Origin of the sequence: Streptomyces tendae (genome assembly GCF_008632955.1) — a bacterium.
GTDB lineage: Bacteria > Actinomycetota > Actinomycetes > Streptomycetales > Streptomycetaceae > Streptomyces.
This window is the reverse complement of the sequence record NZ_CP043959.1, coordinates 5409027-6331772: the sequence shown is the minus strand read 5'-3', so window position 1 is coordinate 6331772 and position 922746 is coordinate 5409027. Positions and strand designations below refer to the sequence as shown.

Annotated in this window: 764 protein-coding genes, 18 tRNA genes, 3 rRNA genes, 2 other RNA genes, 26 pseudogenes and 3 riboswitches (1 of these 816 cut by a window edge); of the genes and pseudogenes, 448 read left to right on the top strand and 365 right to left on the bottom strand. The window is 72.6% G+C overall.

Annotated elements, in window-relative coordinates; translation table 11 throughout:
• The 3 genes in view from galT to galK are tightly spaced (at most 29 nt apart) and all read left to right on the top strand, a layout consistent with a single transcriptional unit that may run on beyond the window.
• Positions 1-577, top strand: partial view of a galactose-1-phosphate uridylyltransferase gene (galT, locus tag F3L20_RS28950; RefSeq protein WP_150156800.1) — the 3' portion only. Its footprint begins 485 nt before the window's first position; the window shows 577 of its 1062 coding nt (coding positions 486-1062); the start codon falls outside the window, past its left edge; the stop codon is at positions 575-577.
• Positions 574-1536 (top strand): UDP-glucose 4-epimerase GalE, encoded by a 963-nt coding sequence (galE, locus tag F3L20_RS28945; protein WP_150156799.1) that lies wholly within the window; start codon positions 574-576, stop codon positions 1534-1536. Before galT ends, galE begins: the two co-directional genes overlap by 4 nt.
• A gap of 29 nt (positions 1537-1565) precedes the next feature.
• Entirely contained in the window at positions 1566-2738 is a 1173-nt protein-coding gene (galK, locus tag F3L20_RS28940) for a galactokinase (protein WP_150156798.1), read from the top strand.
• A gap of 74 nt (positions 2739-2812) precedes the next feature.
• Here the strand turns inward: galK and F3L20_RS34965 are convergent, their stop codons facing one another.
• Positions 2813-3028 carry a hypothetical protein gene (locus tag F3L20_RS34965; protein WP_240810778.1) on the bottom strand — a complete coding sequence of 72 codons (216 nt, stop codon included), beginning with the start codon at positions 3026-3028 and terminating at the stop codon, positions 2813-2815.
• Positions 3029-3321: 293 nt separating this feature from the next.
• Positions 3322-3765, bottom strand: coding sequence for a GNAT family N-acetyltransferase (locus tag F3L20_RS28930; RefSeq protein ID WP_150156796.1), 444 nt, complete (start codon positions 3763-3765; stop codon positions 3322-3324).
• Positions 3766-4034: 269 nt separating this feature from the next.
• Here F3L20_RS28930 and F3L20_RS28925 point away from each other — a divergent pair, with 269 nt between their 5' ends.
• Positions 4035-4805, top strand: coding sequence for a LuxR C-terminal-related transcriptional regulator (locus F3L20_RS28925; RefSeq protein WP_145826915.1), 771 nt, complete (start codon positions 4035-4037; stop codon positions 4803-4805).
• On the opposite strand, the gene F3L20_RS28920 is transcribed toward F3L20_RS28925, so the two are convergent.
• Entirely contained in the window at positions 4764-5261 is a 498-nt protein-coding gene (locus F3L20_RS28920; RefSeq protein ID WP_150156795.1) for a MarR family winged helix-turn-helix transcriptional regulator, read from the bottom strand. The genes F3L20_RS28925 and F3L20_RS28920 overlap by 42 nt on opposite strands.
• A gap of 67 nt (positions 5262-5328) precedes the next feature.
• Here F3L20_RS28920 and F3L20_RS28915 point away from each other — a divergent pair, with 67 nt between their 5' ends.
• Entirely contained in the window at positions 5329-6201 is an 873-nt protein-coding gene (locus F3L20_RS28915) for a trans-aconitate 2-methyltransferase (RefSeq protein ID WP_150156794.1), read from the top strand.
• A 3-nt stretch (positions 6202-6204) separates the two neighbouring features.
• Positions 6205-6579 (top strand): VOC family protein, encoded by a 375-nt coding sequence (locus tag F3L20_RS28910; RefSeq protein ID WP_150156793.1) that lies wholly within the window; start codon positions 6205-6207, stop codon positions 6577-6579.
• Between the two features lie 31 nt (positions 6580-6610).
• Here the strand turns inward: F3L20_RS28910 and F3L20_RS28905 are convergent, their stop codons facing one another.
• Positions 6611-7285, bottom strand: coding sequence for a TetR/AcrR family transcriptional regulator (locus F3L20_RS28905; RefSeq protein ID WP_145826918.1), 675 nt, complete (start codon positions 7283-7285; stop codon positions 6611-6613).
• A complete protein-coding gene (locus F3L20_RS28900) occupies positions 7282-8295 on the bottom strand; it encodes an acyl-CoA desaturase (RefSeq protein ID WP_150156792.1) in 1014 nt (337 codons plus the stop codon). The genes F3L20_RS28905 and F3L20_RS28900 overlap by 4 nt, the downstream gene beginning before the upstream one ends.
• Before the next feature lie 291 nt (positions 8296-8586).
• On the opposite strand from F3L20_RS28900, the gene ppc reads away from it, so the two are divergent.
• Positions 8587-11319, top strand: a complete 2733-nt coding sequence (ppc, locus tag F3L20_RS28895; RefSeq protein ID WP_150156791.1) for a phosphoenolpyruvate carboxylase — start codon at positions 8587-8589, stop codon at positions 11317-11319.
• Between the two features lie 80 nt (positions 11320-11399).
• Here ppc and F3L20_RS28890 read toward each other — a convergent pair whose 3' ends face one another.
• The 7 genes from F3L20_RS28890 to F3L20_RS28860 all read right to left on the bottom strand — a co-directional run bounded on the left by F3L20_RS28890 (position 11400) and on the right by F3L20_RS28860 (position 16834).
• Complete coding sequence (locus F3L20_RS28890; protein WP_145826921.1) at positions 11400-11885, bottom strand: hypothetical protein; 486 nt, start codon at positions 11883-11885, stop codon at positions 11400-11402.
• 87 nt (positions 11886-11972) lie between these two features.
• On the bottom strand, positions 11973-12581 hold the full coding sequence (gene pth / locus F3L20_RS28885; protein ID WP_150156790.1) for an aminoacyl-tRNA hydrolase: 609 nt from the start codon (positions 12579-12581) through the stop codon (positions 11973-11975).
• A gap of 78 nt (positions 12582-12659) precedes the next feature.
• On the bottom strand, positions 12660-13253 hold the full coding sequence (locus F3L20_RS28880) for a 50S ribosomal protein L25/general stress protein Ctc (RefSeq protein ID WP_145826922.1): 594 nt from the start codon (positions 13251-13253) through the stop codon (positions 12660-12662).
• Positions 13254-13459: 206 nt separating this feature from the next.
• Positions 13460-14440 carry a ribose-phosphate diphosphokinase gene (locus F3L20_RS28875; protein ID WP_024886538.1) on the bottom strand — a complete coding sequence of 327 codons (981 nt, stop codon included), beginning with the start codon at positions 14438-14440 and terminating at the stop codon, positions 13460-13462.
• A gap of 88 nt (positions 14441-14528) precedes the next feature.
• Positions 14529-15974 carry a bifunctional UDP-N-acetylglucosamine diphosphorylase/glucosamine-1-phosphate N-acetyltransferase GlmU gene (gene glmU / locus F3L20_RS28870; RefSeq protein WP_150156789.1) on the bottom strand — a complete coding sequence of 482 codons (1446 nt, stop codon included), beginning with the start codon at positions 15972-15974 and terminating at the stop codon, positions 14529-14531.
• 120 nt (positions 15975-16094) lie between these two features.
• A tRNA-Gln gene (locus F3L20_RS28865) sits at positions 16095-16165 on the bottom strand.
• 6 nt (positions 16166-16171) lie between these two features.
• Positions 16172-16834 (bottom strand): hypothetical protein, encoded by a 663-nt coding sequence (locus F3L20_RS28860; RefSeq protein ID WP_150156788.1) that lies wholly within the window; start codon positions 16832-16834, stop codon positions 16172-16174.
• A gap of 167 nt (positions 16835-17001) precedes the next feature.
• Between F3L20_RS28860 and F3L20_RS28855 the strand changes: the two are divergent.
• A pseudogene (locus F3L20_RS28855) lies at positions 17002-18311 on the top strand (sensor histidine kinase).
• 53 nt (positions 18312-18364) lie between these two features.
• Here the strand turns inward: F3L20_RS28855 and F3L20_RS28850 are convergent.
• Both F3L20_RS28850 and F3L20_RS28845 read right to left on the bottom strand, forming a co-directional pair.
• Complete coding sequence (locus tag F3L20_RS28850) at positions 18365-18859, bottom strand: SUKH-3 domain-containing protein (RefSeq protein ID WP_150156787.1); 495 nt, start codon at positions 18857-18859, stop codon at positions 18365-18367.
• Positions 18860-18903: 44 nt separating this feature from the next.
• Complete coding sequence (locus F3L20_RS28845) at positions 18904-19431, bottom strand: YwqJ-related putative deaminase (RefSeq protein WP_150156786.1); 528 nt, start codon at positions 19429-19431, stop codon at positions 18904-18906.
• 343 nt (positions 19432-19774) lie between these two features.
• On the opposite strand from F3L20_RS28845, the gene F3L20_RS28840 reads away from it, so the two are divergent.
• The 3 genes from F3L20_RS28840 to F3L20_RS28830 all read left to right on the top strand — a co-directional run bounded on the left by F3L20_RS28840 (position 19775) and on the right by F3L20_RS28830 (position 24632).
• A complete protein-coding gene (locus F3L20_RS28840) occupies positions 19775-20764 on the top strand; it encodes an SMI1/KNR4 family protein (RefSeq protein ID WP_145826927.1) in 990 nt (329 codons plus the stop codon).
• A 9-nt stretch (positions 20765-20773) separates the two neighbouring features.
• Positions 20774-23500 (top strand): SUKH-4 family immunity protein, encoded by a 2727-nt coding sequence (locus F3L20_RS28835; RefSeq protein ID WP_150156785.1) that lies wholly within the window; start codon positions 20774-20776, stop codon positions 23498-23500.
• 247 nt (positions 23501-23747) lie between these two features.
• Entirely contained in the window at positions 23748-24632 is an 885-nt protein-coding gene (locus F3L20_RS28830; protein WP_150156784.1) for a cellulose-binding protein, read from the top strand.
• Between the two features lie 16 nt (positions 24633-24648).
• On the opposite strand, the gene F3L20_RS28825 is transcribed toward F3L20_RS28830, so the two are convergent.
• Together F3L20_RS28825 and F3L20_RS28820 are read right to left on the bottom strand one after the other, a co-directional pair.
• Positions 24649-26265, bottom strand: a complete 1617-nt coding sequence (locus F3L20_RS28825) for a cation acetate symporter (RefSeq protein WP_150156783.1) — start codon at positions 26263-26265, stop codon at positions 24649-24651.
• A complete protein-coding gene (locus tag F3L20_RS28820) occupies positions 26262-26741 on the bottom strand; it encodes a DUF485 domain-containing protein (RefSeq protein WP_150156782.1) in 480 nt (159 codons plus the stop codon). Before F3L20_RS28820 ends, F3L20_RS28825 begins: the two co-directional genes overlap by 4 nt.
• Before the next feature lie 669 nt (positions 26742-27410).
• Here F3L20_RS28820 and F3L20_RS28815 point away from each other — a divergent pair.
• From F3L20_RS28815 to F3L20_RS28800, 4 genes are all read left to right on the top strand, one after another.
• Positions 27411-28199, top strand: a complete 789-nt coding sequence (locus F3L20_RS28815) for an ABC transporter ATP-binding protein (protein ID WP_150156781.1) — start codon at positions 27411-27413, stop codon at positions 28197-28199.
• On the top strand, positions 28196-30775 hold the full coding sequence (locus F3L20_RS28810) for an ABC transporter permease (protein ID WP_150156780.1): 2580 nt from the start codon (positions 28196-28198) through the stop codon (positions 30773-30775). Before F3L20_RS28815 ends, F3L20_RS28810 begins: the two co-directional genes overlap by 4 nt.
• A gap of 243 nt (positions 30776-31018) precedes the next feature.
• On the top strand, positions 31019-34552 hold the full coding sequence (mfd, locus tag F3L20_RS28805) for a transcription-repair coupling factor (RefSeq protein ID WP_150156779.1): 3534 nt from the start codon (positions 31019-31021) through the stop codon (positions 34550-34552).
• A gap of 257 nt (positions 34553-34809) precedes the next feature.
• Positions 34810-35589, top strand: coding sequence for an HNH endonuclease family protein (locus F3L20_RS28800; protein WP_431193181.1), 780 nt, complete (start codon positions 34810-34812; stop codon positions 35587-35589).
• A gap of 66 nt (positions 35590-35655) precedes the next feature.
• Here F3L20_RS28800 and F3L20_RS28795 read toward each other — a convergent pair whose 3' ends face one another.
• Positions 35656-36444: a hypothetical protein gene (locus F3L20_RS28795; RefSeq protein WP_150156778.1), complete on the bottom strand. Its 789-nt coding sequence runs from the start codon at positions 36442-36444 to the stop codon at positions 35656-35658.
• Positions 36445-36530: 86 nt separating this feature from the next.
• On the bottom strand, positions 36531-37046 hold the full coding sequence (locus F3L20_RS28790) for a hypothetical protein (RefSeq protein ID WP_150156777.1): 516 nt from the start codon (positions 37044-37046) through the stop codon (positions 36531-36533).
• A 200-nt stretch (positions 37047-37246) separates the two neighbouring features.
• Here F3L20_RS28790 and F3L20_RS28785 point away from each other — a divergent pair, with 200 nt between their 5' ends.
• From F3L20_RS28785 to F3L20_RS28715, 15 genes are all read left to right on the top strand, one after another.
• A complete protein-coding gene (locus F3L20_RS28785; RefSeq protein ID WP_150156776.1) occupies positions 37247-39445 on the top strand; it encodes an N-6 DNA methylase in 2199 nt (732 codons plus the stop codon).
• A gap of 94 nt (positions 39446-39539) precedes the next feature.
• The gene (locus F3L20_RS28780) at positions 39540-40505 is read left to right on the top strand and encodes a YihY/virulence factor BrkB family protein (protein WP_150157533.1); all 966 of its coding nucleotides are present in this window, start codon (positions 39540-39542) and stop codon (positions 40503-40505) included.
• A gap of 224 nt (positions 40506-40729) precedes the next feature.
• Positions 40730-41371, top strand: coding sequence for a hypothetical protein (locus F3L20_RS28775; RefSeq protein WP_150156775.1), 642 nt, complete (start codon positions 40730-40732; stop codon positions 41369-41371).
• A 38-nt stretch (positions 41372-41409) separates the two neighbouring features.
• The gene (locus tag F3L20_RS28770) at positions 41410-42906 is read left to right on the top strand and encodes a serine/threonine-protein kinase (RefSeq protein ID WP_276615872.1); all 1497 of its coding nucleotides are present in this window, start codon (positions 41410-41412) and stop codon (positions 42904-42906) included.
• A 174-nt stretch (positions 42907-43080) separates the two neighbouring features.
• Positions 43081-43731, top strand: coding sequence for a SurA N-terminal domain-containing protein (locus F3L20_RS28765; protein WP_150156773.1), 651 nt, complete (start codon positions 43081-43083; stop codon positions 43729-43731).
• A gap of 19 nt (positions 43732-43750) precedes the next feature.
• Positions 43751-44743 carry a nucleoside triphosphate pyrophosphohydrolase gene (locus F3L20_RS28760; protein ID WP_150156772.1) on the top strand — a complete coding sequence of 331 codons (993 nt, stop codon included), beginning with the start codon at positions 43751-43753 and terminating at the stop codon, positions 44741-44743.
• Between the two features lie 228 nt (positions 44744-44971).
• Positions 44972-46258, top strand: a complete 1287-nt coding sequence (locus F3L20_RS28755; RefSeq protein WP_150156771.1) for a cytochrome P450 family protein — start codon at positions 44972-44974, stop codon at positions 46256-46258.
• A gap of 194 nt (positions 46259-46452) precedes the next feature.
• Positions 46453-47394, top strand: coding sequence for a transglycosylase family protein (locus tag F3L20_RS28750; RefSeq protein ID WP_150156770.1), 942 nt, complete (start codon positions 46453-46455; stop codon positions 47392-47394).
• 213 nt (positions 47395-47607) lie between these two features.
• Positions 47608-47775, top strand: a riboswitch (cyclic di-AMP (ydaO/yuaA leader).
• Positions 47776-47779: 4 nt separating this feature from the next.
• Positions 47780-48484, top strand: coding sequence for a transglycosylase family protein (locus tag F3L20_RS28745; RefSeq protein ID WP_150156769.1), 705 nt, complete (start codon positions 47780-47782; stop codon positions 48482-48484).
• A gap of 267 nt (positions 48485-48751) precedes the next feature.
• Positions 48752-50041, top strand: coding sequence for a phosphopyruvate hydratase (gene eno, locus F3L20_RS28740; RefSeq protein WP_145826946.1), 1290 nt, complete (start codon positions 48752-48754; stop codon positions 50039-50041).
• Between the two features lie 116 nt (positions 50042-50157).
• Positions 50158-50634: an FtsB family cell division protein gene (locus F3L20_RS28735; RefSeq protein WP_145826947.1), complete on the top strand. Its 477-nt coding sequence runs from the start codon at positions 50158-50160 to the stop codon at positions 50632-50634.
• Between the two features lie 28 nt (positions 50635-50662).
• Positions 50663-51199, top strand: a complete 537-nt coding sequence (locus F3L20_RS28730) for a DUF501 domain-containing protein (RefSeq protein ID WP_150156768.1) — start codon at positions 50663-50665, stop codon at positions 51197-51199.
• The gene (locus F3L20_RS28725) at positions 51196-52140 is read left to right on the top strand and encodes a Ppx/GppA phosphatase family protein (protein ID WP_150156767.1); all 945 of its coding nucleotides are present in this window, start codon (positions 51196-51198) and stop codon (positions 52138-52140) included. The genes F3L20_RS28730 and F3L20_RS28725 overlap by 4 nt, the downstream gene beginning before the upstream one ends.
• Before the next feature lie 468 nt (positions 52141-52608).
• Positions 52609-53997, top strand: coding sequence for an NAD(P)/FAD-dependent oxidoreductase (locus F3L20_RS28720; protein ID WP_150156766.1), 1389 nt, complete (start codon positions 52609-52611; stop codon positions 53995-53997).
• Between the two features lie 192 nt (positions 53998-54189).
• Positions 54190-55503, top strand: coding sequence for an SAM-dependent methyltransferase (locus F3L20_RS28715; RefSeq protein WP_150156765.1), 1314 nt, complete (start codon positions 54190-54192; stop codon positions 55501-55503).
• Between the two features lie 73 nt (positions 55504-55576).
• On the opposite strand, the gene F3L20_RS28710 is transcribed toward F3L20_RS28715, so the two are convergent.
• Together F3L20_RS28710 and F3L20_RS28705 are read right to left on the bottom strand one after the other, a co-directional pair.
• On the bottom strand, positions 55577-58108 hold the full coding sequence (locus F3L20_RS28710) for an ABC transporter permease (RefSeq protein ID WP_150156764.1): 2532 nt from the start codon (positions 58106-58108) through the stop codon (positions 55577-55579).
• Positions 58109-58163: 55 nt separating this feature from the next.
• On the bottom strand, positions 58164-58934 hold the full coding sequence (locus F3L20_RS28705) for an ABC transporter ATP-binding protein (protein ID WP_150156763.1): 771 nt from the start codon (positions 58932-58934) through the stop codon (positions 58164-58166).
• A gap of 378 nt (positions 58935-59312) precedes the next feature.
• Here F3L20_RS28705 and F3L20_RS28695 point away from each other — a divergent pair.
• The 3 genes from F3L20_RS28695 to F3L20_RS28685 all read left to right on the top strand — a co-directional run bounded on the left by F3L20_RS28695 (position 59313) and on the right by F3L20_RS28685 (position 61787).
• Positions 59313-59399: transfer RNA gene (locus F3L20_RS28695), tRNA-Leu, on the top strand.
• A gap of 129 nt (positions 59400-59528) precedes the next feature.
• A complete protein-coding gene (locus F3L20_RS28690; RefSeq protein ID WP_150156762.1) occupies positions 59529-60704 on the top strand; it encodes a 4-hydroxybenzoate 3-monooxygenase in 1176 nt (391 codons plus the stop codon).
• Positions 60705-60899: 195 nt separating this feature from the next.
• Positions 60900-61787 carry a Bax inhibitor-1/YccA family protein gene (locus tag F3L20_RS28685; protein ID WP_150156761.1) on the top strand — a complete coding sequence of 296 codons (888 nt, stop codon included), beginning with the start codon at positions 60900-60902 and terminating at the stop codon, positions 61785-61787.
• A gap of 84 nt (positions 61788-61871) precedes the next feature.
• On the opposite strand, the gene F3L20_RS28680 is transcribed toward F3L20_RS28685, so the two are convergent.
• Complete coding sequence (locus tag F3L20_RS28680; RefSeq protein WP_033276183.1) at positions 61872-62102, bottom strand: DUF4287 domain-containing protein; 231 nt, start codon at positions 62100-62102, stop codon at positions 61872-61874.
• Positions 62103-62233: 131 nt separating this feature from the next.
• Between F3L20_RS28680 and F3L20_RS28675 the strand changes: the two genes are divergently transcribed.
• Positions 62234-62515: a hypothetical protein gene (locus F3L20_RS28675; RefSeq protein WP_167534725.1), complete on the top strand. Its 282-nt coding sequence runs from the start codon at positions 62234-62236 to the stop codon at positions 62513-62515.
• Between the two features lie 16 nt (positions 62516-62531).
• On the opposite strand, the gene F3L20_RS28670 is transcribed toward F3L20_RS28675, so the two are convergent.
• The 3 genes from F3L20_RS28670 to F3L20_RS28660 form a co-directional block, all read right to left on the bottom strand.
• Complete coding sequence (locus tag F3L20_RS28670) at positions 62532-63308, bottom strand: hypothetical protein (protein WP_150156760.1); 777 nt, start codon at positions 63306-63308, stop codon at positions 62532-62534.
• 274 nt (positions 63309-63582) lie between these two features.
• Positions 63583-64803 carry an acetyl-CoA C-acetyltransferase gene (locus F3L20_RS28665; protein WP_150156759.1) on the bottom strand — a complete coding sequence of 407 codons (1221 nt, stop codon included), beginning with the start codon at positions 64801-64803 and terminating at the stop codon, positions 63583-63585.
• A gap of 768 nt (positions 64804-65571) precedes the next feature.
• Positions 65572-66600 (bottom strand): SGNH/GDSL hydrolase family protein, encoded by a 1029-nt coding sequence (locus F3L20_RS28660; RefSeq protein WP_145826959.1) that lies wholly within the window; start codon positions 66598-66600, stop codon positions 65572-65574.
• Between the two features lie 163 nt (positions 66601-66763).
• On the opposite strand from F3L20_RS28660, the gene F3L20_RS28655 reads away from it, so the two are divergent.
• Positions 66764-68152 (top strand): cystathionine beta-synthase, encoded by a 1389-nt coding sequence (locus F3L20_RS28655; protein ID WP_150156758.1) that lies wholly within the window; start codon positions 66764-66766, stop codon positions 68150-68152.
• Between the two features lie 356 nt (positions 68153-68508).
• On the opposite strand, the gene F3L20_RS28650 is transcribed toward F3L20_RS28655, so the two are convergent.
• Together F3L20_RS28650 and F3L20_RS28645 are read right to left on the bottom strand one after the other, a co-directional pair.
• Positions 68509-68931 (bottom strand): hypothetical protein, encoded by a 423-nt coding sequence (locus tag F3L20_RS28650; RefSeq protein WP_150157532.1) that lies wholly within the window; start codon positions 68929-68931, stop codon positions 68509-68511.
• Between the two features lie 86 nt (positions 68932-69017).
• Positions 69018-70736: an LCP family protein gene (locus F3L20_RS28645; protein WP_150156757.1), complete on the bottom strand. Its 1719-nt coding sequence runs from the start codon at positions 70734-70736 to the stop codon at positions 69018-69020.
• 269 nt (positions 70737-71005) lie between these two features.
• Here F3L20_RS28645 and F3L20_RS28640 point away from each other — a divergent pair, with 269 nt between their 5' ends.
• Together F3L20_RS28640 and F3L20_RS28635 are read left to right on the top strand one after the other, a co-directional pair.
• Positions 71006-71848, top strand: coding sequence for a MurR/RpiR family transcriptional regulator (locus F3L20_RS28640; protein ID WP_150156756.1), 843 nt, complete (start codon positions 71006-71008; stop codon positions 71846-71848).
• A 151-nt stretch (positions 71849-71999) separates the two neighbouring features.
• Positions 72000-72584: pseudogene (locus tag F3L20_RS28635) on the top strand (hypothetical protein).
• An 81-nt stretch (positions 72585-72665) separates the two neighbouring features.
• Here F3L20_RS28635 and F3L20_RS28630 read toward each other — a convergent pair.
• Positions 72666-74060, bottom strand: coding sequence for a diaminopimelate decarboxylase (locus tag F3L20_RS28630; protein ID WP_150156755.1), 1395 nt, complete (start codon positions 74058-74060; stop codon positions 72666-72668).
• 119 nt (positions 74061-74179) lie between these two features.
• Between F3L20_RS28630 and hutU the strand changes: the two genes are divergently transcribed.
• Genes hutU through hutI form a run of 4 tightly spaced genes read left to right on the top strand, consistent with a single transcriptional unit; the run spans position 74180 to position 79645 of the window.
• Positions 74180-75844, top strand: a complete 1665-nt coding sequence (hutU, locus tag F3L20_RS28625) for a urocanate hydratase (RefSeq protein WP_150156754.1) — start codon at positions 74180-74182, stop codon at positions 75842-75844.
• Complete coding sequence (locus F3L20_RS28620; protein ID WP_150156753.1) at positions 75841-77115, top strand: allantoate amidohydrolase; 1275 nt, start codon at positions 75841-75843, stop codon at positions 77113-77115. Before hutU ends, F3L20_RS28620 begins: the two co-directional genes overlap by 4 nt.
• Positions 77112-78455: a formimidoylglutamate deiminase gene (locus F3L20_RS28615; RefSeq protein WP_150156752.1), complete on the top strand. Its 1344-nt coding sequence runs from the start codon at positions 77112-77114 to the stop codon at positions 78453-78455. The genes F3L20_RS28620 and F3L20_RS28615 overlap by 4 nt, the downstream gene beginning before the upstream one ends.
• Positions 78456-78472: 17 nt before the next feature.
• Positions 78473-79645: an imidazolonepropionase gene (gene hutI, locus F3L20_RS28610; RefSeq protein ID WP_150156751.1), complete on the top strand. Its 1173-nt coding sequence runs from the start codon at positions 78473-78475 to the stop codon at positions 79643-79645.
• Between the two features lie 129 nt (positions 79646-79774).
• Here hutI and F3L20_RS28605 read toward each other — a convergent pair whose 3' ends face one another.
• Entirely contained in the window at positions 79775-80689 is a 915-nt protein-coding gene (locus F3L20_RS28605; RefSeq protein ID WP_150156750.1) for an RNA polymerase sigma factor SigF, read from the bottom strand.
• 251 nt (positions 80690-80940) lie between these two features.
• Here F3L20_RS28605 and F3L20_RS28600 point away from each other — a divergent pair, with 251 nt between their 5' ends.
• A complete protein-coding gene (locus F3L20_RS28600) occupies positions 80941-81318 on the top strand; it encodes an STAS domain-containing protein (RefSeq protein ID WP_024886489.1) in 378 nt (125 codons plus the stop codon).
• A gap of 242 nt (positions 81319-81560) precedes the next feature.
• The gene (locus F3L20_RS28595) at positions 81561-82124 is read left to right on the top strand and encodes an ATP-binding protein (RefSeq protein ID WP_150156749.1); all 564 of its coding nucleotides are present in this window, start codon (positions 81561-81563) and stop codon (positions 82122-82124) included.
• A gap of 1197 nt (positions 82125-83321) precedes the next feature.
• On the opposite strand, the gene F3L20_RS28590 is transcribed toward F3L20_RS28595, so the two are convergent.
• Positions 83322-84818 (bottom strand): oligopeptide:H+ symporter, encoded by a 1497-nt coding sequence (locus tag F3L20_RS28590; RefSeq protein ID WP_150156748.1) that lies wholly within the window; start codon positions 84816-84818, stop codon positions 83322-83324.
• Positions 84819-85334: 516 nt separating this feature from the next.
• Here F3L20_RS28590 and F3L20_RS28585 point away from each other — a divergent pair.
• Positions 85335-86012, top strand: coding sequence for a response regulator transcription factor (locus F3L20_RS28585; protein ID WP_150156747.1), 678 nt, complete (start codon positions 85335-85337; stop codon positions 86010-86012).
• A 35-nt stretch (positions 86013-86047) separates the two neighbouring features.
• Complete coding sequence (locus F3L20_RS28580) at positions 86048-87322, top strand: ATP-binding protein (RefSeq protein ID WP_145826972.1); 1275 nt, start codon at positions 86048-86050, stop codon at positions 87320-87322.
• A 12-nt stretch (positions 87323-87334) separates the two neighbouring features.
• Here the strand turns inward: F3L20_RS28580 and F3L20_RS28575 are convergent, their stop codons facing one another.
• Positions 87335-87826: a GtrA family protein gene (locus F3L20_RS28575; protein WP_150156746.1), complete on the bottom strand. Its 492-nt coding sequence runs from the start codon at positions 87824-87826 to the stop codon at positions 87335-87337.
• Positions 87827-87991: 165 nt separating this feature from the next.
• Between F3L20_RS28575 and F3L20_RS28570 the strand changes: the two genes are divergently transcribed.
• The 4 genes from F3L20_RS28570 (at position 87992) to F3L20_RS28555 (ending at position 92085) form a co-directional block, all read left to right on the top strand.
• The gene (locus F3L20_RS28570; protein WP_150156745.1) at positions 87992-89131 is read left to right on the top strand and encodes a 5-(carboxyamino)imidazole ribonucleotide synthase; all 1140 of its coding nucleotides are present in this window, start codon (positions 87992-87994) and stop codon (positions 89129-89131) included.
• Entirely contained in the window at positions 89128-89652 is a 525-nt protein-coding gene (purE, locus tag F3L20_RS28565; protein ID WP_145826975.1) for a 5-(carboxyamino)imidazole ribonucleotide mutase, read from the top strand. Before F3L20_RS28570 ends, purE begins: the two co-directional genes overlap by 4 nt.
• 14 nt (positions 89653-89666) lie before the next feature.
• Positions 89667-90845, top strand: a complete 1179-nt coding sequence (locus F3L20_RS28560) for a dipeptidase (RefSeq protein ID WP_150156744.1) — start codon at positions 89667-89669, stop codon at positions 90843-90845.
• A 112-nt stretch (positions 90846-90957) separates the two neighbouring features.
• Positions 90958-92085: a dipeptidase gene (locus tag F3L20_RS28555; RefSeq protein ID WP_150156743.1), complete on the top strand. Its 1128-nt coding sequence runs from the start codon at positions 90958-90960 to the stop codon at positions 92083-92085.
• 71 nt (positions 92086-92156) lie between these two features.
• Here F3L20_RS28555 and F3L20_RS28550 read toward each other — a convergent pair whose 3' ends face one another.
• The gene (locus F3L20_RS28550) at positions 92157-92549 is read right to left on the bottom strand and encodes a VOC family protein (protein ID WP_150156742.1); all 393 of its coding nucleotides are present in this window, start codon (positions 92547-92549) and stop codon (positions 92157-92159) included.
• A gap of 16 nt (positions 92550-92565) precedes the next feature.
• Positions 92566-92925, bottom strand: coding sequence for a VOC family protein (locus tag F3L20_RS28545; protein ID WP_150156741.1), 360 nt, complete (start codon positions 92923-92925; stop codon positions 92566-92568).
• Positions 92926-93033: 108 nt separating this feature from the next.
• Between F3L20_RS28545 and F3L20_RS28540 the strand changes: the two genes are divergently transcribed.
• A complete protein-coding gene (locus F3L20_RS28540) occupies positions 93034-93540 on the top strand; it encodes a CGNR zinc finger domain-containing protein (RefSeq protein ID WP_150156740.1) in 507 nt (168 codons plus the stop codon).
• A 99-nt stretch (positions 93541-93639) separates the two neighbouring features.
• Here F3L20_RS28540 and F3L20_RS28535 read toward each other — a convergent pair whose 3' ends face one another.
• Positions 93640-94983, bottom strand: a complete 1344-nt coding sequence (locus F3L20_RS28535) for a UDP-glucose dehydrogenase family protein (RefSeq protein ID WP_150156739.1) — start codon at positions 94981-94983, stop codon at positions 93640-93642.
• Positions 94984-95175: 192 nt separating this feature from the next.
• Between F3L20_RS28535 and F3L20_RS28530 the strand changes: the two genes are divergently transcribed.
• Positions 95176-96333: an acyl-CoA dehydrogenase gene (locus F3L20_RS28530; RefSeq protein ID WP_150156738.1), complete on the top strand. Its 1158-nt coding sequence runs from the start codon at positions 95176-95178 to the stop codon at positions 96331-96333.
• A 90-nt stretch (positions 96334-96423) separates the two neighbouring features.
• Here the strand turns inward: F3L20_RS28530 and F3L20_RS28525 are convergent, their stop codons facing one another.
• Together F3L20_RS28525 and F3L20_RS28520 are read right to left on the bottom strand one after the other, a co-directional pair.
• Positions 96424-97068, bottom strand: coding sequence for a dihydrofolate reductase family protein (locus F3L20_RS28525; RefSeq protein ID WP_150156737.1), 645 nt, complete (start codon positions 97066-97068; stop codon positions 96424-96426).
• A gap of 64 nt (positions 97069-97132) precedes the next feature.
• Complete coding sequence (locus F3L20_RS28520; RefSeq protein ID WP_024886473.1) at positions 97133-98296, bottom strand: phospholipase D-like domain-containing protein; 1164 nt, start codon at positions 98294-98296, stop codon at positions 97133-97135.
• A gap of 180 nt (positions 98297-98476) precedes the next feature.
• Between F3L20_RS28520 and F3L20_RS28515 the strand changes: the two genes are divergently transcribed.
• Positions 98477-98839, top strand: a complete 363-nt coding sequence (locus tag F3L20_RS28515) for a four-helix bundle copper-binding protein (RefSeq protein ID WP_150156736.1) — start codon at positions 98477-98479, stop codon at positions 98837-98839.
• A gap of 67 nt (positions 98840-98906) precedes the next feature.
• Here the strand turns inward: F3L20_RS28515 and F3L20_RS28510 are convergent, their stop codons facing one another.
• Complete coding sequence (locus F3L20_RS28510) at positions 98907-100169, bottom strand: LCP family protein (RefSeq protein WP_150156735.1); 1263 nt, start codon at positions 100167-100169, stop codon at positions 98907-98909.
• 141 nt (positions 100170-100310) lie between these two features.
• Here F3L20_RS28510 and F3L20_RS28505 point away from each other — a divergent pair, with 141 nt between their 5' ends.
• Positions 100311-100868: an acyl-CoA thioesterase gene (locus tag F3L20_RS28505; RefSeq protein WP_167534632.1), complete on the top strand. Its 558-nt coding sequence runs from the start codon at positions 100311-100313 to the stop codon at positions 100866-100868.
• 216 nt (positions 100869-101084) lie between these two features.
• Here the strand turns inward: F3L20_RS28505 and F3L20_RS28500 are convergent, their stop codons facing one another.
• Entirely contained in the window at positions 101085-102446 is a 1362-nt protein-coding gene (locus F3L20_RS28500) for an LCP family protein (protein WP_150157531.1), read from the bottom strand.
• Positions 102447-102688: 242 nt separating this feature from the next.
• Between F3L20_RS28500 and F3L20_RS28495 the strand changes: the two genes are divergently transcribed.
• The gene (locus tag F3L20_RS28495; protein ID WP_150156734.1) at positions 102689-103726 is read left to right on the top strand and encodes a glycosyltransferase family 2 protein; all 1038 of its coding nucleotides are present in this window, start codon (positions 102689-102691) and stop codon (positions 103724-103726) included.
• Between the two features lie 57 nt (positions 103727-103783).
• On the opposite strand, the gene F3L20_RS28490 is transcribed toward F3L20_RS28495, so the two are convergent.
• The 5 genes from F3L20_RS28490 to F3L20_RS28470 form a co-directional block, all read right to left on the bottom strand.
• Positions 103784-105358, bottom strand: a complete 1575-nt coding sequence (locus F3L20_RS28490; RefSeq protein WP_150156733.1) for an LCP family protein — start codon at positions 105356-105358, stop codon at positions 103784-103786.
• A 160-nt stretch (positions 105359-105518) separates the two neighbouring features.
• Positions 105519-107174 (bottom strand): LCP family protein, encoded by a 1656-nt coding sequence (locus tag F3L20_RS28485; protein WP_150156732.1) that lies wholly within the window; start codon positions 107172-107174, stop codon positions 105519-105521.
• A 77-nt stretch (positions 107175-107251) separates the two neighbouring features.
• On the bottom strand, positions 107252-109021 hold the full coding sequence (locus F3L20_RS28480; RefSeq protein WP_150156731.1) for an LCP family protein: 1770 nt from the start codon (positions 109019-109021) through the stop codon (positions 107252-107254).
• A gap of 242 nt (positions 109022-109263) precedes the next feature.
• Positions 109264-110478, bottom strand: a complete 1215-nt coding sequence (locus F3L20_RS28475) for an LCP family protein (protein WP_150156730.1) — start codon at positions 110476-110478, stop codon at positions 109264-109266.
• A gap of 684 nt (positions 110479-111162) precedes the next feature.
• Positions 111163-111924: a TIGR03089 family protein gene (locus tag F3L20_RS28470; RefSeq protein WP_150156729.1), complete on the bottom strand. Its 762-nt coding sequence runs from the start codon at positions 111922-111924 to the stop codon at positions 111163-111165.
• Between the two features lie 140 nt (positions 111925-112064).
• On the opposite strand from F3L20_RS28470, the gene F3L20_RS28465 reads away from it, so the two are divergent.
• On the top strand, positions 112065-113591 hold the full coding sequence (locus tag F3L20_RS28465; protein ID WP_150156728.1) for an N-acetylmuramoyl-L-alanine amidase: 1527 nt from the start codon (positions 112065-112067) through the stop codon (positions 113589-113591).
• Positions 113592-113688: 97 nt separating this feature from the next.
• Positions 113689-114771 carry a nucleotidyltransferase family protein gene (locus F3L20_RS28460; protein WP_145826995.1) on the top strand — a complete coding sequence of 361 codons (1083 nt, stop codon included), beginning with the start codon at positions 113689-113691 and terminating at the stop codon, positions 114769-114771.
• Positions 114772-115098: 327 nt separating this feature from the next.
• On the opposite strand, the gene F3L20_RS28455 is transcribed toward F3L20_RS28460, so the two are convergent.
• The 4 genes from F3L20_RS28455 to F3L20_RS28440 are packed head-to-tail and all read right to left on the bottom strand — an operon-like array spanning position 115099 to position 119008.
• Positions 115099-116100 (bottom strand): DNA-3-methyladenine glycosylase family protein, encoded by a 1002-nt coding sequence (locus F3L20_RS28455; protein ID WP_150156727.1) that lies wholly within the window; start codon positions 116098-116100, stop codon positions 115099-115101.
• Positions 116101-116160: 60 nt separating this feature from the next.
• Entirely contained in the window at positions 116161-117477 is a 1317-nt protein-coding gene (locus tag F3L20_RS28450) for a coenzyme F420-0:L-glutamate ligase (protein WP_150156726.1), read from the bottom strand.
• Positions 117474-118433 (bottom strand): 2-phospho-L-lactate transferase, encoded by a 960-nt coding sequence (gene cofD / locus F3L20_RS28445; RefSeq protein WP_145826998.1) that lies wholly within the window; start codon positions 118431-118433, stop codon positions 117474-117476. The genes F3L20_RS28450 and cofD overlap by 4 nt, the downstream gene beginning before the upstream one ends.
• Positions 118434-118474: 41 nt before the next feature.
• Positions 118475-119008: a cysteine dioxygenase gene (locus F3L20_RS28440; protein WP_150156725.1), complete on the bottom strand. Its 534-nt coding sequence runs from the start codon at positions 119006-119008 to the stop codon at positions 118475-118477.
• A 721-nt stretch (positions 119009-119729) separates the two neighbouring features.
• On the opposite strand from F3L20_RS28440, the gene F3L20_RS28435 reads away from it, so the two are divergent.
• The 3 genes from F3L20_RS28435 to F3L20_RS28425 all read left to right on the top strand — a co-directional run bounded on the left by F3L20_RS28435 (position 119730) and on the right by F3L20_RS28425 (position 125569).
• Entirely contained in the window at positions 119730-119993 is a 264-nt protein-coding gene (locus F3L20_RS28435) for a WhiB family transcriptional regulator (RefSeq protein WP_003975777.1), read from the top strand.
• 213 nt (positions 119994-120206) lie between these two features.
• Complete coding sequence (locus F3L20_RS28430; protein WP_150156724.1) at positions 120207-123956, top strand: glycosyltransferase family 2 protein; 3750 nt, start codon at positions 120207-120209, stop codon at positions 123954-123956.
• Positions 123953-125569, top strand: a complete 1617-nt coding sequence (locus tag F3L20_RS28425; protein ID WP_150156723.1) for a DUF5719 family protein — start codon at positions 123953-123955, stop codon at positions 125567-125569. The genes F3L20_RS28430 and F3L20_RS28425 overlap by 4 nt, the downstream gene beginning before the upstream one ends.
• Positions 125570-125630: 61 nt before the next feature.
• Here F3L20_RS28425 and F3L20_RS28420 read toward each other — a convergent pair whose 3' ends face one another.
• Positions 125631-126014 carry a metallopeptidase family protein gene (locus F3L20_RS28420; protein ID WP_145827002.1) on the bottom strand — a complete coding sequence of 128 codons (384 nt, stop codon included), beginning with the start codon at positions 126012-126014 and terminating at the stop codon, positions 125631-125633.
• A gap of 352 nt (positions 126015-126366) precedes the next feature.
• Between F3L20_RS28420 and F3L20_RS28415 the strand changes: the two genes are divergently transcribed.
• The 9 genes from F3L20_RS28415 to F3L20_RS28370 all read left to right on the top strand — a co-directional run bounded on the left by F3L20_RS28415 (position 126367) and on the right by F3L20_RS28370 (position 136399).
• Entirely contained in the window at positions 126367-126786 is a 420-nt protein-coding gene (locus F3L20_RS28415; RefSeq protein WP_024886453.1) for a DUF3499 domain-containing protein, read from the top strand.
• A gap of 153 nt (positions 126787-126939) precedes the next feature.
• Positions 126940-128556, top strand: coding sequence for an L-lactate permease (locus F3L20_RS28410; protein WP_150156722.1), 1617 nt, complete (start codon positions 126940-126942; stop codon positions 128554-128556).
• A 130-nt stretch (positions 128557-128686) separates the two neighbouring features.
• On the top strand, positions 128687-130051 hold the full coding sequence (locus tag F3L20_RS28405; protein ID WP_150156721.1) for a phosphomannomutase/phosphoglucomutase: 1365 nt from the start codon (positions 128687-128689) through the stop codon (positions 130049-130051).
• A gap of 139 nt (positions 130052-130190) precedes the next feature.
• Entirely contained in the window at positions 130191-130361 is a 171-nt protein-coding gene (locus F3L20_RS28400) for a Trm112 family protein (RefSeq protein ID WP_078541071.1), read from the top strand.
• A gap of 66 nt (positions 130362-130427) precedes the next feature.
• Positions 130428-131558: an SIS domain-containing protein gene (locus F3L20_RS28395; protein WP_150156720.1), complete on the top strand. Its 1131-nt coding sequence runs from the start codon at positions 130428-130430 to the stop codon at positions 131556-131558.
• An 85-nt stretch (positions 131559-131643) separates the two neighbouring features.
• Positions 131644-132795, top strand: a complete 1152-nt coding sequence (manA, locus tag F3L20_RS28390) for a mannose-6-phosphate isomerase, class I (RefSeq protein ID WP_150156719.1) — start codon at positions 131644-131646, stop codon at positions 132793-132795.
• Positions 132796-132937: 142 nt separating this feature from the next.
• Positions 132938-133918 (top strand): cation diffusion facilitator family transporter, encoded by a 981-nt coding sequence (locus F3L20_RS28385; RefSeq protein ID WP_150156718.1) that lies wholly within the window; start codon positions 132938-132940, stop codon positions 133916-133918.
• A 299-nt stretch (positions 133919-134217) separates the two neighbouring features.
• Complete coding sequence (ahcY, locus tag F3L20_RS28375; protein ID WP_145827009.1) at positions 134218-135675, top strand: adenosylhomocysteinase; 1458 nt, start codon at positions 134218-134220, stop codon at positions 135673-135675.
• A 109-nt stretch (positions 135676-135784) separates the two neighbouring features.
• Positions 135785-136399: a hypothetical protein gene (locus tag F3L20_RS28370; protein ID WP_145827010.1), complete on the top strand. Its 615-nt coding sequence runs from the start codon at positions 135785-135787 to the stop codon at positions 136397-136399.
• A gap of 22 nt (positions 136400-136421) precedes the next feature.
• On the opposite strand, the gene F3L20_RS28365 is transcribed toward F3L20_RS28370, so the two are convergent.
• On the bottom strand, positions 136422-137354 hold the full coding sequence (locus F3L20_RS28365; RefSeq protein ID WP_150156717.1) for an RDD family protein: 933 nt from the start codon (positions 137352-137354) through the stop codon (positions 136422-136424).
• Between the two features lie 146 nt (positions 137355-137500).
• Here F3L20_RS28365 and F3L20_RS28360 point away from each other — a divergent pair, with 146 nt between their 5' ends.
• The 4 genes from F3L20_RS28360 (at position 137501) to rrf (ending at position 144221) form a co-directional block, all read left to right on the top strand.
• Positions 137501-138508 (top strand): stage II sporulation protein M, encoded by a 1008-nt coding sequence (locus tag F3L20_RS28360; RefSeq protein ID WP_150156716.1) that lies wholly within the window; start codon positions 137501-137503, stop codon positions 138506-138508.
• 563 nt (positions 138509-139071) lie between these two features.
• Positions 139072-140595, top strand: a 16S ribosomal RNA gene (locus tag F3L20_RS28350).
• A 309-nt stretch (positions 140596-140904) separates the two neighbouring features.
• Positions 140905-144020 (top strand): 23S ribosomal RNA (locus F3L20_RS28345).
• 84 nt (positions 144021-144104) lie between these two features.
• Positions 144105-144221, top strand: a 5S ribosomal RNA gene (rrf, locus tag F3L20_RS28340).
• The 16S, 23S and 5S rRNA genes sit together here, the layout of an rRNA operon.
• A gap of 93 nt (positions 144222-144314) precedes the next feature.
• On the opposite strand, the gene F3L20_RS28335 is transcribed toward rrf, so the two are convergent.
• The 5 genes from F3L20_RS28335 to F3L20_RS28315 are packed head-to-tail and all read right to left on the bottom strand — an operon-like array spanning position 144315 to position 149904.
• Entirely contained in the window at positions 144315-145625 is a 1311-nt protein-coding gene (locus F3L20_RS28335; RefSeq protein ID WP_150156715.1) for a DUF58 domain-containing protein, read from the bottom strand.
• A complete protein-coding gene (locus F3L20_RS28330; RefSeq protein WP_150157530.1) occupies positions 145625-146614 on the bottom strand; it encodes an AAA family ATPase in 990 nt (329 codons plus the stop codon). The genes F3L20_RS28335 and F3L20_RS28330 overlap by 1 nt, the downstream gene beginning before the upstream one ends.
• Positions 146614-147807, bottom strand: a complete 1194-nt coding sequence (locus F3L20_RS28325; protein WP_150156714.1) for a DUF4350 domain-containing protein — start codon at positions 147805-147807, stop codon at positions 146614-146616. The genes F3L20_RS28330 and F3L20_RS28325 overlap by 1 nt, the downstream gene beginning before the upstream one ends.
• Positions 147804-148556, bottom strand: a complete 753-nt coding sequence (locus F3L20_RS28320) for a DUF4129 domain-containing protein (RefSeq protein WP_150156713.1) — start codon at positions 148554-148556, stop codon at positions 147804-147806. Before F3L20_RS28320 ends, F3L20_RS28325 begins: the two co-directional genes overlap by 4 nt.
• A 4-nt stretch (positions 148557-148560) precedes the next feature.
• Positions 148561-149904: a glycerophosphoryl diester phosphodiesterase membrane domain-containing protein gene (locus tag F3L20_RS28315; protein WP_150156712.1), complete on the bottom strand. Its 1344-nt coding sequence runs from the start codon at positions 149902-149904 to the stop codon at positions 148561-148563.
• A gap of 140 nt (positions 149905-150044) precedes the next feature.
• On the opposite strand from F3L20_RS28315, the gene mtnA reads away from it, so the two are divergent.
• The 7 genes from mtnA to F3L20_RS28275 all read left to right on the top strand — a co-directional run bounded on the left by mtnA (position 150045) and on the right by F3L20_RS28275 (position 158796).
• Positions 150045-151193 carry an S-methyl-5-thioribose-1-phosphate isomerase gene (gene mtnA / locus F3L20_RS28310; RefSeq protein ID WP_145827478.1) on the top strand — a complete coding sequence of 383 codons (1149 nt, stop codon included), beginning with the start codon at positions 150045-150047 and terminating at the stop codon, positions 151191-151193.
• A gap of 4 nt (positions 151194-151197) precedes the next feature.
• Positions 151198-151887, top strand: coding sequence for a two-component system response regulator MtrA (gene mtrA / locus F3L20_RS28305; protein ID WP_004930665.1), 690 nt, complete (start codon positions 151198-151200; stop codon positions 151885-151887).
• Position 151888: 1 nt separating this feature from the next.
• On the top strand, positions 151889-153985 hold the full coding sequence (mtrB, locus tag F3L20_RS28300) for an MtrAB system histidine kinase MtrB (RefSeq protein ID WP_150156711.1): 2097 nt from the start codon (positions 151889-151891) through the stop codon (positions 153983-153985).
• On the top strand, positions 153975-155813 hold the full coding sequence (locus tag F3L20_RS28295; RefSeq protein WP_150156710.1) for an LpqB family beta-propeller domain-containing protein: 1839 nt from the start codon (positions 153975-153977) through the stop codon (positions 155811-155813). The genes mtrB and F3L20_RS28295 overlap by 11 nt, the downstream gene beginning before the upstream one ends.
• Positions 155814-155911: 98 nt before the next feature.
• Entirely contained in the window at positions 155912-156841 is a 930-nt protein-coding gene (locus F3L20_RS28290) for a ComF family protein (protein WP_150156709.1), read from the top strand.
• Positions 156842-157154: 313 nt separating this feature from the next.
• Positions 157155-157847, top strand: coding sequence for a ribosome hibernation-promoting factor, HPF/YfiA family (hpf, locus tag F3L20_RS28280; protein WP_145827483.1), 693 nt, complete (start codon positions 157155-157157; stop codon positions 157845-157847).
• 202 nt (positions 157848-158049) lie between these two features.
• Positions 158050-158796 (top strand): response regulator, encoded by a 747-nt coding sequence (locus tag F3L20_RS28275; RefSeq protein WP_145827484.1) that lies wholly within the window; start codon positions 158050-158052, stop codon positions 158794-158796.
• 82 nt (positions 158797-158878) lie between these two features.
• On the opposite strand, the gene F3L20_RS28270 is transcribed toward F3L20_RS28275, so the two are convergent.
• Both F3L20_RS28270 and F3L20_RS28265 read right to left on the bottom strand, forming a co-directional pair.
• The gene (locus F3L20_RS28270) at positions 158879-160066 is read right to left on the bottom strand and encodes a winged helix-turn-helix domain-containing protein (RefSeq protein ID WP_145827485.1); all 1188 of its coding nucleotides are present in this window, start codon (positions 160064-160066) and stop codon (positions 158879-158881) included.
• A 49-nt stretch (positions 160067-160115) separates the two neighbouring features.
• Positions 160116-160685 (bottom strand): GNAT family N-acetyltransferase, encoded by a 570-nt coding sequence (locus F3L20_RS28265; protein ID WP_150156708.1) that lies wholly within the window; start codon positions 160683-160685, stop codon positions 160116-160118.
• A gap of 279 nt (positions 160686-160964) precedes the next feature.
• Between F3L20_RS28265 and secA the strand changes: the two genes are divergently transcribed.
• Positions 160965-163808 (top strand): preprotein translocase subunit SecA, encoded by a 2844-nt coding sequence (gene secA, locus F3L20_RS28260; RefSeq protein ID WP_150156707.1) that lies wholly within the window; start codon positions 160965-160967, stop codon positions 163806-163808.
• 90 nt (positions 163809-163898) lie between these two features.
• Here secA and F3L20_RS28255 read toward each other — a convergent pair whose 3' ends face one another.
• Entirely contained in the window at positions 163899-164546 is a 648-nt protein-coding gene (locus tag F3L20_RS28255) for an Rv3235 family protein (RefSeq protein ID WP_150156706.1), read from the bottom strand.
• 321 nt (positions 164547-164867) lie between these two features.
• Here F3L20_RS28255 and F3L20_RS28250 point away from each other — a divergent pair, with 321 nt between their 5' ends.
• The 4 genes and pseudogenes from F3L20_RS28250 to F3L20_RS28235 all read left to right on the top strand — a co-directional run bounded on the left by F3L20_RS28250 (position 164868) and on the right by F3L20_RS28235 (position 173125).
• Positions 164868-165374 (top strand): DUF6912 family protein, encoded by a 507-nt coding sequence (locus F3L20_RS28250; RefSeq protein ID WP_150156705.1) that lies wholly within the window; start codon positions 164868-164870, stop codon positions 165372-165374.
• Positions 165375-165420: 46 nt separating this feature from the next.
• Entirely contained in the window at positions 165421-166095 is a 675-nt protein-coding gene (locus F3L20_RS28245) for an HAD family hydrolase (protein ID WP_150156704.1), read from the top strand.
• A gap of 428 nt (positions 166096-166523) precedes the next feature.
• A complete protein-coding gene (locus F3L20_RS28240; RefSeq protein WP_150156703.1) occupies positions 166524-171476 on the top strand; it encodes an NAD-glutamate dehydrogenase in 4953 nt (1650 codons plus the stop codon).
• A 146-nt stretch (positions 171477-171622) separates the two neighbouring features.
• Positions 171623-173125: pseudogene (locus tag F3L20_RS28235) on the top strand (hypothetical protein).
• Between the two features lie 28 nt (positions 173126-173153).
• On the opposite strand, the gene F3L20_RS28230 reads toward F3L20_RS28235, so the two are convergent.
• The 4 genes and pseudogenes from F3L20_RS28230 to F3L20_RS28215 all read right to left on the bottom strand — a co-directional run bounded on the left by F3L20_RS28230 (position 173154) and on the right by F3L20_RS28215 (position 178944).
• The gene (locus F3L20_RS28230; protein ID WP_150156702.1) at positions 173154-174830 is read right to left on the bottom strand and encodes a glycosyltransferase family 2 protein; all 1677 of its coding nucleotides are present in this window, start codon (positions 174828-174830) and stop codon (positions 173154-173156) included.
• Entirely contained in the window at positions 174830-177025 is a 2196-nt protein-coding gene (locus tag F3L20_RS28225; RefSeq protein ID WP_150156701.1) for a CDP-glycerol glycerophosphotransferase family protein, read from the bottom strand. The genes F3L20_RS28230 and F3L20_RS28225 overlap by 1 nt, the downstream gene beginning before the upstream one ends.
• Before the next feature lie 167 nt (positions 177026-177192).
• A complete protein-coding gene (locus F3L20_RS28220; RefSeq protein ID WP_145827494.1) occupies positions 177193-178023 on the bottom strand; it encodes an ABC transporter ATP-binding protein in 831 nt (276 codons plus the stop codon).
• A pseudogene (locus F3L20_RS28215) lies at positions 178016-178944 on the bottom strand (ABC transporter permease). Before F3L20_RS28215 ends, F3L20_RS28220 begins: the two are co-directional and overlap by 8 nt.
• 129 nt (positions 178945-179073) lie before the next feature.
• Between F3L20_RS28215 and F3L20_RS28210 the strand changes: the two are divergent.
• On the top strand, positions 179074-179706 hold the full coding sequence (locus F3L20_RS28210; protein WP_145827496.1) for a TetR/AcrR family transcriptional regulator: 633 nt from the start codon (positions 179074-179076) through the stop codon (positions 179704-179706).
• A 262-nt stretch (positions 179707-179968) separates the two neighbouring features.
• Here F3L20_RS28210 and F3L20_RS28205 read toward each other — a convergent pair whose 3' ends face one another.
• Positions 179969-181582 carry a glycosyltransferase family 2 protein gene (locus F3L20_RS28205; RefSeq protein WP_150156700.1) on the bottom strand — a complete coding sequence of 538 codons (1614 nt, stop codon included), beginning with the start codon at positions 181580-181582 and terminating at the stop codon, positions 179969-179971.
• 86 nt (positions 181583-181668) lie between these two features.
• Positions 181669-182163, bottom strand: coding sequence for a MarR family winged helix-turn-helix transcriptional regulator (locus F3L20_RS28200; protein ID WP_150156699.1), 495 nt, complete (start codon positions 182161-182163; stop codon positions 181669-181671).
• 125 nt (positions 182164-182288) lie between these two features.
• Here F3L20_RS28200 and F3L20_RS28195 point away from each other — a divergent pair, with 125 nt between their 5' ends.
• Positions 182289-182702: an organic hydroperoxide resistance protein gene (locus F3L20_RS28195; protein WP_145827499.1), complete on the top strand. Its 414-nt coding sequence runs from the start codon at positions 182289-182291 to the stop codon at positions 182700-182702.
• Here the strand turns inward: F3L20_RS28195 and F3L20_RS28190 are convergent.
• The 9 genes from F3L20_RS28190 to F3L20_RS28150 form a co-directional block, all read right to left on the bottom strand.
• Positions 182651-184261: a hypothetical protein gene (locus tag F3L20_RS28190; protein ID WP_150156698.1), complete on the bottom strand. Its 1611-nt coding sequence runs from the start codon at positions 184259-184261 to the stop codon at positions 182651-182653. The genes F3L20_RS28195 and F3L20_RS28190 overlap by 52 nt on opposite strands.
• Before the next feature lie 96 nt (positions 184262-184357).
• Positions 184358-185623, bottom strand: a complete 1266-nt coding sequence (locus F3L20_RS28185; RefSeq protein ID WP_150156697.1) for a hypothetical protein — start codon at positions 185621-185623, stop codon at positions 184358-184360.
• Positions 185620-187836 (bottom strand): bifunctional glycosyltransferase/CDP-glycerol:glycerophosphate glycerophosphotransferase, encoded by a 2217-nt coding sequence (locus F3L20_RS28180; protein ID WP_150156696.1) that lies wholly within the window; start codon positions 187834-187836, stop codon positions 185620-185622. The genes F3L20_RS28185 and F3L20_RS28180 overlap by 4 nt, the downstream gene beginning before the upstream one ends.
• 1 nt (position 187837) lies before the next feature.
• Positions 187838-190054, bottom strand: a complete 2217-nt coding sequence (locus F3L20_RS28175; protein WP_150156695.1) for a bifunctional glycosyltransferase/CDP-glycerol:glycerophosphate glycerophosphotransferase — start codon at positions 190052-190054, stop codon at positions 187838-187840.
• A 170-nt stretch (positions 190055-190224) separates the two neighbouring features.
• On the bottom strand, positions 190225-192465 hold the full coding sequence (locus F3L20_RS28170; protein WP_150156694.1) for a bifunctional glycosyltransferase/CDP-glycerol:glycerophosphate glycerophosphotransferase: 2241 nt from the start codon (positions 192463-192465) through the stop codon (positions 190225-190227).
• A gap of 147 nt (positions 192466-192612) precedes the next feature.
• Positions 192613-193527 carry a carbohydrate ABC transporter permease gene (locus F3L20_RS28165; RefSeq protein WP_150156693.1) on the bottom strand — a complete coding sequence of 305 codons (915 nt, stop codon included), beginning with the start codon at positions 193525-193527 and terminating at the stop codon, positions 192613-192615.
• Positions 193524-194873 carry a carbohydrate ABC transporter permease gene (locus tag F3L20_RS28160; RefSeq protein ID WP_167534628.1) on the bottom strand — a complete coding sequence of 450 codons (1350 nt, stop codon included), beginning with the start codon at positions 194871-194873 and terminating at the stop codon, positions 193524-193526. The genes F3L20_RS28165 and F3L20_RS28160 overlap by 4 nt, the downstream gene beginning before the upstream one ends.
• A 7-nt stretch (positions 194874-194880) precedes the next feature.
• Complete coding sequence (locus F3L20_RS28155; protein ID WP_167534627.1) at positions 194881-196194, bottom strand: extracellular solute-binding protein; 1314 nt, start codon at positions 196192-196194, stop codon at positions 194881-194883.
• Positions 196195-196796: 602 nt separating this feature from the next.
• Positions 196797-200354 carry an FHA domain-containing protein gene (locus F3L20_RS28150; protein ID WP_150156691.1) on the bottom strand — a complete coding sequence of 1186 codons (3558 nt, stop codon included), beginning with the start codon at positions 200352-200354 and terminating at the stop codon, positions 196797-196799.
• Positions 200355-200845: 491 nt separating this feature from the next.
• Between F3L20_RS28150 and F3L20_RS28145 the strand changes: the two genes are divergently transcribed.
• The 4 genes from F3L20_RS28145 (at position 200846) to F3L20_RS28130 (ending at position 206458) form a co-directional block, all read left to right on the top strand.
• Complete coding sequence (locus F3L20_RS28145) at positions 200846-202483, top strand: serine/threonine-protein kinase (protein ID WP_150156690.1); 1638 nt, start codon at positions 200846-200848, stop codon at positions 202481-202483.
• A 109-nt stretch (positions 202484-202592) separates the two neighbouring features.
• Positions 202593-203831 carry a serine/threonine-protein kinase gene (locus tag F3L20_RS28140; protein WP_150156689.1) on the top strand — a complete coding sequence of 413 codons (1239 nt, stop codon included), beginning with the start codon at positions 202593-202595 and terminating at the stop codon, positions 203829-203831.
• 604 nt (positions 203832-204435) lie between these two features.
• Entirely contained in the window at positions 204436-205542 is a 1107-nt protein-coding gene (gene prfB, locus F3L20_RS28135) for a peptide chain release factor 2 (protein WP_150156688.1), read from the top strand.
• Between the two features lie 307 nt (positions 205543-205849).
• Positions 205850-206458: an LPXTG cell wall anchor domain-containing protein gene (locus F3L20_RS28130; RefSeq protein WP_150156687.1), complete on the top strand. Its 609-nt coding sequence runs from the start codon at positions 205850-205852 to the stop codon at positions 206456-206458.
• Positions 206459-206555: 97 nt separating this feature from the next.
• Here the strand turns inward: F3L20_RS28130 and F3L20_RS28125 are convergent, their stop codons facing one another.
• Positions 206556-206750 (bottom strand): hypothetical protein, encoded by a 195-nt coding sequence (locus F3L20_RS28125; RefSeq protein WP_024885332.1) that lies wholly within the window; start codon positions 206748-206750, stop codon positions 206556-206558.
• Between the two features lie 334 nt (positions 206751-207084).
• On the opposite strand from F3L20_RS28125, the gene ftsE reads away from it, so the two are divergent.
• The 6 genes from ftsE to F3L20_RS28095 all read left to right on the top strand — a co-directional run bounded on the left by ftsE (position 207085) and on the right by F3L20_RS28095 (position 212122).
• Positions 207085-207774 (top strand): cell division ATP-binding protein FtsE, encoded by a 690-nt coding sequence (gene ftsE / locus F3L20_RS28120; protein ID WP_006132401.1) that lies wholly within the window; start codon positions 207085-207087, stop codon positions 207772-207774.
• A gap of 29 nt (positions 207775-207803) precedes the next feature.
• On the top strand, positions 207804-208721 hold the full coding sequence (gene ftsX / locus F3L20_RS28115) for a permease-like cell division protein FtsX (RefSeq protein WP_145827512.1): 918 nt from the start codon (positions 207804-207806) through the stop codon (positions 208719-208721).
• Between the two features lie 67 nt (positions 208722-208788).
• Positions 208789-209949: a S41 family peptidase gene (locus tag F3L20_RS28110; protein WP_167534626.1), complete on the top strand. Its 1161-nt coding sequence runs from the start codon at positions 208789-208791 to the stop codon at positions 209947-209949.
• Positions 209950-210009: 60 nt separating this feature from the next.
• The gene (smpB, locus tag F3L20_RS28105) at positions 210010-210489 is read left to right on the top strand and encodes an SsrA-binding protein SmpB (RefSeq protein ID WP_150156686.1); all 480 of its coding nucleotides are present in this window, start codon (positions 210010-210012) and stop codon (positions 210487-210489) included.
• 117 nt (positions 210490-210606) lie between these two features.
• Positions 210607-211010, top strand: a transfer-messenger RNA (tmRNA) gene (gene ssrA / locus F3L20_RS28100).
• A 131-nt stretch (positions 211011-211141) separates the two neighbouring features.
• Positions 211142-212122: an extracellular catalytic domain type 1 short-chain-length polyhydroxyalkanoate depolymerase gene (locus tag F3L20_RS28095; protein ID WP_206338830.1), complete on the top strand. Its 981-nt coding sequence runs from the start codon at positions 211142-211144 to the stop codon at positions 212120-212122.
• Between the two features lie 338 nt (positions 212123-212460).
• On the opposite strand, the gene F3L20_RS28080 is transcribed toward F3L20_RS28095, so the two are convergent.
• Positions 212461-213747 (bottom strand): MFS transporter, encoded by a 1287-nt coding sequence (locus F3L20_RS28080; RefSeq protein WP_150156685.1) that lies wholly within the window; start codon positions 213745-213747, stop codon positions 212461-212463.
• Between the two features lie 83 nt (positions 213748-213830).
• On the opposite strand from F3L20_RS28080, the gene F3L20_RS28075 reads away from it, so the two are divergent.
• The 8 genes and pseudogenes from F3L20_RS28075 to F3L20_RS28045 all read left to right on the top strand — a co-directional run bounded on the left by F3L20_RS28075 (position 213831) and on the right by F3L20_RS28045 (position 223711).
• Positions 213831-214814, top strand: a complete 984-nt coding sequence (locus F3L20_RS28075; protein WP_150156684.1) for a LysR family transcriptional regulator — start codon at positions 213831-213833, stop codon at positions 214812-214814.
• A gap of 300 nt (positions 214815-215114) precedes the next feature.
• The gene (locus F3L20_RS28070; protein ID WP_150156683.1) at positions 215115-216050 is read left to right on the top strand and encodes a hypothetical protein; all 936 of its coding nucleotides are present in this window, start codon (positions 215115-215117) and stop codon (positions 216048-216050) included.
• A gap of 281 nt (positions 216051-216331) precedes the next feature.
• Complete coding sequence (locus F3L20_RS28065; RefSeq protein ID WP_150156682.1) at positions 216332-218530, top strand: polysaccharide deacetylase family protein; 2199 nt, start codon at positions 216332-216334, stop codon at positions 218528-218530.
• Positions 218527-219489 (top strand): annotated as a pseudogene (locus tag F3L20_RS28060) (acyltransferase family protein). The gene F3L20_RS28065 and the pseudogene F3L20_RS28060 overlap by 4 nt, the downstream one beginning before the upstream one ends.
• Complete coding sequence (locus F3L20_RS35745; protein ID WP_431193180.1) at positions 219483-219929, top strand: hypothetical protein; 447 nt, start codon at positions 219483-219485, stop codon at positions 219927-219929. The pseudogene F3L20_RS28060 and the gene F3L20_RS35745 overlap by 7 nt, the downstream one beginning before the upstream one ends.
• Positions 219930-219955: 26 nt before the next feature.
• A complete protein-coding gene (locus tag F3L20_RS28055) occupies positions 219956-220897 on the top strand; it encodes a hypothetical protein (protein ID WP_150156681.1) in 942 nt (313 codons plus the stop codon).
• Positions 220898-221071: 174 nt separating this feature from the next.
• Positions 221072-222427 carry a nitrate/nitrite transporter gene (locus F3L20_RS28050; RefSeq protein WP_150156680.1) on the top strand — a complete coding sequence of 452 codons (1356 nt, stop codon included), beginning with the start codon at positions 221072-221074 and terminating at the stop codon, positions 222425-222427.
• 129 nt (positions 222428-222556) lie between these two features.
• Entirely contained in the window at positions 222557-223711 is a 1155-nt protein-coding gene (locus F3L20_RS28045; protein ID WP_150156679.1) for a uroporphyrinogen-III synthase, read from the top strand.
• 9 nt (positions 223712-223720) lie between these two features.
• On the opposite strand, the gene F3L20_RS28040 is transcribed toward F3L20_RS28045, so the two are convergent.
• A complete protein-coding gene (locus F3L20_RS28040) occupies positions 223721-224299 on the bottom strand; it encodes a YdeI/OmpD-associated family protein (RefSeq protein WP_150156678.1) in 579 nt (192 codons plus the stop codon).
• Positions 224300-224438: 139 nt separating this feature from the next.
• Between F3L20_RS28040 and F3L20_RS28035 the strand changes: the two genes are divergently transcribed.
• The 6 genes from F3L20_RS28035 (at position 224439) to F3L20_RS28010 (ending at position 231589) form a co-directional block, all read left to right on the top strand.
• The gene (locus F3L20_RS28035; RefSeq protein ID WP_150156677.1) at positions 224439-225026 is read left to right on the top strand and encodes a CGNR zinc finger domain-containing protein; all 588 of its coding nucleotides are present in this window, start codon (positions 224439-224441) and stop codon (positions 225024-225026) included.
• Positions 225027-225339: 313 nt separating this feature from the next.
• Complete coding sequence (locus tag F3L20_RS28030; protein WP_078492847.1) at positions 225340-225924, top strand: sigma-70 family RNA polymerase sigma factor; 585 nt, start codon at positions 225340-225342, stop codon at positions 225922-225924.
• Between the two features lie 74 nt (positions 225925-225998).
• Positions 225999-226763 carry an anti-sigma factor gene (locus tag F3L20_RS28025; RefSeq protein WP_150156676.1) on the top strand — a complete coding sequence of 255 codons (765 nt, stop codon included), beginning with the start codon at positions 225999-226001 and terminating at the stop codon, positions 226761-226763.
• 60 nt (positions 226764-226823) lie between these two features.
• Positions 226824-229121, top strand: coding sequence for a HelD family protein (locus F3L20_RS28020; protein ID WP_150156675.1), 2298 nt, complete (start codon positions 226824-226826; stop codon positions 229119-229121).
• Positions 229122-229502: 381 nt separating this feature from the next.
• Positions 229503-230912, top strand: coding sequence for an NAD-dependent malic enzyme (locus tag F3L20_RS28015; RefSeq protein WP_145827525.1), 1410 nt, complete (start codon positions 229503-229505; stop codon positions 230910-230912).
• 395 nt (positions 230913-231307) lie between these two features.
• Complete coding sequence (locus tag F3L20_RS28010) at positions 231308-231589, top strand: HU family DNA-binding protein (protein WP_003990598.1); 282 nt, start codon at positions 231308-231310, stop codon at positions 231587-231589.
• A gap of 177 nt (positions 231590-231766) precedes the next feature.
• Here the strand turns inward: F3L20_RS28010 and murA are convergent, their stop codons facing one another.
• Positions 231767-233113, bottom strand: a complete 1347-nt coding sequence (gene murA / locus F3L20_RS28005) for a UDP-N-acetylglucosamine 1-carboxyvinyltransferase (protein ID WP_145827526.1) — start codon at positions 233111-233113, stop codon at positions 231767-231769.
• A gap of 306 nt (positions 233114-233419) precedes the next feature.
• On the opposite strand from murA, the gene F3L20_RS28000 reads away from it, so the two are divergent.
• From F3L20_RS28000 to F3L20_RS27955, 10 genes are all read left to right on the top strand, one after another.
• Positions 233420-233992, top strand: coding sequence for a YqgE/AlgH family protein (locus F3L20_RS28000; RefSeq protein ID WP_167534624.1), 573 nt, complete (start codon positions 233420-233422; stop codon positions 233990-233992).
• A gap of 29 nt (positions 233993-234021) precedes the next feature.
• A complete protein-coding gene (locus tag F3L20_RS27995; RefSeq protein ID WP_024885352.1) occupies positions 234022-234303 on the top strand; it encodes a DUF3039 domain-containing protein in 282 nt (93 codons plus the stop codon).
• Between the two features lie 250 nt (positions 234304-234553).
• Positions 234554-235846 carry an extracellular solute-binding protein gene (locus F3L20_RS27990; protein WP_150156673.1) on the top strand — a complete coding sequence of 431 codons (1293 nt, stop codon included), beginning with the start codon at positions 234554-234556 and terminating at the stop codon, positions 235844-235846.
• Positions 235843-236832 (top strand): carbohydrate ABC transporter permease, encoded by a 990-nt coding sequence (locus F3L20_RS27985; RefSeq protein ID WP_240810777.1) that lies wholly within the window; start codon positions 235843-235845, stop codon positions 236830-236832. The genes F3L20_RS27990 and F3L20_RS27985 overlap by 4 nt, the downstream gene beginning before the upstream one ends.
• 29 nt (positions 236833-236861) lie before the next feature.
• Positions 236862-237707 carry a carbohydrate ABC transporter permease gene (locus F3L20_RS27980; protein ID WP_150157525.1) on the top strand — a complete coding sequence of 282 codons (846 nt, stop codon included), beginning with the start codon at positions 236862-236864 and terminating at the stop codon, positions 237705-237707.
• Positions 237708-237711: 4 nt separating this feature from the next.
• Positions 237712-239355 carry a beta-N-acetylhexosaminidase gene (locus F3L20_RS27975; RefSeq protein ID WP_150156672.1) on the top strand — a complete coding sequence of 548 codons (1644 nt, stop codon included), beginning with the start codon at positions 237712-237714 and terminating at the stop codon, positions 239353-239355.
• A 324-nt stretch (positions 239356-239679) separates the two neighbouring features.
• The gene (locus F3L20_RS27970) at positions 239680-240573 is read left to right on the top strand and encodes an FAD binding domain-containing protein (RefSeq protein ID WP_150156671.1); all 894 of its coding nucleotides are present in this window, start codon (positions 239680-239682) and stop codon (positions 240571-240573) included.
• The gene (locus F3L20_RS27965) at positions 240570-242450 is read left to right on the top strand and encodes a 2Fe-2S iron-sulfur cluster-binding protein (RefSeq protein ID WP_150156670.1); all 1881 of its coding nucleotides are present in this window, start codon (positions 240570-240572) and stop codon (positions 242448-242450) included. The genes F3L20_RS27970 and F3L20_RS27965 overlap by 4 nt, the downstream gene beginning before the upstream one ends.
• Positions 242447-244756, top strand: coding sequence for a xanthine dehydrogenase family protein molybdopterin-binding subunit (locus F3L20_RS27960; protein ID WP_150156669.1), 2310 nt, complete (start codon positions 242447-242449; stop codon positions 244754-244756). Before F3L20_RS27965 ends, F3L20_RS27960 begins: the two co-directional genes overlap by 4 nt.
• A gap of 228 nt (positions 244757-244984) precedes the next feature.
• Positions 244985-246163, top strand: coding sequence for an SUKH-4 family immunity protein (locus tag F3L20_RS27955; protein WP_150156668.1), 1179 nt, complete (start codon positions 244985-244987; stop codon positions 246161-246163).
• Positions 246164-246374: 211 nt separating this feature from the next.
• Here F3L20_RS27955 and F3L20_RS27950 read toward each other — a convergent pair.
• A tRNA-OTHER gene (locus F3L20_RS27950) sits at positions 246375-246475 on the bottom strand.
• 59 nt (positions 246476-246534) lie between these two features.
• Positions 246535-246609 (bottom strand) — tRNA-Cys (locus F3L20_RS27945).
• A 222-nt stretch (positions 246610-246831) separates the two neighbouring features.
• Here F3L20_RS27945 and F3L20_RS27940 point away from each other — a divergent pair.
• From F3L20_RS27940 to F3L20_RS27915, 6 genes are all read left to right on the top strand, one after another.
• Positions 246832-248298 (top strand): MFS transporter, encoded by a 1467-nt coding sequence (locus F3L20_RS27940; RefSeq protein WP_150156667.1) that lies wholly within the window; start codon positions 246832-246834, stop codon positions 248296-248298.
• A gap of 32 nt (positions 248299-248330) precedes the next feature.
• Positions 248331-248528, top strand: coding sequence for a hypothetical protein (locus F3L20_RS27935; RefSeq protein WP_150156666.1), 198 nt, complete (start codon positions 248331-248333; stop codon positions 248526-248528).
• Positions 248528-248896, top strand: coding sequence for a type II toxin-antitoxin system death-on-curing family toxin (locus tag F3L20_RS27930; RefSeq protein ID WP_150156665.1), 369 nt, complete (start codon positions 248528-248530; stop codon positions 248894-248896). The genes F3L20_RS27935 and F3L20_RS27930 overlap by 1 nt, the downstream gene beginning before the upstream one ends.
• A 124-nt stretch (positions 248897-249020) precedes the next feature.
• Positions 249021-250814 (top strand): DEAD/DEAH box helicase, encoded by a 1794-nt coding sequence (locus tag F3L20_RS27925; protein ID WP_206338829.1) that lies wholly within the window; start codon positions 249021-249023, stop codon positions 250812-250814.
• Between the two features lie 347 nt (positions 250815-251161).
• A complete protein-coding gene (locus F3L20_RS27920; RefSeq protein ID WP_145827539.1) occupies positions 251162-251803 on the top strand; it encodes an IclR family transcriptional regulator in 642 nt (213 codons plus the stop codon).
• A 92-nt stretch (positions 251804-251895) separates the two neighbouring features.
• Positions 251896-252687, top strand: coding sequence for a S16 family serine protease (locus F3L20_RS27915; RefSeq protein ID WP_150156663.1), 792 nt, complete (start codon positions 251896-251898; stop codon positions 252685-252687).
• A 12-nt stretch (positions 252688-252699) separates the two neighbouring features.
• On the opposite strand, the gene F3L20_RS27910 is transcribed toward F3L20_RS27915, so the two are convergent.
• The 5 genes from F3L20_RS27910 to F3L20_RS27890 form a co-directional block, all read right to left on the bottom strand.
• Complete coding sequence (locus tag F3L20_RS27910; RefSeq protein WP_150157524.1) at positions 252700-253623, bottom strand: glycine betaine ABC transporter substrate-binding protein; 924 nt, start codon at positions 253621-253623, stop codon at positions 252700-252702.
• A gap of 131 nt (positions 253624-253754) precedes the next feature.
• Positions 253755-254600 carry an ABC transporter permease gene (locus F3L20_RS27905; RefSeq protein WP_150156662.1) on the bottom strand — a complete coding sequence of 282 codons (846 nt, stop codon included), beginning with the start codon at positions 254598-254600 and terminating at the stop codon, positions 253755-253757.
• The gene (locus tag F3L20_RS27900) at positions 254597-255865 is read right to left on the bottom strand and encodes an ABC transporter ATP-binding protein (protein WP_150156661.1); all 1269 of its coding nucleotides are present in this window, start codon (positions 255863-255865) and stop codon (positions 254597-254599) included. Before F3L20_RS27900 ends, F3L20_RS27905 begins: the two co-directional genes overlap by 4 nt.
• The gene (locus tag F3L20_RS27895; RefSeq protein WP_150156660.1) at positions 255852-256505 is read right to left on the bottom strand and encodes an ABC transporter permease; all 654 of its coding nucleotides are present in this window, start codon (positions 256503-256505) and stop codon (positions 255852-255854) included. Before F3L20_RS27895 ends, F3L20_RS27900 begins: the two co-directional genes overlap by 14 nt.
• Positions 256506-256536: 31 nt before the next feature.
• Positions 256537-257007 carry an Lrp/AsnC family transcriptional regulator gene (locus F3L20_RS27890; RefSeq protein WP_150156659.1) on the bottom strand — a complete coding sequence of 157 codons (471 nt, stop codon included), beginning with the start codon at positions 257005-257007 and terminating at the stop codon, positions 256537-256539.
• A gap of 122 nt (positions 257008-257129) precedes the next feature.
• On the opposite strand from F3L20_RS27890, the gene hppD reads away from it, so the two are divergent.
• On the top strand, positions 257130-258275 hold the full coding sequence (gene hppD / locus F3L20_RS27885) for a 4-hydroxyphenylpyruvate dioxygenase (protein WP_150156658.1): 1146 nt from the start codon (positions 257130-257132) through the stop codon (positions 258273-258275).
• Positions 258276-258303: 28 nt separating this feature from the next.
• Here the strand turns inward: hppD and F3L20_RS27880 are convergent, their stop codons facing one another.
• Positions 258304-259698 (bottom strand): tetratricopeptide repeat protein, encoded by a 1395-nt coding sequence (locus F3L20_RS27880; protein WP_150156657.1) that lies wholly within the window; start codon positions 259696-259698, stop codon positions 258304-258306.
• 103 nt (positions 259699-259801) lie between these two features.
• On the opposite strand from F3L20_RS27880, the gene F3L20_RS27875 reads away from it, so the two are divergent.
• The 3 genes from F3L20_RS27875 (at position 259802) to F3L20_RS27865 (ending at position 263688) form a co-directional block, all read left to right on the top strand.
• Positions 259802-261217 (top strand): FAD-binding oxidoreductase, encoded by a 1416-nt coding sequence (locus F3L20_RS27875; protein WP_150156656.1) that lies wholly within the window; start codon positions 259802-259804, stop codon positions 261215-261217.
• A 115-nt stretch (positions 261218-261332) separates the two neighbouring features.
• Entirely contained in the window at positions 261333-262784 is a 1452-nt protein-coding gene (locus F3L20_RS27870; protein WP_150156655.1) for an RDD family protein, read from the top strand.
• 85 nt (positions 262785-262869) lie between these two features.
• On the top strand, positions 262870-263688 hold the full coding sequence (locus F3L20_RS27865) for an RDD family protein (RefSeq protein WP_150156654.1): 819 nt from the start codon (positions 262870-262872) through the stop codon (positions 263686-263688).
• A 63-nt stretch (positions 263689-263751) separates the two neighbouring features.
• Here the strand turns inward: F3L20_RS27865 and F3L20_RS27860 are convergent, their stop codons facing one another.
• The gene (locus tag F3L20_RS27860) at positions 263752-264045 is read right to left on the bottom strand and encodes a hypothetical protein (RefSeq protein WP_150156653.1); all 294 of its coding nucleotides are present in this window, start codon (positions 264043-264045) and stop codon (positions 263752-263754) included.
• Between the two features lie 390 nt (positions 264046-264435).
• Between F3L20_RS27860 and F3L20_RS27855 the strand changes: the two genes are divergently transcribed.
• Positions 264436-266793, top strand: coding sequence for an immune inhibitor A domain-containing protein (locus F3L20_RS27855; protein WP_150156652.1), 2358 nt, complete (start codon positions 264436-264438; stop codon positions 266791-266793).
• Positions 266794-266915: 122 nt separating this feature from the next.
• On the top strand, positions 266916-267245 hold the full coding sequence (locus tag F3L20_RS27850; protein WP_145827551.1) for a hypothetical protein: 330 nt from the start codon (positions 266916-266918) through the stop codon (positions 267243-267245).
• A 60-nt stretch (positions 267246-267305) separates the two neighbouring features.
• Here F3L20_RS27850 and F3L20_RS27845 read toward each other — a convergent pair whose 3' ends face one another.
• Positions 267306-267896 carry a nicotinamidase gene (locus F3L20_RS27845; RefSeq protein ID WP_150156651.1) on the bottom strand — a complete coding sequence of 197 codons (591 nt, stop codon included), beginning with the start codon at positions 267894-267896 and terminating at the stop codon, positions 267306-267308.
• Positions 267897-268007: 111 nt separating this feature from the next.
• Positions 268008-269354 carry a nicotinate phosphoribosyltransferase gene (locus F3L20_RS27840; RefSeq protein WP_150156650.1) on the bottom strand — a complete coding sequence of 449 codons (1347 nt, stop codon included), beginning with the start codon at positions 269352-269354 and terminating at the stop codon, positions 268008-268010.
• Between the two features lie 143 nt (positions 269355-269497).
• On the opposite strand from F3L20_RS27840, the gene clpS reads away from it, so the two are divergent.
• From clpS to F3L20_RS27805, 7 genes are all read left to right on the top strand, one after another.
• Positions 269498-269815: an ATP-dependent Clp protease adapter ClpS gene (gene clpS, locus F3L20_RS27835; protein ID WP_024885384.1), complete on the top strand. Its 318-nt coding sequence runs from the start codon at positions 269498-269500 to the stop codon at positions 269813-269815.
• Positions 269816-269883: 68 nt separating this feature from the next.
• On the top strand, positions 269884-270486 hold the full coding sequence (locus tag F3L20_RS27830) for a DUF2017 domain-containing protein (protein WP_145827554.1): 603 nt from the start codon (positions 269884-269886) through the stop codon (positions 270484-270486).
• 487 nt (positions 270487-270973) lie between these two features.
• On the top strand, positions 270974-272392 hold the full coding sequence (locus F3L20_RS27825; protein ID WP_150156649.1) for an amino acid permease: 1419 nt from the start codon (positions 270974-270976) through the stop codon (positions 272390-272392).
• 134 nt (positions 272393-272526) lie between these two features.
• The gene (locus tag F3L20_RS27820) at positions 272527-272949 is read left to right on the top strand and encodes a Mov34/MPN/PAD-1 family protein (protein ID WP_150156648.1); all 423 of its coding nucleotides are present in this window, start codon (positions 272527-272529) and stop codon (positions 272947-272949) included.
• Positions 272950-273028: 79 nt separating this feature from the next.
• The gene (locus F3L20_RS35485) at positions 273029-273124 is read left to right on the top strand and encodes a putative leader peptide (protein ID WP_315898746.1); all 96 of its coding nucleotides are present in this window, start codon (positions 273029-273031) and stop codon (positions 273122-273124) included.
• Between the two features lie 89 nt (positions 273125-273213).
• Positions 273214-273492, top strand: coding sequence for a MoaD/ThiS family protein (locus F3L20_RS27810; protein ID WP_024885389.1), 279 nt, complete (start codon positions 273214-273216; stop codon positions 273490-273492).
• Between the two features lie 5 nt (positions 273493-273497).
• A complete protein-coding gene (locus tag F3L20_RS27805) occupies positions 273498-274448 on the top strand; it encodes a PLP-dependent cysteine synthase family protein (RefSeq protein ID WP_145827558.1) in 951 nt (316 codons plus the stop codon).
• A 71-nt stretch (positions 274449-274519) separates the two neighbouring features.
• On the opposite strand, the gene F3L20_RS35340 is transcribed toward F3L20_RS27805, so the two are convergent.
• Positions 274520-274654, bottom strand: a complete 135-nt coding sequence (locus F3L20_RS35340) for a hypothetical protein (protein ID WP_261383921.1) — start codon at positions 274652-274654, stop codon at positions 274520-274522.
• Between the two features lie 202 nt (positions 274655-274856).
• Here F3L20_RS35340 and F3L20_RS27800 point away from each other — a divergent pair, with 202 nt between their 5' ends.
• Positions 274857-275609, top strand: coding sequence for an MBL fold metallo-hydrolase (locus F3L20_RS27800; RefSeq protein ID WP_145827559.1), 753 nt, complete (start codon positions 274857-274859; stop codon positions 275607-275609).
• Between the two features lie 89 nt (positions 275610-275698).
• Here the strand turns inward: F3L20_RS27800 and F3L20_RS27795 are convergent, their stop codons facing one another.
• The gene (locus tag F3L20_RS27795) at positions 275699-276949 is read right to left on the bottom strand and encodes a PTS transporter subunit EIIC (RefSeq protein WP_145827560.1); all 1251 of its coding nucleotides are present in this window, start codon (positions 276947-276949) and stop codon (positions 275699-275701) included.
• A gap of 210 nt (positions 276950-277159) precedes the next feature.
• Positions 277160-278467: a PTS transporter subunit EIIC gene (locus tag F3L20_RS27790; protein WP_150156647.1), complete on the bottom strand. Its 1308-nt coding sequence runs from the start codon at positions 278465-278467 to the stop codon at positions 277160-277162.
• A gap of 185 nt (positions 278468-278652) precedes the next feature.
• Between F3L20_RS27790 and F3L20_RS27785 the strand changes: the two genes are divergently transcribed.
• The 4 genes from F3L20_RS27785 to rdgB all read left to right on the top strand — a co-directional run bounded on the left by F3L20_RS27785 (position 278653) and on the right by rdgB (position 280923).
• Complete coding sequence (locus tag F3L20_RS27785; protein ID WP_006131663.1) at positions 278653-278886, top strand: glucose PTS transporter subunit EIIB; 234 nt, start codon at positions 278653-278655, stop codon at positions 278884-278886.
• Positions 278887-278995: 109 nt separating this feature from the next.
• A complete protein-coding gene (rph, locus tag F3L20_RS27780; RefSeq protein WP_145827562.1) occupies positions 278996-279733 on the top strand; it encodes a ribonuclease PH in 738 nt (245 codons plus the stop codon).
• Between the two features lie 141 nt (positions 279734-279874).
• Positions 279875-280273: a hypothetical protein gene (locus F3L20_RS27775; RefSeq protein ID WP_150156646.1), complete on the top strand. Its 399-nt coding sequence runs from the start codon at positions 279875-279877 to the stop codon at positions 280271-280273.
• Positions 280274-280320: 47 nt separating this feature from the next.
• Positions 280321-280923: an RdgB/HAM1 family non-canonical purine NTP pyrophosphatase gene (gene rdgB, locus F3L20_RS27770; RefSeq protein WP_150156645.1), complete on the top strand. Its 603-nt coding sequence runs from the start codon at positions 280321-280323 to the stop codon at positions 280921-280923.
• 40 nt (positions 280924-280963) lie between these two features.
• Here the strand turns inward: rdgB and F3L20_RS27765 are convergent.
• The 4 genes and pseudogenes from F3L20_RS27765 to bcp all read right to left on the bottom strand — a co-directional run bounded on the left by F3L20_RS27765 (position 280964) and on the right by bcp (position 282822).
• A tRNA-Leu gene (locus F3L20_RS27765) sits at positions 280964-281046 on the bottom strand.
• A gap of 13 nt (positions 281047-281059) precedes the next feature.
• Positions 281060-281560: pseudogene (locus F3L20_RS27760) on the bottom strand (HNH endonuclease).
• Complete coding sequence (locus F3L20_RS27755; protein WP_150156644.1) at positions 281557-282210, bottom strand: HNH endonuclease signature motif containing protein; 654 nt, start codon at positions 282208-282210, stop codon at positions 281557-281559. Before F3L20_RS27755 ends, F3L20_RS27760 begins: the two are co-directional and overlap by 4 nt.
• A 144-nt stretch (positions 282211-282354) precedes the next feature.
• On the bottom strand, positions 282355-282822 hold the full coding sequence (gene bcp / locus F3L20_RS27750) for a thioredoxin-dependent thiol peroxidase (RefSeq protein WP_145827565.1): 468 nt from the start codon (positions 282820-282822) through the stop codon (positions 282355-282357).
• A gap of 138 nt (positions 282823-282960) precedes the next feature.
• Between bcp and F3L20_RS27745 the strand changes: the two are divergent.
• From F3L20_RS27745 to F3L20_RS27735, 3 genes and pseudogenes are all read left to right on the top strand, one after another.
• Positions 282961-283288, top strand: a pseudogene (locus F3L20_RS27745) (DUF3618 domain-containing protein).
• 114 nt (positions 283289-283402) lie between these two features.
• A pseudogene (locus tag F3L20_RS27740) lies at positions 283403-283703 on the top strand (GroES family chaperonin).
• A gap of 92 nt (positions 283704-283795) precedes the next feature.
• Positions 283796-283856, top strand: a riboswitch (guanidine-III (ykkC-III) riboswitch).
• 34 nt (positions 283857-283890) lie between these two features.
• Positions 283891-284211 (top strand): DMT family transporter, encoded by a 321-nt coding sequence (locus F3L20_RS27735; protein WP_024885401.1) that lies wholly within the window; start codon positions 283891-283893, stop codon positions 284209-284211.
• Positions 284212-284232: 21 nt separating this feature from the next.
• Here F3L20_RS27735 and F3L20_RS27730 read toward each other — a convergent pair whose 3' ends face one another.
• Positions 284233-286776: a transglycosylase domain-containing protein gene (locus F3L20_RS27730; protein WP_150156643.1), complete on the bottom strand. Its 2544-nt coding sequence runs from the start codon at positions 286774-286776 to the stop codon at positions 284233-284235.
• Positions 286777-287062: 286 nt separating this feature from the next.
• Here F3L20_RS27730 and F3L20_RS27725 point away from each other — a divergent pair, with 286 nt between their 5' ends.
• From F3L20_RS27725 to F3L20_RS27710, 4 genes are read left to right on the top strand one after another with little or no spacing between them, the layout of a single operon-like run.
• Entirely contained in the window at positions 287063-287848 is a 786-nt protein-coding gene (locus F3L20_RS27725; protein WP_150157523.1) for an ABC transporter permease, read from the top strand.
• Entirely contained in the window at positions 287841-288662 is an 822-nt protein-coding gene (locus tag F3L20_RS27720; protein ID WP_145827569.1) for an ABC transporter permease, read from the top strand. Before F3L20_RS27725 ends, F3L20_RS27720 begins: the two co-directional genes overlap by 8 nt.
• Before the next feature lie 8 nt (positions 288663-288670).
• Positions 288671-289690 carry an ABC transporter ATP-binding protein gene (locus F3L20_RS27715; RefSeq protein WP_150156642.1) on the top strand — a complete coding sequence of 340 codons (1020 nt, stop codon included), beginning with the start codon at positions 288671-288673 and terminating at the stop codon, positions 289688-289690.
• A 33-nt stretch (positions 289691-289723) separates the two neighbouring features.
• On the top strand, positions 289724-290539 hold the full coding sequence (locus F3L20_RS27710) for a DUF1707 SHOCT-like domain-containing protein (protein WP_150156641.1): 816 nt from the start codon (positions 289724-289726) through the stop codon (positions 290537-290539).
• Between the two features lie 36 nt (positions 290540-290575).
• Here F3L20_RS27710 and F3L20_RS27705 read toward each other — a convergent pair whose 3' ends face one another.
• Positions 290576-291871, bottom strand: coding sequence for an SGNH/GDSL hydrolase family protein (locus tag F3L20_RS27705; RefSeq protein ID WP_150157522.1), 1296 nt, complete (start codon positions 291869-291871; stop codon positions 290576-290578).
• Positions 291872-292698: 827 nt separating this feature from the next.
• Between F3L20_RS27705 and F3L20_RS27695 the strand changes: the two genes are divergently transcribed.
• The gene (locus F3L20_RS27695) at positions 292699-294039 is read left to right on the top strand and encodes a DUF445 domain-containing protein (protein ID WP_150156639.1); all 1341 of its coding nucleotides are present in this window, start codon (positions 292699-292701) and stop codon (positions 294037-294039) included.
• 144 nt (positions 294040-294183) lie between these two features.
• Positions 294184-295662 (top strand): MFS transporter, encoded by a 1479-nt coding sequence (locus tag F3L20_RS27690; protein ID WP_150156638.1) that lies wholly within the window; start codon positions 294184-294186, stop codon positions 295660-295662.
• A gap of 64 nt (positions 295663-295726) precedes the next feature.
• On the opposite strand, the gene F3L20_RS27685 is transcribed toward F3L20_RS27690, so the two are convergent.
• Positions 295727-296029 carry a hypothetical protein gene (locus tag F3L20_RS27685; RefSeq protein ID WP_024885410.1) on the bottom strand — a complete coding sequence of 101 codons (303 nt, stop codon included), beginning with the start codon at positions 296027-296029 and terminating at the stop codon, positions 295727-295729.
• A gap of 222 nt (positions 296030-296251) precedes the next feature.
• Between F3L20_RS27685 and F3L20_RS27680 the strand changes: the two genes are divergently transcribed.
• From F3L20_RS27680 to F3L20_RS27655, 6 genes are all read left to right on the top strand, one after another.
• The gene (locus F3L20_RS27680) at positions 296252-296671 is read left to right on the top strand and encodes an Hsp20/alpha crystallin family protein (RefSeq protein ID WP_145827574.1); all 420 of its coding nucleotides are present in this window, start codon (positions 296252-296254) and stop codon (positions 296669-296671) included.
• 133 nt (positions 296672-296804) lie between these two features.
• A complete protein-coding gene (locus F3L20_RS27675; RefSeq protein WP_150156637.1) occupies positions 296805-297281 on the top strand; it encodes a DUF2267 domain-containing protein in 477 nt (158 codons plus the stop codon).
• Between the two features lie 111 nt (positions 297282-297392).
• Positions 297393-297974 carry a sugar O-acetyltransferase gene (locus tag F3L20_RS27670; RefSeq protein WP_150156636.1) on the top strand — a complete coding sequence of 194 codons (582 nt, stop codon included), beginning with the start codon at positions 297393-297395 and terminating at the stop codon, positions 297972-297974.
• A 22-nt stretch (positions 297975-297996) separates the two neighbouring features.
• Complete coding sequence (locus F3L20_RS27665) at positions 297997-298542, top strand: TetR/AcrR family transcriptional regulator (RefSeq protein WP_150156635.1); 546 nt, start codon at positions 297997-297999, stop codon at positions 298540-298542.
• Between the two features lie 120 nt (positions 298543-298662).
• Positions 298663-300282 carry a leucine-rich repeat domain-containing protein gene (locus F3L20_RS27660; RefSeq protein ID WP_240810776.1) on the top strand — a complete coding sequence of 540 codons (1620 nt, stop codon included), beginning with the start codon at positions 298663-298665 and terminating at the stop codon, positions 300280-300282.
• Positions 300283-300354: 72 nt separating this feature from the next.
• Positions 300355-301206, top strand: coding sequence for a DUF1963 domain-containing protein (locus F3L20_RS27655; RefSeq protein ID WP_240810775.1), 852 nt, complete (start codon positions 300355-300357; stop codon positions 301204-301206).
• 261 nt (positions 301207-301467) lie between these two features.
• On the opposite strand, the gene F3L20_RS27650 is transcribed toward F3L20_RS27655, so the two are convergent.
• Positions 301468-301950 (bottom strand): GNAT family N-acetyltransferase, encoded by a 483-nt coding sequence (locus F3L20_RS27650; RefSeq protein WP_150156633.1) that lies wholly within the window; start codon positions 301948-301950, stop codon positions 301468-301470.
• Positions 301951-302182: 232 nt separating this feature from the next.
• Between F3L20_RS27650 and F3L20_RS27645 the strand changes: the two genes are divergently transcribed.
• Positions 302183-302719 (top strand): GNAT family N-acetyltransferase, encoded by a 537-nt coding sequence (locus tag F3L20_RS27645; protein ID WP_150156632.1) that lies wholly within the window; start codon positions 302183-302185, stop codon positions 302717-302719.
• Between the two features lie 78 nt (positions 302720-302797).
• On the opposite strand, the gene F3L20_RS27640 is transcribed toward F3L20_RS27645, so the two are convergent.
• Complete coding sequence (locus F3L20_RS27640) at positions 302798-302998, bottom strand: DUF397 domain-containing protein (protein WP_150156631.1); 201 nt, start codon at positions 302996-302998, stop codon at positions 302798-302800.
• Positions 302999-303844 (bottom strand): helix-turn-helix domain-containing protein, encoded by an 846-nt coding sequence (locus F3L20_RS27635; protein WP_150156630.1) that lies wholly within the window; start codon positions 303842-303844, stop codon positions 302999-303001. It lies immediately after the preceding gene.
• Positions 303845-304056: 212 nt separating this feature from the next.
• On the opposite strand from F3L20_RS27635, the gene F3L20_RS27630 reads away from it, so the two are divergent.
• Positions 304057-304683, top strand: a complete 627-nt coding sequence (locus F3L20_RS27630) for an ATP-binding protein (protein WP_240810774.1) — start codon at positions 304057-304059, stop codon at positions 304681-304683.
• On the opposite strand, the gene F3L20_RS27625 is transcribed toward F3L20_RS27630, so the two are convergent.
• Complete coding sequence (locus F3L20_RS27625; protein WP_150156628.1) at positions 304680-305429, bottom strand: HNH endonuclease; 750 nt, start codon at positions 305427-305429, stop codon at positions 304680-304682. The two genes, F3L20_RS27630 and F3L20_RS27625, sit on opposite strands and share 4 nt — an antisense overlap.
• A 161-nt stretch (positions 305430-305590) precedes the next feature.
• On the opposite strand from F3L20_RS27625, the gene F3L20_RS27620 reads away from it, so the two are divergent.
• Positions 305591-306820, top strand: a complete 1230-nt coding sequence (locus F3L20_RS27620) for a DNA cytosine methyltransferase (protein ID WP_240810773.1) — start codon at positions 305591-305593, stop codon at positions 306818-306820.
• Here F3L20_RS27620 and F3L20_RS27615 read toward each other — a convergent pair.
• Genes F3L20_RS27615 through F3L20_RS27600 form a run of 4 tightly spaced genes read right to left on the bottom strand, consistent with a single transcriptional unit; the run spans position 306807 to position 312966 of the window.
• Positions 306807-307265, bottom strand: a complete 459-nt coding sequence (locus F3L20_RS27615; RefSeq protein ID WP_276615871.1) for a very short patch repair endonuclease — start codon at positions 307263-307265, stop codon at positions 306807-306809. The two genes, F3L20_RS27620 and F3L20_RS27615, sit on opposite strands and share 14 nt — an antisense overlap.
• 58 nt (positions 307266-307323) lie before the next feature.
• A complete protein-coding gene (locus tag F3L20_RS27610; protein WP_240810772.1) occupies positions 307324-308343 on the bottom strand; it encodes a NaeI family type II restriction endonuclease in 1020 nt (339 codons plus the stop codon).
• 54 nt (positions 308344-308397) lie between these two features.
• A complete protein-coding gene (locus tag F3L20_RS27605) occupies positions 308398-311373 on the bottom strand; it encodes a Z1 domain-containing protein (protein WP_150156627.1) in 2976 nt (991 codons plus the stop codon).
• 39 nt (positions 311374-311412) lie between these two features.
• Positions 311413-312966: an ATP-binding protein gene (locus F3L20_RS27600; RefSeq protein WP_150156626.1), complete on the bottom strand. Its 1554-nt coding sequence runs from the start codon at positions 312964-312966 to the stop codon at positions 311413-311415.
• 257 nt (positions 312967-313223) lie between these two features.
• On the opposite strand from F3L20_RS27600, the gene F3L20_RS27595 reads away from it, so the two are divergent.
• Together F3L20_RS27595 and F3L20_RS27590 are read left to right on the top strand one after the other, a co-directional pair.
• Positions 313224-313550: a DUF1801 domain-containing protein gene (locus tag F3L20_RS27595; RefSeq protein ID WP_150156625.1), complete on the top strand. Its 327-nt coding sequence runs from the start codon at positions 313224-313226 to the stop codon at positions 313548-313550.
• 369 nt (positions 313551-313919) lie between these two features.
• Positions 313920-314753: an alpha/beta fold hydrolase gene (locus tag F3L20_RS27590; protein ID WP_150156624.1), complete on the top strand. Its 834-nt coding sequence runs from the start codon at positions 313920-313922 to the stop codon at positions 314751-314753.
• Positions 314754-314914: 161 nt separating this feature from the next.
• Here the strand turns inward: F3L20_RS27590 and F3L20_RS27585 are convergent, their stop codons facing one another.
• Positions 314915-315931, bottom strand: coding sequence for an SEC-C domain-containing protein (locus F3L20_RS27585; protein WP_150156623.1), 1017 nt, complete (start codon positions 315929-315931; stop codon positions 314915-314917).
• Between the two features lie 62 nt (positions 315932-315993).
• Positions 315994-317412, bottom strand: a complete 1419-nt coding sequence (locus F3L20_RS27580; RefSeq protein WP_150157517.1) for an MFS transporter — start codon at positions 317410-317412, stop codon at positions 315994-315996.
• 150 nt (positions 317413-317562) lie between these two features.
• Between F3L20_RS27580 and F3L20_RS27575 the strand changes: the two genes are divergently transcribed.
• The 6 genes from F3L20_RS27575 to F3L20_RS27550 all read left to right on the top strand — a co-directional run bounded on the left by F3L20_RS27575 (position 317563) and on the right by F3L20_RS27550 (position 321649).
• Entirely contained in the window at positions 317563-318090 is a 528-nt protein-coding gene (locus F3L20_RS27575) for a winged helix-turn-helix transcriptional regulator (RefSeq protein ID WP_167534621.1), read from the top strand.
• A 75-nt stretch (positions 318091-318165) separates the two neighbouring features.
• Positions 318166-318513: a DUF6412 domain-containing protein gene (locus F3L20_RS27570; RefSeq protein ID WP_150156621.1), complete on the top strand. Its 348-nt coding sequence runs from the start codon at positions 318166-318168 to the stop codon at positions 318511-318513.
• A 154-nt stretch (positions 318514-318667) separates the two neighbouring features.
• Positions 318668-319402: a YidC/Oxa1 family membrane protein insertase gene (locus tag F3L20_RS27565; protein WP_150156620.1), complete on the top strand. Its 735-nt coding sequence runs from the start codon at positions 318668-318670 to the stop codon at positions 319400-319402.
• A 158-nt stretch (positions 319403-319560) separates the two neighbouring features.
• The gene (locus tag F3L20_RS27560; RefSeq protein WP_150156619.1) at positions 319561-320418 is read left to right on the top strand and encodes a fumarylacetoacetate hydrolase family protein; all 858 of its coding nucleotides are present in this window, start codon (positions 319561-319563) and stop codon (positions 320416-320418) included.
• 155 nt (positions 320419-320573) lie between these two features.
• Complete coding sequence (locus tag F3L20_RS27555) at positions 320574-321074, top strand: hypothetical protein (RefSeq protein WP_150156618.1); 501 nt, start codon at positions 320574-320576, stop codon at positions 321072-321074.
• A 239-nt stretch (positions 321075-321313) separates the two neighbouring features.
• A complete protein-coding gene (locus F3L20_RS27550) occupies positions 321314-321649 on the top strand; it encodes a hypothetical protein (protein WP_150156617.1) in 336 nt (111 codons plus the stop codon).
• A 6-nt stretch (positions 321650-321655) separates the two neighbouring features.
• On the opposite strand, the gene F3L20_RS27545 is transcribed toward F3L20_RS27550, so the two are convergent.
• Positions 321656-322147 carry a heme-degrading domain-containing protein gene (locus F3L20_RS27545; RefSeq protein ID WP_150156616.1) on the bottom strand — a complete coding sequence of 164 codons (492 nt, stop codon included), beginning with the start codon at positions 322145-322147 and terminating at the stop codon, positions 321656-321658.
• Positions 322144-323220, bottom strand: coding sequence for a Gfo/Idh/MocA family protein (locus F3L20_RS27540; protein ID WP_150156615.1), 1077 nt, complete (start codon positions 323218-323220; stop codon positions 322144-322146). The genes F3L20_RS27545 and F3L20_RS27540 overlap by 4 nt, the downstream gene beginning before the upstream one ends.
• A 55-nt stretch (positions 323221-323275) precedes the next feature.
• Here F3L20_RS27540 and F3L20_RS27535 point away from each other — a divergent pair.
• The 6 genes and pseudogenes from F3L20_RS27535 (at position 323276) to F3L20_RS27510 (ending at position 328993) form a co-directional block, all read left to right on the top strand.
• Positions 323276-324419, top strand: a pseudogene (locus F3L20_RS27535) (ROK family transcriptional regulator).
• Positions 324420-324552: 133 nt separating this feature from the next.
• Entirely contained in the window at positions 324553-325245 is a 693-nt protein-coding gene (locus F3L20_RS27530) for an LPXTG cell wall anchor domain-containing protein (RefSeq protein ID WP_150156614.1), read from the top strand.
• A 92-nt stretch (positions 325246-325337) separates the two neighbouring features.
• Positions 325338-326117, top strand: a complete 780-nt coding sequence (locus tag F3L20_RS27525) for an HAD-IIA family hydrolase (RefSeq protein WP_145827599.1) — start codon at positions 325338-325340, stop codon at positions 326115-326117.
• Between the two features lie 133 nt (positions 326118-326250).
• Positions 326251-326838 carry a hypothetical protein gene (locus tag F3L20_RS27520; protein ID WP_150156613.1) on the top strand — a complete coding sequence of 196 codons (588 nt, stop codon included), beginning with the start codon at positions 326251-326253 and terminating at the stop codon, positions 326836-326838.
• An 8-nt stretch (positions 326839-326846) separates the two neighbouring features.
• Positions 326847-327539 (top strand): class F sortase, encoded by a 693-nt coding sequence (locus tag F3L20_RS27515; protein WP_150156612.1) that lies wholly within the window; start codon positions 326847-326849, stop codon positions 327537-327539.
• Between the two features lie 425 nt (positions 327540-327964).
• Complete coding sequence (locus F3L20_RS27510; protein ID WP_150156611.1) at positions 327965-328993, top strand: glycoside hydrolase family 6 protein; 1029 nt, start codon at positions 327965-327967, stop codon at positions 328991-328993.
• A gap of 81 nt (positions 328994-329074) precedes the next feature.
• Here F3L20_RS27510 and F3L20_RS27505 read toward each other — a convergent pair whose 3' ends face one another.
• From F3L20_RS27505 to F3L20_RS27495, 3 genes are all read right to left on the bottom strand, one after another.
• Positions 329075-331015: a kelch motif-containing protein gene (locus F3L20_RS27505; protein ID WP_150156610.1), complete on the bottom strand. Its 1941-nt coding sequence runs from the start codon at positions 331013-331015 to the stop codon at positions 329075-329077.
• A complete protein-coding gene (locus F3L20_RS27500; RefSeq protein WP_150156609.1) occupies positions 331012-333045 on the bottom strand; it encodes a glycosyltransferase family 2 protein in 2034 nt (677 codons plus the stop codon). The genes F3L20_RS27505 and F3L20_RS27500 overlap by 4 nt, the downstream gene beginning before the upstream one ends.
• Before the next feature lie 466 nt (positions 333046-333511).
• A tRNA-Lys gene (locus tag F3L20_RS27495) sits at positions 333512-333585 on the bottom strand.
• A gap of 195 nt (positions 333586-333780) precedes the next feature.
• On the opposite strand from F3L20_RS27495, the gene F3L20_RS27490 reads away from it, so the two are divergent.
• The 3 genes from F3L20_RS27490 to F3L20_RS27480 all read left to right on the top strand — a co-directional run bounded on the left by F3L20_RS27490 (position 333781) and on the right by F3L20_RS27480 (position 337083).
• Entirely contained in the window at positions 333781-335139 is a 1359-nt protein-coding gene (locus F3L20_RS27490; RefSeq protein ID WP_150156608.1) for a peptidoglycan-binding protein, read from the top strand.
• A 77-nt stretch (positions 335140-335216) separates the two neighbouring features.
• On the top strand, positions 335217-336353 hold the full coding sequence (locus F3L20_RS27485) for an SPFH domain-containing protein (protein WP_150156607.1): 1137 nt from the start codon (positions 335217-335219) through the stop codon (positions 336351-336353).
• Between the two features lie 124 nt (positions 336354-336477).
• The gene (locus tag F3L20_RS27480; RefSeq protein ID WP_145827607.1) at positions 336478-337083 is read left to right on the top strand and encodes a lytic polysaccharide monooxygenase auxiliary activity family 9 protein; all 606 of its coding nucleotides are present in this window, start codon (positions 336478-336480) and stop codon (positions 337081-337083) included.
• 71 nt (positions 337084-337154) lie between these two features.
• On the opposite strand, the gene F3L20_RS27475 is transcribed toward F3L20_RS27480, so the two are convergent.
• The 6 genes from F3L20_RS27475 to ehuB all read right to left on the bottom strand — a co-directional run bounded on the left by F3L20_RS27475 (position 337155) and on the right by ehuB (position 341364).
• Positions 337155-337228 (bottom strand) — tRNA-Lys (locus F3L20_RS27475).
• 87 nt (positions 337229-337315) lie between these two features.
• A complete protein-coding gene (locus tag F3L20_RS27470) occupies positions 337316-338074 on the bottom strand; it encodes an IclR family transcriptional regulator (RefSeq protein WP_150156606.1) in 759 nt (252 codons plus the stop codon).
• A gap of 249 nt (positions 338075-338323) precedes the next feature.
• A complete protein-coding gene (gene ehuA, locus F3L20_RS27465) occupies positions 338324-339115 on the bottom strand; it encodes an ectoine/hydroxyectoine ABC transporter ATP-binding protein EhuA (protein WP_150156605.1) in 792 nt (263 codons plus the stop codon).
• On the bottom strand, positions 339105-339755 hold the full coding sequence (ehuD, locus tag F3L20_RS27460) for an ectoine/hydroxyectoine ABC transporter permease subunit EhuD (protein ID WP_145827610.1): 651 nt from the start codon (positions 339753-339755) through the stop codon (positions 339105-339107). Before ehuD ends, ehuA begins: the two co-directional genes overlap by 11 nt.
• Positions 339752-340453 (bottom strand): ectoine/hydroxyectoine ABC transporter permease subunit EhuC, encoded by a 702-nt coding sequence (gene ehuC / locus F3L20_RS27455; protein ID WP_150156604.1) that lies wholly within the window; start codon positions 340451-340453, stop codon positions 339752-339754. Before ehuC ends, ehuD begins: the two co-directional genes overlap by 4 nt.
• Positions 340450-341364 (bottom strand): ectoine/hydroxyectoine ABC transporter substrate-binding protein EhuB, encoded by a 915-nt coding sequence (gene ehuB, locus F3L20_RS27450; protein WP_145827612.1) that lies wholly within the window; start codon positions 341362-341364, stop codon positions 340450-340452. The genes ehuC and ehuB overlap by 4 nt, the downstream gene beginning before the upstream one ends.
• 97 nt (positions 341365-341461) lie before the next feature.
• Here ehuB and F3L20_RS34960 point away from each other — a divergent pair, with 97 nt between their 5' ends.
• A complete protein-coding gene (locus F3L20_RS34960) occupies positions 341462-341563 on the top strand; it encodes a DUF3830 family protein (RefSeq protein WP_240810771.1) in 102 nt (33 codons plus the stop codon).
• Positions 341564-341617: 54 nt separating this feature from the next.
• Here F3L20_RS34960 and F3L20_RS34165 read toward each other — a convergent pair whose 3' ends face one another.
• Positions 341618-341788, bottom strand: coding sequence for a hypothetical protein (locus tag F3L20_RS34165; protein ID WP_167534425.1), 171 nt, complete (start codon positions 341786-341788; stop codon positions 341618-341620).
• A gap of 27 nt (positions 341789-341815) precedes the next feature.
• Entirely contained in the window at positions 341816-342763 is a 948-nt protein-coding gene (locus F3L20_RS27445) for a D-2-hydroxyacid dehydrogenase (RefSeq protein ID WP_150156603.1), read from the bottom strand.
• 80 nt (positions 342764-342843) lie between these two features.
• On the opposite strand from F3L20_RS27445, the gene F3L20_RS27440 reads away from it, so the two are divergent.
• From F3L20_RS27440 to F3L20_RS27420, 5 genes are all read left to right on the top strand, one after another.
• Positions 342844-343224 (top strand): decarboxylase, encoded by a 381-nt coding sequence (locus tag F3L20_RS27440; protein WP_382686795.1) that lies wholly within the window; start codon positions 342844-342846, stop codon positions 343222-343224.
• On the top strand, positions 343221-343952 hold the full coding sequence (locus F3L20_RS27435) for a maleate cis-trans isomerase family protein (protein WP_150156602.1): 732 nt from the start codon (positions 343221-343223) through the stop codon (positions 343950-343952). The genes F3L20_RS27440 and F3L20_RS27435 overlap by 4 nt, the downstream gene beginning before the upstream one ends.
• A gap of 253 nt (positions 343953-344205) precedes the next feature.
• Entirely contained in the window at positions 344206-344571 is a 366-nt protein-coding gene (locus F3L20_RS27430; RefSeq protein WP_145827615.1) for a hypothetical protein, read from the top strand.
• Between the two features lie 143 nt (positions 344572-344714).
• Complete coding sequence (locus tag F3L20_RS27425) at positions 344715-345308, top strand: hypothetical protein (RefSeq protein ID WP_150156601.1); 594 nt, start codon at positions 344715-344717, stop codon at positions 345306-345308.
• Positions 345299-345372, top strand: a tRNA-Lys gene (locus F3L20_RS27420). Before F3L20_RS27425 ends, F3L20_RS27420 begins: the two co-directional genes overlap by 10 nt.
• Positions 345373-345422: 50 nt before the next feature.
• On the opposite strand, the gene F3L20_RS27415 is transcribed toward F3L20_RS27420, so the two are convergent.
• Complete coding sequence (locus F3L20_RS27415; RefSeq protein ID WP_150157516.1) at positions 345423-346661, bottom strand: M6 family metalloprotease domain-containing protein; 1239 nt, start codon at positions 346659-346661, stop codon at positions 345423-345425.
• Positions 346662-347101: 440 nt separating this feature from the next.
• Between F3L20_RS27415 and F3L20_RS27410 the strand changes: the two genes are divergently transcribed.
• A complete protein-coding gene (locus F3L20_RS27410) occupies positions 347102-348970 on the top strand; it encodes a putative bifunctional diguanylate cyclase/phosphodiesterase (protein WP_150156600.1) in 1869 nt (622 codons plus the stop codon).
• On the opposite strand, the gene F3L20_RS27405 is transcribed toward F3L20_RS27410, so the two are convergent.
• The 5 genes from F3L20_RS27405 to F3L20_RS27385 all read right to left on the bottom strand — a co-directional run bounded on the left by F3L20_RS27405 (position 348946) and on the right by F3L20_RS27385 (position 355143).
• Complete coding sequence (locus F3L20_RS27405; RefSeq protein ID WP_150156599.1) at positions 348946-350040, bottom strand: LLM class flavin-dependent oxidoreductase; 1095 nt, start codon at positions 350038-350040, stop codon at positions 348946-348948. The two genes, F3L20_RS27410 and F3L20_RS27405, sit on opposite strands and share 25 nt — an antisense overlap.
• An 85-nt stretch (positions 350041-350125) precedes the next feature.
• On the bottom strand, positions 350126-351475 hold the full coding sequence (locus F3L20_RS27400) for an AAA domain-containing protein (RefSeq protein WP_150156598.1): 1350 nt from the start codon (positions 351473-351475) through the stop codon (positions 350126-350128).
• Entirely contained in the window at positions 351472-353073 is a 1602-nt protein-coding gene (locus F3L20_RS27395; protein ID WP_150156597.1) for a hypothetical protein, read from the bottom strand. The genes F3L20_RS27400 and F3L20_RS27395 overlap by 4 nt, the downstream gene beginning before the upstream one ends.
• Entirely contained in the window at positions 353064-354233 is a 1170-nt protein-coding gene (locus F3L20_RS27390) for a hypothetical protein (RefSeq protein ID WP_150156596.1), read from the bottom strand. Before F3L20_RS27390 ends, F3L20_RS27395 begins: the two co-directional genes overlap by 10 nt.
• A complete protein-coding gene (locus F3L20_RS27385) occupies positions 354184-355143 on the bottom strand; it encodes a phosphatase PAP2 family protein (RefSeq protein ID WP_150156595.1) in 960 nt (319 codons plus the stop codon). The genes F3L20_RS27390 and F3L20_RS27385 overlap by 50 nt, the downstream gene beginning before the upstream one ends.
• Before the next feature lie 183 nt (positions 355144-355326).
• On the opposite strand from F3L20_RS27385, the gene F3L20_RS27380 reads away from it, so the two are divergent.
• Positions 355327-355923, top strand: a complete 597-nt coding sequence (locus F3L20_RS27380) for a histidine phosphatase family protein (protein WP_150156594.1) — start codon at positions 355327-355329, stop codon at positions 355921-355923.
• A gap of 121 nt (positions 355924-356044) precedes the next feature.
• Here the strand turns inward: F3L20_RS27380 and F3L20_RS27375 are convergent, their stop codons facing one another.
• Positions 356045-356641, bottom strand: a complete 597-nt coding sequence (locus F3L20_RS27375; protein ID WP_150156593.1) for a TetR/AcrR family transcriptional regulator — start codon at positions 356639-356641, stop codon at positions 356045-356047.
• Positions 356642-356776: 135 nt separating this feature from the next.
• Between F3L20_RS27375 and F3L20_RS27370 the strand changes: the two genes are divergently transcribed.
• Entirely contained in the window at positions 356777-357346 is a 570-nt protein-coding gene (locus tag F3L20_RS27370; RefSeq protein WP_150156592.1) for a hypothetical protein, read from the top strand.
• 137 nt (positions 357347-357483) lie between these two features.
• Here F3L20_RS27370 and F3L20_RS27365 read toward each other — a convergent pair whose 3' ends face one another.
• Entirely contained in the window at positions 357484-358941 is a 1458-nt protein-coding gene (locus tag F3L20_RS27365) for a hypothetical protein (protein ID WP_150156591.1), read from the bottom strand.
• A 284-nt stretch (positions 358942-359225) separates the two neighbouring features.
• Here F3L20_RS27365 and F3L20_RS27360 point away from each other — a divergent pair, with 284 nt between their 5' ends.
• Together F3L20_RS27360 and F3L20_RS27355 are read left to right on the top strand one after the other, a co-directional pair.
• Entirely contained in the window at positions 359226-359612 is a 387-nt protein-coding gene (locus F3L20_RS27360) for a hypothetical protein (RefSeq protein WP_382687032.1), read from the top strand.
• A 525-nt stretch (positions 359613-360137) separates the two neighbouring features.
• Positions 360138-361007 (top strand): spermidine synthase, encoded by an 870-nt coding sequence (locus F3L20_RS27355; RefSeq protein ID WP_150156589.1) that lies wholly within the window; start codon positions 360138-360140, stop codon positions 361005-361007.
• Between the two features lie 79 nt (positions 361008-361086).
• On the opposite strand, the gene F3L20_RS27350 is transcribed toward F3L20_RS27355, so the two are convergent.
• A complete protein-coding gene (locus F3L20_RS27350; RefSeq protein WP_150156588.1) occupies positions 361087-361638 on the bottom strand; it encodes a hypothetical protein in 552 nt (183 codons plus the stop codon).
• A 145-nt stretch (positions 361639-361783) separates the two neighbouring features.
• On the opposite strand from F3L20_RS27350, the gene F3L20_RS27345 reads away from it, so the two are divergent.
• The 3 genes from F3L20_RS27345 (at position 361784) to F3L20_RS27335 (ending at position 365486) form a co-directional block, all read left to right on the top strand.
• Positions 361784-362518: a response regulator transcription factor gene (locus F3L20_RS27345; protein ID WP_186568220.1), complete on the top strand. Its 735-nt coding sequence runs from the start codon at positions 361784-361786 to the stop codon at positions 362516-362518.
• Positions 362515-363924 (top strand): sensor histidine kinase, encoded by a 1410-nt coding sequence (locus F3L20_RS27340; RefSeq protein WP_150156587.1) that lies wholly within the window; start codon positions 362515-362517, stop codon positions 363922-363924. Before F3L20_RS27345 ends, F3L20_RS27340 begins: the two co-directional genes overlap by 4 nt.
• A 110-nt stretch (positions 363925-364034) precedes the next feature.
• Positions 364035-365486 (top strand): cellulose binding domain-containing protein, encoded by a 1452-nt coding sequence (locus F3L20_RS27335; RefSeq protein ID WP_150156586.1) that lies wholly within the window; start codon positions 364035-364037, stop codon positions 365484-365486.
• A 209-nt stretch (positions 365487-365695) separates the two neighbouring features.
• On the opposite strand, the gene F3L20_RS27330 is transcribed toward F3L20_RS27335, so the two are convergent.
• From F3L20_RS27330 to F3L20_RS27315, 4 genes are all read right to left on the bottom strand, one after another.
• On the bottom strand, positions 365696-367135 hold the full coding sequence (locus F3L20_RS27330) for a GH1 family beta-glucosidase (RefSeq protein ID WP_150156585.1): 1440 nt from the start codon (positions 367133-367135) through the stop codon (positions 365696-365698).
• 109 nt (positions 367136-367244) lie between these two features.
• Positions 367245-368150 (bottom strand): carbohydrate ABC transporter permease, encoded by a 906-nt coding sequence (locus F3L20_RS27325; RefSeq protein ID WP_150156584.1) that lies wholly within the window; start codon positions 368148-368150, stop codon positions 367245-367247.
• A gap of 11 nt (positions 368151-368161) precedes the next feature.
• Positions 368162-369172, bottom strand: coding sequence for a carbohydrate ABC transporter permease (locus tag F3L20_RS27320; protein ID WP_150156583.1), 1011 nt, complete (start codon positions 369170-369172; stop codon positions 368162-368164).
• A gap of 5 nt (positions 369173-369177) precedes the next feature.
• Positions 369178-370536 carry an ABC transporter substrate-binding protein gene (locus tag F3L20_RS27315; protein WP_145827635.1) on the bottom strand — a complete coding sequence of 453 codons (1359 nt, stop codon included), beginning with the start codon at positions 370534-370536 and terminating at the stop codon, positions 369178-369180.
• A 342-nt stretch (positions 370537-370878) separates the two neighbouring features.
• On the opposite strand from F3L20_RS27315, the gene F3L20_RS27310 reads away from it, so the two are divergent.
• Entirely contained in the window at positions 370879-371934 is a 1056-nt protein-coding gene (locus F3L20_RS27310; RefSeq protein ID WP_145827636.1) for a LacI family DNA-binding transcriptional regulator, read from the top strand.
• Positions 371935-372066: 132 nt separating this feature from the next.
• Here the strand turns inward: F3L20_RS27310 and F3L20_RS27305 are convergent.
• The 4 genes from F3L20_RS27305 to F3L20_RS27290 all read right to left on the bottom strand — a co-directional run bounded on the left by F3L20_RS27305 (position 372067) and on the right by F3L20_RS27290 (position 375004).
• Positions 372067-372139 (bottom strand) — tRNA-His (locus F3L20_RS27305).
• Positions 372140-372259: 120 nt separating this feature from the next.
• Positions 372260-372862 (bottom strand): oligoribonuclease, encoded by a 603-nt coding sequence (gene orn / locus F3L20_RS27300; RefSeq protein WP_145827637.1) that lies wholly within the window; start codon positions 372860-372862, stop codon positions 372260-372262.
• Positions 372863-372985: 123 nt separating this feature from the next.
• Positions 372986-374218: a helix-turn-helix domain-containing protein gene (locus F3L20_RS27295; RefSeq protein ID WP_150156582.1), complete on the bottom strand. Its 1233-nt coding sequence runs from the start codon at positions 374216-374218 to the stop codon at positions 372986-372988.
• A gap of 378 nt (positions 374219-374596) precedes the next feature.
• The gene (locus F3L20_RS27290) at positions 374597-375004 is read right to left on the bottom strand and encodes a hypothetical protein (protein ID WP_150156581.1); all 408 of its coding nucleotides are present in this window, start codon (positions 375002-375004) and stop codon (positions 374597-374599) included.
• 330 nt (positions 375005-375334) lie between these two features.
• On the opposite strand from F3L20_RS27290, the gene F3L20_RS27285 reads away from it, so the two are divergent.
• Positions 375335-375862: a universal stress protein gene (locus F3L20_RS27285; RefSeq protein ID WP_150156580.1), complete on the top strand. Its 528-nt coding sequence runs from the start codon at positions 375335-375337 to the stop codon at positions 375860-375862.
• 140 nt (positions 375863-376002) lie between these two features.
• On the opposite strand, the gene glmS is transcribed toward F3L20_RS27285, so the two are convergent.
• The 9 genes from glmS to F3L20_RS27240 form a co-directional block, all read right to left on the bottom strand.
• Positions 376003-377820, bottom strand: coding sequence for a glutamine--fructose-6-phosphate transaminase (isomerizing) (gene glmS / locus F3L20_RS27280; protein WP_145827639.1), 1818 nt, complete (start codon positions 377818-377820; stop codon positions 376003-376005).
• 12 nt (positions 377821-377832) lie between these two features.
• Positions 377833-378090 carry a hypothetical protein gene (locus tag F3L20_RS27275; RefSeq protein WP_006131553.1) on the bottom strand — a complete coding sequence of 86 codons (258 nt, stop codon included), beginning with the start codon at positions 378088-378090 and terminating at the stop codon, positions 377833-377835.
• A 75-nt stretch (positions 378091-378165) separates the two neighbouring features.
• On the bottom strand, positions 378166-379059 hold the full coding sequence (locus tag F3L20_RS27270; RefSeq protein WP_150156579.1) for a DUF4429 domain-containing protein: 894 nt from the start codon (positions 379057-379059) through the stop codon (positions 378166-378168).
• 190 nt (positions 379060-379249) lie between these two features.
• Positions 379250-381022: an IucA/IucC family protein gene (locus F3L20_RS27265; RefSeq protein WP_150156578.1), complete on the bottom strand. Its 1773-nt coding sequence runs from the start codon at positions 381020-381022 to the stop codon at positions 379250-379252.
• The gene (locus F3L20_RS27260) at positions 381019-381561 is read right to left on the bottom strand and encodes a GNAT family N-acetyltransferase (protein ID WP_150156577.1); all 543 of its coding nucleotides are present in this window, start codon (positions 381559-381561) and stop codon (positions 381019-381021) included. The genes F3L20_RS27265 and F3L20_RS27260 overlap by 4 nt, the downstream gene beginning before the upstream one ends.
• Entirely contained in the window at positions 381558-382850 is a 1293-nt protein-coding gene (locus tag F3L20_RS27255; RefSeq protein ID WP_150156576.1) for a lysine N(6)-hydroxylase/L-ornithine N(5)-oxygenase family protein, read from the bottom strand. The genes F3L20_RS27260 and F3L20_RS27255 overlap by 4 nt, the downstream gene beginning before the upstream one ends.
• Entirely contained in the window at positions 382834-384276 is a 1443-nt protein-coding gene (gene desA / locus F3L20_RS27250; protein ID WP_150156575.1) for a lysine decarboxylase DesA, read from the bottom strand. Before desA ends, F3L20_RS27255 begins: the two co-directional genes overlap by 17 nt.
• A 155-nt stretch (positions 384277-384431) precedes the next feature.
• Complete coding sequence (locus F3L20_RS27245; protein ID WP_150156574.1) at positions 384432-385304, bottom strand: siderophore-interacting protein; 873 nt, start codon at positions 385302-385304, stop codon at positions 384432-384434.
• Between the two features lie 47 nt (positions 385305-385351).
• On the bottom strand, positions 385352-386398 hold the full coding sequence (locus tag F3L20_RS27240) for an ABC transporter substrate-binding protein (RefSeq protein ID WP_150156573.1): 1047 nt from the start codon (positions 386396-386398) through the stop codon (positions 385352-385354).
• Between the two features lie 160 nt (positions 386399-386558).
• Here F3L20_RS27240 and F3L20_RS27235 point away from each other — a divergent pair, with 160 nt between their 5' ends.
• Positions 386559-386894, top strand: a complete 336-nt coding sequence (locus tag F3L20_RS27235; protein ID WP_150156572.1) for a hypothetical protein — start codon at positions 386559-386561, stop codon at positions 386892-386894.
• Positions 386895-386962: 68 nt separating this feature from the next.
• Here F3L20_RS27235 and F3L20_RS27230 read toward each other — a convergent pair whose 3' ends face one another.
• The 4 genes from F3L20_RS27230 to F3L20_RS27215 are packed head-to-tail and all read right to left on the bottom strand — an operon-like array spanning position 386963 to position 392739.
• The gene (locus tag F3L20_RS27230) at positions 386963-388123 is read right to left on the bottom strand and encodes an acyl-CoA dehydrogenase family protein (protein ID WP_150156571.1); all 1161 of its coding nucleotides are present in this window, start codon (positions 388121-388123) and stop codon (positions 386963-386965) included.
• Between the two features lie 4 nt (positions 388124-388127).
• Positions 388128-389075, bottom strand: a complete 948-nt coding sequence (locus tag F3L20_RS27225; RefSeq protein WP_150156570.1) for a hydroxymethylglutaryl-CoA lyase — start codon at positions 389073-389075, stop codon at positions 388128-388130.
• Positions 389072-391096 (bottom strand): acetyl/propionyl/methylcrotonyl-CoA carboxylase subunit alpha, encoded by a 2025-nt coding sequence (locus F3L20_RS27220; RefSeq protein WP_150157515.1) that lies wholly within the window; start codon positions 391094-391096, stop codon positions 389072-389074. The genes F3L20_RS27225 and F3L20_RS27220 overlap by 4 nt, the downstream gene beginning before the upstream one ends.
• Before the next feature lie 26 nt (positions 391097-391122).
• A complete protein-coding gene (locus tag F3L20_RS27215; protein WP_150156569.1) occupies positions 391123-392739 on the bottom strand; it encodes a carboxyl transferase domain-containing protein in 1617 nt (538 codons plus the stop codon).
• 86 nt (positions 392740-392825) lie between these two features.
• Here F3L20_RS27215 and F3L20_RS27210 point away from each other — a divergent pair, with 86 nt between their 5' ends.
• The 4 genes from F3L20_RS27210 to F3L20_RS27195 all read left to right on the top strand — a co-directional run bounded on the left by F3L20_RS27210 (position 392826) and on the right by F3L20_RS27195 (position 396183).
• On the top strand, positions 392826-393431 hold the full coding sequence (locus F3L20_RS27210; RefSeq protein WP_150156568.1) for an SACE_7040 family transcriptional regulator: 606 nt from the start codon (positions 392826-392828) through the stop codon (positions 393429-393431).
• A 208-nt stretch (positions 393432-393639) separates the two neighbouring features.
• A complete protein-coding gene (locus tag F3L20_RS27205) occupies positions 393640-394797 on the top strand; it encodes an acyl-CoA dehydrogenase family protein (RefSeq protein ID WP_145827652.1) in 1158 nt (385 codons plus the stop codon).
• A gap of 35 nt (positions 394798-394832) precedes the next feature.
• Complete coding sequence (locus F3L20_RS27200) at positions 394833-395708, top strand: acyl-CoA thioesterase (RefSeq protein ID WP_150156567.1); 876 nt, start codon at positions 394833-394835, stop codon at positions 395706-395708.
• Positions 395709-395763: 55 nt separating this feature from the next.
• A complete protein-coding gene (locus F3L20_RS27195) occupies positions 395764-396183 on the top strand; it encodes a hypothetical protein (protein WP_150156566.1) in 420 nt (139 codons plus the stop codon).
• Here the strand turns inward: F3L20_RS27195 and F3L20_RS27190 are convergent.
• The gene (locus F3L20_RS27190) at positions 396153-396941 is read right to left on the bottom strand and encodes a phosphatase (protein ID WP_150156565.1); all 789 of its coding nucleotides are present in this window, start codon (positions 396939-396941) and stop codon (positions 396153-396155) included. The two genes, F3L20_RS27195 and F3L20_RS27190, sit on opposite strands and share 31 nt — an antisense overlap.
• Before the next feature lie 130 nt (positions 396942-397071).
• Positions 397072-398040 carry an NAD(P)-dependent alcohol dehydrogenase gene (locus F3L20_RS27185; protein ID WP_150156564.1) on the bottom strand — a complete coding sequence of 323 codons (969 nt, stop codon included), beginning with the start codon at positions 398038-398040 and terminating at the stop codon, positions 397072-397074.
• Between the two features lie 98 nt (positions 398041-398138).
• Between F3L20_RS27185 and F3L20_RS27180 the strand changes: the two genes are divergently transcribed.
• On the top strand, positions 398139-398819 hold the full coding sequence (locus F3L20_RS27180) for a TetR/AcrR family transcriptional regulator (RefSeq protein ID WP_150156563.1): 681 nt from the start codon (positions 398139-398141) through the stop codon (positions 398817-398819).
• A gap of 122 nt (positions 398820-398941) precedes the next feature.
• Here the strand turns inward: F3L20_RS27180 and F3L20_RS27175 are convergent, their stop codons facing one another.
• Positions 398942-400498 (bottom strand): PucR family transcriptional regulator, encoded by a 1557-nt coding sequence (locus tag F3L20_RS27175; RefSeq protein WP_206338828.1) that lies wholly within the window; start codon positions 400496-400498, stop codon positions 398942-398944.
• A gap of 187 nt (positions 400499-400685) precedes the next feature.
• Between F3L20_RS27175 and F3L20_RS27170 the strand changes: the two genes are divergently transcribed.
• The 5 genes and pseudogenes from F3L20_RS27170 to F3L20_RS27150 all read left to right on the top strand — a co-directional run bounded on the left by F3L20_RS27170 (position 400686) and on the right by F3L20_RS27150 (position 407683).
• Positions 400686-402164, top strand: a complete 1479-nt coding sequence (locus F3L20_RS27170) for a sodium:solute symporter (protein ID WP_150156561.1) — start codon at positions 400686-400688, stop codon at positions 402162-402164.
• Between the two features lie 55 nt (positions 402165-402219).
• Positions 402220-403188: an agmatinase gene (gene speB / locus F3L20_RS27165; RefSeq protein ID WP_024885510.1), complete on the top strand. Its 969-nt coding sequence runs from the start codon at positions 402220-402222 to the stop codon at positions 403186-403188.
• Positions 403185-404867: pseudogene (locus F3L20_RS27160) on the top strand (thiamine pyrophosphate-binding protein). The gene speB and the pseudogene F3L20_RS27160 overlap by 4 nt, the downstream one beginning before the upstream one ends.
• Positions 404868-405041: 174 nt before the next feature.
• Positions 405042-405461, top strand: a complete 420-nt coding sequence (locus F3L20_RS27155) for a hypothetical protein (RefSeq protein WP_150156559.1) — start codon at positions 405042-405044, stop codon at positions 405459-405461.
• On the top strand, positions 405458-407683 hold the full coding sequence (locus tag F3L20_RS27150; RefSeq protein WP_150156558.1) for a tetratricopeptide repeat protein: 2226 nt from the start codon (positions 405458-405460) through the stop codon (positions 407681-407683). The genes F3L20_RS27155 and F3L20_RS27150 overlap by 4 nt, the downstream gene beginning before the upstream one ends.
• 90 nt (positions 407684-407773) lie before the next feature.
• Here F3L20_RS27150 and F3L20_RS27145 read toward each other — a convergent pair whose 3' ends face one another.
• Positions 407774-408610 (bottom strand): endonuclease I family protein, encoded by an 837-nt coding sequence (locus F3L20_RS27145; protein ID WP_150156557.1) that lies wholly within the window; start codon positions 408608-408610, stop codon positions 407774-407776.
• Positions 408611-408825: 215 nt separating this feature from the next.
• Here F3L20_RS27145 and F3L20_RS27140 point away from each other — a divergent pair, with 215 nt between their 5' ends.
• The 3 genes from F3L20_RS27140 (at position 408826) to F3L20_RS27130 (ending at position 414573) form a co-directional block, all read left to right on the top strand.
• Positions 408826-412533, top strand: coding sequence for an ABC transporter ATP-binding protein (locus F3L20_RS27140; RefSeq protein WP_150156556.1), 3708 nt, complete (start codon positions 408826-408828; stop codon positions 412531-412533).
• Between the two features lie 113 nt (positions 412534-412646).
• On the top strand, positions 412647-413033 hold the full coding sequence (locus F3L20_RS27135) for a hypothetical protein (protein WP_150156555.1): 387 nt from the start codon (positions 412647-412649) through the stop codon (positions 413031-413033).
• Between the two features lie 106 nt (positions 413034-413139).
• Positions 413140-414573 carry a S28 family serine protease gene (locus tag F3L20_RS27130; RefSeq protein WP_150156554.1) on the top strand — a complete coding sequence of 478 codons (1434 nt, stop codon included), beginning with the start codon at positions 413140-413142 and terminating at the stop codon, positions 414571-414573.
• Between the two features lie 13 nt (positions 414574-414586).
• Here F3L20_RS27130 and F3L20_RS27125 read toward each other — a convergent pair whose 3' ends face one another.
• The 3 genes from F3L20_RS27125 to F3L20_RS27115 all read right to left on the bottom strand — a co-directional run bounded on the left by F3L20_RS27125 (position 414587) and on the right by F3L20_RS27115 (position 418558).
• Positions 414587-415177 carry a hypothetical protein gene (locus F3L20_RS27125; protein WP_150156553.1) on the bottom strand — a complete coding sequence of 197 codons (591 nt, stop codon included), beginning with the start codon at positions 415175-415177 and terminating at the stop codon, positions 414587-414589.
• 302 nt (positions 415178-415479) lie between these two features.
• Positions 415480-417324 carry a glycoside hydrolase family 3 protein gene (locus F3L20_RS27120; RefSeq protein WP_150156552.1) on the bottom strand — a complete coding sequence of 615 codons (1845 nt, stop codon included), beginning with the start codon at positions 417322-417324 and terminating at the stop codon, positions 415480-415482.
• A gap of 316 nt (positions 417325-417640) precedes the next feature.
• Positions 417641-418558 (bottom strand): LysR family transcriptional regulator, encoded by a 918-nt coding sequence (locus F3L20_RS27115; RefSeq protein WP_150156551.1) that lies wholly within the window; start codon positions 418556-418558, stop codon positions 417641-417643.
• Between the two features lie 93 nt (positions 418559-418651).
• On the opposite strand from F3L20_RS27115, the gene F3L20_RS27110 reads away from it, so the two are divergent.
• The gene (locus tag F3L20_RS27110) at positions 418652-419626 is read left to right on the top strand and encodes an EamA family transporter (protein ID WP_150156550.1); all 975 of its coding nucleotides are present in this window, start codon (positions 418652-418654) and stop codon (positions 419624-419626) included.
• 498 nt (positions 419627-420124) lie between these two features.
• On the opposite strand, the gene F3L20_RS27105 is transcribed toward F3L20_RS27110, so the two are convergent.
• The 3 genes from F3L20_RS27105 to F3L20_RS27095 form a co-directional block, all read right to left on the bottom strand.
• Complete coding sequence (locus F3L20_RS27105) at positions 420125-421363, bottom strand: MFS transporter (protein WP_150156549.1); 1239 nt, start codon at positions 421361-421363, stop codon at positions 420125-420127.
• 117 nt (positions 421364-421480) lie between these two features.
• Positions 421481-422281 (bottom strand): sugar phosphate isomerase/epimerase family protein, encoded by an 801-nt coding sequence (locus F3L20_RS27100; protein ID WP_150156548.1) that lies wholly within the window; start codon positions 422279-422281, stop codon positions 421481-421483.
• A 194-nt stretch (positions 422282-422475) separates the two neighbouring features.
• Positions 422476-423225, bottom strand: coding sequence for a helix-turn-helix domain-containing protein (locus F3L20_RS27095; protein WP_240810770.1), 750 nt, complete (start codon positions 423223-423225; stop codon positions 422476-422478).
• Between the two features lie 365 nt (positions 423226-423590).
• Here F3L20_RS27095 and F3L20_RS27090 point away from each other — a divergent pair, with 365 nt between their 5' ends.
• Both F3L20_RS27090 and F3L20_RS27085 read left to right on the top strand, forming a co-directional pair.
• Positions 423591-424565, top strand: coding sequence for an alpha/beta hydrolase family protein (locus F3L20_RS27090; RefSeq protein ID WP_150156547.1), 975 nt, complete (start codon positions 423591-423593; stop codon positions 424563-424565).
• A gap of 97 nt (positions 424566-424662) precedes the next feature.
• Entirely contained in the window at positions 424663-425184 is a 522-nt protein-coding gene (locus tag F3L20_RS27085; RefSeq protein ID WP_150156546.1) for a hypothetical protein, read from the top strand.
• A gap of 352 nt (positions 425185-425536) precedes the next feature.
• Here the strand turns inward: F3L20_RS27085 and F3L20_RS27080 are convergent, their stop codons facing one another.
• A complete protein-coding gene (locus tag F3L20_RS27080; RefSeq protein ID WP_150156545.1) occupies positions 425537-426583 on the bottom strand; it encodes a LacI family DNA-binding transcriptional regulator in 1047 nt (348 codons plus the stop codon).
• Positions 426584-426872: 289 nt separating this feature from the next.
• On the opposite strand from F3L20_RS27080, the gene F3L20_RS27075 reads away from it, so the two are divergent.
• The 3 genes from F3L20_RS27075 to F3L20_RS27065 are packed head-to-tail and all read left to right on the top strand — an operon-like array spanning position 426873 to position 430008.
• On the top strand, positions 426873-428024 hold the full coding sequence (locus F3L20_RS27075; RefSeq protein WP_167534620.1) for a Gfo/Idh/MocA family protein: 1152 nt from the start codon (positions 426873-426875) through the stop codon (positions 428022-428024).
• The gene (locus F3L20_RS27070; protein ID WP_150156544.1) at positions 428021-429178 is read left to right on the top strand and encodes a dihydrodipicolinate synthase family protein; all 1158 of its coding nucleotides are present in this window, start codon (positions 428021-428023) and stop codon (positions 429176-429178) included. Before F3L20_RS27075 ends, F3L20_RS27070 begins: the two co-directional genes overlap by 4 nt.
• Positions 429175-430008: a sugar phosphate isomerase/epimerase family protein gene (locus F3L20_RS27065; RefSeq protein ID WP_150156543.1), complete on the top strand. Its 834-nt coding sequence runs from the start codon at positions 429175-429177 to the stop codon at positions 430006-430008. Before F3L20_RS27070 ends, F3L20_RS27065 begins: the two co-directional genes overlap by 4 nt.
• Positions 430009-430251: 243 nt before the next feature.
• On the opposite strand, the gene rbsD is transcribed toward F3L20_RS27065, so the two are convergent.
• The 6 genes from rbsD to F3L20_RS27035 all read right to left on the bottom strand — a co-directional run bounded on the left by rbsD (position 430252) and on the right by F3L20_RS27035 (position 436716).
• Complete coding sequence (rbsD, locus tag F3L20_RS27060) at positions 430252-430641, bottom strand: D-ribose pyranase (RefSeq protein ID WP_150156542.1); 390 nt, start codon at positions 430639-430641, stop codon at positions 430252-430254.
• Positions 430638-431543 carry a ribokinase gene (locus F3L20_RS27055; RefSeq protein WP_150156541.1) on the bottom strand — a complete coding sequence of 302 codons (906 nt, stop codon included), beginning with the start codon at positions 431541-431543 and terminating at the stop codon, positions 430638-430640. Before F3L20_RS27055 ends, rbsD begins: the two co-directional genes overlap by 4 nt.
• 72 nt (positions 431544-431615) lie before the next feature.
• The gene (locus F3L20_RS27050; RefSeq protein ID WP_150156540.1) at positions 431616-433574 is read right to left on the bottom strand and encodes an ABC transporter permease/substrate-binding protein; all 1959 of its coding nucleotides are present in this window, start codon (positions 433572-433574) and stop codon (positions 431616-431618) included.
• Positions 433564-435096 (bottom strand): sugar ABC transporter ATP-binding protein, encoded by a 1533-nt coding sequence (locus tag F3L20_RS27045; protein ID WP_150156539.1) that lies wholly within the window; start codon positions 435094-435096, stop codon positions 433564-433566. Before F3L20_RS27045 ends, F3L20_RS27050 begins: the two co-directional genes overlap by 11 nt.
• A complete protein-coding gene (locus F3L20_RS27040) occupies positions 435093-436133 on the bottom strand; it encodes a LacI family DNA-binding transcriptional regulator (RefSeq protein ID WP_150156538.1) in 1041 nt (346 codons plus the stop codon). Before F3L20_RS27040 ends, F3L20_RS27045 begins: the two co-directional genes overlap by 4 nt.
• 172 nt (positions 436134-436305) lie before the next feature.
• Positions 436306-436716: an ATP-binding protein gene (locus tag F3L20_RS27035; protein WP_150156537.1), complete on the bottom strand. Its 411-nt coding sequence runs from the start codon at positions 436714-436716 to the stop codon at positions 436306-436308.
• 218 nt (positions 436717-436934) lie between these two features.
• On the opposite strand from F3L20_RS27035, the gene F3L20_RS27030 reads away from it, so the two are divergent.
• Positions 436935-437771, top strand: a complete 837-nt coding sequence (locus F3L20_RS27030; RefSeq protein ID WP_150156536.1) for a helix-turn-helix domain-containing protein — start codon at positions 436935-436937, stop codon at positions 437769-437771.
• 7 nt (positions 437772-437778) lie between these two features.
• The gene (locus F3L20_RS27025; protein WP_150156535.1) at positions 437779-437970 is read left to right on the top strand and encodes a DUF397 domain-containing protein; all 192 of its coding nucleotides are present in this window, start codon (positions 437779-437781) and stop codon (positions 437968-437970) included.
• A gap of 15 nt (positions 437971-437985) precedes the next feature.
• On the opposite strand, the gene F3L20_RS27020 is transcribed toward F3L20_RS27025, so the two are convergent.
• Positions 437986-438582: a hypothetical protein gene (locus F3L20_RS27020; RefSeq protein ID WP_150156534.1), complete on the bottom strand. Its 597-nt coding sequence runs from the start codon at positions 438580-438582 to the stop codon at positions 437986-437988.
• Positions 438583-438762: 180 nt separating this feature from the next.
• Here F3L20_RS27020 and F3L20_RS27015 point away from each other — a divergent pair, with 180 nt between their 5' ends.
• Positions 438763-439110: a GntR family transcriptional regulator gene (locus tag F3L20_RS27015; protein WP_024883592.1), complete on the top strand. Its 348-nt coding sequence runs from the start codon at positions 438763-438765 to the stop codon at positions 439108-439110.
• The gene (locus F3L20_RS27010) at positions 439107-440096 is read left to right on the top strand and encodes a DUF1648 domain-containing protein (RefSeq protein ID WP_240810769.1); all 990 of its coding nucleotides are present in this window, start codon (positions 439107-439109) and stop codon (positions 440094-440096) included. Before F3L20_RS27015 ends, F3L20_RS27010 begins: the two co-directional genes overlap by 4 nt.
• 29 nt (positions 440097-440125) lie before the next feature.
• Here the strand turns inward: F3L20_RS27010 and F3L20_RS27005 are convergent, their stop codons facing one another.
• The gene (locus tag F3L20_RS27005) at positions 440126-441205 is read right to left on the bottom strand and encodes an epoxide hydrolase family protein (RefSeq protein ID WP_150156533.1); all 1080 of its coding nucleotides are present in this window, start codon (positions 441203-441205) and stop codon (positions 440126-440128) included.
• A gap of 112 nt (positions 441206-441317) precedes the next feature.
• Here F3L20_RS27005 and F3L20_RS27000 point away from each other — a divergent pair, with 112 nt between their 5' ends.
• From F3L20_RS27000 to F3L20_RS26990, 3 genes and pseudogenes are all read left to right on the top strand, one after another.
• The gene (locus F3L20_RS27000) at positions 441318-441794 is read left to right on the top strand and encodes a MarR family winged helix-turn-helix transcriptional regulator (RefSeq protein ID WP_150156532.1); all 477 of its coding nucleotides are present in this window, start codon (positions 441318-441320) and stop codon (positions 441792-441794) included.
• Positions 441795-441835: 41 nt separating this feature from the next.
• Positions 441836-444305: pseudogene (recD2, locus tag F3L20_RS26995) on the top strand (SF1B family DNA helicase RecD2).
• A 102-nt stretch (positions 444306-444407) separates the two neighbouring features.
• Positions 444408-445697 carry a citrate synthase gene (locus tag F3L20_RS26990; RefSeq protein ID WP_150156531.1) on the top strand — a complete coding sequence of 430 codons (1290 nt, stop codon included), beginning with the start codon at positions 444408-444410 and terminating at the stop codon, positions 445695-445697.
• Positions 445698-446451: 754 nt separating this feature from the next.
• On the opposite strand, the gene F3L20_RS26985 is transcribed toward F3L20_RS26990, so the two are convergent.
• Both F3L20_RS26985 and F3L20_RS26980 read right to left on the bottom strand, forming a co-directional pair.
• Positions 446452-448713 carry a heavy metal translocating P-type ATPase gene (locus F3L20_RS26985; RefSeq protein WP_150156530.1) on the bottom strand — a complete coding sequence of 754 codons (2262 nt, stop codon included), beginning with the start codon at positions 448711-448713 and terminating at the stop codon, positions 446452-446454.
• A 125-nt stretch (positions 448714-448838) separates the two neighbouring features.
• Entirely contained in the window at positions 448839-449078 is a 240-nt protein-coding gene (locus tag F3L20_RS26980; RefSeq protein WP_145827689.1) for a heavy-metal-associated domain-containing protein, read from the bottom strand.
• 446 nt (positions 449079-449524) lie between these two features.
• Between F3L20_RS26980 and F3L20_RS26975 the strand changes: the two genes are divergently transcribed.
• The gene (locus tag F3L20_RS26975; RefSeq protein WP_150156529.1) at positions 449525-450568 is read left to right on the top strand and encodes a zinc-dependent alcohol dehydrogenase family protein; all 1044 of its coding nucleotides are present in this window, start codon (positions 449525-449527) and stop codon (positions 450566-450568) included.
• Positions 450569-450633: 65 nt separating this feature from the next.
• On the opposite strand, the gene F3L20_RS26970 is transcribed toward F3L20_RS26975, so the two are convergent.
• Positions 450634-450825, bottom strand: a complete 192-nt coding sequence (locus F3L20_RS26970) for a helix-turn-helix transcriptional regulator (RefSeq protein WP_145827691.1) — start codon at positions 450823-450825, stop codon at positions 450634-450636.
• A gap of 496 nt (positions 450826-451321) precedes the next feature.
• Here F3L20_RS26970 and F3L20_RS34955 point away from each other — a divergent pair.
• From F3L20_RS34955 to F3L20_RS26945, 5 genes and pseudogenes are all read left to right on the top strand, one after another.
• A pseudogene (locus F3L20_RS34955) lies at positions 451322-451420 on the top strand (5-deoxy-glucuronate isomerase); the annotation flags it as partial.
• A 203-nt stretch (positions 451421-451623) separates the two neighbouring features.
• The gene (gene mmsA, locus F3L20_RS26960) at positions 451624-453126 is read left to right on the top strand and encodes a CoA-acylating methylmalonate-semialdehyde dehydrogenase (protein ID WP_150156528.1); all 1503 of its coding nucleotides are present in this window, start codon (positions 451624-451626) and stop codon (positions 453124-453126) included.
• A gap of 133 nt (positions 453127-453259) precedes the next feature.
• Entirely contained in the window at positions 453260-455914 is a 2655-nt protein-coding gene (locus tag F3L20_RS26955) for an alpha/beta fold hydrolase (RefSeq protein WP_150156527.1), read from the top strand.
• Positions 455911-456822 carry an ABC transporter permease gene (locus F3L20_RS26950; protein WP_206338827.1) on the top strand — a complete coding sequence of 304 codons (912 nt, stop codon included), beginning with the start codon at positions 455911-455913 and terminating at the stop codon, positions 456820-456822. The genes F3L20_RS26955 and F3L20_RS26950 overlap by 4 nt, the downstream gene beginning before the upstream one ends.
• A 174-nt stretch (positions 456823-456996) precedes the next feature.
• Positions 456997-457914 carry a chaplin gene (locus F3L20_RS26945; protein WP_240810768.1) on the top strand — a complete coding sequence of 306 codons (918 nt, stop codon included), beginning with the start codon at positions 456997-456999 and terminating at the stop codon, positions 457912-457914.
• 101 nt (positions 457915-458015) lie between these two features.
• On the opposite strand, the gene F3L20_RS26940 is transcribed toward F3L20_RS26945, so the two are convergent.
• Together F3L20_RS26940 and F3L20_RS26935 are read right to left on the bottom strand one after the other, a co-directional pair.
• Positions 458016-459278 carry an NAD(P)-binding domain-containing protein gene (locus F3L20_RS26940; RefSeq protein WP_150157509.1) on the bottom strand — a complete coding sequence of 421 codons (1263 nt, stop codon included), beginning with the start codon at positions 459276-459278 and terminating at the stop codon, positions 458016-458018.
• Between the two features lie 2 nt (positions 459279-459280).
• A complete protein-coding gene (locus F3L20_RS26935; protein ID WP_150156526.1) occupies positions 459281-460534 on the bottom strand; it encodes an ATP-grasp domain-containing protein in 1254 nt (417 codons plus the stop codon).
• Between the two features lie 169 nt (positions 460535-460703).
• Between F3L20_RS26935 and F3L20_RS26930 the strand changes: the two genes are divergently transcribed.
• Positions 460704-462059, top strand: coding sequence for a glycoside hydrolase family 26 protein (locus tag F3L20_RS26930; protein WP_150156525.1), 1356 nt, complete (start codon positions 460704-460706; stop codon positions 462057-462059).
• Positions 462060-462091: 32 nt separating this feature from the next.
• On the opposite strand, the gene F3L20_RS26925 is transcribed toward F3L20_RS26930, so the two are convergent.
• Genes F3L20_RS26925 through F3L20_RS26890 form a run of 8 tightly spaced genes read right to left on the bottom strand, consistent with a single transcriptional unit; the run spans position 462092 to position 471669 of the window.
• Positions 462092-462742, bottom strand: a complete 651-nt coding sequence (locus F3L20_RS26925) for a lipopolysaccharide biosynthesis protein (protein ID WP_145827696.1) — start codon at positions 462740-462742, stop codon at positions 462092-462094.
• A 15-nt stretch (positions 462743-462757) separates the two neighbouring features.
• Positions 462758-463894, bottom strand: a complete 1137-nt coding sequence (locus F3L20_RS26920; RefSeq protein ID WP_150156524.1) for a glycosyltransferase — start codon at positions 463892-463894, stop codon at positions 462758-462760.
• 1 nt (position 463895) lies between these two features.
• Entirely contained in the window at positions 463896-464663 is a 768-nt protein-coding gene (locus tag F3L20_RS26915; protein ID WP_150156523.1) for a polysaccharide deacetylase family protein, read from the bottom strand.
• Positions 464647-466524 (bottom strand): murein biosynthesis integral membrane protein MurJ, encoded by a 1878-nt coding sequence (gene murJ, locus F3L20_RS26910; protein WP_240810767.1) that lies wholly within the window; start codon positions 466522-466524, stop codon positions 464647-464649. Before murJ ends, F3L20_RS26915 begins: the two co-directional genes overlap by 17 nt.
• Complete coding sequence (locus tag F3L20_RS26905) at positions 466521-467864, bottom strand: O-antigen ligase family protein (protein WP_150156522.1); 1344 nt, start codon at positions 467862-467864, stop codon at positions 466521-466523. Before F3L20_RS26905 ends, murJ begins: the two co-directional genes overlap by 4 nt.
• 6 nt (positions 467865-467870) lie before the next feature.
• The gene (locus F3L20_RS26900; protein WP_150156521.1) at positions 467871-469298 is read right to left on the bottom strand and encodes an exopolysaccharide biosynthesis polyprenyl glycosylphosphotransferase; all 1428 of its coding nucleotides are present in this window, start codon (positions 469296-469298) and stop codon (positions 467871-467873) included.
• Positions 469295-470539: a glycosyltransferase gene (locus F3L20_RS26895; protein ID WP_150156520.1), complete on the bottom strand. Its 1245-nt coding sequence runs from the start codon at positions 470537-470539 to the stop codon at positions 469295-469297. Before F3L20_RS26895 ends, F3L20_RS26900 begins: the two co-directional genes overlap by 4 nt.
• A gap of 44 nt (positions 470540-470583) precedes the next feature.
• Complete coding sequence (locus tag F3L20_RS26890; protein WP_150156519.1) at positions 470584-471669, bottom strand: DUF3344 domain-containing protein; 1086 nt, start codon at positions 471667-471669, stop codon at positions 470584-470586.
• A 322-nt stretch (positions 471670-471991) separates the two neighbouring features.
• Between F3L20_RS26890 and F3L20_RS26885 the strand changes: the two genes are divergently transcribed.
• Entirely contained in the window at positions 471992-472885 is an 894-nt protein-coding gene (locus tag F3L20_RS26885) for a hypothetical protein (protein ID WP_150156518.1), read from the top strand.
• A 160-nt stretch (positions 472886-473045) separates the two neighbouring features.
• Complete coding sequence (locus F3L20_RS26880) at positions 473046-473315, top strand: hypothetical protein (RefSeq protein WP_145827703.1); 270 nt, start codon at positions 473046-473048, stop codon at positions 473313-473315.
• A gap of 168 nt (positions 473316-473483) precedes the next feature.
• Here the strand turns inward: F3L20_RS26880 and F3L20_RS26875 are convergent, their stop codons facing one another.
• On the bottom strand, positions 473484-473723 hold the full coding sequence (locus tag F3L20_RS26875; protein WP_031060105.1) for a chaplin: 240 nt from the start codon (positions 473721-473723) through the stop codon (positions 473484-473486).
• A 326-nt stretch (positions 473724-474049) separates the two neighbouring features.
• Here F3L20_RS26875 and F3L20_RS26870 point away from each other — a divergent pair, with 326 nt between their 5' ends.
• The 4 genes from F3L20_RS26870 to F3L20_RS26855 all read left to right on the top strand — a co-directional run bounded on the left by F3L20_RS26870 (position 474050) and on the right by F3L20_RS26855 (position 475584).
• The gene (locus tag F3L20_RS26870; protein WP_145827704.1) at positions 474050-474322 is read left to right on the top strand and encodes a hypothetical protein; all 273 of its coding nucleotides are present in this window, start codon (positions 474050-474052) and stop codon (positions 474320-474322) included.
• Between the two features lie 139 nt (positions 474323-474461).
• A complete protein-coding gene (locus F3L20_RS26865; protein ID WP_150156517.1) occupies positions 474462-474743 on the top strand; it encodes a hypothetical protein in 282 nt (93 codons plus the stop codon).
• A 149-nt stretch (positions 474744-474892) separates the two neighbouring features.
• A complete protein-coding gene (locus tag F3L20_RS26860) occupies positions 474893-475165 on the top strand; it encodes a hypothetical protein (RefSeq protein ID WP_145827706.1) in 273 nt (90 codons plus the stop codon).
• A gap of 140 nt (positions 475166-475305) precedes the next feature.
• Positions 475306-475584: a hypothetical protein gene (locus F3L20_RS26855; RefSeq protein WP_150156516.1), complete on the top strand. Its 279-nt coding sequence runs from the start codon at positions 475306-475308 to the stop codon at positions 475582-475584.
• A 69-nt stretch (positions 475585-475653) separates the two neighbouring features.
• Here the strand turns inward: F3L20_RS26855 and F3L20_RS26850 are convergent, their stop codons facing one another.
• The gene (locus F3L20_RS26850; protein WP_240810766.1) at positions 475654-476622 is read right to left on the bottom strand and encodes an alpha/beta fold hydrolase; all 969 of its coding nucleotides are present in this window, start codon (positions 476620-476622) and stop codon (positions 475654-475656) included.
• A 237-nt stretch (positions 476623-476859) separates the two neighbouring features.
• The gene (locus F3L20_RS26845) at positions 476860-477639 is read right to left on the bottom strand and encodes a hypothetical protein (protein ID WP_150156514.1); all 780 of its coding nucleotides are present in this window, start codon (positions 477637-477639) and stop codon (positions 476860-476862) included.
• A 188-nt stretch (positions 477640-477827) separates the two neighbouring features.
• Here F3L20_RS26845 and F3L20_RS26840 point away from each other — a divergent pair, with 188 nt between their 5' ends.
• Positions 477828-478055, top strand: a complete 228-nt coding sequence (locus F3L20_RS26840; protein WP_150156513.1) for a hypothetical protein — start codon at positions 477828-477830, stop codon at positions 478053-478055.
• A gap of 131 nt (positions 478056-478186) precedes the next feature.
• Here the strand turns inward: F3L20_RS26840 and F3L20_RS26835 are convergent.
• Positions 478187-478262 (bottom strand) — tRNA-Arg (locus tag F3L20_RS26835).
• A 321-nt stretch (positions 478263-478583) separates the two neighbouring features.
• On the opposite strand from F3L20_RS26835, the gene F3L20_RS26830 reads away from it, so the two are divergent.
• The 4 genes from F3L20_RS26830 (at position 478584) to F3L20_RS26815 (ending at position 484589) form a co-directional block, all read left to right on the top strand.
• Positions 478584-480197 carry a dynamin family protein gene (locus F3L20_RS26830; RefSeq protein WP_150156512.1) on the top strand — a complete coding sequence of 538 codons (1614 nt, stop codon included), beginning with the start codon at positions 478584-478586 and terminating at the stop codon, positions 480195-480197.
• Positions 480198-480200: 3 nt separating this feature from the next.
• A complete protein-coding gene (locus tag F3L20_RS26825; RefSeq protein WP_150156511.1) occupies positions 480201-482000 on the top strand; it encodes a YfjP family GTPase in 1800 nt (599 codons plus the stop codon).
• A 403-nt stretch (positions 482001-482403) separates the two neighbouring features.
• Positions 482404-482883 (top strand): single-stranded DNA-binding protein, encoded by a 480-nt coding sequence (locus F3L20_RS26820; protein ID WP_240810765.1) that lies wholly within the window; start codon positions 482404-482406, stop codon positions 482881-482883.
• A 281-nt stretch (positions 482884-483164) separates the two neighbouring features.
• A complete protein-coding gene (locus F3L20_RS26815) occupies positions 483165-484589 on the top strand; it encodes a Cys-Gln thioester bond-forming surface protein (RefSeq protein ID WP_150156510.1) in 1425 nt (474 codons plus the stop codon).
• Positions 484590-484607: 18 nt separating this feature from the next.
• Here the strand turns inward: F3L20_RS26815 and F3L20_RS26810 are convergent, their stop codons facing one another.
• On the bottom strand, positions 484608-485117 hold the full coding sequence (locus F3L20_RS26810) for an HAD domain-containing protein (RefSeq protein WP_150156509.1): 510 nt from the start codon (positions 485115-485117) through the stop codon (positions 484608-484610).
• A 244-nt stretch (positions 485118-485361) separates the two neighbouring features.
• Here F3L20_RS26810 and ettA point away from each other — a divergent pair, with 244 nt between their 5' ends.
• Genes ettA through F3L20_RS26795 form a run of 3 tightly spaced genes read left to right on the top strand, consistent with a single transcriptional unit; the run spans position 485362 to position 488115 of the window.
• Positions 485362-487026 (top strand): energy-dependent translational throttle protein EttA, encoded by a 1665-nt coding sequence (gene ettA / locus F3L20_RS26805; protein WP_145827715.1) that lies wholly within the window; start codon positions 485362-485364, stop codon positions 487024-487026.
• A 4-nt stretch (positions 487027-487030) separates the two neighbouring features.
• Positions 487031-487453, top strand: coding sequence for an acyl-CoA thioesterase (locus F3L20_RS26800; RefSeq protein ID WP_024887462.1), 423 nt, complete (start codon positions 487031-487033; stop codon positions 487451-487453).
• Positions 487450-488115 carry a hypothetical protein gene (locus tag F3L20_RS26795; RefSeq protein WP_150156508.1) on the top strand — a complete coding sequence of 222 codons (666 nt, stop codon included), beginning with the start codon at positions 487450-487452 and terminating at the stop codon, positions 488113-488115. Before F3L20_RS26800 ends, F3L20_RS26795 begins: the two co-directional genes overlap by 4 nt.
• Positions 488116-488251: 136 nt before the next feature.
• On the opposite strand, the gene F3L20_RS26790 is transcribed toward F3L20_RS26795, so the two are convergent.
• The 4 genes from F3L20_RS26790 to F3L20_RS26775 all read right to left on the bottom strand — a co-directional run bounded on the left by F3L20_RS26790 (position 488252) and on the right by F3L20_RS26775 (position 495917).
• A complete protein-coding gene (locus F3L20_RS26790) occupies positions 488252-489220 on the bottom strand; it encodes an ABC transporter ATP-binding protein (RefSeq protein ID WP_150156507.1) in 969 nt (322 codons plus the stop codon).
• Positions 489221-489275: 55 nt separating this feature from the next.
• Entirely contained in the window at positions 489276-492053 is a 2778-nt protein-coding gene (locus tag F3L20_RS26785; protein WP_240810764.1) for an ABC transporter permease, read from the bottom strand.
• Between the two features lies 1 nt (position 492054).
• Positions 492055-495324 carry an FtsX-like permease family protein gene (locus F3L20_RS26780; RefSeq protein WP_431193179.1) on the bottom strand — a complete coding sequence of 1090 codons (3270 nt, stop codon included), beginning with the start codon at positions 495322-495324 and terminating at the stop codon, positions 492055-492057.
• A 179-nt stretch (positions 495325-495503) separates the two neighbouring features.
• Entirely contained in the window at positions 495504-495917 is a 414-nt protein-coding gene (locus F3L20_RS26775) for a globin (RefSeq protein ID WP_150157505.1), read from the bottom strand.
• Between the two features lie 63 nt (positions 495918-495980).
• On the opposite strand from F3L20_RS26775, the gene F3L20_RS26770 reads away from it, so the two are divergent.
• On the top strand, positions 495981-496979 hold the full coding sequence (locus F3L20_RS26770) for a methyltransferase domain-containing protein (protein ID WP_150156506.1): 999 nt from the start codon (positions 495981-495983) through the stop codon (positions 496977-496979).
• On the opposite strand, the gene F3L20_RS26765 is transcribed toward F3L20_RS26770, so the two are convergent.
• From F3L20_RS26765 to F3L20_RS26700, 14 genes are all read right to left on the bottom strand, one after another.
• A complete protein-coding gene (locus F3L20_RS26765) occupies positions 496960-498297 on the bottom strand; it encodes an FHA domain-containing protein (protein WP_150156505.1) in 1338 nt (445 codons plus the stop codon). The two genes, F3L20_RS26770 and F3L20_RS26765, sit on opposite strands and share 20 nt — an antisense overlap.
• A gap of 83 nt (positions 498298-498380) precedes the next feature.
• Positions 498381-499727: a vWA domain-containing protein gene (locus tag F3L20_RS26760; RefSeq protein ID WP_150156504.1), complete on the bottom strand. Its 1347-nt coding sequence runs from the start codon at positions 499725-499727 to the stop codon at positions 498381-498383.
• Between the two features lie 112 nt (positions 499728-499839).
• The gene (locus F3L20_RS26755; RefSeq protein WP_431193198.1) at positions 499840-501231 is read right to left on the bottom strand and encodes a protein phosphatase 2C domain-containing protein; all 1392 of its coding nucleotides are present in this window, start codon (positions 501229-501231) and stop codon (positions 499840-499842) included.
• A 441-nt stretch (positions 501232-501672) separates the two neighbouring features.
• Positions 501673-504282 carry a serine/threonine-protein kinase gene (locus tag F3L20_RS26750; RefSeq protein ID WP_240810763.1) on the bottom strand — a complete coding sequence of 870 codons (2610 nt, stop codon included), beginning with the start codon at positions 504280-504282 and terminating at the stop codon, positions 501673-501675.
• Complete coding sequence (locus F3L20_RS26745) at positions 504279-505613, bottom strand: hypothetical protein (protein ID WP_150156502.1); 1335 nt, start codon at positions 505611-505613, stop codon at positions 504279-504281. The genes F3L20_RS26750 and F3L20_RS26745 overlap by 4 nt, the downstream gene beginning before the upstream one ends.
• Positions 505614-505704: 91 nt before the next feature.
• Positions 505705-506760: a glutamate ABC transporter substrate-binding protein gene (locus F3L20_RS26740; protein WP_206338942.1), complete on the bottom strand. Its 1056-nt coding sequence runs from the start codon at positions 506758-506760 to the stop codon at positions 505705-505707.
• 38 nt (positions 506761-506798) lie between these two features.
• Positions 506799-508253 carry a hypothetical protein gene (locus F3L20_RS26735; RefSeq protein ID WP_150156501.1) on the bottom strand — a complete coding sequence of 485 codons (1455 nt, stop codon included), beginning with the start codon at positions 508251-508253 and terminating at the stop codon, positions 506799-506801.
• Positions 508254-508492: 239 nt separating this feature from the next.
• Positions 508493-509461 carry an N-acetylglucosamine kinase gene (locus tag F3L20_RS26730; protein WP_150156500.1) on the bottom strand — a complete coding sequence of 323 codons (969 nt, stop codon included), beginning with the start codon at positions 509459-509461 and terminating at the stop codon, positions 508493-508495.
• Positions 509452-510717, bottom strand: coding sequence for a 6-phospho-beta-glucosidase (locus tag F3L20_RS26725; RefSeq protein ID WP_150156499.1), 1266 nt, complete (start codon positions 510715-510717; stop codon positions 509452-509454). The genes F3L20_RS26730 and F3L20_RS26725 overlap by 10 nt, the downstream gene beginning before the upstream one ends.
• Before the next feature lie 3 nt (positions 510718-510720).
• On the bottom strand, positions 510721-511614 hold the full coding sequence (locus tag F3L20_RS26720) for a carbohydrate ABC transporter permease (RefSeq protein WP_145827727.1): 894 nt from the start codon (positions 511612-511614) through the stop codon (positions 510721-510723).
• A gap of 2 nt (positions 511615-511616) precedes the next feature.
• Positions 511617-512558, bottom strand: a complete 942-nt coding sequence (locus tag F3L20_RS26715) for a carbohydrate ABC transporter permease (RefSeq protein ID WP_150156498.1) — start codon at positions 512556-512558, stop codon at positions 511617-511619.
• Between the two features lie 4 nt (positions 512559-512562).
• Positions 512563-513900, bottom strand: coding sequence for an ABC transporter substrate-binding protein (locus F3L20_RS26710; RefSeq protein ID WP_150156497.1), 1338 nt, complete (start codon positions 513898-513900; stop codon positions 512563-512565).
• Between the two features lie 91 nt (positions 513901-513991).
• Entirely contained in the window at positions 513992-515206 is a 1215-nt protein-coding gene (locus F3L20_RS26705) for an ROK family transcriptional regulator (protein ID WP_150156496.1), read from the bottom strand.
• Between the two features lie 231 nt (positions 515207-515437).
• Positions 515438-516526 carry a mechanosensitive ion channel family protein gene (locus tag F3L20_RS26700; protein WP_150156495.1) on the bottom strand — a complete coding sequence of 363 codons (1089 nt, stop codon included), beginning with the start codon at positions 516524-516526 and terminating at the stop codon, positions 515438-515440.
• 315 nt (positions 516527-516841) lie between these two features.
• Here F3L20_RS26700 and F3L20_RS26695 point away from each other — a divergent pair, with 315 nt between their 5' ends.
• A complete protein-coding gene (locus F3L20_RS26695) occupies positions 516842-517378 on the top strand; it encodes an HNH endonuclease (RefSeq protein ID WP_150156494.1) in 537 nt (178 codons plus the stop codon).
• A 61-nt stretch (positions 517379-517439) separates the two neighbouring features.
• Here the strand turns inward: F3L20_RS26695 and F3L20_RS26690 are convergent, their stop codons facing one another.
• A complete protein-coding gene (locus F3L20_RS26690) occupies positions 517440-520316 on the bottom strand; it encodes a beta-N-acetylglucosaminidase domain-containing protein (protein ID WP_150156493.1) in 2877 nt (958 codons plus the stop codon).
• Positions 520317-520583: 267 nt separating this feature from the next.
• On the opposite strand from F3L20_RS26690, the gene F3L20_RS26685 reads away from it, so the two are divergent.
• From F3L20_RS26685 to F3L20_RS26675, 3 genes are all read left to right on the top strand, one after another.
• Positions 520584-520859, top strand: a complete 276-nt coding sequence (locus F3L20_RS26685) for a hypothetical protein (RefSeq protein ID WP_150156492.1) — start codon at positions 520584-520586, stop codon at positions 520857-520859.
• A complete protein-coding gene (malQ, locus tag F3L20_RS26680; RefSeq protein ID WP_150156491.1) occupies positions 520860-522989 on the top strand; it encodes a 4-alpha-glucanotransferase in 2130 nt (709 codons plus the stop codon).
• A gap of 67 nt (positions 522990-523056) precedes the next feature.
• Positions 523057-523332, top strand: coding sequence for a hypothetical protein (locus F3L20_RS26675; protein WP_145827735.1), 276 nt, complete (start codon positions 523057-523059; stop codon positions 523330-523332).
• A 131-nt stretch (positions 523333-523463) separates the two neighbouring features.
• Here F3L20_RS26675 and F3L20_RS26670 read toward each other — a convergent pair whose 3' ends face one another.
• From F3L20_RS26670 to F3L20_RS26655, 4 genes are all read right to left on the bottom strand, one after another.
• A complete protein-coding gene (locus F3L20_RS26670; protein ID WP_150156490.1) occupies positions 523464-524153 on the bottom strand; it encodes a response regulator in 690 nt (229 codons plus the stop codon).
• A 4-nt stretch (positions 524154-524157) separates the two neighbouring features.
• A complete protein-coding gene (locus F3L20_RS26665) occupies positions 524158-525378 on the bottom strand; it encodes a sensor histidine kinase (RefSeq protein WP_150156489.1) in 1221 nt (406 codons plus the stop codon).
• A gap of 26 nt (positions 525379-525404) precedes the next feature.
• Complete coding sequence (locus F3L20_RS26660; RefSeq protein WP_150156488.1) at positions 525405-526283, bottom strand: CPBP family intramembrane glutamic endopeptidase; 879 nt, start codon at positions 526281-526283, stop codon at positions 525405-525407.
• Positions 526284-526433: 150 nt separating this feature from the next.
• Positions 526434-526946, bottom strand: coding sequence for a MarR family winged helix-turn-helix transcriptional regulator (locus tag F3L20_RS26655; RefSeq protein WP_150156487.1), 513 nt, complete (start codon positions 526944-526946; stop codon positions 526434-526436).
• Between the two features lie 153 nt (positions 526947-527099).
• On the opposite strand from F3L20_RS26655, the gene F3L20_RS26650 reads away from it, so the two are divergent.
• Positions 527100-527483, top strand: a complete 384-nt coding sequence (locus F3L20_RS26650) for a hypothetical protein (RefSeq protein WP_167534618.1) — start codon at positions 527100-527102, stop codon at positions 527481-527483.
• Positions 527484-527598: 115 nt separating this feature from the next.
• On the opposite strand, the gene F3L20_RS26645 is transcribed toward F3L20_RS26650, so the two are convergent.
• Entirely contained in the window at positions 527599-528492 is an 894-nt protein-coding gene (locus F3L20_RS26645) for an NADP-dependent oxidoreductase (protein WP_150156486.1), read from the bottom strand.
• Positions 528493-528562: 70 nt separating this feature from the next.
• On the opposite strand from F3L20_RS26645, the gene F3L20_RS26640 reads away from it, so the two are divergent.
• The gene (locus F3L20_RS26640; RefSeq protein ID WP_150156485.1) at positions 528563-529168 is read left to right on the top strand and encodes a TetR/AcrR family transcriptional regulator; all 606 of its coding nucleotides are present in this window, start codon (positions 528563-528565) and stop codon (positions 529166-529168) included.
• Between the two features lie 72 nt (positions 529169-529240).
• On the opposite strand, the gene pepN (F3L20_RS26635) is transcribed toward F3L20_RS26640, so the two are convergent.
• Positions 529241-531817, bottom strand: coding sequence for an aminopeptidase N (gene pepN, locus F3L20_RS26635; RefSeq protein WP_150156484.1), 2577 nt, complete (start codon positions 531815-531817; stop codon positions 529241-529243).
• Between the two features lie 176 nt (positions 531818-531993).
• On the opposite strand from pepN (F3L20_RS26635), the gene F3L20_RS26630 reads away from it, so the two are divergent.
• Positions 531994-532476 carry a DUF1203 domain-containing protein gene (locus F3L20_RS26630; protein WP_150156483.1) on the top strand — a complete coding sequence of 161 codons (483 nt, stop codon included), beginning with the start codon at positions 531994-531996 and terminating at the stop codon, positions 532474-532476.
• 83 nt (positions 532477-532559) lie between these two features.
• Here F3L20_RS26630 and F3L20_RS26625 read toward each other — a convergent pair whose 3' ends face one another.
• The gene (locus tag F3L20_RS26625) at positions 532560-533576 is read right to left on the bottom strand and encodes an aspartate-semialdehyde dehydrogenase (RefSeq protein WP_150156482.1); all 1017 of its coding nucleotides are present in this window, start codon (positions 533574-533576) and stop codon (positions 532560-532562) included.
• A gap of 331 nt (positions 533577-533907) precedes the next feature.
• Here F3L20_RS26625 and F3L20_RS26620 point away from each other — a divergent pair, with 331 nt between their 5' ends.
• Together F3L20_RS26620 and F3L20_RS26615 are read left to right on the top strand one after the other, a co-directional pair.
• Positions 533908-534441 carry an RNA polymerase sigma factor gene (locus F3L20_RS26620; protein WP_145827749.1) on the top strand — a complete coding sequence of 178 codons (534 nt, stop codon included), beginning with the start codon at positions 533908-533910 and terminating at the stop codon, positions 534439-534441.
• A 641-nt stretch (positions 534442-535082) separates the two neighbouring features.
• The gene (locus F3L20_RS26615; RefSeq protein ID WP_206338826.1) at positions 535083-535841 is read left to right on the top strand and encodes a hypothetical protein; all 759 of its coding nucleotides are present in this window, start codon (positions 535083-535085) and stop codon (positions 535839-535841) included.
• Between the two features lie 68 nt (positions 535842-535909).
• Here F3L20_RS26615 and F3L20_RS26610 read toward each other — a convergent pair whose 3' ends face one another.
• Together F3L20_RS26610 and F3L20_RS26605 are read right to left on the bottom strand one after the other, a co-directional pair.
• On the bottom strand, positions 535910-539227 hold the full coding sequence (locus F3L20_RS26610; protein ID WP_150156481.1) for a S8 family serine peptidase: 3318 nt from the start codon (positions 539225-539227) through the stop codon (positions 535910-535912).
• 223 nt (positions 539228-539450) lie between these two features.
• Positions 539451-540005, bottom strand: coding sequence for a CGNR zinc finger domain-containing protein (locus F3L20_RS26605; RefSeq protein ID WP_150156480.1), 555 nt, complete (start codon positions 540003-540005; stop codon positions 539451-539453).
• Between the two features lie 730 nt (positions 540006-540735).
• Between F3L20_RS26605 and F3L20_RS26600 the strand changes: the two genes are divergently transcribed.
• Positions 540736-541194 carry an NUDIX hydrolase gene (locus F3L20_RS26600; RefSeq protein ID WP_186568234.1) on the top strand — a complete coding sequence of 153 codons (459 nt, stop codon included), beginning with the start codon at positions 540736-540738 and terminating at the stop codon, positions 541192-541194.
• A 147-nt stretch (positions 541195-541341) separates the two neighbouring features.
• Positions 541342-542496, top strand: a complete 1155-nt coding sequence (locus F3L20_RS26595) for a serine hydrolase domain-containing protein (protein ID WP_186568236.1) — start codon at positions 541342-541344, stop codon at positions 542494-542496.
• A gap of 81 nt (positions 542497-542577) precedes the next feature.
• On the opposite strand, the gene F3L20_RS26590 is transcribed toward F3L20_RS26595, so the two are convergent.
• Positions 542578-543636 carry a hypothetical protein gene (locus F3L20_RS26590; protein ID WP_167534617.1) on the bottom strand — a complete coding sequence of 353 codons (1059 nt, stop codon included), beginning with the start codon at positions 543634-543636 and terminating at the stop codon, positions 542578-542580.
• A gap of 268 nt (positions 543637-543904) precedes the next feature.
• Positions 543905-546484: an aminopeptidase N gene (gene pepN / locus F3L20_RS26585; RefSeq protein ID WP_150156478.1), complete on the bottom strand. Its 2580-nt coding sequence runs from the start codon at positions 546482-546484 to the stop codon at positions 543905-543907.
• 138 nt (positions 546485-546622) lie between these two features.
• Between pepN (F3L20_RS26585) and F3L20_RS26580 the strand changes: the two genes are divergently transcribed.
• Positions 546623-547270, top strand: coding sequence for a DsbA family protein (locus F3L20_RS26580; protein ID WP_150156477.1), 648 nt, complete (start codon positions 546623-546625; stop codon positions 547268-547270).
• Between the two features lie 6 nt (positions 547271-547276).
• On the opposite strand, the gene F3L20_RS26575 is transcribed toward F3L20_RS26580, so the two are convergent.
• The 8 genes from F3L20_RS26575 to F3L20_RS26540 all read right to left on the bottom strand — a co-directional run bounded on the left by F3L20_RS26575 (position 547277) and on the right by F3L20_RS26540 (position 555568).
• A complete protein-coding gene (locus F3L20_RS26575) occupies positions 547277-547519 on the bottom strand; it encodes a hypothetical protein (protein ID WP_150156476.1) in 243 nt (80 codons plus the stop codon).
• A gap of 82 nt (positions 547520-547601) precedes the next feature.
• Positions 547602-548981: an amino acid permease gene (locus F3L20_RS26570; protein WP_150156475.1), complete on the bottom strand. Its 1380-nt coding sequence runs from the start codon at positions 548979-548981 to the stop codon at positions 547602-547604.
• A gap of 157 nt (positions 548982-549138) precedes the next feature.
• A complete protein-coding gene (locus F3L20_RS26565; protein ID WP_150156474.1) occupies positions 549139-550053 on the bottom strand; it encodes a TauD/TfdA dioxygenase family protein in 915 nt (304 codons plus the stop codon).
• Between the two features lie 30 nt (positions 550054-550083).
• Complete coding sequence (locus tag F3L20_RS26560; RefSeq protein WP_150156473.1) at positions 550084-551445, bottom strand: LLM class flavin-dependent oxidoreductase; 1362 nt, start codon at positions 551443-551445, stop codon at positions 550084-550086.
• 75 nt (positions 551446-551520) lie between these two features.
• A complete protein-coding gene (locus tag F3L20_RS26555) occupies positions 551521-552240 on the bottom strand; it encodes an ABC transporter ATP-binding protein (RefSeq protein ID WP_150156472.1) in 720 nt (239 codons plus the stop codon).
• Positions 552216-553076 (bottom strand): ABC transporter permease, encoded by an 861-nt coding sequence (locus F3L20_RS26550; RefSeq protein ID WP_150156471.1) that lies wholly within the window; start codon positions 553074-553076, stop codon positions 552216-552218. The genes F3L20_RS26555 and F3L20_RS26550 overlap by 25 nt, the downstream gene beginning before the upstream one ends.
• On the bottom strand, positions 553073-554137 hold the full coding sequence (locus tag F3L20_RS26545) for an ABC transporter substrate-binding protein (RefSeq protein WP_150156470.1): 1065 nt from the start codon (positions 554135-554137) through the stop codon (positions 553073-553075). Before F3L20_RS26545 ends, F3L20_RS26550 begins: the two co-directional genes overlap by 4 nt.
• A 222-nt stretch (positions 554138-554359) precedes the next feature.
• The gene (locus tag F3L20_RS26540) at positions 554360-555568 is read right to left on the bottom strand and encodes an ROK family protein (protein WP_150156469.1); all 1209 of its coding nucleotides are present in this window, start codon (positions 555566-555568) and stop codon (positions 554360-554362) included.
• Positions 555569-556035: 467 nt separating this feature from the next.
• Here F3L20_RS26540 and F3L20_RS26535 point away from each other — a divergent pair, with 467 nt between their 5' ends.
• Positions 556036-556620 carry a biotin transporter BioY gene (locus F3L20_RS26535; protein WP_145827763.1) on the top strand — a complete coding sequence of 195 codons (585 nt, stop codon included), beginning with the start codon at positions 556036-556038 and terminating at the stop codon, positions 556618-556620.
• Between the two features lie 81 nt (positions 556621-556701).
• On the opposite strand, the gene F3L20_RS26530 is transcribed toward F3L20_RS26535, so the two are convergent.
• Positions 556702-558168 (bottom strand): amino acid permease, encoded by a 1467-nt coding sequence (locus tag F3L20_RS26530; RefSeq protein WP_150156468.1) that lies wholly within the window; start codon positions 558166-558168, stop codon positions 556702-556704.
• A 205-nt stretch (positions 558169-558373) separates the two neighbouring features.
• Here F3L20_RS26530 and F3L20_RS26525 point away from each other — a divergent pair, with 205 nt between their 5' ends.
• Both F3L20_RS26525 and F3L20_RS26520 read left to right on the top strand, forming a co-directional pair.
• On the top strand, positions 558374-558859 hold the full coding sequence (locus tag F3L20_RS26525; protein WP_024887522.1) for a ribose-5-phosphate isomerase: 486 nt from the start codon (positions 558374-558376) through the stop codon (positions 558857-558859).
• A gap of 37 nt (positions 558860-558896) precedes the next feature.
• Positions 558897-559718 (top strand): Fpg/Nei family DNA glycosylase, encoded by an 822-nt coding sequence (locus tag F3L20_RS26520; RefSeq protein ID WP_150156467.1) that lies wholly within the window; start codon positions 558897-558899, stop codon positions 559716-559718.
• 31 nt (positions 559719-559749) lie between these two features.
• Here F3L20_RS26520 and F3L20_RS26515 read toward each other — a convergent pair whose 3' ends face one another.
• Positions 559750-561000: a GNAT family N-acetyltransferase gene (locus tag F3L20_RS26515; RefSeq protein ID WP_150156466.1), complete on the bottom strand. Its 1251-nt coding sequence runs from the start codon at positions 560998-561000 to the stop codon at positions 559750-559752.
• Positions 561001-561164: 164 nt separating this feature from the next.
• Here F3L20_RS26515 and F3L20_RS26510 point away from each other — a divergent pair, with 164 nt between their 5' ends.
• Both F3L20_RS26510 and F3L20_RS26505 read left to right on the top strand, forming a co-directional pair.
• The gene (locus F3L20_RS26510; protein ID WP_150156465.1) at positions 561165-562343 is read left to right on the top strand and encodes a PP2C family protein-serine/threonine phosphatase; all 1179 of its coding nucleotides are present in this window, start codon (positions 561165-561167) and stop codon (positions 562341-562343) included.
• A gap of 80 nt (positions 562344-562423) precedes the next feature.
• Positions 562424-562882 (top strand): HD domain-containing protein, encoded by a 459-nt coding sequence (locus tag F3L20_RS26505; protein ID WP_150157501.1) that lies wholly within the window; start codon positions 562424-562426, stop codon positions 562880-562882.
• Here the strand turns inward: F3L20_RS26505 and F3L20_RS26500 are convergent.
• Positions 562879-564072, bottom strand: coding sequence for an acyltransferase family protein (locus tag F3L20_RS26500; protein WP_150156464.1), 1194 nt, complete (start codon positions 564070-564072; stop codon positions 562879-562881). The genes F3L20_RS26505 and F3L20_RS26500 overlap by 4 nt on opposite strands.
• A gap of 647 nt (positions 564073-564719) precedes the next feature.
• Between F3L20_RS26500 and F3L20_RS26495 the strand changes: the two genes are divergently transcribed.
• A complete protein-coding gene (locus tag F3L20_RS26495; RefSeq protein ID WP_024887528.1) occupies positions 564720-564914 on the top strand; it encodes a hypothetical protein in 195 nt (64 codons plus the stop codon).
• Positions 564915-564994: 80 nt separating this feature from the next.
• Here the strand turns inward: F3L20_RS26495 and F3L20_RS26490 are convergent.
• Positions 564995-565065 (bottom strand) — tRNA-Gly (locus F3L20_RS26490).
• Between the two features lie 165 nt (positions 565066-565230).
• Between F3L20_RS26490 and F3L20_RS26485 the strand changes: the two genes are divergently transcribed.
• From F3L20_RS26485 to clpX, 5 genes are all read left to right on the top strand, one after another.
• Positions 565231-565307, top strand: a tRNA-Pro gene (locus F3L20_RS26485).
• A gap of 164 nt (positions 565308-565471) precedes the next feature.
• Positions 565472-566863, top strand: coding sequence for a trigger factor (gene tig / locus F3L20_RS26480; RefSeq protein ID WP_150156463.1), 1392 nt, complete (start codon positions 565472-565474; stop codon positions 566861-566863).
• Positions 566864-567233: 370 nt separating this feature from the next.
• Positions 567234-567839: an ATP-dependent Clp protease proteolytic subunit gene (locus F3L20_RS26475; RefSeq protein ID WP_167534721.1), complete on the top strand. Its 606-nt coding sequence runs from the start codon at positions 567234-567236 to the stop codon at positions 567837-567839.
• A 109-nt stretch (positions 567840-567948) separates the two neighbouring features.
• Positions 567949-568656 carry an ATP-dependent Clp protease proteolytic subunit gene (locus F3L20_RS26470; protein WP_145827772.1) on the top strand — a complete coding sequence of 236 codons (708 nt, stop codon included), beginning with the start codon at positions 567949-567951 and terminating at the stop codon, positions 568654-568656.
• 183 nt (positions 568657-568839) lie between these two features.
• Entirely contained in the window at positions 568840-570126 is a 1287-nt protein-coding gene (gene clpX / locus F3L20_RS26465) for an ATP-dependent Clp protease ATP-binding subunit ClpX (RefSeq protein ID WP_024887532.1), read from the top strand.
• Between the two features lie 85 nt (positions 570127-570211).
• On the opposite strand, the gene F3L20_RS26460 is transcribed toward clpX, so the two are convergent.
• Together F3L20_RS26460 and F3L20_RS26455 are read right to left on the bottom strand one after the other, a co-directional pair.
• Complete coding sequence (locus tag F3L20_RS26460) at positions 570212-571147, bottom strand: hypothetical protein (protein WP_150156462.1); 936 nt, start codon at positions 571145-571147, stop codon at positions 570212-570214.
• 37 nt (positions 571148-571184) lie between these two features.
• Positions 571185-572193: pseudogene (locus F3L20_RS26455) on the bottom strand (hypothetical protein).
• Positions 572194-572329: 136 nt separating this feature from the next.
• Between F3L20_RS26455 and F3L20_RS26450 the strand changes: the two are divergent.
• The 12 genes and pseudogenes from F3L20_RS26450 (at position 572330) to F3L20_RS26395 (ending at position 589366) form a co-directional block, all read left to right on the top strand.
• Positions 572330-574954, top strand: coding sequence for a valine--tRNA ligase (locus F3L20_RS26450; RefSeq protein ID WP_150156461.1), 2625 nt, complete (start codon positions 572330-572332; stop codon positions 574952-574954).
• Positions 574955-575100: 146 nt separating this feature from the next.
• On the top strand, positions 575101-576141 hold the full coding sequence (locus tag F3L20_RS26445) for an acyltransferase (protein WP_150156460.1): 1041 nt from the start codon (positions 575101-575103) through the stop codon (positions 576139-576141).
• 54 nt (positions 576142-576195) lie between these two features.
• Positions 576196-577716 (top strand): bifunctional tetrahydrofolate synthase/dihydrofolate synthase, encoded by a 1521-nt coding sequence (gene folC / locus F3L20_RS26440; RefSeq protein ID WP_150156459.1) that lies wholly within the window; start codon positions 576196-576198, stop codon positions 577714-577716.
• 6 nt (positions 577717-577722) lie between these two features.
• Positions 577723-578073, top strand: a complete 351-nt coding sequence (locus tag F3L20_RS26435; protein ID WP_145827779.1) for a DUF4233 domain-containing protein — start codon at positions 577723-577725, stop codon at positions 578071-578073.
• A gap of 65 nt (positions 578074-578138) precedes the next feature.
• A complete protein-coding gene (gene ndk / locus F3L20_RS26430) occupies positions 578139-578552 on the top strand; it encodes a nucleoside-diphosphate kinase (protein ID WP_145827780.1) in 414 nt (137 codons plus the stop codon).
• Between the two features lie 615 nt (positions 578553-579167).
• A complete protein-coding gene (locus F3L20_RS26425) occupies positions 579168-580187 on the top strand; it encodes a rod shape-determining protein (RefSeq protein WP_006133575.1) in 1020 nt (339 codons plus the stop codon).
• Positions 580188-580358: 171 nt separating this feature from the next.
• Positions 580359-581300 (top strand): rod shape-determining protein MreC, encoded by a 942-nt coding sequence (gene mreC / locus F3L20_RS26420; RefSeq protein WP_145827781.1) that lies wholly within the window; start codon positions 580359-580361, stop codon positions 581298-581300.
• A gap of 13 nt (positions 581301-581313) precedes the next feature.
• A complete protein-coding gene (gene mreD, locus F3L20_RS26415; RefSeq protein WP_150156458.1) occupies positions 581314-581982 on the top strand; it encodes a rod shape-determining protein MreD in 669 nt (222 codons plus the stop codon).
• Positions 581983-582096: 114 nt separating this feature from the next.
• Entirely contained in the window at positions 582097-584427 is a 2331-nt protein-coding gene (gene mrdA, locus F3L20_RS26410) for a penicillin-binding protein 2 (protein WP_150156457.1), read from the top strand.
• Complete coding sequence (gene rodA, locus F3L20_RS26405) at positions 584424-585626, top strand: rod shape-determining protein RodA (RefSeq protein ID WP_150156456.1); 1203 nt, start codon at positions 584424-584426, stop codon at positions 585624-585626. Before mrdA ends, rodA begins: the two co-directional genes overlap by 4 nt.
• 91 nt (positions 585627-585717) lie before the next feature.
• Positions 585718-587297 (top strand): annotated as a pseudogene (locus F3L20_RS26400) (CHAD domain-containing protein).
• Positions 587298-587401: 104 nt separating this feature from the next.
• Positions 587402-589366, top strand: coding sequence for a TIGR03960 family B12-binding radical SAM protein (locus tag F3L20_RS26395; RefSeq protein WP_150156455.1), 1965 nt, complete (start codon positions 587402-587404; stop codon positions 589364-589366).
• A gap of 88 nt (positions 589367-589454) precedes the next feature.
• Here the strand turns inward: F3L20_RS26395 and F3L20_RS26390 are convergent, their stop codons facing one another.
• Complete coding sequence (locus tag F3L20_RS26390; RefSeq protein ID WP_150156454.1) at positions 589455-590273, bottom strand: DUF2637 domain-containing protein; 819 nt, start codon at positions 590271-590273, stop codon at positions 589455-589457.
• Positions 590274-590537: 264 nt separating this feature from the next.
• Between F3L20_RS26390 and F3L20_RS26385 the strand changes: the two genes are divergently transcribed.
• The 7 genes and pseudogenes from F3L20_RS26385 (at position 590538) to obgE (ending at position 600245) form a co-directional block, all read left to right on the top strand.
• Entirely contained in the window at positions 590538-591542 is a 1005-nt protein-coding gene (locus F3L20_RS26385; RefSeq protein WP_150156453.1) for a hypothetical protein, read from the top strand.
• 304 nt (positions 591543-591846) lie between these two features.
• Complete coding sequence (locus tag F3L20_RS26380; protein WP_145827789.1) at positions 591847-592623, top strand: TIGR03936 family radical SAM-associated protein; 777 nt, start codon at positions 591847-591849, stop codon at positions 592621-592623.
• Positions 592624-592884: 261 nt separating this feature from the next.
• Entirely contained in the window at positions 592885-597075 is a 4191-nt protein-coding gene (locus F3L20_RS26375) for an Rne/Rng family ribonuclease (RefSeq protein ID WP_150156452.1), read from the top strand.
• Positions 597076-597154: 79 nt separating this feature from the next.
• Positions 597155-597905, top strand: a pseudogene (locus F3L20_RS26370) (sugar phosphate nucleotidyltransferase).
• A 200-nt stretch (positions 597906-598105) separates the two neighbouring features.
• Positions 598106-598426 (top strand): 50S ribosomal protein L21, encoded by a 321-nt coding sequence (rplU, locus tag F3L20_RS26365; protein WP_004931419.1) that lies wholly within the window; start codon positions 598106-598108, stop codon positions 598424-598426.
• A gap of 14 nt (positions 598427-598440) precedes the next feature.
• The gene (rpmA, locus tag F3L20_RS26360; RefSeq protein WP_003976205.1) at positions 598441-598695 is read left to right on the top strand and encodes a 50S ribosomal protein L27; all 255 of its coding nucleotides are present in this window, start codon (positions 598441-598443) and stop codon (positions 598693-598695) included.
• A gap of 104 nt (positions 598696-598799) precedes the next feature.
• Positions 598800-600245, top strand: coding sequence for a GTPase ObgE (gene obgE, locus F3L20_RS26355; protein ID WP_150156451.1), 1446 nt, complete (start codon positions 598800-598802; stop codon positions 600243-600245).
• 80 nt (positions 600246-600325) lie between these two features.
• Here the strand turns inward: obgE and F3L20_RS26350 are convergent, their stop codons facing one another.
• Both F3L20_RS26350 and F3L20_RS26345 read right to left on the bottom strand, forming a co-directional pair.
• Positions 600326-602503 carry an acyltransferase family protein gene (locus tag F3L20_RS26350; RefSeq protein ID WP_150156450.1) on the bottom strand — a complete coding sequence of 726 codons (2178 nt, stop codon included), beginning with the start codon at positions 602501-602503 and terminating at the stop codon, positions 600326-600328.
• Between the two features lie 359 nt (positions 602504-602862).
• A complete protein-coding gene (locus F3L20_RS26345; protein ID WP_167534616.1) occupies positions 602863-603873 on the bottom strand; it encodes a CDP-alcohol phosphatidyltransferase family protein in 1011 nt (336 codons plus the stop codon).
• Between the two features lie 883 nt (positions 603874-604756).
• On the opposite strand from F3L20_RS26345, the gene F3L20_RS26340 reads away from it, so the two are divergent.
• Positions 604757-606001 carry a stealth family protein gene (locus F3L20_RS26340; RefSeq protein ID WP_240810762.1) on the top strand — a complete coding sequence of 415 codons (1245 nt, stop codon included), beginning with the start codon at positions 604757-604759 and terminating at the stop codon, positions 605999-606001.
• On the top strand, positions 606001-607704 hold the full coding sequence (locus F3L20_RS26335) for a stealth family protein (RefSeq protein WP_150156449.1): 1704 nt from the start codon (positions 606001-606003) through the stop codon (positions 607702-607704). Before F3L20_RS26340 ends, F3L20_RS26335 begins: the two co-directional genes overlap by 1 nt.
• 78 nt (positions 607705-607782) lie before the next feature.
• On the opposite strand, the gene F3L20_RS26330 is transcribed toward F3L20_RS26335, so the two are convergent.
• Positions 607783-609894, bottom strand: coding sequence for a hypothetical protein (locus tag F3L20_RS26330; protein ID WP_240810761.1), 2112 nt, complete (start codon positions 609892-609894; stop codon positions 607783-607785).
• 384 nt (positions 609895-610278) lie between these two features.
• Here F3L20_RS26330 and proB point away from each other — a divergent pair, with 384 nt between their 5' ends.
• From proB to F3L20_RS26305, 5 genes are all read left to right on the top strand, one after another.
• Entirely contained in the window at positions 610279-611406 is a 1128-nt protein-coding gene (gene proB, locus F3L20_RS26325; RefSeq protein ID WP_145825682.1) for a glutamate 5-kinase, read from the top strand.
• Positions 611407-611537: 131 nt separating this feature from the next.
• Entirely contained in the window at positions 611538-612008 is a 471-nt protein-coding gene (locus F3L20_RS26320; RefSeq protein ID WP_051490107.1) for a hypothetical protein, read from the top strand.
• Positions 612009-612178: 170 nt separating this feature from the next.
• The gene (locus F3L20_RS26315) at positions 612179-613465 is read left to right on the top strand and encodes a glutamate-5-semialdehyde dehydrogenase (protein ID WP_145825681.1); all 1287 of its coding nucleotides are present in this window, start codon (positions 612179-612181) and stop codon (positions 613463-613465) included.
• Between the two features lie 74 nt (positions 613466-613539).
• A complete protein-coding gene (locus F3L20_RS26310) occupies positions 613540-614124 on the top strand; it encodes a hypothetical protein (protein ID WP_150156447.1) in 585 nt (194 codons plus the stop codon).
• Between the two features lie 87 nt (positions 614125-614211).
• Positions 614212-615291 (top strand): hypothetical protein, encoded by a 1080-nt coding sequence (locus tag F3L20_RS26305; protein WP_150156446.1) that lies wholly within the window; start codon positions 614212-614214, stop codon positions 615289-615291.
• Positions 615292-615351: 60 nt separating this feature from the next.
• On the opposite strand, the gene F3L20_RS26300 is transcribed toward F3L20_RS26305, so the two are convergent.
• The gene (locus F3L20_RS26300) at positions 615352-616452 is read right to left on the bottom strand and encodes a M48 family metallopeptidase (protein WP_150156445.1); all 1101 of its coding nucleotides are present in this window, start codon (positions 616450-616452) and stop codon (positions 615352-615354) included.
• A gap of 284 nt (positions 616453-616736) precedes the next feature.
• Between F3L20_RS26300 and F3L20_RS34160 the strand changes: the two genes are divergently transcribed.
• The 9 genes from F3L20_RS34160 (at position 616737) to F3L20_RS26260 (ending at position 621699) form a co-directional block, all read left to right on the top strand.
• Complete coding sequence (locus tag F3L20_RS34160) at positions 616737-616901, top strand: hypothetical protein (RefSeq protein ID WP_167534615.1); 165 nt, start codon at positions 616737-616739, stop codon at positions 616899-616901.
• Positions 616902-616972: 71 nt separating this feature from the next.
• Complete coding sequence (nadD, locus tag F3L20_RS26295) at positions 616973-617611, top strand: nicotinate-nucleotide adenylyltransferase (protein ID WP_145825677.1); 639 nt, start codon at positions 616973-616975, stop codon at positions 617609-617611.
• 16 nt (positions 617612-617627) lie between these two features.
• Entirely contained in the window at positions 617628-619391 is a 1764-nt protein-coding gene (locus F3L20_RS26290) for an LCP family protein (RefSeq protein WP_150156444.1), read from the top strand.
• A 100-nt stretch (positions 619392-619491) separates the two neighbouring features.
• Entirely contained in the window at positions 619492-619938 is a 447-nt protein-coding gene (gene rsfS, locus F3L20_RS26285) for a ribosome silencing factor (protein ID WP_145825675.1), read from the top strand.
• Positions 619929-620603: a histidine phosphatase family protein gene (locus tag F3L20_RS26280; RefSeq protein WP_206338825.1), complete on the top strand. Its 675-nt coding sequence runs from the start codon at positions 619929-619931 to the stop codon at positions 620601-620603. The genes rsfS and F3L20_RS26280 overlap by 10 nt, the downstream gene beginning before the upstream one ends.
• Positions 620604-620758: 155 nt before the next feature.
• Positions 620759-620831: transfer RNA gene (locus F3L20_RS26275), tRNA-Ala, on the top strand.
• Between the two features lie 202 nt (positions 620832-621033).
• Positions 621034-621207, top strand: a complete 174-nt coding sequence (locus tag F3L20_RS26270; protein ID WP_006136075.1) for a hypothetical protein — start codon at positions 621034-621036, stop codon at positions 621205-621207.
• A gap of 3 nt (positions 621208-621210) precedes the next feature.
• Positions 621211-621444, top strand: coding sequence for a hypothetical protein (locus tag F3L20_RS26265; protein ID WP_019523121.1), 234 nt, complete (start codon positions 621211-621213; stop codon positions 621442-621444).
• 182 nt (positions 621445-621626) lie between these two features.
• Positions 621627-621699 (top strand) — tRNA-Ala (locus tag F3L20_RS26260).
• Between the two features lie 127 nt (positions 621700-621826).
• On the opposite strand, the gene F3L20_RS26255 is transcribed toward F3L20_RS26260, so the two are convergent.
• On the bottom strand, positions 621827-623440 hold the full coding sequence (locus F3L20_RS26255; RefSeq protein WP_150156442.1) for an NADH-quinone oxidoreductase subunit NuoF family protein: 1614 nt from the start codon (positions 623438-623440) through the stop codon (positions 621827-621829).
• Positions 623437-624681 (bottom strand): ferric reductase-like transmembrane domain-containing protein, encoded by a 1245-nt coding sequence (locus tag F3L20_RS26250; RefSeq protein WP_150156441.1) that lies wholly within the window; start codon positions 624679-624681, stop codon positions 623437-623439. Before F3L20_RS26250 ends, F3L20_RS26255 begins: the two co-directional genes overlap by 4 nt.
• 484 nt (positions 624682-625165) lie before the next feature.
• Here F3L20_RS26250 and leuS point away from each other — a divergent pair, with 484 nt between their 5' ends.
• The 8 genes from leuS (at position 625166) to holA (ending at position 636597) form a co-directional block, all read left to right on the top strand.
• A complete protein-coding gene (leuS, locus tag F3L20_RS26240) occupies positions 625166-628036 on the top strand; it encodes a leucine--tRNA ligase (protein ID WP_150156440.1) in 2871 nt (956 codons plus the stop codon).
• 277 nt (positions 628037-628313) lie between these two features.
• Positions 628314-629069: a hypothetical protein gene (locus F3L20_RS26235; RefSeq protein ID WP_150156439.1), complete on the top strand. Its 756-nt coding sequence runs from the start codon at positions 628314-628316 to the stop codon at positions 629067-629069.
• A gap of 94 nt (positions 629070-629163) precedes the next feature.
• Entirely contained in the window at positions 629164-630009 is an 846-nt protein-coding gene (locus tag F3L20_RS26230) for a DegV family protein (RefSeq protein WP_150156438.1), read from the top strand.
• Between the two features lie 849 nt (positions 630010-630858).
• Complete coding sequence (locus F3L20_RS26225; RefSeq protein WP_240810760.1) at positions 630859-631821, top strand: ComEA family DNA-binding protein; 963 nt, start codon at positions 630859-630861, stop codon at positions 631819-631821.
• Positions 631818-634397, top strand: a complete 2580-nt coding sequence (locus tag F3L20_RS26220; protein WP_150156437.1) for a ComEC/Rec2 family competence protein — start codon at positions 631818-631820, stop codon at positions 634395-634397. Before F3L20_RS26225 ends, F3L20_RS26220 begins: the two co-directional genes overlap by 4 nt.
• A 16-nt stretch (positions 634398-634413) precedes the next feature.
• Positions 634414-635253, top strand: a complete 840-nt coding sequence (locus F3L20_RS26215; protein ID WP_150157498.1) for an arylamine N-acetyltransferase family protein — start codon at positions 634414-634416, stop codon at positions 635251-635253.
• A gap of 23 nt (positions 635254-635276) precedes the next feature.
• Positions 635277-635522, top strand: a complete 246-nt coding sequence (locus F3L20_RS26210; RefSeq protein ID WP_145825666.1) for a hypothetical protein — start codon at positions 635277-635279, stop codon at positions 635520-635522.
• A gap of 85 nt (positions 635523-635607) precedes the next feature.
• Complete coding sequence (gene holA, locus F3L20_RS26205) at positions 635608-636597, top strand: DNA polymerase III subunit delta (protein WP_145825665.1); 990 nt, start codon at positions 635608-635610, stop codon at positions 636595-636597.
• A gap of 476 nt (positions 636598-637073) precedes the next feature.
• Here the strand turns inward: holA and rpsT are convergent, their stop codons facing one another.
• Entirely contained in the window at positions 637074-637340 is a 267-nt protein-coding gene (rpsT, locus tag F3L20_RS26200; protein ID WP_024888342.1) for a 30S ribosomal protein S20, read from the bottom strand.
• A 252-nt stretch (positions 637341-637592) separates the two neighbouring features.
• Between rpsT and lepA the strand changes: the two genes are divergently transcribed.
• The 5 genes and pseudogenes from lepA (at position 637593) to hemW (ending at position 646689) form a co-directional block, all read left to right on the top strand.
• The gene (gene lepA / locus F3L20_RS26190) at positions 637593-639461 is read left to right on the top strand and encodes a translation elongation factor 4 (protein WP_150156435.1); all 1869 of its coding nucleotides are present in this window, start codon (positions 637593-637595) and stop codon (positions 639459-639461) included.
• Positions 639462-639707: 246 nt separating this feature from the next.
• The gene (locus tag F3L20_RS26185) at positions 639708-641582 is read left to right on the top strand and encodes an AMP-dependent synthetase/ligase (protein ID WP_150156434.1); all 1875 of its coding nucleotides are present in this window, start codon (positions 639708-639710) and stop codon (positions 641580-641582) included.
• 143 nt (positions 641583-641725) lie between these two features.
• Positions 641726-642652 carry a quinone oxidoreductase family protein gene (locus tag F3L20_RS26180; protein ID WP_150156433.1) on the top strand — a complete coding sequence of 309 codons (927 nt, stop codon included), beginning with the start codon at positions 641726-641728 and terminating at the stop codon, positions 642650-642652.
• A 245-nt stretch (positions 642653-642897) separates the two neighbouring features.
• The gene (locus tag F3L20_RS26175; RefSeq protein ID WP_150156432.1) at positions 642898-645387 is read left to right on the top strand and encodes an ATP-binding SpoIIE family protein phosphatase; all 2490 of its coding nucleotides are present in this window, start codon (positions 642898-642900) and stop codon (positions 645385-645387) included.
• Positions 645388-645461: 74 nt separating this feature from the next.
• Positions 645462-646689 (top strand): annotated as a pseudogene (gene hemW / locus F3L20_RS26170) (radical SAM family heme chaperone HemW).
• A 201-nt stretch (positions 646690-646890) separates the two neighbouring features.
• Here hemW and F3L20_RS26165 read toward each other — a convergent pair.
• A complete protein-coding gene (locus F3L20_RS26165; RefSeq protein ID WP_150156431.1) occupies positions 646891-647697 on the bottom strand; it encodes a DUF3097 domain-containing protein in 807 nt (268 codons plus the stop codon).
• Between the two features lie 34 nt (positions 647698-647731).
• Positions 647732-648460, bottom strand: a complete 729-nt coding sequence (locus tag F3L20_RS26160) for an MBL fold metallo-hydrolase (protein ID WP_150156430.1) — start codon at positions 648458-648460, stop codon at positions 647732-647734.
• A 162-nt stretch (positions 648461-648622) separates the two neighbouring features.
• On the opposite strand from F3L20_RS26160, the gene hrcA reads away from it, so the two are divergent.
• The 8 genes from hrcA (at position 648623) to F3L20_RS26120 (ending at position 658015) form a co-directional block, all read left to right on the top strand.
• Positions 648623-649639, top strand: a complete 1017-nt coding sequence (hrcA, locus tag F3L20_RS26155; RefSeq protein WP_145825657.1) for a heat-inducible transcriptional repressor HrcA — start codon at positions 648623-648625, stop codon at positions 649637-649639.
• Positions 649640-650776 carry a molecular chaperone DnaJ gene (dnaJ, locus tag F3L20_RS26150; protein WP_145825656.1) on the top strand — a complete coding sequence of 379 codons (1137 nt, stop codon included), beginning with the start codon at positions 649640-649642 and terminating at the stop codon, positions 650774-650776.
• 112 nt (positions 650777-650888) lie between these two features.
• The gene (locus tag F3L20_RS26145; RefSeq protein ID WP_150156429.1) at positions 650889-652004 is read left to right on the top strand and encodes a nitronate monooxygenase; all 1116 of its coding nucleotides are present in this window, start codon (positions 650889-650891) and stop codon (positions 652002-652004) included.
• A complete protein-coding gene (locus tag F3L20_RS26140; protein WP_150156428.1) occupies positions 652001-652741 on the top strand; it encodes a 16S rRNA (uracil(1498)-N(3))-methyltransferase in 741 nt (246 codons plus the stop codon). Before F3L20_RS26145 ends, F3L20_RS26140 begins: the two co-directional genes overlap by 4 nt.
• A gap of 137 nt (positions 652742-652878) precedes the next feature.
• Positions 652879-653421 carry a hypothetical protein gene (locus tag F3L20_RS26135; protein WP_382685913.1) on the top strand — a complete coding sequence of 181 codons (543 nt, stop codon included), beginning with the start codon at positions 652879-652881 and terminating at the stop codon, positions 653419-653421.
• Between the two features lie 46 nt (positions 653422-653467).
• A complete protein-coding gene (locus tag F3L20_RS26130; RefSeq protein WP_150156427.1) occupies positions 653468-656674 on the top strand; it encodes a S41 family peptidase in 3207 nt (1068 codons plus the stop codon).
• Between the two features lie 78 nt (positions 656675-656752).
• Positions 656753-657106 carry a histidine triad nucleotide-binding protein gene (locus F3L20_RS26125; RefSeq protein WP_145825651.1) on the top strand — a complete coding sequence of 118 codons (354 nt, stop codon included), beginning with the start codon at positions 656753-656755 and terminating at the stop codon, positions 657104-657106.
• Between the two features lie 3 nt (positions 657107-657109).
• On the top strand, positions 657110-658015 hold the full coding sequence (locus F3L20_RS26120; RefSeq protein ID WP_150156426.1) for a ribonuclease Z: 906 nt from the start codon (positions 657110-657112) through the stop codon (positions 658013-658015).
• A 148-nt stretch (positions 658016-658163) separates the two neighbouring features.
• On the opposite strand, the gene F3L20_RS26115 is transcribed toward F3L20_RS26120, so the two are convergent.
• Positions 658164-659510 carry an MFS transporter gene (locus F3L20_RS26115; RefSeq protein WP_150156425.1) on the bottom strand — a complete coding sequence of 449 codons (1347 nt, stop codon included), beginning with the start codon at positions 659508-659510 and terminating at the stop codon, positions 658164-658166.
• A gap of 298 nt (positions 659511-659808) precedes the next feature.
• Between F3L20_RS26115 and F3L20_RS26110 the strand changes: the two genes are divergently transcribed.
• From F3L20_RS26110 to era, 8 genes are all read left to right on the top strand, one after another.
• Positions 659809-661170, top strand: coding sequence for a glucarate dehydratase family protein (locus F3L20_RS26110; RefSeq protein WP_240810759.1), 1362 nt, complete (start codon positions 659809-659811; stop codon positions 661168-661170).
• A 131-nt stretch (positions 661171-661301) separates the two neighbouring features.
• Positions 661302-662453: a carbohydrate kinase family protein gene (locus F3L20_RS26105; RefSeq protein WP_150156423.1), complete on the top strand. Its 1152-nt coding sequence runs from the start codon at positions 661302-661304 to the stop codon at positions 662451-662453.
• Between the two features lie 157 nt (positions 662454-662610).
• Positions 662611-663681 carry a PhoH family protein gene (locus tag F3L20_RS26100; protein WP_145825646.1) on the top strand — a complete coding sequence of 357 codons (1071 nt, stop codon included), beginning with the start codon at positions 662611-662613 and terminating at the stop codon, positions 663679-663681.
• 12 nt (positions 663682-663693) lie between these two features.
• Positions 663694-664191: an rRNA maturation RNase YbeY gene (gene ybeY, locus F3L20_RS26095; protein WP_024888363.1), complete on the top strand. Its 498-nt coding sequence runs from the start codon at positions 663694-663696 to the stop codon at positions 664189-664191.
• The gene (locus F3L20_RS26090) at positions 664188-665498 is read left to right on the top strand and encodes a hemolysin family protein (RefSeq protein WP_145825645.1); all 1311 of its coding nucleotides are present in this window, start codon (positions 664188-664190) and stop codon (positions 665496-665498) included. The genes ybeY and F3L20_RS26090 overlap by 4 nt, the downstream gene beginning before the upstream one ends.
• Positions 665495-665866, top strand: a complete 372-nt coding sequence (locus F3L20_RS26085; protein ID WP_145825644.1) for an MmcQ/YjbR family DNA-binding protein — start codon at positions 665495-665497, stop codon at positions 665864-665866. Before F3L20_RS26090 ends, F3L20_RS26085 begins: the two co-directional genes overlap by 4 nt.
• A gap of 20 nt (positions 665867-665886) precedes the next feature.
• On the top strand, positions 665887-666240 hold the full coding sequence (locus F3L20_RS26080; RefSeq protein WP_150156422.1) for a cytidine deaminase: 354 nt from the start codon (positions 665887-665889) through the stop codon (positions 666238-666240).
• Between the two features lie 259 nt (positions 666241-666499).
• Positions 666500-667453, top strand: a complete 954-nt coding sequence (gene era, locus F3L20_RS26075; RefSeq protein ID WP_167534614.1) for a GTPase Era — start codon at positions 666500-666502, stop codon at positions 667451-667453.
• A 15-nt stretch (positions 667454-667468) separates the two neighbouring features.
• Here era and F3L20_RS26070 read toward each other — a convergent pair whose 3' ends face one another.
• The 3 genes from F3L20_RS26070 to F3L20_RS26060 are packed head-to-tail and all read right to left on the bottom strand — an operon-like array spanning position 667469 to position 670192.
• Entirely contained in the window at positions 667469-668779 is a 1311-nt protein-coding gene (locus F3L20_RS26070; RefSeq protein WP_167534613.1) for a GH1 family beta-glucosidase, read from the bottom strand.
• A gap of 58 nt (positions 668780-668837) precedes the next feature.
• Positions 668838-669104: a protealysin inhibitor emfourin gene (locus tag F3L20_RS26065; RefSeq protein WP_150156419.1), complete on the bottom strand. Its 267-nt coding sequence runs from the start codon at positions 669102-669104 to the stop codon at positions 668838-668840.
• A 20-nt stretch (positions 669105-669124) separates the two neighbouring features.
• Entirely contained in the window at positions 669125-670192 is a 1068-nt protein-coding gene (locus F3L20_RS26060) for a M4 family metallopeptidase (protein ID WP_150156418.1), read from the bottom strand.
• Between the two features lie 328 nt (positions 670193-670520).
• Here F3L20_RS26060 and leuA point away from each other — a divergent pair, with 328 nt between their 5' ends.
• Both leuA and F3L20_RS26050 read left to right on the top strand, forming a co-directional pair.
• On the top strand, positions 670521-672242 hold the full coding sequence (leuA, locus tag F3L20_RS26055) for a 2-isopropylmalate synthase (RefSeq protein WP_150156417.1): 1722 nt from the start codon (positions 670521-670523) through the stop codon (positions 672240-672242).
• A 187-nt stretch (positions 672243-672429) separates the two neighbouring features.
• Positions 672430-673125, top strand: coding sequence for a TerB family tellurite resistance protein (locus tag F3L20_RS26050; protein ID WP_150156416.1), 696 nt, complete (start codon positions 672430-672432; stop codon positions 673123-673125).
• A gap of 21 nt (positions 673126-673146) precedes the next feature.
• Here F3L20_RS26050 and F3L20_RS26045 read toward each other — a convergent pair whose 3' ends face one another.
• Positions 673147-673686, bottom strand: a complete 540-nt coding sequence (locus tag F3L20_RS26045) for a GNAT family N-acetyltransferase (protein WP_150156415.1) — start codon at positions 673684-673686, stop codon at positions 673147-673149.
• A gap of 335 nt (positions 673687-674021) precedes the next feature.
• Between F3L20_RS26045 and F3L20_RS26040 the strand changes: the two genes are divergently transcribed.
• The 9 genes from F3L20_RS26040 (at position 674022) to F3L20_RS26000 (ending at position 685207) form a co-directional block, all read left to right on the top strand.
• Complete coding sequence (locus tag F3L20_RS26040; protein ID WP_167534612.1) at positions 674022-674774, top strand: SCO2525 family SAM-dependent methyltransferase; 753 nt, start codon at positions 674022-674024, stop codon at positions 674772-674774.
• 54 nt (positions 674775-674828) lie between these two features.
• A complete protein-coding gene (locus tag F3L20_RS26035; protein ID WP_150156413.1) occupies positions 674829-676673 on the top strand; it encodes an SCO2524 family protein in 1845 nt (614 codons plus the stop codon).
• Between the two features lie 3 nt (positions 676674-676676).
• On the top strand, positions 676677-677594 hold the full coding sequence (locus F3L20_RS26030; RefSeq protein WP_150156412.1) for an SCO2523 family variant P-loop protein: 918 nt from the start codon (positions 676677-676679) through the stop codon (positions 677592-677594).
• Positions 677591-678556, top strand: a complete 966-nt coding sequence (locus tag F3L20_RS26025) for an SCO2522 family protein (protein WP_150156411.1) — start codon at positions 677591-677593, stop codon at positions 678554-678556. The genes F3L20_RS26030 and F3L20_RS26025 overlap by 4 nt, the downstream gene beginning before the upstream one ends.
• 28 nt (positions 678557-678584) lie before the next feature.
• The gene (locus tag F3L20_RS26020; RefSeq protein ID WP_150156410.1) at positions 678585-679592 is read left to right on the top strand and encodes an SCO2521 family protein; all 1008 of its coding nucleotides are present in this window, start codon (positions 678585-678587) and stop codon (positions 679590-679592) included.
• A gap of 105 nt (positions 679593-679697) precedes the next feature.
• Positions 679698-680891 carry a hypothetical protein gene (locus F3L20_RS26015; protein WP_150156409.1) on the top strand — a complete coding sequence of 398 codons (1194 nt, stop codon included), beginning with the start codon at positions 679698-679700 and terminating at the stop codon, positions 680889-680891.
• Positions 680892-681054: 163 nt separating this feature from the next.
• Positions 681055-683133 (top strand): MMPL family transporter, encoded by a 2079-nt coding sequence (locus F3L20_RS26010; protein WP_150156408.1) that lies wholly within the window; start codon positions 681055-681057, stop codon positions 683131-683133.
• Between the two features lie 224 nt (positions 683134-683357).
• Positions 683358-684548 carry a sensor histidine kinase gene (locus tag F3L20_RS26005; protein WP_240810965.1) on the top strand — a complete coding sequence of 397 codons (1191 nt, stop codon included), beginning with the start codon at positions 683358-683360 and terminating at the stop codon, positions 684546-684548.
• A complete protein-coding gene (locus tag F3L20_RS26000; protein WP_150156406.1) occupies positions 684545-685207 on the top strand; it encodes a response regulator in 663 nt (220 codons plus the stop codon). Before F3L20_RS26005 ends, F3L20_RS26000 begins: the two co-directional genes overlap by 4 nt.
• Before the next feature lie 13 nt (positions 685208-685220).
• Here F3L20_RS26000 and F3L20_RS25995 read toward each other — a convergent pair whose 3' ends face one another.
• Both F3L20_RS25995 and F3L20_RS25990 read right to left on the bottom strand, forming a co-directional pair.
• Complete coding sequence (locus F3L20_RS25995) at positions 685221-685457, bottom strand: hypothetical protein (RefSeq protein WP_150156405.1); 237 nt, start codon at positions 685455-685457, stop codon at positions 685221-685223.
• Between the two features lie 132 nt (positions 685458-685589).
• Positions 685590-687089: an alpha/beta hydrolase gene (locus tag F3L20_RS25990; RefSeq protein ID WP_150156404.1), complete on the bottom strand. Its 1500-nt coding sequence runs from the start codon at positions 687087-687089 to the stop codon at positions 685590-685592.
• A 329-nt stretch (positions 687090-687418) separates the two neighbouring features.
• Here F3L20_RS25990 and F3L20_RS25985 point away from each other — a divergent pair, with 329 nt between their 5' ends.
• The 10 genes and pseudogenes from F3L20_RS25985 (at position 687419) to F3L20_RS25945 (ending at position 692802) form a co-directional block, all read left to right on the top strand.
• The gene (locus tag F3L20_RS25985) at positions 687419-687634 is read left to right on the top strand and encodes a hypothetical protein (RefSeq protein WP_150156403.1); all 216 of its coding nucleotides are present in this window, start codon (positions 687419-687421) and stop codon (positions 687632-687634) included.
• Positions 687635-687672: 38 nt separating this feature from the next.
• Positions 687673-688221 (top strand): annotated as a pseudogene (locus tag F3L20_RS25980) (hypothetical protein); the annotation flags it as partial.
• A gap of 177 nt (positions 688222-688398) precedes the next feature.
• Complete coding sequence (locus tag F3L20_RS25975) at positions 688399-688623, top strand: hypothetical protein (RefSeq protein WP_150156402.1); 225 nt, start codon at positions 688399-688401, stop codon at positions 688621-688623.
• A 252-nt stretch (positions 688624-688875) separates the two neighbouring features.
• Positions 688876-689037, top strand: coding sequence for a hypothetical protein (locus tag F3L20_RS25970; RefSeq protein WP_240810758.1), 162 nt, complete (start codon positions 688876-688878; stop codon positions 689035-689037).
• Positions 689038-689260: 223 nt separating this feature from the next.
• Positions 689261-689665, top strand: coding sequence for an IS5 family transposase (locus F3L20_RS34950; RefSeq protein WP_150156400.1), 405 nt, complete (start codon positions 689261-689263; stop codon positions 689663-689665).
• Entirely contained in the window at positions 689662-690045 is a 384-nt protein-coding gene (locus F3L20_RS35740; protein ID WP_382685977.1) for a transposase, read from the top strand. The genes F3L20_RS34950 and F3L20_RS35740 overlap by 4 nt, the downstream gene beginning before the upstream one ends.
• A 181-nt stretch (positions 690046-690226) precedes the next feature.
• Positions 690227-690805, top strand: a complete 579-nt coding sequence (locus F3L20_RS25955; protein ID WP_150156399.1) for a hypothetical protein — start codon at positions 690227-690229, stop codon at positions 690803-690805.
• The gene (locus F3L20_RS34155; RefSeq protein WP_167534610.1) at positions 690802-690975 is read left to right on the top strand and encodes a hypothetical protein; all 174 of its coding nucleotides are present in this window, start codon (positions 690802-690804) and stop codon (positions 690973-690975) included. Before F3L20_RS25955 ends, F3L20_RS34155 begins: the two co-directional genes overlap by 4 nt.
• Before the next feature lie 207 nt (positions 690976-691182).
• Complete coding sequence (gene recO, locus F3L20_RS25950; protein WP_145825623.1) at positions 691183-691932, top strand: DNA repair protein RecO; 750 nt, start codon at positions 691183-691185, stop codon at positions 691930-691932.
• Between the two features lie 36 nt (positions 691933-691968).
• Positions 691969-692802, top strand: coding sequence for an isoprenyl transferase (locus F3L20_RS25945; RefSeq protein WP_150156398.1), 834 nt, complete (start codon positions 691969-691971; stop codon positions 692800-692802).
• A gap of 125 nt (positions 692803-692927) precedes the next feature.
• Here the strand turns inward: F3L20_RS25945 and F3L20_RS25940 are convergent, their stop codons facing one another.
• The 4 genes from F3L20_RS25940 to F3L20_RS25925 all read right to left on the bottom strand — a co-directional run bounded on the left by F3L20_RS25940 (position 692928) and on the right by F3L20_RS25925 (position 696100).
• Positions 692928-693341: a Fur family transcriptional regulator gene (locus F3L20_RS25940; protein WP_145825621.1), complete on the bottom strand. Its 414-nt coding sequence runs from the start codon at positions 693339-693341 to the stop codon at positions 692928-692930.
• A gap of 61 nt (positions 693342-693402) precedes the next feature.
• Complete coding sequence (locus F3L20_RS25935; protein ID WP_145825620.1) at positions 693403-694305, bottom strand: metal ABC transporter permease; 903 nt, start codon at positions 694303-694305, stop codon at positions 693403-693405.
• On the bottom strand, positions 694305-695075 hold the full coding sequence (locus F3L20_RS25930) for a metal ABC transporter ATP-binding protein (RefSeq protein ID WP_145825619.1): 771 nt from the start codon (positions 695073-695075) through the stop codon (positions 694305-694307). Before F3L20_RS25930 ends, F3L20_RS25935 begins: the two co-directional genes overlap by 1 nt.
• Before the next feature lie 26 nt (positions 695076-695101).
• Positions 695102-696100, bottom strand: a complete 999-nt coding sequence (locus F3L20_RS25925) for a metal ABC transporter substrate-binding protein (protein ID WP_150156397.1) — start codon at positions 696098-696100, stop codon at positions 695102-695104.
• Between the two features lie 162 nt (positions 696101-696262).
• On the opposite strand from F3L20_RS25925, the gene F3L20_RS25920 reads away from it, so the two are divergent.
• From F3L20_RS25920 to F3L20_RS25910, 3 genes are all read left to right on the top strand, one after another.
• On the top strand, positions 696263-697645 hold the full coding sequence (locus tag F3L20_RS25920; protein WP_145825617.1) for a glycine--tRNA ligase: 1383 nt from the start codon (positions 696263-696265) through the stop codon (positions 697643-697645).
• Positions 697646-697809: 164 nt separating this feature from the next.
• Positions 697810-698814 carry an aldo/keto reductase gene (locus F3L20_RS25915; RefSeq protein ID WP_206338941.1) on the top strand — a complete coding sequence of 335 codons (1005 nt, stop codon included), beginning with the start codon at positions 697810-697812 and terminating at the stop codon, positions 698812-698814.
• A 25-nt stretch (positions 698815-698839) separates the two neighbouring features.
• Positions 698840-699427, top strand: coding sequence for a TetR family transcriptional regulator (locus F3L20_RS25910; RefSeq protein ID WP_150156395.1), 588 nt, complete (start codon positions 698840-698842; stop codon positions 699425-699427).
• Positions 699428-699436: 9 nt separating this feature from the next.
• Here the strand turns inward: F3L20_RS25910 and F3L20_RS25905 are convergent, their stop codons facing one another.
• Positions 699437-699643, bottom strand: a complete 207-nt coding sequence (locus tag F3L20_RS25905) for a hypothetical protein (RefSeq protein WP_145825614.1) — start codon at positions 699641-699643, stop codon at positions 699437-699439.
• Between the two features lie 397 nt (positions 699644-700040).
• Complete coding sequence (locus F3L20_RS25895) at positions 700041-701489, bottom strand: MFS transporter (RefSeq protein ID WP_150156394.1); 1449 nt, start codon at positions 701487-701489, stop codon at positions 700041-700043.
• 97 nt (positions 701490-701586) lie between these two features.
• Between F3L20_RS25895 and dusB the strand changes: the two genes are divergently transcribed.
• On the top strand, positions 701587-702741 hold the full coding sequence (gene dusB / locus F3L20_RS25890) for a tRNA dihydrouridine synthase DusB (RefSeq protein ID WP_145825612.1): 1155 nt from the start codon (positions 701587-701589) through the stop codon (positions 702739-702741).
• Positions 702742-702796: 55 nt separating this feature from the next.
• Here the strand turns inward: dusB and F3L20_RS25885 are convergent, their stop codons facing one another.
• Positions 702797-704539, bottom strand: a complete 1743-nt coding sequence (locus tag F3L20_RS25885) for a CDP-alcohol phosphatidyltransferase (protein WP_150156393.1) — start codon at positions 704537-704539, stop codon at positions 702797-702799.
• 505 nt (positions 704540-705044) lie between these two features.
• Between F3L20_RS25885 and ppdK the strand changes: the two genes are divergently transcribed.
• Positions 705045-707792, top strand: a complete 2748-nt coding sequence (ppdK, locus tag F3L20_RS25880) for a pyruvate, phosphate dikinase (protein ID WP_150156392.1) — start codon at positions 705045-705047, stop codon at positions 707790-707792.
• A 154-nt stretch (positions 707793-707946) separates the two neighbouring features.
• On the opposite strand, the gene F3L20_RS25875 is transcribed toward ppdK, so the two are convergent.
• On the bottom strand, positions 707947-708357 hold the full coding sequence (locus F3L20_RS25875) for an excalibur calcium-binding domain-containing protein (RefSeq protein WP_150156391.1): 411 nt from the start codon (positions 708355-708357) through the stop codon (positions 707947-707949).
• A gap of 311 nt (positions 708358-708668) precedes the next feature.
• Here F3L20_RS25875 and F3L20_RS25870 point away from each other — a divergent pair, with 311 nt between their 5' ends.
• Positions 708669-709325, top strand: coding sequence for a hypothetical protein (locus F3L20_RS25870; RefSeq protein ID WP_240810757.1), 657 nt, complete (start codon positions 708669-708671; stop codon positions 709323-709325).
• 38 nt (positions 709326-709363) lie between these two features.
• Here F3L20_RS25870 and F3L20_RS25865 read toward each other — a convergent pair whose 3' ends face one another.
• The 5 genes from F3L20_RS25865 to F3L20_RS25845 form a co-directional block, all read right to left on the bottom strand.
• Entirely contained in the window at positions 709364-709810 is a 447-nt protein-coding gene (locus F3L20_RS25865) for an excalibur calcium-binding domain-containing protein (RefSeq protein WP_150156390.1), read from the bottom strand.
• Between the two features lie 150 nt (positions 709811-709960).
• On the bottom strand, positions 709961-711118 hold the full coding sequence (locus F3L20_RS25860) for an alkaline phosphatase PhoX (protein ID WP_150156389.1): 1158 nt from the start codon (positions 711116-711118) through the stop codon (positions 709961-709963).
• A 221-nt stretch (positions 711119-711339) separates the two neighbouring features.
• A complete protein-coding gene (gene nirD / locus F3L20_RS25855; protein WP_150156388.1) occupies positions 711340-711693 on the bottom strand; it encodes a nitrite reductase small subunit NirD in 354 nt (117 codons plus the stop codon).
• Positions 711690-714290, bottom strand: coding sequence for a nitrite reductase large subunit NirB (gene nirB / locus F3L20_RS25850; protein WP_150156387.1), 2601 nt, complete (start codon positions 714288-714290; stop codon positions 711690-711692). Before nirB ends, nirD begins: the two co-directional genes overlap by 4 nt.
• Positions 714290-715507: an NAD(P)/FAD-dependent oxidoreductase gene (locus tag F3L20_RS25845; protein WP_150156386.1), complete on the bottom strand. Its 1218-nt coding sequence runs from the start codon at positions 715505-715507 to the stop codon at positions 714290-714292. Before F3L20_RS25845 ends, nirB begins: the two co-directional genes overlap by 1 nt.
• Positions 715508-715701: 194 nt before the next feature.
• Between F3L20_RS25845 and F3L20_RS25840 the strand changes: the two genes are divergently transcribed.
• The gene (locus tag F3L20_RS25840; RefSeq protein WP_150156385.1) at positions 715702-716484 is read left to right on the top strand and encodes a sulfite exporter TauE/SafE family protein; all 783 of its coding nucleotides are present in this window, start codon (positions 715702-715704) and stop codon (positions 716482-716484) included.
• A 28-nt stretch (positions 716485-716512) separates the two neighbouring features.
• On the opposite strand, the gene F3L20_RS25835 is transcribed toward F3L20_RS25840, so the two are convergent.
• The 3 genes and pseudogenes from F3L20_RS25835 to F3L20_RS25825 form a co-directional block, all read right to left on the bottom strand.
• Positions 716513-717157, bottom strand: a complete 645-nt coding sequence (locus F3L20_RS25835) for a class F sortase (protein ID WP_150156384.1) — start codon at positions 717155-717157, stop codon at positions 716513-716515.
• A 112-nt stretch (positions 717158-717269) separates the two neighbouring features.
• Positions 717270-717814 (bottom strand): annotated as a pseudogene (locus F3L20_RS25830) (hypothetical protein).
• Between the two features lie 945 nt (positions 717815-718759).
• Positions 718760-719173 (bottom strand): gamma-glutamylcyclotransferase family protein, encoded by a 414-nt coding sequence (locus tag F3L20_RS25825; protein WP_150156383.1) that lies wholly within the window; start codon positions 719171-719173, stop codon positions 718760-718762.
• 199 nt (positions 719174-719372) lie between these two features.
• Here F3L20_RS25825 and F3L20_RS25820 point away from each other — a divergent pair, with 199 nt between their 5' ends.
• Positions 719373-721019: a M4 family metallopeptidase gene (locus F3L20_RS25820; protein WP_150156382.1), complete on the top strand. Its 1647-nt coding sequence runs from the start codon at positions 719373-719375 to the stop codon at positions 721017-721019.
• A 28-nt stretch (positions 721020-721047) separates the two neighbouring features.
• On the opposite strand, the gene F3L20_RS25815 is transcribed toward F3L20_RS25820, so the two are convergent.
• Positions 721048-723159, bottom strand: a complete 2112-nt coding sequence (locus F3L20_RS25815) for a molybdopterin oxidoreductase family protein (protein ID WP_150156381.1) — start codon at positions 723157-723159, stop codon at positions 721048-721050.
• Positions 723160-723318: 159 nt separating this feature from the next.
• Positions 723319-723996, bottom strand: a complete 678-nt coding sequence (locus F3L20_RS25810) for a SanA/YdcF family protein (protein ID WP_150156380.1) — start codon at positions 723994-723996, stop codon at positions 723319-723321.
• 203 nt (positions 723997-724199) lie between these two features.
• On the opposite strand from F3L20_RS25810, the gene F3L20_RS25805 reads away from it, so the two are divergent.
• From F3L20_RS25805 to F3L20_RS25795, 3 genes are all read left to right on the top strand, one after another.
• Positions 724200-725000 (top strand): sirohydrochlorin chelatase, encoded by an 801-nt coding sequence (locus tag F3L20_RS25805; RefSeq protein WP_150156379.1) that lies wholly within the window; start codon positions 724200-724202, stop codon positions 724998-725000.
• Positions 725001-725049: 49 nt separating this feature from the next.
• Positions 725050-726357, top strand: a complete 1308-nt coding sequence (locus F3L20_RS25800) for a deoxyguanosinetriphosphate triphosphohydrolase (RefSeq protein ID WP_150156378.1) — start codon at positions 725050-725052, stop codon at positions 726355-726357.
• A gap of 89 nt (positions 726358-726446) precedes the next feature.
• Positions 726447-727712 carry an NAD(P)/FAD-dependent oxidoreductase gene (locus F3L20_RS25795; protein WP_150156377.1) on the top strand — a complete coding sequence of 422 codons (1266 nt, stop codon included), beginning with the start codon at positions 726447-726449 and terminating at the stop codon, positions 727710-727712.
• A gap of 105 nt (positions 727713-727817) precedes the next feature.
• Here the strand turns inward: F3L20_RS25795 and F3L20_RS34150 are convergent, their stop codons facing one another.
• Positions 727818-728144, bottom strand: a complete 327-nt coding sequence (locus F3L20_RS34150; protein ID WP_167534609.1) for a hypothetical protein — start codon at positions 728142-728144, stop codon at positions 727818-727820.
• 229 nt (positions 728145-728373) lie between these two features.
• On the opposite strand from F3L20_RS34150, the gene dnaG reads away from it, so the two are divergent.
• A complete protein-coding gene (dnaG, locus tag F3L20_RS25790; protein ID WP_150156376.1) occupies positions 728374-730281 on the top strand; it encodes a DNA primase in 1908 nt (635 codons plus the stop codon).
• Positions 730282-730568: 287 nt separating this feature from the next.
• Positions 730569-731891: an RNA polymerase sigma factor gene (locus F3L20_RS25785; RefSeq protein WP_150156375.1), complete on the top strand. Its 1323-nt coding sequence runs from the start codon at positions 730569-730571 to the stop codon at positions 731889-731891.
• A 43-nt stretch (positions 731892-731934) separates the two neighbouring features.
• Here F3L20_RS25785 and F3L20_RS25780 read toward each other — a convergent pair whose 3' ends face one another.
• From F3L20_RS25780 to F3L20_RS25765, 4 genes are all read right to left on the bottom strand, one after another.
• Entirely contained in the window at positions 731935-733863 is a 1929-nt protein-coding gene (locus F3L20_RS25780) for an ABC transporter ATP-binding protein (RefSeq protein WP_150156374.1), read from the bottom strand.
• Positions 733863-735596, bottom strand: coding sequence for an ABC transporter ATP-binding protein (locus tag F3L20_RS25775; RefSeq protein WP_150156373.1), 1734 nt, complete (start codon positions 735594-735596; stop codon positions 733863-733865). Before F3L20_RS25775 ends, F3L20_RS25780 begins: the two co-directional genes overlap by 1 nt.
• A 153-nt stretch (positions 735597-735749) precedes the next feature.
• Positions 735750-737201: an FGGY family carbohydrate kinase gene (locus F3L20_RS25770; protein ID WP_150156372.1), complete on the bottom strand. Its 1452-nt coding sequence runs from the start codon at positions 737199-737201 to the stop codon at positions 735750-735752.
• A 37-nt stretch (positions 737202-737238) separates the two neighbouring features.
• Positions 737239-737544, bottom strand: coding sequence for a YtxH domain-containing protein (locus F3L20_RS25765; protein WP_145825585.1), 306 nt, complete (start codon positions 737542-737544; stop codon positions 737239-737241).
• Between the two features lie 169 nt (positions 737545-737713).
• On the opposite strand from F3L20_RS25765, the gene F3L20_RS25760 reads away from it, so the two are divergent.
• From F3L20_RS25760 to F3L20_RS25750, 3 genes are all read left to right on the top strand, one after another.
• Positions 737714-737786, top strand: a tRNA-Asn gene (locus F3L20_RS25760).
• Between the two features lie 5 nt (positions 737787-737791).
• Positions 737792-737864, top strand: a tRNA-Asn gene (locus tag F3L20_RS25755).
• 177 nt (positions 737865-738041) lie between these two features.
• Positions 738042-738118, top strand: a tRNA-Ile gene (locus F3L20_RS25750).
• Between the two features lie 39 nt (positions 738119-738157).
• On the opposite strand, the gene F3L20_RS34145 is transcribed toward F3L20_RS25750, so the two are convergent.
• From F3L20_RS34145 to F3L20_RS25730, 5 genes and pseudogenes are all read right to left on the bottom strand, one after another.
• Positions 738158-738328, bottom strand: a complete 171-nt coding sequence (locus F3L20_RS34145; protein ID WP_167534608.1) for a hypothetical protein — start codon at positions 738326-738328, stop codon at positions 738158-738160.
• 53 nt (positions 738329-738381) lie between these two features.
• Positions 738382-738999 carry an ANTAR domain-containing response regulator gene (locus F3L20_RS25745; protein WP_150156371.1) on the bottom strand — a complete coding sequence of 206 codons (618 nt, stop codon included), beginning with the start codon at positions 738997-738999 and terminating at the stop codon, positions 738382-738384.
• 826 nt (positions 739000-739825) lie between these two features.
• Positions 739826-740863, bottom strand: coding sequence for a rod shape-determining protein (locus F3L20_RS25740; RefSeq protein WP_150156370.1), 1038 nt, complete (start codon positions 740861-740863; stop codon positions 739826-739828).
• Between the two features lie 265 nt (positions 740864-741128).
• A pseudogene (locus tag F3L20_RS25735) lies at positions 741129-742483 on the bottom strand (carboxyl transferase domain-containing protein).
• A pseudogene (locus F3L20_RS25730) lies at positions 742476-743949 on the bottom strand (acyl-CoA synthetase). Before F3L20_RS25730 ends, F3L20_RS25735 begins: the two co-directional pseudogenes overlap by 8 nt.
• 136 nt (positions 743950-744085) lie before the next feature.
• Between F3L20_RS25730 and F3L20_RS25725 the strand changes: the two are divergent.
• Positions 744086-745005: pseudogene (locus F3L20_RS25725) on the top strand (ATP-grasp domain-containing protein).
• On the opposite strand, the pseudogene F3L20_RS34940 reads toward F3L20_RS25725, so the two are convergent.
• Positions 744983-745516, bottom strand: a pseudogene (locus F3L20_RS34940) (hypothetical protein). The pseudogenes F3L20_RS25725 and F3L20_RS34940 sit on opposite strands and share 23 nt — an antisense overlap.
• Before the next feature lie 450 nt (positions 745517-745966).
• Between F3L20_RS34940 and F3L20_RS25715 the strand changes: the two are divergent.
• Together F3L20_RS25715 and F3L20_RS25710 are read left to right on the top strand one after the other, a co-directional pair.
• On the top strand, positions 745967-746740 hold the full coding sequence (locus tag F3L20_RS25715; protein ID WP_150156369.1) for an IclR family transcriptional regulator: 774 nt from the start codon (positions 745967-745969) through the stop codon (positions 746738-746740).
• Positions 746737-747588 carry an SMP-30/gluconolactonase/LRE family protein gene (locus F3L20_RS25710; RefSeq protein ID WP_150156368.1) on the top strand — a complete coding sequence of 284 codons (852 nt, stop codon included), beginning with the start codon at positions 746737-746739 and terminating at the stop codon, positions 747586-747588. Before F3L20_RS25715 ends, F3L20_RS25710 begins: the two co-directional genes overlap by 4 nt.
• 12 nt (positions 747589-747600) lie before the next feature.
• Here the strand turns inward: F3L20_RS25710 and F3L20_RS25705 are convergent, their stop codons facing one another.
• The 3 genes from F3L20_RS25705 to F3L20_RS25695 form a co-directional block, all read right to left on the bottom strand.
• Complete coding sequence (locus F3L20_RS25705; protein ID WP_240810755.1) at positions 747601-748992, bottom strand: FAD-dependent monooxygenase; 1392 nt, start codon at positions 748990-748992, stop codon at positions 747601-747603.
• 130 nt (positions 748993-749122) lie between these two features.
• Positions 749123-750391: an MAB_1171c family putative transporter gene (locus F3L20_RS25700; RefSeq protein WP_150156367.1), complete on the bottom strand. Its 1269-nt coding sequence runs from the start codon at positions 750389-750391 to the stop codon at positions 749123-749125.
• Entirely contained in the window at positions 750388-750987 is a 600-nt protein-coding gene (locus F3L20_RS25695; protein WP_150156366.1) for a toxin-antitoxin system, toxin component family protein, read from the bottom strand. The genes F3L20_RS25700 and F3L20_RS25695 overlap by 4 nt, the downstream gene beginning before the upstream one ends.
• 303 nt (positions 750988-751290) lie before the next feature.
• Here F3L20_RS25695 and F3L20_RS25690 point away from each other — a divergent pair, with 303 nt between their 5' ends.
• A complete protein-coding gene (locus F3L20_RS25690) occupies positions 751291-752796 on the top strand; it encodes an alpha-N-arabinofuranosidase (RefSeq protein WP_150156365.1) in 1506 nt (501 codons plus the stop codon).
• Positions 752797-752830: 34 nt separating this feature from the next.
• Here F3L20_RS25690 and F3L20_RS25685 read toward each other — a convergent pair whose 3' ends face one another.
• Positions 752831-755674, bottom strand: a complete 2844-nt coding sequence (locus tag F3L20_RS25685) for a beta-galactosidase (protein ID WP_150156364.1) — start codon at positions 755672-755674, stop codon at positions 752831-752833.
• 343 nt (positions 755675-756017) lie between these two features.
• Here F3L20_RS25685 and F3L20_RS25680 point away from each other — a divergent pair, with 343 nt between their 5' ends.
• On the top strand, positions 756018-756665 hold the full coding sequence (locus F3L20_RS25680) for a DUF4360 domain-containing protein (RefSeq protein WP_150156363.1): 648 nt from the start codon (positions 756018-756020) through the stop codon (positions 756663-756665).
• A gap of 130 nt (positions 756666-756795) precedes the next feature.
• Here F3L20_RS25680 and F3L20_RS25675 read toward each other — a convergent pair whose 3' ends face one another.
• From F3L20_RS25675 to F3L20_RS25660, 4 genes are all read right to left on the bottom strand, one after another.
• Complete coding sequence (locus F3L20_RS25675) at positions 756796-758007, bottom strand: helix-turn-helix domain-containing protein (protein WP_150156362.1); 1212 nt, start codon at positions 758005-758007, stop codon at positions 756796-756798.
• Between the two features lie 212 nt (positions 758008-758219).
• Positions 758220-759161, bottom strand: coding sequence for a hypothetical protein (locus F3L20_RS25670; RefSeq protein ID WP_150156361.1), 942 nt, complete (start codon positions 759159-759161; stop codon positions 758220-758222).
• Positions 759162-759196: 35 nt separating this feature from the next.
• Positions 759197-760783 carry a DUF6801 domain-containing protein gene (locus F3L20_RS25665; protein ID WP_150156360.1) on the bottom strand — a complete coding sequence of 529 codons (1587 nt, stop codon included), beginning with the start codon at positions 760781-760783 and terminating at the stop codon, positions 759197-759199.
• 103 nt (positions 760784-760886) lie between these two features.
• A complete protein-coding gene (locus F3L20_RS25660; protein WP_150156359.1) occupies positions 760887-761519 on the bottom strand; it encodes a hypothetical protein in 633 nt (210 codons plus the stop codon).
• A gap of 667 nt (positions 761520-762186) precedes the next feature.
• Between F3L20_RS25660 and F3L20_RS25655 the strand changes: the two are divergent.
• The 14 genes and pseudogenes from F3L20_RS25655 to F3L20_RS25590 all read left to right on the top strand — a co-directional run bounded on the left by F3L20_RS25655 (position 762187) and on the right by F3L20_RS25590 (position 775743).
• Positions 762187-763187, top strand: a pseudogene (locus tag F3L20_RS25655) (ABC transporter ATP-binding protein).
• Positions 763184-763948 carry an MlaE family ABC transporter permease gene (locus tag F3L20_RS25650; protein WP_024882863.1) on the top strand — a complete coding sequence of 255 codons (765 nt, stop codon included), beginning with the start codon at positions 763184-763186 and terminating at the stop codon, positions 763946-763948. Before F3L20_RS25655 ends, F3L20_RS25650 begins: the two are co-directional and overlap by 4 nt.
• A gap of 6 nt (positions 763949-763954) precedes the next feature.
• Positions 763955-764759, top strand: a pseudogene (locus tag F3L20_RS25645) (MlaE family ABC transporter permease).
• Between the two features lies 1 nt (position 764760).
• Positions 764761-766026 (top strand): MCE family protein, encoded by a 1266-nt coding sequence (locus F3L20_RS25640; protein WP_150156358.1) that lies wholly within the window; start codon positions 764761-764763, stop codon positions 766024-766026.
• Complete coding sequence (locus F3L20_RS25635; RefSeq protein ID WP_150156357.1) at positions 766023-767081, top strand: MCE family protein; 1059 nt, start codon at positions 766023-766025, stop codon at positions 767079-767081. Before F3L20_RS25640 ends, F3L20_RS25635 begins: the two co-directional genes overlap by 4 nt.
• Positions 767078-768121, top strand: coding sequence for an MCE family protein (locus tag F3L20_RS25630; protein WP_150156356.1), 1044 nt, complete (start codon positions 767078-767080; stop codon positions 768119-768121). Before F3L20_RS25635 ends, F3L20_RS25630 begins: the two co-directional genes overlap by 4 nt.
• Positions 768118-769158, top strand: coding sequence for an MCE family protein (locus F3L20_RS25625; RefSeq protein WP_150156355.1), 1041 nt, complete (start codon positions 768118-768120; stop codon positions 769156-769158). The genes F3L20_RS25630 and F3L20_RS25625 overlap by 4 nt, the downstream gene beginning before the upstream one ends.
• A complete protein-coding gene (locus F3L20_RS25620; protein WP_240810754.1) occupies positions 769155-770399 on the top strand; it encodes an MCE family protein in 1245 nt (414 codons plus the stop codon). The genes F3L20_RS25625 and F3L20_RS25620 overlap by 4 nt, the downstream gene beginning before the upstream one ends.
• A complete protein-coding gene (locus F3L20_RS25615) occupies positions 770396-771670 on the top strand; it encodes an MCE family protein (protein ID WP_150156354.1) in 1275 nt (424 codons plus the stop codon). Before F3L20_RS25620 ends, F3L20_RS25615 begins: the two co-directional genes overlap by 4 nt.
• A complete protein-coding gene (locus F3L20_RS25610; protein WP_145825560.1) occupies positions 771667-772182 on the top strand; it encodes a hypothetical protein in 516 nt (171 codons plus the stop codon). The genes F3L20_RS25615 and F3L20_RS25610 overlap by 4 nt, the downstream gene beginning before the upstream one ends.
• Complete coding sequence (locus tag F3L20_RS25605) at positions 772179-772862, top strand: nuclear transport factor 2 family protein (protein ID WP_150156353.1); 684 nt, start codon at positions 772179-772181, stop codon at positions 772860-772862. Before F3L20_RS25610 ends, F3L20_RS25605 begins: the two co-directional genes overlap by 4 nt.
• Before the next feature lie 26 nt (positions 772863-772888).
• On the top strand, positions 772889-773437 hold the full coding sequence (locus F3L20_RS25600; protein WP_150156352.1) for a nuclear transport factor 2 family protein: 549 nt from the start codon (positions 772889-772891) through the stop codon (positions 773435-773437).
• Between the two features lie 48 nt (positions 773438-773485).
• Positions 773486-774250, top strand: a complete 765-nt coding sequence (locus F3L20_RS25595) for a hypothetical protein (RefSeq protein ID WP_150156351.1) — start codon at positions 773486-773488, stop codon at positions 774248-774250.
• 245 nt (positions 774251-774495) lie between these two features.
• The gene (locus F3L20_RS25590; protein WP_150156350.1) at positions 774496-775743 is read left to right on the top strand and encodes a lytic murein transglycosylase; all 1248 of its coding nucleotides are present in this window, start codon (positions 774496-774498) and stop codon (positions 775741-775743) included.
• Positions 775744-775776: 33 nt separating this feature from the next.
• Here the strand turns inward: F3L20_RS25590 and F3L20_RS25585 are convergent, their stop codons facing one another.
• From F3L20_RS25585 to F3L20_RS25550, 8 genes are all read right to left on the bottom strand, one after another.
• Entirely contained in the window at positions 775777-777555 is a 1779-nt protein-coding gene (locus F3L20_RS25585; RefSeq protein WP_150156349.1) for a pyridoxal phosphate-dependent aminotransferase, read from the bottom strand.
• A 205-nt stretch (positions 777556-777760) separates the two neighbouring features.
• Positions 777761-778921, bottom strand: a complete 1161-nt coding sequence (locus tag F3L20_RS25580) for an aldose epimerase family protein (RefSeq protein WP_150156348.1) — start codon at positions 778919-778921, stop codon at positions 777761-777763.
• Positions 778922-778976: 55 nt separating this feature from the next.
• A complete protein-coding gene (mmsB, locus tag F3L20_RS25575; RefSeq protein WP_145825553.1) occupies positions 778977-780221 on the bottom strand; it encodes a multiple monosaccharide ABC transporter permease in 1245 nt (414 codons plus the stop codon).
• The gene (gene mmsA, locus F3L20_RS25570; protein WP_150156347.1) at positions 780218-781768 is read right to left on the bottom strand and encodes a multiple monosaccharide ABC transporter ATP-binding protein; all 1551 of its coding nucleotides are present in this window, start codon (positions 781766-781768) and stop codon (positions 780218-780220) included. The genes mmsB and mmsA (F3L20_RS25570) overlap by 4 nt, the downstream gene beginning before the upstream one ends.
• A 32-nt stretch (positions 781769-781800) precedes the next feature.
• Positions 781801-782913 carry a multiple monosaccharide ABC transporter substrate-binding protein gene (chvE, locus tag F3L20_RS25565; protein WP_150156346.1) on the bottom strand — a complete coding sequence of 371 codons (1113 nt, stop codon included), beginning with the start codon at positions 782911-782913 and terminating at the stop codon, positions 781801-781803.
• 181 nt (positions 782914-783094) lie between these two features.
• Positions 783095-784063, bottom strand: coding sequence for a hypothetical protein (locus tag F3L20_RS25560; RefSeq protein ID WP_145825550.1), 969 nt, complete (start codon positions 784061-784063; stop codon positions 783095-783097).
• Between the two features lie 172 nt (positions 784064-784235).
• Positions 784236-785279 carry a zinc-dependent alcohol dehydrogenase gene (locus tag F3L20_RS25555; RefSeq protein WP_150156345.1) on the bottom strand — a complete coding sequence of 348 codons (1044 nt, stop codon included), beginning with the start codon at positions 785277-785279 and terminating at the stop codon, positions 784236-784238.
• Complete coding sequence (locus F3L20_RS25550; protein ID WP_150156344.1) at positions 785276-786439, bottom strand: mandelate racemase/muconate lactonizing enzyme family protein; 1164 nt, start codon at positions 786437-786439, stop codon at positions 785276-785278. The genes F3L20_RS25555 and F3L20_RS25550 overlap by 4 nt, the downstream gene beginning before the upstream one ends.
• Positions 786440-786678: 239 nt before the next feature.
• Here F3L20_RS25550 and F3L20_RS25545 point away from each other — a divergent pair, with 239 nt between their 5' ends.
• A complete protein-coding gene (locus F3L20_RS25545) occupies positions 786679-787587 on the top strand; it encodes an SCO2400 family protein (RefSeq protein ID WP_150156343.1) in 909 nt (302 codons plus the stop codon).
• Positions 787588-788337: 750 nt separating this feature from the next.
• Here F3L20_RS25545 and F3L20_RS25540 read toward each other — a convergent pair.
• Positions 788338-788787, bottom strand: a complete 450-nt coding sequence (locus F3L20_RS25540; RefSeq protein WP_150156342.1) for a MarR family winged helix-turn-helix transcriptional regulator — start codon at positions 788785-788787, stop codon at positions 788338-788340.
• A 91-nt stretch (positions 788788-788878) separates the two neighbouring features.
• Here F3L20_RS25540 and F3L20_RS25535 point away from each other — a divergent pair, with 91 nt between their 5' ends.
• Entirely contained in the window at positions 788879-789901 is a 1023-nt protein-coding gene (locus tag F3L20_RS25535; RefSeq protein WP_150156341.1) for an NADP-dependent oxidoreductase, read from the top strand.
• An 83-nt stretch (positions 789902-789984) separates the two neighbouring features.
• On the opposite strand, the gene F3L20_RS25530 is transcribed toward F3L20_RS25535, so the two are convergent.
• On the bottom strand, positions 789985-790599 hold the full coding sequence (locus tag F3L20_RS25530) for an XRE family transcriptional regulator (RefSeq protein WP_206338821.1): 615 nt from the start codon (positions 790597-790599) through the stop codon (positions 789985-789987).
• A gap of 151 nt (positions 790600-790750) precedes the next feature.
• Between F3L20_RS25530 and F3L20_RS25525 the strand changes: the two genes are divergently transcribed.
• The 3 genes from F3L20_RS25525 to F3L20_RS25515 all read left to right on the top strand — a co-directional run bounded on the left by F3L20_RS25525 (position 790751) and on the right by F3L20_RS25515 (position 793885).
• Entirely contained in the window at positions 790751-792349 is a 1599-nt protein-coding gene (locus tag F3L20_RS25525) for an MFS transporter (RefSeq protein WP_150156339.1), read from the top strand.
• Positions 792350-792476: 127 nt separating this feature from the next.
• Positions 792477-793274 carry an EI24 domain-containing protein gene (locus F3L20_RS25520; protein WP_150156338.1) on the top strand — a complete coding sequence of 266 codons (798 nt, stop codon included), beginning with the start codon at positions 792477-792479 and terminating at the stop codon, positions 793272-793274.
• On the top strand, positions 793271-793885 hold the full coding sequence (locus tag F3L20_RS25515) for a LysE family transporter (protein WP_150156337.1): 615 nt from the start codon (positions 793271-793273) through the stop codon (positions 793883-793885). Before F3L20_RS25520 ends, F3L20_RS25515 begins: the two co-directional genes overlap by 4 nt.
• Here the strand turns inward: F3L20_RS25515 and F3L20_RS25510 are convergent.
• From F3L20_RS25510 to F3L20_RS25500, 3 genes are all read right to left on the bottom strand, one after another.
• Positions 793857-795125, bottom strand: a complete 1269-nt coding sequence (locus F3L20_RS25510; RefSeq protein WP_150156336.1) for a pyroglutamyl peptidase — start codon at positions 795123-795125, stop codon at positions 793857-793859. The two genes, F3L20_RS25515 and F3L20_RS25510, sit on opposite strands and share 29 nt — an antisense overlap.
• Positions 795126-795453: 328 nt before the next feature.
• Complete coding sequence (locus F3L20_RS25505; RefSeq protein WP_150156335.1) at positions 795454-796425, bottom strand: aldose epimerase family protein; 972 nt, start codon at positions 796423-796425, stop codon at positions 795454-795456.
• 15 nt (positions 796426-796440) lie between these two features.
• Positions 796441-797331 carry an SGNH/GDSL hydrolase family protein gene (locus F3L20_RS25500; RefSeq protein WP_150156334.1) on the bottom strand — a complete coding sequence of 297 codons (891 nt, stop codon included), beginning with the start codon at positions 797329-797331 and terminating at the stop codon, positions 796441-796443.
• A 270-nt stretch (positions 797332-797601) separates the two neighbouring features.
• On the opposite strand from F3L20_RS25500, the gene F3L20_RS25495 reads away from it, so the two are divergent.
• Positions 797602-798096 carry a DUF3145 domain-containing protein gene (locus tag F3L20_RS25495; RefSeq protein ID WP_150156333.1) on the top strand — a complete coding sequence of 165 codons (495 nt, stop codon included), beginning with the start codon at positions 797602-797604 and terminating at the stop codon, positions 798094-798096.
• Between the two features lie 158 nt (positions 798097-798254).
• On the opposite strand, the gene fabF is transcribed toward F3L20_RS25495, so the two are convergent.
• From fabF to fasR, 5 genes are all read right to left on the bottom strand, one after another.
• Entirely contained in the window at positions 798255-799526 is a 1272-nt protein-coding gene (gene fabF, locus F3L20_RS25490) for a beta-ketoacyl-ACP synthase II (protein ID WP_150156332.1), read from the bottom strand.
• Between the two features lie 103 nt (positions 799527-799629).
• Complete coding sequence (locus F3L20_RS25485; RefSeq protein ID WP_004988657.1) at positions 799630-799878, bottom strand: acyl carrier protein; 249 nt, start codon at positions 799876-799878, stop codon at positions 799630-799632.
• Between the two features lie 80 nt (positions 799879-799958).
• Complete coding sequence (locus F3L20_RS25480; protein WP_150156331.1) at positions 799959-800990, bottom strand: ketoacyl-ACP synthase III; 1032 nt, start codon at positions 800988-800990, stop codon at positions 799959-799961.
• Positions 800991-801012: 22 nt separating this feature from the next.
• The gene (locus tag F3L20_RS25475; RefSeq protein ID WP_150156330.1) at positions 801013-801927 is read right to left on the bottom strand and encodes an ACP S-malonyltransferase; all 915 of its coding nucleotides are present in this window, start codon (positions 801925-801927) and stop codon (positions 801013-801015) included.
• An 89-nt stretch (positions 801928-802016) separates the two neighbouring features.
• Complete coding sequence (fasR, locus tag F3L20_RS25470; protein ID WP_150156329.1) at positions 802017-803222, bottom strand: fatty acid biosynthesis transcriptional regulator FasR; 1206 nt, start codon at positions 803220-803222, stop codon at positions 802017-802019.
• 143 nt (positions 803223-803365) lie between these two features.
• On the opposite strand from fasR, the gene F3L20_RS25465 reads away from it, so the two are divergent.
• Complete coding sequence (locus F3L20_RS25465) at positions 803366-804022, top strand: pirin family protein (RefSeq protein WP_206338940.1); 657 nt, start codon at positions 803366-803368, stop codon at positions 804020-804022.
• 18 nt (positions 804023-804040) lie between these two features.
• On the opposite strand, the gene F3L20_RS25460 is transcribed toward F3L20_RS25465, so the two are convergent.
• Positions 804041-804400, bottom strand: a complete 360-nt coding sequence (locus F3L20_RS25460) for a DUF1330 domain-containing protein (protein ID WP_150156327.1) — start codon at positions 804398-804400, stop codon at positions 804041-804043.
• A gap of 374 nt (positions 804401-804774) precedes the next feature.
• Between F3L20_RS25460 and F3L20_RS25455 the strand changes: the two genes are divergently transcribed.
• On the top strand, positions 804775-805521 hold the full coding sequence (locus F3L20_RS25455) for a dienelactone hydrolase family protein (protein ID WP_150156326.1): 747 nt from the start codon (positions 804775-804777) through the stop codon (positions 805519-805521).
• Between the two features lie 105 nt (positions 805522-805626).
• Here the strand turns inward: F3L20_RS25455 and F3L20_RS25450 are convergent, their stop codons facing one another.
• The 8 genes from F3L20_RS25450 to F3L20_RS25415 form a co-directional block, all read right to left on the bottom strand.
• Positions 805627-805827 (bottom strand): DUF397 domain-containing protein, encoded by a 201-nt coding sequence (locus F3L20_RS25450; protein WP_150156325.1) that lies wholly within the window; start codon positions 805825-805827, stop codon positions 805627-805629.
• Entirely contained in the window at positions 805787-806635 is an 849-nt protein-coding gene (locus tag F3L20_RS25445) for a helix-turn-helix domain-containing protein (protein ID WP_150156324.1), read from the bottom strand. The genes F3L20_RS25450 and F3L20_RS25445 overlap by 41 nt, the downstream gene beginning before the upstream one ends.
• A 167-nt stretch (positions 806636-806802) precedes the next feature.
• Entirely contained in the window at positions 806803-808377 is a 1575-nt protein-coding gene (locus tag F3L20_RS25440) for a S8 family serine peptidase (protein WP_150156323.1), read from the bottom strand.
• A gap of 403 nt (positions 808378-808780) precedes the next feature.
• Entirely contained in the window at positions 808781-811732 is a 2952-nt protein-coding gene (locus F3L20_RS25435; RefSeq protein WP_150156322.1) for a hypothetical protein, read from the bottom strand.
• Between the two features lie 2 nt (positions 811733-811734).
• Positions 811735-813564, bottom strand: a complete 1830-nt coding sequence (locus F3L20_RS25430) for an HSP90 family protein (RefSeq protein ID WP_150156321.1) — start codon at positions 813562-813564, stop codon at positions 811735-811737.
• Between the two features lie 56 nt (positions 813565-813620).
• Complete coding sequence (locus F3L20_RS25425; protein WP_150156320.1) at positions 813621-814601, bottom strand: hypothetical protein; 981 nt, start codon at positions 814599-814601, stop codon at positions 813621-813623.
• Positions 814602-814748: 147 nt separating this feature from the next.
• Positions 814749-815570: a serine hydrolase domain-containing protein gene (locus F3L20_RS25420; RefSeq protein WP_150156319.1), complete on the bottom strand. Its 822-nt coding sequence runs from the start codon at positions 815568-815570 to the stop codon at positions 814749-814751.
• An 18-nt stretch (positions 815571-815588) separates the two neighbouring features.
• Entirely contained in the window at positions 815589-816059 is a 471-nt protein-coding gene (locus F3L20_RS25415; RefSeq protein WP_150156318.1) for a GNAT family N-acetyltransferase, read from the bottom strand.
• 95 nt (positions 816060-816154) lie between these two features.
• Between F3L20_RS25415 and F3L20_RS25410 the strand changes: the two genes are divergently transcribed.
• The gene (locus F3L20_RS25410; protein WP_150156317.1) at positions 816155-816616 is read left to right on the top strand and encodes a MerR family transcriptional regulator; all 462 of its coding nucleotides are present in this window, start codon (positions 816155-816157) and stop codon (positions 816614-816616) included.
• Complete coding sequence (locus F3L20_RS25405; protein WP_150156316.1) at positions 816616-817632, top strand: aldo/keto reductase; 1017 nt, start codon at positions 816616-816618, stop codon at positions 817630-817632. The genes F3L20_RS25410 and F3L20_RS25405 overlap by 1 nt, the downstream gene beginning before the upstream one ends.
• Before the next feature lie 108 nt (positions 817633-817740).
• Here F3L20_RS25405 and F3L20_RS25400 read toward each other — a convergent pair whose 3' ends face one another.
• The 3 genes from F3L20_RS25400 to F3L20_RS25390 all read right to left on the bottom strand — a co-directional run bounded on the left by F3L20_RS25400 (position 817741) and on the right by F3L20_RS25390 (position 820641).
• Complete coding sequence (locus tag F3L20_RS25400) at positions 817741-818613, bottom strand: DUF4429 domain-containing protein (RefSeq protein ID WP_150156315.1); 873 nt, start codon at positions 818611-818613, stop codon at positions 817741-817743.
• 66 nt (positions 818614-818679) lie between these two features.
• On the bottom strand, positions 818680-819897 hold the full coding sequence (locus F3L20_RS25395) for an alpha/beta hydrolase (protein ID WP_150156314.1): 1218 nt from the start codon (positions 819895-819897) through the stop codon (positions 818680-818682).
• 54 nt (positions 819898-819951) lie between these two features.
• A complete protein-coding gene (locus tag F3L20_RS25390) occupies positions 819952-820641 on the bottom strand; it encodes a TetR family transcriptional regulator (RefSeq protein ID WP_150156313.1) in 690 nt (229 codons plus the stop codon).
• A gap of 111 nt (positions 820642-820752) precedes the next feature.
• On the opposite strand from F3L20_RS25390, the gene F3L20_RS25385 reads away from it, so the two are divergent.
• Positions 820753-822372, top strand: a complete 1620-nt coding sequence (locus F3L20_RS25385) for an MFS transporter (RefSeq protein WP_150156312.1) — start codon at positions 820753-820755, stop codon at positions 822370-822372.
• Positions 822373-822524: 152 nt separating this feature from the next.
• Positions 822525-822833, top strand: a complete 309-nt coding sequence (locus F3L20_RS25380; RefSeq protein WP_150156311.1) for a small hydrophobic protein — start codon at positions 822525-822527, stop codon at positions 822831-822833.
• Positions 822834-822894: 61 nt separating this feature from the next.
• On the opposite strand, the gene aceE is transcribed toward F3L20_RS25380, so the two are convergent.
• Complete coding sequence (gene aceE / locus F3L20_RS25375; protein WP_150156310.1) at positions 822895-825642, bottom strand: pyruvate dehydrogenase (acetyl-transferring), homodimeric type; 2748 nt, start codon at positions 825640-825642, stop codon at positions 822895-822897.
• A gap of 403 nt (positions 825643-826045) precedes the next feature.
• On the opposite strand from aceE, the gene F3L20_RS25365 reads away from it, so the two are divergent.
• From F3L20_RS25365 to F3L20_RS25340, 6 genes are all read left to right on the top strand, one after another.
• The gene (locus tag F3L20_RS25365) at positions 826046-826483 is read left to right on the top strand and encodes a DUF3052 domain-containing protein (RefSeq protein ID WP_167534606.1); all 438 of its coding nucleotides are present in this window, start codon (positions 826046-826048) and stop codon (positions 826481-826483) included.
• Between the two features lie 118 nt (positions 826484-826601).
• Positions 826602-827060, top strand: coding sequence for a peroxiredoxin (locus tag F3L20_RS25360; RefSeq protein ID WP_150156309.1), 459 nt, complete (start codon positions 826602-826604; stop codon positions 827058-827060).
• A 112-nt stretch (positions 827061-827172) separates the two neighbouring features.
• Entirely contained in the window at positions 827173-827748 is a 576-nt protein-coding gene (locus F3L20_RS25355) for a TerD family protein (RefSeq protein WP_024882807.1), read from the top strand.
• 134 nt (positions 827749-827882) lie between these two features.
• The gene (locus F3L20_RS25350; RefSeq protein WP_150156308.1) at positions 827883-828458 is read left to right on the top strand and encodes a TerD family protein; all 576 of its coding nucleotides are present in this window, start codon (positions 827883-827885) and stop codon (positions 828456-828458) included.
• A gap of 48 nt (positions 828459-828506) precedes the next feature.
• Positions 828507-829646, top strand: a complete 1140-nt coding sequence (locus tag F3L20_RS25345) for a DUF475 domain-containing protein (protein ID WP_150156307.1) — start codon at positions 828507-828509, stop codon at positions 829644-829646.
• A gap of 136 nt (positions 829647-829782) precedes the next feature.
• Complete coding sequence (locus F3L20_RS25340; protein WP_150156306.1) at positions 829783-830520, top strand: TerD family protein; 738 nt, start codon at positions 829783-829785, stop codon at positions 830518-830520.
• A 58-nt stretch (positions 830521-830578) separates the two neighbouring features.
• On the opposite strand, the gene F3L20_RS25335 is transcribed toward F3L20_RS25340, so the two are convergent.
• Complete coding sequence (locus F3L20_RS25335) at positions 830579-831511, bottom strand: TerD family protein (RefSeq protein ID WP_150156305.1); 933 nt, start codon at positions 831509-831511, stop codon at positions 830579-830581.
• A gap of 193 nt (positions 831512-831704) precedes the next feature.
• On the opposite strand from F3L20_RS25335, the gene F3L20_RS25330 reads away from it, so the two are divergent.
• Genes F3L20_RS25330 through F3L20_RS25320 form a run of 3 tightly spaced genes read left to right on the top strand, consistent with a single transcriptional unit; the run spans position 831705 to position 836280 of the window.
• Positions 831705-832871, top strand: coding sequence for an HpcH/HpaI aldolase/citrate lyase family protein (locus F3L20_RS25330; protein WP_150156304.1), 1167 nt, complete (start codon positions 831705-831707; stop codon positions 832869-832871).
• A 32-nt stretch (positions 832872-832903) separates the two neighbouring features.
• Positions 832904-835471 (top strand): phosphoribosyltransferase, encoded by a 2568-nt coding sequence (locus F3L20_RS25325; protein WP_150157492.1) that lies wholly within the window; start codon positions 832904-832906, stop codon positions 835469-835471.
• Positions 835471-836280: an HAD family hydrolase gene (locus tag F3L20_RS25320; RefSeq protein ID WP_150156303.1), complete on the top strand. Its 810-nt coding sequence runs from the start codon at positions 835471-835473 to the stop codon at positions 836278-836280. Before F3L20_RS25325 ends, F3L20_RS25320 begins: the two co-directional genes overlap by 1 nt.
• Positions 836281-836380: 100 nt before the next feature.
• Here F3L20_RS25320 and F3L20_RS25315 read toward each other — a convergent pair whose 3' ends face one another.
• The 4 genes from F3L20_RS25315 to F3L20_RS34140 all read right to left on the bottom strand — a co-directional run bounded on the left by F3L20_RS25315 (position 836381) and on the right by F3L20_RS34140 (position 839732).
• Complete coding sequence (locus tag F3L20_RS25315; protein ID WP_150156302.1) at positions 836381-837112, bottom strand: DedA family protein; 732 nt, start codon at positions 837110-837112, stop codon at positions 836381-836383.
• Between the two features lie 47 nt (positions 837113-837159).
• Positions 837160-837387 (bottom strand): FmdB family zinc ribbon protein, encoded by a 228-nt coding sequence (locus F3L20_RS25310; protein WP_145825505.1) that lies wholly within the window; start codon positions 837385-837387, stop codon positions 837160-837162.
• A 36-nt stretch (positions 837388-837423) separates the two neighbouring features.
• Entirely contained in the window at positions 837424-838854 is a 1431-nt protein-coding gene (locus F3L20_RS25305; protein ID WP_150156301.1) for a hypothetical protein, read from the bottom strand.
• A gap of 74 nt (positions 838855-838928) precedes the next feature.
• The gene (locus F3L20_RS34140) at positions 838929-839732 is read right to left on the bottom strand and encodes a DUF4097 family beta strand repeat-containing protein (RefSeq protein WP_167534605.1); all 804 of its coding nucleotides are present in this window, start codon (positions 839730-839732) and stop codon (positions 838929-838931) included.
• 210 nt (positions 839733-839942) lie between these two features.
• Between F3L20_RS34140 and F3L20_RS25295 the strand changes: the two genes are divergently transcribed.
• Positions 839943-840014 (top strand) — tRNA-Val (locus F3L20_RS25295).
• A 100-nt stretch (positions 840015-840114) separates the two neighbouring features.
• On the opposite strand, the gene F3L20_RS25290 is transcribed toward F3L20_RS25295, so the two are convergent.
• Together F3L20_RS25290 and F3L20_RS25285 are read right to left on the bottom strand one after the other, a co-directional pair.
• Positions 840115-840525, bottom strand: a complete 411-nt coding sequence (locus tag F3L20_RS25290) for a PGPGW domain-containing protein (protein ID WP_240810753.1) — start codon at positions 840523-840525, stop codon at positions 840115-840117.
• A 108-nt stretch (positions 840526-840633) separates the two neighbouring features.
• Complete coding sequence (locus tag F3L20_RS25285; protein WP_150156299.1) at positions 840634-840975, bottom strand: hypothetical protein; 342 nt, start codon at positions 840973-840975, stop codon at positions 840634-840636.
• Between the two features lie 108 nt (positions 840976-841083).
• Here F3L20_RS25285 and F3L20_RS25280 point away from each other — a divergent pair, with 108 nt between their 5' ends.
• Positions 841084-841317 (top strand): DUF2277 domain-containing protein, encoded by a 234-nt coding sequence (locus F3L20_RS25280; protein ID WP_150156298.1) that lies wholly within the window; start codon positions 841084-841086, stop codon positions 841315-841317.
• Positions 841318-841402: 85 nt separating this feature from the next.
• Here the strand turns inward: F3L20_RS25280 and F3L20_RS25275 are convergent, their stop codons facing one another.
• From F3L20_RS25275 to F3L20_RS25260, 4 genes are all read right to left on the bottom strand, one after another.
• Positions 841403-842008 carry a DedA family protein gene (locus F3L20_RS25275; protein WP_145825500.1) on the bottom strand — a complete coding sequence of 202 codons (606 nt, stop codon included), beginning with the start codon at positions 842006-842008 and terminating at the stop codon, positions 841403-841405.
• Positions 842009-842364: 356 nt separating this feature from the next.
• Complete coding sequence (locus F3L20_RS25270; protein ID WP_150156297.1) at positions 842365-842817, bottom strand: DoxX family protein; 453 nt, start codon at positions 842815-842817, stop codon at positions 842365-842367.
• Between the two features lie 255 nt (positions 842818-843072).
• Entirely contained in the window at positions 843073-844719 is a 1647-nt protein-coding gene (locus tag F3L20_RS25265; RefSeq protein ID WP_145825498.1) for an alkaline phosphatase D family protein, read from the bottom strand.
• Between the two features lie 90 nt (positions 844720-844809).
• On the bottom strand, positions 844810-845454 hold the full coding sequence (locus F3L20_RS25260; protein ID WP_150156296.1) for an HNH endonuclease family protein: 645 nt from the start codon (positions 845452-845454) through the stop codon (positions 844810-844812).
• Positions 845455-845899: 445 nt separating this feature from the next.
• On the opposite strand from F3L20_RS25260, the gene F3L20_RS25255 reads away from it, so the two are divergent.
• On the top strand, positions 845900-846481 hold the full coding sequence (locus tag F3L20_RS25255; protein WP_150156295.1) for a TMEM165/GDT1 family protein: 582 nt from the start codon (positions 845900-845902) through the stop codon (positions 846479-846481).
• A 178-nt stretch (positions 846482-846659) separates the two neighbouring features.
• Positions 846660-847325 carry an HAD-IA family hydrolase gene (locus F3L20_RS25250; RefSeq protein ID WP_150156294.1) on the top strand — a complete coding sequence of 222 codons (666 nt, stop codon included), beginning with the start codon at positions 846660-846662 and terminating at the stop codon, positions 847323-847325.
• 82 nt (positions 847326-847407) lie between these two features.
• On the opposite strand, the gene F3L20_RS34935 is transcribed toward F3L20_RS25250, so the two are convergent.
• Positions 847408-849054: a peptidoglycan-binding protein gene (locus F3L20_RS34935; RefSeq protein WP_150156293.1), complete on the bottom strand. Its 1647-nt coding sequence runs from the start codon at positions 849052-849054 to the stop codon at positions 847408-847410.
• A 157-nt stretch (positions 849055-849211) separates the two neighbouring features.
• Between F3L20_RS34935 and F3L20_RS25240 the strand changes: the two genes are divergently transcribed.
• The gene (locus F3L20_RS25240) at positions 849212-851245 is read left to right on the top strand and encodes an MDR family MFS transporter (protein WP_150156292.1); all 2034 of its coding nucleotides are present in this window, start codon (positions 849212-849214) and stop codon (positions 851243-851245) included.
• 44 nt (positions 851246-851289) lie between these two features.
• Here F3L20_RS25240 and F3L20_RS25235 read toward each other — a convergent pair whose 3' ends face one another.
• Positions 851290-851781: a GNAT family N-acetyltransferase gene (locus F3L20_RS25235; protein WP_150156291.1), complete on the bottom strand. Its 492-nt coding sequence runs from the start codon at positions 851779-851781 to the stop codon at positions 851290-851292.
• 165 nt (positions 851782-851946) lie between these two features.
• On the opposite strand from F3L20_RS25235, the gene F3L20_RS25230 reads away from it, so the two are divergent.
• Both F3L20_RS25230 and F3L20_RS25225 read left to right on the top strand, forming a co-directional pair.
• Entirely contained in the window at positions 851947-852618 is a 672-nt protein-coding gene (locus tag F3L20_RS25230) for a hypothetical protein (RefSeq protein WP_150156290.1), read from the top strand.
• 5 nt (positions 852619-852623) lie between these two features.
• Positions 852624-853442: a hypothetical protein gene (locus tag F3L20_RS25225; RefSeq protein ID WP_150156289.1), complete on the top strand. Its 819-nt coding sequence runs from the start codon at positions 852624-852626 to the stop codon at positions 853440-853442.
• Positions 853443-853455: 13 nt separating this feature from the next.
• On the opposite strand, the gene F3L20_RS25220 is transcribed toward F3L20_RS25225, so the two are convergent.
• Entirely contained in the window at positions 853456-853944 is a 489-nt protein-coding gene (locus F3L20_RS25220; RefSeq protein WP_150156288.1) for a DUF1992 domain-containing protein, read from the bottom strand.
• A 124-nt stretch (positions 853945-854068) separates the two neighbouring features.
• Here F3L20_RS25220 and F3L20_RS25215 point away from each other — a divergent pair, with 124 nt between their 5' ends.
• Positions 854069-854461 (top strand): FHA domain-containing protein, encoded by a 393-nt coding sequence (locus F3L20_RS25215; RefSeq protein WP_145825489.1) that lies wholly within the window; start codon positions 854069-854071, stop codon positions 854459-854461.
• Positions 854462-854494: 33 nt separating this feature from the next.
• Here F3L20_RS25215 and F3L20_RS25210 read toward each other — a convergent pair whose 3' ends face one another.
• Both F3L20_RS25210 and F3L20_RS25205 read right to left on the bottom strand, forming a co-directional pair.
• Entirely contained in the window at positions 854495-855172 is a 678-nt protein-coding gene (locus tag F3L20_RS25210; protein ID WP_150156287.1) for an O-methyltransferase, read from the bottom strand.
• A 78-nt stretch (positions 855173-855250) separates the two neighbouring features.
• Entirely contained in the window at positions 855251-856684 is a 1434-nt protein-coding gene (locus tag F3L20_RS25205) for an MFS transporter (RefSeq protein WP_150156286.1), read from the bottom strand.
• Positions 856685-857075: 391 nt separating this feature from the next.
• On the opposite strand from F3L20_RS25205, the gene F3L20_RS25200 reads away from it, so the two are divergent.
• Entirely contained in the window at positions 857076-859145 is a 2070-nt protein-coding gene (locus tag F3L20_RS25200; RefSeq protein ID WP_150156285.1) for a bifunctional glycosyltransferase 87/phosphatase PAP2 family protein, read from the top strand.
• Here the strand turns inward: F3L20_RS25200 and F3L20_RS25195 are convergent.
• Positions 859099-860736 carry a hypothetical protein gene (locus F3L20_RS25195; protein ID WP_240810752.1) on the bottom strand — a complete coding sequence of 546 codons (1638 nt, stop codon included), beginning with the start codon at positions 860734-860736 and terminating at the stop codon, positions 859099-859101. The two genes, F3L20_RS25200 and F3L20_RS25195, sit on opposite strands and share 47 nt — an antisense overlap.
• A gap of 42 nt (positions 860737-860778) precedes the next feature.
• Positions 860779-861207: an ATP-binding protein gene (locus F3L20_RS25190; RefSeq protein ID WP_431193178.1), complete on the bottom strand. Its 429-nt coding sequence runs from the start codon at positions 861205-861207 to the stop codon at positions 860779-860781.
• A gap of 91 nt (positions 861208-861298) precedes the next feature.
• Between F3L20_RS25190 and F3L20_RS25185 the strand changes: the two genes are divergently transcribed.
• The 3 genes from F3L20_RS25185 to F3L20_RS25175 are packed head-to-tail and all read left to right on the top strand — an operon-like array spanning position 861299 to position 862948.
• Positions 861299-862126: a helix-turn-helix domain-containing protein gene (locus F3L20_RS25185; protein ID WP_150156282.1), complete on the top strand. Its 828-nt coding sequence runs from the start codon at positions 861299-861301 to the stop codon at positions 862124-862126.
• Complete coding sequence (locus F3L20_RS25180) at positions 862107-862298, top strand: DUF397 domain-containing protein (RefSeq protein ID WP_150156281.1); 192 nt, start codon at positions 862107-862109, stop codon at positions 862296-862298. The genes F3L20_RS25185 and F3L20_RS25180 overlap by 20 nt, the downstream gene beginning before the upstream one ends.
• The gene (locus F3L20_RS25175; protein ID WP_150156280.1) at positions 862295-862948 is read left to right on the top strand and encodes a maleylpyruvate isomerase N-terminal domain-containing protein; all 654 of its coding nucleotides are present in this window, start codon (positions 862295-862297) and stop codon (positions 862946-862948) included. Before F3L20_RS25180 ends, F3L20_RS25175 begins: the two co-directional genes overlap by 4 nt.
• A 66-nt stretch (positions 862949-863014) precedes the next feature.
• Here F3L20_RS25175 and F3L20_RS25170 read toward each other — a convergent pair whose 3' ends face one another.
• From F3L20_RS25170 to F3L20_RS25140, 7 genes are all read right to left on the bottom strand, one after another.
• Entirely contained in the window at positions 863015-863440 is a 426-nt protein-coding gene (locus tag F3L20_RS25170) for a transglycosylase SLT domain-containing protein (protein WP_150156279.1), read from the bottom strand.
• 310 nt (positions 863441-863750) lie between these two features.
• The gene (locus F3L20_RS25165) at positions 863751-864596 is read right to left on the bottom strand and encodes an ECF transporter S component (protein ID WP_150156278.1); all 846 of its coding nucleotides are present in this window, start codon (positions 864594-864596) and stop codon (positions 863751-863753) included.
• Positions 864593-866257 carry an ABC transporter ATP-binding protein gene (locus tag F3L20_RS25160; RefSeq protein ID WP_150156277.1) on the bottom strand — a complete coding sequence of 555 codons (1665 nt, stop codon included), beginning with the start codon at positions 866255-866257 and terminating at the stop codon, positions 864593-864595. The genes F3L20_RS25165 and F3L20_RS25160 overlap by 4 nt, the downstream gene beginning before the upstream one ends.
• Entirely contained in the window at positions 866254-867435 is a 1182-nt protein-coding gene (locus F3L20_RS25155; protein ID WP_150156276.1) for an energy-coupling factor transporter transmembrane component T, read from the bottom strand. The genes F3L20_RS25160 and F3L20_RS25155 overlap by 4 nt, the downstream gene beginning before the upstream one ends.
• A complete protein-coding gene (locus tag F3L20_RS25150) occupies positions 867428-868102 on the bottom strand; it encodes an SCO2322 family protein (RefSeq protein ID WP_150156275.1) in 675 nt (224 codons plus the stop codon). Before F3L20_RS25150 ends, F3L20_RS25155 begins: the two co-directional genes overlap by 8 nt.
• Entirely contained in the window at positions 868099-869322 is a 1224-nt protein-coding gene (locus F3L20_RS25145; RefSeq protein ID WP_150156274.1) for a prenyltransferase/squalene oxidase repeat-containing protein, read from the bottom strand. Before F3L20_RS25145 ends, F3L20_RS25150 begins: the two co-directional genes overlap by 4 nt.
• A 129-nt stretch (positions 869323-869451) precedes the next feature.
• A riboswitch (cobalamin riboswitch) is annotated at positions 869452-869523 on the bottom strand.
• A gap of 177 nt (positions 869524-869700) precedes the next feature.
• Entirely contained in the window at positions 869701-870378 is a 678-nt protein-coding gene (locus F3L20_RS25140) for a TetR family transcriptional regulator (RefSeq protein ID WP_150156273.1), read from the bottom strand.
• A gap of 207 nt (positions 870379-870585) precedes the next feature.
• Here F3L20_RS25140 and F3L20_RS25135 point away from each other — a divergent pair, with 207 nt between their 5' ends.
• Genes F3L20_RS25135 through F3L20_RS25125 form a run of 3 tightly spaced genes read left to right on the top strand, consistent with a single transcriptional unit; the run spans position 870586 to position 873877 of the window.
• Complete coding sequence (locus F3L20_RS25135; protein ID WP_150156272.1) at positions 870586-872043, top strand: glycosyltransferase family 4 protein; 1458 nt, start codon at positions 870586-870588, stop codon at positions 872041-872043.
• On the top strand, positions 872037-872777 hold the full coding sequence (locus F3L20_RS25130) for a class I SAM-dependent methyltransferase (protein WP_024882767.1): 741 nt from the start codon (positions 872037-872039) through the stop codon (positions 872775-872777). The genes F3L20_RS25135 and F3L20_RS25130 overlap by 7 nt, the downstream gene beginning before the upstream one ends.
• Positions 872774-873877 carry a prenyltransferase gene (locus F3L20_RS25125; RefSeq protein ID WP_150156271.1) on the top strand — a complete coding sequence of 368 codons (1104 nt, stop codon included), beginning with the start codon at positions 872774-872776 and terminating at the stop codon, positions 873875-873877. The genes F3L20_RS25130 and F3L20_RS25125 overlap by 4 nt, the downstream gene beginning before the upstream one ends.
• A 140-nt stretch (positions 873878-874017) precedes the next feature.
• On the opposite strand, the gene F3L20_RS34125 is transcribed toward F3L20_RS25125, so the two are convergent.
• The 6 genes from F3L20_RS34125 to F3L20_RS25100 form a co-directional block, all read right to left on the bottom strand.
• A complete protein-coding gene (locus F3L20_RS34125; protein ID WP_167534424.1) occupies positions 874018-874161 on the bottom strand; it encodes a hypothetical protein in 144 nt (47 codons plus the stop codon).
• 217 nt (positions 874162-874378) lie between these two features.
• Positions 874379-874672: a hypothetical protein gene (locus tag F3L20_RS25120; RefSeq protein ID WP_048457677.1), complete on the bottom strand. Its 294-nt coding sequence runs from the start codon at positions 874670-874672 to the stop codon at positions 874379-874381.
• A 111-nt stretch (positions 874673-874783) separates the two neighbouring features.
• Entirely contained in the window at positions 874784-875599 is an 816-nt protein-coding gene (locus F3L20_RS25115) for a DUF5336 domain-containing protein (protein WP_150156270.1), read from the bottom strand.
• Between the two features lie 158 nt (positions 875600-875757).
• On the bottom strand, positions 875758-876735 hold the full coding sequence (locus F3L20_RS25110; RefSeq protein ID WP_150156269.1) for an N-acetylmuramoyl-L-alanine amidase: 978 nt from the start codon (positions 876733-876735) through the stop codon (positions 875758-875760).
• 9 nt (positions 876736-876744) lie between these two features.
• Positions 876745-877404: a class I SAM-dependent methyltransferase gene (locus F3L20_RS25105; RefSeq protein ID WP_150157491.1), complete on the bottom strand. Its 660-nt coding sequence runs from the start codon at positions 877402-877404 to the stop codon at positions 876745-876747.
• A 373-nt stretch (positions 877405-877777) separates the two neighbouring features.
• On the bottom strand, positions 877778-879514 hold the full coding sequence (locus F3L20_RS25100; protein WP_150156268.1) for an MFS transporter: 1737 nt from the start codon (positions 879512-879514) through the stop codon (positions 877778-877780).
• A gap of 283 nt (positions 879515-879797) precedes the next feature.
• Here F3L20_RS25100 and F3L20_RS25095 point away from each other — a divergent pair, with 283 nt between their 5' ends.
• The gene (locus F3L20_RS25095; protein WP_150156267.1) at positions 879798-881231 is read left to right on the top strand and encodes an MFS transporter; all 1434 of its coding nucleotides are present in this window, start codon (positions 879798-879800) and stop codon (positions 881229-881231) included.
• A gap of 399 nt (positions 881232-881630) precedes the next feature.
• Here F3L20_RS25095 and F3L20_RS25090 read toward each other — a convergent pair whose 3' ends face one another.
• Both F3L20_RS25090 and F3L20_RS25085 read right to left on the bottom strand, forming a co-directional pair.
• Positions 881631-882263 carry a response regulator transcription factor gene (locus F3L20_RS25090; protein ID WP_150157490.1) on the bottom strand — a complete coding sequence of 211 codons (633 nt, stop codon included), beginning with the start codon at positions 882261-882263 and terminating at the stop codon, positions 881631-881633.
• Positions 882264-882329: 66 nt separating this feature from the next.
• On the bottom strand, positions 882330-883532 hold the full coding sequence (locus F3L20_RS25085) for a sensor histidine kinase (protein WP_150156266.1): 1203 nt from the start codon (positions 883530-883532) through the stop codon (positions 882330-882332).
• Positions 883533-883740: 208 nt separating this feature from the next.
• Here F3L20_RS25085 and F3L20_RS25080 point away from each other — a divergent pair, with 208 nt between their 5' ends.
• The gene (locus tag F3L20_RS25080) at positions 883741-884604 is read left to right on the top strand and encodes a MaoC/PaaZ C-terminal domain-containing protein (protein WP_150156265.1); all 864 of its coding nucleotides are present in this window, start codon (positions 883741-883743) and stop codon (positions 884602-884604) included.
• Between the two features lie 101 nt (positions 884605-884705).
• Here the strand turns inward: F3L20_RS25080 and F3L20_RS34120 are convergent, their stop codons facing one another.
• Positions 884706-884873: a hypothetical protein gene (locus F3L20_RS34120; protein WP_167534604.1), complete on the bottom strand. Its 168-nt coding sequence runs from the start codon at positions 884871-884873 to the stop codon at positions 884706-884708.
• 97 nt (positions 884874-884970) lie between these two features.
• Entirely contained in the window at positions 884971-886236 is a 1266-nt protein-coding gene (locus F3L20_RS25075) for a hypothetical protein (RefSeq protein ID WP_150156264.1), read from the bottom strand.
• A gap of 286 nt (positions 886237-886522) precedes the next feature.
• Between F3L20_RS25075 and F3L20_RS25070 the strand changes: the two genes are divergently transcribed.
• The 3 genes from F3L20_RS25070 to F3L20_RS25060 are packed head-to-tail and all read left to right on the top strand — an operon-like array spanning position 886523 to position 889679.
• Complete coding sequence (locus tag F3L20_RS25070; protein ID WP_150156263.1) at positions 886523-887392, top strand: Nif3-like dinuclear metal center hexameric protein; 870 nt, start codon at positions 886523-886525, stop codon at positions 887390-887392.
• Entirely contained in the window at positions 887389-888132 is a 744-nt protein-coding gene (locus F3L20_RS25065) for a zinc ribbon domain-containing protein (RefSeq protein WP_145825466.1), read from the top strand. The genes F3L20_RS25070 and F3L20_RS25065 overlap by 4 nt, the downstream gene beginning before the upstream one ends.
• Positions 888133-888170: 38 nt before the next feature.
• The gene (locus tag F3L20_RS25060; RefSeq protein WP_150156262.1) at positions 888171-889679 is read left to right on the top strand and encodes a bifunctional RNase H/acid phosphatase; all 1509 of its coding nucleotides are present in this window, start codon (positions 888171-888173) and stop codon (positions 889677-889679) included.
• 40 nt (positions 889680-889719) lie between these two features.
• Here the strand turns inward: F3L20_RS25060 and F3L20_RS25055 are convergent, their stop codons facing one another.
• The 4 genes from F3L20_RS25055 to F3L20_RS25040 all read right to left on the bottom strand — a co-directional run bounded on the left by F3L20_RS25055 (position 889720) and on the right by F3L20_RS25040 (position 892860).
• A complete protein-coding gene (locus F3L20_RS25055; protein WP_150156261.1) occupies positions 889720-890385 on the bottom strand; it encodes a bifunctional 4-hydroxy-2-oxoglutarate aldolase/2-dehydro-3-deoxy-phosphogluconate aldolase in 666 nt (221 codons plus the stop codon).
• Positions 890386-890481: 96 nt separating this feature from the next.
• A complete protein-coding gene (gene yaaA / locus F3L20_RS25050; protein WP_150156260.1) occupies positions 890482-891264 on the bottom strand; it encodes a peroxide stress protein YaaA in 783 nt (260 codons plus the stop codon).
• A 92-nt stretch (positions 891265-891356) separates the two neighbouring features.
• Positions 891357-891884 carry a hypothetical protein gene (locus F3L20_RS25045; protein ID WP_150157489.1) on the bottom strand — a complete coding sequence of 176 codons (528 nt, stop codon included), beginning with the start codon at positions 891882-891884 and terminating at the stop codon, positions 891357-891359.
• Between the two features lie 220 nt (positions 891885-892104).
• Positions 892105-892860, bottom strand: a complete 756-nt coding sequence (locus F3L20_RS25040) for a MerR family transcriptional regulator (RefSeq protein WP_150156259.1) — start codon at positions 892858-892860, stop codon at positions 892105-892107.
• Between the two features lie 141 nt (positions 892861-893001).
• On the opposite strand from F3L20_RS25040, the gene F3L20_RS25035 reads away from it, so the two are divergent.
• From F3L20_RS25035 to F3L20_RS25000, 8 genes and pseudogenes are all read left to right on the top strand, one after another.
• On the top strand, positions 893002-893838 hold the full coding sequence (locus F3L20_RS25035) for an AraC family transcriptional regulator (RefSeq protein ID WP_150156258.1): 837 nt from the start codon (positions 893002-893004) through the stop codon (positions 893836-893838).
• A 19-nt stretch (positions 893839-893857) separates the two neighbouring features.
• Positions 893858-894637 (top strand): annotated as a pseudogene (locus F3L20_RS35735) (DMT family transporter); the annotation flags it as partial.
• Between the two features lie 115 nt (positions 894638-894752).
• Positions 894753-895155: RNase P RNA component class A (rnpB, locus tag F3L20_RS25025), an RNA gene on the top strand.
• Positions 895156-895651: 496 nt separating this feature from the next.
• Complete coding sequence (locus F3L20_RS25020) at positions 895652-897685, top strand: ATP-binding protein (RefSeq protein ID WP_150156257.1); 2034 nt, start codon at positions 895652-895654, stop codon at positions 897683-897685.
• Positions 897686-897822: 137 nt separating this feature from the next.
• Entirely contained in the window at positions 897823-898248 is a 426-nt protein-coding gene (locus F3L20_RS25015; protein ID WP_167534603.1) for a roadblock/LC7 domain-containing protein, read from the top strand.
• Complete coding sequence (locus F3L20_RS25010) at positions 898245-898604, top strand: DUF742 domain-containing protein (RefSeq protein WP_145825458.1); 360 nt, start codon at positions 898245-898247, stop codon at positions 898602-898604. The genes F3L20_RS25015 and F3L20_RS25010 overlap by 4 nt, the downstream gene beginning before the upstream one ends.
• Positions 898585-899199 (top strand): GTP-binding protein, encoded by a 615-nt coding sequence (locus F3L20_RS25005; RefSeq protein ID WP_150156256.1) that lies wholly within the window; start codon positions 898585-898587, stop codon positions 899197-899199. The genes F3L20_RS25010 and F3L20_RS25005 overlap by 20 nt, the downstream gene beginning before the upstream one ends.
• Positions 899196-900476, top strand: coding sequence for a cytochrome P450 (locus F3L20_RS25000; RefSeq protein WP_150156255.1), 1281 nt, complete (start codon positions 899196-899198; stop codon positions 900474-900476). The genes F3L20_RS25005 and F3L20_RS25000 overlap by 4 nt, the downstream gene beginning before the upstream one ends.
• Positions 900477-901112: 636 nt before the next feature.
• Here F3L20_RS25000 and F3L20_RS24995 read toward each other — a convergent pair.
• Positions 901113-902339 carry a cytochrome P450 gene (locus F3L20_RS24995; RefSeq protein WP_145825455.1) on the bottom strand — a complete coding sequence of 409 codons (1227 nt, stop codon included), beginning with the start codon at positions 902337-902339 and terminating at the stop codon, positions 901113-901115.
• A 213-nt stretch (positions 902340-902552) separates the two neighbouring features.
• Here F3L20_RS24995 and F3L20_RS24990 point away from each other — a divergent pair, with 213 nt between their 5' ends.
• Complete coding sequence (locus F3L20_RS24990) at positions 902553-903284, top strand: hypothetical protein (protein ID WP_150156254.1); 732 nt, start codon at positions 902553-902555, stop codon at positions 903282-903284.
• A 460-nt stretch (positions 903285-903744) separates the two neighbouring features.
• Complete coding sequence (locus F3L20_RS24985; RefSeq protein WP_150156253.1) at positions 903745-904731, top strand: aldo/keto reductase; 987 nt, start codon at positions 903745-903747, stop codon at positions 904729-904731.
• Positions 904732-904980: 249 nt separating this feature from the next.
• Here the strand turns inward: F3L20_RS24985 and F3L20_RS24980 are convergent, their stop codons facing one another.
• Positions 904981-905757: an SDR family oxidoreductase gene (locus F3L20_RS24980; protein ID WP_150156252.1), complete on the bottom strand. Its 777-nt coding sequence runs from the start codon at positions 905755-905757 to the stop codon at positions 904981-904983.
• Between the two features lie 153 nt (positions 905758-905910).
• Between F3L20_RS24980 and F3L20_RS24975 the strand changes: the two genes are divergently transcribed.
• Complete coding sequence (locus F3L20_RS24975; RefSeq protein WP_150157488.1) at positions 905911-907551, top strand: alkaline phosphatase D family protein; 1641 nt, start codon at positions 905911-905913, stop codon at positions 907549-907551.
• Here F3L20_RS24975 and F3L20_RS24970 read toward each other — a convergent pair.
• A complete protein-coding gene (locus tag F3L20_RS24970; protein ID WP_150156251.1) occupies positions 907538-908578 on the bottom strand; it encodes a Gfo/Idh/MocA family protein in 1041 nt (346 codons plus the stop codon). The genes F3L20_RS24975 and F3L20_RS24970 overlap by 14 nt on opposite strands.
• A 145-nt stretch (positions 908579-908723) precedes the next feature.
• On the opposite strand from F3L20_RS24970, the gene F3L20_RS24965 reads away from it, so the two are divergent.
• The 3 genes from F3L20_RS24965 (at position 908724) to F3L20_RS24955 (ending at position 912299) form a co-directional block, all read left to right on the top strand.
• Positions 908724-910067: a multidrug effflux MFS transporter gene (locus F3L20_RS24965; RefSeq protein WP_150156250.1), complete on the top strand. Its 1344-nt coding sequence runs from the start codon at positions 908724-908726 to the stop codon at positions 910065-910067.
• Positions 910028-911194 carry a serine hydrolase domain-containing protein gene (locus F3L20_RS24960; RefSeq protein ID WP_150156249.1) on the top strand — a complete coding sequence of 389 codons (1167 nt, stop codon included), beginning with the start codon at positions 910028-910030 and terminating at the stop codon, positions 911192-911194. Before F3L20_RS24965 ends, F3L20_RS24960 begins: the two co-directional genes overlap by 40 nt.
• Before the next feature lie 100 nt (positions 911195-911294).
• Positions 911295-912299 carry a small ribosomal subunit Rsm22 family protein gene (locus F3L20_RS24955; RefSeq protein WP_150156248.1) on the top strand — a complete coding sequence of 335 codons (1005 nt, stop codon included), beginning with the start codon at positions 911295-911297 and terminating at the stop codon, positions 912297-912299.
• Here F3L20_RS24955 and F3L20_RS24950 read toward each other — a convergent pair.
• Positions 912296-912505 (bottom strand): DUF6243 family protein, encoded by a 210-nt coding sequence (locus F3L20_RS24950; protein WP_150156247.1) that lies wholly within the window; start codon positions 912503-912505, stop codon positions 912296-912298. The two genes, F3L20_RS24955 and F3L20_RS24950, sit on opposite strands and share 4 nt — an antisense overlap.
• A 103-nt stretch (positions 912506-912608) precedes the next feature.
• Between F3L20_RS24950 and F3L20_RS24945 the strand changes: the two genes are divergently transcribed.
• Complete coding sequence (locus tag F3L20_RS24945; protein ID WP_150156246.1) at positions 912609-913235, top strand: TetR/AcrR family transcriptional regulator; 627 nt, start codon at positions 912609-912611, stop codon at positions 913233-913235.
• A gap of 28 nt (positions 913236-913263) precedes the next feature.
• On the opposite strand, the gene F3L20_RS24940 is transcribed toward F3L20_RS24945, so the two are convergent.
• Positions 913264-914136 carry a glycerophosphodiester phosphodiesterase gene (locus F3L20_RS24940; RefSeq protein ID WP_150156245.1) on the bottom strand — a complete coding sequence of 291 codons (873 nt, stop codon included), beginning with the start codon at positions 914134-914136 and terminating at the stop codon, positions 913264-913266.
• Positions 914137-914375: 239 nt separating this feature from the next.
• On the opposite strand from F3L20_RS24940, the gene F3L20_RS24935 reads away from it, so the two are divergent.
• Complete coding sequence (locus F3L20_RS24935; protein ID WP_150156244.1) at positions 914376-915110, top strand: bifunctional DNA primase/polymerase; 735 nt, start codon at positions 914376-914378, stop codon at positions 915108-915110.
• 43 nt (positions 915111-915153) lie between these two features.
• Here the strand turns inward: F3L20_RS24935 and F3L20_RS24930 are convergent, their stop codons facing one another.
• The 3 genes and pseudogenes from F3L20_RS24930 to F3L20_RS24915 all read right to left on the bottom strand — a co-directional run bounded on the left by F3L20_RS24930 (position 915154) and on the right by F3L20_RS24915 (position 917776).
• A complete protein-coding gene (locus F3L20_RS24930; RefSeq protein WP_150156243.1) occupies positions 915154-916155 on the bottom strand; it encodes a hypothetical protein in 1002 nt (333 codons plus the stop codon).
• A pseudogene (locus F3L20_RS34920) lies at positions 916130-916255 on the bottom strand (iron transporter); the annotation flags it as partial. The gene F3L20_RS24930 and the pseudogene F3L20_RS34920, both read right to left, overlap by 26 nt.
• Positions 916256-916612: 357 nt before the next feature.
• Complete coding sequence (locus tag F3L20_RS24915) at positions 916613-917776, bottom strand: serine hydrolase domain-containing protein (RefSeq protein ID WP_150156242.1); 1164 nt, start codon at positions 917774-917776, stop codon at positions 916613-916615.
• A 224-nt stretch (positions 917777-918000) separates the two neighbouring features.
• Between F3L20_RS24915 and F3L20_RS24910 the strand changes: the two genes are divergently transcribed.
• On the top strand, positions 918001-918645 hold the full coding sequence (locus tag F3L20_RS24910) for a PhzF family phenazine biosynthesis protein (RefSeq protein WP_150156241.1): 645 nt from the start codon (positions 918001-918003) through the stop codon (positions 918643-918645).
• A 69-nt stretch (positions 918646-918714) separates the two neighbouring features.
• Here F3L20_RS24910 and F3L20_RS24905 read toward each other — a convergent pair whose 3' ends face one another.
• Positions 918715-919362 carry a heme oxygenase (biliverdin-producing) gene (locus F3L20_RS24905; protein ID WP_150156240.1) on the bottom strand — a complete coding sequence of 216 codons (648 nt, stop codon included), beginning with the start codon at positions 919360-919362 and terminating at the stop codon, positions 918715-918717.
• Between the two features lie 161 nt (positions 919363-919523).
• Positions 919524-920381 (bottom strand): type I methionyl aminopeptidase, encoded by an 858-nt coding sequence (gene map / locus F3L20_RS24900; RefSeq protein ID WP_150156239.1) that lies wholly within the window; start codon positions 920379-920381, stop codon positions 919524-919526.
• A 59-nt stretch (positions 920382-920440) separates the two neighbouring features.
• On the opposite strand from map, the gene F3L20_RS24895 reads away from it, so the two are divergent.
• Complete coding sequence (locus tag F3L20_RS24895) at positions 920441-920668, top strand: hypothetical protein (RefSeq protein ID WP_145825440.1); 228 nt, start codon at positions 920441-920443, stop codon at positions 920666-920668.
• Between the two features lie 12 nt (positions 920669-920680).
• On the opposite strand, the gene F3L20_RS24890 is transcribed toward F3L20_RS24895, so the two are convergent.
• Positions 920681-921283: a hypothetical protein gene (locus F3L20_RS24890; RefSeq protein WP_150156238.1), complete on the bottom strand. Its 603-nt coding sequence runs from the start codon at positions 921281-921283 to the stop codon at positions 920681-920683.
• 154 nt (positions 921284-921437) lie between these two features.
• On the opposite strand from F3L20_RS24890, the gene npdG reads away from it, so the two are divergent.
• The gene (gene npdG / locus F3L20_RS24885) at positions 921438-922151 is read left to right on the top strand and encodes an NADPH-dependent F420 reductase (RefSeq protein ID WP_150156237.1); all 714 of its coding nucleotides are present in this window, start codon (positions 921438-921440) and stop codon (positions 922149-922151) included.
• Between the two features lie 54 nt (positions 922152-922205).
• Positions 922206-922397 (top strand): hypothetical protein, encoded by a 192-nt coding sequence (locus tag F3L20_RS24880; protein ID WP_150156236.1) that lies wholly within the window; start codon positions 922206-922208, stop codon positions 922395-922397.
• The last annotated feature ends 349 nt before the right edge of the window (positions 922398-922746 follow it).

Sequence of the window (922746 nt, the reverse complement as noted above, 5' to 3'; positions counted from 1 at the left end):
CGTCACGCTCCAGCACCCCCACGGGCAGATCTACGCCTACCCCTTCACCACCCCCCGCACCGCCCTGATGCTCCGCCAAGTGGCCACGCACAAGGAGGCGACCGGAGGCGAGAACCTGTTCGACGCCGTGGTCGCGCGCGAGCGGGCGGACGAGCGGGTCGTCCTGGAGGGTGAACACTGGGTGGCGTTCGTGCCGTACGCGGCGCACTGGCCCTATGAGGTCCACCTGTATCCCCGGCGCAGGGTGCCCGACCTGCTGGCACTGGACGAAGCGGCACGCGCGGAGTTCCCCCAGGTGTACCTGGAGCTGCTCAGGCGCTTCGACCGGATCTTCGGGGAGAACGAACCGCCGACGCCGTACATCGCCGCCTGGCACCAGGCGCCGTTCGGCCCGCTGGAGGACTTCGAGGGCGTGACGCGCGACGACTTCGCGCTGCACCTCGAGCTTTTCACCATCCGCCGTACGTCCGGCAAGCTGAAGTTCCTCGCGGGCTCCGAGTCCGGCATGAACGTGTTCATCAACGACGTGCCGCCGGAGCGCGCGGCCGAGCGACTGCGGGAGGTAGCGAGTTCATGAGCGGGAAGTACCTGGTCACCGGGGGCGCGGGATACGTAGGCAGCGTCGTCGCCCAGCATCTGGTCGAGGCCGGCCACGAGGTCGTCGTGCTCGACAACCTCTCCACCGGCTTCCGTGAGGGCGTCCCCGAGGGCGCCGCGTTCGTCGAGGGCGACATCCGCGATGCCGCCAAATGGCTGGACTCCTCGTACGACGGCGTGCTGCACTTCGCCGCCTTCTCCCAGGTCGGCGAGTCGGTGCAGAAGCCGGAGAAGTACTGGGACAACAACGTCGGCGGCACCATGGCGCTGCTCGGCGCGATGCGCGAGGCGGGCGTGGGCCGCCTGGTGTTCTCCTCCACGGCCGCCACGTACGGCGAGCCGGAGCAGGTGCCGATCCTGGAGACCGCCCCGACCCGGCCCACCAGCCCCTACGGCGCCTCCAAGCTCGCCGTCGACCACATGATCACCGGCGAGGCGAAGGCCCACGGCCTGGGCGCGGTCTCCCTGCGCTACTTCAACGTGGCCGGAGCCTACGGGCGTTACGGCGAGCGGCACGACCCCGAGTCGCACCTCATCCCCCTGGTGCTCCAGGTCGCCCAGGGCCGGCGCGAGGCGATCTCCGTCTACGGCGACGACTACCCGACGCCCGACGGCACCTGCGTACGGGACTACATCCACGTCGCGGACCTGGCCGAGGCCCACCTGCTCGCGCTGAAGGCGGCCACGCCCGGCGAGCACCTGGTCTGCAACCTCGGCAACGGCAACGGCTTCTCGGTCCGCGAGGTGATCGAGACCGTCCGCAAGGTCACCGGGCACCCGGTCCCCGAGGTCGTGGCGGAGCGCCGGGGCGGCGACCCCGCGGTCCTGGTGGCGTCCGCCGCCGCGGCCCGCGAGAAGCTGGGCTGGAACCCGTCGCGCGCGGACCTCGTGGGGATCGTCGCGGACGCGTGGGAGTTCGCGCAGCAGCGCGCCAAGTAAGAGGCAACGAAGGGGCAGGGGTCACGGGCATGAGCGAGTCCAGCGCGGCCGTCGCGGGAGCCGTCGCCGAACGGTTCGAGGAGCTGTACGGGAGTGCGCCCGACGGGGTGTGGGCGGCACCCGGCCGGGTCAACCTCATCGGCGAACACACCGACTACAACGACGGCTTCGTCATGCCGTTCGCCCTGCCGCACACCGCGGTGGCGGCGGTGTCCCGGCGCGACGACGGCGTCCTGCGGCTGCACTCGGCCGACATCGACGGGCCGGTCGTCGAACTCACGCCGGACGACCTCGTCCCCGCGTCCGACAAGCGCTGGACCGCCTACCCGGCGGGCGTGGTGTGGGCGCTGCGCGAGGCGGGGCACGCGGTCACCGGCGCGGACGTCCACCTGGCGTCCACCGTCCCGGCGGGCGCCGGCCTGTCCTCGTCGGCCGCCCTGGAGGTCGTCGTCGCCCTCGCGCTGAACGACCTGTACGACCTGGGGCTGCGCGGCTGGCAGCTCGCCCGCCTCTCGCAGCGCGCGGAGAACGTCTACGTCGGCGCGCCGGTCGGCATCATGGACCAGACGGCGTCCGCCTGCTGCGAGGCCGGCCACGCCCTGTTCCTCGACACCCGGGACCTGTCCCAGCGTCAGATCCCGTTCGACCTGGCCGCCGAGGGCATGCGCCTGCTCGTCGTCGACACCCAGGTCAAGCACAGTCACAGCGAGGGCGAGTACGGCAAGCGCCGTGAGGGCTGCGAGAAGGGCGCCGCGCTGCTCGGCGTCGACGCCCTGCGGGACGTGCCGTACGAGGACCTCGACGCGGCGCTGGAACGGCTCGGCGACGAGGAGGAGGTGCGGCGCCTGGTCCGTCACGTGGTGACGGAGGACCACCGCGTCGAGCAGGTGGTCTCCCTCCTGGAGTCCGGTGACACCCGCGCCATCGGCCCCCTCCTGGTCGAGGGCCACGCCTCCCTGCGCGACGACTTCCGCGTCTCCTGCCCGGAACTCGACCTGGTCGTCGACACGGCGGTCACCGCCGGGGCGCTCGGCGCCCGCATGACGGGCGGCGGCTTCGGCGGCTCGGCGATCGTCCTCACGGAGGAGGCGAACGTCCCCGCCGTCACGAAGGCGGTGGAGGAAGCCTTCGCGGCGGCGGGTCACAAGACCCCCCGCGTCTTCGAGGCGGTCCCTTCGGCGGGGGCACGGCGGGTGCGGTAACCGCTGCGACGCGTACGTCGGGCAAAGTCGTCCGGCGCCGGCCCGGCGGACAGCCGGGCCGGCGCCGACGGGTGTCAGGGAGACAGGCTCGCTGCCACGCGGTTCGCGCAGTCACGGTCGACCGCGTTGACGGACAGCCCGGTGAAGTCCTGAGCCTGCTCGGGGAGGGCACCGGTTCCGCCGATGAAGTCCGGCGTCCAAGGGGCCTTGCGCAGGGAGAGCACCTGTATCCCGTTGTTCGTCGAGAACTTCGTCTGGAGCCATCCCCGCTGCTTCAGCTCGTCAGCCATCCGTTCGGTTTCCCTCGGATCGGGTTCAGCTGCCGTGGACACCACGGCCGTCACCGCACAGGCGCTGAACTCGCGGTTGTCCTTGGTCTCGCTGAAGCGCGCCCCTTCGAACTCTCCCGCCGCCAGGCCGGCACGGATGTCCGCTTGTGCCCCCGCGAGGCTGATCGCGGCGCGAGGCGTGTCCCGGGACGCCGTTGTCCCGGTGCCCGGAGATTCCGGTTCCGCTCCCTCGTTCCCCCCGCCTCGCCCGATCACGGAACTGGCATGCTAGCGAGGGAAGTCGGTGAGCCGCCTCACCCAATCTGTTTCGTCAGGGTGTACTCCGTGATGCCCGGGGGGTAGTCGGGGATGACGCAGACCACGTCGTAGCCGTGCTTCCGGTAGAAGTCCGGGGCCTGGAAGTCCCAGGTCTCCACGCGGGACGCGGTGCAGGCGCGGTCGGTGGCGGCGAGGCGTTCCGCCTCGGTGAGGACGGCGGAGCCGAGGCCCCGGCCGCGGTGGGCGGCGCCGACCCACAGGTAGGTGACGTGGAGCCAGGTCGTCCAGGTGTGGCCGACCAGGCCGCCGGCGAGTTCGCCGTTCGCGTCCAGGGCCCACACGTGCAAAGGCGACTGCCGCTCGGCAGGGGTGCCGCGCAGCGCGCGCAGGACCGGTGAGGCCGCCGTGTTGGTGTCCCGGAGCCGCTTGTGGAGCAGATCGCGTCGGGCCTTGTCGACTTCTGTCTCAAGACGAAACATGCGGCACACCTTAAACGCGCAAGGCCGCAAGTTCTGCAAATCCGCTTCCGCTCCGGGCCCCCGCCCGTACCCTGATGCTCAGCGCCGGTGGGGGCCGGCGTGCGTTCAGGGGGCGAGACAGCCGGGCACGGCGGCCGGGCGCAGGCGCCGGCCCGTCCCGCGTCCGGCGAGGAAAGCCACGGGGGCCTCGGTGCCGTGTCCGCGCCGGTGTCGTCCACCGGCGACGGGGTAGTCCCCTGCTCTGGGAAGAGCACGGGGAAGGGGGTTACGTGGTTCGCATTCGAGTCCTGGTCGTCGACGACCATCGCATCTTCGCCGAGTCACTGGCCGCGGCGCTGGCCGCGGAGCCCGACGTCGACGTGTCCGCGGCGGGCAGCGGCCCGGCGGCGCTGCGGTGTCTGGAGCGGGCGGCCGCCGAGGGGCGGCGGTTCGACGTGCTGCTCGTCGACGCCGACCTGGGCGTCCCGACGGCACCGGCCGGCCGTCCGGCCGTGCCCGTGCAGGCCGTCGACGAGGACGGGCTGGTCGACGGCATCTCGCTGGTCACCGGGGTGCGATCGGCGCAGCCCCAGGTCAGGGTGGTGGTCCTCGCCGAGAAGGACGACCCGGCCCGTGCGGCACTCGCCCTGCAGGCGGGCGCCTCCGGCTGGGTGGCCAAGGACTGCTCGCTGAGCCGGCTGCTCACCGTCATCCGCGGGGTGCTGCGCGACGAGACCCATCTGCCGCCCGCCCTGCTGACGGGCGTCCTGCGGGAACTCACCGCGGCCCGCCGCCACCGCACGGAGAGCGAACGGCTGGTGGAGTCGCTCACCCCGCGGGAGCGGGAGGTGCTGCGGTGCATGGTCGCGGGCCTGGGGCGCAAGGCGGTCGCCGAGCGCCTGTACCTGTCCCCGCACACCGTGCGCACCCACATGCAGAACGTCCTCGGCAAACTGGGCGTGCACTCCACGCTGGCCGCCGTGGCCCTCGCCCGCCGGGCGGGCGTCGGACCGGTGGACCTAACCGGGAATGTTGTCGAACGGGGCGGTCAACTGGCGTAGCAAGGACGCCAGTTCCACACGCTGGGTGCGGGTGAGCCCTTCGAGGATCGCCCGCTCCTGGGCGAGCAGCCCGGCCAGCGCCTGATCGGCGCGGTCCCGGCCCTCCCCGGTCAGCCGCACCAGCACACCGCGCCGGTCGCTGGGGTCCGGCAGCCGCTCCACCAGACCCTTCTTGGCGAGGCGGTCGATGCGGTTGGTCATCGTGCCCGAGGTGACGAGCGTCTGCGTGAGCAGCTGCCCCGGCGAGAGCTGGTACGGGGTGCCCGCGCGGCGCAGCGCGGTCAGGACGTCGAACTCCCAGGACTCCAGGCCGTGCTCGGTGAAGGCGAGGCGGCGTGCGCGGTCCAGGTGCCGGGCCAGCCTGCTCACCCGGCTCAGCACCTCGAGCGGTTCCACGTCGAGGTCCGGGCGCTCCCGGCGCCACGCTGCGACCAGCCGATCGACCTCGTCCTCCATAAGGATCAGTGTAGTGGTTGTGTCGACATGAAGTCTCTTGATGTCGAGTGTCTTGACGTCGAGAGTAATGAGGGGTGACGCTGGAGGTACGCCGATCCGCGATCCGGGAGGTCCCGTGTCCGCAGCCGCCGCCCGTCCCGTCTGGGACCCCGTCCAGTACCTGCGTCACGCCGGGCACCGCAGCCGGCCCTTCACCGACCTGCTCGCCCGCGTCCCCCGCCTGCCCGGCGCACCGCCCCGCATCGCCGACCTCGGCTGCGGCGCGGGCAACGTCACCGCGCTGCTCACCGGCCGCTGGCCCACCGCCCGCGTCACCGGCTACGACAACGCCCCCGAGATGCTCGACAAGGCCCGCGTCGACCACGAGGGCCCCACCGATGGGGGCGGCCGGCTCGACTTCGCCCACGCCGACGTCCGCACCTGGACCCCGCGGGAGCCGTACGACCTGATCGTCAGCAACGCCACCCTGCAGTGGATCCCCGGGCACGTGCGGCGGTTCGGCGCGTGGATCGAGGGGCTTGCGCCCGGCGGCACCTTCGCCTTCCAGGTGCCCGGCAACTTCGATGCCTCGAGCCACGTCCTGATGCGTGACCTGGCCGCCTCCCCGCGCTGGCGGGACCGCCTGACCGGCGTGCTGCGCCACGAGGACGCCGTCCTGCGTCCCGAGGAGTACCTGGCGCACCTGGCGGACCTCGGCTGCACGGTCGACGCCTGGGAGACCACGTACGTCCACCTGCTGACGGGGCAGGACCCGGTGCTCGACTGGGTCAAGGGCACCGGCCTGCGGCCCGTCCTCACCGCCCTCGCCGACGAACCCGGGGCGCGGGACGCCTTCCTCGACGAGTACCGCTCCGCGCTGCGCGACGCCTACCCGGCCACCGCGCACGGCACCCCGTTCCCGTTCCGCCGTGTCTTCGCCGTCGCCGTCAAGGGGGCCTGACCCGTGCTGAGCGCCCTCGACCATGTGCAGCTCGCCGCACCGCCCGGCTCCGAGGACCTTCTGCGCGCCTTCTACGCCGGCGCCCTCGGCCTCACCGAGGTGCCGAAACCGCCCACCCTGGCCGCACGCGGCGGCTGCTGGTTCGAGACCGGGGACGTACGGCTCCACCTGGGCGTCGAGCGTGACTTCCGCCCCGCCCGCAAGGCCCACCCCGGTCTGCGGGTGACCGGCATCGAGGCGTTCGCCGGCCGGCTGGCCGCCCACGGCGCCCCGGTCACGTGGGACGACGCGCTCCCGGGCCACCGCCGCTTCTTCAGCGAGGACCCGGTCGGCAACCGCCTGGAGTTCCTGGAGAGCCTGCCTGCGGGACAGGGCTGACGGGACCGGAGCCTGCCCGCCGGCCAGGCCCCTAGGCCTTGCGGTGGCCTATCAGGCGCGGCTTCGGCTCCAGGCCGTCCAGGCCGTGCCAGGCGAGGTTGACCAGATGGGCCGCCACCTCCGCCTTCTTCGGCTTGCGGACGTCCAGCCACCACTGGCCCGTCAGGGCGACCATCCCCACCAGCGCCTGCGCGTACAGCGGCGCCAGCTTCGGGTCGAAGCCGCGGCTCTTGAACTCGCGGCCCAGGATGTCCTCCACCTGGGTGGCGATGTCCGAGATCAGCGAGGCGAACGTCCCCGTCGACTGGGGGATGGGGGAGTCACGGACCAGGATGCGGAACCCGTCCGTGTACTCCTCGATGTAGTCCAGCAGGGCGAACGCGGCCTGCTCGCACAGCTCACGCGGATGTCCGGCCGTCAGCGAGCCGGTCACCATGTCCAGCAGACGCCGCATCTCGCGGTCCACGACCACCGCGTACAGCCCTTCCTTGCCGCCGAAATGCTCGTAGACCACCGGTTTGGAGACCCCGGCCTTCGCCGCGATCTCCTCCACCGACGTGCCTTCGAACCCCTTCGCCGCGAAGAGGGTGCGGCCGATCTCCAGCAGCTGCTGGCGGCGCTCCGCACCGGTCATCCGGGTGCGGCGCGCACGCCGCGGCTTGTCATTGCTGGGGGTGCTGGAGTCGGTCGCCACGGCGACCATCATGCCGCCTCGGCGGGTTCCTTCCCGCGCCGGGCGGCGCCGTCCGGGGCGACACGCCGCGAATCGATACGCGAGCGTGACGGCCACCGCACGTCGGACGCCCATCCCAGCTGCTCGAACCAGCGGATCAGCCGGGCCGAGGAGTCGACCTGCCAGCGCTCCACCCCGTGCCGCGCGGACGTCGGGTCGGCGTGGTGCAGGTTGTGCCAGGACTCACCGCACGACAGCACCGCGAGCCACCACACGTTGCCCGAACGGTCCCGCGACTTGAAGGGACGCTTGCCGACCGCGTGGCAGATCGAGTTGATCGACCACGTCACGTGGTGCAGCAGGGCCACCCGGACGAGTGAACCCCAGAAGAAGCCGGTGAAGGCGCCCCACCACGACATGGTCGCCAGGCCGCCGATCAGCGCGGGCAGCCCCAGCGACACCAGCGTCCACAGCACGAACTGGCGGGAGATCGCCCGCAGCGTGCGGTCCTTGATCAGGTCCGGCGCGTACTTCTCCTGCGGTGTCTGCTCCTCGTCGAACATCCACCCGATGTGCGCCCACCACAGGCCCTTGATCAGTGCCGGGATCGTCTCCCCGTACCGCCACGGCGAATGCGGGTCGCCCTCGGCGTCGGAGAACTTGTGGTGCTTGCGGTGATCGGCCACCCAGCGCACCAGCGGCCCCTCGACCGCCATCGAGCCGGCGATCGCCAGCGCGATCTTCAGCGGCCGCTTCGCCTTGAACGAGCCGTGGGTGAAGTGACGGTGGAAGCCGATGGTGATGCCGTGGCATCCCAGGAAGTAGAAGAAGACCAGCAGACCGAGGTCCAGCCAGCTCACCCCCCATCCCCAGGCCAGCGGCACAGCGGCCACCAGCGCCAGGAAGGGGACGACGATGAAGAGCAGCAGCGTCAGCTGCTCGATGGAGCGTTTCCGCTCCCCGCCCAGCGTGGCGGAGGGCACGTCGTCGTCGGACCGGGACTGCTTCGGGGCTTCGTCGAGCACATCGGAGCTTGAGGTCATGCGTTCCCCTGTGGGGTATGTGGAATGAGGGAAGGTGCCGAACTGCCGGAACCGCCTCTCTTTCCTACGGTCCCGTAACCTACGGCATCGTAAGTATGACAGTGCGTTGCCCGGCGGCAAGAGCCCGTGGGCCAGCGCGTCCGGCTCGACACCTATCCTTGGAAGTCGGTCGGACAGCGCGGTCCGCTCTGATTTCTTCCCGGACGTCCGGCCCGCAAGCGGCGCACGCCGCGCGAGACGCTCGTTCGGGTTCCCTCCAGACGAGCTTCAACACTGCAAGGAGCCGCACCTGTGAGCAGTGCCGACGACCAGACCACCACGACGAGCACCGAGCTGCGTGCAGACATCCGCCGACTGGGCGACCTCCTCGGGGAGACGCTGGTACGGCAGGAGGGTCCGGAGCTCCTCGACCTCGTCGAGAAGGTCCGCCGCCTCACCCGCGAGGACGGCGAGGCCGCCGCCGAGCTGCTGCGCGGCACCGAACTGGAGACGGCGGCCAAGCTGGTCCGCGCCTTCTCCACGTACTTCCACCTGGCGAACGTCACCGAACAGGTGCACCGCGGACGCGAACTGGCGGCCCGTCGCGCCGCCGAGGGCGGCCTGCTCTCCCGCACCGCCGACCGCCTCAAGGACGCCGACCCCGAGCACCTGCGCGAGACCGTCCGCAACCTCAACGTGCGGCCCGTCTTCACCGCGCACCCCACCGAGGCCGCCCGCCGCTCCGTCCTCAACAAGCTCCGCCGGATCGCCGCCCTCCTGGAGACCCCGGTGCTCGCCTCCGACCGGCGCCGCCTGGACACCCGCCTCGCGGAGAACATCGACCTCGTCTGGCAGACCGACGAACTGCGCGTGGTGCGCCCCGAGCCCGCCGACGAGGCCCGCAACGCCATCTACTACCTCGACGAACTCCACGCCGGCGCCGTCGGCGACGTCCTGGAGGACCTCACCGCCGAGCTGGAGCGCGTCGGCGTCCATCTCCCGGACGACACCCGCCCGCTGACCTTCGGCACCTGGATCGGCGGCGACCGCGACGGCAACCCCAACGTCACCCCCCAGGTCACCTGGGACGTCCTCATCCTCCAGCACGAGCACGGCATCAACGACGCCCTGGAGATGATCGACGAGCTGCGCGGCTTCCTGTCCAACTCCATCCGCTACACCGGCGCGACGGACGAGCTGCTGACCTCCCTGCAGGCCGACCTCGAAGCACTCCCCGAGATCAGCCCCCGCTACAAGCGCCTCAACGCCGAGGAGCCCTACCGGCTCAAGGCCACGTGCATCCGGCAGAAGCTGGAGAACACCAAGCTCCGCCTCGCCAAGGGCACCCCCCACGAGCCCGGCCGCGACTACCTCGGCACCGGTGAACTCCTCACCGACCTGCGGATCATCCAGGCCTCCCTGCGCGAGCACCGCGGCGGCCTCTTCGCCGACGGGCGCCTGGCCCGCACCATCCGCACCCTCGCCGCCTTCGGCCTCCAGCTCGCCACCATGGACGTCCGCGAGCACGCCGACGCCCACCACCACGCCCTCGGCCAGCTGTTCGACCGGCTGGGCGAGGAGTCCTGGCGCTACGCCGACATGCCCCGCGACTACCGCTCCAAGCTCCTCGCCAAGGAGCTGCGCAGCCGGCGCCCGCTCGCCCCCACCCCGGCGCCCGTCGACGCGGCCGGCGAGAAGACCCTCGGCGTCTTCCGGACCGTCAAGCGCGCCCTGGAGGTCTTCGGACCCGAGGTCGTCGAGTCGTACATCATCTCCATGTGCCAGGGCGCCGACGACGTCTTCGCCGCCGCGGTCCTCGCCCGCGAGGCCGGCCTGATCGACCTGCACGCCGGCTGGGCCAAGATCGGCATCGTGCCGCTGCTGGAGACCACCGACGAGCTCAAGGCCGCCGACACCATCCTCGAGGACATGCTCTCCGACCCGTCCTACCGGCGCCTCGTCGCGCTCAGGGGCGACGTCCAGGAGGTCATGCTCGGCTACTCCGACTCCTCCAAGTTCGGCGGCATCACCACCAGCCAGTGGGAGATCCATCGCGCCCAGCGCCGGCTGCGCGACGTCGCCCACCGCTACGGCGTCCGCCTGCGCCTCTTCCACGGCCGCGGCGGCACCGTGGGCCGCGGCGGCGGCCCCTCGCACGACGCGATCCTCGCCCAGCCCTGGGGCACCCTGGAGGGCGAGATCAAGGTCACCGAGCAGGGCGAGGTCATCTCCGACAAGTACCTCATCCCGTCCTTGGCCCGGGAGAACCTGGAACTGACGGTGGCCGCCACGCTGCAGGCGTCCGCGCTGCACACCGCGCCCCGCCAGTCCGGCGAGGCCCTCGCCCGCTGGGACGCCGCCATGGACGTCGTCTCCGACGCCGCCCACTCCGCGTACCGGGCCTTCGTCGAGGACCCCGACCTGCCGACGTACTTCCTCGCCTCCACGCCGGTCGACCAGCTCGCCGAACTGCACCTGGGCTCGCGGCCCTCCCGTCGCCCCGGCTCGGGCGTCTCGCTCGACGGCCTGCGCGCCATCCCGTGGGTGTTCGGCTGGACCCAGTCCCGGCAGATCGTCCCCGGCTGGTTCGGCGTCGGCTCCGGCCTCAAGGCCCTGCGCGAGGCCGGCCTGGACACCGTGCTCGACGAGATGTACGAGCAGTGGCACTTCTTCCGCAACTTCATCTCCAACGTGGAGATGACCCTCGCCAAGACCGACCTGCGGATCGCCCGCCACTACGTCGACACCCTCGTCCCCGACGAGCTCAAGCACGTCTTCGCCACCATCGAGGCGGAGCACGAGCTGACCGTCACCGAGGTGCTGCGCGTCACCGGCGAGCGGGAACTGCTGGACGCCGACCCCGTCCTCAAGCAGACCTTCGCCATCCGCGACGCCTACCTGGACCCGATCTCCTACCTCCAGGTGGCCCTGCTCAAGCGCCAGCGCGACGCGGCCGCCGCGGAGCAGCAGCCCGACCCGCTGCTCTCCCGCGCCCTGCTGCTCACCGTCAACGGCGTCGCCGCGGGCCTGCGCAACACCGGCTGACGGGCCGGCCGCACGAAAGGGCGGTGCCCCTGACCTCGAAGGAGGCCAGGGGCACCGCCCTTTCCACGCACGAGCGGCGCCTACAGCGCCACGAACGCCGCCGTCAGCACTCCCGCGCCCGCCAGCGCCATCAGCCACGCGAGCCGGGTCCGCAGCAGACCGCCCGCCACCACCACCGACGCCAGCAGCAGCGCGCCCCCGAGCGGCACCCACGCGTACAGGATCCCCGCCGGACCGGCCCGCACCGCCTCCCGGCCGCCCGGTTTCAGCACCACCGTGTAGGTACGGCCCTTCTCCACCGCCACCGAGTCGTCCAGCACCACCTTCGCGCGCGGCTGCGACCCCGGAGACAGCGGCGCGTACGGACCCGAGCAGCCGTCGTCGGCGCACCGCGTCACCTCCACCGTGCCGCGCTCGCGCCCCTTGGTCAGCATCACGTGCTGCGCCGTGCCCCACGACGCCCACACACCGGCGATCAGGATCAGCACGGCGACCGTGCCCATCGCCGCGTACCGGCCGAAACGCAGCGCGGAGCCACCGCGCGAGGAACGGACCCCAGAAGGCATGGCCGCGATCTTTGGCCATGACCTCGCGGCTGGTCAACTCGCGGGGGCCCGCCGGGCGACATGTCCCGCGAAGTCCCCCTCAGCAGGTCACGAGTTGTACGCGCTCTGCGCCCGCTCCAGCCCCTCGGTCACCAGACACTCCACCGCGTCCGCCGCCCGGTCCACGAGGTAGTCCAGCTCCTTGCGCTCCGCCGACGAGAAGTCCTTCAGCACGAAGTCCGCCACCTGCATCCGCCCCGGCGGCCGGCCGATCCCGAACCGCACCCGGTGGTACTCCCGCCCGAACGCCCCCGTCAGCGACTTCAGGCCGTTGTGCCCGTTGTCCCCGCCGCCCAGCTTCAGCCGCAGCGACCCGTAGTCGATGTCCAGCTCGTCATGGACCGCCACCACACGGTCCACCGGCACCTTGTAGAAGTCGCGCAGCGCGTTCACCGGCCCGCCCGACAGATTCATGTACGACATCGGCTTCACCAGCACCACCCGCCGGCTCCCCGGCCCCGGCGGCCCGACCCGGCCCTCCACGACCTGGGCCTGCGCCTTCGCCGCCCGCTTGAACCGGCCGCCCATCCGCTCCGCCAGCAGGTCCGCCACCATGAACCCCACGTTGTGCCGGTTCATCGCGTACCCCGGCCCCGGATTGCCCAGCCCCGCGATCAGCCAGGGACCCGCCGCACCCGCATCCGCCGTCACACCCACGCCTTCCTCCACACATACGCGTCGGCCGCCGCCCCCGCACGGGAGCAGCGGCCGACCAACGACGACTCTCTACCAGGCTCAGGCCTCGGCGGCGGCCTCGTCGCCCTCGGCACCCTCCGGGGCCTCCTCGGCCTGCGCAGCCAGGACCTGCAGCACCACGGCGTCGTCGTCCACGGACAGGGTCACACCGCTCGGCAGCGTGATCTCCTTGGCGAGGACGGAGGCGCCGGCCGCCAGACCCTCGACCGACACGGTCACGCTCTCCGGGATGTGGGTGGCCTCGGCCTCGACCGGAAGCGCGGACAGGACGTGCTCCAGCAGGTTGCCGCCGGGGGCCAGCTCGCCCTCGGTGTGCACCGGGATCTCGACCTGGACCTTCTCGCCGCGCTGCACCAGCTGCAGGTCGACGTGGACCAGGAAGCCCTTCAGCGGGTCACGCTGCACGGACTTCGGGATCGCCAGCTCGGTGCTCTTGCCGTCGATGTCCAGCGCGATCAGGACGTTCGGCGTACGCAGCGCCAGCAGCAGCTCGTGACCGGGAAGGGTCAGGTGCAGCGGGTCGGAACCGCGCCCGTACAGGACACCCGGAACCTTGTCTTCACGACGGATACGGCGCGCGGCACCCTTGCCGAACTCGGTGCGCGACGCGGCGGAGATCTTCACCTCGGACATACTCACTCCTCGAAGTCAGAAACGGACGTGGTCACCCGGCCACGAACGGCCTGCTACGAAGAGCGCGTCGATAACGGACCGCCGTACGAGCCTCAGAAGAAGCGGTACGGCCTCCCTCGCCGAGCAACTCGAGAAGTCTACTCGGACCAGGAGGCCGGACCCAAAACGATCACCGGCAGCCGAACGGACGCGCGACTGCAGAACCCTTACTGCTCGTCGAACAGGCTGGTCACGGACCCGTCCTGGAACACCTCACGCGCCGCCCGCGCGATCGTCGGAGCGATCGACAGCACCGTGATCTTGTCCAGGCTCTCGCTCAGCTCACTCGGCGTCGGCAGCGTGTTCGTGAACACGAACTCACTCACCCGCGAGTTCTTCAGCCGGTCCGCCGCCGGACCCGACAGCACACCGTGCGTCGCCGTCACGATCACGTCCTCGGCACCGTGCGCGAACAGGGCGTCCGCCGCCGCGCAGATCGTGCCGCCCGTGTCGATCATGTCGTCCACCAGGACACAGACACGGCCCTTCACCTTGCCGACGACCTCGTGCACCGTGACCTGGTTCGCCACGTCCTTGTCCCGGCGCTTGTGCACGATCGCCAGCGGCGCACCCAGCCGGTCGCACCAGCGGTCCGCCACCCGCACCCGGCCGGCGTCCGGGGACACCACCGTCAGCTTCGAGCGGTCCACCTTCGCACCCACGTAGTCCGCGAGCAGCGGCAGCGCGAACAGGTGGTCCACCGGGCCGTCGAAGAAGCCCTGGATCTGATCCGTGTGCAGATCCACCGTCAGCAGCCGGTCCGCACCCGCGGTCTTCATCAGGTCCGCGATCAGCCGCGCCGAGATCGGCTCACGGCCACGGTGCTTCTTGTCCTGACGGGCATAGCCGTAGAACGGCACGATCACCGTGATGGAACGGGCCGACGCACGCTTCAACGCGTCGATCATGATCAACTGCTCCATGATCCACTTGTTGATCGGCGCCGTGTGGCTCTGGATCAGGAAACAGTCGGCGCCACGGGCCGACTCCTGATACCGCACATAGATCTCGCCGTTCGCGAAGTCGAAGGCCTTCGTCGGGACAACCCCGACACCCAACTGCTGGGCGACCTCCTCGGCAAGCTCGGGGTGGGCGCGGCCGGAGAAGAACATCATCTTCTTCTCGCCGGTCGTCTTGATCCCGGTCACAGCACTGTCTCCTCAGAGGTTTCTCAGCTGGTGGGGGTGCGCATCTGCACCTATCACGGTACGCCGTCCCGGACGGAACGCTCTCCGGTCAGTCCTCGCCGTCCCGCTCCTGCGACGCCGCCTCCGCGGCCTTCGCGGCAGCACTCCCGGGACGCTTGCGCGCCACCCAGCCCTCGATGTTCCGCTGCTGGCCGCGAGCCACCGCCAGCGAACCGGGCGGCACATCCTTCGTGATGACCGAGCCCGCGGCCGTGTAGGCGCCGTCGCCGATCGTGACAGGAGCCACGAACATGTTGTCCGACCCGGTCCGGCAGTGCGACCCGACCGTCGTGTGATGTTTGTCCTGTCCGTCGTAATTGACGAACACACTCGCCGCACCGATGTTCGAGAACTCGCCGATCGTGGCATCCCCCACGTACGACAGGTGCGGAATCTTCGTCCCCTCACCGATCGACGCGTTCTTCGTCTCCACGTACGTACCGATCTTGCCCTTGCGCGCCAGCCGCGTCCCCGGACGCAGATACGCGAACGGACCCACCGACGCCTCCGGACCCACCTCGGCACCCATCGACACCGTGTTGTCCACCCGCGCCCCCGCACCCACCCGGGTGTCCGTCAGCCGCGTGTTCGGACCCACCTCGCAACCCTCCGCCAGATGCGTCGCACCGTGCAGCTGCGTCCCCGGGTGCACCACGACGTCCTGCTCGAACGTCACCGTCACGTCCACCCACGTCGACGCCGGGTCCACCACCGTCACGCCCGACAGCATCGCCGCCGTCAGCAGCCGCTCGTTCAGGATCCGCCGCGCCTCGGCCAGCTGCACACGGTTGTTGATCCCCGCGATCTCCCGGTGGTCACCCGCCACCGACGCACCCACCCGGTGTCCCGCCTCGCGCAGGATCCCCAGCACGTCCGTCAGGTACTCCTCACCCTGACTGTTGTCCGTCCGCACCTTCTTCAGCGCGTCCGCCAACAGGGCGCCGTCGAACGCGAACACACCCGAGTTGATCTCCCGGATCGCCCGCACCTCGTCGGAGGCGTCCTTGTGCTCCACGATCGCCGTCACCGCGCCCGAACCGTCCCGCACGATGCGCCCGTAACCGGTCGCGTCCGGCATCTCCGCCGTCAGCACCGTCACCGCGTTGCCGTCCGCCACGTGCGTCTCGGACAGCCGGCGCAGCGTCTCACCGGTCAGCAGCGGGGTGTCACCGCACACCACCACCACGGTCCCGTCCACGGAACCGCCCAGCTCCTCCAGACCCATCCGCACGGCGTGCCCCGTGCCGTTCTGCTCCGCCTGCACGGCGGTACGCGCCTCGGGGGCGACCTCGGCGAGATGGGCGGTCACCTTCTCGCGTGCGTGACCCACGACCACGACGAGGCTGGCCGGGTCCAGTTCACCGGCGGCGGCGAGTACATGGCCCACCAGGGAACGGCCACAGATGTCGTGCAGGACCTTCGGTGTGGCCGACTTCATACGGGTGCCCTCACCCGCTGCGAGAACGACGACGGCTGCCGGGCGATTGGCGCTCACGGGATGCCCTTCGGCTGTGTTGGAGGTGGGGGATGGACATCCGCAGGATACCGGGGTGTTTCCGGGGGGACATGAGAGCGGGTCCTGACCGTACCGGTCAGGACCCGAACTGAGGATGTGCTCCCGGGGGAGGACTCGAACCCCCATGATCAGAGCCAAAATCTGACGTCTTGCCCTTAGACGACCCGGGATTACCCTTATGTCCGATTTCGCGTATCGGACGAGGTGGCAGCCCCTACTATGCCGTACCACCAGCCTTCGATGCGACGGTACAGGTCGGCTCCGTTCCTCACGTCCACGCGGAGGCATCCCCGGTACGTGTCACCAGTGTTCTTCCGGTTCGTCACTGACGGACCGCGAGCTGTTCCTGCTCGGGGTGGGCCTCTACTGGGCCGAGGGCTCGAAGCGGAAACCGCACAACCCGCAGGAGAGCCGATCTCGTTCGTCGCAGCCGCTCGGGTCCGCTGCCGCTCCTCCTCGCGGAGCCGCAGCTTCGCCTCCCAGCCCCGCCGGGCGATGGCCGCCGCCTCCTCACGGCTCCGCTTCCGCTCCGGTCTCGGCAGATCCCGTACCCACAAGGAGATCGAGCTCTTCGAGCAGCCCAGCTCGACCTGGATCCGGTCGTAGGTCCAGCCCTTGAGACGGAGCTCGCGAGCTTCCGCCCGCAGGTCGTCCTTGGCGTTGGGGCGTTTGGTCCACTCCGGGGCCGGTTCGCCCTGGAGGAGGCGGTTGAGGATGTCGTTGTTGTCGACGTGGAGGCGGTCGCGGATCTGGCGTCGGCTGAGGCCTGCGCGGCGCAGGGCGACTGCCTGGTCGCGGAGGCCTTCGAAGTCGGCGTATTTGCTGGTCGGATGTGCCATGGGCATACCGTCCGGGCGGAATGGAGTGTTCCTGCCTCGAACGGTGATCGATTCAGCAGTTCGAGGGATTGTGGGGCGTATCGCGGTCGATCGGTCACTCGGTGTGGTCCGTCGCCGAGGTGAAAACTCCCCGGAAATGGGGCTGGGGGCGCCTTTAGGCTGGGGGCATGACCACGACGGGGGAAGACCATGTGACGGCCCGGGGAGGGCCCTGGTGGTGGGAGCGGCGGCGCAGTGCCGTGCTCGATGTGGGGCTCGCGGTGGTGTCCGCGCTGGAGTGCGGGTTCGAGGGGGTGCCGTTCGCCTGGGAGGCGGGCATCCCGGTCGCCGTGGGGGTGCTGTTCGGGCTGGCGGCCGGGTCGGTGCTGCTGGTGCGGCGCCGGTGGCCGATCGCGGTGGTGCTGGTGGCGATCGCGGTGACGCCGGCGGCGATGGGGTTCCTGCTGGGGATCGTGGGGCTGTATTCGCTGGCCGCGTCGGATCTGCCGCGCCGGATCATCGGGTCGCTGGCGGGCATGCAGTCGGTGGGTGTGCTGATCGTGATGTTCGTGCGGATGCGGCAGGACATCGCGCGGGGGGACGTGGACGTCGGTGACTGGCTGGTGCCGTTCGCGTCGGTGACGATGGCGCTGGGTGTGACGGCTCCGCCGGTGCTGCTGGGTCTGTACGTCGGGGCGCGGCGGCGGCTGATGGAGAGTCTGCGGGAGCGGGCGGACAGTCTGGAGCGGGAGCTTCAGCTGCTCGCGGAGCGGGCGGAGGAGCGCGCGGAGTGGGCGCGGGGTGAGGAGCGGACCCGGATCGCGCGGGAGATGCACGACGTGGTGGCGCACCGGGTGAGTCTGATGGTGGTGCACGCGGCGGCGTTGCAGGCGGTGGCTCGTAAGGACCCGGAGAAGGCGGTGAAGAACGCCGCGCTGGTGGGGGACATGGGCCGGCAGGCGCTGACGGAGCTGCGGGAGATGCTCGGGGTGCTGCGTGCGGGCGGGGACGCCGTGCGGTCGCGGGCGCAGGGGCGTCGGTGCCGCTCGCGGCGGTGGGTGTGGCCGCGCGGCGGCCGCGTCGCGGGTGGTGCGGGAGGAGGCGGTCGAGGGGCCGTCGTTGTCGGAGATCGACGAGTTGGTGGGGCAGTCGGCCGCGGCGGGGATGGTCGTCGATCTGTCGGTGGAGGGGGAGTGCCGGTCGTACGCGCCGGAGGTGGAGGCGACGGCGTACCGGGTGGTGCAGGAGGCGTTGACGAACGTCCACAAGCACGCGGCGGGTGCGAAGACGTATGTGCGTCTGGCGCACCGGGTGTCGGAGATCGCGATGCAGGTGGAGAACGAGCCGCCGTCGGGGCGGGGTCGTCGGCGGGGCTGCCGTCGGGCGGCAACGGTCTGGTGGGGATGCGGGAGCGGGTGTCCGCGCTGGGCGGGGTGTTCGTGTCGGGGCCGACGGACGCGGGGGTTTCCGGGTGTCGGCGGTGATTCCGGCGTCGTAGGGCGCCGTGGTTGCGGCGGGGGCGGCCCGGGGTGGGGGAGCTCGCGGTGGGGGTCAGCCCGCGGTGAGGCGCTGGGGCTGGATGCCGGAGACCAGGGTGGCGAGGGCGTGGTCGATGTCGGGGCCGAGGTACCAGTCGCCGGTGTGGTCGAGGGCGTAGACGCGGCCCTGTGCGTCGATGGCGAGGAGTGCCTGGGTGTCGGTCTCGGCGCCGAGGGGGCAGACCTCGGTGTCCAGGGCGCGGCCGAGGTCGCCGAGGGTGCGGGCGAGGTGGAGGCCGTGCATCGGGTCGAGGTGGAGTGCGGTGGGGGCGACCTGTCGGCCGGGTCCGGTGGGCCGGATGTGGAGTCCGCCGAATTCGGCCCAGGCTTCGACGGCTGCGGGGAAGACGGTGTGCCGGTGTCCGGCGGGCGAGGTGTGGTCGCGGAGGGTGTCGGCCCAGACCTCGGCCTGTTTGATGTCCCAGCGTCCGGGCTGCCAGCCGCCGGCGCGCAGTGCGGCGTCGACGGGCACGGCGAACCTGGTGGTCGAGGTGCGGTCGGTGTGCATCGGCCCTTCGTTCGTCGAGGTCGTGTGGTGGTGCGGGGGGTGGTTCAGCCGTCGGTGGCGGGGTCGACCGTGCGGACGCCGAAGTGGGCGGTGAGGGCGGTGCAGGCGCGGCAGGGGGCGGCGTAGCTGCCGTGGAGGGGGTCGCCGTCCTCGCGGATGCGGCGGGTGGTGAGTTTGGCGTGCTTGAGGGCCCTGCGGGCCTCGCCGTTGGTCATGGGCTTGCGGGCGGCGCGCTTGCTGCGGGCGGCGTCGGCGGTGGCGATGTGCCGGGAGATGAGGATCGTTTCGGCGCAGCGCCCGGTGAAGCGGTCGCGCTGGTCGCTGGTGAGGGTGTCGAGGAAGTCCTGCACGAGCGGGTGGAGCGCGGGGGGTGTGTCGCCGCGGGCGGCGGTGCCGGTGAGGGTGGCGCCGCGGACGGACAGGGCGGCGGCGATGGTGGGGAGGATGCCGTCGCGGCGGTGCAGGAGGGCGGGCGCGTGGGTGGTGTCGGTGGCGCTCCAGCCGACGCGGGGGTCGCCGGAGTGGGGGCGGCCGGTTGGTCCGGTGTGCGTCCCCGTCTGCGTCGCGTTCATGATCGTCATCCCCTCCCGAGCATCCCCCCGGTGGTCACAGAGTGCCAAATCGGGTGGCTGCTGGGGAAGCTGGGGCGGGGCGACACGCCAGGGCGGGGGCGGGCTGTCACGGCAGGGTGACGACCGGTCACGGAAGCGGAGGGGTGGGTGACCGGTGCCGGTGACCGGCGGAGGCGTACCGCATAGGCTGTCGGCACCGCGATCCGGCGGTGTTCCGCGTGCGGGCGCCGGGGGGTCGCGGAGGCAGAAGCAGTACAGACGGACGTGACAGTCGAACACGTTCCGTGACGGTCCGACGGTGGGCCGGGGCGGGGCGTACAGAGTGCCGCAGGGGGCAACCGCCATGACGACAGGTCGGCTCGGGCAGACCGCCGCGCCGCCGAACGCGGCCTACGCCGGGCAGGTCGTGCACTTCCCGGATCCGGTGCGGGCGGCCCGTCACCCGAGAGGGGTGCGGGTGGACGAGCGCGGCTACCCCGATTTCTCGCCCTACGCGCGCGCGGCCGCGGAGATCGCGGATCCGCCGGAGGGTTTCGGTGTCGACGAGCTGCGGCTGACGGACTACGTGTCGGCGAACGCGGCGCTGGCGGCGACGGGTCACGAGCTGTGGGACACGGTGCCGGCGGTGGCGACGCCGCACGGCTGGACGTGGCATCACGTGGCGGGTACGCGCCGTGTGGAGCTGGTGCCGGTCGAGGTGAAGGCGCTGTTGCGGCATCACGGCGGTGTGGCGACGGCGTCGGTGGACCACGGCAAGCGGGGCACGCGGCCGTTGCAGGAGACGCGTCCGGCGCACTTCGGTCTGCCGAAGTCGGGTGTGGCGGTGACGGAGTCGCAGGTGCTGGGGGTCGAGGAGGACCTCGGGTACCGGCTGCCGGGCGCGTACCGGTCGTTCCTGAAGGCGGCGGGCGGCTGTGCGCCGGTGGGTACGGCGCTGGACGCGGAGCTGGGTCTGCTGGTGGACCAGCCGTTCTTCACGGTGCGGGACGAGGCCGCGGTGAACGACCTCGTGTACGTGAACAAGTGTCTGCGGGACCATCTGACGAAGGACTACCTGTGCGTGGCGTTCGTGCAGGGCGGTCTGCTGGCCGTGAAGGTGAGGGGCGAGCGGCAGGGTTCGGTGTGGTTCTGCGCGTACGACGACGTGCGGGACGTGGATCCGTCCTGGCCGCCGGCGGAGCGGGTGGAGCGGCTGCTGCTGCCCTGCGGTGAGGACTTCGACACGTTCCTGTCGCGGCTCGCGGGGTCTCCTCCGGAGTTGGAGACGGTGGCGAATCTGATGGTGGACGGCGGGTTCGCGCGTGCCGTCCCGGTTTCTTCCGCGGGGGAGTGAGTCGTAGCGATGGTGACGTTCGCGCAGGCGCAGGAGCGCGCGGAGGAGTGGGTCAACGGGGACGTGCCGGCGTACCAGCACCGTGAGGTGCGGGTGCGGGAGTTCGACCTCGGGTTCGTGGTGTGGGCGGAGGACCGTGCGGACGGGCCTCGTTCGGACGGTGGTGCGCAGCGGTTGGTGATCGCGCGGGACAGCGGTGAGGCGACGCTGTGGCCGGCGCTGCCGGTGGGTGAGGTGATCCGCCGGTACGAGGAGGAGTACGGGCGGGACGAGTCGGCGGCCGAGGAGCCGCCGCCGGCGCCCGCGGCGCGGGTGGATCTGAACCAGACGTCGTTCCTGCTGAGTCCGCCGGAGTGGCTTCAGGAGGCGGCGGACCGGCTGGGCATTCCGGACCGGCGTTCGGAGACGTCGGGGGGCGGGACGGCCGGCGGGTCCGACGGCGGGTCGGCGGGGGCCGGGTCCGCGGGTGCCGCGGTGCCGGCGCCTTCGGCGGCTCCGGACGCCAGTTGGGCCTCGTCGTCGGCGGGTGCGGGGCGGACCGCCGGGTCCGCCGACTCCGCGCATGCCGCCGACTCCGCGCACGCCGCCGGTTCCGCGCACGACCCCGCCGGCGCGTCGGCGGGTTCCGGGGCGTCGGGTTCCGGTGCGGGCGGTTCCGTGCCGGGCGGTTCCGCGTCCGGTGACGGCAGCGGGACCGCGTGGCCGGCGGCCGGCGGGAGCGCCCCGGACGCGGGCACGCCGTGGGCCGGTACGGACACCACGGCGGACGCCGGTGAGGACCGTTCCGTGCCGCTGCCGGAGACGGTGTTCGCGCCGCAGCTGAACGAGCCGGCCGAGGACGCCCCGGCGACGCCCGAGGCGCGGACGACGCTGATGTCGGGCGGCAGCGGGCTCCCGGCGACGGCGGTCGCCCGGGCGCTCCCTGACGGTGGTGCGGGGCAGGCCACGCCGCCTCCGCCCACCCAGGCCGGTGCTCCCGCGCCCGGCACGCCGGCTCCCGGTAGTCCCGCGCCGGGCGCTCCCGTGCCGCCGCCTGCGGTTCCGGGTGCGCCGCAGCGGCCGCCCGCGCCGAACGCGGGTGACATCGCCGACGCCGCGACCAGCAAGGCGACCCCGCCGAGGCGCGGTCAGGGCGCGACGACCCCGCCGCCCCCGGGCGCTCCGGGGACGCCGGGCGCCCGCCCGGGCGGCACCCCCGCGCCCCCGCCGGGTCCGGCGGGCGGTTACGTGCCCACGCAGATGGTGTCGTCGCTGGGTCCGGAGGGACCCGGCACGCCCACGCCGCCTCCGCCGGGCGCGCCCGCTCCGGGTGCCCCGACGCCGCCGCCCGGTGCGCCGAACACGCCCGGCGGTACGCCGCCGGGCGGGATGCACCACGCCGCGACGATGCTCGCCGACCCCAACGCCCCGGGGGCCGGTGCGCCCACGCCTCCGGGACCGCCCCCGGGTGCGCCGGGCGCCCCGGGTGCCCCTCAGCCTCCCGGCCCGCCCGGTCAGCCGGGTCAGCCCGGCGCTCCGCAGCCTCCCGGTCCGCCCGGAGCCCCCGGCGCCCCGCCGGTGCACCACGCGGAGACGGTGCTGGCCGCGCCCCCGGTCGGCGCTCCCGGAGCGCCCCCGCCCCCGGCGCCCCCCGGTGTGCCCGGTGTGCCCGGCGGCGCGCCGCCGATGGTTCCCGGCGCCATGCCCCCGGGAACGCCTCCGCCCGGTGTTCCCGCGCCGGGGCAGCCGCAGGCGTACGGCTATCCGCAGCAGCCCTCCGGTCAGCCGACCGTGGGCCCGGGCTACCAGGCCGTGCTGCGCTACCGAGCGCAGGACGGCTCCGAGCAGCAGCTGATCCGGCGGTCCGCGCCGGGCACGCCGCACCCGGAGTGGCAGATCTTCCACGAGCTGCGCGCCATGAACGTGCCGCCCGGCCAGGTGCTGGAGCTGCACACGGAACTGGAGTCGTGCGAGCTGCCGGGCGCGTACTGCGCGCGGATGATCCGCGAGCAGTGGCCGCAGGCGCGGATCACGTCCATCGCGCCCTACGGCACCGACCACGCGAGCCGGCAGCAGGGCATGCGGCAGCTCCTCGCCCACCAGGGGGAGCTGCACCAGGTGGCGGACGGGCCGGCGCGTCCGGCGCCGGTGCGGGCGCCGATCCCGCCGGTGCAGCCGGCCCCGCCGATCCCGCCGGAGGCGATCGCGCAGGAGCTGGCCGCCGCGTTCGGGCCGGGCGTGTTCCGGTTCGAGCACGCGGCGGTGTCCCGGCAGGGTGTGCCGCCGGTCGTGGCGCAGACGCTGGTGACGGCGGGTCTGCCGATGGACATGGGGCCGTTCTTCTGGGCGCAGGCCCAGCCGGGCCGTCCGGTGCCGACGCTGGCGGAGCTGGCCGCGGAGCGGGCGGTGCAGCCGGCGCCGGACGCGGGCTCGTACCTGGTGATGGGCAGCGACTTCGGCCGGGCGATCTGTGTGCAGTACGGCACGGCGAACATCGTCGCGGTGCCCGTGGAGGCCGGTCCGGGCGGTACGGCCGTACCGCCGCAGTTCGTGAACACCGGTCTGCCGGAGTTCACGCGGTGCCTGGCGCTGCTGGGCCGGATGTGGCGGCTGCGGTTCGGGCTGAACCAGGAGCAGGCGGGCCGCTGGACGGTGGACTTCCAGGCCCAGCTCGCGGCGCTCGACCCGGCGGCGCTGGGGTCGCCGGAGAGCTGGTGGTCGGTGCTGCTGGAGCAGATGTGGGACGGGCTGCTGTGAGCCGCCGCCCCTGAGGGAGCACACCCGTGGCCGGGCCCGGTCGTCGTCCGACGACCGGGCCCGGCTTTCGTCCGCCCGCCCGCCGGTGAGCCCCGCGGCCGTCTCCGGTTCCGTGTCTCGGGGCCGTCAAGCGGAGTGTCGCGTTATGAACACTTCCGTGTCATCCATCAAGATGTGCGCGATTCATCCCATTTCGGGCTCGGTCGTCGTGCTGGGCTTCATGTCCGTCGGTGGAAGGGGTTCCAGGGTGAGCAGCGCATCGGTGTCGTCACGGGGATTCGAGATCGTACGGGGGCGCGGGTACCGCCCCTTGCAGGTGATCGCGTACGTCGAGGCGCTGTCGGACGACCGGGACGCCGCCTGGGAACGGGCGGCGCGCCTCACCGTGCTCGCCCGGGAGATGGAGGAGGAGCTGGAGCGGCTGCGGGTGCTGGTGGCGAGCCTGCCGGAGCAGACGTACGAGTCGCTCGGGGACGGCGCCGGACGGCTGTTCCTGCTGGCGCTGGAGGAGGCGACGGCCGTACGGGAGTCCGCGCGGCAGCACGCGCGGGACCTGACGGACCTGGCGCGCGACGACGCCGCCGGGGTGGAGGATGCGGCGCGGGCCTACGCCGCCGCGCTGCGCGCCGTCGCCGACGAGTACGCCCGGGAGCGGCTGGCCGCGGCCCGCGAGGTGGCCGACGAGATCCGCATCGAGGCCCGGCTGGAGGTCAAGGAGCGGCGCTCCCGCGCGCTGGCGGAGGTGCGCCGGATGCGTGAGCGCACTTCCGGGATGCTCGCCGAGGAGGCCGGCGCGCAGGCGGAACGGCTGGACGAGGTCGCGCGTGAGGAGGCCGCGCGGGCGGCCGAGATGGAGGCCCGGCACGCGGAGGCGGAGGCGCGCGCCGAGCGGATGCTGGCCGAGGCGCGGCAGGTGTTCGCCGACGCGGAGGAGGCGGCCGTGCGGTGCGCGGAGGAGGCGCGGGAGCGCGCGGCGGAGGTGCTCGCCGAGGCGCGCACCCGCGTGGAGGGCGTGGAGCGGGAGACCGAACGGGTGCTGCGCGAGCACGCCGACCGGCGGGAGGACGTGCAGACGCAGATGGACCACGTGTGCGCCAGCCTCAGCGCGCTGACGGGCCGTGCGGTGGAGTGACGGCCGGCGGCGGGTGTCACGGCCTTCTGCGGACGGCGCCGGCGAGGATCCAGCCCTCCACCGCCTCGTACTGGCGGCGCTGTTCCTCCGCCCGGGCGCGGCCGGAGGCCACCGTGCCGAGCCAGCCGCAGAGGAAGCCCACGGGGATGGAGAGCAGGCCGGTGGTGGTGAAGGGGAACCAGTTGAAGTCGGCGTCGGGGAAGGCGGCGACGGGCGAGCCGGAGACCAGGTTGGTGCCCGGCATCAGCACCAGGACGCAGAGGGTCCCGCCGATGAGCGTCGCGAGCAGGCCCGTACGGGTGTAGCGGCGCCAGAAGAGGCTGTAGACGAGGGCGGGCGCGATGGCGGAGGCGCCCAGGCAGAAGGACAGCGTGATCAGCGGGTGCAGGCTGTGGTGCTGCACCAGGGTGGCCAGCAGGATCGCGGGGACGCCGACGGCCACGGCGGACAGCCGCGCCAGCAGCATCTCGCGGCGCGGTGACATCGCGCGGACGCGGGCCGCGAAGACGTCGTGGGCCAGGGAGTTGGCGCAGGCGAGGATCATCCCGGCGACGGAGGCGAGGACGGTGAGGAAGATCGCCGTGGTGACCGTGGTGAACAGGACGGTCTCCGCGGTGGACACCTCCGCGCCGAACACGGCGCGTGAGCCGAGCAGGTAGGCGGTGTTCCCGCGCGGGTCCGCCTCAGCGATCGCGGCCCGCCCGAGCAGGGCGGTCGCGCCGAAGCCGACGACGGTGATGACCAGCACGAACAGCGCCACGCCCGACACCGCCCAGGACATCGAGCGGCGCACCTGGGGGGCGCTGGAGGCGGTGTACATGCGCATGGTGACGTGGGGCAGGCAGGCACCGCCGAGGACCACCGTGAGGTGGGAGCTGATCATGTCGATGCCGGGGCTCGCGCCGCCGGCGAACTGCAGTCCGGAGGTGAGGAAGGCGTCGCCGGTTCCGCTGTTCGCGGCGGCCGCGTCGAAGAGGGCGCCCGGGTCCCAGCCGAAGCGGCGCAGGATCAGGGCGGCGACCACGAGGCCGGAGCCGAGCAGCAGCACGATCTTCAGGATCTGGATGAGGGCGGTGCCCTTCATGCCGCCGATGGCCGCGTAGCTGATCATCAGCGCGCCCACGCCGACGATGCAGCCGGTCTGCAGGGACTCCCCGGAGAACCCCAGGATGAACCCCATGAGCTGTCCGGTGCCGGCGAGTTGCACCAGCATCAGCGGCAGCAGCGCGGCGAGGGTGACGACGCTGGCGGTGACGCGGACCGCGCGACCGCCCGGCATGCGGCGGGCCAGCGCGTCGCCCATGGTGAACCGGCCCGCGTTGCGCAGGGGTTCGGCCAGCAGGAACATCAGCAGCATCAGGGACAGGGCGGTGCTCAGGGCGAGCACGATCCCGTCGTGGCCGAACAGCGCGATGACACCGCCGGTGCCCAGGACGGTCGCCGCGGAGATGTAGTCCCCGGCGATGGCCAGGCCGTTGCGCAGGGGGGAGAGGGAGCCGTAGCCGGTGTAGAACTCGTCGAGGTCGTCCCGGTCGGGGCCGGTCATCACGCACAGCAGCAGGGTGATCGTGGCGACGGCGGAGAAGCCCACCAGGGACATGGTCTGCGCGGACTCCCCGAACCGCGGGCTCATCGCGTCGCCTCCCGCCGTGCGTCGACGGCCGCCTGGCGGCGGATCAGGTCGGCGAGCGGGTCGACGCGGCGCCGCGCGGTCCCCTCGTACAGGGCGACGGCCAGCCAGGTGACGGGGACCTGGAGCAGGGCGAGCAGGAGGCCGGTGGGGACGCCGTCGGTGACGGTGCCGGTCATGAAGGACGGCGCGAACGCCGACAGCACGAGGAAGAGGACGAAGTAGCCGAGCGCGGTGAGGGTGGCGGTGCGGCGCTGCCACCGGTAGGCGCCGCGCAGCCGGCGCAGGTCGCTGTGGTGTCCCAGCGGGGCGTGCCGGGGCGCCCGGTGCGGTCCGGGCGGGGGCGGGACGGGCGGCTGCCAGGGGTAGGTGCGATGGGCGGGGGAGACGTGGCGAGGGCCGGCGTACGGGGAGCCGGGGGAGGGGTGCGGGTCGTACGGGCGTCGGGGTGGTGGGGTACGGGAGGGGTCGGCGGGCATCCCGTGCTCCTTGCGCGGTTCGGGTCCGGGTGGGGACCGCAGGGAGGGGGGTGGGGAGCGGAGCCCGCACGTTACTCGTGCGTAGCGGCCTGCGCGACGGTTTGGCCGAACTGGCCGGCCGGTATGCGCTTACGTCGGCGGCACGGGCCCTGAGCTGGGGTGTTACCCGGATTAACTCAGACTTTTGCGCCGTTCGCGGGGTTCCCGGGCCACCCCGGGGCCGGGGTCCGCTTGACCCTGACGCGACGGCAGGGGGAAGCCTGGGCGCGTCGGCGGGAGGACGCCCGGCGCGCCGGCGAGGAGGAGTCCGGGCGCACCGGAGGGAGGAGGCGACCCCGAGACGGACTCCGCCCCACGGGTGAGAGCCCCTAGGGGCACCTCCGTACTACGGCTCGGGGAGGGGTCGTACCGCCGGAGGACGCAGCGGGGCCGGCTCTGTCCTTAACCTGGCTTTACGCCGCCGGGGGGTGGCGGAGCACAGCACCGGGGGTGGGGTTTTCCTCAGGGAAAGACTGCGCTGAACACCAGCGCGCCGGACCCCTCCCGGCCGCGAGACTCAAGCACGCACCGAGCACCACACACCGAGCAGCACGCACAGGTGGCCGCCGAGGACGAGGGCGGTCCGCCGGGGCACCGCTCTGCCGTGACGACTGACATAGGAGACATACCGTGACAACGGCTGTGACCATTCCCAGGCACGGGGGTACTGGAGGGACTACGGCCGTTGCCGCGCGGGCGCGGCAGGTCGTGAAGGCGTACGGGTCGGGGGAGACCCGCGTCGTCGCCCTCGACCACGTCGACGTGGACATCGCCCGCGGGCAGTTCACCGCGATCATGGGCCCCTCGGGGTCCGGCAAGTCCACGCTGATGCACTGCCTCGCCGGGCTCGACACCGTGACGAGCGGTCAGATCTACCTGGACGACACCGAGATCACCGGCCTGAAGGACAAGAAGCTCACCCGGCTGCGCCGCGACCGGATCGGCTTCATCTTCCAGGCGTTCAACCTGCTGCCGACGCTCAACGCGCTCGAGAACATCACGCTGCCCATGGACATCGCCGGTCGCAGGCCCGACCAGGCGTGGCTGGACCGGGTGGTGGAGACCGTCGGCCTCGCCGGGCGGCTGAAGCACCGGCCGACGCAGCTCTCCGGCGGGCAGCAGCAGCGGGTCGCCGTGGCGCGGGCCCTGGCCGCCCGGCCGGAGATCATCTTCGGCGACGAGCCGACCGGCAACCTCGACTCCCGCGCCGGTGCCGAGGTGCTGGGCTTCCTGCGCCGCTCGGTCGACGAGCTGGGCCAGACCATCGTGATGGTCACCCACGACCCCGTCGCCGCCTCCTACGCGGACCGGGTGCTGTACCTCGCCGACGGCCGCATCGTCGACGAGATGCTCCAGCCCACCGCCGAGCAGGTCCTGGACCGCATGAAGGACTTCGACGCCCGGGGGCGCACGTCATGACCGTCCTCAAGACCTCGATGCGCAACTTCCTCGCGCACAAGGGACGCATGGCGCTGTCCGCGGTGGCGGTGCTGCTGTCGGTGGCGTTCGTCTGCGGGACGCTGGTGTTCACGGACACCATGGGCACCACCTTCGACAAGCTCTTCGCGGCGACCTCCTCGGACGTCACCGTCAGCGCCAAGGACGCCTCCGACGGCGGCGAGACGACCTCCGGCAACGGCAAGCCGCCGGTGGTACCGGCGGCCGTGGTCGACGAGGTGCGCGCGGCGGAGGGCGTGAAGTCCGCCGAGGGCACGGTGTTCTCCACCTCCGTGACCGTCGTCGACGGCGACAAGGACAGCCTCTCGCCCACCAGCGGCGGCCCGACCATCGTCGGCAGTTGGAACCGCAACGACGCCCGCACCATGGAGATCACCGACGGTGCGGCGCCCAAGGGCGCGGACCAGATCATGGTCGACGCCGACACCGCCGACAAGCACGACCTGGCGCTCGGCGACGAGATCGGCGTGATCAGCGCCCTCGGCACGCACACCGCGAAGATCTCCGGCATCGCCGACTTCACCGTCACCAACCCCGGCGCCGCGATCTTCTTCCTGGACACGCGGACCGCCCAGCGGACCCTGGTCGGCGAGAGCGGCGTCTACACCAACGTCAACGTCACCGCCGCGGCCGGCGTCAGCGACGACCAGCTGAAGCGCAACGTCCTGACCGCGCTCGGCACCGACTACAAGGTCCAGACCGCCAAGGAGAGCGCGGACGCCAACAAGGAGAGCGTCGGCGACTTCATGGGCGTCCTGAAGTACGCGATGCTCGGCTTCGCCGGGATCGCCTTCCTCGTCGGCATCTTCCTGATCATCAACACCTTCTCCATGCTGGTCGCCCAGCGCACCCGGGAGATCGGCCTGATGCGGGCCATCGGCTCCTCCCGCAAGCAGGTCAACCGGTCCGTGCTGATCGAGGCGCTGCTGCTCGGCGTCGTCGGATCGGTCCTCGGCGTCGGCGCGGGCATCGGCCTCGCGATCGGCCTGATGAAGCTCATGGGTCTCATGGGCATGGAGCTGTCCACCGGTGACCTCACGATCGCCTGGACGACCCCCGCGCTCGGCCTGCTCCTCGGCGTGGTCGTCACCGTCCTCGCCGCCTACCTGCCCGCCCGGCGGGCCGGGAAGATCTCCCCGATGGCCGCGCTGCGCGACGCCGGCACCCCGGCCGACGCCAAGGCCGGCCGCATCCGGAGCCTGATCGGTCTGGTCCTCACCGGCGCCGGCGGCTACGCCCTCTACCTGGCGGGCAGCGCGGACAAGGCCACCGAGGGCTCGCTCTGGCTGGGCCTGGGCGTGGTGCTGTCCCTCATCGGCTTCGTCGTCGTCGGACCCGTGCTCGCGAGCGGCGTGGTCCGGGTCCTCGGCGCGGTCCTGCTGCGAGCCTTCGGCCCCGTGGGCCGCATGGCCGAACGCAACGCCCTGCGCAACCCGCGCCGCACCGGTGCCACCGGAGCCGCGCTGATGATCGGGCTCGCGCTGGTGGCGTGCCTGTCCGTGGTCGGCTCCTCCATGGTCGCCTCGGCCGGCGAGGAACTCGACAAGGCGGTCGGCACGGACTTCATCATCCAGAACGACCAGGGGCAGCTGGTCACCCCGGAGGCCGTCGAGGCCGTGCGGTCGACACCGGGCGTGGACCGGGTCACCGAGTACAAGTGGACCCAGGCCGACTTCACCACGCCCGACGGGAAGACCAGCGACGACACCGCGATCACCGCCGCCGACCCGACGTACGCCACCGACCTGCGGGTCGAGACCGTCGCCGGCCAGCTCGAGGACGCCTACCTGCCCGGCTCGATGTCCGTCCACGAGGACTTCGCCAAGGACCACGACGTCACCCTCGGCTCGAAGATCCAGGTCGCCTTCAAGGACGGCACGGCCGGCTCCCTGACGGTCCGCGCCATCACCAGCAGCGAGGGCGTGGTCGACGCGGGCGCGATGTACACGTCCATCGACACCCTCGCCAGGTACGTCCCGGCGGACAGGATGCCGCTGGACCAGCTGGTCTTCGTCTCGGCCGAGGACGGGCACAAGGACGCCGCGTACGCGGCGCTCAAGAAGTCGCTGGACGGCTTCCCGCAGTACCAGGTGCGCGACCAGACCGACTACAAGGAGGCCTTGCAGGACCAGATCGGCCAGCTGCTGAACATGGTCTACGGCCTGCTCGCCCTGGCGATCGTCGTCGCGGTCCTCGGCGTGGTGAACACCCTGGCCCTGTCGGTGGTGGAGCGCACCCGGGAGATCGGCCTGATGCGGGCCATCGGCCTCTCGCGCCGCCAGCTGCGCCGCATGATCCGCATGGAGTCCGTCGTGATCGCCCTCTTCGGTGCCCTGCTCGGTCTCGGACTGGGCCTGGGCTGGGGCGCCACCGCGCAGCAGCTGCTCGCCCTGGAGGGCCTGAAGGTCCTCGACGTCCCGTGGCCCACGATCGCCGGCGTGTTCGTCGGGTCGGCCTTCGTCGGCCTGTTCGCCGCGCTGGTCCCGGCCTTCCGGGCCGGCCGGATGAACGTCCTCAACGCCATCGCCACCGAATAGGAGCCCCGGCCGCCGGACACGGCGGTCACCCGGCCACCGCACACGGGGGTTGCGGGGAGACCGGCGCCGGAAAGTCCGCCTCAGGACTTTCCGGCGCCGGTGCGCGCGCCCCGACCCGGGTACTCGTGGTTGTCCACAGCCCCCGGCGGCCGTGGGCGGGGCGACGTACCCTGGACACCCCCGGCCCGCGGCGCGCGTCGGGCCCGTCGTGTTGCACACCCCCGGAAGGGAATTCCGCCCCGCATGAGCCTGCACGGTCTGCTCGACGCCGTCGTCAAGGACACCGCCCTCGCGGAAGCGGTCACGGCCGCCACCGACGGCAACCGCACGCACGTCGACCTGGTCGGCCCGCCCGCGGCCCGTCCCTTCGCGGTCGCCGCCCTGGCGCGGGACACCGGCCGCCCCGTGCTGGCCGTGACGGCGACCGGGCGCGAGGCGGAGGACCTGGCGGCCGCCCTGCGCTCGCTGCTGCCGCCCGAGGGCGTCGTGGAGTACCCGTCGTGGGAGACGCTCCCGCACGAGCGGCTCAGCCCCCGCAGTGACACCGTCGGCCGCCGCCTCGCCGTGCTGCGGCGCCTGGCCCACCCGCGACCCGACGACCCCGAGACCGGCCCGGTCTCCGTCGTCGTCGCACCCGTGCGCTCCGTGCTCCAGCCGCAGGTCAAGGGCCTGGGCGACCTGGAGCCCGTCTCGCTGCGCAGCGGGCAGAGCGCCGATCTGAACGAGGTCGTCGAAGCCCTCGCCGCCGCCGCGTACGCGCGCGTGGAGCTGGTCGAGAAGCGCGGCGAGTTCGCCGTGCGCGGCGGCATCCTCGACGTGTTCCCGCCCACCGAGGAGCACCCCCTTCGGGTGGAGTTCTGGGGCGACGACGTCGAGGAGATCCGCTATTTCAAGGTCGCCGACCAGCGCTCCCTGGAGGTCGCCGAGCACGGCCTGTGGGCCCCGCCCTGCCGCGAGCTGCTGCTGACGCCCCAGGTCCGGGAGCGGGCCGCCGCCCTCGCCGAGGACCACCCCGAGCTGGGCGAACTGCTCGGCAAGATCGCCGAGGGCATCGCCGTGGAGGGCATGGAGTCCCTCGCCCCGGTCCTCGTCGACGACATGGAACTGCTGCTGGACGTGCTGCCCAAGGGCGCCATGGCCGTGGTGTGCGACCCGGAGCGGGTGCGCACGCGCGCCTCCGACCTGGTCGCCACCTCGCAGGAGTTCCTCCAGGCGTCCTGGGCGGCCACCGCCGGCGGGGGCGAGGCGCCCATCGACGTCGGCGCGGCCTCCCTGCGGGCCCTCGCCGACGTCCGGGACCGGGCCCGCGAGCTGGACATGATGTGGTGGACGGTGTCGCCGTTCGCCGCCGACGAGGAGCTCGACGGCGACACCCTCAAGCTCGGCATGCACGCCCCCGAGACCTACCGCGGCGACACCGCGCGGGCGCTCGCCGACACCAAGGGCTGGCTCGCCGACGGCTGGCGCGCGGTCTACGTCACCGAGGGGCAGGGGCCGGCGTCCCGCACCGTCGAGGTGCTCGGCGGCGAGGGCATCGCCGCCCGCCTGGACGGCGACCTGGGCGAGCTCACCCCGTCCGTCGTGCACGTCTCCTGCGGCTGCATCGACCACGGCTTCGTCGACCCGGTGCTCAAGCTCGCCGTGCTCACCGAGACCGACCTCACCGGGCAGAAGGCGTCCGGCCGTGAGGGCGCCCGGATGCCCGCCCGGCGCCGCAAGACCATCGACCCGCTCACCCTGGAGGCGGGCGACCACATCGTCCACGAGCAGCACGGCGTGGGCCGCTACATCGAGATGGTGCAGCGCACCGTGCAGGGCGCCACCCGCGAGTACCTGGTCGTGGAGTACGCCCCTGCCAAGCGTGGCCAGCCCGGCGACCGGCTGTACATCCCCACCGACCAGCTGGAGCAGATCACCAAGTACGTCGGCGGCGAGGCGCCCACCCTGCACCGGCTCGGCGGCGCCGACTGGACCAAGACCAAGGCGCGCGCCAAGAAGGCCGTCAAGGAGATCGCCGCCGACCTGATCAAGCTGTACAGCGCCCGCATGGCCGCCCCCGGGCACGCCTTCGGCGGCGACACGCCCTGGCAGCGCGAGCTGGAGGACGCCTTCCCGTACGCGGAGACGCCCGACCAGCTCACCACGATCGCCGAGGTCAAGGAGGACATGGAGAAGTCGGTCCCGATGGACCGGCTGATCTGCGGCGACGTCGGCTACGGCAAGACGGAGATCGCGGTGCGGGCCGCGTTCAAGGCCGTCCAGGACGGCAAGCAGGTCGCCGTGCTCGTCCCCACCACGCTGCTGGTGCAGCAGCACTTCGGCACGTTCAGCGAGCGGTACGCGCAGTTCCCGGTGACCGTGAAGGCGCTCTCCCGCTTCCAGACCGACACCGAGGCCAAGGCGGTCCTGGAGGGCCTGCGGGAAGGCTCGGTGGACGTCGTCATCGGCACCCACCGGCTGTTCTCCTCCGAGACCAAGTTCAAGGACCTGGGCCTGGTCGTCGTCGACGAGGAGCAGCGGTTCGGCGTCGAGCACAAGGAGCAGCTGAAGAAGCTGCGCGCCAACGTCGACGTGCTGACCATGTCCGCCACCCCCATCCCGCGCACCCTGGAGATGGCGGTCACCGGCATTCGCGAGATGTCGACGATCACCACCCCGCCGGAGGAGCGCCACCCGGTGCTCACCTTCGTCGGCCCCTACGAGCAGAAGCAGATCGGCGCCGCCATCCGCCGTGAGCTGCTGCGCGAGGGCCAGGTCTTCTACATCCACAACCGGGTCGAGTCCATCGACCGGGCGGCGGCGAGGCTGCGCGAGATCGTGCCCGAGGCGCGCATCGCGACCGCCCACGGACAGATGTCGGAGCAGGCGCTCGAGCAGGTCGTCGTCGACTTCTGGGAGAAGAAGTTCGACGTGCTGGTGTCGACGACGATCGTCGAGTCCGGCATCGACATCTCCAACGCCAACACCCTCATCGTGGAGCGCGGCGACAACTTCGGCCTCAGCCAGCTGCACCAGCTGCGCGGCCGGGTCGGCCGCGGCCGTGAGCGCGGGTACGCGTACTTCCTGTACCCGCCGGAGAAGCCGCTGACGGAGACCGCCCACGAGCGGCTGGCGACCATCGCCCAGCACACCGAGATGGGCGCCGGCATGTACGTGGCGATGAAGGACCTGGAGATCCGCGGCGCGGGCAACCTGCTCGGCGGCGAGCAGTCCGGTCACATCGCGGGCGTCGGCTTCGACCTGTACGTCCGCATGGTCGGCGAGGCCGTCGCGGACTACCGGCGCCAGCTGGAGACCGGCGAGATCGAGGAGGAGCCGCCGCTCGAGGTGAAGATCGAGCTGCCGGTCGACGCGCACGTCCCGCACGACTACGCGCCCGGCGAGCGGCTGCGCCTCCAGGCGTACCGGGCCATCGCCTCCGCGAACTCCGAGGAGGACATCAAGGCCGTCCGCGAGGAGCTCGTCGACCGCTACGGCAAGCTGCCGGAGCCGGTGGAGAACCTGCTGCTGGTGGCGGGCCTGAGGATGCTCGCCCGGGCCTGCGCGGTGGGCGAGATCGTCCTGCAGGGCAACAACATCCGGTTCGCGCCGGTGGAGCTGCGCGAGTCGCAGGAGCTGCGGCTGAAGCGCCTGTACCCGGGCACGCTCGTCAAGGCCAACGCCCGCCAGGTGCTGGTGCCGCGTCCGAAGACCGCGAAGGTGGGCGGGAAGCCGCTCGTCGGACGGGACCTGCTGGGCTGGGTCGGAGAGTTCCTGACCTCGGTGCTGGGGTCCTGACCGCGCCGCTCGTCAGGGCGTCCTGACCTGCGGCCGTAGCGCGCACCGCCGGAGCACGCAGGGCCGTCCACGCCGCATCCGGCGGTCATGGACGGCCCTGACGGACGTGTGCACGTGGGGTCCGCTGTGGTGTGGGGGACGTGACCGAGCTCGGCGACGGCCGCCTCCACGGCCTGGACCGGTCGCTCGTTACGGTGAGGTCCCGTATCGAACGCTCCTGGCGGGGCAGGGTTACAGCGGAACAAGGGAGGGGCGCGGTGACGCGACACATGGGGTGGGGCAGCAGGGTGCGGCGTACGGGAGGGGCGGCGGCCGTCGCCGTGGTCCTCCTCGCGGGATGCGAGTCGATACCGGAGGTCGACGTCCCGGCCGCCGGCGGCAGCGGAGGGGCGGCCCCCGACGGACACGCCGTCAGCCCGCTGGACAACCCCGACGGCACCCGCCCCGGCCTCGCCCCCTTGACCGACGCGAAGGAGCGCGCCGCGGCCGCCGCCGTCATCGACAAGGTCGCCACCAAGGGACGCGGCCCGAAGACGGGGTACGACCGCGACGAGTACGGCTACGCGTGGATGGACACGGCCGACGGTGTGCCGCTGGCGCGGAACGGCTGCGACACCCGTAACGACATCCTCCAGAGGGACGGTCAGAAGGTCACCTTCCGCTCCGGGTCCGACTGCGTCGTCGTCTCCCTGACGCTGGTCGACCCCTACACCGGCAAGAGCATCGAGTGGCGCAAGCAGAAGGCCGCCGAGGTGCAGATCGACCATGTGATCCCGCTGTCCTACAGCTGGCAGATGGGCGCCTCCCGCTGGGCCGAGTCCAAGCGCGAGCAGCTGGCCAACGACCCGCTCAACCTGCTCCCGGTCGACGGCGGCGCCAACTCGGCCAAGCGGGACTCGGGACCGGCGTCCTGGCTGCCCCCGGCCAAGGGCATCCGCTGCGCCTACGCGGTCCGCTTCGCCCAGGTCGCCGACAAGTACGAACTGCCGGTCACCACGGCGGACAAGGCGGCCATGCGGGAGCAGTGCCGCGCCTGACCGACGCCTGACGGCGCCCGCCGCGGCGAGCGGCGCGGCGAGCCGACGGCCCGTCGGGAGGGCCGGTCAGCCCAGGGCGTCGAGGTCGATGATCTCGCCCGCGGGCTTCCGGGCCGGGACCGGCTTCCCGAAGCCGGTGAAGGTGACCGAGCCGGGGTCCGTGGCCGACGTGCTGACCAGCTTGAGCAGGTACGGCTCGCCGTCGGTGGCGACGTAGAAGGTGTAACGGTCCTTGCCGTCCTTCTCGGTGAGCGTGAGCGCCGGGGTGCCGTCGACGGTGGTGGCCTTGCCCCGGGTGGCGTCCGAGCTGCCGTCCCTGGCCTCGCCGAGCACCTCGTCCAGGTCGCAGAAGGCCGCGATGTCCTCCGCGTCCGCGCCGGTGGCCGACATCTTCGTCCACTTGCCGGCCATCATCTCCACCACCGCGTCGACGTCGGCCTGCGGCTCGCCCTCGCTCTGGGCGCGCAGGAACGCCTCGTCGTACTTGAGGTACAGCGTGTCGCCGGCCTTGATCAGTTCGGTCCGGCCCCGGTCGCCCATGCCCAGGGTGCCGGCGCAGTCGCCCTTCTTGTCCAGGGCCAGGTCGATGCGGAGGGTGCCGCCGCTCTCCTCGTCGGGGATCTCGCCCTTGAACCGCAGCGAGGAGGCGCCGGTGGTGGCGGCCACGGCGCGTTCGGTGATCTCGCCGCCGGTCAGACCGGCGAACGGCTCGTTCGCCTCGGTCTTCCTCGCCTCTTCCGACTGCCGGGGGCTGCCGGACGCCTTGTCCTTCCCGTCCTCCCCGGACTGGCAGCCGGTGAGCGCGGTGCCGGCCACGGCGACGAGGCAGAGGGTGGCGAGTGCGGTGCGACGCATGACGGATCTTCCTTCGGGGGTGGTGGTTGATCGGCCAACGGCCCGGGAACGGGCGGCGGCGGGTGCGGGCCGTGACGCGGCCGGGGTCAGAACTGGCCGTTGCCCAGGAGCTCGCCGTCGGCGTCGTAGACCGTGACGAGGCCGTTCTCGCTCTGCTTCCAGTCGGCGAAGGCGGAGGCGATGAGCTTGGCGGGGCCGGTGCCCTCGCCCATGATGCCGCCGGTGAAGTCGGTGTAGACGTCGGCGGTGTCGAAGATGTCGTTCCGGTCGTCGGCGCCCTGCACCTTGGTGACGTGGGCGACGGCCTCCTTCTCCTGGGCCGTCCCGTTCTCCTTCACGAACGCCTTGAACTGTTCGGCCTGGGAGGCCTTCTTCCCCGTCTCCTGGCCGGTGTCCGCCTTCGTGTCCGCCTTCGCGTCGGGCTTCGCGTCCGCGCCGGTGCCCGCCCCCGCGTCCTTCGCCCCGCCGGCCTGGCGGTCGGCGGAGGCGGAGGTGTCCTTGCCGGTGGAGCCTCCGTCGCCGTCCCCCGCGTTCGCCGAGACGGCGCCGATGACGACGATCCCCACGACGGCGCCCAGCGCGATCTTGGTCTTCATGCCCATGACTGTGTCCCCTCCCCAGGCAGCGCCGCCCCGTACGGCGGCCGCTTGTTTGCGGGGTCAATCACAGCAGAGAGTGTGAACCGAGTCAACCAAAGACCCTGTGAACGGTCCGTACACGCGCGTGAATCCGCCGCTGCGAGCTGATCGGTATGCTTCGACGCCACAGAGGCAGCGAGGGGAAGCGGGGCGGTGTGCCGGGCATGCAGGACAACGCGACAGAAGTGACCGCGGCCGGAATCGCCCGGCTGGCGGGCGTGGGCCGGGCCGCCGTCAGCAACTGGCGCCGCCGGCACGCCGACTTCCCCCGCCCGGTCGGCGGCACGGAGACCAGCCCCGCGTTCGCGCTCACCGAGGTCGAGGCCTGGTTGCGGCGGCACCGGAAGCTCGCCGAGGTCCCGCTGAAGGAGCGCGTCTGGCAGCAGCTCGTCGGTCATCCCGAGGGCCCGGTCACCGCGCTCATCCACGCGGGCTGCGCCCTTCTGCTGATCCACGACCGGCCGCCCGTCTGGCTCGACATCAGCTCCGGCACCGACGAGCGGCTCGCCGCGCTGCTGCCCGAGGCGCTGGACGAGGTGCTCACACCGCGGGCCCTCGGGTCGCCGTGCCCGGGGCAACCGGACGGTTCACGCGTGCACACCCGGGACGCTGTGAACACCCGGCCCTCCACCCCGGCCGCCACCCCCACCCCCACCGCCGCAGCCCCGGCGGCCCCCGGAGCCTCCACCCCGGCCGACGCCGCGGCCCCCGCCCCCGCCGAGCCCCGCGCCGCCCTCGAACTGCTCACCGCCTCCCGCCTGTTGCCCTCCGTCCCCCTGCTGCGCGGTGTCGCCGAACTGGCCGCCGGAACGGGCGCCCGGCACACCTTCGAGTTCCTGCTCGGCCGGCACCTCGACGCCAACCCGCGCCAGTACACGCTCACCCCGCCCGACCTCGCCGCGCTCATGGCCGCCCTCGCCGGCACGCCCGCGACCGTCCTGGACCCCGCCTGCGGCACCGGCGCCCTGCTCCGCGCCGTCGCCTCCCGCCCCGACCGGGTGCTGTACGCCCAGGACGGCGCCCGCGACCTCGCCGCCCTCACCGCCCTGCGGCTCGCCCTGCACACCCGCGCCCCCGTGCACGCCGCCGCCGGCGACACCCTGCGGGCCGACGCCCACCCGGGGCTGCGGGCCGACGCGGTGCTGTGCCACCCGCCGTTCAACGAGCGCAACTGGGGGCACGACGAACTCGCCTACGACCCGCGCTGGGAGTACGGCTTCCCCGCCCGCACCGAGTCCGAGCTGGCGTGGGTGCAGCACGCGCTCGCCCGGCTGCGGGAGGGCGGCACCGCCGTCCTGCTGATGCCGCCCGCCGCCGCGTCCCGCCGTTCCGGACGGCGGATCAGGTCCGACCTGCTGCGCCGGGGCGCGCTGCGTGCCGTCGTCGCCCTGCCGGCCGGCGCGGCGCCCCCGTACAGCGTCCCGCTGCATCTGTGGGTGCTGCGCCGCCCCGACCGGGCGCCCGCGCAGCCGGAGGTGCTGCTCGTCGACGCCGGACGGTTCACCGACGACGGGCGCGGCGGTCCCGACTGGCCCGGGGTGGGGGAGACGGTCCTCGACGCCTGGCAGGCCTTCGACGGCGCCGGACGGATCGACCAACGGCCCGGCCTGGCGCGTTCCGTGCCGGTCATCGAACTCCTCGACGACGACGTCGACCTCGCCCCCGCCCGCCACCTGCCGCCCCCGGCGGACACCGGCGGCGCGGGCCGCCTGGCCGGCGTACGGGAGCGGCTCGACGAGACGCTGCGGCTGACCTCCCGGCTGGCGCCGCCGCCCGCGGAGCCGGTGCCGCCCGCCGCGTCCGGGCGGCTGCCGCTGACCACCGTCGGCGAACTGGCGCGCGCGGGCGCGCTGGTGATGCGCACCGGCGGGCACGGCGGGCCCGCGCGGGTGCCCGTGCTCACCGACCACGACGTGCTGGCCGGGACGGCGCCCTCCGGGACGCTCCCGGAGAGCGAGGAGGAACCGGTGCTGACCGAGGCGGGCGACGTCGTCCTGCCCGTGCTCGGCGGAGGGGCCGTGGCCCGGGTGGTCGACGAGGCGACCGCCGGGGCCGTCCTCGGCCGCAACCTCGTGCTGCTGCGCCCCGATCCGGCCGCGCTCGACGCGTGGTTCCTCGCCGGGTTCCTGCGCGGCACCGCCAACCACCGCCGGGCCAGCAGCTACGCGTCCACCGCCACCCGGCTCGACGTCCGGCGCCTCCAGCTGCCCCGCCTCGCGCCGGACGAACAGCGCCGCTACGGCGCCCGGTTCCGCGACCTCGACGCGTTCGAGCGGGCGCTCAGGGAGGCCGGGCGGCTCGGCGAGCAGCTCGTGCGCGGGATGTACGACGGCCTGACGGACGGGACGATCGCCCCCGACTAAGCCGTTGCCTGCGGGCTGCGGTGCCGTTCACGGGGCATGCGCACGCGTGGAGGACGACGTCCTCGCCCGCCCCGACACGAGGAGCAGCCGCATCGTGGGAACCGCCGTCCACGTTCCGCAGACCCGGGACATGCTCGGAGACGAACTCTCCGGCGACGAAGCCCTCTCCGCCCTGCGGCGGTACGGGGGCCTCAGGCTGCTGGCCGACTCCTTCACCCGGTTCCGCTACGCGGACGGCTTCACCAACGCCCGGGCCCTCGCCTTCCAGGTCGTGCTCGGTCTGGTCCCCTTCACGGTCGTGCTCGTGGGTCTCGCCACGTCGGTGCACACGGAGAGCGTGGGCCGGGTCATCGAGCTGACCCTCGGCCGGATCGTGCCGGGCGCCAGCGCGGACGTCGTCGAGAAGGCCTTCGAGGGCACCCGGCGCAGCGCCGACAGCGACGTGTGGAGCACGGTCGCGCTCTGGCTGGGCCTAGGGTTCGCGGTGCTGAACCTCGCCTCGGCCATGGCGCAGATCGAGCGGGGCGCCAACCGCATCTACGGCATCGAGCGCGACCGCCCCTTCGTCCGCAAGTACGGCCGGGCCCTGGCGCTCGCGTTCACGGCCGGCCTGCCGATGGTCCTGGGGTTCCTGGTGCTCGTCGCGGGTGAGACGGTCGGCGACGCCGTGGCCCGCACCCTCGGCCACGGGACGGGCGGGTCCGCGTGGTGGGCCGTGCTGGACGTACCGGCCGGACTGCTGCTGGCCTGGGTCGCGTCGGCGGTGATCCTGCGCTGGTCGCCCCGCCGCGGCCAGCCCGGCTACACCTGGCTGGCCTTCGGCTCGGCGGTCCACCTGGTGCTGTGGATCTCGGCGACCTGGCTGCTCGCGCTGTACGTCGGACGGAGCGGGGCCTTCGGCGCCGTGTACGGTCCGCTCACGGCCTTCATCGCCCTGCTGCTGTGGGCCAACCTGACCGCCGTGGCGCTCTTCCTCGGCATCGCGTTCGCGGCCCAGTTGGAGGCGGCCCGGGCGGGCATCCGTACGCCGGTGGAACCGGACCCCGGACCGGGCGCCTGACCCAGGGGCCCGCCGCGGCGCCGCGCTCGTCGCACAGGTCACCGGAACCCGCCGGTCCGCCCGCGGGCGCCCTCCGCGCCCCGGCGCGCGCGGAGTTCGCGCCGGTCGTCGGCATGCTCCGGTACGACAACGGTTCGGTACATCCCGGGACCGGTTGTCGCCATCGGCCTATACGCTCGACTCTCCACCGGATTTCCCATCGGCTACACCCGTCCAGGAGCAGCATGTACGGCCACGGCGCGGCGCCGCCCACACCCAGTACGGGATCGGTCATCACGCAGCGTGTGCTGTACACGGCGGCCGGCGTCCTGTGCTGCGGTCTGCTGGCCTGCGTCCCGCTGTTCCGGGTCGCGGTGCTGCGCGGGCGGGTCTTCGACTGGATAGCCGCCTGGGCGAGCATCCCGCTGTCCATCGCCTGCCTGGCCGTGGTCGGCTCCCTGCCCGAGGAGGACTGGCGGACCGACGCCGCCCTGGCCGCCGTGATGATCCTGGGCGCCTGCGCCGGCGCCTACTACCTGACGGTGGACACCCGGCTGCCACGGCAGCGGAACCTCTACGCCGGCGCCGTGCCCCCGTCGCCGCACGCCACCACGATGCACGCCCCCGGCGTCCACAGCGCCTACGGCTTCCCGCAGCAGGCCACGCCGTACCCGCCCACCCCCGTGCCGCAGCCGCAGCCGCCGCACGCACCGCACCCGCCGCACGGCCCGGTGCCGCCCGTCCCCGCTCCCGTGCCCCCGCCGCAGGCGCAGCCGCCGCAGCGGCCCGCGCCCGCCCGGATCGACCAGGTGCGCGCCGAGCTCGACGAACTGAGCGACTACCTGCGCCGCCAGGACGGGCAGCGGGGCCCCGAGGGTGGCAGGTGAGCGTGACGACGGGACGTGTCGTCGCCGGCCGCTACGAACTGTCCACGCTCATCGGACAGGGCGGCATGGGACAGGTCTGGACGGCCTACGACAAGCGGCTCGACCGGCGCGTGGCGGTGAAGCTGCTGCGCCCGGACAAGGTGGCCGGCCAGGAGGCCGACGAACTGCGCCGCCGCTTCGTGCGCGAGTGCCGGGTGACCGCCCAGGTCGACCACCCCGGCCTGGTCACCGTGCACGACGCGGGCAGCGAGGGCGAGGAGTTGTTCCTCGTCATGCAGTACGTCGACGGCGCCGACCTCGGCGACCACCTCGCCGAGCACGACCCCTACCCGTGGCAGTGGGCGGTCGCGGTCGCCGCGCAGCTGTGCGCGGTGCTCAGCGCCGTGCACGCGGTGCCGATCGTCCACCGTGACCTCAAACCGCGCAACGTGATGGTGAAGCAGGACGGCACGGTCACCGTGCTCGACCTCGGTGTCGCCTCCGTGATGGACGCCGACACCACGCGCCTGACGCACACCGGCACCCCCATCGGCTCGCCGGCCTACATGGCGCCCGAGCAGGCGATGGGCGGCGCCGTCGGCCCGTACACCGACCTGTACGCGCTCGGTGTGCTGATGCACGAACTGCTCAGCGGGGACGTGCCGTTCGCCGGCTCGACCGCGCTCGGCGTGCTGCACCGGCACTTGTACGAGCCGCCGGTGCCGGTGCGCCGGCTCCGCCCCGAGGTGCCCGAGGCGCTGGAGGCCCTGGTGCTGCGGCTGCTCGCCAAGGACCCGCAGCACCGCCCGGACTCCGCGCAGGAGGTCTACGAGCACCTGGCGCTGCTGCTGCCCGCCCGGGGCACGCCCACCGGCGCCCCGCTCGACCCCACCCGGCCCTTCCTCCGCCCGCACGCCCCCTGGCCGGACCGGGCGCGGACCCCCGCGCCGCAGCCGGCGCCCGCCGCGCCGCCCGCGCCGGTCGCGGAGAAGGCCGACGTGGCCGCCGCCGTCGACGAGGTGAAGCGGCTGCTCGGCGAGGGCCGCATCACCCAGGCCGTCGACATCCTCGGCTCGATCCTGCCGGTCGCCGCCGACCAGCACGGCGAGCACTCCCCGGTGGTGCGCACCCTGCGCAAGCAGTACGCGGCCACACTCCTCGACGACGGCCAGTACCGGCGCGCCCTGCCCGAACTGCGGCGCCTCGCCGACGAACGCGCCGCCGAGGCCGGCCAGGCCGACCCGCAGTCGCTGCGCTACCGCTACGAGGCCGCCCAGTGCCTGGAACAGCTCGGCGAACCGGCCGCGGCCCTCGCCGAGTACCGGGCGCTGCTGGCGTACTACGAGAACCAGTACGTGGCCGCCGGCGACCCTCAGCTGGCCCACGACGTGCGGCGCCGCATCGGCCATCTGCTGCTGGCCCTCGGCGACCGGGCCGCCGCCCACGACACGCTGGTGCGGCTGTTGCACGACGTGGAGCGGGCCCAGGGGCCGGGGCATCCCCTCGCCGTGGAGATCCGCCGGACGCTGCAGTGGCTGGGACAGGTGCGCGGCTAGGGCCCGTCCGGCGTGGCCGGCCGACAGGGCCCGGGAGGGGACGGCGGGCGCGGCGGTGCCGTAAGTCGCCGTGAATCGTTGGTCGAATGGGTTGGCCAGAGCTTGGCCGATGCCTACCATCGATCACCGCAAGACTTTGTGCACCGCCGCACAAGCTCTCCTCAGGAGGTTTCCTTGCACCGCCGCCGTCGCACCGCGCTCCTCCTCACCGCCGCGATCGCCGCAGCGGCACCCCTGCTCACCGCCTGCGGCAACGACGCGCACCCCGGCGCGGCCGCCGTGGTCGGCGGGGAGCGGATCACCGTCTCGCAGCTGGAGAACCGCGTCGACGAGGTACGCGCCGCCCAGCGGGCCGCCGTACCGGACGAGGCGCAGTACCAGCAGGCCATCGCGCGCACCGGCGGCCTGACCCGCGACACCCTGCACAGCATGGTGCTGGACCGGGTGCTGGAGCGCGCCGCGCGGGACGCCGGGGTGACGGTGTCGGACCGCGAGGTGCAGCAGCTGCGGTCCGGCTTCGAGGAGCAGGCCGGCGGCGCGAAGGCGCTGGAGACGGCCTGGCTCCAGCAGTACGGCGTGCCGCCGCAGCGCCTCGACGAGAACCTGCGCCTGCAGGTGACCGCGCAGAAGCTCGCCCAGCGGCTCGGCACCGACACCAGCCGCCCCGAGTTCTGGAAGGCGCTCTCCGACGCGAGCGAGGAGCTCGACGTCGACCTCAACCCCCGCTACGGCGAGTGGGACGCGGAGAAGAGCAGCCGGGTGGACGCCAAGACACCGTGGATCAAGGACGTCACCGCGACGGACGGGCCGCCGCTGGCGCTGTGACGTGGGCTAGTTTCGAAGGGTGAACGCAACCAGCCCCGCACCCACCCCCGAGGCCGCCGTCGGCCGCGTCGTCCTGCTCACCACCAGCCACCGGGTCGCGCCCGGCCTGCTGTCCTGGCCCGCCTGGCAGGTCCTGCGCGCGGCCGACCGGGTGCTGTGCGCGGACGGCGCCCACCCGCAGCTGCCGTATCTGCGGGAGGCCGGGATAGCCGTGGAGGAGGCCGCGCCCACCGCCGAGGAGGTCGTCGACGCGTGCGCCGGCGGCCGGACCGTGGTGGTCGTGGCGACCGGCGAGGGCGAGCCCGCGCTGACCGACGGACTGGCGCGGCTGGCCGGCGGCGGCCGGGTGCGGATGCCCGAGCTGGAGCTGCTGCCCGCCTCCTACGACCTGCCGGGCGCCCGCCTCCTCGACCTGGTGCAGGTCATGGACCGCATCCGCGCGGAGTGCCCCTGGTCGTCGCGGCAGACCCACGAGGGCCTGGCGAAGTACGGCATCGAGGAGGCGTACGAGCTGGTCGAGGCCATCGAGCAGGGTGACCGCGAGGAGCTGCGGGAGGAACTGGGGGACGTGCTGCTCCAGGTCGTCTTCCACGCGCGGATCGCCGAGGAGCACCCGGACGAGCCGTTCTCCGTGGACGACGTGGCGGGCGGCATCGTCGCCAAGCTCATCCACCGGCATCCGCACGTGTTCGGTGAGGAGACGGCGCTGACGCCGGAGGACGTCAAGGCGCACTGGATGCGGACCAAGGCGGAGGAGAAGCGGAGGGAGTCCGTGACGGACGGCGTTCCGCTGGGGCAGCCGGCGCTCGCTCTCGCCACCAAGCTGGCGGGTCGGGTCCGCGGTGCGGACCTCTCCGTTCCCCTTCCCTCGGGAGAGGGGGTCGGGTACGAGCTGCTGGCGCTGGCGGCGCGGGCGGAGGCGGAGGGGGTGGACGCGGAGGCGGCGCTGCGGGCTGCCGCCCGTGTGTACCGGGACGCGATCCGCTCCGCGGAAAAGGTCACCGGCGCCTGACTCCCGCCCTCGGGGCTCCGCCCCCGACCCCCTCCGCGCAGTTCCCGCGCCCCTTTGGGTGCGCGGGGAACTGCGCGAGCAGCCCCCCACCGACCCGCACATGCCCCGTAGGGCGTGAGGTCTAGGGCCCGTCAGGGCCCTGAAGGGGCGCGGGGAACTGCGCGATCAGCCCCCACCCACCCGCACGTGCCCCGTAGGGCGACACCACCGGCCCGTTAGGGTCGCCCCATGCCTGACCAGTCACCCCCCTCACCCACCTCCGAGCTGTTCAGCTGGGAGTTCGCCGCCAACCCCTACCCCGCCTACGCCTGGCTCCGCGAACACGCCCCCGTACACAGGACGAAGCTCCCCAGCGGGGTGGACGCCTGGCTGGTCACGCGGTACGCCGACGCCCGCCGGACCCTCGCCGACAACCGTCTGTCGAAGAACCCCGCGCACCACGACGAAGGCGCCCACGCCAAGGGCAGGACCGGCATCCCCGGCGAGCGGCAGGCCGACCTGATGACGCACCTGCTGAACATCGACCCGCCGGACCACACCCGCCTGCGCCGACTGGTCAGCAAGGCGTTCACCCCTCGCCGCGTCGCGGAGTTCGCGCCCCGCGTGCAGGAGCTCACCGACGACCTCATCGACCGCTTCACCGCGAACGGCAGCGGCACCGCCGACCTCATCCACGACTTCGCCTTCCCGCTCCCCATCTACGCCATCTGCGACCTGCTCGGCGTCCCGCGCGAGGACCAGGACGACTTCCGGGACTGGGCGGGCATGATGATCCGTCACGGCGGGGGCCCGCGCGGCGGCGTCGCCCGGTCGGTCAAGAAGATGCGCGGCTACCTCGCCGAGCTGATCCACCGCAAGCGCGAGGCGCTGTCCGCCGAGCCCGCCCCCGGCGAGGACCTCATCTCCGGTCTGATCCGCGCCTCCGACCACGGTGAGCACCTCACCGAGAACGAGGCCGCGGCGATGGCGTTCATCCTGCTGTTCGCCGGATTCGAGACGACCGTGAACCTCATCGGCAACGGCACCTACGCCCTGCTCACCCATCCCGGGGAGCGGGAGCGCCTGCAACGGGCGCTGGCCGCCGGGGACCGCGGGCTGCTGGAGACCGGCGTGGAGGAACTGCTGCGCTACGACGGGCCGGTGGAGCTGGCCACCTGGCGGTTCGCGACCGAGCCGGTGGTCATCGGCGGGCAGCGCGTCGAGACCGGCGACCCGGTCCTCGTCGTCCTGGCCGCGGCCGACCGGGACCCGGAGCGGTTCGACGGCCCGGACACGCTGGACCTGGCCCGGCGCGACAACCAGCACCTGGGGTACGGGCACGGCATCCACTACTGCCTGGGCGCCCCGCTCGCGCGCCTGGAGGGCCAGACCGCGCTCGCCACCCTGCTGACCCGTCTGCCGGACCTGAGGCTCGCGGCGGACCCGGACGACCTGCGCTGGCGCGGCGGCCTCATCATGCGGGGACTGCGCACGCTTCCGGTGGAATTCTCCCCTCCGCCCACGGGGCAGGGGTGACCTTCCTGTCCGTGCCCGGGGGCCGGGGCACGGAAACATGACACACCCTCAACTCTGTGATCTCCATGTGATCTGCACGGCATGAACTTGTGACAAGTGATCGTCTGCCTATACGTTCACCCATCAAGTACGGCGCGCCGTACGGATGCGACTCACCGCGCGCCGGTTCTTGTTGTCGAGTGAAAGGTCTCCGCATGCTCTCCGGGAACGGCCGACACCGTCGCCCTCGCCAGGCTCCGGCTCTGCTCGTCGCGGCCGGAGTGACCGGCTCCGCCATCGCGATCCCGCTCCTCGGGGCAGGGGCCGCCAACGCGGCCGACGGTGAGACCTGGGACCGGGTGGCCGAGTGCGAGAGTGGCGGCTCCTGGAGCCAGAACACCGGCAACGGGTACTACGGCGGCCTGCAGTTGACCCAGGACGACTGGGAGAACAACGGCGGACTGGAGTACGCGCCCAGCGCCGACCAGGCCAGCCGTGGCCAGCAGATAGCCGTGGCGGAGAGAATCCTCGCCGGGCAGGGGGTCGGCAAGTGGCGGGCCTGCGGCCTGCTCACGGGTCTGAACCAGGACACGGCGTCCCCGAACGTCGACACGGGCGTGGCGGGCGACGCGGCCTCGGGCACCCCCCGGGACGCCGGTTCCAGCGATGCGTCCGGTTCGCCGGAAACCAGCGATTCATCCGCTTCTCCCTCTCCATCGGCCACGACCGGCACCTCGACCGGGAAGCGGGACGGCGCGGACGGCAGGACGTCTCCGTCCGCCTCCACCACCCCCCGCAGTGACGAGTCGGACAAGTCGGGGCAGACCAGCGGTTCTTCGGCCGTCACGGACGCCGAGGATGGCGGTCCGGGCCGTCATCGCGGCTCCACCGCCGAGGAGGGCGAGCGCACGGACGGTGCGCCCGCGTCGACCGGCCGGCACGCCGCGCCCTCCGTCGAGGTCACCCCCGAGGCGGGCGACGACCGTTACACCGTCGAGAACGGGGACAGCCTGACGTCCATCGCCGACTCCCTTGCGCTCACCGGTGGGTGGACCGCCCTCTACGCCGAGAACCAGCAGGTGATCGGAGAAGACCCGAACCTCATCCTGCCCGGTCAGCGGCTTCTGGTGAGCGACGGGGCGGACGCGGACCGCTGACAGGCGGACATGTGAAAAGCCCTCGACGGGGCGCCAGTTGGCGTCATGATTCGGGCTGAATGTCCGTAATAAAGACTGTGAGAGATAGGTCTCAGAAGCCCTGATCGTCTTTGAAATTCCGCGAGGCGCGTGCCTACGGTCGTGATCGCTCGCCACCGCGGGCCCCGGCTGCCGCCACGCCGAATCCTGCCAGTGGCAGCACGGGAACAGTCGTCGCGTCATGCGCCGTAGGCAGGAGCGGGGGACCCAGGTAAGTGCCGTGTCCGGGCAGTGATGCCGGAGGCGGCTTGGGGTGAAGCCGCGTTCCGTGAGGAACGCGGCCGGGCAACTCAACCGGCCCGAACCCGACAGCTCACCTCGCAGGCGTCGGTGAGGGGATCCATCCATGCTGTTTTCCAGCAAGGGCAAGCACCGTCGTCCGTCCAAGGCCACCCGTGCCATCGCCATCGCCGGCGTGACCGGTGCCGCCGTCGCCGCCCCGCTGATGGCGGCCGGCAACGCCTCCGCCGCCACCGCGTCCGAGTGGGACGCCGTCGCCCAGTGCGAGTCCGGCGGCAACTGGTCCATCAACACCGGCAACGGTTACTACGGCGGTCTGCAGTTCTCCGCCTCCACCTGGGCCGCGTACGGCGGCACGCAGTACGCCGGCAGCGCCGACCAGGCCACCAAGGCCCAGCAGATCGAGATCGCCGAGAAGGTCCTCGCGGGCCAGGGCAAGGGCGCCTGGCCGGTCTGCGGCACCGGCCTGTCCAGCGCCTCGTACAACGGCTCCTCCGCCGAGAGCTCCTCGCAGGACTCCGGCTCCACCGAGGCCCGTGAGAGCGAGCAGAAGGCCTCCCGCTCCGCCGAGCGCCCCGCCGCGCCGAAGCAGACGGAGCAGAAGGCCGAGAAGAAGACCGTCACCACCCCGACCGGCAAGAAGGTCGAGAAGGGCGACGGCGAGTACAAGGTCGTCAAGGGTGACACCCTCAGCTCCATCGCCGCGGAGCAGGACGTCAAGGGCGGCTGGGCGAAGCTGTTCAAGCTGAACGACGACATCGTCGACGACGCCGACCTCATCTACCCGGGCCAGCAGCTGCACCTGAAGTAAGGCGTGGCCGCAGGTCCTTCCCCGTTCCCACGGGCTCCCCGCCCCGGTGCGTTTCTTCCCCCGTACGCACCGGGGCGGGGTCATGTCCGGACGCATTACGGTCACGGTTTTCCGAACCGGCTTTGTTCCGTTCGGAAACAATTTACTCTCGGTTCTGTCCATGAGGCGGGCGGCGAGATGGCCGATCGCCCGGAGCCGGTTAGGCTCGGACTCGCAAGGCCCCCGTGGCCCTGCTCACCCGCGTCACATCCCAAGAAGGAGATGCTCGTGCCGTCCATCGACGTCGTCGTAGCCCGGGAAATCCTGGACTCCCGAGGCAACCCCACGGTCGAGGTCGAGGTCGGCCTCGACGACGGCAGCACGGGTCGTGCCGCCGTTCCGTCCGGCGCTTCCACCGGCGCCTTCGAGGCCGTCGAACTCCGTGACGGCGACGCCGGCCGTTACCTGGGCAAGGGCGTCGAGAAGGCCGTCCTGGCCGTCATCGAGCAGATCGGCCCGGAGCTCGTCGGCTACGACGCCACCGAGCAGCGCCTGATCGACCAGGCGATGTTCGACCTGGACGCCACCGACAACAAGGGCTCGCTCGGCGCCAACGCCATCCTCGGCGTCTCGCTCGCCGTCGCCCACGCCGCCTCCGAGGCCAGCGACCTGCCGCTGTTCCGCTACCTGGGCGGCCCGAACGCGCACCTGCTGCCGGTGCCGATGATGAACATCCTGAACGGCGGCTCGCACGCCGACTCCAACGTGGACATCCAGGAGTTCATGATCGCCCCGATCGGCGCGGAGTCCTTCTCCGAGGCGCTGCGCTGGGGCGCCGAGGTCTACCACACCCTGAAGAAGGTCCTGAAGGGCAAGGGCCTGGCCACCGGCCTCGGCGACGAGGGCGGCTTCGCCCCGAACCTCGGCTCCAACCGCGAGGCCCTCGACCTCATCCTCGAGGCGATCAAGGAAGCCGGCTACACCCCCGGCGAGCAGATCGCCCTGGCCCTCGACGTGGCCGCCTCCGAGTTCTACAAGGACGGCGTCTACACCTTCGAGGGCAAGGAGCGCACGGCCGCCGAGATGACCGAGTACTACGCGGAGCTCGTCGACGCGTACCCGCTCGTGTCCATCGAGGACCCGCTGTTCGAGGACGACTGGGAGGGCTGGAAGACCATCACCGACAAGCTCGGTGACAAGGTCCAGCTCGTCGGTGACGACCTGTTCGTCACCAACCCCGAGCGCCTGGCCCGCGGCATCGACGAGGGCGCCGCCAACGCCCTGCTGGTGAAGGTGAACCAGATCGGTTCGCTCACCGAGACCCTGGACGCCGTCGAGCTGGCCCAGCGCAACGGCTTCAAGTGCATGATGTCCCACCGCTCCGGCGAGACCGAGGACGTCACCATCGCCGACCTGGCCGTCGCCACCAACTGCGGCCAGATCAAGACCGGTGCCCCGGCCCGCTCCGAGCGCGTCGCCAAGTACAACCAGCTGCTGCGCATCGAGGAGATCCTCGACGACGCCGCGGTGTACGCCGGCCGCAGCGCGTTCCCCCGGTTCCGCTCCGCGAACCAGTAGGCGCCGCGAGGGCTGACCTCGGCCCCGCAGGAAGCGTCGTACGTACGTCCCCGTACCCGGTCCCGTACCGTGTGCGGGGACGTACGCGCGTAGGAGACGGAACGAGAGGCGGGCACATGGCGGTGAAGGACCGGGACCGTTTCTCCACCGCGACCAGGATCCGGCTGATCGGTGAGCAGACCGCGGCCCGGGTCTACCGCTCGCAGACCAAGCGGCAGGCCCGCCGCTCCCGGCTGACCGGCCGCGCGGCCCTGCTCGTCCTGGTGATCTGCTCCCTGGTCGTGGCCCTCGCCTACCCGATGCGGCAGTACGTCTCGCAGCGCGCGGAGATCGCCGACCAGCAGAAGGAGCAGGACGAGACCCGTCAGCGGGTCGAACGGCTGCGCGACCTGAAGGCCCGCTGGCAGGACGACGCCTACGCCGAGCAGGAGATCCGCAGGCGCCTGCACTACGTCATGCCGGGGGAGACCGGCTACATCGTCATCGACCCGGGCCCGGCCGAGAGCTCGCGCAGCGACCTGGAGGCCGCCGACCGCCCCTGGTACGCCAACGTCTGGGACGGCGTCGACAAGGCCGACGCCGCCGACCAGTGACCCGACGGAACACCGCAGAAAGACACGTATGGACACCCCTCCGCCCACGACCCCGCGCAGCGAACCCACCGACGCGGACGTCGAGGCCTTCAAGCAGCAGCTCGGCCGGCCCCCGCGCGGGCTGCGCGCCATCGCGCACCGCTGTCCCTGCGGGCAGCCGGACGTCGTGGAGACCGCGCCGCGGCTGCCCGACGGCACGCCCTTCCCGACGCTGTACTACCTGACGTGCCCGCGGGCGAACTCCGCGATCGGCACGCTGGAGGCGAACGGCGTGATGAAGGAGATGACGGAGCGGCTGGGCACCGACCCGGAGCTCGCGGCCGCCTACCGGGCGGCGCACGAGGACTACATCAGGCGCCGCGACCTGATCGAGGAGCTGAAGAACTTCCCCAGCGCGGGCGGCATGCCGGACCGCGTGAAGTGCCTGCACGTGCTGGTCGCGCACTCGCTCGCGGCCGGACCGGGTGTGAACCCGCTGGGCGACGAGGCGCTGGCGATGCTGCCCGAGTGGTGGAGCAAGGGGCCGTGCGTGACGCCGGCGGACGAGAAGGAGGACGGCCGGTGACCCGGGTGGCCGCGATCGACTGCGGGACGAACTCCATCCGTCTGCTGGTGGCCGACGCCGACCCCGCGACGGGCGAACTCACCGACCTGGAGCGGCGGATGACGATCGTGCGGCTCGGCCAGGGCGTCGACCGCACCGGCCGGCTGGCGCCCGAGGCGCTGGAGCGGACATTCGCCGCGTGCCGCGAGTACGCGGAGGTCGTGAAGAAGCACGGGGCCTCGGAGCACCTGCGCTTCGTCGCCACCTCGGCCTCCCGTGACGCCGAGAACCGCGACGACTTCGTGCGCGGGGTGGTGGACATCCTGGGCGTGGAGCCCGAGGTCATCACCGGCGACCAGGAGGCGGAGTTCTCCTTCACCGGCGCCACCAAGGAGCTGACCGGCCGGGACGACCTGCGCCGGCCGTTCCTGGTGGTGGACATCGGCGGCGGCTCCACCGAGTTCGTGGTCGGCGACGACCATGTGCGCGCGGCCCGCTCCGTGGACGTCGGCTGCGTCCGGATGACGGAGCGGCACCTGGTGCGGGACGGGGCCGTGACGGACCCGTCCACCGAAGAGCAGATCGCGGCGATGCGGGCGGACGTCGAGGCCGCCCTGGACCGGGCGGAGGAGGCCGTGCCGCTGCGCGAGGCCCGCACGCTGGTGGGCCTCGCGGGCTCGGTCACCACCGTTTCGGCGATCGCCCAGGACCTGCCGGAGTACGACCCGGCGGCCATCCACCACTCCCGGGTCTCCCGGGACCGGGTCCGGGAGATCACCGAGTGGCTGCTGCGCTCCACCCACGCCGAGCGCGCCAAGGTGCCGTCCATGCACCCGGGCCGGGTCGACGTGATCGGCGCGGGAGCCCTGGTGCTGCTGACGATCATGGAGCGGACGGGCGCGCGGGAGGTCGTGGTCTCGGAGCACGACATCCTGGACGGGATCGCCTGGTCCGTGGCGTAGGCCGCGTGGTCCCGTCGTGGTCCCGGTCTCCTTTGCTACTGATCAGTAGCACTCCGCTGAGCAGTCGGGACAGCGTTTGAGCGACGCTCCGGGGGGCTTCCGGGCCCCCCGGGACGGACCCCTCCGGGAAAGTTCGTGAAGTTCTTCACAAGGAATTGGCCCCGGTAGGGCGAAGAAGCGGGTCCGATTGACCCGTTCGGGCGCTCAACACCCCTTTGAACACGTTCAGAAGAGGTTGGAAGAGGGTCCGGGAGCACCGCTCGCACCGACCGGCCGGTAGGCCTCACAGCCCGTCCCGAACGACAGAGAGGCAGCTCACGCGGCATTGACAACGTCCCGTCAAGGGGCCCGGTTCCCGATCGCAGCTGTGATCTCGATCAAGAAGCGCGGGATGGTAGCACAGGCCCTGTCCGAGCTTGTGAAGGGGCGCACGAGGTACCCCCCCGAGACGGGTGGATACTCGATGGCATGAGCACCACGGAGCGTCCCAGGATCCTCGTAGTAGGCGGTGGGTACGTAGGCCTGTACGCAGCTCGGCGCATCCAGAAGAAGATGCGTTACGGCGAGGCGACCGTCACCGTCGTCGACCCGCGGTCGTACATGACCTACCAGCCCTTCCTCCCCGAAGCCGCCGCCGGCAGCATCTCCCCGCGGCACGTCGTCGTCCCGTTGCGACGCGTGCTGCCCAAGGCGGAGGTCCTCACCGGCCGGGTCACGACCATCGACCAGGACCGCAAGGTCGCCACGATCGCCCCCCTGGTGGGCGAGGCGTACGAGCTGCCCTTCGACTACCTGGTGATCGCGCTCGGCGCGGTCTCCCGCACCTTCCCGATCCCCGGCCTCGCCGAGCAGGGCATCGGCATGAAGGGCGTCGAGGAGGCCATCGGCCTGCGCAACCACGTCCTCGAGCAGCTCGACAAGGCCGACTCCACCACGGACGAGGAGATCCGGCGCAAGGCGCTCACCTTCGTCTTCGTGGGCGGCGGCTTCGCCGGCGCGGAGACCATCGGTGAGGTCGAGGACTTGGCCCGGGACGCGGCCAAGTACTACAAGACGGTGTCCCGCGAGGACATGCGCTTCATCCTGGTCGACGCCGCCGACAAGATCCTCCCCGAGGTCGGCCCCAAGCTCGGCGCGTACGGCAAGGAGCACCTCGAGAGCCGCGGCGTCGAGGTCTACCTGTCCACCTCGATGGACTCCTGCGTCGACGGCCACGTGGTGCTGAAGAACGGCCTCGAGGTCGACTCCAACACCATCGTGTGGACCGCGGGCGTCAAGCCGAACCCGGCGCTGTCCCGCTTCGGCCTGCCGCTCGGTCCGCGCGGCCACGTCGACACCGAGCCGACCCTCCAGGTCAAGGGCACCGACTACATCTGGGCCGCGGGCGACAACGCCCAGGTGCCGGACCTCGTCGGCCGCAAGGCCGGCAACGAGAACGCCTGGTGCCCGCCGAACGCCCAGCACGCGCTGCGCCAGGCCAAGGTGCTCGGCGACAACGTGATCTCCGGCATGCGGGGCTTCCCGCAGAAGGAGTACAGCCACGCCAACAAGGGCGCGGTGGCGGGTCTCGGCGTCCACAAGGGCGTCGCGATGATCGTCATGGGCAAGATGAAGATCAAGGTCAAGGGCCGGCTCGCCTGGTACATGCACCGTGGCTACCACGGCATGGCGATGCCCACCTGGAACCGCAAGATCCGCGTCTTCGCCGACTGGACCCTCGGCATGTTCCTCAAGCGCGAGGTCGTGTCCCTGGGCGCGATCGAGTCGCCGCGCGAGGAGTTCTACGAGGCCGCCAAGCCCGCGCCGGCGCCCGCCGCCGCGCAGGAGCCGAAGAAGACCGAGGCCAAGGCCTCCTGACCCCGGTCACCCCGTAGGGGCCGCCCGCCATCCGTGGTGCGGGCGGCCCCTTCGCCGTCCCCCGGGGTGCCTCCCAGCGGGTTGCGTTTCCGTGTTTTGCCCGAACATGACGCGCGCCGGGGACTGTCACGGCCGCGCCCAGGTGTTTACGTGGTGACGACATTCCGGGATCCGGTCACGGAGGTGTACCCCATGACAGACGCCGCCCCGCGGCTGAAAGGCATCCTCGAGCAGTTGCTCGGCGCACCCCTCCCCGTGCGCATCCGCACCTGGGACGGCTCGCAGGCCGGCCCCCCGGACAGCCCCGTCCTGGTCGTGCGCAACCGCCGGGCCCTGCGCCACCTGCTGTTCAAGCCCGGCGAACTGGGCCTGGCCCGCGCCTGGGTGGCCGGTGACCTCACCATCGAGGGTGACCTCTACACCGCCCTGGACTCGCTGGCCGGTCTCATCTGGGAGCGCGGCGAGGACGCCCGCACCCTCGCCCAGTCACTGCGCGACCCGGACTTCCGCTCCGCCGTGCGCCGGCTGTTCGCGATGGCCGGCCCGCCGCTGCCGCCCGCCCCGCCCCGCGAGGAGGTCCGCAGGCCCCGCCGCGGACTGCACACCAAGCGCAGCGACAAGCGCGCCATCAGCCACCACTACGACGTCGGCAACGACTTCTACGAGATCGTCCTCGGCCCGTCCATGGTGTACTCCTGCGCCTACTGGCCCGCCCCGCCGCCGGAGGGCACCCTCGAACAGGCCCAGCACGACAAGCTCGAACTGGTCGCCCGCAAGCTCGACCTGCGCCCCGGGCAGCGGCTGCTGGACGTCGGCTGCGGCTGGGGGTCGATGGCCTTGCACGCCGCCCGCGAGCACGGGGTGAGCGTCGTCGGCATCACCCTCTCCCAGGAGCAGGCGGCGTACGCCCGCAAGCGCATCGCCGAGGAGGGGCTGACGGACCGCATCGAGATCCGCGTCCAGGACTACCGGGACGTCGCGGACGGCCCCTTCGACGCCATCTCCTCCATCGGCATGGCCGAGCACGTCGGATCCGAGCGCTACCTGGAGTACGCGACCGTGCTGCACCGGCTGCTGAAGCCGGGCGGCCGGCTGCTCAACCACCAGATCGCGCGCCGCCCGCAGCGCGACGAGTCGTCGTACCAGGTGGACGAGTTCATCGACGCCTACGTCTTCCCGGACGGCGAGCTCGCCCCGCTCGGCACCACCGTCTCCCTGCTGGAGCGCGCCGGGTTCGAGGTCCGCGACGTGGAGTCGATCCGCGAGCACTACGCCCTCACCCTGCGCCGCTGGGTGGACAACCTCCAGGCCGACTGGACCCGTGCCGTGTCCCTCACCGGTCCGGGCCGGGCCCGCGTCTGGCAGCTGTACATGGCCGCCTCCGCGCTCGCCTTCGAACGCAACCGGATCGGCGTCAACCAGGTCGTCGCGGTGCGGACCCCCGAGTCCGGCGTCTCCGAGATGCCGCTGCGGGCCCGGGTGTGGGGCGCTCCCGGCCCGGCCTGATACGCACCACGACCCGAGGGGCCGGGCCCCCTGTAGGGGGGCCCGGCCCTCGGTGTGCCGCGCCGCGGCGAGGTCACTCCGCCTTGATCGCGTTCAGCATGTTCAGCCGGGCGGCGTTACGAGCAGGCCACAGGGCGGCCAGGACGCCCACCAGACCGGCCAGCACCACGAAGATCCCGATGCGGCCCCAGGGCAGCACCAGCGCGTACCCAGGAATCTCCTCGGCGACGGTCTCACCGATCGCCCAGCCGAGGAACGTGCCGAGACCGATGCCGACCACCGCGCCGAACACCGAGATGACGACGGCCTCCAGCCGGACCATCCGCTTCACCCGGCGCCGGTCCAGACCGATCGCGCGCAGCATGCCGATCTCCTGCTGCCGTTCGAAGACGGACATCGCGAGGGTGTTGACGACGCCCAGCACCGCGATGATCAGCGCCATCGCCAGCAGCCCGTACATGACGTTCAGCAGGGTGTTGATGGCGCCGCCGAACTCGTCGCGGATGTCCTGCCGGTCCATGACGGTGATCGCCGGGTTGTCGCCCAGCGCGTCGACGAGGGCCTGCTCGTTCGCCGCGGTCTGGCCGCCGTCGACCTTCACGAAGATCTGCCGGATGTACGGCTTCGCCTCGTGCCCGTCCACCACGGCGGTGTCGACGAGGACGGGTGAGAGGAACTCGCTGTCCTTGTAGACGGCGCCGACCGTCAGCGTTGTCTTCTTCTCGTCGGCGAAGGTGAAGGGGATGCGGTCGCCGGGCTTCCAGCCCTTGCTCTTCGCCGTTGTCTCGGCGACCGCGATCTGTCCCTCGGCGAGCATGCCGGCGTCGCCGCTGACGACGTCGACGTTCAGGACCCGCTCGATGTCGCCCGGGGTGACCGCGGAGGCGGAGACGTAGTCGTCGCCGGCCTGGAGGTAGGCGTCCTGCTGCGGCGAGACCGCCGAGACGCCCTCGGCCTTCTCGAGCGCGGTCAGCGCGGACCGGTCGAGGTCGCCCCCGTTGGCCATCGTGACCATGTAGTCGGCCTTGATGTTGTCCGTGGTCATCTTGTCGATGGCGGTGCCGACCGTGACGCCGAGCACCGACAGGCCGGTCACCAGCGTCAGTCCGATCGCCAGCGCCGAGGCGGTGGCGCCGGTGCGGCGCGGGTTGCGGACCGCGTTCTGGCCCGCCAGCTTGCCGGCCACGCCGAAGGGCCCGACGAGCAGCGGACGGACGAGTGCGATCACGGGCCGGGACAGCAGCGGGATCAGGATGATCACGCCGATCAGAGCGAGGAACGCCCCCGCGCCGATGTACATCCGGCCGTCGTCCCCGCCGGTCGAGGCGCCTGCCACGATCGCCGCCGCGCCGAGGGCGGTGACGGCCCCACCGATGGAGTTGCGCAGCACCAGCGACTTGGTGGTGGCCACCGCGTGGACGCTGTTCATCGCCGCCACCGGCGGGATCTTCGCGGCCCTGCGACCGGGCAGCCAGGCGGCGAACACCGTGATCAGCACGCCCACCGCGAACGCCGAGATCACCGGAGTGGCGGACAGGACCAGCGGGCCGTCAGGCATTTTCATGTCGAACGCCGCCATGCCGGAGCGCAGTCCGACGGCCAGACCGACGCCGAGGACGAAGCCGACGGCCGAGGCCACCAGACCCACCACCGCGGCCTCGGCGAGCACCGAACGGGTGATCTGCCTGCGGGACGCGCCGACCGCGCGCATCAGGGCGATCTCCTTGGTGCGCTGGGCGACCAGCATCGTGAACGTGTTGGAGATCAGGAAGACGCCCACGAAGAGCGCGATGCCCGCGAAGCCGAGCAGGACCTGCTTGAGGTTGCCCATGCCCTGTTCGATCTGGTCGGCCTGCTCGTCCGCGAGCGCCGTCCCGGTCTGGGCCTTTGCGGTGTCCGGCAGCAGCGGCTCGACCGCGGCGAGGATCTTCGCGTCGTCCGCGCCGGGGGCGGCGACGATGGTGGCGTCCTCGAAGTAGCCCTGCCGGAGGTACTGCTCCTGGGCGACGGCGGTGTCGAAGAGGACGAGGCTGCCGCCGGCGTTGACGGCACCGTCCTCGGTGGTGAACACACCGCTGAGGGTGTATTCCTTCACCGGGCCGTTGGTGGCGACGCGCACCCGGTCGCCGACCTCGTACTCGCCCTTGGCCGCGGACTCCTCGTCCAACGCGATCTGGCCGTCCTTCACCGGGCCGGAGCCGTCGGTGAACGTGTACGCGGGGTCCTTGCCGTTCTCGCCGGGCGCGAAGTTCGAGCCCTTGTTGGACCATCCGACGCCGATCAGCTTCCCGTCGGGGTCGGCGACCCCGGCGAAGCCCTCGACGCGGCCGTACACCCCGGCGACGCCGTCCACGGCGGAGATCCGGTCGAGGTCCTTGCCGGACAGACCGGGCGCCTCCTCGGGGTTGTCCGGGTCGGCGTACGAGGTGACGGCGACGGCGACGTCGTCGTAGCTCTTCGCCGACTGGTTGCGGAAGGCGTTGGAGAGGGTGTCCGCGAAGACCAGGGTGCCCGACACGAACGCCACGCCGAGCATCACGGCGAGCACGGTCATCAACAGCCTGGCCTTGTGCGCGAAGACGTTGCGCAAGGCGGTACGGAACATGGGTCTTCTCTGTCCAGACGGTACGGGGAGGGGCGAGCGGGCGGCGGGCCCGGGGTCAGCTGGTGCGGCTCTTGGCGTCGAACCGCTTCATCCGGTCGAGCACCGAGTCGGCCGTGGGCCCGTACAGCTCGTCGACGATCCGGCCGTCCGCGAGGAAGATCACCCGGTCCGCGTAGGCGGCGGCGACCGGGTCGTGGGTCACCATCACCACCGTCTGGCCGAGTTCGCGCACGGAGTTGCGCAGGAAGCCGAGCACCTCGGCGCCGGAGCGGGAGTCGAGGTTGCCGGTCGGCTCGTCACCGAAGACGATGTCGGGCCGAGAGGCCAGCGCCCGGGCCACCGCGACCCGCTGCTGCTGGCCGCCGGAAAGCTGCGAGGGCCGGTGGCTCAGCCGGTCCGCCAGTCCGACCATGCGGATCACGGTGTCCAGCCACTCCTTGTCGGGCCTGCGGCCCGCGATGTCCATCGGGAGGGTGATGTTCTCCAGCGCGGAGAGCGTCGGCAGCAGGTTGAACGCCTGGAAGATGAAACCGATCTTGTCCCGGCGCAGCCGGGTGAGCTGCTTGTCCTTCAGCGCGCCCAGCTCGGTGTCGCCGATGCGCACGGAGCCGGAGGAGAAGGTGTCGAGCCCGGCGACGCAGTGCATCAGCGTGGACTTGCCGGAGCCCGAGGGGCCCATGATCGCGGTGAACTCGGCCTGCCGGAAGTCGACGGAGACACGGTCCAGGGCGACCACCCGGGTCTCACCCTGACCGTAGATCTTCGAGAGCTCCGTGGCGCGCGCGGCCACGGCGGTGGTCCGGTCGGCGAGGGGGGCGGTGGTCACGGATGGGCTCCTGTCGGGACGACGTGTTCTCGGGGACGTGATCCATCGTTCCGTGGCTTTGCCGCCGTGTAGTCACCCGCTGCTCCGGTTCCGGAGGGCGACTCGGGAAGGACCGCCGGGCGCGGGGTCATACCTGGGGATGACGGACGACCCCGACAGGAGAACGGGTGGGGCGCCCTTGTTCGGACGGTGAAATTCCGTCATTTCGCGTGCGGGGCGGAGCGTGACACGCAAGGCTGTGAGGCATGTGCTGACGGTGCGTCCGCCGGTCTGATGCACCCTCAGGCGCCAATAAAATAAGACAAGATCGGCCCCTCCCGCCGGTACCGGGGGAGGGTCACCGATAGGCTCGGAACCGCGAAGCGGGGCCCACGGCCTGCCCGGATGGTGGAATGCAGACACGGCGAGCTTAAACCTCGCTGCCCCTGAGCGGGCGTGCCGGTTCAAGTCCGGCTCCGGGCACCACTACGCCCCCCTCCCCTCTGAATCCCCTGTGATCGACGCTCGCCCGCCGGAGCTCCGCGTGCGACCGTTGACACCCGGGTGTGTGCGCCCGGAAACTCGCGTTCCGCCGCGGGCGAAGGGGGACGAGCGATGCGTACCACCGTGGGGATCGTCGGGGCGGGACCGGCCGGTCTGCTGCTCGCCCGGCTGCTGCGCCTCGCGGGGATCGACTGCGTCGTCCTGGAGTGCCGCGACCGCGCCCACGTGGAGCGGCGGCAGCGGGCCGGGGTGCTGGAGCAGGGCACGGCGGACGTGCTGCGCGCGGCCGGCGCCGGGGAGCGGCTGGACCGCGAGGGCCTGCGGCACGACGGCATCGAGCTGCGGTTCGGCAGGCGCCGCCACCGCATCGACTTCCCGGGCCTCACCGGCGGCCGGTCCGTCACGGTGTACGCGCAGACCGAGGTCTGCAAGGACCTCATCGCCCTCGCCCTGGCCGACGGCTGCCCGCCGCTCTTCCACAGCGAGGTGCTGGCCGTGGAGGACGTGGACACCCCCGCCCCGCGCGTCCGCTTCCGGCGCGGGGGCCGCGAGGAGGTGCTGGAGTGCGACTGGGTGGCCGGCTGCGACGGCTTCCACGGGGTGACCCGCGGCGCCGTCCCCGCCGGGGTGTCCCGGGTCCACGGGCGGACGTACCCCTACGCCTGGCTCGGCATCCTCGCCGACGTCCCGCCCTCCCACGACGAGCTGGTCTACGCCCGCCACGACCGCGGCTTCGCCCTGCTGTCCATGCGCTCCCCCTCCGTCTCGCGCCTCTACCTCCAGGTGCCGGAGGGCACGAAACCCGAGGCATGGACGGACGGGGAGATCTGGGCCGAGCTGTCCCGCCGCCTGGAGACCGACGACGACTGGGCCCTGCGGCGCGGGCCCGTCACCCAGAAGTCGGTCACCCCCATGCGCTCCTACGTCCACGAGCCCATGCGGTACGGCCGCCTCCTCCTCGCCGGGGACGCCGCCCACATCGTGCCGCCCACCGGCGCCAAGGGCCTGAACCTCGCCGTCGGGGACGTGGTGGTCCTCGCCCGGGCGCTGGAGCACGAGCTGCGGACCGGCTCCACCGAGCTCCTGGACGCCTACTCCGCCACCTGCCTGCGCCGCGTCTGGCAGGCCGAGCGGTTCTGCCACGACATGACCGCCCTGCTGCACCGCGCCCCCGGCGCCACCGCCTTCGACGACCGGCTCCAGCTCGCCCGGCTGGAGCGCGTCGCCACCTCCCGGGCCGCAGCCACCGACCTCGCCGAGGCGTACACGGGATTCCCCCTGGGATGATCACTGTCTCCGCCAGGTTCCGGGCAGGTACCGGCTCGGTACCGGTCCACCGCTCGCGGTGAGGGGAATCACGAAGCCGCGTAGCGTGTTGCGCAGCACAACGAGGGAAAGATCCTCCCCAAGCATTAGGGTCATTCCTTTGCCTACCTATTACTCTTGAGCCAAGGCCGCATCGAGTGGCCATGGAGGAGTGAAATGAGGAGCAGCAACCCGGTCTTCTCGCGACGGGGGTTCGGCCGCGACAACGGCTACGCGGGCTTCAACACCGCGCCGCAGGCCGGGGGCCCCGCCGTCGCCACGCAGGCCAACCCGTACGCCCAGCCGACGGGCAACCCGTACGCGCAGAACCCGTACGCACAGCAGCAGCAGTACGGCGCGCCGCCGCAGGCTCCGGCCACCGCCGGCCGCATGACCATCGACGACGTCGTGCTGCGCACGGGGACCACGCTCGGCGTGCTCGTCGTCACGGCCGCGCTCGCCTGGGCCCTGCTGCCGGTCGACGACGCCAACATCAGCCGCGCCTACGGCATCGGCATCGGCGCCGCGCTGATCGGCATGGTCCTGGCGCTCGTGCAGTCCTTCAAGCGCAAGGCGTCGCCCGCGCTGATCCTGACGTACGCCGCGTTCGAGGGTGTGTTCCTCGGCGTCATCTCCAACATCGTCGACAACCGCATCGCCGACGGCGCGGCCATGCAGGCCGTGATCGGCACCATGGCGGTGTTCGCCGGTGTGCTGGTGGCCTACAAGGCCGGCTGGATCCGCGTCAACCGCCGCTTCTACGGCTTCGTGATGGCGGCCGCGCTCGGCTTCATCCTGCTGATGGCCGTGAACCTGCTGTTCGCGGTGTTCGGCGGCGGTGACGGCCTCGGCTTCCGCAGCGGCCCGCTCGGCATCGTGTTCGGTGTCATCGGTATCCTGCTGGGTGCCTGCTTCCTCGCCCTGGACTTCAAGCAGGTCGAGGACGGCATCGCCTACGGCGCCCCGCGTGAGGAGGCCTGGCTCGCGGCCTTCGGTCTCACCCTGACCCTGGTGTGGATCTACCTCGAGTTCCTGCGGCTCATCTCGATCCTCAACAGCGACTGACGCCCGGGCGTCCATCGCGCGCATGACGAAGGGCCCCGGTTCGCACCGGGGCCCTTCGTCATGCCGTCACGGGCCGGACACCGGTCAGAGCAGCCGGCGGGCCGCCCTCCTGAGGTCGTACTCGTGCACGATCGCCTTGGCGTGACCGTACGCCAGGTCGTACTCGTGCCTCAGCCAGCTGACCTTCTCCTCGAACCGGACGAGCGCCGGGCCTTCTTCGACGGTGCGCAGCCAGTCGGAGATCTCACGACCGGTGCAGTGCGGGATGCGGGCGAGCATGTTGCGGTGGGTCTCTGCGGAGAAGACTTGGGACATCGGCGCCTCCGGACGCTGGGATACAAGCCGGTCCTTCAGGTCACCGTGCCCGAGCGCCCGCCCGTTGGCAACAGTCCCGCCGCGCCGCGTACGCTCGCCGCGTGGTTGATACGACACCCTTCACCCGGGCCGTGGATCAGTTCGCCGACCGTCTGCGGGCCGCGCCGCAGAGCCGGCTCCAGCGCAGCGCGGCGGCCGAGGCGCTCGCGCTGGCCAGGGAGTTGGCGCGGCGCACCCAGCTCGTGGAGGAGCCCGGCACCGCACCGCGCGAGATGCCCGACGCCGGGATGTTCGCCGCCGCCGACCAGATCACCGTCGCCGGACACGACTTCGCCCTCGTACTGAAGGACGAGGACGAGGTGGCGGAGGCGGCCCGGCTCGTGGAGGAGGCCCGCGAACGCGCCGGGGTGTAGCGGGCGGACCCGTGGACTACAGGGACGCGATGACGCGGTCCGCGAGGATGTAGACGTTGTCCTCGCCGCAGGCGAACGTCAGGGTGTACGCCCCGGAGATGCCGGAGCCGCCCAGCAGGAACGGGGTCTCGCCCGCCCGCAGCGCCTCGGCCAGGCGCTCCGCGGTCTCGCGGTGGCCCGGCGTCATGCAGAGCGTGGTGCCGTCGGCGAAGACGTACACGTCCAGGGTGCCCAGCGGGCCCGGGCGGACGTCGGACAGCTCGGTGCGCGCGTCGGCCAGCTCCTCCAGCACGGCCACGGTGCGCTCGTGGTCGCCCACCACCGGCGACGGGTGGGGCACGAAGTCCGGGTGCGAGGGGTGGCGGCGGCGGGCCGCTGCCAGCTCGGGGGAGTCGCCGCCGTGCTCCTCGGTGTCGGCACCGGGCTCGGCAACCGGCTCCAGACCGGCGAAATCGGCCTGCCGGGGCAGGAACAGCTCACTGTCCGCCAGGCCCAGCAGAGACGGCGCGTCGGAGGCGTCACGGGCCTCCTGCGCGGCCCAGAAGGCCCGCGCCTCGGCCAGCTCACGCTCCCGCTCCTCGGCGAGCGCCTCCGCGACCGCGGCGCGTATCTCGTCGGTGCCGGCCGAGCGGGCGGGCGGAACCTGCGCACGGCTCCCCGCCTGGCTCCTGGCCAGCTCGGTGTGCAGTGCCGCGACCTGTCGGCGCAGCACCAGAACGCTGCGCAGGACGGCGACGCCCACGGCGCCGGTGGCGGCCGTGGTGATCAGCAGGGCGATCGGCATGGCGCTCACTGACGTACTCCCGGTTCACAGTCGACCCCCGACTTCCTACATCAGCTTGAAGGGTGGACTAACCATCTGTCAGTGCGTAACGTCACGAAACGGACAGCGAGTCGAGGTCGCGCCGGGTAGGTGAGCGACCGTGACCTGCGGGATGCCCGGACAAGAGGCGTAGGTCACATCCTGGGGAATTTGGATCACAAAACGGCCCGACCCCCGGGAAGCCGGGGTGCCGGGCCGATGTCTCACCCACCGTGCCGCTACGGCTACCGAGCGGCCGCGGCGGTCAGCTGAGGCGCTCGACGACCATCGCCATGCCCTGCCCGCCGCCGACGCACATGGTCTCCAGACCGAACTGCTTGTCGTGGAACTGGAGGGAGTTGATGAGCGTGCCGGTGATGCGGGCGCCGGTCATGCCGAAGGGGTGGCCGACGGCGATGGCGCCGCCGTTGACGTTCAGCTTCTCCAGCGGGATGCCCAGGTCCTGGTAGGAGGGGATGACCTGGGCGGCGAACGCCTCGTTGATCTCGAACAGGTCGATGTCGTCGACGGTCAGCCCGGCCCGCCCCAGGGCCTGCTTGCTCGCCTCGACCGGGCCGAGGCCCATGATCTCGGGGGAGAGGCCGGAGACGCCGGTGGACACGATCCGGGCCAGTGGCGTCAGACCCAGCTCGCGGGCCTTGGTGTCGCTCATGATGACGAGCGCGGCGGCGCCGTCGTTGAGCGGGCAGCAGTTGCCGGCGGTGACCAGGCCGTCGGGGCGGAAGACGGGCTTGAGGCCGGACACGCCCTCCAGGGTCACGCCGGCGCGCGGGCCGTCGTCCTTGGAGACCACCGTGCCGTCGGGCAGCGTCACCGGGGTGATCTCGCGCTCCCAGAAACCGTTCTTGATGGCTTCCTCGGCGAGGTTCTGCGAGCGGACACCGAACTCGTCCATCTCCTGGCGGGTGACGCCCTTCCAGCGGGCGAGGTTCTCCGCAGTCTGGCCCATCGCGATGTACGGGTCGGGGACCAGGCCGTCCTCGCGCGGGTCGTGCCAGGTGGAGCCCTCGGTCTCGGCGACGGCGGCGGTGCGGGCCTCGGCCTCGGCGAAGAGCGGGTTGCGGGTGTCCGGCAGGCTGTCGGAGTTGCCCTTGGTGAAGCGGGAGACCGTCTCGACGCCGGCCGAGATGAAGACGTCGCCCTCGCCGGCCTTGATCGCGTGCAGCGCCATCCGGGAGGTCTGCAGCGAGGAGGAGCAGTAGCGGGTGATCGTGCAGCCGGGGAGGTGGTCCATGCCCATCTGCACGGCGACGACCCGGCCGAGGTTGTTGCCCTGCTCGCCGCCGGGCAGGCCGCAGCCGAGCATCAGGTCGTCGATGTCCTTCGGGTCCAGCTCGGGGACCTTGGCGAGGGCGGCCTGGATGATCGTGGCGGTCAGGTCGTCCGGGCGCACGTCCTTGAGCGAGCCCTTGAAGGCGCGGCCGATGGGGGAGCGGGCGGCGGAAACGATCACGGCTTCGGGCATCACGGCTCCAGAGTGAAGGGGGCGGCGGCGTAGCGCTCGGCGCTCGGGCGCGGTCGGGCATACCGGTGGGTTGGTGCGGCGCCTGTTGGGAAGTTACCCGGCCGTATGGGCGCGGTCACGCGTGTCGCGGTGTGACATGGACCGCAACTGTCTAAGCGCTTGCTTTGTAGTCGACCCGTGGCGCGGGCCGACCCACGCCCACCGGCGCACGCCTCCGGCGCGCGGCGAGGGCGGTCTGCCCTCGGCGCATCGCGTACCGAGGTCGGATTCGAGTCCGCTTCCGGCCGCGCCGCCCACGCCCACCCGTGCGGCACGCATGCCCGCAGAGGAGCGACTCGGTTTTCGCCTCGCCCCCCGCAGCGGCCGGCTGGTGCCCGCCGATGCGGGTAAGGCGGCCTGGGTGGGTGGCTCGGCCTCCGTCCTGCCCTCGCATGACGGCCGGATCGTGCCCGCCTCTGGCGGCAGGTGCCCGGGATGGGCGGCCTCCACCCCGCCCCACACGCCGCCGGCTGGTGGCCGCCGCTGTGCCTACGGCGGCCGGGGTGGGCTGCCCGGTCTCCGCAGCGTCCCGCATGCGGCTGACTGGTACCCGCCGCTGCGGGTACGGCGGCCGGGGTGGGGCGGGCCTGGCCTTCGTCCTGCCGCACGCGGCCGGGTCGCGCCCGCCTCCGTCCGCACGGCGGAGCCGGGCCGTGCCGCCTCCGTCCGCACAGCCGGCCGGGCTGTGCTCGCGGTCGGCGGGGCGGACCGGCCCCGTGGGGCGTCGGGCTAGGGGGACGGCTGGGGGGACGGCTCCGGCTCGGCCTCCGGGACCCGCCGGCGGCGGCGCCGCTTGAGGAGGGCCCAGGCGCCCCGCGGCCCCGTGGGCATCGCCGCGGCGACCTCCGTGCCGGCCTCCGAGGCCGCCTCCGCGGCGGCCCGTGCCACCGGCAGGAAACCCTCGCGGCGGGCGGCGTCCGGGCGCTCCTCGTCCGCCGGCCACAGGCCGAGCGCCGCGCACACCGTCGGCAGCACCGCCATCGCCGCCGTGGCGTACCCCTCCGCGGACGGGTGGTAGCTGTCGGGGCCGAACAGCTCGCGCGGGTTCTCCGCGAACTCCGGGCCCAGCAGGTCGCCCAGCGACACCGTGCGCCCGCCCTGCTCGACCACGCCGATCGTCTGCGCCGCGGCGAGCTGCCGCGAGGCCCGGCGGGCCATCCAGCGCAGCGGCTGCCACACCGGCTCGATGGTGCCGAGATCCGGGCACGTGCCGACCACCACCTCCGCGCCGGCCGTCCGCAGCCGGCGCACCGCCGAGGCGAGGTGACGCACGGAACGGGTGGGCGGCATGCGATGGGTGACGTCGTTGGCGCCGACCATGATCACGCAGATGTCCGGCACCCGGGACGGGTCCGCCAGCGCCCGGCTCACCTGCCGGTCCAGGTCGTCCGAGCGGGCCCCGGGCACCGCGACCGTGCTCAGCCCGACCGGACGCTCCGCGATCGCCGAGACCCCCGAGGCGATCAGCGCGCCCGGCGTCTGCCCGGCCCGGTGCACGCCCTGCCCGGCGGCCGTGGAGTCGCCCAGCATCGTCAGCCGCAGCGCCGGCTCGCCCGGCACGGTGTAGGAGGCGCCGTACAGTCCGTCCGCGTGGGGCACGTGGGGGCTCGTGCCGTTGCCCACCCGGCGCCGGGCCAGCTGCGCCTCCGCCAGCAGCAGCCCCACGGCGGCCGCACCGGCCAGACCGATCCCCCCGCCGCCGTACGCCGCACCGGCCGCGATCCGCCGGGCCACCCGCGCCCTCGACATGCATGTCATGCCCGCCGCCACCTCCTCGTAGCCGTACACCCAGGTCTTGCCCCGTACGGACGGTGCTCCAATCCCGACAGGGAGTGAACGACCCGGCCGGGTCCGGTTCCGGGGAGGGCCTAGGCTGGCATCACCACCACGACCACCCCTTTTGCAGCATCCGGAGACAACGGTGCAATTCCACGACTCGATGATCAGCCTCGTCGGCAACACCCCGCTGGTGCGGCTCAACAGCGTGACCAAGGGCATCAGGGCCACCGTCCTGGCCAAGGTGGAGTACTTCAACCCGGGCGGTTCCGTGAAGGACCGCATCGCCCTGCGCATGATCGAGGCGGCGGAGCAGAGCGGGGCGTTGCAGCCGGGCGGCACCATCGTCGAGCCGACCAGCGGCAACACCGGCGTCGGGCTCGCCATCGTGGCCCAGCAGAAGGGCTACAAGTGCATCTTCGTCTGCCCGGACAAGGTGTCCACCGACAAGATCAACGTGCTGCGGGCGTACGGCGCCGAGGTCGTCGTCTGCCCGACCGCCGTGGACCCCGAGCACCCCGACTCCTACTACAACGTCTCCGACCGGCTGGTCCGTGAGACGCCGGGGGCCTGGAAGCCGGACCAGTACTCCAACCCCAACAACCCCCTCTCGCACTACCACTCCACGGGCCCCGAGCTGTGGGAGCAGACCGAGGGGAAGATCACGCACTTCGTGGCGGGCGTCGGCACCGGCGGCACCATCTCCGGCACCGGCCGCTACCTCAAGGAGGCCAGCGAGGGCCGCGTCAAGGTGATCGGCGCCGACCCCGAGGGCTCGGTGTACTCCGGCGGTTCCGGCCGTCCGTACCTGGTGGAGGGAGTCGGCGAGGACTTCTGGCCGACCGCCTACGACCGGGACGTCGCGGACGAGATCGTCCCCGTCTCCGACAAGGACTCCTTCCAGATGACCCGCCGGCTCGCCAAGGAGGAGGGCCTGCTGGTCGGCGGCTCCTGCGGCATGGCGGTCGTGGCGGCGCTGGAGGTCGCCTCGCGGCTCGGCGAGGACGACGTCGTCGTCGTCCTGCTGCCGGACAGCGGCCGCGGCTACCTCAGCAAGATCTTCAACGACGAGTGGATGGCCGACTACGGCTTCCTGGAGGACTCCGGCCCCAGCGCCCGCGTCGCCGACGTCCTGGAGGACAAGGAGGGCGGCCACATCCCCTCCCTGGTGCACATGCACCCGGACGAGACGGTCGGCCAGGCCATCGAGGTGCTGCGCGAGTACGGCGTCTCGCAGATGCCCGTGGTCAAGCCGGGCGCCGGCCACCCGGACGTGATGGCCGCCGAGGTCGTCGGCTCCGTCGTCGAGCGGGAGCTGCTGGACCACCTGTTCAGCAAGAGCGCCTCGCTCGACGACCCGCTGGAGAAGCACATGAGCGCGCCGCTGCCGCAGGTCGGTTCCGGCGAGCCGGTCGCGGACCTGATGGCCGTGCTGGGCCGGGCGGACGCGGCGATCGTGCTGGTCGAGGGCAAGCCGACCGGGGTGGTCAGCCGTCAGGACCTGCTGTCCTTCCTCGCCAGGAACGGCGCCTGAGTCCCCGCTCGGGCCCGGCACCGGCCTGATCCGCGCGGGCTTCGCGGAAGTGGTACGAGCACGTCACGCCCGCGCAGCACTCGCTTAACACAGCTCGGGCACATTGGTGGATGTCGACGGGACGGGAGCGGCTCCCCGTTCCGGCCGACGGCCACAAGGCGTCGAAGGACCTCCGGAGCGGCTCCCGGACCTCCACGGACGCCTGTGACGCGCACCGCGCCCAGCGCGCGGAGCGTCTTCGCGGGGACCGCCGTCGTCCCGCCCCCCGGCAACGGGGGTGCGGCGGTCCCCGCGCCAAGCCTTGTGCCCCGCGAAGCCCGGCGGCCGCCTCACGCGGCCGCCGGGCTTCGTACGGCTCAGTCCTCCCAGTCGTCGCCGCGCGCCGAGCGGCGGCGGCCGAACAGGGAGGGGTTGGTGCGGACGGCCTGAACGACGTTCACGCCGACGATCCCCGCCCAGGCCACCAGCAGCCCGGGCAGATCGGCGACGCCCCCGCCGATCGCGGACAGCGGCACCGCCAGCACCAGCGACACGATGCCGAAGCCGAACCGCTCGCCCCAGGAGTCCGTCACCTGCGGCGAGCGCGCGTCCCGGGCGGCCGTCATCTGATGCTCGGCCAGCTGCCGGCGCACCCGCCGCTCCACCGCGCCGTCGATGCGCTGGTCGACCTTCTCCAGGAACGAGTCCACCAGGGCGGACTCGTAGTCCTCGCCCAGTTCCCTGCGGGCCTGCAGGGAGGCGTCGAGTTCCTTCTTCAGCTCGGGGTCCCGCGCGTCCATTCCCGTCATGCCTCACAAGGTAGGCACGCGGGAGCCCGCCCGCACTGGGGGTAACCCCCGTTCCCGTCCTCGGGTTGGCCGCTGTCTCAGCCCTTGCACATCTTCTCGTCGGCCCGGGACTGCGGGACGTCGACCTTCTTCGGCGTCGCGACGGGCACGCCGGCCCCCTTGAAGTCGGGGCCGAGGGTGAGCGTCATCGGCTCGGTGGCGCCTGCGTCCTCGGTGCCGGGCTTCAGCGCGGCGGCGGGCAGCCCCATCAGATCGGCGAGCTTGCGGGCCTGGTCGGCCTGGTCCGGGGCGTATACGAGCTGGGTGCGGGCGACCTTCGCGGGGGCGTTGCCCTGGTTCGACGACCGGGACACCCCCTCGTTGTTCTGCAGCCAGCCGACCGTGTCCTGGGCCGCGCCCTGCGGACCGCCGCCGTTGAGGACGTCGACGCGCACGGCGGACGCCTCGGCCCGCGGACCCTTCAGCAGCGCCTCCTGCTTGTCCTTGGCCTTCTTCTGCTGCTTCTTCACCTCGGTGAACGACACGTCGTCCTGCAGCATGGAGAACACCTGCGGGGCCTTGACCGGGTCCGGGACGACGGTGACGGGCCTCGGCTCGTCCGGGTTGTCGATCACCGGGAGCATCATCAGCGTGATGTTCTTCAGGTCGATCTTCCCCAGCTCCTTGGCGAGGGTCAGCAGCTTGGTGGGGCTGCCGATGCCCTTGTCCACGGTGAGGGACTTGGTGGCCGCGTCGGCGACGTCCAGCATCTTCGACGGGCTGCCGAGGGTGTCCTCCTTGAGCCGGCGCAGCATCGACGCGACGAACTTCTGCTGCATCCCGATCCGGTCCAGGTCGCTCTCGTTCTTCAGGCCGTGCCGGTTGCGCAGGAACGACAGCGCCTGCTCGCCCTGGACGGTGCTCGGGCCGGCCGGGAGGTCGAGCTTGGTCCCGCCGTCGAGGTCCTTGAGGGGTTTCTCCAGACACACCTCGACGCCGCCGACCGCCGTGGACAGCGTCTTGACCGCGTTGAAGTCGAACATCATGAAGTGGTCCACGTCCAGGCCGGTGAGCTGCTCCACCGTGCGCATGGTGCAGCCGGGGTCGCGGCCCTCCACGCCGTAGGACTCGTTGAACCGGGTGGTCCCCTCGGAGCCGGGGATCGTCTTCGTCGAGCCGTCGGACTGCCGGGTGTCGCAGTCCGGTATCCGGGTCATCAGGTCGCGGGGGATGCTCACCACCGTCGCGTTGGAGCGGTCCTCGGCGACGTGGAACAGCAGTGTGGTGTCGGCGTGCCCGGTCACGTTGTCCCGGTCGCCGTAGGCCTCGTTGCCCTTGCCGGTACGGACGTCGTTGCCGATGACGAGGATGTTGGCCGGGCCGTCCGCGAGGGCCGTGTCGCTGCCCACGTCACCGATGTCGACGGTGCCGATGTTGCCGTAGAGGCGGTCGTACCAGTAGTACGCGAACGCCGAGCCGCCGACAAGGACCAGGCCCATGACGCCCCCGGTCCACAGCAGGGCCTTGCGTCTGCCGCTCCGGCGGGGCTGCTTGCCCTTGCGGCGGCCGGCGTCGCGGTCGTCCTGCGGACCTGGGCCGTCCTCCGGGTCCGGGGCGGGGCGGTGGCCACGCCGGCCGGGGGCGGGGGCGCGCGGGGCGGTGCCCGTGCCCGCGGGCGGGGCGCTGCGCTGCCGGGGGAACGCCGGCGTCGGCGCGGATCCGTCCAGCCTCAGCTCGTAGTCGCCGGTCTGCGGGTTGAGCACCCACTGGTCGGCGGGATCGGCCCCGTCCGTCTGCCCACGACCGTGCGCGTCCACGCCCCCACCCCGTCCTCCGTCATGCGCCCCGTGAGGCACCCGCGCACCAAAGCGCTTAATTGTTCGAGGAGTTACGCTAACCGGCCGACCGGTGAATCGCCGACGTCGTAGCAAAATCGTCGAGATCCGGATCTGTCCGCGAACCGGGCACAGGGTGCGATCTCCGCCCAACGCGGCACCCGCCCGGCGCGGTGTGCCGTGCGCCTGTATAACGGCATGCAGAAGTCACGACGGATGAATGGGCCGCAGGGCCGAGGGGGAGTCACGTCATGAGCGGCACCGAGAGCCCCGCGGCGCGTCTCCAGGCGCTCTTCGAGGGGCACCGGCTGACGCCGACCCAGCGGCGCATCGCCCACAGCATGGTGCGGCGGGCCGCCGACGTGCCGTTTCTGTCGAGCGTGGAGCTGGCCGAGCTGGCCGGGGTCAGCCAGCCGTCCGTGACCCGCTTCGCCGTCGCCCTCGGCTTCGACGGCTATCCCGCGCTGCGCCGGCACCTGCGCGAGGTGGCGCCCGCCGAACCCGCCCCTGAGACCGGCGCGTACAACGAGTACCAGCAGGCCGTCGAGGCCGAGATCGAGAACCTGCGCCATCTCGCGGAGGTGCTGGCCGATCCGGAGCCCGTGCGGCGGGCGGGGCGTGTGCTGGCCGGGAGCCGGCCGCTGCCCGTACTCGGTCTGCGGGCCGCCGCCGCCCAGGCGCACGGCTTCGCCTACTTCGCCGCCAAGGTCCATCCCGACGTACGGCTGCTCAACGAGGGCGGCACGATGCTGTACGACCGCGTCGACGCGGCGGTCCGGGCCGGGGCGCGGGCCCTGCTGTGCTTCGCGCTGCCCCGGCACCCGCGTGAGGTCCTCGACGCCCTCACCCACGCCAAGGAGGCGGGGCTGACCGTCGTCACCGTCGCCGACTCGCCGTTCGCGCCGGTCGCCAAGGTGTCGGACCTGCTGCTGCCGGCCGCCGTCGGCACCGGGCTGGTCTTCGACACCGCGTGCGCGCCGATGCTGCTGGGCCGGGTGCTGCTGGAGGCGATGTGCGACGACCTGCCCGACGCGCAGGCGCGGCTGGAGGAGTTCGACACCCGGGCGGCGGCGCGCGGGCTGTTCACCGAGTGACGGGGCGCGGCGCCGGTCGCGCGTCTTCTCAGACTCGTCTCAGCTTGTCCCGCTAGCGTCCGTCGCACGGGACTTCCCCCGACGCGCCCTTCGCGGTAAGGGAAGTCCACGGGTTGATGACTTCCACGTATCGGATGACGGGAGGCTGGACGTGACGCGCGGAGGACAGGGACTGGCCCGGGTGGCCGTCGTCGTGCGGGCCGGGGCGGCGCCGCTGTGGTGGCTGGGGGTCGTCGCCGCCGCCATCGGGGTGTTCGTGCCCGGACTGACCGGGCGCCGGATCGGTGTGCTCGGGGGAGCCGCGCTGTTCATCGTGGCCGCGGCGCTGGTGGCGTGGACCCGGCGGGGCCGCTACCGCGCGCTGGCCCGCTCGGCGGCCCGCGCGGGCCGGCACGACGTGCTGCAGGACCGCGCGGTGACCGCGCGCAACTGGCGCCGGTAGCACCGCTGGTGGCTGCTGCTCGCCTTCCTCGCCGCGCTCGGCTCGGCGTTCGCGGCGCCGGCGGCGGCCGGTCTGCTGCTCGCCGGGTGCGGTGCGGGGCTGTGGCTGAAGGCGGCGTGGATCGGCCGGCTGGAGCGGGACGACGACGTGCTGCTGTGGGTGCGTGTCGACTGGCTGCGCGCGGGGGCGGGACGGCCCGCCGGCCGGGCGGTCAAGGCCTACCGCAGCACGGGCATCGCGGCAGGCGACGCGGCCCCGGGCGGCACCCGCCGCCGCCTCACGACAGCGGCGTAGGAGGGGGCTGCCCCGCGCCCGGGTCATGTGGGTGTCCACGCGGTGCCGGCGGGGGGCGGGCGGGAGTCCGCCCCCCTACCGTCACACCGGAGGTGCGGTGGCCAGGGTCGTCAGGGCGTCCGTGTGGGCCGCGCCCGATTCGGTGACGATCTCCTCGATCGGCTGGGCGGGGCGTACGGTCGCGAACGTGACGCCGCCCGCTCCGTCCGGGGCGAACCCGAGGACGGCGGGCCGGGGCAGCGAGTTGTACGCGTAGTGGTGCGCGAAGTAGTACGCACCCGTGTCCAGCGCCGCCGCGTAGTCCCCCTGCTCCAGCAGCGGCAGCTCCTGCCCCTGCGCCAGCAGGTCGCCCGCGAAGCAAGCGGGTCCCGCCACGTCCTGCACCACCGCCGGCCCCTCCTTGGGCCGCCCCTTCGCGTCGTACGCGGCGATCCGCAGCGGCCACGACCCCGGCGCGTACACGGTCCGCGTCGCCACCTGCACGCCCGCGTGGGTCACCGCGACCGGCCGGCCGCCCGCGCTCTTGGCGTACTCCACGCGCGCGACCACCGTGCCGTGCTTGGCCAGCAGCGACCGGCCGAACTCGGTGACCAGCCCGTACCGCCCGTCGAACAGCCCCGGCACCGTCTCCTTCAGCAGCCGCGTGTACTCCGCGTAGGTCGGGCGGGTCTCCTCGGAGGCGAAGTTCACCGGGAGTCCGCCGCCGATGTCGAGGGTGTCGACCTGGCGCCGTCCCGCCCGCCGGTTGATCTCCTCCGCCAGCTCGTACGTCTCCGCCACCCCGCGCGCCATCATCGACAGGGCGATGCCCTGGGAGCCGGTGTGCGCGTGCAGCCGGGTCAGCCAGGGCCGGTCCAGATACGCCCGGACCACCCACTCCCGCGCCCCCTCGTCGCGCAGCGCCACGCCGAACTTCGACGTCGCCGTTGCCGTCGACAAAGCCTCGATGGAGCCGCCGCCCACCTGCGGGTTCACCCTGATGCCCAGGGGGGAGCGAGGGTCCGCGCCGGCCACCAGGGCGTCGAGGCGCGCCAGCTCCTGCGGGTTGTCCGCGTTGACGGCGATGCCCAGCGCCAGCGCCTCCCGCAGCTCGGCGAGGGTCTTGGCCGGCGAGTCCAGGACCGTGCGCTCCGGCTCCACGCCCGCCGCGCGCGCCAGCGCCAGCTCACCCGGGCTCGCCACCTCCGCGCCGATGCCCTCCGCACGCAGCAGCCGCAGCACCGGCACCAGCGGGCTCGCCTTCACCGCGAAGGCGTGCAGCACCGGCGTGCCGGGCGCGGTCACCTCCTCGAAGGCGGCCCTCAGCGAGGCCGCCGACTGCCGGATGCCGGTGACGTCCAGCAGCGCCACGAGCGGCACGTCGTCGTTCAGCAGCCCTTGCTCCACGGCCGCCCGCACCGCCGCGTGACGCCGCCGGGCCGCCCCGCCCGTCACGTCGTCGGTGCCGTCCTCGGTCTGTTCGGTGTTCGCACGCATGCATCCAGCCAAACATCCTCCGTGCGGGGCCGCCGACACACCCCCCGTATTGACTAGGTCTATTCAGCTGGTGAGGATATGAATATCCGCAGACGTCGTCGGCACCCTGGAGGCACCCCATGTCCGGACCCCGTCCTGTCCGAGCGCCGCGCGGCACCGAGCTGAGCGCCCTGGGCTGGCAGCAGGAGGCCGCCCTGCGGATGCTGCAGAACAACCTCGACCCGGAGGTCGCCGAGCACCCCGACAAGCTCGTCGTCTACGGCGGCACCGGCAAGGCGGCCCGCGACTGGCGCTCCTTCGACGCCATGGTCCGCACGCTGAGGACCCTCAAGCAGGACGAGACGATGCTCGTCCAGTCCGGCCGCCCGGTCGGCGTCATGCAGACCCACGAGTGGGCACCGCGCGTCCTCCTCGCCAACTCCAACCTCGTCGGCGACTGGGCGAACTGGGAGGAGTTCCGCCGCCTGGAGGCCCTCGGCCTGACCATGTACGGGCAGATGACCGCCGGCTCCTGGATCTACATCGGCACCCAGGGCATCCTCCAGGGCACCTACGAGACCTTCGCCGCCGTCGCCGCGAAGCGCTTCGGCGGCACCCTGGCCGGCACCATCACCCTCACCGCCGGACTCGGCGGCATGGGCGGCGCCCAGCCGCTCGCGGTCACCATGAACGACGGCGTCGCGATCTGCGTCGACTGCGACCCGCGCGCCCTCGAGCGCCGCATCGAGCACCGGTACCTGGACGTACGGGCCGACTCCCTCGACCACGCGCTGCGGCTGGCCGTCGAGGCCCGCGACAAGCGCGAGCCGCTGTCCGTCGGCGTCCTCGGCAACGCCGCCGAGCTGGTCCCGCAACTGCTCGCCATGGGCGCCCCGGTCGACATCGTCACCGACCAGACCTCCGCCCACGACCCGCTGGCCTACCTGCCCGTCGGGACCGCCTTCGAGGACATGGCGGACGCCGCCGCCAAGGACCCGGCCGGCTTCACCACCCGCGCCCGCGAGTCGATGGCCCGGCACGTCGAGGCGATGGTCGGCTTCCAGGACGCCGGCGCCGAGGTGTTCGACTACGGCAACTCCATCCGCGGCGAGGCCCAGCTCGCCGGGTACGACCGGGCGTTCGCCTTCCCCGGCTTCGTCCCCGCCTACATCCGCCCCCTGTTCTGCGAGGGCAAGGGCCCCTTCCGCTGGGCCGCGCTGTCAGGCGACCCCGCCGACATCGCCAGGACCGACAGGGCGATCCTCGACCTCTTCCCGCGGAACGAGTCCCTGGCCCGCTGGATCAAGCTGGCCGGGGAGCGGGTCCACTTCCAGGGCCTGCCCGCGCGCATCTGCTGGCTCGGCTACGGCGAACGCGACAAGGCCGGCGAGCGCTTCAACGACATGGTGGCGAGCGGGGAGCTGTCCGCGCCGGTCGTCATCGGCCGGGACCATCTGGACTGCGGGTCCGTGGCCTCCCCCTACCGGGAGACCGAGGCCATGCTGGACGGGTCCGACGCCATCGCCGACTGGCCGCTGCTCAACGCCATGGTGAACGTGGCCTCGGGCGCCTCCTGGGTGTCCCTGCACCACGGCGGCGGCGTCGGCATGGGGCGGTCGATCCACGCCGGACAGGTGACCGTGGCCGACGGCACCGCGCTGGCCGGCGAGAAGATCCGGCGGGTGCTCACCAACGACCCCGGGATGGGCGTCATCCGTCACGTCGACGCGGGCTACGACATCGCGGAGTCGGTGGCGGACGAGCGCGGCGTGCGGGTGCCCATGCGCGAGGGCGACCCGGCATGACGGACCGCACGCACGCCACCCCGCAGGCGCCCGCACGGCCGGTGCCCGAGGGGGACTCCTTCCACGAGATGTGGCGGCAACTGCTGCCGGTCGGACGGAACGCGACCTCCGGCGGCTACCGCAGGTTCGCCTGGACCGGCGCCGACGCCGACTGCCGGGACTGGTTCCGGGAGCAGGCCCGCCGCCGCGGCCTGGCCTACGAGGTGGACCGCAACGGCAACCAGTGGGCCTGGCTCGGCGACCCGGCCGCCGGGGACGCCGTGGTCACCGGGTCGCACCTCGACTCCGTGCCCGACGGCGGGGCCTTCGACGGCCCCCTCGGCGTGGTCTCCGCCTTCGCCGCCCTCGACGAACTGCGCCGCCGGGGCGTGCGTCCGGTCAGGCCGCTCGGCGTCGTCAACTTCGGGGACGAGGAGGGCGCCCGCTTCGGGCTCGCCTGCGTCGGCTCCCGGCTCACCGCGGGCGCGCTCACCGTGGAGCAGGCCCGCCGGCTCACCGACGCCGACGGCATCACCCTCCCGCAGGCCATGGAGGCCGCGGGACACGACCCCGACGCCATCGGCCCCGACCCCGTACGGCTGTCCCGCATCGGGGCCTTCGTCGAACTCCACGTCGAGCAGGGCCGGGCACTGGACCTGACCGGCGACCCGGTCGGCGTCGCGTCCGCCATCTGGCCGCACGGCCGCTGGCGGTTCGACTTCCGCGGCGAGGCCAACCACGCCGGCACCACCCGCCTCACCGACCGGCACGACCCGATGCTGCCGTACGCCGAGACCGTCCTCGCCGCCCGCCGGGAGGCCGAACGCGCGGGCGCCGTCGCCACCTTCGGCAAGCTCGCCGTCGAACCGAACGGCGTCAACGCCGTGCCCTTCCTGGTGCGCGGCTGGCTCGACTCGCGCGCCGCCGACCAGGAGCGGCTGGACCTCGTGGTCGGCGGGGTGGAACGGGCCGCCCGCGCCCACGCCGCCGCCCACGGCGTCCACCTCGACGTCGAACGCGAGTCCTTCACCCCCGTCGTCGAGTTCGACCACGCCCTGCGCGACGCACTCGCCGGCATCCTGGGCACCGCCGCCGACCTGAAGGTGCCCGTCCTCGGCACCGGCGCCGGACACGACGCCGGAATCCTCTCGGGGCGCGTCCCGACCGCCATGCTGTTCGTACGCAACCCCACCGGCGTCTCGCACTCCCCGGCCGAGTCCGCCACCGAGGACGACTGCGCGGCCGGGGTCCTCGCCCTCGCCGACGTACTGGAAGGACTGGCCGCCCCGTGACCGCCACCCCCCGGACGTACTGGCTGGAGCACGCCTGGCTCGGCACCCATGTGGAGCCGGGCGTCGCCGTCGAGGTGACGGACGGACGCGTCGCGGCCGTCCGCACCGACACCCCCGCACCGCCGCCCGGCGCCGAGATCCTGCGCGGACTCACCCTCCCCGGGCTGGCGAACGCCCACAGCCACGCCTTCCACCGCGCCCTGCGCTCCACCGTCCAGGTCGGCTCCGGCACCTTCTGGACCTGGCGCGAGATCATGTACGCCACGGCCGAGCGGCTCACCCCGGACCGCTACCACGCCCTCGCCCGGGCCGTGTACGCGGAGATGGCGCTGGCCGGCATCACCACCGTCGGCGAGTTCCACTACGTGCACCACGCCCCCGGTGGCACGCCCTACGCCGACCCCAACGCCATGGGGGAGGCGCTTCTCGCGGCCGCCGCCGAGGCCGGCATCCGCATCACCCTCCTGGACGCCGCCTACCTGTCCTCCGGCTTCGGCCGCCCGCCCACCGCCCACCAGCTCCGCTTCTCCGACGGCGACGCGGACGCCTGGGCCGCACGCTCCTCACTCCTCAAGGACCGGGACCACGCGCGGATCGGCGCGGCCGTGCACTCCGTACGGGCCGTGCCCGCCGAGCAGTTGGCGACCGTGGCGCGCTGGGCCGAGGAGCGGCGGGCCCCGCTGCACGTGCACCTGTCCGAGCAGACCGCCGAGAACGACGCCTGCCGGGAGGCGCACGGCTGCACCCCGGCGCAGCTGCTGGCCCTGCACGGGGTCCTCGGGCCGCGCACCACCGGCGTGCACAACACCCACCTCACCGCCGAGGACATCGCCCTGATCGGCGGCAGCGGCACCGGCACCTGCATGTGCCCGACGACCGAACGCGACCTCGCGGACGGCATCGGACCCGCCGTGGCCCTGCAGAACGAGGGCTCCCCGCTCAGCCTCGGCTCCGACAGCCACGCCGTGGTCGACCTGTTCGAGGAGGCGCGCGCGATGGAGCTCGACGAGCGGCTGCGCACCCGCACCCGGGGCCACTGGACGGCCGCGGCCCTGCTGCGCGCCGCGACCGCCGACGGGCACGCGGCCCTCGGCTGGGACGACACCGGCACCATCGAGGCCGGGGCGCGCGCCGACCTCACCACCGTCGCGCTGGACTCGGTCAGGACAGCGGGGCCGCTGCCCCGGCTCGGCGCCGAGACGGCCGTGTTCGCCGCGACGGCCGCCGATGTGCGGCACACGGTCGTGGCGGGCCGGCACGTGGTGCGCGACGGGGCGCACACACTGGTCCCCGACGTGCCCGGAGCCCTCGCGCAGGCAGTCCAGGCACTGCGCGCCTGACGACCCATGAGGACACCATGAGCGCCACGGTCATCACCAACATCGCCACGCTGGTCACCAACGACCCCTCCCTCCGCGACCCGGACCCGCTCGGCCTGCTCCGCGACGCGGCCGTCGTGATCGAGGACGGCCGCGTCGTGTGGACCGGTGCTTCCGGACAGGCACCCGCCACCGACGACCGGGTCGACGCCGGCGGCCGCGCGGTCCTGCCCGGATTTGTCGATTCGCACTCCCACCTGGTGTTCGCCGGGGACCGCACCGAGGAGTTCAACGCCCGCATGTCGGGCCGCCCGTACGGCGCCGGCGGCATCCGCACCACCGTCGCCGCGACCCGGGCTGCGGACGACGCGGAGCTGGAGGCCACCCTCACCCGCCACCTCGCGGAGGCGCTGCGCCAGGGCACCACGACCTTCGAGACAAAGTCCGGCTACGGCCTGACCGTCGGGGACGAGGCCCGCGCCCTGCGCCTGGCCGCCCGCCACACCGACGAGGTCACCTACCTCGGCGCGCACATCGTCGCCCCCGAGTACGCGGACGACCCGGCCGGTTACGTGGCCCTGGTCACCGGCGCGATGCTGGACGCCTGCGCGCCGCACGCCCGTTGGATCGACGTCTTCTGCGAGAAGGGGGCCTTCGACGGCGACCAGGCCCGCGCGATCCTCACCGCCGGCAAGGCCAAGGGCCTGCACCCGCGGATCCACGCCAACCAGCTCTCCCACGGGCCCGGTGTGCGGCTCGCCGTCGAGCTGGACGCGGCCAGCGCCGACCACTGCACGCACCTCACCGACGCGGACGTGGACGCGCTGGCGAGCGGCGCGACCGTCGCCACGCTGCTGCCCGGCGCCGAGTTCTCCACCCGCGCCCCCTGGCCGGACGCCCGGCGGCTGCTGGACGCGGGGGTCACCGTGGCGCTGTCCACCGACTGCAACCCCGGGTCGTCCTTCACCTCGTCGGTGCCGTTCTGCGTCGCGCTCGCCGTGCGGGACATGGGGATGACGCCCGACGAGGCCGTCTGGTCGGCCACGGCGGGCGGTGCGGCGGCCCTGCGGCGCACCGACATCGGGCGTCTCGTCCCGGGGGCGTACGCGGACCTGGTGCTGCTCGACGCCCCCAGCCACGTCCACCTCGCCTACCGGCCGGGCGTCCCGCTGGTCGCGGGGGTCTGGCGGCGGGGCGTACGGGTGGTATGAGGCGGTTCGAGGTGATCCGACCCGCTCCGGTTCGCGGCGGCGTTCGGATGTGTCAGGCCTCACACTGCCGAACAGGGGGCGGCCCGGGAACGGGCCGCCCCCAGGAGGACGAGCGTCGGACGGGGAGGATCACTCCTCGACCGTGAGCCCCTTGCGCAGCTTCACCAGCGTCCGGGACAGCAGACGGGAGACGTGCATCTGGGAGATGCCGAGCTCCTCGCCGATCTCCGACTGGGTCATGCCCGCCACGAAGCGCAGCGAGAGGATCTTGCGGTCGCGCGAGGGGAGTTCGGCGATCAACGGCTTCAAGGACTCGATGTACTCGATGCCTTCGAGACCGTGGTCCTCGTAGCCGATCCGGTCCGCCAGCGCGCCCTCGGCGTCGTCCTCCTCCGGCTGGGCGTCCAGCGAGGAGGCGGTGTAGGCGTTCGACGCCGCCATGCCCTCGACGACCTCGTCGCTGGTGATGCCCAGACGGTCCGCCAGCTCGGCCACTGTCGGCGCGCGGTCGAGCTGCTGGGCGAGTTCGTCACCGGCCTTGGCCAGGTCGAGCCGCAGCTCCTGAAGCCGGCGCGGTACGCGCACGGACCACGAGGTGTCACGGAAGAAGCGCTTGATCTCGCCGATGATGGTCGGCATGGCGAAGGTGGGGAACTCCACACCGCGTGTGTGCTCGAAGCGGTCGATCGCCTTGATCAGGCCGACGGTGCCGACCTGGATGATGTCCTCCATGGGCTCGCTGCGCGAGCGGAACCGGGAGGCGGCGAACTTGACCAGGGCGAGGTTGAGTTCGACAAGTGTGTTGCGTACGTACGAGTACTCGTGCGTGCCTTCGTCGAGCGACTCCAGGCGCTCGAAGAGGGTCTTGGACAGAGCCCGCGCGTCCACCGGGCCCACCTCGTCGTACGGGGGGATCTCCGGCAGTCCGGCGAGCAGACCGTCCGGGACGACCTCCAGGTCGTCCTGCTCGATGGGATCCAGATGTTCCGGAGGGGGTGTCGACGTCGCTTGATGGGTAGGCGATGCGTCGAGCCGGGGTGACATGATGTCCTCCATCGTTCTCGGCATATGGCTGCCGAAGCCGATACGTGCACTGCGGTGTGCGGCGCCTCCAAAGCCGGCCGTGGTCGGGTACGGGTCTTTACTAGCCCTATCGGCTACTCGGAGCATGCCGCAAGTGCGTTCTGTTCGCTTATGTCCGTTTGTGCGTGATTGTTAGAGTGTCGATGCTTGGCCGGAAGGCGTAATGTTCGAGGGCGTCAGGAACAGCCACGACCTCGGGAGAGAGAGACGGCATGGACCGCGGGACGGTCGGCAGCGCACAGTCGGGCCGGCTTCTGGTCGAGGTGCGAGAAGAGGGCCCCAGTGCCGTCGTGACCCCGGCGGGTGAGTTGGACCATCACACCGCCGATCTGTTGCGGGAGCCACTGGAGGACTGCCTCGCCAAGGGTTTCAAGCGGCTCGTCATCGACTGCTCCCGGCTGGAGTTCTGTGACTCCACGGGGCTGAACGTGCTGCTCGGTGCCCGGCTCAAGGCCGAGGCGGCCGGAGGTGGCGTGCATCTCGCCGGGATGCAGCCCGTTGTCGCGCGTGTGTTTGAAATCACCGGGGCGGACGCGGTGTTCGCCGTCCACGACACGCTCGAGGCGGCCCTGGCCGACGATTCGGCGTGACGCGGGCGGGCAGGCCCGGCGGGGCGTTCGCGCCGCACCCGTCGGCCGACGGGTATCCCCGGCGCGTCTTTTCGTGCGAATACGGGGGTGTTCCGTCGGTCGGCTCGGGCAGGAGACACCCAGAACGTCCCGGACGCGGTGGTCGGGAGGGTGCCGAGAACCATTCGGGCCGTCCGCGCGTGACTGACCGAGTACGGAAGATTTCGCATTGTGAACTGGTGACACGGTGAGGTGAAGCGCTGATGAGCACCACCCGGCCCTACTCGCCGGGCGACCGCGGTCCGGAGCCCAGCGGTGCTTCCGGGACGCCCGGGGGCGCTGCACCGATCAGGGGCGCCCAGGAGGGCGGCGTGGCCGTGCCGACGGCTCCGGAGGCAGTTCCGGGGCCGGCCGGTGACGCCCAGGTCCGCCGGCTGAGCTTCGAGGACCAGAGCGGTGTCGTACCGCTCGCGCGGGACTTCACCCGGCAGGCGCTGTACGACTGGGGCTGGCTGCCCGCGGCCACCGCGGACCGGCGGGCCGCCGCCGAGGACGTCCTGCTCGTCGTCTCCGAGCTGGTCACCAACGCGTGCCTGCACGCGGAGGGGCCGGACCTGATGATCATCACCAGCGACCGCAAGGTGATCCGGATCGAGGTCACCGACAGGGGCACGGGCCAGCCGTCCCCGCGCACGCCGCACCGGGCGGGGCGGCCGGGGGGACACGGCATGTTCATCGTCCAGCGTCTCTGCCTGGACTGGGGCGTGGTCCGCTCCGCGGACGTGGCGGGCAAGACGGTCTGGGCCGAACTCGGCACCCCGTCGTAACCCGGGCCACCCCCGGGAACCCGGCCGCTTCCCGGCCCGGGGCCGCGAGACGGAGCGGCGCGCACATCCCGCGCGCCGCGGCGCGCGGCAGCGGCGGGTAGCCCGCCACGTACAGCAGCAGATCCCTCGCGCGCCCCTGAGGCCGCCGCACACCGGACCTCATGCCACAGTCCGCCCTGCCACGCCTTCCAGGCCCCTCAGAGCCCCGCCTGAGCGCTTCCTGAGCCCACCCCGCGCCCTGACAGGCCCGAAACTGCGCGGGCGGGGCCCGCAACCGGCCCCCAGCCGCCCGCCACCACCGGCCCGGGGAACCCAACCGCTCCGGCTGCCGCCACCCGTCCCGGAGGCTGCCGCCACCCGTCCGGAGGCTGCCGCCACCCGTCCCGGAGGCTGCCGCCACCCGTCCGGAGGCTGCCGCACCCGTCCCGGAGGCTGCCGCCACCCGCCCCGGCGCTCCCGCCATCGCTCCCCGGCGGCTCCCGTCACGTGCCCCTGTGCCCGTAGGCCACCTGCCTGGGGCCGGCAGCCCTCCACATCCGGCCACCGAGCCCGGGTGCCCGTACGCGACCGTCCAGGGCCGGCCCCGCCCGTACCCGGCGCTCCGCGCGCCCGGAGGCCCCAGGGCCCCGTTCTCGGTTCCCCCGCAGGCCACCGCCAAGCCCGGGTCCTCAACCGGCAGCCCGACAACGGACCCCGTGGCCACGCATCCCGTTCCTGGTGCTGCGCGGGCAGTGGCCCGACCGCTGGGCCGGTGCCCGCCCGGCGGCGCGAGGCGCCTGCGGCCATGTCGGGCCCCACCGTGGTGCCGAGGGATACCCGGACCACCCCTGCGGGGCGCTCCCCGCCCGGTGGCGCGAGGCGCCCCTGCCACCCGTCCCGCCCCCTGTGCCGGGACGTTCCCCGCCCGGTGGTGCCCAGGTGGTGCCTTCGGTGTCTGTCCAGCCCCGCCGCGACCCGCCCCGCGCCGGGGTGCTTCCCGCATGGCGGCCCGAGGTGGTGGCCTCGGTGCCCTGCCCGTTCCGCCTCCGCCCCGCGCCGGGGCACCCCCGACCGTCCGGCAGGGGCCGCCCTGAAGAGCCCTCTCCGCGCCCAGGCGTAACCGACCCGCGCCCCAGGCGCCCCCCACGCGCGGAGGGCCCCGCAGCCATTGAGCTGCGGGGCCCTCCGTCGAGTGGGGGAGTGCGGGTTACGGCCGGGTCAGCGGACGTCGCCCATCAGGGACTTCACCTTGTTGCGGTACATCCAGATCGCCACACCCGCCACGACGGCGAGCGTCGCCTCCAGGGCGACGATGCCCGTCTTGTTCAGGTCGACGCCGGCGATGGACAGCAGGCCGGTCGTCGCGTCACCGGCGGTGACGGCGAGGAACCAGACGCCCATCATCTGCGAGGCGTACTTCGCGGGCGCCATCTTCGTGGTGACCGACAGGCCGACCGGGGAGAGCAGCAGCTCACCGACGGTCTGGACGAAGTAGATCGCCACCAGCCACAGCGCCGCCGCCTTGTGACCGCCCTCGGCGATCGACAGCGGGGCCAGGAACAGGAAGAAGGAGACGCCGACCAGCGCCAGGCCGGAGGAGAACTTCACGATCGTGCTGGGCTCCTTGCCGCGCCGGTTCAGCGCGAGCCAGATCCAGGCGAAGACCGGGGCCAGGGCCATGATCAGGACCGGGTTGACCGACTGGTACCAGGAGACCGGGAAGTCCCAGCCGAGCACGCTGTTCTCGGCCGACGAGTCGGCGAAGATCGACAGGGTCGAGCCGCCCTGGTCGTAGATCATCCAGAAGATCGCGGCGGCGACGAAGAACCAGATGTACGCGGACATCTTCGACTGTTCGGTGCGGTCCAGGTCCTTGTCGCGCTTGATCCGGGCCAGCACCATCACCGGGATGATCACGCCGAGCAGGGTCAGCGGGACCAGGACCCAGTTCAGGGTGTAGTGGCCGGAGAAACCGAGGATCGCGTACGCGACGACGGCGATGCCCGCCCACAGCGCGGCCTTGCGCAGCGTGGAGGACTTCTCCTCGGCCGACAGCGGCTTCGGGACGATGCTGGACTGCGCGTCCAGGTGGCGGCTGCCCAGCAGGAACTGCGTGACGCCCAGACCCATGCCGACCGCGGCGAGCGCGAAGCCCAGGTGCCAGTTGACGCTCTCACCGATGGTGCCGATGATCAGCGGCGCGGCGAAGGCACCGAGGTTGATGCCCATGTAGAAGACGGTGAAGCCGCCGTCCCGGCGCGGGTCGTCCGGGCCCTTGTAGAGCTGGCCGACCATCGTGGAGATGTTGGCCTTCAGCAGACCGGAGCCGATCGCGACGAGCCCGAGGCCCGCGTAGAAGGTGCCCGAGGTGGGCAGGGCCAGCGTCAGGTGGCCCAGCATGATGATGCCGCCGGCGACGGCGACGGTCTTGCGGGGGCCCCAGACCCGGTCACCGAACCAGCCGCCCGGCATGGCGAGCAGGTACACCAGCGAGAGGTACACCGAGTAGATGGCGGTGGCGGTGCCCGCGCTCAGACCGAGTCCGCCCGGCGCGACGAGGTACAGCGGGAGCAGTGCCCTCATGCCGTAGTAGGAGAAACGCTCCCACATCTCGGTCATGAAGAGAGTGGCCAGTCCGCGGGGGTGGCCGAAGAAGGTCTTCTCGGATCCGGGGGTGCCCGGGGTGACCGAGTCCTTCGTCAGGCTGGACGCCATGGTCGTTCCTTGCTGTCGGGACGCGTCGCGCGAGGAGCGGGTACGCGCCCGGTGGGGGGCTGGCCGGCACCGGCAGGCCGTACCGTCCGCCCACGCCCGGGGGTGCCGCCCCGGATCACGGAGCGACGGACGGCGACCACCGGGATCCACACCTCCGCCGTGCGTCGACGCGCGGTGAAGGCCCGGCCACAGGTCATTGCTTCGGGGCCGGTACGACATACCGGCCCGCACACAAAAGAGACCTTCAGCGTCAACTGCCGCCAAAGGTCCCCACGGTGCAACAGGCGTTGATTCACCATACGGCAGGACAGTGCCGGATATGGAAGGACTTGAGACGTGAATCACAGGTTTCAAGGCACTGTGATCACCCATTCGAAGGCCCTGCCCAGCATCGCACCCCACACCCTCAGGTCCGTACCAGGGTCCGCGGGGGTGAGAAACGGGTGAGGCGACGGTAAGAAGCGAGCCGGGCGATCACACCCCTGCGGCCCGACCGGCGGGTCTACCATCATCGGCATGACCCGTGTACTGCTCGCCGAGGACGACGCGTCCATCTCGGAGCCGCTGGCCCGCGCCCTGCGCCGGGAGGGCTACGAAGTCGAGGTGCGTGAGGACGGACCCGGCGCACTGGACGCCGGAATGCAGGGCGGCGTCGACCTGGTCGTGCTGGACCTCGGACTGCCGGGCATGGACGGCCTGGAGGTCGCCCGCCGGCTCCGCGCCGAGGGGCACACGATCCCCCTGCTGATCCTCACCGCGCGCGCCGACGAGGTGGACACGGTGGTCGGCCTCGACGCGGGCGCCGACGACTACGTCACCAAGCCGTTCCGGCTCGCCGAACTGCTGGCCCGGGTGCGGGCCCTGCTCCGGCGCGGCGCGGCCGAGCCGCAGCAGCCGCCGGCCACCCACGGGGTGCGCATCGACGTCGAGTCGCACCGGGCGTGGATGGGCGACGAGGAGCTGCAGCTCACGGCCAAGGAGTTCGACCTGCTGCGGGTCCTGGTGCGCGACGCGGGCCGGGTCGTCACCCGCGACCAGCTCATGCGTGAGGTCTGGGACACCACCTGGTGGTCCTCCACCAAGACCCTCGACATGCACATCTCCTGGCTGCGCAAGAAGCTCGGCGACGACGCGGCCAACCCCCGCTACATCGCCACCGTGCGCGGCGTGGGCTTCCGTTTCGAGAAGAGCTGAACCCCCGCCGGGGTTCCGCCACCGGGTAAGAGAACATGCGCCGCCGCCTGATCCAGTCCACGCTCGCCGTGGTGCTCGTCGTGATCGCCGTCTTCGGTGTCTCGCTGGTGATCGTCGAGACCCGCACCATCACCGAGACCGCCAAGGAGCGTGTGGAGTCCGAGGCGGTGCGGCTGGCGAGCATCGTCGACAGCCGGCTGCTCGTCGAGGACAAGGTCACCGCCGGGATCCTCGCCGACCAGGTCACCGAGGACCGGTACGCCGTCGTCCGGATCCCCGGCAAGCCGCCCATCGAGCTCGGTTCCCGGCCGGACGGCGACGTCATCAGCGCCACGGCACCCGGCGAGGAGGGCGAGACGGTCACCGTGCAGGAGCCGCGCTCCTCGGTGACCAAGGAGGTCGCCCGCACCCTGCTGATCATCGGTCTCGTGGCGCTCCTCGCGGTGATCGCGGCGGTGCTGCTGGCGATCCGGCAGGCCAATCGCCTCGCCTCGCCGCTGACCGACCTCGCGGAGACCGCCGAGCGCCTCGGCTCCGGCGACCCGCGCCCCCGCCACCGCCGCTACGGTGTCCCCGAGCTGGACCGGGTCGCCGACGTGCTGGACGCGTCCGCCGAGCGCATCGGCCGCATGCTGACCGCCGAGCGGCGCCTGGCGGCCGACGCCTCCCACCAGCTGCGCACCCCGCTCACCGCGCTGTCGATGCGCCTGGAGGAGATCACCCTCACCGACGACCCCGACACGGTGAAGGAGGAGGCGACCATCGCGCTCACGCAGGTGGAGCGGCTGACGGACGTGGTCGAGCGGCTGCTGACCAACTCCCGGGACCCGCGCACGGGCTCGGCCGTCACCTTCGACCTCGACGAGGTGATCAAGCAGCAGCTCGCGGAGTGGCGCCCCGCCTACCGCAGCGCGGGCCGGGCCATCGTCACCTCCGGCAAGCGGAAGCTGCGGGCGGTGGGCACACCGGGCGCGGTCGCCCAGGTGCTGGCCGCGCTGATCGAGAACTCGCTGATGCACGGCGGCGGCACGGTCGCCCTGCGCACCCGCGTCACCGGCAACCAGATCGTCGTGGAGGTCACCGACGAGGGGCCCGGCGTCCCCGCCGAGCTGGGTTCGCGGATCTTCGAACGGGCGATCAGCGGCCGCAACTCCACCGGCATCGGCCTCGCGGTCGCCCGGGACCTGGCGGAGGCGGACGGCGGCCGCCTGGAGATGCTCCAGGCCAGCCCGGCCGTCTTCGGCCTGTTCCTCTCCAGCACGCCCCCGCGGAAGGACCCGGACGAGGAGAACCGCAGGACGGTGCGCTGAGCCGGACCCGGCCTACGGCACGCGCTGCCTGGGCCGGTCGCCGGTGGCCGGCGCCGAGCCGGCCACGGGCTCGTCCCGCACCGGCAGCGCACGGAACACCCACGTGCGGTAGGACCAGAAGCGGAACAGCGTGGCGACGCCGATGCCGACGAACTTGAAGATGTTGCTCTGCAGCGAGCTGTCCCAGCCGAAGCCGTACGTAGCGGTGTAGAGCAGGCCGTTCTCGATCACCAGGCCGATGACGCTGAACAGCAGGAACAGCGACATCTCGCGGGTGCGGCGGGACTTGTCGCGGTCGCGGTAGGTGAAGTACCGGAACCCCACGTAGTTGAAGACGATCGCCACCACGGTGGCGATCACGCTCGCCCGGACCACCGGGAGATCGGTCGCCTGCCGGACCAGGTTGAACACACCGAGGTTGACCAGAACCCCGGCTCCCCCCACCGCGCCGAACTTGGCCATTTCACGGAAGAGCCGTCGAAGCCCCGAGGAACCTCGTTCCATCGCCCACAGGCTCCCGTCGGTAGAAGTGCGTCAACTCCGCCATGCTAACCACCCGCACGCGCGATCTTCCTGCGGACGGCTCGCTCCGTCCGCCCCACCTGCCCCGTGCGTCCCGTGCGGAGGGCGGGAATCGGCCACCCTGGCGTGGGCGGATACCCTGGGGGCGTGACGTTCCCGGTAGTCGGCATGGTCGGCGGTGGCCAGCTCGCTCGTATGACACACGAGGCGGGCATCCCGCTCGGCATCAGGTTCAAGCTCCTCAGTGACACCCCGCAGGATTCGGCGGCCCAGGTGGTGAGCGATGTCGTCGTCGGCGACTACCGCGACCTGGACACGCTGCGCGCCTTCGCGCGCGGCTGCGACGTGATCACCTTCGACCACGAGCACGTGCCCACCGAGCACCTCAGGGCTCTTGAGGCCGACGGCATCCCCGTCCGCCCCGGCCCCGACGCGCTCGTGCACGCCCAGGACAAGGGCGTGATGCGCGCGAAGCTCGAAGCGATCGGTGTGCCCTGCCCGCGCCACCGCATCGTCGACGGGCCCGAGGACGTGGCCGCGTTCGCGGCCGAGGGGGAAGGCTTCCCCGTCGTCCTGAAGACGGTCCGCGGCGGTTACGACGGCAAGGGCGTGTGGGTCGTCGGCTCCGCCGAGGAGGCCGCCGAGCCGTTCAAGGCCGGCGTCCCCGTCCTTGCCGAGGAGAAGGTCGACTTCGTGCGGGAGCTGGCCGCCAACGTGGTCCGCTCCCCGCACGGCCAGGCCGTCGCCTACCCGGTGGTGGAGTCGCAGCAGGTGAACGGCGTCTGCGACACCGTGATCGCGCCCGCGCCCGACCTCGACGAGGACCTCGCGCTCCGGGCCGAGGAGATGGCGCTGAACATCGCCAAGGAACTCGGTGTGGTCGGCCACCTCGCGGTGGAGCTGTTCCAGACCCGCGACGGCCGCATTCTGGTCAACGAACTCGCGATGCGCCCGCACAACTCCGGCCACTGGTCCATGGACGGCGCGATCACCTCGCAGTTCGCCAACCACGTCCGCGCCGTCCTCGACCTCCCGCTCGGCGACCCGCGCCCGCGCGCGAAGTGGACCGTCATGGTCAACGTGCTCGGCGGCGACTACCCGGACATGTACTCCGCGTACCTGCACTGCATGGCCCGCGACCCCCGGCTGAAGATCCACATGTACGGCAAGGACGTGAAGCCCGGCCGCAAGGTCGGTCACGTGAACACCTACGGCGACGACCTGGACGACGTGCTGGAGCGCGCCCGTCACGCAGCCGGCTACCTGAGAGGCACGATCACCGAATGAGCCCGGTTGTAGGCATTGTCATGGGGTCGGACTCCGACTGGCCCGTCATGGAGGCGGCGGCCAAGGCCCTCGACGAGTTCGACATCGCCTACGAGGTCGACGTCGTCTCCGCGCACCGCATGCCCCGCGAGATGATCGCGTACGGCGAGCAGGCCGCCGACCGCGGGCTGAAGGCGATCATCGCGGGCGCGGGCGGCGCCGCCCACCTGCCCGGCATGCTCGCCTCCGTGACCCCGCTGCCCGTCATCGGCGTGCCCGTGCCGCTGAAGTACCTCGACGGCATGGACTCGTTGCTGTCCATCGTGCAGATGCCGGCCGGCGTCCCGGTCGCCACCGTCTCCGTGGCCGGCGCGCGTAACGCCGGTCTGCTCGCGGCCCGCATCCTCGCCGCCCACGACGAGGAACTCCTCGGTCGCATGCGGGATTTCCAGCAGGAGCTGAACGACCAGGCGACCGAGAAGGGCAAGCGTCTGCGGTCGAAGGCCCAAGGCTCCGCCGCAGGCTTCGGCTTCGGCAAGTGAGCGGGGTGGATGCCGTGACGTCCCTCGACGAAGCCCGCGCGCTGCTGGCCGAGTTCCCCGTCGTCGACGGGCACAACGACCTGCCCTGGGCGCTGCGCGAACAGGTCACCTACGACCTCGACGCCCGCGACATCTCCGCCGACCAGTCCGCCCACCTGCACACCGACATCCCCCGGCTGCGCGCCGGCGGCGTCGGCGCGCAGTTCTGGTCGGTGTACGTTCGCGCCGACGCGCCCGACCCGGTCCCGGCCACGCTGGAACAGATCGACTGTGTACGGCAGCTGGCGGACCGTCATCCGCGGGACCTGGCGCTCGCGCTGACCGCCGCCGACATGGAGGCCGCGCGCCGCGAGGGCCGTATCGCCTCCCTGATGGGGGCGGAGGGCGGCCACTCCATCGCCGACTCCCTCGGCACCCTGCGCGGGCTGTACGACCTCGGCGTGCGCTACCTGACCCTCACCCACAACTTCAACGTGGCGTGGGCGGACTCGGCGACCGACGAGCCCGCCGTGGGCGGCCTGTCGGCGTTCGGCCACGAGGTGGTGCGGGAGATGAACCGTCTCGGCATGCTGGTCGACCTCTCCCACGTCGCCGCGACGACCATGCGGGACGCGCTCGACACCAGCACCGCGCCGGTGATCTTCTCGCACTCCTCGGCCCGCGCGGTCTGCGACCACCCGCGCAACATCCCCGACGACGTGCTGGAGCGGCTGCCCGCCAACGGCGGCATCGCGATGGTGACCTTCGTGCCGAAGTTCGTGCTCCAGGCGGCCGTCGACTGGACGGAGGCCGCCGACGAGAACATGCGCGCGCACGGCTTCCACCACCTCGACACCACCGCCGAGGCGATGAAGGTGCACCGCGCCTTCGAGGAGACGCACCCGCGTCCCGTCGCCACGGTGTCCACGGTCGCCGACCACCTCGACCACATGCGCGAGGTCGCCGGCATCGAGCACCTCGGCATCGGCGGCGACTACGACGGCACGGCCTTCACCCCCGACGGCCTCGACGACGTCTCCGGCTACCCCCGGCTGATCGCCGAGCTGCTGGACCGCGGCTGGTCCCGGGCCGACCTGTCCAAGCTGACCTGGCAGAACGCGGTCCGGGTGCTGGGCGCCGCCGAGGACGTGGCCCGCGACCTGCGCGCGACGCGCGCGCCGTCCAACGCTCGCATCGAGGCACTGGACGGCTGACCGGCGGACGCGGCGCGGGGCTTACCCCGAACGCCGCGTTCACCAGGAAGCCGGTGGGTGCTCCGTGCGACGGTGACCGTACCGCCGAGGTCACGACGTACGGAGCCCCGTGATGGCCGATCTCCAGGACGACCTGCATCCCGCCGCCGAGGTCGGCCGTGTCGACGAGCCGTTCCCGCAGGAGGGGATGGTCGTCGGGCCGGAGGAGTACCGGCCCGTCTCCGACCCGGACGACGACCCCCTGGACCGGGCCCGGGCCGTGCTCGCCGCCCACCCTGTCGCCGACGGCTACAGCGGGCTGCCGTGGGCGCTGCGCGGACTGCCCTGGTACGACCTCGACCTCGGGGAGAGCGCCGTCGACGCGGACGTGCCCCGGCTGCGCAGGGGGCAGGTCGGCGCCGTCTTCTGGGCACTGCACCTGCCCGAGGGACACGACGGCGACCGGGCCCTGACCACCACCCTGGAACAGCTGGACCTGGCGCAGGCGGTCGTCGCCGGCCACGACGAGGGGCTGCGCCCCGCCCGCACCGCCGGGGAGCTCGTGGACGCCCGCAACTGCGGCCGGGTCGCCGTGCTGTTCGGACCGGCCGGCGCGGCCGCGCTCGGCGACTCCCTGAGCGTCCTGCGGGCGCTGCACGCCCTTGGCCTGCGGGTGCTCACCCTGACCGGCACCTCCTGGGCGGGCCCCGCCGGGCTCACCCGGTTCGGCGAGGAGGTCGTGCGCGAGATGAACCGGATCGGCATGGTCGCCGACCTCTCCCACGCGTCCACCCCGACGATCCGCCGGGCCCTCACCGTGTCCAAGGCGCCCGTGCTGTTCAGCCGGTCCGCCGCCCGTGACCTGCGTCCGCACCCGGCCAACCTGCCCGACGACCTGCTCACCGCGGTGGGCGAGGCCAAGGGCCTGTGCCTGGTGCCGCTGACCGCCGAGCAGGCGGGCCCGACCGTCCGGGACGTCGCCGACCACCTCGACCACGTCCGCACCCTCGCCGGCCCGGACTGCGTCGGTCTGTCCGGCACCTACGACACCGGCAGCGCCCACCCGCAGGAACTGCGCGACCCGTCCTGCTATCCGAGGCTGATCGCCGAGCTGCTGCGACGGGGCTGGGGCGAGGCCGACGTCGGCCTGCTGACCTGGGGCAACGTCCAGCGGGTGCTGCGCGCCGCCGCCTTCACCGCGCACACCGCGCAGCAGCGCCGCCCGCCGTCGACGGCGACGGTCACCGCCCTCGACGGCTGAGCGGCGACCGTCACGCCCCCGCTACGGCTGCTCGACCGTCACGGCTCCTCGGCCGTCACGGTCGCCCGGCGTCACGGCTGCTCGATCCGGCACAGGCAGAAGGGATGCCCGGCGGGGTCGGCGTACACGCGGAAGTCCTTCGTCTCCCAGTCCTCCCGGTCCAGCACCTTCGCCCCGAGGGCCAGCACCTTCTCCTCGGCCGCGTCGACCTCCTCCCAGGTCCCGCCCGCGTCGAAGTCGAGGTGGAACTGCTGCGAGTCGTGGTCGGCGCTCGGCCAGGCCGGCGGGGTGAAGCCGGTGGCCCGCTGGAAGGCGAGCCGCGGGCCCGAGGGGACCTGCAGGACCACCCAGTCCGCGTCCTCCGCCACGGGGGTGCCGCCGGCGACAGCCGCGTAGAAGACGGCCAGCTCGTTGGGGTCGGGGCAGTCCAGGACGACACTGCGCAGTCGTGCCACGGGGGCCATCGAATTCCTCCAGGTCTCAGCAGGCACAGAGGCAGAACGGGTGCCCGGCCGGATCCGCGTAAACCCGGAAGGTCCGTGAGCGGTCCTCCGTGTCCAGCGGCCTGGCGCCCAGCGCCAGCACCTCCTTCTCCGCCGCGTCCAGGTCCTCGACGGTCAGGTCGAGGTGGAACTGCTGGGAGCGGTCGGCCGCGGGCCACCGCGGCGGCACGTACCCCTCGGCGCGCTGGAAGGCCAGCGTCGGGCCGCCGGGCACCTTCAGGTCCACCCAGTCGCCCTCACCCTCGGCCGCGCCGCCCACGACACCGGCGTAGAAGCCGGCCAGCGCACCGGGGTCCGGACAGTCCAGGACGACGGCGCCCACCTTCGCTACGGACATGACTGCCTCCTCGTGTTACCGCCAAAAGCGGTCTGCTGGTAACCGTTACCGCATGCTCCCGCAGAGGCGGTAACGTTGCAAGGGAATTGAGAAAGGTGGCCTCGCGTCATGACCGAAAGAGCGGCCCCGCCCGGGCAACTGACCCTGGTGCAGGCCCTCGTCAACACGGTGGACCTGGCCGCCGGCCGCGACGCGCTGGACACCCCCGAGGGCCGCGCGCCCTTCGGGCTCACCGAGGACACCGTGGACGCCGCCCGGGAGCTGCGCGAGTCCCTGCGGGCCACCCTGCTCGCGCATGCCGGCCACCCGGCCCACGCCCCGGTCACCCCGCTCGGCGACCTGCTCGCCCGCGCACCCCTGGTGATCACCGTGGACCCCGCCGACGGCGCCGCCGCCCTCGCGCCGGTCGACGAGGGGCCGCTGCTCTCCCAGGTGGCCGCCGCCGTGGCCGAGGCGCTCACCGCCGGCACCTGGCAGCGCTTCAAGGCCTGCGAGTCCCCCACCTGCCACTGGGCGTACTACGACCGCAGCCCCGGCGGACGTGGCCGCTGGTGCTCGATGCAGGTGTGCGGGGCCCGCGCGAAGATGCGCCGATACCGTGCGAAGCAGGGGTAGCAGCACCACATCCGCGCGCCGTGGGGCAGAATGCGATGCGACGCCGGTTCGGCCGACTGAGCCTCGGCCGAACCGGCGTCACCTGTGTCCGGTCTCCGGTCAGGCGCCGGGGCGTCCCATCGCCCGGTAGCGCCAGCCCGCCCGCCGCCAGGCCTCCGGGTCCAGGGCGTTGCGCCCGTCGAGCACCAGCCGGTCGGCCACGACCTCGCCCAGCTCCGCCGGGTCCAGCTCGCGGAACTCCTGCCACTCCGTCAGGTGCAGCACGACGTGCGCACCGCGGACCGCCTCCAGCGCCGAGCCGGCGTACCCCAGCGTCGGGAACAGGCTGCGGGCGTTCTCCATGCCCTTCGGGTCGTACACCGTGACCTGGCCGCCCTGCAGATGGATCTGCCCGGCCACGTTCAGCGCCGGCGAGTCGCGCACGTCGTCCGAGTCCGGCTTGAACGTCGCTCCCAGCACCGCCACCCGCTTGCCCAGAAACGCCCCGCCGCCCAGCGCCTGCCGGGTCAGCTCCACCATCCGGCCGCGCTGGCGCATGTTGATCGAGTCGATCTCCCGCAGGAACGTCAGCGCCTGGTCCGCGCCCAGCTCACCGGCGCGCGCCATGAACGCGCGGATGTCCTTCGGCAGGCAGCCGCCGCCGAAGCCGATCCCGGCCCGCAGGAACTTCCGGCCGATCCGGTCGTCGTGGCCGATCGCCTCCGCCAGCTTGGCGACGTCACCGCCGGTGGCCTCGCACAGCTCCGCCATCGCGTTGATGAACGAGATCTTGGTGGCCAGGAAGGAGTTCGCGGAGGTCTTCACCAGCTCCGCCGTCGGGAAGTCCGTCACCACGAACGGCGAGCCCTCCTCGACCGGCGTCGAGTACACCTCGCGCAGCAGCTTCTCCGAGCGCTCGCTGCGTACGCCCACCACGATCCGGTCCGGGTGCAGGGTGTCCTGCACCGCGAAGCCCTCCCGCAGGAACTCCGGGTTCCAGGCCAGCTCGGCGTCCGCCCCGGCCGGCGCGTGCTCGGCGAGGTAGGCGGCCAGCCGGTCGGCCGAACCGACGGGAACCGTCGACTTGCCCACGACCAGCGCGGGACCCTTCAGATGCGGGGCGAGCGAGGCGATCGCCGAGTCGACGTACGACATGTCGCAGGCGTACTCGCCGTGCCGCTGCGGGGTGTTCACGCAGATGAAGTGGATGTCGCCGAACTCGCCCAGCTCGGCCCAGTCCATGGTGAACCGCAGCCGGCCGGTCGAGCCCTCGATCCCGGCCACGTGCCGGCGCAGCAGCTCCTCGAGTCCCGGCTCGTACATCGGGACCTCGCCGCGGCGCAGCTTGTCGATCTTCTCCGGCACCACGTCGAGGCCCATCACCTCGAACCCCAGCTCGGCCATGGCCGCCGCGTGGGTCGCGCCGAGATAACCGGTGCCGATCACGGTGATCTTGAGGGCCATGGGTGCTCCAGGGGTCTGCGGCAGGCACGTGCGCGCCCGAGCATATCCGGGGTGCCTGCGCGCTCCCCGCCCGGCGGTCCCACCGCTGTCGTCCAGCTCACCTGTTCACGGCCAGGGGGGAGGGCTAACATTTGAGTTACTTAACGGTAGTTAGCGTGATCAGCATCGCAGTGTTTTGGAGCGTGAGAGACCTTGGCCGGATCGGCTGACTTCGACCTGTACCGCCCGTCCGAGGAGCACGACATGCTCCGTGACGCCGTCCGCTCGCTGGCCGAGGCGAAGATCGCGCCGCACGCCGCCGCGGTGGACGAGGAGGCCCGCTTCCCCCGCGAGGCCCTCGACGCGCTCGTCGCGAACGACCTGCACGCCGTCCACGTCCCCGAGGAGTACGGCGGCGCCGGCGCCGACGCCCTCGCCACGGTCATCGTGATCGAGGAGGTGGCTCGCGTCTGCGCGTCCTCCTCCCTCATCCCCGCGGTGAACAAGCTGGGCTCGCTGCCCGTCATCCTCTCCGGCTCCGAGGAGCTGAAGAAGAAGTACATGGGCCCGCTCGCCAAGGGCGACGCGATGTTCTCGTACTGCCTCTCCGAGCCGGACGCCGGTTCCGACGCGGCCGGCATGAAGACCAAGGCCGTGCGCGACGGCGACCACTGGATCCTCAACGGCGTGAAGCGCTGGATCACCAACGCCGGCGAGTCCGAGTTCTACACGGTGATGGCCGTCACCGACCCGGCCAAGCGCTCCAAGGGCATCTCCGCCTTCGTCGTGGAGAAGTCCGACGAGGGTGTCTCCTTCGGTGCCCCGGAGAAGAAGCTCGGCATCAAGGGCTCGCCCACCCGCGAGGTGTACCTGGACAACGTCCGCATCCCCGCCGACCGCATGATCGGCGAGGAGGGCACCGGCTTCGCCACCGCGATGAAGACCCTGGACCACACCCGCATCACCATCGCGGCCCAGGCCCTCGGCATCGCCCAGGGCGCCCTCGACTACGCCAAGGGCTACGTCCAGGAGCGCAAGCAGTTCGGCAAGCCGATCGGCGACTTCCAGGGCGTGCAGTTCATGCTCGCCGACATGGCCATGAAGATCGAGGCCGCCCGCCAGCTCACCTACGCGGCCGCCGCGAAGTCCGAGCGGGGCGACAGCGACCTGACCTTCCAGGGCGCCGCCGCCAAGTGCTTCGCCTCGGACGTCGCCATGGAGGTCACCACCGACGCCGTCCAGCTCCTCGGCGGCTACGGCTACACCCGCGACTACCCGGTCGAGCGCATGATGCGCGACGCCAAGATCACGCAGATCTACGAGGGCACCAACCAGGTGCAGCGCATCGTGATGGCGCGCAACCTGCCGTAACGGCGGAAGCAGAGCCTCGGGAGGGTGTCCGGCGACGGGCACCCTCCTTCGCCGTGCGGGCCCTCGGCACGATCCGGGCCGCAGCGGCCGTCACTTGCGCCAGAACAGGTGGTGCGCCACCCCGCTCGGGCTCGGCACGACCTCCAGATGGAACCGGTCGAGCAGCTCGTCGGGGGAGTCCCACAGGCGCAGCCCGGAACCGATCTTCATCGGCGACACCGCCACGTGCAGGGTGTCCACCAGATCGGCGTCCAGGAACTGCCGTACGGTGCTCACCCCGCCGCCGAGCCGCACGTCCTTGCCGTCCGCCGCTTCCCGCGCCAGCTCCAGCACCGTCCTGGGGTCGCCCTCGACGAAGTGGAACGTGGTGTCGGAGAGCGTGACGGACGGACGCGGGTGGTGGGTCATCACGAACACCGGCGTGTGGAACGGCGGCTCGTCCCCCCACCAGCCCTTCCACTCGTGGTCCTGCCAGGGACCCCGCTGGGGCCCGAACTTGTTGCGCCCCATGATCTCCGCGCCGATGTTGTTCGCGAAGTCCCGGGTGAAGTAGTCGTCGACGCCCCGGGTCCCGCCGGGTTCGGTGCGGTTCGGCCAGCTCGCGGTCGCGCCGGCCCAGGCGAAGAGCGTGCCGGGGTCCACGTGGCCGAAGGGCCGCTCCAGGGTCTGGTCCTCGCCCGCGCCGACCCCGTCGCTCGAGACGTTGAAGTTCTGCACTCTCAGCAGCTGTGGCACTGTCTCTCCTCACTAGGTGACAGTGTGAGGACTCCCCATCAGGAGAGAACTCATCGCCGCCGGCTCACAGGAAACGCCGGATCGGGGTGACCGCCGCCTCGGCCAGACGCGCGGGCAGCGGACGGCGCCGCCAGCGCTCCGCGTCGATCGGCTCGCTCTGCTTGCGGTCGGCGTCGAAATCGGCGTCGAGCGCCGCGGTGAAGTCCTCGTCGAGGACGGCCAGCATGACCTCCTCGTCGTGCTCCAGGGAGCGGCGGTTGAAGTTGGTGGAGCCGATCAGGGAGCAGACTCCGTCCACCGTGATGATCTTCGTGTGGAGCATGGTCGGCTGGTACTCCCGCACCTCCACGCCCGCGTCCACCAGCGTCTGGTAGTGCTGCCGCCCGGCCAGCAGACAGGCGCGCTGGTCGGTGTGCGGCCCGGGCAGCAGGATCTCCACCCGCACGCCCCGGCGGGCGGCGGCGGCCAGCAGGTCGATGAAGTACGCGTCGGGCGCGAAGTACGCCGTGGACAGCCGGAACCGCTCCCGCGCCGAGGTGATCACCACCCGCAGCAGCGTCTGCATGTCCTGCCAGCCGAAGCTGGCCGAACCCCGCACCACCTGCACCGTGGCGTTGCCCGGCTGCTCCTGCGAGGTGAAGCGGTCGTGCTCGTCGTACAGCTCGTCGTGGCACTCCGCCCAGTTCTGCGCGAAGGCCGCGGCGATGCCGTCCACGGCCGGGCCCCTGACCTGCACATGGGTGTCCCGCCACTCGTCGGGGTTACGGGCGTTGCCGCACCACTCGCGGGCGATGCCGACGCCGCCGGTGAAGGCGGTGTGCTCGTCGGTGACCAGAACCTTGCGGTGGCAGCGGTGGTTCTGCCGCATCGGCGACAGCCGGGTGGGCTTGCGGAACCAGGCCACGTGGACGCCCGCGTCCGCCATGGCCTCCAGCAGCCCCGGCTCGATCTCCTTGGCGCCGAAGCCGTCCAGCAGCAGCCGTACCCGCACCCCCGCGCGGGCCCGGTCCGCCAGGGCCTCGGCGAACTCCCGCGCTATGTCACCCCGCCAGTAGACGAAGGTCATCATGTCGACCGTGTGCTCCGCGGCGCGGATGGCCGCCAGCATCGCGGGGAAGATCTCGTCGCCGTTGCGCAGCGGCACGAGCTCGTTGCCCTCGGTGGCCGCGATGCCGATGAGCCGTTCCAGCCGTCTGCGCAGCCTCTTCCGCTCCGTCTGTGGTGTCACGTCCCTCTCCCCTGTGTGTCCTGCGACCGCCCCCTCGGCGCCGTGGTCAGGGGCGCCACCCCTCCTTGTTGCCGCTCCCGGTGCGGTCAAGCAGCGCCGCGTGGTGGTCATGGCCACAGGGGCGTAGGACGGGAGGTGCGGGGGCCGAGCGCCGGCCCGCGCCGTCCCCTGGGAGGAACCATGACCCAGCAGCAGACCGTCGAACCGCTGAGCAAGGAGATGCAGGACTGCGTCCAGGCGTGCATGGAGTGCCACGGCGTGTGCGAGGAGACCATGAGCGCGTGTCTGCAGACGGGCGGCGACGCCCGGACGCGGATCATGCGGGCGCTCCTGGACTGCTCGGAGATGACCCGCATGTGCGCGGACATGATGATGCGCCGCTCGCCGCTGGCGAACGAGATGTGCATGATGTGCGCGCAGGCCTGCGACCTGTGCGCCGAGGCGTGCATGTCGATGCCGGACGACGAGCGGATGACGCGGTGCGCGGAGTCCTGCCGCCGCTGCTCCGAGACGTGCCGCGCGATGGCGGGCGCCCCGATGTGACCGGCCGCGCCGGACGTGCGCGAGGGCACCCCCGCGGGGGTGCCCTCGTACGGTGCCGTTCGGGGCGTCAGTTGCCCTTGACGGTGACCTTCTCGTCGTTGTTCAGCTGGTTGACCAGCTGCTTCACCTTCTCCTTGTCCCACAGCAGGTTGCCGCCGGTGGAGCCGGAGATCGGCATGTTCATCGACGTGCCGTCACCACCGCTGACGCCCTTCATCGACCAGAACATGTCGGCCAGGTCGAACAGGCCCATGTCCTTGTCGACGATCAGAGAGTCCAGGCCCGCCCCCATGGTCGGGTAGAGCTTGAAGGGGTTGAGCACGGTGCCCGGGGTCGCCACCTGGTTGGCCAGGGCGGACAGGAACTTCTGCTGGTTCTTGGTGCGGTCCAGGTCGGAGCCGGCCAGGGCGTAGCGGGTGCGGACGAAGGCGAGCGCCTCCTCGCCGTTCAGGGTCTGCTTGCCCTTCTTGAGGTCGGCGCCCGACTTGGTGTCCTTGATGTCCTGCGGGATGTCGATCTCCACGCCGCCGACCGCGTCCACGATGTTCGCGAAGCCGCCGAAGCCGATCTCCACGTAGTGGTCGATGTGCAGTCCGGTGTTGAACTCGACCGTGCGGACCAGCAGCTCGGGGCCGTCCTCGGCGTAGGCGGCGTTCAGCTTCACCTGCCGGCCGGTCCCGGGGTAGGTCTTGCCCGACTCGGAGCCCTTGAAGGTGGGGATCTCCACGTTCGAGTCCCGGGGGAGGGATATCAGGGTCGGGCCGTTGTCCCCGGTGTGAAGGATCATCACCGAGTCCGTGCGCTTGCCGTCGGCGGAGCCGGTGTGCAGCTTCTTCTTGTCCTCGGCGGTCAGCCCCTCGCGGCTGTCGGAGCCGACGATGAGGTAGTTGGTGCCCGCGCCCTTCTCGGGCCGCTCGATCACCTTCGACAGGTCGACCTCGCGGTTGAGCTTGGAGTCGGCCCAGAAGTAGGTCGCGACGGTCGTGACGAACAGCACGGTCACCAGGGTGATCGCCGTCCACTTGACACGACGGCGCCAGTCCGGGGCGGGGCGCTGCGGGCCGTAGCCGTCACCGCCGCCGTGTCCGCCGGCGCCGCCGTAGACCTGGCCGGTGTTGTAGCCGCTGTCGTAGCCGCCGCCGTGTCCGCTCCCGTCGACGTAACCGGGCTGCTGCGGCACGCCGCCGTAGGCGCTCTGCCCGGGAGGGGCCGGCTGTCCGCGGCGGACCTGCCGCATGACACGGGCACCCTCGGGCTGTGCGCTCCCGCTCCCGCGTCCGTAGCGGCCGCCGCGGTTGTCGTCGGACCATGCCTCGGGCCAGTCATTCATGGGAGACAGTGTGCAGGTCCGGGTGGTGGGCCATACAAGGGTCGTCGGAAAATCAGGGCACCGCTGTTGCGAAGCTGACACAAAACGGGCCCCTGTCACCGCCGTACAAGCCGGTTGTCACCAGCGCATAAGGTGGAGGCCATGACAGACCAGGCCCCTGCCGTGCCGACGGACAGTCCGGAAATCCCGGGCAAGCCCGTCTCGGCGTCCCGCACCACGCTCAGCCACATCATGACGCACAACGACACCAATCTTCTGGGCACCGTGCACGGCGGGGTGATCATGAAACTGGTCGACGACGCGGCGGGCGCCGTCGCCGGCCGGCACTCCGGGGGGCCGGCCGTGACCGCGTCCATGGACGAGATGGCGTTCCTCGAGCCGGTCCGCGTCGGTGATCTGGTCCATGTGAAGGCCCAGGTCAACTGGACCGGGCGGACCTCGATGGAGGTCGGCGTGCGGGTGCTGGCGGAGCGCTGGAACGAGTCGGCGCCGGCCACGCAGGTCGGCTCGGCCTACCTGGTGTTCGCGGCCGTCGACGCGGACGGCAAGCCGCGCCGGGTGCCGCCGGTCGTACCGGAGACCGAGCAGGACCGCCGCCGCTACCAGGAGGCCCAGATCCGCCGCACCCACCGCCTGGCCCGCCGCCGAGCCATCATGGACCTGCGCGCGAAACGAGCCGCGGAGGGCTTCGAGGACTGACGCCCTCGACCCGCCCGAGCCCTCCCGGAGGCCGGGGCCCCTGACTCGCCGGCCCGGCGCCTTGAGAACCGACCGGGGCCGCTCCGCACCCCGACCCAGGCACGCCAGGCCGCGACCGGGCCGCCGGCCGGCCGTGGACCGAGGGGCTCGGAACCCGCCGGTGCTGTCCGCCACCCGAAGCGGGCCCACAAGAGGGGATCCGCCCGTGGGCGGGGTTCAGGAGCAGCTGACCTCGTCGCCTCGTACCACGCCGAGTTCGCCCTGGCCCGGGTCCTGGGCGCGGACCTTCTGGACCTTTTCGAAGTCGGTGCCCGCGATCACCTTGAGGGTGGCGCCCTGGCCCTTCACCGCGCGCAGCTCGCTGCCGGGCAGCGCGGTCGCGAGGGACTTCGCGGAGCGGTCCCAGCGGGGGTCGTAGGCGACGACCGTGCGCCGCACGTCCTGCCGGTCCGCGTTGACCGGGGCCTTGGTGGTGGCGAAGCCGGTCGCCGACAGGGCCGCGTCCACGCGGCGGCCGAGCCCCGGTGTGCGGGTGCCGTTCTCGACCTGCACCCGGATCTGCCGGGGGTCCACCGGCACCCTCCGGGCCGCGTCGGGCGCGGGGCGGGGCGACAGCGGCTGGTCCCGGCGCAGCGCGTCGAAGATGTGCTCGGCCTTGTCGGTGTCCCACTTCAGGGTCGAGCCGACGCCCTTCACGGCGTACCCCATCGTCGCGACCGGCACGGTCGTGAACTCGGACGACGACGGCGAGAAGTTCCGCATCGCCCGGCCCAGGTCGAGCAGCTCGCCGGTGCCGAACCCCTCGTCCGCGCGGACCGACCCCAGCACGGAGCGGGTGACGTCGCGGAACCGCATCGGGTTCAGCAGGATCCCGGACGAGGTGGCCCGGTCCACGAGCGCCGCGAGGAACTGCTGCTGGCGCCGCATCCTGCTGAGGTCGGAGGCGCCGTCGACGTGCCGGGCGCGGACGTACTGCAGGGCCTCGCCGCCCTTGAGGGTGTGCCGGCCGGCGGGCAGGTCGAGGCCGGTCTGGCGGTCCTTGAGCCGCTGGTCGGTGCAGATCTCCACACCGCCGACCACGTCGACGGTCTTCATGAAGCTGGTGAAGTCGACCTCCAGGTAGTGGTCGATCTTCACCCGGGTCATCTTCTCCACCGTTCGCACGGTCAGCTGCGGCCCGCCCTCCGCGTACGCGGCGTTCAGCTTGAGCGGGTGTCCCTTGTGCTGCTTGCCGCTGACCCGGTCGGTGTGCGGCGGGGTCTCGGCGTAGGAGTCGCGCGGCAGGCTGACCACGCTGGCGCGGTCCCGGTCCTCCGAGATGTGCACGATCATGATCGTGTCCGTGCAGTGGCAGGGCGCCCCGCCGAGCCGGTACCTCTCCCGCTCCTCCTTGCCGACGCTGTCCCGCCCGTCCGTGCCGACCAGCAGGATGTTCATGCCGTGACCGGCCCGCGGGCGGTTCTTCATGTCGCGGAACGGGTCGACCCGGGCGATGTCGTCGTCGAGCCCGCTGAGCAGCGCGTGCCCGATCCCGGCGGAGGCGAGCACCACGACCGACAGCGCGGTGACCGTCCGCATCACCCAGCGCGGCCTGCGCCGCGGGGGAGCGGGCGGGCGCGGTCCCGGGCGGGGCGGCCGAGCCGGACGCCGGTCGGGCGTACGGGGCCGGGGGGAGCGCGGCGGCGTGGGCAAGGGGGCACCTCCGGACGACGGCCGAGCGTGGAATCGTGAGCACCGTAGGCCGATACGATCTGCGGCCCTTCGCACAGCACCCCGGCACGCGCAGAGGTGTCCCCCGTTCGCGGTAACGTGAGGCTCCTATGAACGCCAATGCCGACGTGCGGCTCCCCGCCGTTTCCGTGATCATGCCCGTCCTCAACGAGGAGCGGCATCTGCGCGGCGCCGTCCGCGCGATCCTCGCCCAGGAGTACGCCGGCGAGATGGAGGTCGTGATCGCCCTCGGTCCGTCCACGGACCGCACGGACGAGATCGCCGCCGAGCTCGTGGCCGAGGACCCGCGGGTGCACACCGTGCCCAATCCCACCGGCCGCACCCCGGCCGCCCTCAACGCGGCGATCAAGGCCTCGCGCCATCCGGTCGTGGTCCGCGTCGACGGGCACGGGATGCTCTCCCCGAACTACATCGCCACCGCCGTGCGGCTCCTGGAGGAGACCGGCGCGCAGAACGTGGGCGGCATCATGCACGCCGAGGGCGAGAACGACTGGGAGCGCGCCGTCGCCGCCGCGATGACCTCGAAGATCGGCGTGGGCAACGCCGCCTTCCACACCGGCGGCCAGGCGGGCCCCGCCGAGACCGTCTACCTGGGCGTGTTCCGGCGCGAGGCGCTGGAGCGGCAGGGCGGCTACAACGTGGAGTTCATCCGCGCCCAGGACTGGGAGCTGAACTTCCGCATCCGGGAGGCGGGCGGCCTGATCTGGTTCTCGCCCGAGCTGAAGGTGTCGTACCGGCCCCGCCCGTCCGTGCGGGCGCTCGCCAAGCAGTACAAGGACTACGGCCGTTGGCGCCACGTGGTGGCCCGCTACCACTCCGGGTCCATCAACCTGCGCTACCTCGCCCCGCCGACCGCGGTGTGCGTGATCGCGGCCGGGATCGTGGTGGGCGCGGCGCTCACCCCGTGGGGCTTCCTGGTCCCAGGCGGCTACCTGGCGGCGATCGTCGCGGGGTCCATACCCGCCGGCAAGGGCCTGTCGCTCAAGGCGCGGCTGCAGATCCCGGTGGCGCTGGCCACCATGCACATGTCGTGGGGCTGGGGCTTCCTGACCAGCCCGCGCTCGCTGGCCAAGAAGGTCATCGCCTCCCGGCGTCCCGCTGTCCACGCGGACACCCAGGCGGCCTGAGGCTCGCACCCGGCACACCGAAGGCCCCTTCCCGCGACCGGGAAGGGGCCTTCGTGGTCACCAGCTGAAGTTCGGGTCGACGTGCATGCACGCCTCGTCGTCGGCCCCGTTGAGCGCCTGCGCCGACTCGGGCGTGGTGTCGTCCTCCTCGGGCGCCTCGTACCGCGTGCCCTCGCGCCAGTCCGCGCCCACCAGCAGCGTCACACCGGACACGTCGGTGGACCGCTCCACCGCGTCCGCGGGGATGCCGAGGACCGCGGCGACCCGGCGGGCGTCGCCCTCCAGGTCGGCGCTCGGGTAGCGCACCACCGTCCGCTCCTCGCTGAAGGCGCTCGTGGTGTCGGCGGCGGCCTGCACGAAGCCCTTGTCCTTCAGCACCCCCGCGACGGTGCCGGCCCGTCCCGAGGCGGGCGCGAGGGTGTCGGTGCGGGTGCCGTTGCGGACCTGCACGGCGATGGCGGCGTCGTCGGCGGCCGGATCGGCGGGCGGCTTCTCCACGGCCGGCTTCGGCTTGGCGTCCCTGCCGTCCAGGGCGATGTCCTCGCGCACCAGCCGGAACAGCTTCTCGGCGTCCTCGGTGGGCTCCACGCGGGCGCCCACGTACCGGTTGGGCATCGTGGTCATGGTGATGCGCGCCGGCTCCACCTTGCGCAGCTCGGTGCTCAGGTCGTAGAGCTTCTTCACCGTGTCGAGGCCGGGGTCGACGGTGAGCGCCCGGGTGGCCTCCTCGGCCAGCCGGCGCAGGTTGTTGGGGCTGCTCAGGGTGGCGTTCTCCCGCAGCCGGCGGGCCAGCGAGTTCATGTACATGTGCTGGGCCTTGGCGCGGGCGAGATCGCTGCCGTCCTCGAAGCCGTACCGGGTGCGCAGCCACTGCAGGGCCTGCTTGCCCTTGACCGGGTGGGTGCCCTTCGTCAGCTTCAGCCCGGAGCCGTGCCCCTGGCTGTCACGCGAGTGGATGTTGGCGTCGACGCACACCGGTACGCCGCCGACCGCGTCCGCCATGGCCACCACGCCCGCGAAGTCCACCATGACGAAGTGGTCGATGTGGATGCCGGTGAGCTCCTGCCAGGTGGCCACGGTGCAGCCGGGACCGCCGTGCCCGAGGCTCTCGTTGGCCATCCGGCGGCCCTCGCTCGCCGGGTACACCGTCCCGTCGTCCGGGTCGGTGCACTTGGGGATGTGCAGCAGGGTGTCGCGCGGCATGCTGATCACCGACATGTTGCTGCGGTCGGCGGACAGGTGCACCAGCATCTGCACGTCCGCGAGCGGCGTCGAGCCGAACGTCTCGCGGGCGCCGCCCAGTTTCTGGTTGGCCGCGGAGTCCCGGGCGTCACTGCCGATGAGCAGGATGTTCAGCGGGGTCTGTCCGGCCGCGTTGGGCGTCGGCTCCGCGACCTTGGCGTCGCCGAGGTTCAGCGGGTCCTTCCTGATGTTGTCGTTCAGCTGCCGGTAGTACAGGTAGCCCGCACCGCCGGCCGCGAGTATCAGCAGCGCGAGGACCGCGGCCGACCACTTCAGGACCCGGCGGCCGCGCCGCGGACGGGGGCCCGCGTCGTCGGCGGGCGGCGCGTCGTCGGTGGCCGGTTCCTGTCCCTCGTCACCGGCCGTCTCCCGCGTGACGTTCTGCGTCACTGCCCCCGTCCTTCCCACCCCTGGAAACACCTCGCTCCGACAAGCAGGCCCGCCCTGCGTCCTGTTAGACGCACGAAGGGCCCGTCAGTTGCCCCGGGAAATCCCTCGATTTCGCCAAGGCACGGCCGGCATCAGGCGTTCCCGCGGACCCCGCGGCCCGTTACCAGCGGTAGGGTGCGTAGACGTTCATGCAGGCGCCCTTCTCGGCCGCGCTGAGGGAGTCGACGTCGGCCGGCAGATCCCCCGCCTTCGGTGGTTCCTGCCGCGGATACGTGTCGCCCTCGCGCCAGTCCGCGCCGACCACCACGGTGACGCCCGCGACGTCGGCGGACCGGCGCACCGACGTCATAGGGATGCCCAGGGACTTGGCGACCCGCTGGGCGTCCCCCTGGAGACCGGCGCTCGGGTAGCGCACCACGGTCCGCTCCTCGGCCAGCGCGGCCGAGGTGTCCCGCACGGCCCGGGTGAAGCCCTTCGCGGCCAGCTCCTGCGCGATCACGCCCGCCCGGCCGGTGACCGGGCCCTCGGTCGCGGAGCGGGTGGCGTTGCTCACCAGCACCTCGATCCGGTCGTCCGGGGCGGAGGGGTCCGCGGTCCGCACCTGGCGGGACGCCTTCCCGCCGCCGTTCTGCGTGGTCCTGCCGCCCTTCTTGTCGAAGGACACGTCGTCGCGGAGCATGGCCCACATCCGCTCGGCGCTCTCCCCGGCCGGGAGCAGATGGTTGGCGTTCTGCGGGTCCGCGACGGTGGGCAGCGTGGTCATGGTGATGCGGTCCGGCGGCACCGTTCTGAGCTGCATCGCCAGGTCGTACAGCTTCTTCACCGAGCCGATCTCCTCGGAGACCCGCAGCGACTTGGTGGCCGCCTCGGCGAGGCCGGTGAGCCGGCCGGTGTCGGTGAAGACGTTCTGGCCGCGCAGCGTGCGGATCATCGAGTTCATGTACATGCGCTGCGCCCGGGTGCGCAGGATGTCGCTGCCCCAGGCGTGCCGGGTGCGCAGCCACTGCAGCGCCTCGACGCCCTCCACCTTGGTCGTCCCGGCCCGCAGCTTCAGCCCGGAGCCCCCGGGCACGCCGGGCAGCGGCCGGTCCCAGACGTTCTGGTTCACGCAGACGTCGACACCGCCGACGGCGTCGGCCATCCGCACCACGCCCGCGAAGTCGATGGTCATCCAGTGGTCGACGTAGACGCCGGTGAGGTTCTCCCACGTCGCGAGCGTGCAGCCCGGACCGCCGCGGGCGAGCGAGGTGTTGATGATGTCGTTGGTCGCCGGGTACGTCGCCCCGGTGTCCGGGTCGGTGCACTTGGGGATGTCGACCCGGGTGTCGCGCGGGATGCTCACCACGGCCGCGCTCCTGCGGTCGGCGGCGAGGTGGATCAGCATCTGCACGTCGCCCAGCGGCGGGTTGCCGCGGGTGTCCCGGCCACCGCCGAGCTCGACGTTGGCCTGGGAGGCGCGGCTGTCGGAGCCGATCAGCAGGATGTTCAGGGGCGTCTGCCCGGCCGCGTTGGGCTCGGAGCGCCGGGCCTTGGAGTCGCCGCTGCTGCGCTCGCCCTTGACCAGGTTGTCGTTGAGGTGGTCGTAGTACAGGTAACCGGCGCCGGCCGTGCCGAGTATCAGCACCGCCAGGGTCGTCGCCGACCAGCGCAGGACCCGCCGGCCCCGGCCGCCGCGCGGCCTGCCCTGGCCTCTTCCCGGGGCGTCGCCGTCCTCCGGGGCGTGCCGCCCTTCGGAACGGCCCCCGTCCGGCGGGCCGGACCGGCGCGGGGCACCGTCCGGCCGTGCCCCCTCCTCGTGCACATCGCTTCGCGTCATCGTGAGGTCTCCCCACCCCTGGACATGGAACGGGCCCGTCCGCGCCCTCTAGGACGCGAAACGGGCCCGTCAGGTGCCTACTCGGCGCACACGACCTTGTCGGCCGTGGACTTCTTGGCGCTGTCGGGCACCTTGGCCGTGGGCGCGCTGACCTTGACGCCCGCCCCCTTGAAGTCCTTGCCGAGGGTCAGCGTCATCGCGGGCAGTCCCTGGGCGTTGGTGACGCTCTCGCCCGGCTTCATCGCCGACCCGGACAGGCCCATGATGTCGGCCAGCCGACGCGCCTGGTCCGCCTGGCCGGGCGCGTACTCGAGGGTGGTCTTCGCCAGCTCCGCGGGCGCGTTGCCCGCGTTCTCCGACTTGCCGACGCCCTGCTCGACCTGGAGCCAGCTCAGGGTCGACTGGGCGCTTCCGGAGGGCGCGCCGCCGTTGAGGATGCGCACCCGCACCTCGGACGCCGGGGCCTTCTCGCCCTTGAGGCGGGCGGCGACGGCGGCCTTCTCCTTCTTCTTCTGCTGCTTGACCTCGGTGAACGACACGTCGTTGCGGATCATGTCGAAGACCTGCGGCGCCTCCGCCTCGTTGAGGACGACGGTCGCCTTCACCTTCTCCGCCGGGTTGTCGATCACCGGGATCGTGGCGAAGGTCAGGTTCTTGACATTGAGCTTGCCCAGCTCCATGCCGAGGTCCTTGAGCTTGTTGATGCTGTCCAGCTGGGAGTCGACGGTGAGCGCCTCGGTGCCCGCCTCGGCCAGCTTGAGCATCTTCGACGGGCTGGTGAGCGTGTCGTTCGACTTCAGCTCGCGCATCAGCGCGCTGAGGAACTGCTGCTGAAGCTCGATGCGGCTCAGGTCGCCGCCCAGACCCACCGAGTGCCGGGTGCGGACGAACGCCAGCGCCTGCTCGCCCTCGATCCTGTGCGTGCCCTTGGGCAGCTTCAGGTGCGAGTCGGGGTCGTCGATGTCCTTGCCCAGGCACACCTCGACGCCGCCGACCGCCGTGGTCAGTGTCTTGACCGCGTTGAAGTCCGCCACCATGAAGTTGTCCGGCTTGATACCGGTCAGCTCGGTCACGGTCCGCATGGTGCAGCTGGGCGTACGGCCGCCCTGGCCGAGGCTGGTGTTGAAGCGGACGCCGGTGGAGCCGGGGATGACCTTCTGACTGCCGTCCTCCTGCTCGGTCGGGCAGTCCGGGACGTCGACTATCAGGTCGCGCGGGATGCTCAGCGCGGTCGCGTTGGAGCGGTCCTTGGACACGTGCAGCAGGATCGTGGTGTCGGCGTGACCCTCGCTGCCCTTGTCGCCGTAGCCCTCGTTGCCCGCGCCGGTGCGCTTGTCGGTACCGATCAGCAGGATGTTGATGGCCTGGTCCTTCTTGAAGCCACCGGTGCTCGCGCCGTCGTCCGACACGGACGTGATGTTGTCGTTCAGGTGCTCCAGGTACAGGTAACCGGCCACGCCCGTGCCGAGCACGAGGAACGCCAGGGTGCCGCTGCCCCAGAGCAGGGCCTTCTTCGCCTTCTTGTTCTTCTTCGCCGGGCGGCGACCGCGGCGGCCGGGCGGCGGCTCCTCCGGCGCACCCCGGCGCCGGCGCTGCGGCGGCACGTCCCGCCCGGGCGTCTCACGCTCGGGCGAGGGCCGGCCCGGGCGCTCGGGCGCCCGCTCGGGCGTCGACGAACGTGGCCGCGCGTTTCCCGCACCGGGGGGCCGTGGCCCACGCGGAGAGGGAATGGGCGACTGCGGTGCGGAAGGGCCCAGTCGCAGTTCGTATTCGCCGGTGCTCGGATTGAGTACCCACTGGTCTGCGGGATCGATGTTCTCTCCCCGCCCACGGCCTTGCGCGTCCACGGTCGCTCGAATCCTCCGTCGGGGCCACGCGGCGCCTTTCCCCTCCCAGGCGCTCGGGTCTCGGTCACACAGTGCGGGATCTCAGGACGGACCTGAAGGAACGGACGCACCGGAGGGCTCACACTAACGGGCCCGATCGGCCCCGGGCGACGTCGGTGACGAATTCCACGCCCTCACAAGGGGCATTCCACCCATTTCCGTGGACAGGAGTTCGGAGTCTGTGAGTTCCCTTTGGGTTTCTTTTACGCGCAGCTGTCCTCGGCGGCCGTGTTCCCGGAGAACGTCGGTGCCGGGGAACTGCTCTGCGGCGGCGCCCCCGTTTCCTTTTGCGTGGCCTTTTGCTCACCGTGCGTATTCACGCTCACGGGTTCGTCCTTACGCAGCCGCTCGAACAGTTCCCCGGCGGCGGGCTGGGCGAGCTGGTCCCGATTGACGTCCCCGGCATACGACTCCCGCGGCACGGTGAGGAATTGCACCCCTTCCGTGGGGATGTCGCGCACCCCTCGTACGAGTTCGTACAAGCCGCGCAAGCTGGCCAGCCCGGGGTCCGTGGTCAGCGACGAGGTGGCCGCGTCCAGCAGGGGGTACAGCTTCACCGGATTCAGCAGGACGCCGTTGCTGCGGACCTTGTTCACCAGCGCGCCGAGGAACCGCTGCTGGCGCTCGATGCGGCCGGTGTCGCTGCCGTCCCCGAGCGTCTTGCGGGCGCGCACGTAGCCGAGCGCCTGTTCCCCGTCGAGGGTCACCCGCCCCGCCGGGAGGCGCAGATCGGCGTCCTTGTCGTCTATGGGCTCGCGCAGGCACACCTCGACGCCGTCCACGGCGTCGACCATGTCCTTGAAGCCCTCGAAGTCGACGACGACGTGGTGGTCCACGCGGATGTCGGTGAGCTTCTCGACGGTGCGGACGGTGCAGGCCGAGCCGCCCACCTCGAAAGCGGCGTTGAACTGCGCGAACATCGGCGCCGAACGCGAACCGTCGGGGCGGCGGCAGTCGGGCACGTCCACCATCAGGTCCCGCGGTATCGACACCGCGGTGGCGCTCTGCCGGCCCGCCGACAGGTGCAGCAGGATCACCGTGTCCGAGCGCTCGGTCCCCGGGTCGTGGCCGTAGCGGCCGTTCTCCGCGCCCGCGCGCGAGTCCGAGCCGATCAGCAGGAGGTTCAGGGCGTCCTTCACCAGCGCGGTGGGCCGGTCCTTCTCGTACCGGGCGAGCTCGGCCGCCGCCGCCTCGTCCGGGGTGATGTTCCCCTCCAGCTTCATGTACACCGCCCACCCGGCGGCCGCGGCGCCCACCAGCGCGAGGGAGACGGCGATGCCGGTGCCCCACACCCAGCGCCGCCGGCGCCGGCGGGCCACACCGCGCCCGCTCGGCGAGGAGCCGGTGCCGGAGCCCCGGCCGGGGGTGCGCCCCGGCGGTTCCTGTCCCTCGGGGGAGGTGCCTGCGGTGTCGCTCATGCCGGGTCACCCCTCCCTGCGTGCGACGTACGGGCCGGGACGGCGCACGGGTGCGTGCTGCGTGCCGCTTCTTACGACGATGACGCGAACGGGGGAGGGGCGAAGGGTGATGCTGAGCCGAACGGGTGAGGCGGAGTGGGTGGCGGCGGGCCGGACCTGGTCGGGGGGCCGGTCCGTGGCGGGCGGCGGGGCCGGATCTGGTGGGAGGCGGTCCGGTCCGTGGTGGCGGCGGGGCCGGGCCTGGTTGGACGGGGTCCGGTCCGTGGCGGGGAGGTGGGCGGGGCCCGGCTCTGGTCGGAGGGGGGCCGGGCGTGGTCGGGTGGGCCGTAGGGCCGTGGCGGCGGGGCCGGATCTGGTCGGACGGGGTCCGGTCCGTGGTGGCGGCGGGGCCGGGCCTGGTTGGACGGGGTCCGGTCCGTGGCCGGTCGGTGGGCGGGCACCGATCTGACTGGAGGAGGGCCGGGTCGGGTGGGACCAGGGCCGTGGTGGCGGGGCCGGATCTGGTGGGAGGCGGTCCGGTCCGTGGTGGCGGCGGGGCCGGGCCTGGTCGGGCAGTGCCCGGTGCGTGGTGGGGTGGCGGGCCCGGTCCGGGGGCGAGGAGCGGTCCGTGTCGGGCGGGTCCGGTCCGTGGTGGGGCCGCGGGGCCGGACCCGGTCGGACGGGGCCCGGCCCGGGGCGGGCGGGTCAGCGGAAGAGGGCGGTGACCCGTTCGCTCTCCACCCTCTTGTCCAGGGCGTCGGCGCCGAGCCGGTCCAGGTTCCGGCACAGCACGACCGAGCCGCCGGTCGCCAGCGGTGCGTACAGCCCGGCGTTCAGCCCTTCCCACGTGTCGTACGGCAGCCCCGACAGGATGCGCGAGGCGGGGCCGGTCAGGCCGAGCTCCGGCGCCTCTGCCCGGGCCCGCTCCACGACCTCCGCCCCGGTGAACTCCCGGCCCGCCACGATCAGCGCCGGCTCCTCCGGGTCGACGGGCGCGTACGGCACGAACCGGTCGCCCTGGCCCGGCACCTCCACGGCGTAGTCGGCGAACCCCGTCGGCGGCTGCGGGAAGCGCCCGCCGAGCGGCCGCAGCGCCAGCGCGATCCGGGGGCCGGAGCAGGCGCGGGCGGCCTCCAGCGTCTCCGGCTCCGGGCCGCTCACCACCACGTCCGCGGCGGACGGATCGCCCGCGACGTCCGCGACCACGCCCACCGACGCGCACGCCAGCAGCCACACCGCGGTCTGCCAGTGAGCCGGCAGCAGGAGGGTCACCCGGTCGCCGGGTTCGACGGACAGTTCGTCCTGGAGCAGGTTCGCGGTCTTGGCCACCCAATTGGCGAAGGTGGCCACGGACAATTCGACCCGCTCGCCCGTGGCGTCGTCGTAGAAGGTCACCAGGGGGCGTCCCGGGTCCGCGGCGAGCGCGGAACTCAGCAGGTCGGCAGGGGTGCGGTCGGTGGCGTTCACCCGCGCAAGGGTACGCGGCCCCGGCCGCGCGCATCCTCCGCGCGGGCCAGGCGCGGGGCACCGGTTCGGGGGAACGGCAGCCGACAGCCCGTCACATGCCCGATGGACAGATTTGTCTGACTATGTCCAAGCTCAGGGGCATGCGTGGAATTCTTGCTTCCTCAATCGGCGTCACCTGCGCCGCGGCCCTCGCCCTCCCGCTCACCCCGCCTGCCGTCGCGTCGGCCGAGAGACCGGCGCCGACAACGGACGCGGCCACGCGGGCGGCGGTGAACTCCGGTACTCCCGGCGTCCCCGAGGCCCCCGGCAGCACCCAGTCGCTGCCCCTGGGGCCCCTCACCCACGACCGCGCCTCCGGCGCCGTGCTCGGCCTGGCGCCGCGGGCCGTACGGAACTTCTCCCTCCTCGGTGTCGTCTGGGACGACCCCTCCGCCGCCCTGCACGGCCGGGTGCAGGTCCGCACCCGTGCGGTGTCCACCGGGGAGTGGTCCGACTGGCAGGACGTCGAGACCCACTACACCGAGCACGGGGCGGACCCGGACTCCGCCGAGGCCGCCTCCGGACGGGTACGGGGCGCCACGGCACCGCTGTGGGTGGGCGAGTCGAACGGCGTCGAGGTGCGGGTGCGGCCGGAGGCCGGTGAGACGGATGCCGGTGAGCCGGCGGGTGGTGCACCGGAGCCGGACGCGGAGGCGGGTGACGTGGACCCGGTCGACGTGGACCCGGTCGACATGGGTTCAGGTGACGTGGGGTCAGGCGCGGTCGAGGCGGATGAGGCCGTGGCCGGTGGCGGCGGGGTTCCCGCGCTGCCCGCGGGGATGCGGCTCGACCTCGTCGACCCGGGGGACGCGGAGCCGGCCGAGGCCGTTTCTTCCGGCAGCGGCGCGGAGGCCCCCCGTACCGGCGTCATGACCGCCGCGGCGAAGGCCGCCTCCGCCGCCAACTCCGACATCGCGCCGCTCGGCGCCACCGAGATCCCGATGCTGACCGCCGAGGAGACCCGGCAGGAGCTCGTCACCCTGCGCGGCTCCGAACTGACCGTGCAGCAGCAGGCCGACGCGCACATCGGGCCCCGCCCCTCCATCGTCACCCGGCGCGGCTGGGGAGCCGACGAGAGCCTGCGCGAGAAGAACTTCTCGTACACGACCAAGGTCAAGGCGGCCTTCGTGCACCACACCGCGTCCGGCAACGGCTACTCCTGCTCGCAGGCGCCGTCCCTGATCCGCGGCTTCTACCGCTACCACACCAAGAGCCTGGGCTGGCGGGACATCGGCTACAACTTCCTCGTCGACAAGTGCGGCCGGATCTACGAGGGCCGGGCCGGAGGCGTGGCGAAGGCCGTCAAGGGCGCCCACACCCTCGGCTTCAACTCCAAGACCACCGGCATCGCCGTCATCGGCTCCTACGGCTCCAAGAAGCCGTCGTCCAAGGCGGTGAAGGCCGTCGCCCGGCTCACCGCCTGGAAGCTCGGGCTGTACGGCATGAATCCGAAGGCCAAGACCACCCTGACGTCCGGCGGTGGAAACCTGTACGCGAAGGGCAAGAAGGTGAAGATGAAGGTGATCTCCGGTCACCGGGACGGGTTCAACACCTCCTGCCCCGGGGGGAAGCTGTACAAAAAGCTGAGCAGCGTGCGCTCCAAGGCGGCCGGGTACCAGGGCCGCTGAGGCGGGCCGGCCGCTCCTCTCCTGCCGGGGACGGTCTGCATACACTGGCCGGCCGAAAGACAGTTCGGCCGGTCCCGGCAGGAAGCAGAGACGACAGGTGACAGAAGCGATCCTCCTGGTCGGCGGCAAGGGCACGCGGCTGCGCCCGCTCACGGTGCACACGCCCAAGCCCATGGTCCCGGCCGCCGGGGTGCCGTTCCTCACGCACCAGCTCGCGCGGGCCCGCGCGGCGGGCGTGGAGCACATCGTGCTCGCCACGTCCTACCTGGCCGAGGTCTTCGAGCCGCACTTCGGCGACGGGTCGGCGCTGGGGCTGCACATCGAGTACGTCACGGAGGAGGAGCCGCTCGGGACGGGCGGCGCCATCCGCAACGTCGCCTCGCGGCTGCACTCGGGGCCGGACGAGCCGGTGCTGGTGTTCAACGGGGACATCCTCACGGGGCTGGACATCCGGGCGCTGGTGCGGACGCACGAGACGTCGGGGGCCGATGTCTCGCTGCACCTGACGCAGGTGACCGACCCGCGCGCGTACGGGCTGGTGCCGACCGACGGGACCGGGAGGGTGCTGGCCTTCCTGGAGAAGCCGCAGACGCCGGAGGAGATCGTCACCGACCAGATCAACGCGGGGGCGTACGTGTTCCGGCGGTCGGTCATCGACACGATCCCGGCGGGGCGGGTGGTGTCGGTGGAGCGGGAGACGTTCCCGGGCCTGCTGGCGGCGGGGGCGCATCTGCAGGGGATGGTCGACTCCACGTACTGGCTGGACCTGGGCACCCCGGCGGCGTTCGTGCGGGGGTCGGCGGACCTGGTGCTCGGGCGGGCGCCGTCGCCGGCGGTGCCCGGACGGTGCGGTGACCGGCTGGTGCTGCCGACGGCGACGGTCGCGCCGGACGCGAAGCTCGCGGGCGGGACAGTGGTGGGCGAGGGGGCGTTCGTGGCGGAGGGCGCGCGGGTGTACGGCTCCACGATCCTGCCCGGTGCGGTGATCGAGCCGGGCGCCGTCGTCACGGACTCGCTGATCGGGACGCGGGCGCGGGTGGGGGAGCGGTCGGTGCTCACCGGGACGGTGATAGGCGACGGCGCGGTGATCGGTGCGCGCAACGAGCTGCGGGAGGGCGTGCGGGTGTGGTGCGACGCGAGGATCCCCGCGGGGGCGGTCCGCTTCTCCTCCGACCAGTAGCCCCGGGGGCTGGCGCGGCGCCCACGGTGGGTGGGTGGTGCAGGGTGTGGACGCGCCGGCCGCTGCGGGCGCCCACCCCCATCCCGTCCCCTCCCGTCGTACGCGGCTGCACCGCCGCCCACCGCGGGCAGTCGTGCCGCCTGGGGCGGCACGGGTGGGCGCCGGCGGCACCCCGTTTGCGCCGGGCCGCGCGAACGCCCCCCGGCCCACGATCACGCCGGGTGAGAGGGAGGGAACGGGTGCGCAGCACACGTCGGGTGCCGCAGCCCACGGTGCGCACACAGCGGACGTACGCCCCCTTCCGTACGGGGCTCCACACCCCCTCGGTCAGAAGCGGGCGATGTCACCGTGCGGCATACGGGGCGCCCGCCGCGGAGGCGTCCTCCCGCTCAGCAGGATCAACCGCGCGGCCCGATGCCGCTGCCCCGCATAAGGCTCCAGCAAGGACAACATCATGGAGTCGTCCGCATCCCGGTCCCCCGCCAGAGCCCATCCCACGATCCCCGGCAGATGCAGGTCCCCCGTCGTCACCGAGTCCGCCGCCCCATGACTGCGCTGCACCGTCTCCGCCGACGTCCACGGCCCGATCCCCGACACCAGTTCCAGCCGCGCCCGCGCCTCCTCCGCGGGCATCCGCGCCGCCTCCTCCAGCCGCGCGGCGACCCGCACCGCGCGCAGCACCGTGGACGCCCGCTTGTCGTCGACCCCGGCGCGGTGCCACTCCCAGGAGGGGATCAGCGCCCAGGTGCGCGGCGCCGGCATCACCGCCATCCGCTCAGGGGCGGGCCCAGGCGCCGGCACGCCGAACTTACGCACCAGCAGCCGCCACGCCCGGTACGCGTCCCCGGTGGTGACCTTCTGCTCCAGGATCGACGGGATCAGCGACTCCAGCACCAGCCCGGTGCGCAGCAGCCGCAGTCCCGGACGCCGGTGCCGGGTGTGCGCCAGCAGTCTGTGCCGGGGGACGAAGGCGGCCGGGTCGTCGGCGGCCCCGAGCAGCTCCGGCAGCTGCTCCAGGAGCCAGTCCGCGCCGGGCCCCCACGCCTCGCCCCGGATGCCCTCGCCCCGCTGCGTCACCCGGAGAGTCCCCGGGCCCACCGGCGTCAGGCTGGTCCGCCACGCCGCTCCGTCCGGGGTCGTCCGGAACGTCGGGTCGCCGGTGCCGCGCCGCAGCGGTCCGAGCACCAGGCCCAGGTCGAGGGGGCCGTCAGGCACCCAGGTCCGCACCCGCGGGGAGGCCGGTGCCTGGCGCGGGACCCGCGCGGGCACGACGACATGGCCGCCGCGCACGGTGGTCCGCGTCGGGCGGGGAGCGAAGTGTCCGGCCACGAGTCATCCCTGGGGTGAGAGCGAAGGGCACCTACGAGGGTAGGCGCCCGCGCGCCGGGCTCACCGCACCTCGATGAAGCGTCCCGCGTCCCGCTCGGGCCGCGGGCGGGGATCCTCGGCCGGGTGGCCCACCGCCACCGCGCCCATCGGGTCCCAGCCGGCGGGCAGGTCCAGGACCTCCCGGACCACGTCACGGCAGAACATCGTCGACGACACCCAGGCCGACCCCAGCCGCTCGCCCGCGAGGGCCACCAGGAAGTTCTGCACGCCCGCGCCCGTGGCGACGACGAACATCTCCCGCTCCGCGCCGTCCCGGCGGGCGTCGCCGTAGTGGTGCGAACCGTCCATGACCAGGCAGGGCACGACCAGGTACGGCGCGTTGCGCAGGACGTCACCGCGGCGGATCCGCTTGGCGACGGACTCCTCCGTCTTGCCGTCGCGGCGCAGGTCGGCGATCCACGCGTCACGCATGGCGTCGAGCAGCCGGGTGCGGGACCCGGGAGACTCGAGGAGGACGAAGCGCCATGGCGTGGTGTGGTGCGGCGCGGGGGCGGTGACGGCGGCGGCCACGGCACGGCGTACCGCCGCGGGGTCGACCGGCTCGTCCGTGAAGGCCCGCACCGTACGGCGCTGGGTGACCGCCTGGCGGACCGCCTCGGAGGTGCCCAGGCGGAACATGTCGTCGCGCGCGCCGCGGACCAGCGCGCGAGCGCCCTCGCTGTCGTCGGAGGCCACCGTGTGCGGCAGGCCGCGGACCACGGCCACCGGGAGGCCGGCCGTCTTGCCCTTGACCAGGTCGCCCGCCGCGGCGAGCTCGTCGGCGGTGGCGACGACCGTGGCGGCGAGCGGGTTGCCGTGCGCGTCGGTCCCGCCGCGCAGGTCGTCCAGGACGCGGACGCCCGCGGCGCCGATCGCCACGTCGGTCAGTCCGGCGCGCCAGGGGCGGCCGGAGGTGTCGGTGACCAGCACGCCGACCTCGACGCCGAGCGCGTCGCGCAGGCCCCCGCGGATCGTGCGCGCGGAGGCGTCCGGGTCCTCGGGCAGCAGGAGGACCGTGCCGGGAGGTGTGTTGGAGGCGTCGACCCCGGCCGCGGCCATGACCAGGCCCTGCCGGTTCTCCACGATCCGCAGAGGGCCTCGGCGGGCCACCACGCGCACCGTCTCCGCGTCGATCGCGGCCTCCCGGTCGGTGGCCTCGACGATCCGGCCCTCGGCCTTGGAGACGATCTTCGAGGTGACCAGCACGACGTCGCCGTCCGCGAGGTCGGGTGCGGCGGCCGCGATCAGCTTGGCCAGGTCGTCGCCGGGCCGGACCTCGGGCAGGCCGGGCACCGCCCAGACCCGGTAGCCGCCGGGGGTCGGATTCGCCTCGCTCATGCCGTCCGGACCTCCTCGGCCAGGGCCAGCGCCTCCCGGGCCATCCCGGCGGCGGCGTCCACGTCGGTCATCATCAGCGGTACGGCCCGGCAGCGGATGCCCGCCGCCTCGACCCGCTCCACCCAGGCCACGTCGACGGTGTCGACCAGCCAGCCGTCCAGCAGCCCGGAGCCGTAGTGCTCGGCGACGGCGGCGGCCGTGGACTCCACGCCGACGGCGGCGAGCACCTTGTCGGCCATGCCGCGCACGGGCGCGTCCCCGACGATCGGCGACAGGCCGACGACCGGCACGCCCGCGTCGGCGATGGCCTCGCGGATGCCGGGCACGGCGAGGATGGTGCCGACCGACACCACGGGGTTGGACGGCGGGAAGAGGACGACGTCGGCCTCGGCGATCGCCTCCAGGACGCCCGGGGCGGGCTTGGACTGCTCCGCGCCGACCGGCACGACCGCCTCCGCGGGCACCGAGGCGCGCAGCCGCACCCAGTACTCCTGGAAGTGGACCGCCTTGCGCTCGCCGTCGAGCTCGACCGCCACGTGCGTCTCCACACGGTCGTCGGTCATCGGGATGAGGCGCACGCCGGGCTGCCACCGGTCGCACAGCGCCTCGGTCACCGCGCTGAGCGGGAAGCCGGCGCCGAGCATCTGCGTGCGCACGATGTGCGTGGCGAAGTCGCGGTCGCCCAGCCCGAACCACTCCGGGCCCACGCCGTACGCCGCGAGTTCCTCCTTGAGGTGGAAGGTCTCGTCGCTCCGCCCCCAGCCCTGCTCCTCGTTGATACCGCCGCCGAGCGTGTACATCACCGTGTCGAGGTCCGGGCAGACCTTCAGCCCGAAGAGGTGGATGTCGTCCCCGGTGTTGCCGATGACCGTGATGTCCGCGTCCGGCACGGCCCGCTTCAGACCACGCAGGAAACGGGCACCGCCGATGCCGCCTGCCAGAACCACAATGCGCATGGGGCCATCCTCGCAGGCCGCTACGACATCGCGTCAGCCAGTCACCGGACCGGCGCCGGACGCGCCTCGCAGTGCGGGGCGGCGGGGGAGGCCGTGGCCGGACGGAGCCGGGAGGCGGGGTGCATCGGCATCTCGGTCAGGCCCGGGTAGTAGATGTGCAGGCTGACCGCGGGTTCGAGGGCGTCGTTGACGACGTCGTGGGCGTAGCCAGGGGCGCACACCTGGAAGGTCCCGGCGGTCAGCACGCGCGTGCCGCGGTCGGTGTGCTCGGTCAGGGTGCCGTCCAGGACGGTGAACACACCGGAGGAGCGGCCGTGGTCGTGCGGACCGCTGCCCTGGCCGGGCACCCAGGACAGCAACCACACCTCGTAACCGGGGCCGGTACGCAGCCGGTGGTACCAGCGGGTGGTGGCGTCGTACCGCACGAGGTGCTCCCACTGGGCGCGGTCGGCGGCGACGGCGCGGGCCAGTCCGGCGAACTCGGCCACGGTGGCCGGGTGTTCACGCGGCGGCTGGAGCAGGTGCGGGACTTCGAGGATGTCACCGGCGATCTGGAGGTCGCTGTCGCTGTTCATGGGATGCGGGGTCCTCGGCGCAGATAAGGAGAGGGCGGTGGGGGTGTCACGCCGCGTCGGGCCCGGATCGCGGGCGGCGGCAGGGTGCCCCGGTGGGAGCGGGTGGAGACAGCGGCCGCGTCGTGGCGATGTGATGCGGCGGGGCGGGAGCGGTGGGCTCAACAGCCGGTGCGGCGACAGCTACAGCGAGTGCGGGCAGCACCGAGGAACCCGGCGGAGCGGGTCGAGGTGAGTGCCGGATTCGCGAGCATGCCCACAAGGACAGCCGTTCACTCCACCTCTGTCAACTCGACGCCCGGTATGTGGGATCGGGTTCACCTCATCCGGTGCATCTGAGAGGTGAAAGGTTTGCTCAGTCGCTACCCGGGACACAAGGTGCGCACGGCCGGGCACCCTGTGCGCCGTTGCGATCCCGTGATCCGACTGTGATGCGGTTCGCTTCGACGCGGGTGTCGGAACGAGATCGATCTCCAGGGCGTCCTCCCCTATGAGGCTCTGCGTAGGGCTGGACGTCCTCGTGGGTCCCACAGTTGCGTCAAGGTTTAGGGTGATTTGAACACTTTCCGCTCGGCCTTGGTTCCGCAGAGTGAATAAGGGGCTCAATAGCAGATCTCGGCTTGACTCGCCCGGAGCAGCACACTTGTAATTTCACTCGTGTCGTTCAGCCGGAATCGGTAACGGCTACATCACGGGGACGCGAAAAGACTGACGAGGGGCGCACATGACCGAGCTGGTGCAGCAACTGCTGGTCGACGACGCGGACGAGGAACTCGGCTGGCAGGAGCGCGCACTGTGCGCCCAGACCGACCCCGAGTCCTTCTTCCCCGAGAAGGGCGGCTCCACCCGGGAGGCCAAGAAGGTCTGCCTCGCCTGCGAGGTCCGTTCCGAGTGCCTCGAGTACGCCCTCGCCAACGACGAACGCTTCGGCATCTGGGGCGGACTGTCCGAGCGTGAGCGCCGACGCCTCAAGAAGGCCGCAGTCTGACGGGCGACGTGTCACCGCCGCCCCCCGTCACTCCGTACATACACACGCTTCTTAGTGCAAACGTCACTTAAGGCCCGTCGCCGGTGGGTTGTCCACAGGCGACGGGCCCCCTTGTTGTCCAGCCGATAGTGTGGGCGCTCGTCCGAGACGCCCCGCCGCCCCCACCGGGCACGGGTGTCCCCACAGTCCATTCGAACCGGGGCCCGTACCTCGATGTCCGTGCACAGCCACCCGGCAGCCCGTCAAGACCTCGCTGCCGCACCAGAGTTCCCGCGTCACGTGGTGACCGCGGTCCTCGTCTCCCACGACGGCGCCCGCTGGCTGCCGGACGCGCTCGCCGGGCTGCTAGGCCAGGAGCGCCCCGTCCAGTTCGCCATGGCCGCCGACACCGGCAGCGCGGACGACTCCGCCCGGCTGGTCAGTGAGGCCCTGGGCGACGACCGCGTGCTGCACCTCGCCCGGCGCACCGGCTTCGGCCAGGCCGTCGAGGAGTGCCACCGCGGCGCCCCCCACCTCACTCCGGACGACCTGCCCTATCTGAAGCGGCCGAGCGGCTGGGACCCGGTCACCCGCAGCTGGCGCGACGACGCCTACGACCTGCCGGACCTGCCGCACGGCGAACCGGTCCAGTGGCTCTGGCTGCTGCACGACGACAGCGCCCCCGAGCCGGGCGCGCTGTCCGAACTGCTGCGCGTCGTGGAGAACGAGTACGAGCTCGGCCGCGAGGACGTGGCCGTCGTCGGCCCCAAACTCCGCGGCTGGTACGACCGCAGGCAGTTGCTCGAGGTCGGCGTCTCCATCGCCAACTCCGGCCGCCGCTGGACCGGCCTGGACCGCCGCGAGCAGGACCAGGGCCAGCACGACCACGTACGGCCGGTGCTGAGCGTGTCCACGGCCGGCATGCTCGTCCGCCGCGACGTCTTCGAACAGCTCGGCGGGTTCGACCGGCACCTGCCCCTCATGCGTGACGACGTCGACCTGTGCTGGCGCGTCAACGCGGCCGGCTACCGGGTGCTGGTCGCGCCCGAGGCGGTCGTCCGGCACGCCGAGGCCGCGTCCCGCGAGCGCCGCACCGTCGACTGCGTGGGCCGCACCGCCGCCTCTCCGCACAAGGTGGACAAGGCCGGCGCCGTCCACACCCTGCTGGTCAACACCCGTACCGCCGCCCTGCCCTGGGTGCTGCTGCGGATCGTCCTCGGCACCCTGCTGCGCACCCTCGCCTACCTGGTCGGCAAGGTGCCCGGGCAGGCCGTCGACGAGATCCGCGGCCTCATGGGTGTTCTGCTGCGCCCCGAGCGCGTCCTCGCCGGACGCCGTGACCGCGGCAGCCCCCAGGTCGACAAGGACGAACTGCGGCCGCTGTTCCCGCCGCCCGGCGCGACCGTCCGCGTCACCGTGGAACAGGTGGCGAGCAACCTCGTCGGCCGCTCCGACCCCGAGGCCGTCTCCGGCGCGGGGCGGCACGGCAGCGGGATGGAGTCCGGACCCGGCGGCGACGACGCCGACTTCCTCGAGGTGGAGCAGTTCGCCCGCCTCAAGCGGATCGCCCGCCGGCCCGGCCCGGTGCTCTTCCTGCTCCTGCTGCTGGTGTCCCTGGTGGCCTGCCGTCAGCTCCTCGGCGGCGGCGCGCTGGCCGGCGGTGCCCTGCTGCCCGCGCCCGCCGACTCCGGCGACCTGTGGGCCCGCTACACCGACGCCTGGCACGCCGTGGGGGCGGGCGGCACCGGTACCGCACCGCCCTACCTGGCGATCCTCGCGGCGCTTGCGTCCCTGCTGCTCGGCTCCACCGGCCTCGCCGTCACCGTCCTGCTGGTCGGCTCGGTGCCGCTGGCCGGCTTCACCGCGTACTTCGCCTCCCGCCCGCTCGTCGAGTCCCGGCTGCTGCGCGCGTGGGCGGCCGTCGCCTACGCCTTCCTGCCCGCCGCGACCGGCGCCCTGGCCTCCGGCCGCATCGGCACCGCCGTGCTCGCCGTCCTGCTGCCCCTGCTCGCCCGCGCCGGCATCGCCGCGAGCGGCCTCACCGCCCCCGACGGCCGTGGTAGCTGGCGCGCCACCTGGGCGTACGCGCTGCTGCTCACCGTCACCACCGCGTTCACCCCGATCGTGTGGCCGATCGCGCTGGTCCTCGGCATCGGCGTGCTGGTCCTGCGCAGGGCCGACCTCAAGGCGTACGGCCCGCGCTTCCTGGCACAGTTCGGCAGCCCCCTGCTGGTGCTCGCCCCCTGGTCGCTGTCCCTGCTCCCGTTCGGCTTCTTCAGGGAGGCCGGACTGCCGTACGGGCCGTCGGCCGCCTCCGGGGTCGACCTGCTCGGCGCCGCCCCCGGCGGGCCGGGCACCAGCGGCGGGCTGCTGCTGATCGGCCTGGTCCTCGCCGCGCTCGCCGCCCTGCTGCGCGCCGAGCGCCGTACGCCCATCCTCACCGCCTGGACGGCAGCCCTGGTGGGCCTCGTCTTGGCGGTCCTGTCCAACAACTCCGCCTGGGCCGGCCCCGCCACCCTCGTCTACGGCATCGCGCTGCTGGCCGCCGGCACGCTGGGCGCCGACGGGGCACGCGCGCGGGTCGCGGAGCAGAGCTTCGGCTGGCGCCAGCCGGTCGCCGCCCTGATCGCGCTGGCCTGCGCCGTCGGCCCGCTGGTGCTCGCCGCCGGCTGGATGGTCCGCGGCGCCGACGGGCCCGTCGAGCGGCGCGACCCGGTGCAGGTGCCCGCGTTCGTCGCCGAGGAGAGCGCCACCCGCGACCAGGCCCGCACCCTGGTCCTCGACACCGACTCCGCCGACCACGTCGGCTACGTCCTGGTGCGCGGCTCCGGCGCCCGCATGGGCGACGCGGAGATCACCGCCCAGGACGGCGAGAACAAGCTGCTCGACGGTGTCGTCGCCAACCTCGTCGCCGGCTCCGGCGCGGACCAGGCCGACGAACTCGGCGGCTTCGCCGTCCGCTACGTCCTGGTGCACCAGGGGGCCCCGCGCGAGGTCACCCGGGTGCTGGACGCCACCCCGGGTCTGAGCCGGCTCAGCCAGCAGGCGGGCGGCGCGCTGTGGCGGGTCGACCGGCAGGTCGCCCGCGCGACCGTCGTGCCCGCCGAGGGCAGCGGTACCGCCCCCGAGCCGGTGGCCGCGGGACCGGTCGAGATCCACACCGAGATCCCGGACGGCGAGGAGGGCCGCGTCCTGCGCCTGGCGGACACCGCCGCGGAGGGCTGGACCGCCACCCTCGACGGCAAGCCGCTCACCCGCACCACCGTCGACGGCTGGGCCCAGGGCTTCGAACTTCCCGCCTCCGGCGGCAAGCTGGACGTCACCTACGAGGACCCGTTCACCCACACCGCCTGGCTGTGGGCGCAGGGATTGCTCGCCGTCGTCCTCGTCGTCATGGCCCTGCCCGGCCGGCGCCGCGACATCGACGACGACCTGCCGGAGGAGGCACCCGTCCCGGCCGAGGCCGTGGCCGGAGAGGGCCGCCGGGCCCGCCGGCTGCGCGCACAGGCCGAGGCGGAGGCCGCGGCGGCGGACGGTACCGACGGCGTCGAGTACACCGACGACGAGCGGTTCCCCGACGGCGCGGAGTACACCGACGGCACGGAGGCGGACGGCGGCGTGCCCGCCCCGCCCGAGCACCACCCGGCCCCGCCGGAGCAGCCCCCGGCGCCCGTCCCGCACCAGGGCGACTACGCCGACTGGGACCAGGCGCGGTACCGGAACGCCGAGTACGACGAGAACGCCTACGCGGCCGCCCCGTACCAGCAGTACCCGGCCGGCACCGACGCCTACGGCGGCCAGTACCAGGCGGACGGCTACCCGCAGCAGGGCGGGACGTACGACCCGTACGCCTACGGCACCCCGCAGCAGGGTTACGACCAGACGTATCCGCAGGGCTACGACCCGAACTACACGCAGGGCTACGACACTCCGTACGACCCGCACGGCACGGGCAACGAGCGTCCCGACGGGAGCCAGCAGTGAACCGCACCACCCTGTCCCTGATCGCGGGCGCGACGGCGCTCGCCGCCGTCACCGGCTTCGCCGCGGTCTCCGCCCCGGACGTTGGGTCCGCCACCGAGCGGACCGGGGCGGCGGCCACCCTCCCCGTGGAGCGCACCGGCCTGCTGTGCCCGCGGCCCAGCATCTCCGACCTGGCCGAGACGACGTACACGTCGTTCACCCCGGTCACGCGGGGCGCGGAGGGCGAGGGCACGGCCGCGCTGCGGTCGGCCGCCGAGCAGTCGGCCCCGGACGACGCCGCGACCGGCAAGGGCGAGAAGGACGAGAAGGACGGCGAACAGGCCGGCGACGGCGAGCAGAGCGAGAAGGACGGCGAGAAGGGCGACAAGGACGCCGAGGACGGCAAGGGGAGCGCGAAGGGCGGCGAGCCGGACAAGGCCGACAAGCCCGTGCTTCAGCTGCGGGAGCCCGGCACGCCGGTGACCGCCGACGCCTCCGGTGCCGAGGCCCCCGCCCTCATCGGCACCGCCGACGGCCGCTTCGCGTCCGGCTGGACCACGCAGCAGACCACCGAGGTGACCGCGGGGACCGGCCGGGGGCTGCAGGGCGTCGCCTGCACGGCCGCCGACACGCAGTTCTGGTTCCCCGGCGCGAGCACCGACGACAGCCGCACCGACTACGTCCACCTGACCAACCCGGACGACTCCGCCGCCGTCGTGGACATCGAGCTCTACGGCAAGAACGGCGCGCTCAAGACGACGGTGGGGGAGGGCATCACGGTGAAGCCGCGCTCCGCCGAGCCGGTCCTGCTGTCCACGCTCACCGACGAGAAGCAGACCGACGTGACCGTGCACGTGGTGGTCCGCAGCGGCAGGGTCGGCGCCGCCGTGCAGGCCCTGGACGACGAACTGGGCGGCGACTGGCTGCCCGCGTCGGCCGACCCGTCGGGCAGCCTGGTCATGCCCGGCATCCCCAAGGACGCCACCGGCGTGCGCCTGGTCGCCTTCACCCCCGGTGACTCCGACGTGGACCTGAAGGTGCGTCTGGCCTCCCCGTCCGGACTGATCACCCCGGCCGGCAACGAGACGCTGCACGTCAAGGGCGGCATGACGGCCGGGTTCGACCTGGGCGACCTCACCCGTGGCGAGGCGGGCTCCCTGGTGCTGACGGCGTCGGACCGCTCGGTTCCGGTGGTGGCGGCCGTGCGGGTGCTGCGCGGCAAGGAGGGCAAGCAGGAGACGGCGTTCATCCCGGCGGCCCGGCCGGTCGAGACGCGCGCGACGGCGCTGGACAACACCGCCAAGGGGACGACGCTCTCGGTGACCTCGCCCGAGGGCACCGCCCAGATCAAGGTGACGGCGTCGGCGGGCACCAAGGGCGGTACGCCCGCCACCAAGACGTACACCATCAAGTCGGGCACCACGCAGGACATCGAGGCGCCCGTGCCGGCAGGCGTGAAGGGCACGTACGCGCTGACCGTCGAGCCGCAGGCGGGCACCACCGTCTACGCCTCACGCACGCTGTCCTCGACGGAGGGCGGTGTCCCGTTCTTCACGGTGCAGCCGCTCCCCGACGACCGGGGGATGGTGGCGGTGCCGGACGCGAGCGAGGACCTGTCGGTCTTGCAGCGGTAGCCGTACGACTTTGCAGCGGTAGCCGTGCGGCCGGGCGTCCCCCGGGGCGGTGGGGACGCCCTCAGTCCTCCCCGTACCGGGGGTCGACCGTCTCCGGGGTGAGTCCCAGCAGGTCGGCGACCTGCTCGACCACGACCTCGTGGACGAGCGCCGCCCGCTCGTCACGGCCCTTGGAGCGGATCTCGACCGGCCGCCGGTAGATCACCACGCGCGCCGGGCGTCCCTCGCGCGCGGTCACCGTCCCGCCCAGCGGGACCGTCTCGTCGCTCCAGCCCGCGCCCGCCGCGCCGTCCAGCCGGGGCACGTCCAGCACCAGGAAATCGATGTCGGCGAGCTGCGGCCAGCGCCGCTCCAGCCGCTCCACCGAGTCCTGCACCAGATCCGCGAACGTCTCCGCCCGGCTGGCGGCCAGCGGAACCTGGGGAGGCGCGATCGGGCCGCGCATGCCCCGGCCATGTCGATCACGGCGTCGGGGCCCGGGGCCTGCTGGGCGAGGGGTCACGGGGCTGTCCATCACAGCGAAGGGTAGTCGCCGTCTCGCCGCCCCGCCCGACGCCCGCGCGCCTTCCGGCCGACGCGCACGCCATGTCACAACATGACCATTCCAGCCAAGCTTGGGCTCGATTCCGTATCTCTCCGGGACCGATGACCTCAAGGTATTTGACGGTGTTTGTGCCAACTGGTGACCGGAATCAGAACCGGCCGCGCATCCGCGCCCCGCCGTCCGGGCAGGTCACAGACGTGTGCCCAAAGGGGTATGTGGGGCGTTTCACACCTCGACACGGGGGAGTGACCTGGTGGAGAGTCGTCGCGGCCCGCTCAAGAGTGCGGTACCGTCCAACGTCGTGAGCCCTGTACGTCGCTGTTCGCGCACCGCCTGCGGCCGTCCCGCCGTCGCGACGCTGACGTACGTCTACGCCGACTCGACCGCGGTCCTCGGCCCGCTCGCCACCTACGCCGAACCCCACTGCTACGACCTGTGCGCCGAGCACTCCGAGCGCCTCACCGCGCCGCGTGGCTGGGAGGTCGTCCGCCTGCTCGACGGGTCCGCCCCGGCGCAGCCCAGCGGGGACGACCTGGAAGCGCTTGCCAACGCCGTGCGCGAGGCGGCCCGCCCCCAGGAGCGGGCGGCCGGGGCCGGCGGCGCGCGTGGCGCGGACCCGATGGAGGTCGCGCGCCGCGGTCACCTGCGGGTCCTCCGCTCCCCGGACAACTGACCCCACGCGCCCCGCGCGCCGCGTCACCGTCCGCCGGCCCCCACCGTCACATCCCTTCACCGCACACCCATTGACGTCTCCTTGTCGCGGACACGACCATTCCGGTGACCCCGCGAGAAATCGCTTTCGCATGGCGGAATCCGGGAGGCGCACGTGTACGTCCAGGAACTGGAACCCGTCGCAGGATCGCTCGGCCTCTCCGCGCTCGTGGCGGCCCTGCCCCTGGTGACCGTGCTGGTGCTGCTCGGCGGGGTCCGCCTGAAAGCCCACCTCGCGGGCCTGACCGGTCTGGCGGTGGCCGTCGCCGTGGCCTGGCTGGCGTACGGCATGCCGCTGGACCAGACGCTCTCCAGCGGCGTCCAGGGTGCCGTCTTCGGGCTCTTCCCCATCATGTGGATCGTCGTCAACGCCCTGTGGATCTACCGGATGACCGTCCGCACCCGCCACTTCGACATCCTGCGCCGCTCCTTCGGCCGCCTCTCGGACGACCCCCGCATCCAGGCCCTCGTCATCGCGTTCTGCTTCGGCGCCCTGCTGGAGGCCCTGGCCGGATTCGGCGCCCCCGTCGCGATCTCCGCGGTGATGCTGGTCGCCCTCGGCTTCGACCCCGTACGCGCCGCCGTGGTCGCGCTGGTCGCCAACACCGCGCCGGTGGCGTTCGGCGCGATGGGCACGCCGGTGGTCACGCTCGCCCAGGTCACCGGGTTGCCGCTGGACTCCGTGGCGTCCGTGGTGGGCCGTCAGACCCCGCTGCTGGCCCTCGTGGTGCCGCTGGTGCTGGTCTGGCTGGTCGACGGCCGGCGCGGACTGCGCGAGACCTGGGTGCCGGCCCTGGTCTGCGGTGTGGCGTTCGCCGTGGCGCAGTTCGCCGCGTCCAACTACGTCTCCGCCCAGCTCGCCGACATCGGCGCCGCGCTGGCCGGGGCGGGCGCCCTGATGGCCGTCCCCCGCGCCCGCGTCCCCGCCGCCGAGTCCGTACGGGCCTCGGTGCTGACCGGCACGCGCAGCGAGGAACTGGACGCGGAGGATTCGCGCGGGGAGGTGCTGCGGGCGTACGCCCCCTACGCGCTGATCGTCGCGATCTTCGCCGTGGCGCAGATCCCGGCGGTGAAGGACTGGCTGGCCGGCGCCACGCAGACCTACGACTGGCCCTTCCTGGACGTCGCCGGCCCGGACGGCGGGCCCGTCGGCGGCAACATGTTCAGCCTGCCGCTCGTCTCCACCGGCGGGACGCTCGTGCTGTTCGCCGGACTGACCACCGCGGCGGTCCTCAAGGTGCACGCACGCGTGGCGGTCAGGGAGTGGCTGGCGACCGTGCGCGAACTGCGGTTCGCCCTCCTCACGGTGACCAGCGTCCTCGCCCTCGCCTACGTCATGAACCTCTCCGGCCAGGCCGCGACCATCGGCCACTTCGTCGCGGCGGCCGGGGCGGGACTCGCCTTCCTCTCCCCGGTGCTGGGCTGGTTCGGCGTCGCCGTGTCCGGCTCGGACACCTCCTCCAACGCCCTCTTCGGCGCCCTCCAGGTCACCGCCGCCCAGCAGTCCGGCCTGTCGCCCGACCTGCTCGCCGCCGCCAACAGCTCCGGCGGCGTGCTCGGCAAGATGATCTCGCCGCAGAACCTCACCATCGCCTGCGCGGCCGTCGGGCTGGCGGGCCGCGAGGGTGACCTGCTGCGCAAGGTGCTGCCCTGGAGCCTCGGCCTGCTGCTCGTGATGTGCCTGATCGTGGTGGGCCAGAGCACGGCGGTGCTCGGCTGGATGCTGCCCTGACCGGACCGGCGGACGGCTTGTCCACAGGCACCGGCGGACCGGTTGTCCACAGGTCCGCCGGGCCCGCGCGGGAGCGTCGGGCCCTGCGGGTAGTTTGTGGTGACCGACAGGACCTCCGGAAGGGCTGGCCGTGGCTGCTGATCTCTCGCAGATCGTGAAGGCGTACGACGTGCGCGGGGTCGTCCCCGACCAGTGGGACGAGTCGCTCGCCGAGCTCTTCGGAGCCGCGTTCGTCCGGGTGACCGCCGCGACCGCCGTCGTCACCGGCCACGACATGCGGCCCTCGTCCCCCGGGCTGTCGGCCGCCTTCGCCCGGGGAGCGGCGGCCCAGGGCGCGGACGTGACCGAGATCGGCCTGTGCTCCACCGACCAGCTCTACTACGCCTCGGGCGCCCTGGACCTGCCCGGCGCGATGTTCACCGCCTCGCACAACCCGGCGCGGTACAACGGCATCAAGCTGTGCCGCGCGGGCGCCGCCCCCGTCGGCCAGGACACCGGCCTCGCGGACATCCGGGCCCTCGTCGAGCAGTGGAGCGTCTCGGGTGCCCCGGCACCGGCCGCCGGCACCGGGAAGGTCACCCGGCGCGACACCCTCGACGACTACGCGGCCCACCTGCGCTCGCTCGTCGACCTCACCGGCATCCGCCCCCTGAAGGTCGTCGTCGACGCGGGCAACGGCATGGGAGGGCACACCGTCCCCACCGTGTTCGCCGGACTGCCGCTGACCCTCGTCCCGATGTACTTCGAGCTCGACGGCACCTTCCCCAACCACGAGGCCAACCCCCTCGACCCGGCCAACCTCGTCGACCTGCGGAAGCGGGTCCGCGAGGAGGGCGCCGACCTCGGCCTGGCCTTCGACGGCGACGCCGACCGCTGCTTCGTCGTCGACGAGCGCGGCGAACCGGTCTCCCCCTCCGCCGTCACCGCCCTGGTCGCCTCCCGCGAACTGGCGCGCAACGGCGGCAAGGGCACCGTCATCCACAACCTGATCACCTCCTGGTCCGTCCCCGAGGTCGTCCGGGAGAACGGCGGCACCCCCGAGCGCACGCGGGTGGGCCACTCCTTCATCAAGGCCGAGATGGCCAGGACCGGCGCGATCTTCGGCGGCGAGCACTCCGCCCACTACTACTTCCGCGCCTTCTGGAACGCCGACACGGGCATGCTCGCCGCCCTGCACGTCCTCGCCGCGCTCGGCGAGCAGCAGGGCACGCTGTCCGCACTGGTCGACCGGTACGACCGCTACGCCGGCTCCGGCGAGATCAACTCCACCGTCGACGACCAGGCCGCCCGGATCGCCGCGATCAGGGCCGCCTACGAGGGCCGCGAGGGCATCACCCTCGACGAACTGGACGGCCTCACCGTCACCGCCGCCGACTGGTGGTTCAACGTCCGCCCCAGCAACACCGAACCGCTGCTGCGGCTGAACGCCGAGGCCCGCGACGAGGCCACGATGACCCGCGTCCGGGACGAGGCCCTCGCTCTCATCAGGGCGTAGTCCCCGGGACCGCCCGCGGCAGCGGCGGCGGGGACCGGGGAACGCTCGGGGGACGGCCGGGGCGGTCCGCCCCGGACCCGCCGCGCGGCCCCCCACCAGCGGTACCCTGACCAGCACATCCACCAGCGAAGGGACCCTCATGCCTCTCGAAGCCGGCCTCCTGGAGATCCTGGCCTGCCCGGCCTGCCACTCCCCCCTCGAGGAGCAGGACACCGAGCTGGTCTGCACCGGCCAGGACTGCGGTCTGGCCTACCCCGTCCGCGACGGCATCCCCGTGCTCCTCGTCGACGAGGCCCGCCGCCCGGCATAACCGGAGGCCAACGCCCCGGAGCATCCCGCGTACCGCCGACGCCCCGCCGATCGGAGCCTGTCGCCCATGCTCGACGAATCGCTGCTCGACTCACCGGAAGGCCTCGCCGAGGCCGACCACCGCGCACTGCTCCGCGGCGCCGCCGAGGCCGGCGCCCGCGTCCGCACCGCGGCACGCCACGCCGCCGAGGCGGGCGTGGGAGACCTGAAGCCCGACGGCCGCCCCCGCGCCGTGCTGATCGCCGGTCCCGGAGCCGCCGCCACGCAGACCGCCGACCTGCTCGGCACCCTGGCCGGCGCCGGCAGCCCGGTCACCCGCCTCGCGCCCACCGGGGTCGCGCCCGCCGCGGGCGCCCTGCGCTGGGAACTGCCGGGCTGGGCCGGGTCGGTGGACCTGCTCCTGATCGCCACCCCGGACGGCACCGAACCGGGCCTGTCCCTGCTCTGCGAGCAGGCGTACCGCCGGGGCCTCACCGTCGTCGCCGTCGCCCCCTCCGGTACCCCGCTCGCCGAGGAGGCAGGCGGCAGCCGCGGTCTGTTCGTCCCCATGGCGACCGCGCCCTACGACCACGACGAACCCCTCGCCGCCTCCGCACCCGGAGTGCTGTGGGCGCTGCTCACACCGCTGCTCGCCCTGCTGGACCGCACCGGACTGCTCAGCGCGCCGCCGGAGGCCCTGGAGAAGGTCGCCGACCGCCTCGACTCCGTCGCCGAGCGCTGCGGCCCGGCCGTCGCCACGTACAGCAACGCGGCCAAGACCCTGGCCGCCGAACTCGCCGACTCCCTGCCGGTCGTGTGGACCGAGGGCGTCTCCGCCGGCCCGGCCGGCCGGCGTTTCGCCGCCGCGCTCGCCGAACTGTCCGGCACGCCCGCCGTGGTCGCCGAACTGCCCGAGGCCCTCGCCGCGCACAGCGCCCTGCTCGCCGGCCCGCTCGCCGCCAGCGCCGACCCGGACGACTTCTTCCGCGACCGCGTGGAGGAGGCACCCGCCCTGCACGCGCGTGTGGTGCTGCTCCGTGACCGGCCCCTCGGCGGCCTCACCGCCGCCCCCGCCGCCCGCGAACTGGCCCTCACCCACGACACGCCGATCAGCGAGCTGGAACCGGAGGAGGGCGGCGAACTGGAGACCCTCGCGGAACTGATCGCCGTCACGGATTTCGCCGCCGTCTACCTCGCGCTCGCCTCGGCACCCCGCTGATGCCCGAGGCTTGCTGACCTCCCCGCGTGGGCGCCCGGCCCCGCGCGCCCGCACGAGAACCGGCAGAAGGAACGCAGAGAGCCCCATGGACCGCCTCGACAACACCGTCCGCCCCTACGCCTGGGGTTCCCCCACCGCCATCCCGCGGCTGCTCGGCAGCGAACCGACCGGCGAACCGCAGGCGGAGATGTGGATGGGCGCCCACCCCGGCGCCCCCTCGCGCACCGGCCGGGGCACCCTCGCCGAGGTCATCGACGCCGCCCCGGAGCGGGAGCTCGGCCCGGCCGCGGTCGCCAAGTTCGGCCCCCGCCTGCCGTTCCTGCTCAAGCTCCTCGCCGCGGGCTCCCCGCTGTCCCTCCAGGTCCACCCCGACCTGGCCCAGGCGCGCGCCGGTTACGAGGACGAGGAGCGTAGAGGCGTCCCCGTCACCGCCCCGCACCGCAACTACAAGGACGCCAACCACAAGCCCGAACTGGTTTGCGCCCTCACCGAGTTCGACGGCCTGTGCGGCTTCCGAGACCCGCTGCACGCCGCCGAACTCCTCGACGGCCTCGGCGTGGACTCCCTCAAGCCGTACGTCGACCTGCTGCACGCCCGCCCCGAGGAGGCGGCGCTGCGCGAGGTGCTCACCGCCGTCCTCACCGCCGACCGCGAGGAGATGGCCCGCACCGTCGCGGAGGCGGCCGCCGCCTGCGACCGCCTCGGCGGCCCCTACGCGCCCTACGCCGGCATCGCCCACCACTACCCGGGCGACCCCGGCGTCATCGCCGCGATGCTCCTCAACCACGTCCGGCTGCAGCCCGGTGAGGCGATGTTCCTGGGCGCCGGCGTCCCGCACGCCTACCTCGACGGCCTCGGCGTCGAGATCATGGCCAACTCCGACAACGTCCTGCGCTGCGGCCTCACCCCCAAGCACGTCGACGTCCCCGAACTGCTGCGCATCGTCCGCTTCGAGGCCACCGATCCCGCCGTACTGCGCCCGGAGGCCGGCCCGGACGACGAGGAGGTCTACGAGACCCCCACCGACGAGTTCCGGCTCTCCCGCTACGTCCTGCCCGAGGGCGGCACCACCCACGACCTCACCCTCGCCACCCCGCAGATCCTGCTCTGCACCGCCGGTTCCGTACGCGCCGGAGAACACGACCTGACGCCGGGCCACTCCGTCTTCGTCCCCGCGGGTGAGAAGGCCGAGGTCTCGGGTACCGGAACGGTCTTCCGGGCCACGGTCGTCGTCTGACCGGCAGGTGACGACGACCTGACGCACCGTCGCCGGACAGGGCTGCAACAATGGCCCACCGTCACAGCACGGACAACGTCCCGGCGGCGTGCCCGCACGCCCGTCAGGACGCCCACGGCATACGAAGGGACAACGCGGACACATGAGCGCGTCAGGCGGCACCAAGGCGATCGTGGCGGCACTCGCCGCCAACCTCGCGATCGCGGTAGCGAAGTTCGTGGCGTTCCTCTTCAGCGGTTCGTCGTCAATGCTCGCCGAGTCGGTGCACTCGGTCGCCGACTCCGGCAACCAGGCGCTGCTGCTGGTCGGCGGCAAGAAGGCCCAGCGCCGCGCGACCCCGGAACACCCCTTCGGCTACGGCCGCGAGCGCTACATCTACGCCTTCCTGGTCTCCATCGTGCTCTTCTCGGTCGGTGGCATGTTCGCCGTCTACGAGGGTTACGAGAAGATCAAGCACCCGCACGAGCTGGAGCACTGGTACTGGCCGGTCGGTGTCCTGGTCTTCGCGATCATCGCCGAGGGCTTCTCCTTCCGCACCGCCATCAGGGAGTCCAACTCCCTGCGCGGCGGCCGCTCCTGGAAGGAGTTCGTCCGCCATGCCAAGGCACCCGAGCTGCCGGTCGTCCTGCTGGAGGACCTCGGCGCGCTCGTCGGTCTGATCCTCGCCCTCGGCGGTGTCGGCCTGACCCTCGCCACCGGCGACAGCGTCTGGGACGGCATCGGCACCCTCTGCATCGGCATCCTGCTCATCCTGATCGCCCTGGTGCTCGCCGCCGAGACCAAGTCCCTGCTGCTCGGTGAGTCCGCGGGCGCCGAGCAGACCCGGAAGATCGAGGCCGCAGTGGTCGACGGCGACACCGTCACCCGCATCATCCACATGCGCACCCTGCACCTCGGCCCCGAGGAACTGCTCGTCGCCGCCAAGATCGCGGTGCGGCACGACGACACCGCCACCGAGGTGGCCGCCGCGATCAACGCCGCCGAGTCCCGCATCCGCGAGGCCGTGCCGATCGCCCGCGTGATCTACCTCGAGCCGGACATCTACAGCGAGGCCGAGGCCGCCAAGGGCCCCGACCCCGAGGCCACCCCCGGCGGCCCCACCCAGCAGGACGCCGGCCACTGACCACCGCTCACCACCGTCAGGCCGTTCCGGGAGAGCCCCGCGCTCCCCAGAACGGCCTGATGTGTACGCGGCCGGACTGGGGGCCGCCGGGTACGTCGGTGTAGCTTGGGACGGAGCCAGACGTCGCTGCTGATGGCGGTCGGGCGGTCCCACCGCGGACCGGCCGAGGGAGAGAGGGCCTCCGACGGACTGCGCTGCGCGTACGCGGGCATGCCTGTGCCCTCCTCGGGCACCCCTGTGTCCGCCGCCGCGCAGACCAGCCGTACCCACCTCGACCCAACCCCGAGGAGCAGCTCGCAATGACGACTGTCGACAACCGACAGGACTTCAAGGTCGCCGACCTCTCCCTGGCCGAGTTCGGCCGCAAGGAGATCACCCTCGCCGAGCACGAGATGCCCGGCCTGATGGCGATCCGCAAGGAGTACGCCGACGCCCAGCCCCTCGCCGGGGCGCGCGTCACCGGCTCCCTGCACATGACCGTGCAGACCGCCGTCCTCATCGAGACCCTGGTCGCCCTCGGCGCCGAGGTCCGCTGGGCGTCCTGCAACATCTTCTCCACCCAGGACCACGCCGCGGCCGCCATCGCCGTCGGCCCGAACGGCACGCCCGACAACCCGCAGGGCGTCCCGGTCTTCGCCTGGAAGGGCGAGACCCTGGAGGAGTACTGGTGGTGCACCGAGCAGGCGCTGACCTGGCCGGACAGCCCCACCGGCGGCCCGAACATGATCCTCGACGACGGCGGTGACGCCACCCTCCTGGTTCACAAGGGCGTCGAGTACGAGAAGGACGGCAAGGCCCCGTCCCCCGACACCGCCGAGTCGGACGAGCACCGGGTCATCCTCGAACTGCTCAACCGCACCCTGAGCGAGAACCCGCAGAAGTGGACCCAGCTCTCCTCCGAGATCCGCGGCGTGACGGAGGAGACCACGACGGGTGTGCACCGCCTGTACGAGATGCAGCGCGAGGGCACCCTGCTGTTCCCGGCGATCAACGTCAACGACGCCGTGACGAAGTCGAAGTTCGACAACAAGTACGGCTGCCGGCACTCGCTGGTGGACGGCATCAACCGGGCCACGGACGTGCTGATCGGCGGCAAGACCGCGGTCGTGTGCGGCTACGGCGACGTCGGCAAGGGCTGCGCGGAGTCGCTGCGCGGCCAGGGCGCCCGCGTCATCGTGACCGAGATCGACCCGATCTGCGCGCTGCAGGCGGCGATGGACGGCTACCAGGTCACGACGCTGGACGAGGTCGTCGACAAGGCCGACATCTTCATCACCACGACCGGCAACAAGGACATCATCATGGCCTCGGACATGGCCAAGATGAAGCACCAGGCGATCGTCGGCAACATCGGTCACTTCGACAACGAGATCGACATGGCCGGCCTCGCCAAGGTCCCCGGCATCGTCAAGGACGAGATCAAGCCGCAGGTCCACACCTGGACCTTCCCCGACGGCAAGAAGATCATCGTGCTGTCCGAGGGCCGTCTGCTGAACCTGGGCAACGCCACCGGCCACCCGTCGTTCGTGATGTCCAACTCCTTCGCGGACCAGACCCTGGCCCAGATCGAGCTGTTCACCAAGCCCGACGAGTACCCGACCGGTGTCTACGTGCTGCCCAAGCACCTGGACGAGAAGGTCGCCCGTCTCCACCTGGACGCCCTCGGCGTCAAGCTGACGACGCTGCGCCCGGAGCAGGCCGACTACATCGGTGTGAAGGTCGAGGGCCCGTTCAAGCCCGACCACTACCGCTACTGAGCCGGCGCTCCCGACCGAGCCCCGAGGCAGGCCCCCGCACCCCCGTGCCGGGGGCCTGCCCCGTTGGCGGACCGGCGACCGGCCCAGCCCCTCACGACCCAGGACCCCCATGCCCCGCGGCCGCTATTCGCTCCACGATCCGCACGATCACACCCCCCTCGCCGAAGAGCACTTCCAGTGCGCCCCCGGCACCTCCGGCTGGCGCTACGTCTCCCAGCTCACCGCCCCCGACGGCGCCCACCTGGGCTCGGTCGACCTGACCCTCGACACCCTGGGCCGGCCGCTCCGCCTGGAACTCCACGCGTCGAGCTGGCAGGTCCGAGGCGCCGCCCTCGACGGTGTCACCTGGGTCCGTACCGACCCCACCGGAACCCACGCCACCGAAGGCAATGTGCGCGCCCACGCCTTCACCGGCTCGTCCCCCGCTTTCCTCGTCGCCACCGCCCGTCTCCTGCGCCTCACCCCCTCCGCCGCGGCCACCCGCGTACGCCTCGTCGCCTTCACCGACCCGGTCCTCGCCCCCCGCACCGTGGACCAGTCCTGGGCGCTGACCGACAGAGAAACACACGCCACTGACAGCGGCCCCCTGACCGTGGACGCGTACCAGGTCACCGCCCTGGACACCGGCGAGCAGCACACCGTGCACCTGGCCGGCGACGTGGTCCTGGCAGCCCCCGGCATCGAGCTGGAGGATCTCGAATCGCCCCCGTCGGACCTCGGCTGACGGCACCCGCCGGCCGGTGCGGTCAAGCCGGCGGCACGAACCCCGTCGACGGCCGGTCGGCCTGCGCCGGCCCACCCGACGAGGCCGTGCCCGCACCCTCCGGCGGCACGACCGGCCGGACCACCGGGGCCGCTGCGACGGCGGGACCCCCGGGGAAGGACGGCACCGGCGCCCCCGCACCCGCCGCGGGCACGGGAGAGACGGCACCGCCGCCGAACGTCCGCTGCGCCTCCCGCGTCTGCCGCTCGTGCAGCATCGCCGCCAGATACATCGCGGGCGGCAGCCCGGGCGGCACCGGCGCCCCGGTGCGTCCCGCCACGTCGGCCGCCAGCCGCTCAGCCATCGACCAGCCGACCTGCGGATCGAGCTGCCGGATCCGCGTGAGGTACTGACGGACGGCGAGCCACAGACCGTCCGGAACCGCCGACAGGTCGAGCCCCGCGAAGCGGCCCGCGAGCCACGGCGGAGGCGGCGGCACGTAGCCGCCCGGCCCGGCCGGCACCCGCTCCCGCACCACCAGGGTCCCGGCGAACACGTCACCCAGGCGGCGGCCGCGCGCCGACACCAGCGAGGCGATGCAGGCCACCACCCCGAACGTCATCAGGATCTCGATCACACCGAGCAGCCCCCGCACGAGCGCGTGCCGGAAACGGATCGGCCCCCCGTCGTCCCGCACCACCCGCAGCCCGCACGCCATCTTCCCGAGCGACCGCCCGTGGCTCAGCGTCTCCACCAGGATCGGCCCGCCCACCAGCACCAGGACGAACGTCGCGATCGTCACCGCCGTCTGCGCCGCCTGGTCCAGCGAGGCCGTCGCCGCCACCAGAACAAGGGTCACCCCGACGTACGCGGCCACGGCCGCCGCCAGATCGAGCAGTACGGCCAGCCCCCTGCTGGGCAGCTTCGCGGGGCGCAGCTCCAGTGCCACGGCCTCGCCCGTCACCAGCTCACTCACGTCCGCCGCCCTTCCCTGGTCTGCCCCGGACACCGCCAGTCTGCCAAGCTGATGGCACATCGCACCGGAGTACGAGCGGCGAGAAGTCAGCTTGTCCTTCCACCTCCGCCCGACCGCCGACGATCAGCCGAGGAGCAGGCACACCGATGGACCTCGACGTCTTCGTCTCCGCCCACCGCGCGGAGTGGGACCGCCTCGATGCCCTGCTCAGGCGCCGGCGCCGCCTCACCGGAGCGGAGGCGGACGAACTCGTCGTCCTCTACCAGCGGGCCGCCACCCACCTCTCCCTCATCCGTTCGGCCGCGCCCGACCCTCAGCTGACCGGCCGGCTCAGCCAGCTGGTGGCCCGGGCCCGCAGCGCCGTGACCGGCACCCGCCAGGCGTCCTGGCGCGACGTCACACACTTCCTGACTCACGGATTCCCCGCGGCCGTCTACCGCGCGCGTCACTGGTGGGTGCCCACGGCACTCCTCTCCACGGCCGTGGCGGCACTGCTCGGCTGGTGGATAGGCACCCACCCGGAGGTCCAGGCCTCCATAGCGGCGCCCGCCGAACTCCGTGAGCTCACCCGCCCCGGCGGCCAGTACGAGACGTACTACTCGAGCAACCCGGCGACCTCGTTCGCCGCCCAGGTGTGGACGAACAACGCGTGGGCCGCGGCGTTGTGCCTGATCCTCGGGGTGTTCCTGGGCCTGCCGGTCCTGTGGATCCTCTTCCAGAACATGCTCAACCTGGGCGTCGGCTTCGGCCTGATGTCCTCCGCCGGACGCCTCGACACGTTCCTCGGCCTGGTTCTTCCGCACGGCCTGCTGGAACTCACCGCGGTCTTCGTCGCCGCCGGCACGGGCCTGCGTCTGGGCTGGACCGTGATCGACCCCGGCCCCCGCACGCGGCGCACCGCGCTCGCAGAGGAGGGGCGCGCCGCCCTCGCCATGGCGATCGGGCTGGCCCTGGTGCTCTTCGTGTCCGGAGCCATCGAAGGCTTCGTCACCCCGTCGGGCCTGCCCACCTGGGCCCGCATCACCATCGGTGTCGCCGCCGAGCTGGCCTTCCTCGCCTACGTCTACGTCCTGGGCGGCCGCGCCGTCCGATCCGGTACGACGGGCGACCTTGACGCATCCGAGCGCAGTGCCGGCGTGCCCACCGCCGCCTGATGTGCGAAGGGCCCCGGGGAGCTGCTAGTGTCCTCTTCGCCCCACAGGAACCGTTGACGCGGAGCCGATGGGGAGGTAGATTAGAACAGTTGCCTGCAGATGGGTTCCGACCCGGAAGGCGACAGTGAACATCTACTGGCTTCCCGCTGGGACATCAGATTCCGCGGAAGCACCCCCGATAAGTCGGAAAACGAAGGCCGGTCAATCCGCCCCGAAACTTCTGATAAAGTCGGAACCGTCGGAAAGGGAAAAGCGCGAAAGCGTTTGAACCTGGAAAGCGCCGAGAAAATCAGGTCGGAAAGATCTGATAGAGTCGGAAACGCAAGACCGAAGGGAAGCGCCCGGAGGAAAGCCCGAGAGGGTGAGTACAAAGGAAGCGTCCGTTCCTTGAGAACTCAACAGCGTGCCAAAAGTCAACGCCAGATATGTTGATACCCCGTCCATCCGGTTTCGGATGGTCGAGGTTCCTTTGAAGAAAAACACAGCGAGGACGCTGTGAACGTCGGGACTATTCCTCCCGATGTTCCGCTCTCGTGATGTGTGCACCCGATTACGGGTAAACATTCACGGAGAGTTTGATCCTGGCTCAGGACGAACGCTGGCGGCGTGCTTAACACATGCAAGTCGAACGATGAACCACTTCGGTGGGGATTAGTGGCGAACGGGTGAGTAACACGTGGGCAATCTGCCCTGCACTCTGGGACAAGCCCTGGAAACGGGGTCTAATACCGGATACTGACCCTCGCGGGCATCTGCGAGGTTCGAAAGCTCCGGCGGTGCAGGATGAGCCCGCGGCCTATCAGCTTGTTGGTGAGGTAATGGCTCACCAAGGCGACGACGGGTAGCCGGCCTGAGAGGGCGACCGGCCACACTGGGACTGAGACACGGCCCAGACTCCTACGGGAGGCAGCAGTGGGGAATATTGCACAATGGGCGAAAGCCTGATGCAGCGACGCCGCGTGAGGGATGACGGCCTTCGGGTTGTAAACCTCTTTCAGCAGGGAAGAAGCGAAAGTGACGGTACCTGCAGAAGAAGCGCCGGCTAACTACGTGCCAGCAGCCGCGGTAATACGTAGGGCGCGAGCGTTGTCCGGAATTATTGGGCGTAAAGAGCTCGTAGGCGGCTTGTCACGTCGGTTGTGAAAGCCCGGGGCTTAACCCCGGGTCTGCAGTCGATACGGGCAGGCTAGAGTTCGGTAGGGGAGATCGGAATTCCTGGTGTAGCGGTGAAATGCGCAGATATCAGGAGGAACACCGGTGGCGAAGGCGGATCTCTGGGCCGATACTGACGCTGAGGAGCGAAAGCGTGGGGAGCGAACAGGATTAGATACCCTGGTAGTCCACGCCGTAAACGGTGGGCACTAGGTGTGGGCGACATTCCACGTCGTCCGTGCCGCAGCTAACGCATTAAGTGCCCCGCCTGGGAGTACGGCCGCAAGGCTAAAACTCAAAGGAATTGACGGGGGCCCGCACAAGCGGCGGAGCATGTGGCTTAATTCGACGCAACGCGAAGAACCTTACCAAGGCTTGACATACACCGGAAAGCATTAGAGATAGTGCCCCCCTTGTGGTCGGTGTACAGGTGGTGCATGGCTGTCGTCAGCTCGTGTCGTGAGATGTTGGGTTAAGTCCCGCAACGAGCGCAACCCTTGTCCCGTGTTGCCAGCAGGCCCTTGTGGTGCTGGGGACTCACGGGAGACCGCCGGGGTCAACTCGGAGGAAGGTGGGGACGACGTCAAGTCATCATGCCCCTTATGTCTTGGGCTGCACACGTGCTACAATGGCCGGTACAATGAGCTGCGATACCGTGAGGTGGAGCGAATCTCAAAAAGCCGGTCTCAGTTCGGATTGGGGTCTGCAACTCGACCCATGAAGTCGGAGTCGCTAGTAATCGCAGATCAGCATTGCTGCGGTGAATACGTTCCCGGGCCTTGTACACACCGCCCGTCACGTCACGAAAGTCGGTAACACCCGAAGCCGGTGGCCCAACCCCTTGTGGGAGGGAGCTGTCGAAGGTGGGACTGGCGATTGGGACGAAGTCGTAACAAGGTAGCCGTACCGGAAGGTGCGGCTGGATCACCTCCTTTCTAAGGAGCACTTCTTACCAACTTCGGTTGGTCAGAGGCCAGTTCATCAGCGAACGTCTGATGCTGGTTGCTCATGGGTGGAACGTTGACTATTCGGTCCGGATCTCGGGTCGGTGGCTGCCAGTACTGCTCTTCGGAGCGTGGAACGCATGATCACCGGGTGGGACCGGACCGGGCGCGCTGTTGGGTGTCTGAGGGTACGGCCGTGTGGTCGCCTTCAGTGCCGGCCCCAGTGCACTCGAGCTTCTGCTCGGGGTGATGGGTGGTTGGTCGTTGTTTGAGAACTGCACAGTGGACGCGAGCATCTGTGGCCAAGTTTTTAAGGGCGCACGGTGGATGCCTTGGCACCAGGAACCGATGAAGGACGTGGGAGGCCACGATAGGCCCCGGGGAGTCGTCAACCAGGCTTTGATCCGGGGGTGTCCGAATGGGGAAACCCGGCAGTCGTCATGGGCTGTCACCCTTGCCTGAACACATAGGGCAAGTGGAGGGAACGCGGGGAAGTGAAACATCTCAGTACCCGCAGGAAGAGAAAACAACCGTGATTCCGGGAGTAGTGGCGAGCGAAACCGGATGAGGCCAAACCGTATGCGTGTGAGACCCGGCAGGGTTGCGCATTCGGGGTTGTGGGATCTCTCTTGATCAGTCTGCCGGCTGATCGACGAGTCAGAAACCGTTGATGTAGGCGAAGGACATGCGAAAGGTCCGGCGTAGAGGGTAAGACCCCGTAGTCGAAACATCAGCGGCTCGTTTGAGAGACACCCAAGTAGCACGGGGCCCGAGAAATCCCGTGTGAATCTGGCGGGACCACCCGCTAAGCCTAAATATTCCCTGGTGACCGATAGCGGATAGTACCGTGAGGGAATGGTGAAAAGTACCGCGGGAGCGGAGTGAAATAGTACCTGAAACCGTGTGCCTACAAGCCGTGGGAGCGTCGCGTTGAGTGCTTGCACTCAACGTCGTGACTGCGTGCCTTTTGAAGAATGAGCCTGCGAGTTTGCGGTGTGTTGCGAGGTTAACCCGGGTGGGGAAGCCGTAGCGAAAGCGAGTCCGAACAGGGCGTTTCAGTAGCACGCTCAAGACCCGAAGCGGAGTGATCTAGCCATGGGCAGGTTGAAGCGGAGGTAAGACTTCGTGGAGGACCGAACCCACCAGGGTTGAAAACCTGGGGGATGACCTGTGGTTAGGGGTGAAAGGCCAATCAAACTCCGTGATAGCTGGTTCTCCCCGAAATGCATTTAGGTGCAGCGTCGTGTGTTTCTTGCCGGAGGTAGAGCACTGGATAGGCGATGGGCCCTACCGGGTTACTGACCTTAGCCAAACTCCGAATGCCGGTAAGTGAGAGCGCGGCAGTGAGACTGTGGGGGATAAGCTCCATGGTCGAGAGGGAAACAGCCCAGAGCATCGACTAAGGCCCTAAGCGTACGCTAAGTGGGAAAGGATGTGGAGTCGCACAGACAACCAGGAGGTTGGCTTAGAAGCAGCCACCCTTGAAAGAGTGCGTAATAGCTCACTGGTCTAGTGATTCCGCGCCGACAATGTAGCGGGGCTCAAGCGTACCGCCGAAGTCGTGTCATTCACACAATAGGGCCAACGCCTGTGTGGATGGGTAGGGGAGCGTCGTCTGCCGGGTGAAGCAGCACCGGAAGGTAGTTGTGGACGGTTGACGAGTGAGAATGCAGGCATGAGTAGCGATTCACACGTGAGAAACGTGTGCGCCGATTGACTAAGGGTTCCTGGGTCAAGCTGATCTGCCCAGGGTAAGTCGGGACCTAAGGCGAGGCCGACAGGCGTAGTCGATGGATAACCGGTTGATATTCCGGTACCCGCTGTGAAGCGTCAAACATCGAATCCAGTGATGCTAAGCCCGTGAAGCCGCCGGCTGAGTCTTCGGACGAGGTCGGAGTGGTGGAGCCGGTGACCCGAGCTGGTAGTAGGTGAGTGATGGGGTGACGCAGGAAGGTAGTCCATCCCGGGCGGTGGTTGTCCCGGGGTAAGGGTGTAGGACGTCAGGTAGGCAAATCCGCCTGGCATGTGTCTGAGACCTGATGCCGAGCCGATTGTGGTGAAGTGGATGATCCTATGCTGTCGAGAAAAGCCTCTAGCGAGTTTCATGGCGGCCCGTACCCTAAACCGACTCAGGTGGTCAGGTAGAGAATACCGAGGCGTTCGGGTGAACTATGGTTAAGGAACTCGGCAAAATGCCCCCGTAACTTCGGGAGAAGGGGGCCATCACTGGTGAGAGGACGTGCTCCTCGAGCTGGGGTGGCCGCAGAGACCAGCGAGAAGCGACTGTTTACTAAAAACACAGGTCCGTGCGAAGCCGTAAGGCGATGTATACGGACTGACGCCTGCCCGGTGCTGGAACGTTAAGGGACCGGTTAGCTCCATTTCGGTGGGGCGAAGCTGAGAACTTAAGCGCCAGTAAACGGCGGTGGTAACTATAACCATCCTAAGGTAGCGAAATTCCTTGTCGGGTAAGTTCCGACCTGCACGAATGGCGTAACGACTTCTCGACTGTCTCAACCATAGGCCCGGTGAAATTGCACTACGAGTAAAGATGCTCGTTTCGCGCAGCAGGACGGAAAGACCCCGGGACCTTTACTACAGTTTGATATTGGTGTTCGGTTCGGCTTGTGTAGGATAGCTGGGAGACTGTGAACTCTGGACGCCAGTTCAGGGGAGTCGTCGTTGAAATACCAGTCTGGTCGTGCTGGATGTCTAACCTGGGTCCGTGATCCGGATCAGGGACAGTGTCTGATGGGTAGTTTAACTGGGGCGGTTGCCTCCTAAAGAGTAACGGAGGCGCCCAAAGGTTCCCTCAGCCTGGTTGGCAATCAGGTGTTGAGTGTAAGTGCACAAGGGAGCTTGACTGTGAGACCGACGGGTCGAGCAGGGACGAAAGTCGGGACTAGTGATCCGGCGGTGGCTTGTGGAAGCGCCGTCGCTCAACGGATAAAAGGTACCCGGGGATAACAGGCTGATCTTCCCCAAGAGTCCATATCGACGGGATGGTTTGGCACCTCGATGTCGGCTCGTCGCATCCTGGGGCTGGAGTCGGTCCCAAGGGTTGGGCTGTTCGCCCATTAAAGCGGTACGCGAGCTGGGTTTAGAACGTCGTGAGACAGTTCGGTCCCTATCCGCTGTGCGCGTAGGAGTCTTGAGAAGGGCTGTCCCTAGTACGAGAGGACCGGGACGGACGAACCTCTGGTGTGCCAGTTGTTCTGCCAAGAGCATGGCTGGTTGGCTACGTTCGGGAGGGATAACCGCTGAAAGCATCTAAGCGGGAAGCCTGCTTCGAGATGAGGACTCCCACCTCCTAGAGAGGGTAAGGCTCCCAGTAGACGACTGGGTTGATAGGCCGGATATGGAAGCACGGTAACGTGTGGAGTTGACCGGTACTAATAGGCCGAGGGCTTGTCCTCAGTTGCTCGCGTCCACTGTGTTGGTTCTGAAACCACGAACAACCCCATGTGCCACACATGGTGCGGTTGTCAGTTTCATAGTGTTTCGGTGGTCATAGCGTAGGGGAAACGCCCGGTTACATTCCGAACCCGGAAGCTAAGCCTTACAGCGCCGATGGTACTGCAGGGGGGACCCTGTGGGAGAGTAGGACGCCGCCGAACAATTGTTGTGGAAAGCCCCCGTGCCCTTCGGCACGGGGGCTTTCTGCGTTTCCGGGAGTATTTCGCCGCATGGTCCCTCCGCAAGGGAGGAAATTACAGACGTCCCGCCGACTTCAGTGCCAGATAGGCGTCTGCCAGCGCCGGCGCCACGTCCTCCGGTGTCGCGTCCACGACCGTCACGCCGTGACGGCGCAGTTGTTCCGCTGTGCGGTCGCGTTCCGTCTGGGCCTGCGCGGCCGATGCCGCCTCGTAGACCGCGTCGACGTCACCTCGGGCGCGGGACATGGCCGCGATGTGGGGGTCCGCCACCGAGGCGAGCAGGACCGTGTGGCGCTGCGTCAGCCGGCTCAGGACGGGCAGCAGCCCTTCTTCCACGGGAGCCGCGTCCAGCGTCGTGAGGAGCACGATCAGGGAGCGACGCGGGGCCGTGCGCAGCGCCGTGGCCGTAAGACCCCGCGCGTCCGTCTCGATCAGTTCGGGTTCCAGCGTGGCCATGGCGCCCACGAGAGACGGCAGGACGTCTCCCGCCGCACGGCCCTGGACCAGGGCACGGACACGGCGGTCGTAGGCCAGCAGGTCGACACGGTCGCCGGCGCGGGAGGCCAGGGCGGCCAGGAGCAGGGCCGCGTCCATGGAGGCGTCCAGGCGCGGTGCGTCGCCCACACGGCCCGCGGAGGTGCGACCGGTGTCCAGGACGAGCAGGATGTGGCGGTCGCGCTCCGGACGCCAGGTGCGTACCGCGACCTCCGACTGGCGGGCGGTGGCACGCCAGTCGATGGAACGGGTGTCGTCACCGGGGACGTAGGCGCGGAGGCTGTCGAACTCGGTGCCCTCACCGCGGGTCAGCACGCTGGTGCGGCCGTCGAGTTCGCGCAGGCGGGCGAGCTTGGCGGGCAGGTGCTTGCGGCTGGTGAAGGGCGGCAGGACACGTACGGTCCACGGGACCTGGTGGGTCCCCTGGCGGGTGAAGAGTCCGAGGGGGCCGTACGAGCGGACGGTGACGCGGTCGGCACGGCGGTCGCCACGCCGGGTGGGGTTCAGGCGGGTCGTGACACGGCGCCGTTCGCCCGCGGGGATGGTCAGCCGGTGGCGGGACGCCGCCGTTTCCGTGCCCGGGGCCCAACTGCTCGGAGGCCAGGCGTCGCGGATGCGGGCGCGCAGGGGGCGGCGGGAGGCGTTGGTGATCGTCAGGGTGACGTCCGCGGTGGCGCCCAGGCGCACGGAGGTGTCGCCGGAGCGGGTCAGGCCGAGCTTCCGTACCGGGGCGGCCAGGGCGAAGTCGCAGGCGCAGGCGACCGCCAGGGGTGCGTTGACGGCGAGGATGCCCGTCCAGCCGGGGTCCCAGATGCCGACGGGGAGGGAGCCGAGGGCCGCGAGCAGGGCGGCGCGTCCGGTGGGTGCCATCAGCGGGGGACGGGGACGTGGGACAGGACCGCGTGGATGACGGAGTCGGCCGTCACGCCCTCCATCTCGGCCTCCGGGCGGAGCTGTACGCGGTGGCGGAGAGTGGGGAGGGCCAGTGCCTTCACGTCGTCGGGGATGACGTAGTCGCGGCCGGTCAGCCAGGCCCAGGCGCGGGCGGTGGCTAGCAGCGCGGTGGCGCCGCGAGGGGACACGCCGAGGGCCAGGGACGGCGACTCGCGGGTGGAGCGGCAGATGTCCACGACGTAGGCGGTGATCTCGGGGGAGACCGTGGTGGTGGCGACCGCGCGGCGGGCGGCCTCCAGGTCGGCTGCGCTCGCGACGGGACGTACGCCGGCGGCGCGCAGGTCGCGGGGGTCGAAGCCCTCGGCGTGCCGGGTGAGGACGTGGATCTCGTCCTCGCGGGAAGGGAGGGGCATGGTCAGCTTGAGGAGGAAGCGGTCGAGCTGGGCCTCGGGCAGGGGGTAGGTGCCCTCGTACTCGACGGGGTTCTGGGTCGCGGCGACCAGGAACGGGTCGGGGAGGGCGCGCGGGATGCCGTCGACGGTGACCTGGCGTTCCTCCATGGCCTCCAGCAGGGACGACTGGGTCTTCGGGGGCGTGCGGTTGATCTCGTCCGCCAGGAGGAGGTTCGTGAAGACCGGGCCGGGCTGGAAGGAGAACTCGGCGGTGCGGGCGTCGTAGACGAGGGAGCCGGTGACGTCGCTCGGCATCAGGTCGGGGGTGAACTGGACGCGTTTGGTGTCGAGTTCGAGGGCGGAGGCGAGCGCGCGGACCAGCAGGGTCTTGGCGACGCCGGGGACGCCTTCGAGGAGGACGTGGCCGCGGCAGAGCAGGGCCACGACGAGGCCGGTCACCGCGGGGTCCTGGCCGACCACGGCCTTGGCGATCTCCGCGCGCAGGGCCTCCAGGGAGGCCCGGGCGGCGGCCGGGTCCCCGGTGGGCGCGGCGTTGTCGGTGGTCGGGTCCATCATGGACGGCGTACCTGCCTTTCGAGGGCGTCGAGTTGGTCGGCCAGCCGGACGAGCGCTGCGTCGTCGCCGGGGGGCGGGCCGAAGAGGACGGTGTGCGGGGACTGTCCGTCGCCCTGGAGGCGGGCGGACAGGGCGGGGAGCAGGACCTCGGGCGTGTGCGCCTGGGTGCCGGGGACGCCGACGAGGGGGGCGAGGCGGGTGCGGGTGGCGGAGCGCAGAGCGAGGGCGGCGCGGTCGCGGGCGTCCGCCTTGCGGTAGAGGCGGGCGCGGCCTTCGGCGGTCTCGGAGGCGCGGATCGCCACGGGGAGGTTCTCGGGCACCAGGGGGCCGAGCCGGCGGGCCCGCCACAGGGCGGCCAGGGCCGCGGCGACGAAGAGCTGCAGCGTGCCCCACAGCCAGCCGGAGGGCAGCAGGTCGAAGAAGCTCCGTTCCTCCTGCTCGAGGGCGGACGCGTCGGCCGGTGAGGGGAGGTACCAGACCAGATGGGGGCGGGAGCCGAGGAGTTGCAGGGCCAGCGAGGCGTTGCCGTGCCGGTCCAGGCGGTCGTTGAGGAGGATGTCGGGGGCGCCGAGGAGGACGGTGTCGCCGCTGCCGGAAGGGGCGGGGACGCGCAGCAGGGTGGCCAGGCGCCGGCTGGGGTAGCACTCGTCGGCGTCGAGGTGGGCGGAGGAGTAGCGGATGCCGCCGGTGTCGGCGTCGCCCGCGCGCCGGGCCGCGGGCAGCGCGCAGTCGGGGTCCAGGGTGGAGTCGAGGCTGTTGGCCGGGTCGGCGGTGACGCCGGGGACGAGGCGTTCCACGGACGCGGCGCCGGAGGCGACCAGGACGGTGCGTCCGCCGGACCCCTCGGTGGCCTGGTGCAGCCGTGTCTGCTGGCGGGGCGTCAGCAGGTCGGGGACGGCGACCAGGAGCGTGGTGTCGGGGCCGGCCGCGTCGGCGGCATCCTCCAGGGTGGTGACCACACGGGTGTCGATGCCACGGTCGGCGAGCAGCTCGGCGACGGCGCGGCTGCCGTACGGGTCGGCGGAGCGCGGGTCGAGTTCGCCGTGCCGGGCGTCGGAGCGGACCACGGCGATCGCGACGGCCGCCGCGACCAGCAGGACCAGCGCGAGGGCGATGCCGCGCGTGCGGGTCCACACCTGGCGGGCGGTGGGGGAGGCCGAGGTGGACGGGGAGGTGGCCTCGGTCGTCATCCGGCGGCTCCCCGGCGGGCGTCGGTGTCCGTGCTGGGGGCGCCGCTCGCGGCGAGTGCGGGCCGGGTGCGCTCCAGGTCGCCGTCGAGTGCGGTGATCCGCCGGTACGTGTCCTGCGTCGCGCTGCGGCCGCCGTACGTGACGTCGTCGAAGTCGCGGGCGGCGGCGTGCAGCCGGTGGGTGTGGGCGGGCAGGGCGCGGCCGGCCTCCGCGGCGGCCTCGTCGGCGGTCCGGCCGGGGCGCGGGTCGAGCAGGGCGCGCTCCTCCAGGGCGCGGACGACGGCCCGCATGCGTTCCTGGACGGCCTGGTTCCAGTGGCCCTGGGCGGCGTGCGCCTCGGCGGCCGCGCGGTGCTCGACGGCGCTGCGGGGGCGGTCCTCGAACAGGACGGGTGCCGGGGCGGGCCGGCGGCGCGGGGTGCCCAGGCGCCACCACAGGGCGGCCAGGACGGCGAGCATGGCGACGATGACGACGACCAGGCCGAGCGCGCCGCCGGGTGTCGCGGTGGACACGGCGTCGAACAGCTTGCCGACCCAGTCCCAGAAGGCGTCCAGGGCCCGCTGGAGCCAACTGGGGTCGTTCTCGTGGTACATCTGCTTCGACAGCTCGCGCCGGGCCGCCTCCCGCGCGGGGTCGCGCGGGAGGGTGACGGGCGGGTCGTCGTCGCCGTGCAGCAGCAGGCGTACGGCGGTGTCGGCGGCCGTGGGCAGCGCCGGTACGGCTGTGAGAACTCCCCCCGTGGCGGTCACCGCATCAGCTCCCGCCGGTGGCGCCGTGGTCCTGGATGCCGGCCGCGCGGGCCAGTTCGAGGTCGAGGGCCTCGCGGCGGATCCGCTGGTCGATGTAGAGCAGCACGGTGACGCCGGCCGTGATCGGGAACGTGATCGTCGAGCCGATGACCGAGCCGATGCCGCTGATGATCAGGAACGTCCAGCCGAAGTTCCCGCCCGAGGCGTCCAGGAGCCCGGTGACGCCGTCACCGCTGAACGCGGAGGCGAGGAACGTGAAGGGAATGACGACGATCGCCGCGACGACGTACGCGATGATCGCCGCCAGCGCCTGGATGCCGCAGACCCGCCACCAGGAGCCGCGCACCAGCCGGGAGGACCGGCGCATCGCCTTGGTGATGCCCTGCTTCTCCAGCATCAGCGCGGGGGACGCGAGCGAGAGACGGACCATGAGCCAGATGCCGACCACGGCCGCGCCGGCGATGCCCAGCAGGGTCAGTCCGAAGCCGACCTCGGGGCCGGCCGCGAGACCGAGCAGGACGCCGGGCACCGCGCCGGCGGCGATGATGCCCGCCGCGATGAGCGACAGCAGGATGATCAGGCCGAACAGCCTGGGGATCTGGGGTCGGGCGTCGCGCCAGGCCTCGGACGTGGTCACCGACCGGCCGAGTGTGGCGCGGCTGGTGACGGTCGTCAGGAGGGCGGTCGCCGCGACCGTGCCGATCAGGGTGATCCCGTAGAGCACGGCGGAGCTGAGCAGGAGGTCGCCGAGGGCGTCGGTGAGTTCGCCGAGGGTCGCGCTGGGGTCGTCGAGCACGGCGGCGCTGGAGTCCTTCAGGACGAAGCGCTGCAGCAGTACGACGACGACCTCGGTGAGGACGGCGAGGGTCAGCGAGATGCCGAGGACCGTGCGCCAGTAGGTGCGCATGGTGGACACGGCGCCGTCGAGGAGTTCGCCTATGCCGAGGGGGCGCAGCGGGATGACGCCGGGCTTGGCCGCGGGCGGGGGGCCTCCCCAGCCGTTGCCCCAGCCGCCGTAGGGACCCTGGCCGCCGGGCGGGGGAGCGCCCCAGCCGGGGCCGCCGGGAGGCGGGGTCACCCGGCCCTGGCCGCCGGGAGGCGGCGGAGGGGCCTGGGCGGGGCCGCCCGCACCGGTGTGGCCGGCGGGCGCGGACCACTGGCCGGCCGGGGGCTGCTCCTTGGACCACTTCACGCCCGGCTCCCGCGGGGCGTCACCCGGCTGCTGCGGCCGGTCGGCGGACTGCTCGGGACCCGGACGGTCGGCGGACCCGGCAGGTCCGGGGGCGTCCGGTTCCCGTCCGTCGGACGGGGCGGATCCGGGCGAGGCCCAGCCCGGAGTGTCGTTCATCGTCGCTCCTTCACGGTGCCCGTCGCGGTCGCGGTGGCAGCTTGGGCAGCCATCGTGCCATGGGGCGGTCGCGGGCGGACCTGCCGAGGTGGGGGCCGCTCGCCTTCTATTGTCCGCGTGACAGGGGGCAGACTGGCGGCATGGCTGATCAGTACGCGCACAGCGGCGACAACAAGCGGCCGACACAGATCCCGGTACTGCGCTGGGAGGAGCCGCCCGAAGGTCCGGTCCTGGTCCTGCTCGACCAGACGCGGCTCCCGGCCGAGGAGGTCGAGCTCGTCTGCACGGACGCGCCCGCGCTGGTGGAGGCGATCCGTTCGCTCGCCGTACGCGGCGCACCCCTGCTGGGCGTCGCGGGCGCCTACGGGGTCGCCCTCGCGGCGGTGCGGGGCTTCGACGTGGACGACGCGGCGGCGGCGCTGGAGAGCGCCCGGCCCACGGCGGTGAACCTGGCGGTCGGGGTGCGGCGGGCGCACTCCGCGTACCGGGCGGTGCTCGACCGCGGCGGGGACGCCCGCGAGGCGGCCGGGGCGGCGCTGGCCGCGGCCCAGCGGCTGCACCGGGAGGACGCCGAGGCCAGTACCCGGATGGCCGGGCACGGGCTGGCGCTCCTCGACGAACTGCTGCCCGGCGGCGGGCACCGGATTCTCACGCACTGCAACACCGGTTCGCTGGTGTCGGGCGGCGAGGGGACGGCCTTCGCGGTGGCGCTGGCGGCGCACCGGGTGGGCAGGCTGCGGCGCCTGTGGGTGGACGAAACGCGTCCGTTGCTGCAAGGTGCTCGCCTGACGGCGTACGAGGCGGCCCGCAGCGGCATGGCGTACACCCTGCTCACCGACAACGCGGCGGGATCGCTGTTCGCGGCGGGCGAGGTGGACGCGGTGCTGATCGGCGCGGACCGCATCGCGGCCGACGGTTCGGTGGCGAACAAGGTGGGGAGCTATCCGCTCGCGGTGCTCGCGCGGTACCACCATGTGCCGTTCATCGTGGTGGCTCCGGTGACGACGGTGGATCCCGGGACGCCGGACGGGGCGTCCATCGAGGTGGAGCAGCGTCCCGGCCATGAGGTGACAGAGATCACGGCGCCGCAGGTGCCGGTGGCCGGAGCGGAGGCGGGTGGCGGGATTCCGGTGGCCCCCCTGGGGACCCAGGCGTACAACCCGGCGTTCGACGTGACACCGCCGGAACTGGTGACGGCGATCGTCACCGAAGAGGGCGTGGTTTCGCCCGTGACGACCGAGGCTCTGGCGGACCTGTGTGCCAGGTCACGCCAGGTCACGATTAGCTAATGGGATGATGTCGTTTATGAAGGGACGAGTCCTTGTCGTCGACGACGACAGCGCACTGGCCGAGATGCTCGGCATCGTGCTGCGCGGTGAAGGTTTTGAGCCGTCTTTCGTAGCCGACGGCGACAAGGCGCTGGCCGCCTTCCGTGAGGCCAAGCCGGATCTGGTGCTCCTCGACCTGATGCTGCCCGGCCGGGACGGCATCGAGGTCTGCCGCCTGATCAGGGCGGAGTCCGGGGTGCCGATCGTGATGCTCACGGCGAAGAGCGACACCGTCGACGTGGTGGTGGGCCTGGAGTCCGGGGCCGACGACTACATCGTCAAGCCGTTCAAGCCGAAGGAGCTGGTCGCCCGGATCCGCGCGAGACTGCGCAGGTCGGAGGAGCCGGCGCCGGAGCAGCTCGCCATCGGCGACCTGGTGATCGACGTCGCCGGGCACTCCGTGAAGCGGGACGGGCAGTCCATCGCGCTCACCCCGCTCGAGTTCGACCTGCTGGTCGCCCTCGCCCGCAAGCCCTGGCAGGTCTTCACGCGTGAGGTGCTGCTGGAGCAGGTCTGGGGCTACCGCCACGCGGCGGACACCCGCCTGGTGAACGTGCACGTGCAGCGGCTGCGCTCCAAGGTCGAGAAGGACCCGGAGAAGCCGGAGATCGTGGTGACCGTCCGTGGCGTCGGGTACAAGGCAGGACCGAGCTGACATGTCCGGTGACAGTGCCGCTTCGGCGTCCGGCCGGCCCGGGGGCCGTCCGGGGCGGCCTGTCGGCCGGCGGACGGCGGGTTCCCGCTGGCGCCATCTCTTCGACGGGGACCTGCTGCAGGGCGGGGTCCAGGGCAGCCCGGTGGTCCGGCTGGTCATGCGCTGGGTGCGCCGGCCGCTGCTGCCCGTCATGCGGCTGTGGCGTCGCAACATCCAGCTCAAGGTCGTCGTCACCACGCTGCTGATGTCGCTGGGTGTCGTCCTGCTGCTGGGCTTCGTGGTCATCGGACAGGTGCGCAACGGCCTGCTGGACGCGAAGGTGAAGGCGTCGCAGAGCCAGGCCACCGGCGGTTTCGCGGTGGCCAAGCAGCAGGCCGAGCAGGCCGTGAGCGTCACGGGCGACGAGGGCACCGCGGCCGACGGCCGCCCCTCGCAGAGCGTCATCCAGTGGATGAGCGACCTCGTGGCCTCGCTGTCGAGCGGTGGTCAGGGCGCCTTCGACGTGGTCACCCTGCCCTCCGGCGGGGACAGCGGCAGCGGGCGCGGACCGCGCGCCTCCGGCGAGGTCGACCCGACGGGCAGTGTGCCCGCGGCGCTGCGCGAGAGGATCGACACCAGTACGTCGGCGGCGCAGAGCTACACGCGCATCGTCTACGACACCGACAAGGCGTCCCAGCCGGCCCTGGTCATCGGCAAGCAGGTCAACGACCCCAACGGCGACCCGTACCAGCTGTACTACCTCTTCCCGCTCACCCAGGAGGAGAAGTCGCTGAGCCTGGTCAAGGGCACCCTGGCGACCGCCGGGCTGTTCGTGGTCGTGCTGCTCGGGGCGATCGCCTGGCTGGTGGTGCGGCAGGTGGTCACGCCGGTGCGGATGGCCGCCGGAATCGCCGAACGGCTGTCGGCGGGGCGGCTCCAGGAACGTATGAAGGTCACCGGCGAGGACGACATCGCCCGGCTCGGTGAGGCCTTCAACAAGATGGCGCAGAACCTCCAGCTCAAGATCAGCCAGCTGGAGGACCTGTCGCGGATGCAGCGCCGGTTCGTGTCGGACGTGTCGCACGAACTGCGCACACCGCTGACGACCGTGCGGATGGCGGCGGACGTCATCCACGAGGCGCGTGAGGACTTCGACCCGGTGACCGCGCGGTCCGCCGAACTGCTCGCCGACCAGCTGGACCGGTTCGAGTCGCTGCTGGCCGACCTGCTGGAGATCAGCCGCTTCGACGCGGGCGCGGCCGCCCTGGAGGCGGAGCCGATCGACCTGCGTGAGGTGGTGCGGCGGGTGGTCAGCGGCGCGGAGCCGCTCGCCGAGCGCAAGGGCACCACGATCAAGGTCGTCGGCGACCAGCAGCCCGTGGTCGCCGAGGCCGACGCCCGGCGCGTGGAGCGGGTGCTGCGCAACCTCGTCGTCAACGCCGTCGAGCACGGCGAGGGCAAGGACGTCGTCGTCAAGCTGGCCGCCGCGGGCGGCGCGGTGGCGGTGGCCGTGCGCGACTACGGGGTGGGCCTCAAGCCCGGCGAGGCCACCCGGGTCTTCAGCCGCTTCTGGCGGGCCGACCCGGCACGCGCGCGCACCACCGGCGGCACCGGACTGGGCCTGTCCATCGCCCTGGAGGACGCGCGGCTGCACGGCGGCTGGCTCCAGGCGTGGGGCGAGCCGGGCGGCGGCTCGCAGTTCCGGCTGACGCTGCCGAGGACCGCGGACGAACCGCTGCGGGGGTCCCCCATACCCCTGGAGCCCAAGGACTCGCGGCGCAACCGCGGTCTGGACGACGCCGGACTGCCGCGCGGCGGCGACGGCGAGAAGCGCGCCACGGTGCCGGTGCGGCAGCCGGGCGCCGACGATCCGGCGCAGTCCGCCCGGGACCCGCTGGCGCTCCGGCCGGGCACGTCGACCCCCACGGCCGACCCCACCGCCCTGCCCGGCAACGGCGCGCGCGTGGTGGCACGGTCGGGCAGCACCCGCATGACGCCCGGCGGGAGCGCCGCGCCCGGTGACCGGGCCGCGGCCCGGACGGCGGACGGCGGCACCGAGGGCGGGGACGGTGACCCGCGCGGTACGGAGAGGGACGGGGAGGCAACGCGTGGGCGGTGAGCGTATGAGGCGCCGACGGGGGACACCGGCCCGGAGCGTGGCGTACGCCGCGTGCGGTGCCGTTCTGCTGGCCGGGTGCGCCTCGATGCCGGACAGCGGGGACCTGCGCGGGGTGGAGTCCACGCCGCGCCAGGACGCGCAGGTCCGGGTCTACGCCATGCCGCCGAGCGACGACGCCACGCCCACCCAGATCGTGCAGGGCTTCCTGGAGGCGCTGACCAGCGACGACGCCGACTACAAGACCGCGCGCCAGTACCTGACCCCCGAGGCGTCGAAGGACTGGCGGCCGGAGCAGTCCACCACCGTCCTCTCCGACGGCCCCGGCGCCCGCGCCGACCGGCCGGACCGGCAGGACAGCAGCTCCCTGACCTACACGCTGACCGGCACCAAGTTCGCCACCGTGGACGCCCAGCAGGCGTACGCGCCCGCCTCCGGCCACTACAACGAGATCGTGCACCTCGCGAAGGACGAGAAGAGCGGTCAGTGGCGCATCGACGTGGTGCCGCAGGGCGTCGTCATGGGCAAGTCGGACTTCCAGCGCAACTACACGTCGTTCAACAAGTACTACTTCGCCTCGAACGCGGAGGTCGAGGGGTCCTCGCTGCCGATGGCGGTCGCGGACCCGGTCTACGTGCGCCGGTACGTCGACCCCACCACCCGGATGGTGCGCTCCCTGATGTCCGGGCCCACCAGCTGGCTGGACCCGGTCGTGAGGTCGGGCTTCCCCACCGGCACCGAGCTGCGCAAGGGCGCCGGCCCGCTGACCCCGGACGACCGGGGCAAGCTCACCGTGCCGCTCAACGACCGCGCGGCCGACGTCGGCACCGGCCGCTGCGAGGAGATGGCCGCCCAACTGCTGTTCACGCTGCGCGACCTGAGCCCCGCGGTGGAGGAGGTCGAGCTGCGGGCCGACGGCGGGCAGCTCTGCTCGCTCACCCAGGACGGCGCCGAGACCGTCGCCACCCGGGGCGCGCTGAACCAGCCCGACTACCTGTACTTCGTCGACGGGGAGCGCAAGCTCGTGCGGATCGCCGCGGGCAGCAGCGACGCCGACCCCGACCCGGTGCCCGGGGCGCTCGGGGAGGGCGAGCAGGGGCTGCGCTCGGTGGCGGTCGCCCGCGACGAGAACACGGCCGCCGGGGTCGGCCTGGACGGCCGGTCGCTGTTCGTCTCCGCGCTGGCGCCGGGCTCGGCCCTCGGGGACCCGGTGCTGCGCAGCCAGGGCGCCGGCGAGCAGGACCGCCTGACCGCGCCCAGCTGGGACGCCCAGGGCGGGCTGTGGGTGGCCGACCGTGATCCGGCCCGGCCCAGGCTGTATCTGCTGGAGAAGGGCACCGCGCCGCCGCTGGAGGTGCGCACGCCGGGCCTGGACGGCCGGATCCAGGCGGTCCGGGTGGCCGCCGACGGGGTGCGCATCGCCCTCGTCGTGGAGAAGGGCGACCAGCGTTCCCTGCTGATCGGGCGGATCGAGCGCAGCGGCCCGGACGAGGCCGGTACGGGCGGGCGGCCCACGGTCACCGTGCTGGAACTGCGGTCGGCGACGCCCGAGCTGGAACAGGTCACGGCGATGTCGTGGGCCGGCGACAGCAGGCTCGTCGTGGTCGGCCGCGAGCACGGCGGCGTGGAGCAGATGAAGTACGTCGAGGTCGACGGCTCCACGCCGGACGTGCCGCCGCCCGCCGCGCTGACCGGCGTGAAGGCCCTCACCGCCTCCGAGGACGAACTGGCGCCGCTGGTGGCGTACTCGGTGGACGGGATCGTCCGGCTGCCGTCCGGGGCCCAGTGGCAGAAGGTGACCCAGGGGATCGCGCCGGTCTATCCGGGCTGATCCGCTTCTCGTTCCGCTGTTCGAACCGCCGTACGGCCTGGTCACACCGGTTTTCCACAGGGGTGGCCGGGTGGCGGTGGCGTTGGCACAGTGAGGCCGTGCGGAACTGGTGGCGGGACCTCGGCGACCTGGTGCTTCCGGCCGAGTGCGGCGGATGCGGCAGGCCCCGCGCCGTGCTCTGCGCCGCCTGCCGTACGGCGCTGGCCGGGGCTGAGCCGCGCCGGGTGCGGCCGGTGCCAGAGCCGCCGGGGCTGCCGTCCGTGCACGCGGCCGCCCCCTACGCCGACGCGGTGCGCGCCGCGCTGCTCGCCCACAAGGAGCGCGGTGCCCTGGCCCTCTCCCGGCCGCTGGGGGCGGCCCTGGCGGGAGCGGTGCGGGCGGGTCTGCGGACGGCCGTGCCGCCACCGCGCGGGGGCGGTGGGGCCGGGGGCGGTCCCGTGCTGCTGGTTCCGGTGCCGTCCGCCCGGCGGGCCGTACGGGCGCGCGGGCACGACCCGGCGCGGCGGATCGCGTACGCGGCGGCGGGTGAGCTGCGGCGCACGGGGGTACCCGCCGGAGTACTAGCGGCGCTGCGGCAACGGCGCCCGGTGGCCGACCAGTCGGGGCTCGACTCCCGGCAGCGGCTGGCCAATCTCGCGGGCGCGCTCGCGGTGGCGCCGGGCTGCGGCCGGCTGCTCCGCCGGGGCCGGGTCGTGCTGGTCGACGACGTGATGACGACCGGGGCGTCCCTCGCCGAGGCGGCGCGGGCGGTGCGGTCCGCGTCGGAGCCGCCCCGCGAACAAACGGAATCGGCCGATCGGGACGGACAAGGATCGAGCAATTCGGCTTCCGCGTTCGTGTACCTGGGTGAGACGTGGGAAGGGACAGGACAACAACGGAAATCACCGACGACGTGGCGAGGAGGGGCCCGGCACCCCGTCGGGCCGTCGAAGGAGGCGGACCTGGAAAGCGCCGGCGGAGGCGCCGGCCCCGTGTGCGCGGCCGTCGTGGCGGCCTCACCGGATGCGTTCGGAATACACCGAAACTGACTGAGAACTTACGTCGTTGCAGGTAATCAGAGGGTTAATTCGCCTGAATGGAGGTACGTCGCGGTAGAGGGTGACGCCATCCGTCCGCGCGAGATATGTTCGGTTGTGAGGGAAAGCCGCAGGCCACACCTCTTGGATCGGATTGCCGAGGTGCGGGTTTTTCCATCATCACCCGCACCGGTGGACTGGAGATCTCGCGCGCGGGGGAGGAGGTGGACGTCACCGAGTCCGAGGCTCCGGACGTCACCGGAGTCTGGTGCAAAAGGGAGACACATCCGCAGCGAAGCGGAGTGATCCGGGAACGGAGTTCTGCGTGGACATCGTCGTCAAGGGCCGCAAGACCGAGGTGCCCGAGCGGTTCCGGAAGCACGTGGCCGAGAAGCTGAACCTGGAGAAGATCCAGAAGCTCGATGGCAAGGTGATGAGCCTCGACGTCGAGGTGTCCAAGGAGCCCAACCCCCGACAGGCCGACCGTTGTGACCGGGTGGAGATCACGCTCCGCTCCCGCGGTCCTGTGATCCGGGCGGAAGCGGCGGCGAGCGACCCGTACGCGGCGCTCGACCTGGCAGCGGAGAAGCTGGACGCCCGGCTGCGCAAGCAGCACGACAAGCGTTTCTCGCGGCGTGGCGCGCGCAGGATCTCGGCGGCCGAGGTCCCCGACCACGTGCCCGGCGTGGCGACCCTCAACGGGACCGGGGCGAGCACCGCCCAGGAGGAGGAGCAGGCGGTCCCGACCAAGAAGATCGGCTCCCTGGAGGTCCAGGGTGACGGTCCCCTCGTCGTCCGCGAGAAGACCCACGTGGCCGCGCCCATGACCCTCGACCAGGCGCTCTACGAGATGGAGCTGGTCGGGCACGACTTCTATCTCTTCGTCGACTCCGAGACCAAGGAGCCCAGCGTCGTCTACCGGCGCCACGCCTACGACTACGGCGTGATCCACCTCAGCACCGACACGATGGTCACCGAGACCAACTCCCCCGAGGCGGGCGGAACCCTCGGCGGCTGATCCGCCGGGTGACAGCACAGCAGGTGCCCCTGGTGCGCGTGTGCGCCCCCAGGGGCACCGGCGTGCCACCGCCCGGCGCCCACACCGGCACCCCGGTGCGGGCGCGGCATGGAATCATGGCGGCAGCGACCCAACCGGTGGGCCGTTGCCTTGGGTTGGCGATGGTCAGAACCACAGGCCACAGCCTTCAGGGGGAGGAACGATGGCGGACAGCTTCGGACCGATGCGGGACGAGGATGCCGACGGCGGCGTCGTCGGCATGGGCCCGGGCGCGGACACTCCACGCAAGGAGCCGATCAGAGTCCTCGTGGTGGACGACCACGCGCTGTTCCGCCGCGGACTGGAGATCGTGCTCGCCGCCGAGGAGGACATCCAGGTCGTCGGCGAGGCGGGGGACGGCGCCGAGGCCGTGGAGAAGGCGGCCGACCTGCTGCCCGACATCGTCCTGATGGACGTGCGGATGCCCAAGCGGGGCGGGATCGAGGCCTGCACCTCCATCAAGGAGGTCGCACCCAGCGCCAAGATCATCATGCTGACGATCAGCGACGAGGAGGCCGACCTCTACGACGCCATCAAGGCGGGCGCGACCGGCTACCTCCTCAAGGAGATCTCCACCGACGAGGTGGCCACCGCCATCCGCGCGGTGGCCGACGGGCAGTCGCAGATCAGCCCCTCCATGGCGTCGAAGCTGCTCACCGAGTTCAAGTCGATGATCCAGCGGACCGACGAGCGCCGGCTCGTCCCCGCCCCCCGGCTGACCGACCGGGAGCTGGAGGTCCTCAAGCTCGTCGCCACGGGGATGAACAACCGGGACATCGCCAAGGAGTTGTTCATCTCCGAGAACACCGTGAAGAACCACGTGCGCAACATCCTGGAGAAGCTGCAGCTGCACTCCCGGATGGAGGCCGTGGTCTACGCGATGCGGGAGAAGATCCTCGAGATCCGCTGACGGCGGGGCGAGGGACGTCTGAAGGGCCTGCGCGGGCCGCCCCACGGGCCCGCGCCTCGCGGGTCCGTGGGGCGGCCGGGGCTCAGGCGAGCAGGCGGGCGAGTTCCCCGGTGAGCGCCTCGCGCAGCTCCGGCGCGTCGACCCGCTCCACCCGTACGTCCGTGCAGTCCACCCAGCCCGCGGCCTCCACCAGGGCCTGCGCCACGGCGGGCACCGCCGTCCGACCGTCCAGCGTGACCTGCTTGGCGACCAGGGTGCGGCCCTCCCGGGCCGGGTCCACCCGGCCCACCAGCCGTCCGCCCGCCAGCACGGGCATCGCGAAGTAGCCGTACACGCGCTTGGGCTTGGGGACGTACGCCTCCAGGCGGTGGGTGAAGCCGAAGATCCGCTCCGTGCGCGCCCGCTCCCAGATCAGGGAGTCGAACGGGGACAGCAGCGTCGTCCGGTGCCGGCCGCGCGGCGGGGCGGCCAGGGCCGCCGGGTCCGCCCAGGCCGGCTTGGACCAGCCCGCGACCGTGACGGGCACCAGGCCCGAGTCGGCGATCACGGCGTCGACCTGCTCCCCCTTGAGGCGGTGGTAGTCGGCGATGTCCGCCCGCGTGCCCACGCCGAGGGACTGCCCGGCCAGCCGCACCAGGCGGCGCAGGCACTCCGTGTCGTCCAGTTCGTCGTGCAGCAGGTCCGCCGGGACGGCGCGCTCGGCCAGGTCGTACACCCGCTTCCAGCCGCGGCGCTCCACGCACACCACCTCGCCGTACATCAGGGCGCGCTCCACGGCGACCTTGGTGCCGGACCAGTCCCACCACTCGCTGGTGCGCTTGGCGCCGCCCAGCTCCGTGGCCGTCAGGGGGCCCTCCGTGCGCAGCTGCTTGATCACCTGGTCGTAGGTGCCCTCGGGCAGCTCGTGGTTCCAGTGCGGGCGGGCGCGGTAGGCACGGCGGCGGAAGGCGAAGTGCGGCCACTCCTCGACGGGCAGGATGCACGCGGCGTGCGACCAGTACTCGAAGGCGTGCGGCCGCCCGGACCCCTGCGTCCAGTACGCCTCCTCCACCGTGCGGCGGCCCACGGCGCCCAGGCGGGCGTAGGGCACCAGCTCGTGGGAGCGGGCGAGCACGGAGATGGTGTCGAGCTGCACCGCGCCCAGGTGGCGCAGCACGCCTCGCACACCGGTGCGCCGGTCGGGGGCGCCGAGGAATCCCTGGGCCCGCAGGGCGATGCGGCGGGCCTCGTCGGCCGAGAGTTCCGTGAGCGGACGCGGGAGGGTCGTCATAGGTCCGCACGATAGAGGGCGGCACCGACAACGCCCCGGTGCCGTGGGCTCAGACCTTGCCCGGCAGGTACGGCGTGGTGGACGGAAGGCCCAGGTCGCAGGGGAGCAGGGAGCCCACCCAGCCGTCCCGCAGCACCCCCTTGTTGACGAGCGAGGAGCGCAGGACTCCCTCGACGGTGAACCCGGCCCGTTCGGCCACCGCGCGGGAGGCCGCGTTGCCCACCTCCGCGCGCCACTCCACGCGGTCGATCGACATCCGGGTGAAGGCCCAGCGGCACGCGGCCAGGGCTGCCTCGGTGATGTAGCCGTTGCCGCGGTGCTCCTTGGCCCCCCAGAAGCCGATCTCGCCGGTGCCGAAGGACCGCAGGGTGATGCTGAGCATGCCCGTCAGGTCCCCGGTGGGCAGGAAGACGCCGAACGTGAACATCGAGCCGTTCGCCCAGCCGTCCGGCGCGATCTGCTCCGTGAAACCCCGCGCGTGCTCCGGAAGGTAGGGCGAGGGGATCGTCGTCCAGCGCTGGATGTCCGGGTCCTGGCAGATCCGGTACACCGTGTCGGTGTCCTGCGGGCCGACGGTGCGCAGCAGCAGGCGGTCCGTGGTGAGCGTGACGGGTTCCATCGGCCGATTCTGCTCGCGGCGGGGCGGGTGGCGCCATCCCTCTCGCCGTGCGTGAGGTGATGATCACTCCGCGCGCGATTCACCGGCTTTCCCGCGGCACCATCCGGGCGCCTGGGACGTTGTCCGTGTAGCGGCCGTGCCACGGTTCGGCTGCGGCGGACGGTCACCGCCCCGGCAGGCCTCCCGGCGTGGAGGGGTCCTCGCATACGATGGCCGTTGCTCAGTCAGTGAAACGGAAACCGACCGTCCCAGGCCCGACCGGCAAGGAGACCAACCCCCGTGTCCGTCCTCTCGAAGATCATGCGTGCAGGCGAAGGCAAAATCCTGCGCAAGCTGCACCGCATCGCGGACCAGGTCAACTCCATCGAAGAGGACTTCGAAGGCCTCTCCGACGCCGAGCTGCGGGCCCTCACCGATGAGTACAAGCAGCGCTACACCGACGGTGAGAGCCTGGACGACCTGCTCCCCGAGGCGTTCGCCACCGTGCGCGAGGCCGCCCGGCGTGTCCTGGGCCAGCGCCACTACGACGTGCAGATCATGGGCGGCGCCGCCCTGCACATGGGTTACGTGGCGGAAATGAAGACCGGTGAGGGCAAGACCCTCGTCGGCACCCTGCCCGCGTACCTCAACGCCCTGTCCGGCGAGGGCGTCCACATCATCACGGTCAACGACTACCTGGCCGAGCGCGACTCGGAGATGATGGGCCGCGTCCACCGCTTCCTGGGCCTGGAGGTCGGCTGCATCCTCGCCAACATGACGCCGGCCCAGCGCCGCGCGCAGTACGCCTGCGACATCACCTACGGCACGAACAACGAGTTCGGCTTCGACTACCTGCGCGACAACATGGCGTGGTCGAAGGAAGAGCTGGTGCAGCGCGGCCACAACTTCGCCATCGTCGACGAGGTCGACTCGATCCTCATCGACGAGGCCCGTACGCCGCTGATCATCTCCGGTCCCGCGGACCAGGCCACCAAGTGGTACGGCGACTTCGCCAAGCTGGTGAAGCGCCTGAAGCGCGGTGAGCCGGGCAACCCGCTGAAGGGCATCGAGGAGACCGGCGACTACGAGGTCGACGAGAAGAAGCGCACGGTCGCCATCCACGAGTCCGGTGTCGCCAAGGTCGAGGACTGGCTGGGCATCGACAACCTGTACGAGTCGGTGAACACCCCGCTCGTGGGCTACCTGAACAACGCCATCAAGGCGAAAGAGCTCTTCAAGAAGGACAAGGACTACGTCATCATCGATGACGAAGTCATGATCGTCGACGAGCACACCGGCCGTATCCTCGCCGGCCGCCGTTACAACGAGGGCATGCACCAGGCCATCGAGGCCAAGGAAGGCGTGCCGATCAAGGACGAGAACCAGACTCTCGCCACGATCACCCTGCAGAACTTCTTCCGTCTGTACAAGCGCCACGACCACAGCGGCAAGGAGCAGCCGGGTCTGTCCGGCATGACCGGTACGGCGATGACCGAGGCCGCGGAGTTCCACCAGATCTACAAGCTCGGCGTGGTGCCCATCCCGACCAACCGGCCGATGGTCCGCAAGGACCAGTCGGACCTGATCTACCGCACCGAGGTCGCCAAGTTCGAGGCGGTCGTCGACGACATCGAGGAGAAGCACCGCAAGGGGCAGCCGATCCTCGTCGGCACCACCTCCGTCGAGAAGTCCGAGTACCTCTCGCAGCAGCTCAGCAAGCGCGGCATCCAGCACGAGGTGCTGAACGCCAAGCACCACGAGCGCGAGGCGCAGATCGTCGCCCAGGCCGGCCGCCGGGGCGCCGTCACGGTCGCCACGAACATGGCCGGCCGTGGTACGGACATCAAGCTCGGCGGCAACCCCGAGGACCTCGCGGAAGCGGAGCTGCGTCAGCGCGGCCTCGACCCCGAGGAGCACATCGAGGAGTGGGCGGCGGCCCTGCCGGAGGCCCTTGCGCGTGCCGAGCAGGCCGTGAAGGCCGAGAAGGACGAGGTCGAGAAGCTCGGCGGCCTGTACGTGCTCGGCACCGAGCGGCACGAGTCGCGGCGCATCGACAACCAGCTGCGCGGTCGTTCCGGCCGTCAGGGCGACCCCGGCGAGTCCCGCTTCTACCTCTCGCTCGGTGACGACCTGATGCGGCTGTTCAAGGCGCAGATGGTCGAGCGCGTGATGTCCATGGCGAACGTGCCGGACGACGTGCCGATCGAGAACAAGATGGTCACCCGCGCGATCGCCTCCGCGCAGTCGCAGGTGGAGACGCAGAACTTCGAGACGCGTAAGAACGTCCTGAAGTACGACGAGGTGCTCAACCGGCAGCGCGAGGTCATCTACGGCGAGCGCCGCCGCGTCCTGGAGGGCGAGGACCTGCAGGAGCAGATCCACCACTTCATGGACGACACCATCGACGCCTACGTCCAGGCGGAGACCACCGAGGGCTTCCCCGAGGACTGGGACCTGGACCGGCTGTGGGGCGCGTTCAAGCAGCTCTACCCGGTGAGCGTCGACATCGAGGAACTGGAGGAGGCGGCCGGTGACCGGGCCGGTCTGACCGCCGAGTTCATCTCCGAGTCCATCAAGGACGACATCCGCGCCCAGTACGAGGCCCGTGAGGCGCAGCTCGGCTCCGAGATCATGCGTGAGCTGGAGCGCCGGGTCGTGCTGTCGGTGCTGGACCGCAAGTGGCGCGAGCACCTCTACGAGATGGACTACCTCCAGGAGGGCATCGGCCTGCGCGCGATGGCCCAGAAGGACCCGCTGGTCGAGTACCAGCGCGAGGGCTTCGACATGTTCAGCGCGATGATGGACGGCATCAAGGAGGAGTCCGTCGGCTACCTGTTCAACCTGGAGGTCCAGGTGGAGCAGCAGGTCGAGGAGGTTCCGGTAGAGGACGTCAAGCCGGTCGCCGACCTGGAGAAGCAGGACGCGGTGCCCGCGCAGGGCGGGCCCCGGCCGGAGATCCGCGCCAAGGGCCTCGACGCCCCGCAGCGGCGGGCCCTGCACTTCTCCGCTCCCACGGTGGACGGCGAGGGCGGCACCGTCGAGGGCGAGCTGGCCACCGACGAGGAGCCGGTGCGCTCGGAGGCGGACGGCCTCACGCGCGCGGAGCGGCGCAAGCAGGCGCGGGGGCGTCGTCGCAAGAAGTGAGGGTCGCCGCCGCTTCGTGAGGAGCGGCCGTGACCACCGGCCGAGGGCCGGGCACCCGCGGGTGCCCGGCCCTCGGCCGTCGTGCGTGTCTCAGTGCGGGACGCCCAGTTCGACGGCGGTGCAGCGCCAGCGCAGGTCACGACCGCGCTCCAGCCGGAAGGCCATGGCGCGCAGCCTGTCCCCGGCGCCGATCCTGGCGAACGCCTCGATGGCGCCCTCCCGGGGCTCGAACCAGCCGATGTCGCGGACCACGGGGCGGACCCCGCGGGTGCGCAGCGGGCCTCGCTCGGCGAGCCGGATCAGCTCGTCGTAGGCCTGGCCGGCGCTGTGCCGCAGCATCGCGTGCACGGGGCGCTGGCCGCTGAGCACGGCGACGAGGAGGTCCGCGAAGCGGTCGGTGGGGCGGGGCTGGGGGACGCGGACGGGCACCGCGCCCACAGCCCCGCCCCGGCCCTCGCGTGGTGCCGGCGCGGATGAGGGTGGGACGCCCGGCCGCCCCCGTCCCGCCGCACGCCCCGAGGGCCGGTTGTCGGCGGGCCGCCCCCGCCCCGCCCCACCGGGCCGCCCCGCACCGGGCGAGGGAGCGGGACGGGCCCCACCGGCGGGCACCCGCGGGGGGACGGCGCCGGCGGAGGCGGGGGAGGCGGTGCCGCGGGCTCCGCGGGAGGTGGCCGCCGGACGGTGAGGGCCGGGACGGGTGGGGGTGTGGCGTGGTGTGCGGCTCATGACCTTGTGCACGAGGGACCCCGTTCGACAGGCCCGGGCCGCCGGCGGGGGGAGCCGGGTACCGGGCAGTAACTTCGTGTGGGGATCTTGTACGGGGCCGTGCGGCGGCGTGGCAAGGAGCGACGGGCGGCCCGACGCGGGCGGGGAAGTTCACCTATCAGGGTTGCCGGGCGGGTGCCGGGCCCGTGTTCACGCGGACGGGACGGGTGACTTCCCGGACGGGGATTGACGCGCCCGAGGGTGCTGACGGGGACTCGATGGGGGACGCCGTACGGCCGCGGGGACGTATTCTGAACCTTTGCCGAGTCCCCGAGCAGACGAAAGCGGCCCACCATGCGCGTCTACGTCCCCCTGACCCTCCCCGGGCTCGCCGAGGCGCACAGGACGGGTCAGCTGGGCGACGGGCCCCTCACCGCGTACGCGGTGACGCCGGCGCTGCGCGAGTGGTACCTCTCCGACGACATCGAGGAGCTGGAGTACGCCGCGCTGAGCCGTGCCGCGCTGGCCTCCCTACGGCTGCTGGCGGCCGACCCCGGCGCGCCCCGCCGCCGGGTCGTGGTCGCGGTGGACGTCGCCGACGGCACCGCCTCCGCCGATCCCGACCGGGGCCTGGACCCGGCCGCGCCGGGCGAGGTGCGCCTCGCCGGGGCCGTACGGCTGGCCAAGGCGGCCGCGGTGCACGCCGACGCGGCGGACGCCGAGACGGACGTGGCGGCCGCCGCGCGGGCGCTGGACGCGGCGGACAAGGGCGACGACGACGCGCAGTTCGTGGTGGACGGCGCGGAGGACCACGAGCTGCTGTGGTTCGCGACCCAGGAGATCCCCCAGCTGATCGGCTGACCTGCGGCCCAGCGGGATGCCGACGGGTCCGGGTAGGTTTTCCGGCATGGGGACGCACAACGACGCACACATCGTCTGGGACTGGAACGGCACGCTGTTCCACGACGTCGACGCGGTCATCGGGGCGACGAACGCCGCCTTCGCCGAGCTGGGCCTCGCCCCCATCACGCTGGAGCGGTACCGGGAGCTGTACTGCGTGCCGGTGCCGAAGTTCTACGAGCGGCTGATGGGGCGGCTGCCCAGCGAGACCGAGTGGGAGCTGATGGACGCCGCCTTCCACCGCCACTACACGGACCACCGCGTGCGCTGCGGACTGGCCGACGGCGTGGAGGACCTGCTGCGGACGTGGGCGTCGGCGGGCCGCAGCCAGTCGATCCTCAGCATGTACGGGCACGACGACCTCGTCCCCCTGGTGCGTGACTTCGGCATCGCCTCGCACTTCATACGCGTCGACGGGCGGACCGGCCCGTCCGGCGGCAGCAAGGCGGAGCACATGGTGCGCCACCTGAGCGTACTGGGCGATGTGGTGGACCCGCGGCGCACGGTGGTGATCGGCGACGCGGCCGACGACGCGCTGGCCGCCCGGCACGTGGGCGCGCGGGCCGTGCTCTACACCGGCGGCTCGCACGGCCGGGCGAGCCTGGAGGCGGTCGGGGTTCCGGTGGTCGACACCTTGAGCGAGGCGGTGGCCCAGGCGGAGCGCCTGGCGGCTTCCGACTGACCGGAAGGGCGCCGGCGCACTGTGCGAAACGTCAAAGTTCGCCCCCCGGTTTTGTACACATACGGCTCATGACGGGGCCCCTCCGGAGGGCGATAGCCTAGGTGGCGTGATCAGCGCGATAGCTCGCGGGGACCGTGGTGTCCCCGCTGTGCGCCCGGCGAGCACGGACGACATCCGTGACCGGGTGGCGACCGCTGATCCTCGCGGGCGGCACGGGACGCGGCGCACCCCAGGGGGGCAGGCGTCACGGAGAGCAGAGTCACACCCGTCGGACGCACCGAATTCCGCCGAGAAGCCCCCGCTCCTCTCACCTCGCGGCATAACGTCGGCACAGACCGGACACCCCGTGTCGTACCACCGCACCACGAGGTCGGAGACCGTACTTCCTTCTACGTCACGCAACGGCGCGCGACAGGAGCCAGAGGACCATGCAGACCAAGCTGGACGAAGCCAAGGCCGAGCTGCTCGATCGGGCCGCCCGGGTAGCTGAGAACAGCCCGGCCGGGGGGAAACTACCGACTGGGACCGCGGACGAGGACACGCCCGACCGGGACACCGTCCTCGCGTTCCTCCAGCGCTACTACCTGCACACCGCCCCGGAGGACCTCACCGACCGCGACCCGGTCGACGTCTTCGGAGCCGCTGTCTCGCACCACCGGCTCGCGGCGAACCGCCCGCAGGGCACCGCCAACGTCCGGGTGCACACCCCGACCGTCGAGGAGAACGGCTGGACCTGCAGCCACTCCGTCGTCGAGGTCGTCACCGACGACATGCCCTTCCTGGTCGACTCCGTCACCAACGAGCTCACCCGCCAGGGCCGCGGCATCCACGTGGTCATCCACCCGCAGTTCGTGGTCCGCCGGGACGTGACCGGCAAGCTGATCGAGGTCCTCTCCGACCCGGTCGGCGGCGACCTCCCGCAGGACGCGAGCGACCTGCCGCACGACGCGCACGTCGAGTCCTGGATCCACGTGGAGATCGACCGCGAGACCGACCGCGGCGACCTGAAGCAGATCACCGCCGATCTGCTGCGGGTGCTGTCCGACGTCCGGGAGGCCGTCGAGGACTGGGGCAAGATGCGCCAGGCCGCGACCGCGCTGGCCGACGCGCTGCCCGGCGAGCCCGTCCCCGCCGACCTGCCCCCGCTGCAGGTCGAGGAGGCCCGCGAGCTGCTGCACTGGCTGGCCGACGACCACTTCACCTTCCTCGGCTACCGCGAGTACCAGCTGCGCGACGACGACTCGCTGGCCGCCGTGCCCGGCACCGGCCTCGGCATCCTGCGCTCCGACCCCCACCACGCGGCGGACGAGGACCACCCGGTCAGCCCGTCCTTCGAGCGGCTGCCCGCCGACGCCCGCGCCAAGGCCCGCGAGCACAAGCTGCTGGTGCTGACCAAGGCCAACAGCCGCGCCACCGTGCACCGGCCGTCGTACCTGGACTACATCGGCGTCAAGAAGTTCGACGCCGAGGGCAACGTGGTCGGGGAGCGGCGCTTCCTCGGCCTGTTCTCGTCCGCCGCCTACACCGAGTCGGTGCGCCGGGTGCCGGTGATCCGCCGCAAGGTCGAGGACGTCCTGGAGCGGGCCGGCTTCTCGCCGCACAGCCACGACGGGCGCGACCTGCTGCAGATCCTTGAGACCTACCCGCGCGACGAGCTGTTCCAGACCCCGGCCGGGGAGCTGCAGGCCATCGCCACCTCGGTGCTCTACCTCCAGGAGCGGCGCCGGCTGCGCCTGTACCTGCGCCAGGACGAGTACGGCCGCTACTACAGCGCCCTCGTCTACCTGCCGCGCGACCGCTACACCACCGGCGTCCGGCTGCGGATCATCGACATCCTCAAGGAGGAGCTCGGCGGCATCAGCGTCGACTTCACCGCGTGGAACACCGAGTCGGTCCTCTCCCGGCTGCACTTCGTCGTCCGCGTCCCGCAGGGCACCGAACTGCAGCACCTGTCCGACAGCGACAAGGAGCGCATCGAGGCCCGGCTGGTCGAGGCCGCCCGCTCCTGGGCCGACGGCTTCGCAGAGGCGCTGAACACCGAGTTCGGCGAGGAGCGCGCCGCCGAGCTGCTGCGCCGCTACGCCGGTGCCTTCCCCGAGGGCTACAAGGCCGACCACTCCCCGCGCAGCGCCGTGGCCGACCTGGTGCGCCTCGAGGAACTGGGCGGGGAGCGGGACTTCGCGCTCAGCCTGTACGAGCCGGTGGGCGCGGCCCCCGACGAGCGCCGCTTCAAGATCTACCGCACGGGCGAGGCCGTCTCCCTGTCCGCGGTGCTGCCCGTGCTGCAGCGCCTCGGCGTCGAGGTCGTCGACGAGCGGCCGTACGAACTGCGGTGCGACGACCGCAGCGTGGCCTACGTCTACGACTTCGGCCTGCGGATGCCCCAGGCGCCCGGCGGCGGGGTGGACTACCTCGGCGACGACGCCCGCGAGCGCTTCCAGGACACCTTCGCGGCGACCTGGACCGGCAAGGCGGAGAACGACGGCTTCAACGCCCTCGTGCTGAGCGCCGGCCTGACCTGGCGTCAGGCGATGGTGCTGCGGGCGTACGCCAAGTACCTGCGCCAGGCGGGGTCCACCTTCAGCCAGGACTACATGGAGGACACCCTCCGGCACAACGTCCACACCACCCGGCTGCTCGTCTCGCTGTTCGAGGCGCGGATGTCGCCGGACCGGCAGCGCGCCGGGTACGAACTGGTGGACGCCCTGCTGGAGGAGGTCGACGCCGCCCTCGACCAGGTCGCGAGCCTCGACGAGGACCGCATCCTGCGCTCCTTCCTCACCGTCATCAAGGCGACGCTGCGCACCAACTTCTTCCAGGAAACGGCGGGCGGCGAGCCGCACGACTACGTCTCCATGAAGTTCGACCCGCAGGCCATCCCGGACCTGCCGGCGCCGCGTCCGGCGTTCGAGATCTGGGTGTACTCGCCGCGCGTCGAGGGCGTGCACCTGCGCTTCGGCAAGGTCGCGCGGGGCGGTCTGCGCTGGTCCGACCGGCGTGAGGACTTCCGCACCGAGATCCTCGGCCTGGTCAAGGCGCAGATGGTGAAGAACACCGTCATCGTGCCGGTCGGCGCCAAGGGCGGGTTCGTCGCCAAGCAGCTGCCCGACCCGGCCGTCGACCGCGACGCGTGGATGGCGGAGGGCATCGCCTCCTACCGGACGTTCATCTCCGCGCTGCTCGACATCACCGACAACATGGTGGGCGGCGAGGTCGTGCCCCCGGCGGACGTCGTCCGGCACGACGAGGACGACACCTACCTCGTCGTCGCCGCCGACAAGGGCACCGCGACCTTCTCCGACATCGCCAACGAGGTCGCCGAGAGCTACAACTTCTGGCTCGGGGACGCCTTCGCCTCCGGCGGCTCGGCCGGCTACGACCACAAGGGCATGGGCATCACCGCCCGCGGCGCCTGGGAGTCCGTCAAGCGGCACTTCCGGGAGCTGGGCGTGGACACCCAGACCCAGGACTTCACGGTCGTCGGCATCGGTGACATGTCCGGTGACGTCTTCGGCAACGGCATGCTGCTCAGCGAGCACATCCGCCTGGTCGCCGCCTTCGACCACCGGCACATCTTCATCGACCCGGCCCCGGACGCGGCCACCTCCTACGCCGAGCGCCGCCGCCTGTTCGAGCTGCCCCGCAGCTCCTGGGCCGACTACGACACCTCGCTGCTGTCGGCGGGCGGCGGGATCTTCCCGCGCAGCGCGAAGTCCGTCCCGGTCAACGCACACATCCGCGACGCCCTCGGCATCGAGTCCGGCGTCACCAAGATGACCCCGGCCGACCTGATGAAGGCCATCCTCAAGGCGCCGGTCGACCTGCTGTGGAACGGCGGCATCGGCACCTACGTCAAGGCGTCCACCGAGTCCAACGCGGACGCCGGCGACAAGGGCAACGACGCGATCCGCGTCGACGGCAAGGACCTGCGGGTCGCCGTCGTCGGCGAGGGCGGCAACCTGGGCATGACCCAGCTCGGCCGGATCGAGTTCGCGCTGCACGGCGGCCGGCAGAACACCGACGCCATCGACAACAGCGCCGGCGTGGACACCTCCGACCACGAGGTGAACATCAAGATCCTGCTGAACGGCCTGGTCAAGGAAGGCGACATGACGGTGAAGCAGCGCAACAAGCTGCTCGCCGAGATGACCGACGAGGTCGGGCGGCTGGTGCTGCGCAACAACTACGCGCAGAACACCGCCATCGCCAACGCGCTGGCCCAGTCCAAGGACATGATCCACGCGCAGCAGCGCTTCCTGAAGCACCTGGTGCGCGAGGGCCACCTCGACCGGGCGCTGGAGTTCCTGCCCACCGACCGGCAGATCCGCGAGCGGCTCGCCTCCGGGCAGGGCCTGACCGGACCGGAGACGGCCGTCCTGCTGGCGTACACGAAGATCACGGTCGCCGAGGAGCTGCTGCACACCTCGCTGCCCGACGACCCGTACCTGAAGGGCCTGCTGCACGCGTACTTCCCGACCGCGCTGCGCGAGCAGTTCCGGGAGCAGATCGACAGCCACCCGCTGCGCCGTGAGATCACCACGACCGTGCTGGTCAACGACACGGTCAACACCGGCGGTACGACGTACCTGCACCGGATGCGCGAGGAGACCGGGGCGTCGCTGGAGGAGATCGTCCGGGCGCAGACCGCGGCCCGCGCGATCTTCCGCTCCTCGATGGTGTGGGACGGCGTGGAGGCGCTCGACACCACGGTCGACGCCGCCGTCCAGACCCGGATCCGGCTGCACTCCCGCCGCCTGGTGGAGCGCGGCACGCGCTGGCTGCTCAACAACCGGCCGCAGCCGCTGCAGCTCGAGGAGACGGTGTCGTTCTTCGCCGAGCGGGTGGAGCTGGTCTGGGCGCAGCTGCCGAAGCTGCTGCGCGGCGAGGACCTGGACTGGTACCAGAAGATCTACGACGAGCTCAGCGGCGCCGGTGTGCCGGACGAGCTCGCCACCCGGGTCGCCGGCTTCTCCTCCGCCTTCCCGACGCTCGACATCGTGTCCGTGGCCGACCGGATGGGCAAGGAGCCGCTGGACGTCGCCGAGGTGTACTACGACCTCGCCGACCGGCTGCGCATCACCCAGCTGATGGACCGGATCATCGAGCTGCCGCGCGCGGACCGCTGGCAGTCGATGGCCCGCGCGGCGATCCGCGAGGACCTGTACGCCGCGCACGCGGCGGTCACCGCGGACGTGCTGGCGGAGGGCGACGGCGCGTCGACGCCGGAGCAGCGGTTCGCGCTGTGGGAGCAGAAGAACGCGGCGCTGCTGGGCCGGGCCCGCACCACGCTGGAGGAGATCCACAGCTCCGACGCGTTCGACCTCGCCAACCTGTCGGTGGCGATGCGGACCATGCGGACGCTGCTGAGGTCGCACTCGTAAGGCACCGGGCCCGCCCGAGCGGGCCGTCGGACGAGGGGCGTCCCGGGCCGGAAGGCCCGGGACGCCCCTCGCGCCGTGTGTGGTGCCTTGGGCGGGAATCGGCGGCGAAGCGGTGGAGCGGCCCGGGAACGGGATAAGCCTGTGATGTGACTGTCCGATTCTCGCCGTCCGGGGTGTCCGGAAAGGACGGCACGCGCCGCTCCGGGATCCGCCCGGGAACCGTCGGCCGGGCCGTGGCCACGGGCGCCGCCGGACTGGTCCTGGTCCTGCTGACCGTGGTGGTCGTACGGCTCCCGTGGATCGGTGACCTGGGCATCCACGCGGCGACCGTGCAGCGGCTGCGGCACGCCCCGCTGGACCCGGGCAACCCGCTGGTCGACGCGGACACCCGAGCCCCTACTACTCGCCGTGGATGCTGCTGCTCGGCGGCGTCGCCCGGGTGACCGGCCTGGACGTGTTCGTGGTGCTGCGCCTGGCCGCCGCGGCCGGACTGGTGCTGCTGGTGACGGGCGTGTGGCGGTACGCGCGGACCCTGAGCGCGCACCGGGCCGCGCCCGCGCTCGCCCTGCTGAGCCTGCTGCTGCTCTGGGGCACGACGCCCCTGCTGTGGAGCGGCTTCCTCGGCCTGCACTCGCTCGCCCTGACGGTGGCGTACCCGAGCACCTTCACCCTGGGGCTCGCCTTCCACTTCTGGGCGTGGCTGACCGGGGCGCTGCGCGGGCCGGCCGGGTGGCCGGTGTGGACCGGCCTCGGCGTGCTGTGGCGGTGATCCTGCTCTGCCACCAGTTCTCGGGGGTGGTGGCCTCGGCCGGCGCGGTCGCCACGGTGGTCGCGGCGCGCCCCGGGCGCGCGCGGTGCCGGGCTGCTGGTGGGCGTGGCGGTACTGGGGGCGTGGCCGTACTACGGCTTCTTCGCGCTGATGGGTGCCGGGGACGGGCTGGCGGACGTGCACCGGGTGCTGTACGAGGATCTTCCGGCGCGGTTCTGGCTGGTGCTGCTCGGGGCGGCCGCGCTGGTGCCCCGGTGGCGGCGCGACCACCGGGACCGCTGGTGGTCTTCTGCGCCCTGGGTGTGCTGATCGTCACGGCCGGCTGGCTGACCGGACGCTACTCGTGGGGGCGCGCCCTGCCCGCGGTGACGATCCCGGCGCAGCTCGCGGCGGCGACGGCGGTCCTGGAGGCGGGACGCGGCCGGCCCGCGCCGCCTGGGCGGTGCTGCTCACCGGGGCGCTGCTGGCCGGCGGCTGGGCGCAGGCGGGGATGCTCGGGTACGTGGTCCCGGCCGACGCGCTGCCCGGGGCGGTGGCGGACAAGTACCGGCCCGCGTGGCCGGGGTACGGCTGGCTCACGCGGGACGTGCGGTACGGCGACGTGGTCATGGCCGAGGGGCGGGTGGCCCGCCAGGTGCCCGCGTACGGCCCGTACACCGTCGCCCCCGGCTACCCCGACTTCTTCCTCCCGGACGAGGAGCGCCGTACGGCGGCCACCCGGGCGTACTTCGCCGCGGGCACGCCCGCGTCCGAGCGGCGGCGCACGGAGCGGGAGTACGGGGTGCGCTGGGTGGTGGACCACCGGGGCGTGCTGGACGACCCCGCGCTGCGGCCGGTGGCCCGGGGACCGCGCGGGGAGGTGCTGTACGCCGTGCCGTGAGCCGGCGGCCGGGCGTCAGCGCACGACGTCAGCGCAGGGCGCCCGCCACCAGTCGGCCCGCCCGGCGCATCCGGGGGCGGACCAGGCGGGCGGAGGCCGGGCGGACGAGCCCGGTGAGGCCGGCCGGCTCCCACCGCACCTGGAGCCGGCCCGGGTTGTGCCCCTCCGGCTCGATCGTCACCTCGTGCGGGGCGGCACCGGAGCGGTAGGGGACACGGGCGGTCAGGGAGGGGAAGTCCAGGGGAGCCAGCAGCAGGGCCTGGTTGCTCTGGCCGCCGCCGGTGAGCCGGACCAGCGGGTGCCGGGCCCCGGCGAAGCCGCTCAGCGGCAGCCGCGCCTCGCCCAGGTCGAGCCGTACCGTCCCCTCGAAGACACCGGGCCGCACCGGGTCGAGGCGGAAGGGCACGGTGAGGCGACGGCGGCCGGGGGAGATCAGCAGGCTCGCGCGCTGCGGGCCGACGGGCAGACGCAGCGCCGGGTCGTAGGTCCGCACGGTCAGCTCGACGCACGCGCCGGCCCCGGGGACGCGGGCGATGGCGGTGATCTCGTGGCGGAACGGGGCGCCGGAGAACGGGCGGGTGTCCGGTTCCAGCTCGGTGAGGTCCAGCTCGCGCCGGGCGGCGACGGTGTCGGGGACCCGGTCGCCCCAGTAGACCCGGCCCTCCGGGTCGGCGGTCGTCCGCCTCGGGGCGACGCCGTACCCGAGACCGCGCGCCGCGAGCCGGGCCTCGGGCAGCCGGCGGTCGCGGAGCAGCTGGAGCACCACTCGCTCGGCGCGGGGCAGCCGGGCGTAGGCGCCCGGGGACAGGGTGTCCAGGTAGGGGTCCATCTCGTCGGCGAAGGCGGCGAGCCACTCCTCGTCGCGGTAGGGCAGGTCCCCCGCGTACATCCGGAAGTCGTGCTTGAGGAACTTGTGGTCCTTGTCCTCGCGCAGCGCCGCGTGCCCGCTCTCCACCAGGAACGCGTCGATCAGCCGCTGCACGTGTATCCGGTCGCGGACGTTGGCCATCAGGTGCCGCTGGTTGGATATGGAGGCCGCGTCGGAGCTCGCGTAGGGGGCTATGTACCAGAGGTAGACCGGCTCGGGGACGATCGTGAACCGCTTCGCCAGGCAGTAGGCCTGCGCCGAGAACAGCTGGTCCTCGTAGTGGATGCCCTCGGGGAAGCGCAGCGCGTGCCGGTCGAGGAAGGCGCGGGCGTACATCTTGCTGGTCGCCAGGTGCTCGAAGAACAGCCGCGGGTCGTCCTCGATGCCGTCCAGGGTGCGGCGCTCGCCCACGAGGTGCGGCATCCAGGTGGACCGGCGTCCGGTGTCCACCCGGATCCGCCGCACCGCGCCCATCGCGAAGTCGATCTCCCGCTCGCGGTGCGCGGCGAGCAGCGCCGCGACCGCCCCCTCGGGAAGCTCGTCGTCGCTGTCGAGGAACATCAGGTACGGCGCCCGGGCGATCTCCAGGGCGCGGTTGCGTGGCGCGCTGCACCCGCCGCTGTTCTCCGGCAGGCGCAGGTAGCGGACGCGCGGGTCGGCGGCCGTGAGTTCCCGGGCCACCCGGGGGGTGTCGTCCGTGGAGTGGTCGTCGCTGATGACGACCTCGAGGTCGGGGTGCGTCTGGCGGCACACGGACCGCACCGCGCGGGGCAGCCGTCCCGCGTCGTTGTGCACGATCACCGTGACGGTGACGTCGGGGACCCGGGGAGTGCTCATCACGCGGTCACCTCCTGGGGGGCCGGGGCCGGGGTGCGCTGCTCCAGGGGCAGCACCGGGGGCAGGGACGCCTCGTCCTGGCCGAGGAAGACCCGGCGCACCACCCGCTCGGCGGCGTGGCCGTCGTCGAACTCGCAGAACCGGCGGCGGAAGGCGGCCCGCGCCTTCGCCGCGCCCTCGTCGCGCCAGGCGTCGGTGGTGAGGATCTCGGTCAGGTCGTCCTGGGTGCGCGCCACCGGGCCGGGCGCCTCGGCCATCAGGTCGAAGTAGACCCCGCGCGTGGTGCGGTACGTCTCCCAGTCGTCGGCGTGGACGACGATCGGGCGGTCCAGGTTGGCGTAGTCGAACATGATCGACGAGTAGTCCGTGACCAGGACGTCCGCGGCCAGGCACAGCTCCTCGACGGGGTCGTAGGACGAGACGTCCACGACGCGGCCGGAGCGGCGCAGGCCGGTCAGCGGGGAGACGCCCGAGTCGTAGAAGTAGTGGGCGCGCACCAGCAGGACGGTGTCCTCGCCGAGCCGGTCGGCGAGCGCGGCGAGGTCCAGGCGCGGGGTCCACCCGGCCTCGTAGTCGCGGTGCGTGGGCGCGTACAGGACGGCGCGGCGGCCGGGGGCGATACCGAGCCGCTCGCGGACCGCGCGGACCTCGTCGGCGCCCGCCGTGTAGTACGCGTCGTTGCGCGGATAGCCGTGGTCGAGGGAGACGTACCGGGCCGGGTAGGCCCGCTCCCACATGCGGGTGGTGTGGCTGTTGGCGGAGACGCTGAAGTCCCACTTGTCGACGCGCTCCAGCAGGGCGTCGAAGTCCAGGCCCTGTGCGGCGGCCGGGTAGGCCATCTGGTCCAGGCCCATGCGCTTGAGCGGGGTGCCGTGGTGGGTCTGCACATGCACCGCGTCCGGGCGTTTGACCACCGCGTTCGGGAAGTTGACGTTGTTGACGAGGTACTTCGCGGTGGCGAGCGTCTCCCAGTAGCGGCGGGTGCCGGGCACCACGTGGTCGGTGCCGGGCGGCAGCAGCGCCGCGTTGCGCGCGGTGACCACCCACACCGGGTGGATGTGCGGGGCCAGCTCGGCGAGCTTGGCGGCGATCGCGCCCGGGTTGCAGGCGACCCCGCGGTTCCAGTAGGCGGAGAACACCGCGAGGTGCGGGTCGACGGGGCGGCGCAGCGCCGCGCGGTACTGGTGGTCGCGGATCCGGGCGCCGGCCTGCCGTCTGCCCGCGCGCACGGTGGAGCGCACGGCGCGGCGGGCCCGGTTGGCGGTGCGGAAGGCCCGGTAGCGGGTGTAGGCGCCCTCCTCCAGCAGCGAGCGGCGCACGCCCTCCGGGCCGCTGGGGCGGCGGTACCCCTCGGGACGGAGGCGTACGGCGGCGGCGCCGGCCCGGTCGAAGAACTCCCGGGCCACCGGCTCGGTCATGGTGCCCCGGGCGAAGGTGCGCAGGCAGTCCCGCACCATGATCTCGTAGAGGACGGTGTAGACGGCGGGCCGGTCCCGGGCGAGGCCGAGCAGGGCCTCGTAGCGGTCGACGGTCCCGAGGTGCTGCCCGGCGGTGACCGGCGGAAGGCTCGCGGGGCGCAGCCGGCGGTCCTCGTGGGCGATGTGCGGCAGACAGGCGACGCGGTCGGCGAGCAGGAGGGCCGCCAGTGCGGCCCGGGGCTCGTCGTCGGTGGTGAGCTGCCCCTCGTGGGCCCGCCAGAACGCGGCGCGCAGCACGCGGGTGCCGAGCAGCGGGGTCAGGCGCAGCAGGTAGGCGCTGTCGCCGAGGGCCGCCTCGGTGCGGCCCGCGCGGGCGAGGAGGGGGCCGTCGGCGGAGGGCAGGCCCGCGCTGCGCCAGGTGCTGCGCAGGTGGTCCGTGAGGAGGACGTCCACGGCGGCGGGCAGTTCGGCGGTCCGCTCGGCGACGGTGCGGGGGCTGCCGGCCGGGATGCCGTCCTTGGCGCGGACGAAGTGCAGCCAGCGGCCGGTGGCGTGCGCCGCCCCCGCCGCCCGGGCCGCCGCGTCGGAGGTGCCGTCGGGCAGCGGGACCACCTGGAGCTGCGGGGCGTGCCGCTCGGCCGTCTCGCGGGCCCAGTCGCCGACGGCGGCGACGACCACCTCGACGTCGGGCAGCGGGTGGGCGACGAGCGAGTCGAGCAGGCCGGTCAGATGGTCCTGGGTGTTCGGCCCGTGGACGATGACGCTGAGCTGGGGCATCGCGGGGGCTCCTTCGGCTCGTCGCTGCGGGACGGTCCCCTCGGGTCATAGTGACATCAATACGCCCGAACGGGCGCGCAGAGGCGTGCGGCCGGGTGCCTCTGCGCGCCCCGCCGGGCGTGGCCCTCCGGGACGCGCACGCCCTTACGCGAGGCGGTTCCCGCCGGTCATCGCGCCGTCGCGGCCTGCCGGGGTGCCGGCACGGCCCGGTCCCCGCCCGAGGTGAACTTCTCGTACTCCCGGAGCACCTCGTCGGTCGGCCCGTCCATGCGCAGCTCGCCGCGCTCCAGCCACAGCACCCGGTCACAGGTGTCGCGGATGGACTTGTTGTTGTGGCTGACCAGGAAGACGGTGCCGGCGTGCTTGCGCAGCTCGCGGATGCGGGCCTCGGACCGCTTCTGGAAGGAGCGGTCGCCGGTGGCCAGGGCCTCGTCGACGAGCAGCACGTCGTGGTCCTTGGCGGCGGCGATGGAGAAACGCAGGCGGGCCGCCATGCCGGAGGAGTAGGTGCGCATCGGCAGGGTGATGAAGTCGCCCTTCTCGTTGATGCCGGAGAAGTCGACGATCTCCTGGTAGCGGGCCTTGACCTCCTCACGGGACATGCCCATCGCGAGGCCGCCCAGGTGCACGTTGCGTTCGCCGGTGAGGTCGGCCATCAGGGCGGCGTTGACGCCGAGCAGGGACGGCTGGCCGTCGGTGTAGATGCGGCCGTTCTCCACCGGGAGCAGTCCGGCGACGGCCTTGAGCAGCGTCGACTTGCCGGAGCCGTTGGTACCGATCAGGCCGATCGCCTCGCCCTTGTAAGCGACGAACGACACGTTCCGTACTGCGTGCACCGTGCGCACGCCGGAGGCCCTCTCGGTCTGCTTGCGGCGCAGCATGCGGTTGAGCGCGGCGGTCGCGGAGCCGCGTCCGGCGCCGGTGCCGTTGACCCGGTAGACCACGTCGACGCCGTCGGCGATGACGGTCGGGGTCTTCTCATGGGTGGTGTCAGCCACGGCCGTACCTCTCCTCTGCCTTCCAGAAGTAGACGAAGCCGACCACGGCGGCCAGCACCGCCCAGCCCAGCGCGAACGCCCAGATGTGCGGCGGCAGGTACGACGAGCCGTACTCGTCGATCATCGCGAAGCGCACCAGGTCCATGTAGACCGCGGCCGGGTTCCACTGCAGCACGTCCGCCAGCCAGGCCGGGACGTTCTTGTCCTCCAGCATCGCGGGGATGGAGAACATCACGCCCGAGGCGTACATCCAGGTCCGCAGCACGAACGGCATCAGCTGCGCCAGGTCGGGGGTGTTGCTGCCCATCCGCGCGAAGATCAGCGCCAGTCCCGTGTTGAACAGGAACTGCAGCGCCAGCGCCGGCACCACCAGCAGCCACGACAGGCTCGGATAGCTGCCGAAGCCCACCATGATCACGGCCAGCACGATCAGCGAGAACAGCAGCTGCTGGAGCTGCTGGAGCGCGAACGACACCGGCAGCGACGCCCGCGGGAAGTGCAGCGCCCGCACCAGCCCCAGGTTGCCCGAGATGGCCCGCACGCCCGCCAGCACCGAGCTCTGCGTGAAGGTGAACACGAACACGCCCGTCACCAGGAACGGCACGTACACGTCGCTCGGGATGCCCGCTTGGCGCCGAGGAGCAGGCCGAAGATGAAGAAGTACACCGCCGCGTTCAGCAGCGGGGTCGCCACCTGCCACAGCTGGCCGAGCTTGGCCCTGCTGTACTGGGCGGTGAGCTTGGCCTGCGAGAAGGCCAGGATGAAGTGCCGCCTGCCCCACAGCTGGCGGACGTACGCGCCGAGAGGCGGGCGGGCGCCGCTGACCGTGAGGCCGTGCCGGGCGGCGAGGGCCGCGAGGTCGTCCTCGCCCGATGCCGGGCTCGCCGACGCGGCGGGCGGTGTGTGGAGGGCCTGACTCACATCCGCTGCTTTCGCTAGAAGGGGGGTGGGCAACGGGTCCGACGTCGGAACGGGACCGTATCGTCGTGTCGTGAGCGTAGGTCGAATACACGTCGGAACGCAACCGTTTCGTCGCTACGGGGGCGGCCTATGCTGGACCGCATGACGAACGCAGACGAGCCCGAGCCCCGTCCGCGCCGGGCCCCCGCCGGGGCCGCCGTCCTGCGCGAGGACGTCACGGAGGCCATCCGTGCGGCCGTCTTCGAGGAGCTCGCCGCCGTCGGCTACGCCCGGATGTCGATCGAGGGCATCGCGCGCCGCGCGGGTGTCGGCAAGACCGCCGTGTACCGCCGCTGGCGCTCCAAGCTGCACGTGGTCCTCGACCTGGTGTCCGCGCTCGCCGTCCAGGGCCTGCCGGTGCCGGACACCGGCTCCCTGGAGGACGACCTGCGCCTGCTGTACGAGGTCACCTCCCGCGCCCTGCGTCACCCCGTCGCCTCGCAGATCCTCCCCGACCTCCAGGCCGAGGCCGCCCGCAACCCCGACATCGCCGAGGCCGTGCAGAAGGCTCTTCGCGAGGGCCAGGACGGGGTGGCCAAGGGCATCGTCACCGCGGCGCAGGCCCGGGGGGAGATGCGCGCGGACGCCGACCACGGCCTGGCCCTCGACCTGGTCTCCGGGCCGCTCTACTGGCGCTCGGTGGTCATCCGCAATCCGAAGCTGCCCAAGGGCTACCTGCCCGCACTGGCCCGCGCGACGGCCCAGGCCCTCAAGGCCCTCTGACCTCCGGCCCGGTTCTCGGGCCCTCGGCCCACGGGCTGGGTTTCAGGCCCGCCGGCCTCGGGCCAGATTTCGGACCCGCTGGTTCCGGCCCGGTCTTCGGGCCCCGGTCCGGTCCTCGGGACCTCGGCCCCGGCCCCGGAGCTCACGCCCTCTGGTTCCGGCCCGAATTTCGGGCCCGCTCGTCCAGGGCCCCACGGTGGTCCCGGCCTGAGTTTCGGGCTGCTGGTCCTGGACCGGTCCTCGGACCGGTCGGTCCCTGCCCTCACCCCCCGCCCGGCAGCAGGCGTCGCAGGCGGCCGCGTAGGATCCGGCCGGTGCCCTGGGCGCCGGCCGTCACCCGGAGGGCGAGCGCGCCCGCGTGCGTGGCGTAGGGGCGGATCAGGACCACCCCGTACCGGCGGCTCGGCACGGCCCCGGGGCGCAACAGGCCGGGTCCGGTGAGGGCATGGGCCGAGACGGTCCGGACCGCGCCGCTGCGGAAGCGCAGCCGCAGTCGCAGGTCCCAGGCACCGGTGGCCAGGGCGGCCAGCCGGTCGAAGGGGACGGGGACCAGGGCGGCCCACAGGGTGCCGGAGGACGGCCGCAGCGGCAGGGTGCGGCGCAGCGCCGTGCCGGGCCGGTCCCGGTGGCGCCACTCGACCTCCACCTCCACCGGACCGGCCCGCCCCACCGCGCCGTACAGCTCGTGCAGGCGCAGCCGCAGCATGCGGGTGCGGGGGCGCAGTTCCGCGTCGACGGCGAGCGGCAGCAGCCGGGTGGGGCGGGCCGGCAGGGACTCCAGACCGACCCCGGGCAGGTCCGCCGACCAGCACGGCGTGCCGTCCCCCGCGCGGGCGTACGGCGGGCACAGCCGGGCCGGGCGGGCGGCCAGCTCCCGCAGCCGGGGCAGGTCGCACGGCGCGGGCGAGGCCAGCAGCACCCGGGCGATCAGCGTGCCGGGGGCGGCCGGGTCGCGGGCCAGGTCGGCGGCGTCGTACTCGGCGAGGTGGCCGCGGGTGTGCGCCCACCACTCGCGCCGGTAGGTCTCGTCCCGCAGCGGCAGTTCGCGCGCGTACATCCGCAGGTCGTGGTCGAGGAACTTGGCCCGGGCGGCGCGCGCCAGCCGCTTCTCCCCGGCGTCCAGCAGGATCGCGTGGGCCGTGCGGCAGGCGTGCGTGCGGGCGCGCCAGTTGGCGGCGTCCGCCCGGTCCAGCGAGATCGACAGCCGGGGTGCGGACCGGCGCACGTGCCAGACGTACACCCGGTCGGGGACCAGGGCGACGCGCGGTCCGGCGGCCCACACCCGGGCGGTGAACACGAAGTCCTCGTAGGGGAAGCGGCCGTCCGGGAACCGGATGCCGTGATCGCGCAGGAAGGCCGTGGCGTACAGCTTGTCGACGCTCAGGGTGTCGCGGACCAGGCGGGGGCGGTCGGCCGGGTGGGCGAGTACGGCGGGGGAGGCGTACAGGGCGGGCTCCCACGGCACCTCGCGGCCCGAGGGCAGCTCGCGGCGCACGCACAGACCGCCCGCGACCTGCGCGTCCGCCCGCGTCGCGGCGGCGAGCAGCGCGTCCACCGCGCCGGGCGGCAACACGTCGTCGCTGTCCAGGAACATCACGTACGGCGTGCGCACCGCGTCCAGACCGGTGTTGCGCGGGGTGCCGCAGCCGCCGCTGTTGACCGGCAGCCGGATCACCCGCAGCCGGGGCTCGCCCGCGGCCAGCCGCTCCAGCAAGCCGGCGCTGCCGTCCGTGGAGCAGTCGTCCACGGCGACGACCTCGCGCACGGCGGGTCCCTGGCCGAGCGCGGAACGCACCGCGTCGGCCACATGGACGGAGTCGTCGTGGCCTATGACGACGACGGAGACGGCGTCGGCCGGTGCGGGGTCGGGGTGCATGACATCCTCGGGGCGCGCTGCGGGGGGTCCCGTACAACGTCACCCGCGCCGCGCCGATCCGCACCCCGTGGGCGTCCCCGCGGGCGTCAGGCCCCTTCGGCCGCGGCCTTGTCCAGCGCGGCGGTCAGCTGCGCGAGGGTGGTGCTCAGGGAGCGCATCTCCTCGGCGCGCAGTCCGGTGGCGGCGGAGATCCGGCGCGGCACCTCCACGGCCCGCCGGCGCAGCGCGACGCCCTCCTCGGTGAGCCGGACCTCGACCGACCGCTCGTCGCGCGCGCTGCGCTCCCGGTGCACGAGACCGGCCGTCTCCAGCCGCTTGAGCAGCGGGGACAGCGTGCCGGAGTCCAGGCGCAGGCGTTCGCCGAGCGCCTTCACGGGCAGGGTGCCGTGCTCCCACAGCACCAGCATGACCAGGTACTGCGGATAGGTGATGCCGAGGTCCTTGAGCACCACCCGGTAGACGCCGTTGAAGGCGCGCGCGGCGGCGTTGAGGCTGAAGCAGATCTGCTGGTCGAGGCGGAGCCAGTCGTCCGTGACGGCCGGCGCGTCCGTCGCGGCCGGGGGGCTGGGTGTGGCTGTCATGCGTCCAGGGTAGCGCTGGGCGAGCCATTTGGTTGTGCCCAACTAAATTGTGTGCTCTACTTGAGTCCACGGAGGCCGGGTCCCCACGAACCGGCCGGTCACCCGCCGAGAGGAAAGGTGTCCTCATGGACGCGCTCTACACCGCAGTCGCCACCGCCACCCACGGTCGCGAGGGCCGCGCCGTCACCTCCGACGGCAAGCTGGACCTCGGACTGAGCGCCCCCGCGGAGCTGGGCGGCGACGGCAAGGGCACCAACCCCGAGCAGCTGTTCGCCGCCGGGTACGCGGCCTGCTTCGGCAGCGCCCTCGGCGCCGTCGGCCGCGCCGCGAAGGTGGACGTCAGCGAGGCCGCGGTGACCGCCGAGGTCGGCATCGGCAAGCAGGGCGAGGGCTTCGCGCTCGCCGTGACGCTCCGCATCGAGCTGCCCGACGGCCTCGAGGAGGAGACCGGCCGCAAGCTGGTCGAGCAGGCCCACCAGGTCTGCCCCTACTCCAACGCCACCCGCGGCAACATCCCGGTCGAGCTCGTCATCGAGTAGTCCCGCCGACCGCTCCCCACCCGCGCCAGCACCTCGCCGGTCCGCCGGCTCCAGGCCACCACCACCGCCTCCTCGGGCACCCGCTGCCGAGGCGTCAGCAGCAGCCAGCGCACCCGGTACCGGCGGACCACCGTGTCCCGCACGGCGCGGGTCGAGGCGGGGTCCAGGTAGGCCCGCACGTCGGCCAGCCGCCGCAGCCGCTCCCGTTCGTCCAGCGAGGCGTCCGGCCAGGCGGGTGCGGCGAGGTTCGGCCCGTACCCGGCGATCGCGTGGACGGCGTAGTAGCCGTCGGTGACGACCACCTCGCCCGGGGCGATGTGCCGCGCGGCCCAGTCGTACGAGGGCCAGTCCGGGGGCTGCCGGAAGCCGGCCGACGGCGGCAGCAGCGCCCCGGCGTGCACGGTGAGGAGCCCCGCGACGGCCCCCGCCGCCGCGGCCCCGCCCAGCAGCCGGCGCCACACCGGCCACGGGCGGGGCGCCGCCAGTTCCACCGCCAGCGCGACCTGCGCCGGTACCAGGGTCAGCCCGAGCGCCCGGCCGTAGGTGTAGTGGCCGCTCACCCAGCCGTACGCCACCACCAGGCAGTCCAGCGCGAACATCAGCACCAGCGGGTCGCGCCGTGAGCGCCGGGCCCGCAGCCACAGGGCCGGCAGGCCGAGCAGCGCCAGCCCGAACTGGCCCGCCAGATCCAGGTACAGCCGCCGGTGCATCGCGTCCACGCTGGTGTCCCCGGCCAGCGCGAACACGTCGAAGTACGGCCAGCACACCGCCACCAGCAGCGCCACGGCGCCCGTCAGCGCCCACCGCCCGGCCAGCGCCGGCGACCAGCGCCGCTGCCACCCGGCGACCAGGGCCAGCCCCCCCAGCGCCGCCGCGACCGCCGTGATCGGGTGCACCAGCAGGATCAGCCCGTACAGCAGCCCGAGACCCGCGTAGCCGGACAGCGGGCGCAGCCCGCGCGGCCCCACGTACCGCACGGTGCCCGCGTCCCGGGCCCGCGCGCCCGTCAGCGCCCAGGCCCAGAAGGCCAGCCCGATCGCGAACGCCGACGGGTAGGGCAGGTTGCCCGTCATCGACATCAGATTCAGGTAGCCGCTCCACCAGGCCCGCTCCACCCCCCACAGCAGGGTCATCGCGGCGAGCGCCAGCACCGGCGCCCAGGGGCGCGGGGTGAGCACGCGCACGAAGCGGCCCAGCCCGGTGAGCAGTACCAGCAGGTTCAGCGGCCCGGTGAGCCGCAGCATCTCCCAGCCGCCCAGCCCGGTCAGCCGGGCCAGCACGCCCTGCGTCACCGAGTACGGCGAGTAGTACGGGCTGCCCCGGCCCGGCAGGTCCGCCATCGGGTGCCGGGGGCGCAGCAGGTCGTCCTTCAGGCGCTCCACCACCGCCGCGTGCTGACCGGCGTCGCAGCACAGCGGTACCCGCCAGAACGCCAGGGTCATCACCAGGAAGAACAGGAAGCCGGCGCACTGGTACGGCGTGGGACGCCAGGACCCGCCGCCGCGCAGCGCCGTGGCGCCGTCCACCGTGCGGCGCCGGACGAGGACGCCGGCGCTCACCGGACGAGAGGGGAAAGGGGCATTCGGGGCATTTGCCCAATGTTCCCGGCTCGCGCGCCGGATTGACCTTCCCTCACCTCTTCGAGTGACCCCCGGTCAGCCCACGGGTTCCACGGCCGCGCCCTGCGCGGGCACCACCGCCCGCCGCAGCACCGGCTCCAGCAGCAACGGGACCCCCAGCACCGGCAGCAGCCAGGCCAGGGTGATCAGCCGGTCGCCCCAGATGTTGATGTCCGGATGCCCCGCCTGGTTGAGCAGACCCGTACAGGCCGCCCCGGCCAGGAAGGCGCCGAACGCCGGCCGTCGCAGCGCCCCCAGCGCGCCCGCCGCCAACGCCGCCACGAACAGCGGCTCCCCCATCTGCCGCCGCGCCCACTCCATCCAGAAGTTCCCCTGGAGCTGGAAGAACTCCGCCCACGGCCGCTCACGGTCAGGACGGGCGAAGTGGTCGGTGAGCAGGTCCTGCACACTCTCCGACGTCGACGGGTAGTCCAGCAGCCGGGACACCAGCAGCGTGCCGAGCATCCCCGCACACCCCACCGCCGCGAGCGCCACGGCACCGCGCCCCGACGGCAGACCCCGCCGGCGGCGCCGTACGGCGACCGCCGTGCCCGCGGCCGCCAGGCACAGCCCGAGGAACAGCGCCTGGGAGTGCTTCACGGTGAACAGCGCGAGCAGCGCGCAGCCCACCAGCGCCAGCCCCGCCCGCGGCCGGGTCCCGCCCAGCACCAGGGCGCAGCCCCACAGCGCGGCCAGGGTGAGGGCCAGCAGCAGCCCCTCGGTCATCGGGCGCATCGCCGTCGTCCCGCACGGCAGGACGAGGAACAGCGCCTGCCCGGTGAGCGCGAGCGGCACCGGGACCGCCAGGGCGCGCAGCACCAGGTACGTGAGCACCCCGCCCGCGCAGGTGATCACCACGCCCGCGGCCCACACCCCCCAGGTCACCCCGAACAGGGTGACGAACGGCAGCAGGAACACCGGATAGCCGGGCCGTACCTCGAAGATCCGCATGAACCGCTCCGGCATGAACGGCACTGTGTGCCCGGCGGTGTCCCCGGCCGCCAGGCGCGCCTCCACCTGCCGCCACTCCTGCTCCCGGCACTCCCGCAGAACCCGGGGCGCGGGGTCCGGGGCGTGGAAACGCACCACGTCCACGTTCTGCGCGCGGTGCGCCATCGCCGCCCGGCCCGCGCAGTAGTGGTCGATGGTGGCCCGCGCCGCCTCCCGCTTGTCCGCGCCGCCCAGACTCAGCGCGTACGACACGTAGTTCTTGCTGTCGGGGGTGTCGCGGCCCTCCACGGTGGCCAGTTGCAGCAGCGCGAACAGCGCCGCCAGCAGCAGCACCCAGGTGCGCGGCCTCACGACGGCGTCAGCAGGTCACGGCCGCCGGCCTGGGCGGGCAGCAGGCCGGGACCGGCCGGCGGGTCGGGCATCGGCTCGCCCAGCATCAGCGTGCGCACCACCCGCTCGGCGGCCCCGCCGTCGTCGAACTCGCAGAACCGCTCCCGGAACGCCGCCCGCAGCCGCGCCGACTCCGCGTCCGCCCAGGTCCCGGACGCGAACAGCCAGGCCAGCTCCCGGTAGGAACGCGTCACATGACCAGGCGCCTCGGCCGTGACGTCGACGTACGCGCCCCGGCTCGCGCGGAAGGCGTCCCAGTCGTCGGCGTGGATCACGATCGGCCGGTCCAGCAGGGCGTAGTCGACCATCACGGCCGAGTAGTCGGTGACCAGGACGTCGGCGGCGAGCAGCACGTCCTGCACCTCCGGCTCGTCCGTGGCGTCCACCAGCACGCCCCGCCGGTGCAGTTCCGCGAGGCCCAGCCCGCGGGCCGGACCGTCGGCGAGCGAGGGGTGCAGCCGGACCACGAGGGTGCGGCCCTCGCCCAGGTCGGCGGCGAAGCGGGCCAGGTCGATCCGCTCCACCAGCCCGTCCCTGCGGTAGTCCCGGCGGGTCGGCGCGTACAGCACCACCGTGTGGCCGTCCGGGACGCCGAGCCGCTCCCGCGTCGCGCGGGCCCGCTGCTCGTCCCCCCGCACCAGCACGTCGTTGCGCGGGGAGCCCGACCGCAGCGAGGTGAAGTGGCAGGGGAAGGCCCCCTCCCACACCCGCTCGGAGTGGCGGTTGGCGACCAGGCTGTAGTCCCAGCGGTCGGCCCGGCGCAGCATCCGCGGCACGTCGAAGTGCAGCCGGGCGCCGGGCTTGCCCAGCAGATCGGCGCCCATGTACTTCAGCGGGGTGCCCTGGTGGGTGTGGATGTGCACGCTCCCCGGGCGTTTGGGGAGCGTCCACGGCCAGTTGACGTTGTTGACGAAGTAGGTGGCCCGCTCGGTCACCCGGCGGTAGCCGGGCGAGTCGAGCAGCACGTACGGGGTGTCCGGCGGCAGGGCCGCGGCCCGCTCCTCGTCGGCGACCACCCACACGCCCCGGACGTGCGGGGCGAGTTCGCGCGCCGCCCGGTAGACGGCCGCCGGGTCGCCGTACATCCCGCGGTGCGAGAACGCCGAGTACACGGCGAGGTCCGGATCGAGCGGGCGGCGCAGCAGCGACCGGGCGCGCACGGCCCGCGCCGCCGTCGCCGCCCGCACCTGCCCGGCCCGGCGGGCCAGGTCCCGGCCGGTCCGCTGGGCGCGCCGCCGCAGCACGTAGCCGGCGTAACCGCCCTCCAGCGACCGCAGTTCGGCGGGGATCCGGACGCCCGGCGGCCGGTGCGCGTGGAACATCTCGGCGGTGCGGCGGAAGAACTCCGCCCGGTCGGACGGCGGCAGCCGGTCCGGCTTGGACAGGATGTCGAGACAATGCTCGCCCATCTTGGCGTGCAGGAACGGCCGCCAGTGCGCCAGCGCCGGGCGGGCGTCGACGAAGCGGAACACCCGCGCGTACTGCTCGTGCACGTCGAAGTGCTTGCGGCTGGTGGTGGACAGGATGTTCCCCTGGCGGCGCTGCCGGTAGTACAGGCAGATCCGGTCCAGGGTGGCGATGCGCTCCGCGCTGAGCAGCACCGGGAAGGTCCAGGGCGTGTCCTCGTAGTAGCCGGGCGGGAAGGAGAAACCCTCCCGCTCCACGAAGTCACGGCGGTAGACCTTGTTCCACACCACCATCAGCAGTTCGAGGATCTCGGGCCGCTCGTCCGCCGTGAAGGTGCCCCCGGCGGCCTCGGTCAGCACATGGGACAGGACGTTGCGGCGGGTGCCGCCCCACCAGTAGGTGCGGGCGTAGTCGAAGACCAGCACGTCCGGGTCGCCGGTCTCGCCGAGCCGGTCCGCCAGGGCGCGCAGCGCGCCCGGCGTGAGGGTGTCGTCGCTGTCCAGGAAGAACAGGTAGTCGCCCGTGGCGTGCGGCATCGCCGCGTTGCGGGCTCGGCCGAGGCCCACGTTCTCCGGCAGGTGCAGCACCTTCAGGCGTTCGTCGCGGGCCGCGTACGCGTCGAGGATCTCCCCGCAGCCGTCCGGGGATCGGTCGTCGACGGCGATCACCTCGATGTCGCGGTACGACTGCCCGAGCACCGAGTCGAGACAGGCGTGCAGATACGCCTGCACCTTGTACACGGGGACGATGACGCTGAAGCGGGGCACGTCAGCTCCTCACCAGGGTGGCGGCCGCGGGGGCGGGGACGCGCTCCGCGAGCGGGATCACGGGCGGCAGGGCCTCGGGCGGCTCACCGAGCAGCACCCGGCGCACGACCCGCTCGGCGGCCCGCCCGTCGTCGAAGGGGCAGAACCGCTCCCGGAACGCCGCCCGCAGCGCCGCCGACCCCGCGTCCGCGTACGTGCCGTCCCGGAACACCCGGGCCAGTTCCTCGGGCGTCCGGGTGACCGGGCCCGGCGGAGCGGCCGTCAGGTCGAAGCAGACGCCCCGCGTCTCCCGGTACACGTCCCAGTCGTCGGCGTGGACGACGATCGGGCGGTCCAGGTTGGCGTAGTCGAACATGATCGACGAGTAGTCGGTGATCAGGGCGTCCGCGGCCAGGCACACGTCCTCCGAGGAGCGGTGCGCGGACACGTCGATGACCCTGGTGACCCGGCGGGCCCGGCCGCCCCCGTGTCCGCCCCGGTCGTAGAAGTAGTGCGCGCGCAGCAGGACCACCACGTCCTCGCCGGCCGCCTCGCAGAACGCCTCCAGGTCGAGGCCGGGCTCGAAACCGGTGTGGTGGTCGCGGTGGGTGGGCGCGTACAGCACGGCCCGCGCGCCCTCCGGGACGCCCAGCTCGGCGCGGATCCGGGCCACGTCGTCGGCGCCGGCCGTCACATAGACGTCGTTGCGCGGATAGCCGTACTCCAGGTGCTCGTACGAGCCGGGGAAGGCGCGCTCCCACACGCGGGTGGAGTGCGGGTTGGAGGAGAGGTTGTAGTCCCAGCGGTCCACCCGGCCGAGCAGCTTGGTGAAGCTGCCGGTGGCGGCCGCCACCACCGGGTACGTCGACTGGTCCACGCCCATGGTCTTCAGCGGGGTGCCGTGCTGCGTCTGCAGATGCACGCTCCCGGGGCGTTTGACCACGCCCTCCGCGAAGTTGGCGTTGTTGACCAGGTACGTGGCGCGGGCGAGGAGCTCCCACGCGCGGTGGGTGCCGAGGACCGCGTACTCCACGCCGTCGGGCACGGTGTGCGCCTGGTCGGCCTCCACCAGGAACACCCCCCGCAGGTGCGGGGCGAGTTCGCGGGCCTTGGCGTGGATCGCGGCCGGGTTGCAGGCGTAACCCCGGCCCCAGTACGCGCAGTAGACGGCGAGGTCCGGGTCCAGGGGGCGGCGCAGCTGGAAGCCGTAGTGCAGCCGGGTGCGCAGGCCGCGGGGGCGGGGCAGGGCGGCCGCCGCCCGGGCGGCCGCGCGCCGGGTGTCGCGCAGCGCGGCGAACGCCTCGTAGGACCCGGCCGCCAGCAGCCGGTGCTGCACGCCCAGGCTGCCACCGGGCGGCCGGTGGCCGGCGGGGCGGTGGCGTCGGTAGAGGGCGCTCGCGCGGTGGAAGAACGCCCGCCGCCCGGCGGGCAGCCGCCGGGGGTGCGCGGCGGTCTTCAGCACGGCGGCGAAGAGCTGATCGAACAGCGGCGCCGACCGCTCGGCCGGCAGGGCCAGCACGGCGGCCCGGTCCAGCACCCGCTCGGCCTGGTCCAGCAGGTCGGCGTGGTGCGGCCCCGGCAGCCGCAGCCGGTCGCCCTGACGGCGCGCCCGGTGCCGCACCAGCACCCGGCACAGCACCGCGAGGCGCTCCGCGTGCAGCGTCGCCCGTCCGCCCCAGCCGACGTCGGTGAAGTGACCGGGCGGGAAGGCCAGTTCGTGTTCCATGACGAAGGCCCGGCGCCAGGCCGTGCTCCAGGCGGGCAGCCGCACCCCGGTGAGGTGCGGGGCGCGGGACGGGGCGAAGGCGCCGTCCGGGGCGCCGGCCAGCAGGGGCGCCGCCGGAAAGGTCGGCTCCCCCTCCCACCAGGGCACCCGCTCGTGCTCGAAGGGCAGTACGTCCACCGGGCCGGTGTCCGCCAGCAGGGCGTCCAGGGCCGCCAGGGCGCCCGGCAGCAGCAGGTCGTCGCCGTCGAGGAACAGCAGGTACGTGCCGGTCGCCGCCCGCACGCCCGCGTTGCGCGCCCCCGCCAGCCCCTCGGACGGCGGCGCGTGCACGGGTACCACCCGGGAGTCCCGCTCCGCGTGCCCGGCGGCGACGTCGGCCGCCGGGGACCCGGCCGTGTCGCAGACCGGGATCAGCTCGAGGTCTCCGAACGACTGGGCGAGGACCGAGTCCAGCGCCTGGCCCAGCCGGCCTGCGACCCCATGGGTCGGGACGATGATGCTGAAGCGGGGCATTCTGCTCTTTCCGTTGACGGGGGCGTGACGGCGGCCGCTCAGCGGGCGGGCCGCCGCCCGGGCCGCCCCGTCGGCCGCCGGGCGGGCGGCCGGGCCGGGGCGGGCCGTGACGAGCCGGGGGGCATGGGTACTCCCAGTGGGGCAACGACGGTCGGCGGGGTCGGTGACGGTCAGAAGACGGCCGGCTGCGGCGGCAGCGACACCGCAGCGGCCTCCAGCGCGGCCGCGGCCGACGGCACCGGGCGCCGCCGCTCCGGGGGGACGGGAGGCGCCGTCTCCGTCTCCCCGCACAGCACCCGGCGTACGACGCGCTCGGCGGCGCGTCCGTCGTCGTGCGGGCAGAAGCGGTCCCGGAACGCCGCCCGCTGCCCCGCCGAGCGGGCCCCGCACCAGCGGCCGCCGGCGAAGATCTCGATCAGCTCGTCCTCGCTGTCGGCCACCGGGCCAGGCGGGAAGGTCCACGGGTCGACGTAGAGGCCGCGGGCCGCCGCGTACGCCTCGCGGTCCCCGGCGTGCAGCACGATCGGCCGGTCCAGGCCCGCGTAGTCGCACATCAGCGGGGAGAAGTCGGTGACCAGGGCGTCCGAGGCCAGGCACAGCGTCGTCACGTCGGGGTGCGCGGAGACGTCCACCACCCGGTCGGAGGCGGCCTCCAGCGGCCCGTCGTGCGGCCGGCCCGCACGGGACAGGATCACGAACCGCGGACCGAGCCGGCGGGCCACCCGCTCCAGGTCGAGCAGACGCAGCGGGGTGCGGCGGTAGTCGCGGGGAACGGGCGCGTACAGGATCGCCACTGCGCCCGCGGGCACACCCAGGCACTCCCGCAGCACGGCCACGTCCGCCGAGGTCGCCGTGTGGAACCGGTCGGTGCGCGGCCTGCCGTACTCCAGGGTGGTGTAGCGGCCCGGGTACACCCGCTCCCAGGTCAGCGTGGAGTGCCGGTCGCCGGAGACCACGTGGTCCCATTGGTCGACGCCCCTGAGCAGCCGGGCGAAGTCCGTGTCCCGCGCCGCCGCCGGGCGCTCCTGGAGGTCGATGCCCGCGTGCGCCAGCGGGGTGCCGGGCGGCGTGTGCACCAGGACCTGCCCCCTGCGCTTGACCAGCCCGGGCACCACCTCGCGGTCGGTCACCAGACAGGCGCTGCGGGCCAGCGCGGTGAGATGCGCGGCCGTGCCCGGCGCGATCCGGCGGGTGGCGGTGGGCAGGGTGTGGTGGAGCGCGGGGCGGGTGACCCAGGCGGTGCGGAGGTGCGGTGCGTGGTCGCGCACCGCCGACTCCAGGGCGGCCGGGTCACCGCCGTAGGGGCCGTCCTCACGGACCGTGAACAGCACCCGCCCGCTGTCCAGCGGCAGCAGCCGCTGGACGCGGTAGTGCGTCCGCAGCAGGGCGGCGCGCAGGGCGCGCAGCGACCGGCGGGACAGCCGGCGCGCCCGGCGGCCGAGGGCCGCGGCCAGCCGCAGGGCCCGGTAGGTGCGGTGCAGGCCGAACCGGACCAGCGCGTGCCGCACCCGGGCCCGCGCGGGGACGGACGCGCCGGGCGTCCGGTGGCGCCGGTACTGGTCGCGGGCCCGCCGCAGGAAGGCGGCGCGCGAGCCGCGGGGCAGCCGGTCCGGGCGGGTGTACACCGTCAGCAGATGGTCGACCATGCGGCGGAACAGCACCGGCCGCCAGCGCTCCAGGGCGGGATGCTCGTCGAGGTGCGCGAAGACCTGGTCGTACTGGTCGAAGACCTCGAAGTGGCGCTCGCTGGTGGTGTGCAGGATGCCGCCGGTCCGCCGCTGCCGGTAGTGGACGCACACCCGGTCGAGGGTGGCGACCGTCTCCGCCGTCATCAGCACCGGGTAGGTCCACGGGGTGTCCTCGTAGTAGCCCGGCGGGAAGACGAACCCGGCGCGCTCGACGAACTCCCGCCGGTAGGCCTTGTTCCAGGCCACCGCCAGCACGTTCAGCAGCCCCGGCCGGTCGGCGAGCGCGAACGGCGCCGGGCCGTGCTCGGTGAGCTCGGCGGCGACCTGGTTGCGCACGGTCCCGCCCGTCCAGTAGGTGCGGGCGTAGTCGTAGACCAGGACGTCCGGGTCGCCGGTCTCCTTCAGCCGGTCGGCGACGGCCAGCAGCGCGTCCGGCGTGAGGGTGTCGTCTCCGTCCAGGAACACCAGGTAGTCGCCGGTGGCGCGGGCCGCCCCCGCGTTGCGGGCCGGGCCCAGGCCGACGTTCGCCGGCAGGTGCACCGGCCGCACCCGCGGGTCGCGGGCCGCGAACTCGTCGATCACCGCTCCGCAGGCGTCCGGCGAGCAGTCGTCCACGGCGATCAGTTCGAGATCCGGGTACGACTGGGTCAGCACCGACTCCAGGCACTCGCGCAGATACGCCTGAACCTGGTACGCGGGGACAATGACACTGAACCTGGGCAAGGGGCATCCAACGGTCGGTGCGGGCGTTCTGCCCGGCAACGCCCGTTGGCCCGGCTTGGTTACGCCGCCTGCGGCATCCGGGGGAATCCGGTAGCACGAAGGGGCGGACCTTTACCGGTCCGCCCCTCAACCGGGCGCTTCGTGTGCCTACTTGACGGCGCCCGCCATCACGCCGGAGACGAACTGCCGCTGGAAGGCGAAGAACACCACCAGCGGGACCACCATCGAGATGAACGCGCCGGGTGCCAGCACGTCGATGTTGTTGCCGAACTGCCGCACCTGTGTCTGCAGAGCGACCGTGATCGGCTGGTTGGCCGAGTCGGTGAAGATCAGCGCGACCAGCATGTCGTTCCACACCCACAGGAACTGGAAGATGCCGAGCGCCGCGATCGCCGGCCCGGCCAGCGGCATCACGACCCGGACGAACAGCCGGAGTTCACCGGCGCCGTCCAGCCGCGCCGCCTCCAGCAGCTCCCGGGGGATCTCCGCGAAGAAGTTCCGCAGCAGGAACACCGCGAACGGCAGGCCGAAGCCGACGTGGAACAGCACCACACCGGTCAGCGACCCGAAGATGCCCAGGTTGCCGAAGAGTTCGGCGATCGGGATCAGCGCCACCTGCACCGGCACCACCAGCAGCCCCACCACGGCGAGGAACCACCAGTCACGGCCCGGGAAGTCCATCCAGGCGAAGGCGTACCCGGCGAGCGAGCCGATCACCACCACCAGCACGGTCGCCGGGACGGTGATGTACGCCGTGTTCAGCAGCGAGCCGGTGATGTCGTCGTTCTCGAGGAGGGTCCGGTAGGCGCCGAAGGTGAGCTGGGACGGCTCGGTGAACACCGTCCACCAGCCGTCGGAGGCCATGTCCTCGGGGGTGCGCAGACTGGCCAGCAGCAGCCCGAGCGTCGGCACCAGCCAGAACAGGCCGACGACGATCAGGAAGACACGGACCGCTCCGCCGCTCACCCACCGCGCGAGCCGGGACCCGAGTGACTCCCGTGCCTCGACGGGCACCGCGGGGGGCACGCCCGCCTTCGTGACGCTTCCGGCGTCCGCGCTCATCGCCGCACCTCCCGCCTCAGCCGCCGTACGTTGAACCACATCACCGGGATCACCAGCAGCAGCAGGAACACCGCGATGGCGCTCGCGACGCCCGGCTGGTCCTCGGAGAAGCCCTTGCGGTACAGCTCCAGCGCGAGGACGTTCGCGTCGTCCTGGGACGAGCCCGGCGCGATGATGAAGACCAGGTCGAACACCTTGAGCACGTTGATCATCAGCGTGACGGTGACCACCGCGAGGACCGGCGCCAGCAACGGCACCGTGACCCGCCGGAACACCTGCCACTCGTTCGCGCCGTCCACCCGGGCGGCCTCCAGCAGCTCCCGGGGCATGCCCGCGAGACCGGCCGCGATCAGCACCATCGCGAACCCCGCCCACATCCAGATGTACGAGCCGATGATGGCCGGCGTGACCAGCGACGGGCCCAGCCAGTCCAGGCCGTTGTACGGCTCGGTGAAGTTGTCCGCCGGCAGCCGCAGATGCGCCCCGTCGGCCTTCGACGAGAACGAGAAGGTGCCGTCCCCGGCGGCCGTGGCCGTCTCCACCACCGAGCCGTCCTTCACGGCCTCGATCCGCATCCCGGCGTACCCCAGCTCGGCCGGGTCCACCTGGTTCAGCGTGCCGACGCCCTTGCCGCGGGTGAAGTCCTGCCAGGTGCTGCCGGTGATCCGGTCGTCCTCCGGCTTCGGCGCCGCCGCGGGCTTCGCGCCGTCCGGCATCAGGTCCGGGGCGACGCCCACCAGCGGCAGCGTGACCCTGTCGCCCGCGCCGACGGTCTCCTTGGTGACGAACGCGCCCCCGCCGGCCGGTTCCAGCGGAGACTCGCGGCCCGGGTGCGCCTTCGGGAACGCCGAGGACTGGGCGAAGGTGTCGTGCACCCCCACCCACACGGCGTTCGCCACACCCTTGTCCGGGTCCTGGTCGTACACCAGGCGGAAGATGATGCCGGCCGCCAGCATGGAGATCGCCATCGGCATGAAGACGACCAGCTTGAACGCCGTTCCCCAGCGCACCCGTTCGGTCAGCACCGCGAAGACCAGGCCGAGCGCGGTCGCCACCGTCGGTGCGAACACCACCCAGATGATGTTGTTCTTCAGCGCGGTGCGGATGCCGTCGTCGGTGAACAGCGCCTGGTAGTTGTCGAATCCGGCGAAGCCGTCGCCGGACTGGTCGTAGAAGCTGCGCACGACCGAGTACCCGATCGGGTAGACCACGAGCGCCCCGAGCAGCACCAGGGCCGGCAGCAGGAACAGTGCCGCCACGGCCTTGCGGGTGCCGGTGACGCTCTTGCGCGACCTGGGGGCGGCAGGGGCCGTCTTCCGGGCCCCCGCCGCCGTGTCCGTCGTCATCGCCGGATCAGTTCCCGTACGCCGCGGCCGCGTCGGCCTCCAGCCTGGCCTGGGTGCCGGCGACGTCGGCCGGGTTCTTCAGGAAGTCCTGCAGCGCCTTCCACTCGCCCTTGCCGGGCGTGCCGCCGAAGGCCTGCGGGGCCTGGTCGGACATGTCGAAGCGGAAGTCGTCCCCGGCGTCGATGAGCGCCTTGGCCATCTTCCGCTGGACCTCGTTGGGGTACGCGGAGGTGGGCACGTTCTTGTTCGGCGAGAGGTAGCCGCCCAGCTTCGCCTGGACGCCCGCCGCGTCCGGGGAGGCGAGGAACGTCACCAGGGCCTGCGCCGCCTCGGAGTCCTCCAGGATCACCGCCGCGTCGCCGCCGGACACCACCGGCGGGGCGTCACCGACCGCGGGGAACGGGAACACCTTCGCGTCGGTGCCCACCTCCGCCTTGGTCTCGCCGATGTTGACCTGCACGAAGTCGCCCTCGTAGACCATGCCGGCCTTCGGCTGGTCGCCGCCGGTGAAGGTCTGCGTCACGGACGCAGGGAACTCCGTCTGCAGGGCGCCGTTCGGGCCGCCCGCGAGATAGTCCTTCTTGCCCCAGACCTGGGCGAGGGTGGTCAGGGCCTCCTTCACGGAGGGGTCCGTCCACTTGATCTCGTGCTTGGCCAGCTGGTCGTACTTCTCCGGCCCGGCCTGGGAGAGGTAGATGTTCTCGAACCAGTCGGTGAGCGTCCAGCCGTCGGCCCCGCCGACCGAGAACGGGGTGACGCCCGAGTCGTAGACCATCTGCGCGGTGTTCAGCAGCTCGTCCCACGTCGTCGGCTCGGCCGCGCCCGCGTTCTCGAAGACCTGCGCGTTGTACCAGATCAGCGACTTGTTGGCGGCCTTGTAGTAGACGCCGTACTGCTTGCCGTCGACCTTGCCGATGTCCTGCCAGCCCTGCGAGTAGTTCTTGGTGAGCTCCTTGGTGGCCTCCGGGCCGAGCGGCTTCGCCCAGTTCTTCTCCACGGCCTGTTTGATGGCGCCCGGCTGCGGCAGCATCGCCACGTCCGGCGGGGCGCCGCCCGCGATCTTCGAGCCGAGGAAGTTGATGATCGGGTCCTGGGCGGGCACGAAGGTCACCTTGGCGCCGGTGCGCTTCTCGAACTCCGCGAGGACCTGCTTGAAGTTCTTCTGCTCCGCACCGGTCCACACGGCGGCGACCTCGAGGGTCTGGCCGTCCAGCTTGGGCAGGGTGACGGTGGTCCCGGTGTCGCCGGACCCCTTGCCCTTGGCGTCACCGCCGCCGCCCTCGTCGTCGCCTCCGCAGGCGGTGAGGGAGACCGCCAGCACACCCGCGGCCAGGGCCGCGGCGGCCCTGACGGCCCGTCGGGTGGGGGAGGTGTCACGTGGTGGTCGGGCGACCTGCGTATCCGGATGATCCTGCTCGTCCTGCGCATCACTGCCCCGTTCTCGTACTCCGTCGTACTCCGCCGAACGTTCGAGCGCTGTCCCGTGCGGTCTGGTCTACGCCCGGGGCGTGGGGGTGGCAAGAGCGCGTCCCGTGTCAACTCGACGATCGTGACCACGTCGTGATCAGGCGTCACATGCGGTGCGGGGACGCGGGCGGCCCGCCTCCGCAGCGCCGGGTGCGGGTGGTCCGTGGCTGGTCGCGCAGTTCCCCGCCCCTGAGGGTGCTTTCCGCCGCGGCCGCTGCAAGGGTCCCCGCTGCTGCGGGCGGGCAGGCAGGCACGCCGCTGCTGCGGGCATTTGTGCCGCTGGGGCGATGGGGTGCCTCCGCTCGCGAAGCCGAGAGCAGGGGTGGGCGCAGCGGCACCTCCGCAGCGCCGGGTGCGGGTGGTCCGTGGCTGGTCGCGCAGTTCCCGCGCCCTGAGGGTGCTTTCCGCCGCGGCCGCTGCAAGGGTCCCCGCTCCAGGACGTAACGCGCGGGCGTCCTACAGAAGCGACGGCACCCGTGGTGACGCGACCTGGCGGGCCGCCCGGTCGAGGGCGCTGGCGAGGAGCGCCAGATCCGTAGGCCCGTTCCCCAGCTCGCGCACCTGCCGCCGTGCCGGCGGGTCCCCCATCCGGTGCCACTCCAGCGGCACCACCGTCGGCCGCAGCGTCGCGGTCCGCGGAATACGCCCCGTCACGCGCCCGCTCTGGAACTCCTCCCCCCGCCCGTCCGGACGGACCAGCCGGCCACGCCCCGGCGCGGGATCGTCCGGCCCGCGCCCGACGACCGGCGCGTCCAGCGCGACCCGCAGCGACGCCTGCTTCACCGGCTCGGTCTGCGCAGTCCGGGGGCACGGCGCGGTGGCCGCCACCAGATGTACCCCGAGCCGCTCGCCGTCCCGTGCCACCGCCTCCAGTGCCCGCATCACCGACCCGGCGGCCGGCCGGCCCGGCGAGCCGAGAGCGGGGGAGACCAGCGCGTCGAGGTCGTCGACGACCACCACCAGCCGGGGCAGCGCGGGCGCCGCCTCCGTCTTGCGGCGGTCCGCGCCCGGCCGCAGCCGCACGGTGGCGCTGGGCGGGCTGTCCAGGTCGCCGTTGTCCTCGGCCCCGGCGGCGGCACCGCGCGAGGCGGCGGTGCGCTGGGCGACCATCCGGTCCGTCAGCTCGCGCCCGGTGTGCCACTCGGCGAAGTCGGAACGGCCCAGCAGCTCCGCCCGCCGCTTCAGCTCGGCGCTCAGCGACTGGGCGAACTCCCGCATCCGCACCGGGTCGTCGGCGCACAGGTGGGTGCTGACGTGCGGTACGTCGGTGCACACCCGCAGCCCCTCGCCGTGCCCGGTGCCGGTCACCGGGCCGTTCCGGCCGTCGACCAGGACGATGCCCAGCCGGTCGGGACGTTCGGCCGCGGCCAGCGAGGCGACGACCGCGCGCAGCAGCTCCGTACGGCCGCTGCCGGACGGGCCCTCGATCAGCAGATGCGGTCCGTCGGCGGCCAGGTCGGCGGTGACCGGACCGCGCGGTCCGGCGCCCAGTACGGCGGTGGCGCGTCCGCCGAGCGCCCGGGTGTCGTCGGCCGCGTCCGCCCAGCGGGCCATCAGCGAGGCGGGGGTGGCGCGGGCCAGGCCCAGTTCGTCCAGCAGCCGCGCCGACGGGGGCAGCGGCGCCGACACGCGTGCGTGCGGCCCGGCCGCGGGCCCGTCGGTGCGCAGCGGCGCCAGCGCCCGCGCGAACCGCTCGGCCCAGGCCGCGGAGACCGCGTCGACGGTGGCGAGGGTGCCGTGCCCGACCGGGCCGGGCGCCGTGCCGTCGCCCGCCCGGGCCACCCGCAGCAGCCTGAGCGCGGTCGCCACGTCCCCGCTGAGCAGGGCGACGGCCCCGCAGTCCCGGAACGCCGGCGCCACCGCGCAGGCCGCCTCGTACGTCTCCGTCACCGGGGACGCGGGCGAGGCGGCGGGCGTCTCGGCGAGACACAGCAGGTGGATCCCGGCCCGCGGCCCGTCCGCCGCCAGCCGCGCCAGGGCCGCCCGGACGTCGGCGCCGCCGGGGTCGCCGTCCACGACGACCACCGTGTACGGGCCCGCGCCCGCCGGGGCGGCCGTGTGGTCGTGGTCGGCGAGGCGGCGCAGCAGTTCGTCGGTGCGGGCCGCGGCCTGCTCCCGGTCGTGGGCGAGGAGCAGCCGGCAGTCCTGGCCGCGCCCCGGACGCAGATGCGGCAGCCAGCCGAGCCAGGACCACTCGGCGGTGCGCTCCGCCGACGGGCGCGCGGGATCCGCGGCGACCAGCACGATCTCCAGGGAGTCGGGGGAGTGCAGCGCGGCGAGCTGGGCGAGCACCGCGCGGGCCAGTCCGGCGAGGCGCTCGCGCGGGCCGGCCAGCCCCAGCGCGCCGACCTCCCGCAGACCCACGGTCACGGGGACGACGGGCAGCAGACCGGAGCCGTCCGGCGCGGGCCGGTCCGCCGTGCCGAGCCGCACCGCCAGCGCCTCCGGGTGTCCCGGCCCGCGCTCCCACAGCCGGGGGCCGGGCCCGAGCGCGGTCAGCAGCAGGGTGGCCGGGTCCGGCCAGGTCTCGGGCCGTACGGGAGCGAAGGGAACCGGCGCGTGCTCCGGCTCCTCCTCGTGCGCGTCGTAGGGGGCCGTGTCGGTCTCGCGCTCCTGCCGTCCGCCGGTGAGCCGCCGCGCCCAGGCGCCGATCCCGCCCCGCCTGCGCGCACGCGGGGGCTCGGGGAGGTCGGTGCCCCGTACGGGGGTGCCCTTGCGGGTGCCGCCGAGGGCGTCGTCGTGGGTGCCGGGGCGGGGGTCGGAACGGACGTCGGGGTGAGGGCCGGCGGTGGTGCCGTCGCCGTAACGCCCGTCGTGGGCGTCGCCGGTGGTCCGGCCGGTCGGTCCGGCGGGCGGGGGGCCGGGAGGGGCGGTGGGGGCCTCGTCCCGGGCGGCGTCGTGCACGGGGTCGCCGTACATGTTGTGCACGGGGTCGGCGTACAGGGGGGACGCGTGTCCCTGGCCGGCGTGCGTCTCGTCGGCCGGGCCGGGCCGCGACACCCGCCGCCCCTTGGGCATCCTGGGCACGTCCCCGTGCGTCGCGATCCGCACCGTGCGCGGGGCCGCGCCGTCACGCCGCTCCGCCTCGGGCGGACCGCTCTGCTCCGGCACCAGCGGAACGGGGCCGGGCCCCGAGGTGGTGCGGCCGTCGGCGCGCGCGGAGGTGGCCCGGTCCGCCGAGCCGTAGGCGTGGTGGGTGCGGCCGTGCGGCCGGGGTTCCCGCACGCCGCCGGGGAGGCCGCCCGTACCGTCCCCGGGGCCCGGCGCCCCCACGGCGCCGCCCCCCGCCGCGGTCCGCCCCCCGGCGACTGCGTCCGTTCCGTCCTCCGGGTCCGCCGCGCGCGGCCCCGGCACCCGCACGTGTCCCTCACCGTCCGGCGTGGTGGCCGTCCGCGCCGACGGGCCCTCCGCCGGGGTCAGCCGCAGCGCGGACTCGCCGATGCGCAGCAGCGCGCCCGGGACGAGCCGCACCGGGCGGGGGCCCACGGGACGGCCGTCCAGGGTGGTGCCGTTGGTGGAGCCGAGGTCGGCGACCGCGACGCGGCCGTCCGCGCCGACCGTCACCGCGCAGTGCAGCCGGGAGACGTCCGGGTCGTCGAGCGGCACGTCGGCGTCGCCCGAGCGGCCTATGCGGATCTCCCCGCCGTGCAGCAGATGCACCCCGCCCGCGTCGGGTCCGGCGACCACATGCAGCCGGGTCGGGGTGGTGTCCAGCTCGGGGTGCGGTTCGGGCTCGCCCGGGGCGCCCACCGCCAGTACCGCGCCGTCGATCAGCGGCGGCTCGCCCAGCGTGCAGCGCTGGGCGTCCAGGCGCTGGTCACCGGCGTAGAACACGGGCGCGCCCGATGAGCCGGAGGTGCCGTCGCCGCCGGAGACCGCCGAGGCCAGTGCGGAGGCGACCGCGGCGAGTGCCGTGCCCGCGGGCGCCGTGACCAGCACGTCGCAGCTCATGGCCCGCTCCCGGACGGGGGAGGAGGGGCCCAGCGGGTCTACGACGGTCAGCCGGATCTGCATCGCCGTCAGCGGTCCCTTCTGCGCGGGCGCCCGCGACACGGGGGACGAAGCCGCCCCGCGGTCCCCCTCCGCGGACTTCCCCCACCGCCACACGCGCACGTACGGCCAGTACTGCCCGCATCCTCGCACCTGTCACCGACAGCGCGCCCGCCCCCGGGCATCAAATGATCTTGATTGGTCGGCTCTGCCCGTAAAAATGCCTGACCAGTGACGCCCGGATGATCACTCCGGGCCGACTTGAGATCGGTCACGTCCGGCCCGCGGCAACCAACGGACAGAGTCGGGCGTCTTTCCTGCAGACTCCGCCCCACACGCGGAAACCGCAGAACCGTCGAACACGAACGGGAACCGGTGCGTAGGACCCGGCACAGGCCGACGCAGAAGTCGGCCGGCCGGTATCCCGTGCGGCGGCACTACAGTGGGTCGGAACATTCCGCAGCAGGGTGGACCACGGTGTACGCCAGCCAGGCAAGCAGCAGGGAGCGCATGACGTGCGGCCGGTAGGGAGCAAGTACCTGCTCGAGGAGCCGCTCGGACGCGGCGCCACGGGCACCGTCTGGCGAGCGCGCCAGCGGGAGACCGCGGGCGCCGAGGCGGCCGTGCCGGGCCAGCCCGGCGAGACCGTGGCGATCAAGGTCCTCAAGGAGGAGCTGGCGGGCGACGCCGACATCGTGATGCGCTTCCTGCGGGAGCGCTCGGTCCTGCTGCGGCTCACCCATCCCAACATCGTCCGGGTCCGCGACCTGGTGGTCGAGGGCGAGCTGCTGGCCCTGGTCATGGACCTCGTCGAGGGCCCCGACCTGCACCGCTACCTGCGGGAGAACGGCCCCCTCACCCCCGTCGCCGCGGCCCTGCTGACCGCGCAGATCGCCGACGCGCTCGGCGCCAGCCACGCCGACGGCGTGGTGCACCGCGACCTGAAGCCCGCCAACGTCCTGCTGAAGCAGCAGGGCGACGAGCTGCACCCGATGCTCACCGACTTCGGCATCGCGCGCCTCGCCGACTCGCCGGGCCTGACCCGCACCCAGGAGTTCGTCGGCACGCCCGCGTACATCGCGCCGGAGTCCGCCGAGGGCCGCCCGCAGACCTCCGCCGTCGACATCTACGGCGCCGGCATCCTGCTGTACGAGCTGGTCACCGGCCGTCCGCCGTTCGCCGGGGCGTCCGCCCTGGAGGTGCTGCACCAGCACCTGAGCGCCGAGCCGCGCCGCCCGTCCACCGTGCCCGACCCGCTGTGGACGGTCATCGAGCGCTGCCTGCGCAAGAACCCCGACGAGCGGCCCAGCGCCGAGAACCTCGCGCGCGGCCTGCGGGTCGTCGCCCAGGGCATCGGCGTGCACGCGAACTCGGCGCAGATCGCGGCCGCGGAGAACGTCGGCGCGCTCCTCGCCCCGGACCCCACGCCCGCCCAGGTGCCCGGCGTCCCCGGCGCCTCGGACCCCACGCAGGTGCTGCCGCAGAACCCGAACGGCGCCTACGACCCCAACGCGGCGACCAGCGTCCTGCCGCAGACCGGTCCGCCGCCCGGCGCGGCCGACCCCACGGCCGTGATGCCCCCCGTGCCGCCCGGGCAGTCCGGCGGACCCGAGGACCCGCACCCCTGGCAGAACCAGCTCCGCGCGGCCCGCGACCGCAACGAGCAGACCCAGGTCCAGTACCTCGACCCCGGCGAGGACCCGCTGCGGCGCCGCCCCCAGCGGCAGGTCGCCCGGCCCCAGCAGCCGCCGCAGCGTCAGCCCCAGCCCCAGCCCGGCCCGGGATACGGCTACCCCCAGCAGCAGCCCCAGCCCCAGCAGTACGCCCCGCCGCCGGAGCGCCAGCGGCGCCGGCAGCCCCAGCCGCCGCAGCGGTACGCGCCGCCGCCGGAGCCGCAGCGCCCCGCGCGGGAGCCGCGCCAGCCCCGGCAGCGCGGCGCCAACCCGATGCGCATCCCCGGCCTCGGCTGCCTGAAGGGGTGCCTGTTCACGCTGCTCATCCTGTTCGTGGCGAGCTGGCTGATCTGGGAGCTGAGCCCGCTGCAGGACTGGATCGGCGCCGGCAAGGGCTACTGGGAGCAGCTCAGCGACTGGTTCGGCTCGATCACGGGCTGGATCGAGGACCTGGGCGGGCCCTCGGACCCCACGAACTGAACGGGTCTGCCGATTTGTCGACACCTGGAGGCCGATTTCCGGGTCTCCGGTGAAGGTCACCTGTCCGGACGCGTAGCTTTGGCGACAACACGCGTCGGTAGGAGCAGTCTTGGCACGGAGAATCGGCAGCCGGTACACCGCCCATCAGATCCTCGGGCGGGGCAGCGCCGGCACGGTGTGGCTGGGTGAGGGTCCCGAGGGGCCCGTCGCCATCAAGCTGCTGCGTGAGGATCTCTCCTCGGACCAGGAGCTCGTCGGCCGCTTCGTGCAGGAGCGGACGGCGCTGCTCGGTCTGGAGCATCCGCACGTGGTGTCCGTGCGGGACCTGGTGGTCGACGGCAACGACCTCGCGCTGGTCATGGACCTGGTGCGGGGCACGGACCTGCGCACCCGGCTGGACCGGGAGCGCCGGCTGGCCCCCGAGGCCGCGGTGGCGATCGTCGCCGACGTCGCGGAGGGCCTGGCGGCGGCCCACGCGGCCGGGGTCGTGCACCGGGACGTGAAGCCGGAGAACGTGCTGCTCGACATGCAGGGCCCGCTCGGCCCCGGCGGCTCGCACCGCGCCCTGCTCACCGACTTCGGTGTGGCCAAGCTCATCGACACCCCGCGCCGCACCCGCGCCACCAAGATCATCGGCACGCCGGACTACCTGGCCCCGGAGATCGTCGAGGGCCTCCCGCCGCGCGCGTCCGTCGACATCTACGCCCTCGCGACGGTCCTGTACGAGCTGCTCGCGGGCTTCACGCCGTTCGGCGGCGGCCACCCGGGCGCCGTGCTGCGCCGCCATGTCACCGAGACGGTCGTCCCGCTGCCCGGCATCCCGGACGAGCTGTGGCAGCTGCTGGTGCAGTGCCTGGCGAAGGCCCCGGCGTCCCGGCTGCGCGCCTCCGAGCTGGCCACTCGGCTGCGGGAGCTGCTGCCGCTGCTGGCCGGGATGCCGCCGCTGGACGTCGACGAGCCGGACACCGAGGCGGCGGAGGAGGCCGCGGAGGAGCTGTCCGGTGCCGCCCCGGTGACCGGACAGCCGGTGCGCCGCCGGGGCGCGGTCCCGCTGGTGCCGGGCGCGAAGCCGTCCGACTCCAACCGCGACACGCACACGTCGATGCGGGTGCCGGCGCCCGACGAGCTGGCCGGGGGAGCCCACGGCACGGCCCGGGCCCCCCGCGCGGCCGGCGCCCCCCGCCCCGGCTCCGCCCGCAACCGCGCGGTCACCCGCCGACGCCGGCTGGTGGTGGCGGTGGCGGCGCTGATCCTGGCAGTCGCTGGAGTAGGCACCTGGCTGGCCACCTCGGACGACACCACCCCCCCACCCGCCGACACACAGACCTCGGCCCCGACCGCCCCGTAGCCCCCAGGGCGCGGGGAACTGCGCAACGGGGGTCCGGGGGCGGAGCCCCCGAAGCGTGAGGGCAAGGGGCGGTATCCCACCCGACCGCCCCCGCCCGCTCCTGTGACGCCGGTGAGGTGACTCCCCCTAGGGCGCGGGGAACTGCGCAACCGGGGTCCGGGGGCGGAGCCCCGAAAAGGGGAGGACGACGGGCGGCATTCCCCGGGCACGTCCCCGCCCGCCCTCAGCCACGCGGGTGAGGTGACTCCCCGGGGGGCGCGGGGAACTGCGCAACCGGGGTCCGGGGGCGGAGCCCCCGAAACGGGAGGACGACGGGCGGCACCCCCCGCCCGCCCCCAGCCACGCGGGTGAGGTGACTCCCCGGGGGCGCGGGGAACTGCGCAACCGGGTCCGGGGGCGGAGCCCCGAAACGGGAGGACGACGGGCGGCACCCTCCCGGCACGCCCCCGCCCGCCCCCAGCCACGCGAGGGAGACGACTCCCCCAAGGGGCGCGGGGAACCGCGCGAACGGGGCCCCGGGGGCCGAGCCCCCGGGAGACGGGAGGGAGCCGGGTGCCCCCCCGCCCGGCATGGCCCACGGCGGGAAGCCGTTACGCTGGAGGGCGTGGCAGTCGTCGATGTATCCGAAGAGCTCAAGTCCCTCTCCTCGACCATGGAGTCGATCGAGGCCGTCCTGGACCTCGACAAGCTGAGGGCAGACATCGCCGTGCTCGAGGAGCAGGCGGCCGCGCCGTCCCTGTGGGACAACCCGGACGAGGCGCAGAAGATCACCAGCAAGCTCTCCCACCTCCAGGCGGAGGTACGGAAGGCCGAGACGCTGCGCGGCCGGATCGACGATCTCGCCGTGCTCTTCGAGATGGCCGAGGAGGAGGACGACCCGGACACCCGCGAGGAGGCCGAGTCGGAGCTCACGTCGGTCAAGAAGGCGCTGGACGAGATGGAGGTCCGCACCCTCCTCAGCGGCGAGTACGACTCCCGTGAGGCGCTGGTCAACATCCGCGCCGAGGCCGGCGGCGTCGACGCCGCCGACTTCGCCGAGAAGCTGCAGCGCATGTACATTCGCTGGGCCGAGCAGCACGGCTACAAGACCGAGCTGATCGAGACCTCGTACGCGGAGGAGGCCGGCATCAAGTCGACCACCTTCGCCGTGCAGGCGCCCTACGCCTACGGCACCCTCTCCGTCGAGCAGGGCACGCACCGCCTGGTGCGCATCTCGCCGTTCGACAACCAGGGCCGCCGCCAGACCTCCTTCGCGGGCGTCGAGGTGCTCCCCGTGGTCGAGCAGACCGACCACATCGAGATCGACGAGTCCGAGCTGCGCGTGGACGTGTACCGGTCCTCCGGGCCCGGCGGACAGGGCGTCAACACCACCGACTCGGCGGTGCGCCTGACCCACCTCCCCACCGGCATCGTCGTCTCCTGCCAGAACGAGCGCTCGCAGATCCAGAACAAGGCGACCGCGATGAACGTGCTCCAGGCCAAGCTGCTGGAGCGGCGCCGCCAGGAGGAGCAGGCCAAGATGGACGCCCTCAAGGGCGACGGCGGCAACTCCTGGGGCAACCAGATGCGTTCGTACGTGCTGCACCCGTACCAGATGGTCAAGGACCTGCGCACGGAGCACGAGGTCGGCAACCCCGAGGCCGTGTTCAACGGCGAGATCGACGGCTTCCTGGAGGCCGGAATTCGCTGGCGCAAGCAGCGGGAGAAGTAACCCCTCCGCCGCACACCGATTTGTCGACAAGGCAACTGCCGCTCAACGAGCGGCAGTTGCCTTGTCGTGTCGGGGATGTCCGGGATTTACATCACACTCACAGGTTCCGTGTCTCGCAAAGCATGCGGAGTCGGACATCGCGGTCGCAACGGCCTTGACGTTCTTTTGGAAAGTGGGAAGGGTGCAGCGTGGCATGCGCATTTCTGGGGCGCATGTGAACCGGGGGGCGTTCCATCACAGTTACCTCCGTTGATCACGGCCCCGGGCGCCGCCTCACTGACGATGAGCTACTGGGGGTAGCAACCACATGACCAAGAAGACGCGGATCCGTGTCGCACGCATCGCGGCCGGTGCCGTGATAGCGGCCGGTGCCTCGCTGACGGCGGCCGGCGCCGCCTCCGCCCTCGAGATCGGCGTGAGCGCCGAGGCGAACGACGCGGGCCTCGGCCTCGGCGTGAGCCTCGACGGCGACGAGCCGGGCGACGACGAGACGGAGGAGCCCACCGACCCGCCCACCGAGGTCCCGACCGACCCGCCGACGACGGAGGACCCCACGGAGGACCCGACCGAGGACCCCACGGAGGACCCCACCGAGGACCCCACGGAGGACCCCACCGAGGACCCGACCGAGGACCCCACGGAGGACCCGACCGAGGCGCCCTCCGAGTCCGCCCCCGGCAGCGGCCTCGACCCCGACGGCGGTGCCTCGCCGCAGGAGGAGGGTTCCTCCTCCCTGACCGACACCGGCGAGGAGGCCCCGGCGGCCTCGGCGCAGGGCAGCGGCAAGGAGCTCGCCGAGACCGGTGCCGCCGAGACCACCTTCCTGGTGATCGGCGCCGCCACGATGATCGCCGGCGGTATCGGCTTCCGGGTGCTCCCGCGCCTGATGACCGGCCGCAGCGGCGCCGCCGCCTGACGGTGGCCGCGCGCGTACCCACCGTACGCACGACATGAGACGAGGGCCCGGAGCGCCAGTGCGCTCCGGGCCCTCGCCCGTGTCCTGTGCCCCGGGGTCAGACGGTCTGGTGGGCGAGCAGCGCCACCGCCGCGATCAGTACCGCCAGCAGGGCGATCAGTGTCATCGGGTTCAGCCCCGCGAAGAAGTTGTTCTCCTGTTGCAGCCGCTCGCGGTTCGCACGGCACACGGGGCACCGGCCCTCGCTCACGGGCGCGGCGCAGTTCGCGCACACCAGCCGGTCGTACGTCATGCGCTCGCCCTCCTCGCACCGGTTCCTGGGGTTCAACGCCCACCACCGCGTGAACGTTCCCCTTCCACTGTGCCAGGTTCCCGCGGAAGCTGCGCCGGGTCGCTCCCGGAGAGGATGGTTCATGAGGATTCGCGGCTGCGGCGCCGTCGGGGTTGCTCGCGCCCACGCGGCGGAGCCGCACATGTCCCAGCCCCGCGCCCCTGGGGACGCTGCCCTCACTTGGCACCGGAACAAAAGGGCGCAACTCCTGCGCAACCCCTACTGGTGCCTGCGCACGCCCACCCGGGTCGCGTAAGGTCACGCTCATCTACCCCCGGCTACCCGTGGTGCATCCGTGATCCGATTCGACAACGTGTCCAAGGTCTACCCCAAGCAGACCCGCCCTGCCCTCCGGGACGTCTCCCTGGAGGTCGAGAAGGGCGAGTTCGTGTTCCTCGTCGGGTCCTCCGGCTCCGGAAAGTCCACCTTCCTGCGGCTCGTCCTCCGCGAGGAGCGGGCCAGCCACGGTCAGGTGCACGTCCTCGGCAAGGATCTCGCCCGCGTCTCCAACTGGAAGGTGCCGCAGATCCGGCGCCAGCTGGGGACCGTGTTCCAGGACTTCCGCCTGCTGCCCAACAAGACGGTCGCGGAGAACGTCGCCTTCGCGCAGGAGGTCATCGGCAAGTCGCGCGGTGAGATCCGCAAGTCCGTGCCGCAGGTGCTCGACCTCGTCGGGCTCGGCGGCAAGGAGGACCGCATGCCGGGCGAGCTCTCCGGCGGTGAGCAGCAGCGCGTCGCCATCGCGCGGGCCTTCGTCAACCGGCCCAAGCTGCTGATCTGCGACGAGCCCACCGGCAACCTCGACCCGCAGACCTCCGTCGGCATCATGAAGCTGCTCGACCGGATCAACCGGACGGGCACCACCGTGGTGATGGCGACGCACGACCAGAACATCGTGGACCAGATGCGCAAGCGCGTCATCGAGCTGGAGAAGGGCCGTCTCGTGCGCGACCAGGCACGCGGCGTCTACGGCTACCAGCACTGACGCTCCACGGAAAGGCTTGATCAGACGCCATGCGCGCCCAGTTCGTCCTGTCGGAGATCGGCGTCGGTCTCCGCCGCAACCTGACGATGACCTTCGCCGTCGTCGTCTCCGTCGCCCTGTCGCTCGCCCTGTTCGGTGGTTCACTCCTGATGAACGACCAGGTGAACACCATGAAGGGCTACTGGTACGACAAGGTCAACGTCTCCATCTTCCTCTGCAACAAGAGCGACGCCGAGTCCGACCCCAACTGCGCCAAGGGCGCGGTGACCGACGACCAGAAGAGCCAGATCAAGACCGACCTGGAGAAGATGTCGGTCGTCGACACGGTGTCGTACGAGTCGCAGGACGAGGCGTACAAGCACTACAAGGAGCAGTTCGGCGACTCGCCGCTGGCCAGCTCCCTCACCCCGGACCAGATGCAGGAGTCCTACCGCATCAAGCTGAAGGACCCGGAGAAGTACCAGGTCATCGCGACCGCCTTCGACGGGCGGGACGGCGTGCAGTCGGTGCAGGACCAGAAGGGGCTGCTGGACAACCTCTTCGGGCTGCTCGAGGGCATGAACATCGCCGCGCTCGCGATGATGGCCCTGATGCTGGTCGTCGCCCTGATGCTGATCGTGAACACGGTCCGGGTGTCCGCGTTCAGCCGCCGGCGCGAGACGGGGATCATGCGTCTGGTGGGCGCCTCCGGCTTCTACATCCAGGCGCCGTTCATCATGGAGGCCGCGGTCGCCGGCCTCATCGGCGGCACCCTGGCGTGCTCCTTCCTGCTGCTGGGGCGGTACTTCATCATCGACCACGGACTGGCCCTGTCGGAGAAGCTGAGTCTGATCAACTTCATCGGCTGGGACGCCGTCCTGACGAAGCTTCCGCTCATCCTCGCGACAAGTCTGCTGATGCCGGCGTTGGCCGCGTTCTTCGCGCTGCGCAAGTATCTGAAGGTGTGACTCTTGCCAACAGGGGCGCGCGGTCAACGGGCCGTGCGCCCCTTCGCGTTGTCCTAGACTCACCGGCATGTCAGGTCGTGACCCGTTCTGTCGGCACCGCAGCGTCCGCCGCGGTGCCGCCCTGACCTTGGTGTTCGCGAGCGTCCTCGTCGCCGGCGCGGCCACGGGCAGCCTCCCCGGCACCGACCGCCGGGATGCCGCGGACGGCGCCGCGCAGGCCGCGCCCGTCGGTCACCACGCCGAGGTCGCCCGGGCGGCCGAGGAGGCCGCCGCGCACGGGGCGTCCCCCCTGGAGGCCGCGGAGCGCGCCGTCAGCCGCAGCGGGGACCGCTGGGCCGCCGTCTACTCCCCGGGCGAGTACGAGGACTTCGAGGACACCCTCGACGGTGCCTACACCGGCGTCGGCCTGTGGGCGCGCGAGCGGAACGGGCGCATCGAGGTGACCCGGGTCGGCAGCGGCACGCCCGCCGCCGGAGCGGGCATCCGCCCGGGCGACCGGCTGCGCAGCGTCGACGGCGAGAAGGTCGACGGCCGCCCCGTCACGGAGGTCGTCTCCATACTGCGCGGCGACACCACCGGGAAGAGCGCCGGCACCACCGTCCGGCTCGGCCTGGAGCGCGGCACGCGCGCGTGGAGCGAGACCCTGCGGCGCGCCCGGGTCTCCCGGGACACGGTCACCGTCCGCTCCCTCGCCTCCCGGGCCAGGGTCATCGAGGTCGGCGCCTTCACCAGGGGCTCCGGGGAACGGGTCCGCACCGCCGTGCGCGAGGCCCCCGCCGGCGCCGGCATCGTCCTGGACCTGCGGGGCAACCCCGGCGGGCTGGTCGCCGAGGCGGTCACCGCGGCCTCCGCCTTCCTCGACGGCGGCCTGGTCGCCACCTACGACGTCGACGGCGAGCAGCGCGCCCTGCACGCCGAGCCCGGCGGCGACACCACCAGACCCCTGGTCGCCCTGGTCGACGGGGGGACGATGAGCGCGGCCGAGCTCCTCACCGGAGCCCTTCAGGACCGCGGCCGGGCGGTCGTGGTGGGCTCCCGCACCTTCGGCAAGGGCTCGGTGCAGATGCCGACCCCGCTGCCCGACGGCTCCGTCGCCGAACTGACCGTCGGCCACTACCGCACCCCCTCCGGCCGCGGTGTCGACGGCCAGGGCCTCACCCCCGACCTGGAGGCCGACGAGCAGGCGCTCGAGCGGGCCGAGACGGTGCTCGGCGGACTCGGGCAGTAGCCCGGCGGCGATAATCGGCTTCCCCCGGGCCCCTTCCGTAGTGCGAAAATGGGCGGCACTATGGCTAAGGAAAAAGGGCGCAAGCTGATCGCGCAGAACAAGAAGGCGCGGCACGACTACCTCATCATCGACACCTACGAGGCGGGCCTGGTCCTCACCGGCACCGAGGTGAAGTCCCTGCGTCAGGGCCGGGCGTCGCTGGTGGACGGCTTCGTCCAGCTGGACGGCAACGAGGCGTGGCTGCACAACGTGCACGTGCCGGAGTACAGCCAGGGCACCTGGACCAACCACACGGCGCGGCGCAAGCGCAAGCTGCTGCTGCACCGCGAGGAGATCGACAAGCTGGAGGCCAAGTCCCAGGAGACGGGGCACACCATCGTGCCGCTCGCCCTGTACTTCAAGGACGGCCGGGCGAAGGTCGAGATCGCGCTCGCCAAGGGCAAGAAGGAGTACGACAAGCGGCAGACGCTGCGCGAGAAGCAGGACCGCCGCGAGACCGAGCGGGCCGTCTCCGCGGTCCGTCGCAAGCAGCGGGCCTGAGGCCGGCCGGCGGCGCGGGAATAGGCTGGCATCGACCCGCGTTGGTCACGTACGATGGCACTGCACCTCACAGCGGGTGCGCGCCCCCTCCTCCGGGAGGGTTTGAAAAAACAACATGGGGATGATCGGTTTCGACAGCGGCTGTCGAAGCAGGGGAAGCGTGTCGAGGAAGCGGCCATGATCTCGTAAACCACAGGCCGAAAAAAATAATCGCCAATTCCAAGCGATCCATCTCCCAGGGCGAGCTCGCCCTCGCTGCCTGATCTTCAGGTAGCGAGCAGCGGCTCCCCTACTTAAGGGAGTGTCAGCCCGGGGGTGTTCCCGACCCGGATCCTGGCATCAGCTAGGGAACTAAACCTTGATCCCGGTCACGGGGTGAAGAGGGAAACCACACAGTGACTGGGCCCGTCGGAGACTTGTCGGCGTGATCTCCGGGGCCGAGAAAAGCACAGCCGACTGCACACGGAGAAGCCCTGGTTCCGCACCGTTGGACGCGGGTTCGATTCCCGCCATCTCCACTTACCCCATGTGGGCACGGGCCCCGTCGCGGCAAGCGACGGGGCCTTTGTCATGCGCCCACATGAGGGAACCCCAGGGATGTGGGGTCCGCGCCCATATCGGTGGGTCGTTCACGCTTCTACCTTCGCTCTCCATGACACAGACCAGAGCCGCACTGCGCCCCACCGTGCTGACGGCCCTCCTGGCCGCCCTCCTCTCCGTCCTCCTCGCCCCCGCGCCCGCCTCGGCCGCCTCTCTCCAGGAGGTCACCGGCTTCGGCAGCAACCCGGGCGCCCTGAAGATGTACCGCTACGTCCCCGACGGGCTGCCCGCCGGCCGCCCCGTGGTCGTCGCCCTGCACGGCTGCACCCAGAACGCCGCCGGGTACGCCTCCGGCACCGGCTGGACGGCGCTCGCCGACCGCTGGGGCTTCTCCGTCGTCCTGCCGCAACAGCAGAGCGGCAACAACCTCACCCAGTGCTTCAACTGGTTCGAGCCCGCCGACATCCGGCGCGGGCAGGGCGAGGCCGCCTCGGTGGCCCAGATGGTCGACCGGCAGCTCGCCGACGTCTCCGGCGACCCCTCCCGCGTCTACGTCACCGGCCTGTCCGCCGGCGGCGGGATGACCGCCGTGATGATGGCCGCCTACCCGGAGAAGTTCGCCGCGGGCGGGATCGTCGCCGGGCTGCCGTACGGCTGCGCGCAGGCCGCCGGGTCGCCGTACGTGTGCATGTACGTCGGGGCGACGCAGACCCCGGCGCAGTGGGGCGACCGGGTGCGGGCCGCGCGGCCCGGGTACACCGGTCCCTGGCCCGCCCTCACGGTGTTCCAGGGCACCGCCGACTACACGGTGCGTCCGGCCAACATGACCGGCCTGGTGGACCAGTGGACCGACGTGCAGGGCGCCGACCGCACCCCCGACGTCAGCGACACCGTCGCCGGGTACCCGCACCGCGTCTACCGCGGCCCCGGCGGGAACGCGGTCGTGGAGACGTACAGCCTCACCGGCATGGGACACGGCCAGCCCGTCGACCCCGGGAGCGGGGAGACGCAGTGCGGGGCGGCCGGGGCGTACTTCCTGGACGTGAACCTGTGCGCCGCCCACCGGCTGGGGAAGGCCTGGGGCCTGGGCTGAGCGGGTGCTCGGCGCCCGCGCGGTGCCGTGCCCGCCCGCTCCGACAGCCGGGGCGACGGCAGGCTGGTGCCCGGTACGGCGGCTTCCGGGAGCTTCCGCACCAGCAGTCGCACCGCGCGGGTGCCCGGCTCCCCCGCCGGCACGGTCACCGAGGTGACCGGGACGCGGGCCGCCGCCGCGAGCGGGGCCGGCCGGACATCGGTGCGGGACGGACGCCGGGGACGCGCACAGCGACCTGGACCCGCACCGGGTCGCGTCGGAAACCGGCCGCTTGCCGCTCAGCGCGTGGGAGACCGTGCCGGGGGAGACACCGGCGCGCCGGGCCGGCCCCGTGATCCTCACTTGGTGGGGTTCGGCGAGCCGGGCGGGTGCAGCGCCGCGGCGGCCAGGAAGGCGGTCAGCGCCGCCGCCGCGGGCACGACGTAGCCGCTGGTGGCCGACACGTGCTCGACGACCCAGCCGCCCGCCGCGCTGCCGCCGGCGATCCCGCCCAGCAGCCCGGTGACCGCGAGCGTCATGCCCTCGTTCAGCCGCCCCTCGGGGGTGTGCTGCTGCACCAGCGTCATGGTGGTCACCATCGTCGGGGCGGTGGCCATCCCCGCGACCAGCAGCGCCCCCGCCAGGACCAGGAGCGAGCCGGTGAGACCGGCGGCGAGCAGCGGGAGGGTCATCAGCGCGGCCATCGCGGCCAGGCACCACACCAGCCGGGACCGCGCGGGCCCGGCAGGACGCACCGCCCCGTACAGCAGACCCGCCGCGCAGGAACCGGCCGCCTGGAGCGCGAGCACCGCGCCGGCCGCCGTGCGGTGCCCCTGCCCGTCCGCGAACGCGATCGTCACCACCTCCATGGAGCCGAACACCGCGCCGGTCGCCAGGCAGATCAGCAGCAAGGGGCGTATGCCGGGCGCCCGCAGGGGTGCCCGGCCCGCGGCGCGCCGGACGGCCGGCGGCTCCGTCGAACGCTGCGCGGTGAACAGCGCGACGCCCGTCAGCAGCAGCGCCGCGCCCACCAGCGTCCCGGCCTCAGGGAAGAAGGTCCCGCACAGCACGGCCGCGAGCACCGGGCCGAGCATGAAGCACAGTTCGTCGGCGGCCTGTTCGAAGGAGTTCGCGGTGTGCAGCTCCGCGGGTCTGCCCTTCAGCAGGTGAGCCCAGCGGGCCCGCGACATGCCCCCGGTGTTCGGGGTGGTGGCGGTCGCGGCGTAGGAGGCGAACAGCGCCCAGTCGGGGGCGTCCCGGCGTACGCAGAGCACCAGCGCGAGCGAGCCCAGCACGGCGAACAGCGTGGCGGGCAGGGCCACCCTGGCCTGCCCGTACCGGTCCACCAGGCGCGCGGTCCAGGGGGCGACCACCGCCGTGGCCGCGAGACCGGTCGCGGTGACGGCACCGGCCAGGGCGTAGGACCCGCGGGTTCCGGCGATCATCACGATCGCGCTGACGCCGAACATGCCCATCGGCAGCCGGGCGATCAGGTTGCCGGCGGTGAAGGCGCGGGTGCCGGGCAGGGCGAACAGACGGCGGTACGGACCGGGCTCGCGCCGGGCACGCGGGGTGAAGTCGACGACGACGAGGGTGTCGGAGGTGACGGTGAACAGGCGGGTGTCCCGCGAGGTCGGCTGGGGCATTGCTCCACCGTCGTCCCGGGCACTGCGCCCGGTCCAACACCTTCTCGGTGCCGATTCACGCGCCTGTGTTGTAGGTTCGCCGGATGCCCGCCCCCGCCGCCGTCGATCCCCGGCTCCTGCGCGCCTTCGTCACCGTCGCCGAGGAGCTGCACTTCACCCGGGCCGCCGCGCGCCTGTACATCGCGCAGCAGGCGCTCAGCCGGGACGTACGGCGCCTGGAGCGGGAACTGGGCTGCGAGTTGTTCGTCCGCAGCACCCGCCGGGTGACGCTCACCGCCGACGGCGAACGCCTGCTGCCGTACGCCCGCGCGGTGCTCCAGGCGCACGACGACCTGCTCGCCGCCGCCGGGCGGAGCCGCCCGCTGCTGGTCGACCTCAACTCGCCCGGTCTGGAGACCCACCGCGAGGTGCTGCGCCGGGCCCGGGAGCGCGCCCCGGGTCACGAGCTGATGGCCCGCTACGAGAGCGGGCTGACCTGGGCGGCGGGGGAGCTGCTGGCGGGACGGATCGACGTGTCGTTCGGCCGGTTCGCGGGGCTGGCCCCCGCGCTGCGCACCGGGCTGGAGCAGCAGCCCGTGCGCTACGAGCCGATGGCCGTGGTGCTGCCCGAGGACCACGCGCTGGCGGCGCTGCCCGAGGTGCCGCTGTCCGCGCTGGCGGGCGAGACGGTGTACGCGGGCGCGGGCAACCCCCGCACCCTGGAGTGGACGGACCTGGCGCGCCTGCTGTTCGACGGGCGGGGGATCACGCCGGCACCGCCCGCGCCGTTGGCGGTGGGGGAGGAGGAGTTCCAGCGGATCATGGCCCGGACGCGGAATCCGATTCTCGCGGTGGTGAGTTTTCCGCCACTTCCCGGGACGGTTTCGCGGCCCCTGGTGGAACCGGTGCCGCTCTCACCCGTGTCCCTCGTGTGGCGAAAAGGAATGATCCATCCCGCTTTGACCGAACTGTGTCGTTCCGCGGCTGAAGTCGCAGTCGAGCGTGGCTGGTTGCGACGCCCCGAGGGCTCCTGGCTGCCCGAAACCGACGCCACTGTCATGGGAGCGCACCCAATGTCTCGCTGCTGACACAAAAGGTCGCCCTGCAAACACACAACCTCCGCGTGCGCTACATTCGATGCGCGAGCACGGTGTGATAAACGGGGCGCTCGGAGCGGGTGGGGGCCCGGTCCGCCGACGGGTGCTCGGGTCGTACGCGCGCCGATGGTTCCGTTTGGGGGGAAGTGCGAGCGCGTGGACAAGTGGCGAGAAGACGCCCAACCGGGGCGGCCGCAACCGGCGGACGCCGCGCGGCGGTTCCCGGAAGGGGACGAGGACGCCCGTGAGACACGGGTGCTCCCCCTGGCGGAAAGACCTGCCGAACCCGGCGTGAGAGACGGCGCGGACACCCTCCGCGCCGGCTCCGGTTCCCTGGACGAACGCTGGGCCCGCCTCGGCGTGTTCCCGTCCGGGAGCGGCATGGACGACGACCGGACGCAGATACTGCCCCCGTCCGCCACCGACGACAGGACCCAGATGCTGCCCCCGTCCGGCGCCGACGACAGGACCCAGGTGCTGCCCGGGACGGGCGGCCGGCCCGCGCCGTCCGGCGGCGGGGACGGTTTCAGCGCCTTCGGCAAGGTACCCGCGCCCGCGGAGCGCCGGGCCGAGGGCGGGGACGGTTTCAGCGCCTTCCGGAAGACGCCTCCGCCCGCCGAGCGCCGGGCCGACGACGCCTACGACTCCGAGCGCACCACCGCCCTGCGCGTCCCCCGCCCGCCGGCCCCCGCCGCCGGGACGGCGGTCACCGCGGACACCGGCACCGCCGTCCGCGACCCGTGGCAGGAGGACACCGGCGCCGACGCCACCCACGACCCGCACGAGGTGACGGTCCAGCTCGACGCCGTCCAGATCGGTGCCGGCGGTGTGCTGAGCCGGACACCAGGTGCGGGCGCGGCCCCGGACGCGGCCCCCGTCTTCGTCGACGAGTCGGGCCGCCGCAACCGGCTCTACCGCCGCATCGGCCTGGCCGTCGGCCTCGCCTGCGCGGGCTACGCCGTCGTCATGGTCGCCACCCTGGTGTCCGGCAACTCCGACGCCCCTGGATGCCCGTCCCGGGACAGGAGGACAAGCCGGCCGGGCAGGTCGAGCCCACGCCGGGGCCCTCGGCGGACAACCCCACGCCCAGCGTCGGCACCAGCCTCCAGCCGGGCAGCGGTGCCCCGAGCCCCGGCGCCTCAGACGTGCCCACGCCCGGCGTCTCCGCCCCCGCGGCGGGCGGCACCGGCGGCACGGTGCAGCAACCTGACGGCGGCACCCCGGTGACCACGCCGGCCGGCCGCGCCAGCTCCCAGCCGGCCACCGGCGGCACCGGCGGCGGAGCCACCACCAACACGCCCCCGGCGGGAGGCGGCACCGCCACGCAGCCCTCCGCCCCGTCACGACGGAGGCACCCCCTCCCGACCCCACCGCCACCACGGGCGGCGGCGAGGCCGGCGGCACCGACAACCTCGCCGCTCCCCCGCCGGCCGGCCGGTCGCCGCCGAACCCGCCGCGGGCGCGGACGCCGCCCCCGCCGCCGCACCGTCCCCGGAGAACGTCCTCTGATGGCATCCCCGTCCCACCGCCGGCGGGCGGCCCGCCCGTCCCGGCGCGGCGCACTGCGCCGCCGTGTCCCGCTGCGGCTGCTGCTCCCGCTGCTGGTCCTCGTCGCCCTCGCCGCCATGCTGATGCTGCGCGGCTACGTGCACAGCGAGATCCTCGCCGACCACCGGGTGCAGGACCCCGCCCCGACCACCCAGGTCCCCGAGGAGATACTCGAGGGCGGCCCGGTCATAGACGCCCGGAACGGCAAGGCCACGACGCTGCGCGTGCCCGACCACCGGCTGGTGCTCACCTTCGACGACGGCCCGGACCCCACCTGGACGCCGAAGGTGCTCGACGTGCTGAAGAAGCACGACGCGCACGCCGTCTTCTTCGTCACCGGCACCATGGCCTCCCGCTACCCGGACCTCGTCCAGCGGATGGTCGACGAGGGCCACGAGATCGGCCTGCACACCTTCAACCACCCCGACCTGTCGCTGCAGTCCAAGAAGCGCATCGACTGGGAGCTGTCGCAGAACCAGCTGGCCATCACCGGTGCGGCCGGCATCCGCACCTCGCTGTTCCGCCCGCCGTACTCCTCCTTCTCCGACGCCATGGACAACGAGTCCTGGCCGGTCACCGAGTACATCGGCAGCCGCGGCTACCTCACCGTCGTCAACAACACCGACAGCGAGGACTGGAAGCGGCCCGGCGTCGACGAGATCATCCGCCGCGCCACCCCGAAGAACGGCCAGGGCGCCATCGTCCTCATGCACGACTCCGGCGGCGACCGCAGCCAGACCGTGGCCGCGCTCGACACCTTCCTGCCCGGGCTGAAGGACAAGGGCTACGAGTTCGACAACCTGACCGAGGCCCTGGACGCGCCCAGCGCGCACAGCCCGGTCGCCGGGCCCGAACTCTGGAAGGGCAAGGCCTGGATCTTCCTGGTGCAGGCCTCCGAGAAGATCACCGGCGTGCTCGTGGTCGGCCTGGCCGTCATCGGCACCCTGGTCATCGCCCGCTTCGTGCTGATGCTGCTGCTCTCCGGCGCCCACGCCCGCCGGGTGCGCCGCAAGGGCTTCCGCTGGGGCCCGACGGTCACCGAACCGGTGACGGTGCTGGTCCCGGCGTACAACGAGGCCAAGTGCATCGAGAACACCGTCAACTCCCTGATGGCCAGCGATCATCCGATCGAGGTGCTGGTCATCGACGACGGGTCCACCGACGGCACCGCCCGCATCGTCGAGGCGATGGGCCTGCCCAACGTCCGGGTCATCCGCCAGCTCAACGCCGGCAAGCCCGCCGCCCTCAACCGGGGCCTGGCCAACGCCCGCCACGGCATCGTCGTGATGATGGACGGCGACACGGTCTTCGAGCCGTCCACCGTCCGTGAGCTCGTCCAGCCCTTCGGCGACCCGCGGGTCGGCGCCGTCGCCGGCAACGCGAAGGTCGGCAACAAGGACAGCCTCATCGGCGCCTGGCAGCACATCGAGTACGTGATGGGCTTCAACCTGGACCGCCGCATGTACGACATCCTGCGCTGCATGCCGACCATCCCGGGTGCCGTGGGCGCCTTCCGGAAGTCGGCGCTGGAGCCGATCGGCGGCATGAGCGAGGACACGCTCGCCGAGGACACCGACGTCACCATGGCGCTGCACCGCGCCGGCTGGCGCGTGGTCTACGCGGAGAACGCCCGCGCCTGGACCGAGGCCCCGGAGACCGTGCAGCAGCTCTGGTCGCAGCGCTACCGCTGGTCCTACGGCACCATGCAGGCCATCTGGAAGCACCGCAGGGCCCTCATCGAAAAGGGGCCCTCGGGCCGCTTCGGCCGCGTGGGTCTGCCCTTCGTCTCCCTGTTCATGATCGTGGCCCCGCTGCTGGCCCCGCTGATCGACGTCTTCCTGCTCTACGGCCTGGTCTTCGGCCCGACCCAGCAGACGATCCTCGCGTGGCTGGGCGTGCTGGCCATCCAGGCGGTCTGCGCCGCGTACGCGTTCCGGCTGGACAAGGAACGCATGACCCATCTGATCTCGTTGCCGCTGCAGCAGATCCTCTACCGCCAGCTCATGTACGTCGTGCTGCTCCAGTCCTGGATCACCGCGCTCACCGGCGGCCGGCTGCGCTGGCAGAAGCTGCGCCGCACCGGTGTGGTGGGGGCGCCCGTGAACGGGACCGTGCAGGGTGCCCAGGCGTACAACGACGACCGGAGGCCGGTGGCATGACCCACGGACACCCGACCGGCACCGGCCCGGTCCCGGCCGGCCCCTACGGCACGCCGTACGGCGGGCAGGCGGGCGTGGCGGCGCAGTCGCCGTACCCGTTCCCCCAGCAGCACGTCACCGAGCCGGCCGCAGGACCGGAACCGGGGCCCGCGGCGAAGCCGGCCCCGAAGAAGCCGGGCCGGGACCGGTATCTGGACCTGCTGCGGTCCGTCGCCCTGGTCCGCGTCGTCGTCTACCACCTCTTCGGGTGGGCCTGGCTGACGGTGCTGTTCCCGTCGATGGGCGTGATGTTCGCGCTGGCGGGCTCGCTGATGGCGCGGTCCCTGAAGCGGCCCGCGTGGAGCGTGATCCGGTCGCGGGTCCGCCGTCTGCTGCCGCCGATGTGGGTCTTCGCCGTCGTGGCCCTGACGCTGGTGTTCGTCAGCGGCTGGAACCCCGGGGACGACCCCGACCAGGGCGGCGGGTCCTGGGGCCTGGTCAAGCTGTTCAACTACCTCGTCCCGATCGGCGCCCCGCCCTACCCGTTCGAGGCCGGGGACCTGGGCCGCTGACCGCGGCACCTGGGCGGACGACGCGTGGGCCCGCTGTGGTACCTGCGCGCCTACCTGTGGTTCGTCCTCGCCTCCCCGCTGCTGCTGTGGGCGTTCCGCCGGGCCCCCTGGCCGACGCTGCTGGCCCCGCTCGGCCTGACCGCCGTCATCGGCACCGGCCTGGTGAGCATCCCCGGCGAGACGGGCAACGCGGTCACCGACTTCGCGGTCTACGGCTCCTGCTGGGTGCTGGGCTTCGCCCACCACGACGGCATGCTCAAGCAGGTCCCCCGGTACGTCTCGGTGTCCTGCGCGACCCTGGTGATGGCGTTCGGCCTGTGGTGGGCCTCGGGTCACCTCGGCGACGAGGGCTGGGACCTCAACAACATCCGCTGGCGCAGGCCGCGTGGTCGTTCGGGTTCGTGGTGATCCTGCTCCAGTACTCGCCGTCGTGGCAGGAGCTGCCGGGCCGGCTGGCCAACTGGGACAAGCTGGTGACCCTGTCCAACAACCGGGCCGTCACCATCTACCTGTGGCACAACCTGCTGATCGCGCTCACCTTCCCGATCGTCGACCTGCTGTACGAGCTGCCGTTCATGCAGAGCGAGCGGGGGGTGGAGGCACTCAACAGCACGTACGAGCTGTGGGCGTTCGCGTTCGTGTGGCCGCTGATCGGCCTGGTGGTGTTCGCGACGGGCTGGGTCGAGGACCTCGCCGCGAAACGCCGCCGCGGCTCTGGCCGAACGGCGCGAAGGGCAAGCGCGCCGAGACCGCCGCCCGGGCGCGCCGCCGCTGATGTCACGGGCCGCCCGGCCGCGCCTTTCGCGGCCGGGCGGCCCGTGCGAGACTGCCCCCTGTTGCTGAAGTGAATGGTGGGCCAGGGGGCGCAGGGCGGATGAGCAAGCGGCAGACACAGAAGATGCTGGGGTTGATGGCGAGCGGGGAGCCGGTGGAGCTCACCAGTCCCATGGCATCCGTGAAGAAACTCGCCCGACTCGCCTTCGTCGCCCAGCAGTTCGGCTACGAGTACGCCGACGTCCGGCAGGGCGGCGGGAACAACAGCCAGCTGAAGATGCTGATCGTGCCCGACCCCAGCCCGCAGGCCCAGGCCCGCGCCGCGCAGAACTGGGCGCAGTACCCGAATGCCGGCGACGGGCAGTCCCTGCCGCCCCTCGTGCCGGACGCCTTCGAACTGCTCAAGGCCCGCATCAACTTCGACCTCACCGGCAAGAGCGCCGAGAAGCGGATCGGCTACGGCGCCCTCGGTGTCTCCGTCGGCAGCGTCATCATCGCCTACCGGCTCGGCGGCACCTCGGACGATTTCGTCATCGCGGCCGTGATCTGGCTGGCCCTCATGGCGATCCTGGGCATCGGCTTCGTCGTCACCCGCAAGCGCAACGCCAAGTTCGCGGCGCGGCTGCAAGCGGCGGGCTTCGCACCGGTGACGGACGAGACGGGCCGGGTGCGGTACCTGCCCCCGGGCGGTCGGATGCCGGGCCACGGCAACCCCTTCGGGGCCGGCCCCTACGGCCCGTACGGGGCGCAAACTCAGGGTGCCCCGGCCCCGCAGCAGCCGGCTCCGGGCCACCCTCAGCAGCCCCCGGCGTACGGTCAGCCGTTTCCGCAGCAGCAGCCCGCCCCGGGCTACGCCCAGCAGCCTCCCGCCTACCAGCCGGGCCCCTACGGCAGCCAGCAGCCCGGCCCTTACGGCCAGCCCGGCCCGTACGGTGCCCCGCAGCAGGCTCCCGGCCCGTACGGTGCCCCGCAGCAGGCTCCCGGCCCCTACGGCGCCCCGCAGCAGCAGCCCGGCCCCTACGGGCAGCCCCCGCAGCACTGACCCCTCACGGCGCCGCCGGTGACCGGTGACGGACACCTCTCACCCCGCCCCCGGCCAGGGTGAGAGCAACGTTCCCTGCCGGTCACCGCGTGCCACAGGCCGGAAACGCTCCCTCCCTACCTTCGGGACCAGCCCTCGCGGCACCGCCGCGCCCCGGAGAGCAGTGGAGGCCCCATGACAGCCCGCGGCCGTTGGATCCAGCAGTGGGACCCGGAGGACGAGACCTTCTGGAACCGCACCGGCGAGCGGATCGCCCGCCGCAATCTCCTCTTCTCCGTGCTGTCCGAGCACATCGGCTTCTCCGTCTGGACCATGTGGTCCGTGCTGGTGCTCTTCATGGGCCCGGAGTACGGGCTGACCCCGGCCGACAAGTTCCTGCTGACGTCGATGGTCACGCTGGTCGGCGCCGTCGTCCGGGTCCCGTACACCTTCGCCGTCGCGGTGTTCGGCGGTCGGAACTGGACGATCGTCTCCGCCGGGCTGCTGCTCGTGCCGACCGTCGCCGCCTTCGCGGTGATGGAGCCGGGCACCTCCTTCTCCACCTTCCTGCTGGTCGGCCTGCTGGCCGGCATCGGCGGCGGCAACTTCGCCTCCTCCATGACCAACATCAACGCCTTCTTCCCGCTGCGGAAGAAGGGCTGGGCGCTCGGCCTGAACGCCGGCGGGGGCAACATCGGCGTCCCCGTCATCCAGCTCGTCGCCCTCGCCATCATCGGTGCGAGCGGGGGACCGCGGGTGCTGCTCGGCCTGTACATCCCGCTGATCGTCGTCGCCGCCGTGCTCGCCGCGCTCCGCATGGACAACCTGGCCTCGGTGAAGAACGACACCGGCGCCGCCAGGGACGCCGCGCGCGACCCGCACACCTGGATCATGTCCTTCCTCTACATCGGCACCTTCGGCTCGTTCATCGGCTACAGCTTCGCCTTCGGGCAGGTGCTGCAGAACCAGTTCGACCGCACCCCGCTGGAGGCCGCGTACGTCACGTTCGTCGGGCCGCTGCTGGGCTCGCTGATCCGGCCGGTGGGCGGCTGGCTCGCCGACCGCTACGGCGGCGCGCGCATCACCCTGTGGAACTTCGTCGCCATGGGCGCCGCGACCGCCGTGCTGATCGCCGCCTCCATGCGGCAGTCGCTGGTGCTGTTCACCGTCGCCTTCGTGGGGCTGTTCGTGCTGACCGGCCTCGGCAACGGGTCGACGTACAAGATGATCCCCGGCATCTTCCAGACCAAGGCACGGGCCCTGGGGCTCGCGGGGGAGGAGGCGGCCGCGTACGGGCGGCGGCTGTCCGGCGCCTCCATGGGGCTGATCGGCGCGGTGGGCGCGCTCGGCGGTGTCGGCATCAACCTCGCCTTCCGCCAGTCCTTCCTCTCCTACGGCTCGGGCACCGGCGCGTTCGTGGCGTTCCTGGTCTGCTACGCGGTCTGTTTCGCGGTCACCTGGGCGGTATACCTTCGCCGGCCCGCCGTCCGCGCGGCCGGGACGGACACCGCCCCGCAGGAGAAGCCGCAGCTCAGCTACGCCGAGGTCTGACGGGCGGTGACGTAACACTGGTGACATGAAGCCGAACCGAGCCTGTCATGGATCATTGACAGGCTCGCTCGGCACGGACGTGGAGCCGCACCTCCGTGCAGGACGCCGACTCGAGCCGGGACGAGAGTGATGTACGACGAACGAGAGCAGTCACCGGAGCACGGACCCCTCGCCGGCTTCACCGTGGGCGTGACGGCGGCGCGCCGTGCCGACGAGCTGGGCGCGCTGCTGGAGCGGCGCGGTGCCGCCGTGCTGCACGCCCCCGCCCTGCGGATCGTGCCGCTCTCCGACGACAGCGAGCTGCTGGCCGCCACCAAGGAGATCATCGGGCGGGCCCCGGACATCGCGGTCGCCACCACCGCCATCGGGTTCCGGGGCTGGGTGGAGGCGGCCGACGGCTGGGGACTCGGCGAGGACCTGCTGGAGCGGCTGCGCGGGGTGCGGATCATGGCGCGCGGGCCGAAGGTGAAGGGCGCGATCCGGGCCGCCGGGCTGACGGAGGAGTGGTCGCCGGCGTCGGAGTCCATGGCCGAGGTGCTGGACCGGCTCCTCGAGGAGGGCGTCGACGGCCTGCGCATCGCCGTCCAGCTGCACGGCGAGCCGCTGCCCGGTTCGTGGAGTCGCTGCGGCCGGGGAGCGGAGGTCCTGGGCGTGCCGGTCTACCGGTGGCTGCCGCCGGAGGACATCGGACCGGTGGACCGCCTGATCGACGCGGTCGTCGCCCGCACCCTGGACGCGGTCACCTTCACCAGCGCGCCCGCGGCCGCCTCGCTGCTCTCCCGCGCCGGGGAACGCGGCCTGGTGGACGACCTGCTGGCCGCCCTCGGCCACGACGTGCTGTCCGCCTGCGTGGGACCGGTCACCGCCCTGCCGCTCCAGGCCCGGGGCGTCGACACCGTGCAGCCCGAACGCTTCCGGCTGGGCCCGCTGGTCCAGCTGCTCTGCCGCGAACTGCCGTCCCGCGCCCGCACCCTGCCGGTCGCCGGGCACCGGATGGAGATCCGGGGGCACGCGGTCCTGGTGGACGACGAGCTGCGGCCCGTACCGCCGGCCGGGATGTCCCTGCTGCGGGCGCTGTCCCGCCGGCCCGGCTGGGTCGTCGCCCGCGCGGAACTGCTGCGCGCGCTGCCGGGCACGGGCCGCGACGAGCACGCGGTGGAGACCGCGATGGCCCGCCTGCGCACCGCCCTGGGCGCCCCGAAGCTGATCCAGACGGTCGTGAAGCGCGGCTACCGCCTCGCCCTCGACCCGGCGGCGGACACCAAGTACGACTCGGCGGGCTGAACCGGGCCGTCAGCCGTTACGGCGGCCCTCCGCCAAGTCCCGGACCGTGCTCTCCAGGCGCTTCCTGCGGGTCTGCGGGGTCGCCGCCTGGAGCAGGGGGAGCAGGACCAGGTAGCGGGCCGTGCGGTCCAGCGCGTCGAACGCCGTGCGGGCCGCCGGGTTCGCGGCGAGGGCCTCGGCCAGGTCGTCCGGGACCTCCGCCGTCCCCTGCGAGGCGTACGCCCGGTCCCAGCGGCCGTCCTCCTGGGCCCGCCGGACCTCGGCGAGGCCGGGTTCCCGCATCCGGCCCTCCGCGGCGAGCGCCGCGACCTTGTCCACGTTCACCCGTGACCACAGGCTCCGCGGCCGGCGCGGCCCGTACTTCTGCAGGTAGTACCGGTCGTCCAGGCGCCGGCGCTGTCCGGAGATCCAGCCCCAGCACAGGCCCACGTCGACCAGCTCGTCCTCGGTGACCGAGGCGATTCCCGTCGCCTTCTTCGCCACCTTGACCCACACCCCCTCGCGCCGGGTGTGGTGCTCGGCCAGCCACGCCTCGAAGGCCGCCGCGTCCGGGAACGCGCGGACCTCCACCCCGTCGAACTCCTCCATGCGGGAAGGCTAAGCGGAAAGCGCGCGGCGGGAGGGGTTCCGGGCACCCGTACGGGCGGGCACTGTGGGGGGAGAACGGTTTCCCGGATCGCGCACCGGCCCCCCCCACGCGCGCGGGGCCCCTAGGCGGTGGCAGGACATGGCACTGGGTACGGTCACGGCGCCCTACGAGCTGAGGTTCGACACCGGGCGGGTCTGCCTGGACCTGCTCGCGACCACCCATCCCGAGGAACGGCTCGACTCCGTCGACGCGCTGTGCGCCTGGGTCACGGGCGCGGGACTCGTCCCGGAGGGCACCGGACTCGCCCACGCCGACCCGGGCTGGCTCGCCGCGTTCCGCGAACTGCGCGCGAACCTGGTCCCGTTGGTGCGCGCCCCCGGCGGCTCCTCGTACGCTCCCGCGCTCACCCGGGTCAACGAACTCGCCCGTGCCGCGCCGCCGGCACCCCGCGCGGAGCCCGGTGCCGACGGGACCCTGGTGCGCCGGCTCGACGGCCCGCCGGGCAGGGAGGCGCTGCTCGGGGCGGTCGCGCGGGACGCGGTGGACCTGCTGACCGATCCGGCGGCCCGCGCGAGCCTGCGCCAGTGCGAGGGCGACAACTGCCCCATCGTCTACGTCGACACCTCCCGCGGACGCCGGCGCCGCTGGTGTTCCAGTGACGTCTGCGGCAACCGCGAGCGCGTGGCCCGGCACCGCCGTCGCGCGGCGGCCCTCGCCCGCGCCTGAGCACCGGCGCGCCTGATGAGCACCGGCGCCCGATTGAACTCCCTTATCCCGTTCGCGGTTTTCGTGCACCGAGGATGCCGCACCTTGCTCAAGTGATGTGCGTCACGCCCCTGTTGCCCCCTTCCGGCCGCACGTCGGTGAGAACCCGCCCGTCGTGTGTCGGAAATGTGAAGAGGAAGCGGGGGGAATGTGCGTTCATGTCCCGGTCGTCATGACGCCCCGCAGAAAACTGCCGTCTCTCTTTGAACACCCCACCCGCTTCCTGCGTACCGGTTGTCGAGCGACCGACTGGGGGATCCCCCGGACACCGGAGGTGGGCGTGCGCAAGGATGCGGCCGTGGCCAATGAACGTGGAACGAGGGCCCGACATCGCATGTCTTCACAGCCCTCGGAACCTGACGAGGAGCTGATGCGTGCGCTGTACCGCGAGCACGCAGGACCCCTGCTGGCCTACGTCCTCAGGCTGGTCGCCGGAGACCGGCAGCGCGCCGAGGACGTCGTCCAGGAAACGCTCATCCGTGCCTGGAAGAACGCCGGTCAGCTCAATCGGGCGACCGGTTCGGTACGCCCCTGGCTGGTGACGGTCGCCCGGCGCATCGTCATCGACGGCCACCGCAGCCGGCAGGCCCGGCCGCAGGAGGTCGATCCGTCGCCGCTGGAGGTCATCCCCGCGGAGGACGAGATCGACAAGGCGCTGTGGCTGATGACGCTGTCGGACGCACTCGACGACCTGACCCCGGCGCACCGGGAGGTCCTCGTCGAGACCTACTTCAAGGGGCGTACCGTCAATGAGGCGGCCCAGACACTCGGCATACCGAGCGGCACCGTACGCTCCCGGGTGTTCTACGCCCTGCGGTCGATGAAGCTGGCTCTGGAGGAGCGGGGGGTGACGGCGTGATGAGTGTGTACGGGGGAAACCAGGGATTCGGCACGGGCGGGACGGGTATGTCTGGTGCCATGGAGGGATCACCGGTGCCGAACGAGCACGAGACCGTCGGTGCCTACGCCCTCGGAATCCTCGACGACGCCGAAGCCAGCGCCTTCGAGGCGCACTTGGCGACGTGCGAGTGGTGCGCCCAGCAGCTCGACGAACTCGCCGGCATGGAACCGATGCTGGCCGCGCTCGCGGACCTGCCCGAGGCCGCGGGATCGCCCGCGATCGGTGAGTCGCTGTCCGCCAAGCCCTCGCCGCGCGTGGTGGAGAAGCTGGTCGACGAGGTGGCCGAGCGCCGTGCGCGCAAGCGCCGCCGCAACTTCTACATGGTGGCCGCCGCGGGCGCGCTGATCGTCAGCGGCCCGTTCGTGGCCGTCGCCGCCAGCGGCGGGGACAGCGGCAGCGGCGGCGGGGGCGGCACCAACCGCACGCTCGCGGCCAACCCCGCGAAGGACATCTTCGACAAGAGCTCCGAGAAGATCACGGCGACCGACCCCGGCACCGGGGTGACCGCCACCGTGGCCCTGGAGGACAAGCTCTGGGGCACCGAGATCGTCACCGAGCTGAAGAACGTCAAGGGTGACCAGAAGTGCTCGCTCATCGCCGTCGGGAAGAACGGCGAGCGTGAGACGGTGAACTCCTGGTCGGTCACCGGCGAGGGCTACGGACTGCCCGACGCCACCACCGACAAGGGCAAGCAGCCGCTGTACGTCCAGGGCGGCGCCGCCTTCGAGCGCAACGAGATCGACCACTTCGAGATCGCGACCTTCGACGGCAAGACGCTCGTGGAGGTCGACGCGTAGCCTCACAGGGCCCCCTTCGCGTACGGTTGACGGCTGCCCAGCACGTCAGAAGGGGGCCCGGTGGCCGCTCAGGCTCAACAGGAATCCGCGGTCGACCCGGTTCACGACTCCGTTCGCGACCGGGAGATCCGTGTGGAACAGGAACACCTGGACCGGGTGTACCAACGGCTCGAGGAGAAGATCACCGAGGCCGAGTTCCTCATGCGCGACGCCGCCCAGCGCGGTCACGTCGGCACGCCCGGCGCCCTCGCCGAGCGGGACGCCCAGGTCTTCCGGGCCGGCGTCCACCTCAACCGGCTGCACAACGAGTACGAGGACTTCCTCTTCGGCCGGATCGACCTGCTGCTCGGCAAGGACGGCAAGAAGGGCCCGGACGGCGCGTACACCGCCGTCGAGCCCGCCGAGGGCGCCGTCCGGCCCGACAACACCGCCGACATCGCCGAGACCCTGCACATCGGCCGGATCGGCGTCCTCGACGAGGACTACGCCCCGCTGGTCATCGACTGGCGGGCGCCCGCCGCGGCCCCCTTCTACCGCTCCACGCCGGTCGACCCCGGCCGGGTCGTGCGGCGCCGGGTGATCCGCTCCAAGGGGCGGCAGGTGCGGACCGTCGAGGACGACCTGATGCGCCCCGAGCTGACGGCGTCCCTCGACGGCCGCGAGCTGGCCGTGATCGGCGACGGAGCCCTGATGGCCGCGCTCGGACAGGCCCGGACCCACTCCATGCGGGACATCGTGGCGTCCATCCAGGCCGAGCAGGACCTGGTGATCCGCGCCCCCGCCGCCTCCGTCACCTACGTGGAGGGCGGCCCCGGCACCGGCAAGACCGCCGTCGCCCTGCACCGCGCCGCCTACCTGCTCTACCAGGACCGGCGGCGGTACGCGGGCGGCATCCTGATCGTCTCCCCGACCCCGCTGCTGGTCGCCTACACCGAGGGCGTGCTGCCGTCCCTCGGCGAGGAGGGCCAGGTCGCCATCCGCGCCATCGGCTCCCTGGTGGACGGCGCCGAGGCCACGGTGTACGACTCCCCGTCGGTGGCCCGCGTCAAGGGCTCCTCCCGCATGCTCAAGGTGCTGCGGAAGGCCGCGCGCGGCGCCCTGGAGCGGCAGGACGCGCCCCAGCGGCTGCGGGTCGTCGCCTTCGGACGCCGGCTGGAGCTGGAGGCGGAGGAGCTGGCGGAGGTCCGCCGCACCGCCCTGAGCGGCACCGCGCCGGTCAACCTGCTGCGCCCCCGCGCCCGCAAGCTGCTCCTCGACGCCCTGTGGGAGCGCTCCGGCGCCGGGAACCGGCACACCGACCCGGAGCTGGCAGCCGAGCTGCGCTCCTCCTTCGACGAGGACATCACCTCCGAGGACGACTTCGCCGCCTTCCTGGACGCCTGGTGGCCCGAGCTGACCCCGGCCGCCGTCCTGGACGCCATGGCCGACGAGCGGCGCCTCGGCCGCTGGGCCCGGCGCGTCCTGAACCCGGGGGAGGTGCGCAAGGTGGCGCGCGCCCTCAAGCGGGACGGGCGCTCCGTGCACGACATCGCGCTGCTGGACGAGCTCCAGGCGATCCTGGGCGCTCCCGCACGCCCCCGCAAGAAGCGTGAGATCGACCCGCTGGACCAGCTCACCGGCCTGGAGGAGCTGATGCCGGTGCGCGAGGAGACCCAGCGGGAGCGGGCCGAGCGGCTGGCCCAGGAGCGCGTGGAGTACGCGCACGTCATCGTCGACGAGGCGCAGGACCTCACCCCGATGCAGTGGCGCATGGTCGGCCGCCGGGGCCGGCACGCCACCTGGACGGTCGTCGGCGACCCGGCCCAGTCGTCCTGGTCCGACCCCGACGAGGCCGCCCAGGCCCGCGACGAGGCCCTGGGCACCCGTCCGCGCCGCCGCTTCGAGCTCACCGTGAACTACCGCAACCCGGCGGAGATCGCCGAGCTGGCGTCCAAGGTCCTCGCCCTCGCCATGCCGGGCTCCGAGGCGCCCCGGGCGGTGCGCTCCACCGGCGTCGAGCCGCGCTTCGCCGTGGTCCGGGACACGCTGGGCGACACCGTGCGGGCGGAGGCCGCCCGGCTGCTCGAGCGGGTGGACGGCACCGTCGGCGTGGTCGTCGCCATGCAGCGGCGCGAGGAGGCCCGGCGCTGGCTGGACGGGCTCGGCGGCCGCGTGGTGGCGCTCGGCAGCCTGGAGGCCAAGGGGCTGGAGTACGACGCGACGGTCGTGGTCTCCCCGGCGGAGATCGCCGACGAGTCCCCGGCCGGGCTGCGCGTGCTGTACGTCGCCCTGACGCGCGCCACGCAGCAGCTCACCGTGGTGTCCGCGGACCGCGACGCACCGGACGCCGACGGGGTCCCCGACCTGCTGCGGGACTGACCGGTGAGGGGCGTCGAGGGGGTGCGGGAAATATCCCCGGGTCATGGGAATGGCCTCGCGCCATCCGTTTGTTAGCCTTGACGTGGCACCGGCCCGATCCAAGCCCCCGGGCCCAACCTTAGTCGCTTCGAGCGACCACTTGCCGCGAGGCGAGCATGGCGGGTCGGTGTCACAAGCGTTCGAGAGGCCCACGTCACGACAGTGACGTGGGCCTCTTTTGTTGCCCGGCTCGCTCTCGTATGGTGGAACTCGTTTTCCGGCTGGTGGCAGCGGCCGGTGAACAAAACGTCCGCAATCCCAGGCGGCTACCACGTACTCGGTGGTAGGTGCGACGATCGGACGGCACGATTCGCGACACGGTTGAAAAGCAGAGGAACGGCCATGGCAACGGCGCCCAGCGTCTCCTACTCGATGACCATCCGGCTGGAGGTGCCCGCGGGAGGAACCGCGGTGTCCCAGCTCACCGGGGCCGTCGAGTCCCACGGAGGCTCGGTGACCGGCCTCGACGTGACGGCGTCGGGCCACGAGCGGCTCCGCATCGACGTGACCATCGCGGCCACGTCCACCGCCCACGCCGACGAGATCGTCGAGCAGCTGCGCCGCATCGAGGGCGTCACCCTCGGCAAGGTCTCCGACCGTACGTTCCTGATGCACCTCGGCGGCAAGATCGAGATGGCGTCGAAGCACCCCATCCGCAACCGTGACGACCTGTCCATGGTCTACACGCCCGGCGTGGCCCGGGTCTGCATGGCGATCGCCGAGAACCCCGAGGACGCCCGCCGCCTCACCATCAAGCGCAACTCCGTTGCGGTCGTGACGGACGGCTCCGCCGTGCTGGGCCTGGGCAACATCGGCCCCAAGGCCGCCCTGCCGGTGATGGAGGGCAAGGCCGCCCTGTTCAAGCGGTTCGCCGGCATCGACGCCTGGCCGCTGTGCCTGGACACCCAGGACACCGACGCGATCGTGGAGATCGTCAAGGCGATCGCCCCCGGTTTCGCGGGCATCAACCTGGAGGACATCTCGGCGCCCCGCTGCTTCGAGATCGAGGCACGGCTGCGCGAGGCCCTCGACATCCCCGTCTTCCACGACGACCAGCACGGCACCGCGATCGTCGTGCTCGCCGCCCTGACCAACGCCCTGCGCGTCACCGGCAAGACCATCGAGAACATCCGCGTCGTCATGTCCGGCGCCGGCGCGGCCGGCACGGCCATCCTGAAGCTGCTGCTGGCCGCCGGCGTGAAGAACGCCGTGGTCGCCGACATCCACGGTGTGGTGCACTCCGGCCGCGAGGACCTGGTCGACGCCGTCCCCGGTTCCGCCCTGCGCTGGATCGCCGACAACACCAACCCGGAGAACCTCACCGGCACGCTGAAGGAGGCCGTGCGCGGCGCGGACGTCTTCATCGGCGTCTCCGCCCCCAACGTCCTCGGTGCCGAGGACGTGGCGGCGATGGCCGAGGGCGCGATCGTGTTCGCGCTCGCGAACCCCGACCCCGAGGTGGACCCGGCAATCGCCCGCCAGACGGCGGCCGTTGTGGCCACCGGCCGCTCGGACTTCCCCAACCAGATCAACAACGTGCTGGTCTTCCCGGGTGTCTTCCGCGGCCTGCTGGACGCCCAGTCCCGCACCGTCAACACGGAGATGATGCTGGCCGCCGCGCAGGCCCTGGCCGACGTGGTCACCGAGGACGAGCTGAACCCGAACTACATCATCCCCAGCGTCTTCAACGAGAAGGTCGCGGGCGCGGTCGCCGGCGCGGTCCGGGACGCCGCCAAGGCCGCCGGGGCGTGACCGCCGCGACGGCCGGTCGCTGTGAGGATCGCCACGGGGGTGGTTAGGACCGGCGCGTCGCGGAACCCGTAGTCCTGGCCGCCCTCTAGGGTGGCGGCCAGACCCGGGCTCCGGCCCCTGCTGTCCGCTGCCGGAAGCGGACGGAGCGTCACCGTGCGGAGGCCGTGGCGCTCTTCGTGTGACTCCCTCGGGTGTTCTCACGACTCCTGCGGGTGCCGGATTGGCATTACCGCCGCAGGTAGAGGCAGGATGCGTCCCTGGGCGCGAGGGTCCGACGAAGGACCCGGGTCCGGGGACTCACCGAGGAACCTGGCAGCATCGGCTTTCGCCGTGCCCGACATGCGGCTCCGCCGCGTGGCACGCCTCAACGGCAAGAAGAACACGGGAGTAAGAACATGAACCGCAGTGAGCTGGTGGCCGCGCTGGCCGACCGCGCCGAGGTGACCCGCAAGGACGCCGACGCCGTGCTGGCCGCGTTCGCCGACGTCGTCGGCGACATCGTCTCCAAGGGCGACGAGAAGGTCACCATCCCCGGCTTCCTGACCTTCGAGCGCACCCACCGCGCTGCGCGCACCGCGCGCAACCCGCAGACCGGTGAGCCGATCCAGATCCCCGCGGGTTACAGCGTGAAGGTGTCGGCGGGCTCGAAGCTCAAGGAAGCGGCCAAGGGCAAGTAAGGCGCCTGCGCGCCTGCGCGCTTCAACGCCGTTCGGCTGAGTGCCCCCGGGCGGGTGCCGGTCCGACGTGGCTTGTCGCGCAGTTCCCCGCGCCCCTGACGGGGCGCCGCAGCTAGACGTCAATGGGGCGGTCACCCGACTTGGGTGACCGCCCCATCGGCGTTCGTGGGCCGTGGATCAGCCGAGGGCCTTGCCCGGGAGTTCCACCTTCGCGCCCAGCTCGGAGAGCTTCTCCATGAAGTTCTCGTAGCCGCGATTGATCAGGCCGATCCCGTGGACGCGGGAGGTGCCCTGGGCGGCCAGGGCCGCGATCAGGTACGAGAAACCGCCGCGCAGGTCGGGGATCTCCAGGTCAGCGCCCTGGAGTCTCGTCGGGCCCGAGACGACCGCCGAGTGCAGGAAGTTGCGCTGGCCGAAGCGGCAGTTCGAGCCGCCCAGGCACTCGCGGTACAGCTGGATGTGCGCGCCCATCTGATTGAGCGCGGAGGTGAAGCCGAGGCGGGACTCGTAGACCGTCTCGTGGATGATGGACAGCCCCGTGGCCTGCGTCAGCGCCACCACCAGCGGCTGCTGCCAGTCGGTCTGGAAGCCGGGGTGCACGTCGGTCTCCAGCGCGATGGACTTCAACTGCCCGCCGGGGTGCCAGAAACGGATGCCCTCGTCGTCGATCTCGAAGGCGCCGCCGACCTTCCGGTAGGTGTTGAGAAACGTCATCATCGAGCGCTGCTGGGCGCCGTGGACGTAGATGTTGCCCTCGGTGGCGAGCGCGGCGGACGCCCAGGAGGCGGCCTCCAGACGGTCCGGCAGGGCGCGGTGGGTGTAGCCGCCGAGCTTGTCCACACCGGTGATGCGGATCGTCCGGTCGGTGTCCATCGCGATGATGGCGCCCATCTTCTGCAGGACGCAGATCAGGTCCTCGATCTCCGGCTCCACCGCCGCGTTGGAGAGCTCGGTGACGCCCTCCGCGAGGACCGCCGTGAGCAGCACCTGCTCGGTCGCGCCGACGGACGGGTACGGCAGGGCGATCTTGGTGCCGCGCAGCCGCTGCGGGGCCTCCAGGTACTGGCCGTCCGCCCGCTTCTCGATCCGCGCGCCGAACTGCCGCAGCACGTCGAAGTGGAAGTCGATGGGGCGTCCGCCGATGTCGCAGCCGCCGAGGCCCGGGATGAACGCGTGCCCGAGCCGGTGCAGCAGCGGGCCGCAGAACAGGATCGGGATCCGCGAGGAACCGGCGTGGGCATCGATGTCAGCGACGTTGGCGCTCTCCACGTACGTGGGGTCGAGCACCAGTTCGCCGGGCTCGTCACCCGGACGGACCGTCACACCGTGCAGCTGCAGCAGGCCCCGGACGACCCGGACGTCACGGATGTCCGGAACGTTGCGCAGCCGGCTCGGTGAGCTGCCCAGCAGTGCGGCCACCATGGCCTTCGGTACGAGGTTCTTCGCACCGCGGACCCGGATCTCGCCCTCCAGCGGGGTTCCGCCGTGGACAAGCAGTACGTCATCGACGTCGTTGACGGTCATGAATCTCGCGTTCCGTGGAGTGGGGCAGGGGCCAGAAGGGAAAGGGTAATCGCCTTGTACCCCCCTTCTGTAAGCCCATGGAGCCCTTGGGCACGTCATGGGTCTGTCACAACACGAACCGTTCCACGACGGCCACGGGCGGTCACCGCGAGCCTTCGCACGCCGGGCGCGCTCCCGGCCGCCCGCCCGCGCTCCTTCACCTCCGCCGGACAACGCCTCACCAGGCCGCTCCCCCGTACCCGGTCGCGTTCACCCGTCACCCGCATTGCCTCCCGCGTACGGGGAAGATGCGGGATCATGTCTGGCATGACCGAGGTGTCCTCGCTCACAGGGCGGCTGCTCGTGGCCACTCCCGCTCTGGCGGACCCGAACTTCGACCGCGCGGTGGTGCTCCTTCTCGACCACGACGAGGAGGGCTCCCTCGGTGTCGTCCTCAACCGGCCGACCCCGGTGGACGTCGGCGACATCCTGGAGGGCTGGGCGGACCTGACCGGAGAGCCCGGCGTGGTGTTCCAGGGCGGCCCGGTGTCGCTGGACTCGGCGCTCGGTGTCGCCGTGGTGCCGGGCGGGGCGGCGGGGGAGAGCCCGCCGCCGGGCTGGCGCCGGGTGCACGGCGCGATCGGGCTGGTCGACCTGGAGGCCCCGCCGGAACTGCTCGCCTCCGCGCTCGGCTCGCTGCGCATCTTCGCCGGATACGCGGGCTGGGGCCCGGGCCAGCTGGAGGACGAGCTGGTGGACGGCGCCTGGTACGTGGTGGAGTCGGAGCCGGGTGACGTGTCCTGTCCGTCCCCCGAGCGGCTCTGGCGCGAGGTGCTGCGCCGGCAGCGCAACGAGCTGGCGATGGTCGCCACGTATCCGGACGACCCTTCGCTCAACTGAGGCGCGCGGGCTTCAGTACCCTTGGCGGCATGAGCACTCTTGAGCCCGAGCGCGGGACTGGTACGGGGACCCTCGTCGAGCCGACGCCGCAGACCTCCCACGGCGACGGTGACCACGAGCGCTTCGCCCACTACGTCCAGAAGGACAAGATCATGGCGAGCGCCCTCGACGGTACTCCCGTCGTGGCGCTGTGCGGCAAGGTGTGGGTGCCCGGCCGGGACCCGAAGAAGTACCCGGTCTGCCCCATGTGCAAGGAGATCTACGAGTCCATGAGTGAGGGTGGCGACGACAAGGGCAAGGGCGACAAGTAGCCCGCCGGGGCGGTCTTCGGTCCGCTCCCCCTGACGTCCGCCGGACGCGGAACTTCCACGAGGCCCCCGGGGCGCGCTTTGCGTGCCCCGGGGGCCTTTGTGCCGTGTGCGCGTTGCGCAGGGTGCGCCGGCCGGTCACAGAGTGGTGGAGACCTCTTGTGGCCCGGTTCACCCAGTCCCTAGCCTCCGATGAGTTGTGCACAGCGAAACCGCCATTGCATATGCTGCAACGCGCTCGGAGGAGTACTCCATGAAGCTGTCCGCCCGCACGGTCGCCGTCGCGGCCGTCCTCGCCACCGCCGCCTGCGCCCCTCAGACCTCCGGCACCTCCTCCTCCGACAAGGACGAGAAGACCGGCACCCTGCGCGTCTGGCTCTTCCAGGAGGTCAACAACACCCCCAAGGAACAGGTCGTCGACTCCGTCCTCGCCGAGTTCGAGAAGGCGCACGAGGGCGCCGAGGTCACCGTGGAGTACATACCCGTCGAGACCCGCGCCCAGCGCATCAAGGCGGCCTTCAACGATCCGGGGTCCGCCCCCGACCTCGTCGAGTACGGCAACACCGACACCGCGGGCTATGTGAAGGACGGCGGACTCGCCGACCTCACCCGGGAATTCGGCGCCTGGGACGAGGCCAAGGACACCGACCCGACCGCCCGGCAGTCGGTCACCGTGGACGGCAAGGTCTACGGTGTCCCGTACTTCGTCGGCGTCCGCGCGCTCTACTACCGCACGGACGTCTTCGAGGAACTCGGCCTGGACGTCCCGAAGACCCAGGCCGAGCTGATCGCCACCGCGAAGGAGATCCGCGCCGCCCGGCCCGAGCTGTACGGCCTCGCGGTCGGCGGCGCCTACACCTACGGCGCGATGCCCTTCATCTGGGCCCACGGCGGCGAACTCGCCACCGGCAAGGGGGGCTCGTACGCCTCCGCCATCGACGGCGCCGCCGCGCGCAAGGGCATCGAGGCGTACACCTCGCTGTTCGGCGACGACAACTGCCCGGCAGCCAAGTGCGCCGCGATGACCGGCAACGACACGATCACCGCCTTCGCCGCGGGCAAGGCGGCGATGGCGATCGGCGGCGACTTCAGCCACGCCGCCGTGGAGGCCGGCAAGGTCAAGGGCAGGTACGCGGTCGTGCCGCTGCCGGGCGTGGAGGCCGGGTCGATCGCCCCCGCGTTCGCCGGCGGGAACAACCTCGGCGTGCTGAAGTCCACCTCGCACCGGACCCTCGCCGTCGACCTGATGCAGCGGCTCGCGTCCAAGGAGGCGCAGGGCGAGCTGTTCGACGCGATGGGCTTCCTGCCGACGTTCTCCGACGTGCGGCAGCAGGTGGCCGCCAAGGAGGCCTTCGTGAAGCCGTTCGTCGAGACGCTGGCCGCGGACACGAAGTTCGTGCCGGCCTCGCCGGCGTGGGCACAGATCGATGCGGGGCAGGTGCTGCCGACGATGTTCCAGGAGATCGTGTCCGGCAAGAAGGACGTCAAGTCCGCCTCGGCGGACGCCGCGAGGAAGATGAACGACGCGTTCGGGTCCGTCGGATGACGGTGCCCACCGGGCCGGGGGTTCTCGAGCGGTCGCGGGTGCGGGTGGGTGGCGGTTTCCCGCGCCCACGCGGCGGTAGCCGCAGATCCGGTACGGCCCCGCGCCCCCGGACAGGGCGCTCCCGCACCCCCTGGTTGTATCTGGCGCCGGCGCTTGTCGTGCTCGGGGGGCTGCTCGCCTATCCGATCTATCAGCTCGGGCTGATCTCCGTCTTCCACTACACCCAGGCGCAGGTCAGTGGCGGGGAGCCGACCACCTTCGAGGGGTTCGGGAACTACGCCGAGCTGTTCGGGGACGGGCAGTTCTGGGAGGTGCTGCTGGCCACCGTGCTGTTCGCGGCGGCCTGTGTCGTCTCCACCCTGGCCGCGGGCTGCGCGCTCGCCGTGCTGCTCACCCGGGTGCGGGCGGTGCCGCGGCTCGCGCTGATGCTGGCCGCGCTCGGCGCCTGGGCCACCCCGGCGATCACCGGGTCCACGGTGTGGCTGTTCCTCTTCGACGCCGACTTCGGGCCCGTCAACCGGGTGCTCGGCCTCGGCGACCACTCCTGGACGTACGGGCGGTTCAGCGCCTTCTTCCTGGTGCTGCTCGAAGTGGTGTGGTGTTCCTTCCCGTTCGTGATGGTCACGGTCTACGCCGGCATCCGCGCCGTACCGTCCGAGGTGCTGGAGGCCGCCGCGCTCGACGGGGCCTCGCAAGGGCGGATCTGGCGCTCCGTGCTCGCGCCGATGCTCCGGCCGATCCTGGTGGTCGTCACCATCCAGTCGGTCATCTGGGACTTCAAGGTCTTCACGCAGATCTACGTCATGACGGGCGGCGGCGGCATCGCGGGACAGAACCTGGTGCTCAACGTCTACGCCTACCAGAAGGCGTTCGCGTCCTCGCAGTACAGCCTGGGCGCCGCGATCGGCGTGGTGATGCTGGTGCTCCTGCTCGCCGTGACACTGGTCTACCTGCGGCTGCTGCGCCGCCAGGGGGAGGAACTGTGAGCCTGGTGAGCCGGGGCCGGGAACCCGGAGTGAATCTTGTGCGCGGGTTCATCCGCCGCCCGGGGCGCACGGCGGCCGAGGTGACCGCCCTGGTGGTCGCCGCCGTGGTGGCGTTCCCGCTGTACTGGATGGTGCTGAGCGCCTTCAAACCGGCCGGCGAGATCCAGTCGAGCGAGCCGCGTCCCTGGACACTCGCGCCCACGCTCGGCTCGTTCCGGCGGGTGTTCGGGCAGCAGGATTTCGGCCGTTACTTCCTCAACAGTGTCGTCGTCGCGGTCGCCGTGGTGATCGCCTCCGCGCTGATCGCGTTTCTCGCCGCGACCGCCGTGACGCGATTCCGGTTCCGTTTGCGGACCACCCTGCTGATCATGTTTCTGGTGGCCCAGATGGTGCCGGTGGAGGCGCTGACCATCCCCCTGTTCTTCGTGATGCGGGATCTCGGTCAGCTGAACACGCTCTGGTCGTTGATCCTGCCGCACATCGCCTTCTCGCTGCCGTTCGCGATCTGGATGCTCAGGGGGTTCGTGAAGGGTGTTCCGGAGGCCCTGGAGGAGGCCGCGTACATCGACGGCGCGAGCCGCGCGCGCTTCCTTTGGCAGATCCTTTTCCCGCTCGTTCTGCCGGGCCTCGTGGCCACCAGCGTGTTCTCCTTCATCTCCGCCTGGAACGACTTCCTGTTCGCCAAGTCGTTCATCATCAGCGACATCTCCCGGTCGACCCTGCCGATGGCGCTGCTGGTGTTCTACAAACCCGACGACCCGGACTGGGGCGGCGTCATGGCGGCGTCCACGGTGATGACGATTCCGGTACTGGTCTTCTTCGTACTCGTACAGCGGCGTCTGGTCTCCGGACTGGGCGGCGCGGTAAAGGACTGACGTGATGCCGACTTCACTGATTCCGGCGCCCCGCGGCGTCGTCACCGGCACCGGCGAGGTGCGCCTGACGGAACACTCCCGGCTGGACGCCGGCGCCGGCACGGAGGGTGTCGGGCGCTGGCTGGGCGGCGTGCTGCGGGCGGCCACCGGGCTGCCCTGGCACGAGGGGACGGCGGCCTCCGGTGCGTGGGACGGCATCCGTCTCGCGCCGGCCCCGGGGCTGGGTCCGGAGGAGTACCGCCTCGTCAGCGACGGTGCGGGCGTCCTCGTCGAGGGCGGTGACGCGGCGGGCGTCTTCCGGGGCGCCCAGACGCTGCGGCAGCTCCTCGGGCCCGACGCGTACCGCAGGGCACCGGTGCGCCGCGACCGGACGTGGACGGTGCCGTACGTGACGATCGAGGACGCGCCCCGTTTCCGGTGGCGCGGGCTGATGCTGGATGTCGCCCGGCACTTCATGCCGAAGGACGGCGTGCTGCGGTATCTCGATCTGATGGCCGCGCACAAACTCAATGTCCTCCATCTGCATCTGACGGACGACCAGGGCTGGCGCATCGAGATCCGCCGCCACCCGAGGCTCACCGAGGTCGGCTCCTGGCGCGCCCGCACCAAAATCGGCCACCGCGCCTCGCCGCTGTGGGACGACCGGCCGCACGGCGGTCACTACACCCAGGACGACATCCGCGAGATCGTCGCCTACGCCGCCGAACGCCATATCAGCGTGGTCCCGGAAATCGACGTGCCCGGGCACTCGCAGGCCGCGATCGCCGCGTATCCGGAACTCGGCAACTCCGATGTCGTCGACACCACCGCCCTGAACGTCTGGGACACCTGGGGCATCAATCCGAACGTCCTCGCCCCCACGGAGGACACCCTGCGCTTCTACGAAGGGGTGCTGGAGGAAGTCCTGGAACTGTTCCCCGCCGACGCCGGTCCGTTCTCGCCGTTCGTGCACATCGGCGGCGACGAATGCGTCAAGGACCAGTGGCGCGCCTCGGCCACCGCGCGCAAGCAGATCGAGTCCCTCGGGCTCGCGGACGAGGACGCCCTGCAGTCCTGGTTCATCGCGCACTTCGACGGCTGGCTCGCCGAACGCGGGCGCAGGCTGATCGGCTGGGACGAGATCCTGGAGGGCGGACTGGCGCCGGGCGCGGCCGTGTCGTCCTGGCGCGGCTACGCGGGCGGGGTCGCCGCGGCCCGCGCCGGGCACGACGTGGTCATGTGCCCCGAGCAGCAGGTCTACCTGGACCACCGTCAGGACGCGGGCCCCGGCGAACCGGTGCCGATCGGCTACGTGCGCACCCTGGAGGACGTCTACCGCTTCGAGCCCGTCCCGGCGGAGCTGACGCCCGGGGAGCGGGCGCGGGTGCTGGGCACCCAGGCCAACGTGTGGACCGAGGTGATGGAGGACCAGGGACGCGTCGACTACCAGGTGTTCCCGCGGCTCGCCGCGCTGTGCGAGGTCGCGTGGAGCGTGCTCCCGGCTCCGGCCGAGCGGGACTTCGCCGGCTTCGAGCGGCGGATGACCGCGCACTACCGGCGCCTGGACGCCCTGGGCGTCGCCTACCGCCCGCCCACCGGACCCCACCCGTGGCAACGCCGCCCGGGCGTCCTGGGCCGCCCGATCGAGGGAGCGCCCCCGGCCGTGTGAGAGGCGGCGCCGTGACGCCGGGGGAGGGTCGTCCCCGGGGCTCCCCTGCCCCGGGGGACGACCCTCGCCCCGTGCGTTCGCTGCGGGCCGAACAGGTCGGCCGATAACGGAACAAGGGCTTCCGAAGGCTGTGATTCCACGGCGCAGCGGTGATCTCGGGACGGAATCGGTCAGGTCCGGTTCCAGCCGGGCGAATGCCTCCTAGCGGACCCCCGTCTTCGGCACCTGCCAAGATGTGCCAGAGTTGCCACGTCCGCCCTGTCAGCACGTACCGTACGGCGCACGGGTGGGACCAGGTGGGGCAGCGGGAAGGGGCAGCCGGTTTTGAGCACGCACGCACCGCAGGCGGCGCAGGCCGTGACGCTGCCCACGACGCTGGACGAAGCCGTGGCGGCGCTCACCGCCATGCCCGCCGCCGTGCCCGTCGCGGGCGGCACCGACCTCATGGCCGCCGTCAACTCCGGGCAGCTCAGGCCCGCCGCGCTGGTCGGCCTCGGCAAGATCAGCGAGATCCGCGGCTGGCAGTACCTCGACGGACACGCGCTGCTCGGCGCCGGACTCACCCACGCGCGCATGGGCCGCCCCGACTTCGCCGCCCTCATCCCGGCGCTCGCCGCCGCCGCGCGGGCCGCCGGACCCCCGCACATCCGCAACGCGGGCACCCTCGGCGGCAACATCGCCTCCGCCGCCCCCACCGGGGACGCGCTGCCCGTGCTGGCCGCCCTGGAGGCGACGCTCGTCGTCGCGGGCCCGGCCGGCGCCCGCCGCGAGGTTCCGGTGTCGCACCTGCTGGCCGGCATGGACCTGCTGCGCCCCGGCGAACTCATCGGCTACGTGCGCGTCCCCCTGCTGCACGCCCCCCAGGTCTTCCTGAAGGCGACCGGACGCACCGGCCCCGGCCGCGCGGTCGCCTCCGTCGCCCTCGTGCTCGACCCCGCCCGGCGCGGGGTGCGCTGCGCGGTGGGCGCCATCGCGCCGATGCCGCTGCGGCCCCTGGAGGCCGAGCAGTGGGTCGCGCAGCTCATCGACTGGGACAACAACCGCGCGATCGTGCCCGAGGCACTGACCGCGTTCGGGGAGTACGTCGCCGCGGCCTGCATCCCCGACGCCGCCCCCGGCGAGGACGGCGCCGTCCCACCGCTGCCGCCCGCGGTACTGCACCTGCGGCGCACCGTCGCCGCGCTGGCCCGACGAGCACTGGGGAGGGCGTTGTCGTGACCGACGACCAGCACGGACAGGGCACGCCTCCGGGCGGCAGCCGCTGGGACCCGTTGCCGCAGGGCGACTACGACGACGGTGCCACGGCCTTCGTGAACCTCCCGGAGGGCGGCATCGACGCCCTGCTGGACGCCATGGAGAGCCCCCTCGCCGCGCCCGGCCACGGTTACGTGCCGCCGCAGATAACGGTCACGCCCGCGACCACCGCGGGCACCGACCCGGCGGCGACCGGCTCCTGGGCGGCCCCCGGCGCGCCCGTCGACGGGGCCCAGTGGCACGACCCGCAGGCCGGACAGCCGGAGCCGGCGGCGGACCGCTTCAGCTACGACCCCGGCGCGGGCGGGCAGTGGAGCTACGACGAGACCGCCGCCGCGCCGCAGCACGCGCCGGGCCAGGACCCGGGTCAGGACCCCGCACCGGGGCAGAACGCCACCGGGCAGTGGTCGATCCCCGTGGCGGGCGGCGACCTGCCGGACGAGTCCGGCGAGTTCACCGCGTCGTCCCTGGTCGAACAGTGGGGCAGCACCCCCCCGGCGACCCTCCCGGGCGGCGCCCCGGCCCCCTGGGCCGACACCCAGTCCATCGGCCGGCCGTGGGGCCCCGGCGTACCGGGGGTCCCCCAGGAGCACGACGGGCACGGCGCCGGCCACCAGCCGCAGGACGGCGAGCACGGACCCGCCCACGAGCCCCAGGACCCGGCCGCTCGGCAGCACGGCGGGCCCGACGGCGGTACCGCCCACGACCAGCAGGCGTACACCGGCGGCCACCGCGGTGGTCCCGCACGCGAGGAGGGCCCCGAGGAAGGGCAGCCGCGCGCCGCGGACCCGTCCGCGTACGACCCCGCCGCCCCGGACGTGTCCGCGCACGGCGGTCCGCGTCCGGACGAGGTGTCCCGGCCGCTGCCCGCCGAGGAACACCCGGACCACCGCGAGCAGCCCTGGCAGCCCGGCGACGCGTCCGCCGACGGCCACCCGGCCGAGCACCCGGACTCCGCCCCCCAGGGCGGCACGGAGCCCGCCCCCGGGGCGCACGGGACCCCGACCGACACCGGGGACACCCAGGCGGCTCCCGAGCCCGCGGAGCAGCCCTCGGCGGCCTCCGCCGGCGAAGGCACGCGGCAGGGTCCCGGCGACGGCGCCTCCGCCGGCCCGGACACCGCACCCGCCGACGACGGTTCCGGCGAACCGGACGCCCCCGCGGCGGCGCAGGGCACCGACGCCGACGGCCCCGACATCCTCGTGGCACCCCACGAGGACCACCCCCTCGCCTCCTACGTGCTCCGCGTCAACGGCACCGACCGGCCCGTCACCGACGCCTGGATCGGCGAGTCGCTGCTCTACGTGCTGCGCGAGCGGCTCGGCCTGGCCGGCGCCAAGGACGGTTGCTCGCAGGGAGAGTGCGGCGCCTGCAACGTCCAGGTCGACGGCCGGCTCGTCGCGTCCTGCCTGGTCCCCGCCGTCACCGCGGCGGGCAGCGAGGTCCGCACCGTCGAGGGACTGGCGCAGGACGGCCGCCCCTCGGACGTGCAGCGCGCCCTCGCCCGCTGCGGCGCCGTGCAGTGCGGTTTCTGCGTCCCCGGCATCGCGATGACCGTGCACGACCTGCTGGAGGGCAACCCGGCCCCGACCGAGCTGGAGACCCGGCAGGCTCTGTGCGGCAACCTGTGCCGCTGCTCCGGCTACCGGGGCGTGGTCGACGCCGTCAAAGAGGTCGTCGCCGGACGCGAGGCGCAGGCCGAGCCGGCCGCCGCGGACGACGGCGACACCCCGCGCATCCCGCACCAGGCGGGCCCCGGCGCCGGCGGGGTGAACCCCTCGGCGTTCGGCGTCCCCGGACCGCACGACCAGTCCTACGGCCAGGACGGAGGCCAGGCGTGAGCAACGAGACAGCCACCGCGCAGGCCGCCGGGACGGCGGCCCCCGAGCAGGAGGCCGTCCCGCGCGGACTCGGCGCCTCCCTCCCGGCAGCCGACGCCCGCGCCAAGACCGAGGGCACCTTCCCCTACGCCGCCGACCTGTGGGCCGAAGGGCTGCTGTGGGCCGCCGTGCTGCGCTCGCCGCACCCGCACGCGCGCATCAAGTCGATCGACACCACGCACGCGCGCGAGATGCCCGGCGTCCGCGCGGTCGTCACCCACGAGGACGTCCCGGGCACCCCGGTCCTCGGCCGCGGCACCGCCGACCGCCCGGTCTTCGCCTCCGAGGTCGTACGCCACCACGGTGAACCGCTGGCCGCCGTCGCCGCCGACCACCCCGACACCGCGCGGATGGCCGCCGCCGCCGTCATCGTCGAGTACGAGGTGCTCGACCCGGTGACCGACCCCGAGCAGGCCTTCGAGGCCGAGCCGCTGCACCCCGACGGCAACCTGATCCGGCACATCCCGCTGCGCCACGGCGACCCCGAGGCGGCCGGTGAGGTCGTCGTCGAGGGCCTGTACCGCATCGGCCGTCAGGACCCCGCCCCCATAGGAGCCGAGGCCGGACTCGCCGTGCCCCGCCCGGACGGCGGGGTCGAGCTGTACCTGGCGTCCACCGACCCGCACGGCGACCGGGACACCGCGGCCGCCGCGTTCGGTCTGCAGCAGGACCAGGTCAAGATCGTCGTCACCGGGGTGCCCGGCGCCACCGCCGACCGCGAGGACCAGAGCTTCCAGCTCCCCCTCGGCCTGCTCGCGCTGAAGACCGGCTGCCCGGTGAAGCTCGCGGCCACGCGCGAGGAGTCCTTCCTCGGCCATACCCACCGCCACCCCACCCTGCTGCGCTACCGCCACCACGCCGACGCCGAGGGCAAGCTGGTCAAGGTCGAGGCGCAGATCCTGCTCGACGCGGGCGCCTACGCCGGCACCTCCTCCGACGCCCTGGCCGCCGCCGTCGCCTTCGCGTGCGGCCCGTACGTCGTCCCGCACGCCTTCATCGAGGGCTGGGCGGTGCGCACCAACAACCCGCCCTCCGGCCATGTGCGCGGCGAGGGCGCGATGCAGGTCTGTGCCGCGTACGAGGCGCAGATGGACAAGCTGGCGAAGAAGCTGGGCCTGGACCCGGCCGAGGTGCGCCTGCGCAACGTGATGGCCACCGGCGACGTGCTGCCCACCGGGCAGACCGTCACCTGCCCCGCGCCGGTCGCCGAACTGCTGGAGGCCGTGCGGGAGTTCCCGCTGCCGCCGCTGCCCAAGGACACCCCCGAGGACGAGTGGCTGCTGCCCGGCGGCCCCGAGGGCGCGGGCGAACCGGGCGCGGTCCGCCGCGGCGTCGGCTACGGCCTGGGCATGGTGCACATGCTGGGCGCGGAGGGCGCCGACGAGGTGTCCACGGCCACCGTGCGCGTCCAGGGCGGCGTGGCGACCGTGCTGTGCGCGGCCGTGGAGACGGGACAGGGCTTCTCCACCCTGGCCCGGCAGATCGTCCAGGAGACCCTCGGCATCGACGAGGTGCACGTGGTGCCCGTGGACACCGACCAGCCTCCGGCCGGGGCGGGCTGCCGGGGCCGGCACACCTGGGTGTCCGGCGGGGCGGTGGAGCGCGCGGCCAAGATGGTCCGCACCCAGCTCCTCCAGCCCCTGGCGCACAAGTTCGGCATGTCCACCGAGCTGCTGCAGATCACCGACGGCAAGATCACCTCGTACGACGGCGTGCTGTCCACCACCGTCACCGAGGCGCTCGACGGCAAGGAACTGTGGGCCACCGCCCAGTGCCGCCCGCACCCCACCGAGCCGCTGGACGAGGCCGGGCAGGGTGACGCCTTCGTCGGCATCTCCTTCTGCGCGATCCGCGCGGTCGTCGACGTCGACATCGAGCTCGGCTCGGTACGGGTCGTGGAACTGGCGGTCGCCCAGGACGTGGGCCGGGTGCTCAACCCGGCTCAGCTGGCGGCGCGGATCGAGGCGGGCGTGACCCAGGGCCTGGGCGCCGCGCTCACCGAGAACCTGCGCACGCCGCGCGGCCTGATCCGCCACCCCGACCTCACCGGGTACGCCCTGCCCACGGCGCTGGACGCGCCGGACATCCGGATCGTGAAGCTGGTCGAGGAGCGGGACGTGGTCGCGCCGTTCGGCGCGAAGTCGGTCAGCGCGGTGCCGGTGGTGACCTCCCCGGCCGCCATCGCCTCGGCGGTGCGCGCCGCCACCGGCCGGCCGGTCAACCGGCTGCCGATCCGCCCGCAGGCCGCCGTGGTCACCGCCGGCTGAGCGGTTCCCGCGAGGCGATCGCCCCGTCAGGGCAACGTCTGGGGCCTCCCGCGCGTCTTGAAAGACAGGGCGTCGGCCGCGCCCCGTGGTTCTGAGGCGTTGTCAGTGGCGCCGCGTAGTCTTCGGAAGCAGTGGGGGACGGCCGTGGGTCCGGCAGGGCGCGGGCCGTCCTGCCCGGGGCGGGACGTTCGCGGGCCCGGGACCGAGCACACGTATCGCGGGGGAATCATGGGCATGGCCGACACCGTTGTCGCGAGGGCGATCACACTCACCGAGGACGACCTCGGTCCCCAGGTCACGCACGCGTCCACGCGGAGCTGGCTGACCGGCCCCGGACTGCCCTGCGACAGCGGCCTGTTCCGCTTCGCCGAGCTGGGCCGGCACGGCGGGCCGCACACGGTCGCCGAGGCGACGGGCGGCGCCGCCGACCGGCTCCCGCCCGCCCTGCGGGACCAGCTCGTCATCGGCGAACTGCTCGCCCCGGCGGGCCTGGAGACGGAGTCGGTGCTGCTCGACGGCGCGACCGGGGAGGTCTCCACGACGTACGTGCACGACCGGCCCGACCTCATGGACTGCCGTCCGCTCGCCCCGTCCCTGCCGACCCTGGTCCGCTTCGCCGCGGCCACGGACGAACTGGCGGGACTGCGCGGCCAGTTCGCCGCCTACGCCGGCCGTTACGGCACCAAGGCGGTCGCGGAGGCCTCGCGGCAGCTGCTCGCGGTGTTCGAGGAGGGCGCGGACGGCGAGCCGGCGCCGTTCTGGCGGATGGCGGCGCTGATCCGCCCGCTCGCCCTCGTCGCGGGCCCCGGCACGTCGTCGGGCCTAGCCCTGGATCTGCCCCTGCGGCTGCTGGACGAGGAGTTCGGGCGGGGCGGTGTGGTCCGTTTCGAGGAGGTCGACTTCCCCTCGACCCTCACGCACGAGCCGACCCGCCGCTTCCTGCGCGAGACGGGCCTGCCGGAGGACGGGTTCCTGTTCTCCCTGGACACGGACCAGCCGCTGCGCACCCTCGCGGAGTACGACGCCGACGACTGCGGCGGCGGCATCCCGCCCGGTCTCCTCCCGGCCCACGCCGACCGGCTGGTACGCGTCGGACACCTGGTCGACGACCACAGTCTCGTCGTCGACGGGGCGACGGGCGCGGTACTCAGCTGGAGCGAGGGCGAGGCGGTGCTGCGCCCGCTGAACACGGACATCTCCACGCTCGCCTTCACGCTGTGGCTGCTGCACCGGGAGCGCTCCCTCGACGAGGACTCGGGCCACGCGCTCACCAGCGACGCGTACGACCAGCTGGCGCTGACGATGATCCAGGTCCTCGCCTCCGTCGACCCGACCGGCACGACCCCCGACACGGACTGGCACTACTGGACCCGCCTCTTCCAGGACGAGGCGGGCGGGGTGCTGTGACACGGGCGCACGCCGATGGGCGGGGCGCTCCGGAGACTGCCCTGCCCTTGGCAGGAGCCGTGGCGGGGATCGAACCCGCGTAACTCCCTGCGAGCGGGTCTCGTTGATGGATGCCGCGCAGGTGAGTCCCTGAGCCGGTCGGGCGGACGGCCGCGGGCGGCACCGTGGTGCAGGTCGGGGGGCGGGCGCTCCGGGGAGCACCCGCCCTGGGTGGAGGCCGTGGCGGGAATCGAACCCGCGTAACTCCCTGCGAGCGGGTCTCGTTGATGGATGCCGCGCAGGTGGGTCCCTGAGCCGGTCGGGCGGACGGCCGCGGGCGGCACCGTGGTGCAGGTCGGGGGGCGGGCGCTCCGGGGAGCACCCGCCCTGGGTGGAGGCCGTGGCGGGGATCGAACCCGCGTAACTCGCTTTGCAGGCGAGTCCCTGAGCCACTCGGGCACACGGCCGTGTCGGTGGGGGCGAGGTGCCGTACGGCGCCTCGCCGTCCCGGACCGGTACAGCGACCGTACGGCGGGCCGCGGACGGTGCTCAAGGGAACACCGGGGCGTGCAACGCGACTGCCATGTGCCGTTCACACTCGGCGGCGGAGGTCCTACGACCAAGGTCCCGGTCCGGATACCGACCCCCGACAGGGGTCAAAGCGGGGCGTGGACCTTACTCTGGCGGGCATGACCGCCCCGAACCCCCGCGACACCGGTGTCGCCGAGCCCGCCGGCGCCGCCCCGGACCTCGCCCCCGACGACACCGTCCTCAGCCGCACCTACCGGGCGCTGAGCATCGGGGTCGTCTCCGTGGTGCTTCTGATCGCCTTCGAGGCGACGGCCGTGGGAACCGCCATGCCGGTCGCCGCGCGCGAGCTGGACGGGGTCCCGCTCTACGCGTTCGCGTTCTCGGGGTACTTCACCACCAGCCTCTTCGGCATGGTGCTGGCCGGCCAGTGGTCCGACCGGCGGGGCCCGCTCGCGCCGCTGACCTGGGGCATCGGCTCGTTCGCGGCCGGACTGCTGCTCGCCGGTACCGCGGGCGCGATGTGGATGTTCATCCTCGGGCGGGCCGTGCAGGGCCTCGGCGGCGGCCTGGTGATCGTCGCGCTGTACGTCGTGGTGGGTCGCGCCTACCCCGAGCGGCTGCGGCCGGCGATCATGGCGGCGTTCGCCGCCAGCTGGGTCGTCCCCTCCATCGTCGGCCCGCTCGCGTCCGGCGCGGTCACCGAGCATCTCGGCTGGCGCTGGGTCTTCCTCGGCATGCCGGTGCTCGTCACGCTCCCGCTGGCCCTCGCGCTGCCCCAGATACGGTGCCTCGCGGCCGGCCCGACAGGGGAGGGCAAGGAGACGCCGGCCTCCTTCGACGGCCGCCGCATCCGGCTGGCCCTCGCCATCTCCTTCGGGGCGGGCCTGCTCCAGTACGCCGCCCAGGACCTGCGATGGCTGTCGCTGCTGCCGGGCGCGCTGGGCGTGGCCCTGCTGGTCCCGGCCGTCCTCGGCCTGCTCCCGCGCGGCACCTGGCGGGCGGCGCGCGGCCTGCCCTCCGTGGTGCTGCTGCGCGGTGTCGCCGCCGGGTCGTTCATCGCGGCGGAGTCCTTCGTCCCGCTGATGCTGGTCACCCAGCGCGGACTCAGCCCCACGATGGCCGGCTTCTCCCTCGCGGCGGGCGGCGGCACCTGGGCGCTGGGCTCCTGGGTGCAGTCCCGGCCCCGCCTGGAACCGCACCGGGAACGGCTGATGACCCTCGGGATGCTGTTGGTCGCCTTCGCCGTCGCGGCGGCACCGAGCGTGCTGAACCATGCCGTGCCCGCCTGGACGCTGGCGGTCGCCTGGGCCTTCGGCTGCTTCGGCATGGGCCTGGTGATCTCCTCCACCAGCGTCCTGCTGCTCCAGCTCTCCGCCCCCGAGGAGGCCGGCACCAACTCCGCCGCCCTGCAGATCTCCGACGGCCTGTCCAACGTCCTCCTGCTGGCGGTCGGCGGCGCCGCCTTCGCCGCCCTGGGCGGCGGCACCGTCAGCCACGCGGCGACCCAGGCCACCGGCTCCCACCCGGCCGCCTTCGTCGCGGTCTTCCTCCCGATGGCGGCGGTGGCCCTGGTGGGCGTCTGGGTGGCGACCCGGGTACGGCCCACTCCCGACGGCAAGGTGTGACACCGGGTGGTACCACGTAGTACCGTCGGGTCATGGCTGGACTGAACCTGCGGTTTACGGATGACGAGCTCGACGCCCTGCGTGAGCGCGCCGCTGCGGAAGGACGCAGCATGCAGGCTTTCGCGCACGATGCTGTGGTGGCGGCTATAAACGAGCATTCGCGGCTGTTCAACGAGGCGGCCGACCATGTGCTGAAGGCGAGCGCGGAGCTGAACCGGAGGCTCGCCTGATGTACCACCTCACCTTGCCCGAGCTGCTGAACCTCGCGAAGCGGCTCGGGGAGGAGGCGGTGCGCGACTACGGACTGCTGGACTCGGCGCTGGCGCGCCCGCAGTCGAGCGTGTTCGGCCAGGACGCGTATCCGGACGTGTGGCAGAAGGCCGCAGCCCTGATGGAGTCCCTTGCCCGCAACCACGCGCTCGTCGACGGCAACAAGCGCCTCGCCTGGTATGCGACGTGGGTCTTCCTGCACATGAACGGACACCCGCTCGATCCGGAATTCGACGTGGACGAGGCCGAGCGGTTCGTGCTGGACGTCTGCCAAGGAGCATTGGACGTGCCCAAGATCGCGTCCGAGTTGCCGCGCTTCGCGCGATGACTGTGACGTGGGTCCCACCTCCGGTCGACGCAGGCCTCAAGCGGCCGGTGCACCACCGGGCCATCGGTAGGGTGGCCCGGTCGTCCCACGCACCAGAGCCGCCCGACCCACCCTCCCGGAGATCGTGACTACCACCGCCGGCACCGCCTCGCACCACCTGTCCCCGGCCTTCCCCGGACGTGCCCCCTGGGGTACCGCCGGCAAGCTGCGCGCCTGGCAGCAAGGGGCGATGGACAAGTACATCCAGGCTCAGCCCCGTGACTTCCTCGCGGTCGCCACCCCCGGCGCCGGCAAGACCACGTTCGCGCTGACGCTGGCGTCCTGGCTGCTGCACCACCACGTCGTGCAGCAGGTGACCGTCGTCGCGCCCACCGAGCACCTGAAGAAGCAGTGGGCCGAGGCCGCCGCGCGGATAGGCATCAAGCTCGACCCGGAGTACAGCGCGGGCCCGCTCGGCCGGGAGTACGACGGCGTCGCCGTCACGTACGCCGGTGTCGGCGTGCGCCCCATGCTGCACCGCAACCGCGTCGAGCAGCGCAAGACGCTCGTCATCCTCGACGAGATCCACCACGCCGGTGACTCCAAGTCGTGGGGTGAGGCGTGTCTGGAGGCGTTCGAGCCGGCCACCCGCCGGCTCGCGCTCACCGGTACGCCTTTCCGCTCGGACACCAACCCCATCCCGTTCGTGACGTACGAGGAGGGCGACGACGGGATCCGCCGGTCGTCCGCCGACTACACCTACGGGTACGGCTCCGCCCTCGCCGACGGCGTCGTGCGGCCCGTGATCTTCATGTCGTACAGCGGCAACATGCGCTGGCGCACCAAGGCCGGCGACGAGATCGCGGCCCGGCTCGGCGAGCCCATGACCAAGGACGCGATCAGCCAGGCCTGGCGCACCGCCCTCGACCCGCGCGGCGAGTGGATGCCGTCCGTGCTGCGCGCGGCGGACCAGCGGCTCACCGAGGTGCGCAAGGCCATCCCGGACGCCGGCGCCCTCGTCATCGCCTCCGACCAGGAGTCCGCCCGCTCCTACGCCAAGCTGATCCGGGACATCACCGGTCACAAGGCCACGCTCGTCCTCTCCGACGACAGTGGCGCGTCCCGGCGGATCGACGACTTCAGCCAGAGCGACGACCGCTGGATGGTCGCCGTCCGCATGGTGTCCGAGGGTGTCGACGTGCCCCGCCTCGCGGTCGGCGTGTACGCCACCACCATCTCCACCCCGCTGTTCTTCGCGCAGGCCGTCGGACGTTTCGTACGGTCCCGGCGGCGCGGCGAGACCGCGTCGGTGTTCCTGCCGACCGTGCCGGACCTGCTCTCCTTCGCCAACGAGATGGAGCGCGAGCGCGACCACGTCCTCGACAAGCCCAAGAAGGAGGGCGAGGAGGACCCCTACGCCGAGTCCGAGAAGGAGATGGAGGAGGCGAACCGGGAGCAGGACGAGGACACCGGCGAGCAGGACATGCTCCCCTTCGAGGCGCTGGAGTCCGACGCCGTCTTCGACCGGGTCATGTACAACGGCGCCGAGTTCGGCATGCAGGCCCACCCCGGCAGCGAGGAGGAGCAGGACTACCTCGGCATCCCGGGCCTGCTGGAGCCCGACCAGGTGCAGTTGCTGCTGCAGAAGCGGCAGGCCCGGCAGATCGCGCACAGCAGGAAGAAGCCGGCCGAGGAGGCCGACCTGCTCGAACTGCCCGCCGAGCGGCGGCCCGTGGTCTCCCACAAGGAGATGATGGAGCTGCGCAAGAAGCTCAACTCCCTGGTCGGCGCGTACGTCCACCAGAGCGGCAAGCCGCACGGCGTCGTCCACACCGAACTGCGCCGGGTGTGCGGCGGCCCGCCGTCCGCCGAGGCGACCGCGGGGCAACTGCGCCAGCGGATCGCCAAGGTGCAGGAGTGGGCCACCCGCATGCGCTGAGGCGCCCTTCCGCACTCCCGGAGGGCCGTCAACGGGCGCACACCGCCGGTCGGTCCGCGTGAGGTACCGGTCAACCGGCGTGCGTTCCGGGACAAAAGTGACCACTTTGTTGAAGTGGTGACCGGATTCTGGACGGAGACTTCCGCTCAGCGAACCGGCTCGCTACTGTCCGGCTACGCACACGCCCCGTGGCAGCGCCGCCGCGGAGCGCAGCCGTGAAGCGACAGTGCCCGGGAGCCGACCGGGTCGCCGGCCGATCGGCGGCCTCTGACGCGCGTGACCGACGGGACTCGGTGACGCATCCGCGCGAGGGGGCCGTCGACCTCACCACTGAAGGAGTGGGCGTCGTGACCGCGGAGACCTCTCAGACGCTCGACAGGGGCCTACGGGTTCTGAAGCTGCTCGCCGACACCGATCACGGGCTGACCGTCACCGAGCTCTCCCACAAACTGGGCGTCAACCGGACCGTGGTGTACCGGTTGCTCGCCACTCTGGAACAGCACGCACTGGTCCGCCGCGACCTCGGCGGACGGGCCCGCGTCGGGCTGGGCGTGCTGCGGCTGGGACGGCAGGTGCACCCGCTGGTGCGGGAGGCGGCGATGCCGGCGCTGCGGTCCCTGGCGGACGACATCGGCGCGACCGCCCACCTGACCCTGGTCGACGGTGCCGAGGCCCTGGCGGTCGCGGTGGTGGAGCCGTCGTGGACGGACTACCACGTGGCGTACCGGGCGGGCTTCCGGCACCCCCTGGACCGCGGGGCCGCGGGCAAGGCGATACTCGCCGCCCGGCGGAGGACCCCCGGCGACCCCGGCTACACGCTGACGCAGGGCGAGCTGGAGGCCGGCGCGTGCGGGGCCGCCGCGCCCCTGGTGGGCGTGACGGGCGTCGAGGGGAGCGTGGGCGTGGTCATGCTGGCGGACGTCGTACCGGAGCGGGTCGGCGCCCGTGTGATGGAGGCCGCACGGGAGGTCGCGGAGGCCCTGCGCTGATCCGCGGGCGCCGGCCGGGCGGGCCGGCTCCCGTGAGCGGCCCCCATGGGCACCCCGGCGGGGCTTGTCCCCCGTCGCGTTAGATTGGCTCCGTGCTCTCTCGCCTCACGCGTCCCCAAGCCCTGGCCGTCTGCGCCGCCCCGGCCGTAGCGCTGCTGGCCACCGCCGTGCTCGCGCCGCTGCCTTTCTCCGTGGCGCAGCCCGGGCTGACGGCCGACGTGCTCGGTGAGAACAAGGGGCAGCAGGTCATCACGATCTCCGGCGCACCCGTGCGGAAGACCACCGGGCAGCTGCGGATGACGACGATCGAGGCGACCTCGCCGGACACCCGGGTGAACCTGCCCCAGGTGATCGACAGCTGGTTCAGCAGCGACGAGGCGGTCATGCCCCGCGACGCCGTCTACCCCAGCGGGGACGACGTCAAGGAGATCGAGCAGTTCAACGAGAAGCAGATGAAGGAGTCCCAGGACGAGGCCACCCGGGCCGCGCTGACGTTCCTGGGCCGGGAGAACGAGGGCATCGACGTCACGCTGAAGCTCGCCGACGTCGGTGGCCCCAGCGCCGGACTGCTGTTCTCCCTCGGCATCGTCGACAAGCTGGACGGCGACGGCAGCGGCGGCGACCTCACCGGCGGCCGCGTGGTCGCGGGCACCGGCACCATCGACGCGGCGGGCAAGGTCGGTGCGGTCGGCGGTGTGCCGCTGAAGACGCAGGCCGCCCGGCGGGACGGCGCCACCGTCTTCCTGGTCCCGAAGGACGAGTGCTCCGAGGCGCGGTCGGAGCTGCCCGAGGGTCTGCGGCTGGTCCCCGTCACCACCCTCAGGGGCGCCGTCGACGCGCTGGTCGCGCTGGAGAAGGGCACCGGCAAGGTCCCGAGCTGCTGACCCGGCCGCCCGCTACCTCTCCTTGACGAAGCCCTCCGCCACCATCCAGTCCAGCGCCACCTGGTGGGGGTCCTCCCCGTCGACGTCGACGCGGGCGTTGAGGGTCTGCGCCACGGTGTTGTCCAGCTTCTCCGTGACCGGGGCCAGCACCCCGGCGATCGCCGGCCACTTCTTCAGCGTCTTGCTGTTGACCGTCGGGGCCGCGTTGTAGTTGGGGAAGAACTTCTTGTCGTCCTCCATCACCACCAGGTTCATGGACTTGATCCGCCCGTCGGTGGTGAAGACCTCGCCGTAGGTGCAGGCGCCCTTGGCCGTCTGGGTGTAGATGATGCCGGTGTCCATCTGCGTGACGTTGCCCGCCGGAATGCTCATCCCGTACGCCTTCTCCAGGCCCGGCAGCCCGTCGGCGCGGTTGGCGAACTCGCCCTCCACGCACAGCGTCACCGCGCCCGGGTCGGACGTGGCGAGCTCCGCCACCTCCGAGAGGGTGCGGGTGCGGTACCGCTCGTAGTTGGCCTGGTTCATGGCGAGGGCGTAGGTGTTGTTCAGCTCCGACGGCTCCAGCCAGGTCACCCCGTTCTTGGCGTCCGCCTCCCGCACCGCCAGCCACTGCTCGCGCGGGTCGGGGATCGGCCTGCTGTTGCCCAGGTACGTGATCCACCCCGTGCCCGTGTACTCGAACCCGGCGTCCGCCTCGCCCTTGACGACCGCCTCGCGCGAGCCGACCGAGCCCTGGATGCCGGTGCGGTCGATCACCTCCGCGCCTGCCGCCTGGAAGGCGATGCCCATGATCGCGCCGAGGATCAGCTGCTCGGTGAACTCCTTGGAGGTGACGGTCAGTTTCGCGCCCTCCAGCGGCTTGCCCCGCCCGACCGTGCCCGGCTCCACGTCGTCGACCATGGGCGACCCGCTGGTCAGACCGCAGCCCGCGACCATCGTGAGCAGCACCGCGGCCAGGAGCGGACGCACCCCTGAGGACCTCCGCGAGGACCTCCGCGAGGACACCTGTGGGCGCCGCCCCGGGACGGCCCCCGACGGCAACCCCGGCCGCACCCCTGCCCGCCCCCTCACGGTCCCGCCTCCAGCCCGCGCGGCCGCAGCAGCAGCTCCGCCAGCGAGGCCAGCCAGTCCACCAGCAGCGCGAGCGCGACGGTGAGGACCGACCCGATCACCAGCACCGGCATGCGCTGACTGGTGATCCCGGTGGTGATGAGCACGCCCAGCCCGCCGCCCCCGCCGAAGGTGGCGAGCGTCGCGGTGCCGACGTTGAGCACCAGGGCGGTGCGCACCCCGGCGAGGATCAGCGGCACGGCCAGCGGCAGCTCGACCCGGGTGAGCACCCCGAACGGGGACATGCCGATGCCGCGCGCCGCCTCCAGCAGCGTCGGGTCGTTGGCCCGCAGGCCGGCGATGGTGTTGGACAGCACCGGCAGCACGGCGTAGGCGATGATGCCGATCAGGGCGGCCCTGCGGCCGATGCCCAGCCAGATCACCAGCAGCGCCAGCAGACCGATCGCGGGGGTGGCCTGGCCCATGTTGGCGAACGCCATCGCGACCGGCGTGGCCCTGCTGAAGCCGCGCCGGGTCAGCAGGATGCCCAGCGGGATGGCGATGATCAGCACGAAGAACGTCGAGATCACGGTCAGCTCGATGTGCTGCCACAGCGCCTGGGACACCCGCCCGTCCGACAGCGCGTTCCGGGTGAGGGCGTCCAGGTCGGCCTGCTCGAACCACAGCCAGGTCGCCAGCAGCACCGCGATCAGCGCCACCGGCAGGAACGTCAGCTTCTGCCAGGTCACCCGGGAGGGGGCGACGGCCGGCCGGGGCGGGGGAGCGTCCTCCTCGCCGGACGGCCCGCCGCCCTCACCCGGGAGGGTGTCGCCGTCACTCGTCCGCCCCTCGGAGGTCCTCACGCCTGCGGCTCCCCTCCGGGGCCGGCGGCGCCCTCCTGCTCGGCGTGCGTCTGCGCGGCCCGCTGCTCCTCCAGGCCGGCCTGCGCCTCCCGCGCCTCCAGCCGGTCGGCCTCCAGCAGTTCGTGCACCGAGTTCATCAGCGTCTCCACGTCCACGACGCCCTCGTACGCGCCGCGCCGCCCGGTCACCGCGACCCGGCCCGTGTTGTCGGTGAGCACCGCCTCCAGCGCGTCCCGCAGGGTCGCGTCCCGGGTCACCGTGTCCTGCACCAGCACGCCCGCGCGGGCCAGCGAGCCCTTGGCGCGCATGATGTCGCCGCGCCGCAGCCACTTGTAGGGGCGGCCCCGCTGGTCGAGCACCAGCACCTCGTCGGTGCCGCCCGACCGCAGCCGGACGAGGATCTCGTCGAGCGGGTCGTCGACGCCGACCGTCGGGTAGTCGGTGATCGCCACGTCCCCGACCCGGGTGAGGTTGAGCCGCTTCAGCGCCGCCCCCGCGCCGACGAACCCGGACACGAAGTCGTCGGCCGGGGTGGTGAGGATCGCCTCCGGGGTGTCGAACTGCGCGATGTGGGAGCGTTCGCGCAGCACCGCGATCCGGTCGCCGATCTTGATCGCCTCGTCGAAGTCGTGGGTGACGAAGACGATCGTCTTGTGCAGGTCCCGCTGGAGCCGGATCAGCTCGTCCTGGAGGTGGTCCCGGGTGATCGGGTCGACCGCGCCGAACGGCTCGTCCATCAGCAGCACCGGCGGGTCCGCCGCCAGCGCCCGCGCCACGCCCACGCGCTGCTGCTGGCCGCCGGAGAGCTGGCGCGGATAGCGGTCGTGGAACTCGCCGGGGTCCAGCCCGACCAGGTCCAGCATCTCCTCGATCCGGTCCCGCACCCGCGCGCCGGGCCAGCGCAGCATCTTCGGCACCAGGGCGATGTTCTGCGCCACCGTCATGTGCGGGAACAGCCCGCTCGCCTGGATCGCGTAGCCGATGGTGCGGCGCAGCTTCACCGGGTCCATGTCGGTGACGTCCTCGCCGCCGATGCGGATGCGGCCGCCCGTGGGCTCGATCAGCCGGTTGATCATCTTCAGCGTGGTGGACTTCCCGCACCCCGAGGGGCCGACGAGCACCACCGTCTCGCCCGCCTTGATGTCCATGCTGACGTTGTCGACGGCGGGCTGCCGGCTGCCCGGGTAGCGCTTGGTGAGGCCCTCCAGCTCGATGGGCGCCCCCACCGACCGGGGCCCGGCCTCGGACGTCTCAGGCTCCGGCACGGATCCCCCTGGAGATGGTCAGCCGTCCGATCAGGACGTAGGCGGCGTCGAACAGCAGGGCCAGGACGACGATGCCGAGCGTGCCCGCGAGCACCTGGTTCAGCGCGTTCTTGCTGCCCAGGGAGGCGATGCCGCGGAAGATCAGGTTGCCGAGGCCGGGCCCGGAGGCGAAGGCGGCGATGGCCGCAATGCCCATGAGCATCTGTGTGGAGACCCGGATGCCGGTCAGGATCGGCGGCCAGGCCAGCGGCAGCTCGACCCGCACCAGCCGGGACAGCCGCGACATGCCGATGCCCGTGGCCGCGTCCACCAGCGCCGGATCGACCCTGCGCAGGCCCACGATCGCGTTCCGCACGATGGGCAGCAGCCCGTACAGGGTCAGCGCGATCACGGTCGGCGCCACGCCCAGTCCCACGATCGGGATGAGCAGACCGATCATGGCCAGCGCCGGGACGGTCAGCAGCGTCGCCGTGGTGGTCGTGGCGAGGTTGCCCGCCCACTCGCTGCGGTAGGTGACGATGCCGATCAGCACCCCGAGGGCGGTCGCCACCACCATGCACTGGAAGACCACGCTGGCGTGCTGGTAGGTGTCGGTGAGCAGTTGCTGGTGCCGGCTCTCCAGGTACTCCCAGAAGTTCACATCCGCTCACCCCCAGCTCGGCCAGGTCCGGTCACTCGCCGAGCGCGGCCTGCTCCACCAGCGGGATGATCCGCAGCGGAACGGGGTTCTCCATGACGATCGCCGTGGACGCCCGGACGATGCCATCAAATCCGACGACGCGGTCGATCACCCGCTGGAGATCGGCGTTCGAGCGGGCCACCAGCCGGCACTGCATGTCCCCCGTGCCGGTGGTGGTGTGCAGCTCCAGGACCTCCGGCACGGTCGTCAAGTGGGCCCGTACATCGGCTCCTTGACCCTGTCTGATCTGCAGGGTCGCGAACGCGGTGACCGGGTAGCCGAGGGCCGCGGGATCCACCTGCGGGCCGAATCCGCGGATGACTCCGTTCGACTGAAGCCGGTCCAGACGGGCCTGCACGGTCCCGCGCGCCACCCCCAGCCGGCGGGACATCTCCAGCACCCCGGTGCGTGGTTCACGCGCCAGCAGCACGATGATCCGCCCGTCCAGATGATCGATCGCCATACCGCTCTCCCCAGTGGTCATCCTGTACAGAAAGCCCGCCGATACGGGCGTTCGGCTGAACATGTTGCCCAGTGATTGGACGAACTATTGCGCACCTTGCAGGGCTGTTCCACTCTGCCCCTATGACGCAGACCACACACACCGCTCCCGACACCGCACGGCAGGCAGACCCCTTCCCGGTCAAGGGAATGGACGCGGTCGTCTTCGCCGTGGGCAACGCCAAGCAGGCGGCGCACTACTACTCCACCGCCTTCGGCATGCAGCTCGTCGCCTACTCCGGACCGGAGAACGGCAGCCGCGAGACCGCCTCCTACGTGCTGGAGAGCGGCTCGGCCCGCTTCGTCTTCACCTCGGTGATCAAGCGCTCCACCGAGTGGGGCTCCTTCCTCGAGGACCACGTGGCCGCGCACGGCGACGGTGTGGTCGACCTCGCCATCGAGGTGCCGGACGCCCGGGCCGCGTACGCCTACGCGATCGATCACGGCGCCACCTCCGTCGCCGAGCCGTACGAGCTGAAGGACGAGCACGGCACCGTCGTGCTTGCCGCCATCGCCACCTACGGCAAGACCCGGCACACCCTGGTCGAGCGCACCGGCTACGACGGCCCCTACCTGCCCGGCTACGTCCCCGCCGACCCGATCGTCGAGCCTCCGGCCAAGCGCTCCTTCCAGGCCGTCGACCACTGCGTCGGCAACGTCGAGCTCGGCCGGATGAACGAGTGGGTCGAGTTCTACAACAAGGTCATGGGCTTCACGAACATGAAGGAGTTCGTGGGCGACGACATCGCGACCGAGTACAGCGCGCTGATGTCGAAGGTCGTGGCCGACGGCACGCTCAAGGTCAAGTTCCCGATCAACGAGCCCGCCGTCGCCAAGAAGAAGTCCCAGATCGACGAGTACCTGGAGTTCTACGGCGGCGCCGGCGTCCAGCACATCGCGCTGAACACCAACGACATCGTGCACACGGTCCGCCAGATGCGCGCCGCCGGTGTGCAGTTCCTGGACACCCCCGACTCGTACTACGACACCCTCGGCGAGTGGGCGGGCGAGACCCGGGTGCCGGTGGAGACGCTGCGCGAACTGAAGATCCTCGTCGACCGCGACGAGGACGGCTACCTGCTGCAGATCTTCACCAAGCCGGTCCAGGACCGCCCGACCGTCTTCTTCGAGATGATCGAGCGCCACGGCTCCATGGGCTTCGGCAAGGGCAACTTCAAGGCGCTGTTCGAGGCCATCGAGCGCGAGCAGGCCAAGCGCGGCAACCTGTAGGCACCGCGCCCCGCACCGCGCCCTCGGATCAGGAGGACTCGGGGCCCGCCTGGACGGACGGCTCACCCAGGCGGGCCAGCGCCTCCTTCGCCCGCGGCGCGTGCAGCGGCGAGAACCAGGGATTGATCTGCAGCGCCTCCGTCAGATGGCGGCGCGCGGCCCCGTACCGCTCCAGCGCCCGCTCGACGGCCCCCCGGTGGTAGGCGAACAGCGCGCTGCGCACGCCCCCGCCCTTCGTCCCCTCCGTGGCCCGCACCGCGAACGGCAGCGCCTCCTCGTGCTCCCCGGCCCGGTGCAGTGCCCAGCCCAGCGCGTCCGCCACCTCCGTGGACGGCTGCCGCTCCCACTCCGCCCGCAGCCGCCGCACCGCCGCCGCGGGGTCGCCGTGGTCGGCCTCGAACCGGCCCAGCACCAGCTCCTCGTCCCCGCCGTGGGCGGACGCCAGCCGGACCCGCTCCCGCAGCAGCGCGTACTGCACCTCGGCGGCCGGCTTCAGCCCCAGCGACTCGTAGAGCTCGCCCAGCTCCAGCGCGTACTCGGGCCGCGGGTGCTTCGCCAGCGCCATCCGGTACGCGCTGAGCGCCTCCGTGGCCCGGCCCAGCGCCGCCAGCACCCTGCCCTGCCCGGCCTGCGCCGCCCGCTGGTCGGGGTCGACGCGCACCGCCTCCTGGAAGTGGCGCAGCGCGTCCTCACGGTCGCCGCGCTCCCACGCGAGCTGTCCGGCCCGCTCCAGGTAGGCCGCGCGCTCGGCGGGCTCCCCGGCGGCCGAGGCGGCGTCCGCGAGCTTCGCCGCCGCGTCCTCCCGCCAGCCCCGGTCCCGGTAGACGGCGGCCGTCCGGGCCATCACGGCCGGTCCCTCGCGCAGCGCGGTGAGCTTCTCCAGCAGCAGGCCGGTCTCCTCGTCGTCCCCGAGCCCGGCGGACGCCTCGATCAGCGGCGGGTACGTCGTCCATCGCTCCGGCTCCAGCTTCCGCGCGGCCTCGCCCCACGTGCGGGCGCCCGCGTGGTCGCGGCGGGCGTTCGCCAGCACGGCCATCGCCCGCAGCGCCGGCGCGTTGTCCTTCCGCACGTCGAGCGAGGTGCGCAGGGCCTTCTCGGCCCGCGGCCAGTACCGCGGGTCGGCCAGCCGCCGTCCCTGTTCCACGCGGGCCGCGCCGAGCTCGGCCCAGGCGCGGGCGTCCCGGGGCCGTTCGCGCACCCGCCGCTCACGGTCGCGGACCAGCGCCTCCAGGTCGGGCAGCGCGGCCGGGACCCCGCTGGTCACCGCGGCCAGCGCCCGCTCCTGCGGGGTGGGCCCCGGAGGAGCCTGTCCACCCCACGGCAGCGTCACCAGCACCCCGGCCAGGGCGGTGCCGCCCGCGGCTGAGGCGAGCAGCACCCGGCGGCGGATCCGCCGGCGGTGCGCACGTGCCTTGTCGTCCATGGCGCACACTGTGCGCCACAGGGCGCTTACGTATGATCATCACACTCCGGAAGGGTGCGACCGGTTCCGCGGGGTTCACACCGATGGCCCCGGGTGCGACGCTGTGATCATGAGCCGTATCGAAGCGCGACGCGATGAAGACACGGTGGCGGCCGGACCTCTCGTCGACCGGCTGCTCGGCGGGCTCCCCCCGGAGGCCGTCCTCACCGACCCGGACGTCACAGCCTCCTACGCCCACGACATGGCGAGCTTCTGCCCGGCCGGCAGCCCCGCGGTGGTGGTGCTGCCCCGCACGGTCGAACAGGTCCAGCACGTCATGCGCACCGCCACCGAGCTCCGGGTGCCGGTCGTCCCTCAGGGCGCCCGCACCGGCCTGTCCGGCGCCGCCAACGCCACCGACGGCTGCGTGGTGCTCTCCCTGACCAGGATGGACCGCATCCTGGAGATCGACCCGGTCGACCGGATCGCCGTCGTGGAGCCGGGCGTCGTCAACGCCACGCTCTCCCGCGCGGTCGGCGAGCACGGCCTCGCCTACCCGCCGGACCCCTCCAGCTGGGAGATGTGCACCATCGGCGGCAACATCGGCACCGCCTCGGGCGGCCTGTGCTGCGTGAAGTACGGCGTGACCGCCGAATACGTCCTCGGCCTGGACGTCGTCCTCGCCGACGGCCGGCTGCTGTCCACCGGCCGCCGCACCGTCAAGGGCGTCGCCGGCTACGACCTGACCCGGCTGTTCGTCGGCTCCGAGGGGTCCCTCGGCGTCGTCGTCCGGGCGGTGCTCGCCCTGCGGCCCAAGCCTCCCGAGCAGCTGGTGCTGGCCGCGGAGTTCTCCTCCGGGGCCGCGGCCAGTGACGCGGTGTGCCGCGTCATGGCCGCCGGACACGTCCCCTCCCTGCTCGAACTCATGGACCGCACCACCGTCAAGGCCGTCAACGACATGGCCCGCATGGGCCTGCCGGAGTCCACCGAGGCGTTGCTGCTGGCCGCCTTCGACACCACCGACCCGGCCGCCGACCTCGCCGCCCTCGGCGCGCTGTGCGAGGAGGCCGGGGCGACCCAGGTCGTCCCCGCCGAGGACGCCGCCGAGTCCGAGATGCTGCTCCAGGCCCGCCGGATGTCCCTGGTCGCGCTGGAGGCCGTCAAGGGCACCACGATGATCGACGACGTGTGCGTGCCCCGGTCCCGGCTCGGCGAGCTGATCGAGGGCGTCGAGCGGATCTCCGAGAAGTACCGGCTGACCATCGGCGTCGTGGCCCACGCCGGCGACGGCAACACCCACCCGACGGTCTGCTTCGACGCCTCCGACCCGGATGAGTCACGGCGGGCCCGGAAGTCCTTCGACGAGATCATGGCGCTCGGTCTCGAACTCGGCGGCACCATCACCGGCGAGCACGGCGTCGGCGTGCTGAAGAAGGAGTGGCTGGCGCGGGAGGCCGGCCCCGTGAGCATGGAGATGCAGCGGGCCGTCAAACACGCCTTCGATCCGCTGAACATTCTGAACCCGGGCAAGCTCTTCTGAACGAGAAGGTGCCCGAAAGGGGTGGGGTCCAGTCGGTCGGGCCGTTCGGCCCCCGCCCGTCTGATAGATGTGGTTCCCCCCGACCCACCCCTCGAGCAGATACGGGACGACGGACATGAGCGCCCCAACCCCGGCCCCCGGCGACGACAGGCCCCGCGAAGGGTACTACCCGGACCCGTCCATTCCTGGATACGTCCGGTACTGGAACGGTGCCTCATGGGTACCGGGTACGAGCCGTCCGGCGCCCGGTGACGGCGAGCCGCTCGCCCCGCCCCCCGGTGCCGCCCCGGCCCCGCCGTCCGTGGAGGAGACCGGCCCGCACTTCTTCGACGAGGACCCGGACGACGGACCCGCCCCGGTGGGACCGTCCCCGGCCGACGCGCAGCACGGCAGCCGGCCCGAACCCGCCACGGCCTGGGGCGCCGACCCCGCGCGCCAGACCGGCTTCGGAGGCGACCCGGACCGCAAGGTCTCCTGGGGCGCCGACCCCCGGGTCCCGCACACCCCGGGGGCCGGGGCCGCGGGCGGGACGGCCGCCGCGGCCGCCGGCCGGAGCGGCCGCGCCGCCGGACAGGGCGGTCCCGCCGACGCCGAGCCCGCCCCGGACGGTCCGCGGGCGGGCGGCGGCACCTTCGTGTTCCGCAGGCCGACGGGCGCGGCGCAGCCGCCGGTCACCTCGGGCGGCCCGGCGCCGTCCGCCGACGAGGGCACCATGACCTTCCGCGCGGTCCCGCCGCACGCAGGCGAGCAGGACGCGGGTGCGGCCCCCGGGCGGCCCGGTTTCGCCGCGGGCAAGGCGGCGGCCGCGCGCGCCGCCGCGTCCCCGCCCGCCGCCCCGGCTCCGTCCGGACCGCGGCAGGCCACCGCCCCGCCCGTCCCCCCGCAGGCCACCGCGCCGGCCGCCCCCGCTTCTCCTGCCGCCCCGGCCGCCTCCGCGCCGCTCACGGCCGGTCCGGGGGGTGGCCAGTCCTCCTGGCCGCAGCAGGTGCACCGCCTCGCGGGCACCCAGGAGCCGGGGCCGGTCGCGCCGTGGAAGCCGCCGGTCGACGACGTCTTCCAGGCCGCCGCCCGCCGGCAGGCCGCGGCCCGCCCGGCCTCGCTGGGCCGGCGGCTGGCCGCCCGGCTGCTGGACACCGTCGTCCTCGGCGCCGTCACCGCCGTGGCCGCCGTTCCGCTGGGCCTGAAGGCCATGGACCACGTCGACGCCAAGATCGAGGCGGCCAAGCTCTCCGGCGAGACCGTCACGGTGTGGCTGATCGACGGCACCACCTCGGTGCACCTCGGCATCGTCCTCGCCGTCCTGCTGCTCGCCGGGGTGCTCCTCGAGGTGCTGCCCACCGTCAGGTGGGGCCGCACGCTGGGCAAGCGGCTGACGGGCCTGGAGGTGCGGGACATCGAGGGGCACGACGCGCCGGAGTTCGGCGCGGCCCTGCGGCGCTGGCTCGTCTACAGCGTGCCCGGGCTGCTCGTGGTCGGCGTCGTCGGGGTGCTGTGGTGCCTGTTCGACAAGCCGTGGCGCCAGTGCTGGCACGACAAGGCCGCGCACACGTTCGTCGCCGCCGCCTGACGGTCCGTCGGGCCGCCGGCCCCCGGTACTCCGGACGGCGGCTCGCCGGATGCGGGGCCGCGGGGTTCGGGGTCGACTCGGGGGCATGACCACCGAACCGCCCCACGGCTCCGGTCAGCAGCCGCCGGACGAGGACCCGTTCAGGAAGCAGCCGCCGCCGGACGAGGACCCGTTCAGGAAACAGCCCCCGCCCGGCGCCCCAGGGCCGGGCTCCGGCTCCCCGTACGACACCCCCGGCGGCACACCCCCGCCCGGGCAGGGCGGCAGCAGCCCGTACGGGGGCGCGGGCGGCCCGTACGAGGGCGCGGGCGGCCCTCAGGGCGGTGACCCCTACGGCGGCGGCGGACCCGGCGGCCCCTCCGGCGGGGGAGGCCCCTACGGGGGCGGTCCCCCCGGAGGCGGCCCCTACGGCGGCGGCCCCTACGGCGGGGCCCCGGGCGGCGACCCGCTGGCCGGCATGCCCCCGCTCGCCGACAGCGCCCGGCGCACGCTCGCCCGCATCATCGACATGATCCTGGTCGGCATCGTGGTCTGGCTGCTCACCTGGCCCGTGGGGGTCAGCGAGTACAACTTCGACGGCGACCGGGTCAACGTCGGCAACGGGTTCGCCCAGTCGGTGATCGCCGCGGTCCTCTACATCGCCTACGACACCTTCATGGCCGTCCGCTTCGGCCGCACCCTCGGCAAGAAGTGGCTCGGCATGCGGGTCGCCAACCTGTCCGACGGCAACAACCCGTCCGTGCAGACCGCGCTGATCCGCGCCGCCGTGCTGTGGCTGCCGTTCGCCTTCTGCTGCGCCTGCGTGTGGACCGTGATCGCCGGCGGCTGGAGCTTCTTCGACCGGCCCTACAAGCAGGGGCTGCACGACAAGGCGGCCAGGACCGTGGTGGTCTCGACCCGGTGACGCGCGACCGGACGACCGGGCACGGGACCGGGGATCACCGGCCGGCCCCGCGCGAACGGGACGTCAGGAGGCGGCGCGCTCGTGGACCGGCTCGCGTACCTGCTCGCGGGCCGGCGAGGGCACCGTGGCCCGTACCGGCGCGGGCGTCGCGGGCGGGACCGCGGCGACGGGGCGCCGTGACGACGGGGCCGGGACTCTCGTGGCCACCACCAGTCCCAGGGCGAGCGCCGCGACGGCGATCACCGCGACGGCCGCGGCGGAACTCGTCCCGGACAGCAGCAGCAGGGCGAAGGTCGACAGGATCACGGCGCACGTGCCGTAAGCGAACTGAGCGACAGTCGGACGGGGCATGGCCATCGTGTCCTCGGAAGTCGGGGGCTGTCGGCCTGGCTTTCCACCGGCTTGAGCGGCGTTCCGCCAAGCGACTCTAACCGCGAGCGTGCCCGAGGGGAACGGACAGTAAGCGTGACCTGACCTACAGGGCCGGTGCACAGGGGGCGCACGGATTCATGCCACCCCGCACACGGCCGGACCGACGCGCCCGCCGGGGTTTCGCGCGGAAGTGTCCGGAAAGCGAACCCCGGCTCCGCATAACGCGTTTGATCTGTTCAAGTCAAGGTCTGTTTTTTCTGGCGAACCTCTAGTCAAATGACGTCACTTGACTACACGCGTTGATCACGTGCGCGCGGGACCTTCCCTGACGGAACCTCCTTCATCCGCGCGTACGAACGCGGGAGGGGATCTCAAGTGACCAGTAGACCCTGGACGTTCAGAGCGGCCGCGATAGGCGTGGCCCTCGCGGCGGCCACCGCCACCTGCTCTGCGTTCACCATGGCCCAGGCCGACACGGCCGACGCGGCCGACCGGCCGAGTGCCGTGGACCGCCAGGACCCGGCGTCGCACAACCACGTCGAGCACGACCTCGAGGGACCGCTCTCCAAGACGCAGGCGGCCCAGCGCGAGGAGGCCCTCAACCAGGTCCTCTCCGGCAAGACGTCGGTCAAGAACCGCGCGGGCTCGAAGGTCGTCGGCCTCAAGAGCAAGAAGGGCGACACCAAGTACGTCGAGCTGGGCCGGGAGAAGACCGACAAGATCTTCACCATCCTGGTCGAGTTCGGCGACCAGATAGACAGCCGCTACGGCGGCACTCCCGGCCCGCTGCACAACCAGATCGCCAAGCCGGACCGCAAGGTGGACAACTCCACGGCCTGGCAGGCGGACTACAACCAGCAGCACTTCGAGGACCTCTACTTCGGGTCCGGCAAGGGCGTCGACTCGGTCAAGACCTACTACGAGAAGCAGTCCTCGGGCCGCTACTCGGTCGACGGTGAGGTCTCCGACTGGGTCAAGGTCCCCTACAACGAGGCCCGTTACGGTTCCAACTACTGCGGCGACAGCACCTGCCCGAGCGTGTGGAACGTCGTCAGCGACGGTCTGAACGCCTGGGTCGCCCAGCAGAAGGCGGCCGGCCGCACCGACGCCCAGATCAAGGCGGACGTGGCCCGCTTCGACGAGTGGGACCGCTACGACTTCGACGGCGACGGCGACTTCAACGAGCCGGACGGCTACATCGACCACTTCCAGATCGTGCACGCCGGTGAGGACGAGTCCGCCGGCGGCGGCGTCCAGGGCGAGGACGCCATCTGGGCCCACCGCTGGTACGCCTTCGGCACCGACGCCGGCGCCACCGGCCCCGAGGAGAACAAGCTCGGCGGCACGCAGGTCGGCTCCACCGGCATCTGGGTCGGCGACTACACCATCCAGCCGGAGAACGGCGGACTCGGCGTCTTCGCCCACGAGTACGGCCACGACCTCGGTCTGCCGGACCTCTACGACACCGCGGGCGGCGAGAACTCCACCGGCTTCTGGACGCTGATGTCCTCCGGTTCCTGGCTCGGCACCGGGAAGAAGGAGATCGGCGACCTGCCCGGCGACATGACCGCCTGGGACAAGCTGCAGCTCGGCTGGCTGAACTACGACGTGGCCAAGGCCGGGGTCAACTCCTGGCACAAGCTCGGCGTCGCGGAGTACAACACCAAGCACAAGCAGGCCCTGGTCGTGACGCTGCCGAAGAAGGCCGTCACCACCGAGGTCGTCACGCCGTCCGAGGGCCAGACCCAGTGGTGGAGCGGCAGCGGTGACGACCTCAAGAACACCCTGAGCCGCACGGTCGACCTGACCGGCAAGTCCTCCGCCGAACTCACCTTCGACGGCTGGTACGACATCGAGGCCAACTACGACTACCTCTACACGGAGGTGTCGACCGACGGCGGCGCCAACTGGACCGCCATCGACGGCACGGTGGACGGCGGCCAGATCCCGCGCGACGGCAGCGACAAGCCCGCCCTGCACGGCACGATCGACGGCTACAAGAAGTTCGCGTACTCCCTGGACGCGTACGCCGGCCAGAAGATCGACCTGCGCTTCCGCTACCAGACCGACGGCGGCGTGGCCCAGAAGGGCTTCACGGCCGACGTGATCACGGTGACGGCGGACGGCGCCGCGGTGTTCTCGGACAACGCCGAGACCGCCGACGCCGCCTGGAAGGCCACCGGCTTCTCCCGCATCGGCGCGTCGTTCACCAACGACTACGAGCAGTACTACATCGCCGAGAACCGGCAGTACGTGTCGTACGACAAGACCCTCGAGGTCGGCCCGTACAACTTCGGTTTCACGGCCCGTCCGGACTGGGTGGAGCACTACGCGTACCAGAACGGCCTGCTGATCTGGAAGTGGGACACCTCCCAGCTGGACAACAACACCAGCGAGCACCCGGGCAAGGGTCTGATCCTGCCGATCGACTCCCACCCGACCGCGCTGAAGTGGGCGGACGGCACCCTGATGCGCAACCGCATCCAGGCCTACGACTCCCCGTTCAGCACGTTCCGCACGGACGCGATCACGCTGCACAAGGCGGACGTCGCCAAGTACATCCCGGGCTCGAAGGGCGTGCCGGTCTTCAACGACCGCACCAACACCTACTGGGACCCGGCGAACCCGACCGGCAGTGTCCAGGTCACTGACACCAACACCAAGATCAAGATCACCAAGGAGCCCAAGGACGGCTCCACGATCGAGCTCGAGGTGGGCCCTGCGGGCCGGTAAGTAGCGTTCTCGCAGGTCAGCACATGATCGGCGGTGACCCCCTGGCGGGTCACCGCCGATCCGTGTTTAGGTGCCTCCTGTGGCGCTCTTATTGACACCTGGTGACACGGGGGTATGACCGCATGGCCGCAGGAGGTTTCTGCAAGCTGCCGAACGGCACGGTGGTGGTGGCGCTGAACCTGCCCAGCCCCGCCGCCGACGCACCGGCCGGGGTGCGGGTGCTGGTCCACGCCCACAACCGGGCGCGCGCCCTGACCAGGCTGCGCAACCTGGGTCTGCGGGCCGTCTACCTGCGCGGCAACACCGCGCCGCCCACCCCGGACGAGATCACCGCGGTCCTGCACCATCCCGACGGCCTGATATGGCGCACGGCGCCGGCCGGGGGAGTGCTCCCGCTGGAGCTCTGGCACCCGATCCGTGCCCTGCTCAGACCTCCGGCCGCCCGCGCCTGACCGGCCCCGGCGGCCCCGGGGAGCCGGCGGGCGCCGGCCTCGGGCCGGGACCGCCCGAGGTCACTGCACCACGGGCTTGCCCGACAGCTCCACACCCGCCTGCCGCAGCTCCTCCAGCGCCCGGTCCGTCGTCCCCCGGGCCACGCCCGCGGTGAGGTCGAGCAGCACCTGGGTGCGGAAGCCCTCGCGCACCGCGTCCAGGGCGGTGGCCCGCACGCAGTGGTCCGTGGCGATGCCCACCACGTCCACCTCGTCGATCTCCCGCTCCCGCAGCCACCGGGCCAGCGGGGTGCCGTTCTCGTCGGTGCCCTCGAAGCCGCTGTAGGCCGCCGCGTACGCGCCCTTGTCGAAGACGGCGTCGACCGCCCCGGAGGTGACGGCGGGCGCGAAGTTCGGGTGAAACCCGACGCCCTCCGTGCCGGCCACGCAGTGCGCGGGCCAGGAGCGCACGAAGTCGGGGTGGTCGGCGAAGTGCCCGCCGGGGTCGACGTGGTGGTCGCGGGTGGCGACCACGTGCCGGTACCCGGCCGGGGCGGCCTGGCCGATCAGCTCGGTGATGGCGGCGGCCACGTCGGCGCCGCCGGTGACGGCGAGGCTGCCCCCCTCGCAGAAGTCGTTCTGCACGTCTACGACGATCAGTGCGCGGCGCATGGTCGGTGTCCTTCGGCTCTGGGGTGGACGGATGGATTCGGGTGGGGGCCCGGGCGGGCGGACACCGGGCTCCGGGGACGGCGGGCGGCGACTCGCGCGGTCGGCTTGCCTTTAGCTACCCGACGGCCCGTGCGCGTACTCCGTCGGGAGGACGGGTTCCCCGCGCGACAGCTGGGTCGCCGACAGCGGCAGCCCCGCGCGGGCGGCGGCGTGCCGGTCACGGACCACGTCCAGGGGCTCGCGGGCGACCACCTCGCCGCCGCGCACCAGCGGCACCAGCAGCTGCCGTTCCGCCAGCTCGGGCGGCACCTCGCCGGTGCCGATCACCTCGGCCTCGGCGACGCCGTACGCGTCCAGGCGCCGGGCGGCCCACTTGCGGCCTCCCACGGAGGTCTTGCCGCCGGTGGACTTCTTCGCCACCGACATCAGCGGCGCCCCTGGGTCGGCGGTCCCGGCGCGCGCGACCAGCTTGTAGACCATGGAGGCGGTCGGATGCCCGGAGCCGGTCACCAGCTGGGTACCCACCCCGTAGGCGTCCACCGGCGCCGCGGCCAGCGAGGCGATGGCGTACTCGTCGAGGTCCGAGGTCACGACGATCCTGGTGTTGTGGGCGCCCAGCTCGTCGAGCTGCTGCCGCACCCGGTGCGCCACCAGGAGCAGGTCACCGGAGTCGATGCGCACCGCGCCCAGCTCCGGTCCCGCGATCTCGACGGCCGCGCGGACCGCCTCGGTCACGTCGTACGTGTCCACCAGCAGCGTCGTGCCCGCGCCGAGGGAGTCCACCTGGGCGCGGAAGGCGTCCCGCTCGGTGTCGTGTAGCAGGGTGAAGGCGTGCGCGGAGGTGCCGACGGTGGGGATGTTGTAGCGGAAGCCGGCCGCCAGGTCGGAGGTGGAGGAGAAGCCGCCGATGTAGGCGGCGCGGGAGGCGGCGACGGCGGCCAGCTCGTGGGTGCGCCGGGCGCCCATCTCGATCAGCGGCCGGCCGCCGGCGGCCGACGACATCCGGGAGGCCGCGGCGGCGATGGCCGAGTCGTGGTTGAGGATCGACAGGACCACCGTCTCCAGCAGCACGCACTCCGCGAAGCTGCCCTCGACCCGCATGATCGGCGAGCCCGGGAAGTAGACCTCGCCCTCCGGGTAGCCCCAGATGTCGCCGGAGAAGCGGTAGCCGGCCAGCCAGTCCAGGGTCTCCTCGTCGACGACGGCCTTCTCGCGCAGGAAGCCCAGCACGGCCTCGTCGAAGCGGAAGTTCTCCACCGCGTCGAGCACCCGTCCGGTGCCGGCCACGACGCCGTAGCGGCGGCCGTGCGGCAGCCGCCGGGTGAAGACCTCGAACACGCTGTGCCGCGCGGCCGTCCCGGCCTTCAGCGCGGCCTGCAGCATCGTCAGTTCGTACTGGTCGGTGAAGAGCGCCGTCGACGGAACGTTCACCGGCAACGCAAGGTCCGCTGTGTCCATGGCGAGGATGGTACCCCCATTTCGTCACTCTGACGATTTAAGGTTCCGCAAGGGATGCCGGGCGCCGTCCGGACGCGGCGCGGGCCACCCGGACGGCCTTGTGGGCGGGCCGGTTTGTGCGACCACCCCCCACCGGTGGCAGCATGGGCAGTGTGACGTCACCCGCACCCCTGGAGATCGAACGCACCGAGTCGGCGGAGGAGGTCTTCGCCGTACCCGAGCCCGACGTCCCGTGGGTCACGATCGTCCACAACGACCCGGTCAACCTCATGAGCTACGTCACGTACGTCTTCCAGTCGTACTTCGGCTACTCCAAGGACAAGGCCACCAAGCTCATGCTCGACGTCCACCACAAGGGCCGGGCGGTGGTCTCCAGCGGCACCCGTGAGGAGATGGAGCGCGACGTCCAGGCCATGCACGGCTACGGCCTGTGGGCCACCCTCCAGCACGACCGGAAGTGAAGCCGGACATGACCGCACCGGACGTGACCCGACCCCGCCCGCAGGACCGGAAGTAGCGAATCGCCTCCATGCCAGGACACTTCGAACCGCTCCCCGGCGGCGGCGCGGCCGTCGCCCTCGACGACGTCGAGATCTCCATCATCCGCTCACTGGCCGTGCAGCTGATGGAGATCATCGGCCCCGGCCCGGCCGAGGAGGCCGGCGGCGACCCGCTCGCCGAACTCTTCGCCGAGGGGCCGAGCGAGCCCCCCTCCGACCCCGTGCTGCGCCGCCTCTTCCCGGACGCCTACGTTGACCCGGAGGGCGCCCCGCAGGCCCAGGAGGCCGAGGAGCAGCGGGAGCACTCCGCCGAGTTCCGCCGGTACACGGAGAACGACCTGCGGGCCGGCAAGCGGGACAACGCCCTGGCGGTGATCCGCTCCCTGGACGGGCTCGGTCCGGCCGGCGAGGGCGGCGCGGTGCTCAAGCTGTCCCCGGAGGAGTCCAGGCGCTGGCTCGGCGCGCTGAACGACCTGCGCCTGGCGATCGGGGCCCGGCTGGAGATCACCGACGAGGACGACAGCGACCTGCTGTTCCACCTCCCGGACGAGGACCCGCGCAAGCCGATGGTGATGGCGTACCTCTGGCTGGGCGGTCTGCAGGAGACGCTCGTCTCGACGCTGCTGCCGTGACGGCCTTCTCGTCCGCCCGGTCCCCTCTGGGCATCCGTCCGGCCCCCTCTCCGCTCGCGCCCGCGGAGGCCGGCTGAACCGGAAGGGTTCCGTCCACATCGTCACTCCGTGTGGACGGAACCCTTCCGTTTTTCGTTCCACCTGCACCTTGTGTACAGCTGTTCGCTCAACGGGCTCTCAAATCCAGATAACGATCCCGTCAAACGGTGGACCGTCTTTTCGTTTTCAGGTCGCGTTTGTCCCCTTTTATTTGTGTCGCGCGTCACACCATGGGTCGACGACCACGACGGTGACCGTGATAGACCTTCACGACCGCCCGGCGAACGCCACCCGAACGTTCGGCCGGGTGCGCCACCGAGCCGGTCACCGCCGGCCAGGCACGAGCGGGCGTCGCACGTCCGCTCAGCTCCATCAGTCCGGGGGGATCGAGACCCGATCCGCGGCCGACGTACCGGCCCGGGTCGGCATGGAGAAAGGCGCACGACACATGACCTCTGCGAAGGTCACCGAGGCCCCTGAAGAGGGGTACGAGCGAGGACTCGGCAGCCGCCAGGTCCAGATGATCGCCATCGGCGGCGCCATCGGCGTCGGCCTCTTCATGGGTGCCGGGGCGAACATCGCCAAGGCCGGGCCCAGCATCATCCTCATGTACGCCCTCGCGGGCGTGGTCATCTTCTTCATCATGCGGGCCCTGGGCGAACTGCTCCTGTACCGGCCCGTCTCCGGCTCCTTCGCCGAGTACGCCCGGGAGTTCCTCGGCCCGTTCTTCGGCTTCGTCACCGGCTGGACGTACTGGCTGATGTGGGTGGTCACCGGCATGGCCGAGCTGACGGCCGCCGCCATCTACATCCACTTCTGGTTTCCCGAGATCCCCCAGTGGGTCAGCGCCCTGGTGTTCCTCGTGGTGCTCTTCGGCGTGAACCTGATCTCCGTGAAGATCTTCGGCGAGGTCGAGTTCTGGTTCTCGATGGTGAAGGTCACGGCCATCATCGGCATGATCGTCATCGGTCTCGGCGTGCTCACCCTCGGCTTCTCCGACGCCGGTGACACGGCCGCCGTCTCCAACCTCTGGTCGCACGACGGGTTCTTTCCCAACGGCATCGGCTCCAGCCTGATGACCCTCCAGGGCGTCATGTTCGCCTACCTCGCCGTCGAGCTGGTCGGCGTCACCGCCGGCGAGTCCGAGAACCCCGAGAAGACCCTGCCCAAGGCCATCAACACCCTGCCCTGGCGCATCATCGTCTTCTACGTCGGCGCCCTGCTGGTGATCCTCTCCGTCGTCAAGTGGACCGAGTTCTCCGCCGGCGAGAGCCCCTTCGTGCACGCCTTCGGCAAGATCGGCATCCCCCTCGCCGCCGGCATCGTCAACTTCGTGGTGCTCACCGCGGCCCTGTCGTCCTGCAACTCCGGCATGTACTCCACCGGCCGGATGCTGCGCGGGCTGGCCGCCAACAACGAGGCCCCCAAGGCCTTCGCCCGGCTCAACGCCCGCAAGACGCCCGCCGTCGGCATCGCCGTCTCCGTGGCCCTCATGGGCATCGGAGTGATCCTCAACTACGTCGTCCCCGAGAAGGCGTTCACCTACGTCACCTCCGTCGCCACCGCGGCCGGCATCTGGACCTGGATGATGATCCTCGTCAGCCACATCCGCTACCGCCGGGCGGTCGACGCCGGACGGCTGCGCGCCTCGTCCTTCCCCGCCCCCGGCGGAGCGACGTTCAGCTGGGTCGCCCTGGCCTTCCTGATCGGCGTGACCGTCATGATCGCGGCGGACCAGGACGCCCGGGTCTGCCTGTACGTCGCGGCCGGCTGGGCCGTCGCCCTCGGCATCGGCTGGACCGTGCTCAAGAAGGGCAACCCGGCGATCGCGGACCGCGACGAGGACCGGTTCGAAAAGGTCGGCTGACCACCCCGAAGGACGCCGGCGCACGGGGAGCACTCGTGGCGTTCCCCGCCGCCATCCGCTCAAGGCGTCCGGCATCCGGGCCGTTCCGTACCACCCCTCGGTACGGAACGGCCCGTCTGCTTATCCTGAGCCTCATGCTGACCATCACCCAGGCCCTGTACGACCAGATCGTCGCCCACTCCCGTGAGGACCACCCCGACGAGGCGTGCGGCGTGGTGGCGGGCCCGGTGGGCTCCGGCCGCCCCGAGCGTTTCATCCCCATGCTGAACGCGGCCCGCTCGCCCACGTTCTACGAGTTCGACTCCCAGGACCTGCTGAAGCTGTACCGGGAGATGGGCGACCGCGACGAGGAGCCGGTGGTCATCTACCACTCGCACACCGCGACCGAGGCCTACCCCTCCCGCACCGACATCTCCTACGCCAACGAGCCCGGCGCCCACTACGTGCTGGTCTCCACCGCCGACACCGACGGCGCAGGCGAGTTCCAGTTCCGCTCCTTCCGCATCCTGGACGGTGAGGTCACCGAGGAGGAGGTACGGGTCGTCGACGCGTACTGATCCCGCATCGCGGATGGTCGACGTCCGGGATGTGGGATCACACTCCGGATCCCGGACAGGGAATCGATACGATGAGTGCATGGTTCTCTTCGACGTGGGCGACAAGGCGCCGGGCGCACTGCTCGTGGCGCGGCTCCACGTCGACCTGTGCAGGCTGAACAGCGCCATCTGTTGACGTTCCGCCGCCGCCGTACGGCCGTGAGCCGCGGCGCCGCCGTGCGCCTTTGAAGAACCCACGACACCTTCCGACAGGAGCCCTCAGCCATGGCCATCGAGGTCCGCATCCCCACCATCCTCCGCCAGTACACCGACGGTCAGAAGGCCGTGGAGGGCAACGGGGACACCCTCGCCGAGCTCTTCGCCGACCTCGAGACCCGGCACACGGGCATCCAGGCCCGCATCGTGGACGACGGCCAGCTGCGCCGCTTCGTCAACGTCTACCTCAACGACGAGGACGTCCGCTTCCTCGACGGCATCACCACCAAGCTGAGCGACGGCGACAACGTGACGATCCTGCCGGCCGTCGCCGGCGGTATGGCCTGATCCGCATGCGGTACGACTCCCCGCTGGCCGCGGTGGGCAACACCCCTCTGGTGCGCCTGCCGCGGCTGTCGCCGTCCGCCGACGTCCGCATCTGGGCCAAGCTGGAGGACCGCAACCCCACCGGTTCGATCAAGGACCGTCCCGCCCTGCACATGATCGAGCAGGCGGAGAAGGACGGCCGTCTCACCCCGGGCTGCACCATCCTGGAGCCGACCTCCGGCAACACCGGCATCTCGCTGGCCATGGCCGCCAAGCTCAAGGGCTACCGCATGGTCTGCGTGATGCCCGAGAACACCTCGCAGGAGCGGCGCGACCTGCTCGGCATGTGGGGCGCCGAGATCATCCCCTCCCCGGCCGCGGGCGGTTCCAACACCGCCGTGCGCGTCGCCAAGGAGCTCTCCGCCGAGCACCCGGACTGGGTGATGCTCTACCAGTACGGCAACCCGGACAACGCGGGCGCCCACTACGCGACCACCGGCCCCGAGATCCTGGCCGACCTCCCCTCCGTCACCCACTTCGTGGCGGGCCTCGGCACCACCGGCACGCTCATGGGCGTCGGCCGGTACCTGCGCGAGAACAAGCCCGACGTGAAGATCGTCGCCGCCGAACCGCGCTACGACGACCTGGTGTACGGCCTGCGCAACCTCGACGAGGGCTTCGTGCCCGAGCTGTACGACGCGTCCGTGCTGACCACCCGTTTCTCCGTCGGCTCCGCCGACGCGGTCACCCGCACCCGCGAACTCCTGCAGCAGGAGGGCATCTTCGCCGGCGTCTCCACCGGCGCCGCACTGCACGCCGCGATCGGCGTCGCGAAGAAGGCGCAGAAGGCCGGCGAGTCCGCCGACGTGGTCTTCGTCGTCGCCGACGGCGGCTGGAAGTACCTCTCGACGGGTGTCTACACGGCCACGACGACGGAGGAAGCCATCGCGACCCTCCAGGGCCAGCTCTGGGCGTAGCCCGACGCGGATGACGCGGGGGCCGGGGGCCGGGGAGACAACCCCGGCCCCTCAAGCGTTTCCGCGGGCCGTCACTCCGGTTCACCGTCGCGTTTCGGGCGGCGGTTCCTGCGCGGCCGGTGGCCTCTGCCCCAGCCGTCGACCAGGGCGGTGACCAGGGCGAGCAGGACCACCGCGGCGAGCGCGAGCCACCAGGCCGTGTTCATGCCCAGACCGTACCGGCGCGAGCGGGTGCCGCGCGCCCCTTCCCGCCCCCACACGCGCCCCTTCCAGCCGAACCGGTGACAGCGCAGGTGAGTTCGCCCACAACGGCGCCTGGTGGAGGAGCGACCGCAGGTTTTGCGCCTTACGCTCGACAAACCGCACGACCCCCGTCTCCCCATACCCGCCAGCGGAGGTTTCTGCTTCATGAAGCTCACCGTCGTCGGCTGCTCGGGGTCGTTCCCGTCCGCGGAATCGGCCTGCTCGAGCTACCTCGTCGAGGCCGACGGCTTCCGGCTGCTCCTCGACATGGGCAACGGCGCCCTGGGCGAGCTGCAGCGCCACTGCGGTCTCTACGACCTCGACGCGATCTTCCTCAGCCACCTGCACGCCGACCACTGCATCGACATGTGCGCCTACTTCGTGGCGCGCTACTACCGGCACGACGGCGGCCGTTGCGCCCCGCTGCCGGTCTACGGTCCCGAAGGCACCGAGCACCGGCTGACGACCGCTTACGCCGACACCCCCTCGGCCTCCTCCATGAGCGAGGTCTTCGACTTCCACACGGTCAAGCCGTCCACGTTCGAGATCGGCCCGTTCCTCGTGCACACCGAGCGCGTCGCGCACCCGGTCGAGGCGTACGGCATCCGCATCGAGCACGGCGGGAGGACCCTGACCTACTCCGGCGACACGGGCGTCAGCCCCGCGCTCGACGACCTCGCCCGCGACGCCGACCTCTTCCTGTGCGAGGCCGCCTTCACGTACGGCAAGGAGAACATCCCCGACCTGCACCTCAACGGCCGCGAGGCGGGCGAGACGGCGGCCCGGGCACGCGCCCGCCGGCTGATCCTCACCCACATCGCCCCGTGGACCGACCCGCAGGTCAACCTCACCGACGCCCGCGCGGTGTACGACGGGCCGGTGGGCCTGGCGGCGCCGGGGGCGACGTACGAGATCTGAGGCCGCGGCAGGGCGAAGGCCCCTCGCGGCACGGCGAAGGCCCCGGAACCGACTCGGTTCCGGGGCCTTCGCGTCGAGCGGGGGAGGGCCTACGCCTTGGTGAGGTCCTCGACCTCCTCCTCGGGCTCACGGCCCGGGGTGGTGAGGTTGAACTTGACGATGGCGAAGCGGAAGACCACGTAGTAGATCACCGCGAACACCAGGCCGATCGGGATGATCAGCCATGGCTTGGTCGCCAGGTTCCAGTTGAGCGCGTAGTCGATGAAGCCCGCCGAGAAGGTGAAGCCGGCGTGCACACCCAGCGCCCAGGTGATCGCCATCGACAGGGCCGTGAGCACCGCGTGGATCACGTACAGCAGCGGCGCGATGAACATGAACGCGAACTCGATCGGCTCGGTCACACCGGTCACGAACGAGGTCAGCGCGAGCGAGACCATCATGCCCATCACGGCCTTGCGGCGCTCGGGACGGGCGGCGTGCGCGATCGCGATCGCGGCGGCCGGCAGACCGAACATCATGATGGGGAAGAAGCCCGACATGAACAGACCGGCGTCCGGGTCACCGGCGAAGAACCGGTTCAGGTCACCGTGGACGACCTCGCCGGCGGCGTTGGTGAAGTCACCGATCTGGAACCAGGAGACGGTGTTCACGAACTGGTGCATGCCGATGGGGATCAGCGCGCGGTTGATCAGACCGAACAGACCCGCGCCCGCCGCACCGAGACCGGTGATCCACTCACCCGCGTCGGAGATGACCTCGCCGATCGGCTCCCAGACCAGGCCGAAGAAGACACCCATGAGCGTGCCGACGAACGCCATGATGATCGGGACGAGCCGGCGGCCGTTGAAGAAGCCGAGCCAGTCCACCAGCTGCTTGCGGTGGTAGCGCTGCCACAGCACCGCGGCCAGCAGACCCATGAGGATGCCGCCGAGGACACCGGGGTTGTTGTAGGTCGCGGCTATGTCCGCGCCGTCCTGCACCTTGGCCTCGGTGACCGGGAAGGCCTTCAGGACGTTGCTGTAGACCAGGAAGCCGACGAGCGCGGCGAGGGCGGTCGAGCCGTCGGCCTTCTTGGCGAAGCCGATGGCCACACCGATGCAGAACAGCATCGGCAGGTTGTCGAAGATCGCGCCACCAGCGGTGGCGAAGACGGCCGCGACCTTGTCCCAGCCCAGACCGTCCGCGCCGAACACGTCCGGCTGGCCCAGACGCAGCAGGATGCCCGCCGCCGGGAGCACGGCGATCGGGAGCTGCAGGCTGCGGCCGATCTTCTGCAGGCCCTGGAACAGGCCGGATCCCCGCTTCTTTGCGGGGGCCGCCGAGTCGGTGGCGGTGCTCATACTTCCTCCATCGGTGGTGGTCTACACCACTACTGGTGTAGACCTGTTGTAGCACGATGAAGGCCACGTAAGGAACCCGCGAAACTGCGACCACGGCACTACGCACCGTGCCCGCACGAAACAGTCGGACGACACCCTCCGCAGGCACACCGAAAAGCCCCCGGAACTCAAGATTCCGAGGGCTTCGACAGCCACCTCAAGCCTAGGAGATCAACGCCGCGTCGCGTCCTCCACCTCCTCCTCCGGCTCCCGCCCCGGAGTCTTCAGATCGAACCGCGTGATCGCGAAACGGAACACCACGTAATACACGGCCGCGAACACCAGACCGATCGGAATGATCAGCCACGGCTTCGTCGCCAGATTCCAGTTGATGACGTAGTCGATCAGCCCTGCCGAGAAGCTGAACCCGTCGTGCACCCCGAGACCCCACGTCACCGCCATCGACACACCCGTCAGCACCGCGTGCACCGCGTACAACGCCGGCGCGATGAACAGGAACGAGTACTCGATCGGCTCCGTGATGCCCGTCACGAACGACGTCAGCGCCACCGACAGCATCAGCCCGCCGATCTCCTTGCGCCGGCTCGGCCTCGCACAGTGCGCGATCGCCAGCGCCGCCGCCGGCAACGCGAACATCATGATCGGGAAGAACCCCGACAGGAACTGCCCCGCGTCCGGATCACCAGCCAGGAACATGTTGATGTCACCGTGCACCACCGTGCCGTCCGGCTTCGTGTACGACCCGAACTGGAACCAGATGGGCACGTTCAGGAACTGATGCAGCCCGATCACCAGCAACGCCCGGTTCGCCACACCGAACACACCCGCACCCCACGCGCCCAGCCCCGTCATCCAGTCGCTGAAACTCTCCAGCGCGTCACCGATCGGCGGCCACACCCACAGACACAGCGCCGCGAACACGATCGCCGCGAACGCCGTGATGATCGGCACCAGCCGGCGCCCGTTGAAGAAGCCCAGCCAGTCCACCAGCTTCGTCCGGTGGAACCGCTGCCACAGATACGCCGCCGTCAGCCCGATGACGATGCCGCCGAACACCCCCGGATTCTGGAAGTCGAACGCCGTCACCGTCCCGTCCGCCAGCTGACAGCCGATGTTCGGAACCGCCTCCGACCCCTCCGGACAGTCCTTCGGGAACTGCCGCAGCACATTGAAGTAGACGAGGAACCCCACCACCGCCGCCAGCGCCGTCGACCCGTCCGCCTTCTTCGCCATCCCGATGGCCACACCCACACAGAACAGCAGCGGCAGCCCCAGCGAACCGTCCAGCAGCGCCCCGCCCGCACCCGCCATCACCTTCGAGACGTTCGTCCAGCCCAGACCGTCGTCCCCGAACACGTCCGGCTGCCCCAGCCGGTTGAGGATCCCCGCCGCCGGCAGCACCGCGATCGGCAGCTGCAGACTCCGCCCCATCTTCTGCAGCCCCTGGAACAACCGGTTCCAGCGCTCCCGCGCGGGACCCGCCCCGGTGTCCGCACCCGCGGGGCTCTCCGCACTCATCAAGTCCCCTTCACTGGACGGCCACGACGGGTTTGGCGGCAGTCCTCCCGGTGGTGTAGACCAGTGAGGCAGGACGGTTCCGCTGTCGTGACGCCCATCATCGAGCGCCCACGACATGACCGCTCGCAAAGATGGGCCAACTGTGGGTTACTGCGACAAAGCGGTTCGGATCAGGGAGAACGAACATGGCCACCAAGGCTGAGAAGATCGTTGCCGGGCTCGGCGGCATCGACAACATCGAAGAGGTCGAGGGCTGCATCACCCGCCTCCGCACCGAGGTCGTCGACCCCTCCAAGGTCGACGACGCCGCCCTCAAGGCCGCCGGCGCCCACGGCGTCGTCAAGATGGGCAGCGCCATCCAGGTCGTCATCGGCACCGACGCCGACCCCATCGCCGCCGAGATCGAAGACATGATGTGAGCCACCCCGCCACATGACGCGACCGCGGCCACCCACCGGCCGCCACCGCACCCCGGGCCCCTTCCCACCACGGAAGGGGCCCACCCCGTCTACGGCTAGGCTCGGCGCCATGTCTCGCATCGACGGCCGCACCCCCGAACAGCTCCGCCCCGTCACCATCGAACGCGGCTGGAGCAAACACGCCGAAGGCTCCGTCCTCGTCTCCTTCGGCGACACCAAAGTCCTCTGCAACGCCTCCTTCACCGAAGGCGTCCCCCGCTGGCGCAAAGGCAGCGGCGAGGGCTGGGTCACCGCCGAATACTCCATGCTCCCCCGCGCCACCAACACCCGCGGCGACCGCGAGTCCGTCCGCGGCCGCATCGGCGGCCGCACCCACGAGATCAGCCGCCTCATCGGCCGCTCCCTGCGCGCCGTCATCGACTACAAGGCCCTCGGCGAGAACACGATCGTCCTCGACTGCGACGTCCTCCAGGCCGACGGCGGCACCCGCACCGCCGCCATCACCGGCGCCTACGTCGCCCTCGCCGACGCCATCACCTGGGCCCAGGGCAAGAAACTCGTCAAGCCCGGCCGCAAGCCCCTCACCGGCACCGTCGCCGCCGTCTCCGTCGGCATCGTCGCCGGCGTCCCCCTCCTCGACCTCTGCTACGAGGAAGACGTACGCGCCGACACCGACATGAACGTCGTCTGCACCGGCGACGGCCGCTTCGTCGAGGTCCAGGGCACCGCCGAGGCCGAACCCTTCGCCCGCGACGAACTGAACGCCCTCCTCGACCTCGCCGTCACCGGATGCACCGAACTCGCCACCGCCCAGCACACCGCACTCGGTACCCTCCTCGAAAAGTAAAAGGCACCCCAAGGACCGTGGTCGGCGCGAGCAACCGCGCCGGCCACCGCCGCGTCTGAAGGGATACGGGCACACGGCTCCACCCGCGCGCCCGGCCGACGAACCGGGCCCCCACCGGCCCGACGAGGGAGGGAACCTTCCATGGCCTCGAGCCGCCGACGCCGCACCGCAGCCGTCGCCGCCACCCTGGCGGCCGTCGCGCTCACCGCCGGACTCACCACCGGCTGCGACGCCGTCGACAAGGCACTGGACTGCGTCCGCACCGCCGACGCCGTCGCCGAGAGCGTCACCGACATGCAGCAGGCCGTCGAGAACGCCTCCAACGACGTCACCCAGCTCGAAGAAGCACTCGACTCCGTCGAGACCAACCTCGGCAAACTCCGCGACGAAACCGACAACGCCGACGTCGGCAAGGCCGTCGACGACCTCGACAAGGCCGTCGCCAACGTCCGCACCTCCATCGACGAAGGCGACCCCACCCCCGACATCGGCCCCGTCACCGACGCGGCGGGCGAACTCACCAAGGTCTGCACCCCCTGACGACCCGTGACGACGGACCGGGTCATGGCCCCAGGGATACTGGGCCCATGACCCGCCTGATCCTCGCCACCCGCAACGCCGGAAAGATCACCGAGCTCCGCTCGATCCTCGCCGACGCGGGCCTGCCCCACGAACTCGTCGGCGCCGACGCCTACCCCGACGTCCCCGACGTCAAGGAAACCGGCGTCACCTTCGCCGAGAACGCCCTCCTCAAGGCCCACGCCCTCGCCCAGGCCACCGGCCTGCCCGCCGTCGCCGACGACTCCGGCCTCTGCGTCGACGTCCTCGGCGGCGCCCCCGGCATCTTCTCCGCCCGCTGGTCCGGCCGCCACGGCGACGACAAGGCCAACCTCGACCTCCTCCTCGCCCAGCTCGGCGACATCGCCGAGGAGCACCGCGGCGCGTACTTCGCCTGCGCCGCCGCCCTCGCCCTGCCGGACGGCACCGAGCGGGTCGTCGAGGGCCGCCTCAACGGCACCCTCCGCCACGCCCCCGCCGGCACGAACGGCTTCGGCTACGACCCGATCCTCCAGCCGGAGGGTGAGACGCGCACGTGTGCGGAGCTGACCCCGGACGAGAAGAACGCGATCAGCCACCGGGGCAAGGCGTTCCGGGCACTGGTGCCGGTGGTCAGGGAACTGCTGGGCTGAGACGCGGCTGGGGGCCGCCCAGGCGGGCGGCCCCCAGAGGTGCGGCCGGTGGGATTCGAACCCACACGGGCTTTCGCCCACGGCGTTCTAAGCGCCGACTGTCTACCATTCCAGCACGGCCGCATGCCAGGCCATGCTAGCGGTCAATGGCCGTCTGCCTACCCCGGCCTCCTCGACACCACGTGCTCGTAACGGCGTGGCAGTTGGGACACAGCAACCGCAAGTTCTCTTGCCGGTCGTCGCTTCAGTCCCCGTTGATGTGATCGACCTCCAGGGTCATCGGCCTGCCGAGCCACTCGGGCCCCGTACCGCACTCTGCGCACTTGTTCAGCACGCCGACTTCGAGCAGCGCCCGGCGCAGCAGCACGGTGCGGGTGCGGCGGCCGTCGTCGTGCTCGACCAGGATTTCGTGGGACGGTCTGACGGGAGTCACGCCGGGCTTGCCCCGCTGATGGGCCTGGCCCAGGAAGTGCGCCGCCGAGAGGTTTTCCTCGGCGATCCAGCGACGCAGGAGGGCGCGCTGCGTGCCGGAGTCGGGGCGTCCCAGACGGCGAAGTGTCTCCGCGATCGACACTGATCCGGCGACTGCCGTGCGCAGTTCTCCGGGCCCGGGGCGCTCCTTTCGCGCGCTCCTCATACCGCGTCCTCACCTGTCCGCCGCTTGGCCCGGCCCCGGTATGTGTCGGTGGTCGAATGGCAGTTGGGGCACAGCAGCCGGAGATTGCCGATGCGGTTGTCGCGCCAGATGCCGTCGATGTGATCAACCTCCAGCGGCAACGGACGGCCCCGCCATCTCGGCTCCGTACCGCACATCGCGCAGCGTTCCGGTACGCCGGACGCCGTCATCGCCCACTTCAGCCGGTCGCTCGGGATGCGCCGGGCCTGACTGACCGGCTGCTCCACGAGCACCGCCTCGGGCGTCCTCCGCTGCCGGGGAATGCCACGCCGGGCGGGCGTGCGGAAGTGTGACGTGTGGATGCCGTACGCCTTGATCCGCCGGCTGATGTGGGTGTGGTGCCCTCCGACCACCTCAAGACCGAGATGGCGCAGCACCTCGCACATGTTCGTCGACGCCGCGACCGCCTGCTGGAGAACCTCCCGTGTCCACTTCACGCCCTCACGCTCGAAGTGCGAGGTGTCGACGCCGAGCCGTCTCATGCGGCTCAGCACGTACCGCCGCGTCGGACTTCTCGGATCCACTCCCAGCCGCTCCAGCGCCTCCGTCAGTGTCCGCGACTCCCGAGCGGCCTCCTCCAGCCGTTCCTTCGTGTACGCGCTCGCCCCCATCGAACCTCTCCGTACTTCCGTCTTCCGTCCACGTGTTCGTGGTCTCGTACGGAGCAACGATCCGGATATCGGACGGTCACGCACGGAAAGCGGAACGGCCCGTACCGGAGTGCTGGTACGGGCCGTTCCGAAGGGGCGGTGGGGTCAGATGCCCAGGTCCTTGATGATCTTGGCCACGTGGCCCGTCGCGCGGACGTTGTAGAGGGCGTGCTCGACCTTGCCCTGCTCGTCGACGACGATCGTGGAGCGGATCACGCCCAGGTAGGTCTTGCCGTAGTTCTTCTTCTCGCCGAACGCGCCGTAGGCGTCCAGGACCTTCTTGTCCGGGTCGGCGAGGAGCGTGACCTTCAGCGACTCCTTCTCGCGGAACTTGGCGAGCTTCTCGGGCGCGTCGGGCGAGATGCCGATGACGTCGTAGCCCGCGCCGGCCAGCAGCTCCAGGTTGTCGGTGAAGTCGCAGGCCTGCTTGGTGCAGCCGGGGGTCAGCGCCGCCGGGTAGAAGTAGACGATGACCTTGCGGCCCTTGTGGTCGGCCAGCGACACCTCGTTGCCGTCGGCGTCGGGCAGGGTGAAGGCGGGGGCCTCGTCCCCGGGCTGGAGGCGTTCGCTCATCGGTCTGGTCTCCTCGTACGTGCACTGCGTGGATCGGGTGCCGGGATCGAGGGTAACCGGGGGTCCTGACAGTGCGGCGCGGCCTGGAGCTGACAGACTGTCCGGCACAGGCAACATGTGGATTGCGGAGGCGACACGGTGGCGGACACGGCGGACACCAGGACCCCGGCGCAGATCGAGGCGGACATCGAGCGTCGCCGTGCGGCGCTGGCGGAGACGCTGGACGAGATCGGGGTGCGGGTGCACCGAAGACGATCGTGGGGGACGCGAAGGCCAGGGTCGTGTCGAACGTCGACCACACGCTGGGCCGCGCCTATGTGGCGTGAACCGTGTGGTGAGCGACGTCAAGGCGCAGTTCGTGGACGAGGCGGGCGCGCCGCGGCTGGAGCGGGTGGTTCCGGTGGCGGTGCTGGTGGTGGGGGTCGTGGGGCTGCTGGCCCTGGGGTCCCGTAAGCGGCGGCGTTGACGTGTCGTCCGACGGTCACCCCTCCCGCGTGCGTCCGTCGTCGAGGCAGGTAGGTTTCAGGCTGTGAGCGCCAAGAGACACGACAGTTCCCCGCACGACAAGCTGCCGATCCGGATGCTGCACGACCGCGTGCTCGTGCGGCAGGAGACCGGTGAGGGTGAGCGGCGGTCGGTGGCGGCATTCTCATTCCCGCGACGGCGGCGGTGGGCCGTCGGCTGGCCTGGCCGAGGTGGTCGCGGTGGGGCAGAACGTGCGGACGGTGGAGCCGGGTGACCGAGTGCTGTTCGACCCGGAGGACCGGGCGGAGGTCGAGGTGCGCGGTACGGCGTACGTGCTGATGCGTGAGCGTGATCTGCACGCGGTGGCCGCGGACCGTTTCGAGGGGTCGGAGGACTCGACCGGCCTGTACCTGTAGTTCCAGCTGGTCACAGGGGCCGGTGACGGGTGTCACCGGCCCTTTTCGTGTGGTCGGTTACGGTGGGAGGTCCTGTACGGCGCCCTGTGTGGCGTGACCGTGCGGGCCCCGACGAGACGCGCCGTACCGGGGTGAAGGCAAAGACGACGCACCCCCGTTTCGCTGTCGTGTCCCGGAGGTGCCTGTCATGGCCTGGGTTCTGTTGGTGGTCGCCGGCCTGCTGGAGGTCGGCTGGTCGATCGGTATGAAGTACACGGAGGGCTTCACCCGCCTGGTGCCGAGTGTGCTGACGGGTGCGGGCATCGTGACGAGCATGCTGCTGCTGTCGTACGCGGCGCGGACGCTGCCGATCGGTACGGCGTACGGCGTGTGGGTGGGGATCGGTGCGGCCGGGGCGGCGGTGCTGGGCATGGTGGTGCTGGGGGAGCCGGTGACGGCGGCCCGGATCTTCTTCATCTGTCTGCTGCTGGTCGCCGTGGTGGGGCTGAAGGCGACCTCGGGGCACTGAGGGGCGCCCGCCCGGCGGGGCTCAGTTCCAGCGGCGTCCGTCGAGGGCGCCGCTGAGTCCGCCGGGTCCGGGGAGTTCGTCGCGGTTGCCGCCGTCGTCGGTGCCGCCCGTGGTGTCGCCGCCTGGGGTGTCTGTGCCGGTGCCGCCGTCGGTGGAGTCGCCGCTCCCGCCTCCGGTGGGGGAGCCGGTGGTGGTGCCGCCGGTGCTGTCCTGTTCCCCGGTGTCGCCGCTGTCGCCGCCGGTGCGGCCGCCGCTGTCGTCGGGGGTGGGACTGTCGGTGTCCTCGTCGTCGGGTGTGCCGCTCGCGGTGGAGGACGGGTCGTCGGAGGAGGACGCGCCGGTGCTGGAGTCGGGGGCGGGCGGCTGGCTCTCGTCGGCGCCGGGCTGGAGGCGCAGGTCGAAGGAGCGTACGTCCGCGCCCTTGAGGGCGTCGCGGGTGTACTGGCCCCAGATCTCGGCGGGGGCGCCGCCGCCGTTGACGCGGGGCAGGCCCATGGCGCCGTAGAGGGACTTGTGGCCGGCGGTGACGGGGTCCTGGCCCATGACGGCGACGACGGTGGCGAGGTCGGGGGTGTAGCCGGCGAACCAGGCGGCGGTGTCCTCCTCGGCGGTGCCGGTCTTTCCGGCGGCGGGGCGTCCTGAGGTCTGGGCGGCGGTGGCGGTGCCGTTCTCGACGACGCCCTTGAGGACGGCGGTGGTGGTGTCGGCGGCCTCGCGGCTGACGGCCTGGCGGGTGCGCCGGTCGGGCAGGGTGACGTCCTGGCCGTTCTGGGTGACCTTCTCGACGAGGGTGTACGGGGTGTGCTTGCCGTGGTTGGCGAGGGTGGCGTACGCCTGGGCCATGTCGAGGACGCTGGCGGTGGCGACGCCGAGGGCGATGGAGGGGCCGGCGTCGTCGAGGCTGGGGGTGTCCTTGGACAGACCGAGGTCGATGGCGGTGCGGCGGACCTTGTCGGGGCCGACGTCGACGGCCATCTGCGCGTAGACGGCGTTGACGGACTTGTCGGTGGCCTCGCGGACGGTGATGTCGCCGTAGTCCTCGTGGTCCTCGTTCTCGGGTGCGTAGCGTTCGCCGGGCCAGCCCTGGACGGGGCGTTCGCTGGTGCCGTCGTAGCGGGTGGCGGGGGTGATGCGGCGGCCGTCCTGGGTGCGGGAGCCGTTCTCGACGGCGGCGGTGAAGACGAACGGCTTGAAGGAGGAGCCGACCTGGAAGTCCCGGCGGGTGGCGTTGGGGGTGTACTGCTTGACGTAGTCGATGCCGTTGTACATCGCGACGACCTTGCCGGTCCTGGGGTCGACGGAGGCGCCTCCGGCGCGTACGTAGGTGTCGACCTTGCGGTTGTCCTGGTCGAGGCGGTCCATGAGGTTGTCGTTGACGGCGTCGACGAAGGCGTCCTGCTTGTTCTTCTGCAGGGTGGTGGTGATGCGGTAGCCGCCGGCGTCGAGGGAGGTCTCGTCGACGATGTTCTGGTCGACGAGGTGCTTCTTGACGATGTTGACGATGTAGCCGCGCTGGCCGGACATGCCGGTGGAGTGGGTGGTCCGCTTGGGGACGGGGAAGGTGAGGCGGGCGCGTTCGCCGGGGTCGAGCCAGCCTTCGTCGACCATGCCGTCGAGGACGTAGTTCCAGCGGTCCTCGACGAGGGCGCGGTTCTCGGGGTGGGCGACGACGTCGTACTGGCTGGGGGCGTTGACGAGGGCGGCGAGGTAGGCGGCGCGGCCGGCGTCGAGTTCGGCGGCGTCCATGTCGTAGTAGGCGTGGGCGGCGGCCTGGATGCCGTAGGCGCCGCGGCCGAAGAAGCTGGTGTTGAGGTAGCCCTCGAGGATTTCGTCCTTGGTCTGGTTCCGGTCCAGCTTGATGGCGATGAAGAACTCCTTCACCTTGCGGGTGACGGTCTGTTCCTGGCGCAGGTAGTAGTTCTTCACGTACTGCTGGGTGATGGTGGAGCCGGACTGTTTGCCCTTGCCGGTGACGGTGTTCCAGGCGCCGCGGATCATGGCCTGGGGGTCGACGGCGGACTCGGTGTAGAAGTCGCGGTCCTCGGCGGCGAGGACGGCGTGCTGGGCGTCCTTCGAGATCTGGGCGAGTCTGACGTTCTCGCGGTTGACCTCGCCGTCGCGGGCGATGACGGAGCCGTCGGCGTAGAGGTAGACGTTGGCCTGCTGGGTGGCGGCGGCGTTGGCGGCGGGGATCTGGACGAGGGCGTAGCCGAGGAGGAAGCCGCCGACGAGGAGCACGGCGGTGACGAGGAACGCGCCGAGGACCATGCGCCAGGTGGGGACGGCGCGGCGCCAGCCGGTGCGGCGGGCCGTGCGGGCGGCGCGGCGTTCCTGACGGGCCGCCTTCCGCGCGGCGCGGGGGTCGTCGGGACGGGTACGGCCGGGTTCATCCGTTCGTGTGACGCCGGGTGCGTCGGGTCCCTCGGCCGCGGTGGGTTCGCCGGGGCCGGTGGGTGCCGTGCCGTCGTCCTCGCCGCCGGTGCCGGGGCGGGGGGTGCCGGGCGTCTGAGGTTCGTGCGATGCCCAGCCCGGCCGGGGCTTCTTCGGCTGCGGCTCGTCGCTCATGTCGTGCACGGACTCCTGTTTCGCCTTGTTCGTTCCCGTACGCCTCTTGTGTACGCGTACGCCTCGTGCGTGCCTCTTATTGAAGACTGTCGCATCCGGCGCCGCGTTCGCAGACGGCGACGCGCGTCACGCACCCGTGCGGCTTCCCGGGTACGGCTCGGCCGAACGTTCCCCCGACCGGCGGACGGGACGGAAAACGCGTGGCGGCGGATCCGGCGGGCGCACTAGGCTCCTGCGCTTCGGTGCCGGTGGCGGGAGGGGGGACGAGGGCGTGGGCTCGGCGCGGTTGTACCTGGCCGTGGCGGTCCGGGGCTTCCGGCGGTACGCGTCGTACCGGGCGGCCACCGTGGCCGGGGTGTTCACCAACACGGTGTTCGGGCTGATCCTCGTGTACACGTACCTGGCGCTGTGGGACGAGCGTCCGGACCTCGGGGGGTACGACCAGGCGCAGGCGGTGACGTACGTGTGGCTGGGGCAGTGCCTGTTCGCGGCGCTGGCGCTGCAGGGCGGGGGTGTGGAGCAGGAGCTGATGGAGCGGATCCGCACCGGTGAGATCGCGGTGGACCTGTACCGGCCGGCGGATCTGCAGCTGTGGTGGCTGGCGAGCGATCTGGGCCGGGGGATGTTCCAGCTGCTGGGGCGGGGTGTGGTGCCGTTCCTGGTGGGCGGGCTGCTGTTCCCGACGGCGCTGCCCACGCGGTTCGACGTGTGGGCGTCCTTCGCGGTGGCGCTGGCGCTGGCGGCGGTGGTGAGCTTCGCGATCCGCTACCTGGTGGCGCTGAGCGTGTTCTGGCTGCTGGACGGCACGGGCGTCAATCAGGCCATGATGATCCTCGGGGTGTTCTTCTCGGGCATGGTGCTGCCGCTGAACGTCTTCCCCGGAGGGTTCGGCGAGGTCGCGCGGGCGTTGCCGTGGGCGGCGCAGCTGCAGGTGCCGGCGGACGTGCTGATGGGGGAGACGGGCGCGGCGGGGGCGTTCGCCTTCCAGGCGGTGTGGGCGGTGGTGCTGCTGGCGGCGGGCCGGCTGGTGCAGTCGGCGGCCACGCGCCGGGTGGTGGTGCAGGGTGGCTGAGCGCGGCGCGGTGCTGGAGGGTCTGCGGGCCTACCGGATGATCGCCGGGATGTGGGTGCGGTCCGGCATGACCTACCGGGCGTCCTTCGTGTTCACGCTGTTCGGGAACCTGGTGATGACGGGCCTGGACTTCGTGGGGATCCTGCTGATGTTCTCGCACGTCGACTCGCTGGCCGGCTGGTCGCTGCCCGAGGTGGCGTTCCTGTACGGGGCGTCGGTGACGTCGTTCGGGATCGCGCATCTGGCGGCGGGTTCGATGCCGCAGCTGGGTTCCCGGATCCGGGACGGTTCCTTCGACGTGCTGCTGGTGCGGCCCGTTCCGGTGCTCGCGCAGGTCGGCGGGGACCGCTTCTCGGTGCGCCGGCTGGGGCGGGTGGTGCAGGGCGGGGTGGTGCTGGGCTGGGCGCTGGCGGCGGCGGACATCGACTGGACGCTTTCGCGGGTGCTGCTGGTGCCGTTGATGGTGTTCGCGGGTGCGGCGATCTTCGTCGCGGTGTTCGTGGCGGGCGCGGCCTTCCAGATCTACGCGCAGGACGCCGCCGAGGTGCAGAACGCGTTCACGTACGGCGGGACGACGATGCTGCAGTACCCGCCGGGCGTGTTCGGGAAGGACCTGGTGCGGGGGGTGACGTTCGTGCTGCCGCTGGCCTTCGTCAACTGGGTGCCCGCGGCCCGGGTGCTGGGGCGTCCGTACCCGGTGGCGCTGCCGGACTGGGTGGCGTTCGCGTCGCCGCTGGTGGCGGTGGGGTGCTGTGCGCTGGCCGGGCTGGCGTGGCGGACCGGTCTCAGGTCGTACATGAGTGTGGGGAGTTGAGCGGGCGGATGCACACGACAGCCGGACCGGACACCGGTGCCGGGTCCGAGGGGTTCATCGCGCTGGAGGGGGTCGAGAAGGTCTTCGACGTGCGCAGGCGCAAGGGGCTGCTGCGGCGGGAGCGGCACCGGGTGCGGGCCGTGGACTCGATCTCGTTCACCGTGGCGCGCGGGGAGATGGTCGGCTACATCGGCCCGAACGGCGCGGGGAAGTCCACGACGATCAAGATGCTGACGGGCATCCTCACGCCGAGCGCGGGCCGGCTGCGGGTCGCCGGGATCGACCCGTCCCGGGAGCGGACCCGGCTGGCGCACCGCATAGGGGTGGTGTTCGGGCAGCGCACCACGCTGTGGTGGGACCTCCCTCTGATCGACTCGTACAAGCTGATGCACCGCATGTACCGCATCCCCGACGCCCGGTACCGGGAGAACCTCGCCCGGCTGGTCGAACTGCTCGACCTGGGTGAGCTGTTGGAGGTGCCGGTGCGGCAGCTGTCGCTGGGGCAGCGGATGCGCGGGGACATCGCGGCGGCGCTGCTGCACGACCCGGAGGTGCTGTACCTGGACGAGCCGACGATCGGCCTGGACGTCGTCTCCAAGACCCGGGTGCGGGACTTCCTGCGGCAGGTGAACGCCGAACGCGCCACGACGGTGCTGCTGACGACGCACGACCTGCAGGACATCGAGCAGGTGTGCTCCCGGGTGATGGTCATCGACCAGGGTCGGCTGGTGTACGACGGGGCGCTCGCCGGGCTGCACGAGGTGGGGGAGAGCGAACGGACGCTGGTGGTGGACCTGGAGCGGGAGTGCCCGCCGGTCGAGGTGCCCGCCCCGGCGCGGGTGGTACGGGTGGAGGGGCCGCGGCAGTGGTTGGCGTTCCCGGCGTCGGAGTCGGCCGCCGGGCTGGTGGCGCGGATCGCCGAACGCTACCCGCTGGTCGACCTGTCGGTGCGGGAGCCGGACATCGAGGCCGTGATCGCGAAGATGTACGCGGAGCGGGCCGGGCGTACCCCGACGCAGTCCTCGTAGCCGTGTGACGGGCACAACTCGTAGGCTGCTTCCATGACCGACGACGTACCCGCCCCGGACCTCCGTGCCGCCGACGCCGACCGCGAGAAGGTCGCCGAGATCCTCCGGGACGCCCTCGCCGAGGGCCGTCTGGACATGGAGGAGTTCGAGGAGCGGCTCGACGCGACGTACAAGGCGCGCACCTACGGGGAACTGGCGCCGATCACCCGAGACCTCCCCGGTGCGGGCACGGCTCCGGTGCCCGCCGTCTCCCTGACGAAGGACCCTGCGCGCGGCGGCGGTTGGGCGGACCGCATCGTCGGCGGGGACGACCCGGGGACGTCGAGCTGGGCGGTGGCCGTGATGAGCGGCTTCCAGCGCAAGGGGCGGTGGACGGCGCCGCGGCGCTTCAACTGCTTCGCCTTCTGGGGCGGCGGCGAGATCGACCTGCGCGAGGCGAACTTCGCGGACCGCGAGATCGTCATCAACGCCGTCGCGATCATGGGCGGGGTGGAGGTGATCGTGCCGCCGGGCGTGGAGGTCGTGGTGCGCGGCGTCGGCATCATGGGCGGCTTCGACCACCGTGAGGAGGGTGTGCCGGCCGAGCCGGGCGCCCCGCGCGTGGTCGTCACGGGCCTGGCCTTCTGGGGCGGCGTCGGCGTCGAACGCAAGCTGCCCCGCGCGGAGCGGCAGCGGCTGCGCGAGGAGCGCCGCCGGGAGAAGCTCGAACGCAAGGAGGAGCGGCGCCGGCAGCACCTGGACCGCGCCGACCGGCACCGCCGTGAGGTGGAGGCGCCGCGCCCGCTGCACGACCCGCTGAACCTGCACTCCCCGCACCGCCGGCCCGCACCCCGCCCCGAGGACGACTGAGCGCCACGGCGGGAGCGGCGGCGGCCCGGTGACGCGTCAGAGGCGGGCCGGGGCGCCGCCCTTCAGCGCGTCCAGGTCGAACGCTTCCGCCATGCGCGCGTACCCCTCGTCGCTGGGGTGCAGCCCGTCGCCGGAGTCGTAGCCCGCCCGGAACCGCCGGGGGTCGTACCCGTCCCGTACCGCCTCGTCGAAGTCCACGACCGCGTCGAACACGCCCCCGTCGCGGATCGCCGCGTTGACCCGCTGCCGTACGTCCTCGCGCGCGTCGGTGTACTCGCGGTGGCCGCCGAACGGCATCAGCGTCGCCCCGACGGCCTTGATCCCCCGGGCGTGCGCGCGCTCCACCAGGGCCGTCAGGCCGCCCACGATCCGCTCGGGGTCGGCGGTGCCGGGCGCCCGCAGGATGTCGTTGATGCCCAGCGCGACGACCACCACCTCGACGTTCGCGCGGCCCAGCACGTCCCGGCCGAAGCGGCGCAGCGCGCTGGGGTTCTCCGGCGGCGTCCCGGACCGTTCGGCGAGGATCTCGTTCCCGCTGAGCCCGGCGTTGACGACGCTGTACCGGGGGAGGTTCCGGCCGTCGGCGAGGGCCGCGCGCAGCCGGCCGGACAGCACGTCGGGCCAGCGGGCGTCGGCGCCGACGGTGGAGGTGATGCCGTCGGTGAGGGAGTCGCCGAGGACGACGACCGTGCCCTCGGAGTCGTCGCTGAGCACGTCCAGCGCGGTCACGTACCGCCAGACCGTGCTCCGCCCCGAGTAGGCGGCCCCGGTGGTGTCGCGGGTGTGCTCGCCCTCGGCGACCCAGGAGATCTGCCGGGCGTGCTTGTGGAAGGTGACCGGCCCGGCCGGGACGGGCGAGTACGTGCTGATGAGGACGTGTCCGTCGCGCGGGACGCGGACGCGTACGACGTCACTGACCACCTGTCCGCCCGCCGGGACGACGACCGACGGGTTCCCGGCGAAGGTCAGCGGGCGCATGGTCTCCGGCAGCGCGGCCGCCGTGTCCCGGCCGGCCGCGACGGCGACGGAGGCGTGCGTGAGGGTCAGCGGGGAGCGGCCGTAGAGGTTGGACAGCGTGACCCGGGCGCGGGCGCCGCCGGCGGTGGTGTGCACGACGTTGCGCACGGAGCGGCCGGCGAGCCCGGTGGTCTCCGTGGCGGGTTCGGCGCCGCCGGGGGAGGCCGTCCAGGCGGTGACCCAGGTGCCGGCGGAGGCCGGGGCGGCGGGGAGGTCGAGGGCGCCGGTGCCGGCGAGGGTGTCGCGTCCGCGTGAGCGGTCGGCCGAGACGCCGACGAAGATGACGGACGACACGGCGAGGACGGCCACGAGCATCGCGGCGAGCAGGGCCCCGTGCCGTACGGGACGCTCCCGCTCCGGGGGACGGTCCGGCCCCGCGAGACGGTCTTGCCGCACCGGACGGCCCGTCCTCACGGGGCGGTCCCGCGGCGCGGGGCGGTGCGTCCTCGCGGGGCGGTCCCGTTGGTCTCCGCGTGCCCGCGTGGCGGGGCGGTCCCGTTCGACGGGGTGGATCCCGTGGACAGGACGCCCCGGTCCGGGGCGCGGTTGCTCTCCGGCCGGACGCTGCCGGCCGGCGGGCAGCTCGCGTCCGGCGGGACGGCGCCGAAGTCCGGCAGGGGAGTCCCCCGTGGAGGTTTGCTCCTGGCCGGCGGGGACGTCCCGTGGGGAGGGGTCCTCCGGGCCGGCAGGGGGCTCCTGCCGGACAGGGCGGTCCCGCCCCGCGGGGCGGGCCTGCTCGGGGTGCGGCGCGCCCCCGTCACGACGCCGGGTCATGCTGTTCTGTTCTCCTCGGGAGGCGGGAGCGTGAGGCTCCGGTCCGACGCCCATGGTGGGCCACGGCGGGGGAGATCTCGCGCGGGACGCCCCCGGAGATCATCCGGGCGGCCCCCGGGAGGACCCCGGGCAGCCGCGCGGGCGGATCGGGATGGCCCACAGTGCTGGGCCGGCCGGCCCCGACAGACCCGGGCGGGCCTGTCGGGTGGTCGTGCCGAGCGGCCCGGGGTTTCCGGGCGGACCCGGGGTACCCCTAGGTGATGTCCCTGGACAATCCCCCTCAGGACAGACGCCGGGAACTCCTGTTCCGTTCCAGGAGTCGGTCAGGAAGGGACAATGTGTGAGGGATCACCGAGCGGGTGGAGCGGATGGAACGGACTGAGACGGCAGACACCGAGGAGCGGGACGCCGCCGAGCGGCGGGCCGGCACCGCCACGAACCGCGCGATGACGACGTTCAGCCCCGCGGACGAGGAGAAGCGGCGCGGCGTGCGCCGGATGAAGCTCACCGCCACCGGCCTGCTGCTGTTCGTCGCCGTCGTGTACGTCCTCGCCAAGTGGGCCTCGCACCAGGGCGCCGGAGCCTGGGCGGGGTACGTGGCCGCGGCGGCCGAGGCCGGCATGGTCGGCGCGCTCGCCGACTGGTTCGCCGTCACCGCCCTCTTCCGGCATCCCCTGGGCCTGCCCATCCCGCACACCGCGATCATCCCCACCAAGAAGGACCAGCTCGGCACCGCCCTCGGCGACTTCGTCGGGGAGAACTTCCTCTCCGAGGACGTCGTCCGCAGACGGCTGCGCGCCGTCGGCATCGGCAGCAGACTCGGCGCCTGGCTCGCCGTCCCCGAGCACGCCGACCGGGTCACCGCCGAGGTGTCGGCGGCCCTGCGCGGCGCGCTCACCGTGCTGCGCGACTCCGACGTGCAGGCCGTCGTCGGGGAGGCCATCACCCGCCGCGCCGACGCCCAGGAGATCGCGCCAGGCATGGGCAAGATGCTGGAGCGGATCGTCGCCGACGGCGGCCACAAACGCGCCGTCGACGTCGTCGTCACCCGCGCCCACGACTGGCTGGTCCTGCACAGCGACACCGTGATGGACGCCGTCCACGGCGGCGCCCCCGGCTGGACGCCGAAGTTCGTGGACCGCAAGGTCGGCGAGCGCGTCTACAAGGAGCTGCTGCGCTTCGTCACCGAGATGCGCGACATGCCCGGCCACCCCGCGCGCGGGGCACTGGACCGCTTCCTCACGGACTTCGCCACCGACCTGCAGTCCGACACCGACACCCGGGCCCGCGTGGAGCGCCTCAAGGGCGACATCCTGGGCCGCAGCGAGGTGCAGGACCTGATCGCGTCCGCGTGGACCGCAGTGCGGGGCATGATCGTGTCGGCGGCGGAGGACGAGCGCAGCGAACTGCGGCTGCGGCTGCGGGCGTCGCTGCTGTCGCTGGGCGCCCGGATGTCCCTCGACACCAAGCTCCAGGGCAAGGTCGACGGCTGGCTGGAGAGCGCCGCGGTGTACGTGGTGACGACCTACCGCAAGGAGATCACCTCCCTGATCACGGACACCGTGGCGAGCTGGGACGCCGAGCACACCACGAAGAAGATCGAGGCCAACATCGGCCGCGACCTTCAGTTCATCCGGATCAACGGCACGGTGGTCGGCTCCCTGGCGGGCCTGGTGATCTACACGATCTCGCGGGCGGTGGGCGCGTAGGGAGGACGGGGAGGGCACCCCGCGGGCCGTATCCGGCCGTGCTCCCCGCCCGGTGCGGGCCGCGCCGTACCCGCCGCGGACCGCGCCGGCGTGAAACCGGCGGGCACGGGGCACAAGGGACTCACTTCGCCGAGGAGGGAGCCCATGGCCACCGCGCAGTCCGGGTCCGGACGCACCATCACCACCAGAATCCCCGCCCGCCTGGACCGCCTGCCGTGGTCCCGCTGGCACTGGTCCATCGTCATCGGTCTGGGCACCGTGTGGATCCTCGACGGGATGGAAGTCACCATCGTCGGGAACATCGCGGCCCGGCTGTCGGAGCCCGGCAGCGGACTGCCCATCACGTCCGGCGAGGTCACGGGCATATCGGCCGCCCTCTATGTGACGGGCGCCTGTGCGGGCGCCCTCTTCTGGGGGCGGCTCACCGACATCTACGGCCGCAAGAAGCTGTTCCTGATCACTCTCGCCGTGTACCTCGCGGCGACCGCCCTGACCGCCCTGTCCTTCGACACCTGGTGGTTCTTCCTCTTCCGCTTCCTCACCGGTTTCGGCATCGGCGGCGAGTACGCGGCCATCAACTCCGCGATCGACGAGCTGATCCCGGCCCAGTACCGGGGCCGTGTGGACCTGCTGATCAACGGCAGCTACTGGCTGGGCGCGGTCGCCGGCGCGCTGCTGTCCATCGTCGCCCTGGACACCTCGATCTTCCCGGCGAACGTCGGCTGGCGGCTCACCTTCGCGCTGGGCGCCGTCCTCGCCCTGGTGATCCTCCTCGTACGGCGTCACGTCCCCGAGAGTCCACGCTGGCTGCTCATCCACGGCCGGGACGACGAGGCGGAGCGGATCGTCGGCGGTATCGAGGAACGGGTCACGGCCGAGGCGGGCAAGGAACTGCCGCCCGCCGAGGACGAAATGACGATCCATCAGCGCCGCCGCACCACGTTCACCGAGATCGCCCGCACCGTCTTCGGCCGCTACCGCAGGCGCTCCACCCTCGGTTTCGCCCTCTTCGTCGGCCAGGCGTTCCTCTACAACGCGATCACCTTCGGCTTCGGCGCGATCCTCACCCAGTTCTTCGACGTGCCGTCCGGCAACACCGGTTACTACTTCGCGGTCATCGCGGCCGGCAACTTCCTCGGCCCGCTGCTGCTGGGCAAGCTGTTCGACACGGTCGGCCGGCGCGTGATGATCTCCGGCACGTATGTGCTGTCCGGCGCGCTGCTGTTCGGCACGGCGTGGCTGTTCGACCGGGGCTCGCTCACGGCGGCGACGATGACGGCGTGCTGGTGCGTGGTGCTGTTCTTCGCCTCGGCCGGCGCCTCCAGCGCCTACCTCACGGTCTCCGAGATCTTCCCCATGGAGACCAGGGCCATGTCCATCGCCTTCTTCTACGCCCTCGGCACCGCCGCGGGCGGCATCAGCGGCCCGCTGCTGTTCGCCGAGCTGACCAACACCGGCAAGGTCGGCGACACGGTGCTCGCGTTCCAGATCGGGGCGGGCCTGATGGTCGCGGCGGGCATCGTGGCGGCGCTCCTCGCGGTGAACGCGGAACGGCGTTCCCTGGAGGACATCGCCACACCCCTGTCGGCGGCCGAACCGCAGCAGGCCGCGGCCCGGCCCTGACGGGACACGCCCTGAAGGGACGGGCACTGGCGGGACTCACCCTCCCGCGCCGGCCGGCGGGGTCTCAGCCCCGTCGGTCGGCGACCGCCCACGACGCGAGGGCCACGGCGCCGGCCACGCCGAACACGGCGGGCCAGGCGCCGACCTTCTTCGCCAGCGGGTGAGACCCGGCGAAGGCGGCGACGTAGGCCACCGACAGGGCGCCGGCCGCCGCACCGCCCGCGCGCTGCCGCCACTGCTGGGCGGCGGCGACCCCGGCGGCGGCAAGGACGACCCCGCCGAGCTGCCGCTTACGGGTCCAGCGGGCCACGCCGTACCCGCCGACGAGCCCGCTCGCGGCCACGACCGAACTGGGAACCTTCGCCATGCCTGCTGCCTCCTGCCACTGCGCCCCGCACGGGCGGGGGTCCACGGACTCCGAGGCTAACCCTCCCGGCGGCACGCCCCGTCACCAGCCCCGCACCAAGGCCCACGGCCCACCCGACCCGAAACTGAGTCCGCTCTTGTCAACTTTCCTCCCCATCGGCTATATAAGGAATTGACCCGTAGGGCATCGCACAGATGACGCCACAGAAAGGAGTGGACTGTGATGCTCATGCGTACCGACCCCTTCCGCGAGATCGACCGCCTCACGCAGCAGGTGTTCGGCCCCGTCACCCGCGCCTCGGCGATGCCGATGGACGCCTACCGGGCGGGGGACGACTTCGTCGTCCACTTCGACATCCCCGGCATCGACCCCGAGACGATCGAACTCGACGTCGAACGCAACGTCCTCAACGTGCGCGCCGAGCGTCGCTCGCCGGCCCCCGAGGGCGCGGAGACGGTGGTCGCCGAACGGCCGACCGGCACCTTCACCCGCCAGCTGTTCCTCGGCGACACCCTGGACACCGAGCGCATCGACGCCGCGTACGACGCCGGTGTCCTGACGCTGCGCATCCCGGTGGCCGAGGCGGCCAAGCCGCGCCGCATCCGGATCACCGGCGGCGACCGCAAGCAGCTCACCGGCTGACCGCCGCCCACCCCTTCCACGCGTCCCGCGGACCCCCCTCCCGCGGGACGCGCCCACGCGCCGTACGCCCCCGGCGGGCGACGGAACACCGGCCCCCTCAGAACCGAATACCGCAGACGGAGAGGAGCTTCGGATGACCACGCTGACGCCGCAGAAGCCCGCGGTCCCGCAGCCGGGAGGGAACATCCCGGCCGGCTCGCGCCCGGTACGGGAGCCCGCCTGGCTCGAACTCGTCGACGCCGTACGGGAGGCCGGGCAGTACCCGACGCGGTCGGAGGCGGAGAGCGTCACCCGCGTCGTCCTGTCCGCCCTCGGCGGTCACGTCGTCGGTGACGAACGCGTCGACCTGGCCCGCGCCCTGCCCGAGGAGGCCGCGCGGGTGGTCGCCTCGCAGATCCCGGCGACCCGCCCGCTGACGGCGGCCGAGTTCGTCGACTCGGTGGCGGCCCGCATCGAGGGCGCGACCCCGGCCACGGCCCGCTGGGACGTCAGCTCCGTGCTCAGCGTCCTGCCGCCGCTGGTCGGTGACGAGCTGGTGACCCGCGTCCTCGCGCAGCTGCCCCCCGGCTACGCCCTGCTGTTCGGCCGGGCGGAGCTGACACCGGCGTGACGACCGCGCCGTAGCTCCCTTCCTCACGGGCGCCCCCGTGCCGCACCGGCGCGGGGGCGCCCGCCGTGTGGGCCTGTACCCATCCGCAGCGAGGAGCGTACGATCGTACGCATGACGGCCGACCACTTCGCGGGGGACCCGCGCACCAACCTGGAGCGCATGCTCGCGGGCGACCTGTACCTCGCGGACGACCCGGAGATCGCGCGCCGGCAGCGGCACGCCATGCGGCTCGCGTCCCGCTACCAGGCCGCCTACGTGGACGACCCCGCCGAGGCGCGGACGATCCTCGCCGAGCTGCTGGGCTCCGCCGGCGAGGACATCGACATACGCCCGCCCCTGTACATCGACTACGGCAGCAACATCAGCATCGGCGCGCGGACCTTCGTCAACTACCACCTCACCGCGCTGGACGTCGCCCGCATCACCATCGGTGAGGACTGCCAGATCGGCCCCAACGTCCAACTCCTCACGCCCACACACCCGGTGGAACCGCAGCCCCGGCGCGACAAGCTCGAGGCGGCGCTGCCCATCACCATCGGAGACAACGTCTGGCTGGGCGGCGGCGCGATCGTCTGCCCCGGGGTGACCATCGGCGACAACTCCGTCATCGGCGCCGGCGCGGTGGTCACGAAGGACATCCCCGCGAACGTCGTGGCGGTGGGCAACCCGGCCCGACCCGTCCGCCCGCTCTGAGCCGGGCAGGCGAGCCGACCGTATGGCCACCGGACAAACCGACCCCCGCCGTCGCGAGCGGATCCTCGCGGCGACGCTCGACCTGATCGCCGAGGAGGGCGTCGCCGGCGTCTCCCACCGCAAGATCGCGGCCCGCGCCGGGGTGCCGCTGGGCTCGATGACGTACCACTTCACCGGCATCGACGAGCTGCTGCTGGAAGCGTTCACCGGCTACGCGGACCATGTGGTGACGGTCTTCGAGCACCACCTCACCGGCGCCGGCACCCCCGAGGAGGTCCGCGAGGCGGTCACCGACCTGATCCACACCCTCTCCGAGGGCCCGCGCCGCGACCTGATCCTCGTCCAGGAGCTGTACACCCTCGCCGCGCGCCGGGAGCCGTACCGCGCCCTGTGCGCCCGCTGGATGCGACGCAGCCGCACCCTGCTGGAACTCCACTTCCCACCGGACACGGCCCGCCAACTCGACGCCCTGATCGAGGGCCTGACCCTCCACCGCGCCCTGGACGACACCCCGGCGGACCGGGAGCTGACGCGGGAGACGGTGCGGCGGATCACGTCGGCGGACTGAGCGGGCGGCGCCCGGAAACCGGCTCCGGCGAGGTCCACACGGTGCCGAGCCGTTCCCGGCGTCCACGGAAGCCGAGGCTCGGCCAGGCGTCCTGTCACACCTGGCCCCTACAGTCCCCTCATGACACAGCCGACTTCCCCCGGTGTGCCCGCCGACGCCACACCGGACGACAACACAGCAGTGCGCACAGGGCAGTTGAGGGCGCTCCTGGAGACCGCGAGTCCCGCCGAGGCGGGTGAGGCGGTCAGGGAACTCATGCTGCTCGCAGCGTCCGGCGGCGGCGACGCGGCGCTGGATCTGGCCGTGCGGTACAGCGAGGCGTCCGACTGCTCCACCGAGGAACTGCTCCGGTTGTGGGCGACGGCCGACGGAGACCCGTACGGGTTCTGCGAGAACCTGGAGGCCCCCGCGTACCGCGCGCGCAAGGCCGTCAGGAGACTCGTCGCCCTGTCCGCGCCGGGTGACGGCGGACATGCCCTGCGACTGGCCGCCCGGTTCACCCCCGCCGACCCGTACGCGTCCAAGTTCCTCGTCCGCCTGTGGAGGACGGACCGAGACCCGGACCGTTTCGCCCAGCACCTGCTCGCCCCGGCGTTCCGTCAGGAGGGCAGGACGGAACTGAGGCTGCCGTACGCCTCTTCCCTGCACGGTCTGCGGCATCTCACGATGCTCGAGAAGCTCGACCTCCGCCAGTGTGACGGGCTCACCGACCTCACCGAGATCGGTGAACTCACCCGTCTCACGGACCTCGATCTGAGCAGCTGCACGGGCGTGCGGGACCTCACGCCGGTCGGCCGCCTCACCCGGCTGACCCGCCTCGATCTGAGCTGGTGCGGCGCCGTCGAGGACTTCGAGCCCTTGCTGAACCTCGGCGGTCTGCGTCAGCTGAGGCTGAGCCGGACCAAGGTGCGGTCCCTTCGTGGCTTCGGCGGGGCACTGGCCGCTCTGGAGACACTGGATCTCCAGTCCTGCGGGTCTCTCACGGACCTGGACGGACTCGACGAGCTGCCGCGTGTCGCGCACCTCCGACTGAGCGGCGACCGGCTCGGCGACCTCTCGCCGTTCGCGGCTCTCCCGCGGCTTCACTCCCTCGACCTCGACAGATGCGGCGAGCTGACGACGCTCGAAGGGCTGGACGGCCACCCGCGGCTGGTGAAGCTCGGCATCCACGGCGCTCCGCTCCTGCGCACGACGGAGGGTCTGGGCGAGCTGCCGGCGTTGCGGGAGGTGACTCTGACCGGCTGCTCCACGCTGGCCGACCTCAAGGGCCTCGGCCGCCTGCCCGCGCTGCGCACATTGATGATCAACGGTTCCGCCGTCCGCGGCCTCGGTGATCTGTCCGGATCCCCCTTGTCCACACTGACCCTGCTGTACATGGAGGACCTGGAATCGTTCAGCGCCCTTCAGGAGTGCCCGGGACTGAGGGAACTGACCCTCCGTTTCCTGACGGACGGCCCCTCGGCCGAGGGCATACCGGTGGAACGGCTCAGCTCACTCACCGTGGCCGGCCCACGCTGGGCCGCGTTGAAGGACATCACCCTGTTCACCGCTTCGCCCCGCCTCGCGGAACTCGACCTGCGCCACTGCCGGTCCCTGACGGACCTCGGGCCCCTGCTCGACATGCCGGCGCTGTCACACGTCCACCTGTCGGAACGGAACGTGACCTCGCCCTCGGGGGTTCCCGATCCGGTGGTGCCCGGACTCAGGGCACACGGCGTGACCGTCACGCTGCACCCCTGACCGTCCACGAACCGCCGCCCACCCGGCGGCGATTCCCCGATCCGAACCCGCCCGACCGCAAGGAGACCGCCCGTGCCCCCCGAAACGCCGGACATCCTGAACGACTTCCGTGAGAGCGCTCTGGCAGAGGGCATCCCCCCGGACGACATCGCACGGTGGACGGACCTCGCCCGGCCCTGTGCCTTTCTGGGCACCCGGGGCGACGGGCCCGTGGTGGGCAGGCTCGGCGGGCCCCTCATGCTTCCCGCGGACGTCTCCGACCCGTGGTGCAAGCTCGCCGCCACCATCGACCTCGCCGCGCTGCCCGCCGGAGCGACCGACCTCGACCTGCCCGCCGACGGCCACCTGCTGCTGTTCGCCGACCCCGACCCCGACCGGATCGGGCAGGGAAACCTGGGCACCGCACTCCACATTCCCGCCGGCACGCCCGTCGAGGAACGCCCCGCGGACCTCGACCCGGAATGGAAGAACTACCCGTACGAGACGGACTTCCCGGAAGGCCTGCTCCGGTTGAGTACCGACGTCTCCCTGCCGTACTGCACCTCGGTCCATGCTCCCGGGCAGCCCTTGGGCTGCGTGGCTCACCCGGACCATCCCCATGCGAACGAACTGATCGAGGTCTGGTCCGAGATGCCGGGTGAGGGCATGGGCCTCGGGCTTCAGCTGGGTGGATACGCCGAGGACGAGTACTGGGCGGAGGACCCCAGTGTGGCGGCCGGGCGGGAAGCGGCACGCGCGGTGGCCCGAGGCGATCTGCCCGCGCCCGATACGGACGTACGTCCCGAGGACTGGGTGTGCCTCGCCCAGTGGATGCATGGGCTCGACGGTCTGGAGATGGCCCTCTACTCCTGGTCGATCGCCCGGCAGGACCTGGCCGCGGGACGCTTCGACCGGGTCTACGCCACGATGACCTGGAACCCGTGACACCTGCGGGACGCCGGCCCGGGATGCCGCCGCCACGGCGGGATGCGCCGGACGAGCCCGTTCCGCTCCTCGGCCCTCTTTCGAGCGCTCCGGCGGCCTACTGGTGAGCCCGGACGGCGGTGGCGTCGCCCGGCACGGTCCAGCCGATGCCGTCAACGGCGCCCACTCCCGTGCGGACGGCGGCGAGGACCGGTTCCCCCGTGCCGTCGACGGCGCACCTGAGGGACGGGCGCGGAAAGGCGCCCGTCCCTCAGGCCCGGCTCAGAGCTCCCGGTAGTAGACCGCGACCGGGAGCGCGGTGCACCCGAGGCGCTCGTAGAGGGCGCGGGCGGGTGCGTGGAAGGGATCTCCTCCGGTGCCGATCTCGACCACCTCGGCCCCGAGGCTCCGCATCCGCGCGAAGGCGTGCTCGCACAGGGCGGTACCGACGTGGTTGCGGCGGTGTTCGGCGGAGACGGCGAGGTGGCTGACGGTGCCGTTCCGGCGGGCGGGGTCGACGCTCCACGCCACGTAGCCGGCGATGTCGCCGTCGGCCTCGGCGACATCGACGTACATGTGCCGCTCGGGGGCGTGGAGTTCGGGCACCTGCTTGCGGTAGTCGTCGCGCCAGTCGCCGTGCTGGTTGGCGAAGACGGCCTCACCGACCAAGGTGCGGAAGGAGTCCTCGTAGAACGGCCGGAACGTCTGGATGGTGAGTTCGGTCAGTCGCGCCAGGTCGTGCGGGGTGAACGCGCGAATGAGCATGGGAGTGCGCCTTTCGGGCTGAGGGCTGGACACCCAGGGAGGGGAGAAGGGCTGGGTCGGCCCGCTCCCGGCCGACGCGGTCGGCGGCGAGGGGGCCCTCAGTGACGCGTACGCAAGGCGGCGAAGCACTCCATGGCTCCCAGCGTAACGCCGGCGGCACGGGCGCCGCCCGGCCGTGATCGCTCGTCTTAATCGATTGCCGCCGCTCGCTCCGGTCCGATAGGAAGACCGCATGTTGAGGGGAACCAGGGTCGGGCTCAGGGACCGGCACGAGGACGACATCCCGGTCCTGCGGGCCGAGCTTTACAACGACGTGGTCAACGCCGCGCGGGCCGAGGGCGCGCCGTGGCAGCCGGTCACGTCGAAGGACCCCCGCCTCGCCGTCGACTACGCCGCCGAGGGTGTCGTCCCCTTCTCCGTGGTGGAGCTGGAGAGCGGCACGCTGCTCGGCACCGCGAACCTGTGGGGCATCGACAGCCACAACCGCAACGCCCACATCGGCCTCGGCCTGCTCCCCGCCGCCCGCGGCAAGGGATACGGCACGGATGTCGTCGCGACCCTGTGCTACTACGGCTTCGTCGTGCGCGGCCTGCACCGCCTGCAGATCGAGACGCTGTCGGACAACGAGGCGATGATCCGCTCCGCGGAGCGCAACGGCTTCACCCGCGAGGGAGTGCTCCGCAACTCGGCGTGGGTGCTGGGGGAGTTCATGGACGAGGTGGTGCTCGGACTGCTGGCGGGGGAGTGGACGGCGGGTGGGGTGGTGTAACCCCCTGCCGGGGCTGTAGCGCCGTCAGCCCTGGTGCCTACGCGAGCCACGCGCCCCGGTCGGGTATCCGCGACAAGGTCACCGGGCGGGCACGTCCGTTATGAAGTGCGCCCAGGCCTTCTTTGAGACCTTGAGCCGTGGGCCCGACGACCGCTTCGAGTCTCTTATGAGCACGACGACAGGTGTGAAAGCCGCCTCCAGGCATTCAGTCGTGTTGCCGCCGCTGTACGACGACTTGAACCACTGGGGCTTGTGAACGGGCGGTTGGCCGACTGCCATTTACAGCTCCTCGCGTACACGCTGGATCAGGGAAGAGGATGCCTCCATGTCCAACGCTTGTGCGCGGAGGTACTCGAACGCAAGCCGATAACGCTCGAGTTCCTCCTCCTTCTCAAGGAAGAGCGAGCCGGTGTGGAAGTCGACGTAGACCACGTCGAGGGCTGATTCGGTGCCGCCGAGGATGACGAAACTGCCGAGTGCTGCGGAGTGCGCACCTTGGGAGAACGGCAGCACCTGAAGCGTGACATGAAGGGACTCGTTCGCTTCCAGCAGTCGGCTGAGCTGTTCCTTCATGGTGTCCGGTGAGCCGACGACCCGGCGGATGACGGACTCGTCGAGGATCGCCCACAGCCGCGGCGGGTCGGGGCGTGTGAGGATCTCCTGCCGCTTCATACGGATGTCGACGAGCCGCTCGATCTCAGCCGGCGCCAGCGGGATCTCGTTAGCCTTCTGCAGAGCGGTGCTGTAGGCGCGGGTCTGCAGAAGGCCGGGGACGTACACACAGGAGAAGTGGTCTTCCCGTACGGCCTCGTCTTCCAGTGTGAGCAGCAGATTCATGCTCTCCGGGATGGAGTCGGCGAAGGAACTCCACCAGCCCTGCTGCTTGGCGTCCTTAGCCAGCCTGACGACGGCCTCTCGCTCGGCACCGGTTGCTCCGTACTCGCGGCACAGCGCGTCGACGACGATCCACTTCACCGGGCCCGCCTGCGTCTCGTAGCGGCTGACCGTGGCCTTGGATACGCCGACCAGCCGCCCGGCTTCCTCCAGCGTCATGCCGCTGCGGGCGCGCAACTTGCGCAGCGTGGAGCCCAGTTGGCGGCGACGCGTTGTGGTCCTTACGGACATGGGACTCCTCTGAGGCATAGGCCTGGCGGCCGTTCGGGCGAGAACAGGCTAGGCAGGGCGGGCTTGCGCCACGTGCGGATTCACCCGATCGAGGCTCGTGAGAAGTTACATGGTGAGAGTTCTCTGTGCCATGCTCGATAGCGCAACGCCACATTGCGCGATCGGTTCGTCACGAAGCGCATCCAGTGAGTGGCGTGGGAGGGAGAACTGCTGTGCCGGGGACCTACTTGGAGGCCGTGCAGCACCGCTGTGTGCTGCCTTTTGAAGCGCTGCCCAGCGAAGTGCGTCTGCTGCGGCACGCTGCGGCCGCCCAGCTGAGCCAGTGGGGAGTGCCGGCCGTGGGGGACGCGGCGCAGCTCGTCGTGACAGAGCTGGCGACGAACGTCATCAAGCACGTGGGTGAGGGTTCTGCGGCGACACTCATCCTTGAGCGGAAGCGTGAGCGGCTGCGCGTCGAGATGCACGACAAGGCCAGCGCGCTGCCTTCGCTGCATGCTGCTGGCTGTGACTCTGAATGCGGCCGGGGCCTGCACATGCTGGCTGCGATGGCCGTGGACTGGGGAACGGTTGCCACGGCCGCCGGCAAGGCGGTGTGGTGCGAGATCGAGCTCGGCCAGGACACCGGTTGCCTCCGGATGGAGCGGGCTGCCGATGCGCTGGAGAGCTATCGGCTGCGCGGTGGGGCGCTCCAGCAGGGCCGGTGTGACGTCGTCCTGGAGGAGACAGCGGTCGAGCTGATCGCAGATCTGCTGCACTGGACGAGCGCGCGGGGCCTGGACCCGGACGATGTGCTGGACCGGGCCCAGATGCACTACGAGGCTGAGGCGGAGGCTGCCTAGTGGACGCCTTCCTCAGCGGGCCTCCGCATCCGCTCACGGAGCGCGTCCGGCGTACGCCAGGATTCTCCTGGGCGAACCCTGTGACACATGCGATGGCAGTTGGCGCAAAGGCATGCGAGGTCGTCCAGCTTCGTCTCCCTGACTCCGGAGACATGAAGAGGAGTGATGTGATGGACCTCGATGTAACCGTCCCCGAGGTCTCCGTACGCTCGGGCGAAGTCGAAGGCGCAGACCTCGCATTGCAAGGGGAGTCCTTGTCCTCGCACATGTCCGATCTTGCGGGCGCGCAGCTTGGGGTCACGCTCACGTGCGAGCGCTCGGCGGACCAAAAGGCGGCCTTCGATCGCCGATGTGCCCGTCTCGTCCACTTCATCGGGCTGGGGCCGAATGCGGTACAGCTCGCCAGACCCGATGGCATCCTTGAGCGCCTCCGCAGCGAGACACATCTCCGTCTCCCGCTCAGTGAAGGCCTGGATCATCAGCAGGGTGGGCTTCCCGCACCGTGTGGCCTTGCCGGCGTAGGGCGGGTGGTTGGTCATGAAGTCCGTCGTCTTGCGGCTCACACTGTCCGGCGACCGGAAGCCGGGAAGGCTGCGGGCCTCCGGGGCATGGAGGGGCAGCGAGCGGAGCAGGTGAGACAGCTCCTGAACCTCGGGATCCCCGGTCCGCAGTTCGCGCCAGCCGTTCTTCACGACCAGGGCACCCGCAAGCACAAGTTCATCCTCGGTCCAGGCAGGTATCCGCATGGGCAATATCGTATGAGTGTTCGGCGTGGCGGAGGGTGCGTTCTGGGAACCGGGAGGCGTGCTGCACACTTGGTCAGGTCTCGTTGTCAGTGGGGTCTGTCACCCTCAGTGATGGTGGATCGCAAGATGTGTCTGCCGCTGCACGGCTGTAAGGAGGGGGCATGACCCACACGAAGGAAGCTCACGGTGTCCAGGGGACACCGATGGAGCCTCAGCTCACTTCGATCGAGATCTGCGCTGGGGCCGGAGGTCAGGCCATCGGTCTCCATCAGGCTGGCTTCGGTCACTTGGCCTTGGTGGAGATCGACGCACACGCGGTCGAGACACTCAAGCTGAACATCGAAGATCACGAGGTGTGGGCTTGGGAGCGGGAGCACTGCGACGTTCTGGCCGGTGACGTCAAAGAGTTCGACCCTTACCGGGACGTCAAGAAGAGTGCTGAGCTGCTGCGGATGCGAGGCCTCGATCTGCTTGCTGGTGGCGTGCCCTGCCCGCCCTTCTCTCACGCCGGCAAGCAGCTCGGCAAGGATGACGAGCGGGATCTCTTCCCACGCATGCTCGAATTGGTCGAAACCCTCAACCCGCGCGCCGTCATGATTGAAAACGTGCGCGGCATCATGGACCCCAAGTTCTCGGACTACCGGGACTGGATCACGGCCCGGTTGCAGGGTGGAGAATACCGAGGTGACGACGGCCAGATGGCCAAGGACCCCGGTCTTGGTTACACGGTCGCGAAGTGGGGAGTCCTGGAAGCCAGCGACTTCGGAGTGCCGCAGCTCAGACCGCGTGCGGTTCTCGTGGCCTTTCGTGATGACGTCATCAAGGACTTGAAGTACGAGTGGCCGACGCCTACCCATGAGGAACCAGTGAGCGTGGCTGCAAAACTCCAGCCATCGATGCTGGAGCGGTACTCGCGGTATTTCGAGGGAATCCACTCGCAGCGGGCCCGCGATGCTTACGAAACGTGGCTTCGCAAGGCGGAGGAACGAGACGCCGAGTTGAAGGGCAAGGGCGGTGGCATCGCCCCGACTCTCGTGGGCGGCTCCAAGAAGCACGGCGGCGCCGACCTGGGGCCAAGTCGCGCGAAGGCAGCCTGGAGGCAGCTCGGTGTCTCTGGAATGGGCGTCGCCAATGACATCGCGACGTGCGAGAAGAAGCAGACCGAAGACCGTGACCTCTTCGGTCCTGATGGGCCGATGCTCACGGTGCGGCAGGCAGCCATCGTCCAGGGATTCCCGATGGAGTGGGACTTCTTCGGCGGGAAGACGGCGCAATACCGACAGGTCGGTAACGCGTTCCCGCCGCCCGTGGCCAAGGCCGTGGGGCAGTCGATCGCCGACGTGCTCAGGGCAGCACAGGAGCGTGACCGCTCCGAGGCTAAGCCTGCTTGAGCTTCGCCTGCGTGCTGCCCCGATTGCGGTGCTTCTCCACCTCTGCAGCGATGCGTGCGGCGCACTCCTCCGGTGCCTCGTGCTCCCAGAACCGGAGCACCGTCCAGCCCGCCTCTGTCAGGCGCTGGTCGGTGTCCCGGTCACGGGCTACATTCCGGGCGACCTTGTCTGACCAGTAACCCTCGTTGGTCTTCGGGGGGACGTAGTGCTCAGGGCATCCATGCCAGTAGCAACCGTCGATGAAGATGGCCACCTTCGCCGGACGGAAAACCATGTCAGCCGTCCGGCGAAGGTCGGGCAGCGGCCGCGCTGCCACTCGGTAGCGGAGGCCCTGGGCGTGGACCAGCCGCCTGATCAGCTTCTCGGGCGTGGTGTCGCGGCTGCGGATGGCCTGCATGTTGCGCCGACGGGCCGCCGAGGAGGCCCAAGAGCCGGCGGGCGGCACCCAGACCTCCTTGCCGACCGTCAGGGCAGCAGTGGTGTCCCGGTCAGTGTCTTTTTGATCAGGCTTCTTCTTCACCGACGACCCTGGGTAGACGAGGGGCTGTGATCACGGGGTCGTCTGGATACGCGAGGACCCATTCGCGTCCCTCCAGCTCAACACATGGACGGTCGCCATGATGCGGCATGGCCTCGGCCACCCGGAAGCTGACGAACTCACCTCGCTGGGGAACCACGGCTCCGATCTTCCTGGCGATCTCGCGATGCTTGCTGTACGGGCCGGCTATGACGATGCCATCCCGGCGGAGAACTGTTCGTGCTCGGCCCTTACCCTCACGCAGCCGAGCCATGTAGTCGAGCTGCTGCGCAGCCGTCCGGACCGTCCCTCGTCCGATGCGGCGGTTCTGAACTCTGCGGAACAGCTCGATGACGCGTTTCTGGCCGGACTTCTCACTGAGAATGGCGGAGCGTGTGGATTCCGGCAGATGCAGCAGAACGTTCTCAGGGAGCTCCGCGTCCCGCCAGATCCAGTGCACCGCATCGTCCCGGTGCTCCGCCTTAAGCGTCAGCTTCTTGTCTCGGTTGCTGCCGCTGTTGAGCCATTCTCTTCGCACCCGGAGTATGCCAGCGCTCCACTTGCTCTTGCTGTCATCCGCCCACACCAAGAGGCAGAGGTAACCCATGGCTTCCGGAGGGATCATCCACCCGCCGAAGGTCTGAGAAAACTTGCAGTCGACATCGATGCCGAGGATGCGGTAGTCCATGGGGTGCTTGTCGTCAACGCTGCCCACGTCACGACCGTCGTCGAACTCGAACTCGCGTTGCAAGTTGATCTCAACGAGCGTGCCCGCGTGAGTCTTCTCCGTTTTGAATAGCTGATTCCATGCGAATCTTCCGGTCACCTCGCCGTTCAGCAGCTGGTCGATGGTGTCGCGGAGAACTGCGCCGAATCTCTTCCCTTCTGGATCGAGGGAGAGGATGTGATCAGCCACCTTTTGTACGTCGAGGTCTTGCTCCAGCGCATCCTGCATCGCGATGCGGGAGGCGGCCTGCACAGTGACGTCTTCGTCGAAGGGCAGCAATGTCCGTCCTGTTCGTGTCAGCCAGTCTGTCCGGGTATTGCGTGAGGGCGCTGCCTACGAGGAGGACTCCGAGGGAACCGTGGCCTCACCTTCATGGCGCGAGTTCTTGGCTCGGAAGCGCACCAGGCGCCTGTCTCCGCTGGTCGCCGACCGCGGCGGGATGAGGGTGAAAGCCATCACAATCCTCGACGGATCCGCGACGCCGTTGTGGACCGCGGCCTGAACGCTGTCCTGACTGCTGCCCTCCACGACCGGGTAGAGCAACGCCACCCCCGTCCTGGGACCGATGAGGGTGCTTCCACCAGCAGCGGCGCCATCGATGAGCCGTTGCGCTGCCGTGCGGTGCTCCACGCTGGCGATGCGGCCGAAGCTGCTCTTGCCGGCCTGGATGCTCCGTCGGACGAGAGACAACGGGGCAGAGCCGAGAACGCTCGCATCGACGCGGTTGCCCGAGGCCAGCCGAGGCGAGATGAGCAGCCAGTCATCCACCCGTGCGAGGGTGCCGTCAAGCTGCTGCAGGTAGCTCAGGTGCGGGTCGAAGTACCGCGGCCGTTCCCACTCGAGCTTGAGCAGCACACTCAGCAGGTCGCCGTGAGCAACGGTGCCGGTGAGCGCCGTGAACGTCCGCGAGAGAGGGCTTGAGCTGTCCGGGGGGTTGTTGAACGGCACAGGCTCTGGAGCCAGCGCGTGAAGCAGCGGCCGCCAGTGTCCGGTGTTGCGCTTCATCACTGAGCCGGACAGCGGGTACGAAGCAGGCTCGATGGGGCGACCCGGGGAGCGGATCTCCACCAACTCGGCGTTGAACATCTTGTTGCGAGCCGAGGGCTTGAGCCACGGCAGGTGCTGCGCCACGAGCGGCGGAATTTGGACAGGGGTGACTTGGGGCTTGCCGTCGACCAGCTCGGCGTACTGGGCAAGCTGCTCTCGGAAAGTCTCCTCGTCACGGCAGACAGCCTCGTACGCCTCATAGAGGTCGACGGACTTGTCGCGGCCGAACGACTCCTCCCGGCCGATGTACAACCGGACGAGATCCCGGTATCCGGGACGGAAGCCGAACCAGCGGCCCATCTGCATCAGGGTGTCGGCCTGCTGGGTGGTGCGGCGGTAGTAGGTGACGGTCAGGCCCTCGACCGTGAAGCCGCGGGAGAGCTTCGTACCGCCCACGAGGATTTTCCAGACGTTCGGTGTCCGGTCAAAGTCCAGGTCAAGCTGGGCGAAGTACCGGTCGGTGTCCCCGTTCACGACGATGACCGGCTGCCCTCCGCTGCCGATGCGTTGCCGTGCGGCATGCACGTACGGCCGCAGCTCCTCGTAGGAGGACGGCGAGGGCAGATCGCCTGCCTGAGCCGCACTGACGAGCCCGAAGTCGGTCTCCCAGAGCGCCGCGAGACGTTCATGTCCTGCAGTGGAGCTGTAACCCGCTTGATGCCACATGGTGTTGATAAGCAGTGCCAGGTCAGCGTGGTCGTCCTGCCGCACTGACTGGTGGGCGAGCATAGTGTGGTGCCGGAAGGCGGCGTCAGGCATTCCGTGGTCAGCGCGATAGAGCTTGAGGGCGCCGGACAGGACGAAGGCGTCCATGGCCTCCTGGAGTCTGTCTCCCGTCGACGCGTAGATCCCGCGCACGTGGGCTTTCTCCTGCGAGTTGGCGTATGTGCGCTGGTCCGTGGGCACGGGCGAGTTCAGGTCGTGGAAGTCCTGAACGCCCATGTACCCGGCCGGCCGGGGCAGCGAGATCAGGAAGTCGCTGGGGAAGATGTCCATGTCGTCACCGGGGTCGATGAAGACGTTGGCGAACGGTGTCGCGGTGTAACCGACGTACTGGGCCCGCGGGAGCAGCCCGAGGAGCTTGGAGATCAGGCCGTTGATTGCGGTGCGCTCGGTGCTCCCGCGCTCCCACTTCTTGGGGTCGGAAGTGTTGACGGATGCCTGGTCAGACTCGTCATCAATGATGAGAGCGGGCAGTTCACCCAGGATTCCGTGAATCTGCTTGAGGTCCTTGACCAGTTTGGTCAGGACGCTCTTGTTCTTCTTCACCACAAGGATCCGCGCGGCGGCATGGTGCAGGTTTGCCGGATCATGCAGTGGCTGGGTCGGGACACGCTTCTCGAACTCAAGCGCACGGATGCCTTGAGCCAGGCTCTTGTAGTCGTTGTCACGAGTTGTCAGTCGCTCGATGTCGAAGGCGCCGAGCGTGGAGGGCCGGCCACCATGGCAGACGAACTCGGGCCACCCCTCGTCATCGCCTACGTAGTCCACACCCACAAGGGAGTCGACGTCCGTGACGTCGGCACCGCGCAGGATGTTTTCCTGGCCGATCAGCTCCATGTCCAGGCGCCGCTGCGTCTGGGCACGCAGGAGGTTGAGAGTGCCGCCCAGCACGATGACGAGCCGGTACCCGGCGTCGATCGCCTTGGCGGCCACCCCGGTGAAGTTGGCCGTCTTGCCGGACTGGACGTAGCCGACGACTAGACCCTTCGCCTGGCGGGCCGTCGGCTGCTCCGGGTCGGTGAGCCGCTCCACTACTGCCTTGCTCGCCTGGTCCAAGCTCGCGATGGCAGCTTCGGACCAGCCTTTCTCTCGGAGCTTCCGCTCGTATGCCGTCCAGTAGAAGTTCCTGGCAGCCGCACGTTCAGCGGTGTACCAGGGAGTGAACTCCCGGGTGATCACCGTTGCTCCGGGCACTTTCGCCACGGGCATGGCCTGATCCAGGGCTTTGCAAACATCACTGCCGAACCCCAGGTGCTCGTAGATCACGGCACGCCGCTCATCCGTCCGGGCGGGAGTAGTTCCGCCCCAGGGCGGGCTCTCGGCAAAGTCCCAGGCCGTCAGGTGCCGGTTCCACAGAGCGATCAGCGCCTCGTCCCCGTTGAGGAGAGATGAGCGGAACAGTTCCTCGCTCAGATCGGCGTCCGGATACACCTCAGCGGCGAGCCTGGCCCAGGACGCGAAGGTACGCGGCAGGCTGCCCATTCCCGCCAGTGCGGAGGTGTGAATGTCGAGCAGCACAGCAGATGAAGTGGTGGTCATAGTTCCCCCCAGTCAGGACTGATGTGAGAGCGGTACCGGCTAGTCAGCTGCCTGCGCGCGGCGCTCGCGGTGGGCGCCTGCGGCGGCCAGCAGAATCGTGTTCCAGTAGTCCACCCGGTCCTGCCGGCCCCGTTCCCAGCGGCCGAGGCCGAAGCAGTCCTCAAGCAGCAAGTACAGAAGAGTTTTCGTCACAGGCACGTCGTTGCTCCCGCCGCGCCGCCCGTCGTTGAAGTCGCTGCGGAAGGCCTTGTTGAGCAGGACGACGTTGTTTTCGCGGTCCAAGTCGAAGAACTTGTCCACGGGCAGCGTGGCCCAGATGAAGGCGATCGGCTCCTCACCCGGCTTCTCGGGCAGCTCTTCCTTGATGACCCGTTTGATCGCCGGGTCCATTCCCTTGCCCGGGGGAGTCACTGCCTTGCGCACGATCTCGTTGCGCTTGGCCCCTTCCCGGTAGGTGGCCTCAGCGTCATTCAGGTACTGGTGGAAGGTGTGTCCGGCTGCGTCTGCGGCCATCTCCACACCGAGTGTGAAGGCAGGCGTGACGGTGACGCTTTCCTTCTTGACGTCCAGGCTCAGGACGCTGTTGTCGTGGGCCGGCAGGTCGACCTCGACACGGGCGAGCGCCAGGTGCCCCTCCGGATTACGCAGGCCGTTCCAGCCGCCAGCCTGGACCAGACGGTTGTTGCGGTAGAAGTAGAAACCCTGCCGGTCCGTGAGGGAGCCGATCTGCCGGAACCCGGCCTGCTTCGACTTCGCGGGCCAGATGTGCGCGGTCAGCTGGACGTCGCCGAGCCCCTCGACGGGGGCAGTGAAGGTCCGCGGGTACCGCGCCTTTCCAGGCACCTTGTAGCCAAACGGATCCAGTGCCTGCACGGCGATGTGGTCGACTTCCTCACCGAGCTCCCCCTCGGCGCTGCTCACGTCCCACACCGCGATGTCGAGCGCGAGACCGTCCTGCAGGAACCGGTGCAAGTAGAGACCCAGGTGAGTTTCGAGGCGAGCGATGGCTTTGGACAGGAAGTGGTCACTCTGGCCGGTCGTCACGGTCTCGAAAGCCCGCACTTGGTCCCAGCGCACGATCGAGCCCTGCCACTCGATGATGCCGTCGTACCGGTCCACGAGTTCTTGTGCGTACCGCGGGTCGACCGTGTCACAACGGAAGCTGTCCTCGATGCCCTCTGCCGTGAGCCGCCGGCCGGCCGCGCGACTGCGCTTGGTGCGGCTCACCACGGTCAGAGAAGCCGCGTGGGAGAGCGATGCGGCTTTCAGCCCCGTTCCGTACATGCCGAGGGCGTTGTCCCCGTACTCGCGGCGCCGTCCCACCGTCATGGCTGCGTCCAGTCCGGCGTCGTCCATGCCCCTGCCGTTGTCGATGACCAGCAGAGTGAGGATGCGCTTGGCGTCACGCAGAAAGTGCACGACGATCTTGTCGGCTCCCGCATCGATTGAGTTGTCGACCAAGTCGGCGATGGCGACCTCGAAGCCGTAGCCCTGATTGGTCAGTGCCTTGCCGTAGCCGGCGTCTGGCGGCAGATGTGTGCTGCCGGTAGTGGGGACCTCGTACTGCCAGACGGTGCCGGGCTCGTAGGGCATGTGCTTCCTCGCGTACACAGGTCTGGGCGTCGTCAGCGCATGACGGCCCTCCGCTTCAATTGGCTCGTGTGACGGTACTGCAAAGGTCGGACATTGAAAGTGTTGAGTCTTGAAGTGGGGGGATTGGTCCTGAATTTGTCGCCATGAGGTGCTCCGTCCTGCGTTTTCGTTGCAGTTAGCGGTCCTCGCGGATTGGCAGTGAGGCCTGACGGCCGCACTCTGGGAGCCCGGAGCCATGCCCGGCATGAGCTTGCCATGTGGTGCAAAGCGGCGCAGCTGACGTCGACGTCTACCTCGCCGAGGTTCCAGACGACCGCACAGCCGTGCTGACGCGGTTGCGTGAGCTGTGTCGGGCCGAGCTCCAGGGCTTCACGGAGGTCATGGCCTACGGCATGCCCGCGTATGAGCGCGGCGGTGTCGCGGAGGTCGCCTTCGCCAGTCGGAAGCAGTACATCTCCGTCCACCTGATGCGCCCCGACGTCCGCGACGCCTTGGCCGAGCGACTGGTCGGCCGCGACATGGGCAAGAGCTGCCTGTGCTTCCTGCTAAGGGCCACGGCCGTCTCGCCGGGCGCCGTGTGCTGACCGGTCGGCAGGGCCGCGCCGTGCGCCCCCCTTCCTCCTCCCGCGGTCTCGCGGACCAAGTCCGCCGGCCCACCTCGGGCCGGCCGGTTGCAACCTCCGGCATCGGGGGATCTCGGTCCGGTGGCGGACGGCGGGGCCGGGGGCGGCGGGTGGAATGAGGGGTGTGCGCCGGGCCGTCAGGGCGGACGCGTGCGGCGGGGCCACGCGGTGCCGCCTGCGCGACTGCACGGGGATCCGGATCACGGCCGGCCGGCGGGAAGGACGCCGACCATTTGAGTTGTGCGCAATCTAGTTGCGCACAACTCAATGGGACGCTATCTTCTTCATCAGTGCTCAGCGCACACCGGACCTCAACGGAAGGGCAACGCCATGCCGTTCATCACCGTCGGCCAGGAGAACTCCGCCTCCATCGACCTCTACTACGAGGACCACGGCACCGGGCAGCCGGTCGTGCTGATCCACGGGTACCCGCTCGACGGCCACTCCTGGGAGAAGCAGTCCGCCGCCCTGCTCGCCGCCGGCTACCGGGTCATCACCTACGACCGCCGCGGGTTCGGCCGGTCCAGCCAGCCCACCACCGGCTACGACTACGACACCTTCGCCGCCGACCTGAACGCCGTCATGGAGACCCTCGACCTGCGCGACGCGGTCCTCGTCGGGTTCTCCATGGGCACCGGCGAGGTCGGCCGCTACCTCGGCACCTACGGCTCGGAGCGGGTCGCCAAGGCCGCGTTCCTCGCCTCCCTCGAGCCGTTCCTGCTCAAGACCGACGACAACCCCACGGGCGTCGACGGTGCCGTCTTCGAAGGCATCAAGCAGGCCGTCACCGACGACCGGTACGCCTACTTCACCGCCTTCTACCAGGACTTCTACAACCTGGACGAGAACCTCGGCACCCGCATCAGCGAGGAGGCCCTGCGCAACAGCTGGAACGTCGCCGCCGGCGCCTCCTGGTACGCCTCGCTCGCCAGCGTCTCGACCTGGACGACGGACTTCCGCACCGACATCGAGAAGGTCGACGTCCCGTCGCTGATCCTGCACGGCACCGCCGACCGCATCCTCCCCATCGAGGCCACCGGTGAGCCCTTCCACCGGGCCCTGCCCGACGCCGAGTACGTCGTCATCGAGGGCGCCCCGCACGGTCTGCTGTGGACCCACGCCCAGGAGGTCACCGACGCCCTCCTCAGCTTCCTCGCCAAGTAGGGCAACCGGTCCAGCAGGGCAACCGGCCCAGCAGAGGTACCGACCCGGCAGGGGTACCTGCCCAACAGGGGCGTAGGCCCAGGAGAAACACCCGTCACCGCACACAGCAGTGCGCCCGCCCGCCGGACGAACCGGCGGGCGGGCGCACTGTCACGCGTGCGTCAGAGCGCCGGCCCGTGGCACTCCCCGTACGTCCGCCCCGACCCGCACCAGCACGCCTCCGCGCGCTCCGGGGGCCACGCCACCGCGCGGCCCCGCGCCGCCAGCGTGGTCGCGTACTGGGGGAGCAGTGCCGGGTCGGCGGGGGAGGCCAGCTCCGAGGCCGCGAACGCCTCGTACGACGGGACCGTGCCGGTGACGATGCCCAGGTTCGGTGTGCCGGAGGCGGCCAGTTCGCGCAGGGCCGTCTCTATCGTCGCCAGGTGCGCCTCGTAGGAGGGGTACTCCTCCGCCAGGTCCGGGTACGCCTCCGTCAGCTCGGCCAGTTCACCGGCCGGCCAGTGCAGCACCGCCACCGGGAACGGGCGGGACAACGCCTCCCGGTACGCGCCCAGTTCGGCGCGCAGCCGCAGGATCTCCGCCTCCAGCTCCGCCGGGTTCTCCGAGCCCAGGGACCACACGCGCTTGGGGTCGTGCAACTCGTCCAGGCCGATGGGGTGGGTGTGGACGGAGTCCGCCACCGCGTCCCACTCGTCGTGCGGGGCGCCGAGCATCCTGCGCACCCGGTGCCGTCCGAGGAGCAGCGGGTGCGTGGCGCGCGGGGGCTCCGGTACCTCGGTCAGCAGCAGCCGGACCGCCTCGGTGAACGTCTCGTGCGCCTGCTGCAGTTCGTCGTGCGCCTCCAGCGCCTCCGCGACGATCACCCAGGGGGCGGCGTCGCGCGGGGCGGCCGCGCGGATGCCGTCGATGATCGCGCGGGCCTCGGCCTCGTGGCCATACTCCCACAGGTTGGAGGCCTTCAGGGCGCGGACCAGGTACGGGTTGTCCAGGTCGGCGCCCGAGGCCAGCAGGCGGTCGTAGAGGGCGGTCGCGGCGGGGCGGTCGCCGGACAGCTCCCGGTGGGCGGCGGCCCGCAGGAGCAGGGCCTCCGCGTCCTCGGGGTAGCGGTCGGCGAACCGCTCCAGGCGGGCGGCCTCGGTGGTGTGGTCGACGTTTTCGGCAGGCGTGTCGGGGCGCATGGGGGACACGGTACTGCCGACCGGTGACAGAAGTGAGGGCCCGACGGCCCTCGGGGACCGCCCTACGACCGTTCCCGCAGGGCCAGCACGCCCACCGCCGCGACCAGCGCCAGCACCGCGGAGACCACCATCGCGATGTCCGTGCCCCGGGCCAGGCCGCCGCCCGACGACGTCGCGATCGCGATGACGAGGGAGACGCCGGCGCACGAGCCGATGTAGCGCAGGGTCTGCTGGGCGCCGGAGCCCATCGCGGCGCGGGCGGCCGGGACCGACTCGACGGCGAGCAGCGGCAGTGCCGCGTTCAGCAGGCCGCTGCCGACGCCGGCGATGATCATGCCGGGGACGAAACGGGCCGTGGAGCCCGCGTCGATCGCGCCGAGCATGGTGATCACGCCGACGGCGTGCAGGGCGAAGGCGATGGCCAGCTGGACGCGGGTCGGGATCCGTCCGGCCAGGCGGCGGGCCTGGAGCGCGACGAGGAAGGCGAGCCCCGCCCACAGCAGGGACAGCAGGGCCGTGTGCATCGCGGACATGCCGAGCTGCCGCTGGAGCGCCGCCGGCAGGAAGCTGAACAGGCCGATCACCGACAGCCCCGTGAACAGACCGCCGACGGAGGAGGCGAGGAAACCGCGGTGGCGCAGCAGCGACAGGTCGATCATCGGCGTCGCCGTCCGGCGCTCCACCAGGGCGAACCCGGCGAGCAGCACGACCGTCGCCCCGAACAGCAGCAGCACCGGTGCCCGCAGCCAGCCGTCCCGGCCCAGGGTGAGGGCCGCGACCAGGGCGACCAGCGCCGGGCCGAAGGTCGCGGCGCCGGCGAAGTCGGGCCGGCCGCCGCGCGCGGAGCGTGACTCGGTGAGGGCCCGGCTGCCGAGGAGGGCGATCACCACGGCGGCGGCGCCGAGGACGCCGTAGACCGCGCGCCAGTCGGGTATCCCCGCGGCGAGCAGCGGGCCCACCGCGATGCCGCCGGTGACGAACGCCCCCCACACGCCTGTCGCCCGCAGCCGCCCCGCGGCCGTCGGGAAGGCGTGCACGATCAGACCCAGGCTGCTCGCCAGCAGGGCCGCGCTGGCCCCGCCCTGGGCGATCCGGGCCAGCGTGAACAGCCAGGTCGAGCCGGCCAGGGCGCCGAGGGCGGTGGTGACGCCGAGCGCCAGGGTGCCCCAGACGAAGATCCGGCGGCGGCCGTAGTCGTCGGCGAGGCTGCCGGCCACCAGCAGCAGGGCGGCGAGCCCGAGCGGGGTGCCGTTGAGCAGCCAGGCCTGCGCGGACAGCGGGGTGTGCAGGGCGGCCGCGGTGGCGGGGAGCGTCACGATCGGCGCGGTGTACGTCATCAGCGCCACGGCGGTGGCGGCGCTGGTCAGGGCCAGCGTGGCGGCCGGGCGCGGGGACGACCCGGCGGCGGGCCCGGACCCGGGGGCGGCGGTGCGCGGGGTGGTGTCCTGCGCCCGCGCGGCGGAGGCGGGGGTGGCGGTCATGTCGTCGGGGTCCTCTGCGGGATCGGGGACGGGTGGCGGGTGGTGGACGGGGATGAGTTCGTTCATTGAACCTACTGGGGTTCCACCACGGTAGCACCGGTAGGTTCAGTCAACGAACCATTAAACGGAAAAGTGGTTACAGTGGACGGCATGGCACTGGGCAAGGACTACGCGACGCAGGAGTGCTCCATCGCGAGCGCCCTGGAAGTCATCGGCGAACGCTGGACGCTGCTCGTCATCCGCGACGCCTTCTACGGCGTGCGGCGCTACAACGACTTCCTCGTCCACCTCGGCATCCCGCGCGCGGTCCTCGCCTCCCGCCTCCAGTCGCTGACCGCGCAGGGCATCCTCGAGAAGCGCCGCTACCAGCAGTCCCCGCCCCGCGACGAGTACGTCCTCACCGACCGCGGCATCGCGCTGTGGCCCACCCTGCGCGCCCTCGGGCTCTGGGGACGCGAGCAGCTCACCAAGCAGCAGCTGCGGATCTTCCGGCACGCCGCGTGCGGCACCGAGCTCGGCCCGTACAGCGACTGCCCCGCCTGCGGAACCGTCGTGGCCGTCCCCGACGTCGAAGTGCTACCGGGGCCGGACCTCGGCCGCGACCCGGCGGACCCGGTCAGCCGGGCGCTGCTCAAGCCCAAGCGGCTGCTCCAGCCCGTGGAGACCGACCCGGCCTGACATCCGCCCTACGGCGGGGCCTGGCACAATGCGGGTGCACGACGCACCGCTAGGCGGAGAGGGGGGACACGCCACATGACGCGGCACACGACCGCCCGACGGCCGGCCACGCGCTCCGCGCGCACCCTCCTCGCCCTGCTCTTCCCGCTGCTCCAGGCCGCCCTGCTGCTGACCCCGGCCCCCGACGGCGGACTCTCCCTGGTCCACGTCACCCTCGCCGCGACCGCCGCGGCCGGCGCCGCCCTCACCGTGTGCGCCGTGATCGCCGCCCGCTCCGCGCCCGCCGTGCCGCCCACCCGGGTACGCACGGCCCTGCGCGACCGCGACCGGCGTACCGCCTTCCTCCCTCAGCGAGATCCCGACGCCAGGGGGCGCACCCGCCCCCGAGCACCCGGTCACGCCCACCCGGCGACCGCCGCGTAGGGCATCCCTCAAGGGACCTCGCAGGGCATCTCTCCCACCGATCCCTCCGTTCCGCACGCCCGCGCGCGGGTCGTCATGCCGACCTTCCCACCCCGTCCCGGCCGTCTTCCGCGCCGGGACCCCCGGCACGACGAGACCCCCGGAGGGCTCACCCATGTCCGTCTTCGCCAGCCTGGTCGAGCACATCGCCGACCTGCTCCAGCCGATGTTCGGCCCGTCCGCCGCGGCCGCCGCGATCATCGCCTTCACCGCCCTGGTACGGCTGCTCGTCCACCCCCTGTCCCGGGCCGCCGCGCGCGGCCAGAAGGCGCGGACCGCGCTCCAGCCGCGCATCGCCGAACTGCGCCGCAAGCACGGCAAGAACCCCGAGAAGCTGCAGAAGGCCGTGCTGGAACTGCACGCCGAGGAGAAGGTGTCCCCGCTGTCCGGCTGCCTGCCCAGCCTGCTTCAGCTCCCCGCGTTCTTCCTGCTCTACCACCTCTTCTCCAGCGGCACGATCGGCGGCGAGCCCAACGCACTCCTCGGCCACCGGCTGCTCGACGCCCCCCTCGGCCATCGGTGGGCCGACGCGCTCGGCGACGGCGGGATGCTCGGCGGGGCCGGGCTCGTGTACCTGGGCCTCTTCGCGGTCGTCGCGGTCGTCGCGTACTTCAGCTACCGGCTCTCCCGCCGGATGACGGAGGCCTCGGCGGCCATGGCGGGCGCGGGGACGGGCGGCGCGGACCCGCGGGTACCGGGCGCCGCCGCCATGGGCGGGGTCATGAAGGTGATGCCCTTCATGTCCTTCTTCACCCTGGTCACCGTCGCCGTCGTGCCCCTCGCCGCCGCCCTGTACGTGGTCACCTCCACCACCTGGAGCGTGGTCGAGCGGTCCGTGCTGTACCGCTGACCCACGCGGCGGCGACGGCACGGGCGCGGTCCAGTACGTGAACCGGGTCTTGCGGAGTGGAGCGCCCGGCCTGGAGGATCGGCCGGTCCTCCGACGGCCGCGCCCGCCGCACCGGTCGTCCCGTCGGGCGGGCGCCCGCGAGTGAGGGAGACGTGACCATGAAGCTGCTGCGAGTCGGTACACCGGGGCAGGAGCGGCCCGCGCTGCTCGACGCCGGCGGCGCCCTGCGCGACCTGACGGGACTCGTCGCCGACATCGACGGGACGCTGCTGGCCGACGCGGAGGCCCTCGGCCGGATCAGGGCCGCCGCCGACGTCGGCGCCCTGCCCGTGCTGGACGGGGCGGCGCCGCGGATCGGGCCGCCGCTCGCGCGGATCGGCAAGATCGTGTGCATCGGGCTGAACTACCACGACCACGCCCGCGAGACCGGCGCCGAGCCGCCCGCCGAGCCGGTGATCTTCTTCAAGACACCGGACACGGTCGTCGGCCCGGACGACACGGTGCTGATCCCGCGCGGGTCCGTGAAGACCGACTGGGAGGTCGAGCTGGCGGTCGTGGTCGGACGCACCGCGCGGTACCTGGAGTCGGCCGAGGCGGGACTCGCGCACGTCGCCGGGTACGCCGTCGCCCACGACGTCTCCGAGCGGGAGTTCCAGATCGAGCGGGGCGGCACCTGGGACAAGGGCAAGAACTGCGAGACGTTCAACCCGCTCGGCCCGTGGCTGGTCACCGCCGACGAGGTGCCCGACCCGCAGGCCCTGTCCCTGCGGCTGTGGGTCAACGGCGAGCTGAAGCAGGACGGTACGACGGCGGAGCAGATCTTCCCCGTCGGTGAGGTCGTGCGGTACGTCAGCCAGTTCATGACCCTGTACCCGGGCGACGTCATCAACACCGGCACCCCGGCCGGGGTGGCGATGGGCCGGCCCGAGCCGAAGCCGTACCTGAGGGCGGGCGACGTGGTCGAACTGGAGGTCACGGGGCTGGGCCGGCAACGGCAGGTGCTGGCGCGGGCGTAGGGGGCGTGAGGGCGCGGGCCCGCGGGGCTTTCCCGCCGTGACCCGGCGTACGCGCCCTTCCCCGGCGGGCCCCGTCCCGTCACACTGGTGCCGCTCGACGCCGGTCCGCACCGGCTACGGGCGGGGCGGGGCGCGATCCGGGGGGAGTGAGCTGCGTGGCGGTGACCGACGATCCGTCCGACGACGAGGTGCGCGCGAGACTCGACGCGCATCTGGCGCGCCGTCAGGGCAGGCGGCCCCTGACGGCGGCGGACTTCTCCCTCACCCGACTGCACCTCCTCCAGGCCTCGGTCACCCGGCACATCGAGGAGCGCACCGAGTCGACGCGGCACGAGCCGGGGGACGTCGACCTCGCCGACCGGCCGCTCTACGAGGTCCTGCGGGACTACGAACTCGGCCCGCGCGACAAGCCTCTCCACAAGCCGGTGGAGCTGGTCAAGCGCGGCACGGTGAACGGCCGGTCGTGCGGCTGCGGCAACGGCCGGCAGCAGTGCCCAGACTGCAAGGGCGTGACCTACCGGTCGTGCGAGCCGGCTCGGCCGTGCCCGGTGTGCGAGGGGGTCACTCCGTGCGCCCAGTATCTCAAGCACGGTGGGCTGCCCGCCACCCCGGGCCGGCCGCCGAAGGCGCGGCGGCCCGCCCTGATGAGCGGGTGACCTGCGCGGCCTGCCGCACACCCGACAGCGCGTGCGCCGGCTGCCAGGGCTGGGGGAGGGTCCGGTGCGAGAGCTGCGGCGGGAAGGGACGCATCCCTTGCACGCCCTGCCGTGCGACTGGGACCGTCACCTGCGAAACCTGCCGTGGGAAGGGGAAGCTGACGTCCTGGACGGCCGGGCGGATCACCTGGACCGCGCGCACCGAGAAGGCCGAGTACCCCGACCCGTGGCCCCGGCGGGTGGCGGCGGACCTGGGAGCGGGTGCGTGGCACAAGAGCCGGCTCGGCTCCGGCGACCCGCTCCCCGACGACCTCTCCGCCGACCACCGCGCCGCGCTCGAAAGGCCCCTGCGGCACGTCAAGGGAGAGCAGGACCGCACGGTCGTGATCAACCGTCTCACCGTCGTCCGGGCCCGGCCACCCGGCGGGGGCAACAGGGAGTACTACCTCTTCAGGGACCTGACCGGTCAACTCGCCGTCTGCCAGCGGGTGTCGGACGAGGGCCGCAGGAAGGCCGCCCTGGCGGTGGCGGCGGTCGCGGTCCTCGTTGTCCTCGTACTCCTCCTGGTCGGGTGACCCGGGCTACGCCCGTGACAGGAAGTGCTCCAGCGCCTCCACCACCAGGCGATGGTCCTGGAGTTGGGGCAGGCCCGAGACCGTCACCGCGCCGATGACGCCGGCGCCCTCGACGGTGACCGGGAAGGAGCCGCCGTGGGCCGCGTAGGTGTCCGGGTCGAGGCGGGACGACTCCTCGAACGTCGTGCCCTTCGCCCGGAACCGCGCGCCCACCAGGTACGACGCGGAGCCGTAACGCTCCACCACCCGGCGCTTGCGGGCGATCCACGCGTCGTTGTCGGGCGTGGAGCCCGGCAGCGCGGCGTGGAAGAGCTGCTGCCCCGCGCGGTGGATGTCGACCGCGACCGGCGCCTGCCGCTCGCGCGCCAGCTCCACCAGCAGGGAGCCGAGCGCCCAGGCGTCCTCGTGGGTGAACTGCCGGAACACCAGGCGCCGTTCCTGCGCCTCCAGCTCCTCCAGGGTGGGCGTGAGCTCGGGGGACTGCTTCGGGGTGGTCACAGGGTCACCGTCACCTTCTCGGCGGCCGAACGGCGCGCCGCCTCAAGGACGTCGAGGGCGGCCGCCGCCTCCAGCGCGGTCACCGGGTTGGGGCCGTCGGCGAGCAACGCCCGTGCCACGGCCGCGTAGTAGGCGGGGTAGTCGCCCGGCAGCGTCCGTACGGGGCTGCCGCCGCCGGTCACCGGGGACTCGCCGGCGCCGACGCGGCCCCACAGCTCCTCCGGCTCCGTGCCCCACTCGGTGTCGTCGGCGCCCGGGCGCAGGCCGTCACGCAGGGCCGCCTCCTGGGGGTCGAGGCCGTGCTTGACGTAACCGGCCTTCGAGCCGAGTACGCGGAAGCGCGGGCCGAGCTGCGCGGTGGTCGCGGAGACGTACAGGTGCGAGCGGACCCCGCTCTCGTGGGTCAGCGCCAGGAACGTGTCGTCGTCGGTCCGCGCGCCCTCGCGGCGGACGTCCGTCTCGGCGTACACGGAGGTCACCGGGCCGAAGAGGACCAGGGCCTGGTCGACGACGTGGCTGCCGAGGTCGTACAGCAGACCGCCGACCTCCGCCGGGTCGCCGGACTCCCGCCAGCCGCCCTTGAGCTGCGGGCGCCAGCGCTCGAAACGGGACTCGAAGCGGTACACCTCGCCGAGCTCGCCGTCCGCGATCAGCCGGCGCAGGGTGAGGAAGTCGTTGTCCCAGCGGCGGTTCTGGAACACGGACAGGAGCAGGCCGCGCTTCTCGGCGAGGGCGGCGAGCGTGCGGGCCTCGGCCGCCGTGCCCGCGACGGGCTTGTCCACGACGACCGGCAGACCGGCCTCGAGGGCGGCGGTGGCGATCGGGACGTGCGTCCGGTTCGGGGACGCGACGACGATCAGGTCCAGCTCGCCGGCGCGGGCCCACAGCTCGTCCGCCGAGGCGGCGACCGTCACGTCCGGGGAAGCGGCGCGGGCCTGCGCCTGACGCTCGGGGTTCGAGGTGACGACCGTGTCGAGCGCGAGGCCCTGGGTCGCGGTGATCAGCGGGGCGTGGAACACGGAACCCGCGAGGCCGTAGCCCACGAGGCCGACGCGGAGGGGAGTGCCAGTCATGGTCCTACTTTCGCAACGCTGTTGCCAAAGTGCAAGGGCGAGCCACAATGGGCGGGTGAACAGGACGTACGGCGCCGGCCTGCGGGGCGCGAACGGGTCAGGGACGCGCGGGGCGAACGGCGGGGTCAACCTGCTCGCCCTGCGCAGCCACAACACCGCGCTCGTGCTCGACCTGCTGCGCACGGCGGGGGCGGAGGGCATCAGCCGGCTGGAGCTCGCCGAGCGCACCGGGCTCACCCCGCAGGCGGTCAGCAAGATAACCGCCCGGCTGCGTGAGGAGGGCCTCGCCGCCGAGGCCGGGCGCCGCGCGTCCACGGGCGGCAAGCCACGCACGGTGCTGCGGCTGGTGCCGGAGGCCGGGCACGCGGTGGGCGTGCACCTGGACCGTGACGAACTGCGGGCCGTGCTGGCCGACCTCGACGGGACGGTGGTGGCGCGACGGCATGCGCCGCTGGATCTGGGGGCCGGTGCGGAGGCCGTACTGGGGCGGGTCGCGTCGGCGGTGGAGGAACTGGCGGCGGAGGTTCCGGAGCGCGGCCCCGGGGGGTCCCTGCTGGGCGTGGGCGTCGCTCTGCCCGGGCCGCTCGACCATCGGCGGGGGGTGCTGCACCGGGTGACGGGGTTCCCCGAGTGGGACGGGTTTCCGCTGCGCGACTCCCTGTCCGAGCGGCTGGGGGCGGTGCCCGTCGTCGTGGACAAGGACACCAACGCGGTGGCGCTCCGGCTGGCGGTCGGGGGCGAGGGCGGCTCGTTCGCCTATCTGCACCTCGGTACGGGGCTGGGGGCCGGGCTGGTGATCGGCGGGAGCGTGCACCGGGGGCCGCGGACCGGGGCAGGGGAGTTCGGGCACCAGGTGGTGCAGTTGGACGGGCCGCCGTGCGGGTGCGGGACCGGGGTGCGTGGAGGCGTTGTGCCTGGCGGCCGTGGCGCGGGGGGAGACGGCGGAGGCGGCGCGGGTGCTGGGGACCGGGGCGGCGAATCTGGTGGGGCTGCTGGACATCGACCGGGTGCTGCTGGGCGGGCGGACGGTGGAGGGGATCCGGAGCCGTTCGTGAGGGGGGTGCGGGCGGTGCTGGAGGCGCGGGCGCGGAGGACGGGGGAGGAGGGTGTGCCGGTGCGGGTCGTCCCGGGGAGGGGAGGGGGTCGCGGAGGGGGCGGCGGAGTTGGTGCTGGCGCCGGTGTTCGGGCAGGACGGGTAGCTGCGCGGGCGGGCGCGGGTGGGGGTGTTCGGTCCCGGTGACTTGGTAGGTGCGCGGTGCGGGTGCGTGCGGATCGCGCGGGGACCTGGATCGCGGTGGCACCGCCTGGGGGTTCGGGGGAGATTGGGCCGTTATGGGATACGTGGTGCTGGGTGTCGTTGCGGGCGTCGTGGTGTGGGGGGCCGGGGCCGGGGGTGTGGAGCAGGTGGGGCTTCCCAGCTGTGCGGGCGCGGGGGACCGCGGCTTCCCGCTCACCGCACACATCCGGGGCGGGCCCGAGGCGTACGACGCCGGGGGTGGGTTCGGGGGGTGGGAGCTGGAGCTGAGCAACACCACCGGGCGTACCTGCACCGGCGTGCACCCCGTCGTCGTGCTCGTCGACGAGGAGCGGAAACTCAAGCCCTCCCAGCCCCGGCTGGAGTTCTACGACCCCGCCGGCCGGCCGCACCCCGTGCGGTTCGAGGCGACCGACGCGGACGAACTCGTCGGGGCCTTCGCCGACGACGGGGAGCGGTTCCCCGGGTTCACCGTCGGCCCCCGCGCCACCCTCACCGTGAAGGTGCGCCTCGCCGTCACCTCCGACGCCGTACCGAACCACGTCACCGCCACCGCCGCCGTCGTCCAGCGGCGGGACGGCGACGGCGACTGGGTCGGGCAGTCCGACGGCTACCGCTTCCGCGTCGACGGCGCCCCCGGCCGCGACGGCTTCTCCCTCGCCGAGGAGCTCGCTCGGACCGGCACCGGCCCTCAGGTCCTCGTCCTCGCCGCCGGGGCCGTCCTCACCGGCGCCCTGGCCGTGCTGTTCGCACGCCGGCGCCGCGGCTGAGCGCCCCGTTCCCGTAGCGCCCGTTCCCTCATGATCCGGGTCTGTTTAGGCTGGGACGCACGCTGGACCGCGTACGGCAGGAGATCCCGCACATGGCAGACCGCAAGCCCATCGAGTCCTGGCTCACCGACATGGACGGGGTGCTGATCCACGAGGGTGTGCCGATCCCCGGCGCCGACTCCTTCATCAAGAAGCTGCGCGAGTCCGGGCGGCCCTTCCTGGTGCTCACCAACAACTCGATCTACACCCCGCGCGACCTGCACGCCCGGCTGCGCCGGCTGGGCCTGGAGGTGCCGATCGAGAACATCTGGACGTCCGCCCTGGCCACCGCCAAGTTCCTCGACGACCAGCGGCCCGGCGGGTCGGCGTACGTCATCGGCGAGGCCGGGCTGACCACCGCGCTGCACGACATCGGCTACATCCTCACCGACCACGACCCCGACTACGTGGTCCTCGGCGAGACCCGGACGTACTCGTTCGAGGCGATGACCAAGGCGGTGCGGCTGATCAACGCCGGCGCCCGCTTCATCGGCACCAACCCCGACGAGACCGGCCCCTCCACCGAGGGCCCGCTCCCGGCCACCGGCGCCGTGGCCGCGCTCATCACCAAGGCGACGGGCAGGCAGCCGTACTTCGCGGGGAAGCCCAACCCGCTGATGATGCGCACCGGGCTCAACACCATCGGGGCGCACTCGGAGAGCAGCGCGATGATCGGTGACCGCATGGACACCGACGTGCTCGCGGGCATCGAGGCCGGCATGAAGACGTTCCTCGTGCTCACCGGGCTGACCCGGCCGGAGCAGGTGGAGAACTTCCCGTACCGGCCCTCCAAGGTCGTCGACTCCATCGCGGACATCGTCGACCTCGTCTGACCGCGGGCCCTCCCGCGCGACCTCGTCACGCCGCCCCCGCACGTCCCGTTCACCCGCTCGGCGCAGTGCGGGGCGTACGGGGGTGCGGGGCGGGACCGCGCGGGGGAACCTCCGAAGTGTCTGGAGGTTAACGATGGGTAAGCGCCGACTCGCTCTCTGCGCGAGTGTCCTGGCCGTCACCGCGCTCGGCCCGGTGGCCCGGGCGGCGGACGGCGGAGGTCTCTCGGTGACCCCCGCGGCTCCCGCCCCCGGCAGTGACATCGTCCTGAGGGTGACCGGGTGCGACGCACGCGAGGCGGTCGCGCAGTCCCCGGCGCTGGTGTCCGACGCCCGCCTCACCCGCACCGGCGACGGACTCGCCGGCGACAGCCGCGTACGGTCCGCCCTCACCCCGGGGACGTACGCGGTGACGTACGCCTGCGACGGCACCGAACGCAAGGCGGCCCTCAAGGTCACCCGGGGCCCCGCCCCCGCCGGCGAACCGGCACCCCCGGCAGACCGGGCCCCGCAGACGCCGCAGGCCCCGCAGACCCACCCCTCACCCGTGGCCCCCGTGGACGCCGGAGGCGGCGGCACCGCGCGCGCCGTCGCCGCCGACCGTGAGAGGCACGGGCCCGGCACGGCGCAGACGGTGGTGGCGCTGGCGCTGGCCGGGACCGCCGCCGTCACCGTCCACCGCCGGGCCCGCCGTCAGGCCCGGCGCGGCAGGGGGACGGGTTGACCGGGACCATGCGCCGCGTGACGGGCGAGGAGGACGTGGAGACGAACGGGACGGGCCTGCGGTCCGTTCGGCGGAGGCTGCCCGCCGGCGCGGTCTGGGTGGTGCTGCTGCTCGGGCTGTGGCTGTGGGGCCGCGGACTGACCGAGGTGCCCGCCGGGACGGCCGGACCCGCCACCGGCGACATGGCGGCGGCCGGACGCCCGCCGCTGGTCGACCTGCCCACCGTGCACCGGCCGCTGAAGGCCGCCGAACCCCTCACCCTCGACATCCCCGGCCTGGAGTTGCGTGCCCCGGTCGTCGCCCGGGGCCTGGACGAGCGCGGCGCCCCGGAACCGCCTCCGCTGGAGCGGGCGGGCGAGGTCGGCTGGTACGCGGACGGGGTGACCCCGGGCGCGGTGGGCACCGCGCTGATGGTGGGGCACGTCGACACCGACACCCGGCCCGCCGTCTTCCACCGGCTGGACACGCTGGAGCCCGGACAGGAGATCCGGGTGGCCCGCGCGGACGGCACGGTCGCCGAGTTCACCGTCGAGGACGTCCGCGTGCTCGACCGGGACGGCTTCGACGCGAGTCAGGCGTACGGCCCGCGCCACGAGGGGCGCGCCGAGCTCCGGCTGATCACCTGCGGCGGCACCTACGACCGCACGGCCGGCGCCTACTCGGCGAACGTGGTCGTCTCGGCGTACCTCACCGACGCGTGAGCACCCACGTGGCCGCGCCCCACGCCTGAGCGCGTGCGGCGGCGCGGGCGCACCGGCCCGGTCGACGGCCCGCTCCCCGGGGCCGCCGACCGGGCCGGTCCTCGACCGTGCGGAGCACGGGCCGCGGGAGTGACCCGGCGGACGCGCGGGAGGCCGGAGAAGGCGCAAGCACCGGCCGGGACACCGGCCGGCCGGTGTCCCCGACTCCAGAGGGAAAGCCCGGCCCGGCCCAGGGGCCGTTCCACGTCACGTCCCGGACCGGTCGCTTTCCGTGAACGGAGCAGGTCGCCGAGGATCCGCCCGCCCGGCCGGGGCCCGCTGTAACAGGCCGTGGACAAGGCGGACTCGGCCGTCCTGACGCCTGGGGACGTGTGCCAGGATTGGGGCTCGGAAGACGTGGCACGAGTGCACCCAAGGGGGGTTGGATGTACGGCAGCAGGGGGGTCGGGGCGTTCGCCGGAGGGCGGGCGTCCGCAGTGGTGCTGGGGGCGGCACTGCTGCTCGCGGGATGTTCCTCCGGGGGTGACGACAAGGAGGGCGAGGCACCGCGGGCCGTCACGCAGCAGCCCAAGGAGGCGGCTCCCTTCTGGGTCAACCCGGAGGGTCTCGCGGCGCGCAAGGTGGCCGAGCTGCGGCACGACGGCAGGAAGGCGGAGGCCGAGCAGCTCCGCAAGATAGCCGAGCAGCCCGCGGCGGAGTGGATCAGCCCCGAGAAGCCCGAGGAGCAGACCCGCGAGCTCACCGAGAACGCCGACAAGGTCGGCCGGCGGGCCGTCCTGGTCCTTTACAACATCCCGCACCGCGACTGCGGCCAGTACTCACAGGGCGGCGCCGAGGACGGCGACGCCTACCGGGACTTCGTCGGCGCGGTGGCCAAGGGCATCGGGGACCGGCCGGCGACGGTGGTGCTCGAACCGGACGCGGTGCTGCACCTGGTGGACGGCTGCACCCCGCAGGAGTTCCACGAGGAGCGGTACGACCTCCTCAAGGGGGCCGTCGCCCAGCTCAAGGGCCTGAAGAACACCACGGTGTACCTGGACGCCGGCAACGCGGGCTGGGGCAACCCCGACCAGATCTTCGAGCCGCTGAAGCAGGCGGGCATCGAGCAGGCCGACGGCTTCGCGGTGAACGTGTCGAACTTCTACACCACCGAGGACTCCATCGCCTACGGCAAGGAGCTGTCCGCCAAGGTCGGCGGCAAGCCCTTCGTCATCGACACCAGCCGCAACGGCAACGGCCCCTACACCGAGGGCGACGCGGACGAACGCTGGTGCAACCCGCCCGGCCGGGCGCTCGGCGAGACCCCGACGACCCGGACGGCCGACCCGCTCGTCGACGCCTACCTGTGGATCAAGCGCCCGGGGGAGTCGGACGGCGAGTGCAAGGGCGGGCCGAAGGCCGGCCAGTGGTGGGCCGACTACGCGCTGGCGCTGGCCCGCGGATCGGCCGGCTGACCGGCCGCCCGGCGGGAACGGGACGCGAAAGGGGCGCCGTGCGTGTCGCACGGCGCCCCTCGGCGTGTATCCACCGGTGCGCTACGGCACCTGCACCCACTGGGCCTTGCTGGGCGTGCCGTCGGCGTCGGTGACGAACAGCATGTACCAGCCGGACTGGACCAGGTTCTTGTTCTTCGGCACCGTCACCGTGACCTTGTCGCCGTCGGTGGTGAAGTCCAGGGCGATCGAGCGCTGGTCCACGTCGGTGACGTGGGTGGTGGCGCTCGGCCGGATCAGCCGGACCTTCTTGACCGACGCCGCGTCCCGCGAGGTGAACGTGCCGGACGTGCCGCGCTTGATCGTCTGCGGCCCGCCGGACAGGTCGGGCCGCTCCTGGTCGCCGTACAGGTACGGCGGGGTGTAGATCTCGATGCGCTGCTCGAACTCGCCCGGCTTGGTGTTGGCCTTGTCGGCGTACAGCGAGTCCGAGCCGAAGAACATCACCCGGCCGTCGGGCAGCAGGATCGACCCCGAGTGGTAGTTGCGGCCCACCAGCGGGTCGGCGACCCGCCTCAGCTCGTTGCGCCCGGTGTCGTAGATGCGCGCCTCGAGGATGTTGGAGTCGCCGCGGCCGCGGTAGTCCTGCGAGCCGCCGGAGATCAGCACCTCGTCGTTCGGCAGGATCGACGCCTGCGGGTAGCGCGTGCCCTTGTCCAGCGACGGACCGTCCACGAACTCCGGGTCGTCGGCCTTCAGGTCGACGATCCGGGTCTTCTCGCTGGCCAGCGGGGACTCGCCCACGCCGCCGCCGCCGATCACCATGTACTTCTCGTCCTGGGCGGGCGGCAGCAGCACCGTGTTGGACGTCTCCATCAGCTTCGGGTCGCTGAGCCCCGGGATCTTCTTGAACTTGTTGGACCCCACGTCCCAGACGCCCGGGTCACGGCCCACGTCGTCCGGTCCGTACCCCGCGTTCGAGCCCGAGTAGAAGACCTTGCCGTTCTGCATCAGGAACAGCGCCGGGTACGTCGGGAACTGGCGTTCCTCGTCGGTGTAGGTCCACTCCTTGGTCTTCGGGTCGTAGACCTCGTTCTTGCCCGGGACCAGCTGGCCGATGTCGTCGAGGCCGGAGACGCTGAGGATCCTGCCGTCGCTCAGGGTGGTGAGCGTGGGGTACCAGCGGGCCTCCTTCATCGGGTCGACCTTGATGTACTTCTCGGCGACCGGGTCGAACTCGAAGGCGTCCCGGATGCCCTGGAAGTCCTTCTTGTCCATCGCGAGTTTCTCGGCGATGCCGTACGTGTTGCGGGCGTCGGCGCCGGTGAGCCCGTGCACGCGGTAGTTGTCCTGCGTGCCGGTCTCGTACTTGGCGCCCTCCTTCTGCGCCTCGACGTAGATGCGGCCCACGCCCGGGGTGTTGCCCAGGAACTCGCCGGTCTGCGGGTCGAACTTCTTCTCGGCGCGCGGGACGAGCACCGGGTCCTTCGAGACGAAGGTCTTGCCGTTCTCCTTGCCGGTGAACCTGGTGCCCGCCGGGAGCGTGATCGGCTTGTCCGGGTTCTCGTTCTGGACGAGCATCAGGCCGCCGGCCTTCTTCACGTCACCCTTGAGCTTCTCGTACCGCTTGGTGCCGCCCGCGATCAGCAGGTTGCCGTTGGCGAGCTGGGTGTGCCCGGTGCAGAACAGGTCGGACGGCGTGGGGATCTTCTTGACGGTGCCCTTGACCGGGTCCCAGATCCGGGTGTCGTACCGCTTCGCGTCGAAGTTGTCCTGGTCGTTGCCCGACCCCGCGACGAGCAGCACCTTGCCGGTGCGCAGCAGCGCCGCGTGGATGGTGTTCTGCCGGTACTCCTCGGGAAACTCGACGATCTCCCACTTGCCGTTCGCGGCCTTGTACTCCGGCTGATTGATCTTGTACTGGTGGTATTTCTCGGTCCCGAAGCGGTACAGCCACGGCCCGTTCATTCCGGCCAGCGCGAGTACCACCGTCGTGCCTATCGCGATCCGACGGGCGCGACGGCGGCCTGCACGGTCAGTCATTCCTTACGTCCCCCAAGTCCACCAAGGGCGATCTGCATGGTCTGGTCGTCGCCGGGGGTGTGGCCCCCGGGCCCTCCCGGCCCTTCGGGGCCCCCGGATCCGCCCGGAGCGCCGTGCGAGCCGGCCCAGTGCGGCCGGGACTGCGGCTGGTGCGGGGCGTGCTGCTGCGGCAGCCGCACGCCGTCGGCCGGGGTCGCGTCCTCGCGGTGCTGACCCGCCGCGTGGGCGCCGGGCTTCTTGCGGTCCTGCCGCATGCCGTGGCGCCAGGCGAACATCGGCGCCGCGGTGATGAACAGGGCGAAGGTGGCCCAGATGACCATCGCCGGGTGGGAGTGCCCGAAGACGAAGCCCGCGGCGATGGAGCCACCGAAGATCAGGATGAAGTACCAGTGGTAGCGGAAGGTGCCGAACCAGGTGTCCGGGCTGGCCGAGTCGCCCTTCGGGGTGACGACGAACTTGCTCTTGCGGCGCAGCACCGAGTCGATCAGTGCCTTCGCGTACAGCGGCGCCGACAGCGCGGACATCACCATGCCGGCCACACCGCCGGAGCCCTCCGGCTCGTGCGGGGAGACGTTGTGGCGGCGGTTCCAGACGTACAGGCCGATCTGCAGCGCGGAGGCGTTGCCGTAGAGCATCAGCCAGACGGCGGGGTCGATGTTCACACCCGAGGCGCCCAGGCCCAGGAACAGCGCGCAGCTGAGCGCCGCGAGGATCCAGTTCAGGGCGGACATCGGATAGAAGATGATCATCATGGTGTAGTTGAAGAGCTTGCTCGGCGGGAGCGAGTACCAGCCCTTCCAGTACTGCTTGAGGATCGTCTCGTACGTACCGCGCGACCAGCGCATCTGCTGGGTGAAGAAGTCCGTCCAGGCGTTGGGGCCCTCACCGACCGCCAGCACGTCCGGGGTGTAGACCGAGCGCCACTTGCGGCCGGTCTCCGGGTTCTTGGCGCGGTGCATCTCGAAGCCGGTCGCCATGTCCTCGGTGATCGAGTCGTACAGGCCGCCGATCTGCTTCAGCGCCTTGATGCGCACGGCGTTGGAGGTGCCCACGAACATCGGCGAGCCGTAGCGGTTGCCGGCCCGCTGGATGAGCGCGTGGAAGAGGAACTGCTGGGACTCGGCGGCCTTGGTGACGAAGTTGTCGTAGTTGCCGTAGACCTGCGGGCCGATGACGAAGCCGACGTCCGGGTCGCGGAAGAAGCCGAGCATCCGCTCCAGGTAGTTCGGCAGCGGCACGTGGTCGGTGTCGACCGAGGCGAAGAAGTCGTAGTGGTCGCCGTGCGCGTCGAGCCAGGCGTTGTAGTTGCCGTGCTTGGTCCTGGCCCGGTGCGGGCCCTTCGCCTGGTTCCACTTCGCGACGCCCTTGCGGGAGAAGTGGCGCACGCCGAGGCGCTCGCAGACCGCCTTGACCTCGGGGTCGTCGCCCTCGTCGAGCAGCCAGACATGCATCAGACCGCGGTGGCGGATCTTCACGGCCGCCTCCAGGGTCTTCGTCACCATCTCCAGCGGCTCCTTGCCGGGCACGAAGGAGGTGAGGAAAGCCACGCGGGTGCCGGTCTCGGGCACCACCGGGACCGGGTCGCGGGCGACCAGGGTCGCGTGCGCGTTCGACACCACGTTCAGGCAGCGGAAGAGCTCGATCAGGCCGATCGAGACGAGCATGACGATGTCGAGGGCGGGCAGCCACTCGAACGCCGGGTAGTCGCGCTCCGTCCAGTGCGAGGGCTGGAGCAGCCACACCAGCAGCACCAGCGACAGCACGGGGGCCGCCAGCAGCATCAGCGCGATGCGGAGGCGGTGCGGCTCCTGCGAGATCAGCGAGCGGTACTGGACCCGGTACGGCCTGCTCGGATCGGGCTGGGTGAGGGGACCCGCGAGTCTGCTGTAGTGCTCGTAGTCGTATCTCGGCAGCGCCTTCTTGATCCTGCGGAACGTGCCCGTGTTCCAGTTCCGATGGCCGGGCACCCTGAGCTGGGTGGTCTGGGACGGGTCGTCGTCCCGGTGGGCGCCCGTCGGCGTCGACGTCATGAGTCATCCCCCCACACGCGTCACGAGCGCGTGTTTCGTCGCTTTCCTGCGTCCGTCGTCGGTCCCCCTCGACCTCCGGACGTGTCAGTGGCGGACCGCTGTCACCACGTCACGCACACCTTATAGACACGCGCTCGTGTCCTTCCGGTTGCATGATCCCCCTCGGTCGCCGGGACCGGGAACGGGGTCCCTCACCCCGTCCGGACCGGCAGCCGGTTCTCGCCGTCCCCCAACGGCCGCGGTGCGGCGGTCTTTTGAAGGGTCCAGGTTCCCGGTTCGTTCATCATGATCGCAAGATGCGAAACACGGTGCACACCGGTCATAAGGGACCATTGTGACGGCTGAGCGCGCCACGTGATGTCACAGTTCCCTACGGGGAACGAGAGCGTCACGCTCAACGGGGGCGAGACGGTTTCCGGCCAAAAACCGACGGGCCCCTCGTGGAACGAGGAGCCCGTCGTGTCGGTGCGCCGCCAGGGACTCGAACCCCGGACCCGCTGATTAAGAGTCAGCTGCTCTAACCAACTGAGCTAGCGGCGCCTGCTGACGGCAGAACTCTACAGGACTCCGGAGGGTGCTCGTGACCGCGCCGGCCCGGCCGCACGGTCGGGCCGATCCGGGCGAGGGGGGCTTTACATCATTCGGACCGTCAAAGTGCGCGTCGGGAAGACCGTTGCGACACTGACCGTCGTGCACAGCTGCGGAGAAACGTTCCGGGAATGTGAGGGGAATCGCATGGAGTCTCCGGTGTTCGAGGAATTCGATCCGGCCGGAGACTGCGCGTGCCCCGGCTGCGCGCAGGAGCGGCGGGCGCGGCCGCTTCCCCTCACGGGGCGGCGGCTGCGGCGTTCCGCGGCGCGCCGCACCGCGCTGGTCGTGGCCGCCGTGACGTCCGCCGCGCTGGGCGCGCACCCGGTCCCCGCGGTCGCCGTCCAGGACACCCGGCTCTCCGCCGGGCAGGGCGTCCCCGCAGATGAGGGACCCGGTGGCGGGCAGGGCGCGCCGGCCCCGCTGTACGGGCCCGAGGGGCGTACGGGTACGGCGGTGCCGCCGGCGGGTCCCGTGACGGTCCCCGCGATCAGCCGTACGGACATCATCAAGCGGGCCTCCTCCTGGGTCAGCCAGAAGGTGCCGTACAGCGTGTCCGCGTTCTGGTCCGACGGCTACCGGCAGGACTGCTCGGGGTACGTGTCGATGGCGTGGAAACTGTCCGGCAACGAATGGACGGGCAGCCTCGCGCAATACGCCGACAAAATCACCAAGGCGGAACTCCAGCCGGGTGACATCCTGCTCTTCCACAATGCGTCCGACCCGTACAACGGTTCGCATGTCGTCATTTTCGGCGGCTGGACGGACTCCACCCGCTCCCAGTACGTGGCTTATGAACAGACCCCGCCGCACACCCGCCGGATGACCACTCCGTACGCCTACTGGAGCAACTCCGCGCGCTATGTGCCGTACCGCTACAAGGGCGTGACCGACGGGGCGGCGGGGGCGGTTCCGGAGACCGCCGCGCCCGCCCAGCCGCCGCGTACTCCCGAGTCCGGTGTGGCGGATTCCGGCCCTGCCGCCGACGGCGCGGACATCACCGGGAGCGGTGCCCCGGCCGCCCCCGGAGGCGCCGGGGCGGTCACCGCCGTGCCGGACGCTCCGACGGGGGCGGACGCCGGGGCGGGGACGGACGCCGAGGTCGGGGCGGACGCCGGGACGCCGGGGCGGCGGGGCGCCGCCGCGGGCCCGCGCCTCGGACCGCCGGCCCGCCGGGCGGCGGCGGCCGGCGGGGACGGGACGGCTCTAAGCGGAGGTTCCGCTTCTGCCGTGGCGGGCTGGGGACGGGCACCTTCCTCGCACGGGGTGCCGGGCTATCCGGGCCGGGCGGCGTTCCGCGCGGGAGCGGAGAACGCCCACGTCACCCGGCTGGGCCGGCGGTTGGTGGAGACGGGGTTCGGCCGGCACTACACCACGGGGCCCGGCACGCGCTGGGGCGAGGAGGACCGCCGTAACGTGGCGGACTTCCAGCGGGCGCAGGGCTGGCGCGGCAAGGCCGCGAACGGCGTCCCGGGCCCGGAGACCTGGCGGCGGCTCTTCGCCTGACCCACCCCGGGCGCCGGGCATCCGCCCCGCCCGTGACCCCCGATGTGACGCATCTGGCGCGGAGGCTGGAGGCACGCATGACCACCACGACATCCCCCGTCCCCGAGCAGGTCCCCGAGTCCGAGGGGCCCGCGGACAGTGCCGTGGCCGTCCGTCCGGCCCGGCTGATCCACACCGAGTCCACCACCGAGATCCCCGTCCACCTGCTGTTCCGTGACGATCCCGGCCCGGCCCCCGCGGCGGTGAAGCTGCGACCCGCGGTCGTCGCCCGCCGTCCCGACGGCGGCCCGGACGGCCGGGCCGCCGGGGCGCGGGCCCGCCCGGCCGGCCCTGGCGTCGACCCCGCGCTCGTGGAGCGGCCCGCCCGGGTGCTGCCGGGGATCGCGGGAGTGCTCGCGGGGGTGGGCGGGGCGGCGGGCTGCGCGGCCACGGCCTGGTGGGCGGGGGTGCTGCCGCCGCTCGCGGTGGAGGCGCTCGGCCTGTCCGACCGGGCCGAGGCGCTCGGGCCCGCGCAGTGGGCGGCGTTCGCCGGGGCCGGGGCGCTCGGACTGTTCGGCTTCGGTGGGCTGGCCCGCGGGCGGACCGGACGGGCGTGGGTGCTGGGGCTGTTCGGCCGCTACCGGGGGACCGTGCGGCGCACCGGACTGCTGTGGGTGAACCCGCTGCTGCTGCGCCGCCGGGTGGACGTGCGGCTGCGCCACTGGCGCGGGGAGCCGATGCCGGCGGCCGACCACAGCGGGGTGGCGCTGCGGGTGGTGATGCTGGTGGTGTGGCGGGTGCGCGACACCGCGCGGGCGACGCTGGGCCTGGAGGACCACGAGGGGTATCTGCGGGCGTGCGTGGAGGCGGCTCTGCTGCGGGTGCCGGTGGCCGCGCCGGGCGCCGGGCGGGGGGCGGTGCAGGCGACCCAGGATGCGCTGACCCGGCTGGTGGCGGCGGACGCCGGGCCGGTGGGGGTGGAGGTGTTCGCCGTGCGGCCGCTGCGGGTGGAGTACGCGCCCGAGGTGGCCGCCGCCATGCACCGGCGCCGGATCGCCGCGCTGGACGCCCAGCACCGGGCGAGCGTGCTGAGTTCGGTCGTGGACTCGGTGGAGGACACCGTGACCCGGCTGACCATGCGCGGCCTGGTGAACCTGGACGACTACGAACGCAAGGTGTTGGTGAAGGATCTGACGGTGGCGTTCTGCGCGGGGCGGGGCGAGAACGGGGCGTGAACGGCCGGGGGACAAGCCCTTGCGATTGGTATGGACATGTTCAGCACGCGTCCCTACCCTGAGACTTGGTCTAGACCTACCTGCACGGCTCACCGAAACTCCCCCACACTCCAGGAGCGGCAGCATGCGCACACGGACCAAGATGTACGCAGCCGCCGTGGGACTGGCCACGACCGGAGCGCTCGTGCTCTCCTCCGGCGGGGCCAGCGGCCACGGCTACACCGACCTGCCGGTCAGTCGGCAGAAGCTCTGCCAGAACGGCTCGGTCTCCAACTGCGGCGCCATCCAGTGGGAGCCGCAGAGCGTCGAGGGCCCGAAGGGCTTCCCGGCGGCGGGCCCCGCCGACGGCAGGCTCTGTTCGGCGGGCAACACGTCCTTCGCCCCGCTCGACAGCCCCCGCACCCCGTCGGGCGGCGCCTGGCCCACCACCCGGGTCACCGGCGGCCAGAACTACACCTTCCGGTGGCAGTTCACGGCCATGCACGCCACGACCGACTTCAAGTACTACGTCACCAAGCCGGGCTGGAACGAGAACCACAACTTGACCCGGTCCGACCTCAACCTCACGCCGTTCCTGACCGTGCCCTACAACGGTCAGCGCCCGCCGCAGACGCTCTCGCACAGCGGCCGGCTGCCCTCCGGGCTGAGCGGCCACCACGTGATCCTCGCGGTGTGGACGGTCCACGACACGGGCAACGCCTTCTACGCCTGCTCGGACGTCACCTTCTAGAACGGGCAGGTGGCCCGCGCGGCTCCTGGCACGTCAAAGGGCCTCTCGCTCCCACGAGAGGCCCTTCTCGGTGCGCCGCCAGGGACTCGAACCCCGGACCCGCTGATTAAGAGTCAGCTGCTCTAACCAACTGAGCTAGCGGCGCATGACTCCCGCCGTCCGCTTCCGCGGTCGGCGACGGAGAAAATCATACCCGGTCCTGAGCGGTGCTCCCGACCACCTGGACCGACGACTAGATCGCCAGTGACAGCAGGACGGGTGCGGCGTTGCGGTTGAGGGTGTCGGCGGCCCGGCGCAGCCGGTGGGCGTGCTCCAGCGGAAGGGACAGCGCCAGGCAGCCCACCGAGGAACCGGCGGTGATCGGGACGGCGGCGCAGACCGTGCCGATCGCGTACTCCTGGAGGTCGAGCACCGGCACCGTCGGCGGCTGCGAGGCCAGCCGGTTCAGCAGCAGGCGGTCGCTGGTGATGGTGCGCGACGTGAGCCGGGCCGGCCGGTGCCGGGCCAGGTGGTCGCGCCGGCCCTCGTGGTCGAGCTGGGTGAGCAGGCTCTTGCCGACCGCCGTCGCGTGCGCCGAGTGGCGGAAGTCCACCCACTCGTTCACCTTCGGGGTGTCCGGGCCGTCGGCGTACTGGGTGACCTTGACCTCGCCGTCGACGTACCGGCTGAGGTAGACGGCGGCGCCCACGGAGTCGCGGAGCCGGTCCAGGGTGTGCTGGAGGGTCTCGCGCAACGCCTCCTGGTGCCCGTCGGCGGAACCGAGGCGGGCGAAGGCCGCTCCGGTGACGTACGCGCCGTCGGTGATCTGCTCGACGTAGGCCTCGCGGCGCAGCATCCGCAGGAGGGTGGTCAGCCGCTCCGTGCCGACGCCGGTCTCGCGGGCGAGTTCGCTGTCGTTGATTCCTGTGCCGCGCCGCGCCACCGTCTCCAGGACGCGCAGCGCGTCCTGGACCGAGCGGTACGACGCGGTCGGCTCGTGCCTCAGCGCCACCGTTTCCCCCTGCGCTCGCTCGTCGGCCCGACGGAACCGTCCCGTCCGCCGGCGGACGGGGGCGGTGTCCAGGGCCTGGGGCCGCAATCCGGTCAACGAATCCTCTCCACGATAGCCGTCAAAGGGCCTGAACAGAGCGGGGGTTGACAAGATTGCGGCCCTCTCAACTGCGGCGCCGACCCTCTGGCATATGTCAGGGGGATGACCCACGTCGTGGACCTCGGGTGATGCGGCGGGCACGCCCCGTGACTACAGGACCGCGCTCAGGAATTCCCGCGTCCGGTCGTGCTCGGGCTCGTTGAAGATCTTCTCCGGCGAGCCCGCCTCGATGACCCGGCCCGAGTCGAACATCAGCACCTGGTCCGAGATGTCCCGCGCGAAGTTCATCTCGTGGGTCACGCAGAGCATCGTGATGTCCGTGGAGCGGGCGATGTCCCGCAGCACGTCCAGCACGCCGGCCACCAGCTCCGGGTCCAGGGCCGAGGTGACCTCGTCCAGCAGCAGCACCTGCGGGCGCATCGCCAGCGCACGGGCGATCGCCACCCGCTGCTGCTGGCCGCCGGACAGCTGGGCCGGGTGCTTGTCGAGGTGGTCGGTCAGCCCGACCATCTCCAGCAGTTCCCGGGCCCGCTCCTCGGCTTCGTCCTTGGACATGCCGAGCACCGTGACCGGGGCCTCGGTGATGTTCCGCAGCACGGTCATGTTCGGGAACAGGTTGAACTGCTGGAACACCATGCCGATCTTCTTGCGGACCTCACGGACCTGCTTCTCCGGCGCGGGGAACAGCTGCTGCCCGTCGACGGTGATGACACCCTCGTCCGGCTTCAGCAGGGTCATCAGCAGCCGCAGGATCGTGGTCTTGCCGGACCCGGACGGGCCGATCAGCGTCACGTGCTTCCCGGCGTCCACCGAGAAGTCCAGGTTGTCCAGGACCGTGTGGTCCCCGAAGCGCTTGGTGACCCGCTCCAGCCGGATCAGCTCCCCGGTGGAACGCGGGGTCCCGGGCTTCTCTTCGAACGGGGCGTGGGTGTCAGTGGACAAGGCGTCGCTCCAGGGCTCGCAGGGCAAGGGAGGCCAGGTAGGAGATGACGATGAAGGCCACGCCGATCACCGTCAGGGGCTCGGTGAACTGGAAGTTCTGCTGGGCGAACAGCCGCGCCTGGCCGAGCATCTCCAGCACGGTGATGGCCATCAGCAGCGGGGTGTCCTTCAGCATCGAGATGACGTAGTTGCCGAGCGCGGGCACCACCCGGCGCACGGCCTGCGGCAGGATCACCACCGTCCACGTCCGGCGCAGCGGCAGGTTCAGCGCCGTCGCCGCCTCCCACTGGCCCACCGGCACGGCCTCGATACCGGCGCGGTAGACCTGCATCGTGTACGTCGAGTAGTGCAGCCCGATGGCGAAGACACCCGTGGTCATCGCCGAGAAGGTGATCCCCCACTCGGGCAGCACGTAGAAGAGGAAGAACAGCTGCACCAGCAGCGGGGTGTTGCGGATGAACTCCGTGACGCCGCCGACCGGCCAGGTCACCCAGCGCGTCGGGGCCCGCATCAGCAGCGCCCACACCAGGCCCAGCGCGAAGGAGATCAGCGAGCCGAACACCAGGATCTGCAGGGTGACCCACAGACCGTCCCAGAAGTACGGCATGAAATCGGCGACCGCGCCCCAGTCCCACGTCACGAGACACCACTTCCCTCGGGCACGCGCACGGCGGCGGCCTTCTTCCTCGGCGCCTTGCCGACGCCCGCCTTCAGCTTCTTCTCGAGGCCGCGCATCGACCGGGTGAGCAGGAAGGCGATCACGAAGTAGATGAGCAGGATGTACGTGTAGATCTCCGCGCTCTCCTGCAGCGCCAGGCGGACCAGGTTGGCGCTGAACGCCAGGTCGCCCATGCCCATGACCGACACCAGGGCGGTGCCCTTGAGCAGCTCGATCAGCAGGTTGGAGAACGGCGGGATCATCTCCGGCACCGCCTGCGGCAGCAGGATGAGCTTCATCCGCTGCCAGGGCGTGAAGCTGAGGGCGATGCCGCCCTCACGCTGCGCCGGGTCCACCGCGGCCAGCGCGCCGCGCACGATCTCCGATCCGTACGCCCCGTAGGTCAGGCCGAGTGCCAGGGTGCCCGCCCACAGCGGGACGAGCTGCCAGCCGAAGGCCGGCGGCAGCACGAAGAACACCCAGAAGATCATCACCAGCGCCGAGGTGCCGCGGAACACCTCGGTGTAGAACCCCGCGAGGAAGCGGACGATCCACAGCCGGTGGGTGCGCGCGATGCCGACCACGAACGACACGGCGGTGGCGAGCAGCGCGCTGAGCACGAGCAGCTGGATCGTGACCCAGACGCCTTCGAGTACGCGTTCCCAGAGTCCTGAGGTCATCCGCCGCACAGCTCCTTCGCGGTCAGATCGGTCATCTCGTCCTCGGTGAACCCGAACGGCCTGAGGATGCGCAGCAGTTCGCCGCTCTCCTTGAGCTTCGCCAGCTCGGCGTTGAACGCGTCGCGCAGCTTGGTCTCGGTGGGCCGGAAGGCGAACGCGCCCCCGTCGACGTGCGGTTCGCCGTCGACGATGGGCTTGAAGGCCTCGGTGACCTCCGCCTTGCTGGACTTCTTGACCACCTCGCGGGTGGTGAGGGCGGTTCCGGCGAAGACATCGACACGTCCGGCCTCGACGGCGTTCAGGCCGGCGACCTGATCGGGGACGATCAGGATGTCGCTCTCCTTGTAGCCGGCCTCCACGGCGTACGCGATCTCCGCGTAGCCGGTGCCGGTGGCGAACTTCGCCTTCTTCTCGACCACGTCCTGGTAGGTGCGCAGCCCCAGCGGGTTGCCCTTGCGGACGATGAACGAGTCGAGCATCTGGTAGTCGGGGTCGGAGAAGATGACCTGCTCACAGCGCTCGGGATTGACGTACATCCCCGCCGCCACGACGTCGAACTGCTGCGAGTTCAGCCCGGGTATGAGGGAGCCGAACTCCGTGGGCACGGGCTGCACCCGCTCCACCCCCAGCCGTTTGAAGATGACCTTGGCCAGCTCCGGTGCCTCGCCGGTCAGTTCACCGTCCGTGTCGATGTACCCGAACGGGATCTCACCCGCGATGCCCAGCCGGACCACGCCCGCCGCCCTGAGCCGGTCGAGCAGGTCGCCGCCGTCGGTCGTCGAGGCGGTCGGCACCCGTGAGCAGCCCGCGGCACCCAGTGCGCCGAGCGCCGCGACCCCCGCGAGCAGCGACCGACGCGAGGGTCCGGAGGTCCCTTGTATTCGTCTCAGTGGTTGAAGTGGTGGAGCCATGGCGGCGCGGCTACCCGAAGCGATGCGAGTTATTCCGGCCAGTTTCGGCCCCGCTCGACGGTCGGACGGTCTCGACCGGCGGGGGGCCATGGAGGGCGTGGCCGGCCGATTCCTCGAGACCTGCCTGGTCGGACGCGAGGTGACCGGTGTCGCCCGGCTGCTCGACGAGCGCGCGCCGATCGCCTGTGAAGCCGTCTGAAAATCTCTCCCCACCGTGGTGGACCTCGCCCTGTTCCGCGAACGGAACAACCGCTCAGCCGGAGAGCGTGACCCCCGCCTCGTACAGTGTGTGCGCCGCCCGCAGGACCAGCGCGTCCCGGTGCCGGGCGGCCACCAGCCGCAGACCCACGGGCAGCCCCCGCTCCTCGGAGGCGGCGGCCCCCTCCGGGGCGTCGTCGGTGAGCAGCCGCACGAACGCGTTCACCTCGGGCTGTATCTCCTCGGCCCGGCGTCAGTGACCCGGTACATACCCGCGCCGCTTGTCGACCACGTTCACCAGTGGCCTCCCCGACGCCCAGAGCTCGAACAACTCCACGAACTGCGAACCGAGTTCGTCTCGCCAGCCGACGGTGTCCCCGCTCATGTGCGGGGAGACGACCACCCCCGGCAGCTCCCACAGCGGGCTGTCCGGCGCGAGCGGCTCGGCCGCGAACACGTCCAGCGCCGCGCCCGCGATCCACCGCTCGCGCACCGCCCTGACCAGTGCCTCCTCCACCACCAGCTCGCCCCGGCCCACGTTGACGAAGTGCGCGGACGGCTGCATCACGCCGAACCGGCGGGCGTCGAACATGCCCCGCGTCGCCTCGGTCGGCGGAGCCGCGGCGACCACCCAGTCCGCGCGCGACAGCAGCCGGTCCAGGTCCTCGGGGCCGTGCGTCCCGGGCCGCGCCGTACGCCCCACGAGTGCCGTGGTGATCCCGAGCGCCCGCAGCGTGCCCGCCACCGCCCGGCCGATCGGCCCGGACCCGACCACGCACGCCCGCGTCCCGGCCACCCGGCGCGTCTCCCGGTGCAGCCAGGTCCGCTCCCGCTGCAGCGCCAGCGTCCGGGGCAGGTCCTTGGCGAAGGCGAGGACGAGACCGGCGACGTACTCGGCGATCGGCCCCTCGAAGACCCCGCGCGCGTTGGTGACCACGGTGTCGGACGCGGCGAGTTCGGGGCAGAGCAGGTGGTCGACCCCGGCGCTCGCCGTGTGCACCCAGCGCGGCCGGGGACCCTCGCCCGGCCAGGCCCGGCGCACCGCGTGCGAGGTGAAGTCCCACACCAGCAGCACGTCGGCGTGCGGCAGCCGTGCGGCGAGCGACGACTCGTCGGCGTGCTCGATCCGCGCCCGGCCGGTGAGCCTGCCGAGCCGGGGGAGCGGTTCGGCGTCCAGCACGAGCAGCGTGGGGGGCGGCATGGGCCTCGTCTCCAGATTCCTCGGGTCCGTCCTGGCGGCCGTCCGGCGGGCGGTTCCCCATACCTACCCGTACCCCGTACGTGCCGGTCGAGGTGAGCCTCGGTCTCGTCCGGCCGGTCGGCGAGCGGGTGGCGGACATGGCGCGGCAGGCCGTCCGCGGCCGGACCGGCGCAGCGGACGCGCTGGTCCTCCCCTGCACCGACCCGCCGGCCTACGACGTGATCCCGCAGCCGGAGGCGGAACCGCGCATACCGGTCATCTCGGCCAACCAGGTGACCAGGTGGGCGGCGCTGCGCCGATTGGGTACCCGAGCGGTGGGACCGAATCAGGCGCTGATCGACGCGTCGGCGCGCTCCGGGACCGTGCTGCCGGGCCAGGCACCGACCGTGCCGCCCGGACAGACAACGGGTCCGGTGCCGCCGGACGCGCCCGGAGAGAAGCAGCAGGAAGGCTGGACATGACCGCACTGGGATTCCTCTACCCCGGCCACTCCGCGGAGGACGACTATCCGCGCGTCGAGCAGTTGCTGGGCAGTGACGTACGCCTGGACCTGGTGCACACCGACGTCGGCGAGGACGTGCAGCGGGTGGACGCGCTGCGCGAGATGGGCTCGCCCGAACGGCTGGCGGCCGGACTCCAGGAGCTGCGGCTCTCCGGCGCCGAGGCCGTGGTGTGGGCCTGCACCAGCGGCAGCTTCGTGCACGGCTGGGAGGGCGCCCACCAGCAGGTGCGCGACCTCGCCCGGGCCGCCGGCATGCCCGCATCCTCCACCTCCTTCGGCTTCGTGCACGCGCTGCGGGAGATCGAGGCGCGGCGGGTCGCCGTCGGCGCGACCTATCCGGACGGCGTCGCCCAGCTCTTCGCCGCGTTCCTGCGGGACGGGGGAGCGGAGGTCAGCGGGGTGCGCGGCTCCGGGATCGTCACGGCGGCCGAGGCCGGCACCTGGGGCGAGCCGGAACTGTTCGCGCTGGCCCGCGCGGCCGACTCCCCGGACGCGGACGCGGTGCTGCTGCCGGACACCGCCCTGCACACCGTCGCCCACATCCCGGCCCTGGAGAAGGAGCTGGGCAAGCCCGTCCTCACCGCCAACCAGGTCACGGTCTGGGAGGGCCTGCGCCTGGCCGACCGCCGGGTCAACGCGCCCGAACTCGGCGCCCTCTTCACCCGCGAGCCGGTCGTCCAGGTGTGAGTCCGGATGTGATCGGTTCCGTACGGGCGTGAGGAACGCCACCCTCACCGGCGTACGTCGTCCCGCGCGCCCGCGTCGCGTTCCCGTCGCCGTCTTTGTGCGCCCCGCGAGCTGGGTAGTCACCGGTCGGCGCGCCCGCGGACGTGGGGGTGGCCGGCCGCACCGGGCCGGACGCCCTCTTGCGGGGGCGCGGGACAATGGACGGTGGCCCTCCGGTACCCCGGGGGCCACCGAGACGTACGAAGGAGAAGTCATGGCGGAGCACGCGCCGCGCCCGGACCAGCCGCGGCTACGCCCCGCGCCCCTGCTGTTCGAGCCCGCGCAGGCGGCCTCGGACCCCGAGCACTTCTTCGACCTGGAGTCGATCGAGGATCCGCGCGCCCTGCTGGAGCGGGCCACGGAGCTGACGCTCGCGTTCCGTGCCGCCGCGGACCGGGCGACGGAGTTCCAGGCGATGGCGGCGGCCCAGCTCGCCGACCCCCGGCGCTTCGACCGGCTGACGACGGCGGACATCGCCGAGCGCGCCGAGTGGACCGAGGACTACGCGAAGAAGATGGTCGATTTCGGCCGCGACCTGATGCGCGGCGGAGAGGGCCCGGGGCACGTCGACCCCGTGTGAGCCGCCGCCTCGCGTCCTTCCCGGCCCCGCGTCGGACGGGCGCGGCATATGCCGGGTGGCAGGGTACGCGCTCGGCCTCCCTTCCGTCAGAAGTTCCGGCGACTCTGTGCAGCCGCCTCCTCACGGCGCGTAGAAATATCTGTATGAGCAGCACACCGAATGTCTTCGACGTCAGCGGTGTCACCCCGGACGGCGCCGCCTGGCTCGCCTCGGCAGGCGCCGCCCGCTGCGGCACGCGGACGCTCTGGGGAGAGCGGCAGGACGCCCCGGTGGTCCTGCCCTGCGGCGTGGTCTTCGACGTGGTGAGTGTGCCCGCGATCTTCGGGCGCCGGATGCTGGACCGCCTGTGGGAGGAGGGGCCGGGCTCGGGTCCCGTGGCGGAGTACCGGGGGCGGATGCTGCTGTTCGCCGCGGTCGGCACGGCCCAGCGGCTGCCCGCCCTGCTGACCTGGGAGGAATGGGGCGCGCACGGCTCCCGTACGGACGGTGTCCCGCCCCTGCTGTGCCACGGCGCCGGTGACGAGGTGACGGTGCCCGCCCCGGCGGCACCCGCCCGCGCCGACGCGGCGCCCCTCGCCCGCTGGCTGGTCGCCCCCGACACCCGTCGCCCCTGGCTGCCGGGCCCGGAGGTGCTGCTCTGGGCGGCGGTGCGGGCGGCCCGGGCGGCCGTGCGGATATCGATTTTTCCTCCTGCCGATCGTGGTGCTAATGTCTACGACGTCAGCAGGCGCCGCTAGCTCAGTTGGTTAGAGCAGCTGACTCTTAATCAGCGGGTCCGGGGTTCGAGTCCCTGGCGGCGCACGACACGAAGAAGGCCCCTCGCGCAAGCGAGGGGCCTTCTTCGTCGCGGTTCAGGACGCCTGGGTCGTGTGGTCGCCTGTGGTGATCTTCACCGTCCAGGCGCCCGAGGCGGTGCGGCCCTCCACCTCCACCCGGACGGACTCACCGGGGACCGTGAAGCTCTCGCCGAGGGCGACCGGGGCGTCCGCCAGCGGGGGATAGACGGAGTCCTCCCAGCAGGCCTCCGTGTGCGGGTGGGCGTCGATCACCTCGATGGGCCCGCGCCCCGAGCGCGTGCCGCTGCTCACCCGGTAGACCAGCACCCCCGGCCGGCAGGCCGCCCGGTCGTTGCCGACCGGTCCCCGGACCTCGAACGCCAGCGCCGTGTCCGTCCCCGTACGCACCACCGCCAGCTTGGTGCCGCGTCCCAGCCCGAAGGACGGCGCCCCCGCCGCCCCTGTCACCGGCGTCGTCGGACCCGCCCCCAGCGGCTCCAGCGTGAGTCGCACCGGACCGCCCTCCTGCACGCACCGCACCTGCCTGGGCTCCAGCCAGCCCAGCTTCCACTTGTGCCAGCCGAAGAGATCCGGCGCCAGCGCGAACTGGCTGCCCATCAGGTCCCAGTCCCCGACATGGGTGTCCCAGTCGCCCTTGCCGTCCACCGGCCGGTGGTAGAGGTCGGGCAGGTCGAAGACGTGTCCGGTCTCGTGCGCCAGCACCAGCCGGTCCGGCGGGCTGTTCTCGAACACGGTGACGACCCGCCGGATGTCCGTGCCGTCGGCCCGCATCGGCCGGTCCAGGTTGACCACCTTCGTGGCGTCGGAGTCCACGCCCGGCGCGTCCGGATCGGCGACGAAGTACACGATGTCGTAGCGCGAGTAGTCGACGTGCGGATCGGACGCGGCGAGCGCGTCCCGCAGATAGGCCGCCCGGTGCGCCACGGTCCAGTCGCGCTGTATGGCGTACGCCGTCGACGGACGCGGCATGCGGATCCACCGGTTCACCGGGTGCGACCGCAGGCTGAACTTGCCGTAGGAGGCCTGCTCGAAGAAGCGGCCGGTCGCCGGGAAGTGGTCGGCGGCCAGGTCCTGGGGCGTGGTCAGCGGATGCGAGTCGGGGAACGACAGGAACACCATCACCGCGTCGAGCTGCCGCGTCGGACGCGGGTAGGCGGCGTTCCAGGTGTCCAGGCCCTCCGAGTGGTGGGCGTCGGTCCGGGTCAGCACACAGGGCTCCGCCGAGAAGGGCTCGGGGCCGGACGGCACGGTCACCAAGGATGTCGCCGCCAGCGCCGACATGGTGGTGCACATCGCCGCCGTGGTGCGCAGCCGGGGCCGTACACCCGAACGGCCGATCCGCCGCAGTGCCTCACGTCCGAGTCCTCTCGGGGTGAGCTGACGCGGCACGGGGACCTCCGGGAGACGGTTCGCGGGACACCGCACCCAGACTGGGATGATTTGTCGTACTACGGCCTGTTCAACTGCACCGGTCGGGTGAGAAAGGAGGCGATCCGGGCGGTACCGCACGCGGCCCGCTCCGAACGCACTCACAGAACGTCACAACTGGTCGGAGCCCTGCCAGAAGCCGTCGGACCGTGCGCCGAAACGGTCGGGCAGAGATGCGGAACCGGCTTCGAGGCCGGACAGTGGCTGGAGCGGCCCGACCCGGGCCTCTATGATCGGCACACTTTCCGGGTACGGAGAGACCTTTCCCTGCACGACAGCGAGCGAGTGCACTGCGGGAGCGAGTGGTGAGCGGAACGTCCGAAGGGCCGACGCCCGCGACTGAGCTCAACCGGCCGGTCGTCACAGAGAGTGAAATCCTGACGTCCCCCGGTGCCGAGACCCTCGGCGCCGAGCCCCCCGACCCGCGCACACCCGCGCCCCCGTCCTACCGCTCCGTCTTCACCGCCGCCCCGCTCGCCATGGCCGTCGTCGACCGCGAGGGCACGGTCACCGGAGCCAACGCCGCCCTCGCCGAGCTGCTGGGCCGCGACCAGGACACCCTCACCGGCGCCGTCGCCGCCGACCTGGTGGACCTCGGCTCCGACGCCCGCACCTGGCACGCCTACCGCGAACTGCTGCGCGGCCGCCGCGCCCGCCTGCGCTGCACCCGCCGGCTCAAGCATCCCGAGGGGCACGCGCTGTGGGTGCGGGTCACCGTCGCCCCGCTGCCCCCCGACGACGGCGGCGTGCTGCTGTCCGTCGCCGACATCAGCGACCACCACGCACTCCAGTCCCGGCTGCGGCACCTGCGCGAGCACGACCCGGTGACCCGGCTGCCCAACCGCACCCTGTTCCTCGAACGCCTCACCACCGCCCTGGAGGCGGAGTCGTACGCGGAGAGCGGCACCGGCCGGATCGGGCTGTGCTACCTCGACCTGGACGGCTTCAAGGCTGTCAACGACACCCTCGGCCACCGCGTGGGCGACCAGCTGCTGGCCGCCGTCGCCGAACGGCTCACCCGGTGCGCGCAGGAGACGGGCCGCACCCGGGCCGGCATCCCGCTGGTCGCCCGGCTCGGCGGCGACGAGTTCGCCCTGCTCGTCGAGGACTCCACCGGCACCGAACAGCTCGCCGACCTCGCCGAGTCACTGCTCGACGCCATCCAGGCCCCGTTCGACCTGGCCGGCCGGCGCCTGTCGGTCTCCGCCTCGATCGGTGTGGTCGAGCGGCACGCCGCAGGCACCACCCCGACCGCGCTGATGCAGGCCGCGGACACCACGCTGTACTGGGCGAAGGCGGACGGCAAGAGCCGCTGGACGCTGTTCGACCCGGAGCGCAACGCCACCCGGGTGACCCGCCAGGCCCTCGCCTCCACCCTCCGGCCGGCCATCGACCGGGGCGAGTTCGCGCTGGAGTACCAGCCGCTCGTGGGCATGGAGGACGACCGGGTGCACGGCGTCGAGGCGCTGATCCGCTGGAACCACCCCCGCTTCGGCACGCTGACGCCGAATCGGTTCATCTCCCTGGCGGAGGAGGACGGTTCGATCGTGCCGCTCGGCCGCTGGGTGCTGCGCACCGCCTGCCGGCAGGCGCGCGCGTGGCAGACCGAGCACCCGGACGGGCCGCCGATCTTCGTCAGCGTGAACGTGGCGGTCCGCCAGGTGTGGGACTCCGACCTGGTGGCGGACGTCGCCGACACCCTGGAGGAGACAGGGCTGCCCCCGCACCTGCTCCAGCTGGAGCTGACCGAGTCGGCGGTGATGGGCTCCTCCGGCCGGCCCCTGCAGACCCTGAAGGCGCTCAGCGACATGGGCGTCCGCATCGCCATCGACGACTTCGGCACCGGCTACTCCAACCTCGCCTACCTCAGCAGGCTGCCGGTGTCGGTGCTCAAGCTCGACGGCTCCTTCGTACGGGGCTTCCAGATCGAGGACCGCACGGCGAAGGCCAGCCCCGCCGACGAGGTGATCGTCGAGGCGATGGTGCAACTCGCCCACCGCCTGGGGCTGACCGTCACCGCGGAGTGCGTGGAGACCTCCGCGCAGGCCACCCGGCTGCGCCGGATCGGCTGCGACACCGGTCAGGGCTGGCTGTACTCACGCCCGGTCCCGCCCGACCGCATCTCCGAACTGCTCGGCACACCGGACGTTCAGGCGGGCGTCGGCAACCCGTAGGCGTCGGCGATCAGTTCGTACGAGCGCACCCGGACGTCACCGCCGTGCGCGTTGGCGGTGAGCATCAGCTCGTCCGCGCCGGTGCGCTTCTGCAGGTCGTCGAGGCCCGCCCGGACCTCGTCCGCGGTGCCGTGGATGACGTTGGCGTTCCAGGACTCCACGAACTCCCGCTCCATCGGGCTGAAGTCGTACGCCTCCGCCTCCTCGGGCGTGGGCACCAGCCCCGGGCGGCCGGTGCGCAGCCGCACCATGTTCAGCGCGGCGGCCAGCACCTGGCGGCGGGCCTCCTTCTCGTCGTCCGTGGCGAGCGCCGCGACGCCGATCAGCGCGTACGGCGCGTCCAGCACCTCGCTCGGCCGGAAGCTCTCCCGGTACAGGTCCAGCGCCGGAACGGTGTTCTGCGCGGAGAAGTGGTGGGCGAAGGCGAACGGCAGTCCGAGCATGCCGGCCAGCCGGGCACTGAACCCGGAGGAGCCGAGCAGCCAGAGGGGCGGCCGGTGCGGGGACTGCACCCCGCCGGGCGAGGTGGCCTGCACCGGGCCGGGCACGGCGTGGATCCGCCGGTAGGGGTGCCCGTCGGGGAAGTCGTCGTCCAGGAAGCGGGTCAGCTCGGCGAGCTGCTGCGGGAAGTCGTCGGCGCCCTCGTTCAGCCGGTCGGTGCGGCGCAGGGCGGCGGCGGTCGCCCCGTCGGTGCCGGGCGCCCGCCCGAGACCCAGGTCGACCCGTCCCGGCGCCATGGCCTCCAGCGTGCCGAACTGCTCGGCGATGACGAGGGGCGCGTGGTTGGGCAGCATGACCCCGCCCGACCCGAGCCGGATCCGCTCCGTGTACGCGGCCAGGTGCGCGAGGATCACGGCGGGCGAGGAGGAGGCCACACCCGGCATGGAGTGGTGCTCGGCCACCCAGTACCGGTGGTACCCGCGTGCCTCGCCGAGCTTCGCCAGCTCCACGCTGGTCCGCAGCGCGTCGGACGCGGTCCGCCCGGTCCCGACCGTGACCAGGTCGAGCACGGAAAGGGGAACGGGGGCGGAGCCGAGGGCGGTACCCCTGATCTCGTCGTCTGCGGTCACGTGGGGGTGCCTCCTGTCGTACGTCCACTCACACAGTGCTGCGCGGTGGAAGAACAGGGGGTGCTCCCCGGTTATTCCCCCGGCCCTACGGCTGCCAGCGCACCCTGTGTTCCGCCAGATGCGACAGCACCGCGTGGTTGGCCTCCCAGCCGTCCGGGAACTTCACGAGCGTTCCGAGCTGGACCGGTTCCGTGGACGGGTAGTCGTCCAGGAGGTCCGTCACGCCCTCGCGGCAGACCACGATGCAGGCGTGGCGGTGGCGGGAGGCGAGGACGCAGAGGCGGCCCGTCTCCAGGTGGAAGGCCGTGGCGTCGGGGCGGCCGGACAGCGGGTGGAGGACGACCGTCACGTCGTACTCACGGCCCTGGAGCCGGTTCGCCGTGTCGACGGTCACGTCGCTCACGCCCAGGTCCGCCAGCGCCGAGCGGATCGCCGCCGCCTGGTCGCGGTGGGCTGTGCCGACGGCGACGCGGTCCGCCGTGAGCGGGGTCGGATCGGGGGAGCGCTCGGAGACCGCCGCGCCACCCCGGTCCAGAAGGCGGCGGACCACCAGGGCGACCGCCCCCACCGCCTCCGGGTCGGTGCGCGGGGTGTGCCGGGCGGGCAGCTCCAGCAGGCCCCAGCCGGACTCGGCGGCCTCGTCGATCACCAGGTCGGGGCCCGAGCCGTCCGACGGGACGGCGAGCGTCAGGGCGCGGTCGCCGTGGTCCGTGCCGCTGCGGAACGGCGTGAACGGGTAGAACGCGTCCGACACCAGCGGCGCCGCCGAGGCGGGCAGCCGCCAGGACACCGGCAGCCGGTGCTGCGGCAGGTCCGGGTTGTGCGCGAGCAGCGTCGTGACCGCCGAGCCCGACGGGTCGTACGACAGGCCCGCCCACTGCTCGGCGCCCACGATCGAGAACGGGTCCAGCTGGCCCGGGTCACCCACGAACAACGCCCGCTCGAACAGCCCGGCCACGGCGAGCAGCGCGTCCGAGCGCATCTGGTACGCCTCGTCGACGATCGCGTGCCGCCACGGCTCCACGTTCTTCACGTGCGCCCACTTCGCCGCCGTCGACAGCACCACCGGCAGCCCGGCGAGGTCGGCCGCCTTCGCCGACGTGCGGACCTGGTCCAGGGCGTCCAGCGCCTTGTCGTACGGGTCGGTGTCGCTGCTGTGCAGGCGGCCCACCGGCAGGTCGGGATTCTTCTCGGCGAGGCGCAGCACCAGGTCGTCCACCTGCGCGTTCGTCTGCGCGACCACCATCAGCGGGCGGCCCGCCTCGGCCAGCTCCAGCGCCGCGCGCACCACCAGCGTGGACTTGCCGGCGCCGGGCGGGGAGTCGACGACGACACCGCGCGCGGAGCCGTGGAGTGTGTCGTGGAGGATCGCGTCCGTGGCACGGGCGGCCGCGGAGCCGGGGTCGAACGCCGTCTCCTCGACAGGGGCGGTCACAGCAGGTCCTCCTCGGTCACCGGGTCGGCGGGCTCGGGGGCGGACTCCTCACGCGGCGGGCCGCCGTGGGTCCACGGGGTCTCCTCCGGATCGGGCAGCTTCGCGCCACCGCGCGGTTCGTGCTCGAAGAGCGTGAAGCAGAGCCGGTCGCCCTTCTCCGGCACCGAACCGGGCTCCGGCTCCTTGCCCCGGCCCATCTTGTCCATGATCCGCAGCACCAGCAGACCGCCCTCGGGCCCGTCCTCGTGGCCCACGAACTCCGCCGTCTGCGGCTTCCCGCCCAGCGAGCGGTGCACCTTCGTACGCTCCCCCAGATGCGGCCGGTCGTCGGTGCGGACCGTGACCAGCGGGCGGGGGCTCGGCCGCTTGCTCTCGCTGTAGGCCATCACCACGTCGACGACCTCGCCGGCGAACGCCTCCCCGGACAGCCGCCGCGCCGCCATCACCAGCGGGTCGTCGAGCGCCTCCTGCGCCTCCAGGCGGGCCTGCTCCCGCTCGCGGGCCGCCAGCTTGTTCGCCGCCGTCACCGCGTCGTCCCGGCGGGGCTGCGGCGGCTCGCCGGACGCCACCCGGTCCCGGTGACCGGTGTACGACCAGCGGTCGCGCGTCCAGCGCTCCTCCACCCGGGCGCCCTCCGGCAGCTCCCGCAGCAGGTCCAGGCCCCGCCACACCGCGTCCCAGGTGGGCCGGGTCCGACTCTCCACCAGCGCGCGGATCTCCCGCTCGGCGGCCGTCAGCGCGCCCAGCCGGTCATCGGCCTCCAGACCGTCCTCGGCGGCGGCCAGGGCCGTCCGGGCGCGGTCGTAGCGCTCGATGGCCGGGGCGAGCAGCTTGTTGTCGAACGCCGGGTCGGTCGCCGGGCCCGCCGGCGGGCACACCAGCTGGCCGTCGGCGTCCCGCGCCAGCTCCGCCTCCTCGGCGGCCTCCGCGCCGGAGCGTCCCTCCGGCGGGTCGATCCAGGCGAGCAGCGCCCCCAGGTGCTGGTCCTCCAGCGTGGACTGGCCGGTCGCCCAGTGCCGGCCCAGTACGTCCGTCATGGCGAGCAGCAGGCAGGAGCCGGGCACGCGTGCCCGCTCCCCGAAGTGCGTGAGCCACCGCCCGAGCAGCGGCACGCGGGGCGGCGCCGGGAACGGCGCCTCCGGGTCCTGCTCCGCCGTGCGCCGGAACCGCGTCGACCGCCCGAGCAGCCGCACCAGGTCGATGCCGGCCCGGCTCGGCACGACCAGCTGGGGGGCGTCCGCGCACAGCTCCACCTCGACCTTGACCCGCTTGCCGGTCTCCGGGTCGGTCTCCGAGCGCTCGGCGGCCTCCACGGCGTCCGCGAACGAGTCGACGTACGGCAGGACCACGTCGGCCAGCTCGGCCAGGAACGCGAACCGCAGATCGCGGTCGCGGGGCTGCGGCACCACCAGCAGGCGCGGCGCGTCCCGGTCGGTGCCCACCAGCGCGCCCAGCGGGGCGCCCGCCTCACCGGCGGTGACCAGCGGCACGAACACCAGGGGCCGCTCGGCCAGGTGCCGGTGCCGGACGGTCGCGGCGGGCTGGGCGCGGCCGGTGTCGACGGCCTCGAGCCGGGCCAGGGTGGCGATCAGCGACACGGGGCCACCTCCCGCGCGCCCTCGGCGGCTTCCCGGGCCTGCGCGGCGGCGGACGCCAGCGCCTCCGCGCGCAGGGCGGCGGCCCGGCGCAGCGCGGCCACCGCCGGGTCGTCGGGGTCACCGGCCTCACCGCGGGCCGCCGCCAGCACGTCCCCGACGGTCGTCAGACCGCCCAGCTCGGCCCGCACCGGGCGGCCCAGGGAGGTCACGGCGCCGGACGCGCGGGAGCGGTCGCGGCAGTGGAAGGCCAGCTCGCAGGCGGACAGGCACTCGGGCGCGTAGGTCGCGGGGACGGACTCCACGGCCTGCTCCAGCTGCTCGGCGGGCAGCTCGGGGGAGAAGCAGGTGCCCTCCGGGAGGGCGTCGGCGATCTCCTCGATGCGGGTGAGACGGGCCAGCTGGCGGGCGGTCACCGCGCGCTGCTTGCGCACGTCCACGGCGGAGGCGGCCGGCAGGTTGGAGAAGTCCTTGGGGCACACCAGCAGGACCCGGTGACGCACACGCGGGGGCGTCTCGAACCGGGCGGCGACCCGCTCCAGGGCCAGCACGTACACCGCGGCCTGACGGGCGGCCGCGCCGACCTTCGCCGGGTCCGCCGCCCCGTCCAGCATCGGGAACGACTTGATCTCGACGACCGTCCAGCTGCCGTCGGGATGCACCACCACCGCGTCCGGCTCGAGGAAGGCCAGGGAGCCCGCCACGTCCAGGGCGAGCATCGGGTGGTCCAGCAGCGTCCACGCGCCGGGCGCCTCGGCGGCCTCGCGCAGCGCGAGTTCGGTGCGCGCGGTGCGGCCCTCGGGGCCCTGCGCGGTCAGGTCCGGCACACGCGCACCGGCGGGCGGTTCGGCGGAGCGGTCCAGCTTCTCGTGGGCGAGGCGCAGCAGCTCCGTACCGCCGTCGGCCTTGACCTTCGCCTCGAAGGCGTTGCCCCGGACGAACGCGAACTGCGACTGGCCGAAGGCCGAGGGCGAGCCCAGCGCGGTCGCCAGCTCCGCCTTGTTCACCCCGGCGCCGTCGAGGATGGCGCGCCGTCTGCAGCCCGGGTTGGCGGCGAGGGCCGCCAGGGCGCGCGCGTCCAGCGCCTTGGCCGGTACCTCGGGACCCCGCAGCTCAGCGAGCCGCTGCCGGAGCCCCTTCTCCCGCGTCCGTGGGGGAGGCACCCGGTTCGGCTCCTGCTCCGTACCGCGACTCGGGATGCCGCTGCCGTGGAATTCGCTCACCCGCGGAAGTCTGGCATCCGGCACTGACAATCGTGGCATCCGTGTCGGAGGAGGCCACCGGGACGGACACGGACGCGGGCAGGTAGCGCGCCTTCACCAGGTCGGCGACCCGGGTCACGTGCGGGGCGAGCAGCAGGCCGGCGCCCATCACGGCGGCGCCCGCCAGCGCGTCGAGGAAGTAGTGGTTGGCGGTGCCCATCACCACGATCGTGGTCACCAGCGGATAGACCACCGCGGCCGTTCTCGTCCAGCGCCCGCGCCCGTACTTCCAGAGGATCACCCCGCACCACAGCGCCCATCCCACGTGCAGGCTGGGCATCGCCGCGTACTGGTTGGTCATGCCGCCGAGACCGCGCGGGGCGCTCGCCTCGCCGCCCCACCAGCCCCAGGAGCTGTAGTACGCCATCGTGTCCACGAACCCGTGGCTCGCGTCGAGCAGCCGGGGCGGGCAGGTGGGCAGCAGGGTGAAGCCGATCAGACCGATGAAGGTCGACGTCATCAGCCAGGTCCGGGCGGCGCGGTAGCGCACCGCGTGGGAGCGGAACAGCCAGATGAGCACCGCCGGGGTCACCAGGTAGTGCAGGGAGGCGTACCAGAAGTCGGCGGGTATGCCGATCCACGGTTCGCGGGTGAACAGCCGGTTCAGCGGGTGCTCGGCGTTCAGGTACAGCGCCTTCTCGACGCGCAGCAGCGCCAGCCCGTGGTCCACGGCGTCGGCGACGTCACCCCGGACGACCAGCCGTCCCGCGGAGTAGCAGGCGTACACCAGGAGGATGAGCGGCAGCTCGGTCCACCAGCGCAGCCGGGTCGCCGGGACCGCCTCGGTGCCCGGTGTCTCGGTGTGCGGCATCCGATCGCTCCCCCTTCGTCCTCGCGCTGTCCTGGTCGGCGGCGAGCCACTCTACGTTGTGCGCGCGTCTTCCCGCGTGCGCGCCCTCGGAACCGGATAGACGCGGAGATCGCCCCCCGGGTTGCCCGCGTCCGGCGTGCGCGATGATGGACGGGTCCCGCCTGCGATTTTCGGAAGGTTCCCATGGCACCGCGCATCCTGCTGGCCCGGCACGGACAGACCGCGTGGTCGCTGTCCGGCAAGCACACCGGCCGGACGGACGTGCCGCTGCTGGAGGAGGGCCGGCAGGGGGCCAAGCTGCTGGGCGAGCGCCTGCACCGGGCGCCGAACGACGGGCTGCCGGACGTCGAGGTGCGCACCAGCCCGCTGTCCCGCGCGCGGGAGACCTGCGAGCTGGCCGGCTTCGGCGACCGCGCCCGGAACTGGGACGCGCTGCTGGAGTGGGACTACGGGGCGTACGAGGGGATGACGCCCGCGGAGATTCAGGCGGTGCGTCCGGGCTGGCTGATCTGGCGCGACGGCGTCCCCGAGGGCGAGACGCTCGCCGAGGTCACGGCCCGCGCGGACGAGGTGGTCGCCTGGGCGCGCTCCGCCGACCGGGACGTGCTGGTCTTCGCCCACGGCCACGTCCTGCGCTCCATCGGCGCGCGCTGGCTGGGGCTGCCGCTCGACTTCGCGGCCCGCATCCGCCTGAACCCGACGTCCCTGTCGGTCCTGGGCTGGGCCTACGGCGAACCGGCCCTGGAGAGCTGGAACGACGTGGGGCACCTCGTCCCCTGACGCGCGTGTCACTTCACGCACGTGTCACTTCACGCACGTGTCACTTCACGCACGTGTCACTTCACGCGCGCGCAACTCCACGCGCGCGCAACTCCACGCGTGCGTCACGTCACGCGCGCGTTCAGGCGCGTGACGCGGCGGTACCCGCCGTGAGGATCCCCTCGACGCCGTGCAGGAGGGTCTCGCAGACCAGCTCCGGGTCGAAGAGGCAGCCGGCCGCCATGGCGCCGTCCCTCAGCATCACGAAGTGCCGTCCCGCCGCGTCGGCGGGCTCGATGCCCGCCCGCCCGAGCAGCTCGGTGACGGTCTCCAGGAACCACTGCCGGTGGTCGAGCACGGCCCGGTGCACCGGGTGGTCCGGGTCGGGGAACTCCGCCACCGCGTTGAGGAACGCGCAGCCGCGGAAGCCGGGGGAGCGGATGCCGTCGGCGATGGCCCGCGCGACCGCCCGCACGTCGTCCGCCGGAGTGGCGTCCGGCTCCCGCGCGCCGGCGACCTGCGCCCGTATGCCCTGGTCCGCCTGGTCGAGATAGGCGAGGACCAGCTCCTCCTTGCCGCTGAAGTGCCGGTACAGCGTGGCCCGGGTGACCTGGGCCTCCTCGATGATCCGGTCGACGCCCACGGAGTGGATCCCCTCGGCGTAGAAGATCCGCGTCGCCGTCCCGAGCAGCCTGGTCCGCGCCTCGGACGGCTTGCCGTTTCGTGTGCCCCGACTCATGGGGCCGAGCGTACCAAAACTGAGAGGGAGAACGTTCGGTCTTGACGAGTGTGGGGTGGGCCACCTTCAATAAGGGGAGACCAAACGTTCTCCCTTCTCTTTCGCGGGTCCGCCCGCCACCCGAAAGGCACCCTCGTGGACACCCTCGTCACCGCCCCGGCACCCGCACCCGCCTCCGCTCCCGCGGCCCTGCGCAGGCTGTACTTCGTGCGCTTCGCCTTCGCGGCCGTCTGGGCCGCCCTGCTGTTCGCCACCGCCGACACGCTGGGCCCGCTCAGTGCGTCGCTCCTCGTGCTCTATCCGCTGTTCGACGTCGCGTGCGCGGTCGTCGATGTGCGGTCCGCGGCGGCGGACGGCGGTCCGGTGCGCCACCTGTACCTGAACATCGTGCTGAGCGCCCTCACGGCCGTCGGCCTGGCCGTCGCCGCCACCTCCGGCATCCCGGCGGTGCTGCGGGTCTGGGGCGCCTGGGCCGTCACCGCCGGCCTGGTCCAGCTCGTCGTCGGGGTCTCCCGGCGCCGTATGGGCGGACAGTGGGCGATGATCGCCAGCGGTGGCATCTCGACCCTCGCGGGTGTGTCGTTCGCCGCCCAGGCCGGCGGCGCCGACGCCTCCCTCAAGACGCTCGCCGGCTACGCCTTCCTCGGGGGCGTGTTCTTCCTCGTCTCCGCCCTCCGCCTGGGACGCGCCACCCGGCGCGCGTGACCCGCCCCGAGCCCCGCGGGTCCCATCGGCGTCCCCCCGGCGCCGGCGGGGCCCGCAGCTTCCCGTCGGCGCAGGACCCCGGTGAGCGCGACGGATCTCGGCCCGGGCGATTCCGTGCCGGTCCGTCCGCCGCGGGGTCAGATCATGCGCGGCAGCGAGGCATGACGGTCCAGGAACTCCGAGACACCGGACGCGCGGCGGTGCGGAAGCAGCACACGCGAGGTGCCGGACAGCATCGTGCGCACGCGGGACGACTGGACCTCGGTCAGCAGGTCGAGGGCGCGCATCCCGGCCTGCGCCGCCTCGTCGGGCAGGCCCCCGCGCGCCAGGTCGTCGGCCAGTTCCGCCGTGTACAGCGCGATGTTGCGGGTGAAGTGCGGGTCCTGGAGCTCCGCCGCCCTGCGCGCGTGGCGTGCCGCGCGCGGCCAGTCGCCCAGCGTGGACCAGCACTGGGCCTCCAGGCCCTCCAGCTCGGCCTCCCCGTAGAAGCTCATCCACTCGGGATCCGCCTCCGAGGTGCCCCGCTGGAAGTAGGCGTGCGCACGGGCCAGCGCCTGCTCGCACCCCGCGCGGTCGGCGAGCCCCGCCCAGCCGCCCGCCTCGCGCAGCGCCAGCAGCGACATCAGCCGGGGCGAACCGAGCGGCCGTGCCGCCCGCTGGGCCGCCTGCGCCGCCCGCACCGCCTCCCGGGGCCGGCCCGCGTCACGGGCGAGGAACGCCGTGTTGCAGAAGGCGTGCGCCTCCAGCCCGGCGTCGCCCGTCACGCGCGCGGTGGCGAGCGCCTCCGCGTAGTGGGAGCGCGCGTCGTCGAAGCGGCCCGAGTCGTGCGCCAGCCAGCCCACCGAGATGGCCAGCTCCCCGGCGCCCGAGTACAGCCGGTCCGCCGTGCGCTGCCGGGTCGCCCCGGCGTCGAGCAACGCGTACGCGGCCCGCAGCGGGGCCGCCGCGCGGCGGTAGAGCCCGTCCGCGCCGTGCCGGTCGTCGAGCAGCCGGATCCGGCGCACGGCCTCTTCCAGGGCGCACGCCTCTCCGGTCCCCGCGCGGCGCACGGGGCGCTGCGCCGCCGAGGCGTCGGGGGCGAGCCCGTAGGGGCTCAGCGTGGCGGCGGCCACCGTGGCGCCCCCGCCGGTCATGAATGCGCGACGCAGCACGTCGCTCTCCTCGTGGTCGTGCGGGTCGTACTCGTCGTACGTGTCGTACCGGTTGTGCGTCTCATACGGTTCGCACGCCCCGCTGTTCTCACTCGTGGCGTTCGGCGGGTCCTCCGTGCGGGCCGCGGGGACGTCCCCGGCGGCCCGGTTCCGGCGCCCGCGGACCGACGAGCGGGGCGCGAAGCCCAGGTCGGTCAGCGTGCGGCCGGGGAACATGTGCAGGAACACCCGCTCGTAGGCGTAGTTGGGGCAGCGGATCTCGCCCGCCTCGACCCGGTGCACGTACCGCGCGTCACAGCTGACCCGCTCGCCGATCTCACGGGCGGCCCGCCGTACCGCCGCGGCGAACTCGGCCGGCGAGCGCGCTCCGCGCAGGTGCCGGAAGACGAGGTTCGGCCGCGGTGGCCGAGCTGGCTGGGACGAGGGCACCGATGACGACGCCATGGCCGGGTCCTCTCTGCGAACCGTCGAACCATGCCGGGACCGGGGTGGCTTGTCCGAGTGCCACCCTGTTTCCGGCGGGCATGAACGTACCTGCTGTGACGGGCTGGGTACGCTGAGTTTGGCCACATACCGGATATGTCATCCGTGATCTGCCATGAAGTGCCATCCTTTGCGGCGGACTTCTGCCGTAGCCCTTGACGACGCGACTCGTTGAGTTCAGTGGACCGGGAGCCCCCCGACTCCCGACCCTCGTCCGAGCAGGATTCGTGGTGGAGGCCGGGATGATGACGACCAGTCGGAAGAACGACCCTTTGGAACCCGCCGGTCCGGACTGCGACGTGGTCACGGTCCCGGCCCGGCAGGGCCTGGAGGCGGTGGACATCCTGCGGCGCGGAGCCGGTGACGCGGTGGGCCCCGTGCTGCACGACGGCGGCGGTGACACCCTCGGCTTCCTGGTGCCGCCGGGCACCGCGGCCGCCTGGGACGTCCCCGGCAGTGTCTGCACGGAGACCGACGGCCGTGGACTGCGGCTGGCGCCGGACGTGCCCGAGGAGGGCTCGGACTGGCTGGTGCCGCCCGGCGAGGCGGACCTGGCGACGGACCCGGCGGTGCTGCGTGAGGCACTGGGCGAGGCCCAGCGGATGATCGAGGCGGCGGACAGCTGCAGCTGACGGACGGCCGCACCTGGACGGACAGCGCTGCCCGTGCGGGCGGCCCCGCCTGAGCGGAGAGGCCGTACCTGAGCGGGGGACCGCTGAGCGGGCTGGGATACCTGAGCGGAGGATCGCCCCGAGTGGGCAGGCATACCTGAGCGACGTACCGCAGACGAGTGGGCAGGCGCACCTGAGCGGGTGGCCCCGCCTGAGCGGGCAGGCCGCACCTGAGCGGGGGGCCGCTGAGCGGGCTGGGATACCTGAGCGGAGGATCGCCCCGAGTGGGCAGGCATACCTGAGCGACGTACCGCACACGAGTGGGCAGGCGCACCTGTGCGGGTGGCTCCGCTTGAGCGGGCAGGCCGCACCTGAGCGGGGGCCGCTGAGAGCGGCTGGGGTACCTGAGCTGAGGACCGCCCCGACGGGGGAGACGCATCTGAACGGAGCGCCGCACCCGAGTGGGCAGGTGTCCCTGAGCGCGCCGGCAGTCGCAGTTGTGCGGCCGGCCGACGGGGCGTGCGTTCCGCCTGGGACAATGAGCCCATGGGTAGGGCCAGGAGCAGTGGACGTGGGCAGCCGGCCGCCGAGGCCGTCACCGAACAGGTCGACGGAGGGCTCGCCCAGCTCGTCCCGGACCGCGACCGGCCGCGGGCCTGGACGCTGCTGATCGACGGTGCGCCGCAGTCGCACGTCGACCTGGACGACCCCGCGTACCTCTCCTTCGAGTACCAGCGCCGCTTCGGGCACGTCGTCGACCTCGTCCCCCCGGCCGGCAAACCGCTCCAGGCCGTGCACCTCGGCGGCGGCGCCTTCACGCTCGCCCGGTACGTCGCCGCCACCCGGCCCCGCTCCACCCAGCAGGTCGTCGAGCGCGACGCGGCCCTGGTGCATTTGGTGCGCCGCGAACTGCCGCTGGACACCCGGGCGCGGATCCGGGTGCGGGCGACGGACGCCCGTGAGGGGCTCGCCAAGGTGCCCGACGGCTGGGCCGGCCTCGTCGTCGCCGACGTCTTCAGCGGGGCCCGCACCCCGGCCCACCTGACCTCGATCGAGTTCCTCGACGACGTCCGCCGGGCCCTCGCCCCGGGCGGCGTCTACACCGCCAACCTCGCCGACGGGCCCCCGCTCGCGCATTTGCGCGGCCAGATAGCCACCGCCGCCGCCCGGTTCACCGAACTCGCGCTCATCGCCGACCCGGCCGTGCTGCGCGGCAAGCGGTTCGGCAACGCGGTCCTGGTCGCCTCCGACGCGCCGCTGCCGCTCGCCGAACTGACCCGCCGGGCCGCCTCCGACGCGCATTCCGGCCGGGTCCTGCACGGGCGGGAACTGCTCGACTTCACCGGCGGCGCGGCCCCGGTGACCGACGCGGCGGCGGTCGCGTCACCGGCCCCGCCGGCGTCCGTCTTCCGCTGAGTGTTCCGAACCGCGCGGCGCGGAGCCGACGTTCGCCCGGGCCGGCCCCGACCCGCGCCGAACTCCCGCAGACGCGGCCTCAGTACGTGTTGATCTCCACCCGTGGCGGGCCGTCGTGCCAGGTGCAGAACACCGAGACCCGGTCCGCGCCGGAGGCGAACTCCACCCGGATCCACGTCTCCGTCTTCCACACCTGCATCGACCAGCCGGCGCCCGGAGTCGCCGACACCAGTGACGCGGAGGCCTGGCCGATGTCGAACACCGCCCGGCCGCCCCGGGTGTCGTAGCCCTTGACCTCGCCGGCCGCGGTCGTCGGCGGCGCCGCGGGCGTGCCGGCGGGGGGAGGGGTGCGCGAGGGCGTCGGGTCCGGTGTGCGGGAGGGCGTGGCGGGTCCGTCCGACGGGGTAGGGGACTCCGCCGTCTCCTTCTCGTCCTTCGACGGCTCGACGGACGGGCGCCGGGTGGAGGAGGACACCGCCCGGGCCTGCTCCTCGCCCGCCGGGATCGGCAGGGCGCGCGGCGGGTCGTAGGCGGTGCCCTCCATCACCGTGCTGACACCCCACCACGACAGCGTGACCGCCGCGCCCGTGGCGAGCAGCCAGGCCAGTACGTGAAGGAGTCCTCTGCGCATCGTCGGGCCATACTGCCCCACACGCCCCACCCGTGTCGCGCCCCGGGAAGGCGCGGAAGGCCCGTCCACAGGCCTTCGGGAAGCTCGTCCGGAGTTGTCCACAGGCCCGGGCCGACCTCGCCCGGCATGGCGTACGGTGCCGCCCATGGCAAGTGTTCTCGTGGTCGAGGACGACCAGTTCGTACGTTCGGCGCTCATACGGCAGCTGACCGACGCCTCGCACACCGTGCGCAGCGTCGGCACCGCGCTCGAGGCGCTGCGCGAGGTCGCCCATTTCCGCTTCGACGTGGTCGTCCTGGACCTCGGACTGCCGGATCTCGACGGCTCCGAGGCCCTGAAGATGCTCCGCGGCATCACCGACGTACCGGTCATCATCGCCACCGCACGGGACGACGAGACGGAGATCGTGCGGCTGCTCAACGCCGGTGCGGACGACTACCTGACCAAGCCCTTCTCGGTGGAGCACCTCTCCGCCCGGATGGCGGCCGTGCTGCGCCGTGCCCGCTCCGGCGGCGCTGAGGCGGCGCCCTCGCCGGTGATCCGGGTGGGCGGGCTCACCGTCGACCCGCTGCGCCGTCAGGCCGAGCTGGACGGCGTCCGGCTCGACCTGACCCGGCGCGAGTTCGACCTGCTCGCCTTCCTCGCCGGGCGGCCCGGCGTGGTCGTGCCCCGCCGGGAGCTGCTCGCCGAGGTGTGGCAGCAGTCCTACGGCGACGACCAGACCATCGACGTCCATCTGTCCTGGCTGCGCCGGAAGCTGGGGGAGACCGCCGCGCGGCCCCGCTACCTGCACACCCTGCGGGGCGTCGGCGTGAAGCTGGAGCCGCCGGCGACCGCCGCCGGGGGCGCGCACACGCCCGGAGCGGAGCCACCCCGATGAGATGGGCCCTGGTGAAGGTGTCGCTGGCGGTGACCGTGATGGTCGTGGTGGCCTTCGCGGTCCCGCTCGGTCTGGTCATCCGCGAGATGGCCCGCGACCGTGCCTTCGCCGGTGCCGAGCGGGAGGCGGCGGCCGTCGCGCCCGCGCTGTCCATCACCACCGACCGCGCCCAGCTGGAACGGGTCGTCGCCTCGGCCGGTTCCGACGCCGCCATGGCCGTGCACATCCCGGCGAGCGGCGGCGGACAGGCCCTCGACATAGGGGAGCGGCGCGCCTCCGACGAGGACATCGCCGCCGTGCGGGAGCTGGGCCGTGCCTCCACCTCCTCCGTGCCCGGCGGGTCGGCGCTGCTCCAGCCGGTCGCGCTCAGCTCCGGTGAGATCGCCGTCGTCGAGGTGTTCGTGCCGGAGTCCGCGGTCACCAACGGCGTCGGCACGGCGTGGGCGGTCCTCGCGGCCGTCGGCGTCGCCCTGATCGTCGGCTCGGTCGCGGTCGCCGACCGGCTGGGCGTGCGGATGGTGCGGCCCGCCCAGCGGCTCGTTGAGGGGGCGCACGAACTGGGTGAGGGCAAGCTGGGCGCCCGGGTGCCCGAGGAGGGGCCGACCGAACTGCGCCTCGCGGCCGTGGCGTTCAACTCCATGGCCGACCAGGTCGTCCAGCTCCTCGCCAACGAGCGGGAGCTGGCCGCCGACCTGTCGCACCGGCTGCGTACCCCGCTGACCGTGCTGCGGCTCAACGCCGCCTCGCTGGGAGACGGCCCGGCCGCCGAGCAGACCCGGGCGGCGGTCGAGCAGCTGGAGCGGGAGGTGGACACCATCATCCGCACCGCCCGGGACGCCAAACCGCAGACGGCCGCCGCCGGACCGGGCGCGGGCTGCGACGCGGCCGAGGTGGTGCGCGAGCGGATGGCGTTCTGGTCGGCGCTCGCCGAGGACGAGGGCCGCAAGTGGCGCGTGGCGGGGGCGGACCGGCCGGTGCGCATCCCCGTGGCCCGCACCGACCTGGCCGCAGCCCTCGACGCCCTCCTCGGCAACGTCTTCCGGCACACCGCCGAGGGCACCGCCTTCGCCGTCGACGTGCACAACGGCGAGGACGCGGTGATCGTCCTCGTGTCCGACGCGGGCCCCGGGATAGCCGACCCCCAGGCGGCGATGGCCCGCGGCCGGGGCTCCGGCAGCGACGGCTCCACCGGGCTCGGCCTGGACATCGTGCGCCGCCTCGCCGAGTCGACCGGCGGCGACGTACGGATCGGTTCGTCGGTGCTCGGCGGGACCGAGGTGCGCCTGTGGATCCAGCTCGACGGGCGCGAACGGTCCCCGCGCCGACGTGGTCACCGGGGCAGTGTCCGGCGGCGCAGACCCGGCCGCGCGATCCTGTCCTTTAACCGCTCCCGATCCCTTCCTTAAGCGGACCCTAAGATCCCCGACCGCCTCCCGGATCAGGCGAGTTGTCCGATTCCGGATCGCTAGCGTGCTGCCGCACACCCCCCACGAGCGGCGACGAAGGCAGGCACGCGATGAGTACGCACCGGCGCAGGATCAGCGGCAGGAACAAGGCGATCGGCGCGGTGACCGCCGCGGCCGTGGCCGGCGGCGGGGCGTTCCTGTTCACCAGCACCGCGCAGGCCGCGGGCGTGGGCGCCGCGTACACCCGGACCAGCGAGTGGCCGACCGGCTACACCGCCCAGTACGTGGTGACCAACAACAGCGGCGGGAGCGGCGACTGGACGCTGGAGTTCGAGCTGCCGGCCGGCACCGAACTCGGCTCGCTGTGGAACGCCGAGTCGCGGGTGAGCGGCCGGCACGTCACCGTGACGCCCCCGAAGTGGGACGCCGACGGCCTGGCCGCCGGCGAGTCCGTCACCGTCGGCTTCGTCGTCAAGGGCACCGCCGACCCCACCGGCTGCCTCGTCGACGGCGCCGCCTGCGGCGAGGGCGGGCCCGCGCCGGAGCCCAGCGGCCGCCCCACCGGCACCCCCACCCGGCAGCCCACGCCCACCGAGGAACCCACCCGCCCCGGTGACCCCACCACCGGACCGGCCCCCGAGCCCACGCGGACCACCGGCGGCTCGGCGGACGGCGCCGGCTTCGCGCCGTACGTCGACACCTCCCTCTTCCCCGCCTACGACCTGCTCGCGAGCGCCGAGGCGACCGGCGTGAAGGAGTACACCCTGGCGTTCGTCACCGACGGCGGCGGCTGCACCCCCAAGTGGGGCGGCACCGGAGGCCTCGGCGACAACGCCGTCGCCGGGCAGATCGGCGCGCTGCGCGCCGTGGGCGGCGACGTCCGTGTCTCCTTCGGCGGCGCGGCCGGCTCCGAACTCGGCACCACCTGCGCCTCGGTGGACGCGCTCACCGCCGCCTACACCGAGGTCGTCGACACCTACGGGCTGACCAAGGTCGACTTCGACGTCGAGGGCGGCGCCCTGCCGAACGCGGGCGCCAACACCCGCCGCGCCCGGGCGATCGCCGCGCTGCAGAAGTCCCACCCGGACCTGGACGTCTCCTTCACCCTGCCGGTCATGCCGGAAGGACTCACCCAGGACGGCGTGAACCTGCTCACCGACGCCGAGCGCAACGGCGTGCGGATCGACGCCGTGAACATCATGGCGATGGACTACGGGCCCGCCTACAGCGACGACATGGGCACCTACGCCGAGCAGGCCGCCACCGCCACCCAGGCCCAGATCAAGGGGGTCCTCGGGCTCGGTGAGGCCGAGGCGTGGAAGACGGTCGCGGTCACCCCGATGATCGGCGTCAACGACGTCGTCACCGAGATCTTCACGGTGCAGGACGCCACCCAGCTGGTGGACTTCGCCCGGTCCAAGGGCCTGGGCCGGCTGTCGATGTGGTCCGGCACCCGCGACCAGCAGTGCCCTGGCGGGGAGAAGCCTGCCGCCGACGCCACCTGCAGCTCGGTCCTCCAGGAGAAGTTCGCCTTCTCGAAGGCGTTCGCGGCCTACAACTGAGCCGCCCGGACCCCACGAAGGGTGTCCACGAGCCACCGCGGACAACGGGGACGCGCGTGCCCCGGCCGGACCTCCCCCCACCCGGCCGGGGCACCCGTGCGTCCGGTGGCAGGTCCGGACGCGCACGAGCGGGGCGCGGCACTCCCCAGGGACGCCGCGCCCCGCCCCCCGAACCCGCGCCCCGTTCCTCCCGGAGACCTGAGGGCCGGTCAGATGCCCTCGGGCTCCGGAAGCTCACCCGACTTGGCCGCCCGCGCGTACCACAGGGCGCTGGACTTCGGCGTCCGCTTCTGGCTGACGTAGTCGACGTACACGGCGCCGAAGCGCTTCTCGTAGCCGTAGGCCCACTCGAAGTTGTCCAGCAGCGACCACAGGAAGTAGCCGCGCACGTCCGCGCCGTCGGCGATCGCCCGGCGCACCGCGGAGAGGTGGCCGTGCAGGTAGGCGACGCGCTCGGGGTCGTGGACCTTGCCGTCGGCGTCCGGCTTGTCGTCGTAGGCGGCGCCGTTCTCGGTGATGTAGAGCGGCAGGCCGGGAGCCTCGCGGTGGTAGCGCATGATGAGCTCGTGCAGGCCGGTCGGGTCGACCGACCAGCCCATCTCGGTCTGCTCGCCCGGCGACTGGTGGAAGGCGACGTCGTCCGAGGCGGGCCACGGCGAGTGCTCGCTGGCCCCGTGGCCGTCGGCGCGCGGGCCCTTGTCGTCCGGGTCGGCGGCCGACACCAGGGTCGGCGTGTAGTAGTTGAGGCCCAGCGCGTCGATCGGCTGGTGGATCGTGTCCAGGTCGCCGTCCTGGATGCACGACCAGTCGGTCACCGACGACGTCGCCTCCAGCAGCGTCTCGGGGTAGGCGCCGTGCAGGATCGGGCCGTGGAAGATGCCGCCCGACAGGTCGTCGATCTTGCGGGCCGCCACCACGTCCGCCGGGTTCCGCGGCGACAGCGGGCGCACCACGGAGGTGTTCAGGCTGAGGGAGATCTGGCTGCGGGCCGGGAGCACCGTGCGCAGCGCCTTGGTGCCCAGGCCGTGGGCCAGGTTCAGGTGGTGGGCGGCCTTCAGCGCGGCGGCCGGGTCGGTGCGGCCGGGCGCGTGCACACCGGAGGCGTACCCGAGGAAGGCGCTGCACCACGGCTCGTTGAGGGTCATCCAGGTGTCCACGCGGTCGCCGAGCGCCTCGCCGACGATCTGCGCGTACTCGGCGAAGCGGTAGGCGGTGTCGCGCTCCGGCCAGCCGCCGGCGTCCTCCAGCTCCTGCGGGAGGTCCCAGTGGTAGAGCGTGACGGCCGGCTTGATGCCCTTCGCGAGCAGCTCGTCGGCCAGCCGGCGGTAGAAGTCCAGACCGCGCTGCACGGCCGGGCCCCGGCCGGTGGGCTGCACCCGCGACCAGGACACGGAGAAGCGGTAGGCCTGCAGGTTGAGGTCCGCCATCAGCGCCACGTCGTCGCGGTAGCGGTGGTAGTGGTCGACAGCGATGTCACCGGTCTCGCCGCCGGCGGTCTTGCCGGGCGTGTGACTGAAGGTGTCCCAGATGGAAGGGGTACGTCCGTCCTCCCGCACCGCCCCCTCGATCTGGTACGCGGAGGTCGCGGCGCCCCAGAGGAAGGCCGGAGGAAAGGTCACCGGGGTCGCCGGCGTGGCGGAGTCAGACATGGAAGCGCTCCCATGGAGGTCGCATAGAGGTCGTTGGAGACCGACGAATACGTAAGGAGAAGGAAGGGGGCCGAGACGGCGGCGACCCGGCCCCACGGGTGTCGGGGTGTCAGCCCTTCACGGCGCCCTGCATGATGCCGCCCACGATCTGCTTGCCGAAGATCGCGAAGACCAGCAGCAGGGGCAGCGTGCCCAGCAGCGCGCCCGCCATGATCAGGGACTGGTCGGGGGTGTAGCCGCGGCCGAGCCCCGCGACGGCGACCTGCACCGTCGGGTTGCCCGTCTGCGTCAGCACCAGGAACGGCCACAGGAAGTCGTTCCACGCCTGCACGAACATCAGCATGCCGAGCACGGCCATGGCCGGCCGCGCGGCCGGGAAGACCACGTGCCACACCACGCGCCAGCTGCTCGCGCCGTCCACCCGGGCGGCCTCGATGACCTCGTCGGGCAGCGCCTGCAGCAGGTACTGCCGCATGAAGAACACGCCGAACGCGCTGACCAGCGACGGGAAGATGACCGCCTGCAGCTGGTCGGTCCAGTCGAGCTTGGCCACCATCATGTACAGCGGGATGATGCTGAGCTGCGGCGGAACCATCATCGTGCCGATGACCAGCAGCATCAGCGCGTTGCGGCCCTTGAACCGCAGCTTGGCGAAGGCGAACCCGGCGACCGTCGACAGCACCACGATGGTCACCGCGGAGATGCCCGCCACGATGGTGGTGTTGAGGAAGGCCTCGCCGAGGTTGGCGTCCTTCCAGGCGATCTGCAGGTTCTTGAACAGGTTCGAGCCGAACCAGAGCGGCGGGGGGTTCTCCGCCAGACGCTGGTTGTCACGGGACGCGGCGATCGCGGTCCACACCAGGGGGAACAGCGACACGAGCGTGAACACGATCAGGACCGCGTAGGCGATCGGACCGCCGTGCAGGGTGCCGCCCGCCCGCGCCGACTTCGGCAGGCGCGAGCGCTTCTCTTCCTTGACGATCGGTGTCTCGGGGGGCGTCACAGTCGTCGTCACGGCCACACTCCTTAACTGCTGGCGCGCAGCCGGCGCGAGATGAGCTGGTTGATGAGGCCGATGACGATCAGGATCGCGAACATGGTCCAGGCGATCGCCGAGGCACGGCCCAGGTGCTGGTTGACCCAGCCCTGTTCGTACAGGTACAGGCCGAGCGTCTGGAACTGGTGCTCCGCGCCGCCCGACGCGCCCTTGTTGGGGTCGAACAGCAGCGGCTCACCGAAGACCTGGCTGGCGCCGATCGTCGAGACCACCACGGTGAACAGGATCGTGGGACGCAGCGAGGGCAGCGTCACGTGCAGGAACTGCCGCCAGCGGCTGGCGCCGTCCAGCGCCGCCGACTCGTACAGGTCCTGCGGGATGGCCTGCATCGCGGCGAGGTAGATCAGCGCGTTGTAGCCGGTCCAGCGCCAGATGATGATCGTGGACACGGCGATCTGGCCGGGCCACTTGTCGTCCTGCCAGCCGATCGGATCGATCCCGACGGCGTCGAGCACCCAGTTGATCATGCCGTAGTCACGGCCGAAGAGCAGCACGAACACCAGGGTGGCGGCGGCGATCGAGGTGGCGTACGGCGCGAGCATCGCGACCCGCCAGAAGGTCGAGGCGCGCAGCTTGTAGTTCAGGATGTGGGCGATGCCCATGGCGATCATCAGCTGCGGAACGGTGGAGATGATGCCGATGGTCAGGGTGTTCTGCGCCGCGTTCCAGAAGAAGTCGTCGTCGAAGATCCGGGTGTAGTTCTTCAGCCCGACCCAGTTCATGTCGGTCGGCGCGGTCAGCTCGACCTGGTGCAGCGAGGCCCAGCCGGTGTAGATCAGCGGGAACAGCCCGAAGGCCGCGAACAGCAGGAAGAACGGAGCGACGAACGCGTAGGGGCTGAAGCGGGCGTCGCGCTGCCAGCGGCGGGACAGTTTGGCCCGGCGCCTGCCTTCCTTGTCCTCGGAAGGGCTGCCGGGCGCACGGCCCGGGGCCGCGCCCCCCTTGACGGGGGACGCGGCGGTGTCGGAACGGGTGGCCATGCGGGTCACTTGTCCAGGTTGTTGTCGATGGTCTTGGTGGCCGTCTCCCAGGCCTCCTTGGCCGACTTGCCCTTCGTCACGAGGATGACGCCGTTGTCGGTCAGACCCTGCTGGATGATCTGGTCCTTCGGGCCGATCACCTGGACGGGGATCTGCTTGGCGGCCTCGGAGAAGATCGTGCCGATCGGGGCGTCACCGGTCATCTCGTTTTTCGCGCCGGTCACCTCCGGGCTGTCGAACGCGGCCGTGGCGCTCGGGAAGGAGCCCTGCACCTTGAACAGCTTCGCCTGCTGCTCGGGCGCGGTCAGCCAGGCCACCAGCTTCTGCGCCTCCTCGACGTTCTTGCCGCTCTTCGGCACGCCCAGGAAGGAGCCGCCCCAGTTGCCGGACTTCGGGGCCACGGCGACGTCCCACTTGCCGGCCGCGTCCGGCTTCGACTTGCCCTTGATGTAGCCGAGCATCCACGGCGGGCAGGCGACGGTGGCGAACTTGCTGTTGGCGATGGTGGTGTCCCAGGCCGGCTGGAACTGCGTCTGCGACTGGACCAGGCCCTTCTCGGCCGCGTCCGCGGTCAGGTCGAAGGCGGCCTTGACGGCCGGGTTGGTCTTGTAGATGACCTCGCCGGACGCGTCGTAGAACTTCTCCTTCTCACTGCTGAGGACGGCGTTCAGCAGACCGCCGGGGGAGTCCATGAAGAAGGTGTCCTTGCCGGCGGCCTTCTTGTACTTCTCACCGGTCGCGAGGAACTTGTTCCAGTCGCCCGCCCACAGCTTGCCGACCTCCTCGCGCTCGCTCGGCAGGCCAGCCTTCTCGAAGAGGTCCTTGCGGTAACAGATGGCCATCGGGCCGACGTCGGTGCCGAGGGCGATGGTCTCGCCGCCCTTGGCCGTGGCCTGCTCCCACTTCCAGGGCAGCCAGCCGTCCTTCTTCACACCCTCGACCTTGGACATGTCCGTGAACTTGTCCGCCTGGGTGCCGACGACCTCGGCGATGTTGGCGACCTCGATCGCCTGCACGTCCATCAGCCCACTGTTGGTGGTGAGGTGGTTGACGAGAGCGGGGTAGTAGTTCTCGTTCCGCTCGACGACGTTTTCCTCGATCTTGATGTCCGGGTTGAGCTTCTCGTACTCGGCGTAGAGACCCGCCTCCTTGAAGCCCATGGTGCCGAACAGACCCAGGGTGATCTTGGTCTTGCCCTCGCCGGACGAGGAACCACCGGAGCTGTCGTCGCCGCCGTCGTCGGCGCAGCCGGCCAGCAGCCCGGTGCCCAGCGACACCACGGCCGCGACGGCCAGCGCCCGGCGGGCGAAGGGCTTCCCCCCGCCCGACCGCTGCCTGGTGAGGGGCAGGGTACGTGCTCGCATTGCGTCCTCCTGTTGCCCTGACGTGCCGACCCCCCGGCCAACGGCGTTGTTGACCCGTATTCTGCGCGTTGCGGCTCGGGCGGGGAACGTGCGGGTTGTGTATGTGTCAGGTACCGTGGGAGCGCTCCCACAAGTGATGTGTTGAAGAGTCGCGGGTCCGGGCGGGGGTGTCAAGGGAACAGACACCGCAAAGTGCGTTCAGTTATCTGCCCGTTAACTTGGCCGGGGGGACCGTCCTTCGGAACGCCGGAGTCCGCACGGTCGCCCTCGCGGGGTGGTCACCGTCACTGCCGGGGCTGTTACATTCCAGGCCAGCGTGACACACAAAGGAAGGCGGGGCGGATGGCAAGCCACGGAGTGCGGGGCCGAAGTGGTGGCCGCCCCACCCTCGAAGAGGTGGCAGCACGCGCCGGAGTGGGCCGTGGCACGGTTTCCCGGGTGATCAACGGCTCGCCCCGGGTGAGCGACGCCACACGCGCCGCCGTGGAGGCGGCCGTCGCCGAGCTCGGTTACGTCCCCAACACCGCGGCCCGCGCCCTGGCGGCCAACCGCACCGACGCCATAGCCCTCGTGGTGCCCGAGCCCGAGACCCGGTTCTTCACCGAGCCCTACTTCTCCGACATGCTCCGCGGGGTCGGCGCCGCCCTGTCCGACACCGAGATGCAGCTGCTGCTGATCTTCGCGGGCAGCGACCGGGAGCGGCAGCGGCTCGCCCAGTACCTGGCCGCGCACCGGGTGGACGGGGTGCTGCTGGTCTCGGTGCACGCCGACGACCCGCTGCCCGACATGCTGTCCCAGCTGGAGATCCCGGCGGTGATCAGCGGCCCCCGCTCGGCGGAGGAGACGCTCACCTCGGTGGACTCCGACAACTACGGCGGCGCCCGGCAGGCCGTCGAGCATCTCATCGGCCGGGGCCGCCGCACCGTCGCCCACATCACCGGCCGCCTGGACGTCTACGGCGCCCAGCGTCGCGTCGACGGCTACCGGGACGCGCTGCGCGACGCGGGACACCCGGTGGACGAGCTGCTGATCGAGCCGGGCGACTTCTCCGAGGGCGGCGGCCGGCGCGCGATGGAGGCCCTGCTGGAGCGCCGCCCCGACCTGGACGCCGTGTTCGCCGCCTCGGACGTCACGGCGGCCGGTGCCCGTCAGGCGCTGCGCGAGGCGGGCCGCCGCATCCCGGACGACGTGGCGCTGGTCGGGTACGACGACTCGGCGATCGCCCGGCACATGGACCCGCCGCTGACCAGCGTGCGCCAGCCGATCGAGGAGATGGGCCGGGCGATGACCGACCTGCTGCTCGCCGAGGTCGCCGACCGCCGTCCGACCGCGACGCGGGAGCTGGAGCGCCGTCAGATGGTGCTGGCCACGGAACTGGTGGAGCGCGCGTCGTCCTGAGCGGCGCAGGGGGCGGGGCGGCTGCCCGCCGTCCGCCCCTCTTCCGTCCGGAGCGTACGGGGACGCCCCGGAGACGTCCGGAAACGCCGACAGCCGGTGACCTCTTGCGAGGTCACCGGCTGTCGTGGTGAGGGTGAGTGACGGGACTTGAACCCGCGACATCCTGGACCACAACCAGGTGCTCTACCATCTGAGCTACACCCACCATGGACCGGTTCCGTGGAGGTCAGTGACTTCCCTGACCGGCCGAGAAAAAGTGTACAGGGTCCGAAGGGGTGCTCGCGCCCACCTTTCCGCGCGGCCCCCCTGAACCCCCTCCGTACACCTACTGAGCAGGCAGGACGTGCTTCGCGGCGATCTTTTTCGCGGTGTCGGAGTCGGGTCCCGGCTGGGGCACGAAGACGGCCTCGCGGTAGTACCGCAGCTCCGCGATGGACTCGCGGATGTCGGCGAGCGCGCGGTGGTTGCCGTTCTTCTCGGGACTGTTGAAGTACGCCCTCGGGTACCAGCGGCGGGCCAGTTCCTTGATGCTGGACACGTCGACGATCCGGTAGTGGAGGTAGTCCTCCAGGGTCGGCATGTCACGCAGCAGGAAACCGCGGTCGGTACCGACGGAGTTCCCGCACAGGGGCGCCTTGCCGGGCTCCTTGACGTGCTCCTTGATGTAGGCGAGGACGCGCTGCTCGGCGTCCTCCAGCGTCGTGCCGTCCGGCAGCTCCTCGAGCAGCCCCGACGCGGTGTGCATCGCGCGCACCACCTCCGGCATCGTCTCCAGGGCCCGCTCCGGCGGGCGGATGACGATGTCGACGCCCTCGCCGAGCACGTTCAGCTCGGAGTCGGTCACGAGGGCGGCCACCTCGATGAGCGCGTCGTCCGACAGCGAGAGGCCGGTCATCTCGCAGTCGATCCACACCATGCGATCGTTCATGTGTCTAACCATACGGGGCGCGGCGTGGTGCCGGACCGGGTGGTGAGGCGGGGATTCCCCGGATGTCCGCGCACAGCGATGAGGGCCGGAGGCACACGGCCTCCGGCCCTCACGGCGGTCACCTCACGGCGCGCTGCGCTGCCCCGGTACGCCCGGGGCCGCGGCGGTCAGGGACGGGCCCAGGGAACCGGCCGCCGCCGTACGGCGGGACTGGTGCGGGACCGGGCTGTCCGGGTGCGGCGACGACGGCACCGGATGTCCCGTGTGGGCCGGCTGGCCGGACGGGACGGGCCCCGGGGAGCCGGGCGTGTTGTCGGGGTCCTGGCCGCGGTCCGCCTGCGGGCGCCGTGCGCGGTACGCGGCCCGGTAGGCGGCCGGGGACGAACCGAGCTGGCGCCGGAAGTGTCCGCGCAGCGCGACCGGCGAGCGGAAGCCGCAGCGGCCGGCCACCTCGTCCACCGAGTAGTCCGACGTCTCCAGCAGGCGCTGCGCCTGGAGCACCCGCTGCGTGATCAGCCACTGCAGCGGGGCGCTGCCGGTCAGCGAGCGGAACCGGCGGTCGAAGGTGCGGCGGCTCATGTACGCGCGGGCGGCGAGCGTCTCCACGTCGAACTGCTCGTGGAGGTGCTCCAGCGCCCAGGCGACGACCTCGGCGAGCGGGTCGGCGCCGATCTCCTCCGGTAAAGACCTGTCGAGGTAGCGCTCTTGGCCGCCGCTGCGGCGCGGCGGGACCACCAGGCGCCGGGCGAGCGCGCCGGCCGCCTCGTTGCCGTGGTCCGTGCGCACGATGTGCAGACACAGGTCGATGCCGGCCGCCGTGCCCGCCGACGTCAGCACGTCCCCGTCGTCCACGAACAGCTCGCGTGGATCGACGTGCACCGACGGATAGCGCTTGGCCAGCGTCGGCGCGTACATCCAGTGGGTGGTCGCGGGACGGCCGTCCAGCAGGCCAGCCGCCGCGAGGACGAAGGCGCCGGTGCACAGCCCGACGATGCGGGCGCCCTCCTCGTGGGCACGGCGCAGTGCGTCCAGTGCCTCCTCCGGTGGCGGGGAGGTGATCGATCGCCAGGCCGGCACCACGACGGTGCCCGCCCGGGATATCGCCTCCAGGCCGTGTGGCGCGGTGAGTTCCAGGCCCCCTGTGGTCCGTAGCGGGCCGTCCTCGCCGCCGCACACCAGCAGGCGGTAGCGCGGCACGCCGGCGTCCTGGCGGTCAACCCCGAACACCGACAGCGGTATGGAACTCTCGAAGATGGGGCCGCCGCTGAACAGCAGCACCGCGACGATCTCCTTGCGGCGGCGCCCGGAGAGTTTCCTGGCAGCGGTTTCCGGCGCGGCAGTGGAGTCGTGGCTCATCCTGCTAAGCCCCCCTCGGTGGTCGCGGCTCCTCGGTTGTGTCGCTCCTGCACGTTTCCCCTCGGTCCTGCACGAGTCCCCCGCCGTAAGACAGTCAAGATCGAATCTACTGTGTCCCGTCGTGCACCGCTGGCCAGTTCGGCACTCGGTGCATTGTCGACTTGGCAACTTGGCGTAAAGCATTCGATCACGAAGCGTTGCACTCGCGCGCCGCGCAGGGAAGTGCGCCTTGTCGCGGTGGCCAAACCGCATAGGGTGCGCGGGGCTCGTGAGTCCCTCTTCGTGCAGGTGGAACGTGGGTTGGGGGGTGGTCACGGCAGGGGATGCGCCAGGACCGGAAGTTGGCTGAAAAGAGACGGGCGTGGGTGCGGAAACCGGTCAACCGGCCGGTGTCTGTCCGCCGTCACGCGGGGCGTACGCCCGCGCCCTCGTGCCCGCTGCCCGGCGCCGTCCGTACCGGTTGCGTGACGGGACCGACGGCGTTTCCGAGGCCGCCCGTTGGGAGCGGCGCAGCAGCAGCCGGCAGGCGGCCGTGACGGCCGCCAGGCCGCACGCCACTCCGGCCGCCCCGGCGAGCGAGGAGCCGCACCACAGCAGGACCACGGGGACCAGCAGACAGCTGAAGACCGCCCAGCGGAGCAGGTCGTCCGCGGGGTCCCGCGGGGGCGTCGTGGGGTGCGGGCCGGGGGCGGCCGGCGGTGCGGTCCGGATGCCGGCCGGGGACGGGTTCGGGCTGAGGCCGGGGACGGTCTTCGGGCTCCGGTCGGTGGGGGCGGGGCCGGGCATGGGGTGCTCCCCTGGGGCGTGGTTCACGGGAGTCCAACGGCGGGGCGGGCCGTCGGTCACCGCTTTCGGGGCCGGACGGCTCTTGCGTTCTGCGGGGACCCACTCTGGCCGTCGAGCGAATACCGCGCAAACCGCCTGTACAGGCCAGCAACCGTTGCGTCGCGGGCGACCCTCGTGCATGCTCCGGGGAACCCGCCTTCCGGCTCGCGCGGGATCTGGGCCTGGGAGGCGTGCCGCCGTACCCTTGGGGGTATGGGTTGGGAAGATACTTCCCGGACAGCTCCGCCGCACACTGTCGTCCCCACAAAGGATCACAACCCCGAGACAGCCATGGCCGGTCACGAATTCTTCGAACCCGCGGACCGCAAGCGGCCGGTCGCCGATCCGACGGCGGCCGAACCCCTGGCGGCGGAGGAATCACGCCATGCGCGCGATCCCGCCTTCCGGCACGGGGTGGTGGTCGGCTTCGACGGCTCCACGTCCAGTGAGCGGGCCCTCGCGTACGCCATCGGCATGGCGCGCCGCTCCGGGTCCGGACTGATCATCGTCCATGTGGCGAACCGGCTGCCCACCACGGTGTGGGCGGGGTGCGAGCCGCCGGTCTTCGTGGACGTCCCGGACCACCGTACGGAGGTGCTGGGGCTCGAGCTCGCCTGTGCGGATTATCTGGCCGAGGTGCCGTGGATCCTCGTCGAGCGGGGCGGGGACATCTGCCACGAACTCGAAGAGGTGGGGCGGGAGTACGAGGCCGATGCGATTGTCGTGGGTTCCACCCACGGGCTCGTGGGGCGGCTTTTCGGCTCGGTGGCGGGGAGGTTGGCGAAGCGGGCGCAGCGGCCTGTTGTCGTCATTCCATGACGTGAGGTGATGTGGGCGGGCCCCCATGTGTTGTGGCAACACGTGGGGGCCCGTTCCTGTTGCATGGCCTGTGCGGGTGGGTGGGGGCTTGTCGCGCAGTTCCCCGCGCCCCTTACGGGGCGCCGCCCCTCAGGGGGTGATTACTCGACCGTGACCGACTTGGCGAGGTTGCGGGGCTTGTCGATGTCCCGGCCGAGGGCCAGGGCCGTGTGGTAGGCGAGGAGCTGGAGCGGGATGCCCATGAGGATCGGGTCCAGCTCGTCCTCGTTCTTGGGGACCAGGATCGTGTGGTCCGCCTTCTCCTGCTCCTGGTGCGCGACCGCGACGATCCGGCCGCTGCGGGCCTTGATCTCCTCCATCGCCGCGCGGTTCTTCTCCAGCAGGTCGTCGTCCGGGACGATCGCCACGGTCGGCAGGGCCGGCTCGATCAGGGCCAGCGGGCCGTGCTTCAGCTCGGAGGCCGGGTAGGCCTCGGCGTGGATGTAGGAGACCTCCTTGAGCTTCAGGGAGGCCTCACGGGCCACCGGGTAGCCCCGGACGCGGCCGATGAAGAGCATCGAGCGGGCCTCGGCGTACTCCAGGGCCAGCTTCTTGATCTGCTCCTCCTGCTCCAGCATCTCGGCGATCTGGGCGGGGAGGCGGCGCAGGCCCTCGATGATCCGCTTGCCGTCGCGCACGGAGAGGTCGCGGGTACGCCCCAGGTGCAGGGCGAGCAGCGCGAAGGCGACCGTGGTGTTGGTGAAGCACTTGGTGGAGACGACGCAGACCTCGGGGCCGGCGTGCACGTAGACGCCGCCGTCCGCCTCACGGGCGATCGCGGAGCCGACCACGTTGACCACGCCGAGGACCCGGGCGCCCTTGCGCTTCAGCTCCTGGACGGCGGCCAGCACGTCGTACGTCTCGCCGGACTGGGAGACCGCGACGTACAGCGTGTCGGGGTCGACGACGGCGTTGCGGTAGCGGAACTCGGAGGCCGGCTCGGCGTCGGCGGGGATGCGGGCGAGCTCCTCGATCATCTGCGCGCCGATCATGCCGGCGTGGTACGAGGTGCCGCAGCCGAGGATCTTCACGCGGCGGATGCGGCGGGCCTCGCGGGCGTCAAGGTTGAGGCCGCCCAGGTGCACGGTGGAGAAGCGGTCGTCGATCCGGCCGCGCAGCACGCGGTCCACGGCCTCGGCCTGCTCGTGGATCTCCTTGTGCATGTAGGTGTCGTGGCCGCCCATGTCGTAGGAGGCGGCCTCCCACTCCACGGTGGTGGGCTCGGCGGTGGTGCGCGTGCCCTCCGTGGTGTAGGTGCGGAAGTCGTCGGCCGTGAGGGTGGCCATCTCGCCGTCGTCGAGGGTGACTATCTGGCGGGTGTGGGCGACCAGCGCGGCGATGTCCGAGGCGACGAACATCTCCTTCTCGCCGATGCCGAGGACGACCGGGGAGCCGTTGCGGGCGACGACGATGCGGTCGGGGAAGTCGGCGTGCAGCACGGCGATGCCGTAGGTGCCCTCGATGAGGCGGACGGTCTCGCGGACCTTGTCCTCGAGCTTGTCCGCCGTCGAACGGGCGATGAGGTGGACGAGGACCTCGGTGTCGGTCTCGGAGAGGAACTCGACGCCGTCCGCCTCCAGCTTGCGGCGCAGGTCGCCGGCGTTGTCGATGATGCCGTTGTGGACGACGGCGACCTTGCCCTCGGCGTCCAGGTGGGGGTGGGCGTTCACGTCGGAGGGGGCGCCGTGGGTGGCCCAGCGGGTGTGGGCGATACCGGTGGTGCCCTTGAAGCGCGCCGGGACCTTGGCCTCCAGGTCACGCACCCGGCCCTTGGCCTTGACCGTCTTCAGCGTCCCGGTCTTCGGGGCGGTGACGGCGATGCCCGCCGAGTCGTAGCCGCGGTACTCCAGACGCTGCAGCCCCTCGAGCAGCAGGGGGGCGACCTCACGCCTGCCGATGTAACCGACGATTCCGCACATACAGGTATGTTCCTAGCCGTAGACGATGCGGCGCAGCTGCCGGAGCGAGAGCTCGGGCGGCGCCACCGCGCGGTATCTCAGATCCGCCTCGATCCGTTGGAAGATCGTCGCGTTCACCAGGCCCTGGGCCTGGAGCTCGCGGTGGCGGCGACGGACGTACTCCTCGGTCGTCTCGTCGAAGTAGGCGAGCACGTCCTGGATCACACGCAGCGCCTCACCCCGGCTGAGGGGCGTGGACCGCGTCAGATGATCGACAAGTTCGTCGTGCACTCGATGATCCTGGGGTACCGGCGGCGGTTTCGCAAGAAACGTGCCCGATTTCGGGCAGGCTCAGGCGGATGGCCGCTACATGCGCTTCAGGACGGCCTGCTTGGCGAGCGCGAACTCGTCGTCCGTTAGCACACCGGAGCGGTGCAGCTCGCCCAGCTCCCGCAGCCGGCGCAGCAGCGCGTCGTGGTCGTCCTCGGGGCGGACGGCCGGTGCGGGCCGGTCGGTCTTGGGGGCGCGCGGGCCGTCCAGTGCCGGGGCGGAGGCGGGGGTGGAGGGGTGCGGCAGTCGGGCCTGGACGGCGGCGGCCACCAGAGCCATCAGGGGGTCCTTCTTGAAGCCCCACAACTCCACGGCGTTCGGGTCGTACTTGGCCGGGACCTTGGTGGGGGCATGGCGCACGAGGAAGCGGAGATGGCCGTTCTCCAGGCCGGCCGCCGGCTGCCACTCCACGCCCTCCAGGTCCGCCACCGCGAGGGTGCGGGGGCCCGCGGCGGACTTGGCGTCCTCGGTCTTCCAGTTCCACTCCAGCCGTACGCGCTCCCCGTCGAAGCTGACCGTGCCGTCCCCGGCGGAGACGGACAGGGGCAGCGGCGGGCCGGGCAGCAGGTAGGCGGTCACCGGGCCGGACGGTATCTGCTCCAGCAGCAGGGCGGTGCGGACCTCCTCCGTGAAGTACTCGGCGACGCCGTAGCGGTCGGACTCGACGACCAGCTGGTAGGGGTCGTGGGGCTCGGTGAGGCGCCCGCCGGTCGCGTGCAGGAGCGGGTCGGCGCCGTCGCGCAGCCGCAGCCTGAGCCGGCCCGACTTCTTGCCCTGCTCCAGGGAGACGGCGGCCAACGCCTCCAGCGGCAGCGCCAGTTCACCCAGCGTGCGGCGCAGCAGGCCGGTGTTCTTGTCGCGGCCGGGGGTCAGACGCAGGGTCTCGCCGTCGAACGTCCACGTGCCGTCCTTCTGGATGATTTCCGCCATGGGGGGATTGTTCCACCGGAACGTTTCCTGGCAGGGGCGGGAGCGGAAGGCGGGACGGCTGGGGAGGGCGGGTGGCCGGCCGTCCGTGGGGGCCGGGCGCGGTTCCCCGCGCCCCTGAGGCGGCGCCGCACCTGAGGGTGTGACGAAGCCCCCGGGGGACCGTACTCCGGGGGCTCGTCGTGCGGTGGGGTCAGAAGGCTGCCAGGGGGTTCTTCAAGGTGCCGATGAGCTGGAGGGCGCCCGAGGGGTCCGCCAGGTCCACCATCTGCTTGTTGTTGCGCAGCTGGAGGCGGTTCAGACAGGACAGGGCGAACTCCGGGGCGAACATGTCGTACCGCTCGAAGCGGTCGGCGAGGGCCGGCACCGACGCCTGGTACTCCCGGGTGACCTCCGCGACCGTCCGCCAGAAGCCGTCCTCGTCCAGGACGCCCTCCTCCGCCAGGTTCGCCGCGAGGAAGCGGAAGAAGCAGTCGAAGACGTCCGTGAAGATCGACAGCAGCTTGGTGTCGTCCGGGACCTCGACGCGGATCCGGGCGACCTCGGGCGGCAGCACCGCGTCCGGGTCCATCACCGCGATCTCCTCGGCGATGTCCTTGTAGATCGCGCGCTTCACGACCCCGTCCTCCAGCACCAGGATGACGTTCTCGCCGTGCGGCATGTACACCAGGTCGTAGGCGTAGAAGCTGTGCAGCAGCGGGACGTAGTAGGCCCGCAGGTAGCGCCGCAGCCACTCGGCGGGGGAGAGTCCCGACCGCTCGATCAGGGCGGCGGCGACGGACCGGCCCTCGTGGTCGACGTGGACCAGGGACGCCATGGTGGCGAGCGACTCGCCGTCCTGGAGGGACGGCACCGGGCTCTCCCGCCACAGCGCCGCCAGCATCTTGCGGTACGGCGAGTAGCGGTCGGTGGCCTGCTCGTACTCCAGATGCCGGTAGCCCACGGCGGCCCGCTCCCGGATGATCGACAGTCCGGTGTCACGCAGCACCGGGTCGTTCTCGATGAGCCGGGCCAGCCAGTCGTTGATCGCCGGGGTGGCCTCCATGTAGGCGGCGGACAGGCCCCGCATGAAGCCCATGTTGAGGACGGACAGGGCCGTCTTCACGTAGTGCTTCTCCGGGTGCGAACGGTTGAAGAAGGTACGGATCGACTGCTGCGCCAGATACTCGTCGTCGCCCTCGCCCAGCAGGACCAGGTGCCGGCGGGCGACCTCGGCGGCGAAGGTGACGGACAGCTTGTTCCACCACTGCCAGGGGTGGCAGGGGATCAGCAGGTAGTCGGCGGGGTCCAGGTCCTGTGCGCGCAGGACGTCGTGGAAGCCGTCGACGGTCTCCTCGCCCAGCTCCTGGCGGACGAACGACTCGTACTCGATGCCGACGCCCGCCGTGAACGCGGCCCGCGAGCGGTGGGCGGCCAGCCACACCAGCCGCACCGGGTTCCCGGTCTCGGGGGCGTACTGCCGGTACTCGTGGACGCCGAAGCCGAGCCGCCCGTTGTTGGCGACGAAACAGGGGTGGCCCTCGGTCATGCCGGTCTCGATCGCCTGGAAGCCGGCGTCGGCCAGCTCGGCCGAGGTGACCTCCGGCTTGGTCAGCTTGTAGCAGGTGCCGGAGAGGGTGGAGGAGATCTCCTCCAGGTACACCGGCAGGATCTCGTCGCTCAGCCCGAGGGACTTCTGCAGCTCGATGAAGAAGTCCAGCGCCGCGAGCTCCAGCTCCGCGCCGTCACGGTGCCGGGTGATCGAGCCGGCGTCGACCTGCCAGTGGTCAAGGCCCCGCAGCCGGGCCGTGAACGTGTAGCGGGTGTGGCCGTCGTCGCTGCGGACGACGTACCGGCCGTCACCGGCCGGCTCCGGCGTGACGAGCCGCTCGTGCGCGAACTCGGCGAGCGCCTTGCGGATCAGAAGGCGGTTGGCCCGCGCCCAGCGGTGGGGGGACAGGTGCGCCACGGCGTCGGACAGGGTCATGCGGACACTCCTCGGGCGGCCTCGAACTGCTCGCGCGTGCAGAAGCTCAGCAGCGCGCGCTTCTCCGGCTTGTCGATCTCACGCGCGGGCACGAAGCCCACGGCCTCGTTCAGGGCGTGCACGGCCTTGTTGCCGACGTCGGGCTCCACCACGACCCGGCGGGTGGCCGGGTCGGCGAACAGCTCCGTCATGACGGCGGTGATGACGGCGCGGGTGAAGCCGTGGACGGGGCGGTCGGTGGGGGCGACCAGGAAGTGCATGCCGACGTCGCCGGGCTCCGGCTCGTAGAGCCCGACCAGTTCGACGTACCGGGGGTCGTACTTCTCCATCAGGAAGGCGGGTTCGCCGTCGTGCAGGCCCAGGTAGGCGTGGTGGTGCTCGTGGGCGGCGATCCGCATGTACTCGCGCTCGACGTCCTGGAGCCGCGCGTCCTGCATCATCCAGAACGCCGCCTTGGGGTGGGTCACCCAGCGGTGCAGCAGCTCCGCGTCCTTCAGCGGGTCGAGCGGGCGGATCGTGAACGTACCGATGGTGCTCATACGGAGAACTCCTGGAAGGCGATGGTCTTCTCGACCGGGTAGTACTCGGTGCCCAGCAGCTCGCGGATGATGGAGGCGTTGCGGTAGGGGCCCATGCCCAGGTCGGGGCTGGTGATGCTGTGCGTGTGCACGCCCGCGTTCTGCAGGAACACACCGCGGCCGGTGACGTCGATCGCGTAGTTGCGGGCGACGTCGAAGCGGCCGTGGCCGTCGAGGCGCAGCCGGTCGCGGACGGGCTCCAGGAACGCGGGCCGCTCGTAGTGGTAGCCGGTGGCCAGCACCAGACCCTCGGTGGCGATCTCGAAGTCCTTGCCCTGCTCGTCCTGGTGGAAGCCCAGCGTGTAGGTGCCGTCCTGGTACCGGGCCGAGGTGAGCGAGGAGTTGGTGAGCAGCCGGGTGGGCACCCCGCGGCCGCCGCTCTCCACGTTCTTCTGGTAGAGCAGGTCGAAGATCGCGTCGATCAGCTCCGAGTTGATGCCCTTGAACAGGCCCTTCTGCTGCTTCTCCAGCCGGTAGCGGGTCTCCTCGGGCAGCGCGCGGAAGTAGTCGATGTAGTCCGGGGACGTCATCTCCAGGGTCAGCTTGGTGTACTCCAGCGGGAAGAACCGCGGGGAGCGGGTGACCCAGTTGAGCTGGTAGCCGTGGGCGTCGATCTCGGAGAGCAGCTCGTAGTAGATCTCGGCGGCGCTCTGCCCGCTGCCCACGATCGTGACCGACTTCTTCTCCCGCAGCTCCGCCTTGCGGTGCATGTACTGCGCGTTGTGGAAGAGCCCGCCCTCCAGGCCGCGGCACGGCTCGGGCACGAACGGCACGGTGCCGGTGCCGAGCACCAGGTGCCGGCCCCGGTACGTGGTGCCGGTGGACGTCGCCACGACGTACACCTCGGCGGACTCGTCCCACGTCACCTCGGTGACCGTGGTGCCGTAGCGGATGGAGCCGAGCTGCCCGGCGGCCCAGCGGCAGTAGTCGTCGTACTCGACGCGCAGCGGGTAGAAGTTCTCCCGGATGTAGAACGAGTACAGCCGGCCCTTCTCCTTCAGGTAGTTGAGGAAGGAGTAGGGCGACGTCGGATCGGCGAGGGTGACCAGGTCCGACATGAACGGCGTCTGCAGATGTGCGCCGTCGAGGAACATCCCGGCGTGCCACTCGAAGTCCGGCTTGGACTCCAGGAACACACCGGCGAGTTCGTCGATGGGCTCGGTCAGGCAGGCCAGCCCCAGGTTGAACGGGCCCAGCCCGATGCCCACGAAGTCGTAGGTCGGTTCCGTGGTGTCAGCAAGCGCGGTCAAGGGACTCTCCCAGGTACTGCTCGGCGTGGCCGGCGATCAGGTCGAGGACGGCCGTGATGTCGGCCGTCGTGGTCTCGGGGTTGAGCAGGGTGAACTTCAGGTAGTGGCGCCCGGAGACCTTGGTGCCCGCGACCACCGCGTCGCCGGAGGCGAACAGGGCCTTGCGGGCGTACAGGTTGGCGCGGTCGATCTCGGCGGGGTCGGTGACGGCGGCCGGGATGTAGCGGAAGACCAGGGTGGAGAGGCTCGGCTCGACGACCACGTCGAAACGGGGGTCGGCGGCCAGCAGCTTCCAGCCCTCGGCGGCGAGGTCGCACACCTCGTCGAAGAGCGTACCGATGCCGTCGGCGCCCATCACGCGCAGCGTCATCCACAGCTTGAGCGCGTCGAAGCGGCGAGTGGTCTGGAGGGACTTGTCGACCTGGTTGGGGATGCGCTCGGCCAGCATGCGGCGCGGGTTCAGGTACTCCGCGTGGTAGGTGGCGTGCCGCAGCGTGGCCGCGTCGCGCACCAGCACGGCCGACGAACTGACCGGCTGGAAGAAGGACTTGTGGTAGTCGACGGTGACGGAGTCGGCGCGCTCGATGCCGTCGATGCGGTGCCGGTACTTCAGCGAGGCCAGCAGCCCGCAGCCGTAGGCGGCGTCCACGTGCATCCAGGCGCCGTACTGCTCGCACAGGCCGGCGATCTCCGGCAGCGGGTCGATGGAACCGAAGTCGGTGGTGCCGGCGGTGGCGACGACCGCCATCGGGATGAGCCCGGCCTCCGCGCAGCGCTCCAGCTCGCGGGCGAGGGCGACGGTCCGCATCCGCTTGTCGTGGTCCACGGGGACCACGACCACGGCGTCGGGCGCGAGGCCCAGCAGTTTCGCGGACTTCTGCACGCTGAAGTGGCTGACCTCGGAGGCGAAGACGCGCAGCTTCCCCAGATCCTGGGTCTTGGTCTCCTCCCGGGCCAGCAGCAGCGCCTGGAGGTTGGACTGGGTGCCGCCGGAGGTGAAGACGCCGTCGGCGGCGGGGCCGAGACCGATGCGCGCGGCCGTCCAGTCGATGAGCTTCCGCTCGATCAGGGTGCCGCCGGCCGACTGGTCCCAGGTGTCCAGGGAGGAGTTGACGGCGGAGAGCACGGCCTCACCGAGCACGGCCGGGATGACGACCGGGCAGTTGAGGTGGGCGAGGTAGCGGGGGTGGTGGAAGTAGACGGCGTCCCGGAGGTAGACGTCCTCCAGTTCGTCCAGCACCGCGCCGGTGTCGTGCAGCGGCCGGTCGAGGTCGATCGCGTCGATGCGGGGGGCGAGGTCGTCGACCGTGATGCCGGTGAACGGACGGTCGGTGGTGGCGAGTTGGGCGGCCACCCGCTCGACTCCTTCGGTCACGGAGCGTCGGTAGTGCTCCGTGGTGGTGTCGTTGAGCAGGTGCGAGCGCATGTGGGGGTCCTCCGGTGGGGACGGTCCGGTGCGGGGAGCGGGCCAGTGCGTTACTTAGGTAAGCCTAACCAAACTTTTTTGGCCGCAATCCCGTTTCCACCGTGACCGTCGTCACGTCACCGCGGGATGCGACGGGACATCAACTCCCGTATGGCTCAAGACTGTTCGCGAAGCTGCTCTTCCGTCAGTCCACGTCGCCAGTAGCCTACGAACGTCACCCGTCGGCGGTCGATGCCACGCTCACGGACGAAGTGCCGGCGCAGCTGCTTGACGTGACCGGACTCCCCGGCGATCCATACGTAGGCGCGCTCGGGGGAGGGGAGGGCGGCCTGCCGGACGGCGTCCAGGGCCAGAGGGCCCTCCGGGGCGGTCGCGCCCTCCCGCACGAACCAGGTGATCTCGGCGTCCGCCGCGGTCGGCAGGTCCTGGACGTCCCCGGCGTGCGGCACCTCCAGCCAGACCCGGGCGGGGGTGCCGGCGGGGAGGGCGTCCAGGATCGCGGCGGCCGCGGGCAAGGCGGTCTCGTCCGCCCACAGCAGCACCGGGCCGGTGCCCTCGGGCGGCCGGAAGCGGATGGCCCGGTTGTCGGCGAGGGCGGGGCCGAGCAGCAGCACCCGGTCACCGACTGCGGCGCGGGCGGCCCAGCGGGAGGCCGGGCCGGCCGCGGCGGACGCGCCCGCCTCCGGGGTGACGCCGTGCAGCACGAAGTCGACGTCGATCTCGGCGGTGTGCCCCACGGCGTCCGTGCGCAGCGCCCGCAGCGTGTACGAGCGCATCACCGCCCGTACGTCGTCGGGCAGTTCCCGCCAGCCCTGCCACCAGTTGTCCCCCAGCTCCAGCGGCACGACCGGCTCGTCCTGCCCCGGGTGGGGCAGGAACAGCGACAGGGACTGGTCGCGTCCGTCGGAGCGGAAGTCGCGCAGCTCCGGCCCGGTGAAGGTGACCCGGACCAGGGACGGGCCGAGCCGCCGCGTCCCGGCGACCTGGAGGGCGAAGAATCGGAACGGGGCGGCCACGGCAGTCGTCACGAGGAGCTCCTGCGAGTCGGGGGCGGCTGGACCTTGCGGGCAGGGTGTCAGCTGACCTTCTTGGCCTTCTCGATGGCCTCGGCGAGCGCCTCCACCGGCGCCACGCACTTGTCGTAGGACAGGATCGGCTCGGTGGACCGGGCGATGACCTGGCCGGCCTTGACGGCGGGCAGCTGCTTCCAGGTCGCCTCGGTGATGTCGGCGGGCTGGATGGCCGAGCTGCGGTCGTCCATCAGGATCACGTCGGCCTTGTGCTTGTCGACGTTCTCCCAGCTGAGGCTCTCGAACCAGCCGCCGGTGGGCTTCTTGGCCTCCTCCGTGGGCTCCACGAAGTTCACGCCGAGGGCCTTGAAGTACTCCAGGTCGACGGAGAGGTTGGTGCCCGAGACGTAGAACAGCTCCGGGCTCGCCGAGCCGACCAGCACCTTGATCTCGGGCTTGGCCTTGGCGGCCTTGCGCAGCCGCTCCGAGGCGGCCTCGAAGCGCTTCTTGGCCTCCGTGATCCTGGTGTCCTTCATGTCGGCGCCGAGCGACTCGGCCAGCTCCCACATCCGCTGGAGCGGGCCGGTCAGCTGACGGTCGAAGACGGAGATGCCGACGCTGGGCGCGAGCTTGGCGATCTTGTCCTTGGACGCCTCGGGGACGTACCAGAGGGTGCCGGCGTCGTCGAACATCGTGGAGATCAGGACGTCGGGCGCGAGGGCCGCGTACTTCTCGACGTTGAACTGGTCCCAGACGTTGCCCAGGACCGTCACCTTGCTGACGTCCATGTCGCCGGCCTGGACGTCGGCCTTGCCGTCCTTGGTCGTGGTCGGGCCGAACACGCCCTTGACCTCGATGCCGTAGTCGTACAGCGCGGCGGCGACACCGGTGAACGCGACGATGCTGGCGGGCGCCTTGTCGAGCTTCACGGTGGTGCCGCGGTCGTCCTTGAAGGACCACGGGCCGGACTTGGTGTCGCCGGACCCCTTCGTGTCCGCGCCGCCGTCCTTCTTGTCGTCCCCGCAGGCGGTGAGGACGGCGCCGAGCCCGAGGGCACCACCGGCGGCGAGCAGTCCGCGACGGGAGAAGCGGGCGGTTGTGGCGTTCGACATGGAAGGGTCTGCTTTCGTGCGTACGGGACCGGTGTACAAACAGCGTTAGGTTAGCCTAACCAAACGATCTGTCCAGAGGGCGTCCGGTGCGTATCCCTGCGGGGGATGCCGAAATGCCCGCCCTGTACCGTGACACCGGTCACGCGAAGGGGGTTCGGGCATGGACGTGGTCCGTAAGTGGGGGCCCACCGCGGCCGTCAATCTGGTCCTCGGTGTCCTCGCCGTCGTACCGCTGTGGCTGACGGCGCTCTTCGTGCTGAGTCTTCTGTCCGCCGGCACGGAGTCCGCCTCCGGCGGGGCCGCGGACGACCTGGCGGGCCGGCTCCGGCTCCTGCTCCCGCCGTGGGCGGTCCTGATCGGGCTGTGGATCCCCGCCAACGTCCTGGTGCGGCGCGGCACGGGCGCGTCCAAGTGCCGCCACTGGGTGGTCGGATCGGGGCTGCTCCTGACTCCGCTGCCGGCCCTGGCGGCGCTGATGTACCTGGTCGAGGGCTGAGACACCCGGCCACGGCGACGGGCCCGCGTCGTGCCCGACGCGTGCCCGACGCCCTGCCGGTCCTGGGATCAGCCCGTCAGACCCAACTCGCGGGCGATGAGCATGCGCTGGACCTCGCTGGTGCCCTCGCCGATCTCCAGGATCTTCGAGTCGCGCCACATGCGGGCCACCGGGTACTCGTTCATGAAGCCGTAGCCGCCGTGGATCTGCGTGGCGTCACGGGCGTTGTCCACGGCCACCGTGGAGGAGTACAGCTTCGCCAGCGCCGCCTCCTTCTTGAAGGGCTCGCCCGCGACCAGCCGGCTGGCCGCGTCCCGCCACGCCAGGCGCGCCGTGTGCGCCTTCATCTCCATGTCCGCGATCTTGAACTGGATCGCCTGGTTGGAGCCGATCGGACGCCCGAACGCGTGCCGTTCCCTGGCGTACTTCACCGACTCGTCCACACAGCCCTGCGCGAGCCCCGTGCCGAGCGCGGCGATGGCGATGCGGCCCTCGTCGAGGATGCGCAGGAACTGCGCGTAGCCACGGCCCTCTTCGCCCAGCAGGTTCGCCGCCGGGACGCGGACGTCCTGGAACGACAGCTCGCGGGTGTCCGAGGCGTTCCAGCCGACCTTGGAGTACGGGGCGGCCACCGTGAAGCCGGGAGTGCCGGACGGCACGATGATCGCCGAGATCAAGGGCTTGCCGTCGGGCTTGCGGCCGGTGACCGCGGTGACCGTCACCAGCCCGGTGATGTCCGTGCCCGAGTTGGTGATGAAGCACTTGGAGCCGTTGATGACCCACTCGTTGGTCGACGCGTCCAGCCGGGCCGTCGTCCGGGTCGCGCCCGCGTCGCTGCCGCCGTCCGGCTCGGTCAGCCCGAACGCGCCGAGGATCTCGCCCGAGCAGAGCCGGGGCAGCCACTCGCGCTTCTGCTCCTCGGTGCCGAACAGGTGCAGCGGCATGGCGCCCAGCGAGACGCCCGCCTCCAGGGTGATGGCCACCGAGGAGTCCACCCGGGCGAGTTCCTCCAGGGCCACGCCGAGCGCGAAGTAGTCGCCGCCCATGCCGCCGTACTCCTCCGGGAACGGCAGGCCGAACAGGCCCATGCGGCCCATCTCCCGGACGATCTCGTACGGGAACTCGTGCCGCTCGTAGAAGTCGCCGATCTTCGGCGCCACCACGTCGTGGGCGAACTCCTCGACCGTGCGGCGGAGTTCTTCGAGCTCGGGGGAGAGCTTGTGGTCCATGTCGTCACTGCTCCTGGTGGGAGAGGGCTCGTACGGTGCGGGACGGGCTGGGTCGGCCCAGGTGGGCGGCCATCCAGACGCTTGTGGCGACCAGACGGCCGAGGTCGACGCCGGTGTCGATGCCGAGGCCCCGCAGCATCCACACCAGGTCCTCGGTGGCGAGATTGCCGGTGGCCGACTTCGCGTAGGGGCAGCCGCCCAGTCCGCCGGCGGAGGCGTCCACCGTGGTGACGCCCTGCTGGAGGGCGGCCAGCGTGTTGGACAGGGCCTGCCCGTAGGTGTCGTGGAAGTGCACGCCCAGCGCGGGGACGGGCACGCCCGCCTCCCTGAGTGCTCCGATCAGGGCGGTCACATGGCCCGGGGTCGCCACCCCGATCGTGTCGCCCAGGCTCAGCTCGTCACAGCCCATGTCGAGCAGCGCCCGGCACACCCGCACCACCTGGGCGACCGGGACCGCGCCCTCCCAGGGGTCGCCGAAGCACATGGAGAGGTAGCCGCGTACGTGGACGCCCCGCTCCTTCGCGCGGGCCACCACCGGCTCGAACATGGCCAGCGCCTCGTCCACCGTGCGGTTGAGGTTGGCCTTGGCGAAGGACTCCGTGGCGCTGGCGAACACCGCCACCCGGCGGGCGCCCAGCGCCAGCGCGCGGTCCAGGCCGCGCTCGTTGGGCACCAGCACCGGCAGTTCCACCGGCAGGCCGGACACCGCCGGGTACAGCTCCTCGGCGTCCGCGAGCTGCGGCACCCACTTGGGGTGCACGAAGCTCGTCGCCTCGATCGTGGTCAGACCGGTGCCCGCCAGCCGGCGGACGAACTCCGCCTTCACGGCCGTCGGGACGGTCGCCTTCTCGTTCTGCAGGCCGTCGCGGGCGCCCACCTCGTGGATCCGCACCCGCGCGGGCAGCCCCTCGGCCGGCACGGCCGTCGGCAGGCCCAGCTCGCTCGCGTTCATGCCGTCTCCCCTTCCGCGGGTTCCCCGGCGTCCACGGGCGCGATGACCGCGAGGACCTGGTCCATGGCGACCGTCGCGCCCGGGGACACGTCCAGTTCGGTGACCGTGCCGGCGTGCGGGGCGGAGATGACGTGCTCCATCTTCATCGCCTCCACCACCAGCAGACTCTGGCCCGCGTCCACCTCGTCGCCGACGGCGACCTTCACCACCGTCACCGTGCCCGGCATCGGCGCGGTCAGCGAGTCGGCGCCGGCCTGGCCCGCCCGGGTGAGGGACGCGGCCACCGGGTCGTGGTGGCGGACCTGCCAGGCGTCGCCGTCCCGGCCCAGCCAGGTGCCGTCCGGCAGGGCGGCGAAGGTGTGCGCGACACCGTCCAGGGCGCAGGTGAACCGGTGCCCGTCGAGCGGCCCGGCGGACGCCCGCAACGGGGTGTCCGCGCCGGGCAGCAGCAGCTCCGTGCCGCCGTCGGCGGTGGGGCGCACCCGCACGGTCACCGGGTCGTGGCCCGCCACCCGCAGGTGGTGCGCGGTCCACACCCGGCCGCCGCCCATCCGCCAGCCGTCCGCGGCGTCGAACGGGTCGCTCCAGCCGGGGCCCGCGGCGGGCGCGAGGGCGGCCTGGCGGAGCAGCGCCGCCGCCGCGTACACCTCGGCCGGCACCTCGTCCGTGACCAGGGAGTCCACCTCGCGCTCGACCAGCCCGGTGTCCAGCTCGCCGGACACCACCGCCGGATGCGCCAGCAGCCGCCGCAGGAAGCCCGCGTTGGTCTGCACGCCCAGCGTCACCGTCCCCGCGAGCGCGGCCCGCAGCCTGCGCAGCGCGGTCGCCCGGTCGGGGCCGTACGCGATGACCTTGGAGAGCATCGGGTCGTAGAGGCTGCCGACCTCCGTGCCCTCGGTGAGCCCGGAGTCGGTGCGCACGCCGTCGCCCTGCGGCTCACGCAGCCGCAGCACCGTGCCGCCGGACGGCAGGAAGCCGCGCGCCGGGTCCTCGGCGCACAGGCGCGCCTCGACCGCGTGCCCGGTCAGCCGGACGTCGTCCTGTCCGAACGCCAGCCGTTCGCCCGCCGCGACCCGCAGCTGCCACTCCACCAGGTCGAGCCCCGTGACGAGTTCGGTCACCGGGTGCTCCACCTGGAGCCGGGTGTTCATCTCCATGAAGTAGTACTGGGACGGGTCGCCGCCCGGCACGATGAACTCCACCGTGCCCGCGCCCCGGTAGCCGCAGGATCGGGCCGCCTGCACGGCCGCCTCGCCCATCGCCGCCCGCGTCTTCTCGTCGAGGAGGACGCTCGGCGCCTCCTCGATGATCTTCTGGTGGCGCCGCTGGAGGGAGCACTCGCGCTCGCCCAGGTGCACCACGTTCCCGTGGCCGTCGGCCAGCACCTGGATCTCGATGTGCCGGGGCCGGTCGATCCACCGCTCCACCAGCAGCGTGTCGTCGCCGAAGGAGGCGCGGGCCTCGCGCCGGGCGGCGGCGATCTCCTCCGCCAGCCTCGCCTCGTCCCGCACCAGGCGCATGCCCTTGCCGCCGCCGCCCGCCGACGGCTTCAGCAGCACCGGCATGCCGATCTCCCGCGCCGCGTCGACGAGCTGCGCGTCCGTCAGCCCGCTGCCGCTGGAGCCGGGCACCACCGGCACCCCGGCCGCCTTCACCGTCTCCTTCGCGCGGATCTTGTCGCCCATCAGCGCGATCGCGTCCGCCGTGGGTCCGATGAACGCGAGCCCAGCCGCCTCGCAGGCCCGCGCGAACTCCGCGTTCTCGGCGAGGAAGCCGTACCCCGGGTGCACCGCCCGCGCGCCGGTGCGGGCGGCCGCCTCCAGCAGCCGCTCCACCGACAGGTAGCTCTCCGCGGCCGGCGCCGGCCCGATCCGCACCGCCGTGTCGGCCTCCCGGACGTGCCGGGCGCCGGCGTCCGCGTCGGAGTACACAGCCACCGAGCGCACGCCCAGCGTCCGCAGGGTGCGCACGACACGGACGGCGATCTCACCCCGGTTGGCCACCAGTACCGTGTCGAACATCTGATCAGTCATCGTCAGGGGTCCCCTCACATCCGGAAGACGCCGAACTGGGGGTCACCCAGGGGCGCGTTGGCGCACGCGGTCAGGGCCAGTCCCAGCACCTGCCGGGTCTCCATCGGGTCGATCACGCCGTCGTCCCACAGCCGGGCCGTCGCGTAGTAGGCGTTCCCCTGCTGCTCGTACTGGGCGCGGATCGGGGCCTTGAAGGCGTCCTCGTCCGCCGCGGGCCACTCCTCGCCGCGCGCCTCCAGCTGGTCCCGCTTGACCGTCGCGAGGACCGAGGCGGCCTGCTCGCCGCCCATCACCGAGATCTTGGCGTTCGGCCACATCCACAGGAAGCGGGGCGAGTACGCCCGCCCGCACATCGAGTAGTTGCCCGCGCCGTAGGACCCGCCGACCACGACGGTCAGCTTCGGCACGCGGGTGCAGGCGACCGCCGTGACCATCTTGGCGCCGTGCTTGGCGATGCCGCCCGCCTCGTAGTCCTTGCCCACCATGAAGCCCGAGATGTTCTGCAGGAACAGCAGCGGGATGCCGCGCTGGTCGCACAACTCGATGAAGTGGGCGCCCTTCTGGGCGGACTCGGAGAACAGGATGCCGTTGTTCGCGACGATCCCCACCGGGTGGCCGTGGATGTGCGCGAAGCCGGTGACCAGGGTCTGCCCGAACTCCGCCTTGAACTCGGCGAACCGGGAGGCGTCGGTGATCCGGGCGATGATCTCGCGGACGTCGTAGGGGGTGCGGGAGTCGACCGGCACCGCGCCGTACAGCCCGGCCGGGTCCACCTTGGGCTCGGCGACCGGCTCCACCCGCCAGGGCAGCTCGCCGCGTCCGGGGAGCGTGGAGACGATCTGGCGCACGATCCTCAGCGCGTGCGCGTCGTCCTCGGCGAGGTGGTCGGTCACCCCGGACACCCGCGAGTGGACCTCGCCGCCGCCCAGCTCCTCCGCCGTGACCACCTCGCCGGTGGCCGCCTTCACCAGCGGCGGACCGCCGAGGAAGATCGTGCCCTGGCCCCGCACGATCACCGCCTCGTCGCTCATCGCCGGCACGTACGCGCCGCCCGCCGTGCAGGAGCCGAGCACCGCCGCGATCTGCGGGATGCCGGCGCCGGACATGCGGGCCTGGTTGTAGAAGATGCGGCCGAAGTGGTCCCGGTCCGGGAAGACCTCGTCCTGCATCGGCAGGAAGGCCCCGCCGGAGTCCACCAGGTAGACGCAGGGCAGCCGGTTGTCCAGGGCCACCTCCTGCGCACGCAGGTGCTTCTTCACGGTCATCGGGTAGTACGTGCCGCCCTTGACGGTGGCGTCGTTGGCGACGACCACGCACTCGCGGCCGGCGACCCGGCCGATCCCGGCGATCACGCCGGCCGCCGGGGCCTGTCCGTCGTACAGCCCGTCCGCCGCCAGCGGGGCCAGCTCCAGGAAGGGTGAGCCGGGGTCGAGGAGGGTGTCCACCCGGTCGCGCGGGAGCAGCTTCCCGCGCGCCGTGTGGCGGGCGCGCGCCCGCTCGCCGCCGCCGAGCGCCGCCGCGGCCAGCTTGCCGCGCAGCTCCTCGACGAGGGCGCGGTGCGCCTCCTCGTTGGCCCGAAAGGCCTCCGACGCGGGATCGGCCGCGCTGTGAAGCTCCGGTGCCTCATGCATCCTGCGGGTCCCCTCACGTGTTAATGAGCGTTAACGCATTTCCTTCAGGTTAACGACCGCTAACCTCCCTGTCTAGAATCGTCTTCATGGCCACCAGAACGGACGCCCCCACCCGCCGCGAGCAGATCCTCAAGGAGGCCGCGCGGCTCTTCGCCGAGCGCGGCTTCCACGGGGTCGGCGTCGACGAGATAGGCGCCGCCGTCGGCATCAGCGGTCCCGGGCTCTACCGGCACTTCGCGGGCAAGGACGCGATGCTCGCGGAGCTGCTGGTGGGCATCAGCGACTCGCTGCTGACCGGCGCGAAGCGGCGACTCGACGAGTCGGACAGGGCGGCCGGGGTGGCTCCCGAGGCGGTCCTCGACTCGCTGATCGAAGGGCACATCGACTTCGCGCTCGACGACCGCCCGCTCATCACCCTGCACGACCGTGAGCTGGATCGCCTCCGGGACGCCGACCGCAAGCTGGTGCGCCAGCTCCAGCGGCAGTACGTCGAGCTGTGGGTGGCCGTGGTGCGCCGCCTCTACCCGGACCTCGTCGAGCCCACCGCCCGCTCGGCGGTCCACTCGGTCTTCGGCCTGCTCAACTCCACCCCGCACCTGACCCGCCCGGGCTCCCTGCCGGACCGCGCCGGCACCGCGGAACTCCTGCACCGGATGGCGCGGGGAGCGTTCGCGGCGGCGGCGGAAGCCTGAGCCGCAACAGGGTCCCCTTTCAAGGGCCCCGGAGTGACGAGCGTTACGGGGGCTCCGCTCTGGACGCCTGTGGATACTCGCCGGTACCTTGGTCTGAGCAAGCGCTTAGCCATGCGGGTCGCAGCCATCAGCTGAGGGACCCCGACGGCGAGCAACCAGGGACGCGAGAGCGGCGCCGGTTCAGGCGCAGGGATTGGGGTGGCGGACAGTGCGCCGTACGGTTTTCAACGAGGATCACGAGGCGTTCCGGGAGACCATCCGCGCCTTCATCGAGGCCGAGGTCGTCCCCGTCTACGACGAGTGGTTCGCGGCGGGCCAGGCGCCCCGCGACTTCTACTACAAGCTCGGTGAGCTGGGCATCTTCGGCATCAGCGTGCCGGAGGAGTACGGCGGCGCGGGCATGGACACCCACAAGTTCGAGGCCGTCCTGTACGAGGAGACGGCCCGCGCGGGCGTCCAGTTCGGCGGCTCCGGCGTGCACGTGCTGCTCGCCCTGCCCTACATCAAGATGCTGGCCACGGACGAGCAGAAGAAGCGCTTCCTGCCGAAGTTCGTCACCGGCGAGGAGATGTGGGCCATCGCGATGACCGAGCCGGGCACCGGCTCCGACCTCGCGGGCATGAAGACCACCGCCAAGCTGAGCGAGGACGGCACCCACTACGTCCTCAACGGCGCCAAGACCTTCATCACCGGCGGCGTGCACGCCGACAAGGTGATCGTCTGCGCCCGCACCGCGGCCCCCACCGCCGAGGACCGCCGTCACGGCATCTCCCTGTTCGCCGTCGACACCAAGTCCGAGGGCTACTCGGTCGGCCGCAAGCTCGACAAGCTCGGCCTGAAGACCTCCGACACCGCCGAGCTGGCGTTCGTCGACGTCAAGGTCCCCGTCGAGGACCTCCTCGGCGAGGAGAACAAGGGCTTCTACTACCTCGGCCACAACCTGGCCTCCGAGCGCTGGGGCATCGCCTTCGGCGCCTACGCCCAGGCCAAGGCCGCCGTCCGGTTCGCCAAGCAGTACGTGCAGGAGCGCACCGTCTTCGGCAAGCCGGTCGCCCACTTCCAGAACACCAAGTTCGAGCTGGCCGCCTGCCAGGCCGAGGTGGACGCCGCCGAGGCCGTCGCCGACCGCGCCACCGAGGCCCTGGACGCCGGCGAGCTCACGCCCGCCGAGGCCGCCAGCGCCAAGCTGTTCTGCACCGAGGTCGCGCACCGCGTCATCGACCGCTGCCTCCAGCTGCACGGCGGCTACGGCTACATGAACGAGTACCCGATCGCCCGCCTGTACGCGGACAACCGGGTCAACCGCATCTACGGCGGCACCAGCGAGATCATGAAGTCGATCATCGCCAAGGACATGGGCCTGTAAGGTCCCGGAAATCCCTGCCGTATACAACTGATTCCATGAGTCAGGCACTTCAGGAGCTCCTCGATCTGCTCGACCTCGAGCAGATCGAGGAGAACATCTTCCGCGGCCGGTCCCGTGCCTCCGCCGTCCCCCGCGTCTTCGGCGGCCAGGTGGCGGCGCAGGCGCTGGTCGCCGCGGGGCGCACCGTCCCCGCCGACCGGCCCCCGCACTCGCTGCACGCGTACTTCCTGCGCATCGGCGACCCGGGCGCGCCGATCGTCTACACCGTCGACCGGATCCGCGACGGCCGCTCCTTCACCACCCGGCGGGTGGTGGCCGTCCAGCACGGCAAGCCGGTCTTCCACCTCTCCGCGTCCTTCCAGACGTACGAGGAGGGGCTGGACCACCAGGAGCCGATGCCGCCGTCCCCGGACCCGGAGACGCTGCCCACCTCCGAGGAGCGGCTGCGCGGTTACCCGCACCTGTCGGCGGAGGTCGTGCACCGCTTCCTCGGCGCCCGCGCGGCCGTCGACCTGCGCTACGTCGACGACCCGCCCTACGGCCGCTTCGGCGCACCGCGCGATCCGCACTCGCAGGTCTGGTTCCGCACCAACGGCAAGGTCGAGGGCGACGACCCCCTGCTGCACGTCGTGCTCGCCACGTACGTCTCCGACATGACGCTGCTGGACTCGATCCTGCTCGCCCACGGGCGCGGCGGCTGGGCCGTCGGCGACGTGGTCGGGGCGTCCCTGGACCACGCGATGTGGTTCCACCGCCCGTTCCGCGCGGACGAGTGGCTGCTGCACGACCAGCAGTCCCCGTCGGCCCACGGCGGCCGGGGACTCGGCCAGGGCCGCATCTACACCCAGGACGGCAGGCTCGCGGTCTCGGTCATCCAGGAGGGCGTGGTCCGCGTCCCCCGCGAGGAGTGACCTCGCGGGTGGAAACCCCGGTGACCTCACCGGAGCGGCGGCCTACGCTGCCCCGGTGAGAAAACACCGCAGGCTGCGCACCCTCGTCGTCGACGGCACGGCCTGGCACTGGACCGTCCGCCGGCGGGTGCTGCCCGCCTACGAGGACTGCCGGCTGTCGCTGTCCTTCTTCACCGAGGGGTACCGCGCCGGGACCGGACGCAGGCTGACCCTGGTGTTCGCCCCGGGGGACCGCCGGATCGTGTCGAACGACTACTTCGAGGCGGGCGCGGTGATCCGGCTCCCGGACCACGAGTACCTCAACCTGCACGCGCCCGGGACGGCCCGGCGCCTGCTGGACGCGGCGGCGCCCGCCCTGGAACGGAACCTGACCGTCCGGAACGTCGAGGTGGACGGCTGGCCGTACTTCGACCGGGTGGTGGACGGCCGTCCGGCGGCCGGGGCTCAGGCCAGCCCCGCCTCCGCCAGCAGGTAGGCCGTCATCGGGTCGTAGTGGCGGGGGCTCGTCACGTGGTCGTCGAGCGGAACCGTGACCTGGACGGTGCCCTCGGCCTCGGCGAGGAACAGCGCCGGGTCGTTGCAGTCGGCGTAGCCGACGGAGTCCACGCCGTACTGGCCGGCGGCGCCCGCCCAGCCGTGGTCGGCGACGACCAGGTCCGGGAGCGGGCGGCCCTCCCGCTCCAGCGCGGTCAGGATCGTCTTCATGGGCGAGCCCGAGTGGGTGTGCCACAGCGTCGCGCCGTGTTCCAGCACCGCGATGTCCGCGAACTGCATCACGTAGCCCTCTTCGGTGGTCAGCCCGTCCGGGATCACCACGATCTCGCAGCCCGCCGCCCGCAGCGCGGAGGCCGTCGCCCGGTGCACGTCCAGCAGGCCGCCCGGGTGGCCGGTGGCCAGCAGCACCCGCTGCCGGCCCTCCGCCGCCTTGCGCAGCCGCCCGGCCAGCCGCTCCAGCCCGTCGACCGTCAGCTCCGGGTCGATGGTGTCCTGCCCGTACCGGTACTCCGGGTCGTCGTTGACGCCGACCCGCTCGGCCATCACCGCGAGCACGTCCTGCTCGTCGGTCCAGCGCTCGCCGAGCTCCAGGCCGAGCCAGTAGTGACGGTCGCCGTTCGCCAGCTTCCGGTAGTGGGAGAGGTTGTTCTCGCGCGGGGTGGCGACGTCACCCGCGATGCGGGTGGCGACCAGGTGTTCGACGAGTTCGGCGCGGCTGGGGGTCCCGGATATCGGCATGCCCCCATTGTGAGGCAGCGAACAGGGGGCGTCCCTGGCGTATCGCGCCCTGGGACGTGCGTCACGTACTCAGCCGGCTCCGTACGGCTACTCACACCGCGCGCTGCGGCGGTGGCCGGCCCCTTGGCCCCTACGCGACCCGGACCACGTACTTGCCCCGGACACCGCCCGCCTCCAGCGCCCGGTGGGCCGCCGCCGTCTCCTCCAGGGAGGGGAAGACCGTGTCCACCGCGGGCCGCAGCGCCCCCTCCGCCACATGGCGGGCCAGAGCGTCGAAGTCGGCCCGCCGCGGGTCGCCGCTGAAGAAGCGCACCCGGCCGCGTCCGTGGACCGTGCTGCCCGCGATGTAGCCGAGCGACGCGAGGGGCCTGCCCAGGTCGAAGGCGATGCCGACCATGCGCCCGCCGGGACGGAGCAGGTGCCGGAAGGTCCGCAGGTCGGTCCCGACGGTGTCCAGGACCACGTCGAAGCGGCCCAGCTCCGCCGGCCGCACCCCCCGGTGGTCGACGGCCTCGTGCGCGCCGAGATCGCGGACGAAGTCGAGGTTGGCCGCGCGGGCGAGGGCCGTGACCTCGGCGCCGTACGCGCGTCCGAGCTGGACGGCGGCGCTGCCGACGCCGCCCGCCGCGCCCCGGACGAGCAGCCGTTCCCCGGGGCGCAGCCCGGCCTTGTCCCGCAGCGCGGTCACGGCCGTGGTGGCCACCGGGAGCGCGGCGGCCTCCACCGGGTCGAGACCGCCGGGGAGCCGGCCGACGCGCTCCGCGGGCACGGTCACGTACTCGGCGGCGCTGCCGAATCCGGAGGTCCGCCCCAGGACCCCCCACACCCGGTCGCCGGCCGTGAGCCCGGTGACCCCGGTGCCCGCCGCGACGACCTCGCCGGTGAGGTCCAGGCCCACGCGCTTGGGGAAGCGCCGGCCGAGCAGGAGGCGCAGACGACCCGAACGGGCAGCCATCTCACCGCCGTTGACGCTGAACGCGCGCACCTTCACCAGGACCTCGCCGGGGGCCGGCTCGGGACGGGGCACGCGGCCCACGTAGAGCACGTCGGGGCCGCCGTAACGGTCGTACAGCACTGCCTGCATCATGCGGTCGTTCATCGTTCGGCCTCGCCACCGTGGTCGTGTTCCGGGTTCCGCCACCGACCGTAGGCTGGTAAGCGGACGCGATCGTCCGTTTGCGGCGGAAGCGAGAGACAGTGACGACGGAATCCTCTCGGAAGACGGACCGGGACGCGGTGCGGGCGGACGCCCGACGCAACCGGGAACGCCTCCTCACCGCGGCCCGCGCGGTGTTCGCGGAGCACGGGATCGACGCCCCGATGGCGACCGTGGCCCGCCGGGCCGGAGTCGGCGTGGCGACGCTGTACCGGCACTTCCCGACCCGGGACGCGCTGGTGCGGGGCGCGTTCGCGCGGCAGATGGAGACCTGCGGCCGGGCCCTCACCGACGCGCTGGCCGCCGACGACCCGTGGACGGGCCTGCGGCAGCTGATCGAGACGGTCTGCGCGCTGCAACGGGAGGAGCGCGGGTTCCCGTCCGCGTTCCTCACGGCCTTCCCGGACACCGCGCCGGAACACGCACGGGTCCGGGAGGCGGCCGAGCGGGACCTCGCGACCCTGGTGCGCAGGGCCCAGGCGTCGGGCGCGCTGCGCCCCGACGTCCACCCGTCCGACGTCGTCGTGGCCCTGGTGGCCCACTGCGGTCTGGTGGCAGCCCTTCCGGAGGACGGAGCCGCGTCCCGGCGCCTGGTGGCCCACCTGCTCCGCTCCTTCCACGCCGGCCCGGCCGGCGAACCGCTGCCCCCGCCGACCGCGCTGACAATGCGCGGTCTTCCGGCGGCCCCCGACGGTCACCGGAGACGGCCCCGAGGAGCATGACGGGACGTGTACCGGCCACGGCGGCACCTCTCCTGGTCCGAGGGCCTGTCCGGCGGATCATGCCGAGGACGCGGGCTGTGAGGCGCCGTCGGCCACCTCCGGCGTGATCCTCCGGGACAGGCCTAGGTCCGGCGCAGCGCGAACCACAGCTCCATCCGTACGTCCGGGTCGTCCAGGTCCGCCTCCAGCAGCGCCGCGCACCGCGCGATCCGCTGCCGCACGGTGTTGCGGTGCACGTCCAGCGCTACCGCCGTACGGTCCCAGCTGCCGTGCAGGGACAGCCAGGTGCGCAGGGTGTCGACCAGGGCGGGGGCCCGCGCTATCGGCGCGAGCAGCGCGCGGGCGTGGGCGTCCGCGTCGGACTCCGGGACCAGGTCGGTGAGGGCCGGACGGTCACCGTGCCGCAGCAGCGGGGCGCGGGTGGCGCGGGCCCGGGCCAGGGCGCGGGCGGCCTGGGTGTCGGCGGCCGGCCAGTCGGGCGGGGCCGCGGCCGCGCTGACGCCGAGGGTCCAGCCCGGCAGCGGCCGCACGGCCCGTCCGGCGGGCACCAGCACCCGCACGACCTCCCCTGCCACGTCGACCAGCGCCGACCCCAGGGCGGCGCCCAGCGCGGAGGCGGCCACCGGGTCCGGTACGGCCCGCCCGTCCGGCCTGCCCTGCACCACCCGCCACCGGTCCCCGCCGAGCAGCGACGCCACCTCCCCGGGCGCCGCGCCCAGCAGCAGCCGCACCAGCGCGGAGGAGCGGCCGGCGCCGGTGCCGCTGTGCCGTTCCCCGGTGAGCAGGGAGAGCAGCACCGCGGCCACCGAGGCGATGGTGTGGTCGCCGCCGTCCCGCTGCGGGGCGGCGACCCCCAGCACGAACCCCTCACCGTTGCCCAGCGCGTGGGCGACCAGCCGCACCCCGCCGACCGTGTCACTGGCGGAGGAGGGCCGGGCCGCCGGGTCGGCGTGAAGGTCGGCCGAGCCGCCGGCCGGCGCGTCCGGGCCGGGCCCGCGCGGGTGTCCGGGTGACGGCGGGCGCGGATGTCCCGGTGCCGGCGGGCGCACCACCTCGGCGAGCTTCGCCAGCGCCGTCCGCGCCTCCTCGCCCTGGTCCGTCCCCGCGCCCGCGATCTCCGTGCCCTCGGGGCCGTACAGCACGGCGCGGCCGGCCAGGCGGCGGGCCAGCTGGTGCAGGACGGAGGGCACCGGATCCGGGCGGGCGGCGGCGATGGCCAGGCTCTGCTGCGCCTCGGTGACCCGCCGCAGCTCGGCGGTGCGGGCCTGCGCCATCAGCTGCCACACCGCCCGCGCCACCGCCGAGAACGTGGTCCTCGGCGGGACCTCGAGGAGGGGCAGCCCGTGCATCTCGCACGCCTCCACCAGCGCCCCGGGCACCGTGTCGTGCACGGGCGCCACCCCGAAGCCGAGCGCCGTCCCGCCCGCCGCGACGATCCGCGAGACGTACGCGTCGAAGTACCCGGGGCCCGCCCCCTCCGGGATGTGCACGCCCGCCGACAGCAGCAGCTCGCCGCCCAGCAGGTACGGGTACGGGTCCGCCATCTCGGAGGTGTGCGCCCAGTGCACGGCGATGTCCGGCCCCTCGGGCCCCGCGATCCGGCGCAGGCCCAGATCCGCGCGGGCCAGCAGCGCGTCCAGGGGGACGGGTGGGGTGGGCGGAACGGTGGGGTCCGGCATGGTGGACGTTTCCTCCATCCCAGGCTGTCGATCTGGATGAAACGTACACTTCGCAGCCGCTTTTCGGCCACCTAAGGTCGGGGCACCGGCACACCCGCGGGTACGGGCGGATGTCCCCGCGTGGCCGCCGGTGAGCGCGACCCGTCTGCACGACACGCCACCGACAGTGCGCGAAGGAGGCCCCCGCATGGCCGTGGACTACCTGGTCATCGTCGTCTATCTGGCCGGCATGCTGGCCATGGGCTGGTGGGGCATGCGCCGCGCCAAGTCCAAGAGCGAGTTCCTGGTGGCCGGCCGGCGGCTCGGCCCCGCCATGTACTCGGGCACCATGGCCGCCATCGTCCTCGGCGGCGCCTCCACCATCGGCGGCGTCGGCCTCGGCTACCAGTACGGCCTGTCCGGCGCCTGGATGGTGTTCACCATCGGGCTCGGCCTGCTCGCGCTGAGCGTGTTCTTCTCCGCCCGCATCGCCCGGCTGAAGGTCTACACCGTCTCCGAGATGCTCGACCTGCGCTACGGCGGCCGGGCGGGCGTCATCTCCGGCGTCGTCATGTGGGCGTACACCCTGATGCTCGCGGTCACCTCGACCATCGCCTACGCCACGATCTTCGACGTCCTCTTCGACATCAACCGCACCCTCGCGATCGTCCTCGGCGGCTCCATCGTCGTCGCGTACTCGACGCTCGGCGGCATGTGGTCGATCACGCTGACCGACATGGTGCAGTTCGTCGTCAAGACGATCGGCGTACTGCTCCTGCTGCTGCCCATCGCCGTGGTCAAGGCGGGCGGCTTCGCCGAGATGAAGGCACAGCTGCCCACCGAGTACTTCGACCCGCTGGGCATCGGCGGCGAGACCATCTTCACCTACGTGCTGATCTACACCTTCGGCATGCTGATCGGGCAGGACATCTGGCAGCGGGTGTTCACCGCCCGCGGCGACCGCACCGCCCGCTGGGGCGGCACCGTCGCCGGCACCTACTGCCTCGCCTACGCCGTCGCGGGCGCCGTCATCGGCACGGCCGCCAAGGTGCTCTACCCGAAGCTCGCCAGCCCCGACGACGCCTTCGCCACCATCGTCAAGGACGAGCTGCCGGTCGGCGTGCGGGGACTGGTGCTGGCCGCCGCACTCGCCGCCGTGATGTCGACGTCCTCCGGCGCGCTGATCGCCTGCGCCACGGTCGCCAACAACGACATATGGTCCCGGCTGCGCGGCATCGTGCGCCCGGCGGGCGCGGAGCACGACGAGGTCAGGGGCAACCGCGCCTTCATCCTGCTGATGGGCCTCGCCGTGATCGGCACCGCCATCGCCCTCAACGACGTCGTCCAGGCGCTGACCGTCGCGTACAACCTGCTCGTCGGCGGGCTGCTCGTGCCCATCCTCGGCGGGCTGCTGTGGAGGCGCGGCACCGCGCAGGGCGCCCTCGCCTCCGTCGCGGTCGGCGGACTCGCCGTGATCGGCCTGATGGCCGCCTACGGCATCCTCGCCAACGAGCCCGTCTACTACGGCCTGCTCGCCTCCCTCGCGGCGTACGTCGTCGTCTCCCTCGCCACCCGGCCCACCGACGCGGCCGTCCTCGCCGCCTGGCGCGAACGCCTCGCCGGCCGCGCCCCCGCGCCGGACAGCACGTCCGAATCCGTGTCCGAACAGATCCCGGCCGCCCAGTAGCATCGTGGGCAGTCAGCACATACGCGACGAAGCGTAGGAAAGAGAGCAGTCCTCCATGAGCAGCAACGGAACGCCCCGCGGTCCCGTCGACTCCTCCCGGGTGCCGCGCTACGCGGGCCCGGCGACCTTCGCCCGGCTGCCCCGCCTCGACGAGGTCGGCCGCGCCGACGTCGCCGTCGTGGGCGTGCCGTTCGACTCGGGCGTCTCCTACCGGCCGGGCGCCCGCTTCGGCGGCAACGCCATCCGCGAGGCGTCCCGGCTGCTGCGCCCCTACAACCCCGCGCAGGACGCCTCGCCCTTCGCCCTCGCCCAGGTCGCGGACGGCGGCGACATCGCCGTCAACCCGTTCAACATCAACGAGGCCGTGGAGACGGTGGAGGCCGCCGCTGACGACCTGCTCGGCACCGGCGCCCGCCTGATGACCCTCGGCGGCGACCACACCATCGCGCTGCCGCTGCTCCGCTCGGTCGCCAAGAAGCACGGCCCGGTCGCGCTGCTCCACTTCGACGCGCACCTCGATACCTGGGACACCTACTTCGGCGCCGAGTACACCCACGGCACGCCGTTCCGCCGGGCCGTCGAGGAGGGCATCCTCGACACCTCCGCCCTGTCCCACGTCGGCACCCGCGGCCCGCTCTACGGCAAGCAGGACCTCACCGACGACGAGAAGATGGGCTTCGGCATCGTCACCTCCGCGGACGTCTACCGCCGCGGCGCCGACGAGGTGGCCGACCAGCTGCGCCAGCGCATCGGCGACCGTCCGCTGTACATCTCCATCGACATCGACTGCCTCGACCCGGCCCACGCGCCCGGCACCGGCACGCCCGAGGCGGGCGGCATGACCTCCCGCGAGCTGCTGGAGATCCTGCGCGGCCTCGCCTCCTGCAACCTGGTCTCCGCCGACGTCGTCGAGGTGGCCCCCGCCTACGACCACGCCGAGATCACCTCGGTCGCCGCGTCCCACACGGCGTACGAACTGACCACCATCATGTCCCGCCAGATCGCGGAGGCCCGCGCCAAGTGACGCACGACCACGACCTGGAGCTCCGCCCGACCGCCGCACAGACGGAGGCGGCGCTGAACCCCCCGCCCGGCCGCAACGGCGGAGACCTGGTCGTGGAGACCCTGGCCGGGCTCGGCGCGACCACCGTCTTCGGCCTGCCCGGCCAGCACGCCCTCGGCATGTTCGACGCCCTGCGCCGCTCCGACCTGCGCTACATCGGCCTGCGCGTGGAGAACAACGCGGGCTTCGCGGCGGACGCGTACGGCCGCATCACCGGCGAGGCGGCCCCGCTGCTGCTGTCCACAGGACCCGGCGCCCTCACCTCGCTGGCCGCGCTCCAGGAGGCGGCGGCCGCGTCCGCCCCGGTGCTGGCGATCAGCAGCCAGGTGCCGACCGCCGGCCTCGGCGGCGGACGCCACGGCTATCTGCACGAACTCCCGGACCAGTCCGCCTCGTTCCGGGGGGTCGTCAAGTCCGTGCACACGGTCCGTACGGCCTCCCAGATCCCCTCCGCGATCGCGGCGGCCTGGAAGTCGGCGCTCACCGTCCCGCACGGGCCGGTGTGGGTGGAGATCCCGCAGGACGTGCTGCTCGCCGAGACGATGCTGCCGGTGGTGACGGCGATGGACGCCAGCCCGGACGAGCTGCCCCCGCGCCCCGAACTGACCGCGCTGGCCGCGCATCTGCTGTCCCGCGCCGAACGCCCGGCGATCATCGCGGGCGGCGGGGTGGTCCGCTCCGACGCGTCGGGGAAGCTGCGGCAGCTCGCCGAGCGGATCCAGGCGCCCGTGGTGACCACCCCGGGCGGCAAGGGCGCCTTCCCCTGGACCCACCCGCTGTCGCTCCAGTCCTGGATCGAGGACCGCCACACCACCGACTTCCTCCAGGACGCGGACGTCCTGCTCGTCGTCGGCTCCGGACTCGGCGAACTCTCCTCGAACTACCACACGTTCCTGCCGCGCGGCCGGGTGATCCAGATCGAGGCCGACCTCGGCAAGCTGGAGTCCAACCACCCCGGCATCGGCATCCACGCGGACGCCCGCCTCGCCCTCCAGGCGCTGCTGGAGACGGTGGAGCCGCGTGAGGACGAGACCGCCCCGGCGCGGGTGCGCGCGCTGCTGGACCGGGTGCGGGAGCGCATCGACGCCCAGGACCTCGCGCTGGAGCAGCAGGTGCTGACGGCCGTGCGGCGCGCCCTGCCGACCGGCTCGCCGTCCTTCTGGGACATGACGATCCTCGCCTACTGGGCGTGGTCCGCGTTCGACGCGATGGGCCCCAACCACCTGCACTCGGCGCAGGGCGCCGGCGGGCTCGGCTACGGCTTCCCGGCGGCCCTCGGCGCGGCGGCCGCCGACCCCACGCGCCCGGTGCTGGCGGTCTCCGGCGACGGCGGCGCGCTGTACTCGGTCGCCGAGCTGGCCACGGCCCGCCAGTACGACCTCGACGTCACCTGGCTGATCGTCGACGACGGCGGCTACGGCATCCTGCGCGAGTACATGACGGACGCCTTCGGCGAGCCCACGGCGACCGAGCTGACCCGCCCGGACTACGTGGCCCTCGCCGAGTCCTTCGGTGTCCCCGGCGTACGGACCACCCCCGACTCCCTGGAACAGGACCTCGCCAAGTCCCTCTCGACCCGGGCCCTCGGTCGTCGTCCTCCGGCAGTGCTGCGCATGTTCGCGCCCACCCACCTGGACTGAGACGCGGGCGTCCACATGAGCGCGCGCAGCTGGCCGTGGTCCGTGGCGGCGTGGAGGCGGGCGGCCGTCCGGGACGTCGCCTCGCCGTGGAGGAGGACCCCTCCTTGGGCGGAAAACCTCGTCCAAGGAGCGGCTCGGGGACCTAGGATCGGGAGCCGGCCGTAGGGGGGAACCGTGGATCCGGAGATCGCCGCACTGGCAGGGACGGCGGGTACGACCGTCGTCACATTGATGGTGACGAATGCCTGGGAGTCGGCGAGGGACGGCATGGTCGCCCTGTGGCACCGCTTCCAGCCCGCCAGAGCGGAGAGCATCGGTGAGGAGCTGGAAGCGGGCCGTGCGGACCTGCTCCTCGCGCGCCAGGCCGATGACGCCGATGCGGAAGCCGAGCTGACCGTCGAATGGCAGGGCCGCCTGCGGCGGTTCCTGCTCGCACGGCCTGAGGCCGCCGAGGAACTGCGGCGCATCCTGGACGAGCTGACCCCGCAGCTGCCCGGCGACACCGCGCCGGAGCAGATCCGTATGGAGGCCCGGGCGTCGGGCAGTGCCCGGATCTACCAGGCCGGACGAGACCAGCACATCACCGACCGATGAGTGTGCCGACGCCGATGGAGGGCCACGCGTCGGACAGCGCCCGGGTCTACCAGACCGGTGGCGACCAGTACATCGAAGAACACGTGCACCACTACGCCCCGGGCTCGGCCCCGCTGTTCGGCCGCCACGTGGTGACCCCGGCCGAACCCAGACGGGCCGCTCCCGACTCCGTCCGCCTTCCCCTGGTCGGCCGCGCCCCCGGCGTCCTTCGGGACCGCACCGACCTCATGGAACGCTTACGGGCGGCCGTGGCCGGACCGGGCGGCGACATCCAGGTCCTGCACGGCATGGGCGGCTGTGGCAAGACGGCGGTGGCCCACGCCCTGTTCACCGAGACCGTGCGGGACCACGGCCGGGTCGGCCTGTGGGTCAACGCCTCCGAACGCGTGTCGCTGCGCGCGGGCATGCTCGCCGTCGCGGGCGACCGCGGCGCCACGGGCGGCGAACTGGCCGCCGCGGCCGGTGGCCGGCGCGCCGCGGCCGACCTGGTCTGGCACTACCTGGACCACTCGGCGGAGCCCTGGCTGCTGGTCCTCGACAACGCCGACGACCCGGCCGTTCTGGAGGAAGGCGCCTGGCTGCGCACGAGCCCTTCGGGGACGGTGCTGGTGACCACCCGCCACGCGACCTCCCCGCTGTGGCGCGCCCCGGCAGTGAGCAGTCACCGGGTCGGTGTGCTGCCCCTGGAGGACGCCACCCAGGTCCTGCGTGACCTGGCCCCGGAGGCGGGTACACCGGAGTCGGCACGGAAGGTGGCCCGACGATTGGGCTGCCTGCCCCTGGCGCTGACCCTGGCCGGGGCACACCTGTCCCACCAGTTGCTGGAGTCGTGGACCATGGACGAGTACGACCGGAGGCTGGGCGAGGAGTCGACGGCCCTGGTGGACCGGGGAGCGCCGGCCACCGGTGCGGGGCAGTCCCGCCGCCTGGTGGGCCGTACGTGGCAGCTGTCGCTGGACTCCCTGGCCGAGAGCGGTCTGCCGGAGGCGACCACCCTGTTGCGGCTGCTGTCCTTCTGGGCGGCGGATCCTGTCCCGCTGTCGCTGCTGATGCCCGTGGCACAGGGCACGGTCGCCGGTCCCGAGCACCTCGATCCGCCGCTGCACCCCGACCGCGTCGAGCCGGCCCTGCGCGCGCTCCTGGACCACTCGCTGGCGGAGCTGGTCGAGACGGACGGGCATCGCTGCGTGAAGGCCCACGGGGTTCTGCTCGACAGCGTCGCCGCGGGCGTGTCCGACGCACAGCGCGTACTCCTGGCGGGCATGGCCCTCCGGCTGCTGCGGGCGGCGCTGCCGCCGGAGGGCGCCGCGTCCCCGCGCGGACGTTCCCAGGTGCGGCTCCTGGCACCGCATGTGACCGGCCTGCTGCACCGGTCCCGCCGCTACGGCCTGGTGACGGCGGAGTCCGTACGGACCGCGACGCGCGTCGCACGGCTGGTGTACGAGGCGGGGGACTGGACCGCCGCGCTGTCCCTGGCCGCCACGGCCGCGAGGACCGCCGCGGAGCATCTGGGGGACGAGGACCCGGCGACCATCGAGGCGCGGTCCGGCCAGGGGCCCATCCTGTTCCGGCTCGGCCGGTACGCCGAAGCCGCCGACCTGCTGCGGCCGGTGCACCGGGATGCGCTGCGCACGCTCGGACCCCAGGACCCGCGCACGCTGGACGCGGCTTACGAGCTGCAGCGGGTGCTGCACCGCCTTGGCGACCTGGACGAGGCCCGGACGCTCTTGGAGGCGGTGCTGGACGGCCGTCGCGACGCACTCGGTGACGACCACGTCGCCACCCTCAAGACCCGCTGCGAGATGCTGGAACTACGACTCGCACAGGACGAGTTCGACCACTACCTGCCGACCGCCGAGGAACTGGTGGCCGACTGCGGGCACCATCTCGGCACCGAGCACCTGGTGACCGTGTGGGCACGCGACGCATGGGCGCGGGGGCTGCTGCGCGCCGGCCGGGGCGCCGAGGCGGAGGACCTCTTCCGCCGGGTTCTCGCCGGGCAGCGGGCCGGCTACGGGGACGACCATCCGCTGGTCCTCGGCGTGCTCATCCAGCTCAGCCGCGCCCAGTACGCGCAGGGCAAGCGGGTCGAAGCCGCCGCGAGCGCGCACGAGGTGGCCGAACAGCGGGCCGCGATCCTGGGCGAGGACCACCCCGAGACGGTCGCGGCCCGGGCCTGGTACGCCGAGGTCGGCGCGGAGGGGCCGTCCGGGCAGGGGTGACACCGTGTTCCTCACATGTTGATCACTCGGCCGGCCGCTCTTCCAGCTGCCCATGCATCTGATCGACCACGTCATCGCCCATGAGGACGCCTACCAGATCGACTCGACCCACTCCGGGTGGTCGATGAACGGGTTGCGGTTGTGCTGGTACGACTCGTGTATGACGTCGTTGCGGCGCTGCTCGAAGGCGTCCGGCGGGTCCTGCTCGTTCCAGGCCTTGAGCACGTCGAGCTTGCCGATGTACGGCGCGCTGCCGTTGTTCACACTGCCGTTGGGCTCCAGGTCGGGCCAGCCGTCGGTGCCCTCGTAGCGGACCGCCATGTAGAAGATCATGCGGGCCACGTCGCCCTTGACGGCGTCGCGCGGCTCGAAGGAGTCGGAGTCGGTCAGGCTGCCGCCGCCGTTCGCGACGGCGCTGCCGCCGTTGTCGAAGTCCTTGTTGCCCCGGACGCTGTTGACCTGGACGTCCGCCGGGCGCAGGTGGTGGATGTCGGTGCCGGGGCCGGTGGAGGTGCCGAAGTCGCCGTGGGACTTGGCCCAGACGTGCTCGCGGTTCCAGTCGCCGGTGTCGCCGCCGTTGAGGCTCTTGCTGCGGGAGACGCCCGAGTACAGCAGGACCACGTTGCCGCTGTTCGCCGGGTCCTCGTCGGTGTCCTTGAGGGCGTCCCAGACGGCCGAGTACGACAGCTTCGTCTGGTCGCTGACGATCGTGTTCAGGGCGTCCCTGAGGTCGTCACCGGTCTTGCCCTCGGCGCGCTCGTAGTAGTCGGCCACCACGGCGGCGTGCGCCTGGGCGGCCGGGGCCTCCGGAGCGGGGGCCGAGGCGCCGGCGGTGGCGGGGGTCAGGGCGGGGACGGCGAGTCCGGCCAGGACGGCGGCGCTCGCCAGCGCCACCGCCCTCCGGCGCCGTATGCGTACAGCAGGCATGTGGGGTGTCCGATCTACGCGGGTTGCACAAGGGAGATACCCGAGAGACTGGCATGCACATGCAGTCAAGCGCGTGGAGGGAACGTGCCGATTGCGTGACGAGAGTCCGACATCGCGTAGCCGCCGTGTGCCGCCGGAAATGTTGCGGAGGGATGAAATCCGCTTCGGCCGGCGTTGGAGCCTTGCGGAAGATCAGGACGATCGGAGGGCACCGCGTGACAGCGCAACGGGGATGGGCACGACGACTGGCCGCCTACGCGTGGCGGCACCCCAGGAACGTCGTCCTGGCCCTCGGCTCCTCCCTCGCCGGCATGGCCGTCATGGCCCTGGTCCCGCTGATCACCAAGGTGATCATCGACGACGTCATCGGGGACAAGACACGGGACATGGGCACCTGGGCCGGTCTGCTGGTCGGCGCCGCGCTCGCCGTGTACGTCCTCACCTACGTCCGCCGCTACTACGGCGGCCGGCTCGCCCTCGACGTCCAGCACGACCTGCGTACCGAGATGTACGGCTCGATCGCCCGGCTCGACGGCAGACGCCAGGACGAGCTGTCCACCGGGCAGGTCGTCGGCCGCGCCACCAGCGACCTCCAGCTCATCCAGGGCCTGCTCTTCATGCTGCCGATGACCATCGGCAACCTGCTGCTGTTCGTGATCTCCCTGGTGATCATGGCGTCGCTGTCCCTGCCGCTCACCGCGATCGCGCTCGCCGTCGCCCCCGCCCTGTGGTGGATCGCCAAGCGCAGCCGCACCCGGCTGCACCCCTCCACCTGGTACGCCCAGGCGCAGGCGGGCGCCGTCGCCGGCGTGGTCGACGGCGCGGTCAGCGGTGTCCGCGTGGTCAAGGGCTTCGGGCAGGAGGAACAGGAGACCGGCAAGCTGCGCGAGGTCGGCCGCCGCCTGTACGCGGGACGCCTGCGCACCATCAAGCTGAACGCCCGCTTCACCCCCGCCCTCCAGTCCGTGCCCGCGCTGGGCCAGGTGGCGATGCTCGCCCTCGGCGGCTGGCTCGCGGTGCGCGGGCACATCACGCTGGGCACCTTCGTCGCCTTCTCCACCTACCTCGCCCAGCTCGTCGGCCCGGTGCGGATGCTCGCCGTCGTCCTCACCGTCGCCCAGCAGGCCCGCGCCGGCACCGAGCGCGTCCTCGAACTGATCGACACCGAGCCGTCCCTGACCGACGGCACCAAGGAACTGCCCGCCGACGCCCCCGCGACCGTCGAGTTCGACGACGTCGCCTTCGGCTACGACCCAGGGCGGCCGGTCCTGGACGGCCTGTCCTTCGAGATCCGCCCCGGCGAGACCCTCGCCGTGGTCGGCTCCTCCGGCTCCGGCAAGTCCACCGTCTCCCTGCTGCTGCCACGCTTCTACGACGTCACCCGCGGCGCCGTCCTGGTCGGCGGGCACGACGTGCGCGAGCTGACCACCGAGTCGCTGCGCGCCGCCATCGGCCTGGTCCCGGAGGACTCCTTCCTGTTCTCCGACACCGTGCGCGCCAACATCGCCTACGGCCGCCCCGACGCCACCGACGAGCAGATCGCCGCCGCCGCCCGCGCCGCCCGGGCCGACCGGTTCATCGACGAGCTGCCCGACGGCTACGACACCACCGTGGGCGAGCACGGCCTGACCCTTTCCGGCGGCCAGCGCCAGCGCATCGCCCTGGCCCGCGCCATCCTCACCGACCCGCGCCTGCTGGTCCTCGACGACGCCACCTCCGCCGTGGACGCCCGCGTCGAGCACGAGATCCACGAGGTGCTGAAGAGCGTCATGCGGGGCCGTACGACGCTGCTCATCGCGCACCGCCGCTCCACCCTGAACCTCGCCGACCGCATCGCCGTCCTGGACGGCGGCCGGCTCGCCGACATCGGCACCCACGACGAGCTCCAGCGCCGCTCCCCGCTGTACCGCCGGCTGCTCACCGACCCCGACGAGCTGGGCGCCGTCTCCCCGGGCCACACCCCGCCCGCCGGGCCGCTGAAGGAGGACACCTCCGTCCGCGAGGAGCTGGACGCCGAGTTCGACGCCGAGCGGGGCGTCACCCCGCGGCTGTGGACCGGCGACCGCGAGCCGAAGGACGCCGCCCTGGCCGGCGCCCCGGCGACCCCGGAACTACTCGCCCAGGTCGCGGCCCTGCCCCCGGCCGACGACGTCCCCGACGTCGACGAGGCCCGCGCCGTCCGCGCCGAGGACTCCTACGGCCTGCGCCGCCTGCTGCGGGGCTTCCGCGCCCCCCTGCTGATCAGCCTCGGCCTGGTCGCCGTGGACGCCGGCATGGGCCTGCTGCTGCCGATCCTCATCCGGCACGGCATCGACGAGGGCGTCACCCGTGCCGCCCAGACCGCGGTGTGGGCGGCCGCACTGCTGGGACTGTTCGCCGTGCTCGCCCAGTGGGCCGCGCAGACCGGCGAGATCCGGATGACCGGCCGCACCGGCGAGCGCGTGCTGTACTCGCTGCGGCTGAAGATCTTCGCCCAGCTCCAGCGGCTCGGCCTCGACTACTACGAGCGCGAGCTGACCGGCCGGATCATGACCCGGATGACCACGGACATCGACGCGCTGTCCACGTTCCTGCAGACCGGCCTGGTCACCGCGTTCGTCTCGGTGGTCACCTTCTTCGGCATCATGGTCGCCCTGCTCGTCCTGGACGTCGGCCTGGCCCTGGTCGTCTTCGCCACCCTGCCCCCGCTGATCCTCGCCACGTACTTCTTCCGGCGGGCCAGCGTGAAGGCGTACGAGCTGGCGCGGGAACGGGTGTCGGTGGTCAACGCCGACCTCCAGGAGTCGGTGGCCGGGCTGCGGATCGTGCAGGCCTTCCGCCGGGAGCGGGACGGCGCGCGGCGGTTCGCCGAGCGCAGCGCCGACTACCGCAGCGCCCGCATCCGCGGCCAGTGGCTGATCTCGGTGTACTTCCCGTTCGTGCAGCTGCTGTCCTCGGTCGCCGCGGCGGCGGTGCTGGTGGTGGGCGGCGGCCGGGTCGACGACGGCACGCTGGCCATCGGCTCGCTCGTGGCGTACCTGCTCTACATTGACCTGTTCTTCGCGCCCGTGCAGCAGCTCTCCCAGGTCTTCGACGGTTACCAGCAGGCGTCCGTCTCCCTCGGCCGGATCCAGGAGCTTCTGCGCGAGCCGACCTCCACCAAGGCCCCGGCGAAGCCGCTCCCGGTGACGTCCCTGCGCGGCGAGATCGCCTTCGAGGACGTGCACTTCGCGTACGGCGACGGTGAGGACGCACTCACCGGCATCGACCTCACCGTCCCCGCCGGGCAGACCGTCGCGTTCGTCGGCGAGACCGGCGCCGGGAAGTCCACCCTGGTGAAGCTGGTGGCCCGGTTCTACGACCCCACCGGCGGCCGGGTCACCGTCGACGGCACGGACCTGCGCGACCTGGACCTCACCGCGTACCGGCACCGGCTCGGCGTCGTCCCGCAGGAGGCGTACCTCTTTCCCGGCACCGTCCGCGACGCCATCGCCTACGGCCGCCCCGACGCCACCGACGCCGAGGTGGAGGCCGCGGCCCGCGCGGTCGGCGCGCACGAGATGATCGCCACGCTGGACGGCGGCTACCTCCACGAGGTCGCCGAGCGCGGCCGCAACCTGTCGGCCGGCCAGCGCCAGCTGATCGCGCTGGCCCGCGCCGAACTCGTCGACCCCGACGTGCTGTTGCTCGACGAGGCCACCGCCGCCCTCGACCTCGCCACCGAGGCGCAGGTCAACCTGGCCACCGACCGCCTGGCCGGCCGCCGCACCACGCTCGTCGTCGCCCACCGCCTCACCACCGCCGCCCGCGCCGACCGGGTGATCGTCATGGACCGCGGCCGGGTCGCCGAGGACGGCACGCACGAGGAACTGCTGCGCAAGGGCGGCCGGTACGCCGCGCTGTGGCGGACGTTCGTCGGTGAGGACGTACCGGCACCGGCCTGATCCGGCCGTTCGCCGCCCCCGCGCACCGGCTCGCGCAACCGTGCGACGTACGCCCCGCGTCCGTACACGCGTACGCCGTCGGCCGCGGCGGGTGCGGTACGGGGAGGACGACTGTGCGCAGTGGAGCGATACACCGGCGGCTCGCGCCGGTCCTTGCGGTGCTGACCGCCTCCGGGCTGCTCGCCGCCGCACCGGTCCAGGCGGCGGAGGCGTCCGCGCTGTGCCCGGGGCGCAAGGCGCGGACCCTGCCGTTCTCCACCGGGTCGGTGCACGTCTACAAGCGCGGCGACTACGTCTGCGCCGTCACCTTGGCCAAGAACGGCGGCGTGAAGCGGCAGATGTCGGTGAGCGTGCAGGCGCGCGGCGGACGCCCGGTGGTCGACGAGGGGCGTTTCGCCCATCACGCGGGGCCGGTGACCGTACACGTCGGACGGCGCTGCGTCTGGGTCAGGGGCCGGGCCGGGGCGGACTCGGTCAGCTCCGGCTGGATCCTGTGCTGACCCCTCCCCTGAGCGGGAGTCGTACAGGGTTTTCCCTACGTCCCCTGGTGCGTGAGGAGTTGGTCGAGTAGCTTCCGGCGCACATCTGTCTCACAGGGGAGTGCGCATGCGCAAGGCGCTCAGATGGCTGCTGGCGCTCACGGTGCTCATAGGCACACTGAGTACGGCCGGGGCGGCCACCGCCGCCGAGCCGAAGGCCACCGGCACCACTGACATCAAGGAAAGGCTGCTCTCGATCCCGGGCATGAGCCTGATCGAGGAGAAGCCCTACACCGGGTACCGCTTCTTCGTCCTCAACTACACCCAGCCGGTGGACCACCGCCGGCCGGACAAGGGGACGTTCCAGCAGCGGATCACGGTGCTGCACAAGGACACCGCGCGGCCCACCGTCTTTTACACCGGCGGCTACAGCGTCTCCACGACGCCCCGCCGCGCCGAGCCGACCCAGATCGTGGACGGCAACCAGGTCTCCATGGAGTACCGCTTCTTCACCCCGTCCCGGCCCGAGCCGGCCGACTGGTCGAAGCTGGACATCTGGCAGGCCGCCAGTGACCAGCACCGCATCTTCAAGGCCCTGAAGAAGGTCTACAGCGAGAACTGGATCTCCACCGGCGGGTCCAAGGGCGGCATGACCGCCACCTACTACGAGCGCTTCTACCCCAAGGACATGGACGGTGTCGTCGCCTACGTCGCGCCCAACGACGTGGTGAACGACGAGGACTCCGCCTACGACCGCTTCTTCCGCACCGTCGGCACCAAGGAGTGCCGCGACCGGCTGAACGGCGTGCAGCGCGAGGCGCTGGTGCGCCGCGCCCCGCTGGAGAAGAAGTACGCGGCCTACGCCGCCGAGAACGGCTACACCTTCGACACCATCGGCAGCCTGGACCGCGCCTACGAGGCGGTCGTCCTGGACTACGTGTGGGGCTTCTGGCAGTACAGCACCGTCGCCGACTGCCAGGACGTCCCGGCGGACGCCAAGAACGCCACCGACGAGGAGATCTGGACCTCCGTCGACACGATCTCCGGCTTCTCGTTCTACACGGACCAGGGCCTGGAGCCGTACACGCCGTACTACTACCAGGCCGGCACCCAGTTGGGCGCGCCGACCATCCACTTCCCGCACATCGAGAAGAAGTACGTCCGCTACGGCTACCAGCCGCCGCGCAACTTCGTGCCCCGCTCCATCGGCATGAAGTTCCAGCCGTACGTCATGCGGGACGTCGACACCTGGGTCCGCCACCACGCCCGGCAGATGCTGTTCGTGTACGGCGAGAACGACCCGTGGGGCGCCGAGCCGTTCCGCCTCGCCAAGGGCGCGCGCGACTCGTACGTCTTCACCGCGCCCGGCATGAACCACGGTGCGAACGTGGCCGGTCTGGTCGACAAGCAGAAGGCGCTGGCCACGGCCCGCATCCTGGACTGGGCGGGCGTCGCCCCGAGCGCGGTCCAGGCGAACCCGACGGCGGCCAGGCCGCTGGCGAAGTTCGACGCCAAGCTCGACAAGCGGGACGTCGAGCCGCGGCACGCGCTGCGTCCGTGACGCCCGCGCGGGATCACACCGGGACGGCGCAGCCGACCGGTGCGGTCCCGCGCAGCCGGACGTAGAGGGCCGTGGACGCCGGGCAGTCGGCCCGGGCGTCCACGGCCTTCGTCACCTTGAACTCCGGCCCGCGCGGGCCGCTTCCGTCACAGGCGGTCTCGCGGACCTTGCCGTCGGCGAGGGCGTACACGCAGTCGCCCACGACGGTGCGCGGCCCGCCCCCGCCGCCCGGGTCGCCCGGGTGCGGCGGCTGGAGGTGGCGCATGCAGGCGTAGCCGAGCGGCACCATGCCGTCGCCGTCCTCGTCGGCGGCCGGCCACTGCTCGCTGATGTGCAGCACGAAGTCGGTGGCCGGCGGGCAGAGTGGCCCGTCGCGCACGATCCCGTCGTGCCGGGCGACCACCCGCGCCGCCGCGCGCTCGCTCGCGCAGGACACCTCGGTGAAGCTGGTGCGGCCGAAGGAGCTGCACTCGCCGACGTCGAGGAACACCGCCCCGTACCCGGTCGGCCGCACGGGCGGCGCCACGGCGGCCGTGCGGTCCGCCTCCCCGCCGGGCGCCTCCCGGCACCCGGCGAGGAGTACCGCACCGGCCACGGCGCGCACGGCCCGCGCCCCCTACCCGCTCACACGCATCGCCATCCCCCTGGAAGACCCCGGCCCAGTCTGACCGGCCGATCCCGGGACACGCCGGACATGTGGGACGGTTCGCGCACATGGGGTGGTCCGTCCCACGCGGGTGACGTACCGGGACCTACGCCCTCGTAGGTAGGAGGAGAGCGTGCGTGCGGTCCGCCGGAGCTCCTGCCCTGCCCGGTCGTGGACCTCGTCGGACCGCTCGGAGCCGGCGCACGTCACCCTCGCACCGGCCGCCTGCCGGTGCGAGGGTGACGTGGCGTTCGCGGCTGCTAGTACGTCAGTCCGTACCCGACCGGGTAGAGCGCCGTCGCCGGGTCGTCCGCGCGCTGCACCGGCACCGGCAGCTTGCCGCGCGGGCGGACCTTCCCGGCGATCGCCCGGGCCGCCGCGCGCAGTTCGACGTCGGTCCAGGAGTACGACGCCAGGAACGCCTGCACGCCGGGCAGGTGGGCCACGTCGTAGGGGTTGCGAATCGCCACCGCGACGACCGGCTTCCCGGTCGCCAGCAGCTGCTCGACGAGCGTTTTCTGGCTGCTGGACGCGGTGACGTTGTACGTCCCCACGACCACCGCGTCCGCGTCCTCGGCCGCCGCCACGGCCTGGGCGACGACCGCCGCCGAGGGCGCCGTGCCGGTGGACAGGGCGGTCGCGGTGAAGCCCAGCTCGGTCAGGGCCTGCGCGATCACGCCGGTGGGCGGGCCCGTGGTGCCGGACGGGGACGCCGGATCGGCGCCGACCACCAGCACCTTGGGCGTACGGCGGCGGGACAGCGGCAGCAGCCCGCCCTCGTTGACCAGCAGGGTGGTGCCGTGCTCGGCGATCCGGTCGGCGGCGGCCAGGTGCGACCGGGTGCCGACGGTGCGGTCGACGCCCGTGTGGCTGACGTAGGGGTCGTCGAACAGGCCCAGGCGGGCCTTCAGCCGCAGCACCCGCAGGATCGACTCGTCGAGCCGGGACTCCGTCAGTTCGCCGTCCCGTACGGCCCGCAGGACCGCGTTCCAGGCGACGTCCAGGGACGGCGGGTTGAGCAGCTGGTCCACGCCGGCCTTGAGTGCCAGCACCGGCACCCGGTCGTCGCCGTACTTGGTGCGCACGCCCTCCATGCCGAGGGAGTCGGTCACCACGACGCCGTCGTAGCCCAGTTCCTCGCGCAGGATCCCGGTGAGGATCGGGCGGGAGAGGGTGGCCGGGTCCTCCGACGGGTCGAGCGCGGGCACGACGATGTGCGCGGTCATGATGGAATCGATGCCCGCGGCGACCGCCGCACGGAACGGCGGCGCGTCCAGCTCCTCCCACTCCTCGCGGGTGTGGTGGATCCACGGCAGCGCCTCGTGGCTGTCGGTGACCGTGTCGCCGTGACCGGGGAAGTGCTTGGCCGTGGCCGCCACTCCGGCCGACTCGTAGCCCTTCACCTCGGCCGCGACGAGCCCGGCGACGGCCGCGGGGTCGGAGCCGAAGGAGCGGACGCCGATGACGGGGTTGGCCGGATTGACGTTCACGTCGGCCACGGGGGAGTAGTTCTGCCGGATGCCCAGGGCGTGCAGCTCCCGGCCGGCGATCCGCCCCAGGTTGCGCGCGTCGGAGCGGGAGCCGCCCGCGCCGACGTTCATCGCGCCCGGCAGCAGCGTCGCGGGCTCGCCCACGCGGGCCACGATGCCGTGCTCCTGGTCGGTGGAGATCAGCACGGGCAGGCCGCGCGGGAGACCCAGGGAGGCCTTCTGGATGCCGTTGGACAGGTCGGCGATCTGGTGCGGGTCGCGGGTGTTGTGCGCCCAGGCGAAGTAGATGATGCCGCCGACCCGGTACTTGGCGACCAGCTCGGCGGCCGTACGCACCCCGATCTCGTCGAGGTTGGCGTCGATGTCGGCCTGGTCCGGATCGGTGGCGGAGTGGCCGTAGACCCGCATCACGAACAGCTGGCCGACCTTCTCCTCCAGCGTCATACGGGAGATGAGGGCGCGCAGCTTTCGGTCGTCGGGGCGGTGCGTGCCGGTGGCCGCGTGGACGGTGCCGCCGGCCGCCAGGACGGAGGTGACGCCCGCCGTCGCGGCGAGGACGGTACGTCTGGACGGACGGGCGGTGCTTGCCGTGCTTCCGGGGCTGCTGTCGGGCACGTGCGCTCCTTTGGGAGGTGATCCGCGGGGGGCCGGGGATCCGCTGAAGGAAACTTCCAGGAGGTCACCAATATCCGGGAAGTTTCTGCCAGTCAAGGGCATGCGCAGCAACCGGAGGGCCGTCGTCGGCGCGGCGGGAGGGGGCGGCGCCGACGACGGCGGGCCACCGGGCCGGGGTACGGCGCCGAGGGGGGTCAGCGGTCGCGGCGGCGCGACCACCCCGGGGACTCGTCCGGCAGCCTGCCCCTCGGACGTACGAGGGCGGCCACGGGTTCCCCGCCGGGGCCGGACTCCGCCGTACTCGGGGCCGGCGGGGTCAGCGCGGCCCGTGGGCCGACACGGCGGGCCAGTGCGCGACCAGCGTGCGGACCGTCTCCGCGATCGCGGGGCGGCGGGCCGCGCCAGTGCGCCACAACGCGTACAGCCGCCGTACGGGCAGCGGGTCGAGCGGCACCTCCACCACTCCGGAGGGCAGCGGACCACGCCCCAGCCGGGGGATCAGCGCGATGCCCAGACCGGCCGCGACCAGGGCGACCAGGGTGGGGTTCTCGTCGGCCTGGTGCACGATGTCCGGCTCGTGTCCGGCCGCCCGCAGCGTCCGCACCAGCCACTCGTGGCAGACCCGCCCCGGCGGCTGGCAGATCCACCGCTCCCCGCCCAGCTCCTCGCGCCGCACCGCCGCCCGCCCCGCGAACCGGTGCCCCTCGGGCACCAGCAGATCGCACAGGTCGTCCCCGATCACCGTCTGCTCCACGCCCGCGGGCGCCGGCAAGGGCGCGATGTCCCAGTCGTGCGCGATCACCAGGTCGACCGCGCCCTTGGCGACCAGGTCCACGGACAGGTGCGGGTCCACCTCGGTGAGCCGGGTGTCGAGCGCGGGGTGCCGTCGGGCCAGGTCCGCCAGCACCGGCGGCATCAGCCCGCGCGCGGCGGACGCGAACGCCGCGACGGTCAGCCGCCCGGCAGGCACCCCGCGCCGCTCCTCCAGCTCCGTCTCCGCCCGCTCCACGATGGCGATCAGTTCCCGTGCGGCGCGGACCAGTTGGTGCGCCTCGTCGGTCAGCCGGACGCCCCGGCCCTCCCGCTCCAGGAGCACGGTCCGCGTCTCCCGCTCCAGCTTGGCGATCTGCTGCGACACGGCGGACGAGGTGTAGCCGAGCGCGGTGGCGGCGGCGCCGACGGTGCCGTGCACGGAGACGGCGTACAGGGCGCGCAGACGCTGGAGGTCGAGCATGACGGCGGCTCCCCGATCGGTTAGCGACGCTTCATCCAACCATGCAGGAATCGTCGCTGGTGCTGAAGTGTCGTCACCGGTGATCCTCGACGTATGCGACCGTCACACGTCCTTCTCGCCGTCCTCGTCGCCGCCGTGTGGGGAGTGAACTTCACCGTTATCGAGGTCGGGCTCGACCACTTCCCGCCGCTGCTCTTCTCCGCGCTGCGCTTCCTGGTCGCGGCCCTGCCCGCGGTGTTCCTCGTCGGGCCGCCCAAGGTGGCGTGGAAGTGGATCGTGGGGGTGGGACTCGCCCTCGGGGTCGCCAAGTTCGGGCTGCTGTTCATCGGCATGGACACCGGGATGCCGGGCGGGCTGTCCTCGCTGGTGCTCCAGGTCCAGGCGGTGTTCACGGCCCTGTTCGCCTTCGCCCTCCTCGGCGAACGCCCCACCGGGGTACGGCTGCTGGGGATGGCCGTGGCGCTGGCCGGCATCGGCGTGGCGGCGGTCGACGAGGGCGCCTCGGGCCCGCTGACCGGCTTCGCCCTCGTCGTCGCGGCGGCGGCCTGCTGGGGCGTCTCCAACATCCTCACCCGCCGGGCGTCGCCCCCCGACGCCCTGAACTTCATGATCTGGGTCAGCACGGTCCCGGTGCTGCCGCTGCTCGCCCTCTCGCTGCTCGTCGAGGGCCCGTCGGCGGACCTGGCCGCGCTGCGCTCCCTGGACTGGTCCGGCGGGGCCACGGTCCTCTACGTCGCCTGGGGCGCCACGGTGTTCGGCTTCGGCGCCTGGGGCTGGCTCCTGCACCGCCACCCCGCGTCCACGGTCGCCCCGTTCTCCCTCCTGGTCCCGGTCTTCGGCATGACGTCGGCGGCCCTGTTCCTGGGCGAGTCCGTCACCCCGCTGCGGTGGTGCGCGGCGGCGCTGCTGGTGGGCGGGGTGGCGCTGACGTCCCTGAGCCGGGGCGGGACGGCGGGGCGCAACCCGGCGGAGGCCGTCACGGAGCCCGTACGGCAGGCTGGGGCCAGCTCCGAGGGGTCCCTGCCGGGGGAGTCGGCGCAGGGGCCGGGGGCTTCGCTCCGCGCGTGATACGTGCCTCGCGGCGCGGGCGGACGGTTCCCGTGAGCGGGGGGCGGAGGCGCGGGGCGCGGTGCGGGGGCGCGGGGGCCGGTGCGGCCGCCCGCCCCGGACGCGGAGGGGGATTCGTGGGCGGGGGCGGTGCGGACGGCGCCGCCTCTGTGGTGACGGCCGACCCGGTCCCGGGCGTCGGGCGCGGGGCGCATGGTGGCGTGCGGGCCGCGCCGCCCTTGAGTCGCGGGCCGACCGCTTCTGGACGCGGGCCTGGCGCGCGGATCCGGGGTGGAGTGCCGGCCGTGCGGCCCTGGTGCCGACCGACCGCCCCGGACTCGGGGCGCGACAGCCGCGGTGGCGGTGTGGGCGGCAGGGGCGCGGGATCGGTCGTGGTGGTGCGGGCCGGCGGCGGTCACGTGGTGCTCGTCCCGTCCCGCTCCCCCCGCCCGGCGCGGAACTCTGCCCGGCGCGGGCCCCTGCCGGTCCGCGAACCGGCGCTTCCCGGCCGGGGGTCGGTCAGGACGACTCCAGCGCGGGGACGCCTCCGCGCAGTTCGCGCGTGCTCGTGGCGACCCAGGCCACCGCGAGCAGGCACAGCAGCCCGCCCGTCACCAGGGCCGTCGCACCGGAGGTCGCCCCCGCCACCAGCCCCGCCCGCATGTTGCCGAGGTGCGGGCCGGCCTGTCCGACGATCTGCTCGGCGGCGGTGACCCGGCCGAGCAGGGCATCGGGCGTACGGGTCTGCACGATCGTGGTGCGTGAGAGCACCGAGAGTGCGTCGGCCGCCCCGGCCAGGACCAGCAGGCCGAGCCCCGCCCAGGGGCTGCTCGTCATGCCGAACGCGGCCAGCGCGGCTCCCCAGACGCCCGCGCCGCACAGCATCACCAGGCCCGGACGGTTCAGGTGGGTCACCGTCCCGGACAGCGCCGACGCCGTCACCCCGCCGATCGCTATCGCCGACATGAACAGACCCAGCGTGCGCGGGTCACCGCCGAACCGCTCCTCGTTGATCAGCGGGAAGAGGCTGGCCGGCATGGACAGCACCGTGGCGGCCAGGTCGGTGACCAGCGCGCCCCGCACCACCCGGTGGCCCGCCAGGAAGCGCAGCCCGTCCAGCACGCCGTGCAGACCGGCCCGCGACGGCTCACCCTCGGGCGGCAGCGCGGGCAGCCCGAACGCACCGTAGAAGGCGATGAGGAAGCTGAGCGCGTCCAGCAGATAGCAGACGCCCAGGCCGAACCAGCCGAGCATCAGCCCCCCGAGCGCGGGGCCGATCAGCATCATCGACTGGGCGGTGACCTGGTAGAGGGCCAGTCCGGAAGCCACCTGCTCCTTGGGCAGCACCCGGGGCACGAACACGCCGGCCGCCGGACCGCCCACCGCCGCGCAGGCGGACTGGGCGGCCACCAGGGCCAGCACACCGGCCACCGGCACGTGTCCGGTGAACCCCTGCACCGCCAGCAGCAGCGAGCACACCGCCTGCCCGACCGTCGCGGCCAGATAGATCCGGCGCCGGTCGCCCCGGTCCACCCAGGCCCCGGCGAACAGGCCGAAGCACACGAGCGGCAGGGCCTGCGCGAGGCCCACCGCACCGCTCCAGGCCGCGCTGTGGGTCATCTCCCAGACCTGGTACATGACGGTGACCATGGTCATGAAGCTGCCGAGCACGGACACGGTCCGTCCGATCAGCAGCCGTCGGAAGACGAGCGAGGTACGCAGCGGACGCACGTCGAGGAACGTGCGGGACACGCTCACGAGGGCATGACAGGGCGGCGGAGGTCAGGCTGAGGCACGGCGGGGACGTTATCCTCCCGCCCACGGCCCGGGCCAGTCGATTTCCCCGCCGCCCGGCCCGCACCCCGGCGGAGGCCGTCAGGCCGAGTCGTTCAGCAGGCGCGCCAGGTGCTCGCGGCCGGGAGCGAGGAGCCCGGGCAGCGGCGCCGCGTCGGCGTACCACCGCTTCTCGTACTCCCAGCACAGCCACCCGTCCCAGCCGTTCCGGGAGAGCACCTCGACGACGTCGGTCAACGGCAGCACCCCGGCCCCCAGCGCCAGCGGCGACGTGTCCTGCGTCGAGGCGATGTCCTTCACCTGGACGTACCCGAGGTGCGGCGACAGCGCGGCGAAGGTGTCCACCGGCTGCTCACCGCCCAGCCACGTGTGCATCACGTCCCACAGCGCGCCCACCTGCCGGTGCCCCACCAGCCCCAGCACCCGCATGGCGTCCGCGCCGGTGCGGTGCGAGTCGTGGGTCTCCAGCAGGATCCGCACGCCCCGGTCGGTCGCGTACTCGGCGGCCGTGCCCAGCCGCCGGGCAGCCGTCGCGTCCGCCTCCTCGGCGCTCTGCTCGTCGCCTCCGCCGGGGAAGACCCGGACGAACGGGGCGCCGATGTCGCGGGCGAGGTCGAGCAGCGCCCGCACCTCGGTGAGCACCGGTTCGTCGTCGCCGGGGGCGGCGAGCCGGGCGTATCCGGCCACCCCCAGGATGTCGACCCCGGCCGCCTTGAACTCGGCGGCCACGTCGGCCCGCTGCTCGGCGGTGAGGCCCGTGTGCACGGGCTCCTCGGGGTGGGCGCGCAGCTCGACACCGTGGTAGCCGTGCGCGGTCGCCAGGGCCGTCACCTCGGGGAGGGGGAGGCCGGGGACGCCGAGAGTGGAGAACGCCAGTTTCATGGATACGGGACTACCCGCGACCGGTGCGGGCGATTCCTCCCTCACTCCGGTGCCGCAACGGCGGCGGCGCCCCCTGCGAGCCGTCGCCTCGGGATCAGCCGGTGTGCGACGCGGCCGCCCACCACAGGCAGCCCACCGGTCAACGTTGCCTGTGGGGGCCGGCAAGGTGGCAGTTGAGCCAAGACGTCGGAGGTCTACCGCACGGTCCTGGCATAACCACCTGCGCTCATGCCGAACTCCCGCCGGAAGTGCCGGTTGAGCTGGCTCTGGTCACAGTAACCAAGCTCGGCGGCGGTCTCTGCCACGGATCGTCCCGCTGCCAGCATGGACTTGGCGCGTGCCAGGCGCAGCAGGGTCCGGTAATGGTGCGGTGGAACCCCGTAAGCCTGCCGGAAACTCCTGATCAAGTGGCGTTTGCTGCAACCGGCGACTGCCGCGAGGTCGTCGAGCTTGATGTTGGAGTCCAGTTGGCTGTGGAGCATCTCCCGTACTTGACGAAGCGCGAAAGGCCGAAGTGCCGGACTCGCTGTGCCGGGAGCATCCGCATGCCTGGCGAGCAGGATGTTCAGCAGGAGGATCAGCGAGGACTCGAGGTCCAAGCCGTCCTCGCCGTCCGCCAAACCCCTGTGCAGCGCAGCGATGCCGTTGAAGAGGCCGCGGTCTGCATAGGTCACCTCGTGGAAGCGCGGCCGGCCTGTGCCGACCGGCAGGAGCGCGGCATCAATGAACATCAGTTGCACGAGGGCCCGGCCGTCAGCGGCGGCTTTGTCCTGAGCGAGGCAGCTCACGACCTCATGGGGCTCGATCACCGTCACCGCGCCAGGCACAGGGGGGTCCTGGGTTCGCCCGAGGTACTGAAAAGGGGGTGCGGAGCCGCCGTGCGTGATCTTGATGGTGTACCCGCTGTTCACGACGGTCGGGAAGTCGCCGTCGGCAACGCGCACAGCCAGGCTCTCGACTCCGCACCGTGCTCTTCTGCGATGCCCATCGCTCGCGGACTCAGCCATGTCATTTTCGCCCTAGTTCGGCTTGTTCGATTGATCTTACTGTTCCGGGCAGGACAAGGGCATCCGTCGGGCCAGGGAGGCACGACAGTCGAAGGTCGAGTCGGTCGCCCTCCCTCCGCCGTCAGACCGCGGGACCAACACCTGCCGAGATCTGTGCACCACCGCGGAGATCACTGTCCATACCGACCCGGGTGCCGGGCGGCCGTCCTCCACCCCTGGGGCTCGCGGCCACGACCGCCGTTTCCCTGCCTACCGCCACTTACGACAGGCGCTATGTCGACACCGATCTCGAAAGGGCTCCGATGAGCAAGCCGTACAGCGACGCCGCCGACATCCCGGTCAACGCGTCGCAACCCGTCCTCACCTACCACCCTGTCACCCTCGACGTCCCCGGCCGGCCCGTGCCGCTGGAGGTCAAGGTGTCGATCCCCGCGAACGGCACCGACCTGCCGCTCATCCTCCTGTCCCACGGGCACGGGATGGCCAACTTCCTGTCTTCCTACAACGGCTACGGGCCGCTGGCGAACTTCTTCGCCGCCCACGGGTTCGCGGTCATCCAGCCGACCCACCTGGACTCGACGGCCCTCGGTCTGCGCGACACCGATCTGAGGGACGCGCCCCTGTTCTGGCGTGACCGCGCCACCGACATGCACACCATCCTCGACCGCCTCGACGACATCGAGGCCGCCGTCCCCGGTCTTGCCGAACGGCGGATCGACAGGGACCGTGTCGGCGCCGTAGGACACTCCCTGGGCGGCAACACCGTCTCTCTCCTCCTCGGAGCCCGGATGCTGGACCCGGAGGACGACCGGCCGAAGGACCTCTCCGACTCTCGTGTCAAGGCGGGGGTGCTCATCGGAGCTCCGGGCATCGGCAACGACGAGCACTTCGCCGAGTGGGCCAGGACGAACTACCCGGTGCTGTACTACACCGACTTCGAGCACATGACAGGCACCGGCCTGATCATCGTGGGCGATCAGGACCTCAACCCCAACTTCTCCAATCGGCTCAGCTACCGTGCTGACGCCTACTCGGCCAGCCCCGGCGGCAACAAGACCATGGTGACCATGTACGGCGCCGGTCACATCTTCGGTGGCATATCCGGATACGACGCGGCAGAAACCGGCGACGAGAATCCCGAGCGCGTGGCGACTCTGCGGGCTCTCGTGTGGGCCTACCTGCGCAGCCGGCTCTACTCGGGCGACCCGTCCTGGAAGAACGCGGTGAACGCCCTGGAGAACGGTGAAGACCCGATGGCCATGGTCGAAACGAGGTAGTTCCCCGAGGTGGGCGGCGGCGCGACGGCCGCCGCCCATCGCACCTCATCGCACCGAGCTATTCCACCCCAGCGCAGATCGCACAGGAGCAACCGCCATGTGGACCACGTTCGCCGCGACTGTCGGCGGAAGCGCCGCCGGCCTCACCGGCCTCACCTTCATCGTCGTCGCCTTCCGCTTCGACGTCGTCGCCACCTCCCAGGAATACCGCAACCGCGCCGCGCAAACCGTCTCCCTGTTCCTGACCACCACAGTCACCGCGTCGCTGGTCACCCTGCCGCAGCCGACCTGGGCGCTCGGGGTCGAACTGTTGGTCGCCGCGGCAGCAAGCGCAAGTCTGCTCTCGGTGCTCGACCACGCGGCCCGCCGTGGCACGTCCCAGCATGCGCGGCCCATCCTCGTCGTCGCGCTCGTCGTGTTCGCGGCAGGTATCGCCGCCGCCGGACTGTTCGCCACCGCCGGTTCCACCGCCGGACTGGGCTTCTACGCCGCGAGTTCGCTGCTCGGCCTCACGTGGGGCGTCTACGGGACGTGGGTCTTCCTCACCCAGGCGGGCACAGATCAGAGCAACGCGGTAGCAAACGGTCATGACCAGCCCGGCGCCGTGCCGGCCGGCTGACCGGCCCCACACGGTGAGGCGGTGCGGGACCGTGACGGTGAGTGCTCGCCAGTGATCATTGAGCATGCATGGTGCGAACACGACTGTGGGAAAGGTGCTTTCGAGGTTGTCGGCGTCGGTCATCGAGGACGACGCGGCCCTCTTCGGTGGCCTGGTGCCGGTCGTGGCCGGAGCGGGAGACCCCCAGCCTTCAGCGGCCTGGCGTTCTCGGCCCACAGCCGGGCCGGCTCATCGACCTGACTCTCCGGGCCACTCCCGCCCGGCCCGTCCATCTGAGCCTGCAGCCTCATATGGCTGGCTGCGCTGTCTCCGAACCTCATTCCGAAACGCTCAGTCAGGGGCGCGCCCCGCTTCAGGCACGTGGGCCCGTCGTCGAGCCGCGGACCATCAACTCCCCCCGTACGGAGGCGATCCCCCCGGGCGGGGCGTCCTCGCGGCCCATGGCGATCCGGCCGGCCCGGGCGCCCGCCTCCGCCAGCGGCAGGCGGACCGTCGTCAGTGACGGCACCACGTCGATGCTGAACGGCAGGTCGTCGAAGCCGGCCACCGACACGTCGTCCGGGATCCGCAGCCCCGACTCCCGCAGCGCCGCGCAGGCGCCCAGCGCGACGGAGTCGTTCGCCGCGACCACCGCGGTCAACGACGGGTCACGCCGCAGGAGTTCCACGGTCGCCTCGTACCCCGACCGCCGGTCGTACCGCCCGTGCACCGTCCAGCGGGGGTCCTCCTCGACGCCGTGCGCGGCCAGTGCGGCCCGGTGGCCCTCCAGACGGTGCCGGGTCGTGGTGCGCTCCTCGGGGCCCGCGATGTACCCCAGCCGCCGGTGCCCGAGCCCGATCAGGTGCTCGGTGAGCTCCTGCCCGCCGCCCCGGTTGTCGAAGGCCAGCGCGATCGCCCCGGTCTCCGGTGCCGGCGGACGCCCGCACAGCACCACCCGCGTCCCGGCATCCGCCAGCTTCCGCAGCTTCGCGTCCATCGCCGCCTTGTGCCGCGCGTCCTCGATCGCCCCGCCGGTCAGCACCACGGCAGCCGCCCGCTGCCGCTGGAGGAGCGTGAGATAGGTCAGTTCACGCTCGGGCGAGCCCCCCGTGTTGCACACCACGGCGAGTCTCTCCCCGCCCGCGCGCCCGCCGGGACCGCCGATCTCCGACTGGATCGCGCTCGCCATGATCCCGAAGAACGGGTCGGCGATGTCGTTGACCAGGATGCCGACCAGGTCGGAGGTGGCGGCGGCGAGGGAACTGGCGGGGCCGTTGAGGACGTAGTCCAGTTCGTCCACGGCCTTCAGCACCCGCTCCCGCGTGGACGCGGCCACGGGATAGTTCCCGTTGAGCACGCGCGACACCGTCGCGGGTGAGACCTGCGCGCGTGCCGCCACGTCCGCCAGGGTCACCGTCATGTCTCGTCCTCCGCCTCGCCGCCGTGCCGTCCGCCCGTGCCGTACGCCGTCGCAACCACCACGCCCGCACCGGTGGTTCCGAGCAGACCCTACGGCCATCCGCCCGGTTGTTCGCCCCCTCGAACAAGTCGGGGCCTGCGATGGTCTTGTCCGCACCGCGGTCCAGAGGCTAGCTTCTGTCTACATAGAAAGCGCTTGCTGTCATGTCCACCAGTCCCGCCGCCCCGCGAGGGGCAGGTGAGGCGGGTGCGGCGTACGCGGCGCGCGGACCGCGTACGAAGGGAACGACGTGACACGCAAGACGGTGCGTATCGCCATGAACGGTGTGACCGGGCGCATGGGTTACCGGCAGCACCTCGTCCGCTCCATCCTGGCCCTGCGCGAGCAGGGCGGACTCGACCTCGGCGACGGCACCGTGCTGTGGCCGGAGCCGGTCCTCGTCGGCCGCCGCGAGCACGCGCTGAGGGCGCTGGCCGAGCGCCACGGCCTCGAACACCTCTCCACCGACCTGGACGCGGTCCTCGCCGACGACAGCGTCGACATCTACTTCGACGCCCAGGTGACCTCCGCCCGCGAGGAGGCGATCCGCAAGGCGATCGCCGCCGGCAAGCACGTCTACACCGAGAAGCCCACCGCCACCGGCCTCGACGGCGCCCTGGAACTGGCCCGGCTCGCCGCGGAGAAGGGCATCAAGCACGGAGTCGTCCAGGACAAGCTGTTCCTCCCGGGCCTGCTCAAGCTGAAGCGCCTGATCGACGGCGGCTTCTTCGGCCGCGTCCTGTCGGTGCGCGGCGAGTTCGGCTACTGGGTCTTCGAGGGCGACTGGCAGGAGGCGCAGCGCCCGTCCTGGAACTACCGCGCGGAGGACGGCGGCGGCATCGTCGTCGACATGTTCCCGCACTGGGAGTACGTGCTGCACGAGCTGTTCGGCCGGGTCCGGTCCGTGCAGGCGCTCACCGCCACCCACGTTCCGCAGCGCTGGGACGAGAACGGCAAGCCCTACGACGCCACCGCCGACGACGCCGCGTACGGCGTCTTCGAGCTCGACGGCGGCGCGATCGCCCAGATCAACTCCTCCTGGGCGGTGCGCGTCCACCGCGACGAACTGGTCGAGTTCCAGGTCGACGGCACCGAGGGCTCCGCCGTCGCGGGCCTGCGCACCTGCCGCGTCCAGCACCGCTCCGCCACCCCCAAGCCGGTGTGGAACCCGGACATCCCCGCCACCGAGGTCTTCCGCGACCAGTGGCAGGAGGTGCCGGACAACGGCGAGTTCGACAACGGCTTCAAGGCCCAGTGGGAGCTGTTCCTCAAGCACGTGTACGCCGACGCCCCCTACCACTGGGACCTGCTGGCCGGCGCCCGCGGCGTCCAGCTCGCCGAACTGGGCCTGAGGTCCTCAGCCGAGGGCCGCCGTCTCGACGTACCGGAGATCGCCCTGTGACCCTGCACCTGCCCGACGCGCACGGCGCCCTGCGCGTCTACGAACCCCGCACCGAGCCCCTCGCCCTCGCCCCCGGCGCCCCCCTCACCTCCCGCACGGTCTTCTCCGCCGCGCACGTCGTCGCCGACCCGTACGCCGACGTCACCCCCGACTCGCCCGCCGCCGTCGACTGGGACGCCACTCTCGCCTTCCGCCGTCACCTGTGGGCGCACGGTCTGGGCGTCGCCGAGGCGATGGACACCGCGCAGCGCGGCATGGGCCTGGACTGGGCGGGCGCGGCCGAGCTGATCCGCCGCTCCGCCGCCGAGGCGAAGGCGGCCGGCGGCCGTATCGCCTGCGGCGTCGGCACCGACCAGCTGACCGGCGGTCCGGCGACCCTCGCCGAGGTCCGCGCGGCCTACGAGGAACAGCTCGCGGTCGTCGAGGAGTCGGGCGCGCAGGCCGTCCTCATGGCCTCCCGCGCCCTCGCCGCCACGGCCCGCGGCCCCGAGGACCACCTGGAGGTCTACGGCCACCTCCTCCGCCAGGCCGCGGAGCCCGTCATCCTGCACTGGCTCGGCCCCATGTTCGACCCGGCGCTGGAGGGCTACTGGGGCTCGGCCGACCTCGACGCCGCCACCGACACCTTCCTCGACGTCATCGCCGCCCACCCCGACAAGGTCGACGGCATCAAGGTCTCCCTGCTGGACGCGCGGCGTGAGATCGACATCCGCCGCCGCCTGCCGAAGGGCGTGCGCTGCTACACCGGCGACGACTTCCACTACCCCGAACTGATCGCGGGCGACGAACAGGGCTTCAGCCACGCCCTGCTCGGCATCTTCGACCCGCTCGGCCCGCTGGCCGCGGAGGCCGTCCGGGTCCTCGACACCGGCGACAGGGACGGCTTCCGCGCCCTCCTCGACCCCACCGTCGAGCTGTCCCGCCACCTGTTCCGGGCGCCCACCCGCTTCTACAAGACCGGCGTGGTGTTCCTGGCCTGGCTGGCCGGCCACCAGTCCCACTTCACGATGGTCGGCGGCCTGCAGTCCGCCCGCTCCCTGCCCCACCTCGCCCGCGCCTACGAACTCGCCGACCGCCTCGGCCTGTTCCCTGACCCCAAGCTGGCCGAGGACCGGATGAGGACCCTGCTGCACCTGTACGGAGTGACCCCGTGAGCGACCTGACCCGCTTCAGCGTCAACCAGATGACCGTCAAGCAGCTCACGCTGCCCGAACTGGTCGCCGCGTGCCGCGACATGGGCGTCCCGGCCGTCGGCCTGTGGCGCGCACCGGTCCAGGAGTACGGCGTGGAGGCGGCCGCCAAGCTCGTACGGGACGCGGGTCTGGCGGTGACGACGCTGTGCCGTGGCGGCTTCCTCACCGCGATCGACGCGGACGAGCGGGCGGCGGCCCTCGCCGACAACCGCCGCGCCGTCGACGAGGCGGCCACGCTCGGCACGGACACCCTGGTCCTGGTCTCGGGCGGGCTCCCGCCCGGCTCGAAGGACCTGCACGGCGCCCGGGAGCGCATCGCGGACGCGCTGACGGAACTGGCCCCCTACGCCGAGGACCACGGGGTGAGACTGGCGATCGAGCCGCTGCACCCGATGTTCGCGTCCGACCGCTGCGTGGTCTCGACGCTCACCCAGGCCCTGGACCTCGCCGAACGCTTCCCGGCCCACCAGGTCGGCGTCACGGTCGACACGTACCACGTCTGGTGGGACGACACGGCTCCCGAGGCGATCGCCCGCGCGGGCGCGCAGCACCGCATCCACACCTTCCAGCTCGCCGACTGGATCACCCCGCTCCCGGAGGGCGTCCTCAACGGCCGCGGCCAGATCGGCGACGGGGCGATCGACATGCGCGCGTGGCAGCGCCACGTGGAGGCGGCCGGCTACTCGGGCTCCATCGAGGTGGAGCTCTTCAACGAGGAGCTGTGGGCGAGGGACGGCCGCGAACTCCTCGCGGAGACGGCTCGGCGGTGGGCGGAGAACGTGGAGGTGTGACCGGGTCGAAGGCCGTCACCGGGGCGCCTTCCTGCCGTTCGTAAAAAACTTCCGTCGGCCGTACAACCCTCTCCCCGGCCCGCCTGTCTACGTAGCGTCAGGACTTCCGGGTGGGGACCCGGGGGGACTTCAGGGAGGTCCTGGCGGGGGAGGGAAGCGAGGGGCCCGGTCGACGGACCGGGCCCCTCGAAGTTCGTGCGGGCGCGTCCCGGAGGGCGGACGCGTCCCCGGAGGGCGGGCAGGTCAGAAGAAGACCCCGCACCGCAGCAGCACGTTCGCGTACGGACTCGCCTCGCCCGTGCGGACCACCAGCCGTGCGCCGGACGTCAGTTCCTTCAGCCGCTCGTGCGTGACGTAGGCCAGGTCCGGGAAGTGGCCGGCCAGCAGCGACGCCGCCGCCGGGTTCGCGTCCCGTACCTCCTGCGCCGCCGTCGCCCCCTCGACGGCCAGCTCCGCGAGCAGTCCTTCCAGCACCTCCGCGAACGACGGCACCCCGGCCCGGAAGGCCAGGTCCACCACGCGCGGCCCGGCCGGTATCGGCATGCCCGCGTCGCACACCAGCACCCCGTCGGTGTGACCGAGTTCGGCGAGGGCGCCGGAGAGGTGCCGGTTCAGGATCCCGTGCTTCTTCACAGCGCCGCGACCTCCGCCGCCGTCGGGAACGACACCTGCGCCCCCTCCTTCGTGACCGCCGCCGCGCCCACCCGGGCCGCGTAGGCGGCGGCCTCGGCGAGCGGCTCGCCCGTGCCCAGCCGCCAGGCCAGCGCGGCGGTGAACGCGTCCCCGGCACCGGTGGTGTCCACGGCCTCCACCTTCACCGACGGAACCCGCGTGACGCCCTCCGCGGACGCCACCAGTGCGCCCTCGCCGCCCAGCGTCACCACGACCGAACGCGGGCCCTTCGCCAGCAACAGCCGCGCCCAGTCCTCGGGTTCCTCGCTCACCCCGGCGCTGTCGCCCAGGATCACCTTCGCCTCGTGCTCGTTGACGATCAACGGGTCGCAGGCCGCCAGCACCTCCGCAGGCAGCGGCTGCGGCGGCGAGGGGTTGAGGACGAAACGGCTGTCCGGCGCCAGGCTCCGCACCACCTCCGCCACCGACTCCAACGGGATCTCCAGCTGCGTCGACACCACCCGCGAGGCATGGAAGAGGCTCGCGGCGGCCCGCACGTCCGACGGGGCCAGCCGGCCGTTCGCGCCCGGCGAGACGACGATGCTGTTGTCGCCCGAAGGGTCCACCGTGATCAGCGCGACACCGGTCGGCGCCCCGCCCACCAGCACGCCCACCGTGTCCACCCCGGCCGCGCGCAGCGAGTCCAGCAGCAGCCTGCCGTGCCCGTCGTCGCCGACCCGCGCCAGCAGGGCCGTGCGCGCGCCGAGCCGGGCGGCCGCGACCGCCTGGTTCGCGCCCTTGCCGCCCGGGTGCACGGCCAGGTCGGAGCCGAGCACCGTCTCCCCGGCGCCCGGCCGGCGCTCCACCCCGATCACCAGGTCGGCGTTGGCCGAGCCGACGACCAGGAGGTCGTAGTCGTACATGAATCGCTCCCCGATCCGCTGCGGAGGGCGGGCGGCCGTGGTGGCCGCCCGCCCCTGTGCCCGTGGCCGGTGTCAGCCTTCGAAGCCGGCCACGTTGTCCTTCGTGACCACCTTCACCGGCACCTTCACCATCTTCTCCACCTTCTGGTCCTCGGCGGCCCGCAACGCGTTCCGTACGGCGATCCGGCCGAGTTCGCTCGGCTGCTGGGCGACGGAGGCGTACAGCGTGCCCGCCTCGACCGCCTTCAGCCCGTCCGGCGTGCCGTCGAACCCGACGACCTGCACCGACTTCCCGGCCTTGGAGCCGAGCGCCTTGCTCGCGCCGAGCGCCATCTCGTCGTTCTCGGCGAAGACGCCGTTGATGTCGGGGTGCGCCTGGAGCAGGTTCGTCATCACGTCCAGGCCCTTGGTGCGGTCGAAGTCCGCGGGCTGCTTGGCGACGACCTTGATGCCCGGGTAGTCCTTCAGACCCGCGGCGAAGCCCGCCCCGCGCTCACGGCTCGCGGAGGTGCCGGCCTGGCCCTGGAGGATGACGATGGTGCCCTTGCCGCCGAGCTTCTCGGCGAGCGCCTTGGCGCCGAGCGCGCCGCCCTCGACGTTGTCGGAGGCGACCAGCGCGGAGGTCTCGGCCTTGTTCACGCCGCGGTCCACGGCGACCACCGGGATGTCCGCCTTGTTCGCGCCGCGCACCGAGGGACCGGCCGCGTCGGAGTCCACCGGGTTGACGACGACGGCGTCCAGCGAGCCGCTGGTGAAGTTCTGCAGCTGGTTGGCCTGCTGGGAGGCGTCGTTCTGCGCGTCGGTGACGGTGAGGTCGACACCCAGCTTCTTCGCCTCCTCCTCGGCACCGTCCCGGATCTGCACGAAGAACGGGTTGTTGAGCGTCGACAGGGACAGGCCGATCTTCGGCTTGGCGGCCTGGGAGGAGCCGCCGTGCAGCAGCGAGGTGGCGCCGACGACCGCGACGGCGACGACGGCCGCGATCACGTACGTCAGTGCCTGCCTGCCCCGGTTCCCGCCGCCGGACGCGCCGGCCGCCGGGGTGGTCGCGCCCGCCTTGCGGCGCAGCGTGTCGAACAGCACCGCCAGCGCGATGACCACACCGATGACGACCTGCTGCCAGAACGCGGACACCGACAGCAGGTTGAGGCCGTTGCGCAGCACCGCGAGGATCAGCGCGCCGATCAGGGTGCCGGACGCCTTGCCGGTGCCGCCCGCGAGGGAGGCGCCGCCGATGACGACGGCGGCGATCGCGTCCAGCTCGTAGCCCTGCGCGGCCTGCGGCTGCGCGGAGGCCAGCCGGGAGGCGAGCACGATGCCCGCGGCGGCGGCGAACAGCCCGGAGAAGGCGTAGATGGCGAGCTTCTGCTTCTTCACCCGCAGGCCGGACAGGCGCGCGGCCTCCTCGTTGCCGCCGATGGCGTACATGGACCGGCCGATGTACGTGCGGCCCAGGACGAACGCGGTCAGCAGGCCCATGACGACCATGACGAGCACCGGCACCGGCAGCCAGCCGCCGAGCGTGTCACCGAGGTGGGAGACGGAGTCGGGGAAGGCGATGGGCGAGCCCTGCGAGATCACCAGGGACAGACCGCGCGCCACCGACAGCATCGCCAAGGTCGCGATGAACGGCGGCAGTTTGCCGTACGAGACGAGGAAGCCGTTGACCAGGCCGCAGGCGATGCCGGTCGCCACGGCGAGGACGACCGCGAGGACCACCGGGATCCCGGCCTGGGTCGCGCTCCACGCCAGCACGGTCGCGGACAGCGCGGCGACCGAGCCGACCGACAGGTCGATGCCCGCCGAGACGATCACGAAGGTGACACCGAAGGCGAGGATCGCGGTCACGGCGGCCTGCACGCCGACGTTGAGCAGGTTGTCGGCGGTCAGGAAGTCCCCGGACAGCGCCGACATGGCGATCACGAGGACGATCAGCGCGGTCAGCGCGCCGTTGTCGAGGAGCAGCCGGCGCAGGCCGCCGGTGGCGCCGCCCTGCGCGCCCGGCTTGCTCTTGAGCGTGTCAGTGGCCACCGGGGGCCTCCGTTCCGTTGCTGGGGGAAGTGGTGCTGACGGCGAGGGCCATCACGGCGTCCTGGGTGGCCTCTCCGGCGTCGAGTTCGCCGGCGAGCCGGCCCTGCGCCATGACCAGGACCCGGTCGCTCATGCCGAGCACCTCGGGCAGGTCGCTGGAGATCATGAGCACCGCGGCTCCGGCCGCCGTCAGCTCGTTGATCAGCTGGTAGATCTCGACCTTCGCGCCGACGTCGATGCCGCGCGTCGGCTCGTCGAGGATGAGCACCTTGGTGTGCGCCAGCAGCCACTTGCCGATGACGACCTTCTGCTGGTTGCCGCCGGACAGGGTGCGCACGTGCTGGCCGAGACCGGCCATCCGCACCCCGAGCTGCCCGGCGATGCGGGCCGCGGCCTCGCGCTGCCCCTTGAGGTCGACGAGCCCCGCCCGGGAGGAGGAGCGGAGGGTGACCAGGCCGAGGTTCTCCTCGACGGAGGCGTCCAGCACCAGCCCCTGCCCCTTGCGGTCCTCGGGCACGAGCCCGACCCCGGCCTCCATGGCGGCGTTCACGTCGTGGCCGCGCAGCCGCACCCCGCCGACGTGCACGGTCCCGGCGTCGTACGGGTCGGCCCCGAACACCGCCCGCGCCACCTCCGTTCGCCCGGCACCGACCAGCCCCGCGATGCCGACGACCTCACCGGCCCGCACCTCGAAGCTGACGTCGTGGAACACGCCGTTACGCGTCAGTCCCTCGACCTTGAGCAGGGCGTCCCCGGCATCGGCGCGCTCGCGCGGGTACTGCTGGTCGATGGACCGCCCCACCATGAGCCGTACGAGCTCGTCCTCCGGCGTGGAGGCGGGCACCTGGCCGACGCTGCGGCCGTCCCGGATGACCGTGACCCGGTCTCCCAGGGCGGCGATCTCCTCCAGGTGGTGGGTGATGAAGACGATCCCGACGCCGTCCTCGCGCAGCCGCCGCACGATCGAGAACAGCTTCTCGACCTCCTCGGAGGTCAGCACGGCGGTCGGCTCGTCCATGATGAGCACGCGCGCGTCCAGGCTGAGGGCCTTGGCGATCTCGACCATCTGGAGCCGGGCGATGCCCAGTTCCCGCACCCGCGCCCGGGGGGAGACGTCGACCCCGACGCGCTTCAGCAGCACCTCGGCGTCCGCGTCCATCCGCTTCCGGTCGATCATCCCGAGGCGGCGCGGCTGCCGCCCGAGGAAGATGTTCTCCGCGACCGTCAGGTCGGGGACCAGGTTGAACTCCTGGTAGATGGTGGCGATCCCGAGCTTCTCTGAGTCCTGCGCACCGTTGATGCGCACCTCCTCGCCGCCGACCGTGATCCGGCCGGCGTCGGGCGTGTAGGCGCCGGAGAGCATCTTGATCAGCGTGCTCTTGCCGGCGCCGTTCTCGCCGAGGAGCACGTGCACCTCGCCCCGGCGCAGGTCGAAGTCGACGCCGTCGAGCGCGACCACGCCGGGGAAGGTCTTGCGGATGCCCTCGATGCGCAGCAACTCGTCAGGACTGCGGCTGCTCACGGCGTACTCCTTCGTACGGGGGAGAGGGGATTCCCGGTCCCGGGCCCGCCCTCGCCGCAGGAGCGGCGCACGACGAGCCGGGCGGGGAGGGTGACGGAGGCGCCGGGTCTGCCCTCGATCCGGTCGACCAGGGCGCGCACGGCGGCCCGCCCCAGCTCACGGGTCGGCTGGGCGACGGCGGTGACCGGCGGGTCCGTGTGCACGAACCAGGGGATGTCGTCGAACGCGGCGAGCCCGATGTCGTCCGGCACCCGCAGCCCACGGGCGCGGATCGCGTCCAGCGCGCCGAGCGCCATCAGGTTGTCGGCGGCGAAGACGACCTCGGGCGGTTCGGCCAGGTCGAGGAAGCCCTCGGTGACCCGGCGCCCGCTGCCGGCCTGGAAGTCGCCCTGACCGATGTAGGGGTCGGGAAGCTCCAGCCCGTGGGCCGCGAGGGCCTCACGGAAGGCGTCCACACGTTCCCGGCCGGTCGTGGTGGCGGCGGGCCCGGCGATGATCGCGAGCCTGCGGTGCCCGAGCGCGTGCAGATGCGCGACGAGAGCGCGTACGGCGGCGCGCCCGTCGGACCGGACCACGGGCACGTCGACGCCCGGGATCCACCGGTCGACGAACACCATCGGCGTCCCGGCCCGCGCCGCCCCGAGCATGCCCGGCGACCCGCCGTCGGTGGGGGAGACCAGCAGCCCGTCGATACGGCGGTCCAGCAGCGTGGTGACGTGGTGGTCCTGGAGATCGGGCCGCTCGTCGGCATTGCCGATGATCACGCTGTACCCGAGCGAGCGGGCCTCCTCCTCGACGGAGCGGGCCAGCTCGGTGAAGTAGGGGTTCATCACGTCGCTGATGACCAGCCCGAGGGTGCGGGTCTGGTCGGTGCGCAGGGACCGGGCGACGGCGTTCGGCCGGTACCCGAGCCGCTCGACGGCGTCGGTCACCCGACGGCGCGCGTCCTCGCTGACCGAGGGATGCCCGTTGAGCACCCGTGACACCGTGGCCACGGACAGCCCCGCCTCGGCGGCGACGTCCTTGATACCCGCCATGCCCGACCCACCTCCTCGTGGAATCGATTACACGAAGGATTGGAAACGATTACATCGGCTGGGGGCAAGAGGGTGGAGGGCGCCGCAACCGAATCGTGACCCGGGTGCCGGTCAGGCTTCGCCGGGGGCGCGGGGGACGGGCGTGTCACGCCGTGGCGTGCCGGACGCGCCCCTACGCGGCGCCCACCTCGCACCACACGAACTTCCCCCGGTTGCCGTCCCGGACCAGCGGCTGCCAGTCCCATACGTCGGCGCACGCCCGCACCAGCGCGAGCCCCCGCCCGTCCTCCCGCTCCAGCGCCGCCGCGAACGGCTCCGGAGGCTCCGGGGGAGAGGGGTCGGCGTCCCACGCCCCGATCCGCAGCGTCCCCGGCGGCGACCATCGCACGCGCAGGGCGGCGGGCCCCTTGGTGTGCCGTACGGCGTTGGCGACGAGCTCGGCCGCGAGCAGCTCGGCGACGTCGACGAGGGTGATCAGCCCGTGCACGGTGAGGATCAGCCGCAGGGTGCGGCGACTGACGGTGACGGCGCGGACGTCGTTGGGGATGTGAAGGGAGTACTCCCAGGAGTCGCTTTCGGGCATGCGGAAGTCCGTTCCGTGTGGGGGGTGTTGGGTGGCGGGGTCGGTGTCGTTGCCGCTGCCGCCGAAGCAGGGCGGAGCGGTGCGCTTCCGACCGTCCGGTGTCGCACGGTGTGCGTCGCGTCACCGAACGTAGATCTAAATCTAGGGACGCGGCAAGTGGATCGCGTAATCTGACTCCGAACGAGGTGCATCAACCCAGCAGTGGGAGAGGCCGGTCGATGGTGAAGAGACGCGATCCCACGGCACGTCAGATGAGGCTGGCCACGGAGCTGCGCAGACTCCGCGAGGCGGCCGGCCTCACCTCACGGCAGGCTGCCGCACTGCTCGGGGTGGCGCCCGCCCAGATCACGCACATCGAGTCGGCGCTCGCAGGTGTCAGTGAGCAGCGGGTGCGCCGACTGGCTTCCCACTACGCCTGTGAAGACGCGGAGTTCGTCGACGCCTTGGTGGCCATGGCCACCGACCGGACCCAGGGCTGGTGGGAGGAGTACCGGGGGCTGCTCCCGACGTCGTTCCTCGACTTGTCGGAGCTGGAGCACCACGCGCGGTTCCTGCGGCACGTGGCGATTCTCTACGTGCCGGGCCTGCTCCAGACCGAGGACTACTCGCGTGCCGTCTTCTCGGCAAGGCTTCCGGAACTGACCGGTGACGAATTGGAGTTGCGTATCCGGCACCGTAAGGAGAGGCAACGCTTCACTGCCCCGTACGAAGCTCTGATCCATGAGGCCGCCCTGCGGATCAGGGTCGCAGACCGCACCACCTCGCGGGCTCAGATGGCGCGACTGCTGGAACTGTCCGAAGCAGAGCGCATTACTCTGCGTGTCATCCCTTTCGACCTTGACGACTTCCCTCATGCCTCCAGCACGATGACATACGTGGGCGGCCCTCTGGCCAGGTTGGACACGGTGGTCCGCGACGCGTTGCACGGCACGGTGTTCATCGATTCGGCAGCGCAACTCAACACCTATCGAACCGGTTTCCGTAAGGTGGAGGCGGCGTCGCTCGACCCGCGACAGTCGCGTGACTTCATCCACAGCCTGGCTAAGGAGCTGTAGGGAAACCATGCTCAACTGGCGAAAGTCGTCCTACTCGGGCCCTGGTGACGGCAACGAGTGCGTCGAGGTCGCGACCTCTCCCACTCACATAGCCGTCCGCGACTCCAAGACCCCTTCCCGGGGCACTCTCAGCTTCCCCGCCGGGGCCTTCGCCGTTTTCGTCAGCGCACTGAAGGAGTCCGAGGACCGGCCCGCCTGAGCGGTACACCGCTGTTCAGCGGCCGGGAACGGGCCACGCCCCCAGCAAGAGGTGCTCCTCCGGGAAGCGGGCACCGTCGAGCCCGTCGTCCGTCGTCTCGCCGGTGCCGTAGAACGCCCGCTCGGGTGCGCCGTCTTCCGTGTCGAAGAGGCAGCACACCGCGTCCGCCCCGGCCGCGAGGTCGGTGAACACCTTCCTGACCGCCGTTGAGTCCGCGAACAGCCTGCTCATCCTGGACGTCGCGGCCCAGAAGCTCATGCACACGAAGCGCGGGTCCATGAGGGACGGGAAAAAGATGGTCAGGTACACGTAGCCGATCCGAACTCGCCCTTCCCTGACGGGAAGACCGGCCTCCTCCGCGTACGCGCGCACCGCGTCATCCGCCGGGAACATGATCGACGTGTCGAGCGTGACCCTGTCCTGCCCGGCGCAGTCGACCGGATCGCTCTCGAAGGAACAGGTGAACGGCAGGACGACCCGCTCACCCTCCGGCAGGGTGACCGACAGCGGCGGCACCTTCCGCTCCGGCGGCGCCAGCTTCGCCACCGCGGTCAGCGCACGCGCCACGTTCTCGGGACGCAGGTAGATGTCGTAGCCGTAGGTCAGCCCCATGCTCCCCCCTCTGGCCAGGCAGAACGGCACCTTCTCACGCCGCCCGAGCCGGACGCCCACGAATTACGACCGAGCCGGACATCGCCGGCCCGCGTCGCTCCCTCCCGCTTCGAGGTGCACGGCTGGGGCTAGAACCAGGCGGGCACGGAGTACGCGCATGGTGCTATCGTCATTAGCACCATGCTGCTGAGACTGAATGTCGCCGATCACCGCCCCCTGCACGAGCAGGTGGCCGGTGCGATCCGGCGGGCCATCGCGGAAGGGGAGTGCGCGCCGGGCGACCGGCTGCCCCCGGCGCGGGACCTCTCGCAGGCGCTGGGCGTGAACGTCAACACGGTGCTTCGCGGCCTGCGCGCCCTGCGAGACGAAGGGGTGCTGGAGTTCCGCAGAGGACGCGGGGTGACGGTGGCTCAGGGGGCGGACGGCCGTTCGGCCTTGCTGGACCGCATCCGTGAGGTCCTGGCCGACGCGGAGCGTCTCGGGTACGGCAAGGACGACGTCATCGACATGATCAGGGGGGTCACGTGACTGAGCGGACAAAACGCGGGAACGGAACGCTGTGGGGGGCCGGCGCCTGGGGCGCGGGAGTCCTGGCGCTCCTGGTGGCCTTTCCTCTGGCCGCCAGGGACCGGCTGCCGGACCGGCTGGCGACCCACTGGGGGACGGGTGGTGATCCGGACTCCTCGATGCCGTTCTGGGCCGCGGCCTTCTTCCCGGCGCTGCTCTGGCTGGCCCTGGCGGTCGCTGTTCTGCTGACCCTGTGGCGCACTCGCCGAAGCGCCGGCGGGGTGGTGGCACCCTCGTGGGCGGGCGTGGCCCTCGGCTTCACCGGCGTGACGCTCCTCGGCGCTCAGGCTTCCGTCGTGCGGGCGAATCTGGACCGTACGGACTGGCGTGACGCCGGATCGGTGACGGTCTGGGTGGTGGTCGTGACCCTGGCCGGCGCGGTCGCCGTGGGCGTGGTGGCCCTGCTGATCGGCCGCCGGGCGCGGGTGACGGTGCCTCCGGTGGCCGGGCCGGCGCTGGAGATACCCGAGGGGCAGCGGTTCGTGTGGCTGTCGCGGGCGTCCAACCGCTGGCTCCACCTCATGGCGGCCGTGTGCGGGATCGTCACGGCCGGGGCGACGGTGGCGGCGATGGGCGGCCTGGCCGGGCTGCACGCCGTGTGGTCGGCCGCGGCCTTCGCCCTCGCCACCCTCGCGGTGCTCGCCTGCGCCTCCGTCCAGGCGCGGGTGACCGAGAAGGGACTCGAGGTCGCCCTCGGCCCCCTGGGCTGGCCGGCCCGGCGCTGGGCCGCCGACGCCATCGCCTCCGCCTGGGTCGAGAACCGAACCGCCATGCAGGTCGGCGGCTGGGGCTACCGCCTGAGCGGCCTCGGCACCACCGTCATGCTCCGCGGCGGCGAATGCCTCGTGATCCGCACCGTCCAGGGAAAGGACTTCGCGGTCAGTGTCGACGACGCCGAACGCGGAGCAGCCCTCCTCAACTCCCTGATCGGGCAACGGGTCAAGTAGCAGGGCCGTCTCCGGGGGCCCCACCCCCCTCACCCCACCCCCACGAAGAACTCCCGGACATCCCGCGCGAACACCTCCGGTACCTCCATCGCCGCGAAGTGGCCGCCCCGGTCGAACTCCGACCAGTGGCGGATGTCGTACAACCGCTCCGCCAGGGGCCGTACCGGCTGGGTGATGTCGTGGGCGAACACCGCCACCCCCACCGGAACCGGGCACCGCTCGCTCCGTCGCGCCGACTCGCGGTGCAGGCGGGCCGAGGACGCCGCGGTGGCGGTCAGCCAGTACAGGGAGACGTCCGTCAGGATCCTCTCGTCGTCCACCGGCGAGCGCGGGTCCGTCCACTGGGCGAACCGCTCGGCGATCCAGGCCAGTTGGCCCACCGGCGAGTCGGTCAGCGCGTAGCCGATGGTCTGCGGAGTCGTGGCCTGCAGGGCCTGGTACGGCGGGCGGTTCGCCATCAGGTGCCGCACCTTGTCCAGCCGGGCCTCGTCCGAAGGGCTCAGGGCGACATCAGCGGCCGGGTCGGGCCGGGTGGGCAGGTAGTTGACGTGCACCCCGACGACCCGCGCCGGCTCCGCAGCGCCGAGCGCCAGGGAGATGCCCGAGCCGAAGTCGCCGCCCTGCGCGCCGTACCGCTCGTAACCGAGGCGCCGCATCAGCTCCGCCCAGGCGCGGGCGACGCGCACGACGTCCCAGCCGCGCTCGTGGGTCGGCCCCGAGAAGCCGTATCCGGGGATGGACGGGATGACGAGATGGAAGTCCCGGGACAGCGGCTCGATCACGTCGAGGAACTCCAGGAACGAACCGGGCCAGCCGTGGGTGAGGACGAGGGCGAGTGCGTCCGGCCGGGCGGACCGCACATGGACGAAGTGCACGGTCTGACCATCGATCTCCGTGACGTGGTGCGGGAGTTCGTTGAGCCGGGCCTCGTGCGCCCGCCAGTCGTAGCGGGTGCGCCAGCGCTCGGCGAGCTCCTTCAGCCGGGCCAGCGGGAAGCCGTAGTCCCACCCGGCGCCGGGTATCTCGTCGGGCCAGCGGGTCCGGGCGAGACGGTCGGTGAGGTCGTCCAGGTCGGCCTGGGGGATGTCGATGCGGAACGGGGTGATCATGGTCCCCTCCGGGAATCTCCGGGATCTCGGGAATCGTTTGCGGCATTAACGTTGGTGTCACTAACGAAGCTAGACTGTTGGTGGCACCAACGCAAGACGTGGAGGAACGCCCATGAGTACGACGCCGGAACCGGCGCTCGCCCGCCTGCGCGCCATTCCCAGCCGCCTGCTGGCCGGGGCCGCCCTGGTGGCCGACCGGCTCGTCGGTGAACGCCTGGCCGCCGAGGGCTCCCACAAGTGGCACTTCGCGGTGCTGCTGACCCTCGCCGAGGCCGGCCCCGCCAGTCAGGCCGAGCTCAGCCGCCGCACCGGCATCCACCGCAGCGACATGGTCGCGGTCCTCAACGAACTGGCCGACACGGACTGCGTACGCCGCGACCCCGACCCCGCCGACCGCCGCCGCAACGTCATCACCCTCACCCCCGCGGGCGGCCGCCGCCTCGAACGGCTCGACGCGCTCATCCGCGAGGCGCAGGACGAACTCCTCGCCCCCCTGGCCCCCGGCGAGCGTGACGAACTCACCCGCCTGCTCACCGTCCTCGCCGCACACCACCGCCCCGTCCACCCCCGCCAGGACGAGGAGTCCTGAACCCCGAGCCCCCTGTCACAGCCCCCCGGTACGGTCGAGCCATGCCCACCCAGCCCTCCGCCCCGCCCGCCGGCGAACGCCGGTTCGCCACGCTCGAAGGCGTGCTGGAGCGCATCACGTACGCCAACGAGGAGAACGGCTACACCGTCGCCCGCGTCGACACCGGCCGCGGCGGGGACGACCTGCTCACCGTCGTCGGCGCGCTGCTCGGCGCCCAGGTGGGGGAGTCCCTGCGGATGGAGGGACGCTGGGGCTCGCACCCCAGTACGGCAAGCAGTTCCACGTCGAGAACTACACGACCCTGCTGCCCGCCACCGTGCAGGGCATCCGCCGCTACCTCGGCTCGGGGCTGGTCAAGGGCATCGGACCGGTCTTCGCCGACCGCATCACCCAGCACTTCGGCCTGGACACCCTCCGCATCATCGAGGAGGAGCCCAAGCGGCTCATCGAGGTCCCCGGGCTCGGGCCCAAACGGACCAAGAAGATCGCCGACGCCTGGGAGGAACAGAAGGCGATCAAGGAGGTCATGCTCTTCCTCCAGACCGTCGAGGTGTCCACCTCCATCGCCGTGCGGATCTACAAGAAGTACGGCGACGCCTCCATCTCCGTGGTGAAGAACCAGCCCTACCGGCTCGCCGCCGACGTCTGGGGCATCGGCTTCCTCACCGCCGACAAGATCGCCCAGTCCGTCGGCATCCCGCACGACAGCCCGGACCGGGTCAAGGCCGGCCTGCAGTACGCGCTGTCGCAGGCCACCGACCAGGGCCACTGCTACCTCCCCGAGGAGAAGCTGATCGCCGACGCGGTGAAGCTGCTCCAGGTGGACACCGGCCTGGTCATCGAGTGCCTCGGCGAGCTCGCCGCCGAGCCGGAGGACCCGGACGAGGACCCAGGCGTCGTACGGGAGAAGGTGCCCGACCCGCAGGGCGGCGACCCGGTCACCGCCGTCTACCTGGTGCCCTTCCACCGCGCCGAAACGGCCCTCGCCGCCCAGCTGCTGAGGCTGCTGCGCACCGACCAGGACCGGATGCCCGCGTTCAAGGACGTGGCCTGGGACAAGGCGCTCGGCTGGCTGCGCGGCCGTACGGGGACGGACCTGGCGCCCGAACAGGAGGCCGCGGTCAGGCTGGCGTTGACCGAGAAGGTCGCGGTGCTGACCGGCGGACCCGGCTGCGGCAAGTCGTTCACCGTACGGTCGATCGTGGAGCTGGCCCGGGCCAAGAAGGCGAAGGTCGTGCTCGCGGCCCCGACCGGCCGCGCCGCCAAGCGGCTCGCCGAGCTGACCGGCGCCGAGGCGTCCACCGTGCACCGGCTGCTGGAGCTCAAGCCCGGCGGGGACGCGGCGTACGACCGGGACCGGCCGCTGGACGCCGACCTGGTCGTGGTCGACGAGGCGTCCATGCTGGACCTGCTGCTGGCGAACAAGCTGGTCAAGGCCGTGCCGCCGGGCGCCCACCTGCTGTTCGTCGGGGACGTCGACCAGCTGCCCAGCGTCGGCGCGGGCGAGGTGCTCCGGGATCTGCTTGCCGACGGCAGCCCGGTCCCCGCCGTCCGGCTCACCCGGGTGTTCCGGCAGGCCCAGCAGTCCGGCGTGGTCACCAACGCGCACCGCATCAACGCCGGTCAGCACCCGGTCACCGACGGCATGAAGGACTTCTTCCTCTTCGTCGAGGACGACACCGAGGAGGCCGGCCGGCTCACCGTGGACGTGGCGGCGCGGCGCATCCCGGCGAAGTTCGGCCTCGACCCGCGCCGTGACGTGCAGGTCCTCGCGCCCATGCACCGGGGCCCGGCCGGAGCCGGCACGCTCAACGGCCTGCTCCAGCAGGCGGTCACCCCCGGCCGCCCCGACCTGCCGGAGAAGCGGTTCGGCGGACGGGTGTTCCGCGTCGGCGACAAGGTCACCCAGATCCGCAACAACTATGACAAGGGCGCGAACGGCGTTTTCAACGGCACCGTCGGCGTGGTCACCTCGCTCGACCCCGTCGACCAGCGCCTGACCGTGCTGACCGACGAGGACGAGGAGGTGCCGTACGACTTCGACGAGCTGGACGAACTGGCGCACGCCTACGCCGTGACCATCCACCGCTCCCAGGGCAGCGAGTACCCGGCCGTGGTCATCCCGGTGACCATGGGCGCGTGGATGATGCTCCAGCGCAACCTGCTCTACACGGCGGTGACCCGGGCCCGGAAGCTGGTCGTCCTGGTCGGCTCCCGCAAGGCGATCGGACAGGCGGTGCGCACGCTGTCCGCCGGCCGCCGGTGCACGGCGCTCGACATGCGGCTCGCGGGGACGGGTCCGTCCGCGGCGGGACCGCGTTCCGCCGGTTCCGGTTCGTCCCGCGGGGGACCCGGTGCGCAGCACCTCTCGACGGGCCCGGAGCCCGCTGTGAGGGCCGCGTCGTCAAAAAAATGATCGATCAAATGAGTCGTGAAGGTCACACAGGCCTTCCGGATGGGGAACACAGGGGGCAGGATGGGCAAGTTGGCGGCACTGAGTGCCGTCGATAGGCCCGATGGTCGACCCCGAGTGCACTCTCCTGAGCCGAGTGGGGGATGGTAGAGACAGTCAGGGCACCTCGAAGATGAGGCACAACGTCGGTGAGGGAAGACGTGAGCGACAACTCTGTAGTACTGCGGTACGACGGCAGCGAGTACACCTACCCGGTGATCGACAGCACCGTCGGTGACATGGGCTTCGACATCGGGAAGCTCCGCGCCCAGACCGGTCTGGTGACGCTGGACAGCGGCTACGGCAACACCGCCGCCTACAAATCCGCGATCACCTATCTCGACGGTGAGGCCGGCATCCTCCGGTACCGCGGCTACCCGATCGAGCAGCTGGCGGAGCGCTCCACCTTCCTGGAGGTCGCGTACCTGCTGATCAACGGCGAGCTGCCGACCGTCGACCAGCTGGCGGGGTTCAAGGACGACATCACGCAGCACACCCTGCTGCACGAGGACGTCAAGAACTTCTACCGGGGCTTCCCGCGCGACGCCCACCCGATGGCCATGCTGTCGTCGGTGGTCTCCGCGCTGTCGACGTTCTACCAGGACAGCCACAACCCGTTCGACGAGCAGCAGCGGAACCTCTCCACCATCCGCCTGCTCGCCAAGCTTCCGACGATCGCGGCCTACGCCTACAAGAAGTCGGTCGGCCACCCGTTCGTCTACCCGCGCAACGACCTCGGCTACGTCGAGAACTTCCTGCGCATGACCTTCTCCGTCCCGGCGCAGGAGTACGAGCTCGACCCGGTCGTCGTCTCCGCCCTGGACAAGCTGCTGATCTTGCACGCGGACCACGAGCAGAACTGCTCGACCTCCACGGTCCGCCTGGTGGGCTCCTCGCAGGCGAACATGTTCGCCTCGATCTCCGCCGGCATCAACGCGCTCTGGGGCCCGCTGCACGGCGGCGCCAACCAGTCGGTGCTGGAGATGTTGGAGGGCATCCGCGACGCCGGCGGCGACGTCGACTCCTTCATCCGCAAGGTGAAGAACAAGGAGGACGGCGTCCGCCTGATGGGCTTCGGCCACCGGGTCTACAAGAACTTCGACCCGCGCGCCAAGATCATCAAGGCCGCCGCGCACGACGTCCTGTCCGCCCTCGGCAAGTCCGACGAGCTGCTGGACATCGCGCTGAAGCTGGAGGAGCACGCGCTCTCCGACGACTACTTCGTCTCGCGCAGCCTCTACCCGAACGTCGACTTCTACACGGGTCTGATCTACCGGGCCATGGGCTTCCCGACCGAGATGTTCACGGTCCTGTTCGCCCTCGGCCGCCTGCCGGGCTGGATCGCCCAGTGGCACGAGATGATCAAGGAGCCGGGTTCCCGTATCGGCCGCCCGCGCCAGATCTACACGGGCGTCGTCGAGCGGGACTTCATTCCCGTCGAGGAGCGCTGACACCTGCCGGTGCGGGTGTTGTGCGCGTGAGTGCCTGAGAGTTCGTCGCCGGAGGGGTGTGGGCGGCTGTGGGCCGGCTGTGGCTGGTCGTGCCCACGCGGCGGAGCCGCATATCGGCTCGGCCCCGCGCCCCTTCGTCGTGTTGCACGGGCCGGCTGTGGCTGGTCGTGCCCACGCGGCGGAGCCGCATACCGGCTCAGTCCCGCCCCTCTTCGGCGTGTCGCGTCACCGCCGACAAGAAGAAGGCAAGGAAAAGGCGCCCCGGCCGCCGGTCCCCCCACGGGCCGACGTACCAGGGCGCCTTCCCATGTCCCGGTGCGGATTCCCCCCACGGGATCCGGCCGGGCGCTTGTGAGGACAGCGCCTGAATCGCTGTGTGAGTACGGACGGACCTGAACCCGCCGCACTCGTCGGTGTGTGCGGTCTGCCGGGACAACGCACGTCGGGAGGGCCGCTCAAAGCTTCCCTGGGCACGTGCCCCGGCAACGCAACTCTGGAGAAGTCCCCCAAGACATCTCCAGATGCCAGGAAGCGCCCCCCAAGACGCTGCCCGACATCGCCAACTTAGACCGTCGAACCCCTTCGATGGTTACGTTCAGATCACTGTGATCTGCGTCTCTTGCATATCTCCCCACAATGCGCAGGAGCCCGCAAACCTCTCACGGGACCCAAGCGTAAGGAAGATGCGCGAGCCTTGTGAAGAGCTTATGTGAGGGTCTTACCGGACTCCAGGGGTACCGCCCAACTTGAGACCTCAATGAAATGACCGCAGCCGCAGACTGTTGGTCACCACGAAGACCGAGGAGAACGCCATGGCGGCCCCGGCGATCATCGGGTTCAGCAGTCCGGCCGCGGCCAGCGGCAGCGCGGCCACGTTGTAGCCGAAGGCCCACACCAGGTTGCCCTTGATGGTGCCGAGGGTGCGCCGGGACAGCCGTATCGCGTCCGCCGCGACCCGCAGGTCGCCGCGCACCAGCGTCAGGTCGCCCGCCTCGATCGCCGCGTCCGTGCCGGTGCCCAGAGCCAGACCCAGATCGGCGACGGCCAGCGCGGCCGCGTCGTTGACGCCGTCCCCGACCATGGCGACGCTGCGCCCCTCGTCCTGGAGGCGCCGCACCACGTCGGCCTTGTCCTCGGGCAGCACCTCGGCGATCACCCGGTCCTCGTCGATGCCGACCGTGCGCGCCACCGCCTCGGCCACGGCCCGGTTGTCGCCGGTCAGCAGCACCGGCGTGAGCCCCAGCGCCCGCAGTTCCCGGACCGCCTCGGCGCTGGTCTCCTTCACGGTGTCGGCGACGGCGAGGACACCGCGTGCCGTCCCGTCCCAGCCGGCCACCACGGCGGTGTGCCCCGCCCGCTCGGCCTCCTCCTTGGCCCGCGCCAGCTCGGGCGGCAGCTCCCCGAACACCTCGGACAGCCGCCCCACGACCACCTCACGGCCCGCCACGCGCCCGCGCACGCCCCTGCCGGGGACGTTCTCGAACCGCTCGGCCCCGGGCAGCGTGCCGACGCGTTCCTCGGCGCCCGCCGCGATCGCCCGGGCCACCGGGTGCTCGGAGGCGTGCTCCAGGGCGCCCGCGAGCCGCAGCAGCTCCCCCTCGTCGGTGCCCTCGGCGGCGTACGCCGTGCGCAGGGACATCCGGCCGGTGGTGACGGTCCCGGTCTTGTCCAGGACGACGGTGTCCACGCGCCGGGTGGACTCCAGCACCTCGGGGCCCTTGATGAGGATGCCCAGCTGCGCGCCGCGTCCGGTGCCGACCATCAGCGCGGTCGGTGTGGCGAGCCCCAGGGCGCACGGGCAGGCGATGATCAGCACGGCGACGGCCGCGGTGAACGCGGCGACCGTGTCCCCGGTGTTGCCGAGCCACAGGCCGAAGGTGCCGGCCGCGATCAGCAGCACCACGGGCACGAAGACCCCGGCGATCCGGTCGGCCAGGCGCTGCACCTGCGCCTTGCCGGTCTGCGCGTCCTCCACCAGCTTCGCCATCCGCGCGAGCCGGGTGTCCGCGCCGATCCGGGTGGCCTCGACGACGAGCCGGCCGCCCGCGTTGACCGTGGCGCCGGTGACCGTGTCGCCGACGGTCACGTCCACCGGCACGGACTCGCCGGTCAGCATGGACGCGTCCACGGCGGAGGCGCCCTCGACGACCGTGCCGTCGGTGGCGATCTTCTCCCCGGGGCGGACCACGAACCGGTCGCCGACGGCCAGCCGGTCGGCCGGCACCCGCACCTCACGGCCGTTTCTCAGGACGGCGACGTCCTTGGCGCCCAGCTCCATGAGCGCCCGCAGCGCGGCGCCCGCACGGCGCTTGGAGCGGGCCTCCAGATAGCGGCCGAGCAGGATGAACGTGGTGACGCCGGCGGCGACCTCCAGGTAGATCGTGGAAGCGCCGTCGGTGCGGGCGACGGTGAGCTCGAAGGGGTGCCGCATGCCCGGCTCGCCCGCGTCGCCGAGGAACAGCGCCCACAGCGACCAGCCGAACGCGGCCACGGTGCCGACGGAGACCAGGGTGTCCATGGTGGCCGCGCCGTGCCGGAGGTTGGTCCAGGCGGCCCGGTGGAAGGGGGCGGCGCCCCACACCACTACGGGCGCGGCGAGCGTGAGGGACAGCCACTGCCAGTTGTCGAACTGCAGGGACGGAACCATCGCCAGCAGGACGACCGGCAGCGACAGCAGCGCGGAGACGATCAGGCGCGTGCGCAGGGCCGCCGTCTCCGGATCGGTCCCGGGGGCGGTCTCCTCGTCGTCCTGCCGCGGGGGCGCCGGCTCCTCGGCGGTGTAACCGGTCTTGACCACCGTGGTGATCAGGTCGGCGACCTCGACGCCCGGCCGGTACGTGACCCGGGCCTTCTCGGTGGCGTAGTTCACCGTGGCGGTGACGCCGTCCATGCGGTTGAGCTTCTTCTCGACGCGGGCCGCGCAGGAGGCGCAGGTCATCCCGCCGATGAGCAGCTCGACCTCCGAGAGGGCCGGCCGGTCGGCCGCCGGTGCCTCGGGGGCGGTGGTGCTGGTCATGTCCGTGCTCCAGGGACGTCCGGGATGCGGTCGGCGGCGGGCCGGGCCGGGGCCACGAACTCCGGGTGGCCGGTACGGCCCGGTTCACGCCGCGCGGGGTGCCTTCGAAGGGTGGGGCCCGGTGGTCAGACCGTGCCGGCCAGCTCGAAGCCGGCCTCGTCGACGGCGGCGCGCACGGCCTCCTCGTCGAGCGGGGCCGCGGAGACCACGGTCACCTCGCCGGAGGAGGCGACGGCCGTCACCGAGCTGACGCCGGGGATCTCCGAGATCTCGCCGGAGACGGCGCCCTCGCAGTGCCCGCAGCTCATCCCGGTCACCTTGTAGACGGTGGTGACGGAACCCTGGGTGTCGGTCTGGGACGTCATGTCGTTCTCCTCGTCGGGGCGTGGTGGGTGTGCAGGGGGTCGGAGGGGTCCCTGAGGACCCCCTACCTCTCACACTATACCCCTAGGGGGTATGAGTCACGGACGAAGGGCCTGCCGGGGCGTGGTCAGGTCGCCGCCAGCGCCCCGGGCCGCGCCTGGGCAGCGGCCCCGGGTGCCCGCACAACGCCTCCGGGAGCGCTCCGGCAGTCGTCCGTGGACCGGAGCGCTCCGGCGGCCGTCCGCACACGGGAGCGGCCCGCGGGCCCGCCCCGAGAGCCGCACGAAGAGCCGCGTGTCCGCCGGTTGCCCGGATCGCGGCACCGGGGGCTGTCGGGGGAGCGCCCTGGGACCCCGAACCGCGTCGGGCAGACGCCCGGGAGCCGCCCGTCCGCGGCCGCGGGATAGCGTGCCCGCGACAGCGGCGATCACCGGAAGGCGGGTCTGTCATGCGAGCGGTCGTGTTCGAGCGGTACGGGGAACCGGCCGAGGTGCGCGAGGTGGCCGACCCGTCGCCCGCGGAGCACGGGGTCGTGGTCCGGGTGGAGGCGACCGGCCTGTGCCGCAGCGACTGGCACGCCTGGCAGGGCCACGACCCGGACGTCACCCTCCCGCACGTCCCCGGCCACGAACTCGCCGGCGTCGTCGAGGAGGCCGGCGCGCGGGTCACCGGCTGGCGCGCCGGGGACCGGGTCACCGTTCCGTTCGTGTGCGCCTGCGGTTCCTGCCCGGCCTGCGCGGCGGGCGACCAACAGGTGTGCGAGCGTCAGACCCAGCCCGGCTTCACCCACTGGGGGTCCTTCGCCCAGTACGTGGCGCTCGACCACGCCGACGTGAACCTGGTCGCCGTGCCCGACGGCATGGCGTACGCCACCGCCGCCTCCCTCGGCTGCCGGTTCGCCACCGCCTACCGGGCCGTGGTCCAGCAGGGCCGGGTCGCGGCGGGGGAGTGGGTGGCGGTGCACGGCTGCGGGGGCGTGGGTCTGTCCGCGGTGATGATCGCGGCGGCGGCCGGCGCGCGGGTCGTCGCGGTCGACGTGTCACCGGGCGCCCTCGGACTGGCCCGGCGGTTCGGCGCGGCGGCGTGTGTGGACGCCTCGGCCGTGACCGACCCCGCCGCGGCGGTCCGCGAGCTGACCGGCGGCGGCGCCCACCTCTCCCTGGACGCCCTCGGCGCGCCCGCCACCTGCGCGGCCTCGGTCGACGGCCTGCGCCGGCGGGGCCGTCATGTGCAGGTGGGGCTGCTGCCCTCTCAGACGGGCACGACCCCCGTGCCCATGGCCCGCGCCATCGCCCTGGAACTGGAGATCCTCGGCAGCCACGGCATGGCCGCCTACGCCTACCCGCCGATGCTGGACCTGGTCCGCGCCGGGGTGCTCCGCCCCGACCTGCTGGTCACCTCCACGATCGGCCTGGACGCGGTCCCGGCGGCCCTCGCGGCGATGGACGCCGCCCCGGCCGTCGGCGTGACGGTGATCGAACCCTGGAGCTGAGCGCTCGCACGGACGCCGTGCTCCCGCGTGGTCGGCGTGGGGCACGGCGTCGGTGCGTGCGGCGGTCAGCCCTTGCGCCCCCGGTTGCCGGGGCGGGCGGCGACCCAGCGGCGGACCGTGTCGGGGTACCAGTAGGGCTTCCCGTGCTCCACCCGGTCCGGCGGCGGCAGCAGGCCGTGCTTGCGGTAGGAACGCACGGTCTCCGGCTGCACCTTGATGTGGGCCGCGATGTCCTTGTACGACCACAGCTCGGTCATGTGTGCACCTCCCCGCGCGCACCACGGCGGCGGCCGGGGGTGGCCGTCAGGGGGAGCCGGGCGCGCGCTGGCGATCGACAAGCGTCGTGCGGGAGAACGAGCCGTTCCGCTCATGGAGAGGGGCCGTGCGCGGGTGTGACGGAAGGGCCGCCCGCGTGTGACACCCGTGACGCGACGGGCGCGTTTGTGACAGGAGTGACGCACAGGCGCGCTCCGGCACACCGGCGGGGCGTGTTGACGCGCCGGGGTCTCCTCCCGTACCGGCGGTCCGCGCCGTCCCGCTTTCCCTCCCCGGACCGCACCCCTTCCCCGGAGCGGTGACATTCTCGTCCGAATGTCCGGACAAAACATTGACAGGGCTTCATGAGCGGGGCTAGAAACCGGGGTGAGCCCTCGGACCCCGCAGGGCGGTACGACGTTCGAAGGGAGCGCCATGGCGAGCCTCCGCCGTCGCCGGGCGCTCCCCGGCCCCCGGGGCGACCACGGCGTCGCCCCGTCACAGATCGCCTCCGGCGCGGAAGGCCGCCTCGCTTTGGCAGGAGCGAGGTGCGAGCGACGACTCCCCGCCCGCCGCGGCCCCGCGCCGGAGGTACCGCCCGGGCCGGGCCGCCCGAGATCCCAAGTGTCTACGCGGGGACCCGAACGGCCGACACTGTGTCGGGCCCGCCCGGCACCCCGTCACTGGTGGGATGGACCCGTGGCGGCGGCCCCGGCGCGTCCGTCCGCGGCACCACCACACGAGCTGTACGAACGGCACGTCTCCCCCCGACGCCGCCCTCTGCGAAGGAGTTCTCGGTCATGACGAAGATCGTCAACCACTGGATCGGCGGCAAGACCGCCGAAGGCGCCTCGGGAACCTATGGCCCGGTCACGGACCCGGCGACCGGCGAGGTCACCACCAAGGTCGCCTTCGCCTCCGTCGAGGAGGTCGACGCCGCGGTCGCCGCCGCCAAGGAGGCGTACCTGACCTGGGGCCAGTCCTCGCTCGCCCAGCGCACCTCGATCCTGTTCAGGTTCCGCGCGCTGCTCGACGCCCACCGCGACGAGATCGCCGAGCTGATCACAGCCGAGCACGGCAAGGTGCACTCCGACGCCCTCGGCGAGGTCGCGCGCGGTCTGGAGATCGTCGACCTGGCCTGCGGGATCAACGTGCAGCTGAAGGGCGAGCTGTCCACCCAGGTCGCCAGCCGCGTGGACGTGGCGTCCATCCGGCAGCCGCTCGGCGTGGTCGCCGGCATCACCCCGTTCAACTTCCCGGCGATGGTGCCGATGTGGATGTTCCCCCTCGCCATCGCCTGCGGCAACACCTTCGTGCTGAAGCCCAGTGAGAAGGATCCGTCCGCCTCGGTCCGCCTCGCCGAACTGCTCGCCGAGGCCGGCCTGCCCGACGGCGTGTTCAACGTCGTGCACGGCGACAAGGTGGCCGTCGACCGCCTCCTGGAGCACCCGGACGTCAAGGCCGTCTCCTTCGTCGGATCCACGCCCATCGCCCGCTACATCCACACCACCGCCTCCGCCAACGGCAAGCGCGTCCAGGCCCTCGGCGGCGCCAAGAACCACATGCTGGTGCTGCCCGACGCCGACCTCGACGCCGCCGCCGACGCGGCCGTGTCCGCCGCCTACGGCTCGGCGGGCGAGCGCTGCATGGCGATCTCCGCGGTCGTCGCCGTCGGCGCGATCGGCGACGAGCTGGTGGAGAAGATCCGCGAGCGCGCCGAGAAGATCAAGATCGGCCCCGGCAACGACCCGGCCTCCGAGATGGGCCCGCTGATCACCGCGACCCACCGCGACAAGGTCGCCTCCTACGTCACCGGCGCCGCCGCCGAGGGCGCCGAGGTCGTCCTGGACGGCACCGGCCACACCGTCGAGGGCCACGAGAACGGCCACTGGATCGGCATCTCCCTGCTCGACAAGGTGCCGACCACCGCCAAGGCCTACCAGGACGAGATCTTCGGCCCGGTCCTGTGCGTGCTGCGCGCCGAGACGTACGAGGAGGCCCTGGACCTCATCAACGCCTCGCCGTACGGCAACGGCACCGCGATCTTCACCCGGGACGGCGGCGCCGCCCGCCGCTTCCAGCTGGAGGTCGAGGCCGGCATGGTCGGCGTGAACGTCCCGATCCCGGTCCCCGTCGGCTACCACTCCTTCGGCGGCTGGAAGGACTCCCTCTTCGGCGACCACCACATCTACGGCAACGACGGCACGCACTTCTACACCCGCGGCAAGGTCGTCACCACCCGCTGGCCCGACCCGGCCGACGCCCCGTCCGGCGTCGACCTGGGCTTCCCCCGCAACCACTGAGCCCGCTCAGGGGGCGTGTGGCCGTGTACCGCGAACGCGGTACACGGCCACTGCCGCCTACACCGCCGGGAGGTCCCCGAGTTCGGTCTCCGGGCGGCAACAGGCCGACAGGCGGACCCCGTACGGTTGACGCATGGATCTTCGACTGCCCGGCCGGCCATGGCTGCGGTCACGGCGGCCCCGGCGGACCCTCGCCGCCGCGGCCGCCGTCGTCGTGCTCGCCGGGGCCGGCACCTGGACCGCCGTCGCCTCCGACGACGCGCCCCCGGTGCGCCGCGCCGACCGCGTCATGACGACGGGCGACGGGGTGCGCATCGACACCTCCTTCTTCACCGCCGGACCCGACGGCCGGCGCCCCGCCGTGCTGCTCGGCCACGGCTTCGGCGGCAGCAAGGAGGACGTGCGGGAACAGGCCGTGGACCTCGCCCGCGACGGCTACGCCGTCCTCACCTGGTCCGCGCGCGGCTTCGGCCGGTCCACCGGGAAGATCGGGCTGAACGACCCCGAGGGCGAGGTCACCGACGTCTCCCGGCTCATCGACTGGCTGGCCGGCCGGCCCGAGGTGCGGCTCGACAAGGCCGGCGACCCCCGCGTGGGCATCGCCGGCAACTCCTACGGCGGGGCCGTCGCCCTGCTCGGCGCCGGACACGACGACCGGGTCGACGCCATCGCCCCGGCCATCACCTACTTCGACCTCGCCGACGCGCTCTTCCCGGGTGGCGTCTTCAAGAAGCTGTGGGCGGGCGCCTTCGTCACCTTCGGCGGCGGCTGCGCCCGCTTCGAGCCCGCCCTGTGCGCGATGTACGAGCGGGTCGCCGAGTCGGGCGTGCCGGACGACCGGGCCCGCGCCCTCCTCGAAGCCCGCTCGCCGTCCGCCGTCGCCGACCGCATCGACGTGCCCACCCTGCTGATGCAGGGTCAGACCGACTCCCTGTTCCCGCTCGGCCAGGCAGACGACGCCGCCCGGGCCATCCGCGCCAACGGCGCCCCCGTCGACGTCGACTGGCTCGCCGGCGGCCACGACGGCGGCGACCCCGAGACCGACCGCCTGCACGGGCGCGTCCGCGCCTGGTTCGACCGGTACCTCAAGGGCGACAAGAACGCCGACACCGGCCCCGCCTTCCGCGTCACCCGCACCGGAGGCGTCGACTCCACCGACGGACGGGCCCAGCTGCGCGGCGCGAGCGCCGACAGCTACCCGGGCCTGGCCGACGGCACCCGGTCCGTGCCGCTCGCCGGCCGCGAGCAGCGCTTCGCCAACCCGGCCGGCGCCAACCCGCCCGCCGTGTCCGCGCTGCCCGGCATCGGCGGCTCCGGCGGCCTCTCCCAGCTGTCCTCCCTCGGCGTCGGCGTCTCGCTCGACTTCCCCGGCCAGCACGCCCGCTTCGACTCCGCCCCGGTCGCCCGCGACCTGCGCGTCACCGGCTCCCCGACCGTCACCGTGCGGGTCAGGTCCACCAGCGACGACGCCGTCCTCTTCGCCAAGGTGTACGACGTCGGCGCGGACGGCCGGCAGCAGGTGCTGCCGTCCCAGCTCGTCACCCCGGTCCGGGTCGAGGGCGCCCGCGCCGGCAAGGACATACGGCTCACCCTCCCGGCCGTCGACCACGAGGTCCGCAAGGGCCACCGGCTGCGCCTGGTCCTCGCCTCCACCGACCTCGGCTACGCCTCCCCGGCCGCCCCCGCGACGTACTCCGTCGCCCTGAAGAGCGACCTGACGGTGCCCACCGCCCCCGGCGTGACCACCGCGGCGGCCCCGCTGCCCGCCTGGGTGGTGTGGCTGCCCGTCGCCGGCGCCGTGCTCGCCCTCGCGCTGCTGCTCACCGGCCGCCGCCGCACCACCGCCCCGGCCCCCGACCCGGAGCTGGCCGGTGTCCCGCTGCAGATCACCGGCCTGAGCAAGCGCTACGCCCGCTCCGCCGACCGGTACGCCGTACGGGAGCTGTCGTTCCGGGTGGAGAAGGGCCAGGTGCTCGGCCTGCTCGGACCCAACGGCGCCGGCAAGACCACCACCCTGCGCATGCTGATGGGCCTCATCAGGCCCGACGACGGCGAAATCCGGGTCTTCGGCCACGCGGTGCGCCCCGGCGCGCCCGTGCTGTCCCGGGTCGGCGCCTTCGTCGAGGGCGCGGGCTTCCTGCCGCACCTGTCCGGCCGGGAGAACCTGGAGCTGTACTGGGCCGCCACCGGCCGCCCGCCTCAGGACGCCCACCTGGACGAGGCCCTGGAGATCGCCGGCCTCGGCGACGCCCTCGCCCGCGCGGTGCGCACCTACTCGCAGGGCATGCGCCAGCGGCTCGCCATCGCCCAGGCCATGCTCGGCCTGCCGGACCTGCTCATCCTCGACGAACCCACCAACGGCCTCGACCCGCCGCAAATCCGCGAGATGCGCGAGGTGATGATCCGGTACGCCGCCGCCGGACGCACGGTGATCGTCTCCAGCCATCTGCTGGCGGAGGTCGAGCAGTCCTGCACCCACCTCGTCGTCATGGACCGCGGCCGGCTGGTCCAGGCGGGCCCGGTGCACGAGATCATCGGCTCCGGTGACACCCTGCTCGTTGGCACCGTCACGCCCGTGGAGGAGCCGGTCGCCGAGAAGGTCGCCGCGCTGCCGGGCATCGCGTCCGCCGTCCGCACCGACGAGGGGCTGCTGGTCCGGCTGGACGCCGACGGCACCGCTCCCCGGCTGATCGCGGAACTCGTCCGGCTGGAGGTGCCCGTGACCTCGGTGGGCCCCCACCGCCGTCTCGAGGACGCCTTCCTCACCCTGATCGGAGGTTCCGCATGAGCGCGCTCACCGAGCGGGCCGGGCATGCCGGGCCCACCGGACCCGGGCCCACGGGACCCGAGCCCGTCGAGGCCGCCGCCGGCTACCGGTCCGGCCACACCCTGCCCCTCCGGGTCGAGCTGGTACGCCAGCTCAAGCGTCGGCGCACCCTCGTCATGGGGGCGATCCTCGCCGTGCTGCCGTTCGTGCTGGTGATCGCCTTCGCGATCGGCGGCGAACCCGAGGGCCGCGACGGCCGGATCACCCTCATGGACACGGCCACCGCGTCCGGGGCCAACTTCGCCGCCGTCAACCTCTTCGTGTCGGCGGGCTTCCTGCTGGTCATCCCGGTCGCCCTGTTCTGCGGGGACACCGTCGCCTCGGAGGCCGGCTGGTCCTCCCTGCGCTATCTGCTCGCGGCGCCCGTGCCCCGGATGCGGCTGCTGTGGTCCAAGCTGATCGTCGGACTGGGGCTGAGCCTCGCCGCGATGGTGCTGCTGCCGGTGGTGGCGCTCGCCGTCGGCACCGTCGCCTACGGCTGGGGTCCGCTGCACATCCCGACCGGCGGGGCGCTCGACCCGGGCACCGCCGCCGGACGGCTCGTCGTGGTCGTCGCGTACCTGTTCGTGTCGCAGCTGGTCACCGCCGGGCTGGCGTTCTGGCTGTCCACCCGCACCGACGCCCCGCTGGGCGCGGTCGGCGGCGCGGTCGGCCTGACCATCGTCGGCAACGTCCTGGACGCCGTCACCGCCCTCGGCGACTGGCGGCACTTCCTGCCCGCGCACTGGCAGTTCGCCTGGGCGGACGCCGTCCAGCCGACCCCCGAGTGGTCCGGGATGATCCAGGGCGCCGCGGTGTCCGTGACCTACGCCCTCGTGTTGTTCGCACTGGCGTTCAGGGGGTTCGTGCGCAAGGACGTCGTGTCCTGACCACGGCCCGCGGGACCGTCACGCGGGCCAACCGGGTGAACCTGCGCAACCGATCCCGTGGAGCCAGGTTGATGAAGGAGACAGGCCACAGGGTGGCCGAGGCCGGAACGCGCGGGCTCGGCTGCCACTCTCCATGCCGGGGCCGGCCTCCCATCAAGCAGGAAGACAACCACATTGCGACAGACCCTGAGCAGGGGAGTGTTCGCGGCGGCCGCTGCCGCCACGGGCATTCTGTCCCTGTACGGAACCCCCGCCCTCGCCGACTCGTTCGCGGGGGGCGGTGCCGAGGATTCTCCCGGTGTGCTGTCCGGGAACAACGTGCAGGCGCCGGTCCACGTGCCGGTGAACGCGTGCGGCAACACCGTCACCGCCGTAGGCGCGTTCAACGAGGCGTCCGACAACACGTGCGTCAACAGCTCCGGCGGGCACGGTGAGTCGGCCGGCGGCGCCCAGGCGGTCGGTGGCACCAAGGGCTCGCCCGGTGTGCTGTCCGGCAACAACGTGCAGGCACCGGTCCACGCCCCGGTGAACGCGTGCGGCAACAACGTCACCGCGGGCGGCGCCTTCAACACGGCGTCCGACAACACCTGCGCGAACGTCTCGGACGGTGGGCACGAGCACAAGTCCGCGGACCGCTCGGCGCACTCCTCCCACCACGAGGCCGGCTCGGGCGTCTCGCACGCCGAGAGCGGCGGCGCGCACGCGGTCGGCGCCGCCAAGGGCTCGCCGGGTGTCCTCTCCGGCAACGTCATCCAGGCGCCCATCGACCTGTCGCTGAACGCGTGCGGCAACAGCGTCAACCTCGTCGGCCTGTTCAACGAGGCGTCCGACAACACCTGCGTCAACGACTCCGGCCACCACGGTGAGAAGGAGCCGGAGAAGACGCCGGAGAAGGACAAGCCCGAGCCGCCCACCAAGGTCGTGACGCCGCCGAAGCACGTCGAGCCGCCGGCCGTCGAGACGCCCGGCAACCCGCCGCACCTCGCGGAGACCGGCACCGACGGCCTGATGGCCGCCTCCGCCGCCGGCGCCGTGCTGCTCACCGGCGGGGCCATGCTCTACCGCCGCGGCCGCGTCGGCGCCCGCCGCTAGCGGCTCCGCGGAAGCCGGGCCCACCCCCCGGCGTCCACGCCCCCCGGCACGAGACGTCCCCCGGACCTCCTGGTCCGGGGGACGTCTCGTGGTGCCGTCCGTCAGCCGCGCACCGCAGCCGGCGCACCGCCCCGGCCGCCGCCCGCGGGCACCGGGACCGTCCGCGTACCGGGCCGTACGCAGCCGCCGGCGCACCCCTGCACCAAGGTCGACGCCGTGAAGGTCGCGCCGTGCACGAAACGCATCGCCGGACCGAAGCCGGACGCCGTCACCAGACCCGCGAGGAACAGCCCCGGGTAGGAGGACTCGAAACCGCGGTCGAGCACCGGGGAACCGTCGGGCAGCGCCGCCATCGCACCGCGCAGCTCCGCCGAGAGCAGCCCCAGCCGGTCGCGGTGCGCCTTGAACCCGGTCGCGGCGATCACGTGCTCGGTCTCCAGCGTGCGCCGGGCCCCGGTCACGTCGGCCAGCTCCAGCCGCAGCCCGCCGGGCACCGCGGCCGCCGCGGTCACCTCGTGGCCCGGCATCAGGTCCACCGCCCGCTCCACCCGCTCCCGCACCCACCAGGCGCCCGCCGGGCCCAGCGCCGTGGCCGCGATCCGCGCACGGGTCGTCTCCGGCAGCCGCCGGAACAGCCCCGGCCGCTCGGAGTAGAACCAGTTCCGCCAGCCCGGGCCCAGGCCGCTGTGCGGCGAGCGCGCCGACTGCCACCAGGGGCGCTCCCACGGCGGCGGCACGTCGTTCCAGCGCAGCCGCTCCGCCCGCGCCAGCACCCGCACCCGGGTGCCCTGCTCCGCGAGCAGCGCCGCCGTCTCCAGCGCGGCCTGGCCGCCGCCGATCACCGTGACGTCCTTGCCCTGGAAGGGTCCGAGGTCACTGTGGTGGCTGCTGTGCGTCACCAGCGTCGGGTGCAGTCCCCGCAGCGCGGAGGGCACCTCGATGAACGGCATCACCCCCACCGCCAGCGCCACCGTCCGCGCGTGCAGCACCTCTCCGTCCTCGGCGACGGCGCTGAAGCCCTCCGGCCCCGACGACACCCTCGCGATCAGGCGCTCGTCCACCTCCGGCACGGCGTTGCGGGCGAACCACAGCCCGTACGAGGCGAAATCCTCCACCGGGATCGGGTGAGCGTGACGGGCCGTCAGGCCCCGCTCGGTGCAGTAGGCGTCCAGCCGCCAGCGGCCGGCCGGGTCGGACAGGTTGGACGCCCACGGCTCCGACTTCAGGAACATCCCGGCGGGCATGTGGTCCCGCCAGGACGCCATCGGCCGGCCGAAGACACGCAGGTTCAGTCCGGCGGCCGCGGCGTGCGACGCGATCGACAGACCGTACGGACCCGCGCCCACCACCAGAAGGTCGTACATCATCAGTTGCTCGCTTTCTCGTTGTCGGTCAGGGAGGGCGTGTCCGCCCGGGGTACGGGGCGCTGCGCCGGCAGCGGTGCCGCGGTGCCCAGCCGCCGGCGCAGCCGGCCGGACACGTGCCGGGCCCACAGGCCCCACATCGCCCAGCCGGGGGCCCGGTCGTCCCCCGCGTACCAGGCCAGTTCGCGCCCGCCGGGCGCGGGACGCAGCGCGGCGAGGGGTGCGTAGTTCTCCACCACGAACGACCTGCCGGTCACCGGATCGCCGTCCGGCAGCACACGGCCCGTCAGGTCCGCGTGCAGGGCGCGGACGACGTCCAGTCCGGCGCTGTCCGTGAACAGCCGGAACTGGGCGCCGGGCCGCGGGTTGAAGTCGAGAAGGTGGTAGCGGCCGGTGCTGCCGCAGCGGCGGAAGTCCAGGTCGAAGACGCCGCGGTAGCCGAGCTCCCCGGTGAGCCGCTCGGCGAGCGCGAACACCTCCGAGTTGGGCGTCCAGCGGCCCACCGCGGTCAGTCCCGCGCCGCGCGGCCAGGACAGGTGCTTGCGGCCAGGTCCGCCCGCGCGCACGGTGCCCGTGCGGTCGGCGTACCCGTGGAAGAACCAGTCCCGGTCCGGGCCGGGCGGCAGGAACGCCTGGAGCAGCAGCGGGCTGCCCGCCTCCGCGGTGCGCGCGTGCAGCTCCCGTGCCTGGCCGGCCGAGTGCAGCACCTGCGTGCTGCGCAGCCCGGAGCCCGCCGGGAGCAGCCAGGGCCGGCTCCACTTGGCGACCACGGGCAGACCGAGCCGCAGCGCGTCCTCGGCTGCCCGCGCCGGGGTGTCCGGGACCAGGGTGCGCGGGTGCGGCACGCCCACGGAGGCGCAGACGGCGGCCAGTTCCCCCTTGTCCGCGACGCGTTCGGCGAGCGCCGCCGGCATCTCCGGCAGCAGGTAGGAGGGAGTCAGCTCCTCGCGCAGCCGGGCCGCGGCGATGGCGGTCGCGTCGTCCATCGGGACCAGGACCGCCGGGCGCCCCACGTCCTCCGCGACGCGGCGCAGCACGGCGAGGATCCGCTCCTCGGACGCGTCCGGAGGCGGCGGGGTGTGCAGCCGGCGCACAAAACGCGAACGGGACACGGGACTTCCCGTGCAGTCGGCGACGACATGCACCTCCACCCCCGCCCGGCCGAGTGTCCGGACGGCGCCCAGTGTTCCGTGGTGAAAGGGATTCCGGTCGATCCGCAGCACAACGGCGGGAACCCGGGTGTCAAGCAATGACACGCATTCTCACTTTCTTCTGGCGCCGCCTCACCCACACGGGCGAGAACGGCACTCGAAAGCCGCAGTGACAGTGGCACTGTCGTATTTCGTATGGCTGACTTCATATGACTGTTCGTCAACAGCGAGGCATCAGGCAGCAGGCGGACGCGAGCGAGAAGAGGAGCAGCCAATGGCCCCACAGCACCGGCGGGTCCGGTCCCGCGCCCTGGCCATGGGCGTGGCGGCGGTCGCCGCGTCGGCCGCCCTGGCGGCGGGTCCCGCGGCGGGGGTGGTGCACGCGGACGACACCGGGGCGGCGCTGCCGGGCCCGACCGGCCGGCCCACGCCGGCGGCCGGCCCGGAGCCCGCACCGGGCGCGCAGCCCGCCGCGTCGGCCGTGCCGACCCCCGCCGTCGACGTACCCACCGTCGCCCTGCCCGGCATCCCCGCGCCCGCCGTCCCCGACGTGCCCGAGGTCAGGCCGCCGTCGCTCACCCCGCCGTCCGCGCCCGCCCCCGCCCGGGGGGTGCCGCCCTTCGGCGCCTTCCTCGCCTCCGACGCCCGCGGCGTGCAGCGGATGGAGCAGCTCAGCCGCTGGCTGGGCGGCGCGGAGCTGCGCGTGGGCCACACCTACCTGCCGGGCAACCACTGGAAGGACATCGAGGGCGACATCGGCTTCCTCGACGCGTGGGCGGACTGGCGCAACGCGGACGACAAACGGATGCTCGTCCTCAACGTCCCGCTCCAGGAACGCAACGAGGCGGGCGTCTCCGACGAGGAGGTCCGCGGGCTGCTGCGCCGCGCCGCGGCCGGCGAGTTCGACCACCACTTCCGCGCCCTCGCCGAACGGCTCGTCGCACTGAAGATCCCGGACACCGTCCTGGTGCTCGGCTGGGAGATGAACGGCGTCACCTACACCCACCGCTGCGGTCCCGACCCGGAGTCCTGGAAGAAGTACTGGAACCGGATCGTCACCACCATGCGAGCGGTCCCGGGACAGCGATTCCGGTTCGAGTTCACACCCAACCGGGGCCGGGACGCCGTTCCGTGGACGCAGTGCTATCCCGGGGACGACACCGTCGACATCATCGGCATGGATTCGTACGACCAGCCCACCGGAATGTCCTTCGACGAGCAGGTGTCGGAGCCTTACGGACTTCAGGCCCACGTCGATTTCGCCAAGGCCCACGGAAAGCCCATCTCCTATCCCGAGTGGGGACTTTTCCGCAACGGCGACAATCCCGAGTACATGCGCCGCATGCTCGCCTGGATGCAGCAGCACCGGCCGCTCTACCACACGGTGACCGACTACTGCCCGCACGGCGTCTGGCAGTGCGACGACAACCCCGACGCCTCCCGCGTCTTCCGGTCCGCCCTGTACGGCCGTACGCCCGAGGACCCGCAGCAGACCCCGGCGCCGACCGAGCCGCCCGCCGGTCCCACGCTCCCGGACCACTGCTCGCCGCTGGACCTCGGCCGCTGGGTCGAGCACTGGCTCGGCGGGAAGCTGTGCCTGCGCTTCGACTGGTGGTCGCGCTCCCGGTAGGGCCGGGACCGTCCCGGCCGGGCTCACCGCCGTCACCGCGGCACGTCGGCGGCGGTGGCCGGGCCCGGCACCGAGGCGGCCGGCACCGGCTCCTCGCCCCGGCCGCCCCGGCGGGGCCGGGCCAACAGCGCCAGACCGCCGAGCAGCCCGCCCGCGCTGGCACCGACCAGCGCGGTCACCCCCGCCGACGCCGACGCCGGTCCGCCCGGCTTCACCGCGCGGGAGAACTGCACGAGCCGCACCCGGGTGCTGTCCTTGGTGTCCTCCGCGTGCCGGGTCAGCGCCCGCGCCACCGCGTTCGCCATGTCGACGGACAGACCGGGCCGGTCGGAGGTGGCGGTGACGGAGACCATCGGCGCGTCCGGCGAGGTCGCCGTGCGCACGCTGTTGCGCAGCGTGCGCACGGGCACACCGGCCCACACCTGCGCGTCCCCCAGCACCGCCAGCTGGGTGGCCACCCGCCCGTAGGCCTGCGCGAAGCCGCGCGCGGACTCCGGGGTCGCCTGGTCCGTGGGGACGGCCACGACGTAACTGGTGGCCGTGTACTCCGGCGGTGTGAGCAGGCCGTACGCGCCGCCGGAGAGACCGCCGAGGAGTGTTCCTGCCACCAGCGCGGACCAGGCCGGCAGCTTTCTGACGCGGTCCAGGGAGGGAAGGCGCCGGCGGGTCGGGGTGTCGGTCATGAGGGACTTGCTTCCTTAGGGTGCGGGGGACGGCGACGGTCCGGTGACGGCGGCCGTGTAGACGTCCATGAGGCGGGCTGTGCTGCGGGTGATGCTGTAGTGGCGGGCGGCCTCGGCGGCCGTGCGCGGGGCCGGGCCCGCCGCGCGGACCTCGGCGATCGCGCGGGCGTACGCCTCCGGGCCGCCGCGCACCCGCCGGGCACCGGCCGAGGCGGCCGGCGGCAGGTCCTCGATCGCCGGGCAGGAGCCGTAGAGCACGGGCAGCCCGGCGGCCAGGGCCTCCACCGCCGCCAGGCCGAACGCCTCCTCGGTGGAGGGGGAGGCGAAGAGGTCCATCGCGGAGGTGAGCGAGGGCAGGTCGGGGCCGGGGGAGCCGTCGGGCACGGCGGGACGCTCACCGGTGAACAGCACCCGCCCGGACACCCCCGCCTCGTGCGCGGTACGGCGCAGCACGTGCTCCTCGGGGCCGCCGCCCACCAGCAGCAGCCAGTGGTCCTCCGGCAGCCGGGCCAGGGCCCGCACCAGCACGTCGAACCGCTTGCCCCGGGCCAGCCGGCCCACCCCGCCGACGACGAACGCGCCGCCCGGCAGGCCGAGCCGCCGGCGGGTGCGTTCCCGCCGTTCCGGGTCGAAGCGGAAGCGGTCCGTCTCGATGCCGTTCGGCACCACCTCGATGCGCGGCGCGGGCACGCCCCAGCGCTTCAGCCGGTCGGCCACCGTGGGGGAGACGGCGACCGTCGCCGAGCCGAGTCGCTCGCTCGCCAGGTACAGCGCGCGCACGCCCCGCGTCAGCGCGCGGCCCTCCATCTGGGAGTCGCCCAGCGAGTGCTCGGTGGCCACCACCGCCCGCACGCCCGCCACCCGGGCGGCGGGCCTCCCGTAGACGCAGGCCCGGTACAGGTGGGTGTGGACCAGGTCGTAGCCGCCGGAGCGGATCACCCGGACCAGCCGCGGGAGCACGCCGACGTCGCGGTTGCCCGCCATGCCCAGGTGCAGCACGCGCACCCCGTCGGAGCGCAGGCCGTCGGCGACCGGGCCGGGGTTGGTGAGCGTCACCACGTCGCAGTCGACCGGCAGATGACGCAGCAGCAGCCGCAGCTGCTGCTCGGCACCGCCCACGCCGAGTCCGGTAATGATGTGCAGCGCCCTCATCTCACACGCCCTCCACCGGACGCCTGCGCCACCGGTGCAGCCGCAGCTTCAGATGCAGCCGCCACGCCGTGTCGCTCTGCCCGACGTGCGCGCGCGGCAGGGCGTGCGGCCCGGTCAGCGGACCGGGGTCGATGGCGCAGGCGTACCGGTAGCCGGCCCTGCGCACGGCCTCGACGGCACGCGCGTCGACCGTGCCGTACGGGTAGCAGAAGCCGTCCACCGGGGCGCCGGTCAGCTCCGCGAGCCGGGCGCGGCTCTCCGTCACCTCGGTGGTGAGCAGGGCGTCGTCGGCGCGGGTGAGGTCGACGTGGGTCAGCCCGTGCGAGCCGATCTCCACGCCCTCCCCGGCGGCGCGCCGGATGCCGTCCGCGGTGAGCAGCGGCTTGCGCGGACCGAGCGGGTCCCAGGCGTTGTCGCCGCCGAGCCGGCCCGGCAGCACGAAGAGGGTGGCGCCGAACCGGAAGCGGCGCAGCAGCGGCAGCGCGCCGGTGAGGAAGTCGGTGTAACCGTCGTCGAAGGTCAGACCGACCAGGTCCCGCCCCTCGCCCCGGGCGCGCGCGTCGAGCAGCTCCGCCACGGACACGCCCCGCAGCCCGCGCCGCCGCAGCCAGGTGAGCTGGTGCTCCAGCCGCTGCGGCGTGACGGTGACACGGTACGGGTCGTCCGAGCAGTCGCCCACCGAGTGGTACATCGCCACCCAGGGGACGGGCGCCGGGCGGGAGGCCGCCGGGGGCCGGTCGGCGAGCGGGGAATCAACGGGTGCGGCCATGTGTGAGCCTTCGTGTGACGGAGCGGACGGAGCGCCGGGCGGACGCGGCGCCCACGCCCAGGGCGGACAGGACGATCGGGACGAAGACGGCGGTGACGGTGAGACAGCCGGCCGCGAGCGCCGCCACGGGCGAGGTGAAGCGGCTCGCCGCGAACACCCCGGCCGCGACGGCCAGGACGGACGCGAGGACCGGCCGGGCGAGGTCGGCGAGGACCCGGCGCACGCCCACCGAGACGCCCGGGACGTCCCCGGCACGGTCGGTGCGCAGGCCCGCCAGCAGCAGGGCGGCCGTGACGGTGATGCCGGCCGCGTTCGCGGCGGCGATCCCGGCGACCCCCCAGCGGCCCACCGTCACCGCGCCGATCAGGGACGTGGCGACGATGCCGACGGCCATCACGCCGAGCGGGTACCAGCGGGCGCGGCCCGCCGAGAAGTAACAGCGGACCAGGGAGCCCACCAGCGTCTGTCCGAGCAGACCGAGCGCGTACACGCGCATCACGTCCGCCGTCGCGGCGGTGTCGGACGCGGTGAACGCACCACGCTGGAAGAGCAGCCCGATCATCTGCGGGGCGCAGGAGACCACCGCGCACATGCCCAGCAGCACCACGCAGGACGCCAGCACCAGGTCCCGCTGCACCCGGGCGCGGGCCCGCGCGGTGTCGCCGTCGGCGAGTGCCCGCGCCACCACCGGGAAGGTGACGGTGCACACCATCAGCGACAGCGTCATCGGGATCTGGGCGACCTTCTGCGCGTAGTTCAGGTGCGAGATGGCACCGGCGGGCAGCGAGGACGCCAGGAAACGCTCGACCAGGACCTGCGACTGGCGGCACAGCGCGAACAGCAGCACGGCGGCGATCAGGGCCAGCCGCACTGGCCGCTCCTCGTCCGCCGCGTCGGCCACCGCGGCGGCGGGCGCGGGGGTGCGGGAGGCGAGCTGCCGCCACAGCGACGGCAGTTGCACCGCCACCATCAGGCAGCCGCCCACCGCGACCCCGGCCGCGGCGGCGCGCACCCCCCACCCGTCGCCGAAGGCGAACATCGAGGCGATGATCCCGGTGTTGTACGCCACGTAGATCGCCGCCGGGGCGAGGAAGCGGCGGTGTGCCCGCAGCGCGGCGCTGCAGTACCCGGCGAGGCCGAAGGCCAGCAGGCTGAGCGCGGTGAGCCGGGTGCAGTCGACGGCGAGCCCCGGGTCGGGCAGCCCGGGCGCGAGCACCCGCACCAGGTACGGCGCCCCGGCGGCGACCAGCGCGGCCACCGCGGTGAACGCCAGGCACAGCCGCGGCAGGGTGGCCCGCACCAGCTCGCGCACCGGGTCGCCGGGGACGCCCCGGGCGCGCCGGGCCAGCGCCATGCTGAACGCCGGGATCAGCGCGATCGCCAGACCGTCCTCGATCAGCAGCGTGGCCGCGATCTCCGGCACGGTCCACGCGACGAGGAACGCGTCCGTGTCGCTTCCCGCGCCGAACAGCCGGGCCAGCGACTGGTCGCGCACCAGTCCGAGCAGCGACCCCGCGATGGACAGCACCGCGGTGACCAGTGCGGCCCGGGCGAGGAACCGGCGCGAGGTTCCGGATTCACCGGCGTCCTTCGCACCGTCACCGGTGCGGTCGCCAGGGGTGCGGCCGGAGTCGTCGGCGGCGGTGCGCGCCGGCATCTCGGCGGTGCGGGCCTTCGCGCGGGCGGGGCCGGACCCGTCGCCCGCGTCCGTGCGGGCCAGGGCGCCCGCGGCCACGCGGACCCCGCCGCCGGGAGCATCGGTCGTCAGGGGTGTCTCGGTCATGGCGGAGCCGGGGAGCGCGACGGACGGCGGGGCGCCGGCGCGGGGCGTACCGGTCGGCTGGGCGGGGAGGGACGTCATCGGGTCACGGCCTCCTCCACCCGGCCCGGCACGGCGTGCGGGCGGACCGCGTCCGCCCGGTCGTCCGGGGCGAGCCCCCACCACGCCGTCAGGCCGAGGGCGACCCCGGTCAGCACGGTCGAGGGGCCGCCGATGTCGCCGTACACGAAGTCGGTGAGCTGCCACAGCAGCAGGCCGCAGGCGATCAGCGCGCAGTCGAGGCCGCGCCCGTCGCGGCGCACCCGCAGCAGGCCGCGCCCCGCGCACACCAGCAGCGCCAGCCAGCTCCCGACCAGCGCGCAGAAGCCGATCAGGCCCTGCTCGCTGAGCACCAGCAGGTACATGCTGTGCGGGGAGAGCAACGCCTGCTTGTGGAAGGTCTCGCCGGCCCCCTCGATGTCGCTGCCCGACGACAGCGCCAGCGTGGCGTGCCCGTCGCGGTACTCGGGGAAGTTCTTCAGGCCCACGCCGGTCAGCGGGTGGTCGCGCCACATGCCGGTGGCCGACGCCCACAGCGTGTACCGGTCCACGACGGACTGGTCCGGGGCGTCGGCCACCTGCGTGATGCTGTCGATCCGCTCCTGCAGCATCGCCGTACCGACCCCGAAGCCACCCACGAGGATCACCCCCGCGGCGACCACGGCCGCCCCCACCTTCAGCGCCCGCCGCATCCCAGCGAGCGCCAGCTGCACCGTGCAGGTCAGCGCCGTCGCGATCCAGGCGCCCCGGCTGAAGGACACCGCCAGCGGCAGCAGCAGCACGACCGCGCACCCGGCGGCCAGGGCCCGCTGCCACCGCGGCGTCCGGCCCAGCGCCAGCCCGGCCGCGCAGACCACGCCGAGCGCCACCGCCGTGGCCATGCCCATCACGTCCTGCGCCCCGAAGGTGCCGACCGCGCGCACGGTCTCGCCCTGGTAGGAGGCGCCGGTCCCGGTGACGTACTGGTGCACGCCCACCGTCCCCTGCCACAGCGCGAGTCCCACGAACGACCAGGCCAGCACCCGGAAGTCGGCCCGGCCGCGCAGCAGCACCAGCACGGCCGCCGGGACCAGCACGAAGACCTGCAGGTAGCGGGCCATGCCGCCGAGCCCCGCCGCGGGCGAGGCCGCCCCCATGGCGGCGACCGCGAGCCCCACCACCGGCAGTCCCAGCACCACGGCCGCGCGCGGCGACAGCGGGCGGCGCCGCTCCCGCAGCAGACGGATCACGCAACTGCCGACGACCAGCGCGGACACCACGTCGGCGGGCCCAGCGCCGTCCCCCGTGGGCGGCAGGGCCAGCAGCGCGACCACCGCCACCAGCGGCAGCACCGGCACCAGGCCGGCCGCCCGGCGCGGCAGGGGGACGGGGACGTGGCTCACCTGGCGTCAGCTCCCCGTCGGACGGACCAGCGTGGCCGCCGTGCGCAGCAGGATGCAGACGTCCTGCCACAGCGACCAGTCGTCGATGTAGGCGTTGTCGAAGCGGGCGCGGTCCTCGATCGAGGTGTCGCCGCGCAGCCCGTGCACCTGCGCGAGCCCGGTGATCCCGGCGCGCATCCGGTGGCGGGTCGCGTAACCCGGGTACGTCTCGCTGAACTGGGCCACGAAGTAGGGGCGTTCGGGCCGCGGGCCGACCAGGCTCATGTCGCCGCGCAGCACGTTCCACAGCTGGAGCAGCTCGTCCAGCGAGGTGCGGCGCAGCATCCGGCAGAACCGGCGCATCTCGTGCTCGTTGGCCACGCTCCACCGGGTCGCCGACTCGTGCTCGTCGACCGGGCGGTGGGTGCGGAACTTCAGCAGCGTGAACGGCTTCCCGTCCCGGCCGATGCGCTCCTGACGGAACACCACCCCGGGTCCGTCGGTGAGCCGCAGCGTCACCGCGCACACCAGCAGCAGCGGACTGACCAGCGTCAGCAGCGTCCCCGACACCAGGATGTCGAGCACCCGCTTGCCGGCGCCGCCGCCGCGGACCGGCGCGAGGTCGAGACGCCGGCAGGAGAACCCGGCCAGCCGCTCCCCCGCCGGGTACGGCGCGGGCTCCGCGTCCACCTCCCACACCGTGCATCCGGACGCGGCCAACGACCGCAGCAGCGCGCCCTGTTCGGAGCGCACCGACGGATGGACGGCGACGACCGCGCGTACCCCGTTCTGGATGACCGCCCGTTCGACCTCCTCGTCCGTGCGCAGTACCGGGACGCCTCCGTCACCGCCGTCCCCCTGCGCGGCGACGACGCCCACCGGCCGCACCCCGCACCGGGGGTGGCGCAGCACGGCGGCGGCCACGCGCTGCGCGGTCGCCGCCGGACCGATCACGAGTGCCGCCCGCGGGTGCCGCAGCAGCGCCGCGCGCCGCCTCCGGTGCACCAGCGCGCGCAGCCCGCCGCCCGCCGCCGCCTGCACGGCCAGCCCCGCGAGCACGGTGCCGGCGGACAGCGCCTCCTCGGGCCGGAGCGCCGCCCACAGGGCGGCCGTCGCCAGCCAGGCCACCGCCACGCGCCCGCACACCGCGGGCAGTTCGTCGAGCAGCGCCGGGAGCGCGGGCCGCTCACCGCGCTGACGCAGCAGCAGGAGCGAGGACCCGGCCAGCAGAGCGAGGAGCAACGGCGAGAACCCGGCGGCCGCCCATCCGGCGAGCAGGGCCGCCGCGCCGTCCGCGAACAGCAGGGGGACCGGGGAGTCGGGGCGGTCCGGGGGCCGCGTGGCGGGCAGCCGGGGACCGGTGTCGCCGGCGCGCGGCGGCATGACGGACACGGGCGAGGATCCGTGCTCCCGCGGCGGGACACCGGGGGAGGGCACGGTACGTTCGGCGGTCACGAGTGGATGGACTCCCTGTGCTCTGAGTGCTCGACGCGCTGTGTCGTCCGGTCGGCCCCGGCGTCCCCGGCCGTCAGGAGCGGGCGCGCCTGGGTCACGGCCGGCCGGGTGCCGAGCAGATCGCGGTAGACGTCGGCGACCGCCCTCGCGGTCTGCCGCACGTCGTGGAGGGACAGCACATGGCGGCGGGCCCGGTCGCCGAGGGAGGCGCGCAGCGGCGGATCGAGCAGCAGCGCGCCGACGGTCCGGGCGAGTGCCCCGGGGTCCTCCGGCGGCACCAGGCACCGGGCCGCGAGGGACGGCGGCAGGCTCTCGCGGGCCCCGTCGACGTCCGTGACCACCACGGGCCGGCCGCAGGCCATCGCCTCCAGCGGGGCCAGCGCCATGCCCTCCCAGCGGGACGGCAGGACGACGAGGTCGGCGGCCTGGTACCAGGGCGACGCGTCCGCGACGGCTCCGGTGAACAGCACCGAGTCCGGGGCGTCGGCGCGCAGCCGGTCGTGGTCCGGCCCGTCGCCGACCAGCACCAGCCGAGCCCCGGGCACCTGCCGCCGTACGGCCTCCCAGGCCCGCAGCAGGACGTCCTGTCCCTTCTGCCGGCACAGCCGCCCGACGCACACGGCGAGCGGGGCGTCCGCGTCCAGACCGGCCAGCGGGGCGAGCCCGGCGCGCACCGGGGCGGCGGCGGCCGGGCGGAAACGCTCGGGGTCGATTCCGTTGGGCACCACGGCCCACCGGCCGGTGATCCCGGCCCGCAGCCCCGTGGCCCGCTCCGCCTCGCTGACGCAGATCACCCGGGAGGCCCAGCGCGCCGCCCACCGCTCCCAGCGCAGGGCGAGCGCGGCCGTGCTCCCGCCCACCGCCTCGAACGACCAGGCGTGCGGCTGGAACACCGTGGGGATGCGCCCGCGCACGGCGAGACGCCCGGCGAGCCCGGCCTTCGCGCTGTGCGCGTGCACCAGGTCGGGGCGCATCTCGTCGATCAGCCGAGCCAGTTGCCGTACCTCGCCGGCCAGCGAGGGGCCCGGCGACCGGGTCGCGCGCCAGTGCCGTACGTGCGCGCCGAGCGAGTGGAGGTGGGTGGTGAGCGGGCTGTCGGGGCAGACGGCGGCGACGTCCATGCCGTCGGCCAGCTGCGCCCGCACCAGGTCGGTCACCACCCGTGCGACGCCTCCGTCCACGGGCTGGGTGAGGTGCAGGACCCGGGGCCGTCGGCCGGGGGGTGTCAGGTCCGTGGGCACGGCTTCCTCACTCACACTGGTGTCGGGGACGCAGGACGGCGCGTTCACGGACGGGCGTCGACGGCGGCGAAGAGGACGCCCGCCCACGCGGCGTCCCGCTGCGAGGTGAGGCGGAAGGCCGCCTGGTCACCGGCGGGCGTCAGTCGCCCGCCGAGGTCGAACACGTCGGAGTCGTAGCCGAGCGTGTTGGCGTACGCGGGTACCCGCGCGGAAGGCGCGTTCGCGGGGCTGGAGATGGTGGAGTTCAGCACGTCGTCGGCCGGGTTGGCGCCGTCGCCGAGCGAGGTGACCGTGTCGCCCGCGGTCAGGACCAGGGAGTCGCCGGCGGTGCCGCGGTCGCCGTTGTAGGCCACCATGCCCACCCGGCCGCCGGCGCCGGCCGCGAACGGCAGCCCGCGCAGCGGGAAGTGGGCGCCGGAGTCGCCGCCCAGCGGGGCGAAGCCGTCCCAGACGGACAGGTGCCGCAGTGGCTCCGCCGGGTTCTCGTACGCCACCACCAGCGTCCAGCCGCCCCAGGCGCCGGCCGCCGACCGGCCGCCCGCCACGTTGATCTGCGCGACCGTGTAGAGGCCGGACCCGCTGTCCCGCACCAGTCGCGTCACGTCCGCGGAGGCCTGGAAGGCGTCGGCGCCGGACGCCACGCGGTGGCCGACCGTCGTGTCCGCGAGCAGTTCCTTGTAGCTGCCGCCGGGTTCGGCGACCAGCACCCGCTCGTTGTCCTCGGCGGGCTTCTGCTCACCGACGAGCAGGTTGCCGCCCCAGTACAGCCGCGCGTACGTCACCCGGGAGCCGGCCGGCAGCCGGACCTCCCCACGGGAGGAGTTGTACGTGTGGGGGTCGTCGTCGACGTCGATGTAGTGCATGTCGAAGTCGCCGTTCACCCCCTGTCCGCCGCCCTGCACCGTGCGGCACGAGGACGCCGAGGAGCGGCAGGTGTGGGAGGAGTTGGCCGCGCGCACGATGTTTCCGTGCTGGAGCGCCCGGTACCGCTCGCCGAAGGGGAGCCCCTCCGCCTCCGGAGCCGGCGCGGCGGGCGCGGCGGCGGTGGAGCCGCAGGGCACCCACAGCGCGGCGAGGGCGAGGGCGCCCACCGTCGCATGGCGAAGCAGCTGACCCAGGGTTTGGCGCATGACCGTTCGGAGCCTTTCGGAAAAGGGTGGCGGCGGCAGGCAGCGGGGACGAGTGCGATGCGTCCGCCCATGAAGGTGCGTCGGAGCACCGCAACTCTAGTCATCAAACGGACAAACACGGTGAAATTCGTCAAAGGGTGGCAAGTGTGTTGGAATCGTGAAACCTGGCTTGCCTGACCTGCGGCTTCGCACACCGGCTCAGCTGCCGGAACGCGCAGGAGGGTGACGGCGGCCCGAACCGAAAGGCGTACGCCCGGTTGCGGGGCGTCGCGGGCGCTTCGACGGTGGGTCCAAGATCCGAAGCCCCGCGAAAGGAATCTTCATGCGCGCTCTGCCGGCCCGGCGCATCGCACTCGGCGCCCTGTGCGCCGCCCTCCTGGCCACCACCACCGGCCCGGCCGCCTTCGCGGCCGACTCGCACCCCGGACAGGACCCGGCGGTGTCGTCCGCCGTGCTCCTCGCGCGGGTCTCGCACCCCGAGGCGGCCCCGGGCGACCTCGCCCCGGTCGCCGATCTGATCAAGGCGGTCCTCGCGTCCCCCGACGGTCAGCTCCCCCCGTCCCGGGCCCGCGAACTGGCCGACGCGGCGCGCACAGCGGTGACCCGCGCGGCGGCCGACGACCCGGTGACCGTCACCACGACCGGGACCACCAACTCCTCCACGCCCGCCGCCGCCCCCACCACGCCGCTGCTGCCGGGCCTGGTGGCACCGGTCACGGGCGTGCTGCTGCCCACGGCCGAGGAGGACGACGGCACCGCGAGCAGCGGACTGGGCGCCGTACGGGAGGCCCTCGACAGCCTCCTGGACCTGCTGCTCCCCAAGTCCGAGCAGACCGCGCCCAGCACGACGACCACGACGACCGAGAACACGTCGACCGGCACGACGGAGATCACGGTCGGCACGGACGGTACGGACAGCACGGAGTCCACGAGCACGACGGAGACGGCGGAGGCGGCCTCCGCGGCCGAGACGGCGGCGGACGCGGCGGCCGACACCGCCCTGGCGTCCACCGACGAGCTCCTCGCCCGGGTCGACGAACTCCTCGACGCGCTCACGGGGACCGACCCGCAGACGGTCACGACGCTGCCCGCCCCGGCCGACCCCGCGGACCCGGCGGACCCGGCCGATCCCGCCGAGCCGGCCGACCCCGCGCAGTCCGCCGCGGCGCCCGGGGTGCTGCCCGCGCTCACGTCGCTCCTGATGCCGAATTCCTGAGAACGCGACGCGGCGTCAGTCTCGCCGTCAGTTCATAGAATTCGTATTTCGTATGAGGACTCGGCAATCTTCGATTTCCTGGTTTCCGCTCCGGCCGGGGATCGTTGAGCACGGCGACAGAACCACTCCGGCGACTTGCGTCGCCGAAGAAAGGAACACGATGAAGTCCCTGAAGGCTGCCGCCGTCCTTGCCGGGTCCCTGATCGCCGCCGGGGTCGCAGCGCCCGCGTACGCGGACTCCACCGACCTGGCGTCCACCGGCCTCGACACGGGCCTGCGCACCGCGGTTCCCTTCGAGCTGATGCCGCTGCACGAGTCGGACTCGCTCGTCGACACCGACCAGAGCTCGCTGCTCGGCACCACGAAGGAGGCGGCGGCCGTGGTCAACGAGGCCAAGCCGGTGCGCGGCGACGTGGGACTGCACGCCTGACCTCTGCGCCCAGCGACATCAGGCCCCCGGTGAACACCGGGGGCCTGATGCTGTTCACGTCCCGTACGCCGGCGTCGGCGAGCGCGCGCGAAGGAGCCCCGGGGCAAGAGGCCTCCGGGGCTCCTGGGGTGCTACGAAGGACGTCCGTAGACCGCTGTGCCGCTACTGCTACTTGTTCACGCAGTAGTTGCCGAAAGCGGGGTTCAGGGCACCGACGATGTTCACGGTGTTCCCGCACACGTTGACGGGAATGTGGATCGGAGCCTGAATGACATTGCCCGAAACGACGCCGGGCGAGTGGACGGCCGCACCCTCGGCGCCGGAGTGAGCCGAGGCCATTCCGGCGCCGCTGAACACAACGGCGCCCGTGCCGAGAGCCAGGGTGGCCGCCTTCGCGATGCGAGACATCACGTTCTCCTTACTGGTCTGGTAACGCGGCACATGAAGAACGGCCGCACTCCCCGCTCAACGCGACGACACCGGTCCGGGTAACGGTTGATTGTCCGGGATCACTCTTTGGTCCGTGTTGCGAGGGGAAGGGCGATCCGCTCCGCTCCGGTGTCACCCCTGTACCGCCGTCTGATGCATCGACGACACGGCTCTGACCTGCATCTTCACAATAAATGTACGCATTCGGGCGTTTCGGCTGTCAAAAGGCGCGGAGGTCGCTTACGTTAGCGACTGTCAGTGACCGGTCCGTCGCGGACTGTGTCCATGTGAGAAACGGAGAAGTAATGCGCAAGTACCAGAAGGCCGCCGTCGTGATGGCCATGCTCGGCAGCGTCAGCTTCCTTGGCGCCGGCGCCAGCTTCGCGGGCGAGGGCCCGGAGTTCGAGCTGAACAACAAGCAGGGCAACGCCTGCACGCAGTCGAACACGGTCCAGGGGCTGATCAACGTCGCTGACGTCAACGTGCCGATCGCCGCCCTCCTGGCCGGCAACGCCATCGACGACGAGACCAACGTCGGCGTCAGCTGCGCCAACGGCCTCGCGCTGGGTGGCAAGTGATCATCTCTCGATGATCGAGCAGGTCCCGAGGCCCGGACGTACGCGTCCGGGCCTCGGGCCTGTCCCGCTTCACGACCGTTTTCACTTCTCGGCACACCGGGCGTCGGTCCGGGGCCGGGCGACTGTGGGGAGAAGGAACATGAGCAAGTCGAGGAATGCCGCGTCCGTGCTCGCGGGTGTGCTCGGAGGCCTGGCGCTGCTCGGCGCCGTCGCCGGTCCGGCCTCGGGTGCCGAGGACCCGAACGGCTGCGTGTCCGACGGGCGGGGCGGAGTCAGCTGCGTGCAGATGAGCGAGGAGCGGCTGACCATCGACCGCGACGGCACGGTCCATCACACCGTCAAGGGATCGAAGCCCGCCTGTTCCGCGGGGGCCGGCGAGATTTCTTGCGAGACGTCGGCCGTTACTAAGCCGATCCGATAAATATGTCATTGCGCCGCACGTGCCCTTTCTCAGGGAATTGCGAGAAACGGCGTTTCTCTCGCTGATTGGCACAAAAAGTTGCCTAATGTTGGCGACTGTAAGCGACCGGTTCATTCGTGAACCGAGTCAGCACGAGAAATGGAGAGGTAATGCGCAAGTACCAGAAGGCCGCCGTCGTGATGGCCATGCTCGGCAGCGTCAGCTTCCTTGGCGCGGGCGTCAGCCACGCCGGCGACGAGCCGAGCGCTGAACTCAACAACAAGCAGACCAACGCCTGCTCGCAGTCGAACACCACCCAGGGTCTCATCAACATCTCCGACGTGAACCTGGCGCTGTCGATCCTCGGCTTCAACAGCGTCGAGGACAAGCAGACCGAGTCGGTGTCCTGCACCAACGGGCTCGCGCTGGGCGCCGAGGACTGAGTACCACCTGGTGACCGGGCAGGTCTGGGTGCCGGACCCACGCGTCCGCCCCAGACCTGTCCTGTTCGGAGGCGGTGAACGTCTCCGACGTGATGAAGGGCCCCGCTTTCCGCGGGGCCGACCATGAGGACTAAGGGTAAATGATCACCGTGAAGAAGATTGTGGCCGTGGCCGCCGGAATTCTCGGAAGCTTCGCCCTGATCGGCGCCGGCGCCGTGCAGGCCGTGAGCGTCGAGAACACCGCCATGTGCGCCGACGACGGCAAGGGCAACGTGCGCTGCACGCAGGAGGAGTACCGGGTCACCAACGACCAGTACGGCAACCTCCGCATCGTCAACAGGACGACGCAGAACTGCACCGGGGCGAACGGCTCGATGTCCTGTGTCTCCAGCCTGACCGTTCCCGGCGAGAAGTCCTGAAGCCTTTACACGGCCACGAGGAAGGGCCGGGATCCGAACTTCGGATCCCGGCCCTTCCTCGTGGTGTCGTCAGGTCAGCGCGGCGGCGGAAGCGGCGGACGGCGACTCCAGCGGGCCGCAGTACGGCAGGTCGTCGATCGGGCGGTCGGTGCAGAAGCGGGCGATCAGGTCCGCGGACTCCTCCCGGCGCTCCACCGTGACGAGGTGGTCCGCCTCCTTGACGGTGGTGAACAGCGCCCCCGGCATCGTCGCGGCGAGTTCCCGCCCCATCTCCGGGGTGCACAGGGTGTCGAACTCCCCGGTGAACACCAGCGTCGGCACACGCGGCACCGGAAGCGGCTCGTAGCACCCGTGTGTCACCAGGCGGGTGTTGTGCTCGACGGCCTTCCTGATGTCGTCCGGCGTCTGGTTCACGAACTGCTGCTGGAGCAGCCGCGCCACGGCCGCGTGCCGGCGGACCTTCCCCGCCTCCGGGTTCGACATGAACAGCCGCACCAGCCCGTCGGCGGCCTCCTCGATCGCCCCCCGCTCCAGCGTCCGCCGCAGCCGCGGCACGGCCTCCTCGTACAGCTCGGGAAGGCGGTTCGCCGCGCCTCCGAAGAGGATGCGCCGGACCTGCCCGGGGTGGCGCTGGGCGAAGCGCAGTCCGACGACCTCGCCGAAGCAGCCGCCGAAGAGGTTCACCTGCGGCATGTCCAGCTCCACGAGCATGTGCCGGACCGCGTCGGCGAGGAAGTCGATGCCGTACCCGGCCGGCAGGAAGTCCGAGCTGCCGTAGCCGGGGAGGTCCACGGTGACGAGCGTGCACAGGGGCGCGAGCCACCTCTCGTGACCCTGCCAGGAGTACCGGTTCTGTGAGGACCCGCCCAGGAGCAGCAGCGGCGCGGTCACGGGCGCGCTCTGACGGACGATCCGGCAGGTGTACCGGAACCCGCCGAAGACGAGGTCGCGCTCCTCCGCCGGCTCTGGCGCTCGGGGGACGGGCCGGGATCCCTCCGCGCGGGGTGGGGCCTGGGCGGCGATGACGGCAGTGCGCATGAGCGACTCCGGGAAAGGCGGAACGATGGCGAACCGTTCCATCATTACCAGGAAACGCACCATTCGGACGTAATCACTCAATTATGGGCGATCCCGGAAAAACGCCCTGCTCGGTAAGGGTGCCCACGCATGCCGGTACGGCGAAATGCGCCCTGCTGGAGGAGCGCACACGCCGTTGAGCGCCCCGGCGAACGTGGTCGTCCGGAGCGCTCGCGGCTGTGGTCGCGGGGGCGTCGCCTACCGGACGGCCACGTAGTCACCGGCCGACGCCCTCGCGCCGGAGGTGGAGTTGCCGTAGTACACCCAGCGCCAGGTGCCGGAACGGGTGGCCTTCAAGGTGGTCCGCAGCGTTCCGGTCCTGCTCGACATCACCTTCCGCACCGTGGTGAACGCCTTGGCGCCCGCCGCCTTGAACTGCAGGCTCACGGTGCGGCCCGCGTACCCCTGGTACGTGTGCGTGTCCCAGTTCGCCCGCGTGACCTTGCCGGTCACGGTGAGGGTCCTGCCCTTCCCGACCGGTTCGGGGGAGGCGTTGACGGTGACGAGTGTGGCCCGCTTGACCTGCACCGGGACCTTCACGTCATCGATGTCGTACGCGTCACCGGCGAGCCAGACCCGGCCGGCGGTCTTCCACATGCCCGCGTCCTCGTTGCCGAAGTCGAGGTGGCGCGGGTCGATGTACAGCCACTCCTCGAAGTCGCAGATGCCCTGCGCCCGGTTCACCACCTTGCAGTTGCTGCTGTCGATCGCGTGCCACAGGCGGTCGCCCGACTCGAGCCCGCCGCGGTAGGGGTACACGACCACTCCGGGGTCGTACCTGAGCTTGGTCGTCATCCGGTAGGTCGCGTGCACGACGACCTCCCCCTTGGTGCCGATCACGATCGGCTTCCCGCCGTTCACGGTGACCTGGCTGAAGGCGACTCCGCCCTCCGCCGCCCCGGCCGGCACCGCGGACACCGCCGTGAACGCGATCGCGGCCCCGCCGGCCACCAACGCGCTCCCTATTGTCCTTCTCATCCCCTGAAGCCCCTCCCCTTCACCCACGGTCCACGCGTCCGCTGTCTTCAGCGGCTGACTGTGGGACAGGGGAGGCGAGTTGGTGGTTGCGGGCGGGACGGCAACGATTTGATCACCGCGGTCGGCGCCGCTGCCGCGAGTGACCCCTGCGTCCCGGGGTCCGCGGGGGGTGGTTACCGTTCCCCCGCATGAAGATCGTGATCTGGTCCTTCCTCACCCTGTTCTTCGCCGTCTGCGCCGTCGGCGGCCTGCTCAGCGCCGTGCAGGGACAGGACGCCTCGACCGTCATCCGTCACCTGTTTGCCACTGCCATGTTCTCGTCGTGTGCCTGGGGCAGTTGGCAGAAGGCCTCCCGCCCCCGAAGGATTCCGGCATGGCTCGAAGAGCCGCGTCGCAGACCGTGGCGTCGACGATGACCCTGCCGCCCGACGCGCCTCAAGGCATGCCGGTCACCGGGTGACGGGGCCGTTGCCGTCGGTATCGCTGCCAGAAGCACGAAACGCCCTGGAGGGGAGATCCCCTCTCGGGCGTTCTTGCTGGTGGCGGGTGGCGCCCCCGGCAGGACTCGAACCTGCGGCCAAGCGCTTAGAAGGCGCCTGCTCTATCCACTGAGCTACGGGGGCCGGTGTGGTGGCCTGTCGTCGTGGTGCCCTGGTGGGGCCTGTCCTTGACGTTGCCGGAGACAAGGATAGGGCTCCCGCATCCTTGTCCCTGTCGCCTCGCCTCCGTGGCTCGATGTGGAGGTTCGGTGAAGCGGTCCTGATAATCGCAGGCAGGTACGAATCGTGCACTGCTTTTGGCCTCTGCGGCATCGGGTGTTGTGCACTCGTTATGCCTCGGCTGTGCCCGCGTCTCAGTCGCCCCTTCCATCCGCTTGTGTCCGGTCGGCACGCAGACATGCTCATATGCTTCAGAATTCCCCTAAAATTGGGCATTCTTCGCATGTGGTGACCTTGGACGTACGGCCTCAGCTGCTCGACGCACTCTCCGCCCTGCGCGACCGTGTCGCCGCCGCACGCTTTCCGCTGCCCCTGGCGGGGGCCGCCCGCGCGCGTGCCAACCGCGACGAACTTCTCGCCCAGCTCGACGACTACCTGGTGCCGCGGCTCAAAGACCCAGGCGCGCCCCTGCTGGCCGTCGTCGGCGGGTCCACCGGAGCCGGGAAGTCCACCCTGGTGAACTCGCTCGTGGGCCGGCGGGTCAGCGAGGCGGGCGTGCTGCGGCCGACGACACGCACGCCGGTGCTCGTCTGCCATCCGGAGGACCACCACTGGTTCAGCGGGATGAGGGTGCTGCCCGACCTCACCCGCGTATGGGTGCCCCACCACCAGGACCCGGCCGACGACCTGCTGCTGCCCGGCGAGGACCCCGCGCGCGTCCTGCGGGTCGAGGCCGCCGACACCCTGCCCCCCGGCCTCGCCCTCCTCGATGCGCCCGACATCGACTCCCTGGTCTCCGACAACCGGATCCTCGCCGCCGAACTCATCAACGCGGCCGACATCTGGATCATGGTCACCACCGCCGCCCGCTACGCCGACGCCGTCCCCTGGCACATGCTGCGCACCGCCAAGGAGTACGACGTCAGCCTGGTGACCGTGCTGGACCGGGTGCCGCACCAGGTGGTCTCCGAGGTGTCACGGCAGTACGGCGCCCTGCTCAGCAAGGCCGGGCTCGGCGACGTCCCCCGCTTCACCGTGCCCGAGCTGCCCGAGTCCGCGTTCGGCGGCGGACTGCTGCCCGCCACCGCCGTGGCCGCGCTGCGCACCTGGCTCGTCCACCAGACGCTGGACCCGGCCGCACGGCAGCACGTCATGGCCCGCACCGCCTACGGCGTCCTCAACTCACTCAACTCCCGCCTGCCCGAGCTGGCCGGTGCCGCCGCCGCCCAGTACGCGGCGGCGCTGCGGCTCACCTCCGCCGTGGAGACCGCGTACGACAGCGAGCACTCGCGGGTGCGGGGCCGGCTGCAGGCGGGGGCCGTGCTCGCCGGGGACGCGCTGAAGCGGTGGCGCGCCTTCCCCCTCGACTGCACCCCGGGCGAGCTTCTCGACACGCTCGTGGAGAGCCTCAGCGCGCTCCTGCTGTGCGCCGTCGCCGCCGCGGACGAACGCGTCGACGAGGCCTGGCGGCGCGAGCCCGCCGCCGACGCCCCCGAGCTCGCCGCCCGCGAGGGCGGGGCCCCGGAGAGCGTCGAGCACCGCATCGGCCTCGCCGTACGGCGCTGGCGGCGCGAGCTGGAGGAGTTCGCCGAGGAGGAGGTGCGCGAGCTGGAGCGCGGCACCGCGCCCGACCCCGAGACGGTCACCGCCCTCGTCGCCACCGTCCTGCTGGGCGGCCGCCGGGCCAGGACCGCCGGGGAGGGGCTCGCCGAGCGGATCGGCGCCCACGGCGCGCTGCGGCTGCGGGACCGCGGCGGCCGGCTGCTCGTCGCCCACGTCGACCGGATCATGCACGCCGAACGCGAACGCCGCCTCGCCCCGATCGACACGCTCGAGGTGCACGCGGAACCCCAGCCCGAACTCATCGCCGCGTTGTCGGTACTGCAGAAGGAGAGGTGACCGGTGACCGCCGTCACTGACCAGGACCACACCGAGCACCCCGATCGTGACACCGAGGACCGGCCCCGCGAGGACACGGCCGGCGCCTGGGACGACGGGCTGATCGCGCGCCGCGTGAACGGCGCCGCGGCGGACCCCGCGCGGGAGGAGCCGGAGGTGGTGGCCGAACCCCGCGCCTCCACGCCGCAGAAGGTGACCCCGCTGTCGTACGACCCGCGGCTGGCGTCGCGGCTGGACGCGATGCGCGAGCTGGTCGGGCTCTCCCGCACCCGGCTCGACAACCGGACCCTCGCCCAGGCCGGGCGGGTGCTCGACGAGGCCGCCGCACGGCGTCGGCTCTCCGGGCAGCACACCGTCGTCGCCATCGCGGGCGCCACCGGCAGCGGCAAGTCCCAGCTGTTCAACGCGCTCGCCGGTGTACCGATCTCCGAGACGGGCGTACGGCGGCCGACCACCGCCGCCCCCATCGCGTGCAGCTGGAGCGACGGCGCCGCGGGCCTCATCGAGCGCCTCGGCATCCCGCCCCGGCTGCGCCGCCGCCCCCTCCAGGCCACGACGGAGGCCGACGAGCGGCTGCGCGGGCTGGTCCTGGTCGACCTGCCCGACCACGACTCGGCGGCGGTGCAGCACCGCGAGCAGGTGGACCGGGTGCTGGGGCTGGTCGACGCGGTGATCTGGGTCGTCGACCCGGAGAAGTACGCCGACGCCATGCTCCACGAGCGCTACCTGCGGCCCATGGCGGCCCACGCGGAGGTCATGTTCGTCGTCCTCAACCAGGTCGACCGGCTGCCCGGCGACGCCGCCGAACAGGTCCTGGACGACCTGCGGCGGCTCCTCGACGAGGACGGCATCGTGCTCGGCGAGTACGGCGAACCCGGTACGGCCGTGCTCGCCCTGTCGGCGCTCACCGGGGACGGGGTGGGCGACCTGCGGGAATCGCTCGCCCGGTTCGTGGCCGAGCGCGGGGCGCCCGCCCGCCGGATCTCTGCGGACGTCGACATCGCCGCCGCCCGCCTGTGGCCCGCCTACGCCACCCGCCGGCGCACCGGGCTGAGCGAGGAGGCGCGGGAGGAGTTCTCGGACCGGCTCGCGGACGCCGTCGGCGCCACCGCGGCGGGCGAGGCGGCCGAACGCGCCTGGCTGCGCAACGCCAACCGGGCCTGCGGGACGCCCTGGCTGCGGCTGTGGCGCTGGTGCCAGGCGCGGCGCGAGCCGACCACCGGCAGGGTCACCCTGGGCGGGCAGCCCGACGAGGAGGTCACCGCCCGGCAGCGGGTCGAGCAGGCGGTCCGTACGGTCGCCGACCGGGCCTCGGCGGGGCTGCCGGCGCCGTGGGCGCAGGCGGTGCGGGAGGCGGCGGTGCGCGGCTCGCAGGGGCTGCCGGAGGCGCTCGACGAGCTGGCCGTACGGGCGGGACTGCCGCCGGGGCGGCCGCCGCGGCCGGGGTGGTGGCCGGTGGCCGTGCTGGGCCAGGCGGCCATGACGATCCTGCAGTTCGTGGGCGGGCTGTGGCTGGTCGGGCAGATCGTCGGGGTCATGGCGCCGAACCTGGGCGTGCCGGTGCTGCTGATGGTGATCGGCATCGTGGGCGGGCCTCTCGTCGAGTGGAGCTGCCGCATGGCCGCCCGGGGCCCGGCGCGGCGGTACGGGCTGGAGGCGGAGAGACGGTTGCGGGAGGCCGCGTCCGGGTGCGGGCGGGCCCGCGTCCTGGACCCGGTGGCGTCGGAACTGCTGCGGTACCGGGAGGTACGGGAGCAGTACGGGCGTGTGGCGGGGGTGGGGACGGGGAGCGGGGGGCGCTGAGGCGGGTGCGGGTGGTGGACCGGTCCTCTCCGTTGCGGGTATGGCGGAGGGGCCGGTCTTTTGCTTCACGGGGGCGCGGGGCGGGGGTGTCCCGGGGGCCGTGGTGGAGGGCGCGGCCGCTGTTCCGGGGCGGGGTGCTCCCGGGCCTTGAGGTGGAGGGGGGAACTCGTTCGGGTGGCGGGGTTGTCCACAGGCCGGTGGTGATCCACAGCGCTCTGCGGGCCCGGCCCGGCGGAGGCAGTCTGGCTGCGCGGTGACCGCATCGCGACCGTGATCACGACCACGATCGCAGAGGCGGTCCGCGGTCACCGCGCCAGACGGCAGCCGTACGGGAAGGGCCCGTACGCGTGTCCGCCCGGCGCCGGTGCGAGAGCCGGCGGGGGCCGGGCGAGGGAGGGAAGCGATGAACGAGACGATGGTGTGCGTGGTGGGCAACGTGGCGACGCGGCCGGTGTACCGGGAGACGGTGTCCGGTCCGGGGGCGAGGTTCCGGGTCGCGGTGACCGCGCGGTACTGGGACCGGGAGAAATCAGCCTGGGCGGACGGGCACACCAACTTCTTCACGGTGTGGGCCAACCGCCAGCTCGCCACCAACGCCGCGGCGTCCCTGTCGGTGGGGGAACCGGTGATCGTGCAGGGCCGGCTCAAAGTGCGCACGGAGACGCGGGACGGGCAGCCCGGCTGGATGTCGGCGGACATCGACGCGGTGTCGATCGGCCACGACCTCACCCGCGGCACCACCGCCTTCCGCCGCACACCCCGCCCCGAGCTGAATCCGGCGCCGGACCGCTCGGAGCCCAACTGGGAGACGGATGCGGCACCGACGCCACCGACCGAGGAGGAGACGTCACAACTCACCGTCGGCGCGACTGTCATGACGTGACATCAGAAGCCGCCGGGCTCCGGCCCCGTGGCTGACCGAAGCGAGGCTTATCGGCAGATGCATGCCGAACGTCCCAGGTGGATTTGTCGATAAGCCCTGTTCAGCGGCGCCCCGGCGATAACGATTCCGATTCGGATCATCGCTCCGACGCGATCACCGGCAAGCGCTGTCCGTGCGCTCCTTAGGATGCCGGGCATGGCTCCGGGGGTTCTTGGGGCCGGAGATTCTGCTGGTGGGACCGCCCCCCCCACATCAACGGGTCCTGCTCGGAAGGGAATTCGGTGTCTGTTTCGTTCGCCGCGCGGTTCCTGCGCGGACGTGGGTCGGCCCGCCTCGCCGCGGGGACGCTGGTGACCGGAATCGTCGCCACCACCGTGCTGGCCGGTGCGGGGACGGCGACCGCCGACGGCGGCGACGGGACGACGCCGCAGCGCAGTGGAGCGGTCGCGACCATCGACGGACTGAAGACCTACGGCGCGGCCGTCATACACGGGCCCGCCGGCAACACGCAGGTCTCGGCGGGGCTGTTCGAGATGTCCGTCGAGGGCGGCGGCATGCTGCAGACGTACTGCGTCGACATCCACACGCCCACCCAGCAGGACGCCCAGTACCACGAGACCGCCTGGAGCGGCACCTCGCTCGGCACCAACAAGAACGCCGGCCGGATCCTCTGGATCCTGCACCACTCCTACCCGCAGGTGAACGACCTGGCGGCGCTCGCGAAGAAGGCCGGAGTCCACGGCCAGCTCACGGAACAGGACGCGGCGGCCGGCACCCAGGTGGCGATATGGCGCCACTCGGACGACGTGAAGGTCGAGGCCCTCGACCCGCAGGCCGAGCAGCTCGCCGACTACCTGGAGAAGAAGGCACGCGACAAGGCGGAGCCCAAGCCGTCGCTGACCCTGGACCCGCCGGCCGTCGCCGGACGCCCGGGCGAGCGGCTCGGCCCGGTCACGGTCCGCACGGACGCGCAGACCGTGACGGTCTCCCCGCCGGCGTACGCCGCCACCACCGGCGTACGGATCGTGAACGACAAGGGTGAGCCGGTCACCACCGCCGCCGACGGCAGCAAGCTCTACGTCGAGGTCCCCGAGGACGCGGCGGCGGACACCGCCGAGGTGACCGTGCAGGCGGCGACGACGGTGCCGGTCGGCCGCGCCTTCGTCTCCGAGAGCCGCAGCCAGACGCAGATCCTGGCCGGGTCCAGCGAGTCGACCGTCTCGGCGACGGCGACCGCGACCTGGGCGGGGGAGGGGGCGATACCGGCGGTCTCGGCCCGCGAGAACTGCGCCAAGGGCGGTGTGGACGTCACCGTCGCCAACCGGGGCGACGCCCCGTTCACCTTCGAGCTGGCGGGCACGGAGTACACCGTCGAGGCCGGCGCCTCCGACACGGTGACGGTCCCGCTGAACGAGGACCGGCCGTACGACTTCACCGTCGTGGGCACGGACGGCTTCGAGCAGCGCTTCACCGGGGTGCTCGACTGCCGCACGCGGTCCGCCGAGACGGGCACGACGACGCAGACCCTGTCCGGCCCGACCGCCCCTCCCGTGACCACCGCGGTCACCGACGTCAACCTCGCCCAGACCGGTGCCTCCGGCATCACGCCGTGGATCACCGGCACGGCCATAACCCTGGTCGTCCTCGGCGGCGCGGCCCTGGTCATCACCCGTCAGCGCCAGAACGCCTCCGGCGGGGACGCCTGACGGACACGCCAGAGGGCCTCACCGGGTGACGGTGGCCAGCCAGGCGGCGAGTGTGCCGAAGTCGGCGGCCGCGAGGCCCCTGGCCGGGTCGACCCGGTGGAGCAGCGCGGGGCCGAGGTGGGCGGCGGCGACCCACTGGCGGTCCAGGGGGCCGATCTCGTCGTCGACCCAGATGAACGGCCGGCCGCCGGCCCGCTCGACGAGGGCGCGGGTCTTCCCGTGCAGGCCGCGCGGGGCCGCCTCGCCGGTGTCCGGCCACTCCAGGACGGGCAGCCTGGGCAGACCGACCAGCGGGGCGACGACCTCGTTCGCCTCCTCCATCCAGGTCGTGGCCCAGACGAGCGAGCAGCCCAGGGCGAGAAGACGCGTGCCGACGCGGGGGTCGAGCCGGCCGAGCAAGGGGTTGCCCCCGGCAGCCGCCACCGGAGCGGGGGCGCCGACCTGTGAGGACCGGGCCGACGACCCGAAGGGGATCAGGGGGCCGTCGACGTCGAGGAAGAGGAGAGGGCGCTCCTGCGAGCCGGTCACGACAGCACGGTAGCCCGCGCCCCGCGCCCGTGGGGAGGCGGCTGAATGCCGGGCCTGTGCTGGGCCGTGCGAGGTGTCCGTGTCGGCCGGTGGTGACGCAGAGTGAGGGGCGCAGTGTTCGGGGCGGCAGGGAAACCCCAGGTCAGAGGGGCCGCCGGTCACGCGTTTCCGCGCAGGGGTGGCGGTACGGCAAGATGGGGTGTATCTGCCCACTGCCAGATTTCAAGTTGCCGGACGGTTTCTCTTGGCTGAGTACATTTACACCATGCGCAAGGCGCGCAAAGCGCACGGCGACAAGGTGATTCTCGACGACGTCACCCTGAGCTTCCTGCCGGGAGCGAAGATCGGCGTCGTCGGCCCGAACGGCGCCGGTAAGTCGACGGTTCTGAAGATCATGGCGGGGCTGGAGCAGCCGTCGAACGGTGACGCCTTCCTCACTCCCGGTTACACCGTCGGCATCCTGCTCCAGGAGCCGCCGCTGAACGAGGACAAGACCGTCCTGGAGAACGTCCAGGAGGGTGTCGCCGAGGTCAAGGGCAAGCTCGACCGGTTCAACGAGATCGCCGAGCAGATGGCGACCGAGTACACCGACGAGCTCATGGACGAGATGGGCAAGCTCCAGGAGCAGCTCGACCACGCCAACGCCTGGGACCTCGACGCGCAGCTGGAGCAGGCCATGGACGCCCTGGGCTGCCCGCCCGGCGACTGGCCGGTGGCGAACCTCTCCGGTGGCGAGAAGCGCCGCGTGGCGCTGTGCAAGCTGCTGCTCGAGGCGCCCGACCTGCTGCTGCTCGACGAGCCCACCAACCACCTCGACGCCGAGTCGGTGAACTGGCTGGAGCAGCACCTCGCCAAGTACGAGGGCACCGTCGTGGCCGTGACCCACGACCGGTACTTCCTGGACAACGTCGCCGGGTGGATCTGCGAGGTCGACCGCGGCCGGCTGCACGGCTACGAGGGCAACTACTCCAAGTACCTGGAGACCAAGGCCACCCGCCTCAAGGTCGAGGGCCAGAAGGACGCCAAGCGCGCCAAGCGGCTCAAGGACGAGCTCGAGTGGGTGCGGTCCAACGCCAAGGGCCGCCAGGCCAAGTCCAAGGCGCGTCTGGCCCGCTACGAGGAGATGGCCGCCGAGGCCGACAAGATGCGGAAGCTGGACTTCGAGGAGATCCAGATCCCGCCGGGCCCGCGTCTGGGCAACGTCGTCGTGGAGGTCAACAACCTCACCAAGGGCTTCGGTGACAAGCTCCTCATCGACGACCTGAGCTTCACGCTCCCGCGCAACGGCATCGTCGGCGTCATCGGCCCGAACGGCGCCGGCAAGACCACGCTGTTCAAGATGATCCAGGGCTTCGAGGAGCCGGACTCCGGCACGATCAAGGTCGGCGAGACCGTCAAGATCTCGTACGTCGACCAGAGCCGCGAGAACATCGACCCGAAGAAGACGCTGTGGGCCGTCGTCTCCGACGAGCTGGACTACATCAACGTCGGCCAGGTCGAGATGCCGTCGCGTGCGTACGTGTCCGCGTTCGGTTTCAAGGGCCCGGACCAGCAGAAGCCGGCCGGTGTGCTCTCCGGCGGTGAGCGCAACCGCCTCAACCTCGCGCTCACCCTCAAGCAGGGCGGCAACCTGCTGCTCCTCGACGAGCCGACCAACGACCTCGACGTCGAGACCCTCGGCAGCCTGGAGAACGCGCTGCTGGAGTTCCCCGGCTGCGCCGTGGTCGTCTCCCACGACCGGTGGTTCCTCGACCGCGTGGCCACGCACATCCTGGCCTACGAGGGCGACTCCAAGTGGTTCTGGTTCGAGGGCAACTTCGAGTCCTACGAGAAGAACAAGATCGAGCGGCTCGGCCCGGACGCCGCGCGCCCGCACCGCGCCACCTACAAGAAGCTGACCCGGGGCTGATCTCTTGCGGCACATCTACCGCTGCCCGCTGCGCTGGGCGGACATGGACGCGTACGGCCACGTCAACAACGTGGTGTTCCTCCGCTACCTGGAGGAGGCCCGTATCGACTTCCTGTTCCGCCCGGAGAAGGACTTCAAGCAGGGGTCCGTGGTGGCGCGCCACGAGATCGACTACAAGCGGCAGCTCGTCCACCGGCACCACCCGGTGGACGTCGAGCTGTGGGTCACGCAGATCAGGGCGGCGTCCTTCACCCTCACCTACGAGGTGAAGGACGACGACGTGGTCTACGTCCGCGCGTCGACGGTGATCGTGCCGTTCGACTTCGAGGCGCAGCGCCCCCGGCGGCTCACCGCGGAGGAGCGCGAGTTCCTCCAGGAGTACACGGACGACGCCGCCGACGAGAAGGAGGAGGCCGTCGCCGCATGACGGTGCTCCACCTCGCCGACGAGGGGGAGGCCGCGGATCTCGCGGCCTTCCTGTCCCGGCTGCTGCACTACGACCGCGGCGCCGCCGTCCGGCTCCAGGCGGCCGGTACGGCGCTCGCCGTGTTCGGGCGGCCCCCGTCGTTCGAGGTGCTGGCGATCCGCGCGGTCCGGCTGGCCAAGCCGTACGAGAACGGGATCGACGTCACGCTGGACGTGACGGTGTCCGCGGGCGAGCTGCTGGAGACGGTGGACGAGTCCGCCGCCACGGCCGGCGTGCCCGCGGCGGTGACCGGTCCGCCGTGGGCTGGGGTGCTCCCGCCGCGCGGCGGCTGGCAGGCCGAGCCGGGCCTGCCGGAGCCGGGGCAGCTGCGGCGGCTCGTGGCCGCGTCGGTCGCGGAGTTCCGCTCCCGCACCGAGGAGCTGGCGCCCGAGGCCCGCACCCGGGCCGAACTCGACCGGATCGGGCGGGAGATATGGTCCCGCACGGTCGCGGGGACCGGCCTCCCGGTGCGGGCGGTGCACGCCGCCCAGTCGCTCGGCTTCCTGCGCGGCGACGACCAGGTGCTGTTCTCCTCCGGGTCCTGGCTGCGGCTGCGCACGCCCTACGGATCGGTCGCCGTACGCCGGGCGGGACTCGGCACCCTGGGGATCAGCGTCCGCTGAGGTACCGGGCGCCTTCCCCGCACCGGGTGCTTTCCCGGCACCGTGCGCCTTCCCGGTCCCGGGCGTCGTTCGGGTACCGCAAGCCGTCCAGGCACCGGTGAGCCGCAGAGGGCACTCGTACGCGCCCCCCCGGTGCTCAGTCCCGTTCGTCGGTGTCCGGGCGGACGGCGATGTGGTCCGGTTCCAGTTCCAGGGCCACACGGTCGCGCATGCCCAGGGCGGTGGTGTACTCGGCGGGCAGCTGGAGGCGGCCCGCGCGGTCCAGCATCGCGTACTCCCGGGCGACCAGCTTCTCGTGGCCGGTGGCCTCGTCCACCTCGCTGCGGCGCAGCACCTCCGTGGAGGTGCGGCCGTCGCGGATGGCGACCGTGCGGCTGACCTCGTTCGCCACCGTCTGGTCGTGGGTGACGATCACGACGGTCGTGCCGAGCTGCTCGTTCGCCGTGCGGAACGCGGCGAAGATCTGCTCCGCGGTGTTCGAGTCCAGCTCCCCGGTGGGTTCGTCCGCGAGCAGCACCGACGGGTCGCCCGCCAGCGCCACGGCGATGGCCACCCGCTGCTGCTGGCCGCCGGACATCTCGTGCGGGCGCCGGTCCCGGCAGTCCGCGACCTCCAGCAACTCCAGCAGTTCCAGGGCATGTTCGGTGCGGGCCCGGCGCGCCGACCGGAACCGGCCGCGGCGCCCGGCGAGCTGCATGGGCAGCGCGACGTTCTGCGCCGAGGTCAGATACGGCAGCAGGTTGCGGGAGGTCTGCTGCCACACGAACCCGACGACCTCCCTGCGGTAGGCGAGACGGTCCTTCGCGGTCATCGTGAGCAGGTCGCGGCCCGCCACCCGGGCCGCGCCGGCCGTGGGGGTGTCCAGCCCGGCGAGGATGTTCATCAGGGTCGACTTGCCGCTGCCGGACGCGCCGACCAGCGCCATCAGTTCGCCCTCCCGCACCAGCAGGTCCAGCCCCTGCAGGGCCTGCACCTCCACCCCGTCCGCGGTGAACACGCGGACCAGGCGGTCGCAGGTGATGAGCGCGTCATGGCCGTACGCGGGACGGTTGCGGCCGGCCGTGACGCGGTCGGCGAGGTCGGCCAGAGTGGGGTCCGAGGTCATCGGGGGCCTCCTGCGGGAAGGGAACGACGCGACACGGGGGCGGGCACGGGCACGGTCACCGGGCATCCCCGACCCTCAGCTCACGCACCGACCCGCGGCGCCCCGTCCACCAGGCCTGCACCGCCGCGATCCCGACGGTCAGGGCGACCACCGCCAGCGCCGGCACCAGCAGCGACACCGGGTCGGTGCGCAGCACCGCCCGCACCGCGAGCGAGGAGGAGGTGGAGACGGCGACGGTCGTCAGGTCGATGCCGGGCGCCAGCAGCCGGATCGCGGCCCAGGCGGTGAGGGTGCCGCCGAGCGCGGCGAGCAGCGCCTGCGGCAGCGACTCCAGGACGAGCAGCCGGCGGCCCTGCGCCCGGGTGAGGCCCATGGTGCGCAGCCGGGCCAGCAGCGCGGCCCGTTCGGGTGCGGCGCGCAGCAGGGTCAGCAGCAGCGCGAGCACGGCGTACCCGGTGCCCGCCGCGACCGCGGCCGCGTAGACGCGCTCGGCCCCGGACTGCAGCGGCGAGTCGACGAACGACGCGAGTTCCGCCGACCGCAGCACGACCCGCGCGCCACCGCCCGCCGCCTTCCGCAGCGCCGCCGGGTCGGCACGGTCCCCGGTGATCAGCAGCCCGGTGGGCCGGGTGAGCCCGCCGGACAGCACGGAGGCGTCCATGACCAGGAAGTCGTCCCCGGCGACCGCGGGCGTCCACTCCGTCACCGTCATGATCCGTACGGAGACCGCGGCGCCGTCCTCCAGGCGTACCTCGAAGGGCCGGGTGCCGAAACGCGCGACCATGCCGGGGGAGCCGAGGGCGGGGACGGCCTTCTTGCCGGAGGCCCGCAACGCGTCCGGGTCGAAGGGGCCGAGGTCCATGCGCCGGCTGAGAGCGGCGTAACCGTCGGGGTCCACACCGGCGAGTGCGACGGGGACCTGGTGGTTCGCGGCGCGGGCGCCGTAGCTCACGTTCACCGCGGTGACGTCCTCGACGCCGGACACGCGGCGGACCCGTTCGGCGACGCCGGCCGGCCGTGCCCCGAGGCCGTCGACGCGGGCGTCGGCGCCGACGGAGAGCTCCGCCGCGCGGGCACGGGCGTCGCTCACCCCGGCGAGCACCGACCCGCCGAACGCGGCCGTGGTCAGCGCGGTCAGCAGCGCGAGCAGGGGCAGCACCGCGGAACCGGACGCGCGTCCCGCACGGGCCAGCGACAGCGGGCCGACCACCCCTCGCATCCGGCGCGCCGGACGGGCCAGTCCGCGCAGCGGCAGCGGGTACAGGCGCACCATCACCAGGGCGGCGATCACGGCCACGAGCACCGGGGCCAGGGACACCAGTTCGTCCCCGGAGGCGGTGCCGTCGTCGGACGTGCCGCGCGTGCGCAGGGCCAGGACCGCGCCCGCCGCCAGGGCGAGCAGCGTCACCTCGGCGACCAGGCGCTTCCGGGACGGCCGGGCGCGGGCGACGTCGTCGCGGCCGGTGTGCACCCCCACCGCGCGGTGGGCGGCGACGGCCCGCAGCGGCAGCGCCAGCGCCGCGAGCAGGGCGACACCGCCGGCCGCGGCCACGGAGTACCGCAGCCGGCCCTGGCCGACGGCGAGCCGGGCGGCGAGCAGACCGAGAGCGGCGGCCGGCACGGCGACCACCGCCGTCTCCGCCAGCAGCCGGCCCGCCAGACCGCGCAGGGACACACCGCGGGCGCGCAGCAGCACGAACTCGGTACGGCGCCGCTGGGCGGCGAGCCCGCCCGCCATGCACAGAACCACGGCGGCGACCGTGCCGGTGCCGAAGACGGCCACGGCGACCAGCGGGCCGATGACCGAGCGGAGACCGTCGTAGTCGCCGAGCACCCTGTCGAGTTCGGTGTCCGCGATCAGGTACGGCGAGACGGCGGCGGAGGCCCGTTCCGACAGCGGACCCGACTCCAGGGAGGCGAGGGTCGACGTCAGCCGTTCCAGGTCACGGCCGTGCAGGGCGGAGAGGTCGGGCGCCAGGATCCAGTACCGCGCGGGGAACCCGGCCGTCCCCAGCAGGGACGGCCCCGCGTCCGGGGACACCAGCAGGGCACCGACCCAGAACACCCTGCGCTCCGGGTCGTCCGGGACCGACGCCAGGCTCGGGGTGCGCAGCAGGGGGACGGCGGACCAGTAGGCACCGCCCGGGTCGCGCGGGGTGACCAGGCCGGTGACGCGCACCGCCAGCGTGTCCTCCGCCCGGGGGAGATGGATGACCGATCCCACCCGGATGTTCAGCTTCGCCGCCGTCTCGGTGGACACGGCGGCCTCCAGTGTCCTGGTGTCCGGGCCGTTGTCCGCGGGGGCCTCCGGCAGCCGGCCTTCCCGGATCCGGGAGTGCTCCCCGAGTCCGGTCGCGGCGAAGAGGTGGAACTTCGGGTCGATCCGGTCCGGCCGGGACAGGAAGGGGTCCGGGGCCGGCATCCGCTCGGTGGTGCGGACACCCGCGGAGGACTGGTCCGCGTCGATCGGCAGCGACCGGCCGGGCAGACCGAGCAGCTTGGGGAACGGGCCGCGGACGGCGTCCCCGTCCAGTCGTTCGTTCCACGGTCCGGTGCTGGTGTACAGGTCGGAGTCCGAGGTCTGGAACTGGACGGTGGTGCGGGCCGGGCCGGCGGTCTCCAGCGCCCGGCGCAGTCCCGCGTCGTCGTACCGGTCGACCGCCGGCGGCAGCGCGGCGGCGAGGAACGCCGTCACCGCGACCAGCAGGGCGAGCGCCACCGCGGCGCCCGGAGCGGCCCGCAGCCGGGTGCGCACCCACGGCACGGTCACCCCGGACGGCACGGTCACTCCGGAGGCGGTCTCGCGCGGCCGCCGGGAGGGCCGTTCGGTCACCTCACTCACCTCCCCGGCCGCGCAGGGACGACACCGGGTCGGCCCTGCGCAGGGCCAGTACGGCCGTGATCGCGAGCGGGGCGGCGGCCACGGCGGCCAGCAGCGCGGCCACCCGCAGCGGCGGCAGCACCACCAGTACGTCCGGAAGCGGCCGGGTGGCGTCGGCGGTCAGCATGACCAGCGGGATCACCGCCCGGGCCAGCACCGCGCCGAGCAGGACGCCCACCGCGAGCGCCGTCCCGACCAGCACCCCGTACTCGACGAGGACCACCCGGGCCAGCCGTCGGCGGGAGGCTCCCAGGGCGCGGAGCACCGCGAACTCGGCGGACCGGTCCCGCAGCGCCCCGGCCGCGCTCACCGCGAAACCGACCGCCGTCAGGGCCGCGGCGGCGAGGGCCGCCGCGGCGAACGCGTTCCCCGGCCCGGCTCCGAACGGGTCGTCGCGCAGCTGGGCCGCGATCTCGTCGCGGACCACCACCCGGGACGGGTCGATGTCGGGCCGGTCCCTGAGCGCCGCCGCCACCGTCGCGGCCCGGCCGGGCTCGCCCGCCAGCCACCACTCGTTCGGCCGCACCGGGTCGCCCCGGCGGGCCTGGAGGGCCCGGTTGACGGAGCGCAGGTTCACCAGCAGGGCGCCGCCGTCGTCCGGCGTGCCCGACGGGGCGGTCGGCAGCTCCCGCACCGCCCTGACGAGCCGCACCGGGACGGTGTCGCCGTTGATCTCCACGTTCAGCCGCTGACCGATCCGGGCGCCGGTCGAGGCGAGGTACCGGTCCGTCGCCACGCCGTCGACCACGGGCACGGGCGGCTGCGGGACACGCAGCGCGATCGTGAGCGTCGAGGGCAGCCAGGACATGTCCGGCGGGACGGGCGCGGTGTCGTAGTCGACGGTGGCCGGGGCGCCGGTGACCATTCGCGGACGCACGCCGCGGCCGCCGGCGGGCATCGCGCCGCTGCCGTGGGCGGACGGCTGCCAGGGGGCCGACAGCTCCAGGGCGTGCCGCCGGCCGGCGGTGTCGGTGGCGGTCAGCGCGGTGAGGGCGAGCCGGTGCCGCCGGGTCTTCTCCGCCACCTGGTCCGAGTCCAGCTGGAACCCCGTCAGGGTCAGCGGGCCCGGCGGCCCCCCGTCGGCGTCCAGGAGGTCCACCGCGAGGTCGTGCGGCCGCCCGTCCTGGCGCAGCGGGCCCAACTCCAGCGCGTACGGGGTGCCGTGGGGGTCCTCCACGGTGGCGGTCAGGTCGGCCGTGGTGCCGTCGTCCGCACCGTGCGACGCGGCGGTCAGCACCAGCCGCGCGGTGTCGGCCGGGAGCCGGACGCCCGCCGTGGTGCCCTTCGGCGTCAGCTCGGACAGCGCCGTGCGCATCGGCACCTCCGCCAGGTCGGAACGCATCAGCAGGACGTCCGCGGCGTCGGAGGTGTCCAGCGCCAGCACCGTGGCCGTGCGCCTGCCGGACAGCGGCACGGTCGTACGGAAGGCGGGGGCGGACGCGCGGGCGCCGGGTGTCCCCGTGTACACCGCGCCGCGCCCCGGCCCCTCGACGCCGTTGGTCAGGACCCGCACGGGCGCGCCGGCCCGGAAGTCCGCCTGGTCGTCCTGCGAGCGCTGCCACGAGGAGCCCTGGGCGATCGCCAGCATGCCCAGCGCCACGGCGAGCACCATCAGCAGCACCGGGCCGGCCCCGCGCATCGGGCGACGGCTGAGCTGCCAGCCGGCCAGCGCCCCCGGCAGCCCGCGCCCACGGGCGGCACGGCGCTCGGCGAGCCGGGCCAGCGGCGGCAGCAGCCGCAGCGTCAGGACCGTGCCGGCCAGCAGGGCCAGCGCCGGGGCGACGACGAGCAGCGGGTCCACCCCGAGGTCCTCGCCGACGGCACCGGACCGGCGGCTCAGCTGCCAGTACGCCACTCCGGCCACCACCAGCAGTCCCACGTCCGCGCCCGCGCGCACCACGCCGGGCAGCGGCTTGGCGCGGCCGGGGCCGTAGGGGGTGGCGAGCGCGGGGAGGGTGACGGCCAGTGCGCAGCCGAGTGCCACGCCCACCGACACCAGCCACACGGCACCCTGTCCGGCGACCGTGCCGACGGAGGCGTCCAGGTGCAGCCCGATCCGGGCCAGCGCGCCCCGTCCGGCGAGCAGCCGCGTGAGGGGGCCCGCCAGCAGCGGGGCGCAGACGGCCGCGGGCACCGCCAGCAGCAGTGCCTCCAGGGCGGCGAGCCGTGCCACCCGGGCGCGGGAGGCGCCGCGGGCCCGCAACAGCCGGGTCTCGGAGGTACGTTCGGCGGTCAGCAGGCGGGCCACCAGGAGCAGTGCCGCTGCCGCGAGGAGGGTGAGCTGGAGGGCGATGACGAGCAGGGTGGAACGGGAGACGAACAGGGACCGCTCGATCCGGTCCAGCGTGGGGGGCAGTTCGCTGGTGACGGTCGCCGAGCCGTGCAGGGCCGGAGCGGAGGGCAGCGCTTCGACGCCCTCGGCCATGGCGGTGCGCAGTGCTTCGATCCGCCCGGTGGTCATCCCGGAGAAGCCGGCCGACGCCAGCCAGCCGACGGGACCCGCGCTGACCCGGTCCCCGGTGACCACGGAGGCGTCCGCGAGCAGCGGGCCGTAGGTGGTGTAGTGGTCGGTGACGATGCCGCGGCCGTTCAGCTCGTCGAGCTGCCAGTAGGGCGCGGAGGTGTCGACGGGCCGGTACAGGCCGGTGATCCGCACCTGTGCGGAGGGCCCGCGCAGGCGGTTCGCCAGGGTGAGCCGGGAACCCGGCCGCAGCTCCAGCTCACGGGCGGCGACGACGGGAAGGGCGACCTCGATCTCCGGGCCGGTGGGCCGCGCCGAGGGGGCGCGCCCTTCGGTGATCCTGACCTGCGTCCGGTCCAGCGCCGCGAAGTGCGTCAGGTCGGGCTCCTCGCCCCCGGCGCGCCCGCCCTCCCCCCGCAGGGAGAGCGGCAGGCCGTAGGGGCCGGACCTGGCCAGGGTGTGCAGCGTCACCGGCAGCCCGTCGAAGGCCCGTTCGGCGCCCTCGCGCACGGCGGTGTCGGCGGCTTCGCGACCGCCCTCGGGGAGGGCTTCGGCCTTGACGAGGAGGGTGGTGTCGGCGGCGTCACGGGGCGCCGTGAGGGCGTGCCGCAGGGCCGCGTCGCCGATCGTCGTGGAGTAGGCGGCGAGCGTCGCGAGAACGGCCGTGGTCAGCAGGACCGTGAGCAGGGCCGCGGCCAGCAGGGGGCGGTTCGCCCGTGCGCGGGCGAACACGAACCCCGCGGAACCCCGTGCGGCATCCACCCCGCGCCCCCCTGTTGTCCAGACCTCTCGGTGATGTTGTCAGAGGGGCAAGGCGAGGGGCATCGTCCGGTCTCCGCTTTTGACCTGATCGTGATCGGAATGCGGAGCCCGGTGACCGTTATGTGGCGGACGTGTGACGGGGAGGGTCGGCGGCCTGTCCCCGCGCGGGGTGCGTCAGGTCAGTCCGGGGAGTTGATCATCGAGGCGGCCGCGTAGGTCAGGTACTTCCACAGGGTCTGTTCGTGCTCCTCGGACAGACCCAGATCGTCCACGGCGTCCCGCATGTGCTTCAGCCACGCGTCGTGCGCGGCGCGGTCGACCTTGAACGGGGCGTGCCGCATCCGCAGCCGCGGGTGACCCCGGTTCTGGCTGTACGTGGTCGGACCGCCCCAGTACTGCATGAGGAAGAGCGTCATCCGCTCCTCGGCCGGGCCCAGGTCCTCCTCCGGGTACATCGGCCGGAGCAGCGGGTCCTCGGCCACTCCCTGGTAGAAACGGTGGACGAGCCGGCGGAAGGTCTCCTCCCCGCCGACCTGCTCGTAGAAGGTCTGCTCCTGAAGCGTGCCGCGCCGAATCTCTGTCACGCCGTCCATGGTCTCAGACACGACGGCATAGGACTCAAGGCCTAGGACCCCCCGGAGCCCTACCGTGGAGGGGTGGACGAACCCCCTGTGGACGGTGACGGCCTCGCCCTTGCGGCGCGGACGGCGCTGGTGCGGGAGATCGAGGCGAGCGGCGCCTTCGCGGCGGACCCGGTGTGGCGGGAGGCGTTCGCCGCCGTGCCCCGCCATCTGTTCGTGCCCTCCTACTACGTCGGCGTCAGGGGCGGGTACGAACGCCGGTGGGGCGAGCACCCCGACCCCGCCGCGCGCGAGCGGTGGCTGCGCGGCGCGTACGAGGACACCCCGCTGGCGATCCGGATGCGCGACGGCGAGCTGCTCTCCTCCAGCAGCCAGCCCTCCCTCATGGCGCTGATGCTGGCGGGCCTGCGCGTCCGGGACGGCCACCGGGTCCTGGAGATCGGCACCGGCAGCGGCTACAACGCCGCCCTGCTCGCCCACCGGCTCGGCGACGACTCCCTGGTCACCACGATCGATCTCGACCCGGAGATCACCGAGTCGGCCCGCCGGCACCTGGCGGCCGCCGGGCACCGCCCCGCCGTCGTCACCGGCGACGGGTCGCGCGGGGTGCCCGCACGCGCGCCGTACGACCGGATCGTCGCGACCTGCGCCCTGCCGGCGATCCCGCGCGCCTGGCTCGCCCAGTGCCGCCCGGGGGGCCGGATCCTCGGCCCGTTCGCCACCGGTCTGGTCGCCCTGACCGTGCGCGACGCCCGCCGTGCCGAGGGGCCGTTCCTGAACACGCCCGCCTACTTCGTGCCGCTGCGCGGCGCGGGCGGCCCCCCGCAGGAGCCGCCCGACCTGGACGGACTGCCTTCGGCGGCCCGGCGGAGCGACCTCTTCCGGTTCCTTCTCGAACTGACCGCCGGGACCCTCGGCCCCGGGGAGGCGTACGACGTCTGGGAACGCGAAGGCAGGCCGCAGCGCGAACGCTACGGCCTGACCGTCGACGCGGAGGGCGTTCGGGCCTGGCTGGACGGCCCCGCGGGGAGGCACGTCTGGCCGCTGCCGGAGCTCAGCCCCGGCGGATGGTGATCGTCGTCCAGGCGCCCACGTGCACCCGGTCGCCGTCCTGCAGCGGGATCGGGACGAACGGCTGGATGGGCTCCTCGGAGCCGTTGACCGTCGTGCCGTTCGTCGAGTTCTGGTCGACGACCGCCCAGCTGCCGTCCGGCTGCTGCACCAGCACCGCGTGCTGGTGCGAGACGCCCGGGTCCTCCGGCGGGGTGGACAGATCGATGTCGGGGGTGTCGCCGGTGGAGTGCCGGCGGCGGCCGATGGTGATCTGGTTGCCGGTGAGGGTGCGCTGCTGCTCGGGCGAGTACGCGGGCAGGTTCAGGCCCGCGGCCTCGGGGCCGGAGCGCTGCATCATCGCCATGAAGTAGTCGCGGTCCGGGCCGATGGTCGCGGTCCAGGTCACCGGGCCCTGCGGCTGCCGGGGCTGCTGCGGGTAACCGCCGGGTCCGGGAGGCGCCTGGGTGCCGCCGGGGTGCGGGTAGCCGTAGCCGCCGTGCCCACCGGGGCCGTTCGGACCGCCGGGGCCACCACGGCCACCAGGGCCGCCACCGGGACCACCGGGGCCGCCGGTCGGCGGGGAGATCACCCAGTCGTCGTCACCGCCGCCGAAGGACGGTCCGCCCTGCGGCGGGCGGCCGGTCTCCTGCGGGAAACCGGGAGGGGCCGGGGGACCGGAGTGGAACGCCTGCGGGGCACCGGGGCCGTTCGGTCCGCCGGGGCCGCCGGGACCACCCGGGTTGCCGCGACCGCCGGGGCCGGGCGGGGGCGGGACCGGGCGCGAGGGCTCGCCGCCGAAGCCGGGCGGACCCGGCGGGATCGGCTCGGCGGGCCGGTTCACCTGCGAGGGACGCGAGCCCTGGTAGTCGAACCCGTCGCCGCCGCCGTACGACGGACCGGGAGGCTGCTGCCCGAAGGGGCCGCCCGGACCACCGGGACCGCCATGGCCACCGGGTCCGCCATGACCACCGGGACCGCCGTGGCCGCCCGGACCGCCGGGGCCGGGCGCCGGCGGGCGCGGGGCGGCAGGGGTGTAGGAGGTCGCCGTGTTGGTGAGGAAGTTCCAGCGGCACTCCTCGCAGAACGGCGCACCGCCCTCACGCGGCGTACGGCACTGCGGGCACAGCTCCGGCTGGGCGCCGGGACCGCCCGGGCCGCCGTAGCCACCGGGGCCTCCCGGAGCGCCGCCGGGACCGCCGGGGGGCGGAGGGAATCCGTAGCCGCCGCCGGGTGCCGGCGGCGGGGGAGGAGGTGGGGGCACGGCACCCGCCATGCGGTGACCGCACACCTCGCACCAGTCGTCGGAACCCGACTGGTGTCCGTTCGGGCAGGTCGGCATGTCGGCGCTTCCCCCTCTCCTTTTCCGGCCGGTTCCGACCGGATTTCTCCGACCCCGAGGGGTCAGGCTCGTTTACTTACGGATCACTTCTTTACACGAACGGTCTTGGTCGACCGAGTCTCGAGTGTCATCTCATCGGCCTCCTCGACCTTCGCCTTCAGTCGCACAGTACCGGTCGCGGCGTCGACGACGTCCACCACCTTCGCGAGCAGTTTCGCAGTATCGGCGTTGCCGGACGCGCTCGCGAGCTGAACGGCCCGCCCCAGCTTGGCCGTTGCTCCGTCGGTATCGCCCACTTTGCGCAAATCCAGGCCCTGTTGGATGACTTCCGCCAGTTCGGCCTGACCTGTGTAGTGCGCGACCTGGGGGTTGATCGACGTCGACGCGGCCAGGTCGTCGGTCCACACGGCCCGCACCAGCCCTTGCGCGCCCAGGTTCTGCACACTGCCCCCCGGGTGCGGAATCACCAGCGACAGCCGCGCCGCCAGCATCTCCTGGCCGACGGCGGCGGGCGGGACCTCCACGCAGACGTGGTAGTCACGGGACTCGTCGCCCCAGGAACCGAGCGGGTAATCGCCCGCCCGGGGGCCCGCCTCGGTGCGGCGGGCGGTGAGTTCCTCCACCGTCGGGGCGACCTGCTTGACGAACTTCACCGTCGCCCCGGCCGGGGTCCACAGGCGCAGCGAGACGTCCGCGACCTCCTTGCCCATCGCCGTCTCCATCATCCGCGTGAAGTCGGCGGCCAGACCGGCCGGGTCGGCGACGATGTCGGCGGTGCCGAGGAGGGCCGAGGCGATGCCTGTGACTTCTTTCACTTCCCAGTCGGTGCCCACACCGCGCGCGTCACAGGTGAACCGTCCGGCGCAGGCGTCCAGGGCGGCCTTCAGATCCTCCGGCGTCTCGTGCTCGTTGCGGCCGTCGGTGAGCAGGATGCCGTGCCGGATCGCCACGTCCGCCGACGCCAGCAGCCGGTCGGCCCGGCGCAGCCAGGTCCCGATCGCCGTGCCGCCGCCCGCGCTCAGCTTCCGCAGCGCCTGCCTGGCCTGCTCCCGGGTCTCCGGTCCGGCGACTGCGAGACGCCCGTCGCCCGGGTACACCTCGCGCGCCAGGTGCGTCCCGCCGACCACCGCGAAGTGCACGCCGTCGCGCAGGGTGCCGATCGCGGCGGCCGTGGCGTCCCGGGCGTTGCGCATCTTGGTCGGCGGGTAATCCATCGAGCCGGAGCAGTCGACCATCAGGACCACGGCGGCCGACGGACCCTCGCCGGGCGAGTACAGGTGGGGTGCCGCCACCGCGCTGCCGATGGTGCCGCCGCCGGTCGCGGTCACCGTCACCACCGCGTTGACCTCGCGGCCGCCCTCCGGCAGGTACTCGTTCTGGTACACGTCCACCGAGAACTGCGGCACGTTCGATTTCGAGAAATTGGCCATGCCTGTTCGCTCCCCCTCCGGTGCCCCGACGGCGCGGGGCGACGACGAATCGACGGACCGGTCCCCTCCGGTCCGTTGCGGCTTCCCCGTGCGAGGCTCCCCGTACGCGGCCTCAGGCCGATCCTGCCCCCTGCGGGACGGCCGGGAACGGCACCAGCGCCACTGTTACGTTGTCGTGGCCGCCGCCGTCGAGGGCGTGACCGACGAGCACCTGGGCGGCGTGCAGCGGGCGCGCGGCGGCGTCGACGGGCACCACCTCGGCCATCTCGTCGGCGGACTCGGCGTAGTTCCACAGGCCGTCGGTGCAGACGACGACCACCCCGGGGCGGTCGGGCTTGAAGGCCGCGGTGTGCGGCTCCAGGTCGTAGGCGTCGGCGCCGAGCCAGCCGGTGATGGCGTGCGCGCGGTGGTCGGCGTACGCCTCCGCCTCGCCCATCAGACCCGCGGCCACCATCTGCGCGGCCCACGAATCGTCCTCGGTCAGCCGGGCCGGCGGGGCGGACCGGTCCACGGGGATCCAGTACGCGCGGCTGTCGCCGACCCAGCCGACGACCAGCAGGCCCGCCGTCACCACGGCGCCGACGATCGTGCAGGCGGGGGCGTTCTGCTGCGGGGCGTGCTCGCGGGCGCCGGCCGGCTGCTCACCGGCCAGCGCGTTGACCGCCTCGGAGGCGGCGAGGACCGCGTCGTGCATCGCCTGCTGCGGGTGCGTGCCGCGCGGCAGGGCGGCGAGCAGGGAGGCGTTCGCCGCGCGGGAGGCGGCCAGTGACGCCTCGTCGGGCCGGGTCGCCGAGGAGACACCGTCGCAGACGACCGCCACGTACACCGGGGAGCCGTCGGGCAGCGCGGTGGTGCCGACGGCGAAGGCGTCCTCGTTGCGGTGGTGCCGCAGTCCGCGGTCGCTGACCGCGGCCAGCGGGCCGCATTCCTGTTCCATGTGGTCCCGTTCGCGCGGCTGGGCGTGGCCGCAGTTCTCGCAGTAGCCGTCGTCGTCCACCCGGCCGGCGCGGCACGCCACGCACACGGCGGGCGCCGGACCGGCCTGCGCCGGCTCGGCGGCCACGCGCGGGTCCGGCGCCTGCAGCGGGTACTCGTCGGGCTGCGCGGGCTGGTGGGCGGGGGATGTGCCGGGTGCGTCCGGCGTGTGCGGGGCGTCCTGGGCGGGTGCCCCGCCGTCGGGCGCCCCCGACCGGTCACGCCGGTCGAAGCGGACCCCGGCCGCCGGGGCACCCGCAACGGGCGCGCCCTGAACGGCCGTCGGGGACACCGCGGCGTGGCCGGGCCGCGCGGGCGCACCCTGGACCGGAACGTGCCGGCCGGCCGCCGACTCGTGCGCCCCGGCCGCCACCGCGTGCGGATCCGCCGCCGGTACGTGCGTGCCGGAAGCCTCCGGCACGACAGGGGTGTCGGGCGCCGGCGCGCCCGCGGTCGCGACAGGGGCGGCGGCCGCCGCCGGACGGGCGGGAGCGCCGACCGCCGGGTCGGCCTGGGCCGCGGCATGCACACCGGGCGCCGCCGGGTGCGGGCCGGGGGCCCCCGGGCGGGCGGATGTGCCGGCCGCCGGGGCGTCGGTGGTGGGGGCGCCTTGGGCCGCGGCATGGACACCTGGCGCCGCCGGTGCGGGCCGGGGCCTGGGGTGGGCCGGCGTATCGGCCGACGGTGTCCCCGGGGCGGGGGCGTTCGGACCGGGAGCGGCCGGGTGGATGCCGGGCGCGGGCGCGCCCGGCACCGACGGCGGGGCGGCCGGGGGCGGTGGGGGTACGGCGCCCGCGGACTGCGGGGGCACCGCGCCGTTCAGGGCGATCGTGGGGTCGTCCGTCGGCCGGGCCGGAACCACCGACAGGTCGTATCCGCACGCACCGCAGAAACGATCACCCGACTCGAGGGGTTCCTCGCAGCTCGGGCATTTCGACAGCGCGGCCTGCTGGGGCATCTGCGACATCAACTACACCCACGTCCGGGGGCGGTAACGATTGGCACGTTCCACCAGGTCGATCCTCTCCTCGCCGCTGCGCGCCAGCCGGGCCAGCGTGCGGTACGAGCGCTCCAGACCGAAGCGCAGGCCACGCTCGTCCAGGCCGCTGCCGAGCAGCGTCCGCCCCCCGGCGGCGGGAGGAGCGGAACCCTGGCCCCCGGAGAGTACCCAGTCCAGTCCGCAACCGAGGACCTCCGCCGCCAACAGCTCGCGGCGCGCCGGATCCAGACCGTACGACTCCAGGGCCTCGACCTGCCCGGCGGCGGCCGTCAGGTCGTCCAGGTACGGCGCGTCGGCGGCGGTGACCGTCCGCCCGCGCAGCCGCGCCCGGACCGCCGCCACGCGGGCGGCGGTGTAGTGGATGGAGGACTCCGGCACCGACTCCAGCGTGTGTACGGCGCCCCGCCGGTCCCCGGCCGCCAGGCGCACCCGGGCCAGCCCGAACGCGGCGCTCACATGGCTCGGGTCGGTCGACCACACGAGGCGGTAGTACTCGGCGGCGTTGTCCAACTGGCCCAGCACCTCGGCGCACACGCCCAGCGCCAGCTTCGGCGCGATCTCGCCCGGGAAGGCGTCGTAGACGGCGTCGAAGGCGAGCGCGGCGCCCTCGTGGTCCCCGGTGACCAGGGCGGCGATGCCCCGGTACCAGACCACCCGCCAGTCGTCGGGGTCCTGCTCCTCCAGCGCGCGCAGCGCCTCCAGCGCGGTGTGCCACTCACCCGTCTCCAGCCGGGCCCGCACCTCGCGCAGCCGGGTCTCCGTCGACGGGCCGGGCGCCGCGGCCAGCGCGTGGACCAGCTCGGCCGGCGCGGACGTCAGCAGACCGGCGAGGAAACCGGCGTTGGGGTCGGAGGACTGGACGTGCGGGACGGGCAGCGCGAGGGCCGCCGTCGCACAGTCCACGGGCTTGACCAGGGCGGGGGTGGCCGGGGCGGGGCCGACGGCAGGAGGAAGAGGTGCCGCTCCGGCGGGCAGGGCGGGCGCGCCCCTGCGGCCCCGGGGAGGGCGGGCGCCGAGCCGGGAGACGTCACCGGCCGGCGCGGGGAACAACTCCGTGTCCGTCACCCGCACTTCCGGCCCGAACAGGGTCGACAGCGCCGGGCGCGCCTGCCCCGACTGGAGCGAGACGACCTCCCGCAGCACGCCCGTGAGCTGCTCGGCCATCTCCTGCGCGGAGGCGAACCGGCGCGCCGGGTCCGGGTCGGTGGCCCGCACCAGGAGCCGGTAGAAGGACTCGTACTGCCGGAACACCTCGATGTTGTCCGGGTCGGGCAGGGAGTCCGCGTAGACGTTCGTGTACCCCTGGAAGTCGAAGGTGAGGACGGCCAGCGTGCGGGCGACCGTGTACAGGTCGGACGCCACCGACGGGCCCGCCTCGGCGACCTCCGGCGCCTGGTAGCCGACCGTGCCGTAGATGGCCGACTCCTCGTCGTCCATCCGGCGCACCGCGCCCATGTCGATCAGCTTGAGCTGGTCCTCGGTCTGGATCGCGTTGTCCACCTTGAAGTCGCAGTAGAGCAGGTTGCGGCTGTGCAGATGGCCGAGCGCCTCCAGCGCCTCGATGCCGTACGCGCAGGCCTGCTCCACCGGCAGCGGGTCGCGCCTGCCCTCCGGTGTGCGGCGGGCGTTGGCGATCTCCTTCAGCGACTTGCCGCCGACGTACTCCATGACGATGTAGCCGTCGAGGGAGCCGGTGCGCTGGTCGAGGTGCTCCACGAAGTTGTAGATCCGCACGATGTTGGCGTGCTCGATCTCCGCGAGGAACCGGCGCTCGGAGATGGCCGCCGCCATCGCGTCCTGGTCACCGGTGTCGAGGAGACCCTTGAGGACCACCCAGCGGTCGGACACGGCACGGTCCACCGCGAGGTAGATCCAGCCGAGCCCGCCGTGCGCCAGGCAGCCCACCACCTCGTACTGGCCGTGCACCACGTCCCCGGCCCGCAGCTTCGGCACGAACGAGTACGGGTGGCCGCACTTGGTGCAGAACCCTTCCGTGCGTCCCGCCCGGCCGCTGCGGGCCCGGCCCACCGGCGCCCCGCAGTCCGAACGCGAGCAGAACCGCTTGCGCTCGGGCACCTCCGGGTCGTCCAGCACCATCCGCCGCGGATCCGGCCGCGGGATCGCCGGCACCTGCACCAGGCCCGCGCCCAGCCGCCCCCGCCCCGAGCTGCCCGCGCCGGTGCCGGAGCTGCGCACCGACACCGAGCGGCCCGTGGCCGTCCGGCCCGACAGCGAGCGGGAGAGCCGGCCGGACACCGAGCGGCGGGACTTCGACGACTGCGACGACGTACGGGAGCTGCGGCCGCTGCGCGCGCTGCCGCCGCCGCCCGCGCGGGCACTCTCCGAGCCCCGCGAGTCCCGGCCGCCCGCCGTGACGCCGGTCGGAGGCGAGACCACCAGGCCCGTCGGCGACACCACCGGGGCGAGACCGCACGTGTCGCAGTACAGCTCGCCGCCACCGACGTCCTCGTAGGCGCCCTCGCACTCGGGGCGCTGACAGGCCGTCCCCGCCGTCACGCCCGCGGGCGCCCCCTGGCTGCCCGGTCCGCCCGTACCGCCCGCCTCCCTCTCGACCCTCATGCGCCCGGCCCCCTCCGGTCGTCCGGCCGGGCCTGCCCCGGCACCCCCGTGGAGCCGGTGAGCAGTTCCGACACCGCCTGCTGGTAGCGCAGCACCGCCTGCTCGGCGGCGCGCAGATCGCAGGGCGCGCTCCACAGCATGCGGCGCGCCTTCTCGTACCGCTCCACCAGCAGCGGGTCCTCGGCCAGACCGTGCCGGGACACCTTCGCCTTGTACGCGTCGAGCCGGCCCCGCAGCTCCGCCCGGACCGCCAGCGGCGCGGTGACCGCCGTCAACGACTCGCGGGCGCGCAGCAGTTCGTCCTCCGCCTTCTGCTCCAGGGACTCCAGCAGCGGCGACAGCCGGTGCCACTGGGCGTGCCGGCGGTACTCCGCCGCAGCCGCCACCTGCTCCTGCAACGCCGTCGGCGGGCCGCTGACCGCCGGCACCTCCGTGGCCGCGATCTTCGCCAGCACCTCGCCGCGCGCCGTGCGGGCCTCGGCGAGGGTGCGGTCCGCGCGGGAGAGCACGTCACGCAGCCGGACGATGCGTTTCTCCGCGTCCTGCCGGACCGCCAGCACCGCGTCGATCTCGCGGCGCACGTCCTCCAGGGCGCGCGCCTCACGGTCGTACACCGTGGTGTCGGGCTTGCCGCCGCCCGGCGCCGAACTGCCCTCTGCCTTCTTCCAGAAGGCCAGCGGGTCGGAGACCACCTGCTCGCGCAGCCTCGTCAGCGTGCGGGTGATGCGCTCCAGGTCGTCGCCCGCCGGGTGCTCGCCCGGGCGCACCCCGACCGAGTGCGCCAGTGTGCTGGTGCGCCGCAGCTCCGCGGAGAGCAGATCGATCCGGGCGGGCAGCGCCGACCACACCGCGTCCGCGGCGACGACCATGTCCAGCGAGGCCGCGTACAGCTCGTTCATGCGGTCGACGAGGGCGGCGAGCGAGTAGCGCTCGCTGAGCACGCCCGGACCGCCGTGCCCGGCCGCCGCGTTGGCGGTCGCCGCCGCGCCGCCGGCCATCGTCACCGGCTCGCCGCGCAGCAGCTCCGTCAGCTCCACCAGGTCCTCCCGGCTGGACCAGCGGCGGCGCGAGCGGATGTCCCGGGCGGTGCGCAACGCGTCCGTGTACGCGTCGAAGTAGGTCCACAGCAGCGTGATCGCCGCCTCGGTGGACGTCCACCGCTCGGCGGTGACGCCCGTGAGCCGGGCGCCCTCCAGCAGCCGTCGGCCCGCGTGGTCCTGCAGGGCGAGGAGCGAGGTCTCGATCGCCTCGTGCTCCGCGCCGAGCCGCGCCAGCGCACGGTCCACCTCGTCCCGGTCCATCACCGGCCCGGCGGGATCCGTGTCGGCCATCGATCACCTTTCGCAGCGGGGTGGGTTCGTGTCGTGCGTGGGGGGCGGGCGGGGTGTCGTGGAGGGGCGGCGGGGCGCCGCCGCGTAAGGGTCAGTCGCGGCGCAGGTACTCGGGGGCCGGGGGCCTGGAGGCGGTGGGGTCGTCGTCCATCGTGGCGGACAGCCACTTCGTGTACGAGGCCTGCCAGCCGGCCGCGGTGTCCTGCCGGAAGTCCACCAGGATCTGGTTGACCCGGCGGACCAGGTCGTCCGCGTCCTTCTTCATCGCCACGCCGTAGTACTCGGTCGTGAACGCCTCACCCTTGAGCTCGACCGTCGGATCCTGCGCGGCCTGACTGGCCGCGAGCGCGCCGTCGTTGACGACCGCGTCCACCTCGCCGAGCTGCAGCCGCACCAGGCAGTCGAGCTGGTTGGGCACCGTGGTGGAGATGTCCGCGGACGCCGGCAGGGCGCCGCTCCTGCGGTCCTCCTCCAGCTTCGCGTGCGCCGTCGAGCCCTTCGCCGTGCATATCCGGCGGTTCGCCAGGGTCTCGTCGTACCCCGCGACCGGGGAGGACTTCGGCGCCAGGACCTGCTGGCCCGTCTTGAAGTACGGGGCGGAGAACGCCACTTCCTGCAGGCGCGAGCAGTTGATCGTCATCGTCCGGACGACCAGGTCCACCCGCCCGTCCTGGATCGCCGGGATGCGCTGGTCGGTGGGGATCGCCTTGAACTGCACGGCGTCCGGGTCGCCGAGTATGTCCTCGGCGATGCGGTGCACCAGGTCGATGTCGAAGCCTTCGAGGCGGCCGCTCACACCGCTGTTGGGGTCGCGGTAGCCCCAGCGGTAGCTGTTCTGGTCGACACCGACGACCAGCTTGCGCTTCTCGCCCTGACGGTTCTTGATCGCCGCGATGGTGGGGCCGTCGGCGGAGGACGGCGGCAGTGTCTGCTTCTCCGGGGCCGTGCAGGTGTCCGCGGCGCGCGCCTCGGCCGTCAGCGCCCGCGTGGCCCCGTCCCCGGCCGGGCGGGGCGCGCCCGCCTGCGAGGCGACCGAACCCGTGCAGGTCAGGGCGAGCGCGAACACCAGGGCGAGGGCGCAGGCCGCCGCCATCGCGCCCACACCGCCCCAGCCCTTCAGGCGGATCCGCAGGTGGCGTGCGTGCATCGTCATGGCCCCCTTCGGTTTCGTCGTCCGCCGCCCGCTCATCGGTACTCCGACAGCCTGCGGCCGATGCCCAGCACCGCTCCCGCCGCGCCCAGCACGCCGAGGACCGCCGCGCCGGCCGGCAGGCCGGTCAGCGCGTCCCGGCCGGCACCGGCGGCCTCGGCGAACTCGGTCTCCTCGTGCGCCAGCGCCGTCGCCAGGTTCTTGTCGACGCTGTCGAAGCACTCGCCCGTCGCGCCCTTCGGGCCGATCACCATGTCCAGCGCCTGCTGGTAGTTGCCGTTCTCGTCCTGCTCGCGGGCCGCCGCGTGGCGCTTCTTCCACTCCGTCATGTTGCTCACGGCCGCGGTGACCGGCTGCGCGCCGGTGGCGTCGTCCGCGAGGCGTTCGGCGACGGCGAGGCCCTTGCCGAGTGCGTCCATGTCGCGGCCGAAGTCGTGGTCGTAGGCGTCGAGGGTCTCGTCGCCGACCTTCTTCGTCTCGGCGCCGCGGGCGACGAGCGTGAGGTTCTCGTTGCCGCGCGCCTTGAGCGAGGCGATGCGCGCGTCGTGCAGCACGTCGAGCGAGCGGACGCCGTGGTCGTAGGACGCGTCGAGGTGCGAGCGGGCCAGGGCGTGTCCGGCCGTCAGCCAGAGCAGCACGATCGCGGTCGCGGCGGTGGCCGCGACCAGACCGTGGTTGAGGACGCGGTGGGTGCGCAGGTAGGTGCGGCGCTGGGCCCAGGCGAGGGCGGCCAGCGCGGCCAGTCCGAGGGCGATCGCGGGCCAGGGGTAGGGGGTGGCGTCCGCGTAGTCCGCGCGCAGGCGCTGGTTCTCCTTGGTGTACAGGTCCTGCGCGGCCGGCAGCATCTCCTGCTGCATCTTCTCGTTCGCGTAGCGCAGGTAGGCACCGCCCACCGGGTAGCCCTGGCGGTTGTAGGTGCGGGCGCGCTCCACCAGGCCCTTGTACTCGGGGAGCAGGCGGTTGAGCTTGGTGATGGTGTCCGTGGAGGGGGAGCCGGGGGCCGCGTTGGCGGCGGCGTTGACCAGCTTCCCGGCGGCGGTGCGGATGTCGCGTTCGTAGCGGTCGCGGGTGGCGGCGGTCTCCTGGCCTCCCGCGAGGAAGCCGCTGGACGCGGCGGTGTTCGCGTCCGCCAGGGAACGGTAGATGTCGGCGGCGTCCGAGGTGAGCGGCTGGCTGCTGGTGAGGACGTCGTCGGCGGCCGCGGCCCTGTCGGTCATCTGCCACGCGGTGACCGCGCCGAACGTCACGACCAGCGCGGCCAGGACCGCGCCGATGATGCGGAGGCGGCCCGGTTCCGTGGTGGCGGCGCGGCGGAGCTGGTCCACGCCCTCGGCGAAGGCGGTGCGGCGGGCGGGGGGAGGCGCCGCGGTGGTGGGGGCGGGCGTGGTGCCGGGGCCGGTTGCGGAGGCGGGGGGTGCGGCGGGTGCCGTCGGCTGCGGTGGGATCGCGGGCAGCGTGGGTGGCGCGCCGGCGTTCGGTGTGTGTGTCATGTGACCTCCCCCGTGGTCATCCTCCGCGGCAAGTATCGCCGTCGGGGGCGGCATCCGCACCGGCCTTGGCACGATCTTGATCCAAATGCAGTGTGATGGCCGGAAGTTCCGGGCCGCCGCACCCACCCTGCCCAGGAACACGCCCGGGAAATCCGTTCGGTTCCGGGGGCGGGGCGGGGCGGGGTGCGGGGCCGCCTTGCGCCGCGCCCACGGGCGGTGGGCAGGGCGCCGTCGGCGGCTCACCCGTAGTGCGCGCGCAGGCGGGCGTGGGTCTCCGGTGGGGCCGACACGTGGTCCAGGCCGAGGAGCGCCGCTCCCAGGACGGGGGGCGCGGTGATCACTCGAGGTACGGCTCGGGGGGCGCGGGCTGCCAGTCGGGTGCGGATGCCGTCGATGAGGAGGGGGTGCCGGGCCGCCAGGACGCTGCCGCCCAGGAGGACGGGGGTCTCCTCGTGGAGGAGGTCCAGGCGGGTGAGGGCCACCACGGCCATCGTGACGATCTCCGTGGCCTGGCGGTCGACGACGGCGCGGGAGACCGGGTCGCCCTCGGCGGCCGTGGCGAACAGGACGGGGGTCGCCTCGTGGCGGCGGTGGGGTGGGATGTGCTCGAGGTGCAGAGCCTCTATGAGGGCGGGCATGTCGGGGACGCCGAAGTGGGCGGGGAGGGTGGTGGTCAGGGCGGTCTTCTCACCTCGCCCGTCGTCGGCGCGGGCCGCGTGCCACAGGGCCTCCTCGGCCAGGGCCCAGCCGCCGCCCCAGTCGCCGGAGATGCGGCCGACCGCCGGGAAGCGGGCGGTGCGGCCGTCGGGGCGCATGCCCACGCAGTTGATGCCCGCGCCGCAGACCACCGCGACCCCGCGGGGTTCGGTGACGCCGGCGCGGAGGATCGCGAAGGTGTCGTTGCGGACCTCGACGGTGGTCGCCCAGGCGCGCGAGGTGAGGGCTTCGGTGAGTTGCTCCTCCTCGGCCGGGAGGTCGGCGTTGGCGAGGCACGCCGAGACGTGGGCCACCTCGGGGGTGCCGGCCGCGGTGAGGGCCTCGGTGACCGTGGTGGAGAGCGTGGCCATGGCCGTGTCCAGGCCGTCCGCGGGTGGGCGGAAGCCTCCTCCCCGGGCCGTGGACAGCACCGTGCCGTCCGCGCCGATCACCGCCACGTCCGTCTTGCTGTTGCCCGCGTCGACGGCGAGGACGGATGCGGTCAGGCCCACGTGAGGTGCTCCCGGTTGTGTGCGATCAGGTCGTCGGTCAGCCGGTCCGCGTAGGCGTACTGGCCGACGAGGGGGTGGGCGAGGAGGGCGCGGAAGACGCGGTCCCGGCCGCCGTGCAGGGCCGCTTTCAGGGCGAGGTCCTCGTAGGCGGTGACGTTGGCCATCAGGCCCGCGAACAGGGGGTCCACGGGGGCGACGGGGAGAGGGCGGGCGCCCTCGGCGGTGATCGTGGCGGGGACCTCGACGACCGCGTCGTCGGGGAGGAAGGGGAGGGTGCCGTTGTTGAGCGTGTTGACCACCTGGTGCTCGGAACCGGCGCCGCGCAGCAGGGCCGCGGCCAGGTCGACCGCCGCCTCGGAGTAGAAGGCGCCGCCCCGCCGGGCGAGGAGGGCGGGCTTCCGGTCCAGGGCGGGGTCCGCGTAGAGGGACAGCAGCTCTTTCTCCATCGCCGCCACTTCTGCTGCGCGGGAGGGCTTGGTGCGCGCTTCCTCCACCACCTCGTCGTGGGCGTAGAAGTAGCGGAGGTAGTAGGAGGGGATCACGCCCAGGCGGGTCAGGACGGGGCGGGGGAGGCGGAGGTCGGCGGCGATCGTGTCCCCGTGGTCGGCCAGCAGGCGGGGGAGGACGTCCTCGCCGTCGGGGCCGCCGAGGCGTACGGCCGTCTCCCAGGTGAGGTGGTTGAGGCCGACGTGGCCGAGGTGGACGTCGGCGGGGGCGGCGCCGAGGAGCGCGGCGAACTTGCGCTGGAGGCCGATGGCCACGTTGCACAGGCCGAGGGCCCTGTGGCCGGCCTGGAGCAGGGCGCGGGTGACGATGCCGACGGGGTTGGTGAAGTCGATGATCCAGGCGTCGGGGTTGGTGCGGCGGACCCGCTCGGCGATGTCCAGGACGACCGGGACCGTGCGCAGCGCCTTGGCCAGGCCGCCCGCGCCGGTGGTCTCCTGACCGACGCAGCCGCAGTCCAGGGGCCAGGTCTCGTCCTGCAGGCGGGCCGCCTGGCCGCCGACGCGCAGCTGGAGCAGGACCGCGTCGGCGCCGTCCACGGCCGCGTCCAGGTCGGTGGTGGTGGTGATGCGGCCCGGGTGGCCCAGGCGGGCGAAGATGCGGCGGGACAGCGGGCCGATCAGGTCCAGGCGGTCCGTCGCCGGGTCGGTGAGGACCAGCTCGGTGATGGGCAGGACGTCCCTCAACCGCGCGAAGCCGTCGATGAGTTCGGGGGTGTAGGTCGAGCCTCCGCCGACCACGGTGAGTTTCATGCGTTATCCCTTGACTCCGGTGAGGGTGACACCCTCGACGAACGCCTTCTGTGCGAAGAAGAACACGAGGATGACGGGCGCCATGACCAGAACGGTGGCGGCCATGGTGAGGTTCCAGTCGGTGTGGTGGGCGCCCTTGAAGGACTCCAGACCGTAGGAGAGGGTCCAGGCGGCCGGGTTCTCCGAGGCGTAGATCTGCGGGCCGAAGTAGTCGTTCCAGGCGTAGAAGAACTGGAAGAGGGCGACGGCCGCGATGCCCGGTTTCGCCATGGGCAGCACGACCCGCAGCAGGGTGCGCAGTTCGCCGCAGCCGTCGACCTTCGCCGCGTCCAGGTACTCGTCGGGGATCGTGGTGAGGAACTGGCGCAGCAGGAAGATGGAGAAGGCGTCGCCGAAGGCCATGGGGATGATCAGCGGCCAGAGCGTGCCGGAGAGGTCCAGTTGCTTCGCCCAGAACAGGTACATCGGGATGACGACCACCTGGGGCGGCAGCATCATCATCGCGATGACCAGCATCAGGGTGAGGTTGCGGCCGCGGAAGCGGAACTTGGCGAGCGCGTACGCCACCGGAACCGAGGAGACGACGGTCAGCAACGTGCCGAGGCCGGCGTAGAGCAGGGTGTTGCGCCACCAGGTGAGGAAGCCGGGGGTGTCGAACACCTCGCGGTAGTTGCCCCACTCCCAGGTGCGGGGAACCAGGTCACGGGTGAGGGCCTGCTGGTCGCTCATCAGCGAGGTGAGGACCACGAAGACGAACGGCAGCACGAAGAAGAGGGCGGCGGCGATCCCCAGGGAGTGGACGGCGATCCACTCCAGCAGGGCGCGGCGGCGGGCGGTGCGCCGCGCGGGGGACGGGGGCGCGTCGGACCGTACGGGACGCTCCAGCAGCTGGGTCATGGTCAGTCACCTGCCTGGACGAGTCCGCCCCGGCGCCTCATCAGCAGCGCGGTGAAGGCCATGGCGAGGGCGAAGAGCACCAGCGCGACGACGCAGGCGGCGCCGTAGTCGAAGCGCTGGAAGCCGAGGTTGTAGACGAGCTGGGGCAGCGTGAGCGTGGACTTGTCCGGGTAGCCGGGCTCGAACTGCTGGCCCGAGCCGCCGATGATCCCGGACGCGACCTTTCCCGCCACCAGGGGCTGTGTGTAGTACTGCATCGTCTGGATGACGCCCGTCACCACGGCGAACATCACGATCGGTGAGATGTTCGGCAGGGTGACGAAACGGAAGCGCTGCCAGGGCGAGGCGCCGTCCAGCTCGGCGGCCTCGTACTGCTCCCTGGGGACGTCGAGCAGCGCGGCCATGAAGATGACCATCAGGTCGCCGACGCCCCACAGGGCGAGCGCGGTGAGGGCGGGCCTGGACCAGGCGGGGTCGGTGAACCAGCCCGGTGCCGGCAGCCCGAGGCCGTCGAGCACCGAGTTGACCGGACCGGTGCCCGGGTTGAGCAGGAAGACGAAGGCGAGGGTGGCGGCGACCGGCGGGGCCAGGTAGGGCAGGTAGAAGAGGGTGCGGAAGACGCCGACGCCGGTCCTGAGCCTGGTGACCAGCAGGCCGACGCCCAGACCGAACACCACCCGGCACGTCACCATGACGAGGACCAGCCAGAGCGTGTTGCGCAGGGCCGGCCAGAACAGGGGATAGTCCTGGAAGACGTAGGCCCAGTTGTCCAGGCCCCGGAACTCGGGGGTGCCGAAGCCGTCGTACTTCATCAGGGAGAAGTACACGGTGGACACCAGCGGGTAGGCGAAGAAGACGCCGAACCCGATGAGCCAGGGGGACAGGAAGGCCACCGTCCGGAGCGCCGACCGGCGGCGCTTCGCGCGGAGCGTGTACGCGGACATCGGGCTACTTCGCCTGCTCGATGTCGCGGTCGATCTGCGCGGCGGTCTTCTCCAGCCCCGCCTTCAGGTCCTTCACCTTGCCGGACTCGTACTGGTACCCGAAGTCCTGGAGCGTCGTCTGGTACGTCGAGCCGTTGACGGAGGCCGGCGGGGTGTTGGACTCGGGGTGCCGAGCGATGTCCAGGAAGGTCTTGAAGGCCGGGTCCGTCTTCAGGTCGGGGGACTTCAGCGCCTCGAAGGTCGAGGGAACGTTGTGGATGGCGTTGGCGAAGGAGACGACGGCCTCGGTGTCGGTCGTCATGAACCGCACCAGCTCCCACGCGGCGTTCTGCTTCTCGCTCTGCGGGGCGATGCCCATGATCGTGCCGGACAGGAAGCCCTTGCCGTACTCGTCCGCCTCGTCGTCGGCGACGGGCATCGGCGCGGTGCCGATCTCGAAGTCGACGCCGGCGTCCCGCGCCATGCCGAGCCGCCACTCGCCGTCGAGCTGCATGGCAACCTGACCGGTGTGGAAGGGGTGTTCGGCACCCCACTCGTCGCCGAAGGTGTTGCGGTACTTCTCCAGCTTCGCGAACCCGCCGAGGTCGTCCACCAGCTTCTTCTGGTACGTGAACATCTCGGCGAACGCCGGGTCCTCGGCGACGGCCGACCTGCCGTCGGCGTCGAAGTAGGCGTGGTCCCACTGGGACATGTAGTGGTCGACGACCGTCTCGTAGCCGTGGTAGTTCGGCATGAAGCCGAGCTGCTCGTAACCGTCGCCCTTCGTCTTGGTGAGCTTCTTGGCGACCTGCGCGAACTCCGACCAGGTCCTGGGGGGTTCGGTGATGCCGGCCTTCGCGAAGGCGTCCTTGTTGTAGTAGAGGCCGTAGGCGTCGCCGAGCAGGGGGAGGGCGCAGCGGGTGCCCTCGAACTGGGTGTAGTCCAGCATCGGCTTCGGGATGATCGCGTCCAGGTCGAGCTTCGACTTCTCGACGAAGGGCTCGAGGTCGGCGAAGGCGCCCGAGGAACAGAACTTGCCGACGTTGGACGTGGTGAACGAGGAGACCACGTCCGGGCCGTTCGAACCGCCCGCGCGCAGCGCCTGGTTGAGCTTGTCGTCGTTGATGTTGCCGACGACCTTCACCTTGATGTTGGGGTGCGCCTTCTCGAAGCGGTCCACGACGTCCTGGACCGCCTTCACCTCGGCGGGGGCGCTCCAGCCGTGCCAGAAGGTGAGGGTCGTCCTGGCGTTCGGGTCGTCGCCGGCGCCGGACCCGGACTGGCCGGTGCAGGCGGTGGTGAGCAGGGCGAGGGAGGCGGTGGCGGCCAGCGCGAGCGTCGCTTTTCTGGATATTCCGGGCATGACGGAGCTCCCTGGGGCGAGGTGTGGGACGGGGTGAGGTGAGGGACGGGGTGAGGAAGGCGCGGTGCGGGGCGGGTGGGAAGGGGCGGGGTCAGCGCGAGGTGTCGAAGACCTCGTTGCGGGTGGCCGCGAGCGCGCTCTCCAGCGCGCCGCGCAGCACGGGGTGTTCACGGACGCCACCCAGGACGAGCCGGGGCCGGGAGGCGGCCAGCTCCTCCAGCTCGTCCCGGACCAGGTCGCGCAGCACCGCGCCGCCGGAGGTGAGGGCGGTGCCGCTCAGGACGACGAGCGCGGGATCGAGGACGGCGACCAGGGAGGCCAGGCCGGTCGCCAGACGGGTGGCGTAGGTGTGCAGCAGGGTGCGGTGCGGTTCCTCGTCGGGGCGGGCCGCGGCGCGCTCCAGCAGGGCGGCCGCCGCCTCGGTGTACGGGCCCTGCGGGACGTCCGGCACGCCCAGCTCGCGGGCCAGCCGCGGCACCGCCTGGGCGCCGGCCAGCTCCTGGTAGCCGCCGCTGTTGGCCTTGGTGACCTGGCGGACCAGCGGCGTGCCGGGCACCGGCAGGAAGCCGACCTCGCCGGCGCCGCCGGTGAACCCCCGGTGCAGCCGGCCGCCCAGCACCAGGGCCGCCCCCAGTCCCTCCTGGCTCCACAGCAGCACGAAGTCGTCGTGGTCGCGGGCCGCGCCGAGCCGCCGCTCGGCCACGGCGGCGAGATTGACGTCGTTCTCGTACTCGAACGGCATCGGCAGGGCGGCGGCCAGTTCGTCGAGCAGCGTGGGGGAGTGCCAGCCGGGCAGGTGGGAGGCGTAGCGCAGGCGGCCGGTGTTCGGGTCGAAGGCGCCCGGGGTCCCTATCACCAGGCGGTGGACGTCCGCCCGGGTCAGTCCCGCCGCCTTCACCGCGCCGTCCAGGGCGTCGGTGACCTGCTGGACCACGGGCACGGCGGGCCGGCGGCCGGGGGTGGGCAGTTCGTGCCGGCCGACGGTGCGGCCGGTGACGTCGGCGACGGCCGCGAGGACGCGGCGCGGGTTCACGTCGAGTCCGGCGGCGTACGCGGCGGCCGGGTTGACCCCGTACAGCTGGGCGTTGGGGCCCGGGCGGCCCTCGGTGGTGCCGGTGGCGAGGACCAGGCCGGCGGCCTCCAGGCGGGCCAGGAGCTGGGAGGCGGTCGGCTTGGACAGGCCGGTGAGCTTGCCTATCCGGGTCCGTGACAGCGGTCCGTGCTCCAGCAGGAGGTCCAGGGCGGCGCGGTCGTTCATGGCGCGCAGGACGCGCGGGGTGCCCGGCGTACCGGCTGTTCCTGCCATGGGGTGCGACACCTGCCCTTCGTCGACTGCACAGTTTCTCAAGCGGCCGGTCAGGACGTCCATCCCGGACCGACGCCGGGACCACTGTTAGGAAAGTTTCCTGTCGGATGGGGAGGAAGGTAAGCCCGGCGCGGAGCGGGCGTCAAGAGGCGTCGTCGGCCGGAACGGCAGGGAACGGAAAGGGGCGGCACCCGGGACCTCCCCGGGTGCCGCCCCTTCACGGGCCGGCGGCTACTTCGTGGTGCTCGTCGGCGAGGGCAGCGGGGAGGCGGCCATGGACTGCGGGGACACCGTGCTGGCGTAGGCGGACGGGGCGGCCACACCGGCCGCGGGGTCGCCGGCCGGGGCGTCCTCGGCGGCGGTCGCGCCGCCCACGATGCGGATGCCGTTCGCGTCGAAGGCGCGCTTGATGCGCCAGCGCAGCTCCCGCTCCACGGTCAGCGACTTGCCGGGCATGGTCTTGGCGGAGACCCGCACCACCATCGAGTCCAGCAGCACCGAGTCCAGGCCGAGCACCTCCACCGGGCTCCACAGCAGCTCGTTCCAGGGCTCCTCCTTGCTGGTGCGCTCGGCGACGTCGCTCAGCACGGACTTCACCTTGTCCAGGTCCTCGTCGGAGCGGACCGTGACGTCCACGTTGGCGGTGGCCCAGCCCTGCGAGAGGTTGCCTATGCGCTTGACCTCGCCGTTGCGGACGTACCAGATCTCGCCGTCGACGCCGCGCAGCTTGGTCACCCGCAGCCCGACCTCGATCACCTCACCGGTGGCCACGCCCGCGTCGACGGTGTCGCCGACGCCGTACTGGTCCTCCAGGATCATGAAGACGCCGGAGAGGAAGTCCGTGACCAGGTTGCGCGCGCCGAAACCGATCGCCACACCGGCCACACCGGCCGACGCGAGCAGGGGCGCGAGGTTGATCTGGAAGGTGCCCAGCACCATCAGCGCGGCCGTGCCCATGATCAGGAACGACGCCACCGAGCGCAGCACCGAGCCGATCGCCTGGGACCGCTGGCGCCGGCGCTCGGCGTTGACCAGCAGGCCCCCGAGTCCGCCGCTCTCCATGGTCTGGCCGGTGCGGGACATCCGGTCGACCAGCTTGGTGATCGCCCGCCGGACGACCACGCGCAGCACCGTCGCGATCACCAGGATGAGCAGCACACGCAGCCCGATGGCGAGCCAGGTCGACCAGTTCTCCTCGACCCAGCCGGCCGCGCTGGTGGCGCTCTCCTGGGCGTCCTGGAGCGAGGGGACCCGTGGCGTCTCCGACTCCGAGGGGGTCGGCGAGGGATCGGCGGCCGACAGGACGACGGGCAAGGACACGGCGGGTACCTCCAGGTGCACGTCCGCCCCCCGGTGCTGCGGTCAAGGTCTGCAAGGTCACGAATGGGTCACCGGCAGGGGCGGAACCACCACACTAACGGGGCATTGTGGCGGGACCGGCGGGATGTGTGAAGAAGAGACCCCGCTCACCTGCGCTTGAACCGGCCGTGATCCTGGGGATGAATCGAGATGTGGTCGAAAACACTCCCAGCCCGTTACCGGGACATGGTGGCGCGTTCACCAGGCATGAGGGGAGACTGACTACGGATCGTCCCGGCGCGAGCCACGCGCCGCCGGCGTACAAGGAGGCCGTCCGTGCCGCATGTCCTGGTCCTCAACGCGTCGTACGAGCCGCTCGGCGTCGTACCGCTCCGCCGCGCGCTCGTGCTCGTCCTCGAGAACAAGGCAGTCTGCCTCGAGGAGACCGGCGCCTATCTGCACAGCGCCACCGTCACCGTCCCCGCCCCCAGCGTGGTCCGGCTCAAGCGTTTCGTGCGGGTCCCCTACCGGGGTCCCGTTCCTCTCACCCGCAGGGCGCTGTTCGCCCGTGACGGGGGCCGGTGCATGTACTGCGGTGGCGTCGCAACCAGCGTCGACCACGTCATCCCGCGCAGCCGCGGGGGCAAGCACGTCTGGGACAACGTGGTGGCGTCATGCCGCCGCTGCAACCACGTGAAGGCCGACCGTCACCTGATCGAGCTGGGCTGGCGGCTGCGCCACAAACCCGCCCCGCCCACCGGTCTGGCCTGGCGCATCATCGGCACCGGCCACCGTGACCCGCGCTGGCTGCCGTACCTCCAGCCGTACGGCGCGGACGACGCCCTGGCCCGCATCGACGGCATCTCGGCCTGACCCCGTCGGGGGACCGGTGGGGCCGGTGGCGCGGGGAGCGCGGCCACCGGCTCCGGGTGGGTCAGTCCGCGACCGCGTACGCCTCCACCGACCACAGTGAGTAGCCGTAGCGGGTCGCGCGGCCGGCGCCCTGGACGCGGATGTGGCGGACGTCGGACTCGTCCATGCGGACGGTCTCCCGGCCGCCGCGGCTGTCACGGACCTCCGCCGCCGTGCGCCAGGCGTGGCCGTCCGCCGAGACCTCGACGCGGTACGCCGAGGCGTGGGCGTCCTGCCAGCGCAGGTCCACCCTGCCCAGCCGTACGGGGCGTTCCAGCTCCACCTGCCACCAGGCGTCGTCCTCGGCCGGCGACGACCAGCGCGTCGCGGGGTCGCCGTCGTTGGCCGCCGAGGCGGGGAAGTCGGGTGTCTCGTCGGCCGAGGACTCCGCCCGCCCGGTGCGGGCCAGGTCGGGGCCCCCGACGGGCGGGACGGCGTCGACGGTCAGCGTGCGGGTCGCGCCGCCGAAGCCGAGCCGCACGTCGTAGGAGCGGGTGGGCGAGCCCGGCCTCACGGTCACCTCGACCGGCACCCGCACCGGCGTGCCGCGCGGGACCGACAGCGGCCCCTTCGGCACCCGTACGTCCACGCCCTCGGGGGCCCGCGCGGTCAGCCGGTCACGGACGTCCTCGGGCCGGGCCGAGCCCAGGGTGACGGTCACCGTGCGGGTGCGGCCGATGTCGGCGTCCGCGCGGTCGCCGGGCAGGTCCACCACCGCGTCGGGGACGTCCGCGAACCACGGCACCAGGTGCCGGACCCGCTCCGGGTCCGCGTCCACGACCCGTACGGCGTCCACCGGCCGGTCACCCACCCGCAGTTCCGTCGCGCCCTCCGCGGCCAGCGCGCCGATCCGCCGCCAGCTCCCGTCGGCCGCACGCACCTCGACGGCGCCCCGGGTGCCGGGATCGGTCAGCACCGTGACCGTGTCCAGGACCCGGGCGACCTCCAGGCGCAGCGTGCCGGGGCCGCCGGCCGTCCCGGCCGGCTTCCGCGCGAGGCCGGCCCAGCTCTCGTACGCCTTGCGCGCCCGGTCCAGGAACGGGTCCAGCACGCCCTCGGCGACCTTCACCCGCTCCGCCGCCAGCTGCGCGCGCAGCTCGCCCAGGTGCCGGTACGCGGCCCAGGCGGCGCCCGCGTCACCGGCGCCCTGTGCGCGCAGCATGTCCAGGGCCGCCGTGCCGGCGTCGCCGTAGGCGGCCAGCCGGCCGGTCCAGGGGGTGATCTCGCCCGCCAGGGAGGTGCCGGACAGCCGCCCGGGCAGGTCGCGCAGAACCGTGAAGGCCGTACGCAGCCGCCGGGCCGCCGCGGTCTCCCCGGGACCGCCCGCGGCCGGCCGGGTCCGCCAGAACTCCTGGAGCAGCGGACGCAGGTACGCCGACTCGGTGCCGCCGAGGACCGAGGAGGCGGTGTTCCGGGCCAGGGCCGTCAGGGCCTCGTGGCGCCGGGCGTCACCGCCCGCGAGGTCCGCGATCGCGGCCCGCCAGGACTCCTGGGGGTCGTACGCGCGCGGGTTCCAGGCGAAGTCGGCGGCCGTGGACAGCGGGATGCGCGACGCCTCGGGCTGCTCCATCGCGTTGGCGAGCAGCGCGGCCGAACCGGCCGCCACGGCGGGCTCCCGGCCCTGGTAGGGGCCGAGGAACAGCCGCTCGGGCGCGTAGTCGTTGACCGGGTAGTTGTCCATCGTCACCAGCGGATGCCCGAACACTTCGCGTGCCTCGGCCAGTTGGCGGCCCGTGATGGTGCGCGGGACCACGCCGACCCCGGTCCATGCCACCTCGACGCCCCCGTCGAGTTCCTCGGCGAGCGCCCGCCGGTACGCGGTCGAGCCGTCCTCGTAGTACTCGGTGGGCATCAGGGACAGGGCGGGCGAGCCCGGGTGCCGGCGCGCCAGGTGCCGGGCGACCGCGTTCGCCACGTGCGCCTGGGCGCGGGCGGCCGCCTCGGGGCCCGAGCCGAACCGGTCGGCGTCCGCGCCGCAGTGCCACTCGCTGTAGCTGACGTCCTGGAACTGCACCTGGAAGGCGCGGAAGCCCAGCGCCCACATCGCGTCCAGCTTGCGGGTCAGCGCCCGCAGGTCCTCGTCCGAGGAGAAGCACATCGCCTGCCCCGGGGCGACCGCCCAGGCGAGGGTGACGTGGTTGCGCGCGGCCCGCCCGGCCAGCTCCCGGAACTCCGCGCGCCGCTCGGCCGGGTACGGCTCGCGCCAGCGCGCCTGCCGGTGGAGGTCCTCGCCGGGTGCGTAGAGATACCGGTTCAGCTTGACGCGGCCCATGAAGTCGAGCTGGGCCAGCCGCTGCCGGTGCGTCCACGGGGTGCCGTAGAAGCCCTCGGTGACGCCGCGCACGGCGGTGCCCGGCCAGTCCCGTACGACGGCCGCGGTGAGGGTGCCGTCCGGGCGGACCAGGCGGCGCAGGGTCTGCACGGCGTGGAAGAGGCCGTCGCCGTCCGCCCCGGCGAGGGTCACGGAGCCGCCGCCCGCGGTGAGGACGTAGCCGCCCGCCGGGAGGGCGCCACGGGGATCGTCCGAGGCGTCCGCGTTCTTCGCGCGCACCACGAGCGCCCCCTCGGGCACCGGTGCGCCGGGGTCGGTGAACCGGCGCGCGCCGGCCTCCCGCAGGACGTCCTTCAGCGCCTCCACCGCGTACGGGTCCACCGTCCGGTCCGCGACCAGGGCGACCTCCTCGGTCACCGGGACCGGGGCGCCGTTCGCGCGCAGGTCGTGCGGGCGCGGCCACACCGACGGGACGGACGGACCGGCCGGGTCAGCGGCGGGCGCGGCGGACGGCTCGGGTGCGGGCGCGGCCGTCGCGGCGGGGGCGACCCCCAGGGATCCGGCGAGCACGGCGAGTGCGAGTGCGGCCCTCCGCGCGTTCGCCGTCCTCCCACGCCACAGCTGCACAGGGCCCCCTCCTGATCCCGCGGGACCGACCTGCCTACGACCGGCGGCCGTGTCCATTCCGTTACCGAGACGCCCCGAGCCCACCACTCCTGGAGTGAACGTGTCAATCAGAGGGGGTGTTGTGGCGTATTTGTCCCCCTGTGGAGTGAGAGTGAAGGGAGAGAATGTGACCAGAAGCACGTTGAACGACTTTGTGCGTCTGCGCTCGCGTCCACTGGGTAGGGCTGCGAGATGACCCGCACGGCGAGCTCGACGAGGAGGCCCTTGGTGGCTGCAGCGGCATACGTCTTTCCTCCGGTCCTGTCCAAACGCTCGGCGGAGCAGTCCGCCGACGACCCGCACGACTGCTTCCTCGGCGCGGAGGGTTCCTGCGCCGAGGCGCCGCTGACCAGTGAACCCCCGCTGCCCGACGCGGAGCCCCTGACCAGCGAGCCGCCGCTGTCCGACGCCACCCCGCTGACCAGCGAGTCCGACACCTTCTCCGACTCCTCGGACGCCGCGGGACTCGACTCCTTCCCGGCCCAGTACCGCCCGGAGCCCTAGGTGACCGCGCCCCGGCCGGCCGAGACCCCCTCCGAGGCGCTGTCCCGGCTCGCCGCCCTGCACGGCGTCGCCACCTCCTACAGCCCCTCCCCGGACGTGACGGTCGCGGCCTCGGCCACCGCCGTCACCCTCGCCCTGGCCGCCCTCGGTGTCGACACGTCCACCGACGCGGCCGTCCGTGACGCCCTGGCGGCCCGCGCACAGGAAATCGCCGAGCGCCTGCTGCCTCCCACGGTCGTCGGCCGGGGCACCCGCGCGCCCGACGCGCTCGCCGCGCTCCCCGCCGGCACCCGGCTGGAGATCCGCACCGAGGACGGCGGCACCCGCGCGTCCGCCGAGGGCCTCCCGCCCGGGGTGCACCTGCTGACCGCCACCGCCCCCGACGGCCGCACGGCCCGCTCCCACCTGGTCGTCGCGCCCCCGCGGCTGCCCGCACCCGAGGGGCGCTCCTACGGGCTGCTGGTCCAGCTCTACTCCCTGCTGTCCCGCCGCTCCTGGGGCATGGGCGACCTCGCCGACCTCGGTGAGCTCGCGGGCTGGGCCGGACGCGACCTGGGCGCCGGGTTCGTGCAGGTGAACCCGCTGCACGTCGCCGTTCCCGGGCCGCCGACCGACCCGTCGCCCTACCGTCCCTCCTCGCGCCGCTTCCCCGACCCGGTGCACCTGCGGGTCGAGGACGTGCCCGAGTTCGCCCACGTCGAGGACCGCGACCGGCTGCGCGGCCTGCTGGAGCGGGCGGCGCGGCTGCGCGAGGCGGTGCTCGACAAGGGCGAGCTGATCGACCGGGACGCGGTCTGGGAGGCCAAGCGGGAGGCACTGGAGCTGGTGCGGGAGGTCCCGCTCGGGCCCGGTCGTGCCGCCGCTCTCCGGGCCTTCCGCGCCGGCCAGGGCCAGGCCCTCCAGGACCACGCCACCTGGTACGCGCTCGCCGAGGTGCACGGCCCCGACTGGCGCCGCTGGCCCGCCGCGCTGCGCGACCCCCGCTCGGCGGAGACGGCCCGCGCCCGGGACGAGCTGCGGGACCGCGTCGACTTCCACTCCTGGCTCGTCTGGCTCACCGACGGCCAGCTCACCGCCGCCCAGCGGGCCGCGCGCGAGGCCGGGATGCCGGTCGGGATCGTCCACGACCTGGCCGTCGGCGTGCATCCGACGGGCGCGGACGCCTGGGCGCAGCAGGAGTACTTCGCGGCCGGCATGTCGGCCGGCGCGCCCCCGGACGCCTTCAACGCGCGCGGCCAGGACTGGGGGCTGCCGCCCTGGCGCCCGGACCGCCTCGCCGAGAGCGGGTACGCCCCGTTCCGTGACCTGCTGCGGGCCCTCTTCCGGTACGCGGGCGCCCTGCGCATCGACCACGTGATGGGACTGTTCCGGCTCTGGTGGGTGCCCGAGGGCCACCCCCCGACCGAGGGCACCTACGTCCGCTACGACGCCGAGGCCATGCTGGCGGTGCTGGTCCTGGAGGCCTCACGCGCCGGGGCGCCGGTGATCGGCGAGGATCTCGGGACGGTGGAACCGGGCGTGCGCGAGGCGCTGCGCGACCGCGGGGTGTACGGCACCTCGGTGCTGTGGTTCGAGCGGGACTGGGAGGGCGACCGCCGCCCGCTGCCGCCGGAGAGCTGGCGCGCCGACTGCCTGGCCACGGCCACCACCCACGACCTGCCGTCCACCGCCGCACGCCTCACCGGCGAGCACGTGGAGCTCCGCGACCGCCTGGGCCTGCTCACCCGCCCCCTGGCCGAGGAGCGGGCCGAGGCCGCAGCGGACGTGGGGGAGTGGCTGGAGGTGCTGGAACGGCTCGGCCTGCTCCCCGGCCCGGACGGCGGCCCGCACGGCGGCCCGGACGGCGGCGGCGCGGGCGGCGCGGACGCCTCCCGGGAGGAGGCCGGCATCCAGGCGGTGTACCGCTACCTGCTGCGCACCCCCGCCCGGATGGTCGGCGTGTGGCTGCCGGACGGGGTCGGGGACCGGCGCCCGCAGAACCTGCCCGGCACCTGGGACCAGTACCCGAACTGGCGGCTGCCGGTCGCCGACGCCGAGGGGCGCCCGGTCACGCTGGAGGAACTGGCGGCGTCCCCGCGGCTGCGGGCGCTGGTCGACGTGCTGCGCACCGAGTCCGCGCCGGGTGCCTGACCGGCCCGCGCGCCCGTACGGCACCCCGGGCGCGCGGCCCCCGACACGGTTCGATACTTTGGGGACCGTGGACAAGAAGAACGCCCTGCGCGCCGGCGCCCTGGCAGCCGGTACGACGCTGATGATGCTGCTCATGTCGTCCCCCGCGCTCGCTCTCACCCGCGACGACGGCGACGACCCCGGCACGGGCCTGAGCGTCATCGAGACGCTGGGTCTCTACGTCCTGGCCCCGGTCGGGCTCTTCGTGGTCATCGCCGCACTGGTGATGGTCCTCGACAAGTCCCACCAGAAGAAGGACCCGACCAGCTCCAACATCCGGACCAAGGCCGACGCCAAGGCCTGACCCCGGGCCCGCTCGCCCGAGCGGTCCACACGTGCTTCCCGAAGGGCGCCGGCCTCCGCCGGCGCCCTTCGGCGCGTCCGTACGCCCGGTACCGCCCGGGCCGCCTCACGCCCGGCGGCACGGGGGCCGGCTCACGGTGTGCCGGGCACCAGTCCGACCCGGTAGGCGAGGACGACGGCCTGGACCCGGTCGCGCAGGCCGAGTTTGGCGAGGATCCGCGACACGTACGTCTTGACGGTCTCGGGCGTGATGAACATCGCCGCGGCGATCTCCGCGTTCGACAGTCCCTCGGCGATCAGCCGGAGCACTTCCAGCTCGCGCGGGGTCAGCGCGTCCACGACGTCCTGCCGGCCCGGCCGGGAGGCGTCGGCCGGGCGCAGGTGCTGGGCGAAGTGGCCGATGAGGCGGCGGGTGACGGCGGGCGCCAGCAGGGCCTCGCCCCGGGCGACCGTGCGGATGCCGTTGACCAGCTCCGCCGGGGGCGCGTCCTTGAGGAGGAAGCCGCTCGCTCCGGCGCGCAGCGCGTCGTAGACGTAGGAGTCGACGTTGAACGTGGTGACGACCAGTACCCTCGGCGCGTCCTCGGTGTCCGGGCCCGCCAGTTGACGCGTCGCCTGGATGCCGTCGAGCAGCGGCATGCGGACGTCCATCACGACCACGTCGGGGCGCAGCCGCCGCGCTTCCCGCACCGCCTCGTGGCCGTTCTCGGCCTCCCCGACGACCTCCATGTCGGGCTGGGCGGAGAAGATGGTGACGTAGCCGGTCCGCACCAGCGCCTGGTCGTCGCACACGAGCACACGGACGGGCGGCGCATCGTTCACGGGGTCACTCCTGGACGGGTCGGGACGGAATCGTGGCGCGGACCTCGAACCCGCCCTCGGGCCGGGGACCGGCGTTCAGTTCACCACCGAGCATCCGCACGCGTGCACGCAGCCCGGCCAGTCCCCGTCCGCCCGCCGGACCGGGCTCCCGCTGGACCGGTGCGGAGACCGGCCCGTCGGTGGTGACCTCTATCCCGAGGTGCTCGTCGCCGTGCCGGAGCGAGACGCGGGTCGCCTGCCCCGCCGCGTACTTCATGGCGTTGGTGAGCGCTTCCTGCACCACCCGGTACGCGGCCAGCTCCACGTCCACGCCGCCCGGCCGCCGCTCGCCCGTCTCGTCGAACTCGACCGGCTGGCCCGACCGGCGGGCCTGCTCGACCAGATCCTCCAGCCGCCCCCGGGCCGGGGCCCGGTCCGCGCGCTCCAGGTCCGCGGAGGCCGCCTCACCGGTCGCCTCCAGGACGCCGAGCAGGTGGCGCAGTTCGGTCAGCGCCCGCCGTCCGGTGTCGCTGACGGCCGTCAGGGAATCGGCGGCGCGGTCCGGCGCGGACGTGAGCAGGAACTGCGCCGCGTCGGACTGGACCACCATGGCCGTCACATGGTGGGTCACCACGTCGTGCAGCTCCCGGGCGATCCGTGCCCGCTCGGCGGCCGTCGCCGCCTCGGCGGTCAGCCGCCGCCGTTCCGCCTCCTCCACGCGCCGTGTGCGCACCGTGCTCCCCACCTGCCGGACCGCGGCCAGCACCAGCCCGAACGCGAGGTAGTCCGGGAGCGACTGCGGTGAGCCGAGGCGGTCCAGGACGACGGCCAGCACGGCGTAACCGGCAGTCGCCAGGACGGCGAGCCCGCGGCGGAAGCGGACCTGATGGGCGCCGGCGGAGTACAGGGCCACGTACAGCCCCACACTCCCGAACGACGTCGCGTAGCCGAGCGCCTGATGCACGGCGAACGCGACCGCGACGACCGCCAGACAGGCCGCAGGCCATCTGCGGCGGAACGCCGACGGCAGCGTCTGGGCCAGGACGAGCCCGACACCCAGCGCGTCCGCCGGCCGCTCGGGCAGGTCGCCGATCTGCGCGCCGACGCCGGACAGGGTCGGCACGAAGGACAGCAGGGTGAGGGTCAGGGCGAGGACGCCGTCCTTCAGGAGGGCGTCCCGCTCACGCCACCGGTCGAGCGGAGCCCGGAGCATGGGGGCACTCCACGGTTCCCGACGGGCCGTCATGTCCGTTCTCCTTCGGTCGGCCCGACTCAGCGGCTCGCGCGCCGGCGGGTGGTGACCCGGCCGCTCCGGCGGGCGAGGACGAGCATCGGGACGGCGAGGGCCACACCGGCGAGGACGGGCACGACCGACGCCTCCAGGCCGAAGGCGCCGCCGGTCAGCAGATCGGAGCCGTGGACGTCGACGGTGAACAGACCGTCGGAGGTGTGCCCGGAGACCGGGATGCCGAGCAGCTCCACCGTGGTGTTCCAGACGCAGTGCAGCCCCACGACGAACCAGATGCTACGCCGCCACAGGAACGCCGCTCCGAGCAGGACGCCCGCCTCGACGGCGATCGCCAGCGCGCTCCACGCGCTCGCCCCCTCGGCGCCCAGGTGGGCGACACCGAAGAACAGCGAGGTGATCACGAGGGCGGCCCGGCTGCCCCACAGCAGCTCCAGGGCCTGCAGGGCGAGACCGCGGAACAGCAGCTCCTCGGTCACCGCGGCGCCGGTCTGCACCATGACCGCGGTCGCGACGACCGACAGGACGCCGTCGCCGGCCCAGGAGAAGGAGTAACCTCCGAACGCCGTGACGAGGAGGGCGGAGACGAGGACGAAGCCCAGGCCGATCGCGCCGCCCAGCAGCGCCTCCCGGCCGGCCCCGGACCGGGCGGTCTCCGGCGTGGAGCGGCCTGCCACGCGGCGCATGACCCACGCGTAGACGGCGACCGCGGCGGCCGCGCCCAGCACCGGCACCGGGCCGGGGCCGGTCGCCGTCAGGCCCGAGACCAGACCGACGCCGGCCATGCCGGCGAGCATCCAGCCGAGCGGGGAGCGCGCGATCCGGCGGAGACGGCCGCCGCCGGCGTCGCGGTCCTTGTCCTGGCCGGATCCGGTGGCGTGGGGTGTCTCGGATGTCGTACCCATGGCGGCCTTCCCGTCGTGGCCGCACCCGCGGCGACCTGGGGACCACGCTAGGAATCCGCCGCCGCCCGCGAATCACCCGCGCATGGACAGCTCCGGTAGCTCGCACGGGGGATGCGCGACCGGCTCGCGCGTGTTCCGGGGCGGCGCCGCCTACCGCTCCGTGGCGAGCAGCAACTCCCGCAGCAGGTCCGCCAGCTGGGCCGCGCGCTCCTCGCCGAGGGCCGACAGCGCCCGCGACTGCTCGGCGACCCCCGCGCCCGCCGCCTCGTCGATCAGCCGCAGTCCCTCCTCGGTCAGCGTGACCTGCAGCCCGCGCCGGTCGTGCGGGTCGGGGGAGCGGCGCAGCAGCCCGGCGCGCTCCAGTTTGTCGAGACGGCCCGTCATCCCGCCGGTGGTGAGCATCAGCGTGGCCGAGAGCTGCCGGGGCGAGAGGGTGTACGGCTCCCCGGCGCGGCGCAGGGTGGCGAGGACGTCGAACTCGCCGCGCGAGATGCCGTACGGCGCGTACGCCCGCTCCGTGCGGTCGCCCATGGCGCGCGCGAGCCGGTGGACGCGCCCGAAGACCTCCATCCCGGCGGTGTCCAGGTCGGGCCGGACCCGGGCCCACTGCTCGATGATCGCGTCGACGGCGTCCGCGGGACGCGGCTCGGGGCGTGCACTCATGGCTGGAGTATCCGCACCGCACGGGTCGGCCGCAAGAAAGTAGCTTGTGGGTAAGTGGCTTTTCGCTAAGTGAATGGGGAGACGGCCTCGACACCGATGTGGTGCCGTGCCCCCGGTCGGGCATCCTGGGGGGCCCACCACCAGGAGGAACCCGTGTCGCACCCGCAGACCCCCGAGGAGACGCTCGCCCAGGCGAAGGAGGGGCTGGGCCTGCCGCGTATCGTCGTGATCTGCGGCTCCACCCGGTTCATGGCCGAGATGGCCGAGGCGGACGTGCGGGAGACCGAAGCCGGAAGGATCGTCGTCAGGCCGGGCGTTGACCTGAAGTCGCCGCACGCCAGGTGGTCCGATCCGGCCGATGCCGCGGCGCTGAAGTCCCGGCTCGACGAGCTGCACCGGGCGAAGATCCGGCTCGCCGACGAGGCACTGGTGGTCGGCGACCACATCGGGGACAGCACCCGGGCGGAGATCGCCTACGCCCGTTCGCTGGGCAAGCCCGTGCGGTTCACGCACCCCGAGGTCGACCCCGACGCCTGACCGCCCACCACGGACGGCCGACCCCGGGCGTTCGCGTGCATGCGTTCATCGGCGTGCGAAGGGGCTCTGGGGTTCGCGGTGGCTGGTGCAGCGCCACCCGGCCCACCGCGCGCCGTCAGATCACGATCACCCGCCGCCCCCTCGTGTGCCCCGCCCGGCTGTCGGCGTGGGCGGCGGCCGCCTCCGCGAGGGAGTAGACCTTCTCCACCGGGATGTGGAGCGTGCCCTGTTCGAGGAGACGGACCGTCTCCTTCAGGGCCTCCGGGACGCTGCCCGCGACGTTGGAGAAGCGGACGCCCAGCTCGGGGGCGGTGCGGTCCGCGATGGAGACCACCGTGGCCGGGTCCCCGGTCAGCTCCACGAGCTCGCGGACCACGCCCGCGCCGGCCAGGTCGAGGGCCGCGTCGACCGAGGTGAACGCCCGCACCCGCTCCGGCCAGCCCGCGTCGTACGTCGTGGCGTGGGCGCCCAGGCCGCGCAGGTACTCCTGGTTCGCCGCCCCGGCCGTGCCGATCACCGTGACGCCGCGGTCGCGGGCGATCTGCAGCACCGCCGAGCCGACCCCGCCCGACGCACCGCTGACCAGCAGCGTCCGTCCGGGGCGGACACCGCACTCGCCCAGGACGCGCAGGGCCGTCTCCATGACGGACGGATAGCCGGCCGCCTCCTCGAAGGAGAGGCCCTCGGGCATCCGGGCCCAGGCGTGCAGCACGGCGAACTCGGCGTAGGTGTCGGTGCCTTCGCCGAAAACACGGTCGCCGATCGCCACATCCGTGACGCCCTCGCCGACCTCGTCCACCACCCCCGCCGCGTCCAGCCCGACGCCCGCGGGCAGTGACGCCGGGAGGGCCGGACGCATCTGGCCCTCCCGGATCCTCCAGTCGACGGGGTTCACCCCGGCCGCGCGCACGGCGACGCGTATCTCTCCCGGGCCCGCGTGGGGCTTCTCGGTGTCGACGAGGCGAAGGACGTCGGGGCCGCCGAACTCGGCGTAGCTCACTTTCTTCATGCCGCGACCGTAACACTAACCGCTAGTTCATTGGAGTCGTTAGGGTTATGTATCTGCTAGCGTTCCGGTCATGCCCGAGCAGCAGCCGTCCGGACGCCGAGAGCGCAAGAAAGCCGCCACCCGCCAGAAGATCGCCGACACCGCCCTGCGGCTCTTCCTGGAGCGCGGGTACGACGCGGTGGGCATCCGGGACGTGGCCGCCGAGGCCGACGTGGCCGTCACCACCGTCTTCTCCCACTTCGCCTCCAAAGAGGCCCTGGTGTTCGAGCGGGACGCGGACTTCGAGCAGCGGCTCGCCCGCGCGGTCACCGACCGCGCCCCCGGCGAACCCCTCGTCCCCGCGCTGCGCCGTGAGATCCACGCCCTGGTGTGCCACTGCCTGGCGGACGAGGCCGCTCCCGTGTGGCGCATGATCGACGCCTCGTCCGCTCTGAGGGAGTACGAGGGCGCGATGCGGCTGCGGCACGCGGAGACGCTGGCGGCGGCCCTCGCCGCCGAACCCGGCCCGCCGCGCACCGGCACGGTCCGCCGGGCGATCGCCCGGTTCGTGGTCGACGCCTTCGTGCTGGCCCGGGAGGCGGAGGACCCGCGGGCCGCGGTGGACGAGATCTTCCGGATGGTCGAGGCGGCGTGGGAGACCTCCGGTACCGGTGCCCCGGTGTCGCTGCCCGGATGAGGAACGGCCGGCACGACAGGAGGGGCGCCCGGCACGATGCCGGGCGCCCCTCCTGGTCGCTGTGACCGGGCGTTACGCGGACGCCGCCGCGTCCGCCGCCTGGGCCCGCAGGGCGCGCTCCACGCCCGCGCGGGACTCCGAGACCAGGCGGCGCAGGGCCGCGCCGGGCTCGGCGGACGTCAGCCAGGCGTCCGTCTTGTCGAGGGTCTCGCCGGAGACCTGGACGGCCGGGTAGAGGCCGACCGCGATCTGCTGGGCCATCTCGTGCGAGCGGGACGCCCACACGTCCGCCAGCGCCTCGAAGTACCGCTCCGTGTACGGCGCCAGCAGCTCCCGCTGGTCCGTCTGCACGAACCCGGCGATGACCGCCTCCTGCACCGCGTTGGGCAGCTTGTCGGACTCGACGACCGAGGCCCACGCCTCCGCCTTCGCCTCCTCGGTGGGACGGGCCGCCCGCGCGGTGGCCGCGTGCCGCTCGCCCGCCGCGGTCCGGTCCCGCTCGTACTCGGCGGCGATCTCCGCCTCGTCGAACCGGCCCACCGCCGCCAGCCGCTGCACGAACGCCCAGCGCAGCTCCGTGTCGACGGCCAGGCCCTCGACGGTCTGCGTGCCGGCCAGCAGCGCCTCCAGCAGGTCCAGCTGCTCCGGGGTGCGGGCGGTCGCCGCGAAGGCGCGCGCCCACGCCAGCTGGTGGTCGCTCGACGGCTCGGCGGACCGCAGGTGGGCCAGCGTGGCGTCGGTCCAGCGGGCCAGCAGGGTCTCCCGGGCGGCCGGGTCGGCGTACAGGTCGAGCGCCAGCTTCACCTGACGGTGCAGCGACTGCACGACACCGATGTCCGACTCCTTGCCGACACCCGACAGCACCAGCGCGAGGTAGTCGCGGGCGGCGAGTTCCGCGTCCCGGGTCATGTCCCAGGCGGAGGCCCAGCACAGCGCCCGCGGCAGCGACGACTCGAAGTCGCCCAGGTGCTCGGTGACGAAGGCGAGGGACCGCTCGTCCAGGCGGACCTTGGCGTAGGACAGGTCGTCGTCGTTGAGCAGGGTCACCGCCGGGCGGCGTTTGCCCACGAGCTGCGGCACCGCCGTCAGCTCGCCGTCGACGTCCAGCTCGACCCGGTCCCCGCGGACCAGCTTGCCGGTCGCCTCGTCCAGGTCGTACAGGCCGATCGCGATGCGGTGCGGGCGCAGCGTCGGCTCGCCCTTCGCGCCGGCCGGGAGCGCCGGGGCCTCCTGGCGGACGGCGAAGGAGGTGATGACACCGGCCTCGTCCGTCTCGATCTCGGGGCGCAGGACGTTGATGCCGGCCGTCTCCAGCCACTGCTTCGACCAGTTCCTCAGGTCGCGGCCGGAGGTCTCCTCCAGCGCGCCCAGCAGGTCCGACAGGCGCGTGTTGCCGTACGCGTGACGCTTGAAGTACGCCTGCACGCCGCGGAAGAACGCGTCCTCACCGACGTACGCGACGAGCTGCTTCAGCACCGAGGCACCCTTGGCGTACGTGATGCCGTCGAAGTTGACGAGCACGTCGTCCAGGTCGCGGATGTCCGCCATGATCGGGTGCGTCGACGGCAGCTGGTCCTGGCGGTAGGCCCAGGTCTTCATCTGGTTCGCGAACGTCGTCCACGAGTGCGGCCACCGCGAGCCGGGCGCGTCGGCCTGGCAGGCGGTCTCGGCGTAGGTGGCGAACGACTCGTTCAGCCACAGGTCGTTCCACCACTCCATGGTGACCAGGTCGCCGAACCACATGTGGGCCAGCTCGTGCAGGATCGTGGCGGCCCGGCCCTCGTACGCGGCGTCCGTCACCTTCGACCGGAACACGTACTGGTCGCGGATGGTCACCGCGCCCGCGTTCTCCATCGCGCCCGCGTTGAACTCCGGCACGAACAACTGGTCGTACTTCTCGAACGGGTAGGCGTAGTCGAACTTCTCCTGGAACCACTCGAAGCCCTGCCGGGTGACCTCGAAGACGGCGTCCGCGTCGAGGTACTCCGCGAGCGAGGGCCGGCAGTAGATGCCGAGCGGCACCGACTGGCCGTCCTTCTCGTACACGCTGTGCACGGAGTGGTACGGGCCGACGATCAGCGCCGTGACGTACGTCGAGATGCGCGGGGTCGGCGCGAACTCCCACACGTTGTCCTTCGGCTCCGGCGTCGCCGAGTTGGAGACGACGGTCCAGCCCTCCGGCGCCTTCACGGTGAACCGGAACGTCGCCTTGAGGTCCGGCTGCTCGAAGCTGGCGAACACGCGGCGGGCGTCCGGCACCTCGAACTGCGTGTACAGGTACGCCTGGTCGTCCACCGGGTCGACGAAGCGGTGCAGGCCCTCACCCGTGTTGGTGTACGCGCAGTCGGCGTTCACCCGCAGGACGTTGCGGCCCTTGAGCAGACCCGGCAGGGCGATGCGGGAGTCGGCGAAGACCTCGGCGGGGTCCAGCGGGTCCCCGTTCAGGGTCACCTCGTGGACGGTGGGAGCCACCAGGTCGATGAAGGACTCCGCGCCGTCCTCGGCGACGTCGAAGCGCACCGTGGTCACGGACCGGTAGGTGCCGCCCTCCTGCGCGCCGGAGAGATCGAGCTCGATCTCGTACGAGTCAACGGTCAGCAGCTTCGCCCGCTGCTGCGCCTCTTCGCGGGTCAGGTTTGTGCCAGGCACGCGGTCATCTCCTCGATATGTGTGGGTTGCGCCATCCTTCCACGCGAGATCGGCATCACGCGATGACGAAGCCGGAGGCATGGGGATACCCCTGTGTCGGGCGCGGGGGAGACAGGGCGCCTCGACGTCCGGAAACCGCCAGCGGCGGGCGGTGGCGCGGCGGGAGCCTGGGGGACATGACGACCACGACACCCATCGCACGGCCCGTCCCCCCGCAGGTCGTGCGGGACCTGCTGACCCTCGACGACGCGGGCCGCCCGGCCGCCGCCGTCACCGACGACGAGGGCGGCGCCCCGCTGCGCTGCTGCCTGCGCCACAGCCGTCCGGGTGAGCGCGTCGCCCTGGTGTCCTACGCGCCCCTGCGCCGCTGGGCGGCGGAGACGGGAGCCGACCCGGGCGCCTACGACGAGCAGGGGCCCGTCTTCGTCCATGCGGACGCCTGCGCGGGCCCGGAGGGCGGGGACCTCCCGTTCACCCGGGCCCGCCGGGTCCTGCGCCGCTACTCCGCCGACGGCCGGATCCTGGGCGGGCGGCTGGTGGCGGAGCCGGAGGAGTTCGGCCCCGCCCTCGGCGAGGCGTTCGCCGATCCGGAGGTGGCGCTGGTGCACGTACGGGCGGTGGAGTACGGCTGCTTCCTCTACGAAATCCGGCGGGGCTGACGGCCCGCCGAAGACACGTCGGAGGAACGCGAAGGCGGGCGCCCCCTGCCGGGGACGCCCGCCTCCTGAGATTCCTCGTGGAATCAGCCGCCGAGCTCCTGCGCGACCAGCTCCGCGATCTGCACGGCGTTCAGCGCCGCGCCCTTGCGGAGGTTGTCGCTGGAGACGAACAGCGCCAGGCCGTTCTCCACCGTCTCGTCGGCGCGGACGCGGCCCACGTACGACGGGTCCTGGCCGGCCGCCTGGAGCGGGGTCGGAATGTCGGTGAGGACCACGCCGGGCGCCTCGGCCAGCAGCTCGGTGGCGCGCTCCGGGCTGATCGGGCGGGCGAACCGGGCGTTGATCTGCAGGGAGTGGCCGGAGAAGACCGGGACGCGCACGCAGGTGCCGGAGACCTTCAGCTCCGGGATGTCCAGGATCTTGCGGGACTCGTTGCGCAGCTTCTGCTCCTCGTCGGTCTCGCCCAGACCGTCGTCGACGAGGTTGCCCGCGAAGGGCAGCACGTTGAAGGCGATGGGGCGCTTGTAGACGTCCGGCTCGGGGAAGTCGACCGCCGAGCCGTCGTGGGTCAGCTTGTCGGCCTCGTCGACCACCTTCCGGGTCTGGCCGTGCAGCTCGGCGACGCCCGCCAGGCCGGACCCGGACACCGCCTGGTACGTGGCGACGACCAGCGCTTCCAGGCCCGCCTCCGCGTGCAGCGGACGCAGCACCGGCATCGCGGCCATCGTGGTGCAGTTCGGGTTGGCGATGATGCCCTTGGGGCGGTTCGCGATCGCGCGCGGGTTGACCTCGGAGACGACGAGGGGAACCTCGGGGTCCTTGCGCCAGGCGGAGGAGTTGTCGATCACCACGGCGCCCTGCGAGGCGACCTTCTCGGCCAGCGCCTTCGAGGTCGCGCCGCCCGCGGAGAACAGCACGATGTCCAGGCCGGTGTAGTCGGCGGCGGCCGCGTCCTCCACCGTCACGCCGTCCAGCCGCGTGCCGGCCGAGCGGGCCGAGGCGAACAGGCGCAGCTCCGTGACCGGGAAGTTCCGCTCCTTGAGGATCCTGCGCATGACCGTGCCCACCTGACCGGTGGCTCCGACGATTCCGACCCTCACGGCGACTCCCTACTGCGTCTCTCGCGTACCTGATGTGCCTGGCGAGGCCCTTACATCATGCGGCCGACCACGCCCCGGCTGTCCAATTCTTTGCCCTGCCTGCTCGCACAGTGGGACGAGCAGGCGACGGCCACCGGTTGCGGACCTTCGGCCGCATCCCCCCTGAGCTGCAGAAAATCAGCCGACTCGGGTCGTCGGCCGCAAGGACCCCTGCCCATACCGGCCTCGTCCACACGAAGGTGTGACTTACGCCTCTGCCGCCCCCGCGGATCCGCCCGAACGTTCCGGCCCCGTACGGCGTCGTAGGGGAAACAGCGTGAGGGGGTGGCCAGTGCTGCGCGGAAGGACCCGGCGCGGCCGCGGGTCGTACGTCGCCGACGACGATCCGCTGGACGCGGCGCAGGAACGCCGGGTGCGGGCGGTGCTCGCACTGGGCGGGGTACCGCAGGCGGACCTGCCGGACGGGGTGCAGCAGGTCCGCCTGCGGCTGCTGGAACGCGCCGCGAGCGGGCGGGAGGCGCCGCGGGACGTGTCGGCGTGGGCGGCGGTCGTCGCCTCCAACCTCGCCATGGACTGGCACCGCGCCAAGCGCCGCCAGGAGCGGCTGGGGGAGCGGCTGGCCGCGCTCCGGCCGGTGGAGGCGCCCTCGGGGGAGGAGACCAGCGTGCTCTCGCTGGCCGTCGCGCGCGGCCTGGACGGCCTGCCCGACGCGCAGCGCCAGGTCGTCGTGCTGCGTTTCTACGCCGATCTGCCGGTGCGGTCCATCGCCGAGCAGCTCGGCGTCCCGGAGGGCACGGTCAAGAGCAGGCTGCACACAGCGGTACGGGCGCTGCGCGCCCGCCTGCACGAGGACGAGGTGGTGTGACGTGACCGCCCACGACAACAGCGAGGACCGCGGCCAGGCCCGGGCGGACGCAGGGCACGAGGCTCCCCAGCACGACGCACCGGAGCCCCCGGGAACCGGACACGCCGATCAGCGCCACCCGGCGCCGGGGCCCGACGACACGGTGCCCGACGGCACGGAGCGGAGGCCCCGGGACGCGGTGTGCCAGGATCCGGCGGACGCGGGAACGACGGCGCGCGGCGCGAGGACTCGGGACGCGACGCGCCGGGGCCCGACGACACGGTGTCCGACGGCACGGAGCGCCTGGGACGTGGTGTGCCAGGGCACGGCGGCCCCGGGGACGACAGCGCGCAGCGTGAAGGACTGGGGCGCGGTACGCCGGGGTCCGGCGGATGCGGGGATGACGGCACGGAGCGGGAGGGCTTGGAACTCGGTACGCCGGGGCCCGACGGCACGGTGCCCGACGGCACGGAGCGGGAAGGCCCGGGACGTGGTGTGCCGGGGTCCGGCGGACGGGGGATGAGGGCACGGAGCGCGCAGGCCTGGGGCGCGGTACGCCGGGGCGCGGCGGACGCCGGGGCGGCGGGGCGGGGAGCGGACCGCCCGGGTGGGACGCGCCCGCGCCGGACGGAGGGGAGCGGTACCCGGCGGACGCCCTCGCTGTGGCCCTGTTCGGGGAGGAACTCCCCGAGGGCGTGCGGGAGGACGCCGCGTTCCGCGCGGAACGGGACGCCGCCCTCGCGGACCTCGCGGTGCTGGGCGAGCAGCTCACGCTGATCGGTGACGCGCTGGCGGGGCGAGAGGCGGCCGCTCCGACCGGGGAGCGGCCGGACCTTGAGGCCGGGACGGCACGAGGGGGCACGGGGACACACCCCGCGCAGACCGCGCCCGCCGCGCTGAACCGGCCGGCGCGCCGGCGCTCCCGGCACCGGCCGGTGCGGCTCGTGCTCGGCGGACTCGCCGCCGCCGCGGCGGCCGGCCTGGTCCTCGGCACGGGCTGGCTCGTGTCCCAGGGCGGCTCCTCGGCCGACTCGGCGGTCCCCGGGTTCGCCTCGGACGCCAAGGAGGACACCGGCTCCGCCCCGGCCTTTCTGGCCTGCCCGCTAGGGCCTGGTCACGGCACGTGCGCCCGCCTCGTCGCGGAGGGCCGGGTCACGGCACTGGAGGAGGTGCCGGGCACCGGCGGCGTCCAGCGGGTCACGCTGGCGGCGAGCCGGTACTACAAGGGGGACGGCCCGGTGACCTTCCTCCGGGACGACGCGGCGGACGTCCCGCTGCGCCTGGGTGATCAGGTGCTGGTGGGCCTGTCCCCCGGCCTCGCCCACCCGGACCGGACGGTCGTCGGCGAGGCGGACATCGCTCCCGTGCGGGCCGGGATCGTCGCCGCGCTCCCCGCCTCGCGCGGCACGAGCTGCGGCTGAGCGGGGAGAACACGGCGAAGGGGCGGGCGCCCGTACGGACGCCCGCCCCTCCTGGCCGATCCGGTCGGTTACCCGACGACCTTCTCGATCGCCACGTTGCCGAGGCCCGCGACGGTGCCGCGCGCGTTCACCAGCTGCACGCGGCCGAAGAACGCCCGGCCCTCGGGGGCCGCCGCCGCGACGGTGACCTCACCGGAGACGGTGGCCTTGGCACCCGTGCCGAGCTTCACCGGCGCGGAACCGTCGACGGTGACGGAGCCCAGCGTCGGGGAGAAGAACACGTCCAGGTAGTCGTACTCCGTCGAGCCCGACGGGACCGAGTAGCCGTCCACCTCGACGGTGTAGGTACCGGCCGCCGGGGAGGCGATGGAGACCGACTCGTCCGAGTCGCCGTCCGCGGACTGGGCGACCCGGTTGCCGGCCGCGTCGTACACGGACAGGTCCAGGTCCGCGGCGGTGTCGGAGACGTTGCCGATGGCCACGTCCAGCGACGCGGCGCCCGCGGGCACCTCGACGGTGGTCGTGTGGACGTCACCCGTGCCGATCGAGGGGCGGGCGGTCTTGGAGGAGCCGAGCGGCCCGCCGACCAGCTTGCCGTCGATCGCGGCGGCCTCGTTCGTCACCGTCCAGGAGACGGCGGACGGCGTGCCGACCTTCGCCTCGGCGACGGTCACCGTCTCCGGGTCGAAGGCGGCACCGAGCACCGCGACGTCCAGCTTGTACGGGTTGTCGAGCAGCGGCGACGTGCGGCGCGCCTCGACCTCGATCTCCCACACGCCCGGCTGCGGGTTCGCGTACGAACGCACGTCGGGGCGGCAGGTGTTCGCCGGGTTGCTGTAGTTCGGGTAGCAGTTGACCGTCGACGTCGGGTCCGACGGCACACCGTACGGGTGGATGGAGATGAACCGGGTCTGGCTCGTCGCCTTCAGCCCGCTCATCGCGACCTCCAGCGTCTTCGCGCCCTCGGGCACGGTGACGAAGTAGGAGGTGGTGCTGTTGCGCTGGGCCGTGCCCTTCGCCGAGTAGGTGTACTTCAGCGGGGTGGAGACGACCACGGTGGTGAGGATCTGACGGTCCACGCCCTCGGTGCGCGGGTCGTCGACCTCGAGGATCGCGCTCTTGATGCCGGCCGAGCGCGGCTCGGCCTGGACCTTGACGGTCACCGGCTTGTTCAGCGGCAGCGAGACCTTGCGGTCGCCGACGACGCGGAAGGTGCGGTCCGCGTTGTTGGCGAAGTCCAGGTCGTGACGGAGCGCGCGGTCCGGACCGGACGTACGGGTGATGGTGATCTCGTACGTCTTCTTCTGGCCGGCCTTCAGGCCGCCCTCGCGGTCGTACAGGCCCGTGCCGTGGCCCGGGGTCTTCAGGAACTGGTCGATCGCGGTGTCGACCGGTGCCTTCACCGCGTACTCGTGCGCGGTGGCGCCGTCGCGGATGGCCTTCCAGGCGTCCACGACGTCGATGAGGCCGGCGCCCTCCTCGTAGGCCTGCACGTCCTTGATGTGCTTGGCGGTGGAGGTGAGGGCGGTGCGCAGCGTCGCCGGGGTGAGCGCGATGCGCTTCTGCTTCGCGGCGGACAGCAGCAGCGCGGAGGCGCCGGCGGCCTGCGGGGAGGCCATCGAGGTGCCCTGCAGCATGCCGTAGCCGGCCGGCAGGCCGTAACCCGCCTCGGCGACCGGGGCACCCGGCATCCAGGTCTGGATGGTGTTGATCGCCGCACCGGGCGCGGTCAGGGTCGGCGTGAAGCCGCCGTCCTCACGCGGGCCGCGCGAGGAGAACGGCATCATCGCGTACGTGGTCTTCACCTCGGAGCCGTAGTTGGCGGCCCAGGTCTCCTTGGAGACGGACGCGCCGACCGAGATGACCTTCTCGGCCAGGGCGGGGTCACCGATGGTGTTGGCGCCGGGGCCGGAGTTGCCCGCGGAGATCACCAGCTGGACGCCGTAGGTGTCGATCAGCCGGGTGTACAGCTCGGCGCGGGCGTTGTTGCCGTCGTTCAGCGCCGGCAGTCCGCCGATGGACATGTTGACGATGTCGACACCGCGCTTGGTGACGAGGTCGATCATGCCCTCGGTCAGGGCGACGTTGGTGCAGCCGCCGGACCAGGTGCAGGCGCGCGAGGAGACGAGCTTGGCGCCGGGCGCCGCGCCGTTCATCTTGCCGCCGAACAGGCCGTTGGCGGCGGTGATGCCGGCGACGTGCGTGCCGTGCTCGGACTCGATGACGCCGATGTTGACGAAGTCGGCCTTCTCGCCGATCCAGTCGCCGCCGTAGGGGTCCATCGGGACGTCCTTGCGGACCTCCACGACGAACGGCTGACGCTCGGCGATGTCGGTCTTCGGGTCGTCGGTGCCGAAGTACCCGATCTGGAAGCCGTCCTTGTACGGCTTCATCGGGGTGTCGTCGGAGAATTCCTGGTTGTTGTTCAGGTCGACCCGCACCGTGCCCTTGGCCGGGTCGTAGAGCACGCCCCAGACGTCGGTGGTGTCGCCGTCGCGGTTGGCGTCGCCGGCCGCGTCACCGCCCGCGGTGTAGGACTCGCGGAAGAGGCTGATCTGGTAGCTGCCCTGCGGGGCCTTCCAGGTCGCGCCGCCGTAGGTGAAGGTCGGGCCGGAGACCGCGTTGACCATGGGGCGCCAGGTCTGGTCGCCGTCCACGATCGGGTCGGTCGCCGTCACCCAGTCGACGATCTTGCGCTCGCCGGTGGTGGTCTTCTGCAGCGCCGGGTGGCCGAGGTCCACGCCGGAGTCGAGGATGCCGATGGTGACGCCGCGGCCGTCCGCCTTCGGGTTCTTCTTCACGAAGTCGACGGCGCCCGTCTCGAAGGACGGGTTGTACGGGTTCTTCGCGGGCGTCTTCCGGTCCGGGGCGGCGTAGCCCTTGGCGCTCTTGCCCTTGCCCTTGGCGGCCTTGGTGGTGTCACCGGCCGGCGTCGGGTCGTCGAGCGGGATCTCGTCGCGCAGGTCGACGCCGTGCACGGAGGAGAGCTTGGTGGCGGCGGCGATCGCCGCGTCCGCCTTGCCGGTGGGCACGGTGGCGCGGACGTAGCCCAGCTTGTCGTCGGCGCGGCCGACCGAGGCGCCCTTGAGTGCCTCGATCTCCTCGGTGACCTGCGCGGTCTTGCCGGGCGCGGTCGCGATCATCATGGTGACGTGCTTGGAGCCGTCGGCCTTGGCCTCGGCGAGCAGTTCCGCGTCGTGCGAGCCGAGCTTGTCGTGGGCGGACTTGACGTCCGCGTCGGCCGGGGCGGTGGCCGGGCTGTCGGCCGCGAGGGCCAGCGGGACCGGCCCGGCCGCGGAGAGCGCGGCGACGAGACCGGCGGCCACGGCGATGCGGGCCGCGCGTCTGGAGCCCGATATGGGGGCGCGCTGCGGGGAGTTGGTCATCGGCATCCCTTGCAAGGAGCGAACGATCGGGAGCGGCCAGGCGTGATCGTTCCTGGTCGCGGGGGTCCGGAAGGCGCTACCGGATGATCGATGAGCTTCGCGTAAAGGGCCGATGTTTGGCGAGGGTTGGCCGGAAGGACTGACGATGTGTGGGGAAAACCCCCGGTGCCCTTATGGCGCGATGGCGCCCGAATGCGACAAGTCACCCCATGGGCGCGGTGGGTCAGGTGTCCCTGCTGCGGGCGTAGTGGCGGGAGGCCTTGGCGCGGTTGCCGCAGGACGCCATGGAGCACCAGCGGCGGGTGCCGTTGCGTGAGGTGTCGAAGAAGTGCAGGGTGCAGGCCTCGTGGGCGCAGCCGCGGATCCGGTCCGGCGCGGTGCCCAGCAGCCGGAGGTAGTCGCGGGCGGCCAGCCATGCGGGTCCCCAGGAGGGGTCGTCGAACTCCGCCCGCTCGCCCGGTCCCTCCGCGGTGAGCGTGGCCCGGATCCGCCCGTGCGCGAGCACGGCGTCCACGGCCTCCGCCCCGTCCCCGGGGTCGCCCCCGACCGCCGTCAGCAGGGCGTCCCGTGCCGTGCGGGCGTGGCGCAGGGCCGCCTCGTCGGCGGTGAAGCGGTCGTCCAGCGCGTTGGCGGCGAGCCACGCCGCGAGCCCGTCGGTGTCCTCGAGCAGGTCCCGCTCGACGCCGTTCGTCATCCAGCGCGTGTTGAGCAGGTCGAGCGCGAGCGGCTCACCGGTGAGCGGCCGGGGATCGGGCCGGTGCGGGGTGGCGGCGGACATGAGGCTCTCCTTCCGGTTCTAACCGTTCAAGAGTACGCCACTGGTTGCCGTGGGTGCGGAGCCGCCGTGATCGGGAGCGCGCCCCCGCCCGCGCCCCGCCCGTGTCCGGCCGGGGGCCTCGCCCGCGTCCGGCCGACCCGTGCGCGCTCCGCCGGGTTCCCGCCCGGTCCCGCCAGGGCTCCCGCCCGCGCCCCGCCGTGCCTGGACCCGCGTCCCACCGGGGCTTCCACCCACATCCGGCCGGAACCCGTCCGGGCACCGCCCGCTTCCCGCCAGGGCTGACACTCGTGTCCGGCCGGGATTGCCACCCGTGCCCGGCCCGGACCTCGCCTGCGTCCGGCCGGCCCGTCTGCGCTCTGCCGGCCCCCGCCCGCTTCCGGTCGGGACCCCTGCTCGCGCCCCACCGGGACTCCCGCCCGCGTCCCGCCGTGATCGGGCTCGCACTCCGTCGAGCTCGCACCCTGCCAGGGCTCCCGCCGGCGCCTGGCCGGGAATCCCGCCTGTGTCCGGCCGGGACCCGTCCGCGTGCCGTCGGACCCCCGCGCGCTTCCGGTCGGGGCTCCCGCCCGTGCCCCGCCGTGATCGGGAGCGCGCGCCGCCAGGGGTGCCGCGCGCATCCGGTCGGGAGTCCCGCCCGCGTCCGGCCGGGACCCCGTACGCCCTCCCGCTGCGTCGGCCCGCCCCCCGAGACACCCTGCGCGGCCCCGGTCGACGGGGTTAACGTCCGTCGATGCGACAGAAGTTGAGGGTGGCGGCCTACGCCGTGGTGATACGCGACGGACAGATCCTGCTCGCCCGGTCCCCGGCGCCGCACGGCACCTCCGAGTGGGTGCTGCCGGGCGGCGGCATGGAGCACGGCGAGGACCCCTACGACACCGTCCGGCGTGAGGTCGAGGAGGAGACCGGCCACCTGATCGAGGTCACCGGTCTGCTGGGCGTGGACTCCCACCGGCACACCCTGTCCGGCCGCTTCGGCCGCCCGGTCGACCAGCAGGGCCTCCGGCTGGTCTACGAGGGCCGGGTCACCGGCGGGGAGCTGCGCAACGAGATCGGCGGCTCCACCGAACTGGCCGCCTGGCAGCCGGTGGACGCCGTGCCCGGCCTGGTCCGCGTGCCCCTGATCGACATCGCGCTGCGGCTGTGGCGGGAGCGGCCGGCGACGGGACGGGTGGAACCGGCCCAGGGGTAGCCCGGGCCCCGGGCTCCGGCCGCTGCCCCTTGCTCCCGGGGAGGGAACGGCCGGAACCCGGTCAACCGTCGCGAGCCGTGGCAACCGGGGCGGCCGGGTCGCGGTCCCTCCCTGCGACCACGCCCGACGGACAGGGGAGGCACGAGCATGCGGAAGCGGATGCGGACGACGGCGGTGGCAGCGGTGGCGGTGGGGCTCTCGGTGGCCCTGGCGGCCCCCGCCGTGGCGGCGCCCGGAGGGAGCGGGGCCGGGGACACCGGCGACCACCGGGCGACCCGCCGGGCGGTGCAGGCCGCGGTCGCCGGGGGCGTACCCGGCGTCACGGTGCGGGCGGACGACCGTCGCGGCGCCTGGACGACGACCGCCGGGGTGGGTGACCTGCGCACGGAGCGGAAGCGCTCCCCGCAGGACCGCTACCGGGTCGGCAGCATCACCAAGACCTTCGTGGCGACGGTGCTGCTGCAACTGGAGGCCGAGGGGAAGCTGTCCCTGGACGACACCGTCGACACCTGGCTGCCGGGCCTGGTGACCGGCAACGGCCACGACGGCACCCGGATCACCCTCCGGCAGCTGCTCAACCACACCAGCGGTGTCTTCAACTACACGGCGGACGAGGACTTCGGCCGCACCTACTTCCTCAAGGAGGGCTTCTTCGAGCACCGCTACGACACCCTCGCCCCCGAGGAACTGGTGCGGATCGCGACCTCGCACGAGCCGGACTTCGCACCCGGCGCCGGATGGAACTACTCCAACACCAACTACGTGCTGGCCGGGATGGTGATCGAGAAGGCCACCGGCCGCCCCTACGGAGAGGAGGTCCGCCGCCGCGTCATCGCGCCGCTGCACCTGACCGGCACCTCGGTCCCCGGCACCCGCACCGGCGTCCCGGGACCCAGCAGCCGCGCGTACGGCAAGCTGACGCGGGACGGCAGCGGGCCCGTCCACGACGTCACCCGCCTCAACCCGTCCATGGCCTTCTCGGCGGGCGAGATGATCTCCGACTCCAAGGACCTGGGCCGCTTCTACCGCGCCCTGCTCACCGGCCGGCTGCTGCCCCGGGAGCAGCTGGACGAGATGACCGACACGGTCGCGGTGGACGCCAGGAACGGCTACGGCCTGGGCCTGATGAAGACCGAGCTGAGCTGCGGGGTGACCGTCTGGGGGCACGGCGGCGGCATCCACGGTTCCACCTCCGAGGCCGTCACGACCGAGGACGGCCGGCACTCGCTGGCGTTCAACTTCAACGGCGACTGGTCCGGGGACCCCGGGGCGGTGATCGAGGCGGAGTACTGCGGCGACTGAGGTGACGAGGACCGCCGGGCGCTGCCCCCGGCGGTCCTCCCGTCCGTTCGTGAAGGGCCATGACCTCGCCGTGGTGCCGCACTACCGGGGCAGCACGACGACGTACGCGGCCGGATCGCGGTCGGCCGCCGCCATCAGGGCGGTACGGACCACCGCCGCCTGCTGCTCCGCCGCGTCCCGCAACTTGCGCGGGGTGATGTGGACGACCGTGATGCCCAGGCGCTCCAGGTGTTCGCGCTTGCGGGCGTGCTCCGTCCACTCGGCGTCCTCCTCGGGCCGCCCGCCCGGCCGGGGGGCGCGGGTGTCCAGCTCCACCGCCACCGACTGCTCCGGCCAGTACGCGTCCAGGCCGCCCAGGTGCGGGCCGCCGGGCAGCCGCAGGTCCACGTTCCAGCAGGGGTCCGGCAGGCCGTACTCGCGGACCATCCGGTACAGCCGTGCCTCCGCGAGCGCCCGCCCCTCGGCCAGCAGCGAGTCGACCGCGTCCACCACGTGCGGCCGGTTCAGCAGCTTGGCGGCGGTCAGCTCACGCACCACCGCGGCCGGCTCGCAGTGCCCGCCGCGCACTGCCTCGGTCAGCAGCCGGCGAACCGCCACCGCGTCCTTCAGGACCGCCACCGCGTCCGCCAGGGCCCGCGGGACCGGGGCCACCGGCAGGCCCGTGACCTGCTCCGGGACGGGCAGGTCGGCGGTGCGCACGATCCGGGCGCAGCCCGTCGAACGCAGCCGGCGCAGCCGCGGCACCAGCACGTCGAGCGTCTCCAGGGACGGCAGCGGGGGAGTGGAGGCGAATCCGTGCAGGGTCAGCGCGGCCAGGCCGGTGATCATCGCCTCGCCGTAGGGGGAGGCGGGCGGCTCGTCCCTCCCCGGCTGCACCGGCACGCTCACGGTGCGCTCCCGCGCCGCGTACAGCAGCACCGCGTGCAGCCGCTCCTCGCTCGTCGGCGGTCCGGGGTGGAGCAGGACGACACCGGGCAGCAGCTGCTGCCAGGCCCCGCCGGGACGGCACTGCTCGCCGGCCTCGGCGGCCGAGACGCCGTGGGCCCGCAGTTGCGCGTGGGTCAGGACACGACGGCCGGTGCCGGTGCCGGTGGCGAGGTGGTGCAGTGGGCGCGGGGAGAGGGGGGTGTTGTGGTTCATGACCGGCAATTTCCCGCCTCCGGACGGCCTCCGAACCCCTGTTACACGCTCGTCGACGAACCCGGACAAGCCCGCACTAAAGGAAGCCTGTTCGGATACCGAAACCCCCTGGTCCGTTCGGGTGAGAGCCCCGGGTTACGGCCCGAATGCCCGCGTTCGGTAACGACGGTTGCACGGGGTCTTCAAACGCCGGAAGGGCTGCTCGCAGCCCTTCCGGCGTTTGAGGAGCGGGGTCCGGGGCGGAGCCCCGGGGCGTGGGAAAGGACGGTCACACGCCGGACGCGGCGTCACACGCCTGCCCACGCAGCGCACGCGCCAGATCGTCCCGCGCCTCCAGCACCAGCCGCCGCAGCGCCGGCGCCGCGTCCTCGTGGGAAGCGAGCCACGCGTCCGTCGCGTCCAGCGTGGCCTGCGAGTCCTGGTAGGAGGGGAACAGGCCGCGGACCACGTCCATGCCGATCTGGATCGACCGCTCCGTCCACACCCGCTCGATCGCCGCGAAGTACTTCTCCGCGTACGGCGCGATCAGCTCCCGCTGGGACGACTGGGCGAAGCCCGCGATCGTCGCCTCCACCAGCGCGTTGGACAGCGCGTCCGACTCCACGACCTGCGCCCAGCACTGCGCCTTGACCGCCTCCGACGGGCGGGCCGCCAGACAGCGGACGTGGTGGCGCCTGCCGGAGGCCGTGTCGTCCCGCGCCAGCTCCTCGTCCAGCCGCTTCTCGTCGGCCGCGCCGTGCGCGGCCAGCGGCTCCAGGAACGCCCAGCGCAGCTCCTGGTCGACCTCAAGACCGGGCAGCGTCACCGTGCCGTCCAGCAGCGAGCCCAGCAGCTCGAAGTCGACCGGTGCGGCGGCCACATGGGCGTAGAACCGCGCCCACGCCAGCTGCTGCTCGCTGCCCTCGCCGGCCGCCCGCAGCTGCTCCGCGGCGCCCTCGGCGAGCCGCAGCCCGGCCTGCTCGCGCTGCTCCGGCGCGGTGTAGTGCACGGCCGCCGACTCCGCCCACGCGTGCAGCATCTGCAGCACGCCGATGTCGGTCTCCCGGCCCGCGAACCGCAGCACCAGCTCGATGAAGTCCCGGGCCGGCAGCAGCGCGTCGCGCGTCATGTTCCACAGCGCCGACCAGCACAGCGCGCGCGCCAGCGGGTCGGTGAGGTCGCCGAGGGCCTCCCGCAGCGTGGCGAGGGAGGTGTCGTCGAAGCGGGTCTTGCAGTACGTCAGGTCCTCGTCGTTGACCAGCACCAGCTCCGGCGCCTCCGCGCCCGCCAGCTCCGCCACGACCGTGCGCGGACCCTCGACGTCCGTCTCGGCCTGCGCGTACCGCTCCAGGGCGCCCGAGTCCGTGCGCCGGTACAGGCCCACCGCGACCCGGTGCGGGCGCAGCTCGGGGTGTGACTCCGCGGCCTCCTGCACGACGGCCAGCTCGTCCACGGTGCCGTCCTCACTCAACAGCACCTGGGGGGTCAGGGAGTTGACCCCGGCCGTCTCCAGCCACGCCCGCGACCAAGCGGCCATGTCCCGCCCGCTGGTCTCCTCGAGCACCGACAGCAGGTCGCCGAGCCGGGTGTTGCCGTAGGCGTGCCGCTTGAAGTAGCGGCGGGCGCCCTCCAGGAACGCGTCCTGGCCGACGTAGGCCACGAGCTGCTTGAGGACGGAGGCGCCCTTGGCGTAGGTGATGCCGTCGAAGTTGAGCTTGGCGTCCTGCAGGTCGCGGATGTCGGCGGTGATCGGGTGCGTGGAGGGCAGCTGGTCCGCGCGGTACGCCCACGCCTTGCGCCGGTTGGCGAAGGTGATCCAGCCGTCGGTGAAGCGGGTCGCCCCGACCAGCGAGAACGCGCCCATGAAGTCCGCGAAGGACTCCTTCAGCCACAGGTCGTCCCACCACTCCATGGTGACCAGGTCGCCGAACCACATGTGGGCCATCTCGTGCAGGATCACGTTGGCCCGGCCCTCGTAGGAGGCCCGGGTCACCTTGCCGCGGAAGATGAACTCCTCGCGGAAGGTCACCATCCCCGGGTTCTCCATCGCGCCGAGGTTGTACTCCGGAACGAACGCCTGGTCGTACTTGCCGAACGGGTAGGGGTAGTCGAAGTGGTCGTGGAAGAAGTCCAGGCCCTGCTTGGTGACCAGGAAGACGTCGTCGGCGTCGAAGTGCGGGGCGAGGCCCTTGCGGCACATCGCGCCGAGCGGGATCTCCAGCCGGGTGCCGTCCTCGAAGACCCGCTCGTAGCGGTCGGTCACGTAGTGGTAGGGACCCGCGACGACACACGTGATGTACGTCGAGATCGGTTTGGTCTCCGCGAACCGCCAGACCCCGTCGGCGAGTTCGCCCGCGCCGTTGCTCCACACCGTCCAGCCCTCGGGGGCCCGCACCTCGAAGCGGTACGGGGCCTTCAGGTCCGGCTGCTCGAAGTTCGCGTAGACCCGGCGGGCGTCGGCCGGCTCGTACTGGGTGTAGAGGTACACCTCGCCGTCCTCGGGGTCGACGAAGCGGTGCATGCCCTCGCCGGTGCGGGAGTAGGCGCACCGCGCGTCGACGATCAGCTCGTTGTCGGCGGCCAGGTCCTCCAGCAGGATGCGGCTGCCGTCGAAGACCTCTCCCGGGTCGAGGTCCCGCCCGTTGAGGGACACGGCCGTCACGGCGGGCGCGATCAGGTCGGCGAAGCTGCTCGCCCCCGGCTCGGCGCAGCGGAACCGCACGGTGGTGACCGACCGGAAGGTGCGCGGGCCGTCGCCGCCGTGCTCGCCGACCGCGGACCGCAGGTCCAGGGACACCTCGTACCCGTCGACGGACAGCAGGGCTGCCCGCTCCCGGGCCTCGTCACGGGTCAGATTCTCACCGGGCACGGGCGGACTCCTCATGCGTCGTCGACAGGGAAAGGACAGCACCGATCCTGCCATGCGCCCCTGACGCGGGGCAGCGGGGAATGGGTGGGACGAGCCACGGCGTTGCCTGGGGGAAACACTGCCTTCACGAGGAGCGACATGTCGGACAAGTCTCCCGCCACGCCCGTCGACTTCTGGTTCGACCCGCTGTGCCCCTGGGCCTGGATGACCTCCCGGTGGGTGCTGGAGGTGCAGAAGCAGCGGGACCTCGACGTCCGCTGGCATCTGATGAGCCTGGCCGTCCTGAACGAGGACAAGCTGGACGAGCTGCCCGCGGAGTACCGCGAGATGCTCGAGGTGAAGGCCTGGGGTCCGGTGCGCGTGGTCATCGCGGCGCAGGAGGAGCACGGCCCGCAGGTGCTCGGCGACCTCTACACCGCCCTCGGCACCCGTATCCACAACCAGGGCGAGGGTCCGGGCAAGGAGACGGTCGCCGCGGCGCTGAAGGACGTCGGCCTGCCCGACTCCCTCATGGACCACTGGGACTCCACGCCCTACGAGCCGCAGCTGCGCGCCTCCCACAAGGAGGGTATCGAGAAGGTGGGCCAGGAGGTCGGCACCCCGGTGATCGCGGTCCCCGGCCCGGACGGCGAGGAGATCGCCTTCTTCGGCCCGGTCGTCACCCCGGCCCCGCAGGGCGACGAGGCCGTCCGCCTGTGGGACGGCACCCTCGCGGTGGCCTCGGTCCCCGGCTTCTACGAGATCAAGCGCACCCGCACGAAGGGGCCCGACTTCAGCAACCTGTGACGGACGTCAGTCAGGGGGCAGCAGCTTGACCGGCTTGGGGAACGGTCTGGTCGCGGCCCATCGGCGCATCGTACGGCACTGTGCGCCGGTGTCCGTGTCCACCACGTTCTCGCAGATCCAGAAGTCGTACACGGCCCGGAGTCCCAGCTGTCGCTTGGCCGCAGCCTCCTCCTCCCGGCTCAGCAGACGGTGAGGATGCGGGCCGCCGCACGTCGAGCATTGCAGCGTCAGTCTCCTGGATGTCGTCATTGCGCAACGATGCCCCGGAATGCCGCACACCGGAAGCCCCCGCGAGTGGGACCTCGCGGGGGCTTCCGGTAGGCCAGGGTGGTCAGCGGCGCTCGCGTGTCCGCTGGCGGGCGTAGCCCACCGCCGCCAGGGCCAGCGTCATCGCGCCCGTCGAGTACAGCTGCACCCGTGTGTCCGGCTCCCGGGCCATGAGCACGAAGACCGCCGCCATCCCCGCCAGCGCCACCCAGGTCAGCCACGGGAACGCCCACATCCGCACCGTCAGCCGCTCCGGCGTCTCCCGCTCCAGCCGGCGGCGCAGCCGCAGCTGGGCCACGGCGGTGAAGATCCAGACGACCAGGATCACCGCGCCGATCATGTTCAGCAGCCAGGCGAAGACGTCGTCCGGCCGCCAGTAGCTCAGCAGCACGCACAGGAAGCCGAAGACCGAGGAGGCCAGCACGGCCACCCGCGGCACCCCGCCCGACACCCGGCCGAGCGCCTTCGGCCCCTGGCCCCGCTCGACCAGCGAGTAGCCGATGCGTGAGGCGCCGTAGACGTTGGCGTTCATCGCGGACAGCAGGGCCACCAGCACGACCACGTTCATCAGCTGGCCCGCGCCGGGGATGCCGAGCCGGTCCAGGGCGGCGACGTAGGGGCCGTCCTCCCCCACCGCGGGGGAGTCCCAGGGGACGAGGGCGACGATGACGGCCATCGAGCCGACGTAGAACAGCGCGATCCGCCACATCGCGGTGCGCACCGCGCGCGCCACGCCGCCCACCGGGTCCTGCGACTCGGCTGCCGCGATGGTCACCGTCTCCAGGCCGCCGTACGCGAAGACGGACGCGAGCAGGCCGATGACCAGCCCTTCGCCGCCGCCCGGCATCAGCTCGGTGAGGTTCGAGCCGCCCGGCGAGTCGGTGCCCGGCAGCAGGCCGGCCAGGGCCAGCACGCCGAGCGCCAGGAACAGGGTGATCGCGCCGACCTTCAGGGCGGCGAACCAGAACTCGAACTCGCCGAAGTTCTTCACCGCGGCGAGGTTCGTCCCGCAGAACACCACCATGAACAGCGCCACCCACGCCCACTCGGGCGTGCCCGGAAGCCAGCCGGTGACGATCTTCGCGGCGCCGATGCCCTCCAGGCCGACCGCCGTGCACAGCAGCACCCAGAACGCCCAGCCCGCGGTGAACCCGGCCCAGGGCCCGATGGCCCGCTCGGCGTGCGAGGAGAAGGACCCGGAGTCGGGATACGCGGCCGACATCTCGCCCAGCATCCGCATCACCAGCATGACCAGCAGACCGGAGAGGGCGTAGGCGAGGACGATGGAGGGGCCGGCGGCGGCGATGCCCGCGCCGGAACCGACGAAGAGTCCGGCGCCGATCACCCCGCCGAGGGCGATCATCGACAGGTGGCGCTGTTTGAGGCCGTGCGAGAGGGAGACGCCGTCGGTGTCCGTGGGCGTCTCGACCGAGGTGGGGGGCATGGGCGCGGATCGTCCAATGGGGGGAGACGGCAAAAACGCCGTCCAGTCTGGGCGGCCGCCCCGTGGTCACGGAGCGGCCGCCCAGCATGTGGACGAAGGTCAAGCGGAGGGTCACGGTCCGGTCACCGTGGGGTGGCCGTCACCCCGTCGGCGGCCGTCACGCCGCGGCGGCCGCGACCTCCGCGACGCTCGTGTAGTGCGAGGCGTCCCCCTCGATCGCGTACGACTCCTTGCCGTCGACGCCGACCGGCACGTCACCGGCGACCGTCACCCGGTGCAGGCGGCGCGGCAGGCCGTCGTAGTTGTCGATCGCGTAGTGCTGGGTGATGCGGTTGTCGAACAGCACCAGCTGGTTCGGCTCCCAGCGCCAGCGCACCACGTTCTCCGGCCGGGTGACGTAGGCCTGGAGCAGGTCCAGCACCTTGCGCGACTCGCCCTTCGAGAGCCCCACGATCCGCTGCGCGAACCCGCCGATGAACAGCCCGCGTTCACCGGTGAGCGGATGCACCCGCACCACCGGGTGGACGGTGCGGTACTTCACGGAGGTGAACTGGGCGCGCCGGGCCGCCTCGTCCTCGTCCACGGCCTCCTCCGGGACGGCGTAGTCGTAGTCGTTGGTGTGCTCGGCCCACAGGGTGTCGGCCAGCCGGCGCAGCGGCTCGGGCAGGTCGCGGTAGGCGGCGGCCGAGCTGGCGATCAGCGTCTCGCCCCCGTACGGCGGGATCGTGATGCTGCGCAGGGACGTCGCCTGCGGCGGGTTGAGGACGAAGGTGACGTCCGTGTGCCAGTTGTTGGCCGCGCGCCCGCGCCCGCTGTCGACCGGCAGCACGCCGGGCGCGCCCTCGACGGCGGGCACGGTCGGGTGGGCGCCGGTGATGTCGCCGAAGTGGCGTACGAAGGCCTGCTGGCCGGCGTCGTCGAGGTGCACGTCGTCGAACAGCAGCGTCCTGTGCTCGTTCAGGGCGCCGCGCAGCGCGGTGACGGTGGCGTCGTCCAGCGGCCGGGAGAGGTCGACGCCGGAGACCCGGGCGCCGATGTTCGCGGTGACCTTGGTGATCTGGAGGTCCGACATGAGAGCGTGCCTTCCTGTGGCGGGGGGCGGTCAGACGAGCGCGGCCGCGGGGGCCGGCTCGGGGGCGTGCGGGGTGACGTGCTGGTTGGCGGGGCGCGGCAGTCCGTAGCGCTCGCGCAGGGTCCGCCGGGGGCCGTACTCGGTGCGGAACAGGCCGCGGGCGCGCAGGATCGGCACGACCTGGTCGACGAAGGTCTCCAGGCCGGACGGCAGCACCGCCGGCATGATGTTGAAGCCGTCGGCGGCGCCTGCGGTGAACCACCGCTCGATGGTGTCGGCGACCTGCTCGGGCGTGCCCGCGAAGGTCAGGTGCCCGCGCCCGCCGCCCAGCCGCCCGATCAGCTGCCGCACGGTGAGCCGCTCGCGCCGGGCCAGCTCCACGATCAGCGTGTAGCGGCTCTTGGCGCCCTCGATGTCGTCCTCCGAGGGCAGCCCGTCCGGCAGTTCGCCGTCCGGATCGAGCGTGCCCGGGGCGAGACGCAGCAGGTCCTCCAGGCGGCGCACCCCGTGCTCGTGCACGATGTGCTCCTCCAGCACCTGCTCAAGGCGCCGCGCCTCCTCCTCGGTGGAGCCGACCACGGGCACGATGCCGGGCAGCACCTTGATGTGGTCCGGGTCGCGCCCGGCCGCCGCCGTACGGGCCTTGAGGTCGGCGTAGAACGCCTGCGCGTCGGCCAGGGTCTGCTGGGCGGTGAACACGGCCTCCGCGTACCGCGCCGCGAACCGCTTGCCGTCCTCCGACGACCCGGCCTGCACCAGCAGCGGGTAACCCTGCGGGGTGCGCGGCACGTTGAGCGCGCCCTCGACCCGGAAGTACCTGCCCCGGTGGCGCGGCGGGTGGATCTTCGCGTCGTCGCCCCACACGCCCGCCGCCTTGTCGGCGACGATCGTGTCGTCCTCCCAGCTGTCCCACAGCAGCCGGGCGACGTCCAGGAACTCGGCGGCGCGCGCGTACCGTTCGGCGTGCGCGGGCTCCGCGTCCAGGCCGAAGTTGCGGGCCGCCTCGGCCCCGGCGGTGGTGACGATGTTCCAGCCGGCCCGGCCCCTGCTGACGACGTCCAGCGAGGCGAACTTGCGGGCCAGGTTGTAGGGCGAGTTGTACGACGTGGACGCCGTCGCGATCAGCCCTATGTGCTCGGTGGCCGTCGCCAGCGCGGTGAGCAGGGTGAGCGGCTCCAGCGCCCCGGCGGGACGCTGGGCCACCGTGTTCCACAGCTGGGGACCGTCGGCGAGGAACAGCGAGTCGAACGTGCCCCGTTCGGCGATGCGGGCCAGCCGTATGTGGTGGTCCAGGTCGACGTGTGCGTACGGATCGCTCTCGGGCAGTCGCCACGACGCCTCGTGGTGGCCGGTGTTCATGAGGAAGGCGTTGAGGTGGAGCTGTCCTGGCATGGCGGATCCCTTTCTCGGCGCTCTCGGCGCGGGGTGGTGGGGGAGGGTGCGTTCAGGAGCGGCGCGGGCGGGCGGTCACGGGGTGTCCTCGGTGACGCCGAGCGCCTTCAGCAGCCGGGAGCGGTACGCGCCGTGGGAGTGCGGGCCCTCGCGGTCGATCGTCAGGTCCAGCCCGATCCGGCCGTCCTCCAGGACCAGCACGCGCTCCGCGAGGGCGATCGCCTCGTCCACGTCGTGCGTCACCAGCAGCACCGACGGCCGGTGCCGCTCCCACAGCTGCCGCAGCAGCGCGTGCATCCTGATCCGGGTCAGCGCGTCCAGCGCCCCGAACGGCTCGTCCGCCAGCAGCAGTTCCGGCTCCCGCACCAGGGACCGGGCCAGGGCGGCCCGCTGCTGCTCGCCGCCCGACAGCTCGCTCGGCCAGGCGCGTTCCCGGCCGCCCAGACCGACCTCGGCGAGGGCGGCCCGGCCGCGCTCCTCGGCGTCCTTGCCGTCCAGCCCGAGGAGCACGTTGGGCAGGACCCGGCGCCAGGGCAGCAGCCGGGAGTCCTGGAAGACCACCGACACCCGCTCGGGCGCGGTAAGCGTGCCGCTGCCCGCCACCCCGTGGTCGATGCCCGCGATCGCGCGCAGGAGGGTGCTCTTGCCGGAACCGCTGTGCCCGAGCAGCGCGGTGAACTGCCCCGCGGGCAGGTCGAGGTCGACACCGTCGAGCACCGTGCGGCCCTCGAAGGACCGGGTGAGCCCGCGCAGCCGCACGGCCGGCCGGGTCAGCTGCTCAGTGTGCGGCGCCATGACAGCACCCTCCGTTCGATCGCGCGGACGGCGGTGTCGGAGACCAGGCCGAAGAGGCCGTAGACGACGAGACCGACGAGGATGACGTCCGTCTGGCCGTAGTTCTGCGCCTGGAACATCATGTAGCCGAGTCCGCTGGTGGCGTTGATCTGTTCGAGGACGACCAGGCCCAGCCAGGACCCGGTGACGCCGAGCCGCAGCCCGACGAAGAAGCCGGGCAGGGCGCCGGGCACGACGACCTGCCGGACGAAGGCGAACCGGGACAGGCCCTGCACCTCCGCCAGTTCCACGAACCGGTGGTCGATGCCGGACAGCGCGGAGTGGGTGTTCAGGTAGATCGGGATGTAGACGACGATGGCGATGATCGCGATCTTGAAGGTCTCGCCGATGCCCAGCCAGAGGATGAACAACGGAATCAGGCCGAGCGTCGGCACCGCGCGGTTGAGCTGCACGCTCCCGTCGATCAGCGCCTCACCGGTCCGGCTCAGCCCGGACGCCAGGGCGAGCACGATGCCCCCGGTCAGACCGATCGCGAACCCGGCGCCCGCGCGCCGCAGCGAGGTGAGGACGTCGTTCGCCAGCGTGCCGTCGGTCCACAGCCGGACCCCGGTCTCCACCACCGTCCAGGGCGCGGGGATCGCCCCGGGGTCCAGCCGGCCGGCGGCGGAGGCGGCGGCCCACAGCAGCAGCACCAGCAGCGGGCCGGCGAGGCGGGTGGCGGGCAGCCGCCGGCCGGGGGACAGCCGCCGTCGTCGCCGTACCTGGTGTTCCTCCTCCTCGACGGCGGCGGGCGGTGCGGGTGCGGTCGTGGTCGTGGTCGTGGTCACGGCGGTCACCTCCGGTACTCCTGGGGCACGGCCTTGGCGGCGAGGGACTCGAAGCGCCGGTCGAAGAGGACGCCGACGTCGAACTCCTTCACGTAGCCGCCCTCCGCGAGCAGATCGGCGGTCTCCTGCTCCCACGTGATCGCCTCGTCCCAACGCGGCGGGAACAGAGGCTTGTTGGCCAGCTCGGTGATGGACTCGGCCTGGTCGAGGGTGAGGTTCTGCGTCTTGACGTAGTACTCCCGGTTCCATGCGCCCGGGTGCTCGTACTGCCACACCGCGCCCTTGGCCCAGTACGGGATGTACGCGGCGACCGCGGCGGCCTTCGCCCGGTCGGCGAGCACCTCGGCCGGTGCCCACAGCAGGTTGAGAAGGTCCACCACCTCGGTGGGGATGGTGCGGGCGCCCTTCGCGCCGTACTGCTTCAGATAGGCGGGAGCCTGGCTGTTGCCGAGCGGGGCGATGTCCACCTGCCCGGACTGCAGGGCGGTGAGGAACTGGTTGCTGGTCAGCGGGACCAGCTCGGCCTCGTCCTGCTTCAGGCCGGCCTCTTTGAGGGCGCGCAGCAGCACCACGCCCTGCGCCTGGCCCTGCGAGAAGGCGAGCCGCTTGCCCTTGAAGTCGGCGACCGTGCGGATGTCGCTGCCGGGCTTCGTGGCGAACAGGTAGTTGGGCTTGCGGGTGATGTTGATGGCGACGATCCGCGCGTCGAAGCCCTGGTAGAAGGCCTGGATCGGCGGGATGCCCGCGTTGTTGGCGAGGTCCAGGGACTTGGCGCGGAAGGCGTTGATGACGTCCGGGCCGGCCCCGATGTTCAGCCAGTCGGCCACCTCGAAGGGCAGGTCGTCGAGGCCCGCCAGCTTCAGCTGGATCTGCTGGAAGTTCTCGAACGAGGAGATCTTCAGACGGGTGCCGGGCGGGACCTTCATGGCGAGCGGGGCCTTCAGCGACGCCTCGTCGGCCGCGGCCCCGGCCTCGGCGCAGCCGCTCAGTCCGGCGGCAGCGGCGGTGACGCCGAGCAGGGAGGTCAGGAAGAGCCGCCGGTCGAGGCCGGGCACGGGCGGTGCGGGCATGGGGGAACTCCCAGGGGATGCGGAAAGGCGCACAGGGGTGTGCGCGGAACAGAAAGACAGGCGGAATGACCGGGCGGAAAAGGCCCGGACGAAAATCACGCAGGAAAGGAGGGACGGCGCGGACGACCGCGCGTCAACGCGTCAGCAACAGAGGGTGCGACAGCTCATGACCAGCATGTTCCTGTTCCCTGAGGGGCAGTGTCAATATTCCGAGTTTCTGAATTAAATACGCTCTGGTGACACGCTCAACGGGTCCCGGTAGAGCACGTCGAGAGCGACCGATCCGCCTGCCACGGCCAGTACGGAATCCGGGAAACTTGTCGGCGTCACCGTGGCCGCCCGCGCCGCGTCCAGCTCGCCGCGCAGCGCCGCGAGACAGTCCGGCCGGTGGATGACGCCGACCTCGGTGACCACCACGCTCTCCGGGTTGAGGACGTCCGTCAGCAGCCGCACCGCGCGCCCCGCCATGCGGGACCGCTCCCGCAGCAGCCGCGCGGCCACCGGATGCCCGGCCGCCGCCGCGTCGACCACGTGCAGGGGGTCGTGTCCGTCACAGATCCCTGCCTCCCGGGCCCGCCGGCCCAGCGTGCGCTCGCTCAACTCGGCCTGGAGGCAGCCGGACCGGCCGCAGGCGCAGGGCTCGGTGCCGCCCGCCAGCGGGAGATGGGCGATCGACCCGGCCTGCGAACGCGGGCCGTGGTGCACCTCGTCATGGGTGGCGAACGCCGCGTCGACGATGTTGCCGACGAACAGGTGCAGCACACTGCGGCTGTCCCGCGCCGCCCGCCCGAACATCCGCTCCGCGTCCACCAGCGCCCGCGCGTGCCCGTCCACATGGACCGGCAGCCCGGTGCGGGCCCGCAGCACCTCCCGCGCGGGGACGTCGCGCCAGCCCAGCAGCGGATGGTCGACGACGGTGCCCGCCTCGCGGTCCACCCAGCCGCCGGCCGCGAGGCCGACGCCCAGCGGCCGCCGCTCCGGCACCCGCCGGAGGAGGTCCGCGAGGCCCTCGGCGGCCCGCTCCAGCACCCGCGCCGGTTCGGTGTCCGGGTGCGACAGCCGCCGTTCGGACAGCACCCGCCCGCGCAGGTCGAGCAGCGCCACCGTGGTGTACGGCACCGCGACATGGACACCGCCCACCACGAGCCGCGACCGGTCCACGTCGAGCGGCAGGTGCGGCCGCCCGACACCGCCCGAGCGGCGGGGCGCCGCGGCCTCACGGACCAGGCCGAGCCCGACCAGACGGGCACAGTGGTCGGTCACGGAGGCCGGCGACAGCCCGGTGAGCCGCGCGATCGTGCTGCGCGCCACCGGCCCGTGCTCCAGCACGCAGCGCAGCACCGTGCGGGCACTGGTCCGCCGCCGGTCGGGATCGGCGGCACGCGCCGAGGGAGAGGGGGAAGGAGAGGGAGGTGCCGCGGTACGAAGCATGGGGAACTTCCTCGGGAACGGGTCCGACACTGCGCCGTCGTACGGGAGTCGAGGCGCGCCGGATCCGCTCCGCCCGCCTCGTCAGAGGAGGCGACAGGCGGTGGCGCCCACGCGTCGCAGATCGACGTGGCGACGCGAGGTGAAGTTCCGGGACTGGGCGACCATGGCTCGAAGCTAGCAAACCGGCTCACCGGCTGCCCAGACGGTGACCGACGGGCGAGACGGCCGGTGCGAACGCCGGTAACGGCATTGGCGGATTCCTACAGCCGCCGCTCCGCCCCACCGTGTCGGCGACACCACGTCACCTCAGTGACCGGGGTCACCTCCATCGGGGTGTCGCTCCGTTTCTTTGTCCGGAGCCCACCAACTCCCGGTTCGACCCTTTGTCGAGCGCTGCTGGTGATCGGCACGGGGGCGCCGGTATAGCGTCGCCGTGTTCCCACTTGCCCTCACCCCGGGGAGTCCCCATGAGCACCGCCACCGTCACCTCCGCCCGGCCCGGACAGGTCCTCGCCGACCTGGTCCCCGCCTCCCGTGTCCGGGACGCGGCCCTCGTGCTCGGCGGTGCCGCGTTCACCGGCCTCGCCGCCCAGATCGCGGTGCCCGTCCCCGGCTCCCCGGTGCCGGTGACCGGACAGACCTTCGCGGCCCTGCTCGTCGGGACCACCCTCGGCGCCCGCCGCGGCTTCGTCTCCCTCGCGGTCTACGCGCTGGTGGGCATGGCCGGCGTGCCGTGGTTCGCGGAGGGCAAGTCCGGGATGGGCATGCCGTCCTTCGGCTACATCCTCGGCATGCTGCTGGCGTCCGTGGTGGTGGGCGCGCTCGCCCGCCGCGGCGCCGACCGCTCCGCCTGGCGCACAGCCGGCACCATGGTGCTCGGCTCGGCGCTCATCTACGCCGTCGGCGTGCCCTACCTGGCCCTGGCCACCGGCATGTCGGCCTCCGCGGCGATCGCGGCCGGCCTGACGCCGTTCCTCATCGGTGACGCGCTCAAGGCGGCGCTCGCCATGGGCCTGCTCCCCACCGCCTGGAAGCTCGTCGACAAGCGCTGACGACCGGGACTCACGCCGAAGGGCTCGGCGGGCGCTGTCACAGCGCCCGCCGAGCCCTTCCGTCGTGTCCGGGAGGCGGGATCAGCCCGCCCGCACCTCGTCCCGGTCCGGGTCTGCGGCCCGCCGTCCGGCCAGCCGGTGCCGGACCAGGGAGATCGCCAGCACCACCACCGCCACCAGCATCGTCAGCAGCATCGTGGTCCGGCCGTCGTGCTCGGTGTCGGTCAGCATGTAGCCGAGCACGAACACGATGAACGCGATGCTCACCCAGGTCAGGTACGGGTACAGCCACATCCGCACGACCAGCTTCTCCGGCGCCTCCGCCTGGATGATCTTCCGCATGCGCAGCTGCGAGAAGCAGATCACCAGCCACACGAACAGCGCGACCGCGCCGGAGGAGTTGACGAGGAAGAGGAAGACGGAGTCGGGGAACTTGTAGTTGAAGAAGACGGCGACGAAGCCGAACACGACCGAGGCGAGGATCGCGGTCCTGGGCACGCCCCGGTGGGTGGTCCGCGCGAACGCCTTGGGCGCGTCCCCGCGCTGACCGAGCGAGAAGGCCATCCGGGAGGCCGTGTACAGCCCGGAGTTGAGGCAGGACAGCACGGACGTCAGCACGATGAAGTTCATGATCTGGCCGGCGTGCGCGATGCCGAGCGAGTCCAGCGCGGCGACGTACGAGCCGTCCTTCGCGATCGCCTCGCTGTCCCAGGGCAGCAGACAGACCACGACGAGGATCGAGCCCAGGTAGAAGACGCCGATCCGCCAGATGATGCTGTTGGTGGCCTTGGTGACGGCCCGCTGCGGGTCCTCCGACTCACCGGCCGCCAGGGTGGCGATCTCGCTGCCCATGAAGGAGAACACCACGAGCAGGATGCCGGTGAGGACGGCGCCCGCGCCGTTGGGCAGGAAGCCGCCGTGCGCGGTCAGGTTGGACAGGCCCGCCTGGTCGCTGTCGGCGCCGGGCAGCATCCCGAAGACGGCCAGTCCGCCGACGACGATGAACGCGCCGATGGCGACGACCTTGATCCCGGCGAACCAGAACTCGAACTCGCCGTAGGAGCCGACCGATGCCAGGTTGGTCGCGGTCAGCACCAGCATCACGATCAACGCCCAGCCCCACTGGGGCACGGCCGGTATCCATCCCTCGAGGATCGCGGCGCCGGCGGTCGCCTCCACCGCGAGCACGACGACCCAGAAGAACCAGTAGAGCCAGCCGATGGTGAACCCGGCCCACGGTCCGAGGGCCCCGTCGGCATGCGCGGAGAAGGACCCGGAGGTCGGGTTCGCCGCGGACATCTCGCCCAGCATCCGCATCACCAGCACCACGAGCGTGCCGACGAGGGCGTAGGACAGGAGGATGCCGGGGCCGGTGGTGGCGATGCCGGTGCTGGACCCGACGAACAGGCCGGCGCCGATCACGCCGCCGATGGCGATCATCGACAGGTGCCGGTTCTTGAGCCCGGCCTGGAGACCGGAACCCGTGGGCGGGCCTCCGGGGCCCTCGGGGCCGTTACCGGCCTCGGTGAGGATCGGCTGCGAAGTCATGTGGGGGTCTTCCTTTGCGCCGGTTGAGCGGTACCCGTACGAGCGGTGCACGAGCTGAACCAGTGAAACGGAGGCGTACTTACACAGGAACCTTTGATTTACAATCTTTACCCGAGCTTTTCCTGAGGTCCTGTGGATTGGCTCACACTTTTCACACGGCCCACCCCGCGCCGCTTCCCCGCGGGGGCCGTGTCACACTCGACGCATGCGCGTGTATCTCGGCTCCGACCATGCGGGCTACGAACTGAAGAACCACCTCGTCGAGTGGCTCAAGGAGGCGGGACATGAGCCCGTCGACTGCGGCCCGCACCTCTACGACGCCCAGGACGACTACCCGCCGTTCTGCCTCCGTGCCGCGGAGCGGACCGCCGCGGACCCCGGCTCCCTCGGCATCGTGATCGGCGGCTCCGGCAACGGCGAGCAGATCGCCGCCAACAAGGTCAAGGGCGTACGGGCCGCCCTGGCGTGGAGCGAGCAGACCGCCGCGCTGGGCCGTGAGCACAACGACGCCAACGTGGTCGCGGTGGGCGCGCGCATGCACTCCGAGGACGAGGCGACGAAGTTCGTCGAGATCTTCCTCAACACCCCGTTCTCGGGTGACGAGCGCCACATCCGCCGGATCGACATGCTCTCCTCCTACGAGACCACCGGCGACCTCCCCCCGATCCCGGCCCACCACCCCCAGCAGTAACGACCGGACCCAGCAGCAGCGGAGCGAGGGGGGAGCCGTGCCCGAGGGCCACACCATCCACCGGCTGGCCAAGGACTACGCCGAGGCCTTCCCGGCGGGCACCCCCCTGCGCGTCACCAGCCCCCAGGGCAAGTTCAGCGACGCCGCCGCCCTCCTCGACCGCACCCCGCTGCACACCACGGACGCCCACGGCAAGCACCTCTTCCTGGGCTTCGGCGGCCCCGGACGCGGCGAGTGGGTCCACATCCACCTCGGCCTCTTCGGCAAGGTCACCTTCGGCCCGGCCCCGGCCCCGCCGCCCACGGACACCGTGCGGCTGCGCCTCACCGGCAGCACCACGTACGTCGACCTGCGCGGCCCCACCACCTGCGCCCTGATCACGGAACCCGAGAAGCGGGCGATACACGACCGGCTCGGCCCCGACCCGCTCCGCCCCGACGCGGACCCCGAGCGCGCGTACCGCAGGATCAGCCGCAGCCGCACCACGATCGCCGCGCTCCTCATGGACCAGAAGGTCATCGCGGGTGTCGGCAACGTCTACCGCGCCGAGGTCCTCTTCCGGCACGGCATCGACCCCTACCGGGCCGGCAAGGACATCACCCGCGAACAGTGGGACGCGATCTGGGCCGACCTGGCCGCGCTGATGCGCGAGGGTGTCCGCAACAACCGCATCGACACCGTCCGCCCCGAGCACACCCCCGAGGCGATGGGCCGCCCGCCGCGCGTCGACGACCACGGCGGCGAGGTGTACGTCTACCGCAGGGCGAACCGGCCCTGCCACATCTGTGGCGGCGAGATCCGCACCGCCGACCTCGCCGCCCGCAACCTCTTCTGGTGCCCCGGCTGCCAGCGCCCGTGATCCCGGGCACACCGCACCGGAGCTCCCCGGGTCAGAAGCCGTGCGGCATCCACGGCGCCGGGTCGCTGCCGAAGGCGAGGGCGGCCTCGGCCAGCGCACCGCCGCGCAGCTCACGCACCCGCCCGGCCGTGGCGAGCGCCGTCAGGCTCACCCCGCCCAGATACGCGGCACCCAGCTCCCGCGCCGACAGCGCCAGGTCGGCCGCGTCCCGGGTGGGTTCGCAGGACGCCCCCTTGGCGTCCCCGCTCAGCCGCCAGCGCCCCGCGTTCCAGGGACAGAAGGCGTCCTCCACCTCCAGCACCACGTCCACCGGGGCCCGGTAGGTGCGCGCCGCCAGCGCCGCCCCGACCTCCACCGGCCGCACGTACAGCGCGTCCCGGCGGGCCGGGCGGCAGCGGCGTATGTCCGACACCAGGTACTGCCAGCCCTCGTCCACCGGCCGCCCCCGCGCCACCAGCGACGACGTCAGGTCGAGGCCGAACAGGAAGCGCCACAGCGCCGCGCCCGCCGCCGGATCCAGCGCCTCCAGGGCGCTGAGCACCACCTGACTGTCGGGACCGGCCGCACTCCAGGACGGCTTCACCCGGTACCGCGCGTACCCGACGGTCTCCCCGTCGCGCTCGGCGACCACGCACTGCAGCGGCGACGCGCCGTCCCGGTCGCTCTCCGGGTCGAGCAGTCCGACCCGCTCCCAGCCGGGCCGCCGCGCCAGCATCCCGGGACGGCCGGGCACCAGCCGGGCGTAGACCGCCTCGCAGGCGTCCAGCACCTCGGCGGGGTCGGAGTACCGCACCTGTACGTCATCCGTACCGTCCGGCACGGTCAGACCCACGCGCACGGTGTCGATCTCCGCGTCCAGCTGGAAGCTGGCGGCTCCGTAGCCGAACCGGCCGTAGATCGCCGGCTCCGACGCACAGAGCACCGCCAGCGGCTCGCCCCAGGAGCGGACGTCGTCCAACTGCCGCCGCATCATCGACGTCAGCACCCCGCGCCGCCGGTGCGTGGCCGCCACGCTCACCATGGTGACGCCCGCGGCCGGCACCGAGGTCCCGCCGGGCACCGTCAGCCGGAACGAGAACGCGCCCGCGGTGCCCACGCACCGCTCACCGTCCCAGGCGGCCAGGAAGCGGTCGAACTCGGTGATGGACCGCCACATCTCGCGTTCCTCGTCCGACTCCGGCAGCCCGCCGAAGGCGCGCAGGAGGTTGTCGTACGCGGTGTCCCACTCGTCCGGCCGCAGGGCCCGGAGCTCGGGCGCGCGGCCCGTCGAATCGTTCGCCATGAGGGCATGCCTACCAGGGCTCCATGATCCGGGCGAGGCAATTTCCGCCGGGCGGCCCCGGGAAGGCCCCGCGTGAAGTTCACTGTGAGTTCGGTCCCCGTCCGGGGGGACAACCTGGACCTCCCGTGCCAAGTGGCCGGTTGGATGGATAGGGTCCCGAACTGATGGCAGCAGGACGACAGCGGCGCGCGGAAGCCGGCACGTTCACGGCCCGGTTGAACAAACAGTGGCACCGGGTCCGCGTCGGCGTGCGCCGGGCCGCCGTGGACTACTTCCGCGGCGACGGCTCGGACTGGATCGCGCTCGCCGGGCTGCTGCTCACCGTTCCGCTGATCGCCGCCGGGACACTCGCCAACTCCGTGTGGTGCTCGCCCGCCGCGCTGTGCGTCCCGGTCGTCGCGGGCGGCCTGCTGCTGCGCCCGGCCAGTCTGCTCGGGCTGTACGCGGCGGCGCGACGCGCGCTGATCGTGGAGGCCGTGCAACTCGGCCCGTACACCGAGGGAGTGGCCCGGGTCACCCCCGGCGTGGTCCTGGTCGTCGCGGCCTGCGGCTTCTTCGGGCTGCTCGTCGCCCAGTTCCGCAGCCGGGTCGGCGTGCCCTGGCGGCGCGGCGGCACCATGCTGTTCGACCTGCGCGAACGCATCCGGGTGCAGAGCAAGCTGCCGAAGCTGCCGGCCGGCTGGCACCGGGAGATGGCGCTGCGCCCGGCCGGCGGCCAGTCCTTCTCCGGCGACTTCGTGGTCGCGGCCCGCACCAACGGCGGGCGCACCCTGGAGGTCGTCCTCACCGACGTCTCCGGCAAAGGCATGGACGCCGGTTCGCGCGCCCTGCTGCTGTCCGGTGCCTTCGGCGGGCTGCTCGGCAGCCTGCCCCCGCACGACTTCCTCCCCGCCGCCAACGGCTATCTGCTGCGCCAGGACTGGGACGAGGGCTTCGCCACCTCCATCCACCTGGTGCTGGACCTGGACTCCGGCGACTACGAGCTCTACTCCGCCGGACACCCGCCGGGCCTGCAGCTCAGCGCGGGCAGCGGCCGCTGGGAGGAGAAGGCCGCCGACGGCCCGCTGCTCGGCGTGTACGACGGCGCCCAGTTCGACCCGGTGAAGGGTTCGCTGCGCCCCGGTGACGTGCTGATGCTGTTCACGGACGGCCTGGTGGAGACCTCCGACCGGGACATGGTCGAGGGCATCGACCGGCTCACCGGCGAGGCCGACCGCTATGTCGCCGGCGGCTTCCACGGCGCCGCCTGGCATCTGATCGAGGCCGTCGCCAAGGACGTCAACGACGACCGGGCGCTGCTGCTGATCTGCCGCGAGGGCCCCACCGCGGCCGCCGCCCGCTGAACCGCACACCGGTCGGCCGCGGCCGGACACACCGCCCGTGTGCCGCCGGGCACACTGGTCGCGTGAACCGGACACCGAGCATGGACCTGACCGAGGTGGAGGCCACCGCCCGCGCCGCGCACGCCGGCCAGACCGACAAGGCGGGCCGGCCCTACGCCGAGCACCTCCAGGCGGTCGCCGAGGGCGTACGGCGGCGCGGCGGCGACGACGAACAGATCGCGGCGGCCTGGCTGCACGACGCCGTGGAGGACGACAGGCTCAGCCGCGCGTGGCTGGAGGGGGCCGCGCTCACCCGGCGCACCAAGGACATCGTCCTCGCCCTGACCAAGCGGTCCGGCGAGCCGCCCGAGGACTACGCGGCCCGTGTCCTGTCCACCCCGGGCGCACTGCTGGTCAAGGAGGCGGACCTGGCGCACAACGCCGACCCGGCCCGCCTCGCGGTCCTCGACGAGGCCACCCGGGCCCGGCTGACCGCCAAGTACGCGCGGATGCGCGCCCTGCTCGGCCTCACCGGCGACGGGGCGGCTCCCGCCCGCTAGACCGAGACCTTCTCGCCGGGCGCCCGCACCTCGACGGGCCGGTGCTGCTCGCGCACCCGGGCCACCTCGCCCGCGTCCTGCCGGAAGGCCCACGCCATGCGCGGCTCCACCACGCACCGCAGGGCCCGCTGCACCGGCCGGGTGCACAGCAGCGTCACGGCGGCGGCCGCGAAGAGGGTGAGGCACAGCACGCCGAGCGGCTCGTGCAGCCACGGCCGGTCGTAGAAGTCCGTGTAGTTGCCCGCCCGTACCAGGAAGGCGTGCAGCAGATAGCCGTAGATCGTGCCCGCGCCGAGGGCCGTGAACCACATGCGGCGGCGCGGTACCCAGGCGAGGAAGCAGACGGTCGTCAGCAGCGATCCGGCGAGCGTGCCGAACACCATGAGCGGACCCGCCCACCAGGGCGCGCCCAACTCCGCGGCGCCGTCGCTGTGGTACAGCCAGCCGAGCCGCAGGTACGGCATCGTCCACCAGACCACGGCCGTCGCCGCGAGGAACACCGGCACGGACAGCAGGCGCACCGAGCGGCGCTTGACCATCCGGAAGTGCTCGGGCCGCAGCGTCAGGCCCAGCACGAAGAAGGGGAGGAACTGCAGCACCCGCTGAAGTTCCAGGTCGTCACCGATCTGCGGGGACACCGAGCCCAGCGCGGCGATCACCAGCGAGACCGGCAGCGGGTGCCGGATCACCCTCCAGAGCGGCGTCGTCAGCCGCCACACGAACAACGCGCACAGGAACCACAGGTGGTAGGTGGGGTCCAGCAGCGTGATGCCGTGCCCCGGCTCGTCGTTGCCGTAGCGCTGGAACAGGGAGTACGCGGTCTCGAAGACCACGTAGGGGACGACGACTCCGGTGATCAGCCGCTGGACGTGCCGGGGACGCAGGTCGAAACCGCGCGAGAAGTAGCCGGAGATCAGGATGAACGCCGGCATGTGGAACAGGTAGACGACGCGGTAGGCGGTCTCCACCGCACCGTCGTCCAGGATCTGCCCCCACGCGTGGCCGACGGCCACCAGCACGATCGCCAGGTACTTGGCGTTGTCGAAGTAGGCGTCGCGCGGTCTGCCGCCCGGAGCGGGCCGGGTGCCCTCCTGGGGCGGGGTGCGCGGACTCGGCACCCCGTTCGCCGGCGCCTGTGCCGGGGGGAGCGGCGTCCTGCTGTTGCCGTACGGTCGCTGCGAGTTCGTCACTGACCCTCCCGGCGGGAACTCGGGGAGGCGATCGGGGAGCTCGCTGCGCTTGCGGGGGACGAGGCAGCGTGGAACATCTCAGGCACCCTAGCGTTGTCCTCGGGAATCCGTAAAACGCCCGACGTCATTCCTGGTTGTCCCGTTCGAGTACCCCGGATTCGGTAAAGCGCGCATGCCTTCCGGGCGAGGGGCAACGCATGTGCACGGCCGCCATGTTGGTGCCCGCCACCACCGTGCTTGTCAGGATTCATCCCCGTCATTCGGGTCATGGGGCCGGGCGGCGACTCCGGTGATATGTCCGCCTTGGCTGGGTCCTGCCCCCTTGGTCCGTACGTCTGTCGGGGTGGGGTACCGGCAATTCGAATTACCTGCGAACGCGTTGTGTGGACGCGGGAAAGAAATCGCCGAATTCCCTGCGCGGATCCTCCCTCGAATTGCCGTGCGAAACGCAGACATTGGTTCCGGCAAGGCCCGTACGGGGCCGCGCCGCACCCGGAGTCCCGGCGACGGCGACGGCGCCGTGGGACGGACGATGTGTCAGCGGCCGCATAGGGCGGCCCTGTTGGTGGCACGATGGTTCTGGCGGGGTGCGCGGGGATGCGTCGCCCGGGCCGGCGAAGCCGAACCGACCAAGGGTGTGATCAGTTGTGGCCATTTCACTGTCAGTGGTGCTGCTGTTGGCGATCATCCTGGTGGTGTTGCTGAGAGGTGGCTCCATCAAGGCGGGACCGGCGATCGTCGCCGTCCTCTTCGGCTTCTTCCTCGCCTCGACGGGCATGGCGGACGACATCCAGCGGTTCCTGGACTCGATAGCGGACATGATCAACTCGATCAGCTTCTGACCCGCCCCCGCGGAAGCGATCCGGATACGCCTCAGGGCCGGCCCACGGAGAGATCCGCGGACCGGCCCTGAGCCGTACAGAGCGGGCGACGGGAATCGAACCCGCGTAGCCAGTTTGGAAGACTGGGGCTCTACCATTGAGCTACGCCCGCACACTGCGTGCCGCGCGTCGGTGACCGCGGCACTGAGAGGCATCGTAGCGGGTCGTGCGCCTTCGTCGCACACCCCGTGTCCGGCCGGTCGCCGGGCGCCGCAGCGCGCCGGTAAAGGCGGCGGCCCTTTCTCCCGCGTGCATGTACCCTACGGATCGCACCAGACGGGGTGTGGCGCAGCTTGGTAGCGCGTCCGCTTTGGGAGCGGAAGGCCGTGGGTTCAAATCCCGCCACCCCGACCAGCCACCTGCTCACCTGCCGGTGATCGCCTTTTGGGTGCCGCAGCCGCTGCCGTTACTATGCAAGCTGCACGCCCATGTGTCTCTGAAGTCCGCTGGGCGGCGAATCGGCCGGACCGCTCTGGTCCCGGCAGAACCCGAGAAGTCAGCCACAAGGAGACCGAACCGTGAAGAGCGCCGTGGAGACCCTGAACCCGACCCGGGTTCGGCTCACTGTCGAGGTGCCCTTCGAGGAGCTCAAGGACAGCCTCGACGCGGCGTACAAGAAGATCAACCAGCAGGTCACGGTGAAGGGCTTCCGCAAGGGCAAGGTCCCGGCCCGGGTCATCGACCAGCGCTTCGGCCGCGGTGCGGTGCTGGAGGAGGCCGTCAACGACGCCCTCCCGAAGTTCTACACCGACGCGGTGAACGAGGCGGACCTCAACCCGCTCGGCCAGCCCGAGGTCGACATCACGGAGCTGAAGGACGGCGAGACGCTGAACTTCACCGCCGAGGTCGACATCCGCCCCTCCATCGAGATCCCGGACTACTCCGGCATCGAGGTCGAGGTCGACGCGGTCGAGGTCACCGACGAGGACGTGGAGAAGTCGGTCGAGCAGCTCCGTGAGCGCTTCGCCTCCACCTCCCCGGTCGAGCGTGCCGCCGAGGACGGCGACGTCGTCACCATCGACCTGGAGGCCAAGGTCGAGGGCGAGGTCCTCGAGGACGGCGTGGCCAGTGGTGTCTCCTACACCATCGGCTCCGGTGAGCTGCTGGACGGGATCGACGACGCCGTGAAGGGCCTGGAGGCGGGCGGCGAGGCCACCTTCACCTCCGAGCTCAAGGGCGGCTCGGCGGCCGGCAAGGAGGCCGAGGTCACCGTCAAGGTCACCCAGGTCGCCAAGCGTGAGCTGCCCGAGCTGGACGACGAGTTCGCTCAGCTCGCCTCCGAGTTCGACACCCTCGAGGAGCTGAAGGCGGACAGCCGCAAGCGCCTGGAGAACATGAAGCAGTACGACCAGGCCACGCAGGCGCAGGAGCGCGTCCTGGACAAGCTGCTCGAGCTGGTCGAGGTCCCCGTCCCCGAGAAGCTGCTCGAGGACGAGATCAACACCCGCAAGCACAACCTCGAGCACCACCAGCTCGGCCAGATGGGCCTCGACCTCGCGAAGTACCTGGAGATCCAGGGCAAGACCGAGGAGGAGTTCGAGACCGAGACCCGCGAGGCCGCGGTCAAGGGCATCAAGACCCAGTTCGTCCTCGACGAGCTCGTGAAGCAGGAGAAGCTCAACGTCAACCAGGAGGAGCTCACCGAGCACCTCATGCGGCGTGCGGCCTCCTCCGGCATGTCCCCCGACCAGTTCGCGCAGGCCGTCGTCGAGCAGGGCCAGGTCCCGCTGCTCGTCGGTGAGGTCGCCCGCGGCAAGGCGCTGGCCGCCGTGGTCGAGAAGGCCACGGTCAAGGACACCAACGGCGAGATCGTCGACCTCGAGGACGAAGAGGACGAGACCGGGTCCGCCGAGGCCGAGGCCACCGAGGCCTCCGCCGAGGAGAAGACCGAGGAGAAGACCGAGGGCTGAGCCCCGGCAAGGTGATCGACCGAGAAGGCCCCGGGGTGACGCCCCCGGGGCCTTCTCGTCACCGCCGGGACGAGCACCCTCCTCGGGGGCGCGGGGAGCCGCGCGAGCGACCACGCCGCCCCCGCGGCCGGCCCCCGGGGCCCGCGCCCCACGGCGCGTCCGTACGCCCCGCGGCGGACCGCGCCAGCCCCGCGCCGACTACGCCCCCGGCGAACACTCCCATCTCCGGGATTCCCCGAAGGGACCCGCGCGTTAGGGTCCATGAATACCAGGGCAGTGGAGTCTCCGATACGGCTCCCGCCCCCGCAGGGAACACGTGAGACGGCCCGGCGCCGTCGTAAGACGAGCAGGTGGATACGTGACGAATCTGATGCCTTCAGCCGCCGGCGAGCCTTCCATCGGTGGTGGCCTCGGCGACCAGGTCTACAACCGGCTGCTCGGCGAGCGGATCATCTTCCTCGGCCAGCCGGTCGACGACGACATCGCGAACAAGATCACCGCACAGCTGCTGCTCCTTGCCTCGGATCCCGACAAGGACATCTACCTCTACATCAACAGCCCCGGCGGTTCGATCACGGCCGGCATGGCGATCTACGACACCATGCAGTACATCAAGAACGACGTGGTGACGATCGCCATGGGTCTCGCGGCGTCCATGGGACAGTTCCTGCTCAGCGCGGGCACCCCCGGCAAGCGCTTCGCGCTGCCCAACGCCGAGATCCTGATCCACCAGCCCTCGGCGGGTCTCGCCGGCTCCGCGTCGGACATCAAGATCCACGCCGAGCGGCTGCTGCACACCAAGAAGCGCATGGCCGAGCTCACGGCCCAGCACACCGGCCAGTCGGTCGAGCAGATCACCCGTGACTCGGACCGTGACCGCTGGTTCGACGCCTTCGAGGCCAAGGAGTACGGCCTCATCGACGACGTGATCGCCACGGCCGCCGGCATGCCGGGCGGCGGCGGCACCGGGGCCTGAGCAGCCCCACGGGGCTCCACGAGCCCCGTAGGCCCCGCCCGGGCCCCGTGAAGCCCTGGGCGGGCCCCAGCGCCCCAGCCGACCGCCTCAGCCCCTTTCAGGAGACACCGTGAACGCATTCCCCGGCAGCGGGATCTACGACCGTATGCAGGCCGCGCAGGACATGAGTGCCTCGCAGGGCCGTTACACCGGCCCGCAGGCCGAGTCCCGTTACGTCATTCCGCGCTTCGTCGAGCGCACCTCCCAGGGCATCCGTGAGTACGACCCGTACGCGAAGCTCTTCGAGGAGCGCGTGATCTTCCTCGGCGTGCAGATCGACGACGCCTCGGCCAACGACGTCATGGCGCAGCTGCTGTGCCTGGAGTCGATGGACCCCGACCGGGACATCTCGGTCTACATCAACAGCCCCGGCGGCTCCTTCACCGCGCTCACCGCGATCTACGACACCATGCAGTACGTGAAGCCCGACGTGCAGACGGTCTGCATGGGCCAGGCGGCCTCCGCCGCCGCGGTCCTGCTGGCCGCGGGCACGCCCGGCAAGCGCATGGCGCTGCCGAACGCCCGGGTGCTGATCCACCAGCCCTACAGCGAGACCGGCCGCGGCCAGGTATCAGACCTGGAGATCGCCGCCAACGAGATCCTCCGCATGCGTACGCAGCTGGAGGACATGCTGGCCAAGCACTCCACCCGTCCGATCGAGAAGATCCGTGAGGACATCGAGCGCGACAAGATCCTCACGGCCGAGGACGCGCTGGAGTACGGCCTGATCGACCAGATCATCACCACCCGGAAGATGGACAACTCCAGCCTGCGCTGATGCGCGGCTGGGGTGTAACGTCTGCCGCCCCTTGGCACGGTTTGGCACGGTCCACGTCAAAGTGAACCGTGCCAAGGGGGGCCCGAACGGGGGGCCAGGCAAGGTACCGTCGGACATAAGGCAGCACCAGGAGCCGTCGGACATTGATGTCCGGGCGTCTCCCAGGCGAAGGGGAAGCACACCGTGGCACGCATCGGTGACGGCGGCGATCTGCTCAAGTGCTCGTTCTGCGGCAAGAGCCAGAAGCAGGTCAAGAAGCTCATCGCAGGGCCCGGTGTGTACATCTGCGACGAGTGCATCGATCTCTGCAACGAGATCATCGAGGAAGAGCTCGCCGAGACCAGCGAGGTCCGCTGGGAGGAGCTCCCCAAGCCCCGCGAGATCTACGAGTTCCTCGAGGGGTACGTCGTGGGCCAGGAGGCGGCCAAGAAGGCCCTCTCGGTCGCGGTGTACAACCACTACAAGCGCGTCCAGGCCGGCGAGAACGGCGGCGCCCAGGGCCGTGACGACGCCATCGAGCTGGCGAAGTCCAACATCCTGCTGCTGGGCCCGACGGGCTCCGGCAAGACCCTGCTGGCGCAGACCCTCGCCCGCATGCTGAACGTCCCCTTCGCGATCGCCGACGCCACGGCGCTCACCGAGGCCGGCTACGTCGGCGAGGACGTCGAGAACATCCTGCTCAAGCTGATCCAGGCGGCCGACTACGACGTCAAGAAGGCCGAGACCGGGATCATCTACATTGACGAGATCGACAAGGTCGCCCGAAAGAGCGAAAACCCGTCGATCACCCGGGACGTCAGCGGCGAGGGCGTGCAGCAGGCGCTGCTGAAGATCCTCGAGGGCACCACGGCCTCGGTCCCTCCACAGGGCGGACGCAAGCACCCGCACCAGGAGTTCATCCAGATCGACACGACGAACGTGCTGTTCATCGTGGGCGGTGCCTTCGCCGGACTGGAGAAGATCATCGAGGGCCGGGCCGGTGCCAAGGGCATCGGCTTCGGTGCGACGATCATCTCCAAGCAGGAGCGGGAGTCCAAGGACCAGTTCGAGGAGGTCATGCCGGAGGACCTGGTCAAGTTCGGCATGATCCCCGAGTTCATCGGCCGCCTCCCCGTCATCACCAGCGTGCACAACCTCGACCGCGAGGCCCTGCTGCAGATCCTGGTCGAGCCGCGTAACGCGCTGGTGAAGCAGTACCAGCGCCTGTTCGAACTCGACGGTGTGGAGCTGGACTTCGAGCGCGAGGCGCTGGAGGCCATCGCCGACCAGGCGATCCTGCGCCAGACCGGCGCCCGCGGCCTGCGCGCCATCATGGAGGAGGTCCTCCAGGGCGTGATGTACGAGGTCCCGTCCCGCAAGGACGTCGCCCGCGTGGTCATCACGGCGGACGTGGTGCTCTCCAACGTCAACCCGACGCTCATCCCGCGCGACTCGCGCGGCCGCGGCTCGGGCGAGCAGAAGACGGCGTGACCCCCGGCGCCTGCGCGGCGTTCGGGCACAGGACGGCGAAAGGGCGTCCGGCGGAAGCCGGACGCCCTTTCCGTCTGCTCGGGTCCTAGTTCTTGACGCGCACCTCGTCGCGGACGTCGGCGGCGATCTCCGCGGACTCGTCGAGCGAGTACGTCTTGCCGGCGGAGGTCGGCTCGACCACGGCGACCGTGCTGTAGTCGGCCCAGACGCACATGTACGTCGTCTGGTCCTTCTTGGTCACGGGGTGCTGGGTCTCGGCCTCCTGGCACTTCATCACGGCGCCGTCCAGCCCGCCGGGGGACACCGACTCCGGCTCACCGACCAGGTTGACCTTCTTGTCGTCGGTGTTCTTGTGCATCTGCGTGAACATCACGTCGAGCGCCTTCTCCGGGTCCTCGACCTTCCCATAGACACCGAAGTAGGTGATGTTCTCCGCGGACTCCAGCTTCGCCACGTCGGCCGTGTCGCTGGGGTCGAGCGTCGTCAGGTCCGTGGTGGAGTAGACGGCGGCGACCGAGGTCGCGTCGCTCACCCCGGCCGTGGCCAGGTCCTTGGCGTCGCTGGAGCTCGCCTTCTCCTCCTGCGCCGGGCCCTGGCGGTCGTACTTGTCCGAGAGGACCGACGAGGGCGCGGACAGCTTGTGCGGGCCGTCGTCCTTCAGGCCGCCGCCGCTGTCACCGCCGAGGACGAAGTAGGCGCCGACACCGATGGCCGCCACGACCGCGACGGCGCCGACGATGATCGCTGCCTTCTTGCCGCCGCCTCCACCGGACGCCGGCGGCTGCGGAGGCATGCCGTACTGCGGCTGCTGGCCGTAGGGCGGCTGCTGCGGCGGAACCCCGGGTTGTTCCGGCTGCTGCGGGTAGCCGTAGCCGGGCTGGTCTGGCGGGGGCGTCTGCTGGGGGTAGCCGTAGCCGGGCTGCGGCGGGGTCTGCGGCGGCTGGCCGTACGGTCCCTGCTGGCCGTACGGGCCGGGCTGCTGGGGCTGCCCGCCGTACGGGCCCGGCTGGTTGAAGCTCATGACTGGGTTCCCCCTCGTGTTCGCTGCTGCGGTGCCGTCAGGCCTTGACGCGGATCTGCTCGCGGAGCTTGGTGGTCAGGTCGACCGCGGTGTCCTTGTCGACGCCCGTGCCGGCGTTGTCTCCGGGCGAGACCATGCCGACCGTGCTGTGGTCGGCCCAGGCGCAGAACCAGTCGGTCGACTGCTTCTTGGTGAGCGAGTTGGTGCTCTTCGTCGACTGGCACTTGGCGACCGTGCCGTCGATCTCGACCTCCTCGGGCTCGCCGACCAGCTCGGGGTTCTCCATCCCGCCCGAGTTCTCCGAGGAGCTCTTCTCCACCTGCTCCTGGATGTTGGTGAAGAACTTGTCCAGTGTCTTTTGCGGGTCGGCGATCTCGCCGTAACCGCCCACCATGGTGACCCCCTTGGCGGTGAGCAGTTCCGACCGGTCGGGGAAGTCGCCCGCGGTGCTGGGATCGGCCGGGTCGTAGCTGCCGAAGTCGGCGGTCGACCACTGGCCGAGGATGGCGGTGCCGTTCCTGACCCCGCTCTTCTCCATGTCCTTCGCGGTGTCGGAGCCGCTCTCCTCGGAGCCGTCGCCGAACCGGTTGTAGTCGTCCAGCACCGTCTTCGGCGTGGTGAGCTTGTGCGGGCCGTCGTCCTTCAGGGTGTCCGCGCCGCCGCCGCCTCCGCCGATGACGAAGTACGCGCCGACACCGATGGCCGCCACGACCGCGACGGCGCCGACCACGATGGCGGCCACCTTGCCGCCGCCCCCGCCGGAGGCCGACGGCTGGGGAGGCGGGCCGTAGGGCGGCTGTCCGTACTGCGGCTGCTGGCCCTGCTGGCCGTAGGGGGCCTGCTGTCCGTACTGCGGCTGCTGGCCGTAAGGGGGCTGCTGGGGCGGAACGGGTAGCCGTAGCCGGGCTGGCCGGGCGGGGCGTCTGTCTGGGGTAGCCGTAGCCGGGCTGCGGGGTCTGCGGCGGCTGGCCGTACGGTCCCTGCTGGCCGTACGGGCCGGGCTGCTGGGGCTGCCCGCCGTACGGGCCCGGCTGGTTGTGACTCATGACTGGGTTCCCCTCCAGACGCTTACGTGCTGCTGACATCCTGGCTCAGAGTCAACGACTCCAGACCGGCGGGGGTCGCACCGTTACAAAGGAAACGCGTTTCGGGACACCCCCGTGACGGCTCTAAACTGAGCGCGTGACCGACAACGCTCAGCAGCAGCCACCAGCGCCCACGACCGAACTGCCGACCCAGTACGCGCCGGCCGACGTAGAGGGGCCGCTGTACGAGCGCTGGGTGGAGCGGGGTTACTTCGAGGCGGACGCGAAGAGCGACAAGCCGCCCTACACCATCGTCATCCCCCCGCCGAACGTCACCGGCAGCCTGCACCTGGGCCACGCGTTCGAGCACACGCTGATCGACGCCCTCACGCGCCGCAAGCGCATGCAGGGGTACGAGACGCTGTGGCAGCCCGGCATGGACCACGCCGGCATCGCCACGCAGAACGTGGTCGAGCGGGAGCTCGCCAAGGAGGGCAAGTCCCGCCACGACCTGGGCCGTGAGGCGTTCGTCGAGCGGGTCTGGAAGTGGAAGGCGGAGTCCGGCGGCCAGATCGGCGGCCAGATGCGCCGCCTCGGCGACGGCGTCGCCTGGACGCGTGAGCGCTTCACCATGGACGAGGGACTGTCCCAGGCCGTCCAGACCATCTTCAAGCGGCTCTACGACGACGAGCTGATCTACCGCGCCGAGCGCATCATCAACTGGTGCCCGCGCTGTCTGACCGCGATCTCCGACATCGAGGTCAACTACCAGGACGACGACGGCGAGCTCGTCTCCATGAAGTACGGCGAGGGGGACGACACCATCGTCGTCGCCACGACCCGCGCGGAGACGATGCTCGGTGACACGGCCGTCGCCGTCCACCCCGAGGACGAGCGCTACAAGCACCTCATCGGCAAGCTCGTCAAGCTGCCGCTGACCGACCGCTCCATCCCGGTCGTCGCCGACGAGCACGTCGACCCGGAGTTCGGCACCGGTGCCGTCAAGGTGACCCCGGCCCACGACCCGAACGACTTCGAGATCGGCCAGCGCCATGACCTGCCGTCCATCGCCGTGATGGACGAGCACGCCGTCATCACCGCGCACGGCCCCTTCCAGGGCCTGGACCGCCTCGAGGCCCGCTCCGCCATCGTCGCCGCGCTGCGCGCCGAGGGCCGGATCGTCGCCGAGAAGCGCCCCTACGTCCACTCCGTCGGCCACTGCTCGCGGTGCAGCACCACCATCGAGCCGCGGCTGTCCATGCAGTGGTGGGTCAAGGTCGGCCCGCTCGCCAAGGCCGCCGGTGACGCGGTCCGCGACGGCCGCGTCAAGATCCACCCGCAGGAGATGGAGAAGCGCTACTTCGACTGGGTCGACAACCTCCACGACTGGTGCATCTCGCGGCAGTTGTGGTGGGGCCACCGCATCCCCGTCTGGTACGGGCCGGACGGCGAGGTCGTCTGCGTCGGACCGGACGAGGAGCCGCCGAGCGGCGAGGGCTGGCGCCAGGACTCCGACGTCCTCGACACCTGGTTCTCCTCGGGCCTGTGGCCGTTCTCCACGCTGGGCTGGCCCGAGCGGACCGAGTCGCTCGCGAAGTTCTACCCGAACTCCGTCCTGCTCACCGGCTACGACATCCTCTTCTTCTGGGTCGCCCGGATGATGATGTTCGGCCTCTACGCGATGGACGGCACTCCGCCGTTCCACACCATCGCCCTGCACGGCATGGTCCGTGACCAGAACGGCAAGAAGATGTCCAAGTCCTTCGGGAACGTGGTCAACCCGCTGGACTGGATGGACAAGTACGGCTCCGACGCGCTCCGCTTCACCCTGGCGCGCGGCGCCAACCCGGGCGTCGACGTGCCGATCGGCGAGGACTGGGTCCAGGGCTCGCGCAACTTCGCCAACAAGATCTGGAACGCCACGCGCTTCGCGCTGATGAACGGCGCGACGGTCGAGGGCGAGCTGCCGGACGCCTCCCGGATGTCGCCCACCGACCGCTGGATCCTGTCCCGGCTGAACTCCGTCGTCGCCGAGGTCGACGCGTACTACGACGACTACCAGTTCGCCAAGCTGTCGGACGCGCTGTTCCACTTCGCCTGGGACGAGGTCTTCGACTGGTACGTCGAGCTGTCCAAGACGACGTTCCAGGCGGGCGGCGAGGCGGCCGAGGTCAGCAAGCGGGTCCTCGGCGAGGTCCTCGACGTCACGCTGCGGCTGCTGCACCCGGTGGTCCCGTTCGTCACCGAGACCCTGTGGACGACGCTGACCGGCGGCGAGTCCGTCGTCATCGCCGACTGGCCGGCCGACAGCGGCTTCCGCGACGAGGCCGCCGAGCGGGAGATCGGGACGCTCCAGTCCGTGATCACCGAGGTCCGCCGGTTCCGCGCCGACCAGGGCCTGCAGCCCGGCCAGCGGGTCCCGGCCCGGCTGACGCTGGAGGGCACCCCCCTCGCCGCGCACGAGGCGGCCATCCGCCAGCTGCTGCGGCTGCAGCCCGAGGGCGACTCCTTCACGGCCACGGCGACCCTGCCGGTCGCCGGTGTCGAGGTCGCGCTGGACCTGTCCGGCGTGATCGACGTCGCCGCCGAGCGCAAGCGGCTCGCCAAGGACCTCGCCGCCGCCGAGAAGGAGAAGGCCCAGGCGACGGCGAAGCTCGGCAACGAGGCGTTCCTGGCCAAGGCCCCGGACCACGTCGTCGACAAGATCCGCACGCGGCTCGCCAAGGCCGAGGACGACATCGTCCGCATCCGCACCCAGCTCGACCGGCTGCCCCAGGCCTGACGCCCGGCCCGCAGTCCGTACGGCCCCCGACCGGTACCTCCCGGCCGGGGGCCGTTCACGTCGTGGTGGCGGCCCCGTAACCCGGCGGGGGGAACCTGTCGGCTCCGCCCGCCGACAGGCCGACGCCCCCAGGAGCGCCCCCGCCGATGTCCTCAGCCACGTCCCCCGCCGCCGCACCGCAAGCGCCGGACCGCGCCACCGGCCGGGAGCGGCGGTACGACATCGACCTGCTGCGGGTGCTGTGCACCGCCGCCGTCGTCCTGGTGCACGCCTCCGCCGAGTTCATCGACGCCGGGCACCGCACCACCGGGATCCTCGGCGACACGGCGGGCCGGTTCGCCGTGCCCGCGTTCTTCGCGATGGCGGGCTGGGCCGCGCTGTCCGGCGCGCCGGTGCGCGACGAGGCCCGGCTGCTCGCCCGGCTGGGCCGGATCCTGCGCCCGATGGCCCTCTGGACGGCCCTCTACCTGCTGGCGTCCTACGCGTTCGGCGGAAACCGGGGCCAGGCGGGCGAGGAGGCCGTGCGGGCCCTCTTCGGGTCCGTGGAGGCAGCCTTCCACCTCTGGTACCTGTACGCCTACGTCCCCCTGCTCCTGCTGCTCGGCGTCGTGGTGCTGGTGGTGCGGGGGCGTGCCCTGCCCCGCCGTTCGGCGGTGCTGCTGGCCGCCCTGGCCGTCGCACCGGCGCTCCTCGGGGACGTGACGACACTCACCGGGTGGTCGCCGCCCGACTGGGCGTGGTCGGTGCCGCTGTCCTCGGTGGTGTACGCGGTGGCCGGCGCCGCGCTGCTCGCCGCCCCGCGCCGCGGCCCGCGCGCGCTGTGGGCGGCGGCCGCCGCGGTGACGCTCGTCGTCCTCGCCGTGTACCAGCTCACGGTGCGCCACCCCGCCGCGTACGGCAGCGCCGCGGTGGCCGCGGTGACGTTCGCGGTGCTCGGGACGGTGGCCGGGGTGCGGGTGCCGGAGCGGGCCCGGCCGCTGCTGGCGCGGCTGTCGGACGCGTCGTTCGGGACGTACCTGGTGCACCTGGTGTTCGTGACGCTGCTGGCCGGGCCGGTCGCCGGGCACCTGCCGGCAGGGCCCTGGGCCCCGGTGGCGCTCGCCGTGACCACGGTGGCGGCGGCCGCGCTGTCCTTCGCCGTGAGCCTCCTGTGGGGGCGCCTGGGGTGGCGCGCCTGGCTCGGCTGAGCCGGCAGCGGGGTGTGCGGGGCGCCGCTCGCGCCGCTCCGTAGACTGGGGAACGTGAGCGAGCGCCCAGATTCAGCAGGTCCCGACCCGGACGACACCTTCGACGAGTTCGCGGAGCTCGTGGAGGAGGAGACCCGCCGCGACCCCGACCTGGCGGTGATCGAGGCCGGCAGCCGTACGCTGCGCACCCAGGGCGGGCCGCCGCAGGCGGACGTCCCCGCGCGCCCGGCCGACCCCGAGGTCGACAAGGCCCTGCGTGAGGTGGAGGCGGAACTCGCCACCCGCTGGGGCGAGACCAAGCTGGAGCCGTCGGTGGCCCGCATCGCCGCCCTGATGGACGTCCTCGGGGAACCGCAGCGCGCGTACCCCTCGATCCACATCACCGGCACCAACGGCAAGACGTCCACGGCCCGCATGATCGAGGCCCTGCTCGGCGCCTTCGACCTGCGCACCGGCCGCTACACCTCCCCGCACGTCCAGTCCGTCACCGAGCGGATCAGCCTCGACGGGGCACCGGTCTCCGCCGAGCGGTTCATCGAGACGTACCAGGACATCAAGCCGTACGTGGAGATGGTCGACGCCTCCCAGGAGTACCGGCTGTCCTTCTTCGAGGTGCTGACCGGCATGGCGTACGCCGCCTTCGCCGACGCGCCCGTGGACGTGGCGGTCGTCGAGGTCGGCATGGGCGGCACCTGGGACGCGACGAACGTGATCGACGCCGGTGTCGCCGTGGTGACGCCGATCGACCTGGACCACACCGACCGGCTGGGCTCCACGCCCGCCGAGATCGCCACCGAGAAGTCCGGCATCGTCAAGCAGGACGCGACGGTGATCATGGCGCAGCAGCCGGTGGACGCGGCGCAGGTGCTGCTGAAGAAGGCCGTCGAGGTGGGCGCCACCGTGGCCCGCGAGGGTCTGGAGTTCGGCGTCCTGGACCGGCAGGTCGCCGTCGGCGGCCAGCTGATGACGCTGCGCGGGCTGGGCGGCGAGTACACCGAGGTGTACCTGCCGCTGCACGGCGCGCACCAGGCGCACAACGCGGCGGTGGCCCTCGCCGCCGTCGAGGCGTTCTTCGGCATCGGTTCCCAGCAGGCCCAGCCGCTCGACATCGACACCGTGCGCAAGGCGTTCGCCTCCGTCGCCTCGCCGGGCCGCATGGAGGTCGTGCGCAGGTCGCCGACCGTCGTGCTGGACGCCGCCCACAACCCGGCCGGCGCGCGGGCGGCGGCCGACACGATCGGGGAGGCCTTCCAGTTCAGCAACCTCATCGGCGTGGTCGGCGCGAGCGGCGACAAGAACGTGCGCGGGCTGCTCGAGGCGTTCGAGCCGGTCTTCGCCGAGGTCGTCGTCACCCAGAACACCAGCCACCGCGCGATGGACGCCGACGAACTGGCCGCCGTCGCCGTCGAGGTGTTCGGGGAGGACCGCGTGCAGGTCGAGCCGCGGCTGCCGGACGCCCTGGAGGCCGCGATCACGCTGGCCGAGGAGGAGGGCGAGTTCGCCGGCGGCGGTGTGCTCGTCACCGGTTCCGTCATCACCGTCGGCGAGGCCCGACTGCTCCTGGGGAAGGGCTGAGATCCCGTGCGTACGCTCTGTTCGTCGACGCTGATCGGCGAGTTCTTCGTGATCGGCTTCGCCGGCCTCGTGGCGATGAAGCAGCCCGACCTGTCCACCGGCACGGTGTGGACGGTCTGCGGCATCGCCATGTTCCTGTCGGTCGTCCTGTGCGGGATGGTCGGCCGGCCGGGCGGGGTGGCCCTGGGCTGGGCACTGCAGATCGCCCTCGTCGCCTCCGGTGTCTTCGTGCCGATGATGTTCTTCCTGGGCGCGGTCTTCGCGCTGCTGTGGTGGGCGTCGGTGCACTTCGGGCGAAAGGTGGACGAGGCCAAGGCCCGTTTCGCCGCACAGGCGCAGCAGCCGGACACTGCGTGACGGACGGTCCGACACGCCCGGTAACCTCTGTGACCCGCACCATTCGACGCACAAGGAGCCCCGTCGTGACCCAGCGCACCCTCGTCCTCCTCAAGCCCGACGCCGTCCGTCGTGGCCTGACCGGCGAGATCATCAGCCGCATCGAGCGCAAGGCCGGCTGGCGGATCACCGCGCTGGAGCTGCGCACCCTGGACCAGGACACGCTGGAGCAGCACTACGGCGAGCACCAGGGCAAGCCCTTCTACGAGCCGCTGGTGGAGTTCATGGCGTCCGGCCCGGTCGTGGCGATGATCGTCGAGGGTGAGCGGGTCATCGAGGGACTGCGTCAGCTGGCGGGCCCCACCGACCCGATCGCCGCCGCTCCGGGCTCGATCCGCGGCGACTACGGCGTGATCGTCCGCGAGAACCTGATCCACGCCTCCGACTCGGAGGAGTCCTCCGCCCGGGAAATCAAGATTTTCTTCCCGGGCCAGGCCTGAGCAAGCCCTGACCGGGCCGGCCCTCGACCTCCCGACACGCCCGGCCGGGGCTGTCGACGCGCGCCGCGCCGGAGCCCCGGCCGGGCCCGGACCCGAAGCTCCCGACCGCGCCGAGCCGGACCTCGGCCGCACCGAGGCGGGATGCCGTCCGGGTGGTCGGATTGCCGGCCGTGCCGAGGCGGAGGGGGACGCGGGCTTGGCCGGCTCGGACATGGCCCGCGCGGCCGGGGCGCGGCGTGTCGTGGTGACCCGGCGCGCCCGGGCGGACACGTCGGGGTGACGCCGCGCGCGGCCCGTCCCACCACGAGGGAATCCGCGCATAACGATCACATCGCGGCCACGGCCCGCGGTTATGTCGTACGTCGTAGGGTCTGAGGGCTTTGCCCCCGGGCCATATTTGGCATATGCACGGCGTTCGGGGGAACGGATGCCCCCGATGGGCCGTCTCCAAAGGCAGGGCGACCCGCCATCTGATGACAATGGCGAAGACCCTCGCACAGTGTGCGCGAAGGCACGTCTACCATGGACGCCATCGCGTCACCGCACCCACCTCGCCGACCTGAAAAGCCCTCAAAAGCTCGTGGGAAGGCCAGACGAATCCTGATGGGGAACTCAATGTCGTTCATCGGCCGTGACATGGCTGTCGACCTCGGGACCGCCAACACGCTGGTGTACGTCAGGGGTCGCGGAATCGTACTCAACGAGCCGTCCGTCGTCGCGATCAACACCAACACCGGTGGCATCCTCGCGGTCGGTGCCGAAGCGAAGAAGATGATCGGGCGCACGCCCGGCAACATCGTTGCCGTGCGCCCGCTGAAGGACGGCGTCATCGCCGACTTCGAGATCACCGAGCGGATGCTCCGCTACTTCATCCTGAAGATCCACAAGCGGCGGTATCTGGCTCGTCCGCGGGTCGTCGTCTGCGTGCCCTCGGGCATCACGGGCGTCGAGCGCCGCGCCGTCATCGAGGCGTCGTCCCAGGCCGGCGCCCGTCAGGTGCACATCATCGAGGAGCCCATGGCGGCCGCCATCGGCTCCGGTCTGCCGGTCCACGAGGCCACCGGCAACATGGTGGTGGACATCGGCGGCGGCACCACGGAGGTCGCGGTCATCTCCCTCGGCGGCATCGTCACCGCCCAGTCCATCCGGGTCGCGGGCGACGAGCTGGACAACGCCATCATCCAGCACATCAAGAAGGAGTACTCCCTCCTGCTGGGTGAGCGGACGGCGGAACAGATCAAGATCACGATCGGTTCGGCGTACGACCTCGACACCGACGAGCACACCGAAATCCGCGGCCGGGACCTCGTCTCCGGGCTGCCGAAGACCGTGGTGATCTCCGCCGCCGAAGTGCGCAAGGCGATCGAGGAACCGGTCAACGCCATCGTGGACGCGGTCAAGACGACCCTCGACAAGTGCCCGCCGGAGCTGTCCGGCGACATCATGGACCGGGGCATCGTGCTGACCGGCGGCGGAGCGCTGCTGCGCGGCCTCGACGAGCGGCTGCGCCGGGAGACCGGCATGCCGATCCACATCGCCGAGGACCCCCTGGACAGCGTGGCGCTCGGCTCCGGCAAGTGCGTGGAGGAGTTCGAGGCCCTCCAGCAGGTGCTGGACGCCCAGCCCCGCAGATGACACACCGCCACGACTCCGCCGTGCGAGACGTTCCCTCTCGTGCGGCGGAGCGCTGGTATCGAGGCCCGGGGCCGGCGGTGACGCCCCGAAGGCCCCGGGCCACACCGCCGCACAGCTGAACAGACCCCCACCTCATACCCGTTCTCGACGAGGAAGGCACGGCCGCCGCACGTGAGGGACACGAAAGAGAGCCGGCTGCTTCTGGTGCTGCTGATCGCCACCGCGTTCGCACTGATCACGGTGGACATCCGCGGTGGGGAGGACTCACCGGTCGACGGTGCCCGGCAGGCGGCGGCGTCCGTCTTCGGCCCGATCGAGAACGGCGTGTCCAGCGCGGTCGACCCGATCGGCAACGCGGTCACCGCCGTCCGCGAGTCCGGTGACCGGCACGACCGGCTCGCCGAACTGGAGCGGGAGAACGCGGCGCTCAAGGCCGAACTCGGCAGCGACGACCGCAGCCGCAGCCGCCTCAAGCAGCTCGACAAGCTCCTCGGCGTCGCCGGGAAGGGCCAGTACGGCATCAAGGGCGCTCAGGTCATCGCCATAGGAGCGGCCCAGGGCTTCTCCTGGACCATCACCATCGACGCGGGCGCCGACGACGGCATCAAGCGCGACATGACCGTCCTCAACGGCGACGGCCTGGTCGGCCGTGTCACCACCGTCGGCCCCGGCACCGCCACCGTGCTGCTCGCCAGCGACCCCGACTTCACCGTCGGCACCCGCATGGAGGCGGGCGACGAACTCGGCTTCGCCTCCGGCCAGGGCGACCGTCCGCTGCGCGTCGAACTGCTCAACGGCAAGGCCGAGATCAAGAAGGGCGACCGGCTGGTCACCTTCGGCTCGCAGGCCGACAAGCCGTTCGTGCCCGGCGTCCCGGTCGGCGTGGTCTCCCGCGTCGACCCCTCCGGCGGCGACCTGACCCGCACCCTGTACGTCACCCCGTTCGTCAATTTCAGCAAGCTCGACGTGGTGGGCGTCGTCGTCCAGGCGCCCGCGAAGGACCCGCGCGACACGGTGCTGCCGAAGAAGCCCAAGCCGACCCCGACGCCGACCGTGACGGTGACCGTCACCCCCTCGGCCCCTGCCGACGGCCTGAACCAGCAAGAGCAGTAGGAGCTGTCACCCCATGCGCGTCAACCGGATCCTGCTCTCCAGCTCGCTGATCGTCGTCGCCCTGGTGATCCAGGTGAGCGTCCTCGCCCGCCTCCACCTCCCCGGTGCCGTCCCCGACCTGCTGCTGCTCGTCGTCCTCGGACTCGCCCTGGTCTACGGCCACGTCGGCGGCGCCCTCGTCGGTTTCGCCGCGGGCCTCCTCGCCGACCTCGCCCCGCCCGCCGACCACGCCGCCGGCCGCTACGCGCTCGTGCTGTGCGTCATCGGCTACCTCGCCGGACTCGTCAAACCCGAGAGCGGACAGGTGAAGACGGCGGCCGGCCCGATGCTCGTGGTGGTCGCCGCCGCGGTCGGCTCCACGCTGCTCTACGCCGGGGTCGGCGCCCTCGTCGGCGACACCGCCGCCCGCCACGTCGGCCTGAGCGGACTGCTGTTCACCGCCGCCCTGTACGACCTGCTGCTCGCGCCGTTCGTGGTGCCCGGCGTGATGGCACTGGCCCGGCGCGCCGAGAACGACCCGCTCGCCGACACGAACTCCACCAGGTCCGGGGACATCTCCTCGGGCTGGCTCTCCGGCGGCACCGGACTGAGCATCGGCGGCCGGCGCAACGGACTGCGGGTCAGGGCGGCCCGCGCCCGCTCGGCCCGCGCCGGACGCATCAAGGGGGTCAAGCGCCTGTGACCACCCGAGACTTCACCGGTACGGGTGAACGCGGCTGGAACGCGCGTCCACCGGCCGGTCGTTCACCACTCGTCACCATCCGCACGCACGCGCTCTGAGAGGGGAGGAAGCAGCGTGACCAACATCCCCGAGACCGGCCGCAGCACACGCGTCCAGGTCCGGCTCGTCGTCATCCAGGTCCTCGTCATCTCCCTGCTCGGCACCCTCGGCGGGCGCCTGTGGTACCTCCAGATCCGCGAGGGCGACCAGTACGCCAAGGAGGCCTCCGGCAACCACGTCCAGCAGGTCGTCCAGCCCGCCGTGCGCGGTTCGATCCTGGACGCCCGCGGCGTGGCCCTCGCGGACAACGAGACGCGGCTCGTCGTCTCCGCCTCCCGCACCGACCTCATGAAGATGGAGGACGACGGCGAGGCGGTCCTCACCAAGCTCGCGGGCGTCCTCGGCATGAAGCCCGAGGACGTCATGATGAAGGTCCGGCTGTGCAACGCCGAGACCCCCCAGCCCTGCTGGAACGGCTCGCCGTACCAGCCCATCCCCATCACCGACGAGGCCACACCGAAGCAGGCCCTGCAGATCCGCGAGCGCGCCGAGGACTTCCCCGGCATCACCGCCGAGCCGCAGGCCCTGCGCCGCTATCCGAGCCCCGGCAAGGCCAACACCGCCCAGGTCCTCGGCTACCTCTCGCCGGTCACCGACGAGGAGATCCAGCAGGCCCAGGACACCGACTCGCCCTACCTGCGCTCCGACATGGTCGGCCGCTCCGGCCTGGAGCGGCAGTACGACCGGCAGCTGCGCGGCAAGGCCGGCGTCACCCGCTACGAGGTCGACAAGCTCGGCCGCGTCCTCGGCCAGGCCCAGGCCGACCCCGCCGAGCCCGGCGCCAACCTCGTCACCAGCATCGACTCCCGCGTGCAGCGCATCGCCGAGTTCGAGCTCAACGAGGCGATGAAGGAAGCCCGCAAGCAGCACGACCGCAACACCGGCCGCAACTACGAGGCCGACTCCGGGGCCGTCGTCGTCATGGAGGCCAAGACCGGCCGCGTCGTCGCCATGGCCTCCAACCCGACCTACGACCCCAACTCCTGGGTCGGCGGCATCTCCGCAAAGGACTACGCCCAGCTCACCGGCAAGAAGTCCAACTACCCGCTGCTGAACCGCGCCATCCAGGGCCTGTCGGCGCCCGGCTCCATCTTCAAGGTGATCCCGACGGCCGCCGCCATCAAGGCCGGCTACTCCTTCGAGGGCCCCTACAACTGCTCCAGCGCATACTCCATCGGCGGCCAGGTCTTCAAGAACTTCGAGTCGCAGAACCACGGCCCGATCAGCCTCGGCCGGGCCCTCGAGGTCTCCTGCGACACCGTCTTCTACGCCCTCTCCCACGAGGAGTGGAAGCGCGACGGCGGCAACAAGCCCAAGAAGAACGCCAACGACTGGTTCTACAAGACCGCCCACCAGTTCGGCCTCGGCGAGGAGACCGGCATCGACCTGCCCAACGAGGTCACCGGCCGCGTCCCCGACCGCCAGTGGAAGGCCGACTACTGGAAGGCGAACAAGGACGCCTGGTGCAAGTACGGCAAGAAGGGCGGCAGCTACGCCGAGCAGATCGCCTACGAGAACTGCCTCGAAGGCAACCGGCTGCGCGCCGGTGACTCGGTGAACTACTCCATCGGACAGGGCGACACACTGGTGACGCCCATCCAGATGGCCACCATCTACGCGGCCATCTCCAACGGCGGCACCCTCTACAACCCCACCGTCGGCAAGGCCGTCATCAGCCCCGACGGCCGGACGGTCAAGGAGATCGAGCCCCAGGCCCACGGCAAGCTGCCGACGTCGGAGAAGACGCTCAAGCAGATAGACGAAGCCCTTGAGGGAGTCGCCACCCGCGGTACGGCCGCGTGGCGGTTCGGGGGCTGGCCGCAGGACAAGATCCCGATGCACGCCAAGACGGGTACGGCCGAGGTGTACGGCAAGCAGACCACCTCGTGGTTCGCCACCTACACCAAGGACTACTCGATCGTGATGACGATCTCCCAGGGTGGTACCGGCTCCGGCGCCTCGGGCCCCGCCGTGCGCAACATCTACAACGCCCTCTACGGCGTCTCCGAGGACGGCGAGATCGACAACAAGAAGGCGCTGCTGCCCACGCCGCAGAAGACGCTGCCCAAGGTCCGCACGGACGGCACCATCACCTCGCCGAAGGTCTCCAAGGACTTCGCCAAGGACCAGCGGGCCACGCCGTCGCCCGACGCCGAGGCCGGCACCCCGCAGCAGGACGACCCGGCCGACCCGCAGCAGACCGGCACGGCCCCCTCGCCCGAGAACACCAACCGCGACACCCGCCGCAGACGACGCCGGGGCCCGGGGCCGGGCCGCGGCGGCGGGCGGCCACGCGGCCGCGCGTACCGGGCGCGCGGCGCCCGCCCTGAGAGGACGGCGTCATGACCGGCGGCGTCAACAGCTTCCAGGTCTCCGGGTACGGACCCGAGCGGGCCGGCTGGACGCGGGTGTTCGCCCGCGACTCCCTGGCCCGCCGGCTGGACTGGCCGATACTGCTCTCGGCGCTCGCCCTGTCGCTGCTGGGCTCGCTGCTGGTGTACTCGGCCACCCGCAACCGCACCGAGCTCAACCAGGGCGACCCGTACTACTTCCTGGTCCGGCACTGGCTGAACACCGGCATCGGGATCGCCCTGATGATCGGCGCCCTCTGGCTCGGCCACCGCGGCCTGCGCACGGCCGTGCCCCTGCTGTACGGCGCCTCGGTGTTCCTGATCCTGCTGGTGCTCACCCCGCTGGGCTCCACGATCAACGGCGCGCACAGCTGGATCCAGCTGCCCGGCGGCTTCTCCCTGCAGCCCTCCGAGTTCGTGAAGATCACGATCATCCTGGGCATGGCCATGCTGCTCGCGGCCAGGGTCGACGCGGGCGACAAGCCGTACCCCGACCACCGCACGGTGCTCCAGGCCCTCGGCCTCGCCGTGGTCCCCATGCTGATCGTGATGCTCATGCCCGACCTCGGATCGGTCATGGTCATGGTCATCATCGTGCTCGGCGTGCTGCTCGCCTCAGGAGCCTCCAACCGGTGGATCTTCGGCCTGCTCGGCGCGGGCGCGGCCGGCGCGATCGCCGTCTGGCAGCTCGGGATCCTCGACGAGTACCAGATCAACCGCTTCGCCGCCTTCGCCAACCCCGAACTCGACCCGGCCGGCGTCGGCTACAACACCAACCAGGCCCGCATCGCCATCGGCTCCGGCGGACTGTCCGGTTCCGGCCTCTTCCACGGCTCGCAGACCACCGGCCAGTTCGTCCCCGAACAGCAGACCGACTTCGTCTTCACTGTCGCCGGCGAGGAACTCGGCTTCGTCGGCGGCGCACTGATCATCGGCCTGCTCGGCATCATCCTCTGGCGCGCCTGCCGCATCGCCCGCGACACCACCGACCTGTACGGCACCATCGTCGCCGCCGGCATCGTCGCCTGGTTCGCGTTCCAGAGCTTCGAGAACATCGGCATGACCCTGGGCATCATGCCGGTCACCGGTCTGCCCCTGCCGTTCGTCTCCTACGGCGGATCCTCGATGTTCGCGGTCTGGCTGGCGGTGGGCCTTTTGCAGTCGCTCCGGGTGCAACGGCCCATGTCCGCCTGACCCCCGGCCCGCCCGGCCCGCCCGGCCCCGCGCGTCACCGGTGCGGAGCGGCCCACTGCCGCTCCGCACCCACGGCGACTAGATTCGGGACATGGCGGACACCAAGCGCGAGATCGAGCGAAAGTACGAGTCCCACGACAGCGGGCTGCCCGACCTGACCCGCGTCCCCGGGGTCGCGACCGTACGGGAGCGGGGCGTCACCCACCTCGACGCCACCTACCACGACACCGCCGACGAACGCCTCGCCGCGGCCGCGGTCACCCTGCGCCGCCGCACCGGAGGCTCCGACGCCGGGTGGCACCTGAAGTTCCCCGTCGCCCCCGGGGCGCGCGACGAGATCCACGCCCCGCTCTCCGACACCCTCCCGGACGAACTCGCCGCCCTGGTCCGCTCCCGCGTCCGCGACCGCGACCTGCTGCCCGTGGTCCGGCTGCGCTCCGACCGCGACGTCCGTCACCTCCTCGACGCCGACGGCCGGATGCTCGCCGAGGTGAGTATCGACACCGTGCACGCCGAACGCCTCACCGGCGCGGGCGGCACCGCCCGGTGGACGGAGATCGAGGTCGAGCTCGCCGACGACGGCGACCCCGCCTTCCTCGACAAGGTCGACAAGCGGCTCCGCAAGGCGGGCGTACGGCCCTCCGCGTCGGCCTCCAAACTGGCCCGCGCCCTCGCCGAGACCGCGCCGGACACCCCGTCCGCCAAGGGCGGCGGCAAAGCCGCGGACACCGCCGGAGCGCCCCCCCACGGCACCCGGGCCGCCCCCGGCACAAGCACCGCCCCCGCCCGGACGGCACCCCCGTCACCGCCGGCGACCACGTCCTCGCCTACGTCCGCGCCCAGCGCGACGCCCTCGTCGAGCTCGACCCCGCCGTACGGCAGGACGTCCCCGACTCCGTGCACCGCATGCGGGTCGCCACCCGCCGCCTGCGCAGCACCTTCCGCACCTTCCGCAGCGTCCTCGACCGGGCGACGACCGACCCGGTCGCCGACGACCTCAAGTGGCTGGCCGCCGAGCTCGGCCTGGACCGCGACCAGGAGGTCCTCGCCGAACGCCTCACCGACGCCCTCGGCGCCCTGCCCGCGAACCAGGTCACCGGCCCGGTCGCCGACCGCCTCGCCACCTGGTCCGCCGCCCGTCACAAGGGAGCCCACCAGGAGGTCGTCGCCATCCTCGACTCCCGCCGCTACCTCACCCTCCTCGACACCCTCGACGCCCTGCTCGCCGACCCGCCCCTGCGGAAGAAGGCCGGGGCCAAGCCGCGCAAGGTGCTCGCCAAGGCCGTGCACAAGGACTTCGACAAGCTCGCCGGACTGGTCACCCACGCCCAGGAGCTCCCGCCCGGCCCGGAGCGCGACACCGCACTGCACGAGGCGCGCAAGAAGACCAAGCGCACCCGGTACGCCGCCGAGGCCGCCGCCCCCGCGCTCGGCGCGCCCGCCGAGGAGGCGGTCCGGGACATGAAGGCGCTGCAGAGCCTGCTCGGCGACCACCAGGACAGCGTCATGGCCCGCCGTACCCTGCGCGAGCTCGCCGCGGTGGCCCACGCGGCGGGGGAGAGCGACTTCACGTACGGCGTGCTCCACGCCCGCGAGGAACACCGCGCGCGGGCCGCCGAGGCCGCGCTCCCGGAGGCGTGGAGCTCGATCGGCCGGGAGTTCGCGTTCTGAGCGCCGTACGGGGGACCCCTCCGGGCGGGTTAGGCTGGATGGTCACCCGCCCCTGAGCCGTTTGTCCGGCCGGGGGGACCGCAGTCACCACACGAAGGTTCGCGATGCCTGCCGAAGCCGCCGAGTCTGTGTTCCCGCAGCTCGAAGCTCTGCTCCCGCATGTGCAGAAGCCGATCCAGTACGTCGGCGGAGAGCTCAACTCCACGGTCAAGGACTGGGAATCCTGCGACGTCCGCTGGGCGCTCATGTACCCGGACGCGTACGAGGTCGGGCTGCCCAACCAGGGCGTCATGATCCTCTACGAGGTCCTCAACGAACAGGACGGCGTCCTGGCCGAGCGCACCTACAGCGTCTGGCCGGACCTCGAGGCGCTGATGCGCGAGCACCGTGTGCCGCAGTTCACCGTCGACAGCCACCGTCCGGTCAAGGCGTTCGACGTGTTCGGCCTGAGCTTCTCCACGGAGCTCGGCTACACGAACATGCTCGCCGCCCTCGACCTGGCCGGCATCCCGCTGGAGGCGAAGGACCGCGGTCTCGACGACCCGATCGTCATGGCCGGCGGCCACGCGGCCTTCAACCCGGAGCCGATCGCCGACTTCATCGACTGCGCGATCATCGGTGACGGCGAGCAGGCGGTCCTGGAGGTCACGCGGATCATCCGGGCCTGGAAGGAGGAGGGCCGCCCCGGCGGCCGCGAGGAACTCCTCCTGCGCCTGGCGAAGACCGGCGGCGTGTACGTCCCCGGCTTCTACGACGTCGAGTACCTCCCCGACGGCCGTATCGCCCGCGTCGTGCCCAACCGCTCCGGCGTGCCGTGGCGCGTGTCCAAGCACACCGTCATGGACCTCGACGAGTGGCCCTACCCCAAGCAGCCCCTCGTCCCGCTCGCCGAGACGGTGCACGAGCGCATGTCCGTGGAGATCTTCCGCGGCTGCACCCGCGGCTGCCGCTTCTGCCAGGCCGGCATGATCACCCGCCCGGTCCGCGAGCGCTCCATCACCGGCATCGGCGACATGGTCGACAAGGGCCTGAAGGCGACCGGCTTCGAAGAGGTCGGCCTGCTTTCCCTGTCCTCCGCCGACCACTCGGAGATCGGCGACATCGCCCAGGGCCTCGCCGACCGCTACGAGGAAGACAAGATCGGCCTCTCCCTGCCCTCCACCCGGGTCGACGCCTTCAACATCGACCTGGCGAACGAGCTGACCCGCAACGGTCGCCGTTCGGGCCTCACCTTCGCCCCCGAGGGCGGCTCCGAGCGCATCCGCAAGGTCATCAACAAGATGGTCTCGGAGGACGACCTGATCAGGACCGTCGCGACGGCCTACGGCAACGGCTGGCGCCAGGTGAAGCTCTACTTCATGTGCGGCCTGCCCACCGAGACCGACGACGACGTCCTGCAGATCGCCGACATGGCCACCCGGGTGATCGCGAAGGGCCGCGAGGTGTCCGGCTCCAACGACATCCGCTGCACCGTCTCCATCGGCGGGTTCGTGCCCAAGCCGCACACCCCGTTCCAGTGGGCCCCGCAGCTCTCCGCCGAGGAGACCGACGAGCGCCTGGCGAAGCTGCGCGACAAGATCCGCGGCGACAAGAAGTACGGGCGTTCCATCGGCTTCCGCTACCACGACGGCAAGCCCGGCATCGTCGAGGGCCTGCTCTCCCGCGGCGACCGCCGCATCGGCTCGGTCATCCGCGCGGTCTACGAGGACGGCGGCCGCTTCGACGGCTGGCGCGAGCACTTCTCCTACGACCGCTGGATGGCGTGCGCGGACAAGGCGCTGGCCGAGTTCGGCGTGGACGTCGACTGGTACACCACCCGCGAGCGCACCTACGAGGAGGTCCTTCCCTGGGACCACCTCGACTCCGGTCTCGACAAGGACTGGCTCTGGGAGGACTGGCAGGACGCCCTGGACGAGACCGAGGTCGAGGACTGCCGCTGGACCCCGTGCTTCGACTGCGGCGTGTGTCCGCAGATGGGCACGAGCATTCAGATCGGCCCCACGGGCAAGAAGCTGCTGCCCCTGACGGTCAAGAACGCGGGTCCGGTGCCGAGCGGTCACGCGCACTGAGCCCGGCCCGGGCTGACGGGCGCGACACGAAACGGAGCAGCGGCCTCTTCGGCGGGGGGCCGCTGCTCCGTTGTCGTGGGGTGGGTCGTTACGGGACCTGCCGGCCGCCGTAGGGGCGGACCCTGTGGCGGGGGCTGACCGTGCGGCGGGGCGGGCGGGTGAGGGTGATCTGGCGGACGAGTTGCTGGAAGCAGGCCAGGGCGGCGACTCCGGGAAGGGCCGCGGCAGCCGTGTCGGTGATGGTGCGGGGGGCCTGGGCCACGCACAGGAGGACCGCGACGGAGGAGAAGAGCAGGACGACGAACCAGGAGTGCAGGGCGCGTCGTTGGTGCAGGGCGGCGCGGAGGATGGAGAGCGAGCCGGCCAGCCAGGGGCCGTAGACCAGGATGGGCCACCAGGACGACGAGTCACCGCTGCTGTGCGCCGTGGTGACGAGCAGCAGGGGTTCGTAGGTGACCACGCCGCTGAAGACGCTCACCATCGACACGGTGACCGCGGCCAGGGCGGCGATGGTGTAGCTGGCCACGCGCAGGGCGTCGGGGCGGGGGCGCGGGGGCTTTCGGTGGGCGCGGGGGGCCCGGCGCAGGGGCGGGAGTTCGGCCGTGATCTCCTGCAGGTTGCCCATGGGGCTGCCGGCCGGGGGCGCGGTGACGGAGGTCTCCTCGCGCGGGGGCGGGACGGTGGGCGCGTACTCCTCGCGCGGGGGCGGGACCGTGGGGGCGTACTCCTCGCCGCGGGCCTCCTGGAGCAGGTAGGCCAGTTCCTCGGCCGGGTCCCAGGGAGGAACGGCGGGTTCCACGGGTTCCGCGTAGACGGCTCCGGCCCGGTGCCGCCCGGTTCCCGATTCGTTGAACGGATCGTGGGTGTCGGCGGTGTACCAGAGCGGGTCGTAGCGTTCATCATTCATGTCAGGATTGATTCATCGGGCCGGCGGGAGCACTCAACAGCTTTTGTGTGAAGTGCAGTTGGAGCGGACCTGACCTGCTTGCCTTCATACAGCGACTAACGGTGGCTGTTTCACTTGGATGCGCGGCGAATGAGTGAACGACCGGGGGGACAATGGTTTTGTCGAAGGCTCCGAATTTCTTTTTTTCTCTTGGCGTTCAGCATATGAGGGGCCCGGTCGCGGGCCGTGTGCATCCGCGGGGGCGTGCGCTGCGTCCACGCCGGTATGGATCTCGAGAAGGCGCCGGAGCCGGCGGGCGGTGAGGGGTGTCTCGTCGTCGCGATCCGGCTCCCCGTGCGGATCGTGGTGCTCGTGCTGGTCGTGCCGGTGCGGATGGTGTGGGACGCCCTGGTCGTCGCCGCGCGGTTCCTCGGCGACACGGTGTTCCGGCCGGTCGGGCGTGCGGTGCTGTGGGTGGGGCGTGCGGTGTTCGTGTGGCCGCTCGTGGGGCTGTGGCGGTACGTGCTCGTGCCCCTGGGGACGGCACTGCGGTGGCTCGGGACGGTGCTGCTCGTCGTCCCGGCCGTGGCGCTGTACCGGTGGGTGCTGACGCCCCTCGGTCATGCGGCGGTGTGGTTCCACGCCTGCGTGCTGACACCGCTGGGGCGCGGGCTCGCCGTGTGCGCCGCCGCCGTACGGGACGGTCTGCTGTGGCTGGGCCGCCGGCTCGTCGTCGTGCCCTCGGTGTGGCTGTACCGGTGGGTGCTGACGCCGGCCGGGCACGCGCTGCTGTGGTGCGGCAAGGGGCTGGTGGCGCTGGGCGCGCTGCTCGTCACCGGGCTCGGCGGCGTCCTGTACTGGACCACCCGGGTCCTGGTGGTGCTGCCGGCGCTCGCCGTGTGGCGCTGGGTGCTCGTCCCGGTCGGGCGGGTGCTCGGGGTCGTCGCCCGGGAGGCCGGCGCCGCGCTCGGGCACGCCTGGCGGATCGCCGGGTACGTCTCGTTCGCCGTGGGCCGGGCCTTCGCCGCCCTCGTCCGGTGGACGGTCGTGGAACCGGCGCGGTGGGTGTACCGGAGCGTGCTGACCCCGGTGGGACACGTGGTGCGCGACGCGGTGCTGCGGCCCGTCGCGGAGGCGGCACGGAGTGCGGGACGCGTCACACGGCACACCCTCCGTTCCGTCGGCGTGACCGTGCGCCAGGTGCGGTCGGACGTGCGGCGCGCGCTCCTCGGTGAGCGCGGAACGCCTGGCACGCAAGGCGTTCAGGAGGTCAAGAAGTCCCTCAGGTGAGACGAGGCGCCGACGCGGAGGGCATGCGGGGCGCCTCCCGGGGTACCGGTGCGCAGGGAGACCGTCCCGCCGGCTGGTGAGCGCCGCCGCACGGCGGCGTGACGAGGGCGGACCACCGGGGAACCGGCGTCCCTGCTTGCACGTACTCTGAAAGGGACCACGGCCCTGGTGCCCGACCGGGACAGCCGGGGCCGTCGTCGTACGGCCGTACCCTGGAAGGGAGGCGCGTCCCCGCGCCCCCTTGCGACAAGGAGAAGATCCACTGGGCAAGCGACAGCCCGAAGGCCCGCCGCCCGCACCCGCGGTGCAGCGCATCCGACTGCGCTACACCAAGCGCGGCCGCCTCCGGTTCACCAGCCACCGTGACTTCCAGCGTGCCTTCGAGCGCGCGTTGCGCCGTGCCGAGGTGCCGATGGCGTACTCGGCCGGCTTCACGCCGCACCCGAAGGTGTCGTACGCCAATGCCGCACCCACCGGCACGGGCAGCGAGGCCGAGTACCTGGAGATCGCGCTCACCGAGCCGCGGGATCCCGAGCGGCTGAGGGCCCTGCTCGACGAGTCGATGCCCGCCGGGCTGGACATCGTCGAGGCCGTCGAGGCCCGCACCTCCGGGCTCGCCGACCGGCTCACCGCCTCGGTGTGGGAGCTGCGGCTCGACGGGGTCGCCCCCGAGGACGCCCGCCGCGCGGTGGACGCCTTCGAGACGGCCGAGGCCGTGGAGGTCCAGCGCCGCACCAAGAACGGCATCCGTACCTTCGACGCCCGCTCCGCGGTCGTGGCGCTGGAAACCGCCGAGGCGGACTCCTCGCCGGCTGATAGGCCGACCGACCGGCCCTGTGCGATACTGCGGCTGGTTGTTCGGCACGTGACGCCTGCCGTACGACCCGACGACGTCCTGTCCGGTCTCCGCGCCGTGGCCGACCTGGCGCCGCCGGTCCCCGCAGCGGTGACCAGGCTGGCGCAGGGGCTGTTCGATGAAGAGACCGGCACGGTGACCGACCCGCTCGCGCCCGACCGCGAGGCAGCAGCGACCGAGCCGCAACCGGCCGCCGCGACTGCCACCGCGACGGCGCCGGCGTAAGGAAGGTCCCGCGTAGGGACGGACGTCGTAAGCGCCGCCCTCGAACTCGGGAGCCACCTGGGTCGGGCAGCGCACCGACCAGAAGACTTTCGCCAGGCCGTGCGCATTCGGCGTACGGAACCGGCGAGACAGGACACAGAGAGCTTCCGAGCGGCGCCCGCGCCCCGGACGGCGGCCATCGCGCATCGCGCGGGCCGCGGACGTCACCGGCATCGCCGGACCAGGCGCGGCGCCCGGGAGCCTGACGGGAGAAACGCCCGCATGCTCGAACCGACCGAGCCCACCGAGGGCTCCGAACCGAACAACACCCCCAGCGACACCCTGCCGCCCCGCCGGCGGCGGCGTGCCGCGTCCCGTCCGGCGGGACCGCCCGCCGCGACCGCGGAGACGACGGCCGAGACCGTCGCGCCGGCCATACCGGCCGCCGAGCCGGCCGCAGCTACCGCGTCCGCCGAGGCCACGGGGGCGACCGACACCGCCGAGGACCGGACCGGCACGGAGGAGAGCGCGGCCCCCGCGCCCCGTCGCCGCCGCGCCGTCCGCCGTGCGGCCGCGCCCGCCGGGGCGCCCGCGTCGGCGGAGGCCGCCGAGACCGTCGTACCGGCCACCGCGACCGCGGCCGAGCCGGCCGCCCCGGCGTCCGAGCCGGTCGCCGACGCCACGGAGGACGCCGCTCCGCGCCGTACCCGGCGCCGCGCCACCCGCACCGTGACCTCGCCCACGAAGGCGGAGGCGTCGACGACCGCCGACACCCCCGAGGGCCCGGCGTCCGCCGAGCCGGCCGCCCCGGCGTCCGAGCCGGTCGCCGACGCCACGGAGGACGCCGCTCCACGCCGCGCCCGGCGCCGCGCGACCCGCACCGTGACCTCGCCGGCCGCGGAGACCGCGACCGCCGAGACGCCGACCGCCGCCGCGACCGCCGAGCCCGCCGCCGAGGAGACCGCCCCGGCCGCCGAGGCCGCCCCCGAGCCCGCCACCGACGCCACGGAGGACGCTCCGCGCCGTACCCGTCGTCGTGCCTCGCGGCGCGCGTCCGCGCCCGCCGGTGCTCCCGCGCCGGCCGCCGCCGAGCGGAGCGACGAGGAAGAGACCGAGCAGGCCGCCCCGGCCGCCGAGGAGGCCCCGGTGACCCGGAACGACCAGCAGGACGACACCGCTGCCGAGGCGCCCGCTGCCGAAGCCCCGGAGGCCCCCGCGGACGAGGCCGCCCCGCGCCGCCGCCGTCGCGTCGTCCGCAAGGCCGCCGCCGGCTTCGCCGAGCCCGCGCGCCCCGCCCGCGGTGCCGAGGACGAGGACGCCGACGACGACGCCCCGCGCCGCCCGGCGCGTCCCGCCGTCGCCGTGTTCCAGCCCCCGGTCTTCACCGAGCCCCGCTTCCAGACCCCCGAGCGGGCCGCCGCCGAAGCGGCCGCCGGTACCGCCGAGCCCGTGGAGCCGGAGGAGGAGGAGACGGAGGAGCTGCCGGAGGAGCAGCCCACCGCTTCCCGCCGCCGGCGCCGCCGCCGCGGTGCCGCCGACGAGTCCGAGGCCGCCGCACCGGCCGCCGAGACCGCGCCCGAGGCCGACGCCGAGGACACCGACGAGCAGGCCGAGGACCAGCTGGACAGCGACGAGGGCGACGACCACGAGGACGGCGAGTCCTCCGGTTCGCGCCGTCGCCGTCGCCGCGGTGGCCGCCGCCGCCGGCGCGGTGACTCCGGCGACGCCGACGCCGACGGCGGCGAGTCCCAGGACGGCGACTCCGACGACACCGGGCGCGTCGCCGACGAGCAGGCCGCCCAGGACGCCGAGGACACCGCCGAGCAGACCGAGGAGGACGCCGAGGAGCGCGAGGAGCGCGACGACAACGGCGGCTCCAGCAGCAGCCGGCGCCGTCGTCGCCGCCGTCGCCGTGCCGGTGACAGCGGCGGGGACGCCGAGCCGTCCTCCGACGACCCCGAGCGCACCGTCGTCAAGGTCCGCGAGCCCCGGCCGAAGGCCGAGCCGTCCGACGAGGTGCAGTCCATCAAGGGCTCCACGCGTCTGGAGGCCAAGAAGCAGCGCCGCCGCGAGGGCCGCGAGCAGGGCCGCCGCCGGGTGCCGATCATCACCGAGGCCGAGTTCCTGGCCCGTCGTGAGGCCGTCGAGCGCGTCATGGTGGTCCGCCAGCACGGCGACCGCACGCAGATCGGCGTCCTGGAGGACGGGGTGCTCGTCGAGCACTACGTCAACAAGGAGCAGGCCACCTCGTACGTCGGCAACGTCTACCTCGGCAAGGTGCAGAACGTGCTGCCGTCGATGGAGGCCGCCTTCATCGACATCGGCAAGGGCCGCAACGCCGTCCTGTACGCCGGTGAGGTCAACTTCGACGCGCTCGGCATGTCGGGCGGACCGCGTCGCATCGAGTCCGCCCTGAAGTCCGGCCAGCCGGTCCTGGTGCAGGTCACCAAGGACCCGATCGGCCACAAGGGTGCCCGCCTCACCAGCCAGGTCTCCCTCCCGGGCCGCTACCTCGTGTACGTCCCCGAGGGCTCGATGACCGGCATCAGCCGCAAGCTGCCCGACACCGAGCGGTCCCGGCTGAAGACCATCCTCAAGAAGATCGTCCCCGAGGACGCGGGCGTCATCGTGCGCACCGCGGCCGAGGGCGCCAGCGAGGAGGAACTGCGCCGGGACGTCGAGCGGCTCCAGGGGCAGTGGGAGGAGATCAAGAAGAGGTCCAAGAACGGCGGCACCGCGCCGACGCTGCTGTACGGCGAGCCGGACATGACCGTCCGCGTCGTCCGGGACATCTTCAACGAGGACTTCTCCAAGGTCATCGTCAGCGGTGACGAGGCCTGGGAGACCATCCACGGCTATGTCTCCCACGTCGCGCCCGACCTGGCCGGCCGCCTGCAGCGCTGGACCAGCGAGGTCGACGTCTTCGCCACGTACCGGATCGACGAGCAGCTCGCCAAGGCGCTGGACCGCAAGGTGTGGCTGCCCAGCGGCGGTTCGCTGGTGATCGACCGGACCGAGGCGATGGTCGTCATCGACGTCAACACCGGCAAGTTCACCGGCCAGGGCGGCAACCTCGAGGAGACGGTCACCAGGAACAACCTGGAGGCGGCCGAGGAGATCGTGCGCCAGCTGCGGCTGCGCGACCTCGGCGGCATCATCGTCATCGACTTCATCGACATGGTGCTCGAGTCCAACCGGGACCTGGTGCTGCGCCGCCTGCTGGAGTGCCTGGGCCGGGACCGTACGAAGCACCAGGTCGCCGAGGTGACCTCGCTGGGCCTGGTCCAGATGACCCGCAAGCGGGTCGGCCAGGGCCTGCTGGAGTCGTTCTCCGAGACCTGCGTCCACTGCAACGGGCGCGGTGTCATCGTCCACCTCGACCAGCCGTCCTCCGCCGGCGGCGGCAAGCGTCGCAAGCGGGCGCGCGCCGGTGCGGCGGAGCAGCCGCACGAGCACGAGGCGGCCGCGTCCGTCGAGACGGCTGAGCAGGAGGCGGAGACGGAGAGCGAGGTCGCCGCCGAGGCGGCCGAGCCGCTCGCGCTGCCCGCCCCCGAGTTCACCCCGGACGAGGAGCTGTACAGCAGCGCCGCCGAGGCGGAGGCCGCGGCCGGCCGTGGCCGTTCGCGGCGCCGGGCGAGCCGTCGGGTGTCGTCCCCGGCGGGTGCCCCGCAGCGCGAGTCCGGCAGGTCCGGCCGCAAGCAGGCCGAGGAGCCCGTACGGGCGGACGAGGCGCCGGCGGCGGAGGTGACCGAGGGCCCGACGGCGCAGGACGTCACGGCCGCCGAGGAGGCCGCGCGGCCCGTGCAGCCGGAGTCGGCAGCCGAGGCGCTGGCCGAGCCGGCCGCCGCCGAGGACGCCGTGGTGCCGCCCACCACCGAGGAGGCCGCCCCGCGGGGCCGTACCCGGCGCCGGGCCACCCGCAAGGTGTCCGCACCGGCCGGTTCCCCGGCGGGAGCGGAGGCCGCGGTGGTGACCGTCACCGAGCCCGTGAAGGCGGAGGAGGCACCGAAGGCCGAGGAGACTCCGGCCGAGGCCGCCCCGGCGGAGCCCGCGCCTGAGGCGTCGGCACCGGCCCGTCCGCGCCGGCGCGCGGTGCGCAAGGCGAGCACGTCGACCGCGTCCGAGGACACGGCCGTCGTGGTCCTGCCGGCCGCCCCGGCGGAGGAGCAGGCGCCCCCACGGACCGCTGCCGAGGAGCCCGCCGCCGAGACCGCCGACGCGGCCGAGGAGGGCGCCGAGGAGGCCGCTCCGGCCAAGAAGACCGCCCGCAAGGCGGCCAAGAAGGCCACGGCGAAGAAGGCCGCCACCAAGAAGGCGACCACGGCCAAGAAGACCGCCGCCAAGAAGACGACGACGACGGCGAAGAAGACCGCCGCCAAGAAGTCGACGGCGAAGAAGGCCACGGCCAAGAAGACGGCGGCCGCCGAGCAGCAGGCGCCGTCCTCGGTCACCGCGTCGGCCGACGAGAGCTGACCGGCGTCTACCCTGTGTGGTCCCGTCCCCCGCGGGGGGCGGGACCACACGTTTGTGTTCCGTTAGGAGAAGAACCGCGATGATAGGCCTCGTGCTCGCGGCCGGCGCCGGCCGGCGTCTGCGCCCGTACACCGACACGCTGCCCAAGGCCCTGGTGCCGGTGGGCGCGGAGGGCGACCCGGACGCCGTGACCGTCCTCGACCTCACGCTGGCGAACTTCGCGGAGATCGGGCTGACCGAGGTGGGTGTCGTCGTGGGCTACCGCAAGGAGGCCGTGTACGAGCGGCAGGCGGCGCTGGAGGCGAAGTACGGGCTGAAGCTGACGCTGATCGACAACGACAAGGCGGAGGAGTGGAACAACGCCTACTCGCTGTGGTGCGCGCGGGACGCTTTGAAGGACGGCGTGATCCTGGCCAACGGTGACACGGTGCACCCGGTGTCGGTGGAGCGGACGCTGCTGGACGCGCGGGTGACGGCAGGAGGATCATCCTGGCGCTGGACACGGTGAAGAAGCTCGCCGACGAGGAGATGAAGGTCGTCGTCGACCCGGAGAAGGGGATGACGCGGATCACGAAGCTGATGGACCCGGCGGAGGCGACGGGTGAGTACATCGGCGTGACGCTGATCGAGGGGAGGCGGCGGCCGAGCTGGCGGACGCGTTGAAGGCGACGTTCGAGCGGGATCCGCAGCTGTACTACGAGGACGGCTACCAGGAGCTGGTGAACCGGGGCTTCCGGATCGACGTGGCGCAGATCGGTGACGTCCGGTGGGTCGAGATCGACAACCACGACGACCTCGCCCGCGGCCGGCAGATCGTCTCCGGGCGCTGAGCCGGACGGGCCTCGGGGGTCCGGTTTGACCCCCGTGGGCCCGGCCCCGTAACCTTGACCGTCGGCGTGTCCATCGGGACCGCCACATCCCCGTAAACCTCTTCCTCCCGGACGCGGGCCGCGATCGGGAGAGGTCGCCCGCGCTTGCGTGGGCGACTGGCCTGCGGGGGTGCCGTTCTTCGAGTGAGAGTGAGATCCGCGTGTACGCCATCGTGCGCAGCGGTGGTCGCCAGCACAAGGTTGCTGTCGGCGACATCGTCGAGGTTGACAAGATTTCCACCGCCAAGGTCGGCGACACGGTCGAGCTCTCGACCCTGCTCGTCGTCGACGGCGACGCCGTGACCAGCGACCCGTGGGTGCTGGCCGGCATCAAGGTCCAGGCCGAGGTCGTGGACCACCACAAGGGCCAGAAGATCGACATTCTGCGCTACAAGAACAAGACCGGCTACCGCCGTCGTCAGGGCCACCGCCAGCAGTACACGGCGATCAAGGTCACTGAGATCCCCGCGGCTGCGAAGTAAGGGACTGAGGAGAGATGGCACACAAGAAGGGCGCATCGTCCACCCGTAACGGTCGTGACTCCAACGCCCAGCGCCTCGGCGTGAAGCGCTTCGGTGGTCAGGCCGTCAACGCGGGCGAGATCCTGGTCCGCCAGCGCGGCACCCACTTCCACCCGGGCGCCGGCGTCGGCCGTGGCGGCGACGACACCCTGTTCGCGCTGCAGGCCGGTGCGGTGCAGTTCGGCACCCACCGTGGCCGTAAGGTCGTGAACATCGTTCCGGTCGCCTGATCGGACACTTTCGCGAGGCGGACCTCACTTCCCGACGGGAAGCGGGTCCGCCTTTCGCGTGTTACCCAAGAGACACAACCCCGTAGTAGCTGGAGGCACATTCCATGACCACCTTCGTGGACCGCGTCGAACTGCATGTCGCCGCGGGTAGCGGAGGTCACGGCTGTGCCTCCGTCCATCGCGAGAAGTTCAAGCCCCTCGGCGGACCCGACGGCGGCAACGGCGGACGTGGCGGCGACGTGATCCTCACCGTCGACCAGTCCGTGACCACGCTGCTCGACTACCACCACTCGCCGCACCGCAAGGCCACCAACGGCAAGCCCGGAGAGGGCGGCAACCGCTCCGGCAAGGACGGCCAGGACCTGATCCTGCCGGTGCCGGACGGCACCGTGGTGCTCGACAAGGCGGGCAACGTGCTCGCCGACCTCGTCGGCCACGGCACCTCCTTCGTCGCCGCCCAGGGCGGTCGCGGCGGGCTCGGCAACGCCGCCCTCGCCTCGGCGCGGCGCAAGGCGCCCGGGTTCGCGCTGCTCGGTGAGCCGGGCGACCTGCGCGACGTCGTCCTGGAGCTGAAGACCGTCGCCGACGTGGCCCTCGTGGGCTACCCCAGCGCCGGCAAGTCGTCCCTGATCTCCGTGCTCAGCGCCGCCAAGCCGAAGATCGCCGACTACCCCTTCACCACGCTGGTGCCCAACCTCGGTGTGGTCACCGCCGGTTCGACCGTCTACACCATTGCCGACGTCCCCGGCCTGATCCCCGGCGCCAGCCAGGGCAAGGGGCTGGGCCTGGAGTTCCTCCGCCACGTCGAGCGGTGCAGCGTGCTGGTGCACGTGCTGGACACCGCCACGCTGGAGTCCGACCGCGACCCCCTCTCCGACCTCGACGTCATCGAGGAGGAGCTGCGGCAGTACGGCGGCCTGGACAACCGACCGCGGATCGTCGTCCTCAACAAGATCGACGTGCCCGACGGCAAGGACCTCGCCGACATGGTCCGCCCGGACCTGGAGGCGCGCGGCTACCGCGTGTTCGAGGTGTCCGCCGTGGCCCACACCGGACTGCGGGAGCTGTCGTTCGCGCTCGCCGACCTGGTCGGCACGGCCCGCGCCGCCCGGCCGAAGGAGGAGGCGACCCGCATCGTCATCCGTCCCAAGGCGGTGGACGACTCCGGCTTCACCGTCACCCGCGAGGAGACCGGCGGCGAGCTGGTGTTCCGGGTGCGCGGTGAGAAGCCCGAACGCTGGGTGCGACAGACCGACTTCAACAACGACGAGGCCGTCGGCTACCTGGCCGACCGGCTCAACCGCCTCGGTGTCGAGGACGCGCTGATGAAGGCCGGCGCCCGCTCCCGCGACGCCGTGGCCATCGGCCCCGAGGACAACGCCGTGGTCTTCGACTGGGAGCCGTCCGTCACCGCCGGTGCCGAGATGCTCGGCCGCCGTGGTGAGGACCACCGCTTCGAGGCGCCCCGCCCGGCCGCCCAGCGTCGCCGCGACCGCGACGCCGAGCGGGACGAGGCGGAGCGGGAGTACGACGGCTTCGAGCCGTTCTAGTCCGCACGGCGCACCGCGCGCACCGCACGTACGGAGGGCCCGTTCCGAACGGAACGGGCCCTCCTCGTACGTGCGGTGCCTCAGTTGCCGGGCGTCCGGCTCAGGTCCGCCCCGAAGAGCCGCAGCAGCCGCTGCTCCACCACCGGGGTCAGCGCCTCGACGTAGGCGTCCGCCAGGTGGCCGTAGTCCCGGTACACCAGGGTGTTGCCCACCACGACCGGGCAGTTGCCGGAGGGGGCGCAGACCCAGGGGGACGGGTCGATGACCGCCACGTCCTCGGCGGCCGCCGCTTCGCGGATCGCCTGGGTCACCGAGGGCTGCTTGTCGGACTCGGACAGCTTGTTGGCGCACTCGCCCAGGTCGTCCGGGTTGGCGACCGCGCAGTCCACCGCGTTGTTCTTCGGCCAGGGGTTGTCGAGCAGCGTGAGCACCCGGGTGCGGCCCTGCTGGAGGATCCGGTACGTTTCCGCCTGGCCCTTGCCCCACTCGGTGGCGGTGTCGCCCTCACCCCACAGCTTCGCGGAGTTGGAGCTGGAGGTGACGACCAGTTCGGGCTCCATCGCGCGGATCTTGTCGATGGTCACCTCACGCCAGTCGTCGCAGGACGAGTAGGGGCCGTTGTTGTACGCGATGGTGATCTGGGAGACCTTGCACGCGTTCTTGGTGAACGAGTAGAGCTTCCAGTGGTGCTTGCGGGCGATCGCGTCGAACGCCGGGAACCACTGCGCGACGTGCGAGTCGCCGAACAGCACCACGCTGCGGTCGCCGTCCTTGTCGCCGTACAGGCACGGCTGCGTCTGCTTCTCGTCGGACATGGTCAGCGCGCAGTCGTCGTTGTAGACGGCCGTCCGCTTGTACGCCACGTCGTGCACGTTGGGCGAGAGGTTGGACGGCATCTTGTCCGCCGGGTGCTGCAGCAGACGGGTCAGCGCGGCCTGCGGGTCGGGGGCCTGGGCGATCGCCTCCTTGGTGTTCTGCTGGGCGCCGCCCGACGACAGGCTCGGCGGGAACTGCACGGCGACCAGCGCGGCCACCGCCGCGACGGCCGACAGACCGAGGCCCAGCGACAGGCCCCTCGCCGCGTGCGCCTTGAACGCCCGGTGGAACCGCATGGGGTCCTCGATCAGGTGCAGCGTCCCCCAGGCCAGCACGAGACCGCACAGGGCGGCGATCAGCCGCAGCGGACCCTCGTGCTCGCCGAACCCGGCGGCCGCGGGCACGATGACGATGAGCGGCCAGTGCCAGAGGTACCAGGCGTAGGAGACGCCGCCGACCCAGACCGCGGGCCGCAGCGACAGCACCAGCCCCGCGCCGTAGCGGCCGCCCGCCGCGCCGCCGGCCAGCACGGCGGCGGCACCGAGGACCGGCACCACGGCGTTGTGGCCGGGGAAGACGGTGTGGTCGTCGAAGGCCACCGCCGCGTAGGCGATGGCGGCCAGGCCGGCCCAGCTGAGGACCGCGGCGACGGGACGCGGGATGTCGTTCAGCCGGTGGGCCACCAGCGCCAGCAGAGCGCCCACCGCCAGCTCCCAGATCCGGCCCTGCGAGCCGAAGTAGGCCCACGACGGGGACGTCTCGGTGAGGTGCAGGTTCACGGCGAAGGACGCGACGGCCAGGGCCAGCAGCGGGATCGCCAGCAGGGACCGGCGCCGGAAGATCTTCAGCGCGACGATCAGCAGGACGGGCCAGATCAGGTAGAACTGCTCCTCCACCGCCAGCGACCAGAAGTGCTGGAACGGCGAGGGCGGCACGTCGGTGTTGAAGTAGTCGGTGCCCGAGTCGGCCAGCCGGAAGTTGACGACGTACCAGGCGGACGCGATGGCGTCCTTGGCGTAGTCCGCGAACCGCAGCGGGCCCAGGAAGAGCCAGGACCCGGCCAGCGTCGCCATGACGACGAGGGTGGAGGCGGGCAGCAGACGCATGGCCCGGCGGGAGTAGAAGCGGGCCAGGGAGATCCGGCCCTCGCGCTTCCACTCGCGGAGCATGAGCGAGGTGATCAGGAAGCCCGAGATCACGAAGAAGACGTCGACGCCGACGAATCCGCCGGCCAGGGAGGAGACACCCGCGTGGGCGACCACGACGAGCGAGACGGCGACCGCGCGCAGGCCCTGGATGTCGAGTCGCAGTCCTGCGCCGCCCGTTGCCGGGGCGGAGCCCTTCCCGGACGGCGGTCCGGGAGCGTCGCCCCGCGCCGGGGGAACGGACGGGGCGTCATCTGATGAAGGCCGCGGTGGGGACGCGAGATCGCGGGCGGACACCTTGGGGGTTCTCCTTGCTCGTGGAGCGTCGACGAGACGTGTGCGGGATCTGCGGCACGGTCCGGGGCTCTGCGCCGCCGGGGCCTGCTGACCGCCGGTGATCGACTCGGAGTCAGACGGTCGAGCGTATCTCCGTCAGGTCCGGAATCATGACGAGTTTCGTGCCATTGTCGTAACAGATGGGTGAGAAGGGCCGACAGGCGGGGACGCCGGGCTCGTCGGGACCCGGTGTCCGGACACGCGTCGCCGGGTCACCCGTTCCCGGGGTCCGCCCGGTCGCCGCGCTCGGTGCGCGGCGTACGACCGGACGCCCCCGGAGCGGACGCGTTCCCCCCGTTGTCCTGACGGACGGCCCCTCTTCAGACGAAGGTGGCCCGCTCCGGCGCGTCGGCCTGCTCCGACAGGCCGGCCTGCGCGGACTTCCGCTCGGCCTCCAGGCGGTCGTAGCGGGCCATGGTGCGCTGGAAGGAACGCGTGGCCAGCAGCAGCCGGTAGACGACGAGCACCTCGAAGGCGAGCAGCAGGGCGCCCGCGACGACCGTCGGCCAGAAGACGGAACCCAGCAGCGGGGCGATGATGAAGATCGTCATCTGGAACTCGATGCCGCTGAACAGGTGGATGCGGATGCGGTGGCTGACGAGGAAGTCGCGCAGCCGCACATAGCCGGGGAGGCGCGTGATGAACGTGCTCTGCGGCGCCACGGCGGGAGCGGCCGGCGCGGAGGACTCGGCCGCGGACGCGTCGCTCGCCGTCGGCTGGGCGGGCACCCGGGCGGCGCTCTTCACCGGCGTGTCGTCGGCCTCGGAGTCGTCGTCGGGGGTGTCGGCCTCGGCGGAGGCGTCGACGAGCCCCAGCTCCTCGGCGCGCTCACGCTGCGTCCGCCGCATGTTCAGGCGGACCTTCCATATCTCCAGCGCGTCCATGTAACGGAGCATGTCGAGGAAGACCACGGCCAGCGCGAGCCATATGTAGGTGACGTCGTCGGTCCGCTGGTACTGCCCGCCCATGAGGGCGATGGCGCAGATGAGCACGCGGACGCGGTCGAAGATGTAGTCGAGCCAGGCACCGAACGCGGAGCCCTTCCCCGTCAGACGGGCGAGCTTCCCGTCCATGCAGTCCAGGATGAAGCTGACGTGGTAGACGACGGCTCCGGCCACCAGCCACTGCCAGTCACCCTGGGCGAAGCAGGCGGCGGCCCCGATCCCCAGCACCAGGGCGGCCCAGGTGATCTGGTTCGGTGTCACCCGGGTCCACATGGCGGTCCACCGGACCAGCGGGGTGGCGACGGGATCGACCAGGAGAACGGTCCACCAGGCGTCTCGCTGTTTCTCCGTGAGGCGGCGGACTTCGGGGAGTGAAGGTACACGCATGACCGTAAGTCTGCATGCTCGCCCGAACACTCTGCTTCCAAACGCGAGTGTGTGCTACGTCACGAATGCGATCCGCGGAACCTCAGCAGGGATGGAATCTCAAGAGGGGTGGACATGTCCGAAAGAATACGCGTATGCAATAGATTGACGCGGGAATTGCCGGTCGCAAACACGGGCAACGATCGTGGAGACTCTGCCGGTGGTGGTGGCCTCCTCCGTCGAACAGGAATGTGACTGTGTTGCTGTAAACTTCCCCTCTGCGGCTTGACCCTGACGGAGCCCTGTGCGCTCCGAGTGTGGCGCCGTATGGGGGTGCAGCGCTCGTTTCCGCTGGTCGTCTTGATGCCCCCATCATGTAGGCCACGTCGGGACTCGCCGAGAGGTTTGGGATTGAAGTGAGTGTGCGTACCCGCATCGGAAGCAGTCTGAAGTCGCGGACCAAGAGCGCGATGCAGGCGCAGAAGCGCCGGGCGTGGTTGTTGCGGGTGACGCGGCAGCGGCAGGGCCTGTTGCGGTCTGACGCGGGTGTGCGTCAGGTGACGTTCGACGGTGAGCCGTTGTGGGGGCGGGTGGGCGACTCCTTCACGGCGGCGGGTGCCGCGGCGGAGAATCTGGGGCTGGTCGCGGATGCCCTGGAGCGTGCGGGGATCGCGTATTTCGTGGTGCCGGGTGTGTCGCGTACGTCGTGGGCGTTGGGTGTGCGTGAGGCGGACCGGGAGGCGTTCCTGGCGTCGATGCGTGAGCTGTACGCGGGGACGGTGGTGTTCGCCGCGCGTCCGCGTGCGGGTGGGGTGTCGGACTTCTCGTTGTTCGCGGACGAGGTTTGGCCGAAGTCGTTGTCGTCGGCTCCGGTGATGCGGTTCGGTGTGGTGCGGCTGGGCCGGTGGGTCAGGTTCTGGGTGGTCCGCAGCTGGGCTGTGACGTGGAGTTCTGGCAGGACGGCGCGGATGTGCTGGCGGGTCCCTCGGCCGAGGCGGAGCTGGCGCGTGTCTCGCCGCAGGCCTCCGCCGACGTGCTGGCCGACTCGCTGGTGGCCCCCCGGCGCAACCGGATATCGGACGTCATGCCCACCGCCGAGCAGAAGTCCGCGAAGATCACCGTCGAGGGCCGGGACTACCCGACGTTCGCGCCGTTCACGGTGACGACGGTGGAGGACGTGACCTTCCCCATCGACGTCGTCTACACCTGGGTCGACGGCGAGGACCCCGAGCTGCGCGCCAAGCGCCAGAAGTACAAGAGCGAGGGCGTCCCGGCGATCCTCGACAAGGAGACCAACGAGTCCCGGTACACCAGCCACGACGAGCTGAAGTACTCGCTGCGGTCGCTGGAGATGTACGCCGGCTTCGTGCGGCACGTCTACATCGTCACCGACGGCCAGACGCCGGAGTGGCTGGACGCGGACGCGCCCGGCATCACGGTCGTGGACCACAAGGACATCTTCCCCGAGGGCGTCCTGCCGGTCTTCAACTCGCACGCCATCGAGACGCGGCTGCACCACATCCCGGGCCTGTCGGACCACTACCTGTACTTCAACGACGACGTGTTCGTCGGCCGCAGCGTCACCCCCCAGCACTTCTTCTACGGAAACGGCATCGCCCGTATCCCGTTCTCGCCGCTCAAGGTCGGCGTCGGCCAGCCGCACGGCGGCGAGACCGCCACCAACTCGGCCGGCAAGAATGTGCGCCAGCTGCTGCTCAAGGCCCACGACCGCTTCATCACCCACAACTTCATGCACACGCCGCTCCCGCAGGTGCGGTCCGTGCTGAAGGAGCTCGAGGAGATGTTCCCCGAGGAGGTCGGTCAGACCATGCGGTCCCGCTTCCGGTCCCCGGACGACATCGCGATGACCGCCTCGATGCACTACAACCACGCGTACATCACCGGCAAGGGCGTCCCCGGCAAGTTCCGCTTCCGGTACGTCAACATCAGCCGTGAGGACGCGGACCGCCGGCTCGAGGGCATCAGGACGAAGCGCAACTTCGACTTCTTCTGCCTCAACGACGTCGACGTCCCCCAGGACCAGCGCGCCGCCGTCACGGCCCGTATGTTCTCCTTCCTGGAGGAGTACTTCCCCTTCCCGAGCTCCTTCGAGAAGGCACCTGAAAGCAAGTCCTCCGGGAAGCGTTGATGACACCGGGCTCGCGGCGGATCCGGAAGCTCGCGCGCCGGGGACTCGGCGTCGGCCGCATGGTGCGCGACCAGGCGTCCGCCGCGCTGCTCGACCGGCAGCGCCGGGGCCTGCTGGAATCCCACGCGGGTGTGCGGCACGCGGTCTTCGACGGTGAGCCGTTGTGGGGGCGGGTGGGCGACTCCTTCACGGCGGCGGGTGCCGCGGCGGAGAATCTGGGGCTGGTCGCGGATGCCCTGGAGCGTGCGGGGATCGCGTATTTCGTGGTGCCGGGTGTGTCGCGTACGTCGTGGGCGTTGGGTGTGCGTGAGGCGGACCGGAGGCGTTCCTGGCGTCGATGCGTGAGCTGTACGGGGACGGTGGTGTTCGCCGCGCGTCCGCGTGCGGGTGGGGTGTCGGACTTCTCGTTGTTCGCGGACGAGGTTTGGCCGAAGTCGTTGTCGTCGGCTCCGGTGATGCGGTTCGGTGTGGTGCGGCTGGGGCCGGTGGGTCAGGTTCTGGGTGGTCCGCAGCTGGGCTGTGACGTGGAGTTCTGGCAGGACGGCGCGGATGTGCTGGCGGGTCCCTCGGCCGAGGCGGAGCTGGCGCGTGTCTCGCCGCAGGCCTCCGCCGACGTGCTGAGGGACTCCCTCGTCGCCCCCCGGCGCAACCGCGTCGCCGACGTGCTGCCGACCGCGGAGCGGAAGCCCGCGAAGGTCACGGTCGGCGGGCGGGTCCACCCCACCTTCGCGCCGTTCACGGTGACGACGGTGGAGGACGTGACCTTCCCCATCGACGTCGTCTACACCTGGGTCGACGGCGAGGACCCCGAGCTGCGCGCCAAGCGCGAGCGCCACCGCGAGGGGAACGACGGCGGCATCGCCGCCCGCGAGGTCGGGGAGTCGCGCTACACCAGCCACGACGAGCTGAAGTACTCGCTGCGGTCGCTGGAGATGTACGCCGGCTTCGTGCGGCACGTCTACATCGTCACCGACGGTCAGACGCCGGAGTGGCTGGACGCGGACGCGCCCGGCATCACGGTCGTGGACCACAAGGACATCTTCCCCGAGGGCGTCCTGCCGGTCTTCAACTCGCACGCCATCGAGACGCGGCTGCACCACATCCCGGGCCTGTCGGACCACTACCTGTACTTCAACGACGACGTGTTCGTCGGCCGCAGCGTCACCCCCCAGCACTTCTTCCACGGCAACGGCGTCGCCCGCCTGCCGTTCTCGACCTACCAGATCGGGGTCGGCGCCCCGCACCCCCAGGCCTCCGCCCCCAACTCCGCCGGACGGAACGTGCGCCGGCTGCTGGAGGAGACCTACGGGGTGTCCATCACCCACAAGTTCCTGCACACCCCGCACCCCCAGCGCCGCGATGTGCTGAACGACCTGGAGCGGGACTACCCCGACGCGATCGAGCGGACCATGCGGTCGAAGTTCCGCTCCATCGAGGACGTGGCGACGGCCACCTCCTTCCACCACCACCTGGCGCTGCTGACCGGCCGCGCCGTCCCGGGGAAGTTCAAGTACCGCTACGTCGACGTCGGCAAGGCCCACCTGGAGGAGCGGGTGGAGTCCCTGAAGGAGCGGCGCGGCTACGACTTCTTCTGCCTGAACGACGTGGACACCCCCCCGGAGCGCCGCGCGTACGTACGCGGCTACGTCCACGACTTCCTGGAGTGGTACTTCCCCTACCCGAGCTCCTTCGAGCGCCGCTGAACCCCACCGGGCCGGACACCGGCCCGGAACGCCACGCCCGGGCCGCCGTCGCGCCCGGGCGTCGTCACGTTCCGGCGGTCACGCCCGCGTCGGCGCCCCCGACGGCACCCCGGCGCCCGGGGACACGGCCTCCGGAGCCACGGAGCCCGGAGCCACGGGGGCCGGGGACACGGTGTGCGGGACGGGCTCGCGCCGCTGCCCCGGCAGCTCCGCCGGCCGTCCGGAGGCCCGCCGCCGGTGTTCCAGCGCGGCGGCGCCGAGCGCCCGTACGGCCGCCGCGAAACGCTCCTGGGACGCCGGTTCCGCCGGGCCCAGCAGCCGGGCCTTCAACACGGAGCGCTCCTCCGCGAGTTCGTCCTTCTCCGGGTGGCGGACCGTCTCCAGCAGGGCCGGCACCCCGCTCGCGTCCGGGGTGAGGACCGTCGCCGCCGCCACGGTCGGGAAGGCCGCGCGGAACTCCTCCTCCGGCATCCCGCCGGTGTTGGCCACCGCGTACGGCTTGCCGCTCGCCAGGAAGTCGCTGATCACGCTCGACACATCGCTGATCAGCAGGTCGGCGACGTTGAAGCAGGCGTAGAGGGAGGGGCGGGCGTCCACCACGACCTGGTGCTCCCACTCCGGCAGCGACGCCCAGTGGGCCGCCTCCCACGCCCGCGCCGCCCGCGCCACGGCCTCCGCCCGGCCCGGCTCGGGCGCGCACTGGACGAGCATCCGCTCGGCCTGGTCGGCCCCCTCCCGGAACTCGGACGCGGTGAGCCGGTCCAGCTCCGCGGTCAGCGCGGCCAGTTCCTTCGACGGGGCGGGGCGCGGCCCGGAGCGGGTCCGGTTGGCCGAGCGGATCATTTCCCGGATGCGGCGGTCCGCGGCGCCCGCCCGCGGGTCCACCGAGCCGGTCAGCGGATGCGGCTTGTACAGCAGCCGCACCCCCGGGTCGGCGAGCAGCGCCCGCACCAGGTTCTCGCCGGCCGCGATCACCGAGGTGTTGCCCGGGTTGCCGTCCCAGCCCTCCCAGGTCGGCGCGTACAGCACGGTGGTGTAGGCGCCCGCAGGCGGCCCCGCGTACGGCCGTACCGCGTCCAGCTGCGGGCGGCCGATCTCCACCACGTCCTTGTCCTCGACCCCGACGTCGGCCAGCGCGTACCGCTCGCGCGCCGCCGGGCCGGCCACCCACACCTCGTCGTACGCCTTCGCGTACGGGTTGCAGGACGACAGCTTGTCGCTCTCGCCGTGGTTGACGAAGGCGTGCCTGATCGTGGGGATGCGCAGCACCTGGGACGTCTTGCCCGAGTTGGAGGGGTGGATGAGGACCTGGAGCGTGGAGTGCTCCAGCCGCATCAGCGTGGGCACCTTCGGCAGGCACACGATCGGGATGTCGGTGGCCGGGATCCGGGACACCATGAACCGCTCGCGCAGGACGACGAGCGGCCGGGCGTCGAGCCGGGCCAGCGGCTCCAGCCACATCCCGGCCTGGTAGACGGAGGCCACCCCGCCGGAGAAGTACAGCCCGACCGTGGGCCGGTACTCGGCCAGCCAGGCGTCGAACCAGGCGAGCACCTCCTGCTCGCCCGCCGGCCGCCGGCCCGGCAACAGCCGCAGCAGCAGGGTCGCCAGCCCGGCCAGTGCCAGCACCAGCGACAGCCCGATCCCGGCCGCCGCGCAGCGCGGGTCGTCCGTCACCGCCGTCGCCGTCAGCCCGGCCGTCGCGGGCAGGCCGAACACGAGCAGCCGGTGCCCGGGGCGGCGCAGCAGCGCGGGCGGGGCGGGGGAGAGGCGCAGCGCCGAGGCGTCGATGTTGCGGGTCACCACGGGGAGCGTGCGGGTGCGGCGCACCAGTACGGACACGGCCTGGATGGCGCAGTGCAGGGCGTAGCAGAGCAGCAGACCGGCCAGCAGCGGGGCGTACTGCGTCTCGCGGTGCTGCTCGCCGAGCCGCAGGAGCCCCACGACCAGCAGCAGGTCGCGCAGCACATGGCGGACGGTGATGTCGGCGTGCGCCTTGGCGAACAGCGCCGGCACCCCCCGCTGCCAGCGGTACAGCACGCCCTCGACGGCCAGGGACACGGCGGTCGCGGCCAGCAGCAGCGGCACGTTCGGGGCCAGGGCCGCCACGGCCTGCACCACGTAGGCGCCGGCCAGGAGGGACGCCGTCAGGACGGTGGCGAGCGCGGGGCGGCCGGGCGGGCGGAGCAACGGGAGGCGGCGTCGGCGGGCTGCCGCGCCGAACCACCGACGGGACGTGGGTAGGGGCACTGCGGTCACTCCAGGGTCGTGAGGGACGTGCGCCCGGTTAACGCCCGTCGGCCTCCGGACGACACGCGCGTGCCTGCGGGCCCCGGTCGATGCCGTCGTAGGGGTGTCCGCCGACAAGGCCGACGCCACGGGGTGCGAGCGCCCCGTCGGGACGGCTGATGCGGCGAGCCCGCCCCCCGGCACGGCCGGTCATGCGAACGGCGTACGGCGGCCGCGCGGCCGGGCCCGGGGATGTCCGGAGGCTGGACCCGCGAGCGGCCTTCCGCGCCCTTCGCGTAGATTGCCTGGCGGGCGAAAGATCGGCGCGAGGGGAGCGACGGCAAGGTGGCAGGGGCACGGCAGGCCGTGGGCGAGGCGCGCAGGATCGTCGTCAAGGTCGGCTCCTCGTCGCTGACCACCGCGGCGGGCGGACTGGACGCCGACCGCGTCGACGCGCTCGTGGACGTCCTGGCCAAGACCAGGAGCGGCGGAGAGCGGGAGGTCGTCCTCGTCTCCTCGGGCGCCATCGCCGCCGGCCTCGCGCCGCTGGGACTGCGCCGCCGCCCCCGGGACCTGGCCCGGCAGCAGGCCGCCGCCAGCGTCGGCCAGGGGCTGCTGGTCGCCCGGTACACGGCCTCCTTCGCCCGCTACGGCGTCCGGGTCGGCCAGGTGCTGCTGACCAGCGACGACATGAGCCGCCGGGCCCACCACCGCAACGCCTCCCGCACCCTGGACAAGCTGCTCGCGATGGGCGCCCTCCCGGTCGTCAACGAGAACGACACGGTGGCCACCGACGAGATCCGCTTCGGCGACAACGACCGGCTCGCCGCCCTCGTCGCCCATCTGGTCCGCGCCGACCTGCTGGTGCTGCTGTCCGACGTGGACGGCGTCTACGACGGCGACCCCTCCCGCCCCGGCACCTCGCGGATCGCGGAGGTCAGGGCCCCCGAGGACCTCGCCCACGTGGAGATCGGCAGCGCCGGCAAGGCGGGGGTCGGCACCGGCGGCATGGTCACCAAGGTCGAGGCCGCCCGGATCGCCGCCGCCGCGGGCATCCAGGTGGTGCTGACCAGCGCGGTCCACGCGGCGGAGGCGCTCGGCGGCGGCGACACGGGCACCTACTTCCACCCCACGGGGCGCCGCTCCGCCGACCGGCTGCTGTGGCTGCAGCACGCCTCCACCCCGCAGGGTTCGCTGACCCTGGACGACGGGGCGGTGCGCGCGGTCGTGCAGGGCCGCAAGTCGCTGCTGCCGGCCGGCATCGCCGGGGTCGAGGGCGAATTCAGCGCGGGCGACCCGGTGGAGCTGCGGGACCGGGAGGGACGGGCGGTGGCCCGCGGGCTGGTCAACTTCGACGCCCGGGAGATCCCCCGCCTGGTGGGGCGCTCGACCCACGAGCTCGCCCGGGACCTCGGACCGGGGTACGAACGCGAGGTCGTACACAGGGACGATCTCGTGGTCCTGCAACCGTAATGCCCCAAAACGTCGGCCCCCGGTGGTGGACGTTCCGCGAAACTGCCCCACGAGCCGCGACGGCCTGCTCAACTTTGTCGCAGGGACAAATCCGCCCGGCCCCGGGTGGTCCGCGTGTGAAGGAGGCCGTCGTGAGACGAGTGCGCCCTGGGACGACGGTGTCTCCCGGTGGTCGCGGCTCCCGGGCGGCGGGCGAGGAGCGCGCCCTGACCAGCGTCACGGCCGGGGACCGGCACCGGGGCGGTGAGGCGCGCGACCTGCCCCGCCTGTGGCACGTCACCCTCAGCGTGTCCGGTGAGCCCGCCCCCGTCGCGGAGGTCCGGCGGGCGCTGGAGCAGCTGGCCCAGGACCACCCGTTCCTGCTGACCAGCCGCTACGCCGACGACCACGCGGAGATCCGCTACTGGGAGGAGGCCCGCGACCTGCACGACGCGGCCGCGGTGGCGCTGCGCCTGTGGGGCGAGCACCGGCGGACCGCGGGGCTGCCGCCCTGGGAGATCGTCGGCCTTGAGGTCATCGACCGCGCCACCTACCGCCAGCGCGTGGCAGCGGGCCACGGCCCGGTCCCGGCGACCCCGGTCGGGGTGCACCCGTTCCCTTGAGGGGCGCCGAGGTGGCGGTGAGTGCCGAGGTGGCGGTGAGTCAGGGGGCGGGCGTCCGCCCGGGTGGCGCACCGCACCACTCGTCCCATCCGTTTTGCGGGTGAAAGTCCCCGTCTCGGGGTGTGGGACGAGCGCCTCCGCGGCAGGCCGCGCGCACTACCCTTCCCCTCATGACCACGCTCTCGCCGTACGACTCGATGTCCCCGGTCAGCCAGGCCGCCTACCGCGCCAAGGGCGCCGCCGCCACCCTCGCGCCGCTGCCGCGTGCCACCAAGGACGACGCGCTGCTCGCCATCGCGGACGCGCTGGAGGTCCGCACGAGCGAGATCGTCGAGGCCAACGCCCAGGACGTGGCCAAGGCCCGGGACGCCGGCATCAGCGAGGGCATGATCGACCGGCTCACGCTCACCCCGGAGCGGGTGCGCGCCATCGCCGCCGACGTCCGGGACGTGGCCGCGCTGCCCGACCCGGTCGGCGAGGTGGTCCGCGGCTCGACCCTGCCCAACGGCATCGACCTGCGCCAGGTCCGGGTGCCGCTCGGCGTGGTCGGGATCATCTACGAGGGCCGGCCCAACGTGACGGTCGACGCCGCGGCCCTCTGCCTGAAGTCGGGCAACGCGGTCCTGCTGCGCGGCTCGTCCTCCGCCTACCGCTCCAACACCGCGCTGGTGCGGGTGCTGCGCGACGCCGTGCACGGCGCGGGCCTGCCCGCCGACGCCGTCCAGCTGGTCCCCGGCGAGAGCCGGGACAGCGTGCGCGAGCTGATGCGCGCCCGGGGCCTGGTCGACGTGCTCATCCCGCGTGGCGGCGCCTCGCTGATCAACACGGTCGTGCAGGAGTCCGTCGTCCCGGTCATCGAGACCGGCACCGGCAACTGCCACGTGTACGTCGACGCCCAGGCCGACCTCGACATGGCCGTCGACATCCTGATCAACTCCAAGGCCCAGCGGGTCGGCGTGTGCAACGCCGCCGAGACCCTGCTGGTGCACCAGGACATCGCCGCCGAGTTCCTGCCCCGCGCGCTGGACGCCCTCGCCGACGCCGGGGTCACCGTGCACGCCGACGAGCGCGTGATGGCGTACGCCAAGGACTCCCGCGCCACCGTCGTGGAGGCCACCACGGAGGACTGGGAGACCGAGTACCTCTCCTACGACATCGCCGCCGCCGTGGTCGACTCCCTCGACCGGGCGGTCGAGCACATCCGGCTGTGGACCTCCGGCCACACCGAGGCCATCGTCACCGGCTCGCAGCAGGCCGCCCGCCGGTTCACCCAGCTGGTGGACTCCACCACGGTGGCGGTGAACGCCTCCACCCGGTTCACCGACGGCGGTCAGTTCGGCTTCGGCGCCGAGATCGGCATCTCGACGCAGAAGCTGCACGCCCGCGGTCCGATGGGCCTGCCCGAGCTGACCAGCACGAAGTACATCGTCACCGGCGACGGCCACACCCGGCGCTGACCACGCGCCCGGCGGGGACGCCTGGGCGCGGCGGTGTCCGGAGAACGGACGAATTTCCATACCGTCTGCCCAAAATGACCCCCCAGGTCTACTCTGGATCCGTGCCGGAGGACGTGGGGGGCACGCCGTTCCCTGACGGCTGGGAGCCCGACGACGACCACGACCGCGGGGTGTCGGACGAAGAGTTCGCCTCCGTGGTGTTCGACGAGGCCTTCGTGCAGGCGGCCGCGGTGCACGAGCCGACCGCCGTGGAGCGCCTCCTGGCCGCCGCGCAGGCCAGGGCGGAGGCCTCCGAGGCCGAGGCCCACCGGGCCCGCGCCCGCGGCGAGCGCTACGACGACGGCTACGGCGGCTACCGGGGCGGTGACGCCTACGACGAGGACGAGGACGCCGACGTCCTGGAGGCCGGATACGGTTCCCCCTTCGGGCGACAGGTGCGCTGGCACCGCCCTGTGGCCTGGATGCTGGCCCTGGTGCTGGGCGTCGGCATGGTCGCGCTCGCGTTCTCGGCGGTCTACCGGGGTGCCTCCCCGCAGCGCCAGGATCCCGTCCCGCCGCCCGCCACGACCGGGGTCGGACAGGGCGGCGCGGCGGCACCCTCCGCATCGGCCGACCACTCCCGGCCGACCGTCCCGGTGTTACCCGGCGGCAGCCCCTGAGACCCGTCGCCCGCTTGGTGAGGACCTGTCAGAAGTTGGCGGTCCGGCGGGCGTTTACCGGGACCCCGCCGGACCTACCCTGAAGGTATGGGAGAGCCTTCGGACCCGCCCGAGGGGACGCCCGAGGGAGCCCCTGGAGGTGGCGAGGACGAGTACCGGTCCGTCGTCTTCGACGAGTCCTTCGTCCGTGCTGCCCGGCTCCAGGAGTTCTCGGCGCAGGAGCGCATCACCGACCACGCCCCCGCCGTGCGCCGCCGGGAGCCGGTGCGCCGTGGCGGCGGGCTGTCCCGCCAGGTGCTCGTCCTGGTGCTGCTGATCGCCGTGGCCTTCGGTACCGCCGTCTACATGGGCGTACGCCACCCCTACCGCACGTCGGCCGCCGACCGGCCCGCGGAGCCCTTACGGATGACCGTCGTCCCCCTCGCCCCGCAGGACGAGGTGCCCGGCACCACCGACGTCGGGCAGTTGTACGCGCACAGCCCGGCCGCGCGGTTCCGGATCGGCGCCGAGGGGGTCCCCCTCCCGCCGACCCGGCGCACCGCGAACTTCTCCGACGACCAGGTGGTGTCCGCCCTGCTCACCGCGAAGGACTACGTCGTACGGTCCGCGCTGGACCCGGCCGTGCTCACCGGCGGGGAGACCCGGGACGTGCGGGTGCTGCTCGATTCCGGCCAGCAGCAGCAGTTCGACGACAGCTTCGACCGCCCCGCCGCCGACGGACGGCACGCGGTCACAGGATGGCTGGTCCGCTTCGACCCCACCCGGGTGGAGCTGGCCGACGAGCGGATCCGGGTGCGCGGGACCATGCAGGCCGCCGAGGCCGCCGGCGCGACCCTGGAGGTCACCACCGACCACACCGTCGTCTACGCGCTGCGTCCGGCCGGCGCGGGGCGGGACGCCGAGGCGTCGCTGTTCACGGTCCGCCGCGAGCTGCGCTTCCGCTTCGACCGGGACGACCTGCGGCTGCACCAGGCGGAGCTGATCGTCTCGCATGTCCAGGCGGGCCCTCAGTCCTGCGCCCTGGACCCGGCACCCCGCCTGCACCCGCTGCTCGCCGGCCAGAAGGCCGAGAGGACCGGCCCGCCCGGCACCAACCCCTACCTCCCCGACACCAGCACCCCACCCCTCTGCGGCACCCTCTCCCCGGCGGCCCAGCCCACCCTGTGAGCGAGCCGCGCCGGGCGGCCGGGGACCGGGACGGGCCCCGGCGGGCCGGGAAAACGTCGGTCAGGTGTTGTCGCGCGGGGGCTCGTCGCCGCTCGGCGGCGGGCCGTCGGGGGCCGGCTTCGGGCCCGTGAAGCCGCCGAAGCCGCGGCGGACCCGGCCGCCCAGGTCGCCGGCGCCGCCCGCGATGTCGTTGACCAGCTTCATCAGCGGGTCCTTGGAGGTCCGCACCTCACTCGCGTACGCGCTCGCCGACTCCCGCCAGGAGTCCCGCACCGAGGCGTCCCCGTCCTCGTCGCGGCGCGGGTAGTGGCCGTCCATGATCCGCTGGAAGTCCCGGGAGGCCTCCCACTTCTTCAGCTCCGCCGCCCGTACCGTGGTGAAGGGATGCGTGCGCGGCAGCACGTTGAGGATCTTCAGCACGGAGTCGCGCAGGTCACCGCCGGACTCGTACTCCTCGGCCTGCTCCAGGAACGCGTCCACGTTCATCTCGTGCAGGTGGTTGCCGCCCGCGATCTTCATCAGGCCGCGCATCGACGCCTGCAGGTCCTGCCCGACCAGCAGCCCCGCGCGGTCCGCGGACAGCTCCGACTTGCGGAACCACTCCCGCAGCGCGGTGACGATCGCCATGATCGCGACGTTGCCCAGCGGGATCCAGGCCACCCGGACCGCCAGCGACGTCAGGAACAGCAGGATCGTCCGGTACACCGCGTGACCGGACAGCGCGTGCCCGACCTCGTGCCCGACGACCGCCCGCATCTCCTCCTCGTCGAGCAGCTCCACCAGGCCCGTGGTCACCACGATGATCGGCTCGTCGAGCCCGATGCACATCGCGTTCGGGTTCGGGTCCTGGTTGACGTACATCGGCGGGACCTTCTCCAGGTCCAGGATGTAGCAGGCGTCCCGCAGCATGTCGTTGAGATGGGCGAACTGCCGGTCCGAGACCCGTACCGAGTCGGACAGGAACAGCAGCCGCAGACTGCGCTCGGGCAGCAGCCCGCTCAGCGCCTTGAAGACCGTGTCGAACCCGCTCAGCTTCCGCAGCGCCACCAGCGCGGAACGGTCGGCGGGGTGCTCGTACGCACGCGAGGAGATTCCGGGGAAACGCCTGCGCTGCCTGCTGGGCACGCTCTCGTGCCCGTTGTGCTGGTGGCCGTCGGACATGTTTCCCCCATGTGCGTCTGGTTGACCTGTGCGGCCCCTGGTGCGGCCCTTCGCTCCCCGCGGCGGGACCCAGCCTAGGGGGAGTCAAGCGGAAGGACGAGCGAGGACGGGGCAACGGTTGCCTCCCGCTGCGGCACCGGGAGGACCGCCGCGGGCCGTCGCGTACGGCCGCGCCGGGACGCCGCGGGCCCGCAACGGCGGAGTCGGGGTGATCGCCGCGAAGCCGCCCGCATACGATGAGCCCACGTCTTTATCCCGCCCACACGCGATAGGTCCTGCCGAAGATGAGCTTCCCCAGCACCGCTGCCCAGATGGTCACCCTCGCCGCCGAGGGCGGAGAGCACGGCGGCAACCACGAGAGCCTGAGCCCCTACCTCACCGGTGGCGGCGCCCTGTTCGCGCTGCTGCTCCTGCTGTGGATCACCACCCGCTTCAACCGCGACCGCTGAAGCCGCCGGGGCCCCGTCCCGAGGGCACTGGACGACGGGGTCCACAGGACGGGCCGGTAGGGTCTGCACGCATGGGAGAGCAGGACATGCCTACCGGCCCCGGCACCGGCACGGCCCCGCGGGGCAAGCGCCGTCTGGGCGTCATGGGCGGCACTTTCGACCCGATCCACCACGGGCACCTGGTGGCGGCCAGTGAGGTGGCCGCGCAGTTCCACCTCGACGAGGTGGTCTTCGTCCCCACCGGCCAGCCGTGGCAGAAGAGCCACCGCGCGGTGTCCGCGGCCGAGGACCGTTACCTGATGACGGTGATCGCCACCGCCGAGAACCCGCAGTTCTCGGTGAGCCGCATCGACATCGACCGCGGCGGCCCCACCTACACCGTGGACACCCTGCGGGACCTGAGCGCGCTCAACCCGGACACGGACCTGTTCTTCATCACCGGCGCCGACGCCCTCGCCCAGATCCTCACCTGGCGCGACAGCGAGGAACTGTTCTCCCTGGCACACTTCATCGGCGTGACCCGGCCCGGACACCACCTGACCGATGCCGGCCTGCCCGAGGGCGGTGTCTCGCTGGTGGAGGTTCCGGCCCTCGCCATCTCCTCCACGGACTGCCGTGCGAGAGTCGCCAAGGGAGACCCCGTCTGGTACCTGGTGCCGGACGGAGTCGTGCGCTACATCGCCAAGCGCCAGCTGTATCGCGGCGAGTGAGCCGAGAGGGGCACCGGTGAACGACGGATACGACGCGGGGTACGGCGACGGCGGCGGCCCGTACGAGCTCGTCGGCTACGACGAGTACGGCCGGCCGGTCTACCGCCAGGCCGCCGACCAGCAGTACGACCCCTACGGGCAGCAGGGGCAGCAGGACCAGCAGAACCAGCAGGGTTACGGCTACGACCCGTACGCCACGGGCGGCCACCAGCAGCCGTCCTACGACCCGTACGGGGGCAACGCCTCCGCACCCCCGCAGCAGCCGCAGGACCCCTCCTACGGCTCCTACGACCCCTACGGCACCCGGCAGGGCGGCGGCACGCCCGCCTACGACCCCTACGGTCAGGGAACGCACCCCGACGGCACCGGACAGCAGCCCCGGGTGGCCGAGCAGACCGCCTACATACCCGAGCAGCAGACGGGCCACGCCCCGCAGCGGCCCGCGCACATCCCCCAGCAGGCCGGACCGGCCGACGGGGAACCGGACGGCGACGGACCAGGCCGGGAGTACCACACCGAGCAGTTCGCCTTCGTCGAGGAGCCCGACGGCGACTCCGAGGACGTCATCGACTGGCTCAAGTTCACCGAGAACCGCACCGAGCGGCGCGAGGAGGCCCGGCGCCGCGCCCGCAGCCGGATCGTCGCCCTCGTCGTGGTGTTCGCGCTGGTCGCCGCCGCAGGCGTCGGCTACCTCTGGTACGCGGGCAAGCTGCCCGGACTGTCCGACTCCGGCACGGACACGGGCTCCACCACCGCCGCGGGCGCCCAGAAGCGCGACGTCATCGTCGTCCACCTGCACGACACCGAGAACGGCGGCACGTCCACCGCGCTGCTCGTCGACAACACCACCACCCGGCAGGGCACCACCGTGCTGCTGCCGAACTCCCTCGCCCTCACCGCCGAGGACGGCACCACCACCACGCTCGCCAAGTCGGTCGACGACGACGGCTCCGAGGGCACCAGGACCGCCCTCGACACCGTCCTCGGCACCGACATCGAGGGCACCTGGCGGCTGGACACCCCGTTCCTGCTCACCCTCGTCGACCTGGTCGGCAACATCGAGGTCGACACCGACGCCGACGTGCCCGACCCCGACGCCAAGAAGAAGGGCGAGGCGCCGCTGGTCAGGAAGGGCAAGAAGCAGACCCTCAGCGGCAAGATGGCCGTCGCCTACGCCACCCACCGCGCGCCCGGCGAGGCGCAGAACGCCCAGTTGGAGCGGTTCGGCCAGGTGCTGCACGCCGTGCTGCGCAAGATGACCTCCGACCCTGACGCCGCCACGGTCACCGTCCAGACCCTCGGCCAGATCATCGAGCCGCCGCTGACCGACGCGGACCTCGGCGCCTTCCTCGCCGGGCTCTCCGACCTGGCCAAGGGCGGTGACCACCGGACCGCCCTGCTGCCCGTCGAGGAGGACGGCACGCTCACCGCCGAGGCGAGCGACGGCGTGGTCAAGGACGTCCTCGGCGGCACCGCCAAGAGCCCCGACCGGGACGCCGCCGTCACCGTCTCCGTGCGCAACGCCACCGGCGACGAGGACACCACCGAGAAGGCCCGCGTGGTGCTCCTCAACGGCGGCTTCACCTTCCTGGAGGGCGGCACCGCGTCCTCCGCCGAGGGCACCTCCGAGGTCGTCTACGCCGACCCCGCCGAGAAGGAGAACGCCACCGAGGTCGCCAAGACCCTGGGACTGCCCGCCGACTCCGTCGCCAAGGGCAAGATCTCCGGCAACGCGCGCGTGGCGGTGGTCCTCGGCCAGGACTACGACCCCGGTTCGTAGTGAGGCGTGGCGCCTGGCGCACCCCGCGTGACGACGTGGGGTGCGCCCGGCGGTCCGTGAGACCCTTGAGGTCCACCGACCGCCGATCGAAAGCCACGCAGTGACCGCAACCGACCGTTCCATCGAGCTCGTCCACACCGCCGCGCAGGCGGCCGCCGACAAGCTCGCGCACGACATCGTCGCCTACGACGTCAGTGACGTGCTGTCCATCACCGACGCCTTCCTGCTGGCCTCGGCTCCCAACGACCGTCAGGTCAAGTCGATCGTCGACGAGATCGAGGAGCGGCTGAACAAGGAGCTGGGCGCCAAGCCGGTCCGCCGCGAGGGCGACCGCGAGGCCCGCTGGGTGCTGCTCGACTACGTCGACATCGTCGTCCACGTCCAGCACAGCGAGGAGCGGGTCTTCTACGCCCTGGAGCGGCTGTGGAAGGACTGCCCCGAGCTGGAGCTCCCCGAGGACGCGAAGGCCACCCGTGGCAAGGCCGCCGAGCACGCCAAGCTCCAGGAGGCCGAGGAGGCGACGGAGCCGGGCGGTGAGTGGCGGTGAGCGCCACCGGTGAGGTGCGCGGCTCCGGCCGCCGGGGCCGCCGCGTCATCCTGTGGCGGCACGGCCAGACCTCCTGGAACGTGGAGCGCCGCTTCCAGGGCTCCACGGACGTCGAGCTGACCGAGACCGGCGTGGCCCAGGCCCGCCGGTCCGCCCGTCTGCTGGCGGGTCTGCGGCCCGACGCGATCGTCGCCTCCGACCTGCAGCGGGCCGCGGCCACCGCCGCCGAGCTGGCCGCCCTCACCGGCCTGCACGTCGTCCACGACGAGGCGCTGCGGGAGACCTACGCGGGCGTCTGGCAGGGCCTGACGCACGACGAGATCATCGCCCGGTACGGCGAGGAGTACACCGCGTGGAAGCGCGGCGAGCCGGTCCGCCGGGGCGGTGGCGAACTGGAGACCGAGGTCGCCGACCGCGCCGCCCCCGTGGTGCTGCGGCACGTGGAGAAGCTGCCGGAGGACGGCACCCTCGTGGTGGTCAGCCACGGCGGCACCATCCGCACCACCATCGGCCGGCTGCTGGGCCTGGACGCGCGCAGCTGGGAGAGCCTGGGCGGCCTCAGCAACTGCTGCTGGTCCGTCCTCGGTGAGGGCGCCCGGGGCTGGCGCCTGCTGGAGCACAACGCCGGCACCCTGCCGGAGCCGGTGCTCGGCGACGACGACTGAGACCGCAGGCGGGGCGTCCGGCGAGGGGCCGTACGACCCGCCCCGGGGCGCCCCGGACCCGGATTTCACTTTCTGGCAGGTCGCAGGCTAAAGTTCTTCTTGTTCGCCCCGCCGAGCGGGGCGAAACACCAGGAAGCCGCGTTATGCGGCACCCCGGGGCTATAGCTCAGTTGGTAGAGCGCCTGCATGGCATGCAGGAGGTCAGGAGTTCAATTCTCCTTAGCTCCACGTGACGATGATCCCGCCTCCCCTAGTGGAGGCGGGATCTTTTGCTGTCCGCAGATGAGCAGGGCGGCGTTCCCAGGCGTATACCTCTACGAGGCGTCCAGCCGTGTCCCGACCGGTACCACGGCGTCGCTGACCGTATTGGCCCGGCCGTGGCAGAATCAAACGGCCGGAAGGGGGCGCGGCCCGACGGGAGGGAGTTGTGATGCCTGCGAGCATCCTCGAGGAGGTCGACCACCTCCTCGGAGCGGTGTCGACCCGACGGACCTCTACCCGTCTCAGCTGCCCTTCCTGCGGTTCCGCGCACGTCGCCCAGGTCCTCGGCGACAACGGCGGGATCTCCTACGTGTGCACGGCCTGCGGCCACAGCTGGAGCTGACCGATGGGTGCCCACAGGCGGAAGTGCGACTGGTGCGGCAGCGGGACGCCGATCGTCCGCGACATGGAGCCGCTCAACCCCGACTACCAGTACTGGTGCGAGGAGTGCGCGCGGGCGCTGATCATAAAAGGCGACCCCATCGAGACGTACCGGGAACTCGAGGGTGAGCCGATCTACGGCCGGCTGCTCGAGGAGCACTGCACCCTCAAACGCTTCTACTCGTTCGTGACGGCGTGACGGCGTGACGGCGTGACGGCGTGACGGCCCGGTCGGCGTGACGCCCCGGTCGTCGTGACGGTGCGTGGCGAGGGCCGGGCGATCCGGGCGGAACATGGCGAAGCGAAACCGATTTGGTGTTGGCCCGGGGGGACCGTGTAAAGTTGGCGTCGCCGCCGGGGAAACCCGGGGGAACACCGCAAGGGGCTATAGCTCAGTTGGTAGAGCGCCTGCATGGCATGCAGGAGGTCAGGAGTTCAATTCTCCTTAGCTCCACAGAAGTCGAGGGCGGATCATCCGAACGGATGGTCCGCCCTCGCTCGTTGCGTGCGTCCCGGCGGCCCGCGCGGACGCCTCCCCGGCGGCCCGAAGGCCGCCGGGGAAGGCGCGGTTCGGATGTCCGTCAGCGTCCCAGGGCGCGCCGGCCGCGGCCCTGGGAGAGCACCGGAAGGTTCCGGGACGGTGCCTTGGCCTGCGGGCCGGTGTCCTCGATGCGCAGGGCCAGGGCCGGGCAGCGGCGCACCGCGCGCAGCGCCTTCGCCTCGGCATAGCGGGGCACCTGGGCCTGAGCCACCGTCGGGAAGCCGTCCGCGCCGAGCTGGAACACCTCCGGGAGGAGGTCGGCGCACAGCCCGTGGCCCCGGCACAGCGTCCAGTCGACGAAGATCTTCTGGCGGCTGGGGCCGTTCTCCTCGGACTCGGCGCCGCCCGGAATGCCCGTCGGGGCCCTGCCCCCCTCGAAGAGCGGCAGGACGCCCGTCACGGGCCGACCGCAGCCGCCCCCGAGGGCATGGGCCGCGATGTCGTCGGTGAACGCCTTGAGGGTCGACTCCAGGAACATCGCGGAGCCGTCCGGGTGTGAACAGGCGCCGCGCCGCTTCACGTTCTTGGCGACCTGCCTGACCGCCTCGAGCGAGGCCGGCCCGCCGCCGTTGAGGATGTCCTCCAGACCGCGCGCGGCGGCCGGGAGCCCCAGGTAGCAGGGGCCGCACTGGTTGGCGCTCTCCTCCGCCAGCCACTTCGCCACCATCAGCGACTCGCCCAGCGGACAGGTGTCCTGACTGATCGGCAGGATCGCGCCCGCGCCCAGCGAACCGCCCACCGCGTCCAGCGAGTTGCGGGAGACGATCGCGTCGTTCACGGTCGCCGCGTCGATCCACTTGCCGTGGTAGCCGCCCGTCAGCACCCCCTGCGGGACCGGCGGGGCGCCGGCCAACTGCAGCACGTAACGCAGTGGCACGCCGGTCGGCACCTCGATCACCATCGGGCGGGCCACCGCTCCGGACACCGTGAGCATCACGGTGCCCGGCTCGTCGTACAGGCCGGTGTTGCCGTAGCGCTCCGGGCCGATACGGGCGGCGATGGCGAGCTGGGCGAAGGTCTCGGCGTTGGACAGCAGTGTGGGCGCGCCGCCCACACCGCTCTTGGAGGCGCTGGTCTTGCGGCCCGGCGGGATGGCCGGGCCGCCGTCGATGGAGCGGATCAGGGAGGCCGCGGCCCCCGTCACCATGCGCACCGGGTTGCGCTGCACGCGGGCGCGCAGCACGGACCGGCGTCCGTTGCTCAGGCCGCGCTCGGCGAGCGCCTGCTCCATCGAGCGCTGGGTGGACTCACGGGTGACCCCCACCACGAGCGTGCGGGCACCCATGGCCTCGGCGCACAGCAGCGCGCCGTCCAGGATGAGGTGCGGTGCCCGGTTGATCAGCACCGTGTCCTTGCGGCAGGCCGGTTCGTCCTCACTGCCGTTGACGACGACGACCGGCCGGACGCCGCGCTTGATCGCCGATTCGGCGACCGCGCGCAGCTTCTTGTGGAAGGGGAAGCCGGCACCGCCGCGGCCCCTGAGGTTGATGCGTTCGGCGAGCTGCGCGAGCTGCTCACCGCCCAGGGGCTCGAGCGGGCCGTGCACCTTGAGGTGCATCTGCAGGTCGAGCCGGTCGACAAGGTCGAAACCCGACGTCAATTGCGGAAGCCCTACGACGCGGACTTCAGGTACGTCGGGCAGGGCCTCGTTCACTTAAAGCCTCCGGAAGGCGTGTTCCAAGGTTCGCCCGAACCCGGTGCGTCGAAGTCGTAGGACGACGAGGGCGCACCGGGGCGTGGTTCATTGGCGGGACCGCTGTTGTACGTGTCACCCGGGTAGTACGTGCCGTAGAGGGTGTTCGTCTCAGCGGTGTCGTACACATCACTCGACCCGTAGCCGGAGGCGACCGAATTGTCGTAGGTCGGGATGGTGTATCCGGTGTCGTTGAGCGGGTCGTACGCCGACGGAGGGGCCTCGCCGACCGGCGGCGGGGACGGGACGGGCCAGCTGCCGGAGGTGCTGGACGGGCCGTCCATGCGGGGTATGGCCTCCGTGGCCTGCAGGTCCGGCAGCTCCATGCGGGCGGTCGCGTCGGTCAGCGGGCCCTGCCCGGCGCCGGACGGCCGGGAGGGCGGGGACATCGCGCGGTAGGCGGCCGCGAAACCGTTCGCCGGCTCCGGGGCGGGCGTGGGCACGGGCGCCTCGTACAGGGGGCGTTCGGCGCGCCGCCGGCCGCCGTCCCGGGCGTTCCCGCCGCCGTATCCGGGGAGGGCGGACTCGGCGCCCCGGGCTCTGCTCTCCTCCCGTTGCTCGCGGGCGGCGCGCTGCTGGTCGGTGATGCCGAGCAGGCTGGTGATGCGGTCGGCGACCTTGCGCTTGACCGGCCGCGGGGAGGCCCGCAGCACCAGGGCCGCCAGCACGCCGAGCAGCGACAGGCCGTAGAGGATCATGAAGATCGGCTTGGCCGCTCGACCCGCGTAGAGGCCGTGGACCAGCGCCGCGCACCAGGCCGGATAGGCCAGCATGTGCACCGCGCGCCAGCGGGCGGCGACCTCCGCGGGGGAGGCGAAGCGGTTGCGCAGCACGCCCGTGATGGCGACGAAGATCATCAGCATGCCGGCCAGGGTGCCGAGCCCGATCAGGAAGCTCCGCCCCATGACGGTCTCGTCGTCGGTGAGGACGAGCCCGAAGGGGATCACCGCGGCGATCCACGAGGTGTGGTCCAGGGCCAGCTTGATCACGATGTGGATCAGCAGGAAGACGACGGCCGCGACCGCCGTGGTGCGGTGCACCGCCTGCGCGAGGATCCGCTGCCGGGGGCCGAGCAGGATCCGGTCCTGTGCCACGAGTCCCCAGATCACGGAGCAGCTGAGGCAGACGAGCGACAGGACGCCGACGCCGAAGTTGAGGAATTCGACGAACCAGTCGTCCGCCGTGCTGTCGTCCGGCCTCACGACGCACCTCCGGGCGCCGGGACGCACAGCGGGTACGACGGAGCCGCAGCCGACCTGCCCCGAGCGGGGGGTGGGCTGCCGAATGGACGAGGGTTCATGGGGGCAACTCCGAACGGTTCGGTAAAGCGGTCCCGCTGCCGAACTCTAAGCCTCGTCGTACCCGTCAGTACCAGGTTTGAGTTATTGCGCTGTTATCAAAAGACAATGAGGCCGTTGCGATGCCCCTTAGGGGTTGTTACGCGGAGTAACTTTTGACTTTCGGTCAGCGTGCCGTGAACGGCGTCGCGGCCGGATCCGTCACTGCGGTACCCTGACCGCATGCGTGCCGTACGCCTTCTGCTTAGCGAGCCGCGCTGATCAGTCCCGACCCGCCGGTGTCCCGGCAGGCCGGAATCGGCGCGGCGTCCCCTCCTGTGCGAGGGGTTTTTTCATTTCCAGGAAGTCGCAGCAGCAGGCAGAGACGATCGATGGAGCTTTGAGGATCATGAGCGAGACGAACCCCGCAGCCGCGGAGGCCGCGCCGCACCGCTACACGGCCGCCCTGGCCGCCGACATCGAGGCACGCTGGCAGGACTTCTGGGACGCCGACGGCACGTACGCGGCCCCCAACCCCACGGGTGACCTGGCGGGCGACCCGGAGCTGGCCGCGCGGCCCAAGAAGTTCATCATGGACATGTTCCCGTACCCCTCCGGTGCGGGCCTGCACGTCGGGCACCCGCTGGGCTACATCGCCACCGACGTCTACGCCCGTTTCCAGCGCATGACCGGGCACAACGTCCTGCACACCCTGGGCTTCGACGCCTTCGGCCTGCCCGCCGAGCAGTACGCGGTGCAGACGGGCACGCACCCGCGCGTGTCCACCGAGGCCAACATGAAGAACATGCAGAGCCAGCTGCGACGGCTGGGCCTGGGCCACGACAAGCGCCGGTCGTTCGCCACGATCGACCCGGACTACTACAAGTGGACCCAGTGGATCTTCCTGCAGATCTTCAACTCCTGGTACGACGACGAGGCCGGGAAGGCCCGCCCGATCGCCGAGCTGATCGCGCAGTTCGAGTCCGGTGAGCGCGCCGTCCCCGGCCACACGCGCGCGTGGAGCGAGCTGACCGAGGCCGAGCGCGCCGACGTCCTGGGCGAGTTCCGCCTGGCCTACGCCTCCGACGCGCCGGTCAACTGGTGCCCCGGGCTGGGCACCGTGCTGGCCAACGAGGAGGTCACCGCCGACGGCCGGTCCGAGCGCGGCAACTTCCCCGTCTTCAAGGCCAAGCTGCGCCAGTGGAACATGCGCATCACCGCCTACGCCGACCGTCTGCTGGACGACCTGGACGCCCTGGACTGGCCCGAGGCGATCAAGCTGCAGCAGCGCAACTGGATCGGCCGCTCCGAGGGCGCCCGCGTCGACTTCCCCATCGACGGCGAGAGCGTCACCGTCTTCACCACGCGCCCCGACACCCTGTTCGGCGCCACCTACATGGTGCTGGCGCCCGAGCACCCGCTGGTCGAGAAGTTCACCCCCGCCGCCTGGCCCGAGGGCACCCACGAGGTGTGGACCGGCGGCCACGCGACGCCCGCGGAGGCCGTCGCCGCCTACCGCGCCCAGGCCGCCTCGAAGTCCGACGTCGAGCGGCAGGCCGAGGCCAAGGACAAGACCGGTGTCTTCACCGGCGCCTACGCGACCAACCCGGTCAACGGGCAGAAGGTCCCCGTCTTCATCGCCGACTACGTCCTGATGGGCTACGGCACCGGCGCGATCATGGCCGTCCCCGGCCACGACTCCCGCGACTTCGCCTTCGCGCGCGCCTTCGAACTGCCCGTCGTCTGCGTGGTCGAGCCGACCGACGGCCGCGGCACCGACCCGTCGACGTGGGACGACGCCTTCGTGTCCTACGACGCGAAGATCGTCAACTCCGCCGGCGAGCACATCTCCCTGGACGGCCTGGGCGTCGTCGAGGCCAAGGCGCGCATCACCGAGTGGCTGGAGCGCGAGGGCCACGGCGAGGGCACCGTCAACTTCCGCCTGCGCGACTGGCTGTTCAGCCGCCAGCGCTACTGGGGCGAACCCTTCCCGATCGTCTACGACGAGGACGGCATCGCCCACGCGCTGCCCGAGTCGATGCTGCCGCTGGAGCTGCCCGAGGTCGAGGACTACAGCCCCCGCACTTTCGACCCGGACGACGCCGACACCCAGCCCGAGACGCCGCTGTCGCGCAACGAGGACTGGGTGAACGTCACCCTGGACCTGGGCGACGGGCCGAGGAAGTACCGGCGCGAGACCAACACCATGCCCAACTGGGCCGGTTCTTGCTGGTACGAGCTGCGCTACCTGGACCCGCACAACTCCGAGAAGCTGGTCGACCCGGAGATCGAGCAGTACTGGATGGGCCCGCGCGAGGGCATGCCGCACGGCGGCGTCGACCTGTACGTCGGCGGCGCCGAACACGCCGTGCTGCACCTGCTGTACGCCCGCTTCTGGTCCAAGGTGCTGTACGACCTGGGGTACGTGTCCTCGGCCGAGCCGTTCCACAAGCTGTTCAACCAGGGCATGATCCAGGCCTACGTCTACCGCGACAGCCGGGGCATCGCCGTGCCGGCCGCCGAGGTGGAGGAGCGCGACGGCGGCTACTGGTACCAGGGCGAGCGCGTCACCCGGCTGCTGGGCAAGATGGGCAAGTCCCTGAAGAACGCGGTCACCCCGGACGAGATCTGCGCCGAGTACGGCGCCGACACCCTGCGCCTGTACGAGATGGCCATGGGCCCGCTGGACGTGTCCCGCCCCTGGGACACCCGCGCGGTCGTCGGCCAGTTCCGCCTGCTGCAGCGGCTGTGGCGCAACATCGTCGACGAGGCGACCGGCGAGGTGACCGTCGTCGACACCGACGACGTCGACGAGGACACCCTGCGCGCCCTGCACAAGGCGATCGACGGCGTCCGCGGCGACCTGGAGGGCATGCGGTTCAACACCGCCATCGCCAAGGTCACCGAGCTGAACAACCACCTGACCAAGCGGGGAGGCGCGCTGCCGCGCCCGGTCGCGGAGTCCCTGGTGCTGCTGGTCGCGCCGCTGGCCCCGCACATCGCCGAGGAGCTGTGGCGCAAGCTGGGCCACACCGACTCCGTGGTGCACCGCGACTTCCCGGTCGCCGATCCGGCCTACGTGGTCGACGAGACGGTGACCTGCGTGGTGCAGATCAAGGGCAAGGTCAAGGCGCGGCTGGAGGTCGCCCCAGGGATCGCCGAGGACGAGCTGGAGAAGGTCGCGCTGGCCGACGAGCGGGTGGTCGCGGCACTGGACGGCGCCGGGATCCGCAAGGTGATCGTGCGGGCGCCGAAGCTGGTGAACATCGTTCCGGCCTGATGGGGTCGAGGGGCCTGGCCTGATGGGCCTGTTGAGCCTGATGGGCCGGATCGGCAGGATGGGCTCGTGGAGCCCGTCGGGTCCGGTCGGCCTGACGTGCCGGCTGATCCTCACGGGTAGCCGACGTGGTGTCGGCCGACCCTTACGGGTAGCCGCCGCGTCGTCTGCGGGCAGGTTCGGGGTTCCAGCGGAACTCCGGGCCTGCCCGTTGCGTTTACCGTGGAAGAGCGGCACGACGTGTGCCGGAACAGGCCGAAGCGCCCGGAGGAGGAGCCTCGTGGAAGCGGTGTTCGCAGTGATCGCCCTGCTTTTCGTGCTCTTCGTGGCGCTGGGCGTGTTCGTCACGGTGAAGGTCGTGGGCGCCGCCAAGCGCAGCGCGGACCGTCACATCCACCAGGCCCGGCGCACGGTCGAGGAACACACGCTGCGGGCCAAGGCCTTCGCACAGACCGGCCCGGCCGGCGAGATCGCCCAGCTCCGCCTGAAGCTGCGCACCTCGATGCGCGCCACCCAGGACGCCCTGGAAGCGGTCGCCGCCGAGGACGGCTCCGTCAAGGAGTCCCTCTCCCTCTTCCAGCGGCTCAGCGCCCACGGCCACGAGCTGGACGCCGAACTGCGCCGCCTGGAGGGCGAACCGGACCGCGCCACGCTGTCCGCGCGCCTGCCCGAGCTGCGCGAGCGCACGGAGCGCATCATCAAGTCCGCGGACTCCCTGCGCTGGGCCACCCGTGACCGCGCCCGCCGCTTCGCCGACGACGACCTCGACTCCCTGAGCGAGCAGATCGACATGGAGGCCGGGGCCCTGCGGCACTGGACCACCACCGAACAGCCGGGCACGCCCGCGCCCCCGCCCTGGCCCGAGGCGCCCGCCGCCGACGCCGCGACGGCACCCGGCCAGACCTGGCCGGAGACCCAGCGGCCCGAGGCGGCACGGGACCAGGGCCAGGACCCGGACCGGCCCGCGATCGCGCCGGCCGCCCCGCGCCCCACCTACCCCTGGCAGAAGAAGCCGCGCCCCGAAAGCACCACGTGAGGACCGTCTGATCCCCGCGTGATCACGCCACCGTCCAGGACGCCCCGCGGGCCCGGGCTGCCCTACGGCCACCACGGCAGGTAACCTCCAGCTCATGTCCCGCCATGTCGCGATCGTCACCGATTCAACGGCCTACCTTCCGGCCCGGACGATGGAGCGGCACGACATCACGGCGGTACCGCTGACCGTGGTGCTGGGCGACCGTGCCCTGGAGGAGGGCACCGAGATCTCCACCCGCTCCCTGGCACAGGCTTTGCAGAAGCGGCGTCCCGTCACGACGTCCCGGCCCAGCCCGGAGGTCTTCGCGGAGACCTACCGAAGGGTCGCCGAGTCCGGTGCGACCGGCATCGTCTCCCTCCATCTCTCGGCCGAGCTGTCCGGCACCTACGACGCGGCGGTCCTCGCGGCGCGCGAGGCCCCGGTGCCGGTGCGGGTGGTGGACACCGGCATGATCGCGATGGCGCTGGGGTTCTGCGCGCTGGCGGCCGCGGAGACCGCGGAGGCGGGCGGCACCGTGGACGAGGCGGTCACCGCGTCGGAGAAGCGGGCGGCGGGCACCTCGGCCTACTTCTACGTCGACACGCTCGACTATCTGCGCCGGGGCGGCCGGATCGGCGCCGCGCAGGCCCTGCTGGGTTCCGCCCTCGCGGTGAAGCCGCTGCTGCAGCTGGCGGGCGGGCGGATCGAACCGCTGGAGAAGGTGCGGACGGCGTCCAAGGCGATCGCCCGGCTGGAGGAGATCGCGGCCGACCGGGCAGGGGGCGCGGAGGTGGACGTCGCCGTCCACCATCTCGCCGCGCAGGAACGGGCCTCGGCGCTGGCCGACCGGCTGCGGTCCCGGCTCCAGGGGCTGGGTGAACTGCATGTCAGCGAGGTCGGAGCGGTGATCGGCGCGCACACCGGGCCCGGCCTGCTGGGGGTCGTGGTCTCCGCGCGCTGAGGCCGAGGCGCGGACCCGGGTGGGCTCCGGGGCAGGCATCCGGGAAAGGGCTCGGGGGCGGCGGCGCCCGCTTCTGTCCCCGATCGGGTGACGCCGTTGTGCACAACGAGGCGTTCGTCCACGGAATCCGAGCAAGATCATCGCGGTGGGGCGGTGGTGCCGGACCCTCGTCGCATGACACTTCGATCACGCACACGCACCGCGACTCCGACGAGCGGCCCGGGGCGCGGCCCCTTGTCCGACAGCCGCACCCGCAACCGGCACCGCCGGCCGGGCAGGACCCGGACCTGGCCCCGTTCCTGGCCACGGCAGGGGGACGGTGACGGCGACGGCCAGGCACCGGCGGACGACATCCGGCGTCGCGCCGAGACCTTGTTCGGGGTGGGGGGCGGGGGAGGGCAGTCCATCGGGAGCGGCGGCGCGCTACGTCCCACGGGCGCCGGTGAAGGACGTGTGGCGAGGCGGGCGCCGAGCTGGGCGCGACCGGGCGAGGACGGTGCGGGGACGGCCGGCGCGTTAGCGGGCGTGAACGATGCGCCGGCGGCGCGGCGGCGGGCCGTGGTGGTGGACCGTCAGGGCGGCGCGGGTCATGCGCTGCTGACCAGGCCCCAGGCGGGCGCGAGGCGTCCGGCAGCCGTGGACCGTACGGCACGTGCCGACCAGACCCTGGAACTGCGGCGGTTCCCGGACCACGCGGGCCGTCCGGGTACGGCACGTCGGGGAAGGCCGGGCTCGTCGCCCGAGCCCCCGTCGGCCGGTGCGCACGCCACGCGTCCGGGGCGGTTCCTCGGCGCCGGGCCGGAGGGCGGGCCAGCCACATATGCGGTGCGGCTGCCTACGCCGCGCCGGATGGAGCAGGTCCGGACGGAGCAGGGCTGGACGGCGCAGGTCCGGACGGAGCAGGTCCAGGGGGCGCCTGAGCCGTCGCGGCTTCACACGGGGGTGGCTGACGCGGTCGGCCCTGCGGACTCGGCCGGCCGGCACTCCCTCGCGCCGACCGGCTGGGGCGACGGGGGCGGCGGCACCACCTCCGGCCGTCCGGACCTGGTCGACCGGGAAACGCCGGAGGGGGTGCCCGAGCCGGGGCCTCCGCCGGGGCGGTGGGGACCGGCATTGCGGGAGCGGCTGCCGCTGTGGGTGCAGGTCCGGTGCGGGCTGGAGCGGCGCAGCGTGGTGGCGCTCTCCGCACTGCTCGTCCTGGCCGTGGTGTTCGCCGTGCAGCACTTCTGGACGGGGCGCACCCAGCCGGTGCGGGCACCGGAGGTGGTGCGGGCCGGGGCCGCCTCGCAGACCTCGCGCGAGGAGGTGACGGACGGCGGAGCGAGTCCGTCGGGCGCACCCGGCTTCGCGGCGGGGGTCGAAGGCTCAGCGGCTCCCCAGATCGTGATCGACGTCAGCGGCAAGGTACGCGACCCCGGCGTCCACCGCCTGCCCGCCGGCTCACGCGTCGAGGACGCCCTGAAGGCGGCCGGAGGAGTACGTCCCGGTACGAAGACCGGCAGCCTCAACCGCGCCCGTTTCCTCGTGGACGGCGAGCAGTTGGTCGTCGGCGGCACGGCACCCACCGGCGCCGCGGTCCCCGCTGCTCCGCCCGGCCCGGGTGCGGCGGCCGGCCCCACCGCACCGGTCTCCCTCAACACCGCCACCGTCGACCAGCTCGACACCCTGCCCGGCGTCGGTCCCGTGCTGGCCCAGCACATCGTCGACTACCGCACCCGCAGCGGCGGTTTCCGCTCGGTGGACGAACTGCGCGAGGTCAACGGCATCGGCGACCGCCGTTTCGCGGACCTGCGCGACCTCGTACGCCCATGAGCACCCGGACGCCCGCCGCTGCGCCCGGGGCACCGGAGGCCCCGGCGCCCACCCCGCGTCCCTCCGTACATGTGGCCTCCGGCAAGCGGCTCGGCGCCTCGCATCCGCGTCAGGAGGGGCCGGCCGACCTCCGGCTGGTCCCGCCCGCGCTCGCCGCCTGGGCCACGGCGGCGGTCATGCTGCATGCCCCGCCCGGCTGGACCGTGGCCACCGTGGTCGGCTCGGTCCTGACCGCCGCCCTCCTCCTGCCGGCGCGCAGCCGTCTGACGGAGCGGGCCCGGGGCACCGTCCACGCCGTCGCGGCCGTGCTGCTGTGCGTCGGGGCCGCCGCCGGCTCGGCGGGCCTTCACGGCGCGGACGTCCGGCGGGGTCCCGTCCCGGAGCTGGCCCGGGAGTACGCCCGCGTCGTCGCGGAGGTGGAAGTCACCGCGGACCCCCGGCTCACCCGGCCCCGGGTCAGCGGCAACCACATGGCCCCGACGTCCGTGCTGATCGAGGCCGACGTGCGGCGGGTGGAGCGGGCCGGCACGGCGGCGCGGACGACTCGCGCACCCGTCCTGCTGATCGTCGGCACGGGCGGGACCGGCCGGGGCGGTGAGGCCGGGGGAGCCGATCCCGCGACGGACGGGGGGCGCTCGCCGTGGCTGGGCCTGCTGCCCTCCACCCGGCTGAAGGTGGAGGGAGGTCTGGCACCCGCGCGGGAGGGCGGCGACCGGTTCGCGGCGGTGCTGCGGGTGCGGGGCCGCGACGGTCCACAGACCGTGGACGGACCGTCGGGCCCGCAGCGGCTGGCGGGACGGCTGCGGGCCGGACTGCGTGAGGCGACCGAGGACCTGCCGGCGGACGCCCGGGCGCTGCTGCCGGGTCTGGTCGTCGGCGACACCGCGCGGGTGACCCCCGAACTGGACCAGGCGTTCCGGGAGACCGACCTCACGCACACCCTCGCCGTGTCCGGCGCCAACTTCACCATCCTGCTCGCCCTGCTCCTCGGCCCGCCCGGGCTGGCGCAGCAGGCCGAACGACGCGGACTCGCGCCCCGCCTCGGCATCTCCCTGCGGACCACGGCGGTGCTGGGCGCCGTGCTCTCCCTCGCGTTCGTCGTCGTGTGCCGGCCCGATCCCAGCGTGCTGCGCGCCGCCGCCTGCGGATCGGTCGCCCTGCTCGCGCTCGCCACCGGCCGCCGCAGATCCCTGGTCCCGGCCCTGGCGACGGCCGTCCTGCTGCTGGTGCTCCACGACCCCTGGCTGGCCCGCAGTTACGGCTTCCTGCTCTCGGTGCTGGCCACCGGCGCGCTGCTCACCCTTGCGCCGCGCTGGAGCGAGGGACTGCGCCGCCACGGGGTGCCGCCCCGCGTCGCGGAGGCCCTGGCCGCGGCGGGCGCGGCCCAGGCGCTCTGCGCCCCGGTGGTCGCCGTGCTGTCCGCGCGGGTGAGTCTGGTGGCCGTCCCGTGCAACCTGCTCGTCGAGGCCGCGCTCGCGCCGGCCACGGTGCTGGGCTTCCTGGCCCTGGCCACCGCGCCGGTCGCGATGCCGTTGGCCGAGGCGGTGGCCTGGTGCGCGGGCTGGCCCGCCGGGTGGATCGCGAAGGTCGCCCGCACCGGGGCGGCCATGCCCGGCGCGGGGGTGGACTGGCCCGGCAGCTGGGCCGGGGCGGCGGCCCTCGGCGCCGTCACCCTGGCCGCGTTGCTCGTGGGGCGGCGCCTGCTGCGGCACCCCTGGTGGTGCGCGGCGTGCGCGCTGCTGCTGGCGCTGCTGGTGGTGCAGCCCCGGCCGCTCGTGCGCACGATCACGGGCTGGCCGCCGCCGGACTGGCGGTTGGTGATGTGCGACGTGGGACAGGGCGACGCGCTGGTGCTGGCAGCGGGTGAGGGCACCGGGGTGGTGGTGGACGCCGGCCCCGACCCGGTCCTCGTCGACCGCTGTCTGGACTCCCTGGGCGTCACCCGCGTCCCCCTGGTCGTGCTGACCCACTTCCACGCCGACCACGTGGCCGGTCTGACGGGGGTGCTGCGCGGACGCGAGGTGGGCGCCATCGGGACGACGGCCCTCGAGGAACCCGCCGACCAGGCGGCGTTCGTCCGGAGAGCCGCGGCCGGCGCCGGGGTCCCGGTGACGCGGGTCGTCGCGGGGGAGCGGCGGCGGGCAGGCGACCTGTCCTGGGAGGTGGTGTGGCCCCCGCCCGGCGCCCACCCGGCGGTGGAAGGCCCCAACGACGCCAGCGTGGCCATGCTGGTGCGCACCGGGGGCCTGCGCCTGCTGCTCCTCGGCGACCTGGAACCCCCGGCCCAGCGGGCCCTGGCCCGGTCACCGGCGGCACGGGATCTGACCCGCGTCGACGTCCTCAAGGTCGCCCACCACGGCTCGGCGTACCAGGATCCGGGCCTCGTGAGCCTTGCCTCCCCGCGGCTGGCGCTGATCAGCACCGGCGAGGACAACTCCTACGGCCACCCCGCCCCGGGGACGCTCGACGCGCTGCGCGCCGGGGGAGCGGTGGTGCTGCGCACGGACCGGGACGGGGCGCTGGCGGTCACCGTCGGTACGGATGCGAGCGGAGAGCTGGGGGTGGCGCGACACTGAGACCATGACCGAGGGGATGAACACCGCGACGACCGACGCCTATCTGCGCCGCCTGGGGGTGGAGCAGCCGGCCCGGCCCACCCTGGACGCCCTGCGCGAGCTGCACCTGAGCCATCTGCGGACCGTGCCGTTCGAGAACCTCTCCGTGCATCTCGGCGAGGAGATCGTGCTGGAGGAGAAGCGGCTGCTGGACAAGGTGGTGGAGGCCGGGCGTGGCGGCTTCTGCTACGAACTCAACGGCGCCTTCGGGGCGTTGCTGACGGCGCTCGGCTACGACGTCGCCCTGCTCTCCGCGCGCGTCCACGGCGAGGAGGGCCGGTTGGGCATCCCGTACGACCATCTCGCGTTGCGGGTGCGGACGGTGGACGGCGGAGACCGGCTGGTGGATGTCGGGTTCGGGGCGCACTTCCATCTGCCGCTCGCCTTCGGGGAGCGGCGGGAGCAGCAGGACCCGGCGGGCGTGTTCCGGATCGTGGAGGCCGGTGCGGACGCGGCCGGGGTGCGCGGCGGGCACGGCACGGGCGAGGCGGCGGACCTGGACGTGCTGCACGACGGCCGGCCCGTGTACCGGCTGGAGGTGCGGCCGAGGGTGCTCGGCGACTTCGCGGCCGGGGCGTGGTGGCACAGCACCTCACCGGCGTCCCACTTCCCGCGGTCGCTGGTGTGTTCGCGGGTCACCGCCGACGGTGGCCGGATCACGCTCGGCGGGCGGCGGCTGACGGCCACGGCGCCGGACGGGACGCGGCAGGTGCGGGAGATCGGGGCGGACGAGGAGGTGCTGGAGATCTACCGGGAGGAGTTCGGGATCACCCTGGACGCGGTGCCGACGGTGCGGGGTGCCGGGACGGGCGGCTGACCCCGTACCGGACAATGACCCGTGTGAGTGATGTGCGACATGTGCTGGTGCTGCCCGACCGGGACGCGGCCGAGGAGGTGGCCGAGGCGCTGGAGGAGCGCTTCGGCGTCGACGAGGAGCCGCGGCTCGTGCGGGACGCCCTCGCGGGTGAGGACGACGCGGAGGACGCGCAGTGGCTCGTCGTCCTGCGGGACGAGGCGGGGCGGCTGGACGCCGGCGAGCTGAACGAGTTCGTGGCCCGGTGGGACGGCTGGCGCGAGGAGCCGTAGCCACCGGGGCGCGGCGACCGCGTGCCGAGTCCCCGCCCGCCCGGCCGGGCGGGGATGTCGGTGGCCCGTGGGATGCTTGTCGGCGATGGCCAGGAAGAACGCATCCGACGACCCCCTCGCCCCCGTGACGCTCGCCGTGGGCCAGGAGGAGCTGCTGCTCGACCGCGCCGTGCGGGAGGTGGTGGCCGCAGCGAAGGCCACCGACCCCGACACGGACGTACGCGACCTGACCCCGGACCAGCTCCAGCCGGGCACCCTCGCCGAGCTGGTCAGCCCCTCGCTGTTCGCGGAGCGCAAGGTCGTGGTCGTGCGGGGCGCGCAGGACCTGTCGGCCGACACCGTCAAGGACGTCAAGGCGTACCTGGCGTCACCCGCAGAGGAGATCACCCTCGTCCTGCTGCACGCGGGCGGCGCGAAGGGCAAGGGGCTGCTCGACGCGGCCCGCAAGGTGGGCGCGCGGGAGGTGGCCTGCCCGAAGATGACCAAGCCGGCGGACCGGCTGGCCTTCGTGCGGGGCGAGTTCCGTACCACCGGGCGGTCGGCGACGCCCGAGGCGTGCCAGGCCCTGGTCGACGCCATCGGCAGCGATCTGCGTGAGCTGGCCTCCGCGGTGACGCAGCTGGTCGCGGACGTCGAGGGCACGATCGACGAGGCCGTCGTCGGCCGGTACTACACCGGGCGGGCCGAGGCGTCGAGCTTCACGGTCGCGGACCGGGCGGTCGAGGGGCGCACGGCGGAGGCCCTGGAGGCGCTGCGCTGGTCGCTGTCGACCGGCGTGGCCCCGGTGCTGATCACCAGCGCGCTGGCCCAGGGCGTACGGGCCATCGGCAAGCTGTCCTCGGCGCGCGGTGGCCGGCCCGCGGACCTGGCGCGCGAGCTGGGCATGCCGCCGTGGAAGATCGACCGGGTGCGGCAGCAGATGCGCGGCTGGACCCCGGACGGGGTGTCCGTGGCGCTGCGCGCGGTCGCCGAGGCGGACGCGGGCGTCAAGGGCGGCGGGGACGACCCGGAGTACGCCCTGGAGAAGGCGGTCGTCACCATCGCCCGCGCGGCCCGCTCCCGCGGCCGGGCGTGACAGAGCCCCACAGACGAACGCGCCCGCCGGCCTCACGGGCGGACGCCCCCGGGCCTAACTGACGGACAGCCCCGCCGACCTCACCGGTGAACGCGCCTGCCAGCCTCACGGGCGGACGCCCCCGCCGGTCTCACAGGCGGGCGCCCCCGCCGGCCTCACTGACGAACGCGCCCGCCAGCCTCACAGGCGCACGCCCCCGCCGCCCCCCGCTGACGAGCGCCCCCTCCGGCCGTGAGCAGGGCGGGGCGGGGCGGGCCCCGGTCCTGGAGGGGCCATGGCAGCCCGCTCCCGCGCGGCGGCAACGCCGAAGGCCCCGCTCCCACCCTGGGGAAGGGTGAGGAGACGGGGCCTTCGGATGAAGCCGATGAACTCGTACCCGCGTGGCGAACGCAGGCCGCGTACGAGCTCGTGGTGCCGGCCGGGGGCGGATGAGAGAGGGCCCGCCCGGGTCCCGCCGGCGATCAGATCAGGGTGATTCAGGCCTTGACGGCCGCGACCTTCTGAGCCAGCGCCGACTTCTTGTTGGCGGCCTGGTTCTTGTGGATGACGCCCTTGGAGACGGCCTTGTCGAGCTGACGCGCGGCAGCGCGCTGGTACTCGGTGGCCTTCTCGACGTCACCCGCGGCAGCGGCCTCGCGGGCCTTGCGGATCGCGGTCTTCAGCGAGGACTTGACGGCCTTGTTGCGCAGCCGCGCCTTCTCGTTGGTCTTGTTCCGCTTGATCTGGGACTTGATGTTCGCCACGAATGAGCCTCTACAGGTTCTGGCACGGGCCGTACGGGGCCGCACGGATTCCGTGCCGGGTGATTTCTTGGGGTGTGCCTCGCGCTGAGAGGGCATGAGACACAGCCCCCCACACTACCAGCGGCCGATTCGGTGGCCCAAACCCGTCCCCGGTCCCCACGCGTGGGACCATGGAGGCTACGTATCGATCCGACCCGAGACCGCAGACGGACAAGCACACGTATGCGGACGCCTCAAGAATCAGGACCCTGCGTGCCCGCGATCCCCAGCCATGTGCCCGAGCCGAGCCGTACCGACCCGGCGCTGATCCGCAATTTCTGCATCATCGCCCATATCGACCACGGCAAGTCCACGCTCGCCGACCGGATGCTCCAGCTGACCGGTGTGGTCGAGCAGCGGCAGATGCGCGCTCAGTACCTCGACCGCATGGACATCGAGCGTGAGCGCGGCATCACGATCAAGTCCCAGGCGGTGCGGTTGCCGTGGGCCCCGACCCACGACAAGGGCAACACGCACATCCTCAACATGATCGACACCCCGGGGCACGTCGACTTCACGTACGAGGTCTCCCGTTCGCTCGCGGCCTGCGAGGGGACCATCCTCCTCGTCGACGCGGCCCAGGGCATCGAGGCGCAGACCCTCGCCAACCTGTACCTGGCGATGGAGAACGACCTCCAGATCATCCCGGTCCTGAACAAGATCGACCTGCCGGCCGCGCAGCCGGAGAAGTTCGCCGAGGAGCTGGCGAACCTGGTCGGCTGCGACCCGGACGACGTGCTGAAGGTCTCCGCGAAGACCGGTCTCGGCGTCGAGGCGCTGCTGGACCGCGTGGTCGCCGACGTGCCCGCGCCGGTCGGCGTCGCGGACGCCCCCGCCCGCGCGATGATCTTCGACTCGGTCTACGACTCCTACCGTGGTGTCGTCACCTATGTCCGTGTCATCGACGGCCAGCTCAACAAGCGCGAGCGCATCCGGATGATGTCCACCGGCGCCACCCACGAGCTGCTGGAGATCGGCACCAACTCACCCGAGATGCTGCCGGCCGACGGCCTCGGCGTCGGCGAGGTGGGTTACCTGATCACCGGTGTGAAGGACGTCCGCCAGTCCAAGGTCGGTGACACCGTCACCAGCCAGCACAAGGGCGCCGTGGAGGCGCTCGGCGGCTACAAGGACCCCAAGCCGATGGTGTTCTCGGGCCTCTACCCCCTGGACGGCTCGGACTACCCGGAGCTGCGCGAGGCCCTGGACAAGCTCCAGCTCAACGACGCCGCCCTGGTCTACGAGCCGGAGACCTCCGCCGCCCTCGGCTTCGGCTTCCGCGTCGGCTTCCTCGGCCTGCTGCACCTGGACGTGATCCGCGAGCGGCTGGAGCGCGAGTTCGGCCTGGACCTGATCGCCACCGCGCCCAACGTGGTCTACCGCGTGGTCATGGAGGACGGCAGCGAGCACACCGTCACCAACCCGAGCGAGTTCCCCGAGGGGAAGATCGACGAGGTCTACGAGCCGGTCGTGCGCGCCACGATCCTCGCGCCCAGCGAGTTCATCGGCGCGATCATGGAGCTGTGCCAGACCCGGCGCGGTGTGCTGCTGGGGATGGACTACCTCTCCGAGGACCGCGTCGAGATCCGCTACACCCTGCCGCTCGCCGAGATCGTCTTCGACTTCTTCGACCAGCTGAAGTCCAAGACCCGCGGCTACGCCTCCCTCGACTACGAGCCCACCGGCGAGCAGACCTCCAGCCTGGTCAAGGTGGACATCCTGCTGCACGGCGACAAGGTGGACGCGTTCTCCGCGATCACCCACAAGGACCAGGCGTACGCGTACGGCGTGCGGCTCGTCGCCAAGCTGAAGGAGCTGATCCCGCGGCAGGCGTTCGAGGTGCCCGTGCAGGCGGCCATCGGCTCGCGGGTCATCGCCCGCGAGACCATCCGCGCCATCCGCAAGGACGTGCTGGCCAAGTGCTACGGCGGTGACATCTCGCGTAAGCGGAAGCTGCTGGAGAAGCAGAAGGAAGGCAAGAAGCGGATGAAGATGGTGGGTTCCGTGGAGGTCCCGCAGGAGGCCTTCATCGCCGTCCTGTCCAGCGACGAGAACGCCGGATCGGGCAAGGGCAAGAAGTAACCGCCTGTTACCGCGGGTCACTCCGCAAACCGGGCGAAACGGGGGCCCGCCGCGCGCACGTGCGGCGGGCCCTGTGTGTCGGTCACGTGGCTGTCTGTGTGAAGTTACAGGCCGTGGCCCCTTACGCAGTGGCCGGTCGACCTTTACTCTGTCCGTGCTCGATAGTTACTCGCGAGTTAAACAACGACGCGAGGAAACCCCAGCCGCACTGAGCCAGCCGCACCGTCGCGGGCCCCGGAGGATGTCGTGAGCGACACACAGACACTGATCGAGAACCGTCCGCCGAGCGTGGCGACCCTCTTCCTGGAGCGTGTGGCGGCCACACCGGACGCCGAGGCCTACCGCTACCCGGTCCCACCGGCCTCCGGGGAGGGCCCGGACGACTGGAAGTCGCTCAGCTGGTCCGAGGCCGCCGAGCGGGTCCACGCGATCGCGGCCGGCCTGATCGAACTGGGCGTGCAGGCGGAGGAGCGGGTCGCCCTCGCCTCCTCCACCCGGGTCGAGTGGATCCTCGCCGACCTCGGCATCCTCTGCGCCGGTGCCGCCACCACCACGATCTACCCGCAGACCAACGCCGACGAGTCGGCGTACATCCTGTCCGACTCGCAGAGCCGGGTGCTCGTCGCGGAGAACGGCGAGCAGGCCGCCAAGGCCGTCGCCAAGCGCGACGAGCTGCCCGATCTGACCCGCGTGGTGGTGGTCGACGCGGAGGGCGTCGACACCGACGACTTCGTGATCAGCCTGGCCGAGCTGGAGAAGCGCGGCGCCGCCCGCCTCCAGAAGGAGCCGGAGTTGATCAAGGAGCGGGTCGCGGCGATCACCAAGGACCAGCTCGCCACCCTCATCTACACCTCCGGCACCACCGGCCGCCCCAAGGGCGTGCGCCTGCCGCACGACAACTGGTCGTACATGGCCAAGGCGATCGCCGCGACCGGCCTGGTCCACGCCGACGACGTGCAGTACCTGTGGCTGCCGCTGGCGCACGTCTTCGGCAAGGTGCTCACCTCCGGCCAGATCGAGGTCGGCCACGTCACCGCGGTCGACGGCCGTGTCGACAAGATCATCGAAAACCTGCCCGTGGTCCAGCCGACCTACATGGCAGCCGTGCCCCGCATCTTCGAGAAGGTCTACAACGGTGTCGCCGCCAAGGCGAAGGCCGGCGGCGGTGCCAAGTACAAGATCTTCCAGTGGGCCGCGGGCGTCGCCCGCGAGTACGCCAAGGTCACGCAGGACAACTTCCGCCGCACCGGCAGCGCGACCGCCCCGGCCGGACTGCGCACCAAGCACGCCCTCGCCGACAAGCTCGTCTACGCCAAGATCCGTGAGGCCTTCGGCGGCCGGCTGCGCGCCTGCGTCTCCGGCTCCGCCGCCCTCGCGCCCGAGATCGGCTACTTCTTCTCCGGCGCCGGCATCCACATCCTGGAGGGCTACGGCCTCACCGAGTCCTCCGCGGCCTCCTTCGTGAACCCCGGCGAGGCCTACCGCACCGGCACCGTCGGCAAGCCGCTGCCCGGCACCGAGGTCCGCATCGCCGACGACGGCGAGATCCTGATGCGCGGCCCCGGCATCATGCAGGGCTACCACAACCTGCCCGAGAAGACCGCCGAGGTCCTGGAGGAGGACGGCTGGTTCCACACCGGTGACATCGGTGAGCTGTCCGCCGACGGCTACCTGCGCATCACCGACCGCAAGAAGGACCTGATCAAGACCTCCGGCGGCAAGTACATCGCGCCCGCCGAGGTCGAGGGCCAGTTCAAGGCGGTCTGCCCGTACGTCTCCAACATCCTGGTGCACGGCGCCGACCGGAACTACTGCACCGCCCTCATCGCGCTCGACGAGCAGTCCATCACCGCCTGGGCGGCGGAGAACGGCATGGAGGGCAAGTCCTACGCGGACATCGTCGCCGCCCCGGTCACGGTCGAGATGGTCGACGGCTACGTCAAGCAGCTCAACGAGGGTTTGCAGCGCTGGCAGACCATCAAGAAGTTCCGCCTGCTGCCGCGCGACCTGGACGTCGAGCACGGCGAGATCACCCCGAGCCTCAAGCTCAAGCGCCCGGTGGTGGAGCGCGAGTACAAGCACCTCATCGAGGAGATGTACGAGGGCGCGCGCGAGAAGTGACGCCCCGTCGGCCGGGAGACGCGTTCTTCCGGCCGACCTCGGAGCGGTGACGGCGGGGCCCGGACCGGTGCGGTCCGGGCCCCGCCGCCGACGTCCGCGCCGCGCCGGGAATCGATCGGGGGCAGGTGCGGTTGCCCAACGCCATGAAGGCAATCGGATTAAGCACCTACGGCGGCCCGGACGTCCTGCGCGAGGTGGAGCTGCCCGTGCCTGAAGCGGGACCCGGCGAGGTCCGGATCAGGGTGCACGCGGCCGCCGTGAACCCCACCGACGTCATGATGCGCACCGGCGGCCACGCCGCCCGGATGCGGGACGTTCCGCCGCCGTTCCTGCCCGGCATGGACGCGGCGGGCGTGATCGAGAAGCTCGGTCCCGGCGTGGACGACCGGCTCGCCGTGGGGCAGCGGGTCGTCGCCCTGGTGCTGCCCACCCGTCCGGAGGGCGGCGCGTACGCCGAGCAGATCGTCGTGCCCGCCGCGTCGGTCGTCCCCGCGCCCGCCGGGTCCGACCACCCCGAGGCCTCCACCCTGCTGATGAACGCGGCCACCGCGCGGCTGGCCCTGGACACCCTCGCCCTCCCGGCCGGCGCGACCGTCGCCGTGACCGGCGCGTACACGGTCGAACTGGCCAAGGCCGACGGCCTGACGGTCGTCGCGGACGCCGCCCCGCACGACCGCGACCTGGTCCGCGGCTTCGGCGCCGACCATCTGGTCGACCGGGGCACGGACGTGGCCGAGCGCATCAGGGCGCTGCTGCCGGACGGCGTGCCGGGGCTGGTGGACGGTTCCGACCAGCGGGAGGAGGTCGTCCCGGCCGTGGCGGACGGCGGCACCCTCGTCGAGCTGAGGGGATGGCAGGGGCCGGACGAGCACGGCATCACGGTGACCCCGGTCTTCGTCGCGAGCGTCGCCACCGACACCGCCCTGCTGAACACCCTGCGCCGGCAGGCCGAGAAGGGCGTGCTGTCCCTGCACGTCGCCAAGGTGCTTCCGGCGTCCGACGCGGCCGAGGCGCACCGCTTGCTCGAAGCCGGCGGACTGCGCGGCCGCGTGGTCCTCGACTTCTCCTGAGGGCTTCTGAGGACTCCTGAGGGACACGCCCGCGCCGCTCTTCCCGGTCGGCGCGGGCTGTGTGCCTCCGCGTTCCCCGATGACCGAGAACGAGCGGTTACGTCTCCGTTCTTGAACGAAAACGGAACACTGTCCCCCTGGCAAGCGATCCACTTTCGTGACTCCACGCTTATGGGCGGGTCCTTTCTGTCACCCTGTCGGCAGCGACGAGGTTCTATTCGTACGAACTGCCCGGGGAGCTGCCCATGCGGGCCATTCCGACCCAACGGGAGACCACCTCGTGCGCCCCCGACGTGCGGGGGTGCACGCGGGTGGAGGCGACGCTGCCCGGAAGTCCCCTCGCCCCCGGTTCCGCACGCGCCCTGCTGCGCAAGGCGCTCACCGAATGGGCGCAGCTCGCGCCGCCCGGCGCCGACCTCCTCACCGGCCGGGTCGGCGACGACGCCGCCCTCGTCGCCAGCGAACTCGTCACCAACGCCGTCGTCCACGCCGGCACCGAGGTGCACCTGACCTGCCGGCTGGAGGAGGAGACCGGCGCACTCGTCGTCGAGGTCGCCGACCACCACCCCGCGCGCGCCCCGCAGGACGGCGCGCCGGAGGCACCGGCGCACGACACCCCCGAGTACGGGCGCGGCCTGCGCCTGGTCGCCGCGCTCGCCGAGTCCTGGGGCATCACCTACCGCCCCGGCACCAAGACCGTGTGGGCGCGGCTGGCGAACCACGACGACGCGGCGGGCGACCCCGCCGCGACGTACGCCGGGGAGCGCGACCCGGCGCGGGACCTGCGGGCCGCCGCCCAGCTGGCCTCCGGCCACCTCGCACCCCGGGGAGGGACCGGCCCGCGCGACGGCACCCGGGACGCCTGGCGGGCCGCCTCCTACGGCGACGACTGGCTGGCCCGCCGCCCTGGCCGGGACGGCGCCTGGCTGGGCCGGGGCGCCCTCTCCTTCCTGGCCGAGGCCTCCGACCTGCTCGCCGGACAGCTCGACGAGGACCTGGTCGCCTCCCTCACCGGGCAGCTGATCGTGCCGCGGCTCGCCGACTGGTGCGCGGTCTGGCTGGAGGACGAGACCACGGCCCTCGGCGGCCGGCCCGGCGGCATCCGCACCGGCGGTCGGCTCGCCCGCGTCTGGCACGCCGGCGAGCAGTACGTCGAGGAGCTGAGCCGGGCGCTGGAGGGGAACCCGCCGCCGTACCCCGACGACCCGCTCGGCACGGGTCCCGTGCCGTATCCGTGGCCCGCGCCCGCCGCCGTGGCGGACGCGGACCTTGACGCGGTGGGGGGCGATCCCGGGTCGCCGGGCGCCGATCCCGGGCCGGTGGGTGCGGGCTCCGGACCGTACGCGGGTCCCGGCTCGGTGGGCGTGGGTCCCGGGCCGGCGTACGCGGGTCCCGGCTCGGTGGGCGTGGGTCCCGGGCCGGCGTACGAGGGTTCCGGGTCGGTGGATGCGGGTCCCGGGCGGGCCTACGCGAGCCCCGGATCGGTGAGTTCGACATCCGGCCCGGCGGACGCGAGAACCGGCTCGGTGGACGCGAGATCCGGTTCGGTGGATGCGGGCTTCGGCTCGGTGGGCAGGGATCCGGGCGGGGTGGGCCCGGATCTTGGCCCGGTGACCGCGGATTCCGGCCCGGTGGGCGTGGGCTCCGGCCCGGCGTACGACGATCCCGGCCCGGCGGACGCGGGACCCGGTTCGGTGGGTGCGGGCCTCGGGCCGGGGGAGGGCGCCGGTGGGGCCGGTGGGCGCGCTGCGGAGGGGCCGGCCTCCGCGCCGCCCGGGACCGCGCTCGCCTACCGGCTCGTCGCGGGAGGGCGCCCGCTCGGCACCCTGGTCATCGGCCGCGGCCGCATCGACCGCTTCCCCGACGAGATCACCGGGCTGGTCGAGGACCTCGGGCGACGGGTCGCGCTCGCCATCGGCGCCGCCCGGCAGTACGCCCGCCAGGCCACCATCAGCGCCGTGCTGCAGCGCGGCCTGCTGCCCGGCGCCGTGGCCGAGATCCCCGGCGTGCGCAGCGCCCTCGTCCACGAACCGTGCGACAAGGGCGGCCCCAGCGGCGACTTCTACGACCTCTTCCCGGCCGGCCGCGGACGCTGGTGCTTCGCCGTCGGCGACGTCCAGGGCAAGGGACCCGAGGCGGCCGTCGTCATCGGACTGGTCCGGCCCTGGCTGCGGCTGCTCGCCCGCGAGGGCTACCGCGTCGCCGACGTCCTCGACCGGCTCAACCAGCTCCTCCTCGACGACGCCACCGAGGCCGCCGACGCCGCCGCCCGCGCGTTGGTGGCCGCCGGGGCCCGCCCGACCGCCCCCGGCGACGGCCCCCAGACCCGTTTCCTCTCCCTCCTCTACGGCGAGCTCGTCCCCTTCGACGGGGGCGTGCGCTGCACCCTCGCCTCCGCCGGGCACCCCCTGCCCCTCCTGCTCGACCCCGAGGGCGCCGTCCGTACCGTCGCCCAGCCGCAGACGCTGCTCGGGGTCGTCGAAGACGCCACATACACCAGCGAGACCTTCGAGATGTACTCCGGCGACAGCCTGCTGTGCGTCACCGACGGGGTCACCGAGCGGCGCTCCGGGTCACGGCAGTTCGACGACGGCGACGGACTGGCCACGGCGCTGGCGGGCTGCGCCGGCATGGAGGCCGGGGCCATAGCGGAACGGATCACCCGGCTGGTGCACGACTTCGGGGCGCGGCCCCCGGCGGACGACCTCGCCCTGCTGGTGCTCCAGGCGGAGTGAGCGCGCCGGGGCGCACGGGCCCCGGCGCAGGCGGCGCGGAAGGGGAGCGGGCGGGGTGCGGGACAATGGAGCACATGCCTTCCGCACTCCCCGACGGCGAGCCCGTCCCCGCCGACGGCGCGCTGCCCGCGTCCGCGCTCGCGGGCGCGGCCGACCGTCCCCTCGGGTTCTACCTGCACGTCCCCTACTGCGCGACCCGCTGCGGCTACTGCGACTTCAACACCTACACCGCGACCGAGCTGCGCGGCAGCGGCGGCGTGCTGGCCTCCCGCGACAACTACGCCGGGACCCTCGTCGACGAGGTCCGCCTGGCCCGCAAGGTGCTCGGCGACGACCCGCGGCCGGTGCGCACGGTGTTCGTCGGCGGGGGCACGCCCACGCTGCTCGCCGCCGGCGACCTGGTACGGATGCTGGGCGCGATCCGTGAGGAGTTCGGGCTGGCGCCGGACGCCGAGATCACGACGGAGGCGAACCCCGAGTCGGTCGACCCCGCCTACCTGGCGGAGCTGCGGGCCGGCGGGTTCAACCGCGTCTCCTTCGGCATGCAGAGCGCCCGGCAGCACGTGCTGAAGGTCCTCGACCGCACGCACACCCCCGGCCGGCCCGAGGCGTGCGTCGCCGAGGCGCGCGCGGCCGGGTTCGAACACGTCAACCTCGACCTGATCTACGGCACGCCGGGGGAGTCCGACGACGACTGGCGGGCGTCGCTGGACGCGGCGATCGGCGCAGGACCGGACCACGTGTCCGCGTACGCGCTGATCGTCGAGGAGGGTACGCAGCTGGCCCGCCGGATCCGGCGGGGCGAGGTGCCCATGACGGACGACGACGTCCACGCGGACCGGTATCTGATCGCCGAGGAGCGGCTGTCGGAGGCGGGGTTCTCCTGGTACGAGGTGTCGAACTGGGCGACCTCGGAGGCGGGGCGTTGCCTGCACAACGAGCTGTACTGGCGGGGGGCCGACTGGTGGGGGGCCGGGCCCGGGGCGCACTCGCACGTGGGCGGGTGCGGTGGTGGAACGTGAAGCATCCGGGGCGTATGCGGGGGCGCTGGCCGCGGTGGGTCGCCGGGGGGGGCGGGAGGTGCTGTCCTCCGAGGATCAGCGGGTCGAGCGGATCCTGCTGGAGCTTCGGCTGCTGGACGGGGTGCCGCTGGATCTTCTCCGGGAGGAGGGGCTCGCCGCTGCGCGGCGCGCGCTGTCGGACGGTCTGCTCCGTCCCGAGCCCTTCGCGGAGGGCCGCGCGGCCCTCACCCTGCGGGGGCGGCTGCTGGCGGACGCGGTGGTCCGCGACCTGGTCGACTGACCAGAGGGTTTCGCCCCCGCCGCCCCTTCCCGTACCCGACCCCGGGCTCCGCCCCGGACCCCGCTCCTCAAACGCCGGAGGGCTGATTTCAGCCCGTCCGGCGTTTGAGGACGAGGGCCCGCCAGGGCCGACAAGGGGGTCTGGGGGCGTAGCCCCCAGGGACGGGACGGGAAGGGGCGGCGGGGGCGAAGAACCCGGGTGTCACGACGGTGCCGTGACGAAGTCGATCAGTTCCTCGACCCGGCCCAAGAGCTGGGGCTCGAGGTCCTTGTACGAGTGGACGGAGTCCAGGATCCGTTTCCACGCCTCACCCGTGTGGGCCACCCGCCAACCCAGCGCCTCACACACCCCCGTCTTCCAGTCCACCCCCCGCGGCACCCGAGGCCACGCCTCGATCCCCACCGACGCCGGCTTCACCGCCTCCCAGATGTCGATGTACGGATGCCCCACCACCAGCGCGTGCTCGCTCGTCACCGCCTGGGCGATCCGCCACTCCTTGGAGCCCGGCACCAGGTGGTCCACCAGCACCCCCAGCCGCGCGTCCGGCCCCGGGCCGAAGGACTCGACGATCGACGGCAGGTCGTCCACGCCCTCCAGGTACTCCACCACCACGCCCTCGATGCGCAGGTCGTCGCCCCACACCTTCTCGACCAGCTCGGCGTCGTGCCGGCCCTCGACGTAGATGCGCCCCGCGCGGGCGACGCGCGCCCGTGCGCCGGGGACGGCCACCGAGCCGGACGCCGTGCGGGTGGGCCGCGCCGGACCGGACGCGGGCCGGACCAGCGTGACGACGCGCCCCTCCAGCAGGAACCCGCGCGGCTGCAGCGGGAACACCCGGTGCTTGCCGAAGCGGTCCTCCAGGGTGACCGTGCCGGCCTCGCAGCGGATCACGGCGCCGCAGAAGCCGGTGCCGGGCTCCTCCACCACGAGGCCCGGCTCGGCGGCGACCTCGGGGGCGGGCTGCGACTTCTTCCACGGAGGGGTCAGATCGGCGGAGTACTGGCGCATTCCGCCGACGATACGAGGATCGTGCCGGGGGCGATCAGTCCGACACGCCGAACCGGGCCGCCAGCGCGTCCCGTTGGGCCCGGACGAACGCCGCGCCGACCACCGCTCCGTGACCGGGCACGTACACCGCGTCCTCGCCGCCCAGCCGGAGCAGCCGGTCCAGCGCGGCCGGCCAGCGGGACGGTACGGCGTCGGGTCCGGCCTGCGGTTCGCCCGACTCCTCGACCAGGTCGCCGCAGAAGACGACCCCCGGGTCGCCGGGCACCAGGACGGCGAGGTCGTGGGCGGTGTGGCCGGGGCCCACGTTCGCCAGCAGCACCTGCCGGCCGCCGCCCAGGTCGAGCGTCCGCTCCCCGGACACCGCGTGCCGGGGCGGCGTCAGCGCGTCCACCGCCTCGTCCGCCACCCGCGGGTCCAGTCCCCAGCGCACCGCGTCCGCGCGCAGCTCCTCGCGCCCCCGCCCGGCGAGCGCCGCGTCCAGTCCGACCGCGCCGTACACCTCGGCGTCCGCGAACGCCGGCGCCCCGAGGACATGGTCGAAGTGGGGATGGGTGAGCGCGAGATGCGTCACACGGCGACCGGTCAGCTCCCGCGCCGCGGTCCGCAACCGCGCGCCTTCGGCCGGAGCGGAGCCCGCGTCGACGGCCAGGACGCCGTCGGCGCCCACCACGAGCCCCGCCGTGCAGTCCCACACCGGCAGCCGGCACCGCCCGACCCCCGGCGCCAGTTGTTCCCATCCCGACTCTTCCCAAGTCACGGTCATGACCGGGACGCTAGCGGGGGACGACGACGCCGGGCACGCGGGCACGGACCGGCCTTGCCGGGGGCGTACCTCCCGGCCGTACACTGGGCCGGGGAAGTCTGGCACTCGCGTGCGAAGAGTGCCAGAGCCGTTACCGGCGGAAGCCAGCTGGAGGTGTGCGCGATGCTCAGTGAACGCAGGCTCCAGGTGTTGCGCGCGATCGTCCAGGACTACGTGGGCACCGAGGAGCCCGTCGGCTCCAAGGCGCTCACCGAACGGCACAACCTCGGCGTCTCCCCGGCCACCGTGCGCAACGACATGGCGGCCCTGGAGGACGAGGGCTTCATCGCCCAGCCGCACACCAGTGCCGGGCGCATCCCCACCGACAAGGGCTACCGGCTGTTCGTCGACAAGCTGGCCGGCGTCAAGCCGATGAGCCCACCCGAGCGGCGGGCCATCCAGAACTTCCTCGAGGGCGCCGTCGACCTCGACGACGTCGTGGCCCGGACGGTGCGGCTGCTGGCGCAGCTCACCCGCCAGGTCGCCGTGGTGCAGTACCCCTCGCTGACCCGCTCGACGGTGCGGCACGTGGAGCTGCTGTCCCTCGCCCCGGCGCGGCTGATGCTGGTGCTCATCACCGACACCGGCCGGGTCGAGCAGCGCATGGTCGACTGCCCGGCGCCGTTCGGCGAGGCGTCCCTGGCCGACCTGCGGGCACGGCTCAACAGCCGGGTCGCGGGCCGCCGGTTCACCGATGTGCCGAGTCTGGTGGAGGACCTCCCGGAGGCATTCGAGGCCGACGACCGCGGTACGGTCTCCACGGTGCTCTCCACTCTCCTGGAGACGCTCGTCGAGGAGAACGAGGAGCGGCTGATGATCGGCGGTACCGCCAACCTCACCCGCTTCGGACACGACTTCCCCCTCACGATCCGGCCCGTCCTTGAGGCGCTGGAGGAGCAGGTCGTGCTCCTCAAGCTGCTCGGCGAGGCGCAGGATCCGGGTGTGACCGTACGGATCGGTCACGAGAACGCCCACGAAGGACTCAACTCCACGTCCGTCGTGTCGGTCGGCTACGGTTCGGGCGGCGAGGCTGTCGCCAAGCTCGGCGTGGTCGGACCGACCCGCATGGACTACCCCGGAACGATGGGAGCGGTACGCGCAGTGGCACGGTACGTCGGACAGATCCTGGCGGAGTCATAGGTGGCCACGGACTACTACGCCGTACTCGGCGTACGCCGCGACGCGTCGCAGGAAGAGATCAAGAAGGCCTTCCGGCGGCTCGCCCGCGAGCTGCATCCGGACGTCAATCCGGATCCGAAGACCCAGGAGCGGTTCAAGGAGATCAACGCCGCCTACGAGGTGCTGTCGGACCCGCAGAAGAAGCAGGTCTACGACCTCGGCGGCGACCCGTTGTCCCAGTCCGGCGCCGGCGGCGCGGGCGGCTTCGGGGCCGGCGGCTTCGGCAACTTCTCCGACATCATGGACGCGTTCTTCGGCACGGCGTCGCAGCGCGGGCCGCGCTCGCGCACCCGCCGGGGCCAGGACGCCATGATCCGCATCGAGGTGGAGCTGGACGAGGCCGCGTTCGGCACGACCAAGGACATCCAGGTCGACACGGCGGTCGTCTGCACCACCTGCAGCGGTGAGGGTGCCGCGCCCGGCACCAGCGCGCAGACGTGTGACATGTGCCGCGGCCGCGGTGAGGTCTCGCAGGTGACCCGGTCCTTCCTGGGCCAGGTCATGACGTCCCGCCCGTGCCCGCAGTGCCAGGGCTTCGGCACCGTCGTGCCCACGCCCTGCCCGGAGTGCGCGGGCGACGGCCGGATCCGCTCCCGCCGCACGCTCACGGTCAAGATCCCGGCCGGTGTCGACAACGGCACCCGGATCCAGCTGGCCGGCGAGGGCGAGGTCGGCCCGGGCGGCGGTCCCGCCGGTGACCTGTACGTCGAGATCCACGAACTGCCGCACTCGCAGTTCCAGCGGCGCGGCGACGACCTGCACTGCACGGTCACGCTGCCGATGACCGCGGCGTCGCTCGGCACCAAGGTGCCGCTGGAGACGCTGGACGGCCTGGAGGAGGTCGACATCCGGCCCGGCACCCAGTCCGGCCAGTCGATCCCGCTGCACGGCCGGGGCGTCACCCATCTGCGGGGCGGCGGTCGCGGTGACCTCATCGTCCACGTCGAGGTGCAGACCCCGACCAAGCTGGACCCGGAGCAGGAGCGCCTGCTGCGGGAGCTGGCCAAGCTGCGCGGCGAGGAACGGCCCCAGGGCCAGTTCCAACCGGGGCAGCAGGGGCTGTTCTCCCGGCTGAAGGACGCCTTCAACGGGCGCTGACCGGCTTTCCCGCGGAGGGTCGCCGGTGTGTTCGGCGGCCCGCCGGAAAGTGGCGTATGCCAACGGGAAGGGTCCATGCGGAGTCGGTCGGGGGACGTGACAACATGCGGTCATGTCCTCCGTACTGACCGATCTCTTCCGGCACCCGATCGTGCAGGCGCCCATGGCGGGCGGTGTCTCGGTGCCGCAGCTCGCCGCCGCCGTGTCCGAGGCCGGCGGGCTCGGGTTCCTCGCCGCCGGGTACAAGACCGCGGACGGGATGTACCAGGAGATCAAGCAGTTGCGGGGACTGACCTCCCGCCCCTTCGGCGTCAACCTCTTCCTGCCCCAGCCGGAGACGCCCGGCGCGAGCACCGGCTCCACCGGAGCGGCTGACGCCGCGCCCTCCAACGCCGCCGTCGACGTCTACTCCCACCAGCTGGCCGGTGAGGCCTCCTGGTACGAGACCGCGCTGGGCGACCCCGACAGCGGCCGCGACGACGGCTACGACGCCAAGCTCGCCGTGCTGCTCGACAACCCCGTGCCGGCCGTGTCGTTCCACTTCGGCGTGCCGGCCCGCGAGGTCGTCGACGCGCTGCGCCGCGTCGGCACGGTCACGCTGGTCACCGCCACCACCCCCGAGGAGGCGCGCGCCGTGGAACGGGCCGGCGCCGACGCGGTGATCGCCCAGGGCGTCGAGGCCGGCGGCCACCAGGGCACCCACCGCGACGCCCCGGAGGCGGACGGCGGCGGCATCGGACTGCTGTCCCTGGTCGCCCAGGTCCGCGACTCCGTCGGCATCCCGGTCGTCGCCGCCGGCGGCATCATGCGCGGCTCACAGATCGCCGCCGTGTGCGCCGCCGGGGCCTGCGCAGCCCAGCTCGGCACCGCCTTCGTCGCCGCCCACGAGTCCGGCGCGCACGCCCTGCACAAGCAGGCCCTGACCAACCCCCTCTACGTCCGCACCGAGCTGACCCGCGCCTTCACCGGCCGCCCGGCGCGCGCCCTGGTCAACCGCTTCCTGCGCGAGCACGGCCCGTACGCCCCCGCCGCCTACCCGGAGGTCCACCACCTGACCGCGCCGCTGCGCAAGGCCGCCGCGAAGGCCGGCGACGCGCAGGGCCTGGCGCTGTGGGCGGGACAGGGCCACCGGATGGCCCGTGAGCTGCCCGCCGGACAGCTGGTGGAGGTGCTGGCCGCCGAACTGGCCACCGCCCGGACAGCGTTGTCGGCGGGAGGCGCCCGATGACCGCGCCCGTCTTCGTCGTCGACCACTTCGGCACCGGTGGCACCGGCCGCCATGTGCTCGACGGCCCCGAGGGACGGCACGCCGTCTCCGTGAAGCGGCTGCGCGCCGGTGAGGAGGTCGTCCTCACCGACGGGGCGGGCCGCTGGGCCGCGGGTGAGGTGGAGGGCACCGAGGGCAAGGACCGGCTGATCGTGCGGCTCGGCGAGATCGCCGAGGAGCCCGTGGAGACACCCCGGCTGACCGTCGTGCAGGCGCTGCCCAAGGGCGACCGGGGCGAGCTGGCCGTGGAGACCATGACCGAGGTCGGCGTCGACGCGATCGTGCCGTGGTCGGCCTCGCGCTGCATCACCCAGTGGAAGGGCGAGCGGGGCGCGAAGGCGCTCGCCAAGTGGCGGGCGACGGCCCGGGAGGCCGGCAAGCAGTCGCGCCGGGTGCGGTTCCCGGAGGTCGCGGACGCGGCGACGAGCAAGGGGGTTGCCTCACTTCTCGCCGAAGCGCAGTTCGCGGCGGTGCTGCACGAGAGTGGGACGGAGCCGTTGGCCACGGTTCCGCTGCCCGCCTCCGGCGACATCGTGCTGGTCGTCGGGCCCGAAGGCGGGGTGTCGCCCGAGGAGTTGGCGCTGTTCGAGAGCGTGGGGGCGCGGGCGTACCGGCTGGGCCGGAGTGTGCTCCGTACCTCCACGGCGGGGACGGCGGCGGCGGCGCTGCTGCTGGGACGCACCGGACGCTGGTCCTGACCTCGCGGGGCGCCGCCCCCGGACCCCGCCCCTCGAACGCCGGAGGGGCTGTCTCCCCGGAGTCCCCGGTGAGGGGGCGCCACACGTGGCCCAATGCGCCCTACCGCCGCGCGAGCGGCGGTGGCACGCTGCCGTGCATGGGGGCGATGAAGTGGGTCCGAGGAGGGCCGCGCGGGCGGCGGCGCGCCGCCGCCGTCGTGTTCGCCGTGGCCGCCGTCGTCGGTGTCACGGCCTGTGAGGGCGGCAGCGTCAGCTCCGCCGCCGTCGCGCTCACCACCGACGGCACGGTGACGAAGGAGCTCAACCGGCAGAAGGACAAGGTGCGCTGGCTCACCTGCAACGCGTCCTTCGGCGACCGCGGCGGCTCCGCCTCACCGGCGTCGCAGGAGACCGCCGCCTCGGTCGACTGCGAGGGCGAGACCGAGGCCGGCAAGGAGATCACCGTCACCGGCAGGGTCACCCACGCCGTCAACGGCGCCTGTGTGCGCGGGGACCTCACCGCCAAGGTGGACGGCCGGCAGGTGTTCCACGTCCAGGGACTGGGCGACTGCGACTCCAAGAACCCGCCCCGGGTGGGCGATCCCACGCAGCGCGGCCCCGAGCCCACCGTCACCGTGACCGTCACGACGACGGTGTGGTGCGACCAGTACCCCTCCTGTCGCCCCGTCGAGGGCAAGTGATCCGAACCCCTGGCCCGACCGGGCGCGGCCCCCATAGGGTGATCAGGTGACACAGCCTGCATCGGTCGCATCCACCGCATACCTCCGGTTCCCGCATCCGCACGGCGAGTTGGTCGCCTTCACCGCCGAGGACGACGTGTGGCTCGCCCCGCTCGACGGCGGCCGCGCCTGGCGGGTCAGCGCGGACAACGTGCCGGTGAACCATCCACGGATCTCCCCGGACGGCACCACCGTCGCCTGGACCTCCACCCGCGACGGCGCGCCCGAGGTGCACATCGCCCCCGTCGACGGCGGCCCCGCCCGGCGGCTGACCCACTGGGGCAGTCTGAAGACCCAGGTCCGCGGCTGGACCGCCGACGGCCGCGTCCTCGCGCTGAGCACGTACGGCCAGGCCGGCGTGCGCCGTACCTGGGCGCGCGCCGTGCCGCTCGACGGCGGCCCCGCCGAGACCCTGCCGTACGGGCCGGTCGGTGATGTCGCGGCGGGTCCGCACACCGTGCTGCTCTCCGCCACGATGGGCCGTGAGGCGGCCAGTTGGAAGCGCTACCGGGGCGGCACCGCCGGCAAGCTGTGGATCGACCGCGACGGCGACGGCGAGTTCGTCCGGCTGCACGAGGATCTCGACGGGAACATCGAGTACCCGCTGTGGGTGGGGGAGAAGATCGCGTTCCTCTCCGACCACGAGGGCACGGGCGCGCTGTACTCCTCCCTCGCCGACGGCTCCGACCTGCGCCGTCACACCCCGCTGGACGGTTTCTACGCCCGTCACGCGGCCACCGACGGCAGCCGGGTCGTCTGGTCCGGCGCCGGCGAGCTGTGGATCCTCGACGACCTCGACGGGGCCGAGCCGCGCCGCCTCGACGTCCGGCTCGGCGGGCAGCGCGTCGACCTCCAGCCGTTCCCGGTGAACGCGGCCCGCTGGTTCGGCTCCGCGTCCCCCGACCACACCGCGCGCGGCAGCGCCGTCTGCGTGCGTGGCACCGTCCACTGGGTCACCCACCGCTCCGGCCCCGCCCGCGCGCTCGCCGCGACCCCGGGCGTACGGGCCCGCCGGCCGCGCACCTTCCGCGCGGACGGCGAGGAATGGGTGGTGTGGGTGACGGACGCCGAGGGCGACGACGCCCTGGAGTTCGCCCCCGCCACCGGACCGGCCCCCGGCGCCACCCCGCGCCGCCTGGCGGCAGGACAGCTCGGCAGGGTCGTGGAGCTGGCGATGGCACCCGACGGCAGCCGCGCCGCGATCGCCTCGCACGACGGCCGGGTCCTGTTCGTCGAGCGGGAGACCGGCGAGGTCCGCGAGGTGGACCGCAGCGAGGACGGCGACGTCTCCGGGCTGGTGTTCTCGCCCGACTCCACCTGGCTCGCCTGGTCCCACCCCGGCCCGCGTCCGCTCAGCCAGATCAAGCTCGCCAACACCACCGACCTGTCGGTCACCGAGGCGACCCCGCTGCGCTTCCAGGACTACGCGCCCGCCTTCACCCTCGACGGCAAGCACCTCGCGTTCCTGTCCACACGCTCCTTCGACCCGGTCTACGACGAGCACGTCTTCGACCTGGCCTTCGTCGAGGGCGTACGGCCGTACCTGATCGCGCTGGCGGCGACCACCCCGTCGCCGTTCGGGCCGCAGCGGCACGGCCGGCCGTTCGAGACCCCGGACCGGGACGAGACCCCCGACAGCGAGGGCACGCCCACCACGCGCATCGACCTCGACGGGCTGGCCGACCGCATCGTGCCCTTCCCGGTCGAGGCCTCCCGCTACAGCAACCTGCGCGCCGCCAAGGACGGCGTGCTGTGGCTGCGGCACCCGGTGCGCGGCGTGCTCGGCGCGTCCCGGGCCACGCCCGACGACCCGGACCCCAAGACCGACCTGGAGCGCTACGACCTCGCCCAGCAGCGCATCGAGCATCTCGCCGTCGACGCCGACCACTTCGAGGTCAGCGGGGACGGCAAGCGGGTGCTGCTGTGGACCGACGGACGGCTGAAGGTCGTACCCAGCGACCGGCGTGCCTCCGGCGACGAGGACAGCGACACCAACATCACCGTGGACCTCGCCCGGGTCCGCCAGTTCGTCGACCCGGCCGCCGAGTGGCGGCAGATGTTCGACGAGAACGGCCGCATCATGCGGGACAACTTCTGGCGTCCCGACATGAGCGGTGTCGACTGGGACGGGGTCCTGGACCGCTACCGTCCCGTGCTCGGCCGGCTGGCCACCCACGACGACCTGGTGGACCTCCTGTGGGAGGTGCACGGCGAACTCGGCACCTCGCACGCCTACATCACCCCGCGCGGCGGCTTCGGCGGCGGCGCCCGGCAGGGACTGCTCGGCGCGGACGTCTCCCGGCACGAGGACGGCAGCTGGCGGGTGGACCGCGTCCTGCCCGCCGAGACCTCCGACCCGGAGGCCCGCTCTCCGCTCGCCGCGCCCGGCGTGGCGATCCGGCCGGGGGACGCGATCGTCGCCGTCGCCGGACAGCCGGTCGACCCGGTGACCGGACCGGCGCCGCTGCTGGTCGGCACGGCCGGCAAGCCCGTCGAACTGACCGTGTCACCGGCCGGCGGGGGAGAGCCCCGGCACGCGGTCGTCGTCCCGCTCGCCGACGAGGAGCCGCTGCGCTACCACGCCTGGGTCGCCGACCGGCGGGCCTACGTGCTGGAGAAGTCCGGCGGCCGGCTCGGCTACATCCACGTCCCCGACATGCAGGCGCCCGGGTGGGCGCAGATCCACCGCGACCTGCGGGTGGAGGTGCTGCGCGAGGGTCTGGTCGTGGACGTGCGGGAGAACCGCGGCGGCCACACCTCGCAGCTCGTGGTGGAGAAGCTGGCCCGGCGGATCGTCGGCTGGGACCTGCCGCGCGGGATGCGCGCGGAGAGCTACCCGCGCGACGCGCCCCGGGGGCCGGTCGTCGCCGTCGCCAACGAGTTCTCCGGCTCCGACGGGGACATCGTCAACGCGGCGATCAAGGCACTCGGCATCGGCCCTGTCGTCGGCACCCGCACCTGGGGCGGCGTCATCGGCATCGACAGCCGCTACCGGCTGGTCGACGGCACGCTGGTCACCCAGCCCAAGTACGCCTTCTGGCTGGAGGGGTACGGCTGGGACGTGGAGAACCACGGCGTCGACCCGGACGTAGAGGTCGTCCAGCGGCCGCAGGATTACGCCGCCGGGCGGGACGTCCAGCTGGACGAGGCGGTGCGGCTGGCGCTGGAGGCGCTGGAGGAGACGCCCGCGAAGGTGGCGCCGGAGCTGTCGTGACCGCACCCGTGCGGCACGACGGCCCGGGGCCGGATCGGTAGCATGCCCCTGTAGTGATCGTCGGGTCGAGGAGGGCGTATGGCTGGGGAACCTCAGGACGACTGTCTGTTCTGCAAGATCGTCGCGGGCAGCATCCCGGCGACGATCGTGCGCGAGACGGACACGACCGTCGCGTTCCGTGACATCAACCCCCAGGCGCCCACCCATGTCCTGGTGATCCCGAAGGCGCACCACCGGGACGCCGCGGCGCTCGCCGCCGCGGCGCCCGAGCTCGCCGCGGACGTGCTGCGCGAGACGCAGGCCGTCGCGGACGACGAGAAGCTGGAGAGCTACCGCATCGTCTTCAACACCGGCAGCGGCGCCGGCCAGACCGTGTGGCACGCGCACGCCCACGTCCTGGGCGGGCGCGGTCTCGAATGGCCCCCCGGATAAGCCGTGTCCGTCCGTGAACTGGTGGTGCTCGGCACCGCCAGCCAGGTCCCCACCCGGCACCGCAACCACAACGGCTACCTGCTGCGCTGGGACGGCGAGGGCATCCTGTTCGACCCCGGCGAGGGCACCCAGCGCCAGATGCTGCGCGCCGGGATCGCCGCCCATGACGTGAACCGGATCTGCGTCACCCACTTCCACGGCGACCACTCCCTGGGGCTCGCCGGGGTGATCCAGCGGATCAACCTCGACAAGGTGCCGCACCCGGTCACCGCGCACTACCCGCGCTCCGGGCAGCGGTTCTTCGACCGGCTGCGGTACGCGACCGCCTACCGCGAGACCGTCGACCTCGCCGAGGACCCCGTCGACACCGACGGCCCGCTCGCCCGCACCCTCGGCTACACGCTGGAGGCGCGCCGGCTCTCCCATCCCGTCGAGGCGTACGGCTACCGGCTCGTCGAACCGGACGGCCGCCGGATGCTGCCCGACCGGCTCGCCGCGTACGGCATCGAGGGACCGGACGTCGGCCGCCTCCAGCGCGAGGGCTCCCTGGACGGGGTCGCCCTGGAGGACGTCAGCGAGGTGCGGCGCGGGCAGCGGTTCGCGTTCGTCATGGACACCCGGCTGTGCGACGGGGTGTACGCGCTCGCCGAGGGCTGCGACATGCTGGTCATCGAGTCGACGTTCCTCGACGAGGACGAGGAACTCGCCGTGGAGTTCGGCCACCTGACCGCCGGCCAGGCGGCCCGCGTGGCCCGCGACGCGGGCGTACGGCATCTGGTGCTCACGCACTTCAGCCAGCGCTACGCGGACCCGGACGAGTTCGAACGCCAGGCCCGCGCCACGGGCTACGACGCCGACCTGACCGTGGCCCGAGACCTCCAACGCGTCGCTCTGCCCAAACGCCGGTGACCCCGTCGGAGCCGCGGGCAGTCGTGCCTCGTCCAGTGCCTCGGGCGTGGGAGGTGCCCCGGGCGGCACGGGTGGGCGCGGCGGCCCCCGCAGCCGGACGCGGGCCCACCGTCCTCGGGGAGGGCAGGCGGGCGCGGTCCACGGGAGCTCACACCCCGCCCGGCCCCCGCGTGGCCGCCGCCGTGTCGTAGGCGCCCCGCGCCGCCGCAGGCGTTCCGTCGAGGGGAATCTCGACCACCGGCTGCTCCGGCGCCCCGACCTCCGGTACCGGCCCCGTGGGCGTACCCGTGGTGGCCGCGAGCAGTGCCGCCGCGTGACCGCCACGCCGCCGCACCGCACCCGGCAGCAGCGGACGCCCGCCGGTGTGCAGGGCGACGCCGGTCATCGGCACCGCGACCAGCAGCAGACCCGCCGCGAGCACCGCGCCCATCACCGGGAAGCCGGCCAGCGCGGACAGCACGCTGCCGGTGATCGGTCCGGCCGCCGTGCCGAGGGCGGACGCGGAGCCGACCAGCACCGCCCAGCGGCCCTTCGGGTCCAGCGAGGCGGCCAGCCCGATCAGGTACGACAGCACCACCGGATAGAACGTGTTCCAGGCGATCTCACCGGAGGCGAAGCTCCCCAGCCCGTCGGCCGAGGCGCTCAGCGCGATGCAGCCGGCGATGACGACCGTGCCGCCGCCGATGGGCAGCGCGCGCCCGAGCCGTGAGCCGAGCGCGCCCGCGCCCAGCACACCCAGCAGGCCCGCGCCCAGGGCCAGCGCGAAGACCACGCCCACGGTCGGTTCGGACAGGTGCGCCTGGTCGACGCCGATGCGTCCGCTGACACCCCACAGCGCGTTCTGCGCCATGGACCACAGCAGCATCGCCCCGGCCAGCACCATGCCCGAACGCCGGTGCGGCAGGCGGTCGGTGCCGGTGCCGTAGGCGTCGGTGTCCGGCTCCGCCGGGAGCGGGACGGTCGTGCCGCCGGGCAGCCGGGAGGTCAGCGGCCACACCGCGAGCGCGGTGAGGGCGATGGCGGCGAGGGTCAGCCCGTGCCCGGGCAGGTGCGGCACCGTCAGGTAGACCGCGCCCGCCAGCGCGGACACGCTGAGCAGTCCCAGGGTGGAGGCCCGGTGTGGGTCCTTCTCGGCGGCGATCCGGGTGGCGGCGACCGTGGTGGCCGTGCCCGAGCCGAAGCCGCCGATCACGGCACCGGCGACCACGGCGGGGACGGCGGTGGTCAGGGCGGCCCCGCCGTAGCCGACGACGGCGAGGAGCAGCCCGAGGCGGGCCAGGGTCCGCGGCCCGGTCCGCTCGACGTGCGAGGCCAGCAGGAACCCGGCCGTGGCGGAGCTGAGCAGCAGCAGACTGCCGACGGCCCCCGCCTGGGTGGCCGACAGCGCGAGGCCGCGTTCCAGCCGGCCGACCGTGGTGGGCAGCAGATACGGCGCGAGGTACCCGGCCGTGAAAAGGGCGACGAGGGGCCAGGGGGTGGTGCGAGGGGCGAACACGGGCGTTCCCAGGGCGTGCGAAAGGGACGGTGCGAAAAAGGAGATGGGGGGCGACGACCGTCGACGGACGAGAACGCGCGGGCAATTTGTATCAAGCGGGAGCGGCGCAACGGCAGCGAGGTTGATGTGATCTAGGCCACTCTTCTGTTTGGGTGTTCGGGGGTCTGGGTATCAGCGCGCTTTTCGCGCTCCGGCGGGCGCTGCGCGACCGCTGCCCGACGGTCGGCCGCCCCATTGACGCCCCTGATTCACCCCTCTAACCTTCGTTCTCATACGTGGACGCCGTCTACGTAGGGAGATGACCTCAGGACCCCGCACGACGCCGGACCCACCTCGTAGGAGCCGCCCTGTGACCCCACCCACCTCCCGGGACGACCTGACCGTCACCGAGGTCCGCCTCACCCCGGTGCTGGTCGCCGACCCGCCCCTGCTCAACACCCAGGGCGTGCACCAGCCGTACACCCCCCGGCTGATCGTGGAGGTGGTGACCGCGGGCGGGACCACCGGCCTCGGCGAGACCTACGGCGACACCAAGTACCTGGAACTGGCCCGGCCGCTCGCCGACAAGCTCGTCGGACACCCGGCCGGCGACCTGAACCGGCTGTTCGCCGAGGCCGACGACATAGCCGTCGATGCCGCCCGGGTCTCCGGCCAGGTCGACGTCGGCGGACTGCGCGGCGTGCAGACCGCCGACAAGCTGCGGCTGTCCGTGCTCTCCGCCCTGGAGGTCGCCTGCCTCGACGCCCTCGGCAAGAGCCTCGGCCTGCCCGTGCACGCCCTGCTCGGCGGCAAGGTGCGCGACGCCGTCGAGTACAGCGCGTACCTGTTCTACAAGTGGGCCGACCACCCCGAGGGCGTGCCGGCGGAGAAGGACGACTGGGGCGCCGCCGTGGACCCGGCGGGCGTCGTCGAGCAGGCACGCCGGTTCAAGGAGGTGTACGGCTTCACGTCGTTCAAGCTGAAGGGCGGCGTCTTCCCGCCGGACGAGGAGATCGCCGCCGTCCGCGCGCTCGCCGCCGCGTTCCCCGGGCACCCGCTGCGTCTCGACCCCAACGGCGCCTGGTCCGTGGAGACCTCGCTCAAGGTCGCCGAGGAACTCGGGGACGTCCTGGAGTACCTGGAGGACCCCACCCTCGGTACACCCGCCATGGCCGAGGTGGCCGCCCGGACCGGAGTGCCGCTCGCCACCAACATGTGCGTGACGACGTTCGCCGAGATCAAGGAGGCGTTCACCCGGGACGCCGTCCAGGTGGTCCTCTCCGACCACCACTACTGGGGCGGCCTGCGCAACACCCAGCACCTCGCGGCGATCTGCCGCACCTTCGGCGTGGGCGTCTCCATGCACTCCAACACGCACCTGGGCATCAGCCTCGCCGCCATGACCCACGTGGCGGCCACCGTGCCCAACCTGCACCACGCGTGCGACTCCCACTACCCCTGGCAGTCCGAGGACGTCCTCACCGAGCGGCTCACCTTCGAGGGCGGCACCGTACGGGTCCCGGACGCGCCCGGCCTCGGCGTCGAACTCGACCGGGACCGGCTGGCCTCCCTGCACCGGCGGTGGCTGGACGACGACGGCGCGCTGCGCGACCGCGACGACGCGGCGGCCATGCGGACCGCCGAACCGGGCTGGACCCGGCCCACCGTGCCCCGCTGGTGACGGGTCCCGGAGCCGGCCCCGGCGACGGCGGACGGCACGGTCCCCGGGGCGTCCCGGCGTGACGGCGGCCGGCCTGTCGGCGGTGTGGTGCACACTGGCTGAAACCGCACCACGTCAGGGAGCGCACCGTGATGGCGTCCACCGGGAAGAGGAACGGGAAGAGGACCGGCAAGAGAGCCGGGCAGGCACCGGCCGCGGGACCCTGCCCGCCCCACGTCGACCCCCTCGCCGCCCTGCGCGGCCCGGACGGGCCCGCCTGGGACGTCTACCTCACCGGCACCGTCTTCCTGGACATCGTCTTCACCGGGCTCGGCTCCGCCCCCGTGCGCGGGACCGAGTCCTGGGCGCGCGGCATGGGGTCGAGCCCGGGCGGCGTGGCCAACATGGCCACCGCCCTGGCCCGGCTCGGCCTGCGCACCTCCCTCGCGGCCGCCTTCGGCGACGACCACTACGGCGAGTACTGCTGGGACGCGCTGGAGCAGGGCGAGGGTATCGACCTCTCCCCGTCCCGCACGGTCCCCGGCTGGCACTCCCCGGTCACCGTCTCCATGGCGTACGAGGGCGAGCGCACGATGGTCTCGCACGGCCACGAACCGCCCCCCGAGGAGCCCGCCCCGACTGCCCGCCCGCGCACGGGCCGCCGTCGCTCCCTCACCCCCGGCCGCAGCGCCCCCTGGATCGCGCAGGCCGCCCGCAAGGGCACCCGCATCTTCGGCGACGTCGGCTGGGACGACACGGGGGCGTGGGACCTGGCGGGCCTGGACGACCTCAGGTACTGCGAGGCGTTCCTGCCGAACGCCGAGGAGGCCATGCGCTACACCGGCACCGCCACCCCGCACGCCGCCGCCCACGCTCTCACCGAGCACGTCCCGGTCGCCGTGGTCACGCTGGGCGCGGAGGGCGCGTACGCGGTGGACCGGCGGACGGGGGAGACCGCGTCGGTGCCGGCCATCGAGGTGGAGGCGCTGGACCCGACGGGCGCGGGGGACGTGTTCGTCGCCGGCTTCGTCACCGGCACGCTGGCGGGCTGGCCGCTGGCCGACCGGCTGGCCTTCGCGGGACTGACGGCCGCGCTGTCCGTCCAGGAGTTCGGCGGCTCGCTGTCCGCGCCTGGCTGGGCGGAGATCGCCGGGTGGTGGCGCAGGGTGCAGTCGGTCGAGGGCCAGGACCCCTCCGCGCTGCGGCGCTACGGCTTCCTGGCCGGGCTGGTCCCGGAGGAGGCGGTGCGACCCTGGCCGCTGCGGCGGGCGGTGCCGACGATCGGGTTCCGCCGGTCGGCCTGAGACGGCGTCCTCGGGGAAGAGTGCGAACGGGGTCGATCGCCCGGTCGGATAAAAGGTCTACGGGCTTGTCACCCCCGCGTCGTACCCTGGGAGTCGCGAGGCCGCCCACAGCTGCGCGGCCGTGACGAGGAGGAACCGCAGGCCTCAGAGCCGGCCCATGACTCAGACACCCACAGCTCACACCCCCGCGCAGGGGGAGGCGAGAGTGCAGTTCACCGTTCCCGCCCAGCACCCCATGGTGACCGTGCTGGGATCCGGCGACTCCCTCCTGCGTGTGATCGAGAAGGCCTTCCCGGGGGCCGACATCCACGTCCGGGGCAACGAGATCAGCGCGGTCGGCGACGCCACGGAGGTCGCCCTCGTCTCGCGCGTGTTCGACGAGATGATGCTGGTGCTCCGCACCGGTCAGCCGATGACGGAGGACGCAGTGGAACGCTCGATCGCCATGCTCAAGGCGAGCGAAAGCGGGGAGAGCGACGGCCAGGAGACCCCGGCCCAGGTGCTCACGCAGAACATCCTGTCCTCGCGCGGTCGCACGATCCGCCCCAAGACGCTCAACCAGAAGCGTTACGTGGACGCGATCGACAAGCACACCATCGTCTTCGGCATCGGACCCGCGGGCACCGGCAAGACCTATCTGGCCATGGCCAAGGCCGTGCAGGCCCTGCAGTCCAAGCAGGTCAACCGCATCATCCTGACCCGGCCGGCGGTCGAGGCGGGCGAGCGGCTGGGCTTCCTGCCGGGCACGCTGTACGAGAAGATCGACCCGTACCTGCGCCCGCTGTACGACGCGCTGCACGACATGCTCGACCCCGACTCGATCCCCCGCCTGATGGCCGCGGGCACCATCGAGGTCGCGCCGCTGGCGTACATGCGCGGCCGCACGCTCAACGACGCGTTCATCATCCTGGACGAGGCCCAGAACACGAGCCCCGAACAGATGAAGATGTTCCTCACCCGCCTCGGCTTCGACTCGAAGATCGTGATCACGGGTGACGTGACCCAGGTGGACCTGCCCGACGGCACCAAGTCCGGTCTGCGGCAGGTGCAGGACATCCTGGAGGGCCTGGACGACGTCCACTTCTCCCGGCTGTCGTCGCAGGATGTCGTCCGGCACAAGCTGGTGGGCCGTATCGTCGACGCGTACGAGAAGTACGACAGCACGCACGGCACCGAGAACGGCACCCACAAGGGCGGCCGCGGCCGGTCCGGGCACAAGGGGAAGTAGACCGAGCACCAGATGTCGATCGACGTCAACAACGAGTCCGGAACCGAGGTCGACGAGCAGGCGATCCTCGACATCGCCCGCTACGCCCTCGCGCGGATGCGGATCCACCCGCTCTCCGAGCTCTCGGTGATCGTGGTGGACGCCGGCGCCATGGAGCAGCTGCACATCCAGTGGATGGACCTGCCCGGGCCCACGGACGTCATGTCGTTCCCCATGGACGAGCTGCGGCCCCCGTCGAAGGACGACGACGAGCCGCCGCAGGGGCTGCTCGGCGACATCGTGCTCTGCCCCGAGGTCGCCGCCAAGCAGGGCGAGGAAGCACCGACGCGGCACACCATGGACGAGGAGCTGCAGCTGCTCACCGTCCACGGTGTGCTGCACCTGCTCGGCTACGACCACGAGGAACCGGACGAGAAGGCCGAGATGTTCGGCCTTCAGGCGGCCATCGTGGACGGCTGGCGCGCGGAGAAGGGCCTCACCGGCCCGTCTCCGGCCCCGACCGTGTCATGAGCGCGCAACTCGTCCTGGGGGCCCTCGCGCTGGTCGTCGTCGCCTGGCTCGCCGCCTGCGCGGAGGCCGGCATCGCGCGCGTCTCCAGCTTCCGCGCCGAGGAAGCCGTACGCTCCGGCCGCCGGGGCAGCGCCAAACTCGCCCAGATCGCCGCGGACCCCACCCGCTACCTCAACGTGGCGCTGCTGGTCCGCATCATCTGTGAGATGTCCGCCGCCTCGCTGATCACCTACGGCAGCGTGCGCGAGTTCGACGGGACGGCCGAGGCGCTGCTGATCGCCATCGCCATCATGGTGCTCGTCTCCTACGTCGCCGTCGGGGTCTCCCCGCGCACCATCGGCCGGCAGCACCCGCTGAGCACCGGCACGGCCGCCGCATACGTGCTGGTGCCGCTGGCGCGGATCATGGGCCCCATCCCCTCGCTGCTGATCCTCATCGGCAACGCCCTCACGCCCGGCAAGGGCTTCCGGCACGGCCCGTTCGCCTCCGAGGCGGAGCTGCGCGCGCTGGTGGACCTCGCCGAGGCGGAGTCGCTGATCGAGGACGAGGAGCGCCGCATGGTGCACTCCGTCTTCGAGCTGGGCGACACCCTGGTGCGCGAGGTGATGGTGCCGCGCACCGACCTGGTGGTCATCGAGCGGTACAAGACCATCCGCCAGGCCCTCACCCTCGCCCTGCGCTCGGGTTTCTCCCGCATCCCGGTGACCGGCGAGAGCGAGGACGACATCGTCGGGATCGTCTACCTCAAGGACCTGGCCCGCAAGACGCACATCAGCCGGGACGCGGAGAACGAACTCGTCTCCACGGCGATGCGCCCGGCCTTCTTCGTGCCCGACACGAAGAACGCCGGCGACCTGCTGCGCGAGATGCAGAAGGAACGCAACCACGTCGCCGTCGCGGTCGACGAGTACGGCGGCACGGCGGGCATCGTCACCATTGAGGACATCCTCGAGGAGATCGTCGGCGAGATCACCGACGAGTACGACCGCGAACTGCCCCCCGTCGAGGAGCTGGGCGAGGACCGTTACCGGGTCACCGCCCGCCTCGACATCACCGACCTGGGTGAGCTGTACGGGCTGGAGGAGTTCGACGACGAGGACGTCGAGACCGTCGGCGGCCTGCTCGCCAAGCGCCTGGGCAGGGTGCCGATCGCGGACGCCTCGGCCGTCATGGAGCTGCCGGACGGGCGGGAGCTGCGGCTCACCGCGGAGTCCTCCGCCGGCCGCCGCAACAAGATCGTGACGGTGCTGGTGGAGCCGGTGGGCCCGGCGAAGCCCCCGGCCGGCGAGGAGGCGGGGGAGGAGTGACCCCGGCGCGGCTGCGCACGCTCTGCCTGTCCTTCAACGCGGCGGTGGAGGAATTCCCCTTCAACCCGGAGACCTCGGTCTTCAAGGTGCTGGGAAAGATGTTCGCCCTGACGGACCTGGGCGCGCGCCCGCTGAAGGTCAACCTCAAGTGCGACCCGCAGGACGCGATCCGGCTGCGCGCCGAGCACCCGGACCTGATCGTCCCGGGCTGGCACATGAACAAACGGCACTGGAACACGGTGACGGTGTCCGGCGGACCCCCCGGCGAGCTCCCGGACCGCCTGGTCAGGGAGCTGGTGGAGGACTCCTACGACCTGGTTGTGGCGGGCCTCCCCCGAGCCGCCCGCCTGCGCCTCGACCGCCCGTAGCGCCCCCTTATGCTCGGATCATGACCGAGACTCCCGACCTCGACCCCGAGGACCGCAAGATCGTCACCCTGGCCCGCTCCGTCCGCGCCCGCAACGGCGTGCCCGAGGGCGCGGCCGTACGTGACGAGACCGGCCGCACGTACGTCGCCGGTACGGTCGCCCTGGACTCGCTCCAGCTCAGCGCGCTGCGCACGGCGGTGGCGATGGCGGTGGCGTCCGGCGCGACCTCGCTGGAGGCGGCGGCGGTGGTGACGGAGGCGGAGTCGGCCTCCGCCGAGGACCGCGCGGCCGTACGGGACCTGGGCGGGGCGGACACGCCGGTGCTGGTGGCCGGGCCGGACGGCACGGTGCGGGAGACGGTCACGGCGGGCTGATCGGGACCCGGTCACGCCATCGCGGTGCTACCGCAGGTGGTCATGCCCGATGGGGAGCCGGAATCCCCCCGGAGGCAAGCGATGCGGAACGGGTCTGTCCCCGGCGGCGGGCGCGGTCCGGGGCCCGTTCACGCCGGGCTTCGCCGAGCCGGCCCCGCAGCGCCGGTGACGTCCGCGACGTCGTCCCGGACGGCCTCCGCCCGGTGCCGAGCGCCCTGAATGGTCCGAGCGGGTCCGGGGATCAGGGAGAATGGGCGGCATGAGTGTTCGTACCCAGTCATCCGAGCAGCCGGCCGACGCCGTCCACCGGGCCGGTTTCGCCTGCTTCGTGGGCCGTCCCAACGCGGGCAAGTCCACCCTCACGAACGCTCTGGTCGGGCAGAAGGTGGCGATCACCTCCAACCGGCCGCAGACCACCCGGCACACCGTGCGGGGCATCGTGCACCGGCCGGAGGCGCAGCTGATCCTGGTGGACACCCCCGGGCTGCACAAGCCGCGCACCCTGCTCGGCGAGCGGCTGAACGATGTCGTGCGCACCACCTGGGCCGAGGTCGACGCGATCGGGTTCTGCCTGCCCGCCGACCAGAAGATCGGGCCCGGCGACCGCTTCATCGCCAAGGAACTGGCCGGGATCAAGAAGACCCCGAAGGTCGCCGTCGTCACCAAGACCGACCTGGTGGACAGCAAGGCGCTGGCCGAGCAGCTGATCGCCGTCGACCAGCTCGGCAAGGAGCTGGGCATCACCTGGGCGGAGATCGTCCCGGTGTCGGCCACCGCGGGCAAGCAGGTCGAGCTGCTGGCGGACCTGCTGATCCCGCTGATGCCCGAGGGCCCCGCGCTGTACCCGGAGGGCGACCTCACCGACGAGCCCGAGCAGGTCATGGTCGCCGAGCTCATCCGCGAGGCCGCCCTGGAAGGCGTCCGCGACGAGCTCCCGCACTCCATCGCGGTGGTCGTCGAGGAGATGCTGCCGCGCGAGGACCGCCCCGCCGACAAGCCGCTGCTCGACATCCACGCCAACCTCTACATCGAGCGCTCCAGCCAGAAGGGCATCGTCATCGGCCCCAAGGGCAAGCGCCTGAAGGACGTCGGCATCAAGTCCCGCAAGCAGATCGAGGCGCTCCTCGGTACGCCCGTCTTCCTCGACCTGCACGTGAAGGTCGCCAAGGACTGGCAGCGGGACCCCAAGCAGCTGCGCCGCCTCGGGTTCTGAGCGGCACCGGCTCCGTCAGCCGCGCTGTTCGCGCAGCATCTCCTTGTACCAGCCGTACGAGGCTTTTGGGGTGCGCCGCTGGGTCGTGAAGTCCACGTGGACCAGGCCGAAGCGGCGCCCGTACCCTTCCGCCCACTCGAAGTTGTCCATGAGGGACCACACGAAGTAGCCGCGTACGTCCACGCCCGCCTCCACCGCCTGGTGCAGGGCGCGGACGTGGCCGTCGAGGTAGGCGATGCGGTCGGTGTCGTCCAGGCCCTCGTACGCGCAGCCGTTCTCCGTGACGACGACCGGGGGGAGCCGGTCGCCGTACCGCGCACGGAACGTGGTGAGCAGTTCCGTCAGCCCGTCCGGGACCACCGGCCAGCCGAAGTCCGTCGCCGGGTACCCCTCGATCTCCCGTACGGAGAAGGGAAGTTCGGCCGGCATCCGGACACCGCCGAACTCGATCTCGGCTCCCTGCGGCGCCCCCACCCGCGTCGGCGCGTAGTAGTTGATCCCGTACCAGTCGAGTGGTTCGGCGATGACCTTCAGGTCCGCCTCGACGTCGCCCGGCATCAGCTCGCCGATGCCCTCGGGATAGCGGCCGAGCAGCAGCGGGTCGGCGAACAGGCGGTTCAGCAGGACGTCGTAGAAGTCCGCCGCCGCCACGTCCGCCTCGTCCCCCGAGGCGGCCCAGGCCGGGCCGTGGGAGTTCGCGATGCCGACGTCGCCGGCCCCGGCCGCGCGCAGCGCCCGTACCGCCAGGCCGTGCGCCAGCAGCTGGTGGTGGGCCACCGGCAGCGCGTCGAACAGCAGCGTCCGGCCGGGCGCGTGCACCCCGAGCGCGTGCCCCAGCAGGGTGTGCTCGGCGGGCTCGTTCAGCGTGATCCACTTCTTCACCCGGTCGCCCAGGCGCGCGGCGACCCGCGCCACGTACTCCGCGAACCGCTCCGCCGTGTCCCGCTCCAGCCAGTCCAGGTCCGCCGGCAGGTCCCAGTGGAACAGCGTCGGCACCGGCCGTACGCCCGCCGCCAGCAGGTCGTCGACCAGCCGGTCGTAGAAGTCCAGGCCGCCCTCGGCCCGCACCCGCGGCCAGGACACCGAGAAGCGGTACGCGTCCACGCCCAGGTCCGCGAGCAGCGTCACGTCCTCGCGGTGGCGGTGGACGTGGTCGCAGGCCACCGCCGCCGTGGAGCCGTCCCGCACCTTCCCGGGCTCGGCCGTGAACACGTCCCATACCGACCTCTCGCGCTCGTCGGCTGCCCCCTCGATCTGGTGCGCCGAGGTCGACACACCCCACAGGAAGCCGGCCGGGAAACGGGGCATCGGGTTCGTCGTCGCCATGCCCCGGATCATCCGCACCGCCACCACGGGGCGTCAACGCCCCCGCGCCACAAGCCTGTCAGGCGCCTTCCTTCAGCACCCTCCTGACCAGCGTCCGCTGTTCCTCCGTCAGCCGGGGGTCCGCGCAGTACACCGTTCTGCCGTCCACCGTGATCCGGTAGCTGAAACCGTCCGGGACGCCGGCCGGCGGGGTCGTTCCGCCGGCCGCCACGGCCCGTTCCGCCAGCGCGTGCCACTCGTGGGCGTCGGCCCGTCCCGAGGTGTCCACCTCGGCCTGCCGCTCGATCCCCGCGAAGCCGCCCGTGCGCCGCACCTGAATACGCATGGTCCGTGTCTAGTACGGAACTACAGCGTGCGCACCCCCACCCGCTCCCACGCCTTGGTCACCGCCACCAGTTCCTCGCCCTCCCCGAACCGGGCGCGCGCCGCCTTCACGGTGAGCGTCGCGAAGTCGGTGAACTGCGCGTCCTGGTCCAGTTCCCCGCCGGTCAGCACGTCGTACCAGACCTGCCCGGCGCGCTCCCAGGCGTTGCCGCCCAGGGTGGTGGCCGCCAGGTAGAACGCGTGGTTGGGGATGCCCGAGTTGATGTGCACGCCGCCGTTGTCCCGGCCGGTGTGCACGTAGTCGTCCATCGTCGCCGGCTGCGGGTCCTTGCCGAGCACGTCGTCGTCGTACGCCGTGCCGGGTTCCTTCATCGAGCGCAGCGCCACGCCGGTGACGCGGGGGGCGAGCAGCCCGGCGCCGATCAGCCAGTCGGCCTCCCCGGCGGTCTGGCCGAGCGTGTACTGCTTGATGAGCGCGCCGAAGACGTCCGACACCGACTCGTTGAGCGCGCCCGACTGGCCGAAGTAGTCCAGGTTCGCCGTGTACTGCGTGACGCCGTGGGCGAGTTCGTGGCCGATGACGTCGACGGCGATGGTGAAGTCGAGGAAGATCTCGCCGTCCCCGTCGCCGAAGACCATCTGCTCGCCGTTCCAGAAGGCGTTGTTGTACTCGCGGTCGTAGTGGACGGTGGCGTCCAGCGGCAGTCCGCTGCCGTCGATGGAGTCCCGGCCGAACTCCTTGAGGAACAGGTCGAAGGTGGCGCCGAGACCGGCGTAGGCACGGTTGACGGTGGCGTCCTGGCCGGGTTCCTCGCCCTCGCCGCGCGCCTTCTCGCCGGGCAGCTCGGTGCCGTGCCCGGCGTCGTACACGGTGCGCTGCGGTGTGCCGGGCTCGGCCCCGGCGAGCGTGGCGACGGCCGGTGCGCCGACCACCGTGGTCAGCCGGCGTTGGGTGCGTTCGTAGGCGTCGCGGCGCAGGGTGCGGCGCGCGGGCCGTGGAGCAGGGGTCCTCGGCCTGGAGAGCCGGTCGAGGACGTGCGGCGGGACGATGGTGCAGAAGACGGGCCGGAGGCCCCCGTTCGTCGTCATGTCGGCACCATCGCACTGTGTGACGGTGCTGTCACTACCCGCAACAATGACGGATGAAATTCCGTGCCATCCCGTCTGTCCCGTGCCGCGGGAGTGGTATACGGCACTCTTTGTCCTGTTCGTCCGCCGGATCCCGCATACTGATACGGAACCCCGCACGGTGGGCGACTCGGTTAAGCTGCGGAGCATCATGTACTTCGGGCTGCTTCTCCTTAGCTGCCGCGGTGAGGGTCTGCGTTAGAGGCCGACCCCCTCCCCGCGGAGTCTGGCGCTGCGCCGTCGGCCGTCCCCCAGGACATTCCGCGGACCATCGAGGAGCCCCCGCATCATGGCGAACCGCCAGCAGCCCAGCCCTATGCCGATCCACAAGTACGGCCGGTACGAGCAGGTCGACATCCCCGACCGCACCTGGCCCGACCAGCGGATCACCGCCGCGCCCCGCTGGCTCTCCACCGACCTGCGTGACGGCAACCAGGCTCTGATCGACCCCATGTCGCCCGTGCGCAAGCGCGCCATGTTCGACCTGCTGGTACGCATGGGCTACAAGGAGATCGAGGTCGGCTTCCCCTCCTCGGGACAGACCGACTACGACTTCGTCCGCTCCATCATCGAGGACCCGGACGCCATTCCGGACGACGTCACCATCTCCGTGCTGACCCAGGCCCGCGAGGACCTGATCGAGCGCACGGTGGAGTCCCTGAAGGGTGCCAGGCGCGCCACCGTCCATCTGTACAACGCCACCGCGCCGGTCTTCCGCCGGGTCGTCTTCCGCGGCTCCAAGGACGACATCAAGCAGATCGCCGTCGACGGCACCCGCCTGGTGGTGGAGTACGCCGAGAAACTGCTGGGCCCGGAGACGGAGTTCGGCTACCAGTACAGCCCGGAGATCTTCACCGACACCGAGCTGGACTTCGCGCTGGAGGTCTGCGAGGCGGTGATGGACGTCCACCAGCCCGGCCCGGGCCGCGAGATCATCCTCAACCTGCCCGCCACGGTGGAGCGTTCGACCCCGTCCACGCACGCCGACCGCTTCGAGTGGATGCACCGCAACCTCTCCCGGCGCGAGTACGTCTGCCTGTCCGTCCACCCGCACAACGACCGCGGCACCGCCGTCGCCGCCGCCGAACTGGCCGTCATGGCCGGCGCCGACCGCGTCGAGGGCTGCCTGTTCGGCCAGGGCGAGCGCACCGGCAACGTCGACCTGGTCACCCTGGGCATGAACATGTTCTCGCAGGGCGTCGACCCGCAGATCGACTTCTCCGACATCGACGAGATCCGCCGTACGTGGGAGTACTGCAACCAGATGGAGGTCCACCCGCGCCACCCGTACGTGGGCGACCTGGTCTACACGTCCTTCTCCGGCTCCCACCAGGACGCCATCAAGAAGGGCTTCGACGCCATGGAGGCCGACGCGAAGGCCAAGGGCGTCACCGTCGACGACATCGAGTGGGCGGTCCCGTACCTGCCCATCGACCCCAAGGACGTCGGCCGTTCCTACGAGGCGGTCATCCGGGTCAACTCGCAGTCCGGCAAGGGCGGTGTGGCGTACGTCCTGAAGAACGACCACAAGCTGGAACTGCCGCGCCGGATGCAGATCGAGTTCTCGAAGATCATCCAGGCCAAGACGGACGCCGAGGGCGGGGAGATCACGCCGGCCGACATCTGGTCGGTCTTCCAGGACGAGTACCTGCCGAACCCGGACAACCCCTGGGGCCGTATCCAGGTCGCCGCCGGCCAGTCCACCACCGACCGCGACGGCGTGGACACCCTCACCGTGCAGGCCACGGTCGACGGTGAGGAGACCACCCTGGTCGGCACCGGCAACGGCCCGATCTCGGCCTTCTTCCACGCCCTGCAGGGCATCGGCATCGACGTACGCCTGCTGGACTACCAGGAGCACACCATGAGCGAGGGCGCCTCCGCGCAGGCCGCCTCGTACATCGAGTGCGCCATCGGCGACAAGGTGCTGTGGGGCATCGGCATCGACGCCAACACCACCCGCGCCTCGCTGAAGGCGGTCGTCTCCGCGGTCAACCGCGCGGCACGCTGATCAGCCGGTAGAGGTCACTGCCGGGCCCGGTCCGCCGTCAGCGGCGGGCGGGGCCCGGCGTCGGTTACCGGCCAATCACTGTGGAGGTCACGGAAAGGTCTCGTCCCGGGTACTGACTCCACCTCCCGGATGTGGCTAACATCACGCAGACGCGGCGACGGTGCTGTGGCGTTGATGGAGGTGCGACGTGCTGCCAGAACGGGGACCCGACGGCCGTACCTCCGCACGCGCGCGCCTGTTCGGCACCCGCGCCGCCTGGACCGCCGTCGGCGACGGGGAGTTCTTCTGCCCCGGCTGCGGCGGGGACCGCAACTACCAGCGGCTGACCGGCCGCCGCCGCTTCACCGTGCTGGGTGTGCCCGTGCTGCCGCGCGGGGCCTGCGCGCCGACCGTCGAGTGCGCCGCCTGCCGCCGCCACTTCGGCACCGACGTGCTGGACCACCCCACCACCACCCGCTTCTCCGCGATGCTGCGGGACGCCGTCCACACCGTCGCCCTCGCCGTGCTCGCCGCGGGCGGCGCCTGCTCCCGCGCCGCCCTGGAGACCGCCGCGGCCGGAGTGCGCGCGGCCGGCATCGAGGACTGCACGGAGGAGCAGCTCGCCGCGCTGGTCGAGGCGCTGGAGGCGGACACCGGACGTTTCACCGGTGAGCCGTGTGTGGCGGGCCTGTCCATCGAGCTGCACGAGGCGCTGGACCCGCTGGCGCCCCATCTGGCCGGCCCGGGCCGCGAGGCGATCCTGCTCCAGGGCGCCCGGATCGCCCTCGCCGACGGCCCGTACACCCCCGCCGAACGCGACGCCCTCGCCACGGTGGGCGCGGCCCTCACCATCTGCTCGGACGACGTCGGCCGCCTCCTGGCGGCGGCCCGCACGCCGTCCTGAACCCTGGGGCGACTCGCGCCCTCAGCGCAGCTCCAGGTGCATGATCCTGCGGTGTTCGCCCGAGCCGAAGTAGTCACGGCGCAGGCCCCCGTCCGGTTCCTCGGGGCGGAAGCCCAGGGAGCGGTAGAGGAGGATCGCGGCGCGGTTGGCGGGCTCGACCGTCAGGCGCACCTGCTCGATGCCGTCCTCACGCAGCCGCGCCAGGATCTCCGTCATCAGCTCCCGGCCCAGCCCGTGCCGGCGGTGCCCCTCGGTCACGCACAGGCCGAGGATCCAGCTGTCCCGGCTGAACGCCGTGGTCGCGGCCAGGACGTAGCCGCGCAGTCCGCCCGTGCCGTCGTCCAGGACCAGGAAGTGCTCGGAGTACACGTCGAACAGCTGGCGCAGCAGGAAGGCCGGATACGCGACCTCCTGGAACACCTCCTCGTCGAGCCGGCGCAGCTCGGGCAGATCGGACTCCCGGGCCCCCCGCAGGACCGGGGCACCCGGTCCGGGTGACCCGCCGGGGTCCCCGAGGTGCCCGTGCCGGTCCAGCGTGCGCTCCAGCGGTTCGGCGGTCATGCCACCCCCAGTCGGGACGTGCGGACGTCAACGCGAACGCACCGGCGCGTTCACCCGGGAGGATTGCGGCTCCCGGTGGCGGCCGGTGGCGTCTTCTGGCTAGAGTGAGCCGTCAACTCACCGCGTGCAAGGGCGAGTTCGGGTGTGCACGGAGATGCTGACGTGCGCCTGCCGTGCGCCCGTCATAGAGGACTGGCGTGTTCCTGGCTGTCTCCGCGTGCCACTTCGGCCTACCGTGCGAGAACCGGAGATGCTGCTTCACCTGCCGACGTTCGCCGGAACGCGCAGTCAGGGCACACGGTCTTGTCCGACACTGAATGGAACGCGGCAGGGTGATGATGGACCGAAACGCCGACGCCCCGTGGTCGAAGTTCGATCCTGAGGCCTATGTCGACGCCAACTACCGCAACCCCCTCGAGGTCGATCTGCTGATCGTGCGGCTGATGCGCGACTACTTCGGGAAGTGCTTCGCGGACGGCGTCCCGGACTCGGTGCGCGGCGTCGACGTGGGTGCCGGTGCGAACCTCTACCCGGCGCTGTCGATGCTGCCCTGGTGCGAGAAGGTCCTGCTGCTGGAGTACGCCCGGCCCAACGTGGAGTACCTGGAGAAGCAGGCGTCCCCCGCGGGGTACGACGTGGTCTGGGACCCCTTCTGGGACCAGCTGGGCAAGCACCCCGCCTACGCGGACGTCGAGCCGAGGGGACGCTTCGGCGAGATCGTGCGCGTGGAGCGGGCCAACCTCCTGGACCTCGACGGCCAGCGCCGCTGGGACATCGGGACCATGTTCTTCGTCGCCGACTCCATGTCGGAGTGCCCCGACGAGTTCCGCCGCGGCGTGACCTGCTTCATGGGCGCGCTGAACGAGGGCGCCCCGTTCGCCACCGCCTTCATGAAGGAGTCGGTCGGTTACCAGGTCGGCGACCACCGGTATCCGGCCTACCGGGTGGACGAGCAGGGGGTACGCGACTCCCTGCGGGACTGGGCCGACGACCTGGAGATCCACGATCTGCACCACATGGTCCGGACGGGACACGAGGGCATCATCCTCGCCCTGGGACGGCGGAATTCGGCGATTGCCGACACGTAGGAACGGGGACCATGTCTGCACACGGGCAACCGGATCTGTACGAGGGGTAGGGGGATGCAGATCAAGCCGCGCCAGCATTTGCTGGACATCTGGCGAGCCGCGGCCCGCCACTCGTTCGACGACGGCAAGCTCGTCTGGGGGGACACCGACGGGCTGAGCAGTGTCGCGGACGCCGAACGGCTGCTCTGCCTGCTCTACCCCGCCACCGAGATCCCCGCCTTCCGCCTGGACCAGCCGGACACCACCGAGCGGGACGTGCTCCAAGCACTGGAGCGCGTCGGCAGCCGGCTGGAGATCCCGCCGAACCTGATCACCGCGCTGACCCAGTTCATGCGCACCCACACCGGGCCCGACGACAGCCCCACCTTCGCCGGCGGACCGTACTTCAAACCGGTCGACCCGGGCGACGAACTCACCTATGAGCAGGGCAAGTTAGGCGTCGTCGACTCCTACTCCATGTCGGTCACCCTGTGCCTGGCCACCCTCGGCTTCCTCAAGGTCTACGAGAGCAGCACCACCCGCCCCGAAGTGCGCCGGGCGCTCGGCGAACTCCGGGACGCCACCAACACGCGGCTGACCGCCGCGATGATCAGCCTGCTGCGCTCCTTCACGGTGAACGTGTTCGACGCCGAGTCCGAACAGGGCCGACGGCTGATCCAGGTCATCGGCCAGAACCGGCACTCCGACCGGGCGGTGCTCCAGCAGTTCTCCCGCCGCTTCCGCCCGCTGCGCGCCACCATCATCGAGAGCCTCAGCCGCGGCATCCAGGTCGACGAGTCCATCCGCGACGAGAGCCAGCTCTTCGAGTGCGGCTGGGCCTGGGGCGTGGTCAAGGACGCCCCCCGGATCACCGACCTGGACCTCCAGGTGGCCGGCCAGCCCGACGGCATCGCCGACCGGCTGCCGTACGTGTACTTCACCGTCGTCGCCCTCGACGGCATCCAGGACCTGTTCTCCGAGCGCACCCTCACCCTCGGGCTGCTCGACGCCGACCAGCAGAAACTCGCCGAGGCACTGCGGCTGCGCTGGGAACTGAGCCAGCAGTACTGGTCGGCCGTCGCCCGCTTCGGCTCCGAGCGCTGGCCCCTGGAGGACCTGCCCTGGCAGACCACCGGACTGCGCCTGGAGTCGGAGTACTTCTCCCTCACCGTCGCGGCCATCCTGGTCCACGACCTGGTGCGCCGGAAGGCCACCGACGACGACCTCACCCGCACCGTCGCCATCATGGAGCGCCTCGCCGACCGCGGCCGCGTCACCAGCCGGATGACCAGGAACGACCCCGTCGTCCGGCTGCACGACCCGGGCGTGCTGATGCCGCTCGCCGGGTCCGAGCGGTCCGGGTCGCTGCTCCAGTGGCGGATGACCGACTTCTCCGCCCAGCTGCTGAAGCGGACCGTCCAGCTCGCCGAGCTGTCGCGGAACATCGACGCCCAGGACCGGCTGCTGCGCCTGGCCGAACAGACCTTCGAACACCTGTGGAACCGCAGGATCGAGGACGGCCACGGCGCCGGCCTCTGGGACGACGTACGGGCCGTCTTCCCGGACGCCCGCGACGTCAACCGCCGCCTGTCCTGGAGCGTCACCGAGCGCGTCACCGAGTGCCTGGTGGCCGCCCGCAACATGTACGAGCAGCAGCCCATCCGCAGCCCGGAACTCGCCGAGCTGGCCCGGGACCTGCTCAGCGAGGCGACCCACCTGTTCGGCAAGGAACAGCTGGAGGCGTCCACCACCGCCGACGGCAGCCGCGGCCGGGCGATGCGGAGCATAGAGAGCCGGCTCGACCACGCCCGCAGCCTGGTCGACGACCGGCCCGCCACCGCCTTCGCGCTCGCCCTGCCCGTGCTCCAGGAACTCGACACCCTGGCCCAGGCCCGGGACGCCGCAGCGCAGGAGGGCTGAGCCGTGCTCGTCTTCGCGGCCTCCGACAAGGGAGGCACGGGCCGCTCGGTCACGAGCGCCAACCTGGCCTACCAGCGCGCCCTCGTCGGCGACCACGTCGCCTACGTGGACTTCGACTTCGGCTCGCCCACCGCCGCCGCCGTCTTCGACGTGCCCAGCGCGCTGCGCGGCACCGAGGAACGGGGCCTGCACTCCTACCTGGAGGGCGAGGTCACCGAACCGGCCAGCATCGACATCTGGCGGCAGACCGAGCACACCGTGCTGCGCGCCCGGCAGAACCAGGCCGGGCGGCTGGTGCTCTACCCCGGCGACGCGGGCGGCGGCGAGTTCGCCACCGGCGAGGACGCGCTGGAGCGCTGCATCGACCTGCTGCTGCGGCTCAACAGCGAGTTCGACCTCGTCATGGTCGACCTCAGCGCCGGCCGCAGCTACGCCGTCGACCTGGTCCTGGCGGCCACGGCCCACCTCCGGATGCGCCATGTCGCCTACCGCTGGCTGGTCTTCCACCGCTGGACCCGGCAGCACGTCATCGCCGCCGCCGGGCTGGTCCACAAGGAGAACGGCATCCTGCGCGGCGGCGTCGACCGCGGGCACGACGAGGCGGCCCTGCGGGGCAACATCCGCTTCGTCCGGGCCGCCGTGCCCGACCCCGAGTCGGCCATGTGGGCGCAGGGCTCGCCCGCCCAGGCGGCGTGGATGCAGTCCTGCAACAAGGCGCTGCGCCGGCTCGCCTCCGACCAGCACATCGGCGACAGCGTGGTGCTCGGCACCGTACCGCTGGAGCCGATCCTGCAGTGGCGCGAGCAGCTGATCACCGAGGACGACGTGCTCGCCACCCAGATCGCCAACAAGGAGACGCTGGAGGCGCTCGAGGAGATCGCCCGGCGGCTCACCGACGACGCGCACTGGGGGCTGCCATGACCGAAGCGGTGTTCCGTGAGACCACCGCCGAACCGCGCACCCAGGCGGTGCCGCTGTCCCACCTCTCCCTGGAGCTGGGCCACCTGTACATGGAGGACTTCGAGGCCGGGGCGGGCCACCTGCGCCGGCACTTCGCCCGGGTGCGGCCCTGGGTGGAGGCCGCCCGCGCCGACGCGCGCGACCGGGCCGGCGGGAAGCGCCCCCGTGTCAGCACCTGCTTCCTCGTCGACGACTACTTCGCCCGCTTCGCCGGCCCCGCCGACGTCGTGCCCCTGCTGCTGGCGGAGGCCGAGCGCGCCGGGCTGACCGTCGACTACCTGGCCCGCGAGTCCGGCTGCGCCGTCACCGGAAAGGTGCCGGTCGCCGAGGCGGTGGCCGCCCGCATCGTCGAGGAACCGCCGCCCGGCAGCTACGGCCACCGGCCGCCGACCGCGCGGACCGGCTGGCTGGCCAACGGGGTGCGCAGCCCCACCGCCCGCGCCCCCCAGGCGATGCGCAAGGCCACCGCCTGGCAGCCGCCCACCGAGACCGCCGCCCGCCGCCACTCCGTGTTCCTGGACGTCGAGCTGTGGAACGACGGTGCCGACGGGGCGCGCCTGTGGTCCTGCCCCTTCCTGGCCGCCGTGTGGCAGCTCGCCCGCCTCGGGCTGCTCCGCCACCAGGGCGAGGCCGTCTTCGCCGCGGAGCCGCACACCGGTGCCGCGTTCCCCGACGACTGGGACGACCTCCCCCCGCTGGTGCGGCTCAACCCCCGGGCGGACCCCTTCGCCGCCTACCGGACCTGCTCCGTGCTCCCCAACCGCTTCCTGCCCGTCGAGCACGCCGTGCGGGTGATCCTCGACCAGACCGACGTGGACCGCGAGGCGCTGGCCCAGGTCGCCGAACGCTCCGGGCGCGAGGGCGTGCCCGTCCCCGGCCCGGTGACCGACCGCGTCTCCTACGTCTACTACGAGGGGGCCTGAGGTGCGGGCGTCGGCGGGGGGACCCGGCGTGCGGCCGGAGACGGCCGCACCGGGCGCCGTGCTCGCCTGCGGCGAGGTCCGCACCTGTCTGCTGCCGGCCGCGCAGGCCCTCGACAGCCGCGCCGCCGCCCAGCTGCTGCGGCTGCGCGCCGACGAGCGGGTCCTGGTGTCCGAGCGCCCCAACCTCTACGGACGCTCCCCGGACACCCTGACCGGCGTCGACTGCCCGCTGCCCAGCGCCAACGGCGCCCGGGTCCGCGCGGTCGGCACGGTCGCCGCGCGGGCCGCGCTCACCGAGGGCCGGGTGCTGCAGACCTCCGCCTCCTTCCGCCTCACCGCCTCCGGGCCCGACCACCGCCGCCCCTGGGGCGACTACCTGGTGCGGCCCGGACTGGTCGAGCCGCTGGGGAAGCTGCCCCGCGACGCGGTCGCCGACGGCCTCCTCGACGGCGGACGCCACGGCGACCTCGACGTCGGACTGATCGCCGGCGGGCTGCTCACCCGGCTGCTGCGGCACCCGCTGCTCGACCAGCGGCCGCCCCTCAGGTCCCGGCCCACCCGGCTGCGCTGGGTGGCGCTGACCGCGCCGCAGGGCGAGCCGCCCGCCCTGGAGCGGTTCACCCTCGCCGAGGACGAGCTGCGCACCGTACGGCTGCGGGTCCCCGAGGGCACCCCGGCCGCGGACCTGGCCGGGCTCTGCGACGACCTCGCCCTGCACGACTGGCTGCTGACCACCCTGGTCCGTGTCCTCGACGGCATCCGCCTGGGCCCCGCCGGATCCCGGTCCTGGCCCCGCACCGGCCCGGACGGTGATCTGCCGCCGGCGGTGCGGGCGTTGCGGCCCGCCGTCGACCATCTGCTGCACCTGTGGATGCCGCGGGCCCGGGTGTCCGGGGAACTGGCCCCGCTGTGGGAGGCGCTGGAGGAGCGGCCCGGGTTCACCCGGCAATGGCTCGCCCTGGTGCAGCGCGTCCGCGACCAGCTCACCCTGCACGCGATCCCGCCGGCGCACCGGGAGGTGGAACCCGCCCCCTGATCCCCGCCCACGAGACGCCCACCAGCCGTGAGCGGACTCGACCGGACCCCCACGCACAAGTACGCATCCCGAACCGACGTGTTTCCCAACGGGGGGAGAAGCGAGATGAGCACGGCACAGTCACCCCAGCCCGACAACGCGACCGGCCCGCCGGGCACGGTGGGCACACCCGAACACCCCGACGGCCGCGCACCGGCACCGCCCGGCCGCGACACACCGCCCCGCACCCCGGACGGCACCGGGGCCGACGGACCGGACCGGCACCCCGAGCCCACTCCCTGGCCGCGCCGGCTGCTGGTCGGCCTGGTGGTCGGACTGCTCGCCTGGGGCGTCGCCGCGCTGCTCGGCCCGGAGGACGGTGCCGCCCGGCAGCTCGGCGCCGCCGCGCTGTGCGCCGTGGCCGCCGTCGTCGTCCAGCACCTCGTCCTGGTCCCGGACCGGGCGGCCGAGGAGCGGGCCCGGCGGGCGGAGAGCCTGCTGGCCGAGACCGCCGACTCCGTACGCGGCGGCTTACGGCGCTACGACGAACTGCGGCACGGCCTGAACCGGCACACCGAGGACATGAAACAGCTCGTCGAGACACGCCTGGTGCCGCCGGCCCGGCCGGCCGAGCCCGAACCGCCGTCACCGGCCGTGGTGCGCATCGACTCCGTGTCCGACCTCGCCACCAACTTCGCGGAGGTCCTCGCCCCCGGCCTGCCGATCCTCTCCACCTTCGTCCGGCTGGAGATGCAGCGGGTGATCGGGCACATGACCGACCTCACCACCCTCACCGCGGAGTGCCCGGGCGAGAACCACGACTGGATGCTCACCCTCACCCGGGCCGCGGAGAAGTCGATCAGCGCCACCAGCACCTCCGTCGACCGGCAGTTCTGGAACAGCGAGCCCGCCAGCCGCTATCTGCACGCCCAGAAGGAGGCCATCGAGCACGGTGTGCCGGTGCGGCGGCTGTTCCTGCTGGAGAGCGCGCGGGAGCTGGACGACCGGCTGCTGCGGCTGTGCGAGGAGCAGGAGGTGCTGCACATCGAGGTGCGCGTGGCCGTCCTGCCGGAGCTGCCGCCGCATCTGCTGCGCGGCACCACCAACGACTTCATCGTCTACGACGAGGCGGTGTCCTTCGAGATCGACCAGGACCTGCGCGACGTCAACATCCGGACCCGGCTGATCGCCCGTCAGGACCATGTGCACGACCGGATGAAGCGTTTCCGGGAACTCTGGGAGGCCGGCATGAGCCTGCGCGAGCTGGAGGTGCGGGTCGACGACGAGGAGGACGGCACCTGGATGGTCGACCGGGGCTGACCTCCCGCAGTACCCCCCCGGTACTCCCGGGGGAGTAACGGCCGCGCTCCGGCCGCCCGCCGCAGTACCCGCCGTCTCGGTCTCACGCCGGACGTCCCGGCTCCTCGCCGCCGGAAGGCTGGACAGCGTATCCAGACGACCGGACCGGAGGGGAGCCGAGGCCATGGGGCCAGTCAGGACGGGCACACGGGGGCGGCGGGCCGTGCCCTGGGCGGTGGCGGGGCTGTGGGTGGCGGCGCTGGTGCTGCTCTGGCCGCTCGCCGGCAAGTTCGCCGACGTGCAGCAGAACCGGGCGGTCGACTACCTGCCCGACAGCGCCGATTCGACGCAGGTGGCGCGCGTCCAGGACGAGCTGCCCGGCGGCGAGTCCACCGATCTCGTGGTGGTCTACCACCGCGACGGCGGGCTGACCGCCGCCGACCGGAGGACGGCCGCCGGGCAGATCGCCGAGGTGGAACGGGCGTACGAGCTGTCGGAGGTGCCGCGGGGCGTTCCCTCCGCGGACGGCAGCACGCTGATGTACCCGGTCTCCAGCACGCGGCCCGGGCAGGACGAGGAGGCGCAGCTCGCCTTCGTCGACGGGGTGCGGGAGGCCGTCGGGGGGACGGGCGGACTGAGCGCCGAGGTCGGCGGGTCCGGGGCGGTCGGCTCCGACATGGACGAGGTGTTCGACACCATCGACGGCACGCTGCTGACAGCCACGCTCGGCGTGGTCACCGTGCTGCTGGTGCTGATCTACCGCAGCCCGTTCCTGTGGCTGGTGCCGCTCGCCGTGGCGGGCGCCGCGACCGTCCTGGCGATGGCCGCCGCGTACGGCACGCACGAGCTGTTCGGCATCACGATCACCGGACAGAGCGGCGGCATCATGACCGTCCTCGTGCTCGGCGCCGGGACCGACTACGCGCTGCTGCTGGTCTCCCGTTACCGCGAGGAACTCCGCCGCCACGAGCGGCCGTACGACGCCATGCGGGCCGCCCTGCGCGGCTGCGGTCCCGCCGTGCTCGCCTCCTCGGGCACGGTCGCCGCCGGACTGCTGTGCCTGCTCGCCGCCGACCTCAACAGCAGCAGCGGCATGGGTCCCGTCGGCATGGTCGGGGTGCTCGCCGCGCTGGTCGCGATGACGACGCTGCTGCCCGCCGTCCTGGTGCTGCTCGGGCGGCGCGTGTTCTGGCCGCTGATCCCGGCCTACGGCAGCGCGCCGAAAGCACGGCGGTCGCTGTTCGCCGCCATGGGCACGTCCGCCACCCGCCGGCCCGCGGCCGTGCTGACCGGTGGCGCGGTGCTCCTCGGCGCGCTCGCCCTGGGCACGCTCAACCTGGGCGGCGACCTCCGTCAGGAGGACGGCTTCACCGACCGGCCCGAGTCCGTCAGCGCGATGCGCACGCTGGCGGAGGAGTACCCGGAACGCGGCGCCCAGCCGATCACCGTGATCGCGCCCGCCGGGGACGCCGACGAGGTCGTGGAGCGGGTCCGGAAGACGGAGGGTGTCGCCGAGGCCGCCGCGGGACGGGCCGGCGGCACCTGGGCCGAGATCACCGTGTTCGCCACCGCGCCGCCGGAGTCGGCGGGGGAGACCCGCACCATCGGGGCCCTGCGCGACACGCTCGACGGCACCGGCGCCCATGTCGGCGGGCCCAGCGCGGAGCAGCTCGACCTCGCCCGCAGCGAGGCGCGGGACCGCGCGGTGATCGTGCCGCTGGTGCTCGGCGCCGTGTTCCTGATCCTCGTCCTGCTGCTGCGCAGCCTCGTCGCCCCGCTGCTGCTGCTCGGCGCGGTGGTCGCCGTCTGGGGCGCGGCGCTCGGCATCGGCGGGCTGGTGTTCGGGCCGCTGCTGGGCTTCGCCGGCACCGACCCCGGGATCGGGCTGCTGTCCTTCGTGTTCCTGGTGGCCCTCGGCGTCGACTACGGCATCTTCCTCATGCACCGCATGCGGGAGGAGTCCCTGAACGGTGCCGAACCCGAGGCGGCCGCCCTCACCGCGCTGCGCACCACGGGCGGGGTCATCGCCTCCGCGGGCGTCGTGCTCGCCGCGACGTTCGCGGTGCTCACCACCCTCCCCCTGGTCGCGATGGTCGAACTCGGCTTCGTCATCGCCGTCGGCGTCCTTCTCGACACCTTCCTGGTCCGCACCTACCTGGTCACCACGGCGAGTGTGCTGCTGGGACGCCGGATGTGGTGGCCGGGCCCGCTGTCCCGCACGCCCGAGCCGGAACGCGGTGAGCGGCAGCCGGAGCCGGTGTGATCCGCCCGTACGACCGTGACAGCGCGCCCCTCCCTCGCGGAGGGGCGCGCTCCTCCCCGAGGATGGACCCCGTGCACCCGACGACAGCACAGGCAGCCGAGCCAGCCCGGACCGGGAACTCCCGTGACCGGAACTCCGTCACCCCGCACCCCGGGCGTACGGAACCGAGGCGCACGGAGCCCCGGACGTCACGCACCGCGGACTCCCGTACCAGGGACGGCGTCATCACCGCGCTCAGCCGTGACCCCCTGACCCGCCCGCACGCCTTCCGCAACGACGCGGTGCTCGCCGCGTGCACCGCCGCCCTGGGCGTCACGCTGGCGCTGCTGACCGACGACGGCCGCCGGCCCGACGCGCTCGGCTGGGTCCTGCTGCTCGCCGCCCATGTGCCGCTGGCCTGGCGGCGGAAACGGCCGCTGCCGGCGCTCCTGGCGGCGCTGGCCCCGGTCGTGCCGTACCACGCTTTGGACAACCACCACGGGGCGCCCGTGGCCGCGACCGTGGTGGCCCTCTACACGGTCGCCGCGACCGGCACCCCGCGCCGGACGCTGCTGATCGGCACCGTCGTCATCGGCACCACCCTCACCGTGAACGCCCTCACCAACCCAGACGGGTTCACGGAACTCGTCCGCATCACCGGCTGGGTCGTCGCCGTCCTCTTCCTGGGCCTCGACGTCCGCCACTACCGGCGCTACGTCGCCGCGATCGTCGAACGCGCGGAGCGGGCGGAACGCACCCGCGAGGAGGAGGCACGCCGCCGGGTCGCCGAGGAACGCCTGCGCGTGGCACGCGACCTGCACGACCTGCTCGCCCACAGCATCACCCTCATCGGGGTGCAGACGTCGGTCGCCGCGCACGTCCTGACCGCCGACCCCGGGCGTCTCGACCGGACGGCCGTGGCCAAGGCCCTCGACGACATCGCCGGCACCTGCCGCACCGCACGCGGTGAACTGCGCGCCACCCTGGAGGTGTTGCGCGACAACACCGGCCCCGATGACGCCCGGGGGCCGCTCGCGGGGCTCGACGGGCTGCCCGACCTGGTGGAGGGCGCGCGGCTGGCCGGCGCCCGGGTGGAGCACGACGTGCGGGTCACGGAGCCGGTGCCGCCCGCGGTCGGCGCCGCCGCCTACCGCGTGGTGCAGGAGGCGCTGACCAACGCGGTGCGCCACGCCGGACCGGAGCCCGCCGTGCGCGTCGACCTGAGCGGCGGGGACGGAGTGCTGCGGCTGACCGTCACCGACGACGGCACGGGCCCCGTCCCGGGCGGCACCCCCGGCTTCGGGCTCCTCGGCATGCGGGAGCGGGCCCGCAGCGTGGGCGGCACGCTGGAGGCCGGACCACGGGCGGGCGGGGGCTTCCAGGTGACCGCGACGCTGCCGCTGACCACCACGACCCGGGAAGGGGCCACCGGATGACCGTCCGCGTCCTGCTCGCCGACGACCAGACCCTCGTGCGTGAGGCGTTCGCGATGCTCGTCGAGTCGGCGCCCGGGATGGAGGTCGTCGGCCAGGCCGCCACCGGCCGGCAGGCGGTGGAACTCGCCCGCAGCGAGCGGGCCGACCTCGTCGTCATGGACATCCGGATGCCGGACCTCGACGGCATCGAGGCGACCCGCCTGATCGCCGAGGACGACGACCTCGCCGGGGTCAGGGTGCTCGTCCTCACCACCTACGACACGGACGAGAACATCGTGGACGCGCTGCGGGCCGGGGCCTCCGGCTTCCTGGTGAAGGACACCCGGCCCGCCGAACTCCTCGCCGCCATCCGCACGGTGGCGGCCGGCGACGCGCTCCTGTCGCCCGGGCCCACGGCCCGCCTGATCGCACGGTTCCTGAGCAGCCCCGCGCTGCCCGTGACCGCGGGGCCCGACTGCCTGTCCGAACGTGAGCGGGAGGTCCTGGCGCTGGTCGCGCGCGGCCTCAACAACACGGAGATCGCCGAGGCGCTGGGGCTCAGCCCGCTCACCGCCAAGACTCACGTGAGCCGGACGATGGGCAAGCTCGGCGCCCGCGACCGGGCCCAACTCGTCATCGTGGCTTACGAGTCGGGACTGGTCGCAGCGGGCGGGGTGTGACCGGCGGGCCGGGTCACAGGGTGTGGTGCAGCCAGCGCTGGATGGTGCTGTTGATGCCGGCCGACAGGGCGCTCAGGTGCTCGATGGCCTCGCGGTCCTCGGGACGCGGCGGGATGCCGGCCGCCGTCAGCGCGGCGTGCAGGTCGAGGCGGCGGCGGTCGCGGGGGTCGATACCGGCGCCGTCGCGGTCGGCCGGGCGCGGGGGAGGGAGCAGGAAGTCGCCCTCGCGTGTGAACGCGGTCGCGGTCATGTCGGTCTCCTCACCAGAGGTGTCGCTACTGCAGGACAGGAGGCCGGCCGCGGGCGCCCCGGTTGCGCACGGGGCGAAACGTCACGCCGACGGCGTCATCGGCAGTTCATCGCCTTAGCTGCCGAACTCCCCTCAGCGGCAGTACACGTCCCGGGCGGGCCGCACGCCGGTGGCGAGGAAGCGGGAGACCGTGCGGTCACCGCACGCGTTGCCGTTGGCGAGGTAGGCGTCGTGTCCGGTGGAGTTCACGGTGACCATGACCGCCCGCCCGCCGAACGCCTGCCGCAGCTTCAGCGCACCGCTCAGCGGGGTCGCGACATCCCGTTCGTTCTGCACGAGGAGGACGTTGGACGGCCCCCGCCCGGTGATCCGCACCGGTGCCTCGCGCGGCGGATGGGGCCAGGCCGCGCACGGCATCGCGTTGCGGGGCATGCCGGCCGTGAGCGGGAACTTCGCCCGGCTCTCGGCGACGTCCTTCCGGTACAGGGCGGGCGAGGTGGGCCAGGCCACGTCGTTGCAGAGCGTCCCCGCGCCGACGGCGGTCACGTTCTGCAGGACCGGCTCCGGCGGGGCGGCCGGCGCGGGCGGCACGGTGCCCTGCCGGGCGGCCCGTACCAGCTGGGCGAGAGCCGGGTAACGGCTGGGCCGGTAGAGGCCGTCCAGCATGGCCTGGCGCAGGACGTTGCCGTTCAGCTCCTCGGGGTTGGCGCCGGGCCAGGGGATCGGTGCGCGGTCGAGGCGGGCGGCGAGCCGCAGGAACAGCGGACGCACCTCGGCGGCCGTGGCCGCGACCCGGTCCGGGTTGCCGGGCGCGGACGCCCACGCCGCGAAGTGCGGGAACGTGTCCTCGACCCCCTGCTCGTGGCCGGCGAGCCAGGCCCGGGCCACCCGGGCGGGGTCGGGGTCGTCGTTGCTGTCCAGCACGACGCGGTCCGTGCGGTGCGGGAACATCTGGCTGTAGACGGCTCCGACGTACGTCCCGTACGAGACGCCCCACGCGGAGATCTTCCGCTCGCCGAGCGCGGCGCGCAGGCGGTCGAGGTCGCGGGCGTTGTCGCGCGTGCTGATGTGGCGGATCAGCTCACCGCCGTTGCGCGCGCAGGCGGTCGAGAGGCGCTCGGCGGTGGCGAGGTTCTCGTCGACCGAGCCGTCGGGGGCGGGCCAGGGGCGCAGCCTGACGGTGGCGAGGTCGGCGTGGCCGACCCCGCAGTCGACCGGGGTGGACGGGGCGAGTCCGCGCGGCGCGAAGCCGATCAGGTCGTACCGGTCGCGGACGTCCTGGGGCAGCTTCTGCCCCTTGCCGGAGGGGTCACCGAGGCTGGAGCCGCCCGGTCCGCCGGGGATGAGGAAGAGCACGCCGCGCCGCGAGGCGGGCTTCTCGGCGGGGATGCGGGAGACGGCCACCTCGATGCGGGGACCGCCGGGACGGGCGTGGTCCATCGGCACGTCGAGGGTGGCGCATTCCTGCCGGGGGTCGAGGCCGGTGCCCTCGCAGGCCGACCAGGTGAGAGCCCTGGGCGGGTTCTCGCTCGTCGCGGAGGCGGTCATGGGTGCGGTGGCACCGAGGAGGGTGGCGGACACGCCGACGACGGCGGCGTTGCGGATGCGGCTGGTGCGTTCGCGCTGCGTCATGGGACGAGCCTCGCGGAGTGCCCGTGTCCATCCCATCCGGCCAACAACCGGAAAACCACGGGGGTTTACCCCAGACGCGCCGCTGTCGCACCCCCTGCGCGGACGCGCGGTCGTGGGACACACGCGCCTCAGGAGTACAGGTACGTACCGTCACCGCCGAAATACGAGGAGTGAAAGAAGGAAGGCCGGGGAAGCACGGTGACGGCACGGCATGCGGCGCTCCGCGCCGACGGAACGGAAGGTGTGGTGACGGAATTGCGGGCGGCACTCGCGACAGCCGGAATGTCCCTGCGTCACGGGGGGTCCCCGCGGCACGGAGGCCGGGCCCGGTGAAGCCGCCCGTGGGTGCGCACGTCGTGGACGCCAGGACCGGGCGGATCGGCATCGTCATGGGGCACGAGGGTCCCTACGTGCAGCTGAGACCGTACGGCGGCGGCCGGGAGTGGGACGCCGACCCCGGCGCCGTGCGGTGCGCGACCCCGGCCGAGCGCCTGCGCGCGAGCACCGCCTACGTCAACGCCCGCAGCCGCGGGGAACTCACCTGACGGCGTGTCCCTGCGGTCCCGGCGGCTCGCCGCCCTCTTCGCCCGCCACCATTCAGCGCCTGCTCGGCGGCAAGGCCGGCCGGACGGCCGCCGACCGGGCCCGCGGCATCGACCCACGCCCCGTCGTGCCCCGAGCCCTGCCCTCCTCCGCGACCGCCCGGCACACCTTCGACCGCCACACCCTGGACGGCGCCACCGTCCGCGCAACCCTCCTCGACCTGATCGTGCACCTGGGACGAGGGCTGCGCCGCCGCGGCCAGGCCGCCCGCGCCCTGACCCTCACCCTGCGCTTCGCCGGCGGCACCACCTGGGAGAAAACCCGCCGCCTGACCGAGCCGTCCGCTCACGACGACGACCTGCGCACCCTCGCCTACCAGCTGATGGACGCCGCCGGCCTGCAACGCGGCCGCCTCACCGGCATCGCCCTGAAAGGCGACGACCTCGTCGACGCCGATCAGGTCGCCCAGCAGATCAGCCTGGACACCGCCCGCGAAGCCCGCCTGATTACCGAAGCCGCCACGGACCGCATCCGCGACAAGTACGGGCCCGGCGCCATCGGCCCGGCCGCCACCCGCCGCGCCTCCTGAACCTGTGCGTCCCAGCTGAAGGAACGTTCTCGTGCTGCGTTGAACCCCGCTCACCTGTTGCCGCACCGGCCCTACATCGAGGTCCTCACCGCACGCGGTGATACGGCGCTGACCTGACTCCTCGGCCAGGCTCAACGATCTGCGTGGCGGGCCAGGCTCGGCCCGTACGATGATCACGTGACCGCCCGCCGCATCCTGGGCTCCGGCCCTGCCAGCCCCGCGTCCATCGGAGCCGCTCAGGCCGATCTGCTCGAGGATCTTCCCGGCGTCCGCCTGTCCGACCTGGCCGAACTACGCGCCAAGGGCGTGCTCGGACCCCGCGCTGCGCGTCCCCCGGCCGCTCGCCGCGCGCTTGGTGCAGGCACCCGCCTGGAAATCGGCCCCTCCCACACCGCGGGGTAATTCCCTCCGCAGACGCGGGATCGCCGTTGCGTTGGGCGATACAACGGGCTGCCCTGTGACCCTTTGCGTCAGGCCGGCGCGCTTCCAGCAGGTCCGACCGGAAGACTCATGCTCTGGAGCGGTCCGCGCGCTTGCATGGGGACACAGAACACATGGCTGCGCGGCAGGGCCGCATTAGGCTGGTGAACTTATCCGGAAAGTTTGCGATACGGGACAGGGGGAACCGGAGTCGGGGAGGGGCAGGAGGCGACCGTGACCGTCCTCGCGATCTTTCTAATCGTCATCGGGACACTCTTGATCCTGCTGGGGACGTCCCTGGTCGTCATCGGGGCAATCGTGATCCTCGTGGGGATTGCACTGATCGCCGTTGGGGCCTTCCTGCTGATCCGGAGAGCGCTGAGACGCCGACAGTAGTCAAGGCCGAGGCGGGTGTCTGTGAGCTCGGGCCGGGCGGTGGCCGCGGTATGGACCGCGCCGAGGGCAAGGCGCGAGGAATGGGAGCGGAACGGGCCCAGCGCGTCGAGCGGCCGTTCGACATCTGGCTAGTCTGCGGTCTCTGTGATGAGGACGGCGGTGGTGACCGGGCCCGGGGCGTCGGGGGTCGCCGCGTCGGCCACGGCGGCCCGAGCCACTTCCAGTGGTACGCCGTCATGAACTCACCGACCAGGAGTGGGAGTTACTCGCTCCACTCATACCGCGGGCCAAAACGGGACGACCGCTGGGGGAGGACCGCCGGGTGATCAACGGCATGGTCTACAAGATCCGGACCGGGATCTCCTGGCGTGACCTGCCCGAACGCTACGGACCGTGGAAGACGGTCTACACCCGCTTCCGCCGCTACGCCCTCACCGGCATTTTCACCCGGGCCCTGCAGCAGATGCAGACCCGGGCGGATGCGGCCGGAGACATCGACTGGCTGGTCCAGATCGACTCCACCATCATCCGCGCCCATCAGCACGCCGCGGCCACGGGGCGAAAAGGGGGAGCCTCCGGCAGGACGAACCGGATGATCACGCCCTCGGCGGATCCCGAGGCGGACTGACAACCAAGATCCACCTCGCCTGCGACGGCCGGGGACGGCCGCTGGCCGTCATGCTCACGGCCGGCCAGCGTCACGACGGCGTCTGCGCACGCCCGCTTCTCGAGCGGATCCGAGTGCCCCGCATCGGTCGGGGCCGACCGCGCTGCCGACCGGACCACGTGGTCGCGGACAAGGCCTACGCCTCCCGCGGCTTCCGCGCCTACCTCCGCAAGCGCGGCATCAGCCACACCATTCCGGAGAAGCGGGACCAGCAACGCCACCGCCGTGCCGATCACGGCGTCACAAGAGCAGCCTCGGACGGTTTGCCTGTGGACAGACTCTGCCGCCGGACGGGGGAGAAATTTCCTCCACCCACGTTTGTCCGGTGTCACCGAACTTGACCGCTTGCCGTCGAAGTTGGACCACCATCTGGTTGGTGGCACTCGAACCTGAGCTCATCATGATCGATAGAGCGACGGGCTTCTGAGTAGCTAAGATGGGACATTAAGCCCATCGAGCAGGCGTGGCTGAGCTCTCAGCCAGGTCTTGATCTCGGTCCCTCGGCTGCGAAGGACGCTCCCCATGACGTCGGAGACCACTTCGGTCGCGCAATCCGGGCAGGCTTCGGTAGTCATCGCCAGCTTCGACAACCGCCATCGCGCCGAACGCATGCTGGTGTCGCTCGGGCGAGGCTTCCGCAGGAAGGCCCGCAGGGGCGGCACGACTGCTGTGGTGATCAGAGGAAACGCCGACGGGTCGCTGAGGGTGACCCAGTCCCGCGTGCTGACGGCCAACGGCTTCGTGAACGCCCTGTTCCGCGTCTCCCTCGCATGGATGGTCGGATTCATGGGTCTGTTCGCCACGCTGAAAGGGGCAAGGGTCGGGGCCCATGCCGCTGGAGTGCGCAAAGGCCATGTCGGATCCGGCGCGCAGCAAGCCCACCGGATCCTCGCGGAAGTCGGCCCCGATGCCGCCGTCACGCTGGTTCGCTGCAAGGACACGGACACGCGGCAGATGGTCGCCGCTGCGGCGGCCGAACATGCGGAAGAAAGCTGGGATGGCACGCTCAGAGAGTTTCTCGCCGCTCTCGACCCCGGTAGTGCTCACGATTGGGTGCGTGCCGCTGTCGGTGAGCCTTCCCCCGCACACCGCGGCCAGTGACTGACAGCGCCGGCCCCGGGCCGGACACCCGGCGTGAGGCCGGACTCCCGCGCCGCATGATCGTGCGGGTGGTTCTGCGGATCGTGGGATCCACCACCGCGCTGCTGACCTTGTACTACCTGCTGCCCCTGGCCACTCCTCGGCCTGGTTCGCCGTCACGATGCTGGTGATCAGGCTGATGGTGTTCATCCGGGTTGGTCGCGTTTCAGGTGCTCGATCTTCCGGTCACCGTTCCCGGGGCTGCGGGCCGTAGAAGCCCTGGCCACCAGTGTTCCGTTGTTCCTGCTGCTGTTCGCCGGCACCTACCACGGCATGGCCGCGATGTCGGCCAGTAACTTCGGCGACGGGGCGGTGTCCGCGTACGGGAGAATGGGGCCATGAGTCTGTTCCGCGACGACGGCATCGTGCTGCGCACCCAGAAGCTGGGTGAGGCGGACCGGATCATCACCTTGCTCACCCGCGGTCACGGGCGCGTGCGCGCCGTGGCGAGAGGCGTGCGCCGCACCAAGTCCAAGTTCGGCGCGCGCCTGGAGCCGTTCTCGCACGTCGACGTGCAGTTCTTCTCCAAGAGCAGCGAACTCGTCGGCCGTGGCCTGCCGCTGTGCACGCAGAGCGAGACGATCGCGCCGTTCGGCGGCGGCATCGTCACCGACTACGCGCGCTACACCGCCGGAACGGCCATGCTGGAGACCGCCGAGCGGTTCACCGACCACGAGGGCGAGCCGGCCGTGCAGCAGTACCTGCTGCTGGTGGGCGGACTGCGTACCCTCGCCCGCGGCGAGCACGCGCCGCACCTGGTGCTCGACGCGTTCCTGCTGCGCTCCCTCGCGGTCAACGGGTACGCGCCCAGCTTCACCGACTGCGCGAAGTGCGGGATGCCCGGACCGAACCGCTTCTTCTCGGTGGCGTCGGGCGGAACCATATGCGCCGACTGCCGCGTCCCCGGCAGCGTCGTACCCTCACCGCAGGCCCTGGAACTCCTCGGAGCACTGCTCACGGGAGACTGGGAGACCGCGGACGCGAGCGAGTCACGCCACGTCCGGGAGGCGAGCGGGCTGGTGTCCGCCTACCTCCACTGGCATCTGGAGCGAGGACTGCGCTCGCTCCGGTACGTCGAGAAGCAGTAACACCCGATCACGTCGGCACGAGGAGACGAGAGACACATGGCCGTACGCGGATTCCTGGGGCGGCAGCGCCGGGAGTACAGCACCCCGGAACCGCATCCCTCCGGCGCGCGGCCCCCGAAGCTTCCCGGGGAACTGGTCCCCAACCATGTGGCGATCGTCATGGACGGCAACGGGCGCTGGGCGAAGGAGCGGGGGCTGCCGCGCACCGAGGGCCACAAGGTCGGCGCGGAGCGGGTGCTCGACGTGCTCCAGGGCGGGATCGAGATGGGGGTGGGCGCCATCTCGCTGTACGCCTTCTCCACCGAGAACTGGAAGCGGTCGCCGGACGAGGTGCGCTTCCTGATGAACTTCAACCGGGACTTCATCCGCAAGACCCGGGACCAGCTCGACAATCTGGGCATCCGGGTCCGCTGGGTGGGCCGCATGCCCAAGCTGTGGAAGTCCGTGGCCAAGGAGTTGCAGGTCGCGCAGGAGCAGACCAAGGACAACGACCGGCTCACGCTGTACTTCTGCATGAACTACGGCGGGCGGGCGGAGATCGCCGACGCCGCGCAGGCGCTCGCCGAGGACGTGCGGGCCGGGAGGCTCGACCCGTCGAAGGTCAACGAGAAGACCCTGCAGCGGTACATGTACTACCCGGACATGCCGGACGTGGACCTGTTCCTGCGGCCGAGCGGTGAGCAGCGCACGTCCAACTACCTGCTGTGGCAGAGCGCCTACGCCGAGATGGTCTTCCAGGACGTGCTGTGGCCCGACTTCGACCGCCGCGACCTGTGGCGGGCGTGCCTGGAGTTCGCCTCCCGCGACCGCCGCTTCGGCGGGGCCATCCCCAACGAGGAACTGCTGGCCATGGAGGGCCGTCAGGAGTAGCCGGCCTCAGTCAAGGCCCCTCCCCGGTCCTTCGGTGACGAGCCGTGATCGTGACACCCGTCCCGCGTGTGACGGGCGGGGGCCGGGGAGCGCCGTCCCGGGCGCCCGGCCCCCGCCGTCTGCCGTCAGGAGACGTCCGCGCAGTCCGCGCAGGTGCCGAAGATCTCGACCGTGTGGGCGACGTTGACGAAGCCGTGCTCGGCCGCGATGGCCTCCGCCCACTTCTCCACCGCCGGGCCCTCGACCTCGACGGCCTTGCCGCAGCTGCGGCAGACCAGGTGGTGGTGATGGTCGCCGGTGGAGCAGCGGCGGTAGACGGACTCGCCGTCGGCGGTGCGCAGGACGTCGACCTCGCCCGCGTCGGCGAGGGACTGCAGCGTGCGGTAGACCGTGGTGAGCCCCACCGAGTCGCCCTTGTGCTTGAGCATGTCGTGCAGTTCCTGGGCGCTGCGGAACTCGTCGACCTCCTGAAGGCAAGCCGCCACGGCGGCACGCTGCCGGGTGGAGCGGCCCTTCACGGGCGGTCCTGCGGTCGTCACCGGTCTGCCTCCTCACGTCTGGCCTTGCCCGGGCCATTGTGCCAGCCCGGGGCGGGGCGAGTCAGGCGCCGACCTTGCCGTCGGCCGGACGGCTGGCCGGAATCGTGCACTCCGCGGGGTCGCCCGCGGGCCCGGCGGCGGCGAGTGCCCGGGCGCGGCGGCGGGCGAGGGGCGCGGCCAGCGCGGTCAGCGCGATGAAGGCGGCGATGGTCAGCAGCACGATCGTCGCGCCGGGCGGCACGTCCTGGTAGTACGAGGTGACGGTGCCGCCGATGGTCACGCTCACCCCGATCGCCACGGCGACGGCGAACGTGGCGGCGAAGCTGCGGGTGAGCTGCTGGGCCGCGGCGACCGGCACCACCATGAGCGCGCTCACCAGCAGCAGCCCGACCACCCGCATCGCCACGGACACCGTGACCGCGGCCGTGACCGCCGTGAGCAGGTTGAGGAACCGCACCGGCAGGCCCGTCACCCGCGCGAACTCCTCGTCCTGGCTGACCGCGAAGAGCTGCCGCCGCAGCCCCACGGTGACCAGCACCACCAGCGCGGCCAGTACGCAGATCGCGGTCACGTCGGACGAGGAGACCGTGGTCAGGGAGCCGAAGAGGTACGTGGACAGGTTGGACGTGGAGCCGCCGGGGGCGAGGCTGGTGAACATCACGCCGCCGGCCATGCCGCCGTAGAAGAGCATCGCGAGGGCGATGTCGCCGCGGGTCTTGGCGTACCAGCGGACCAGTTCCATGAGGACGGCACCGAGGACGGAGATCAGGGCCGCCATCCACACCGGGGACCAGGACAGCAGGAAGCCGAGGCCCACGCCGGTCATCGCGACGTGGCCGATGCCGTCGCCCATGAGCGCCTGGCGGCGCTGGACGAGGTAGACGCCGATGGCGGGGGCGGTGACACCGACCAGGACGGCGGCGAGCAGCGCCCGCTGCATGAAGGCGTAGTCGAGGAATTCCATCAGCTCAGCAGTCCCGTGCGGATCGGTCCGGCGTCCGCCGGTGCGTGCGGGTGTACGTGGTCGTGGCCGGGCAGGGCGTGCTGGCCGACCGCCTTCGGGGGCGGGCCGTCGTGCAGCACGCAGCCGTCGCGGAGCACGACCGCGCGGTCGATCAGGGGCTCCAGCGGGCCCAGTTCGTGGAGCACGAGGAGGACCGTGGTGCCCCGCTCCACCTGCGTCCGCAGCGTGTCGGCGAGGACCTCCTGGCTCGCCAGGTCCACGCCCGCCATCGGCTCGTCCATGATCAGCAGGTCCGGCTCGGCGGACAGCGCGCGGGCGATCAGGACCCGCTGGTGCTGGCCGCCGGAGAGGGCGTCGACCGAGTCGTCGGCGCGGTCCGCCATGCCGACCAGCTCCAGGGCCCGCCGGACGGCCGCACGGTCCGCCTTGCGGAAGAGGCCGAAGCGGGAACGGGCGAGCCGGCCCGCGGAGACGATCTCGGTGACCGTGGCGGGCACCCCGCCGGCGGCCGTGGTGCGCTGCGGGACGTAACCCACCCGCGCCCAGTCGCGGAACCGGCGCTGCGGGGCGCCGAACAGCTCGATCTCCCCGGCGGTGACCGGCACCTGGCCGATCACGGAGCGTACGGCGGTGGACTTGCCCGAGCCGTTGGCGCCGAGCAGGGCGACGACCTCGCCGCGGCGCACGGTGAGGTCGATGCCGCGCAGGACGGGGCGCGAGCCCAGTTCGGCGCGCACCCCCCGCAGGGTGATCACGGGCTCGGATGTCATGCCGTCCTCCGGTAGGTCGTCGTCGTTCACCGGGCGCCCAGGGCGGTGCGCAGGGCCGTGAGGTTGGCTTCCATCACCTGGAGGTAGTCCTCGCCGCGGGAGTGGTCCGTGATGCCCTCGACGGGGTCGAGGACGTCGGTCTTCAGGCCCGCGTCGGCGGCGAGCGTCTTCGCGGTCCGGTCGCTGACCAGTGTCTCGTAGAAGACGGTGGTGACCCCGTCGGCCTTCGCGATCTCCTGAAGCTCCTTCATGCGCGCCCCGCTGGGCTCGGACTCGGGGTCCAGGCCGCTGATGGCCTCCTCGGTCAGACCGTAGCGCTCGGCGAGGTAGCCGAAGGCGGCGTGGGTGGTGAGGAAGACGTCGGTCCTGCGGTCGGCGAGGCCGGTGCGGAACTTCTTGTCGAGCGCCTTCAGGTCGCCGACCAGGGTTTCGGTGTTCTTGCGGTAGTCCGCGGCGTGGTCCGGGTCGGCCTTCTGGAAGGCCTTGCCGACCCCTTCGGCGACCTCGGCGTACTTGACCGGGTCGAGCCAGATGTGAGGGTCGGCGCCGCCCTCGTGGTCGTGGTCGTGTTCGTCCTCGTGCGCGTGCTCGTCCTCGTGGGCGTGCTCGTCGCCGTGCTCGTCCTCGTGGCCGCCGACCTCGGTGCCGTGCGTCTCCAGCGTGGTCAGCTCGGCCGCGTCGATCTTCGTGGAGACCTCGGCCAGGCCGACGGCCTTGTCGACGGCGGGCTGGAGGCCCTTGAGGTAGAGGGCCGCGTCGGACTTCTCGAGCTCTCCCATCTGATGGGCGCTGATCTCCAGGTCGTGCGGTTCCTGGCCGGGCTCGGTGAGACTGGTGACGTGGACGTGCTCGCCGCCGATCCGCTCGGCGAGGAAGGCCATCGGGTAGAACGACGCGACGACGTCGAACTTGTCCGTGGTGCCCGCGGCGGCGCTGTCGGAGGAGCAGGCGGTCAGGGTGGAGAGCCCGAGGGCGGTGACAGCGGCGAGTGCGACCGCGGATATGGGACGTCGTCGTACGTTCATGACAGTCATTTTCAACGAAGATGGAAACCGTTGTCAACAATACCTCGTCGGGGTCCGCATGGGGGGACCGATTTGGTCGAGGGGCCGTCCCCGCCGGTAACCTGAGGCATTCGCTGGAAGCAATCTCGCTTCGTCGCCCGTCGTCGTAATGAAGAGAGCACCGTGGCCGCCGACAAGATCGACACCATCGTCAGCCTGAGCAAGCGCCGTGGCTTCGTATTTCCCAGTAGTGAGATCTATGGCGGCACGAAGGCCGCCTGGGACTACGGACCGCTGGGTGTCGAGCTCAAGGAGAACCTGAAGCGCCAGTGGTGGCGCTACATGGTCACCTCGCGCGAGGACGTGGTCGGTATCGACTCGTCCGTGATCCTGGCCCCGGACGTGTGGGTCGCCTCCGGTCACGTCGCCACCTTCACGGACCCGCTGACCGAGTGCACCTCCTGCCACAAGCGGTTCCGCGCGGACCACCTGGAGGAGGCGTACGAGGAGAAGAAGGGGCACGCCCCGGAGAACGGCCTCGCCGACCTCAACTGCCCCAACTGCGGCAACAAGGGCACCTTCACCGAGCCCAAGCAGTTCTCGGGCCTGCTCTCCACCCACCTCGGTCCGACGCAGGACTCCGGCTCCATCGCCTACCTGCGCCCCGAGACCGCCCAGGGCATCTTCACCAACTTCGCCCAGGTGCAGACCACTTCGCGCCGCAAGCCGCCGTTCGGCATTGCCCAGATGGGCAAGTCCTTCCGCAACGAGATCACGCCCGGCAACTTCATCTTCCGCACCCGCGAGTTCGAGCAGATGGAGATGGAGTTCTTCGTCAAGCCGGGCGAGGACGAGCAGTGGCAGGAGTACTGGATGGAGCAGCGCTGGAACTGGTACACCGGTCTCGGCCTGCGCGAGGAGAACATGCGGTGGTACGAGCACCCGAAGGAGAAGCTCAGCCACTACTCCAAGCGCACCGCTGACATCGAGTACCGCTTCCAGTTCGGCGGCAGCGAGTGGGGCGAGCTGGAGGGTGTCGCCAACCGCACCGACTACGACCTCTCCGCCCACGCCAAGGCCTCCGGCCAGGACCTCTCCTACTTCGACCAGGAGGCCGGCGAGCGCTGGACGCCGTTCGTCATCGAGCCGGCGGCCGGTGTCGGCCGGGCGATGCTGGCGTTCCTCCTCGACGCCTACGTCGAGGACGAGGCGCCCAACGCCAAGGGCAAGATGGAGAAGCGCACGGTGCTGCGACTCGACCACCGCCTCGCCCCGGTGAAGGTCGCGGTGCTGCCGCTGTCCCGCAACCCGGAGCTGTCCCCGAAGGCCAAGGGGCTCGCCCAGGCGCTGCGGCAGAACTGGAACATCGAGTTCGACGACGCCGGCGCCATCGGCCGCCGCTACCGCCGCCAGGACGAGATCGGCACGCCGTTCTGCGTGACCGTCGACTTCGACACCCTGGACGACAACGCGGTGACCGTGCGCGAGCGCGACACCATGAAGCAGGAGCGGGTCTCCCTCGACCAGATCGAGGGCTACCTGGCGGCGCGCCTCGTCGGCGCCTGATCCTCCGCCTCACCGGCGCGAACGCCGGGTCCCGGAACACCGGGGCCCGGCGTTCCGCGTTTCCGGAGGCGCCGCGGGGCGGTTCGATCTCCCGGCCGGGCGGCAACTGACGAATGACAGATATTGAAATCTGTCATTCGTCATGCCACAGTGGGGGCATGACGATGCACACCCGACCTCTCGGAACCACCGGCCCCCGCGTCTCCGCCCTGGGCCTCGGCTGCATGGGCATGTCCGCGCTGTACGGCGACGCGGACCGGAGCGAGGCGATCGCCACGATCCACGCCGCCCTGGACGCCGGCGTCACCCTGCTCGACACCGGCGACTTCTACGGCATGGGGCACAACGAACTGCTGATCGGCGAGGCGCTGCGCACCGCCCCCGCCGACCTGCGCGAACAGGCCCTGACCAGCGTCAAGTTCGGCTCGATGCGCGACCCGGACGGCGGCTGGGGCCCGATCGACGGCCGCCCGGCCGCGGTGCGCAACTTCGCCGCGTACTCCCTGCAGCGCCTGGGCGTCGACCATATCGACGTCTACCGCATCTCCCGCGCCGACCCCGACGTGCCGATCGAGGAGACCGTCGGCGCCGTCGCGGAACTCGTCGAGCGGGGCCACGTCCGGCACATCGGCCTCAGCGAGGTCGGCGCCGACACCGTCCGCCGGGCCGCCGCCACCGCGCCGATCACGGACCTGCAGATCGAGTACTCGCTGATCTCCCGCGCCGTCGAGGACCAGATCCTGCCCACCACCCGTGAGCTGGGCATCTCCGTCACGGCGTACGGGGTGCTCTCGCGCGGACTGATCTCCGGCCACTTCACCGCCGACCGGCAGCTCTCCCCGGGCGACTTCCGGGCCCACTCGCCCCGCTTCCAGGGCGACAACCTCCGGCACAACCTGAGCCTCGTCGACGCGCTGCGCGAGGTCGCCGCCCGCAAGGGCGTCACCGTCGCGCAGATCGCCATCGCCTGGGTGCTGTCACGCGGCGAGGACATCGTGCCGCTGGTCGGCGCCCGCACCCGGGAGCGGCTGACGGAGGCGCTGGGCGCGCTGGACGTCACGCTCGACGAGGCCGACCTCACGGCGGTCGAGCGGGCGGTGCCGCCCGGCGCGGCGGCGGGCGCCCGCTACCCGGAGCCGCAGATGGCACACCTCGGCACCAAGGAGTGACACCCGTGCCGGGTACGGTCTAGACATGGCAGCGACCGAGACCCTGACCGCCGAGCGCATCCTGGAGGCGACCGAGGAGGTGCTGCGGCGGCACGGCCCGGCGAAGGCCACCGTGGTGGACGTGGCCCGCGCCCTCGGCGTCAGCCACGGCAGTGTCTACCGGCACTTCCGCACCAAGGCGGCGCTGCGCGAGGCGGTCACCAAACGCTGGCTGGACCGTACGTCCGAGGCGTTGGGCGGGATAGCCGACGACGCGTCCCGTGATCCGGAGTCCCGGCTGCGGGACTGGCTCGCCGCCCTCTTCGCCGCCAAGCGGCGCAAGGCGGGCGACGATCCGGAACTGTTCGCCACCTACAGCGTGCTGGCCGGCGAGCAGGTCCAGGCGGTCGGCGAGCACATCACCGAGCTGACCGGGCAGCTGACGCGGATCGTCGCCGACGGGGTGGCCGCCGGCGTCTTCCACGGCGTCGACCCCGCCACCGGCGCCCGTGCCGTGTTCCAGGCGACCGGCCGCTTCCACGACCCGGGCTACGTGGCGGAGTGGAGCACCCCGGAGGCGGACACCGACTTCGAGGCGGCCGTGGACCTGCTGGTGCGGGGGCTGCGGGCCTGAGCACGCGGGTCAGGCGGCGGTGGGGTCCACCGTCGCCTGGTGCGCCTGCTCCAGGTGCTCCTGCGCCTTGAGCCACGGCAGGAACTGGGCGCCTCTGCGCCAGCCGCACGTGTCGCATCTGATCGTCCGCTGCACCCCGGTGCGCTGGACGCGCACGATGTGCTCACGGCCGTGCAGATCCCAGCGGCTTACCTTGCTCGAGTCGATCTGGGGCATGGTGTCTCCGGCGGTCGGCCATTCGGTGTCGCCGTGCTCGTGCCCCCGTTCGGGGACGACAAGGAGTGTGCAGCAAAACCAACATCAACAGGTGGGGCTCCGCAGATCGTGCGCGGGAGGTGTCGCGTACCGACCCCGCGGGGCGATGGGGCACAGGCGCCCCTTCAGGGGCGCGGGGAACTGCGCGACGAGCCACGCACCACCCGCACCTGTCATGGCGGCGGGGCGGCCCGTCAGGGGCGCGGGCAACTGCGCGACGAGCCACGCACCACCCGCACCTGTCATGGCGGCGGGGCGGCCCGTCAGGGGCGCGGGGAACCGCGCGACGAGCCACGTACTGCCCGCACCCGGCGCGGCGGCAGGGCGCAGCAGATGCGGCGGCCGCCCGGGGGCACCCTCAGGCGTCCACCGCCGTGCGCAGAGGCCCCTGTTCCTCCCTCTTCAGGCGGCCCGCCACCCGCTCCGCCGTCGCCCGGGCCCACGGGCCCGTCGTCACGACGCCCAGCGCCAGAACCGCCGCTCCGCACGCCGCCAGGATCCACCAGCCCGGGCGGGACGCCGTCACGAACGTGTCGGCGTACGAGGACGAGCCCACGCCCGCCGCGAGGACCGCGCCCAGCACCGCCACGCCCAGGGTCTGGCCCAGCTGGCGGCTGGTGGAGGCGACCGCGGAGGCCACCCCGGCCTGCGTGGTGGGCATCCCGGAGACCGCCGTGTTGGTGATCGGTGCGTTCACGAAGCCGAAGCCGACGCCGAACAGGACGTATCCGGCGAAGAGCGTGACGTTCGACGTCTCGGCCTCGAAGAGGGCGAACAGCAGCCCGCTCACCGTCATCGCGCCGCCCGCGATCAGCAGCGGCAGCCGTGGGCCCCGGCTGCCGACGAGCCGCCCGGACAGCGGGGCGCAGAGGAACGTCGGGACGGCCATCGGCAGCATCCACAGCCCCGCCTCCAGCGCGCTGAGCCCCCGCACGTTCTGCAGGTACAGCGTGGACAGGAACAGGAAGCCGCCGAGTGCCGCGAAGGCGCTCACCGCGATCACCGTGGCCCCGCTGAACGGCGCGGAGCGGAAGAAGCGCAGGTCGATCAGCGGCTCCGGGCGGCGCGGTTCGTAGCGCAGGAGGGCCAGGAGGGCGATCACCGCGAGCGCCGCGAAGGGCGCGGTGGACTGCCAGGACCCGTGCGGCGCCTCGATGATCGCGTACGTGAGGGAGCCGAACAGGGCGATGACCAGCACCTGTCCGACCGGGTCGGGGCGGCGGGCCCGCGGGGCGCGGGACTCCGGGACGAAATGCCAGGTCAGGAGCAGGGCGGCGAGCCCCACCGGCAGGTTGACCCAGAAGATGGAGCGCCAGCCGACCGAGTCCACCAGCACCCCGCCGACCAGCGGGCCCGCCGCCATCGAGAGACCGACGACGGCGCCCCAGACACCGATCGCGCGGGCGCGTTCGCGCGGATCGGTGAAGGTGTTGGTGATGATCGACATGGCGACCGGGTTGAGCATCGAACCGCCCACCGCCTGCACCATGCGGAACACCACGAGCCAGTTCAGGTCCGGGGCGAGCGAGCACAGCAGCGAGCCCAGGGTGAAGACCACCAGGCCGGCCATGAAGACCCGTTTCCGGCCGATCCGGTCGGCCGTCGATCCGGCCAGCATCAGCAGCGAGGCCAGGACGAGCGTGTACGCGTCGATGGTCCACTGCAGTCCCGAGGTACTCGCGTCCAGCTCCCGCTGGAGGGCGGGCAGGGCGACATTGAGGACCGTGTTGTCCAGGCTCACGATCAGCAGACTCATGCAGCAGATCGCGAGCACCAGCATGCGACGGCCGTGGCTGAGCTCGGGCATGCGGGCCATCGTACGCGTATGTCGATAGTGCGGCTAACTAATGACCGTTACACAAGCATTGTGCGGAGCGCCCCGCGGCATGCGGGACAATGGGGGAATGCCCACAGCCTCGCCGACCGTGAACACGACCCTGTCCATCGGCCCGCACGCGGTGCAACCGCCCGTCGTGCTCGCCCCCATGGCCGGGATCACCAACGCGCCCTTCCGCACCCTGTGCCGGGAGTTCAGCGGTGGCAAGGGCCTGTACGTCAGCGAGATGATCACCACCCGGGCGCTGGTCGAGCGCAACGAGAAGACCATGCAGCTGATCCGGTTCGACGCGAGCGAGCAGCCGCGCTCCATCCAGCTGTACGGCGTCGACCCGGTCACCGTCGGCAAGGCCGTCCGCATGATCGCGGAGGAGGACCTCGCCGACCACATCGACCTGAACTTCGGCTGCCCGGTGCCGAAGGTGACCCGCAAGGGCGGCGGCTCTGCCCTGCCCTTCAAGCGGAACCTGCTCCGTGCCATCCTGCGCGAGGCGGTCTCCGGCGCCGGCGACCTGCCCGTGACGATGAAGATGCGCAAGGGCATCGACGACGACCACCTCACCTACCTGGACGCCGGCCGGATCGCCGTCGAGGAGGGCGTCACCGCCGTCGCGCTGCACGGCCGCACCGCCGCCCAGCACTACGGCGGCACCGCCGACTGGGAGGCGATCGCCCGGCTGAAGGAGCACGTCCCGGAGATCCCGGTGCTCGGCAACGGCGACATCTGGTCCGCCGACGACGCCCTGCGGATGGTGCGCGAGACGGGCTGCGACGGCGTGGTCGTGGGCCGCGGCTGCCTCGGCCGCCCGTGGCTGTTCGCGGACCTGGTCGCCGCCTTCGAGGGCCGCGCCGACGCCTACGTCCGGCCCACCCTGCGCGAGGTGGCCGACGTCATGGTCCGGCACGCCACGCTGCTCGGCGAGTGGATCGGCGACGAGTCGCGCGGCGTCATCGACTTCCGCAAGCACGTCGCGTGGTACCTGAAGGGCTTCGCGGTCGGCTCCGAGATGCGCAAGCGGCTCGCGATCACCTCCTCGCTCCAGGAGCTGCGGGAGGGCCTCGACGAGCTGGACCTGGACCAGTCCTGGCCGGCCGGCGCCGACGGCCCCCGCGGCCGTACGTCCGGCAACAACCGCGTGGTGCTGCCGGACGGCTGGCTGAAGGACCCCTACGACTGCGCGGGCGTCGGCGAGGACGCGGAACTGGACACCTCCGGCGGCTGACCCGGGCCGGCCCGAGTCCGGCCGGCCGGACCCACCTGAGTCCGGCCGGCCGCGGTCAGTCCTCGGTGGGCCGGGGCACCGATCCGTAGGCCTTCAGGAAGCGGTCGCGGAAGGCGTCCATCTTCCACACCGGCGCGTCGTCGGCGGGCCGCAGTCCCGGCGTCCAGTTCCAGCCGTCGATCTTCCGCAGCACCTCCGGGTCCTTGGCGACGACCGTCACCGGCACGTCCCGGTTCTTCGTGTGCCCGGTGACCCGGGCGATGGGCTGGTGGTCGCCGAGGAAGACCAGCACCGTGTCGTCAGTGCCGTAGCGCTCCAGCCACTCGGTGAGGGCGGTCACCGAGTACGAGATGGACCGGCCGTACTCCTTGCGGGACTCGGTGGAGTCGGCCATCACCTCGGAGGCGTCACGGCCCGCCTCCTGGACGGCGCCGTAGAGCGAACCGTCGCCCAGCTCCTCCCAGTCGACCATCTCCGGGACCGGTGCCCAGGGCTGGTGGCTGGAGGTGAGGATGACCTCCGACATCAGCGGCCGGTCGCGCTTCCTGCCGTGCTCCAGGCGCTCGAACGCCTCCAGGGCGTACTGGTCGGGCATGGTGGACCAGCTGAACTTCGGCCCCCGGTAGCCCATCCCGAAGGCGTCGTAGACCTTGTCGAGGCCGTACCACTCGGCCTCCGGCCAGGTCTTCTGCACGCCGGGCATGATGCCGACGGTGTCCCACCCGCCTGACTTCTGAAAGGCCTTGGTCAGCGTGAGGTGGTCGCTGCTGGTGGCGGTGCGGTAGCGCTGCTGGTTGTCGATCCACAGCCCCGACAGGGTGGTGGAGTGCCCGAGCCAGCTGCTCCCCCCGTACGTCGACGAGGTCAGCCACCCGCTGCGCGCCTGGTACCCGGCCCGGGCGAGCGCGGCGGTGCGGGTGTCGAGGGTACTGGTGACCCCGGGGGCGATCAGCGGGTCGTCGACCGCCACGCGGCCGTAGCTCTCGATGAACGCGATCACCACGTCCTTGCCGCGCAGGTCCGGCAGGAGCAGCCGGGGAGGAGTGGCGCCGAAGGTGTCGGTCCGCGCCTCCTTCGCGAAGGCCGCCTCGTCGCGCAGGGTGTCCACCACCCGGTGGGTCTGCCCGCGCAGGGTGTCCGCGGCGCGGTCCGAGGCGACCGGCAGGCCCGAGATCTGCAGGCCCAGCGAGGCGCAGGTGATCCACACGGTGCCCGCCACCATGGCGCCCGTACTGGCGCGGGCACGATGCCGGGCCAGCAGGTTTCCGAGCCGCACCGTGGCCAGCGCCATGAGGACCACGACGAGCACGGCGAGCAGGACCGCGCCGACGGCCGCGGCGGTGGCCACGAAGCCGCCCATGGAGTCCCGCACGTAGGACAGGGCGTCGTCCAGCAGGCCCCAGTCGAGGACCAGGTTGAAGCCGCGGCCCAGGTACTCGCTGAACCCGATGTCCAGCAGGTTCAGCACGGTGAGCAGGCCGAGGCCCGTCCCGTACAGCGCGGCGACGGCGACGCGCGGCCGGCGCGGCAGGACGAGCAGCAGCACCGCCCCCACGATCGCCTCGGCGGGGATGCGGGTGAAGCGGTCGGGGCGCAGGCCCGGCATGGTGTTCGGCATCAGCAGGGCGGCGCACACCAGCAGGGCGGCGAGCACGTGCACCGTGCGGCGCAGGGCCCGGGCGGCGGCGGGGTGGGCGTCCCGTGCGTGGCGCCAGCGCGTCAGGAGACGTGTGGTCCCCAGCCGCGTGGGAACACGGAGGGCGCGCAGGCGCGCGAGGGCGCGAGTGAAGACAGGCAACCCGGAGGTTCCTTCCGTACCGAGGCCGGTGAAGCGGGTGGCGGATCCGGCGTGGGGGCCCGGATCCGCCGCTGTTCCGTACGGGCGGGCGGGCCGTTGTGTTCATCCCGGCGGTCCTTCGGTTCGTCCGCATGGTGAAACCCGGCGCCATGTGGCAGCGTGATTCTCGCCACCCCTGATAGGTGTTGCGCTCAGATGAGCGGATTGTGGGAGGCTGCACTTCTCAAAGATTGACACTCAGTGCCACCTGGCGATCGTTCATCGAGCGAAATCAAACGTGGGCAAAGGTGCTCACATGAGCGGCTCACGCGGTCGCGGGAGGCGCTCCGCGTTCAAGAAGTGAAAACACTCGGCCCTGACCGCTTGCCAAGCCTTGACTTTCGATCCGCTGGCACTCGGCCGGTCACAGGCGCACGACGCACAAGTGGACGTACTCAGACGCCTTTGATCTGGGTACATTCCTCGCCGTCAGGGCAGCCACCGCGTCCTCGAGGAGTCGAGACCCGTGTCGGAAAACAAAGATCCCCACGTAGCTCAGTCGGGCACGAGCGTTGAGAGCGTGAAGTTCGTCTACGACTTCACCGAGGGCAACAAGGACCTCAAGGACCTGCTGGGCGGCAAGGGGGCCAACCTCGCCGAGATGACCAATCTCGGTCTCCCCGTGCCACCCGGGTTCACCATCACCACCGAGGCCTGCAAGGTCTACCTCGACAGTGGCGAGGAGCCCGCGGCACTGCGTGACGAGGTGAGTGCGCACCTCGACGCCCTTGAGCAGAAGATGGGCAAGAAGCTCGGCCAGGCCGACGACCCCCTTCTCGTGTCGGTCCGTTCCGGTGCCAAGTTCTCCATGCCGGGCATGATGGACACCGTCCTCAACATCGGTCTGTCGGACAAGTCCGTGCAGGGCCTGGCCAAGCAGGCCGGTGACGACCGGTTCGCGTGGGACTCCTACCGGCGCCTCATCCAGATGTTCGGCAAGACCGTCCTCGGCGTGGACGGCGAGCTGTTCGAGGACGCCCTCGAGGCGGCCAAGGCGGCCAAGAAGGTCACGGTCGACACCGAGCTGGAGGCCGCCGACCTCAAGAAGCTCGTCACCAAGTTCAAGAAGATCGTCAAGACCGAGTGCGGCCGGGACTTCCCGCAGGACCCGCGCGAGCAGATGGACCTCGCCATCAAGGCGGTCTTCGACTCCTGGAACGGCGAGCGGGCCAAGCTCTACCGCCGCCAGGAGCGCATCCCGCACGACCTGGGCACCGCCGTGAACGTCTGCTCGATGGTCTTCGGCAACCTCGGCCCCGACTCCGGCACCGGCGTCGCCTTCACCCGTGACCCCGCCTCCGGCTACCAGGGCGTCTACGGCGACTACCTGCAGAACGCGCAGGGCGAGGACGTCGTCGCGGGCATCCGCAACACGGTCCCGCTCGCGGAGCTGGAGCAGATCGACAAGAAGTCGTACGACCAGCTGATGCAGATCATGGAGACGCTGGAGAACCACTACAAGGATCTCTGCGACATCGAGTTCACCATCGAGCGCGGCCAGCTGTGGATGCTGCAGACCCGCGTCGGCAAGCGCACCGCGGGCGCCGCCTTCCGCATCGCCACGCAGCTGGTGGACCAGGGCCTGATCGACGAGGCCGAGGCCCTGTGCCGGGTCAACGGCGCGCAGCTCGCCCAGCTGATGTTCCCGCGCTTCGACGACGAGGCGAAGGTCGAGCAGGTCGGGCGGGGCATCGCCGCCTCCCCGGGCGCCGCGGTCGGCAAGGCGGTCTTCGACTCCTACACCGCCGTCAAGTGGTCCCGGTCCGGCGAGAAGGTCATCCTGATCCGCCGCGAGACCAACCCCGACGACCTGGACGGCATGATCGCCGCCGAGGGCATCCTCACCTCGCGCGGCGGCAAGACCTCCCACGCGGCCGTCGTCGCCCGCGGCATGGGCAAGACCTGTGTCTGCGGCGCCGAGGAGCTGGAGGTCGACACCAAGCGCCGCCGGATGACCGTGCCCGGCGGGCGGGTCGTCGAGGAGGGCGACGTCATCTCCATCGACGGCTCCTCCGGCAAGGTCTACCTGGGTGAGGTCCCGGTCGTCCCGTCCCCGGTCGTGGAGTACTTCGAGGGCCGGATGCACCCCGGCGCCGACGACGCCGACGAGCTGGTCGAGGCCGTGCACCGGATGATGGCGTTCGCCGACCGCAAGCGCCGGCTGCGGGTGCGCGCCAACGCCGACAACGCCGAGGACGCGCTGCGCGCCCGCCGGTTCGGTGCCCAGGGCATCGGCCTGTGCCGCACCGAGCACATGTTCCTCGGTGACCGGCGCGAACTGGTGGAGCGGCTGATCCTGGCCGACACCCAGGTGGAGCGCGAGGAGTCCCTCAAGGGACTGCTGCCGTTGCAGAAGCAGGACTTCGTCGAGCTGTTCGAGGCGATGGACGGCCTGCCCGTCACCATCCGCCTGCTCGACCCGCCGCTGCACGAGTTCCTGCCCGACATCACCGAGCTGTCGGTCCGCGTGGCCCTCGCCGAGTCCCGGCAGGAGCCGCACGAGAACGAGCTGCGGCTGCTCCAGGCCGTGCACCGGCTGCACGAGCAGAACCCGATGCTGGGTCTGCGCGGTGTCCGTCTCGGACTGGTCATCCCGGGCCTGTTCACCATGCAGGTGCGGGCGATCGCCGAGGCCGCGGCCGAGCGCCGGAACGCCAAGGGCGACCCGCGCGCGGAGATCATGATTCCGCTGGTCGGCACCGTCCAGGAGCTGGAGATCGTCCGCGAGGAGGCCGACAAGGTCATCGCGGAGGTCGAGGAGGCCACCGGCACGCGGCTCAAGCTCGCCATCGGCACGATGATCGAGCTGCCGCGGGCCGCGCTGACCGCCGGCCAGATCGCGGAGGCGGCCGAGTTCTTCTCCTTCGGCACCAACGACCTCACCCAGACGGTGTGGGGCTTCTCCCGGGACGACGTGGAGGCCAGCTTCTTCACGGCCTACCTGGAGAAGGGCATCTTCGGGGTGTCGCCGTTCGAGACGATCGACCAGGACGGCGTGGGCTCCCTGGTGCAGTCCGCGGCCAAGGCCGGCCGTGAGACCCGCCCGGACCTGAAGCTCGGCGTCTGCGGCGAGCACGGCGGCGACCCGGAGTCGGTCCACTTCTTCCACGAGGTGGGACTGGACTACGTCTCCTGCTCCCCGTTCCGTATCCCGGTGGCCCGTCTGGAGGCCGGCCGCGCGGCCGTCACCTCGGAGGGCAGCGACCACCGCTGAGCCCTCCGGGGCGTCCGGCCCCGGGGCCGTCGTCTGTCACCCGACCACCCTCACCGATCGGCGACGGCTCCGGATCACGAAGGAGGGGCGGCACCCGTGCGGGGGTGCCGCCCCTCCCGTCGTGCGCACACGCGTAATGCGCCCGGTGGGGCGGTCAGGTGCGGTTGCGGCGCAGGCGGGAGGCGATGAGCACGATGCCTCCGGCGAGGACCACGGCGGCGACGCCCGTGGTCACGTAGGTGGTGAGGGCGCTGTCCTCGTCGGCGAGGTCGTCGCTCCGGGCAGCCGTGGTGGTGTCGGCCACGGGGGTGGTGTCCCCGCCGACCTCGGTGTGGTCACGCGGGATGAAGCCGGAGGGGGGTTCGTCGCAGGCGATGCCGTCCCCGTCGGGGTCGAGTTCGGGGCCGTAGTGGTCGTCCCCGCTGGAGAGCCTGGAGTAGCCGTTGTCGTACGCCTGCGGGCAGCTCTTGAACGGGTGGTCCCCGTCGTGGGCCGACGCGGTGACGGGGAGGGCGGCCAGGGTGAGGGCGGCGAGGGCCGTGAGGGTGCTACGTGTCAGGTGCATGCTAAATGCCCCCAAGTCCGATTGCGGGTGCCGGTACATGTGCTGTGGCGTGATGAAGTTACTGGCCGTTCAGTAGTGATGCAGAGGGTTACGAGTGACCTGTGATGTGAACGTGATGTGACGGCTTCGTGGCGGACCGCCACGAACGGAGGCGGTCCTTCCTCTGTTTCGCGCCGAAAGCCCACGTCGAGAGGGGTGCCGCATCCGGCGATGGCCGCCGCGGCCGGTCCGATGCGAGGCACGGCCGGTAGTGTCCTGAGCCGGACGAGTGCCGCCACGGCGGGGGAACGGAAGGTGCAGCGGTGTCACCGGTGACACGGGGAAGCGGGGCCGGAACCCAGGACGGCACGGCAGGGCACGCCGTCGATCCCTGGCGGTCGGTGCGGCGCGCGGCGTGGGTGGCGCTGTGCGGCTGGGTCGCCGCGCTCGTCACCGCCTGCGTGTCCTACCTGACGCTGCGGTGGGTGGCGGTGCCCATCGTCGTGGGGCTCGTACTCTGCCTGACCTTCGGCGGGCTGCTGATCTGGCTGCACCGCGCGGGCTGGATCGCCCTGCTCTCCCTGGCGCCCGGCCTGATGGTCCTCGTCGGGGCCGTCCAGTACGCGCCCGAACTGGCGCTGGAGGTGCGCGGGGTGCGCGAGAGTGTGGTGATCGTCGCCGACAGCGCGGACGGGACGGGCGGCAGCAACCACCGGCTCACGCTGCGCACCGAGGACGGCCGGGAACTGGCCGAGCGGATGACCTACAAGGGCGACCGGGCTCCCCGGCCGGGGCAGCGGCTCGAAGTGATCCGTGACCCGGAGGGTGTCGTGCCCATGGAGCGGGCGGACCAGGTGGACGCCGCCGGCCGGCTCCACGGGGCGTTCGCCGGCCTGGTGACCTGGACGCTGATGGCGGCCCTGGCCGGGTGGCGCGGCCATGTGCGGCGCCGGCAGGGCAAGGAGGGTTCCCTGCTGCTGTCACTGTGATCCCCTGGGGGCCGGGCACCCGGCCCCCAGGGGGTGGGTCAGCGGTTGTCGCGGCGCCGACGCGCGGCGATCATCACGGCCGCGCCGGCCGCGAGGCCCAGCAGGACCACGGCCGCGCCCCCGGCCGCGAGGTACGGGGTGGTGTCGCTGCCCCCGGTCTCGGCGAGGTCGGTGCCGCCGCCGTTCTCCTTCTCGGCGCCGCTGTCCTCGGCGCCCGCGCCGGCACCCGCACCGTCGTCGTCGCTCTCGTCGCGCGGCACGAAGTCCGACGGCGGCTGGTCGCAGCCGACCCCGTCGTTGTCCCGGTCGAGGTGCGTGCCGTAGTGCTCGGTGTCGCTCTTCGGGATGTCGCTGTACCCGTTGTCGTACGCGTCGGTGCAGTTCTCGAACGGGTGGTTGCCGTCGTGGGCCACGGCGGTGGCCGGTACGGCGGCCAGGGCGACGGCGGTGAGCAGCGCGGCGGCGGAGGTACGGAACGGGATCATGGTGAGGAGCCCCCCAGGTCGGACGAAAGCGTGTGATCGGTGCGAGGGTGTCGAAGCTACTGGGGGGCTCGTGGCGCGTGAGGAATATGAAGGACCCGTGATGGGAACGTGACGTGACCGGGAGGTGGCTGTCCGCCACCTCCCGGTACGTCATGCCCGGAAGGGACCCTTCACCTCGTACGTGATGCCGCCCGACGAACTCCCGCTCGTACCGCGCTGACTGGAGAAGTACAGGCGGGAGCCGTCCGGGGAGAAGGCCGGGCCGGTGATCTCGGAGCCCGACTGACCGCTGACGCGCAGGAACGGGGCCACCACGTCGTCGGGAGTGATGACGCAGATCTCCATGTTCCCGCCGTCCTCGGCGACGAAGAGGTCGCCGGAGGAGGAGCCGGTGACGTTGTCGACCCCGGTCAGGGGGGCCGTTCCACTGGGCACCAGCGAGTCGTCGTAGGCGAGTTCGACGGTCTGGGCGGCAGCGTCGTACTGCCAGACCCGGTTGTCGCCCTTGGTGGTGAACCAGCATGTGTCGTTCGCGTAGTGGCAGCCCTCGCCGCCGTTGAAGCGCTTGGCTCCGGAGATCTGGTTACGGGTGGCGGTGGCGCCGGACGGGTCCGGGACCCGGGCCCAGCTCACCGGGCCGCTGGTGCCGCTGCCGCCGACCAGCACCTCCAGTGTGCCGGAGGACAGGTCGCCCCAGGTCGTGGGCCTGAAACGGTAGAAGCAGCCGTCCGAGACGTCCTCGGTCAGGTAGATCACCCTGCGCACCGGGTCGGCTGCCGCCGCCTCGTGCTTGAAGCGCCCCATGGCGTCACGGCGTACGGCCGCCTTCACGCCCCACGGGTCGGTCTCGTAGACGTACCCGCGGTCCACCTCCTCACAGGACAGCCACGTGTTCCACGGGGTCTTCCCGCCGGCGCAATTCTGCCGGGTGCCGGACAGGACGCGGTACGCGCCCGTGATGGCGCCGGTGGCCGAGAACTTCACCGCGCTCGCGCCGCCCGACGGGTTGATCTCCGAGTTGGAGACGTAGATCCAGCCGCTCCCGTCGGCGTAACAGGCCCCGCCGTCCGGGGCGTTGTGCCAGGTGTACGACGTGCTCCCGACCCGCTGCCCGGAGCGGGCGATCACCCGGCTGGTGAATCCCGCCGGGAGGGCGATCCCGTTGGCGTCCGCCGTCCCGAGCGCCCCGTACGGGCCGGTGCCGGGCTGGGCGGGGGCGGCGTACGCGGCACCGCGCCACAGGGTCCCGCCGAGTACGGCGGAGCTGCCGCCGAGGGCGGTCGCACGAAGGAAGGTACGACGTTCCACTGTCACTCCAGGTGGCCGTTACCGCCCCGCCGCCGGTCGGCGACGGGGGCGTGCGAGCAGCGAACCTACGGGAATGACATGGACGCTTCATGGCCGGCGGCGTACGGGCCGGTGGCCGTCTCGCGGGCAGGCGCGTACCGGGCCGGCGGCCCCGCGTTCACAGCGGCACCGCCACCGGGGGCCCGGGGCCGCAGCGGCCCGGACCCGACAGCCCCGGCCGCTCAGGCCGCCTCGACCTCGTACGTCGTCACGCGGACCGTGTCGTCGTCCAGGCACCGGCCGGTCTCCAGGTCGAAACGCTGCTTCAGGAGCGGGGAGGCGACGAACGGGCGGCCTCGGTGGGTGCCGGTGAGCCCGCGGGAGAGGACCGCCGCCCCGGTGAACGGGTCGCGGTTGTCGAGGGCGTAGAGGCGTCCCGCGCGGTCGGTGAACACGGCGGCCTGCCGGCCGTCGGGCAGCAGGGCGGCCACGCCCCGGCCCGGGATCATCGCGCCGAGGTCGCAGACCTCGAACCAGTCGTCCTCCAGGCGGAGTCGGATCGTCAGGCCGGTGGTCGTCTCGAGTGCCAGGGTCATCGCTGTGTGCTTCCTTCCAGGACGTCGTCGGCGGGACGCAGGCCGATGCTCAGCAGGGGCAGGTCGGGCTTGATCTGGTCGCGTTCGGGGACGAAGGCGACCACCGGGTCGGGGGTGTCCGGGGCGTTGACGAAGGACACGAACCGGGCCAGCTTCTCCGGGTCGTTGATCGTCTCGGCCCACTCGTCGCGGTAGTGCGCGACGTGCGCGGCCATCAGCGACTCCAGCTCGTCGCAGATGCCGAGCGAGTCGTGCACCACGACGTCCCGTACGTGGTCCAGTCCGCCGGGGATCCGGTCCAGCCAGACGCTGGTGCGCTCCAGCCGGTCGGCGGTGCGGATGTAGAACATCAGGAACCGGTCGATCAGGCGGATCAGTTCGGCGTCGGAGAGGTCCTGCGCCAGTAGATCGGCGTGGCGCGGGGTGGCGCCGCCGTTGCCGCCGACGTACAGGTTCCAGCCGCCCGCGGTGGCGATGACGCCGAAGTCCTTCGACCGGGCCTCGGCGCACTCCCGCTGGCAGCCGGAGACCGCCGACTTGAGCTTGTGCGGGGAGCGCAGGCCCCGGTAGCGCAGCTCCAGGTCGATCGCCATGCGCACGGAGTCCTGGACGCCGTAGCGGCACCAGGTCTGCCCCACGCAGGACTTCACCGTGCGCAGCGACTTGCCGTAGGCGTGCCCCGACTCGAAACCGGCGTCGACCAGCCGGGCCCAGATCAGCGGCAGCTGCTCGACCCGCGCGCCGAACATGTCGATCCGCTGACCGCCGGTGATCTTCGTGTAGAGGCCGAAGTCACGGGCGATCTCGCCGATCACGATCAGCTTCTCCGGCGCTACCTCCCCGCCGGGGATGCGCGGCACCACCGAGTACGAGCCGTTCCTCTGCAGGTTGGCCAGGAAGTGGTCGTTGGTGTCCTGCAGCGCCGCCTGCTCGCCGTCCAGCACGTACGTGCTCGCGCCGATCGCGGGAGCCAGGGAGGCGATGACCGAGCCGACCGTCGGCTTGCACACCTCGCAGCCGTCGCCGCCGCGCGCCCCCTCCCGGCCGTACCGGTCCAGCAGCTCGCGGTGGGAGGCGATGCGCAGGGCGAGGACGATCTCGTACAGCTCCTCGCGGGTCTGGGAGAAGCAGGCGCACAGGCCCTTGTCGACCTCGACGCCGCTCGCCTCCAGCTCGGCGTCCACCAGCTGGCCCAGCACCCTGACGCAACTGCCGCAGCCGGTGCCGGCCTTGGTGCACTTCTTCACCTCGGGCACGGTGGTGCACGCGTGGTCGGTGACCGCGCCGCGGACGGCGCCCTTGGTGACGTTGTGGCAGGAGCAGATCACCGCCTCGTCGGGCAGCGCGGACGGGCCGAGCACGGCCGGGGCCCCGGCCCCCGCGGGCAGCACCAGCGACTCCGGCGCGACCGGCGGCACCGAGCCGGTGAACGCCCGCAGCGTGCCGTACGCCTCCGCGTCGCCGACCAGGATGCCGCCGAGCAGCGTGCCGTCCCGGCCGATCACCAGCTTCTTGTACAGGCCGGCGCGCGAGTCGGAGTAGACGACGTCCAGGCAGTCCCCGGCGGTGCCGTGCGCGTCGCCGAAGGACGCCACGTCCACGCCGAGCAGCTTCAGCTTCGTGGACAGGTCGGCGCCGGTGAAGGCGGCCTCGTCCTCGGCGATGGTCGCGGCGGCCGTCTCCGCCTGCTCGTAGCCGGGGGCGACCAGGCCGTACACCCGGCCGTCGGCGGCCAGCGCGCACTCGCCGATCGCGAACACGTGCGGGTCGGCGACCGTACGGCACTGCTCGTCGACGGTGATCCCGCCGCGTTCGCCGACCGTCAGACCGCAGTCGCGGGCCAGCTGGTCGCGGGGGCGGACACCGGCGGAGAACACCACCATGTCGGCGGCGAGTTCGGAGCCGTCGGACAGCCTCATGCCGGTGACGGCGCCCGCCTCGTCGACCACGATCTCCTGGGTGCCCACGCCCGTGTGGACGGAGAGCCCCATGTCCTCGATGGTGCGCAGCAGCGCCGCGCCGCCGCCCTCGTCGACCTGCACCGGCATCAGGCGCGGCGCGAACTCCACGATGTGCGAGGTGAGTCCGAGGTCCTTGAGCGCGCCGGCCGCCTCCAGGCCGAGCAGACCGCCGCCGACCACCGCGCCCACGGTCGCCTTCCTCCGCGCGTACTCCTCGATCGCGAGCAGGTCCTCGATGGTGCGGTAGACGAAGCAGCCCTCGGCGTCCTTGTTCGGCACCGGCGGCACGAAAGGGTACGAGCCGGTCGCCAGCACCAGCACGTCGTAGCCGACGACCAGACCGGAGCGGGCGGTCACCGTGCGGGCCTCACGGTCCACGTGCTCGGCGGGGTCGCCGACGTGCAGTTCGATGCCGTGGTCCTCGATGAACCGCGCGTCCGTCAGCGACAGGTCCTCGGGGGTGCGGCCCGAGAAGTACGAGGTGAGCTGCACGCGGTCGTACGCCGGACGCGGCTCCTCGCACAGCACGACCACGCGGTGCGTGGCGGTCAGGCCGCGCTCGGCGAGCGCCTCCAGGAAGCGCTGGCCGACCATGCCGTGGCCGACGAGCACGATGGTCGAGGTGTCCGTGGGCATCAGGAGCCTCCGTCGTTGGTGAGCAGGTGGAGCAGGGGCCCGCCGTCGGACGGGAGCGGCTCTGCTCCCTCCCAGGCGCGCGCGAGGGCGCCGACGGTGCCGAGTTCGCCGACCAGGACGCCGCCGACCAGGCGGTCGTCGCGGACCACGACCTTGCGGTAGGTGCCGCGGGTGGCGTCGGTGAGCTGCACGACGTCGTCGCCCGGCAGCACCTCGGTCTCGCCGAACGCGGCCAGGTCGAAGGGGCTGTCCGGCCCGGTCAGGGTCAGCCGGGTGAGCGAGCGGGTGCCGGTGTAGCGGGCGGTGGTGTCCCCGGCGAGCAGCGCGGCGAGCGCGTCGGCCTGTTCCAGGGCCGGGGTGGCCAGTCCGTAGACGGTGCCGGCGTGCTGGGCGCAGTCGCCGACCGCGTGGACGTACGGGTCGGACGTGCGCAGCTCGTCGTCGACGACGACACCCTTGGCCACGTCCAGGCCGGCGGCCTGGGCGAGGGAGACCCTCGGGTGCACCCCGCAGGCCAGCACCACCAGGTCGGCGTCCAGGGCGTAGCCGTCGGCCATCTCCACCGAGCGGACCGCGCCGCCGACGCAGCGCACGTCCCGGACGCGGCACTCGGTGTGCACCTCCACGCCGAGGCCGGTGAGATGGCGCCGGACCAGCGCGGAGGCGGCCGGGTCGAGCTGGCGCTCCATGAGCCGCTCGGACTGCTGGGCGAGGACCACCTGGGCGCCGCGCACGGCCAGCGCGCGGGCCGCGGACACCCCGAGCAGCCCGCCGCCGATCACCACGGCCCGTATGCCCGGCCGCACCTCGGCGGACAGGCCCAGGCAGTCGTCCAGCGTGCGGAACGCGTGCACGCCCCGGGGCAGCGCGTGGTCCTCGGTGAACAGGCCGCGCAGCGGCGGCAGGACCGGGTTGGAGCCGGTGGCCAGCACCAGCCGTCCGTAGGCGATCTCCGAGCCCTCCGCGCAGGCCACGGTCCGCCGGCCCCGGTCGATGCCGGTGACCCGGGCGCGGACCAGCTCCGCGGGGGCGGGCAGGGCGATCACCTCGGGCCGGTAGCGCCCGGCGAGCACCTCGGCGAGCAGCACCCGGTTGTACGGCGGGTGCTCCTCCTCGCCGATCAGCGTCACGGGCGTGCCCAGCTCGCCGAGCCGCCGGGCGAGACGTACGCCCGCGAGGCCGGAGCCGATCACCACCACACGCTCGTTCGAGGTCATGCCCCGAGCGTGCGGGGCGGGTGTTACCCGGTGGCATCCCTTCTGTTTCCCGCGCGGAACGCTGCCCTCAGCGATCGGGGGGCGCGGGTGTGAGGCTTCCGGTGGTGGGCGCGGAGACCGGTGTGAGGAGCCCAACCTCAAGAGACGCTCATCTTGATGGACGCAACATCTACCGCCTTCATAAGCTCACGGCCATGCCCGACATAACCCTGACCACGGTCGTCCTGCTCTGCGTGGCCGCCCTCGCCGCCGGCTGGATCGACGCCGTGGTGGGCGGCGGAGGGCTGCTGCTCCTCCCCGCCCTGCTGCTCGGCCTGCCCGCCGGGACCCCTGCCGCGCACGCGCTGGGCACCAACAAGGCGGTCGCGATCGTAGGCACCACGGGCGCGGCGGTGACGTACGCCCGCAAGGCGCCGGTGGACGTGCGGACGGCGGTGCGGATCGGGCTGGCCGCGCTCGCCGGGTCGTCGGGCGGGGCGTTCCTCGCGGCCGGGATGAGCACCGAGGTGCTCAAGCCGGTGATCATGGTGGTGCTGCTGGCGGTGGCCGCCTTCGTCATCCTGCGGCCCGCCTTCGGCACGGCCCCCGCGCCGGGTCCGGCGACCCGCCGGCAGATCCTCGCCGCGATCGGCCTGGCCGGCCTCGGCATCGGCTTCTACGACGGCCTGATCGGCCCCGGCACCGGTACGTTCCTCGTCCTGGCGCTCACCGCCCTGCTCCACCTGGACCTGGTCACCGCCTCCGCCACCGCGAAGATCGTCAACTGCTGCACCAACGCGGGCGCGCTCGCCACCTTCGCCTGGCAGGGCGCCGTGCTGTGGCAACTGGCGGTGGTGATGGCGGTCTTCAACCTGGCGGGCGGCATGCTGGGCGCCCGCACCGCCCTCAAGCGCGGCAGCGGCTTCGTCCGCGTGGTTCTGCTCACGGTCGTCTTCGCCCTGGTGGCGAACATGGCGTACGAGCAGTGGCTGGCGTAGTACCGGCGGGCGGGGCACGCCGTGGGAATCAGCGTGTGCCCGTCAGGTGGGCGTAGACGACCACGTTGCCGCGGTAGCCGGTGGCGGGGGAGTAGCCGGCGCCGCAGGTGATGACGCGCAGCTCCGGGCGGTCCGTCGCGCCGTAGACCTTCGCGTCGGGGAAGTCCCGCGCGTCGTACGCCTCGACGGCGTCCACCGTGAACACCGCGACCGTGCCGTCGCGCCGGGCCACCTCGACCGTGCTGCCCTTGTCCAGGGCGCCCAGGGAGTAGAAGACGGCCGGGCCGTCGGCGTTGTCCACGTGACCCGCGATGATCGCGGTGCCCCGCTCGCCGGGGGTGGTGCCCGCCTCGTACCAGCCGGCCAGGTCGGGTCGGTCGTTGGGCGGGACGTCCAGAGAGCCGGTCCCGGTCAGCCCGAGGCCGGTCAGCGGCGCGTCCACGTCGATCGCGGGGATGCGGACCCGGTCGGGCGGCGACGGCGGCAGCGCCGGGACCGAGGAGCGGGCCGGGCCGTGCGCGTCGGTCTCGGAGTGCGCCTGCGCGGCGGACGGCTGCGGCGGGGAGTCGGCCCTGCCGTCCCGCAGCAGCACGGCCCCCGCGCACAGGGCGCACACCGTGACGGCGGCTATCGCCGTGTTGCCGGGACTCCGGGTCCGGCGGAACCTGCGCATGAGGAGACCTCACCTCGGATCGGCCCCGTACCCCCCTCCGGGCCGCGAGGGGCGTCGGACCCGGAGGGGGAGGGGTTGCGGTACCTGCGGGACGGGCGGCGGAGGGTGCCCGTCAGATCCCGTCGCCTCTCGCCCGGCGATGCAGGAGCCAGGTACCGCCCGCGGCGGCGACGGCGAGCGCCGTCACCCCGGCCGCGGTCTGTACGGGGTCGGTGCCCAGCGCGCCGCCGACCCCCGTCTTCACACTTCCTCGCGGAATCACGAGCTCCGCGTCCGGTGTCAGCGTCACCACGAGGTCACCGGTCACCTCGCGCCCGCTCCCGGCGCAGGCGACGACGATCTCGTACGTCCCGGGCTGCGCGCTCGGCGGCACCTGGAACTGCCCGATCGCGTCCCGCTCGTACGTGCTCGGCGCCAGCGTGAACCGGCCGGCCCCGACGGCGGAGGCGTCGCCCGCCGCCGTCCCCTCGTCGCCGCACGCCGCGGTGTTCGCGGAGACCTGCGCACCCGGCGCGACGGACGACGGGTACATCCGCAGGCCCCGGTCGACGGGCCGGGGGCCTCCCCGGCGTACGCGGGGGAGGCGAGCAGCCCCGCGGTGGCCACGGCGAGTGCGGCGCCGGTCGTGCCGGTCAGCAGCCGGGCGGTACGTCGCATCGATGCTCCCTCGAGCTCACGGAGGCGACCCGGCCCGCGGCACCCCCATGTGCCGCCGTCGACCGCGTCCCTGCCCCTCCGAGGTAAGTGCCCCGGGGCGGGTACCGCTTCCTGAGGAGGCGTCAGGGCGGCGGCTGAACGGGTGTCAGGCGGTCCGGTCCGCGCCCGCCCGCCCCGCGTTTCAGCAGGTCACCGGCGTGAACGCGAGCGGCCGGGCGGGGTGCGGGCGCATTGGGCCGGGCGGGGCCAGGAGGGGCTGACCGGGCGAGCCTGGGCTGACCGGGCGAGCCGCCCCCTCGGCGTGACCGCCGCACATCTGGTGCGCCTCCCGGGCCCGACCGCCGGCCGCCTGAGGCCGGCTCGCCCCGGGGACGCGAACTCGCGGCGCCCAGGCGGCCGATCCTCTGGTGGCGTGGCTGCCGTCGGCATCCGGCGCCGCTGCCCGACGCGCGACCGCGCGGGCGCCTCAGGCCGGTCTTCGCCGGCCCCCGTCCTCCGCGCGTGGGCCGCGGGCCCGTGGGGGCGTCGGCGGGGCGCCTCGGGTGTGACCGCGCGGGCGCCTTACCTCATCCCTCGCCGGTCCCCGTCCCTCGTGCGTAGGCCGCGGGTCCGTGGGCGGGCGGCGCGGGGGCCTCGGGTCGTGACCTCGGGGGTCTCTCACCTCATCCCTTGCCGGTCCCCGTCCTCCGCGCGTGGGCCGTGGGCCCGTGGGGGGGGCGTCGGCGGGGCGCCTCGGGTGTGACCGCGGGGGCGTCTCCCCAATCCCTTGCCGGTCCCCGTCCTCCGCGCGTGGCCGCGGGCCCGTGGGGGGCGTCGGCGGGGCGCCTCGGGGTGTGACCGCGGGGCGTCTCCCCAATCCCTTGCCGGTCCCGTCCTCCGCGCGTGGGCCGCGGGCCCGTGGGGGGGGCGTCGCGGGGCGCCTCGGGGTGTGACCGCGCGGGCGCCTTACCTCATCCCTCGCCAGTCCCCGCCCTCCACCCGTGTCCCGCGCGCCCGCAGGCGAGCCGCGACCGCCGGGGCCGCGACGTACACCCACGCCCGGACCGTCGCGCCGCCGGTCTCCCGGACCACCGGCCGCGCCACCCGGTCGTACAGGTTGCGCGGGTCACCCGGCACGTACTCCTCCAGCCGGTCCAGCCGCGCCAGCAGTTCCGCGTACGCCTCCGGCAGGGCGGTCACCAGCTCCCCGCGCACCTCCCCGTCCGGCGTCTCCACGGCGTACGGGTAACCGGGGCCCTCGTACAGCACCGCGCCCCGCAGCCGGCCCGCCTCCTCGTGCGCGGTGCGCCCGCGCAGGAAGCGGTCGTGGTTGACCTCGCCGGGGCGGAGGGTGCCGTAGACGAAGAAGGGGAGGTTCACTCGCTTCACCTGCGCGGACGATCGGCGGAGCCCCTCTGCACCGAAGTGCCACCGGAGCCTTGCGGGAACGATTCTCTCCCCTCACACACCCCCACATTCGCGCTATGGACATGACAGGCGCCCCCCACTTGAATCGCGGTCACCACCAGCCACGCCCCGTCCCCCCACCCGCGTCGGGGCGCCCGTTCCAGGAGACCGCTTGAGCCCGATACGGCATGCCCGACGTCCCCGTCTCGCCGTGGCCGGAGCCGCCGTCACCGGCGCCGCCCTGCTGGCCGCCGCCCTCACCCCCACCACCGCGGGAGCGGCCGACCGCCCCACCCGCGCCGCCGCGGTCCAGGCCGCCGCCTCCGTCCTGGCCGACCGCGCCGGCGCCCTCGGCCTCACCGCCGCCCAGGACACGAAGGTCCGTGACGTCGTCGTCGACGCGGACGGCAGCCGCCATGTCCGTTACGACCGCACCTACCGCGGACTGCCCGTGCTGGGCGGCGACTTCGTGCTCCACCTCGCCCCCGACGGGTCCTACCGCGACGTCACCCGCGCCACCCGTGCCGCGATCGACCTGCCCACCGTCTCCCCGCGTCTCCCCGCGCCCCGCGCCGCCGGCCTCGCCGCGAACCTGCTGCGCGCCGCCCACCTCGGCGAGACCCTGAACCGGCTCACCGCCCGGCCCGAGCTGGTCGTCGACGCCCTGCACGGCGCCCCCCGCCTGGCCTGGCGCACCGACGCCGTCGCCCAGGACTCCGCCGGCAACCCGGTCGCCCGCACGGTGCTCACCGACGCGCACACCGGCACCCGCATCGACACCTGGGACCGTCTGGAGAGCGTCTCCGGCGACGGCAGGTCCCTCTACGGCGGCACGGTCCCGCTGGAGACCACGCGGACCGCGTCCGGGTACGAGCTGACGGACCCGACCCGCGGCGGCACCTACACCGGCGACGCGGGCAACCGCACCGACCTGTGCGTCCTCGTCGTCTGCGTCGTCCGCGCCCCCGCCCCCGTCGTCACCGACGCCGACAACCACTGGGGCACCGGGAGCACCGCCGACCGCGCCACGGTCGCCGTGGACGCGCAGTACGGCACCGACGTCACCTGGGACTACTACGAGGACGTGCACGGCCGCCGGGGCATCGCGGGCGACGGCAAGGGCTCGTACAACCGCGTCCACTACGGCAACGCCTACAACAACGCCTTCTGGGACGACCGCTGCTTCTGCATGACCTACGGCGACGGCGACGGCACCCTGATGGGCCCGCTGGTCTCCCTGGACGTCGCCGGGCACGAGATGACCCACGGCGTGACCTCGAAGACCGCCGGGCTGACCTACTCCGGCGAGTCCGGCGGACTGAACGAGGCCACCTCCGACATCTTCGGCACGCTGGTGGAGTTCCACGCGGCCAACACGCAGGACCCGGGCGACTGGCTGATCGGCGAGGAGGTCGTCCGCGACGGCTTCGGGAAGGACGCCCTGCGCTTCATGGACCGCCCCTCCAAGGACGGTTCCTCGGCGGACTGCTGGGACGCGTCGGTCAAGGACCTCGACGTCCATCACTCCTCCGGCGTCGCCAACCACTTCGCCTACCTGCTCGCCGAGGGCAGCGGCGCGAAGACCGTGGGCGGCACCGCCCACAACTCCCCGACCTGCGACGGCTCGACGGTCACCGGCATCGGCCGCGCCAAGCTCGGCACGATCTGGTACCGGGCCCTCACGGTCCACATGACCTCGTCGACCGACTACGCCGGCGCCCGCACCGCCACCCTGAAGGCGGCGGCGGACCTCTACGGCGAGGGCGGCGCCGAGCACCGGGCGGTCGCGGCCGCCTGGAGCGCGGTGGGCGTGGGCTGACCCGCCTCCTGCGCCTGAGGCGGTGCGCTCACGGGCGTATCGCCTCCAGACGTACCGCGCACGCCTTGAACTCCGGCATCCTGGACGTCGGGTCGAGGGCGGGGTTGGTGAGGGTGTTGGCGCGGCCCTCACCGGCCCAGTGGAACGGCATGAACACCGTGTCCGGGCGGATCGACGTGGTGATCCGGGCCGGGGCCACCGCCCGGCCGCGCCGTGACACCACGGCCACCGGTTCGCCCTCGGCGGCGCCGATCCGCCGCGCGAGGCGCGGGTGCAGCTCCACGAACGGGCCGGGCGCGGCGGTGTTCAGTTCGTCCACGCGCCGCGTCTGGGCGCCGGACTGGTACTGCGCCACGACCCGCCCGGTGGTGAGCAGCACCGGGTACTCCTCGTCGGGTTCCTCCGCGGCGGCCCGGTGCGACACCGGCACGAACCGGGCCCGGCCGTCCTCGGTGGCGAACCGGTCGAGGAAGAGGCGCGGGGTGCCGGGGTGGACTCCCCCCTCGGCCGCCGCGCCGGGGGAGGGGCAGGGCCAGAACACGCCGTTCTCCTCGGCGAGCCGCCGGTAGGTGATCCCCGAGTAGTCCGCCGGGCCGCCCTCGCTCGCCCGCCGCAGCTCCTCGAAGACCTCCTCGGGGTCGGCCGGGAACCGCTTCTCCGGGCTGCCCTCGCCGCCCAGCCGCGCCGCGAGCTCGTGCAGCACCTCCAGGTCGCTGCGCACGCCCGCCGGCGGGGTGATCGCGCGGCGGCGCAGCAGCACCCTGCCCTCCAGGTTGGTGGTGGTGCCCGTCTCCTCCGCCCACTGCGTCACCGGCAGCACGACGTCGGCGAGTTCGGCCGTCTCCGACAGCACCACGTCGCACACCGCGAGGAAGTCCAGCGAGCGGATGCGCTCCTCGACGTGCGCGGCGCGCGGCGCCGACACCACTGGGTTGGAGCCCATCAGCAGCAGGGCGCGGATGTCCGTGCCCAGCGCGTCCAGCAGCTCGTAGGCGCTGCGGCCCGGGCCGGGCAGGCTGTCGGGGTCGACGCCCCACACCTGCGCCACGTGCGCCCGCGCGGCCGGGTCGGTCAGCTTGCGGTAGCCGGGCAACTGGTCGGCCTTCTGACCGTGTTCGCGCCCGCCCTGCCCGTTGCCCTGCCCGGTGAGGCAGCCGTACCCGGACAGCGGGCGGCCGGGCCGACCGGTCGCCAGGGCCAGGTTGATCCACGCGCTCACCGTGTCGGTGCCCTTGGACTGCTGCTCCGGACCCCGCGCGGTGAGCACCATCGCGTGCTCCGGCTCGCAGAACATCCGTACGGCCTGGCGTAGTTGGGGCACGGGCACGCCCGTGATCCGCTCCACGTACTCCGGCCAGTGCGCCATCGCGGCGGCCCGGGCCTCCTCCCAGCCGGCCGTGCGTTCCCGGATGTACTCCTCGTCGGTGCGCCCCTCGGCGACGACCAGGTGCAGCAGGCCCAGCGCCAGCGCGAGGTCGGTGCCGGGGCGGGGGGCCAGGTGCAGGTCGGCGTGCTCGGCGGTCCGCGTGCGGCGCGGGTCGACGACGATCAGGGTGCCGCCGTTCTCCTTCAGTTCCGTGAAGTACCGCAGGGCCGGGGGCATGGTCTCGGCCGGGTTGGAGCCGACAAGGATCACACATCCCGTCCTCGGGATGTCCTCCAGCGGGAACGGCAGACCCCGGTCGAGCCCGAACGCCCTGCTGCCCGCGGCGGCCGCCGACGACATGCAGAACCGGCCGTTGTAGTCGATCTGCGAGGTGCCCAGCACCACCCGGGCGAACTTCCCCAGCGAGTACGCCTTCTCGTTGGTCAGTCCGCCTCCGCCGAACACCCCGACCGCGTCCGCCCCGTGCGCAGCGCGAGCGCCCCCGACGCCCTCGGCGACCCGGTCCAGGGCCTCCTCCCAGGACGCCGGCTCCAGCGTGCCCGCCGCCGACCTGACCAGCGGCGAGGTCAGCCGCACGGCCGACGACAGCACGGCCGGCGCGGTCCGCCCCTTCCCGCACAGCGCCCCCCGGTTCACCGGGAAGTCCGCGCGCTCGCCCACCTCGACGGTCCGCCCGTCGGCGGCCGGCGTCAGGTTCATGCCGCACTGCAGCGCGCAGTAGGGGCAGTGCGTGGACGTCACGGTGTTTCGCATACGGATCAGGCTGCGACGCCGGTGTTACGCACCGCACCGGCCGCTGTTACACCCCGGACACGGTGCCCTCTCCTCGGGGCGGGGGGCGTGGTGAGGGACCGGCGCGCTTCACTCGGACGCCGAAGACCCGGGAGCGGGCCTCCGCCAGTTCCTCCTCGGTTACCGCAGTGCCCTCCGTACCCCCGGTTCCTCCGGACCCAGGAAGTGGGGATCCGGGCGGAACGCCGCGTCCAGGGCCGCCTTGCCCGCCGCGAGGACCTCGCGGGCGCCGCCGTAGTACCAGGTGACGTCGTGGCGGTCGTCCACGCCGACGCCGTACGACGTGACGCCGGCCGCCTCGCACAGCGCCACCGCGCGGCGGATGTGGAAGCCCTGGCTGATCAGCACCGCCCGGTCCACCCCGAAGATCTTCCGGGCGCGGACGCAGGAGTCCCACGTGTCGAAGCCCGCGTAGTCGCTGACGATCCGCGCGTCGGGCACCCCGTGCCGGGTCAGGTAGGCGCGCATCGCGTCCGGCTCGTCGTAGTCCTCCCGGCTGTTGTCGCCGGTGACCAGCACCACCCTGATCCGCCCCGCGCGGTACAGCTCCGCCGCCGCGTCCAGCCGGTGCGCCAGGTAGGGCGACGGCTCCCCGTCCCACAGCCCCGCGCCGAACACCACGGCCACCTCGGTGCGCGGCACGTCGGCGGTGGTGCGCAGCCGGTCGCCGGTGCTCAGCCGCAGCCAGGTCGCCGGCAGCAGCGCCAGCACACACACCGCCACGACGGCCCGCACCAGCCGCCGCTGCCCCGCGCGGGTGCGCGGCAGCCGTGGACGGCGGACGGTGATACGGCGCATGGGACGGCCTCCCCCGGGTCGGTCCTGGATCCGGTAGGACGCCAGGCCGGGGCCCACGGTTCGCACCCTGTGACCGGCCTCACGCCACCGAGGGGACGGAAACCCGCCGCCTCACACCGACCCCCGCCCCCGCGTGAACGCCCCGAAAACACGCGTGACCCCGGCGCAACGGCGGGGCAACCTCGTCCGGTCACGCTCGCTGCATGACGGCGTATCCGATGCATCCCGGCGCCCGGCCCCGCCCGGCCGTCCCGCCCCCCGCCCTCGTCGTGGTGGCCCACGGCAGCCGCGACCCGCGCGCCCTGGCCACCGTGCGACGGCTCCTGGCGCGGGTCCGCGCGCTGCGCCCCGGCCTGCCCGTGCACCTCGGCCACATCGAGCTGAACGCCCCCCTGCTCCCCGGCACCCTCGACGAACTGGGCGCGAGTGGCACCGCCTCCGCCGTCCTCGTCCCGCTGCTGTTCGGCCGCGGCCACCACGTCACGCGGGACATCCCCGACGCCGCCGCGGCGGCACCGCTGCCCACCCGCGTCGCCGACCCGATCGGCCCGCACCCGCTGCTCGTGGACGCCCTGCACGCCCGGCTCACCGAGGCGGGCTGGCAGGCCCCCCGGGACGCGGAGAGCCGCCGCGCGAGCGCCGTGGTGCTCGCCGCCGCCGGGTCCCGCGCCCCCGCCTCCCGCGCCGACACCGAACGCATCGCCGCCCTGCTCGCCGCCCGGCTCGGCGTCCCCGTCGTCCCCGCCTACGCCTCCGCCGCCGACCCCACCGTGCCCGACGCGGTCCGCGCCCTCGCCGCCCGCGGCCGCACCCGGGTCGCCGTCGCCTCCTGCTTCACCGCGCCCGGCCGCTTCGCCACCGAGTGCGCGACGGCCGCGCCCGGCACCGTTTCCGCCCCGCTGGGCACCCACCCCGCGATGGCCCGCCTGCTCCTCCACCGCTACGACCAGGCGCTGCGGACCGCCGCCCCGGTCACCGGGGCGGCCGCCCTCGCCCCGGCGTGACACGACCACCGGTGTCCGTGATGTCACCGGCCGGGGCTACTGTCGGGTCATGGAAGGCATCACGTCCGACACGTCCGCCCCGCCCGCGAACCACGTCCCACCCGCCGGATACGACCCGTCGGCCGTCGAGCGCTGGGCCGCCGAGCCCGACAAGCGGCCGGGCCGCACCGCCTTCCAGCGCGACCGGGCCCGGGTGCTGCACTCCGGGGCGCTGCGCCGCCTCGCCGGCAAGACCCAGGTCGTCACCCCCGGCGAGCAGAGCCAGGTGTGGGACGCCAGCCCCCGCACCCGCCTCACCCACTCCCTCGAATGCGCCCAGGTCGGCCGGGAACTGGGCGCCGCCCTCGGCTGCGACGCCGACCTGGTGGAGGCCGCCTGCCTCTCCCACGACCTCGGCCACCCGCCGTTCGGCCACAACGGCGAGCAGGCGCTGAACGAGTTCGCCGAGGACTGCGGCGGCTTCGAGGGCAACGCCCAGTCGCTTCGGCTGCTCACCCGCATCGAGCCCAAGCGGTTCACCCCCGAGGGCTCCGTCGGCCTCAACCTCACGCGGGCCGCCCTCGACGCGGCCACCAAGTACCCCTGGCCGCGCGGCTCCCACCCCACCGACCCGGCGTCGGTGAAGTTCGGCGTCTACGACGACGACCGGCCGGTCTTCGAGTGGCTCCGCAAGGACGCCCCCGGCACCCGCACCTGTTTCGAGGCACAGGTCATGGACTGGGCCGACGACGTCGCCTACTCGGTCCACGACGTGGAGGACGGCCTGCACGCCGGACACATCGACCCCAACTGCCTGCACGCCGACCCGGAGCGGGAGGCCGTCTTCGCGGTCGCCGTCGGCCGGTACGTCCCGGCGGACACCGACACCGCCGAACTGGCGGACGCCCTCGACCGGCTGCTCGCCCAGGAGTGGTGGCCGCACGGCTACGACGGCACCGCCGTCGCCCAGGCCCGCCTGAAGGACGCCACCAGCCAGCTCATCGGCCGCTTCTGCCTCGCCGCGGAGGGCGCCACCCGGCAGGCCTGGGGCGGCGGCCGCCTCACCCGGTACGGGGCGGAACTGGTCGTCCCGCGCTCCACGCGCATGGAGTGCGCGGTCCTCAAGGCGGTCGCCGACCGGTACGTCATGCAGCGCGCCGAACAGGAGCGGCTCCGCGCCGACCAGCGGATCGTCGTCATGGAGCTGGCCGAGGCGCTCACCGCCCGCGCCCCCGACGGCCTGGACCCGCAGTTCCGCAGCCTGTTCGACCGGGCCCCGGACGACCGGGCCCGCAAGCGGGTGGTCGTCGACCAGATCGCGTCCTTGACGGACGCCTCGGCCCGCTCGCTGCACGCCCGGCTCACCGGCCGGGCGTGACGGAGGTGGCCTGATCGGGTCACTCCCCCTTCCCGCAGCCCCCCGGGTGCGGGAGGCTCGCTGGTGGCAACGCTCGAAGGAGGCATCACGTGGTCGACGCGGATCAGACATTCGTCATCGTGGGAGGCGGCCTGGCCGGCGCGAGGGCGGCCGAGACGCTGAGAGCGGAGGGCTTCACCGGCCGCGTGATACTGATCTGCGACGAGCGGGACCACCCCTACGAGCGTCCTCCGCTGTCCAAGGGCTACCTCCTGGGCAAGGCCGAGCGCGACAGCGTCTTCGTCCACGAGCCCGCCTGGTACGCGCGGCACGACATCGAACTGCACCTGGGGCAGACCGTCGACGCCGTGGACCGCGCGGCGAAGACCGTCCGTTTCGGCGAGGACGGCACCACCGTCCGCTACGACAAGCTGCTGCTCGCCACCGGCGCGGAACCCCGCCGGCTGGACATCCCGGGCACCGACCTCGCGGGCGTGCACCACCTGCGCCGCCTCGCCCACTCCGAGCGCCTCAAAGGCGTGCTCACCTCCCTCGGCCGGGACAACGGCCACCTGGTGATCGCCGGAGCCGGCTGGATCGGCCTGGAGGTCGCGGCGGCGGCCCGGAGCTACGGCGCGGAGGTCACCGTCGTCCACCGGGGACAGACCCCGCTGCACTCGGTGCTCGGCCCCGAACTCGGACAGCTCTTCGCCGAGCTGCACCGCGACCACGGCGTGCGCTTCCACTTCGGCGCCACGCTCACCGAGATCACCGGCCAGGACGGCATGGTCCTCGCCGCCCGCACCGACGACGGCGAGGAGCACCCGGCGCACGCCGTCCTCGCGGCGATCGGCGCGGCCCCGCGGACCTCCCTCGCCGAGGCGGCGGGCCTGGAGCTCGCCGACCCCGCGTCCGGCGGCGGTGTCCTCGTCGACGAGCGGCTGCGCACGTCCGACCCGGACGTCCACGCGGCCGGAGACGTCGCGTCCTTCCCGCACGCCCTGTTCGACACCCGGATGCGGGTCGAGCACTGGGCCAACGCGCTGAACGGCGGCCCGGCCGCGGCCCGCGCCATGCTCGGCCGGGACGAGATCTACGACCGTGTCCCGTACTTCTTCACCGACCAGTACGACCTCGGCATGGAGTACTCGGGCTGGGCGCCGCCGGGCTCGTACGACCAGGTGGTGATCCGGGGCGACGCGGGGAAGCGGGAGTTCATCGCGTTCTGGGTGCGCGAGGGGCGCGTGCTGGCCGGGATGAACGTGAACGTGTGGGACGTCACCGATCCGATCCAGCGGCTGATCCGGTCCCGGGAGGCGGTGGACACGGAGGCACTGGCCGACCCGCACGTGCCGCTGGAGAGCCTGGCCGGGTAGGGGCTCCACGATCGCCCGGGGGCCCTGACCGGGGATCCGGTGCAGCGCAAGTGCCCCAACAGGCAAGTGTCCCGGGGCGGGACGACCGATGATCGGAGCATGCGTTCACAGGACCAGCAGGACAACGGCGCCCGTCCCGCCCGGACCGCGCCTGCTGCCGCGCGCACGGCCGACGCCGCCGGTCCGGCGGGGTCCGGCGCCCCGGCCGCCGTGAGGCGGCTGCCGGCGTTGCAGCGCGCGGCCGGCAACGCCGCCGTCGTCCAGGCGCTGGAACGGCAGCGGGGAGCCGGACCCCACACGCACGGCCCCGCCCGCGGTCACGGCGACTCCACTCCCGTGCAGCGCCACGCGCACGGCCCCGCCCGCGGTCACGGTGAGTCCGCTCCGGTGCAGCGGTCGTCCGTCCCGGACGTGCTGCGCTCCGGCGGACAACCGCTGGACGGTCGACCGGAGCGAGTGGAGGCACGACCCGGAACACGACCCGGCGAACGGCGGCAGCGACTGGTACGAGCACGTCTGGGCGAGGGAGGTATGAGGTCACGCCTCCGAGGTCATGCCCACGAGGTCACGCCCCCGAGGTGCCGCGTATGTCACAGTGCCGGGCCCTCCCCGGGGCGCTCCACGCTCCGGGGATGTCATGGCGCACCCGTAGAATCTACGCGTGGCAGGACGGATCAATGACGAGGACGTGAAGGCGGTACGGGACGCGGTCCCGATCGACGCCGTGGTGTCCGAGTACCTCCAGCTGCGCAACGCGGGCGGCGGGAACCTGAAGGGCCTGTGTCCGTTCCACGACGAGAAGTCGCCGTCCTTCCAGGTCAGCCCGAGCAAGGGACTCTTCCACTGCTTCGGCTGCCAGGAGGGTGGCGACACCATCACGTTCGTGATGAAGATCGACCACCTCTCCTTCTCGGAGGCGGTCGAGCGGCTGGCCGGACAGGCCGGCATCACCCTGCGCTACGAGGAGGGCGGGTACAACCCCACCCACCAGCGCGGTGAGCGGATCCGCCTGGTGGAGGCGCACAAGCTGGCCGCCGAGTGGTACGCGGAACAGCTCGCGACCTCCCCCGAGGCCGACGCCGGTCGGGTCTTCCTCGCCGACCGCGGCTTCGACCAGGCCGCCGCCCTCCACTTCGGCGTCGGCTACAGCCCCCAGGGCTGGGACCACCTCACCCGCTTCCTGCGCGGCAAGGGCTTCAGCGACAAGGAGCTGGTGCTCTCCGGACTCGCCCAGGAGGGCCGCCGCGGCCCCATCGACCGCTTCCGCGGCCGGCTGATGTGGCCCATCCGCGACATCGGCGGGGACGTCGTGGGCTTCGGCGCCCGCAAGCTCTACGAGGCGGACAACGGCCCCAAGTACCTCAACACCCCCGACACGGCGATCTACCGGAAGTCCCAGGTCCTCTACGGCATCGACCTGGCGAAGAAGGACATCGCGAAGTCCTCCCGCGCGGTCGTCGTCGAGGGCTACACCGACGTCATGGCCTGCCACCTCGCCGGTGTCACCACCGCCATCGCCACCTGCGGCACCGCCTTCGGCGGCGACCACATCAAGATCCTCCGGCGCCTGCTGATGGACAACGGCTCGGCCCGCGTGATCTTCACGTTCGACGGCGACGCGGCCGGGCAGAAGGCCGCCCTGCGCGCCTTCGAGGACGACCAGAAGTTCGCCGCCGAGACGTACATCGCCATCGCCCCCGACGGCATGGACCCCTGCGATCTGCGCCTGGCCAAGGGCGACGAGGCCGTGGCCGACCTGGTCGAGCCGCGCACCCCGCTGTTCGAGTTCGCCCTGCGCCAGATCGTCCGCCGCTACGACCTGGACACCCCGGCCGGCCGGGCCGGCGCCCTCGACGAGGCCGCCCCGATCGTCGCCCGCATCAAGAACAGCGGCGCCCAGCACGAGGTCGCCGTCCAGCTCGCCGGGATGCTCGGCATCCTGGACACCCAGTTCGTCGTCAAGCGGGTCGCCCAGCTCGCCCGCTGGGCCCGCGACCGCGGCGGCAAGGGCCCGGCGCCCGAGCAGCGCCGGCCGGGCGGCGCCCCCCAGCAGTACGCCGCCCCCTCCGCCCCGCGCGGCCCCGCCCTGAACCTCCGCAACCCGGTCTTCGCCACCGAGCGCGAACTGCTCAAACTCGCCCTCCAGCGCCCGGAACTGGTCTCCCCGGCCGTCGACGCGTACGGCGTCGACGAGTTCACCGCCCCGCCGTACGCGGCCGTGCGCCAGGCGATCCTGGACGCGGGCGGCGCCGAGTACGGCGTCCAGGACCCGCAGGAGTACCTGATCCGGGTGCGCGACGCGGCCCCCGACGACACCGTCCGCGCCATGGTCACCGAGCTGGCCGTCGAGGCGATCATGCGCCGGGCGGTCGACGAGGTGTACGCGGGCGAGGTGCTGGTGCGGGTGCGGCGCCGGGCCGTCGAGCGCCGCGTCCGCGAGGTCAACGGCAAGCTGGCCCGCCTGTCGAACCACGCCGACCAGGCCGAACTGTCCGCCGTGCAGAACGAGTTGTGGGTCCTCCAGCAGTACGACCAGGCCCTTCGCGAACACGGCGCGGCAGCCCTGTAGCCCCAGGCGGTCCCACCCCTCGGGGACCGCCCCCGACACCGCCCGCACCGGCCGCCTCCCGAAGTCGTCCCCGGCCCCCGCGGACCGTGGGTACTCGACGGCGAAGTGCCCCCGCCCCACACACCCGACGGCCTCCACCACGTGGGACACCCGCGGATCGTGCCCGATCACCCGCGCGTCCGGCATCCGGGTCTGTGCGGCGGGTGATCGGGCGGTGACGGAGCGGACGCAAAAAGTCGACGCACGCCCCTCGTGGGGACGATGTGTCGTACCCCACACTGGGGGCGGTGCCTGAGTCCTCGGAGCGCGGCCGGCCCGTCGGTGACGGGTCGCACACCCCCGCTGGTCCGCTCATCGCGTACGGGACGGACAGCGGCGAGGCCGTCGACTCCGCCCCTGAAGTACCGCTGCCCCACCCCCCGGCAGCGATCATCCTGGAGGTCGCCCCCGTGCAGACCCAGACCCTCACCCAGACCGACACCGACGTCGCCGGCGCGACGCCCGACGCGGATCTGCTGGTGGCGATGCCCGCGCGGAGCCGTGTCGCGCAGCACCCCGCCACCGGTCCGGAGCCGCCGGCGCGGGCCCTGGAGCCGGTCGAGCCGGCGGAGCCCGCGGAGCCCGCGGAGCCCGGGGAGGAGCCCGGCGACGTGGCCGTCGAGCCGGTCGACCTCTCACGTGTCCGGCCCGAGACCGGCGGCCCCTCCGCCGACCTGTTCCGCCAGTACCTGCGGGAGATCGGCCGCATCCCCCTGCTCACCGCCGCCGAGGAGGTGGATCTCGCCCGCCGGGTCGAGGCCGGCCTGTTCGCCGAGGAGAAGCTGCGCCTCACCCCCGACCTGGACAGCCGCCTCGCCCACGACCTGGACCGACTCGTCGTCATGGGCCGCATGGCCAAGCGCCGGCTGATCGAGGCGAACCTGCGGCTCGTGGTGTCCGTGGCCAAGCGGTACGTGGGCCGCGGGCTGACCATGCTCGACCTGGTGCAGGAGGGCAACCTCGGACTGATCCGCGCCGTCGAGAAGTTCGACTACGCGCGCGGCTTCAAGTTCTCCACGTACGCCACCTGGTGGATCCGGCAGGCCATGTCCCGGGCGCTCGCCGACCAGGCCCGCACCATCCGCGTGCCGGTGCACGTGGTGGAGCTGATCAACCGCGTGGTCCGTGTCCAGCGGCGGATGCTCCAGGAGCGCGGTTACGAGCCGACGCCCCAGGAGGTCGCCGCCCACCTGGACCTGCCGCCCGAGCGGGTCGGCGAGGTGCTGCGGCTGGCCCAGGAACCGGTGTCGCTGCACGCGCCCGTGGGCGAGGAGGACGACGTCGCGCTCGGCGACCTCATCGAGGACGGCGACGCCGCCAGCCCCGTGGAGTCGGCGGCGTTCCTGCTGCTGCGGCAGCACCTGGACGCGGTGCTGTCCACGCTGGGGGAGCGCGAGCGCAAAGTGGTGCAGCTGCGCTACGGGCTGGTCGACGGCCGGCCCCGCACCCTGGAGGAGATCGGCCGCCTCTTCGGCGTGACCCGCGAGCGCATACGGCAGATCGAGTCCAAGACGCTCAACAAGCTCCGCGACCACGCCTACGCCGACCAGCTGCGCGGCTACCTGGACTAGCCGGCGGGGGTGCCGGAGGAGCCCCTCCGGCACCCCCGCGGCCTCAGTCCACCTCGGCGACCGCCTGCGCGAACTGCGCCTTGTACAGGCGGGCGTACGCGCCGTCCGCCGCCAGCAGCTTCTCGTGCGCGCCCTGTTCGACGATCGAGCCGTTCTCCATCACCAGGATGGTGTCCGCGTCGCGGATGGTGGAGAGGCGGTGCGCGATGACGAACGACGTCCGGCCGTGCGCGAGCCGGGCCATCGCCTTCTGGATCAGCACCTCCGTGCGGGTGTCCACGGAACTCGTCGCCTCGTCCAGCACGAGGATCACCGGGTCCGACAGGAACGCCCGGGCGATGGTGATGAGCTGCTTCTCACCCGCGCTGACCCCGCTGCCCTCGTCGTCGATCACGGTGTCGTACCCGTCGGGCAGGGTGCGGACGAACCGGTCGGCGTGCGCCGCGCGGGCCGCCTCCTCGATCTCCTCCCGGGTGACCTCGCGGGACGCGCCGTAGGCGATGTTCTCCGCGATGGTGCCGCCGAACAGCCAGGTGTCCTGCAGCACCATGCCGATCCCGGCGCGCAGTTCGTCCCGCGTCATCCGCGCGACGTCCACGCCGTCCAGCGTGATCCGCCCGCCGGACACCTCGTAGAACCGCATCAGCAGGTTGACCAGCGTGGTCTTGCCGGCCCCCGTCGGGCCGACGATGGCGACCGTGCGGCCCGGCTCGACCGTCAGCGACAGATCCTCGATCAGCGGCTTCTCCGGGTCGTAGCGGAACGAGACGTGTTCCAGCTCCACCCGCCCGCGCAGCCGCTCCGGCCGCTCGGCGGGCGACGGGTCGGCGTGCTGCTCCTCGGCGTCGAGCACCTCGAAGACCCGCTCGGCGGACGCCACGCCCGACTGCACCAGGTTCGCCATCGACGCGACCTGCGTCAGCGGCATCGAGAACTGCCGCGAGTACTGGATGAACGCCTGCACGTCCCCGATGGACAGCGACCCGGAGGCGACCCGCAGACCGCCGACGACCGCGACCAGCACGTAGTTGAGGTTCGACACGAACATCATCAGCGGCTGCATGACACCGCTGTTGAACTGTGCCCTGAACCCGGCCTCGTACAGCGCGTCGTTCTCCTCGGCGAACTTCCGCGCCGACTCCTCCTGCCGCCCGAACACCTTCACCAGCGCGTGCCCGGTGTACATCTCCTCGACGTGCGCGTTGAGCGTGCCGGTGGAGCGCCACTGCTGCACGAAGTGCGGCTGCGACCGCTTGCCGACCCGCGTCGCGACGACGAACGACAGCGGCACCGTCACCAGGGCGACGAGCGCCAGGATCCAGGAGACGTAGAACATCATGACCAGCACGCCGATGATGGTGAGCAGCGAGTTGATCAGCTGGCCCATCGACTGCTGCAGCGTCTGCCCGATGTTGTCGATGTCGTTGGTGGCGCGGCTCAGCACCTCGCCGCGCTGCCGCTTGTCGAAGTACGACAGCGGCAGCCGCGACAGCTTCGTCTGCACGTCCTCGCGCATCCGGAACATGGTGCGGTTGACCGCCCGGTTCACCAGCCGGGTCGCCACCGCCATCAGCAGGCCGGCCGCCCCGAACACCGCCAGTGCGAACAGCAGGACGTGTCCCACCGCGGTGAAGTCGATGCCCTGCCCCGGCGTGAAGTCGGTGGAGCGGAGCATGTCGGCGACCTGGTCGTCGCCCCGCTCCCGCATCGACTCCAGCACCTGCTCCTTGGTCGCGCCGTCCGGCATGTCCCGGCCGACGATGCCCGCGAACACCAGGTCGGTCGCCCGGCCGAGGATCTTCGGCCCGATCACGCTGAGCCCGACGCTCAGCACGACACAGGCCAGCAGCCCGTAGATCGTCAGGCGCTCCGGCCCGAACCGGGCGAGCAGCCGTTTGCTCGAACCCTTGAAGTCGATCGACCGCTGACCGGGCGCGCCCCCGGCCGTCATCCGGCCCCCAGGCCCCGCCATCAGGCCGCCTCCGCTTCCGTCAGCTGGGAGAGCACGATCTCCCGGTAGGTCTCGTTGTCCGCCATCAGTTCGTGGTGCCGGCCGGCGCCGACCACCCGGCCCTCGTCCAGGACCACGATCCGGTCGGCGTCACGGATGGTCGCCACCCGCTGGGCGACGATCACCACCGTCGCCTCGGCCGTCTCCCGCGCGAGCGCCGCGCGCAGGGCCGCGTCGGTGGCATAGTCGAGCGCGGAGAAGGAGTCGTCGAAGAGGTAGATCTCCGGGCGCTGCACCAGCGTCCGGGCGATCGCCAGGCGCTGGCGCTGACCGCCGGAGACGTTCGTCCCGCCCTGGGCGATCGGCGCGTCGAGCCCGCCCTCCAGCCGCTCCACGAAGTCCTTGCCCTGCGCCACCTCCAGGGCGTGCCAGAGCTCCTCGTCGGTGGCGTCCGGATTGCCGTACCGCAGATTCGTCGCCACCGTGCCCGCGAAGAGATACGGCTTCTGCGGCACCAGCCCGACGGTCCGCGCGAGCAGCGCCGGGTCGACGTCCGCCACCGGCACCCCGTCGACCAGGACCTCCCCGTCGGTCGCGTCGAACAGCCGCGGCACCAGCCCCAGCAGCGTGGACTTGCCGCTGCCGGTGGAGCCGATCACGGCGGTGACCTCACCGGGCCGCGCCACCAGGTCGACCGCCCGCAGCACCGGCTCCTCGGCGCCCGGGTAGCGGAAGCCCGCGCCCCGGATCTCCAGATGACCGTGCCGGCGCAGCTCGGTGACCGGCGCGGAGGGCGGCACCACGCTGGAGGAGGTGTCCAGCACCTCCTGGACGCGCTCGGCGCACACCTCGGCGCGCGGCACCATCATGAACATGAAGGTGGCCATCATCACGGACATGACGATCTGCATCAGATAGGCGAGGAACGCCGTCAGGTCGCCGATCTGCATCCCGCCGCTGTCGATGCGGTGCGCGCCGAACCACACGACCGCGATCGACGACAGGTTCACCACCGTCATGACCACCGGGAACATCAGCGCGAGCAGGTTGCCGGTGCGCAGCGACACCTCGGTCAGCTCGGTGTTGGAGCCCGCGAACCGCCGGTGCTCGTAGGTGTCCCGCACGAACGCCCGGATGACCCGGTTGCCGGTGATCTGCTCGCGCAGCACCCGGTTCACCGTGTCGAGCCGCTCCTGCATGGTGCGGAACAGCGGCCGCAGCCGGCGCACGATCAGCGTCACGCAGATGCCCAGCACCGGCACCACGGCGACCAGCACCCCGGACAGCGGGACGTCCAGCCCGAGCGCCAGCACCACGCCGCCCACGCACATGATCGGCGCCGACACCATCAGGGTGAACGTCATCAGGGTCAGCATCTGTATCTGCTGGACGTCGTTCGTCGTCCGCGTGATCAGGGACGGGGCGCCGAAGTGGCCCACCTCGCGGGCGGAGAAGGACTGCACCCGGTCGAACACGGCGGCGCGTACGTCCCGCCCCAGGGCCGCCGCCGTCCGGGCCCCGTAGTACACGGCCCCCACGTTGCAGACGACCTGCGCCAGCGAGATGCCGATCATCAGACCGCCGTAGCCCAGGATGTATCCGGTGTCACCCTGGACGACACCGTTGTCGATGATGTCCGCGTTCAGCGTGGGCAGGTAGAGCGTGGCGCAGGTCTGCAGGAACTGCAGGGCCACCAGGAGGGCCAGGGGTCTTTTGTAGGGCCGTAGACGGTCACGAAGAAGTCGTATGAGCACGCTGCATCTCTCGGAGTGGTCGGCGGGGCCATTCGGTTGCCCGTGGCCCCTATCGTCGAACACTCCACCCGCGTTACCTCAACCCATTTACGGGCCCGCCCGCGTCGTCCGGCTGCCGTCGCCCACGGCCGGAACGCCCCGGGCTGCGACCGCCTACGGCCGGAACGCCCCCGGATGCGTCTGCTCCCGCACCGCGACGTACTGCTGGCGCACCGCCTGACCCACCGCCAGCTCCTCGCCCGGGTCCAGCACCTGCGCCACCGGACCCGGCCACACCGGCGGGGTGCGCGGGTCGAGGGTGCCCTGCGAGACGCCGAGCGCCCACGCCGCCTGCCGGGCCGCGCCCGTCGCCGCGTAGTCCGCGGGCTGCGGCACGACCACCTGCGCCCCGAACAGCGCGGGCGCCGCCGCCTGCACGGCGGGCAGTTCGGCCGCCGGACCGAGCAGGAACACCCGGCGCACCTCCACGCCCCGGCCGCGCAGCACGTCCAGGGCGTCCGCGAGCCCGCACAGCATCCCCTCGAACGCGGCCCGCGCCAGGTGCTCCGGCTTCATCGACTCGCGCCGCAGCCCCGCCAGGGTCCCGGCGGTGTGCGGCAGGTTCGGGGTGCGCTCGCCCTCCAGGTACGGCAGCAGCACCAGACCGTGCGACCCCGGCGTCGACTTCATCGCCAGGTCGGACAGGCTCTCCAGGTCCGGCAGCCCGAGCAGTTCCGCGGTGCCGCGCAACGCCCGGACCGCGTTCAGCGTGGTGACCACGGGCAGATGCATGCCGGTCGCGTCGGCCAGCGAGGTGATCATGCCACTGTGGTCGACGAGCGCCTCGGGGTGCACGGCCATCACCGAGCCGGACGCGCCCAGGGACACCACCGCGTCGCCGAGCCCGATCCCGAGCCCGAACGCCGCCGCCATCGTGTCGGCCGTACCGGCGGAGATCAGCAGCCCCTCCGGCGTGGTGCCGGCCGCGTCCGCCGGGCCGATCACCTCGGGCAGCATCACCTGGTGCCCGAGCGCCAGCTCCACCAGGTCGGGCCGGTAGTTGCCGGTGGCCGCCGCCCAGTAGCCGGTGCCGGAGGCACCGCCCCGGTCGGTGGTGCGGCGCACCGGCCGGCCCAGCAACTGCCACACGAGCCAGTCCTGGGCCTGGAGCAGCACGGCCGTGCGGGCCGCGTTCTCCGGTTCGCTGCGGGCCATCCAGCGCAGCTTGGTCACCGGCTGCGCGGCGCCGGGCACACAGCCCACGGCCTGCGCCCACGCCCCGCGCCCGCCGAACGCGTCGACCAGATCGGCGGCCGCGACCTGCGCGCGCTTGTCGCCGCCGGTCATCGCGGGGCGCACGGTGTTGCCCTGTGCGTCCAGCGGCACCAGGGCGCCGGCCTGCGCGGACACGCCGATGGCCTGCACGCCCTCCAGCAGCCCGCCGCCCGCGGCCTCGCCGAGTGACAGCAGCCAGGCCTGCGGGTCGACGTCCGAGCTGCGGCCGCCGTCGGGACCCTGCACCGGATGCGGGGCGTACCCCTGCCTGACCACGGCTCCGGTGTCCGCGTCACAGACGACGATGCGAGTGAAATCGGGCGCACTGTCCAACCCGGCGACTATCCCCATACGGCGATTTTGCCGCATGGGGACAGATGCGTGGTGGTCAGGTGTTGCTCGTGCCCCAGTCGTCCTCGGCCGGACCGTGGGCGCTGCGCTCGCGCAGGGCGTGCACGCGCTGCGTGACCGAGTCGGGCACGCGGTCGCCGACCTTGTCGCTCATCACGTGGTACGCCTTGTCGGCGAACTCGCGGCTCTGCTGGGCCGCGGACTCGGCGGTGTTGCGGACCGCGGGGTTCTGCGCCAGTTGCAGCGCGGACCTCTTGATCTGTTCGTAGCGCTCCCGCCCGGCTTTCGTGCCCAGCACGTAACCAAGGACGACTCCGGCGACGAACGTGAGCCGGTAACGCATGGCGGCCACCCTTCCCGTTGTTGCAGTTGCGTGGGTCTCCGGCGCGGCGACGGGCCGGGGAGTACCGATTGGCGGAGCACCCCCCTGCTTGCGCTAATGTATGTGTCGCAGCGAGCGCGCGCCCTCTGGCGAATACCCAGGCGGGTGCGTTCGATGCAGAACGAGGCATTCCTCCGTAGCTCAATTGGCAGAGCAGCCGGCTGTTAACCGGCAGGTTACTGGTTCGAGTCCAGTCGGGGGAGCTCGGTCCTCCGTAGCTCAATTGGCAGAGCAGCCGGCTGTTAACCGGCAGGTTACTGGTTCGAGTCCAGTCGGGGGAGCATGATGAACGAGGACCCCTCAGGGGTCCTTTTTCATGTGCCGTGGAACCGTGCGCGACGCGGCGCAGTCTTCATGGTCAACAGGGCCGTACGCAGCCGACCATCCGAAGCAGGAGATCGTATGAGCGGCTATGCTGCGGCAGACGGCGCGCACACATGTACGCGACACGCCGCTATGGGGCGGTAGCTCAGCCGGTTAGAGCAGCGGACTCATAATCCGTCGGCCGTGGGTTCGAGTCCCACCCGCCCCACCACGCCACGGTTCCACGGAACCGTCGCCTCCCGAGCCGGCGTCAGCCGGCCCCGGTCCGCCCCCGTACGGCGTTGTCGTCGGCCTCCGTCGGGGCGTCCGCCGGATCGCGTTCACCCTCCGCCTGGGAGGGCGTCGTGTGCACGACGTCGGGGATGGTCCATTCGCTGTCGTCCCGGTCGCCCTCGGCCTGGGACGGAGTGTGTTCGGTCATGCTGCCTCCTTCGCGCGGGCCCGTTCCCGGCGAGTACCCCGCACGAGGCGGAGTCACCGCGTCGAGAGCCGCTCGAGTGCCTGCGCCAGAGCGGTGCGCACCTCAGGGGGCGGGGCGGCGCCCTCCGCCGCCGTGGAGGCCGTGAGCGACTCGGCGACCGTCCGGAGCTTGGTGTTCGACAGCTGGGACGCGTCCCGCAGGATGTGCCAGGCGTCGTCCGAGGAGCAGCCGTACGTCGCCATCAGGATGCCGCGGGCCTGGTCGATGACCGGGCGGGAGGCGATGGCCTGCCGGAGCTGCTCGACCTCCTCCTGGAGCAGGTGCAGCCGTTCCTCCCGCTCCAGCGCCACCGCCGAGGCGACCGACGACATCCCCACGGCGGGGGCAGGGGAGCGCAGCGGGTCCGTGGTGTCCAGCCCGGCCAGCTCCAGGATGCGGCGCGGCTGACCGCTCCAGCGGGTCGTCGTGACGGGCATGGCCTGCCTGCGGGCGTGGTCGCGCAGCACCTCGAGGAACTCGAGGCCCGCGGTGTCCATGAAGTGCACGCCGCTCATGTCCAGGTCCACCCGGGCGGTGCCGGCGGGCAGCTCGGCCAGCTTCTCGGTCAGTATCTGGGCGCAGCCGCGGACCAGCTCCCCGCGCGGGGTGAGCAGTGCGCGGTCGGCGTCCATGCGACCGTCTATGACCAAGGTGTCCTGCATTTCCGGGGGGAACGACGCCGCGGAAGTCATGTCACCGCCCTCTCGGTGCTCGTGGCCGGCCGCCCGCCCCGGCGGCCCCGGCGGCCCCGGCCGCCGCCGGTACCCGCACGAGAGGCTGCGCACGGCCTTGCTGCGCTGCGATTCGCCTGCCCACCTTGAGCGGTGGTACACACCGTGCCCCGGAATGGGCTGGAACGTACGAGGGCCCGCGCGCATGAATGCGTGCAGGCCAGGGGGGTGTTGCACGGGTCCGCCGCACGGCGGGGGCGGGTGCGGCCGGCGCGGTGCGCCGGGTCCCGCCGGGGCGGTGTCAGGGTCCGGTTTGTCCGTGACCCACGGGGCGGTGCCGGGCCCGGTTGGTCCGGCAGCGTGGGGGCGGCGGGTCCGGGGATCTCGGAGCGGTGTCAGGGTCCGGTTGGTCCGTGGCGGCGGTGCAAGGCCCGTTGGTCCGTGGCCGCCGGGGTGTCGTCGGGGTCCGGCGGGTCCGGCGGGTCCGGGGATCTCGGGGCGGTGTCAGGCGCGCTCGACTGTTCGGGTCCGTAGGGGCCGTCAGGGTCCGTGCGCCTTGGGGCGGGTGTCATGCGCCGGTGGTCCCGCTTCGTCGTGAGGGTGACGGGTCTGGTGGACCCCCACTTCATCAGGTAGGGGGCCCGGCGGGCCCGTCGGCACCCGTGGCCGCCCGTGTCGGCGGGCCCGCCCGGCACCGGCGGCCGGCGTCGTCGTCAGCGCCTGGCCGGTGCGGCGCCCCCGCGGCGCCGTCGGTCGCCCGGCCGGTCCGGCACCGCCGTGGGTGGGGTCAGGCGCTCAGGGGGTCGAGGACCATGGGGGCGATGCGGCCCTCCAGCATCGCGCCCAGACCCTCCACCGCACACAGCTCCGGCCGTTCCGCGATGTGCACCGGCATGCCGGTCGCCTGACGCAGCATCTGGTCCAGGCCCGGCAGCAGGGCGCTGCCGCCGACCATCATGATGCCGCGGTCGGCGAGGTCGGCCACCAGGTCGGGCGGGCAGTCCCGCAGCACCTTGCCGATGCCGTCGAGAACGGCGGTGAGCGGCGTCTGGATGGCCCGCCGCACCGCCGCCGTGTCCACCTTCACCGAGCGGGCGAGGCCGGTGGCGACGTCCCGGCCGTGGATCTCCGTGACCTCGGGACCCTGCGGGGTCAGCCCGTTCCCCTCCAGCGCGAGCTGCAGCGGACGTACGGACTGGCTCGGGAGCATCAGCTCGTGCTGGTGGCGCAGGTGCTGCACGATCGCCGCGTCAGCCGCCTCGCCGCCCACCGGGATCCGCTCTGCCCGCACGATCGAGCCGAGGGACAGCACGGCCACCTGCGTGGCCGCCGCACCGCACACCATGATCATGGTCGCCTCGGGCCGCTCCACGGGCAGCCCGCACCCCACGGCCGCCGCGATGAGCGTGTCCACCAGCTCCACCCGGCGGGCGCCCAGCCCCACCAGCGTCTCGATCGCGGCGCGCTGGGCGAGCGGGTCCGCGTCGTGCGGGGTGCAGGCCGCGGCCCGCAGCCGTGGCTTGCGGCGCAGGGCGCGGCGGGTGCGGTCGCCGATGAGCTGACGCAGCATCCGCTGCGCCATCTCGATGTCGACGACGGTGCCTCCGGTCACGGGCCGTACGACGCGGATGTAGTCCGGGGTGCGCCCGGTCATCTTCTCCGCGAACTCGCCGACGGCGATCAGCGCTCCGGTACGGGTGTTGACGGCGGCGACGGACGGCTGGTCGACGACGAGGCCGGCGCCCTTGACGTACACCCGGGTGCGGGCCGCCCCCAGGTCGACGGCGAAGTGGCAGCGGCGCAGCTGCTCCAGACTGGCGGTCACGGCAGTTCCTCCCGAGTGCGCGGCCGGAGGCCCGCCGGTCGGCGGGCCTCTTCGCATCGTGCGCGCCGGGCGGGGGCGGCGCCCTTTCTAGGGGGCCGGGCGAGGGGCCGCCGAACGGGGGTCCCCTCGCTCCGCGACGCCGCAGGGGCGGGCGGAACCGCCCCGAAGGGCAGGTCCGCCGTACGACCCGGGGGAGGTGCGTCGAGAAGGTCGAAGTGATGAAGAACCGGTCCGGGACGTCGCTGCCCGGTGAGACCGAGGCCGCTCAGCCGGAACGGGTGGGCTCAGCGCCCGCCGGTCCCACGACCCCCCACCACCCCAGCTCCACCAGGTCCTGGGGCGGATGCGGAGCGCGTCCGCCGTCGCCTCCACCTCGTCCGGGCGGCGCTTGAGGATGGCCGCGGCCAGTTCCGGGGCGATCACCGAGAAGTAACTGTCGGGCGTGGCCCACGTGTTGCCCGGAGCGGCGAGTGCCAGCGCGCCGCCGGAGCCGCCCTCGCCGATCACCAGGGTGGTGAGCGGGGTACGGGCGGCGGCCACCGAGCCGAACAGGTCCGCGATGGCGGCGCCCGCGCCCTGCCGTTCCGCCTCCGCGTCGTTCGCCGCGCCCGGGGTGTCTACCAGGGTCAGCACCGGGATGCCCAGCCGGTCCGCGAGCCCGACCAGACGGGCGGCGGTGCGGTAGCCGGCGGGGCGGGTGGCCGTGCCGGTCTGCGCCGCGTAGGCGACCGTACGGCCCCCGTGCTCGCCGAAGCCACAGAGCATGCCCTCGGGATCGGTGCCGCCGCGGCGGTCGCCGGAGAGCGTGACGCGCGAGGTGAAGTACGCGTCCAGGTAGGCGGCGGCGCGCGGGCGTCGGGGCGAGCGGGCCCGGCGGACCGCGTCCCATCCGGTGGCCGGGAGGTCCGGGGAGCCGAGCGCGTACGGCGGCGGGGCCGGGTCGGCGGACGGGCGGGTCAGCAGCCGCAGCCAGCGGGCCAGGGTGCCGCGCAGCTCCTCGGGGCGGACCAGCGCGTCCGCCGCGCCCGCCACGACCTGCGCCTCGGCCGTGTACGCCGCCGGGTCGGCGTCCGCCGGGCGCACCCGGGAGCCGGCGAAACCGACCTGCGCGCCGGGCAGCGCCAGCACGACGTCGGCGCCCGCGCCCAGCGTGGCCCAGCCGCCGCCCGTCGTGGGGTCCCGCAGCACGGCTATCTGCGGCAGCCCCGCCTCCCGGGCGAGCGCCGACGCGCGCGCCACCCGCTGGAGCTGGGTCAGGGCGAGCATGCCCTCCTGCATCCGGCTGCCGCCGGTGGCGACCAGGGACACCAGCGGCAGCCGGTGGGCGCGGGCGTGCGCGTACGCCGCCTCCAGACGGTCACCGGTGCCCTCGCCGAGGGAGCCGCCGAGGAATCCGAACTCGAACGCGACGAGCACCGCCCGGGTGCCGTCGACGTCCGCGACCCCGCAGACCACGGACTCGTCCTCGCCGGTGCGTCCGGCGGCGCGGGCGCGGGCGGCGTCGTAGCCGGACCAGCCGAGCGGGCCGTCCGGGGCCGCCCGTCGCCCGGGGTACGGCAGCTCGGTGAAGTCGCCGGTCACCAGGGCGACGGCCTCGCGGGCCGAGGGACGGTCAGCCATGCGTCAGCGCCCGCTTCATGATCTTGCCCATGTCGTTGCGGGGCAGCACGTCGAGATGGCGGACCACGCGGGGGCGCTTGTGCGGGGCGAGACGGGCGGCCACATGGCCGGCCAGCTCCTCCAGGCCGGGCGGTGACTGCGGGTCGGCAGGCACCACCCAGGCCACGATCCGCTCGCCCAGGTCGGCGTCCGGCTCCCCGGTGACCGCGGCCTCCTTCACACCCGGGTGCTCCAGCAGCGCGTTCTCGATCTCACCGGCGCCGATCTTGTAGCCGCCGCTCTTGATCAGGTCGGTGGCCTTGCGGCCGACGATGCGGACGTCGCCGCCGGGTCGCGCACCGCCATGTCACCGGTGCGGAACCAGCCGCCGGCGGTGAACGCGGCGGCCGTCGCGTCCGGCCGGTTGAGGTACTCGGTGAACAGGTTCGGCCCGCGCACCTGGATCTCGCCCACCGTTTCCCCGTCGTACGACGTCAGGGGGGAGCCGTCCTCCTCCACCAGCCGCAGCTCGACCCCCGGCAGCGGCACGCCCACCGAGCCGGGGCGGGTCGCGCCGTCCACCCGGACGCTGGTGTTCATCAGCGTCTCCGTCATGCCGTACCGCTCGACGACCCGGGCCCCGGTCGCCGCCGCGATCCGCTCGTGGTCGTGCACCGGCAGCGCGGCCGATCCCGACACCAGCAGCCGGGCCCGGACAGCGCCCGCACCAGCTCCGGCTCGGCGGGCAGTGCCTCCGCGATCCGGTGGTACATCGTCGGCACGCCGAACAGCATGGTCGCGCCGTCGTTCAGCTCGCGGGCCACGCCCTCGGTGGTGAACCGGCCCAGATGGCGGACCGCGCCGCCGCGGCGCAGCGGGCCGAGGGTGCCGAGGACCAGACCGTGCACGTGGAACAGGGGCAGGCCGTGCACCAGCACGTCGTCGGCCGTCCACCGCCACGCGTCGGCGAGGGCGTCCAGCGTCGAGGCGATCGAACGGCGGGGGATCACCGCGCCCTTGGGCGGGCCGGTGGTGCCGGAGGTGTAGACGATCAGGGCGGGGTCCTCGGGGTCCCGCTCCCGGTCGTCGGGCAGGGAGCCCGGGTCCGCCGCGCGGGCCGGGTCCACGTCGACGCGGGGGAGGGCGGCCGGAGCGGCGGGCAGGTCGGTGCCCGGTGCGGTCAGGAGCACGTCCGGGGCGCTGTCGCCGAGGATGTGGCCGAGCTCCCGCCCGCCCGACCTGGGGTTGAGCGGGACCACGACCACCCCGGCGAGCAGCGCCGCGGTGACCGCGACCGCGGTCTCCAGGGCCGGCGTGGCCCAGACGGCGGCCCGGCGCACCCCCTTCAGGTCCCCGGCCACCGCGCCGGCCGCGGCGGCGAGTTCCCCGTACGTCAGTGAACGCTCGCCGAACCGCAGGGCGGGACGGCGGGCAGAGCCGCCGTCGCCGGCCGGGCCGTCGGTGAGGGCCGGGAAGAGAGAGGACACGCGTCGTTCTCCTTGGGTAGCTGTCGTCGGCCGGCCGCCGTCCCGCGGCCGTGGTGCGTCGGGGTCCGCTGCGTCCAGGGTGTCCTACCCCCGGCCCGGTACGGCCATCGCCGGCCACACCACCGCCGATCCCGGAATGTGGTTGTTAGCCTCCTCGGGAGTACATGGTCGTGGGAGGGGTGGCGGGGTGCGGGTCGCGTTGGTTACCTGTGCGGGTGGGGCCGATGTGGCCGAGGACAAAGACCTGCCGGGGCTCGTGGGGGCGTTGAACGAGGCCGGGGCCGAGGCGTCCGCGGAGGTGTGGGACGACGCCGCGGTCGACTGGGGGCGGTTCGACCTCGCCGTGATCCGCTCCACCTGGGACTACAGCTGGCGCGCGGCCGAGTTCACCGCGTGGGCCGAACGGTGCGGCAGGCTGACCCGGCTGGCCAACCCGGCGGACGTGGTGCGGTGGAACACCGACAAGCGCTACCTCGCCGACCTCGCCGCGGCCGGTGTGCCCGTGGTGGAGACGCGGTATCTGGCGCCGGGGGACGACGTCGGCCTGCCGGACGGCCACGAGTTCGTGGTGAAGCCCGCCTCCGGGGCCGGTGCGCGGTTCGCCGCCCGCTACACGCCCGACGAGCACGACACCGCCGTACGGCATGTGCGGCGCATGCACGCCGAGGGGTTCACCGCGATGGTGCAGCCGTACGTGCGGGCCATCGACACCGGCGGGGAGCGGGCGTTGCAGTTCTTCGGCGGGACGCTGCTGCACGCCAGCCGGAAGGGCCCGGTCCTCGCGCCCGGTACGCCCTACGACCAGCGCAAGGTGGCCCACCCGGGCTGACGGACTGGACGCCGACCGAGGCCGAGACCGCCGTCGCCGAGTACGCCCTGGCCGCCGTGCCCGGCGCGCCGGAGCTGCTCTACGCGCGCGTCGACCTGGTGGACGGCGACGACGGGCGGCCCCGGGTGATGGAGCTGGAGCTGGTCGAGCCGAACCTGTTCCTGTGGCTGCACCCGGAGTCGGTGCCGCTCGTCGTCGAGCGGATCATCGGGGCGGCGCGCCGCTGACCGCCGTCCGCTGCAGTAGCCCCCAGGTGAACTCGGCGACCACCTCGTGACGGGCGCCCGCCGCGTCGGGGGCCGTGAAGGCCAGACCCCAGCGGGTGGGCGCCGAGCCCTCCAGCGGGCGGGCCGGGCGAAGGCGCGGGCGGCCTCGTCCACCGTGCACGACCAGGGCGTGAGGTCTCCACCGTGCGCAGCACGGGCGCCGGTGCGCCCGGCGCGCGGACCAGCCACTCGTTCCACACCGCGCCCCCGCCCGCCGGGGTCAGCACCTCGAAGCGCAGGTCCGGCCAGAGCGGCACGGGCCACCGCCATGCCTCGCAGTCCAGGTCACCGACCCGGCGCGGGGTGCGCGACTCCGGCTCGCCGAGCACCGAACGGTAGCGGGAGAGTGCCGGGCGGGGGCGGGGCGAGCGGACCATCGCCTGCCAGCGCCGGTTGGCCTCGCGCATGTCGGCGAGGGAGGCGCCCAGCTCGCGCCGGGCGTCCTCCACCGGGCCGGGTTGTGGTCGGCCATGCGGCGCAGCAGCACCAGCTGGAAGTGGAACGGGGTGAACGGTTCGGGTGGGCGTCGTCCGGTGGGCACGGAGCCATGGTCGCCCACGGGGGCCCTCTCGGGCGGCAGCTGTCCGGCAGAGCCGGTTACCGGGGGCAGTTGGGGGCGTGCCCGTGTGGCGGAGGGCGGGGTGGGAGTGGGGTGATGCGGGGAGTGCCCGGGTGCGGGTGGGTGGGGGCTGGGCGCGCAGTTCCCCGCGCCCCTTTGGGGGTGTGTGGTGCGGGTGGTGGGTGCGTGCGGGGGCGTGAGGGCTGGTTGCGCAGTTCCCCGCGCCCCTTGAGTGGGGTTCGCCGCGGCTCTTCGGGGTGTCTGTGGGGCTGCAGCCCATTGCCCGGCTGAGGGGCTGTGGCTAGCCTGTGTTCGTCATGCCGATCGTGTGTTGGTATATCGAACGCTAGGAGGGGGCCGGTCGTGGGACGACTCGTACCAGCCGTGACCCGGGCTCTCGACATCCTCGAGCTCTTCCTCGACGGGGACGGCACGCTCTCCGCCCCCGACATCGTGCGGAAGCTGCAGCTGCCCCGCACCACCGTCCACGAGCTGGTCAGCACGCTCGCGGCACGCAAGTACATCGTCCCGGTGGCCGGACAGCCGGGCCGCTACCGGCTGGGCGTCCGGCCGTACCAGCTGGGCGCCCGCTACGCCGAGCACCTGGACCTGGCCGCCGAGGGCCAGCAGGTCGCCCGGTCCGTCGCCGAGACCTGCGACGAGACCGTGCACGTGGCGATCCTGGAGCACACCGACGTCATCTACATCGCCAAGGTCGACTCCACGCACGCGGTGCGGATGGTGTCGGCAGCCGGCCGCCGGCTCCCCGCGCACTGCACCTCCGTCGGCAAGATGCTGCTGGCCTCCCTCCCCGAGCAGGAACTGGCCGCGCGCTTCCCCGACGGCGCGGAGTTGGCCGGGATGACCCCGAACAGCATCACCGACCCGGCCGTCCTGCGCGAGAGACTCGCGGAGATCCGCGGCCGGGGCGTGGCGGTGGAGAGCCGTGAGTCCAACCCGGACGTCTCCTGCGTCGCCGCGCCGGTGCGCGACCGTACCGGACAGGTGGTCGCCGCGCTGTCCATTTCCGTACCGATGATCCGCTGGAGCGACGACCGCCTGGGCGAGCTGGAGCAGCTCGCCGTCAAGGGCGCCGCCGAACTCTCCGAGCGCCTTGGCCACAGGAGCATGGCATGACACTCGCGTTCGACGTCGCGGTCCGCGCGGAGGCGGAACTGGGCGAGGGCCCCACCTGGGACCCGGCCACCGGCCGGCTGCTGTGGATCGACATCCTCAGCTCCCGGCTGCACACCTACGACCCCGCCACCGGCCGGCGCACCGTGCGCCGGACCGAGCAGCACGTGGGCGCGGTCAAGCCCCGCGCGGGCGGCGGCCTGGTGCTGAACCTGCGGGACGGCATCGGCCTGCTCGACCCCGACGGCTCCTTCCGCTGGCTGCACCGCGAGCCGGTCCCCGGCCGCCGCGGCAACGACGCCGCCGTCGCCCCCGACGGCAGCCTCTTCGCGGGCACCATGCGCTACGACGAGGCGACCGGCGGCGGCACCCTGTCCCGGGTGACCGGCGACGGCACGGTCACCGTCCTGCTCGACGACGCGACCGTGAGCAACGGCACCGGCTGGAGCCCCGACGGCCGGCTGATGTACTACATCGACACGCCCACCCGGCGCGTCGACGTGTTCGACGCCGGCGAGGACGGCACGGTCTCCGGCCGCCGTCCGCTCGCCGTGATCGAGGAGGGTGCCGGCTTCCCGGACGGCCTCACCGTCGACGCCGACGGCTGTGTGTGGGTGGCGCTGTGGGACGGGGCGGCGGTGCGCCGCTACACCCCGTCCGGCGAGCTGGACCGGGTGATCGAGCTGCCCGTGCCGCGCGTCACAGCCTGCGCCTTCGGCGGAACCGCGCTGACCGACCTCTACATCACCACGGCCCGCGTGGGCCTGACCGCCCCGCACCCGCTCGCCGGGTCCCTGCTGGTGGTCCCGGGTGCGGGCAAGGGGGTGGCCCAGCCCGCCTTCGCCGGCTGAGCCGGCCGGGCCTCAGGCCAGGCCGGCCGCCTTGCGTTCCTCCGCCGTCAGCGGCGGGGCCGTCAGGGCGGGCTTCAGCGGCCCCGCCAGTGCCGCCACCAGCACGGACGGGGTCAGCAGCACCCCCGCGCCCCGCTCCAGCGAGGTCACGTCGGTGACCCGCCGCGCGATGCGCCCGTTCCCGGTGGCCGTGTACATCAGCCGGCCGACGTACGCGGCCAGCCACCGGTCCCGCGCGGACGGGCCGCCGTGGGTCGGGCCCGGGTAGAACACGTCCTGGCCCAGGGCGAGGTCCCAGGCCGCGCCCACCGGCCGGGCCACCGCACGCTGTGCGCGGCGGGCCAGTCCCGGCGACCCCCAGCCGTGCCGGCGCACCGTCGCACGGAGCGCCGCCGCGCCGCGCGCGGCCACCGCCATGCCGTGGCCGTAGACGGGGTTGAGCGCGGTGAGCGCGTCGCCGACCACCACCAGGTTCTCCGGCCACTCCTTCATCCGCTCGTAGAAGAACCGGCGGTTGGCGGTGGCCCGGGTGAGGGACACCGCCGTCCGCGGGTCCGCCGCGCCGAGCAGGTCGGCTATCACCGGGTGGCGCAGTTCCTCGCGGGCGAACCGCTCGAAGTCGTCGGCCCGGGAGGTGGGTTCGCCGCCCCGGGTGCCGAACAGGGTGACCAGCCAGTGCCCGTCCTCCACGGGCAGCAGCACCCCGCCGCGGCCCGGTCCCCCGGTGCGCGGGTCCTGCTGCACGTTGACGACCGGGAAGCCGTCCCGGGCTCCCTCCGGGGCGCGGTAGAGGCGGCTCGCGTACACCAGCCCGGTGTCGACGTCCCGGCGCCCGGGGGCGGGCAGGCCGGCGTCGGTCAGCCACCGGGCGGTGCGGGACGCGCGGCCGGTGGCGTCGACCACCAGGTCGGCCCGCAGCGTGCGTTCGGCGCCGTCGTGCGTGCGGACCCGGACACCGGTGACGGCGGCGCGGGTGCCGTCGAGCGCGAGGATCTCGGCCCGGTCGAGCAACTCGACCCGTTCGTCGCCGAGCACCTCCGCCCGCACGGTCGCCTCCAGCAGGTCCCGGGTGCACAGCAGCATGAAGTGGGACTCGTCCCAGCGCCGGTACCAGCCGTGCGGCGACAGCACCACGGTGTTCGCGGTGACCGGCTGGCGGTGGGCGCCCGCCGCCAGCAGCCGCCCGGTGGTGCCCGGCACCAGTTCCTCCAGGGCGCGCGCCCCGCCCGACCACAGCTGGTGCGCGTGCCGGGCCTGCGGGACGCCGCGCCGGGGCTCGGGGCCCGAGGGCAGCGTGTCGCGCTCCACCACGGTGACCCGGGCGAACGGGGCCAGGGCCCGCGCGGCGAGCAGCCCGGCGAAGGATCCGCCGAGCACGACGGCGGTGGCGGGACGTCCGCTCACGGACGGGCGTCTTCTCTCTGGGACGGCGGGCACGCTCTTCGTTCTCCTGACCTGTCGTCGGTTCTCACGGGCATCTCATGGGGACGGTTCCTCCGGTGCGCGCCCGCCCTCGGCGGGGCGGGCACGCCGGTCACCGGGCCGGTTCCCCGCGCCCGGCGGACGCGCCGCGTGGGACGCCCTCCGGGGCGTCCGGCGCGAGGGCGGCGGCACGCGCGCGGACCGCCTCGACGGTGTGCGGGCGGCGCAGCTCCCGGGAGACGGCACCGATCTCCCGCAGCAGGTCGGTGGTGTCGGAGTCCTGCGTGCCCTCGCCGTCCGGCGAACGGCGCCTGCACTCGACGGCCTCCAGGATCGCCACGGCGTTCGCCAGCGCCCCGGCCCGCTCCGGCGGGAACCCGAGGCCGCGTGCCGCTTCGCGCGTGCGGCTGCGCCGTTCCTGGTCGATGTGCCGGGCCAGCGACAGCAGTTCGTCGCGGATGAAGGTCTCCCGGCGGATCAGGCGCAGCTCCGGGGTGGCGCGCAGCAGGAACGGCACGCTCCTGCCGTTGGCCGAGCGCATCAGCTCGTACAGGGGCCGCAGCCGGTGGTGGGCGAGCCGGACGCGCCAGCGGTCGTGCAGGTACTGGCCGGCGTGCGGGAGGATGAAACCGACCGCGATCAGGATGGCCGACAGGCAGGCGACGGGGGGCGCCAGGTCGGTGCTGAGCCAGTCCAGGTCGTTCCCGGTCCAGCGGGCGCCCACGGCGGTGAGTTTCGCGGCGTCGAAGACCAGGTTCAGCGCGTAGCCGACGCCCAGGAACTTCAGGCCCCACCGCAGCCAGGCGTCCAGTCCCTCGGTCTGCACCCAGTTCCACAGCAGCCGGCACGTGATCAGGACGGCGACGGTGTGCGCGAGCAGGTAGAGCACGATCTGCTCGCGCATGAACGGCGTGGTGGCGTAGTACGTGTCCAGGTCCCGCAGCCGTTCCTCGGACGCGTCCGCGAGGAAGAACAGCACCCACAGGGCGACGATCACGCCGGAGTAGAGGGAGACCACCCGGCGCATCGCCCGCCGGGTGGCGGCGGACCGGTCCGACAGCCCGTTGCGCCAGGCGATGATGAGCAGCAGGCAGGAGGCGCAGAACGCGGTGAGCAGGGAGTAGCACCACGGCGCCGAGATGTTCGGCACCCCCGTGAGGCGGTTGACCCGGGCGATGGTCGTGGGTGCCACGAAGACGAAGACCGTGCAGGCGAGCAGGAGCAGTCCGCCCACCGCGCGCAGCAGCGGGTCCCGCCACAGACGGACGATGGTGGGCAGTTTGATGATCAGGGCCGCGGTGAGGACCCCCGTGGGGATCCAGAAGGAGATGTAGAGGTCGTCGAGGACGTCGGCGGGGGTGAGGGCGAGCGGGGCGGTCACCGGCGCGTGCCTTTCCCGCCGCGGTAGCCCAGGGCCCGTTGGACGAGGCCGTCGCCGATGCCGGTGTCCCGGTCGTCCAGGAGGGGGCGTACGGCGGCGGCCATCCGGTGCCCGAACTCGTCGGCCTCGGCCTCGTCGGCCTCGCGTGAGCCGTGGCGCGCGGCCATCACCAGCGCGGTGTCCCAGTCCGGTGCGTCGCCCGCCAGGACTCGCCGCGCCCCGGCCGGGGCGTGGTGCCGGTGTCCGGCGTGCATGTGCCACAACTCGTGGCCGAGGATGACCAGTTGCTGCATGGCTTCCGCCCGTTCCTCCACGATGACCAGGTCGAAGTCCTGGAACTCCACCCACAGGCCGGTCACTTCGATCTCGTCCGGGAAGCGTTCGAAGCGCAGGACCACGGGTCGTCCTCCGCGCCGCGCGCTCATCTCCTCGCACAGGACCCGGCAGGCCGTCCGCACGTCCGTGAGCGGCCGGGACCGTGCACGCAGCGCCGCGGAGAGATCGCAGGCCAGGCGGCGCAGGGCGGCGCGGGTGCGGGACCGCCGCAGCGCGGAGGCGAGCCGTACGGCCCGCGTCCGTGCGCCCGCGCCATCCATCTGGTCCCCTCGCCCGTGCGACCGCCGCACGTCAGGCCGTTCGAGACTACGCGGCCGGAAGTGCCCGCGTCACGCGATCCGGTGACCGCCGGGCGGCCGGGAAGGCCGTGCGGGGTGCGCGCCGGGCGAGTTCTGTCCGAGGCATTGACGCGGCACGACCCGACACCTACGGTCCCGTTCGAAGTTACGGGCATCATTCGATATATCGAACATCCAGTGCCGGATCATGGTGGGCGTCGGTCTCGCCGGCCTCGCCGGCCGGTGACGCTCCCGCAGCAGGACCCGACCCGTCGAAAGGACACGATGCGCACCGCCCGCTTCACCCTGGACCCCGCCTTCACCGTCGGCCCGGTCGACCCCCGCCTGTTCGGTTCGTTCGTCGAACACCTCGGCCGGTGCGTCTACACCGGTGTCTTCGAACCGGGTCACCCCACCGCCGACGCCGACGGTATCCGCGGAGACGTCCTGGAACTGGTCCGCGAGCTCGGCGTCACCGCCGTCCGCTACCCCGGCGGCAACTTCGTCTCCGGCTACCGCTGGGAGGACTCCGTCGGCCCGGTGGAGGACCGCCCGCGCCGCCTGGACCTGGCCTGGCGCTCCACCGAGACCAACCGTTTCGGCCTGTCCGAGTACATCGCGTTCCTGCGGAAGGTCGGCCCGCAGGCCGAGCCGATGATGGCGGTCAACCTCGGCACCCGGGGCGTCGCCGAGGCCCTCCAGCTCCAGGAGTACGCCAACCACCCCGGCGGCACCGCCCTGTCCGACCTGCGCGTGGAGCACGGCGACAAGGACCCCTTCGGCATCCGGCTGTGGTGCCTGGGCAACGAGATGGACGGCCCCTGGCAGACCGGCCACAAGACCGCCGAGGAGTACGGCCGGATCGCCGCCGAGACCGCCCGCGCCATGCGCCAGATCGACCCCGGCGTGCAGCTCGTCGTCTGCGGCTCCTCCGGCCGGTCCATGGCGACGTTCGCCGAGTGGGAGGCGACCGTCCTGCAGGAGACGTACGACCTGGTCGACCACATCTCCCTGCACGCCTACTACGAGCCGCTCGACGGGGACGTGGACTCCTTCCTCGCCTCCGCCGTCGACATGGAGACCTTCATCGAGGACGTGGTCGCCACCTGCGACCACGTGGGGGCCCGCCTGAAGTCCCGCAAGAAGATCAACCTCTCGTTCGACGAGTGGAACGTCTGGTACATGTCGCGCACCGAGGAGCACGTCGGCGCCCTGGACTGGCCCGAGGCGCCGCGCCTGCTGGAGGACAACTACAGCGTCATGGACGCCGTCGTCTTCGGCTCGCTGCTGATCGCGCTGCTCCGGCACGCCGACCGGGTCACCGTCGCCTGTCTCGCCCAGCTGGTCAACGTGATCGCCCCGATCATGACCGAGCCCGGCGGCCCGGCCTGGCGGCAGACGACGTTCTTCCCGTTCGCCCAGGCCTCGAAGTACGGCCGCGGCGAGGTCCTCGACGTGCGCGTGGACTCACCGACGTACGCCACCGAGCGGTACGGCGAGGCGGACCTGCTGCACGCGACCGCCGTGCGCGGCGAGGACGGCTCGGTCACCGTGTTCGCCGTCAACCGCTCCCGCACCCAGCCGCTGCCGCTGGACGTCGCGCTGAACGGGCTCGGCCCGGCGTCCGTCGTCGAGCACAGCGTGCTCGCGGACGCCGACCCGGACGCGCGCAACACCCTCGCCGAGCCGGAGCGGGTGGTGCCGCACGCGGCCGAGGGCACCACCCTGGACGGCGGGCGGCTGACCGCCCTGCTGGAGCCGCTGTCGTGGAACGTGATCCGGCTGGCGTGAGCCGCCGCCCGGTGGGCTCACCTCTTCGGTGGGCTCACCTCTCCGGTGAGTCCACCGGCTCCACCGGGACACCGCCGCGCACCGCGTCCAGCAGCGTCAGCCTGACCGTGTGCGGCCCGGCCGGCGTGGTCCCGTCGGACAGCACCGCGAGTGCCAGGGTGTTGGAGCCGCGGGCCCGCAGGATGCCGTTCGGCAGCACGAAGGTGTGCTGCGGGCCCACGTCGTTGACGTACTGGCCGAGGTTCCAGCCGTTGAGGAAGATCTGCACCCGGTAGGCGCGCTCCGGGTCGTCCTCCAGGGTGAGCCCGACCGACGCGTCCAGGTCGGGGCCGAGCCCGAGCCGGAAGCGGGTGCGGTACCAGGCCACGCCCTGCCGCCGCTCCGCGCGCGGGAGGTCCACCGTCCGCCAGCGGCGGTCGTCGTGGTCGGGCAGGTGCCAGCCGCGCCGTTCGCCGTACAGCCCGCCGTTGTTGTACGGCCCGCACACCCGCTCGGGCTCGGCGGCGCCCCTGATGCGCCACTCGACGGCGGGGGTGCCGCCCGTGAACTCGGCGGCGACCAGCCCGCGCGCGGCCTTGTGGGCGTCCTCGCCGGGAGCGGTCCCGGCGTGCTGCATGGGCCGTACGAGTACGGACAGCACGTGCTCCCCGGGGGTGCGCAGCTCCTCGGGGACGTCGAGGCGCGCGGTGGCCGTCCAGGTGCCCTGTCCGGCGGTGTCCTCGTCCGGCACCGGCATGCGGTGGGTGCCGAGCGGCCGGCCGTCCAGCCAGGCCATCAGCAGGCCTTGCGTGCCGGTGCTGTACGACAGTGCCACCGACCGGATGCCCCTGGTGTCCTCCATCCGCCCCCGGTACCAGACGTCGCCGTGGTGGAAGCCGTAGTCGTCCGCGAACAGCACGGGCCCGCCCTCGGGCACGGGCGTGGTGCTGTGGGACGTGGTCCGGCCGGCCACCGTCCACGCGGAGTCGTCGAAGTCCGGGTCGGCCTCCGGGTTCTCGGTGCGGAACCGCCAGCCGTCGAGGGCGGGCAGCGCCACCGCGCGCACGGCCGGCATCAGCCCTTCCATCACCCGGCTGCGGGCCCGGCCGACGTAGGTGGGCACCGGCTCGCCGTTCCAGGTGACCTCGGCGATCCCGCGCGGCCCCCACACCTCCACGCCGGTCTCGATGCCGACGTCGCCGGTCAGGTGGAGGGTGGAGTCGCGCAGTTCGGCCGAGCGCAGCAGGGCGGGGCCGTAGACCAGCAGCGGCCCGGCCGGGGTCTCGTACGGCCACAGGCGCAGCGCGGTCTCGTCGTCGGCGAACAGCAGCACGAGGGGGGTCTCGGAGTCGCCGTCCTTGACCAGCACCCGGCTCAACCCGCCTTCCCCGAGCGGTACGACCACGTTCAGCCGGCCCCGCTCGTAGGCCCAGGCGGGTTCGGTGTCCGCACGGTCGACGCCCGGCTGCCGCTCGCAGTCCAGCGCCAACTGGGCGCTCTCCCTGTGACGTCCGACGAACACGGCCACGTCCTGCCGTCCGGTGGAGATGCTGAGCATCGGCTGGGCGGTGGTCCAGGCGAGTGTGCGGTGGCCGAGGCGCAGGCCGGCGGCGAGCAGCTTGGCGTCCCCGGCGGCCACGGTGACCGGCACCTCGATGCCGGTGCCCGGCAGCGGGGCGCGGACCTCCTCGTCGGTGTCGTTGTGCACCACATACACCCGCGCGCCGGTGTCCGGGTTGGCGAGGTGGCGCACCGTCAGCCGGCCGTCCGCCGCCCGCCGCGGGCCGTCCCCGGCCTCCTCCAGCCGGGCGAGGTCCGGCACGGTCCGCACCAGGTGCCCGAGCTGCTGGACGGCGGCCATGTCCGGGGCCGGCAGGCGCCCCTCGTCGAGCACCGCCCCGTAGTCGTACGAGGTGTACACACCCGGCCCGGGCAGCCAGCCCCACGACGTGCCGCCGAATCCCATGCCGGTGTGGTGCACGGTGATCCGGTCGGCGAGGGCGGTGAGACGGCGCCGCCGCTCGTGCACGGCGTCGTGGACCTCGCGTACCCGGGCGTACCCCTCGCCGCCGGAGGGCGCCCCGCCCCACGGGTCGGCCGCCCCGCCGCCCGCCCCGGCGGAGAAGCCGGCCGTGCGGGGCCCGGTGCCGCGGTCGCCGAACCAGCCGTCCCCGTCCAGCACCGGCACGTCGATGCGGTCGGCGCGCACCTTCGCGTACAGGCGGGCCCGGTGGGCGCGCGCGGCGGGGTCGTCGGCGGGCACCGGGCTCCCGTCCTCCAGCCGGTACAGCAGCACGGTGCCGCCGCCCGCGGTGAACAGGTGGCGCACGGCGATCGCGTCGACCGCGCCCAGCCACTCCTCGGCGTGCCGCAGGTACTCGGGGTCGTCGGTGCGCGCGGTCCCCGCGGCGGCCGTCAGCCAGCCGGGGAGGCCGCCGGCATCCAGGTCCGCGCCGAGGTAGGGGCCGGGCCGCAGCACCACGTACAGCCGCTCCTCGGCGGCCGTGGACAGGAAGCGGTTCAGGTCGCGCACCCCGGTGAAGTCGTGCACGCCGGGCGCGGGGGAGTGCAGGTTCCAGGGCACGGGCACGTCGACCGCGTTGAAGCCGTGGGCGCGCAGCTTCTGCAGAACGTCCCGCCACAGCGACGGGCTCGGCAGCCGGAACGGGTGCATCTCGGCGGACCACAGCACCAGGCGCCGGTCGTCGACCAGCAGGGAGTGCCGGTCGAAGGCGACGCGGTGGCGACCGCCGTCGGCGGCCGGCGGCGGGGGCGGCGGTCCGGTCGGCACGACGCGCGGCCCCCGCGGGCCGGTCGCCGCCCCGCCGCTGCCGGCGAGCGCGAGGCCGAGCGCGGCCGTGCCGGTCAGGGCGGTGAAGGTGCGCCTGCTGAGCTCCAAGGGAGCGCCTCCTGGTCTGTGCCACAAGCGGTGCTGGGCCATTGTCCACGAACCGGAGCGCTCGCCGTTCACACGGCGGTCCCGTTACGTCCGCCTGTGCACCGGCGATTTACGGACCGGAGTGAATGGCCTGAGTTCGCCCTGTCCTGCGGCCTCCGCGCGTCCCTACGATGCGAGCGCTCCCGGTCTTCACCGCGCCTTCATGTCTCCTTCACGAAGCCGGGAGCGTATGTGCTCGCATGCTTGGCATGTACATGACGCTTCAATCATCGCACGGCACCTCGTACGGCACGTCGTACGGCACCCCCGTACGACACCACCCCCCACCGAAGGACGGAGAACCATGGCTGGTGGCCTGCTTCTCGGCGTGGCGGCGGCCGCGCTGCTCGGCGCCGCGTTACCCGCGCACAACCCGGCGACCGGATTCGACGACCCGCCGCCGGACAAGATCGTCATCAAGGTCGCGACGGTGAACGGGTCGGGATGTCCCGCCGGTACCGCGGCCGTCGCCGTCTCGGCCGACAACACCGCGTTCACCGTGACCTACAGCGACTACCTCGCCCAGGCCGGCGGGAACTCCGACCCCACGGCCGCCCGCAAGAACTGCCAGCTCAGTCTGCTGGTCCATGTACCGGCCGGCTTCACCTACGCCATCGCCAGCGCCGACTACCGGGGCTTCGCCGCGCTCCAGCCCGGCGCCCGGGCCACCCAGCGGGCCTCGTACTACTTCCAGGGGTCGCCCAGCACGGAGTACCGCTCCCACCCCTACGCGGGGCCCTACGACGACAACTGGCAGGCCACGGACGAGACCGACTGGGCGCAGCTCGTCTACGCGCCCTGCGGTGTGCAGCGCAACTTCAACATCAACACCGAGCTGAGAGTCACCGCCGGGACCGACCCGCGGAAGGTCAGCTACATGACCATGGACTCCACGGACGGCGACATCAACACGGTGTACCACCTCGCGTGGAAGGAGTGCCCGGAGAAGTGACCGGACCGCGGGGGCGGGCGAACGCCCGCCCCCGCCGTGTCACGAGTGGCGTGCGCTTCGCGGTCCTCCTGCGACGGCAACGACGGCAACGACGGCAACGACGGCAACGACGGCAACGACGGCAACGACGTCACCGCGCGCCGTCGCGGCCGCGCAGGTGGCGCGAGCGCAGCGCCACCTCCAGGGCGAAGCGGTGGTCGGGGTCGGCGAGCCGGTCGCCCAGGTAGGTGTCCAGCGTCCGCAGCCGGTAGCGCACCGTCTGGGCGTGCACCCCCAGCATCTCGCCGACCTGTTCGGCCGGGGCGCGGGTGGACACGTGCACCCGGAGGGTCTCGACGAGCCGGTCGCGCCGCTTGGCGGTCAATCCGTCGAGCGGCGCGAGCTCACGGGCGGCGAGACGGTCGACCAGGGCGGGGTCGGACAGCAGCCACAGGGTCGTCAGATGGTCCTCGCAGCGGACCAGCGGGGCGTCGGGCACGACGCCGTCGTCGACGAGCTGGAGCACGCGGCGCGCCCAGCGGACGGAGTCCGCGGCCTGGGCGACCGGTACGGTCAGGCCCACCGCGGCACGCGTGCCGGACAGGGCGGCGCGGATCATCTCGAGACGCTCGGGGGTGAGTTCCCCGGGCACCAGCAGATGCGGTTGCGGGATGTCGAAGTCGGCGAGGACGTCGCCGTCGAGTCCTGCCTGGATGTGCTCGGGAACCGGGGGACGCAGGGCGACGAGGAAGCACGTCCGGGGCAGTTCCCAGGCCGCGGACGCGCACAGTTCGGAAACGGTCGTCTGGGGCAGCGGGGAGGAGGCCAGCAGCAGGTGTAACAGCTGTCTTCGTAACGCGGACACCTCGGAGGCGGCTCTGTCCCGTACCTCCGTGTACCCCTCCCGGGTGACGGCCTCCAGCTCCTCGACGTAGGCGAACAGGGCGTCGGCGAAGGCGAGGACCAGGGCGGGGGAGAGGCTGTGCTGCCGTCCCAGTGTCTTGGCCCGGCGCAGCGCGATGCGCGCGCCGAGCCGGTAGGCGCCCTGCAGCACCTCCAGGTCACGGCCCTCGTAGGCCTCGACCCGGCCGAACCTGCGCAGGAGGTCGTCCCGCAGCTCCGAGCTGGTGCCGGGGTCGGCCACCCGGTCCACGAAGGCGGTGAGCGCCTGCTCGACACCCTGGCGGATGGCGTGGCCGTCGGGGCCGTTGAGCAGCCTGCCGTACACCGGGTAGGCGCGGGTGACCTCGGTCCGTATCTCGTTCAGCAGTCCCGGCAGCAGCGGCCGCATGAAGGCGGCGAACTGCCGGGGGAGCGGGTCGAGCGGCTCGCCGAGCACCGAAGGACGTGCGATTGAGGGCATGACTGATCCCTTGCTTGCCGACCTGTCCGGCACGACGGCCCGACCGGGTTACGCCCCGCGGGACGAAGCCCGGTCGGGCCGCCACGTGCACCGGTCTGAAAAGCTGACGGTAAGTCAACTTAATTGTCTTGTACACCGCTTGGGCGGAAACCGCTTCACCGTGGCCGGTGTCGGCCCCCGGGAGACGTGGGAAAGGGCCGGTCGGCGGGCCGTCACCGGACGGCGGAGTGCCAGTTTTCCGCCAGGACCTCGCCGGCCCGCGGAGCGGCGGTGCCGGGGGCGTTGAGACCGGTGAGGTAGGTCCGCGTGTCGTTGAGCGTCAGGCTGTTGTTCCCGGCGGAGGAGGGCAGACCGGTCTTCGCGTTGACCGCGGCGTTGATGAGACCCACGTTCAGCCCGCAGCCGGTGGCGCCGGGAACCGCGAAGGTGCTGTCGTTCTGGGTGGCGCCGGTGAGGTCGATACGGCTCATCTCGCCGGCCGGGTCGGTGGTGCCGTCCCCTTGGAAGAAGCTCATGCCGAAGTCCGGGTAGTTCCGGTTCTCGGGCAGCAGCACGATCGGGTTGGCGGCCGTGCCGATGTAGCACTTGCTGCCGAGCAGCGGGTTTTCCAGGTGGATGCGGACCGGCAGGGCGACGATGGGCATGTCGGTCAGGACGCCGGCCGTCTGGTTGAAGTCGTAGGGCGCGCCGACCGACTCCATGGTCGCGGTGATCTTGTTGAGGCTGGAGTTCTCCAGCGACTGACACAGGCCCGTGATGACGGGTATGGCGCTCGGACACATCAGGCCGAGCAGCCCGCCGGGCACGGTGGCGGGCTCGGCGATCAGCGCGCCGCCGGGCGGGGCCACCACACTGCTGGTGCCGTCCGCGTTCTGGACGATGCCGATCTGCAGGTTCGTCCTCCCGGTGACGACGGTGGTGCCGCCCAGCTTGATGGAGCCGCCGGAGGAGGTGGACACCACGCACTGCGGGGTCTTCTCGAAGCCGTCGGCGGCCAGCATGGCCGGCGCGTCCACGGGACAGCGGGTGAAGGGGGCCCACTCGCCGTTCAGCGTGGGATCGGCCGCGGTCGCGGTGCCGAGGGAGGCGAAGGCGCCGAGCGCGGTGAGCGCGGAGACGGTGGCGAGTCTGGTGCGGGGGGTGAACGCGTGCATGGTGGTGGCCTTTCTCGTGGGGAGGGCCGGGCGGCTCAGCGCTCGGCGACGGGGATCTGGTAGGGCTGGAGGTCCTCCGTGCACTGGCCCCGGGTGTCCGGGGTTTCGAACACCGGGACGAGGGGGGTGCACGTCTGCCCCTGGACCTGCTTGATGTAGTTGCCGGGACCGGAGACGGAGGCGGTGAGCAGACGGTCGAGGTCCTCGCCGTCGGTGCCGCAGCCGGTGAAGGCCGGGATGGTCACCTCGCCGGACAGCGGACCGCCGGTGAGGACCGTGTAGCCGGTGACGTCCTCGCCGATGACCTGTTCCGCCTTGCCGTACAGCACCACGTGGTCGCCGGGATGCTTCGCGGGGTCCGGGTCGGCGGAGGTGAGGGACGTCGCGGTCCGGCAGCCGGAACCGACGTCCAGCGGGGTGCCGTTGACCTGGAGGGCGGTGACGTGGGCGATCAGGGGGACCCGTACGTAGGTCTCCGTGGTGATGAACGAGTCGGAGAAGCGCATCTTCATGCGCGCGTCGATCCTCATGGGGCCCGTCTGCCTCAGCACCATGGTGGTTCTCACCGGGGTGAAGTCGAAGGAGAGGAAGGTGCTGTCGTAGGGCGGCGTCTCCTTGCGCCCCTGGTAACTGAACTCGCCGGACGTCTCCAGGGTCATGACCAGGTGCTCCGGGTCGAAGGGTTCGTCGACCGGGATCTGGAACTCCCCCCCTTCGATCAGTACGCAGGACGGCGGGAGGTACGAAGCGGCCTTCTGCTTCTTCACGTTGGCGTAGCCCGTGACGTAGGCGTTGAGCGACAGCGGCGTCGGCGGATTCTGCTCGTCGTAGCGGCAGGGCGGCACGTCACGGTCGGCGGCGGTACCCGGAGGGTTCTCCGGCGCCTCGGCCGACCGCTCGCCCTGCCGGTCCCGCGGTCCGCTTCCCGGTGCCGGGGACGTCCCGCCGGGTGCCGGTGCGGACGGCGGACCGCTCGCCCCCGGCGCGTCCGGTCCGGCCGGCACGGTGGCCAGCAGCCCCATGTCCGGCGCGTCCTCGGCGAGCGTGCAGTCGGCGGTGAGTGGGCCGGTTCCCGCGCCGCCGCCGGCGTCGTCCCCCGGGCCGGGCGTCAGGTCGATCGCCAGGCCGCCCGCGGTGAAGGTCAGGTCGCCGTCGCTCCGGCCCGTCACCGAGGGGACGTCGCCCTTCGTGGTCAGCGTCAGCGGCCCGGACTCCGGCAGGGCGAAGGGGTCGGAGCTTCCCCGCCACGTGGCCGTGGCCGTGGCCGAGCCCTGGGCCACGTCCACGGCGAGCGCGCTGCCGGCGCGTACCTCGGACGCGTCGCGCGCGGCGAGGTCCGCCACCACTTCCGCCGGGAGCTCCACGGTGGTGGTGACGCCGGTGGGGGAGAACGCCTCGCCCGCCCGGGTCCGCTCCGGGAACTCCGCCGAGATCCGCACCGTCACGGGCGCCGTCCCCGAGGGGAACGCGCAGACGTAGGGGAGTTCGGCGTCGACCTCCTGGGTGTCCGCGGCCGACGCCGTGGTCGGGATCAGAGCGGCGAGCACGACGAACGCGGCCATCGAGGTGAGCTGGGCGCGGGCTCGGCGTGGCCGCGGGGTGGCGGCTCGTTGGACTCTCATACAACTCCGCTCGGCGGGAGGGACGGTGTCGGGGGGATCCGGGGCGGAGCCCGCGAACGCCCGGCCGGGGGTGCCGGCCGGGCGAGGGCGAGCGGGTGGCCGCTTACGGGTTGGAACCGACGATGGTCGGGATGGTGGTGGTCCCGGCCACCTTGACGGCGTAGTTGCCCTTGAAGGTGGGCTTGGTACTGGTCGTGACGATCGCCCCGCAGTTGACGGGGTTGCTGACCGTCAGTTCACCGGCGACGCTGTTGACCGCCAGGATGCCGGTGCTGTTGGTGTACGTGGCCGAGGCCTTGCCCGCCACCGTGAACTTGCAGACGCCGGCGCTCACGTTGGCCTTGACGTTGCCGATGTAGCCCGTGGTGACGCCGGTCGCGGAGTTGTAGTCCACCGCGACGACGTCCCAGGGGGTGACGGCCACGGTGGTGACGTTGCCCAGGACGCTGGTGCAGGGGGCGCCGGACGTACCGAAGTTCATGGTGTTGATGGCGGCGACGTTCGCCGGGTTGCCGGTGGTGCTCGCCATCGTCCCGCCGGCGTTCGAGGCCGTGCAGGTCATCGGGATGGTGGCGGTCAGCACGATGTTGCCGACGTTCACGGCGGTGAAGGCGGCCGGTGACGGGCTGACGGTCCACACCGTGGAGGGCGCCGCGGAGGCGGTACCGGCGGTGAGGGCCAGCGCGGCCGCGGCCGCACACGCCGCGACGGCTGATCTCTTCAGGTAATTCTTCATGGTCCGGGAATCTCCTTGAGGGTCGACCGGCTGAGACGGGCCGTGTCCGTATGCGCCCGGAAAGGCGGACGTACGCACTGCGGCTGGACGCTGCTGCCTGTCCATGAACCACGACGTTACTGGCGGTAAACTTAGCCGAACAATGCGGCGTTCCATGATTCTTTCGGAAAAGGGAACAAGCTGTTCCCTGGGTGAGGAATCCCTGGGCCGCGTTCATCACGTGCTGTCAAGGAATGCGGGTGCGGCCGGTTCCTGGGCCGTGCTGCCTCGCGGGCGCGGGCGGCGGACCGTGTTGCTCACCGACGGACAAGTTCCCGGGGTTTCTTGTTCTCCGCTGACAGGTTCCGTGGGGGCGGGCCGGTATCCCGGAAAACTCGTAATGCGGTGTTGCCCGCTGAGGTTACTCGGCCGTAACGTGCCGGTGCGGTGCTCGGCTCCGGGTCGCCGGCCCCCGGCGGACGGAGTCCCGGCGGACGTTCCACCGGCCCACCCTCCCGCCGGCCGGTGTGTTTCGTCGGCGGGGTCTCGCGTTGCCCGCCCCGGCGGCGCGAGATCCCGCCCTGTTCCCCGGGGCGGGTGCCGGGCCGGTGCGTTGTCTGCGTGGTGACAAGTCGCGGAGGGCGGCGTGCGCCCGCGATGTGTGTCACGGATGTCCGCTGGAGGTGATATGGGAATCGAAGTAGTGGTCGAAGGGCTGACCAAGTCCTTCGGTAAGCAGAACATCTGGCGGGACGTGTCACTCACTCTCCCGGCCGGAGAGGTCAGTGTGATGCTGGGTCCGTCGGGCACCGGAAAGACCGTTTTCCTGAAGTCGCTCATCGGGTTGCTCAAACCCGAGAAGGGCCGTGTCCTCATCGACGGGGTGGACATGGTGAACAGTCCCGAGAGGGATATCTACGAGACCCGGAAATTGTTCGGTCTCATGTTCCAGGACGGAGCCCTTTTCGGGTCCCTGTCCCTTTTCGACAACATCGCCTTCCGCTGCGTGAGCACACGCGCAAGAAGGAGTCGGAGATCCGCCGCATCGTCATGGAGCGGATCGAGGTCGTCGGACTGCTGGGCGCGGAGGGCAAGCTTCCGGGGGAGATCAGCGGAGGCATGCGCAAGCGGGCCGGGCTGGCCCGCGCGCTCGTGCTCGACCCGCAGATCATCCTGTGCGACGAACCGGACTCCGGGCTCGACCCGGTCCGTACCGCCTACCTCTCGCAACTGCTGATCGACCTGAACGCGCAGATCGACGCGACCATGCTGATCGTCACCCACAACCTCGACATCGCCGCCACCGTGCCGACAACATGGGGATGCTCTTCCGGCGCGAGCTCGTCACCTTCGGCCCGCGCGAGGTGCTGCTCACCAGCGACGAGCCGGTCGTCTCCCAGTTCCTGGCGGCCGGCGCGAGGGGCCCATCGGGATGTCCGAGGAGAAGGACGCGGCCACCCTCGCCGCCGAGGCGAACTCCGCGACGCCCGCCGCGCCCGGGTGATCGTGCCGCAGCTGGAACCGTCCCCCGGCCTTCCGCCGCGCCGCGCCGTCGCACGACGGCGCGAGCGTGTCATGCGCATGATTGACACCGTGCCGCCGGCCGCGCGCTCCGCCATCCGGGAGACCTACGCGCGGGACGCGGCGGCGGCCACCGTCACGGCGCCCGTCGCCGGGAGCGGCGCATGATCACCGGCGCGCTGCGCGAGACCGGCCGGCTCTTCGCGCTCGCCGCCGAGGTCAGCCGCGCCGTCTTCCGAAGACCCTTCCAGTTCCGCGAGTTCACCGAACAGTTCTGGTTCGTCGCGAGCGTGACGATCCTGCCCGCCGCCCTCGTCTCGATCCCCTTCGGCGCCGTCATCGCCCTCCAGGTCGGCTCTCTCACCCAGCAGCTGGGCGCCCAGTCCTTCACCGGAGGCGCCAGCGTCCTCGCCGTCGTCCAGCAGGCGAGCCCGCTCATCGTCGCCCTGCTGATCGCCGGCGCCGGCGGCTCGGCCATCTGCGCCGACCTCGGCTCCCGCACCATCCGCGAGGAACTCGACGCGATGGAGGTCATGGGCGTCTCCCCGGTGCAGCGGCTGGTCGTGCCCCGGGTCCTGGCCGCCATGGGCGTCGCGGTCCTGCTCAACGGCCTGGTCTCCGTCGTCGGCATCCTCGGCGGCTACTTCTTCAACGTCGTCATGCAGGGCGGCACCCCCGGCGCCTACCTGTCCAGCTTCTCCGCCCTCGCCCAGCTGCCCGACCTGTACGTCAGCGAACTCAAGGCGCTGATCTTCGGGTTCATCGCCGGCATCGTCGCCGCCTACCGGGGCCTCAACCCGCGCGGCGGGCCCAAGGGCGTCGGCGACGCCGTCAACCAGTCCGTCGTCATCACGTTCCTTCTGCTCTTCTTCGTCAACATGGTGATGACGGCCGTCTACCTCCAGATCGTCCCGCCGAAGGGAGGCTGAGGTCCGATGGCCTCCCCGCTCGCCCTGCTCGACCGCTCGGGCGACCACCTGCTGTTCTACGTACGGGCCCTGCTGTGGATCCCGCGGACGCTGCGCCGCTACCTCAAGGAGGTGCAGCGCCTGCTCGCCGAGGTGGCCTTCGGCTCCGGCGGCCTCGGCGTCATCGGCGGCACCATCGGCGTGATGATCGCGATGACGCTCTTCACCGGGACCGTCGTCGGACTCCAGGGCTACGCGGCGCTCGACCAGATCGGCACGGCCGCCTTCACCGGATTCGTCTCCGCGTACTTCAACACCCGCGAGATCGCCCCCCTGGTCGCCGGCCTCGCCCTCTCCGCGACCGTCGGCGGGCTTCACCGCCCAGCTCGGCGCCATGCGCATCAACGAGGAGGTCGACGCCCTGGAGGGCATGGGCATCCGCTCCATGCCGTACCTGGTCACCACCCGCATCATCGCGGGCGTCGTCGCCATCGTCCCGCTCTACGCGATCGGGCTGCTCTCCTCCTTCCTCGCCTCCCGCTACGTGACCGTCCTGTTCAACGGACAGTCCCGGGGGACCTACGACCACTACTTCAACCTCTTCCTCTCCCCGACGGACGTGCTGCTCTCCGTACTCAAGGTGCTGATTTTCAGCGTGATGGTGATCCTCGCCCACTGCTACTACGGATTCCGCGCCTCGGGCGGCCCCGCCGGTGTCGGCGTCGCCGTCGGACGGTCCGTGCGCAACGCCATCGTGCTGATCAGCGTCACGGACTTCTTCCTGTCGCTCGCCCTGTGGGGCGCGACCACGACCGTGAAGGTGGCGGGGTGAGATGAACGGACCCCGGGGATCCCGAGGACACACCCTGCGCCACCGGCTCGCCGGAGTGGTGTTCGTGCTGGTGCCCGCCCTGCTCATCTGGCTGGCCGTCGCCGTCTACGACAAGAAGTTCACCGCCTCCGACCCACTGGTGGTCGAGACCGGCAGCGTCGGCAACCAGATGCACCCGGGCGCCGAGGTCAAGCTGCGCGGCGTCGTCGTCGGCGAGGTCCGCGCCATCGACGCCACCGGCGACGGCGCCCGCCTCACCCTCGCCATGAAGCCCGGCACGCTGGACTCCGTCCCCTCCGACGTCCGCGCCCAGATGCTGCCCACCACCCTGTTCGGCGAACGGTTCGTGGCCCTCGTACCGCCCGAGAACCCCTCCTCCGAACCACTGGCCGCCGGAGCCGTCATCCCCCAGGACCGCTCCGCGAACGCCGTCGAACTCCAGCAGGTGCTCGACGACGTCCTGCCCATGCTCACCGCCGTCCAGCCACAGAAACTGTCCGCGACCCTGTCGGCCGTCTCGCAGGCCCTGGAAGGCCGCGGGGCCCGGCTCGGCGAGACGCTGAGCCTGCTGGACGAGCACCTGGCCGAGTTCAACCCGCACCTGCCCGCCCTCAACCGCGACCTCAGGGAACTCGTGAAGGTCAGCCACGTCTACGCGGACGCCGCGCCCGACATCGTCACGGCGCTCACCGACTTCACCACCACCAGCGGCACCCTCGCCGAGCAGGAGGCCCAACTCGCCTCCACCCTCGGCACCACGACCCGGACGGCCGAGGACACGACGGCCTTCCTGCGGAAGAACCGGGGCAACCTCATCCGCCTCACCGCCGCCGGCCGGCCGACCCTGGAACTGCTCGCCGAGTACTCCTCCTCCTTCCCGTGCACCCTGCGCACCCTCGCCGAGTTCGTCCCGGCCATGGACCGGGCGCTCGGCAAGGGCACCGACCGGCCCGGCGTCCACGTCGACGTCACCTCCGTCGCCGCGCGCGGCGCCTACCGCCCCGGCCGCGACACCCCGGTGTACGACTCCGGCGGCGGGCCGCGCTGCCCCTCCGTGCCCTACGTCGGCCAGCTGCCCCGGCCCACCGCGCGGTCCGCCTCCGCCGCGGCCGACGAGGACCTCGGACCCGCCAACTCCCCGGCGGAGAACGACCTCGTCAACGAACTGCTCGCCCCCGCCGCCGGCGCGGCCCCCGGCGACCTTCCCGACTGGAGCAGCCTCCTCGTCGGCCCCGTCTACCGCGGTACGGAGGTGACCCTCGGATGACCGGCGCCGACACCGCGCACACCCGGCGCCGGCCGCTGACCGGGCCGCTGCTCAAGTCCCTCGCCTTCGTGGTGGTCACCGCCCTCGCCACCACCCTGCTCGGGCTCGGCGTCGCCGGCTCCGGCGCGGGCGGCGGGGGCCGCACCTACAAGGCCCTCTTCACCGACGTCACCGGCCTGCGGGACGGGGACAGCGTGCGCATCTCGGGCGTGACGGTCGGCGAGGTGACCGACGTCCGCGTCGTGCAGCAACGCCTCGCGCAGGTCACGTTCACCGTCCGCGAGGACCGCCGGCTGCCCCGCTCCACCACCGCTGCGGTGAAGTACCTCAACATGGTGGGCCAGCGCTACGTGTCCCTCGGACGCGGCAGCGGCGACCTCGGCGGCACCCTGGAGGAGGGCGCCACCGTGCCGCTGGACCGCACGACGCCCGCACTCGACCTGACCCTCCTCTTCAACGGCTTCAAGCCGCTGTTCGAAGGGCTCTCCCCGAAGGACGTCAACGAGCTCGCCGGATCGATCGTGCAGGTCCTCCAGGGCGAGGGCGCCACCGTCGACAGCCTGATCCGCCGCATCGGCTCGCTCAGCACCACCGTCGCCGCCAAGGACAAGGTGATCGGCGCGGTCGTCGAGAACCTCACCACCGTGCTGGACACCCTCAACGACCGCGAGGACAGCTTCGACGACCTCGTCGTCACCCTGCGGGACCTCGTCTCCGGCTTCGACGAGGACCGCGAACCCCTCGGCCGGGCCGTCGTGGCCATGGGCGACCTGACCACCGTGACCGCCGACCTCCTCGACGACGGACGCGCCCCCCTGAAGCGGGACATCCGCGAACTGGGTCGGCTCTCGCGCAACCTCGGCGAACACACCCCGCAGATCGAGGAGTTCCTCGACCGGACCCCCGCCAAGATGACCGCCCTGGCCCGACTGTCCTCCTACGGATCGTGGTTCAACCTCTACCTCTGCGAGGCACGTGTGAGCGGAGTGACCACCTCGGACGGCTCCGAACCGCCGACCGGCATCGCGATCACCGAATCGAGGTGCCGCAGATGAGGCGCCCGCGTCCGAAGCCGGTCAGGGACCGCGACCCCGTCGCCGTCGGCATCGCCGGCCTGCTCGCCCTCACCCTGCTCGGCGGCCTCGCCTACGGCGCGGACCGGCTCCCGTTCACCGGCGGCACCGACTACAGCGCCGACTTCACCGAGGCGGCCGGCCTCGACGAGGGCGACGAGGTGCGCATCGCCGGCGTCAAGGTCGGCAAGGTCACCGGCGTCGCGCTGGACGGCCCCAAGGTGAAGGTGTCCTTCACGGTCGAGGACGCCTGGATCGGCGACCGCACCACCGCCGCCATCGCCGTCAAGACCGTGCTGGGCGACAAATACCTGGCGGTCGACCCGCTCGGATCCCGGCCGCAGGACCCCGGCAGCCGCATCCCCTCGTCCCGAACCACCTCCCCCTACGACGTCACCCAGGCATTCCAGGACCTCAGCGGCACCGTCGACGCCATCGACACCCGCCGGCTCGCGGAGAGCTTCGAGACCATCTCCGACACCTTCAAGGACTCACCGCCCCACGTGAGCAAGGCCGCCACCGGTCTGTCCGACCTGTCCCGCTCCGTCTCCGAGCGCGACGCGGAACTCTCCCGGCTCCTCAAGGGCAGCGCCCGCTTCAGCAAGACGCTGGAGAACAAGAAGTCCAGTTTCGAGACCCTCGTCGAGGACGGCGGCTCCCTGCTCGGCGAACTCAGGAAGCGGCGGGCCGCGATCAGCGCCCTGCTCAAGGGCAGCCGCGACCTCGGCACCGAACTCGGCGGCCTGGTGGAGGACAACGAGAAACAGCTCGGCCCCACCCTCAAGGCCCTCGGCCGGGTGACCGGCGTCCTGGAGAAGAACAACGACCAGCTCGGCAAGACACTCGCCCTGGTCGGTCCGTACTACCGCCTGGTCGGCAACACCCTGGGCAACGGCCGCTGGTTCGACAGCTACCTGTGCGGCGTCGTGCCCCGCGACTACCTGCCGGAGACGTCCCAGCCCGAGAGCGGATGCCTGCCGCCCAAGCAGCAGGCGGCGGCCGCGGGGAGCGGTGAGCGATGACCCGACGCAGAAAGATCCTCGGCGGACTGCTCGCCCTGGTGGTGCTGGCCGCCGGCGGACTGACCGCCGCCTCGGCCCTCGCCCCCGACGGCGTCCGCATCACCGCCTACTTCGACCGCGTCATCGGCGTCTACGCCGGATCCGACCTGCGCATCCTCGGCGTGCGGGTCGGCGAGGTGGAGTCGGTGCGGCCGCAGGGCACCACCGTGCGCGTGGACCTGCGCCTCGACGAAGGGGTCAAGGTCCCCGAGAACGCGCGGGCCGTCGTCGTCGCCCCCAGCGTCGTCGCCGACCGCTACGTGCAGCTCACCCCCGCCCACACGAGCGGCCCCGCCCTCGCCGACGGCGCCGTGCTGCCCGCCTCGCGCAACCGGATCCCCGTCGAGATCGACCAGATCTACGACTCGATCACCGACCTCGCGGACGCGCTCGGCCCGGACGGCGCCAACGCCGAGGGCGCCCTGTCCGGACTGCTGCGGACCGGCGCCGCCAACCTGGACGGCAACGGCGAGGCCATCGGCACCGGCGTCGAGGAGTTCGGCAAGGCGGCCAAGACCCTGGACGGCAGCAGCGGCGACCTGTTCCGCACGCTCCGCAGCCTCCAGACGTTCACCACCATGCTGAAGGACAAGGACACCGACGTGCGCACCGCGCAGGAACGCCTCGACGAGGTCGTCGGCTTCTTCGCCGACAACAAGGACGACCTCACCGGCGCGCTCGAGGAACTCGGCAAGGCCCTCGGCCAGGTGAAGACCTTCATCGAGGACCACCGGGGCGAACTGAAGGAGAACGTCGAGCGGCTCGTCCCGATCACCCGCACCCTCGTCGAGCAACGGGCCTCGCTGGCCGAGGCGCTGGACGTGGCGCCGCTGGCCGCGGACAACGTCGTGAACGCCTACAACCCCGACACCCGCACCCTCGACGGACGCGCGAACCTCAACGAGATCAGCATGGGAGGCCCCCTGCTGCCGCTGCCCGTCACCGGAGCCTCCGCCACGAGCGGCGGGCCCGCGGCCCCGGGGAAGGGGGAGAGATGAGGCGCGGCACACGGACCGGCGAACGGGCCGCCTCGGCGCTCGGACGCGGCGTCTTCACCACCGGCCGGGTGGCCGGCCTCACCGTCGGCGGACTGATCGCCCTCGGCCTCGGCTTCACCCTTGCCGTCGGCGGAATCGCCGCCCTGCCCCGCGGCTTCGGCGGTATCGAGGACCTCCCGCTGCCCGGCGGCGCCGACCTCGGTGACCGGCCCTACACCGTCACCGCGGAACTCGGCGACGTCCTCAGTCTCGTCCCGCACTCCGCGGTACGGGTCAACGACGTCGCCGTCGGCCGGGTCACCGGCATCGAACTCGGTGACGACTGGTCGGCCCGCGTCACCATGGAGATCAACGGCGACGTCACCCTGCCCGCCGACGCGACCGCGCGCCTCCAGCAGTCCAGCCTGCTGGGCGAGAAGTACATCCAGCTCGTCGCCCCGCGCGGGCGGAGCGAGGGCGGCCGGCTCACCGACGGCAGCGTCATCCCGCTCTCCCGCACCAGCCGCAACACCGAGGTGGAGGAGGTGTTCGGCGCGCTGTCCCTGCTGCTCAACGGCGGCGGCGTCAACCAGCTGAAGACCATCACCCGGGAACTCAACGCGGCGCTCGGCGGCCGGGAACCCGAGGTCCGCTCGATGCTCCGGCGGGTGAACACCCTGGTGACCGACCTCGACGACCACCGTGAGGACATCACCGACGCCCTCGACGCCGTCAACCGGCTCTCCTCGACCCTCGCCCACCGCAAGGACGACGTCGGGACGGTCCTCACCGGGCTCTCACCGGGACTCAAGACGCTGGAGCGGCAGCGCGGCTCCCTGCTGACCATGCTGCGCTCCCTCGACACGCTCTCCGGTGTCGCCGTGTCCACCATCGACGCGAGCAAGGACGACATGATCGCCGACCTCAAGGCCGTCGCGCCGACACTGAAGGAGCTCGCCGACGCCGGCGCGGACCTGCCCGACTCCCTCCAGGTGCTGGTGACCTACCCCTTCACCGACGAGGTGCTGAACGGGGTGAAGGGCGACTACCTCAACGCGTACCTGAGCATGGTCGCCGTGCCCGGGGCGCAGGTGATCCCGCCGATCGACGACCCGCGGCCCGTCCCGACGCCCTCCGCTCCCTCCTCGTCGAAGCGGTCGCGGGGCGCCTCACCGCTGCCCCTGCCCTCCGTGTCCGCGCCCGCGCCCACGCCCGGCGCGGACACCGCACCGTCGGACCCGGAGGCGGGTGACAGCAGGTGATCACCCTCGCCGTACGGCTGAAGAACCTCGCCTTCCTCCTGGTCGCCGTCCTCGCCCTCTCCTACCTCGGCATCCGCTACGCCGACCTCGGCCGGCACGTCGGCGTCGCCGACCACTACACGGTCGACGTGCGACTGCCGCGCACCGGCGGCCTGTTCACCCACGCGGACGTCACCTACCGAGGGGTCTCGGTGGGCCGTGTCGGGCCGATCGGGCTGACCGACGACGGCGTCGTCGCCGAGCTGCGGATCAAGAAGTCCGCCCCCCGCATCCCCGCCGACACCAAGGCCGTGGTCGCCGGGCTCTCCGCCGTCGGCGAGCAGTACGTCGACCTGCGGCCGGAGAGCGACGGCTCCCCCTACCTCACGGACGGCACCCGCATCGAGCAGGCCGACACCCAGGTGCCCGCCCCCGTCACCGACGTCCTCGCCAGCGTGGACGACCTGGTGCGGTCGGTTCCGCAGGACGATCTGCGCACGGTCGTCGACGAGTTGGGCAAGGCCTTCGAAGGGCACGGCGACGACCTCCAGGTGCTGCTCGACAGCGGCAGCGACTTCGTCCGGGCCGCCGACCGGGCCCTGCCGTCCACCACCCTGCTCATCCACGACGGCGAGACCGTCCTGCGTACCCAGGCCCAGGAGGGCGAGGCGATCCGCGGCTTCGCCACCGGGGCGGAGGAACTGGCCCGGGCCCTCAAGGGGTCCGACGCCGACCTGCGCCGCCTCCTCGCCGTCACCCCCGAGGCCGCCACCCAGGTCAGCGGCGTGCTGCGGGACCTCGACCCGAGCCTCGGCGTCGTGCTCGCCAACCTCCTCACCACCGCCGAGGTCGCCGTCACCCGGCAGCGGGGCATCGAGGAACTGCTCGTGACGTACCCGGCGGTCGTCTCCGCCGGCTCCACCGCCGTCGACGGAGGGAAGCTGAACCTCGGCATGGCCGTCACCTTCTTCGACCCCCTGCCCTGCACGGCCGGATACGGCGCCACGCGCTACCGCAACGGCCTGGACCTCGGCACCGCCCCGCCCCTGAACACCGGTGCGGCCTGCGCATCGGCGCCGTCGACGGGCAAGAACGTGCGCGGCGCGGCCAACGCCCCGAAGGGCGGCGCGGTGCCCGAACCGGCCCGCCCCGGCTCCCTGCCCTCCGGCAGCGGCGCGGCCCGCAGCGGCACCGCGGCGCCTCCCGGCGCGCTCGCCCTGCCCGGGCAGGGCGGCGAGGCACCGCGCGACCTGACGGGCGTTCTCCTTCCGGCCACCGGAGGCACCCGATGAGGAGAGCCCGGATTCTCGCCGGAGTGGGGCTCGCGCTGGCGGCCGGCTTCTGCGTCACCGGCGCGTGGACCTACGCCCAGGCACGCACGGACGACGGTCTCGCGTACGGCAGGGAACGGGACGAGGCGCTCACCGACGGGCGCCGGGCCCTCGCCGTGCTCACCACGATCGACGCCTCCACACGGCAGCGTGCGGAGCGGAGCGTCCGGGACTGGCGTGACGTGTCCACCGGTCCGCTGCGCGAGGAGCTCGGCGGCACCGGGGCCCGCGCGGGCGCGTCGGCGCGCGGCACGGTCACCGAGGCCGCCGTCACGGCGCTGGACACCCGTTCCGGCACGGCCAAGCTCATCGCCACCGTCCGCGTCGAGACCACGCCGGCCGGGACGAGGAAGCCGGCCGTCGACCGCAAGCGCCTGGAGGCGGTCCTGGCCCGCACGGGCGAGGACGTGTGGAAGGTGAAGGCGCTGAGCGCCGTCCCGGTCCAGGGGGAGAGGGAGGGAAGCGACCGATGACACGGACGTGGCTGCCCCGCCGGGCCGGCGCGCGCGAGCGCGGTACGGGACGGAACCCCGACGGGGAGGACCTCACGGCCGACCACGACGTGCCGGGGGACGCCTCCGCCGAGGACGGGTCCGGTGACGGCCTCGACGACCGCCCGGAGAACTCCGCCTCCCGCGGCGGCCGTTCGCGGGGCCCGCGGCTGCGGCGGGCCGTCGCGGCGGGGGTCGCGGCGACCCTGGTCCTCGGCGGCTGCGGCTTCCTCCACGCGGCCCATCAACTGAGGTCGGCCGAGTCCGCCCGTAACCGGGCGCTCACCGACACCGAGGCCACCACCCGGGTCGCCGGGGACGTCGGCAACGCCCTCGCCCGGGTCTTCTCCTACACGCCCGACGGGACCGCCGCCGCCGAGCGATCCGCGCGCACCGCCCTCGACGGGCGGGCCGCCCGCCAGTACGCGACCCTCTTCGACCGCGTCCGCCAGGACCTCACCGCGCAACGCGTCACCCTGAGCACCCGCGCCGTCCGCACCGGCGTGGTGGAACTCGACGGCGACCGGGCCCGCCTGCTGGTCTTCCTCGACCAGACCTCCCGCCGGGGCGAGGACGCGGCCACCACCGCGGCGGCCCAGCTCACGGTCACGGCACGGCTCGAGGACGACCGGTGGCGGATCGTCGACATCAAGGCCCGCTGACCATGCGCGGGAGACTGGAGCACCCCATGGAACGACCGGTCCGCCGCCTCGCCGCGAGCCGCTTCCGCACGCTGCACGCCGCCGCGCTCGCCCTCGCCCTCGTCGCCGGCGGTTTCGCCGCGTGGGCGGGCCAGGACTGGTACCGGGCGGCCCACGACGACCGGGCCGCCTACGCCGTGCAGCGGGACGAGGCGCTCGCCGCGGGGGAGCAGGCCGTGCAGAACCTCAACACGCTCGACCACCGGGACGTGAACCAGGGACTCGACCTCTGGGAGGCGTCGACGACCGGGGAACTGCACGAGCAACTCAGCAAGGGCCGGACCGGCTTCGCCGACCAGGTGAGGGAGGCGAGGACGGTCAGCACGGCCCGGGTGCTGTCCGGCGCCGTCACCGAACTCGACGACCGCGCCGGCCGTGCCCGGGTGCTGGTCGCCCTGCGCGTCACCGTCGAGGCGTCCGACGGGACCCGGACCGACAAGGACAGCCGCATGCTCGGCGAACTCACCCGCACCGACGGCCGGTGGAAGCTGAGCGCCCTCGGCCAGGCACCCGTGGGCGGCACACCGGCCGGCTGACCGGTTCCGTACCGCACCCGCCGGCCGCAGCGAGGAGGACAACCCACCATGTCGACGACCCGTCATCACATCAACCGTCAGCGGCGCCGTCAGGCCCGCGACGCCCGCCCCGCCGCGACCGCGACGGCCGTCCCCCGCCCCGAGGCCGCGGAGGACCGCACCGGCACGCGCCGCGGGCTTGTCCGCACCGCCGTGAAGGCGCCGCCCTCCCCGCGCGCGCCCGGACCGGCCACGGACGAAAGGAGCGGGACGGTCCGGTCCCGGCCGCGCCGGTCTCTCGGCCTGGTGGCGCTCTGCGCGCTGACGCTGCTCCTCGGCGCCTTCGCGGGCTGGGCCCACGCGGAGGCGACGTCGCTGCGTGCCGAGCCCGCGCGGAGCAACACCGCACTGACCGACCTCGCCCGCACCAGCGAGATCAAGGGGCAGGTGGCCGAGGCCGTCGACCGGCTGTTCTCCTACGACCACGCCGACCCCGGCGCGTTCGACAAGGCCGCGAAGGACCTTCTGACGGGGAAGGCCGTCACCCAGCACCGGGACCTGCTCGCCGACGTCCGGAAGCGGGCCGACGCGCAGAAGGCCGTGATCACGACGACGGTCACCGAAACCGCGGTCGAGCGGATCGACGGCGACCGGGCCCGGGTCCTCGTCTACGCCGACCAGAGCAGCGTCGCCACCGCCGGCGCCAAGGCGGGCGCGGGGCAGGACGCCGGGCGTGACGAGGGCGTGTACGCGGCGGCCATGCTCGCCGTGGACGTCGTGCACCGCGACGGACGGTGGCTCGTCTCCGCCCTCGACACCTTCGGCCGTGGCTAGGACCGCCACCGGCGGCACCCTCCCGGTCCTCACCGTGCCCCGCCCCCACCCACGGCCCCGCACCGGGCGCCCCCGCGGCACCGCCGCCACCCGCACCCGCCAGACACCCGCGCCACCGGAACCACCCAGGGCCGGTCGGGCCCCGGGCCACCGAACGGTCCGCATCCACAGGGACCCCGTACCCGCCGGCGCCCCGCGCCCGCGGGGAGCACGCACCTCGGACGGATCCGACAGGAGTGACGCCCATGTCCGTACGCCGATCCCGACGCCGGTACTCCGGCCGGGCGCGCAGGGGACTGCGCACGACCGTGCTCGCCGTCGCCGCCATGACGGCCCTGACCGCCTCCCAGGCGCCCGGTCTCGTCCGGGACGCCGCGAAGGCCCGGGCCGAACCGGCGGGCGACGGCGGAGCGCCGCCGGCCGTGGGCGACCCGTACGCCGTACTCGCTCCGCCGGGTGACGGTTCGTACCACACCGAACTGCCGCCGCTGCGCACCGCGAAGGCCACCACCACCGCCTCGCCCGTGCTCGGGCGGGAGGTCCGCGCCCAGTCGGGCATCCCGGCCACCGTGCTGCGCGCCTACCGTGCCGCCGAGACCTCGGTCGCCAGGACGGACCCCGGCTGCCGGCTGCCCTGGGAACTGCTGGCCGCCATCGGCAAGGTCGAGTCCGGCCAGGCGCGCGGCGGCGCGGTCGACGAGAACGGCACGACCCTCGGCCGGATCACCGGGCCGGCCCTCGACGGACGCGGTTTCGCGCTGATCCGGGACACGGACGGGGGCGCCCACGACGGCGACACGGTCTACGACCGGGCCGTGGGCCCGATGCAGTTCCTGCCGTCCACCTGGGCCCGCTGGGGCACGGACGGCAACGGTGACGGCCGCGCCGACCCGAACAACATCTTCGACGCGGCGCTGGCGGCCGGCCACTACCTGTGCGCGGGCGACCGGGACCTGGGCCGCCCCGCGGACCTGGACCGGGCGGTCCTGAGCTACAACCACTCCCGTTCCTACCTGAGCCTGGTCAGGTACTGGCTGGCGTTCTACCGCCACGGGGTCCACGCAGTGCCCGACGGCAAGGGCGTCGTGCCCCGCAGCCCCGGCGCGGGCGGAGGCACCCCGGCGACGAAACCGGTCGACGGCGGAAGCGGCGGCGGGGGCGTCGTCATAGGGCCGCAGCCCAGCCCTCCGGGCGGTACGGGACCGTCCCCGCGCCCGTCCCCGTCCTCGCCCGCCTCTCCGGACCCTTCGGTGCCCACGTCGCCGACTCCGGGTCCCAGCACCTCGCCCTCGGACACTCCGACGGAGCCCCCGACGAGTCAGGAGCCCACGGATCCTCCCGGCGAGTCCCCCACCGGGACCCCCGGACCCTCGCCGGACCCGACCACCCCGGACCCCTGCTCCCCGGAGTCTGCCCCACCCGACCCCAGCCCCGCTCCCCAGGATCCCGACGCGCCCTGCCCGACCCCGACGGCAACCTCGTCCGGGCGGTGACGAACCGCGGGCGGAGGCCGGCGGGCCGGTGACTCAGCCCGCCTGCCCCATACCCGCCGCCTCCGGCCAGCTCTGGGCCCCCGGCCAGCCCGTGGCCGGGGCCATGGACAGCCCGTCGGTCCCGCGGACCTGTGCGGCCGTCAGACCGCCGCGGGCGGGCACCCCGGGCGGCGTGGGCCCGCTGGGCGGCAGCGGCGCCTGCATCGGAGCCGGCGCCTGCATCGGGACGGGCGCGGGCGTGGGCGTGGGGGAGGCGACCGCGGGCATCGGGGCGGACAGGGGCGCGGGCGTGGGGAAGGCGGCCGCGGCGGGTGCCAGGGGCGGGGCGGCGGGCGCGGGCTGCCCGGCCGGCTCCGGGAACGGCACCGGCGGCGGAAGCTGCTGCGGCACGGGCTGCGGCACGGATTGGGGCACGGGCTGCGGCGCCGGTTGCGGTACGGGCTGCGGCCGGGGCGCTTCCCTAACGACCGGCCGGGCCTCCGGCTGGGGCAGCCCGGCCGCGGCCGGCACCGGCATCCCGCCGCCCGCGCCCACCGCCGGGGCGGACGCGGCGGCGGGGAGCGGCATGCCGGCACCGGCGGCCTGGGCGAGGCCGCGCGTCCCGGCCCCGTTGGTCTCGCTCACCAGGCGGTCCACCGCCGCCGTGCCCGAGCTGTAGCCGGTCCCTGTGGCCTGCTCGGGCACGGCGGCTCCCCTCCTGGACGTCCCGTAGAGCACCTGTTCCAGGCCGGACACCAGGCGACGCACGTCCACCTGGGGACGCACCACGAGACGCAGGAAGCGGCTGGACGAGCCGATCTTGTTGCCGCACTCGCGCACCAGGATCCGGTGCTCGGTGAGCAGCCGGTCGCGGACCACGGTGCCCTCGGCACCGACCGGCAGGCGCACGAAGAGGAAGTTGCCCTGGGAGGGATAGACCGTCAGGCCGGGCAGCGAGGAGAGCTGGCCGGACATGTCCATCCGGTCGCGGCGGACCTGGTGCAGGCTCTGCGCGTACTCGGCGCCGTGCTCCTTCAGCATGAACACCACGTACTCGGCGAAGGAGTTGAGGTTCCACTTGGGCAGCATGGAGCGCACCCGCCCGGCCAGCGCCGGGTTGGCCACCAGGTAGCCGAAGCGGATGCCGTGCAGGCCGAAGTTCTTGCCGAGGCTGCGCAGCACGATGACATTGGGGCGGAGCATCGCCTCATGCACCACGCTCGGCTCGTTCTCCGCGTCGGCGAACTCCAGGAACGACTCGTCGATCACCACCAGGTCCAGGTCGGCCATGGCGTCCATGAACTGCACGACCGCGTGCTTGTGGAGGAAGCCGCCGTCGGGGTTGTTCGGGTTGCAGACGACCGCGACCCGGGTGCCGCGCGCGCGGATGAACTCGGCGTACTGCGCGAGGTCCAGGGCGAAGCCGCTGGACTCCTGGAGCGGGAACATGTCGACCCGCTTGCCGGTCTCCATGGGCTGGTCGGTCCAGCGGCCGAAGGTCGGCACCGGCACGGCGAGCGACTCGCGCACCAGCAGGTGGTCGATCCAGGTGATGAGTTCCGTCGAGCCGTTGCCCATCGCCACGCACTGCGGGGGAAGCCGGAGCAGGCTGCACAGCTCGGCGGTGATGGTGTCGGCGCTGCTCGGGTAGTACGTGATGATGTCGCGCAGCCGGGCCGCCAGCTCCTCGAACATGGCGGGGGTCGGGAAGTACGGGTTGCAGGGAATGCAGAAGTCCACCGGGCCGGCCCCGTCGCTCTCCCTCGTCAGCGCCGCCATCGACGGGCTGTGCGCCGCGGTGCTGCGGAACAACGAGGTGACGTTGTCGGCCAAGGGAACCTCCGTGTGCGGCGGCCCGCCGGGGACGTGACGGGCCCGTCATGCCTGGGTGGCCCGCGCGGGGGAGCACGGGCCACCCAGACATACGGAACGGACCGAGGGGCCGTTCAGCACGTGTGAGGAAAATGTGAGGACGCCCTGTGAACGCGCTCACACCTCCCGGAGAGGGGCCAGGACCTGCTCAGACCCCTCGGACCCCTCAGACCCCGAAGGAGTGCACCGTCGTCGTCCGGTACGTCCGGCCCGGCCGCAGCACGGTCGAGGGGAACGAGGGACGGTTGGGCGAGTCCGGGAAGTGCTGGGTCTCCAGGCACAGCCCGTCGCCCTGCCGGTACACCCGGCCGCCGCTGCCGACCAGGGTGCCGTCGAGGAAGTTGCCGGAGTAGAACTGCAGGCCCGGTTCGTTCGTCGCGATGCGCAGGGTGCGGCCGGAGGACGGGTCACGCAGGGTCGCCACGTGCTCCGGCCGGGTGGTGATGCCCTTGTCCAGCACCCAGTTGTGGTCGAAACCCTGCCCGTACAGCAGCTGCTGGTGGGCGGTGCGGATGTCCCGTCCGACCGGCTTGGCCCGCCGGAAGTCGAACGGGGTGCCCGCGACCTTCGCCAGCTCGCCGGTGGGGATCAGCCCCGCGTCGATCGGCGTGTAGCGGGCGGCGGCCACGGACAGCTCGTGGTCCAGGACGCTGCCGCTGCCCTCGCCGGCCAGGTTCCAGTACACGTGGCTGGTGAGGTTGACGACCGTGGGCCGGTCGGTGACCGCCTCGTAGTCGACACGCCAGTCGCCGTCCCGGGTGAGGGTGTACGTCACCTTGGTGCGCAGGGTGCCCGGGTAGCCCATCTCGCCGTCGACGGAGGTGTAGTACAGGTACAGGCCGACGTCGGAGCCCCGGGTGAACGGCTCGACGTCCCACACCCGCTTGTCGAAGCCCTGCGCCCCGCCGTGCAGGCTGTTCTCGCCGTCGTTGACGGAGAGCTGGTACCGCTTGCCGTCGAGCGTGAAGGTGCCCTTGCCGATGCGGTTGCCGTAGCGGCCGATCAGCGCGCCGAAGTACGGGCTGGAGGCGACGTAGTCCTCCAGGGCGGCGAAGCCGAGGGAGACGTTGGCGCGCCGGCCGCGCCGGTCGGGGATCTCCAGCGACTGGACGATGCCGCCGTAGGAGAGGACCTTCAGCCGGGTTCCGCCGTTCTCCAGCGTCCAGCGGTCCACCCGGGTGCCGTCGGCGAGCCTGCCGAACGGTTCCCGGACCGGCTTGGCCCGTCCCCCGGACGAGGCGTACGCCGTGCCGCCGCCCAGGGCGGTGGTGGCGGCCACGCCTGCCGCGGCGGCTCCCGCGATGACCGTGCGTCTGTTCAGTTCCATCAGTGCGGCTCCCTGAAGGGAAGGGGCCCCGCCGTGCGGCGGGGCCCGGGCTGACTTACGAACCGACCTTGCGCTTGTTCCACACGTCGAAGCCGACCGCGGCCAGCAGGGCGAGGCCCTTGATGACCTGCTGCCAGTCGGTGCCGACGCTGAGGAGGTTCATGCCGTTGTTCAGCACGCCGAGGACGAGACCGCCGATGATGGCGCCGAGGACGGTGCCGACACCGCCGCTCATGGAGGCCCCGCCGATGAACGCCGAGGCGATCGCCTCGAGCTCGAAGTTGAGGCCCGCCTTCGGCGAGGCCGCGTTCAGCCGGGCGGCGACCACCAGACCGGCCAGGGCCGCGAGCATGCCCATGTTCAGGAAGACGTAGAAGGTGACCTTCTTGTCCTTCACGCCGGACAGCTTGGCCGCCGGCAGGTTGCCGCCGATGGCGTAGATGTGACGGCCGAACACGGCGTTGCGCATCACGTAGCTGTAGCCGACCACCAGCACGCCCAGGATCAGCAGCACGACCGGGGTGCCCTTGTAGCTGGCGAGCAGCAGGGTGACGGTGAGGATCGCGGCGGTGACCGCGACCAGCTTCAGCAGGAACAGGTTCCTCGGCAGCACGTCCAGCGAGAACGACTGCTGCCGCCTGCGGTCCCGGACCTCCTGGAGGACCACGGCCGCGATCAGCACCAGGCCGAGCAGCAGCGTGAGGTTGTGGTAGTTGGTCTCCGGGCCGACCTCCGGCAGGAAACCCATGCCGATCTTCTGCTCGCCCTCGGGGAACGGGCCGAGGGTCTGGCCCTCCAGGTAGATCTCCGTCAGACCGCGGAAGATCAGCATGCCCGCGAGGGTGACGATGAACGACGGTATGCCGCCGTACGCGATGAGGAACCCCTGCACGGCCCCGGAGACCGCGCCGATGACCAGGCACAGCGCCACGGCCAAGGGCCATGGCATGTCGTTCTTGACCATGAGTACGGCGGCCAGGGCGCCGACGAACGCGGTCAGCGATCCCACCGACAGGTCGATGTGGCCGGCGATGATGACCAGCATCATGCCGATCGCCAGGATCAGGATGTGGCTGTTCTGCAGCACCAGGTTGGAGACGTTGCGGGGCAGCAGCAGGTCGCCGTCGGTCCACACCGCGAACAGCGTCACGATCAGGCCGAGGGCGATCAGCATGCCGTACTGCCGCATGTTGCGGCGCATGCCGTCCAGGACCAGTCCCCACAGTCCGCCGCCCGGGGCCCCGCCGCCCTTGCCGGACGGCGCCGGGGCCGGCGTCTTGGCGGTCACATCCGTGCTCATCGCGTTACCTCTTTGTCCTTCGTCATCTGGCGCATCAGCGATTCCTGCGAGGCCTCGGACCGTGAGAACTCCCCGGTCAGCCGTCCGGCGGCCATGGTGTAGATGCGGTCGCACATGCCGAGCAGTTCCGGCAGCTCGGAGGAGATGAAGACGACCGCCTTGCCCTCGGCGGCCAGCCGGTCGATGACCGTGTAGATCTCGTACTTGGCGCCCACGTCGATGCCGCGGGTGGGCTCGTCCAGGATCAGCACGTCGGGGCCCGTGAAGATCCACTTGCTGAGGACGACCTTCTGCTGGTTGCCGCCCGACAGCTTGTTCACCGGCTCGAACACGGTCGGCGCCTTGATGTTCATGGACGTGCGGAAGGACTCGGCGACCTTCCGCTCCTCGTGCTCGTCGACCACACCGGCCCTCGACACCTTGCCGAGCGCGCTCAGCGAGATGTTCCGGTTGATGGTGTCGATGAGGTTGAGCCCGAAGTGCTTGCGGTCCTCGGTGACATAGGCGATGCCGTGCCCGACCGCCTCGGGGACGTTCCGGGTGCGGATCTCCTCGCCGTCCTTGACCACCGTGCCGCCGGCGTACCGGCCGTAGCTGCGTCCGAAGACGCTCATCGCCAGTTCCGTGCGGCCCGCGCCCATCAGCCCGGCGATGCCGACGATCTCCCCGCGCCGCACGTGCAGCGACACGTCGTCGACCACCTTGCGGTGCTGGTCGATGGGGTGGTGCACGGTCCAGTTGCGGATCTCCAGGGCGGGCGCCGTGCCCTCCTCCGGCTGGTGCGGGGTGCGTTCCGGGAAGCGGTTCTCCAGGTCCCGGCCGACCATGCCGCTGATGATCCGGTCCTCGGTGGTCTCCGGGGCCTTCACGTCGAGCGTCTCGATGGTCCGCCCGTCGCGCAGGATGGTCACCGAGTCGGCGACCCGGCGGATCTCGTTGAGCTTGTGCGAGATGATGATCGAGGTGATGCCCTGCTTCTTCAGCTCCAGGATCAGGTCCAGGAGCTTGCCGCTGTCCTCGTCGTTCAGCGCCGCCGTCGGCTCGTCGAGGATCAGCAGCCGCACCTTCTTCGACAGCGCCTTGGCGATCTCCACGAGCTGCTGCTTGCCGACGCCGATGTCGGCGACCCGGGTTTCCGGGTGGTCGTCGAGCCCCACCCGGCGCAGCACCTCGGTGGCGTGCCGGAGCGTCTCGTTCCAGTCGATGAACCCGCGGGGGGCGTGTTCGTTGCCGAGGAAGATGTTCTCCGCGAGGGAGAGGAACGGCACCAGCGCCAGTTCCTGGTGGATGATGACGATGCCGCGCTGCTCGCTCGCCCGGATGTCCTTGAAGCGGCAGACCTCTCCGTCGAAAAGGATCTCCCCCTCGTAACTGCCGTGCGGATGCAGGCCCGAGAGCACCTTCATCAGGGTGGACTTGCCGGCGCCGTTCTCCCCGCAGACGGCGTGGACCTCGCCCTGCCGGACGGTCAGGTTGACGTCCGACAGCGCTTTGACGCCGGGAAAGGTCTTGACGATCGAGCGCATTTCCAGGACGGGTCCCGCCATGGTCGTGCCTTCCAATCCTTAGGGGGCGGCGGTTACTTGAGGTCGCTTTCCTTGTAGTAGCCGGAGTCGACGAGGGCCTTCTTGTAGTTGTCCTTGTTCACGGCGACCGGCTCCAGCAGGTAGGCCGGCACCACCTTCGAGCCGTTGTCGTACGTCTTGGTGTCGTTGACCTCGGGCTTCTTGTCGTTGAGCAGGGCGTCCACCATGTCGGACGCCACCTTCGCGAGCTGGCGGAGGTCCTTGTAGACGGTCATCGACTGGTCGCCGGCGATGATCGACTTCACCGAGGCGACCTCGGCGTCCTGGCCGGTGATGACCGGCAGCGGCTTGCTCGCGGTGCCGTAGCCGTCCGACTTCAGCGCCGACAGGATGCCGATGGAGATGCCGTCGTACGGCGAGAGCACCGCGTCGACCTTGGCGCTCTTGTACGACTTGGTGAGGATGTCGTCCATGCGCCGCTGGGCGGTGGCACCGTCCCAGCGCAGCGTGGTGACCTGGGTCAGCTCCGTCTGGCCGGACCGGACGACGAGCTGCTTCTTGTCGATGTACGGCTGCAGGACGTTCATCGCGCCCTGGAAGAAGTAGCGGGTGTTGTTGTCGTCGTTGGAGCCGGCGAACAGCTCGATGTTGAACGGCCCCTTCTTGCTGCCGTCCGCCAGGCCGAGCTGCTGGGCGATGTAGGTGCCCTGCAGCTCGCCGACCTTCTCGTTGTCGAAGGAGGCGTAGTAGTCGACGTTCTCGGTGCCGAGGATCAGGCGGTCGTAGGAGATGACCGGGATGTCGGCGTCGGCGGCCTGCTGGAGGACGTTGTTCAGCGACTTGTTGTCGATGGCCGCCACGATCAGGGCGTCCACGCCCTGCGTGATCATGTTCTCGATCTGGGAGACCTGCTGGTCCGGCTCGTCCTCGCCGAACACCAGCTTGGTCTTGTAGCCCTTGTCCTCCAGGTTCTTGACGACGTTGTTGCCGTCGGCGATCCACCGCTCGGAGGACTTGGTCGGCATCGCGATGCCGATGGTCGCTCCCTCGGAGCTCCCCTTCTTGTCCTCACTGCCGCCGTCGCTGTTCTGGCCGCAGGCGGTCAGGGCGAGGGCGAGGGAGACGGCGGTGGCCGTCGCGGCGAATGCGGCTCTGCGGTTGCGCATGATGATCATCCTTGATCGTCGGGCGAGTTGAGCGGATCGGGCGACTCGGTGGAGTCGGTGGTGCCGTGTGCGAGGCGGTGCCGGTGCGTGCGCCTGAGGGGCTTCGCCCCCTGGGCCGAGAACGGGTGTGTGGGATTGTGCGCGGCTGTGTCCACTTGTGTGAAGCCGCGTTTCCGGAACGTTATGACGGGATGTCGAACCTGCGCAGGTCGCCCGGCAGCCGCGAACCGAGCGGCGCCATGTCGCCGTCGGCGCCGTGCCGGGCCAGCAGGTCCAGCGCCAGCCGGCCGCGCCGCACCCGCTCCTTCGCCGTCGCCAGGGCGACCTCCCGCAGGTGGTGGCCGTACGGGTAGATGCCGGGCGCCTTGGCGAGCCCGAACTTCAGGTACACCGGGGCGCCACGCCGGATCAGCTCCGCCACCTCGTACATCCGCACATAACCGCCCAGGTCGTCCGGCGCCTCGATGTACATGTCCATCGGGGCCGCCGACACCCGCCGGATCTCGGTGAGATGGGCGAGCGTCAGGTCGCTGGGCACGTTGACCGAGTCGGCGCCGAGCTGCTCGTGCACCGCGAACGAGGTGGGGTTGACCGGCCCGACGAGCGCCGACACCTTCAGCGTGGTGTCCGCCGGGAGGATGCCCGCCGCCCGCGCCCGGTGCAGCGTCCACAGCACGCCCTCGTCGGCCACCAGCAGGCACTTCACGCCCAGTTCGGTCGCGCGCACCGCGTCCTCCACGCAGCCGGCCACCGCGTCGTGACCCCGGGCGCGCAGTCCGGCGCCGTGCGAGTCGGTGCGGATCGAGCCGCCGATGTCCCAGGTGCCGCGCGGGCCGGTGAACAGGCAGAGCTCGATGTCCCGTTCGGCGGTCGCCTCGACCATCTCGGTGATCTCGGCGTCGGTCAGCATCCACACGCCGCTGCCCTGGCTGATCCGGTGCACCGGCACGTCGAGGCGCGAGGACTCCTTGAGGACCACCGCCAGCGCCTCGGGTCCCTCGCAGGAGGGGACCTCGGTGCGCCAGCGGCCGCCGCCGGGGAAGGAGTGCGGCGAGGCGTCGGCGGGGTCGAGGGCGGGCGCGCCCAGGCCGAGCGCGGCGAGCGCCTGCTCACCGGGCCTGCGGGGCGCCGTGACGGAAACGTCGGTCACAGGGTGTCCTTCGTGTTCGATGTACCGGACGTGGTTCGCGACCCGGGATACGGGCCGGCCGGGCCCGGTGCGGTACGGGAGACGGGGGCGGGACAGGGAGCCGGCGCGGCTGGTGACGCGGGCGGAGCGCGCCGGTACGAGGGCCGTCGGCTCGTCCTCGTACCGGCGCGGATCAGGGACGGAGCAGGACCTTGCCCACCTTCGGGTCGCCGGACCCCACCAGCTCGATGGCGGCGGGGAACTCGGCGAGCGGCAGCTCGTGGGTGACCAGGGGCAGCGGGTCGAGCAGTCCGGCCGCGAACATCCGCACCGTGTGCGCCCAGGCGTCCGGCGGCGCGCCGAAGACGGTGTGCACCTCCAGCTGCCGCACCACCAGGTCCGTCGGGTCGAGCCCGTCGGCGCCCGGCGCCGGGATGCCGGTGAGCACCAGCCGCCCGCCGCGCCGCAGCAGACCCGCCGCGGTACGGGCCGCGTCGGCCGACCCGGCCGTCTCGATCACCACGTCGAAGCCGTCCGGGAGCGGCTGGTCCTTGGTGCGGAACGCGGTGGCTCCGAACTGCCGGGACAGCGCCTCCCGGTCGTCCCGGGTGCCGACCACCAGCAGCTCGGCGGGCGAGGCGGCGCGCAGGAACTGCACGGCGCACATGCCCAGCGTGCCGGTGCCCACCACCGCCACCCGCTCACCGGGCACGGCACGCGCCTTCAGCGCGGCGGCGGCGATGCAGGCGGCGGGCTCCAGCAGCGCCGCGGCGGACAGGTCGGCGTCGTCCGGCAGGACGTGCAGCAGCCGGGCGGGCAGGGTGAGCGTGGGAGCCATGGCGCCCGGCCGGGTGAAGCCGGTCTCCTCGTAGCCCGCGGTGCACAGGGTGGTCTCACCGGCGTGACAGCGGTCGCACACCTGGCAGTTGCGGAACCCCTCGCCGACCACCTTGCGGCCGGTCACCTTGCGGCCGGTCAGCTCCCCGGGCACGCCCGCGCCCACTCGCCACACCGTCCCGGACCACTCGTGGCCGGGGGTCAGCGGGTACCGCACGTACCCCTCGGGCCGGTTGCCCTGGTAGACCTCGCGGTCGCTGCCGCAGATCCCGGCCGCGTGCACCCGGACCAGCGCCTCGCCGGGACCGGGCTCGCGCGGCTCGTGCGGGACCAGGCGGTGCGTGCCGGGCGCCTCGACGACGACGGCGGCACCCCCGGCGGGGGCGTCCGGGGCGCTCACTTCGTCCCCTTGGGTTTGCGCTGCTCCCAGCCCTCGGCCCACAGGTCGAACCGGGCCTGCTGCTGCGGGAACTCGGCCGCCGCGTCGACGTCCAGTTCCACCCCGAGGCCGGGCGCGTCGGAGAGGTGGAAGCAGCCGTCCTCCGGGTCGACCACGGGCGCGCCCTTGACCACCTTCTTGATCTCCGCGTCGGCGAAGTCGTTGAAGTGCTCCAGGATCTTGAAGTTCGGGGAGGTGAAGCCGACCTGGAGGGACGCGGCGGTGAGCACCGGGCCGCCGACGTTGTGCGGGGCGACCAGCATGTAGTGCGTCTCGGCGGTCGCCGCGAGCTTGCGGGTCTCCCAGATGCCGCCGATGTGGCCGACGTCCGGCTGCAGGATGTCGACCGCCTGGCTCTCGAACAGCTCACGGAACTCGATGCGGTCGTGGATGCGTTCACCGGTGGCGACCGGCATGTCGACCTTCGCGGCGACCTTCTCCAGCGCCTTGAGGTTCTCCGGCGGAACCGGCTCCTCCAGCCACGCGGGCTTGAACGGCGCCAGTTCGTGCGCGAGCCGGACGGCGGTGGCGGGGGAGAAACGGCCGTGCATCTCCAGCATCAGCTCGGCCTCGGGGCCGATCGCGTCCCGCACGGCCTCGATCAGGGAGACGGCGTACAGGGTCTCCTTGTGATCGAGTTCGAAATGGCCCGTGCCGAACGGGTCGATCTTCAGCGCCCGGTAGCCGCGCTCCATCACCGTCCGCGCCGCCTTGTGGTACGCCTCCGGGGTGCGCTCGGTGGTGTACCAGCCGTTGGCGTACGCCTTGACCTTGTCGGTGACCTTGCCGCCGAGCAGCTGCCAGACGGGGACGCCGAGCGCCTTGCCCTTGATGTCCCAGCAGGCCATCTCGACGACCGCGATCCCGGACATCACGATCTCGCCCGCGCGGCCGTAGTCGCCGTACTTCATGCGGCGGACCAGGTCCTCGACGGCGAACGGGTCCGAGCCGAGGACGTGATTGACCTCGGCCTCCCTCAAGTAGCCCAGGAGCGCGTCGGTGTGGCCGAGCATCCTGGTCTCGCCGACTCCGGTGATTCCCTCGTCGGTGTGCACCTGGACGTACGTCAGGTTGCGCCACGGCGTCCCGACCACGTGTGTGCTGATTCCGGTGATGCGCACGGCAGTTGCCCCTCGCTGCGGTGGTGGACTGTCATCGGCGTGTGCGGTTTCTACACGTTCGATATTTCGTCACACGTTCGAAATGCTGGCGAGACACTAAGGACGGTGTGGTGGGGGTGTCAATGGGTCGCGCACATAACGGTTTCGGCAGTTTCGAAACCATTGCGTAAGGGTCCGCACCAAACCTTCACAGGAAGGCCTAGGAACCGAACCGGACCGGAACCTAACCTTCCCGCGTCATGGACTTTTGTCAGCCGTGCCGACGGCACCTCAACGGCGCTTTGGCCTGCCCCGGTTGCGGCACGCCCGTCGAGACGCTGCGCGCCCAGCAGGGGCAGGGCGCGCCGGCGGGGCCCGCGGGCGACACCCCCGGCGCGCCCGCGTCCGCACGGGGCGGCGGATACGGCGCCGGTGGCGCGCACCCCCGCGAGGGCGGCGCCCACGGCGCCCACGCCGACAACGATGCCTACGCCGACAACGATGCCCACTCGGGCGACGACGCCCACGGCGAGGACCGCCCGGACGACGCGCGCGACGGCCGTGAGGACGTGGGGGCCGATGCGGCGCCGTCGGGGCGGCGCGCCGCCCGGCGCCGGGGGCGGGAGCCGGAGGACGAGGACCGGCACGCCGGTCAGAGCCGCCGGGACCGCAAGGCGGCGGCCCACCGCAGACGGCGCAACCGCACCCTGATGGTCGTCGCGGGCTTCGTCCTCGCGGCCGGCGGACTGAGCCTGGCGGAACTGGGGCTGGACGCGCCCGGCTCGGGGGACCGCCAGGCGGTCGCCGGTGAGGAGTCGGTCGACGGGGGCGCGGAGGAGGTCGAGGCGAGCGCGTCGGAGAGCGGCGGTGCCGCGGAGGCGGGGACACCGGGGACGTCCCCCAGCCCCGGGGCGTCGGGGTCGGCCTCGGCGTCGGCGTCCTCGCCCGAGGACGAGGAGTCGGAAGGGGCGGACGAGGAGTCGGCGGAGGCGACCGAGTCGTCGGCGTCCGCGGACGCGCCCACGACCGACCCGGCCGCACCCCCCACCGGGGAGGACCCGCCGGAGACGGAGGCCCCCGACCCCGGCCCCGACCCGACCACCGAGGAGCCGGAGCCGGAACCCGAACCGTCGAAGACCTGCAAGAAGTTCCTCTGGTGGTGCACCTGATCCGGGCGCGGCCCGCACCACTGACCTGAGCGGCCCCGACCCGCCCGCAACACCTCACGCCCGGCCCACACCCGATCCCGGTGCCCTGAACGGCTCCGCCCGGGACCGCGGCGCCCCCCGAACGCCACACGAGCGCCCGGCTCACCCTCCCTGGGCGCACCACAGCCACCACGCGCCACCCCCGAACGCAACGGCCCCCGCCCGCGGGCGCAGCGGCCTCCGCTCGCCGCTCGCGGGCGCAACGGCCCCCGCGCGCCGCCTCCGGGCGCAGGGCTCCGCCCGCTGTCTCCGGGCGTACGGCGTCCCCCGGCTCGTCGCCCCGGGTACAGCGGCCTCCGCTCGTCGCCCCCCGGGTACAGCGTTCCCTCGCTCGCCGCCTCCGGGTGCGACGGCCCCCGCTCGCGGCCTCCGGGCACAGCGGCCTCCGCCCGCTGTCTCCGGGCGTACTGCATCCCCCGGCTCGTCGTTCCCAGGCACGGCGGCATCCGGGAGCCGGCTCCGAGCGCAGCGGCCGACGCTCGCCGCCCCCGGGCGTACTGCGTCCCCCGGCTCGCCGCCTCCGGGTGCGACGGCCCCCGCTCGCCGCCTCCGGGCGCAGCGGCTCCGCCCGCTGTCTCCGGGCGTACTGCGTCCCCGGCCCGCCGCTCCCGGGCACAGCGCTCTCCGCCCGCCCCCTCCGGATGTGGAGCCGCCGGCCCCGCTCGCCGCCCCCCGAGCGCGAAGCGGCCGGCGCCCCCCACCCGAGCAGGGCTAGTCGTTCTCCAGGGCCAGCATGTGCCGCAGGGCGTCGCGCAGGGCGACCCGCTCCTGGTCCGGCAGGCCCGCGAGCGGCTCGCGGGCGAACCGCAGGGACTCCTGGAGGCCCCGCACCACCCGCCGCCCTTCGGCCGTCGCCGCCGCCAGCTTCACGCGCCGGTCAGCCGGGTCCGGCCGCCGCTCCACCAGTCCGCGTGCCTCCAGCCGGTCCACGATGCCGGTGACGTTCGACGGCTCGCACTTCAGCCGCTGCGCGAGCCTCCGCATCGGCAGCGGCTCCAGGCTGAGCAGGCTCAGCAGCCGCGCCTGCGCGCCGGTCAGCGCGTGTCCGGCGGCCGCCTCCTCGTACTCCTCGTGGTAGCGCGCCACGACCGCGCCGATCAGCTCGACGACCTCCAGGGTGAGAGCGTCGGGGCGGCGGGGCGCGGTGCGGGGTGTGGCCATGGTCTCCAGGGTACCCACTTGCTTGACAGTCTGAAATGTTCAGCCGCATGGTTGTTTCACGTACTGAAGTATTCGAGGAAAGGTCCTCTTCATGTCCGACACCCCCACGCCCCCCGCGACCGCACGTGAATGGCAGCTGGCGAGCCGGCCGGTCGGCTGGCCCGAGCCGGAGGACTTCGCGTTCGTCGAGGCGGAGGTGCGCGCCCCGGGCGAGGGTCAGGTGCTGGTGCGCAACGAGTACCTCTCCGTCGACCCGTACATGCGCGGCCGGATGAGCGCCGCCAAGTCCTACGTCGCCCCCTACGAGCTGGGCAAGGCCATGCAGGGCGGGGCCGTCGGCGAGGTCGTCGCGTCGAACGCCGAGGGGATGTCCGTCGGTGACCACGTCCTGCACTTCCACGGCTGGCGCGAGTACGCCGTCGTCGACGCCAGGACCGCCGTCAAGGTGGACCCGGAGGCGGCCCCGCTGTCGGCGTACCTGGGCGTGCTGGGCATGACCGGCCTCACCGCCTACGCGGGCCTGCTGCGCACCGCCTCCTTCAAGGAGGGCGACTCCGTCTTCGTGTCCGGTGCCGCGGGCGCCGTCGGCAGCCAGGTCGGCCAGATCGCCAAGCTGAAGGGCGCCTCCCGGGTGATCGGCTCGGCCGGCTCCGACGAGAAGGTCAAGCTCCTCACCGAGGAGTACGGCTTCGACGCCGCGTTCAACTACAAGGACGGCCCCGTGAGCGAGCAGCTGCGTGCCGCCGCCCCCGACGGCGTCGACGTGTACTTCGACAACGTGGGCGGGGACCACCTGGAGGCGGCCATCGGCTCCCTCAACCGGGACGGCCGCATCGCCGTCTGCGGCGCGATCTCCGTCTACAACAACACCGAGGCCGCGCCCGGCCCGAAGAACCTCGCCCGGCTCATCCAGACCCGCGGCCGCATCGAGGGCTTCCTGGTCGGCGACCACTACGACCTGCAGCCGCAGTTCGTCCAGGAGGTCGGCGCCTGGATCCGCTCGGGCGAGCTGAAGTACCGCGAGACGGTCGTCGAGGGCATCGAGAACAACCTGGAGGCCTTCCTCGGCGTCCTGCGCGGCGACAACACCGGAAAGATGATCGTCAAGCTCTGACGAGGGGCTCCCCGGAGCCACGGGACCGCACCCGGCCGCACGATCCGTGCCGCCGGGCGCGGTCCTTCTCGTACGGGCGGTCCCTACGCGCCCCGCCGCCCGGCGCCCCCCGTGCCCTCGCCCTCCGCGCCGTCACCGGTGTCCCGCTGGTGGCCGCGGCGGGCGTCACGGTCGAAGATGCCGAGGATCTCGCACGGGCCGCCCTCCGCCCCGATCGCGTGCGGGGTCATGGTGGGGAACTCGGCCGCCTGGTTGGTCCCGACGCGGTACCGGCGGTGCCCGAGCATCAGGACCGCGGTGCCGGAGAGCACCACCAGCCACTCCCGGCCGGGGTGGGCGCGCATCCGGGCGGGGTTGTCGGGCGGGGGAGCGGTCAGCCGCTGACGCACCACGCTCATCCCGGGGTCGCCCTTCACGGGCCAGCGCATCAGGCCGTGAGTGCCGTCGATCATCGGGCTGACGACCACGTCGTCGTCGGCGTTCTCCACCAGCTGGTCCAGGGTGGTGTCCAGGGCCCGGGCGAGGACGACGAGCTGGTCCAGGGCGAGCCGGCGCTGCCCGTTCTCGATCCGGCTCAGCGAGGACTGACTGAGGTTCGCCCGGGTCGCGAGCTCATCCAGGGACCACCCCTGCGCGACCCGCAGCGCACGGATCCTTTTGCGTACGAGGCCGTCCAGCCCGTCATCTTCTTGCGTCATGAGCAACATCGTATGCCTACACCGCAACACGGGCCTAGCGTCGCGGGCAGAGCGAGGCGGTGGTCCGCACGGCCGCCGCCCCGCGCCGTCCCCCGTCGGCGGCCGGACCTGTCCCGGCGCCGACCCCGCACGCCCTTTTCCGGAGGAGACCATGAGCAGTGACCAGCCCGTCCGGGCGGCGGAGGCTCCACCGAGCGGCACCGGCACACCGGACGCGCGACAGCTGCGCGCGGTGCTGACCGCCGTGTCGGTCGCGCTGATGGCCGTCGTCGCGTCGGTGTCCGGCCTGAACGTCGCCCAGACCCACATGGCCGTCGAGTGGGGCGCCTCCCAGACGACCGTGCTGTGGATCCTCAACGTCTACACCCTCGCCCTGGCCGCCCTGCTGCTGCCGCTCGGCGCGGCCGGCGACCGCTTGGGCCGCAAACGCGTACTGATCGCGGGGCTGGTCCTGTTCGGCGCGGCCGGTGCGGTGGCCGCGTTCGCGCCGTCGCCCGCCGTGATGATCGGCGCCCGGGTGGCCGCGGGCACCGGAGCCGCGATGATCATGCCGATCACCCTGGCCGTGATCACCTCCACGTTCCCGGAGAAGGAACGCGGCAGGGCGATCGGGGTGTGGACCGGGGTCGCCGGTGGCGGCGGCATCCTCGGCATGTTCCTCTCCGCGCTCCTCGTGGACGTCGCGGACTGGCGGTGGCTGTTCGCGCTGCCCGTCGCACTGGCGGCCGTGGCGCTGGTGGCGACCGTGAGGTCGGTGCCCGACTCCCGCGAGCGGCCCGCCTCCTCCTTCGACACGGCAGGCGCGCTGCTGTCCACCGTCGCCGTCGTCGGCCTGATCTTCGTCCTCCAGGAGGGCCCCGAGCGCGGCTGGACCGCCCCCGCGACGCTCACCGGCCTCGTGGCCGGACTGGCCGCGGCCGTCGCCTTCGTGGCCTGGGAGCTGCGCCGCCGTGACGCGTCGCTGCTGGACGTGCGCCTCTTCCGCGAGCGTGGCCTGGCCGGCGGCTCCCTCACGCTGCTCGTCGTGTTCGGGGTCCAGGCCGGTGTCGCCGTCGTCCTCTTCCCGTTCTTCCAGGCGGTGCTGGGCTGGTCGGGCCTGCTGTCCACGGCGGCGATGATGCCCATGGCCGTCACCATGATGGCGACGTCCGGACTGGCCCCGAGAGCGGCCGCCGCGATCGGCGCCCGCGCCACCATGACGGCGGGCATCGCCCTGTCCGCCCTCGGCCTCGCGCTGATGGCCCTGTTCGTCTCCGTCGACGGCGGCTACCTGTCGGTGCTGCCCGGCACGCTCGCCATGGGCGCGGGCATGGGCCTGTCGATGACGCCCTCCACCGAGGCGATCACCGCCTCCCTGCCCCGCGACCGGCAGGGCGTCGCCTCGGCCCTCAACGACATCACCCGGGAGTTCGGCACGGCGCTGGGCGTCGCGCTGCTCGGCGCGCTCGTGGCCGGCGGCTACCGCGCCGCCGTCGACGACCGGCTCGACGGCGTCCCCCGGGAGGCCGCGGACACCGCGCGGGAGGGGATCGCCAACGCCGTCGAGGTGGCCCCGAGCACCGGCGGCCACGCCCACGACCTGGTGCGCGTCGCGCAGGAGTCCTTCGTGGAGGGCTGGCAGCGGGCCATGTGGGCGGGCGTCGCCGTCATGGCCGTCCTGCTGGCCCACATCGCCCTGCGCGGGCCGGAGGGCGCGCACCGGGCCGCCACGGACGCGGAGGGGGCCGCCGAGGCCGCCGTCACCCGGTGACGAAGGGGGCCGGGCCGCCCGTGACGCCCGCCCGGCCGGCGTCGTTGCGTACGGCGTGGGCCGCATCCTTGGACGTGGGGTGCGGCCCTCACCCGTCACCCGTCCGGACGCCCGCTACAGTCCTCCCATGCGTGATCTAGGGGCAGGGTTCCGGTACTTGCTGAGGGGCCAGAAGTGGGTCGGCCGGCACGGCAGACAGTACGGCTTCGGGCTGCTGCCCGGACTGATCACCCTGGTGCTGTACGCGGCCGCCCTGGTCGCGCTCGCCCTGTGGGGCGCGGATCTGGTCGGCTGGGCGACGCCGTTCGCCGACGACTGGGCCGACCCCTGGGCGGGCCTGTTCCGCGGCTTCCTCACCGCCGTGCTGTTCGCGCTCGGCCTGCTGCTGAGCGTGCTCACCTTCACCGCCGTGACCCTGCTCGTCGGGCAGCCGTTCTACGAGAGCCTCTCCGAGAAGGTCGACCGGGACGTCTCGCCCGACGGCACCGCGCCCGAGTCGGACCTGCCGCTGTGGCGCGAGCTGTGGATCTCCGCCCGCGACAGCCTCCGCATCCTCGCGCGCGCGGCCGTGTGGGCGGTGCTGCTGTTCGCGCTCGGGTTCGTCCCGGTGGCCGGGCAGACCGTCGTGCCGGTGATCGGCTTCTTCGTCACCGGGTTCTTCCTCACCGAGGAGCTCACCGCCGTCGCGCTCCAGCGGCGCGGTGTGGAGGTGCGCGAGCGCCTCGCGCTGCTGCGGTCCCGGAAGACCCTCGTCTGGGGCTTCGGCACCCCGCTCGCGGTGGCCTTCCTCGTGCCGTTCGTGGCGGTGTTCCTGATGCCCGGCGCGGTCGCCGGGGCCACCCTCATGGCCCGCGACCTCCTCGGCGAGGAGACCGGGGGCGACGACAGCGCCACCGAGCCCGAGGAGGAGGGCGCCGACGCGTGAGCGAGGTCCTCGCCGTCGCCGTCATCACCGTCCTCGCGGTGATCGCCCCGGGCGCCGACTTCGCCATGGTGGTCCGGGGCAGCTACCTGTACGGCCGCCGCACCGGGCTGCTCGGCGCCGCCGGGGTGGCCGCCGGGGTCCTGGTGCACGTCACCTACACCATGCTCGGCGTGGGGCTGCTCATCGCCTCCTCCGCCTTCCTCTTCACCGTCGTCAAACTGACCGGCGCGGCCTACCTCGTGTACATCGGCGTCCGTACCTTCCGCACCCGCGCCGAGGTCACCGTCGACCTGGAGCACCGCACCGGCCTGACCCCGTTCGCCGCCCTGCGCACCGGGTTCCTGACCAACGTCCTCAACCCGAAGACGACCCTCTTCGTCGTCTCGACCTTCGCGCAGGTCGTCGGCCCCGGCACCCCGCTCCTCCAGCAGGCGGGCTACGGCCTGTTCATGTCGCTGGCCCACCTGCTGTGGTTCGGCGTCGTCGCGCTGTTCTTCTCCCACGACCGGATGCGCGGCCTGATGCTGCGCGGCCAGCGGTTCCTCAACAAGGTGATCGGGACCGCGCTGGCCGGCCTCGGCGTCAGTCTCGCGCTCGCTCCGACGCACTGACCGCGACGGCCACGATCGCGCGCACCTGGGCGATGATGTCCAGCCGGTTCCGCACGAACCGCGGGTCGGTGATCTCCGTGGTGTTGCCCGCGCCGAACTCCAGCACCGGGGTGTGCACATGCCCGCCCGGCAGCGTGTCGTGCAGTCCCAGGCGGTCGCGCAGCAACGTCGCCCGGTAGGCGATCTCGTTGGACAGGTAGTCGCCGCCGCCCCCGGCCCGCGCCGTCGAGCCGGGCGTCGGTCCGTCGGGCCGGTCCACCTTCTGCGTCCCGCCCGCCGGGATCTCCGTCACCGTCGTGTTGTCGTACACCGGGAACCGGCCGGTGTCCGCCGCGACGATCGCCGCGTACGGCAGCGTCGTCGACGTCCACTGCGGCTGTGAGGCGGGGTCGGACACCGGCACGGTCTCCGGGGTGCCGGTGTTCTCGTTGTCCCCGAAGCCGCCCCGCCAGGCGCCGTTCGTCCGCTCGACGTCGATGCGGCCCACCCGGCCCTGGCTGACCGTGGTGAACAGGTCGACCTCCGGCAGGTGCGGCCGCAGCGCCCGCTCCACCGTCCCGTCGGTGAAGTCCCGCCAGCGCACCGGGAACACGGCCGTCTCGACACGCGCCGGGCCACTCGCCGTCTCGATCACCGTGCCGTCCAGGGCCAGCGCGACGGCGCCCGACGGGTTGGAGATGCGGATGTCCCGGTCCAGCGTGAACGGGTCGAAGCCGGTCACCAGCACCCGCTTCAGGCCCTTGCGGTGCGGATACCGGACGGCGGTCTGCCCGCGCGAGGTCTGCTCAAGCGTGTCGAGCAGCTTCGCCCGCCGCGCCTCGTCCAGCCCGAACCGCGGCTCCCAGCCGCGCAGTTCCCGGGTCATGCCGAGCCGCGCCCAGTACAGCGGGCGGTCGTCGTCCCGGCTCAGGTCGCCGCCCGCGGGGCCCCGCCCCTGCGCCCGGTCCACCGCCCTGCGCCACAGGGCGCGGCCCTCCCGCTCCACGACGCGCCGGGCCTCGGCGTAGGAGCGGGCCCGGTCCAGGGCGCGGGCGAAGGCGGGCGTGACGGTGTCGAAGCCGGAGCGGCGGAGTATCTCCTGGGGCGCGGCCTTGTCGAGACGCAGCTCCTCGACGGTCGGCGGTGCGGCGGTGCCGGCGGTCGGGGCCGCCGGTCCGGCGGCGGTCGCGGTCGTGGGGGTGGACAGGGCGGTCAGCAGGGCCAGACCGAGCACACCGATGCGCACACGGGGAGAGATCACGGGATGGGGGCCTTCCGTCGTCGTGGGGTACGGGTGGATGCCGGAGGCCCGCAGTATCGCGTGACCGGGGTGGATCACACCACGGTGCGACGGACACCGCCCGGCGCGTACGTGAGCGGCGGGGAACACCACTGGCCGAATGTGAAGGGTTCGTACGGGATTCGCCGCGGGAGCGGGATCGGCAGCGACCGGAAGCGGCTCAGCGGTTAACGTCGGGTCCCGGCGGGGTACCCCATGAACAGCCCCGGCCCGGGACCCTGACCCCGGACCGGGGCTCATGTGTGTCCGGGGGCCCGCGCGTGACGGCCCCACGAGGAGGGCGCGCCCGCTACCGCGTGGAGAAGCCGTACACCGTCTCGGAGCGGAACACCTCGCCCGGCCTCAGCACCGTGCCCGGGAACTCCGGACGGTTCGGCGAGTCCGGGAAGTGCTGCGTCTCCAGCGCGATGCCCGCACCCGGCTCGAACGGCTCCCCGATGTGGTCCGCCGTGTACACCTGGATGCCCGGCTCGGTGGTCGCCAGGGTCAGCACCCGGCCCGACGCGGGGTCGTACAGCTCGGCCACCTCCTCGGCCGCCTGCGTCACCCCCTTGTCCAGCACGAAGTTGTCGTCGTAGCCGCTGCCGGTCTTGCGCGCCTCGCGGAAGTCGTAGCGGGTGCCGGAGACGTCCGCCAGGTCACCGGCCGGGATCAGATCCGGGCCGGACGGCGTCCAGCGGGAGGCGGCCAGCCGCAGCTCGTGCCCGGCCGCGGAGCCGGAACCGGCCAGGTTCCAGTACGTGTGGTTCGTCAGGTTCACGTGCGTCGGGGCGTCCGTCACCGCCTCGTATGCGATGTGCAGCGCGCCCCGCTCGTCCAGCGTGTACGTCACCGTGACCTCCAGGCGGCCCGGGAAGCCCTCCTCGCCGTCCTCGGAGACCAGCGACAGACGCAGACCGTGCTCCACCCCGGTGACGTCCCAGACGCGCTTGTCGAAGCCCCGCTCACCGCCGTGCAGCGAGTTCGGCCCGTCGTTCGGCGTGAGGGTGCGCTCGACGCCGTCCAGGGTGAAGCGCGCGCCCGCGATCCGGTTGGCGTACCGGCCGATGAGGGCGCCCAGGAAGGGCTCCGGATGCGCGACGTAGCCGTCCAGACCGGTGAACCCCAGCACCACGTTCCCGGTCCGCCCGTCCCGGTCCGGCACCTCGACGTCCTGCACGATCCCGCCGTACGACAGGATCCGTACCCGTACGCCCGCCCGCTCCAGGGTCCAACGGTGCACCGGCGTGCCGTCGGAAAGTGTGCCGAAGAGTTCGTTCATGTGCGAAACAATAGGTCACGGCCCCGGCGCCGTGACCGTCCGGTAGGCGATCTCTGCCAGCTTGGCCTGTCCGTCGACACTGGGGTGGAACCAGTCCCAGCGGCTCAGTTGCGCGGTGCCGAACCGGTACGCGTACACCTCGCCCTCGTCGGAACGGCAGCGGCTGTCCTTCGCGCAGACCTCGCGCAGCACCTCGTTGTAGTCCTCCACGCGCTTCTGCACCGTCGCCCGCCGCTCGGTCGCCGCCGCGTCCAGCGCGTCCGCGTCGCCCAGCATCGACGGGCAGATGCCCAGCTTCCACACCTGCTTGCCCAGCGCGCTGGTCCGTCCCTGCGACCACAGCCGCTTCAGGTCGGGCACGCTCGCCACGTACACCTGCGTCTTCGGCAGCGACCGGCGCAGCGTACGCATCGCCGCCTCGAAGTCGGCGCGGAAATCCGCCACCGGCGTCATCGCCGACACGCTCTCCCGGCAGGCGTCGTTCGCCCCCGCCATCACCGCCACCAGTTCCGGACCGCGCCGCACCGCCCGCTCCATCTGCGCGGGCAGGTCCTCCATCCGGGCGCCGGTCGCCGCGTAGTTCCAGCTCCGCCCGGCCGCGCCGGCCCGCCCCAGCAGCCGTACGGCGAGACTGTCGACCTCCTCGCTGCCGCCGGTCGCCCACGACACCTCCGGACAGTCCGTCAGCACCGCGCACGCGTCGAACCCCCGGGTGATCGAGTCGCCGACGGCGGCCACCGAGTCCGGACGGGTGTCCCACAGCGGCGTGGGGCGGGGGGACGGAGCCTTCGTCCCCGCCGCGCCGGGAGCGTCCCCGCCGACGGCGTCGCAGCCCGCCACGCCGAACGCGACGGCCGCCGCCACGGCGAGCACGGCCCTGCCCCGTCTCCGCGTCGCCTGCTCCATCCGTCGCCTCCCGCGCGTCCCGTGACATCCGTCCGTCCCCAACCCATAACAACGCACGGGAGTTCCCGCCCGTCCGGGGGCCCGTCCGGAAGCAACCCACGTCACCCGCACCGGCGTCCTGCCGGGTGAACGGTGCGACTTTCCCCCGCCGGGACGGACGGTACGTCACACTCCTCGCGCCGTCGCACGGTAGCCTCGCCATCAGCGCGGCCCGGCGGGCCGCGCCTGTTCCGCCCGATCGAAGACGACCCGCTCAGCCCGGAGGTTCCGGTGACGACTCGTGGAGTTCTGTACGTGCACTCCGCGCCGCGCGCGTTGTGCCCGCACGTCGAGTGGGCCGTCGCCGGGGTGCTCGGCACGCGCGTCAGCCTGGACTGGATCCGCCAGCCGGCCGCCCCCGGCACCTGGCGCTCGGAGTTCTCCTGGCAGGGTCAGGCCGGCACCGCCTCCAAGCTCGCCTCCGCGCTGCGCGGCTGGCAGATGCTGCGCTTCGAGGTCACCTCCGAGCCGTGCGCCGGCGCGGAGGGCGAGCGCTACAGCTGCACCCCCGACCTCGGCATCTTCCACGCCGTCACCGGCATCCACGGCGACATCCTCATCCCGGAGGACCGCCTGCGCGCCGCCCTGGTCCGCTCCCGCGCGGAGGAGACCGACCTGGAGTCGGAGATCGCCAGGCTCCTCGGCAAGCCCTGGGACGACGAACTCGAACCCTTCCGCTACGCGGGCGAAGGCGCCCCGGTCCGCTGGCTCCACCAGGTCGTGTAGCGCCCCAAATGGGCGCGGGGAACTGCGCGCTCAACCCCCACGAACCGGCAGCCAGATACGCGCCCCCGAAGGGGCACGGGGAACTGCGCGAACGGCCAACAACAGAAGGGGCCCACCTCCCAGAGGTGAGCCCCTTCCTGAAATCGCCCCGGGGGCGATCAAACCGTCCGGAACGCCAGCACCACGTTGTGCCCACCGAACCCGAACGAGTCGTTCAACGCGGCGATCCGCCCGTCCACGGGCAGCTTCCGCGCCTCACCGCGCACCACGTCCGCAGCCGCCTCGGCCTCGGGATCCAGGTTCTCCACGTTGATCGTCGGCGGCGCCACCCGGTGGTACAGCGCCAGCACGGTGGCCACGGACTCCACGCCACCGGCGCCACCGAGCAGATGCCCGGTCATCGACTTCGTCGCGGAGACCGCCATGTGGTCCGTGTCGTCCCCGAAGACCTTCCGCAGCGCCTTCAGCTCGGCGATGTCACCCGCCGGCGTCGACGTCGCGTGCGCGTTCACGTGCACGATCTCCGCCGGGTCCAGGTCGGTGCGGTCCATCAGGTTCTGCAGGGCGTGCGAGATGCCCCGCCCCTCCGGCTCCGGCTGCACGATGTCGTGCGCGTCGGCCGAGATGCCCTGGCCGACCGCCTCCGCGTAGACGCGGGCGCCGCGCGCGGCGGCGTGCTCGGCGGACTCCAGGACGACCACACCCGCGCCCTCGCCGAGGACGAAGCCGTCCCGGGCGACGTCGTAGGGGCGCGAGGCGCCCTGCGGGTCGTCGTTGTTCTTGGACATCGCCATCATGTTGCCGAACGCGGCGATCGGCAGCGGGTGGATCGCCGCCTCCGTACCGCCCGCGACGACCACGTCGGCGCGCCCGGTGCGGATCATCTCGATGGCGTAGCCGATGGCCTCCGCGCCCGAGGCGCACGCGGACACCGGGGTGTGCACGCCCGCGCGGGCGCCGACCGCGAGACCCACGTTCGCGGACGGGCCGTTCGGCATCAGCATGGGGACGGTGTGCGGGGAGACGCGGCGTACGCCCTTCTCCTTCAGCACGTCGTACTGGTCCAGCAGGGTCGTCACGCCGCCGATGCCGGAGGCGATCACCGCGCCCAGCCGGTCGGGGTCGACGTTCGGGTCCTCGCCGGCCTTGGCCTCGAACCCGGCGTCCGCCCAGGCCTCCTTGGCCGCGACGAGCGCGAACTGCGCCGAGCGGTCCAGGCGGCGGGCCTGCGGCCGGGGAATGACCTCGGTGGGTTCCACGGCCACGGGGGCCGCGATGCGGACCGCCTGCTCGGCGGCCCACTCCTGCTCCAGGGGCTTCACGCCGGAGCGACCGGCGACGAGGCCCTCCCAGGTAGAGGCCGCGTCGCCACCCAGCGGTGTGGTTGCGCCGATACCGGTGACGACCACGGTGCGATTGGTCGAGCTCATCGGAATTCTTTCTCCAACGATTGACGAGGATGCGTACGGCGCCACCGCCGGGTGGCGGGGCCGGGGTGTCCCGGCCCTGACGGGGCTCACGCCCCGCGCGGGCTCAGGCCTGGTGCTTGAGGATGTACTCGGTCGCGTCGCCGACGGTCTTGAGGTTCTTGACGTCGTCGTCCGGGATCTTGACGTCGAAGCGCTCTTCGGCGGCGACGACGACCTCGACCATGGACAGCGAGTCGACGTCCAGGTCGTCGGTGAAGGACTTGTCCAGCTGGACGTCCTCAACCGGGATGCCGGCGATCTCGTTCACGATCTCCGCGAGACCGGCGACGATCTCTTCCTGAGTGGCGGCCATGGTGGCGCTCCTTCGTTGTGATTCCAGAGGGTGTGGCGGTGTTTCCTCGCGTACCGGACGCATGATCCGGCACGGAGTGCCTAGGGGAGGGTAACGACAGTCGCGGCGAACACGAGACCCGCCCCGAAGCCGATGACGAGCGCGGTGTCGCCGCTCTTCGCCTCGCCGGTCGCCAGGAGCCGCTCCATCGCGAGCGGGATCGAGGCGGCCGAGGTGTTGCCGGTGGTGCGGATGTCACGCGCGACCGTGACGTGCTCCGGCAGCTTGAGGGTCTTCACCATCGAGTCGATGATCCGCACGTTGGCCTGGTGCGGGATGAAGACGTCCAGTTCGTCCGGGGTGATGCCGGCCGCGTCCAGCGCCTGCTGGGCGACCTTCGCCATCTCGAACACGGCCCAGCGGAACACCGCCTGGCCTTCCTGGGTGATCGCGGGGAACTTGATGTTGCCCTTGCTGTCCAGGGGCAGCTCGGTGACGTCCCCGATGTGGAAGCGGTCCCAGGTGACGGTCTGCTTGATCGTTTCGGACTTGTCGCCCTCGGAGCCCCACACGGTCGGGCCGATGGCCGGCTCCTGCGAGGGGCCGACGACCACGGCGCCCGCGCCGTCGCCGAACAGGAAGGCCGTGGCGCGGTCCTCCAGGTCGGTCAGGTCGCTCAGCCGCTCCACGCCGATGACCAGGACGTACTCGGCGGACCCCTCGACGACCATGCCCTTGGCGAGGGTCAGGCCGTAGCCGAAGCCCGCGCAGCCGGCGGAGATGTCGAAGGCGGCCGCCTTGTCCGTGCCGAGCTTGTCGGCGATCTCGGTGGCGACGGCCGGGGTCTGGGCGAAGTGCGACACGGTCGACACGACGACGGCGCCGATCTGCGAGGCGTCGATCCCGGCGTCCGCGATCGCCTTGCCGGACGCCTCGATCGACATCGCGGCGACGGTCTCCTCGGGCCCGGCCCAGTGCCTGGTCTCGATCCCGGAGCGCGAGCGGATCCACTCGTCGGACGAGTCGATCGTCTCGAGGATCACCTCGTTCGGCACGACCCGGGTGGGGCGGTAGCCGCCCACGCCGAGGATGCGCGCGTACGGGGCGCCCTTGCTGGGCTTGATCTTCGCCATGCGGGTCGGCTCCTTAGGGGCGTCAGGCGGCGTGCTCGGCGACGAGCTCGCGGGCCGCTTCGAGGTCGGCGGGGGTCTTCAGGGCCAGCGTCTTGACGCCGGGGAGGGCACGCTTGGCCAGGCCGGTGAGGGTCCCGCCGGGGCAGAGCTCCAGGAGGGCCGTGACGCCGAGTTCCTTGAAGGTCTCCATGCACAGGTCCCAGCGGACCGGGTTGGCGACCTGGCCGACCAGGCGCTCCAGCACCTCGGTGCCGGTCGCGACCGCCTTGCCGTCCTTGTTGGACACGTAGGCGACGGTCGGGTCGGCGGGCGTGAGGGCCTTCGCGGCCTGCGCCAGCGCGTCGACCGCGGGGGCCATGTGGTGGGTGTGGAAGGCGCCGGCGACCTGGAGCGCGACCACCCGGCGCACACCCTCGGGCTTGTCCGCCTCCAGCGCGGCGATCTGCTCCTTGGTGCCGGCGGCGACGATCTGGCCGGCGCCGTTGATGTTCGCCGGGGTCAGACCCAGCTTCTCCAGGTGCTTCACCGTCACCTCGGGGTCGCCGCCGAGCAGCGCCGCCATGCCGGTCCCGGTGATCGCGGCGGCGTCGGCCATGGCCAGACCCCGCTTGCGGACCAGGGAGAGGGCGGCGGTGTCGTCGAGGACGCCGGCGAGGGCGGCGGCGGTGATCTCACCGACGCTGTGACCCGCGACCGCGCCGGGAGCGATGTCACCCAGTGCCGAGGCGGACAGCAGCCCGGCCGCGACCAGCAGCGGCTGCGCGACCGCCGTGTCGCGGATCGCGTCCGCGTCGGCCTTCGTGCCGTAGTGGGCGAGGTCGAGTCCGATGGCGTCGGACCATGCGGCGACACGGTCGGTGGCACCGGGGAGTTCGAGCCATTCGGTCAGGAAGCCGGGCGTCTGGGAGCCCTGGCCGGGAGCGACGAGTACGAGCACTCTCACACTCTCTCTTGGGGACGGGCACGGCCGCCCGTGGGGACAAGGACGAAGAACCGAGGGGGGTTTTGTCGACCCCCGACAAAAGACTAGGACTGAGGATCGCCATCGACCAGACGCCCCAGGATCAGCGCGATCCGCAGGGTGAACGCAGAGCGTACATCGGAGGGTGACCAACCGGTGACGTCTGTCACACGTCGAAGCCGGTAACGCACGGTGTTGGGATGCACGAACAGCATGCGTGCCGCGCCTTCGAGGCTGCTCGCCTGCTCCAGATACACGCTGAGTGTCTCCAGCAGCGCGGCGCCGGCCTCCTCGAGCGGTCTGTAGATCTCCTCCACCAACTGCTCGCGCGCCGAGGGGTCCCCGGCCATCGCGCGCTCCGGCAGCAGATCGTCCGCCAGCACCGGGCGCGGGGCGTCCTGCCAGGCGGAACACGCCTTGAGTCCGGCGGCGGCGGCCTGCGCGGACCGGGTCGCGGCCAGCAGGTCCGGCACCACGGGGCCGGCGACGACGGGCCCGGCCGCGTACGGCCCGATCAGCGACTTCGCGACGGCGAGCGGGTTGTCGCTGCCGCCGGCGATGACGACGAGCCGGTCGCCGAGCACCCCGGTGAGCACCTGCAGTTTGGCGTGCCGGGCGGCCCGCCGGATCGCCTCCACGGTCAGCTCGGAGTCCCCGTCGGGGGCGGTGCCCAGCACCACGCACACGTGCTCCGGCGAGTTCCAGCCGAGGGCGGCGGCCCGCGAGACGGCGCCCTCGTCGGCCTCCCCGCTGAGCACGGCGTTCACCACCAGCGACTCCAGGCGCGCGTCCCAGGCACCGCGTGCCTCGGCGGCCTGGGCGTACACCTGGGCGGTGGCGAAGGCGATCTCGCGGGCGTACACGAGGAGCGCCTCGCGCAGCACGCTCTCGTCGCCCGGCGCCGCCACCTCGTCGATGGCGGTCTCCATCACCTCGATCGTGGTCCGCACCATCTCCACGGTCTGGCGCAGCGTGATGGCCCGGGTCAGCTCGCGCGGCGCGGTGCCGAAGACGTCGGTGGAGATGGCCTGCGGGGCGTCGGGGTGCCGGAACCACTCGGTGAAGGCGGCGATGCCCGCCTGGGCGACCAGACCGATCCAGGAACGGTTCTCCGGGGGCATGGCCCGGTACCAGGGCAGCGTCTCGTCCATCCGCGCGATGGCCTGGGCGGCGAGACTGCCGGACGACTGCTCCAGCCGCTTGAGGGTCGCGGTGTGCGGATGGGCGGGGCGTGCGTCGGGTTCGGGGGTACTGGTTTCGGGTTCGGGCACGGGGACAAGACTGCCTCATCCGGACGGCCGAGCGTGCCCCGGGTCGCGCCCCGGCCGCCGGTCCGTGCCCCGCGTCCGGGCTCCGGTGCCCCGGCCGTGCGCCGTCCCGGCCCCGCCGGACAGGGCCTACGGTGGATGCCGTGATGGACGTGAGGCGGGCGAGCGAGCGCTTTCGGGGCGGCGATCCGGCGGCCGGGATCGAGTCGTGGCACGCCCTGTCCTTCGGCCCGCACTACGACCCGGACAACCTCCGCTTCGGCGCGGTGATCGCCTGCAACGAGGAGCACCTGGGTCCGGGCGCGGGCTTCGACGAGCACCCGCACAGCCACACCGAGATCGTGACGTGGGTGGTCGCGGGCGAGCTGACCCACCGTGACTCCACGGGCCACGAGACGGTGATCCGCCCCGGCGACGTGCAGCGCCTCAGCGCGGCGTCGGGGGTGCGGCACGTGGAGCGGAACGCGGGCCGGTCCTCGCTGACCTTCCTCCAGATGTGGCTGGCCCCGCTGAAGCCGGGCGGCGAACCGCGGTACGAGGTCGTCCGCGGCATAGCGGACTCCACGCCGTACGCCCTCCCGGAGGCGGGGGCGATGCTGCACGTCCGCCGCCTGGCCGTGGGGGAGCGGACGGCGGTCCCGGACGCGCCGTACCTCTACGCCCACGTGGTCCGCGGCACGGTCCGCCTGGACGGTGAGCTGCTGGAACCGGGCGACGCGGCCCGCCTCACGGACGAGAAGAACGTCGAGGCGGTGGCGGTCACGGAGACGGAGCTGCTGCTGTGGGAGATGTCGGCGTTCTGACCACCGGCTCCGGGGAGGTCAGCTGTCGGAAGCCTGCGCCACCATGGCGCGGACCTGCTGTGCGAAGCCGCGCACGGTGAAACCGTCGGGAAGGCTGTCGACCAGGACCAGGTCCGAGATGGCGTTGTTGACCCGCAGGGGACGGATGTCCCGGTACTCGGGGGAGTTGTACCAGGCCTCCGCTGCGGCGCGGTCGGGGAACTCCATCAGCACGACCGTCCCCGGCCACGCTCCTTCGACCACGTCCACCTCTCCCTGCGCGAGCCACTTCCCCCCGAACGGCGCGACGGTCGCCTCGACCTGCTCCAGGTAGGACAGCCCTTCCTCGTTGGGGACGTCACCGGGGATCCGCAGGTGGTTGATCAGGTAGGTGCTCATGTCGGTCTCTTTTCCGTTCCGTTCCGGTGCGCGTGTGCGCGTGTGCGCGGGTCGCCGCGTGCCGATGCGGATCGACTCACGTTTAGATGCTAACTCTAATCTATTGCTCGTCTTCATGCCTCCACGCCTCCAGCCTCAGGCGGGGGCCGGTCGACGGCATCCGGGCGGCCGCCCCCGACGGGGCCCCGCCGGTGCCGGCACTACTCCCATGGAGGGCTGGGGCGTTCCGGCGCACCACCGTGGTACGTTCCTGCCGCCGTGCACGGCTGCGACTCGAGGAGGTGAGACCGATCAACGCTTCGACAGGTCGGGCCTCCCTCCCTCGCATGGCCTAGGGGGCGCCCGCAGAGGTCTCCCGAAAGGCACGCATCGTCATGCGCTTCCTCTCCGACGCGTCGTCCGGCGGCGTCCGCGAACAGCTCTTCGCACTCGGTGACATTCCCGGCGTTCTGTGGACGCCGGAAGGCGACACCACCGCCCCGCTGCCGCTCGTCCTCCTGGGACACGGGGGCGGCCGGCACAAGAAGGCCCCCGAGATCCTCACCCTTGCCCGCCGCTTGGTGACCGAGTGCGGTTTCGCCGCCGTGTCCGTCGACGTGCCCGCCCACGGCGACCGGCCGAAGGTCGAGGAGTACGACCGGATCGCGACCGAGAACCAGGCCCGCGTGGAGGCCGGCGAGGAACTGGCGCCGCTGATCGCCGGCTTCCAGGCCCTCGTGGCCCGGCGGACCGTGCCGGAATGGCGGGCGGTCCTGGACGCGGTGCGGCGGCTCCACCACGTGGGTACCGGCCCGGTGGGCTACTGGGGCGTCTCGCTGGGCTGCGGACTCGGCGTCCCGTTCGTCGCGGCGGAGCCGCGGGTCCGCGCGGCGGTCCTGGGTCTGGGCGGGGCGTCGGCGTCGGCCGAGGCGGCAGCGCGGATCACGGTCCCGGTGGAGTTCCTGGTGCAGTGGGACGACGAACGCGTCCCGAGGGACCAGAGCCTGGCCCTGTTCGATGCCTTGGCCTCCCCGGAGAAGTCGCTGCACGTCAACCCCGGCCGACACGGCGAAATCCCGCCCACCGAACTGGACAGCACACTCCGCTTCTTCCGCCGCCACCTCGGCCCCAGGCGGAGCTGACCTTCGCCGTCCGTGAGTCGGCGGAGCCAGGCTGCTTACTCGAGGCGGAGGTCCCGGCCCGTCGCGATCAACTCCATGCGGCACAGTCTGCCGTGGAGATCCGCGTCAGTGCCGGCGCAGGCTGCCGAGGAACGCCTGCCAGGCGGGGACTCCAACGGTCACGACCGGACCGGCGGGGTTCTTGCTGTCCCGCACGGGGATCACGGCGGCATCCGTCAGGTCGACCTCGACGCAGTCGCCGCCGGTGTTTCCGCTGTAGCTGGACTTACGCCACTGGCTGTTCCTCGGGCTGGGAGCGGTGTCCATAGCGTTCCTCCATCAGGCGGCTGATCAGTCCCGCCGAATCCTCCACAGAGAGTGCGGCAGCCTGCAAGCGAGCGTAACGGAGGGCGGCCTCCCTGATGGTCTCCGGATTGGCTGTCATATGACCGGAGATGACGTCTTCCGTGTAGATCACGTCCGGGTGGTCGTCGAAGCGAAGGAGGTTGAACGAACCCGCCAGGCCGACGTGTTCGCCGACCTCGTTCGGCAGTACCTGCACCTGCGTCCACCGGTGTCCGGAGACCTCCAACAGGTGCGCCAGTTGCCGCCGCATGACCTTGCGACCGCCGACCGGTCGAAGCAGCACCGCTTCGTCCAGTACCACGCACGTCAGCGGTGGCTGCTCCCGTTCCAGAACGCGCTGGCGTTCCATCCGTGCCCCGACCAGGCCCTCCAGGTCGTCCGATGTCCCGGTGGCGAGGACGGCACGCGCGTACTCCTCCGTCTGCAGCAAGCCGTACACCAGCTGCGCCTGGTACGTGGAGATGTATGCCGCCTTCGCCTCCATCTCGGCGTACGGCTGGAACCACGTGGGGAGTTGGCTGCGGAGGACCAGGCCGATCAGGCGGGAGAACAGGCCGTCCGTGCCGAGGGCCGCGTCCACGCGTTCGGAGAAGTCACGGGTGGGGACCTTCTTCGTGGTCTCGATCTGGCCGACCAGCGACCCGGTGCAGAAGATGATCTCCCCGAGCTGGCTCTGCTTCAGCCCGTGCGCCTCGCGCTGGCGGCGCAGTTCCCAGCCGTAGTAGTCCAGCGGGGACGCGGTGGGGTCGAGCGACTGGACATGGACCACGGCTGCACCTCACTTCAACGCCCGGCGGCGTTCGTTCCGTTCTGTGGCGGATCGTATGCGCAGCGTGGTCACGTGGTGAGGTGAATCGGGCAACGGGTCTGCGGTGGGCGAACCGCCCCGGCGCGGTGAACCCGTGCCGGGGCGGAGCGGAGTGCTTGAGGCGGGGATCAGAAGGTCAGGCCCCAGCTGCTGATGTAGCCCGTGTCGCCGGCGTAGCCGTCGGTGACCCGCAGCTTCCACGTGCCGTTGGCCGTCTCCGAGGAGGCGTTCACGGTGTACGTGGTGTTGATGTTGTCCGTGGAGCCGCCGGTGCCGGAGGACTTGAGGGTGTAGACCGACCCGTCGGGGGCCACCAGGGAGACCGTCAGGTCACCTATGTAGGTGTGGACGATGTTCACCGGGACCTGGAGGGCCGACGGGGCGTTGCCCGAGACACCGGTGACGGTGATGGGGGACTCGACCGTCGTCCGGTCGCTGATCGTGTACCGCGTCGAGCTGGTGAACGTCTTGCCGGTGGGCGGGGTCGTGCCACCGTTGCCGCCGACGTACAGCAGACGGTTCGGAGAGCCCGTGCCGGGGCTGGTGACCGCGCCGGAGACCGAGTTCGCGACCAGCGCGGAGGAGACCTGCGCCGGGGTGGCCGACGGGTTGTCCGCGAGGTACAGCGCCGCGGCGCCCGCCACGTGCGGGGTGGCCATGGACGTGCCGGAGATGGTGTTGGTGGCGCTGTCGCTGGTGTTCCAGGTCGACGTGATGGACGAGCCCGGCGCGAAGATGTCCAGGTTCGAGCCGTAGTTGGAGTAGCTGGCGCGGGCGTCCGTGCTGGTGGTCGCGCCGACGGTGATCGCCTCGGCCACCCGGGCCGGGGAGCCGGTCGCCGTGGTCGACTCGTTGCCCGCGGCCACGGCGAAGGTGACGCCGGCCGCGATGGCGTTGCGGACCGCGTTGTCGAGCGTGGTGCTCGCGCCGCCGCCGAGCGACATGTTGGCGACCGCCGGGAGCACCGCGTTGGCGGCGACCCAGTCGACGCCCGCGATCACGCCGGCGGTGGTGCCGGAGCCGTTGTTGTCGAGGACGCGCACGCCGACGATGCCGGCCTTCTTCGCGACACCGTAGGCGCTGCCCGCGACGGTGCCGGCGACGTGGGTGCCGTGGCCGTTGCCGTCCTGGGCGACGTTGTCGCCGTCCACGGCGTCGTAGCCGTTGCGGGCCCGGCCGCCGAAGTCACTGTGGGAGACGCGCACACCGGTGTCGATGATGTACGCGGTGACGCCCTGGCCGGCGGTGTCGTCGTACGTGTACGACCCGCTGAGCGGCAGCGCGGTCTGGTCGATGCGGTCCAGGCCCCAGGACGGCGGGTTGGTCTGCGTCGCCTGGATGGTGAAGGCGCGGTTCTGCTCGACCAGCGCGACCGACGGGTCGGCGGCCAGCTCGGCGGCCTCGGCCTCGGTGGCCTCGACGGTGTAGCCGTTGACGGCCTCGCGGAAGGTGTGCTCGACGTCGGCACCGTACTTCTTGGCCAGGCCCTTGCCCTGGGCGGACGTGGCCTTGGTGCCCGACTTCAGGGTGACGATGTAGCTGCCCTCGACCGCGTTCGGCGCGTCCGCGTAGGCGATCGTCCCCTTGGGGGACTCGGCGGAGTGCGCGGCGGGAGCGGTGAACAGACCGCCCGTCAGGGCCGCCGCGGCGACCGCGCCGACGCCGACGATCGATTTGCGCCTGGTGTTTCGCTTCACTGCCATCTGAGGTTTCTCCTCGACAGGTGGGGAGTGTGGGGGTCGCGCCTCTGGGGATGAGGCGCCGCACGGCGGACGTCCGCACCGGGTCACCGGAACGTGCGTCTGTCAGGGACATGCCAAACATGGGCGCTGTGGCCGCGCTCCGCATGTCCTGCCGCCAGGCGAAAGATTGATCTGTCTACGCGGATTGCACAAGGGGTTCAGGTGGGCGTTAACGTCCGTGCCACAAAGCGGGAGTGACACAAGGTCATCAAAGGCGCAGATACGCTCCGTAAACGAGATCACCGTCACAGTCACCGCGCGGGGCCGGGGCGGCCGCTCGTCCCGCATCGCGAGACGGGACGGCGCCCGGCTCCCTTCGGGTGCCGGGGAGGGACAGACGACCCCACCCCGGCACCTGCACCGCTCACTCCCCGTCGCGCAGCCGTTCCGCCAGCCCCGTCAGGGACTCCGCCGCCTCGGTGTGGCCGAGGCCCGTCAGGCGGTCCGCCGCCGCCTCGACCCGGGCGAGGGCCGGGGCGGCGCGCTCCAGGTAGACGCCCTCCACGACACCGGCCAGGCGGACGCACTCCGCCCACTCACCGGCCACGTCGGCGTCCGCACCCGGCTCCCCGAGCAGCCCGAGGGCCTTCTCCAGCGCGGCCAGCGCCTCGTCGTACGCACCGGCGTACGCGTTGATCCGCCCGTGCTCGTAGGCCAGGGCCGTGTCCAGGGAGCGGCCGTGCGCCTCGAAGCCGACGGCGCGGGCCGCGTCGGCGACCCGGCCGGCGTCGTCGAGGAAGACGCGGGCGCCGGTCAGGCCCTCGGGGCCCTGCTGCTGGGCCTGGAGCCGGGCCAGCTCCCGCAGGGCGTTGCTGACCAGCTCGTACCGCGGGTCGCGGGCGTGGGCCGCGAGCGCCTGGTCCACGGCCTCCCGCGCCTTGGCGAACTCACCCGCCTCACCGAGCAGGACGGCCGTCTCCGCCGCGATCATGGCGTGGCTCCCCGGGTCGTCGTCCCAGCCCGCCGACTCCGCCGCGAGGGCGACGAACTCCGCCGTGGCGGCCTTGAGGTCGTCGCCGGCGCGCAGCGCGCGGGCGCGGGTCAGCCGCAGCTGGGCGACGAGCCGGTCGTCCAGCTCGCCGTCGACGACGTCCGGCTCCACTAGCAGGGAGTCGAGCAGCGCGACGCAGTCCTCGATCCGGCCCAGGTCTAGGCTGAGCTGGGCGGCGTTGCTGTAGGTGCAGAACGCGTCGAACCGGGCGCCCGCCCGCAGTTCCAGCTCCGCCGACCGCGTCAGATGGCGCAACGCCTCGTCGTGGCGGCCCAGGCCCATGCAGGCCTGCGCCAGTTCGCCGTGCAGGGTCGGGACGTCGACCGCCTCGGCGGGCCACTCGGCGGCCAGCCGTATCCCCTCGCTGAGGCTCGCGTGGGCGGCCTCCGCGTCCCCCAGGCCGAACTGGATCTTGCCGCGCAGGGACAGCGCGCGGGGCAGGTGCCAGGCGGGACCGTCCGTCCGCAGCAGCTCGACCAGGCCGTCCGCCTCCGCGAGCGCGGTCGGCAGGTCGCCGGCCATGGCGTGGGTGGTGGCCCGCAGCAGCCGGGCGGCGGCGATCTGCCCGGTGAGGCCGTGCCGCGTGGCGAAGTCGTACAGCAGCTCCGCCTCGGCGAGGATCGGGGCCACGTGCTCCCTGTCCCCGGACGCCTGGAGCCGCAGGCCGCGGGCGCTCACCCGCAGGCGCAGCAGCCGCGCCTCCAGGTACGGGGCGATCCCGGGCGCCTGCTCGTGCAGCCGCACCAGCTCCGCGTGCGCCTGCGCGAACACCGCGACCTGGGCGGCGGCCCGCGCCTCAGGATCGGCGTCCTCCTCGGCCGCCCCCGGCGGAACCACCTGCGCCCCCGCCAGCACCGCGCTCGCGCGGGCGAACACCGCGTGGCCCGGGAGCCCCGCGTCCTCGTACAGACCCGCGGCCTCCTCGTACAGCGCCGCCGCGTCGGCGTGCGCGTCCTTGCGGTCCGCCAGCGTGGCCTCCTCCTCCAGCAGGTCCGCCCGCAGCCGCACCAGCGGGCCCACCTCGGGGTCGTCCGGGTGGACGTAGTCCGGGGCGGTGGTGAGGGCGCGCAGGCGGGCCCAGCAGGCGTGCGCGTCCGGATGACCCTGCTCGTCCAGCTCCCTCGCCCGTCCGATCAGCTCGGCCGGCGCCTCGGGAAGCGCCTCGGCGGGCTCCGGCGCGGCCGGGGCGGTCGCCGGGACCACGTCCTCCAGGGTGCGCGGCCGCAGGGTCAGCTCCAGCGACTCCAGCAGCGGCGCCCGGCCGAGACGGGCCGCGCGGCGGTCGGTGTGGGCCGTCGTGCCGTTGCGGGCGTCGAAGCGGGCGGCGAGGTCGTCGGCGCGCCGACGCACCTCGGCACGCAGCGACGCCACCGTCCAGCTCCGGCCGGGGAACCCGGCGGCGGGCAGCTCCCCGTGGCCCAGCGCCCCGACCCGGGCGAGGAGCACCTCCACGCCGGTGAGCAGGTCGAGCTGGGCCAGCGGCGAGTCCACCTCCTCGAACAGGGTGCGGTTCTCCGCCAGCAGTTCCAGGCCGCGCGCCTCGTTGCCGGTCAGCGCGCAGAACTCCAGGTGGCGGCCGACCTCCCCGGCCGTCGAGGGGTTGCGGCGGCAGCCCCGGTACCCCGCCAGGTGCAGCCGGCGCGCCTCGTCGGTGCGGCCGGCGCGCAGCAGCGGCAGCAGCGCGTACGACACGGAGCGGGCCGGCTCCTCCTGGCAGGACTCCTCGCCGCCGAGCACCGGCTCCCAGGCGCGCAGCGCCCGCTCGTCGTCGCCCGCCGCCAGGTGGTACAGGGCGCGCTCGCAGGTCTCGCACGCCTCGCAGTCGCTGAGCATGCCGCGGGTCCGGCCCGCCCACAGCTCGTAGGCGAGGGCGGTGTCCTCACCGACGTGGGCGGCGAGCTGGTAGGCCTGCCCGTAGTACGGCTGGAGGTCGAGCCCGGCCTTCTCGTAGCGGTCGCGCATCTCCGTCTGCCACTGGCGCAGACTGGCCAGCGGCACCTCGGGCAGGCAGCGCAGGGCGTTGGCCACCCACTTGAACCGCCAGAAGAGCTGGTGGCGCAGCCGGTCGTCGAACACCTCGGGCTGCTCGTCGAAGAGGTTCAGCAGCCGGGCGAAGACGACCGGCGACTTCCGCGGCTCGGAGCCGTACGTGTACGCCTCCTGGAGCTCCAGCAGGGCGTGGATCAGCGGCACCGGCTCGCCGAACAGTTCGGCCGCCTCGGCGAGTTCCTCGGCGGTGACGGTACGGGTGCGGCCGTAGGGGCGCCGGTCGTTCTCCCGCAGCGCCTCGTACAGCTCGTCGGTGGTCTGGGGTGCGGTCTGCATCGTCAGCTGTCCTTGCGCAGGGCGTGGGCGAGAAGGTCGAGGAAGGAGCGGTTGATGAGGCTGGACTCGGCGGGCCGGAGCGGGCGCCGGGACAGCAGCGCGGCCTGCCCGTACAGGGCTTCCGCGCTGGTGCGGGCCAGTTCGGGCTCGTCGATCGCGACGGCGGTGCGCACCAGCGGGTTCAGCTGGTTGAGGATCAGCTGCGCGCGAGGGGCCTCCTGCTGCAGGGCGCCGAGGATGTCGCCCCACAGGCCGCCCTCCTGCTCACGGGCGAGCCGGGAGCGGGTGCGCTCGTGCCGGGCCTCGCGGCTGTCGACGAGCAGGGCGGGCGCGGACGCCGGCTGGAAGGCGCGCAGCGCCACGTCGCAGTCGAACACCGCGAGGGCGTCCCGGGCGAGCGCCAGGTAGGCCGCGGCGGCCAGTTCCGTCTCCCGGTCGACCGGGTCGAGGTGCGCGGTCAGGGTCGCCGGGTCGAGGTCGGCGACGCTCACCTCGGGCCTGATCTCCGGCAGCCGGTGCGCCAGTTCGCGGTCGTAGGTGTAGCCGCCGTTGACCACGCCGAGCCCGGCGGCCGACGCGATGGCCGCGACCTGCCGGAACTCCTCCACGCTGGACGTCACCAGCACGGTGCGGTGGGTGCGGGAGAACTCGTCCAGGGTGCAGTGGCCGTCGGTCGTCTCGAACGGCAGCCACGGCAGCAGCATCCGCAGGATCTCGTCGTCGTGCACGGCGAGCGACTTCACCGACAGATGGTGCGCCTGGAGGAAGCGGTGCAGCAGGTCCGGGTCGCTGGCGGCGACGCGGGCGATCCACGCGCGCAGCTTCTCGGCGAGCGCGTCACGGACGGCGGCGAGGGTGTCGTCCTCGTACAGGGACTCGCGGGACGCCGTCGGGCGCAGGCTCTCCGCGTCGACGACGCAGCGGACGAAGAACGCCCAGTCGGGCAGGATCTCCTCCGCCTGCTCCGACAGCAGCATGCCCTTGACGTGCACCCGGTGGCCGTGACGGCGCCCGGCGGGCACCGCCTCCGGCAGCACGCACGCGATGCCCTTGAGACCCACCGCCGGCAGGTCCAGCTCGATGGTGTCCAGCGGGGCGAAGCCGAACACCTCCTCGCCGTACGTGGCCAGTGCGCGGGAGCGGGCACCCGGCGTCGGGTACGTCCGCGCCCAGGGCGCCGCCTCGGGGTTGACCGGGACGGCGGGGCCGGTGCCGTCGTCGAAGGTCACCGGGTGGCGCAGCAGCGAGCCGAAGTGCCCGGCCAGGGACCGCACCCGCGCGGGCCGGGTCCACTCGCCGGCGTCGGCGCGCGGGGTCAGCGTGACCGTGGTGCCGGGCCGGGGCCGGGCGGAGGCGGGCAGGGTGCGCACGGTGTAGCTGCCGTCGCCGCGTCCCCGCCACTCCACGGCGGGCGCGTCGGGCGTACGGGCGGACCGGCTGACCACGTGGATCTCGTCCGCGACGAGGAAACAGGACAGCAGGCCGATGCCGAACTGCCCGATGAAGTCGCCGCGTTGCTCGGCGATCCCGTCGGCGCGCTTGCTGCTGCGGCCGATCGTGGCCAGGAAGGTGTGCACGTCGGCCTCGGTGAGGCCGACGCCGTCGTCCTCGACGCGCACCACGGCGGCGTCGGCGTACAGCCGGATGCCGAAGGTGCCGGCGGGGGCGGCCGGTTCGAGGGCGTGCCGGGCGGTGAGCGCGTCCACCGCGTTCTGCATCAGTTCGCGCAGATAGACGCGGGGGCTGGAGTAGAGGTGGTGGGAGAGCAGGTCGACGAGGCCGCGCAGGTCGACCTGGAAGGTGCGGTCGGCGGTGTTCTCGGGCAGGGTCATCGGCGGTCCGGGGTGTGAAGGCGTGCGACGGGCGGCGGAAGAGGGCGAGCCGGGGCTCAGAAGGCTTTGCGGAAGCGCGCGTACGTCTTCTGCGGTTCGGACATGTACGTCCACGGCCACTCGGTGTACGCGCCCTCCAGTTCGCGGAAGACGTTGGAGGCGGTGCTGCTTCCGGCCAGGGACAGGGCCATGGCGAAGATGTTGTAGTCGCCTTGCCAGCCCAGGCGGCGCTCGTAGGCGTGGTGCAGGACGCTGCGCTCCGCCGCCTCCCGCAGCTCGCTGCGGATCCTGGGCTGCTGCAGGCAGGCGCCGTCGTCGGCCTCCACCCACTCCTCGATGTACGCCATGGCGACCACGCAGCCGAGCCGGTGGCCCTCGGGCGCCTTGGCGAACGCCGCGCGGGCGAACTCCAGGGCCTCGCCGGGCTCACCGCCCCAGCGGGGCTGGAGCTGGGACAGCCATTCGAGGTGGATCTCCAGGTCGAGCGGGTCACGGCGCAGGGCGGCGTCGCGCCGGGTTTCCGCGACCGTGGAGCCGAGCGACATGCCGCGCGCGGAGGTGAGCAGGTGGCGCCACGGCGTGATCCAGTCGGGACGCAGCTCGGCCGCCTCGAACAACTGCCGCTCGGCGAGCTGGAGCCGCTCGCGGAAGACCTGCCACTGCTCCCGTGTGACGTCCACGGCACGCGCGCTGGTCCGTGCCTCCCAGCCCCAGTTGACGTGCCGCGCCCCGGATATCAGCAGGGCCGGGACCCGGTGCTCCTTGTCCTCCTCGACGGCGCGGCCGATCCAGTCCTGCACCCCGTCCAGGACGGCCAGCTGGCCGAGGACCTGATGGTCGCGGCCCAGGTCGAAGGGGGCCAGGGCGGCCTTGACCGCCTCCCAGTCACCCGCGTCGGCGGCCTCCACGACCGCCAGCACCCGCGTGTCCCCGAGGGCGCGCAGGGCGTACGTCCCGTTCTTCCTGCGCGGCGCCGGAAGGGCGTACGGATCCGCCCCCGGCCCGTCCCCGCCCCTGCCGAACAATTTGCCGAACATGTCGCGCCCTCCCCTGGTCCGCGTGATCGTCCGGCGCATCATAGGGCGCCCCACCGACACCGCTTCCACAGGGTTTTCACCTCGGGCCCACGCGAACGCCCCAGGTCGTACGGGGTGTTCCGGTACGTCCGGCCGCGAGGCGCGGGATCAGCCGCGCAGTTCCGCCAGCACCGCGTCCGTGAACGGCGGCCACGCCTCGACCGCCCAGGGGCCGAACGCGTGGTCGGCGAGCGCCACGCACGCCGCGCCCGCGTCCGGGTCGATCCACAGGAACGTGCCCGACTGGCCGAAGTGCCCGAAGGTGCGCGGCGAGGACGACCCGCCGGTCCAGTGCGGCGCCTTGCCGTCCCGGATCTCGAAGCCCAGTCCCCAGTCGTTGGGGTTCTGGTGCCCGTAACCCGGCAGCACGCCCTTGGTGCCCGGGTACTGCACGGTCATCGCCGCGGCCACCGTCCGCGGGTCCAGCAGGCGCGGCGCCTGCACCTCCGCGGCGAACAGCAGCAGGTCGTCGACCGTGGACACGCCGTCCTTCGCGGGGGAGCCCTCCAGCGAGGTCGCCGTCATCCCCAGCGGCTCCAGCACCGCCTGCCGCAGATACTCGCCGAACGGGATCTCCGTCGCCTTCTCCACGTGGTCGCCCAGCTGCTCGAACCCGGCGTTGGAGTACAGCCGCCGCTCGCCCGGCGCGGAGGTCACTCGGTGCTCGTCGAAGGCGAGGCCCGAGGTGTGCGCGAGCAGGTGGCGGACCGTCGAGCCGTCCGGGCCCGCCGGCTCGTCCAGCTCGACCGCCCCCTCCTCGTACGCGACGAGCACCGCGTACGCGGCCAGCGGCTTGGTGACCGAGGCCAGCGGGAAGCGGTGCCCGGCCGGTCCGTGCGTGCCCAGGACGGTGCCGTCCGCCCGTACCACCCCCGCCGCAGCGGTGGGAACCGGCCAGTTCTCGATCGACGCGAGGCTCTTCAGCGACATGCCGTCGAGCCTAAGCGCTCACAGCCTGAGCTCCAGCAAAGGGTCCGGCTTGGGGACGAAGCCCAGGGAGCGGTACATCGGCTCGGCCTCCGGGCTCGCGGTCAGCCGCACCCGCACGGCGCCCCGCTCCCGGAACCACTCCAGCAGCGCGTCCATGCACGCCCGCGCGTAGCCCCGGCGGCGGGCGTCCGGGTCGGTGGCGACGCTGAAGACGTAGCCGTCGGTGCCGCGCGGGTTGTGCGCGCCGCCGATGCGGTACTCGATCGTGCCGGCCACCAGCGCCGCGAGGGCGCCCGACCGCCGGGGGTGGTCCACGACGAACGCGGCGAACCCGCCGTCCGGCGCCGCCAGTCTGGCGCGCAGCACGGGCAGCGACTCGGCGTGCCACGCGGTGGACGGGTCGGACCGGGCCAGCGAGTCGATCATCACCTGACGCAGCCGCAGCACTTCCTCGGCGTCGTCGGGTGTCGCACGGCGTACAGGAGTCATGGCGGCACGGTAATCGGACGCCGTTGACCCGTGCCGCCCATTTCTCACCGGCGTCGCTTGCCTGGAGCGCACTCCAAGGATCTAGCGTGGAAGCCATGACGGTGACGGAGACCACGGGTACCAGGACCGACACCTGCGCCGGACCCCCGCAGGGCGACCGGCGGCCGGACGGCGAGGACAAGTACACGATCAGCGAGGTGGCCGCCCTCACCGGGCTGACGGCACACACCCTGCGCTGGTACGAGCGCATCGGACTGATGCCGCACATCGACCGCTCCCACACCGGGCAGCGGCGCTACACCAACCGCGACCTGGACTGGCTCGCCCTGGTCGGCAAGCTCCGGCTGACCGGCATGCCGGTCGCCGACATGGTGCGCTACGCCGAACTGGTCCGGGCCGGCGACCACACGTACACCGAGCGCTTCGAGCTGCTCAAGGCGACCCGCGAGGACGTGCTGGCCCGCATCGCCGAACTCCAGGGCACGCTCGCCGTCCTGGACCGCAAGATCAGCTTCTACGCGGACGCCGGGCGGGCCCTGGCTTCGGAAAGGGCATGATGAGCGAGCACACGATCCCCACGACCACGCTGGGCGCGGACGGCCCCGAGGTGGGCGTGCAGGGCCTCGGCTGCATGGGCATGAGCTTCGCCTACGGTCCCGCCGACGCGGACGCCTCCCGGGCGACCCTGGAGCGCGCCCTGGACCTGGGCGTCACCCTCTACGACACGGCGGACGCGTACGGCGCGGGCGACAACGAGCGTTTCCTCGCCCCGTTCCTCGCGGCGCACCGCGACGAGGTGGTCCTCGCCACCAAGTTCGCCCTGTCGATCCCGCCGGACGAGCCCACCCGGCGCATCGTCCGCAACGACCCGCCGTACATCCGGCAGGCCGTCGAGGGGAGCCTGCGGCGCCTGGAGGTCGACGTCATCGATCTGTACTACATGCACCGGCGCGACGTGAACATCCCGATCGAGGAGACCGTCGGTGTCATGGCCGAGCTGGTCCGCGAGGGCAAGGTGAAGCAGCTGGGGCTGAGCGAGGTGACGGCCGGTGAACTGCGCGCCGCCCACGCCGTGCACCCGATCGCGGTTGTGCAGTCGGAGTGGTCGCTGTTCAGCCGGGACATCGAGGCCGCGGTGGTGCCGGCGGCGCGTGAGCTGGGCGTGACCCTGGTCCCGTACTCGCCGCTCGGCCGGGGCTTCCTCACCGGTTCCTTCGCGGACGCCTCCCAGGACCTCGGCGAGGACGACATCCGCCGCACGATGCCCCGGTTCACCGGGGACAACGCGGCCGCCAACGCCGCCCTGCTCGCACCGGTCCGCGAGGCCGCCGAGGCACACGGCGTGACCCCGGCCCAGATCGCCCTGGCCTGGGTCCACCAGCAGGCGCGGGTGCACGGCCTCCCGGTCGTCCCGATCCCCGGCACCCGCCGCCCGTCCCGCGTGGAGGAGAACACGGCGGCCACCCGCATCACCCTCACCGAGTCCGAGCTGGCCTCCCTCGACCCCATCGCCGACAAGGTGGCGGGCCCCCGCTACGCGGACATGACCTTCACCTCAGCAGGCAGAGAGTAAGAAGCACACCACCCCCTGAGGAAGCGCCCCTTCAGGTCAGGGGCGCGGGGAACTGCGCGACAAGCCCCCACGCACCCGCACCCGACACCCACCCCACCCCCGGCAGGGCTAAAGCTCGGCAAGCAACTCCGCCTTCTTCGCGGAGAACTCCTCGTCCGTCACCAGCCCCGCCTGATGCAACTCCCCGAGATGCCGGATCCGCTCGGCGATGTCCGCCGGATCCCGCCGAGCGGCGGCCCCCGGCGACGCCATCGCCGGCGACGACATCACCGGCACCGCCGCACAGTCCCGCACAGCGGCCAGCACGGCCGCCGCGAACGGCAGCGACTCGTGCACGGGTCCGTACCCCAGCCCGAACACCACCGCGGCGGGGTCCTGGTCGGCCTGCGCCGGTGCCGGCACCGCCGTGTCCCGGCGCAGCAGCCGCAGATGACCCTCGAACACCTCGGGCGACCGCCACTCCACCCCGCCGAGCTCGGCTATCGGGAACCGCTGGTCGCCGGCTTTCCACTTCGCCGACGAGGCCCCGGTCCAGAACCAGCGGAACGCCACCGCCGTGCCGTCGAACGTCGCCTTGCCGTCGTACGCCTTGAACTGCAGCGGCGCCTCGGGCGCCGCCACCAGGTGGCGTTCGGCGGGGCCCGACTCGGTGAGCCGGTCGCGCAGTTCGTCGGCGTAGTACTCGGCGAGGGTCTCCCGCTCGGCGTGCAGCACCAGCCGGTAGGGGTCGCTGCTCTCCTTCAACTGCCCGGCGGCCGCCTCCATCAGCGGATCGGCTCCCGGCCGGGGCTCCAGACGCAGCACCACGGACCCGCGCTTGCCGGGCGTGAGGGTCACGCCCTCGATCGCCTCCAGCGGCACGCGCCGCTCACCGAGCGCCTGGAACAGCTTGGGTGTTCGAATCCCGCGTTCGTAACGGATGAGCACGGAGTCGGATTCGAACTCCCAGGCGGCATGAATTCCGGCCAGTACGTCACCCATGCGGCTCATCGTATGCGGCACGAGCTTCTCCGTCCCCTCCCCACGCATACCGCAGTATCTCCGCTTCTACGCGCGTCCGGTAGGGGTCGTACCGGACAAACCCGCCCGGCAGACGTCGTCCTGGTGCGCACAGGAAACCGCCCGGTATGCGCCAACCCCGATCTCGGCGAAGTTCCGCAGACTGTCCGTCCCGGGCACGAAGTACCCGGCGTGCCCCTTGGCCTCACGGGCCGACAGGACCCGCGCGCCGAACCCGTCGGCCACCGGGTCGGCCCCGTGGCCCAGCCCGCCGAGCTCCAGGTACGGCACGTCCTGGATCCAGTCGTCGGCGTCCCGCATCGCCCACACCCGCGCGGTGGTGTGCAGCTGCGCGGCGTTCTCCACCCGCATGCCCGGGCTGCCGGCCACCGCGATGTCGCTCACCCGCTCCGGCACGCGGTGCGCGGCCAGTCCGCACACCACCGAGCCGTAGCTGTGGCAGAACAGCGAGACCGGGGCCACGCCCGGCAGTCCCCGCACCATCGCGTCCAGCCGGGCCGCGCCGTCCTCCGCGCGCATCGCCGTGGCCGCGTCCATGCCGAGACCGCTGGGCGCGGTGTAGTCGGCCCAGGCGATCACGGCCGTACGGGCCGCCGGGTCGGCGGCGCGCTGGGCCGCGTACAGCGACGTGGCCATGCCGACGGGGGCGGAGTGCGCGCGCCGGGAGCGCTGGAAGGTGAGCAGGTCGGTGTCGACACCCGGAACGACCACGGACACCCGCTCGGCGCGCCGCAGGTCACCGAAGACCTCCGCGACCCGGCCGGAGCCCGCCGGGTCGAAGGCGAGGATGTGCCGTCCCGGCCGCATCAGCGCCTCCATGCGGTCCATCCTGCGGGCCGCCTGCTGCTGGCCCGAGGAGGTGAGACGGCTGTCGTGCAGACGCCGCAGCTCCACCTCGCGGGCCTCGGCCAGCGCGATCCGGTTGGCGCGGTAGCGCAGTTCGACCGGCGCGCCGTTCATGTTGCCGACCGCGAGGGGGTAGCGGTGGGCGAGCCGCACCCGCTGTCCCTCGGTGAGCGAGGCGAAGAACCGGGCCAGCCGCAGGGGCGCCGACTCGGGGTCGGGCAGCCGCTTCCCGGCCACCCGGCCGTCCTCCCACGCGGCGATCGACGCCTGGAGGGGAGCGGGGTGGCGCTGGTGGCGCAGTGCCGTCCAGCCGGTGGTCGCCAGCATCACGAAGACCACGGCGAGCGCCAGGAGCGCCCGCCACAGGTTCAGCTGAGGGGAGGTGTCGAAGGAAGTCACTGGGAGGACACACTAGGAGAACGAGAGTGTCTCGCGTGAATCTAGTGACTGGGATCACGTTTCGTTGTGCCGATTCAGGGATGCTTCCGTACGCCAGTTCGTGGCGAGGGCCGGTCCGACGTGGTCCAGGCAGATCCGCATCAGGTCCCTCAGTGCCTCGGTGCTGAGGTCGTTCCCGGCGGACCAGCGCCGCTCCGCCACCCGGATCACCCCGCCGAACGCGGCCACCAGGATCCGCGGCCGGGGGTCGGCGTCGACGTCCAGGCCCTCGCGCTCGGCGATGATGCCCGCCAGCTCCTCCTCCAGCTCCGCCGCCCGCCGCAGATGCGCGGCGAGCAGTGCGGGCGTGGACTCGATGACCCGGTAGACCCGCATGTGCAGTTCCAGGGGCACCAGCCGTCCGACGGCCTCGTTGATCGCGTCCCAGCTGTCCAGCACGGCCCGGCGCAGCACCTCCAGCGGCGCCTCGTCCCGCGGGCGCGCCCGGACGGCGTCGGTGATCTGCGACTCCGCGAGGCGCGGGACGAACAGCGCGACCTCCTCCTTGCTGGCGAAGTAGCGGAAGAAGGTGCGCTGCGAGACGTCGACGGCCGCGGCGATGTCGTCGACGGTCGTCCCGTCGTAGCCGCGGGTGGCGATCAGCTCCAGGGCGGCCCGGACCAGGGCGTCCCGGGTGCGCTGCTTCTTGCGCTCACGCAGACCCGGTCGCGGCAGCGTGCCCGCGACGGTCCCGGCCGATTCCATGGCTCCTCCTTGAACCGCTCTTCCGGTTCAGGCTATAGGCGCATGTCCTGTCAGTTACTGACTGGTGAATTGGTTTGTCAAGTGTCAGTGGCTGTCACTAGCCTCGAACGTATGACTAGTCAGACCACCATCGACAAGGCGGGGCAGGGGGACGGACCCTCGGGCGCCCCGTCGGAGGCGACGCCGGGCAAGGGGCTGCGCGGGCACCCCTGGTTCACGCTGTTCACCGTTGCCGTGGGGGTCATGATGGTGGCCCTGGACGGCACCATCGTGGCCATCGCCAATCCCGCCATCGCCAGTGACCTCGGCGCCACCCTCGCCGACGTCCAGTGGATCACCAACGCGTACTTCCTCGCCCTCGCGGTGTCCCTGATCACCGCGGGCAAGCTCGGTGACCGCTTCGGGCACCGGCAGACGTTCCTCATCGGTGTCGTCGGCTTCGCCGCCGCCTCCGGCGCCATCGGCCTGTCCGACAGCATCACCCTGGTCATCGTCTTCCGCGTGCTCCAGGGCCTGTTCGGCGCGCTGCTGATGCCGGCCGCGCTCGGCCTGCTGCGGGCCACGTTCCCGGCCGAGAAGCTCAACATGGCCATCGGCATCTGGGGCATGGTCATCGGCGCCTCGACCGCCGGCGGGCCGATCCTCGGCGGTGTCCTCGTCGAGCACGTCAACTGGCAGTCGGTGTTCTTCATCAACGTGCCGGTCGGTGTCCTCGCCGTCGCGCTCGGCGTGTGGATCCTGCTCGACCACCGCGCGGAGAACGCGCCGCGCTCCTTCGACGTGCCGGGCATCGCCCTGCTGTCCGGTGCGATGTTCTGCCTCGTGTGGGCCCTGATCAAGGCGCCCGAGTGGGGCTGGGGCGACGGCAGGACCTGGGGATTCATCGCCGCCTCGGTGATCGGCTTCGTCGCCTTCGCCGTCTGGGAGACCAGGGTGAAGGAGCCGCTGATCCCGCTGGCCCTCTTCCGCTCGGTCCCGCTGTCCGCGGGCGTCGTGCTGATGGTGCTCATGGCCATCGCCTTCATGGGCGGCCTGTTCTTCGTCACCTTCTACCTGCAGAACGTGCACGGGCTGAGCCCGGTCGACGCCGGTCTGCACCTGCTTCCGCTCACCGGCATGATGATCGTCGGCTCCCCGCTCGCGGGCGTGATGATCACCAAGGTCGGTCCGCGGATCCCGCTGGCCGGCGGTATGGCCTGCACCGCGCTCGCCATGTACGGCATCTCCACGCTGGAGAAGAGCACCGGCAGCCTCGCCATGTCCGTCTGGTTCGCCCTGCTCGGCCTCGGCCTCGCCCCCGTCATGGTCGGCGCCACCGAGGTCATCGTGGGCAACGCGCCGCTGGAGCTCTCCGGGGTCGCCGGCGGTCTGCAGCAGTCCGCGATGCAGGTGGGCGGCAGCCTCGGCACGGCCGTGCTGGGTGCCGTGATGGCCTCCAAGGTGGACGGCGACCTGCCGGGCAACTGGGACAAGGCCGGGCTCCCGCCGCTGAACCCGGAGCAGGCCGCTGCGGCCTCCCAGGCGGTGCAGGTCGGTGTGCCGCCGGTGGCCAAGGGCACCCCCGAGGCGATCGCCGTGAAGATCACCGACGTCGCCCACGACACCTTCATCTCCGGCATGAGCCTGGCGTCCCTGGTGGCCGCCGGGGTCGCCGCGGTCGCCGTCGGGGTGGCGCTGTTCACCAAGCGCGGTGAGAACGCGGAGGCGGGCGCGGGCGTCGGCCACATCTGACGGCCCGTCCACATCTGACGGTCCGTGAGGACCATCGCACGCGCGCTGCCGGAGGGGGGGCGGCGCGCGGGCGGCGGTCATCCCCCGGCATGCGGGGGAATTCGGGGCGGAAGCGGGGTACCCGTCATGTCAACCAACCCATCAGGGAGTTGATGATGGCGAGCTTCGGACAAGGTACGCGCAGGCACCCCCGCACCAGTGGCCGGACGTGGTCACGGTCCGGGCCGGATCGCGCGACGCTCGGGATCATCGGAGCCATCTGCGCCGTCGCCGGTTTCTTCGTACTGGGCATCGTCCTCGGCCCGGTGGCGATGGTGTGCGGCTGGCTCGCGATGGGCCGCAGCTGGGCGGGCTCCCGCTCGGTGCCGGCACTGATCGCCCTGGTCCTCGGTGCCATCGACACGCTCCTGGCCCTCATCTGGCTGGCCGGGGCGGGCGCCATGGGCAACGGCATGTTCTGACACCCGGGCACCACACGGCTGAGCCCCCGGCGACGCGCCGGGGGCTCAGCCGTTTCCCGTGCTACGCGTCGCCGCCCGCCGCGCCCGGGTCCGCGGCCGACACGTCCAGCAGCTGGTACCGGTCGATCGCCTGCTTCAGCACCGAGCGGTCGAGGTGCCCCTCGCGGGCCAGCTCGGTCAGCACCGCCAGCACGATCGACTGCGCGTCGATGTGGAAGAACCGCCGGGCCGCCCCGCGGGTGTCCGCGAAGCCGAAGCCGTCCGCGCCCAGCGACTGGTACGTCCCCGGCACCCAGCGCGCGATCTGGTCCGGCACCGACCGCATCCAGTCGGACACCGCCACCACCGGCCCCCGCGCCGAGGCCAGCTTGCGCGTCACGTACGGGGTGCGCTGCTCCTCCTCCGGGTGCAGCAGGTTGTGCCGCTCGCAGTCCACGGCCTCGCGCCGCAGCTCGTTCCAGGAGGTCGCCGACCAGACGTCCGCCTTGACGTTCCACTCCTCGGCGAGGATCTTCTGCGCCTCGACCGCCCACGGCATCGCGACGCCGGAGGCCAGGATCTGCGCCGGGAGCGAGCCCGCCGGGCCCTCGCTGAAGCGGTACAGCCCCTTGACGATGCCCTCGGCGTCCACGTTCTCCGGCTCCGCCGGGTGCTGGATCGGCTCGTTGTACACGGTGAGGTAGTAGAAGACGTCCTCGCCGTGCGGGTGTTCGCCGGAGGAGCCGTACATCCGGCGCAGCCCGTCCTGCACGATGTGCGCGATCTCGTAGCCGAACGCCGGGTCGTAGGCGACGCACGCCGGGTTGGTCGAGGCGAGCAGCTGCGAATGACCGTCGGCGTGCTGCAGCCCCTCACCGGTCAGTGTGGTCCGCCCCGCGGTGGCGCCGAGGACGAAGCCCCGGGACAGCTGGTCGGCCATCTGCCAGAACTGGTCGCCGGTGCGCTGGAATCCGAACATCGAGTAGAAGACGTACACCGGGATGAGCGGCTCGCCGTGCGTGGCGTAGGCCGAGCCGGCCGCGATCAGCGAGGCGGTGCAGCCGGCCTCGGAGATGCCGTCGTGCAGCATCTGCCCGTTGGGTGCCTCCTTGTACGCGAGCAGCAGCTCCCGGTCCACGGACTCGTACTGCTGGCCGAGCGGGTTGTAGATCTTCGCGCTCGGGAAGAACGAGTCCATGCCGAACGTGCGGTATTCGTCCGGCGCGATCAGCACGAACCGCCGGCCGATCTCCTTGTCCCGCATGAGGTCCTTGAGGAGCCGGACGAAGGCCATGGTCGTCGCGATGGACTGCTGGCCGGAGCCCTTCTTCACGGTCGCGTACGTCTTGTCGTCCGGCAGGGCGAGCGGCCTGGACCGCACCACCCGCGTCGGCACGTACCCGCCGAGGGTCCGGCGGCGGTCGTGCATGTACTGCATCTCCTCGGTGTCCGGCCCCGGGTGGTAGTAGGGCGGCGGACCGGACTCCAGGTCCTTGTCGGAGATCGGCAGGTGCAGCCGGTCCCGGAAGTGCTTCAGGTCCTCGACCGTCAGCTTCTTCATCTGGTGCGTGGCGTTGCGGCCCTCGAAGTTCGGGCCCAGCGTCCAGCCCTTGATCGTCTTCGCCAGGATCACCGTCGGCTGGCCCTTGTGCTCCAGGGCCGCCTTGTAGGCCGCGTAGATCTTGCGGTGGTCGTGGCCGCCGCGCCCCAGGTGCAGGATCTGGTCGTCGGTCATGCCCTCGACCATGGCGCGCAGCCGGTGGTCGTCACCGAAGAAGTGGTCGCGGATGTACGCGCCGGACTCGGTGGCGTAGGTCTGGAACTGGCCGTCGGGCGTGGTGTTCATCTTGTTGACCAGCACGCCGTCGCGGTCCTGGGCCAGCAGCGGGTCCCAGGTGCGGTCCCAGACCAGCTTGATCACGTTCCAGCCGGCGCCCCGGAAGACCGACTCCAGCTCCTGGATGATCTTGCCGTTACCGCGCACCGGGCCGTCGAGCCGCTGGAGGTTGCAGTTGACGACGAAGGTCAGGTTGTCCAGGCCCTCGCGCGCGGCGATGGTCAGCTGGCCCAGCGACTCCGGCTCGTCCATCTCGCCGTCGCCGAGGAACGCCCACACGTGCGACTTCGAGGTGTCCGCGATGTCGCGGGCGTGCATGTAGCGGTTCATCCGGGCCTGGTAGATGGCACCGATCGGGCCGAGGCCCATCGACACCGTCGGGAACTCCCAGAAGTCCGGCATCGACCGCGGGTGCGGGTACGACGACAGCGCGTACGGCGCCTTCGACTTCTCCTGGCGGAACCCGTCGAGGTGCTGCTCGCTCAGCCGGTCCAGCAGGTACGCGCGGGCGTAGATGCCCGGCGAGGCGTGCCCCTGGAAGAAGACCTGGTCGCCGCCGTCGCCCTCGTCCTTGCCGCGGAAGAAGTGGTTGAAGCCCACGTCGTACAGCGAGGCGGAGGACGCGAACGTGGCGATGTGGCCGCCCACCCCGATGCCCGGGCGCTGGGCGCGCGAGACCATCACGGCCGCGTTCCAGCGGGTCGCGTTGAGGATCTTGCGTTCGATCTCCTCGTTGCCCGGGAAGAACGGCTCGGCCCGGGTGGGGATCGTGTTCACGTAGTCCGTGCTGCGCATCTCGGGCACGGCGACGCGCTTGGCGCGGGCCCGCTCGATCAGCCGCAGCATCAGATAACGGGCCCGCTCCCGGCCGCGCTCGTCGACCGCGGCGTCGAGGGAGTCGAGCCACTCCTGGGTTTCCTCGGGATCGAAGTCAGGAACCTGACTCGGGAGGCCGCCAATGATGATCGGGTTGCGATCGGATGCGGAAGCCACGCTGTTCCTTACCTGTCGGAGGGCCGTGAAAGGGCCGTCGTCTCGCTCGCCACGGCCCGGATTGCGCCGGTCCCATGCTCCACCCCCGGGCCTCGGACGTCATCTCTACCGAGAGGTAATCCGAAGGTCCGGCCGGTACGGTGAGGCAAGGGGCGAGTACATTCGAGTCTCGTACCCACAGACGGTTCCCAAACGCCCAAACGGGGCACAAAGGTGTGGTGTCCATCACTGCGGGCGATGATGGTGTGCCTGAAGTTGCGGTGACCCGGCCAGGATCGTCACCGTTTCGGCGGTGCGCACGGCCGGGTACTTGCGCGATCCGTCCCGCCCGTGTGGACTACGGCCAATGCTTCGCGCACGCGCGTGGCTGAGACATTCCCAAGACATGATCAGGAGGCAACCCGTGAGCGCGACCGCGGACCACGCGGAGGAGCGGACGAACCCTGCCGGCAGGCTGGGGTTCCAGCCCGGGCAGGTGGTCCAGGAAATCGGCTACGACGACGACGTCGACCAGGAGCTCCGCGAGGCCATCGAGGGCGTCATCGAGAGCGACCTTGTCGACGAGGACTACGACGACGTGGCTGACGCCGTTGTGCTGTGGTTCCGCGACGACGACGGCGACCTGACGGATGCGCTGGTGGATGCCACCACGTACATCGAAGAGGGCGGCGCGATCCTGCTGCTCACGCCGAAGACCGGCCGGGACGGCTACGTCGAGCCGAGCGACATCTCGGAGGCGGCTACCACGGCCGGCCTGACGGCGTCCAAGAGCGTCAGCGTCGGCAAGGACTGGAGCGGCAGCCGGCTGGCGACCCCGAAGGCGGCCAAGTCGAAGCGGTGAACCATCCCCGGACGGGCCGGCGGCGGCGTGCGTGGCACGCGTCGGCCCGTTCGCGGGACCGTCGTCTCCCCTGCGTAGGGTGGTCGCAGCGCACCACCGCGGAGGGACGAGGACGACGATGACGATCCCGGTCGGCGAGCAGGCTCCCGACTTCGAACTCAAGGACAACCACGGCGCCCCGGTGCGTCTGTCCGACTTCCGTGGGCAGAAGCACGTGGTGCTGCTCTTCTACCCGTTCGCGTTCACCGGTGTGTGCACCGGCGAGCTGGGCGAGATCCGCGACCGGCTGAAGGAGTTCGCCGAGCGCGACGCCGAGGTGCTCGCCGTCTCCAACGACTCCATCCACACCCTCCGGGTCTTCGGTGAGCAGGAGGATCTTCCCTTCCCGCTGCTCAGCGACTTCTGGCCGCACGGCAACGTCTCCCGCGCCTACGGCGTCCTCGACGAGGACAAGGGATGCGCGGTACGGAAGACCTTCGTGATCGACAAGGAGGGTGTCGTACGCCGGACCGTGAGCAGCGGCATGGCGGACGCCCGTGACCCGGACGAGTACCTCGCGGCGCTCGACGCGCTGTGACCGTTCGCCGCCAGGGACTGCGGCCCCGGGGAACCCGTCACTAGGATCGACTCGTTGATCCGACATCCAAGCACAACGGGGCATCCCGCCCCTGGACACCAAGGGAGGACTCGTGGGAGTCAGCCTCAGCAAGGGCGGCAACGTATCGCTGAGCAAGGAGGCGCCGGGCCTGACCGCGGTCATCGTCGGACTGGGGTGGGACGTCCGCACCACGACCGGCACCGACTTCGACCTCGACGCCAGTGCCCTGCTGCTGAACAACTCGGGCAAGGTCGGCAACGACGCCAACTTCGTCTTCTTCAACAACCTCAAGAGCCCCGACGGATCCGTCGAGCACACCGGTGACAACCTCACCGGTGAGGGCGAGGGCGACGACGAGCAGATCAAGGTCAACCTGGCCGGTGTCCCGGCGGACATCGAGAAGATCGTCTTCCCGGTCTCCATCTACGACGCCGAGAACCGCCAGCAGTCCTTCGGCCAGGTGCGCAACGCGTTCATCCGCGTCGTCAACCAGGCCGGCGGCGCCGAGATCGCCCGTTACGACCTGTCGGAGGACGCCTCGACCGAGACCGCCATGGTCTTCGGCGAACTGTACCGGCACGGCGCGGAGTGGAAGTTCCGCGCCATCGGCCAGGGGTACGCCTCCGGCCTGCGCGGCATCGCGCAGGACTTCGGTGTGAACGTCTGAGACGCACACCTCCCGGGCGGCTGCGCCCGAGCGGCCGTCCCGCACGGCCACATCGTCCGGCGCCGCACGGTTTACGTGCGGCGCCGGACGTGCAGGACCACCTGAGAAACACCACCCGGAGGGGGACCAGCATCATGGGCGTCACGCTTGCCAAAGGGGGCAACGTCTCCTTGTCCAAGGCCGCACCCGACCTCACGCAGGTGATGGTCGGGCTCGGCTGGGACGCGCGCTCCACCACGGGAGCCGACTTCGACCTCGACGCCAGCGCGCTGATGTGCAGCGGCGGCCGGGTCATGGGGGACGAGTGGTTCATCTTCTACAACCAGCTCACGAGCCCGGACGGCTCGGTGGAGCACACCGGCGACAACCTCACCGGTGAGGGTGACGGCGACGACGAGTCCCTGCTGATCGACCTGTCCAAGGTGCCGGCGCAGTGCGACAAGATCGTCTTCCCGGTCTCCATCCACATGGCCGACGAGCGTGGCCAGACGTTCGGCCAGGTCAGCAACGCGTTCATCCGCGTGGTGAACCAGGCGGACGGCCAGGAGCTCGCCCGGTACGACCTGAGCGAGGACGCCTCCACCGAGACAGCGATGATCTTCGGTGAGCTCTACCGCTACCAGGGCGAGTGGAAGTTCCGTGCAGTAGGGCAGGGGTACGCGTCAGGCCTGCGCGGCATCGCTCTAGACTTCGGGGTCAACGTTTCGTAAAGCCGCCACGGCGGCGGGGGAGACCCGTACACACACCTGGGGTAGCCAGTGGTTCTGAAAACCTTCGGCTGGTCGTTCGCGGTCACCGCGCTCGGCCTGGTCGCAGCGGTCCTCTTCGGGGGGTGGACCGCCTTCGGCATCGTGGCGATCCTCTCGATCCTCGAGATTTCGCTGTCCTTCGACAACGCGGTGGTCAACGCCGGAATCCTGAAGAAGATGAATGCCTTCTGGCAGAAGATCTTCCTCACCATCGGCATCCTGATCGCCGTCTTCGGTATGCGACTGGTCTTCCCCGTCGTCATCGTCGCGGTCAGCGCACAGCTCGGTCCGATCGAGGCGGTCGACCTCGCGCTCAGCGACAAGGACCGATACCAGGAGCTCGTCACCGACGCCCACCCGTCGATCGCCGCCTTCGGTGGCATGTTCCTCCTGATGATCTTCCTCGACTTCATCTTCGAGGACCGCGACATCAAGTGGCTGGCCTGGCTGGAGCGGCCGCTGGCCAAGCTCGGCAAGGTCGACATGCTGTCGGTCTGCATCGCGCTGATCGTCCTGCTGATCTCCGCCATGACCTTCGCCGCCAACGCCCACCAGCACGGCGGCACGCACGTGGACAAGGCGGAGACGGTCCTGCTGGCCGGCATCGCCGGTCTGATCACCTACATGATCGTGGGCGGGCTCTCCGGCTACTTCGAGGACAAACTCGAAGAGGAGGAGGAGCAGGAACACGAGGAGGAGGAGAAGGCCGCACGCGAGGGCAAGCCCAAGTCGGCGATCGCCCTGGCCGGCAAGGCCGCGTTCTTCATGTTCCTCTACCTCGAGGTGCTGGACGCGTCCTTCTCCTTCGACGGCGTGATCGGCGCCTTCGCCATCACCAACGACATCGTGCTGATGGCGCTCGGCCTCGGCATCGGCGCCATGTACGTCCGGTCGCTCACGGTCTACCTGGTCCGCCAGGGCACCCTGGACGACTATGTGTACCTGGAGCACGGCGCGCACTACGCGATCGGCGCCCTGGCGATGATCCTGCTCGTCACCATCCAGTACCAGATCAACGAGATCATCACCGGTCTCGTCGGCGTCGTCCTGATCGGCGCCTCCTTCTGGTCCTCCGTGCGCCGCAACAAGCGCATCGCGGAGGCGGAGGCACGGGCGGACGACAAGACAGAGGTCGCGTCCGGGGTGTGACAGCCCTCCGGGTGAGGAACGCTCTCGACGGGGCGGCCACCGAGGACCAGTCCTCGGTGGCCGCCCCGTCGGCCGTGCGGCGCCCCGGCGCCCCGCGGCCACCGGCGGGGGTTCGACAAGTGGACTTGGGGCGGGAATGAGTTTCCTGGACGGACTGTGGCGCGGACGCGGGAACGCCTTCGACTCCGGCAACGCGGCCACCAACGCCATCGAGCTGACCAAACGGCACGGCCATGTGTCCTTGACCAAGCAGGGCGCGGCCAACGGCCATCTGCGGATCAACCTCAGCTGGCGGATGCGCACCTCCGACTTCGGCGGCCCGCAGCGCGAGAGCCTGCTGCGCCACCCGTTCAAGGCGCTCAAGCCGCCGGAGGTCGTCGGGCACAGCCAGTCCATGGTCAACGTGGACCTCGACCTCGGCTGCCTGTACGAACTCCAGGACGGCACCAAGGGCGTGGTGCAGCCCCTCGGCGGATTCCTCGGCGACGTCAACGACCCGCCGTACGTGAAGCTGAGCGGTGACGACCGGTTCGGCTCCGCCTCGGGCGAGACGATCTACGTCAACCTGGACCAGCGGGAGAACATCAAGCGCCTGCTGGTCTTCGCCTACATCTACGACCAGACGCCGGCCTTCGACCGCACCCATGCCGTGGTCACGCTCTACCCGAGCAACGGCCCGCGGATCGAGATCTCCCTCGACGAACGCCATCCGCAGGCCCGCTCCTGCGCGGTGGTGATGATCGAAAACGTCAAGAACGAGATCCTCGTGCACCGCGAGGTGCGGTTCGTCTACGGCTTCCAGGCGGAGCTGGACCGGCTCTACGGCTGGGGCCTTCAGTGGGGCAGGGGCTTCAAGACGAAGGCCGACCGGTGAGCCGCGGCCGGCCCACCGGTCGGCCTTCCGGCCGTGCCCAGGGCCTGTCGGACAGGCCCTAGCGTCCGAGGAACTGCGGACCCTGCGGCGGGAGCCGGAAGTCCGGGTCGGGGGCGCCGGAGGCCGGCGGCGGGAAGCCGTAGCCGGTGGGCGCGGCCGGGGCGGCGGCCGTGGCGGGCTCCGGATAGCCGTAGGCGGGGCGGCCCGCCGGGTGCGGGTAGCCGTAGGCGGGCTGCGTGGCCGGGGGCTGCTGCGGGGGATAGCCGTACGCGGGCTGCGCGGGCACGCCCACGGGCGGCTGCTCGGGCGGCAGCGGGCGGGACACCTCCGGTGCCGCCGCCACCGGGGCCTGCGGCTGGGTCAGCGCGTCGGGCGAGACGCCCTCGGGGGCCTGCGCGGGCGGCTCCGGCGTGGCCGGGCGGTCCGCGTCGGGCCCCTCGGCGGCCTCCGACTCGTCCACCGAGATGCCGAAGTCGGTCGCCAGGCCCTTCAGCCCGTTGGAGTAGCCCTCGCCGAGCGCCCGGAACTTCCACCCCTCCCCGCGCCGGTACAGCTCACCGCAGATGAGCGCGGTCTCCCGGCCCGTCTCCGGCTTGACGTCGAAGTACGCCAGCGCCTCGCCGTCGGACGTCCGCGCGTCGTACAGCAGGATGCGCAGGGCCTGTACGCGGTCGAAGGTGACCCCGTCCGCCGACGCGACGAGGAGAATCCGGCCGACACCCGACTCGACACCGGCCAGGTCTGTCTGGATCGTGTCGGTCAGACCCTCGGCGACCCGCTTCTTGCCGAGCCGCCACACCTTCCCGGACGGGTGCCGGGGCTGGTTGTAGAAGACGAAGTCCTCGTCGGAGCGCACACGGCCGTCGAGACCGAGGAGCAGCGCGGAGGCGTCCACGTCCGGCACCCCCTGCCCGGGCGACCAGCGCAGCACGGCGCGTACCGTGGTGGCCTCGAGAGGAACGTTCGACCCCTTCAGCATCGCGTGCGTCATGCGGTCATCCTGCCTTCTCCGTCCTGGTCACGACAATGCGGGGGGTTGGCTCCGACATCACGGGGTTACCTGAAGTTCATGCCCGGCGGGAACCGCCGACACGGGCCCCTACGTACTATTACCGGCCACCTTCCGGCACAACCGGCCACCTTCCGGCACATCACAGAGCCCACCAGAGCCACGGGGGAGTTCAATGCGTCATTTCGGGCACATCGCCCCTGCGGTAAGGAAACGTCTCTTCTACCGGGAGCCCTGCTCCTTCACCGCCGACTCACCGGCGCGGGTGCTGTCCGCCGCGCTCGGCGCCACCCTCTACAGCCCCGCCACCCGGCCCCGGCTCGCCGACGACATCGTCAAGCAGGGCGCCCGCGGCGTGGTCTCCATGGTGCTCTGCCTGGAGGACTCCATCAGCGACGCCGACGTCGTCGCCGGCGAGGAGAACCTGGTCCGCCAGCTCACCGGCCTCGCCGGACGGCCCGGGGCCGACCCGCCGCTGCTGTTCGTCCGGGTCCGGGTCCCCGAGCAGATCCCCGACCTGGTCCGCCGCCTCGGCCCCGCGGTCCCGCTGCTGTCCGGATTCGTGCTGCCGAAGTTCACCGCCGAGCGCGGACTGCCGTTCCTCGAGGCGCTCACCGCCGCCGAGTCCGCGAGCGGCCACCGGCTGTTCGCCATGCCGGTGCTGGAGTCGCCCGAGCTGCTCTACCGCGAGAGCCGCGTGGAGACGCTGGAGGGCATCTTCGGCGCCGTCGACAAGTACCGCGACCGCGTGCTCGCCCTGCGCCTCGGCGTCACCGACTTCTGCTCCTCCTACGGGCTGCGCCGGGGCCCCGACATGACGGCGTACGACATCCAGGTCGTCGCCTCGGTGATCTCCGACGTGGTGAACATGCTGGCCCGGGCCGACGGCACCGGGTTCACCGTGACCGGACCCGTCTGGGAGTACTTCCGGGTCCAGGAGCGCATGTTCAAGCCCCAGCTGCGGCAGAGCCCCTTCCTGGAGGTGCAGGCCACGGCGCTGCGCGAGACGCTGATCGAACACGCCATGGACGGCCTGCTGCGCGAGATCGCCCTCGACCGGGCCAACGGCCTGCTCGGCAAGACCTGCATCCACCCGTCCCACGTCCTGCCCGTGCACGCGCTGTCCGTCGTCAGTCACGAGGAGTACAGCGACGCCCAGGACATCCTGCGGCCGGATCGCGGCGGCGGGGGTGTACTCAGGTCCGCGTACACCAACAAGATGAACGAGGTGAAGCCGCACCGCGCCTGGGCGGAGCGGACCCTGCTGCGCGCCGAGGTGTTCGGCGTCGCCAACGAGGACATCGGCTTCGTGGAACTGCTCGCGGCGGGCCTGGCGGAGTGACCGAGAGGGAGAACAAGGCTGTGAACGAGGGGATGCGCCGGCCGGCGCGTCACAACACCCCGGCCGGCGCGGACACCTGGTCCGGCACCTGGGTCGCCGAGCGGCTCGGCGTCGAGCTGACCGGCGACGAGCGGCTGCCCGGGCTGCTGGGGCTGGCCCTGCGCCGCAACCCCAAGCGGGCCCACCTGCTGGTGTCGAACGTCCTCGGCAAGCACGTCCCCCAGGCTCCGTCCGTGGTCCACGGGCACGGCGTCGAGCTCGGCCGCCGGGTGCGGAGGCTGCTGGGCGAGGACGCGGCCGGGCGGGCCGTCGTGCTCGGGTACGCCGAGACCGCGACCGGTCTCGGCCACTCCGTCGCCGACGGCCTGGGCACCGCGCCCTACCTGCACTCCACGCGCCGGCCGGTCGCCGGGGTCGCCACCGCCGGCGGTTTCGAGGAGTCCCACTCGCACGCCACCTCCCACCTGCTGCTGCCGGAGGATCCCGCGCTGCTGGCGGGGGACGGGCCGCTGGTGCTGGTGGACGACGAGTTCTCGACGGGGAACACGGTGCTGAACACCGTCCGCGCTCTTCACGCGCGGTATCCGCGGGGACGGTACGTCGTCGTCGCGCTGGTCGACATGCGGTCGGCGGCGGACGCCGGGCGGCTGGAGGAGTTCGGCCGGGAGATCGGGGCGCGGATCGATCTGGTGACGGTCGCGTCGGGAACGGTGCGGTTGCCTGAGGGCGTCCTGGAGAAGGGGCAGGCGCTGGTGGCGCGGCACGAGGCTGCCGCGGAGGGTGGTCGGGCGGCCGCGGCGCCGTCGGGGCCGAGCGCGCGGTTCCCCGCGCCCCTTCGGGGCGCCGGTGACGGCGCACAAGCCCCCACCGGGCCGCAGTCGGCCGGGGATCTCACCCGAGTGGACCTGCGCTGGCCGGCCGGCCTCCCCGACGGAGGCCGTCACGGGTTCACCCCCGCCCACCGCACCGCACTCGAGAACGCCCTCCCCGCCATGGCGGCCCGAATATCCGCCGCCCTCCCCGAACAGGCGCACCGCGTGCTCGTCCTCGGCTTCGAGGAACTGATGTACGCCCCCCTGCGCCTCGCCACCGAGCTGGAGCGCACCACCGGCGCCGAGGTGCGCTACTCCACCACCACCCGCTCGCCCGTCCTCGCGGTCGACGACCCCGGCTACGCCATCCGCACCCGCCTGGTCTTCCCCGCCCACGACGACCCCGCCGACGGCCCCGGCGAGCGCTACGCCTACAACGTCGCGGGCGCCGGCTTCGACGCCGTCGTCGCCGTCGTCGACTCGGCCGCCGACACCCCCGCGCTGCACGCGCCCGACGGCCTGCTCGCCCGGCTCGCCGAACACACCCCGCGGGTCCTTCTCGCGGTCGTACCGTCGTACGTGCCCGCCGCGCCCGCCGCCGTCCAGGACGCCCCCGAAAGGCCCGCCACCATGCTGCCCGAGCCCCTCCGAGGTCCCGCCTTCTCCTCGTACGCGCCCGAGGAGGTCGGCTGGCTGCTCCAGGACCTCTCGGACGTGACGCTGGAGGCGCCGACCGAGGAGCGCGAGGAGGCCATCCAGAGCGGCGGCGCCCACTACGCCGAGTCGCTGCCGGTGGAGTACCAGCCGAGCGAGCGGTACCAGCAGCTCTTCCACGACGCCCTGGAGGCGTCGGCGGCCCGGCTGGCGCACGCCGTCGGCGTCGTCACCGAGACCGTCCTCGCCGAGCGGCCACCCCGCCCGGTGCTGGTGTCCCTGGCCCGCGCCGGCACGCCGGTCGGCATCCTGATGCGCCGCTGGGCGCTGCACCGTCACGGCCTCGACCTGCCGCACTACGCCGTGTCCATCGTGCGTGGCCGCGGCATCGACGCCAACGCCCTGCGCTGGCTGGCCGCCCACCACGACCCGCGCGACGTGGTGTTCGTCGACGGCTGGACCGGCAAGGGCGCCATCACCCGTGAACTCGCCCAGGCCGTCGAAGAGTTCGAGAAGGCCGAGGGCGTCACCGGCTTCGACCCGGAGATCGCGGTCCTCGCCGACCCCGGATCCTGCGTCCGTACGTACGGCACCCGCGAGGACTACCTGATCCCGTCCGCGTGCCTCAACTCCACGGTGTCCGGCCTGATCTCACGCACCGTGCTGCGCGCCGACCTGGTCGGCCCCGACGACTACCACGGCGCCAAGTACTACCGCGAACTCGCCGGCGCCGACTTGTCGGTGGCCTTCCTGGACGCCGTCACGGCCCGCTTCGAGGAGGTCACCGAGGCAGCCCGCGCCGAGGCCAAGGAGCTGCTCGCCGCGGACCGCACGCCCACCTGGGAGGGCTGGGCGGCGGTGGAACGCATCAGCGAGGAGTACGGCATCCACGACGTGAACCTCGTCAAGCCCGGCGTCGGCGAGACCACCCGGGTGCTGCTGCGCCGGGTGCCGTGGAAGGTGCTGGCCCGCGCCGGGGCCGGCAGCGACCTGGACCACGTCCGCCTGCTAGCCGAGCAGCGGGGCGTCCCCGTGGAGGAGGTCGCCGACCTGCCGTACACCTGTGTCGGCCTGATCCACCCGCGCTTCACCCGGGGCGCGACCGGCGCCGACGGCACGGCGGTGAGCCGCTGATGCCCGTCATCGTCGCCAGCGACCTCGACCGCACCCTCATCTACTCCGCCGCCGCCCTCGCCCTGACCATGCCCGACGCGCGGGCGCCCAGGCTGCTGTGCGTGGAGGTCCACGAGAGCCGGCCCCTGTCCTACCTGACGGAGACCGCCGCCCAGCTCCTCACCGAGCTGGGTGACGAGGCCCTGTTCGTCCCCACCACGACCCGCACCCGCAAGCAGTACCAGCGCATCAACCTGCCCGGCCCCGCCCCGACGTACGCGATCTGCGCCAACGGCGGGCACCTGCTCGTCGACGGTGTCTCCGACCCCGACTGGCACGCGAGCGTCCAGGCCCGGCTGGCCGACGAGTGCGCGCCGCTGGCCGAGGTGCAGGAGCACCTGCTGCGCACCGCCGACCCCGTGTGGGTGCGCAAGCACCGGACCGCCGAGGACCTCTTCGCCTACCTCGTCGTCGAGCGCGAGCTGCTGCGCGAGGAGTGGGTGAAGGAACTCGGCGAGTGGGCGGAGAACCGCGGCTGGACGGTGTCCCTCCAGGGCCGCAAGATCTACGCCGTGCCCAAGCCGCTCACCAAGAGCGCGGCCATGCGGGAGGTCGCCCGGCGCACCGGCGCGGACCTCACCCTCGCCGCGGGTGACTCCCTCCTCGACGCGGACCTGCTGCTCGCCGCCGACCTGGGCTGGCGCCCCGGCCACGGCGAACTCGCCGAGGCGTCCTGGACGGCCCCCGGCATCCGCTCCCTGCCCGAGCGGGGCGTCGCGGCGGGCGAACGCATCCTCCGCGAACTCCTGCGCACCATCCGCTCGCGCTGACCCCGCCCCGCCGTGCGGCGGCGCGGACACCTTAGGGCGACGCCCGCGGTGCGTGGGGACGGCGCCGGGGTGGGGCAGGCGTCCTACGAGGCCGGTGCCGTCAGTCGGGGCGGCGCAGGGTGAGGGTGTCCGCCGAGGAGGGGGTCGGCCGGGTGTCGTCCGGCCCGGCGGGCGCGTCGTCCTTGGCGGTGCGGGCGCGGCGCAGGCGCAGGATCACGAAGGTCACGAGGGCCAGGGCGGCAGCCGCCAGCACCACCTTGGAGTAGGCCGAGACGACGGACGCGACCTCGGTCCAGTTGTCGCCGAGCGCCCAGCCCGCCAGCACGAACGCCGTGTTCCAGATCGCGCTGCCCAGCGTGGTCAGGCCCAGGAACAACGGCAGCGGCATCCGCTCCACCCCGGCGGGCACCGAGACGAGACTGCGGAAGACCGGGATCATCCGGCCGAAGAACACCGCCTTCGACCCGTGCCGCAGGAACCACGCCTCCGTCTTCTCGACGTCCCCGACCTTCACCAGCGGCAGCCGCCCCGCGAGCGCCAGCGTCCGCTCCCGGCCGAGCAGTGCGCCCACCCCGTACAGCGCGAGCGCGCCGACCACCGAGCCGGCGGTGGTCCACAGCAGCACGGCGACGAGGCTCATCCGCCCGCTGCTCGCGGCGAACCCCGCGAGCGGCAGGATCACCTCGCTGGGGATGGGCGGGAAGAGGTTCTCCAGCGCGATGGCGAGTCCGGCCCCGGGGGCGCCGAGGGCGTCCATGAGGCTGTTGACCCACTGCGGTCCGCCGCCCGTCTCCGCGGCGGATGTGATCCCGTGTGCTGCGCCGGCTGTCATGCCCCCACGCTAGGAAGGCCAAGCTGAAGGGGACCTGAGGACGGAGGTCAGCCGCAGCATCCCCCGCCGCAGCAGCCGCCGCCACCCCCGCCCGCGCCGGGCGCCGGGGCCGCCGCGGACGCGGAGGCGGTGCCGCCCACGGCCACCGTGGACAGCAGCTTCACCGTGTCGTCGTGGCCCGCCGGGCAGGCCGCGGGGGCCGAGGACTCCGCCATCGGACGGCTCAGTTCGAACGTGTCGCCGCAGGTGCGGCAGCGGTACTCGTAGCGAGGCATGGGCACAGGTTAACCGGACCGGCGGGGGCGGACCGGTCAGTTGGCGCCCGCCCCGCGCTCCTCCCGGATCCGGGCGACCACGCGGCCCACGGTCTCCCGTACCTCCTCCGTCTCGGTGAGGAAGTGCCAGTAGTCGGGGTGGCGGCCCTCCAGCCCGGCGACGGCCCGGTCCAGCCGGGCCACGGCGTCGTCCAGCGGACGGGCGTGGCGCGGGTCGGGGGTGTTGCGGCCGGCCATGGCCAGCCGCTGGGCGTCCCGGATGGCGAACCGGGTGCGCTCGATCTCCTGCTCCGGGTTCTTCTGCACGGCGTTCAGCCGCCGCAGCCGGTCGCCGGCGGCCGACACGGCCTCGTCGGTGGTGTTCAGCAGCGCCCGCGCGGTGGACAGCAGCGCGGTGGCGTCCGCCCAGCGCTGTTCGTCACGGGCCGCGCGGGCCTCGGCGAGCCGTTCCTCCGCCTGCCGGACGTTGCGCCCGGCCATCTCGGGCACGCCCTGGAGGTCCTGCCAGCAGGCGGCGGTGAAGCGCCGGCGCAGCTCGCTCAGCACCGGCTCGACCTGCCCGGAACGGGTGGTGAGCGCCTCGGCGCGGGTGCGCAGGGACACCAGCCGGTGGTCGATCTCGGCGGCCCGCTCCGGCAGCCGCTCCGCCTCCACACGGACCGCCTCGGCCTCGCGGGTGACGCGGGCCGCCCGGTCCAGGGTGCCGGGCACGCCGTGCTGTCCGGCGCCCTGGTTCAGCTTGGTCAGCTCCGGGGAGAGCGCGGCGAGCCGGGCCGCGAGGTCGTCGGCCTCGAGCCCGGAGCCGCGGGCGGTGTCGAGGGCCTGGGAGGCGGCGAGCAGCGCCTGCCGGGCGCGTTCCACGGCGGGCGCCAGCCGGGCCAGCTGGGTCTCGGCCTTGCCGAGCAGCGGGCCGAGCCCGTCCGCGAACCGGTCCAGGTCCTGCTTGACCCGGCCCAGCTCCTCCTTGGCGGCGGTCAGCTCGGTGCGGGCCCGGGAGGCCGTGGCGGCGTCCAGGTCGTCCCGGTCAAGGTCGTGGGCGTCGACGGCGGTGATGTAGCGGTGGCTGGCCTCGTCGATGCGCCGGCCGAGCGCCGCGAAGTCGTCGACGACCCGGCGGGCGGCGGGGGAGTCGTCGACGGCGGTGATCGTCTCGACGGAGATCCGCAGATCACGCTGGGCGGTGTCGAGTTCGTAGAAGGCCGCGGCCGCCGCGTCCTTGGCGGCCTGCGCCTCGGCACGCTGGTTCTCCGCGCGTCCGCCGAACCAGCGGCGGGTGCCGCCGCCGGCGAACGCGGCGGGCAGCGCCAGCGCAGCGACCAGCGGCAGCGCCATGAGGGCGAACGTGTCGCGCAGCGGCCCCGGGGCCCGGCGACGGCGCCGCCCCCGCGGCAGGGGGGAGACGGTCCGGCGCGCGCGAGGCACGCGCGGCTCCGACGGCGAGTACGGCTGCGCTGGTGTCGCCGTCACATCCCTCTCCCGTACTGTCGTTCGCCCGGCCCGATGTCATTCTCCCACCGGTACAGGACGAACACACGGGCCCGTCAGTTCGCCGTGCGCACGGTGAGTTTGCCGTCTCCGGTGCGGGCGGTCACCTCGTGGGCGCTGGAGTCGTCGCGCGGCACGGACACGTCCTCGGCGCCGTCCCCGGTGGAGGTGTCCACCCGGTACGCGCCGCGGGGCAGCTCGATGGTCAGCGAACCGTCGCCGCTGCGGGACTCCACCCGGTCCGGTACGGCGCCGAGGGTGAGGTGCACCGATCCGTCCCCGCTCCGCGTGCGCACGCTGCGCGAGGAGACCTCCGCGCGCACCGATCCGTCGCCGGTGTGCAGCTCCAGGGGGCCACTGGTGTCCGTGACCCGGACGGAGCCGTCCGTGGTGCGGATCGTCAGCGCGTCCCGGAAGCCCTCGGCGCGGACGCTGCCGTCCTTGTCCTCGACGGTGACCGCGACCCCGCGCGGCACCTCGATGCGGTGCTTGGCGGCGCAGTCGGCGACGAAGCCCGAACACTTCTCGCGCAGCACCAGCCGGTCGCCCTCCATGGACCAGGTGACCTTCGGGTCCGAGCCGAGGGCGACGCTGCCCTGGAACCAGCGGGTGACCGCGATCTCGCCCGCCGGCTGCGTGTCCGAGGCGACGATCTCCAGCGCGGAGTCGTCGGAGTCGATGGTGAGGGTGGTGCCGGGCAGGCCGAAGGTGCGGTGGTCCGGCTCGGTGTCGTCGTCGGCCGAGGCGCAGGCGGTCAGCGCCGCGCCCAGCACCACGACGGCACCGGCGAGCGCGAGGGCCCGCGTCCGCCGGGTGCCGGACATACGGGTGGTGCGGGCGGCGCGGGTGGTGGCGGTCATGACGGTCTCCCCCTGGAACGGACGGCTGCGCCCTGCGGCGGTGTGCGGATGTCTTCGACCGTACGGAGCCGGGGGGCGTACGGGGATCCGGCCGACCGGCGGATCCGGGGTGGGGATAACCCCAGGACCGGGGGTCCGACGGGGTTTGCGGGACCGTGACCCGGGCCATGTAGGCTGTCCACTCGACCTGGGCGGTGCCGCCCGGGTCGGGGGTGCGTAGCTCAGGGGTAGAGCGCCTGCCTTACAAGCAGGATGTCGGCGGTTCGAAACCGTCCGCGCCCACAGCAGTCAGAGGCCCCTCACCCACCCGGTGAGGGGCCTCTTCCCGGTCGTTCGGGAGGTTCGTGGGAGACCGCGCGGACACCCCATGCCGGTGATCCTGTCAGCCGGTCCCGCGGACGTCGGTGCGCGTCGTGCGGTAGCTGTACACCAGCAGGGCGATGAGGATGAGACTCGACAGGATGAGCCCCGCGCCTGTCGGCCAGCCGCCGAAGGGGAGTTCGGGCATGACGCCCCAGAACAGACCCGCCGCGAGCAAGGCCGCTGCCACGAGGCAGGAACCGGCGATCCGGGCGGGGGAGGAGACGCTCTCCCTGGCCGCGCTCATGGCGCGCCGGCGCACGGGGTCGACGAAGCGGGCCACGGTGGGGAACTGTTCGGCGAGGACCAGCAGCCCGGCGAGGATGAGCAGCAGTCCGGGGCCGGGCAGGACCAGCAGCGCGACGCCGACGAGCAGCAGCGCGACCCCGGCCACGAGTGCGAATCCCCTGCGCAGGACGTTTCGGCTGCTCACCTCTGCCCCTCGTGGTCTCCTCGTGTACGCACGGCCGCCGGCCCGATGGTCCACTTCCATGCTGCTGCCGGGACGCGACACGTGCAATCCACTGGCCGTGCGCGGGAACTACGGCGACTCCTCCGCGGCTTCACGGGCGTGCTTCAGCGCGGAGCGGGCGTGCACGCGGTCGGTGCCGGTGAGTTCGGTCCAGTAGCGGTGGGTGCTGACGAACACCGCGAGTTCGTGCTCGCGGCGCCGCAGCTTCTCGACCTCGGCCTGCTCGTCCTCGGTCCAGCCGGGGGAGGCGGGGCGCTCGACCTTGCGCCAGCCGTTGTCGTCACTGAACCCGTCGAGGGGTTCGACCGACCAGGGGAGCCGCTTCAGCAGGGCCGACAGCTCGGCCCGGACCTGATGCAGTTCCTCCTGACCGGCACGGAGGTCACTCGGAAAGTCATAGGTCGCAGCCACAGGACAATGATACGCCTGTTCGAATTTAGGTGGCGAGTTACTCAGGTGTCCTGGGGCGGGATTCACTCCTTCGTGGCCCCGGGCGGACCGAGGCGCAAGACTGGGGGCATGTGCCGGAGTATCAAGACCCTGCGTCCGCCCGCGCTGCCCGAGGAGGCCACGGAGGAGGAGATCCGGGCCGCCGCCCTGCAGTACGTCAGGAAGGTGTCCGGCTTCCGGGCGCCGGCCGCCCACAACCGCGAGGTGTTCGACCGTGCGGTCGAGGCGATCGCCGAGGCCACGGCCGACCTCCTGGAGAATTTGGAAGTCCGCGGCACCCCGGCCCGCCAGGTGGCGGGCTGAGCCCATGCCACGGGCCGGCGGCACCCCGCCGGCCCGTGGCACAAGCGGTGGCCGCGAGGGTCCCTGCGACGGCTGCGAAGCCGGATTACCGGGCCTGGGCCTGGGAGGGGCGGGGGCGGCGCATCAGGTAGGCGGCGCCGGCGCCCGCGGCGAAGAGCGCGCCGACGGAGACCGCCGTGGCCAGCCACGTGGCGCCGAGCCACTGGCCGCCGAAGTAGCCGAGGGCGACGCTGTAACCCGCCCAGGACAGACCCGCCAGGGCCGACCAGGGGAGGAAGTCGCGGGCGCGGTGGCGGGCGGCGCCGGCGCCGAGGGAGACCACCGAGCGGCCCGCCGGCGCGAACCGCGCGAGGACCACGAGGCCGCCGCCGCCCCGGGCGAGCGCGGCGCCGAGACGTTCCTGCGCGCTGCGCAGCCGGCGGGAGCGGGCGATGGCCCGGTCCAGGCGGGGGCCGCCGCGCCAGGCGAGGCGGTAGGCGACCAGGTCGCCGAGGACGGAGGCGGTGGCGGCGCACAACGTCAGGATCAGCATGTCGGGTACGTAGGCCGCGGTGCTCGCGGCCGCCGCCGTGGCCGCGGTGATCACCAGCACCCCGCTGGGCAGCACCGGGAGGAACACGTCGAGCAGGACCGACAGGGCCACCACCGCGTAGATCCACGGGCTGCCGACCAGCGACCCGACACTCTCCACTCGCACTCCCCGTACGCCCCCGTGGGCCCGTGCCCCGCCGCGCTGTCGCGGTGGAAGCGGCAGGAGTGGCAGGAGAAGCCGATGACAGCCATACAGCGTACGCCCGGTACGTGACAGAAAGGTCACGGGGGGTTGGTACGCCCGCCGCCGCCGGTTTCCGCCCCGGACACGGGGACGCCCCCCGCGCGGTGTGCGGCAAGGGGGCGTCGCGTGCGACTCGGTGCGGGTGCCGTGGGGAGGCTCCGGCGGTCGTGCGGTCGGTCGTTGCGGTGAAGCGGTCGTGCGGTCGGTCGTTGCGGTGAAGTGGTCGTGCGGTCAGGCGGTCAGGCGGTCAGGACGGTCACGCCGTCAGGCGGTCACGCGGTCACCGGGGTCTGCTCCGCCGGCTGTCCCTCCCGTGCCGTGGAGCGCTTGGCGAGCAGGCGGTCGAGGCCGAAGGCCCCGGAGCCGGTGAAGACGAGCAGGAACATGGCCCAGCAGTACATGGCCGCGCCCTCGCCACGGTTCTGGATCGGCCAGAGGGCCTCCGGCTGGTGCACCTTGAAGTACGCGTACGCCATCGCGCCGGACGATATGAACGCGGCGGCGCGGGTGCCGAGGCCGAGCAGGACGAGCCCGCCGCCGACGAGTTCGATCAGGGCGGCGTACCAGCCCGGCCAGGTGCCGGTCCCGACGGTGCCGCCGTTGCCGTCCGTGCCGCCGAGCAGGCCGAGCAGGGACACGGCGCCGTGGCAGGCGAAGAGCAGTCCGACGACCATGCGGAACAGGCCCAGGGCGTAGGGCTGGGCGCTGGTGAGGCGTCCGTTCATGCGGGGGATCTCCTTCGGTCACGAACCGGCCCCCGGAAGAGGCCGGTCCTGGGGGCGGAACCGAGTCGTGATCCCACGTTAGGTGTGCCTAAAAGATGCTTGCAAGTTCAACATTTGGCCATGGGTTCAGTTCTCTTCGGCCGCCCCCGAGGCCCCTCCGCGCATGTCACCGCGCACACCGGCCCGCCCGTCCGGCCGCAGGGGTGACCGGATCCGCCCCCCGTTGCACAGCGGACGCACAGGTGCCCGCCGGTCTCAGCGGCTCAACTGCCGCTCCGTCACACGCCGCAGCCGCACCCCGGACCCGTCCTGCTGGGCGTGCTCCAGCCGCAGCACCGCCGAACGCCCCCGCGTGGCCAGCGTCATGAGCTGGTTGCCGAACCAGGGCCCGCCCGTCCGGCGCCAGCCGACCGGCGGCCGCCCGAGCCCGCCGTGCCGCACGAACACCCGGCCCAGCCCCCGGGCGGCGCTGCTCCACCCGAAGCGGAAGCCGGCCCGCATCGAGGCGGGGATGGAGTTGTGGACCGGCGAGCAGGTCAGCTGCAGCACGCGCGCGTCCGGCCTCGGACGCCCCGGCCAGCTCGGCTCGGCGACATAGGCGTGATGGACGTCCCCGGACAGCACGCACACCGTGGCGGGCGCGTCCGGACCGCTGCCCGCGTCCGCGACCAGCTCCGCCAGCTCGGCGAACGAGTCCGGGAACGCCGACCAGTGCTCCAGGTCCGCCGCCCGCCGCAGCTTCTCCCCGAGCCGGGCCCAGCGCGGCCCCTTGTCGCCCCGGCACAGCACGGAGCTCCACGCCTCGACATCGTGCACCAGGTGGGGGAGCAGCCAGGGCAGCGACGTGCCGATGAGCAGGTGGTCGTACGAGCCCCGGTCGTCGAACACCTGGGCGCGCAGCCAGTCGGCCTCGTCCCGGTCGAGCATCGAGCGCCGCCCCTCCTCCAGCACCCGGGCGGCACGGCTGTCCACCATGACCAGCCGCACCCGGCCGAAGTCGCGCCGGTAGCTCCAGCGCACGGCCGTCGCGTCGGCCTCCGCCTCGGCGGCGAAGGCGCGCAGCGCGTCGGTGCCGTCCGGGGCCTTCCGTACGGCCGCGTACAGCGGATCGGCGTCGACGTCGGCGGGGGAGAGGTTGCCCAGGTGCTGGTACACCCAGTACGACATCAGCCCGCTCAGCACCCGCTCCCGCCACCAGGAGGTGGCGCGCATGTCCTCGACCCAGGAGGCGGAGGTGTTCCAGTCGTCGATCACGTCGTGGTCGTCGAAGATCATGCAGGTGGGCACGGTGGACAGCAGCCAGCGCACCTGCGGGTCGAGCCAGGACTCGTAGTATAGGTGGGTGTACTCCTCGTAGTCGGCCACCTGGCTGCCCGGCGGCCGGCTCAGGTCGCGGCGCCCGGCCAGCCACTCCTTCGTGGCCTCGGACGTCTCGTCGGCGTACACCTGGTCGCCCAGGAGCAGCAGCACGTCGGGCCGTTCGCCCTCCGGGTCGGCGGCGATGCGCTTCGCCAGCGCGTCCAGGGCGTCGGGCCCCACGGGGTCGGGCTCCCCGGTGGGCGGGGAGGCCCAGCGGCAGGAGCCGAAGGAGATGCGCGCCCGGTCGTCGCCGGCCGGGGTGCGGATCACCGACGGCGGGAACGAGGGGAAGGGCTCCCGGTCGAGCGGCCACACCCGGGTGCCGTCCACGAACACCTCGTACGGGGTGGCCGTCCCCGGTGCGAGGCCGGTGACGCGCACCAGCGCGTAGTGATGACCGGCCACCTGAAAGGTGCCGGACGTTCCGCCGGAACCGTCCGGACAGCGCACCTCCACGGTGCCCGGGCCGTCCGTCTCGGCCCAGACCGTCGCGGACGAGCCGTCGACGTACCTCAGCAGTGGTCCGAGTCGCAGTCCGGCCATGGTGACCCCTTCCTCCGTCGCCCCGTACGGTACGCAGCGACGGAGGCCACCGGGGAGATCGGCGCACCCGGCAGTTCGGGCCGTGCTGCCTCAGCAGTTGTTCAGGTACCCCTGAAGCGCGGACTTCTCGGCCGAGTCGACGGCCAGGCCGTAGTGGTACTTCACCTGGACCCAGGCCCGGACGTACGTGCAGCGGTAGGCCGTGCGGGACGGCATCCAGGTGGCCGGGTCCTGGTCGCCCTTGGACTGGTTGACGTTGTCCGTGACGGCGATGAGCTGCGGGCGGGTGAGGTCGTTGGCGAAGGACTGGCGCTGGGCGGTGGTCCAGGAGCTCGCGCCGGAGTCCCAGGCCTCGGCCAGCGGCACCATGTGGTCGATGTCGACGTCGGACGCGGCGGACCAGGTGGCACCGTCGTACGGGGAGTACCAGCTGCCGCTGGTGGCGGCGCAGGCGGAGTCCGTGACGACGTTCGTACCGTCGCGCTTGAGGATCGTCTCGCGGGTGTTGCAGCTGCCGCTGACGGTGATCCAGTGCGGGAACAGGTCGCGGTTGTAGCCGGTGCGGCTCTCGGTGCGCACGGGGAGGGTGGCGAGGTAGCTGCGGGCGGTGGCGGCGCTCACCGGGGTGGGGAGGGCGGCGGAGGCGGCCGGGGCGTTGAACAGCCCCGCGGAGGCTATGAGTCCGGTGAGCGCGGCGGCTATGCTGAGCCGTCGACGCGCGTAGAACTTCGTCATGTGAACTCCCTTGTGGGGTGCGGGCGTTGGCGTGCGGGCAGGGGAATGCGGGCAGGGGAATGCTCGCGGTGCCGTGTTGCCGGGAGGCGTGGGCCCGGTAAGAAGTTAATGACGTGCTCATGACACGTCTATGGTTCAGGCGTGAAGTTTCCGCGCAAGGGGTGCGCGGTCCGCCGTGCGGGACGGGCTTCGGGGTCCGCGCGGACGTCACGTACCATGGACGGCGCAGAAGGGGAGTAGCCCTATGCCGGACCGTCGACATACTGCTCAGCAAGCCTGAGCCGGCGCCCGGAGGCAGGCCCGCGAGGGTCGGCCGGCGAGACCTTCGGCAAGCAGTGCACGCCTGTGCCGCACGGCACGGGTACCGCGTGTGCTGCCGTGCCGAGGTGTCTTGCGCGCAAGTTCGTCACTCTCGGCGGGGCAGCCCCCGACCGATTGAGGAACCTTGATCAGCCTGACCGTGACGGCCGTCGTCTTCGGCGTCGTCTTCCTGGCCGAACTGCCCGACAAGACCGCGCTCGCCGGGCTCGTCCTCGGCACCCGCTACCGCGCCTCGTACGTCTTCGCCGGTGTCGCCGCCGCCTTCGCGGTGCACGTCGCCCTGGCGGTGGCGGCGGGAAGTGTGCTGACCCTGCTGCCGCAGCAGCTCGTGCACGCGCTCACGGGCTTGCTCTTCCTCGGCGGCGCGGCGGTGCTGCTGTTCAGGAAGGACGACGACGAGGAGGAGGTCCGCAAGCCCGAGGACCAGTCCTTCTGGAAGGTCGCCGGGGCCGGGTTCATGCTGATCCTCGTCGCCGAGTTCGGCGACCTCACACAGATCATGACGGCGAACCTCGCCGCCCGGTACGACGACCCGCTGTCCGTGGGTCTGGGTGCCGTGCTCGCGCTGTGGGCGGTGGCCGGTCTCGGCATCGTCGGCGGCAAGGCGCTGATGAAGCGGGTGCCGCTGAAGCTCATCACGCGGATAGCCGCGCTGCTCATGCTGGGCCTCGGTGTGTGGAGCCTGTGGGAGGCGGTCGCCGGGTGACGCCCGGACGGCCGGCCGGCGAACACCCGGTGCATCCGCTGGCGGGAGGGCGGGGTAGTTTTGTACCGTGGATGAACAAAGTGGCTCCCGCCCGTTTCCCCTGACCGGCGGGCGGGGCCGCTCTGTCCCGACCGACCCCGCCCCACGGTCCCGCCCCCGCTTCCGCTTGGAGCAGCCGATGACGGCCACCCCCTCCGTACTCACCGCCCGTGCCCTTCTGCTGGACATGGACGGCACCCTCGTCAACTCCGACGCCTCCGTCGAGCGCGTCTGGCGGCGCTGGGCCGACCGCCACGGACTCGACGGCGACGAGGTCATGAAGGTGGTGCACGGACGCCAGGGTTTCGCCTCGATGGCCATGCTGCTGCCCGACCGGCCCATGGAGCAGAACTACGCCGAGAACGCCCGGATGCTCGCGGAGGAGACCGCGGACACCGAGGGTGTCGTCCCGATTCCAGGCGCCCGTGAGTTCCTCGCGTCCCTCGCCGGGCTGCCGCACGCGCTCGTGACGTCCGCGGACGTCGCCCTGTCCACGGCACGGATGGCCGCCGCCGGGCTGGAGCAGCCCGCGGTCCGCGTCACGGCGGAGTCGGTCGGCGCGAGCAAGCCGGATCCGGAGGGCTTCCTGAAGGGCGCGGCGGAGCTGGGTGTCACCCCGGCCGACTGCGTCGTCTTCGAGGACTCCGGTGCGGGGATCGCGGCGGGGCGCGCCGCGGGCATGCGGGTGGTGGGGATCGGGCCGCGGGCCGGCTTCCACGGGCCGGACGTGGTCGTCCGTGATCTGACACAGGTGCGGGTGGAGCGGATGCCCTCGGGGATGATCCGGCTGCACATCGCCGCGTAGGCGGGGCCCGTTTCCGGGGCTGCGCCCCGGACCCCCCTCCGGCCCGTCCGGGCCTCGTCCTCGAGCCCCGGACGGGCCGGGGTCAGCCCTGGGTTTCCGCCTCCAGGCGGGCGCGGGTCTGGGGGCCGTAGACGCCCATCTCCTCCGCGATACCGCGCGACCACTGGTAGGCCCGGACCGCTTCTTCCACGCGCGGGGTGTACTGCCCGTGGATGTCGCCGTGGTACAGCCACACCTGGCGCAGACGCTGCTGGAGTTCGGTGACCTCCGGGCCCCGGTCCCCGCGCCGCAGCACCGGCGCGGTGCCGCCCGGGTCCGACGGCTCCGGGGCCACGGCGGGCGCGGACGACGCGGCACCGGTCGACGCGGTCGCCGACGGCTCGGCCGGTGCGGAGGCGCTCGGCGCGGAACTGGACGCCGAGGGCGACGGGGAGGCGGACGCGCTCGCGCCGGCGGACGGGGAGTCCGAGGCCGAGGGGGACGCGGGCGGCGACGCGGACGAAGCGCCGGGGGACGGCTCCGCCGACGGCGACCCGGACGGCTGGTCCGGCACGCTCGCCCTGATGTCGTCCGGTGCCGCGTCGTCCCGGGACGGTGAGTCGTAGGAGAACAGCCCGCTCGCCCATCCCGCCGCGCCCAGCACGACCACGACCGCACCGGACGCCGCGATCAGCGCACCGCGCCTCAGGCGGCTCCGCCGCGGGGGTTCGCCGTCTGTCTGCCGCGAGGCCGCTGCCGCCGCCCCTGCGGGCACGTGGCGCAGGGGGCGCGTGGCGTCGTCGAAGAGGCCGAGGTCGTCCGCGTTGGGCCGTGCCGTCCCCGGCGCGAGGGGGGTGGGCAACCCGGACACGGCCGCTGTGGCGGCGCCGGTCCCTGCGGCTCCCGCCGCCGCGCCGGGCTGGACGGCCCGCAGCGTCATGGTGGCGTCGACCGCGCCCTCGGCCGGCACCGGTGCCTGCACCCCGCCGGCGGCGTTCCCTTCCGCGCCGCGCGCGCCGGTGTCGTGCGCTTCCGCGCCGTGCGCGCCGGTGTCGTGCGCTTCCGCGCCGGCGTGGGATGCGCCCGCGCCGGGGGCTCCGGTGCCGTGCACGCCCGTGCCGTGCGCGCCGGCGACGGACGCATCCGCGCCGGCCGCCCTCGTGCCGCGCGCGCCCACGAGGGCTCCGGTGCCGGGCGTGCCCGTGCCGCGCGCGTCGGCGACGGACGCATCCGTGCCGGCCGCCCTCGTGCCGGGGGCTCCCGCGTCGCGCGCGCCCGGGCCGGACGCCCCGGTGCCTGGCGTCGTCCCGGACGGCGCCGTACCAGGTGGGGCCGTGTCGGGGCGGACGGCCTTCAGGGTCATCGTGGCGTCGGGCGCCGGCGGCTCCCCGGGTTCCGGCGACTGCGGCCGGCCGTGCGCCGTCGGGTCGGCGGGCGAGGAGGAGGCCCCGGGTGCCGGAGTGGGCGGTGCGGCGTCCGGGGGCGGGGGCGTGTGCCGGCTTTCGGCCGGTGCCGGAGGCGTGTGGGGGGACCCCGGGGACCCGTCCGGCGTAGTGGGGGCGGGGTGGTCGTCCAGTTCTACGTACGGCCGTATGCGCAGGGGGTCGAAGTCCTCCGCCGCTGCCGCCTCCGCGGTGCGGGCGTCGCGCAGGGCCTCGGACGCACGCCGGGTGCAGCCGCACGCCGGGGTGTTGTCCCTGTTCCTGGGCGCACCGCATTCCGGGCACGGGTGTCCGTTCGGCTGTTCCACGTGTCGTCCCTCCCCTCGCGAACTCCAGAGATTATGCAGATCTTCTTCACACTCCTGTCCGCGCGCCCCCGGAATGCGGACTTCCGGAGGGACTCAACAGGCCATATGCGGTCACTCCGATCACGATGGATGGTGAAACGAACCTCTGGAGGTCCGCATGGCCGGGGACGCGCCGGGCACCGCCCACAGCAAGGAACAGGTGTCCGGCAGCGTGGCGCTGTCGATCGGCGCGCTGTTGCTCGGCCTGCTGCTGGCCGCCCTCGACCAGACCATCGTCTCCACCGCCCTGCCCACCATCGTCAGCGACCTCGGCGGCCTGAAGCACCTGTCCTGGGTGGTCACCGCCTATCTGCTGGCGTCCACCGCCGCCACCCCGCTGTGGGGCAAACTCGGTGACCAGTACGGCCGCAAGCGCCTGTTCCAGACCGCCATCGTCATCTTCCTGGTGGGCTCGGCGCTGTGCGGGGCCGCGCAGGACATGCCCCAGCTGATCGGCTTCCGCGCGCTCCAGGGCCTGGGCGGCGGCGGCCTGATCGTGCTGTCGATGGCGATCGTCGGCGACCTGGTGCCGCCCCGCGAACGTGGCCGCTACCAGGGCCTGTTCGGGGCCGTGTTCGGCGCGACGAGTGTGCTCGGACCGCTGCTCGGCGGCCTGTTCACCCAGCACCTGAGCTGGCGCTGGGTCTTCTACGTCAACCTGCCCGTCGGCGTCGTCGCGCTCGCCGTCATCGCCACCGTGCTGCACATCCCGCGCCGGTCGACCAAGCACGTGATCGACTACCTCGGCACGCTGCTCATCGCCTCCGTCGCCACCAGCCTGGTGCTGGTCGCGTCCCTCGGCGGCACCACCTGGCCCTGGGCCTCACCGCAGATCATCGGGCTCGCGGTGCTGGGCGCCGTACTGATCGTCGCGTTCGTGGCGGTGGAGCGCCGGGCCGCCGAACCGGTGCTGCCGCTGAAGCTGTTCCGGGTGCGGACCTTCAGCCTCTCCGCCGTGATCAGCTTCATCGTCGGCTTCGCCATGTTCGGCGCGCTGACCTATCTGCCGACCTTCCTCCAGGTGGTGCACGGGATCAGCCCGACCCTGTCCGGGGTGCACATGCTGCCGATGGTGGCCGGCATGCTGCTGTCCTCCACCGGCTCCGGACAGATCGTCAGCCGCACCGGCCGCTGGAAGGTGTTCCCGGTCGCCGGCACCGCCGTCACCGCCGTCGGACTGCTGCTGCTCCACCAGCTCGACACGCAGAGCTCCACCGCGCTGATGAGCGCGTACTTCTTCGTCTTCGGACTCGGCCTCGGCCTGGTGATGCAGGTCCTCATCCTGATCGTGCAGAACGCCGTCCCCTACGAGGACCTCGGCGTCGCCACCTCCGGCGCGACCTTCTTCCGGTCCATCGGCGCCTCCTTCGGTGTCGCCGTGTTCGGCGCGATCTTCGCGGGCCGGCTCGGCGACCAGCTCTCGGCCGCCTTCCGCGGCGCGGACCTCCCGCCAGGCGTCTCGGCCGACACGCTGGAGGCCGACCCGCGCGGCATCGGCGCCCTGCCGCCCGCCCTGCGCCCCGCCGCGCTCGACGCCTACTCCACCGCCATCACGGACGTCTTCCTGTACGCCGTGCCGGTGGCGCTGCTGGGCTTCGTGCTGGCGTGGTTCCTCAAGGAGGACCCGCTGCGCGCCTCGGTCACCGCGCCCGACGCGTCCGAGACGCTGGCCCCGAACCCGGTGGAGCGCTCCTCGCACGACGAGGTGTGCCGCTCGCTGTCGGTGCTCGGCACCCGGGAGGGGCGCCGGGAGATCTACCGCAAGATCACCGACCGCGCGGGCTACGACCTGCTCCCGGCGTCGAGCTGGCTGCTGCTGCGGATCCGCCGGCACGGCTCTGTGGAACCGGCCCGGCTCGCCGAGCGCAACCCCGTCCCGCTGGACGTCGTCCTGGAGGCCACCCGCCAGGTCGAGAGCCGGCATCTCGCCGTGCGCCGGGGCGTGGACATGGTGCTCACCGACGAGGGCCGCGAGGTGACCGAGCGGCTGGCCCGGGCGCGCGAGGAGTCCCTGGCCGAGCTGCTCGGCGACTGGTGGGGGCCGGACCGCCCGACCGACCTGGTGCAGCTCGTGCACGAACTCAACGACGAGCTGTGCGGCTCCCGGGGCGAACGCCCCCAGAGCAGGAGCGCGGGAGCTCCCACCGGCTGACCCGGCGGCCCGTAGGGCCTGTCGGACAGGCCCTACGGGCTCCCTCAGCCGAGCCGCTTGGCGAACCAGTGCTCGGCGTAGGGGGCCGTGTTGTGGGGCGCGGTCTCGCGGTAGCCGAGGCGGGAGTACAGCGCCCGCGCCTCGACCAGGTCGCCCCGCGTGTCGAGCACGATGGCACGGGCGCCGGCGGCGCGGGCCACGTCCTCGGCCGCCCGCACCAGCAGGGCCGCGCCGCCCCGGCCGCGCATCCGCTCGTGCACGAACACCCGGGTCAGCTCGGCGGGCCCGCCGGGCGGCAGCCGTACGCCCGCGCAGCCGGCCGGCTCGCCCGCGTACCGGGCGACCAGCAGCCGGCCCCGGGGCGGGGCGAGATCGGCGCCCGACTCGGCGGCGACCTCCCGCTCCAGCTCCTCCGGGTCGGTACGGCGGCCCTCGTGCAGCAGGTACCAGCGGTCGCTGACCTCCGTGTAGTACGCCCGCCAGAGCGCCGAGGCGACGGGCGAGCCGGGCTGTTCCGGTACGACGGTCCAGGTCATGCCCGCATTGTCGGGGCCCGGAGGGGCGCCCGCGCAAGCGAATGGGGGATGGCCGGCGGGCCGGGCGTCTGCGCCGCGCAGTTTGTGCGCGGCGCTTCGGGCAACCCGATGCGCGAACCGGCTCGCGAGGAGTGCCGGTTGGGACGAAACCCCCGGAAGGCATTCATGTCCACTGGCCTGATCATTGCGTTGATCGTGATTGTCGCGGTCGTTGTCGCCATCGCGGCCGTCCTGACCCTGCGCGCACGCGGCCCGCGCCACGGCGCGAACCTGAAGCGCCGCTTCGGCCCCGAGTACGAGCGTGCCGTCGCCCGGCACGACGGGGACACCAAGGCCGCGGAGCGGGAGCTGGCCGAGCGCGTGGAGCGCCACGGCTCCCTGGAGGTACGGCCGTTGGAGCCGGCCCAGCGTGAGATGTACGAGGCGCGCTGGACGGCCGCCCAGGAACGGTTCGTCGACGCGCCGCGGGAGGCGGTCGTCGAGGCGGACCGCCTGATCGCCGAACTCGCCGGCTCGCGGGGCTTCCCCGCCGACGGCCACTACGAGGAGCAGCTCGCCGCGCTGTCCGTGCACCACGCCCACCACGTCGAGGGCTACCGGCGCGTGCACCGCGTCGCGCGGACCCGTCCGGACGGCACGCACGACGTGAACACCGGCACGGAGGAGATGCGCGAGGCGATGGTCGAGGCGCGGGCGCTGTTCGAGGAACTGGTGCGCCCGTCGCGGCACGAGGGCGGACGCCGTGCCGCCGCCGGTGACCGCACGGCCCCGGCCACCCGGCGCGCCGGCCACCGCACCCCGTCGATGCTGCACCGCCGCCAGGCGAAGGAGAGCTGATCGTCATGCCCGACACACCCCGTCACACCCAGGACACCTGGCTCCCCGGCACCCCGGGGTCCACCCCGCACCCGGACGCCCCGCGCTCCGGCTCCGCCGCCGCGGACCCCGGGTACGAGGCGACCACGCTCCACGGCAAGACCGACGCCGCAGGTGCCGCCCGTGGGGCGGACACCGCGCACCGTGCCGGTGGCACGGAGACCGGTACGGCCGGTTCCGGCGGCGGGACCGACAGCCCGCTGGTCGCGGCGCACCCGCAGGGCGGCACCGGCACGCACGGCACCGACACCACCGCGTCGTCGGCCACGTCCGCCCGGACCTCGGCGCCCGGCTCGGCGGACCGCACCTCGGTGCCCGGCCCCGACGGCACCGGCGCCCACACCACCGGCGCGCACGTCACGACCCCCGGCCGCGACGGGACCGGCGTCCACGCCACCACCTCGAGCCGCGAGAACACCGGCGCCCGCACCACCGGTCCGCTCAAGGACGGCGCCCCCCACGGGTCCTCCCCGCACACCGGTACCGACGGGCGGCTGCTGCCGACCGACACCTGTGACCGGTTCTCCGAGCAGTTGCGGCAGGCCGTGGCCGGTTTCGTGGACCGGCCGCGGGACGCCGTCGAGGAGGCCGACCTCGTCCTGCAGGAGCTGACCGAGCGGCTGACCGACGCGCTCACCGAGCGCCGCCGCACCCTCGCGAAGAACTGGAGGACGCCCGCCCAGGGCGCACCGAAGGACGGGGCCGCACCGGCCGCCGACACCGAGCAACTGCGCCTCGCGCTGCGGGACTACCGCGAGCTGGCGGAGCGCCTGATGGGCGTCTGAGCCGTCCCGCCCGTCACGTCGGTCCTCGCCCGTTCCCTCGGTCCTGACCGTTCCCTCGGTCCTGACCGTCCCCTCGGTCCTGGGCCTCCCGTCCGTCCGACGCCGCCCGGCGCTCCCGCCACCGGCTTACGACGTCCTCGACGTCGTACGGCTTCTTGCCCAGCGGGGGGCCGGGCGGCGGCTTGAACATCATGTCGCTGATCTTCGCGTTGATCTCCGCGAGGATCTTCCGCACGATCCGCTCCGAGGGGGCCGCGAGAGCGGCCTCCAGCGCGTCCTCGGCCTCCTTGCGCAGCGCCAGTGTCGGCGGCAGGACCGAGAAGCCCTCGCGGGCCATCTTCCGCTTCACCCACCACAGTTCGTCGTAGGTGCTCTCGACCTCGCGCGGCAGGGGCTTGCCCACGCCCTCCAGATGCTGGAACTCCCCGCGCGCGTCGGCGTCACGGATCTGCTTGTCGACCCAGCTCTCGAAGTCGACGCCGGGTGGCTTCCGCTCGGTCATGAGCCCATTGTGCCGGACGCCGTACGGCCGGGCGTTTTATCATGCGGCGGCGGGGAGCCGATCCGGCCGCCCCGGCCGGCGCCGGGCCCGCCCCGGCCCCCAGGACCTCCCAGGAGGAGCGCACGTGCTCGAACTCACCATGGCCGCGGTGTCCGCGGCGGAAGCGGGCGCCACGGCCGGGATGCTCATGGCCGACGCGCCCAGCGAGCCGGGCGCGGTGCTGCGGGTGGGCCGGGACACGTCCCTGTGCCGGCTGTCGACGCCGGACGACTGGCTGTTCGTCTCCCGCGTGCACCTGGAGTTCCAGTGCGGCCAGGACGGCACCTGGCACCTGACCTGGCTGCGCGGCTCGCTGCCCGAGCCGTCGTCCGAGGTGCGGCTGACCGTCGGGGAGTTCGCCCATCCGGTCGCCTACGGCGGCAGCGTGGCGCTGCCCCGGGGCGGCAGCGGCGAGGTCGTGATCCAGGACCGCACCGCCCCGCGCAGCGTCAACGTCGGCTTCTACCACGAGGTGTGAACCGCGAGGCGTGAGCCGCCCGCCCGGGTCCGCTCACGCCACCACGCGCGCCAGCGCGAAACCGTCGTAGTCCTTGTCGCCGACCGTCTGCAGCGCCGTGGCGCTCAGCCGCGGATGCGTTCCGAACAGCTCCAGGGCGGCGCGGGTGCCCACCACGTCCGGATCGTCGTTCGCGGGGTCGGCCACCCGCCCGCCCCGCACGACGTTGTCGAGGACGATCAGGCTGCCCGCGGCCGTCAGCCGCAGCGCCCACTCGACGTAGTGCGGGTTGTTCACCTTGTCGGCGTCGATGAACACCAGGTCGAACGGCGGCGGCTGCTCGTCCGCGAGCTTCGGCAGCGACTCCAGCGCCGGGCCCACCCGCACCTCGGTTCGCTCGCCGAGACCGGCGCGGGCGAGGTTGCGGACCGCCACCTCGGCGTGCCGGGGGTCGTACTCCAGGGACACCAGCCGCCCGTCGGCGGGCAGGGCGCGGCCCAGCCAGATGGTGCTGTAGCCGCCGAGGGTGCCGATCTCCAGGATCGTCCGGGCGCCCTGGAGCTGGGCGAGGAGCTGGAGGAGCTTGCCCTGGAGCGGTGAGACGGCGATGGCCGGGAGACCGGCGGCGTCGCTGTCGCGCAGCGCCGCCGCCAGGGCCTCGTCGGGGTCGTCGCCCAGGAGCCGGCCGGTGAAGTACTCGTCCACCGCGTGCCAGAGCCGTGCCTCGCTCATGCAGTCGTACCTTCCGTCGGCCGGCCGGTCCGCCCGGCCGGGTCGGCTGTCGAAGATACGGGGCACGGCCGCCGTGTGTCAGACCCGTTCCGCCTGTGTCCCGGGCTCCAGCGAGGGCGCCGAGCCGGGCAGCGGACGGCCCGCCGACTCGGCCATGCGCCACACCGCGAAGCCGCCGACCACGGCGGCCGCCATCATGTAGTAGGCGGGCATCATCACGTCGCCGGTGACGCCGATCAGGGCCGTGACCACCAGCGGGGTCGTGCCGCCGAACAGGGACACCGAGACGTTGAAGCCGATCGACAGCGAGCCGTAGCGGACCCGGGTGGGGAACAGCGCGGGCAGCGCGGACGGCATCGCGGCGGTGAAGCAGACCAGCAGCATGCCGAGCGCGCCCATGCCGACGGCGACCGCGAGCAGCGAGCCGTCGCGGATCAGCAGCAGCGCCGGAACGGACAGCGCCAGGAACCCGGCGCAGCCGGCCGCGATCACCGGACGGCGGCCGACCCGGTCGGTCAGCGCGCCGGCGAACGGCTGGACGATCATCATCAGGACCATCACGCCGAGCACGACGACCAGGCCGTGCGTCGCGTCGTAGCCCAGCTCGCTGGTGAGGTAGCTCGGCATGTACGACAGCAGCATGTAGTCGGTGACGTTGAAGACCAGCACCAGGCCCACGCACAGCAGCAGCGCGCGCCACTGGCCGGTGACCATCTCGCGCAGCGGCACCTTCGGGCGCCCGGTCCCGGCCTTGGCGACCTCGGCCGCGAACGCGGGCGTCTCCTCGAGGCGCATGCGCAGGTACAGGCCGATGATGCCCATCGGACCGGCGATCAGGAACGGGATGCGCCAGCCCCAGGAGAGCAGGTCGTCCGTGGACAGCAGTGCCGTCATCAGGGTGACCAGGCCCGCACCGCCGATGTATCCGGCGAGCGTGCCGAACTCCAGCCAGCTGCCGAGGAAGCCGCGCCGTTTGTCGGGGGCGTACTCGGCGATGAAGGTGGAGGCCCCGGCGTACTCGCCGCCGGTGGAGAAGCCCTGCACCAGACGGGCCGCGAGCAGCAGGATCGGGGCGCCCACGCCGATCGCGGCGTAGGAGGGGATCAGACCGATGGCGAAGGTGCCCGCCGCCATCATGATCATCGTGAGGGCGAGGACCTTCTGCCGGCCCACGCGGTCGCCGAGCGGGCCGAAGACCATGCCGCCGAGCGGGCGGACCAGGAAGGCCGCGGCGAAGGCGCCGAACGTGGACAGCAGCTGGGCGGTGGGGTTCCCCGAAGGGAAGAAGACCTTGCCCAGGGTGACGGCGATGTAGCTGTAGACACCGAAGTCGAACCACTCCATCGCGTTGCCGAGCGCGGCCGCCTTGACGGCGCGCCGGACGAGCGCGGGGTCGGTGAGGGTCGGGGGGCCGACGGCGGGGTCGGGTGCCTGTGCGGGACCGGCCTTCCCGGACGCGGGAGAGCCGGGACCGGGGACGACGGGGTGAGGGGCGACCGGGACAGTCGACAAGACGTCGCTCGCCTGCCTTTCGTCGGGATCAGGGACGGGCTCCGCGCGGCGGCACTGTCGGGCGGGCCGAAGCAAGCGACGATAGGCGCCGTTTCCCCCTTACGGGCGGTACGTAATTAGCTGCATACTGCACGGAAATGCCGCTTGTCCAGGCACGCAGCGGCGCCCCGGACGGCTCTCCGCCATGGCCGGTTGTGATCCTTCTCGCGTCACCCCGAGGCAACGTGATCCCGTGCGGACTATCGTCATCCGGACAAAAGAGAGCCGGCCGTCAGGTGAAGCGGCGGTGTCCCGCGTCCTTGTCGAGGGGTGCGCGCCTCATAGGCTGCGCACGACGAATCCCCCCGCACCGGACGCGTGGGGAGAAATCGGGGCGGGAGGCCGACGAGGCGTGGCGAATGCGGAACACGGTGGGAGACCGGCCGAGCCCTTCGGGGCGACGGCCGTGGGCGGCACCCGGGCGCGGATGCGGGCGGCACGCCTCGGACTGTGGCTGATCGCCGCCGTCCTCGCGGCACGCCAGGTCGCCCTCGTCCTCACCACCCCCAGCGGCGAACGGCTGACCGACCTGGAGACCTGGGTCGGCCCCGCGGGCGTCCTGCACGTCAGCGGGTCCCTCTACGACTCCACCGAGTTCACCGGCACGCCCTTCGGCGGGCTGGTCCTCAAACCGCTCACCAGATCGGCCGAGGAGACACTCGGCTGGGGCTGGACCTTCGGCACCCTGCTGCTGGTGGTGGCCCTGGCGCTGATCGCCGCCCGCGCGCTGCCCCAGCCGGTCGGCCGGCGCACCGCCCTGCTCGCCGCGCCCGTCGCGGTCAGCCTGCTCATGCTGTCCCTGCCGGTGCGCAACACCCTCTGGCTCGGCCAGACCAGCATCATCCCGGTGCTGCTCGTCCTGCTCGGCTGCTTCGTCGCGCGCGGCCGGCGGGCCGGCGGTGTCCTCGTCGGCGTCGCGGCGGCCCTCCAGCCGACCCTGCTGCTCTTCGCGCCGCTGCTGTGGTTCACCGGCCGTCGGCAGGCCGCCACCACGACGGCCGTCACCTTCGCGTCGGCCACCGCGCTCGCCTGGGCCGCCATGCCCCAGGACTCCACCACCTACTGGGTGCACCACCTGGCGGGCGTCGGTCTCGGCGGCCCCGCCGACGCCCTCGCCAACCAGTCCCTGCACGGCGCCCTGCTCCGCCTCGGTCTCGAAGGCCCGCTGGAGATCGCCGTGTTCCTGCTGCTGGGCGCCGCCGTGGTGGCCCTCGGCATGCGGCGCGCCGTCCGCTACGCCCGCGACGGCCAGCTGCTCCTCGCCGTCGGCATCACCGGGTGCGCCGCCATAGCGGTGTCCCCGACCGCCTGGCAGCACCAGCTGCTCTGGGTGCTGCTCACGGTCGTCGGCCGGGTCGGCAAGCGGGCCCGCGACCGGCTGGTGTGGCCCGTCGCCGTCGTCCTGGTGATGACGCTGCCGGCCAAGATGATGCTGCCGAACATGGCGTTCCTGTACCCGTTGCGCGACAACGTGGTGCTGCTCGCCGCACTGGCCGCCGCCACCGCCGTGCCGTTCCTCGCCCGCACCTCGCCGTACTTCCGCGACCCCGAGCCGACGCCGTACGCCCCGCCCGTGCCGGCCCGGTTCGCGTTCGTGCCGCTGCTGCCGTTCCTGCGCCGGGTGCTGATCCGCCCCAACCTGCTGCTGGAACTGCTGCTCATCCGCGTCACCTACGCCGGCTACGCCAAGGTGCGCCTCGCCGCGACGGGCGGCAGCAACTCGGCGGGCCGGGCCCGCGCCGAGGAGCACGGCCGGCAGATCCTCGACTTCGAACGCGTCCTGCACCTGGACATCGAGCACGCGGTCAACCACGCCGTGGTGAAGGTCGGCTGGCTGCGGGAGTTCTTCGACTTCTACTACACGTCGTTCCACTTCGTGGTGCCGCTGACCGTCCTCGGCCTGCTCTACTGGCGCCGCCCCGTCCACTACCGCTGGGCGCGCTCCGCCCTGGGCTTCGCCACGCTGCTCGCCCTGGTGGGCTTCTGGCTCTACCCGCTCGCCCCGCCTCGCCTGATGCCGGACCTGGGGATCATCGACACGGTCCACGGCGTCCAGGACTTCTCCCAGCCCGACTACGGCACGCTCACCGCGCTCACCAACCAGTACGCGGCGATGCCGTCGCTGCACTTCGGCTGGTCGCTGTGGTGCGGCCTGGTGATCGCGATCATCGCGCCCAAGGCGTGGATGAAGGCCCTCGGCCTGCTGCACCCGCTGTTCACGGTCTCCGCGATCGTCGCCACCGGCAACCACTGGATCCTGGACGCGGCCGGCGGCGCGGTCGTCGTCGGCGCGGGCTTCGGCCTGACCTACCTGTTCCAGGGCCCGCGCGCCCGTACGGTCACGGCGGCCGCGGAGAAGGAGGACGAGAAGCAGGTCAGCAGCGAGCCTCCGGTTCCGGTGAAGGACCGTACTCCGAGCTGATCCGGTACTCGCCGGGCGCCGCCACGGTGAGCCGGGTGAACTCGCCCGCCCGGCTCAGGCACCCGCCGCCGTCCACCCGCAGCCACGGGGAGTGCGCGATCCGCACGGTCACCGTCCCGGGCCGCGCCACCCGCAGCACCAGCTCCGCGCCGGAGGTCCGCACCACGGCCCCCGGCGCGGAGACCAGCGGCACGGCGTCCCGGACCCGGTATATCCGCCAGTGGGCGTCCTGCCAGACCGGCAGCAGCCAGTCGGGCCGCTGCGCCCGGACCAGCCGCGCCTCCTGCTCGGCGAACCCGTCGGGCTTGCCGTCGTGCAGGACCACGAACCCGACCGCCCACCGGTCCAGCCACGCCCGGTAGGCCGCCTCGGAGAACGAGCCGTCGTAGAACAGCCGCGCCCGCTCCATGTCGAGCTGCCGGTTCCAGCCCCGGGCGAGGTGCACGTGCGGCGCCAGTGCCACCGCCTCCCGGTGGTTGCGCGCGGGCACCACCTCGACCCGGGTGCGGTCCGCGCCGAGCGACTCCAGGGCCCGGACGACCCCGTCCGTCTGCGCCGCCCAGGCCGGGACGGTCGTGGACACCTTCAGGTCGTCGACGGTCTTCTTGCCGGTCCACCCCACGGAGAACACCAGCGCCACCACCAGCAGACCGCGCCGCGCGGCGGCCATGCGCGGCCGTGCGAGCAGCGCGAGCAGAAAGGCGATCGGGGCCGCGTACTCCGCGAACCGCTCGACGTTGGTGCCGATGGGGGAGGGGATCAGATACACCAGCACGGTCCCGGCCGCGTAGACGGCGCCGCTCCACCGCACCACCCGCCAGGAGGCCGGGGACAGCACCGCGACGGCGATGCCGAGGGCCGCGGGTATCCCTATGCGGCCCGCCGGCATCAGCTGCTCCCCGTGGAAGGGGAAGAACAGACTGGTCGCCCCGACCACCACGGCGGGCGGCAGCAGCAGGGCGACGGCGGGTCCGGGACGCCGCACCAGCAGGTGGCCCGCCCCGACGACGGCGAGGAACAGCCCGGCGACCGGGGACGCCATGGTGGCCAGGGCGGCGTAACAACCGGCCAGGACGAGACGTTTCTGCTCGGTGAGGTACAGACACGCGGCCAGTCCGAAGGCGACGCCGAGGGCGAACGTCGTGCGCCCGGAGGCCACGTTGCACCACAGGCCCAGCGCGGCGAGCAGCGCGGGCGCGAGCGGCTTGCGTGGCCGCACGCGCCCGATCAGCACCGCCGCGATCCAGGTGGCGGCCACGCCCGACACCACGGTGAGCGCCCGCACCCCGAGGGCCGCCATCAGGTACGGCGATATCAGGCTGTAGTTGGCGGTGTGCATGCCGCCGTACCAGAAGAGGTTGTACGCCGACGAGCCGTGCCGTTCGGCGAAACCGGCCCACGCGTCCTGAGCGGCGAGGTCACCGCCGCCGGTGGCCAGCAGTGCCCACCACAGGGCGTACAGCGGCAGCACGGGCAACGTCGCCAGGAGCGGCAGACGGTGACGCCGGCAGAAGGAGCGGAAGGGGTGCCTCCGCTCCAGGACCGTGTGCGGGCGCTGGATCAGGGTGAGGTCGGCAGAGGCCACGATCATGGAGACGTCATACGCCATCGTGACGTTCATCCGACAAGCGGGTCAGGTGTGCGGCTCCCGGGCGCACTCGAACCACACGGTCTTCCCGCCCCGCTCCCCGGGCTCCACACCCCACGCGTCGCTCACCGCGGCCAGCAGCACGAGTCCGCGGCCGTGTTCCGCGTCGGGCGCCAAGTCGTCCGGTACGCACGGCACTTGATCGCTACCGTCCGCCACCTCCACGCGGACCCCCAGCGGCCGGCGCAGCACCAGCAGGGCGCAACGGCGGCCCGGGACATGGCGGACGACGTTGGCGAGCAGTTCGGTCACGCCGAGTTCCACGGCGTCGGACACCTCCTCCGTCTCCCACTCGCGCAGCAACGACCGCACGATGCGGCGGACATGCCGCGCCGAGTGCTCACCCACGGTGAGTCGCATCGCGTAACGGTCGCAGCGCGGGGTGAGGACGGTGAGGGCAATGTGTTCGTTCACACCACCAGGCTGACCTCGCCCGACTACGCTCGGCAACGGTACGGATACAACCGGTCCCATAGTGGGCCGAGTTGTGCGAGAGGGGCTGTGCGTGAGCCACATCAACGTCCTGGACCCGGGCGCGTCCCCGCTGGACTACTACGGCTTCGAACTCCGCCGTCACCGCGAGGCGGCGGGGCTGACCCAGCGGCAGCTCGGCGACATCGTCAACTACACGGGGTCACTGGTCGGCCAGATCGAGACGGCCAGGAAGCTGCCGACGCAGGAGTTCAGCGAGCGGGTGGACGCGGCGCTGGGCACGGGCGGCTTGTTGTCCCGCCTGGTCGCGCTGGTCATGCGGAGTCAGCTGCCGGGGTGGTTCCAACAGGTCGCGGAGTTGCAGGCGCGGGCCTCCACCATCTACTGCTTCGAGATGGGTCTCGTGCCCGGACTTCTGCAGACCGAGGCGTACGCGCGGGCCGTGCTGGGAGTGCTGGACCGGCAGAACCTTGAGGATCGCACCGCCGTGCGACTCGCCCGCCAGGGCATCTTCACGAGGGCGGAGCCACCCGTCTTCTGGGCGGTTCTCAGCGAAGCGGTCCTGCTCCAGGAGACGGGCGGGCCTGGGACCATGCGGGGTCAACTGGCGCACCTGTTGTCCTTGGAGAGCGACCCTTGCGTCAACATCCAGGTGCTGCCGTTCTCGGCCGGGGAGCACGCCGGGCTGCAAGGCTCGTTCGACATCTACCGCTTCGCGAGCGACCCGGCCATCGTCTACACGGAGGGGTACGGCAGTGGGCATCCCAGCGCCCACTTGGACACCGTCAAGGACTGCTCGCTCCGTTACGATCATCTCCAGGCTGCCGCACTTCCTCTCAAGGATTCGGCGGAGCTGATCCGGCGAGTGATGGAGGAACGCTATGGAGATCAACTGGCGTAAGTCCAGCTACAGCGGTGACCAGGGCGGGAACTGCGTCGAGGTCGCCGCGATCCACAGCACGACCGTCGCCGTACGGGACTCGAAGAACCCGCAAGGGCCGATGCTCACCCTCCGGCCCGGTGCCTTCGCGGCCTTCCTGTCCTGGACCACGACCGCACAGTCACCCCGGTGACGGAGTTCTCCCGCTCCTGGAGCGCACTGCTCCGCGTCGTTTCCGACGTCCCGGACGAGGACTTCGACCAGCCCTCGGGCTGTCGCGGCTGGCTGGTGCGGGACCTCGTCTGTCATCTCGTCATCGACGCGCAGGACGTCCTCATCACGCTCGTCACCCCCGCCGACACCGCACCCACCGCGGACGCGACGACGTACTGGGACCTCGTCGGACCGCCGACCGGCGACGACCCGCTGGACGCGCTGATCCCGCGCCTGGCCGCCGCGTACGGCGACCCCGCGCTGCTGAAGTTCCACCTGGACGACGTGGGGGCCGCGGCCGGGCGGGCCGCCGAACTGGCCGATCCCGCCGCCCGGGTGAGCACCAAGGGCAAGGTGCTGACCGCAGGCGACTACCTCGCGGCGTACGTCCTCGAATGGACCCTGCACCACCTCGACCTGATCGCCCGCCTGCCGTCGGCGCCGAGGCCCCCGGCCGAGAGCCTCGCGGCGGCCCGTACGGCGCTGGAGCGGATCGCGGGGGCCCGGTTCCCGGGCGAACTGTCCGACACGGACGCCCTGCTCATCGGGACGGGCAGGCGTACGCCCACCGCCGACGAGACCGCCGCGCTGGGCGGCCTCGGCGAGCGGCTTCCGCTGATTCTGGGCTGAACACAGGCGAAGGCGGCGGCCCCGGGGATCGGGGGGCCGCCGCCTTCGGTATCAGGGTGACGCGCGTCAGTACCAGTTGTTGGCCTGCCAGAAGGACCAGGCGTCACAGGCGCTGCCGTAACGGTCCTTCATGTAGTCCAGGCCCCACTTGATCTGGGTGGCCGGGTTGGTCTTCCAGTCGGAGCCGGCCGAGGACATCTTCGAGGCCGGGAGCGCCTGGACCAGGCCGTAGGCGCCGCTGGAGGCGTTGGTGGCCTGCGGGTTCCAGCCGCTCTCGTGCGAGACGATCTTCGAGAAGCACTGGAACTCGGCCGAGTTGCCGATCATCTTCTTCGCGGTCGCCTGGGCCGAGGCGGCGGTGGGGGCCGCCGTGGGCGCGGCATGCGCGGGCGCGGCGGCGATCAGCGTGCCGCAGGTGGCGGCCGTGAGGGCGGCGCCGGCGATGGCCTTCTTCGGGGTGGCGACGGAGCGGAGGAAGGAAGCGGCGGACACAGGCGGCCTTTCGGTCGGAAGCAGGGGAGTCGCGCGCCCTGCCGTGAGGCCGGGCACAACGTCGGCGCCGCGACCCGTGGGGGACGTCGGCGCCTGGCGACTGCTCCACAGAAACAAATCCCGTGATTGCCCGCAAAGGTCCCTTTTACTACCAGTGGTCGGAGGGGGCCGTGTCCTTGCGTCCGCAACATCCGGTTTGCGGTGGGATGGCCCGAAGAGGGCCGCCGACCGGTCTACGGTGCCCCTTCGTATGTGACGCCGGCCATGTGGGGTGCTTCACCAACTCGCCTACCGGGGTGCGTCCGAACGCCTACCGAGGGGCGTCGCCGAATGTGACGGGCGCCTCGAAAGCGGCCCTTCTCGTGGCGCGGCGCAGCGCCCGCAGTACGGTCGCGCCGACGGTGAGGGTGAGCACCACCGTGATCACGGCCCGTCCCAGGTCCCAGCCCAGGGAGGTGGCCAGGCAGTACGCGACGAAGCGGGCCAGGTTGGTGGCCGTCGGGTCGTCACCGTGGAAGGCGATGTTCGAGGCCAGTGAGCTCATGAAGGGCCAGCCCGCCAGGTTCATCACCGTGCCGTAGGCGAAGGCGGCCAGGAAGCCGTAGACGGCGAGCATCCAGACCTCCAGGCGTCCCCGCAGCCGGTCGGGGCCGGGCAGGAAGCCCGCGCCCATGGTGAACCAGCCCATCGCCAGCATCTGGAACGGCATCCAGGGGCCCACACCGCCGGTGAGCAGCGACGACGCGAACATCGTGACCGAGCCCAGGGCGAAGCCGAAGCCCGGCCCGAGGACCCGGCCGCTGAGCACCATCAGGAAGAACATGGGCTCCAGTCCGGCCGTGCCCGCACCGATGGGGCGCAGGGCCGCGCCCGCCGCCGCGAGGACGCCGAGCATGGCCACCGCCTTCGCGCCCAGGTCCGACTCCGACAGGGCCGCCGCCACCACGGCGACCAGGAGGACGAGCAGACCCGCGAAGAGCCACGGCGCGTCCGCGGCGTGCGCGTTCACCGCCGACTCGGGCGGGGCGAGGAACGGCCAGCCGAACCCGGCCACGCCCACCGCGCTCACCAGGGCCAGCGCCAGCCAGGAGCGGGCGCCCAGGCGCAGGGCGCGGGCCTGACGGTCCGCGGGCCTTGCGGGGATCGGTCCGCTCATCGCTCCAGCGCCCCCTTGACCTGCGGGACCGTGAGCCAGGGCTGCGGCGCCAGGATCTTCGCCACCTGCGGGGCGAACGCCGGGGACGCCACGACCACCTCCGCCGACGGGCCGTCCGCGATGACCTCACCCTCGGCGAGCAGCACCACCCGGTGCGCCAGCTCCGCCGCCAGCTCCACGTCGTGCGTCGCCATCACGATCGCGTGGCCCTCGGCGGCCAGCCCGCGCAGGATCGCCGTCAGCCGGGCCTTCGCCGCATAGTCCAGGCCGCGGGTCGGCTCGTCGAGCAGCAGCAGGGGCGGCCGTGCGGTCAGGACCACCGCGAGGGCCAGGGTGAGCCGCTGCCCCTCGGACAGGTCCCGGGGGTGGCTGTCGTCGGCCACCGACGGCAGCAGCTCGGTGAGCAGCGCGCGGCAGGTGCCGGGCTCCGCGTCCGCGTCCCGGTCGGCGGCCGCGCACTCCGCCGCGACCGTGTCCGCGTACAGCAGGTCCCGGGGTTCCTGCGGGACCAGGCCGACCTTGCGGACCAGGTCGCGCGGGCGGGTGCGGTGCGGGACCGCGCCGCCGGTGCGGACCGACCCGGAGGACGGGGCGATCAGCCCGACCAGCGCGCCGAGCAGCGTCGACTTGCCCGCGCCGTTGCGGCCCATGAGCGCGATCGTCTCCCCGGCGGAAACGGTCAGGTCCACATGGGTCAGCGCCTGCACGCGGTCGCGGCGGACGGCGAGGGAGCGCACCTCGGCCACCGGCTCGGGGGCGTCGGCGGCCCCCCTCTTCGCGCGCCCGAAGAGGCGCTTCACCTGAGGAGTCGTCGGGGGAGCGGCGGGCTCCCGCTCGGGCTGCCTGCCCTCCAGGCGTTCCCGCAGCGGGGCCGCCCTGCGGCGGGCGTCGCGGACCGTCAGGGGCAGCGGGGACCAGCCGGCCAGCCGGCCCAGCTCGACCACCGGCGGGCACACCGGCGAGACCGCCATGACCTCCGCCGGAGCGCCCAGCCAGGGGCGCTCGCCGGGACCCGGCAGCAGCGCCACCTGGTCGGCGTACTGGACGACCCGCTCCAGGCGGTGCTCGGCCATCAGGACCGTCGTGCCGAGGTCATGGACCAGACGCTGGAGGACCGCCAGGACCTCCTCGGCGGCGCCGGGGTCCAGGGCGGACGTCGGCTCGTCCAGGACCAGCACCTTCGGGTGCGGAGTGAGGACCGAGCCGATCGCCACCCGCTGCTGCTGGCCGCCGGACAGCGTGGAGATCGGGCGGTCCCGCAGCTCGGCGAGGCCCAGCAGGTCCAGGGTCTCCTCCACCCGGCGGCGCATCACCTCGGGCGGCAGACCCAACGACTCCATGCCGTAGGCGAGTTCGTCCTCCACCGTGTCCGTCACGAAATGCGACAGCGGGTCCTGGCCCACCGTGCCCACCACGTCGGCGAGTTCGCGCGGCTTGTGGGTGCGGGTGTCGCGGCCCGCGACCGTGACCCTGCCGTGCAGGGTGCCGCCGGTGAAGTGCGGGACCAGCCCGCTCACCGCACCCAGCACCGTCGACTTGCCGACCCCGGACGGGCCCACCACGAGGACCAGTTCGCCTTCCGGGACCTCGAAGTCGACGTCCCGCACGGCGGGTCCGGCCGCGCCGTCGTAGGTCACCGACACGTTCTCGAAGCGGATCACGGCGTCGGCTCCTTGCGGGTGTCGCGGACCGCCTCGGGGGCGGGGGTGACGAAGGCGGGCAGCAGGCCGATCAGCACGGCCGCCGCCGGCCACAGGGGCAGGGTGGGCGCCACCAGCGGGACCACACCGGGGTGAAGGCCCCCGGGGTCGCGCGCGCCGGCCAGCACGAGGAGCGCCGCCACCACCGCGCCGGACGCGGTGACCAGCCACGCGCGGGCGTCCCACGGGTCCGGGCGGTAGCGGGTGCGCAGGGTGCGCCGCCCGCCCAGCCGGAGGCCTGCCAGCGCGGCGGCCACACCGGCGAGCAGCACGGGCAGCCCGTAGCTGCCGCCCTCGGCGGTGAGGACGCCGTACGTGCCCGCGCAGACGCCGATCAGCCCGCCGAGCGTGAGCGCGGCAGTGGTGCGCCGCACGGCGGGCGGCACCTCGGCGGTACGGCCGTAGCCGCGCGCGTCCATCGCGGCGGCCAGGGACACCGAGCGTTCCAGCGCTCCCTCCAGGACCGGCAGCCCCACCTGCAGCAGACCGCGCAGACCCTTGTCGGGGCGGCCGCGCAGCCGGCGGGCGGCGCGCAGCCTGCGCACGTCGGCGATCAGGTTCGGGGCGAAGGTCAGCGCCACCACCACGGCCACGCCCAGCTCGTACAGCGCGCCGGGCAGGGACTTCAGCAGGCGGGAGGGGCTGGCCAGGGCGTTCGCGGCGCCCACGCAGATGAGCAGCGCGGCCAGCCGCAGCGCGTCGTACAGGGCGAAGGTGAGGCCCTCGGCGGTGACCCGGCCGCCCAGCCGGATGCCCTGCGCCCAGCCGGGCAGGGGCACTTCGGGCAGGGTGAACAGGGTGTGCGTGCCGGGGATGGGGGAGCCGAGGACGATCGCGAAGGCCAGCCGCAGCACCAGCACGGCGACGGCGAGCTTGACGAAGGCGCCGTAGGAGCGGGCCCACGGCGTGTGCGGACGGCGGACGGCCACGACGTAACCCGAGACGGTGATCAGGAGGGCGAGCAGCAGCGGGTTGGTGGTGCGGGTGGCCGCGGTGCCCAGCGCGAGGGCCCACAGCCACCACGCGCCGGGGTGCAGCCCCGCGCGGCGCGAGCGCGGGACGGGGGTGCCGGCGGCGGCGCCCCCGCTCCGGCGGGACCGGGTGAGGCCCGGGCGCCCGGAGCCGCGTGACTCACGCACGGCGACGGACCTGCCAGACGGCCGCGGCGCCCAGCACGACCACCACCGCCGCACCGGCGATCAGTCCCACCGAGGGCCCGGAGCCGTCCCCCTCCTGCGCGGAGTCCTGTGCGGAGTCCCGCCCGGAGGTGTCGTCCCGCGCACCGGAGGAGTCGGCATCCTTGTCCAGGGCGACCTGCTCGCCGCAGCCCTTCGCCGGGTAGCCCTCGATCGCGCACAGCATGGCGTTGCTGTCGTAGCGCAGGGGCTTGGCGACCGAGGCGAGGGCCTCCGCCGTCGAGGCGTCCTGAGGCACCTGGGCGCACGCCGTGCGGACGGCCGGCGGCTTCTCCCCGGACGGGGCGTCGGCGGGCGTGCCGAAGTCGACGACCAGCGCCACCCGCTTCGAGCCGTCCTTCTGGGGCGTCTTCGCGCAGATCTCGTCGAACGAGGCCGTGCCGCGCGGCTCGGCCGCGTCGCCGGAGTCCTCGCTGACGGAGAAGCGGAAGCCCTGCACGGAGCCGTCCGCGGGCCGGACGAGCGACGGGCCCACGGTGGCGTACGTCCACGCGCCACCGTCCCGCTCCCAGAAGGACCAGTAGCGGTAGCCGACGGCCTGGGCCTGGCCGGCGCCCGCCAGCAGGGGCAGCAGCGCGGCCAGGAACAGCAGGGTGACCCGGCGTGTCACGGCTGCTGCCTCTTGGTGCGGTTGCTGATCAGGAAGCCGATACCGATGCCCGCGACGAGGCAGACGCCGACGAACCACCAGACGCCGAACGGGGAGTCCGACTCCTCCTCGTCCTTGGTCTCCTCGCCCGTCCTCGCGGTCTTCTCCGGCGCCGCGGCCGGGCCGGTCGCGGTGAGCTGCTTCACCAGGTCCGTGCCGCCGAAGTCGCGCGGATCCGCGCCGGTCGCGTGGGCGGCCAGGATCAGCTGCGCGTAGCCGGCGGGTCCGCTCTGCGCGGCCCAGTCGCCGGCGTTCGTCTCCAGCCAGGCGTAGGACTTCTTCGCCTGCGCCGCGTCGCCCCGGGCGGCGAGCGCGACCACCGCGTCGGCGGTGTTGCCGAAGTCGGGCTGGTCCTCGGCGCCGGGCGTGACGGCGAGGAGGTGCCCCTTCGCGGCGAGGGCGCCGACGAGGTGCGCGGCGCCGTTCGCGGCGGCCTGCTCCGGGGTGGTGGCCTTCTCGCAGCCGGTGGCCGCGGCGCCGTCGCCCTTGCCGGGCTCCACGAGCAGGCCCTGGCCGAGCGAGCCGAGCACGCCCGCCGCCGTCGCGTCCAGGTTCGCGGTCAGACTGCCGTTCTTCTCCGGCTGGAAGGCGAACGCGCCCGCGCCCTCGCCCTCGCAGGGGAGTTCCAGGCCGAGCAGCGCGTCGTAGGGGGACTTGCCGCCCTTCTTCACCTCGCCGGGCTGCTCGCCGGCCGCGGCGAGCGCGCCGACGACGACGGAGGTGGAGTTGGTGTCGCTCGCGCCGCCCTTGGTGTAGCCCCAGCCGCCGTCCCTGTTCTGGACGGACTTCAGCCAGCCGACGGCCTTGTCCGTGACGGCGTCGTGGCCGCCGAGCGCGGCGAGCGCCTGGACGGCGGCGGCGGTCTGGTTGGTGTCGACCATGGTCTTCGCGTCGCACGCGGCGGCCGGGTCGGCCCGGAACGGCGCGAACGAGCCGTCGGCGCACTGCTGGCCGGTCAGCCAGTCGACGGCGGCCTTCGGCGGCTCGGTGTCCGCCGCGTGCTGGGCGAGCAGGGCGAGCGACTGGCGCCACACCCCGTCGTACTGCGGGTCGGTGTCGCCGTACAGCGCGGACGGCAGGGCCGGCCGGGAGGGCGAGGGGGACGAGTCGGCTGCGGCCGGTGCGGCGGCGCCTATGACGGCGACGGCGGCCAGCACCGCGGCGCTGCGGCGGACGTTCATGGTGGGCGGGGCCTCTCCCTGAAGAGGGCCGGGCAGCGCGGGACACCCCGGCGGCTCGGCTCCGTATACCTCGACGGTGCCCGTGCGCCGGCGGGCTGCCGGGCACGTGAGCCGGTCACGATCCGTGCGGGGCATTCCGGCTCACCGTCTCGACGACGGCTCACGGTTGCGGGTCAGCGCCGGATTTGCACCGGCTTCCCCCCGTACGGCGTGGACGACGCGGCCACTCTACCCGCCCCCGGGGCGGGGGCCGGGGGTGCCCGCGTGCACGCGGAAGGCGCACGGACGCGTGTGGTGACCGAGGTCACGGCGCAGGTGAGACGGGCGGCACACGAGGGGGCGTGGGGGCGGGGCCGACCGACGGGGCCGGCCGGCCCGTCAGGCGGAGCCGGGGACTCCGGTGCCGTCAGGGGGAGTCGAGGGCTCCGGTGCCGTCAGGTCGATCAGCCGGCACACCGTCTCGATGTCCACGCCCACCTGCGCGATGGAGGCGCGGCCCGACAGCCAGGTGATCAGCGTCGAGTGCCAGGTGTGCCCGATGACCCGCACGGCCGAGAGCTGCTCGGGTGTCGGGTCGGTGAGGTCCGTCGCGTCCAGGATGATCGCCGTCGTCCGCCGGAAGACCTGCTCCACCTCCGCGCTCACACCCCGGTCCGCGAAGGTCAGCGCCCGCACCATCGCGTCCGCCAGGTGCGGCTCGCGCTGGAGCGCCCGGAAGGCCCGCATCAGCGTCTCCGCGACCCGCTCCGCCGCCGTGTCCCCGGCCGGCGGCTTCTTCCGCAGCGTCGCGTGCAGATGCTCCAGCTGGTCCTGCATCGTGGCCACCAACAGGTGCACCTTGGAAGGGAAGTAGCGGTACAGCGTGCCCAGCGCCACCTGGGAGGACTCCGCCACCTCCCGCATCTGCACCGCGTCGAAACCGCCCCGGGAGGCCAGCCGCGCGCACGCCTCGAGGATGCGCCGCCGCCGGGCCTCCTGCCGCTCCGTGAGCGGGGAGGCCGGGTCGGTGCGCCCGGCGTCCGGCGCCGCCTTGGTCCTGTGGGCTTCCGCGGGCATGGGTCCCGTCCGTGACAGTCGGTGAGGATCGATGATCGGACAGCATGGCACGGCGTCCGTCGTGGCGTGAATCACCTGATCCACCGCTGCCACCCTTCTTACCTGCCGGTAGATTCGGATCCTCCGAACGATCAACTCTGAAACTTGTTCTAGATCGGCGTCCCGTCGTACTGTCGCGGGACAGCGCAGGCAGAAGGGGGTCCCGCAGTGACCGCTGAGGCCAGTCAGGCCGGGCCCTCGGCGGGCCCCGCATCCGACGGCTCGCGACCGCTCCGCATCGCGCTCCTCACCTACAAGGGAAACCCGTTCTGCGGTGGCCAGGGCGTCTACGTACGCCACCTCTCCCGCGAACTGGCCCGGCTCGGACACCGCGTCGAGGTCATCGGATCCCAGCCCTACCCGGTGCTCGACGAGGGCTACGACGGGCTCAGCCTCACCGAGCTGCCCAGCCTCGACCTCTACCGTCAGCCGGACCCCTTCCGCACCCCCGGGCGCGCCGAGTACCGCGACTGGGTGGACGCCCTCGAGGTCGGCACCATGTGGACCGGCGGCTTCCCCGAGCCGCTGACCTTCTCGCTGCGTGCCCGCCGCCATCTGCGCGCCCGCCGCGGCGAGTTCGACGTCGTCCACGACAACCAGACCCTCGGCTACGGCCTGCTCGGCGACGTCGGCGCGCCCCTGGTGACCACCATCCACCACCCCATCACCGTCGACCGCCGTCTCGAACTGGACGCCGCCGAGGACTGGAAGCGCCGCATGTCGGTGCGCCGCTGGTACGCGTTCACCCGCATGCAGAAGCGCGTCGCCCGCCGGCTGCCGTTCGTGCTCACCGTCTCCGGCAGCTCCCGCGCGGAGATCGTCGAGGACCTCGGCGTACGGCAGGGCCGTGTCCACGTCGTCCACATCGGCGCCGACACCGACCTGTTCCGCCCCGACCCGTCCGTCGCGGTCGTCCCGGGCCGGATCGTCACCACCTCCAGCGCCGACGTGCCGCTGAAGGGCCTGGTCTTCCTCGTCGAGGCGCTCGCCAAGGTGCGCGCCGAACAGCCCGACGCCCACCTCGTCGTGGTCGGCAAGCGCCCCACCGAGGGCCCCGTCGCCCAGGCGATGGAGCACTACGGCCTCGAAGGCGCCGTCGAGTTCGTCAAGGGCATCTCCGACGCCGAACTCGTCGACCTGGTGCGCTCGGCGCAGGTCGCCTGCGTGCCGTCGCTCTACGAGGGCTTCTCCCTCCCGGCCGCCGAGGCCATGGCGACCGGCACCCCGCTCGTCGCCACCACCGGCGGAGCCATCCCCGAGGTCGCCGGCCGCGACGGGGAGACCTGCCTGGCCGTGCCGCCCGGCGACGCGGGCGCGCTGGCCGCCGCGCTGACCCGGCTGCTCGGCGACAGCGAGCTGCGCGCCCGCCTCGGCGCCGCCGGACGTGAGCGCGTACTGGCCAACTTCACCTGGGCGCGCGCCGCCGAAGGCACCGTCGCCCGCTACCGCGAGGCGATCGACACCGCCCGCGCCGGCCGGGGCGGGGCCCCGCGCGCCGCGGCACCGGCCCCGCAGGTCCCGGCGCCCGAGGACCTCGACCTCGCCCCCGACGCTCTCGCGGACACGGGCGGCGTACCCGTGACCGCGGCCGACACCTCCGATCGTGAAAGCAGGGCCACGTGCTGACCGTCGACTTCTCCCGGTTCCCGCTCGCCCCGGGCGACCGTGTCCTGGACCTCGGCTGCGGGGCCGGACGGCACGCCTTCGAGTGCTACCGGCGCGGTGCCCAGGTGGTCGCGCTGGACCAGAACGGCGAGGAGATCCGTGAGGTCGCCAAGTGGTTCGCGGCGATGAAGGAGGCCGGCGAGGCGCCCGCCGGGGCCACCGCCACCGCCATGGAGGGCGACGCCCTCGCCCTGCCCTTCCCCGACGAGTCCTTCGACGTCGTCATCATCTCCGAGGTGATGGAGCACATCCCCGACGACAAGGGCGTCCTCGCCGAGATGGTCCGGGTGCTCAAGCCCGGCGGGCGCATCGCCATCACCGTCCCGCGCTACGGCCCGGAGAAGGTCTGCTGGACCCTTTCCGACGCCTACCACGAGGTCGAGGGCGGTCACATCCGCATCTACCGGGCGGACGAGCTGCTGGGGAAGATCCGCGAGGCCGGCCTGCGCCCCTACGGCACCCACCACGCCCACGCGCTGCACTCGCCGTACTGGTGGCTGAAGTGCGCCTTCGGCGTCGACAACGACAAGGCGCTGCCGGTGCGGGCGTACCACAAGCTGCTGGTCTGGGACATCATGAAGAAGCCGCTGGCCACCCGGGTCGCCGAGCGGGCGCTGAACCCGGTCATCGGCAAGAGCTTCGTGGCCTACGCGACCAAGCCGCACCTGCCGCGCGCCGAGGCGGACGCCACGTGACGACCTCCCGCCCGGCCGGGGACCCCCGCGCCCCGCAGTCCGAACACCTCGTCCTCACGGGCGTGCTGACCGCCGAGCAGGCGGCGCGGACCGTCGCCGGGATCCTCGCCGTGCAGCGGGAGGACGGGGCCATCCCGTGGTTCCGGGGCCACCACCTCGACCCGTGGGACCACGTCGAGGCGGCGATGGCGCTGGACACGGCGGGCGAGCACGAGGCGGCCGAGCGGGCCTACCTGTGGCTGGCCCGGCACCAGTTGGAGGACGGCTCCTGGTACGCGGCGTACGCCGACGGCGACCCGGACGACGTCACCGACCGGGGCCGGGAGACCAACTTCGTCGCCTACATCGCGGTCGGCGTGTGGCACCACTACCTGTCCACGGGCGACGACACCTTCCTGGACCGCATGTGGCCCGCGGTGTGCGCGGCCGTGGAGTTCGTGCTGAAGCTCCAGCAGCCCGGCGGGCAGATCGGCTGGCGCCGCGACGACGACGGCACGCCCACCACGGACGCGCTGCTCACCGGCTCCTCCTCCGTCCACCACGCGCTGCGCTGCGCCCTCGCCATCGCCGAGCAGCGCGAAGAACCCCAGCCCGACTGGGAGCTGGCGGCGGGCGCGCTGCGGCACGCCATCCGGCGCCACCCGGAGCGGTTCCTGGACAAGGACCGCTACTCGATGGACTGGTACTACCCGGTGCTCGGCGGCGCGCTGACCGGCGCCGAGGCCAGGGACCGCATCGAGGAGGGCTGGGAGCGCTTCGTCGTGCCCGGGTTCGGCGTGCGCTGCGTGGTCCCCAACCCGTGGGTGACCGGCGGTGAGTCGGCCGAACTCGCCCTGGCGCTCTGGGTGACGGGCGAGTCCGACCGCGCGCTGGAGGTGCTCCAGTCCATCCAGCACCTGCGTGACCCGGAGAGCGGTCTGTACTGGACGGGGTACGTCTTCGACGACGACGCCATATGGCCGCGCGAGCTGACCACCTGGACGGCCGGCTCGCTGCTGCTGGCCGTCGCCGCCCTCGGCGGTCACGAGCCGACCTGCGCGGTCTTCGGCGGGGAACAGCTGCCGAAGGGCATGGACCCGGACTGCTGCCCGGACGCCTGACGCCGTACCGGCGCGTGCCCCACCGGACCGGTGGGGCACGCGCCGGTACAGGTCCGGGTGGGTGCTGTGTTGTCCCGGGGGATGCCCCCGGACCCCCGGGTCACGCGGCTGGGCGTGCGTGTCCGGGGGTGGGTGTGGGGTCAGTGGCGGCGGAGTCGGCCGGCGATGGCGTGGCCGATGAACAGGTGGACGACGGCGGCGAGTCCGTGGCCGAAGACCACCCGGGCCCACTCCTCGTCGAAGGTGCTGTGTTGTCCCGGGGATGCCCCCGGACCCCGGGTCACGCGGCTGGGCGTGCGTGTCCGGGGGTGGGTGTGGGGTCAGTGGCGGCGGAGTCGGCCGGCGATGGCGTGGCCGATGAACAGGTAGACGACGGCGGCGAGTCCGTAGCCGAAGACCACCCGGGCCCACTCCTCGTCGAAGGTGCTGTGTTGTCCCGGGGGATGCCCCGGACCCCCGGGTCACGCGGCTGGGCGTGCGTGTCCGGGGGTGGGTGTGGGGTCAGTGGCGGCGGAGTCGGCCGGCGATGGCGTGGCCGATGAACAGGTAGACGACGGCGGCGAGTCCGTAGCCGAAGACCACCCGGGCCCACTCCTCGTCGAAGGTGAACAGGTCACGCGACCAGGCAGCCAGCCAGTTGGCCGCGTCATGGACGAACCGGACCAGGTCGTTGGCCCGGTTGGCGTCCAGCAGATACATCAGAATCCACAGTCCGAGGATGACGGCCATGACGTCCGCGATCACCGCGATGACCGTCCCCGCGGAGGTGGAACCAGAGCGATATCGAGGGGACATGGTGTCCGTCTGGCCCCGAACGACCGCTTGAAACCAGCCCCGTTCGCGGCCTTGGCACGCGAACGGCCCCTCGCCCGCCGGGGCGAGGGGCCGTGACGACGGAACCGGGGCTCAGCCGCGCTGGATGCCCGAGGTGTCCTGCAGTACGCCGCGGCGGCCGTCCTGCGTCTGCGCGACCAGCGCCTGACCGCGCTGCTCCACCGCCAGGTACCAGGTACCGGGCGCCAGTTCGGCGATCGGGGTGGGCGAGCCGTCCTCCGCGAACAGCGGGCGCGGCACCGGCACGGCGAACCAGAACGGGGAGAAGTCGGGGGCGGGCGCCGCGGCCGGCTGCCCCTGCGGGGGCTGCTGACCACCGAACGGCTGGCCCGGCTGGCCGCCGCCGAAGGGCGCCTGCTGCGCACCCGGGTAGCCGTAACCGCTCGGCGGCTGCGCGCCGTACGGCTGCTGCGGGGCGGCGGGACGGGCGGGCGGAAGCAGCGCGCCCTTGAGCGCCGGCACCAGCGGGGTGGCCACGGCGGCGCCCGCCATCACCAGGGTGGCGACGAGCGCGAGGATCAGGCCCAGGCCCGCGTCGGGGCCGTCGCTCGAACCCCCGAAGTTGTCGGCGCCGCCGGCCGGGTCGAAGACGTTGCCCAGCGCGCTCCACGCGGCGAACACCGCGAAGGCCACACCGAACGGCGCCAGTTCGAGCCCCGCGACCTTCGGCGGCTGCGGCAGACCCCGGGCGACCACGATGAGGGCCGCGGCGATGAGGCCCGCCAGCACGACGCCCAGCAGCACCGGACCGCTTGCCCACAGGCTGGGAATGTCCGCGCTGTCCGGGGCGCCTTCGATCGAGTACAGATCGAGGAACGACGCGATGAACAGCAATACCGCTGCTCCGATCACCACGCCGTCGCCTCGAGTGAGGGAGCGGATATTCACTTCAGGTCCTTCGTAGGTCGTCTCGTCGTCGGAAGAGGCGTCGCTGTCACCATGTCGCCCGAAGGGTTCGGTGCGAAGCGCGGGGGTGGCCCCTGATCGTACGGACGACACTATCGTCCGCCGGATCGGGCTGTCCGCCCGGATCAGTGGGCCGATCCCTACCCGCGCAGGAAACTTACGATTCCCTCGGAAATCCCTTGCGCCGCCTTCTGCCGCCAGGCGCCGCTGGTCAGCAGCGCCGCGTCCTTGCCGTCACGCATGTTCCCGCATTCGATGAACACCTTCGGAACCGTTGACAGATTGAGACCGCCCAGGTCCTTCCGCGTGACGAGTCCGGTACCGCCGCCGATGTAGTTGGACGGCGCGGTGCCGGTCACGCGCACGAAGTTGCCCGCGACGCGCTCCCCGAGTTCACGCGAAGGTGCCACGATGGCGCGGGTGTCCGCCCCGCCCGAGTTCACCACGCCGGGCAGGATGACGTGGAAGCCGCGGTTGCCGGAGCCGGAGCCGTCGGCGTGGAGGGAGACGACGGCGTCGGCCTTCGCCTCGTTGCCGATCCGGGCCCGCTCGTCCACGCACGGCCCGTACGGGCGGTCGCGGTCCTGCGTCAGCTTCACCGTGGCGCCCTGTTTCCGCAGGAGCGCGCGCATCCGGTGGGCGACGTCCAGGGTGAACTCCGCCTCCGCGTACCCGTCGTTGGTGGAGGTGCCGGTGGTGTCGCACTCCTTGCGGTGGGTGCCGACGTCCACCTGGCGGTTGATCTCGGCGGTGTGCCGGAAGTTCGCCGGGTTGTGCCCCGGATCGATGACGACCACCTTGCCCTTGAGCGGGCCGGTCGCGGCGGGGGCGGTGGCGCCGGGCGGCCGCGAGGCGGGGGACTCCTCGCCCCCGCCGCCCTCGGTGTTCCCGGTGTTCCCGGCGGAGGGGGAGGCGGGCTGCGACGGCGCACGGGAGGGGGCCGAAGGGGAGCCCTTGGCCTCCGCGCCCGCCCCGCCGTCGTCCGTTCCGCCCGTGGCCGCGTACACGCCCCATCCGAGCAGGCCGCCGCAGACGAGCGCGGCGACGGCCACGGTCAGCGGCCGGCGGCGGGACCGGGGGTTCCGGGGCGGATCGAAGTCGGGACCGGTGTACGACACGCAGCCACCCTAACGGTGAGCGGCGGCCGCACCCGTACGGCGCAGGACGCGCAGGGAACCGGTGGCGGAGACCTCCGTGAACGCGCCGGACGCCAGGGCCCGCTGGTGCACGCGGTACGGGGCCTGCCCGGTGAACTCGTCCACCGGGTCGGGGAAGACGTCGTGGATGACCAGCAGGCCGCCCGCGGCGACGTGCGGCGCCCAGCCCTCGTAGTCGGCGCTCGCGTGCTCGTCGGTGTGGCCGCCGTCGATGAAGACCAGGCCGAGCGGCCGTCCCCAGAGGGCGGCGATCTGCGGGGAGCGGCCCACCAGCGCCACCACGTGCTCCTCCAGACCGGCCCGGCGCAGGGTGCGGCGGAAGGCGGGGAGGGTGTCCATCACGCCCAGCTCGGGATCGACGGTGTCCGGGTCGTGGTACTCCCAGCCGGGCTGCTGCTCCTCGCTGCCGCGGTGGTGGTCCACGGTGAGGGCGGTGACGCCGGCCGCGCGGGCCGCGTCGGCGAGCAGGATGGTGGAGCGCCCGCAGTACGTGCCGATCTCCAGCAGCGGCAGCCCCAGCCGGCCGGCCTCGGCCGCCGCCGCGTACAGGGCCAGGCCCTCGTCCAGCGGCATGAACCCCTTCGCCGCCTCGAACGCGGCGAGTACGGCCGGCTCCGGCGCCTTCACCATGGGGTCCGCCTCTGCGCTGGTCACTGAAGTCTCCACGGGGCCATGCTGCCGTAGCCCCTGCGAGGGTGGTGAAGGGGGGTACGGGGAGGTGACCGGGGCGCGTGCGAGGCCCCGGACCCCCGCGCTTCGGCGGCCGGCCCGAGCGCCCCGACCCGTGAGCGGGGCGCCGGGGAGGCGCCGGAAGGGGCCGGGACGGAGGGAGCCCCGGTGCACGGTGCGTGTGTGTTGGGGGGGCGGGCGTGCCTGGTTTCGGGCAGCCGCTCCGGGGCCTGAGAGCCTGGCGCCCGGAGCGGCGTGCCGGGCGGTCGTCGGCACCCGGCGACCGTCCGGCCGTGACCGTCTCCGGGGCGCAGGTGGCAGAGACGAGGCCAGGTCAGGCGGAGATCGTCTGGCCCGGGAGGGAGAGGTCCAGGGCGACGCTGTGGGTGTCGCCCGGGTGGGTCGCGGGGGAGGCGAGCGGGCCGTGCCCGGGGGCGCGCGCCGCGAGGACGTACGGGCCCTGCGCCGGGACGGCCAGGGCGTAGCTGCCGTCCGTCGCGGAGACGGTGGCGCCCGCCCGGCGGCCGTGCCGGTCGATGAGCGTGACCCGCGCGCGGGCGACCGGCGCGCCGGACGCGTCCAGCACCCGCCCGCGGAAGCCGCGCAGCGCCTCCTCCGCGCGCTCCAGGTTGGCCTCCTCCTCGCTGCTCGCCCGCAGCTGCGGGTGGGCCGACGGGCGCCGGCCGGGCAGGAACAGGGCCAGCACCAGGCCGACGGCCACCGCCGCCGTGGCGATGCCGAACGACAGGCGGAACCCGTGCAGGGTCGGCACCGCCACCCCGCCCGCCACGTGCGAGGTGTTCGCCAGCACCATGCCGATCACGGCGCTGGACACCGACGTGCCGATGGAGCGCATCAGCGTGTTCAGGCCGTTCGCCGCACCGGTCTCCGAGGCCGGGACCGCGCCGATGATCAGCGCGGGCAGCGAGGAGTAGGCGAGGCCGATGCCGGCGCCGAGGACCACCGAGGTGAGCACGGTCTGCCAGGCGGCGCTCATCAGTCCGAGGCCGCCGCCGTAACCGGCTGCGATGATCAGCAGGCCGGCGATCAGGGTGACCTTGGGGCCGTACCGGGCGGAGACCCGGGCGTAGACCGGCGCCGTGAACATCATCGTCAGGCCCAGGGGGGCCACGCACAGGCCCGCGACCACCATCGACTGCCCGAGCCCGTCCGACGCGGTGGGCAACTGGAGCAGCTGGGGGAGGACCAGGGAGACGACGAAGAAGGAGACACCGACCATGATGGAGGCCAGGTTGGTCAGCAGCACCTCGCGGCGGGCCGTGGTGCGCAGGTCCACCAGCGGCGCGCTCACCCGCAGCTCCATCAGCCCCCACAGCAGCAGCACCACCGCCGCCGCGCCGAACAGGCCCAGCGTGGTGCCGGAGGTCCAGCCCCAGTCGCCGCCCTTGGACACCGGCAGCAGGAACAGCACCAGCCCGGCGGACAGACCCAGCGCGCCCGGCAGGTCGAAGGTGCCCTTGGCGCGCACCGGCGACTCGGGCACCACGGCCAGGGTCAGGCCGATGGCGAGCACACCGAGCGCGGCGGCGCCGAGGTAGAGGGCGTGCCAGTCGGCGTGCTGGGCGACCAGGGCGGCGGCGGGCAGCGCCAGGCCGCCGCCGACGCCGATCGAGGAGCTCATCAGCGCCATCGCGGAGCCCAGCCGTTCGCGCGGCAGCATGTCCCGCATCAGACCGATGCCGAGGGGTATCGCGCCCATCGCGAAGCCCTGCAGCGTACGTCCGGCGATCATCACCAGCAGATCGTTGGTGAACGCGCTGATCAGCGCGCCCACCACCATCACCGCGAGACTGACGACCAGCATGCGGCGCTTGCCGAAGAGATCGCCGAGGCGGCCCATGATCGGGGTGGCCACGGCGCCGGACAGCAGGGTCGAGGTCAGGACCCAGGTGGCGTCCGCCGGAGCGGTGTGCAGCAGCTGCGGCAGATCCTTGATCACCGGGACCAGCAGGGTCTGCATCACCGCGACGACGATGCCCGCGAAGGCGAGGACGGGGACCACCGCGCCGCCCGCTCTGCCGGGAGGACGGACGGACGTCGTCTGTGTCATGAAGGGTGCCTCCAGGCGACCGAACGGCTGTTACGTGGATGCTGAACCCTGTCTGCCCAGGCAACTATTCCGTTGTTTCGGCCCGCTAACGATTTCTTGACCGTTCCTTGAGCTTCCGTCCACCGGTCCTCCGCCCGGACTCCGTGCCCGGCCACCCGTCGTACGCCCGGACTTGAGCGTTCCGCCCACCGGTCGTACGCGTGGCGGGAACCGGGCTCGGTCCGAGGGCGGAGCCGGGGGTCGGGCGAAATGCCGATGCGGGCCGCTCGCGGCGGTTGAGAGCATGACCCTCATGCTCGAAGCCCCCGACACCACCCGCGCCCCCGCCCGCACCGCACCCCCCGTGTGGCTGGTGGTGGCGCTCGCCTGCGCCGGCCAGTTCCTCGTCGTCCTCGACATCTCCGTGGTCAACGTCGCGCTGCCGTCCCTGCGCACCGGCCTCGCGCTGGACGAACAGGGCCTGCAGTGGGTGGTCAACGCCTACTCCATCGCCTTCGCGGGCTTCATGCTGCTCGGCGGCCGGGCGGGCGACCTCTACGGCCGCAAGCGGATGTTCCTGGTCGGGCTCGGGCTGTTCACCCTGGCGTCGCTGGCCGGCGGGCTGGCCCAGGAGGGCTGGCAGCTGCTGCTGGCGCGGGCCGTGCAGGGGCTCGGGGCGGCCGTGCTGGCGCCGTCCACGCTCACCCTCGTCACCTCGGCGGTGCCGGAGGGCGCGGCCCGCGCCCGCGCCATCGCCACCTGGACCGCCGTCGGGGCGGGCGGCGGCGCGGCCGGCGGCTTCGTCGGCGGGGTGCTCGTCGAGGCGCTGTCGTGGCGCTGGGTGCTGCTGATCAACGTGCCCGTCGGAGCGGTCGTGCTGGCCGCCGCCGCCCGCTGGATCACGGAGAGCCGCGCCGGGGACGGCCGGCGCCTCGATCTGCCCGGAGCCGTCCTGGTCACGGCGGGCCTCGCCACCCTGGCCTACGGCGTCTCCCAGACCGAGGCCGAGGGCTGGACGGCCACGGCCACCCTGGTGCCGCTGGCCGCCGGGCTCGCCCTCGTCGCCCTGTTCCTGCTCGTCGAGGCCCGCGCCAAGGCCCCGCTGATGCCGCTCGGGCTGCTGAAGCTGCGGTCGGTGGCCTCCGCGAACGTCGCCATGTTCCTCAGCGGCTCCGCGATGTTCTGCATGTGGTTCTTCATGACCCTGTACGCGCAGAACGTCCTCGGCTACACCCCGCTGGAGGCCGGACTCGCCCTGGTGCCCAGCTCCGTCGCCGTGATCCTCGGCTCCAAGGCCGCCCCGCGCCTGATGCGGGCGACGGGACCGCGCGCCGTGGCCGTGCTCGGCACGCTGATCGCACTGGCCGGGTTCGCCTGGCAGTCGACGATGACGGCGGACGGCGACTACCTCACCGCGATCATGATCCCCGGCGTCCTGATGATGCTGGGCGCGGGCCTCGCCGGGACCCCGCTGGCCTCCCTCGCCACCTCCGGCGCGGCTCCCGAGGAGGCCGGCCTGGTCTCCGGCCTGGTCAACACCTCACGCACCATGGGTGGTTCCCTGGGCCTCGCGGTCATGGCCACCCTGGCGGCGGCCCGCACGGACGGCCGCGACACCCCCGAGGCCCTCACGGAGGGCTACGCCCTGGTCTTCACCACGGGGACGGCCGTCCTGGCGGTCGGCGCGGTCCTGATGTGGGCCTGGCTGCCACGCACGACGGCGAAGCCGTCGGCCTGAACGGCGGCGGCGCGGGCTGCTTCCGGCGCCGCGCCAGGGGACCGTGGGCCGCGGGAGCCGGTTCGGGTGGTGGCCGTCGTGGTGGGTCGGTGGTCGTGCCGGGGGCGGTCGTCCGGGCGTCGCGCCGGGAGGTGTTGGAGCGGTGCCGGTGCGAGTCGGCCGCCGCGCGGCGACGAGGCAGACCGGCTGGACCGTGGGGGCCGGCCGTGCCAGGCGCGCCCTACCGGGATCGCCCGGGCGGGACATCGGGGGTGGCAGCGCGGAGACGGTCGGCATGCTGCCACGGGGCCATGCCGGGACCGTTGCGCGTGGGACGTCGCGGGTCGTGTGCGCCGTACCCGGCCGCGTCGGTGGTCCCGCGGGTCGCGCCGGCGGGTGCAGGCGGACGGAGGGCCCGCGTCACAGCCAACCCCGGTTGCGGGCCTCGTGGAGGGCCTCCGTGCGGTTGCGGGTGCCCGTCTTGCCGATGGCCGCGGAGAGGTGGTTGCGGACCGTGGACCCGGACAGGTGCAGCCGGGCGGCCACGTCCGCGACGGTCGCCCCGCCCGCCGACTCCCGCAGCACATCACGCTCGCGGGCGGTGAGCGGACTGGGCCCGGCGCTGAGCGCCGCCGCGGCCAGCCCGGGGTCGACCACCGTCTCCCCGGCGAGTACCCGGCGGACCGCCGAGGCCAGCTCCTCCACCGGGCCGTCCTTGACGAGGAACCCCGCCGCCCCCGCGTCCATCGCCCGCCGCAGATAACCGGGCCGGCCGAACGTCGTCAGGATCAGCACCCGGCAGCCCGGCGCCTGCTCGCGCAGCTCGGCCGCGGCGTCCAGCCCGCTCATGCCGGGCAGTCCGATGTCGAGGAGGGCGACGTCGGGACGGTGGGTGAGGACCGCCTCCACGATCGCGTCCCCGGTGCCCACCTGCGCCACGACCTCGATGTCGGGCTCCATCCCGAGCAGCAGCGCGAGCGCGCCGCGCATCATCCCCTGGTCCTCCGCCAGCAGCACCCGGACGGGTCCGCCGGGCCGGTGCTCACGCGGCATCTCGTTCACGGCAGCAGCGTAGGTCGCGGTGGGCGGATCGCAGCCGAGCGGTGACGTCACGGCCGCTCACACCGCCGGCGCCGACGGCTCCCGTGCGGCGGAGGACGCGCCCGCCCCCGGCGCCGCGTGCCCCACCGGCAGTTCCACGATGACCTCGAAACCGCCGCCCGCGCCCTCACCCGCCCGCAGCGTGCCGCCCGCAGCCGCGAGCCGCTCGGCCAGCCCGCGCAGACCCGTCCCGCCCGCGGGCGTCGCACCGGGGTCCGTGGCGGTGTCCGCCTTCGCCCCGGTGCCGTCGTCGGTGACGGTCAGCCGGGCCGCGTCCTCCGTGGTCACGATCGTGATCCCGCAGCGCCGCGCCGCGCTGTGCCGTACGACGTTGGTGACGGCCTCGCGGACCACCCAGCCCAGCAGCACCTCCGTACGCGGTCCCGGGGCCGGGCCGGAGCGGTGCACCACGGGGTCGACGCCGGCCGCCGTGAGCGCCGAGCGGGCCCGGTCCAGTTCGGTGTCCAGGCTGCCCTCCCGGTAGCCCGTCACCGCCTCGCGGATCTCCGTGAGGGCCTGCCGGCCGACCGCCTCGATGTCCGTGACCTGCGCCAACGCCGCCTGCGGGTCGCGCGGCACCAGCCGCCGGGCCGCCTCAGACTTGACCACGATCACCGACATCGTGTGCCCCAGCAGATCGTGCAGGTCGCGCGAGAAGCGCAGCCTCTCCTCCTCCACCGCCCGCCGGGCCAGCTCCCGGCGGGCCTCCCGCAGTTCGTACACCGTGTCCGCCAGCCGCACGATCGTGGCGGTCACCAGCGCGGAGACGGCCGTCGCGTAGAGGATGTCGAGGCTGCCCCAGCCGTCGTGGTACCAGGAGACCGCGCCCGCGACCGCCGTCACCGCGGCAGCGACGGCCAGCAGCGGCCGCCCGCGCAGCACCACGCCCGTCGCCAGTCCGAGGAGCGGGAAGTACAGCAGCCAGTCGCCGCCGTGGCCGACGGCTAGCACGCAGGTCACCGCGGCCAGCAGACCGAGCGCCACCCGCCGCGCGACGGTGTCCCGGGTGCCGCACGGATGCGTGGTGAACGCCAGGAAGACGTACAGGGAGTTGAACGCCAGGAGCCCCGCGCCGCCGACCCACGGGTCCGAGGTGGTGCCCTGGAAGAGGTGGGAGAACGCGCCCATCGCGACCAGCAGCCAGGGGAGCAGCCGCGGATGGCCGAGCCCCGGACCGCGTGGACCACGGGCCTTCGGGTACGTCTCACAGGTCGCCGTCATGTCTCTTCCCCCGGTTTCGCCGTGTGGTCCGTCCGACCGCACCCGGCCGGGTGCGGTCCCTGTCGACGGTAGGGCCGGCCCGGGGCACCCGCCCAGAGCCGTCCGTACGGTCCCCACCGGTACGGATGTCCCGGGTGGGCGCGGCTGACGGGTGCCGGGCGCTGGGCTATACAGGGTCCTGGACCACACCCCGGCGATCAGGAGCCACATGCCCGTCGACGCAGCCCGGGCGCTCGCCGCCGCGCCCCGCACCGCCGAGATCTCCTGGGCACCGGGGGACGTCCAGCTCTACCACCTCGGCATCGGGGCGGGCGTGCCCGCCACCGACCCCCGCGAACTGCGCTACACGCTGGAGTCCCGGCTGCACGTCCTGCCCAGCTTCGCCACCGTCGCGGGTGGCGGACCGCCCGGGGTGATCGCGGCCCTGTCCATGCCCGGCGTCGACGTCGACCTCGCCCGCGTCCTGCACGGCGGCCAGTCGCTCACCGTGCACCGCCCCCTGCCCGTCCGGGCCACCGCCACCCGCACCGACCGGATCGCCGCCGTGTACGACAAGGGCAAGGCGGCCCTCCTGCTGCTGCGCAGCGACGCCGCCGACGCCGACGGTCCGCTGTGGACGGCCGAGGCGCAGGTGTACGTACGCGGCGAGGGCGGCTGGGGCGGCGACCGCGGGCCGTCGGCGGGCGCGTGGGAGGAGCGGGGTGCCCCGGACCGTGTCGTCGAGCGCCCCGTACGGGAGGACCAGGCGCTGCTCTACCGCCTCACCGGCGACCTCAACCCCCTTCACGCCGACCCGGACTTCGCACGCCGGGCCGGGTACGGCCGCCCCGTGCTGCACGGCCTGTGCACCTACGGCATGACCCTGAAGGCGGTCGTCGACACCCTGCTAGACGGCGACGTCACCCGCGTTCGCTCCTTCACGGCCCGGTTCACCGACGTGGTGTACCCGGGCGAGACGCTGCGCGTGCGGATGTGGCGCGGGGACGGCGAGGTGCGGGTGGGCGTGAACGCGGTGGAACGCGGGGACACCCCGGTGCTCACGGACGCGACGGTGCGCCTGACGGAGGGCTGACGGCGAGCGGCGCCGGACACGGGAACGGCCCCGACCGTCGGACGACGATCGGGGCCGTGCTTCGTTCCACCCGCGGAAGGTGAACGGTCGTCCGACGTGTGTCAGGCGGCCGACTCCGCGTGTTCGTGCTCCTGCGTGGGCCTGCGGTGACGGCCACGCGGGGACGTCTCGGACTCCTGCGTGGAGACCGGTCCCCGGTGCTTGCCGTGACCCCCGGCGGCCTGCCCGTACTCGACGGGCTGCGGCTCGTGCGTGATGACGTCGCTCATCAGAAGGAATTCACCCCGTAAACATGATCTTTCCTACAGCCGAGCGAGTCTAACCGGCAGACCGCACCCCGAATCCAGGCGGCCACGCCAACCGGCACTAGTTCGTTACAAGCCGCCCCAAGGGCGCCTGCTGGAGTGGCACGGGACGGGGGGCCGGCGGGGTCTCAAGCACGTAGTCCGGGGGCAGTTGAGGATGGTGGCCGGTCATATAGCCGTTCACGCTCGACAGTTGCTCGGCGTAGGCGGAATCGTCGAACGGTGGTAGCTCGCCGCACGCTGCTTGCTGGGCCTCCCGCTCCGTCGATCCGTCTCGCAACTCCTTTTCAGTCAACCGATGTTCGTCCCCCGGCATCGTCAGTGCGGCGATCCCGCAGGGTACGGCGCGGGTCGAGCAGGGGAGGCGCAGCACACCGTCCGCCGTCCACCTGCCCGTGCCGGTCAGCCACCCCGACGGGGCCGCAAGATGGTGCAGCTGCCGTTCCGCCGGCCGCCACAGGCCGACCCAGCTGCCGCTCGCGCCGTCGACACGCAGCGCCACCGCGCAGGCCTCCGGGGTCAGCATCTGCCCCGGCTGGATCGCGAACGGCGTCACTGTGCGGTCCGGCAGCCGCAGGCACTCGGGGAACCGCACCGGCAGGGTGCTGCCCAGCACCCCCCAGCCCAGCCGCTCCCGGCCGGGGGAGGGTGCGTCCGAGCGGATCAGCAGCAGGCCGCTGTCCGGGTCGGCGAGCAGCACCCGGTCGTCGCTGTCGGGGGTGATCTGCAGCAGCGGGGACACCTCGCCGCCGCGTTCCAGGTCCACCACGACCGACTTGGTGCGCCCGCCCGTCTCCCGGTCCAGGGCCAGCATCCGGCCCGCGCGGTCCAGCCACACCCCGCCCGAGCAGCGGCCCGGGACCTCCGCGACCCGCTCCGGCCCGTTCACGCCGCCCGCCACCAGCCACACCGCCGCCGAGTGCCGGCCGGCGGCGAGGGCGTACGCCCGGCGCCCGTCCGGAGCGGGCGGCAGCAGTCGCAGCCGGGTCTCCTCGTCCGGGCACTCGACGGTGCCCAGCGGCAGTTCGCCGGTGCCGGGGCCGGTCGGGTACAGCAGGGAGAAGGAGTGCCGCCCGTCCAGCAGACGGCGGATGAGGACCCGCCCGTCGCTCAGGGGCTGCACCTCGGTGCCGGGTTCCTCGGGCTGGTTGCCGGGCAGCGGGACCGCGTACGGCTCCGGGCCGTCCAGGGTCCAGCGCTCCGGGAACAGGGAGTCGCCGGCCAGGGCCAGGCGTGCGGCGTACCCGCCGTCCGCGGTGATGGCGCAGCCCGCCCGTCCCGCTCCCGTCCCGTGTCCCGCCGTGAGTTCGATGGCACAGACCGTCATGTGTCGGTCACCTCCGGTGACGAACGTAGTTTTCGCGGGCGGAGGTGACGGAGCGGTGGGCCCCGCTTCACACGTAAGGGTGCTCCAGGAACGATTCTGCTGAGGAAGGGCGAGGGAGTGTGCTCCACGGAGCCGGTTCTCCGGCGCGAACGGAGCCCGTGCTGCCGCGGGAACGGAGCCCGTGGTTGCGTGGAACGGAGCGGTCACCGCCGTGGGAGCGGAGCGGTCACCGCCGTACGAACGGAGCCGGTACTGCCGTGCGAAAGGGCCAGGTAGCCTTGGCGGCGTGCCCCGTCTGTCAGAAGTCATCGCCGCGCTGGAGAACCTGTGGCCCGCCGAGCGGGCCGAGTCCTGGGACGCGGTCGGCACCGTCGTGGGCGAGCCCGGCCAGGAGGTCCGGCGGGTCCTGTTCGCCGTCGACCCGGTCCAGGACGTCGTCGACGAGGCGGTGAGGCTCGACGCCGACCTGCTGGTCACCCACCACCCGCTCTACCTGCGCGGGACGACCACGGTCGCGGCTTCCACGTTCAAGGGCCGCGTGGTGCACACGCTCATCAAGAACGACATCGCGCTGCACGTCGCCCACACCAACGCCGACACCGCCGACCCGGGAGTCTCCGACGCCCTCGCCGGCGCACTGGACCTCAGGGTCGTACGCCCCCTGGTGCCGGACCTCTCCGACTCCGAGGGCCGCCGGGGACTGGGCCGTGTCTGCGAGCTCGACCACCCGGCCACCGTCCGTGAGTTCGCCGCCCGCGCCGCGGAGCGGCTGCCCGCCACCGCGCAGGGCATCCGCGTGGCCGGCGACCCGGACGCGCCCGTACGGACCGTCGCCGTCAGCGGCGGCTCCGGCGACAGCCTCTTCGACCACGTCCGGGCCGCCGGCGTGGACGCCTTCCTCACCGCGGACCTGCGCCACCACCCGGTGTCCGAGTTCACCGCGGTCCGCACCGGCAGCCCTCTCGCGCTGCTCGACGCGGCACACTGGGCCACCGAGTGGCCCTGGTGCGAGTTGGCCGCCGCCCAGCTCGACGAGATCTCCGACCGGCACGGCTGGGACCTGAGGGTCCACGTGTCGCGCACGGTCACCGACCCCTGGACCGCCCACGCGGCGTCGTCCAGCGCCATCCCTGACACATCTGGAGCCCCCAACTGAACGCCGAGCCCGCCGACCAGATCCGACTTCTCGACGTCCAGGACCTCGACGTCCGCCTCCAGCAGCTCGCGCACAGGCGGAGGTCGCTCCCCGAGCACGACGAGATCGAGTCGCTGAACCGCGACCTCACCCAGCTGCGCGACCTGCTCGTCGCCGCGCAGACCGAGGAGAGCGACTGCGCCCGCGAGCAGACCAAGGCCGAGCAGGACGTGGACCAGGTGCGCCAGCGTGCCGCACGCGACCAGAAGCGCCTCGACTCGGGTGCCGTCTCCTCGCCCAAGGACCTGGAGAACCTCCAGCGCGAGATCGCCTCCCTCGCCAAGCGGCAGGGCGACCTGGAGGACGTCGTCCTGGAGGTCATGGAGCGCCGTGAGTCCGCCCAGGAGCGGGTCGCCGAACTGACCGAGCGGGTCGGCTCCGTCCAGGGCAGGATCGACGACGCGACGGCCCGCCGGGACGCCGCCCTCGAGGAGATCGACGGCGAGACCGCCTCGGTCACCAAGGAGCGCGAGGTCGTCGCCACCTCCGTACCGGCCCCGCTGCTCAGCCTGTACGACAAGCTGCGCGAGCAGCAGGGCGGTGTCGGCGCGGCCAAGCTGTCCGCGCGCACCTGCCAGGGTTGCCGGCAGGAGCTCGCCATCACCGAGATGAACGAGATCCGGGCCGCCGCCCCGGACACGGTGGTGCGCTGCGAGAACTGCCGCCGCATCCTGGTCCGCACGGCGGAGTCGGGACTGTAAGAGGACCTGCCGGGACTTCTCCAGGGGAATCGAGTTCGATGCGGGAGTTCGTCGTCGAGGCGGACGGCGGGTCACGGGGCAACCCCGGGCCCGCCGGATACGGCGCCGTGGTGAGTGACGCGGCGACGGGGGAGACGCTGGCCGAGGCGGCCGAGTACATCGGCGTCGCCACGAACAACGTCGCCGAGTACCGGGGGCTGCTGGCCGGCCTGCGCGCCGCCCGCGACCTGGACCCGGAGGCCGGGGTCCACGTCCGGATGGACTCCAAGCTCGTCATCGAGCAGATGTCGGGCCGCTGGAAGATCAAGCACCCGGCGATGAAGCCGCTCGCGGCGGAGGCGGCGACGGTCTTCCCGCCGGGGCAGGTCACCTACGAGTGGATCCCGCGCGAACGCAACACCCACGCGGACCGTCTGGCCAACGAGGCGATGGACGCGGGCAAGCGGGGCGAGCAGTGGTCGCCCGCCGCGAGCCGCGCCGACCTGGACACGCCCTCGGCCGTACCGGCCCCGGAGGGGCCACCCGGCGACGCGACGGCGGGAGCGGCCCGCGTCCGCGCGGCGATGACGCCGACGGCGGCCGGCCGTGCGGCGGAGGCCCGTGCGGCCCGTGCGGCGGAGACCGCCGACCGGCCTCCCGCCCCGGGTGGTGATGCCGACGGTCCGGCGTCGACGGGCCGGGCGACGGAGAGCCGTGACGCGGGCACCTCCGCCGAGCGCCCCGCGGCCGGTGCCCGGTCCGGTGGGCCGGGGTCGTCCGCCGCGCACCGTCCGGTGACGGACACCCCCGCGTCCGGCGCGGGTGCTCGCGCCGGCGCGTCCGGTGGGGACGCGGGCCTCGCGGCCGTCGCGGGTGCCGATGCCGATCGGCGGGCCGCTCAGGCCGTGGCCACGCCCTCCTCCGGATGGGCGCCCGCCGACATGGGCGCGCCCGCCACCTTCGTGCTGCTGCGGCACGGCGAGACCCCGCTCACCCCGCAGAAGCGTTTCTCGGGCAGCGGAGGCAGCGACCCCTCCCTCTCCGACATCGGCCGTGAGCAGGCCGAGAAGGTCGCCGCCGCGCTCGCCCGGCGCGGCACCGTCCAGGCGGTCGTCGCCTCCCCTCTCGCCCGTACCCGCGAGACGGCCCGGATCGTCGCCGCCCGCCTCGGCCTGGACGTGGCCGTGGAGGAGGGGCTGCGCGAGACCGACTTCGGCGCCTGGGAGGGCCTCACCTTCGGCGAGGTGCGCGAACGCCACCCCGAGGACCTGAACGCCTGGCTGGCCTCGCCGGACGTCGAACCCACCGGCGGCGGGGAGAGCTTCGCGGCCACCGCCGCCCGGGTCGCGGAGGCCCGCGACACACTGCTCGCGGCGTACCGGGGCCGTACGGTCCTGCTGGTGACGCACGTGACCCCGATCAAGACCCTGATCCGGCTCGCGCTCGGTGCCCCGCCCGAGGCGCTGTACCGCATGGAACTGTCCGCGGCCTCGCTGTCCGCCGTGGCGTACTACGCCGACGGCAACGCCAGCGTCCGCCTGTTCAACGACACGTCACACCTGCGGTAGACCCGGCGGGCCCCGCCCGCCTCACCGCGGCGCCGCCGCCTCACCGCAGCCCTGCCGCCTCCCGGGCCAGCCGTTCGACGCGGTCCCAGTCCCGCGCGGCCACCGCGTCCCCGGGCAGCATCCAACTGCCGCCCACGCAGCCCACGTTGGGCAGGGCGAGATACTCCGGGGCGGTGTCCGGGCCGATCCCCCCGGTGGGGCAGAAGCGTGCCTGCGGAAGCGGCCCCGCCAGCGACTTCAGAAAGGCCGTCCCGCCCGCCGCCCGCGCCGGGAAGAACTTCATCTCCCGCACCCCGCGCTCCAGCAGCGCCATCACCTCCGACGCCGTGGACGCCCCCGGCAGGAACGGCACCCCGGACGCCCGCATGGCCGCCAGCAGTACGTCCGTCCACCCCGGGCTGACCAGGAACCGCGCCCCGGCCGCCACCGCCCCGGTCACCTGCTCGGGCGTGATGACCGTCCCGGCCCCGACCACGGCCCCCGGCACCTCGCCGGCGATCGCCCGGATCGCGTCCGGCGCGGCCGGGGTCCGCAGCGTCACCTCGATCGCGGGCAGCCCGCCCGCCACCAGCGCACGCGCCAGCGGTACGGCGTCGGCGGCGTCCTCGATCACGACCACCGGCACCACGGGCGCCAGCCCGAGCACCGAGGCGGAAGGGACGGCGGCGGGTTCGGGCGCGGTGGGAGACGGCAGGGAGGCGTTCATGCCGGTCATCCTGCCGTCGGCGCGCACCCTGCGCAAAGGTCGTTGCGTATGTTGCAACCCCGCACGGGAAGGGCCGTAGGGTCGTACGGGGGCGGCTCAGTGCACCTCGTCCACCAGCACGTCCAGCGCCCACGCCGTCCCCGCCCGGGCCGGGGCGGAGCCCTCCACCACGTAACCGAGGTCGCGCAGCGCCTCCACCAGCTCCGCCGGGTCCTTCGGCGCCGCGCCGGCCGTCAGCAGGCTCCGCACGATCCGGCCTTTGGTGGCCTTGTTGAAGTGGCTGACCACCTTGCGGGTCGGCGCGTGCAGCACGCGGACCGTCGCCGTCCGCCCGGCCACCTCGCCCTTCGGCTTCCACGCCGCCGCGTACGCCGCCGAGCGCAGGTCCAGGACCAGCCCCTGCCCCGCCGCCTCCGGCAGCACCTCGGCCATCGGCGCCCGCCAGTGCGCGCCCAGCGCGCCGAGCCCGGGCAGCCTGACCCCCATCGAACAGCGGTAGGAGGGGATACGGTCCGTGACGCGGACCGCGCCCCACAGCCCCGAGAAGACCAGCAGCGACTTCGCCGCCCGCCGCTTCGCCGCCGCGTCGAGCGAGGCCAGGTCCAGGGCGTCGTAGAGCACCCCGGTGTAGATCTCCCCGGCGGGACGGGCCCCGGCGGTGCGCAGGTCCCGGTTCTTCACGACCTCGCCGCGCAGCCCCTCGCTCAGCCCGAGCACCTCGCGTGCCTTGTCCTGGTCGCCGGAGCAGAGGTCGACCAGCTCGGTGAGGACCTCCTCCCGCGCCGCGCTCAGTCCCGGCAGCGACAGGGACTCCGTCCGCAGCGGGGCACCCCGCCCGGAAGCGGCCTTGCCTTCGGACGGCGGCAGCAGGACAAGCACACGTACTCCTTCGATCGAGCCCGCCTGTCAGGGTACGGCGTGTCGTCCGCCGTCCGGCCTGGTGGCGTGGGGTACACAGACGCGCGCTGCTCCTACGCGGCGGCGGTGAGGGCCCGTACCAGGTCGTCGGCGTCGTCGGCGTGGAAACGGATCACACGGACGTCACGGGTCCGGCCGAACAGGGGCCGGTGGGTGACCGGCTCGGTCAGCTCCACCGTCACGGTCGTCTGCGAGCCGACGGCGAGGTGCAGCTCGCCGTCCGCCGGTTCGTGCGTCATCCGCAGCTCACGCCGCACGGAGGCGATCCGCTCCCGCGGTATCCGCAGGTCCACGTGGACGGCCCGGCGGATCCGCAGCCCGTCCGGCCCGAGGACGTGCGGGCGGACGACGGACGCGGCGTGGAGCGCGACGACGAGGACGACCGTGTAGACGTCGAGGAAGAGCACCACCGCGTGCGCGGCCGGCCAGTCGCTCAGCAGCGCGGACATCGCGACCGTCTCCACCACGCACACGAACGCGAGCCCGAACATCATGGCCGCCTCCCCGCGCGCGTACCCGAAGGCCGTGCCGCCGCGCGTGCCGTGCGTACGCCGCGCCAGCCACAGCACCAGGCTCGCCATCAGCCGCGCCTCGTGCCGCACCAGTGTCCAGCCCACCCGCGTCGCCGCCCTCACGTACCCCCTCCAGGTGTCCCGCCCCCGCGCCCCGGCCATCCCGACCCCGGCCGGTCCGCCCACCGTCGGGCCTGCCCCACCCGCACGCTCCGCACCCACCACGCTCTCCCTTCACGACCGTCATCCCTCGCAGGCACTCCCCGCACTCCCGTCCGCCGGGACCCGCTCACGACCGCCCCTCCGTCACGATCCGCAGCGCCCGCCGGAACGCCTCCGCCTGGGCGGGGGCGAAGTCCGCGTAGAGGGCGGCCAGGAAGCTGTTGCGCTCGTCGAGGACCACGTCCTCGGGCAGCAGCTCCGCCGGAACGCACTCCGCGAGCGCGCGGGCGGCCTCCTCGACCCGCGGATCGTCCGGGCCGACGTCGGCGAGCTCGTCGAGCAGGCGGTACACGGCCGCGGCCCGCTCCCTCCCGCCCGGCGTCCCGACCGCCCCGCTCATCAGCCCCATCAGCCGCTTCCGCTCCTCCGGCGGGGCGGAGGTCTCGATCAGCGCGAGGATCTCCCGGTCCTTGGCGGCCATGGGGGAGTCGGACAGCCCGGCGGTGCTCCGGAACAACGCGGCCAGCTCCGGGGAGACCGGACCCTCGGCGGCCGTCCCGCCCTCCGACTCCCGCAACGCCCGCAGCCGCGCCCGCCGCTCCCGGATCGCCGCCTCCTGCCGTGCCAGGTCCTCGTCCAGCTCCGCCAGCACCTCGGCGAGGTCCTTGCCCGCCTCGTCCGCGAGTACGTCCCGCACCTCGGCGAGCCCCAGCCCCAGCTCGGTCAGCCGCCTGATCCGGGCGAGCACGACGGCGTGCCGCAGGGTGTAGTCCCGGTAGCCGTTGCCGAGCCGCTCGGGCTCGGGCAGCAGCCCCAGATGGTGGTAGTGCCGCACCGCCCGGGTGGTGACCCCGACGGCCGCGGCGAGCTCTCCGATCCGCATGCCCTCAGTAGAAACGTTGACGTCGCGGCAGGGTCAAGCGGCCCATGAACCGCTCACACAGGCGGACGTCCCCCCGAACCCTTCGCCTTCGGCCTGGACACCGCCGACTTCCTCTGATCCCCTGGTGACCGGGGGTGCGAGGTGGCGCGGAGCGAACGGGAACAGGCTCGCTGGACCAGGGCGCGGCTGGGACGGTGCGGGCCCGTGCTGGACCTGCTGACCGCCCGCTTCGACCGGCACGAGTACGCCCCCCACGCGCACGAGGAGTACACGGTCGGCGTCACCGTCGGCGGCCTGGAGGTGATCGCCTACCGCGGCGGGCGCATCGTGTCCGGCCCCGGCTCGATCGTCGTCCTGGAACCCGGCGAGATGCACACCGGAGGCCCCGCCGCCCCCGAGGGCTACGCGTACCGCGCCCTCTACGCCGCCCCCGCCCTGCTCGGCGACGGCACCGTCGGCACCGGCCGCCCGTACTTCCCCCAACCGGTTCTCCACGACCCGGACCTGGCCGCCGCCCTGCGCCGCACCCACACCGACCTCAGCGCCCGCCCCGACCCGCTGGAGGCCGAGTCGCGCCTGCCCTGGCTGCTCGCCGCGCTCGCCCGCCGCCACTCCACCTCACGCGCCGCCGACGGCACCGTCCCCGGCGCCCGGTCCGTCGCCCTCAGCGTCCGCGACCGCCTCGCCGACGAGCTCCTCGCCCCGCCCTCCCTGGCCGACCTCGCCGCCGACCTGGGCCTGTCCCGCTACCAGCTGCTCCGGGCGTTCCGTACGACGATGGGAGTGCCGCCGTACGCGTGGCTCGCGCAGTACCGGGTGGCCCGGGCCCGTGCCCTGCTGGACGCCGGGCTGCGGCCCGCGGAGGCGGCCGCGCTCGTCGGCTTCGCGGACCAGGCGCACCTCACCCGGTGGTTCCGCCGGGTGCTCGGGGTGACCCCGGCGGCGTACCGCAACAGCGTTCAAGACGCGGCGCGCTGACCCGGCGGACACTCCTCCCATGACTGCACGCGGCTGGTTCCTGTTCTCCCTGATGGGAGTGGTCTGGGGCATCCCCTACCTGATGATCAAAGTGGCGGTGGACGAGGTGTCGCCCTCCGGTGTGGTGTTCGCCCGCTGCGCCGTCGGCGCGCTGCTGCTGCTCCCCTTCGCCCTGCGCCAGGCCGGCCTCGTCCGGAACCTGCGGACGCACTGGAAGCCGATGCTGGCGTTCGCGGTGATCGAGATCGTGGGCCCCTGGTACACGCTGACCGACGCCGAACGCCACCTCTCCAGCTCCACGGCGGGGCTGCTCATCGCGGGCGTGCCGATCGTCGGCGTCCTGCTGTCCCGCTCCTTCGGCCGGGCGGAGTCGCTGGGCGCCCGCCGGATCACGGGCCTCGCGCTCGGCCTCGGCGGCGTGGGCGTCCTCACCGTCCCCCACCTGACCGGCGGCAACGCCCTCTCCCTCGCGGAGGTCCTGGTCACGGTCGTCGGCTACGCGACGGCCCCGCTGATCGCCGACCGCCACCTCAAGGACGTGCCGACGCTGCACCTGATCACGCCCTGCCTGGCCCTGGCGGCCCTGGTCTACGCCCCCGCCGCGGTCGCCACCCGCCCGTCGGCCCTGCCCACCCCGGAGACCCTGGCCGCGCTGGCCGCCCTCGGGGTCGTGTGCACGGCGGTGGCGTTCGTCGCCTTCATGGAGCTGATCAGGGAGGCCGGCCCGATCCGCGCCTCGGTGATCACGTACGTCAATCCGGCGATCGCGGTGGCGGCCGGCGCGCTGTTCCTGGACGAGGCCCTGACCGCGACGGTGCTGGCCGCCTTCCTCCTGATCCTCACCGGATCGGTGCTGGCCAACGCGGGGGAGCGGAAGCCCGCCGGCCGGCGGGTACCATGGTCGGCACGGCAGACGAGCCGGGCGGGCGGCCGCGTGGAGTCCCCTTAGGGGGCTTCCCGAGGAACGTCCGGGCTCCACAGGGCAGGGTGGTGGCCAACGGCCACCCGGGGTGACCCGCGGGACAGTGCCACAGAAAACAGACCGCCCGGCGCTTCGGCGCCGGGTAAGGGTGAAACGGTGGTGTAAGAGACCACCAGCGCCTGGGGTGACTCAGGCGGCTAGGTAAACCCCACCCGGAGCAAGGTCAAGAGGAAGCGCCTCGGTGCTTCTGCGCGGACGACCGAGGGCTGCCCGCCCGAGTCCGCGGGTGGACCGCACGAGGCCGGTGGCAACACCGGCCCTAGATGGATGGCCGTCGCCCCGGCTCCCGCGAGGGAACCGGGGAACAGAACCCGGCGTACAGCCCGACTCGTCTGCCGCTCCCTTCCTTCGCGTGCCCGTCGGCGCGCCGGCCCGCGCGGGGCCGTCGTCACCGGAGCTTCACGAGTGGCGGAATTTCTTCATGTTCATGTCCCCGTCATTACGACGGCCGAGGGTCAAACGCCTTTGGCATACGCACAGTTGGCCGAAAATCATTGCCTCGCGTGAGTGACGGGAGCGGTGGACGGCGTGCCGCGTGCACGATGTGACGAGGCGTCAGGTCGCGCGTCGTGCGCGTTGCCGCACTCCGGCAGGGGTCGTCCGGCCTCGTCCCGACTAGCACAGCGGAACGTACGAGCGATGGGTTCACGACGAACTCATTTTGCTGACGCACTGTTCAGTAAGCGGGGCTCGCGCGCGCATCAGGGTGATTAGCATGAGCCGTACGTGGTCGGAAGATCGCCCTCCTGTTGGCTGATCCCCTGTCCGGCCCGCGGCTGCCGTCGTGCGGCCGCCCCCTTCCCCTGCTCTCACCGACCGAGGGACCGCTCCATGCCAGTGCCTGCTTCTCCCAGCCAGCACCCACCGGCGGGGGCGCCGCGCACCTCGTTCGCCGCACGGGCCGCCGTGCTGGTGGCGAGCGCCGCCGCCGGCGGTGCGGCCGTCGCCCTGGCGCCGTCCGGCGCCACCACGTGGGCCCTCGCCGTCGTGGTGACCGGCTGGGTGTGCGTGGCCGCCACCCTCCTCGTCGACCACCGCCTCGTCCTGCGCGCCCGCGGCACCGTCGCCGAACGTGAGTCGGAGAACGGCCGCCTCAAGGCCGAGGCCGCCCGGCGCTCGGCGGAGATCTCCCACCTGGCCGGGGTGACGCTGCCCGCCGTGGCCGAGCGGCTGCGGGACGGCGCGAGCGCCGCCGACGTACTGGGCAGCGTGCCTCCGCCGTCCGACCCGCAACTCGCCCGTGTCACCCACGCCTTCGCCGCCACCGTCGAGGAGGACGTACGGCGGGTGGTCACCCTGGAGGACGAGTACCGCGCCATCCGCGGCGAACTCGACCGGACCACGGCCGAGCACGACCGGTTCGTACGGGAGACGATGCCCGCCGCGATCGCCCGGCTCCGCGAGGGCCGCTCCGCCCAGACCGTGCTGGCCGAGACCGACCTGCCGGAGCACCCCGCCCTGCGCGGCCCGGCGGAATCGTTCATCCGTGAACTCGCCCACAGCGAGCGCCGCGCCGCCGCCGCCCAGGCCGCGTCCGCCAAGGCGCTCAGCCGCGTCCAGGCCAAGGCCGTGCAGATGCTCGCCGACCTGCGTGAGATGCAGGAACGGCACGGCGAGGAGGTCTTCGGCGACCTGCTGAAGCTGGACCACGGCACCTCCCAGCTCGGCCTGATGACCGACCGTCTCGCGCTGCTCATGGGCGGCCGGTCCAGCCGCGCCTGGAACAAGCCGATCGTGATGGAGAGCATCCTGCGCGGCGCCGCCGGCCGTATCGCGGCCTACCAGCGGGTGCGGCTGCACTGCTCCACCCGCACCGCCGTCGCCGGCTTCGCGGCCGAGGGCGTCATGCACCTGCTCGCCGAACTGATGGACAACGCCGCGAACTTCTCCCCGCCCATCGACGAGGTGCACGTCTACGTCGAGGACCGCAGCGCCGGCATCGTCGTCACCATCGAGGACAGCGGCCTGAAGATGGCCGACGCGGCCATGCGCCGCGCCGAGGAGGCCGTGACCGGCCGCGTCACCGACCTCGCCTCGCTGCAGGGCACCCGGCTCGGCCTCGCCGTGGTGGGCCGGCTTGCCTCCAAGTACGGCATCAGCGTCAACTACCGGCCGTCCTCCCGCGGCGGCACCGGCGTCGTCGTCCTGCTGCCCCTGCACCTGCTCGCCCAGCAGCGCGAACCGGCCCCGCACGAGACGGCCGGCCGCACCGAGGCGACCCCCGCCCGGGGCGTCACCGCCCGCGGCGTGCCGGTCCCGGCCCCCCGTGCCGTGGCCGCATCCGACGCGTCCGCCCCGGCCGCGCTGCCCGGCGGCACCTCCCCTGTCGGCGGCGGCACCCGTGCCGACAACGATGCCGACCTCCGCCCGGTGGCCGCCGCGCTGCCCGCCTCCCCGGAGCGCCCCGCCGCCCGCACCGAACACGCCGCCGCCCGCACCGAGCGGCCCGACCTGTCCGCCGTCCCCGGTCAGGGACGGCACCGGCAGCCCGAGGGCACCACGCCGAACGGCCTCCCGGTCCGCGCCCCCGGCCGCACCATGGCGGAGGCCGAACGCGAGCGCGAGCAGCGGCAGTCGACGGCCGCCCAGGCCGGTGACACGGCGTCGGTACGGCGCGGGGCACGCGACGCGGGCACCCGGTTCGGCGCCTTCCACCGCGCACGCCAGTCCGGGAACGGCAGCACCGACACGGCCGGCAACGGGATCACCGGTACGTCCGGCAAGGGCATCGCCGGCGCGTCCGCCGACGGAATCGCCGGGACCGCCGGTACGACCGGAGACGGCACGGAGACCGGCACCCCCGGCACGACCGGCGTCACCGGCACCGACCCCCGGCCCGGATCCCGCCCGCCCACGGCCCCCTAGTCCACCCCCTCCCGTACGGCGCCGCCCCGGTCCCGTACGGCGTCCGGGGCGACGGCGCCCCTTCCCGCTCGAGCACGTGAGATAGGAGGAACGGGCCGGTGACCGGTCATCCGGACACCACCGTCCCAACACCCACCATGCAGACCACGACCACCGACAACAGCCTCAACTGGCTCCTGCAGGGTCTCCTGGAGCGGACCCCCGGCGCACGCCACGCCCTGGTCCTGTCCCGGGACGGCCTCAAGCTCTGCTGGAGCGAGCACCTGACCCTCGACCTCGCCGACCACCTCTCGGCGATCTGCTCCGGCATCCAGGCCCTCGCCCAGGGCGCCTCCATGGAGTTCGGCGACGGCACCGGCGGCGTACGGCAGTCGATGACGGAGTTCCACGGCGGCCTGCTGTTCATCGTCGAGGCCGGCGAGGGGGCGCACCTCGCCGTCGTCGCCGGGGAGGACGCCGACCCCGGCGTGGTCGGCCACCAGATGACGGAACTGGTCGAGCAGATCGGCGAGCACCTGCGCGCCGAACCGCGAACCGGATCCGCGGGGAGCGGCACCTCGTGACCCCACGCAAACCCGTCGACACGGGCGACCCGGACCGGCTCTACACCGTCACCGGCGGACGCAGCCGCGCCGACGAGTCCTTCGACCTGGTCACCCTCATCGTCAGCGAGAGCGCGCCGACGCCGGGGATGCAGTCCGAGCACGCCCGGATCCTGGAGCTGTGCGCCCACCCGGTCGCCGTCGTCGAGATCGCCGCGGAACTCGGGCTGCCGATCACGGTCGTACGCATCCTGCTCGGCGACCTGCTGGACACCGGGCGCATCACCGCCCGTCACCCGCGCGCGGCGGCGTCCGTCGCCTCCCTGCCCGATTCCGCCCTACTCCAAGAGGTTCTCCATGGACTCCGCAACCTCTGAGCTGCCCACCCACCGCACACCGCTGAGCGACACGGCGGAGACGGGTCTGAAGATCGTCGTCGTGGGCGGGTTCGGCGTGGGCAAGACGACCCTGGTCCGCTCGGTGAGCGAGATCCGGCCGCTCAACACCGAGGAGGTGATGACGCAGGCCGGCGTGGGCGTCGACGAGACCGAGGGGGTGGCCGCGAAGACCACCACCACGGTCGCCTTCGACTTCGGGCGGATCAGCCTCAACGACCGCATGGTCCTGTACCTGTTCGGCGCGCCCGGGCAGGAACGCTTCTGGTTCCTGTGGGACCGGCTGTTCTCCGGCACCCTGGGCGCCGTGGTCCTCGTGGACACGCGCCGGATGGACGACTCCTGGTACGCCATCGACCGGCTGGAGCACCACGGCACGCCGTTCGTGGTGGCCGTCAACCGGTTCGACGACGACGCCCGGTACTCCCTGGACGAGATACGCCAGGCACTCGCCCTCCCCGCGCACGTGCCGATGGTCGACTGCGACGCCCGGGTCCGGGCCTCCGGCAAGGACGTGCTGATCACCCTCGTGAACCACCTCCACGACCTGGCCACCGCCAAGGAGGCGACGCTGTGACCGATCAGGCCGATCCCTTCGCGCATCCGGCCCGCCCCGGTGAGGAGCCGCCACCGGGGTGCCCCGCGCACGCCGGCGCGGTGCCGCTGGCGGGGCTGGAGTACCAGCAGACGCCGTCCGAGCTGTACCGCGCCCTGCGCCGGGAGCACGGGCCCGTCGCACCGGTGCTGCTCGACGGCGGCGTCCCCGCCTGGCTGGTGCTGGGCTACACCGAGGTCACCTATGTGACCAGCCATGACGAGCTGTTCGCGCGGGACTCGCGGCGCTGGAACCAGTGGGCGAACATCCCGCAGGACTGGCCGCTGCTGCCCTTCGTCGGCTACCAGCCGTCGGTGCTGTTCACCGAGGGCGAGGAGCACCGGCGGCGGGCCGGGGTGATCACCGAGGCGCTGGAGGGGATCGACCAGTTCGAGCTGTCCCACGAGTGCCTGCTGATCGCCGACGACCTCATCGCCCGGTTCGCGGGCAGCGGCCAGGCGGAGCTGATGGCCGACTACGTGCACGCCCTGCCGATGCGTACGGTCGTGCAGATGTGCGGGATGCCGGCCACCGGTGAGGACACCCGCCGGCTCGTCGACGACCTGCGGATCTCCCTGGACGCGGGGGAGGGCGACGACCCGGTCGCGGCGTACGCGCGCGTGGGTGAACGGCTGCGGCAGCTGGTGAAGGAGAAGCGGGCCGTGCCCGGCCACGACGTCACCTCGCGGATGCTGACGCACCCGGCGGGCCTGACGGACGAGGAGGTCGTCCAGGACCTGATCTCCGTGATCGCGGCGGCCCAGCAGCCGACGGCCAACTGGATCTGCAACACCCTGCGTCTGCTGCTGACGGACGAACGCTTCGCCGTGAACGTCTCGGGCGGCCGGCTCAGCGTCGGCGAGGCGCTCAACGAGGTGCTGTGGCTCGACACCCCGACGCAGAACTTCATCGGGCGCTGGGCGGTGCGGGACGTCCAGCTGGGCGGGCGGCAGATAAGGGCCGGCGACTGCCTGGTGCTGGGGCTCGCGGCGGCCAACACCGACCCGCAGATCTGGCCCGAGGGACACGTGGGCGCGGAGAACGCGGCGCACCTGTCGTTCAGCAACGGCGAGCACCGCTGCCCGTACCCGGCCCCGCTGCTCGCGGACGTCATGGCGCGTACGGCGGTCGAGACGCTGCTGGAGCGGCTGCCGGACCTGGTCCTGGCCGTCGAGCCGGAGGAACTGGTGTGGCGGCCGTCGATCTGGATGCGGGGACTGCTGGACCTCCCGGTGCGGTTCACCCCGGTGGTGCAGTAGGGCTTCGGCCGGGGGCCGGCTCTCACGGTCGGGCGGACGCCGCCTCCCCACCCGCGGGCGGACCGGCGGGGCGCTGCCCCGGCGGGTGGCCCGGCGGGGCGTTCCCCCGAGGGTGGCCCGGTGGGGCGGGTTCCGGCCGGGGCGGGCGCGTGCGGTGCGGGACCCGTCCGGTACGGGATTGGGCCGGGACAGCCCGGTGCGGTGGAACTGCGGAACTCGGGGACAGCCCGGTGGGCGGGTTCCGGCCGGGGCGGGCGCGTGCGGTGCGGGACCCGTCCGGTACGGGATTGGGCCGGGACAGCCCGGTGCGGTGGAACTCGGCCGGGACAGCCCGGTGGGGCGGTTCCGGCCGGGGCGGGCGCGTGCGGTGCGGGACCCGTCCGGTACGGGATCTGGCCGGGACGGCCTGGTGCGGCGGAGCTCGGCCGGGCGGACCGGTGGGGCGGGTTTCGGCCGGGTGGGCGCGTGCGGTGCGCGATCCGGCCGTACGGGATCTGGCTGGGGTGGGCTCGCCCGATACGGGTCCCGGCCGGTGCGACCCGTCCGGTACGGGATCTGGCCGGGTGGGCCCGGCCGGTGCGGGATCCGGCCGGGGCGGGGCGGCGCGAACGGGAGGGACGACGTATCCGGTACCGGTCAGCCGGCCACCGGGGTGAACCGGACCGGGAGGCTCTGCGGTCCGCGGGTGAACACACCCTGCTCGGCCGGCTGGAACCCCTCGGCGAGCCGGACGTCCGGCATGGCGTCGAGGAGCTGGCCGACGCCGATCTCCACCTCCGCCTTGGCCAGCAGCGCGCCGACGCAGAAGTGCCGACCGAGCGCGAAGGCGAGGTGGTCGGCGGCGGCCGAGAACGCCTTGGTGGTGGCCAGGTCGTCGCGGAAGATGTCGAACCGGTCCGGGTCGGCGTACCGGCGCTCGTCGCGGTTGGCCGCGCCTATCAGGCAGGTGACGGTGGCTCCGGCGGGCACGGTGCCGCCGCTGAGCGTCACCTCCGTCGCGGACTGCCGCATGATCATGTGCACGGGCGGGGTGAACCGCAGGGTCTCGGCGAAGGCACGCGGTATCAGCGAGTGGTCGGCGCGGACGGCGGCGAGCTGGTCGGGGTGGGCGAGCAGGTTCGCGAAGATGCCGGCGATGGCCTTGTCGGTGGTCTCGCCCCCGGCGGCGAGCAGCAGGCTGCAGAACGCCTTGATGTCCTCGTCGCTCATCCGCACGCCGTCGACCTCGGCGCTGCACAGCACGGACAACAGGTCGTCGCCCGGCTTCTCCCGGCGCTCACGGATGATCGGCAGCATGTACTCGGCGAACTCCACCCGGGTCCGCTCGCCGGCCGCCGTGACCTCGGCGTCGCCCGACAGGTTGCCGAGGAAGGCGATGACGGCGGTGTACCAGCGGTGGAAGCGGGGGTGGTCGGCCTTGTCCAGGCCCAGCATGTCGGCGATGACGTTGACCGGGAAACGGGTGGCGTAGTCGTCGACCAGGTCGGCGGAGCCGGTGTGCCGGAAGGCGTCGATCAGCTCACGGGAGTTGCGCTCGATGACCGGAAGGAACTTCCGCTCCAGGTCGCTGCCCCGGAAGGCCGGCGCGACCAGTGCCCGGCGGACGGCGTGCTCACGGCCGCTGAGCTGGAGGATCGTCTTGCCGTGCACGGGCTCGAGCTGCCAGGCGTAGTTGTCGGTGGTGAACTCGCCGGCCTTGTCCTTGAAGACCCGCTCGACGTCCTCGTAGCGCGAGACGATGTAGCTCTTGGTCGCCTCGTGCCAGAGGAGGGGGGCGGTCTCCCGCATCGCGCGGTAGGCGGGGTAGGGGTCGGCAGCGAACTCGGGCGAGAGGATGTCGGGCACCTGCTGGGCGGTGGACATGGGGCTCCCTGCGATCGTATTTCGTGTACTGCACAAGGTTATTGATCATCTGTCAGTAACGACAGACCGCCCGATGACCGGATCTGTTTGAACCCCGAACCGTCCGAAAATCGCCCCTCGTCGGGCTTCCACGGCGTACCTGTCGGCGACGAAAAGGAGGTGCGGGTGTTCGATCAGCAGGGGTACGGTCCTGCCTGTTCGAAGGGGGAGCCCGTGACCAAGCTGAACCAGATCATCGCGGTCGAGAAGGGTGTCAAGAGCAAGTCGCTCCAGGACATCAACGCCGCGCACACCAAGGTGCAGAAGCCGGCACTGCTGGCCGGTATCTCGCGTACGTACCAGCCGAAGGACGAGGAGGGCGAGCAGCTGCCGCCCGAGTCCACGCGCGTGCAGGTGCAGGCCGAGGACGTGCTGCGCGAGGTGTCCGCCACGCTGACGCGGCTGTTCGACGTCACCGCGACGAAGGACTGGGCGAACTGCCTGGCCCGCGCGGACGTCACGGTCGACGGGCGGACGATCGTCGCGGACGTCCCCGTCAGCTACCTGCTCTTCCTGGAGAAGCAGCTCGCCGAACTGCACGGCTTCGTCAAGAAGCTCCCCACCCTCGACGCCGCCGAGTCCTGGGCCCTCGACCCGTCCACGGACCGGTGGAAGACGGACGCGGTCCGCACCATCCGTACGAAGAAGGTGCCGCGCAACCACGTCAAGGCGGAGGCCACGGAGAAGCACCCGGCGCAGGTCGAGGTGTACTACGAGGACGTGCCGATCGGTTACTGGACCACGGTGAAGTTCTCCGGCGCGCTTCCGGCGCGACGGGTGAACGAGCTGGTGGACCGGGTCGAGAAGCTTCAGCAGGCCGTGAAGTTCGCCCGTGAGGAGGCCAACGGCACGGAGGTCACCGACAAGCGGGTCGGTGAGGCGGTGTTCGGCTACCTGTTCGGCTGACGCGCGGCGCGGCCACGGGTGGCCGCCACGATCGCCCCCGCGTGCGAGCGTGGGGGTGCGCTACGGGGCGCGGGCCGGGTGAGGACCGGTTCGTGCCAGGAGCGCAAGCTGAAACTGAAGTTCAGCCTGAAGAGCGGTCCGTCGCAGAGACGGCCGCGGTCAATCTCAGACTCTCGCTCCAGTCTCAGCATTGCCGCCGATCGCCGGACCGAACGGGGACGGACGACCGCCGTCGGATGCGAGTTCGACTCTCGCCTGCGCCTCTTGCACGGCGCGGTAGTTCAAAGGAAGAACACGACGGCATGATGACTGATCCGTCCTCTTAAACGCCGCCGGCGTGCGCAAGTGGGTGGCATCCCCAGGGGCCCGGGAGCTGGATACGACTCCCGGGCCCCGCCACGTCATCGGCCCTCCGGCCCCCCTTGCCTTCGTGTGCACTCCAGCTCTTACCGTCCTCCGCATGGAGTTCACACGCACACTGGGACGCAGTGGTATCGAGGTGAGTGCGCTCGGGTTCGGGTGCTGGGCCATCGGCGGGGAGTGGCAGGACGGTGCCGGGCAGCCGCTCGGGTGGGGGAAGGTCGGCGACGAGGAGTCGGTGCGGGCGATCCACCGTGCCCTCGACCTGGGCGTCACCTTCTTCGACACCGCCGACGTCTACGGCACCGGGCACAGCGAGCGCATACTCGGGCGGGCGCTCGGCAGGCGGCGGGACGAGGTCGTCGTCGCCACCAAGTGGGGCAACCTCTTCGACCCGGACACCCGCACCACCTCCGGCACCGACGACTCCCCGGAACACCTGCGCCGGGCCCTGACCGCCTCCCTGCGCCGGCTCGGCACCGACCATGTCGACCTCTACCAGCTGCACATCGCCGACGCCGATCCCGAGCGCGCCGCCCGGCTACGCGACGCGTGCGAGGAGTTGGTGGGGGAGGGGCTGATCCGGGCGTACGCCTGGAGCACCGACGACCCCGCCAGGGCCGCGGTGTTCGCCGAGGGGCCGCACTGTGCCGCAGTGCAGCACGCGCTCAACGTGCTGCAGGACGCCCCCGAGATGCTGCTGCTCTGCGAGCGGGCGGACCTCGCGTCGGTCAACCGCAGTCCCCTCGCCATGGGTCTGCTGACCGGCAAGCACGCCGGCCGGCGGTCGCTGGAGAGCGGGGACATCCGCAGCCGGCCGCCCGCCTGGCTGCAGGGCTTCGGCGACGGCACCGGCGCGGATCCCGCGTGGCTGGCGCGCGTCGACGCGCTGCGGGACGTCCTCACCGGCGGCGGGCGCACGCCCACCCAGGGCGCCCTGGCGTGGCTGTGGGCGCGCAGCCCGCGCACCGTACCGATCCCCGGCTTCCGGTCCGTCGCCCAGGCGGAGGAGAACGCGGGCGCGTTGGAGAAGGGTCCGCTGACCGCGGCGGAGTTGGCGGAGGTGGAGCGCATCCTCCAGCGATAGGCCATGGAAAACGTGCGGCAGCCGTTCCACCCGCCGGTGCGCACCCACGGTCCCGCGCGGGTCCACCCCCAGCCGGCGGTGTGGAACGGCTGCCGCCTCCCCCCTGGATGTGGCCTGACGGAAGACCGCTGCTTCAACTGTGAAGCTTTGGTGCAGAGAAGTTGAGCATAGGTTCTCCACCGGCCGCAATGGGGCGGATGCGTTAAGTCCGGTTGTGGGGATCAGCGCACGCCGGCGGCGCGGAGCGGCTCACCCCCGCCCCACGTACGGCATCGCCGTCGCCAGCACCGTCGCGAACTGCACGTTCGCCTCCAGCGGCAGTTCCGCCATGTGCCGCACCGTCCGCGCCACGTCCGCCACATCCATCACCGGCTCCGGCGCGACCTCCCCGTTCGCCTGCAACACGCCCGTCCGCATGCGCTCCGTCATGTCCGTCGCCGCGTTGCCGATGTCGATCTGGCCCACCGCGATTCCGTACGGACGCCCGTCCAGGGACAACGACTTGGTCAGGCCGGTCAGCGCGTGCTTGGTGGCCGTGTAGGCGACCGACCGGGGGCGCGGGACGTGCGCCGAGACCGAGCCGTTGTTGATGATCCGGCCGCCCTGCGGGGCCTGCTCCTTCATCTGCCGGTACGCCGCCTGCGCGCACAGGAACGCCCCGTTGAGGTTGGTGTCCACCACGTGCCGCCACGCCTCGTACGGCAGGTCCTCCACCGGCACCCCGCCCGGGCCGAACGTCCCGGCGTTGTTGAACAGCAGGTCCACCCGGCCGAAACGGCCCACCGTCGCCGCGAACAGCGCTTCCACGTCCCCGGGTCGTGACACGTCCGTCGGGATCACCAGAGCCTGCCCGCCGTCCCGGCCCGACGACCCCGCCGTCTCCTCCAATGCCTCCGCGCGGCGCCCCGCCAGCGCCACCGACCAGCCCGCGCCCAGCAGTTCCCGCGTCACCGCGCGCCCGATGCCGGATCCGGCCCCGGTGACCACCGCGACCCCGGCCCGTCCGTCCGTTTCCTTGGCGTTCATGGCACCGCAGCGTAGGCGAGGGTTCGCCACGCGGACCTCATACGACCGTCATCCGGATGCTGTGTACGCGTCAACGCTGCGTCGTCCCCGGCCACTGCAATTCCTTCCGCACCCACATGCCCGTCAGGGGAGGAACCGATGACGCAGGAACCGATGACACCCGAGGACCGCCCGTCCCACGCGCCCGAACTCCGCGCCGCCGCGCGTCACATCGGCCGCCGCCGCTTCCTGACCGTCACCGGCGCCGCCGCCGCGCTCGCCTTCGCCGTCGGCGTGCCCGGCGCGGGCACCGCGGCCGCCGCCGAACTGGACACCGCACGGATCACCGACGACCCCTTCACGCTGGGCGTCGCCTCCGGTGACCCGCACCCCGACTCGGTGCTGCTGTGGACCCGCCTCGCGCCCGCGCCGTACCAGGCGGACGGCGGGCTGCCCGCGCGCCGCGTCACCGTCGAGTGGGAGATCGCCCTCGACGCACGGTTCCGCAGCGTCGTCAGACGGGGGACGGCCACCGCCCACCCCGAGTTCCACCACACCGTGCACGTCGAGGCCGGCGGGCTCGCCCCGGGCCGCGTCTACCACTACCGCTTCCGCGCGGGCCGCTTCGTCAGCCCCGCGGGCCGCACCCGCACCGCGCCCGCCCCCCGCAGCCGCGCCGCCGAGCTCACCTTCGGCGTCGTCTCCTGCCAGCGCTACGACCAGGGCTACTACACCGCCTACCGGCACCTCGCCCAGGAGGACGTCGACGTCGTCTTCCACCTCGGCGACTACCTCTACGAGTACGCCGTGAACGACGCCGGCGGCTCCCGCGCCTACCCGGCCGGCACCCTGCCCTCCGGCCTGTTCAACCGGGAGACCGTCACGCTGGAGGACTACCGGCTGCGGTACGCCCTCTACAAGTCCGACCCCGACCTCAGGGCCGCGCACGCCGCGCACCCCTTCGTCGTCACCTGGGACGACCACGAGACCGAGAACAACTACGCCGACGACACCCCCGAGAACAGCGTCCCGCCGGAGGAGTTCCTGCTGCGCCGGGCCGCCGCCTACCGGGCCTACTGGGAGAACATGCCGCTGCGCCGGCCCCAGCTTCCCGACGGCCCCGACCTGAAGCTGTACCGCCGGCTGCACTGGGGCCGGCTCGCCCAGTTCGACGTGCTCGACACCCGCCAGTACCGCTCGAACCAGGCGTACGGCGACGGCTGGCAGTTCCCCGGCCCCGAGTCCGAGGACCCCTCGCGCACCCTGACCGGCGCCGCCCAGGAGCGCTGGCTGATCGACGGCTGGCGCAGGTCCGACGCGGTCTGGAACGTCGTACCGCAGCAGGTCACCTTCGCCCAGCGGCTCGACACGCCCACCCCGCCGGCCAAGGTCTCCATGGACTCCTGGGACGGCTATCCGGCCTCCCGCGAGCGCGTGCTGGCCGGCGCGCGGGCAGCCGGCGTCGAGAACCTGATGGTCCTCACCGGCGACGTGCACGTCCACTACGGCTTCGACATCAAGCGGGACTTCGCCGACCCCAGCTCGAAGACCGTGGGCACCGAGATCGTCACCTCCTCGATCACCAGCGGCGGCAACGGCTCGGCGAAGCCCGCCAACTGGGAGACCATGACGGCCGCCAACCCGCACATGCGCTTCTACAACGGCCTGCGCGGCTACACGACCGTCACCCTCGGCCGGGAGCGGGCGCGCGCCGACTTCAAGACGGTCTCCCACGTCACCACGCAGGGCGCGCCGCTCACCACCGCCGCCTCCTTCGTCACGGAGGCGGGGGAGCCGGGGCTCAAGCCGGCGTGACCGCCGCGCCGTCGGCCGCCACCCGGCCGGCCGCCTCGCCCGGGTAGCGGACGCCGACGCGGTCCCGGATCGCGTCGAGCGTCCGCATCACGGCGAGGGTGCCGTCCAGCGGGACCACCGGGGACTCCGTCTCGCCTGCCCGCAGTGCCCGCATCACCTCCGCGGCCTCGTGCTTGAGGCTGGCGCGGGGGCCGTGGAGCGGGTCGGCCGCGAACTCCTCGGCGTCCTGTCCCTCCCGGTGCAGCACGAACCGCTCCGGGAAGAAGAAGCCGTCCGGGACGTCGATCCGCCCCTTCGACCCGGTGATCGACGCGGAGGTGGCCGTACCGCCCACGATGGAGCAGTGCACCGAGGCGAGGGCGCCGTTCTCCCAGGAGAGCAGCGCCCCCGTCTGGAGGTCCACCCCCTCCTCCGAGAGCATCGCGCGCGCGGTGAGGTCCGACGGCTCCCCGAGGAGCAGCTGGGCGAACGACACCGGGTACACCCCGAGGTCCAGCAGCGCGCCGCCGCCGAGCGCGGGGTCACGCAGCCGGTGGGTGGCCGGGAAGGGGCCCGCCAGACCGAAGTCCGCCTGGACGTGGCGCACTTCGCCGATCGCGCCGTCGTCGACCAGCGCCTTGAGGCGCCGCACCATGGGATGGCAGTACATCCACATGGCCTCCATCAGGAAGCGCCCGCCGTCCCGCGCCAGCGCGACCAGTTCGGCAGCCTCCCCGGCGTTCAGCGTGAACGGCTTCTCGCACAGCACGTGATGCCCGGCCTCCAGCATCAGCCCGGCCGCCGCGCGGTGCGCGGAGTGGGGCGTGGCGACGTAGACGACGTCGAGCTCGTCGTCCGCCGCGAGCGTGTCCCAGTCGCCGTACGCGCGCGGTATGCCGAAGCGTTCGGCGAACGCCTTGGCCGACTCCGTCGAGCGGGACGCCACCGCCGCGACCTCGGCGTCGGGCATGTCCACCAGGTCCGCCGCGAACGTCGCGGCCATGCCGCCGGTCGCCAGGATCCCCCAGCGCACCTTCTGCTCTGTCATTCGTCCCACCCTGTTCGTGTGTTCCCTCAACGCTTCACCCTGGGGCTGTGGCGTGGAAGCGCTCCCATGGCATCGTCGTCGACACCGAGCACTGCGTACGAGCTGAGAGCATAGGGAGCCGATGGCATGGAAAGGGAGGGGTCACATGCCCGAGGGTGGGGCGTCCATATCCAAATCGGCCGAAAGCGGGATGTCGGGGGGCCCGGCGGTGGAGGCGGCCGCCCACGGCACGCCGGCGCCCACGCCGGAGCGGCGCGTCCCGGCCGCGGCGCCGGGTACCGGCTTGCTGGTCACGTTCATCCTCGGCGGCCTGACCGCCGTGACGCCACTGGCGATGGACATGTACCTCCCCGCCCTGCCGGAGGTCACCCGGGCCCTGCAGGCGCCCGCCGCGACCGTCCAGCTCACCCTCACCGCCTGTCTGGCCGGCATGGCGCTCGGGCAGCTCGTGGTCGGGCCGATGAGCGACCGCTGGGGCCGCCGCCGGCCCCTGCTCGTCGGGCTCGCGATCTACGTCGTGGCCACCGCGTTGTGCGCCTTCGCGCCGACCGTCGAACTCCTCGTCGCCTGCCGGCTGGCGCAGGGGCTCGCGGGAGCGGCGGGCATCGTCATCGCGCGGGCGGTCGCCCGTGACCTGTACGACGGCGTGGCCCTGGCCCGCTTCTTCTCGACCCTCATGCTGATCTCCGGGATGGCGCCGATCATGGCGCCGCTCATCGGCGGACAGGTCCTGCGGTTCACGGACTGGCGAGGGGTCTTCGTCGTCCTCACCGTCGCGGGGCTGCTCCTGACGGCTCTTGTCTGGACGAAGCTGCCCGAGACGCTGGCTCCCTCCGACCGGCACGGCGGAGGTTTCGGCCAGACCCTCGGCGCGATGCGCCGGCTCCTCGCCGACCGGGCCTTCACCGGCTACATGCTCGCGGGCGGCTTCGCCTTCGCGTCCCTCTTCGCGTACGTCGCCGCCTCCCCGTTCGTCATGCAGGAGATCTACGGCGCCTCCCCGCAGACCTTCAGCCTGCTGTTCGGGCTCAACTCGGTCGGCCTGATGATCATGGGCCAGGTCAACGGGAAGATCCTGGTCGGCCGGGTCCGGCTGGACAAGGTGCTCGGCATCGGGCTCGCCGTCGTGGTCGCCGCCGCCACCGCGCTGCTGCTGATGTCGCTGGGTGTGTTCGGCGAGGTGGGCCTGGTGCCGGTCGCCGCCGCGCTGTTCGTGCTGATGTCGTCCATGGGCATCGTCATGCCCAACACCCAGACGCTCCCGCTGATGCGGGCCCGGCAGGCGGCCGGCTCCGCGTCCGCCCTGCTCGGCACGACGTCCTTCCTCATCGGCGCGATGGCCTCCCCGCTGGTCGGGATCGCCGGCGAGGACACCGCCGTCCCGATGGCCGTCGTCCAGCTGGCCTCCGCCCTGGTGGCGACAGCCTGCTTCCTGGGAATGTGCCGTCCGTGGAAGAGCGGGACGAGCGAGAAGGGCGGGGGCGTCTGAGCGCGCCGCGACTGCGCCGGGGCACCCCGGAACGGGCCGGGCTCGACGCCGGGGAGCTGCGGCGTCTGGTCGAGGAGGTCCGCGCCCGCACCGACGGCGCGCGGCCCTGGGCGGCGGGTGCGGTGGTGGTCGTCGGGCGCGGCCCGGTGATCGCCGTCGAGGAGGCGGCCGGCTGGGCGGTGCGCCACGCCGGCTACGACGGGAGGGCGGGCGTGCCCGTCGAGCTGCCGCCGGAGCAGCGGGTGCCGATGACCGTGGACACCCCGTTCGACCTGGCCTCCGTCACCAAGCTGTTCACCTCGGTGGTCGCCGTGCAGCAGATCGAGCGGGGGACGCTGGGCCTGGACGCCCGCGTCGGCACGTACCTGCCGGACTTCACGGCGGCCGCACGGCACGGCGTCACCGTGCGCCAGCTGCTCACCCACACCTCCGGGCTGCGTCCCGAACTCCCGCTGTACGACTGCGCCGACGACGCGGAACGCCTGGCGTTGCTGCGTGCGGAACGGCCGGTCGGCGTGCCCGGCACGTACTGCTACTCCGACCTCAACATGCTGCTGCTCCAGCACGTCCTGGAACGGATCACCGGCCGCACCCTCGACGTCCTGGTGCGCGACGGCGTCACCCGGCCCCTCGGCATGAACGCGACCGGCTTCGGCCCGTGCCCGACCGCGGCGGCGACCGAGGACCAGCGGCGGCCCTGGGCCAAGGCGGACCGGGGGATGCTGCGGGGCGAGGTGCACGACGAGAACGCCTGGGCGCTGGGCGGTGTCGCCGGTCACGCGGGACTCTTCTCCACCGCGGGCGACCTGGCCGTCTTCTGCCGCACCCTGCTGGCGGGCGGGGCGTACGGGCCCGCCCGGGTCCTCGGCACGGACCACGTGGACCTGATGCTGCGGGCCCCGGGCCTCGGCTTCGCCGTGGACCAGCCCTGGTTCATGGGCGCCCTCGCGGGACGCGGCGCGGCGGGGCACACCGGTTTCACCGGTACGTCCCTGGTCCTGGACCGCGCCACGGACACCTTCGTCGTCCTCCTCGCCAACACGGTCCACCCCGCCGCCCGGCCCGCCCGACAGCACCCCCGCGCGGACGCGGCGACCAGGGTGGCGCGGGCGCTGCGGGGGAGGTGAGGGGGCACGGCATGCCGACGGCTCCCGCGGCGGCCGGCCAGGTACGGGTACGGACCGGTGGGCGGATCCGCGGGCCGTGGGCGGTCAGTAGAATCGCCGGGTGAACGCCCCCGCGCCCCCGCATACCGCCGACTCCCTGCGTGCCGCCCTCGCCGGGCTGCTGGAAGGGATTCCGGCGCGGCAGGCCGCGCAGGCCGTCGAGCGGCTGATCGCCCATTACCGGGGCGCCACCCCCACCGACACCCCCATCCTGCGTGACCGCGCCGACGTGGCCGCGTACGCCGCCTACCGGATGCCCGCCACCTTCGAGGCGGTGCGGTCGGCGCTGCGCGCGTTCGCCGACGCCGTGCCCGGGTGGAGGCCCGGGGACCATGTCGACATCGGCGGCGGCACCGGCGCGGCGGCCTGGGCGGTGGGCGCGACCTGGGACGGGGAGCGCCCCGTGACCGTGCTCGACTGGGCCGGGCCCGCGCTCGACCTCGGCCGTGAACTGGCCGCGGGACACCGCACCCTGCGCGGCGCCCGCTGGGAGCGCGCCCGGATCGGACCCGCCCTCACCCTCGGGCCGACCGACCTCGTGACCGTCTCCTACGTGCTCAACGAGCTCACCGCCTCCGACCGGGCCGCCCTGGTCGACGCCGCCGCCGCTGCCGCGCAGGCCGTGGTGATCGTGGAGCCCGGCACCCCCGACGGTTACGCCCGGATGATCGAGGCACGTGACCGCCTGGTCGCCGCCGGATTCCACGTGGCCGCGCCCTGCCCGCACAGCGCCGCCTGCCCCATCGTGCCCGGCACCGACTGGTGCCACTTCTCGGCGCGGGTCAGCCGCTCCTCGCTGCACCGCCAGATCAAGGGCGGCACCCTCCCCTACGAGGACGAGAAGTTCAGCTACGTCGCGGCGACCCGGGGGCCGGTCGCCCCGGCCCCCGCCCGCGTCGTCCGCAAGCCGCAGATCCGCAAGGGCCAGGTCCTCCTCGACCTGTGCGAGACGGACCCGTCGCTGCGCCGCACCACGGTCACCAAACGCCACGGCGACCTCTACCGAGCGGCCCGCGACACCGACTGGGGCGCCCCATGGCCCCCGGCGCCCTCCGGCCGGGACTAGCCGGCGCCGTTCTCCTTCCCCTCGTCGGTCTCCCGGCGGGTGTCGCGCTGTTGCCGGAGTTCGCGCAGCAGTTCGCGTTTCCGGGTCCGCGGGTCCGGGCCGCCGCCGATGCGGGTGCCGCGTCCGCCGCCGCGCAGGGCCTCACGGTCCAGGTGCCGGCGGGTGCCGCCGACGCCCAGCATGTTTCCGGCTCCACCTCGGGCCATGGTGTGCTCCTCTCGCCGTACATGAGGGGACGAGACGGTTCGTCTCGCCCGGCTTCACTGTCCGGCGAGACGTGGCGTCTTGTCAACCTGATACGTTCGAGCCATGGCCCAGAACCAGTCCGCCCCCGACACCACGCGCCGCAGCGAGCGCTCCCGGCGCGCGATCTACGACGCCGCTCTCGCCCTCGTCGCCGAGGTGGGATACCCGAAGACCACCATCGAGGGCATCGCCTCCCGTGCCGGTGTCGGCAAGCAGACCATCTACCGCTGGTGGCCGTCGAAGGCGGACGTGCTGCTCGAGGCGTTCCTGGACCTGGCCGACCAGGCCGCCCGGGCCGCCGGGGCCGCCGACCGGCAGCCGTACGCCATCCCCGACACCGGCGACCTCGCCGCCGACCTCAAGGCCGTCCTGCGGGCCACGGTCGACGAGCTGCGCGACCCCGGCTTCGAGGCCCCCTCCCGCGCCCTGGCCGCCGAGGGCCTCGTCAACGAGGAACTCGGCCGGCGCTTCGTCGCCAAGCTGCTGGAACCGCAGCTCCAGCTCTACGTCGACCGGCTGCGCGCCGCCCAGGACACCGGGGACATCCGCGCCGACGTCGACCCGCGCATCGCGCTCGAACTCTTCGTCTCCCCCCTGGCCCAGCGCTGGCTGCAGCACACGGGCCCCATCAGCCACGACTACACCGACACCCTCGTCGATTACGCCCTCAACGGCCTCGCCCCCCGCTGATCCGGCTCCGGGAGGAGGCCGGCCCGCCTCAGCGCCCCGTCACCGCGCTCACCGGCCCCGGCACCCGCCACCGGTACCGGGCCAGCCGTCCCGGCGCGTCCGTGAGGACGCCGTCGCAGCCGAGGGCCAGGGCCCGGTCGCGCTGGGCCGGGGTGACGACGGTGTGCGCCCACACCCGCGGGACGCCCGAGCGCACCGCGCGCCGCACGTCGGCGTCCCGCGCCCGGATGTCGACGTCGAGCAGGTCGACCCAGGAGCGCCAGCGCTCGGGGCGGTCGCCGCGCATCTGGTCGGCCGAGCGCCACAACTGCGTCAGCAGACCCGCGCGGTGCACCCGCTCCGCGACCGCCGGGTCGTTGGTGTTGACGAACACCGAGCGGGTCAGACCCCGCGCCCGCAGCATCCCCGCCACCCGGTCGAGCCCGCCCGGGTCCTTCAGCTCCAGCATCAGCACGATCCGCCCGCCCAGCCGGTCCAGCACCTCCTCGACCGTCGGCGGCCGCTCCGACCGCCAGCTCCCCGGCAGCCGGTCGCGCGGACGCAGTCGTACGCCCTTCCACTCCCCGGCGTCCAGCCGGCGCACCTCGCCGCCCAGGAAGGTGGTGCGGTTCAGGGTCGCGTCGTGGAAGACCACCGGGGTGCCGTCCCGCAGCACCCGGGTGTCGAAGTCCAGCACTTGTGCCGTACCGCGCCGGTACGCCGCCATCAGTCCCGACATGCTGTTCTCCGGGACCTCCCGCGCCCCGCCCCGGTGGGCGACGTACGTCACCCGGGGGAGCGAGTCCACCGTCAGCGGGCCCTCGCCCCACTCCAGCGGGGGCGGACCGCCGTGCCCCGTGAGCGTCAGGGCGGCCAGGGACACCAGCGCGGCCGGTGCCGTCGACGCGATCCACATGACCATGCCGCCACGGTAGGTGCGCCCGTCCCGGCACGGCGTGCAAGGACACCCGGTCCGTCCGGCCGCCCGGGTGTCCGGTTCATCCCGGCGTGCGCATGTCCTGTTCGCCCCACCGGTCATCTCTCGCCCCGACGGATCACCCTCGTCCCACCTGCACTGATTGTGGGCTCCGGCCCCCCGATGCGCAGGAACGTGGGACCATGAGGCATGCTGGAGCGCACGACGGCGAGGCGAGGGGATAGATGAGCGCGGAGTTCGGCGGCCGGAGCGGCCGGCAGGGCAAACTCTCCCAGTGGCTGCGCGGACGCCGCCCGAAGCAGGTCGCCGGCGACGGCGGCCGTGAGGCCCTGCTGCTCGCCGCCGCCGACGCGGGACTGCCGCTCGCGCCCGCCGCGCACCCTTCCGGATACCGCTGCTCCTGCGACCGCGTGGGCTGCCCCACCCCCGCCCGGCACCCGGTGTCGTTCGCCTGGCAGACGCAGTCCACCACCGACCGCGGCCAGATCGAGCGCTGGGCCCGCCACCAGCCGCAGGCCAACTTCATCACCGCCACCGGCATGGTGAACGACGTCCTGGACGTCCCCCTCGACGCGGGCCGTGAGGCCCTCGGCCGGCTGCTGGAGGCCGGGGTCGAGACCGGCCCGGTCGCCGAGAGCGACGACGGCCGCATGCTGTTCTTCACCCTCACCCGCGGCACTCCCGAGGACGAGGACGAGTGGTGGCCCTGCGAGCTGGACTGCCATCCGGAGACCATGGACGAGCATCCCGGACTGCGCTGGCACTGCCGCGGCTCGTACGTCCTGGTACCGCCCGCCCGCCTGCCCGGCGACGACGACCCTTCGGTGCACTGGGTTCGCGGACCCGAGCATCCGCTCCCCGACCCGCTCAGCCTGCTGGAGTACCTCACGGACGCCTGCGCCCGGTACGCCGGCGAGCACACCGGCCCCGCCGAAGCCGCCTGGCCCCTGCGTCACTGACCCCGCGACCGCGCGCCCCGCACCTCCCGGACCGGACCCGCCGTCACTCGCCCTTCGCGGCCGTCAGCCCCTGGATCCGCCCCAGGACCTCCACCGGACCGTCCGCCGGGTCCAGCGCCACCTCGTTGGAGACGAACTCCATCGTCAGCGACTGCCGTATCTCCCCGCTGGTCAGCGCCAGCACGTCCTCGTTCGGTGTCGGCACCGACGCCCCCGCCGCCGCCGTCTGCTTCTCGAAGTGCCGCGTGGTGAAGAAGACCAGCGCCCCGCCGTCCGCGGTGCGCAGCGCCAGCGGCGCGTAGTCGCCGTTCACCATCGGCTCGTCGATGTACTGCGTGGCCAGACCCGGCCGCACCGACTGCTTCTGCCGGGTGTCCCGCCACCCGCTGGTGTGCGGGCCGTCCGCGAACCCGTCCCCGCCGTCCTTCAGATACGTGGCGTACTTCTCGCTCAACTCGCCGGGTGCGACGGCCACTTCTGTGGAGTTCGCGGGGACCGCCTCGGCCCAGCCGTCCTTGTCCGTCTTGAACTCCGGTATGTCGTCCGGGGAGACCAGCGTCAGGAACGCCACCTCCCAGGGATCGGCCAGGGCGTCACGGGTGAACACCAGCAGCCAGCGGACGTCACCGCCCTTGTTGGCGGCCGTGTCCGCGAGGAACCAGCGCGGCCAGCCCGCCTTCGCGGGGATGGTGAACTTCGCGTCCGTCAGCTCCAGCGGCGCGTGACGCGGGTTGCCGTCGGGGTGGTTGACCTTGCCCGCCTTCAGCCGCGCCCCGTCGATGTCGGCGAGCGCGCCGGTGGTGCGGTCGGCGTCCAGGGAGGCGTCGTACGCCTTGTCGGCCGCGTTGTACGCGGCCGTGAACTCCTCGAGCGCCTCGGCCGCTTCGGCGCGGGTGGCGGCCGGGAGCACCTCGCGCTCACCGTGCACCACCACACAGCCGCCCGCCGTCAGCGACAGAGCGGTCACGGACGCCGCCACCAGCACGCGGCGGGGCCCGCGGGGCCCGAGTCCCTGGAGCCTACGAAGGCCGAGATCCCTGCTCATCCGGTTCCTTCACCTTCCCCTTCCCGGAGGCGAACCCTACCGGGGCGCTCGCGGGCGCGGACGCCGGGACCGGGCACAGCGGCCACACCGTGACCTGAAGGCCCGCCCACCCGGGACGCCCGGGCGGCCGCCGCCGTCACCCCTCCGCACGGGAAACACCAGCACCCCCCCGAGCGCGGATGCGGCAGCACCTCGACGGGCTGGTCGTAGACCTCCGTCAGCAGGGCCGCCGTGAAGATCTCCCCGGGCGGGCCGTCCGCCGCGACACGGCCCGCCCGCAGCACCGCGAGCACCTTCGGCCAGGTCGCCTGGGCCGGCGAACCCAGCTGCCAGAAGGCGCTCTGGTGCTCAGTGAGCCACGGGGACGTGTGAGACGTCCCCCCGCCGGTGTCGCCACGCACCGGAAGGGGCGCCCTCTTCCCCCCCCGGGGGGCGCCCTTCCGCGTGCCGCCCGCTCTCAGCTCTCGAAGGCCGGCAGGGCGAAGCGCCGGACGAGCGGGAAGCCGTCCTCGCGGGCGCTCTTGGCGTTGACCGAGTAGACGACCGTGCGGGACAGGTCCCGGGTGGCCGCCAGCACCGTGTGGTAGCCAGGGCGGGAACCGGTCTTGCCCCAGATCTCCCGGCCGCCGATCACGTACCGCTCGAGCGCCATCCCGTAGGTGGCGCCGTCGACGCGGGGGACGGTGAGCATCTGGTCCAGCAGCGGCCGGGGGACCACCTTGCCGCCGAACAGGCCGAACACCAGCCGCTCCAGGTCGGCGGTGGTGGATATCATGTCCCCGGCCGCGAAGCGGTCGGACATGTTCCACTCGGTGACGTCGGTGGTCCGGCCGCCGATGTCGGCGTAGGCGCGGTGGTGCGGGCCGTGGATGCGGGGTCGGGCCCGCAGGGAACCCGGTGTGCCGCATGCGAGCGGGCGGAAGACCCGCACGGCGGCCTGGTGTGCGTAGCGGTCGCCGGTCACCTTCTCGATGAGCAGGCCGAGCACGGTGTAGTGGATGTTCCCGTACTCCTGCCGCTCGCCGGGACCGTACGCCGGTCCCTGGGCGACGGACGCGGCCACCACCTGCTCCGGGGTGAGGGTCTCGAAGCGGTGGGCGTACATCTCCTCGGTCGTCGACCCGAGGCTCGCGCCGGGACGCAGCCCGCTGGTGTAGGTGAGCAGATGACGCACCGTCGGGGGCTTGGTGAACGACGGCGGGAGCAGGCCGGGCAGGTAGCGGGTGACGGGGGCGTCGAGATCGACACGCTTCTCCGCGACGAGCTGGAGCACGACCGCCGCCGTGACCACCTTGGTGGTCGAGCCCGCCCGGAAGCGCGCGTGCGGCAGCGCGGGTGCCCCCGTGCGCAGGTCCCGGACACCCGCGCTGCCCGCCCAGTTCCCCTTGCCGCCGACCCGTATCAGGGCCGCGGAGACGTCCCCGTCGGGGATGCCGGTGAGCGCCTTCTCCAGCGCGGCCGGGTCGAACGCGCCGGTCCGGGGCGCGGTGTGCGCGGCCGTGACGGTCGCGGGGGCGGGCTGTGCGGCGGCCGTCCCGGCGAGGGGGACGAGCAGCAGGGAGGAGGCGAGCAAGGCGGAGGCGGCCGTGACGCGGGCGCGGGCGGTGGTGCGTGAGGTCATGGAAGGGCTCCGATCGCGGCGGTGGGTGCTGCGGACGGGACCATCCTGGTGATCAAGGACGGCGGCGGGATCGTACGCGGTGACGAGGGCCGCCCCTGAGCCGTCCCCGACGCGCCGGCCCGCTCCCTACGGGACATCCCGGGGCCGCACCCCCGAGAGGGGAGGGGAACGCGGGTCGTGGGCCGCCGGGGCGACGGGCGCGCGGACGGTGCTTGAATGCCCCCGTGACTGCTTACGACGTGCTGCGTGTCTCTTGCGGCCCCCGCGGCGGATACGGCAACGAGCTCGGTGTCGTCCGCGAGGGCTCGGTCATGCCCGGACGGGACGAACGCCAGGAGTTCGCCGCCAAACTCGGCTTCAGCGAGACCGTGTTCGTCGACGACCCCGAGCGCGGGGTGATCGACATCTACACCCCGACCTCCCGCCTGCCCTTCGCGGGCCACCCCTGCGTCGGCACCGCCTGGCTGCTGGACGTGCCCGAACTCGTCACCCCCGCCGGGGTCGTGGGCGCCCGGCAGGACGGCGAGTTCTGCTGGATCGAGGCGCGGGCGGAGTGGGTGCCGCCGCGCACCCTGCGGCAGTACGCCACCGCCGCCGAGGTGGACGGGCTCACCCTGCCCCCGAAGGGGGAGTGGATCTACGCCTGGGCCTGGCTCGACGAGCCGGCCGGACGGATCCGCGCCCGCGCCTTCCCCGGCCGGGACGACGGCATCGACGAGGACGAGGCGACGGGCGCCGCGGCGCTGCTGCTCACCGACCGGCTGGGCCGCGCCCTGAACATCACCCAGGGCATGGGCTCCCAGATCCTCACCGCACCCCAGCCGCACGGCTGGACGGAGGTCGGCGGCCGGGTCCGACTGGAGCGCTGACCCGCCGGCCGGGCGGCACCGTCGAGGATGCCGCCCGGTCACCGGCGTCCGGGAAGGGGTCCGCTCGCCTCACGCCGACAGCGGGAACTCCTCGCCCAGCGCGCGGAAGACCCTCGAGTTGAGGCCGAACGCCCGCTTGCACTCCGCCACGATGCGCTGCTTCTCCAGATCGTCCACCGGGACCCCGTCCAGCAGCTCGCGGTACTCGCGCTTGAACGCGGCCGGGTTGGAGACGCCCTCGAAGACGTAGAAGCGGACGCCGTCGCCCTTCCTGTCGAATCCCCAGGTCTTCTCCGCCTTGTCGCGGATGATCTGACCGCCCGAGAGGTCGCCCAGGTAACGGGTGTAGTGATGGGCGATGTATCCCGCCGGCCACTCGCGGGCGACCGTGGCGACCCGGTCCGCGTACTCCCGGGTGGCCGGCAGGGCGGTCAGCGTGGTGCGTCGGCGGGGGCCGCGCAGATGCTCCAGGTCCCGCTCCAGGGCGGACAGCCGGAACAGCTCCGGACGGATGAACGGGCCCGCCACCGGGTCCGACGCCAGGTCCCGCGCGCCGGACTCCAGTGCCTCGTACACGAACCAGAGCTGCTCGGTGTAGCGCGCGTAGGCGTCCACGCCCAGCCGTCCGCCCAGCAGATCGGTCATGAAGGTCGAGGTCTCCGCCTCCACGTGCTGCTCGTGCGACGCGGTGCGGATCAGGGTCGAGAAGGAGTCCATGGTCCGATCTTCTATGGTTAGGCTTACCTAAGTCAATGTCTTGCCGACATCATGTCGGGAACTTCGCCGGCCGCGCCCCGGGCACACGGCCCGGGTACGCGAAAGGCCCGCCCTCCCTGAGGAGAGCGGGCCCTGGACCTGCGGCGCGAGCGCGCCGGGCGTCACGGCAGCGTCAGGATGTCCGCCCCGGTCTCCGTGACCACCAGCGTGTGCTCGAACTGGGCCGTGCGCCTGCGGTCCTTCGTGACGACCGTCCAGCCGTCGTCCCACATGTCGTACTCGTGCGTCCCGAGCGTCAGCATCGGCTCGATGGTGAAGGTCATCCCCGGCTGCATGACCGTGGTCGCGTGGGGGCTGTCGTAGTGCGGGACGATCAGGCCCGAGTGGAAGGACGTGTTGATGCCGTGGCCGGTGAAGTCACGGACCACCCCGTAGCCGAACCGCTTCGCGTACGACTCGATCACCCGGCCGATGATGTTGATCTGCCGGCCCGGCCGCACCGCCTTGATCGCCCGGTTCAGCGACTCGCGGGTGCGCTCCACCAGCAGCCGGCTCTCCTCGTCCACCTCACCCACCAGGTACGTGGCGTTGTTGTCGCCGTGCACCCCGCCGATGTACGCGGTCACGTCGAGGTTGACGATGTCGCCGTCGCGCAGCACCGTCGAGTCCGGGATGCCGTGGCAGATGACCTCGTTGACCGACGTGCACAGGGACTTGGGGAAGCCGCGGTAGCCGAGTGTCGACGGGTAGGCGCCGTGGTCGCACATGTACTCGTGCGCCACCCGGTCCAGCTCGTCCGTCGTCACGCCGGGCGCGATGAGCTTCGCCGCCTCCTCCATCGCGCGGGCCGCGATCCGGCCGGCGGTCCGCATCGCCTCGACCGTCTCGGGCGTCTGCACCTCCGGGCCGGTGTACGGCGTGGGGGCGGGCTTGCCGACGTACTCGGGACGGCGGATGTTCCCGGGCACGGGGCGGGTGGGAGAGAGCTTCCCCGGTACGAGGAGTGACTGGCCAGACATGTGGCGAGTCTAATTCAGCGGCAATGGGGGACCATCTTCCGTGGCGAGAGGAGCCGGTCATGCCCCTGTTCAAGAAGCGCACGGTCGGAAAACCGGGCGAGTGGTACTACTGCCTGGAGCACAAGAAGGTCGAGGAGGGGCCCGAGTGCCCGGCCAAGGACCGCTTCGGTCCGTACGCGAGCCGCGCGGAGGCCGAGCACGCGATGGAGACGGCCCGCGAGCGCAACCTCCAGTGGGAGAACGACCCCGCGTGGCACGACGCGTCCAAGGGCCGGGACGAGGACTGAGCCCGCGGCCCGCTACCAGCGGGTCGGCGGCGGCGCGGTGAGCAGGTCCGCCAGCCGGGACAGCCGGTCCCGGAAGCGGCGCGGGCCCCGGCGGGCGGGCAGGGCGTTCTCCCCGGCCGCCGCGCTCACCAGGTGCTGCACGGTGTCCAGGTCCAGCTCGGAGCCGTCCGTGACGGGCAGCACCTCGTGGGCCATCGCCGGGAGCTCCCCCGTCTCCGGTCCCAGCGACAGCAGCGTCGCCCCGGCCCGCCGGGCGTCGGCCACCCGGTCGAGCAGCGCCCCGGGCGGCTCGTCGGGGGCCACCACCAGCAGCGTCTCGCCCCGCCGCGCCGCCTCCAGCCGCCCCAGGCCCACGGCCAGGTGGGCGGGGTCCGCGGGGCGCGCGTCGTGCCTCACCAGCGTCGGCGCCAGCTCCGGGGTGCCGGACCAGGCGGCCTCGTCCACCAGGTGCGCCGCCAGATGCCACGGCTCGTACTCCGGGGTGCCCACGAGCAGCAGCCCGCCGCCGTGCGACACCACCTGCGCGCGCAGGGTCCCCGCGAAGTGCCGGGTCGCACCCAGCCACTCCGTCCCGGCGAGCACTTCCCTCAGCAGCGCGACCCGTACGGCATCCATGCCGCCGCATCCTGCCCCCAACGGGGTGCCCGCGTCCCGGTGTTCGGCGCTGATTCGCCCGCCTTGGGGACACCGGAGGGCGGGCGCGGCCGGGGGCCCCGACGGGCCCCGGGCCCGGCCGGTGGGGAAGGCCCTCCGCACGTAGAGTCGGGCCATGACCTCTACCGACAGTGCACAGCAGCCCGCGAAGGCCCCCGCCAAGGACCCCTGGGACCTGCCCGACGTCTCCGGCCTCGTCGTCGGCGTGCTCGGCGGCACCGGACCGCAGGGCAAGGGCCTCGCCTACCGGCTCGCCAAGGCCGGCCAGAAGGTGATCATCGGGTCCCGCGCCGCCGAGCGGGCCGAGGCCGCCGCCGAGGAGCTCGGCCACGGCGTCGAGGGCGCCGACAACGCCGAGACCGCCCGGCGCAGCGACGTCGTGATCGTCGCCGTGCCCTGGGACGGCCACGGCAAGACCCTGGAGTCCCTGCGCGAGGAGCTGGCCGGCAAGCTCGTCGTCGACTGCGTCAACCCGCTCGGCTTCGACAAGCAGGGCGCCTACGCGCTGAAGCCGGAGGAGGGCAGCGCCGCCCAGCAGGCCGCCGCGCTGCTGCCGGACTCCCGCGTCACCGCCGCGTTCCACCATCTGTCGGCCGTGCTGCTGCAGGACCCGGAGATCGACGAGATCGACACCGACGTGATGGTGCTCGGAGAGGTCCGCGCCGACGTGGAGATCGTCCAGGCGCTGGCCGGGCGCATCCCGGGCATGCGGGGCATCTTCGCCGGGCGGCTGCGCAACGCGCACCAGGTGGAGTCGCTGGTCGCCAACCTGATCTCGGTCAACCGCCGCTACAAGGCGCACGCCGGGCTCCGGGTCACGGACGTATGAGGCGATGGGGGACACTGGAGCGGTAGCAGTGTCCCCCGACAGGAAGTCCCCGCCATGCCCCGCCTCGCCGTCTACGCCCTCGTCGTGTGCCTCCTCGCCGTCGCCGCGGCCGTCGTCTCCTTCGTGGAGGGCAGCGTGCTCATCGGCACCGTCTGGGTCCTCCTGGCGGGCCTGTCCTCCAACATGACCTGGTACTACCTGAAGCGAGGCCGGGCCTCCGCAACCGGCACCCCGACCACCGACTGACCCCGCCCCTCCAGGGGCGCGGGGAGCCATAGGCAGCGTTGGGGCAGCGCCCTCAAGGGGCGCGGGGAACTGCGCGCCCGGCCCCCACCGGCCCGCACCCGGCGTGCGACAGCCCCCGGCACCCCGGTGGCCGCAAGGCCCGCTGGGCGACCTGGCGCTGCGAGGTGCCGCCCGAGCGGCACGACTGCCCGCAGGCTGGGCGGGCCGCCGCCCCCAGCGGCGCGGGGCTGCGGGCAGGGGACAGGGCAGCATCCCTCAGGGGCGGGGAACTGCGCGCCCGGCCCCACCGGCCCGCACCCGGCGTGCGACAGCCCCCGGCACCCCGGTGGCCGCAAGGCCCGCTGGGCGA

Coding starts and splice junctions, on each gene's coding strand:
- F3L20_RS25520 (WP_150156338.1), top strand. CDS start 792,477: ATGCGTGATCTAGGGGCAGGGTTCCGGTACTTGCTGAGGGGCCAGAAG.
- F3L20_RS27650 (WP_150156633.1), bottom strand. CDS start 301,950: ATGCTCATTCGCGCGTTCACCCCGCACGACCTGGCGCGACTGACCGAA.
- F3L20_RS27220 (WP_150157515.1), bottom strand. CDS start 391,096: ATGTTCGACACGGTACTGGTGGCCAACCGGGGTGAGATCGCCGTCCGT.
- F3L20_RS25650 (WP_024882863.1), top strand. CDS start 763,184: ATGATCACCGGCGCGCTGCGCGAGACCGGCCGGCTCTTCGCGCTCGCC.
- F3L20_RS28515 (WP_150156736.1), top strand. CDS start 98,477: ATGACCCAGCAGCAGACCGTCGAACCGCTGAGCAAGGAGATGCAGGAC.
- F3L20_RS27185 (WP_150156564.1), bottom strand. CDS start 398,040: ATGAACGACCGCATGATGCAGGCAGTGCTGTACGACCGTTACGGCGGC.
- F3L20_RS25835 (WP_150156384.1), bottom strand. CDS start 717,157: ATGCGCAGGTTCCGCCGGACCCGGAGTCCCGGCAACACGGCGATAGCC.
- F3L20_RS28810 (WP_150156780.1), top strand. CDS start 28,196: ATGACCGTCCTCAAGACCTCGATGCGCAACTTCCTCGCGCACAAGGGA.
- F3L20_RS27590 (WP_150156624.1), top strand. CDS start 313,920: ATGCCGTTCATCACCGTCGGCCAGGAGAACTCCGCCTCCATCGACCTC.
- F3L20_RS26840 (WP_150156513.1), top strand. CDS start 477,828: ATGAAGATCGTGATCTGGTCCTTCCTCACCCTGTTCTTCGCCGTCTGC.
- F3L20_RS25955 (WP_150156399.1), top strand. CDS start 690,227: ATGACGTCGGAGACCACTTCGGTCGCGCAATCCGGGCAGGCTTCGGTA.
- F3L20_RS27415 (WP_150157516.1), bottom strand. CDS start 346,661: ATGTGCACCACCATGTCGGCGCTGGCGGCGACATCCTTGGTGACCGTG.
- F3L20_RS26220 (WP_150156437.1), top strand. CDS start 631,818: ATGAGCACCCGGACGCCCGCCGCTGCGCCCGGGGCACCGGAGGCCCCG.
- F3L20_RS27670 (WP_150156636.1), top strand. CDS start 297,393: ATGACGGCCGACCACTTCGCGGGGGACCCGCGCACCAACCTGGAGCGC.
- F3L20_RS26655 (WP_150156487.1), bottom strand. CDS start 526,946: ATGAGTGCACGCCCCGAGCCGCGTCCCGCGGACGCCGTCGACGCGATC.
- F3L20_RS24970 (WP_150156251.1), bottom strand. CDS start 908,578: ATGACAGAGCAGAAGGTGCGCTGGGGGATCCTGGCGACCGGCGGCATG.
- F3L20_RS25420 (WP_150156319.1), bottom strand. CDS start 815,570: ATGTCGCTGAAGAGCCTCGCGTCGATCGAGAACTGGCCGGTTCCCACC.
- bcp (WP_145827565.1), bottom strand. CDS start 282,822: ATGAGCGAACGCCTCCAGCCCGGGGACGAGGCCCCCGCCTTCACCCTG.
- F3L20_RS28010 (WP_003990598.1), top strand. CDS start 231,308: ATGAACCGCAGTGAGCTGGTGGCCGCGCTGGCCGACCGCGCCGAGGTG.
- F3L20_RS26860 (WP_145827706.1), top strand. CDS start 474,893: ATGCGCAAGTACCAGAAGGCCGCCGTCGTGATGGCCATGCTCGGCAGC.
- F3L20_RS26145 (WP_150156429.1), top strand. CDS start 650,889: ATGTCCTCCGTACTGACCGATCTCTTCCGGCACCCGATCGTGCAGGCG.
- F3L20_RS24995 (WP_145825455.1), bottom strand. CDS start 902,339: ATGTCCACCGCCCAGCAGGTGCCCGACATCCTCTCGCCCGAGTTCGCT.
- F3L20_RS24975 (WP_150157488.1), top strand. CDS start 905,911: ATGACACCCGAGGACCGCCCGTCCCACGCGCCCGAACTCCGCGCCGCC.
- F3L20_RS28330 (WP_150157530.1), bottom strand. CDS start 146,614: ATGGACCCGACCACCGACAACGCCGCGCCCACCGGGGACCCGGCCGCC.
- F3L20_RS24945 (WP_150156246.1), top strand. CDS start 912,609: ATGGCCCAGAACCAGTCCGCCCCCGACACCACGCGCCGCAGCGAGCGC.
- F3L20_RS28495 (WP_150156734.1), top strand. CDS start 102,689: ATGAACGCCAATGCCGACGTGCGGCTCCCCGCCGTTTCCGTGATCATG.
- F3L20_RS26955 (WP_150156527.1), top strand. CDS start 453,260: ATGGATCTTCGACTGCCCGGCCGGCCATGGCTGCGGTCACGGCGGCCC.
- F3L20_RS27890 (WP_150156659.1), bottom strand. CDS start 257,007: ATGGCGATCGATCATCTGGACGGGCGGATCATCGTGCTGCTGGCGCGT.
- F3L20_RS28435 (WP_003975777.1), top strand. CDS start 119,730: ATGACCGAGCTGGTGCAGCAACTGCTGGTCGACGACGCGGACGAGGAA.
- F3L20_RS25320 (WP_150156303.1), top strand. CDS start 835,471: ATGCCCGTCATCGTCGCCAGCGACCTCGACCGCACCCTCATCTACTCC.
- F3L20_RS25605 (WP_150156353.1), top strand. CDS start 772,179: ATGACACGGACGTGGCTGCCCCGCCGGGCCGGCGCGCGCGAGCGCGGT.
- mmsA (WP_150156347.1), bottom strand. CDS start 781,768: ATGGCGGGACCCGTCCTGGAAATGCGCTCGATCGTCAAGACCTTTCCC.
- F3L20_RS28420 (WP_145827002.1), bottom strand. CDS start 126,014: ATGCGCGGCCCGATCGCGCCTCCCCAGGTTCCGCTGGCCGCCAGCCGG.
- F3L20_RS28745 (WP_150156769.1), top strand. CDS start 47,780: ATGCTGTTTTCCAGCAAGGGCAAGCACCGTCGTCCGTCCAAGGCCACC.
- F3L20_RS28230 (WP_150156702.1), bottom strand. CDS start 174,830: ATGAGCACTCCCCGGGTCCCCGACGTCACCGTCACGGTGATCGTGCAC.
- F3L20_RS26125 (WP_145825651.1), top strand. CDS start 656,753: ATGGCTGGGGAACCTCAGGACGACTGTCTGTTCTGCAAGATCGTCGCG.
- F3L20_RS27340 (WP_150156587.1), top strand. CDS start 362,515: ATGAGATGGGCCCTGGTGAAGGTGTCGCTGGCGGTGACCGTGATGGTC.
- F3L20_RS24895 (WP_145825440.1), top strand. CDS start 920,441: ATGCCCCTGTTCAAGAAGCGCACGGTCGGAAAACCGGGCGAGTGGTAC.
- manA (WP_150156719.1), top strand. CDS start 131,644: ATGGACCGCCTCGACAACACCGTCCGCCCCTACGCCTGGGGTTCCCCC.
- F3L20_RS26135 (WP_382685913.1), top strand. CDS start 652,879: ATGGGGGCGATGAAGTGGGTCCGAGGAGGGCCGCGCGGGCGGCGGCGC.
- mtrA (WP_004930665.1), top strand. CDS start 151,198: ATGATGTCGTTTATGAAGGGACGAGTCCTTGTCGTCGACGACGACAGC.
- F3L20_RS34145 (WP_167534608.1), bottom strand. CDS start 738,328: ATGACCGAACACACTCCGTCCCAGGCCGAGGGCGACCGGGACGACAGC.
- F3L20_RS26070 (WP_167534613.1), bottom strand. CDS start 668,779: ATGGCGACGACGAACCCGATGCCCCGTTTCCCGGCCGGCTTCCTGTGG.
- F3L20_RS27850 (WP_145827551.1), top strand. CDS start 266,916: ATGGCCGCAGGAGGTTTCTGCAAGCTGCCGAACGGCACGGTGGTGGTG.
- F3L20_RS27295 (WP_150156582.1), bottom strand. CDS start 374,218: ATGAGCCACGACTCCACTGCCGCGCCGGAAACCGCTGCCAGGAAACTC.
- F3L20_RS27800 (WP_145827559.1), top strand. CDS start 274,857: ATGAAGCTCACCGTCGTCGGCTGCTCGGGGTCGTTCCCGTCCGCGGAA.
- F3L20_RS25315 (WP_150156302.1), bottom strand. CDS start 837,112: ATGACAGCCGGCGCAGCACACGGGATCACATCCGCCGCGGAGACGGGC.
- F3L20_RS28440 (WP_150156725.1), bottom strand. CDS start 119,008: ATGAACAGCGACAGCGACCTCCAGATCGCCGGTGACATCCTCGAAGTC.
- F3L20_RS27230 (WP_150156571.1), bottom strand. CDS start 388,123: ATGGACCACAAGCTCTCCCCCGAGCTCGAAGAACTCCGCCGCACGGTC.
- F3L20_RS26890 (WP_150156519.1), bottom strand. CDS start 471,669: ATGCGCCAAACCCTGGGTCAGCTGCTTCGCCATGCGACGGTGGGCGCC.
- F3L20_RS28200 (WP_150156699.1), bottom strand. CDS start 182,163: ATGACAGCCACACCCAGCCCCCCGGCCGCGACGGACGCGCCGGCCGTC.
- F3L20_RS25995 (WP_150156405.1), bottom strand. CDS start 685,457: ATGACCGCGACCGCGTTCACACGCGAGGGCGACTTCCTGCTCCCTCCC.
- F3L20_RS26395 (WP_150156455.1), top strand. CDS start 587,402: ATGCCTGCCGAAGCCGCCGAGTCTGTGTTCCCGCAGCTCGAAGCTCTG.
- F3L20_RS28210 (WP_145827496.1), top strand. CDS start 179,074: ATGCTGGACCGCATGACGAACGCAGACGAGCCCGAGCCCCGTCCGCGC.
- F3L20_RS26740 (WP_206338942.1), bottom strand. CDS start 506,760: ATGCACGCACGCCACCTGCGGATCCGCCTGAAGGGCTGGGGCGGTGTG.
- F3L20_RS27755 (WP_150156644.1), bottom strand. CDS start 282,210: ATGGGGGCGAGCGCGTACACGAAGGAACGGCTGGAGGAGGCCGCTCGG.
- mfd (WP_150156779.1), top strand. CDS start 31,019: ATGAGCCTGCACGGTCTGCTCGACGCCGTCGTCAAGGACACCGCCCTC.
- F3L20_RS25805 (WP_150156379.1), top strand. CDS start 724,200: ATGACGGCGTATCCGATGCATCCCGGCGCCCGGCCCCGCCCGGCCGTC.
- F3L20_RS28195 (WP_145827499.1), top strand. CDS start 182,289: ATGGACGCGCTCTACACCGCAGTCGCCACCGCCACCCACGGTCGCGAG.
- rodA (WP_150156456.1), top strand. CDS start 584,424: ATGACCGGCGGCGTCAACAGCTTCCAGGTCTCCGGGTACGGACCCGAG.
- F3L20_RS25815 (WP_150156381.1), bottom strand. CDS start 723,159: ATGCGAAACACCGTGACGTCCACGCACTGCCCCTACTGCGCGCTGCAG.
- F3L20_RS27845 (WP_150156651.1), bottom strand. CDS start 267,896: ATGCGCCGCGCACTGATCGTCGTAGACGTGCAGAACGACTTCTGCGAG.
- F3L20_RS27425 (WP_150156601.1), top strand. CDS start 344,715: ATGAGCAGCACACCGAATGTCTTCGACGTCAGCGGTGTCACCCCGGAC.
- F3L20_RS26750 (WP_240810763.1), bottom strand. CDS start 504,282: ATGAGGGTCGAGAGGGAGGCGGGCGGTACGGGCGGACCGGGCAGCCAG.
- F3L20_RS27660 (WP_240810776.1), top strand. CDS start 298,663: ATGACACAGCCGACTTCCCCCGGTGTGCCCGCCGACGCCACACCGGAC.
- F3L20_RS28475 (WP_150156730.1), bottom strand. CDS start 110,478: ATGAGCGACACCGCAGGCACCTCCCCCGAGGGACAGGAACCGCCGGGG.
- rph (WP_145827562.1), top strand. CDS start 278,996: ATGTCTCGCATCGACGGCCGCACCCCCGAACAGCTCCGCCCCGTCACC.
- F3L20_RS26025 (WP_150156411.1), top strand. CDS start 677,591: ATGACCGAAGCGGTGTTCCGTGAGACCACCGCCGAACCGCGCACCCAG.
- F3L20_RS26605 (WP_150156480.1), bottom strand. CDS start 540,005: ATGTCCGCCGCCACCCCGCACCGGCCCGATCCCCGGCCGCTCACCGGT.
- F3L20_RS28465 (WP_150156728.1), top strand. CDS start 112,065: ATGCGTGGAATTCTTGCTTCCTCAATCGGCGTCACCTGCGCCGCGGCC.
- F3L20_RS26110 (WP_240810759.1), top strand. CDS start 659,809: ATGACCTCAGGACCCCGCACGACGCCGGACCCACCTCGTAGGAGCCGC.
- F3L20_RS28750 (WP_150156770.1), top strand. CDS start 46,453: ATGCTCTCCGGGAACGGCCGACACCGTCGCCCTCGCCAGGCTCCGGCT.
- F3L20_RS28315 (WP_150156712.1), bottom strand. CDS start 149,904: ATGAACGACACTCCGGGCTGGGCCTCGCCCGGATCCGCCCCGTCCGAC.
- F3L20_RS27480 (WP_145827607.1), top strand. CDS start 336,478: ATGCGCACACGGACCAAGATGTACGCAGCCGCCGTGGGACTGGCCACG.
- F3L20_RS28605 (WP_150156750.1), bottom strand. CDS start 80,689: ATGTCACCCCGGCTCGACGCATCGCCTACCCATCAAGCGACGTCGACA.
- F3L20_RS28335 (WP_150156715.1), bottom strand. CDS start 145,625: ATGGCACCCACCGGACGCGCCGCCCTGCTCGCGGCCCTCGGCTCCCTC.
- F3L20_RS28095 (WP_206338830.1), top strand. CDS start 211,142: ATGACACAGACCAGAGCCGCACTGCGCCCCACCGTGCTGACGGCCCTC.
- F3L20_RS26975 (WP_150156529.1), top strand. CDS start 449,525: ATGCGAGCGGTCGTGTTCGAGCGGTACGGGGAACCGGCCGAGGTGCGC.
- murA (WP_145827526.1), bottom strand. CDS start 233,113: ATGACCGTCAACGACGTCGATGACGTACTGCTTGTCCACGGCGGAACC.
- F3L20_RS27335 (WP_150156586.1), top strand. CDS start 364,035: ATGAGTACGCACCGGCGCAGGATCAGCGGCAGGAACAAGGCGATCGGC.
- F3L20_RS25625 (WP_150156355.1), top strand. CDS start 768,118: ATGACCCGACGCAGAAAGATCCTCGGCGGACTGCTCGCCCTGGTGGTG.
- F3L20_RS24935 (WP_150156244.1), top strand. CDS start 914,376: ATGAGCGCGGAGTTCGGCGGCCGGAGCGGCCGGCAGGGCAAACTCTCC.
- F3L20_RS25895 (WP_150156394.1), bottom strand. CDS start 701,489: ATGCCCGAGCTCAGCCACGGCCGTCGCATGCTGGTGCTCGCGATCTGC.
- F3L20_RS28620 (WP_150156753.1), top strand. CDS start 75,841: ATGACGGACCGCACGCACGCCACCCCGCAGGCGCCCGCACGGCCGGTG.
- F3L20_RS25415 (WP_150156318.1), bottom strand. CDS start 816,059: ATGACTCCTGTACGCCGTGCGACACCCGACGACGCCGAGGAAGTGCTG.
- F3L20_RS27605 (WP_150156627.1), bottom strand. CDS start 311,373: ATGACCACCACTTCATCTGCTGTGCTGCTCGACATTCACACCTCCGCA.
- F3L20_RS25665 (WP_150156360.1), bottom strand. CDS start 760,783: ATGAGAGTCCAACGAGCCGCCACCCCGCGGCCACGCCGAGCCCGCGCC.
- F3L20_RS28735 (WP_145826947.1), top strand. CDS start 50,158: ATGGCGGTGAAGGACCGGGACCGTTTCTCCACCGCGACCAGGATCCGG.
- F3L20_RS27015 (WP_024883592.1), top strand. CDS start 438,763: ATGCTGCTGAGACTGAATGTCGCCGATCACCGCCCCCTGCACGAGCAG.
- F3L20_RS26475 (WP_167534721.1), top strand. CDS start 567,234: ATGCCTTCAGCCGCCGGCGAGCCTTCCATCGGTGGTGGCCTCGGCGAC.
- galK (WP_150156798.1), top strand. CDS start 1,566: ATGAGCGAGTCCAGCGCGGCCGTCGCGGGAGCCGTCGCCGAACGGTTC.
- F3L20_RS26545 (WP_150156470.1), bottom strand. CDS start 554,137: ATGCCCGCACCGCCCGTGCCCGGCCTCGACCGGCGGCTCTTCCTGACC.
- F3L20_RS28325 (WP_150156714.1), bottom strand. CDS start 147,807: ATGACGACCGAGGCCACCTCCCCGTCCACCTCGGCCTCCCCCACCGCC.
- F3L20_RS28785 (WP_150156776.1), top strand. CDS start 37,247: ATGCAGGACAACGCGACAGAAGTGACCGCGGCCGGAATCGCCCGGCTG.
- F3L20_RS26270 (WP_006136075.1), top strand. CDS start 621,034: ATGCCTGCGAGCATCCTCGAGGAGGTCGACCACCTCCTCGGAGCGGTG.
- F3L20_RS24965 (WP_150156250.1), top strand. CDS start 908,724: ATGCCCGAGGGTGGGGCGTCCATATCCAAATCGGCCGAAAGCGGGATG.
- F3L20_RS28755 (WP_150156771.1), top strand. CDS start 44,972: ATGCCTGACCAGTCACCCCCCTCACCCACCTCCGAGCTGTTCAGCTGG.
- F3L20_RS25800 (WP_150156378.1), top strand. CDS start 725,050: ATGGAAGGCATCACGTCCGACACGTCCGCCCCGCCCGCGAACCACGTC.
- F3L20_RS24880 (WP_150156236.1), top strand. CDS start 922,206: ATGCCCCGCCTCGCCGTCTACGCCCTCGTCGTGTGCCTCCTCGCCGTC.
- F3L20_RS25340 (WP_150156306.1), top strand. CDS start 829,783: ATGAGTTTCCTGGACGGACTGTGGCGCGGACGCGGGAACGCCTTCGAC.
- F3L20_RS26215 (WP_150157498.1), top strand. CDS start 634,414: ATGAACACCGCGACGACCGACGCCTATCTGCGCCGCCTGGGGGTGGAG.
- F3L20_RS26850 (WP_240810766.1), bottom strand. CDS start 476,622: ATGCGCACTGCCGTCATCGCCGCCCAGGCCCCACCCCGCGCGGAGGGA.
- clpS (WP_024885384.1), top strand. CDS start 269,498: ATGGGCAGTGTGACGTCACCCGCACCCCTGGAGATCGAACGCACCGAG.
- F3L20_RS27640 (WP_150156631.1), bottom strand. CDS start 302,998: ATGGCAGTCGGCCAACCGCCCGTTCACAAGCCCCAGTGGTTCAAGTCG.
- F3L20_RS28015 (WP_145827525.1), top strand. CDS start 229,503: ATGGCAACGGCGCCCAGCGTCTCCTACTCGATGACCATCCGGCTGGAG.
- F3L20_RS25425 (WP_150156320.1), bottom strand. CDS start 814,601: ATGTTCGGCAAATTGTTCGGCAGGGGCGGGGACGGGCCGGGGGCGGAT.
- F3L20_RS28505 (WP_167534632.1), top strand. CDS start 100,311: ATGACAGACCAGGCCCCTGCCGTGCCGACGGACAGTCCGGAAATCCCG.
- F3L20_RS25075 (WP_150156264.1), bottom strand. CDS start 886,236: ATGACGGTCTGTGCCATCGAACTCACGGCGGGACACGGGACGGGAGCG.
- F3L20_RS27990 (WP_150156673.1), top strand. CDS start 234,554: ATGAAGCTGTCCGCCCGCACGGTCGCCGTCGCGGCCGTCCTCGCCACC.
- F3L20_RS26820 (WP_240810765.1), top strand. CDS start 482,404: ATGAACGAGACGATGGTGTGCGTGGTGGGCAACGTGGCGACGCGGCCG.
- F3L20_RS25505 (WP_150156335.1), bottom strand. CDS start 796,425: ATGAACGAACTCTTCGGCACACTTTCCGACGGCACGCCGGTGCACCGT.
- F3L20_RS27910 (WP_150157524.1), bottom strand. CDS start 253,623: ATGGTCGCGGGCTGCGGTCTGACCAGCGGGTCGCCCATGGTCGACGAC.
- F3L20_RS28245 (WP_150156704.1), top strand. CDS start 165,421: ATGGGGACGCACAACGACGCACACATCGTCTGGGACTGGAACGGCACG.
- mmsB (WP_145825553.1), bottom strand. CDS start 780,221: ATGAGCACGGATGTGACCGCCAAGACGCCGGCCCCGGCGCCGTCCGGC.
- F3L20_RS26925 (WP_145827696.1), bottom strand. CDS start 462,742: ATGACCGACACCCCGACCCGCCGGCGCCTTCCCTCCCTGGACCGCGTC.
- rdgB (WP_150156645.1), top strand. CDS start 280,321: ATGACCCGCCTGATCCTCGCCACCCGCAACGCCGGAAAGATCACCGAG.
- F3L20_RS26530 (WP_150156468.1), bottom strand. CDS start 558,168: ATGACTTCGCAGCCGATCCTCACCGAGGCCGGTAACGGCCCCGAGGGC.
- F3L20_RS27935 (WP_150156666.1), top strand. CDS start 248,331: ATGGCTGGACTGAACCTGCGGTTTACGGATGACGAGCTCGACGCCCTG.
- F3L20_RS28665 (WP_150156759.1), bottom strand. CDS start 64,803: ATGCCCGAAGCCGTGATCGTTTCCGCCGCCCGCTCCCCCATCGGCCGC.
- F3L20_RS25435 (WP_150156322.1), bottom strand. CDS start 811,732: ATGCAGACCGCACCCCAGACCACCGACGAGCTGTACGAGGCGCTGCGG.
- F3L20_RS26105 (WP_150156423.1), top strand. CDS start 661,302: ATGGCGTCCACCGGGAAGAGGAACGGGAAGAGGACCGGCAAGAGAGCC.
- F3L20_RS26045 (WP_150156415.1), bottom strand. CDS start 673,686: ATGACCGCCGAACCGCTGGAGCGCACGCTGGACCGGCACGGGCACCTC.
- F3L20_RS28035 (WP_150156677.1), top strand. CDS start 224,439: ATGGCACTGGGTACGGTCACGGCGCCCTACGAGCTGAGGTTCGACACC.
- F3L20_RS26390 (WP_150156454.1), bottom strand. CDS start 590,273: ATGAATGATGAACGCTACGACCCGCTCTGGTACACCGCCGACACCCAC.
- F3L20_RS35485 (WP_315898746.1), top strand. CDS start 273,029: ATGGTTCTCTTCGACGTGGGCGACAAGGCGCCGGGCGCACTGCTCGTG.
- F3L20_RS25280 (WP_150156298.1), top strand. CDS start 841,084: ATGTGCCGGAGTATCAAGACCCTGCGTCCGCCCGCGCTGCCCGAGGAG.
- F3L20_RS28580 (WP_145826972.1), top strand. CDS start 86,048: ATGCGCCGCCGCCTGATCCAGTCCACGCTCGCCGTGGTGCTCGTCGTG.
- F3L20_RS25670 (WP_150156361.1), bottom strand. CDS start 759,161: ATGCACGCGTTCACCCCCCGCACCAGACTCGCCACCGTCTCCGCGCTC.
- F3L20_RS27690 (WP_150156638.1), top strand. CDS start 294,184: ATGGCCACCGCGCAGTCCGGGTCCGGACGCACCATCACCACCAGAATC.
- F3L20_RS27225 (WP_150156570.1), bottom strand. CDS start 389,075: ATGAACGCGAGCGAGCTGGGCCTGCCGACGGCCGTGCCGGCCGAGGGG.
- F3L20_RS24905 (WP_150156240.1), bottom strand. CDS start 919,362: ATGGACTCCTTCTCGACCCTGATCCGCACCGCGTCGCACGAGCAGCAC.
- F3L20_RS27715 (WP_150156642.1), top strand. CDS start 288,671: ATGCACACGACAGCCGGACCGGACACCGGTGCCGGGTCCGAGGGGTTC.
- F3L20_RS27505 (WP_150156610.1), bottom strand. CDS start 331,015: ATGACTGACCGTGCAGGCCGCCGTCGCGCCCGTCGGATCGCGATAGGC.
- F3L20_RS26795 (WP_150156508.1), top strand. CDS start 487,450: ATGACGGTGCTCCACCTCGCCGACGAGGGGGAGGCCGCGGATCTCGCG.
- F3L20_RS28450 (WP_150156726.1), bottom strand. CDS start 117,477: ATGAGCGAGGCGAATCCGACCCCCGGCGGCTACCGGGTCTGGGCGGTG.
- glmS (WP_145827639.1), bottom strand. CDS start 377,820: ATGTGCGGAATCGTCGGTTACATCGGCAGGCGTGAGGTCGCCCCCCTG.
- F3L20_RS27930 (WP_150156665.1), top strand. CDS start 248,528: ATGTACCACCTCACCTTGCCCGAGCTGCTGAACCTCGCGAAGCGGCTC.
- F3L20_RS27560 (WP_150156619.1), top strand. CDS start 319,561: ATGAAGCTGCTGCGAGTCGGTACACCGGGGCAGGAGCGGCCCGCGCTG.
- F3L20_RS25910 (WP_150156395.1), top strand. CDS start 698,840: ATGGCAGCGACCGAGACCCTGACCGCCGAGCGCATCCTGGAGGCGACC.
- F3L20_RS26000 (WP_150156406.1), top strand. CDS start 684,545: ATGACCGTCCGCGTCCTGCTCGCCGACGACCAGACCCTCGTGCGTGAG.
- F3L20_RS28275 (WP_145827484.1), top strand. CDS start 158,050: ATGGCGGACAGCTTCGGACCGATGCGGGACGAGGATGCCGACGGCGGC.
- F3L20_RS28880 (WP_145826922.1), bottom strand. CDS start 13,253: ATGTCCGAGGTGAAGATCTCCGCCGCGTCGCGCACCGAGTTCGGCAAG.
- cofD (WP_145826998.1), bottom strand. CDS start 118,433: ATGCGCATTGTGGTTCTGGCAGGCGGCATCGGCGGTGCCCGTTTCCTG.
- F3L20_RS28360 (WP_150156716.1), top strand. CDS start 137,501: ATGGACCTCGACGTCTTCGTCTCCGCCCACCGCGCGGAGTGGGACCGC.
- F3L20_RS27830 (WP_145827554.1), top strand. CDS start 269,884: ATGCCAGGACACTTCGAACCGCTCCCCGGCGGCGGCGCGGCCGTCGCC.
- F3L20_RS26180 (WP_150156433.1), top strand. CDS start 641,726: ATGAAGGCAATCGGATTAAGCACCTACGGCGGCCCGGACGTCCTGCGC.
- F3L20_RS25690 (WP_150156365.1), top strand. CDS start 751,291: ATGCGCACCGCCCGCTTCACCCTGGACCCCGCCTTCACCGTCGGCCCG.
- F3L20_RS26535 (WP_145827763.1), top strand. CDS start 556,036: ATGAGCACCGCCACCGTCACCTCCGCCCGGCCCGGACAGGTCCTCGCC.
- F3L20_RS25500 (WP_150156334.1), bottom strand. CDS start 797,331: ATGGAGCAGGCGACGCGGAGACGGGGCAGGGCCGTGCTCGCCGTGGCG.
- F3L20_RS25540 (WP_150156342.1), bottom strand. CDS start 788,787: ATGGCCACACCCCGCACCGCGCCCCGCCGCCCCGACGCTCTCACCCTG.
- F3L20_RS27580 (WP_150157517.1), bottom strand. CDS start 317,412: ATGACCGCCACCCCCGCCTCCGCCGCGCGGGCGCAGGACACCACCCCG.
- F3L20_RS26160 (WP_150156430.1), bottom strand. CDS start 648,460: ATGACCGTGACTTGGGAAGAGTCGGGATGGGAACAACTGGCGCCGGGG.
- F3L20_RS28715 (WP_150156765.1), top strand. CDS start 54,190: ATGACAGACGCCGCCCCGCGGCTGAAAGGCATCCTCGAGCAGTTGCTC.
- F3L20_RS25095 (WP_150156267.1), top strand. CDS start 879,798: ATGACCCTCATGCTCGAAGCCCCCGACACCACCCGCGCCCCCGCCCGC.
- F3L20_RS26090 (WP_145825645.1), top strand. CDS start 664,188: ATGAGCGCGCAACTCGTCCTGGGGGCCCTCGCGCTGGTCGTCGTCGCC.
- F3L20_RS25325 (WP_150157492.1), top strand. CDS start 832,904: ATGCGCCGGCCGGCGCGTCACAACACCCCGGCCGGCGCGGACACCTGG.
- F3L20_RS28600 (WP_024886489.1), top strand. CDS start 80,941: ATGGACCGCGGGACGGTCGGCAGCGCACAGTCGGGCCGGCTTCTGGTC.
- F3L20_RS25405 (WP_150156316.1), top strand. CDS start 816,616: ATGAGCGAGCACACGATCCCCACGACCACGCTGGGCGCGGACGGCCCC.
- F3L20_RS28165 (WP_150156693.1), bottom strand. CDS start 193,527: ATGAGCGCGGACGCCGGAAGCGTCACGAAGGCGGGCGTGCCCCCCGCG.
- F3L20_RS27840 (WP_150156650.1), bottom strand. CDS start 269,354: ATGGACACAGCGGACCTTGCGTTGCCGGTGAACGTTCCGTCGACGGCG.
- F3L20_RS26265 (WP_019523121.1), top strand. CDS start 621,211: ATGGGTGCCCACAGGCGGAAGTGCGACTGGTGCGGCAGCGGGACGCCG.
- F3L20_RS26510 (WP_150156465.1), top strand. CDS start 561,165: ATGGCAGCAGGACGACAGCGGCGCGCGGAAGCCGGCACGTTCACGGCC.
- F3L20_RS26040 (WP_167534612.1), top strand. CDS start 674,022: ATGATGGACCGAAACGCCGACGCCCCGTGGTCGAAGTTCGATCCTGAG.
- F3L20_RS28650 (WP_150157532.1), bottom strand. CDS start 68,931: ATGGACGCGCGGGACCCCGAGCTGAAGAAGGAACTCGACGCCTCCCTG.
- F3L20_RS25390 (WP_150156313.1), bottom strand. CDS start 820,641: ATGGAATCGGCCGGGACCGTCGCGGGCACGCTGCCGCGACCGGGTCTG.
- F3L20_RS25590 (WP_150156350.1), top strand. CDS start 774,496: ATGTCCGTACGCCGATCCCGACGCCGGTACTCCGGCCGGGCGCGCAGG.
- F3L20_RS25380 (WP_150156311.1), top strand. CDS start 822,525: ATGATGGCGAGCTTCGGACAAGGTACGCGCAGGCACCCCCGCACCAGT.
- F3L20_RS28685 (WP_150156761.1), top strand. CDS start 60,900: ATGAGGAGCAGCAACCCGGTCTTCTCGCGACGGGGGTTCGGCCGCGAC.
- F3L20_RS28720 (WP_150156766.1), top strand. CDS start 52,609: ATGAGCACCACGGAGCGTCCCAGGATCCTCGTAGTAGGCGGTGGGTAC.
- F3L20_RS27985 (WP_240810777.1), top strand. CDS start 235,843: ATGACGGTGCCCACCGGGCCGGGGGTTCTCGAGCGGTCGCGGGTGCGG.
- F3L20_RS25015 (WP_167534603.1), top strand. CDS start 897,823: ATGCAGACCACGACCACCGACAACAGCCTCAACTGGCTCCTGCAGGGT.
- F3L20_RS27355 (WP_150156589.1), top strand. CDS start 360,138: ATGGGTAGGGCCAGGAGCAGTGGACGTGGGCAGCCGGCCGCCGAGGCC.
- F3L20_RS27170 (WP_150156561.1), top strand. CDS start 400,686: ATGGCCGTGGACTACCTGGTCATCGTCGTCTATCTGGCCGGCATGCTG.
- F3L20_RS26580 (WP_150156477.1), top strand. CDS start 546,623: ATGTCGGACAAGTCTCCCGCCACGCCCGTCGACTTCTGGTTCGACCCG.
- F3L20_RS34160 (WP_167534615.1), top strand. CDS start 616,737: ATGAGCTTCCCCAGCACCGCTGCCCAGATGGTCACCCTCGCCGCCGAG.
- F3L20_RS24940 (WP_150156245.1), bottom strand. CDS start 914,136: ATGGTCATGTGGATCGCGTCGACGGCACCGGCCGCGCTGGTGTCCCTG.
- F3L20_RS27210 (WP_150156568.1), top strand. CDS start 392,826: ATGGCCACCAGAACGGACGCCCCCACCCGCCGCGAGCAGATCCTCAAG.
- F3L20_RS27345 (WP_186568220.1), top strand. CDS start 361,784: ATGGCAAGTGTTCTCGTGGTCGAGGACGACCAGTTCGTACGTTCGGCG.
- F3L20_RS25165 (WP_150156278.1), bottom strand. CDS start 864,596: ATGAGCGGACCGATCCCCGCAAGGCCCGCGGACCGTCAGGCCCGCGCC.
- hutI (WP_150156751.1), top strand. CDS start 78,473: ATGAGCGCCACGGTCATCACCAACATCGCCACGCTGGTCACCAACGAC.
- hutU (WP_150156754.1), top strand. CDS start 74,180: ATGTCCGGACCCCGTCCTGTCCGAGCGCCGCGCGGCACCGAGCTGAGC.
- F3L20_RS27565 (WP_150156620.1), top strand. CDS start 318,668: ATGTCCGTCTTCGCCAGCCTGGTCGAGCACATCGCCGACCTGCTCCAG.
- F3L20_RS25005 (WP_150156256.1), top strand. CDS start 898,585: ATGGACTCCGCAACCTCTGAGCTGCCCACCCACCGCACACCGCTGAGC.
- F3L20_RS28630 (WP_150156755.1), bottom strand. CDS start 74,060: ATGCGTGCGAACACCGAACAGACCGAGGACGGCACCGACGACGTGACG.
- F3L20_RS28150 (WP_150156691.1), bottom strand. CDS start 200,354: ATGCAGATCCGGCTGACCGTCGTAGACCCGCTGGGCCCCTCCTCCCCC.
- chvE (WP_150156346.1), bottom strand. CDS start 782,913: ATGCGCAACCGCAGAGCCGCATTCGCCGCGACGGCCACCGCCGTCTCC.
- F3L20_RS27805 (WP_145827558.1), top strand. CDS start 273,498: ATGCGGTACGACTCCCCGCTGGCCGCGGTGGGCAACACCCCTCTGGTG.
- F3L20_RS25335 (WP_150156305.1), bottom strand. CDS start 831,511: ATGACGCACGCGATGCTGAAGGGGTCGAACGTTCCTCTCGAGGCCACC.
- F3L20_RS27675 (WP_150156637.1), top strand. CDS start 296,805: ATGACCACGCTGACGCCGCAGAAGCCCGCGGTCCCGCAGCCGGGAGGG.
- F3L20_RS28845 (WP_150156786.1), bottom strand. CDS start 19,431: ATGAACGCGACGCAGACGGGGACGCACACCGGACCAACCGGCCGCCCC.
- F3L20_RS27865 (WP_150156654.1), top strand. CDS start 262,870: ATGACCACCGAACCGCCCCACGGCTCCGGTCAGCAGCCGCCGGACGAG.
- F3L20_RS25545 (WP_150156343.1), top strand. CDS start 786,679: ATGGACTTTTGTCAGCCGTGCCGACGGCACCTCAACGGCGCTTTGGCC.
- F3L20_RS28250 (WP_150156705.1), top strand. CDS start 164,868: ATGCGCGTCTACGTCCCCCTGACCCTCCCCGGGCTCGCCGAGGCGCAC.
- F3L20_RS26880 (WP_145827703.1), top strand. CDS start 473,046: ATGAAGTCCCTGAAGGCTGCCGCCGTCCTTGCCGGGTCCCTGATCGCC.
- mmsA (WP_150156528.1), top strand. CDS start 451,624: ATGACGAAGATCGTCAACCACTGGATCGGCGGCAAGACCGCCGAAGGC.
- speB (WP_024885510.1), top strand. CDS start 402,220: ATGAGCAGCAACGGAACGCCCCGCGGTCCCGTCGACTCCTCCCGGGTG.
- era (WP_167534614.1), top strand. CDS start 666,500: ATGAGTGTTCGTACCCAGTCATCCGAGCAGCCGGCCGACGCCGTCCAC.
- F3L20_RS28905 (WP_145826918.1), bottom strand. CDS start 7,285: ATGATGGTCGCCGTGGCGACCGACTCCAGCACCCCCAGCAATGACAAG.
- F3L20_RS25020 (WP_150156257.1), top strand. CDS start 895,652: ATGCCAGTGCCTGCTTCTCCCAGCCAGCACCCACCGGCGGGGGCGCCG.
- F3L20_RS25195 (WP_240810752.1), bottom strand. CDS start 860,736: ATGATCGTGGCCTCTGCCGACCTCACCCTGATCCAGCGCCCGCACACG.
- F3L20_RS28225 (WP_150156701.1), bottom strand. CDS start 177,025: ATGCCCCAGCTCAGCGTCATCGTCCACGGGCCGAACACCCAGGACCAT.
- F3L20_RS25140 (WP_150156273.1), bottom strand. CDS start 870,378: ATGCCCGCGGAAGCCCACAGGACCAAGGCGGCGCCGGACGCCGGGCGC.
- murJ (WP_240810767.1), bottom strand. CDS start 466,524: ATGACGTCCCTCCCCGCCCAGCCGACCGGTACGCCCCGCGCCGGCGCC.
- F3L20_RS26865 (WP_150156517.1), top strand. CDS start 474,462: ATGAGCAAGTCGAGGAATGCCGCGTCCGTGCTCGCGGGTGTGCTCGGA.
- F3L20_RS27020 (WP_150156534.1), bottom strand. CDS start 438,582: ATGGGGCTGACCTACGGCTACGACATCTACCTGCGTCCCGAGAACGTG.
- F3L20_RS28915 (WP_150156794.1), top strand. CDS start 5,329: ATGAGGGGTGACGCTGGAGGTACGCCGATCCGCGATCCGGGAGGTCCC.
- F3L20_RS28075 (WP_150156684.1), top strand. CDS start 213,831: ATGCCCGCCCCCGCCGCCGTCGATCCCCGGCTCCTGCGCGCCTTCGTC.
- F3L20_RS25865 (WP_150156390.1), bottom strand. CDS start 709,810: ATGATCCCGTTCCGTACCTCCGCCGCCGCGCTGCTCACCGCCGTCGCC.
- F3L20_RS25450 (WP_150156325.1), bottom strand. CDS start 805,827: ATGGACACCGCTCCCAGCCCGAGGAACAGCCAGTGGCGTAAGTCCAGC.
- F3L20_RS25635 (WP_150156357.1), top strand. CDS start 766,023: ATGACCGGCGCCGACACCGCGCACACCCGGCGCCGGCCGCTGACCGGG.
- F3L20_RS27645 (WP_150156632.1), top strand. CDS start 302,183: ATGTTGAGGGGAACCAGGGTCGGGCTCAGGGACCGGCACGAGGACGAC.
- F3L20_RS28795 (WP_150156778.1), bottom strand. CDS start 36,444: ATGCGTCGCACCGCACTCGCCACCCTCTGCCTCGTCGCCGTGGCCGGC.
- F3L20_RS27360 (WP_382687032.1), top strand. CDS start 359,226: ATGACGACCAGTCGGAAGAACGACCCTTTGGAACCCGCCGGTCCGGAC.
- F3L20_RS25580 (WP_150156348.1), bottom strand. CDS start 778,921: ATGGAACTGAACAGACGCACGGTCATCGCGGGAGCCGCCGCGGCAGGC.
- map (WP_150156239.1), bottom strand. CDS start 920,381: ATGTCTGGCCAGTCACTCCTCGTACCGGGGAAGCTCTCTCCCACCCGC.
- F3L20_RS25945 (WP_150156398.1), top strand. CDS start 691,969: ATGGCCGTACGCGGATTCCTGGGGCGGCAGCGCCGGGAGTACAGCACC.
- F3L20_RS28590 (WP_150156748.1), bottom strand. CDS start 84,818: ATGGCGTCCAGCCTGACGAAGGACTCGGTCACCCCGGGCACCCCCGGA.
- leuA (WP_150156417.1), top strand. CDS start 670,521: ATGGCGAACCGCCAGCAGCCCAGCCCTATGCCGATCCACAAGTACGGC.
- F3L20_RS27040 (WP_150156538.1), bottom strand. CDS start 436,133: ATGGCGGGTATCAAGGACGTCGCCGCCGAGGCGGGGCTGTCCGTGGCC.
- F3L20_RS25230 (WP_150156290.1), top strand. CDS start 851,947: ATGTCCACTGGCCTGATCATTGCGTTGATCGTGATTGTCGCGGTCGTT.
- F3L20_RS28920 (WP_150156795.1), bottom strand. CDS start 5,261: ATGGAGGACGAGGTCGATCGGCTGGTCGCAGCGTGGCGCCGGGAGCGC.
- F3L20_RS25925 (WP_150156397.1), bottom strand. CDS start 696,100: ATGAACGTACGACGACGTCCCATATCCGCGGTCGCACTCGCCGCTGTC.
- F3L20_RS25460 (WP_150156327.1), bottom strand. CDS start 804,400: ATGAGCACCTACCTGATCAACCACCTGCGGATCCCCGGTGACGTCCCC.
- npdG (WP_150156237.1), top strand. CDS start 921,438: ATGACCTCTACCGACAGTGCACAGCAGCCCGCGAAGGCCCCCGCCAAG.
- F3L20_RS26100 (WP_145825646.1), top strand. CDS start 662,611: ATGACTCAGACACCCACAGCTCACACCCCCGCGCAGGGGGAGGCGAGA.
- F3L20_RS27365 (WP_150156591.1), bottom strand. CDS start 358,941: ATGGCGTCGTCATCGGTGCCCTCGTCCCAGCCAGCTCGGCCACCGCGG.
- F3L20_RS26775 (WP_150157505.1), bottom strand. CDS start 495,917: ATGGACGGCGTGACAGAGATTCGGCGCGGCACGCTTCAGGAGCAGACC.
- F3L20_RS26425 (WP_006133575.1), top strand. CDS start 579,168: ATGTCGTTCATCGGCCGTGACATGGCTGTCGACCTCGGGACCGCCAAC.
- F3L20_RS25745 (WP_150156371.1), bottom strand. CDS start 738,999: ATGGACGCCGACCGCGCACTGCTCACCCCGCGCGGGGAGCTGGTCCGC.
- F3L20_RS27260 (WP_150156577.1), bottom strand. CDS start 381,561: ATGAGCACCATCGGTACGTTCACGATCCGCCCGCTCGACCCGCTGAAG.
- F3L20_RS26715 (WP_150156498.1), bottom strand. CDS start 512,558: ATGTCCGCGTACACGCTCCGCGCGAAGCGCCGCCGGTCGGCGCTCCGG.
- F3L20_RS26505 (WP_150157501.1), top strand. CDS start 562,424: ATGGACCTGACCGAGGTGGAGGCCACCGCCCGCGCCGCGCACGCCGGC.
- F3L20_RS25080 (WP_150156265.1), top strand. CDS start 883,741: ATGCCCGTCGACGCAGCCCGGGCGCTCGCCGCCGCGCCCCGCACCGCC.
- F3L20_RS27110 (WP_150156550.1), top strand. CDS start 418,652: ATGCGACCGTCACACGTCCTTCTCGCCGTCCTCGTCGCCGCCGTGTGG.
- F3L20_RS28130 (WP_150156687.1), top strand. CDS start 205,850: ATGACCAAGAAGACGCGGATCCGTGTCGCACGCATCGCGGCCGGTGCC.
- F3L20_RS24985 (WP_150156253.1), top strand. CDS start 903,745: ATGGAGTTCACACGCACACTGGGACGCAGTGGTATCGAGGTGAGTGCG.
- F3L20_RS27570 (WP_150156621.1), top strand. CDS start 318,166: ATGACGCGGCACACGACCGCCCGACGGCCGGCCACGCGCTCCGCGCGC.
- F3L20_RS26315 (WP_145825681.1), top strand. CDS start 612,179: ATGACCACGCTCTCGCCGTACGACTCGATGTCCCCGGTCAGCCAGGCC.
- F3L20_RS26855 (WP_150156516.1), top strand. CDS start 475,306: ATGATCACCGTGAAGAAGATTGTGGCCGTGGCCGCCGGAATTCTCGGA.
- F3L20_RS25600 (WP_150156352.1), top strand. CDS start 772,889: ATGGAACGACCGGTCCGCCGCCTCGCCGCGAGCCGCTTCCGCACGCTG.
- F3L20_RS26595 (WP_186568236.1), top strand. CDS start 541,342: ATGCGGAAGCGGATGCGGACGACGGCGGTGGCAGCGGTGGCGGTGGGG.
- F3L20_RS28540 (WP_150156740.1), top strand. CDS start 93,034: ATGACCGAAAGAGCGGCCCCGCCCGGGCAACTGACCCTGGTGCAGGCC.
- F3L20_RS28575 (WP_150156746.1), bottom strand. CDS start 87,826: ATGGAACGAGGTTCCTCGGGGCTTCGACGGCTCTTCCGTGAAATGGCC.
- F3L20_RS28585 (WP_150156747.1), top strand. CDS start 85,335: ATGACCCGTGTACTGCTCGCCGAGGACGACGCGTCCATCTCGGAGCCG.
- F3L20_RS25630 (WP_150156356.1), top strand. CDS start 767,078: ATGAGGCGCCCGCGTCCGAAGCCGGTCAGGGACCGCGACCCCGTCGCC.
- F3L20_RS24915 (WP_150156242.1), bottom strand. CDS start 917,776: ATGACCTCACGCACCACCGCCCGCGCCCGCGTCACGGCCGCCTCCGCC.
- F3L20_RS27085 (WP_150156546.1), top strand. CDS start 424,663: ATGTGGACCACGTTCGCCGCGACTGTCGGCGGAAGCGCCGCCGGCCTC.
- F3L20_RS28050 (WP_150156680.1), top strand. CDS start 221,072: ATGACAGCCCGCGGCCGTTGGATCCAGCAGTGGGACCCGGAGGACGAG.
- F3L20_RS27860 (WP_150156653.1), bottom strand. CDS start 264,045: ATGGCCATGCCCCGTCCGACTGTCGCTCAGTTCGCTTACGGCACGTGC.
- F3L20_RS28840 (WP_145826927.1), top strand. CDS start 19,775: ATGACGACAGGTCGGCTCGGGCAGACCGCCGCGCCGCCGAACGCGGCC.
- F3L20_RS25350 (WP_150156308.1), top strand. CDS start 827,883: ATGGGCGTCACGCTTGCCAAAGGGGGCAACGTCTCCTTGTCCAAGGCC.
- F3L20_RS27600 (WP_150156626.1), bottom strand. CDS start 312,966: ATGCCCTACGAGCCCGGCACCGTCTGGCAGTACGAGGTCCCCACTACC.
- F3L20_RS26445 (WP_150156460.1), top strand. CDS start 575,101: ATGTCCTCAGCCACGTCCCCCGCCGCCGCACCGCAAGCGCCGGACCGC.
- F3L20_RS26790 (WP_150156507.1), bottom strand. CDS start 489,220: ATGACCTCGGACCCCACTCTGGCCGACCTCGCCGACCGCGTCACGGCC.
- F3L20_RS27510 (WP_150156611.1), top strand. CDS start 327,965: ATGTACGGCAGCAGGGGGGTCGGGGCGTTCGCCGGAGGGCGGGCGTCC.
- F3L20_RS26300 (WP_150156445.1), bottom strand. CDS start 616,452: ATGTCCGACGGCCACCAGCACAACGGGCACGAGAGCGTGCCCAGCAGG.
- F3L20_RS25360 (WP_150156309.1), top strand. CDS start 826,602: ATGACGATCCCGGTCGGCGAGCAGGCTCCCGACTTCGAACTCAAGGAC.
- F3L20_RS26080 (WP_150156422.1), top strand. CDS start 665,887: ATGACCGAGACTCCCGACCTCGACCCCGAGGACCGCAAGATCGTCACC.
- F3L20_RS27080 (WP_150156545.1), bottom strand. CDS start 426,583: ATGACGGTGACCCTGGCGGACGTGGCGGCACGCGCGCAGGTCTCACCC.
- F3L20_RS25265 (WP_145825498.1), bottom strand. CDS start 844,719: ATGGCCGGACTGCGACTCGGACCACTGCTGAGGTACGTCGACGGCTCG.
- F3L20_RS28500 (WP_150157531.1), bottom strand. CDS start 102,446: ATGCGGACGGTCACCGCGCTGTCGGTCGTGGTGCTCGCCTCCGCCGGG.
- F3L20_RS28395 (WP_150156720.1), top strand. CDS start 130,428: ATGCTCGACGAATCGCTGCTCGACTCACCGGAAGGCCTCGCCGAGGCC.
- F3L20_RS26875 (WP_031060105.1), bottom strand. CDS start 473,723: ATGTCTCGCATCGCGAAGGCGGCCACCCTGGCTCTCGGCACGGGCGCC.
- galE (WP_150156799.1), top strand. CDS start 574: ATGAGCGGGAAGTACCTGGTCACCGGGGGCGCGGGATACGTAGGCAGC.
- F3L20_RS27730 (WP_150156643.1), bottom strand. CDS start 286,776: ATGAGCGACGAGCCGCAGCCGAAGAAGCCCCGGCCGGGCTGGGCATCG.
- F3L20_RS25440 (WP_150156323.1), bottom strand. CDS start 808,377: ATGGCAGTGAAGCGAAACACCAGGCGCAAATCGATCGTCGGCGTCGGC.
- F3L20_RS25455 (WP_150156326.1), top strand. CDS start 804,775: ATGCGCTTCCTCTCCGACGCGTCGTCCGGCGGCGTCCGCGAACAGCTC.
- F3L20_RS28160 (WP_167534628.1), bottom strand. CDS start 194,873: ATGACGACGGACACGGCGGCGGGGGCCCGGAAGACGGCCCCTGCCGCC.
- ftsX (WP_145827512.1), top strand. CDS start 207,804: ATGCGCGCCCAGTTCGTCCTGTCGGAGATCGGCGTCGGTCTCCGCCGC.
- F3L20_RS27350 (WP_150156588.1), bottom strand. CDS start 361,638: ATGCGCAGAGGACTCCTTCACGTACTGGCCTGGCTGCTCGCCACGGGC.
- F3L20_RS26630 (WP_150156483.1), top strand. CDS start 531,994: ATGACGACCACGACACCCATCGCACGGCCCGTCCCCCCGCAGGTCGTG.
- F3L20_RS27330 (WP_150156585.1), bottom strand. CDS start 367,135: ATGTCTGACTCCGCCACGCCGGCGACCCCGGTGACCTTTCCTCCGGCC.
- F3L20_RS25845 (WP_150156386.1), bottom strand. CDS start 715,507: ATGACCTCGAACGAGCGTGTGGTGGTGATCGGCTCCGGCCTCGCGGGC.
- F3L20_RS25385 (WP_150156312.1), top strand. CDS start 820,753: ATGACTAGTCAGACCACCATCGACAAGGCGGGGCAGGGGGACGGACCC.
- dusB (WP_145825612.1), top strand. CDS start 701,587: ATGCCCACAGCCTCGCCGACCGTGAACACGACCCTGTCCATCGGCCCG.
- F3L20_RS27515 (WP_150156612.1), top strand. CDS start 326,847: ATGCGCCGCGTGACGGGCGAGGAGGACGTGGAGACGAACGGGACGGGC.
- F3L20_RS28055 (WP_150156681.1), top strand. CDS start 219,956: ATGAGCAAGCGGCAGACACAGAAGATGCTGGGGTTGATGGCGAGCGGG.
- F3L20_RS27215 (WP_150156569.1), bottom strand. CDS start 392,739: ATGCATGAGGCACCGGAGCTTCACAGCGCGGCCGATCCCGCGTCGGAG.
- F3L20_RS27820 (WP_150156648.1), top strand. CDS start 272,527: ATGCTGACCATCACCCAGGCCCTGTACGACCAGATCGTCGCCCACTCC.
- F3L20_RS26950 (WP_206338827.1), top strand. CDS start 455,911: ATGAGCGCGCTCACCGAGCGGGCCGGGCATGCCGGGCCCACCGGACCC.
- F3L20_RS28690 (WP_150156762.1), top strand. CDS start 59,529: ATGCGTACCACCGTGGGGATCGTCGGGGCGGGACCGGCCGGTCTGCTG.
- F3L20_RS25240 (WP_150156292.1), top strand. CDS start 849,212: ATGGCCGGGGACGCGCCGGGCACCGCCCACAGCAAGGAACAGGTGTCC.
- F3L20_RS28550 (WP_150156742.1), bottom strand. CDS start 92,549: ATGGCCCCCGTGGCACGACTGCGCAGTGTCGTCCTGGACTGCCCCGAC.
- F3L20_RS26305 (WP_150156446.1), top strand. CDS start 614,212: ATGGGAGAGCCTTCGGACCCGCCCGAGGGGACGCCCGAGGGAGCCCCT.
- F3L20_RS27825 (WP_150156649.1), top strand. CDS start 270,974: ATGACCTCTGCGAAGGTCACCGAGGCCCCTGAAGAGGGGTACGAGCGA.
- F3L20_RS26705 (WP_150156496.1), bottom strand. CDS start 515,206: ATGGCAGGAACAGCCGGTACGCCGGGCACCCCGCGCGTCCTGCGCGCC.
- F3L20_RS26735 (WP_150156501.1), bottom strand. CDS start 508,253: ATGACACACACACCGAACGCCGGCGCGCCACCCACGCTGCCCGCGATC.
- mtnA (WP_145827478.1), top strand. CDS start 150,045: ATGGCTGATCAGTACGCGCACAGCGGCGACAACAAGCGGCCGACACAG.
- F3L20_RS27380 (WP_150156594.1), top strand. CDS start 355,327: ATGGCACCGCGCATCCTGCTGGCCCGGCACGGACAGACCGCGTGGTCG.
- F3L20_RS27235 (WP_150156572.1), top strand. CDS start 386,559: ATGGACGTGGTCCGTAAGTGGGGGCCCACCGCGGCCGTCAATCTGGTC.
- F3L20_RS25480 (WP_150156331.1), bottom strand. CDS start 800,990: ATGGCGAAGATCAAGCCCAGCAAGGGCGCCCCGTACGCGCGCATCCTC.
- F3L20_RS28900 (WP_150156792.1), bottom strand. CDS start 8,295: ATGACCTCAAGCTCCGATGTGCTCGACGAAGCCCCGAAGCAGTCCCGG.
- F3L20_RS27575 (WP_167534621.1), top strand. CDS start 317,563: ATGGCACTGGGCAAGGACTACGCGACGCAGGAGTGCTCCATCGCGAGC.
- F3L20_RS26310 (WP_150156447.1), top strand. CDS start 613,540: ATGACCCCCCAGGTCTACTCTGGATCCGTGCCGGAGGACGTGGGGGGC.
- F3L20_RS28400 (WP_078541071.1), top strand. CDS start 130,191: ATGCCTCTCGAAGCCGGCCTCCTGGAGATCCTGGCCTGCCCGGCCTGC.
- F3L20_RS26515 (WP_150156466.1), bottom strand. CDS start 561,000: ATGGCGAACGATTCGACGGGCCGCGCGCCCGAGCTCCGGGCCCTGCGG.
- F3L20_RS26660 (WP_150156488.1), bottom strand. CDS start 526,283: ATGGGTACGACATCCGAGACACCCCACGCCACCGGATCCGGCCAGGAC.
- F3L20_RS27130 (WP_150156554.1), top strand. CDS start 413,140: ATGCGCAAGGCGCTCAGATGGCTGCTGGCGCTCACGGTGCTCATAGGC.
- F3L20_RS26460 (WP_150156462.1), bottom strand. CDS start 571,147: ATGAGCTTCAACCAGCCGGGCCCGTACGGCGGGCAGCCCCAGCAGCCC.
- F3L20_RS25810 (WP_150156380.1), bottom strand. CDS start 723,996: ATGCGCCGTATCACCGTCCGCCGTCCACGGCTGCCGCGCACCCGCGCG.
- F3L20_RS25105 (WP_150157491.1), bottom strand. CDS start 877,404: ATGGTGAAGGCGCCGGAGCCGGCCGTACTCGCCGCGTTCGAGGCGGCG.
- F3L20_RS27100 (WP_150156548.1), bottom strand. CDS start 422,281: ATGAAACTGGCGTTCTCCACTCTCGGCGTCCCCGGCCTCCCCCTCCCC.
- F3L20_RS26600 (WP_186568234.1), top strand. CDS start 540,736: ATGCGACAGAAGTTGAGGGTGGCGGCCTACGCCGTGGTGATACGCGAC.
- F3L20_RS26570 (WP_150156475.1), bottom strand. CDS start 548,981: ATGCCCCCCACCTCGGTCGAGACGCCCACGGACACCGACGGCGTCTCC.
- F3L20_RS25905 (WP_145825614.1), bottom strand. CDS start 699,643: ATGCCCCAGATCGACTCGAGCAAGGTAAGCCGCTGGGATCTGCACGGC.
- F3L20_RS26375 (WP_150156452.1), top strand. CDS start 592,885: ATGCTCGAACCGACCGAGCCCACCGAGGGCTCCGAACCGAACAACACC.
- F3L20_RS28485 (WP_150156732.1), bottom strand. CDS start 107,174: ATGACGCGAAGCGATGTGCACGAGGAGGGGGCACGGCCGGACGGTGCC.
- F3L20_RS28370 (WP_145827010.1), top strand. CDS start 135,785: ATGCCCCGCGGCCGCTATTCGCTCCACGATCCGCACGATCACACCCCC.
- F3L20_RS27385 (WP_150156595.1), bottom strand. CDS start 355,143: ATGCCGCACACCGAGACACCGGGCACCGAGGCGGTCCCGGCGACCCGG.
- F3L20_RS28825 (WP_150156783.1), bottom strand. CDS start 26,265: ATGAGCCCGCGGTTCGGGGAGTCCGCGCAGACCATGTCCCTGGTGGGC.
- F3L20_RS27485 (WP_150156607.1), top strand. CDS start 335,217: ATGACCACCACGACATCCCCCGTCCCCGAGCAGGTCCCCGAGTCCGAG.
- F3L20_RS25990 (WP_150156404.1), bottom strand. CDS start 687,089: ATGACGCAGCGCGAACGCACCAGCCGCATCCGCAACGCCGCCGTCGTC.
- F3L20_RS28080 (WP_150156685.1), bottom strand. CDS start 213,747: ATGCCCCAGCCGACCTCGCGGGACACCCGCCTGTTCACCGTCACCTCC.
- F3L20_RS25485 (WP_004988657.1), bottom strand. CDS start 799,878: ATGGCCGCCACTCAGGAAGAGATCGTCGCCGGTCTCGCGGAGATCGTG.
- F3L20_RS27810 (WP_024885389.1), top strand. CDS start 273,214: ATGGCCATCGAGGTCCGCATCCCCACCATCCTCCGCCAGTACACCGAC.
- F3L20_RS25875 (WP_150156391.1), bottom strand. CDS start 708,357: ATGCACCTGACACGTAGCACCCTCACGGCCCTCGCCGCCCTCACCCTG.
- F3L20_RS28730 (WP_150156768.1), top strand. CDS start 50,663: ATGGACACCCCTCCGCCCACGACCCCGCGCAGCGAACCCACCGACGCG.
- F3L20_RS26165 (WP_150156431.1), bottom strand. CDS start 647,697: ATGCGCCAGTACTCCGCCGATCTGACCCCTCCGTGGAAGAAGTCGCAG.
- recO (WP_145825623.1), top strand. CDS start 691,183: ATGAGTCTGTTCCGCGACGACGGCATCGTGCTGCGCACCCAGAAGCTG.
- F3L20_RS25610 (WP_145825560.1), top strand. CDS start 771,667: ATGAGGAGAGCCCGGATTCTCGCCGGAGTGGGGCTCGCGCTGGCGGCC.
- F3L20_RS25680 (WP_150156363.1), top strand. CDS start 756,018: ATGGCTGGTGGCCTGCTTCTCGGCGTGGCGGCGGCCGCGCTGCTCGGC.
- holA (WP_145825665.1), top strand. CDS start 635,608: ATGGCCAGGAAGAACGCATCCGACGACCCCCTCGCCCCCGTGACGCTC.
- F3L20_RS26720 (WP_145827727.1), bottom strand. CDS start 511,614: ATGACCCAGCTGCTGGAGCGTCCCGTACGGTCCGACGCGCCCCCGTCC.
- F3L20_RS26930 (WP_150156525.1), top strand. CDS start 460,704: ATGGCCCCACAGCACCGGCGGGTCCGGTCCCGCGCCCTGGCCATGGGC.
- F3L20_RS28775 (WP_150156775.1), top strand. CDS start 40,730: ATGTACGGCCACGGCGCGGCGCCGCCCACACCCAGTACGGGATCGGTC.
- F3L20_RS25770 (WP_150156372.1), bottom strand. CDS start 737,201: ATGGGGATAGTCGCCGGGTTGGACAGTGCGCCCGATTTCACTCGCATC.
- F3L20_RS26560 (WP_150156473.1), bottom strand. CDS start 551,445: ATGCCAGGACAGCTCCACCTCAACGCCTTCCTCATGAACACCGGCCAC.
- F3L20_RS26970 (WP_145827691.1), bottom strand. CDS start 450,825: ATGACCGAGCTGTGGTCGTACAAGGACATCGCGGCCCACATCAAGGTG.
- F3L20_RS26640 (WP_150156485.1), top strand. CDS start 528,563: ATGCCCGAGCAGCAGCCGTCCGGACGCCGAGAGCGCAAGAAAGCCGCC.
- F3L20_RS28820 (WP_150156782.1), bottom strand. CDS start 26,741: ATGCCCGCCGACCCCTCCCGTACCCCACCACCCCGACGCCCGTACGAC.
- F3L20_RS28065 (WP_150156682.1), top strand. CDS start 216,332: ATGGCATCCCCGTCCCACCGCCGGCGGGCGGCCCGCCCGTCCCGGCGC.
- F3L20_RS25055 (WP_150156261.1), bottom strand. CDS start 890,385: ATGAACGCCTCCCTGCCGTCTCCCACCGCGCCCGAACCCGCCGCCGTC.
- F3L20_RS27665 (WP_150156635.1), top strand. CDS start 297,997: ATGGCCACCGGACAAACCGACCCCCGCCGTCGCGAGCGGATCCTCGCG.
- F3L20_RS26870 (WP_145827704.1), top strand. CDS start 474,050: ATGCGCAAGTACCAGAAGGCCGCCGTCGTGATGGCCATGCTCGGCAGC.
- F3L20_RS28790 (WP_150156777.1), bottom strand. CDS start 37,046: ATGGGCATGAAGACCAAGATCGCGCTGGGCGCCGTCGTGGGGATCGTC.
- F3L20_RS27775 (WP_150156646.1), top strand. CDS start 279,875: ATGGCCTCGAGCCGCCGACGCCGCACCGCAGCCGTCGCCGCCACCCTG.
- F3L20_RS26725 (WP_150156499.1), bottom strand. CDS start 510,717: ATGAAACTCACCGTGGTCGGCGGAGGCTCGACCTACACCCCCGAACTC.
- F3L20_RS34140 (WP_167534605.1), bottom strand. CDS start 839,732: ATGACCGCCACCACCCGCGCCGCCCGCACCACCCGTATGTCCGGCACC.
- F3L20_RS27870 (WP_150156655.1), top strand. CDS start 261,333: ATGAGCGCCCCAACCCCGGCCCCCGGCGACGACAGGCCCCGCGAAGGG.
- F3L20_RS26035 (WP_150156413.1), top strand. CDS start 674,829: ATGCAGATCAAGCCGCGCCAGCATTTGCTGGACATCTGGCGAGCCGCG.
- F3L20_RS26745 (WP_150156502.1), bottom strand. CDS start 505,613: ATGGCCGACACGGATCCCGCCGGGCCGGTGATGGACCGGGACGAGGTG.
- F3L20_RS28680 (WP_033276183.1), bottom strand. CDS start 62,102: ATGTCCCAAGTCTTCTCCGCAGAGACCCACCGCAACATGCTCGCCCGC.
- F3L20_RS27190 (WP_150156565.1), bottom strand. CDS start 396,941: ATGCCGATATCCGGGACCCCCAGCCGCGCCGAACTCGTCGAACACCTG.
- F3L20_RS28535 (WP_150156739.1), bottom strand. CDS start 94,983: ATGGCCCTCAAGATCACCGTGATCGGCACCGGTTATCTCGGCGCGACC.
- F3L20_RS27735 (WP_024885401.1), top strand. CDS start 283,891: ATGGCCTGGGTTCTGTTGGTGGTCGCCGGCCTGCTGGAGGTCGGCTGG.
- F3L20_RS27025 (WP_150156535.1), top strand. CDS start 437,779: ATGCTCAACTGGCGAAAGTCGTCCTACTCGGGCCCTGGTGACGGCAAC.
- ybeY (WP_024888363.1), top strand. CDS start 663,694: ATGTCGATCGACGTCAACAACGAGTCCGGAACCGAGGTCGACGAGCAG.
- F3L20_RS27995 (WP_024885352.1), top strand. CDS start 234,022: ATGAGCACTCTTGAGCCCGAGCGCGGGACTGGTACGGGGACCCTCGTC.
- F3L20_RS27585 (WP_150156623.1), bottom strand. CDS start 315,931: ATGCGCCCCGACACGCCTGCCGAAAACGTCGACCACACCACCGAGGCC.
- F3L20_RS27090 (WP_150156547.1), top strand. CDS start 423,591: ATGAGCAAGCCGTACAGCGACGCCGCCGACATCCCGGTCAACGCGTCG.
- F3L20_RS28175 (WP_150156695.1), bottom strand. CDS start 190,054: ATGCCCCGCTTCAGCATCATCGTCCCGACCCATGGGGTCGCAGGCCGG.
- F3L20_RS28930 (WP_150156796.1), bottom strand. CDS start 3,765: ATGTTTCGTCTTGAGACAGAAGTCGACAAGGCCCGACGCGATCTGCTC.
- F3L20_RS26230 (WP_150156438.1), top strand. CDS start 629,164: ATGTCCCGCCATGTCGCGATCGTCACCGATTCAACGGCCTACCTTCCG.
- F3L20_RS27785 (WP_006131663.1), top strand. CDS start 278,653: ATGGCCACCAAGGCTGAGAAGATCGTTGCCGGGCTCGGCGGCATCGAC.
- ehuB (WP_145827612.1), bottom strand. CDS start 341,364: ATGGCTCCACCACTTCAACCACTGAGACGAATACAAGGGACCTCCGGA.
- F3L20_RS25120 (WP_048457677.1), bottom strand. CDS start 874,672: ATGTCCCCTCGATATCGCTCTGGTTCCACCTCCGCGGGGACGGTCATC.
- nadD (WP_145825677.1), top strand. CDS start 616,973: ATGGGAGAGCAGGACATGCCTACCGGCCCCGGCACCGGCACGGCCCCG.
- F3L20_RS27705 (WP_150157522.1), bottom strand. CDS start 291,871: ATGCTCGTGGCCGTCCTCGCCGTGTCGTCCGTCATCTTCGTCGGCGTC.
- F3L20_RS26980 (WP_145827689.1), bottom strand. CDS start 449,078: ATGACGTCCCAGACCGACACCCAGGGTTCCGTCACCACCGTCTACAAG.
- F3L20_RS25695 (WP_150156366.1), bottom strand. CDS start 750,987: ATGGATGGCGCGGGCGCACGGACGCGGGCCGTACGGCTCGCCTCCGCG.
- F3L20_RS25045 (WP_150157489.1), bottom strand. CDS start 891,884: ATGGCGAGCCTGGTGCTGTGGCTGGCGCGGCGTACGCACGGCACGCGC.
- purE (WP_145826975.1), top strand. CDS start 89,128: ATGAGCCCGGTTGTAGGCATTGTCATGGGGTCGGACTCCGACTGGCCC.
- F3L20_RS26575 (WP_150156476.1), bottom strand. CDS start 547,519: ATGACGACATCCAGGAGACTGACGCTGCAATGCTCGACGTGCGGCGGC.
- ahcY (WP_145827009.1), top strand. CDS start 134,218: ATGACGACTGTCGACAACCGACAGGACTTCAAGGTCGCCGACCTCTCC.
- F3L20_RS27445 (WP_150156603.1), bottom strand. CDS start 342,763: ATGCCGCCCCCCACGCTGCTCGTGCTGGACGCCGAACCGCTCCCCCGG.
- F3L20_RS25410 (WP_150156317.1), top strand. CDS start 816,155: ATGACGGTGACGGAGACCACGGGTACCAGGACCGACACCTGCGCCGGA.
- F3L20_RS27290 (WP_150156581.1), bottom strand. CDS start 375,004: ATGCCCGGCCCCGCCCCCACCGACCGGAGCCCGAAGACCGTCCCCGGC.
- F3L20_RS25765 (WP_145825585.1), bottom strand. CDS start 737,544: ATGCGTTACCGGCTCACGTTCGTCGCCGGAGTCGTCCTTGGTTACGTG.
- F3L20_RS28385 (WP_150156718.1), top strand. CDS start 132,938: ATGAGCGCGTCAGGCGGCACCAAGGCGATCGTGGCGGCACTCGCCGCC.
- F3L20_RS26920 (WP_150156524.1), bottom strand. CDS start 463,894: ATGAGGGCGCTGCACATCATTACCGGACTCGGCGTGGGCGGTGCCGAG.
- F3L20_RS27145 (WP_150156557.1), bottom strand. CDS start 408,610: ATGCCTGCTGTACGCATACGGCGCCGGAGGGCGGTGGCGCTGGCGAGC.
- F3L20_RS27520 (WP_150156613.1), top strand. CDS start 326,251: ATGGGTAAGCGCCGACTCGCTCTCTGCGCGAGTGTCCTGGCCGTCACC.
- F3L20_RS25595 (WP_150156351.1), top strand. CDS start 773,486: ATGTCGACGACCCGTCATCACATCAACCGTCAGCGGCGCCGTCAGGCC.
- F3L20_RS27685 (WP_024885410.1), bottom strand. CDS start 296,029: ATGGCGAAGGTTCCCAGTTCGGTCGTGGCCGCGAGCGGGCTCGTCGGC.
- F3L20_RS28510 (WP_150156735.1), bottom strand. CDS start 100,169: ATGAATGACTGGCCCGAGGCATGGTCCGACGACAACCGCGGCGGCCGC.
- F3L20_RS25640 (WP_150156358.1), top strand. CDS start 764,761: ATGAACGGACCCCGGGGATCCCGAGGACACACCCTGCGCCACCGGCTC.
- F3L20_RS26140 (WP_150156428.1), top strand. CDS start 652,001: ATGACCGCGCCCGTCTTCGTCGTCGACCACTTCGGCACCGGTGGCACC.
- nirB (WP_150156387.1), bottom strand. CDS start 714,290: ATGCCCACGGACACCTCGACCATCGTGCTCGTCGGCCACGGCATGGTC.
- F3L20_RS27500 (WP_150156609.1), bottom strand. CDS start 333,045: ATGACGTCGACGCCGACGGGCGCCCACCGGGACGACGACCCGTCCCAG.
- rpmA (WP_003976205.1), top strand. CDS start 598,441: ATGGCACACAAGAAGGGCGCATCGTCCACCCGTAACGGTCGTGACTCC.
- F3L20_RS26985 (WP_150156530.1), bottom strand. CDS start 448,713: ATGACCAGCACCACCGCCCCCGAGGCACCGGCGGCCGACCGGCCGGCC.
- F3L20_RS27320 (WP_150156583.1), bottom strand. CDS start 369,172: ATGGCCACCCGTTCCGACACCGCCGCGTCCCCCGTCAAGGGGGGCGCG.
- smpB (WP_150156686.1), top strand. CDS start 210,010: ATGGCTAAGGAAAAAGGGCGCAAGCTGATCGCGCAGAACAAGAAGGCG.
- F3L20_RS25675 (WP_150156362.1), bottom strand. CDS start 758,007: ATGCCCTCAATCGCACGTCCTTCGGTGCTCGGCGAGCCGCTCGACCCG.
- F3L20_RS28890 (WP_145826921.1), bottom strand. CDS start 11,885: ATGCCTTCTGGGGTCCGTTCCTCGCGCGGTGGCTCCGCGCTGCGTTTC.
- F3L20_RS27940 (WP_150156667.1), top strand. CDS start 246,832: ATGACCGCCCCGAACCCCCGCGACACCGGTGTCGCCGAGCCCGCCGGC.
- F3L20_RS28430 (WP_150156724.1), top strand. CDS start 120,207: ATGTCCGTGCACAGCCACCCGGCAGCCCGTCAAGACCTCGCTGCCGCA.
- F3L20_RS28860 (WP_150156788.1), bottom strand. CDS start 16,834: ATGGCACATCCGACCAGCAAATACGCCGACTTCGAAGGCCTCCGCGAC.
- F3L20_RS28045 (WP_150156679.1), top strand. CDS start 222,557: ATGTACGACGAACGAGAGCAGTCACCGGAGCACGGACCCCTCGCCGGC.
- F3L20_RS28110 (WP_167534626.1), top strand. CDS start 208,789: ATGTCAGGTCGTGACCCGTTCTGTCGGCACCGCAGCGTCCGCCGCGGT.
- F3L20_RS26065 (WP_150156419.1), bottom strand. CDS start 669,104: ATGCGTATTCAGGTGCGGCGCACGGGCGGCTTCGCGGGGATCGAGCGG.
- F3L20_RS28710 (WP_150156764.1), bottom strand. CDS start 58,108: ATGTTCCGTACCGCCTTGCGCAACGTCTTCGCGCACAAGGCCAGGCTG.
- F3L20_RS25100 (WP_150156268.1), bottom strand. CDS start 879,514: ATGACACAGACGACGTCCGTCCGTCCTCCCGGCAGAGCGGGCGGCGCG.
- F3L20_RS26010 (WP_150156408.1), top strand. CDS start 681,055: ATGGGGCCAGTCAGGACGGGCACACGGGGGCGGCGGGCCGTGCCCTGG.
- F3L20_RS24930 (WP_150156243.1), bottom strand. CDS start 916,155: ATGAGCAGGGATCTCGGCCTTCGTAGGCTCCAGGGACTCGGGCCCCGC.
- orn (WP_145827637.1), bottom strand. CDS start 372,862: ATGAACGATCGCATGGTGTGGATCGACTGCGAGATGACCGGCCTCTCG.
- F3L20_RS26540 (WP_150156469.1), bottom strand. CDS start 555,568: ATGCTTCGTACCGCGGCACCTCCCTCTCCTTCCCCCTCTCCCTCGGCG.
- F3L20_RS27695 (WP_150156639.1), top strand. CDS start 292,699: ATGGAACGGACTGAGACGGCAGACACCGAGGAGCGGGACGCCGCCGAG.
- F3L20_RS27150 (WP_150156558.1), top strand. CDS start 405,458: ATGAGTGTGCCGACGCCGATGGAGGGCCACGCGTCGGACAGCGCCCGG.
- F3L20_RS28595 (WP_150156749.1), top strand. CDS start 81,561: ATGAGCACCACCCGGCCCTACTCGCCGGGCGACCGCGGTCCGGAGCCC.
- F3L20_RS27115 (WP_150156551.1), bottom strand. CDS start 418,558: ATGCTCGACCTCCAGCGTCTGCGCGCCCTGTACGCCGTCTCCGTGCAC.
- F3L20_RS25235 (WP_150156291.1), bottom strand. CDS start 851,781: ATGACCTGGACCGTCGTACCGGAACAGCCCGGCTCGCCCGTCGCCTCG.
- F3L20_RS34120 (WP_167534604.1), bottom strand. CDS start 884,873: ATGAGCGACGTCATCACGCACGAGCCGCAGCCCGTCGAGTACGGGCAG.
- F3L20_RS27000 (WP_150156532.1), top strand. CDS start 441,318: ATGAGTACGACGCCGGAACCGGCGCTCGCCCGCCTGCGCGCCATTCCC.
- F3L20_RS25840 (WP_150156385.1), top strand. CDS start 715,702: ATGCCCGACATAACCCTGACCACGGTCGTCCTGCTCTGCGTGGCCGCC.
- F3L20_RS27540 (WP_150156615.1), bottom strand. CDS start 323,220: ATGACTGGCACTCCCCTCCGCGTCGGCCTCGTGGGCTACGGCCTCGCG.
- F3L20_RS28835 (WP_150156785.1), top strand. CDS start 20,774: ATGGTGACGTTCGCGCAGGCGCAGGAGCGCGCGGAGGAGTGGGTCAAC.
- F3L20_RS25935 (WP_145825620.1), bottom strand. CDS start 694,305: ATGGAATTCCTCGACTACGCCTTCATGCAGCGGGCGCTGCTCGCCGCC.
- F3L20_RS24980 (WP_150156252.1), bottom strand. CDS start 905,757: ATGAACGCCAAGGAAACGGACGGACGGGCCGGGGTCGCGGTGGTCACC.
- F3L20_RS25085 (WP_150156266.1), bottom strand. CDS start 883,532: ATGACGGCGACCTGTGAGACGTACCCGAAGGCCCGTGGTCCACGCGGT.
- F3L20_RS27035 (WP_150156537.1), bottom strand. CDS start 436,716: ATGCCCGAAAGCGACTCCTGGGAGTACTCCCTTCACATCCCCAACGAC.
- F3L20_RS27530 (WP_150156614.1), top strand. CDS start 324,553: ATGGGATACGTGGTGCTGGGTGTCGTTGCGGGCGTCGTGGTGTGGGGG.
- desA (WP_150156575.1), bottom strand. CDS start 384,276: ATGCGCTCGCACCTGCTCAACGACACCACCACGGAGCACTACCGACGC.
- F3L20_RS27005 (WP_150156533.1), bottom strand. CDS start 441,205: ATGATCACCCCGTTCCGCATCGACATCCCCCAGGCCGACCTGGACGAC.
- F3L20_RS26590 (WP_167534617.1), bottom strand. CDS start 543,636: ATGAACCACAACACCCCCCTCTCCCCGCGCCCACTGCACCACCTCGCC.
- F3L20_RS25525 (WP_150156339.1), top strand. CDS start 790,751: ATGAGCAGTGACCAGCCCGTCCGGGCGGCGGAGGCTCCACCGAGCGGC.
- F3L20_RS27375 (WP_150156593.1), bottom strand. CDS start 356,641: ATGAGTCGGGGCACACGAAACGGCAAGCCGTCCGAGGCGCGGACCAGG.
- F3L20_RS25915 (WP_206338941.1), top strand. CDS start 697,810: ATGCACACCCGACCTCTCGGAACCACCGGCCCCCGCGTCTCCGCCCTG.
- F3L20_RS28660 (WP_145826959.1), bottom strand. CDS start 66,600: ATGACATGCATGTCGAGGGCGCGGGTGGCCCGGCGGATCGCGGCCGGT.
- F3L20_RS27200 (WP_150156567.1), top strand. CDS start 394,833: ATGAGTCAGGCACTTCAGGAGCTCCTCGATCTGCTCGACCTCGAGCAG.
- F3L20_RS27880 (WP_150156657.1), bottom strand. CDS start 259,698: ATGGACGACAAGGCACGTGCGCACCGCCGGCGGATCCGCCGCCGGGTG.
- F3L20_RS26915 (WP_150156523.1), bottom strand. CDS start 464,663: ATGGCCGCACCCGTTGATTCCCCGCTCGCCGACCGGCCCCCGGCGGCC.
- F3L20_RS25710 (WP_150156368.1), top strand. CDS start 746,737: ATGACACTCGCGTTCGACGTCGCGGTCCGCGCGGAGGCGGAACTGGGC.
- F3L20_RS27620 (WP_240810773.1), top strand. CDS start 305,591: ATGACCCACACGAAGGAAGCTCACGGTGTCCAGGGGACACCGATGGAG.
- F3L20_RS24890 (WP_150156238.1), bottom strand. CDS start 921,283: ATGGATGCCGTACGGGTCGCGCTGCTGAGGGAAGTGCTCGCCGGGACG.
- F3L20_RS26710 (WP_150156497.1), bottom strand. CDS start 513,900: ATGCCCGGAATATCCAGAAAAGCGACGCTCGCGCTGGCCGCCACCGCC.
- F3L20_RS27055 (WP_150156541.1), bottom strand. CDS start 431,543: ATGTACGACTACGACCTCCTGGTCGTCGGCTCGGCCAACGCCGACCTG.
- F3L20_RS25330 (WP_150156304.1), top strand. CDS start 831,705: ATGCGTCATTTCGGGCACATCGCCCCTGCGGTAAGGAAACGTCTCTTC.
- F3L20_RS26225 (WP_240810760.1), top strand. CDS start 630,859: ATGGAGCAGGTCCGGACGGAGCAGGGCTGGACGGCGCAGGTCCGGACG.
- F3L20_RS25270 (WP_150156297.1), bottom strand. CDS start 842,817: ATGAACGGACGCCTCACCAGCGCCCAGCCCTACGCCCTGGGCCTGTTC.
- F3L20_RS28555 (WP_150156743.1), top strand. CDS start 90,958: ATGGCCGATCTCCAGGACGACCTGCATCCCGCCGCCGAGGTCGGCCGT.
- F3L20_RS26345 (WP_167534616.1), bottom strand. CDS start 603,873: ATGCGTGTACCTTCACTCCCCGAAGTCCGCCGCCTCACGGAGAAACAG.
- F3L20_RS26335 (WP_150156449.1), top strand. CDS start 606,001: ATGACACCGGGCTCGCGGCGGATCCGGAAGCTCGCGCGCCGGGGACTC.
- F3L20_RS25400 (WP_150156315.1), bottom strand. CDS start 818,613: ATGGGTGACGTACTGGCCGGAATTCATGCCGCCTGGGAGTTCGAATCC.
- hrcA (WP_145825657.1), top strand. CDS start 648,623: ATGCTCAGTGAACGCAGGCTCCAGGTGTTGCGCGCGATCGTCCAGGAC.
- F3L20_RS26845 (WP_150156514.1), bottom strand. CDS start 477,639: ATGAGAAGGACAATAGGGAGCGCGTTGGTGGCCGGCGGGGCCGCGATC.
- F3L20_RS27680 (WP_145827574.1), top strand. CDS start 296,252: ATGCTCATGCGTACCGACCCCTTCCGCGAGATCGACCGCCTCACGCAG.
- mtrB (WP_150156711.1), top strand. CDS start 151,889: ATGTCCGGTGACAGTGCCGCTTCGGCGTCCGGCCGGCCCGGGGGCCGT.
- F3L20_RS27625 (WP_150156628.1), bottom strand. CDS start 305,429: ATGCGGATACCTGCCTGGACCGAGGATGAACTTGTGCTTGCGGGTGCC.
- F3L20_RS26885 (WP_150156518.1), top strand. CDS start 471,992: ATGCGCGCTCTGCCGGCCCGGCGCATCGCACTCGGCGCCCTGTGCGCC.
- F3L20_RS25180 (WP_150156281.1), top strand. CDS start 862,107: ATGGAGATCAACTGGCGTAAGTCCAGCTACAGCGGTGACCAGGGCGGG.
- F3L20_RS26940 (WP_150157509.1), bottom strand. CDS start 459,278: ATGTACGACCTTCTGGTGGTGGGCGCGGGTCCGTACGGTCTGTCGATC.
- F3L20_RS27265 (WP_150156578.1), bottom strand. CDS start 381,022: ATGACCCTGTCCGACGCCGTGGCGCACCTGTCCCCCCACCGCTGGGCG.
- F3L20_RS27955 (WP_150156668.1), top strand. CDS start 244,985: ATGGGCATGGCCGACACCGTTGTCGCGAGGGCGATCACACTCACCGAG.
- F3L20_RS25060 (WP_150156262.1), top strand. CDS start 888,171: ATGCGGGAGTTCGTCGTCGAGGCGGACGGCGGGTCACGGGGCAACCCC.
- F3L20_RS25535 (WP_150156341.1), top strand. CDS start 788,879: ATGTCCGACACCCCCACGCCCCCCGCGACCGCACGTGAATGGCAGCTG.
- F3L20_RS27795 (WP_145827560.1), bottom strand. CDS start 276,949: ATGAGCACCGCCACCGACTCGGCGGCCCCCGCAAAGAAGCGGGGATCC.
- F3L20_RS25930 (WP_145825619.1), bottom strand. CDS start 695,075: ATGACATCCGAGCCCGTGATCACCCTGCGGGGGGTGCGCGCCGAACTG.
- F3L20_RS26645 (WP_150156486.1), bottom strand. CDS start 528,492: ATGAAGAAAGTGAGCTACGCCGAGTTCGGCGGCCCCGACGTCCTTCGC.
- F3L20_RS27710 (WP_150156641.1), top strand. CDS start 289,724: ATGACCGACGACGTACCCGCCCCGGACCTCCGTGCCGCCGACGCCGAC.
- F3L20_RS25145 (WP_150156274.1), bottom strand. CDS start 869,322: ATGAACGTCCGCCGCAGCGCCGCGGTGCTGGCCGCCGTCGCCGTCATA.
- F3L20_RS28205 (WP_150156700.1), bottom strand. CDS start 181,582: ATGCACCCCGACCCCGCACCGGCCGACGCCGTCTCCGTCGTCGTCATA.
- F3L20_RS28270 (WP_145827485.1), bottom strand. CDS start 160,066: ATGACGACCCTCCCGCGTCCGCTCACGGAACTCTCGGCCGACGAGGCC.
- F3L20_RS26555 (WP_150156472.1), bottom strand. CDS start 552,240: ATGGCGCCGCACACTGAGCAGCTGACCCGGCCGGCCGTGCGGCTGCGC.
- F3L20_RS26765 (WP_150156505.1), bottom strand. CDS start 498,297: ATGCCGACCTGCCCGAACGGACACCAGTCGGGTTCCGACGACTGGTGC.
- F3L20_RS25220 (WP_150156288.1), bottom strand. CDS start 853,944: ATGACCGAGCGGAAGCCACCCGGCGTCGACTTCGAGAGCTGGGTCGAC.
- F3L20_RS25090 (WP_150157490.1), bottom strand. CDS start 882,263: ATGCCGCGTGAGCACCGGCCCGGCGGACCCGTCCGGGTGCTGCTGGCG.
- F3L20_RS25210 (WP_150156287.1), bottom strand. CDS start 855,172: ATGAGCGAGGCACGGCTCTGGCACGCGGTGGACGAGTACTTCACCGGC.
- F3L20_RS25430 (WP_150156321.1), bottom strand. CDS start 813,564: ATGACCCTGCCCGAGAACACCGCCGACCGCACCTTCCAGGTCGACCTG.
- F3L20_RS25530 (WP_206338821.1), bottom strand. CDS start 790,599: ATGACGCAAGAAGATGACGGGCTGGACGGCCTCGTACGCAAAAGGATC.
- obgE (WP_150156451.1), top strand. CDS start 598,800: ATGACCACCTTCGTGGACCGCGTCGAACTGCATGTCGCCGCGGGTAGC.
- F3L20_RS25225 (WP_150156289.1), top strand. CDS start 852,624: ATGCCCGACACACCCCGTCACACCCAGGACACCTGGCTCCCCGGCACC.
- F3L20_RS28240 (WP_150156703.1), top strand. CDS start 166,524: ATGCAGACCAAGCTGGACGAAGCCAAGGCCGAGCTGCTCGATCGGGCC.
- F3L20_RS26565 (WP_150156474.1), bottom strand. CDS start 550,053: ATGTCGGACCTCCAGATCACCAAGGTCACCGCGAACATCGGCGCCCGG.
- F3L20_RS27975 (WP_150156672.1), top strand. CDS start 237,712: ATGCCGACTTCACTGATTCCGGCGCCCCGCGGCGTCGTCACCGGCACC.
- F3L20_RS27635 (WP_150156630.1), bottom strand. CDS start 303,844: ATGTCCGTAAGGACCACAACGCGTCGCCGCCAACTGGGCTCCACGCTG.
- F3L20_RS28640 (WP_150156756.1), top strand. CDS start 71,006: ATGAGCGGCACCGAGAGCCCCGCGGCGCGTCTCCAGGCGCTCTTCGAG.
- F3L20_RS26525 (WP_024887522.1), top strand. CDS start 558,374: ATGCGCGTGTATCTCGGCTCCGACCATGCGGGCTACGAACTGAAGAAC.
- leuS (WP_150156440.1), top strand. CDS start 625,166: ATGAGCGAGACGAACCCCGCAGCCGCGGAGGCCGCGCCGCACCGCTAC.
- F3L20_RS26610 (WP_150156481.1), bottom strand. CDS start 539,227: ATGACCAACTCCCCGCAGCGCGCCCCCATATCGGGCTCCAGACGCGCG.
- F3L20_RS27310 (WP_145827636.1), top strand. CDS start 370,879: ATGGCAAGCCACGGAGTGCGGGGCCGAAGTGGTGGCCGCCCCACCCTC.
- F3L20_RS34965 (WP_240810778.1), bottom strand. CDS start 3,028: ATGGCTGACGAGCTGAAGCAGCGGGGATGGCTCCAGACGAAGTTCTCG.
- F3L20_RS28850 (WP_150156787.1), bottom strand. CDS start 18,859: ATGCACACCGACCGCACCTCGACCACCAGGTTCGCCGTGCCCGTCGAC.
- F3L20_RS28040 (WP_150156678.1), bottom strand. CDS start 224,299: ATGGAGGAGTTCGACGGGGTGGAGGTCCGCGCGTTCCCGGACGCGGCG.
- F3L20_RS25465 (WP_206338940.1), top strand. CDS start 803,366: ATGGACGTGAGGCGGGCGAGCGAGCGCTTTCGGGGCGGCGATCCGGCG.
- F3L20_RS26665 (WP_150156489.1), bottom strand. CDS start 525,378: ATGACGGCCCGTCGGGAACCGTGGAGTGCCCCCATGCTCCGGGCTCCG.
- fabF (WP_150156332.1), bottom strand. CDS start 799,526: ATGAGCTCGACCAATCGCACCGTGGTCGTCACCGGTATCGGCGCAACC.
- F3L20_RS25310 (WP_145825505.1), bottom strand. CDS start 837,387: ATGCCTCGCTACGAGTACCGCTGCCGCACCTGCGGCGACACGTTCGAA.
- nirD (WP_150156388.1), bottom strand. CDS start 711,693: ATGACCCTGGCACTCGAGACGACCACCGGCCTGACGATCCGACTCCGC.
- F3L20_RS26760 (WP_150156504.1), bottom strand. CDS start 499,727: ATGGCCAATTTCTCGAAATCGAACGTGCCGCAGTTCTCGGTGGACGTG.
- F3L20_RS28545 (WP_150156741.1), bottom strand. CDS start 92,925: ATGTCCGTAGCGAAGGTGGGCGCCGTCGTCCTGGACTGTCCGGACCCC.
- F3L20_RS35340 (WP_261383921.1), bottom strand. CDS start 274,654: ATGAACACGGCCTGGTGGCTCGCGCTCGCCGCGGTGGTCCTGCTCGCC.
- F3L20_RS27030 (WP_150156536.1), top strand. CDS start 436,935: ATGGTGAAGAGACGCGATCCCACGGCACGTCAGATGAGGCTGGCCACG.
- F3L20_RS28125 (WP_024885332.1), bottom strand. CDS start 206,750: ATGACGTACGACCGGCTGGTGTGCGCGAACTGCGCCGCGCCCGTGAGC.
- F3L20_RS28000 (WP_167534624.1), top strand. CDS start 233,420: ATGACCGAGGTGTCCTCGCTCACAGGGCGGCTGCTCGTGGCCACTCCC.
- F3L20_RS27285 (WP_150156580.1), top strand. CDS start 375,335: ATGGCCGGTCACGAATTCTTCGAACCCGCGGACCGCAAGCGGCCGGTC.
- F3L20_RS24950 (WP_150156247.1), bottom strand. CDS start 912,505: ATGGCCCGAGGTGGAGCCGGAAACATGCTGGGCGTCGGCGGCACCCGC.
- F3L20_RS25620 (WP_240810754.1), top strand. CDS start 769,155: ATGAGGCGCGGCACACGGACCGGCGAACGGGCCGCCTCGGCGCTCGGA.
- mreD (WP_150156458.1), top strand. CDS start 581,314: ATGCGCGTCAACCGGATCCTGCTCTCCAGCTCGCTGATCGTCGTCGCC.
- hppD (WP_150156658.1), top strand. CDS start 257,130: ATGACGCAGACCACACACACCGCTCCCGACACCGCACGGCAGGCAGAC.
- ehuC (WP_150156604.1), bottom strand. CDS start 340,453: ATGACCTCAGGACTCTGGGAACGCGTACTCGAAGGCGTCTGGGTCACG.
- F3L20_RS27430 (WP_145827615.1), top strand. CDS start 344,206: ATGGCGGAGCACGCGCCGCGCCCGGACCAGCCGCGGCTACGCCCCGCG.
- F3L20_RS25040 (WP_150156259.1), bottom strand. CDS start 892,860: ATGCGGATCGGAGAGCTCGCCGCGGCCGTCGGGGTCACCACCCGGGCG.
- F3L20_RS27270 (WP_150156579.1), bottom strand. CDS start 379,059: ATGGCGGAAATCATCCAGAAGGACGGCACGTGGACGTTCGACGGCGAG.
- F3L20_RS25250 (WP_150156294.1), top strand. CDS start 846,660: ATGACGGCCACCCCCTCCGTACTCACCGCCCGTGCCCTTCTGCTGGAC.
- F3L20_RS27435 (WP_150156602.1), top strand. CDS start 343,221: ATGACCGCACTGGGATTCCTCTACCCCGGCCACTCCGCGGAGGACGAC.
- F3L20_RS26060 (WP_150156418.1), bottom strand. CDS start 670,192: ATGACGACGAACGGGGGCCTCCGGCCCGTCTTCTGCACCATCGTCCCG.
- F3L20_RS26175 (WP_150156432.1), top strand. CDS start 642,898: ATGCGGGCCATTCCGACCCAACGGGAGACCACCTCGTGCGCCCCCGAC.
- F3L20_RS25260 (WP_150156296.1), bottom strand. CDS start 845,454: ATGACGAAGTTCTACGCGCGTCGACGGCTCAGCATAGCCGCCGCGCTC.
- F3L20_RS27525 (WP_145827599.1), top strand. CDS start 325,338: ATGGCAGACCGCAAGCCCATCGAGTCCTGGCTCACCGACATGGACGGG.
- F3L20_RS27315 (WP_145827635.1), bottom strand. CDS start 370,536: ATGCGAGCACGTACCCTGCCCCTCACCAGGCAGCGGTCGGGCGGGGGG.
- F3L20_RS25780 (WP_150156374.1), bottom strand. CDS start 733,863: ATGGCGGGGCCTGGGGGCCGGATGACGGCCGGGGGCGCGCCCGGTCAG.
- F3L20_RS26385 (WP_150156453.1), top strand. CDS start 590,538: ATGGATCTCGAGAAGGCGCCGGAGCCGGCGGGCGGTGAGGGGTGTCTC.
- F3L20_RS26015 (WP_150156409.1), top strand. CDS start 679,698: ATGAGCACGGCACAGTCACCCCAGCCCGACAACGCGACCGGCCCGCCG.
- F3L20_RS27790 (WP_150156647.1), bottom strand. CDS start 278,467: ATGAGTGCGGAGAGCCCCGCGGGTGCGGACACCGGGGCGGGTCCCGCG.
- F3L20_RS27240 (WP_150156573.1), bottom strand. CDS start 386,398: ATGTCGAACGCCACAACCGCCCGCTTCTCCCGTCGCGGACTGCTCGCC.
- F3L20_RS25660 (WP_150156359.1), bottom strand. CDS start 761,519: ATGAAGAATTACCTGAAGAGATCAGCCGTCGCGGCGTGTGCGGCCGCG.
- F3L20_RS27175 (WP_206338828.1), bottom strand. CDS start 400,498: ATGCCGGACCCCACCGTTCCGCCCACCCCACCCGTCCCCCTGGACGCG.
- F3L20_RS28265 (WP_150156708.1), bottom strand. CDS start 160,685: ATGGAACCCGTCACGCTCACCACGGACCGCCTGCTGCTGCGCACCGTC.
- F3L20_RS27490 (WP_150156608.1), top strand. CDS start 333,781: ATGGAGTCTCCGGTGTTCGAGGAATTCGATCCGGCCGGAGACTGCGCG.